Origin of the sequence: Bradyrhizobium sp. USDA 4532, assembly GCF_024171315.1 — a bacterium.
Classification (GTDB): domain Bacteria; phylum Pseudomonadota; class Alphaproteobacteria; order Rhizobiales; family Xanthobacteraceae; genus Bradyrhizobium; species Bradyrhizobium australafricanum.
On record NZ_JALJZN010000001.1, the window covers coordinates 7,913,031 to 8,759,150 of the forward strand.

Annotated in this window: 795 protein-coding genes, 4 tRNA genes, 2 other RNA genes, 16 pseudogenes and 1 riboswitch (1 of these 818 cut by a window edge); of the genes and pseudogenes, 478 read left to right on the forward strand and 339 right to left on the reverse strand. The window is 64.6% G+C overall.

Annotation, left to right across the window (positions count from 1 at the left end):
* Window positions 1-606, forward strand: the end of a protein-coding gene (locus tag J2R76_RS36500; RefSeq protein WP_253625636.1) for an O-antigen ligase. It extends 684 nt beyond the left edge of the window; the window shows 606 of its 1,290 coding nt (coding positions 685-1,290); the start codon falls outside the window, past its left edge; the stop codon is at window positions 604-606.
* The gene (locus tag J2R76_RS36505) at window positions 603-1,628 is read left to right on the forward strand and encodes a glycoside hydrolase family 5 protein (RefSeq protein WP_253625637.1); all 1,026 of its coding nucleotides are present in this window, start codon (window positions 603-605) and stop codon (window positions 1,626-1,628) included. The genes J2R76_RS36500 and J2R76_RS36505 overlap by 4 nt, the downstream gene beginning before the upstream one ends.
* A 27-nt stretch (window positions 1,629-1,655) precedes the next feature.
* On the opposite strand, the gene J2R76_RS36510 is transcribed toward J2R76_RS36505, so the two are convergent.
* Window positions 1,656-2,867 (reverse strand): amidohydrolase family protein, encoded by a 1,212-nt coding sequence (locus J2R76_RS36510; protein ID WP_076830600.1) that lies wholly within the window; start codon window positions 2,865-2,867, stop codon window positions 1,656-1,658.
* 118 nt (window positions 2,868-2,985) lie between these two features.
* On the opposite strand from J2R76_RS36510, the gene J2R76_RS36515 reads away from it, so the two are divergent.
* Window positions 2,986-4,275, forward strand: coding sequence for an MFS transporter (locus tag J2R76_RS36515; protein WP_076830603.1), 1,290 nt, complete (start codon window positions 2,986-2,988; stop codon window positions 4,273-4,275).
* Window positions 4,276-4,290: 15 nt separating this feature from the next.
* Here J2R76_RS36515 and J2R76_RS36520 read toward each other — a convergent pair whose 3' ends face one another.
* From J2R76_RS36520 to clpB, 5 genes are all read right to left on the reverse strand, one after another.
* Window positions 4,291-4,482 (reverse strand): hypothetical protein, encoded by a 192-nt coding sequence (locus J2R76_RS36520; RefSeq protein ID WP_028334885.1) that lies wholly within the window; start codon window positions 4,480-4,482, stop codon window positions 4,291-4,293.
* 82 nt (window positions 4,483-4,564) lie between these two features.
* Window positions 4,565-5,380, reverse strand: coding sequence for a family 1 encapsulin nanocompartment shell protein (locus J2R76_RS36525; RefSeq protein WP_253625638.1), 816 nt, complete (start codon window positions 5,378-5,380; stop codon window positions 4,565-4,567).
* Window positions 5,373-6,434 carry a Dyp-type peroxidase gene (locus J2R76_RS36530; RefSeq protein WP_253625639.1) on the reverse strand — a complete coding sequence of 354 codons (1,062 nt, stop codon included), beginning with the start codon at window positions 6,432-6,434 and terminating at the stop codon, window positions 5,373-5,375. Before J2R76_RS36530 ends, J2R76_RS36525 begins: the two co-directional genes overlap by 8 nt.
* Window positions 6,435-6,581: 147 nt before the next feature.
* Window positions 6,582-6,836 carry a DUF2171 domain-containing protein gene (locus J2R76_RS36535; protein WP_057019219.1) on the reverse strand — a complete coding sequence of 85 codons (255 nt, stop codon included), beginning with the start codon at window positions 6,834-6,836 and terminating at the stop codon, window positions 6,582-6,584.
* Between the two features lie 100 nt (window positions 6,837-6,936).
* Entirely contained in the window at window positions 6,937-9,549 is a 2,613-nt protein-coding gene (clpB, locus tag J2R76_RS36540; protein ID WP_253625640.1) for an ATP-dependent chaperone ClpB, read from the reverse strand.
* 347 nt (window positions 9,550-9,896) lie between these two features.
* Here clpB and J2R76_RS36545 point away from each other — a divergent pair, with 347 nt between their 5' ends.
* From J2R76_RS36545 to J2R76_RS36570, 6 genes are all read left to right on the forward strand, one after another.
* Complete coding sequence (locus J2R76_RS36545) at window positions 9,897-10,121, forward strand: hypothetical protein (protein ID WP_141340045.1); 225 nt, start codon at window positions 9,897-9,899, stop codon at window positions 10,119-10,121.
* A gap of 96 nt (window positions 10,122-10,217) precedes the next feature.
* On the forward strand, window positions 10,218-11,636 hold the full coding sequence (locus tag J2R76_RS36550) for a hypothetical protein (RefSeq protein WP_253625641.1): 1,419 nt from the start codon (window positions 10,218-10,220) through the stop codon (window positions 11,634-11,636).
* Between the two features lie 83 nt (window positions 11,637-11,719).
* The gene (locus J2R76_RS36555; RefSeq protein ID WP_057019222.1) at window positions 11,720-11,902 is read left to right on the forward strand and encodes a hypothetical protein; all 183 of its coding nucleotides are present in this window, start codon (window positions 11,720-11,722) and stop codon (window positions 11,900-11,902) included.
* A 125-nt stretch (window positions 11,903-12,027) separates the two neighbouring features.
* A complete protein-coding gene (locus J2R76_RS36560) occupies window positions 12,028-12,930 on the forward strand; it encodes a DnaJ C-terminal domain-containing protein (RefSeq protein ID WP_253625642.1) in 903 nt (300 codons plus the stop codon).
* Window positions 12,927-13,202, forward strand: coding sequence for a chaperone modulator CbpM (locus J2R76_RS36565; RefSeq protein ID WP_057019224.1), 276 nt, complete (start codon window positions 12,927-12,929; stop codon window positions 13,200-13,202). The genes J2R76_RS36560 and J2R76_RS36565 overlap by 4 nt, the downstream gene beginning before the upstream one ends.
* A gap of 64 nt (window positions 13,203-13,266) precedes the next feature.
* Window positions 13,267-13,491 carry a hypothetical protein gene (locus tag J2R76_RS36570; protein WP_253625643.1) on the forward strand — a complete coding sequence of 75 codons (225 nt, stop codon included), beginning with the start codon at window positions 13,267-13,269 and terminating at the stop codon, window positions 13,489-13,491.
* A 260-nt stretch (window positions 13,492-13,751) separates the two neighbouring features.
* On the opposite strand, the gene J2R76_RS36575 is transcribed toward J2R76_RS36570, so the two are convergent.
* Both J2R76_RS36575 and ybaL read right to left on the reverse strand, forming a co-directional pair.
* A complete protein-coding gene (locus J2R76_RS36575) occupies window positions 13,752-13,985 on the reverse strand; it encodes a hypothetical protein (protein WP_028343292.1) in 234 nt (77 codons plus the stop codon).
* Window positions 13,986-14,046: 61 nt separating this feature from the next.
* On the reverse strand, window positions 14,047-15,768 hold the full coding sequence (ybaL, locus tag J2R76_RS36580; protein WP_057019226.1) for a YbaL family putative K(+) efflux transporter: 1,722 nt from the start codon (window positions 15,766-15,768) through the stop codon (window positions 14,047-14,049).
* A 114-nt stretch (window positions 15,769-15,882) separates the two neighbouring features.
* Here ybaL and J2R76_RS36585 point away from each other — a divergent pair, with 114 nt between their 5' ends.
* The 11 genes from J2R76_RS36585 to J2R76_RS36635 all read left to right on the forward strand — a co-directional run bounded on the left by J2R76_RS36585 (window position 15,883) and on the right by J2R76_RS36635 (window position 28,498).
* On the forward strand, window positions 15,883-16,548 hold the full coding sequence (locus J2R76_RS36585) for an HAD family hydrolase (RefSeq protein ID WP_229190986.1): 666 nt from the start codon (window positions 15,883-15,885) through the stop codon (window positions 16,546-16,548).
* A gap of 9 nt (window positions 16,549-16,557) precedes the next feature.
* Window positions 16,558-17,511: a sugar-binding transcriptional regulator gene (locus tag J2R76_RS36590; protein WP_057019228.1), complete on the forward strand. Its 954-nt coding sequence runs from the start codon at window positions 16,558-16,560 to the stop codon at window positions 17,509-17,511.
* Window positions 17,512-17,878: 367 nt separating this feature from the next.
* Window positions 17,879-19,192 (forward strand): sugar ABC transporter substrate-binding protein, encoded by a 1,314-nt coding sequence (locus J2R76_RS36595; protein WP_253625644.1) that lies wholly within the window; start codon window positions 17,879-17,881, stop codon window positions 19,190-19,192.
* A 136-nt stretch (window positions 19,193-19,328) separates the two neighbouring features.
* Window positions 19,329-20,201 (forward strand): carbohydrate ABC transporter permease, encoded by an 873-nt coding sequence (locus J2R76_RS36600; protein ID WP_024583852.1) that lies wholly within the window; start codon window positions 19,329-19,331, stop codon window positions 20,199-20,201.
* Window positions 20,202-20,205: 4 nt separating this feature from the next.
* Window positions 20,206-21,036 carry a carbohydrate ABC transporter permease gene (locus J2R76_RS36605; protein ID WP_253625645.1) on the forward strand — a complete coding sequence of 277 codons (831 nt, stop codon included), beginning with the start codon at window positions 20,206-20,208 and terminating at the stop codon, window positions 21,034-21,036.
* Window positions 21,037-21,052: 16 nt separating this feature from the next.
* Entirely contained in the window at window positions 21,053-22,060 is a 1,008-nt protein-coding gene (locus J2R76_RS36610) for an ABC transporter ATP-binding protein (RefSeq protein ID WP_092081652.1), read from the forward strand.
* A gap of 93 nt (window positions 22,061-22,153) precedes the next feature.
* A complete protein-coding gene (locus tag J2R76_RS36615; RefSeq protein ID WP_057019317.1) occupies window positions 22,154-22,927 on the forward strand; it encodes an SDR family NAD(P)-dependent oxidoreductase in 774 nt (257 codons plus the stop codon).
* 42 nt (window positions 22,928-22,969) lie between these two features.
* A complete protein-coding gene (locus J2R76_RS36620) occupies window positions 22,970-24,622 on the forward strand; it encodes an FGGY-family carbohydrate kinase (RefSeq protein ID WP_253625646.1) in 1,653 nt (550 codons plus the stop codon).
* 10 nt (window positions 24,623-24,632) lie between these two features.
* A complete protein-coding gene (locus J2R76_RS36625; RefSeq protein WP_076830636.1) occupies window positions 24,633-25,571 on the forward strand; it encodes a carbohydrate kinase in 939 nt (312 codons plus the stop codon).
* Window positions 25,572-25,974: 403 nt separating this feature from the next.
* A complete protein-coding gene (locus J2R76_RS36630; RefSeq protein ID WP_253625647.1) occupies window positions 25,975-27,684 on the forward strand; it encodes a PQQ-binding-like beta-propeller repeat protein in 1,710 nt (569 codons plus the stop codon).
* 247 nt (window positions 27,685-27,931) lie between these two features.
* Window positions 27,932-28,498 carry a c-type cytochrome gene (locus J2R76_RS36635; RefSeq protein WP_244558909.1) on the forward strand — a complete coding sequence of 189 codons (567 nt, stop codon included), beginning with the start codon at window positions 27,932-27,934 and terminating at the stop codon, window positions 28,496-28,498.
* 115 nt (window positions 28,499-28,613) lie between these two features.
* Here J2R76_RS36635 and J2R76_RS36640 read toward each other — a convergent pair whose 3' ends face one another.
* Window positions 28,614-29,528, reverse strand: a complete 915-nt coding sequence (locus J2R76_RS36640) for an ankyrin repeat domain-containing protein (protein WP_253625648.1) — start codon at window positions 29,526-29,528, stop codon at window positions 28,614-28,616.
* A gap of 222 nt (window positions 29,529-29,750) precedes the next feature.
* On the opposite strand from J2R76_RS36640, the pseudogene J2R76_RS36645 reads away from it, so the two are divergent.
* Window positions 29,751-31,173 (forward strand): annotated as a pseudogene (locus J2R76_RS36645) (amidase).
* Window positions 31,174-31,207: 34 nt separating this feature from the next.
* On the opposite strand, the gene bla reads toward J2R76_RS36645, so the two are convergent.
* Entirely contained in the window at window positions 31,208-32,107 is a 900-nt protein-coding gene (gene bla / locus J2R76_RS36650; RefSeq protein ID WP_253625649.1) for a class A beta-lactamase, read from the reverse strand.
* A 100-nt stretch (window positions 32,108-32,207) separates the two neighbouring features.
* On the opposite strand from bla, the gene J2R76_RS36655 reads away from it, so the two are divergent.
* Window positions 32,208-33,170: a LysR family transcriptional regulator gene (locus J2R76_RS36655; protein WP_253625650.1), complete on the forward strand. Its 963-nt coding sequence runs from the start codon at window positions 32,208-32,210 to the stop codon at window positions 33,168-33,170.
* 188 nt (window positions 33,171-33,358) lie between these two features.
* On the opposite strand, the gene J2R76_RS36660 is transcribed toward J2R76_RS36655, so the two are convergent.
* The 7 genes from J2R76_RS36660 to J2R76_RS36690 all read right to left on the reverse strand — a co-directional run bounded on the left by J2R76_RS36660 (window position 33,359) and on the right by J2R76_RS36690 (window position 42,347).
* A complete protein-coding gene (locus J2R76_RS36660; protein ID WP_168855782.1) occupies window positions 33,359-34,327 on the reverse strand; it encodes an ABC transporter ATP-binding protein in 969 nt (322 codons plus the stop codon).
* On the reverse strand, window positions 34,324-35,304 hold the full coding sequence (locus tag J2R76_RS36665) for an ABC transporter ATP-binding protein (protein WP_141340051.1): 981 nt from the start codon (window positions 35,302-35,304) through the stop codon (window positions 34,324-34,326). Before J2R76_RS36665 ends, J2R76_RS36660 begins: the two co-directional genes overlap by 4 nt.
* Complete coding sequence (locus J2R76_RS36670; protein WP_028334911.1) at window positions 35,301-36,218, reverse strand: ABC transporter permease; 918 nt, start codon at window positions 36,216-36,218, stop codon at window positions 35,301-35,303. Before J2R76_RS36670 ends, J2R76_RS36665 begins: the two co-directional genes overlap by 4 nt.
* The gene (locus J2R76_RS36675) at window positions 36,184-37,140 is read right to left on the reverse strand and encodes an ABC transporter permease (protein ID WP_016842735.1); all 957 of its coding nucleotides are present in this window, start codon (window positions 37,138-37,140) and stop codon (window positions 36,184-36,186) included. Before J2R76_RS36675 ends, J2R76_RS36670 begins: the two co-directional genes overlap by 35 nt.
* A gap of 279 nt (window positions 37,141-37,419) precedes the next feature.
* Window positions 37,420-39,210: a peptide ABC transporter substrate-binding protein gene (locus tag J2R76_RS36680; protein ID WP_057019238.1), complete on the reverse strand. Its 1,791-nt coding sequence runs from the start codon at window positions 39,208-39,210 to the stop codon at window positions 37,420-37,422.
* 407 nt (window positions 39,211-39,617) lie between these two features.
* Window positions 39,618-41,036: a M20 family metallopeptidase gene (locus J2R76_RS36685; protein WP_057019239.1), complete on the reverse strand. Its 1,419-nt coding sequence runs from the start codon at window positions 41,034-41,036 to the stop codon at window positions 39,618-39,620.
* A gap of 219 nt (window positions 41,037-41,255) precedes the next feature.
* Window positions 41,256-42,347, reverse strand: coding sequence for a mandelate racemase/muconate lactonizing enzyme family protein (locus tag J2R76_RS36690; RefSeq protein ID WP_253625651.1), 1,092 nt, complete (start codon window positions 42,345-42,347; stop codon window positions 41,256-41,258).
* Between the two features lie 349 nt (window positions 42,348-42,696).
* Between J2R76_RS36690 and J2R76_RS36695 the strand changes: the two genes are divergently transcribed.
* Window positions 42,697-43,047, forward strand: a complete 351-nt coding sequence (locus J2R76_RS36695; RefSeq protein WP_057019241.1) for a hypothetical protein — start codon at window positions 42,697-42,699, stop codon at window positions 43,045-43,047.
* Between the two features lie 139 nt (window positions 43,048-43,186).
* On the opposite strand, the gene J2R76_RS36700 is transcribed toward J2R76_RS36695, so the two are convergent.
* The 4 genes from J2R76_RS36700 to J2R76_RS36715 form a co-directional block, all read right to left on the reverse strand.
* Window positions 43,187-43,399: a hypothetical protein gene (locus J2R76_RS36700; RefSeq protein ID WP_168855778.1), complete on the reverse strand. Its 213-nt coding sequence runs from the start codon at window positions 43,397-43,399 to the stop codon at window positions 43,187-43,189.
* Window positions 43,400-43,796: 397 nt separating this feature from the next.
* A complete protein-coding gene (locus tag J2R76_RS36705; RefSeq protein ID WP_028342536.1) occupies window positions 43,797-44,171 on the reverse strand; it encodes a response regulator transcription factor in 375 nt (124 codons plus the stop codon).
* Window positions 44,168-45,034, reverse strand: coding sequence for a S1C family serine protease (locus J2R76_RS36710; protein WP_253625652.1), 867 nt, complete (start codon window positions 45,032-45,034; stop codon window positions 44,168-44,170). The genes J2R76_RS36705 and J2R76_RS36710 overlap by 4 nt, the downstream gene beginning before the upstream one ends.
* A 97-nt stretch (window positions 45,035-45,131) precedes the next feature.
* Complete coding sequence (locus tag J2R76_RS36715) at window positions 45,132-46,160, reverse strand: AraC family transcriptional regulator (protein WP_253625653.1); 1,029 nt, start codon at window positions 46,158-46,160, stop codon at window positions 45,132-45,134.
* Between the two features lie 263 nt (window positions 46,161-46,423).
* On the opposite strand from J2R76_RS36715, the gene J2R76_RS36720 reads away from it, so the two are divergent.
* Together J2R76_RS36720 and J2R76_RS36725 are read left to right on the forward strand one after the other, a co-directional pair.
* Entirely contained in the window at window positions 46,424-46,873 is a 450-nt protein-coding gene (locus J2R76_RS36720; RefSeq protein ID WP_057019245.1) for a cupin domain-containing protein, read from the forward strand.
* A gap of 121 nt (window positions 46,874-46,994) precedes the next feature.
* Window positions 46,995-48,488: an NAD(P)/FAD-dependent oxidoreductase gene (locus tag J2R76_RS36725; RefSeq protein ID WP_253625654.1), complete on the forward strand. Its 1,494-nt coding sequence runs from the start codon at window positions 46,995-46,997 to the stop codon at window positions 48,486-48,488.
* Window positions 48,489-48,685: 197 nt separating this feature from the next.
* On the opposite strand, the gene J2R76_RS36730 is transcribed toward J2R76_RS36725, so the two are convergent.
* On the reverse strand, window positions 48,686-49,411 hold the full coding sequence (locus tag J2R76_RS36730; protein ID WP_253625655.1) for an alpha/beta hydrolase: 726 nt from the start codon (window positions 49,409-49,411) through the stop codon (window positions 48,686-48,688).
* 152 nt (window positions 49,412-49,563) lie between these two features.
* On the opposite strand from J2R76_RS36730, the gene J2R76_RS36735 reads away from it, so the two are divergent.
* Together J2R76_RS36735 and J2R76_RS36740 are read left to right on the forward strand one after the other, a co-directional pair.
* The gene (locus J2R76_RS36735) at window positions 49,564-50,544 is read left to right on the forward strand and encodes a helix-turn-helix domain-containing protein (RefSeq protein ID WP_253625656.1); all 981 of its coding nucleotides are present in this window, start codon (window positions 49,564-49,566) and stop codon (window positions 50,542-50,544) included.
* A gap of 20 nt (window positions 50,545-50,564) precedes the next feature.
* The gene (locus J2R76_RS36740) at window positions 50,565-51,632 is read left to right on the forward strand and encodes a maleylacetate reductase (RefSeq protein WP_253625657.1); all 1,068 of its coding nucleotides are present in this window, start codon (window positions 50,565-50,567) and stop codon (window positions 51,630-51,632) included.
* Between the two features lies 1 nt (window position 51,633).
* Here J2R76_RS36740 and J2R76_RS36745 read toward each other — a convergent pair whose 3' ends face one another.
* Window positions 51,634-53,088 (reverse strand): GH1 family beta-glucosidase, encoded by a 1,455-nt coding sequence (locus J2R76_RS36745; protein ID WP_253625658.1) that lies wholly within the window; start codon window positions 53,086-53,088, stop codon window positions 51,634-51,636.
* A 249-nt stretch (window positions 53,089-53,337) separates the two neighbouring features.
* On the opposite strand from J2R76_RS36745, the gene J2R76_RS36750 reads away from it, so the two are divergent.
* The 7 genes from J2R76_RS36750 to J2R76_RS36780 all read left to right on the forward strand — a co-directional run bounded on the left by J2R76_RS36750 (window position 53,338) and on the right by J2R76_RS36780 (window position 65,128).
* On the forward strand, window positions 53,338-56,004 hold the full coding sequence (locus J2R76_RS36750) for a M1 family metallopeptidase (RefSeq protein ID WP_253625659.1): 2,667 nt from the start codon (window positions 53,338-53,340) through the stop codon (window positions 56,002-56,004).
* Window positions 56,005-56,082: 78 nt separating this feature from the next.
* Window positions 56,083-57,735 carry an acetolactate synthase large subunit gene (locus J2R76_RS36755; RefSeq protein WP_253625660.1) on the forward strand — a complete coding sequence of 551 codons (1,653 nt, stop codon included), beginning with the start codon at window positions 56,083-56,085 and terminating at the stop codon, window positions 57,733-57,735.
* Window positions 57,736-57,965: 230 nt separating this feature from the next.
* Window positions 57,966-59,606, forward strand: a complete 1,641-nt coding sequence (pgm, locus tag J2R76_RS36760; RefSeq protein ID WP_253625661.1) for a phosphoglucomutase (alpha-D-glucose-1,6-bisphosphate-dependent) — start codon at window positions 57,966-57,968, stop codon at window positions 59,604-59,606.
* A 23-nt stretch (window positions 59,607-59,629) separates the two neighbouring features.
* Entirely contained in the window at window positions 59,630-60,586 is a 957-nt protein-coding gene (locus J2R76_RS36765) for an NAD(P)-dependent oxidoreductase (protein ID WP_253625662.1), read from the forward strand.
* Window positions 60,579-61,454 (forward strand): dihydrodipicolinate synthase family protein, encoded by an 876-nt coding sequence (locus J2R76_RS36770; RefSeq protein WP_057019254.1) that lies wholly within the window; start codon window positions 60,579-60,581, stop codon window positions 61,452-61,454. Before J2R76_RS36765 ends, J2R76_RS36770 begins: the two co-directional genes overlap by 8 nt.
* Window positions 61,455-61,551: 97 nt before the next feature.
* Entirely contained in the window at window positions 61,552-62,640 is a 1,089-nt protein-coding gene (locus J2R76_RS36775; protein WP_253625663.1) for a S1C family serine protease, read from the forward strand.
* Window positions 62,641-62,800: 160 nt separating this feature from the next.
* Window positions 62,801-65,128 carry a xanthine dehydrogenase family protein molybdopterin-binding subunit gene (locus J2R76_RS36780; RefSeq protein ID WP_253625664.1) on the forward strand — a complete coding sequence of 776 codons (2,328 nt, stop codon included), beginning with the start codon at window positions 62,801-62,803 and terminating at the stop codon, window positions 65,126-65,128.
* Window positions 65,129-65,250: 122 nt separating this feature from the next.
* On the opposite strand, the gene J2R76_RS36785 is transcribed toward J2R76_RS36780, so the two are convergent.
* From J2R76_RS36785 to J2R76_RS36795, 3 genes are read right to left on the reverse strand one after another with little or no spacing between them, the layout of a single operon-like run.
* Entirely contained in the window at window positions 65,251-66,447 is a 1,197-nt protein-coding gene (locus J2R76_RS36785; RefSeq protein WP_253625665.1) for an acyl-CoA dehydrogenase family protein, read from the reverse strand.
* A 13-nt stretch (window positions 66,448-66,460) separates the two neighbouring features.
* The gene (locus tag J2R76_RS36790; protein WP_253625666.1) at window positions 66,461-67,606 is read right to left on the reverse strand and encodes an acyl-CoA dehydrogenase family protein; all 1,146 of its coding nucleotides are present in this window, start codon (window positions 67,604-67,606) and stop codon (window positions 66,461-66,463) included.
* Between the two features lie 8 nt (window positions 67,607-67,614).
* Entirely contained in the window at window positions 67,615-68,469 is an 855-nt protein-coding gene (locus J2R76_RS36795) for an enoyl-CoA hydratase (RefSeq protein WP_082653946.1), read from the reverse strand.
* A gap of 160 nt (window positions 68,470-68,629) precedes the next feature.
* Between J2R76_RS36795 and J2R76_RS36800 the strand changes: the two genes are divergently transcribed.
* Genes J2R76_RS36800 through J2R76_RS36810 form a run of 3 tightly spaced genes read left to right on the forward strand, consistent with a single transcriptional unit; the run spans window position 68,630 to window position 70,662 of the window.
* Complete coding sequence (locus J2R76_RS36800) at window positions 68,630-69,247, forward strand: LemA family protein (RefSeq protein ID WP_028334935.1); 618 nt, start codon at window positions 68,630-68,632, stop codon at window positions 69,245-69,247.
* A 21-nt stretch (window positions 69,248-69,268) separates the two neighbouring features.
* Window positions 69,269-70,165 (forward strand): YgcG family protein, encoded by an 897-nt coding sequence (locus J2R76_RS36805; RefSeq protein WP_253625667.1) that lies wholly within the window; start codon window positions 69,269-69,271, stop codon window positions 70,163-70,165.
* Window positions 70,166-70,167: 2 nt separating this feature from the next.
* Entirely contained in the window at window positions 70,168-70,662 is a 495-nt protein-coding gene (locus J2R76_RS36810; protein ID WP_253625668.1) for a TPM domain-containing protein, read from the forward strand.
* 198 nt (window positions 70,663-70,860) lie between these two features.
* Here J2R76_RS36810 and J2R76_RS36815 read toward each other — a convergent pair whose 3' ends face one another.
* The 3 genes from J2R76_RS36815 to J2R76_RS36825 all read right to left on the reverse strand — a co-directional run bounded on the left by J2R76_RS36815 (window position 70,861) and on the right by J2R76_RS36825 (window position 72,795).
* Window positions 70,861-71,475, reverse strand: coding sequence for a glutathione S-transferase family protein (locus J2R76_RS36815; RefSeq protein WP_253625669.1), 615 nt, complete (start codon window positions 71,473-71,475; stop codon window positions 70,861-70,863).
* Between the two features lie 139 nt (window positions 71,476-71,614).
* The gene (locus J2R76_RS36820) at window positions 71,615-72,424 is read right to left on the reverse strand and encodes an MBL fold metallo-hydrolase (RefSeq protein WP_253625670.1); all 810 of its coding nucleotides are present in this window, start codon (window positions 72,422-72,424) and stop codon (window positions 71,615-71,617) included.
* Window positions 72,421-72,795 carry a Crp/Fnr family transcriptional regulator gene (locus J2R76_RS36825; protein ID WP_018273297.1) on the reverse strand — a complete coding sequence of 125 codons (375 nt, stop codon included), beginning with the start codon at window positions 72,793-72,795 and terminating at the stop codon, window positions 72,421-72,423. Before J2R76_RS36825 ends, J2R76_RS36820 begins: the two co-directional genes overlap by 4 nt.
* A 204-nt stretch (window positions 72,796-72,999) precedes the next feature.
* Here J2R76_RS36825 and J2R76_RS36830 point away from each other — a divergent pair, with 204 nt between their 5' ends.
* The 3 genes from J2R76_RS36830 (at window position 73,000) to J2R76_RS36840 (ending at window position 76,078) form a co-directional block, all read left to right on the forward strand.
* Complete coding sequence (locus tag J2R76_RS36830; RefSeq protein ID WP_253625671.1) at window positions 73,000-74,073, forward strand: hypothetical protein; 1,074 nt, start codon at window positions 73,000-73,002, stop codon at window positions 74,071-74,073.
* Window positions 74,074-74,266: 193 nt separating this feature from the next.
* Window positions 74,267-75,814 carry a hypothetical protein gene (locus J2R76_RS36835; RefSeq protein WP_253625672.1) on the forward strand — a complete coding sequence of 516 codons (1,548 nt, stop codon included), beginning with the start codon at window positions 74,267-74,269 and terminating at the stop codon, window positions 75,812-75,814.
* Window positions 75,815-75,913: 99 nt separating this feature from the next.
* A complete protein-coding gene (locus J2R76_RS36840; protein ID WP_168855758.1) occupies window positions 75,914-76,078 on the forward strand; it encodes a hypothetical protein in 165 nt (54 codons plus the stop codon).
* Window positions 76,079-76,231: 153 nt separating this feature from the next.
* Here J2R76_RS36840 and J2R76_RS36845 read toward each other — a convergent pair whose 3' ends face one another.
* Both J2R76_RS36845 and putA read right to left on the reverse strand, forming a co-directional pair.
* Window positions 76,232-77,437, reverse strand: coding sequence for a CaiB/BaiF CoA-transferase family protein (locus J2R76_RS36845; protein WP_057019265.1), 1,206 nt, complete (start codon window positions 77,435-77,437; stop codon window positions 76,232-76,234).
* Window positions 77,438-77,608: 171 nt separating this feature from the next.
* A complete protein-coding gene (putA, locus tag J2R76_RS36850; RefSeq protein WP_253625673.1) occupies window positions 77,609-80,617 on the reverse strand; it encodes a bifunctional proline dehydrogenase/L-glutamate gamma-semialdehyde dehydrogenase PutA in 3,009 nt (1,002 codons plus the stop codon).
* A gap of 114 nt (window positions 80,618-80,731) precedes the next feature.
* Between putA and J2R76_RS36855 the strand changes: the two genes are divergently transcribed.
* The 3 genes from J2R76_RS36855 (at window position 80,732) to J2R76_RS36865 (ending at window position 84,203) form a co-directional block, all read left to right on the forward strand.
* Window positions 80,732-81,193 (forward strand): Lrp/AsnC ligand binding domain-containing protein, encoded by a 462-nt coding sequence (locus J2R76_RS36855; protein WP_038386239.1) that lies wholly within the window; start codon window positions 80,732-80,734, stop codon window positions 81,191-81,193.
* A 104-nt stretch (window positions 81,194-81,297) separates the two neighbouring features.
* Window positions 81,298-81,921, forward strand: a complete 624-nt coding sequence (locus J2R76_RS36860) for a hypothetical protein (protein WP_375166585.1) — start codon at window positions 81,298-81,300, stop codon at window positions 81,919-81,921.
* 209 nt (window positions 81,922-82,130) lie between these two features.
* The gene (locus tag J2R76_RS36865) at window positions 82,131-84,203 is read left to right on the forward strand and encodes a tetratricopeptide repeat protein (RefSeq protein WP_253625674.1); all 2,073 of its coding nucleotides are present in this window, start codon (window positions 82,131-82,133) and stop codon (window positions 84,201-84,203) included.
* Window positions 84,204-84,416: 213 nt separating this feature from the next.
* On the opposite strand, the gene J2R76_RS36870 is transcribed toward J2R76_RS36865, so the two are convergent.
* The 5 genes from J2R76_RS36870 to J2R76_RS36890 form a co-directional block, all read right to left on the reverse strand.
* Window positions 84,417-84,617: a cold-shock protein gene (locus J2R76_RS36870; RefSeq protein WP_057019268.1), complete on the reverse strand. Its 201-nt coding sequence runs from the start codon at window positions 84,615-84,617 to the stop codon at window positions 84,417-84,419.
* Between the two features lie 283 nt (window positions 84,618-84,900).
* On the reverse strand, window positions 84,901-85,212 hold the full coding sequence (locus J2R76_RS36875; protein ID WP_050386875.1) for a cytochrome c: 312 nt from the start codon (window positions 85,210-85,212) through the stop codon (window positions 84,901-84,903).
* A gap of 11 nt (window positions 85,213-85,223) precedes the next feature.
* Window positions 85,224-86,423: a molybdopterin-dependent oxidoreductase gene (locus tag J2R76_RS36880; protein ID WP_253625675.1), complete on the reverse strand. Its 1,200-nt coding sequence runs from the start codon at window positions 86,421-86,423 to the stop codon at window positions 85,224-85,226.
* Window positions 86,424-86,631: 208 nt separating this feature from the next.
* The gene (locus J2R76_RS36885; RefSeq protein ID WP_253625676.1) at window positions 86,632-86,859 is read right to left on the reverse strand and encodes a hypothetical protein; all 228 of its coding nucleotides are present in this window, start codon (window positions 86,857-86,859) and stop codon (window positions 86,632-86,634) included.
* Window positions 86,860-87,021: 162 nt separating this feature from the next.
* Window positions 87,022-88,767, reverse strand: a complete 1,746-nt coding sequence (locus tag J2R76_RS36890; RefSeq protein WP_375166552.1) for an adenylate/guanylate cyclase domain-containing protein — start codon at window positions 88,765-88,767, stop codon at window positions 87,022-87,024.
* Window positions 88,768-88,987: 220 nt separating this feature from the next.
* Here J2R76_RS36890 and J2R76_RS36895 point away from each other — a divergent pair, with 220 nt between their 5' ends.
* Window positions 88,988-90,529, forward strand: a complete 1,542-nt coding sequence (locus tag J2R76_RS36895) for a glycosyltransferase family 39 protein (RefSeq protein WP_253626123.1) — start codon at window positions 88,988-88,990, stop codon at window positions 90,527-90,529.
* A 115-nt stretch (window positions 90,530-90,644) separates the two neighbouring features.
* On the opposite strand, the gene J2R76_RS36900 is transcribed toward J2R76_RS36895, so the two are convergent.
* Together J2R76_RS36900 and J2R76_RS36905 are read right to left on the reverse strand one after the other, a co-directional pair.
* Window positions 90,645-91,676 carry a YcjF family protein gene (locus tag J2R76_RS36900; RefSeq protein WP_253625677.1) on the reverse strand — a complete coding sequence of 344 codons (1,032 nt, stop codon included), beginning with the start codon at window positions 91,674-91,676 and terminating at the stop codon, window positions 90,645-90,647.
* Complete coding sequence (locus J2R76_RS36905) at window positions 91,673-93,136, reverse strand: YcjX family protein (RefSeq protein WP_253625678.1); 1,464 nt, start codon at window positions 93,134-93,136, stop codon at window positions 91,673-91,675. The genes J2R76_RS36900 and J2R76_RS36905 overlap by 4 nt, the downstream gene beginning before the upstream one ends.
* 194 nt (window positions 93,137-93,330) lie before the next feature.
* Here J2R76_RS36905 and J2R76_RS36910 point away from each other — a divergent pair, with 194 nt between their 5' ends.
* Both J2R76_RS36910 and J2R76_RS36915 read left to right on the forward strand, forming a co-directional pair.
* A complete protein-coding gene (locus J2R76_RS36910; RefSeq protein ID WP_057019273.1) occupies window positions 93,331-94,026 on the forward strand; it encodes a hemolysin III family protein in 696 nt (231 codons plus the stop codon).
* A 148-nt stretch (window positions 94,027-94,174) separates the two neighbouring features.
* Complete coding sequence (locus tag J2R76_RS36915; RefSeq protein WP_092081736.1) at window positions 94,175-94,969, forward strand: SDR family oxidoreductase; 795 nt, start codon at window positions 94,175-94,177, stop codon at window positions 94,967-94,969.
* Window positions 94,970-95,082: 113 nt separating this feature from the next.
* Here the strand turns inward: J2R76_RS36915 and J2R76_RS36920 are convergent, their stop codons facing one another.
* Window positions 95,083-95,697, reverse strand: a complete 615-nt coding sequence (locus tag J2R76_RS36920; protein WP_253625679.1) for a TetR/AcrR family transcriptional regulator — start codon at window positions 95,695-95,697, stop codon at window positions 95,083-95,085.
* Window positions 95,698-95,788: 91 nt separating this feature from the next.
* On the opposite strand from J2R76_RS36920, the gene J2R76_RS36925 reads away from it, so the two are divergent.
* On the forward strand, window positions 95,789-97,333 hold the full coding sequence (locus J2R76_RS36925) for a 4-hydroxyphenylacetate 3-hydroxylase family protein (protein ID WP_057019275.1): 1,545 nt from the start codon (window positions 95,789-95,791) through the stop codon (window positions 97,331-97,333).
* 124 nt (window positions 97,334-97,457) lie between these two features.
* Here the strand turns inward: J2R76_RS36925 and mdlC are convergent, their stop codons facing one another.
* The 4 genes from mdlC to J2R76_RS36945 all read right to left on the reverse strand — a co-directional run bounded on the left by mdlC (window position 97,458) and on the right by J2R76_RS36945 (window position 101,363).
* Complete coding sequence (mdlC, locus tag J2R76_RS36930; RefSeq protein WP_253625680.1) at window positions 97,458-99,086, reverse strand: benzoylformate decarboxylase; 1,629 nt, start codon at window positions 99,084-99,086, stop codon at window positions 97,458-97,460.
* A 266-nt stretch (window positions 99,087-99,352) separates the two neighbouring features.
* Window positions 99,353-100,240: a BJP family subclass B3 metallo-beta-lactamase gene (blaBJP, locus tag J2R76_RS36935; RefSeq protein WP_253625681.1), complete on the reverse strand. Its 888-nt coding sequence runs from the start codon at window positions 100,238-100,240 to the stop codon at window positions 99,353-99,355.
* Window positions 100,241-100,369: 129 nt separating this feature from the next.
* On the reverse strand, window positions 100,370-100,753 hold the full coding sequence (locus tag J2R76_RS36940) for a tautomerase family protein (protein ID WP_057019278.1): 384 nt from the start codon (window positions 100,751-100,753) through the stop codon (window positions 100,370-100,372).
* A gap of 112 nt (window positions 100,754-100,865) precedes the next feature.
* On the reverse strand, window positions 100,866-101,363 hold the full coding sequence (locus J2R76_RS36945; protein ID WP_253626124.1) for a helix-turn-helix domain-containing protein: 498 nt from the start codon (window positions 101,361-101,363) through the stop codon (window positions 100,866-100,868).
* 122 nt (window positions 101,364-101,485) lie between these two features.
* Here J2R76_RS36945 and J2R76_RS36950 point away from each other — a divergent pair, with 122 nt between their 5' ends.
* Genes J2R76_RS36950 through J2R76_RS36965 form a run of 4 tightly spaced genes read left to right on the forward strand, consistent with a single transcriptional unit; the run spans window position 101,486 to window position 104,492 of the window.
* Window positions 101,486-102,091, forward strand: coding sequence for a VOC family protein (locus J2R76_RS36950; RefSeq protein ID WP_076830743.1), 606 nt, complete (start codon window positions 101,486-101,488; stop codon window positions 102,089-102,091).
* Between the two features lie 57 nt (window positions 102,092-102,148).
* Window positions 102,149-102,799: an isochorismatase family cysteine hydrolase gene (locus J2R76_RS36955; protein ID WP_253625682.1), complete on the forward strand. Its 651-nt coding sequence runs from the start codon at window positions 102,149-102,151 to the stop codon at window positions 102,797-102,799.
* A complete protein-coding gene (locus J2R76_RS36960) occupies window positions 102,796-104,163 on the forward strand; it encodes an epoxide hydrolase family protein (RefSeq protein WP_076830748.1) in 1,368 nt (455 codons plus the stop codon). Before J2R76_RS36955 ends, J2R76_RS36960 begins: the two co-directional genes overlap by 4 nt.
* 35 nt (window positions 104,164-104,198) lie before the next feature.
* Entirely contained in the window at window positions 104,199-104,492 is a 294-nt protein-coding gene (locus J2R76_RS36965; protein ID WP_253625683.1) for a putative quinol monooxygenase, read from the forward strand.
* Between the two features lie 19 nt (window positions 104,493-104,511).
* On the opposite strand, the gene J2R76_RS36970 is transcribed toward J2R76_RS36965, so the two are convergent.
* From J2R76_RS36970 to J2R76_RS36995, 6 genes are all read right to left on the reverse strand, one after another.
* Entirely contained in the window at window positions 104,512-104,700 is a 189-nt protein-coding gene (locus tag J2R76_RS36970; protein ID WP_038386258.1) for a hypothetical protein, read from the reverse strand.
* A gap of 107 nt (window positions 104,701-104,807) precedes the next feature.
* Window positions 104,808-105,698 carry an MBL fold metallo-hydrolase gene (locus J2R76_RS36975; protein ID WP_253625684.1) on the reverse strand — a complete coding sequence of 297 codons (891 nt, stop codon included), beginning with the start codon at window positions 105,696-105,698 and terminating at the stop codon, window positions 104,808-104,810.
* 86 nt (window positions 105,699-105,784) lie between these two features.
* Window positions 105,785-106,837 (reverse strand): histidinol-phosphate transaminase, encoded by a 1,053-nt coding sequence (gene hisC / locus J2R76_RS36980; RefSeq protein ID WP_253625685.1) that lies wholly within the window; start codon window positions 106,835-106,837, stop codon window positions 105,785-105,787.
* Between the two features lie 103 nt (window positions 106,838-106,940).
* Entirely contained in the window at window positions 106,941-107,795 is an 855-nt protein-coding gene (locus J2R76_RS36985) for a MaoC family dehydratase N-terminal domain-containing protein (protein ID WP_253625686.1), read from the reverse strand.
* 27 nt (window positions 107,796-107,822) lie between these two features.
* Window positions 107,823-108,923 (reverse strand): CaiB/BaiF CoA-transferase family protein, encoded by a 1,101-nt coding sequence (locus tag J2R76_RS36990; protein ID WP_253625687.1) that lies wholly within the window; start codon window positions 108,921-108,923, stop codon window positions 107,823-107,825.
* An 11-nt stretch (window positions 108,924-108,934) separates the two neighbouring features.
* Window positions 108,935-110,104 carry an acyl-CoA dehydrogenase family protein gene (locus tag J2R76_RS36995; RefSeq protein ID WP_050386889.1) on the reverse strand — a complete coding sequence of 390 codons (1,170 nt, stop codon included), beginning with the start codon at window positions 110,102-110,104 and terminating at the stop codon, window positions 108,935-108,937.
* A gap of 152 nt (window positions 110,105-110,256) precedes the next feature.
* Between J2R76_RS36995 and J2R76_RS37000 the strand changes: the two genes are divergently transcribed.
* Window positions 110,257-111,180 (forward strand): LysR substrate-binding domain-containing protein, encoded by a 924-nt coding sequence (locus J2R76_RS37000; RefSeq protein WP_028334965.1) that lies wholly within the window; start codon window positions 110,257-110,259, stop codon window positions 111,178-111,180.
* 111 nt (window positions 111,181-111,291) lie between these two features.
* Here J2R76_RS37000 and J2R76_RS37005 read toward each other — a convergent pair whose 3' ends face one another.
* Entirely contained in the window at window positions 111,292-111,885 is a 594-nt protein-coding gene (locus J2R76_RS37005; RefSeq protein ID WP_253625688.1) for a thiamine pyrophosphate-dependent enzyme, read from the reverse strand.
* Entirely contained in the window at window positions 111,885-112,445 is a 561-nt protein-coding gene (locus J2R76_RS37010; RefSeq protein ID WP_156436427.1) for a thiamine pyrophosphate-binding protein, read from the reverse strand. The genes J2R76_RS37005 and J2R76_RS37010 overlap by 1 nt, the downstream gene beginning before the upstream one ends.
* A 368-nt stretch (window positions 112,446-112,813) precedes the next feature.
* Here J2R76_RS37010 and J2R76_RS37015 point away from each other — a divergent pair, with 368 nt between their 5' ends.
* Both J2R76_RS37015 and J2R76_RS37020 read left to right on the forward strand, forming a co-directional pair.
* Window positions 112,814-114,532 (forward strand): adenylate/guanylate cyclase domain-containing protein, encoded by a 1,719-nt coding sequence (locus J2R76_RS37015; RefSeq protein WP_057019289.1) that lies wholly within the window; start codon window positions 112,814-112,816, stop codon window positions 114,530-114,532.
* Window positions 114,533-114,711: 179 nt separating this feature from the next.
* Window positions 114,712-115,665 (forward strand): ABC transporter substrate-binding protein, encoded by a 954-nt coding sequence (locus J2R76_RS37020; RefSeq protein WP_057019326.1) that lies wholly within the window; start codon window positions 114,712-114,714, stop codon window positions 115,663-115,665.
* Between the two features lie 79 nt (window positions 115,666-115,744).
* Here the strand turns inward: J2R76_RS37020 and J2R76_RS37025 are convergent, their stop codons facing one another.
* Both J2R76_RS37025 and J2R76_RS37030 read right to left on the reverse strand, forming a co-directional pair.
* A complete protein-coding gene (locus J2R76_RS37025) occupies window positions 115,745-116,548 on the reverse strand; it encodes an isocitrate lyase/phosphoenolpyruvate mutase family protein (RefSeq protein ID WP_253625689.1) in 804 nt (267 codons plus the stop codon).
* A gap of 69 nt (window positions 116,549-116,617) precedes the next feature.
* Window positions 116,618-117,517: an alpha/beta fold hydrolase gene (locus J2R76_RS37030; protein WP_168858531.1), complete on the reverse strand. Its 900-nt coding sequence runs from the start codon at window positions 117,515-117,517 to the stop codon at window positions 116,618-116,620.
* A 106-nt stretch (window positions 117,518-117,623) separates the two neighbouring features.
* On the opposite strand from J2R76_RS37030, the gene J2R76_RS37035 reads away from it, so the two are divergent.
* The gene (locus J2R76_RS37035) at window positions 117,624-118,133 is read left to right on the forward strand and encodes a MarR family winged helix-turn-helix transcriptional regulator (protein WP_168858530.1); all 510 of its coding nucleotides are present in this window, start codon (window positions 117,624-117,626) and stop codon (window positions 118,131-118,133) included.
* A 239-nt stretch (window positions 118,134-118,372) separates the two neighbouring features.
* Here the strand turns inward: J2R76_RS37035 and J2R76_RS37040 are convergent, their stop codons facing one another.
* The 4 genes from J2R76_RS37040 to J2R76_RS37055 all read right to left on the reverse strand — a co-directional run bounded on the left by J2R76_RS37040 (window position 118,373) and on the right by J2R76_RS37055 (window position 123,506).
* Window positions 118,373-120,214: a bifunctional 2-polyprenyl-6-hydroxyphenol methylase/3-demethylubiquinol 3-O-methyltransferase UbiG gene (locus tag J2R76_RS37040; protein ID WP_253625690.1), complete on the reverse strand. Its 1,842-nt coding sequence runs from the start codon at window positions 120,212-120,214 to the stop codon at window positions 118,373-118,375.
* Between the two features lie 99 nt (window positions 120,215-120,313).
* Window positions 120,314-121,588 (reverse strand): cytochrome P450, encoded by a 1,275-nt coding sequence (locus J2R76_RS37045; RefSeq protein WP_057019294.1) that lies wholly within the window; start codon window positions 121,586-121,588, stop codon window positions 120,314-120,316.
* 30 nt (window positions 121,589-121,618) lie between these two features.
* Window positions 121,619-122,890: a cytochrome P450 gene (locus tag J2R76_RS37050; RefSeq protein ID WP_253589450.1), complete on the reverse strand. Its 1,272-nt coding sequence runs from the start codon at window positions 122,888-122,890 to the stop codon at window positions 121,619-121,621.
* A gap of 241 nt (window positions 122,891-123,131) precedes the next feature.
* A complete protein-coding gene (locus J2R76_RS37055) occupies window positions 123,132-123,506 on the reverse strand; it encodes a hypothetical protein (RefSeq protein ID WP_057019327.1) in 375 nt (124 codons plus the stop codon).
* Between the two features lie 266 nt (window positions 123,507-123,772).
* Between J2R76_RS37055 and J2R76_RS37060 the strand changes: the two genes are divergently transcribed.
* Together J2R76_RS37060 and J2R76_RS37065 are read left to right on the forward strand one after the other, a co-directional pair.
* Window positions 123,773-124,924 (forward strand): DUF898 family protein, encoded by a 1,152-nt coding sequence (locus J2R76_RS37060; RefSeq protein ID WP_253626125.1) that lies wholly within the window; start codon window positions 123,773-123,775, stop codon window positions 124,922-124,924.
* A 4-nt stretch (window positions 124,925-124,928) separates the two neighbouring features.
* Complete coding sequence (locus J2R76_RS37065; RefSeq protein WP_253625691.1) at window positions 124,929-126,047, forward strand: M48 family metallopeptidase; 1,119 nt, start codon at window positions 124,929-124,931, stop codon at window positions 126,045-126,047.
* 25 nt (window positions 126,048-126,072) lie between these two features.
* Here the strand turns inward: J2R76_RS37065 and J2R76_RS37070 are convergent, their stop codons facing one another.
* Window positions 126,073-127,221, reverse strand: a complete 1,149-nt coding sequence (locus tag J2R76_RS37070) for an ABC transporter substrate-binding protein (RefSeq protein ID WP_253607293.1) — start codon at window positions 127,219-127,221, stop codon at window positions 126,073-126,075.
* 451 nt (window positions 127,222-127,672) lie between these two features.
* Here J2R76_RS37070 and J2R76_RS37075 point away from each other — a divergent pair, with 451 nt between their 5' ends.
* On the forward strand, window positions 127,673-127,885 hold the full coding sequence (locus J2R76_RS37075) for a hypothetical protein (protein ID WP_253625692.1): 213 nt from the start codon (window positions 127,673-127,675) through the stop codon (window positions 127,883-127,885).
* Window positions 127,886-127,899: 14 nt separating this feature from the next.
* Here the strand turns inward: J2R76_RS37075 and J2R76_RS37080 are convergent, their stop codons facing one another.
* From J2R76_RS37080 to J2R76_RS41150, 4 genes are all read right to left on the reverse strand, one after another.
* Window positions 127,900-128,895 carry a LysR family transcriptional regulator gene (locus J2R76_RS37080; protein ID WP_253625693.1) on the reverse strand — a complete coding sequence of 332 codons (996 nt, stop codon included), beginning with the start codon at window positions 128,893-128,895 and terminating at the stop codon, window positions 127,900-127,902.
* A 584-nt stretch (window positions 128,896-129,479) separates the two neighbouring features.
* Window positions 129,480-130,280, reverse strand: a complete 801-nt coding sequence (locus tag J2R76_RS37085) for a DUF2927 domain-containing protein (RefSeq protein ID WP_229192962.1) — start codon at window positions 130,278-130,280, stop codon at window positions 129,480-129,482.
* 107 nt (window positions 130,281-130,387) lie between these two features.
* Complete coding sequence (locus tag J2R76_RS37090; protein ID WP_253625694.1) at window positions 130,388-130,963, reverse strand: L,D-transpeptidase; 576 nt, start codon at window positions 130,961-130,963, stop codon at window positions 130,388-130,390.
* Window positions 130,964-131,184: 221 nt separating this feature from the next.
* Window positions 131,185-131,295 carry a sortase B protein-sorting domain-containing protein gene (locus tag J2R76_RS41150; RefSeq protein ID WP_375166586.1) on the reverse strand — a complete coding sequence of 37 codons (111 nt, stop codon included), beginning with the start codon at window positions 131,293-131,295 and terminating at the stop codon, window positions 131,185-131,187.
* A 56-nt stretch (window positions 131,296-131,351) separates the two neighbouring features.
* On the opposite strand from J2R76_RS41150, the gene J2R76_RS37095 reads away from it, so the two are divergent.
* Window positions 131,352-132,899: an acetolactate synthase large subunit gene (locus J2R76_RS37095; protein ID WP_253625695.1), complete on the forward strand. Its 1,548-nt coding sequence runs from the start codon at window positions 131,352-131,354 to the stop codon at window positions 132,897-132,899.
* A 50-nt stretch (window positions 132,900-132,949) separates the two neighbouring features.
* Window positions 132,950-133,486, forward strand: coding sequence for a hypothetical protein (locus J2R76_RS37100; protein ID WP_076830771.1), 537 nt, complete (start codon window positions 132,950-132,952; stop codon window positions 133,484-133,486).
* Between the two features lie 393 nt (window positions 133,487-133,879).
* Here J2R76_RS37100 and J2R76_RS37105 read toward each other — a convergent pair whose 3' ends face one another.
* The gene (locus J2R76_RS37105) at window positions 133,880-134,113 is read right to left on the reverse strand and encodes a hypothetical protein (protein ID WP_253625696.1); all 234 of its coding nucleotides are present in this window, start codon (window positions 134,111-134,113) and stop codon (window positions 133,880-133,882) included.
* A 171-nt stretch (window positions 134,114-134,284) separates the two neighbouring features.
* On the opposite strand from J2R76_RS37105, the gene J2R76_RS37110 reads away from it, so the two are divergent.
* Window positions 134,285-134,425, forward strand: a complete 141-nt coding sequence (locus J2R76_RS37110) for a hypothetical protein (RefSeq protein WP_168858519.1) — start codon at window positions 134,285-134,287, stop codon at window positions 134,423-134,425.
* Between the two features lie 69 nt (window positions 134,426-134,494).
* On the opposite strand, the gene J2R76_RS37115 is transcribed toward J2R76_RS37110, so the two are convergent.
* Window positions 134,495-134,866, reverse strand: coding sequence for a DUF4118 domain-containing protein (locus tag J2R76_RS37115; protein ID WP_057019306.1), 372 nt, complete (start codon window positions 134,864-134,866; stop codon window positions 134,495-134,497).
* 177 nt (window positions 134,867-135,043) lie between these two features.
* Between J2R76_RS37115 and J2R76_RS37120 the strand changes: the two genes are divergently transcribed.
* The gene (locus J2R76_RS37120; protein WP_057019307.1) at window positions 135,044-135,349 is read left to right on the forward strand and encodes a hypothetical protein; all 306 of its coding nucleotides are present in this window, start codon (window positions 135,044-135,046) and stop codon (window positions 135,347-135,349) included.
* Between the two features lie 215 nt (window positions 135,350-135,564).
* Here J2R76_RS37120 and J2R76_RS37125 read toward each other — a convergent pair.
* The 3 genes from J2R76_RS37125 to J2R76_RS37135 all read right to left on the reverse strand — a co-directional run bounded on the left by J2R76_RS37125 (window position 135,565) and on the right by J2R76_RS37135 (window position 137,879).
* Window positions 135,565-135,639, reverse strand: a tRNA-Val gene (locus tag J2R76_RS37125).
* Between the two features lie 113 nt (window positions 135,640-135,752).
* On the reverse strand, window positions 135,753-137,036 hold the full coding sequence (locus tag J2R76_RS37130; protein ID WP_057019308.1) for a hypothetical protein: 1,284 nt from the start codon (window positions 137,034-137,036) through the stop codon (window positions 135,753-135,755).
* Window positions 137,037-137,273: 237 nt separating this feature from the next.
* Window positions 137,274-137,879, reverse strand: coding sequence for a DUF1134 domain-containing protein (locus J2R76_RS37135; protein ID WP_016843676.1), 606 nt, complete (start codon window positions 137,877-137,879; stop codon window positions 137,274-137,276).
* Window positions 137,880-138,032: 153 nt separating this feature from the next.
* Here J2R76_RS37135 and J2R76_RS37140 point away from each other — a divergent pair, with 153 nt between their 5' ends.
* Window positions 138,033-138,497, forward strand: a complete 465-nt coding sequence (locus J2R76_RS37140) for a YHS domain-containing (seleno)protein (RefSeq protein ID WP_076830784.1) — start codon at window positions 138,033-138,035, stop codon at window positions 138,495-138,497.
* Here J2R76_RS37140 and cysQ read toward each other — a convergent pair whose 3' ends face one another.
* A complete protein-coding gene (gene cysQ / locus J2R76_RS37145; RefSeq protein WP_253625697.1) occupies window positions 138,498-139,325 on the reverse strand; it encodes a 3'(2'),5'-bisphosphate nucleotidase CysQ in 828 nt (275 codons plus the stop codon).
* Between the two features lie 256 nt (window positions 139,326-139,581).
* Here cysQ and chpT point away from each other — a divergent pair, with 256 nt between their 5' ends.
* The 6 genes from chpT (at window position 139,582) to J2R76_RS37175 (ending at window position 146,234) form a co-directional block, all read left to right on the forward strand.
* Window positions 139,582-140,229, forward strand: coding sequence for a histidine phosphotransferase ChpT (gene chpT / locus J2R76_RS37150; RefSeq protein WP_253625698.1), 648 nt, complete (start codon window positions 139,582-139,584; stop codon window positions 140,227-140,229).
* A 202-nt stretch (window positions 140,230-140,431) separates the two neighbouring features.
* A complete protein-coding gene (locus tag J2R76_RS37155; RefSeq protein ID WP_253625699.1) occupies window positions 140,432-143,146 on the forward strand; it encodes a hybrid sensor histidine kinase/response regulator in 2,715 nt (904 codons plus the stop codon).
* A gap of 22 nt (window positions 143,147-143,168) precedes the next feature.
* Window positions 143,169-143,639 (forward strand): chemotaxis protein CheW, encoded by a 471-nt coding sequence (locus J2R76_RS37160; protein ID WP_076824388.1) that lies wholly within the window; start codon window positions 143,169-143,171, stop codon window positions 143,637-143,639.
* Between the two features lie 63 nt (window positions 143,640-143,702).
* Window positions 143,703-144,068, forward strand: coding sequence for a PleD family two-component system response regulator (locus tag J2R76_RS37165; protein WP_018273268.1), 366 nt, complete (start codon window positions 143,703-143,705; stop codon window positions 144,066-144,068).
* Window positions 144,069-144,198: 130 nt separating this feature from the next.
* Window positions 144,199-145,365 (forward strand): chemotaxis response regulator protein-glutamate methylesterase, encoded by a 1,167-nt coding sequence (locus J2R76_RS37170; RefSeq protein WP_057015193.1) that lies wholly within the window; start codon window positions 144,199-144,201, stop codon window positions 145,363-145,365.
* Window positions 145,362-146,234: a protein-glutamate O-methyltransferase CheR gene (locus tag J2R76_RS37175; protein ID WP_229192928.1), complete on the forward strand. Its 873-nt coding sequence runs from the start codon at window positions 145,362-145,364 to the stop codon at window positions 146,232-146,234. The genes J2R76_RS37170 and J2R76_RS37175 overlap by 4 nt, the downstream gene beginning before the upstream one ends.
* A 159-nt stretch (window positions 146,235-146,393) precedes the next feature.
* Here J2R76_RS37175 and J2R76_RS37180 read toward each other — a convergent pair whose 3' ends face one another.
* From J2R76_RS37180 to ctrA, 5 genes are all read right to left on the reverse strand, one after another.
* Window positions 146,394-147,551: a glutathionylspermidine synthase family protein gene (locus tag J2R76_RS37180; RefSeq protein WP_253625700.1), complete on the reverse strand. Its 1,158-nt coding sequence runs from the start codon at window positions 147,549-147,551 to the stop codon at window positions 146,394-146,396.
* A gap of 33 nt (window positions 147,552-147,584) precedes the next feature.
* Complete coding sequence (locus tag J2R76_RS37185; RefSeq protein WP_143029822.1) at window positions 147,585-147,803, reverse strand: hypothetical protein; 219 nt, start codon at window positions 147,801-147,803, stop codon at window positions 147,585-147,587.
* A gap of 108 nt (window positions 147,804-147,911) precedes the next feature.
* On the reverse strand, window positions 147,912-148,346 hold the full coding sequence (locus J2R76_RS37190) for a hypothetical protein (protein WP_253625701.1): 435 nt from the start codon (window positions 148,344-148,346) through the stop codon (window positions 147,912-147,914).
* A gap of 14 nt (window positions 148,347-148,360) precedes the next feature.
* Complete coding sequence (locus J2R76_RS37195) at window positions 148,361-148,765, reverse strand: DUF350 domain-containing protein (protein ID WP_057015189.1); 405 nt, start codon at window positions 148,763-148,765, stop codon at window positions 148,361-148,363.
* Window positions 148,766-148,932: 167 nt separating this feature from the next.
* On the reverse strand, window positions 148,933-149,634 hold the full coding sequence (gene ctrA / locus J2R76_RS37200) for a response regulator transcription factor CtrA (RefSeq protein ID WP_016848562.1): 702 nt from the start codon (window positions 149,632-149,634) through the stop codon (window positions 148,933-148,935).
* 367 nt (window positions 149,635-150,001) lie between these two features.
* On the opposite strand from ctrA, the gene fliI reads away from it, so the two are divergent.
* The 4 genes from fliI (at window position 150,002) to J2R76_RS37220 (ending at window position 153,584) form a co-directional block, all read left to right on the forward strand.
* The gene (gene fliI / locus J2R76_RS37205; RefSeq protein WP_168856233.1) at window positions 150,002-151,327 is read left to right on the forward strand and encodes a flagellar protein export ATPase FliI; all 1,326 of its coding nucleotides are present in this window, start codon (window positions 150,002-150,004) and stop codon (window positions 151,325-151,327) included.
* A gap of 108 nt (window positions 151,328-151,435) precedes the next feature.
* Entirely contained in the window at window positions 151,436-151,855 is a 420-nt protein-coding gene (fliJ, locus tag J2R76_RS37210) for a flagellar export protein FliJ (protein ID WP_016848565.1), read from the forward strand.
* A 211-nt stretch (window positions 151,856-152,066) separates the two neighbouring features.
* On the forward strand, window positions 152,067-152,612 hold the full coding sequence (locus tag J2R76_RS37215) for a sigma-70 family RNA polymerase sigma factor (protein ID WP_028335734.1): 546 nt from the start codon (window positions 152,067-152,069) through the stop codon (window positions 152,610-152,612).
* Window positions 152,613-152,615: 3 nt separating this feature from the next.
* The gene (locus J2R76_RS37220) at window positions 152,616-153,584 is read left to right on the forward strand and encodes an anti-sigma factor domain-containing protein (RefSeq protein ID WP_253625702.1); all 969 of its coding nucleotides are present in this window, start codon (window positions 152,616-152,618) and stop codon (window positions 153,582-153,584) included.
* Between the two features lie 282 nt (window positions 153,585-153,866).
* Here J2R76_RS37220 and J2R76_RS37225 read toward each other — a convergent pair whose 3' ends face one another.
* The 5 genes from J2R76_RS37225 to J2R76_RS37245 form a co-directional block, all read right to left on the reverse strand.
* Complete coding sequence (locus J2R76_RS37225) at window positions 153,867-154,067, reverse strand: hypothetical protein (protein WP_016848568.1); 201 nt, start codon at window positions 154,065-154,067, stop codon at window positions 153,867-153,869.
* A gap of 385 nt (window positions 154,068-154,452) precedes the next feature.
* Window positions 154,453-156,585 carry a flagellar biosynthesis protein FlhA gene (flhA, locus tag J2R76_RS37230; protein ID WP_253625703.1) on the reverse strand — a complete coding sequence of 711 codons (2,133 nt, stop codon included), beginning with the start codon at window positions 156,583-156,585 and terminating at the stop codon, window positions 154,453-154,455.
* A 409-nt stretch (window positions 156,586-156,994) separates the two neighbouring features.
* Window positions 156,995-157,291, reverse strand: a complete 297-nt coding sequence (locus J2R76_RS37235; RefSeq protein WP_028341258.1) for a hypothetical protein — start codon at window positions 157,289-157,291, stop codon at window positions 156,995-156,997.
* A gap of 657 nt (window positions 157,292-157,948) precedes the next feature.
* A complete protein-coding gene (locus J2R76_RS37240; RefSeq protein ID WP_168856235.1) occupies window positions 157,949-158,722 on the reverse strand; it encodes a DUF2182 domain-containing protein in 774 nt (257 codons plus the stop codon).
* 44 nt (window positions 158,723-158,766) lie between these two features.
* Window positions 158,767-159,396 carry a DUF1326 domain-containing protein gene (locus J2R76_RS37245; RefSeq protein ID WP_057015186.1) on the reverse strand — a complete coding sequence of 210 codons (630 nt, stop codon included), beginning with the start codon at window positions 159,394-159,396 and terminating at the stop codon, window positions 158,767-158,769.
* A gap of 397 nt (window positions 159,397-159,793) precedes the next feature.
* Between J2R76_RS37245 and J2R76_RS37250 the strand changes: the two genes are divergently transcribed.
* Window positions 159,794-160,129 carry a hypothetical protein gene (locus J2R76_RS37250; protein ID WP_229191757.1) on the forward strand — a complete coding sequence of 112 codons (336 nt, stop codon included), beginning with the start codon at window positions 159,794-159,796 and terminating at the stop codon, window positions 160,127-160,129.
* Between the two features lie 212 nt (window positions 160,130-160,341).
* Window positions 160,342-161,499, forward strand: a complete 1,158-nt coding sequence (locus tag J2R76_RS37255) for an MFS transporter (protein ID WP_375166553.1) — start codon at window positions 160,342-160,344, stop codon at window positions 161,497-161,499.
* 7 nt (window positions 161,500-161,506) lie between these two features.
* Here J2R76_RS37255 and J2R76_RS37260 read toward each other — a convergent pair.
* Both J2R76_RS37260 and J2R76_RS37265 read right to left on the reverse strand, forming a co-directional pair.
* A pseudogene (locus tag J2R76_RS37260) lies at window positions 161,507-161,912 on the reverse strand (DUF4864 domain-containing protein).
* 118 nt (window positions 161,913-162,030) lie between these two features.
* Window positions 162,031-162,462, reverse strand: a complete 432-nt coding sequence (locus J2R76_RS37265) for a hypothetical protein (RefSeq protein WP_057015184.1) — start codon at window positions 162,460-162,462, stop codon at window positions 162,031-162,033.
* A 139-nt stretch (window positions 162,463-162,601) separates the two neighbouring features.
* Between J2R76_RS37265 and J2R76_RS37270 the strand changes: the two genes are divergently transcribed.
* Window positions 162,602-163,354 carry a Crp/Fnr family transcriptional regulator gene (locus J2R76_RS37270; protein WP_057015183.1) on the forward strand — a complete coding sequence of 251 codons (753 nt, stop codon included), beginning with the start codon at window positions 162,602-162,604 and terminating at the stop codon, window positions 163,352-163,354.
* 302 nt (window positions 163,355-163,656) lie between these two features.
* On the opposite strand, the gene J2R76_RS37275 is transcribed toward J2R76_RS37270, so the two are convergent.
* Both J2R76_RS37275 and J2R76_RS37280 read right to left on the reverse strand, forming a co-directional pair.
* Window positions 163,657-165,189: a lysozyme inhibitor LprI family protein gene (locus J2R76_RS37275; RefSeq protein ID WP_253625704.1), complete on the reverse strand. Its 1,533-nt coding sequence runs from the start codon at window positions 165,187-165,189 to the stop codon at window positions 163,657-163,659.
* 67 nt (window positions 165,190-165,256) lie between these two features.
* Window positions 165,257-165,805, reverse strand: coding sequence for a cupin domain-containing protein (locus J2R76_RS37280; protein WP_018273259.1), 549 nt, complete (start codon window positions 165,803-165,805; stop codon window positions 165,257-165,259).
* Between the two features lie 160 nt (window positions 165,806-165,965).
* Here J2R76_RS37280 and J2R76_RS37285 point away from each other — a divergent pair, with 160 nt between their 5' ends.
* Window positions 165,966-167,294, forward strand: coding sequence for an aspartate aminotransferase family protein (locus tag J2R76_RS37285; protein ID WP_035631725.1), 1,329 nt, complete (start codon window positions 165,966-165,968; stop codon window positions 167,292-167,294).
* Window positions 167,295-167,400: 106 nt separating this feature from the next.
* The gene (locus J2R76_RS37290) at window positions 167,401-168,666 is read left to right on the forward strand and encodes a D-amino acid dehydrogenase (RefSeq protein WP_253625705.1); all 1,266 of its coding nucleotides are present in this window, start codon (window positions 167,401-167,403) and stop codon (window positions 168,664-168,666) included.
* Window positions 168,667-168,689: 23 nt separating this feature from the next.
* Here J2R76_RS37290 and J2R76_RS41155 read toward each other — a convergent pair whose 3' ends face one another.
* From J2R76_RS41155 to J2R76_RS37300, 5 genes and pseudogenes are all read right to left on the reverse strand, one after another.
* Window positions 168,690-169,037 (reverse strand): efflux RND transporter permease subunit, encoded by a 348-nt coding sequence (locus tag J2R76_RS41155; protein ID WP_375166554.1) that lies wholly within the window; start codon window positions 169,035-169,037, stop codon window positions 168,690-168,692.
* The gene (locus J2R76_RS41160; protein ID WP_375166555.1) at window positions 168,982-169,647 is read right to left on the reverse strand and encodes an efflux RND transporter permease subunit; all 666 of its coding nucleotides are present in this window, start codon (window positions 169,645-169,647) and stop codon (window positions 168,982-168,984) included. The genes J2R76_RS41155 and J2R76_RS41160 overlap by 56 nt, the downstream gene beginning before the upstream one ends.
* 118 nt (window positions 169,648-169,765) lie before the next feature.
* Window positions 169,766-170,844 (reverse strand): annotated as a pseudogene (locus J2R76_RS41165) (efflux RND transporter permease subunit); the annotation flags it as partial.
* Window positions 170,845-171,032: 188 nt separating this feature from the next.
* On the reverse strand, window positions 171,033-171,821 hold the full coding sequence (locus tag J2R76_RS41170; RefSeq protein WP_375166556.1) for an efflux RND transporter permease subunit: 789 nt from the start codon (window positions 171,819-171,821) through the stop codon (window positions 171,033-171,035).
* 387 nt (window positions 171,822-172,208) lie between these two features.
* The gene (locus J2R76_RS37300) at window positions 172,209-172,412 is read right to left on the reverse strand and encodes a hypothetical protein (RefSeq protein ID WP_016844551.1); all 204 of its coding nucleotides are present in this window, start codon (window positions 172,410-172,412) and stop codon (window positions 172,209-172,211) included.
* A gap of 146 nt (window positions 172,413-172,558) precedes the next feature.
* Between J2R76_RS37300 and J2R76_RS37305 the strand changes: the two genes are divergently transcribed.
* The 4 genes from J2R76_RS37305 to J2R76_RS37320 all read left to right on the forward strand — a co-directional run bounded on the left by J2R76_RS37305 (window position 172,559) and on the right by J2R76_RS37320 (window position 174,606).
* Window positions 172,559-172,912, forward strand: a complete 354-nt coding sequence (locus tag J2R76_RS37305; protein WP_168856240.1) for a hypothetical protein — start codon at window positions 172,559-172,561, stop codon at window positions 172,910-172,912.
* A gap of 373 nt (window positions 172,913-173,285) precedes the next feature.
* A complete protein-coding gene (locus J2R76_RS37310) occupies window positions 173,286-173,729 on the forward strand; it encodes a hypothetical protein (RefSeq protein ID WP_253625706.1) in 444 nt (147 codons plus the stop codon).
* 36 nt (window positions 173,730-173,765) lie between these two features.
* Complete coding sequence (locus J2R76_RS37315) at window positions 173,766-173,954, forward strand: hypothetical protein (protein WP_057015177.1); 189 nt, start codon at window positions 173,766-173,768, stop codon at window positions 173,952-173,954.
* 52 nt (window positions 173,955-174,006) lie between these two features.
* Complete coding sequence (locus tag J2R76_RS37320; protein ID WP_253625707.1) at window positions 174,007-174,606, forward strand: hypothetical protein; 600 nt, start codon at window positions 174,007-174,009, stop codon at window positions 174,604-174,606.
* A gap of 119 nt (window positions 174,607-174,725) precedes the next feature.
* Here the strand turns inward: J2R76_RS37320 and J2R76_RS37325 are convergent, their stop codons facing one another.
* Window positions 174,726-175,358, reverse strand: coding sequence for a TetR/AcrR family transcriptional regulator (locus J2R76_RS37325; protein ID WP_076824361.1), 633 nt, complete (start codon window positions 175,356-175,358; stop codon window positions 174,726-174,728).
* Window positions 175,359-175,510: 152 nt separating this feature from the next.
* Between J2R76_RS37325 and J2R76_RS37330 the strand changes: the two genes are divergently transcribed.
* From J2R76_RS37330 to J2R76_RS37340, 3 genes are read left to right on the forward strand one after another with little or no spacing between them, the layout of a single operon-like run.
* Window positions 175,511-176,008 carry a (2Fe-2S)-binding protein gene (locus tag J2R76_RS37330; RefSeq protein WP_057015174.1) on the forward strand — a complete coding sequence of 166 codons (498 nt, stop codon included), beginning with the start codon at window positions 175,511-175,513 and terminating at the stop codon, window positions 176,006-176,008.
* Complete coding sequence (locus J2R76_RS37335) at window positions 176,005-177,051, forward strand: xanthine dehydrogenase family protein subunit M (protein ID WP_057015173.1); 1,047 nt, start codon at window positions 176,005-176,007, stop codon at window positions 177,049-177,051. Before J2R76_RS37330 ends, J2R76_RS37335 begins: the two co-directional genes overlap by 4 nt.
* 3 nt (window positions 177,052-177,054) lie before the next feature.
* On the forward strand, window positions 177,055-179,322 hold the full coding sequence (locus J2R76_RS37340) for a xanthine dehydrogenase family protein molybdopterin-binding subunit (protein WP_253625708.1): 2,268 nt from the start codon (window positions 177,055-177,057) through the stop codon (window positions 179,320-179,322).
* A 218-nt stretch (window positions 179,323-179,540) separates the two neighbouring features.
* Here the strand turns inward: J2R76_RS37340 and J2R76_RS37345 are convergent, their stop codons facing one another.
* Complete coding sequence (locus J2R76_RS37345; protein ID WP_057015194.1) at window positions 179,541-180,200, reverse strand: cupin domain-containing protein; 660 nt, start codon at window positions 180,198-180,200, stop codon at window positions 179,541-179,543.
* 182 nt (window positions 180,201-180,382) lie between these two features.
* Between J2R76_RS37345 and J2R76_RS37350 the strand changes: the two genes are divergently transcribed.
* The 8 genes and pseudogenes from J2R76_RS37350 (at window position 180,383) to J2R76_RS37385 (ending at window position 188,562) form a co-directional block, all read left to right on the forward strand.
* On the forward strand, window positions 180,383-181,150 hold the full coding sequence (locus J2R76_RS37350; RefSeq protein ID WP_057015171.1) for an ABC transporter substrate-binding protein: 768 nt from the start codon (window positions 180,383-180,385) through the stop codon (window positions 181,148-181,150).
* A gap of 171 nt (window positions 181,151-181,321) precedes the next feature.
* Window positions 181,322-181,975 (forward strand): amino acid ABC transporter permease, encoded by a 654-nt coding sequence (locus J2R76_RS37355; RefSeq protein WP_057015170.1) that lies wholly within the window; start codon window positions 181,322-181,324, stop codon window positions 181,973-181,975.
* Window positions 181,972-182,703 carry an amino acid ABC transporter ATP-binding protein gene (locus tag J2R76_RS37360; protein ID WP_076823713.1) on the forward strand — a complete coding sequence of 244 codons (732 nt, stop codon included), beginning with the start codon at window positions 181,972-181,974 and terminating at the stop codon, window positions 182,701-182,703. The genes J2R76_RS37355 and J2R76_RS37360 overlap by 4 nt, the downstream gene beginning before the upstream one ends.
* A gap of 14 nt (window positions 182,704-182,717) precedes the next feature.
* Window positions 182,718-184,010 carry an FAD-binding oxidoreductase gene (locus J2R76_RS37365; RefSeq protein ID WP_253625709.1) on the forward strand — a complete coding sequence of 431 codons (1,293 nt, stop codon included), beginning with the start codon at window positions 182,718-182,720 and terminating at the stop codon, window positions 184,008-184,010.
* A gap of 80 nt (window positions 184,011-184,090) precedes the next feature.
* A pseudogene (locus J2R76_RS37370) lies at window positions 184,091-184,168 on the forward strand (hypothetical protein); the annotation flags it as partial.
* Window positions 184,169-184,479: 311 nt separating this feature from the next.
* Window positions 184,480-187,317: an AAA family ATPase gene (locus J2R76_RS37375; RefSeq protein WP_253625710.1), complete on the forward strand. Its 2,838-nt coding sequence runs from the start codon at window positions 184,480-184,482 to the stop codon at window positions 187,315-187,317.
* A 47-nt stretch (window positions 187,318-187,364) separates the two neighbouring features.
* A complete protein-coding gene (locus J2R76_RS37380) occupies window positions 187,365-187,859 on the forward strand; it encodes a hypothetical protein (protein WP_253625711.1) in 495 nt (164 codons plus the stop codon).
* Window positions 187,860-187,866: 7 nt separating this feature from the next.
* Complete coding sequence (locus tag J2R76_RS37385) at window positions 187,867-188,562, forward strand: class I SAM-dependent methyltransferase (RefSeq protein WP_253625712.1); 696 nt, start codon at window positions 187,867-187,869, stop codon at window positions 188,560-188,562.
* Between the two features lie 12 nt (window positions 188,563-188,574).
* On the opposite strand, the gene J2R76_RS37390 is transcribed toward J2R76_RS37385, so the two are convergent.
* Window positions 188,575-188,946: a PaaI family thioesterase gene (locus J2R76_RS37390; RefSeq protein WP_057015165.1), complete on the reverse strand. Its 372-nt coding sequence runs from the start codon at window positions 188,944-188,946 to the stop codon at window positions 188,575-188,577.
* 359 nt (window positions 188,947-189,305) lie between these two features.
* Here J2R76_RS37390 and J2R76_RS37395 point away from each other — a divergent pair, with 359 nt between their 5' ends.
* Entirely contained in the window at window positions 189,306-190,409 is a 1,104-nt protein-coding gene (locus tag J2R76_RS37395) for an IS4 family transposase (RefSeq protein WP_253623745.1), read from the forward strand.
* A gap of 225 nt (window positions 190,410-190,634) precedes the next feature.
* On the opposite strand, the gene J2R76_RS37400 is transcribed toward J2R76_RS37395, so the two are convergent.
* Window positions 190,635-192,224 carry a gamma-glutamyltransferase gene (locus J2R76_RS37400; protein ID WP_253625713.1) on the reverse strand — a complete coding sequence of 530 codons (1,590 nt, stop codon included), beginning with the start codon at window positions 192,222-192,224 and terminating at the stop codon, window positions 190,635-190,637.
* Between the two features lie 104 nt (window positions 192,225-192,328).
* Here J2R76_RS37400 and J2R76_RS37405 point away from each other — a divergent pair, with 104 nt between their 5' ends.
* The gene (locus J2R76_RS37405; protein WP_253625714.1) at window positions 192,329-193,102 is read left to right on the forward strand and encodes an enoyl-CoA hydratase-related protein; all 774 of its coding nucleotides are present in this window, start codon (window positions 192,329-192,331) and stop codon (window positions 193,100-193,102) included.
* A 78-nt stretch (window positions 193,103-193,180) separates the two neighbouring features.
* On the opposite strand, the gene J2R76_RS37410 is transcribed toward J2R76_RS37405, so the two are convergent.
* Both J2R76_RS37410 and J2R76_RS37415 read right to left on the reverse strand, forming a co-directional pair.
* Window positions 193,181-194,344, reverse strand: a complete 1,164-nt coding sequence (locus J2R76_RS37410) for an IS4 family transposase (RefSeq protein WP_253587483.1) — start codon at window positions 194,342-194,344, stop codon at window positions 193,181-193,183.
* Window positions 194,345-194,642: 298 nt separating this feature from the next.
* The gene (locus tag J2R76_RS37415; protein WP_253625715.1) at window positions 194,643-195,656 is read right to left on the reverse strand and encodes a zinc-binding dehydrogenase; all 1,014 of its coding nucleotides are present in this window, start codon (window positions 195,654-195,656) and stop codon (window positions 194,643-194,645) included.
* A gap of 204 nt (window positions 195,657-195,860) precedes the next feature.
* Here J2R76_RS37415 and J2R76_RS37420 point away from each other — a divergent pair, with 204 nt between their 5' ends.
* Window positions 195,861-196,730 carry a DUF2066 domain-containing protein gene (locus tag J2R76_RS37420; protein ID WP_253625716.1) on the forward strand — a complete coding sequence of 290 codons (870 nt, stop codon included), beginning with the start codon at window positions 195,861-195,863 and terminating at the stop codon, window positions 196,728-196,730.
* 129 nt (window positions 196,731-196,859) lie between these two features.
* Here the strand turns inward: J2R76_RS37420 and J2R76_RS37425 are convergent, their stop codons facing one another.
* Window positions 196,860-197,813 carry a helix-turn-helix domain-containing protein gene (locus J2R76_RS37425; RefSeq protein ID WP_168856254.1) on the reverse strand — a complete coding sequence of 318 codons (954 nt, stop codon included), beginning with the start codon at window positions 197,811-197,813 and terminating at the stop codon, window positions 196,860-196,862.
* 747 nt (window positions 197,814-198,560) lie between these two features.
* On the opposite strand from J2R76_RS37425, the gene J2R76_RS37430 reads away from it, so the two are divergent.
* The 18 genes from J2R76_RS37430 to J2R76_RS37515 all read left to right on the forward strand — a co-directional run bounded on the left by J2R76_RS37430 (window position 198,561) and on the right by J2R76_RS37515 (window position 219,912).
* The gene (locus J2R76_RS37430) at window positions 198,561-198,812 is read left to right on the forward strand and encodes a hypothetical protein (RefSeq protein ID WP_244558638.1); all 252 of its coding nucleotides are present in this window, start codon (window positions 198,561-198,563) and stop codon (window positions 198,810-198,812) included.
* 21 nt (window positions 198,813-198,833) lie between these two features.
* Complete coding sequence (locus tag J2R76_RS37435; RefSeq protein WP_253625717.1) at window positions 198,834-199,859, forward strand: formylglycine-generating enzyme family protein; 1,026 nt, start codon at window positions 198,834-198,836, stop codon at window positions 199,857-199,859.
* Window positions 199,856-201,499 (forward strand): arylsulfatase, encoded by a 1,644-nt coding sequence (locus J2R76_RS37440; protein ID WP_253625718.1) that lies wholly within the window; start codon window positions 199,856-199,858, stop codon window positions 201,497-201,499. Before J2R76_RS37435 ends, J2R76_RS37440 begins: the two co-directional genes overlap by 4 nt.
* 68 nt (window positions 201,500-201,567) lie before the next feature.
* Window positions 201,568-204,102 (forward strand): fused MFS/spermidine synthase, encoded by a 2,535-nt coding sequence (locus J2R76_RS37445; RefSeq protein WP_253625719.1) that lies wholly within the window; start codon window positions 201,568-201,570, stop codon window positions 204,100-204,102.
* 4 nt (window positions 204,103-204,106) lie between these two features.
* Window positions 204,107-205,141 (forward strand): MoxR family ATPase, encoded by a 1,035-nt coding sequence (locus tag J2R76_RS37450; protein WP_253625720.1) that lies wholly within the window; start codon window positions 204,107-204,109, stop codon window positions 205,139-205,141.
* A gap of 7 nt (window positions 205,142-205,148) precedes the next feature.
* On the forward strand, window positions 205,149-206,135 hold the full coding sequence (locus J2R76_RS37455; protein ID WP_057021076.1) for a DUF58 domain-containing protein: 987 nt from the start codon (window positions 205,149-205,151) through the stop codon (window positions 206,133-206,135).
* On the forward strand, window positions 206,128-206,619 hold the full coding sequence (locus J2R76_RS37460; RefSeq protein WP_253625721.1) for a DUF4381 domain-containing protein: 492 nt from the start codon (window positions 206,128-206,130) through the stop codon (window positions 206,617-206,619). Before J2R76_RS37455 ends, J2R76_RS37460 begins: the two co-directional genes overlap by 8 nt.
* Window positions 206,612-207,610, forward strand: a complete 999-nt coding sequence (locus J2R76_RS37465; protein WP_253625722.1) for a VWA domain-containing protein — start codon at window positions 206,612-206,614, stop codon at window positions 207,608-207,610. Before J2R76_RS37460 ends, J2R76_RS37465 begins: the two co-directional genes overlap by 8 nt.
* Complete coding sequence (locus J2R76_RS37470; protein ID WP_253625723.1) at window positions 207,603-209,123, forward strand: VWA domain-containing protein; 1,521 nt, start codon at window positions 207,603-207,605, stop codon at window positions 209,121-209,123. The genes J2R76_RS37465 and J2R76_RS37470 overlap by 8 nt, the downstream gene beginning before the upstream one ends.
* Window positions 209,120-210,514, forward strand: coding sequence for a BatD family protein (locus J2R76_RS37475; protein ID WP_253625724.1), 1,395 nt, complete (start codon window positions 209,120-209,122; stop codon window positions 210,512-210,514). The genes J2R76_RS37470 and J2R76_RS37475 overlap by 4 nt, the downstream gene beginning before the upstream one ends.
* Entirely contained in the window at window positions 210,511-211,563 is a 1,053-nt protein-coding gene (locus J2R76_RS37480; protein WP_253625725.1) for an HAD family phosphatase, read from the forward strand. Before J2R76_RS37475 ends, J2R76_RS37480 begins: the two co-directional genes overlap by 4 nt.
* Window positions 211,560-211,802, forward strand: coding sequence for a DUF3302 domain-containing protein (locus J2R76_RS37485; protein ID WP_057021056.1), 243 nt, complete (start codon window positions 211,560-211,562; stop codon window positions 211,800-211,802). The genes J2R76_RS37480 and J2R76_RS37485 overlap by 4 nt, the downstream gene beginning before the upstream one ends.
* A complete protein-coding gene (locus tag J2R76_RS37490) occupies window positions 211,802-212,743 on the forward strand; it encodes an HlyD family secretion protein (protein ID WP_253625726.1) in 942 nt (313 codons plus the stop codon). The genes J2R76_RS37485 and J2R76_RS37490 overlap by 1 nt, the downstream gene beginning before the upstream one ends.
* 15 nt (window positions 212,744-212,758) lie before the next feature.
* Window positions 212,759-214,192: a DUF1254 domain-containing protein gene (locus tag J2R76_RS37495; protein WP_253625727.1), complete on the forward strand. Its 1,434-nt coding sequence runs from the start codon at window positions 212,759-212,761 to the stop codon at window positions 214,190-214,192.
* A 41-nt stretch (window positions 214,193-214,233) separates the two neighbouring features.
* A complete protein-coding gene (locus J2R76_RS37500) occupies window positions 214,234-215,697 on the forward strand; it encodes a DUF1254 domain-containing protein (protein ID WP_253625728.1) in 1,464 nt (487 codons plus the stop codon).
* On the forward strand, window positions 215,694-216,713 hold the full coding sequence (locus J2R76_RS37505; RefSeq protein ID WP_253625729.1) for a DUF1254 domain-containing protein: 1,020 nt from the start codon (window positions 215,694-215,696) through the stop codon (window positions 216,711-216,713). Before J2R76_RS37500 ends, J2R76_RS37505 begins: the two co-directional genes overlap by 4 nt.
* A gap of 49 nt (window positions 216,714-216,762) precedes the next feature.
* The gene (locus J2R76_RS37510; protein ID WP_253625730.1) at window positions 216,763-217,788 is read left to right on the forward strand and encodes a transporter; all 1,026 of its coding nucleotides are present in this window, start codon (window positions 216,763-216,765) and stop codon (window positions 217,786-217,788) included.
* Between the two features lie 21 nt (window positions 217,789-217,809).
* Complete coding sequence (locus J2R76_RS37515; RefSeq protein ID WP_253625731.1) at window positions 217,810-219,912, forward strand: adenylate/guanylate cyclase domain-containing protein; 2,103 nt, start codon at window positions 217,810-217,812, stop codon at window positions 219,910-219,912.
* Window positions 219,913-220,041: 129 nt separating this feature from the next.
* On the opposite strand, the gene J2R76_RS37520 is transcribed toward J2R76_RS37515, so the two are convergent.
* The 7 genes from J2R76_RS37520 to J2R76_RS37550 form a co-directional block, all read right to left on the reverse strand.
* Window positions 220,042-220,323, reverse strand: a complete 282-nt coding sequence (locus tag J2R76_RS37520; protein ID WP_057021052.1) for a hypothetical protein — start codon at window positions 220,321-220,323, stop codon at window positions 220,042-220,044.
* Between the two features lie 95 nt (window positions 220,324-220,418).
* Entirely contained in the window at window positions 220,419-220,931 is a 513-nt protein-coding gene (locus J2R76_RS37525) for a MarR family winged helix-turn-helix transcriptional regulator (RefSeq protein ID WP_076823768.1), read from the reverse strand.
* 77 nt (window positions 220,932-221,008) lie between these two features.
* Entirely contained in the window at window positions 221,009-222,322 is a 1,314-nt protein-coding gene (locus J2R76_RS37530; protein WP_057021050.1) for an MFS transporter, read from the reverse strand.
* Between the two features lie 37 nt (window positions 222,323-222,359).
* Entirely contained in the window at window positions 222,360-222,686 is a 327-nt protein-coding gene (locus J2R76_RS37535) for a non-heme iron oxygenase ferredoxin subunit (protein ID WP_253625732.1), read from the reverse strand.
* Window positions 222,687-222,694: 8 nt separating this feature from the next.
* Entirely contained in the window at window positions 222,695-223,210 is a 516-nt protein-coding gene (locus J2R76_RS37540; protein ID WP_057021073.1) for an aromatic-ring-hydroxylating dioxygenase subunit beta, read from the reverse strand.
* Complete coding sequence (locus J2R76_RS37545) at window positions 223,210-224,583, reverse strand: SRPBCC family protein (RefSeq protein ID WP_253625733.1); 1,374 nt, start codon at window positions 224,581-224,583, stop codon at window positions 223,210-223,212. Before J2R76_RS37545 ends, J2R76_RS37540 begins: the two co-directional genes overlap by 1 nt.
* Before the next feature lie 244 nt (window positions 224,584-224,827).
* Window positions 224,828-225,724 (reverse strand): LysR family transcriptional regulator, encoded by an 897-nt coding sequence (locus J2R76_RS37550; RefSeq protein WP_253625734.1) that lies wholly within the window; start codon window positions 225,722-225,724, stop codon window positions 224,828-224,830.
* 109 nt (window positions 225,725-225,833) lie between these two features.
* On the opposite strand from J2R76_RS37550, the gene J2R76_RS37555 reads away from it, so the two are divergent.
* The 5 genes from J2R76_RS37555 to ilvA all read left to right on the forward strand — a co-directional run bounded on the left by J2R76_RS37555 (window position 225,834) and on the right by ilvA (window position 232,780).
* On the forward strand, window positions 225,834-227,453 hold the full coding sequence (locus J2R76_RS37555) for an FAD-dependent monooxygenase (RefSeq protein WP_253625735.1): 1,620 nt from the start codon (window positions 225,834-225,836) through the stop codon (window positions 227,451-227,453).
* A gap of 11 nt (window positions 227,454-227,464) precedes the next feature.
* The gene (locus tag J2R76_RS37560; protein ID WP_253625736.1) at window positions 227,465-228,256 is read left to right on the forward strand and encodes an alpha/beta fold hydrolase; all 792 of its coding nucleotides are present in this window, start codon (window positions 227,465-227,467) and stop codon (window positions 228,254-228,256) included.
* A gap of 18 nt (window positions 228,257-228,274) precedes the next feature.
* Window positions 228,275-229,693 carry an MFS transporter gene (locus J2R76_RS37565; RefSeq protein WP_253625737.1) on the forward strand — a complete coding sequence of 473 codons (1,419 nt, stop codon included), beginning with the start codon at window positions 228,275-228,277 and terminating at the stop codon, window positions 229,691-229,693.
* 18 nt (window positions 229,694-229,711) lie between these two features.
* Complete coding sequence (locus J2R76_RS37570) at window positions 229,712-230,902, forward strand: Xaa-Pro peptidase family protein (RefSeq protein WP_253625738.1); 1,191 nt, start codon at window positions 229,712-229,714, stop codon at window positions 230,900-230,902.
* Between the two features lie 330 nt (window positions 230,903-231,232).
* On the forward strand, window positions 231,233-232,780 hold the full coding sequence (gene ilvA, locus J2R76_RS37575; RefSeq protein WP_057021042.1) for a threonine ammonia-lyase, biosynthetic: 1,548 nt from the start codon (window positions 231,233-231,235) through the stop codon (window positions 232,778-232,780).
* Window positions 232,781-232,801: 21 nt separating this feature from the next.
* Here the strand turns inward: ilvA and J2R76_RS37580 are convergent, their stop codons facing one another.
* From J2R76_RS37580 to J2R76_RS37590, 3 genes are read right to left on the reverse strand one after another with little or no spacing between them, the layout of a single operon-like run.
* Window positions 232,802-233,830, reverse strand: a complete 1,029-nt coding sequence (locus J2R76_RS37580) for a class II aldolase/adducin family protein (protein ID WP_253641276.1) — start codon at window positions 233,828-233,830, stop codon at window positions 232,802-232,804.
* Window positions 233,831-233,841: 11 nt separating this feature from the next.
* Window positions 233,842-234,711: a TIGR01459 family HAD-type hydrolase gene (locus J2R76_RS37585; protein ID WP_253625740.1), complete on the reverse strand. Its 870-nt coding sequence runs from the start codon at window positions 234,709-234,711 to the stop codon at window positions 233,842-233,844.
* The gene (locus tag J2R76_RS37590; RefSeq protein WP_253625741.1) at window positions 234,708-235,988 is read right to left on the reverse strand and encodes an FGGY-family carbohydrate kinase; all 1,281 of its coding nucleotides are present in this window, start codon (window positions 235,986-235,988) and stop codon (window positions 234,708-234,710) included. Before J2R76_RS37590 ends, J2R76_RS37585 begins: the two co-directional genes overlap by 4 nt.
* Window positions 235,989-236,122: 134 nt before the next feature.
* Between J2R76_RS37590 and J2R76_RS37595 the strand changes: the two genes are divergently transcribed.
* From J2R76_RS37595 to J2R76_RS37640, 10 genes are all read left to right on the forward strand, one after another.
* Window positions 236,123-237,139: a sugar-binding transcriptional regulator gene (locus J2R76_RS37595; RefSeq protein ID WP_076823802.1), complete on the forward strand. Its 1,017-nt coding sequence runs from the start codon at window positions 236,123-236,125 to the stop codon at window positions 237,137-237,139.
* Window positions 237,140-237,168: 29 nt separating this feature from the next.
* On the forward strand, window positions 237,169-238,608 hold the full coding sequence (locus tag J2R76_RS37600) for an extracellular solute-binding protein (protein ID WP_057021038.1): 1,440 nt from the start codon (window positions 237,169-237,171) through the stop codon (window positions 238,606-238,608).
* Window positions 238,609-238,725: 117 nt separating this feature from the next.
* On the forward strand, window positions 238,726-239,655 hold the full coding sequence (locus J2R76_RS37605; RefSeq protein ID WP_210262648.1) for a carbohydrate ABC transporter permease: 930 nt from the start codon (window positions 238,726-238,728) through the stop codon (window positions 239,653-239,655).
* A gap of 14 nt (window positions 239,656-239,669) precedes the next feature.
* The gene (locus J2R76_RS37610) at window positions 239,670-240,527 is read left to right on the forward strand and encodes a carbohydrate ABC transporter permease (RefSeq protein WP_018273209.1); all 858 of its coding nucleotides are present in this window, start codon (window positions 239,670-239,672) and stop codon (window positions 240,525-240,527) included.
* 4 nt (window positions 240,528-240,531) lie between these two features.
* The gene (locus tag J2R76_RS37615; RefSeq protein ID WP_253625742.1) at window positions 240,532-241,635 is read left to right on the forward strand and encodes an ABC transporter ATP-binding protein; all 1,104 of its coding nucleotides are present in this window, start codon (window positions 240,532-240,534) and stop codon (window positions 241,633-241,635) included.
* Between the two features lie 12 nt (window positions 241,636-241,647).
* Window positions 241,648-242,763 carry an ABC transporter ATP-binding protein gene (locus J2R76_RS37620; protein WP_371852070.1) on the forward strand — a complete coding sequence of 372 codons (1,116 nt, stop codon included), beginning with the start codon at window positions 241,648-241,650 and terminating at the stop codon, window positions 242,761-242,763.
* Window positions 242,764-242,765: 2 nt separating this feature from the next.
* On the forward strand, window positions 242,766-244,346 hold the full coding sequence (locus J2R76_RS37625; RefSeq protein WP_253625743.1) for an FGGY-family carbohydrate kinase: 1,581 nt from the start codon (window positions 242,766-242,768) through the stop codon (window positions 244,344-244,346).
* Window positions 244,339-245,379 (forward strand): 2-hydroxyacid dehydrogenase, encoded by a 1,041-nt coding sequence (locus J2R76_RS37630; RefSeq protein WP_057021033.1) that lies wholly within the window; start codon window positions 244,339-244,341, stop codon window positions 245,377-245,379. The genes J2R76_RS37625 and J2R76_RS37630 overlap by 8 nt, the downstream gene beginning before the upstream one ends.
* Before the next feature lie 17 nt (window positions 245,380-245,396).
* The gene (locus J2R76_RS37635; protein WP_172647311.1) at window positions 245,397-246,125 is read left to right on the forward strand and encodes a class II aldolase/adducin family protein; all 729 of its coding nucleotides are present in this window, start codon (window positions 245,397-245,399) and stop codon (window positions 246,123-246,125) included.
* Window positions 246,122-247,630 carry a glycerol-3-phosphate dehydrogenase gene (locus J2R76_RS37640; protein WP_253625744.1) on the forward strand — a complete coding sequence of 503 codons (1,509 nt, stop codon included), beginning with the start codon at window positions 246,122-246,124 and terminating at the stop codon, window positions 247,628-247,630. The genes J2R76_RS37635 and J2R76_RS37640 overlap by 4 nt, the downstream gene beginning before the upstream one ends.
* A gap of 23 nt (window positions 247,631-247,653) precedes the next feature.
* Here J2R76_RS37640 and J2R76_RS37645 read toward each other — a convergent pair whose 3' ends face one another.
* Genes J2R76_RS37645 through J2R76_RS37655 form a run of 3 tightly spaced genes read right to left on the reverse strand, consistent with a single transcriptional unit; the run spans window position 247,654 to window position 250,232 of the window.
* Window positions 247,654-248,649 carry an ABC transporter substrate-binding protein gene (locus J2R76_RS37645; RefSeq protein WP_057021030.1) on the reverse strand — a complete coding sequence of 332 codons (996 nt, stop codon included), beginning with the start codon at window positions 248,647-248,649 and terminating at the stop codon, window positions 247,654-247,656.
* A 21-nt stretch (window positions 248,650-248,670) separates the two neighbouring features.
* Window positions 248,671-249,480 (reverse strand): ABC transporter ATP-binding protein, encoded by an 810-nt coding sequence (locus J2R76_RS37650; protein WP_076823827.1) that lies wholly within the window; start codon window positions 249,478-249,480, stop codon window positions 248,671-248,673.
* Complete coding sequence (locus J2R76_RS37655; RefSeq protein ID WP_225163506.1) at window positions 249,477-250,232, reverse strand: ABC transporter permease; 756 nt, start codon at window positions 250,230-250,232, stop codon at window positions 249,477-249,479. The genes J2R76_RS37650 and J2R76_RS37655 overlap by 4 nt, the downstream gene beginning before the upstream one ends.
* Window positions 250,233-250,352: 120 nt before the next feature.
* Here J2R76_RS37655 and J2R76_RS37660 point away from each other — a divergent pair, with 120 nt between their 5' ends.
* The 3 genes from J2R76_RS37660 to J2R76_RS37670 are packed head-to-tail and all read left to right on the forward strand — an operon-like array spanning window position 250,353 to window position 253,826.
* The gene (locus J2R76_RS37660) at window positions 250,353-251,480 is read left to right on the forward strand and encodes a mandelate racemase/muconate lactonizing enzyme family protein (RefSeq protein WP_076823831.1); all 1,128 of its coding nucleotides are present in this window, start codon (window positions 250,353-250,355) and stop codon (window positions 251,478-251,480) included.
* Window positions 251,480-253,075 (forward strand): GMC family oxidoreductase, encoded by a 1,596-nt coding sequence (locus J2R76_RS37665; RefSeq protein ID WP_253625745.1) that lies wholly within the window; start codon window positions 251,480-251,482, stop codon window positions 253,073-253,075. The genes J2R76_RS37660 and J2R76_RS37665 overlap by 1 nt, the downstream gene beginning before the upstream one ends.
* Before the next feature lie 28 nt (window positions 253,076-253,103).
* Window positions 253,104-253,826 carry a GntR family transcriptional regulator gene (locus J2R76_RS37670; protein WP_028335658.1) on the forward strand — a complete coding sequence of 241 codons (723 nt, stop codon included), beginning with the start codon at window positions 253,104-253,106 and terminating at the stop codon, window positions 253,824-253,826.
* Between the two features lie 10 nt (window positions 253,827-253,836).
* Here J2R76_RS37670 and J2R76_RS37675 read toward each other — a convergent pair whose 3' ends face one another.
* The 4 genes from J2R76_RS37675 to J2R76_RS37690 are packed head-to-tail and all read right to left on the reverse strand — an operon-like array spanning window position 253,837 to window position 257,670.
* Window positions 253,837-255,627 carry a chloride channel protein gene (locus J2R76_RS37675; RefSeq protein WP_092086040.1) on the reverse strand — a complete coding sequence of 597 codons (1,791 nt, stop codon included), beginning with the start codon at window positions 255,625-255,627 and terminating at the stop codon, window positions 253,837-253,839.
* Window position 255,628: 1 nt separating this feature from the next.
* Window positions 255,629-255,889, reverse strand: coding sequence for an SUMF1/EgtB/PvdO family nonheme iron enzyme (locus J2R76_RS37680; protein WP_057021025.1), 261 nt, complete (start codon window positions 255,887-255,889; stop codon window positions 255,629-255,631).
* The gene (locus tag J2R76_RS37685; RefSeq protein ID WP_057021024.1) at window positions 255,886-256,620 is read right to left on the reverse strand and encodes an SDR family NAD(P)-dependent oxidoreductase; all 735 of its coding nucleotides are present in this window, start codon (window positions 256,618-256,620) and stop codon (window positions 255,886-255,888) included. The genes J2R76_RS37680 and J2R76_RS37685 overlap by 4 nt, the downstream gene beginning before the upstream one ends.
* Window positions 256,621-256,635: 15 nt before the next feature.
* Window positions 256,636-257,670 carry a LacI family DNA-binding transcriptional regulator gene (locus J2R76_RS37690; RefSeq protein WP_309143574.1) on the reverse strand — a complete coding sequence of 345 codons (1,035 nt, stop codon included), beginning with the start codon at window positions 257,668-257,670 and terminating at the stop codon, window positions 256,636-256,638.
* A gap of 182 nt (window positions 257,671-257,852) precedes the next feature.
* Here J2R76_RS37690 and J2R76_RS37695 point away from each other — a divergent pair, with 182 nt between their 5' ends.
* From J2R76_RS37695 to J2R76_RS37790, 20 genes and pseudogenes are all read left to right on the forward strand, one after another.
* Complete coding sequence (locus J2R76_RS37695; protein WP_253625747.1) at window positions 257,853-259,154, forward strand: ABC transporter substrate-binding protein; 1,302 nt, start codon at window positions 257,853-257,855, stop codon at window positions 259,152-259,154.
* 58 nt (window positions 259,155-259,212) lie between these two features.
* Window positions 259,213-260,100, forward strand: coding sequence for a carbohydrate ABC transporter permease (locus J2R76_RS37700; RefSeq protein WP_253625748.1), 888 nt, complete (start codon window positions 259,213-259,215; stop codon window positions 260,098-260,100).
* Window positions 260,101-260,104: 4 nt separating this feature from the next.
* The gene (locus J2R76_RS37705) at window positions 260,105-260,932 is read left to right on the forward strand and encodes a carbohydrate ABC transporter permease (protein ID WP_028335651.1); all 828 of its coding nucleotides are present in this window, start codon (window positions 260,105-260,107) and stop codon (window positions 260,930-260,932) included.
* Between the two features lie 7 nt (window positions 260,933-260,939).
* Entirely contained in the window at window positions 260,940-261,944 is a 1,005-nt protein-coding gene (locus J2R76_RS37710; RefSeq protein ID WP_253625749.1) for a zinc-binding dehydrogenase, read from the forward strand.
* A 6-nt stretch (window positions 261,945-261,950) separates the two neighbouring features.
* Window positions 261,951-263,024, forward strand: coding sequence for an ABC transporter ATP-binding protein (locus tag J2R76_RS37715; RefSeq protein WP_253625750.1), 1,074 nt, complete (start codon window positions 261,951-261,953; stop codon window positions 263,022-263,024).
* Window positions 263,021-263,980, forward strand: coding sequence for a PfkB family carbohydrate kinase (locus J2R76_RS37720; protein ID WP_253625751.1), 960 nt, complete (start codon window positions 263,021-263,023; stop codon window positions 263,978-263,980). The genes J2R76_RS37715 and J2R76_RS37720 overlap by 4 nt, the downstream gene beginning before the upstream one ends.
* Window positions 263,977-265,014 (forward strand): tagatose 1,6-diphosphate aldolase, encoded by a 1,038-nt coding sequence (locus J2R76_RS37725; protein WP_253625752.1) that lies wholly within the window; start codon window positions 263,977-263,979, stop codon window positions 265,012-265,014. Before J2R76_RS37720 ends, J2R76_RS37725 begins: the two co-directional genes overlap by 4 nt.
* A 676-nt stretch (window positions 265,015-265,690) precedes the next feature.
* The gene (locus J2R76_RS37730; protein ID WP_253625753.1) at window positions 265,691-267,049 is read left to right on the forward strand and encodes an ABC transporter substrate-binding protein; all 1,359 of its coding nucleotides are present in this window, start codon (window positions 265,691-265,693) and stop codon (window positions 267,047-267,049) included.
* Window positions 267,050-267,115: 66 nt separating this feature from the next.
* Complete coding sequence (locus J2R76_RS37735) at window positions 267,116-268,090, forward strand: carbohydrate ABC transporter permease (RefSeq protein ID WP_229190524.1); 975 nt, start codon at window positions 267,116-267,118, stop codon at window positions 268,088-268,090.
* Entirely contained in the window at window positions 268,087-269,064 is a 978-nt protein-coding gene (locus tag J2R76_RS37740) for a carbohydrate ABC transporter permease (RefSeq protein WP_253625754.1), read from the forward strand. Before J2R76_RS37735 ends, J2R76_RS37740 begins: the two co-directional genes overlap by 4 nt.
* Window positions 269,061-269,279, forward strand: a complete 219-nt coding sequence (locus J2R76_RS37745; RefSeq protein ID WP_057021016.1) for a hypothetical protein — start codon at window positions 269,061-269,063, stop codon at window positions 269,277-269,279. Before J2R76_RS37740 ends, J2R76_RS37745 begins: the two co-directional genes overlap by 4 nt.
* Window positions 269,280-269,283: 4 nt before the next feature.
* A pseudogene (locus tag J2R76_RS37750) lies at window positions 269,284-270,345 on the forward strand (ABC transporter ATP-binding protein); the annotation flags it as partial.
* Window positions 270,346-270,374: 29 nt separating this feature from the next.
* Window positions 270,375-271,400 carry an ABC transporter ATP-binding protein gene (locus tag J2R76_RS37755; protein ID WP_229190523.1) on the forward strand — a complete coding sequence of 342 codons (1,026 nt, stop codon included), beginning with the start codon at window positions 270,375-270,377 and terminating at the stop codon, window positions 271,398-271,400.
* A 21-nt stretch (window positions 271,401-271,421) separates the two neighbouring features.
* The gene (gene dhaL / locus J2R76_RS37760) at window positions 271,422-272,045 is read left to right on the forward strand and encodes a dihydroxyacetone kinase subunit DhaL (protein ID WP_057021013.1); all 624 of its coding nucleotides are present in this window, start codon (window positions 271,422-271,424) and stop codon (window positions 272,043-272,045) included.
* Window positions 272,042-272,434 (forward strand): dihydroxyacetone kinase phosphoryl donor subunit DhaM, encoded by a 393-nt coding sequence (gene dhaM, locus J2R76_RS37765; protein ID WP_028163196.1) that lies wholly within the window; start codon window positions 272,042-272,044, stop codon window positions 272,432-272,434. Before dhaL ends, dhaM begins: the two co-directional genes overlap by 4 nt.
* Window positions 272,435-272,465: 31 nt before the next feature.
* Window positions 272,466-272,768, forward strand: a complete 303-nt coding sequence (locus tag J2R76_RS37770; RefSeq protein WP_233475452.1) for an HPr family phosphocarrier protein — start codon at window positions 272,466-272,468, stop codon at window positions 272,766-272,768.
* Between the two features lies 1 nt (window position 272,769).
* On the forward strand, window positions 272,770-274,386 hold the full coding sequence (ptsP, locus tag J2R76_RS37775) for a phosphoenolpyruvate--protein phosphotransferase (protein ID WP_253626126.1): 1,617 nt from the start codon (window positions 272,770-272,772) through the stop codon (window positions 274,384-274,386).
* Entirely contained in the window at window positions 274,379-274,801 is a 423-nt protein-coding gene (locus tag J2R76_RS37780; RefSeq protein WP_057021010.1) for a hypothetical protein, read from the forward strand. The genes ptsP and J2R76_RS37780 overlap by 8 nt, the downstream gene beginning before the upstream one ends.
* Before the next feature lie 37 nt (window positions 274,802-274,838).
* Window positions 274,839-275,822, forward strand: coding sequence for a dihydroxyacetone kinase subunit DhaK (gene dhaK, locus J2R76_RS37785; RefSeq protein ID WP_076823874.1), 984 nt, complete (start codon window positions 274,839-274,841; stop codon window positions 275,820-275,822).
* Between the two features lie 334 nt (window positions 275,823-276,156).
* A complete protein-coding gene (locus tag J2R76_RS37790) occupies window positions 276,157-276,342 on the forward strand; it encodes a hypothetical protein (RefSeq protein ID WP_210262651.1) in 186 nt (61 codons plus the stop codon).
* Between the two features lie 115 nt (window positions 276,343-276,457).
* Here J2R76_RS37790 and J2R76_RS37795 read toward each other — a convergent pair whose 3' ends face one another.
* Entirely contained in the window at window positions 276,458-276,628 is a 171-nt protein-coding gene (locus J2R76_RS37795; protein WP_156436579.1) for a hypothetical protein, read from the reverse strand.
* Between the two features lie 247 nt (window positions 276,629-276,875).
* Window positions 276,876-277,067 (reverse strand): hypothetical protein, encoded by a 192-nt coding sequence (locus J2R76_RS37800; protein ID WP_092085983.1) that lies wholly within the window; start codon window positions 277,065-277,067, stop codon window positions 276,876-276,878.
* A 158-nt stretch (window positions 277,068-277,225) separates the two neighbouring features.
* Between J2R76_RS37800 and J2R76_RS37805 the strand changes: the two genes are divergently transcribed.
* Window positions 277,226-278,023: a helix-turn-helix transcriptional regulator gene (locus tag J2R76_RS37805; RefSeq protein ID WP_057021007.1), complete on the forward strand. Its 798-nt coding sequence runs from the start codon at window positions 277,226-277,228 to the stop codon at window positions 278,021-278,023.
* A 20-nt stretch (window positions 278,024-278,043) separates the two neighbouring features.
* On the opposite strand, the gene J2R76_RS37810 is transcribed toward J2R76_RS37805, so the two are convergent.
* Window positions 278,044-278,119 (reverse strand) — tRNA-Ile (locus J2R76_RS37810).
* A gap of 193 nt (window positions 278,120-278,312) precedes the next feature.
* Window positions 278,313-279,281 (reverse strand): tripartite tricarboxylate transporter substrate binding protein, encoded by a 969-nt coding sequence (locus tag J2R76_RS37815; protein ID WP_057015085.1) that lies wholly within the window; start codon window positions 279,279-279,281, stop codon window positions 278,313-278,315.
* 119 nt (window positions 279,282-279,400) lie between these two features.
* Here J2R76_RS37815 and J2R76_RS37820 point away from each other — a divergent pair, with 119 nt between their 5' ends.
* Window positions 279,401-280,369 carry a TAXI family TRAP transporter solute-binding subunit gene (locus tag J2R76_RS37820; protein ID WP_253625756.1) on the forward strand — a complete coding sequence of 323 codons (969 nt, stop codon included), beginning with the start codon at window positions 279,401-279,403 and terminating at the stop codon, window positions 280,367-280,369.
* 126 nt (window positions 280,370-280,495) lie between these two features.
* Here J2R76_RS37820 and J2R76_RS37825 read toward each other — a convergent pair whose 3' ends face one another.
* Window positions 280,496-281,707 carry an ABC transporter substrate-binding protein gene (locus J2R76_RS37825; protein WP_057014858.1) on the reverse strand — a complete coding sequence of 404 codons (1,212 nt, stop codon included), beginning with the start codon at window positions 281,705-281,707 and terminating at the stop codon, window positions 280,496-280,498.
* Between the two features lie 185 nt (window positions 281,708-281,892).
* Here J2R76_RS37825 and J2R76_RS37830 point away from each other — a divergent pair, with 185 nt between their 5' ends.
* The 3 genes from J2R76_RS37830 (at window position 281,893) to J2R76_RS37840 (ending at window position 286,589) form a co-directional block, all read left to right on the forward strand.
* Window positions 281,893-283,014, forward strand: a complete 1,122-nt coding sequence (locus J2R76_RS37830; protein WP_253625757.1) for a molybdopterin-binding protein — start codon at window positions 281,893-281,895, stop codon at window positions 283,012-283,014.
* Window positions 283,015-283,023: 9 nt separating this feature from the next.
* A complete protein-coding gene (locus tag J2R76_RS37835) occupies window positions 283,024-284,973 on the forward strand; it encodes a molybdopterin biosynthesis protein (RefSeq protein WP_253625758.1) in 1,950 nt (649 codons plus the stop codon).
* A 371-nt stretch (window positions 284,974-285,344) separates the two neighbouring features.
* On the forward strand, window positions 285,345-286,589 hold the full coding sequence (locus tag J2R76_RS37840) for an IS4 family transposase (protein ID WP_253626127.1): 1,245 nt from the start codon (window positions 285,345-285,347) through the stop codon (window positions 286,587-286,589).
* Between the two features lie 118 nt (window positions 286,590-286,707).
* Here the strand turns inward: J2R76_RS37840 and J2R76_RS37845 are convergent, their stop codons facing one another.
* A complete protein-coding gene (locus tag J2R76_RS37845) occupies window positions 286,708-289,269 on the reverse strand; it encodes a fused MFS/spermidine synthase (protein WP_253625759.1) in 2,562 nt (853 codons plus the stop codon).
* 185 nt (window positions 289,270-289,454) lie between these two features.
* Window positions 289,455-289,766, reverse strand: a complete 312-nt coding sequence (locus J2R76_RS37850; protein ID WP_016847487.1) for a hypothetical protein — start codon at window positions 289,764-289,766, stop codon at window positions 289,455-289,457.
* Between the two features lie 473 nt (window positions 289,767-290,239).
* Here J2R76_RS37850 and J2R76_RS37855 point away from each other — a divergent pair, with 473 nt between their 5' ends.
* The 5 genes from J2R76_RS37855 (at window position 290,240) to J2R76_RS37875 (ending at window position 293,951) form a co-directional block, all read left to right on the forward strand.
* Entirely contained in the window at window positions 290,240-290,542 is a 303-nt protein-coding gene (locus J2R76_RS37855) for a hypothetical protein (RefSeq protein WP_253625760.1), read from the forward strand.
* A 159-nt stretch (window positions 290,543-290,701) separates the two neighbouring features.
* Window positions 290,702-291,247, forward strand: a complete 546-nt coding sequence (gene mobB / locus J2R76_RS37860; protein ID WP_256521293.1) for a molybdopterin-guanine dinucleotide biosynthesis protein B — start codon at window positions 290,702-290,704, stop codon at window positions 291,245-291,247.
* A 53-nt stretch (window positions 291,248-291,300) separates the two neighbouring features.
* Window positions 291,301-291,570, forward strand: a complete 270-nt coding sequence (locus J2R76_RS37865; RefSeq protein ID WP_057014863.1) for a sulfurtransferase TusA family protein — start codon at window positions 291,301-291,303, stop codon at window positions 291,568-291,570.
* Window positions 291,571-291,895: 325 nt separating this feature from the next.
* A complete protein-coding gene (locus J2R76_RS37870) occupies window positions 291,896-293,551 on the forward strand; it encodes an OFA family MFS transporter (protein ID WP_057014864.1) in 1,656 nt (551 codons plus the stop codon).
* 151 nt (window positions 293,552-293,702) lie between these two features.
* Window positions 293,703-293,951 carry a hypothetical protein gene (locus J2R76_RS37875; RefSeq protein WP_028342462.1) on the forward strand — a complete coding sequence of 83 codons (249 nt, stop codon included), beginning with the start codon at window positions 293,703-293,705 and terminating at the stop codon, window positions 293,949-293,951.
* Between the two features lie 81 nt (window positions 293,952-294,032).
* Here the strand turns inward: J2R76_RS37875 and lon are convergent, their stop codons facing one another.
* Together lon and J2R76_RS37885 are read right to left on the reverse strand one after the other, a co-directional pair.
* The gene (gene lon, locus J2R76_RS37880) at window positions 294,033-296,411 is read right to left on the reverse strand and encodes an endopeptidase La (protein WP_253607410.1); all 2,379 of its coding nucleotides are present in this window, start codon (window positions 296,409-296,411) and stop codon (window positions 294,033-294,035) included.
* Between the two features lie 11 nt (window positions 296,412-296,422).
* Window positions 296,423-296,830 carry an Hsp20/alpha crystallin family protein gene (locus J2R76_RS37885; RefSeq protein WP_028332710.1) on the reverse strand — a complete coding sequence of 136 codons (408 nt, stop codon included), beginning with the start codon at window positions 296,828-296,830 and terminating at the stop codon, window positions 296,423-296,425.
* A 263-nt stretch (window positions 296,831-297,093) separates the two neighbouring features.
* Here J2R76_RS37885 and J2R76_RS37890 point away from each other — a divergent pair, with 263 nt between their 5' ends.
* Together J2R76_RS37890 and J2R76_RS37895 are read left to right on the forward strand one after the other, a co-directional pair.
* Window positions 297,094-297,369 carry a hypothetical protein gene (locus J2R76_RS37890; RefSeq protein ID WP_076823899.1) on the forward strand — a complete coding sequence of 92 codons (276 nt, stop codon included), beginning with the start codon at window positions 297,094-297,096 and terminating at the stop codon, window positions 297,367-297,369.
* Between the two features lies 1 nt (window position 297,370).
* Entirely contained in the window at window positions 297,371-297,535 is a 165-nt protein-coding gene (locus J2R76_RS37895) for a hypothetical protein (RefSeq protein ID WP_158074157.1), read from the forward strand.
* 218 nt (window positions 297,536-297,753) lie between these two features.
* Here J2R76_RS37895 and J2R76_RS37900 read toward each other — a convergent pair whose 3' ends face one another.
* From J2R76_RS37900 to J2R76_RS37925, 6 genes are all read right to left on the reverse strand, one after another.
* Complete coding sequence (locus J2R76_RS37900) at window positions 297,754-298,515, reverse strand: slipin family protein (protein ID WP_028332707.1); 762 nt, start codon at window positions 298,513-298,515, stop codon at window positions 297,754-297,756.
* A complete protein-coding gene (locus J2R76_RS37905) occupies window positions 298,512-299,921 on the reverse strand; it encodes a nodulation protein NfeD (protein ID WP_253625762.1) in 1,410 nt (469 codons plus the stop codon). The genes J2R76_RS37900 and J2R76_RS37905 overlap by 4 nt, the downstream gene beginning before the upstream one ends.
* 114 nt (window positions 299,922-300,035) lie before the next feature.
* The gene (gene dapA / locus J2R76_RS37910; protein ID WP_057014868.1) at window positions 300,036-300,965 is read right to left on the reverse strand and encodes a 4-hydroxy-tetrahydrodipicolinate synthase; all 930 of its coding nucleotides are present in this window, start codon (window positions 300,963-300,965) and stop codon (window positions 300,036-300,038) included.
* A 21-nt stretch (window positions 300,966-300,986) separates the two neighbouring features.
* Complete coding sequence (locus tag J2R76_RS37915; RefSeq protein ID WP_057015086.1) at window positions 300,987-301,241, reverse strand: hypothetical protein; 255 nt, start codon at window positions 301,239-301,241, stop codon at window positions 300,987-300,989.
* A 174-nt stretch (window positions 301,242-301,415) separates the two neighbouring features.
* A complete protein-coding gene (locus J2R76_RS37920; RefSeq protein WP_253625763.1) occupies window positions 301,416-301,691 on the reverse strand; it encodes a hypothetical protein in 276 nt (91 codons plus the stop codon).
* A 13-nt stretch (window positions 301,692-301,704) separates the two neighbouring features.
* A complete protein-coding gene (locus J2R76_RS37925; RefSeq protein ID WP_057014870.1) occupies window positions 301,705-302,169 on the reverse strand; it encodes a hypothetical protein in 465 nt (154 codons plus the stop codon).
* 492 nt (window positions 302,170-302,661) lie between these two features.
* Here J2R76_RS37925 and J2R76_RS37930 point away from each other — a divergent pair, with 492 nt between their 5' ends.
* The 7 genes from J2R76_RS37930 to J2R76_RS37960 all read left to right on the forward strand — a co-directional run bounded on the left by J2R76_RS37930 (window position 302,662) and on the right by J2R76_RS37960 (window position 311,256).
* Window positions 302,662-302,751 (forward strand): K(+)-transporting ATPase subunit F, encoded by a 90-nt coding sequence (locus tag J2R76_RS37930; RefSeq protein ID WP_016846764.1) that lies wholly within the window; start codon window positions 302,662-302,664, stop codon window positions 302,749-302,751.
* A 119-nt stretch (window positions 302,752-302,870) separates the two neighbouring features.
* Window positions 302,871-304,574: a potassium-transporting ATPase subunit KdpA gene (kdpA, locus tag J2R76_RS37935; RefSeq protein WP_076823907.1), complete on the forward strand. Its 1,704-nt coding sequence runs from the start codon at window positions 302,871-302,873 to the stop codon at window positions 304,572-304,574.
* A 23-nt stretch (window positions 304,575-304,597) separates the two neighbouring features.
* Window positions 304,598-306,709 (forward strand): potassium-transporting ATPase subunit KdpB, encoded by a 2,112-nt coding sequence (gene kdpB, locus J2R76_RS37940; protein WP_253625764.1) that lies wholly within the window; start codon window positions 304,598-304,600, stop codon window positions 306,707-306,709.
* A gap of 113 nt (window positions 306,710-306,822) precedes the next feature.
* Window positions 306,823-307,428, forward strand: a complete 606-nt coding sequence (locus J2R76_RS37945) for a K(+)-transporting ATPase subunit C (protein ID WP_253625765.1) — start codon at window positions 306,823-306,825, stop codon at window positions 307,426-307,428.
* A gap of 39 nt (window positions 307,429-307,467) precedes the next feature.
* A complete protein-coding gene (locus J2R76_RS37950; RefSeq protein WP_253625766.1) occupies window positions 307,468-310,179 on the forward strand; it encodes a sensor histidine kinase KdpD in 2,712 nt (903 codons plus the stop codon).
* Window positions 310,176-310,865, forward strand: a complete 690-nt coding sequence (locus J2R76_RS37955; RefSeq protein WP_253625767.1) for a response regulator — start codon at window positions 310,176-310,178, stop codon at window positions 310,863-310,865. The genes J2R76_RS37950 and J2R76_RS37955 overlap by 4 nt, the downstream gene beginning before the upstream one ends.
* A 148-nt stretch (window positions 310,866-311,013) precedes the next feature.
* A complete protein-coding gene (locus tag J2R76_RS37960; RefSeq protein ID WP_225161094.1) occupies window positions 311,014-311,256 on the forward strand; it encodes a DUF6496 domain-containing protein in 243 nt (80 codons plus the stop codon).
* A 112-nt stretch (window positions 311,257-311,368) separates the two neighbouring features.
* Here J2R76_RS37960 and J2R76_RS37965 read toward each other — a convergent pair whose 3' ends face one another.
* Window positions 311,369-312,256 (reverse strand): Ku protein, encoded by an 888-nt coding sequence (locus J2R76_RS37965; protein WP_057015087.1) that lies wholly within the window; start codon window positions 312,254-312,256, stop codon window positions 311,369-311,371.
* Window positions 312,257-312,372: 116 nt separating this feature from the next.
* Here J2R76_RS37965 and ligD point away from each other — a divergent pair, with 116 nt between their 5' ends.
* Complete coding sequence (gene ligD / locus J2R76_RS37970; protein ID WP_253625768.1) at window positions 312,373-315,015, forward strand: DNA ligase D; 2,643 nt, start codon at window positions 312,373-312,375, stop codon at window positions 315,013-315,015.
* 79 nt (window positions 315,016-315,094) lie between these two features.
* On the opposite strand, the gene J2R76_RS37975 is transcribed toward ligD, so the two are convergent.
* Window positions 315,095-315,259 (reverse strand): DUF3309 family protein, encoded by a 165-nt coding sequence (locus J2R76_RS37975; protein ID WP_076823921.1) that lies wholly within the window; start codon window positions 315,257-315,259, stop codon window positions 315,095-315,097.
* A gap of 168 nt (window positions 315,260-315,427) precedes the next feature.
* Between J2R76_RS37975 and J2R76_RS37980 the strand changes: the two genes are divergently transcribed.
* Window positions 315,428-315,736 carry a polyhydroxyalkanoic acid system family protein gene (locus J2R76_RS37980; protein WP_038382949.1) on the forward strand — a complete coding sequence of 103 codons (309 nt, stop codon included), beginning with the start codon at window positions 315,428-315,430 and terminating at the stop codon, window positions 315,734-315,736.
* Window positions 315,737-315,745: 9 nt separating this feature from the next.
* Here the strand turns inward: J2R76_RS37980 and treY are convergent, their stop codons facing one another.
* From treY to J2R76_RS38010, 6 genes are read right to left on the reverse strand one after another with little or no spacing between them, the layout of a single operon-like run.
* Window positions 315,746-318,526, reverse strand: a complete 2,781-nt coding sequence (gene treY / locus J2R76_RS37985) for a malto-oligosyltrehalose synthase (RefSeq protein ID WP_057014878.1) — start codon at window positions 318,524-318,526, stop codon at window positions 315,746-315,748.
* 4 nt (window positions 318,527-318,530) lie between these two features.
* A complete protein-coding gene (gene treZ, locus J2R76_RS37990; RefSeq protein WP_253625769.1) occupies window positions 318,531-320,282 on the reverse strand; it encodes a malto-oligosyltrehalose trehalohydrolase in 1,752 nt (583 codons plus the stop codon).
* Entirely contained in the window at window positions 320,279-322,351 is a 2,073-nt protein-coding gene (glgX, locus tag J2R76_RS37995) for a glycogen debranching protein GlgX (RefSeq protein WP_057014880.1), read from the reverse strand. Before glgX ends, treZ begins: the two co-directional genes overlap by 4 nt.
* Window positions 322,352-322,354: 3 nt before the next feature.
* Window positions 322,355-324,502, reverse strand: a complete 2,148-nt coding sequence (glgB, locus tag J2R76_RS38000) for a 1,4-alpha-glucan branching protein GlgB (RefSeq protein WP_253625770.1) — start codon at window positions 324,500-324,502, stop codon at window positions 322,355-322,357.
* A complete protein-coding gene (treS, locus tag J2R76_RS38005; RefSeq protein WP_253625771.1) occupies window positions 324,499-327,804 on the reverse strand; it encodes a maltose alpha-D-glucosyltransferase in 3,306 nt (1,101 codons plus the stop codon). The genes glgB and treS overlap by 4 nt, the downstream gene beginning before the upstream one ends.
* Before the next feature lie 10 nt (window positions 327,805-327,814).
* Window positions 327,815-329,764 carry a maltotransferase domain-containing protein gene (locus J2R76_RS38010; RefSeq protein ID WP_253625772.1) on the reverse strand — a complete coding sequence of 650 codons (1,950 nt, stop codon included), beginning with the start codon at window positions 329,762-329,764 and terminating at the stop codon, window positions 327,815-327,817.
* Between the two features lie 203 nt (window positions 329,765-329,967).
* On the opposite strand from J2R76_RS38010, the gene malQ reads away from it, so the two are divergent.
* Both malQ and J2R76_RS38020 read left to right on the forward strand, forming a co-directional pair.
* Window positions 329,968-331,917 carry a 4-alpha-glucanotransferase gene (malQ, locus tag J2R76_RS38015; RefSeq protein ID WP_253625773.1) on the forward strand — a complete coding sequence of 650 codons (1,950 nt, stop codon included), beginning with the start codon at window positions 329,968-329,970 and terminating at the stop codon, window positions 331,915-331,917.
* Between the two features lie 15 nt (window positions 331,918-331,932).
* Window positions 331,933-333,741, forward strand: coding sequence for a glycoside hydrolase family 15 protein (locus J2R76_RS38020; protein ID WP_253625774.1), 1,809 nt, complete (start codon window positions 331,933-331,935; stop codon window positions 333,739-333,741).
* A 235-nt stretch (window positions 333,742-333,976) separates the two neighbouring features.
* Here J2R76_RS38020 and J2R76_RS38025 read toward each other — a convergent pair whose 3' ends face one another.
* From J2R76_RS38025 to J2R76_RS38060, 8 genes are all read right to left on the reverse strand, one after another.
* Window positions 333,977-334,780: an HAD family hydrolase gene (locus J2R76_RS38025; RefSeq protein WP_092085690.1), complete on the reverse strand. Its 804-nt coding sequence runs from the start codon at window positions 334,778-334,780 to the stop codon at window positions 333,977-333,979.
* Window positions 334,777-335,265: a gluconokinase gene (locus J2R76_RS38030; protein WP_057014886.1), complete on the reverse strand. Its 489-nt coding sequence runs from the start codon at window positions 335,263-335,265 to the stop codon at window positions 334,777-334,779. The genes J2R76_RS38025 and J2R76_RS38030 overlap by 4 nt, the downstream gene beginning before the upstream one ends.
* Before the next feature lie 28 nt (window positions 335,266-335,293).
* Window positions 335,294-336,046: a 6-phosphogluconolactonase gene (gene pgl, locus J2R76_RS38035; RefSeq protein WP_229189658.1), complete on the reverse strand. Its 753-nt coding sequence runs from the start codon at window positions 336,044-336,046 to the stop codon at window positions 335,294-335,296.
* A 1-nt stretch (window position 336,047) separates the two neighbouring features.
* Complete coding sequence (gene zwf, locus J2R76_RS38040) at window positions 336,048-337,541, reverse strand: glucose-6-phosphate dehydrogenase (RefSeq protein ID WP_253625775.1); 1,494 nt, start codon at window positions 337,539-337,541, stop codon at window positions 336,048-336,050.
* A gap of 20 nt (window positions 337,542-337,561) precedes the next feature.
* Window positions 337,562-338,545 (reverse strand): phosphogluconate dehydrogenase (NAD(+)-dependent, decarboxylating), encoded by a 984-nt coding sequence (gene gnd / locus J2R76_RS38045; protein WP_057014889.1) that lies wholly within the window; start codon window positions 338,543-338,545, stop codon window positions 337,562-337,564.
* A gap of 12 nt (window positions 338,546-338,557) precedes the next feature.
* Window positions 338,558-341,404 (reverse strand): bifunctional transaldolase/phosoglucose isomerase, encoded by a 2,847-nt coding sequence (locus J2R76_RS38050; RefSeq protein WP_253625776.1) that lies wholly within the window; start codon window positions 341,402-341,404, stop codon window positions 338,558-338,560.
* 217 nt (window positions 341,405-341,621) lie between these two features.
* Window positions 341,622-342,068 carry a DsrE family protein gene (locus tag J2R76_RS38055; protein WP_253625777.1) on the reverse strand — a complete coding sequence of 149 codons (447 nt, stop codon included), beginning with the start codon at window positions 342,066-342,068 and terminating at the stop codon, window positions 341,622-341,624.
* A gap of 54 nt (window positions 342,069-342,122) precedes the next feature.
* Window positions 342,123-342,740, reverse strand: a complete 618-nt coding sequence (locus J2R76_RS38060) for a hypothetical protein (RefSeq protein WP_253625778.1) — start codon at window positions 342,738-342,740, stop codon at window positions 342,123-342,125.
* A 496-nt stretch (window positions 342,741-343,236) separates the two neighbouring features.
* Between J2R76_RS38060 and J2R76_RS38065 the strand changes: the two genes are divergently transcribed.
* The 4 genes from J2R76_RS38065 to J2R76_RS38080 all read left to right on the forward strand — a co-directional run bounded on the left by J2R76_RS38065 (window position 343,237) and on the right by J2R76_RS38080 (window position 349,555).
* Window positions 343,237-345,180, forward strand: coding sequence for a PrkA family serine protein kinase (locus J2R76_RS38065; protein WP_038382967.1), 1,944 nt, complete (start codon window positions 343,237-343,239; stop codon window positions 345,178-345,180).
* A gap of 108 nt (window positions 345,181-345,288) precedes the next feature.
* The gene (locus J2R76_RS38070) at window positions 345,289-346,557 is read left to right on the forward strand and encodes a YeaH/YhbH family protein (RefSeq protein ID WP_076823957.1); all 1,269 of its coding nucleotides are present in this window, start codon (window positions 345,289-345,291) and stop codon (window positions 346,555-346,557) included.
* Between the two features lie 4 nt (window positions 346,558-346,561).
* Entirely contained in the window at window positions 346,562-348,106 is a 1,545-nt protein-coding gene (locus J2R76_RS38075; RefSeq protein WP_057014891.1) for a SpoVR family protein, read from the forward strand.
* Between the two features lie 258 nt (window positions 348,107-348,364).
* On the forward strand, window positions 348,365-349,555 hold the full coding sequence (locus J2R76_RS38080) for an ABC transporter substrate-binding protein (protein WP_076824215.1): 1,191 nt from the start codon (window positions 348,365-348,367) through the stop codon (window positions 349,553-349,555).
* A gap of 82 nt (window positions 349,556-349,637) precedes the next feature.
* On the opposite strand, the gene J2R76_RS38085 is transcribed toward J2R76_RS38080, so the two are convergent.
* The 4 genes from J2R76_RS38085 to J2R76_RS38100 all read right to left on the reverse strand — a co-directional run bounded on the left by J2R76_RS38085 (window position 349,638) and on the right by J2R76_RS38100 (window position 355,267).
* Window positions 349,638-350,693 (reverse strand): 2-oxoacid:ferredoxin oxidoreductase subunit beta, encoded by a 1,056-nt coding sequence (locus J2R76_RS38085; protein WP_057014892.1) that lies wholly within the window; start codon window positions 350,691-350,693, stop codon window positions 349,638-349,640.
* Complete coding sequence (locus J2R76_RS38090; RefSeq protein WP_176937027.1) at window positions 350,690-352,537, reverse strand: 2-oxoacid:acceptor oxidoreductase subunit alpha; 1,848 nt, start codon at window positions 352,535-352,537, stop codon at window positions 350,690-350,692. Before J2R76_RS38090 ends, J2R76_RS38085 begins: the two co-directional genes overlap by 4 nt.
* Window positions 352,507-354,306: an FAD-dependent oxidoreductase gene (locus J2R76_RS38095; protein ID WP_076823960.1), complete on the reverse strand. Its 1,800-nt coding sequence runs from the start codon at window positions 354,304-354,306 to the stop codon at window positions 352,507-352,509. The genes J2R76_RS38090 and J2R76_RS38095 overlap by 31 nt, the downstream gene beginning before the upstream one ends.
* A gap of 289 nt (window positions 354,307-354,595) precedes the next feature.
* Window positions 354,596-355,267 carry a DUF4286 family protein gene (locus tag J2R76_RS38100; protein ID WP_253625779.1) on the reverse strand — a complete coding sequence of 224 codons (672 nt, stop codon included), beginning with the start codon at window positions 355,265-355,267 and terminating at the stop codon, window positions 354,596-354,598.
* A gap of 184 nt (window positions 355,268-355,451) precedes the next feature.
* On the opposite strand from J2R76_RS38100, the gene J2R76_RS38105 reads away from it, so the two are divergent.
* A complete protein-coding gene (locus tag J2R76_RS38105; protein WP_253625780.1) occupies window positions 355,452-357,830 on the forward strand; it encodes a caspase family protein in 2,379 nt (792 codons plus the stop codon).
* 66 nt (window positions 357,831-357,896) lie between these two features.
* Here the strand turns inward: J2R76_RS38105 and pip are convergent, their stop codons facing one another.
* From pip to pqqA (J2R76_RS38135), 6 genes are all read right to left on the reverse strand, one after another.
* The gene (gene pip, locus J2R76_RS38110; RefSeq protein WP_168856938.1) at window positions 357,897-358,868 is read right to left on the reverse strand and encodes a prolyl aminopeptidase; all 972 of its coding nucleotides are present in this window, start codon (window positions 358,866-358,868) and stop codon (window positions 357,897-357,899) included.
* Window positions 358,858-360,102: a pyrroloquinoline quinone biosynthesis protein PqqE gene (pqqE, locus tag J2R76_RS38115; protein WP_253625781.1), complete on the reverse strand. Its 1,245-nt coding sequence runs from the start codon at window positions 360,100-360,102 to the stop codon at window positions 358,858-358,860. The genes pip and pqqE overlap by 11 nt, the downstream gene beginning before the upstream one ends.
* Window positions 360,099-360,407 (reverse strand): pyrroloquinoline quinone biosynthesis peptide chaperone PqqD, encoded by a 309-nt coding sequence (gene pqqD / locus J2R76_RS38120; protein ID WP_057014898.1) that lies wholly within the window; start codon window positions 360,405-360,407, stop codon window positions 360,099-360,101. The genes pqqE and pqqD overlap by 4 nt, the downstream gene beginning before the upstream one ends.
* A gap of 66 nt (window positions 360,408-360,473) precedes the next feature.
* Window positions 360,474-361,229: a pyrroloquinoline-quinone synthase PqqC gene (gene pqqC, locus J2R76_RS38125; protein ID WP_076865727.1), complete on the reverse strand. Its 756-nt coding sequence runs from the start codon at window positions 361,227-361,229 to the stop codon at window positions 360,474-360,476.
* A gap of 20 nt (window positions 361,230-361,249) precedes the next feature.
* Window positions 361,250-362,179, reverse strand: coding sequence for a pyrroloquinoline quinone biosynthesis protein PqqB (gene pqqB, locus J2R76_RS38130; RefSeq protein ID WP_253625782.1), 930 nt, complete (start codon window positions 362,177-362,179; stop codon window positions 361,250-361,252).
* A 159-nt stretch (window positions 362,180-362,338) separates the two neighbouring features.
* On the reverse strand, window positions 362,339-362,419 hold the full coding sequence (gene pqqA, locus J2R76_RS38135) for a pyrroloquinoline quinone precursor peptide PqqA (protein WP_035635412.1): 81 nt from the start codon (window positions 362,417-362,419) through the stop codon (window positions 362,339-362,341).
* A 326-nt stretch (window positions 362,420-362,745) separates the two neighbouring features.
* Between pqqA (J2R76_RS38135) and J2R76_RS38140 the strand changes: the two genes are divergently transcribed.
* The 9 genes from J2R76_RS38140 (at window position 362,746) to J2R76_RS38180 (ending at window position 372,503) form a co-directional block, all read left to right on the forward strand.
* Window positions 362,746-363,003: a DUF6894 family protein gene (locus J2R76_RS38140; RefSeq protein WP_028332662.1), complete on the forward strand. Its 258-nt coding sequence runs from the start codon at window positions 362,746-362,748 to the stop codon at window positions 363,001-363,003.
* Window positions 363,004-363,164: 161 nt separating this feature from the next.
* Window positions 363,165-364,436 (forward strand): sorbosone dehydrogenase family protein, encoded by a 1,272-nt coding sequence (locus J2R76_RS38145; RefSeq protein WP_253625783.1) that lies wholly within the window; start codon window positions 363,165-363,167, stop codon window positions 364,434-364,436.
* Between the two features lie 111 nt (window positions 364,437-364,547).
* Window positions 364,548-365,114 (forward strand): c-type cytochrome, encoded by a 567-nt coding sequence (locus tag J2R76_RS38150; RefSeq protein ID WP_253625784.1) that lies wholly within the window; start codon window positions 364,548-364,550, stop codon window positions 365,112-365,114.
* 71 nt (window positions 365,115-365,185) lie between these two features.
* Entirely contained in the window at window positions 365,186-366,577 is a 1,392-nt protein-coding gene (locus tag J2R76_RS38155; RefSeq protein ID WP_253625785.1) for an amidase family protein, read from the forward strand.
* A gap of 1 nt (window position 366,578) precedes the next feature.
* A complete protein-coding gene (locus J2R76_RS38160) occupies window positions 366,579-367,055 on the forward strand; it encodes a glutathione peroxidase (protein ID WP_028332658.1) in 477 nt (158 codons plus the stop codon).
* Window positions 367,052-367,312 (forward strand): DUF3297 family protein, encoded by a 261-nt coding sequence (locus J2R76_RS38165; protein WP_253625786.1) that lies wholly within the window; start codon window positions 367,052-367,054, stop codon window positions 367,310-367,312. The genes J2R76_RS38160 and J2R76_RS38165 overlap by 4 nt, the downstream gene beginning before the upstream one ends.
* A gap of 113 nt (window positions 367,313-367,425) precedes the next feature.
* A complete protein-coding gene (locus J2R76_RS38170; RefSeq protein WP_253625787.1) occupies window positions 367,426-368,595 on the forward strand; it encodes a mandelate racemase/muconate lactonizing enzyme family protein in 1,170 nt (389 codons plus the stop codon).
* 182 nt (window positions 368,596-368,777) lie between these two features.
* Window positions 368,778-369,839, forward strand: a complete 1,062-nt coding sequence (locus J2R76_RS38175; RefSeq protein ID WP_229192181.1) for a hypothetical protein — start codon at window positions 368,778-368,780, stop codon at window positions 369,837-369,839.
* Between the two features lie 300 nt (window positions 369,840-370,139).
* Entirely contained in the window at window positions 370,140-372,503 is a 2,364-nt protein-coding gene (locus J2R76_RS38180; RefSeq protein ID WP_253625788.1) for a TonB-dependent siderophore receptor, read from the forward strand.
* Between the two features lie 142 nt (window positions 372,504-372,645).
* Here the strand turns inward: J2R76_RS38180 and J2R76_RS38185 are convergent, their stop codons facing one another.
* Together J2R76_RS38185 and J2R76_RS38190 are read right to left on the reverse strand one after the other, a co-directional pair.
* Window positions 372,646-373,998: a malonyl-CoA decarboxylase gene (locus J2R76_RS38185; protein ID WP_057014905.1), complete on the reverse strand. Its 1,353-nt coding sequence runs from the start codon at window positions 373,996-373,998 to the stop codon at window positions 372,646-372,648.
* Between the two features lie 158 nt (window positions 373,999-374,156).
* Window positions 374,157-374,969 (reverse strand): helix-turn-helix domain-containing protein, encoded by an 813-nt coding sequence (locus J2R76_RS38190; protein ID WP_253625789.1) that lies wholly within the window; start codon window positions 374,967-374,969, stop codon window positions 374,157-374,159.
* 74 nt (window positions 374,970-375,043) lie between these two features.
* Here J2R76_RS38190 and J2R76_RS38195 point away from each other — a divergent pair, with 74 nt between their 5' ends.
* The 6 genes from J2R76_RS38195 to J2R76_RS38220 all read left to right on the forward strand — a co-directional run bounded on the left by J2R76_RS38195 (window position 375,044) and on the right by J2R76_RS38220 (window position 382,390).
* Window positions 375,044-376,234, forward strand: coding sequence for an MFS transporter (locus tag J2R76_RS38195; protein WP_253625790.1), 1,191 nt, complete (start codon window positions 375,044-375,046; stop codon window positions 376,232-376,234).
* A 199-nt stretch (window positions 376,235-376,433) separates the two neighbouring features.
* A complete protein-coding gene (locus J2R76_RS38200) occupies window positions 376,434-377,978 on the forward strand; it encodes an SUMF1/EgtB/PvdO family nonheme iron enzyme (RefSeq protein ID WP_253625791.1) in 1,545 nt (514 codons plus the stop codon).
* Window positions 377,979-378,015: 37 nt separating this feature from the next.
* The gene (locus J2R76_RS38205; RefSeq protein ID WP_168856950.1) at window positions 378,016-378,441 is read left to right on the forward strand and encodes a DUF4399 domain-containing protein; all 426 of its coding nucleotides are present in this window, start codon (window positions 378,016-378,018) and stop codon (window positions 378,439-378,441) included.
* A 157-nt stretch (window positions 378,442-378,598) separates the two neighbouring features.
* A complete protein-coding gene (locus J2R76_RS38210) occupies window positions 378,599-379,345 on the forward strand; it encodes a transporter substrate-binding domain-containing protein (RefSeq protein ID WP_253625792.1) in 747 nt (248 codons plus the stop codon).
* A gap of 429 nt (window positions 379,346-379,774) precedes the next feature.
* A complete protein-coding gene (locus J2R76_RS38215) occupies window positions 379,775-380,593 on the forward strand; it encodes a formate/nitrite transporter family protein (protein ID WP_137480433.1) in 819 nt (272 codons plus the stop codon).
* Window positions 380,594-380,653: 60 nt separating this feature from the next.
* Window positions 380,654-382,390 (forward strand): bifunctional protein-serine/threonine kinase/phosphatase, encoded by a 1,737-nt coding sequence (locus tag J2R76_RS38220; protein WP_253626128.1) that lies wholly within the window; start codon window positions 380,654-380,656, stop codon window positions 382,388-382,390.
* Window positions 382,391-382,556: 166 nt separating this feature from the next.
* Here J2R76_RS38220 and J2R76_RS38225 read toward each other — a convergent pair whose 3' ends face one another.
* Together J2R76_RS38225 and J2R76_RS38230 are read right to left on the reverse strand one after the other, a co-directional pair.
* Window positions 382,557-383,354, reverse strand: a complete 798-nt coding sequence (locus J2R76_RS38225) for an extracellular solute-binding protein (protein WP_253625793.1) — start codon at window positions 383,352-383,354, stop codon at window positions 382,557-382,559.
* Between the two features lie 194 nt (window positions 383,355-383,548).
* Complete coding sequence (locus J2R76_RS38230; protein WP_253626129.1) at window positions 383,549-384,772, reverse strand: polyhydroxyalkanoate depolymerase; 1,224 nt, start codon at window positions 384,770-384,772, stop codon at window positions 383,549-383,551.
* A gap of 171 nt (window positions 384,773-384,943) precedes the next feature.
* Here J2R76_RS38230 and J2R76_RS38235 point away from each other — a divergent pair, with 171 nt between their 5' ends.
* The 3 genes from J2R76_RS38235 to J2R76_RS38245 all read left to right on the forward strand — a co-directional run bounded on the left by J2R76_RS38235 (window position 384,944) and on the right by J2R76_RS38245 (window position 386,524).
* Window positions 384,944-385,600, forward strand: a complete 657-nt coding sequence (locus J2R76_RS38235) for a glutathione S-transferase family protein (protein WP_168857485.1) — start codon at window positions 384,944-384,946, stop codon at window positions 385,598-385,600.
* Window positions 385,601-385,920: 320 nt separating this feature from the next.
* On the forward strand, window positions 385,921-386,355 hold the full coding sequence (locus J2R76_RS38240) for a cupin domain-containing protein (RefSeq protein ID WP_057014914.1): 435 nt from the start codon (window positions 385,921-385,923) through the stop codon (window positions 386,353-386,355).
* Between the two features lie 31 nt (window positions 386,356-386,386).
* Entirely contained in the window at window positions 386,387-386,524 is a 138-nt protein-coding gene (locus tag J2R76_RS38245) for a hypothetical protein (protein ID WP_168857487.1), read from the forward strand.
* A gap of 90 nt (window positions 386,525-386,614) precedes the next feature.
* Here J2R76_RS38245 and J2R76_RS38250 read toward each other — a convergent pair whose 3' ends face one another.
* The gene (locus J2R76_RS38250) at window positions 386,615-386,839 is read right to left on the reverse strand and encodes a hypothetical protein (protein ID WP_057014915.1); all 225 of its coding nucleotides are present in this window, start codon (window positions 386,837-386,839) and stop codon (window positions 386,615-386,617) included.
* Between the two features lie 194 nt (window positions 386,840-387,033).
* Here J2R76_RS38250 and J2R76_RS38255 point away from each other — a divergent pair, with 194 nt between their 5' ends.
* Window positions 387,034-387,405: a hypothetical protein gene (locus tag J2R76_RS38255; RefSeq protein WP_057014916.1), complete on the forward strand. Its 372-nt coding sequence runs from the start codon at window positions 387,034-387,036 to the stop codon at window positions 387,403-387,405.
* Window positions 387,406-387,582: 177 nt separating this feature from the next.
* On the opposite strand, the gene J2R76_RS38260 is transcribed toward J2R76_RS38255, so the two are convergent.
* Both J2R76_RS38260 and J2R76_RS38265 read right to left on the reverse strand, forming a co-directional pair.
* Window positions 387,583-388,686, reverse strand: coding sequence for a mandelate racemase/muconate lactonizing enzyme family protein (locus J2R76_RS38260; RefSeq protein ID WP_253625794.1), 1,104 nt, complete (start codon window positions 388,684-388,686; stop codon window positions 387,583-387,585).
* Window positions 388,687-388,909: 223 nt separating this feature from the next.
* A complete protein-coding gene (locus J2R76_RS38265; RefSeq protein ID WP_229193007.1) occupies window positions 388,910-390,151 on the reverse strand; it encodes an ABC transporter substrate-binding protein in 1,242 nt (413 codons plus the stop codon).
* Window positions 390,152-390,390: 239 nt separating this feature from the next.
* On the opposite strand from J2R76_RS38265, the gene J2R76_RS38270 reads away from it, so the two are divergent.
* Complete coding sequence (locus J2R76_RS38270) at window positions 390,391-391,230, forward strand: AraC family transcriptional regulator (protein ID WP_229193006.1); 840 nt, start codon at window positions 390,391-390,393, stop codon at window positions 391,228-391,230.
* Window positions 391,231-391,407: 177 nt separating this feature from the next.
* Here the strand turns inward: J2R76_RS38270 and J2R76_RS38275 are convergent, their stop codons facing one another.
* The gene (locus tag J2R76_RS38275; protein WP_057015096.1) at window positions 391,408-392,418 is read right to left on the reverse strand and encodes a polyprenyl synthetase family protein; all 1,011 of its coding nucleotides are present in this window, start codon (window positions 392,416-392,418) and stop codon (window positions 391,408-391,410) included.
* A gap of 135 nt (window positions 392,419-392,553) precedes the next feature.
* Here J2R76_RS38275 and J2R76_RS38280 point away from each other — a divergent pair, with 135 nt between their 5' ends.
* The 9 genes from J2R76_RS38280 to J2R76_RS38320 all read left to right on the forward strand — a co-directional run bounded on the left by J2R76_RS38280 (window position 392,554) and on the right by J2R76_RS38320 (window position 400,603).
* Complete coding sequence (locus J2R76_RS38280; protein WP_026193157.1) at window positions 392,554-392,781, forward strand: DUF2007 domain-containing protein; 228 nt, start codon at window positions 392,554-392,556, stop codon at window positions 392,779-392,781.
* Window positions 392,782-392,797: 16 nt separating this feature from the next.
* A complete protein-coding gene (locus tag J2R76_RS38285; protein ID WP_253626130.1) occupies window positions 392,798-393,601 on the forward strand; it encodes a tRNA1(Val) (adenine(37)-N6)-methyltransferase in 804 nt (267 codons plus the stop codon).
* 296 nt (window positions 393,602-393,897) lie between these two features.
* A complete protein-coding gene (locus J2R76_RS38290) occupies window positions 393,898-394,809 on the forward strand; it encodes a S49 family peptidase (protein ID WP_076824002.1) in 912 nt (303 codons plus the stop codon).
* 116 nt (window positions 394,810-394,925) lie between these two features.
* Window positions 394,926-395,117: a hypothetical protein gene (locus J2R76_RS38295; RefSeq protein WP_026193154.1), complete on the forward strand. Its 192-nt coding sequence runs from the start codon at window positions 394,926-394,928 to the stop codon at window positions 395,115-395,117.
* Window positions 395,118-395,361: 244 nt separating this feature from the next.
* Window positions 395,362-396,297: a glycine--tRNA ligase subunit alpha gene (locus tag J2R76_RS38300; protein ID WP_057014922.1), complete on the forward strand. Its 936-nt coding sequence runs from the start codon at window positions 395,362-395,364 to the stop codon at window positions 396,295-396,297.
* Complete coding sequence (gene glyS / locus J2R76_RS38305) at window positions 396,297-398,393, forward strand: glycine--tRNA ligase subunit beta (RefSeq protein ID WP_253625795.1); 2,097 nt, start codon at window positions 396,297-396,299, stop codon at window positions 398,391-398,393. The genes J2R76_RS38300 and glyS overlap by 1 nt, the downstream gene beginning before the upstream one ends.
* Window positions 398,394-398,396: 3 nt before the next feature.
* Entirely contained in the window at window positions 398,397-398,993 is a 597-nt protein-coding gene (locus J2R76_RS38310) for a bifunctional 2-polyprenyl-6-hydroxyphenol methylase/3-demethylubiquinol 3-O-methyltransferase UbiG (protein WP_253625796.1), read from the forward strand.
* Window positions 398,990-399,364: a GFA family protein gene (locus J2R76_RS38315; protein WP_057014925.1), complete on the forward strand. Its 375-nt coding sequence runs from the start codon at window positions 398,990-398,992 to the stop codon at window positions 399,362-399,364. The genes J2R76_RS38310 and J2R76_RS38315 overlap by 4 nt, the downstream gene beginning before the upstream one ends.
* 138 nt (window positions 399,365-399,502) lie before the next feature.
* Window positions 399,503-400,603: a hypothetical protein gene (locus tag J2R76_RS38320; RefSeq protein WP_253625797.1), complete on the forward strand. Its 1,101-nt coding sequence runs from the start codon at window positions 399,503-399,505 to the stop codon at window positions 400,601-400,603.
* A gap of 135 nt (window positions 400,604-400,738) precedes the next feature.
* Here the strand turns inward: J2R76_RS38320 and J2R76_RS38325 are convergent, their stop codons facing one another.
* A complete protein-coding gene (locus J2R76_RS38325) occupies window positions 400,739-401,098 on the reverse strand; it encodes a DUF1236 domain-containing protein (protein ID WP_076824009.1) in 360 nt (119 codons plus the stop codon).
* 234 nt (window positions 401,099-401,332) lie between these two features.
* On the opposite strand from J2R76_RS38325, the gene J2R76_RS38330 reads away from it, so the two are divergent.
* The 8 genes from J2R76_RS38330 to J2R76_RS38365 all read left to right on the forward strand — a co-directional run bounded on the left by J2R76_RS38330 (window position 401,333) and on the right by J2R76_RS38365 (window position 410,065).
* Window positions 401,333-401,488: a DUF3096 domain-containing protein gene (locus tag J2R76_RS38330; protein ID WP_016844375.1), complete on the forward strand. Its 156-nt coding sequence runs from the start codon at window positions 401,333-401,335 to the stop codon at window positions 401,486-401,488.
* Window positions 401,489-401,579: 91 nt separating this feature from the next.
* Window positions 401,580-404,501 (forward strand): pyruvate, phosphate dikinase, encoded by a 2,922-nt coding sequence (ppdK, locus tag J2R76_RS38335; RefSeq protein ID WP_057014928.1) that lies wholly within the window; start codon window positions 401,580-401,582, stop codon window positions 404,499-404,501.
* Window positions 404,502-404,645: 144 nt separating this feature from the next.
* Window positions 404,646-404,858 carry a hypothetical protein gene (locus J2R76_RS38340; RefSeq protein ID WP_168857493.1) on the forward strand — a complete coding sequence of 71 codons (213 nt, stop codon included), beginning with the start codon at window positions 404,646-404,648 and terminating at the stop codon, window positions 404,856-404,858.
* A 122-nt stretch (window positions 404,859-404,980) separates the two neighbouring features.
* Entirely contained in the window at window positions 404,981-406,459 is a 1,479-nt protein-coding gene (locus J2R76_RS38345; RefSeq protein ID WP_253625798.1) for a cell wall hydrolase, read from the forward strand.
* Between the two features lie 189 nt (window positions 406,460-406,648).
* On the forward strand, window positions 406,649-407,893 hold the full coding sequence (locus J2R76_RS38350; RefSeq protein WP_253625799.1) for an MFS transporter: 1,245 nt from the start codon (window positions 406,649-406,651) through the stop codon (window positions 407,891-407,893).
* 47 nt (window positions 407,894-407,940) lie between these two features.
* Window positions 407,941-408,927, forward strand: coding sequence for an MDR family oxidoreductase (locus J2R76_RS38355; RefSeq protein WP_026193152.1), 987 nt, complete (start codon window positions 407,941-407,943; stop codon window positions 408,925-408,927).
* A gap of 186 nt (window positions 408,928-409,113) precedes the next feature.
* Entirely contained in the window at window positions 409,114-409,692 is a 579-nt protein-coding gene (locus J2R76_RS38360) for a hypothetical protein (RefSeq protein WP_028332627.1), read from the forward strand.
* A 139-nt stretch (window positions 409,693-409,831) separates the two neighbouring features.
* Complete coding sequence (locus tag J2R76_RS38365; protein ID WP_016844381.1) at window positions 409,832-410,065, forward strand: DUF6894 family protein; 234 nt, start codon at window positions 409,832-409,834, stop codon at window positions 410,063-410,065.
* A 24-nt stretch (window positions 410,066-410,089) separates the two neighbouring features.
* On the opposite strand, the gene J2R76_RS38370 is transcribed toward J2R76_RS38365, so the two are convergent.
* The 5 genes from J2R76_RS38370 to J2R76_RS38390 form a co-directional block, all read right to left on the reverse strand.
* On the reverse strand, window positions 410,090-412,795 hold the full coding sequence (locus J2R76_RS38370) for a DUF2339 domain-containing protein (protein WP_253625800.1): 2,706 nt from the start codon (window positions 412,793-412,795) through the stop codon (window positions 410,090-410,092).
* A 110-nt stretch (window positions 412,796-412,905) separates the two neighbouring features.
* Entirely contained in the window at window positions 412,906-413,412 is a 507-nt protein-coding gene (locus J2R76_RS38375) for a tyrosine phosphatase family protein (protein WP_028332625.1), read from the reverse strand.
* A gap of 120 nt (window positions 413,413-413,532) precedes the next feature.
* Complete coding sequence (locus tag J2R76_RS38380) at window positions 413,533-414,144, reverse strand: YfbR-like 5'-deoxynucleotidase (RefSeq protein WP_057014933.1); 612 nt, start codon at window positions 414,142-414,144, stop codon at window positions 413,533-413,535.
* Window positions 414,141-414,767 (reverse strand): DNA-3-methyladenine glycosylase I, encoded by a 627-nt coding sequence (locus J2R76_RS38385; RefSeq protein ID WP_057014934.1) that lies wholly within the window; start codon window positions 414,765-414,767, stop codon window positions 414,141-414,143. Before J2R76_RS38385 ends, J2R76_RS38380 begins: the two co-directional genes overlap by 4 nt.
* Window positions 414,764-415,801, reverse strand: coding sequence for a folate-binding protein YgfZ (locus J2R76_RS38390; RefSeq protein ID WP_347340125.1), 1,038 nt, complete (start codon window positions 415,799-415,801; stop codon window positions 414,764-414,766). The genes J2R76_RS38385 and J2R76_RS38390 overlap by 4 nt, the downstream gene beginning before the upstream one ends.
* Here J2R76_RS38390 and J2R76_RS38395 point away from each other — a divergent pair.
* Window positions 415,771-417,105 carry a dihydroorotase gene (locus J2R76_RS38395; RefSeq protein WP_168857497.1) on the forward strand — a complete coding sequence of 445 codons (1,335 nt, stop codon included), beginning with the start codon at window positions 415,771-415,773 and terminating at the stop codon, window positions 417,103-417,105. The two genes, J2R76_RS38390 and J2R76_RS38395, sit on opposite strands and share 31 nt — an antisense overlap.
* A 65-nt stretch (window positions 417,106-417,170) precedes the next feature.
* On the opposite strand, the gene J2R76_RS38400 is transcribed toward J2R76_RS38395, so the two are convergent.
* The 5 genes from J2R76_RS38400 to J2R76_RS38420 all read right to left on the reverse strand — a co-directional run bounded on the left by J2R76_RS38400 (window position 417,171) and on the right by J2R76_RS38420 (window position 419,664).
* Complete coding sequence (locus tag J2R76_RS38400) at window positions 417,171-417,437, reverse strand: hypothetical protein (protein WP_028332620.1); 267 nt, start codon at window positions 417,435-417,437, stop codon at window positions 417,171-417,173.
* A gap of 155 nt (window positions 417,438-417,592) precedes the next feature.
* Window positions 417,593-418,249, reverse strand: a complete 657-nt coding sequence (locus J2R76_RS38405) for an HAD family hydrolase (RefSeq protein ID WP_057014937.1) — start codon at window positions 418,247-418,249, stop codon at window positions 417,593-417,595.
* Complete coding sequence (locus tag J2R76_RS38410; RefSeq protein WP_028343726.1) at window positions 418,239-418,616, reverse strand: TIGR02301 family protein; 378 nt, start codon at window positions 418,614-418,616, stop codon at window positions 418,239-418,241. The genes J2R76_RS38405 and J2R76_RS38410 overlap by 11 nt, the downstream gene beginning before the upstream one ends.
* A gap of 85 nt (window positions 418,617-418,701) precedes the next feature.
* Window positions 418,702-419,121, reverse strand: a complete 420-nt coding sequence (locus tag J2R76_RS38415) for an NUDIX hydrolase (RefSeq protein ID WP_057014939.1) — start codon at window positions 419,119-419,121, stop codon at window positions 418,702-418,704.
* Between the two features lie 42 nt (window positions 419,122-419,163).
* Window positions 419,164-419,664, reverse strand: coding sequence for a hypothetical protein (locus J2R76_RS38420; RefSeq protein ID WP_092087731.1), 501 nt, complete (start codon window positions 419,662-419,664; stop codon window positions 419,164-419,166).
* A gap of 62 nt (window positions 419,665-419,726) precedes the next feature.
* Between J2R76_RS38420 and J2R76_RS38425 the strand changes: the two genes are divergently transcribed.
* Complete coding sequence (locus J2R76_RS38425) at window positions 419,727-420,488, forward strand: SOS response-associated peptidase (protein ID WP_057014941.1); 762 nt, start codon at window positions 419,727-419,729, stop codon at window positions 420,486-420,488.
* Window positions 420,489-420,657: 169 nt separating this feature from the next.
* On the opposite strand, the gene J2R76_RS38430 is transcribed toward J2R76_RS38425, so the two are convergent.
* From J2R76_RS38430 to J2R76_RS38440, 3 genes are all read right to left on the reverse strand, one after another.
* On the reverse strand, window positions 420,658-421,053 hold the full coding sequence (locus tag J2R76_RS38430; protein ID WP_076824036.1) for a RidA family protein: 396 nt from the start codon (window positions 421,051-421,053) through the stop codon (window positions 420,658-420,660).
* 4 nt (window positions 421,054-421,057) lie between these two features.
* Window positions 421,058-421,537, reverse strand: coding sequence for a DUF6691 family protein (locus J2R76_RS38435; protein WP_253625801.1), 480 nt, complete (start codon window positions 421,535-421,537; stop codon window positions 421,058-421,060).
* Between the two features lie 67 nt (window positions 421,538-421,604).
* Complete coding sequence (locus J2R76_RS38440; protein ID WP_057014944.1) at window positions 421,605-422,054, reverse strand: YeeE/YedE family protein; 450 nt, start codon at window positions 422,052-422,054, stop codon at window positions 421,605-421,607.
* Between the two features lie 207 nt (window positions 422,055-422,261).
* Between J2R76_RS38440 and J2R76_RS38445 the strand changes: the two genes are divergently transcribed.
* On the forward strand, window positions 422,262-422,696 hold the full coding sequence (locus J2R76_RS38445; protein WP_028332611.1) for a hypothetical protein: 435 nt from the start codon (window positions 422,262-422,264) through the stop codon (window positions 422,694-422,696).
* A gap of 147 nt (window positions 422,697-422,843) precedes the next feature.
* Here the strand turns inward: J2R76_RS38445 and J2R76_RS38450 are convergent, their stop codons facing one another.
* A complete protein-coding gene (locus J2R76_RS38450; RefSeq protein WP_253625802.1) occupies window positions 422,844-423,359 on the reverse strand; it encodes a mismatch-specific DNA-glycosylase in 516 nt (171 codons plus the stop codon).
* Window positions 423,360-423,834: 475 nt separating this feature from the next.
* Window positions 423,835-424,230, reverse strand: coding sequence for a hypothetical protein (locus J2R76_RS38455; RefSeq protein ID WP_168857501.1), 396 nt, complete (start codon window positions 424,228-424,230; stop codon window positions 423,835-423,837).
* Window positions 424,231-424,383: 153 nt separating this feature from the next.
* Here J2R76_RS38455 and J2R76_RS38460 point away from each other — a divergent pair, with 153 nt between their 5' ends.
* A complete protein-coding gene (locus tag J2R76_RS38460) occupies window positions 424,384-426,054 on the forward strand; it encodes an NAD(P)/FAD-dependent oxidoreductase (protein ID WP_253625803.1) in 1,671 nt (556 codons plus the stop codon).
* A gap of 90 nt (window positions 426,055-426,144) precedes the next feature.
* Here the strand turns inward: J2R76_RS38460 and J2R76_RS38465 are convergent, their stop codons facing one another.
* A complete protein-coding gene (locus tag J2R76_RS38465) occupies window positions 426,145-426,540 on the reverse strand; it encodes a hypothetical protein (protein WP_057014948.1) in 396 nt (131 codons plus the stop codon).
* A gap of 697 nt (window positions 426,541-427,237) precedes the next feature.
* Between J2R76_RS38465 and J2R76_RS38470 the strand changes: the two genes are divergently transcribed.
* Both J2R76_RS38470 and J2R76_RS38475 read left to right on the forward strand, forming a co-directional pair.
* Window positions 427,238-427,447: a hypothetical protein gene (locus J2R76_RS38470; RefSeq protein ID WP_253625804.1), complete on the forward strand. Its 210-nt coding sequence runs from the start codon at window positions 427,238-427,240 to the stop codon at window positions 427,445-427,447.
* Between the two features lie 14 nt (window positions 427,448-427,461).
* A pseudogene (locus tag J2R76_RS38475) lies at window positions 427,462-428,691 on the forward strand (P-loop ATPase, Sll1717 family); the annotation flags it as partial.
* 86 nt (window positions 428,692-428,777) lie between these two features.
* Here J2R76_RS38475 and thiC read toward each other — a convergent pair.
* The 6 genes from thiC to J2R76_RS38505 form a co-directional block, all read right to left on the reverse strand.
* The gene (gene thiC / locus J2R76_RS38480) at window positions 428,778-430,643 is read right to left on the reverse strand and encodes a phosphomethylpyrimidine synthase ThiC (protein WP_253625806.1); all 1,866 of its coding nucleotides are present in this window, start codon (window positions 430,641-430,643) and stop codon (window positions 428,778-428,780) included.
* 133 nt (window positions 430,644-430,776) lie between these two features.
* A complete protein-coding gene (gene thiE, locus J2R76_RS38485; RefSeq protein WP_076824050.1) occupies window positions 430,777-431,385 on the reverse strand; it encodes a thiamine phosphate synthase in 609 nt (202 codons plus the stop codon).
* Window positions 431,372-432,154 carry a thiazole synthase gene (locus J2R76_RS38490; RefSeq protein WP_028332604.1) on the reverse strand — a complete coding sequence of 261 codons (783 nt, stop codon included), beginning with the start codon at window positions 432,152-432,154 and terminating at the stop codon, window positions 431,372-431,374. The genes thiE and J2R76_RS38490 overlap by 14 nt, the downstream gene beginning before the upstream one ends.
* 168 nt (window positions 432,155-432,322) lie before the next feature.
* The gene (gene thiS, locus J2R76_RS38495) at window positions 432,323-432,520 is read right to left on the reverse strand and encodes a sulfur carrier protein ThiS (protein WP_057014951.1); all 198 of its coding nucleotides are present in this window, start codon (window positions 432,518-432,520) and stop codon (window positions 432,323-432,325) included.
* Window positions 432,511-433,524 carry an FAD-dependent oxidoreductase gene (locus tag J2R76_RS38500; RefSeq protein WP_253625807.1) on the reverse strand — a complete coding sequence of 338 codons (1,014 nt, stop codon included), beginning with the start codon at window positions 433,522-433,524 and terminating at the stop codon, window positions 432,511-432,513. Before J2R76_RS38500 ends, thiS begins: the two co-directional genes overlap by 10 nt.
* Window positions 433,512-433,653, reverse strand: a riboswitch (TPP riboswitch). It overlaps the preceding gene by 13 nt.
* A 109-nt stretch (window positions 433,654-433,762) precedes the next feature.
* Window positions 433,763-434,287: a lytic transglycosylase domain-containing protein gene (locus tag J2R76_RS38505; protein ID WP_253625808.1), complete on the reverse strand. Its 525-nt coding sequence runs from the start codon at window positions 434,285-434,287 to the stop codon at window positions 433,763-433,765.
* A gap of 370 nt (window positions 434,288-434,657) precedes the next feature.
* Between J2R76_RS38505 and J2R76_RS38510 the strand changes: the two genes are divergently transcribed.
* Window positions 434,658-434,855: a hypothetical protein gene (locus J2R76_RS38510; protein WP_028332600.1), complete on the forward strand. Its 198-nt coding sequence runs from the start codon at window positions 434,658-434,660 to the stop codon at window positions 434,853-434,855.
* Between the two features lie 29 nt (window positions 434,856-434,884).
* Here J2R76_RS38510 and J2R76_RS38515 read toward each other — a convergent pair whose 3' ends face one another.
* Both J2R76_RS38515 and J2R76_RS38520 read right to left on the reverse strand, forming a co-directional pair.
* On the reverse strand, window positions 434,885-436,240 hold the full coding sequence (locus J2R76_RS38515) for an ATP-binding protein (protein WP_253625809.1): 1,356 nt from the start codon (window positions 436,238-436,240) through the stop codon (window positions 434,885-434,887).
* Window positions 436,241-436,242: 2 nt separating this feature from the next.
* Window positions 436,243-436,980, reverse strand: coding sequence for a response regulator (locus J2R76_RS38520; RefSeq protein ID WP_018273044.1), 738 nt, complete (start codon window positions 436,978-436,980; stop codon window positions 436,243-436,245).
* Between the two features lie 288 nt (window positions 436,981-437,268).
* Here J2R76_RS38520 and J2R76_RS38525 point away from each other — a divergent pair, with 288 nt between their 5' ends.
* A complete protein-coding gene (locus J2R76_RS38525; protein WP_076824062.1) occupies window positions 437,269-437,646 on the forward strand; it encodes a PRC-barrel domain-containing protein in 378 nt (125 codons plus the stop codon).
* Here J2R76_RS38525 and J2R76_RS38530 read toward each other — a convergent pair.
* Entirely contained in the window at window positions 437,628-438,002 is a 375-nt protein-coding gene (locus tag J2R76_RS38530; RefSeq protein WP_253625810.1) for a hypothetical protein, read from the reverse strand. The genes J2R76_RS38525 and J2R76_RS38530 overlap by 19 nt on opposite strands.
* Between J2R76_RS38530 and J2R76_RS38535 the strand changes: the two genes are divergently transcribed.
* Window positions 437,983-438,501, forward strand: a complete 519-nt coding sequence (locus tag J2R76_RS38535) for a PRC-barrel domain-containing protein (protein ID WP_057014954.1) — start codon at window positions 437,983-437,985, stop codon at window positions 438,499-438,501. The two genes, J2R76_RS38530 and J2R76_RS38535, sit on opposite strands and share 20 nt — an antisense overlap.
* Window positions 438,502-438,682: 181 nt before the next feature.
* Complete coding sequence (locus J2R76_RS38540; RefSeq protein ID WP_253625811.1) at window positions 438,683-441,751, forward strand: glycoside hydrolase family 38 C-terminal domain-containing protein; 3,069 nt, start codon at window positions 438,683-438,685, stop codon at window positions 441,749-441,751.
* A 79-nt stretch (window positions 441,752-441,830) separates the two neighbouring features.
* Here the strand turns inward: J2R76_RS38540 and J2R76_RS38545 are convergent, their stop codons facing one another.
* From J2R76_RS38545 to J2R76_RS38555, 3 genes are all read right to left on the reverse strand, one after another.
* A complete protein-coding gene (locus J2R76_RS38545; RefSeq protein WP_057015099.1) occupies window positions 441,831-443,045 on the reverse strand; it encodes an ABC transporter substrate-binding protein in 1,215 nt (404 codons plus the stop codon).
* 274 nt (window positions 443,046-443,319) lie between these two features.
* The gene (locus tag J2R76_RS38550; RefSeq protein ID WP_253626132.1) at window positions 443,320-444,888 is read right to left on the reverse strand and encodes a DUF4403 family protein; all 1,569 of its coding nucleotides are present in this window, start codon (window positions 444,886-444,888) and stop codon (window positions 443,320-443,322) included.
* A gap of 190 nt (window positions 444,889-445,078) precedes the next feature.
* Entirely contained in the window at window positions 445,079-445,768 is a 690-nt protein-coding gene (locus J2R76_RS38555; protein ID WP_253625812.1) for a L,D-transpeptidase, read from the reverse strand.
* Between the two features lie 250 nt (window positions 445,769-446,018).
* On the opposite strand from J2R76_RS38555, the gene J2R76_RS38560 reads away from it, so the two are divergent.
* Complete coding sequence (locus J2R76_RS38560) at window positions 446,019-447,242, forward strand: acyltransferase (protein WP_253625813.1); 1,224 nt, start codon at window positions 446,019-446,021, stop codon at window positions 447,240-447,242.
* A 23-nt stretch (window positions 447,243-447,265) separates the two neighbouring features.
* On the opposite strand, the gene J2R76_RS38565 is transcribed toward J2R76_RS38560, so the two are convergent.
* Both J2R76_RS38565 and J2R76_RS38570 read right to left on the reverse strand, forming a co-directional pair.
* On the reverse strand, window positions 447,266-448,048 hold the full coding sequence (locus J2R76_RS38565; protein ID WP_076824231.1) for a sulfite exporter TauE/SafE family protein: 783 nt from the start codon (window positions 448,046-448,048) through the stop codon (window positions 447,266-447,268).
* 117 nt (window positions 448,049-448,165) lie between these two features.
* Window positions 448,166-449,548 (reverse strand): TAXI family TRAP transporter solute-binding subunit, encoded by a 1,383-nt coding sequence (locus J2R76_RS38570; RefSeq protein ID WP_168857512.1) that lies wholly within the window; start codon window positions 449,546-449,548, stop codon window positions 448,166-448,168.
* A 138-nt stretch (window positions 449,549-449,686) separates the two neighbouring features.
* Between J2R76_RS38570 and J2R76_RS38575 the strand changes: the two genes are divergently transcribed.
* The 3 genes from J2R76_RS38575 (at window position 449,687) to J2R76_RS38585 (ending at window position 452,312) form a co-directional block, all read left to right on the forward strand.
* Window positions 449,687-450,742 carry a glycosyltransferase family 1 protein gene (locus J2R76_RS38575; protein WP_253625814.1) on the forward strand — a complete coding sequence of 352 codons (1,056 nt, stop codon included), beginning with the start codon at window positions 449,687-449,689 and terminating at the stop codon, window positions 450,740-450,742.
* A gap of 33 nt (window positions 450,743-450,775) precedes the next feature.
* Window positions 450,776-451,465, forward strand: coding sequence for a methyltransferase domain-containing protein (locus J2R76_RS38580; protein WP_057014960.1), 690 nt, complete (start codon window positions 450,776-450,778; stop codon window positions 451,463-451,465).
* Window positions 451,466-451,694: 229 nt separating this feature from the next.
* Window positions 451,695-452,312 (forward strand): hypothetical protein, encoded by a 618-nt coding sequence (locus J2R76_RS38585; RefSeq protein ID WP_057014961.1) that lies wholly within the window; start codon window positions 451,695-451,697, stop codon window positions 452,310-452,312.
* Between the two features lie 399 nt (window positions 452,313-452,711).
* On the opposite strand, the gene J2R76_RS38590 is transcribed toward J2R76_RS38585, so the two are convergent.
* A complete protein-coding gene (locus J2R76_RS38590; RefSeq protein ID WP_253625815.1) occupies window positions 452,712-454,376 on the reverse strand; it encodes an aminotransferase class III-fold pyridoxal phosphate-dependent enzyme in 1,665 nt (554 codons plus the stop codon).
* A gap of 34 nt (window positions 454,377-454,410) precedes the next feature.
* Between J2R76_RS38590 and asd the strand changes: the two genes are divergently transcribed.
* The gene (asd, locus tag J2R76_RS38595; RefSeq protein WP_057014963.1) at window positions 454,411-455,277 is read left to right on the forward strand and encodes an archaetidylserine decarboxylase; all 867 of its coding nucleotides are present in this window, start codon (window positions 454,411-454,413) and stop codon (window positions 455,275-455,277) included.
* A gap of 122 nt (window positions 455,278-455,399) precedes the next feature.
* Window positions 455,400-456,200 carry an NUDIX hydrolase gene (locus J2R76_RS38600; protein ID WP_253625816.1) on the forward strand — a complete coding sequence of 267 codons (801 nt, stop codon included), beginning with the start codon at window positions 455,400-455,402 and terminating at the stop codon, window positions 456,198-456,200.
* Here J2R76_RS38600 and J2R76_RS38605 read toward each other — a convergent pair whose 3' ends face one another.
* A complete protein-coding gene (locus J2R76_RS38605; RefSeq protein ID WP_253625817.1) occupies window positions 456,201-458,006 on the reverse strand; it encodes a winged helix-turn-helix domain-containing protein in 1,806 nt (601 codons plus the stop codon).
* Window positions 458,007-458,169: 163 nt separating this feature from the next.
* Between J2R76_RS38605 and J2R76_RS38610 the strand changes: the two genes are divergently transcribed.
* From J2R76_RS38610 to J2R76_RS38620, 3 genes are all read left to right on the forward strand, one after another.
* Window positions 458,170-458,475, forward strand: a complete 306-nt coding sequence (locus J2R76_RS38610) for a nickel-binding protein (RefSeq protein ID WP_057014965.1) — start codon at window positions 458,170-458,172, stop codon at window positions 458,473-458,475.
* A gap of 78 nt (window positions 458,476-458,553) precedes the next feature.
* Window positions 458,554-458,961, forward strand: coding sequence for a hypothetical protein (locus tag J2R76_RS38615; RefSeq protein WP_253625818.1), 408 nt, complete (start codon window positions 458,554-458,556; stop codon window positions 458,959-458,961).
* A 119-nt stretch (window positions 458,962-459,080) separates the two neighbouring features.
* Entirely contained in the window at window positions 459,081-459,908 is an 828-nt protein-coding gene (locus tag J2R76_RS38620) for a class I SAM-dependent methyltransferase (RefSeq protein WP_233475622.1), read from the forward strand.
* Window positions 459,909-459,999: 91 nt separating this feature from the next.
* Here J2R76_RS38620 and J2R76_RS38625 read toward each other — a convergent pair whose 3' ends face one another.
* The 4 genes from J2R76_RS38625 to J2R76_RS38640 all read right to left on the reverse strand — a co-directional run bounded on the left by J2R76_RS38625 (window position 460,000) and on the right by J2R76_RS38640 (window position 464,351).
* Complete coding sequence (locus tag J2R76_RS38625; protein ID WP_253625819.1) at window positions 460,000-461,574, reverse strand: FecR domain-containing protein; 1,575 nt, start codon at window positions 461,572-461,574, stop codon at window positions 460,000-460,002.
* Between the two features lie 154 nt (window positions 461,575-461,728).
* Window positions 461,729-462,055: a hypothetical protein gene (locus J2R76_RS38630; RefSeq protein WP_063790043.1), complete on the reverse strand. Its 327-nt coding sequence runs from the start codon at window positions 462,053-462,055 to the stop codon at window positions 461,729-461,731.
* Window positions 462,056-462,196: 141 nt separating this feature from the next.
* A complete protein-coding gene (locus J2R76_RS38635; RefSeq protein ID WP_253625820.1) occupies window positions 462,197-462,811 on the reverse strand; it encodes an inner membrane-spanning protein YciB in 615 nt (204 codons plus the stop codon).
* Between the two features lie 736 nt (window positions 462,812-463,547).
* Window positions 463,548-464,351, reverse strand: coding sequence for a hypothetical protein (locus tag J2R76_RS38640; protein WP_253625821.1), 804 nt, complete (start codon window positions 464,349-464,351; stop codon window positions 463,548-463,550).
* Window positions 464,352-464,410: 59 nt separating this feature from the next.
* On the opposite strand from J2R76_RS38640, the gene J2R76_RS38645 reads away from it, so the two are divergent.
* The 4 genes from J2R76_RS38645 to J2R76_RS38660 all read left to right on the forward strand — a co-directional run bounded on the left by J2R76_RS38645 (window position 464,411) and on the right by J2R76_RS38660 (window position 467,514).
* Window positions 464,411-464,899, forward strand: a complete 489-nt coding sequence (locus tag J2R76_RS38645) for an autotransporter outer membrane beta-barrel domain-containing protein (protein WP_309143562.1) — start codon at window positions 464,411-464,413, stop codon at window positions 464,897-464,899.
* Between the two features lie 124 nt (window positions 464,900-465,023).
* A complete protein-coding gene (locus J2R76_RS38650; RefSeq protein WP_168857524.1) occupies window positions 465,024-466,259 on the forward strand; it encodes an extensin family protein in 1,236 nt (411 codons plus the stop codon).
* A 113-nt stretch (window positions 466,260-466,372) separates the two neighbouring features.
* On the forward strand, window positions 466,373-466,756 hold the full coding sequence (locus tag J2R76_RS38655; RefSeq protein ID WP_050425581.1) for a response regulator: 384 nt from the start codon (window positions 466,373-466,375) through the stop codon (window positions 466,754-466,756).
* A gap of 59 nt (window positions 466,757-466,815) precedes the next feature.
* Complete coding sequence (locus J2R76_RS38660) at window positions 466,816-467,514, forward strand: ABC transporter permease (protein ID WP_016845814.1); 699 nt, start codon at window positions 466,816-466,818, stop codon at window positions 467,512-467,514.
* Here the strand turns inward: J2R76_RS38660 and J2R76_RS38665 are convergent.
* The gene (locus J2R76_RS38665) at window positions 467,488-468,306 is read right to left on the reverse strand and encodes a substrate-binding domain-containing protein (RefSeq protein WP_253625822.1); all 819 of its coding nucleotides are present in this window, start codon (window positions 468,304-468,306) and stop codon (window positions 467,488-467,490) included. The two genes, J2R76_RS38660 and J2R76_RS38665, sit on opposite strands and share 27 nt — an antisense overlap.
* A 140-nt stretch (window positions 468,307-468,446) precedes the next feature.
* On the opposite strand from J2R76_RS38665, the gene J2R76_RS38670 reads away from it, so the two are divergent.
* A complete protein-coding gene (locus tag J2R76_RS38670; protein ID WP_028332574.1) occupies window positions 468,447-469,151 on the forward strand; it encodes an SDR family oxidoreductase in 705 nt (234 codons plus the stop codon).
* 413 nt (window positions 469,152-469,564) lie between these two features.
* Complete coding sequence (locus J2R76_RS38675) at window positions 469,565-472,237, forward strand: alpha/beta hydrolase fold domain-containing protein (RefSeq protein WP_253625823.1); 2,673 nt, start codon at window positions 469,565-469,567, stop codon at window positions 472,235-472,237.
* A gap of 182 nt (window positions 472,238-472,419) precedes the next feature.
* On the opposite strand, the gene J2R76_RS38680 is transcribed toward J2R76_RS38675, so the two are convergent.
* Both J2R76_RS38680 and J2R76_RS38685 read right to left on the reverse strand, forming a co-directional pair.
* Entirely contained in the window at window positions 472,420-473,262 is an 843-nt protein-coding gene (locus tag J2R76_RS38680; RefSeq protein WP_253589621.1) for a GNAT family N-acetyltransferase, read from the reverse strand.
* A gap of 266 nt (window positions 473,263-473,528) precedes the next feature.
* Window positions 473,529-474,170 (reverse strand): TetR/AcrR family transcriptional regulator, encoded by a 642-nt coding sequence (locus J2R76_RS38685; protein WP_253625824.1) that lies wholly within the window; start codon window positions 474,168-474,170, stop codon window positions 473,529-473,531.
* Window positions 474,171-474,358: 188 nt separating this feature from the next.
* On the opposite strand from J2R76_RS38685, the gene J2R76_RS38690 reads away from it, so the two are divergent.
* The 3 genes from J2R76_RS38690 to J2R76_RS38700 all read left to right on the forward strand — a co-directional run bounded on the left by J2R76_RS38690 (window position 474,359) and on the right by J2R76_RS38700 (window position 479,564).
* Window positions 474,359-475,645 carry an HlyD family secretion protein gene (locus tag J2R76_RS38690; RefSeq protein WP_253625825.1) on the forward strand — a complete coding sequence of 429 codons (1,287 nt, stop codon included), beginning with the start codon at window positions 474,359-474,361 and terminating at the stop codon, window positions 475,643-475,645.
* A gap of 47 nt (window positions 475,646-475,692) precedes the next feature.
* On the forward strand, window positions 475,693-477,282 hold the full coding sequence (locus tag J2R76_RS38695; protein ID WP_076824108.1) for a DHA2 family efflux MFS transporter permease subunit: 1,590 nt from the start codon (window positions 475,693-475,695) through the stop codon (window positions 477,280-477,282).
* Between the two features lie 482 nt (window positions 477,283-477,764).
* A complete protein-coding gene (locus J2R76_RS38700; protein WP_168859078.1) occupies window positions 477,765-479,564 on the forward strand; it encodes an ABC transporter ATP-binding protein in 1,800 nt (599 codons plus the stop codon).
* A gap of 62 nt (window positions 479,565-479,626) precedes the next feature.
* On the opposite strand, the gene J2R76_RS38705 is transcribed toward J2R76_RS38700, so the two are convergent.
* Window positions 479,627-480,370, reverse strand: coding sequence for a sulfite exporter TauE/SafE family protein (locus tag J2R76_RS38705; RefSeq protein WP_253625826.1), 744 nt, complete (start codon window positions 480,368-480,370; stop codon window positions 479,627-479,629).
* A 206-nt stretch (window positions 480,371-480,576) separates the two neighbouring features.
* Between J2R76_RS38705 and J2R76_RS38710 the strand changes: the two genes are divergently transcribed.
* Window positions 480,577-481,305: an alpha/beta fold hydrolase gene (locus tag J2R76_RS38710; protein WP_057014981.1), complete on the forward strand. Its 729-nt coding sequence runs from the start codon at window positions 480,577-480,579 to the stop codon at window positions 481,303-481,305.
* Here J2R76_RS38710 and J2R76_RS41175 read toward each other — a convergent pair.
* From J2R76_RS41175 to J2R76_RS38720, 3 genes are all read right to left on the reverse strand, one after another.
* Window positions 481,286-481,507 (reverse strand): DUF2721 domain-containing protein, encoded by a 222-nt coding sequence (locus J2R76_RS41175; RefSeq protein ID WP_141341411.1) that lies wholly within the window; start codon window positions 481,505-481,507, stop codon window positions 481,286-481,288. The two genes, J2R76_RS38710 and J2R76_RS41175, sit on opposite strands and share 20 nt — an antisense overlap.
* A gap of 323 nt (window positions 481,508-481,830) precedes the next feature.
* Window positions 481,831-482,358 carry a hypothetical protein gene (locus J2R76_RS38715; RefSeq protein ID WP_253625827.1) on the reverse strand — a complete coding sequence of 176 codons (528 nt, stop codon included), beginning with the start codon at window positions 482,356-482,358 and terminating at the stop codon, window positions 481,831-481,833.
* A 184-nt stretch (window positions 482,359-482,542) separates the two neighbouring features.
* A complete protein-coding gene (locus tag J2R76_RS38720; RefSeq protein WP_057014983.1) occupies window positions 482,543-482,722 on the reverse strand; it encodes a hypothetical protein in 180 nt (59 codons plus the stop codon).
* 233 nt (window positions 482,723-482,955) lie between these two features.
* Here J2R76_RS38720 and J2R76_RS38725 point away from each other — a divergent pair, with 233 nt between their 5' ends.
* Entirely contained in the window at window positions 482,956-483,975 is a 1,020-nt protein-coding gene (locus J2R76_RS38725) for a patatin-like phospholipase family protein (protein ID WP_057014984.1), read from the forward strand.
* Window positions 483,976-483,979: 4 nt separating this feature from the next.
* Window positions 483,980-485,431, forward strand: a complete 1,452-nt coding sequence (locus J2R76_RS38730) for a GntP family permease (RefSeq protein ID WP_253625828.1) — start codon at window positions 483,980-483,982, stop codon at window positions 485,429-485,431.
* A gap of 169 nt (window positions 485,432-485,600) precedes the next feature.
* Here J2R76_RS38730 and rnpB read toward each other — a convergent pair.
* Window positions 485,601-486,015: RNase P RNA component class A (gene rnpB, locus J2R76_RS38735), an RNA gene on the reverse strand.
* 145 nt (window positions 486,016-486,160) lie between these two features.
* Here rnpB and J2R76_RS38740 point away from each other — a divergent pair.
* Both J2R76_RS38740 and J2R76_RS38745 read left to right on the forward strand, forming a co-directional pair.
* Window positions 486,161-487,060, forward strand: a complete 900-nt coding sequence (locus tag J2R76_RS38740; RefSeq protein WP_253625829.1) for a LysR family transcriptional regulator — start codon at window positions 486,161-486,163, stop codon at window positions 487,058-487,060.
* A gap of 105 nt (window positions 487,061-487,165) precedes the next feature.
* On the forward strand, window positions 487,166-487,600 hold the full coding sequence (locus tag J2R76_RS38745) for a PAS domain S-box protein (RefSeq protein ID WP_168859072.1): 435 nt from the start codon (window positions 487,166-487,168) through the stop codon (window positions 487,598-487,600).
* Between the two features lie 235 nt (window positions 487,601-487,835).
* On the opposite strand, the gene J2R76_RS38750 is transcribed toward J2R76_RS38745, so the two are convergent.
* Both J2R76_RS38750 and J2R76_RS38755 read right to left on the reverse strand, forming a co-directional pair.
* Window positions 487,836-488,036, reverse strand: coding sequence for a hypothetical protein (locus J2R76_RS38750; protein ID WP_057014987.1), 201 nt, complete (start codon window positions 488,034-488,036; stop codon window positions 487,836-487,838).
* 7 nt (window positions 488,037-488,043) lie between these two features.
* Window positions 488,044-488,412, reverse strand: a complete 369-nt coding sequence (locus tag J2R76_RS38755; protein WP_253625830.1) for a hypothetical protein — start codon at window positions 488,410-488,412, stop codon at window positions 488,044-488,046.
* Window positions 488,413-488,426: 14 nt separating this feature from the next.
* Between J2R76_RS38755 and J2R76_RS38760 the strand changes: the two genes are divergently transcribed.
* Together J2R76_RS38760 and J2R76_RS38765 are read left to right on the forward strand one after the other, a co-directional pair.
* Entirely contained in the window at window positions 488,427-488,780 is a 354-nt protein-coding gene (locus J2R76_RS38760; protein ID WP_168859070.1) for a YciI family protein, read from the forward strand.
* Between the two features lie 94 nt (window positions 488,781-488,874).
* Window positions 488,875-490,110: an RNA polymerase sigma factor gene (locus tag J2R76_RS38765; protein WP_253625831.1), complete on the forward strand. Its 1,236-nt coding sequence runs from the start codon at window positions 488,875-488,877 to the stop codon at window positions 490,108-490,110.
* An 80-nt stretch (window positions 490,111-490,190) separates the two neighbouring features.
* Here J2R76_RS38765 and J2R76_RS38770 read toward each other — a convergent pair whose 3' ends face one another.
* Together J2R76_RS38770 and J2R76_RS38775 are read right to left on the reverse strand one after the other, a co-directional pair.
* On the reverse strand, window positions 490,191-490,418 hold the full coding sequence (locus J2R76_RS38770) for a hypothetical protein (protein ID WP_016840052.1): 228 nt from the start codon (window positions 490,416-490,418) through the stop codon (window positions 490,191-490,193).
* A 120-nt stretch (window positions 490,419-490,538) separates the two neighbouring features.
* Entirely contained in the window at window positions 490,539-491,405 is an 867-nt protein-coding gene (locus J2R76_RS38775) for an N-acetylmuramoyl-L-alanine amidase (RefSeq protein ID WP_076824121.1), read from the reverse strand.
* Window positions 491,406-491,985: 580 nt separating this feature from the next.
* Between J2R76_RS38775 and rsmH the strand changes: the two genes are divergently transcribed.
* The 19 genes and pseudogenes from rsmH to recN all read left to right on the forward strand — a co-directional run bounded on the left by rsmH (window position 491,986) and on the right by recN (window position 515,621).
* Window positions 491,986-492,981, forward strand: a complete 996-nt coding sequence (rsmH, locus tag J2R76_RS38780) for a 16S rRNA (cytosine(1402)-N(4))-methyltransferase RsmH (protein ID WP_253625832.1) — start codon at window positions 491,986-491,988, stop codon at window positions 492,979-492,981.
* Window positions 492,982-492,983: 2 nt separating this feature from the next.
* Window positions 492,984-493,433 (forward strand): hypothetical protein, encoded by a 450-nt coding sequence (locus tag J2R76_RS38785; RefSeq protein ID WP_253625833.1) that lies wholly within the window; start codon window positions 492,984-492,986, stop codon window positions 493,431-493,433.
* An 11-nt stretch (window positions 493,434-493,444) separates the two neighbouring features.
* Entirely contained in the window at window positions 493,445-495,202 is a 1,758-nt protein-coding gene (locus tag J2R76_RS38790) for a penicillin-binding protein 2 (RefSeq protein WP_253626133.1), read from the forward strand.
* A gap of 49 nt (window positions 495,203-495,251) precedes the next feature.
* Window positions 495,252-496,709 (forward strand): UDP-N-acetylmuramoyl-L-alanyl-D-glutamate--2,6-diaminopimelate ligase, encoded by a 1,458-nt coding sequence (locus tag J2R76_RS38795; protein WP_253625834.1) that lies wholly within the window; start codon window positions 495,252-495,254, stop codon window positions 496,707-496,709.
* Complete coding sequence (locus J2R76_RS38800; RefSeq protein WP_253625835.1) at window positions 496,706-498,139, forward strand: UDP-N-acetylmuramoylalanyl-D-glutamyl-2,6-diaminopimelate--D-alanyl-D-alanine ligase; 1,434 nt, start codon at window positions 496,706-496,708, stop codon at window positions 498,137-498,139. The genes J2R76_RS38795 and J2R76_RS38800 overlap by 4 nt, the downstream gene beginning before the upstream one ends.
* Before the next feature lie 10 nt (window positions 498,140-498,149).
* Window positions 498,150-499,256, forward strand: coding sequence for a phospho-N-acetylmuramoyl-pentapeptide-transferase (gene mraY / locus J2R76_RS38805; protein WP_016846578.1), 1,107 nt, complete (start codon window positions 498,150-498,152; stop codon window positions 499,254-499,256).
* A gap of 109 nt (window positions 499,257-499,365) precedes the next feature.
* Entirely contained in the window at window positions 499,366-500,766 is a 1,401-nt protein-coding gene (gene murD, locus J2R76_RS38810) for a UDP-N-acetylmuramoyl-L-alanine--D-glutamate ligase (RefSeq protein ID WP_229192356.1), read from the forward strand.
* 247 nt (window positions 500,767-501,013) lie between these two features.
* Complete coding sequence (gene ftsW, locus J2R76_RS38815; protein ID WP_028342184.1) at window positions 501,014-502,165, forward strand: putative lipid II flippase FtsW; 1,152 nt, start codon at window positions 501,014-501,016, stop codon at window positions 502,163-502,165.
* 112 nt (window positions 502,166-502,277) lie between these two features.
* Window positions 502,278-503,378, forward strand: coding sequence for an undecaprenyldiphospho-muramoylpentapeptide beta-N-acetylglucosaminyltransferase (gene murG, locus J2R76_RS38820; protein WP_229192358.1), 1,101 nt, complete (start codon window positions 502,278-502,280; stop codon window positions 503,376-503,378).
* Window positions 503,379-503,498: 120 nt separating this feature from the next.
* Window positions 503,499-504,902, forward strand: a complete 1,404-nt coding sequence (murC, locus tag J2R76_RS38825; RefSeq protein WP_253625836.1) for a UDP-N-acetylmuramate--L-alanine ligase — start codon at window positions 503,499-503,501, stop codon at window positions 504,900-504,902.
* Between the two features lie 2 nt (window positions 504,903-504,904).
* Window positions 504,905-505,825, forward strand: coding sequence for a UDP-N-acetylmuramate dehydrogenase (gene murB / locus J2R76_RS38830; protein WP_253626134.1), 921 nt, complete (start codon window positions 504,905-504,907; stop codon window positions 505,823-505,825).
* Between the two features lie 107 nt (window positions 505,826-505,932).
* Entirely contained in the window at window positions 505,933-506,919 is a 987-nt protein-coding gene (locus J2R76_RS38835) for a D-alanine--D-alanine ligase (RefSeq protein WP_057015000.1), read from the forward strand.
* 98 nt (window positions 506,920-507,017) lie between these two features.
* Window positions 507,018-507,312: pseudogene (locus J2R76_RS38840) on the forward strand (D-alanine--D-alanine ligase); the annotation flags it as partial.
* A complete protein-coding gene (locus J2R76_RS38845) occupies window positions 507,252-508,262 on the forward strand; it encodes a cell division protein FtsQ/DivIB (protein ID WP_229192362.1) in 1,011 nt (336 codons plus the stop codon). The pseudogene J2R76_RS38840 and the gene J2R76_RS38845, both read left to right, overlap by 61 nt.
* The gene (gene ftsA, locus J2R76_RS38850; protein WP_028332543.1) at window positions 508,259-509,575 is read left to right on the forward strand and encodes a cell division protein FtsA; all 1,317 of its coding nucleotides are present in this window, start codon (window positions 508,259-508,261) and stop codon (window positions 509,573-509,575) included. Before J2R76_RS38845 ends, ftsA begins: the two co-directional genes overlap by 4 nt.
* An 89-nt stretch (window positions 509,576-509,664) precedes the next feature.
* Window positions 509,665-511,455 (forward strand): cell division protein FtsZ, encoded by a 1,791-nt coding sequence (gene ftsZ / locus J2R76_RS38855; protein WP_057015002.1) that lies wholly within the window; start codon window positions 509,665-509,667, stop codon window positions 511,453-511,455.
* Between the two features lie 349 nt (window positions 511,456-511,804).
* Window positions 511,805-512,767: a UDP-3-O-acyl-N-acetylglucosamine deacetylase gene (gene lpxC, locus J2R76_RS38860; protein WP_076824136.1), complete on the forward strand. Its 963-nt coding sequence runs from the start codon at window positions 511,805-511,807 to the stop codon at window positions 512,765-512,767.
* A gap of 258 nt (window positions 512,768-513,025) precedes the next feature.
* Window positions 513,026-513,934: an outer membrane protein assembly factor BamD gene (locus tag J2R76_RS38865; RefSeq protein WP_028332540.1), complete on the forward strand. Its 909-nt coding sequence runs from the start codon at window positions 513,026-513,028 to the stop codon at window positions 513,932-513,934.
* Window positions 513,935-513,947: 13 nt separating this feature from the next.
* Window positions 513,948-515,621, forward strand: coding sequence for a DNA repair protein RecN (recN, locus tag J2R76_RS38870; protein WP_253625837.1), 1,674 nt, complete (start codon window positions 513,948-513,950; stop codon window positions 515,619-515,621).
* A 95-nt stretch (window positions 515,622-515,716) separates the two neighbouring features.
* On the opposite strand, the pseudogene J2R76_RS38875 reads toward recN, so the two are convergent.
* Window positions 515,717-516,003: pseudogene (locus J2R76_RS38875) on the reverse strand (GIY-YIG nuclease family protein).
* A gap of 124 nt (window positions 516,004-516,127) precedes the next feature.
* Between J2R76_RS38875 and ligA the strand changes: the two are divergent.
* Window positions 516,128-518,278, forward strand: a complete 2,151-nt coding sequence (ligA, locus tag J2R76_RS38880) for an NAD-dependent DNA ligase LigA (protein ID WP_253625838.1) — start codon at window positions 516,128-516,130, stop codon at window positions 518,276-518,278.
* A 95-nt stretch (window positions 518,279-518,373) separates the two neighbouring features.
* Here ligA and J2R76_RS38885 read toward each other — a convergent pair whose 3' ends face one another.
* Both J2R76_RS38885 and J2R76_RS38890 read right to left on the reverse strand, forming a co-directional pair.
* Window positions 518,374-519,651, reverse strand: a complete 1,278-nt coding sequence (locus J2R76_RS38885; protein WP_253625839.1) for a multidrug effflux MFS transporter — start codon at window positions 519,649-519,651, stop codon at window positions 518,374-518,376.
* A 303-nt stretch (window positions 519,652-519,954) separates the two neighbouring features.
* On the reverse strand, window positions 519,955-521,784 hold the full coding sequence (locus tag J2R76_RS38890) for an aminopeptidase P family protein (RefSeq protein ID WP_253625840.1): 1,830 nt from the start codon (window positions 521,782-521,784) through the stop codon (window positions 519,955-519,957).
* A 190-nt stretch (window positions 521,785-521,974) separates the two neighbouring features.
* Here J2R76_RS38890 and J2R76_RS38895 point away from each other — a divergent pair, with 190 nt between their 5' ends.
* Window positions 521,975-522,160 carry a hypothetical protein gene (locus tag J2R76_RS38895; RefSeq protein ID WP_057015008.1) on the forward strand — a complete coding sequence of 62 codons (186 nt, stop codon included), beginning with the start codon at window positions 521,975-521,977 and terminating at the stop codon, window positions 522,158-522,160.
* Window positions 522,161-522,178: 18 nt separating this feature from the next.
* Here J2R76_RS38895 and J2R76_RS38900 read toward each other — a convergent pair whose 3' ends face one another.
* Together J2R76_RS38900 and J2R76_RS38905 are read right to left on the reverse strand one after the other, a co-directional pair.
* Entirely contained in the window at window positions 522,179-522,685 is a 507-nt protein-coding gene (locus J2R76_RS38900; protein WP_253625841.1) for a hypothetical protein, read from the reverse strand.
* On the reverse strand, window positions 522,682-523,566 hold the full coding sequence (locus J2R76_RS38905) for a 50S ribosomal protein L11 methyltransferase (RefSeq protein WP_253625842.1): 885 nt from the start codon (window positions 523,564-523,566) through the stop codon (window positions 522,682-522,684). The genes J2R76_RS38900 and J2R76_RS38905 overlap by 4 nt, the downstream gene beginning before the upstream one ends.
* A gap of 170 nt (window positions 523,567-523,736) precedes the next feature.
* On the opposite strand from J2R76_RS38905, the gene J2R76_RS38910 reads away from it, so the two are divergent.
* The gene (locus tag J2R76_RS38910; RefSeq protein WP_016841571.1) at window positions 523,737-523,901 is read left to right on the forward strand and encodes a Flp family type IVb pilin; all 165 of its coding nucleotides are present in this window, start codon (window positions 523,737-523,739) and stop codon (window positions 523,899-523,901) included.
* A 263-nt stretch (window positions 523,902-524,164) separates the two neighbouring features.
* On the opposite strand, the gene J2R76_RS38915 is transcribed toward J2R76_RS38910, so the two are convergent.
* Entirely contained in the window at window positions 524,165-525,766 is a 1,602-nt protein-coding gene (locus J2R76_RS38915; RefSeq protein ID WP_229190142.1) for an NAD(P)/FAD-dependent oxidoreductase, read from the reverse strand.
* A gap of 179 nt (window positions 525,767-525,945) precedes the next feature.
* On the opposite strand from J2R76_RS38915, the gene J2R76_RS38920 reads away from it, so the two are divergent.
* Window positions 525,946-528,210 (forward strand): spermidine synthase, encoded by a 2,265-nt coding sequence (locus tag J2R76_RS38920; protein ID WP_229190143.1) that lies wholly within the window; start codon window positions 525,946-525,948, stop codon window positions 528,208-528,210.
* 46 nt (window positions 528,211-528,256) lie between these two features.
* Here J2R76_RS38920 and J2R76_RS38925 read toward each other — a convergent pair whose 3' ends face one another.
* Complete coding sequence (locus J2R76_RS38925) at window positions 528,257-528,844, reverse strand: TetR family transcriptional regulator (RefSeq protein ID WP_253625843.1); 588 nt, start codon at window positions 528,842-528,844, stop codon at window positions 528,257-528,259.
* A gap of 134 nt (window positions 528,845-528,978) precedes the next feature.
* Between J2R76_RS38925 and J2R76_RS38930 the strand changes: the two genes are divergently transcribed.
* Window positions 528,979-529,536 (forward strand): DUF308 domain-containing protein, encoded by a 558-nt coding sequence (locus tag J2R76_RS38930; RefSeq protein WP_253625844.1) that lies wholly within the window; start codon window positions 528,979-528,981, stop codon window positions 529,534-529,536.
* A 98-nt stretch (window positions 529,537-529,634) separates the two neighbouring features.
* Here J2R76_RS38930 and J2R76_RS38935 read toward each other — a convergent pair whose 3' ends face one another.
* Both J2R76_RS38935 and J2R76_RS38940 read right to left on the reverse strand, forming a co-directional pair.
* Window positions 529,635-530,483 carry an alpha/beta hydrolase gene (locus J2R76_RS38935; protein ID WP_253625845.1) on the reverse strand — a complete coding sequence of 283 codons (849 nt, stop codon included), beginning with the start codon at window positions 530,481-530,483 and terminating at the stop codon, window positions 529,635-529,637.
* A gap of 316 nt (window positions 530,484-530,799) precedes the next feature.
* Window positions 530,800-531,594 (reverse strand): L,D-transpeptidase, encoded by a 795-nt coding sequence (locus J2R76_RS38940; protein ID WP_057015014.1) that lies wholly within the window; start codon window positions 531,592-531,594, stop codon window positions 530,800-530,802.
* A gap of 302 nt (window positions 531,595-531,896) precedes the next feature.
* On the opposite strand from J2R76_RS38940, the gene J2R76_RS38945 reads away from it, so the two are divergent.
* Window positions 531,897-532,226, forward strand: a complete 330-nt coding sequence (locus J2R76_RS38945) for a hypothetical protein (RefSeq protein WP_018273009.1) — start codon at window positions 531,897-531,899, stop codon at window positions 532,224-532,226.
* Between the two features lie 282 nt (window positions 532,227-532,508).
* Here the strand turns inward: J2R76_RS38945 and J2R76_RS38950 are convergent, their stop codons facing one another.
* The 6 genes from J2R76_RS38950 to J2R76_RS38975 all read right to left on the reverse strand — a co-directional run bounded on the left by J2R76_RS38950 (window position 532,509) and on the right by J2R76_RS38975 (window position 538,688).
* The gene (locus tag J2R76_RS38950) at window positions 532,509-533,270 is read right to left on the reverse strand and encodes an ABC transporter permease (RefSeq protein WP_028342160.1); all 762 of its coding nucleotides are present in this window, start codon (window positions 533,268-533,270) and stop codon (window positions 532,509-532,511) included.
* Window positions 533,267-534,190 carry an ABC transporter ATP-binding protein gene (locus J2R76_RS38955; protein ID WP_018273008.1) on the reverse strand — a complete coding sequence of 308 codons (924 nt, stop codon included), beginning with the start codon at window positions 534,188-534,190 and terminating at the stop codon, window positions 533,267-533,269. The genes J2R76_RS38950 and J2R76_RS38955 overlap by 4 nt, the downstream gene beginning before the upstream one ends.
* Before the next feature lie 447 nt (window positions 534,191-534,637).
* Complete coding sequence (locus J2R76_RS38960) at window positions 534,638-535,330, reverse strand: OmpA family protein (RefSeq protein ID WP_076824165.1); 693 nt, start codon at window positions 535,328-535,330, stop codon at window positions 534,638-534,640.
* Window positions 535,327-535,740: a hypothetical protein gene (locus J2R76_RS38965; RefSeq protein WP_057015016.1), complete on the reverse strand. Its 414-nt coding sequence runs from the start codon at window positions 535,738-535,740 to the stop codon at window positions 535,327-535,329. The genes J2R76_RS38960 and J2R76_RS38965 overlap by 4 nt, the downstream gene beginning before the upstream one ends.
* Window positions 535,741-535,830: 90 nt before the next feature.
* The gene (locus J2R76_RS38970) at window positions 535,831-538,422 is read right to left on the reverse strand and encodes an ATP-dependent helicase (protein WP_076824168.1); all 2,592 of its coding nucleotides are present in this window, start codon (window positions 538,420-538,422) and stop codon (window positions 535,831-535,833) included.
* Window positions 538,419-538,688: a hypothetical protein gene (locus tag J2R76_RS38975; protein WP_057015018.1), complete on the reverse strand. Its 270-nt coding sequence runs from the start codon at window positions 538,686-538,688 to the stop codon at window positions 538,419-538,421. The genes J2R76_RS38970 and J2R76_RS38975 overlap by 4 nt, the downstream gene beginning before the upstream one ends.
* Before the next feature lie 27 nt (window positions 538,689-538,715).
* Between J2R76_RS38975 and J2R76_RS38980 the strand changes: the two genes are divergently transcribed.
* Window positions 538,716-538,889, forward strand: coding sequence for a DUF1328 domain-containing protein (locus J2R76_RS38980; RefSeq protein WP_016846258.1), 174 nt, complete (start codon window positions 538,716-538,718; stop codon window positions 538,887-538,889).
* Between the two features lie 42 nt (window positions 538,890-538,931).
* Here J2R76_RS38980 and J2R76_RS38985 read toward each other — a convergent pair whose 3' ends face one another.
* Window positions 538,932-539,420 carry a thioesterase family protein gene (locus J2R76_RS38985; RefSeq protein WP_168858448.1) on the reverse strand — a complete coding sequence of 163 codons (489 nt, stop codon included), beginning with the start codon at window positions 539,418-539,420 and terminating at the stop codon, window positions 538,932-538,934.
* Window positions 539,421-539,580: 160 nt separating this feature from the next.
* Between J2R76_RS38985 and J2R76_RS38990 the strand changes: the two genes are divergently transcribed.
* The 3 genes from J2R76_RS38990 to J2R76_RS39000 all read left to right on the forward strand — a co-directional run bounded on the left by J2R76_RS38990 (window position 539,581) and on the right by J2R76_RS39000 (window position 543,138).
* Window positions 539,581-541,005 (forward strand): FAD-binding oxidoreductase, encoded by a 1,425-nt coding sequence (locus J2R76_RS38990; protein WP_168858429.1) that lies wholly within the window; start codon window positions 539,581-539,583, stop codon window positions 541,003-541,005.
* Window positions 541,006-541,129: 124 nt separating this feature from the next.
* On the forward strand, window positions 541,130-542,509 hold the full coding sequence (locus tag J2R76_RS38995; RefSeq protein WP_253625846.1) for a Spy/CpxP family protein refolding chaperone: 1,380 nt from the start codon (window positions 541,130-541,132) through the stop codon (window positions 542,507-542,509).
* Window positions 542,510-542,745: 236 nt separating this feature from the next.
* The gene (locus J2R76_RS39000; RefSeq protein WP_057015020.1) at window positions 542,746-543,138 is read left to right on the forward strand and encodes a hypothetical protein; all 393 of its coding nucleotides are present in this window, start codon (window positions 542,746-542,748) and stop codon (window positions 543,136-543,138) included.
* Window positions 543,139-543,433: 295 nt separating this feature from the next.
* Here J2R76_RS39000 and J2R76_RS39005 read toward each other — a convergent pair whose 3' ends face one another.
* The 3 genes from J2R76_RS39005 to J2R76_RS39015 all read right to left on the reverse strand — a co-directional run bounded on the left by J2R76_RS39005 (window position 543,434) and on the right by J2R76_RS39015 (window position 547,131).
* Window positions 543,434-545,122 (reverse strand): SulP family inorganic anion transporter, encoded by a 1,689-nt coding sequence (locus J2R76_RS39005; RefSeq protein WP_253625847.1) that lies wholly within the window; start codon window positions 545,120-545,122, stop codon window positions 543,434-543,436.
* A 91-nt stretch (window positions 545,123-545,213) separates the two neighbouring features.
* Complete coding sequence (locus J2R76_RS39010) at window positions 545,214-545,945, reverse strand: cytochrome c biogenesis CcdA family protein (protein ID WP_016846251.1); 732 nt, start codon at window positions 545,943-545,945, stop codon at window positions 545,214-545,216.
* A gap of 445 nt (window positions 545,946-546,390) precedes the next feature.
* On the reverse strand, window positions 546,391-547,131 hold the full coding sequence (locus J2R76_RS39015; protein WP_253625848.1) for a FadR/GntR family transcriptional regulator: 741 nt from the start codon (window positions 547,129-547,131) through the stop codon (window positions 546,391-546,393).
* Between the two features lie 159 nt (window positions 547,132-547,290).
* On the opposite strand from J2R76_RS39015, the gene J2R76_RS39020 reads away from it, so the two are divergent.
* The 11 genes from J2R76_RS39020 to J2R76_RS39070 all read left to right on the forward strand — a co-directional run bounded on the left by J2R76_RS39020 (window position 547,291) and on the right by J2R76_RS39070 (window position 562,153).
* Window positions 547,291-548,322 carry a TRAP transporter substrate-binding protein gene (locus tag J2R76_RS39020; RefSeq protein WP_253625849.1) on the forward strand — a complete coding sequence of 344 codons (1,032 nt, stop codon included), beginning with the start codon at window positions 547,291-547,293 and terminating at the stop codon, window positions 548,320-548,322.
* A 9-nt stretch (window positions 548,323-548,331) separates the two neighbouring features.
* Window positions 548,332-550,188 (forward strand): TRAP transporter large permease subunit, encoded by a 1,857-nt coding sequence (locus J2R76_RS39025; protein WP_253625850.1) that lies wholly within the window; start codon window positions 548,332-548,334, stop codon window positions 550,186-550,188.
* 12 nt (window positions 550,189-550,200) lie between these two features.
* Window positions 550,201-551,184, forward strand: coding sequence for an NAD(P)-dependent oxidoreductase (locus tag J2R76_RS39030; protein WP_253625851.1), 984 nt, complete (start codon window positions 550,201-550,203; stop codon window positions 551,182-551,184).
* A gap of 161 nt (window positions 551,185-551,345) precedes the next feature.
* Entirely contained in the window at window positions 551,346-552,542 is a 1,197-nt protein-coding gene (locus tag J2R76_RS39035; protein ID WP_253625852.1) for an ABC transporter substrate-binding protein, read from the forward strand.
* A gap of 19 nt (window positions 552,543-552,561) precedes the next feature.
* On the forward strand, window positions 552,562-553,419 hold the full coding sequence (locus J2R76_RS39040; protein WP_038383339.1) for a branched-chain amino acid ABC transporter permease: 858 nt from the start codon (window positions 552,562-552,564) through the stop codon (window positions 553,417-553,419).
* Window positions 553,419-555,218, forward strand: coding sequence for an ATP-binding cassette domain-containing protein (locus tag J2R76_RS39045; RefSeq protein ID WP_253625853.1), 1,800 nt, complete (start codon window positions 553,419-553,421; stop codon window positions 555,216-555,218). Before J2R76_RS39040 ends, J2R76_RS39045 begins: the two co-directional genes overlap by 1 nt.
* Window positions 555,199-555,945 carry an ABC transporter ATP-binding protein gene (locus J2R76_RS39050; RefSeq protein ID WP_253625854.1) on the forward strand — a complete coding sequence of 249 codons (747 nt, stop codon included), beginning with the start codon at window positions 555,199-555,201 and terminating at the stop codon, window positions 555,943-555,945. The genes J2R76_RS39045 and J2R76_RS39050 overlap by 20 nt, the downstream gene beginning before the upstream one ends.
* A 224-nt stretch (window positions 555,946-556,169) precedes the next feature.
* The gene (locus J2R76_RS39055) at window positions 556,170-559,409 is read left to right on the forward strand and encodes an adenylate/guanylate cyclase domain-containing protein (RefSeq protein ID WP_253625855.1); all 3,240 of its coding nucleotides are present in this window, start codon (window positions 556,170-556,172) and stop codon (window positions 559,407-559,409) included.
* 41 nt (window positions 559,410-559,450) lie between these two features.
* Window positions 559,451-560,092 carry a hypothetical protein gene (locus J2R76_RS39060; protein WP_253625856.1) on the forward strand — a complete coding sequence of 214 codons (642 nt, stop codon included), beginning with the start codon at window positions 559,451-559,453 and terminating at the stop codon, window positions 560,090-560,092.
* A complete protein-coding gene (locus tag J2R76_RS39065; RefSeq protein ID WP_076824193.1) occupies window positions 560,052-560,690 on the forward strand; it encodes a hypothetical protein in 639 nt (212 codons plus the stop codon). Before J2R76_RS39060 ends, J2R76_RS39065 begins: the two co-directional genes overlap by 41 nt.
* 170 nt (window positions 560,691-560,860) lie before the next feature.
* Window positions 560,861-562,153: an MFS transporter gene (locus J2R76_RS39070; RefSeq protein WP_253625857.1), complete on the forward strand. Its 1,293-nt coding sequence runs from the start codon at window positions 560,861-560,863 to the stop codon at window positions 562,151-562,153.
* Between the two features lie 4 nt (window positions 562,154-562,157).
* On the opposite strand, the gene J2R76_RS39075 is transcribed toward J2R76_RS39070, so the two are convergent.
* Entirely contained in the window at window positions 562,158-562,769 is a 612-nt protein-coding gene (locus J2R76_RS39075; protein ID WP_057015033.1) for a TetR/AcrR family transcriptional regulator, read from the reverse strand.
* Window positions 562,770-562,926: 157 nt separating this feature from the next.
* Here J2R76_RS39075 and J2R76_RS39080 point away from each other — a divergent pair, with 157 nt between their 5' ends.
* Both J2R76_RS39080 and J2R76_RS39085 read left to right on the forward strand, forming a co-directional pair.
* Window positions 562,927-564,159 carry a cytochrome P450 gene (locus J2R76_RS39080; RefSeq protein ID WP_253625858.1) on the forward strand — a complete coding sequence of 411 codons (1,233 nt, stop codon included), beginning with the start codon at window positions 562,927-562,929 and terminating at the stop codon, window positions 564,157-564,159.
* Between the two features lie 200 nt (window positions 564,160-564,359).
* Window positions 564,360-568,067: an AsmA-like C-terminal region-containing protein gene (locus J2R76_RS39085; protein ID WP_253625859.1), complete on the forward strand. Its 3,708-nt coding sequence runs from the start codon at window positions 564,360-564,362 to the stop codon at window positions 568,065-568,067.
* Window positions 568,068-568,131: 64 nt separating this feature from the next.
* Here the strand turns inward: J2R76_RS39085 and J2R76_RS39090 are convergent, their stop codons facing one another.
* From J2R76_RS39090 to ssrA, 6 genes are all read right to left on the reverse strand, one after another.
* Window positions 568,132-568,485 carry a VOC family protein gene (locus tag J2R76_RS39090; protein ID WP_253625860.1) on the reverse strand — a complete coding sequence of 118 codons (354 nt, stop codon included), beginning with the start codon at window positions 568,483-568,485 and terminating at the stop codon, window positions 568,132-568,134.
* A gap of 56 nt (window positions 568,486-568,541) precedes the next feature.
* On the reverse strand, window positions 568,542-568,817 hold the full coding sequence (locus J2R76_RS39095; RefSeq protein WP_024580116.1) for a ribbon-helix-helix domain-containing protein: 276 nt from the start codon (window positions 568,815-568,817) through the stop codon (window positions 568,542-568,544).
* A complete protein-coding gene (locus tag J2R76_RS39100; RefSeq protein ID WP_016841076.1) occupies window positions 568,814-569,002 on the reverse strand; it encodes a DUF4169 family protein in 189 nt (62 codons plus the stop codon). The genes J2R76_RS39095 and J2R76_RS39100 overlap by 4 nt, the downstream gene beginning before the upstream one ends.
* Before the next feature lie 274 nt (window positions 569,003-569,276).
* Complete coding sequence (gene fumC / locus J2R76_RS39105; RefSeq protein ID WP_194295303.1) at window positions 569,277-570,695, reverse strand: class II fumarate hydratase; 1,419 nt, start codon at window positions 570,693-570,695, stop codon at window positions 569,277-569,279.
* Window positions 570,696-570,861: 166 nt separating this feature from the next.
* Window positions 570,862-571,383 (reverse strand): SspB family protein, encoded by a 522-nt coding sequence (locus tag J2R76_RS39110; protein WP_057015035.1) that lies wholly within the window; start codon window positions 571,381-571,383, stop codon window positions 570,862-570,864.
* A gap of 148 nt (window positions 571,384-571,531) precedes the next feature.
* Window positions 571,532-571,888: a transfer-messenger RNA gene (gene ssrA / locus J2R76_RS39115) on the reverse strand.
* Window positions 571,889-571,976: 88 nt separating this feature from the next.
* On the opposite strand from ssrA, the gene J2R76_RS39120 reads away from it, so the two are divergent.
* The 12 genes from J2R76_RS39120 to J2R76_RS39175 all read left to right on the forward strand — a co-directional run bounded on the left by J2R76_RS39120 (window position 571,977) and on the right by J2R76_RS39175 (window position 582,575).
* The gene (locus J2R76_RS39120; RefSeq protein WP_057015036.1) at window positions 571,977-572,588 is read left to right on the forward strand and encodes a chromate transporter; all 612 of its coding nucleotides are present in this window, start codon (window positions 571,977-571,979) and stop codon (window positions 572,586-572,588) included.
* On the forward strand, window positions 572,585-573,118 hold the full coding sequence (locus J2R76_RS39125; protein ID WP_076824254.1) for a chromate transporter: 534 nt from the start codon (window positions 572,585-572,587) through the stop codon (window positions 573,116-573,118). Before J2R76_RS39120 ends, J2R76_RS39125 begins: the two co-directional genes overlap by 4 nt.
* Before the next feature lie 93 nt (window positions 573,119-573,211).
* Complete coding sequence (locus J2R76_RS39130) at window positions 573,212-573,712, forward strand: tripartite tricarboxylate transporter TctB family protein (RefSeq protein WP_057015038.1); 501 nt, start codon at window positions 573,212-573,214, stop codon at window positions 573,710-573,712.
* Window positions 573,713-573,719: 7 nt separating this feature from the next.
* Window positions 573,720-575,234, forward strand: a complete 1,515-nt coding sequence (locus J2R76_RS39135) for a tripartite tricarboxylate transporter permease (RefSeq protein WP_018272999.1) — start codon at window positions 573,720-573,722, stop codon at window positions 575,232-575,234.
* A 135-nt stretch (window positions 575,235-575,369) separates the two neighbouring features.
* Window positions 575,370-576,350, forward strand: a complete 981-nt coding sequence (locus J2R76_RS39140) for a tripartite tricarboxylate transporter substrate binding protein BugD (protein WP_253625861.1) — start codon at window positions 575,370-575,372, stop codon at window positions 576,348-576,350.
* Window positions 576,351-576,524: 174 nt separating this feature from the next.
* Window positions 576,525-577,319 (forward strand): thymidylate synthase, encoded by a 795-nt coding sequence (locus tag J2R76_RS39145; protein ID WP_028332488.1) that lies wholly within the window; start codon window positions 576,525-576,527, stop codon window positions 577,317-577,319.
* Window positions 577,320-577,339: 20 nt separating this feature from the next.
* Window positions 577,340-577,825, forward strand: coding sequence for a GNAT family N-acetyltransferase (locus tag J2R76_RS39150; RefSeq protein WP_057015041.1), 486 nt, complete (start codon window positions 577,340-577,342; stop codon window positions 577,823-577,825).
* Window positions 577,825-578,337, forward strand: coding sequence for a dihydrofolate reductase (locus tag J2R76_RS39155; RefSeq protein WP_229192449.1), 513 nt, complete (start codon window positions 577,825-577,827; stop codon window positions 578,335-578,337). Before J2R76_RS39150 ends, J2R76_RS39155 begins: the two co-directional genes overlap by 1 nt.
* Before the next feature lie 144 nt (window positions 578,338-578,481).
* Window positions 578,482-579,621, forward strand: coding sequence for an FtsH protease activity modulator HflK (gene hflK / locus J2R76_RS39160; protein WP_253625862.1), 1,140 nt, complete (start codon window positions 578,482-578,484; stop codon window positions 579,619-579,621).
* Window positions 579,618-580,517, forward strand: a complete 900-nt coding sequence (hflC, locus tag J2R76_RS39165) for a protease modulator HflC (RefSeq protein ID WP_168857169.1) — start codon at window positions 579,618-579,620, stop codon at window positions 580,515-580,517. The genes hflK and hflC overlap by 4 nt, the downstream gene beginning before the upstream one ends.
* 94 nt (window positions 580,518-580,611) lie before the next feature.
* Window positions 580,612-580,812: a DUF2065 domain-containing protein gene (locus tag J2R76_RS39170; RefSeq protein WP_028332483.1), complete on the forward strand. Its 201-nt coding sequence runs from the start codon at window positions 580,612-580,614 to the stop codon at window positions 580,810-580,812.
* A gap of 266 nt (window positions 580,813-581,078) precedes the next feature.
* Window positions 581,079-582,575 carry a Do family serine endopeptidase gene (locus J2R76_RS39175; protein WP_253589639.1) on the forward strand — a complete coding sequence of 499 codons (1,497 nt, stop codon included), beginning with the start codon at window positions 581,079-581,081 and terminating at the stop codon, window positions 582,573-582,575.
* A gap of 97 nt (window positions 582,576-582,672) precedes the next feature.
* On the opposite strand, the gene serB is transcribed toward J2R76_RS39175, so the two are convergent.
* The gene (gene serB, locus J2R76_RS39180; protein WP_253625863.1) at window positions 582,673-583,578 is read right to left on the reverse strand and encodes a phosphoserine phosphatase SerB; all 906 of its coding nucleotides are present in this window, start codon (window positions 583,576-583,578) and stop codon (window positions 582,673-582,675) included.
* Between serB and miaA the strand changes: the two genes are divergently transcribed.
* From miaA to ilvC, 8 genes are all read left to right on the forward strand, one after another.
* Window positions 583,577-584,506: a tRNA (adenosine(37)-N6)-dimethylallyltransferase MiaA gene (miaA, locus tag J2R76_RS39185; RefSeq protein WP_253626135.1), complete on the forward strand. Its 930-nt coding sequence runs from the start codon at window positions 583,577-583,579 to the stop codon at window positions 584,504-584,506. The genes serB and miaA overlap by 2 nt on opposite strands.
* A gap of 359 nt (window positions 584,507-584,865) precedes the next feature.
* Entirely contained in the window at window positions 584,866-586,641 is a 1,776-nt protein-coding gene (locus tag J2R76_RS39190; protein WP_168857166.1) for an acetolactate synthase 3 large subunit, read from the forward strand.
* A 207-nt stretch (window positions 586,642-586,848) separates the two neighbouring features.
* Complete coding sequence (locus J2R76_RS39195; protein ID WP_253625864.1) at window positions 586,849-587,835, forward strand: threonine dehydratase; 987 nt, start codon at window positions 586,849-586,851, stop codon at window positions 587,833-587,835.
* Window positions 587,836-587,856: 21 nt separating this feature from the next.
* Complete coding sequence (gene ilvN, locus J2R76_RS39200) at window positions 587,857-588,399, forward strand: acetolactate synthase small subunit (protein ID WP_016841057.1); 543 nt, start codon at window positions 587,857-587,859, stop codon at window positions 588,397-588,399.
* A gap of 3 nt (window positions 588,400-588,402) precedes the next feature.
* A complete protein-coding gene (locus J2R76_RS39205) occupies window positions 588,403-589,098 on the forward strand; it encodes a class I SAM-dependent methyltransferase (RefSeq protein WP_253625865.1) in 696 nt (231 codons plus the stop codon).
* Window positions 589,099-589,133: 35 nt separating this feature from the next.
* A complete protein-coding gene (locus J2R76_RS39210) occupies window positions 589,134-590,009 on the forward strand; it encodes an EamA family transporter (protein ID WP_057015046.1) in 876 nt (291 codons plus the stop codon).
* Between the two features lie 7 nt (window positions 590,010-590,016).
* Window positions 590,017-590,625 (forward strand): LysE family translocator, encoded by a 609-nt coding sequence (locus J2R76_RS39215; RefSeq protein ID WP_057015047.1) that lies wholly within the window; start codon window positions 590,017-590,019, stop codon window positions 590,623-590,625.
* Between the two features lie 150 nt (window positions 590,626-590,775).
* The gene (ilvC, locus tag J2R76_RS39220) at window positions 590,776-591,795 is read left to right on the forward strand and encodes a ketol-acid reductoisomerase (RefSeq protein ID WP_018272993.1); all 1,020 of its coding nucleotides are present in this window, start codon (window positions 590,776-590,778) and stop codon (window positions 591,793-591,795) included.
* Between the two features lie 155 nt (window positions 591,796-591,950).
* Here the strand turns inward: ilvC and J2R76_RS39225 are convergent, their stop codons facing one another.
* Window positions 591,951-593,057, reverse strand: a complete 1,107-nt coding sequence (locus J2R76_RS39225) for a DUF2336 domain-containing protein (RefSeq protein WP_253625866.1) — start codon at window positions 593,055-593,057, stop codon at window positions 591,951-591,953.
* A 193-nt stretch (window positions 593,058-593,250) separates the two neighbouring features.
* A complete protein-coding gene (locus J2R76_RS39230) occupies window positions 593,251-594,270 on the reverse strand; it encodes an adenylate/guanylate cyclase domain-containing protein (protein WP_253625867.1) in 1,020 nt (339 codons plus the stop codon).
* 171 nt (window positions 594,271-594,441) lie between these two features.
* Between J2R76_RS39230 and J2R76_RS39235 the strand changes: the two genes are divergently transcribed.
* Window positions 594,442-594,780 carry a lysozyme inhibitor LprI family protein gene (locus J2R76_RS39235; RefSeq protein WP_253625868.1) on the forward strand — a complete coding sequence of 113 codons (339 nt, stop codon included), beginning with the start codon at window positions 594,442-594,444 and terminating at the stop codon, window positions 594,778-594,780.
* Between the two features lie 56 nt (window positions 594,781-594,836).
* Window positions 594,837-595,070, forward strand: coding sequence for a hypothetical protein (locus J2R76_RS39240; protein ID WP_253589645.1), 234 nt, complete (start codon window positions 594,837-594,839; stop codon window positions 595,068-595,070).
* 12 nt (window positions 595,071-595,082) lie between these two features.
* On the opposite strand, the gene J2R76_RS39245 is transcribed toward J2R76_RS39240, so the two are convergent.
* Window positions 595,083-595,703 carry a hypothetical protein gene (locus tag J2R76_RS39245; protein WP_253625869.1) on the reverse strand — a complete coding sequence of 207 codons (621 nt, stop codon included), beginning with the start codon at window positions 595,701-595,703 and terminating at the stop codon, window positions 595,083-595,085.
* A 107-nt stretch (window positions 595,704-595,810) separates the two neighbouring features.
* Between J2R76_RS39245 and J2R76_RS39250 the strand changes: the two genes are divergently transcribed.
* A complete protein-coding gene (locus J2R76_RS39250; RefSeq protein WP_253625870.1) occupies window positions 595,811-596,518 on the forward strand; it encodes a TetR/AcrR family transcriptional regulator in 708 nt (235 codons plus the stop codon).
* A gap of 171 nt (window positions 596,519-596,689) precedes the next feature.
* Window positions 596,690-598,402: a sulfatase-like hydrolase/transferase gene (locus J2R76_RS39255; protein ID WP_253625871.1), complete on the forward strand. Its 1,713-nt coding sequence runs from the start codon at window positions 596,690-596,692 to the stop codon at window positions 598,400-598,402.
* Window positions 598,403-598,501: 99 nt separating this feature from the next.
* Here J2R76_RS39255 and J2R76_RS39260 read toward each other — a convergent pair whose 3' ends face one another.
* The 3 genes from J2R76_RS39260 to J2R76_RS39270 all read right to left on the reverse strand — a co-directional run bounded on the left by J2R76_RS39260 (window position 598,502) and on the right by J2R76_RS39270 (window position 601,209).
* Window positions 598,502-600,061, reverse strand: a complete 1,560-nt coding sequence (locus J2R76_RS39260) for a glycine betaine ABC transporter substrate-binding protein (RefSeq protein WP_076824280.1) — start codon at window positions 600,059-600,061, stop codon at window positions 598,502-598,504.
* Window positions 600,058-600,846, reverse strand: coding sequence for an ATP-binding cassette domain-containing protein (locus J2R76_RS39265; RefSeq protein ID WP_076824282.1), 789 nt, complete (start codon window positions 600,844-600,846; stop codon window positions 600,058-600,060). The genes J2R76_RS39260 and J2R76_RS39265 overlap by 4 nt, the downstream gene beginning before the upstream one ends.
* Before the next feature lie 147 nt (window positions 600,847-600,993).
* A complete protein-coding gene (locus tag J2R76_RS39270; protein ID WP_016844293.1) occupies window positions 600,994-601,209 on the reverse strand; it encodes a hypothetical protein in 216 nt (71 codons plus the stop codon).
* Between the two features lie 230 nt (window positions 601,210-601,439).
* Between J2R76_RS39270 and J2R76_RS39275 the strand changes: the two genes are divergently transcribed.
* The 4 genes from J2R76_RS39275 (at window position 601,440) to J2R76_RS39290 (ending at window position 603,799) form a co-directional block, all read left to right on the forward strand.
* A complete protein-coding gene (locus J2R76_RS39275; protein WP_026193124.1) occupies window positions 601,440-602,276 on the forward strand; it encodes a hypothetical protein in 837 nt (278 codons plus the stop codon).
* A 151-nt stretch (window positions 602,277-602,427) separates the two neighbouring features.
* The gene (locus J2R76_RS39280; RefSeq protein WP_229190056.1) at window positions 602,428-603,099 is read left to right on the forward strand and encodes a hypothetical protein; all 672 of its coding nucleotides are present in this window, start codon (window positions 602,428-602,430) and stop codon (window positions 603,097-603,099) included.
* Between the two features lie 39 nt (window positions 603,100-603,138).
* Window positions 603,139-603,411 carry a DUF3551 domain-containing protein gene (locus tag J2R76_RS39285; protein ID WP_253625872.1) on the forward strand — a complete coding sequence of 91 codons (273 nt, stop codon included), beginning with the start codon at window positions 603,139-603,141 and terminating at the stop codon, window positions 603,409-603,411.
* A gap of 115 nt (window positions 603,412-603,526) precedes the next feature.
* Window positions 603,527-603,799, forward strand: a complete 273-nt coding sequence (locus J2R76_RS39290) for a DUF3551 domain-containing protein (RefSeq protein WP_016844297.1) — start codon at window positions 603,527-603,529, stop codon at window positions 603,797-603,799.
* 24 nt (window positions 603,800-603,823) lie between these two features.
* On the opposite strand, the gene J2R76_RS39295 is transcribed toward J2R76_RS39290, so the two are convergent.
* Genes J2R76_RS39295 through J2R76_RS39325 form a run of 7 tightly spaced genes read right to left on the reverse strand, consistent with a single transcriptional unit; the run spans window position 603,824 to window position 609,745 of the window.
* A complete protein-coding gene (locus J2R76_RS39295; RefSeq protein ID WP_253625873.1) occupies window positions 603,824-605,023 on the reverse strand; it encodes an FAD-dependent monooxygenase in 1,200 nt (399 codons plus the stop codon).
* A 10-nt stretch (window positions 605,024-605,033) separates the two neighbouring features.
* On the reverse strand, window positions 605,034-605,429 hold the full coding sequence (locus J2R76_RS39300; protein ID WP_253625874.1) for a hypothetical protein: 396 nt from the start codon (window positions 605,427-605,429) through the stop codon (window positions 605,034-605,036).
* A gap of 23 nt (window positions 605,430-605,452) precedes the next feature.
* On the reverse strand, window positions 605,453-605,647 hold the full coding sequence (locus J2R76_RS39305; RefSeq protein WP_028342366.1) for a hypothetical protein: 195 nt from the start codon (window positions 605,645-605,647) through the stop codon (window positions 605,453-605,455).
* Window positions 605,648-605,674: 27 nt separating this feature from the next.
* Window positions 605,675-606,268: a 3-phenylpropionate/cinnamic acid dioxygenase subunit beta gene (locus J2R76_RS39310; RefSeq protein ID WP_141341381.1), complete on the reverse strand. Its 594-nt coding sequence runs from the start codon at window positions 606,266-606,268 to the stop codon at window positions 605,675-605,677.
* A gap of 32 nt (window positions 606,269-606,300) precedes the next feature.
* A complete protein-coding gene (locus J2R76_RS39315) occupies window positions 606,301-607,107 on the reverse strand; it encodes an SDR family NAD(P)-dependent oxidoreductase (RefSeq protein WP_076824289.1) in 807 nt (268 codons plus the stop codon).
* A complete protein-coding gene (locus J2R76_RS39320) occupies window positions 607,104-608,453 on the reverse strand; it encodes an aromatic ring-hydroxylating dioxygenase subunit alpha (protein WP_076824291.1) in 1,350 nt (449 codons plus the stop codon). The genes J2R76_RS39315 and J2R76_RS39320 overlap by 4 nt, the downstream gene beginning before the upstream one ends.
* A 56-nt stretch (window positions 608,454-608,509) precedes the next feature.
* The gene (locus J2R76_RS39325) at window positions 608,510-609,745 is read right to left on the reverse strand and encodes an ABC transporter substrate-binding protein (RefSeq protein WP_375162650.1); all 1,236 of its coding nucleotides are present in this window, start codon (window positions 609,743-609,745) and stop codon (window positions 608,510-608,512) included.
* A 131-nt stretch (window positions 609,746-609,876) separates the two neighbouring features.
* Between J2R76_RS39325 and J2R76_RS39330 the strand changes: the two genes are divergently transcribed.
* A complete protein-coding gene (locus tag J2R76_RS39330) occupies window positions 609,877-610,674 on the forward strand; it encodes an IclR family transcriptional regulator (protein ID WP_253625876.1) in 798 nt (265 codons plus the stop codon).
* Here the strand turns inward: J2R76_RS39330 and J2R76_RS39335 are convergent.
* On the reverse strand, window positions 610,650-611,573 hold the full coding sequence (locus tag J2R76_RS39335) for a ketopantoate reductase family protein (protein WP_253625877.1): 924 nt from the start codon (window positions 611,571-611,573) through the stop codon (window positions 610,650-610,652). The two genes, J2R76_RS39330 and J2R76_RS39335, sit on opposite strands and share 25 nt — an antisense overlap.
* Between J2R76_RS39335 and J2R76_RS39340 the strand changes: the two genes are divergently transcribed.
* Genes J2R76_RS39340 through J2R76_RS39350 form a run of 3 tightly spaced genes read left to right on the forward strand, consistent with a single transcriptional unit; the run spans window position 611,572 to window position 613,374 of the window.
* Complete coding sequence (locus tag J2R76_RS39340) at window positions 611,572-611,739, forward strand: hypothetical protein (RefSeq protein WP_168857129.1); 168 nt, start codon at window positions 611,572-611,574, stop codon at window positions 611,737-611,739. The genes J2R76_RS39335 and J2R76_RS39340 overlap by 2 nt on opposite strands.
* 34 nt (window positions 611,740-611,773) lie before the next feature.
* Window positions 611,774-612,589: an ABC transporter ATP-binding protein gene (locus tag J2R76_RS39345; protein WP_253625878.1), complete on the forward strand. Its 816-nt coding sequence runs from the start codon at window positions 611,774-611,776 to the stop codon at window positions 612,587-612,589.
* Window positions 612,589-613,374: an ABC transporter permease gene (locus J2R76_RS39350; RefSeq protein WP_253625879.1), complete on the forward strand. Its 786-nt coding sequence runs from the start codon at window positions 612,589-612,591 to the stop codon at window positions 613,372-613,374. The genes J2R76_RS39345 and J2R76_RS39350 overlap by 1 nt, the downstream gene beginning before the upstream one ends.
* Here J2R76_RS39350 and J2R76_RS39355 read toward each other — a convergent pair.
* Complete coding sequence (locus J2R76_RS39355) at window positions 613,371-614,204, reverse strand: helix-turn-helix transcriptional regulator (protein WP_253625880.1); 834 nt, start codon at window positions 614,202-614,204, stop codon at window positions 613,371-613,373. The genes J2R76_RS39350 and J2R76_RS39355 overlap by 4 nt on opposite strands.
* A 92-nt stretch (window positions 614,205-614,296) precedes the next feature.
* Here J2R76_RS39355 and J2R76_RS39360 point away from each other — a divergent pair, with 92 nt between their 5' ends.
* A complete protein-coding gene (locus tag J2R76_RS39360; RefSeq protein WP_253625881.1) occupies window positions 614,297-615,181 on the forward strand; it encodes an SDR family oxidoreductase in 885 nt (294 codons plus the stop codon).
* A gap of 72 nt (window positions 615,182-615,253) precedes the next feature.
* Here the strand turns inward: J2R76_RS39360 and J2R76_RS39365 are convergent, their stop codons facing one another.
* Window positions 615,254-616,579: a 4Fe-4S binding protein gene (locus J2R76_RS39365; protein ID WP_253625882.1), complete on the reverse strand. Its 1,326-nt coding sequence runs from the start codon at window positions 616,577-616,579 to the stop codon at window positions 615,254-615,256.
* Between the two features lie 220 nt (window positions 616,580-616,799).
* A complete protein-coding gene (locus J2R76_RS39370) occupies window positions 616,800-617,249 on the reverse strand; it encodes a cupin domain-containing protein (protein ID WP_253625883.1) in 450 nt (149 codons plus the stop codon).
* A 186-nt stretch (window positions 617,250-617,435) separates the two neighbouring features.
* Between J2R76_RS39370 and J2R76_RS39375 the strand changes: the two genes are divergently transcribed.
* The 13 genes from J2R76_RS39375 (at window position 617,436) to J2R76_RS39435 (ending at window position 631,188) form a co-directional block, all read left to right on the forward strand.
* Window positions 617,436-618,461, forward strand: a complete 1,026-nt coding sequence (locus J2R76_RS39375) for an ABC transporter substrate-binding protein (RefSeq protein WP_057015070.1) — start codon at window positions 617,436-617,438, stop codon at window positions 618,459-618,461.
* 12 nt (window positions 618,462-618,473) lie between these two features.
* Window positions 618,474-619,175 carry an NUDIX hydrolase gene (locus J2R76_RS39380; RefSeq protein WP_253625884.1) on the forward strand — a complete coding sequence of 234 codons (702 nt, stop codon included), beginning with the start codon at window positions 618,474-618,476 and terminating at the stop codon, window positions 619,173-619,175.
* 15 nt (window positions 619,176-619,190) lie between these two features.
* A complete protein-coding gene (locus J2R76_RS39385) occupies window positions 619,191-619,955 on the forward strand; it encodes a substrate-binding domain-containing protein (RefSeq protein WP_057015072.1) in 765 nt (254 codons plus the stop codon).
* 176 nt (window positions 619,956-620,131) lie between these two features.
* A complete protein-coding gene (locus tag J2R76_RS39390) occupies window positions 620,132-621,442 on the forward strand; it encodes an ABC transporter substrate-binding protein (protein ID WP_253625885.1) in 1,311 nt (436 codons plus the stop codon).
* A 22-nt stretch (window positions 621,443-621,464) separates the two neighbouring features.
* Window positions 621,465-622,238, forward strand: a complete 774-nt coding sequence (locus tag J2R76_RS39395) for an ABC transporter ATP-binding protein (protein ID WP_253625886.1) — start codon at window positions 621,465-621,467, stop codon at window positions 622,236-622,238.
* Window positions 622,239-622,242: 4 nt separating this feature from the next.
* The gene (locus J2R76_RS39400) at window positions 622,243-622,947 is read left to right on the forward strand and encodes an ABC transporter ATP-binding protein (protein ID WP_092090331.1); all 705 of its coding nucleotides are present in this window, start codon (window positions 622,243-622,245) and stop codon (window positions 622,945-622,947) included.
* Window positions 622,948-623,179: 232 nt separating this feature from the next.
* Window positions 623,180-624,061, forward strand: a complete 882-nt coding sequence (locus tag J2R76_RS39405) for a branched-chain amino acid ABC transporter permease (protein ID WP_057015074.1) — start codon at window positions 623,180-623,182, stop codon at window positions 624,059-624,061.
* Entirely contained in the window at window positions 624,058-625,068 is a 1,011-nt protein-coding gene (locus J2R76_RS39410) for a branched-chain amino acid ABC transporter permease (RefSeq protein ID WP_253625887.1), read from the forward strand. The genes J2R76_RS39405 and J2R76_RS39410 overlap by 4 nt, the downstream gene beginning before the upstream one ends.
* Complete coding sequence (locus J2R76_RS39415) at window positions 625,034-625,975, forward strand: polyphosphate kinase 2 family protein (RefSeq protein WP_057015076.1); 942 nt, start codon at window positions 625,034-625,036, stop codon at window positions 625,973-625,975. The genes J2R76_RS39410 and J2R76_RS39415 overlap by 35 nt, the downstream gene beginning before the upstream one ends.
* Window positions 625,976-626,067: 92 nt before the next feature.
* Window positions 626,068-627,081: a phosphatase PAP2 family protein gene (locus J2R76_RS39420; protein WP_253625888.1), complete on the forward strand. Its 1,014-nt coding sequence runs from the start codon at window positions 626,068-626,070 to the stop codon at window positions 627,079-627,081.
* 409 nt (window positions 627,082-627,490) lie between these two features.
* Window positions 627,491-629,050: a 2-isopropylmalate synthase gene (locus J2R76_RS39425; protein ID WP_253625889.1), complete on the forward strand. Its 1,560-nt coding sequence runs from the start codon at window positions 627,491-627,493 to the stop codon at window positions 629,048-629,050.
* 318 nt (window positions 629,051-629,368) lie between these two features.
* Window positions 629,369-630,361, forward strand: a complete 993-nt coding sequence (locus J2R76_RS39430) for a LysR family transcriptional regulator (RefSeq protein WP_057015078.1) — start codon at window positions 629,369-629,371, stop codon at window positions 630,359-630,361.
* Between the two features lie 188 nt (window positions 630,362-630,549).
* Complete coding sequence (locus tag J2R76_RS39435) at window positions 630,550-631,188, forward strand: HD domain-containing protein (protein WP_253626136.1); 639 nt, start codon at window positions 630,550-630,552, stop codon at window positions 631,186-631,188.
* A 119-nt stretch (window positions 631,189-631,307) separates the two neighbouring features.
* Here J2R76_RS39435 and mobA read toward each other — a convergent pair whose 3' ends face one another.
* The gene (mobA, locus tag J2R76_RS39440) at window positions 631,308-631,940 is read right to left on the reverse strand and encodes a molybdenum cofactor guanylyltransferase MobA (protein WP_253625890.1); all 633 of its coding nucleotides are present in this window, start codon (window positions 631,938-631,940) and stop codon (window positions 631,308-631,310) included.
* Window positions 631,933-632,817, reverse strand: a complete 885-nt coding sequence (locus J2R76_RS39445; RefSeq protein ID WP_229190078.1) for a formate dehydrogenase accessory sulfurtransferase FdhD — start codon at window positions 632,815-632,817, stop codon at window positions 631,933-631,935. Before J2R76_RS39445 ends, mobA begins: the two co-directional genes overlap by 8 nt.
* A 184-nt stretch (window positions 632,818-633,001) precedes the next feature.
* Between J2R76_RS39445 and glp the strand changes: the two genes are divergently transcribed.
* The 4 genes from glp (at window position 633,002) to dapD (ending at window position 640,202) form a co-directional block, all read left to right on the forward strand.
* Entirely contained in the window at window positions 633,002-634,255 is a 1,254-nt protein-coding gene (gene glp / locus J2R76_RS39450; RefSeq protein ID WP_253625891.1) for a gephyrin-like molybdotransferase Glp, read from the forward strand.
* Window positions 634,256-634,462: 207 nt separating this feature from the next.
* Window positions 634,463-636,175, forward strand: coding sequence for an NADH-ubiquinone oxidoreductase-F iron-sulfur binding region domain-containing protein (locus J2R76_RS39455; protein WP_253625892.1), 1,713 nt, complete (start codon window positions 634,463-634,465; stop codon window positions 636,173-636,175).
* A 36-nt stretch (window positions 636,176-636,211) separates the two neighbouring features.
* Entirely contained in the window at window positions 636,212-638,998 is a 2,787-nt protein-coding gene (gene fdhF, locus J2R76_RS39460; RefSeq protein WP_375166558.1) for a formate dehydrogenase subunit alpha, read from the forward strand.
* Window positions 638,999-639,230: 232 nt separating this feature from the next.
* A complete protein-coding gene (gene dapD, locus J2R76_RS39465; protein ID WP_168857135.1) occupies window positions 639,231-640,202 on the forward strand; it encodes a 2,3,4,5-tetrahydropyridine-2,6-dicarboxylate N-succinyltransferase in 972 nt (323 codons plus the stop codon).
* A 691-nt stretch (window positions 640,203-640,893) separates the two neighbouring features.
* Here the strand turns inward: dapD and J2R76_RS39470 are convergent.
* A pseudogene (locus tag J2R76_RS39470) lies at window positions 640,894-641,843 on the reverse strand (MBL fold metallo-hydrolase).
* A gap of 311 nt (window positions 641,844-642,154) precedes the next feature.
* Between J2R76_RS39470 and J2R76_RS39475 the strand changes: the two are divergent.
* From J2R76_RS39475 to J2R76_RS39500, 6 genes are all read left to right on the forward strand, one after another.
* Window positions 642,155-642,508: a DUF2200 domain-containing protein gene (locus J2R76_RS39475; protein ID WP_057020632.1), complete on the forward strand. Its 354-nt coding sequence runs from the start codon at window positions 642,155-642,157 to the stop codon at window positions 642,506-642,508.
* Window positions 642,509-643,589: 1,081 nt separating this feature from the next.
* The gene (locus J2R76_RS39480) at window positions 643,590-644,594 is read left to right on the forward strand and encodes a TRAP transporter substrate-binding protein (protein ID WP_028342401.1); all 1,005 of its coding nucleotides are present in this window, start codon (window positions 643,590-643,592) and stop codon (window positions 644,592-644,594) included.
* A 320-nt stretch (window positions 644,595-644,914) separates the two neighbouring features.
* Entirely contained in the window at window positions 644,915-645,487 is a 573-nt protein-coding gene (locus tag J2R76_RS39485; protein WP_057020631.1) for a TRAP transporter small permease, read from the forward strand.
* A complete protein-coding gene (locus J2R76_RS39490) occupies window positions 645,487-646,770 on the forward strand; it encodes a TRAP transporter large permease (RefSeq protein WP_076834271.1) in 1,284 nt (427 codons plus the stop codon). The genes J2R76_RS39485 and J2R76_RS39490 overlap by 1 nt, the downstream gene beginning before the upstream one ends.
* A 162-nt stretch (window positions 646,771-646,932) precedes the next feature.
* Window positions 646,933-647,523: a Spy/CpxP family protein refolding chaperone gene (locus tag J2R76_RS39495; protein WP_253625894.1), complete on the forward strand. Its 591-nt coding sequence runs from the start codon at window positions 646,933-646,935 to the stop codon at window positions 647,521-647,523.
* A gap of 164 nt (window positions 647,524-647,687) precedes the next feature.
* Window positions 647,688-647,763 (forward strand) — tRNA-Lys (locus tag J2R76_RS39500).
* A 309-nt stretch (window positions 647,764-648,072) separates the two neighbouring features.
* Here J2R76_RS39500 and J2R76_RS39505 read toward each other — a convergent pair.
* Entirely contained in the window at window positions 648,073-648,306 is a 234-nt protein-coding gene (locus J2R76_RS39505; protein WP_225649489.1) for a helix-turn-helix domain-containing protein, read from the reverse strand.
* A 90-nt stretch (window positions 648,307-648,396) separates the two neighbouring features.
* Between J2R76_RS39505 and J2R76_RS39510 the strand changes: the two genes are divergently transcribed.
* The 3 genes from J2R76_RS39510 to J2R76_RS39520 all read left to right on the forward strand — a co-directional run bounded on the left by J2R76_RS39510 (window position 648,397) and on the right by J2R76_RS39520 (window position 650,155).
* On the forward strand, window positions 648,397-648,672 hold the full coding sequence (locus tag J2R76_RS39510; RefSeq protein WP_225649488.1) for a DUF2285 domain-containing protein: 276 nt from the start codon (window positions 648,397-648,399) through the stop codon (window positions 648,670-648,672).
* Window positions 648,673-649,230: 558 nt separating this feature from the next.
* On the forward strand, window positions 649,231-649,827 hold the full coding sequence (locus J2R76_RS39515; protein WP_253625895.1) for a hypothetical protein: 597 nt from the start codon (window positions 649,231-649,233) through the stop codon (window positions 649,825-649,827).
* Between the two features lie 238 nt (window positions 649,828-650,065).
* A tRNA-Ser gene (locus J2R76_RS39520) sits at window positions 650,066-650,155 on the forward strand.
* A 57-nt stretch (window positions 650,156-650,212) separates the two neighbouring features.
* On the opposite strand, the gene J2R76_RS39525 is transcribed toward J2R76_RS39520, so the two are convergent.
* Entirely contained in the window at window positions 650,213-650,917 is a 705-nt protein-coding gene (locus tag J2R76_RS39525; RefSeq protein ID WP_253625896.1) for a hypothetical protein, read from the reverse strand.
* 455 nt (window positions 650,918-651,372) lie between these two features.
* Here J2R76_RS39525 and J2R76_RS39530 point away from each other — a divergent pair, with 455 nt between their 5' ends.
* The 6 genes from J2R76_RS39530 (at window position 651,373) to tenA (ending at window position 657,984) form a co-directional block, all read left to right on the forward strand.
* Window positions 651,373-652,413: a 2-keto-3-deoxygluconate permease gene (locus J2R76_RS39530; RefSeq protein WP_225164475.1), complete on the forward strand. Its 1,041-nt coding sequence runs from the start codon at window positions 651,373-651,375 to the stop codon at window positions 652,411-652,413.
* Between the two features lie 29 nt (window positions 652,414-652,442).
* A complete protein-coding gene (locus J2R76_RS39535; protein WP_092090552.1) occupies window positions 652,443-653,750 on the forward strand; it encodes a four-carbon acid sugar kinase family protein in 1,308 nt (435 codons plus the stop codon).
* Window positions 653,747-654,745, forward strand: a complete 999-nt coding sequence (gene pdxA, locus J2R76_RS39540) for a 4-hydroxythreonine-4-phosphate dehydrogenase PdxA (protein WP_057020626.1) — start codon at window positions 653,747-653,749, stop codon at window positions 654,743-654,745. The genes J2R76_RS39535 and pdxA overlap by 4 nt, the downstream gene beginning before the upstream one ends.
* 157 nt (window positions 654,746-654,902) lie before the next feature.
* Window positions 654,903-655,664: a DeoR/GlpR family DNA-binding transcription regulator gene (locus J2R76_RS39545; RefSeq protein WP_253626138.1), complete on the forward strand. Its 762-nt coding sequence runs from the start codon at window positions 654,903-654,905 to the stop codon at window positions 655,662-655,664.
* Between the two features lie 140 nt (window positions 655,665-655,804).
* On the forward strand, window positions 655,805-656,587 hold the full coding sequence (locus J2R76_RS39550) for a C13 family peptidase (protein ID WP_244559000.1): 783 nt from the start codon (window positions 655,805-655,807) through the stop codon (window positions 656,585-656,587).
* A 722-nt stretch (window positions 656,588-657,309) separates the two neighbouring features.
* A complete protein-coding gene (tenA, locus tag J2R76_RS39555; protein WP_092083090.1) occupies window positions 657,310-657,984 on the forward strand; it encodes a thiaminase II in 675 nt (224 codons plus the stop codon).
* Window positions 657,985-658,004: 20 nt separating this feature from the next.
* Here the strand turns inward: tenA and J2R76_RS39560 are convergent, their stop codons facing one another.
* The 4 genes from J2R76_RS39560 to J2R76_RS39575 all read right to left on the reverse strand — a co-directional run bounded on the left by J2R76_RS39560 (window position 658,005) and on the right by J2R76_RS39575 (window position 661,169).
* Entirely contained in the window at window positions 658,005-658,172 is a 168-nt protein-coding gene (locus tag J2R76_RS39560) for a hypothetical protein (RefSeq protein ID WP_156436544.1), read from the reverse strand.
* A gap of 72 nt (window positions 658,173-658,244) precedes the next feature.
* The gene (locus J2R76_RS39565) at window positions 658,245-659,243 is read right to left on the reverse strand and encodes an SIS domain-containing protein (protein WP_225648897.1); all 999 of its coding nucleotides are present in this window, start codon (window positions 659,241-659,243) and stop codon (window positions 658,245-658,247) included.
* A gap of 11 nt (window positions 659,244-659,254) precedes the next feature.
* Complete coding sequence (locus tag J2R76_RS39570; protein WP_057020623.1) at window positions 659,255-660,211, reverse strand: N-acetylmuramic acid 6-phosphate etherase; 957 nt, start codon at window positions 660,209-660,211, stop codon at window positions 659,255-659,257.
* A 19-nt stretch (window positions 660,212-660,230) separates the two neighbouring features.
* Window positions 660,231-661,169: a BadF/BadG/BcrA/BcrD ATPase family protein gene (locus J2R76_RS39575; RefSeq protein ID WP_141343127.1), complete on the reverse strand. Its 939-nt coding sequence runs from the start codon at window positions 661,167-661,169 to the stop codon at window positions 660,231-660,233.
* 119 nt (window positions 661,170-661,288) lie between these two features.
* On the opposite strand from J2R76_RS39575, the gene nagA reads away from it, so the two are divergent.
* The 4 genes from nagA to J2R76_RS39595 all read left to right on the forward strand — a co-directional run bounded on the left by nagA (window position 661,289) and on the right by J2R76_RS39595 (window position 666,941).
* Window positions 661,289-662,464 (forward strand): N-acetylglucosamine-6-phosphate deacetylase, encoded by a 1,176-nt coding sequence (nagA, locus tag J2R76_RS39580; RefSeq protein WP_076834254.1) that lies wholly within the window; start codon window positions 661,289-661,291, stop codon window positions 662,462-662,464.
* Window positions 662,465-662,626 carry a hypothetical protein gene (locus J2R76_RS39585; protein ID WP_156436543.1) on the forward strand — a complete coding sequence of 54 codons (162 nt, stop codon included), beginning with the start codon at window positions 662,465-662,467 and terminating at the stop codon, window positions 662,624-662,626. It abuts the gene before it with no gap.
* A 301-nt stretch (window positions 662,627-662,927) separates the two neighbouring features.
* Window positions 662,928-663,353, forward strand: a complete 426-nt coding sequence (locus J2R76_RS39590; protein WP_076834300.1) for a DUF4440 domain-containing protein — start codon at window positions 662,928-662,930, stop codon at window positions 663,351-663,353.
* 228 nt (window positions 663,354-663,581) lie between these two features.
* A complete protein-coding gene (locus tag J2R76_RS39595; protein ID WP_168859186.1) occupies window positions 663,582-666,941 on the forward strand; it encodes an AAA family ATPase in 3,360 nt (1,119 codons plus the stop codon).
* Window positions 666,942-667,010: 69 nt separating this feature from the next.
* Here J2R76_RS39595 and J2R76_RS39600 read toward each other — a convergent pair whose 3' ends face one another.
* From J2R76_RS39600 to J2R76_RS39620, 5 genes are all read right to left on the reverse strand, one after another.
* On the reverse strand, window positions 667,011-668,321 hold the full coding sequence (locus J2R76_RS39600; RefSeq protein ID WP_253625897.1) for a patatin-like phospholipase family protein: 1,311 nt from the start codon (window positions 668,319-668,321) through the stop codon (window positions 667,011-667,013).
* Between the two features lie 935 nt (window positions 668,322-669,256).
* Window positions 669,257-669,412, reverse strand: coding sequence for a hypothetical protein (locus J2R76_RS39605; protein ID WP_253624038.1), 156 nt, complete (start codon window positions 669,410-669,412; stop codon window positions 669,257-669,259).
* Window positions 669,409-670,632 (reverse strand): IS701 family transposase, encoded by a 1,224-nt coding sequence (locus tag J2R76_RS39610; protein WP_253624039.1) that lies wholly within the window; start codon window positions 670,630-670,632, stop codon window positions 669,409-669,411. The genes J2R76_RS39605 and J2R76_RS39610 overlap by 4 nt, the downstream gene beginning before the upstream one ends.
* Before the next feature lie 62 nt (window positions 670,633-670,694).
* A protein-coding gene (locus tag J2R76_RS39615) for an IS5 family transposase (protein WP_141343516.1) occupies window positions 670,695-671,458 on the reverse strand; the annotation gives its coding sequence in 2 pieces (ribosomal slippage) (window positions 670,695-671,120 and window positions 671,123-671,458; 762 coding nt in all).
* Between the two features lie 53 nt (window positions 671,459-671,511).
* Window positions 671,512-672,543: a LysR substrate-binding domain-containing protein gene (locus J2R76_RS39620; RefSeq protein WP_253625898.1), complete on the reverse strand. Its 1,032-nt coding sequence runs from the start codon at window positions 672,541-672,543 to the stop codon at window positions 671,512-671,514.
* A 169-nt stretch (window positions 672,544-672,712) separates the two neighbouring features.
* On the opposite strand from J2R76_RS39620, the gene J2R76_RS39625 reads away from it, so the two are divergent.
* Window positions 672,713-673,573: an MFS transporter gene (locus J2R76_RS39625; RefSeq protein ID WP_253625899.1), complete on the forward strand. Its 861-nt coding sequence runs from the start codon at window positions 672,713-672,715 to the stop codon at window positions 673,571-673,573.
* A 32-nt stretch (window positions 673,574-673,605) separates the two neighbouring features.
* On the forward strand, window positions 673,606-673,815 hold the full coding sequence (locus tag J2R76_RS39630; protein ID WP_253625900.1) for a hypothetical protein: 210 nt from the start codon (window positions 673,606-673,608) through the stop codon (window positions 673,813-673,815).
* A gap of 185 nt (window positions 673,816-674,000) precedes the next feature.
* On the opposite strand, the gene J2R76_RS39635 is transcribed toward J2R76_RS39630, so the two are convergent.
* From J2R76_RS39635 to J2R76_RS39645, 3 genes are all read right to left on the reverse strand, one after another.
* Window positions 674,001-676,160, reverse strand: coding sequence for a N,N-dimethylformamidase beta subunit family domain-containing protein (locus J2R76_RS39635; protein WP_253589678.1), 2,160 nt, complete (start codon window positions 676,158-676,160; stop codon window positions 674,001-674,003).
* 175 nt (window positions 676,161-676,335) lie between these two features.
* Window positions 676,336-677,319 (reverse strand): phosphotransferase enzyme family protein, encoded by a 984-nt coding sequence (locus J2R76_RS39640; RefSeq protein ID WP_253626139.1) that lies wholly within the window; start codon window positions 677,317-677,319, stop codon window positions 676,336-676,338.
* On the reverse strand, window positions 677,316-678,125 hold the full coding sequence (locus tag J2R76_RS39645) for an HAD-IIA family hydrolase (protein WP_253589679.1): 810 nt from the start codon (window positions 678,123-678,125) through the stop codon (window positions 677,316-677,318). Before J2R76_RS39645 ends, J2R76_RS39640 begins: the two co-directional genes overlap by 4 nt.
* A 341-nt stretch (window positions 678,126-678,466) precedes the next feature.
* On the opposite strand from J2R76_RS39645, the gene J2R76_RS39650 reads away from it, so the two are divergent.
* The 4 genes from J2R76_RS39650 (at window position 678,467) to J2R76_RS39665 (ending at window position 683,853) form a co-directional block, all read left to right on the forward strand.
* Window positions 678,467-680,029: an ABC transporter substrate-binding protein gene (locus tag J2R76_RS39650; RefSeq protein ID WP_057020614.1), complete on the forward strand. Its 1,563-nt coding sequence runs from the start codon at window positions 678,467-678,469 to the stop codon at window positions 680,027-680,029.
* A 101-nt stretch (window positions 680,030-680,130) separates the two neighbouring features.
* Window positions 680,131-681,111, forward strand: coding sequence for an ABC transporter permease (locus tag J2R76_RS39655; protein WP_253625901.1), 981 nt, complete (start codon window positions 680,131-680,133; stop codon window positions 681,109-681,111).
* 2 nt (window positions 681,112-681,113) lie between these two features.
* A complete protein-coding gene (locus J2R76_RS39660; RefSeq protein WP_057020612.1) occupies window positions 681,114-682,031 on the forward strand; it encodes an ABC transporter permease in 918 nt (305 codons plus the stop codon).
* A gap of 1 nt (window position 682,032) precedes the next feature.
* Window positions 682,033-683,853: an ABC transporter ATP-binding protein gene (locus tag J2R76_RS39665; protein WP_253625902.1), complete on the forward strand. Its 1,821-nt coding sequence runs from the start codon at window positions 682,033-682,035 to the stop codon at window positions 683,851-683,853.
* A gap of 4 nt (window positions 683,854-683,857) precedes the next feature.
* Here the strand turns inward: J2R76_RS39665 and J2R76_RS39670 are convergent, their stop codons facing one another.
* Entirely contained in the window at window positions 683,858-685,264 is a 1,407-nt protein-coding gene (locus J2R76_RS39670; protein ID WP_057020610.1) for an amidase, read from the reverse strand.
* 201 nt (window positions 685,265-685,465) lie between these two features.
* On the opposite strand from J2R76_RS39670, the gene J2R76_RS39675 reads away from it, so the two are divergent.
* Together J2R76_RS39675 and J2R76_RS39680 are read left to right on the forward strand one after the other, a co-directional pair.
* On the forward strand, window positions 685,466-686,422 hold the full coding sequence (locus tag J2R76_RS39675; RefSeq protein ID WP_253625903.1) for a phosphotransferase family protein: 957 nt from the start codon (window positions 685,466-685,468) through the stop codon (window positions 686,420-686,422).
* On the forward strand, window positions 686,419-687,375 hold the full coding sequence (locus J2R76_RS39680; RefSeq protein WP_168856098.1) for a choline/ethanolamine kinase family protein: 957 nt from the start codon (window positions 686,419-686,421) through the stop codon (window positions 687,373-687,375). The genes J2R76_RS39675 and J2R76_RS39680 overlap by 4 nt, the downstream gene beginning before the upstream one ends.
* A gap of 26 nt (window positions 687,376-687,401) precedes the next feature.
* On the opposite strand, the gene J2R76_RS39685 is transcribed toward J2R76_RS39680, so the two are convergent.
* From J2R76_RS39685 to J2R76_RS39695, 3 genes are all read right to left on the reverse strand, one after another.
* Window positions 687,402-688,193 carry an inositol monophosphatase family protein gene (locus tag J2R76_RS39685; RefSeq protein WP_076834239.1) on the reverse strand — a complete coding sequence of 264 codons (792 nt, stop codon included), beginning with the start codon at window positions 688,191-688,193 and terminating at the stop codon, window positions 687,402-687,404.
* Window positions 688,194-688,260: 67 nt separating this feature from the next.
* Window positions 688,261-689,292, reverse strand: coding sequence for a helix-turn-helix domain-containing protein (locus J2R76_RS39690; protein WP_057020606.1), 1,032 nt, complete (start codon window positions 689,290-689,292; stop codon window positions 688,261-688,263).
* Window positions 689,293-689,305: 13 nt separating this feature from the next.
* Window positions 689,306-690,127: a DeoR/GlpR family DNA-binding transcription regulator gene (locus J2R76_RS39695; RefSeq protein ID WP_057020605.1), complete on the reverse strand. Its 822-nt coding sequence runs from the start codon at window positions 690,125-690,127 to the stop codon at window positions 689,306-689,308.
* Window positions 690,128-690,479: 352 nt separating this feature from the next.
* On the opposite strand from J2R76_RS39695, the gene J2R76_RS39700 reads away from it, so the two are divergent.
* The 6 genes from J2R76_RS39700 to J2R76_RS39725 are packed head-to-tail and all read left to right on the forward strand — an operon-like array spanning window position 690,480 to window position 697,908.
* Window positions 690,480-691,823 carry an aspartate aminotransferase family protein gene (locus tag J2R76_RS39700; RefSeq protein WP_253625904.1) on the forward strand — a complete coding sequence of 448 codons (1,344 nt, stop codon included), beginning with the start codon at window positions 690,480-690,482 and terminating at the stop codon, window positions 691,821-691,823.
* A gap of 50 nt (window positions 691,824-691,873) precedes the next feature.
* Window positions 691,874-693,241, forward strand: a complete 1,368-nt coding sequence (locus tag J2R76_RS39705; protein ID WP_253625905.1) for a glutamine synthetase family protein — start codon at window positions 691,874-691,876, stop codon at window positions 693,239-693,241.
* A gap of 35 nt (window positions 693,242-693,276) precedes the next feature.
* Window positions 693,277-694,662: an aldehyde dehydrogenase family protein gene (locus J2R76_RS39710; RefSeq protein ID WP_057020604.1), complete on the forward strand. Its 1,386-nt coding sequence runs from the start codon at window positions 693,277-693,279 to the stop codon at window positions 694,660-694,662.
* A gap of 16 nt (window positions 694,663-694,678) precedes the next feature.
* Entirely contained in the window at window positions 694,679-695,851 is a 1,173-nt protein-coding gene (locus J2R76_RS39715; protein ID WP_057020603.1) for an iron-containing alcohol dehydrogenase, read from the forward strand.
* Between the two features lie 3 nt (window positions 695,852-695,854).
* On the forward strand, window positions 695,855-696,685 hold the full coding sequence (locus J2R76_RS39720) for a gamma-glutamyl-gamma-aminobutyrate hydrolase family protein (protein WP_253625906.1): 831 nt from the start codon (window positions 695,855-695,857) through the stop codon (window positions 696,683-696,685).
* On the forward strand, window positions 696,682-697,908 hold the full coding sequence (locus tag J2R76_RS39725; RefSeq protein ID WP_253625907.1) for a Zn-dependent hydrolase: 1,227 nt from the start codon (window positions 696,682-696,684) through the stop codon (window positions 697,906-697,908). Before J2R76_RS39720 ends, J2R76_RS39725 begins: the two co-directional genes overlap by 4 nt.
* Window positions 697,909-698,208: 300 nt before the next feature.
* Here J2R76_RS39725 and J2R76_RS39730 read toward each other — a convergent pair whose 3' ends face one another.
* Both J2R76_RS39730 and J2R76_RS39735 read right to left on the reverse strand, forming a co-directional pair.
* Complete coding sequence (locus tag J2R76_RS39730; RefSeq protein ID WP_158074243.1) at window positions 698,209-698,373, reverse strand: hypothetical protein; 165 nt, start codon at window positions 698,371-698,373, stop codon at window positions 698,209-698,211.
* A gap of 267 nt (window positions 698,374-698,640) precedes the next feature.
* Window positions 698,641-698,838: a hypothetical protein gene (locus J2R76_RS39735; RefSeq protein WP_076834229.1), complete on the reverse strand. Its 198-nt coding sequence runs from the start codon at window positions 698,836-698,838 to the stop codon at window positions 698,641-698,643.
* A 627-nt stretch (window positions 698,839-699,465) separates the two neighbouring features.
* Between J2R76_RS39735 and J2R76_RS39740 the strand changes: the two genes are divergently transcribed.
* From J2R76_RS39740 to J2R76_RS39755, 4 genes are read left to right on the forward strand one after another with little or no spacing between them, the layout of a single operon-like run.
* Window positions 699,466-699,783, forward strand: coding sequence for a DUF485 domain-containing protein (locus J2R76_RS39740; RefSeq protein WP_253625908.1), 318 nt, complete (start codon window positions 699,466-699,468; stop codon window positions 699,781-699,783).
* Window positions 699,780-701,474 carry a cation/acetate symporter ActP gene (gene actP / locus J2R76_RS39745; protein ID WP_256521317.1) on the forward strand — a complete coding sequence of 565 codons (1,695 nt, stop codon included), beginning with the start codon at window positions 699,780-699,782 and terminating at the stop codon, window positions 701,472-701,474. The genes J2R76_RS39740 and actP overlap by 4 nt, the downstream gene beginning before the upstream one ends.
* Before the next feature lie 37 nt (window positions 701,475-701,511).
* Window positions 701,512-702,867 (forward strand): fumarylacetoacetase, encoded by a 1,356-nt coding sequence (gene fahA, locus J2R76_RS39750; protein ID WP_253625909.1) that lies wholly within the window; start codon window positions 701,512-701,514, stop codon window positions 702,865-702,867.
* A 15-nt stretch (window positions 702,868-702,882) separates the two neighbouring features.
* A complete protein-coding gene (locus J2R76_RS39755; RefSeq protein WP_158074242.1) occupies window positions 702,883-703,035 on the forward strand; it encodes a hypothetical protein in 153 nt (50 codons plus the stop codon).
* Here J2R76_RS39755 and J2R76_RS39760 read toward each other — a convergent pair.
* A complete protein-coding gene (locus J2R76_RS39760; RefSeq protein WP_253625910.1) occupies window positions 702,998-704,074 on the reverse strand; it encodes an AraC family transcriptional regulator in 1,077 nt (358 codons plus the stop codon). The two genes, J2R76_RS39755 and J2R76_RS39760, sit on opposite strands and share 38 nt — an antisense overlap.
* Window positions 704,075-704,323: 249 nt before the next feature.
* Between J2R76_RS39760 and J2R76_RS39765 the strand changes: the two genes are divergently transcribed.
* From J2R76_RS39765 to J2R76_RS39800, 8 genes and pseudogenes are all read left to right on the forward strand, one after another.
* Window positions 704,324-705,091, forward strand: a complete 768-nt coding sequence (locus J2R76_RS39765) for an enoyl-CoA hydratase/isomerase family protein (RefSeq protein ID WP_092083035.1) — start codon at window positions 704,324-704,326, stop codon at window positions 705,089-705,091.
* Window positions 705,092-705,093: 2 nt separating this feature from the next.
* Entirely contained in the window at window positions 705,094-706,305 is a 1,212-nt protein-coding gene (locus tag J2R76_RS39770) for a CaiB/BaiF CoA-transferase family protein (protein WP_076834220.1), read from the forward strand.
* Between the two features lie 804 nt (window positions 706,306-707,109).
* A complete protein-coding gene (locus J2R76_RS39775) occupies window positions 707,110-707,523 on the forward strand; it encodes a hypothetical protein (RefSeq protein WP_141339845.1) in 414 nt (137 codons plus the stop codon).
* Between the two features lie 3 nt (window positions 707,524-707,526).
* A pseudogene (locus tag J2R76_RS39780) lies at window positions 707,527-707,790 on the forward strand (helix-turn-helix domain-containing protein); the annotation flags it as partial.
* A 216-nt stretch (window positions 707,791-708,006) separates the two neighbouring features.
* Window positions 708,007-709,257: an acetyl-CoA C-acetyltransferase gene (locus tag J2R76_RS39785; RefSeq protein ID WP_141339843.1), complete on the forward strand. Its 1,251-nt coding sequence runs from the start codon at window positions 708,007-708,009 to the stop codon at window positions 709,255-709,257.
* Window positions 709,258-709,275: 18 nt separating this feature from the next.
* On the forward strand, window positions 709,276-710,058 hold the full coding sequence (locus J2R76_RS39790) for an SDR family NAD(P)-dependent oxidoreductase (protein ID WP_028336964.1): 783 nt from the start codon (window positions 709,276-709,278) through the stop codon (window positions 710,056-710,058).
* Between the two features lie 20 nt (window positions 710,059-710,078).
* Window positions 710,079-710,846, forward strand: coding sequence for a crotonase/enoyl-CoA hydratase family protein (locus tag J2R76_RS39795; protein WP_076834289.1), 768 nt, complete (start codon window positions 710,079-710,081; stop codon window positions 710,844-710,846).
* A 121-nt stretch (window positions 710,847-710,967) separates the two neighbouring features.
* The gene (locus J2R76_RS39800; protein WP_253625911.1) at window positions 710,968-712,128 is read left to right on the forward strand and encodes an acyl-CoA dehydrogenase family protein; all 1,161 of its coding nucleotides are present in this window, start codon (window positions 710,968-710,970) and stop codon (window positions 712,126-712,128) included.
* 37 nt (window positions 712,129-712,165) lie between these two features.
* Here J2R76_RS39800 and J2R76_RS39805 read toward each other — a convergent pair whose 3' ends face one another.
* Window positions 712,166-712,843, reverse strand: a complete 678-nt coding sequence (locus J2R76_RS39805; RefSeq protein ID WP_229193290.1) for a GntR family transcriptional regulator — start codon at window positions 712,841-712,843, stop codon at window positions 712,166-712,168.
* 141 nt (window positions 712,844-712,984) lie between these two features.
* Here J2R76_RS39805 and J2R76_RS39810 point away from each other — a divergent pair, with 141 nt between their 5' ends.
* From J2R76_RS39810 to J2R76_RS39820, 3 genes are all read left to right on the forward strand, one after another.
* Window positions 712,985-716,386, forward strand: a complete 3,402-nt coding sequence (locus J2R76_RS39810; RefSeq protein ID WP_253625912.1) for a molybdopterin-dependent oxidoreductase — start codon at window positions 712,985-712,987, stop codon at window positions 716,384-716,386.
* Between the two features lie 53 nt (window positions 716,387-716,439).
* Window positions 716,440-717,894 (forward strand): short-chain fatty acid transporter, encoded by a 1,455-nt coding sequence (locus J2R76_RS39815; RefSeq protein ID WP_253625913.1) that lies wholly within the window; start codon window positions 716,440-716,442, stop codon window positions 717,892-717,894.
* A 360-nt stretch (window positions 717,895-718,254) separates the two neighbouring features.
* Entirely contained in the window at window positions 718,255-718,476 is a 222-nt protein-coding gene (locus J2R76_RS39820) for a hypothetical protein (protein WP_057020587.1), read from the forward strand.
* A gap of 9 nt (window positions 718,477-718,485) precedes the next feature.
* On the opposite strand, the gene J2R76_RS39825 is transcribed toward J2R76_RS39820, so the two are convergent.
* Genes J2R76_RS39825 through J2R76_RS39835 form a run of 3 tightly spaced genes read right to left on the reverse strand, consistent with a single transcriptional unit; the run spans window position 718,486 to window position 723,015 of the window.
* On the reverse strand, window positions 718,486-719,211 hold the full coding sequence (locus tag J2R76_RS39825; protein WP_253626141.1) for a formyltransferase family protein: 726 nt from the start codon (window positions 719,209-719,211) through the stop codon (window positions 718,486-718,488).
* A gap of 38 nt (window positions 719,212-719,249) precedes the next feature.
* Window positions 719,250-720,608, reverse strand: coding sequence for a hypothetical protein (locus J2R76_RS39830; RefSeq protein ID WP_253625914.1), 1,359 nt, complete (start codon window positions 720,606-720,608; stop codon window positions 719,250-719,252).
* 58 nt (window positions 720,609-720,666) lie between these two features.
* Window positions 720,667-723,015, reverse strand: coding sequence for a hypothetical protein (locus J2R76_RS39835; RefSeq protein ID WP_309143563.1), 2,349 nt, complete (start codon window positions 723,013-723,015; stop codon window positions 720,667-720,669).
* Window positions 723,016-723,479: 464 nt separating this feature from the next.
* Here J2R76_RS39835 and J2R76_RS39840 point away from each other — a divergent pair, with 464 nt between their 5' ends.
* The 12 genes from J2R76_RS39840 (at window position 723,480) to J2R76_RS39895 (ending at window position 733,823) form a co-directional block, all read left to right on the forward strand.
* Window positions 723,480-723,686 (forward strand): hypothetical protein, encoded by a 207-nt coding sequence (locus tag J2R76_RS39840; RefSeq protein WP_253625916.1) that lies wholly within the window; start codon window positions 723,480-723,482, stop codon window positions 723,684-723,686.
* Window positions 723,683-724,384: an RNA polymerase sigma factor gene (locus J2R76_RS39845; RefSeq protein WP_253625917.1), complete on the forward strand. Its 702-nt coding sequence runs from the start codon at window positions 723,683-723,685 to the stop codon at window positions 724,382-724,384. Before J2R76_RS39840 ends, J2R76_RS39845 begins: the two co-directional genes overlap by 4 nt.
* A 140-nt stretch (window positions 724,385-724,524) precedes the next feature.
* Window positions 724,525-725,349 (forward strand): flagellin, encoded by an 825-nt coding sequence (locus J2R76_RS39850; protein ID WP_028336954.1) that lies wholly within the window; start codon window positions 724,525-724,527, stop codon window positions 725,347-725,349.
* Window positions 725,350-725,412: 63 nt separating this feature from the next.
* Window positions 725,413-727,110, forward strand: coding sequence for a flagellar filament capping protein FliD (gene fliD / locus J2R76_RS39855; RefSeq protein WP_253625918.1), 1,698 nt, complete (start codon window positions 725,413-725,415; stop codon window positions 727,108-727,110).
* Window positions 727,110-727,553 (forward strand): flagellar export chaperone FliS, encoded by a 444-nt coding sequence (gene fliS / locus J2R76_RS39860; RefSeq protein WP_253625919.1) that lies wholly within the window; start codon window positions 727,110-727,112, stop codon window positions 727,551-727,553. Before fliD ends, fliS begins: the two co-directional genes overlap by 1 nt.
* Before the next feature lie 103 nt (window positions 727,554-727,656).
* Window positions 727,657-728,163, forward strand: a complete 507-nt coding sequence (locus J2R76_RS41180) for a hypothetical protein (protein ID WP_375166559.1) — start codon at window positions 727,657-727,659, stop codon at window positions 728,161-728,163.
* A 237-nt stretch (window positions 728,164-728,400) separates the two neighbouring features.
* Window positions 728,401-729,060, forward strand: coding sequence for a flagellar hook assembly protein FlgD (locus J2R76_RS39870; RefSeq protein WP_253625920.1), 660 nt, complete (start codon window positions 728,401-728,403; stop codon window positions 729,058-729,060).
* Window positions 729,061-729,079: 19 nt separating this feature from the next.
* Window positions 729,080-730,369: a flagellar hook protein FlgE gene (gene flgE / locus J2R76_RS39875; protein ID WP_253625921.1), complete on the forward strand. Its 1,290-nt coding sequence runs from the start codon at window positions 729,080-729,082 to the stop codon at window positions 730,367-730,369.
* Window positions 730,366-730,620, forward strand: coding sequence for a hypothetical protein (locus J2R76_RS39880; protein WP_253625922.1), 255 nt, complete (start codon window positions 730,366-730,368; stop codon window positions 730,618-730,620). The genes flgE and J2R76_RS39880 overlap by 4 nt, the downstream gene beginning before the upstream one ends.
* A gap of 19 nt (window positions 730,621-730,639) precedes the next feature.
* Window positions 730,640-731,095 carry a hypothetical protein gene (locus tag J2R76_RS39885; RefSeq protein WP_038379117.1) on the forward strand — a complete coding sequence of 152 codons (456 nt, stop codon included), beginning with the start codon at window positions 730,640-730,642 and terminating at the stop codon, window positions 731,093-731,095.
* A gap of 27 nt (window positions 731,096-731,122) precedes the next feature.
* A complete protein-coding gene (gene flgK / locus J2R76_RS39890; protein WP_253625923.1) occupies window positions 731,123-732,898 on the forward strand; it encodes a flagellar hook-associated protein FlgK in 1,776 nt (591 codons plus the stop codon).
* Between the two features lie 16 nt (window positions 732,899-732,914).
* Entirely contained in the window at window positions 732,915-733,823 is a 909-nt protein-coding gene (locus tag J2R76_RS39895) for a flagellin (RefSeq protein ID WP_141339830.1), read from the forward strand.
* A gap of 12 nt (window positions 733,824-733,835) precedes the next feature.
* Here J2R76_RS39895 and J2R76_RS39900 read toward each other — a convergent pair whose 3' ends face one another.
* The 4 genes from J2R76_RS39900 to J2R76_RS39915 all read right to left on the reverse strand — a co-directional run bounded on the left by J2R76_RS39900 (window position 733,836) and on the right by J2R76_RS39915 (window position 737,287).
* Window positions 733,836-734,792, reverse strand: a complete 957-nt coding sequence (locus J2R76_RS39900; RefSeq protein WP_253625924.1) for an ABC transporter substrate-binding protein — start codon at window positions 734,790-734,792, stop codon at window positions 733,836-733,838.
* The gene (locus J2R76_RS39905) at window positions 734,789-735,076 is read right to left on the reverse strand and encodes a cytochrome c (protein ID WP_229188856.1); all 288 of its coding nucleotides are present in this window, start codon (window positions 735,074-735,076) and stop codon (window positions 734,789-734,791) included. Before J2R76_RS39905 ends, J2R76_RS39900 begins: the two co-directional genes overlap by 4 nt.
* Before the next feature lie 79 nt (window positions 735,077-735,155).
* On the reverse strand, window positions 735,156-736,820 hold the full coding sequence (locus tag J2R76_RS39910; protein WP_076834181.1) for a methanol/ethanol family PQQ-dependent dehydrogenase: 1,665 nt from the start codon (window positions 736,818-736,820) through the stop codon (window positions 735,156-735,158).
* A 221-nt stretch (window positions 736,821-737,041) separates the two neighbouring features.
* Window positions 737,042-737,287: a hypothetical protein gene (locus J2R76_RS39915; protein ID WP_246786780.1), complete on the reverse strand. Its 246-nt coding sequence runs from the start codon at window positions 737,285-737,287 to the stop codon at window positions 737,042-737,044.
* Window positions 737,288-737,480: 193 nt separating this feature from the next.
* On the opposite strand from J2R76_RS39915, the gene J2R76_RS39920 reads away from it, so the two are divergent.
* The 4 genes from J2R76_RS39920 (at window position 737,481) to J2R76_RS39935 (ending at window position 739,757) form a co-directional block, all read left to right on the forward strand.
* Window positions 737,481-737,879 carry an EF-hand domain-containing protein gene (locus J2R76_RS39920; RefSeq protein WP_092083082.1) on the forward strand — a complete coding sequence of 133 codons (399 nt, stop codon included), beginning with the start codon at window positions 737,481-737,483 and terminating at the stop codon, window positions 737,877-737,879.
* A 335-nt stretch (window positions 737,880-738,214) separates the two neighbouring features.
* A complete protein-coding gene (gene pqqA, locus J2R76_RS39925; RefSeq protein WP_009031067.1) occupies window positions 738,215-738,295 on the forward strand; it encodes a pyrroloquinoline quinone precursor peptide PqqA in 81 nt (26 codons plus the stop codon).
* A gap of 223 nt (window positions 738,296-738,518) precedes the next feature.
* Window positions 738,519-739,403: a hypothetical protein gene (locus J2R76_RS39930; RefSeq protein WP_375162599.1), complete on the forward strand. Its 885-nt coding sequence runs from the start codon at window positions 738,519-738,521 to the stop codon at window positions 739,401-739,403.
* Between the two features lie 117 nt (window positions 739,404-739,520).
* Window positions 739,521-739,757: a hypothetical protein gene (locus tag J2R76_RS39935; RefSeq protein WP_168856069.1), complete on the forward strand. Its 237-nt coding sequence runs from the start codon at window positions 739,521-739,523 to the stop codon at window positions 739,755-739,757.
* Between the two features lie 5 nt (window positions 739,758-739,762).
* Here the strand turns inward: J2R76_RS39935 and J2R76_RS39940 are convergent, their stop codons facing one another.
* Genes J2R76_RS39940 through J2R76_RS39955 form a run of 4 tightly spaced genes read right to left on the reverse strand, consistent with a single transcriptional unit; the run spans window position 739,763 to window position 742,529 of the window.
* On the reverse strand, window positions 739,763-740,116 hold the full coding sequence (locus J2R76_RS39940; RefSeq protein ID WP_057020572.1) for a hypothetical protein: 354 nt from the start codon (window positions 740,114-740,116) through the stop codon (window positions 739,763-739,765).
* A gap of 40 nt (window positions 740,117-740,156) precedes the next feature.
* A complete protein-coding gene (locus J2R76_RS39945) occupies window positions 740,157-740,867 on the reverse strand; it encodes an ABC transporter ATP-binding protein (RefSeq protein ID WP_076834171.1) in 711 nt (236 codons plus the stop codon).
* The gene (locus J2R76_RS39950) at window positions 740,857-741,594 is read right to left on the reverse strand and encodes an ABC transporter permease (RefSeq protein WP_057020570.1); all 738 of its coding nucleotides are present in this window, start codon (window positions 741,592-741,594) and stop codon (window positions 740,857-740,859) included. The genes J2R76_RS39945 and J2R76_RS39950 overlap by 11 nt, the downstream gene beginning before the upstream one ends.
* 2 nt (window positions 741,595-741,596) lie before the next feature.
* On the reverse strand, window positions 741,597-742,529 hold the full coding sequence (locus J2R76_RS39955; protein ID WP_168856108.1) for an ABC transporter substrate-binding protein: 933 nt from the start codon (window positions 742,527-742,529) through the stop codon (window positions 741,597-741,599).
* A 149-nt stretch (window positions 742,530-742,678) separates the two neighbouring features.
* Here J2R76_RS39955 and J2R76_RS39960 point away from each other — a divergent pair, with 149 nt between their 5' ends.
* Entirely contained in the window at window positions 742,679-743,020 is a 342-nt protein-coding gene (locus J2R76_RS39960; protein ID WP_375166560.1) for a hypothetical protein, read from the forward strand.
* A gap of 124 nt (window positions 743,021-743,144) precedes the next feature.
* Here J2R76_RS39960 and J2R76_RS39965 read toward each other — a convergent pair whose 3' ends face one another.
* Both J2R76_RS39965 and J2R76_RS39970 read right to left on the reverse strand, forming a co-directional pair.
* Complete coding sequence (locus tag J2R76_RS39965) at window positions 743,145-743,969, reverse strand: quinoprotein dehydrogenase-associated SoxYZ-like carrier (RefSeq protein WP_253625926.1); 825 nt, start codon at window positions 743,967-743,969, stop codon at window positions 743,145-743,147.
* A gap of 43 nt (window positions 743,970-744,012) precedes the next feature.
* On the reverse strand, window positions 744,013-744,939 hold the full coding sequence (locus J2R76_RS39970) for a quinoprotein relay system zinc metallohydrolase 2 (RefSeq protein WP_253625927.1): 927 nt from the start codon (window positions 744,937-744,939) through the stop codon (window positions 744,013-744,015).
* Between the two features lie 167 nt (window positions 744,940-745,106).
* Between J2R76_RS39970 and J2R76_RS39975 the strand changes: the two genes are divergently transcribed.
* Together J2R76_RS39975 and J2R76_RS39980 are read left to right on the forward strand one after the other, a co-directional pair.
* Window positions 745,107-745,988 carry a substrate-binding domain-containing protein gene (locus J2R76_RS39975; protein ID WP_253625928.1) on the forward strand — a complete coding sequence of 294 codons (882 nt, stop codon included), beginning with the start codon at window positions 745,107-745,109 and terminating at the stop codon, window positions 745,986-745,988.
* Window positions 745,985-746,539 (forward strand): PQQ-dependent catabolism-associated CXXCW motif protein, encoded by a 555-nt coding sequence (locus tag J2R76_RS39980; protein ID WP_253625929.1) that lies wholly within the window; start codon window positions 745,985-745,987, stop codon window positions 746,537-746,539. Before J2R76_RS39975 ends, J2R76_RS39980 begins: the two co-directional genes overlap by 4 nt.
* A gap of 27 nt (window positions 746,540-746,566) precedes the next feature.
* Here the strand turns inward: J2R76_RS39980 and J2R76_RS39985 are convergent, their stop codons facing one another.
* The 6 genes from J2R76_RS39985 to J2R76_RS40010 all read right to left on the reverse strand — a co-directional run bounded on the left by J2R76_RS39985 (window position 746,567) and on the right by J2R76_RS40010 (window position 751,447).
* Window positions 746,567-746,863, reverse strand: a complete 297-nt coding sequence (locus J2R76_RS39985; protein ID WP_016847793.1) for a copper-binding protein — start codon at window positions 746,861-746,863, stop codon at window positions 746,567-746,569.
* A 142-nt stretch (window positions 746,864-747,005) separates the two neighbouring features.
* Complete coding sequence (locus tag J2R76_RS39990; RefSeq protein WP_076834158.1) at window positions 747,006-747,623, reverse strand: hypothetical protein; 618 nt, start codon at window positions 747,621-747,623, stop codon at window positions 747,006-747,008.
* A complete protein-coding gene (locus J2R76_RS39995; RefSeq protein WP_028336929.1) occupies window positions 747,620-748,468 on the reverse strand; it encodes an ABC transporter permease in 849 nt (282 codons plus the stop codon). Before J2R76_RS39995 ends, J2R76_RS39990 begins: the two co-directional genes overlap by 4 nt.
* Window positions 748,465-749,286: an ABC transporter ATP-binding protein gene (locus J2R76_RS40000; protein ID WP_253625930.1), complete on the reverse strand. Its 822-nt coding sequence runs from the start codon at window positions 749,284-749,286 to the stop codon at window positions 748,465-748,467. Before J2R76_RS40000 ends, J2R76_RS39995 begins: the two co-directional genes overlap by 4 nt.
* Complete coding sequence (locus tag J2R76_RS40005) at window positions 749,283-750,260, reverse strand: YVTN family beta-propeller repeat protein (protein ID WP_076834157.1); 978 nt, start codon at window positions 750,258-750,260, stop codon at window positions 749,283-749,285. The genes J2R76_RS40000 and J2R76_RS40005 overlap by 4 nt, the downstream gene beginning before the upstream one ends.
* Window positions 750,261-750,265: 5 nt before the next feature.
* Window positions 750,266-751,447, reverse strand: coding sequence for an ABC transporter substrate-binding protein (locus J2R76_RS40010; RefSeq protein ID WP_253625931.1), 1,182 nt, complete (start codon window positions 751,445-751,447; stop codon window positions 750,266-750,268).
* 146 nt (window positions 751,448-751,593) lie between these two features.
* On the opposite strand from J2R76_RS40010, the gene J2R76_RS40015 reads away from it, so the two are divergent.
* Window positions 751,594-752,112 carry a DUF3280 domain-containing protein gene (locus J2R76_RS40015; RefSeq protein WP_253625932.1) on the forward strand — a complete coding sequence of 173 codons (519 nt, stop codon included), beginning with the start codon at window positions 751,594-751,596 and terminating at the stop codon, window positions 752,110-752,112.
* 190 nt (window positions 752,113-752,302) lie between these two features.
* On the opposite strand, the gene fghA is transcribed toward J2R76_RS40015, so the two are convergent.
* Both fghA and J2R76_RS40025 read right to left on the reverse strand, forming a co-directional pair.
* Window positions 752,303-753,142 (reverse strand): S-formylglutathione hydrolase, encoded by an 840-nt coding sequence (gene fghA, locus J2R76_RS40020; RefSeq protein ID WP_253625933.1) that lies wholly within the window; start codon window positions 753,140-753,142, stop codon window positions 752,303-752,305.
* Between the two features lie 30 nt (window positions 753,143-753,172).
* Window positions 753,173-753,793, reverse strand: a complete 621-nt coding sequence (locus J2R76_RS40025) for a response regulator transcription factor (protein ID WP_016847801.1) — start codon at window positions 753,791-753,793, stop codon at window positions 753,173-753,175.
* A gap of 181 nt (window positions 753,794-753,974) precedes the next feature.
* On the opposite strand from J2R76_RS40025, the gene J2R76_RS40030 reads away from it, so the two are divergent.
* Window positions 753,975-755,339, forward strand: coding sequence for a histidine kinase (locus J2R76_RS40030; protein ID WP_253625934.1), 1,365 nt, complete (start codon window positions 753,975-753,977; stop codon window positions 755,337-755,339).
* Here J2R76_RS40030 and J2R76_RS40035 read toward each other — a convergent pair.
* Together J2R76_RS40035 and J2R76_RS40040 are read right to left on the reverse strand one after the other, a co-directional pair.
* On the reverse strand, window positions 755,336-755,770 hold the full coding sequence (locus J2R76_RS40035; protein WP_253625935.1) for a YkvA family protein: 435 nt from the start codon (window positions 755,768-755,770) through the stop codon (window positions 755,336-755,338). The genes J2R76_RS40030 and J2R76_RS40035 overlap by 4 nt on opposite strands.
* Window positions 755,771-755,800: 30 nt before the next feature.
* A complete protein-coding gene (locus J2R76_RS40040; RefSeq protein ID WP_016847804.1) occupies window positions 755,801-756,775 on the reverse strand; it encodes a helix-turn-helix domain-containing protein in 975 nt (324 codons plus the stop codon).
* Between the two features lie 420 nt (window positions 756,776-757,195).
* Between J2R76_RS40040 and xoxF5 the strand changes: the two genes are divergently transcribed.
* From xoxF5 to J2R76_RS40080, 8 genes are all read left to right on the forward strand, one after another.
* Window positions 757,196-759,001 (forward strand): lanthanide-dependent methanol dehydrogenase XoxF5, encoded by a 1,806-nt coding sequence (xoxF5, locus tag J2R76_RS40045; protein WP_076834147.1) that lies wholly within the window; start codon window positions 757,196-757,198, stop codon window positions 758,999-759,001.
* Between the two features lie 123 nt (window positions 759,002-759,124).
* Window positions 759,125-759,607, forward strand: coding sequence for a c-type cytochrome, methanol metabolism-related (locus J2R76_RS40050; protein WP_076834145.1), 483 nt, complete (start codon window positions 759,125-759,127; stop codon window positions 759,605-759,607).
* A 50-nt stretch (window positions 759,608-759,657) separates the two neighbouring features.
* On the forward strand, window positions 759,658-760,767 hold the full coding sequence (locus tag J2R76_RS40055) for an S-(hydroxymethyl)glutathione dehydrogenase/class III alcohol dehydrogenase (RefSeq protein ID WP_026193090.1): 1,110 nt from the start codon (window positions 759,658-759,660) through the stop codon (window positions 760,765-760,767).
* Window positions 760,768-760,800: 33 nt separating this feature from the next.
* Window positions 760,801-761,364 carry an S-(hydroxymethyl)glutathione synthase gene (gene gfa, locus J2R76_RS40060; RefSeq protein WP_016847312.1) on the forward strand — a complete coding sequence of 188 codons (564 nt, stop codon included), beginning with the start codon at window positions 760,801-760,803 and terminating at the stop codon, window positions 761,362-761,364.
* Window positions 761,365-761,501: 137 nt separating this feature from the next.
* Window positions 761,502-761,708: a hypothetical protein gene (locus J2R76_RS40065; RefSeq protein ID WP_253625936.1), complete on the forward strand. Its 207-nt coding sequence runs from the start codon at window positions 761,502-761,504 to the stop codon at window positions 761,706-761,708.
* Window positions 761,709-761,797: 89 nt separating this feature from the next.
* Entirely contained in the window at window positions 761,798-762,457 is a 660-nt protein-coding gene (locus J2R76_RS40070; RefSeq protein WP_253625937.1) for a hypothetical protein, read from the forward strand.
* A gap of 310 nt (window positions 762,458-762,767) precedes the next feature.
* Window positions 762,768-763,907 (forward strand): epoxide hydrolase family protein, encoded by a 1,140-nt coding sequence (locus J2R76_RS40075; protein ID WP_253625938.1) that lies wholly within the window; start codon window positions 762,768-762,770, stop codon window positions 763,905-763,907.
* Window positions 763,908-763,973: 66 nt separating this feature from the next.
* A complete protein-coding gene (locus J2R76_RS40080; protein ID WP_309143564.1) occupies window positions 763,974-765,692 on the forward strand; it encodes a metallophosphoesterase in 1,719 nt (572 codons plus the stop codon).
* Here the strand turns inward: J2R76_RS40080 and J2R76_RS40085 are convergent.
* From J2R76_RS40085 to J2R76_RS40740, 3 genes are all read right to left on the reverse strand, one after another.
* Complete coding sequence (locus tag J2R76_RS40085; RefSeq protein WP_253625940.1) at window positions 765,689-766,723, reverse strand: AI-2E family transporter; 1,035 nt, start codon at window positions 766,721-766,723, stop codon at window positions 765,689-765,691. The two genes, J2R76_RS40080 and J2R76_RS40085, sit on opposite strands and share 4 nt — an antisense overlap.
* Window positions 766,724-766,807: 84 nt before the next feature.
* Window positions 766,808-767,272, reverse strand: coding sequence for a GNAT family N-acetyltransferase (locus tag J2R76_RS40090; RefSeq protein ID WP_253625941.1), 465 nt, complete (start codon window positions 767,270-767,272; stop codon window positions 766,808-766,810).
* Between the two features lie 64 nt (window positions 767,273-767,336).
* Window positions 767,337-767,465 carry a hypothetical protein gene (locus tag J2R76_RS40740; RefSeq protein ID WP_256521342.1) on the reverse strand — a complete coding sequence of 43 codons (129 nt, stop codon included), beginning with the start codon at window positions 767,463-767,465 and terminating at the stop codon, window positions 767,337-767,339.
* A 216-nt stretch (window positions 767,466-767,681) separates the two neighbouring features.
* On the opposite strand from J2R76_RS40740, the pseudogene J2R76_RS40095 reads away from it, so the two are divergent.
* Window positions 767,682-768,128: pseudogene (locus J2R76_RS40095) on the forward strand (invasion associated locus B family protein); the annotation flags it as partial.
* A 62-nt stretch (window positions 768,129-768,190) separates the two neighbouring features.
* Here the strand turns inward: J2R76_RS40095 and J2R76_RS40100 are convergent.
* The 3 genes and pseudogenes from J2R76_RS40100 to J2R76_RS40110 all read right to left on the reverse strand — a co-directional run.
* Window positions 768,191-768,502: pseudogene (locus tag J2R76_RS40100) on the reverse strand (SOS response-associated peptidase family protein); the annotation flags it as partial.
* Window positions 768,503-768,518: 16 nt separating this feature from the next.
* Window positions 768,519-768,941 (reverse strand): lipocalin-like domain-containing protein, encoded by a 423-nt coding sequence (locus J2R76_RS40105; protein ID WP_253625942.1) that lies wholly within the window; start codon window positions 768,939-768,941, stop codon window positions 768,519-768,521.
* A 23-nt stretch (window positions 768,942-768,964) separates the two neighbouring features.
* Complete coding sequence (locus tag J2R76_RS40110; RefSeq protein ID WP_253625943.1) at window positions 768,965-769,378, reverse strand: hypothetical protein; 414 nt, start codon at window positions 769,376-769,378, stop codon at window positions 768,965-768,967.
* Window positions 769,379-769,615: 237 nt separating this feature from the next.
* Here J2R76_RS40110 and J2R76_RS40115 point away from each other — a divergent pair, with 237 nt between their 5' ends.
* From J2R76_RS40115 to J2R76_RS40130, 4 genes are all read left to right on the forward strand, one after another.
* The gene (locus tag J2R76_RS40115; RefSeq protein ID WP_253625944.1) at window positions 769,616-769,783 is read left to right on the forward strand and encodes a hypothetical protein; all 168 of its coding nucleotides are present in this window, start codon (window positions 769,616-769,618) and stop codon (window positions 769,781-769,783) included.
* The gene (locus J2R76_RS40120; protein WP_253625945.1) at window positions 769,780-769,995 is read left to right on the forward strand and encodes a hypothetical protein; all 216 of its coding nucleotides are present in this window, start codon (window positions 769,780-769,782) and stop codon (window positions 769,993-769,995) included. Before J2R76_RS40115 ends, J2R76_RS40120 begins: the two co-directional genes overlap by 4 nt.
* An 82-nt stretch (window positions 769,996-770,077) precedes the next feature.
* On the forward strand, window positions 770,078-771,484 hold the full coding sequence (locus tag J2R76_RS40125) for an adenylate/guanylate cyclase domain-containing protein (protein ID WP_253625946.1): 1,407 nt from the start codon (window positions 770,078-770,080) through the stop codon (window positions 771,482-771,484).
* Between the two features lie 496 nt (window positions 771,485-771,980).
* Window positions 771,981-772,163: a hypothetical protein gene (locus J2R76_RS40130; protein WP_018272863.1), complete on the forward strand. Its 183-nt coding sequence runs from the start codon at window positions 771,981-771,983 to the stop codon at window positions 772,161-772,163.
* A gap of 946 nt (window positions 772,164-773,109) precedes the next feature.
* Here the strand turns inward: J2R76_RS40130 and J2R76_RS40135 are convergent.
* The gene (locus J2R76_RS40135; RefSeq protein WP_253625947.1) at window positions 773,110-773,703 is read right to left on the reverse strand and encodes a DoxX family protein; all 594 of its coding nucleotides are present in this window, start codon (window positions 773,701-773,703) and stop codon (window positions 773,110-773,112) included.
* Window positions 773,704-773,826: 123 nt separating this feature from the next.
* On the reverse strand, window positions 773,827-774,021 hold the full coding sequence (locus J2R76_RS40140; RefSeq protein WP_016847326.1) for a hypothetical protein: 195 nt from the start codon (window positions 774,019-774,021) through the stop codon (window positions 773,827-773,829).
* 152 nt (window positions 774,022-774,173) lie between these two features.
* On the opposite strand from J2R76_RS40140, the gene J2R76_RS40145 reads away from it, so the two are divergent.
* Complete coding sequence (locus tag J2R76_RS40145) at window positions 774,174-774,374, forward strand: hypothetical protein (protein ID WP_016847327.1); 201 nt, start codon at window positions 774,174-774,176, stop codon at window positions 774,372-774,374.
* 74 nt (window positions 774,375-774,448) lie between these two features.
* Here J2R76_RS40145 and J2R76_RS41185 read toward each other — a convergent pair whose 3' ends face one another.
* From J2R76_RS41185 to J2R76_RS40160, 3 genes are all read right to left on the reverse strand, one after another.
* The gene (locus J2R76_RS41185) at window positions 774,449-774,664 is read right to left on the reverse strand and encodes a hypothetical protein (RefSeq protein ID WP_375166561.1); all 216 of its coding nucleotides are present in this window, start codon (window positions 774,662-774,664) and stop codon (window positions 774,449-774,451) included.
* 479 nt (window positions 774,665-775,143) lie between these two features.
* On the reverse strand, window positions 775,144-775,335 hold the full coding sequence (locus J2R76_RS40155) for a hypothetical protein (RefSeq protein ID WP_016847329.1): 192 nt from the start codon (window positions 775,333-775,335) through the stop codon (window positions 775,144-775,146).
* A gap of 470 nt (window positions 775,336-775,805) precedes the next feature.
* Entirely contained in the window at window positions 775,806-776,600 is a 795-nt protein-coding gene (locus tag J2R76_RS40160; protein WP_168856052.1) for a class II aldolase/adducin family protein, read from the reverse strand.
* 186 nt (window positions 776,601-776,786) lie between these two features.
* Here J2R76_RS40160 and J2R76_RS40165 point away from each other — a divergent pair, with 186 nt between their 5' ends.
* Window positions 776,787-778,283 carry a M81 family metallopeptidase gene (locus J2R76_RS40165; protein ID WP_253625948.1) on the forward strand — a complete coding sequence of 499 codons (1,497 nt, stop codon included), beginning with the start codon at window positions 776,787-776,789 and terminating at the stop codon, window positions 778,281-778,283.
* Complete coding sequence (locus tag J2R76_RS40170; protein ID WP_253625949.1) at window positions 778,280-779,290, forward strand: glutathione S-transferase N-terminal domain-containing protein; 1,011 nt, start codon at window positions 778,280-778,282, stop codon at window positions 779,288-779,290. The genes J2R76_RS40165 and J2R76_RS40170 overlap by 4 nt, the downstream gene beginning before the upstream one ends.
* 39 nt (window positions 779,291-779,329) lie before the next feature.
* Here J2R76_RS40170 and J2R76_RS40175 read toward each other — a convergent pair whose 3' ends face one another.
* The 5 genes from J2R76_RS40175 to J2R76_RS40195 all read right to left on the reverse strand — a co-directional run bounded on the left by J2R76_RS40175 (window position 779,330) and on the right by J2R76_RS40195 (window position 785,305).
* A complete protein-coding gene (locus tag J2R76_RS40175) occupies window positions 779,330-779,959 on the reverse strand; it encodes a 2-hydroxychromene-2-carboxylate isomerase (protein ID WP_253626142.1) in 630 nt (209 codons plus the stop codon).
* Window positions 779,960-780,465: 506 nt separating this feature from the next.
* A complete protein-coding gene (locus J2R76_RS40180; protein WP_253625950.1) occupies window positions 780,466-782,388 on the reverse strand; it encodes an NAD(P)/FAD-dependent oxidoreductase in 1,923 nt (640 codons plus the stop codon).
* A 9-nt stretch (window positions 782,389-782,397) separates the two neighbouring features.
* Complete coding sequence (locus J2R76_RS40185; protein ID WP_076834122.1) at window positions 782,398-783,171, reverse strand: SDR family NAD(P)-dependent oxidoreductase; 774 nt, start codon at window positions 783,169-783,171, stop codon at window positions 782,398-782,400.
* On the reverse strand, window positions 783,168-783,812 hold the full coding sequence (locus tag J2R76_RS40190) for a TetR/AcrR family transcriptional regulator (protein WP_075968242.1): 645 nt from the start codon (window positions 783,810-783,812) through the stop codon (window positions 783,168-783,170). The genes J2R76_RS40185 and J2R76_RS40190 overlap by 4 nt, the downstream gene beginning before the upstream one ends.
* The gene (locus J2R76_RS40195; protein ID WP_253625951.1) at window positions 783,809-785,305 is read right to left on the reverse strand and encodes an AMP-binding protein; all 1,497 of its coding nucleotides are present in this window, start codon (window positions 785,303-785,305) and stop codon (window positions 783,809-783,811) included. Before J2R76_RS40195 ends, J2R76_RS40190 begins: the two co-directional genes overlap by 4 nt.
* A 171-nt stretch (window positions 785,306-785,476) precedes the next feature.
* On the opposite strand from J2R76_RS40195, the gene J2R76_RS40200 reads away from it, so the two are divergent.
* The 10 genes from J2R76_RS40200 to J2R76_RS40245 all read left to right on the forward strand — a co-directional run bounded on the left by J2R76_RS40200 (window position 785,477) and on the right by J2R76_RS40245 (window position 794,428).
* Complete coding sequence (locus tag J2R76_RS40200; protein ID WP_038383532.1) at window positions 785,477-786,736, forward strand: ABC transporter substrate-binding protein; 1,260 nt, start codon at window positions 785,477-785,479, stop codon at window positions 786,734-786,736.
* 98 nt (window positions 786,737-786,834) lie between these two features.
* Window positions 786,835-787,737 carry a branched-chain amino acid ABC transporter permease gene (locus J2R76_RS40205; protein ID WP_076834117.1) on the forward strand — a complete coding sequence of 301 codons (903 nt, stop codon included), beginning with the start codon at window positions 786,835-786,837 and terminating at the stop codon, window positions 787,735-787,737.
* The gene (locus tag J2R76_RS40210; protein WP_168856040.1) at window positions 787,734-788,762 is read left to right on the forward strand and encodes a branched-chain amino acid ABC transporter permease; all 1,029 of its coding nucleotides are present in this window, start codon (window positions 787,734-787,736) and stop codon (window positions 788,760-788,762) included. The genes J2R76_RS40205 and J2R76_RS40210 overlap by 4 nt, the downstream gene beginning before the upstream one ends.
* Window positions 788,759-789,538 (forward strand): SDR family NAD(P)-dependent oxidoreductase, encoded by a 780-nt coding sequence (locus J2R76_RS40215; RefSeq protein WP_076834115.1) that lies wholly within the window; start codon window positions 788,759-788,761, stop codon window positions 789,536-789,538. The genes J2R76_RS40210 and J2R76_RS40215 overlap by 4 nt, the downstream gene beginning before the upstream one ends.
* Before the next feature lie 2 nt (window positions 789,539-789,540).
* Window positions 789,541-790,299, forward strand: coding sequence for an ABC transporter ATP-binding protein (locus tag J2R76_RS40220; protein ID WP_253625952.1), 759 nt, complete (start codon window positions 789,541-789,543; stop codon window positions 790,297-790,299).
* Window positions 790,296-791,012, forward strand: coding sequence for an ABC transporter ATP-binding protein (locus J2R76_RS40225; protein WP_075968245.1), 717 nt, complete (start codon window positions 790,296-790,298; stop codon window positions 791,010-791,012). Before J2R76_RS40220 ends, J2R76_RS40225 begins: the two co-directional genes overlap by 4 nt.
* A 110-nt stretch (window positions 791,013-791,122) precedes the next feature.
* Window positions 791,123-792,322: a CaiB/BaiF CoA-transferase family protein gene (locus J2R76_RS40230; protein ID WP_159109495.1), complete on the forward strand. Its 1,200-nt coding sequence runs from the start codon at window positions 791,123-791,125 to the stop codon at window positions 792,320-792,322.
* A gap of 16 nt (window positions 792,323-792,338) precedes the next feature.
* Window positions 792,339-793,115 (forward strand): enoyl-CoA hydratase/isomerase family protein, encoded by a 777-nt coding sequence (locus tag J2R76_RS40235; protein ID WP_253625953.1) that lies wholly within the window; start codon window positions 792,339-792,341, stop codon window positions 793,113-793,115.
* A complete protein-coding gene (locus J2R76_RS40240) occupies window positions 793,115-793,570 on the forward strand; it encodes a MaoC family dehydratase (RefSeq protein WP_016847346.1) in 456 nt (151 codons plus the stop codon). The genes J2R76_RS40235 and J2R76_RS40240 overlap by 1 nt, the downstream gene beginning before the upstream one ends.
* Window positions 793,571-793,573: 3 nt before the next feature.
* On the forward strand, window positions 793,574-794,428 hold the full coding sequence (locus J2R76_RS40245; RefSeq protein ID WP_253625954.1) for a CoA ester lyase: 855 nt from the start codon (window positions 793,574-793,576) through the stop codon (window positions 794,426-794,428).
* Window positions 794,429-794,513: 85 nt separating this feature from the next.
* Here J2R76_RS40245 and J2R76_RS40250 read toward each other — a convergent pair whose 3' ends face one another.
* The 3 genes from J2R76_RS40250 to J2R76_RS40260 all read right to left on the reverse strand — a co-directional run bounded on the left by J2R76_RS40250 (window position 794,514) and on the right by J2R76_RS40260 (window position 796,906).
* Window positions 794,514-795,665, reverse strand: coding sequence for an OpgC domain-containing protein (locus J2R76_RS40250; protein ID WP_253625955.1), 1,152 nt, complete (start codon window positions 795,663-795,665; stop codon window positions 794,514-794,516).
* A gap of 164 nt (window positions 795,666-795,829) precedes the next feature.
* Window positions 795,830-796,105 carry a hypothetical protein gene (locus tag J2R76_RS40255; protein ID WP_076834102.1) on the reverse strand — a complete coding sequence of 92 codons (276 nt, stop codon included), beginning with the start codon at window positions 796,103-796,105 and terminating at the stop codon, window positions 795,830-795,832.
* A 162-nt stretch (window positions 796,106-796,267) separates the two neighbouring features.
* Window positions 796,268-796,906 (reverse strand): XRE family transcriptional regulator, encoded by a 639-nt coding sequence (locus tag J2R76_RS40260; protein ID WP_141339796.1) that lies wholly within the window; start codon window positions 796,904-796,906, stop codon window positions 796,268-796,270.
* 126 nt (window positions 796,907-797,032) lie between these two features.
* Here J2R76_RS40260 and J2R76_RS40265 point away from each other — a divergent pair, with 126 nt between their 5' ends.
* From J2R76_RS40265 to J2R76_RS40280, 4 genes and pseudogenes are all read left to right on the forward strand, one after another.
* The gene (locus tag J2R76_RS40265; RefSeq protein ID WP_253625956.1) at window positions 797,033-797,461 is read left to right on the forward strand and encodes a GcrA family cell cycle regulator; all 429 of its coding nucleotides are present in this window, start codon (window positions 797,033-797,035) and stop codon (window positions 797,459-797,461) included.
* Between the two features lie 189 nt (window positions 797,462-797,650).
* Window positions 797,651-798,213 (forward strand): annotated as a pseudogene (locus J2R76_RS40270) (hypothetical protein).
* A 353-nt stretch (window positions 798,214-798,566) separates the two neighbouring features.
* Window positions 798,567-798,989, forward strand: a complete 423-nt coding sequence (locus J2R76_RS40275; RefSeq protein WP_026193083.1) for a GFA family protein — start codon at window positions 798,567-798,569, stop codon at window positions 798,987-798,989.
* 293 nt (window positions 798,990-799,282) lie between these two features.
* Complete coding sequence (locus J2R76_RS40280; RefSeq protein ID WP_076834095.1) at window positions 799,283-800,545, forward strand: CaiB/BaiF CoA-transferase family protein; 1,263 nt, start codon at window positions 799,283-799,285, stop codon at window positions 800,543-800,545.
* 249 nt (window positions 800,546-800,794) lie between these two features.
* On the opposite strand, the gene J2R76_RS40285 is transcribed toward J2R76_RS40280, so the two are convergent.
* Window positions 800,795-800,953 carry a hypothetical protein gene (locus tag J2R76_RS40285; RefSeq protein ID WP_225645895.1) on the reverse strand — a complete coding sequence of 53 codons (159 nt, stop codon included), beginning with the start codon at window positions 800,951-800,953 and terminating at the stop codon, window positions 800,795-800,797.
* A gap of 52 nt (window positions 800,954-801,005) precedes the next feature.
* On the opposite strand from J2R76_RS40285, the gene J2R76_RS40290 reads away from it, so the two are divergent.
* Entirely contained in the window at window positions 801,006-801,188 is a 183-nt protein-coding gene (locus J2R76_RS40290; RefSeq protein ID WP_016847357.1) for a hypothetical protein, read from the forward strand.
* Window positions 801,189-801,213: 25 nt separating this feature from the next.
* Here the strand turns inward: J2R76_RS40290 and J2R76_RS40295 are convergent, their stop codons facing one another.
* Genes J2R76_RS40295 through J2R76_RS40310 form a run of 4 tightly spaced genes read right to left on the reverse strand, consistent with a single transcriptional unit; the run spans window position 801,214 to window position 804,317 of the window.
* Window positions 801,214-801,534: a cupin domain-containing protein gene (locus J2R76_RS40295; RefSeq protein WP_141339794.1), complete on the reverse strand. Its 321-nt coding sequence runs from the start codon at window positions 801,532-801,534 to the stop codon at window positions 801,214-801,216.
* Window positions 801,531-802,271 (reverse strand): YqcI/YcgG family protein, encoded by a 741-nt coding sequence (locus tag J2R76_RS40300; protein ID WP_246786777.1) that lies wholly within the window; start codon window positions 802,269-802,271, stop codon window positions 801,531-801,533. The genes J2R76_RS40295 and J2R76_RS40300 overlap by 4 nt, the downstream gene beginning before the upstream one ends.
* A gap of 40 nt (window positions 802,272-802,311) precedes the next feature.
* The gene (locus J2R76_RS40305) at window positions 802,312-803,604 is read right to left on the reverse strand and encodes an MFS transporter (protein WP_168856029.1); all 1,293 of its coding nucleotides are present in this window, start codon (window positions 803,602-803,604) and stop codon (window positions 802,312-802,314) included.
* Window positions 803,604-804,317: a hypothetical protein gene (locus J2R76_RS40310; protein WP_253625957.1), complete on the reverse strand. Its 714-nt coding sequence runs from the start codon at window positions 804,315-804,317 to the stop codon at window positions 803,604-803,606. The genes J2R76_RS40305 and J2R76_RS40310 overlap by 1 nt, the downstream gene beginning before the upstream one ends.
* Before the next feature lie 63 nt (window positions 804,318-804,380).
* Between J2R76_RS40310 and J2R76_RS40315 the strand changes: the two genes are divergently transcribed.
* From J2R76_RS40315 to J2R76_RS40325, 3 genes are all read left to right on the forward strand, one after another.
* A complete protein-coding gene (locus J2R76_RS40315) occupies window positions 804,381-805,400 on the forward strand; it encodes a GlxA family transcriptional regulator (protein ID WP_076834085.1) in 1,020 nt (339 codons plus the stop codon).
* Between the two features lie 165 nt (window positions 805,401-805,565).
* Complete coding sequence (locus J2R76_RS40320) at window positions 805,566-806,699, forward strand: alpha-hydroxy acid oxidase (RefSeq protein ID WP_076834083.1); 1,134 nt, start codon at window positions 805,566-805,568, stop codon at window positions 806,697-806,699.
* 143 nt (window positions 806,700-806,842) lie between these two features.
* Window positions 806,843-807,046, forward strand: coding sequence for a hypothetical protein (locus J2R76_RS40325; protein WP_253589731.1), 204 nt, complete (start codon window positions 806,843-806,845; stop codon window positions 807,044-807,046).
* Window positions 807,047-807,059: 13 nt separating this feature from the next.
* On the opposite strand, the gene J2R76_RS40330 is transcribed toward J2R76_RS40325, so the two are convergent.
* The gene (locus J2R76_RS40330; protein WP_253589732.1) at window positions 807,060-807,245 is read right to left on the reverse strand and encodes a hypothetical protein; all 186 of its coding nucleotides are present in this window, start codon (window positions 807,243-807,245) and stop codon (window positions 807,060-807,062) included.
* A gap of 218 nt (window positions 807,246-807,463) precedes the next feature.
* Here J2R76_RS40330 and J2R76_RS40335 point away from each other — a divergent pair, with 218 nt between their 5' ends.
* Complete coding sequence (locus J2R76_RS40335; protein WP_016847366.1) at window positions 807,464-807,817, forward strand: phasin; 354 nt, start codon at window positions 807,464-807,466, stop codon at window positions 807,815-807,817.
* 29 nt (window positions 807,818-807,846) lie between these two features.
* Here J2R76_RS40335 and J2R76_RS40340 read toward each other — a convergent pair whose 3' ends face one another.
* The gene (locus J2R76_RS40340; RefSeq protein WP_253625958.1) at window positions 807,847-808,107 is read right to left on the reverse strand and encodes a hypothetical protein; all 261 of its coding nucleotides are present in this window, start codon (window positions 808,105-808,107) and stop codon (window positions 807,847-807,849) included.
* Between the two features lie 213 nt (window positions 808,108-808,320).
* Between J2R76_RS40340 and J2R76_RS40345 the strand changes: the two genes are divergently transcribed.
* The gene (locus J2R76_RS40345) at window positions 808,321-808,623 is read left to right on the forward strand and encodes a hypothetical protein (RefSeq protein WP_057020638.1); all 303 of its coding nucleotides are present in this window, start codon (window positions 808,321-808,323) and stop codon (window positions 808,621-808,623) included.
* A gap of 100 nt (window positions 808,624-808,723) precedes the next feature.
* Here J2R76_RS40345 and J2R76_RS40350 read toward each other — a convergent pair whose 3' ends face one another.
* Complete coding sequence (locus J2R76_RS40350; RefSeq protein ID WP_253626143.1) at window positions 808,724-808,909, reverse strand: hypothetical protein; 186 nt, start codon at window positions 808,907-808,909, stop codon at window positions 808,724-808,726.
* Between the two features lie 845 nt (window positions 808,910-809,754).
* Between J2R76_RS40350 and J2R76_RS40355 the strand changes: the two are divergent.
* The 4 genes and pseudogenes from J2R76_RS40355 to J2R76_RS40370 all read left to right on the forward strand — a co-directional run.
* Window positions 809,755-809,850: pseudogene (locus tag J2R76_RS40355) on the forward strand (GNAT family N-acetyltransferase); the annotation flags it as partial.
* A 407-nt stretch (window positions 809,851-810,257) separates the two neighbouring features.
* Window positions 810,258-811,433 (forward strand): acyl-CoA dehydrogenase family protein, encoded by a 1,176-nt coding sequence (locus tag J2R76_RS40360; RefSeq protein ID WP_375162655.1) that lies wholly within the window; start codon window positions 810,258-810,260, stop codon window positions 811,431-811,433.
* Window positions 811,434-811,443: 10 nt separating this feature from the next.
* On the forward strand, window positions 811,444-811,998 hold the full coding sequence (locus J2R76_RS40365) for a flavin reductase family protein (RefSeq protein ID WP_076834073.1): 555 nt from the start codon (window positions 811,444-811,446) through the stop codon (window positions 811,996-811,998).
* Window positions 811,995-812,681: a TetR/AcrR family transcriptional regulator gene (locus tag J2R76_RS40370; protein WP_253589734.1), complete on the forward strand. Its 687-nt coding sequence runs from the start codon at window positions 811,995-811,997 to the stop codon at window positions 812,679-812,681. The genes J2R76_RS40365 and J2R76_RS40370 overlap by 4 nt, the downstream gene beginning before the upstream one ends.
* 6 nt (window positions 812,682-812,687) lie before the next feature.
* Here the strand turns inward: J2R76_RS40370 and J2R76_RS40375 are convergent, their stop codons facing one another.
* A complete protein-coding gene (locus J2R76_RS40375; protein ID WP_253625959.1) occupies window positions 812,688-813,563 on the reverse strand; it encodes a polysaccharide deacetylase family protein in 876 nt (291 codons plus the stop codon).
* A 12-nt stretch (window positions 813,564-813,575) separates the two neighbouring features.
* A complete protein-coding gene (locus tag J2R76_RS40380; RefSeq protein ID WP_076834068.1) occupies window positions 813,576-814,673 on the reverse strand; it encodes an LLM class flavin-dependent oxidoreductase in 1,098 nt (365 codons plus the stop codon).
* A gap of 170 nt (window positions 814,674-814,843) precedes the next feature.
* On the opposite strand from J2R76_RS40380, the gene J2R76_RS40385 reads away from it, so the two are divergent.
* The 8 genes from J2R76_RS40385 to J2R76_RS40420 all read left to right on the forward strand — a co-directional run bounded on the left by J2R76_RS40385 (window position 814,844) and on the right by J2R76_RS40420 (window position 823,324).
* The gene (locus J2R76_RS40385; RefSeq protein WP_141342848.1) at window positions 814,844-815,725 is read left to right on the forward strand and encodes a xanthine dehydrogenase family protein subunit M; all 882 of its coding nucleotides are present in this window, start codon (window positions 814,844-814,846) and stop codon (window positions 815,723-815,725) included.
* Window positions 815,722-816,207: a (2Fe-2S)-binding protein gene (locus J2R76_RS40390; RefSeq protein WP_076834058.1), complete on the forward strand. Its 486-nt coding sequence runs from the start codon at window positions 815,722-815,724 to the stop codon at window positions 816,205-816,207. Before J2R76_RS40385 ends, J2R76_RS40390 begins: the two co-directional genes overlap by 4 nt.
* Window positions 816,204-818,594 carry a xanthine dehydrogenase family protein molybdopterin-binding subunit gene (locus J2R76_RS40395; protein WP_076834056.1) on the forward strand — a complete coding sequence of 797 codons (2,391 nt, stop codon included), beginning with the start codon at window positions 816,204-816,206 and terminating at the stop codon, window positions 818,592-818,594. Before J2R76_RS40390 ends, J2R76_RS40395 begins: the two co-directional genes overlap by 4 nt.
* A 68-nt stretch (window positions 818,595-818,662) precedes the next feature.
* Window positions 818,663-819,916 (forward strand): ABC transporter substrate-binding protein, encoded by a 1,254-nt coding sequence (locus tag J2R76_RS40400; RefSeq protein ID WP_253625960.1) that lies wholly within the window; start codon window positions 818,663-818,665, stop codon window positions 819,914-819,916.
* A 52-nt stretch (window positions 819,917-819,968) separates the two neighbouring features.
* Window positions 819,969-820,853 (forward strand): branched-chain amino acid ABC transporter permease, encoded by an 885-nt coding sequence (locus tag J2R76_RS40405; protein WP_076834052.1) that lies wholly within the window; start codon window positions 819,969-819,971, stop codon window positions 820,851-820,853.
* 9 nt (window positions 820,854-820,862) lie between these two features.
* On the forward strand, window positions 820,863-821,849 hold the full coding sequence (locus J2R76_RS40410; RefSeq protein WP_076834050.1) for a branched-chain amino acid ABC transporter permease: 987 nt from the start codon (window positions 820,863-820,865) through the stop codon (window positions 821,847-821,849).
* Window positions 821,846-822,616 carry an ABC transporter ATP-binding protein gene (locus tag J2R76_RS40415; RefSeq protein WP_092082954.1) on the forward strand — a complete coding sequence of 257 codons (771 nt, stop codon included), beginning with the start codon at window positions 821,846-821,848 and terminating at the stop codon, window positions 822,614-822,616. The genes J2R76_RS40410 and J2R76_RS40415 overlap by 4 nt, the downstream gene beginning before the upstream one ends.
* A gap of 3 nt (window positions 822,617-822,619) precedes the next feature.
* A complete protein-coding gene (locus tag J2R76_RS40420; protein ID WP_076834046.1) occupies window positions 822,620-823,324 on the forward strand; it encodes an ABC transporter ATP-binding protein in 705 nt (234 codons plus the stop codon).
* A 36-nt stretch (window positions 823,325-823,360) separates the two neighbouring features.
* On the opposite strand, the gene J2R76_RS40425 is transcribed toward J2R76_RS40420, so the two are convergent.
* Window positions 823,361-824,512: a zinc-binding dehydrogenase gene (locus J2R76_RS40425; protein ID WP_253625961.1), complete on the reverse strand. Its 1,152-nt coding sequence runs from the start codon at window positions 824,510-824,512 to the stop codon at window positions 823,361-823,363.
* Window positions 824,513-824,704: 192 nt separating this feature from the next.
* Between J2R76_RS40425 and J2R76_RS40430 the strand changes: the two genes are divergently transcribed.
* From J2R76_RS40430 to J2R76_RS40450, 5 genes are read left to right on the forward strand one after another with little or no spacing between them, the layout of a single operon-like run.
* Window positions 824,705-825,712 (forward strand): ABC transporter substrate-binding protein, encoded by a 1,008-nt coding sequence (locus J2R76_RS40430; RefSeq protein WP_076834045.1) that lies wholly within the window; start codon window positions 824,705-824,707, stop codon window positions 825,710-825,712.
* A 38-nt stretch (window positions 825,713-825,750) separates the two neighbouring features.
* On the forward strand, window positions 825,751-826,566 hold the full coding sequence (locus J2R76_RS40435) for an ABC transporter permease (RefSeq protein WP_076834043.1): 816 nt from the start codon (window positions 825,751-825,753) through the stop codon (window positions 826,564-826,566).
* A 4-nt stretch (window positions 826,567-826,570) separates the two neighbouring features.
* Window positions 826,571-827,356, forward strand: a complete 786-nt coding sequence (locus J2R76_RS40440; RefSeq protein ID WP_028336858.1) for an ABC transporter permease — start codon at window positions 826,571-826,573, stop codon at window positions 827,354-827,356.
* Window positions 827,353-828,417 carry an ABC transporter ATP-binding protein gene (locus J2R76_RS40445; protein WP_141342842.1) on the forward strand — a complete coding sequence of 355 codons (1,065 nt, stop codon included), beginning with the start codon at window positions 827,353-827,355 and terminating at the stop codon, window positions 828,415-828,417. The genes J2R76_RS40440 and J2R76_RS40445 overlap by 4 nt, the downstream gene beginning before the upstream one ends.
* A gap of 3 nt (window positions 828,418-828,420) precedes the next feature.
* Window positions 828,421-829,257, forward strand: coding sequence for a phosphodiesterase (locus J2R76_RS40450; protein ID WP_141342843.1), 837 nt, complete (start codon window positions 828,421-828,423; stop codon window positions 829,255-829,257).
* Between the two features lie 215 nt (window positions 829,258-829,472).
* Here the strand turns inward: J2R76_RS40450 and J2R76_RS40455 are convergent, their stop codons facing one another.
* Complete coding sequence (locus J2R76_RS40455) at window positions 829,473-829,625, reverse strand: hypothetical protein (protein WP_233442928.1); 153 nt, start codon at window positions 829,623-829,625, stop codon at window positions 829,473-829,475.
* Between J2R76_RS40455 and J2R76_RS40460 the strand changes: the two genes are divergently transcribed.
* Both J2R76_RS40460 and J2R76_RS40465 read left to right on the forward strand, forming a co-directional pair.
* Window positions 829,615-830,286, forward strand: a complete 672-nt coding sequence (locus J2R76_RS40460) for a Crp/Fnr family transcriptional regulator (protein ID WP_233442927.1) — start codon at window positions 829,615-829,617, stop codon at window positions 830,284-830,286. The genes J2R76_RS40455 and J2R76_RS40460 overlap by 11 nt on opposite strands.
* Window positions 830,287-830,418: 132 nt before the next feature.
* The gene (locus tag J2R76_RS40465) at window positions 830,419-830,688 is read left to right on the forward strand and encodes a hypothetical protein (protein WP_141342844.1); all 270 of its coding nucleotides are present in this window, start codon (window positions 830,419-830,421) and stop codon (window positions 830,686-830,688) included.
* A 61-nt stretch (window positions 830,689-830,749) separates the two neighbouring features.
* Here the strand turns inward: J2R76_RS40465 and J2R76_RS41190 are convergent, their stop codons facing one another.
* Together J2R76_RS41190 and J2R76_RS41195 are read right to left on the reverse strand one after the other, a co-directional pair.
* Window positions 830,750-831,346 (reverse strand): amidohydrolase family protein, encoded by a 597-nt coding sequence (locus J2R76_RS41190; RefSeq protein ID WP_375166587.1) that lies wholly within the window; start codon window positions 831,344-831,346, stop codon window positions 830,750-830,752.
* A gap of 9 nt (window positions 831,347-831,355) precedes the next feature.
* Window positions 831,356-831,844 carry an amidohydrolase family protein gene (locus J2R76_RS41195; protein ID WP_375166562.1) on the reverse strand — a complete coding sequence of 163 codons (489 nt, stop codon included), beginning with the start codon at window positions 831,842-831,844 and terminating at the stop codon, window positions 831,356-831,358.
* Window positions 831,845-832,683: 839 nt separating this feature from the next.
* Here J2R76_RS41195 and J2R76_RS40475 point away from each other — a divergent pair.
* Together J2R76_RS40475 and J2R76_RS40480 are read left to right on the forward strand one after the other, a co-directional pair.
* Entirely contained in the window at window positions 832,684-832,887 is a 204-nt protein-coding gene (locus J2R76_RS40475) for a hypothetical protein (RefSeq protein ID WP_076834276.1), read from the forward strand.
* A 439-nt stretch (window positions 832,888-833,326) separates the two neighbouring features.
* Window positions 833,327-833,533, forward strand: a complete 207-nt coding sequence (locus tag J2R76_RS40480; RefSeq protein WP_141342846.1) for a hypothetical protein — start codon at window positions 833,327-833,329, stop codon at window positions 833,531-833,533.
* A 717-nt stretch (window positions 833,534-834,250) separates the two neighbouring features.
* Here the strand turns inward: J2R76_RS40480 and J2R76_RS40485 are convergent.
* Window positions 834,251-835,124 (reverse strand): annotated as a pseudogene (locus J2R76_RS40485) (tyrosine-type recombinase/integrase).
* A 681-nt stretch (window positions 835,125-835,805) separates the two neighbouring features.
* Between J2R76_RS40485 and J2R76_RS40490 the strand changes: the two are divergent.
* The 4 genes from J2R76_RS40490 (at window position 835,806) to J2R76_RS40505 (ending at window position 840,473) form a co-directional block, all read left to right on the forward strand.
* Entirely contained in the window at window positions 835,806-839,027 is a 3,222-nt protein-coding gene (locus J2R76_RS40490; RefSeq protein ID WP_253625962.1) for an adenylate/guanylate cyclase domain-containing protein, read from the forward strand.
* Window positions 839,028-839,426: 399 nt separating this feature from the next.
* Window positions 839,427-839,969, forward strand: a complete 543-nt coding sequence (locus tag J2R76_RS40495; protein ID WP_253625963.1) for a relaxase/mobilization nuclease domain-containing protein — start codon at window positions 839,427-839,429, stop codon at window positions 839,967-839,969.
* A gap of 45 nt (window positions 839,970-840,014) precedes the next feature.
* Complete coding sequence (locus J2R76_RS40500; RefSeq protein ID WP_141342254.1) at window positions 840,015-840,254, forward strand: hypothetical protein; 240 nt, start codon at window positions 840,015-840,017, stop codon at window positions 840,252-840,254.
* An 81-nt stretch (window positions 840,255-840,335) separates the two neighbouring features.
* Entirely contained in the window at window positions 840,336-840,473 is a 138-nt protein-coding gene (locus J2R76_RS40505; protein WP_246786700.1) for a hypothetical protein, read from the forward strand.
* Here the strand turns inward: J2R76_RS40505 and J2R76_RS40510 are convergent.
* A pseudogene (locus J2R76_RS40510) lies at window positions 840,437-840,656 on the reverse strand (hypothetical protein); the annotation flags it as partial. The gene J2R76_RS40505 and the pseudogene J2R76_RS40510 overlap by 37 nt on opposite strands.
* Window positions 840,657-840,882: 226 nt before the next feature.
* Between J2R76_RS40510 and J2R76_RS40515 the strand changes: the two are divergent.
* The 3 genes from J2R76_RS40515 (at window position 840,883) to J2R76_RS40525 (ending at window position 842,668) form a co-directional block, all read left to right on the forward strand.
* Window positions 840,883-841,314 carry a hypothetical protein gene (locus tag J2R76_RS40515; RefSeq protein ID WP_141342255.1) on the forward strand — a complete coding sequence of 144 codons (432 nt, stop codon included), beginning with the start codon at window positions 840,883-840,885 and terminating at the stop codon, window positions 841,312-841,314.
* 562 nt (window positions 841,315-841,876) lie between these two features.
* Entirely contained in the window at window positions 841,877-842,122 is a 246-nt protein-coding gene (locus J2R76_RS40520; protein WP_141342256.1) for a hypothetical protein, read from the forward strand.
* Between the two features lie 342 nt (window positions 842,123-842,464).
* Entirely contained in the window at window positions 842,465-842,668 is a 204-nt protein-coding gene (locus tag J2R76_RS40525) for a cold-shock protein (RefSeq protein ID WP_253589748.1), read from the forward strand.
* Between the two features lie 820 nt (window positions 842,669-843,488).
* On the opposite strand, the gene J2R76_RS40530 is transcribed toward J2R76_RS40525, so the two are convergent.
* Together J2R76_RS40530 and J2R76_RS40535 are read right to left on the reverse strand one after the other, a co-directional pair.
* Window positions 843,489-843,746 carry a hypothetical protein gene (locus tag J2R76_RS40530; protein ID WP_253625964.1) on the reverse strand — a complete coding sequence of 86 codons (258 nt, stop codon included), beginning with the start codon at window positions 843,744-843,746 and terminating at the stop codon, window positions 843,489-843,491.
* 98 nt (window positions 843,747-843,844) lie between these two features.
* On the reverse strand, window positions 843,845-844,222 hold the full coding sequence (locus J2R76_RS40535; RefSeq protein WP_253625965.1) for a hypothetical protein: 378 nt from the start codon (window positions 844,220-844,222) through the stop codon (window positions 843,845-843,847).
* Window positions 844,223-844,426: 204 nt separating this feature from the next.
* On the opposite strand from J2R76_RS40535, the gene J2R76_RS40540 reads away from it, so the two are divergent.
* On the forward strand, window positions 844,427-844,672 hold the full coding sequence (locus J2R76_RS40540; protein ID WP_253589750.1) for a hypothetical protein: 246 nt from the start codon (window positions 844,427-844,429) through the stop codon (window positions 844,670-844,672).
* 928 nt (window positions 844,673-845,600) lie between these two features.
* On the opposite strand, the gene J2R76_RS40545 is transcribed toward J2R76_RS40540, so the two are convergent.
* Window positions 845,601-845,867 carry a DUF3892 domain-containing protein gene (locus J2R76_RS40545; RefSeq protein WP_141342262.1) on the reverse strand — a complete coding sequence of 89 codons (267 nt, stop codon included), beginning with the start codon at window positions 845,865-845,867 and terminating at the stop codon, window positions 845,601-845,603.
* Window positions 845,868-846,120 lie beyond the last annotated feature (253 nt).

An 846,120-nucleotide genomic window follows, 5' to 3' on the forward strand; every position in this document is an offset into this window, starting at 1 on the left:
GTTGCCTGCGCGCTGCTGCTCACCTCCCTGTGGTCGGTCCGGTGCATGCAGGTCTACGCGATCCTGCCATGTGTCATGTGCGTCGCGGCAGCGCTATTGATCCTGTATTTCTACACGACCGGATACGATTCGATTCATGCCTTCGACACGACGATCGACTTCACCGAGCGAACCTTCATCTGGCAGTACGCCATCAGCCATTTCGATGACGCGCCGCTGTTCGGATTCGGCATCAACGGTTTCTGGACCAATCCGGCGATCTACGACTATTTCAACCAGAACCACGGCTGGGTGCTCGACAATTATCACAACGGCTATATCGCCATTCTCGTCGAGACCGGATTCCTGGGCTATTTCCTGTTCACGGCGAGCGTCTTCCTGTTTTCCTACAAGGTGCTCTGCCTGATCGCAGGGCGGGCGATCGACCGTCTGCACTGCGCGTTGATCATCGGGTTCGTCTTCCTCAACTGCCAGACCAATTTCACCGAGACGGTCTTCCTTCGTTCGACGATGTTCACGTCGGTGCTGCTGATCGCCTTCTTCCTCGCCATTTGCCGGCCGGTGCCGTCATCGCGCGTAGAGCCGCGCGAGTTGGAGCAGCCATGACCGCGTTCCGATTGCTTCTGCAAAGAGCCTTCGTCATGCTGGCGGCGGCGGCACTTGCTCTCCCGCTGATCGCGCCGGCGAACGCTGCGGGGCAGGGGGCATCGCCGGTCGCCGCGGCATTGGGGCGCGGCATCAATATTCTCGGCTATGACGGCATCTGGGAAGGCTACCGGAACGCGCCGTTCCGCCTGGAAAACCTCGCCGCGATTCGCAGGGCTGGCTTTTCCCATGTCCGGATCAACTTCTTCGGCTTCAGGCATATGGAGTCCGGCAACATCCTCGATGATGCCGTCCTGCGGCGCCTCGATGCCGTGATCGAGCAGGTGCTGGCAAACAGGCTGGTTCCGATCCTCGATGAGCACGACACCGATCTCTGCCAGCGCGACGTGGCGGAATGCGGCGTGAAGCTCAAGGCATTCTGGCGCCAGATCGCATCGCGCTATGCGGGGAAATACCCGGCGCTGGTGTTCGAGATACTGAACGAGCCCGGCGGCAACATGACCTCGGCCGAATGGAATGCGCTGCTCGGCGATTGCCTTGCCATCATCCGGGATACCAACCCGAAGCGCAATGTCGTGGTCGCGATCCTGAACATCGAGGAGCTGCCGATCGATCAGCTGGTGCTGCCGGCCGGCGACCGAAACCTCATCGTCACATTCCACTATTACCTGCCGCTGCAATTCACCCATCAGGGCGCGCCGTGGTCGCCGACCTTCTCGAAGATCGGTCCGTTGCGCTGGGGCTCTGCGGAAGACGAAGCCAGGGCCTCGGCCGATTTCGACAAGATCCGCTCCTGGTCCGAGAAGGAACAGCGCCCGATCTATCTTGGCGAGTTCGGTGTCTATGAACGTGCGCCCGCGGAGAGCCGCGCGACGTATCTGTCGTTCATGGCGCGACGCGCGGAACGCAATGGCTGGGCGTGGGCGTACTGGCAGTTCGACCACGATTTTGCGGCATTCGACGGCGCCCGGCAACGCTGGAAGGCGGACATCCTCCGCGCGATCATCCCTCCGGGCCGCTAAGCCGTTCGATTGGACGCAGCGTCCGCTTCAGGATTGGCCGGCGGCCTTGACGACGCGATTGTCCCGCGCAACGAGCACGCCACCCTTGTAGACTGAACGCCCGGACGGCCGCGCCACCACGGCCTCCTGGATATGCACGGCGTTCAAGGTCACGAAATCGGCCTTGGCCCCCACATGCAGGCCGTAGTCCTCGAGCCTGAGCGCCTTGGCGCCGGCCGCGGTGATCATGTCGAACGCGATCGCGAGCTCCTCATCGGTGTAGAAGCCCGAGCGGTATCCGATCATCATGGCACGGCCCAGCATGTCGCCGTCGCCATAGGGCCACCAGGAGTCGCGGATGTTGTCGTTGCCGCTGAACACCGTGACGCCGGCTTTCCGCAACAGCGCGACCGGCGGGAACGGCCGGCTGCCCGGGGCATTCGTCATGATCGCCACGCCCGAACGCGCCAGACTGTCGGCGGTCTTCTTCAGCGCATCGGCAGGAATGTCGCCGAGCCCGTAAGCGTGGCTGACGGTGACGCGGCCCGCCATGCCAAGCGCGCGGGTTCGCGCCGCGATCTGCTCGACCTCGAAGGCACCGAGCATGCCGCCGTCATGAAGATGGATATCGACATCGACGCCGTGCTTTTGCGCAACGCCGAACACGACGTCGAGATGGCCCTCGACATCCCGGTCGAAGCTTGCGGGATCGAGCCCGCCGACGGCATTGGCGCCGAGCTTGATCGCCTCGTCGAGCAGCTGCGGCGTGCCCGGGCTGGTGAGGATGCCGTTCTGCGGAAACGCCACGAGCTGGATATCGATCAAGTCGCTGTATTCCTCGCGAACCCCGAGGATGGTCTCCAGCGACTTCAGTCCCACCGAGCCGTCGACCATGACGTGGCTGCGCATCTGCGTCGTGCCATGGCCGATGCAGAGGTCGAGCTGGTTCCGCGCGCGCACGTCCATCGGCGCGGCGGCGGCAAGGTTCTTGGCCTGAAACGCCACCCGCTCATGGACGTCGAATCCGTCGGTGCAGGGACGGTGTGGCCGCCAGGTATCGCCGTAAAAACTGGTGTCGAGATGGATGTGGCCTTCGACGAAGCCGGGCACGACCAGCGCATTGCCGAGATCGACGATCTCGACCCCGCTGGGGCGTTCGCCCTTCGCCTCAATCGCAACGATGCGGCCGCCACGAACCAGCATATCGCGGCTGGCGCCGTCACCGAACCTGGCATTGATGAAGAGTTTGTCGGCTGGCATCGGATCTGTTCCTCTTCTCGCTTGCGTCGCATGCAGATCGCGCGGCTCTCCATGCCTTGCCTAACATGGTCTGAGGAATAATACTCCGCTCGCACAAGCAGACAAGGAACCGAGAGCGTTGCCGGAGATTGCAAGCGGGGAACAGTTCGATGTCAAGCGCGCAGCCTTTGCCGCGACCATCGGCAACATGCTGGAGTTCTACGACTTCATCACGTACAGCTTCTTTGCGACCGAGATCGGCCGCACCTTCTTCCCCGCGCACAGCGAATACGGCAGCCTCATGCTGTCGCTTGCGACCTTCGGCGCCGGTTTCCTGACGCGGCCGATCGGCGGCATCGTGCTCGGCATCTTCTCCGACCGGGTCGGCCGGCGGCCGGCGATGCTGCTGAGTTTTGCGCTGATGGGCGGCGCAATCCTGACCATCGCGCTGACGCCATCCTATGCCGCGATCGGCATTGTGGCGCCGATCATCGTGATCCTGGCGCGGATGGTGCAAGGATTTGCGCTGGGCGGCGAGGTCGGGCCGACCACGGCCTATCTGATCGAGATCGCTGCACCGAGGAACCGCGGCCTCGTGGTCGCCTGGCAGCCTGCCAGCCAGGAGATCGCGGCGACGGTGGGCGCGCTTGTCGGTGTCATCCTGAGCAGCGCGATGGCGCCCGACATGCTGCAGGCCTATGGATGGCGCATCGCGTTCCTGCTCGGCGCCGTCTGCCTGCCGTTCGGCATCTGGATGCGCCGCACGCTGCCGGAAACCGTCTCGCATGGCGAGCACGTCGCCGGGCAGATCGAACGCTCGAGCCATGTGGCGCTGGCGCGGCGGCATCTTCGCGTCATCGTGCTGGCGGTGATGATCCTGGCCAGCGGCACGATCTCGACCTATGTGACGCAATACATGACGACCTACGCCAAGAATACGCTGCATGTGTCGCCGTCTCTGGCGTTCACGGTATCGCTGGTCAGCAACGGACTGCAGATCATCGGCGCGGTGCTGGGCGGCTGGCTTGCCGACCGGCTCGGACGCAAGCCGATCATGATCTGGCCGCAGCTGGTCGTGCTGGTGCTGACCTATCCGGCCTTCCTGTGGATCGTCCAGGACCCCGGCGCGTGGTCGCTGCTGTTCGGCTTCGGCATCCTGTCGTTCATCGGGTCGCTGCCGTTCACCGCGTTCTATGCCGCCTTCACCGAAGCGCTGCCGCAGAGCATTCGCGGCGGCGTGTTCGCCACGATCTACGCGGTCGCCATCGCGACGTTCGGCGGCACCGCGCAACTCGTGGTCACGTGGCTGCTGCACGTGTCAGGCGATCCGCTGGCGCCGTCCTGGTATCTTCTGCTCGCGGCGGCGGTCGGCATCGTGGCCATGAGCCTGATGCCCGAGACCGCCCCGGTGAAGGTCGGCGAGAAATAACGCCGGCAGACGCGCTCAATCCATGTCGCGAAAGGCGTGGCCGTTGGCCTCGATCTCCTTCACGAGCTGCGGCGGCAGATTGGCCTGCGCCGAGGTGCCGTCGAACACCCAGTCCTTGGCGTCGGCGAGATCGGGAAGACCCGCGCCCTTGCGGACGTAGAGACCGACCGATGTCTTCTTCGGATTGATGTAGAGATCGTAGTCCATTGCGCGCCTCCTCTCCGTTTCACGTTTGGCGGAAGCTCCGGCAACGGCCGGAGACTTCCCGGATAGGTCAACGCCGGCAAGACTAGGCGGGTTTCTTCGCCTCCGGCGCAAGCACCACCGACGCTTCGCTCGTCAGCATCAGGAAGGTGATGGTCTCCTGGAAATACAGCTGAACCGATTTCGCCGAGTGGCTGAGATAGCCGATCGAAAGGTCCTGGCCGATCGAGAGCTGGAAATCGCCGCCGCGGGTGGTCAGCAGGACGCCACCCTCGATCGCGGGCGCCCAGATGATCTTGCCGTCGATCAGGCGCTGGATGTGCTGCAGCACCGGATAGCCGTCGTCGGTCGCGCCGCCGATCGCGGTATAGGGCTCGGTGCCGAGCAGCAGCGTATAGGGACCGTTGACGCCGGCAAGCCGCAACTGGCTGACCGCCTGCGCGACCACGGCGGGATAGTTCTTGACGCTCGACGGCAGCGTCAGCACCGGGTTGCTGGTGCCCTGACGGATACCCTCAATGCCGGCGGCCGCGTAGCCGTCGAACACCGCGCGATCCTCGGCGACGGCAATCTTGCGCGCGGCTTCCTTGAGCGGATCCCAGTCGGAATCATTCGCGCCGCGCTCGACATCGTCGATCGCCTGGCGCGAGAGCTCGAACGGCACGCGCAGTTCGACCAGCGCGCGAACGTCGCGTTGCGTCGCCTCGACCCCGTCGCCGGGCGCCGCAATCTTCTTGAGATGACCGGTGCCGACCGCGGAGAAATCCGTTCCCTTCGGACCGTCGACGTCGACGACACGGCGCGCCGCCAGATGGCGCTTCAACGTGCGCGAGGCCTCCTCTTCGATCTGGGCCCATGCCGCGTCCGAGATAGGGGCGAGTCGCCGATGAAGATTATTCATGTCCAGCCTCTCCTTTCAGTGAGCCGATCCCGAGCGAGCCGTCGGACGGCGGTATTCCTGGTGCAGGTGCGTCGCGAGCCCCGGCGTCATCCGGAGACGGCTCGGCGGGCGAAGGTGCCGGCGCCTCGCTCGCGACATCCTCCAGGAAGGTCGCCGACGGGACGAAGAACAGCATGCCGGTGACGGCGCGGCTGAAGTCGAGCAGGCGGTCGTAATTGCCGGGTGGCTTGCCGACGAACATGTTCTCGAGCATCTGCTCGATCCGCTGCGGGGACTTGGCATAGCCGATGAAATAGGTGCCGAACTCGCCCTTGCTGATATTGCCGAACGGCATGTTGTCGCGGACGATATCGAGCTCCTCGCCATTCTCGACGATCGTGGTCAGCGCGTTATGCGCGTAGCTTGGCTTCACCGCATCGTCGAGCTCGATGTCGGACAGCTTGGTGCGGCCGATGATCTTTTCCTGCATCTCGACCGGCAGCTCGTTCCACTTCTTCAGATCGTGCAGGTATTTTTGCACGATCACATAGCTGCCGCCGGCGAACGCCGTGTCCTCGTCGCCGATGATGGTGGCGTCGGTGGCCGCCTGGTCCTCCGGATTCTCCGTGCCGTCGACGAAGCCGAGCAGGTCGCGTTCGTCGAAATATTTGAAGCCGTGCACCTCGTCGGAGGTCGCAACCGCATCGCCGAGCCGCGTCATGATCTGGGTCGCCAGCTCGAAGCACAGGTCCATCGGCACGGCGCGGATATGAAACAGCAGGTCGCCCGGCGTTGCGACGGCGTGGTGGACGCCGTCGATCTCGCGGAACGGATGCAGGCCTTTCGGCTTCGGCGCGCCGAACAGCCGGTCCCATGCGTCGGAGCCGATGCCCATGACGCATGACAGCCGGCCCTCGAGATCGCGGAAGCCCACCGCACGCAGCAGCGCGCCCAGATCGGCGCACAGCGACCGCACCACCGCGTCATATTCCGGATTGGGCTTGATCGTGACCGCAAGGAAGATGGCCGCGCGCGTCAGCTTCGCAGCGACCGGTTGCGGAACGGCTGATGGCACGCATGTCTCCTTGACTAAACGGCACTTCCACGAGGACAAAAGGCAGGCGCTGGACGCCGGATCGGCGTCCAGACAGGGTCAGAGGAGCATGCCGCTGGAACCTTTACAAGGGCTCGAATGGCTCACGCTCTTGCAGAGGTGCCTGTCTCAATCGACGGGCTTGCCGGACTTCTCTTCCTCGAGGGTCACCGCGATCGCGGCGTTGGCCGAGAGCCGAACCTTGGAGCCTTCGACACCCGCCACGAAGCCGAGCTCGATGAAGTGGTGATGGCCCTTGTGGAAGCCGTCGCTCTCGCTCTTCTTGAGCTTGATGCGGTTGCCCTCGACGTGATCGACGGTGCCGACATGCACGCCATCGGCGCCGATGACCTCCATGTTGTCCTTGATCTTGTGCTGCGTCATGGCGCTCTCCTGGTTGCAGGTCAGCTTGTATATTCGGCTTGCATATGATGCCGGCAGACGACGCGGCGATGACAGCGCGTCGTTGGCGATCCGGCCTGTCTCACACCGGTTCGAATTCGTCCGCCGCCGCGTTCTCCGGCTTCTTGCCGTTGAAGGTGAGGCCGGCCTTGGTGGCCGAGAGTTTTACCTCTGAGCCGTCGCGCACATCGCCGGAAAGGATCATCTCCGCCAGCGGATCCTGCACGCTGCGCTGGATCACCCGCTTCAGCGGGCGGGCGCCGTAAGCCGGATCCCAACCCTTCTCGGCGAGCCAGTCCCGCGCCTTCGGGTCGAGCTCCAGCTCGATCTTGCGATCCTCGAGCAGCTTGCGCAGCCGCGAGAACTGGATCTCGACGATGCGGCCCATGTCGCTCTTCTGCAGCCGGTGAAACAGGATGATCTCGTCGATCCGGTTGAGGAATTCGGGCCGGAAGTGCGCCCGTACCATGTTCATCACCTGCTCGCGCACCGCGCTCGTGCTCTGGCCTTCCGGCTGGTTGACCAGATACTCGGCGCCGATGTTCGAGGTCATGATGATCAGCGTGTTGCGGAAATCGACGGTGCGGCCCTGGCCGTCGGTGAGACGGCCGTCGTCGAGCACCTGCAGCAGTACGTTGAAGACGTCGGGATGCGCCTTCTCGATCTCGTCGAACAGCACCACCTGATAAGGCCGCCGCCGCACCGCTTCGGTCAGGGCACCGCCCTCATCATAGCCGACATAACCGGGAGGCGCGCCGATCAGCCGCGAGACCGAATGCTTTTCCATGTATTCGGACATGTCGAGGCGGATCATCGCGGTCTCGTCATCGAACAGATATTCGGCAAGCGCTTTCGCAAGCTCGGTCTTGCCGACGCCGGTAGGACCTAAGAACATGAACGAGCCGATCGGCCGGTTGGGGTCCTGCAGGCCGGCGCGGGCGCGACGCACCGCGGTCGACACCGCGCGGACCGCCTCGGCCTGGCCGACGACGCGCTTGCCGAGCATCTCCTCCATGCGCAGCAGCTTGTCCTTCTCGCCTTCCAGCATCTTGTCGACCGGCACGCCGGTCCAGCGCGACACCACCTGCGCGATGTTGTCGGCGGTCACGGTCTCGCTGGCGGACGAGGTCTCGCTGGCTTCGACCGCCGCGAGCTTCTTCTCGAGCTCGGGAATCCGGCCATAGGCCAGCTCACCGGCCTTCTGGAATTCTCCCTTGCGCTGCGCATTGGCAAGCTCGGTACGCAACTGCTCGAGTTCGCCCTTCATCTTCTGCGCATCGGAGAGCTTGCTCTTTTCCGACCGCCATTTCGAAGTCATATCCGCCGATTTCTTTTCCAGGTCGGTGAGATCCTTCTCGAGCGTCTGCAGGCGGCTCTTGGAGCCGAGATCGGTCTCCTTCTTCAGCGCCTCCTGCTCGATCTTCAGCCGGATGATCTCGCGGTCGAGCGAGTCGAGTTCTTCCGGCTTGGAATCGACCTGCATCTTCAGCCGGGCGGCCGCTTCGTCCATCAGGTCGATGGCCTTGTCGGGCAGGAAGCGGTCGGTGATGTAGCGGTTCGACAGCGTCGCGGCTGCAACCAGCGCCGAATCCGCGATGCGCACGCCGTGATGTTGTTCGTATTTGTCCTTCAAGCCGCGCAGGATCGAGATGGTGTCCTCGACCGTCGGCTCGGAGACGAACACCGGCTGGAAGCGCCGCGCCAGCGCTGCATCCTTCTCGACATGCTTGCGGTATTCGTCGAGCGTGGTGGCGCCGATGCAATGCAGCTCGCCGCGAGCGAGCGCGGGCTTCAACAGGTTGGATGCGTCCATCGCGCCGTCGCCCTTGCCGGCGCCGATCAGCGTGTGCATCTCGTCGATGAACAGGATGATGCCGCCCTCGGCCGAGGTCACTTCCTGCAGCACTGCCTTGAGCCGTTCCTCGAACTCGCCGCGATACTTTGCGCCGGCGATCAGCGCGCCGAGATCGAGCGCGAGCAGCGCCTTGTCCTGCAGGCTTTCCGGCACGTCGCCGTTGATGATGCGCAGCGCGAGGCCCTCGACGATCGCGGTCTTGCCGACACCGGGCTCGCCGATCAGCACAGGATTGTTCTTGGTCCGCCGCGACAGCACCTGGATGGTGCGGCGGATCTCCTCGTCGCGGCCGATCACCGGGTCGAGCTTGCCGTCGCGCGCGGCCTGGGTGAGGTCGCGGGCGTATTTCTTCAGCGCGTCATAGGCGTTCTCGGCCGATGCGCTGTCGGCGGTGCGGCCCTTGCGCAGCGCGTTGATGGCCGCATTCAGGTTCTGCGGATTGACACCGCCCTTGGCGAGCAGTTTGCCGGCCTCGCTGTCCTTGTCGGCTGCGAGCGCCTGCAGCAGGCGCTCGACGGAGACGAAACTGTCGCCGGCCTTGTCGGCGGCCTGTTCCGCCGCCGCGAAGGCGCGCGCGGTCTCGGGCGCCAGATAGATCTGTCCGGAGCCGGCGCCGCTGACCTTCGGTATCTTCGCCAGCGCGTCTTCGGTCGCCTTGAGGATCGCGCGCGAATTGCCGCCGGCGCGGTCGATCAGGCCGGCCGCGAGGCCCTCATTGTCGTCGAGCAGCACCTTCAGGATGTGCAGCGTCGAGAACTGCTGATGCCCCTCGCGCATCGCGAGCGATTGTGCCGACTGAATGAAGCCGCGAACGCGATCGGTATATTTTTCTATGTTCATCGTGGCACCTCAAGGCAACGCAGGCTCGTCGAGATCCATTATGCCACGCAGTTCCGTCGGCGACAGATGGCGGAACGATGACATCCATCATGCAACAGCCCCGTGCAATTGCGCCGGCGGAAAACCGCGGGCCAAAGGCTGCCGCATCTCGCATCGTGTGGTCCTTTCAGGGGAGTGTCAATCGCGCAGCGCGCTCGCTGGGATGCTTCGGTTAAGCCGTTGCGAGGGCTGATGTTCGTCGCTGGCACTCATCCGGGGGCATTGCTACGGCCGCGCGGGCAAGCCGGGTGCACGCGTCGCGCTGATTGCGGTTCGATGGATCGCCGGGCTCGCGAAGCGAGTGCTGGATGAGCATGGATCGCCGTGATCGTACAAAGGCCAAAGGCATGATCGGGACACGCTATCGGAATCGATCACGTCGCGTTTCGCGTAGCTCGCCCGATGATGCAGAGAAGCAACGCGCGATGTTCCACTGCATCGCGCAACGTTGCATCACGGCGCGCTCTGAACCGACCATGAATAGCCGGATGAGCGCGTTTCCGTTTGCGTCGATGCGTTTCAGCCTGGTGTAAGGTCAAGGCGCTAGCGATGAAGTGTGTCGGTGCATTACCGATGCACGGAACTTTTGTTCCGTCTCACGTTGAACGTGCTCATCGAAGAGGCTCCCAATGACAACTCGTCTCCTTTCGACCGCGTCGTGTGCAGCGATTGCCACGGCGCTGTTCTATGCGACCGCGGTGCCCGCAATCGCGCAGGATGCGGCATGCGCGCCGGTCTCTGCCGTCGAGACCGCGCCGCCGCCGTTGCCGACCTACGATCAGCCGCCGGTGCCTGGTCCCGGCTACATGTGGTCGCCGGGCAATTGGTCGTGGGACGAGGATCGCGGCGACTACTACTGGGTGCCGGGCACCTGGGTGCAGCCGCCGCGGGTCGGACTGCTGTGGACGCCCGGCTACTGGGGCGCGTTCGGTGGCGGCTTCATCTTCCATCAGGGCTACTGGGGTGATCGCGTCGGCTTCTATGGCGGCATCAATTACGGCTTCGGCTACGGCGGGTCGGGCTATGAAGGCGGCCGCTGGGATCACGGCAACTTCTTCTACAATCGCACCGTGAACAATCTGCAGGGCGCGCGGATCACCAACGTCTACGAGAAGAATGTCACGATCAATCAGACCACCGTCAACAACGTCAGCTACAATGGCGGCCGCGGCGGCATCGAGGTGCGGCCGACGCCGGCCGAGCGCGCGGTCGCCAAGGAGCAGCACTTCGCGGCGACGCCGTTGCAACGCAAGCAGGTCGAGACCGCAAGCCAGGATCCGAGCCTGTTCAAGCGGACCAACAATGGCGTGCCCGCAGTCGCCGCAACGGCGCGTCCCGGCGAATTGAAGGGACCGGGCGTAGTTCGCGCGCGGCCGGCCGGCGAGGCGGTGCCGGCCAACGCCGCACGGCCGGCGGCCGGGGAGCCGGGGCACCCGGGAGCTGCACCTGCACCCGCACCGGCTGATTCCCATGCGCTCCCAGTCCCGGGAAAGCAGCTTCCGGCGGCGCATCCGCCCGCCGAGGCGAACAAGCCCGCGGCCGAGGAGAAGCGCGCGGCACCTGCTCCCGAGACCAAGGCCGAGCCGCATCCTGCTGCGCCGGCGCCTGCCGGATCCCACGCGCTTCCGGTTCCCGAGAAGGGCGTTGCGGCGCATCCGCCCGCCGAAGCGAACAGGCCCGCGGTCGAAGAGAAGCGCGCGGCGCCTGCCGCCGAGCCGAGGCTTGAGCCGCATCCTGCAGAAGCGGCGCGGCCTGCCGTGCAGGAGAAGCGGCCCGAAGAGGTGCGCAAGGAAGAGCCGCGTCCCGAGCCTGCCGCGAAGCCCGTCGCGCGGCCCGAGCCAGCGAGGCCCGAAGCGCGACCGGAGCCAGCAGCGAAGCCGCAAGCGCACCCGGAGACGATGGCGCGCCCTGAGCCGCATCCGCAGCCGCAGGCCGCCCATCCCCAGCCGGCGGCACGGCCGGAGCCGCACGCCGCTCCGCACGCCGCTCCGCATGCTGCGCCTGCGGCAGGTCATCCCGCAGAGGAGAAGCGGCAGGAGCAACACTAAGGCACGTCCGCGCTCCGCTGGCTCGTTCCGGCGGAGCGCGGTATTGTTCCGCCTGTGCAAGCGATCATCACGGGAGGTTGGTCATGGCACAGAGTCATGGCGGCGATGGACAGCTCGACGATGGCAAGCCGCGTTTGAGCGAGGACGATATGCAGCGCGCCCTGCTCGGTCCGCGGGGCGTGCCAGGCAAGGCGGATACCGCCAAGATGACGCCGCAGCAGCAAAAGAACATGCCCACTTATCTGGACCCCGGACATACATCCTAACTTGTCATGTCACGTGAGCGCATGCTGCGTCGGCCGCTTCCGGGCGGCGCGCCTGCGCACTTGCAAATCGCCTGCTTTTGCGCCCTCATGATTGCAGGTGCACTCACGGTGTTGCGGAGCAGGTTGTGAGAAATCCGTACGAGGTTCTTGGCGTTGCCCCGACGGCGTCTGCGGCCGATATCCAGAAGGCCTATCGCAAGCTGGCGAAGAAGCTGCACCCGGACCTCAATCCGGGTGACAAGGCGGCCGAAGACAAATTCAAGGAAGTCGCTGCTGCGAACGATCTGCTCTCGGATGCCGAGAAGCGCAAGCGCTTCGATGCCGGCGAGATCGATGCTGATGGCGTCGAGCGGCCGCAGCATCGCTACTACAGGGATTTCGCCACCGCGGATGCGGGGCATCCCTATGCCGACAGTTCCGGCTATGCCGACTACATGGACCAGGACGACGCCTTCGCCGAATTGCTCCGGCGCAGCGAGCAGGCGCGCGCCAACCGGCGCGGCCGCGATTTGCATTATGCTCTCGCGATCGACTTCGCGGAATCGATCACCGGCGCGAGCAAGCGGCTGACGCTTCCCGACGGCGGTACGCTCGATGTGACGATCCCACCGGGGCTCGTCGATGGCCAGATCATTCGTCTGCGCGGCAAGGGCATGCCCGGCAGCGGCAAGGGCGGTCCCGGCGATGCGCTGATCGAGGTGGAAGTTCGCCCCGACCCGCGCTTCACCCGCGAGGGTGACGACATTACGCTGGAACTGCCGATCTCGCTGTCCGAGGCGGTGCTCGGCGGAAAAGTCCGCGTTCCGACGCCGACCGGTGCCGTGACCATGACGGTTCCGAAGGGATCGAACACCGGCACGACCATGCGGTTGCGCGGCAAGGGTGCGCCCCGCGTCGGCGGAGGCCATGGCGACGAGTTCGTCAAGCTCAAGGTGGTCCTGCCCAAGGGACCCGATCCCGAGCTCGAGGCGTTTGTGTCGAACTGGGATCGAAAGGCATTCGATCCGCGCGAGGATGGTTCATCATGAACAAGCAGCAGTTCCTCATCGATGCGGGTCTGGAGGTGCAGACCCTGGAGTTCTGGATCGAGCAGCAATGGCTGGTGCCGGACGAGACCGCCAGCGAGATCAGCTTCTCCGACACCGACGTGGCGCGCGCGCATCTGATCCGCGACCTGAAGGGCGACTTCGGCGTCAACGACGAGGGCATCGACGTCATCCTTCATCTGGTCGATCAGCTGCACGGCCTGCGCCGCGCGTTCGAACAATTGCACAAGGACATGGCGTCACCACCGCGCTAGGCGCCTCACTTGCGATGAACCTCAGCCTTGGGACTCAGCCTTGGGATCAGCCTGGGAGACAATCATGACGGACAAGCCGACGCCGCTGGCGCATGGCGAGATCGATGTTCTTATCCTGCAGGCGCTGGTGCGCAAGCTGATCGCGAAAGGCGTGCTGACGCCGGACGACGTCCGGTCGATGCTGTTCGAGGCCGCCAAGAATCTTGACCTGGTCGGCAGCGAACTGACGACGGAAGCCGTCAACATCATCGTGCAGGAGGATCTCGCGCCGGCATTCCTTGGCGGCTAGTGTCCCGAATCCGAAGTTCGCATCATTTGCCGCACCTTCGGGGCGAACTTCGGATTCGATAAGGACACTAGCGAACTTATGATTCTAGTGTGCTTTATGAATGCGAAGTTCGTGAAAGTGGCTGCCGCGAAGTTGCACGAACTTCGCATTCAGCACACTAGCGCATGATCCGGAAAAGTGGAAGCCGGTTTTCCCTCGCGACAAACGCAAAGCGTTTGCGCGGAGATCACGCTCAAACAAAGAGCTCAAATAAAAAGGCTTCAGGTCTGGCCGCCGCGGGTGGAGACCAGCCGGATCCGGGTGACCTGGCCGGCATTGCCGGCGAGATAGGCTTGTGCGTCACGCACCAGCCGCTCCACGGCGGCCGCGTCATAGCTCGGATGACGGGTGTTCAGATGCAAGTCGGTCTCGATCTGCATGACGTTTGTCGTGTCCGCGGCGCCGATCTCGACCGAGAACGACACCAGCGATACGTGCGGGCTCTTGAAGGCCATCGCTCGATCTCCCTCATCGCGTGACGCGCGGCGCGCATCTGTACGGTGGGTGCAGTCTATCTCAAGCTGCCGAATCCTGCTCGGCCGTTCGCATAGCAGCCGGACGCGCCCTGTCGAGCTCCTCGATCATGCCGCGGGCGATCTCGCGCTCGCCCATGATCACGATGTCGGCGCCAAGTGCTTTGAGATGATCGACCTCGGCGTCGGAATGTGCACGGGCGATGATCTGGATATCGGCATTCGCGGCGCGCGCCTGTTCGACGATCTGGCCGGCCTCGAAGGCTTCGGGAATGGCGATGACCAGCGATCGCGCGCCGGCCGGATTGGTCGCGCGCAGCACGCTGGCGCGCGCGGCGTTGCCCATCAGCGCTTCGATGCCGCGCTCCTTGAGCTTGGCGACCATGTCGTCGGACGCCTCGACCGCGAGAAACGGCGCGCTGCGTTGATGCAGCGCATCGCCGACGATGCTGCCGACCCGGCCGTAGCCGACCAGGATGGTGTGATCCTGCAATTCAGTGACCGGGATTGGTTCAGAAGCTGCGGCAGTTGGCGAGGAGGTCTGCGGCTTCTCGAGCCGCGACGTCAGCCAGTCGACGACCGCGAACACCAGCGGGTTGAGCATGATCGAGAAGATCGCGCCCGCCAGGATCAGGTCGCGGCCGGCCTTCGGCAGCAGATTGAGCGCAACGCCGAGTTCGGCCAGGATGAAGGAGAATTCGCCGATCTGGGCGAGGCTCGCCGAGATCATCAGGGCGGTTGCCATCGGATGACGGAACAGCACGACGATCAGAAGGGCTGCGATCGACTTGCCGACCACGATGACGAACAGCGTCGCGACGAATGGCCAGGGCTCGCGGACCACGCTCATCGGGTCGAACAGCATGCCGACGGAGACGAAGAACAGCACCGCGAACGCATCGCGCAGCGGCAAGGTCTCCTGGGCCGCGCGCTGGCTGAGCGGCGATTCCCGCAGCATCATTCCGGCGAAGAAGGCGCCGAGCGCCAGCGAGACGCCGAACAGCTTGGTCGCGCCGAACGCGATGCAGAGCGCGATCGCGAGCACGGTCAGCCGGAACAGCTCGCGCGAGCCGGTATGCGCGATGTAGTGCAGGACCCACGGGATCAGCCGGCGTCCGACCACCAGCATCAGCGCGATAAACACGGCGATCTTGATCAGCGTCAGCACCAGCACGCCGGTGAGCCCGAGACCGAAACGGGCGGCGAGGGGGTCGGAGGTGAGCGCCGCGCCATCGCCGCCCTGCAAGCTCGCCACCGCCGGGAACAGCACCAGCGCCAGCACCATGGCGAGGTCTTCGACGATCAGCCAGCCGACCGCGATCTTGCCGCGTTCGGTGTCCATCAGGCGGCGCTCCTGCAGCGCGCGCAACAGCACGACGGTACTTGCGACCGACAGCGCGAGGCCGAACACCAGACCCGCGCCGACGGTCCAGCCCATCAAGAGCGCGAGGCCGAGGCCCATCAATGTGGCGACCGCAATCTGCGCAATCGCGCCGGGCACCGCGATCGCCCGCACCGACAACAGATCGTTTAGCGAGAAATGCAGGCCGACGCCGAACATCAGGAGAATGATACCGAGCTCCGCGAGCTCGGTTGCCAGCGCCTGATCGGCAACGAAGCCGGGCGTGAAGGGACCGACGGCCACGCCCGCGAGCAGATAACCGACCAGTGGCGGAACCCGAAAGCGCTGGGCGATGGTTCCGAAGACAAAAGCGAGGCCGAGGCCCGCGACGACGGTCGCGATCAGAGGTGTGTCATGCGGCATTTCGCCTTGTCGCACAGCATCCCTGGCGGTGCACCGCGACCATTTGAGGCGCGGCATTCCGCGCGGAAACCGTGATCTATTGCTCATGGCGTGAGCATATGATCTCATGTCGGGATGGATCCGCGGCTTCCCGAGACTGATCTCGTCATCTTCGACTGCGACGGCGTGCTCGTCGACAGCGAGGAATTGAGCTGCCGCTGTCTTGCCGAGGCGATGGTTCGGGCCGGCATCGGGATGAGCACCGAGCGGGCGCTCGAGCTCTTCCTCGGCCGCAGCACCGCGGCCCTGGTCGACTACTGCCGGGGCGTGGGAAAGCCGTTGCCCGAGACGTTTCTGCCTGACCTCGCGCTGCAGGTCCGTGAGACCTTCCGCTCCCGGCTGAAGCCGATCGCCGGCATCGCGGCGGTGCTCAAGGAATTGCGGCTGCCATATTGTGTCGCCTCATCGAGCGATCTCGAGCGGGTGAAGTTTTCCCTGGAGCTGACCGGCCTCGCTGCCAGCTTCGGGCCGCGGCTCTACACCGCGCAGATGGTCAAGCGCGGCAAGCCGGCCCCGGATCTGTTCTTGCATGCGGCAAGCGCAATGGGCGCCGCGTCGCGCCGCACGCTCGTGATCGAGGACAGCGTCAGCGGTGTGATGGCCGCGAAGGCGGCGGGCATGAAAGTGTGGGGATTTGTCGGCGGCGCCCACTATCGGTTGGCGGATGGCAGTGCTCTGCTGCGGCAAGCGGGGGCGGATCGAATCTTCGCCGCGATGACGGATTTCTGGATGGAAGGCTGACGCAAGACGATGGCTGCGCCCGACAACGAAAAGTCTCGCCTCGACGATGCGGCGCGCGCCGGCTGGCTGTATTTCATCGCGGGCCACACCCAGGATGAGATTGCGAAAATGCTGCAGGTGTCGCGCGCCTCCGCGCAGCGTCTGGTGTCGCTGTGCCTGGCGGAGCGGCTGATCACGTTTCGCCTCGAACACCCCATCGCGGCCTGCATGGAGCTGGCCTCCCGGCTGAAGGCGCGGTTCGATCTGGTGCATTGCGACGTCGTGCCGACCGATCCGGCGGCGCCGCTGTCCAATGCAGGGATCGCCGAGCGCAGCGCCAATCTGCTGGAGACGACGCTGCGCTCGGAGACGCCTGTGATCGTGGCGCTCGGCACCGGCCGCGCGGTGCGCGCCGCGGTCGAGCGGGTCTCGCCGATCGAGCGGCCCGATCACCAGATCGTCTCGCTGGTCGGCAACATCTCCGCCGACGGCTCGGCGAGCTTCTACGACACGGTGGGACGGCTCGCCGACCGCACCGGCGCGCGCCATTACCCGATGCCGCTGCCGTTCCTGATGTCGAGCGAGGACGAGCGCAACCGCATGGTGCGCATCGACCCGATCGCGCGGGTGAGGGCGGTCGCCGCCAAGGCCGATCTGCGGCTGATCGGCATCGGCCAGATGGACCAGAAGGCCCAGGTCCATGTCGACGGCTTCGTCACCCGCGAGGAGCTGCTGGAGATGATGCGGCTCGGCGCGGTCGGCGAGGTGACCGGCTGGGCCTATGACGCCAAGGGCCGCCTGATCAAGGGCGGCACCAACAAGCGGCTGACCAGCATCCCGCCGCAGATCCCCGCGGAAGCGACCACGATCGCCGCGGCGGTCGGCGCCGCCAAGGTACCCTCGATCAAGGCCGCATTGGCGGGCCGGGTGGTCAACGGCCTCATTACCGATGAGGCCACCGCGCGCGCGGTGCTGGATCGTTAGGCGCCACGAGTCGTACTTCACCTCGCCCCGCTTGCGGGGAGAGGTCGGATCGCATCGGAGATGCGATCCGGGTGAGGGGGAGTCTCCGCGCATTCGTCCGCTTCGTATGCGCGGAAAGAGCCCCTCACCCCAACCCTCTCCCCGTAAGAAGGGGGCGAGGGAGCGCAGTCCCGCTGTGGCCGCAAATCAAGTTGCCTTCTGGGTCTCAGCGCCCTTCTTCATCTCCGCAAACACCTCCATTCCAGCGTGCAGTGGAACCCGCAAACGCGCGGGACGGCGCTCCCGCGTGCTTGACAAAGTTTGGCGACGGAGTGAACATACGCTCAACACGTGGGCATATGCTCAACGTGACATAAGGGAGGTCACCTTGAAAAACGTCCTTTGCGCCGTTGCGGGCGCGGCTGCTGTTTTGATCTCTGCCCCCTCGATCGCCCAGACCACGCTGACGGTGGCGACCGTCAACAATGGCGACATGATCCGCATGCAGGGGCTCACCAGCGAATTCACCGCGAAGAATCCCGACATCACCGTCAAATGGGTGACGCTCGAGGAGAACGTGCTGCGCCAGCGCGTGACCACCGACATCGCCACCAAGGGCGGCCAGTTCGACGTGCTCACCATCGGCACCTATGAGGTGCCGATCTGGGCCAAGAAGAACTGGCTGGTGCCGCTCGACAAGCTCGGCGCCGATTACGACGTCGGCGACCTCCTGCCCAAGATCAAGGATGCGGTCTCGGTCGACGGCAAGCTCTATGCCGCGCCGTTCTACGGCGAAAGCTCGATGGTGATGTATCGCACCGACCTGTTCGACAAGGCCGGCCTGAAGATGCCGGAGAGCCCGACCTGGGACTTCGTGGTCGACGCCGCCAAGAAGCTGACCGACAAGTCCGCCGGCGTCTATGGCATCTGCCTGCGCGGCAAGGCCGGCTGGGGCGAGAACATGGCGTTCCTGACCGCGATGGCCAATTCCTTTGGTGCGCGCTGGTTCGACGAGAAGTGGGAGCCGCAGTTCAATTCGCCGGAATGGAAGAAGACGCTGACGACCTATGTCGACCTGATGAAGCAGGCCGGCCCTCCCGGCGCCTCTTCCAACGGTTTCAACGAGAACCTCGCGCTGTTCAACGCCGGCAAATGCGCGATGTGGATCGATGCCACCGTGGCGGCGTCGTTCGTCAGCAATCCGAAGGAATCCACGGTCGCCGACAAGGTCGGCTTTGCGCTGGCGCCGAACACCGGGCTCGGCAAGAACGCTAATTGGCTGTGGGCGTGGAGTCTCGCGGTCCCCGCCGGCTCGAAGAAGGTCGAGGCGGCCGAGAAGTTCATCGCCTGGGCGACCAGCAAGGACTACACCAAGCTCGTCGCCGCGAAGGAAGGCTGGGCCAACGTGCCGCCGGGCACGCGCACCTCGCTGTACAACAACCCCGACTATCTGAAGGTCGCGCCCTTCGCCAAGCTGACCTTGGCCTCGATCGATGCCGCCGATCCAAACAAGCCGACGGTGAAGCCGGTGCCTTACGTCGGCGTGCAGTATGCGGCGATCCCTGAATTCCAGGGTATCGGCACCCAGGTGGGCCAGCAGTTCTCCGCGGCGCTCTCAGGTTCGACCACCGTCGATGCGGCGCTCACCGCTGCGCAGTCCGCGGCCGAGCGCGAAATGAAGCGTGCGGGCTACATCAAGTAGAGCACGCCTGAAACAAAGCCGGGGCGCGACAGCCGCCTTGGCCGCCCGACCAGCTTAGACCTCCCGAGCTGGGCCACTTGCGACCATCCTGTCCCGCAGCGGGATGGTCGCTCCTTTCCTTGAGAAGGAGGCGGGGATGGCGACCCAGCAGACCCAACTGCTTGCACGCACGCTGCTCACGCCCGCGGTGGCGCTGCTGTTCATCTGGATGATCGTGCCGCTGGCGCTCACGATCTACTTCGCGACCCTGCATTACAATCTGCTCGATCCCGGCTCTGAATCATTCGTTGGGCTGGAGAATTTCCGCTACTTCCTGACCGATCCGGCCTTCCTCGCCTCGTTGCAGAACACGTTGGTGCTGGTCGGCTCGGTGCTCGCGATCACGATCATCCTCGGCGTGCCGCTGGCGCTGCTGCTCGACCAGCAGGTGGTCGGGCTATCGATCGTCCGGCTGATGGTGATCGCGCCGTTCTTCGTGATGCCGACGGTGAGCGCGCTGGTCTGGAAGAACCTGTTGATGCATCCGGTGTCGGGCCTGTTCGCCTGGATCGCACATCTGTTCGGGCTGCCGGCGATCGACTGGTTCAACGACGCCCCGCTGTTCTCGGTGATCCTGATCATCTCCTGGCAGTGGCTGCCGTTCGCGACCCTGATCCTGCTGACCGCGCTGCAATCGCTCGACGAGGAGCAGAAGGAGGCGGCCGAGATGGACGGCGCGAGCGCGATCTCGACCTTCATCTACATCACGCTGCCGCATTTGGCGCGCCCGATCACGGTGGTGATCCTGATCGAAACCATCTTCCTGCTCACGGTGTTCGCGGAGATCTTCGTCACCACCGGCGGCGGCCCCGGCCTGCAGACCACCAACATCGCCTTCCTGATCTATTCGCAGGCGCTGATCCAGTACGACGTCGGCAGCGCCTCGGCGGGCGGCCTGGTCGCGGTGGTGCTCGCCAACATCGTCGCCTTCTTCCTCGTTCGTATCGTCGGCCGGAATCTGGAGGCGTAACGTCATGGCGCGGATGGTCACGACACGGCGCAAGCTGATCTCGACGGTGGCGGCCTGGCTGGTCGGCTTCCTGATCTTCTTCCCGATCCTCTGGATGGTGCTGGCGAGCTTCAAGACCGAGCTCGAGGCGTTCGCGATCCCGCCCTCGTTCCTGTTCTTTCACTGGACCACCGAGAACTATGCCACGGTGCAGGAGCGCAGCGACTATTTCCACCACGCGCTCAACTCGATCATCATTGCCGGCGGCTCGACCTTGATCGCGATGCTGATCGCGATCCCGGCGGCGTGGTCGATGGCGTTCTCGCCGACCAAGCGGACCAAGGACGTGCTGCTCTGGATGCTGTCTACCAAGATGATGCCGCCGGTCGGCGTGCTGGTGCCGATCTATCTGATCTACCGCACCTTCGGTCTGCTCGACACCCGCTCCGGCCTGATCTTCATCCTGTGCCTCGGCAATCTGCCGATCGTGATCTGGATGCTGTTCACCTATTTCAAGGAGATCCCGAAGGACATCCTCGAGGCGGCGCGAATGGACGGCGCCACGATCGGGCGCGAGCTGATCTATGTGCTGACGCCGATGGCGGTGCCGGGGCTGGCCTCGACGTTGCTGCTCAATCTGATCCTGGCGTGGAACGAGGCGTTCTGGACCCTCAATCTGTCGACGCTCGAGGCGGCGCCGCTCACCGTCTTCATCGCGTCCTATTCCAGCCCGGAAGGATTGTTCTGGGCGAAATTGTCGGCGGCGTCGACGCTCGCGATCGCGCCCATTCTCGTGCTCGGCTGGTTCAGTCAGCGGCAGCTCGTCCGCGGACTGACCTTCGGCGCGGTCAAGTAGCAGAAAGGCTTTTGCCATGGGTCAGATTACGCTGCAGGGTGTGCAAAAATCGTTCGGGCCGGTCCACATCATCAAGGGCGCCGATCTCGACATCGCCGACGGCTCCTTCGTCGTGTTCGTCGGTCCGTCCGGCTGCGGCAAGACCACGCTGCTGCGGCTGATCGCAGGGCTCGAGGATGTCACCGGCGGCGCCATCCTGATCGACGGACGCAATGTGGTCGACGTGCCGCCGGCCAAGCGCGGGCTGTCGATGGTGTTCCAGTCCTACGCGCTCTATCCGCATATGAGCGTGCGCGGCAACATCGCGTTCGGCCTGAAGATGGCCGGGATCGCCAAGGGCGAGATCAACCGCAAGGTCGAGGCGGCCGCGGCGACGCTCAATCTGACGCCCTATCTCGACCGCAAGCCGCGCGAGCTCTCCGGCGGCCAGCGCCAGCGCGTCGCGATCGGGCGCGCCATCGTGCGCGAGCCGAAGGCGTTCCTGTTCGACGAGCCGCTGTCCAATCTCGATGCCGCGCTGCGCGTGCAGATGCGGCTCGAGGTGACGCGGTTGCAGAAGCAGCTCGGCACCACGGCGATCTACGTCACGCACGACCAGGTCGAGGCCATGACCATGGCGGACAAGATCGTGGTGCTGAACGGCGGCAAGATCGAGCAATACGGCTCGCCGCTCGAGCTCTATGAGAAGCCGGCCAACCTGTTCGTCGCCGGCTTCATCGGCTCGCCGAAGATGAATTTCGTCACCGGTGAGATCGCCAAGCAGCAGGGCGCCGCGACCATCGGAGTGCGGCCCGAGCATTTGAGGGTCGAGCGCGACGGGCAGGGCGGCTGGCACGGCACCGTCTCGGTCGCCGAGCATCTCGGCAGCGACACCTTCCTCTATGTCGACGCCGGACCGCTGGGAATGCTGACCGCGCGCTATGTCGGCGAGCTTGACCTGCATCCCGGCGACCGGGTGTCGCTGATCCCGGATCCGGCGCGCATCCACCGTTTCGACGACAGCGGAAAATCGATTCACGCGTAGAGCATGATCCGGACCCGGAGGGCCGCGTTAGCGCAAAGCGTGAAGCGGCTTTCCGAACAGATCATGCTCAAAGAGAAGCTAAGGAAGAAGAAAATGTATCTCGAAAAATTCAGGCTCGGCGGCAAGACCGCCATCATCACCGGCGCGGGTCAGGGCATCGGGCTCGCCTGCGCCGAGGCGCTCGCCGAAGCCGGCGCCAAGGTCATCATCGGCGATCGCGACGCCAAGGTTGCCAATGACGCGCAGGCGGCGCTGAAGGCCAAGGGCTTTGACGCCGACATCGCGCTGATGGACGTGACGGATTCCGGTCGCGTCGCCGCGGTCGCCGACGAACTGGTCGGCAAGTACGGTAAGGTCGACATTCTCGTCAACAATGCGGGCATCGCCCGCAGCGAGACGCCGGCCGAGACCGTAACCGACGAGCACTGGCTCAACGTCATCGACGTCAACTTGAACGGCACCTTCTGGTGCTGTCGCGCCTTCGGCAATCACATGCTGAAGGCGAAATCCGGCACCATCGTCAATGTCGGCTCGATGTCCGGCTTCATCGTCAACAAGCCGCAGGAACAGTGCTTCTACAACGCCTCCAAGGCCGCGGTGCATCACCTGACGAAATCGCTCGCCGCCGAATGGGGCGCGCGCGGGGTTCGCGTCAACGCCGTGGCGCCGACCTATATCGAGACGCCGCTGAACGCCTTCGTGAAGAACAGCCCCAGAATGTACGACGCCTGGATCGGTGGAACCCCGATGGCGCGGATGGGGCAGGTTGACGAGATCGCCTCCGTGGTGCTGTTCCTGGCGTCCGAGGCGGCGAGCCTGATGACCGGAAGCATCGTTCTGGTCGATGGCGGCTACACTTGCTGGTAGGCTTGCGCCCGGGGATCGTGCTCAACGGAAGATAGAGCGGTCATGCGGCAAGCCTATATCGGGGTGGACGTCGGCAGCACCAGCGCCCGGGCGGGCGTGTTCGACGAGTCGGGGAAGCTGCTCGGGTCGGCCCGGCATCCGATCCGGATCTGGCACGAGCCCGGCGATATCGTGGAGCAATCGTCCGATGACATCTGGGCGGCCTGCGTCGCCTCCGTGCGCGGTGCGATGCGGGAGGCTGCGGTTGCCGCCGAACACGTCAAAGGCATCGGCTTCGACGCGACCTGTTCGCTGGTTGTGCTGGATGGGGAAGGCCGGCCGCTCACCGTCAGCCCGTCGGGCGATCCCGTACGCAATGTCGTGGTCTGGATGGACCACCGCGCGATGGACGAAACCGAATTCGTCAACGCGACCGGCGACAAGGTGCTGCGCTATGTCGGCGGCGCCATCTCGCCGGAGATGGAGATCCCGAAGATCCTCTGGCTGAAGCGGCATCTGCCCGCGACCTTCGAGGCCGCCGGGCATTTCTTCGATCTTGCCGACTATCTCTCATTCCGCGCGTCCGGCTCGCTGGCGCGCTCGACCTGCACGGTCACCTGCAAATGGACCTATGTCGCCGGCGAGGGCGGCTGGAGTGAATCCTTTTTCAAGCGGGTCGGGCTCGAGGCGCTCGCGGCCGACCGTTTTGGGCGGATCGGCAGCGAGATCGTGCCGCCCGGCTCGCCGCTCGGTCGCGGGCTGTCCGAGGATGCCGCGCGCGATCTCGGCCTGCTGCCGGGAACCGCGGTCGGTGCCCCCCTGATCGATGCCCATGCCGGCGGCGTCGGCGCGATCGGCGGCCGCGATGGCTCCGGCGCCGAGGTCGATGTCTGCCAACGGCTCGCCTACATCATGGGAACGTCGGCCTGCATCATGGCGACGACGGTCGATCCCTGCTTCGTGCCCGGCGTCTGGGGCCCGTATTTCGAAGGCATGGTGCCGGGCTTCTGGCTGAACGAGGGCGGCCAATCGGCGGCGGGCGCCGCGATCGATCACCTGCTCAAGTCGCATCCGGCGCATGCCGAGGTTGCGCTCGCGGCGAAGACCGACGGCGTCGACGTCATCGAATATCTCGAGAAGCGCATCCTGGCGCGCAGCGGCAATGCCGGTGCTGCGGCGCTGCTCGCGCGCAACGTTCACGTTCTGCCGGAATTCCTCGGCAACCGTTCGCCCTATGCCGATCCCGGCTCGCGTGCCGTGATCGCGGGGCTCGATCTCGACACCGACGTGGCGGCGCTGGAGCGGCTATTCATCGCCGGCCTGTGCGGGCTGGCCTATGGCCTTGCCGACGTCATCGACACGTTGCGGGCGCATGGCGTCAACGGCAAGACCATCGTGATCGGCGGCGGCGCGAGTCGCAGCCCCCTGGTGCGCCAGATCATGGCCGACACGACAGGCTACACGGTGGCACTGCCGCAGACCCAAGAACCCGTCTTGCTCGGCGCCGCGATGCTGGGCGCGGTCGCCAGCGGCGCGCACAACTCGATCAATGCGGCGATGGCCGGCATGTCGGCGCTTGGACGGTTGAGCGAGCCGACCAGGCCGGAGCTCGCCGAGTTCCACCGCAAGAAGCGCGGCGTGCACAAGCTGCTGCGAGAGCTTGACCGCGACAGCCGCGAGGCGATGAGGCGGGTGCCCGGCGAAGCGCCGACGTAAGGTTTGCCCCATGCTGCTGAGTTGCGGAGATGCGCTGATCGATTTCCTGCCGTCGAAGACGGCGGACGGACGTGAGGCCTTGACGCCCGCCGTCGGCGGCTCCTGCCTCAACATCGCGATCGGCAGCGCCCGGCTCGATGTTCCCACCGGCTTTGTCGGCGGCATCTCGACCGACACCTTCGGCAGGATGATCGCCGATCATGCCGCGGCGTCCGGCGTCGATCTTCGTCGCGCCACGCGGAGCAATCGCCAGGCCACGCTGGCCTTTGCGCGCGTCACCGGCACCGAGACGCAATACGCCTTCTATGACGCCGACACTGCGTCGCGGAACTGGACCTATCGGCGCGATGCGGTCGCGCTTGACGGCGTCACCTGCGTGCACACCGGCTCGACCACGCTGGTCCATGACAAGGGTGCGGCGGAGACGCTGGCCTTGATCGAGGATGCGCGGCCGAACGTGACGATCTCGCTCGATCCGAACTGCCGACCGAACCTCGTCAAGGACAAGGACGCTTATCGCGCGCGCATGCTGGCGTTCTGCGGCAATGCCGACATCGTAAAGATGTCCGACGTCGACTTCGCCTATCTGTTCGGTGACGAGGCCCATGCTGCGCGGGCCGAGACGCTGCTGTCGGGCGGCGCATCGCTCGTAGTCATTACGCGCGGCAATGATGGCGCTTGCGCCTGGCATCGCAAGGCAGGACCGATCGCGGCCGAAGCGCCGGTGGTCAACGTCGTCGATACGATCGGCGCCGGCGACAGCTTTCAGGCGGCGCTGCTCGCCGCGTTGCATCGGTTGGACCGGATCGCGCAGCCGCAGTTGCGCGACGTCTCCGCAGCCGAGCTGACCCGTGCGTTGTCCTTTGCCTGCAAATGCGCCGCTTTCACCTGCACGCGGCCCGGCGCCGATCCGCCGCGCAGCCGGGAGTTGCCGGCCGACTATTGGTAAGCCATGCAGGGCCTCAGCCGGCGCGGCCTCCCGCGCGATGCCGTCGCTTGACGCTTAGTCTCATTTTGCGTGCTGCGCCTGCGAAGGCAAATCTGCCCGGCGATGCGTGAAAGCGTCCGAAGCACCCGATATCGCTCGGATTTGATGCCAACCCGCGATCGCTGCATTTCGATCGTGCGAAGTCATGCTGCTTCGGCTTCGCATTGAGCGCATCTGTTGTCTTTGTGAAAGACCGCGCTAACATGGAATCCATCCATCGATACCTGTCTTCGTCCTTTTTTGATCGTCTATTGCAGCGCAACCAGGCCACGCAACGGGTTGCGGGCTCGCCAGGGCGACCGGGCCTCGAAGGGAAGTAGCAGACACGCATCCCTAATATTGCCAAGAAACAACGGGGGAAGATATGTATGTGAGAGGGATTGCGGCATTCGCCGCCGCGCTCGGCGTTGGCCTGTTGTCGGGCGCCGCCATCGCGCAGGAAGTCAAGCAGGAGAAGCAGTCGGTCCTCGGCAACGCCAATATTTCTCCGGTAACCCAGGAGCAGCTCAACGCCGCCGACAAGAACAGCAGGGATTTCCTGCTCACCAACGGCAACTATGCCCAGACGCGATTCTATCCGGGCAAGCAGATCAGCCGGGACAATGTGAAGGACCTGCACGTCGCATGGATCTTCCAGACCGACGTCAAGGAATCGCTTGAGACATCTCCAATCGTCGTCGATGGCGTGATGTTCGTCACGACGTCGTTCAGCCATGTCTATGCGCTCGACGCCAAGACCGGTCAGCAGCTCTGGCACTACGCCCACAAGATGGGCCCGATCACGGTTTATTGCTGCGGTCCCAACAATCGCGGCGTCCAGGTGCTCGGCGACCGGGTCTATCTGGCGACGCTCGATTCCAAGCTGATGGCGCTGAACGCCAAGACCGGCGAGGTGGTCTGGACCACCAACATCGCCGATCCCGAGCTCGGCTACAGCGAGACGATGGCGCCGACCGTGGTTAAGGACAAGGTGCTGATCGGAACCAATGGCGGCGAATACGGCATCCGCGGCTTCGTGCGCGCCTATGACGCCAAGACCGGCAAGCAGCTCTGGAATTTCCACACCATTCCGGAGAACTCCGTCGGTGTCTGGGCGACCAAGGATGCCACCGGCCGTGACATGCATCGCAATATCCAGGCCGAGAAGGACATGCTCGCCAAGATCGGCGATCCCTATGCCAAGCTCGGTGGCGGCGTGTGGCAGAACCCGTCGGTCGATCTCGCGACCAACCGGATCTACTTCGTCGTCGGCAACCCGTCGCCCGACCTCGACGGGTCGAACCGGCCCGGCGACAACCTCTACACCAATTCGCTGGTCTCGCTCGATCTCGACACCGGCAAGTATGTCTGCCACTTCCAGTACATCGCCCATGACGTCTGGGACCTCGACGCGGTCAGCCCGACGGTGCTGGTCAACGTCAAGGACAAGAGCGGCAAGACGATTCCCGGCGTCATCCATGCCGGCAAGACCGGGCACATCTATGTGCACGATCGCAAGGATTGCAGCCTGATCCGCTTCTCCGAGGCGATGGTGCCGCAGGAGAACATGTGGGTGCTGCCGACCAAGGAAGGCGCGCGCATGCTGCCCGGCGCCAATGGCGGCGTCGAATGGTCGCCGATCGCAACCGATCCGGGACAGGAGCTGGCCTACGCGATCAATCTGCACCAGCCGATGACCTACCACGTCGAAAGCTCGGCCTATCCGAACGGCAAGCTTTGGCTGGGCGGCGCCTTCAAGGTGATCCCGGGCGAGAAGCAGGCAGGCAACATCACCGCGGTGAACTACAACAACGGCAAGATCAAATGGCAGGTCAACACGCCCGAGCCGATGATCGGCGGCATCCTCGCCACCGCCGGCGGCCTGGTCTTCACCGGCGAAGGCAACGGCAAGTTCGCGGCCTACAATTCGTCGAACGGCAAGGAGCTGTGGAGCTTCCGCGCCGGCGCCGGCGTCAACGCGCCGCCGTCGAGCTACATGGTCGGCGGCAAGCAATATATCGTGGTCGGCGCGGGCGGTAACACCCAGCTCGACTACAAGCGTGGCAACAACATCATCGCCTTCACGCTCGACTGAGCCGGGCCTGATGCATCATCACGCGTGCAAACATTGACGGCGAGGCGGGACCGGTTCGGTCCCGCCTCTGTTTTGGTCGGATAAAAGGTCCAGCCACGTCATTGCGAGCGAAGCTAAGCAATCCATTGTGCCGCGTTTGTGGAAGCATGGATTGCTTCGTCGCTCCAGCGCAAAATTGCTTTGCAATTTTGTCGCGAGCTCCTCGCAATGACGGAGGTGGACCGATACTGCGCCTCAGGATGAGCCAATGTTCGGTAAATTGATGATTTGCGGCGTCGCGCTGTTGCTGATGGCAGCGCAGGCGCGCGCAGAGACGATTGAGGAAAAAGTACAGGTCTGCGCCGGCTGCCATGGCGAGAACGGCAAGCCCGTCGACAAGACCATTCCGACGATCTGGGGCCAGCAGGCCGGTTATCTCTACATCCAGCTGCGCGATTTCAAGCGCGGTGATCGCAAGAACGAGATCATGCAGCCGATCGCGGCGCAGTTCGAGCGCGACGATATGCTGGCGATCGCGGAATATTTTTCGCAGAAGCCGTGGCCTGACCTCGGCCAGCCGCGCGCGCCCAAGGACGTGGCGGAGAAGGCGGTCAGCGCCAGCCGCTCGGTCGGTTGCCCGGCTTGCCATCTCGATCGCTTCCAGGGCGACGGCACGGTGCCGCGGCTTGCCGGCATGGGACGGGATTATCTCGCCAAGACCATCGCCGATTTCCGCACCCGTGCGCGCGGCAACAATCCCGGCATGTCCGACCTGATGCTGGCAACGTCGCGCGACGACCTTGCCGCATTGGTGGACTATCTGGCGGGGCTGTGAGCGGCGGGCACTCGTCATGCCCAGGCTTGTCCCGGGCATCCGCGTCTTGGTATCCAGGCAAAAGAAGACGTGGATGGCCGGGACAAGCCCGGCCATGACGTCCGAGCAAGTCGCCTCAACGCGGCGTCAGCTCTTCGCGCAGCACTGAGAGGATGGTGAGATCGGCGGCGTGCTTGCCGGCCTTGTCGGCCAGCGCAGGGTCGGCGCCGTGCGCCAGCAGTGTCCTGGCAATCGCCGGATGATTGCCTTCGGCGGCGATCATCAGCGCGGTGCGGCCGCGCGCATCGCGGTCGTCGACCTTGGCGCCGCCTTCCAGCAGGTACGAGACGACCTCCAGTGCTTGCGCCTCCGGCACGGTCTCGTCAGGGCCGGCGGCCCACATCAGGAGCGTCAGATCGTTGGCGTAGCGCGCGTTGATGTCGATCTCGTGCGCGAGCAGCTGCTTGACGATGCCGAGCTGGCCGCCCGCCGCGGCGTAGACGACCGGCGGCTTGCCGGTGTCGTCTGCCTTGCGGCCGTCGGCGCCGTACGCCAGCAGCATGCGCACCACCATGTCCCTGCCGGCATAGGCGGCGGCCGCGACCGGGGAGGCGCCGCTACGTCCGGTGAGATTGACGTCGGCGCCGCGGTCGATCAGGCGCTGCACGATCGCGACATGGCCGCGCTCGGCAGCAAAATACAGCGCGGTCGATCCCGCGAGGTTGCGTGCATCGAGCGGCGCGCCGCGTGCCAGCAGCAGGTCGACCATGGCAAGATGGCCGGAGCGGGCGGCGTGGCTCAGCGGCCTTGCGCCCAGCCGGTCCCGCGCGTCGACCGAGGCGCCGTGATCGAGCAGCTCGGTGGCAAGGTTGATGCAATCGGCATTGGCGGCCGCAAATAGCGACAGCGAGATCTCGATCGCGCTGAGCTGGGCCTTGTCGGTTTCGTATTTGCGGATCAGCTCGCGGCATCGCGCCGGATCGAGCGCCGCGAGGCTGCCGTGCACGCTGCCGGCAACGATCAGCGCGGCGAGGGGGATGCGGCGATACAAGGCGTGGTCCTCCGTCATGCTGACAGCAGCGCCATTCGGTCGAGCGTCGCATGATCCTCCGTCGCTGCCAAGCCGCGCGGCCGGGAAGGGCCCGCCGCGCCGGCAGGCCATGCGCCGTCGCGGCTCCGTGGCCTTTCGCCATGCGTCCGAGCCGATGGACTTGCCGCTTGCAGCGCGGCACGATGCGGGCGTCGACCCTATCTGACGCGAGTCCTTGCCCAAATGAGCGACGATCTGTGTCTGCTGTCTGCCGTTGAGCTTCGTGGGCGCATCGCCCGCAAGGAGGTTTCGCCTGTCGAGGTAACGCGCGCGGTGCTCGCCCGTGCCGAGCGGCTGCAACCCGAATTGAACTGCTTCATCACGCTGTGCGGTGACGCGGCGATGGCGCAGGCGAAAGCTGCCGAGCGGCAAATCACGGCTGGCGAGCCGGCCGGTCTGCTCCACGGCATCCCCTTCACCGTGAAGGACATCGTCAACACCAAAGACGTCCGGACGACCTTCGGCGCGGTGCCGTACCGGGACAACGTGCCCGACAATGACGCCGTCGCGGTGGCCCGCCTCCGTGCCCACGGCGGCATATTGATCGGCAAGACCACGACGCCGGAGTTCGGCAGCAAGTGCCTGACCGACTCGCCGCTGTTCGGGCGGACCCGCAATGCATGGAGTGCCGAGCGGTCCAGTGGCGGCTCCAGCGGCGGCGCGGCGGTGGCCGTCGCGAGCGGCATCGCGCCGCTGGCGGTTGCGACCGATGGCGGCGGCTCAACCCGGATTCCCGCCGCCTGCAACGGTGTGGTCGGAATCAAGCAGAGCAACGGGGTGATCCCGCATAGCCAGGTGCAGGACACTTTCGGCAACCAGACCTATGTCACGCCGACCACGCGCACCGTTGCGGATACGGCGCTGATGATGCAGGCGATGGCGGGAGAGGATCCGTCGGACCCCCTGGTCGATCGGGGTGCCGGTGCCTGACTATCTCGGGCTTGCCGCCCCGCGCGGCGACCTCAAGGGCCGGCGGGTGCTGTTCTGCGTGTCGCCGCCGCGGCGTCCGGTCACGTCCGATGTGGCTGCCGCGTTCAAGGCAAGCCTCGACCGTCTGGCGAGCCTCGGCGCCGAGCTCGAAGAGTTTTCCGGCGACGGCTTTGACATCGAGCCGATCTGGCGTGCGATCAATCACACCGTCTGGCGCACCCGCTTCGAGAAGCTCGGGGCCGATCATCCGGATGATCTCAGCGCAACCTTCCTGAAGCAGCTCGCGCTGGCGGCCCAGGTCAGCGGTGTCGACTACCAGCGGGCGATGTTCGAGCGCACCGCGCTCTTCCGCCGGGTGCAGTCGCTGTTCGCGCGCGGCGATCTCCTGGCGATGCCGACCTTGACCCGGTCGGCGCTGCCGATCGACCAGGACCTGTTTGGCACGATCGAGATCGACGGCCGGAGTTTCGACAGCGTGCGGCCGCACTGGTTTCCCTGGACCATGCTGTTCAACATGACCGGGCATCCCGCCGTCAGCATCCCCGCAGGTTTCGGCCGCGACGGCCTGCCGATCGGACTGCACCTGGTCGGCCGCTTCCGGGCCGATGCCGAACTATTGCGCGTTGCAGCGTTGTTCGAGGCGGCGAGCGACTTGCTTGGTCGCTGGCCGGCCTGATGTTGTCGGCGCCGCCGGTCGCGGCGTCGCCGGTTTAGCCGGTCTGCCCGGTGCTCGCATTGGCGACGGCGCGCGCGACATTGGCGATCACCTCGTTGCACTTCTCGATGGGAGCACTTGCCCCGGTCAGGTAAGCCGTCACCACGATCGGCTTGCGGCCGGGCGGCCAGAACACGCCGATGTCGTTGTAGGTGCCGCGCTCGCCGGTGCCGGTCTTGTCGGCAACCCGCCAGTCGCGGGGCACGCCGGCACGCAGCCTTGCGTCGCCGGTTTTGTTTGCGACCATCCAATCGATCAGTTTCTGGCGCGAGGCCGCGGACAGGACATCGCCGAGCACGACGCGCTGCAAGTCCTTCAGCATCGCGACAGGACTCGTGGTGTCGCGCGGATCGCCTGATACCGCCTCGTTCAGCGCCAGCTCCCAGCGATCGAGCCGGCTCACATTGTCGCCGATGGTGCGGAAGAAGCCGGTCAGGCCGGCTGGCCCGCTGATCTCGCGGAGGATCATGTTGCCCGCAGTGTTGTCGCTCCTTGTGAGGGCGGCCTCGCAAAGCTCGGCAAGCGTCATGCCCGAGGCGACGTGCTCCTTGGTGACGGGCGAGTTGGCCAAGATATCCTTGGCCTCGAACCGGATTTGCTGATCGAGGCTGGATTCGCCGCGGTCGATCCGGTGCAGCACCGCGGCCGAGGCCAACGCCTTGAAGGTGCTGCACATCGGGAACCGCTCGTCGCCGCGCCGGCTCGCGCGCAATCCCGTCTCCATGTCGAGCGCGGCGACGCCGAGCCGGCCGCTGGTTGCCAGCTCGATGCGCGCAAACTCCTGCTGCAGCCGCTGCGCCGGCTCGCCTGGTCCTGCCGCTGCGCCTTGCCGCGGCAAAGTGCAGGACACCGCAAGGCCCAGCGCGCGCAATCCAAATGTCCGTCTTGTCAGCATGTCGAATCTCCCGTTGGCGGCGCGAACCTGCCGGGCGGCGTGACGGCGCACAAACAATCATTTATACAGCGAGACATGAGGAAAACTTGGTCATGACGCCGTGCGCCGGCATCTCCCGCTGAACGCGCTGCGCGCCTTCGAGGCCTCCGCGCGGCTGCTCAGCTTCACCCGCGCCGGGCTGGAGCTGCGCGTGACGCAGACTGCGATCAGCCATCAGGTCAAGCAGCTCGAGGATCTCCTGGGCACGAGCCTGTTCCGCCGGCTGCCGCGCGGGCTGGTGCTCACCGACGAGGGGCTGGCGCTGCTGCCGGTGCTGTCAGACGCGCTCGACCGGATCGGCGCCGCGATCGACCGCATCGAGGCCAAGGGCACGCGCGAGGTCGTGACCGTCGGCTGCGTCACGACGTTCGCGACCGGATGGCTCTTGCAAAGGGTCGACCGCTTCAAGCGCGCGCATCCCTATATCGATTTGCGTCTTCTCACCAACAACAACCGCGTCGACATCGCAGGCGACGGGCTCGATCTCGCGCTGCGCTTCGGCGACGGCTCGTGGCACGGCACCGAGGCGATCCATCTGTTGTCCGCACCGCTCTCGCCGGTGTGCTGCCCCGACGCGGCGGACCGGCTGCGCAAGCCGTCCGATCTCGCGCAGGAATTCCTGCTGCGGTCCTACCGCGCCGAGGAATGGCCGCTATGGTTTGCGGTCGCCGGCGCGCCGTGTCCGAAAATCCAGGGGCCGATCTTCGACAGTTCGATCGCGATGGCCGAGGCCGCCGCGCGCGGCGTCGGCGTCGGGCTGGTGCCGATCGCGATGTTCGAAAATGAGCTGGCCACCGGCCGGCTCAAGCGTCCGTTCGCGGCCGAGGTCCCGGCGGGATCCTATTGGCTGACCTGGCTGAAGTCGCGCGAGGTGACGCCGGGCATGCGCGCGTTTCGCGACTGGCTGCTCGAGACGCTGCGGACGGAGGTGAATGAGGTGGAGGACGCCGTCGCGCCCGCACCGCGGCGGAAGATCACGACAAAGGCCGGACCGAAGCCGCGGACCAACACCAAGCGGCGTTAACGTCTGACGACGTGACTTCAACTATCGTCGCCATTATTTCTGAATTATCGAATGATGCCGCTGATTTGCCCGACATGTCAAGTGCCGTGTCGGACGCCCGCAGCCGCCGGCTACTTTGCATGGGGTTGTTTTCGATATTTTAGGCGGTGCGCTCCCGCGCCGGCTGGCTATCGCATCTGGCGCGCGACCTACGCCAGATGGCACGCCACGGAATGCCCATTCCTGCCTTCCAGCAACTCCGGCGCGCTCTGCCGGCAGCGCTCCTCGGCGATTGGACATCTCGTGTGGAAGTGGCAGCCCTTGGGCGGATTCATCGGGCTCGGCACGTCGCCCTTCAGGCGGATGCGGTCGCGCTTCGCCTTGGGATCCGGCACCGGCACCGCCGAGAGCAGTGCCTTGGTGTAGGGGTGCTGCGGGTTGCGGTAGAGATCGCTGGCCTTGGCGAGCTCGACGATGCGGCCGAGATACATCACCGCCACGCGGTCGGAGATGTGCTCCACGACCGAGAGATCGTGGGCGACGAACAGATAGGTGAGGTTCAGCTCGGCCTGCAGATCCTCGAGCAGGTTGATGACCTGGGCCTGGATCGAGACGTCGAGCGCGGAGACCGGCTCGTCGCACACGATCAGCTTCGGCTCCAGCGTCAGCGCGCGGGCGATCGCGATGCGCTGGCGCTGGCCGCCGGAGAATTCGTGCGGGTAGCGGCGCATGTGCTCGGCCTTCAGCCCGACCTTGACCAGGAGGCTCGCGACGCGGTCCTCGCGCTCGCTGGCCGAGCTCACGAGGTTATGGATGATGAAGGGCTCGCCGAGGATCGCGCCGACCGTCATGCGCGGATTGAGCGAGGCGAACGGGTCCTGGAACACGAGCTGCATGTTCCGCCGCATGGCGCGCAGGTCGCCGCCGCCGAGGCCGGTGACGCTCCGGCCGTCGAATACGACCTCGCCCGAGGTCGGCTCGATCAGCCGCAGCACGCAGCGGCCGGTGGTCGACTTGCCGCAGCCGGATTCACCGACCAGCCCCAGTGTCTCGCCGCGGTTGACCGAGAACGACACGCCGTCGACCGCATAGACCTGACCGACCTCGCGCGAGAGCAGGCCGCCCAGCACCGGAAAATGCTTCTTCAGATTGGAAACGCGCAGCAGCGGCTCGGTCATGACGCGTCTCCGAGGTGGCAGGCCATGCGGTGGCCGGGCGCGATCTCGCGCAGCCGCGGCTCCTTTTCGGTGCAGATGCTCATGGCGTATTTGCAGCGGGCGGCAAAGCGGCAGCCGGGCGGCGGGTTGATCAGGATCGGCACCGAGCCGCCGATCGCCTCCAGCCGCGTCTTGTGCGCGGCGTCGAGATCGATGCGCGGGATCGAGCGGATCAGGCCCTGAGTGTAGGGATGGCCGGGATTGCCGAACAGTTCGTCGACCGGCGCCTCCTCCACCACCTTGCCGGCGTACATCACGACGACGCGCTGCGCGGTCTCGGCGACGACGCCCATCGCGTGCGTGATCAGCATCACCGCCATGCCGAAGCGTTCCTTCATGTCCTGCAACAAGTCGAGGATCTGCGCCTGGATGGTGACGTCGAGCGCGGTGGTCGGCTCGTCTGCGATCACAAGCTTGGGGCGGCAGGCCAGCGCCATCGCGATCATCACGCGCTGGCGCATGCCGCCGGAGAACTGGTGCGGATAATGATGCACGCGGCCCGCGGCGTTGGGGATCTGCACCAGCTTCAGCATCTCGATGGTGCGCTCGAGCGCCTGCTTCTTGGTCACCGCCTCGTGGCGGCGCAGGCTCTCGGCGATCTGCTCGCCGATGGTCAGCACCGGATTGAGCGAGGTCATCGGCTCCTGGAAGATGAAGCCGATCTCCTTGGCCCTGATGTCGTCGAGCTGGTGGCTGGTCAGCGGCACCAGGTCGCGGCCCTCGAAGATGATCTCGCCTTCGACGATCTTGCCCGGCGGCATGGCGATCAGCTTCAGGATCGACATCGCGGTGACGGTCTTGCCGCAGCCGGATTCGCCGACCACGCACAGCGTCTCGCCGCGGTTGATGCTGATGTCGACGCCGTCGACCGCCTGCAGGATGCCGTCGTCGGTGGTGAAATGGGTTTTCAGGCCCTTGATGTCGAGCAGCGCCATCAGATCACCTTGCGCGCGTCGAGCGCGTCACGCAGCCCGTCGCCGATGAAGTTGATGGCGACCACCGCGATGAAGATCGCGCCACCCGGGAACAGCGCCCAATGCGGGCCGATGTCGAGAAAATCCTTGGCGTCATAGAGGATGCGGCCCCAGGTCGGCGTATCCGGCGGGAAGCCGAGGCCGAGGAACGACAGCGTCGATTCCGCGATGATGGCGGCGGCGACGTCGATCGTGCCGGCGATGATCACGGGGCCCAGCGCGTTGGGCAGGATGTGGCGCACCACCTGGCGCACCGGGCTTGCGCCGAGCGCGCGCGCGGCCTCGACGAATTCCTTCTCGCGCAGCGACAGGAACTGGGCGCGCACCAGGCGCGCGACCGGCATCCAGCGCAAGCCGCCGATCACCAGCACGATCAGGATGAAGATGCCGCCCTCCGGGCCGAACATCGCCTTCAGCCCGTCGCGGAACAGATAGATCAGCATCAACAGCAGCGGCAATTGCGGCAGCGACAGGAACAAGTCGGTCAGCCACATCAGCGCGTAGCCGAGCGCGCCGCGCGACATGCCGGCGAGCGCGCCGATCAGCGTGCCGACGAACACCGAGACCAGCATCGCGGCGAGACCGACCGCGAGCGAGATGCGCCCGCCATAGATCATGCGGGCGAGCAGGTCCTGGCCGAGATCGTCGGTGCCGAACGGGTGCGCCAGCGAGGGGCCCTGCAGGCCGGCCACGACGTCCATGTCGCTGATCGAGACGCGCCAGACGAACGGGCCGATCACGACGGCTGCGATCAGCAGCAGCAGCAGCACGGCGCTGACCACGGCGGGCCGGTGCCGGCGGTAGCGCCGCCAGGTTTCGCGCCAGGGCGAATAGCCGCGCCGCTCAGCGGAAGGAGATGCGAGGGTCAAGCCAGCCATAGAGGACATCTGCGATCAGGTTGAACAGCACCACGAGACACGCGAAGACGAAGGTCACGGCCATCACGACCGGCGTGTCATTGGCGAGGATGGAGGAAATCAGCAGCGAGCCGATGCCGGGAATCCGGAAGATCTGCTCGGTGACGATGGCGCCGCCGAACACGGCAGGCATTTGCAGCGCAATGAGCGTGACGACCGGGATCATCGCGTTGCGCATCACGTGCTTGACGATCACCTTGGCCTGCCCGAGTCCCTTGGCGCGGGCCGTGGTGACATAGTCGAGCCGGATCACGTCGAGCATCGCCGAGCGCACGAAGCGGGTCATCGACGCCGCCTGGAACAGGCCAAGCACCATCACCGGCATGATCGCCTGCCGGATCATCTCCAGCAGCCAGGGAATGCCGCTGCCCGGTACGTCGGTGTAGACGAAGGGCAGCCAGTCCAGCTTCACCGAGAACACCAGGATGAACAGGATGCCGGTGAAGAAGGTCGGCAGCGAGAAGCCGATGAAGGCGAAGGTGTTGGCGAGCTGGTCGAAGATCGAATACGGCCGGGTGGCGGCATAGACGCCGACCGGGATCGCGATCAGCAGCGCCAGCAGCTGCGCCGAGCCGATCACGTAGAGCGTGGTCGGCAGCCGCTGCAGGATCAGCGTGTCGACATTGATCCGGCTGACAAAGGAGAAGCCCCAGTCGCCCTGCGCCATCGCCGCGAGCCAGTGCAGGTAGCGAAGATAGATTGGGTCGTCGAGGCCGAACTTGGCGCGCAACGCGGCCTGTACCTCGGGCGGCACGTTCGGATTGGTCGCGAGCTCGCTGAACGGATCGCCCGGCGCGAGCGCCAGCACGACGAACAGCACGAGCGAGATCCCGAGCAGGCTCGGGATCGCGATCATCAGGCGACGCAGGATATATTGACTCATCGAGAGATCATCTAACTAACGCTCGCACCTTGAGCACGTTGATCTTGCTTCCAGTCGAAAGGCGAGCTTCACCTCGCCCCGCGTGCGGGGAGAGGTCGGAATTCAAGCACAGCTTGAATTCCGGGTGAGGGGGACTCTGCACGAACTCACCTTCCAACGCATTTGCGGAGAGAGCCCCTCACCCCGACCCTCCAAGAGCGAGCTCCGCTCGTCTCGAGCCGTAAGAACGGGGAGAGGGAGAAGATGCACCTACTCAAACTCCGAACCTGTCCCCGTGTCTCAGGTTTCACGATACCAGTCTTGCAGATTGTCGGTCTGGTTGGCCCAGCCGGAGAGTGCGGGCCGCACCGTGTTGGAGCAGGCTTCCACTGCGAGGCGGTGCATCACCGGGATCACCACCGTGTCCTGCCACATCAGATCGTTGCACTTGATGTAGAGCTCGGCCCGCTTGATCGGATCGGTCTCGGTATCGGCCGCCTCGATCGCGGCGTCGAAATCCTTGTTGACCCAGCGCGGGAAGTTCTGCCCTTGCCACTTGTTCTCCTTGGTCGCGACATTGCGCGACAGATAGCGGCGCATGTGCAGGCCCGGGTCGGGTTGTGTCATCGGGATCTGGAACATCTCGATGTCGGCGTAGAACTTGGAATAGGTGTCGGGGTTGGCGACGTCGGAGGAGAAGAACACCGAGGCCACCACCGACTTCAGCTCGACGTCGATGCCGGCCTTCTGGCAGGCCTGCTTGACGATCGCCTGGGTCTTCTGCCGCGGGCCGTTGATCGAGGTCTGGTACAGCAGCTTCAGCTTCTTGCCGTCCTTCTCGCGGATGCCGTCGGAGCCGACCTTCCAGCCGGCCTGTTCGAGCAGCGCGCTCGCCTTCTCGACCGAGAACTCCCATCTGGTGTTCTTGGAAACGAACTCCTCGGGGCCGTTGAGATAATTGGCGGTGGCGCGGCCGGCGCGGCCGTAGATCACCTTCTTGACGGAGTCGCGGTCGACCAGCAGCGCCAGCGCCTTGCGCACCGCCGGATCCGACAGGATCGGATGCTTGGTCTTGATCGACGAGCGTTCACCGTCGACCTCGGTGTTCGGGTCGGTGAAGTTGATGGCGATGAATTCGATGTCGCCGCCGACGGCATAGAGCGTCTTGCCCTTGCCGCCCTTTTCCAGCCGCAGCAGCACCTCGTCCTCGACCTGGATGTTCCAGGCGAAATCATATTCGCCGGTCTGGATCACCGCGCGCGCCGCCGACACCGCATCGCCGCCGCCCTTCATTTCGATCGTGTCGAAATAGGGCCGGTTCGGCATGTGGTAATCGGGATTAATTTCGCCGCGCACCAGATCGCCCGGCTTGAACTCGACGAACTTGTAGGGGCTGGTGCCGACCGGCTTCAGATTGTTCGGCGCCTCGCGCGACTTGCTGCCCTTGTACTCCGCGAAGAGATGTTTTGGGATGATGCAGCCATAGGCGCCGACGAACGCATTGGCCCAGAACGGCGTCGGATCCTTGAACTTGATGCGGACCGTGAGGTCGTCGACCTTCTCCACGGTCATGCCGGAATAGGTCCCGCTCGAGACGGCTGCGGTCGCGGGGTCGGTGGCATATTCCCAGTTGAACACGACGTCGTCGGCGGTGAAGGGTTTGCCGTCATGCCATTTGACGCCGGGCTTGAGTTTCCAGACCACCGACTTGGCGTCTTTGGAAAGCCCGCCGTTCTGGATCGAGGGGATTTCGGCGGCGAGGATCGGGTTGAGATGGCCGTCGACGTCCCAGCTTGCCAGCGGTTCGTAGAACAGCCGCGAGCCGTCCTGGTCCTTGGTGCCGGTGGCGAAGTGCGGATTGAGCAGGGTGGGGCCCTGCCACCACAACAGCTTCAGCGGACCGCCGCCCCCGCGCTTGGTCGGCTTGTAGGGATTCGGGCTCTGCGCCATCGCGACGCCGCCGATCGCAAGGATCTGGTTGGCCATCGGCGCGGTGAGGCCGACGGCAATCATTCGCTTGACGAAGGCGCGGCGATCCATCCGCCCGTCCTTCACGTCGTCGATCATGCCACGCAGATTCCTGTCGAACATTGTCCCCTCGGTCCGGCTCAATTGGTTATTGCGGCGGGCCGTGGAACCGGCCGCCGTGTTGGCGGCAGGATGGCACACCGAATGACCGCGAAGGTCAACGCCTCCCGCCCTTCAGCGCCTAGGTCTTTTGGCTATCGCTTGTGCAGAACCTCCCCTTGCCGCACACCGGTTCAGCAGATCGGCGCCAAAGCATGCCCTTGCGCGCCTTTCAGTGCGGAAAATTTGTTCGTTATCCTTTGTTCCGAGATGCTTTTTTGCCACGCAGCAGCGTATTCGCGTGAACTGGCTGCCGGTTCGCGTGAAGAAAACGCGTCAAACAAAAATCCAGAGCCCCGTTCCGGTCCAATCGGAGCGGGCCCTAGCCGGACCTCGTTGCCAAGAGCAGGTCCGGCCCGCACACGCGGCTCTCAGGCGATCGACATATCCAACGGCGGTGCAACATTCGCCGGCAGCGGACTGACATAGGGCGTTCTTGTGGTCCGCTTCTTGAGGTCGGCCTTGGCGGCCGCGATCAGCTCCGGCTCCATCAGCGCCTTGACGCCGAGGCCGGCCATCGCCTTGGCGGCCTGCACCATCGCCTTGTGCGCGGCCGGCGTCTTGCCCTGCGCCACAACCTGCCAGGTGTGGAACGGCGTGCCGATTGCAACCGTCGGTGCATGGACCTGCACGGTCGGCACCACCCAGCTGACGTCGCCGACGTCGGTCGAGCCGATCAGCGGATTGCGCTTGGCGTCGATCGGCACCAGGAAGTCGGCGAGCGGCCGGTCGGTCGGCTCCATGCCGATCGCGTAATAGACCGAGGCGATGTCCTTGTCTGTCAGGGTTGCGCGGATCCTGCCGGCGAAATCCTTGTCGGCATCGTCGAAATGCGGCGGGCCGAGCTCTTCCATGATCCGGTGCAGCGTCTGTTCCAGCGGCGTGTTGGGCAGGATGTTGGAGACCGCGGAGATGATCTTCATCTCCACCTTGGTCTCGGTCATCAGCGCCGCGCCCTGCGCGATCTTGTGTACGCGCTCGACCAGCTCGTTCATGCCGGGCAGGTCGCGGGCGCGGATCGAATAGCGCACCCGGGCATGGGCCTGCACCACGTTGGGCGCGATGCCGCCGGTGTCGAGCAGCGCGTAGTGCACCCGCGCGTCGCTCGGCATGTGCTCGCGCATGTAGTTGACGCCGACATTCATCAATTCCACCGCATCGAGCGCGCTGCGGCCAAGATGAGGCGAGGCTGCCGCATGCGAGGTGCGCCCGGTGAAGATGAAATCGGCGCGGGTGTTGGCGAGCGACGGCGTCACCGCCACCTCCCAGAAGCTGTGCGGATGCCAGGTGATGGCGATGTCGGCGTCCTCGAACGCGCCACAGCGCACCATGAAGGCCTTTGCCGCGCCGCCTTCCTCGGCAGGACATCCGTAATAGCGCACGCGGCCCGGCACCTTGTTGGCCGCAAGCCAGTCCTTCACCGCGGTCGCGGCGAGCAGCGCGGAGGAGCCGAGCAGATTATGTCCGCAGCCATGGCCGTGGCCGCCGCTCTCGACCGGGCGATGCTCGGCGATTCCGGCCTCCTGGCTGAGACCGGGCAGGGCGTCATACTCGCCGAGGAAGGCAATCACCGGGCCGCCTTCGCCCCATTCGCCCATCACCGCGGTCGGGATGTCGGCGACGTTCTCGGTGATGCGAAAACCCTGATGGCGCAGTTCGGCCAGATGTTCGGCGGATGAGCGCGCCTCGGTGTAGCAGACCTCGGGCATCGCCCAGACCCGGTCGCTCAATTCGATGAAACGCGGCTTGATCGCGTCGACGCCGCGCCAAACATCACTACGGTTGTCCATTTGCTCCGATCCCTTAACGCTAGAGCATGATCCGGAAAAGTGTGAAGCGGTTTTCCGAAAAGATCATGCTCAGACAATGACCCAAAGCGCGATGATTTCATCGCTCTTTGGGCAATCTGAAGCGCGAAACGCTAGCAGCTTGTCGCGACGCCGCCTAGCGCGCGCCGGCAGACCTGCTTTTCCGAATGTCACGTCTTGGTGTGCAGAAATGTTTCTGCGTCAGGCGGCGCTGAGCCGCTCCAGGCCTTTCCAGTCGAAGGCGATGCCGTGCCCCGGGCGATCCGGCGCGATCGCCATGCCCTGCTCCAGAACCAGCGGGTGCTCGATATAGCGGTCGAGGCCGAAGCCGTGCGCCTCGAGATACGACCGGTTCGGGCACGCCGCCAGCAGATGCACGGTGATGTCATGCGCGCCATGGCTGGTGACGGGAATATTGAAGGCCTCGGCGAGCCGGGCGATCTTCAGGAAGCTGGTCACGCCGCCGCAATTGGTGACGTCGGGCTCGGCATAGGACAGCGCGCCGCCGGCGATATACGGCTTGAACTCCCACAGGCTGCGCAGGTTCTCGCCGGCCGCGATCGGCACGCCGCCGGCCTGCACGATGCGGGCGTGTCCCGCGACGTCGTCCGGAATCGTCGGCTCCTCGATCCAGGTCAGGTCGAAGGGTTGCAGGGCGCGCGCGGCGCGGATCGCTTCTTCGACGGTCCATTTCATGTTGGCGTCGGCCATAAGCGGAAACTCGTCGCCGAGATGGCCGCGCATCGCCTTCACGCGCGCCACGTCGGACGCAAGGCTCGGCCGGCCGACCTTCATCTTGATGGCGCGAAAGCCCTTGGCCAGATTGTCGTCGGTCTGCTTCAGCAAACCATCCAGTGGCAGATCGAGGTCGATGCCGCCGGCATAGCAGGGCACGCGACGGTCGAAGCCGCCGAGCAGCCGCCACAGCGGCAGCGATGCCCGCCGCGCCTTGAGGTCCCACAACGCGATGTCGAGCGCGGACAGCGCCAGCACCGCCGGCCCGCCGCGGCCGCCATAATGCAGCGCCCACCACACCTTGTGCCAAAGCTGCTCGGTGTCGTCGGCCTCCATCCCGCGTACGATCTCGGTGATTTCGCGGCCCAGGATATCGGCGATGGCGCCGCCATTGCGGCCGACCGTGTAGGTGTAGCCGGTGCCTTCGGCGCCGTCGGCATCGCGGGCGCGGATCGTGACGAGCTCGAACGCCTTGATCTCCCCGTGCGTGCTGTCGCTCAGCACCACCGGGAGCGGGATCTTGTAGAATCCGATGCTGAGGTCCTTGAGGATGGCCACGCCGGAACTCCTTGTCATGGGACGACTGCAATGCGTGACACACGATCTCAAAAGCCCCGGCTGCCTGCAACCTTGCGCCTGCGAATGTCTGCCTTGAGCGATCGGCGTGCCTTCGGAGATGCAAAGCATATGACCGCCATGCAGATCGGCGGTCATAACGGACTGGGACCGTGCGGGTGTCGTGGAGACGAGCGATGCCGCGTGCTGGACGTCGACGCTGCGGCTGAGCGGGCTTCGACGCCCGCATTGCGGTCGCATTGGCTCCAATGAATGGCCATGGAAAAATCAGACGTCAGCCAAACTTCGCGCGTAGGTTTTATCGCTTGCTGACCTCGAAAAGGAATCGACCATGCGCAATCTCACAGCATTCGTCACTGTTGCCGCGCTCGTCCTCGGAACGCCCGCCTTGGTGCAAGCGCAAGGCACGCAACCCAATGCGCCGCCGCAGTCATCTGATCAGTCCACCGTCATCCGGAGCATACAGGTCGTCGACATCAAGGACCTCAAGCCCGAGATGCGATCGAAGATCGAGGATGCGATGGCAAAGACCAAGGAAGACGACATCCAGTCGCTTCGGAAGTCGATTGACGCGACACCGCAGGCGGTCTCCGCGCTCAAGGCCAAGGGCCTGACTTCGTCGCAGGTCGTCGCTATCAACATTGCCGATGGCGTGCTGACGATGTTCGCCAAAACAGCCTGACCAGGGTCAGCGAATGTCGGTATCGGTGGTTGGACCTCCCCGCGGCCACCGATGCCAACAACTCCCGCAGCCGGCGCTGCGGGAGTTTTCATTTCTGATAGGCGCGGCCCGTCCAATGGACCCTCACCGGGGAGAGCGATCAGTCAGGCTCGTTGGGCCTGGTACGTTCCGCGCGTTTCAATTCGCGATCGATCAGCGTGCAGACGCGCCGCCGCGCCAGCAGGTCGAGCCGCGCGCGCGTGGTGCCTTGCTTGGTCTTGCCGTTGATGTCGAACGACCAGGCCCAGAGGTCGGGCTCGATGTTGGTGAGTGTGTATTGAATGTCCCGATGACGACCGATCAGCTTCTTCATGCCGTTTCTTCTTGTTGGCTGAAGATTGCATAGCCAGATCGTGAAGGCGTCTGTATCTGGTCGAATACTGAGTCGGGTGTCCGCAGGGCGGAATTTTCCAAATCACTGATTTGGGGTCGCTGTGCAGTGGCTGCGTGCAACTGACGAGTGCGCACGAAGATTCGCAGTCGTCCTGGCGAAGGCCAGGACCCATTACCCCAAGTGCGCAATGTTGCGCGACGCTAGGGCCACGATCTCGTTCACTGTCAAATGCGGTGGTTATGGTCCTGGCTTTCGCCAGGACGACAATGACGAGTCCCGCCTGCAACATCTGCCGCGGCGTATGGGTCCCTGCTTTCGCGGGGACGACGGGTGGAGAGATCTCAGCTCAGCGTTACTACAACAGTCATCCCACCTCTCACAAATTAATCACCCCGCGCCGCGCGGCGTGGGCGACGGCGTCGGTGCGGCCGGTGGCGTCGAGCTTGTCGAGTAGCGAGCCGACATGAAACTTGGCGGTGTGGACGGAAATCCCGAGCCGCTGTGCGATCATCTTGTTGGACGCGCCTTCCGCCAGCAGCGCCAGCACGTCGAGCTCGCGCGGCGTCAGCTCGAAGTCGCCGGCGCCCGCGGCCTCGCGGTTGCGTGCGACGACCGCCGCCGTGGCCTGTTCGCCCGGCGCGGCGAGCCGCAGGCCGGCGACGCTGCCGAGCAGGGTCGCCAGCCGGTCGGCGAGGACGGCGTCGTCGACCTCGAGCGCGATGACGATGTCGTTGGCCGGCTCACCGCTCACGTCTCGGGCCTCTCGCCGACTGTCACCTTGAACTTCAGCGGTTCGCCGCCGCGATGCACGGTGAGCTCGACCACCGTGCCGACGCTCTGCGGTCCGAGGCCGCGCGACAGCGCGCGCACGCCGGACAGCTTCTCGCCATTCACGGCAATGATCACGTCGCCTTGCCGGATGCCGGCGGCGGCCGAGGGGCCGGCCTTGTCGACGTTCATCACCATCGCGCCGAGGCCATCGTCGAGCCGGACCGGCTGCAATCCGACGCCAAGATATCCGCGCGCGATGCGGCCGCTCTTCTCGAGCTGGCCTGCGACCCGCTCGATGGTCGTAGCCGGGATCGTCAGCACGCGGCGCGGGCCGAGCACGGCCATGCCGAACGGCTCGCCCGCGGCGTTCAGCGCGAGGCCACCCTGCTGGCTGTGCCGCAGCCGGACGTCGAGCTCGATCCGTGCATCGATTTCGCCGCCGCGCAGGCTGCGCCAGGCCGGGCCGGACAGTGCGACCATGCCGAGCCGCGCGGTCGGCGCGCCGCGGTCGGCGGCGACGATCACCGCGAGCGATCCCAACGCGGGGTTCTCGGTCGAGAGCTTGACGGGGGCAACGTCGCCTTCGACGCGCAGCAGCGCGACGTCGGTGGTGTGGTCGCGTCCGACGACGGTCGCTGGCCTGCGGCTGCCGTCGGCGAACTGGATTTCGATCTCGCCCTCGTCGGCCAGCGCTTCGTCGGCGGTGACGACGAGGCCTACCTTCCAGACAAAGCCGGAGGCGCGCGCGCGATGCGAATGCACGGAGACGATGGCGGGCGCAGCGCGTGCAATGGTCTCCGCAAGGGCAGATGACAGCGATGACAGGATATTCGGTTCGGTCATGGGAAACTCCGTTGGCTTCCCTCAATCTGGGATGTCGCGGCTGACGGCGATACTGGCCGGATGGGCAGGGCGTGGCCGGGCCGCCCGGAACTGCCGCTCAGCTCAGCCGCTGCAGGGTCGCCTTCGGGCTCTCGCCGAACTTGGCGCGGTAGGCGCTCGCCATCCGGCTCAGATGGGTAAAGCCGAGGTCGAATGCAATATCGACGATGCGCTCGCCCGGCCGTGCCGTCTTGAGGCGGGCGTTGAGATGGGCGAGGCGGATGTCGAGCAGCATCTCGGACACGGTGGTGCCGAAGTGACGGCGGAAGCCGAGTTGCAGCGCGCGGATGCCGGTGCCCGCGATCTCCGCGAGCTCGGCGAGGTCCATCGGCTCGGTCGCGCGGCTCTCCAGATAGGCGCGCACGCGTTTCAAGGCGGCCGGCTGGGCCTCGGTGCGGCCGTTGAAGACATCGATCGCCGAACTCAGGCTGTGCCGCTGCTCGTTGAGCAGCACATTGAGAAACGACTCGCGCCAATCGGCCGCCGCGACCGCCGACAAAGCCTTGCGCGGCCCGAGCTGCTCGGCGGCCGTGACAAGCTGCTCGATCTTGGCCGAGAGCGTCTGCCCGAGTGGCCCGCTCAGCGCGACGGCCGGATCGAACTCGACCGGCCTCACCGCCAGGCCGCCAAGCGCCGCGGCGCGATGCTCGACCAGCTTGCGGTCGAGCAGCAAGATCAGCTGAGCGCAGTCGCCGCGCCAGGTCATCTCGGTCGGAATGGTCGGCGACAGCAGCGAGGCCGTGTGCCGTGGTCCGGTGGTGAGCTCGCGCGCGGCGGTCCGCACCGCGGCCGAGCCGGACAGCGGCATCTGCAGCAGGAAGAAGCGGTCGAGGCAGCCGGGATTGATCGCGACCGATCCGCCATAGGCGACATAGTTGACGGAGAAGCCGTCGAAGTCGGCGCAATTGTGATGCGCGGAGAAATCGCTCGCGGAATGATCGACCGGCGTCAGATCGTGCGGACAGAAGATGCGGCCGATCGCTTCCGCCGCGTCATCGACGCGCGCCGTCGCGACGCGTGCGAAATCCTTGAGCCTTGCGCTTGCCGGATTTGCGCTTGCCGAAACCTCGTTGCCAACAGCAGTCACGCCGGCCGTCCGGAGTTGTTTGAGGTCTAAAACATCAGGCAGCCTAGAGCATCCCGCGGCAAAGGGGAACGCCGTTTCGTCGTGCAATCTGCCTGATCGGCGGTCAGGACGATGCGACGGCATTGGGCAGCAGCCGGCCGGCGCAATGCTCCCGCATTGCAGCATGAAGGTGCCGGGTGTGGATTCGTTTATCGGCTAGACAGCCTCACCGGCCGGCGACAGGCTCCGTGCCGGCACTGCGCATCAAAACTGGAGAGGCTGACATGGGCACGCTCGAAAAAGGCATTACCCGAACCGGCACCGGCTACGGCGGCAAGACCTGGAATATCCTGGGCCAAATCTACTATCCGAAGGCGGTCACCGACTCGACCTTCGCGTTCGAAACCAACAGCGATCCCGGCCAGTTCGTGCCGGTGCACATCCACCCGACCCAGGACGAGTTCATCCTGGTGCAGGAAGGCGTGCTCGACCTCAAGCTCGACGGCGTCTGGGTGCAGGCCAAGGCCGGCGACCTCGTGCGCATGCCGCGCGGCATCCCGCACGGCTATTTCAACAAGTCGGACAAGCCGGCGCGGGCGCTGTTCTGGGTGTCGCCGATGCAGAAGCTCGAGGCGCTGTTCGAGAAGCTGCACAATCTGCAGGACCCCGCCGAAGTGGTGCGTATCTCCGCCGAGCACGAGGTGGACTTCCTGCCGCCGGAAGCCAACGACTAGCCCGGCGGTCAAACAGACAATACGCACACGAGGCGGCAATCGCCGGAGCTGGACTCCGGCGATGACGGGGACGCGTGCGCTTAACGAAATTGGACCTGTTCATTCAATTCGGAGCGGTTTCATGGTCAAGCAGAAGCATGTGTGCGTCATCGGCGCCGGCATTTCCGGGCTCGCCGCCGGCAAGGCCTTTGCCGGTCGCGGCCACAAGGTGACCATCATCGAGCGCAGCGGCGATCTCGGCGGCGTTTGGGAGCCGGCGCGCTCCTATCCCGACGTGCAGACCCAGAGCCCGAAGGAGCTCTATCGCTACACCGACAAGGCGATGCCGGAGTCCTATCCGGAATGGCCGAAGGGTCCGCAGGTTCATGCCTACTTGCGCGACTATGCCCGCAGCCACGGGCTCGACGGCGCGATGCGGTTCGACACCAAGGTCGAGACCATGACGCGTCGCACTGACGGCAGGCCGGGCTGGACGCTGGCGCTGCGCTCGACCGACGGCGCCACCGGCCACGAGGATTTCGACTTCGTCGCGGTCTGCACCGGGCAATTCAACGAGCCGCAGGCCCTGCCGCTGGCCGGCGAGGACGGCTTCAAGGCGCAGGGCGGGCAGATCCTGCATTCATCGCAATACGGCGATCCAACGCTTGCCAAGGGCCGCAAGGTGGTGGTGCTCGGCGGCTCCAAATCGGCGACCGACATCGCGGTGAATGCGGTCAATTCCGGCGCCAGCGAAGTCACCATCGTGTTTCGCGAGCCGGTCTGGCGGATTCCCTATTTCGTCGGCGGCCTCGTCAACTTCAAGCGCATCCTCTACATCCGCGCGCAGGAGCAGATGTTTGCCAGCTGGGGCATCGGGCCGATGGCGCGCCTCGCGCATGTCGTGGCAAAGCCGTTCGTGTGGGCGAACTGGCGCGGGCTCGAGAGCATGCTGAAGATGCAGCTCAAGCTGAAGCAATGCGGCATGGTGCCGAAGGAGCGGATCGAGGACGGCGTCAACTGCTCGGTGCCGATCGCAACCCCCGGCTTCTATCCGATGGTCGCCGACGGCCGGATCAAGGCGGTGCGCGGTACCTTCGACCATTACGACGGCAAGACCATCGTGATGAGCGGCGGCCAGCGCGTCGCGGCCGACGTCGCGGTGCTCGCGATCGGCTACAAGCTCGGCGTGCCGTTCCTGCCCGAGGAGTATCAGAGCAAGCTGGTCGAGCCCGACGGGCAGTACCGGCTCTACCGGCTGATCGCCAATCCCGATCTGCCCGACATGGGCTTCGTCGGCTTCAATTCGAGCTTCTGCACCGTGCTGTGCGCCGATCTCGCTGCGAACTGGCTGGTGCGCTACGCCGACGGCCAGCTGGCGCGGCAGCCGAGCGCGGCCGAGATGCACGACAACATCGCGATGATGCTGAACTTCAAGCGCGTTGAGCGTCCGGCAGCGGGCGTCTATGGCGGATTGTGCGTCGCGCCGTACCACTTCAAGCATTTCGACGAGCTGCTGGCGGACATCGGCACCAAGGCGTCGCGCCGCAACCCGCTCGTCGAAAAGTTCACCCCGCCGGACGCCGACGCCTATGCCCGCTTCCTCGCGACTGCGCCAGCATACAGAGCGGTAGCGTAGAGCATCACGGGATTGGGGCGAGCAGCAAGGGCGCTGCGCTCCCTCTCCCCGTTCTTACGGGGAGAGGGTTGAGGTGAGGGGCCGTCCCCGCATCTGCGGTGATAGCTGCGTTTGTGGAGACTCCCCCTCACCCGGAACGCATCTAATGATGCGTTCCGACCTCTCCCCGCACGCGGGGCGAGGTGAAACGGAGGCCGCTAATCGCGGCCGGCGTCGAGGAAGGGCTGCGCCAGCCGCTCGGGGTTGGAGAAGCACAGCTCGTGGCTGCCCGGCACCTGGACCAGGCGGAACAGCCCGAGCTTCTCCGACAACCGCGGATGCCAGGGCAGGCTGTGCGGCATCGCGGTGTCCTCCGTGCAATTCACGTAGGATTTCGCGATTGGCATCTCGGCGGGATTGCTGCGCAGCGCGATCTTGTCCTGGAAGGTCTTCAACGGGTGCGGGTTGAGCTTGTCATAGGTGCGCTGCGCCGTCTCGAGATCGGCGTCGTTGATGAAGGCCTCGCGCCAGATCGGGAACGGCAGCACCACCGAGCCGTCGCCCCGCTCGGCATGAATGGCGTCGAACAGGCCGCGATAGTGCGGCGGCACCATGTCGTTGAGGCATTCGCCATTGTTCGGGACAAAGGCGTTCCAGTAGACGAGGCGGCGGATGCGGTTCGCGGCGGCGTCGGCAACGCCGGTGATGACCATGCCGCCATAGCTGTGGCCGACCAGCACGATGTCGCTCAGATTATGCTCGGCGAGATAATCCACGATCGACTGGATCGCCTCGGCGAGCCCGGAGTCCTTCCGGTCGCCGGGCCGGTTGCCCCTGATGGTCGGGGTGTGGACGACATGGCCGGCCTTGCGGATGGCAGCCGCAACCGGCTCAAACTCGGCGCCGGTATGCCAGGCGCCATGGACGAGAACATAGGTCGACATGTTGTACCTCCCTGTCTGGATTGCCGCGTCCGGACGGCCCGGAATACGCGCAAGTTTCATCCGCTTCCTGATGGATATTGACCTGGATATTGACCTGGACCCGCGGAACGCGCTTGGCTGTGAGCGAACCGGACTGGGCTCGGAGTGAACTGATGCAGCAAATCGCCGCCGCGGATCGCTCGCGCAGGCTGAGCTGGAATACCGCGGATACGAGGCCCGGCGAGCAGTTCGCGTATTACCGCGAGGCGATCTGCCAGGCCTTCATGAACCTGACGCCGGAGCCGCCGGCGACGCCGGGCTTCCTCGCCCGCGTCGAGACCGTTGGGCTCGGCGATGGCGCGGTCAACCGGGTCAGCTTCCCGGAGCATGTCGTGCGGCGCTCCGCTGCCGACATCGCCGCGTCCAGCCGGCGCTGCTACTACCTCAATCTGAAGCTTGTCGGCCGCTGCCGGATCCAGCAGGCGGGACGCGAGATCAGCCTGTCGCCGGGGCAGGTCGGAATCTTCGACAGCGGCCAGCGCTTCGCGCTGCTGCACGACCGCGGCCCGGCGCTGCAGGTCGCCTCGTTCTGGGTGCCGGCCGGGGCGCTCGATGAACGGCTGCCGTCGGCGCCCGAGGTCGCGCCGGCGCGGGTTTCGGATGATCCCTTCGTTGGCCATCTCATCACCGAGACGGCGCAGGTCCTGAACACATCCGCGCTCCGTGCTTCGGACGCGGACAACGCACGGCTGTTCGGCGTGCTGCTCGATCTGGTCGCGCTCAGCCTGTCGCGCAGTGGTCGCGCAGGTGTCGGGGAGAGCGCAAGCCTTGCCGACGCGACCTGGCTTGCGCTGCGCCGTGCCGTGGACCGCAGGCTGCGCGAGCCCGGCCTCGGCGTTGCCGCCATTGCGGCTGCGATCGGCATCAGCGAGCGCTATGTCCACAAACTGTTCGAGCGCGCCGGCACGACATTCGCCAGCCATGTGATGGACCGCCGTCTCGACGGCGCCGCGCGCGATCTGAGGGATCGCGCGGTCGCCGGGCGCGCGATCGGCGACATCGCGTTCGACTGGGGCTTCTCCGACCTGTCGCATTTCACGCGGCGCTTCAGGCACCGCTTCGGCTGCACGCCGCGCGACTGGCGCCGCGGCTGACCAACGCTTCGGAAATCGCCATGACGCAGCCGTTCACCTACCAGGTCAGCCCGATGCGGGTCGTGTTTGGGGTCGGCACCGTCGCGCAGCTGGCGGACGAGCTCGACCGGCTCGGCATCAATCGCGCGCTGGTGCTGGCGAGCCGGCGGCAGCAGGCCGAGCTCGGCGATCTTGCTGACCTGACCGGCGGCCGTGTGGCCGGATTGTTCGACGGTGCAGTGGTGCACACGCCGGTCGCGGTGACCGAACATGCGATGGAGATCGTCCGCGAGCTCAAGCCGGACGGCGTGGTTGCGATCGGCGCCGGTGCCGCGACCGGCCTCAGCAAGGCGATTGCGCTGCGCACTGACCTGCCGCAACTGATCGTGCCGACCAGTTATGCCGGCTCCGAGATGACGCCGGTGCTCGGCGAGACCGTCGACGGCGTCAAGACCACGCAATCATCGCCCAAGATCCTGCCCGAGACCGTGATCTACGACGTCAACCTGACGATCTCGATGCCGGCAAAATTCTCCGCGATCTCCGGCCTCAACGCGATCGCGCACGCGGCCGAGGCGCTGTACGCGCGGGACGGCAACCCGATCACCTGGCTGATGGCGGAAGAGGCGATTGCGAAGCTTGCCTCGTCGCTGCCCAACGTGATCGCGCGTCCGCGCGATCTCGAGGCACGCGCGGACGCGCTCTATGGTGCCTGGCTGTGCGCCGTCTGTCTCGGCACCGTCGGCATGGCGCTGCATCACAAGCTCTGCCACACCGTCGGCGCGCTGTTCGACCTGCCGCATGCCGAGACCCATGCGGTGCTGCTGCCGCATACCATCGCCTACAACACGCCGGCCGCACGCGAGGCGATCGGCCGTGCCGCGAACGCGCTTGGGGCGGCCAGCGCCGCCGATGGCCTGTTCGATCTGTCGGCAAGGCTCGGCGCGCCGCGCTCGCTCGCCGAGATCGGCATGCCCGAGGACGGCATCGCAAAGGCGGCCGCGCTCGCCACCAAAAATCCTTACTGGAATCCGAGGCCGATCGAGGAGAGCGGCATCCGCGACCTGCTGAAGCGCGCGTGGTCCGGGTCGCGGCCGCAGGCCGAATAGATCACACCCCGATCGCGTTGCGCGCGATCACGTCGCGGTAGAACGCCGCGCTCAATTTCGGCACCCGGGCCTGGGTCTCGAAATCCACCCGGTAGAGGCCGAAGCGCTTCTCATAGCCGAAGATCCATTCGAAATTGTCCATCAGGCTCCACAGGAAATAGCCGTGGACCGGGACCCCGTCGGCGGTCGCGCGCTGCAATTGGGCGAGATAGTTGCGCAGGAACATGATGCGGTCGAGATCGTAGATCTGCCCGTCCGGATGCACCTTGTCCTCACCGGACGTGCCGTTCTCGCTGATATAGATGCTCTTGATGTTCCACAGCTTGGCGGCGATCCGCGGCGCCCAATAGATCGTCTCTGGCGCGATCCGCAGCCATTCCGAGCTCATATGCGGGAAGGAAGCCGGCATCGGCAGCGGCTTCCAGCCGGGGGCATGGTCGGTGGCAAGGATGTAGCATTGCGGCGCGTAGATGTTCAGCCCGACGAAATCATTGGGCTGCGAGATGATCTTTAGCTCGTCCGCGGTGAATTTGGGCGCATCCGCGCCGGCATATTGCAGGAATCCCTCGGTGTACTTGCCTTCGAGGACGACACCGAGAAAACCTGCATTGAGCTCGCGGGTCGCGGTCTCGGTGGCGCGGATGTTCTCCGGCGTGTTGAAGGCGGGCACGCAGGCGGTGATGTTCTCGGCCGGCCCGACCCGCGTGCCGGCACGGCCCTTGGCGCGGATCGCCTGCACCGCAAGGCCGTGCGCCAGCGCCACATGATGGCGCGCCTGGTTCACCTCGCCAGCCGGCAGCTTCAGCCCCGGGGCGTCGACGCCGAGCGCATAGCCGAACGGGAGGAAACGTCCGACCTCGTTGAGGGTGAAGACGTTCTTCACGCGGTCGGTCAGTCGCTGCGCCACGTAGCCGGCATAGTCGCCGAACGCCTTCGAAGTGTCCCGCGAGCGCCAGCCGCCGACGCGGTCCTGCAGCGCCTGGGGCAGGTCCCAGTGATAGAGCGTGGCGTAGGGCTCGATGCCGTTCGCCAGCAGCTCGTCGACCAGGCGGTTGTAGAAGTCGAGGCCCTTCGGGTTCGGCGTGCCGGTGCCATCGGGAAATACCCGAGGCCAGGCGATCGAGAAGCGATAGGCCTTGGCGCCGAGATCCTTGATGAGGCGGACGTCCTCCTTGTAGCGGTGATAGTGATCGTTGGCGCGGTCGCCGGTCGAGCCGTCCTCGATCTTGCCCGATGTGTGGGTGAAAGTGTCCCAGATCGATGGGCCGCGGCCGTCCTCATTGACCGCGCCCTCGACCTGGTAGGACGAGGTTGCGGTGCCCCAGACGAAGCCCGTGGGAAAGCTCGTGCCGTCCGGCCGCGACGCGCGGTTTGCAGCCTCGGCAGGGCCGGTCAAACCGAGCGCCGAGAGGCCTGCAAGGCCCGCAAACTGCCGGCGCGAGAACTTTCCGAACATTGTTGTCTCCCGTCGCGGATGTTGCCGCTGGAATGCGGGCCGTAGGTTAACCTTCCATTCCGCCGTTGAGCAACAAGGGTCGGTGGGCCAAAGCGCCGTGGCGAACGGCGCACCAATCAATGCGAACCATTGTGATGTCAATGTCGCGGAGTTGTCAGTTTTGTGGCGACATTTTCTCTACTAGATTGCCTGCTACGTCATTCCGCAATGACATCCGAATATCCCCGAGATTCCCGTGAGCTGCGCGCGATGAACAAGCCTGCAACCCATGTCCGAACGGCGCTGCTGCGTCGTCTTGCCACTGCGATCGGCTTGGCTTTGGCGATGGCCGCAAGCGCGCAGGCCGAGCAGACATTTTCGTTCGACCGCACGCCCGGAAAGCTACCGAAGACGGTCGTCCCGTTGCATTACGCGATCGAGCTGACGCCTGATATCACGAGCCTCGCTCTGCCAGGCGTCGAGACCGTCGACATCGAGGTACGCGAGGCGACCGCGCAGCTGACGCTGAACGCGGTCAACACGACATTCGCAGAGGTCACGATCGATGACGGCGCGCAGCACGCGGAGGTCGCGACCGACGCCGCCGCGCAGACCGCAACGCTGACCTTCGCCAGGCCGCTTGCGGCCGGCCGCCACAAGCTGCGTATCGCCTTCACGGCGCAGATCAACAAATTCAGCACCGGCCTGTTCTCGGTCGACTACCCGACCAGGACCGGGATCAAGCGGATGATCTCCAGCAAGCTGGAGCCGGCCGATGCGAGGCGGATCTTCCCGTGCTGGGACGAGCCGTCGTTCAAGCCGAGCTTCGCGCTGACCGTCGTCATTCCGCGCAATCTGCTCGCGGTCGGCAACATGCCCGTGACCAGCGAAGAGCCGGTCGCCGGCGATCTCAAGAAGGTTGCGTTCGCGCCGACGCCGAAGATGTCGAGCTATCTGTTCGTGCTCACGGTTGGCGAGCTCGAGCGCGTCACAGCGGATGCCGGCGGCGTCACGGTCGGCGTGGTGACGACGGAGGGCAAGAGCGGGCAGGGCCGGTTCGCGCTCGACAGCGCGGTGAAGCTGCTCGCCTATTACAACGACTATTTCGGCGTCAAATATCCGCTGCCGAAGCTCGACCTGATCGCAGTTCCGGGCGGGTTCGGCGGCGCGATGGAGAATTGGGGCGGCATCACCTTCTTCGAGAGCCGGCTGCTGTTCGATCCCGCGACGTCCGCCGAGACCGCGCGGCGTGGCATCTTCGCCATCATCGCGCACGAGATGGCGCATATGTGGTTCGGCGATCTCGTCACCATGGCGTGGTGGGACAATCTCTGGCTCAACGAGGGCTTTGCCAGCTGGATGGCAACCAAGGCCTCGGAGCAGTTCTATCCGCAATGGCAGGGCTGGCTGAACGGCTACGGCGCGAAGCAGTTCGCCATGGCGCTCGATGCGCGGCGCACCTCGCATCCCGTGCAGCAGCCGATTGCCGATCACAGCGAAGCGGTGACGGCGTTCGACGCCATCACCTACAGCAAAGGGCAGGCGTTGATCCGCATGCTCGAGACCTATCTCGGCGAACCGGCGTTCCGCGACGGCATCCGCAAATACATGGCCGCGCATGCCTACAGCAACGCGACGACCGCTGATCTCTGGCAGGCGCTCGAGAGTAGCGGCGGCAAGACCATCACCGGTATCGCCGCCTCCTTCACCGAGCAGGACGGCGTGCCGCTGGTCGTGGCCGAGGCGGCCTGCGATGGCATGGCGCAACGTCTGACCCTGCGGCAGGATCGCTTCGTGATCGCGCCGGCCAACAATCCGCCGCTGCCGGCCCGCAACTGGCAGATCCCCGTTGCGGTCGGACCGGCGCATGGCAAGCCGTTTGACGAGATATTGTTGAAGGGGAGCACCGATATCCCGGCCGGCGCCTGCGGCGATGCGATCAAGGTCAACCTGGGCGACGTCGGTTACTACAGGGTCGAGTATGGCCCGAAGAACCGTGCGGCGTTGCTGAACGCATTCCCGCAAATGCAGGTCGCCGACCGTCTCAATGTCGTTACCGACAGCTGGGCGCTGGTGCAGGCGGGCCGCGCGGAGGCGCCGTCCTATCTCGCGCTGCTCGATGCGCTCGATGCCGGTGACCAACGCGCGGTGTGGGACCAGGTGATCTCGACATTCGCGGCGCTGAACCGGCTGTCGCGCGGCCGCACCGAGCGGCCGGTGATCCAGGCCTATGCCCGCGCCAAGCTGCGCCCGGTGTTCGATCGGGTCGGATGGGACGGCGCCGGTTCAGGCGACGATGACACTGCGTTGTTGCGTGCAAGCCTGATCTCGACGCTTGGCGATCTCGGGGATGCGGCTATTGTGGCGGAAGCGAAGCGGCGCTTTGCGGCATTCGTCGATGATCCCAATTCGCTTCCGACCGCATTGCGCGATGCCGTCACGCATGTTGTCGGTGTGACCGCCGATCGGGCGACCTACGACCAGCTGCTGGCGCTCGCGCGCAACAGCACGGCGACCAATGAACGGCTGCGCTATTATCTCGCGGCGGCAAGCGCCCGCGATGCCGAACTGGCGCGGGCGACGCTGGCGTTGACGCTGACCAACGAATTGCCCGACACGATCGTGACGGGGATGATCAACGCGGTTGCGTCTTCAGGCGAGCAGCCGCAGCTCGCCTGGGACTTCATCCGGACTAATTTCGATACGTTGCTGGCAAGGCAGGGGCCGAACTTCCGCGACCAGTTCGTGCCGAACTTCATGACCAATTTTACCGATGAGGACCATGCGGCGGAACTGGCCGCGTTTGCTCCGTCGCAATCGACCACCGGCGGACGGGTGATGGTGGCGCGATCCGTGCAGGCGATCGCGATCTCGGCCGATCTCGCCGCGCGCGTGCTGCCCGCCGCCGACGGCTGGATCAGGGCGCGCAAACCGTGAGATCGCGAAGCAGTTTCCGGCGGCCCGCGATGCGGCTATGCTCCGTGCGCGGCATGCAATCAACGATGCGAGGCTGAGATGGTCAAAGGTTCCGATTTGCTGGTCGCGGCCCTCGAGAATGAGGGCGTGGAGCGGGTATTCGGCGTCCCCGGCGAGGAGAACCTCGACGTGGTCGAGGGCCTGCGCAAATCCTCGATCAAACTGATCGTGACCCGCCACGAGCAGGCCGCGGCGTTCATGGCGGCGACCTATGGCCGGCTGACCGGAAGGCCCGGCGTCTGCATGACGACGCTTGGCCCCGGCGCGCTCAACCTCACGACAGGCGCCGCCTATGCGCTGCTCGGCGCGATGCCGATGGTGATGCTGACCGGCCAGAAGGGCATCCTGAGCAGCCGGCAGGCCAAGTTCCAGATTGTCGACATCGTCAACACGTTTCGCCCGCTGACCAAATTGTCGCTGCAGATCGTCAGCGGCGCGACCATTCCGACCCTGGTCCGTGACGCCTTCCGCATTGCGACGCAGGAACGGCCGGGGCCGGTACTGCTCGAACTGCCGGAAGATATCGCTGGCGAGGAAACTGCGCCGGTCGAAATGATACCGCCGCATCCGATCGAGATTCCGATCGCGCACGCCGCCGCGCTCGACCGCGCCGCCGACATGATCCTGAAGGCGCAGCGCCCGCTGATCATGCTTGGTGCTGCGGCATCGCGTCCGCGTTCGACTGCCGGGATCGGCGATTTCGTGCGGCGCACGAAAATCCCGTTCATTAACACGCAGATGGGCAAGGGCACCGTGTCCGGCGGCACCAATCAGTATATGGGGACCGCCGCGCTGAGCGAGCGCGACTACGTGCACGAGGCGATCGACCGCGCTGACCTCATCATCGCGATCGGTCACGACACGGTCGAGAAGCCGCCCTTCATCATGGGCCCGAAGGGACCGCAGGTGATCCATGTCAGCTACATGCCGGCAACGGTCGAGCAGGTCTATTTCCCGCAATGCGAGGTGATCGGCGATGTCGGTCCGAGCCTCGAATTGCTGGCCGATCGGGTCGAGGGGAAGCTGCCGCATGCCAGCGCGCTGCTCAGCCTGCGCCAAAGCATTCTGGCCAAGATCACCGATCGCGCCACCGAGGGCCGCTGGCCGCCGACGCCGCAGCGCATCGTGCACGATGTGCGGCAGGTCATTCCCGAGGACGGCATCGTCGCGCTCGACAACGGCATGTACAAGATCTGGTTCGCGCGCAATTACCGCACGCTGCTCGCGAACTCGCTGCTGCTCGACAACGCGCTCGCGACCATGGGTGCCGGCCTGCCGTCGGCGATGATGGCGGCGATGCTGTATCCGAAGAACCGCGTGCTCGCGGTCTGTGGCGATGGCGGCTTCATGATGAACTCGCAGGAGCTCGAGACCGCCGTCCGCCTCAATCTCAATCTGGTAATCCTGATCCTGGAGGATTCCGCCTACGGCATGATCCGCTGGAAGCAGGCGGTCGACAATTTCCCGGATTTCGGCCTGACCTTCGGCAATCCGGATTTCGTCAAATACGCCGAAAGCTACGGCGCCAAGGGTTCGCGGATCGCGAGCACGGATGCGATCGTTCCGACCCTGGAACGGGCGTTTTCCGGCGGCGGCGTGCATCTTGTCGTGGTGCCGATCGACTATACCGAGAACAAGCGGGTGCTGGTCGACGAATTGCGCGAGAAGGTGCAGCAGATCGATGTGTCGTAGAGCATGATCCGGACCCGAAGGGCCGCGTTAGCGCAAAGTGCGAAGCGGCTTTCCTCGCGACAAACGCAGAGCGTTTGCGCGGAGATCATGCTCAAACAAGACGCTAAAGCACGGTTGCGGTGGGCAAGGAACGAAAAGCCCTCGGCTTGATTGAACGTAAGCCGCCATGGTAGCACGCCACTGCATCACCATTGCGCAGATGGTCGGCGATACCAGATCTGAGAGGTCACGTGACTGCACCAAATCCTGCCGCCGGCAAACCCATCGATCCCGCCGCGCTCGCCAATGTGCCGCGGCTGGTCACGGCCTATTTTGCCGGCAAGCCCGACGCCGGCGATCCCGCCCAGCGGGTTGCGTTCGGCACCTCGGGCCATCGCGGCTCGTCGCTGAAGAATTCCTTCAACGAGGACCATATCCTCGCCACCACGCAGGCGATCTGCGATTACCGGCGCGAGAAGGGCCTCACCGGACCGCTGTTCATCGGCATCGACACCCATGCGCTGGCTGAGCCGGCGCTGGCCAGCGCGGTCGAGGTGTTCGCGGCCAACGGCGTCGAGATCATGATCGACGCGCAGGCCGGCTACACCCCGACGCCGGTGATCTCGCATGCGATTCTGAGCTACAACAAGGGCCGTAGCGCGGGCCTCGCCGACGGCGTCGTCATCACGCCGTCACACAACCCGCCGGAGGACGGCGGCTACAAGTACAATCCACCGCATGGTGGTCCGGCCGACACCGACGTCACCGCCGTGGTCGAGAAGAACGCCAACCGCTACATCGAGGCCGGCCTCAAGGGCGTCGCGCGGCTGTCCTATGATCGCGCGCGCAAGGCGGCGACCACGCATCTGCACGATTATATCACGCCCTATGTCGCCGATCTCGGCAACACCGTCGATCTCGCGCTGATCAAGTCTGCCGGCGTCAAGATCGGCATCGACCCGCTCGGCGGCGCGGCGGTGCACTACTGGCAGCCGATCATCGCGCGCTACGGCATCAACGCGTCAGTCGTCAACGAGGCGGTCGATCCGACCTTCCGCTTCATGACCGCGGACTGGGACGGCAAGATCCGGATGGACTGCTCGTCGCCTTATGCGATGGCGAGCCTGATCGGGATGCGCGACCGTTTCGACGTCGCTTTCGCCAACGACACCGACGCCGACCGCCACGGCATCGTGACCCGCTCGAACGGGCTGATGAACCCGAACCACTTCCTTGCCACCGCGATCGCCTATCTGTTCGCGCACCGGCCGCAATGGAGCAAGGACGCCGCGATCGGCAAGACCATCGTGTCGAGCTCGATCATCGATCGCGTGGCGAAGAGGCTGGGCCGCAAGCTGGTCGAGACGCCGGTCGGCTTCAAATGGTTCGTCGACGGGCTCGGCAGCGGCGGCTTCGGCTTTGCCGGCGAGGAGAGCGCGGGCGCTTCGTTCCTGAAGCGCGACGGCTCGGTGTGGACCACCGACAAGGACGGCATCATCCTCGGCCTCTTGGCAGCCGAGATCATCGCCAGGACCGGCCGCGATCCGAGCGAATTGTTCGGCGAGCTGACCGCCGAACTCGGCGTTCCCTATTACGAGCGCATCGATGTGGCGGCGACGCCGAAGCAGAAGAACGCGCTGAAGGCGCTCGGGCCCGAGCAGCTCAACATGACGCAGCTCGCCGGCGATGCCGTGCGCGCGGTCAGGACCAAGGCGCCGGGCAACGACCAGCCGTTCGGCGGCATCAAGGTCGAGAGCGAGGCGGGCTGGTTCGCCGCGCGTCCCTCCGGCACCGAGGATGTCTACAAGATCTACGCCGAGAGCTTCCGCGGGCCGGATCATCTGAAGCAGATCCAGGGCGATGCGCAGGCCGCGATCGCCAAGGTGTTCTGAAAGGCGCGGGCCGGGCAGAATTCATGCGAATATTGTTGACCGGCTCCTCCGGCTGGCTCGGCCGTTTCCTCGCGCCGCGGCTTCGACAGGCCGGCCATGACGTGGTCGGCCTCGACGTCGTCCCGGGTGAGGCGACCGATGTCACAGGCTCGGTAGCCGAACGATCGGTGGTCGAGCGTGTGTTCGCCGATCACGGCATCGAGGCCGTGATCCATGGCGGGGCGCTGCACAAGCCTGATATCGCGCGGTTCGCGCCGCAGGCCTTTGTCGACGTCAACGTCACAGGCACGCTCAATTTGCTGCAGGCGGCAGTGGCTGCCGGCCACGACCGTTTCGTCTTCACCTCGACGACCTCGCTGATGATTTCGCAGGCGATCCGCGACGAGGAAGGCCATGCTGCGGTGTGGCTCGACGAGACGACAGGACCGCTCGAGCCGCGCAACATCTACGGAGTGACAAAACTCGCCGCTGAAGGGCTGTGCCGCCTGTATAGCCGCGAGCACGGGCTGAACTGCGCGGCGCTGCGCACCAGCCGCTTCTTCCCGGAGGATGACGACACCATCCGTGACATCCATGGCGAGAACCTGAAGGCGACAGAGCTGTTGTACCGCCGCCTCACGGTCGAGGACGCCGCCGATGCCCATGTCGTGGCGCTCGACAAGATCCGCGGCTTCGAGGTCTTCGTGATCAGCGCGCCGACGCCGTTCAAGCGTGGCGATGTCGCCGACCTGAAGACGGACGCGGCCGGGGTCATCGCGCGCACATTCCCCGATGCGCCGGCGCTGTTCGCGCGGCGTGGCTGGCGCCTGCCGAAATCGATCGGCCGGATCTACGATGCCGGCAAGGCCGAACGGCTGCTCGGCTTCCGCGCCGGCACGGATTTCGCAGCGGTGCTCGGCGCCTTGCGCAGCGGCGCGCCGCTTCCCTTTGCGCACGATCCCGATTATGTCTCGCCGTCAACGAGGCTCGCAAATGGCTGATTTCCACGGCGTCTTTCCGTACCTGGTGTCCCCGGTCGACCCTGCTGGCCATGTCCGCACCGAGGTGCTGGGCCGGCTCTGCGACGATCTGGTCAAGGCCGGCGTCCACGGCCTGACGCCGCTCGGCTCGACCGGCGAATTCGCCTACCTCAACAATGCGCAGCGCATGCAGGTGGTGGCGACCACGATCGAGGCCGCGCAGGGCCGCGTGCCGGTGGTCGCCGGCGTCGCCTCGACCTCGACGGCGGATGCGGTGGCGCAGGCCAAGGCCTACCAGAAGCGCGGCGCGACCGGCATTCTCGCGATCATGGAGGCGTATTTTCCGGTCGGTGATGCGCAGGTGGAAGCCTATTTCCGCGCCATCGCCGACGCCGTCGACATTCCGGTCGTGATCTATACCAATCCGAATTTCCAGCGCTCCGACCTCACGCTTGACGTCATCGCGCGGCTCGCCGGGCATCCGCGCATCGGTTACATCAAGGACGCGTCGACCAACACCGGGCGGCTGCTGTCGATCATGAACCGTTGCGGCGACAGCCTGAAAGTGTTCTCGGCCTCCGCCCATATTCCGGCCGCGGTGATGCTGATCGGCGGCCATGGCTGGATGGCGGGCCCGGCCTGCATCATCCCGCGGCAAAGCGTCGAGCTCTACAATCTGTGCCGCCGCACCCGCTGGGATGAGGCGATGGCCCTGCAGCGCAAGCTGTGGCGCATCAACGAGGCGTTTGCCCGCTTCAACCTCGCCGCCTGCATCAAGGCCGGGCTCGCGAGCCAGGGCTACGACGTCGGCGATCCCGTGCCGCCGCAGGCGCCGCTCACGGCCGAGCAGCGCAAGGTGGTCGAGGCGGCGTTGCGCGATCTGGCCTGAAGCCGTCGGGGACTGCGCGGCAAAATGCCGGGCAATCCGCCTTGGCCATGCCGGAAACCTCCGCTTGGTCAGCGCGTTTGTTGCGTGGAGCACAGCAATGAATCGGCGTACCGTCCTTGTACTGGCCGTGATCGCGGCCATTCTGCTGATATTCGCGGCCGGCAGCATCCGTCAGGCGCCGTGGAGCGGCCCGGCTGCCCGCGCGGTCGCCGAGCGCGGCGCGCTGTCGGATGCCGAAAAGGCCAATGTCGAGATCTTCGAGAAGGTCTCGCCGTCGGTCGTGCAGGTGGTGACGCAAACCGCCGCCAATCCGCTGAGCGAGGAGCAAGAGGGCAGCGCGGCGTCGGGCACCGGCATTGTCTGGGACAATGACGGCCACGTCGTCACCAACAATCACGTGGTGCAGAACGCAAGCCAGGTCGCGATCCGCTTTGCCTCCGGCGAAGCGGTGCGCGCCGAAATCGTCGGCACGGCGCCGAACTACGACCTGGCGGTGCTGCGCATCCGCAGCGCGCGCAAGCTGCCGCCGTCACTGGCGCTCGGCAGCTCGGCCGATCTCAAGGTCGGCCAGTTTGCCTATGCGATCGGCAACCCGTTCGGGCTCGATCAATCGATGTCCAGCGGCATCATCAGCGCGCTCAAGCGCCGGCTGCCGACCTCGAGCGGGCGCGAGATCTCCAATGTGATCCAGACCGACACCGCGATCAATCCGGGCAATTCGGGCGGCCCGTTGCTCGATTCCGCCGGCCGGCTGATCGGCGTGACCACGGCGATCCTGTCGCCGTCGGGCTCGAATGCCGGCATCGGCTTTGCGATCCCGGTCGACATCGTCAATCGCGTGGTGCCAGACCTGATCCGCAACGGCCGCGTGCCGACGCCGGGGATCGGCATCGTGACCGCGAATGAGGCGGTCGCCACGCGTATCGGTGCCGAAGGATTGATCGTGGTGCGCACGACACCGGGGTCGCCGGCCGAGCGCGCCGGGATACGCGGGGTCGACATGTCGACCGGTGAGCTCGGCGACGTGATCACCGCGGTCGACGGCAAGCCGGTGCACCGGCTCTCCGATCTGGCCGACCAGCTCGAGCAGATCGGGGTCGGCAAGAAAGTGCGGCTCAGCGTGAACCGCGACGGCTCGGCGCGCGATGTCGAGGTCGCCATCGTCGATATCGGCCGGGCGCAATGATGTCGTCACTGGCCTGACGCGTGCCACCGGATTGTGCTTCCGCGCGCCGCGCGACGACACGCCTGTCCTCTGGCCGGCGCTGTGGTTGTCAGGCCGCCAAAATCCGCTAAAACCGCCGCCAAATTCTCTGGAAATTCTTGGAAGCTCGAAGGACCCTCTGATGAACATTCTTCCCGGCAATATGCGTTTTGGTGCGGGCCAGCCAGTCAAGCGTCTGGAGGACCAGCGGCTGGTCACCGGGAAGGGGCATTTCATCGACGACAAGCCGCAGGACGGTGCGCTCTGGCTGCACGTGCTGCGCTCGCCGCACGCCCACGCCAACATCAAGGCGATCGACGCCAGGGCGGCGCTGGAGATGCCGGGCGTCAAGGCCGTCTATACCGGCGCCGACCTCGTCAAGGACGATATCGGCACGCTGCCGACGCTTGCGATCTTCAAGCGGCCCGACGGCTCGCCGATGACCGTGCCGCCACGGCGCCTGCTGGCGCATGATGTGGTGCGTTACGCGGGCGAGGGCGTCGCGGCTGTGGTCGCGACCTCGCGGGTGCTGGCGCAGACCGCGGCCGAGGCGATCGAGATCGATTACGAGGTGCTGCCCTCGGTGGTTGATCCGGTCGAGGCGATCAAGCCCGGTGCGCCGGCGGTCTGGCCGGAGGCGCCCGACAACATCGTGGCCGCGATGAGCTATGGCGATGCCGCCAAGGTCGAGGAAGCCTTCGCCAACGCCGCGCACAAGGTGTCGCTTGACCTGGTCAGCCAGCGCCTGGTGCCGTCGGCGATGGAGCCGCGCTCGACCATTGCCGAGATCGAGAAGAAGACCGGCCGGCTGATCCTGCACGTGCAGTCGCAGACTCCGGGTTCGACCCGCGACCTCTTGGCGGAATCGATCCTGAAGCGGCCGAAGGACAGCGTGCGCGTGCTGGTCGGCGACATCGGCGGCGGCTTCGGCCAGAAGACCAGCCTGTATCCGGAAGACGGCATCGTCGCCTACGCCGCGACCAAGCTGAACGAGAAGATCCGCTGGCGCGGCGACCGCACCGACGAGTTCGTCGGCGGCACCCATGGCCGCGACCTCACATCTACCGGCGAGTTCGCGCTCGACGCCAAGGGCCGCGTGCTGGCCTACCGGGTGCGCTCGATCGGCGGCACCGGGGCCTATTCGTCGGGCACCGCCAACATCATTCCGCTGGTGCTCGGCCCGTTCGTGCAGACCGGCGTCTACGACCTGCCGCTGGTGCATTTCGAGGTGAAGTCGGTGATGACCCACACCGCGCCGGTCGGCGCCTATCGCGGCGCCGGCAGGCCCGAGGCGGTGTTCATCGTCGAGCGGCTGTTCGACGCCGCCGCGCGCCAGATCGGCATGGACCCGCGCACCATCCGTAAGGTCAACTACATCAAGCCGGCGCAGCTGCCCTACACCAATGCGGTCGGGCAGGTGTACGATTCCGGTGCCTTCGCGCACATGCTGGAGCGCGCGTCTGATTTGGCCGACTGGAACGGCTTTGCCGCACGCAAGAAGGCGGCGAAGAAGAAGGGCCTGCTCTACGGCCGCGGTCTCACCAGCTACATCGAATGGACCGGCGGCCGCGCCCACACCGAGAACGTCTCGCTGCACGCGACCGCCGAGGGCCGCGTCATCCTGCATTCCGGCACGATGGCGATGGGGCAGGGCCTCGCCACCACCTACACCCAGATGATCGCTGATACGCTCGGCATCGCGATGGACAAGATCGACGTGATCCAGGGCGACACGGACCTCGCCACCGGCTTCGGCAGCGTCGGCTCGCGTTCGCTGTTCGTCGGCGGCACCGCGGTTGCGGTCTCCAGCAACGATATGATCAACAAGGCGCGCGACAAGGCCTCCAATTTGCTGGAGGCCTCCGTCGAGGACATCGAGTATCGCGACGGGTTCCTCACCGTGGTCGGCACCGACAGGCGCATCAGCCTGTTCGAGATCGCGGCGAAGGAAAACGGCGCAAAGCTCTCGGTCGAGAGCGAGGGCAATGTCGACGGGCCGAGCTGGCCGAACGGCACCCATATCTGCGAGGTCGAGATCGATCCCGAGACCGGCGTCACGCGGGTGGTGCGCTACACCACGGTCGACGACGTCGGCGTCGCGGTCAATCCGATGCTGGTGACGGGGCAGGTGCATGGCGGCGTTGTCCAGGGCATTGGCCAGGCACTGTACGAAGGTGTGGCCTATAGCGAGGAAGGCCAGCTGCTGACCGCGAGCTATCAGGACTATTGCATCCCGCGCGCGGATGACGTTCCGCCGATCACGGTGACGCTCGATGGTTCCGCGCCGTGCAAGACCAACCCGCTAGGCGCCAAGGGCTGCGGCGAGTCCGGCGCGATCGGCGGGCCGCCCTGCATCACCAACGGCGTGATGGATGCGCTGAGCGAGGTCGGAATCAAGCAGCTGAACACGCCGCTGACGCCGTCGAAGATCTGGCAGGCGATCCGCGACGCCAAGGCGACGGCCGTTTAGCCGTCATTCCGGGGCGACGCGCAGCGTCGAACCCGGAAGCTCGCGCCACAACATCGAGGTTCCCCGGTGCGCAATTGCGCACCTGAGGTTCATCGCTTTGCGATGCCCCGGAACGAGGTGCCCTACAGTCCCAGCACCATCTTCGCGATGATGTCGCGCTGGATCTCGGATGATCCGCCGAAGATCGTATAGGCGCGGCCGTTGAGATATTCCGGTACCACCGGCAGCAGTTCTTCGGGGATCGCCGGCTCGTGGTTGAGCCGGTAGAACGGCCGCGCCGGCTCGACGGCAAGTCCGTCCTGGCCGATCACGTCGACGCCGAGCCGCGTCACCGCCTGGCGGATCTCGCTGACGCGGAGCTTGATCAGCGACGACACCGCGCCCGGATTCTGCCCGGTCTGCAGCGCCGACAGCACCCTGAGCTCGGTCATCTCGAGCGCGTCGATATCGACCTCGACCTCCGACATCCGGATCGCGATGTCGGGATCCTCGATGGCGCGGCCGGTGACCTCGGAGTCTGCGAGATCGGTGATCGTCTTCAGCGCCTCGCGCAGCTTGGCCGACGCGATGCCGGAGCCGCGCTCGAATTCGAGCAGATATTTGCCGTAGGTCCAGCCCTTGCCTTCCTCGCCGACGCGGTTGGCGACGGGCACGCGGACGTCGTCGAAGAACACCTGGTTGACCTCGTGGTCGCCGCCGATGGTCAGGATCGGGCGCGTGGCGATGCCCGGCGTCTTCATGTCGATCAGGATGAAGCTGATGCCGTCCTGCTGCCGCTCGCCGTCATTGGTGCGCACCAGCGCGAACATGCGGTTGGCGTGGTGCGCATGCGTGGTCCAGATCTTGGTGCCGTTGATGATGTATTCGTCGCCGTCGCGCACCGCGCGGGTCTTCAGCGAGGCGAGGTCGGAGCCCGAGCCCGGCTCGGAATAGCCCTGGCACCAGTAATCCTCGCCGGAGAGAATCCGCGGCAGATAGAAATTCTGCTGCTCGGGCGAGCCGAACCCGATGATGACGGGGCCGACCATCTTCACGCCCATCACGTTGACATTGGGCACGCCGGCGCGCGCGCATTCGGCCTCGAAGATCCAGCGCTGTGCCGGTGTCCAGTCCGGTCCGCCATGCTCCACCGGCCAGCCCGGCGCACCCCAGCCCTTCTTGTGCAGCGCGCGCTGCCAGGCCATGCCGATGTCGGGGTCGGAGAACACCGACGGCGTCAGCGCGGTGGCGCGCTTCATCTCCGGCGTCAGGCTGCCGGCAATGAAATCGCGGACTTCCTGCTCGAACGCGCGTTCCTCGGCACTGAAGGTGAGATCCATGGTGCGCTCTCCGTTAGGTGTGGGCGCGGCCGCTGAGCGCGGCGTGGCGGCGATAATGATGGGCGCTGTTGCCGAACAGCGTGTCGAAGGCGAGCAGCCGCTTGAAATAGGCGCCGATGTCGAGCTCCTCAGTGACGCCCATGGCGCCGTGCAGCTGCACCGCCTGCTCGGCGACGAAGCGCGCGCATTTGCCGATCTTCGCCTTGGCGCCGGACGCCGCACGGCTGCGGGCCACAGGCTCGGCATTGGCCATCAGCGCGGCGCGCAACGCCATCGAGCGCGCCTCGTCGACCTGCATCGCCACGTCGGCGAGGCGATGGCGGATCACCTGGTTGCTCGATAGCGGCCGGCCGAACTGCTTGCGGATCTTGGTATATTCGAGCGTGGTGTCGAGCAGCGTCTGCATGATGCCGACCGCCTCCGCGCCGAGCGCGGCCATCGCGCGGTCGACCACGGTTTCGATCGCGGGTAGCGCATCGCTGCCGTCGCCGAGCAGCGCATCGGCGGGCAATTGCACATCCCTGAGATCAAGATTACAGCCGCGCCCGCCGCCGAGCCGCGCGTAGTCGCGCAGCGTGAGCCCGGGCGTTTTCGCCGGCACCAGGAACAGGCCAAGCTTGCCCGATGCACCATTGGCGTTGGCGATACGGGCCGAGACGATGATCTGGTTGGCTGAAGCGCCGTCGAGTACGGCGATCTTGCTGCCGTTCAGGCGCCACCCGTCGGCGGTCTTGCTGGCCGTGGTGTCGACATGGGCGAGATCGAAGCGCGCGGCGCGCTCCGAATGCGCGAAGGTGAGCGTAAGCTTGCCCTCGGCAACATCAGGCAGGATCGCCTGCTTCTGCGCCTCGGTGCCGCACTCGGCGACCAGCGCGGCGCCGATCACGACCGTGGAGAGGAACGGCTCGGACACCAGTCCGCGGCCGAACGCTTCCATCAGCAGTCCGATCTCGATCGCGCCGCCGCCGAGCCCGCCATTGGCTTCACTGATCGGCAGCGCCAGCCAGCCGAGCTCGGCGAACTGTTTCCAGATCGCGGGCGAATAGCCCAGCGGATCGTTCGCCGCTTTCCTGCGATGCTCGGGGCTGAAGGTTTCCGCCACGAAGCGGTCGGCACTTTCGCGCAGCAGGCGCTGCTCGTCGCTGAGGGTGAGGTCCATCTGGCTTGCTACACGTTGGCGGTTTTCTTGACGGAGGGATGCAGACCCGCGGGGTCCACCACCATGCCGAATTCCTGAAGGTTGTGGGCGTGGCAGAGCTGATGCAGCGCGAAGGCCTGATCGATCGCGGCAGGCTGCCCCATGATGTCTATCGAGCGGTTCACCGCCTCCTTGGAAAGCTTCAGCGCAAAGGCGGGCTTTGCGGCAATCCGCCGCGCCAGCGCCAGCGTGAACGACGAGAGATCGCCGCGCGCCACCACGTGATTGACCATGCCGAGGCGATGCGCCTCGTCGGCGTTCCAGACGTCGGCGGTGAACAGCATCTCCTTGGCCTTGCGCGCGCCGAGCTCCCAGGGATGCACGAACCACTCGACGCCACAGACGCCCATCGTCACCACGGGGTCGCAGAACTCGGCATCGTTGCTGGCAACGATCAGGTCGCAGGCCCAGGCCAGCATCAGTCCGCCGGCGATGCACTTGCCGTGCACCTCGGCGATCGTCGGCTTTGCCAGATTGCGCCAGCGCCTTGTGATCTGCAGGTAGATCTCCTGCTCGCGCGCGAAGCGGCCATGGGCGTTCGGCTCGGCGAAGCCGCCCCAATTTCCGACTGGCGGGAAATCGGCACCGGCCTGGTTCTTGGCCCCTGGCCGCAGATCGTGACCGGCCGAGAAATGCGGGCCGTTGCCGGCGAGGATGATGACCTTGACCGCGTCGTCCTGCACCGCTCGGTCGAAGGCGGCGTTGAGGTCGTAGGTCATTTGCAGGTTCTGGGCGTTGCGGGCCTCGGGGCGGTTCATCACGATCCGCGCGATCGCGGGCTCGGGCCGTTCGACAACAATCGTCTCGAATTGTTCAGACGCCAATGGATCCTCCCGCGATCGATTTTTTTGCCATGATGAACGGCGCGGGCAGGGATAGGCAAGCGTCATCATCCGCAAAAGAAGCCGCGAAATCCGCCGCACGGGATTATCCGGCGAAAATCTGTTACGCTGACGCAGAATCCACCCGGGGAGGACCATCTTCATGCGCAAGCTTTGGACCGTGCTCGCAGCGCTGGCGACATTGAGCCTGACCAACTGCGGCTACAACGCGATCCAGACCAGTGACGAGCAGGTCAAGTCGAGCTGGTCGGAGGTGGTGAACCAGTACCAGCGGCGCGCCGATCTCGTGCCCAACCTGGTCAACTCCGTGAAGGGCTTTGCGCAGCAGGAGAAGGACGTGCTGCTCGGCGTCACCAACGCGCGCGCCAAGGTCGGCAGCATCCAGGCAACCCCCGAGGTGCTCAACGACCCGGCCGCGTTCCAGAAGTTCACGCAGGCGCAGGGCGAACTGACCAGCGCGCTGTCGCGGCTGCTGGTCGTCACCGAAAACTATCCGCAGCTGAAATCGGACGCGCTGTTCCGCGACCTGATGGCGCAACTCGAGGGCACCGAGAACCGCATCACGGTGGCGCGCAATCGCTACATCAAGGCAGTGCAGGACTACAACGTCGGCATCCGCACCTTCCCGAACAATCTGACCGCGATGGCGTTCGGCTACAAGGAGAAGCCCAACTTCACGGTCGACAATGAAAAGGAAATATCGACTGCGCCGAAGGTCGATTTCAATAATCCGTCGCCGGCCCCTGCGCCGTCGAAATAGCGCCGGCGTGCGCACATCGCGATGACCGCCGCACGCGTCATCCTGCTCGGCTTCCTGCTGGGCTTCGTGTGCCCGGCGTGGGCCGAGGTCGCGGTGCCTCCGCTCACCGGCCGCGTCGTCGACCAGACCGGGACGCTGTCGGCGAGCGATGTCGCGACGCTGACCGACCGGCTGAAGGATCTGGAGGCCCGCAAGGGCAGCCAGATCGCGGTCTTGATCGTGCCGACCACGGGCGAGGAAACCATCGAGCAGTTCTCGATCCGCGTGGCCGAGGCCTGGAAGATCGGGCGCAAGAAGGTCGACGACGGTGCGCTCCTTGTCGTCGCCAAGAACGACCGGCACTTGCGCATCGAGGTCGGCTATGGCCTCGAAGGCGTGCTGAGCGATGCCGTCACCCACCGCATCATCGACGAAGACATCACGCCGAAATTCAAGGCCGGCGATTTCGCTGGCGGCATCTCGGCCGGCGTCGACCGGATGATCCGCCTGATCAATGGCGAGCAATTGCCGGCGCCGGAGCCCGAGCATTGGCAAGGGCCGAACCTGGTCGACTTCGCCAATCCGGTGACGATCTTTATCGTCATCATCGTGGCCGGCGTGTTGCGCGGGATACTGGGGCGGTTGCTGGGCTCGGTCGCGACCGGCGGTGTTGTCGGCGTCTTCACCTGGATGGTGGCCGGCTCGCTCGCCACGGCGCTGGTGGTCGGCCTGTTCGCCGCCGTCGCGGCGCTGATCTTCGGCGGATTGAACTTCGGCGGTCCGACGGCAGGCTCGGGACCGTACCGGCGCGGCGGCGGTTATTCCGGCGGCTGGTCCGGCGGCGGGGGCTGGAGCAGCGGTTCGAGCTCGAGCGACAGCGGCGGCTTCAGCGGCGGAGGCGGCAGCTTCGGCGGCGGCGGCGCCTCGGGGAGCTGGTAGGCATGGGCATCAAGCGCATCGGCAAGCATCTGCTCGAGCACCGCTGGCGGGTGCGGCGTGATTTTCCGCCGCGCGTGCTCGGCGCCATCGAGCGGGCGATCAAGGCCGGTGAGGCCACTCATTCCGGCCAGATCCGTTTCGTCGTCGAGGGCGCGCTCGACGGCGTGCCGCTGTTCCGCAATCAGCCTGCGCGGGAGCGCGCGCTCGACGTGTTCTCGCATTTGCGGATCTGGGACACCGATCACAACAATGGCGTCCTGATCTATCTGTTGCTCGCCGACCGCGACGTCGAGATCGTCGCCGATCGCGGCATCGACGCGAAGGTCGGCCATGCCGGCTGGGAGGCGATCTGCCGCACGATGGAAACGGATTTCCGGGCCGGCCGGTTCGAGCAGGGCGTGATCAAGGGGATCGAGGCGGTGTCGCGCGAGCTGGCAAAGCATTTCCCGCCACCGGCCGGCCCGAACGAGCTGCCGGACAAGCCGGTGGTGATTTAGGGACTGAGTGGTCGGGTGCTCTTCATCCTCCCCTGGAGGGGGAGGATCGACGCGAATGCAATGAGCGGCGAGGTGGGGTGAAGGTCTCTCCGCGTGAACGCTACCCGAGGGGAGAGATCACCCCACCTCGGTTCGCATTGCGCTACGCTTCATGCGAACCGATCCTCCCCCTCGAGGGGAGGATAAGACGACCGCCTTTTACGCCTTCACCGATGGCCGCGCGCCGACGCGGTTGAACCAGGCAACGATGTTAGCGTTCGACTGGTCCAGCGGCTGGCCGACCTGGTTGCCGAAATCGAGCCAGCAATAGAGCAGCATGTCGGCGAGCGTGAAGCGCTTGCCGCAGATGTAGTCGCGGCCGTCGGCCATCTGGTCGTCAAGCCATTTGATGCGGTTGGCGGCGATCATCTTCAGGCCGGGCGAGGCTTCGGGCGCAACGGGAATGCGCTTCTCGAAGAATTTCAGCGCTTCGCCGAAGCGGTAGCCGTTGGCGAGCGGCTCGGCGATGTTGAGATCGACGCGGCGCGTCCACATCCGGCATTCCGCGCGCTCTTCCGGCGTGGTGCCGATCATCGCGGGCGAGGGGTGCTTCTCCTCGAGATATTCGCAGATCGCCGTGATCTCGGAGAGGTAGTTGCCGCAGTCGAGCTCGAGCGCCGGCATCTGGCCGTGCGGATTGCGTTTCAGGTGTTCCGTCTCGCGGTTCTCGCCCTTGCGCAGGTCGACGGCCTGTTTGGGTATCTCGATGCCCTTCTCCGCCATGAACATGCGCACGATGCGCGGATTGGGTCCGATCGAGTCGTAAAGCTTCATGATCCTCGCTCCCTGTTTCTTCAACGTTGTTGTTGCCGCTGTTGAACAGGCCGGGCGCGGATTTGTCAAATGTGAAGGCGCTCGGTCGCCCGAACGTCATTGCGACCCGTTGGCTCGCAACGACGGGGAGGAACTGAGCTCAATCGTCGAGCTTGTTGAGGTCGCGCACCGACTGCATGATCGGCTCGAAATTCGAGCGCGCATCGAGTGCATCGAACAGTTGCGCGGTGTCCTCGAGCAGGCCGTGCGAGCGCTGCAGCGCGATCCGCACATCGTCCTGTGGCGTGTCGGACAGCCGGCCATGTCCCGACAGCAGGATCTTCGAGTTGAGGCCCTTCAGCCGCTCCAGCGACTGGATATAGTCGGCGATCGAGCCGGAGCCGAACACGCCGCCCATCACGCCGCCGGGCATCAGCGTGTCGGCGGCGAACAGCAGGCCCTTGTCCTGGTCGAACAGCGTGATGCAGGCCGAGGTGTGGCCGGGCGTGTACATCACGTTGAGGCGGAAATTGCCGAGGTCGATCAGGTTGCCTTCCTCGAGCCAGATGTCGATATCGATCGGCACGTTCGGCTCGTTGAACATCTTGCGCAGCATCGAGAAATCGTCGCGCAGCATGATCTTGTTGGCGGCGAGCCGGTGCGCGGCGACGTAGGCGCTGCCGTGGAAATGGTACGCCGCGCCGATGTGGTCGAGATGCTCATGGCTCAGCACCACCATGTCGACCATCTCGGGCGTCACCCCGATATGGTTGAGACAGGCGACGAGCGACGGATAATTGCTCGACAGTCCGACGTCGATCATGATGGTCCGCTTGCTGCCGCGCACCAGATAGGCGTTCGCCGCACGGTTCTTGAAGCGGATCTGATAGACGTCGTCGGCGGCCTGGATCAGCGTTGCGACCTCGGCGTCGAAAAGCGTCTTGAACGGGCTTGGCTTGCGGTCGCTCATGGGGTTGCCGCCGTCCGGTAAGTGACCGCGTTGGATGCGCGCAGGCGCTTCGAGAGCGCATCCATCACCATCAGCGCGAACGCCGGCTGCTGGCTGACCAGATAGACGAAGCGGGCGTGGTTGATCCGCATCACCCGCGTTGCGGGCGCGGAGGCGATGGCGGTCGCCGAGCGCGCCGAGCCGTCGATCACGGCCATCTCGCCGAAGAACTCGCCCTTGCCGAGGCTGACGATAACAGTCTTGTTTCCGCGATCGATCTTGGCGATGTCGACCTTGCCGTCGAGCACGACAAACAGCTCGCGGCCGGTCGAGCCTTCCTCAAAGATGACGTCATCGACACCAAATTCCTTGATGCATTTCTCGATCGTCATGGCGCTCTCCTGCCTTCTGGCTGGAAGATGACGGTATGTTAATCGGGAAAGCGCCGCGCGCAAACGGAAGCGGCGCAGATTGCCGCAGGGCAGCATCGCCCAAATCCGGCCCGGAAAACTCCCTAAAATTTAGGTAATGGCGGAGCGGGGTAACCATTTCGCAAGCAATAAAAGTTACCGAATTGTCAACCTAGTCTGGAGACTTTGAACGTGAGTGAGCAGCAGAGCGAGCCGGTCAGCGGTCAAACCGGCGCCGAAATGGCGGCGAAAAGCGAGCCCGTGATGGCCGCGACCGGTGTCGAAGCTCCCCGGCTTGCGCCCGAGCAGGAAGAGACGTCGCCAAAGGCGGACGCGCCCCGGATGGACGCGCCCAAGGTTGAACCCTCGAAGGTTGAGCCGCCCAAGATCGACCCCAAGATCGAGTCCATGATCGAGCCGAAGGTCGAGGCCAAGGTCGAGCCGACCAATATGGACGTGCCCAAGGTCGAGACCGGCAAGCGGGAAGAGCCGCATTTTCCGGGCAAGCTGATGATCATGGCGCCGGGTGACCGCACCTGGGACCATGAGGCGACGGCATCCAGGCCAGGCGCCGAACAGGCGGCCAAGGCGGCGGGCAAGCCGGCCGGCACGCGCCGGATCGGCGCGATGGCCGCGGTGATCGCGCTGGCGACCGTGGCCGGCGCCATCGGCGGTGCGCTCGCGACCGCGGGGCTCGGCCATCTCGCCGCCCCCGCCGCTGCTTCCGTCAGGGATGTGGCTGCCAAGGACGCCGCCGCCAACAAGGAAGCGGCCGATGCCGCGCTCGCCCGGATCGAATCCGAGGTCGCCGCGCTGAAGGCCAGCGTCGAGCAGACCGCCAGGGCCGGCCAGACCCAGTTCAGCAAGGCCAACGACCGGATCGAGAAGGTCGAGAAGGCCCAGGCCGAGCCGATGGCCAAGCTCAACAAGCTCAGCGAGGCGGTCGACAAGCTCCGCGCCGCGCCGCAGACCACCGTCGCCGCGGCGACGCCCGCCCGCGAGGTCACGGGCTCGATCACCCCGGCGACTGCCGCGGCGGCGCCGGCCGCCCCCAGGCCAGAGGTCGGCCGCCTGCCGGTGGTCGACGGCTGGTCGCTGCGCGACGTCGGCAATGGCGGCGCGCTGATCGAGGGCCGCGGCGGCATCTACGAGGTTTACGCCGGCGACCCCGTCCCCGGTCTCGGCCGCGTCGATGCCATCCGCAAGCAGGACGGCCGTTGGGTGGTCGTCACCAGCAAGGGCCTGATCGTTTCGCGCTAGAGCATTTTCGGTTCTGATTGAATCAGAACCGAAGCTCCAGCTCGTCGTTTGGACGCGTTTTCTTCACGCGAACAGGGCTCCACTTCGCTCGAAAACGCTATGATCTCCGCAACACGACAACACCAAGGCGCTTCACTACGATGTGAAGCGCCTTTTTTCTTGAATAGGGTTTGCCGCGCGGTGTTAGTGGGGCATGAGCCGCGCGCTGAAATGCCTTCTGGTGATGTCCGTTCTGCTCTGCGGCGCCGCGCCTGCACGTGCCGCCGAGGATCGCGCGCTCGAGCGCGGCACGGCGGTGATCGATCCCGCCACCCTCCGCGAGTTCGACCACGGCCGCTTCAGCCTCGGCCGGATGCTCGCGCCGGAGCGTTCCGCCGACACGCCGCTGTCCAACCGTGATCTGTTCGGGCTCGCCGTGATGGTTCCGGTGCGCGAGGCGCTGGATCGCGAATTCGATCGCTACGTCGCAAAACATAAGGCAAGCCTGCCGAATGAGAACATTGGCGTCGGCGAAGGCTTTGCGTTTCAGCTGGTCGACCGGGCGCTGCTTGAATCCTCCGACGTCCGCTTCGTGCTGTCAGGCATCGTCAACCGCATGGACCGCGCCTATGTGGCGCCGAAAGATTGCGGCGAGATCCGGTTGATCTACCGGCTGACCCGTACCGATGTGTCGCCGATCGGCGAGAACGCGGTGTCGCAGCGGCTGCCGATGACGCTGAACCTCGTGCTGAAGGCGAAAGGCGACGGCAACGACGCATCGCTCGGCTGCCGCGAAATCGCGCGGCGCTGGCTCGCGACCGGCAGCGCGCCGCCGGGGATGGAGAAGTTGCTCGGCAAGGATGGTCCGCTCGACCTGATCGATGCGCGCAATATCGATCGTATCGAGACCAATCTGCAGATCGCGCACGCGCCGAAATCCGCGGTGCGCGATTTCCGCACCGACTATCTGCTCAAAGTGTTCGATTATGACGGCGTGGCAAAACGGTTTGCCGAAGCGCCGCTGGAGAACCAGATCGATCGCGACCGTATTCTGGCGGACGGGGCACTGAGGCGCGACTTCAAGGCGTGGTTGCTTGACCCCAAGCATTTTGCCGAGCTCGATCGCGGCACCTTGCTGATCCCCGATCGCTTCCTCGCGACCGTAGCGGTCGCGCCGACGCCGACTGGTTTCGATGTCAGCGAGCTGGAGCCCGAATTCGGCATGGTGCAGGGTGAGGGCACGGCCGGCAATGCGGTGTTCTCCGATGGTGACGTCGTCGGCGCCCTGCAGAAGGCTGCGGCCGACGGAACGAAGCTGCAAAACATCCAGTCGCTGGCCGGCTTCGAGCGGCGCCTCAACGATGTCACCTGCGCGGGCTGTCACCAGACCCGCGGCATCGGCGGCTTCCATTTCCCCGGCGTCGACTGGATGGCGGCAAAGCCGTCGAACTCCACCGTGGTGCCGGCCTCGCCGCATTTCTTCGGCGACCAGCCCCGCCGCCGCGATATCCTCGCAAGCCTCCGCGACGGCAAGGCGCCGGACTTTTCGCGCGGCTTCTCCAACCGGCCGCAGCTGCGCGGCAGCACCGAACTTGCCGGCACCGAATACAGCGACGGCTGGGGCGCGCATTGCTATCTGCCGGGCGCCAGGCCCGCCGAGAGCGACCGCAGCTTCCGCGGCTGGACCTGCGCCGACGGCCTTGCCTGCCAGGTTGCCGGGAAGGCCTCGCGCATCGGCATGTGCTTCGTGAAGGGCCGGTGATTTCCGCCGGAACCGAAGCCGCTGCGCGTCATTATTCGATGCTACATTCCACGTCGCGACCATGCCCCGAACAGCCCAGCCTTGAGCGGAGACCGGCCGATGAGTGCTCCCGAGGACGACAAGCAGCGCGACCGCGAGATCGCGGCCAACGAGGCCGAGCGTCAGGCGGTCAGCGCCGTCCGCGTCAGCAGCTGGGCGATCGGGCTCGCGGTCATCCTCGGCATCATCGTTGTGGTCCTGGTCTGGGCCTGGATGAAAAGATAGCTTTCTAGGCGTTGGATGCCTGCGATGGAATGCTCGCTGACCTCGTAGCCCGGATGGAGCGAAGCGAAATCCGGGATTGCGTGATCCGATTGCGATACTTGTCCCGGATTTCGCTTCGCTCCATCCGGGCTACTCACGAAGGTGGTTAGTTCGCTACGCCACCGCGCCCGACGCGCGCAGCTTCTGGATCGTGGCCTCGTCGTAGCCGGCCTGGCGCAGGATCTCGTCGGAATGCTCGCCGACCTCGGGCGGTTTGCGCGGCTGCACCTTCCTCGCGCCGTCGATGAAGATCGGGCTGTTGACGGTCAGCATGGTGTCGTTCTCGAAGCGCACCAGCACCTCGTTCTCGATCATCTGCTTGTCGTTCGGGATGTCGTCGAGGATGCCGACGACGCCGAACACGAGACCGTTGCCATCGAGTATCTTGCGCCATTCGGCGAGGTCCTTGCCGGCGAACACCTCGTCGAAGATCTTGATCAGCTCGACCGAGCGCGCATGGCGGTCCGCCTTGGTGGCGAAGCGCGGATCGGCGACGAGATCCTCGCGGCCCATGCAGCGCGCCAGCGTTGGCCATTGCCGGTCTTCGTTGAGCAGCGACAGGATCAGCCAGCGGCCGTCCTTGCACTTATAGTGGTTGGTGACCGCGTTCAGCGCCTCCTCGCGCGGCTTGCGCTTCTTGAACTTGGCGCCGGCGAGCTTGGCCTGCGCCAGCACGCCATTGGCCCAGACGCCGTTGGCCATCAGATTGGTCGAGACGTGCGAGCCCTTGCCGGTCTTCTCGCGCTGGAACAGCGCGGTGACGATCGCGCCGTAGAACGCCATCGCGCAGGGGTGATCGCCCATGCCGGCGACGGAACGGGCCGGCGTAGTCTCCTCGTCGGCGCGCACCAGATCCATCAGGCCGGAGCGGGCCCAATAGGCGTTGGAGTCGAAGCCGGGCTTGTTGGCCTCTTCGCCCTTCTCGCCATAGCCGGTGAAGGACGCGTAGATCAGCCGGTCGTTGAGATGGGCAAGATGGTCGTAGGTGATGCCGAGCTTTGCGCGCACCTGCGGCGGCATGTTGGTGATGAACACGTCGGCCTCGGCGACGAGCTTGTACAGCACCTGCTGCGCGTCAGGCTTGGTGAGGTCGAGCGCGAGGCTCTTCTTGTTGCGGGCCTCCAGCATCCACGCGAAATTGTGCTCGCTCGATGGATAGCCGGGCAGATTGGGCAGATTGCGATAGGGATCGCCGGCGCCGGGCGGCTCGATCTTGATGACGTCGGCGCCGAAGTCGGACAGCACGGTGGCGGCCGCGGGTGCCGCGATGAAGCTCGCGCAGTCCAGGACCTTGAGCCCGTCAAAAATGCCTTTTTCCATCGTGCCGTCGCTCCCGTGGCGCTTGTTGGTGTTTTTCCGGTAGCTGGAATTATCGCAAGCAATGATCCCGATCGGACCGCCATTTGACCCATCTGGGGGGCACGATGCAACCAAGTCATTCCGGACCTGGCGCCCATGCACCATGCCGGAATGACATGTCGGTGATGAGTATTACTCCACCCCCGCCATCAGCGCCGCATTGCCGCCCGCGGCGGCGGTGTTGATGGTGATCGTCTGCTCGGTGGCGAAGCGCGCGAGGTAATGCGGGCCGCCGGCCTTGGGGCCGGTGCCGGACAGGCCGCTGCCGCCGAACGGCTGCACGCCGACCACCGCGCCGATCATGTTGCGGTTGACATAGATATTGCCGACCTGGAGGCGGTCGATCACGTGCTCGATCGTGTCGTCGATGCGGGAATGGATGCCGACCGTCAGCCCGAACCCGGTCGCCTCGATCGCACTCAGCACCTCGCCGAGCTTGTCGGCGCGGTAGCGCACCACATGCAGGATCGGGCCGAACACCTCTTCCTTCAATTGCCCGGCCGCCGACAGTTCGAAGATGTGCGGCGCGACGAAATTACCTGATGGCGCCTCGCCGGCGAGATGCACGCGCGCCTCCTGCTTCATTTGCGCGATATGCGCATCGAGCCGCTGCTTGGCGTCGGCATCGATCACCGGTCCGATATGCGTCGACGGTTCGGAGGGATCGCCGATCTTCAATTCGCGCGCGGCGCCGGCGATCATCTCGATCATGCGGTCGGCGACGTCGTCCTGCACGAACAGCAGCCGCAGCGCCGAGCAGCGCTGGCCGGCGGAGCGGAACGCCGAGGTCACGACGTCATCGGCGACCTGCTCGGGCAGCGCGGTGGCGTCGACGATCATGGCATTGATGCCGCCGGTTTCGGCGATCAGCGGCACGATCGGGCCGTCCTTGGCGGCGAGCGTGCGGTTGATCGACCGCGCGACCTCCGTCGAGCCGGTGAAGACGACCCCGGCGATGGTGGGATGCGCCACCAGCGCGGCGCCGACCGCGCCGTCGCCCTGGATCAGATGCAGCGCCGATGGCGGCACGCCGGCCTGATGCAGCATGGCAACGGCTTCGGCTGCGATGCGCGGCGTCTGCTCGGCCGGCTTTGCGATCACCGCATTGCCCGCCATCAATGCCGCCGTCACCTGGCCGAGGAAGATCGCGAGCGGGAAATTCCACGGCGAGATCGCGACGAACGCGCCGCGGCCGTGCAGCTCCAGCACATTGCTTTCGCCGGTCGGGCCCGGCATCGTCTCGCCTTCGCCGAACAGCTTTTGCCCCAGCGCGGCATAGTAGCGGCAGAAGTCGATCGCCTCGCGCACTTCCGATAGCGCATCATCGAGCGTCTTGCCGCCCTCGCTTTGCAGCAGAGCGAGGAAGTGGGCGCGGCGCTGCTCGAGCAGCTCCGCGGCCTTGTCCAGGATCGCCGCACGCTTTATGGCCGGCGTGGCGTTCCAGGCCTTGAAGCCGCAGCGCGCCGCGGCAACGGCGGCATTCGCCTGCTCGGTGGTTGATGGCGTGACGGAAGGCGAAGCCTTCCGTTCGGCCGCGATCGCCGACGTCAGCGCGCCGAGCGCCTTGCGTTCGCCGAATTCGATGCCGTGCGAGTTCTCGCGCTGCGGCCAATAAAGCTCGGCCGGCAACGGAATCGCGGAGTGCGACGCCTTGTCGTCGGTGCCGACGATCTCGGCCGGGCGGCGCAGCAGGTCCACGATGGACACGCGATTGTCGGCGGCCAGCGCCACGAAGGACGAGTTGGCGCCGTTCTCGAGCAGCCGCCGCACCAGATAGGCGAGCAGGTCGCGGTGGCTGCCGACCGGCGCATAGGTGCGGTGGGCGATCTCGGGCCTGTCCTCGCCGAGCTGGGCGTAGAGCGCTTCGCCCATGCCGTGCAGCCGCTGGAATTCGAAGCTTGAGGGATCGTCGGCGAGTTCGAGGATGGTTGCGACCGTCAGCGCGTTGTGGGTGGCGAATTGCGGAAACAGCCGAGGCCGCAGCGCCAGCAGCTTGCGCGCGCAGGCGACGTAGTTCAGGTCGGTCATCGCCTTGCGGGTGAACACCGGATAGCCGTCGAGCCCGCGCTCCTGCGCGCGCTTGATCTCGGTGTCCCAATAGGCGCCCTTGACCAGGCGCACCATCATCCTGCGATCCAGCGCGCGCGTCAGCGCATCGACATAGTCGATGACGTCGGCGGCGCGCTTCTGATAGGCCTGGATCGCGAGGCCAAAGCCGCTCCAGCCGGCGAGCGAAGGGTCGGCGAATGCGGCGGCGATGACGTCGAGCGACAGCTCCAACCGGTCGGCCTCCTCGGCATCGACGGTGAAGTTGAGGTCGAACGCCTTGGCGCGGCGCGCGAGATCGACCAGTTGCGGCACCAGCTCGGTCATCACCCGCGCGTGGCTCACCGCCTCGAAGCGTGGATGCAGCGCGGAGAGTTTCACCGAGATGCCGGGCCGGTCGGGCAGGGGCTGATCGCCGGCCGCCTTGCCGATCGCCTCGATCGCGCGGGCGTAGGATTCGAAATAGCGATGGGCATCGTCGGCGGTGCGCGCACCCTCGCCGAGCATGTCGAACGAATAGCGCGAGCCGCGCGCCGTGTGCGATTGCGCGCGCGACAGCGCCGCCTCGATGGTCTCGCCGAGCACGAAATGGCTGCCCATCAGCCGCATCGCCTGCCGTGTCGCGGCGCGCACCGCCGGCGCACCGAGTCGCTTCGTCAGCCGCCCGATCGTGCCCTGCGGCGTCTCGCCGGGCTGGATCACGCGCGCCGACATGCCGAGCGCCCAGGCCGAGGCGTTGACCAGGAACGCGCTCGATCTGGTCTCGTGGTTGACGAAGTCGCCCTGACCGAGCTTGTCCTCGATGAACTGGTCGGCGGTACGCGCGTCCGGCACCCGCAGCAGCGCCTCCGCCAGCACCATCAGCGCCAGCCCTTCCTTGGTCGACAGCGCGAACTCCCGCAACATGTCCTCGACCCCGCCAAGCGGATCGTCGTTGGCCCGGATTGCCTCGATCAGGCGGGTTGCCGTGCGATCAATCCGTGCCTCCGCCTCCGCGCCGAGCGTCGCGTCCTGGCGCAGGCGGGCGGCGATGGCGCTGTCGTCTGGCGCATACGGCGCGCTGAACGGGGGCGGGAGCGGCAACGGGTCTGGCATGGCGGTTCCTTGAGATTGTGTGGGAACACGTACGCGCTAGTGAACCGTAGTTCGATAGACAAATTAGCAGATTTGCCTTAGAAAATCAGGATCAATTCGAGAATTACCGTGGATATGACAGAAATCGACAAGACTGACCGCAAAATCCTCTCGATCCTGCAAGGGGATGGCCGGATTGCCAATGTGGAGTTGGCGGAAAGGATCGGCCTGTCGCCGACCTCGGTCGGCGAACGGTTGAAGCGGCTGCAGCGCGACGGCTTCGTCGAGGGCTATGGCGCCCGGCTCAATCCGCACCGGCTCGGGCTTGGCCTGCTGGTGTTTGTCGAGGTGCTGCTCGACAAGACCACGCCCGATGTATTCGAGAAGTTCGCCAGGGCGGTCCAGACCGCGCCGGAAGTGCTCGAGTGTCACATGGTGGCCGGCGGCTTCGACTATCTGGTCAAGGCGCGGGTCGCCAACATGACCGCCTATCGCAGGTTTCTCGGCGAGACCCTGCTGGCGCTGCCGGGCGTGCGCGAAACGCGAACCTACGCGGTGATGGAGGAAGTCAAGCGCGACGCGCCGCTGCCGGTCTGATCCACAGCCATGCGCCGGATGTCTTGGCATCGCGACACGCCCGCGATAATCCTTTGGTCGAGTTGGGGCGGTGGTTCATGAAAGACGCTGATCAGCCGATACGAATGAAGCGGGCCGGATTTGCCGGCGCGCTTGCTGTGCTCATGCTGTCGTTGCCGTCGGCCATGCCGGCCCGCGCGGCCGAGCTCAGCTCCGGCATCCTGCAGCTCTACACCTCGGTCTCGATCTATCCGCCGTCGGCGACGGCGATGACCGTCTGTTACGGCTTCGTCTGCCGGCGTCGCGAGATGCTCGACTTCAGCGCAGCCGACCGGGCGGCTCTGGCCAAGATCATGGCCACGGGCCGCGCCAATGCCGCCGCCGAACGCGCGGCCGTGCAAAAGGCCGTGATCTGGTTCGACCGGCGCATGGGGCCGATCCTCGGCACCGACAAGCGCGTGGCGAAAGCGGATTTCCGCGCCAACGACGACAAACACAATTATGATTGCTGGGACACGACGCGGAACACGACCAGCCTGATGCTGGTGATGCAGGCGTGGAACCTGTTCAGGTTTCACGACGTTGGGGATCCCCACTACCGCGGATTTTCGTTGGTGCAAACGCCGCACAACACCGCCGTTCTCGTCGAGCGCGCGACCAAGGTGGAATGGGCGGTCGATCTCTGGCCCCGCGGCTATCTGCAACCGCCTGATGTCATGACCGTCGCCAAATGGGTGACGGAAGATTGAACGGCTGAGCGTCGCAGCTGCGCGTTCCGCGCTGTTCTATCCTCATTGATCGCAGGGATAGCGTTCCGCGCGACGCTGGGAACCGAATGCCAGGATTCGAACAATAGCTTCGCACGATATGGTTCCAAAAAATACGTTCAGTGCCGATCACCATAAGAACCAAGTGACGCGTTAACACCGGCAGCATTCGGTCAACCCGAGGCTACCATATGCGTTCACGTTCGATCTGCATTGATGCCGCCACCCGCGGCGTTCGTTTCCCACAGCTGCTGGCGCTTGCGCTGCTACTTTGGCCCGTGCTCGCCGGTCCGGCCCGCGCGGGCGATGTCGAGGATTGCAGCGGGCCGCCGACGGACAAGGCCGAGGCGGCGTGCTCGGGCATCATCAACGATACCGCACGCTCCACGGAGGACCGCACCAAGGCCTTCACCGGCCGCTCGCGATTTGGCATCGCGCGCGGCAAGATCGATCAGGCCCTCAGCGATGCCGATGCAGCGGTGCAGCTGAAAGGACAATTCGTGCCGGCGCTGATCGCGCGCGGCTATGTCCAGCAACGCAAGGGCAGCTTGGATCAGGCCCGCGCCGATTTCGATCGCGCGATCGAGCTCGAGCCGAAGAACCCGTTCGGCTTCCTGGCGCGCGGCAATCTGCGCGCCGACCAGCACGCCTGGAGCGATGCGATCTCGGATTACGACCAGGCGATCACGTTGCGGCAGGATCTTCCCGCTGCCCGTGTCGGGCGCGCGCGGGCCTATGTCGAAACCGGACAGCCCGATGCGGCGGTGGCCGACGCCAACACCGCGATTGCCGTCAACGCCGGCACGCCGAATGCATTCTACTGGCGAGGTCAGGCCCATCGCCGCAAGGGCGACATGGATAAAGCGATCGAGGATTTCTCGCGTGCGATCGCGCAGGCGCCGCAGGCCGAGCGCAACGCCTATTTCGCCCGTGCCCAGCTCTACAGCGCCAAGGGTGACTATGCCCGCGCGATTGCCGACTTCGACCGGTTGTTGGCGGTGCTTCCCGACAACAAGGAGATACAGCAGCAGCGCCAGCAGGCGGTCACGATGCAGGCCGAACTCGCTAGGGCAGCAGGCGGCGCCGCGCCGCCGCAGGCCGCACCGGCTCCAGGCGCGCCGCCGGCGCGGCCAGCCGGGCCGGCGGCGGGTAACCAGCAGGTCGAGCAGGCCAAGCAGCTCGTCGCACAGGGCAACTACGCGGGCGCCGTTGCCAATCTCACCCAGGTGCTGGGCGGCGATCCCCGCAACGAGGCTGCGCTGCGCCTGCGTGCACTGGCCTATTCAAAGCTCGGCCGGTCGGCGGACGCGCGCAACGATCTCAATGCCCTGCTCAAGGTCAAGCCGGACGATCCGCAGCTGCTGGCGGCCCGCGCGCTCAATGCCGCCGGCACGCGGCAGTTCGATCAAGCGATGGCCGACGCCGGCCGTGCCATCACGCTCGATCAGAACAATTCGTTGGCTTATCTGGCGCGTGGCCTCGTCAAGGCCGGCACCGGCAAGGTGCAGGACGCGCTCGCCGACTACGATCATTCGATCTCGCTCAATCCCAAGGAGACGCTCGCTTTCACCGAGCGTGGGCTCGCCCATATCGGCCTCAATCAGCTCGACAAGGCGCTCCTGGATTTCGATCAGGCCCTGGCGCTGGTGCCGACCAATCTGATCGCCAAATCGTGGCGCGGCCTCGCGTTGATGCTCAAGGGCCGCGCCGATGAGGGACTGGTCGATATCGACGCTGTGCTGGAGCGAAGCCCGAACAATCCGACGGCACAGCTCGGCCGCGGGCTCGCGATGCTGACTTCCTCCCAGTACGACCGCGCCATCGCCGCCTTCGACCAGATCATCACGCGGGCGCCCAACGATGCCTTCCCGCATGTGCTGCGCGCCCGGGCCTATCTCGGGCTGAAGAAGCCGGACAACGCGATGAAGGATCTCAACTTCATCCTCTCTGCGCGGCCCGATTATCAGCCGGCGCTGACATTGCGCGGCATCACCTGGTCGGCGTTGCGCAACTACGACAAGGCGGTCGAGGATCTCGACCGGGCGATCGCGCAGAAGGAGACGGTTGAGGGCCTGTTCGCCCGCGCCAAGGCGCATGAGGCGCTCAACCATGTCGACAAGGCGACCGAGGACTTCCGCAAGGCCACGCAGCTCACCCCGTCAAGCGTGTTCGACGTGCTGGCGCAGGCCGAGTCGAAGCGCAAGGTTCAGCAGCTGTCGAAGCGGGTGCCGTGCGGCAACGGCCAGAGCGGCACGTGCCTGTGATGCTGCAATGCGCAGCCGCGCGCTTCCCGGCGCAAAAGGCAGTCGTCGGCGCGCGAGCGGTGGCCGCCGAAATAGTTCAACGCCATATAGTTCAACGCCATGGCGCGCGGGCATCGTGCCCGCCCCGCCGAACGTCACGTTGTCTGGTGTGTGGATCGGCCCCCACTCCCGGATGGCGTCCGAGAGTGCGCCGCCGGATCTGGCGCTGTGACGCTAGACCTTGAGATTTTCGGCTGACGTCTTGCCGCGATTTGCAATCTCTTCGTATTCAACCGACTGACCTTCGTTGAGGGTCTGAAGGCCAGCCTTCTGAACTGCTGAAATATGAACGAAAATGTCCTTGCCGCCCGATGCGGGCTGGATGAATCCATAACCCTTGGTCGGGTTGAACCACTTCACTGTACCTTTGGGCATTCCAGTCGTCTCCGCGGAATCAATCGAAAACAGACCAGTCGGTCCCCGCAAAAACCGGCTTGTCCGCAACGACAGGATAGCAGTTTGAAAAAAGCTGGGTAGATCAAACGACGGTGTGTTTTTGACCGGAAACAACCCGCTTTGCGGGGGTTTTACGCCGGATTGCCCGTTTCGTGGTCAATTGATGCGCTGCAAAAACGGATCGGTTCCGGTGTACCGAACTGGATCGATCGTCCCGCGCGCTGCCTTTTCGGCCGGCGCGCGGGGATCGACCGGCGGCGTCTCAATAGGTCGCGGAGAGGTATTCGACGATCTTGCCGACGTCGGCTTCGTCGATCGGCGCACCGTAGACCTTGATCATCTTGGTCACCTCGGCTTGCCAAAAATCCTTCTTGAACTTCTCGCCCTGCGGTTGGGTCTTGATGTAGTCGGCCGAGTGGCAGGCGGTGCAGTTGTTTTGCACCACCTCGAGGTTGGGACCTGGCTTGAAGGCCGCGGTTTCCTCGGGGACCGTGTAGTTCACGGGCGCGGCGATGGCGGCGCCGATCGACAGCGCGGCGATCGCGGCGAGGGATGGAAGCAGCTTGCTGGTCATGATGCTTCTCCTCACGCTGCGGTGACGCGCACGGTTTCGACGACGTTGCGCAGATAGCCGGCCGGATTCCACAACGGATCCACCGGCTGGGTGTCGCCGGCATTGTTGGTGGCGCGCACCTTCAGCTCTGCGGGACCGGCCGCGAGCTTCACCGGCAACTTCCATTCGCGGAATGCGTATTTGCCGAGGTCCTTGCCGAGCTTGGCCGGCGTCCAGCTCTTGCCGCCGTCGGTCGAGACCATCACCTCCTTGATGCCTTTACCGCCGTCGAAGGCAATGCCGCGCAGCATGGTGCGGCCGGCCTTCAGCTTGGCGCCGTCGGCAACGCTGGTGATGAACGAGCGCACCGTGAAGCGATTGATCGGGATCGTCGCCTTCGGTGCGGTGCCGGGCTCGACCGCATTGTTCGGCGTATCCGGTATCCGGTAGGCGGACTTCATCCAGAAGCCCTCGAACACGTTGTCGATAACGGTGATCTCGTTGAGGTGCTTCACCCAATAGGTGCCGTAGTAGCCGGGCACCACGAGGCGGAGCGGGAAGCCGTTGAGGAAGGGCAGGTCCTCGCCGTTCATGCCCCAGGCCAGCATCACCTCGCCGTCGCGTGCGTGGTCGATGTCGAGTGCCTTGACGAAATCCGGCGTCTTGTCGCTGACCGGACCATCCATGCCGTTGAAGGTGACCTGCTTGGCTCCGGCCTGCACGCCGGCCATGTCGAGCACGGTCTTCAGCGGCACGCCGTGCCAGCGCGCGCAGCCCATCGCGCCGTTGCCGAGCTGGCCGCCGGCGACGCGCGGACTGAAGAAGCCGCGGCTGTTGCCGGAGCACTGGTTGACGGCAACGATATCGCTCGCCTTCAGCTTCCTGATGTCCTTCAGCGACAGCTTCAGCGGCTTGTCGACCTTGCCCTTGATCTCCAGCGTGAACTTGTCCGGATCGAGATTGTAGGGGAGGTCTGCCAGATGATAGCGCACGAAGAACGCATTGTTCGGCGTGATCGGGCCGTCGTTGAAGACCGCAAACGGCGTTTCCAGCTGCGGCGGGCGGGCGGTCAGGCCGATCATCGGGCGCTTTTGCGGGTAGCGCACCAGCGGCCGCTCGCCATTGCCAAAGGGCAGCGTCACGGTGTCGAGGGCGAATGCACCCCTTGATCCCAGCCCCGTCACCAAAGCGGCCAATCCGGCGCGCTTCATCAAGTCTCGTCGATCGAGCATTCCGCTTCCTCCGAAGCTGTTCTGTCGTGAGCCGGTCATCACCAGGCCCAGATTGCCTTGCGCGCCTTCGCATCATGGAATGCGCGCGGTCCAAATGTCGCACCTGACAACCGCGAGTCAATTGAGCTTTCGCAGCGTTGCGTCGCAACAACGAAAAGCCCCGGTCGCGTCGGCGACCGGGGCGTTTCCATCCAAGTAGAAGGTTCAATCAGTAGCAGACGTTCACGGTGCGATAGCGATAGCCATAGGGCGTCAGCACCAGGCGGGTGGCGTAGCAGCCGGAGTCGACGAAGCCGACGGCAATGCCCGGGCCACCCCAGAAGTGATGGTGATGCGGATGCCAGAAGAACGGCTTGGCGGAAGCTGCGGTCGGCGCCAGCGCGGCGGTGCCGAGGGTTGCGGCAGTGGCGAGAGCGAGCGTGACTTTGCGAAACATGGTCTTCTCCTTCGGATGCGCGTTGAGCTCTGTCGCGGCGCGGTTGCAGTGTTACCCATCGCCAGTCAGTCGCATCCGGCACCGGGCACGTTCGAGCATCTCTGCTGAACGCACCGGCGGGTGTGCGGCAGGTCACATTGGGCTGAAGCTGAGATGAACCGGTCAGGCCGCGACGGCACGCCGGTCGTCGACCAGCGTCGATAGGAGCTGCGTCTTTTCGACCGTGCGCACGGTCATCGGCTCGTTGCGGCCGCGGATCGCGACCTCCTGCGCCGGCAGGGCATCGTCGGCCAGCCCGGCGGTGACGCGCACCTCGTCCGAGATGATCGCCTCGCAGGCCAGCGCCTTGGTCATGTCCTGCAGCCGTGCCGCGACGTTGACGGCATCGCCGAGCGCCGTGAACACCATGTGGTCGCGATAGCCGATATCGCCGACGATCACCTCGCCGCCATGGATGCCGATGCCGAAGCGGATCGGCTCGCGCAGATCGTGGCTCAGGAACTGGTTCAGCTCGTCGATATGGGTTGCGATCAGCGCCGCCGCGCGCAACGCCTGGCGGCAGGCCACCTGCCGGTCGGTGGCAAGCCCGAACAGCGCCAGCATGCCGTCGCCGATGAACTGGTTGGGCCGCCCGCCGGCTTCCAGCACCGCCTGCGACACCGCGCCGAGGAAGCGGTTGACGATGAACACGGTGTCGAACGGCAGCCGCTTCTCGGCAAGCTGCGTCGAGCCGCGCATGTCGACGAACATGCTGACCAGATAGCGCTCCTGGCCGACCCGTGCCGGATTGGCGGCGTGCGCGTTGGCCGATGTCGTGCTCGGCAGGAACAGCTGGAAGAAATTCAGGTCGGCGGTCGGCCGCAACTGGCAGGCCAGCCGGATCGACGGATCGTCATTGCCGACCCGGTGCAGCACGAAGGCTTCGCGCGGCGAGGGCTCGGGCAATCCGGCGTGGTCGCCGATGATGCGGATGCGGCAGGTCGAGCAGCGTGCGCGGCCGCCGCAGACGCTCGCATGCGGCACGTTGTAGCGCAGGCTTGCTTCCAGCACGCTCAATCCCTTCGGTACCCGCAGCGTGCGGCCGTTGCCGTAGGACAATGCGATCATGCCGCCGCGACGCTCCAGCAGGGCCCGCGCGCCGCGCGCCAGCAGCACGAGGCCGAGCAGGCCGAGATAGCCGATGGTCAGGCCGTCGGTGATCTTCTCGAGCGTGCTCCCCTGCGCCGCTGTGCCGAGCTTCTGCACCGACAGCTCCTCGCGCCGCCAGTCGGGATCTTGATAATCCGCGACCGTGGCGCGGGCGCCCTGGTAGACGCCGAGCATCGCCAGGGTCGGGATCAGCACGGCTCCGGCGAGCAGGAACGGCGCGGCGCGCTTGAAGAACGGACGCAGCCGCAGCCAGAAATACAGGCCGATGCAGCCATGCACCCAGGCGATCACCAGCACCGCCAGCATCTGCCACAGCCGGTTCGGCGAGGCGATGAAGAAGGTGTACAGCTCCTGGGGGTAGAGCTTCTCGTGCCCGTACAGGGTCTGGCCGAGCCGTACGCCGACGACGTGGGCGACGATCAGCATCGGGATGCTGAGGCCGAGCGTGAGTTGCAGCGGCTCGATCGCCTTCCAGTGGAACTCGCGGCGCTGATAGAGTGCCCAGATGCCGAGCCCGGTATGCACCAGGCAGGCGCTGTAGAACACGATCGCGACCGGCAGGAACTGCCAGAACTCGGTGTGGTAGTAGACCCCGATCGCCAGCGCCTGCGTCGAGATATTGCCGAGCGCGTGGTTGAGGAAATGGCTGGTCAGGTAGGCGAACATGATCGCCCCCGTGACGATGCGGACCTGCCGCAGGCCGATACCGCGGGCCATGTCCTGCAAGTGCTCGCGCGAGGGGGAGGCCATGTGATTCATGATCGGCAAGTCTAGTGGTTAATTCCCGCGCTGAACACCACCGCGGGTCCGGACCAGCCGTGAGAGCGGGCCGCGCGGCACGTTGACACTCCGTTAAGAGTCGAACAAAAAGCGCGCCGTGACGATAGCCCAAGCCGAACCTGGAGCCGATAACAACAGCGTTAAGCCGGCCCGTTCGCGCGCGCCGGACTGGCGGGGCGTCATCGCCGTGATCGTTGCCATGACCGCGATGCGGTTGGTCTACGCCCATGCGCTCGATCTGCGCACCGACGAGGCCTATTACTGGACCTGGTCGAAGGAAAACGTGCTGTCGTTCCTCGACCATCCGCCGATGGTCGCCTGGTTCATCCGCTTCGGCACCGCGATCCTCGGCGACACCAATCTCGGCGTCCGCCTCGGCGGCATCGTCGCGATGCTGGCCACCCAGCTCCTGCTCGCCGACATCATCCGCCGCGTGACGGCCAACAACGTCCGCGCCGTGATGCTGGCGCTGCTGCTGCCGGAGGCGGCGCTGTATTACGGCCTCTTGATGGCAAAGGTCGCGCCGGATACGGCGCTGATCCCGTTTTCGGTGGCGATGCTGTGGTCGCTGGTGCGGCTTGCGCAAAGCGGTGACGGGCGCTGGTGGCTCGCCGCGGGGCTGTTTGCCGGGCTGGCGCTGCTGTCGAAATTCACCGCGATCATGTTCGCGCCGGCGGTGCTCGCCTTTGCGCTGGTGCCGGATTGGCGCTGGCGCTGGCTGCGCAGCCCGTATCCGTATCTTGCCGCGCTGATCGCGATCGTTGTGTTCTCGCCGGTGCTGATCTGGAATGCCGAGCACGACTGGGCCTCGTTCCGCTTCCAGGCGGTGCGCGCCACCGCCGAGCGCGCCTTCACGCTGCGCACCGTCGGCGAATTCGTCGGCATGCAGTTCGGCCTGGTCGGCTTCGTGCTGCTGCCGGTGACGCTGTTCGGCACCGCGCTGACGGCATGGCGCGGCTATCGCAAGCGCGAGCCGGTTGCGATCCTGCTGGCGACCGCGGTCTTGGTGCCGTCCATCTACTTCCTCTGGAAGTCCTTGACGCTGCGGGTCGGCGACACCTGGCCGATGTTTTTGTGGCCAGCCGGATTTGCGGCGGTCGCGATCAACGTCACGCGGATGCCGTTCGAGGGCTGGTCGGTCGGGCTCGTCAAATCGACGGTGTATTGGGCGCGGACCGCGATCACATCAGGCATCGTGTTCGTCGTCTGCGTCTTCCTCTACTACATGTTCGCGCCGTGGAATCTGATCGGCCGCACCGATCCGATCGGCACCGAGGCGGGCTACGATGTGGTGGCTGCGCGCACGCTGGCGCAGGTTGAGGCGACCGGCGCGACCTGGGTCGCGACCACGGATTATCGCACCTATGCGATGCTGCGCTGGTTGCTGCGCGGGAAGGTGACGGTCATCGAAATCAACGAACGCGGCCGCTTCCAGGGCTTTGCCGATCCCGGCATGAGCAAGATCCGCGATCACGCCGGCATTTATGTCGGGCGCGAGCCCGAGAACAATCTGCCGCTGTGGAGCGAGACATCAGCGGTGCGCCAGCCGCTGGAGCGCGTGACGCGCAGCTGGCGCGGCATGGTGATGGACACCTATGCGCTGGAGAAGATCAGCGGCTGGACCCCCGATCTGTCGCCGCCGCCGGACACCACTTTCTTCCGCTGGCGCGTGCTGGCCTCCTCCTTCTCCCCGCTTGCGGGGACGAGACGATCAGAGCTCGCTCTGCGAAGGTCGGGATGAGGGGGAGTCTCCACGGGGACGGCGAGAGTTGGTCTCGCGGAGACTCCCCCTCACCCGAAATTTGCGCTTCGCGAAAATTCCGGCCTCTCCCCGCAAGCGGGGCGAGGCAAGCACCTCATTCCTCTTCCTCGCGCTTGCGGATCAGGTCTTTCGCGAGATCCGTCAGCGCCGGGCGCGGCAGGGCGTTGAAGGGAAGCGGGCGGGTGACGTCGATCGCGGCGAGGCCGAGCCGGGCGGTCAACAGGCCGTTGAGCATGCCTTCGCCGAGGCGTTGTGACAGTTTTGCAGCGATGCCGTGACCGAGCATCTGCTGGATCAGGCTGTCGCTGGCCGCCATGCCGCCGGTGATCGCGAGATGCGCGATGACGTGGCGCAGCAGGCGGATCATGCCGAGCGCGCCGGGCCGGCCGCCATAGAGCCGCGCCAGCTGCCGGATCATCCGCAAGCTCGCCACGAACACGAACAGCACGTCGAACAGCGCGCGCGGGCTGACCGCGGTGACGACCGAGACGCGCTGCGCGGCTGAAGACACCAGCCGCCGCGCTTCCTCGTCGAGCGGCGTCATCAATTCGCGCTCGGCGAGGCGGATCATGTCGGCGCCGTCGATAATGTCGTCGGTGTGGCTCTGCAGCGCGCTGCGGGCGCGAGCGAGCTGCGGGGTCTGGTGCGCGAGCTTGAGCAAATCGGCGACGATCACCCGGCTTGCGGCGCGGTCGTCGCTGATCAGCACCTCGGCGGCGCGCAGATGCAGCTTCTCGATCGTCGCAAGCCTTGCCAGGCCGACGAGCTCGCGCGTGGTCACGACCGCGAGCGCCACTGCGGCGATGACGGCGAGCGCGAGCCCGAGGAAGCCGAGGCCTTCATTGCGTGCGAACAGGTCCTCGACGAGGTTGAGGACGCCAAGCCCGGTGCCGAGCACCACGAGGCCCGCGACCGCGCTCCAGAACAGCGTGCCCCAGCGGAAGCCGCGGCGCGCCGGCACCAGCGGCGTATCGACCGGGACCGGGAGCTGCGCGGGCTCGGCCTCGGGCACGATCTGGATCGTGCCGCGGGCGAGGCGGCCGCCGTCGTCCGGATCCATCACGACCACGCCGGGATCGTCGAGCTTGAACGTCGCCGGCCGCCGCGGGGGCGTCTTCTCGTTCATTGCAGTTTGTCTCCGATCAGGAACTGGAGAGCGCGGTCAAGGCGGATGTGAGGCAGCGCCGGCTCTGCATCGCCGTTTCGTTCCAGCTTTGGCGGACGGAAGCGCAGGAAGCGGTAGTCCGCGGCCTCGGTGTCCGAGCTTGAGAGACCGCGGAAACCGCCGTTGAACAGGTCCTCCGGATTGTCGGGCAGGTCGCCGGGAAAGGTCGCAACCTCGGTCTCGCCGTCGAGCCGCTCGCCATTGGCGACCTCGCCCGGCGCCGGCATGCCGAGGATCGACGGCAGCCGGTCGCGCCCGCGCTGGACCTGCGCCTCGCGCGTGGCGCGCACCGCGGCGAGCGCGACGACGTCGATATCGGCGCCGGCATATTCGGCGCGCTCGGCGGCCTTGGCCACGATCCGCCGCAGCACGGCCTCCAGCCGGTCGTGGCTCTGGTGGTGCAGATGGTCAGCCTTGGTTGCCGCGAACAGGATGCGGTCGATGCGCGGCCGGAACAGCGCGCTCAGGATCGTGCTGCGGCCGATCCGGAAGCAGTCGAGAATGCCGGCGAGCGCGGCCTCGAGATCGTGCAGTGCCTCGGGGCCGGCATTGAATGCGGCGAGCGCATCGGCCAGCACGATCTGGCGGTCGAGCCGCGCGAAATGGTCGCGGAAGAACGGCCGCACCACGACGTCCTTGTAGGCCTCGAAGCGCCGCCGCATCATCGCCCACAGCGAGCCGTCACCCGCGCTGCCGCCTGCGGGCACGTCGAGCGGCGCGAAGGTGAGTGCCGGCGTGTCGGCGAGATTGCCGGGCATCAGGAAGCGGCCGGGCGGCAACAGGCTCATCGCGAAGCGCTCGTCGCGGCAGGCGCGCAGATAGTCGGTGAACAGGCGTGCTTCGGTGAGCGCGGCCTGCTCGTCCTCTTTGGCCTCGGGCTTCAGCGTCGCGAGATGGGCGTGCCAGGGCGCCGCGAGTTTTGCGCGCAGCGGCTCGCGCGACAGCGCAAGGCTCTCCGCCGACCATTGCTCGTAGCTCTTGCTAAGCAGCGGCAGGTCGAGCAGCCACTCGCCGGGATAGTCGACGATATCGAGGGTCAGCGTGCGGTCCGCGCCATTTTGCCGCTGATACTCGATCACGAGACGAAGCTCGGAGATGTCGGTGGTCGAGTTCGGCCAGCGCCGCTCCTCGACCAATGTCCGGACATGCTTCTCATAGGCGAAGCGCGGCACCGCATCGTCGGGCTGCGGGGTGAGATAGGCGCGCGCGATCCGCCCCGAGGCATAGGCCTCGAACACCGGGAAGCGGCCGCCGCGGGTCAAACCGTGCACCAGCGCGGTGATGAACACGGTCTTGCCGGCGCGCGACAGGCCGGTGACGCCGAGCCGCACCGTCGGGTTGAAGAACCCCTCGCCGTAGTCGAGCAGCGCCCGCGCCGAGAGACGGGCTTCCTCGACGATATCAGTGAAGCTGGGGGGCATGGAGGGTTAACGAAAACCCGGCAGGAGGGACCAAAAGGGGCGGGCGATCACCCGCAAGGTGGCGATTATCGGGCCAAAATCAAGCTTCACATTTCCGGCGCCTTTGCAGGCGAGGGGTTGTCGGGGGGCAGGGGAATTGAACGCGTCAGACCACCCGCGCTACCCATCGTCCATCGGCCCACGGGAAAGCCTGCATGACGGTCTTCCGCCTGAAGCAACTTGCCTCGACCTCGATCCACGCGGCCGGCGCCGCGCTGTGGAACTACGACCGTGCCGAGCTGATCGCCGACGGCGTCGTCCATCTCGTCGGCGTCGCTTTCGGGCTGGTTGCCGCCACCGCGCTGATCGTGCTGACCGCAGTCTATGCCGGCCCGTTCGACATCGCCGTGGTGTCGGTCTATGTCGCCGGCCTGCTTGCAATGCTGGTGCTGTCGGCGACCTATAATCTCTGGCCGGTGTCGCGCGCCAAATGGGTGCTGCGGCGCTTCGACCATTCCGCGATCTACCTGCTGATCGCCGCGACTTACACGCCGTTCATCGTGGAACTGAAGGACAGCACCTTCGCGATCGCGCTGCTGGTCGGGGTGTGGTGCGTGGCGATCGTCGGGATCTGGCTGAAGTTGCGCTATCCCGGCCGCTTCGACCGGCTCTCGATCGGGCTTTATCTCGCGATGGGCTGGAGCGGCATCATGCTCTACGACCGCGTCGTGAAGGCGCTGCCGGCGATGGCGCTCGGCTTCGTGCTGGCCGGCGGCATCCTCTACAGCCTGGGCGTGATCTTCCACTCCTGGCGGCGGCTGCGTTTCCAGAACGCGATCTGGCACTGCTTCGTGCTGCTCGGGGCCGCCTGCCACTACACGGCGGTGTTCGACGTCGTGTTGGCGAGCTGAGCGGTCCGCCAGCGTTACGCACAGGGCCGGGCCGGCCTCGCGAAAAGATCATGCATCGGCAAAAGATGGGATATCATGATCCCTCTGTTTGAACATGAGACCGGCTCTCCGGATCATGCGCTGAAATCAAGATATCGGGAGGATGGCCATGCAGGTGGCAGGTAAGGTTGTGGTGGTCACCGGCGGTGGCAATGGCATCGGCAAGGCGCTGTGCGAGGCGTTCCATGCCGCGGGCGCATCGAAGGTCGTGGTCGTCGACCTCGATCATGGCGCGGCCGAGAAGGTCGCGGCCACGGTCGGTGGTGCCGCCTTCAAATGCGACGTCGGGCAGGAGAAGAACATCCTGCATGTGATCGACGAGACCGAGCGCATGTTCGGCCCGATCGCGCTGTTCTGCTCCAATGCCGGCATCGGCGGCGGCTTCGATCCGCTGTCGGTGAACGCCGGCGGCACCTCGGACGAGCCGTGGTCGCGGAGTTGGGCGATCCATGTGATGGCGCATGTCTATGCCGCGCGGCATCTGGTGCCGCGCATGAAGGCGCGCGGCGGCGGCTATTTCCTCAACACGATTTCGGCCGCGGGCCTCTTGTCGCAGGTCGGCAGCCCGGCCTATTCGACCACCAAGCACGCCGCGGTCGGCTTTGCGGAAAACCTCGCGATCTCGCACCGCGCCGACAACATCAAGGTCTCGATCCTCTGCCCGCAGGGCGTCGACACCAACATGCTGCGCTCGATCCCGAAGGGCCCGCAGTCCGGCGACGGCGATCTTTCCGCGGAGCAGGTCGCGCAGGATGCACTCAAGGGTATCGAGCAGGAGACCTTCCTGATCCTGCCGCACCCGCAGGTGCTCGGCTACATGCGCAAGAAGACCGAGAATTACGATCGCTGGATCGGCGGCATGGCCAAGATCCAGGCCAAGATGCGGGAAGCGCACGGGAAATGAGACCTGTAGCCCGGATGGTGCGAAACGCAATCCGGGCGAACGTGCGCGCGTGAATCCCGGATTTCGCTGCGCTTCATCCGAGCTACGATATCGGCCGCGCAACTGAGGCGGCCTCACTCCTTTGCGATTTGCGCGATCCTGTCGCGCAGATAGGCATCCATCAAATCGGGCGCCGAGGCGCCGAACATCCTGATGCGGCCGGTGTGCAATAGCAGCAGGAGGCCGGTCGCATGCGCGAAGCAGTCCACCATCACCGTGTTCGCCTTCGGTCTGGAGGCGCCGAGCGCCTCTGCGGCTTCGGCGATCGGATGCAGCGCCGCCTCCAGCGCGGCGTTCAGCGCGTGATCGCGGTCATGGCCGAGCCCGGCCGGCTTCATGCCGCCGCGGAACAAATAGAAGCCGAGATCGAGGTCGCGCGGGTGCTCCGCGTAATAGCGGAAGAAGCCCATGCCTGCGGCGTGCAGCTTCTGCTTGGCGCCGCGCGTCGTCGCGACTGCCGCACTGACGGCTTCGCCGAGCGAGGCCAGCGATTGCCGCAGCACCTCGGCGTAGATCGCCTCCTTGGAATCGAAATGGAAATACAGCGCCGCCGGCGTGTAGCCGGCCCGCGTCGCGATCGCCCGCAGGCTCGCGCCCTCGAGGCCTTCCTCCGCGAACACGCTGCGCGCCGCGTCGAGGATCAGCTCCCGCTTGTGGCGGCTGACCGCTTCCTTCCTGCTCTCGCGCATCTGCATGGCCCGGCAAATCCGTTCTTGACTCAATTCTAACAGCGTTAGATAATTTAACAGTGTTAGAATAAATGAGCAAGGGAGAAGCGCCATGCTGATGACGGCTGCGGACTACCGGGAATCCCTGCGCCGCTACAAACCGCGTGTGTTCATCAACGGCGCGGCCGTTGCGAGCGTCGCGGACGAGCCGTTGCTGGCGCCCGGCGTGGCAGGCGTCGGCGTGACCTATGATTTCGCGCTACAGCCCGAGCATGTGCCGATCATGACGGCGCGGCAGGGTACCTCGGGCAAGACCGTCAACCGCATGCTCCACATCGATCGGAGCTCGCAGGACCTGCTCGACAAGCTCGAGGCGGTGCGGCTGGTGTGCAGGACGTCGGGCTGCGCGCAGCGCTACCTGACCCATGATGCGCTGAACGGTCTCTTTCAGGCGACCAGGCTGACCGACGATCGCCACGGCACCGATTACAGCCAGCGCTTCCTCAACTATCTGCACGAGGTTCAGGACCAGGATCTGACGCTCGGCATCGCCATGACCGATGCGAAGGGCGACCGCTCCAAGCGTCCCGGCCTGCAGGCCAATGCGGACGTCTACGTCCATATCAAGGAGCGCCGGCCCGACGGCATCGTGATCCGCGGCACCAAAGCGATCGTGACCGGCGCGCCTTACATGCACGAATTCCTTGTCATGCCGTGCCGCACCCATGTGCCTGTCGACAAGGATTTTGCCGTCTGTTGCGCCGTGCCGGTCGATGCGCCCGGCGTCACCATCGTCGCGCGTCCGGCCGGCCGGCCCGGCGATGCCGCGGCGAAATTCTCGGCGAAGTACGGTCAGTCGGTCGGCGTCGTGATGTTCGACGACGTGTTCGTGCCGCATGACCGCGTGTTCCTCGCCGGCGAGACCGAGGAGGGCGGCTTCCTCACCACCTCCTACGCGACGCATCACCGGCATTCCTGCATCGGCGCCCGCGCCGGCTTCGGCGATCTCCTGATCGGCGCCGGCGCGCTGATGATCGAGGCCAACGGGCTCGATGCCGAGAAGCATGCGCATATCCGCGAGGCGATGGTCGAGCTGATCACCATCACCGAGAGTTTCTATGCCTGCGGCGTCGCCTCCTCGGTCTACTGCACGAAGGATCCGGCGGGCTCGGTGATGCCGGATGCGGTGTTCTCCAACATCGGCAAGCTGCTGCTGGCGACCAAGATCTACGACATGCACCGCGTCGCGCATTACGTCTCCGGCGGGCTGATCGTCGCGCTGCCGGGTCCCGACGAGGATCACAATCCGGAAACGCGCGCCTCGCTTGCCGCTGTCATGGGCGGACGTCCCGATATCCCGGCCGAGCAGCGCGCCGAGGTGGCGCGGCTGATCGAGGACCTCACCGTCTCGCACGAAGCCGGCTGGTATTCAGTGATCTCGTTGCACGGCGGCGGCTCGCCGGAGGCGATGAAGCGCGAGATCTGGCGCAACTATCCGGTGATGGAGAAGGCCGAGCTGGTCGAGAATTTGCTCGGCCGCGACCTCGTCGACCAGGGACAACGGGTGTCGAAGCAGCCCGGACGCTGCTGCGCCTCCGGCTGCGAGGTGCCGACGCCGTCAGCGGCGCCCATGCTCGGCGATCCAATGCCCTCGTAATAAGGTTGCGAATATATGTCCAGCCGTCATTGCGAGGAGCGGCAGCGACGAAGCAATCCATATCTCCACTTGCCGAAAGATGGATTGCTTCGCTTCGCTCGCAATGACGTGGCGAGATTGCCGCTCAGCTCTTCTGCGTGTAGAGCAGCGGCACCGCGGAATCGACCATCACCTCGATCAGGCTGGTGCCTTGATGCGACAGCGCGCGCTGGTAGGCGCCGGCGAGCTCGGCTGATTTCGTCACCCGCACGGCGTCGCAGCCCAGGCCTTCGGCGAGCTTGACGAAATCGATGCCGGGCAGATCGAGGCCCGGCACGTTGCGCACCTGCATCACCTGGCTGAACGAGCGCATCGCGCCGTAGCCGGAATTGTTCAGCACGACGACCGTCAGCGGCAGCTTGCGCTGCGCCGATGTCCACAGCGCCTGGATCGAATACATCGCCGAGCCGTCGCCGATCAGGCAAACCGTGCGTCCCTGACGTCGACCGAGCGCCATGCCGACCGCTGCCGGCAGGCTGTAGCCGAGGCCGCCGCTCGCCATGGTGTAGAAGCTGTCCTGGCCGTGCATCGGCATCGCCTTCTGCATCAGCGGGCGATGCGACGGTATTTCCTCGACCAGCGCATCATACGGCCCCATCGCGGCCGAGAGCGCATGCAGCGCGTATTCGGCAGGGATCGGGTCGCCGGCGGCCGGAGCCGGCGGCAGGACACGGCCAGCCGGCGCGGAGCGTTTCGTCTCAAGCAGCATCTCGAGCAGCGCTGTCAGCGCGGGCTTCATGGTCGCGACGATGCTGTGGCCGGTCGGCGTCATCGCGGCGGCGTCCGGATCGTCGGTGATCTGGAAGAGCGTGGTCGAACCGTCGAAGATCGCGGCATGGCCCTCGACATGGAAGGTGAAGACCGGCGCGCCGACCACGACGACGAGATCGTGATCGCGCAGCGCATCGGAGAGCTGGCCCGGCGCGGCATGCAGGAAGCCGGCAAACTGCGGATGCCGTTCGGGGAACGAGCAGCGCGCCGAGAACGGGCTGGCCCAGACCGCGGCTTTTGATTTCTCGGCGACCTTCACCATGAGATCGACTGCCTCGGCCCGATCGACGGCCGGGCCGACGACGAGGGCAGGGCGCTTGGCCTCGCCGAGCGCGGCCGCCAATGCCTGCATCGCCGACAGGTCGGGGCCGATCTCGCGGCTGACTTGGCGCGCGTCGAGCGGCTGCGTCGCATGCGCCCAGTCGTCGATCGGCACCGAGACGAAGGTCGGCCCGCAGGGCGGCTGCATCGCGACATAATAGGCGCGCGCGATCGCGGCAGGCACGTCCTCGGCGCGCGCCGGCTCGACCGCGAATTTCACGTAAGGCCGCGGGAATTCCGAGGCCCGCTCGGCATAGAGGAAGGCCTGCAGCGGCATGATCGAGCGCGCCTGCTGGCCCGCGGTGATCACCAGCGGGGTCTGGTTGCGATAGGCGTTGTAGATGTTGCCGAGCGCGTTGCCGACGCCGGCCGCCGAATGCAGATTGACGAAACCGGCATTGCGCGTCGCCAGCGCGTAGCCGTCGGCCATGCCGACGACGGATGCCTCCTGCAGGCCGAGCACGTAGTCGATGTCGTCGGGCCAGTCGCTCAGGAACGGCAGCTCGGTCGAGCCGGGATTGCCGAACACCTTCTTGATGCCCCACGCGCGCAGCAGGCCGAAGGTGGCGTCCTTGACGGTGACGGTCGTGCCTTTGCTGGCGGCGGGTTTGCGCGAGGACATCGGGCGGCTCCCATTTCTGTCTTGTTACGTTCCGTCATTGCGGGCGGCAAAAGCGGAAAGGCAATCCACCTGTCGATGGATTGCCTGACGATGTCAAGCCGCTGCGCCCATAGTTGCCGCGGCAACGGCTGCAAATTTGCGTAGGCGGCTATCCCGTCATCCTGAGGAGCGCGCTTGCGCGCGTCTCGAAGGATCGACGGCCACGGCGGGGCCGTTCATCCTTCGAGACACGCGCTACGCGCTCCTCAGGATGACGGGGTGACTACCTAATTGGCCTTCTGCAGCGCGGCGGTCTGCTTGGCGAGCTGCTTGTCGAAATCCCGCTCCAGCCCGGCCAAGTAGGTGGCATTTTCGCCCGGCTTGACGAACGGGTTCGGCGCGCCGTCCTTCATCTGCGCCCGCTTGGCCTGCATGGCGTAGACCTCCGGATGCGGCCCGAGCAGCACGTCGACCTTCATCGCCTTGACCTTGGTGAAGGTCGAGCGGTAGTCGTCGACGATGCCGGGATAGGTCGGACGGCCGACCAGCCGGTTCAGCGCCACCGTTCCGCTGCAGAAGAACAGCACGTTGCGCGCCTGGCTGCCATCCTTGACCGTGATCTCCCAGCTGGTGCAGCCGGGCGAATGGCCGGGGGTGGTGTGCGCGGTCAGCGTGACATCGCCGAGCGTCACCTTGTCGCCTTCCTTGACGGTGCGGTCGACCTTCACCGGCGTAAAGGCGAGATCGGCGTTGTTCTCGTCGCCCGGATAATAGCCGCCCTCGAGCAGGGGCTTGTCGCGCTCGCCGGCGATCAGTTGCGCGCCGGTCTCCTTCTTGATCTCGGCAAAGCCGCCGGTGTGGTCGAGATGGGCGTGGGTGTTGAGGATGATCTTGATGTCGCCCTCCTTGAAGCCGAGCTTGGCGATGTTGTCCTTGATCATGCCGGTCGACTGCTGCATCGCCGTGTCCATCAGGATCAGCCCTTGCGACGTCTTGATGATGTAGACCGCGATCCCGTCAGTGCCCACGTAGTAGATATTGTCGATGAGCTGGAACGGCTCGAACGGCGCGGTCCATTTCTTCATGACAACAGCCATGAAGTCCTTGAGCGTCTGTGCCTGCGCACCGGTTGCGATCAGCGTGAGCGCGCACAGCGCGGCTGCGATCGTCCTCATGGTTGCCTCCCTCTTTGTTGTTGTTCGTGCACGGGCGGCACTATGCGTGCTGGCGACGCCGGCCGCAAGCTGCGGACGGCAAGCCTCCGGGGTGGCGGCCGTCCGTCCGGCGCATGCGTGTTTCCGCGTTCAGCTCGCGTATTGGGCGATGCCGTTGCCGAACGACCAGTTCTCCTTGGCGACCTCGACCAGATTGATGACAACATCGTCCGGCCGTCCCTGCAGCTGGCTCTGATAGTCGTCCACGATCCGCTTGTAGAACGCCTTTTTCATCTCGACGGTACGCCCGGCATTCATGGTGATCTGGATGAAGATGAGGTCGTCGCTGTAGGTGTTGCCGAGATAGTTGTCGGCGTAGTTCAGATCGCCACGGTCGTGCTCGGTGATGACCTGAAACTTGTCGTTCTCGGGGACGTTGATCACCTCGCGCATCGCCTTGTAGACGATCTCGCCCAGCGTCTTGCGATATTCGGCGGACTTGCCGCGCTTCAGGTCGATGCGAACGAATGGCATGGTGGTCTCCTGTGTTGTGCGAGGCTCGGCCGGATCGGCCCCGTGTGATCGAGACGCTGCGGCGGTGCGAAGGCTCTCGCGTCGTCCGCTTGCGCCGGCGGCGTCGGGGAATTCAGCGGGTCGCCTTGAAGGCCTCCCAGCGCGCATCTCGCTCTCTTTGGTATTTGGGAGTTCGCTCGCCCACCATGTCGGCGCGATGAACCGGCTCGCCGCAGGACTCGCAGACCGGACCGAGCCCGGCCGGCTTGCCGCAGACGCGATGGGTGTAGTTCATTGCGCGGCCTTCCCGCGGTGACTTGCACCAGGTCTCGCCCCAGGCGCGCAGCGCCATCAGCACCGGAAAGAACGCGTCGCCCTTCTCGGTGAGGTGATATTCGTGGCGCAACGGGCGTTTGTTGTAGACGCGCCGCGTCAGCAGGCCGTCCGCTTCCAGCTTTTTCAGCCGTGCCGTGATCATCTGCGGCGTGCCGCCGGACTGCGCCTGAATCTCCTCGAAGCGATGATTGCGCGCGAACAGTTCGCGCAGAACCAGTACTGTCCAGCGGTCGCCCACGACGGTTTCGGCGCGAGCGACAGGACAGAGCGTTTGGTCAGCCGTGTTGTCCTTCATTTTCGTCATCACGTTTTCTTCATCAGGCTTGAGACTATGATTTTCATAGTAATATGACCCGACATCATCGCAAATGCAATGGGCCGTCGATGGCCCGATCTGTCATCGCCAAGGAGTGAGCCATGACCACCGAACCGGGGCCGACGGCGGCCAAAGTCGATTTGAAGCTCGAGGTCGTCGTCATCCCCGTCTCGGATGTCGATCGCGCCAAGCGCTTCTATCAGGACCTGGGCTGGCGGCTTGATGCCGACTTCGTCAGGCCCGACGGCTCGCGCGCCGTGCAGCTAACGCCGCCGGGTTCGCCGACGTCGATCCATCTCGGCTCTGGACCCGCGCTGCCGCGCTTCCTGATCGTCAATGATATCGAAGCGGCGCGCGCCGAGCTGATCGCGCGTGGCGCCGATGTCAGCGAGGTGTTTCACCGCGGCGCGGAAGGCCGCATCAAGGGGCCGGACCCGGAGCGGCCGAGTTACGGGTCGCTCGCCACGTTCAACGATCCCGACGGAAACGTCTGGCTGCTGCAGCAGGTGACGCAACGCCTGCCCGGGCGATTCGACGGCAACAGTACGAATTTCTCCTCATCGGCTGATCTTGCTGCCGCGCTGCGCCGCGCGGCTATGGCCCATGGCGAGCACGAGAAGCGAACCGGCGGCCACGATGCGAACTGGCCCGATTGGTACGCCGAGTACATGGTCCGCGAACAAGCCGGCAAGCCGCTGCCCGAGTGAACGGAGCTCGTCATTGAAGCAAATCCAACCGGCCGCCTGATAGCCAAGGAGCGATCGATGTCCCAGATCACCTATCCACGCGAGCGGACCGCGCTGCTCCTCGTCGATCCTTACAATGATTTCCTCTCTGAGGGCGGCATGGTCTTTCCGCGCATCAAGCCTATCGCCGACGAGGTCGGGCTGCTCGACAATCTGCGCCAGCTCGACGGCGCGGTCCGGGCCGCCGGCATCCAGGTGGTGTTCGTCCCGCACCGTCGCTGGGAGCCGGGCGATTATGAGGATTGGGATCATCCCAATCCGACTCAACGCTTGATCATGCAGCGCCATAGCTTTGCGCGCGGCGAATGGGGCGGGGAATGGCATCCGGACCTTGCGCCCAAGCCTGGCGACCTGATCGCCCAAGAGCATTGGGGGCAGAGCGGGTTCGCCAACACCAATCTCGATTTCCTGCTGGAGCAGAAGGGCGTCACGCATGTGATCGTGGTCGGGCTGCTGGCCAACACCTGCATCGAATCGACCGCCCGCTTCGCAATGGAGCTCGGCTACCACGTGACGCTGGTGCGCGATGCCACCGCCGCCTTCTCGCACGACATGATGCACGCCGCTCACGAGCTGAATGGCGCGACCTACGCCCATTCCATCCTGACAACCAAGGAGGTGATCGCGGCGTTGCCGGCGGCCTCTCATTCCAAGGAGACTGTCAAATGAGCGCGCCATCGAAGACGCCCGTTGCAATTGCGATAAGCCAATCGACCCAGGAAGCGATCGACCAGGACCGGCGCAGGCTGCTGACGGGCGCGGCGTTGGGCCTGGCTGCTGCCGGTGCTGCCAGCCTGTTCCCCGCGCATCCCGCCGCAGCGGCCACCAGCGATGCGATCCGCCCGTTCCGCGTCGACATTCCCGAGGAAGACCTTGTCGATCTTCGCCGCCGTTTGGCCGCAACCCGATGGTCCGACAAGGAAACCGTCAATGACGACTCCCAGGGCGTCCCGCAGGCGATGCTGCGCGATCTCGTCCGCTACTGGCAGACCGACTACGACTGGCGGAAGGTGGAGGCGCGGCTCAACGCCCTGCCGCAGTTCATCACCGAAATCGACGGGGTTGACATTCACTTCATTCACGTCCGCTCGAAACATGACAATGCGCTGCCGCTGATCGTCACGCATGGCTGGCCGGGTTCGGTCATCGAGCAGATGAAGATCATCGACCCGCTGACCAATCCCACCGCGCATGGCGGCAGTGCGTCGGACGCGTTCCATCTCGTGATCCCGTCGATGCCGGGCTACGGCTTCTCCGGCAAGCCGACCACGGTCGGCTGGGATCCCCAGCGCATCGCACGGGCCTGGGTGCAATTGATGAAACGGCTCGGTTACAGCAAGTTCGTGGCGCAGGGCGGTGACTGGGGTTCGCCGGTCTCCAATGAGATGGCCAAGCTTGGTGCGCCGGAGCTGCTCGGCATCCACGTCAATCTGCCCGGTGTCGTTCCGCCCGAGGTCTTCAAGGCGGTCATCACCGGCGGCCCTGCGCCGGACAATATGTCGGCGGAGGAGCAGCACGCCTTCGACCAGATCAAGCTTCAATTCGCGAAACGGCGGGCCTACGCGCAGATCATGGGCACGCGCCCGCAGACGCTTGCGGCCTTTGCGGATTCGCCGGCCGGCCTCGCCGCCTGGCTGCTCGATCACGGCGACGGCTATGCCCAGCCGGCCTCCGCGATGCAATCAGCTGTGCTCGGGCGCGAGGTCAACGGGCATTCCGCCGGCGCACTGACCCGCGACGACGTGCTCGACAACATCACGCTCTACTGGCTGACCAACACGGCGATCTCTTCGGGCCGCCTGTACTGGGAAAACAAGACCAACCTTTATCTGCCTGCCAATGTCGCGATCCCCGCCGCGGTGACCGCATTTCCCGGCGAGAGCTTCGTGGCGCCGCGGAGCTGGGCGGAGAAGGCCTATCACAAGCTGATCTACTTCCATCAGGCTGAAGCCGGCGGCCACTTCGCCGCATGGGAGCAGCCCGACATCTTCAGCAGGGAAATTCGCGACGCGTTTCGGCCGCTCCGCAGCTGATCTGAACGTGCACAAGAACCGAAGACGGATTCGTCATGTCGAAACTTGCACTGATCGCCACCGTCGAGGTGGCGCCGGAGAAGCGGGAGCAGGCGCTGTCGCTGCTGTCAGCGCATGGCGCCCGGTCGCTCAGGGATGAACCGGTCACACTGAATTTTGAGATCCTGGTGCCGCGCGAGGATGCCGCCAAGCTCTTGATCTACGAGGTCTATCAGGATGACGCCGCGTTCGAGGCGCACCGCAATGCGCGGTCGATCGCGCAGTTCCGCGAGGAGAGCGCAGGGCTCGGCATCAAGATATCAGCGATGCGGTGCACGCCTGCCGCCTAGGGAGCTGCCGCGAGCGGCGTTACGCCTTGAGGCAGGCGCCGCGCTCGGACAAAACCTTCTCGGCCTTCGGCGTCAGCTCGTAGAGGTCGCCGTCCTTGGCGACGTATCCCTCCCTGATGAGCCGGTCGACTTCGCCTTGCACGTCGTCAGCGAAGGCAATGGATTGGGCGATGTCGCAGAGAACCGCGACCTGTTCATCTCTAAGCATGGCGTCCTCCGTCAGGGCGGGGAACGCGCAAGCCGGCATTCGGTTCCAAGGGGCCGGATGATACACCCGGCTTTCACCCGGTGAGCTGTGGCTCCGGGTGTTGCATCTTACCCATGCCGCGCATCGAGTACCGGCGCGTAGCCACCGCCGTCCCGACGAACATGAGCACAGCGCGGGCCGCGGAAGTGGGCGGGTATGACGAGGCGGCCGCTGTCCGCAGCCTCTTCCAGGATCTTCGTCCTCGTCTCGCGCGCGAGCTGCGGGTCGGCACAGGATGATGTCGACAGATCGGGCTGGAAGATCTGCACCGGATTGTGCACGGCATCGCCGCAAAAGATCGCGCGATGTTGTGCGTAGTCTACCATCAGCCCCATCTGGCCGCTGGTGTGGCCCGGCAGCGGGACCAGCCGCAGGCCCGGTCCCAACTGATGGCCATCGTCGACCAGATCGACACGGCCTGCCTCGACGATCGGGATGACGCTCTGCTCCAGGGCGCGGGCGTGGATCGGCGGGGCACGCCCGGCATCATGCTGTGTCATCCAGTCGGCAAGCTCGCGGCGGCCGAACAGATACCGCGCGTTAGGAAAGGTCGGCTGCCAGCGGCCGTTGTCCTGGCGCGTATTCCAGCCGACGTGATCGACATGCAGATGGGTGCAGAATACGACGTCGATGCCGGCCGGGTCGATGCCGCTCGCGCGCAGCCGATCAAGGAAGCCGCTGCCGCGCCGCCGATGCCAGGCCGGAATCTCGGGGATGTCCTTGTGCTCGCCGATGCAAGCGTCGATCAGCAGCGTTCGGCCGCCGGTTCGCACCACAAAACTCTGGATCGCGTGTTTCGCGAGCCCGCGGGCGAGGTCGATGAACACCGGCTCCAGCGTGGCACGATGCGCTTCGATCAAGCCGCGATCGTATCCGGGCAGGAATTCGGCGAGCGGAAGGCCGAAATCGTCGTCGTCGACGATGACGTCGACGGTTGCGTCGCCGATCGCAAATCGCATGACCGCTCCTTCCCGGAGAACCGTGCATCCCAACGCGCGGTCACTATGCAGGGTGGCGCCGTCGATCGCAAGTTGGTGAACGGCTATCAGACCATGCCGCGCAGCAGGCCGATCAGGCGGCCGCACTCATCGTCGGTGCCGACCGTGATGCGCAAAAAGTCCTCGATCCGCGGCTTTTGAAAATGCCGCACCAGCACGCCGCGCTCGCGCAACCTCGCGGCGAGATCGGCGCCGCGATGGCTGGGATGGCGGGCGAACACGAAATTCGCCTGCGACGGCAGCACCTCGAACCCCAGCTCAATGAGGCTGCGGATCAGCGCCTCTCTGCTCCTGATGATGCGTTGCCGCGTCTCCTCGAACCACGCCTCGTCCTCGATGGCGGCGACCGCGCCGGCGATCGCGAAGCAGTCCAGCGGATAGGAGTTGAAGCTGTCCTTGACGCGCTCCAGCGCCTCGATCAGCGGGCGTTGGCCGATGGCGAAGCCGACGCGCAAGCCGGCCAGCGCGCGCGATTTGGAGAGCGTCTGGATGACGAGCAGATTGTCGCGGCGCGCGACCAGCGGCACGGCGCTCTCGGCGCCGAAGTCGACATAGGCCTCGTCGACCACCACGAGCCGGTCGGGATGCTCGGCGAGCAGCGCCTCGATCGCGGCGCGCGGCAGCGCGGTGCCGGTCGGTGCGTTGGGGTTGCACAGCAGGATTGCGCTGCCGGGCCGCCGGTAGTCGGCAAGCTGCACGCGCATCGCGCCGTCGAGCGGCACTTGCTCGCAGCTGACGCCATAGAGGCGGCAATAGACCGGGTAGAAGCTGTAGGTGATGTCGGGAAACAGCAGCGGCGCGTCGTGCTTCAGCAGCGCCGGGAAAGCGTGGGCCAGCACCTCGTCCGAGCCATTGCCGACGAACACCTCGCCCGCCGTGACGCCGTAACGCCTCGCGATCGCCTCGCGCAGCGCGGTTGCGCGCGGATCAGGGTAGAGCCGCAGGCGATCCGTGGTCGCTGTGATCGCCGCCACCGCGCGTGGCGACGGCGGGTAGGGATTTTCATTGGTATTGAGCTTGATGAGGCCGTCGATCTTCGGCTGCTCGCCGGGCACGTATGGCGACAGATTGTGGACGACCGAACTCCAGAAGCGACTCATGATCTGCGACCCAGGATTGAACGCGATCACAATAAGGAATACGAGGCGCTGATGAAAGCGCCTCTTTATTCCCTCGCATCATGACGCGCGTCGTGCTCGCGCGTTACCAGGTCGCCGTGCCCTTCATGGTCGGCTGGCCCTCGGCATTCGCGGTCCACAGCTCCAAGCCGCCGTCCTTGTCGCTGGCATTGATCGAGAACTCGCTGCCCTCGAACAGCGGCTGCACGCCGCGATAGGCGAGCTTCTTCGGCGGCTTGCCGCCGCGCAGCTTGGCGGCGAACTCGACGATGAAGGAAGCCTGCAGCGGGCCGTGGAAGATCAGGCCAGGATAGCCCTCGACCTTGGTGACGTAGTCGCGGTCGTAATGAATGCGATGGCCGTTGAAAGTCAGCGCCGAGTAGCGGAACAAGAGCACCGGGTCGGAGACGTGACTCTCGCGATGCTGAGGGACCGGCGGAGGCGGCGGCGCCTTGGCGGGCGCAGCGCCCTGCGTGCTCGTCATCTCGCGATAGACGATGTCCTGCCGCTCGCGCACCGCAAGCCCGCGCGAGGTCGTCACCTCGTGATTGACCGAGACGAAGCACAGCGTGCCGGTCGAGCCCGATTTGACCGTGACGTCGACGATCTTCGAGGTGCGTTTGGCCTCATCGCCGATGCGCAAGCTGTCGAAGAATTCGAGCTCGCCGCCGGCCCACATCCGGCGCGGCAGCGGCACCGGCGGCAGGAAGCCGCCGCGGGTCGGGTGGCCGTCGGGGCCGAGCTGCGACATCGGAAACACCGGCTGCGCCAGGCACCAATGCGTGGTCCACGGCGCGGCGTCACCGGCCTTCGGCTCGCCGATCTCCTGGAACAGCGTCGCGCGCAGCCCCATCACGAGATATTTGGTGACGACGTCGGAGGCCTCCGTGGTCTTGCCGATCCATTGGCGGAGATGATCGAGGTTGAGTTTGTCGCTCATGATTGTGTTGCCCGGGCAGGAGGGATTTCAGGAACGTCTGCTGCGCTCGCCGATCGCGGGCACCTTGCCGTAGTGCCTGTCCTCGCCGACCACGATCGCGGCCGGCGCCGGATAGCTGACCTTGCCGTTCGGCGTGTCGACCTCAATGCGGCGCAGATGCGGATGTTTCGCGAGGTCGTCCATGCTGTTGACCTCGGCAAAGGCAATGTCGGCCTCGGCGAGCTTCGCCAGCAATTCCTCGCGCGTCAATTTGCCGAAGCTGTCGCTGACGATTCCGTCGGTCAGCACCCGGTTGCGCACGCGCTCGACCATATTGGCAAAGCGCGGATCGTCGGGCAGGCCGGGCTGGCCCAGCACCTTGGCGCACAGCGTCTTCCACTCGCGCTCGCTCTGGATCGAGATCAGGATCTCCTTGCCGTCCTTCGAGCGGAACACGCCATAGGGCGCGATCGAGGGATGGGCGAGGCCGATCCGCTTCGGCGACTTGCCGTCCTCGGCATTGAGCAGCGGCACGGTGAGCCAGTCGGCCATCACGTCGAACATCGAGATCCGGATGTCGGCACCGTCTCCGGTGCGACCGCGGCCGATCAGCGCCTCGAGGATCGCGGCATGCGCGGTGGCGCCGGTTGCGACGTCGACGATCGACATGCCGACGCGCGAGGCGCCTTCCGGGCCGCCGGTGATCGAGGCAAGGCCGCTTTCGGCCTGGATCAGGAGGTCATAGGCCTTGCGGTCGGCATAGGGGCCAGTGTCGCCATAGCCCGTGATCGTGCACATGATCAGCTTCGGATAATCCTTGCGCAGCCGCTCGCGCGAGAAGCCGAGCTTGTCCATCGAGCCCGGTTTGAGGTTCTGCAGCAGCACGTCGGCACCGGCGATCAGCTCTTCCAGCTGCGCGCGGCCTTCCTTGGTGGCGAGGTCGACCACGGCGGAATCCTTGCCGCGGTTGAGCCAGACGAAATAGCTGCTCTGGCCCTTCGCCGCGGCGTCGTAGCCGCGGGCGAAATCGCCCTCGGGCCGCTCGATCTTGATGACATGGGCGCCGGCGTCGGCGAGGCGTGACGAGCAGAACGGCGCGGCAACCGCCTGTTCGACGGCGATGACGGTCAATCCCTCAAGCGGCAGCATGATCAAGCAACTCAGTAGGAGCGGGGCATGCCGAGCACGTGCTCGGCGACGTAGGACAGGATCAGATTGGTCGAGATCGGCGCCACCTGATAGAGCCGGGTCTCGCGGAACTTGCGCTCGACGTCGTATTCCTCGGCAAAGCCGAAGCCGCCATGGGTCTGCACGCAGGCGTTGGCCGCTTCCCAGGACGCGTCGGCCGCCAGCATCTTGGCCATGTTGGCCTCGGCGCCGCAATCGAGACCGGCTTCATATTTGCGGGTGGCTTCCTTCACCATCAATTCGGCGGCGCGCATCGAGGCATAGGCCTTGGCGACCGGGAACTGGATTCCCTGGTTCTGGCCGATCGGCCGCCCGAACACGCTGCGCTCCTTGGCGTAGTTGGTGGCCTTGGCGATGAACCACTTGGCGTCACCGACGCATTCGGCGGCGATCAGGATGCGCTCGGCATTCATGCCGGACAGGATGTAGCGAAAACCCTTGCCTTCCTCGCCGATCAGATTCTCCGCAGGCACCTTCATGTCGGTGAAGAACACTTCGGTCGTGGCGTGGTTCATCATGGTGCGGATCGGGCGGATCTCCAGCCCCTTGCCCTTCACCTCTCGCATATCGACGATGAACACCGAGAGACCGTCGGTGCGCTTCTTCGACTGCTCCTTCGGCGTGGTGCGCGCCAGCAGGACCATCAGGTCGGAATATTCGGCGCGGCTGGTCCAGATCTTCTGGCCGTTGACGACGTAATGGTCGCCCTCGCGGCGCGCGAAGGTTTTCAGCGACGAGGTATCGGTGCCGCTGGTCGGCTCGGTGACGCCGAACGCCTGCAGCCGCAACTCGCCGGTCGCGACCTTCGGCAGATACTTCGCCTTTTGCGCGTCATTGCCGTGCCGCAGCACGGTGCCCATCGTGTACATCTGAGCGTGGCAGCCGCCACCATTGCAGCCGGCGCGCTGGATCTCTTCCAGGATCGCCGCCGCCGCCGACAGCTTCAGGCCCGCGCCGCCATATTCCTCGGGGATCAAGACCGAGAGATAGCCGGCCTCCGTCAGCGCATCGACGAATTCCTTCGGATAGGCCATCTGGCGATCGAGCTTGCGCCAGTATTCGCCTGGAAACTGCGCGCAGAGTTTTGCCACCGCGTCGCGGATGTCGGAATGGTCGTCGATGTGTTGATCGTGTGCGGTCATTGTTTCGTCTTGCCGAGAGGTTGCGCCAGAGCGTGTTCGAGCGAAGCGGAAATCGGTTCGCGTGAAGAAAACGCCCGCTGTTGTGGGGCCCCGGTAAACTCCCTATGCTGTTTTGTTATAGCGTATGAACCTGCCTTCCAGGATTGGCAAGCATGGATTTCCGCCAGCTTAGGACCTTTGCTTGCGTCGCGGAACTCGGGAGCCTGAGCAAGGCATCCGATACCTTGCGGGTCGCGCAGCCGGCGCTGAGCCGGCAGATCAAGCTGCTGGAACACGAGCTGCGCACCGAATTGTTCACGCGCAACGGTCGCGGCATGGTGCTGACCGATGCCGGCCGGCTGCTGCTGGCGCGCACCAGCGGTATCGTGCGGCAGATCGACCAGATCCGCGACGACATCCAGTCCGCTGGCGGTGCACCGTCCGGGCGCGTCGTGCTCGGGCTGGTGCCGACGGTGAGTTGCGTGCTGTCGGCGCGGCTGGCGCGGCGCACGGTGGAGCGCTATCCCGGCATCTCCCTCTGCATCGTCGAGAGCTACAGCGGCCATCTGATCGAGTGGCTGCATCGCGGCGAGATGGACCTTGCCGTGATTTACGGCCCGTCGGTCGATCTGCATCTGGCGGTGCAGAGCCTCGGCCGCGACAGCATCGTCGCGGTCGGCCCGCGCGGCAGCGGGCTGAAGCCGAAGAAGCAAGTCGACTTCGGCTGGCTGATGCGCCAGCGCCTGGTGCTGCCAAGTCATTCGCACGGCCTCCGTGCGCTGCTCGAACATGCCGCGGCGAAGAAGAAGATCGATCTCGACGTCAAGCTCGAGGCAGATTCGTTCCGCGTGCTGACCAGCCTGGTCGAGGAGGGGCTCGGATATACCCTGCTGCCGCCGTCCTCGGTACGCGCCGAGGTGGCGGAGGGTCGGCTCGAGACCGCCGCCATCGCGCGGCCGGCGCCGCGGCGCGAGCTGACCCTGGCCTCGCCGGTCGAGCATCCCGGCTCCAACGCGATGACGCTGATCGCGAAGCTGTTACGCGATGAGGTCGCCGCGCTGCGCGCCGAGGGGCTCTGGGATATCCAGCTCGCCTGAGTTCCGTCATTGCGAGGAGCGATAGCGACGAAGCAATCCATCCGTCCGCGAATGCTGCGCGATGGATTGCTTCGCTTCGCTCGCAATGACTGGGTCGCACGCATTCTGCTCTCAGCTCACCTTGAAGCCGAGATGGCCGCGGAAGCGGTTCTTCAGGTAGGTGCCGTCGCGCGGCGGCAGCGCGCGCTCGACTTCGCCGGCGGCGATGCGAATGCGCGCCAGCCGCGGGCCGCCGCCGAGATCGCGCAGGCTGTTGCGGAATTTCTCAATACCGGCCATGTCGGCGATCTCACAGACATTGCCGATGCCCGCGCCATCAGCGATCACCTCGAGCCTGGCGCCGAGGCCGGAGTGACTCGGCTGCATGCCCGTCTCGCCGAAATGGCCGTTGTCGAGCACCGCGATCGAGAGATTGCCGGGCTGCTTGGTCGCGATCGTCAGCAGGCTGCCGATCCCCATTAGCTGCTCGCCGTCGCCGGTGACGACCAGTACCGGGCGCTTCGGCTGCGCCAGCGCGAGGCCGAGCCCGACCATCGCGGCGCCGCCCATCGCGCCCCACAGATAGAAATTGCCGGGATGCTCGCCGGCGTCGAACGCGTCGTAGGAGGAGGAGCCGAGCCCGGAGATCACGAGCAGATCGCCGCGGTCGGCGAGCAGCGCCTTCACGGCGGCGCGGCGATCGAGAGTGCCTGTTGATGCCGACATCAGTGCGTCTCCCTGGTCCACTTCTTGCGGCCGATCATCCGCTGCGAGATCAGCACCGCGACCTGCTGGTCGCCGTCATAGGCGAGCGAGGCGGCGGCCGAGATCACCTCCTCGGCATCATCGGGGTTCTCCAGCCGCAGCACGGTGGTGCCCATGATCTCGAACGCCTGCGGCGTCGCCCGGCCCATCGGGATCTGCCAGGGATTGAATTCGGCCCATTCGCCGCGCATCGTCACCAAGGTGAGCAGCGGGAAACGGCAGCTCGCCATCAGCGACAGCATGTTGACGCAATTGCCGACGCCGCTCGATTGCATCAACAGCACCGCGCGATCGCCGCCGAGCCAGGCGCCGGCCGAAAGCGCCACGCCCTCTTCCTCTGTCGTCAGCACCGTGGTCTTGATGTCGGCATCGGCGTGCGACAGCTTGATCAGCTTGGAATGTCCCGCATCGGGAACGTAGGACACCTGTGCCACGCCAAAGCTCTTCAGCGTGCGGTAGATCGCAACCGGCCAGTCCCGGCTGGTCGCGCTGTCCTGGTGAACGGCAATCTGGTCCATCATGGCCTCGGCGGTGGCGTTTTCGAACGAACCGGGTACCGGTTCGCGAAGAAAAACGCGTCAATACAAGGGACGCGCATGGGCGCGTCCTCACACCGCTGGCTTTAAGCCAGGTCAGGGGTTTATTCTCTTCGCATCTGGCTCGCCCAGCTATGCCGGAATTTTATAGGGCCCAAGGTTTTGCAGGGCCGACGCAAGCGAAATGGCGGCCGGAGCCGGCTGCGTCTTTTGGTCGGGTCGAGCAACAGCCCCATTACGGCCTAAGACGATGCTCTATGCTAGAAGATGCCGGTTGGCGGCAGCGCCGGGCTTCATTTTCAAGGCTTCATTTCGCATATCGATATATCCGTCGCATTTTCAGGGATCAGGGCATGATTGTCCGAGATCGGTTTCGCGGCCTCTTCCCAAAGTATTTTCTCGCGCTGTTCCTGGCCGTCGCGCTTCCGCTCGTGATCAACGGGTCGATCGAAGCCTGGTTCGGTTACCGCGATCAGCGCGCAAGGCTGGACCAGTTGCTCGGTGTTCAGGCGGCTTCCGCGGCCGCTGAAATTCATAACTTCATCTCCGACATTGCAAGCCAGCTCGGCTGGCTGGTCCAGCTTCCCTGGACCGACGAGGTCGATGAGGGACGCCGAACCGATGCGTTGCGTCTGTTTCGTCAAGCGCCGGCCGTCGTCAGCCTGACACTCATCGACAACAATGGGTTGGAGCGTCTCTACGTCTCACGGGTCGGCCTCAATCGAATTGAAAGTCGTATCGACCGATCGGCTGAACCTGCGCTGGTCGGCGCCCACGCACGCCAGGTTTGGTTCAGCGATGTCAGCTACAACAGAGGCTCAGAGCCGTATTTGACCATTGCGCTCGTGGGTAACCGATCCGCGGTCGGCGCTGTCATCGCCGAAGTCAATCTCAAGCTGATCTGGGATGTCGTATCGGCGATCAAGGTGGGAGAGACGGGCCTCGCCTTCGTGCTGGACCGGCCGGGCCGTCTCATTGCCCATCCCGACATCAGCCTCGTCCTCCGCGGGCTGGAAGAAACAACCTCCCAGCCGTTTCGCACCATACGCGACGCGATCGGCCCGGGAGCGGGCTTTGCAACGGGCCGCGACGGACAGGGACGTCCGGTTGCTGCCCGCGCGGCTCCGGTGGCGGGTCCCGATTGGACCGTCGTGGTGGCGCAGCCGCTCTCCGAGGCTTACGCCCCGATCTATGCCGCGTTGCGACGGACCACAGTGCTTCTCGCAGGCAGCACCGTATTTGCAGGGCTGCTCGCTTATGCATTCGCGCACCGGATGACCGAGCCGATCAGGCTGCTCGAGGAGGGGACGGAGCGGATCGGCGCCGGATCGTTCGAGCACCGCATTTCGATCCAGACCGGGGACGAATTTCAGCGTCTGGCAAGCAGCTTCAACAGGATGGCCGGCGAGCTCGCGCTGGCGCAGCAGCACCAGGAGCGGATCGCGAAGCTCAAGCGGTTTCTCGCGCCTCAAGTCGCCGATCTCGTCGATCGTGCCGGCGATGACAGCGTGCTGGATGGCCGCCGCACCGACGTCGTCGTTGTGTTCTGTGACTTGCGCGGGTTCACCGCGTTTTCCGCGGGCGTCGCTCCCGAGGAAGTCATGAGCGTGCTGTCCGAATATTATGAGGTTCTGGGCAGGGTCATTGCGCGGTTCGAAGCAACCCTCATCAGCTTCTCGGGAGACGGGTTGATGGTGCTGGTGAACGCACCCGTGCCGGTCGAGGAGCCGGCGCTGAGAGCCGTCGACCTTGCGACCGAAATGCAGAAGCGCGTGCAGGGCTTGATCGGCGGCTGGCGGTCGCGGGGCTACCAGGTTGGCTTTGGAATAGGGCTTGCCAGTGGATCGGCGACGGTTGGGCGGATCGGCTACGAAGACCGGCTCGATTACACGGCCATCGGCAGTGTCGTGAATCTCGCCGCCCGCCTGTGCGCATCTGCCGCAGATCGGGAAATCCTGATGGACGCAGGGACCGCCGCAAGCGTCAGAGGCAAGCGCTCCCTGGAGGATATCGGGAGTCGCCAAATCAAGGGCTTCGATGACGCCATTCCGGTGTTCGGAATATCTTTTTGATGTGTGTTGGCCGATGCCGGCCGGAGCGGTTCGGTGCAGTCCATTGGCGACTGGTTTCGGATCGTGGGATATACTTCCGCCGACGGCGAACGCCAGCGGGTCGATAGAGCATGAGTTGCGCTCATTCTCGTGCAGCAGCATCCCACGGACGCGGCAGCCGGCGTGAGGTCCTGTTGTTGATGGCCGCCGCCGCGGCCTGGACCACATCCTCGCGGGCGCAGAAGCCGTCGATGCCTGTGATCGGCTATCTTTGTCCGGAATCGCCGGAGTTGTTTGGCAGCCGGCTGAAGGCTTTCCACCAGGGACTTCGTGAAGCCGGCTTTGTCGAGGGCCGCGACGTTGCGATCGAATATCGATGGGCCAATGGGCAATATGCCCGGTTACCTGCACTGGCCGGCGAATTGATCGCGCGCGACGTCGATGTGGTGGTTGCGCCCGGCGGCGCCCCCGTCGCGCTTGCCGCCAAAGCTGCCGGCGTCACCAAGACGATCGTTTTCGAGATGGGCGGCGACCCCGTTCAGCTGGGTGTGGTGGACAGCCTGTCGCGGCCGGGAGGCAACATCACGGGAATCTCGAGCCTGAGCGTCGACGTGTCGCCGAAGCGGCTCGAGTTGATGCACGAACTTCTGCCGGCGGCGAAAACGTTGGGGGTCGTGACCAACCCGACAAGTCCAACGGCCAGCTCGCAACTGCAGAAGCTTCAGGCCGCTGCCGAAACTTTGGGGGTCCATCTGCAGATATCGAGGGCAAGCAAGGAAGAGGAGTTTGAAGCCGTATTTGCTTCCGTAGAGAGAGATTCGACAAACGCGCTTGTTTTCACCTCCGATCCCTATTTTGCATTTCGCAGCCGGCGATTGGCCGATCTCGCACTGAAGTATCGTGTTCCCGCAATCACGCAGACCCGGGATTTCCCGACAGCCGGAGGCTTGATGAGCTATGGCGGAGATTTCGTGCAGTCGCATCGACGCGCGGGCGTCTACGCCGGCCGGGTTCTGAAGGGTGAGAAGCCTGCCGATCTTCCGGTTCAGCTGGTCACCAAGGTCGAGTTCGTCATCAACCTGAAGACCGCCAAACTGCTTGGCCACGAGTTCTCTGCTTCAGTCGTCAGCGGCGCAGACGAAGTGATCGAGTGACTCGTTCATGAACCTGGTAGTCCGGCCGGCACGGGCTGAACGGTCCGGCCGGACCGTGACATTGCGTGCGCTCACGTGCTCAACTGCCGGGCTGTAGAAACGCGCCGTATTGCTTGCTCGTGGCGACCGCGGCGGCCGCCTGTCCGATGACACGCATTGCCGCCATCATCGGCCACGGCCCAAGGCTCACCCTGCGAACACCGGCGCGGGCGAGCTCGCCGATTTCGGGCACGCCTTGCGTCACCATGATGTTGACGGGCAGCGGCGTCAGTTGAACGAACCTCTCGATCAGTATGAGGTCGGTGAGCCCCGGTACAAAAATTCCATCAGCGCCGGCATCGGCATAGACCTTCGCACGTCGCGCCGCCTCATCCAGACATTGCTCGGGCGAGCCGAACTTCAGCAGAAACGGATCGGTTCGCGCATTGATGAAGAGGTGAACGCCGAGTCTCTGCGCGGCGTCCCGCACCGCCCTGATCTTCGCGGCATGCTGCTCCGGAGTGGCGAGCTGCCGCTTTGCGCCAACAAGCCCGTCCTCGATATTGATGCCGATCGCGCCGGCCTTCAGGATCCTTGCCGCCGAATGCGCGGCGGCATCCGGCGTGTCGCCATAACCCGCCTCCAGATCGATCGACACCGGAACCGGCACCGACGCGGTCATCCGCGAGACCAAGCCTTCCACGATGTCGAGCGGGGCATTTTCGCCGTCGGCGTAGCCGAGCGCGGATGCGACCGCGCCGCTGCTGGTCGCCACCGCCGGCGAGGCCTTCGCGATCGCCTTGGTGGTGGCGACGTCCCAGGCGTTGAACAGGACGAGCGGATCGCCCTGCTTGTGAAGTCGGTGAAACGCTTCGGCGTAGTGCTGCTGTGTCGTGGCGTCCATTGCGCGCACTCCTGGTCAGAGAATTCGAAGGATGGTGTGGCTGACGCGGCCGCAGGTGGTGGCGTCCGTTCAGTCGGCGGCGTGCGTTGTGAACCAGTCCATGATCAGACCTGTGACCTCGGCCTCACGCTCGAGGTGCGGGAAGTGGCCGACATCGGGCAGGACGATGCGCCGATGTGGTCCCTTGAAGAGCGGCTCTTCCTTGATCGAATACCGCGCCGTCGGATCGTTGCCGCCATAGATTGTCAGCGTCGGTGTATGCATGTCGTTGATCGGTAGCCGGCCCGCAACTCCCGCATCGACCAGGCCATTGTAGTATTTCAGCGCCGCCTTCATGGTGCCGGGAGAGCTGAGCGTCTCCTTGACCGAGCGGAGATGCTCGTCGTTCTGCAGGGTTGGCGACCACAGCTTCCAAAGGTAGTCGACGAAGGGAAGTCCCTCGATGTTGACCGCCGAGTGAGCGCCAGGCACCGTGAAGAAATAGACATGGAAAACCGATCGAACGGCATCGGGATCGCTCCGGAGGCTTGGGATTGTGATCGGGTGCGCGGTGTTCATGACCACCGCGGCCTTGATCGCCGACGGCGCCGTGGCCAGCGCCTGGAAGGTTGACGTACCGCCCCAATCCATGCCGACGACGTAGGCCTGTCCGTCGTCGCTCAGCGCCGCGATCAACGCTTCGAGATCCTGGCCCAGCGCGATCGGATCGAAAATGCCGTCGGCCGGAATCTCCGTCGGCGCATAGCCGCGCAGGAACGGCGCGACCGCGCGATAGCCGGCATCCGCGAACACCTGCAGCTGCTTTCGGTACGACCAGGCATTGTCGGGAAAGCCGTGCATGAACATGACGAGCGGTCCGCTGCCCTGTTCGAGATAGGCAAATCGCACGCCGTTGGCCTGCACGTATTTCAGGGCGGGTTCGCTGCCGGCAGCGTCACGCGTTGCCAGTGCGGTGCTTCGGGTCGTCATCGCTGCTCTCCATTTGTGTCGTCGTTGCGCTCCCGGGCAAATATGTGCGTAGCGCACATATCTGGTCAAGTTGTTTTTTGTGCGCAGCGCACATATTGTTCCCGGCATGGAAAGCGGAATCGCTAATCTGCTGGGCGCGCTGTCGCTCGCTGTCATGGATCGGATCGAGCAAGGCGCGCGCGAGGTCGTCGGCCGTGGCGGCGAAACGCCCGCGGCGCTGATCGTCATCGGCTATGGCCAGGGCATGACCAACGACAAGCTGAGGCGGATTCTTGGCCTGTCGCACTCCGGAACGGTCCGCCTGGTCGATCGGCTGGTTTCGGATCGGCTTGTCGAACGCCGGGCGGGCAAGGACGGCCGCGAAGTCGCCTTGCACCTGACGGCATCGGGCGCTGCGTCCCGGAATGAACTGCTGGCGTCGCGGATTTCAGCCGTGACGTCGCTGCTCGACGTGCTGTCGGTCGCTGAGCGGAAGCAGCTCGCAACGCTGATCCGCGAGCTGCTGGCAAGGCAGGACACATCCGAGATGGATCGCTTCACGATCTGCCGGATGTGCGACGACCGGGTCTGCACCAATTGCCCGTTGCCGACCAGCAAGGGTCAGCACGCGCGCTAGAGAGGTTACTTTGAATCGAGCGGCCAACTCCGCTCACCTCGCCCCGCGTGCGGGGAGAGGTCGGAACGCATCGCTAGATGCGTTCCGGGTGAGGGGGAGTTTCCGCAAACACAGCTATCACCGCTTATGCGGAGAGTGCCCCTCACCCCAACGCTCTCCCCGTAAGAACGGGGAGAGGGAGCGCGGTGCCATCGCGGCCGCTATTCGACCTCATCTCCTCACGCTCCAGCAGCTTGCCGTCAGCGCGCGTTCTTGCCCGCCATGAACACGTACATGTCCCAGAAAGTCTCGGGATGATCGACCTCGAAGCGGTGCCACTGATCGAGATTGGTCTCGTCGGCCGTGCCCTGAAACTGCTTGCGGAATCGGTCGAGGACCGCCGGATCGTCAAACGGCTCGAACCCCTCGAACGACAGGCCATGCTCGTTCAGGAATGCCGCGATCGCCGGAATCGTCAGGCGGTGTTCCATGACGTTGAACAGCAGATCGCGGCAGCCGCTCATGCTGTAGAAATCCTTGGCGCCGATCAGCGGCTTCCATTTGTCGGCTTCGCGGAAGATGTCCTGCCGGCAACGTCTGATGTCGCCGGCGGTGGCGCGATAATTGCGCGCCGCGATGCGATCGCGGGCCTCGACGATGACGCGGCGCGCCAGATCGCTGTAGAGCCCGATGCGCATCGTGCCGCCCGGCCGCAGCAGCGAGACCAGCACGCGCCAGCCGGCCAAGGGCTCGGCAAGATGATGCAGCACGCCGACCGACTCGATGCTGTCGAAGCTGCGATCGATCGAGGCCAACTCCAGGATGTCCGCCTGCGCATACTCGATGTTGCGCAAGCCGAGCTCCCGCGTCTTGCGGCGCGCATAGGCAAGGCTGGTCCTGCTGATGTCGACCGCGAGCAGGCGGGCGTTGGGATAGACCTGCGCGATCTGGATCGCGTGCGAGCCGGTGCCGCAGCCGGCAATCAGGATATCCCGTTCGGCTCGCTGGTCCGCGGTTGCGACGGTCCTTCCCCGCGCCCGATCCGCTGCGAAGGCCGTCAACGGGTTGACGGTCCAGCGCGGATAGGGATTTTCCTCGTATTGGCGCATCACCTCGACGGATATGTCGTTCGTGATCGGAGTGAGCGCTGCAATAGTGCTGCGCTCTTCGATCTCCTCGCGCGGCTCGCGAAGCTGCACCCGCAACAGGCCGGCGACGGCCGCGGGCCAATCCCGGCGCAGCAGCGCGTCCGCCGTCGGCAAGGCATGAAGCGGGAAGTAAGCGGCGACAGCGGCCAGCGTGAGCGGCATGATCGCAGCGCCTGATGCCAGGTCCTGCAGCAACCGGTCGCGCAGCGCGCCCGCGCCTTCGCTTTCCGCCCCGGTCTGCGCATAGACATATTCGTTGATGAAGCACTGCCGCGCGAGCGCGCAGGCAAAGGCTACGATATCGTCGTCGACGTCATCCTGATCCGGCTTGCTCGCGAGCCGCAACAGCTCGGCCCGCGCATATCCGAACAGCACCTCAAGCTGCATGCTCGCCAGCGTGGTGGTTTCCATCGCGCAGCGCAGGAACAGGTCGTTCGCGAGCGGGGCGACACCCTCGCTGCCGAACAATTCGACGCTTGTGACCGGTAGCGGCCACTTGCTTGCAATCCGCCCGGCATAGGTGGTGACGGTCGGGCTCTGCAGGATGAAGCCGACCGCCTTCGCGTCCATGCCGAGCGCCAGCGCCTTGCTGAAATGCGCGGCCGCCTTGCTGCGATTGCCCAGTGCCTGGTAGGAGTTGCCGGCGTTGTAATGGCAGGCGGCATTGACCTCGTCCGAGGCAATCGCCTTGGTGAACATCTTTGCTGCAGCCCGGTGATCGCCGGCAGCCTGCGCCATCAGGCCGAGAAGATTGAGGCTCTGCACATGGCCAGGCTCGCGCGCGAGAAGCTGCCGGCAGATCTCCTGCGCTTCGTTGAAGCGGCGCATCGCGTAGAAGCGGCTGGCCTCGGCGGCGAGGCCGTCAATGCTGACACCCGTGGAACCGACGGCAGGTGCGTTTTTGCTGGACGCGTCCCGTTGCTTCCCGGCCGCACGCCGCTCTTTTCGGTTCATGTTCCGTCAACTGGCCCGAGCTGCAAGACGCGGTGCATCAACTACCACGCCCGGGAAGACATAGGGCCGATCGTCTTTGTGGCCAAGGACAATCTGGCTTCAGCCCGGGATCCGCACCGGCAGGTTCTCGATGCCGCGGACGAAGCTGGAATAGACCCGCTTCGGCTCACCGACCACCTCGATGCGGTCGAAGCGCTTCAGCATCTCTTCCCAGACGATCCGAAGCTGCAGCTCGGCGAGCCGCATGCCGACGCAGCGGTGGATGCCGAAGCCGAACGACAGGTGGATGCGCGGCCGCGGGCGGTCGATGATGAACTCGTTCGGACGATCGATCACCTCGTCGTCGCGGTTGCCGGAGACATACCACATCACGACGCGGTCGCCCTTCCTGATCGTCTTGCCGCCGATCTCGGTGTCGACAAGCGCGGTGCGCCGCATATGCGCCAGCGGCGTCTGCCAGCGGATCACCTCCGGCACCATGGTGTCGATCAGTGCGGGATTCTCCTTCAGCTTCCTGAACTGGTCGGGATGCTCGTGCAGCGCCAGCACCGAGCCGCTCATGGTGTTGCGCGTGGTGTCGTTGCCGCCGACGATGAGCAGGATGATGTTGCCCATCAGATTGTCGGGGTCCATGTGCCGCGTGGCGTCGCTATGCGCCATCATCGACAAAAGGTCGTTGCGCGGCGGGGCGTTGACGCGCTCGTTCCAGAGCTTCGAGAAATAGGCGTAGCACTCGTCCATCTCCTGCCGCCGCTGCTCCGGCGAGTTGACGACGCCGCTCTTCGGCAGCGCGGTGGAGACGTCGGACCAGCGCGTCAGCTTGCGCCGCTCCTCCCAGGGGAAGTCGAACAGCGTCGCCAGCATCTGGGTGGTCAATTCGATCGAGACGCGCTCGACGAAGTTGAAGGTCTCGTTGCGCGGCAGATTGTCGAGCACGCTGGCCGAGCGCTGCCGGATCAGCTTTGCCAGCTCGTCGAGATGCGTGGGTGTGAACATCGGCGACACGGTCTTGCGCTGATGGGCGTGCCTCGGCTGGTCCATCGCGATGAAGCTCGGATAGTCGTAGCCGGGCGGCACATCGCGGATCGAGATGCCGCCGAGCGTGGAGTCCGAGGAGAAGATGCCGTGGCTGGTGTCGACATGCATGATGTCGTTGTACTTCACCACCGACCAATACGGTTCGATCGGCGCATTGGTGCAGTAGTGCACCGGCTCTTCCTTGCGCAGCCGCTCGAACCACGGCCACAGCGTGTCGTTCTGGAACAGCTTTGGCGCGCCGGGATGAAAATCCCTGAGCGGTGTCGAATACGCTTCCTCGCGGGCCTGGCGCAGCAACTCGGCCCGGTCGGCACGGATGGCGGTCTGGACGTTCATGTTCCTTGATCCCGGTTGGCTCGCGACGCGTCAGGCGGCGATGCGCACTGGCAGCGTCTCGTAGCCCTTGATGAAGCTGGAATACACCCGCTGCGGCTCCTCCACCACCTCGATGGTGTCGAAGCGCTTGAGGATCTCCTCCCAGATGATCTTGAGCTGCAGCTCGGCGAGCCGTAGGCCGACGCAGCGGTGGATGCCGAAGCCGAACGAGATGTGGGTGCGCGGCCGGGCGCGGTCGATCAGGAACTCGTAGGGCTTCTCGATCGCTTCCTCGTCGCGGTTGCCCGAGACGTACCACATCACCACCTTGTCGCCCTTCTTGATCTGGCGTCCGCGGAACTCGTAGTCGGCGAGCGCGGTGCGCCGCATATGGGCGAGCGGCGTCTGCCAGCGGATCACCTCGGGCACGAAGCTGTCGATCAGCGCCGGGTTCTCCCGCAGCTTGCGGTACTGCTCCGGATGCTTGCTCAGCGCATAGATGCTGCCGGACAGCGTGTTGCGCGTGGTGTCGTTGCCGCCGACGATCAGCAGGATCAGATTGCCGAGGAAGTTCTTCGGGTCCATGTTCCGAGTGGCGTCGCTGTGCGCCATCATCGAGAGCAGATCGCTCTTCGGCGGCTGGCTCGCGCGCTCCTTCCACAGCCTTGCGAAATAGCTCGCGCATTCCATCAGTTCGGCCTGCCGCTCGTCTTCGGTGGCGACGAGGCCGCCGGCGCCGGGCAGGGTGGTCGCGACGTCGGACCAGCGCGTCAGCTTGCGGCGGTCTTCCCAGGGGAAGTCGAACAGCACCGCGAGCATCTGGGTCGTCAGCTCGATCGAGACCTTGTCGACCCAGTCGAACACCTCGCCGCGCGGCAGATTGTCGAGGCACTCGGTCGAGCGCTTGCGGATGTTGGTGGCGAGCTCGTCGAGGTGCGTCGGCGTGAACATCGGCGCCACGGTCTTGCGCTGCGCCGAATGGCGCGGCTGGTCCATCGCGATGAAGCTTTCGCGGCGCAGATCCGGCGGTACGTCGCGGATGGTGATGCCGCCGAGCGAGGCGGCCGAGGAGAACACCGAGTGGTTGGTCTCGATGTCCATGATGTCGTTGTAGCGGGTGATCGACCAGTACGGACCGAACATCGAGTCCTTGCAGTAGTGCACCGGATCCTCGCGGCGCAGCCGGTCGAAATACGGCCAGAAGGTATCGGTCTTGAACAGCTCGGGATTGCCGGGATCGTAGTCCGAAAGCGCAAGCGAATTGGCGCGTTCGCGTGCGGCGTCCAGATTCGTGTTGTCGACGAGATCGATGGTCCCGTGCATGAGCGGCTCCTCAACCGTTTGAGCTGCCGGGGCATGGCCGGCGCGGCATGTTTTACCGAATTACATTCTCATTCCGCGGTTTGCGCAAGGGCTCTCGACGCGCATTTGGCCGCATTGATGTCAGGCCAAAGCGGCCGAATCCGGGCTTTTCCGGCGGGGAGGGGCTGCGGCCGCGACCACGCCCGTTTGAAACGGCGTTTGATCTGGCCGGGCGGCGGCGTGCGAACGGTGCCGGCGCCGTTTATTGACTGCCGGTCTTCTCGCCGGCGGGCTTTTCGCAGGGGTAGGTGTCCTGCATCCCCCACAGCAGCAGGAGAGCGATCACCATCTCACCTTTCGCCGACCGCTTGTCGGCGGACTTGAGCATGATCTCTTCGGTCTGCTCGCTGCTCAGTGCGAGGTCGTCGGGCATGCAGAACAACAATTGGCCGCCATGCCGTTTCAGCCAGGCATTGGACGCCATCAGGCCGCCCCTGACGCCGTCGAGGTACATGTGATTGAAGATGCGCAAATTCTCACTCTTTGGATTGCGATAGGAATCGAGCCGCACGTCGACGGCAGCGGCCGGAGCTGCCGTGAGCGTCAGGAGGCATGCTGACAGGATCCATCTGTTCATCGCTGCGGTTTCCTCGCTTTGCGGCGGCGGCTTCGCCTCCATCGCCTGATCGTTAAGTATGTCATTGCCGCCCGGGGGTTCGACGCCGGCGGTCGATCGAGGACTGCGCGCTTTCCGGCATTGCCGTTAAGGCATGGCCAACCGCATCCCGCCAAAAATCGGCCGGCGATCTCGACCTTGTGTGAAACCTGGATCACACTCGCGACGACAAATCTGTGCTTTTGATACCCAGAGATTGTCCCGCCAGGAGCCATCCCGTGAACGACATGAGCTGGACCCCGCTGGGGCCGCCGCAGCCGCCTCCGCAACCGGCCCCGCCGCCGATGCCGGTGGCGTTTTCAGGGAACCGGAAGGAGTTCTTTCGCCTGGTCGCGCGCGGCGCCGGGCTCGAACTGGTCACGGTCGGCTTCTACCGGTTCTGGCTCACCACCGACATCCGCCGTCATCTGTGGTCGAACAGCCAGATCGATGGCGACGCGCCGGAATATACTGGCCGCGGCAAGGAGCTCCTGATCGGCTTCCTGGTCGCGCTCGCGATCCTGGTGCCGATCTATCTCGGCTACTTCCTGATCGGCATCGAGGCGGAGCATTTCAAGGCGTTCGCCTCGCTGCCGCTGGTCGCCTTCTTCTATTTGTTTGGCCAGTTCGCGATCTATCGCGCGCGGCGTTACCGCCTGACCCGCACCGTGTGGCGCGGCGTCCGCTTCTGGATGAGCGGCTCGGGCTGGGTCTATGCGCTCAAGGCCTCGCTCTGGGGCGTGCTGGTCGTGATCACGCTCGGCCTCGCGCTGCCGTGGCGCGAGGCGGCGCTCGAACGCTACAAGATGCGGCACTCCTATTACGGCGACCTTCAAGGCTCGTTCGACGGCCGCGGCTGGGAGTTCTTCGCGCGGGGCTGGTGGCTCTGGGTCCTGATGCCGTTCGCGCTCTACAGCACGATCTTCGCCCCGTTCGCCTATGCCGCGTTCAAGGCGGTCGAGTGGCGCTGGTGGCTGTCGGGAATCCGTTTCGGCGAAGTGAGGCTGGAGTCCACGCTCCGCCGCGGCGCGCTGATCGGCCTGTACTGGAAGGTGATCGGCTGGGTCGTGCTGCTCGGCATGGTGTTCGCGGCCTATCTCGCGCTCTGCACCTTGCTGGTCGCCAGCATGGACGGCTCCTCGATCTCGGACTTCTTCAGGACCGAGGCGTTCGCCAAGAGCATTCCGCTGATCGTGCTGCTCGGCATCGGCTACCTCGCCTTTGCGCTGGCGCTGAACGTGGTGTTGCGCGTCTATCTGATGCGCGATCTCTGGGTTCGGGTGCTGTCCTCGACCATCGTGCACAACATCCAGGCGGCCGCCAACGTCACCGCGCGCGGCGAGCTCGCCAACGCGCTCGGCGAAGGCTTTGCCGATGGCCTCGACGTCGGGGGCTTCTAGCTCCATGGAATCCGATTCCAGTCAGACCAATTCCGCGGCGCCGGCTCCCGGCGGCGCCTTCTTCGACGGCCTGTCGAACCGGCGGCGCATCGTCGCACTCAGACTGTCCGACGCACTGGAGATCCGCGAAGACGGCGCACTGCTCGCGCGCTGGGTGTTTCACGACATCCGCCGCGCCGACAGCCCGTCCGGCCTGTTGCGGCTGAGCTGCCTGACCGCACCGCCTCTGGCGCGGCTCGACATCCGCGACGCCGGGCTGATCGCCGCGCTGGTCGCGCGCTGCGACACGCTCGAGGCGGATTTGCCGAACCGCAGGGGCGTCGCCGCGATCGTCGGCTGGTCGCTCGCGGCCGCGGTGTCGATCGTGCTGGTGGTGCTGTTCGGCGTGCCTCTGGCCGCCGAGCGGCTGACGCCGCTGGTGCCCGACTCGTTCGAGCGCCGCATCGGCGATGTCGCGGAGGCGCAGGTCAAGGTTCTGTTCGACGGCAAGCCCTGCAGCAATCCGGCCGGCCAGGCGGCCTTCGCGAAGCTGGTCGGCAAGTTGCGGCAGTCCGCAGGCTTCGATACGTCGGTGCAGTCGGGCGTGCTGGCGACGTCGGTGCCGAACGCCTTCGCGCTGCCCGGCGGCAAGGTCTATCTGTTCGACGGGTTGCTGGAGAAAGCCGAGAACCCCGACGAGATCGCCGGCGTGCTGGCGCATGAGCTCGGCCATCTCCGGCACCGCGACAGCATGCGCGAATTGATCCACAACGGCGGCACCTCGTTCCTGATCGGGCTGTTGTTCGGTGACGTCACCGGCTCCGGCGCGCTGATCTTCGCCTCGCGCTCGCTGGTGACGTCGTCCTATTCGCGCGACGCCGAGACCAACGCCGACAGCTTCGCGATCGAGACCATGCACAAGCTCGGCCGTCCGGCCAAGCCGATGGGCGAACTGATGTTCCGCGTCACCGGCAAGGAGGGCGGCAAGGGGCTCTCGCTCGTCTCCAGCCATCCCTTGACCGAGGACCGCCTCGCGCGCATGGACAAGGCCGATGCCGCCAGCCGGCCCGACGGTCCGCCGCTGCTGTCATCGGCCGAATGGCAGGCGCTGAAGGGCATCTGCAGCGGCGCCGGCAAGGTGTGACGGCGCAGCCGCCGACGCTCCCTCGCTACTTCACCAGCCTGAACTTGCCGCCTTCGACCTTGATCAGGAACGCCGAACGCTCGTCATAGCCGTTGTGATCGGTCGGGCTCATGGTCGAGAGGCCGTTGTTCAGGTAGACGTCCTTGCCGCGCTCGAGCTCGTCGCGCAGCGCGGCGCGGAATTCCGCCGTGCCGGGCTTTGCGGTCTTGAGCGCATTCGCGGCCGCCCGCTTGAACAGCGTGACGGCGTCCCACAGATGCGCGCCGAAGATGTTCGGCCTCGAGCCGTTGGCCTTCTCGTAGGACGACACGAACTCGTCGCGCACCTGGCGGAACGGATCGTTCGCCGGCAGATCGTCGGCGATGGTGAAGGCTTCGCCGGTGAAGATCGCGCCCTCGACATTGGCGCCGCCGAGCTTGATGAACTCCTCCGAGGCCACGCCATGGGTCTGGAAGATCTTGCCGGCATAGCCGCGGCTGCGCAGCGCCTCCTGCGGCAGCACGGCGGGCGTGCCGGCGGAGGCGATGAACACCGCTTCCGGATTGGTCGCGATCACCTTGAGCGCCTGGCCCATCGCGCTGGTGTCGGCCCGCGCATAGACCTCATGCGTCGTCACGGTGAGGCCGAGCTGCGGGGCGAGCCGCGACACCTCCTTGTAATAGCCTTCGCCATAGCCGTCGGAGACGCCGATATAGCCGAGCGTCTTGATGCCGGACTTGGCGATGTATTTCAGGATCGCCGCCGCCATCAGGTCGTCATTGGGCACCACCTTGAACGCCCAGCGGCGGCGGTCGTCCATCGGCTGCACGATCGCGGTCGCCGCCGCGAGCGAGATGATCGGCGTCTTGCTCTCCACGGCGACGTCGAGCATCGGCATGGTCACCGGGGTGAGCGAGGAGCCGATCAGGATATCGACGCCGTCCTGGATCACGAGGCGCCGCGCATTCTGCGTGCCCTTGGTCGGGTCGGACTCGTCGTCGAGCGCGATATAGGTCACCTTCTCGCCGCCGATCTCCTTCGGCAGCGCGGCGATGGTGCGCATCTGCGGCTGGCCGAGCGCCGATCCCGGTCCGGATCCGGACACCACGACGCCGACCTTGATGTCGGCACGCGCGCCCGGCGCAATCAGGATCGCGCTCGCAAATGTCAACAGTCCGGCCATGGCCAGCTTCATTGCAACTCCTCCCAGCAGGTTCTTTTTATCTGCGGCCGATGATAGCCGACCGCCGTCCGGTCGCGCATCATATTGATTCCGCCCGATCCGTCTGTCCCCCTGATTGGGGACATTGGGCGGCGCGGGCAGGGTCTGCGCCTGCTCGAGTTCTGCCCTGATCGGCTGGGGTGCCGAAACGGGGAACGGGGATGGCGAGGCCGACATCGTCCGGAGCTCTTGAGCGGGCTCCGCCCGTCCTCAACCTCGCGTTTACCAATCCCTTAAAGGCCGTGAGAACCAGTTTCCCTAATCGGGCGGCAACGACCTGCTGTTATTGAAGGACAGGAAAAGGGAGTACGAACCATGTTCAGCATTGTTCGGATCCTCGTCTTGATCGCATGTGCACATGCGGGATCCGTGGTTGCGGAAGTGCAGTGGGACGGCGCGCGGTCATCGCCGGCGGTCCACGTCCATGATTGAGCCTCATCCGATTGCGTCCGAGCACGCGCGCGCCATCTGCGAAGAGATTGGCGAACGGCTGCGCCACGCCCTGCGTGGCGATTACGCCGATCTGCCGCCAAGGCTGCGCGAGCTGGTCAACGAGCTCGCTCTGCAGGACTGTGAAGCGCCGTCGCTGGTGCCCACGATGGCTGACATGACGAGACCGCTGGTCGCCGCGGCCTAAGCCGAGCGTCTGCGTCACACGTTCTTCGCGACCTTCCGTGTCCGCGTCGGACCGGCGCCGGCGATCGTCGGCTTGATATTCCATACCGCGCGCACGCTTGCGAAGGCGTGGGCGATCACCGGCTCCTGGCGGCGGGCGGCGAGGCTGGCGAAGGAGAGATCGCAGGTCAGCTTCACCTTGTCGGCGACCACGAACTGATGCGGCCGCGCCATCCGCGGCGCCAGCACGTTGTCGCGTGCGAGGCTGAGGCAGAGGCCGGATTCGACGAAGTCGATCATCGCCTCTTCCTGGTCGGTGTAGCCGATCCGCTTCGGCAATGCGCCGAGCGGTCGGAAGATGTCGTCGAGCAGCCGCCGGTGGCCGGAGTGCGGCGGTGTCGCGAGCCAGGGCAGCTCGGCGAGCTCGGCCCAGCCCTTGCCCATCACCCGGTCGCGCCAGGCGATCGGTGCGATCACCCGGTAGTCGTAGCAAAGCAGCGGGGCGAGCTGGTAGCGGCCGTCCACGATGGTCCGTTCGGTGAAGCTGTGATGGACGAGCTGGTCCTGCGGCGTGGCGTCGACATAGTAGCCGACGTCGAGTTCGCCGCGGCCGATCTGCGCCAGCACGTCGTCGCTCACGCCATGACGCAGGAAGACTTCGGTGCGCTGCGAGGACATCGCAAGGCTGCGCACGAACGGCCCGAGCCGGGTGAATTCGGGGTCGAGGATGGTGCCGACGCGCAGCGTGCCGCGCTGTGCCTCGTTCAGCGAGTCCGCCATCGTCTTGAAGTCGGACGCGGCCGCCACCGCCCGGTGCGCCAGCGGCAGCAGCGCGGCGCCGGCCTCGGTCAGGGTGAATCCGGCAGGTGTGCGGTTGAACAGCTGCAGCCCGGTGCTTTCCTCGAGTGCCTTCAGCTGCAGGCTGACCGCGGGCTGGGTCAGCTTCAGCATCGCCGCTGCGCGCGATACCGTGCCTTCACGGGCAACCGTGATGAAGCAACGCAAGGCCTGGGTACGGGGAAGCTCGATCATCGCACGTGCTTATAGCACACTTTTTTGGCGCGCATCCGACCTGCGTCGTGCATTGTCATGCGATTATAATACAACCAATGCGAGAATTCAGGACCGCCGCCACGCAACCATGCCTTCCGGTGCGCGCGGTTCAACAATGACTGTCTCTGGAAATACTGGATCGCCCGGTCAAAGCCGGGCGAGGACTACGCAATGACGCTACGTTACGTCGCGCGAGAACCATCCTCGTCGTCCTGGCGAAAGCCAGGACCCATTACCCCAAATGTCAATTGTTGCGCGATGCTGTGGCCGCGATCTCGTTCATCATCAAGTGCGGTGGTCCTGGCTTTCGCCAGGACGACGATTGGGGAGATCGCGCGCTCATGTCGCGAGAACGCGGATGCATGATTCACAAGCGGCGCAACAACCTCAGTGTCGTCCCGGCGCAGGCCGGGACCCATTACCACGAATGCGAATTGTTGTTCGACGCTGGGGCCACTGCCTGTTCAACAACGTGACCCTGCGGCGTATGGGTCCCGGCCTTCGCCGGGACGACGGCTGTGAATGCCGCGAGCGTGTGCGCCGATCGACGGAGGCCGCCACCCTCACTCCAGATGGTTCACCTTCGCCACCCAGGCGCGGACGTCGGCGAGGACGGCGGGCAGCACGGCCTTGACCTCCTGCACGGTCATGCCGGGCTTGATGCGGGGGTCGTAGAGCAGGTTGAGCAGATATTGGTCGTAGACGTCGAAATAGCCCATCGAGACGTTGTCGTTGAACATGGTCCAGGGCACGGTGGCGGTGTCGTTGATCGGGCCGAGCGACTGCAACAGCTCCTCATAGGCGCAGTCGAGGAAGACGAAATCGCCGTTGTCCACGGTGAGGATCACGTCGGAATGCTCGATTTCGTAGTTCTCGTTCTTGCGGAAGCCGGACAGGCATTGCGGGTCGAGCGAGGAGCGGATCTCCCTGGCGCGCTCCTGGCCGTAGAAAGTCGCGATCGTGCGGTACAGCTCGCGGTCGCGCACCAGCTTGACCACGACATTGGCCGCTTCGTTGTTCTCGGTTATCGCGATGTCGAGATGCTGCACCTTGCTGCGGATGTCGGCGACGACCCTGGCGAGCTGGGCCTTGCGGTCGGCGCGGCTGCCGTCGGCGAACACGCGCACCGGACTGTCGTACTTGCGGATTCGGTCGACCCGCCCGGCGAGATGATATTCGGCGCCGAACGCGGTTTTCAGAAAGCCCTCCACGATCTCGGCGTCGGTGAAGACCTTCTTCTCGTTGCGCTGGCGCGCGGCGATCGCCGGTACCTCGTTGGCGGCCGCGGGCAGCGCGGCATCAGCGAGGCAAGCGGCGAGCGCTACGGCAAGAAGGACGAGGATCGAAGGACGGTGCTGGGGCATTGTGACAACGCTGCCGCAAGGTTTGCGGCAGCGCAAGGAGGGATCAAGGCGGCGGGATCAGCGATCTTGCCGAATGGCGGCGCCTGGTTCCGTTGAAATCGACGCGATCAGTTGTTCTTCACCACCACGGTGGTGCCGACCGAGACCCGACCATAGAGGTCGGTGACGTCGTCGTTGGTCATGCGGAAGCAGCCCGACGAGACGGCTTGGCCGATCGTCTCCGGTTCGTTCGAGCCGTGGATGCGGTAGAGCGTCGAGCCGAGATACATCGCGCGCGCGCCGAGCGGGTTCTCGATGCCGCCGTTCATGTGGCGCGGCAGATCGGGGCGGCGGCGCAGCATCTGCGACGGCGGCGTCCACGACGGCCATTCCTTCTTTGCGGAGATGCGGTGGACGCCGCTCCAGCGGAAGCCGTCGCGGCCGACGCCGATGCCGTAGCGCAGCGCCTGGCCGTTCGCCAGCACCAGATAGAGCCGGCGCTCGGCGGTGTTCACCACGATGGTGCCGGGGGCGTAGTTGGTCGGGTAGTTGACGGTGGTGCGCGGGATCGGGCTTACGCCGCCGCCGCCGAAGAAGCTCGGGGCTTCGGACTGATAGCCGCGGGAGTCGAAGAACTGGGCGTGGGCCTGGCCGGCACCTGCCAGGATCGTGAGCGCGGCAAACATCAAGGCAATCGGGCGCATGGTCGTCGTCCTCGCGAACAATCAAATATGCAGTCAGAGAGGCCACAACTGCCGGCGTTTCGCAAGCGACGAAGCCGTGACCTCAGGCATTTTCGAACAACACGGTTTAAAAAGGCAACAGATCGGAAGCGATACCTGCATTGTCCGGCCAAGCCTTTGACGAAGCGGCTGAAGAATGGTTGATCTGGAGCGTTTTCGAGCGAAGTGGGTACCGGTTCGCGTCAAGAAAACGCGACCAAACAAAAGCTGGAGCGTTTTCGAGCGAAGTAGGCACCGGTTCGCGTGAAGAAAATGCGACCAAACAAAAGGATACGAGCATGATCCGATTCAATCGGATCGGATCATGCTCTGAGCGACCTCAAGAACATCTCGAAACGGGAGCGAGAGCATGAATGGTGCGGAAAGTCTGGTGCGGACATTGGTCGCAGGCGGCGTGGATGTCTGCTTTACCAATCCCGGCACCTCGGAGATGCATTTCGTCGCGGCGCTGGACAAGGTCCCGGGCATGCGCTGCGTGCTCGGTCTGTTCGAAGGCGTGGTGACCGGTGCGGCCGACGGTTATTTCCGCATGAAGGGAACGCCGGCCTCGACGCTGCTGCATCTCGGGCCCGGCCTCGCCAACGGCCTTGCCAATCTGCACAACGCCAAGAAGGCGCATTCCGGGATCGTCAACATCGTCGGTCAGCATGCCACCTACCACATCGGCTACAATGCTCCGCTGACGTCGGACATTGAGGGCCTGGCGCGGCCGATGTCGTCCTGGGTGCGCACCTCGCCGGATGCCAAGTCGGTCGCCGCCGACGGCGCGGCTGCGATCGCCGCCGCCAGGAGCGCGCCGCCGCAGATCGCGACCCTGATCCTGCCGGCCGACACCGCCTGGAACGAAGCCGACGGCATCGCCGAGGTGCCCGTGGACACGCAGCGTCCGAGCTATTCGCCGCAGGCGGTCGACACCGCGGCGAAGATCCTGCATGGCGATGCCGCGCATACGCTGCTGCTCGTCACCGGCAGCGCGCTGACCGAGCACGGGCTGGCGCTCGCCGAGCGCATCGCCGGCAAGACCGGCTGCACGGTGATGGGCCAGACCTATCACCCGCGCATGGCGCGCGGCCGCGGCCGTTTCTCGATCAACCGCATTCCCTATGTGATCGAGCAGGCGTTGCCGATCCTGAAGAAATTCCGTCACATCGTGCTGGTCGAGGCCAACGATCCCGTGGCGTTCTTCGCCTATCCGAACAAGCCGAGCATGCTGAAGGCGGAAGGCTGCGAGGTGCATCGCATGACCGCCTGGGGCGAGAATTCGGTCGCGGCGCTCGAGGCGCTCGCGGGCGCGCTGCATGCGACCGCGCAGGACGTCAAGCCGCAGCAATTGCAGGAACTGGTCAAGCCGACCGGTGCGCTCGACCACGCCACGATCGCGCAGGCGATTGCGTGCGCGATCCCCGAGCACGCCATCATGGTCGATGAATCCGTCACCACGGGCCGCGGCTTCTTCCCGCCGACGGCGGCGGCCGCGCCGCATGACTGGCTGCAGAACATGGGCGGCTCGATCGGCTTCTCGACGCCGGTGGCAACCGGCGCGGCGGTCGCCTGTCCGGACCGCAAGGTGATCTGCATGGTCGGCGACGGCAGCGCGATGTACACGATCCAGTCGCTGTGGACCCAGGCGCGCGAAGGGCTCAACGTCGTGACCATTGTGTTCGCCAACCGCATCTATCAGATCCTGCGCGGCGAGTTCGACGGCGTCGGCGCCGGCGAGCCGGGCAAGCGGGCTCAGGACATGCTGAAGATCGACCGGCCGACGCTCGACTTCGTCGCACTCGCCAGGGGCATGGGGGTACCGGGCAGGGCGGTGACGACCGCCGACGAGTTCAACAAGGCGCTCGCGGAAGCCGTCGCGGAGCCGGGACCGCGGCTGATCGAAGTGCATATGTAGAGGCGTAGCTGAAAGGCCGCGGCGGCGGCCCAGTCCAGTCGGAGGCGTCGATGCAGACCGAGCTGAACAAGGTGATCGCCGCCGTGGAGGAATTCTATGCGCAGGAGATGTTCCTGCTGGAGCGCGATCTCGGCGAGCGAACGCTCACTCACCGGCTGGCGGTCTATGTCGAGCGGCAATTTTCCGGCTGGCAGGTCGATTGCAACTACGACCGGCTCGGCGAACGCACGCTGCGGCTGCCGCGCGGCTCAGGGAGCTCGACCGACGACCATCTCGGCAAGTCGATCTATCCCGATATCGTCGTGCATCAGCGCGACATCCCGAACAATCTCCTGGCCATCGAACTGCGCAAGGACAGCAATCACCAGCCGATCGAGCACGATCAGCGCAAGCTGCAGGCGCTGACCGACCCGAATGTCTGGTTTGCCTATGCGATGGGCGTGCTGGTGATCGTCGGACAAGGCGGGGTGAGCTTTACCGAGGTCTATGCCGGCGGAGCCATCGATAGCGCGACATCGCTCTGGTTTGCCGAGCGGCTACGCGAGAGCGGGCTCGCGAACAGGCGCGACAATGGCGCTCCGCATTAAGTCTATCGATGAATCTTTCCTCGCGTTTGCAGTGATAGCCCGTTTGGATCATGCGTCGCCCCTGCACGCGCGGCACAACAGAAGGTGCGGGAGGTGGAGCAATTCCTGGAGCTGGTGGTCAATTTTCAGAACGATCCGATGGCGGTGCGGATTATCAGCTCCGCAACTCTTTCGCTCCCCCTCCCGCACCTGAATTCGCTGGTCCAGCCTGCACTGATCCAACTTCCACTGCCCCAACTTTCCACTGCCCGAGGTGGTCGGCGCACTCGATTGCGACGCGACGGGCCGATGCAACATCCGCACCGAGACAGTAAAAAGGCCGCCTTCGGGCGGCCTTTTCCGTGATCGCCAAGTCCGCGATCGCCAGGTGGATCACCGAGCGATTGTTTCTGCTTATTGCTTGGTGGCATCGCTGCCGGTCGTGGCGGCACCGGTCTTGGCACCGGTCTTGGCGCTCGATTTCTTGGCGGTCTTCTTCGCTTTCTTCGGCGCCTTGGCCGCCTCGCCCTTGGTCGCGGTGTCGCCGCTCTGCGCGGCGGGGGCCGGGCTGCCGCCCGCCTTGTCCTGCGCGAGCGCGGCGGACGAGACGAAGGCAAGGGCGGTGGCGGCGAGGATCAGTGTTCGCATCGGATGTTCTCCCAAGTTGGTTTCCGGCGAGCCTCAACGGGACAGAATGTCGCAGGGTTCCGCGGCACCGATCAGCAATCCGTGAGCTCTGCGTGAACGGCATGGCCGCCGCGGAACCGGGAACCGGGCGCCGCGTTATCTGGCCGGGCAGGAGTTCCGAGGAGAGACGCCATGCGCTGGCGGTCAATGACGGAAACCACCAATACGGTGCTCGACACCGCCCCCGAGGACACCTTCTACGCGGCGGGCTGGACCATCAGCGGCGTGGCAACGCTGGCCACCATCGTCGCGATCTGGATGTTCGGGATCTGAGAGCGAACGATCCACGACAAGGCAACGGTGCGCTATCGCCGGCGGCCGGGCCGCGGCTTGGGTCGTCCGCTACTTCCGCAGAATTGCCAGCGCTTCCCGATAGAGCTGCGAGAAACAGACCAAGAGCGCGCTCGACAGCAGGAACATCGCCAGGCTGTCATAGTCGCCGGCCGTCGGCCAGCCGAACTCGAAATAGGGCGGCATGAACGCCCACCAGACGATCGGTACCGTGATGATGGTCGCAAACGCGCCGGCGGGCGCGCCGCCCATCAGGCCGGCGATCAGGATCGCCGGCACGAAGCCCGCGAAATAGAACTGCATGCCGAAGCTCGAGAACATCTCCTGGGTCGCGGTGGCCAGCACCACCGCAAGCAGGGCGACGACGAATGTCGACAATGACCAAGGCCGCAGCTTCAAAATGTAGTCGTTGCCCTTGCGCATCCAGACTCCGGCCCCCGCGAGTTCCGGGAAGGTAGCCGAGGAGGCCTGCAAACAAAACCCCGTACGATTCCGAGGGGCAGGGTTGTGCTCGATACAGTGAAAAGGAACCGGCCCGGTCAAGCCGCCGCCGCATTGTCGCGCATATTGCATTGCGGCACGGTGATTGGGGGCAACACGATGCTTGAGCTTCTGATTGTCGCTCTCGTCGCCGGGATCGGTTTCATCTCGGGGTACGGCGCACGCGAGCTGATCTCGCGCCGGCGGCGGGGATCCGCCTCGCGCGCTCACGTTCGCGCGCCGCAGGTTCGCGCCGCGAATGACGACAGCTCCGCCTCCGGCTGGTATCGGCGGGCCGGCACGCAGCACGCCGATCACGCCATCCCGCCACCCGACGAACTCGACGGCGCCGTTCGCGACCTGCTCGGCGAGCTCAGCCGGCGCAACGCCAAGCCGTCATCCGCACCGCAGCGCCGCCGGCAGTGAGCCGGAATGCCGGGCCGCATCGCCGAGATCGGCGCCGCTGGCCTGCCGGTGTTTTGCGCGACGAGTTAATCAAAATTCGGAAATGGCGTAACCCGTTGATCCGGCTCGCCTCGGCTACTTTGCATGGGGTTGTTTTCGACATTTTTGTGAGGCGGTCCCGGAGGACAGCAGAATGTCGACAATCGTTCGCACCTGGCAGAGTTCAGGAGGCAGGATGGTGGACGCACAAGGGATCGAACCTTGGACCTCTCCCGTGTGAAGGGAACGCTCTCCCGCTGAGCTATGCGTCCGGGATGTGACGTGCCAAAGGCCGCTGGTCGGCGGCCGGTCGATTAAGGCGCTTCGTCAGAGCGTGCGATTTACGAAGTGCCGGGTAGGGGTGTCAAGCCAAACCCTGCGGGAATCAGGCGCCTTGCTGGCGGGCGCGGGAGGCGTGTGACTGCAGCGCCCGGATGCGCTCGGCGAGCGTGCCGCCGCCCTCGGGTAACCCGCTGCCCGGCGAGACGCCGTTGGCGGGCTTGGCAGCCGCCTTGGCCGGCACCGTCGGCTCCGCCGCCAGCATGGCCTCGATCGCCGAATTCGGGCCCTCGAGTTGGATCGCGAGCTTGGCCACCTCGGCGGCAATGTCGTTGATGCGCTCGCGCAACAGCGCATTCTCCATCCGCTCGGTCGCCCAGGAGCTCTCGGCCTGCTGCTGGATCGCGTTGATGTCGCGCTGCAGCTTGCCGCGCTCGTCGCTGACGGTGCGCAGCTGCTCCTCGACTTGAGCCTTCTCCTGCCGCAGCTTGTCGAGCGCGGAGGATTTGCCGCCGCCCGCTGCCGCGATCTCCTCGCGCAGCTCCTGCACGGTCCGCTCGGCGGCGGCGTTGGCCTGCTTCAACTGGCCGTTCTCGAATTCACGCTCGGCAAGCAGCTTGCCCTGGGTCGCAAGCCGCGTCTCGAGGTCGTTGACCCGGTTGCCGAGCATCTCGGCTTCCTTGACCTGGGCGACGAGCTGGCGGTCGAGATCGGTGACGCGCTGGCTCAGATTCTCGACCCGGCCGCGCGCGTCGGTGAGGTCGCGCGTCGCGGTTTCCGACTGGCTGCGCTCCTGGGCGAGGCGGGCTTCGGTTGCCGCGAATTCCCTGGCGGCATCGCCGACCCGGTTCTTCAGCTCCTCGACCTGGGTCCGCACCGCGACCAGTTCGATCTGGCGGCTGTCGGCGGTCATCGCGCGGTCGTTGAGCTCGGCGTTGATCTTGCCGAGCTCGCCCTGCTTGTCGGTCAGCGCCTGCTCGGCGTTGCGCAACAGCTCCGTCTTGGCCGAGAACTCTTCCTCGGTGGCGCGAAGCTGATCCTTCATCGCCTTCTCGCGCGCCTCCAGCGCGAAGATCGCGGCGTTCTTCTCGCCGAGCTCGATCTTCATGCGGTTGATCGCATCGGTCTTCTTGCCGAGCTCGGCGAGCTGGCTCGTGGTCTTGCTCTTGAGCTGGTCGACGCTCATCTCGAGCCGGCGGGCCGACATGGCGAATTCGGCGCGGAGCTGGTCCTTGTCGGCCTGGATCTCGGCCATCGACAGCGGGGTGGCCGCCTCCATGCGGCGCGTGGTCAGCCGCACCGCCCGGTTGTGCACCAGCGGAACGATCATCAGGCCGCACAGCATCGAGATCAGGAAACCGATCGCCGCGTACATGATCGGCTCGATCATGAAGGGTCACTCCAAGAAAAGAAGGAATTTGTTAATCACAATGCCACGGCGGGCCGGCCAAAGGCCAGCCCGATTGCCGCGTTAACCTGAATTGCTAACCGTGCCGGAGCGCCGGCCTCATCGCCCGATCAGGGCTGCGACCTCGCGCTTCGTTCCGATTGAATCGGATCGAGGCTCCAGATTCTGTCCTGACGCGTCTTCTTGATGCGAACCGGCGTCCGCTCGGCTGGAAATGCCTTAGAACGGGTTCCAGGTCGCGCGCGGGGTGAATTTGAGATAGCCGACGCTGGCGCCGAGCCGCAAGCCGATGCCCGAGCGAATCGGGACCAGCACGATGTTGTTGGCGGTCAGCGCCGTCATGCCGAAGCCGCCGACGATATAGGCCGAGCCGTCGATGCCGACGAAGCGCTGATAGATCGCCTGGGTCGAGGGCAGGTTGTAGACCAGCGTCATGGTCCTCGCGCCGTCGCCGCCCCAGTCGAAGCCGACCGAGGGACCCTGCCAGTAGACCCTGAGGTCGCCGGCGTTCTTGGTGTAGAGCGTGCCTTCGCCATAGCGCAGCCCGGCCACGAAGGCGCCGGAGCCTTCCTCGCCGAGCACATAACCATTGGGCAGGCCCCATTGGCTGACGGCGCGCTCGATGACCGAGGCGAGTCCGCGCGAGACATTGCCGAAGAACTTGTGTCCGGCATTGACCAATTCGTCGGGCCCGTAAGTATACGGGGTCGGCTCACGCTGTGGCGGCGGATATTGCGGTGGCGGGCCCTGCTGCGCGGACGCCCCTGCGCTCCAGCACATCAGCGCGGCAAACGCGACCGCGGCAAGGCGTGATGCGAAAGTCATTAAGAACCCCTGCTATCGAAATCCGGGCGCTGCCCTTTAACCTGATGCCAACAGGCACGGCTCTAGGTTGCGCCCGGTGTCCCCTCGACTCGGATGTTATCGGTATCAACTATGACGGCACAACGGCAGGAAAGATATGGATCGTGCCGGGGGATGGCGTTTTTCGGCCTGTTGGCGGGCATTTTGGCGGCCATCTGGCCGTCCTTGCCTGTTCAGGCCACCACAACCGAGCGCGTGGTGACGAACCGCTACTCCGGATTGGCGATCGAGGGATTCGATCCCGTCGCCTATTTCACCGACGCCGCCGCCACCCAGGGGCGGCCGGAATTCGAGGCCGCGGAGAACGGCGTGGTCTGGCGTTTCCGCAACGAGGGCAACCGCGCTTCGTTCGTGGCGCATCCCGAAATCTATGGCCCGCAATTCGGCGGTTACGATCCGACCGATCTGGTGCGGGGCGTCACCTGCGCGGGCAATCCGCGATTCTGGGCCGTCGTCGGGAACAGGCTTTACCTGTTCAACCGGGAACGCAGCCGTGACGCGTTCGCCGCCGATCCCGCGCGTTTTTTGAAGGAGGCCGCGGCGCGTTGGCCGGAGCTGGAAGACAATCTCGCGCAGTGATCACGGCGCCGCGGCCGGGTCGCCCCAGGCGATGAATTCCGGCACCAGGAAGTCTTCGCGGCCGAGCCCGAAATGCAATGGGCTTCCCTTCGAATCGGTGACCTTGCCGCCGGCCGCTACGACGACCGCGTGACCTGCCGCAACATCCCACTCCGATGTCGGCGACAGGCGGGGATAGATATCGACTTCGCCCTCGGCGACACGGCCGAATTTGACCGCCGAGCCCAGCACGGCGCGGACCGCGTTGCCGCGCGCGTCGATGAAGGCTTCGGTGCGCGCATCGCCATGCGAGCGGCTCACTGCCACCGTCCATGGCGCGCCGCGCGGCGGGCAGGGACGGGTCTTGATCGGCACCGCCTGCGAAACCGCGCCGCCCTGCAGCGTCAACCGCTCCGCGCCCTTGCCGACGATGCCGCGCCAGATCAGCCCGAGCGCCGGTGCGCCGACGATGCCGAGCAGCGGCACGCCTTGCGTGACCAGCGCCACATTGACGGTGAATTCATTGCGGCCGGCAACGAACTCCTTGGTGCCGTCGAGCGGATCGATCAGGAAGAAACTGTCTTTATAGGGCGGCGTCGCCAGATGGACGCGCTCCTCGGACAGCAGCGACACCTGCGGCGCGAGCCGCGTCAGCCCTTCGACGATGATGTGGTCGGCGGCGAGATCGGCCTCGGTGACCGGCGACCCATCGTCCTTGCCGGCAACATTCATCGTCGAACGATTGACCGCAAGAATCGCGTCGCCGGCGCGGATCACCAGTTCGGTCAGTGATTCGAGCAGCGTCGCGGTGGCCTCGCAGCCGATCAGGGACGGCTTTGCCTTATTCATGTGCGGGTCTCATGTCAGCGGGTCGCATATCCTGTTTGTGTTCCCTGAGATCATGATGCGATGACGGAGCATCGCATCATGATCTCATCTCCTTGTTTGAGCATGATCTTTTCGGAAAACCGGTTTCCACTTTTCCGGATCATGCTTTATCAGTCCCGCCGCAAGCTGGCAGCATCCGTCTGCGCGGTGTATCAAGCCGACAGGCATGCGTGATTCGCACTCCTCGGTCGGCGTGCGGCTTTCCAGGAAACAATTGATGTCTGGCACTTCGTCTCCCGGTCCCGCTCCCGATGCGCTCGAACTCGCGGCGCTCTTGTGCTCGCGGGTCTGTCACGATCTCATCAGTCCGGTCGGCGCGATCGTCAATGGGCTCGAGGTCCTTGACGACAATCCCAAGCCCGAAGACCGCGACTTCGCGCTCGATCTGATTCGCAAGAGCGCCAAGACCGCTTCGGCGCGGTTGCAGTTCTGCCGGCTGGCGTTCGGCGCGGCCGGTTCCTCCGGCGCGCAGATCGATCTCGGCGATGCCCAGAACATGGCGAAGGGGCATATCGAGGACGGCAAGGTGACGCTGACCTGGAATTTGCCGCGGCTGCTGTTGCCCAAGAACCGGGTCAAGCTGCTCTTGAACGTGCTGGTCATCGCGCAGCAGACCATTCCGCGCGGCGGCACGCTCACCATCGACCCGGTCGGCGAGGGTGAGACCATGAGCTTCCGCATCACGGCCGCGGGCCTCAATGCGCGCGTGCCGCAGAACATCGTCGATCTTCTGAATGCGACCTCGCCGAACACGGTCGATGCGCATGCGGTGCAACCGCACTACACCCGCCTGCTGGCGGAAGCCTGCGGGCTGAAGGTGACGCTCGCGCTCGACGGCGACAAGGTTATCATTGCCGCGTCCTGACCGCGGCCGCGCCGATATCATTAATCAAAGGTTACGAGCGGCCGCGCGATTCGATCGCGCGGCCTTATCTCTTTGTTGATCCCGTTCCTTTCCATTTGCTCAACCAAACTTAAACGCTTTGCGGAGAAGCTGACCTGAGTTCCGTCAGGCGCGTCGATGTTGCGCGCCGCTGCGTTTTCGGCGTTTTTCGAAGGTTGGTTTCATGGACGATCTGTTGCGCGAGTTCCTGACGGAGAGCAGCGAGAGCCTGGATACGGTCGACAACCAGCTGGTGCAGTTCGAGCAGGATCCGAACAACGCGAAGATCCTGGATAACATCTTCCGGCTTGTGCACACCATCAAGGGCACTTGCGGCTTCCTCGGGCTGCCGCGGCTCGAGGCGCTGGCGCATGCCGGCGAGACCTTGATGGGCAAATTCCGCGACGGCATGCCGGTGACGGCGGAAGCCGTGACGCTGATCCTGTCCTCGATCGACCGCATCAAGGAGATCCTCGGCGGCCTCGAGGCAACCGAGGCCGAGCCCGAGGGCAACGACCGCGATCTGATCGATCAGCTGGAGGCCATGGTCGAGCACGGCATGGCGGCGATGGCGGTTGCCGCTGAAGAGGACGTGCCTGTCGTCGAAGCTCCGTCCGTGCAGGCTAACATGACCGAAGGCACGCTGGTGGTGCAGACGCTGGAGCGTCCGCTGCGTCCGGGCGAGGTCTCGCTCGACGAGCTCGAGCGCGCCTTCCGCGAGACCGAGACCGAAGTCGCCGCACCGGCGCCGGCCGCGAAGCCTGCCGCTGCGGCTCCCGCCGCCGAGCCGGCCGAGGCTGTGAAGAAGCCGGCCCGCAAGGCGGCCGCTGAGGACGTCCAGGAAGGCGACAAGATCGCCAACCAGTCGATCCGGGTCAATGTCGACACCCTCGAACACCTCATGACCATGGTCTCCGAGCTGGTGCTGACCCGCAACCAGCTGCTGGAGATCTCTCGCCGCAACGAGGACACCGAGTTCAAGGTGCCCTTGCAGCGGCTCTCCAACGTCACCGCCGAGCTGCAGGAAGGCGTCATGAAGACGCGCATGCAGCCGATCGGCAATGCCTGGCAGAAGCTGCCGCGCATCGTCCGCGATCTCTCCGGCGAGCTCGGCAAGCAGATCGAGCTCGAGATGCACGGTGCCGACACCGAGCTCGACCGCCAGGTGCTCGACCTGATCAAGGATCCGCTGACGCACATGGTGCGCAACTCCGCCGATCACGGGCTCGAGACCACCGCCGAGCGGGTCGCCGCCGGCAAGCCGGAGCAGGGCACCATTCGCCTCTCCGCCTATCACGAGGGCGGCCACATCATCATCTGCATCGCCGACAATGGCCGCGGGCTCAACACCGAGCGGATCAAGGCCAAGGCGCTCCAAAACGGTCTCGTCACCGAGGCCGAGCTCGAGAAGATGACCGAGGCCCAGATCCACAAGTTCATCTTCGCGCCGGGCTTCTCGACCGCGGCCCAAGTCACCTCGGTGTCCGGCCGCGGCGTCGGCATGGACGTGGTGCGCACCAATATCGACCAGATCGGCGGCACCATCGACATCAAGAGCGTGGCCGGCGAGGGCGCCTCGGTCACCATCAAGATCCCGCTGACCTTGGCGATCGTCTCCGCTTTGATCGTGGAAGCCGGCGGCGACCGCTTTGCGATTCCTCAATTGTCTGTCGTCGAGCTGGTGCGGGCCCGCGCCAACTCCGAGCACCGCATCGAGCGGATCAAGGACACCGCAGTCTTGCGCCTGCGCAACAAGCTGCTGCCGCTGATCCACCTCAAGAAGCTCTTGAAGATCGACGACGGCGCGACGACTACGGATGCCGAGAATGGCTTCATCGTGGTCACTCAGGTGGGTAGCCAGACCTTCGGCATCGTGGTCGACGGCGTGTTCCACACCGAGGAGATCGTGGTCAAGCCGATGTCGACCAAGCTGCGGCACATCGACATGTTCTCCGGCAACACCATCCTTGGCGATGGCGCCGTCATCATGATCATCGACCCCAACGGGATTGCAAAAGCGCTCGGCGCGTCCGGCTCCTCGGCCCATGACCTCGCCGACGACAATGCGAACGCCCACGCCGCAAGCGGCGAGCAGCTGACCTCGCTGTTGGTGTTCCGCGCCGGCTCCTCGCAGCCCAAGGCGGTGCCGCTCGGCCTCGTCACTCGGCTGGAGGAGATCGCAACCGACAAGATCGAGCTCTCGAACGGCCGCTACATGGTGCAATACCGCGAGCAGCTGATGCCGCTGGTGCAGATGGCCGGCGTCGAGGTGCAGTCGCAGGGCTCGCAGCCGATCCTGGTGTTCGCCGACGACGGCCGCTCGATGGGGCTCGTGGTCGACGAGATCATCGACATCGTCGAGGAGCGGCTCAACATCGAGGTCGCGGGTTCGCAGGACGGCATCCTCGGTTCGGCCGTGATCAAGGGCCAGGCCACCGAGGTGATCGACGTCGGCCACTTCCTGCCGATGGCGTTCGCCGACTGGTTCTCGCGCAAGGAGATGCGGCCGTCGGCCTCGGCGCAGTCGGTGCTGCTGGTCGATGACTCAGTCTTCTTCCGCAACATGCTGGCGCCGGTCTTGAAGGCCGCCGGCTACAAGGTCAGGACCGCGGGCGGCGCGCAGGAGGGGCTCGCCGCGCTGCGTTCGGGACAGAGCTTCGACGTCGTGCTGACCGACATCGAGATGCCCGAGATGAACGGCTTTGAGTTCGCCGAGAACATCCGAAGCGACCACAATCTGAACCAGCTGCCGATCATCGCGCTGTCGGCGATGGTGTCGCCGGCGGCGATCGAGCGCGGCCGGCAGGCCGGCTTCCACGACTATGTCGCCAAGTTTGACCGTCCCGGGCTGATCGCGGCGCTGAAAGAGCAGACCGCCGAACTGCGCCGGGCGGCCTGACACGGGATAAGGACAGGGATCGATGACCAGCAAGACCGAGACAAGCGAAGGCGCGATGGCCGAATACGTCACCGCCGTGATCGGCGGGCAGCTGTTCGGCCTGCCGATCTCGCGGGTGCAGGACGTGTTCATGCCGGAGCGGCTGACGCGGGTGCCGCTGGCCTCCAGCGAGATCGCCGGCGTGCTCAATCTGCGCGGACGTATCGTCACCGTGGTCGACATGCGCGCCCGGCTCGGGCTGCCGAAGGCCGACGACGGTAAGCCTCCGATGGCGGTCGGCGTCGACCAGCGCGGCGAATCCTACGGCCTGTTGATCGACCAGATCGGCGAAGTGCTGCGGCTCTCCGAAAACAGCCGCGAGGACAATCCGGTCAACCTCGATCCCCGCATGGCCAAGCTCGCCGGCGGCGTCCACCGCCTCGACGGCCAGCTCATGGTCGTCCTCGATATCGATCGCGTGCTCGAACTGGTGCCCGACGCCAAAGCGGCGTGAACAGGGCCGCCCGAACTGAAGAACTGAAACATCCCACCGGGGATGAGGAAGTAGAGGTCGCAGATGAGAACCTGTCTTGTTGTCGATGACTCAAGCGTCATTCGCAAGGTCGCCCGTCGCATTCTGGAAGGGCTCGATTTCCAGATCGTCGAGGCCGAGGACGGCGCCAAGGCGCTCGAGGCCTGCAAGCGCGCGATGCCGGAAGCGGTGCTGCTCGACTGGAACATGCCGGTCATGGACGGCTACGAGTTTCTCGGCAATCTCCGCCGCATGCCCGGCGGCGATCAGCCCAAGGTCGTGTTCTGCACCACCGAGAATGACGTCGCGCATATCGCACGCGCGCTGCATGCCGGTGCCAACGAATACATCATGAAGCCGTTCGACCGGGACATCGTCACCGCGAAGTTCCAGGAAGTCGGACTCATTTAGAGCATGATCCGGAAAAGTGGGAACCGGTTTTCCGAGAAGATCATGCTGACTTAGATTCTTCGTTCGATCCGGCGGCAGAAGCCTTCGGCTCAACGGTTGTTGTGCGTCGTGTTGCGTCGCTGGTGAAGTCATGAGTGTTGCGTTGACAAGTACTGCGGTCCCGACATCGACCCGTTCCGACAAGGTGCGGGTGATGGTGGTCGACGATTCCGTGGTGATCCGCGGGATGATCTCGCGCTGGATCGGCGCCGAGCCCGACATGGAAGTCGTCGCCTCGCTGCGCACCGGCCTCGACGCCGTCAACCAGCTCGAACGCATCAACCCCGATGTCGCGGTGCTCGATATCGAGATGCCCGACCTCGACGGCATCTCGGCGCTGCCGCAGCTGCTGGCGAAGAAGCGCGATCTCGTCGTCATCATGGCCTCCACGCTGACCCGCCGCAACGCGGAGATCAGCCTGAAGGCTCTCTCGCTCGGTGCGTCCGACTACATTCCGAAACCGGAAAGCACGCGCGAGGCCACCGCCGCGGAAACCTTCCGCCACGACCTGATCCAGAAGATCCGTCATCTCGGCGCCAAGGCGCGGCGCAACCCGCTGCACTCGATGGCAAGCCCGCCGCTTGCGCCCGGTCATGACAGGCCGCGTCCGCTGGCGCCCGCTGCTGCGCACACAGCGCCGGCCCAGGCCACGCGCCGTTCGTTCGGCCTGCTGCCGCCCAAGGTGCTGCTGATCGGCTCGTCGACCGGCGGCCCGCAGGCGCTGATGACGCTGGTCGCCGAGATCGGCCCGGTGATCGATCGCTTCCCGGTGCTGATCACCCAGCACATGCCGCCGACCTTCACGACCATTCTCGCCGAGCATCTGGCGCGCACCAGCAAGCGGCCGGCGCATGAGGGGATCGACGGCGAGAGCATCAAGCCGGGCCAGATCTATCTGGCGCCCGGCGGGCGCCACATGCGCGTCGCCCGCCACGGCGTCGATGCCACGATCGCGCTCGATGACGGGCCGCCGGTCAATTTCTGCAAGCCCGCGGTGGATCCGATGTTCACCTCCGCGATCGATGTCTGGCAGGGCAGCATCATGTCGGTGATCCTGACCGGCATGGGCTCCGACGGCATGCGCGGCGGCAAGGACATCGTCGCCGCCGGCGGCAGCGTGATCGCCCAGGATGAAGCGACCAGCGTGGTGTGGGGCATGCCCGGTGCTGCGGTCAATGCCGGCATCTGCGCCGCGGTGCTGCCGCTCAATCAGATCGCACCGAAGCTTGTTCGGGTATTTGCGGGAGACCGTTCGTGACGCCGCTGGACTACGAGTATCTGCGTAAGCTGCTGAAAGAGCGTTCCGGCCTCGATCTCTCCGCCGACAAGCAATATCTCGTCGAGAGCCGCCTGTTGCCCTTGGCGCGCCGGTCGAACCTCGCCGGGATTCCCGAGCTGGTGCAGCGGATGAAGGGTGGCGCGGAGCTGCTGACATCCGAGGTGGTCGAAGCGATGACCACCAACGAGACCTTCTTCTTTCGCGACAAGATCCCATTCGACCATCTGAAGGAAGCGGTGCTGCCCGCGCTCGCGCAGGCGCGCGCGGCGCGCCGCAGCTTGCGCATCTGGTGCGCGGCGTCGTCGACCGGGCAGGAGCCGTATTCGATCGCGATGCTGCTGAAGGAGATGACTGCGCTGTTTGCCGGCTGGCGGATCGAGATCATCGCCACCGACCTGTCGCAGGCGGTGCTCGAAAAGGCCAAGGCCGGCCTGTTCAGCCAGTTCGAGGTGCAGCGCGGCCTGCCGATCCAGCTGCTGGTCAAGTATTTCGTGCAGAAGGGCGAGCTCTGGCAGCTCAACGCCGATATCCGCGGCATGGTGCAGCACCGCCAGCTCAATCTGCTGCAGGACGTCTCGCATCTCGGCACCTTCGACGTGATCTTCTGCCGCAACGTGCTGATCTATTTCGATCAGCAGACCAAGGCCGGTATCTTCGGCAAGGTAGCCCGGATGCTCGAGCCCGACGGCGTGCTGGCGCTTGGCGCGGCGGAATCCGTGGTCGGCATCACCAATCTGTTCAGGCCCTATCCCGACCGGCGCGGACTGTATCAGCCGAGCGTCGCTCCGGTCGCGCGCGCCGGCGCCGCGCTGCATGTGCTGAAGGCGGTTGCGTCCGCTGCGCGGTGAGACGAGACATCTCGCTTTAACCCCGTCACGCTGAGGAGCCGCGAAGCGGCGTCTCAAAGGGTCGACGGCCACCAGCGGGGCCGTGCATCCTTCGAGGCTCGCAAGCGCTCGCACCTCAGGATGACGGCGACAGAGCCGCGTTCTTTCAACGTTCATGAACTACAAAATCGCGTGCGGCAGGAAGCGCGAGGTGTTGCCGGTGATCGGATTCTCGTCTTCCCGAATCGAGAGTCCGCAGGGCGTGCCGTCAACCAGCCAGCTGCCGAGCACCGGATACTGCCCGGAAAAATTCGGCAGCGGCGCCAGCGCCTGGCGGATGAAGCCTTCGGCGCCGTAGGGGCCTTGCTCGGCGACCAGCGTGACGCCGGCGCTGACCAGCTCGACATTGGCGCCCTCGCGCGAATAGATCGGCTTGCGCACGAACGACGTGCCGAGCTGGGCGGCCTGCGGGTCGTCCTCGAAATAGGCCGGCAGCAGATTGGGGTGGTTCGGGAACATCTCCCAGAGCAGCGGCAGGATGCCCTTGTTGGAGAGGATCGCCTTCCATGGCGGCTCGATCCACTGCGTCGGCGCGGTCGCGAGGTTCTTGCCGAATGCGTCATGGAACATCCATTCCCACGGATAGAGCTTGAACGCGAGCGCGATCGGGCGTTCGTCGAGGTCGACGAACTGACCGTCGTCGCGCAGCCCGATCTCCTCGATGTCGAGCAGCGTGGTCTTCAGCCCGGCCTGCGCCGCGGTGTCCTCGAGATAGGCGAGCGTGCCGGCGTCCTCGGGATTTCCGGTCAGTCCGGTGAGATGCAGCGGGTGGGTCGCGCCGATCCTTTTCCAGGCCTCGATCAGCCGGTCGTGGATCGAGTTGAACTGGTCGGCGCGCTTCGGGATGATGTTGCGTTGGATTGCCTGTTCGAGCCAGGTCCATTGAAACACCGCGGCCTCGAAGATCGAGGTCGGCGTATCGGCATTGTATTCGAGCAGCCTGGCCGGGCCGCGGCCGTCGAAGGTGAGATCGAGCCGGCCGTACAGGCTCGGATTCCTGCGGCGCCAGCTTGCCGCGATCAGATCCCAGAACGCCTCCGGTATCTTCAGCCGGCGCAGATAGCGCTCATCCCTGACCGCGCGTCCGGCCAGCTCGAGACACATCGCGTCGATTTCGCCGGTCGGCGCCTCGATCGAGCGCTCGATCTCGTCCAGCGTGAAGGCGTAATAGGCGCGCTCGTCCCAGTACCGTTCGCCGTCGATGGTGTGGAAGGTGAAGCCGGCGTTCTCGGCAATCGTCCGCCAATCGTCGCGTTCGGGACATGCGATGCGTTGCATGAGGGGAAACCGCGTTCGCTCGTCAGCCTGGTGTCAGCTTCCGCCATGCGACGGATCGTCGTCGCCGTAGCGGGCGATGGTGCGCGGCGCGCCGCCGAAGCCGCCGGAGGGCGACCGTTCCGCCGATTTTCCCTTCGTTCCGTGTCCTGCATGGTGGTGGCTGCGGGCATGGCTTGGCGTCAGGCCGATCGACGCCGCGCCGATCGCGATACTTCCCATCAATTTCAGCCATACCCGGCGCGAGCGTTTCATGAACGCAATCCCTGCCTTGCCGTCTGCGGAGCCATGGCGAGTTTCCATCAGCTGCGTTCGCCGGGCAAGCGAAAGCGCGATGACACGGCGATGACACGGCAACATGCATCAGCTGCCGCTGAAGCCGAAAGCATGCGCGAATGAACCGAAGCCGCCGCGGCTCACCGACGAGCTAGACGACGAGCTCGAGGAAGAGGAGGTGCCGCTCGACGACGAGCTGCCGCTGTAGAAGCTGCTGCGCGACGAGCCGCTGCTGCCGCCCGATCCGGACGATGAGCTGCGCGTTGTGCAGTCGACGCCGGGTTGTGGCGGGACCGGTGTGACGACGCCCGGTGCGGTGACGCCCGGCGGGGTCGGCGGCACCGGCTGGCAATTCGGCCGCGGCATCAGCGCGTAGGCGCTGCCGCCGACCGCGAGCGTTCCCATCAAGAGCAGCGCGACGTGGTTGGAGCGCTTGGATGGCGCATCCGGCCGCGGCGGCGTCGGCACCGCCGGCACGACCGGTCGCCGTTTGCCGAAGTCCGGGTTCGGTTTGCGCGCCATGGTGGCTCAACGGCTCAGTAGATCATGCAGGCCGCGTTCAGCGCGCCTGCGGCCAGCGAGGACAGCCCGAGCCAGATCGCCGGCGCCATTTCGCCGGAGGCGATCCGCCCCGACAGGTTCGGCACCGGGATCTTCACGATGTAATAGACGATGATCTGCACGATCAGCGCGATGATGCTCCAGATCAGGCAGTCCACCACATTGGCGGAGTGGGCGATCGCGCTGACCACCGGCAGCACGAAGCCGAGCAGGCTTAAGCCCAGCGCAATCGCTGCCGCCGGATCGTTGTCGCGGATCAGCTGGAATTCGTCATGCGGCGTGACGCGTGTGTAGACGAAGAGGTAGGCGACCACGGCGATCAGCGCCGTGCAGAAATAGACCAGGAACGCCGGCAGGCCGGCGAGGGATTGCAGGATCATGTCGGGGCGGTCCGGGAGTTCGTCGGGATTCGCGCGAGGCAGGATTGCACGTTCCCTTGGTCGGCGCATGCCGACAGCCGGTTCAATCCCAAACAAAAACCCCGCCATTTGCGGCGGGGTTCAGGTCGAAAGGAGCGAACCTTGCGGTTCTCTGCGGGCCCGGAAGGTCAGGCGGGAATGCGCTCGTCGGCCTCGTGCGGCTCGCGCAGCACGTAGCCGCGGCCCCACACGGTCTCGATGAAGTTGCGGCCTTCGGAGGCGTTGGCGAGCTTCTTGCGGAGCTTGCAGATGAAGACGTCGATGATCTTCAGCTCCGGCTCGTCCATGCCGCCGTAGAGATGGTTGAGGAACATTTCCTTGGTGAGCGTGGTGCCCTTGCGGAGCGAGAGCAGCTCCAGCATCTGGTATTCCTTGCCGGTCAGGTGCACGCGCTGGCCGCCGACCTCGACCGTCTTGGTGTCGAGATTGACCACGAGATCGCCGGTCTGGATGACCGACTGGGCGTGACCCTTGGAACGGCGCACGATCGCGTGGATGCGGGCGACCAGTTCGTCCTTGTGGAAGGGCTTGGTCATGTAGTCGTCGGCGCCGACGCCGAGACCCTTGACCTTGTCCTCGATGCCGGCGAGGCCGGAGAGGATCAGAATGGGAGTTTTGATCTTCGACACCCGCAGCTGCTTGAGCACGTCGTAGCCGGACATGTCGGGCAGGTTGAGGTCGAGAAGGATGATGTCGTAGTCGTAAAGCTTGCCGAGATCGACGCCCTCTTCGCCGAGGTCCGTCGTGTAGACGTTGAAACTCTCGGACTTGAGCATCAATTCGATCGACTGCGCGACGGCGCTGTCATCTTCAATCAGCAAAACGCGCATGCCAGTCCCCTATAGTCGCCGCTCCGGGCGTCAGGTCGGCCGCACTTGCGGCACTCACAAAACGCCTTTGAACAACTGATTCGGATCCTGACGAGATATGGTTAACAAAAACTGATTCCTCCGCGCAAGCTCTAACCGTGCAATTTTTGTCGAATCGCCCTAAGATATTGCGTAGAAGAAGCTTTTCCTAACCGCGTCCGTTCAGTTTCCACATTAAGAGACGGGCCTAACCGACTCTCGCGACTCGCCCTTCTTCTGATGGGCAAGCGACCTCAGTCACCAAAGACAGTGACGCAATGATTAATGATGCGGGTAAACACGAAGTTAAGCGGCCGGAGCAAAAAAGCGGAAACTTAAGGTTTTCGCAATGAAGGCGCTCGCGGAGCAGATCGGCGACATCGACGGCGTCAATATTTATGGCCGCGTGGTCGGCGTCCGCGGGCTGATGGTCGAGATCGCGGGCCCCATTCACGCGATGTCGGTCGGCGCCCGCATCGTGATCGACGTCGGCGCGGGCCGCTTCATCCCCGCCGAGGTGATCGGCTTCTCCGGCGAGAACGCGGTGGTGATGCCGTTCGGCGGGCTCGATGGCGTGAGGCGCGGTTGCCGCGCGGTGATCGCCAATGCGGCGAGCCAGGTGCGGCCGGCGCCGGCCTGGCTCGGCCGCGTCGTCAACGCGATGGGCGAGCCAATCGACGGCAAGGGCCCGCTGGTGCAGGGCGCCTCGCCGATGTCCTACCGCAACTCGCCGCCGCCGGCGCATTCGCGCAAGCGGGTCGGCCCGCCGCTCGATCTCGGCGTGCGCGGTCTCAATACGTTCCTGACCTGCTGCCGCGGCCAGCGGCTCGGCATCTTCGCCGGCTCCGGCGTCGGCAAGTCGGTGCTGCTGTCGATGCTGGCGCGCAACGTCGATGCCGCGATCTCGGTGATCGGGCTGATCGGCGAACGCGGCCGCGAGGTGCAGGAATTCCTCCAGGAGGATCTCGGCGAGGAGGGGCTGGCGCGCTCGGTCGTGGTGGTCGCGACCTCGGACGAGCCGGCGCTGATGCGGCGCCAGGCGGCGTATCTGACGCTCGCCATCGCGGAATATTTCCGCGACGAGGACCAGGATGTGCTGTGCCTGATGGATTCGGTGACGCGCTTTGCGATGGCGCAGCGCGAGATCGGCCTCTCGGCGGGCGAGCCGCCGACCGCCAAGGGCTACACGCCGACCGTGTTCACCGAACTGCCGAAGCTGCTCGAGCGGGCAGGGCCGGGCACCGGCGACGGCACCATCACCGCGATTTTCACGGTGCTGGTCGACGGCGACGATCACAACGAGCCGATCGCGGATGCGGTGCGCGGCATTCTCGACGGTCATATTGTGATGCAGCGGGCGATCGCCGAGCGCGGCCGCTATCCCGCGGTCAATATCCTCAAGTCGGTGTCGCGCACCATGCCGCGGTCGGCCGACCCCAACTTCCTGCCTTACATCAACAAGGCGCGGCAGGTGATGGCGACCTATGCCGACATGGAGGAATTGATCCGGCTCGGGGCCTACCGGCCGGGTTCCAGCGCGGAGGTCGACGAGGCGATCCGGCTGCATGAGCCGCTCGAGGCCTACCTGCGCCAGGCCAAGGACGAGTCCACCAGCCTTCCCGACGGTTACCGGCAACTGGCTCAAATCCTGTCGGGTTTGGAAACGGAACGCTAACTTTGTCAGGCCATCATCGCCGGCACACCATAGCTATGCCGGCGGGGCCCAGCGGGGAGCCGGCTCTGTCCCGCGTTCAGATTTGGGACTTCTGGGGAGTATGAGTCGATGAAGTCACGTGAAACGCTGATCCGCCTGAAGAAATTTCAGGTCGACGAAAAGCGCCGTCGGGTTACCCAGATCGAAGGCATGATCGCCGACTTCCAGCGCATGTCGGTCGAGCTCGAGCGCGAGATCCAGACCGAGCAGGAGCGCGCCGGGATCAACGACCCCACGCACTTCGCCTATCCGACCTATGCCAAGGCCGCGATCCAGCGCCGCGAGAACCTGACCCGTTCGGCCGACGAACTGCGCGCCCAGCTCGACGACGCCAAGGCGCTGCTGTCGGAGGCATTCGAGGAATTGAAGAAGGTCGAACTGCTCGACGAGCGCGACCAGGCGCGCGAACGCGCGGAGGAGAGCGCTCGCGAACAAGCCGACATGGATTCGATCGGCCTGATGCGGGCCCGTCTCGGCGTCATCGCCTGAACCCTCGCTCCCTCCGCTGACCAGATTGAGAGCCCGGGCCGATCGCCCGGGCTTTTTGCTGGGCGCTGTCCACAAGCCGCCGACTTGCCGGCCACTTGTTAGCCCCTTGGCGGATCGTGGTGTCCCAAAATATGCTACCACCGGTCAGGACGGATGATCGGCAGCACGGTGGCAATGACGCGATGGGGGATCGGGGCTTGGAGGGCGCAAGATGCTGACGCCGGCTGAGCTGGTCTGGCTGATCGCCGCCGTCGCCAAGGGGGATGAGGCAGCCTTCGAGCGGCTGTACGCCGCGACCCGCGCGAAACTCTTCGGCGTCGTGCTCCGTATCTTGCGGCGACAGGACCTCGCCGAGGAGGTCATTCAGGAGGCTTACGTCAAGATCTGGAACAGCGCCGGGCAGTTCAACCCAGCCCTGTCGTCCCCGATCACGTGGATGACGTCGATCGCGCGCAACCGCGCCATCGACGTGGTGCGCAAGCGCGGCGAGGCCTCGCTGGAGGAAGAGCCGGCGGCGATGGAGGTCGCAGCCGACCAGCCCGATCCGCTGGCGCGACGGGAGATGACGGAAGAGTTGAAGCGATTGCTGGAGTGCGTCGGTCGTCTGGAGCCGGATCGTCAGAAGCTCGTGCTGCTCGCCTATTACAACGGCTGGAGCCGCGAGCAACTCGCCGCAAAGTTCGAGACGCCGGTGAACACGGTGAAGACCTGGCTGCGCCGCAGCCTGATGGATATCCGGGAGTGTCTTGGACTCTGATTGATGGCCTATAGCGAAGACCATATCGCGCTCGCCGCGGAATATGCGCTCGGTACGCTCGATGCCGAGGAGCGCGCGCAGGTCGAGACCATGATGGCCGTCGACAGCGAGTTCGCAGCGCTGGTGCAGGGCTGGCAGTTCAGGCTCGGGCCGCTGAATCAGATGGTCGGCCTGGTCGAGCCGCGTCCGGTGGTCTGGGACAACATCAAGGCGGCGATCGGCCCCACGAGCGCGCCGCAGGCGCCGCTGGTGCTGCCCGAGACGCCGGCCACGACGGAGACGCCGCCGCCTTCGCCAATCACGGACGATCCCGAATTCGGCTCGGCGTTCGATCCGGAGCCTGCGCAGTCGCCCGAGCCCCGGAGGCTGCCCGAGGCCCGACCGCCGCGGGTCATCTTCGACGAGCGCAACGTGACCGCGCTGACGGGCCGCGTGAAGCGCTGGCGCGGTATCGCGTCGGCCGCGACCGCGATCGCGGCCGCGCTGCTGGTGACGCTCGGCCTGCAGATCTACAAGCCCGACGCTCTGCCGAATGCGATCCGGCCGAAGCCGCGCATCCAGACCGTCGAAGTGAAGACGCCGGCGCCGGCATTGACGCCGTCCGCGCAGTATGTCGCGCTGTTGCAGGGGCCGAATGGCGGGCCGGCCTTCATCATGACCATCGACGGCGCCACCAAGAATTTTACCGTCCGCAAGGTCGGCGCCCCGTCGGAGCCCGGCAAGAGTTTCGAGCTCTGGCTGATCTCCGACAAGCTGCCGCAGCCGCGCTCGCTCGGCGTGATCGGCGCCGATGATTTCACCGCGCGGCCGGTGCTGTCGGGCTACGATTCCGACGTGATCAACGGCGCCACCTATGCGGTGACCGTCGAGCAGGCCGGCGGTTCACCGAACGGCCAGCCGACCTCGGCGCCGATCTTCACCGGCAAGCTGATCGAGACCGTGCCGGGCGCGTCGGCTTCGCCGCCGCGATAGGCCAGCCGCCCATCGTCAGAGGTTGCCGATGGTGGCCGTCCGTCATTGCGAGCGCAGCGAAGCAATCCATGCTTCCGAGCGAGCGGTGACAGTGGATTGCTTCGCTTCGCTCGCAATGACGTGGATAAGACGTCGCGTCGGCCACCCGCACAAAAAAGAAAACGCCCGTGGGGAGCGGGCGTTTTCGATAGTCAACTTGGGGGTAGTTGGGGGTCTTAAATATCCACGCAGCGACTTTGGGGGGCTGTAAAGAACACTACGTGAATTCGTGAAACTCTCCTGTTAGCGGACCAGCGAGTTGCTGGAGCTGGTGATCGCGACGGGCTTGCCGGCCTTCATGACCCGCGCCGTCTGCGTGTATCCCTCATCCGACGAATTATGTGCCGCGATGCCGAAACCCGCGACCAGGATACCGGCGAACAACGCCACGACCACAATCTTCAGGTGCGTCATACGATCGGCGCTGTAGATCGAGTGGTTCATGGAAGTCTCCTGCCGCCTTCCTGCTCTCAGTAAATCTGTCGGTTCGGTCTGTTGTCCGGTTCAACGTCTCGTGCCCCGCTAACGTAGGATTTGCCGATTCCGTTCCCTAGAGGCCATCACAAGGCCGTGATGAGACGTGATCGGGCGCGATCAAAAATGACCCTTTGGTAATCCAAAGCGCATTAAAGCTATTTAATATCAGTGTCTTGGGATTGTGCTGGGATGCTGCATCCCAGATAGGGCCGTTCCGGACCTGTCTGCATAAATCAGTTGCCTGTGGCGAGAAAGCACAGACGAAAACCCAAGTGATTTGCGGCCGCTAGCGCGTTTTCGCGCGAGCTGGACGCCCGTCCCGCGTGCAGAAAACGCTCCGGAACAACAGGCTCTAGACGCTGCCGACCGTCTTCAGCCGGGCCCTGGGATGGATCTCGGCTTGCGACAGGACGGTGGTCTGCGAGCGGAACCGTTCCACCAGTGAGCGAACGAACGGCCGGATCGCGGCCGACGTCACCAGGACCGGCGCCTCGCCCTCGCGCGCCGCCTGCTCGAAGGCGTTGCGCACGGCGGTCATGAACTCCGACAGTTTCGAGGGCTGCATCGCCAGGCTGCGGTCGTCGCCGGTGCCTACGATCGATTCCGCAAACGCCTGCTCCCAGCGCGCCGACAGCGCGATCAGCGGCAAATAGCCGTTCGGCGAGGTGTTTTGCGCGCAGATCTGGCGGGCCAGCCGGGCACGGACGTGCTCGACCATGGTGGCCGGATTGCGCGAGAACGCCAGCGCATCGGCGATGCCTTCGAGGATGGTCGAGAGATCGCGGATCGAGATGCGCTCGGCGAGCAGCAATTGCAGCACGCGCTGGATGCCCGACATCGTGACCTGGCCCGGCACGATGTCCTTGATCAGCTCGCCTTGCTCCTTCGGCAGGTCCTTCAAGAGCTTCTGCACCTCGCCGTAGGACAACAGGTCCGCCATGTTGGTCTTGAGCAGCTCGGTCAGATGGGTCGACAGCACGGTCGCGGCGTCGACCACGGTGTAGCCCTTCAGCGCGGCCTCTTCCTTCAGGCCGGCGTCGACCCAGGTCGCCGGCAGGCCGAAGGTCGGCTCGATGGTGTGGATGCCGGGCAGTTGCACCTGGTTGCCGGCCGGGTCCATGACCATGAACTGGCTCGGCCAGATCTTGCCGGTGCCGGCGTCGACTTCCTTGATCTTGATGACGTAGCTGTTGGCTTCGAGCTGGACGTTGTCGAGGATGCGCACCGCCGGCATCACGAAACCCATCTCGATGGCCAGTGAGCGGCGCAGCGCCTTGATCTGCTCGGTCAGGCGGTCGGTGCCGTCGGGGCCGTTGACCAGCGGCAGCAGCGCGTAGCCGAGCTCGATCTTGAGGTCGTCGATCTTGAGCGCGGCGGCGATCGGCTCCTCCGCGGCCGCAGCGGCGGCCGCCGCGGCTGCAGCAGGGGCGGCGGCGGCTGCCGTTTCGGCCGCCTTCGCAGCCCGCTTCTGCTTGCGTGCGTTCCAGGCTAGCACCGCGGCGCCGGAGCCCAGCGCCAGGAACGGCAGCGTCGGAATGCCCGGCAGCAGCGCCAGCACCAGCATCACGCCGGCCGACATGCCGAGCGCCTGCGGATAGCCGGAGAGCTGGCGCATCAGCGCCTTGTCGGCGGCGCCGGTGATGCCGGCCTTGGAGACCAGGAGGCCGGCGGCGGTCGACACGATCAGCGCGGGCACCTGGGTGACGAGGCCGTCGCCGACCGTCAGCACGGTGTAGGTGCGGGCGGCTTCGCTGAAGGAGAGGCCCTGCTGGGCGACGCCGATGATGATGCCGCCGACGATGTTGATGCCGACGATCAAAAGACCGGCGATGGCATCGCCGCGGACGAATTTCGAGGCACCGTCCATGGCGCCGAAGAAACCGCTCTCGTCTTCCAGCGCCTTGCGGCGCTCCTTGGCGGCCTTCTCGTCGATCAGGCCGGCGGAGAGGTCGGCGTCGATCGCCATCTGCTTGCCGGGCATCGAGTCCAGCTGGAAGCGTGCGGCGACTTCGGCGATGCGGCCCGAACCTTTGGTGATGACCACGAAGTTCACGATCACCAGGATCGCGAACACGATGATGCCGATCACGAAGTTGCCGCCCATCACGAAGTTGCCGAACGCCTCGATGACGTGGCCGGCGGCCGCCGTGCCCTCATGGCCGTGGCTCAGGATCAGCCGGGTCGAGGCCATGTTCAGCGACAGCCGCAGCATGGTCGAGATCAGCAGGATGGTCGGAAACGACGAGAATTCCAGCGGCGCCTGGATGAACAGCGAGGTCATCAGGATCAGGATCGAGACCGTGATCGAGACCGCCAGGAAAAGGTCGAGCACGATCGAGGGCAGCGGCAGGATCAGCACCACCAGGATGGTGAGGACGCCGATCGCCAGCGCGATATCGCCGCGCTTCAGGATGTCGCCGATCTCGCCGAGGCTCGGCAATCCGCTCTTGCCTGCCGTGCCCTGACCCGCCGTGACGTCGACCATGGTAGCCGCTCTCCCCCGCGACTGGCGGCTGCGGCCGCCAAGCGTCTGCGCGACGGCCGCAGGGCCGCCGTTCCGAAAGTGAGGCACCGCGCTGGCGTTCACGGGGATCTCCGCCCGTTAGACTCGTTCGACGACACTCGACTTCACTCGGCAATTCTTGCCGGGTGTATGGTTAGCAAAGGGTTAATAAGGGCTTTCGCGCGACCGCACGGGTCGTCGCAGGCGCCGGCAGGGGTTTCGCGGCCGGAAGCAGGGGTGAGAGGGCCTCGTGGTCAAGATGCGCCGCCCTCACCATGAGGGTCCAGACCAGGATTTTGCCCCGCAACAACGCGTCATCCTGATGAGGAGCCCGCCAAAGGCGGGCGTCTCGAAGGATGGCCACGGATGAGGGCCGCAGGCCTTGCGGCCTCTATCTGAGCGCACCGAGCACGACGCCCGATGCGGCGATGATGCCGAGCGTGATGACACTGGCGCGCCACAAGAACTGCTGCCGGGCGGCGCGCCGGTCATGAAAGGCCAGCCAGTCGTGGACAAAGCCCGCGGGGATGTCGAACACCACCGCCGACTTGTTGCGACGGTGCGTTTCATGCTCGCAGTACATCGTCCGGACCGTCGGCACGCCCAGCCGCTCGAGCTCGCAGTGCCACTCCCAGGCATGCTTGCCGTTGGTCCAGCGATTTTCAAAGGGGATCACGTGTGATTCCATGACGAGCCTCCTGGCCCACCCTTGAACCTCACGCGACAAGTCTAGCCGATTTCATGGGCTGGCGCGAGATTGACGCCGCACCGGGGCTCGTGCCCGTGCGGCGCGATGGCGGTAACTCGTCCGGGCGCCATGGAGCGTCCCCGGCGGCCCTGCGCCGGGTCCGCCCGGCGGTGCAGAGGCCCGCTTTAGGCGGGCTCAGTCCAACTGCGCCAATGCGTCGGTTGAACATGGACATGGTCATTTGAACCAACGACCCAGTCGGCGCCGTCCTTGTGGCAGGGGAACACGAGCGCATGGACCATTCCATCATAGTCCAGGACACAGACTTCGAGATCCCGGTCTGCTGGCGCAGTTGAAACGGGTAGCCATTCTGCGGGCAAGGTATGCATGATGTACCTCCGATGAAATGCATGCAGTTCTCTCGGTGCGACGGCCGGGGGCGTGGGCCATCTGGCTTGACGCCAGCACGCGAGCGTCTGTCGCTCGTCAGCTCCGTCACAAGCAGCGCTGCCGGCCTGCGACGCACAATCCACCGTCCGAACGATCTTGGCACGGATGACGATTGGCAAGTGTGAACCAGCTCGCACTGCTTTCAATCTTCTTCGACAGGATGATCGCCGTCGCGCGATCGATATTCCTACACGTCCGGACACTTTCTCAAGTCGTATGCACGAGCACTATCAGTCCCGCCACAATCAACGCGGCGCCGGCGGCATAGCTGAGGCGGTGGCCGACCGGGAGCAGCTTCTCGCAGGCGACGTAGACGGTGATGCCGACGATCCAGAGCAGGTTCATCACGCCGCCGACGAACAGCAATGCCATCAGGAACCAGCAGCAGCCGAGGCAATAAAGGCCGTGCCGCAGCCCCATGCGCAGCGCACCTGCCGTGCCCGGTCGCCAGTGCCGGCTCAGGAACAGCACCGGGCTCTGGCAGTAGCGCAGGCAGGCGCGCTTGAGCGGCGTGAACTGGTAGAGCCCGGCCAGCAGCAGGACGCCGCTGGCGAGCGTCGCGCTGGTAGCAGCCATCGCCATCGACAAGAGGCCGGCGAGGTCGAGTTGCCATTGCGCCAGCGTCGCGGCGAGGCTAAAGCCGGCCCAGATCACGAGATAGCCGCACAGGAAGATCCAGGCCTCAGCGAAGGGAGAGGGCGTTGCCGATTGCTTGCGCTTCAGGGCGGCGAACAGCAGCACCATCGGCGCGACGCTCGAGATCATCATGGCGACCATCATCGTCAACCACATGACGAACACCAGCACGGCATAGGAAGGCGTCCATGGCGTCGGATCCATCGGCATATCAGCCATGCTCATGTCGATGCCGGCGCCGGCCAGGAGATAGGCCCAGGCCAGCGCCATCACCGCGGCGATGCCGCCTGCAAAGATCAGGCGGTCATGCCGCAGGACGTTTTCGAGCGCCGATGTCTCGCTCATGTTGGGATCCCAGCAGCCGAACGGCCGAACCGCGCCCGGCTGTGTCAGGCCGCGACGCCGTCCGGCGTCTGCACGACGTTGGCGAGCGAACTGTGCGAGCCCTTGGTCTCGTACTTGATCGCCCCTGTCGAGCGGATGTTGGAGGAGGCCACCTCGGCCCCCCTGTGCTCGAACCCCTCCGGCATCACGACCTGGATGCGATGCGGCGTGCCGGTGACAGGATTCTTGATCGGCTCGACCTCGGTCTCCAGCACGCCCTTAGCGACGAGCTTGGCGACGCGCCCGTTCTTGTCGAAGGAGAACTCGATCGGCACGAACACCGGATCATGGATCTTGGTCACGATCAGGCTGAAGATCTGGAACAGCGTGCCTTCGGCCGAATTCTTGCCGGACAGGATGTTGAACAGCGCTTCGCGCTGTTCCGCCGTGGCGCGCTCGTCGATGATCGGCTGCATCTGCCCGTTGCCCTCGTGAAGCGCGCCGGGAAAGTCGACGGTTGCCGCGAACACCAGGCCGTCGAGCTTGGTGCTGCCGAAATGCCCCTTGGTGATCCGCATGCCGACCATGCCTTTGCAGGAACCATGCGTCGGCAGCGCATTGAAATCGCAGGGGCAGCCAAATGCACAATTGCAGTTCTTGATCCATTCGCCTTCGAGACGCCAGTCAGAAGCCATGGCTAACCTCCATATGACTGTCGGTGATCAATGCAGGCGCTTCAGAATGCTTTCCGCTTCAAAAAAACCGGATCAGTTCAAGTAGGCCGGGATCATAGCAGCAACCGGTCCGGCGGTACAGGAAGCGCTGACGCCCGATCGCCCAAACATCGCCGCGGCGGCGCACGGAGGCGCCGATCGGGGAGGGAGGACGGACCGGGATTTGAACGTCCAAGCCTCGACGTCAGACGAAATACCGAGCAAGTCGCTTCGTGTCGGGGGATCCATGACAAGCCAAGGAGACCGTGCGGCGGCAACGACCGGCAAACCCTGGATTGGTGGTTTCGGGGCTGTCGCGGCTGTCACCCTTTCCGTCGCGACGGGCGCTGCCGCAAAGCCTCCGGGCCAGGACGCCGCCATGATGCGCATGCTGGCGTGCGACGGCGAAGGCGTCAGGATGGAGGTCTATCTACCGCTATCGGTTGCATTGGCAGGCCAAGGCCTGCGCGCCGGCCAGACGGTGATCGGCTACTACGCGCTCGACCTGACCGAGGCCAACAAGGGCAAGCCGCTTGAGCCGGTTCGCGTCACGATGAGCGCGGACAAGAAGACGGTGACCGTCGACCAGTACACAAGGGGACTGCCGCCGACACAGATTCCGGTGGGCGGGGGCACGGTCGATTTCGATCAGCGGTTTGCGAAACGCGCCAAATGCGGCCCGTTCCAGTCGCAGGACCCGAACTTCGGGAATTGATGCGACGCTAGCCGCGCGCGAATCCGCCGCGGAGCGTGCCGTTTCAAGGGGCGGCGTCCCCTTGCTGGCGCATGCCTAATCTCTCGGCAATGTGGCTTGACCCGGAGGCAAATGCCGACGAAGTTCCGCCTGCCGTGGTAATTTCTTCTGAATTTTCCCCTGAAGTCGCTACGTTCATTCCCGACTCGCGCCGGGCATGGCTGCGCCTTGTCGTGGCCGTGGTGATCGGCTCGCTCGGCAGCGTCGGCATGTGGTCGGTCGTGGTGGCGCTGCCGGTGGTGCAGACCGACTTCGGCGCGACCCGCGGAACGGCCTCGCTCGCCTTCACCATGGTGATGCTCGGCTTCGGCCTCGGCCAGGTCGTGACCGGCAAGATCAGCGACCGCTACGGCATCGTCGCGGCGATCGGCGCCGGGATCGGCATCCTCGGCCTCGGCTATGTCGGCGCCGGCTACGCGCCGTCGATCTGGGCCTTCATCCTGCTGCATTTTGCCATCGGCCTGTCGTCGGCGGCGACCTTCGGCCCGTTGATGGCGGAGGCGTCGCACTGGTTCGAGCGCTACCGCGGCCTCGCGGTCGCGATCGCCGCGAGCGGCAATTACGTCGGCGGTACGGTGTGGCCGCCGCTGGTCAATTTCGGCATGCAGAGTGTCGGCTGGCGCACCACCCATATTGCAATCGGCATCTTCACCGCGATCTCGATGCTGCTCGCACTCATGGTGCTGCGCGTGTTGATGGGCGCAGCGACCAGGCGCAGCCATGGCAACGCGGCACCACCGCGGGTCGACCTCAAGCTTTCCACCAACGCGCTGACCGCGATCCTGTCGCTGGCGTCGATTTCCTGCTGCGTGGCGATGTCGATGCCGCAGGTCCATATCGTCGCCTATTGCGGCGATCTCGGCTACGGCGTGGCGCGCGGCGCCGAGATGCTGTCGCTGATGCTCGGCTTCGGCATCATCAGCCGGATCGGCTCCGGCTTCCTCGCCGACCGGATCGGCGGCATCCGCACCCTGCTGATCGGCTCGATCGCGCAAGGCGCGGCGCTGTTGTTCTATCTGTTCTTCGACAGCCTGACCTCGCTCTACATCATCTCGGCGATGTTCGGCCTGTTCCAGGGCGGCATCGTGCCGAGCTACGCGATCATCGTGCGCGAGGCGATGCCGGCGTCGGAGGCCGCGACGCGGATCGGCATCGTGATCTTCGCCTCGGTGTTCGGTATGTCCTTTGGCGGCTGGATTTCGGGCGTGATCTTCGACGCCACCGGCTCCTATGCCGCCGCCTTCGCCAACGGCCTCGCCTGGAACCTGCTCAATGTCAGCATCATCCTGCTGCTCATGATGCGGGCGCGGCAGCGGGTGGCGCTGGCGTAATTCTCGATCACACCGCTTGGCCGGCCTTGAGTAAATGAGCAGCCGGTGATCTTCAGGCTGCCGTCGGCCTGCCGCTCCAGCGTGTAGAGCGCCTCCCACGCCTCGCCATTGGCATCGACGATGTGGACGCGCTGCGCGATCCGGTCGCCGTCGCTGCGCGCCTCGCCGAACTCGAAGCTCCTGTGCCGATAGACCGGGGCGTATTGGTTCTGCACCATCGACATGAAGATGTCGGCTTGCGGAAAGATCTGCCGGATCGCGGGCGCCGCATGCGAATAGGCCGCCGCGGCGTCGTCGCGGCCGAACGCCTGCTCCTGCGCGCGGATCACGGCCTGCGCGGCGCCGACGTCGTCGGCCGCTGCGGGAGCGAGCGAGCCGAGCAGAATAGCGACGAACATCAGGATGATGCGCATGCGGTGGCACCGTCGACAGTCGACCTTCCAGCCGCCGCAAGGCTACTCCCGCGCGACCACGGCGGCAACGGAGCAGGCGCGTTCGGCGGCTGGCTCCGAACGACCACGCAGCGCGATGTCAGTTGACGCGCCGATGGTGCCGCAGCGCCTCGGCAGTCGGGCATCCGGCGTGCCGCGCATGACGCGTTGCGAATGGCTGCTCGATGGTGACGATCTGGCAACCGTATTGCGCCGAAACCTCGGCGATGACGTTCGACACCGCGTCGTCGATGCGCGAGCCGGGCAGATGCGCGACGATCAGGTCGCCGATGCTGAGCCGCTTGCGGACGCGCAGGTCGTTGTCGATGCGGTAACTGAACAGGGCATGGATCACGCCGCGGCGATCGCGGATCGCGATAAGCCCGGTCTCGGGCGAGCTGCCGCGGCAGCGCCGGCGCACGAACCGCAGCCATTGATCCGTGGTAATACTGGCATCATGCATGAACACCAGCGGATAGGCCACGATCGCATGCTGATGGTCGATCGGAAGTGCCTGGAATTGCTCGTTCATCGCCGGATTCCCCGATGATGGCGAAACTGCTGGGGAAAGCGCGGCGCAGCATTGATCTGCATCAATGCCGCCGGCGGTTGATCCAGATCAAATCGGGGTTGATAGTGTCAAGCACCCAACCAAGCGGACACCCGAAGCCATGAGCATTGCCGAGCCACTGCAGGATTCGTGTGCAGGCGCGACGCGTTCCGACTGCAGGCACGGCCGCGCCACGAATGGCTGCGAGGACTGCAAGGTCAGGCTGTTCAGCGTCTGCGCTGCGCTGGAGCCGTCCGAGCTCGAGGAGCTCGACCGGATCAGCCAGGCAAAGCAGGTTCCGGCACGAACGACGCTGTTCGAGCAGAGTGCGCTGGCGGGCAGCGTGTTCAATGTCACCGACGGGGTCGTGCGGCTCTACAAATCATTGCCCGACGGCCGCCGCCAGATCGTGGGTTTCGCGCTGCCGGGCGACTTCCTCGGACTTGCGCTGCAGGACCGCTACGGCGTCACCGCGGAGGCGGTCAACGACGTCGCGGTTTGCCGTTTCGTGCGATCGGCGTTCCTCGCCTATGTCGACGGCAAGCCGCATCTGTTGCGCCGCCTGCATGAGTTCGCGGGGCACGAGTTGAGCCTGGCGCAGGACCAGATGTTGCTGCTCGGACGGCGCAGTGCCGAGGAAAAGATCGCCGCATTCTTGCTCCACATGCAGACGCGATACGCCCGGATCGGAAGCGTGTCCGTTACCGTGCCGCTGCCGATGAGCCGGCAGGACATCGCCGACTATCTCGGTCTCACCATCGAGACGGTGAGCCGCACGCTGACCCGCCTTGCGCGCGAGAAGGTGGTGTTGATCGTGCCCGATGGCGTGCGGCTGCTCGACCTCGAACGGCTCAAGCTGAGCGGCGCGAGTTGACGCTTCGGCGTCGGCTTTTTGATCCAGCACAAGGCGATACGCGCGCAGGCGCGCTAGGTCTCTCCATCATATGCAGGAGACGACCCATGCCTCTCGACACCATCCTCGTCATGATCGCGGTCACAGCGATGTTCGCTACCATTGCCGCCGTCATTGCCTGGGGCGACCGGCAGACGCGCGATCTGTGATACTGTCGTGTGATCAGAGCCATTCCGGTCCGATTGAATCGGAACGGGTCTCTGGATCGTTGTCTTGACGCGCTCTCGTCACGCGAACCGATGCCCACTTCGCCTGAAGACGCTCTATCTGATCGAGCCCTTGAAATTATCGATGTCCGGCGAGGGGCGGGCGGGAAACAGCCGCGCGGTCGAGGAATTGTCGAGCCGGCGCTTGCATTTCGCTTCGTCGGCGTCCTTGTTCTCGGTGCCGTCCTTGTTCGAGTAGCGCTTCGTCGCGAACAGATCGTCCTGTCGGTTGACGATCAGCATGGCGCGGTCGCGCTCGAGCGTGTCCGGGTTCTTGCGCTGCTCGTCGGAGCGGAATGTGCCGCCGACGAACTTGCCCGTCATCTCGTAGTCGCAGCCGGCCTTCCAGTCGCCCTGGTCCCACTTCCATCCCGTCGCCTTCACGGCGCCGTTGCTCTCGGTGGTGATCTTGATGATGGCGTTATGGGCGAGCCAGATGCCGGCAAGCCCGCTGCGCTTGTCGTCAAAGCCTTCGAGCAGCGCCAGGCGTTCGCGTTGCAATCCGTCGACGTGATCGCGCGCATCGACAGTGAAGTGAATCTGGGAGCTCTGCTTGTTCCAGGCCGGGTGCAGGAATTCCGGATACTGCTGCGCCTGGCTCTTCACCCAGCTGCGCTGGTCGTCGATCAGCGCGCGCCGCGTCGCCTCTTCGAGGTGCGGCTGCAATGCCTTCCAGGCGCGGTTCAGCCGCCGGTCGTTGTCGGCCAGATCAGGGTCGGCGCAGATTTCCTCGTCGGTCGCCGTCTCCGGCCTGGTGCAGTCGAAGGTCGGGACGACGAAGGCGGTGTCCGCCCGGTCGGATGCCGTATCCTTGCCGGCGGCAAAATAGCTGCCGGTGACCTGCCACATCGACGAGCAGTCGGCGAAGCCGTCCCACTCCTCGTCGTCGATGCTGCCGACGATCCGCAAGGTCTCGCCCTGGCGGCGGAGTTTGAGTGACGGCGGCCTGGCGGGAGCGGCCGCAGCGTCGGCTTTCGGCTTGTCGGCCGCCGTGTCCGTATTGATCACCACGGTGCCGGCGAGCCAGCCACTCCCCGCAGGCTTCAGGTCGGCGGTGAGCTTGCAGCTTCGCCTGCGGTCGCCGCCATAGTCGCCGCGCAGATCGGCGGCGAGGCGATAGGCGCCGCCGTCGGCAGGCGTCAGCGTGATGTTGCCGAAAGCATTGACCCAGTTGCCGGCGATGCCGGAACGGCCGGATGCCATTCCCTCAAGTGCGGCGGCGCGGCGCCGCAGGGCTTGCGCAAAGCTCTCCTTCAATTCGTCCGCGTCGCTATCGGCCATCACCTCGGCGGCGTCGATGATCATCTCGTTGAACCAGGCCTGGTCGCGCTTCAAGAGCGGCTTGACGTTCGCCGGCATCTTGCCGAGCGCCACGTCGAACGCCCTGTCGATCTGCGTCACCAGCCTGTCGGTGCCGGCCTTCCTGCAGTCCGCGGTCTTGATCGTGCTGTCGCCGCTATCGCCGCACAGCCTGATCGCGGTCGGCCCGCTGCTTGATGCCCGCAGATCATCGTCCAACGCAACGGACGGGCCGGATGCAAGGACCGCGATGGCCGCGACGGCGGCCGCAAACCGTGGAGAGCAAGGCATCGACGTCACCCGCACGGCCGCGCCATGCGGCCCCTGCGGCTTGGGTCGCCCGCCGCGCGCGCCGGGTTCAAAATGTCGGCGGCGTGCAGGCCGAGATCACTTCGCACGGCTTGGCGCCGATGCAGCGGAAGCGGTGCGGGCGGCGGCTTTCGAAGTAATAGGCGTCGCCGGCGTTGAGCACCCGCCGCTCGTCGTCGACCGTGACCTCGAGCCGGCCCGAGACCACGATGCCGCCTTCCTCGCCCTCATGCACCAGCGGCACCCGGCCGGTGTCGCTGCCGGGCTCGTAGCGCTCTTTCAGGATTTGCAACGCCCGGCCGAACAGGCTGTCGCCGATTTGCAGATAGGAGATCGGCTTCTTGCCGATCTCGGTCAGCTCGTCGGCGCGATAGAACGCCTTGCGCGGCCGCTCCGGCTCGATCGCGAAGAATTCGGCAAGCCCCATCGGGATCCCGTCGAGGATGCGCTTGAGGGCGCCGACCGACGGGTTCATCTGGTTGGATTCGATCAGCGAAATCGTCGAATTGGTCACGCCGGAGCGCTTGGCGAGCTCGCGCTGCGACAGCTTGTGCCGCGCGCGGATGAATCGAAGCCGACCGCCGATGTCGACGCTCATGGCAGTCCCCTTGGCAAATCTTTGTTGCAGGTGTTGCGGATCGAACAAATCTTGGCAGACCGCCTCAACAAGATCAATGGCTTGCGCTGCGGCAGAAAAGGACTTGTTGAGTGCCTGGAAGAGTGGTCCGACTAGCATCAGTCAGCAATGGAGCGCCGCCGTGACCGTTCATCAGATTCCGAACACCATCAAGACCGACTCGTTTTGGATGCCGTTCACGGCCAACCGGCAGTTCAAGAAGGCGCCGCGGCTGTTCTCCTCCGCCAAGGGCATGTACTACACCTCGGTCGACGGCCGGCAGGTGATCGACGGCTCAGCCGGCCTGTGGTGCGTCAACGCCGGCCACGGCCGCCCGCAGATCGCGGCCGCGGTCGAGCGGCAGTTGTCGACGCTGGATTTCGCGCCCTCGTTCAACATGGGCCACCCGCTGGCATTCGATTTCGCCGAGCGGCTCGCCGAGATCGCCCCGAAGGGGCTGGATCGCGTGTTCTTCACCAATTCGGGCTCTGAATCGGTCGATACCGCGCTGAAGATCGCGCTGGCCTATCATCGTGCCGCCGGCCAGCCGAGCCGCACCCGCTTGATCGGCCGCGAGCGCGGCTATCACGGCGTCGGCTTTGGCGGCATGTCGGTCGGCGGCATGGTCGCCAACCGCCGCCAGTTCGCGACCCATCTGCCCGGCGTCGACCACATCCGTCATACCCACGATCTCGCCCGCAACGCCTTCGCCAAGGATCAGCCGGAGCACGGCGCCGAGCTCGCCGACGATGTCGAGCGGATGGTGGCGCTGCATGGCGCCGACACCATCGCGGCGGTGATCGTCGAGCCGGTGCCGGGTTCGACCGCGGTGCTGCCGGCGCCGAAGGGCTATCTGCAGCGCCTGCGCGAGCTCTGCACCAAGCACGGCATCCTGCTGATCTTCGACGAGGTCATCACCGGCTTCGGCCGCCTCGGCACCCCGTTCGCCGCCAACTTCTACGGCGTGACGCCCGACATGATGACGACCGCGAAGGGTATCACCAACGGCACCGTGCCGTGCGGCGCGGTGTTCACCAGCCGTCAGATCCACGACGGGCTGATGGTCGGCCCGGACAACGCCATGGAGCTGTTCCACGGCTACACCTATTCGGCGCATCCGGTGGCCTGCGCGGCGGGTCTTGCCACGCTCGACATCTACAAGGACGAAGCTCTGCTGACCCGCGGCGCCTCGCTCGCCGACTACTGGCGCGATGCCCTGCATTCGCTGAAGGGCCTACCGAACGTGGTCGACATCCGCAACCAGGGCCTGATGGGTGCGGTCGAAGTCGCGCCGCGCGATGGTGTCGTCGGCGCGCGCGGCTACGACATCATGGTCGATTGCTTCAACCGCGGCCTCTACTTCCGCATGAGCGGCGACTCGCTGGCGTTGTCGCCGCCTTTGATCGTTGAGAAGTCGCACATCGACGACATCGTCTCGATCCTCGGCGACTCCATCAAGCGCGTGGCCTGATAATTGCTAGCTAGATATTAGCTAGCTCTACAAATTGCTGTCGCCGTTGCGAAGCAGAGTGGTTTCGCAGCGGCGATTGCGTTTTCGCTGCAGGATGTGAGGAAAAGTGAAGGTCCTTGTTCTCGGCAGTGGCGTGATCGGCGTCACCTCTGCCTATTACCTTGCACGCGCAGGCCACGAGGTGACGGTGATCGACCGTCAGCCGAAGCCCGCGCTGGAAACCTCCTTTGCCAATGCCGGCGAAGTGTCGCCCGGATACTCATCGCCGTGGGCCGGCCCCGGCGTGCCGGTCAAGGCGGTGAAGTGGCTGTTGATGAAGCACGGCCCGCTGGTGATCCGCCCCAAGCTCGATCCCGTGATGTGGCTCTGGCTCTTGAAGATGCTGCGCAACTGCACGACTGCGCGCTACGCGGTGAACAAGAGCCGGATGATCCCGATCGCGGAATACAGCCGCGACTGCCTGCAGGCGCTGCGCACCGAGATCGGCATCCGCTATGACGAGCGTGCGCGCGGCACGCTGCAGCTGTTTCGCGAGCAGGCCCAGCTCGATCACACCGGCGACGACATCGCGGTGCTGAAGCAGTACGGCGTGCCGTTCGAGGTGCTCGGCCGCGAGGGCTGCATCGCCGCCGAGCCCGCGCTGGCCGGCGTGAAGGAAAAGTTCGCCGGCGGGCTGCGGCTGCCGCATGATGAGACCGGCGACTGCCACATGTTCACGCAGGCCCTGGCGCTGGAAGCCGAGAAGCTCGGCGTTCGCTTCAACTTCAATGTCGGCATCGACGGACTGAATGCGGACGCGACCCGGATCACCGGCGTCGCGACCAGCGCCGGGATGATGACGGCGGACGCCTATGTGCTGGCGCTCGGCAGCTATTCGCCGATCCTGCTGCGGCCGCTCGGCATCTCGCTGCCGGTCTATCCGGTTAAGGGCTACTCGATCACCGTGCCGATCAGGGACGCGTCCGGCGCGCCTGAATCGACCGTGATGGACGAGAGCTACAAGGTCGCGATCACCCGGCTCGGCGATCGCATCCGGGTCGGCGGCACCGCCGAGATCTCGGGCTATTCGACCAAGCTCTACGCCGCGCGGCGCGCGACGCTGGATCATTCGCTGACCGACCTGTTTCCGCGCGGCGGCGACCTTCCCAGGGCCACCTTCTGGTGCGGGCTGCGCCCGATGACGCCGGACGGCCCGCCGGTGATCGGCGCCACGCGCTTTGCCAATCTGCACCTCAACACCGGTCATGGCACGCTCGGCTGGACCATGGCCTGCGGCTCGGGCCGGGTGCTGGCGGACATGCTCTCGGGGAAGAAGCCCGAGATCGACACCAAGGAGCTGTCGATCAAGCGCTACGATGTCAGGTTCGGGTAAGCCCCATTGCCGCACGCGAGCCACTATTCGGCGGCGTTCCTGGTCACGGGCGGTTCGACATCGTCGTCGCGCTTCGTTGCCGTCCAGCTCGACAGCGCATTCGAGAACCGGTCGAGATAGAAATACACGACCGGCGTCGTGAACAGCGTGAGCGCCTGGCTCACGATCAGGCCGCCGACCATCGCATAGCCGAGCGGCTGACGGATTTCCGATCCCGTTCCGGTGCCCAGCATCAGCGGGACGCCGCCGAGCAGCGCCGCCATCGTCGTCATCATGATCGGGCGGAAGCGCAGCAGGGCCGCTTTCCGGATCGATTCACGCGGCGACAGATGCTCCTCGCGTTCGGCGGCGATCGCGAAGTCGACCATCATGATGCCGTTCTTCTTCACGATCCCGGATCAGGAGGATGATGCCGATCAGCGCGATCAGGCTGAAATCGAACCCGAACGCCATCAGGATCGCCAGCGCGCCGACCCCGGCCGATGGCAGCGTGGACAGGATCGTGAGCGGATGGATGTAGCTCTCATAGAGCACGCCGAGGATCAGGTAGACCACGACCAGCGCGGCCAGGAGCAGCAGCGGCACCGAGCTCAGTGACTGCTGGAAGGCCTGCGCGGTGCCCTGGAAACTCGAGCTGAGCGTGGCTGGAGCACCGAGATCGGCGACGGCGTTCTGGATCGCATCGGTGGCCTGGCCGAGCGCCACCCCTTGCGCGAGGTTGAAGCTGATCGTGGTTGCAGGAAACTGTCCCTGGTGCGCGATCGCGAGCGGGCGCACCGGAATAGTGGTCCACTTGCAGAACGCGGAGAGCGGCACCTCGTCCCCCGTGGTCGGCGACTTGATGTAGAGCTTGTTGAGCGTGTCGAGCTTGCCCTGCAATTCGGGGAGGATCTCCAGGATGACGTGATAGCTGTTGAGCTGGGTGAAGTATTGGGTCACCTGGCGCTGGCCGAACGCGTCGTACAGCGTGTCGTCGATCAATTGCGGCTGGATACCGAAGCGCGACGCGGTGTCGCGATCGATGGTCAGCGTCAGCGTCGTTCCCTCGGTCTGCTGGTCGGTGGCGACGTCGCGCAGTTCCCGGCAGCGTCTTCATCCTGGCCAGAATCTTCGGCGCCCATTCGTTCAGCTCGTCGAGCTTTGCATCCTGCAGCGTGTATTCGAACTGCGTCCGCGTGGCGCGGCCGCCCAGCCGGACGTCCTGGGACGCCTGCATGTAGAGACGTGCTCCCTCGACCGCCTCGAGCTTCGGCCGCAGCCGCGCGATGATCTGCTGCGCATTCGCGTCGCGCTCCTCGCGCGGCTTCAGCGTGATGTACATGCGACCCGAATTCAGCGCGGTGCCGCCGCCGCCGATGAACTCGGCCATGCTCTCCACCGCGGGATCGGCCCGAACGATCCTGCTGAGTTCTTCCTGGTGCCGCTCCATGTCGGCGAAAGAGATATCCTGGGCCATCTCCGACACCGCGTTCAGGAAGCCATTGTCCTGTTGCGGGAAGAATCCCTTCGGAATGATCAGGAACAGATAGACCGACAGTGCGACCGTCGCGAAGAAGATGCAGAGCGTGGTCCGGCTCCAGCTCAGCGCCCGATCAAGCCCTCGCTCATAGGCATGCAGCATCCTGTCGAATGCCGCCTCGCTCCATTGGTAGAGCCGGCCGTGCCTCGTCTCGCCATGCGCGCGCAGGAAGCGCGATGCCATCATCGGTGTCAGCGTCAGCGACACCACCAGGGAGACGAAGATCGCCATCGCCAGGGTCACCGCGAATTCGCGGAACAGTCGGCCGATCACGCCACCCATCAGCAGCAGCCCGATCAGCACCGCGATCAACGAGATACTGATGGACAGGATGGTAAACCCGATCTCGCCGGCGCCCTGCAATGCCGCGGCGAGCGGCCGCGCGCCCTGCTCGACGTATCGCGCTTTTCCAGCATCACGATGGCGTCGTCGACCACGAAGCCGACCGCAATCGTCAGGGACATCAGCGAAAGGTTGTCGAGCGTATAGCCGAACACTCACGTCAGCGCGCAGGCGCCGAGCAGCGCGAGCGGTACCGTGACGGCCGGAATCACCGTGGCCCAGAAGCTGCGCAGGAACAGGAAGATTACCATCACGACCAGAACGATGGTGATGAGCAGCGTGATCTGAACGTCCTCGACGGCGGCGCGGATGGTCAATGTCCGGTCGCTGATGATCTTGATCTGATGGCGGGCGGAATCGCGGCGACGAGCCTTGGAAGCTGCTCCGTGATCCTGTCGACCGTTCCGATGACGTTGGCGCCGGGTTGCTTGAAGATGACTAGGAACACGCCGCGTTTGCCGTCCGCCCAGGCGACCCGCTTCATGTCCTCCGACCCGGCGACGGCCTAGCCGATGTCGCGAATCCGCAACGGGCCGCCGTTGCGGTAGGCGATGATCACGTCATTCCAGTCCTTGGCATCCAGCAACTGATCGTTGGCGTAGATCGTGTAGGCACGGCTCGTGCCGTCGATGTTGCCCTTCGGACTGTCGACCGTCGTGATCGCGATCTGGCCGCGGATATCTTCCAGCGAGCGCCCCTTGGCGACCAGCTTGGCGGGATCGATCTGCACGCGGATCGAAGGCTTCTGCTGCCCGCCGATGAACACCTGGGTGACGCCCGAGATCTGACTGATCTGCTGCCCGAGCTGGGCGTCGACCGCGTCGCTCACGGTGATGAGGGGCAGGGTGTCCGAGGTCGCCGACAGCAGCAGGATCGGCGAGTCCGCCGGGTTGACCTTGCGATAGGTCGGCGGCGTCGGCAGGTTCTTGGGCAACTGGCCACCTGCGGCATTGATCGCCGCCTGGATGTCATTGGCGGCGCCGTCGATGCTGCGGTTCAGATCGAACTGAATGGTGACTGCGGTCGACCCGAGCGAACTCGTCGAGGTCATCTGGGCAATGCCCGGAATCTGCGCGAATTGCCGCTCCAGCGGCTGCGCAACCGAGGAGGCCATGGTCTCCGGGCTGGCGCCGGGCAGACTTGCGGAGATCTGGATGGTCGGAAAGTCGACTTGCGGCAGCGGCGCGACCGGCAACAGGGGATAGGCGACCATTCCGGCGAACAGAATGCCGGCCATCAGCAGCGAGGCGCCGATCGGGTAGCGGATAAACCGAGATGAGATGCTCTCGTTCATTTCTGCGATCCAAATGAACGGCAGGCGCATCTTTTCCCGAGTATCGGGAGTCGTCCTCGAAAGCTCGAGCGCGAACGCGCGTTTTCCTCGCCATGGCCAATCGGCAGATCGCGGAGTTTGCCTCCGCGTCTACCTGTTTTTTGCCAGCATAATCATTCCGGGGCATGCCGCGCGAATGGAAACGTCGGATCGCACATTCGACGTTCGTTCAATGGCGGGAATTCGCGCGTCGTTATCGCCGCTTGGGAAGCGTCAAAAAATGTCGCTGGCGCAGAATATGTCGTGGGACGACATATTATTGCGGCGCGCGGTTGGCTCGACGCCACGAGGGGGCGTTATGATTGTTCAGCCGCGGCTTGTCCAATGCAACTTGCTCGTGCAGCGGTCCTAGGCGATGTCGAACTCGTCCTGCATCCTGGTCACGATGTCGCGAAGTTCTTTTTCCTTCGCCTCGTCCAGCGCGGTCTCGCGGGTGCCGCCGAGATCCCAGCTCGGCGTATAGCCCTTGAGCCGGATCAGCTTCAGGCCAGTGACACCGGATCGTCTTTCCAGCTCGGCCGTGATCTCGTGCTGCATTTGAAGCGTCTTCATCGCGCACCTCCGGGAACGCTATTCCGCTCAACAGGACAGCCAGCATCATGTTCCTCGCGAGCCCGCGCCGGATGTGTGTCCCGCCGTGCAGGAACGTGCGCCTTGCGGTCCACGTTGCTTCCGGTCGAACCAGGAAAGGACCTCACATGAAGAAACTGGCAACGATCGGATTGGCTGCGGCCGTGATGCTGTCGACATCGCTCGCCTTCGCGCAGGGTGGCGGCGGCGGTGGGGGCGGCGCCGGTGGCGGATCGGCCGGCGGTGCGAGTGCAGGCGCGGGGACCGGAAGCTCCGGCACAGGAACCGGCACCGGCGGCACCACCGGGATGGGAACCGGCTCGGGAATGAGCAATCCGCCCGGCAGCACGACCGGGAACATGAACAACCCCGGCGCCTCGACGCCGAACTACTGGACCGACCCAAACAACAATTCCGCGACCGGGACCGGGACCTCAAACCTTCCCGGCAACAACAGCGGAACGCGGACCAATCCGCGATGATCGCGAAAGCCTCGCCTCAGCGCGGGGTTTTTCATTACGGTCGCGTTCGGCGACGAAAGAGCCCGGCGCGATGGCCGGGCTGGATCGCGAATATGAACAGATATATATGTACCAGGCTTGGCAATGCGACGATCTAACCGAATGCCAACCTGATCGTCTGTGCACTTTAGCACACTTGCGCGGCCACCGTGCTCAGCGACCGCAGCCATCGCATCCGGCGCGGGCTTATGCGGCTCATATGCCGTAGAGCCCGCGGCGCTCTCGAATTCATATCCCGCCCTGAAGATATTGAGCCCGACGCAGACGCTCTCGCGTGCAGGCCAGACCGTTGAGGTTCGGCCGCGAGCACGGCAGCGAACCGAAAGGTGATGTCATGTCTTCGCTTCAGATTGCTATCGGCGACCGGATCATCGAGCCGATGATCGCGCTTGCCGGCTGCACGACGCAACAGCGCATCGTCGTGGCCGGCACGAGGAGCATGGAATTGATGTTCGAGCTGCAGCGGCGCGGCTACGCGCGCGCGGCGCCGTCGGGCAATTGCGGCCGCCCCGCCGGTCAGTACGACGTTGCGCTGGTCGATTGGCGGCGGCGCACGCTTCGCTCGCTCGAGCCGGCGCTGGACTGGTTGACGAATGTCCTTAGCGCCCGTGCGGTGCTGGTGGTGTGGGTCGATGCCCAGAAGCCCTCGGCCAACCAAAGCCTGCGGGCGTCGCTGGAGCGGCGCGGCTTCGTCTTCGAGCAGGGCATCGTGCATCAGTACGGCTGCGCGCTGTCGGCACGGAGGTCGCAAGCCCATCCGCTGCAGCTTGCGGCCTGACGCGCTGAACGCGGCTTATCGCGAGGGGAAATCACCATGTCCAAGGTGCGACGCGCCGTGATTCGCGAATGGATGTTGCTGGCGCGCGAGAAACGGCAATCCAGCGAGCAGGCGGCCGCCTTTGCAACGGCGTCGCTGCAGCGGCACGACCTGCCGCGCAGCAGCCGTCGAACACCGCATGAAATCATCATGCGGTGGCTGCGGCCACGCACCGGACGTCCTTGAGCGGCGGCCGCCGCCATCGTGGGGCGGGCGGCAATCAACAGCAGAGCGATCGATGCGTGCCCATGAGTTTGAGCTGCCCCCGCATGCGCCTCGCGGCGCGGAGGATCTTGTTGCCGAAATCGCGAGGTCAACGTCCGACGCTGCGGCCCGCAGCGCCGCGGCGCTCGCGCTGGTGTATTGCGACATCATCGCGGGCGAGGGACCCACGGTGGCCGGCCGGGCGCATTTCTCGCGAACGATCGACGCCGCCGACGCCGCGCTATGTGCGCGCATCCTCTGTGCCGCCGGTCGCGCCGGACATTCGGTCAGTCGCGCCGAAGCCGACGCGCTGTTCGCGATCGATGCGGTCGGGAGCGAACGGGTCGATGACGGACGTTTCGACGACCTGCTTGCCAAGGCGGTGCTGCATCATCTGATGGGCGCCGCCGGCACAACCATTCCCGGCCGCGAGCAGGCGCTGGCCCGCGACAATCCGCTGGATGACTGGGGGGCGGCGATCGTGCTGGCTGCGGAACCGCGATCCTGGCTCGCCGGTCATCTTGACTGGATGAAGCCGTCATCCCCCGCCGCGCGCACCATCGATGCGGTGCTTCATGTCAATCCGGCAGGACCCCGGCTGCCGCTCGGCATCCTCTTCAACATGGAGGCCTGAACAAGCATAGCCCGTTGAGCCAACGGGTCGCGTGATGGCCCGCCGATGACAGGCTCCGCGACATCCGGGGCAGTCGGTCCCGCATGTCGCTGCGCGCATGCGGGCTACGATGGGTAAGGTCAGCGCGACGGCTTTGGGTTGGCTTTCTTCGCAGGCTTTGCCGTTGTGCCGACCGGCTGCACCCGCAAGCCGTCCACGAATACGTCCAACAGCCGGAGCGCAGTAGTCTGCCAGCCGGGCTGGTCGTGCATGTAGCACATGCCGATCAGCGCCCGCAGCACGTCCTCGGCGCTGATGTCGCCACGGATCGCACCGGCCGCGACCGCGCGCGCGAGCAGGGTGCCGATCGCCTTGGTCAGGCGGTCGAACGAATAGGCGTGCAGCTCGGTCGAGCCGTGAGCGACCAGCGCCAGTGCTGCGACCATGCCCTTCTTGGTGGCGACGAATTCCACGTTAGCGCGCAGCCAGCGCCGCAGCGCCTCGACCGGCTCGGGCGCGCATTGCAGTTGTTCGGCCAGATCGCCGAGCTGCTCGACCTCGCGGCGGTAGACCGCCTCATAGAGCGCTTCGCGCGTCGGGAAGTGGCGATAGAGCGTGCCGATGCCGACGCCGGCATGGCGCGCCACCGCCTCGAGACTCGCCTCGCTGCCGCCGGCCGAGAACACGGCCTTGGCCGCTTCCAGCACGCGCTCGCGATTGCGCACGGCGTCGGCGCGGGGCTTGCGTGCAATTTCTGGTGATCGAGCGGCCATCGCTTTTTCTTTTCACCCTCCCTTGTAAACGGAGGATGCCTCCGTATATGGCGACCAGCACCGGGCCTGACAAGGCGCGCCGATCCTGCATCGGCGGCCACGGGCTTCCGTTGCCTCGATTCAAACCGACCATACACGGATCGGAGCCCTGCATGAATCTCCCACTCAGCCTCACTATCAACGGTGTCCGCCGGGAAATTGCCCTCGACGACCCCCGCGTAACCCTGCTCGACCTGTTGCGCGAGCGGCTCGACCTCACCGGTACCAAGAAGGGATGCGACCGCGGCCAGTGCGGCGCGTGCACCGTCCTGGTCGACGGCCGCCGCATCAATTCCTGCCTCGCGCTTGCCGTCAGCCATGACGGCGCCGAGATCACAACCATCGAAGGCGTCGCGCGCGGCGACCAGCTGCATCCGGTGCAGGCCGCCTTCATCGCCCATGACGGCTTCCAGTGCGGCTTCTGCACGCCGGGCCAGATCATGAGCGGCATCGGCCTGATCCAGGAAGGCCAGGCCGGCGACGATCCGGAGCGCGTGCGCGAATGTATGAGCGGCAATCTGTGCCGCTGCGGGGCCTATCAAGGAATCACCGAGGCCGTGCTCGAGGCGCAGGCCGACATCAACGCGACCAAGCAGAGGCGCTCCGCATGATGAACTTCGATTATGTCAGGCCGGCCAGCGTCGCGGACGCGATCGCGGCGGCATCCGAGAAGGGCGCGAGCTATCTCGCCTCCGGCACCAATCTGCTCGACCTGATGAAGGGCGGCGTCAGCCGGCCGAGCCTTCTCGTCGACGTCACGCGTCTGCCGGGGCTCGACCGCATCGAGCATCTGGCCGACGGCGGCTTGCGGATCGGCGCGCTGGTGCGCAATGCCGATCTCGCGCATGACGCGGAGTTTGCGCGCGACTATCCGGCGGTCGCCGAGGCGTTGCTGTCGGGCGCGTCGGCCCAGCTGCGCAATGCCGCGACCGTCGGCGGCAACCTGATGCAGCGGACACGCTGCGCCTATTTCTACGACGCCGGCAGCGCCTGCAACCGGCGCTGGCCGGGCGCCGGCTGCGACGCGCTGAAGGGCGAGAACCGCCTGCACGCGGTGCTCGGCTGGAGCGAGGGCTGCATCGCAACCCATCCGTCGGATTTCTGCGTGCCGCTGGTCGCGTTCGACGCCGTCGTCGAGATCGAGGGCAAGACCGGCCGGCGCGAGCTGCCGCTCGAGGCGCTGCACCGTCTGCCGGCCGAGACGCCGGAGCGCGAGACCGCGCTGGAGCGCGGCGACCTGATCGTCGCGCTGCGGCTACCGGCCGAAGCGCAAGGCTTCTCCGGGCATGCCCGCTACATCAAGGTGCGCGAGCGCACGTCCTACGCGTTCGCGGTGGTCTCGACCGCGGCCGGCTTGCGCATCGAGGATGGAAAGATCCGCGAGGCGCGGCTGGCGCTCGGCGGCGTCGCGGCAAAGCCGTGGCGAGCGCGCGAGGCCGAGCAGGTGCTCGCGGGCGCCGCGCCGGATGCGGCGACCTATCGCGAGGCGGCGCGCGCCGCGCTCGCGGGCGCAAAACCGTCCGGCGACAACGCCTTCAAGATCGAGCTCGCGCAGCGCATCGTCGTGCGCGCGCTCACCCTTGCTGCTGCAGGCACGCCGGATCGCATTCCCGCGCTGCCGGGCTCTCCCTTCTCATCCGTTGCAGGAGCGTAACGCATGACGGCTGAACTCAATCTGACCCGCGACCCTGCCCATCTCAGGCACGGCTCGAATATCGGCCAGCCGCTGACCCGCACCGACGGCACGCTGAAGGTGACCGGCAAGGCCCGCTATGCCGCCGACAATCATCCGCCCGGCATGGTCTATGCCGTGATCGCGACCAGCTGCATCGCGCGCGGCCGCGTCACCGCGCTCGACGTCGCCGCCGCCAAGCGCCACCCCGGCGTCATCGACGTGATGACGCCGGCGCACAAGCCGGAGCTCGCCGAAGACCCCGACGCCAAGGGCAATCCGTTCGCCTTCCGCATGGAGCTCTTGCAGAGCGACGAGGTGCGCTACGCCAACCAGGCGATCGCGGTCGTGATCGCCGAGACGCTGGAGGCCGCCACCGAAGGCGCCGCGCTGCTGTCGCCGCGCTATCAGGTCGAGATCGCGCGTGTCGGTCTCGACGCCGGCGAAGCCTACGCGCCGCCGGTGGTCGGCATCGGTAATCCCGCCGAAGTCCGGCACGGCGATATCGATGCTGGCCTTGCCGCTGCGTCGAAGCGGATCGACGCAACTTACGACACGCCCGCGCAGTACCACAACGCGATGGAGCCGCACGCGATCGTCGCGGTGTGGGACGGCGACCGCCTGTTCCTCGACACGCCGAGCCAGGGCATGGCGATGGCGCAGATGCGGATCGGCGGCCTGTTCGGCGTTCCGCCCGGCAACATCCACATCAACAGCCCGTTCCTGGGCGGCGGCTTCGGCTCCAAGGGCCTGGTCTCCGGGCCGCAGGTGCTTGGCATCATGGCGGCGAAGCTTGTCGGGCGTCCGGTTAAGCTGGTGCTGCGGCGGAGCCAGATGTACGGCCCGGTCGGCCATCGTCCGCAGACCCGCCAGCGCATCCGGATCGGCACCGGTGACGACGGCCTGCTGACCGCGCTCGATCACGAGGCGCGCGTCACGACGTCGAGCTTCGACGATTTCTATGAGCCGGCGGCGGACGCCTCGCACACGCTCTATGCCAGCCCGGCGATCCGCACCGCGCATGAGGCGGTGCGCGTCGACACCGGCACGCCGCTGTTCATGCGCGCGCCGGGCGAGGCTACCGGATCGATCGCGCTGGAAAGCGCGATCGACGAGGCGGCGTTCGCCTGCGGCATCGATCCCCTGGAATTCCGGCTGAAGAATTATGCCGAGGTCGAGCCGACCACCGGCAAGCCGTTTTCCTCCAAGGCGCTGCGGCAGTGCTACGCCAAGGCCGCCGAACGTTTCGGCTGGGCGCGGCGTCCGCTGCAGCCGCGGCAGATGCGCGACGAGAACGGCTTTCTGGTCGGCTGGGGCATGGGCACCGCGACCTTCCCGGCGCTGATGTTCCAGGGCAATGCCCGCGCCGTAATCCGCGCCGACGGACGCGGCGTGATGGAGAGCGGCGCGCATGACATGGGGCAGGGCGCCTGGACCGCGCTCACGCAAATCTCGGCCGATGCGCTCGCGCTCGATCTCGAGCAGATCTCGTTCCTGTCGGGCACGTCGGACCTGCCGGATGCCGGCATCGCCGGCGGCTCCGCGCACACCGCAACGGTCGGTGCCGCGATCCACAATGCCGGTGCGGCGGTGATCGCAAAACTCGCCGAGCTTGCGACCTCCGATGAGCGCTCGCCGCTGTTCGGCGCCGGCAATGCCGGCGTGGTGGCGCGGGCTGGGCGGCTCCATCGCCGCGACGATGACGCGCGCAGCGAAAGCTACGCCGAGATCTTGGCGCGCGCTGGCGTTGCCGAGGTCGAGGCCTCCGGCACGGGTGCGGCCGATCCGGCGGCGCAATCGCAATATGCGATGCACGCGCATGGCGCTGTCTTTGCTGAGGTGAAGGTCGATCCGGAGCTCGGCCAGATCCGCGCCACGCGGCTGGTCGGCGCGTTCGCCGCAGGGCGCATCATCAATCCGTTGATGGTGCAGAGCCAGCTGCGCGGCGGCATGATCTGGGGCCTTTCCTTCGCGCTGCACGAGGAGGCGGTGATGGACAAGCGGTCCGGCCGCATCCTGAATGCCAACCTTTCCGAGTATCATGTGCCCGTGAATGCCGACGTGCCGCCGATGGAGGTGATCACGGTCGACGAGCACGATCCCCATGTGAACCCGCTCGGCATCAAGGGCGTCGGCGAGATCGGCATCACCGGCAGCGCCGGCGCCGTTGCCAACGCCGTCTTCCACGCCACCGGCATCCGCGTGCGGAATTTCCCGATCAAGATCGAGGAAGTGGTGATGGGGTTGAAGTGATGCGGCTTGACGTGAGGGCTCCGTAATAACAGGTGTCGTCCCGGCGAAAGCCGGGACCCATAACCACGAATGTGAGTTATGGCAGGACGCTGGGGCCGCTTCCCCTTCGACAATCAAGATTGGTGGTAATGGGTCCCGGCCCCCGTGCGCAATTGCGCACTAGGCCGGGACGACGCTGGATGGTTTTCGCCGGGACGACGGCGGAGGGAGATGGGCCGTCACCCCGCCGCCGTCACGCAATTCACCCACAGCACCACGGCCTTCGCATCGCGCGCGGGATTGGAGAACCGGTGCGGCCTCCGGCTCGCGAATCTGAAGCTGTCGCCTTGCTTCAGAGTCCAGGTCTCCGTGTCCACCGTCAGCGTCATCTCGCCCTGGAGCACGAGGCCGGCCTCTTCGCCGTCATGGGTATAGAACTCGTCGCCGGTGTTGCCGCCGGGCTCGAGATGCACCAGGAACAGGTTGAGCCGGCTCTCGCTGCCGGCCGGGCTCAGCAGCTGCTTTGAAATTCCCGTGCGCCACAGCTTCAGCTCGGCGCGCTGCACCTCGCGGGTCACGATGCCGCCGGCGCCGTCATCCCTGGGCGTCGCGCCGAACAGCGCGGCGATGCCGACGCCGAGTACGTCGGCCAATGTCGCCAGCACGCGCAGCGAGGGCGACGACAGGCCGCGCTCGATCTGGCTGATGAAGCCGATCGACAAATCGGTGCGCGCGGCGACCACCTCCAGCGACATTTCCTTGCTGCGGCGCAGGTCGCGGATGCGGCGTCCGACCGCGAGATCCATCGCCGGCTCCGCCGGCTTGCCGGCCGGTTTCCTGGCCGGTTTCTTGGCCGCGCGGCGTGCCGTTGCGGGCTTCGCTGCCGCGCCTTTACGCATTCTCTTGCCGCCGCTCACGTCAGTCCGCTTCCTTCATGTGCATGAAAACCGCTTGCATTGGCCGCGGTTTCGTGACCACAATTTCATATTGGTGAAAATAGGCCGGAACGGCGTCGACCGCAACCAAAAGCCCGAAACGCGCGGGCGATGCGGCGCCAAGGCCAGCTTCGGGAGGTGTTGCGATGTCGTTTCAGCGTCTCGTCCAGGCCGCGGTGGCGGCGCTTGCCCTTGCCTTGATCGCGCCGTCAGGGGCGCAGCAGGTGCTGAAGGTCGGCTCGACCCCGACCGGCATTCCCTTCACCTTCCTCGACACCAAGTCCAACTCGATCCAGGGCATCATGGTCGATCTCGCCACCGAGATCGGCAAGGACGCCGGCTTTACCGTGCAGATCGAGCCGATGCAGTTCTCGGCGCTGATTCCCTCGCTGACCGCGAACAAGATCGACATCATTGCGGCCGCGATGTTCGCCACCGCCGCGCGCAAGGAGGTGATCGACTTCTCCGAGCCGGTCTACACCTACGGTGAAGGTTTGGTGGTGCCGAAGGCCGACACCAAGGCCTATGCCTCGCAGGAGGATCTGAAGGGCACCGTGGTCGGCGCCCAGGTCGGTACTGCCTTTGTCGACGCGCTGAAGAAGACCGGGCTGTTCAGCGAGGTCAAGGTCTACGACACCATTCCCGACATCCTGCGCGACGTGAATGCGGGCCGTCTCAAGGCCGGCTTCGCCGATTATCCGATCCTCGCCTACAATCTGCAGCAGGGCAATTTCGCCGACGTTCGGCTGGTCGACGGCTACAAGCCGGTCACCGTCGGCACCGTCGCGATCGGTGTCCGCAAGAGCGACACGGAGCTGCTCGCGAAGATCAATGCCTCGCTCGCCAAGCTGAAGGCGAACGGCACGATCGCCAAGATCTTAGAAAAGTGGGGCCAGAAGGCCAACGCATCGTGAGTATTCATGTCCCGAAGTGATCCGTCATCCTGAGGTGCGAGCGAAGCGAGCCTCGAAGGGTCGACGGCCACCAGCCGGGCCGTACATCCTTCGAGACGCGGCGAAGACGCCGCTCCTCAGGATGACGGAGGTAACGTTCGAATAGTGTCGGGACTGGATACGTTTGAGCCGATGCAAAAATTCTTTCATGACGCCGTCGAGTTCGTGCCGATCCTGCTGCAGGGTGTCTGGCTGACCATCGTCGTCACCGTCGGCTCGCTCGTCCTTTCGACCGTGCTCGGGCTGGTGTGGGCCTTGATGCGGGTGTCCGGCATCGGCGTCCTGGTCGGGCTCAGCGCCTCGTTGATCAACGTGATCCGCGGCATCCCGATCATCGTGCTGCTGTTCTACATCTACTTCGTGATGCCAGATTTCGGCATCGCGCTGTCGGCGCTGCAGGCCGCGATCATCGGGCTCGGCATCGCCTATTCGGCCTATCAGGCGGAAAATTTCCGCGCCGGCATCGAGGCGATCGACAAGGGGCAGATCGAGGCGGCGCAGACCATCGGGATGGGCTGGTGGCTCACCATGCGCCGCGTGGTGCTGCCGCAGGCGGTCAGGATCATTTTGCCGCCCTACGGCAACATCATGATCATGATGCTGAAGGATTCCTCGCAGGCGTCCACCATCACGGTGGCCGAGCTGGCGCTGCAGGGCAAGCTGATCGCCTCCTCGACCTTCAAGAACACCAGCGTGTTCACACTGGTGGCGCTGATGTACCTCACCATGAGCATTCCGCTCATCCTGCTGGTTCGGCACTTCGAGAACAAGGCGAACCGCAAATGATCGAGCTCCGCGACGTCCACAAGAGTTTTGGCAAGGTCGAGGTGCTGAAGGGCATCACCGCCTCCGTCGCCAGGAGCGAGGTGGTCTGCATCATCGGCCCGTCCGGCTCCGGCAAGTCGACCATCCTGCGCTGCATCAACGGGCTCGAGAGCTACGATCGCGGCGAAATCAGCGTCGAAGGTGCGCGCGTCGACAGCAATGACCGCTCGATCGTGGCGATCCGCACCCAGGTCTCGATGGTATTCCAGCGCTTCAACCTGTTCCCACATCGCACCGCGCTCGAGAACGTCATCGAGGGGCCGCTTTATGTGAAGAAGGAGCCGCGTGAGCAGGCGATCGCCCGCGGCCGCGCGCTGCTCGCGCAGGTCGGGCTCGCCGACAAGGCGGAGGTGCATCCGCCAAAACTCTCCGGCGGTCAGCAGCAGCGCGTCGCGATCGCGCGGGCGCTGGCGATGCAGCCGAAGGCGATCCTGTTCGACGAGCCGACCTCCGCGCTCGATCCGGAACTGGTCGGCGAGGTGCTGTCGGTGATGCGCAAGCTCGCCGACGACGGCATGACCATGGTCGTCGTCACCCATGAAATGGGCTTTGCCCGCGACGTCGCCGACCGCGTGCTGTTCATCGACGGCGGCGTCATCGTCGAGCAGGGCGCCGCCAAATCCGTCCTCAACCAACCCGAGCACCCGCGCACCCAGGATTTCCTGCGCCGCGTGCTGCATCCGCTGTGAGCAGGTCACCTGTAATGAACGCGCCTATTCGCCTGCCGCTGCCACCGAGCCTCTATGCCGACACCGCGGTGCAGGCGACGCCGACGCCTCAGCTCACAGCGGACAAGAGCGTACCGGTCGCGATCATCGGCGGCGGCTTCACCGGCCTGTCGACCGCGCTGCACCTCGCCGAGCAGGGCGTGCTGGCGACCGTGCTGGAAGCGCAGGAGCCGGGCTGGGGCGCCTCCGGCAACAATGGCGGGCAGACCAATCCGGGACTGAAGCACGACCCCGACCAGATCGAGCAGGATTTCGGCACCGATCTCGGCCGCCGCATGATCGAGTTCTCCTACGGCACCACCAACTTCACGCATGACTTGATCCGCCGCTACCAGATCCCCTGCGAGGCCAGGCAGAACGGCACGCTGCGCGCCGCCTACAACGAGGCCAGCGCAGCGGCGATCGCGACCACGGCGAAGCAATGCATCCGGCGCGGCATGCCGACGAAGCTGCTCGACGCCGCCGAGATGCGCCAGATGACCGGCAGCGACCGTTACCTCTGCGCCATGCTGGATGCGCGCGGCGGCGACCTGCATCCGCTGAGCTATGCGCGGGGTCTTGCGCGCGCCGCGATCGGGGCTGGCGCCGCCGTCCATGGCGAGACCCCGGCGCTGCGGCTGCGCCGCGACGGCGGCCGCTGGCGGATCGAGACGCCGCGCGCGGTCGTGCTCGCCGACAAGGTGCTGCTCGCGACCAACGGCTTTACCGATGATCTCTGGCCGGCGCTTCGCCGCAGCATCGTGCCGGTGTTCTCGTCGATCGCGGCGACGGCACCGCTGTCCGAGGCGATCGCGCGCGCGATCATGCCGACCCGGCCGGTGCTCTACGAAAGCGGCCACATCACGGTCTATTACCGCATCGACCAGCAAAATCGGCTCTTGATGGGCGGCCGCGGCCCGATGCGCTGGATCAGCAAGCCGACCGACGTCGCTTATCTGATCCGTTACGCCGAGCGGCTATGGCCGCAGCTCAAGGGCGTCAGCTGGACCCACGGCTGGAACAGCCGCCTTGCCATCACCGCCGATCACTACCCGCATGTCCATGAGCCCGCGGAGAATTTGCTGATCTCGCTCGGCTGCAACGGCCGCGGCGTCGCGCTCTCGACCGCGATGGGCGCACAGCTGGCGCGCCGGCTGATCGGCGGCCCCAAGGCCGAGATCGACATGCCCGTGACCGGCATCAAGCCGATCCCGATGCACGCCTTCTGGCGGGTCGGCGTCATCACGGCCGTGCTGACCGGCCGGGTGCGGGACCGCCTTGGTGTGTGAGGCATTTAACACAATTACAGAATGTGCTGGGCTAATCTCGCGCGTCGGATATATTCGCAGTCTTTACTGAAAGGCTGTTCATGCAGTGCGAGCGATGCGGCCGCGCAAACCGGGCTGGCAACGATTATTGTGAAGATTGCGGTGCGCCATTAGGCCTCAAATGTGACTCCTGTCAGCATGTGAACGGGCCCTCCAGCCGCTTCTGCGGCCGCTGCGGCACCGCGCTCGCCGCGGGCAGCGTCCGTCCCGACGCGCCCTCGCAGCGGCTGCTGCGTTCGCTGAGCACCAAGGGCGGCGAACGCAAGAACCTCACTCTGCTGTTTGCCGATATCCGCAACTCGACCAATCTGATCGACAGCCTCGGCGATCCCGAACTCGGGATGCGGCGGCTGGAGCCGGTGCTCGACCTGATGAAGGAAGCGGTCCACCGCTACGACGGCATCGTCAACAAGATCCAGGGTGACGGCGTATGGCGCTGTTCGGCGCGCCGCCGCGCCCGCATGAAGATCATGCGGTCCGCGGCTGTCTCGCCGCGCTCGCCATGCAGGATTCGGTGGCCAGGCTCGCCGATCCCGGCATGCAGATCCGGGTCGGGCTGCACACCGGCGAAGTCGTCGTTCAAACGGTGGAAAACACAATCTATCAGACCTACGACGCCGCCGGCGCCAACGTCCATATCGCCAACCGGATGGAGCAGATGGCCGATGAGGGGGCGATCCTCATCACGCGGGACACCTATCTCGGCGCCAGGCAATTCGTCGAGGTCATGCCGCTCGGCATGCAGACCATTCGCGGCATCTCCATGCCGGTGGAGGTCTTTCGGCTGACCGGGCTGCTCAGCGCGCCCGCCAGCGACGTTTTCCGCAGCGGCCGCCGCCTGACCTCGATGGTCAACCGGACCGAGCAGATGGCGGCGTTGGAGCATGAGCTGTCGCGTGCAGTTGGCGGCGACGGCCGGGTCGTCGGCATGGTCGGCGACGCCGGCATCGGCAAGAGCCGGCTCTGCTTCGAGTTCGCCGAAAACTGCCGCCGCAAGGGCATTCGCGTCTACGAGGCCCGCGTGCTGGCGCATGGCCGCGCAACACCGTTCCAGCCCGTGCTCGAGCTGTTGCGCGACATCTTCGGCATCCGCGCCAAGGAGCCGATCGAGACATCCCGGCGTCGCGTCATCGACCGCTTCGCCGAGATGGCCGCATCGGAGCAGGAACTGCTGGTGCTGCTCGAATTCCTCGGATTGGCTGATCCGGCGTATCCGGCCCCGAAGCTCGATCCGCGCGCGCTGCGGCTGCAACTGCTCGATCTCGTTCGAACCTTGGTGCATGCGCGCCCCGGCGACACGCCGGCGGTCGTCATGATCGAGGACCTGCACTGGATCGATGCCGCGAGCGAAGAGTTCGTCGAGACGCTGGTCGATGCCATCGTCGGCACCGCGACGTTGCTGGTGGTCAATTTCAGGCCGGGCTTCACGGCACCTTTCATGCAGCGGTCTCACTACCGTCAGATCGCCATCCCGCCGCTGCCGTGGTCCGATTCGAACGAGCTGCTCCGCGAGCATTTCGGCAGGCATCCCTCGCTGGCCTCGCTGAGCAGCAACGTCATTGAACGCGCGCAGGGCAATCCGTTCTTCATCGAGGAGCTTGCCAACACCGTCGTGGAGCGCGGCAATGTCGAGGGCGAACGCGGCAACTACCGGCTCAAGCATGGCGTCGATGCGGTGCCGCTGCCCGCAACGGTGCAGGCCGTCGTGGCCGCCCGCATCGATCACCTCGAGGATATCGCCAAGCAGGTGCTCGAGACGGCGGCGGTGATCGGCCGGCTGGTCGCGATGTCAGTGCTGCGCCCGGTCGCGGCGCTGCCGAACGACGATTTGCAGAACGCCATCGCGCAGCTGCGCCAGGCCGAGCTGCTTTACGACCTGCCGCCCTACGACAAGGGACTGCTGGCGTTTCGCCATCCGTTGATCCAGGAGGTCGCCTACGCAACCCAGTTGCGGTCGCGGCTGACCACGCTGCATGCGACTGTCGCCAAGGCCATCGAGGGCTTCGACTGGGGCAAGCTCGACGAGTTTGCCGGGCTGCTCGCCTATCACTACGAGGCCGCGGGCCAGCCGCTGGAGGCGGTCACCCATTTGCAGCGTGCGGCGCGCTGGATCGGCAAGACCAACTCCGCCGAGGCAATGAAAAGCTGGAAAAAGGTTCGCGCCCTGCTGCAGGACCAGCCCCCGTCCGAATATGTCGACCGGCTGCGGGCGATGTCGAGCGGCCAGATCCTCAACTTCGGCTGGCGTGAGGGGATGTCCGCCGAAGAGGTCAAGCCCTACGCCGAAGAGGCGATCAAATACGCACGCGCGGCGGACCCGGTGCACGAGCCGATCCTGCTCGGCGCCTACGGCAGGATCCTGGCCGCGACCGCGGCCGCCGACGACTATGTCAATCTCGTGCAGGACGCCTTGAAGCTCACTTCCGGCACCGGGGACGTCGGACGGTTTGCGACGGTCAACGCCATGCTGAGCCAGGCGTTCTTCCTGTCGGGTCGTCTTGCCGAGGCGCTCGACGCCGGGCAGGTGGCGGTTGCCGCGATTGCCGAGCAGGGCGGCTTTCACAACAACGTCACACTCGGCCTCAACCCGAACCAGATTCTCGGCTTCGACGTCGAGCACTGGATCAGGTGTCTCGGCACCAGAATTCTGGTGCGGCTCGGCCGGTTCGACGAAGCCGAACGGCGGATCGCCGAGGTGCTGCGGGCCGAGCCGGAGCGCTTCGCCGCCGTCGTGCAGTTCATTCCGCATTTTGCGATGGTGGAGATGGGCTGGAGCCGCGGCCGGCCGGAACTCGCCAAGCCGCATGCGGCGAGGATCGCCGAACTGGCCGAGCAGTCCGGCACGCCCTATCTGCGGGTCGCGGCGCTCGCCAGCGCCGGCCTCGCCAGCGGCGCCGCGGGCGATTTCAAGGTTGCCGCCGCCCAGCTTCAGGAAGCGATCGACTTTGCGCGCTCTGCGCGAGCCGGCCTCGAATTCGAGGCGCGCATGCTGGCGGATCTGGCCGAGGCGCTCTATCGCGCCGCCGACCACCATGCGGCCCTGCAAGCGGTGGACGAGGCGCTAATGGTCGCGCGGCGAAGGACCGATCGCGTCGCCGAGTTGCACGCGACCGTGCTGCGCGGCCTGATCATTTGCGCCTTGGGCAGCACGTCACATGAGGAGCTTGACGAGATTGTCGGCGGCGCTCAGAATCTGCTCGATGTCTCGGGGGCAGTCTATTTCACACCACAACTCGATCAGCTTCGATTGCATCTTGAGCGACGCTAGACGCGACGATTTTTCATTTCTGGAAACAAGGTACTGAGGGGGTTTTAATGGGACGGATGATTCAAGACGATACGACGCGCGATGTCCTTGATCTGCTGAACAAGCGGTTTGGTCCCGGCGGGATCATGGAGATGGTGGAGCTGCAAAAGGAGTTCGACATCTTCTCTCCCAATCATCCCCTCGAACAGTCGTTCCGGCTGATCGGGATCGAGCCGGCCGACCGGATCGAGCGGAAGCGCTGGTATACTTTCCTCGGCACGCTGAAGGACTATCCTTCCGATCAGCCCAATGTGAGCGGATACAAGCGGGTGGTCCAGGCGTTCCGACAGGCGCTCACGCAGGGTCCGTATCTGCCGGTGCTGGTTAGCGTTCATGCCATGAAGAAAAATCCGAAGGTGACGTTTGCAGCCGATGGCCATACGCCGCTGATCTACTCGACCCAGTCGTATCGGGTTCTGTCGATCCCGACCAAGCCAAGCCAGGTCGCCCGCAAGGAGCTTGCCGCGATGGCGAAGCAGCGGCGGGCCAAAGCCAAGAAATGAGCAAGACGTGAGCATCGCAGCGGAGACCGCGGGTTTCGGCGCCGAAGGCGACCGGGCGCGGTTCTCCGACCTCTATGCCGATGTCGAATCCTACTACAGTGCGCGGGTCGCCAAATACGGCGCCACCCCGCGCGGAGTGGACTGGTCCTGCCAGGCCACCCAGGACCTGCGCTTCGTCCAGTTGCTGAAGCTCTGCGACTTCTCCGCACCGTTCAGCCTGAACGACATCGGCTGCGGATACGGCGCGCTGTGCGCCTATCTCGCAAGGCGCCATCCGCAAGCGGAGATCGACTATCTCGGGATCGACCTGTCGCTCGCCATGATCAGCCGCGCGCGCCGCCGTTTCTCGGCGCCGGGGCGCCGCTTCAAGGTCGGCAAGGGCGGCCTGCGTCGCGCGACCTATTCGGTCGCGAGCGGCATCATGAATGTCGATGTCGGCGGCTGCCGCCGATCCTGGGAGGCATTTGTCGCCGGGATGCTGGCCGACCTGCGCCGCGCCAGCCTGCGCGGCTTCAGCGTCAACTTCGTTACCGGCGGGACGGAAGGCACGGCGGCCGCCGATGCGTCGCCGGTGCAGCTCTATTGCACCAGCCCCGAGGCGTGGATCGATTATTGCGAACGCGAGCTTGGCTGCACCGTCGAGACCGTCGACGGCTACGGACTGAACGAAGTCACCCTGCTGGCGCGATGTAGGGATTGCTGATCGGGCTGCGGACTATCGCTTGTCCAGAATCCGCAACTCGGCCGTGGCGCTGGCGACCGTCACATCGCTGGCGTCGATCAGATCGGCTTCGACGATCATGTCGCGGTCGGTCTGCGAGATGACCTTCGCCTTGGCCGTGATCGGGCCGACGCGCGCCGGTTTGAGAAACCGCGTGGTGAGGGTCCTCGTCACGACGGTCCGCGTTGCGGGCAGCGCTGCGAGGGCGCCGAGACCGGTGGCTGAATCCAGCATCGCGGCAAGGAAACCGCCCTGGATCATTCCATGGCGGTTGGTGAACAAGGGTTGCGCCTCGAAGCGGACTGTGGCGATTTCACCGTCGAAGCCCAGCCACTCGCGTCCAAGAAGTCGCGCGCCGGGCGGCACGTTTGTGCTTGCTTCACTCAAGCCGGTCACCGCAATTGTTGTCGGTCCAAATGTATCAGCCCGTTCGGGTCATGCAATGTCCGCGGGCGCGGGTGGCGAAAAGTGGCAAATCACTGAGTGGCCCGACCTTTTGCAGATCGTGTCGCGAGAATGCGAGCGTGTGACTCACAGGTCGTGCAACACATTCACTGTCGTCCCGGCGAAGGCCGGGACCCATAACCACCGATGGTCGTTGTTTCGCGATGCTGGAACGACGAGCGCGATCCACAATTCTCGCTGCGGCGTATGGGTCCCGGCCTGCGCCCATAGGCGCTAAAATAGGATTTGCGCCTTGGATTCGCTTGTGATTCCAAGATGGAATGGCACACGAATCGCTTGTGAACAAAGATTGGGCGCGCGTTGTCGCCCGACTTGGCGGAGCCGAGGCTCTGAACATTAGCGCGCGCAAGACGAAGGCGTTTGTCCGTCCGCGGGAGATCAGCAATGCGGTCGACTTGCTGCGCCTGATCTTGGCTTATTGCCTTGGTGAGAAAGGGCTGCGGTTGACGGCGGCATGGGCCACGTCGGTTGGGCTTGTCGATATCTCCAACGTGGCTCTGTTGTATCGCTTACGTCAGTGCGGAGATTGGCTGGCAATCTTGGTCGAGCAGGCGCTTGCCGACGCGGCGCCGAAGGCGAGCCGCGGTCGTCTGATCCGTATTGTTGACGCCACGACGGTCCCCAAGGCTGGGACGAGCGGCAGGAACAAGAACGCAGTGTGGCGTATCCATAGCGCGTTCGATCTTCCGCAGGAGCGCTTTGGTCACTTCGAACTGACCGATCAGCGAGCGGGCGAGACGCTGGATCGGATACCGGCGGTTGCCGGTGAGATCCGTCTTGCCGATCGCGCCTATCTGCAACCGGAGCGCATGGCGCATCTCGTCGATGCCGATGCGGACTTCGTGATCCGGGCCGGCTGGAAGAGCGCGCGCTGGCTCGATGCCGAAGGTAATCTTGTTGACCTCACTGCCGAACTGCGCAACGCCTCGGCGCGTGGCCTGATCGATCGGCCGATTTGGATAAAGCGCAAGTCAGGTGCGCCGCCGCTCGCAGTGCGTCTGGTTGCCGCGAAGAAGCCGGCGCAAGCTGCTGCGGCTGCGCGACGCAAGGCGCGCCGGACTGCACAAAAGGGAGGTCATCAGCTCTCCAGGCAAACACTTGACGCCGCAGATTGGGTGATCCTGGTGACCTCACTCAGGCCAGAGGACTTCACGACTGCAGATATCCTCGCCCTCTATCGGCTGCGATGGCGCATTGAGCTCGGCTTCAAGCGGCTGAAAAGCCTGATTGGCCTGAAGGGACCTCCCGGAACCGACGAGCGGTCCGCCAGACCCCATATCCTCGCTCATCTGCTGATCATTCTATTGCTCGAGCCGCTCGTCGACGAACTCGAAGACTCTCCCCGCTTGGCCGACGCCGCCTGACCCACCCAGTGACGTGGCGTCTGCTGCGCCAGCTCGTCGCTTCGCTACGGCAAGCGATCATTCCACAGCCCGCAATCGCTCTACTCTGCAGAGCCAGTCACGCTCTCCGGCGACATCTACGCGAGCCACCCAGACATAAGCGCCACTATCAGACTATGATCAAACTATCTTAGCGCCTATGGGCCTGCGCCGGGACGACGGTGGAGAAGGAGTCGTGCGTATAACTCACCCCTCCGCGACCGCATCGCCCCAGGGCTGGAACGGCTCGGTGACGCCGCTGTTGGTGGCGCCGTCGCGCAGCACGACGCTCGGGCAGGCGAACTTCATCGGCAGGGTCTGGATGCGGGCTTCCTCGAAGTCGAAGCGGCCGCGCAGCGCCTCGCGCACGCTCGCGGGCAGGCGCTTGTCGCCGATCACCACGGCGCCTTCGCTGGCGTCGATCCGGGGCTGGTGGATCGCGGCGTCGAGATCCATGCCGAAATCCATCACGAAGGAGAGCAGTTGCGACACGGCCGGCAGGATGCGGCGGCCGCCCGATGCGCCGGCGGCAAGCGTGCGGCCGTCGGCGGCCTGCGCCACGACCGGCGTGTAGTTGGTCAGGCAGCGCTTGCCGGGCGCGAGCGAGTTCGGATTGCCTTGCGTCGGATCGAACCACATGATGCCGTTGTTCATTGTCAGCCCGGTGTTCGGCGTCACGAATTTGGAGCCGAAGGTCGACAGCAGCGTCTGCGTCACCGCGGCCATGTTGCCGTCGCGGTCGACCGCGGAGAAATGCGTGGTGCAGCTTGGCGCGATTGCTTCGGCGCCGAGCGCGCGCCGGCCATCGACGTCGCCCATGTCCTTCAGGCGCTCGCGATAGGCGGCTTGCAGCGCCTCGGCATAGGCTGCGTAGGCCGCCGCATCCGGACCGCCCTGCGCGGGCGCCAGCGCCTTTTGCAAAAGGCCGAGCGTGCGCGCCATGGTCGGACCCGCGGTCAGCTCCGGCGTCGCATAGACCGTGCCGCCGCGATAGGGAATTTTCAACGGCTCGCGCAGATGGGCGCGGAAGGCGGCGAGGTCGCGCACCGACAGCGCGCCGCCGGCGGCCTGGATGTCGTCGGCGATGCTGCGCGCCAGATCGCCCTCGTAGAAATCGCGCGGGCCGGCCGCGGCGAGCTGCGCCATCGTGGCCTTCAGCCTGTCCTGCGGCATGCGGACCACCGACCTGATGCCCCATTGCGCATTCGGCGGCAGGCCATCTTGCAGATACGCCGCCGCGCTGGCGGGATAGCGCCGCAGATCGGCCGCGGAGCTTGCGATCATCGCGGTGGTCCACCAATCGACCAAAAGGCCGTCGCCGGCGAGCTTGACGCTCGGCGCCAGCAGATCCTTCCACGCCATTTTGGCGTGGCGGCGATGCGCTTCCTCCATGCCGGCAACGACGCCGGGCACCGCGATCGAGCCGGGGCCGTGCAAATTGCGGTCGTCCTTGACCCGCGCCCAGGGGAACAGGTCGGAGGCCGCACCGCCAGTCAGCGGATAATCCTCGATGCGCAGGCCGTCGGGCGCGCGCATGCCGTAGTCGATCACCTCGACGCGGTTCTCCTTGGCGCGATAGAGCACCATCGCGCCGCCGCCGCCGGCGCCGCTCATCCACGGCTCCACGACGCCAAGCGCGAAGGTGGTTGCGATCACGGCGTCGACACAATCGCCACCATCAGCCAATACCTCCGCGCCGACCTCGGCCGCCTTGCGCGACTGTGCGGCGACGATGCCGCCCTTGGCGCTGACGGCCGGCTTGCGGATCACTTGCGAGTTGGAGAACTGGTCGGACATGGCGTTGCTTTCGCTGTTCTTGTTGCGGGTGGGACACGTTGGCGTAGCATGCCAAGCATGGCACTGTCAGTGCAACAACAAGAACCAATTTCAGGGAGCGGAAAATGACTGGTGTGAAGCGTGAACGGGACGGCAAGGTCGGCATCCTGACGCTCAACGATCCCGCGAGCCTGAACGCCATGACGCCGGAACTGCTCGGCGATCTCGCGCGCGCCGTCGGCGAGATGAGCCTCGACCCGGACATCCGCGCGCTGGTCCTGACCGGGGAGGGACGCGGCTTCTGCTCCGGGCAGAACCTCAAGGCGTTCCAGTCGCTCGGCGACAATATCTACACCGGCGTGATGAGGCATTATTGGCCGGCGATGCAGGCCTTGCGCGAATGCCGCGTGCCGGTGGTGGTCGCGGTCAACGGCGTCGCGGCCGGCGGCGGCTTCAGCCTCGCGATGTCCGGCGACATCATCCTGGCGGCGCGCTCGGCGAGCTTCATCCAGGTGTTCAGCCGGATCGGCCTGGTGCCCGATCTCGGCTCGACCTGGCTGTTGCCGCGCCTGATCGGCCGCCAACGCGCGCTCGACCTGATGCTGCTGAACGAGCCGCTGCCGGCCGAGCGGGCCAAGGAGTGGGGATTGGTGCGCGACGTGGTCGACGATGCCAAACTGCTCGACAAGGCGAAGGCGCTCGCCGGTCGTCTCGCGGACGGACCGACGCGCGCGCTGGTCGCGACGCGACAGCTGCTCGAGGAGAGCGAGCACGCCAGCTACGCCGATCAGTTTCGCCGCGAGATCGAGCTCCAGCAGGTGATCCGCGAGAGCGCCGACGCGAAGGAAGGCCGCCAGGCCTTCGTCGAGAAACGCAAGGCTCAGTTCACGGGACGCTAGAGCGGGATGAGCTTACCTAAATCGAGCGGCGGCTCCGCTTCACCTCGCCCCGCGTGCGGCAGGGGTGTCCGGGGAAATTCAGGCATAGTGGAGCTCCATCTGGTCAGGTGAGATGGTTGATTTCCGACGGCTGGGGTTGATGGGCGGAGGTTTGTCGATGGCCGCGAGGGATCGACGCGTGAGCAGGAGCTGGCCGACGAGTTCGGCGAACCTGAGCGGGAGCATTTTGATGCAGTTGGTGTGAGCGGCGATGCGCAGCAGCAGGTAGGCAATCATCGCAGCGAGCACCTGAAGGCGGATCGCGTTGTCGTTGGCGCCGAGGAACTTGCGAATATCGAGATGCTGCTTGATCCAGCGGAACAGCAGCTCGATTTGCCATCGGCTCTTGTAGAGGGCGGCGATCTCGACGGCGCTACGGGCAAGGTCGTTGGTCAGGAGTGTGATCTTGCCGCCTTTCTCGCGTCTGATCTTGATGCGGCGGAGCGGGATTGGAAGGCGCGAATCGCCCTTGCTGGTGAGCTTCACCTCGTCATCGGCAAGGATTTCGAAGCCATCCCCGTTACGCTTGCGGATGGCGCGATGCCTGAGCGAGCGAAGACGGATGCTCGTCTTCGCCCGGGTAACGAACAAAGCCTTGCTATCATTGATCTTCTGCCACCAGTCGAAACGGCAATAGCCCTTGTCAAACACATAGGTGGTGGCGGGCTGGATTGGGGTCTGTCGGCCGATCTCGATGTCATTGACGTTCGCGGCCGTCATCTCGACGCAGGTCGGGACATCGCTCCTTGGGTCGTAGACGACATGCAGCTTCATGCCGCGGATGCGGCCGTTCCACGTCGCCCAACTGCAGACCTTGCCGAGCGGGATCGGACTGGCGTCGATCAGACGCACCATCTCCATGCCTTCACTCCGCAGCTGGCGACGCGCCATCGCCGACAGCGCCGCAAAGGTTTGCGCGAAAATGCCGATCGGACGGCGGGCATTGGCATCGGACAACGTCGAGCGCGACAGCTTGCCGGTTCCCAAGTGATAGTGATGCTGCGAATTGGCGTTGAAGCCAGTCACCACCCCGCGCAGACTGCTGTTGCCGCTAAGCTGGGCATAGATCAGCGCCACCAGATGATCCCAGCTCCTGAACGACTTGTCGTAGGCATCCCCGTCCAGACGATCCACAACCGTCTGAAACTGCCGTCGATTGATCGGTTCAAGCAGCCTTCCAAAAATGCTACCGCGATATCGCATGCTCGGCCCTCTGTGTCTCGACAACCAGAAAAGACCGATTTGCCTCGGTCCTGCCGAGCATGCACCGCGACACAGTGAATCATTCCCCGGACACCCCTGCGCGTGCGGGGAGAGGTCGGAACGCATCGTTCGATGCGTTCCGGGTGAGGGGGAGTCTCCGCGAATACAGCTATCACCAGACATATGCGGAGGCAGCCCCTCACCCCAACCCTCTCCCCGTAAGAATGGGGCGAGGGAGCGCAGCGCCGTCGCTGTTCGGCGCAATCTCAGGATGCTCCAGGCCTTGATCGTGCGCGTGCTAGCCGATCGCAATCGCGATCTTGCCGAAATGCGCGCCACTCGCCATGTGGGCGAACGCTGCCTTGGCCTGGTCGAACGCGAACACCTTGTCGATGACAGGCTTGACGCCGTGCAGGCTGATGCCGTCGCACAGCGCCTGCAGATCCTCGATCGAGCCGACGGTGACGCCTTGCAGCCGCTGCTGCTGCATCACCATCAGCGGCAGCCGCGTGTCGGACGCGGCGGGACCTGCGAGCACGCCGATGAAGGCGATGGTGCCGCCGATCCTGGTGGCGCGGATCGACTCGTTCAGCGTGCCGACGCCGCCGACCTCGACGACGAGATCGACACCGCGTCCGGTGAGTTCGCGCGCCTTCTTGCCCCAATCGGGCGTGGACTTGTAGTTAAGCGTGACATCGGCGCCGAGCTGCTTCAGCCGCGCGATTTTGGCGTCGCTGGAGGATGTCGCGATGACGCGGGCGCCGCAAATCTTGGCGAATTGCAGCGCGAACAGCGAGACGCCGCCGGTGCCCTGGGTCAGCACCGTCTGCCCCGGCTTGAGGTCGCCGAGCTTGACCACCGCGCTCCACGCCGTGAGGCCGGCGCATGGCAGTGCCGCGGCCTCGATATCATTCAGATGATCCGGCGTGCGCACCAGCGCATGCGCGGGGAAGACCCGGTACTCGGTCAGCACACCGTCGACGCTGCCGCCGAGCGCCGCGCGCATCCGCGCCTCGCTCGGCTCGCCGGCGAGCCAGCTTTCGAAGAAGCTGCCGATCACGCGATCGCCGGGTGCGAAGGTCCTGACGCCGGCGCCGACCGCCTCGACCACGCCGGCGCCGTCGGAGACCGGCACCAGCGGAAATTTCTGGCGCGAGCCGTAACCGCCCTTGACCGTGAGCAGGTCGCGATAGTTCAGCGTCGCCGCCTTCAGCCGCACCAGGACCTCGCCCGGGCCGGCTTGCGGAACCGGCTTGTCGACCAGCGCCAGCGCGTCGACGCCGCCGGGGCCTTGCAACTCATAGCATTTCACGGAACGTCTCCTGCTCGGTGCTCTTGTCTTGGGCTGCGCTCGCGGCGCTGCCACGCATGCGCTGAGCATATGTCAGGCCTGCCGCGCGTGGCCATAGCGCGCAGTGGGATTGATGGAATGGCGCCCATGCCCGAACGCGCTGGCGCGCGACCGGGAAATACCGCCAATCTGAGCCGTCAATGAAGTGACCGAGCGGAGGTGACCATGGCTGCCTTGCTTGAGACGAAGCGCGATCTGCTCGCCACGCTCGCACGCGGCGCGGTTCGCGTGCTGCTTGCCGCTGCATGGATCGCTTGCGGTGGTGCGATGGCCGCAGCAGACGACAGCCTCTACCGCGCGCAAACCGTCGTCACCGGCCAGCGCGAGCCGAACCGCATCGTAGGCTTCGGGGCGTGTCTGGAGGACGTCCTGATCAAGGTTTCCGGTCAGCCAATGCTGGCAGGCGACCACCGGCTTGCCGCGTACAAATCGAAGGCCAAGGCGTTCGTCAGCAGTTTCGACTATCACGATCAATATGCCGGCAAGCCGCATCATGACGAGCAGGGCACCCGCGACCGGCCCTACGACCTGACGGTGAATTTCGACGAGAAGAAGATCGACGGCATTCTCGCCAGGCTCGGTCTCAAGCCGTGGCGGTCGCAGCGACCGGTGCTCGGCGTCTTCGCCGAGATGCAGCACGGCCCGAAGGATTACATTGTCACATCCGACGGGACGCAGTCCGACCTGCAACGCGACGCGCTTGCGGCTGCGGCCGGAAAACGCGGCATGCGCTTCGTGCTGCCCGATACAGCGGCATTGACGAGCGCCAACCTCACCGCCGCCGAACTGTTGAAGACGCCGCCGGCGAAGCTGAGTTCGATCGTCGCGGCGCAAGGCGGCGAGGCCACCCTGCTCGGTCGGCTGGTCTGGGACGACAAGGATCTCGGCTGGGCCACGCAATGGCGGATGGCCTGGCACGGCAAGGATTACAAATGGCAGTTTCGCGGCGTCACCTTCGATGAAGCCTTCCGCCGCGGCATCGGCGGCGCCGCGCAGGTGCTGTCGGGCAATGGCGATCCGGGGCGATCGAAATGAGCTTGCGCGCGCAGCGGCTGGATCGCGCTAGAGCCCTTTCCGTTCCGATTGAATCGGAACGGGGCTCTAGATTCTCATTTTGACGCGTTTTCTTCACGCGAACCGGTATCCACTTCGCTCGAAAACGCTCTACCCGGCGTAGCCAAGCGTCTGCGACGGATATTCCCCGAACATCGCGCGGTAATATTGCGAGAAACGCCCGAGCTCGATGAAGCCCTGTTCGATCGCAACCTTGGAGACGGTGGTCTGGTCCGGGGTGCTTTCGCGCAGGATCGAACGGATCATGCAGAGCCGCTTGTAGCGCAGGAAAGTCACCGGGCCGACGCCGAACACCTCGTGGAAGGCGCGGTGCAGGCTGCGTCGCGACAGCCGAAGCTCGGTGCAGATTTCCGAGACATGGACCGGGCGCGTGCCCGCGGCGTGCAGATAGTCCTCGACATGGCGCACCAAGCGCATCGCCGACGGCAGATAGCTCGTTCCGTCGGGCGGCAGCGATGTCACGACCGTCGCGGTCACGCAGTCGACGATCGCGCGCCTCCAGAAGTCGGCCGACGCGTCCGTCAAGGCGTCCGGATAGCGCGCGAGGTGCGCGACGATCCGCGGCAGTTTGTCCGCCGCGCCCGTGCCGATCGTGGGGTCGGCGCGAAAGTGGTTCTTCGCCTGCCAGGTTTCGGCGTCGGCGAGCCGCGGCTCGCCGCCGAATATGTCGGGCAGATCGGCGAGGTCGAAGCGGATGGCCGCGTAGGACGAAGCGCTGTGAAAGACCCCGTCATGCTCGACCGACGGCGGAATCACCAGCACATCGGCCGGCTGCATGTCGAACGCCCAATGCGTGACACGGTCGGTCGCGTTCAGCAGCATCCCGATGATCAGCTTGGGATCGGTCGAGATGCGCTGGGTGCGGACCCCGACATTGAATGCGCCGATGCTGAGCGAAAAATCACCGATCCCGACGTGAGACAATGTGCCGCGCAACTTGCCGCGCTCAAGCTGCATGACATCGACATGCGAGCCTTTGACGGCATCGTAAAGACCCTCGAAGCCGTCAAGCTCGCCGGTGCTAACCGTCAGGTGTTGGCCCATATCCACGTTCACAACTGCAGCGCGATTAATCTACTAAAACCAAATGCTTGAAGTCGGTGCAAGTCGGTACAAAAAGTGTGCCCCGCGACAATGTGCCTAAATTGGTTTGATTCGCATGGCGAGATCGTGATGCGGATTTGCAAACGTGCGGATTTTCGCTTGTTTTTCCGAGAAAGCAATAAGGCCGACCGGATCGGATTGATCGAATTGGAGCATCTTTCGTTAAGCCTGCACGCCTCGGGGTTGAGATTGGCACAAAGTGCACATCACTTGTATAGTGCGTTTCGCTATCGTTTGAACTGACAGCAGAATTCGCTCGTGACAACGTCCAGTGGAACGAGGCACGATGGAGAGCACTGTGCATGCAAGTGTGCACATGGATTGGCAACGGAGGAGAAAGGGAAGAAGACCTGACGGATCAACGCTGCCGAAAAGTGCAGCACAGAAAAATGGAAGGGCGCGACAATGCACTCAGGCACGATGCAATCATGCACGACGTTCGGTCACCGAGATCATAAGGTTCCGATCTTCAACAGGATTTTCCGTCTGGCGCTCGTTGGAGCAGCCGCGATTGTCGCGCAAGCAGGCCCGGCGTCGGCGGTCAGCATCGGCTCTTCCGCTTCACTGCCGATCATCACACAGCAGGAAGGCAGCGGTAACGTTGTGCAGGTGCGCGCTGTCGCGCGCCGGGGCGGCGTTGCCGTCGGACCACGCGGCGGTGCGGTAGCTTACCGGAGCCGGACGGTGGTGGGGCCGGGCGTTCGCCCCGGCTGGCACGGCGGCGGCACGCGCTGGGTCGGACCGCGGCCGGGAGGTTGGGCGCGGCCCGGCTGGTACGGCTGGCCGGTCGGGGGCGCGGTCGCGGCCGGCGCAGCGATCGGGTTCGTCAGCGCGGCGAGCGCAGCCGCCTGGGCGGGACCGGCACCGGCAGCGGGCATGTGCTGGTACTACACCGACCCGTCTCGAACACAGGGCTTCTGGGACTACTGCTCGCGGTAATGCCCAAAGAGGTGCATCGCCATGTCCCGGGTAGAGATCGCCTCCGCTGAACGAGAGCGTGACGACCGCGTCCAGACCGACGACATGGTCTGGATTCCCGGCGGCACGTTCCGCATGGGCTCCGACCATCACTATCCCGAGGAGGCGCCGGCGCATCGCGCCTCGGTCGACGGCTTCTGGATCGACCGCACCCCGGTGACCAACGCTCAATTCCGCGAATTCGTGCGGGAGACCGGGCACATCACGGTCGCCGAGCGACCGCCGGATCCTGCGCAATATCCGGGTGCGCTGCCGCATATGCTCTACGCCGGCTCGCTGGTGTTTCAGCCGCCGCGCCGCGTCACCACCCTGCGCGACTGGAGCCAATGGTGGACCTTGATGAAGGGCGCGAACTGGCGCCGCCCCTACGGCCCGCGCAGCAACATCAACGTGCTCGGCAGCCATCCGGTGGTCCACGTCGCCTATGCCGATGCGCTCGCCTACGCCAAATGGGCCGGCAAGGAGCTTCCGACCGAAGCCGAGTGGGAGTTCGCGGCGCGCGGCGGGCTCGAGGCCGAGGAGTTCGCCTGGGGCAACGCCTTGACGCCCGGCGGCAAGCACATGGCCAATACCTGGCAGGGCAATTTCCCGATTCAGAACCTCTGCGAGGACGGCTTCGACCGGACCTCGCCGGTGACCGCGTTTCCGCCCAATGGCTACGGCGTCCACGACATGATCGGCAATGTCTGGGAGTGGACCGCCGACTGGTGGTCCGCCCGTCATGAGGCCGACGCCGCGAAGCCCTGCTGCATCCCGCAGAATCCGCGCGGCGGTCGCGAGGAGGCGAGCTACGACCCCGCCCAGCCCGCGATCAAGATTCCGCGGAAGGTGCTGAAGGGCGGCTCGCATCTCTGTGCCCCGAACTATTGCCGCCGCTATCGCCCCGCCGCACGGCATGCCGAACCGGTCGATACGTCGACCAGCCATGTCGGCTTTCGCTGCGTGGTGCGCCGACCCGATTCTCAACCGTCACAAAAACCTTTCGACAAGCAAGGAGCGTCAGAATGACCGATGAGAGCAATATCGTTGCCAGGCAGTCCGGTAGTCGCGGAGGGCTGCTTCGTGGCTTGTTCGCGGCGGCGTTGGTCGCGACAAGCCTGGCGCCATTTGCCGGGTCTCCCGCGTCAGCGCAGCAGCCGAACGCGGCCAAGCCGAACATTCTCGTGATCTTCGGCGACGATGTCGGCCAGTCCAACATCAGCGCCTATACCCGCGGGCTGGTCGGTTACAAAACACCGAACATTGACCGCATTGCCAATGAAGGCATGATCTTCACCGACTATTATGCCGAGAATAGCTGCACCGCCGGCCGCTCCACCTTCATCACCGGACAGGTCTGCCTGCGGACCGGCCTCTGCAAAGTCGGTATTCCGGGAGCACCGGTCGGCTTGCAGAAGGGCGACATAACTATCGCGCAGGCCCTGAAGCCTCTCGGCTACGCCACAGGTCAGTTCGGCAAGAACCATCTCGGCGATCGTGATGAATACCTGCCGACCAATCACGGCTTCGATGAGTTTTTCGGCAATCTTTATCATCTTAACGCCGAAGAAGAGCCCGAGCGGCCATACTGGCCGAAGGACGACGCAGCTTTCGTCAAAGCCTATTCGCCGCGTGGCGTCCTCAAAGCTTCCGCCGACGGCAAGATCGAGGATACCGGCCCGCTTACCAGGAAGCGGATGGAGACAGTCGATGACGAGACTACAGGTGCTGCGATCGATTTCGTCACGCGACAGGCAAAGGCCAACAGGCCGTTCTTTACCTGGATGAACTTCACTCGCATGCACATCTTTACCCACGTTCGTGCCTCGATGCGCGGGCAAAGCGGCATGCCGGGCAATGAATACGCTGACGGCATGGTCGAGATGGACATGAACGTCGGAAAGCTGCTCAAGACGCTCGATGACCTGAAGATCGCAGACAACACGATCGTCGTCTTCAGCACGGACAACGGCCCGAACGCGTTCACCTGGCCGGATGCAGCGACGACGCCCTTCCGGTCGGAGAAGGACACCAATTGGGAAGGCGCGTTCCGTGTGCCGGCGATGATCCGTTGGCCCGGCCACGTCAAGGCAGGCGAGGTTGCCAACGGAATCGTGTCAGGTCTCGACTGGTTCCCGACGCTCCTTGCCGCCGCCGGCGATCCCGGGGTGAAGGATCGCCTGCTCACCGGCTGGCAGCCGCAAGGCGGCTCGACCACCTTCCGCAATCACCTCGACGGGTTCAACCAGCTCGACTACATCACGGGCAAGGCCGACAAGAGCGCACGCAACGAGTTCTACTACTTCAACGACGACGGTGATCTCGTTGCGATGCGAAACGGCGATTGGAAACATACCTTTGAACGGCAGGATCAGCCCGGCCAGTTCGACGTCTGGGCCCACCCGTTCACGCCTTTGCGCGTGCCAAAGATATTCAATCTGCGCATGGATCCGTACGAGCACGCGGAGATATCGGGCAGCATGTACGATCAATGGCGGGTAGAGAACGCGTACATGATCGCTCAGGCACAAATCAAGGCGGCAGCGTTCCTGCAGACCCTTGTTGAATATCCGCCAAGCCAGCGGATTGCGAGCTTCAGCATCGACCAGATTCGTCGTGCGGTCGACAAGAAGGTCGATGAATCGTTCAAGAAGCGTGGTCTCGAATAGTCGCGAGGCCCTGCGAGACAGGCCAGTGGTATCGGCCTGTCTCGCACTGTATCCAAGGGGACAAGCGGATGGATGCTCGATCGAGCATAGGGTCTGCATCGACCGCGACCCGAGCACACCGAAAGAATCTGGACGCCGGCGCGAGCCGGAGGCTCGTCGCAGCGGCGCTGGCGTTCGTCTCGGGTGCCGCCGGCCTGATCTACCAGGTGATCTGGATCAAGCAGCTCTCGCTCGTGGTCGGCGCTGATGTCTACGCCATCACGACCGCCGTGAGCGCCTTCTTTACCGGCCTGGCGTTGGGCGGCCTGATCTTTGGTGGAAGGGCTGACCGCGCCAGCCAGCCGGCGAAACTCTACATCGCGATCGAGATCGGCATCGGCATAACCGGCGTCGCCACCACATTGATCCTGGCGAATATCGCGCCGGTCTTCGTGGCGATCGAGAGCGCGAGCGGCCTGCTCGCATGGGCCATGGTGTTCGTTCTGGTCGGCATCGCCCCGCTTCTGATGGGTGGAACGCTGCCGGTCCTTGTGCGCGCGGTGCTGCAGAATTCCGGCGATGCCGGCCGCGTCGGTGGCCGGCTATACGCCGCCAACACCGCCGGCGCGATTCTTGGCGCTCTGCTGCCGATGTTTGTCCTCATTCCGCTGTTCGGGGTGCAAGGGACCTCGATCGCGGCGGCGACCCTCAATGCCCTCGCGGCGGCGGGGGCAACGGTGCTTGGCCGGATTCCCCTGGCGTCGGCGAGGATCAAGCCTGCCGGCCGCGCGGCGGCGCATCAACCGCGCCGGGTCGGATTGGCCGTTGCCCTCTATGCCGCCGCCGGCGCAATTGCCCTCGGCTATGAGGTTGTCTGGTCCCAGTCCATCGTTCAGTTCATGAGTACGCGCAGTTTCGCGTTTTCCGTGGTGCTTGCGACGTACCTCGCGGGACTTGCGGCGGGTGCCGCGATCGTTGCGCGGGTAATCGACCGGATCCGCGATCCCTGGAGTGTCTTTGGCCTTCTGATCGCCGCCGCGGGTTTCCTGGCTTTGATCGAGATCGCGGCACTTGGCCATTGGCTCGTGGTCGCGCAGACGGCGACCGAGGCGTTCGTGCTCCGCCTTACCGAAAGCCAGTTCGCCGGCATGTGCGCCCGCTTCGCGGTGGCAGCGTTCTGCATCGTATTCCTGCCGACCTTGCTGCTCGGGGCGGCCTTTCCGGTGGCGCTGCGTCTGGTGGTGCGGGATGCGCATATCGGGCAGGACGTTGGTGCCGTCGTGGCGGTCAATACGCTGGGCGGTGTGGGGGGCGCGCTTCTCACCGGCTTCGTGCTTCTGCCCTGGCTCGGGCTGGTCCACACACTTGCATTGCTCGCAATCGGTGCCGGCCTGCTGGGTGTCTTGGCCTGCTGGGGCGGTCGCTCGAGCCGCACCGGTCTTGGACTGGCATTCGCGGTCGGCGCAGCCTGCATCGTCGCTGCGGTCGCCACGCCGTCCGACCGATTGGCCCAATTGCTGCCGGCAGCGCGGTCGGGAAAAATCATGTTCTATGAAGAGAGCCCGGGTGGGACCGTTGCGGTGGTCAACACCGGCCGCTTCCGCCGGCTCTATATCCAGGGCGTATCCAATTCCGGCGACGCCATGCCGTCGCTGCGCTACATGCGGCTGCAAGCGCTCCTGCCTCTCATCATTCACAATGGCGAGCCGAAATCAGCCCTGGTGATCGGCTACGGTACGGGCATCACGGCCGGCGCTCTCTCGCAATTCCCTGCTCTCGACAGGAGGGTGGTGGGTGAGCTGCTCCCGGCGGTCCTTCGTGCGGCTCCGATATTCGACGGCACCTTCAACGCCGCGTCCGACCCGGGATTGGAGAAGCGCTTGGGCGACGGCCGTCGCCTCCTGCAGCGCGAGAGCCAGACCTACGACCTGATCACGCTGGAGCCGCCGCCGCCATCGGCGGTGGGCGTCGTCAATCTCTATTCTCGCGATTTTTATCGCCTGGCATCGTCGCGGCTGAACGACGACGGGATTGTCGCGCAGTGGTTGCCGCTGCCAACACAGAACGATGAGGACACGCGCGCACTGGTTCGCAGCTTCATCGATGTGTTTCCGTACGCGTCGCTGTGGACATCGGAACTGCATGAAATGTTGCTCGTCGGGTCGCGCCGTCCGATTTTGTTGGATGCGGAGCGCATCAGCGCGAGATTCAATCAGCCCGAGACGTCTGCGGCGCTTTCCGCGGTCGGCGTCAACTCGGTCGCGGCGCTGATCGCAACCTGGATCACCGACCGCGACGGGCTCGTGCGCTACGCGGCGGACGCGCCGGCGGTGACGGACGACAGGCCGCGGATCGAATACGCGACATGGGTTCGTCCGGACGAGTTCAGCCGGACGATTTCGCACATCTGGCAGTACCGTAGCGAACCGCCGCTCAAGGGAGCGGACGAGCAATTCACCGCTTCGCTGCTGAGCGAAAGGCGAGACCTTGATGCGTTCTATCGTGCGGGCCTCAGCGCCTATGCGGGCAACCGGCAGGCTTACGCGCGCGAGATGGCGAGCCTCAGCCAAGCGGCGAGACGGAACCCCTATTACAGGTGGTTTACGGGGTCCAAGGAGCCGTAGTGCAATGTCAGATCACGCCGCAACACAGTTAGCGGCCGCTCCGGCGCGGCGAACTGCCAAGGACTCGGTGGCGCGCGAGGCCGTGCTCGATCTCAAGGCGCGCATCGGCAAGTCGGTGCTCGGGCAGGATCATCTGGTCGAGAGCATGCTGATCGGGTTGCTGGCCAACGGCAACCTTCTGATCGAAAGCCTGCCGGGACTAGCCAAGACGCGGGCGGTGAAGACGCTGGCGAAGAATCTTGCCGCCGACCTGTCGCGCGTGCAGTTCACGCCGGACCTGCTGCCGTCGGACGTGACCGGCGCGGAGATCTACCTGCAGACCGAGAAGGGCGGCCAGTTCCAGTTCCAGAAGGGGCCGATCTTCGCCAACCTCGTGCTGGCGGACGAGATCAACCGCGCGCCGGCCAAGGTGCAGTCGGCGCTGCTGGAAGCGATGGAGGAGCGACAGGTCACCGTTGCCGGCAAGACCTACAAGATGCCTGACCTGTTCATGGTGCTCGCGACCGAGAATCCGATCGAGCAGGAGGGCACCTATCCGCTTCCCGAGGCGCAGCTCGACCGCTTCCTGATGCATGTCGTGATCACCTATCCCGACGAGGCGACCGAAGGCGAGATCATCAAGCTCAATCGCGCCGAGAATGCGCGGAAACCGGAAGCCGGAGCTGCCGAGCCGCCGCCGGTGCCGCAGCAGGCGATCCTCGATGCGCGCGGCGAGCTCGATGGCATTTTCGTCTCCGACCTCGCACAGAAATATATCGTCGACCTGATCTATGCGACGCGGTTTCCCGGCCGCTACGGCGAACCCCTGAGTAAATGGATCCAGATCGGCGCCAGCCCGCGCGGCAGCCTTGCCATCGACCGCTGCGCGCGGGCGCGGGCATGGCTCGACGGGCAGGATTTCGTCACGCCCGACCACATCCGCGCCGTCATCCACGACTGCCTGCGGCACCGGCTGATCCTGAGCTACGAGGCGGTATCGCAGGGCATCAGCCCCGACCAGGTGATCGACAAAATCACCGAGCTTGTCGCTGCAGCGTGAGGCCGTGATGACGGAGACATCAGCCAGAACGCCCGGTGTCTACGTCGGTCTCGACGATCTGATCGCGCTCGAATTCCGGGATCGCAGGGTTTCGTTCCTGCCGCGCCAGCCGGTGCATAGTCTGCTGTCGGGCCGGTTCGCCTCGCGCATGCGCGGCCGCGGGCTGAACTTCGAGGAGATCAGGGACTATCGCCCGGGTGACGATGTCCGCGAGATCGACTGGAAGGTCACGGCGCGGCTGCAGAAGCCGCATGTGCGCGTCTTCAACGAGGAGCGCGACCGTCAGGCTCTGCTCGTGGTCGATCAGCGGCTGTCGATGTTCTTCGGCAGCCGGCGCGCCATGAAGTCGGTCACCGCGGCCGAGACCGCCGCGATCGGCGCCTGGCGTGTGCTCGGCGTCGGCGACCGGATTGGCGCGATCGTGTTCAATGACAGCGATGTCGTCGAGCTGGCGGCGCGGCGCAGTCGCGCGACGGTGTTGCAGATATTGTCCACCATCGTCGCGCAGAACCAGGCGCTCGGCGTCGGCCGAGGCATCGTTCCGGCGTCAGGCATGCTCAACCGGGCGCTCGAACATGCCGAGCGGCGGACGATGCATGACGCAACCGTGATCCTGATCAGCGATTTCGATGGCGCCGATAGCGCGACGCGCCGGATGATCGGGGCGATCGCCCGGCATAACAACGTGGTCGCGGTGCTGGTCCACGATCCCTTGCAAAGCGATTTGCCGGCCTCGAGCCGGATGACCGTCACCGATGGCGAGCTGCAGATTCAGCTCGAAGTTGGTCGCGAGAGCGTCCGCAAGAGTATCGCGCAGGCGTCGCAGGAGCGGCTGCGCGGCGTATTCGCGTGGACGCGCGAGCTTGGCATTCCGGTGCTGCCGCTGAGCACAGCCGAGGAAACGGCGCCGCAAATCCGGCGTCTCCTGGGCGGGCTGCCGGCCCGGCACGGACGCGGTGGCGGTCACGCCCGAGCGGAGGCGGCTCTTGGCTGATCCCCAACCCGTCATTGTGGATCCCGTCGCGGGCCTGATCGATATCCCGCTGCCCCCGTCGGTGAGCCTGCTTCCGGCGACATGGGCGTCGCGGATCGTGATCGTGCTGGTTGCCGCAGGGGTCGCCGTCGCGGCGTGGCGCCTGCTGCGACATTTCCGCGCCAACCGCTATCGGCGCGCGGCGCTCGCGGAGCTTGACCGGCTGCTGCAGACACAAGGCGGCGTCCCGGAGGGAATGGCCGCGAGCCTCGCGCTGCTGGTGCGGCAGACCGCGCTCGATGCCTTTCCGCGCGAAACCATCGCGCCACTTGCCGGCGCGGGCTGGCTTGCGTTCCTCGACCGTAGCTATGGCGGGAACGAATTCTCGCAAGGCGCGGGACGGCTGCTCGCGACCGCACCGTACGGGCGGACGACGGCGGATGCCGGCGATCTAACGGCGCTGCAGGATCTGGTGCGGCGCTGGATCAGGGGGCACCATGCTTGAGTTCGCATGGCCCTGGATGCTCGCGCTCCTGCCGCTGCCGATCCTGGTGTGGTGGCTGTTGCCGCCGTATCGCGCGCGGCAGGCCTCCGTGATGGTGCCGTTCTTCGACCGCCTTGCGGCGGCAACCGGACAGACCCCGCAGCGCGGCGCCGTCGTGCTGCAACGGCGGCGCATCCAGATGGTGACGGCCGTATTGATCTGGGCGCTCGTCGTCGCGGCGCTGGCGCGGCCGCAATGGGTCGGTGATCCCGTCACGCGCGAGGTTTCGGCGCGCGATCTGATGCTCGCGATCGATATCTCCGGCTCGATGGACCAGCGCGACTTCCGCGGCAGCGATGGCGCGACGTTGACGCGGCTCGACGGCGTCAAGCGCGTGGTCGCGGATTTCATCGCGCATCGGCACGGCGACCGCGTCGCGCTGGTGCTGTTCGGCACCAGGCCCTATGTGCAAGTACCGTTCACGCAGGATCTGCAGACCGCGACCGCGCTGTTGGCGCAGACCGAGGTCGGCATGGCCGGACAGCAGACTGCGATCGGCGACACCATCGGGCTTGCGATCAAGACCTTCGAGGCCAGCAAGGCGCGCGAGAAGCTTCTCGTCCTGCTCACGGATGGCAACGACACGGCGAGCCGCGTCCCTCCGGAGCATGCCGCCGACATCGCGCACCAGAACGGCGTCGTGATCGACACGATCGGCGTCGGCGATCCGGCCGCGACCGGCGAGAACCGCGTCGATCTCGGCGTCCTGCGGTCGGTCGCCGCCACGACCGGCGGCCATTTCTACCGTGCCGAGGACGGTGCGCAGTTGCAGGCGATCTACGCGGACATCGACCGTCTCGCGCCGGCCAAGCTCGATACGCTGTCATGGCGGCCGAAGCAGCCGCTGTTCCAGTGGCCGCTCGGCGCCGCCGTGGTGCTGTCGCTGCTGCTGTGGCTCGGCCTGTCGCTGGAAAGCGGGCTGGGACGAAGGGGAGCGATCGGCCATGCATGACGCGGCCGCGATTCCCTTCCATCTGCTGCGGCCGCTGTGGCTGCTCGCGCTGATTCCCGTCGCTGCCGTCTTCGCATGGGTGCGGTGGCGGCAGAGCCCGCAGGCGCAATGGGGCGGGGTGATCGCGCCGCATCTGCTCAACCATCTCATCGTGCAGCCGGGGACGGGGCGTGGCGTCAGCCCGCTTTATCTGGTCGCCGCCGCGCTGTCGCTTGGCATCGCCGCGTTGTCGGGCCCGACCTGGCGGCGTGAGCTGCCGCCCTTCGTCGAGGACAAGGCGCCGCTGATGATCGCGCTGTCGCTCGACGCAACGATGGGGCAGAGCGACGTCGCGCCGACGCGGCTCGAACGCGCCAAGCAGAAGATCAGGGATCTGCTTGCGGCGCGCGCCGGCGCGCGCACGGGGCTGATCGCCTATGCGGGCACCGCGCATCTGGTGATGCCGCTGACCGACGATCGCGCCGTCATCGAACCCTTCCTCGCCGCGCTTGCCCCGGGCCTGATGCCGTCGCCCGGGAAGAACGCGGTCGCGGCGGTGGCGCTCGCCGCGGAGGCGCTCGCGACCGAAACAGTGCCCGGCACGATCCTGCTTGTCGCCGACGACGGCGGTGACGAGGAGGGAGCGGTTCGTCAGGCTGCCGGACGGAACGGCCTGGTCAAGCTGAGCGTCACGCCGAACAAGGGCGAAAGGTTCGGGCTCGGTTCGGACGTCGTCCAGGTCAGCATCGACGACGCCGACATCGCGGCGCTCGAGCGCCGGATCGAAACCCGCTATCAGGCCGCGCAGGGTGACGCGTTCGGTACGCAATGGCGCGATGAGGGCTTTTGGCTGCTGCTGCCGATTGCACTGCTCAGCCTGCTCTGGTTCCGGCGCGGCACCACGGTGGCCTGGGTTGTCGCCTTCGTCTGTCTGTCGCACGTGTCGTCCGCGAGAGCGGAGGAGCCGCGCCGTTTTGCCGACCTGTGGCTGACGCCGGATCAGCAAGGACGCATCGCCTTCGATCGCGGCGACTATACGACCGCGGCCAAGCGCTTCTCCGATCCGATGTGGCGCGGCATCGCCGCCTATCGGGCGTTCGACTTCCTGACGGCTGCGCAGGAATTCGCGCATGTCGAGACGCTCGAGGGACGCTTTGCGCTGGCTAACGCCCAGGCGCAGAACCACGCCTATGAGAAGGCGATCGCCGCCTATGACGAGGTTCTGAAGGTCGCGCCCGGCCATGTCGCCGCGAAGACCAACCGTGCCATCGTGGTGGCGGCGCTGAAGGCGAAAGAGGAGAAGCGGAAGAAGCAGGAGCAGGACGACAGCGCGCCGCCGGACGAGAAGGCCGACGAGATGCGGGTCGACCCGACCCAGAAGGGCGGCAAGCGGATCGAGGTGAAGCCGACGGATCTCACCACGGCCGGCGCCGCCGAAGCCTGGATGCGTCAGGTCCAGACCACGCCGGCTGACTTCCTCAAGCTGAAATTTGCGATCCAGGACGCGACGCGGCCGGCGGGGACGAAGCCATGAGGCACCCGCTCGCCGCCGTAGCCCTGATGATCGGACTGCTGATGCCCTGCGCGGCGCTCGCCCAGCAAACCGCGCCGGAGCCGATCCTGCGGGTGACGATCGATCCGCCGCGCGTCGTGGTGGGGCAGGCGGCCACGCTGCGGATCGACGTGCTGGCGCCGAACTACATGACGGCGCCACCCGAGCTGCCCGACTTCCAGGTCCGCAATGCCGTGACCCGTCAGTTGCGGAGCATCAATGAAAACGAGCAGCGGGACGGCCTCACCTATGCCGGCGTCCGGTTCGAATTCGCCATCCATCCGCAGGAGCCGGGCAGCTACGCGATCGCTGGCCAGGCGATCACCATCAAATACGCCGCCGAGCCGCCGGCGACGCGCGAGGCCACACTCGCGCTGCCGCCGATCGCATTTGAGGCCTTCATCCCGGACGCGGCCTCCGCCCTGCAGCCGTTCCTGGCCGCGCGCAATCTGTCGATCGAGCAGACCGTCAACCGTTCGTCGGATCAGCTCAAGACCGGGGACGCCGTGACGCGGACCGTCACCGTCAAGGCCGAAGGCATTCCCGCGATGCTGCTGCCGCCGGTGAAGTTCACCGCGTTCGACGGACTCAAGCTCTATCCTGCGCAGCCGTCGCTCCAGGACAAGACCGACGGGCGCACCGATGTGCTGTCCTCGGCGCGCACCGACAGCGGCGTCTACATGCTCGAGAAGGCCGGCGACTATGTGCTGCCGCCGATCGACCTGCGCTGGTGGAACACTGGCGCGCAAAGCATCGATGTGGCGCATCTCGACCCGGTGACGCTGCACGTGGAGGCGAACCCCGCAGCCGGCGCTGCGTCCTCCGTCGACACCTCCGGCCCGCGCCGGTCATGGGGCGCGCTGCGCGATGTCGTCGCCGACCACTGGCTGTCGATCGCGCTCGTGCTCCTGGCGCTTGCCGGGCTCGGCTGGCTGATGCCGCGGATGGTGCGGGCGATCGCGGCGCGTCTTCGCCGGCGTCGCGAGGCCTATCTCCGCTCGGAAGCGTTCGCCTTCAGCGAGCTGCGGCGCGCCGCGCGCCGTGGCGATGCCAAGGCGGTCTACTTCGCGCTGCTCGACTGGCTGCAGCGGTTCGAGCCGGTCGCGCCGCAGCATACGGTCGAGGCGTTCAAGGCCGTCGCCCATGATGCCGCGCTCGATGACGAGATCGGCGCGGTCGAGCGCGAGCTGTTCGCGCCGTCTGCCGGCGCGGTGCGCTGGTCACCGCACCGGCTGCTGCGCCACATCGGCGGTGCCCGGCGCAGCATACGACACGAGACGGCGCGCGCCGCAAGGCACAGGGCGCCGGGACAACTCAATCCGGTTGACGATCGTGTGCTGTCGCTCAACCGGCAGAGGAGGCCTGCGAGATGAGCCGCGATGTTGGTGCCTTTGCCGTCTCGAAGAGATTGCTGCTGATCGCGTTGATCGCCCTGCCGCTCAGCGCGCTGGCGCCGGCGCGCGCGCTGAGCCAGGTCGATCCCTTACCGTCCTGGAAAGACGGCGCGGCGAAATCGGCGATCGTCGATTTCGTCGCGCGCGTCACGACACAGGGCGGGCGAGACTTCGTGCCGCCGGCTGAGCGGATCGCGACGTTCGACAATGACGGCACGCTGTGGACCGAGCAGCCGTTCTACTTCCAGCTCGCCTTCGCGTTCGACCGCGTCAAGGCGATGGCGCCGGAGCATCCGGACTGGAAGACGCGGCAACCCTTCAAGGCGCTTATCGAGAAGGACAGCAAGGCGCTGGCCGCGAGCGGCGAGAAGGGCCTCCTGCAGATCGTGATGGCGACGCATGCCGGCATGACCACCGATGCGTTCGCAAGCTCGGTGCGCGACTGGCTCGCGACCGCCAGGCATCCGCGCTTCAACCGGCCGTACGACAGCCTGGTCTACCAGCCGATGCTGGAGCTACTGGCCTATCTCAGGGCCAACGGCTTCAAGACCTTTGTCGTCTCCGGCGGCGGGGTCGAATTCATGCGGCCGTGGATGGAGCGGGTCTACGGCATCCCGCCGGAGCAGGTGGTCGGCTCGTCCGGCGTGGTGAAATTCCAGATCGGCGCCGACGGTAAGCCGGTGCTGATGAAAGAAGCCAAGGTCGAGTTCATCGATGACGGCCCGGGCAAGCCGGTCGGCATCAACCGGTTCATCGGCCGCCGTCCGATCTTCGCGTTCGGCAACTCCGATGGCGATCTGCAGATGCTGCAATGGACCGCGGCGGGATCGGGCGCGCGCTTCGCCGGTATCGTGCATCATACGGATGCGGTTCGTGAATATGCCTACGACCGGCAGTCGAAGATCGGCAAGCTCGACAAGGCGCTGGATGCCGCCAGCGCGGGCGGCTGGACCGTGGTGGACATGAAGCAGGACTGGAAGGAGATCTTTCCGCCTCTAACCGGCGCCGCGACGGAGGCGAAGCCATGAGCGGCTATGACATCTTCGCCTGGATCGTGCTCGTCATCCTGGTCGCGAGCGCGATCGGCGTGTTCTGCATCGCCGGCTGGCTGCCCGGGCACATCGCGAAATCGCGCAACCACCCCTATGCGCAGGCCGTGATGGTCGCCGGCTGGATCACCTTGATCTGCGGCTTTGCGCTGTGGCCGATCGCGTTCATCTGGGCCTATGTCGATGTGCCGGCGCCGCGCCGGGCGGGAGATGCGTGATGGGTGTCGCGATCTTCAACGTCTATCTTGTGCTGCTGTTCCTCTTGGTGCATTTCAAGATCGTGCGCTTCAACCTGTTCTGGAAGGCGTCTCCCTTCATCGTGCTGGTGTTGCTGCTGTTCGGCCTGCTGGTGCCGATGGGCTGGGGCGCGCCGCAGGGCTCGGCGCTGGTCGTGCGCAACGCGGTGTCGATCGTGCCTGACGTCGCGGGCGAGGTGACCGAGGTGCCCGTCGTCGCCAACGTGCCGCTGAAGGCCGGCGACGTCCTCTTCAAGATCGACCCGACGTCCTATGACGCGCAGGTCAAGGCGATCACGGCGCAGCTGAAACTGTCGAAGACGCGGCTTGCGCAGATGACGACGCTTTACGAACGCGACGCCGGGCGCGGCTTCGACGTCGAGCAGCGGCAGTCCGAGGTCGATCAGCTCAGTGGCCAGCTCGAGGCCGCGCAGTGGAACAGCGACAAGACGGTGGTCCGCGCGCCGGCCGACGGCTACGTCACCAACCTCGCGCTGCGCAAGGGCGCGCGGGTCGCGAACCTGCCGCTGTCGCCGGTGATGGCGTTCATCGACACCTCGAACACCATCATCGGCGTCGAGATCAACCAGATCGACGCGCGCTACGTTGCGCCCGGGCAGGAGGTCGAGGTGACCTTCAAGTTTGCGCCCGGGCAGATTTACTCAGGGAAGGTCGAAAGCGTGCTGCAGGCGGTCGCGACCGGCCAGGCCACGACTTCGGGCACCGCCGTTGCGCCGAAGGCGATCGAGGCGGTGCCGTTCGTCGTGCGCGTCAAGCTCGATGATGCCGCGTTCGCCAACCGTCTGCCGGCCGGCTCGACCGGAACCGCGGCGATCTACACCGACCATCTGAAGCCGACCCACGTCGTGCGCCGCGTGATCCTGCGGCAGCTCGCGATCGTCAATTATGTGAATCCGTTTTGAGTGATGGAGATTGTCATGAAGCCATTGATCGCCGGAGGACTTGCGCTGATGATGGCGACCGTATCGGCATATGCCCAAACGCCGTCCAGCGATGATCTGAATCGCCGCCTGATCGAACGCCGCGCTGTCGAGGCCGTGATCTGGGGCATTCCCGCGGTCAACACCGATCTGATGCGGCAGGAGATGCTGACCAGGACGCCGGGCAAGGTGGGGCAGGTGATCTATTGGGGGCGTCCGCTCGATTGGCACAACCAGACGCTGACGCCGAATCCAGACGCGCTGTACTTCATGACGTTCTTCGACACGCGGAATGGTCCGATCGTGCTCGATCTCCCGCCTGGCGATACGAACGGATCGTTCAACGGCAATATCGTCACGGTCTGGCAGATGCCGCTCGAGGATGCGGGCCTGCTCGGCGTCGACAAGGGTGCCGGCGGCAAGTTCCTGATTCTGCCGCCGGGTTACAACGGCCCGAAGCCCGACGGCTACATCGCGCTGCAGTCCGACACGTTCGGCGGCTACATGCTTCTGCGCTCCAACCTCAAGAGCCACGGCGATGCCGACGTCCAGGCCGCGATCGCCTACGGCAAGCGCATGAAGGTCTATTCCCTGGCGCAGGCGGCCAGCCCGCCGGCGACGGTGTTCAGCGACGTGAAGGACACCGATTTCGATTCCACCATTCGCTACGATGCGGCTTTCTTCGAGCATCTGAACCGGATCGTACAGGACGAGCCGTGGATCGACCGGGATCGGGTGATGATCGATAGCCTCAAGTCGATCGGCATCGAGAAGGGAAGGCCGTTCGCTCCGTCCGAGGCGATGAAGACGGTGCTTGCTTCGGCGGCGAAGGAGGCGGGTGCGTGGCTGGCGGCGAAATACGAAGCCGGCCTGCCGCCGTTTTTCTCCGAGACCAGCCGCTGGACCTTCCCGGCGCCGCCGGATGTCGTCAAAGCCTACGCCGACGGGTTCGCCGATCTGAACGCATACCCGACCGACAGCCGCGCTCTCGCTTACAGCTACGCCTATATCGGCATCAAGCGCCTGGGCGCCGGTCAGTTCTATGCGATCTCGATCCGCGACAAGGCGGGCGATGCCTTCGACGGCAGCAAGACCTATCGCCTCAACGTTCCGGCCAATGTTCCGGTCGAACAATACTGGTCGGTGACCGCCTACGATCGCGAGACCCATGCCCTGATCAAGAACGTCGGGCGGGCCAGCCGGTCCTCGCAAATCCCCGACCTGAAGAAGAACCCGGATGGCTCAGTCGACATCTATATCGGGCCGGCGGCTCCGGCCGGACAGGAGACGAACTGGCTGCCGACCGACCCCGCGCGCAAGTTCGAACTGATGGCGCGCTTCTACGCGCCAAAGAAGGAATTTTTCGACAAGGTGTGGAAGCTGCCCGACGTCGAGCGGATCGCCACCACAACAGGCGGTTCAACGAAATGAAGCGCCGGGAATCAGTTATCGGTACATCAGGGAGTTGCGTGATGAAGGTCCGTCTCTTGCTCGCCACCGCCGCCATTGGGCTCGTTTGCGTTATCCCGGCGTCGGCGCAAACCCAAGCGCCTTACGCGTTCGAGCGCGGCTATCCGACGGCGGATACGACTAGGCGCGCACGCGATGACGCCGACTTCCAGCGGGCGATCACCGCCTATCGGTTCTGGTATCCGACCGTGTCGGTCGAAGGCATCTTCAACGGTAACCGTGAGGTCGGCATCAAGGACGGCGAGAAGATGGGAATCGCCGCGACCGGGCCACGCCAGGTCGGCTTCACGCTGAACTCCGATACCCCGTATGGTTCTGCCACGCTCGATCTGTCCAAGGGGCCGTACGTCATCGAACTGCCGCCCGGCGCTTATATCGGCCTGGTCAACGACCATAACCAGGGCTGGGTGCAGGACCTCGGCCTGCCTGGTCCCGATGCCGGCAAGGGCGGCAAGCACCTCGTGCTTCCTCCCGACTACAAGGGCAAGGTCCCGGAGGGCTACTACGTCGGCCGCTCGAAAACCTATAAGAACCTTCTCGCTGTGCGGGCGCTGCCAGTCGGCGGCGACGTCAATAAGGCGATGGACGCGTTGCGCGCCTTGAAGGTCCATCCGCTCGGCAGCAACGCCAATCTTGCGATCGTCGATACGAGCAAGGAGAAGCTGGACAGTTCCTCGCTGCGTTGGGAGGACAACGGTCAGTTCTGGCAGGTGCTCAAGCGGATCGTCGACGAGGAGCCGATCGTTCCGTCGTTCCTGCCGATGTATGGGCTGCTGTCCGAACTTGGTATCGAGAAGGGCAAGCCGTTCGCGCCCGACGCGCGCATGACCGACATCCTCGCGCGTGCGGCCAAGGCTGGGCGCGACCAGATGCTGGTGTCTGCCTTCGACAGCGCACGGCCCGATCGCATCAACTGGCCGGATCGCAAATGGGAGTGGGTCGGCCTGACGCCGGGCAGCGCGCAATTCGAGACGCCGGCCGGCATGGATCTCGAGGCGCGCGACCGCTGGTTCGCGCAGGCGATCGTCACCTCACCGGCGATGTTCCGCCGCACGGCGGGCGCTGGTTCGCTCTACTGGATGAGTGTGCGTGACAACAACGGCGCCTTCCTCGATGGCGGCAAGAACTACACGCTGAGCATGCCGCAGCCGGTGCCCGGCAAACTGTTCTGGTCGGTCACCGTCTATGACACGGCGACGCGATCGCAGGTGCAGACCGATCAGGATCGCGGCGCGCTACGCTCGATGTTCGAACTGAAGGACATCAAGGGCAGCGCACCGGCGCAGCTCTATTTCGGCCTTGACGCGCCCACGGGCCACGAGGCGCACTGGATCAAGACACAGCCCGGCAAGGGTTGGTTTGCCTATATTCGCATCTATGGGCCGGAAGCAGCGGCCTTCGACAAGAGCTGGAAGCCGGGCGACTTCACAGAGGTGAAGACCGTCACCACCGGGAGCACGAAATGATGCTGCGGAACTTCCTCTTTGGTGGTGTCCTTTGCCTCGTGGGCCAAAGTGCATCGCTCGCGCAATCGCCGGTACCCGTCACGGTCGACAATTTTGCCCGCGCCGAGTCCGATCTCTATCTGGGCAATCTCGCCAAGGGGGTCGGCCTCGGAAAGCTCAACCATCGCCGCGAGCCGGCCAGCATCGACAACCAGACCGTCATCCGGCTCAACCGCGATACGCTCTATACATCAGGGGTGTTCGACCTCGACGCCGGGCCGGTGACGATCACGATGCCGGACCCTGGCAAGCGCTATATGGCACTGCAGGTGATCAGCGAGGATCATTATGTGCCCGCGGTCTATTACGGTGCCGGCAAGCGCACGCTGACGCGCGACAACGTCGGCACGCGCTACGCGGTGGTCGGAATTCGGACGCTCGTCAATCCAAACGATCCGAAGGATCTCGAACAGGTCCACGCGCTGCAGGATGCCATCAAGGTTAGCCAGAAAGGCACCGGCAAGCTCGAACTTCCGAACTGGGACCCCGCCAGCCAGAAAGCCATTCGCGAAGCGCTGCTTGCGCTCAATGATTACACCGGAGGCTTTGCGCATGCTTTCGGACCCAAGGGGCACGTCGATCCTGTCAGGCATCTGATCGGCACGGCCGCCGGCTGGGGCGGCAATCCCGACAAGGACGCCACCTATCTGAGCATCACGCCTACGAAGAATGATGGCACGACGGTCTACAAGCTGACCGTCCGCGACGTCCCGGTCGACGGCTTCTGGTCGATCAGCGTCTACAACGCCAAGGGATATTTCGAGAAGAATCCCTATGACGCCTACACGCTGAACAACATCACGGCAAAGAAGTCCGCTGATGGCTCGATCGCGGTCCAGTTCGGCGGCTGCGACGGCAAGCTCCCGAATTGCCTGCCGACCATGAAGGGCTGGAATTACACGGTCCGGCTCTACCGTCCGCGTGCGGAAATCCTGAACGGCAAATGGAAGTTCCCGGAGGCGCAGGCGGTCAACTGAAGCGCGTGCGAATCCGCTAGGATGGCCTGAACGAAGTGGGGAGATTAGGATGAGGATGGTCAAGAATCACAGGTGCGCCGCACTGGGCATAGCTGGCGCACTCGTACTGTCGGCAGCGCCGCGCGCGGCGTTGGCCGATTCCGGCGGGGTCAGCTTCTGGCTGCCCGGCGCGTTCGCAAGCCTGACCGCCGCACCGGCCATGCCCGGCTGGGCGTATGAGACGATCTACATTCACCTCGACCAAAGCGCCAACGCGGGCAAGAATTTCGTCATCGGCAACCGCGTGCCCGGATCGGTCGTCGCCGGTCTCAATGCGCATGCCGACGTTCTCGTGGAAGGATTTACCTACACCTGGGCTCAGTCGGTGCTTGGAGGCCAGGCCGCCGTAACCTTCCTTACCGCGCCGGGAAATATCGGCGTCGGCGTGGACGCGACGCTGACGGGGCCGCGGGGCAATACGGTCTCGGGCGTCGCAACCGACAACCGCAACACGGTCTCCGATGTCTTCTACCAGGGCACGCTGAAATGGAATCAGGGTGTCAACAACGAGATGGTCTACATCTTCGGCAACATCCCGAGCGGGACCTATGACAGCAGTCGCCTCGCCAATCTCAGCTTCGGATTCACTGCGATCGATGTCGGCGGCGCCTATACCTATCTCAATCCTGAATCCGGCCAGGAGTTCTCGGTGCTGGCGGGCGTCACCTACAATGGAATGAACAAGGATCTGCAGTACCAGAACGGCATCGACTTCCACGTCGACTGGGGACTTTCGAAGTTCGTCGCCAAGAATGTGCATGTCGGTGTCGCCGGCTACTATTTCCAGCAACTCACCGGCGACAGCGGTGCCGGCGCGAAGCTCGGTGATTTCAAGGGACGCGTCGCGGGCATCGGCCCGCAGGTCGGATTCATCTTTCCGGTGGCCGACGGCTATCAGGGCTATCTGAACCTTCGTGGCTACAAGGATTTCGCCGCAGAGAACCGGCCGGAAGGGTGGACGGCGTGGGTGACGTTCCAGCTCTCGCCGGCCGCGCCGGCTACTACACCGACGAAGCCGATCGTGCGCAAATACTAGCGGAGGCGAACGACGAGCTCGATGAGTGATGCGCGCGAGACCGGCCGGGGGCCGGTTCGTATCGGCTTCCGCACCTCGATCATCACGGTGGTCATCGCCGCGGTGCTGGTGGTCGGACTGACGCTGGTCTATCTCAGTTTCAGGCGGGTCTCGTCGATCACGCAGATGGCCGCGAGCACCTTCATCGACAAGGTGGGGCAAATCGGCGCCGATCGCATCGACGCGCAGTTCAAGAATGTGCGCGACAACCTCGAGATCCTGGCAGGAATTCCGGCCATCCAGGAGGCCGACGTCGCCGACAATGTCAGGCTCTACGCCCTGCTGGCCTCGATGCTGCGCAACAATCCGCAGATCTTCAACCTCTATGTCGGGTACGAAGACGGCTCCTTCCTTGAGATGGACGTCATCGATCGCGCCAAGCCGCAATTCCGCACGGCGCTGAATGTCGTCCCCGACGCTGTCTACCGCGTCGTCGTCATTGCCCGCTCCGGGGCGGCCGCCGCGGCGCCGGTGACGCTGTTCCTGTCGGAAAACCTGACCAAGGTCGCCGAGGTGGCGGGGCCGCACAGCTACGACCCGCGGCGGCGTCCCTGGTATGTCGATGCCTTAAAGGATCGCAAGACGCTGCTCACCGGGCCTTATGTGTTCTACGCGACCGGGGAGCCCGGCTACACGCTGCGCACGCCGCTCAGGGAGGGCCGCCGCGGGGTGGTGGCCGCTGACCTGCTGCTCAATCGCCTCGAGGAGATGCTGAGCCGGCAAAAGCTCGGAAAATCGGGACTGGCCTTCCTGTTCAACGACGCCGACCGCATCGTCGGCCATCCCGAGATGCGCGAGCTGATGACGGAACGCAGCGACGCACTGCCCCGGATCGACGTCCTCAAGCTTCCCGGCCTGTCCGCGGCGATCCAGGCCTGGCGCACCGACGGGCTCGCCCAGCAGTTCTTCACCGACGCCGACGGACGGACCCTTGTCGCGGCCTTTCACCGCATCGAGACGGCCGGTGCGGCCAACATCCACCTCGCGGTGGTCGCCCCGCTCGACGAGTTTTTCGCCAAGATCATCTCGGAGCGGCGCGCGCTGTTCGCCATCGCGCTCGGCTTTGTGATCGCGATGCTCCCTTTCGCGTTCTGGCTCGGCTCGCTGCTCGCCCGGTCGCTGCGTGAGCTGGCGCGGCAGACCGACGAGATCCAGCGCTTTCAACTCGCCGACCGGCCGCGGATGCAATCGGCCATCGACGAGATCGATGAACTGGGCCGCTCGGTGTTTACGATGCGCACCGTCGTGCGCAACTTCTCGAGCTTCATTCCGCAGCCGATCGTCCGTCAGCTGATGGAGTCAGGAGCCTCGCTGCAGCTCGGCGGTATCAGGCGCGAGGTCACGGTTCTCTTCACTGACGTCGCCGACTTCACCGCGAAGACCGAGAAGGCGGACCCCTCGCAAGTCATGATCTTCACCTCGCGTTATTTCGCCGCGATGTCGGAGGCGATCATGAAACACCATGGCACCATCGACAAGTTCATCGGCGACGCCGTGATGGCACTGTGGAACGCGCCGGACGAGGATCCCGATCACGTCGTTCATGCCTGCGAGGCCGTGCTGGACTGCGTTCACCGCAATGCCGAGCTCAACCGGGCTTTCCGCAGCGAAGGCTGGCCGGCCTATGGCACGCGGTTCGGCCTGCATCTCGGCGATGCCGTGGTCGGCAATGTCGGCTCCGCCGCCCGCATGAGCTACACCGCGCTCGGCGCCACCATCAATCTGGCCTCGCGTCTCGAAGGCCTCAACAAGAACTACGGCACGCAGGTCCTGGTGAGCGCAGCCGTGAAGGCGCGTGCCGAACACAGATTCGCGTTCCGCAGCGTCGACCAGATCCGGCCGAAGGGCTTTGCCGACGCGATCACGGTCTACGAGCTGTGCGGCGAACGCGGCGATTCGGAGCTGACGTTCTGCGCACGCTGGGAAGCCGTCTACAGTTCGATCCGGTACGCGGAGCCCGCCGCGGCGGCGCTGCGCATTGCCGATTTCCTGGTCGAGTACCCCTGGGATTGTGTCGCGCAGTACCATGCCGAACGGCTGCGCAACGCGGTTCAGCAACCGTTGCTTGATCTACCGGTGCCCTGAGATGCAGGGAGAGGAAATTAGATCCGACACTCGATCTTCCAGGGCCGCTTCGGTCGTCGATCGAGATTGCGTGATCGCCGATGCGATCGTTTCGGCCGCCCCCGCAACAGGGGCGCGTAACGCCGGTGGCTAGGCGGCCATCAGTTGCTGAAGCGCAACAGCCTGCTCACGGGTCTGGAATGCGATGGCGGTGTGGGTAAAGCCCGACGATGCCTGGGTCTGCGCGATGTGATTGAGGACCTCGTTGCCCTTGACCACGTGAAGATCCATTCCCTGGCCGGCCGGGAAAATGCCCAGAACGACGTCGTAGGCCTCGATGATGGCCTTCAAGGCGCCACCCTTGTCTTCCGACGCGTCGATAAAGATACGAACATCCGCGGCGATACTACGAAGTTCGTCAAAGTCGATCACTGGAAGTCTCCCATACGCAACTCACTGATCGATCCTAGCTACAACTTGCTTACTGAAACATAAATTACGCGGGGTTCCTCACCGGACAAGCGTCGCTAGGCGCCGGTCGGCGGCCTCCGCTTCGCAATGCGTTTGACCGGCGCATGGGCCGGCACGGCGTTCGAGGTCTGGTCGGCCATGTGGGGGATGCGGTGCTCGATATGCGCCACGACCCGGAAGAAGCTCTCCAGCGCCTTGGCGTCGAGACCGGCCGTGAGGTTGCTGTGCCGGCGCAGGATTTCATCCAGACTGCGGTCGAGCAGCGCCACGCCCTGCGATGTCAGCCGGATCTCGGTCCGGTTCCGGGCGCTGCCTCGCACCGGCGTCAGCTCGATCAGGCCCTTTTTCTTCAGCGAGGCCGTCTCGCGGCTGACGACGGCCTTGTCCAGTTGCGCATTGGTCCAGATGTCGTAGGCGCTTGCCGGTTCATGCTCCCTGAGAAAGGACAGCACCCGCCATTCCGCGAGCGATACGCCGTAGGCTTGCGGGAAGAAGGCATTGGCATTGGCGCGCAACTTCGCGACCAGGCTGGACAGCACCGTGGGCACGTAGCGTTCGAAATCGATCACCAGCTCCGAGCCCGTGTTCCCTTGCGCGGCGCGGCGCGGGTCAGGGGCTCTGTTGCGGTTTGCGCCAGTCCGGCTCTTCATTCTTTCACGAGTTGAGTGCGCGCGATCAGGACCAACGCCGCCGCGACCAGGAGAACGCCTGTTACCACGAGGAATCCGGTGGTGAAACTGCCCGAGGCGTCCTTGGCGCGTCCGATCACGATCGGGATGGTGGCGCCTCCGATGCTGCCGATGGTGCTGACCAAGCCGATCGCGCCCGGCGCGCTCTGCCGCGACATGTAGGACTGGGGAATAGTCCAGAACACGGCCTGCGTACCATAGACACCGACATTGGCAACCATGAATCCGATGATGATCCAAACCGGCGATGTTGAAAAGGCCGCCATCGCGAAGCCGGCCGCTGCGATCACGAAGGTCATGGCCGCATAATAGAAGCGCTCACCGACATGGTCGGAGTGCCGCGACAACGCGATCATGCCGATCAGGCCGGCGACGGGCGGGATCGCGGTCACGAAACCGACCTGTGAATTCGGCAGCCCGAACGACTTGATGATTTGCGGCAGCCAGGGAAACAGCGAAGCCAGGCCGCAGAACAGGCCGAAATTGCACAGGCCGAACAGCAGCACCATCGGCTTGGTGATGGTCCTGAGCACGCCTTCGGCATGCACCACCCCGGTCGCCTTGGCGTCGCGCTCCAGCGCGCTGGTCAGCCAGTTGCGCTGCGCCGTCGACAGCCAGCTCGCCTGCTGCGGGCGGTCGGTCAGATAGAAGATGCCGACGATCCCGAGAATGACGGGCGGCAGGCCTTCGAGGATGAACAGCCATTTCCAACCCGAGATGCCGAACACCCCGTTCAGCTCGAGGATCGCGCCGGAGATCAGCGAGGCGAAGATATAGGAGATCGGCACCGCATAGTTGAACATCGCGTTGTAGCGGGCGCGGTAGCTGAATGGAAACCAGAGGCTCAGCAGCAGCATCACCCCGGGAAACAGGCCGGACTCGGCAAATCCGAGGAAGCCGCGGAATGCATAGAGGCTGAGCGGGCCCTGCGTGAATGCCATCAGCATCGTGGCGATGCCCCACAGGATCGCGATCCGCGTCAGCGTGACGCGCGCGCCGTATTTGCTGAGGATGAGATTGCTCGGGATCTCGAAGATGGAATAGGTGAAGTACATGATGCCGACCGCGATGCCGAACTTCTCGGCATTGAGCCCGAGCTCCTTGTTCATCTGCAGCGCGGCAAAGGAGATGTTTCCGCGGTCGAGAATGGCGAGGAAATACATCGCCATGACGAACCACATCAGGCGCAGCGCGACTTTGCGGATTGTGGTGCGTTCGATCTGCGGATCGGCGGTCGTCATCGCCGCCTTGTCCATCACGACTTCGGTCATCCCTGTTTCCCCCGATTCTTGATTTTTGATGGTCGTCTTATGCGGGCAGGCAAACTTCGAGCCTGTCGCCTGTCACACGTACCGGATAGGTCCGGATGTCGATCTCGACGGGGCTGGTCAACGCCTCGCCGGTCCGGATATCGAAGCGGCCCATATGCAGCGGGCATTCGATCTCGCAGCCGTCCAGAATGCCGTCGGACAGCAGCGCCTCCGCATGCGTGCAGATGTTGCTCGTGGCGTAGTACTCATTGCCGACGCGATAGAGCGCGATGTGGTGGCGGCCGATTTCGATGCCGTACGGCTCGCCTTCGTTCAGCGCGCTGAGTGCGGCCGCTTCGTGCCAGGTTCCATGATCGTCCGTCATGTGCCCTCTCAAATGCTGTAGAAATCGAGCACGGTCGGGACGCGGTCGTTGACCAGCGTGATGACCTTGCGCGCGATCTTCCAGGTCTCGCCGTCACGCCGCAGCGTGTGCTCGTAGCGCCCGTGCCGCAGATGTTCCTTGGCCATGCGCGGGTCGTAGACGTGGACCGAGAACACCGAATGGCAGGTGATCTGATCGGCGCCGGTTTCCGACGCTTCCAGGTTCGAGATCTGGTGCACGGTGCGCGGCAGCGGCAGCGCGGTGATCGATTTGCGCGACTCGATGCGCGCGATCCGCTCTTCCAGTCCGCGCCGCGCATCGTGGTAGAGCAACGAGACCTGCGTGTCGGGATCATTGGTGGTGGTGTACTCGTCGAGCCAGGCCGGCACCCAATAGACGGCATCCTCGCTGTACATCGCGACCCAGTCGGCCCATTCGCCGGTGTCGAGCAGGCGAGCCTCGCGAAAGATGACCGCGGCTGCGACCGCGCGGGCATCGGTTTGCTTGATTGCGTCGGCCGCCATCACGCCGTCTCCCCGGCAGCGTGCTGCAGCAGCCTGCGCCACTCGCGATACCCGGGATGGAAATTCGTCTCGCCGCCGAAGCTGGTGGGGCCGAACGACCATTCGGAAGGGGTGATGCCGAGCTCGCGCGTGTGCGCGCTCTCGCCGTGGCCGACCTCCGCGATGCCGCGCAGATAACCTTGCGTGGGCGCGGCGGTCGTCGCGTCATAGCCGGTCTGGCAGAACTCATACATGACGTTGTCGTCCGAGCTTGCCAGCCCGGAGGCATTGAAGAAGTCTTCGTAGTTGCGAATACGAAGCGTGCGCGCCGCGGCACTTTCGCCGACCGGAGCAAGGCAATGCGACACCATCTCGGTCTTGTCGGGCGCCAGCGGCCGCCAGGTTCGCACCTGCGCCGACAGGATATCGATGACCTGCAGGTTCGGAAAGATCGTGAGGTTGCGCTGGCGCAGCATCCATTTGGCGCGGGTGCTGCCGACGCGCTGCCGCACCGCGTCGAGACGCGCCGGATCCATGCCGAGCGGCCGGCCATAGAGCTGCGTGCGCTTGATCGACCAGTTGACGGCGTGACCGTAATCGAAGCTGAAGCTGCCTTGCCCTTCCTGCTCGCCTTCCGGCTCCGCAGTGAATCCGGCATCCGGTCCGGCGCTTGCATTGCGCTTCTTCAGGATATCGACGTAGGAGCTGTGTGTGGTCGCGAAGTGATAGTAGTCGAGACCGTTCTCGAACTGCAGCTTCCAGTTTCCATCGAACGTGTAGGTGCTGGCGCCCGGCACGAATTCGACCTCACCGCTGTCGCTCTGATCGATGATGAGGTCGAGGAACGCGCGGGTGTCGCCGAGAAATTCCTCCAGCGGCGGAACGTCGGCGGAGAGGCTCGCGAACAGGAATCCGCGATACGAGCCCAGCCGCGCGACCGGAAGAAGGTCGTGATTGCTGTTCGAGAACGACGGCGGATACTGCCCGCTCGCTTCCTCCGTCACGGAGATGTTGCGTCCGCCCGAGTCGTAGGCCCAGCCGTGATAACGGCAGACATGGAATTTCTGCCGGCCCTGCTTGAACGGGCAGACGATCGTTCCGCGATGCCGGCAGGTGTTGAGGAAGGCGCCGACTTTGCCCTCAGTGCTCCGCATCACCAGAATGGGATGCCGGCCGATATGGGTGGTGACGAAATCGTTGGGCCGAGCGACCTGGGATTCCAGGCCGATGAAATTCCACGTGGCCTCGAAGACATATCGCAGCTCGGCGTCGAACACGTCCGGATCGGTGAAGATCCGGCGATCGACTTCAAAGATGCGTTCGCCGGGGCGGTCGTCGATGAGCCGGGAAATCTCGCTCAGCCTTGCCGCGTGGGTCTGCGAAGCAGCGTTCATAACGTCCTCCCTTCGACTAACCGCCGGCCGCGAAAAGTCGCTCGCAGAGCCGCTCACGGCTCGCGTCTTTTCACGGCGGGAACAGCCGGCTTGATCGCCAATCTTGGAATGACTCTATAGTTGTCATGACAACCATGGTCAAGACGGATTGGTCGATCGGAAGCTGCAGCCGGACGCAACGGATACGGCCCGTGCGTCGGGCTACAGCGAGGAATGAGCAGACCGCTTGCGTGGAGCGGCGGGTTTAACTCTTGCGCGCCGGCGCTGTCAGAATAGTTCCCGCGTCGATCAAAGCGCGGCAGATCTTCTTCAGCGCGGCAATCGCTTCACGCGTGGCCCGGCTCACGGGCCGTCCGCGCGGCAGCGCCAGCACGCGTTCGGCGCGCATCCACGGCAACAGCGCCGCCGACAGCACGCCGGCAGCCACCTCCTGGTGAATGCCGGAGAAGGGCAGCAGCGCGTAGCCGAGGCCAGATGCCACCATGCGTTTCATCGGTGTGCTGTTATCGACCCGCACCGCGCAGAGCATGGTCGACGGGAATGGGTTGCGGCTGAGCGGGGCCACCGCGGACGGCAAGGCGTCGAATTCCTTGCGGGTCAGCCGGCCGCGCTTCAGCAGCGGGTCGCGTGACGGTCCGATCAGGAACACCTGTTCGACGACCAGCGTCTCATAGTCGAGATGGTCGTTGGGGGATGGCGTCGTCACGATCGCCAGATCGAGTTCACCGCGCAGCAGGCGTTCGGACGCGTTCTCAGTCAGGCCCTCGCTCAGTTCGAGCCTCACGCGTGGAAACTGCCTTACGAAGGCCTGGGCCAGCGGCGGGTAGAGGATATCGCCGAGGCTCGGTGGCGCGCCGATCCGCACCGTACCGCTCGGCTCCCGATTTTCCGTGCGCACCTCGGCCTTGATGTCGTCGATCGTGCCGAGCAGCCAGCGCCCCCGCGCGAGCAGCACCTTGCCGGATTCCGTGACGGAGACACCGCGCGCGCCGCGTTCGAGCAGGGCGCCGCCCAATTCCTCCTCGAGTTCCTTGACGTGGCGGCTGAGTGCCGACTGGGCGACGTTCAGCGTGCTCGCTGCGGCGGCAAAGCCGCCACGCTCGGCGACGGCGACGAAATAGCGGATCTGCCGCAGGTCCATGACGGGCGCTCCATCTCAAATCGAGATGGATACCATATCAAACATATTCTTGTGAGATACCAAAAAAGGCGCAGTCTCCTCGCAACGATCAAACGGAGGAGAGACGAGGATGGGCATCGCCACCGATGAGGCACGCCAGACGTCTGTATTCATTGCTGGCGGCGGGCCGGTCGGCCTTGCGATGTCGCTGCTGCTCGATCGCTTCGGCATCGACTGCGTGGTGGTCGAGAAGAGCCCGACGACGACGGATCATCCCAAGTCGCGCGGCTGCTGGGTCCGTACCATGGAGATCTTCCGGCAGTGGGGGATCGAGCAAGCGATCCGCGACCGCGGTCTGCAGGACAATTCCGACATGTTCGTGTTCCTCGACAGCATCGCGGGCCACGAGTTCGGCCGCACCCGTCCCGAACCGAATGTCGGCCATACCCCCGCCTGGAAGAGCCTGGTCGCCCAGGACGCCGTCGAGGAGGAAATCCTGCGGGTGGTCGAAAAGTCCAAACACGCCACGGTCCTGTTCAACACGGCCTGTGAATCGTTCGAGGAGACCAACAGCGGCGTCAACGTCACGACACGTTGCGAAAAGACCGGCGAGGTGACGCGATGGATGGCGACTTACCTGATCGCCGCCGATGGCGCGGGCAGCCAGACGCGGCGCAGCGCCGGGATCGAGATGGTCGGGCCCTCGACGCTTGCGGTGATGTCGAACGAGTATTGGCGTGCCGATCTGTCGCGGCTGCCGATCGCGCGCGAGGCAGCCGGCTTCATCATCGTCCCGGACAAGCCCGACCTGCCGCGCGCCGGCATCCTGAACACCAATGGCCGGGATCGCTGGCTGACCGTGACGCAAATCGGCCTGACCAAGGACGATCGCGAGCGGCCTTGGACTGACCAGGAGTTCATCGAGATCGCGCGCGGCCATGTCGGCATTCCCGATCTCGATGTCACGCTTTTGAACCGCTCGATCTGGCGCGTCAGCATGCAGGTGGCCGAGACCTTTCGAAAGGGCCGGGTGTTTCTGGTCGGCGACTGCGCACACCGCTTTCCGCCGACCGGCGGCTTCGGCCTGAACTCCGGCGTTCAGGACGCGCATAACCTCGCGTGGAAGCTGGCCTTCGTGCTGAAGGGCTTTGCGGACGAAAAGCTGCTCGACAGCTATTCCAGCGAGCGACGTCCGATCGCGCAATCCAATGCCAATTTCAGCTATGGCAATCGGCTGAGATTCGGGCTGACCGATGACGCCGTGCGATCGCGCGATCCGGACCGGATCAGGTTCTGGATCAACGACATGGACAATCACCTGCACAGCATCGGGCAGAACCTCGGCCACAATTACGAGGAGGGCGCGGTGATCCCCGATGGCACCGTCGCGAAGGCCTTGAACTCCCGCTACTACACGCCGACGGATCGTCCCGGCGCGCGATTTCCGCATATGTGGCTCGAACCTTCGCGCAAGAAATCGACGCTCGACTGGTTCGACAAGCAGTTCACCGTCGTCACGGGGCCGCTCGGCGGCGAGTGGCTGGAGGCGGGGAAGCAGGTGTCGGAGAAGACCGCCTTGCCGCTGTCGCTGAAACAGTTGCCGTCGGCCGATCCGGCGGACGGATTCCAACTGGGCATGCGCGGCGCCGTGCTGGTGCGCCCCGATGGACACGTGGCCTGGCGAATGCCGTGGCTGCCGTCGGATCCGGCGAAGGAATTGGCCGGCGCGCTTTCAACGCTGCTGCATTAGCGGGGACCCCGATGCAATCGTTCGATTCCAACGGCGTCGTCACGGCGTTTGAGAAAACCGGGCGCGGCGAGCCGATCGTGCTGCTGCATGGCGGCGAGGCCGATCATGCAATGTTCGACGGCCTTGCGCCTGTCCTTGCGGCGAACTTCACGGTGATCGCCTATGACCAGCGCGACTCCGGTGCCACCCGAAACCCTCCGTCGTCCTATTCGCTGGCCGATTTGGCCGACGACGCCGCGGCCTTGGTCGGAGGGCTCGGTTACGATCGTGCCCATGTCTTCGGAACCTCGCTGGGTGGGCAGATCGCGCAGGTGCTGGCGGCCCGTCATCCCGATCGCATCGACCGCCTGATCCTGAGCAGCACCTGGAAGGTCAACAGAAGTCCACTCGACGTCAATGCGGATGTGTTCCGCAAGCTCGCTTCCTGGCGCGCGGATACCATCGCCAATGCGTCGAAGATTTCCGAATTCTTCTTTCCGCCGGCATACCTGCGCACGAGGCCCGAGCTGATCGAGATCTTCCGTGGCTCGAGCCGCGACGAGGGACAGAAGGCGCGCCGCGCCGCCTTGCTTGCGCAGCCTGTCGCCGCCGATCTGACCGGCTTCGATCGCCCGACGCTCTTGCTGGCGGGCAGTGACGACCGGCTGATCCCGAATGTCGAAACATTTGCGCTCGCCCGCGATCTTGCGCGCGTCGAGACGAGGACCATCGCAGGCGTCGGCCATGTCGCGTCGATCCAGGCCCCCGAGCGGGTGGCGGAGGCGGTGACGGCATTTCTGAATTCAAACGAGAAGGCGGCTTGACAACAACAGGGGGAGACCATGGCGGAGCAAACGAGCGCAGTGCCGTTCGACGAAGCGCCGGTAACGACGCGCTATTGGCTATCGATCATCATCTTCGCCGTCACCGGCGTGGTCGATTTCTTCGATTTCTTTGTGGTCGGCTTCTTGGTCTCGGTGCTGGCGCCGAAATGGCACCTGACGTTTGGGCAGACCTCGATCATGCTGATGAGCGCCGGCATCGGGGCGATGCTGGGGGCGTTCGTCGCGGGCGTCCTCGCGGATCGTTTCGGGCGCAAGCCGCTGGCGATATCAGGCGTTCTGCTCTGCGGCCTGACCTCGGGTGCGATCGCGTTCATTCCGGAAGACGGCTGGGTTGCGTTTGCGATCCTGCGCTTCTTCGTCGGCTTCGGCCTTGCCGCCGGCGCGGCGGCGGCGGTTCCTGCTATCGTCGAATTCGCGCCGACCCGCCATCGCACGCTGGTCACGAGTCTCGTGGTCGTCCCGGTCGCCTTTGGCGTGCTGTCGGCGTCGGTGACGGCGAGCTTCCTGCTGCCACTGGTCGGCTGGCGCGGATTGGCGGCGGTCGGCTTCCTGCCGATCATCCTCGGGATTCTGACCATGATCATGATGCCGGAATCGCCGCGCTGGCTCATCAGCAAGGGCCGCGTCCGCGAGGCGCAGGCGAGCATCCGAAAACTCTATCGGGTCGGCGGCGATGAGTTTGTTCTGCCCACGCTGCCGCCGGCGAGCCCGGCGACATTTGCCGATCTCTTTGCCGAGCAGCGGCGCTTCTGGCTGACCGTCCTGATCTGGTTCGGCGCCAGCACGGCGAATTACGGTGTGTTCCTGTGGGGGCCGACGATCGTGGCGCTGCTGCTTGGCGTCTCTCCCCAGGATGCAGCCAAGATGTTCATCTATGTCAGCCTCGCCGGCGTGCTCGGCCGGACCGGCTTCGCCTTCCTCGCCCATCGGATCGGCCGCAAGCCCTGTGGTCAGTTGATGGGCTACGGCACCGCGGTTTCGCTGGCGCTCGCCGCCTATTTTCACAACGACTTTGCCGGCTCGGTACCGTTGTTCCTGGTCTTCCTGATCGTCGGCGCCGTGTTCTTCGATGGCGGATTTTCGAACATCGGACCCTATCCGGCGGAAATCTTCCCGGTTCAGCTGTCGGGACGCGCGGTCGGCCTTGCCCAGCTCTCGAACGGGATCGGCAAGATCGTAGGTCCCCTGTGTCTCGCATTGATCGCCGGCGCGGACAATCTCGTGCATCCAAGTGCGACCGCCGCGGCGGTGACGCCGGCGTTCTGCTTTCTTGCCGGCGCGGGCCTCCTGATCGGCCTTGCCTTTACGTTCCTCGGCGTCGAGCCGCACGGGCGCCCGGTGGTTCTGTTTGGCGAAAACGCGAGCGCGAGCGCCGCACCGAAATCGCTGGCCGCAAAACCGGCCGCGGGACAGTGAAAGACGAAAGGTCATACCATGGACAACGCTTTCGACACGATCGCAACGGCGGCGCCGTTCGATACTGCAAAGCTCGATCGGCTGATGGATGAAGCGGGGCTCGACGTCCTGATCGTCACCTCGCGTCACAATGTGCAGTATCTGCTCGGTGGATATCGCTTCTTCTTCTTCGACGTCATGGAGGCAATCGGCACCAGCCGCTATCTGCCGGTGTTCGTCTATCAGAAAGGACACCCGGAAAATTCCGCCTACATCGGCAACCGCATGGAAAAGTTCGAGCACGCGCTCGGACGGATATGGACGCCGATTGTCAAGGCGGAGGCGTGGGGAACGATCGATGCGATCGGCCTCGTCATCGATCATGTGAGGAAGCTCGCTGGCTCGGCCAGGCGCATCGGCATCGAGGCAGGCTTCCTGCCGGCCGATGCCAGGGATCATCTGCATGCCGGCCTTGGCGACGTCGAGTTCCGCGAGGTCCATTTCACGCTGGAACGTCTGCGTGCCGTAAAGTCTCCCGCCGAACTGGACCTCATCAGAGAGGCTTCCGAACGGGTCGTTGATGCGATGATGGTCACGTTCAGTGGCTGCGCACCGGGCATGACCAAGCACGACGTCGTCGCCCATCTGCGCCGCGAGGAGCAGGAGCGCGATCTCGTCTTCGAATATTGCCTGATTGCCGCGGGCAAGAGCCATAACCGCGCGCCTTCCAGCCAGCGTCTCGTGCAAGGCGACGTGATCTCGATCGATTCCGGCGGAAACTACCGGGGCTACATCGGTGACCTCAGCCGCATGGGCATCGTGGGTGAACCCGACAGCGAGCTGCGCGAGTTGCTGCAGGAAATCGAGGACGTCCAGCAGTTGGCCCGGCGCGCGATCCGGCCGGGCGCCATGGGTGGCGACATCATCGCGGCGGGCGAGGCGGCCGTCAAAGCCTCGCCGCATCGCGCCGTGCTCGACTTCACCGCACACGGCATCGGGCTCGTCAGCCACGAAGCGCCGCGCCTGACTGCGACAGGTCCGGTGCCTTATTCGCCGTATGACGCTGATCGGCCGCTCGAACGCGGGATGGTGATCTCGATCGAGACCGCGCTGCTGCATCCAACGCGCGGCTACATCAAGCTCGAGGACACGCTGATCGTCTCCGAATCGGGCTGGGAAGCGCCCGGTGACCATGGCAGGGGGTGGAATTCGGCCCGTCCCATGGCCTGAAGCGGTCAGTGCAGGGCGGTATTTTGGCTAAGCCACGGATTCAGCCGCAGCGCTGGAGGCGTTTGGCAATATTCGGAATACTAGAAATGTACCCCTGAGTTGCCCGACGTGTCAAGTGGCTCGGTCGAGTCTGGCCGCCGCCGGCTACTGTGCATGGGGTTGTTTTCGATATTTTGGCAGCGGCGGTCTTTGCTTCACGCCAGCCTCCCCTCATGCGATGCTTCGAACTGGATGCAGCGGCGGCTCCGTGCCGTCCGCTCGCCGGGTCGGCGCCGACGATGGTAAGGTGCAACCGATATCGATTGCCTCCCCATCGACAGAAGCGACCCGATGACCGCTGCCGCCGACGCACTCCGTGACTACGCCCAAAGCATCCTGACCGCCCGTGTCTACGACGTGGCGGTCGAGACGCCGCTCGATCCCATGCCGCGGCTTTCGGAGCGATTGTCGCGTAACGTGTTGCTGAAGCGGGAAGACTTCCAGCCGATCTTCTCGTTCAAGCTTCGCGGCGCCTACAACAAGATCGTCAGGTTGCCGGACGCGCAGCGAAGACAGGGCGTGATCTGCGCGTCGGCCGGCAATCATGCGCAGGGCGTGGCGCTGTCGGCGCGCAAGCTCGGCATTCCGGCGACGATCGTGATGCCGAGGACGACGCCCGCTATCAAGGTCGAGGCCGTCCGGCGCTTGGGCGGTGACGTTGTCCTGCATGGCGATACGTTCGACGACGCGCAAACCAAGGCCAGGGAGATCGAGGCTGCGCGTGGCTTGACCTTTGTGCATCCGTTCGACGATCCCGATGTGATCGCCGGCCAGGGAACGGTCGGGATGGAGATCCTGCGCCAGCATCCCGATCCGATCGAGGCGATCTTCGTGCCGATCGGCGGAGGCGGACTGGCGGCCGGCGTGGCCGCCTTCGTGAAATTCCTCAACCCGTCGATCAAGGTCGTCGGCGTCGAGCCGGCGGACGCCGCGTCGATGGCGGCCGCGCTCGCCAAGGGCAACGTCGTCGCGCTGGATCAGGTCGGACTGTTCGCCGACGGCGTCGCCGTTCGCAAGGTTGGAACCGAGACCTTCCGGCTCTGCCGCGACCTGCTCGACGAGGTCGTCACGGTGGACACCGATGCCATGTGCGCCGCCATCAAGGATATCTTCGACGACGTGCGATCGGTTGCCGAACCGTCCGGCGCATTGGCGCTCGCCGGCCTCAAGGCCTACGCCGAGCGCGGCGCACTCAGCGACGGAAGCCTGATTGCCGTCAACAGCGGGGCCAATCTGAATTTCGACCGGCTGCGCACCATTGCCGACCGCGCCGAGGTCGGCGAACATCGCGAGGCGCTGCTTGCCGTGACCGTGCCGGAGAAGCCGGGCAGCTATCGGCACTTCATCCGCATCCTCGGCTCGCGCGCGATCACGGAATTCAACTACCGCTTTGCCGAGACCACCGCGCCGGCGCAACTGTTCGTCGGCATCGCGCTGAGCCGCGGCGAGGCCGAGAAGCGGGAGGTCATGGAGCTGCTTCGGCGCGAAGGCTATCCGATCCTCGATTTGAGCGAGAACGAGATGGCCAAGGACCATGTGCGCTACATGGTGGGCGGTCGCGCTCCGCTGCTCAAGGACGAGGTCATCTACCGCTTCGAGTTTCCGGAGCGTCCGGGCGCGCTGCTGAAATTCCTCGAGAGCCTGGCGCCCGACTGGAATATTTCGCTGTTCCACTATCGCAATCACGGCGCCGACTATGGACGCATCCTGGCGGGGATCGAGGTCAAGCCTCACGAGCGCGCTCGGTTCGTTCAGGCGCTGGATGCGCTCGGCTATCCCTACTGGAACGAGAGCGAAAATCCGGCCTATCGCCTGTTTCTTTCCGCCGAGAAGGGATGAAGCGACGAACGTCTCTGTCGATCAGCGATCGGCCGTCAGTTGCTGGCGATAGCGCTCGGCGTCCCAATTCAGCAGCGCATGCTCGTTCTCTGCGGTCAGATAATTGACCCGTGCGGTCAGGGGCAGGCGGCAGGTGACCAATGCGAGACAGCTCAGCATGGCTTCCGCGCCGTCGCTCGCATCCTCGCGGATAAGGCTGCCGAGGTCGGGAACGAGGAGCGCCACCGGCGGCGGCAGTCCGTTCGCGGTGGTCTGCGCGATCATGGCGCTCAGCTTCTCGCGATGTTCCAGGACCGGCAGGCCCGGGCCGAGGAAGACGACGTGATCAGGATACAACGAGCCGCTGGTCGCGATCGCGCGGCTGTAACGGTCGGTGGCAATGTCGTGGCCGCGAGGATCCCGCGGCAGGCGATAATTGGTGCCGGCGCAGATCGTGCGGATCGCGTCATGATCTGCCGCCGGCGCGCTGCGCTGCTCGAGGGTGAGACGTTGCTCGACGTCGGCGACCAATGCCTCCGCCGCGTCGCAGCTGGCTGCACCGACCACCAGGCCGTGATTGCCGAGGATCAGGACGTCCACCGTATCATCGGCGATCGCGTCGCTGACGGCGCGTGCGAGCGGCAGCCCCGGGTGATGATAGTCGAGGTAACGCCAGGCCAGTCCGTCCAGGCGCCGGGCAAATTCGTCGCGGGCGTCGGTGCGCACCGCCCATGCGATGGTGTTGACGGAATGGACGTGCAGCACGATCCGGTGCGGCATCAGGGCATGCAGCGAGGTCTCGATCGAGGCGCGCAGCGTCGTCCCGGCGTTCGGCGCCAGCGGCACGCGTTCGTCGCCATGCAGCAGCGCCGCGCGCGCGGCCGACAAGGCGACCGGCACGAAAATCTCCTTGTCCTCGGCATCGGCGAGCCAGGTACCCGACGCCTTCACCCACAGCACGTCGCCATCCTTGACCGACGAATTGCCGCCGGCGCCTTGCACCAGCAGGATATTCCTGCCGACGCGTGCCGACATGCGGCGCAGTTCATCCAGCATTTGAGGCGGTCGCATCGGGGCTGCTCTCACCAGGTCAGATAGTCCATCGTCCAGTGCGGCATCCGCGCCGCTGTGCCGGCCACGGTCTGGATCGCTCGCGGCAGATCGCTCGCCTGCGCAAGCGTCGCGCGGTGGGCGCCGGAGCCGATCAGCAGGGTCAGCATGCCGGCGGTGCGTCCACCGGCGATATCGTGATCGAGGGAGTCGCCGATGACGAGGATCCGATCCGGCGGCGGCCGTCCCAATTGATCGCGCGCGGCGGCAAACATCGGCGGATGCGGCTTGCCGACGAACAGCACGGTGCCGCCGAGCGAATGGTAGAATGCGGCGAGCGCGCCCGGCGCGGGGATCAGGCCCGCGACGCCGAACATCACGAGATCGGGATTGGCGCACAGCATCGGCAGTTGGCGTGCGGCAGCGGTTGCCAGCGGCTCACGCCATCGCTCGGGCTCGGCCGCATCATCGTCGAGACCGCCGAGCAGGATGAAATCGGCCTCGCGCATGTTCGAGACCACCACACGGTCGGTGCCGTCGACGATCGAGCGGTCACCGTCGCGCGAGATCAGGAAGCAGGCCCGTCCGAGCTCGGCAAAGGGAGCCTGCTCGCGCGCATGCAGGCCGCGCCAGGTGACCTCGCCCGAGGACAACACGCCGTCATAGGCATCGGGCGGCAGGCCGAGCGTCGCGAGCCGCCGCTGGTTGCTGCCGGCGCGCTTGCCGGAATTGGACAGGATCAGGATCCGTTTGCCGGCTTCGCGCAGCCGCGCCACGCACTCCAGCGCCGCGGGGAACACCGCCAGCCCCTCATGCAGCGTGCCCCACTGGTCGAGCAGCACATGATCGAAGCGGTCGGCGATGGCGTGAAGGCCGGCGATCGAGGTCGCGTCGGCCTTCATGACGGGCCTCCGTTCAGCGCGAGCAGCGCGGCGCCGTAGCTTGCTTCGGTCTGCTCGGCGACCGAGACGGGAACGCCGAGAACGCGGTGCCGGATGCTGGTCCAGGCGTCGTTCTTCGCGCCGCCGCCGATGGCGATGACGCGGCGCAGGCGCGGCGCACCGAGCCGCACCAGCTGGCGGTAGGCGAGGGCTTCCACCGAGGCGATGCCCTCGAGCAGACCCTGGAAGAAGCGGCAATCTTCCGCAGGACGCGGCGTGACCCGCGCGGCCAACGCTGGATCGGCGATCGGAAAGCGTTCGCCGGGTTTTGGCAGCGGATAGTAGTCGAGCCCGGTCGGCTGGTCCGGCGTCAGCTGCGGTGTCAGCCGCTCCATCTCGGCGGCGGTGAAATGCACCAGCAAAGCGGCGCCGCCGGAGTTCGAGGCGCCGCCGGCAAGCCAGCGCTCGCCGAGCCGGTGCGAATAGACGCCTTGGTCGGCCGCGAAGATCGGCTGGGTCGCAAGCTGCTTCACCACCAGCGTGGTGCCGAGCGAGGTGACGGCATCGCCCGGCTGGTCGGCGCGCGTCGCGATGAAGGCCGCAACGCCATCGGTGGTGCCGGCGGAGACCTGCGCCGTGAGCGGCAGTCCCAGCGACCGTGCGATCTGCGGATCCATCTCGGAAAATGGCGTGCCCGGCACCAGCACTTCGGGGAGCAGATCGTCGCGCACGCCGAGCTGTTCGAGCCAGGATGGCCAGGCGCGCGCGACCGGGTCGTAGCCGAGCTTCAGCGCGTTGTTCTCGTCGCTGATGCCATGATGGTTCGCGAGCCGGCCGGCGATCCAGTCCGCCTGGTGAACGGCGTGGCGCGCATCGCCGACATAGCCGTCATTCTGCAGATAGAGCAGCTTGGCGAGCGCGCTGCTCGCGCCATGCGCGCCGCTCTCGCGCGGGGCGACCGTCGCGACGCGCGTCGCCTCACGCGTGGCGCGCGCATCATTGTACATCAGCCCGGGCGAGCAGGGGCGGCCGGCGGCGTCGACCAGCAGCAGCGTGCCCGACGTACCGTCGACGACGATGCGCGTGACGTCGCCGAGAGCGACGGTCTCGCCGAGCTTGCGGATGGCCGCCGTCGCGGCCTGCCACCACAGCTCTGGTGTCTGGTCGATGGCGTTGCCGTCGACGCGCGGTGCAGCCAGCGCGACGGACGCAAAGCCGCGGATGGCGGCCTGCGCATCGATTGCACAAGCGCGCACGCCGCCGGTTCCGACATCGATGCCGAGATACAGACCTCCCATGCGACCTCATCGCTCTCGGGTGCGCGCGCGACGACATTGGTTGCGCTGCAGCACGTTTGGGGGATTGACGCCCCGTTCGGCCTCTGCAATTTTTTGCAGCACGTGAAGAAATTTGCAAGCGGACTTTTCCTGATATGGCACCCCCGCCCGACAGGCTGCCGGTGATCGACGGCGAGGCGTCGCTCGCGACGCGCGCAGCGTGGTTGTATTTCGCGGCGGGGCTCACCCAGTCCGAGGTCGCCGACCGCCTCAACATCCAGAGCACCAAGGCGCATCGCCTGATCGCACGCGCCAGCCGCGAGGGCATGATCCGCGTGTTCGTCGAGGGGCCGGTCGCCGAATGCGTCGCGCTCGAGAACGATCTCGCGCAGCGCTTCGGCCTCTCGTTCTGCCGCGTCGCGCCTGATCTCGGCGAGGGCGATCTGCCGCTGAAGGCGCTGGCGCTGGAAGGCGCGAGCTTCCTGCGCCAGATCCTGGAGCGCGGCCAGGACAAGGTGATCGGCTTCGGCCATGGCCGCACGCTCGCGGCGGTCGTGGAGCAGATGCCGCAGACGCCGGCGCGCGACGCGCAATTCGTGTCGCTGCTCGGCGGACTGACGCGGAAATTTGCCGCCAATCCGTTCGATGTGATTCACAAGCTCGCCGAGCGCACCGGCGCGGAAGCCTATCTGCTGCCGGTGCCGGTGTTCGCCAATTCGGTCGCCGACCGCGCCGTGCTGATGCAGCAATTCGGCATCGCCGACGTTTTCGCGCTGGCGCGCAAGGCCTCGCTGCTGTTCGTCGGCATCGGCCAGGTCAGCCGTGACGGCTTCCTGGTGTCGAGCGGCATGATCAAGCCCGACGAGGTCGTCGAGCTGAAGCGTGTCGGCGCCTGCGCGGACCTGCTCGGGCATTTCTTCAGCGCCGACGGAACGGTGCTGGACACCGATCTGTCGGCCCGCGCTACCTCCATGAGCATGCCCGACCTCAGGAAGCACCGGATCGTCGCCATCGCCGGCGGGCCGGCCAAGGTGACCGCGCTGCGCGGCGTGCTGCGCAGCGGCGTTCTGCACGGCCTCATCATCGACGAAGCGACCGCAAAGGCGCTCGCCACCGACAAGCCGGAGACCACATCCGGCAAGACAAGAAGCAAGACCCGGAAGGACACATAAAACAAAGCGTCAACAAGGAGAGGAAATACATGTTCGATCGCGAGAAGAATCTGTTCGACTCCTACGCTGCCAAACGCATCAGCCGCCGCGATCTCCTGGACGGCGCCGCCAAGCTCGGCATCGCGGGGATCGCCGCCAACGCCGCTTTCGCCTCCTCCATGTCGAAGGCGATGGCCGCCGACTTCAACTGGAAGGCCCAGAGCGGCAAGAGCGTCAAGCTGCTGCTCAACAAGCACCCCTATGTCGACGCGATGATCGGCGACATCGAGGCGTTCAAGACGCTCACCGGCATGAACGTCACCTACGACATCTTCCCGGAGGACGTCTATTTCGACAAGGTGACGGCGGCGCTGTCGTCGAAGTCGGACCAGTACGATGCCTTCATGACCGGCGCCTACATGACCTGGACCTATGGTCCGGCGGGCTGGATCGAAGACCTCAACACCTACATCAAGGACCCCGCCAAGACCAATCCGGCCTTCGCCTGGGACGACGTGCTTCCGGGCCTGCGCGCCTCGACCGCGTGGGACGGCGTCGCCGGCTCCGAGCTCGGCACGGGCAAGGCCAAGCAGTGGTGCATCCCCTGGGGCTATGAGCTCAACAACATCACCTACAACCGCAACGTCTTCGACAAGGTCGGCGTCAAGCCGCCGAAGAACCTCGACGAGATGCTGGAGGTCGCGGCCAAGATCACCAAGGACGCCGGCGGTCCCTACGGCGTCGGCGTGCGCGGCTCGCGCTCCTGGGCGACCATCCATCCCGGTTTCCTGTCTGCCTATTCGAACTTCGGCCAGAAGGATTTCGTGATGGAGGGCGGCAAGCTGAAGGCCGCGATGAACACCAAGGCCTCGAAGGATTTCCACGACAAATGGGTCAAGATGATCCAGACCTCGGGCCCGAAAAACTGGTCGACCTACACTTGGTACCAGGTCGGCACCGATCTCGGCGCCGGCGCCTCGGGCATGATCTTCGACGCCGACATCCTCGGCTACTTCATGAACGGCGGCGACAACAAGGAGAAGGGGCATCTTGGCTATGCGCCGTTCGCGGCCAATCCGGCCGCCAAGGCGCCGACCCCGAACGTCTGGATCTGGTCGCTCGCGATGTCGAGCTTCTCCAAGCAGAAGGAGGCGGCCTGGCTGTTCATGCAGTGGGCGGCATCCGTCGAGCACGATCTGTTCGGCGCGCGCAAGATGGACTTCGTCAATCCGGTGCGTGCATCGGTGTGGAAGGACAGCGAATTTCGCGACCGCATCGCGAAATCCTATCCCGGCTATCTCGAGCAGCACGACATGTCGTCGCCCGGCGCCAAGATCTACTTCACGGCGCAGCCGCTGTTCTTCGACCTGACGACGGAATGGGCCGCTTCGCTGCAGAAGATGGTGGCCAAGGAGGTCAGCGTCGACGAAGGGCTCGACAAGCTCGCCGACAGCATCAACCGCCAGCTCAAGCAGGCCGGTCTCGGCTGACGGATCAACTGTGCGGTGCCTGATCCCCCGCACCGCACCCATCCGCCGGCTCGGACCCTTGTCCCATCCGAGCCGGCGGCGTTTGCCAGCCGAACGTGATCTCTTATCATCATGAGCATGGTCCAACTCCTCCAGACGAACGCGCAGGCAGCGCCGGCCAAACCAAGGCCGCGCGTGCGCCTCTTGCCCTATCTGCTCAGCCTGCCGGCGCTGCTCGTCTGCGTGGCGATCCTGGTTCCGTTCGTGACCGCGGCGGTCTACTCGCTGCAGCGCTACCGGCTGAACCTGCCTCATCTGCGCGGCTTCATCGGCGCCGGAAACTACATCGACTTCCTGTCCGACCCGGCGTTCTGGAATACGTTCCGCGTCTCGATCACCTATACTGTGGTCACGGTCGTGCTCGAGCTGCTGCTCGGTCTTGGCATCGCGCTGCTGCTGCGCCGGCCCACCCGCTTCCACAATGCAGTGTCGATCATGCTGCTGCTGCCGCTGATGACGGCGCCGGCGATCGCCGCGCTGATGTGGAAGCTGATGACCAATCCGAGCTTCGGCATCCTGTCCTATCTGGTCGGCCTGTTCGGCGTCACCGATTTCAAATGGGCCTCCGATCCATCGAGTGCGCTGTTCACGGTCGTGCTGGTCGATGTCTGGGTCTACACGCCGTTCATCATGATCCTGCTGCTGGCGGGGCTGCGCTCGCTGCCGCGGCAGCCGTTCGAAGCCGCGGCACTCGACGGCGTGCCGGCGAGCTTTGTGTTCTTCCGCATCACGCTGCCGATGCTGGCGCCCTACATCATCACGGCGTCGCTGTTCCGGCTGCTCGATTCGATCCAGCAGTTCGACATCATCTATGCGATGACGCAGGGCGGGCCGGGCGACCGGCTGATGGTGTTCCAGGTGCAGGCCTATCTGGAATTCTTCCAGTACACCAATGTCGGCAGATCGGCGGCGCTGTTGATGATCCTCTGGCTCATCACCAACATCCTGTCGAACATCTTCATCAAGAACTGGCTGCGGCTGCGCGCGCGTGCGCACGGCCACGCGTGACGGGGAGGGGAGCGATGGAACATTCCAGCCTTGCCGGTCGCATCTTCCGCGGCGTGGCGCTCACGCTGATCCTGATCTTCTTCATGTTTCCGATCGTCTGGATCTTTCTGATGTCGTTCCAGACCAACGAGCAGATCCTGCGGATTCCGCCGCGGATCCTGTTCGAGCCGACGCTTGCCAATTACGAGGCGCTGATCTCCGGCCAGCTGCGCACCGCGGCCGGCAATCTGCAGATCTCCTTCATGCGCAACCTCTTCAACAGCGTCGTGCTGTCGAGCGCGGCGGTGCTGCTGGCGCTGCTGCTCGGCGTGCCGGCGGCCTACGCCTTTGCGCGCTTCAAATTCCGCCTCGGCGAGAGCATCGCCTTCACGCTGCTGTCGTTCCGCTTTGCGCCGCCGCTGCTCGTGCTGCTGCCGCTGTCGCTGTACTACCAGGAGCTCGGACTGAACGACACCTATTTCGGGATCGTCTGGGTCTATCAGTTGATCGCGCTGCCGCTGATCCTGTGGATCGTGCGCGGCTATTTCGAGGATATCAGCCCTGATATCGAGCATGCCTACCGACTGGCCGGGCATTCCTGGCGCGAGGCCTTCACCAGGATCGCGGTGCCGCTGGCGGGGCCGGGGATCGCCGCGGCGGGGCTGCTGTCGTTCATCTTCTGCTGGAACAATTTCGTCTTCGCGCTGATCCTGGCCTCCGCCGACAAGCAGCCGGTGACGGTCGGCGCGCTCGCCTTCGTCACCGCGTCAGGTATTCAGTACGGCCAGATCGCGGCGGCGATCGTGCTGTCGGTGACGCCGACCCTGTTGCTCGCGCTCTATGCACAGCGCTACCTGGTCGAGGGTCTCTCGCTCGGCGCGGTGAAAGGCTGATCCAATGGCGCGTCTCGAGATCAACTCGGTGAGCAAGGCATTCGGTGCGGCACGGCCCGCCGACGGATTGTCGCTGGCGGTCGAGCCAGGCGAGATCGTGGCGGTGTTCGGACCGTCCGGCAGCGGCAAGACCGTGCTGCTGCGCATGATCGCGGGCATGTTCGAGCCCGACGACGGCGACATCCTGGTCGGCGGCCGCTCGGTCGTCGGTGCTCCGCCCGAGCGGCGCGGGATCGGCATGGCATTCCAGAACTTTGCCTTGTTCCCGCACATGACCGCCCGCGACAATATCGCAAGCGGCCTGCGCGCCAGGGCCGGCGGCGGCGATGTCGCCGGCCGCGTTGCCGCGATCAGCAGGCTGCTCAAGATCGAGCACGTGCTCGGTCACGCGCCGCGCGAATTGTCGAACGGACAGAAGCAGCGCACGGCGCTGGCGCGGGCGCTGATCGGCAATCCGGATGTGCTGTTGCTGGATGATCCGCTGCGCAATGTCGACGCCAAGCTGCGCTACGAGATGCGGCTCGAGCTGCCGAACCTGCTGCGGCGTGGCACCGCCGCCGTGCTCTACGTCACCCAGGACTATCGCGAGGCGATGGCGATCGCCGACCGCATCGCGGTCTTGATCGACGGCCGGCTCGCGCAGGTCGCGACGCCTGCCGATATCTATGCCCAGCCCGCATCGGTCGCGGTCGCGCGATTGTTCGGCGATCCGACCATCAACCTCGCCGAGGTATCTCCAGTGGCGGAGCACGGCATGCTGTCGGCCGTGGTTGCCGGCGCCAGGATGCGGCTCGGCGCGGCCGATGGCGCAGCACCTGCCGGTGCATGTTGGCTGGGAGTCCGGCCCGAGGATCTCGTGGTTTCGTCTGCATCCACCGACGACGCTGTCCCGGCGCGCATTCTCGCGATCACGCCGATGCACGAGAAGGCGGTGCTGCTGCTCCGTCTTGCCGACGGAACGGAATGGCTGGCGGCGCTGCCGCCGGAAGCCCCGCGAGGCGCGGCTGACGATGCCGTTTTCGTCCGCTTCGCGCCCGACGCCGCGATGCTGTTCGATCGCGCCACCGGGCTGCGGATCGGGGCGTCGCACCGGCTCAAGGCGGCATAGGAGCGGATGGTCATGGACATGCTCGAGCTTCGAGGCATCGACAAGGTCTATCGCAGCCGCGGCAAAGAGCCGGTGCATGCGGTGCGCGCGCTCGACATGGCGGTCGAGAAGGGCGAGATCGTCGCACTGCTGGGATCGTCGGGCTGCGGCAAGACCTCGACCTTGCGCATGATCGCAGGCTTCGAGGACGTCTCCGCCGGATCGATCGCGCTCGGCGGGCGGCGGATCCACGAGCTGCCGCCGGCGCGGCGCAAGGTCGCGATGGCCTTCGAGGGCTACTCGCTCTATCCGCCGCTCACGGTCCGCGAGAACATCGCCTTTGCATTGAAATCCGCCCAGCTGCCGCGCGCGGAGGTGACGCGTCGCGTCGGCGAGATCGCCCGTCTGGTCGAGATCGAGGACATCCTCGACAGCTATCCGCGCGCGATCTCAGGCGGCCAGCAGCAGCGCGTGTCGCTGGCGCGGGCGCTGGTGCGCGACGCCGATCTCTATCTGCTCGATGAGCCAATGGGGCAGCTCGAACCGCAGCTGCGCGCGGTGCTGCGCGGCCGAATCAAGAGCCTGCTTGCCGAGCGCGGCATGACCGCGATCTTCGTCACCCACGACCAGACCGAAGCGAGTGCGCTGGCCGACCGCATCGCTGTCATGGAAGGCGGCCTGCTGCAACAGTTCGCCAGCGAGAAGGAGCTGAAGGGCAGACCGGCCAATCTGTTCGTTGCAAGCTTCATCGGCGAGCCGCCGATGAACCTGCTCGACGCCGAGGTGACGCGGTCCGATGGCGGCTTCCGTCTGTCGGTCGGAACCGACATGGGTTTCGATATCGCCGGCGCCGGACTCGACGTTGAGGCGGCGAAGACGCTCGCGGCCACGCCGCAGGTGCGGATCGGCATTCGTCCGCAGAAGATCGTGGTCGGGACCGGTGACGTCAGGGTCAAGGTCGTCTCCAACCAGTGGCTGGGCGATCAATCGCATGTCGCCGGCGATTGCGGTGGCCGCATGCTGATCGCGGTCATACCGGGCCGTGTCGCCGCGCGGCCGGGAGAGATCATCTCGTTTGCGCTGGAGCCGCGTCACCTGCACATCTTTGGCAGCGACGGAACCTACATTCGCCATGCGGAGGGAGCGTGACGATGACCGCTTCGGCCAGCCGCGACGTTATCATCGGCATTGACGCCGGCACTTCCCTGATCAAGGCGGTGGCGTTCACGCTGACCGGCGAGCAACTCGCAGATGTCTCGCGGCCGAATGCGTACAGCAGCCTGGCCGGCGGCCATGTCGAGCAGGACATGGCGCAGACCTGGCGCGATACGGTCGCGGTCATTCGTGCGCTGGCGAAGTCCGTGCCTGACCTGTCGGCGCGGATCGCGGCCGTCGCGGTGACCGGGCAGGGCGACGGCACCTGGCTGATCGATGACGACGGCCGGCCGGTCGCGCCGGCGCTGCTGTGGCTCGACTCGCGCGCCGGGCGGCTGGTCGAGGCGATTCGCGGCAGCGAGCACAACGCGATCCTTTACCGTCGAACCGGCTCCGGGCTCAATGCCTGCCAGCAAGGGCCGCAACTGGCGTGGCTGCAGGCCCACATGCCCGACACGATCGCCAGCGCGACCACGGCCTTCCACTGCAAGGACTGGCTTTATTTCCTGCTCACCGGTGAACGCGCAACCGATCCGTCGGAAGCCACGTTCTCCTGCGGCGATTTCCGCAAGCGAGCATTCGACGCAGAGACCGCGCGGTTGATCGGTATCGCCGACCTGACGCGCCTGTTCCCGCCGGTCGTTGACGGCGCGGTCATGACGCATCCGCTGACCGCGGCCGCCGCCATCGAGATCGGCCTGCCGGAAGGTGTGCCGGTCTGTCTCGGCTATGTGGACGTGATCTGCAATGCGCTCGGCGCCGGGCTCTACGATCCGTCACCCGATGTCGGCTGCACCATCATCGGGTCGACCGGCATGCATATGCGGCTGGTGCCGAGCGCCGACGCTGTGACGCTGAACCGGGAGGCAACCGGCTACACCATGCCGTTCCCGGTGCCCGGTCATTATGCCCAAATGCAGTCCAACATGGCGGCGACGCTGAACATTGACTGGATGCTCGATCTCGCCTGCGACATGCTGGCGGCGGAAGGCGTGACGCGCACGCGCGCCGAACTGATCCGCCGGCTCGACGATCAGGTGCTGCGGGCGAGGCCCGGCGAGGTGCTGTTCCACCCGTTCATCTCCGATGCGGGCGAGCGTGGTCCGTTCGTCGCGCATGAGGCCAGCGCGCAATTCTTCGGCTTGCGGTCGCGCCACCGCTATGGCGACCTGATGCGCGGCGTGATGGAGGGCCTGGCCTTCGCCGCACGGGATTGTTACACGGCGATGGGGTCGCTGCCGCGCGATGTCAGGATCACAGGCGGCGCGGCGAAGAGCCGTGCGCTTGCCGCCATCCTCGGGGCCGCATTGGATTGCGACGTCCGCATCTGCAGCCGCGCCGAAGCCGGCGCCGCAGGCGCTGCGATGATCGCGGCGGTCGCGATCGATGCCTATCCCGACATGCGCGCCTGTGCCGAGCAGTGGGTCGCGCCGCATCTAAGTGCGCCGCAATCGCCGGATGCTGCGCTGGCGAAGCGCTATGCCAGCATCTTCCCGACCTATCTCGAGGCAAGGCTGGCGTCGCGGCCGGTCTGGAAGCAACTCGCTGCGCTGCGCGCCGGAGGCGATCATGTCTAAGTCCATCGCCATTGTCGGCGACCGCTTCATGCTGCCCTCGGTGTTCGCCGAGCACATCCGGTCAGCCTGCGGCGATGGCGTCGACATTCGCACCCTGGAGCAGCCTTGGCCGGACGAGCCGATGGAGCACGGTTACGCCGGCTCGAAGCTCGACGGCCTAAAGGAATTCATGGGGCAGCCCGACGAGATCATCGGCTTCATCGGCGATGCCGAGCTGCTCGTCACGCATCTGGCGCCGATCTCGCGGTCGATGCTGGAGCGGCTGCCGACGCTGAAGTTCATCGCGGTGTCGCGCGGCGGCCCGGTCAACATCGACATGCAGGCGGCGCGCGACCACAACGTGCTGGTGGTCAATACGCCCGGCCGCAATGCGGGTGCGGTCGCGGAGTTCACCATCGGCGCCATTCTGGCCGAGACACGCCTGATCCGCAGTGGTCACGAGGCGCTGCGAGGCGGGGAATGGCGCGGCGATCTCTATCGCGCCGACCGCACCGGGCGCGAGCTCGGCGAGATGACGGTCGGCATTGTCGGCTACGGCGCGATCGGCAGCCGCGTGGTCAAGCTGCTGAAGGCCTTCGGCTGCAAGATCCTGGTCGCCGATCCCTATGTCCAGCTCAGCGCCCAGGACCGCAATGACGGCGTCGAGCATGTCGCGCTCGGCGAATTGCTCGGCCGCGCCGACGTCGTCACGCTGCACGCCCGGGTGACGCCGGAGACCACCCGTTTCATCGGGCGCGAGGCTCTGGCGCGGATCAAGCCGGGCGCGTTCCTGATCAACACCGCGCGCGGTCCGCTGGTCGACTACGAAGCGCTGCATGATGCGCTGGCATCGGGGCATCTCGGCGGCGCCATGCTCGACACCTTCGCGGTCGAGCCGGTTCCGGCGGACTGGCCGCTCTTGCGACTTCCCAACGTCACGCTGACGCCGCACATCGCCGGCGCCTCCGTGCGTACCGTCACCGTGGCCGCTGGGCAGGCGGCCGAAGAGGTTCGTCGCTTCCTGGCCGGCGAGCCGCCACGCAATCCGTGCTGAAGAGAAAGGCAGTTCGTATGACCCGTGAGGAACGACAGTTGCGCGAGGCGATCATCGCCAAGTGCCGGTGGATGAATGCGTCGGGTCTCAACCAGGGGACATCGGGCAACATCTCCGCCCGCTACAAGGACCGGATGCTGATCACGCCGTCGGCGACGCCCTACGATTCGATGAAGCCGGAGATGATCGCCTCGATGCCGCTCGAGGGCGACTATGGTGCGTGGGAGGGGCCGCTGCAGCCGTCCACCGAATGGCGCTTCCATCTCGACATCACGCGCGCCCGGCCCGATGTCGGCGCCATCGTCCATACCCACTCGACCTACGCGACCGTGCTCGCGATCGCGCGCAAGCCGATCCCGGCCTGCCATTACATGATGGCGGCGTTCGGCGGCACCGAAATCCGCTGCGCCGGCTATGCGCGCTACGGCACCAAGGAATTGTCCGATCATGCGATTGCGGCGCTCGAAGGCCGCAATGGCTGCCTGCTCGCCAATCACGGCATGATCGCGCTCGGCGCCAATCTCGACAAGGCGATGTGGCTCGCGGTCGAGCTCGAGACCATCGCGCGTCAGTACTACCTCTCGCTGGCGCTCGATTCGCGCGTCATCCTGACCGACGAGGAGATTGCCGACACCGCGAAGGGGTTCTCCACTTACGGTCTGCAGGCGCCGAAGCCGAACAAGGCCCGCGCGACCGCAAAGGCGGCGCCGCGCCGCGCCGAGAAACGGCGCAGCAGCAAGCGATGACGGGCACTGCGCCGGTCGCAGGTACGGATCACGGGCTGGTCGATATCGCCATCATCGGTGGCGGCATCAACGGTGCCGGCATCGCCCGCGACGCCGCCGGCCGCGGACTGAAAGTGCTGCTCTGCGAGAAGGATGATTTCGCCGAGGGCACCTCGTCGCGCTCGGGCAAGCTGATCCATGGCGGACTGCGCTATCTCGAATATTACGAGTTCCGCCTGGTGCGCGAGGCGCTGATCGAGCGCGAGGTGCTGCTCGCGTCGGCGCCGCATATCATCTGGCCGATGCGCTTCGTGCTGCCGCATTCGCCGGAGCAACGGCCGGCGTGGCTGGTCCGCACCGGCCTGTTGCTCTACGACCATCTCGGTGGCCGCAAGCAACTGCCGGCGAGCCGCAGCCTGGATCTGTCGTGCGCTCCGGAGGGCGCGCCGCTGCGTCGGGAGTTCCGGCGAGGCTTCGAATATTCGGACTGCTGGGTCGATGACAGCAGGCTGGTGATCCTCAATTTGATCGATGCCGCGCAGAACGGCGCCTGCATCCTGCCGCGCACGCGGGCGGTGCGCGCACGCCGCGACGGCGGGACCTGGCTGCTCGAAATGCACGGCGACGACGGCACAACGCAGGTCGTGCGGTCGCGCGCGCTGGTCAACGCCGCCGGGCCGTGGGTTCAGGATGTCATCCAGGGCGTGGCGGGCCTGAACTCGGCCCAGAGCGTACGGCTGGTCAAGGGCAGCCATATCGTGGTGCCGAAATTCTGGAGCGGGCCGCAGGCCTATCTGCTGCAGAACAGCGATCGCCGGGTGATCTTCGTCAATCCCTATGAGGACGATCTCGCCTTGATCGGCACCACAGACATTCCCTATCACAGCCGCGCCGAGGACGTCGCGATCGGAGAGGACGAGACCGATTACCTGTTGCAGGTCTTGCGCCGCTATTTCCGAACGCCGCCGCAGGCGGGCGAGATCGTGCACGCGTTCTCCGGGGTCCGTCCGCTCTACGACGACAACGCCGACAATCCGTCGGCGGTGACGCGCGACTATGTGTTCGAGGTTCACGGCGCGCAGGATGTGCCGCCGCTGCTGTCGATCTTCGGCGGCAAGATCACGACCTACCGCCGGCTGGCGGAGCAGGCGCTGCAGCGCCTCGCGCCGTGGTTTCCGAAGCTGTCGTCGGCCTGGACCGCGGATCGGCCGCTGCCGGGCGGCGACATCGGCGGCAGTTTCGATGAATTCGCGAATCGGCTGGCACGCGACTATCCCGATTTGCCGCGAACGCTCATCCATCACTATGCCCGTCTTTATGGGACGCGCGCGCGCCAGCTGCTGGGTCCGGTCCGCAGCGCCGTAGACCTGGGCCGTCATTTCGGCGGCGAGTTCTATGAATGCGAAGCGGCGTATCTCCGCGAGAATGAGTGGGCAAGGCAGCCTGCCGACTTCCTGGACCGGCGCACCAAGCACGGCCTGCACTTGACGCCCGCGCAGCGGGTCGCGTTCGAGAGCTACCTCTAGGACGCGATTTGCGTCCAGGTGCGTCACGCAATCGTTTTCAAATACAGGCTCGGATCGAAATATTTGCTTGCCGGGGTAAAGTCCTTGATGCCGGCATTGGCCATGAAGAAGTCGGTCGATTGCTGCAGCCAGTTGGTGACCGTGCCGTCGGAATACATCCGCTTCCAGTCCCGCGACGAGAACATCTTCTGCGCCTTGAACGATTCGTCGATGTCGGCCATCGGCGTCTGGCTGTAATGGCCCTTCTGCAGCTTTTCCATCGCTTCGGTGCTGTTCGCGATGATGTAGTCATTGGCATCGGCCCAGCCACGGATCAGCTTCGCCAGCGTTTCCTTGTTGGGCTCGTAATAGTCATTGGCCGCGGCCCAGCCGCCGATGATCGCGGCCTTTGGATAATAGGCTGAGGCGTCGGCGAGCTTGACCGCGCCCGGCACCTTGTCGCGAACCGTCACGTTGAAAGGCACCCAGAGCGCGACGGCGGGCACCGCGCCTGAAATGAAGGCGGTTACGGCGGCCGGCATGGTCTGGTTGACGAGTTCGACCGCTTTGGGATCGACCTTGTTCGCGCGCAGCGCGGTGTCCAGGAACACATGCGCGGTGGTGCCGGTCGCGGTTGCGATCCGCTTGCCCTTCAGGTCCTCGAATGACTTGATGCCCTGATCGCCGCGCACCCAGAGCTGTGCGGTCGCGACCTCGATGTCGTTGATGAGGAAGACCTTGCCCTGGCCCCGGGCGGGGAAGTTCGAGAGCACAGCGCCCGTCGCCAGCACGTCGAGGCTGCCGCCGATCAGCGCCTGGAAGATTTCGAGGCCGGTATTGAACTGCCGCAGCTCGAGATCCAGTCCCTGCTTTTCGAAGGAACCGCGGTCCATGCCGGTCCAGATCTGGCCGTCGACGGCAACGGTGTGCAGATAGCCGACACGAACTTTTGTTTTTGCCTGAGCAATCGCAGGGGCTGCGGCGGTGAAGGACCCCAGGGCAAGCCCGGCCGTCGTGGTCAGAAATTGTCGCCGATCCATAGGTCGTCCTCCGCTGTGTTGTTATTCCGAGAATGAGACCGGACGCATCTGCGCCTGCTGGGCGCGATACTCGTCCATCACCAGATGCTTGATATAGCTTCGCAGCTCGCCGAATTCGGGCCGTTCCTGGATCGATTCATCGCGTGGATAGGCGAACGGCACGTCGATGATCTGCCTGATCCGCGCCGGCCGCGCGGTCACGACCACGATGCGGGACGCGAGATAGATCGCCTCCTCCACGGAGTGGGTGATCAGCATGACCGTCTTGCCTTCGGTCTGGAGCACCTTGAGCAGCAGGTTCTGCATGTTGGAACGGGTCTGGGCGTCGAGCGCACCGAACGGCTCGTCCATCAGCAGGAACTGCGGCTTGACCGCGTAAGCCCGCGCGATCGCGAGCCGCTGACGCATGCCGCCGGACAAATGCTTCGGATAGGAGTTGGCGAAGTCGGACAGCCCCATCAGGCCGAGATAGTGATCGCAGATCGAATCGCGCTCACCGGCCGCGACGTGATTGGCTCGGAGCGTCAGGCCGAAAGCGATGTTCTGTTTCACCGTCAGCCACGGGAAGACGCCATATTCCTGGAAGATGACGCCGCGCTCGGGACCGGGACCCGTGACGGGCTGCCCGTCGAACAGCACGCTTCCGGTCGTCGGCTTCTGGAAGCCCGCGAGCATGCTCATCATCGTGGTCTTGCCGCAGCCTGAAGGGCCGATCACCGCGATGAAATCGCCATCGTTGATATCGTAGCTGACATTCTCGACGACGTTGAGGCGTCCCTTCGGGGTCTCGAAGGCAAGCGAAACCTTGTCGAACTGTGCACGCGTGGTCATGCGATGGCCCGATCCTGCCAGACCAGCAACCGGGCCGTGATCTTGCGCAGGATCATGTCCATGATCAGCGCGATCAGGCCGATGCAGATGATGCCGACATAGATGACGTCGAGCAGGAAGTAGGTCGATGCATTCTGGATCATGGCGCCAAGCCCACGCTGGGCCGCGATCAGTTCGGATGCCACCAGCGTCGCCCAGGCCACGCCAAGCGCGACCCGCAGCGCGGTGAGGATGTGCGGAACGGTGAGGGGAATGATCACCTTGCGGAAGATTTCCGCCTGATTGGCGCCGAGCGTCTGCGCCACGCGGATATAGAGCGGCGTGATCTGCGAGACCCCTTCATACATGACGATCACGCCGGAGAAGAATGAGGCGTAGAACAGGATGACGAGCTTTGCGAGCTCGTCGACGCCGAAATAGACGATGACGAGCGGGATCAGCGCGATCGGCGGCAGCGCGCGGAAGAAATTGATCATGGGGTCGGCGAAGGTGCGGGCCGGGCGATACCATCCGAGCAGGAAGCCGACGGGCACCGCGACGAGAATTCCAAGCGAGACGCCGAAGAAGACGCGCCTGGTCGAGGCGAAGATGTCGATCAGGAGGCCTTCCTTGGTGAGAAGCTCGACGAACTTCGCGGCGACCTGGTGCGGGGCGGGGATCAGCGATGCGTTGACGAAGCCGCTCCAGCGCACGGCATACCAGAGCAGGATCGCACCGACCCACGGTATCAACCCGAGACCAAAGCGTCTCACGCCAGCTCCGTCCATTCGACGCGTCCACCCAGATTGCAGTTGATGTTTGCCCAAGTCATATTATAAATAGGATGACCATACAAGCGCCGCTTTGGTCATAGGCGCCGCAGGTTTCCGCGCATGACACCGCCGCCTTTCACCATCCGGAGCGTCCAGGCCTTTGGCTTTCGCTATCCTCTGACGACACCGGTCATCACCTCGTTCGGGCGGATGGGGGACCGGCCTGCCGTGTTCGTTCGGGTCGAGGACACGGACGGTTACGTGGGCTGGGGCGAGGTCTGGTGCAACTTTCCCGCGCCGGGCGCCGAGCATCGTGTTCGGCTGGTCAATGAGGTCCTGGCACCGGCGCTTGTCGGATTCAGGGCAAGCGAACCTGGTGCCGCATTCGAGCGGCTGACGCAGGGAACTTCGGTGCTCGCGTTGCAATCCGGCGAAGCGGGCCCATTCGCGCAGTCGATCGCCGGCATCGATCTCGCCGTCTGGGATCTCCATGCGCGCCGCCGGAACGTAGCGTTGTGGAAACTGCTCGGCGGATCGCGGAAGCGGATAAAAGTCTACGCCAGCGGCATCAATCCGGTCGGATCGGAGCGAGCGGCGGAAGCAGCGCTCGGCCGCGGCTATCGCGCCTTGAAGCTGAAGATCGGCTTCGATCCGGCAGGCGACCAGGCCAATCTCGCCGCGCTGCGCCGCGTCGTCGGCGATGGCATGCTTGCGGCCGACGTCAACCAGGGTTGGACCATCGCGCAGGCGCTCGAGCACGCGCCGCAGCTGGAGCCGTTCGGCCTTGCCTGGCTCGAGGAGCCGATCCGCGCGGACCGTCCGCGGCAGGAATGGAAGCAGCTGCACGAGACGATCCGTTTTCCGCTCGCGGCCGGTGAGAACATCGCGAGCTACGCCGGCTTTGCCGAGGTGCTGAGCGAGCCGGTTCTCGGTGTCGTCCAGCCTGACATCGCCAAGTGGGGCGGGCTTTCGGCTTGCGCCGGCATCGCCCGCGACATCCTGACGTCAGGCAAGATGTTCTGTCCGCACTATCTCGGCGCCGGCATCGGCCTGTTGGCGTCGGCGCATCTGCTGGCGGGCGTCGGCGGCGAGGGATTGCTGGAGGTCGACAGCAACGAGAACCCGCTGCGGGATCAATTCTGCGGCCCCGTGCTTCACGTCAGCGATGGAATGATCGAGCTCGGCGACGAGGCGGGTCTCGGCATTGCGCCCGATCTTGCCTCGATCGAACAATACCGGACCGCGTGATGTCGGGGCTTGGCTACGATTACATCATCGTCGGTGCGGGGTCGGCCGGCTGTGTGGTCGCAAACAGACTGTCGGCCGATCCTGCCTGCCGCGTGTTGTTGCTCGAAGCCGGCGGATCGGACCGGAATTTCTGGCTCAAGCTGCCGGTCGGGTATTACCGGACCATCTACGACGAGCGCTTCTCGCGCCTGTTCAAGACCGAGCCGTCGGAAGGAAGCGGCGGCCGCGCCATCGTCTGGCCGCGTGGCCGCGTGCTCGGCGGATCGTCGTCGATCAACGGCCTGATCTTCATCCGCGGCCAGCACGAGGATTTTGACGACTGGGAACGTCTCGGCGCCGACGGCTGGAACTATCGCGACGTCCTGCCCTATTTCCGGCGCTACGAGCGCTATCGCGGCGGCGAGAGCCAGTATCACGGCGGCCTCGGTGAGTTCGAGGTCTCCGACCTCCGGAACGACAATCCGGCGTCGAGGGCCTGGGTGGAGGCGGGCGTGCAGTTCGGGCTGCCGCGCAATCCCGACTTCAACGGCGCGACGACGCTCGGAGTCGGTTCCTATCAGCTTGGCATCGGGCGGCATTGGCGGACCAGCTCGGCATCCGCCTTTCTTCGACCGATTACCGACCGGCGCAACCTCACCATCATGACGCATGCGCAGGTGAGCAAATTCACTTTCAACGGCCGCGTCGCGACCGGCGTCGAGTGGATCAGCAAAGGGCAGGTTCATCGCGCGACAGCCGATCGCGAGGTGATCCTGTCGGGCGGCGCGCTGCAATCGCCGCAGATCCTCCAGCTTTCCGGGATCGGTCCGGCCGACCTGCTTCGCAAGCACGGCATTGCCGTCGTCACCGACTCGCCCGAAGTCGGCTCCAATCTGCAGGACCACTACCAGGCGCGGCTGATCGTGCGCCTGAAGGAGCGGATCTCGCTCAATGACCAGGTCCGCCATCCTGTCGAACTCGCGAAGATGGGGTTGCAATGGATGCTGGCCGGGCGAGGGCCGTTGACGGTGGGGGCGGGACAGGTGGGCGGAGCGGCCTGTACCGAATATGCGGTCGGCGGCCGTCCCGACGTGCAGTTCAACGTGATGCCGCTCTCCGTCGACAAGCCCGGCGAACCCCTCCACAGCTATTCCGGCTTCACGGCCTCGGTCTGGCAATGCCACGGCCGGTCGCGCGGACAGCTCGCGATCCGCTCGGCCGATCCGTTCGAGCAGCCGCTGATCGCGCCCAATTATTTCGCCGAGGAGATCGACCGCAAGACCATTGTTGCCGGCCTGAAGATTTTGCGCGAGATCTATCAGCAAAAGGCGTTCCGCCCGCTCTGGGACGTCGAAATGGTGCCGGGCGAGGCCGCAAGTAACGATGCCGGGCTGTGGGAGTTTGCGCGCAACACCGGCGGCACGGTGTTTCACTGCGTGGGCACCTGCCGCATGGGCAGCGACGAGCGGGCAGTACTCGATCCGCAGCTGCGGGTGCGCGGCGTCGAGCGGCTGCGCGTGATCGACGCCTCGGTGATGCCGCAGATCACCTCGGCCAACACCAATGCGACCAGCCTGATGATCGGGGAACGCGGTGCAGCCCTTGTCATGCCGTGATTGGGCCGCTTGATTTCCGGAGGGCGAGATGGAATTGAGTTCCGACAGTCACGTCCCCAAATACGCGCAGATTGCCGATATCTTTCGCCAGCGGATTGCGCGCGGTGTCTGGAGTCAAGGTTTTCGCCTGCCGGCCAACGAGGATCTGGCGGCCGAGTTCGGCGTCTCGCGCGTTACCATCAGGCAGGCCGTCGAACTGCTCGCCCGCGACGGTGTCATCGAGGCGCAGCAGGGCCGCGGCACCTTCGTCACCGGGACTGTGCGACAGGACCGCTGGCTCAAGGTCGAGACCACACTGTCCGATCTCGCGGACATGTACCGCGACACCTCGCCGGAGATCATCAACATCTCGGAAAGCCGGAGCGACGCGCCGTTGCTTCCCGAAGACGGCAAGCCGGCCGAGAAATATGTCTTCATGCGCCGTCTGCACTCGCGCCAGAAGCAGCCTTATTGCGTCATTTCCATCTATCTCGATGAGAAGATCTTTCGCAGGTCTCCCAAGCGCTTTCGCAACGAGACGGTGATCCCGATCCTCAACGATCTCAGGGATCCGGCGATCGCCAGCGCCCGCCAGACATTGACCATCGGAACCGCGGACATCGAGGCGGCGCGGCTGCTGCGCGTGCCTTTGAATTCGCCGGTCGCCGAAGTCCGCCGTGTCTTCACGGCGAGCGATCGCACCGTGATCTATCTCGGTGAAGTCACCTATCGCGGCGATTTTGTGCGGATCGATATGGATCTAAGGCCATAGCGCGCAAGCATCACCGCGAAAACAGCTCCTGGTTCCGGCGTTCGAGCTCTTCCCCATAGGTGCGCAGCACATGGGATTCGCTTAAGGTGCCAATCGTGACGCGATGGTCGGCACGGTCGATGACCGCGAGGACGTCGGCTTCGCTCCGTTCAAAGGCCTTCAGGATCTCGCGAACCGACGTGGTCGGAAGCAGGTATTCATCCTGCTGCTGGGCCAGCGACCCGAGCGGATCGTCGTCCCGATTGGTGACGGAATGCAGCGTCGCCGCCGCGACGATGCCGGCATAGCTGCCGTTCGGATCGCGCAGCACGACCTGTCGGACCTGCGCCGGCGAGAACAGCTTCTGCGCCTCGCCGATCGGCATGGTCGTCAGCGCATTCTCGAAGTCGGCGCGCATCAGGGAGGCCGCGCTCATCTGACGGACCCAGCCGATGTCCTGCGGACCGCGGATCACCTCGCCGCGCAGGTGGAAGCGCCATGTCGCAAAACTGTAGCCGAACAACTCGCGGACGATGAGCGCGCAGACCGATGATGCGACCACCGCCCCGACGGTCACGGAGAAATCGCCAGTGATTTCGAGCGCGAGACAAACCATGCTGAATGGTGCGCCCAGTACGCCGGTTCCGAGTGCGGCGAGAGCCGCGATGGCGGCGGTGCCGGGCTGAAGCGCGAGCGTGGGGAAGGGGCCGGTCAGCACGACGCTGTAGAGCTGCCCGATCAGCGCGCCGAGCAGCAGCGAGGCGAAGAACAGTCCGCCGCGAAAGCCGGAGCCGAGCGAGACGGCCGATGCCAGGATCTTGAGCACGATGGTCGTCGTGAGCAGGAGCCAGCTCGGATTGCTGACCAGCAGGATTTGCATTGCGCCGTGGCCGGCGCCGAGCACGGTCGGCGTCAGCAGGGCGAGGCCGCCGAGCAGCAGGCCGCCGAGGATCGGGCGCACGAAGCCGCTGAAAAGCGTGACCCGCTGAAAGCAACGTTCGGAAAATGCGACCGCGAGCATGACGAGGATGCTGACGAATGCGCAAATGATGCCGATCAGCACGGTCTGTCCGATCATCTCGACGGACACGGGCGATGGGAAGCCCGGCACCATCAGAAAGGACTGATGCGTCAACCCCCGCGCCACCAGCCAGGCCGTGACGGCGCTGGCGATGACGGGCACGAGGGCGGCCGAGGTGTAGGCTCCCAGCACGACCTCGAAGGCATAGAAGGCGCCGGCCAGTGGAGCCGAAAAGGCTGCGCTGATCGCCCCCGCCGCGCCGCAGGCCACCAACAGCCGCATGTCGTTGCGGCGGGCGGCGAGGCGCTGGCCGACATGGGAGCCAAACATCGAGCAGATCTGCGTGTATCCCGCTTCCAGTCCGACCGATCCGCCGAACCCGTTGGACAGCAGAGTCTGGATCGAGATCAGCAGGCTGCCGCGGAACGACACCCGGCCGCCATAGAGCGCGTTGGCTTCGATCGCGTCAGCGAGCTGCTGTCCCTTGACGCGCCGCGCGAAGTACAGCCCGATCAGCGCCAGGACCAGGCCGCCAACTGCCGGGATCAGCAGCGTGCGCTGCCAGGAAATCACGCCGGTGGCGCTCAGATGTGCGTCGAGGGGAATGTCGAACAGCAGCGCGTGCGAAGCCTGGCTGAGGCCCGAGATCGCGGCAACGAGGACGCCGCTCAGCAACCCGACGACAATGCCGACCAGCACGAGGCCGGTCTCGCGATTGCGCACGAAATTGCGCAAGAACTGCGGCAACAGACGGGTGCCGGGAGCAGGGGCCGGCTTCGCGGCATTTGTCGCCAGCGTCATCCTATGCCGAATCCCGCAGCTGCCCGGTGCGCACGACACGGAAGCCGGTCGTGCCCGACGAGCCGACCGGCGCGTTCGGGTTTCGCGCTGCGAAGCGGTGGCGGCTGCCGTGGGACTCGAGGCAGGATTCACCGCGCGTCGAGCGGTTCGGTGCAGGCTCGCGATTCAAGGGGACTCCCGACGGTGCGAGGCGGTCCTCGTACCATTCCCAAACATTTCCGGCGACATTATGCAGGCCGTATCCGTTGGTTTCCTGGCTCATCCGGCAAGAAACCCGCCATCCACCGCGACGACGGTGCCGGTCGCATATTGTGATGCCGGCATGCAGAGGAATGCGACGGCTCCCGCAATGTCCTCCGGCTGACCCCACCGCTTGAACGCGGTGCGGTCGGCGATGCGCTGATAGTGCGCGCGATCGGTGCGGCCGGCCGCATTGATCGCCGTTTCGATATAGCCGGGGGCAACCGCATTGACCCGGATGCCTTGCTCGGCCCATGCCAACGCGAGCGCCTTGGTCAGCATCACGACACCGCCCTTGCTGGCGCAATAAGCCGGGATTCGCGGCAGCGCCAAGGTCGCGTTCATCGAGGCAAGATTGACGATCGAGCCCTTGCTCTCGGTGAGAAGCGGGCGGAACGCCATGCAGGTTCGAAAAGTGCCCGTGAGATTGACGTCGAGCACCTTCATGAAGGTCTCGATCTCGTATTCCTTGTCGCGGGCGAGGATTCCCGCGCAGTTGACCAGCGCATCGACGCGCTTTTGCTGTCGGGCAAAAGAAGCGACAGCGTCGTCGTTCGTGACGTCGAGCGTCGCGAGTGTGAGGCCGGCGCGCGATTTCAGCAAAGTGCGCGCCAGATCGGTCTCGTTGGCCGCCGTTGCGGTCACTGTCGCGCCGAGGTCGCAAAACTGATTGCTGATTGCGGCGCCAATGTCGCCGGCGCCGCCGATCACCACGGCATGGAAGTCGGACGCAAGAGAGAAGTTTGAGCGCATTGGAGGGGTCTCGCTTCAGGATTTGAGAGGGGGAGCCGTCGATTCACGGACCACCAGGGAGAAGTCGATCTCGCGATGCATGATGGTCTGCTCGCCGGCGAGGCTGCGCACCAGATATTCCCCGGCGCGCTGCCAGGTTTCTCCGGTCGGTACGTGGATCGTGGTCAGGCTCGGCCGCAAGTGGCGGCTCCAGTCGAGATCGTCGAAGCCGACCACCGACAGGTCACGCGGCACCGAAAATCCATCGCGCTCCGCCTCGAGCAACACGCCGTAGGCGATCACATCGTTGCCGCAGACGACGGCGGTCGGACGATCCTTCAGGTTGAGGAGATAGCGGGCCGCTTCGCGCGCGTCATCCAGCGTGTAGGGCACCTCGACATGCCATTGCGGCGGAAGCTCCAGGCCGTTCTCGGTGAGCGCGCGGCGAAAGCCGGCGACGCGAGCGCTGGCGCGGTCGTTGTTGCGCTGGAGCGCCGAGACGATCCCGATGCGGCGGTGGCCAAGCTCGATGACATGCGCAGCGGCGCGATGGGCGGCCGCTTCGTTGTTGGTTCCGACGCACGGGTGGGGTCGATCAGGCTGGTAGATGCCGACATTGATGAAGGGAACCGCGTTGTCTGCAAGCAACTTGCGCAGTCCCTCGTGATGGCAATCACCGCGCAGCACAAGTCCATCGACGCCGCGGCTGATCAAATTGCGCGCTTGCTGCAATTCGACGTCGAGATCGTAGCCGCTCGTGGTGAGAAACAGCATGTATTCGACCGAGGAGAGATACTGCTGCAGCGAGGCGATGCCGCGCGCGAACATCGTGTTGTCGATGGTCGGAACGATCGCGCCAAGCGTGCGCGAGCGCCGTGACGACAGGATGCGCGCCGGCGCATGCGGAATGTAGCCGAGCGCGTCGATGGCCTGTTCGATGCGCGCCCGCAGGGAAGGGCTCACCGCATCGGGATTGTTGAGCGCGCGCGACACCGAGGCCGTTGAGACGCCGGCACGGGCTGCGACGGCGCGGATGCCCTGTTTCACGGATTTGGCGTTGGTCAATCGTATCAATGTAACGTTACATTCGATGAGGCAAACCGCGTGGTAGCGGTAATCTCGTAAATTTGCCGCAGAATATCCGGTTTGTCCATTGCTTGACACAACCGATGTGAGGTCTAGATTGTAACCGTTTTCAAGCCGCGTTCAAAATGGCCCGCCAGCTTAAGGCGGCCAGCCGGGAGGAGAGTTCGATGAAGGTCAGGATGCTCGCGACGCACGTCGCGTTGCCCGTTCTCGCGCTTGTCGCCGTCAGCGCGCAGGCTCATGCGGCCGATTTCGACTGGATGAAGTTCAAGGGCAGGACCGTCACCTTTCTCGCTAATAACAATCCGGTCGCGCAGGCACTGCTGACCTACAAGGCCGATTTCGAGAAGCTGACCGGCATGACCCTGAAGGTCGACGGCTATCAGGAACAACAGATGCGCCAGCGTCTGGTCACCGTCATGAATGCGAACAGCGACGAGGTCGACGTGTTCATGACGCTGCCTTCGCGCGAGGGCGAGCAGTTCGCCGCGGCCGGCTGGTACGGCGATCTCACTGCGATGGCCAAGAACGAGGTGGCCAAGGAATACGACCCGGCCGGGTTGAGCCAGGCCCTGCTCAAGGCCGCGACCTTCGGCGGCAAGCTGACCAGCATGCCGATGAACATCGAAGGTCCGATCTTCTATTACCGCACCGACATCTTCAAGAAGTGCGGGATTGAGGCGCCGAAGACCATCAAGGATGTCGAGGCGGCGGCCGAGAAGATCAAGACCTGCGACAGCGCTGTCACGCCCTTTGTCTCGCGTGGCCTCAAGCCCGCGGTCGCCTACACCTTCAGCAACATGCTGCACAACATCGGAGGCAGCTACATCGCAGGCGGCAAGTCGAACCTCTGCTCGGCCGAGGGCAAGGAAGCACTCGACACCTATAGCCGGCTGCTGCGCGACTTCGGTCCGCCGGGTGTGGTCAACTACAGCTTCCAGCAGATTTCGGCGCTCTACCGCAGCGGCCGCGCCGCGATGGCATTCGAATCCTCGAATGAGTTGCGCACGGTGATGGAGGGCGGCGCGCGCCTGAAGGACACCGGCCTGTTGCCGTTCCCGGCAGGCGAGGCCGGCCAGGTGCCGACCACGATCGGCTGGGGCATGGCGGTGTCTTCGCACAGCAAGCAGCCGGACGCGGCCTGGTACTTCGTGCAGTGGGCAACCAGCCCCGAGGTGCAGAAGAAAATGGCGCTCCAGGGCATTGCCCCGCCGCGGCCGTCGGTTGCCAAGGATCCTGAGTACCGCAAATGGATCGACGAGGAGCCCGTCCGCAAGGAATGGCAGGCTGCGCTCGACGTGCTTGCGACCAAGGGCTCCTCCGAGGTCGGCTACCCCATCATCGCCAACCCGGAATCACGCGAATTCATCGGCCAGGCCGTGCAGGACCTGATCTTGAAGCAGAAGCCCATCGACCAGGCCTGTGCTGATGCCGACAAGGCGCTCGATGCGCTGATCGCACAGAAGTAACCGCCTGATACTGGCAGGCTTATGCCTGCCGGCTCCTCACTCTCAAGGAAACGGACGCATGTCGGACGCGGCTGCGACACTCACGCAGGACCGGCAGAAGCTGGAAATGGCGACGCTCTCGGCGCCGGCCGTGATCTTCACGGTCGCGATGATCGCGTTTCCGGTCGTCTATACGATCTGGCTCGGCTTCCAGACATTCTCCTCGACCGGCAAGCAATCCTTTGCGGGCCTCGCCAATTACTCAAAGCTGATCTCCGACTACGAGTTTTGGCACGGGCTCTGGATCACCATAGCGCTCTATGTGCTGTCGTTGGTGCTCCAGCTCGTCTTTGGCGTGTGGCTGGCTCTGGTGTTGTTTCACGCCAGGCGCCTGCCGGGAATCGTGCGCTCGCTGTTCATCTCCCCATTCATGATGCCGCCGGTGGTGGCGGGCATGATGTGGCTGGTGATCCTCGATCCCTCGCTGGGCGCGGCCAACTACATCCTCCAGTCGCTCGGCCTGCCGCCGTCGGACTGGCTGGCGTCGCCGACGTGGGTTATCCCGACCGTCGCTCTGATCGACAGCTGGCAGTGGACGCCATATGTCGCCTTGATCGTGCTGGGCGGCCTGCAATCGCTGCCGCCGAGTGTCTACGAGGCCGCGCAGATCGACGGGGCATCGCCGTTCAAGACCTTCCAGCGCATCACGCTGCCGCTGCTGCTGCCGACCATCGTCACCGCGGCCATCCTGCGCAGCGTCGATCTCCTGCGCTTCTTCGACATCATCTACATCACCACCCAGGGCGGCCCCGGCAACGCTTCGAACACGCTCAACATCTACGGCTTCCGGGTGGGTTTCGAGTTCTTCAACATCGGTTACGCCAGCGCCCTGATGCTGACGCTGACGGCGATCGTGTTCGGCGCCGTGCTCGCCTTCAACCGCCTGCGCGGCGCCGTGGCGTGGTGATGTCATGACGGATGCCGCCAACACCGACCGCTGGATCCGCTGGCTCAACACCGTGCAGCTCGTGCTCGCCGGCGTGCTCATCATGGCGCCGACGGTCTGGATGGTGTTGTCCTCGTTCAAGCCGTCGTTCGAGGTCACGGCCTATCCGCCGACGCTGATCTTCACGCCGACGCTCGACAATTATGTCGAGCTGACCAAGACCACGCCGTTCCTCAGCTATGCGCTCAACAGCCTCATCGTCACCGTCGGCTCGACGGCGCTCGGCTTACTGTTCGGCATCCCCGCCGCTTTCGCCGTCTCCTGGACACGGATCTCGTGGCCGGCGATCCTGACGCTCGCGGCGCGCATGGCGCCGGGCACGCTGTTCCTGCTGCCGTGGTACGTCATGTTCCGGCAGGTCGGGATGATCGGCTCCTACACCGCGTTGATCCTGAGCCACGCGGTCATCACGCTGCCGATCGTGATCTGGGTGCTGCTGCCGTCCTTCGACGGCATCCCGCGCAGCGTCTTCGAGGCGGCGCAGGTCGACGGATGCAGCGTCACGCGCATCCTCTGGCGCATCGCGCTGCCGCTGGTGGCGTCCGGCGTCGCCGTCTCGGCGATCCTCGCCTTCGTCTTCTCATGGAACTACTTCCTGTTTGCGCTGGTGCTCTCCAACGGCGACACCAAGACGCTGATCGCGGCGGCCTTCAACTTCATCGGCGAAGGCTCGACGCAATGGGGCGCTCTCATGGCCGCGGCGACGCTGATCGCACTGCCGCCGCTGGTGCTGGCCGCCCTGGTTCAGCGCTGGCTGGTGTCCGGACTGACGCTCGGTGCGGTGAAAGGCTAGGTATCTGATGAACGTGTCACCCCGTCCGAATTCGATCATGCAGGCCGCGGTCTTCCACGGCGGCGACCGCATCACCATCGAGCGCGTGGCAATGCCTGACGCCGGCACAGGTGAAGTGCTCGTGCGCGTTTCGCGCACCGCGCTGTGCGGTTCTGACTTCAAGCTCTGGCACAAGGGCGCAGAGTTCACCGCCGGCCATGAGATTTTCGGCGTGGTCGAGCAGCCCGGTCACCGGCTGCATGGTCGCCGCTGTGCCGTCTATATTCCACTCCACTGCGACCATTGCGCGGCCTGCAAGCGCGGCGATACCCAGATGTGCCTGGAGGTCTCCAGCCTGATCGGCTGGAACCGGCCGGGCGGCTACGCCGAATACGTGCCGGTGCCGGAAAATTGCCTGCTGCCGGTGCCCGATGACATCGAGGACAGCCTTGCGCCGCTCTTGCTCGACACCATCGGCACGTCGGGCCACGCCGTGCGTTTCGTCAGCCGCGTGGTGCCGCCCGGTGAGGCCGGACCTGTTCTTGTCATGGGCGCCGGGCCGGTCGGCCTCGGCGTCGTGCTGGCGCTCCGTGCGCTCGGCTACAACGACATCTACGTTGCCGACCCCAATGCGACGCGGTTGAAGATCGCGCAATCCTTCGGCGCGAAGGCGCATCCCGTGGGCGACACCTCGAAGCGCTTTGCTCTCATCATGGAATGCTCCGGCGCGCATGCGGCGCGCAACCTCGGCATCGAGCTTGTCCTGCCGCGCGGCGCGCTGGTGCTGGTCGGCGAGAACGCCGCGCCCTGGACCATCGAGGAGGGCAAGGTGTTCCGCCGCAAGGACTTCTACATGATCCGGACCTTCTACTTTCCGGTCTCGGATTTCGAGCCGAACATCGAGCTGCTGCGCAAGTTCAAGGACGAATACCGCGTCCTCGTCGACGGCGAGTTCGGCCTGTCGGCCCTGCCTGAGAATTTCGCCCGCTTTGCCAGGGGCGAGCTGATCAAGCCGGTACTGGCGCTGGATTAAGCGATCATGGCCTCGATCTCGATCCGCAACCTCGTCAAGCGCTACGGCAGTTTCACTGTGATCCCCGATCTCAATCTGGAGATCGCGGACCATGAATTCGTCGTCTTCGTGGGGCCGTCCGGCTGTGGCAAGTCGACCCTGCTGCGAATCATTGCGGGTCTCGAGCCGATCACGTCGGGTGACCTCTACATCGGCGACAAGCGCGTCAACGGCGTGCAAGCTGCACAGCGCGACATCGCGATGGTGTTCCAGGACTACGCGCTCTATCCGCACATGCGCGTCTACGACAATATGTCGTTCGCATTGGAGCTGCGGGGAACGCCAAAGGCGGAGATCGATGCGCGCGTGAAGCGTGCCGCCGCACTCCTGCACATCGAGCCCTATCTCGATCGCAAGCCGAAGCAGCTCTCCGGCGGACAGCGCCAGCGCGTCGCCATGGGCCGTGCGATAGTGCGCAATCCCAAGGCGTTCTTGTTCGACGAGCCGTTGTCCAACCTCGACGCAAAACTGCGCGGACAGGTGCGGGCCGAGATCAAGGCGCTATCGCAGGAGCTCAAGACCACCATGGTTTTCGTGACCCATGACCAGATCGAGGCCATGACGATGGCTGACCGGATCGTGGTGCTCCAGAACGGGACGATCCAGCAATACGACACGCCGGAGACGGTCTACGAGCGGCCGGCCAACCAGTTCGTCGCCGGCTTCATCGGCTCGCCCGCCATGAACTTCTTCCCGGTCGAATGGCGTGAGGAGCGCGCGATCCTTTCGCAAGGCGCAACGGGGGTGCCGCTGGACGGTGAGGCCGCAAGCCGCCTGCAGCAGGCGGGAAATGCCGTGCTCGGCATCCGTCCTGAACATTTTGCCGTCACGACCGATGCGGCGGACGGCATCGCCATCAACGTCAAGCTGGTCGAGCCGCTCGGCTCGGATACCCTGATCCATTTCGATCTCGCCGGCGTCTCCGCGATCGCAAGGGTCGATCCAGCGTTGCGACCAAAGCCCGGCGATCGCCTCAGCTTGCGGCCGCAGCCGGGCAAGACGCATTTGTTCGATGCAGCGAACGGGCAGGTTTTGCGGTGAGCGCATCGGCGAACATAGCAGCTCTTTCGGCGCTCGCGGATGTGGCGTCGGGAGCCAGGGGCGTCCAGGTGATCTGCCTTGGGCTGTCCGCGCTCGATCAGGTCTGGCGTGTCGATCAGCTCTTTGCGGGCAACAGCGAGAAGATAAAGGCCATCGACTACGGTACCCTTGGCGGCGGAATGGCCGCCAATGCCGCGGTTGCGGTCGCACGGCTCGGTGCCTCCGTCGCGTTCTGGGGGCGGGCAGGGGACGATGCCGCCGGGCACGAGATGCGTTCGGCTTTTGCCACCGAAGGTGTCGACGTCGAGAATTTCCGGCTGTTTCCCGATGGCCGCTCATCGGTCTCGGGGATCATTGTCGACAGTTCGGGCGAGCGGCAGATCGTGAACTTCCGTGGTCTGTTTCCGGAAGCGGCCGATTGGCTTCCGCTTGAAGCCGTCGCTCGCGCATCCTCGGTGCTGGCCGATCCGCGCTGGGTGGAGGGCGCCGCGACGCTGTTTCGCGAGGCGCGTGCGCGCGGCATTCCGACGGTGCTCGACGGCGACATGGCTGATGCCGAGGTATTCGAGCGACTGCTGCCCCTGACCGACCACGCGATCTTCTCCGAGCCTGCGCTCGCTTCTTTCGCCGGATCTGCCAAAGACGAATCTCTCGCAGCACTGGCGCGCTTCGGCTGCAGTGTCATCGCGGTCACGCGCGGCGAGGGCGGCGTCAGTTGGTACGAGAATGGCCAGCTGCACCGGCACGCCGCCTATGTCGTCGATGTCGTCGATACCACCGGCGCCGGCGACGTCTTCCATGGCGCCTATGCCCTTGCGATCGGCGTCGGCCTCGATGTGCGCAACGCCATGGCGTTTTCTGCAGCCACGGCCGCGATGAAATGTCGCCACGCCGGTGGCCGCAACGGAATCCCCACCATCAACGACTGTCTTGCATTCATGAGGACGAAGCCATGAGAACGATTGGAAAGAACCGCGGGCTGGGCCGCCTTGCTGACGCGGAAGGCCACTTTCGCATGGTCGCGCTGGATCAGCGGCCGCCGCTGTTCGATGCCATTGCGAAGGCGAAGGGAATCACGCGGGATCAGGTCGAATATTCCGACGTCACGGCGGCCAAGCGGCTCCTCGTGGAGAACCTCGCACCGCATTGCAGCTCGATGTTGTTCGACCCGAATTTTGCCGTGCCCGCAGCGATCGATCTGTTGCCGCCGCGCTGCGGCCTGATCATGACGCTGGAGGAGCATCGCGTCGAGGAGACCGCGGGCGGTCGCAAGTCGCGCGCGATCGCCAACTGGAGTGTGGAGAAAATTCGCGCCATGGGCGGCGACGCCGTCAAGGTGCTGGCCTGGTATCGGCCGGATGCGGACGCCGCGGTCAACGAGCATCAGAAGCGCTTCGTGCGCGAGATTGGCGAGGAGTGCGCCCGCCACGACGTTCCCTATGTTCTTGAACTGCTGGTCTATCCGTTCCTTGGCAGCGCCAATCACACCGCCGATTACGTGGAATCGCCCGGCAAGCTGCCGGGCCTCGTCATCGATAGCGTGCGCGAGTTTGCCAAGCCCGAATACGGCGTCGATCTCCTGAAGCTTGAGAGCCCCCTCGCGGCCAACAGCCTGCCGGCCCGTGACGGCAGCGCCGAAGCCAAGGCCGCGCAGAGGGAATTCGATGCGATCGGCGATATCTGCCGCGAGCGGAGCATTCCCTGGGTCCTGCTGTCGGGCGGCGCCGCGCCGGAAAAATTCGAACGCGTCCTCGACTTCGCCTATGCCGCGGGCGCGGGCGGTTTCTTGGCCGGCCGCACCATCTGGCTCGATGCCGTCCTGAAGAATTTCCCGGACCTTGGGGCGGTTTCGGCGAGCCTGCGCAAGGACGGCCTCGGCGTGCTTGAGCGGCTCAACAAGCTGACGACGGCCAAGGGCACGCCGTGGAAGGCGCGCTTTCCGGTATTCACTGACATCAAGCAGGAGGGTGACTTCGCGCGCGCCTATTGAAACGGTGACGGCTCCACGTGTCTTGGTGGGCCCGGCAGGACTCGAACCTGCAACCAGACCGTTGTGAGCGGCGAAGCAAGATCAGCTTCGTTGATCTAGCTGCACCATGCTTGAGTTCGATGGCGTTCGTCGCGCTTTGGTGAGGTCGTTTTCTGGCGCGAAACCGGTGCGGTTCGCGGCAATGGCGGATTTCGGCCGACGCGGAGGCTGTTCCGCGCGCTCAATCGCTTTGTTGAACGTTCAGTAAAGTCGCATACTAAACATGCTGGCTGCGGCTGACCTTCCGGCTTCCCTGTTATCGGGACGGACCGAATTGCGTCCTCCGGACCAGGTCGGCAATCGTTGTTCGCCGCATTCGCTGCAATTATGGGGAAATTTGCTGCATTGCAAACGTCGACGCTTGCGCGTGCGAGCGTCGGGAATATTTTCGCCAAGGTCGCGAGAACCGGCTTGACGGGCCAAAAAATTTAGTACTACGTTTAGTAATACAAAAAACTAAACATCGCGCATCGAGCGCCGATGTGCAGGAGGAGCCCAAGCCATGCCGGAGCCGTCTCCGGCAGCGGTCCGTCTCGTCCTTCACTCATCGCTCCTCAAACTCGGTTTCAGGGTCTTGGCGTCGCTCCGGCAGGGCGCGCTGAGCGGGTTGGACGCTTCAACGAGAGAGGAAACGGATATGCGGACATTCAATTGGCTGAGAAGCTCAGCGGCCACCACGGTTCTCGGGGCGGCGCTGCTGGGGATATTTGGCGGAGGCGAAGCCGCGGCCCAGGGTAAGCAGCTCACGCTGTGCTGGGCGGCATGGGATCCGGCCAACGCGCTGGTCGAACTCGGCAAGGATTTCACCAAGCAATCCGGCATCGAGATGAAGTACGAGTTTGTCCCCTGGACGAGCTACGCGGATCGCTTCCTCAACGAGCTCAACTCCCACGGCAAGCTCTGCGACCTGATCATCGGCGACAGCCAGTGGATCGGCGGCGCCGCCGAGAACAAGTGGTACGTCAAGCTCAACGATTTCTTCGACAAAGAGCACATCTCGATGGACGACTTTGTCCCGGCGACCGTTGTCGGTTATTCGCAGTGGCCGAAGAATTCGGCGAACTACTGGGCGCTGCCGGCGATGGCCGACGCCGTGGGCTGGACCTATCGCAAGGACTGGTTCTCGCGGCCCGACATTCAGTCGGCTTTCAAGGCCAAGTACGGTCGTGACCTGGCGCCGCCGAAAACCTATGACGAGTTGAAGCAGGTCGCGGAGTTCTTCCAGGGCCGCGAGATCGACGGCAAGAAGGTCTACGGCGCCTACATCTTCACCGAGCGCGGCTCCGAAGGCATCACGATGGGCGTGACCAACGTCCTCTACAATTACGGCTTCAGCTACGACAATCCGAAGAAGCCGTACCAGATGCAGGGCATCGTCAATTCCGCCGACGCGGCCAAGGGGCTCGAATTCTACAAGGAGCTCTACAAGTGCTGCACCGCGCCGGGCATGACCAACGCCTACATGCAGGAAGGGCTCGATGCCTTCAAGTCGGGCCAGGTGGCGATGCAGATGAACTGGTTCGCCTTCTTCCCCGGCCTCTACAAGGATCCGAATGTGGGCGGCGACAAGATCGGCTTCTTCGTCAATCCGGCTGGCCCGAACGGGCACTTCACCCAGCTCGGCGGACAAGGCATCTCGGTGGTTGCGACCTCCGACCGCAAGGACGACGCGCTCGCCTATATCAAGTGGTTCGCGCAGCCCGCCGTGCAGCAGAAATGGTGGCAGATCGGCGGCTACTCGGCGCTCAAGGCGGTGGTCGACGCGCCGGACTTCCCGAAGAGCGCGGCGTTCGCGCCGCAATTCCTGGAGTCGATGGGTATCGTCAAGGACTTCTGGGCCGAGCCGTCCTACGCCCAGCTGCTGCTTGATATGCAGAAGCGGGTGCACGACTACGTCGTCGCCGACAAGGGCACGGCGCAGCAGGCGCTCGATCTCCTGGTCAAGGACTGGACCAAGGTGTTCAAGGAACAGGGCAAGCAAGTCGCCTCGCAATAGCCCGAACGCCGCGTCCCAACTGAACTGGCTTCCCCGAGGTCAGCCTCGGGGAAGACGAACCAGCCGATGGACAAGATGACGACGATCCTGCAACCCGACCATGCTACGATCCCGGGCGTGAGCGAGCCCGCCAAATCCCGCGCCGCGCGCCGCAGCCATGGTCTGTCCGACCGGACCATCGCATGGCTGTTCGTCGCGCCGACGATTGCGCTGCTGCTCGCGATCAACATCTTTCCGCTGGTCTGGATGATCCGGCTGTCCTTCACCAGCCTCAACCTCAGCATGTCCTATCTGCCGCTGCGGTTTGTCGGGCTCGACAATTTCAGCGACATACTCAACGACGAGGACGTCTGGTTCCGGCTCCAGACCACCGCGCAATTCGTGATCTGCTCGGTCGCCTTGCAGGTCGTGGTCGGCTTTGGGCTCGCGCTTCTGATCAACCGTCAGTTCCGCGGCCACAGCTTCTGGACCACGATCATCCTGCTGCCGATGATGCTGTCGCCGGCGGTTGTCGGTAATTTCTGGACGCTGCTGCTGCAGCCGCAGATCGGCCCGTTCAACTATCTGATCAGCTTGTTCACCGGTGTGCCGCCGAGCTCTTTCAGCATGACAGGGCAGGTCGCGCTCGCGCCATGGACCATCGTGCTCGTCGACACCTGGATGTGGGCGCCCTACGTGATGCTGATCTGTCTCGCCGGGCTGCGCTCGATTCCGGATTACATCTACGAGGCGGCTGAGGTAGATCGTGCCTCGGCCTGGCGGCAGTTCTGGTCGATCACGCTGCCGATGACGGTGCCGTTCCTGATGCTGGCGGTGCTGTTTCGCGCGATCGAGAACTTTAAGATGTTCGACATGGTCAACCTGCTGACGTCCGGAGGACCAGGGTCGACCACCGAGCTCGTATCGATCACGCTGAAGCGTGCGGCATTCGAGAAGTGGCGCACCGGCTATTCGTCCGCGCTCGCCATCATCCTGTTCGTGACTGTGTTCGGGGCCGCCAACATCTACGTCAAAGCGCTCAATAAGGTGAAGCAACGATGACCGCTGCCGTAGCCAAATCGGTCCTGGCCAGATCCAGCGCACACTCGATCGTCGAGGCCTCGCCGCGCACCAAGGCATTCGCTGGTGCTCTCGTCATCCTCTATGCGTTGATCACGATCCTGCCGCTGGTCTGGATCGTTGCCACCGCCTTCAAGTCGCAAAGCGATGCGATCGCCTATCCGCCCAAGGTGATCTTCGAGCCGACACTCGAAGGATATGTCAACCTGTTCACGGTACGCACCCGCCAGACACCTGATTTCATCGCCAAGTTGCCGCCCCCGGGGACCTGGTATGACAAGCTGGTCCGCAAGCATGACATGGTCATTGCCGGACCGTCCAAAGTCGTCCCGCGCTTCGTCAACTCGCTGATCATCGGGTTCGGTTCGACTTTCCTCGCCGTCTTCCTCGGTACGCTCGCGGCCTACGCTTTCTCGCGCTTCCGCATTCCGTTGGCCGACGATCTCTTGTTCTTCATTCTGTCGACGCGGATGATGCCGCCGGTCGCGGTCGCGATCCCGATCTATCTGATGTACCGGCAGCTCAACCTGACCGACACCAGGCTCGGAATGATCCTGCTCTATACCGCCGTGAACGTCTCGCTCGCGGTCTGGCTGCTCAAGGGGTTCATCGACGAGATCCCACGCGAGTACGAGGAGGCGGCCCTCGTCGATGGCTACACGCGACTGCAGGCGCTGCGCAAGGTGGTGCTGCCGCAGGCCGTCACCGGAATTGCGGCGACCGCGATCTTCTGCCTGATCTTCTCCTGGAATGAATACGCCTTCGCGGTTCTGCTGACCAGCGGCGAGGCGCAGACCATGCCGCCCTTCATTCCTTTCATCATCGGTGAGGGCGGGCAGGACTGGCCGGCGGTTGCCGCCGCGACCACGCTGTTCGTCGTCCCGATCGTCATGTTCACCGTGCTGCTCCGCAAGCATCTGTTGCGCGGCATCACCTTCGGAGCGGTGCGCAAATGAGCGGTTCAGCTGTTGTTAAGGAGGCCAAGGGAACCAAGGGGACATTGCACCGCTTCTTCAGCCGCGGGCGCTGGGAGGCCGTTGCGATGACCCTGATCGGGGGCGGCATCTTCATGCTGGTGCAGCCCTTCTCGATCGATCTCTACAGCTATTCATTCGTGACGATTCTGGCCGGCACGGTAGGCTTCGTCGTCGTCAGCCACTTTCCGGAATAGGGACATGGCTCAGATCCGCATCGAAAATCTTCGCAAGTCGTTCGATCAGTTCACCGCAGTGGAAGGGTCGACCTTCACCATCGACGACGGCACTTTCTTCGCGTTGCTCGGCCCTTCCGGCTGCGGCAAGACCACCACCTTACGCATGATTGCTGGCCTCGAGCTGCCGACCGAGGGCAAGATCCTGCTCGACGGGGAGGACGTCACGTTCCACCGCGCCGCCGCCCGCGATATTGCGTTCGTGTTCCAGCTGTTCGCGCTCTATCCGCATATGAATGTCGGGCAGAATATCGGCTTCCCGCTGAAGTGCCAGGCCATGGCGCGGCACGAGATTCGCGAGCGGGTGCAGGAGACCGCGCGGATGCTGCGGATCGAGCATCTGCTGTCGAGCAAGACATCAAAGCTCTCGGGCGGCGACCGCCAGCGTGTCGCGCTCGGGCGAGCCATGGTGCGGCGCCCGAAGGCCTTCCTGATGGACGAGCCGCTGGGCGCGCTCGACGCCGAGTTTCGTCATCTGATGTGCGGCGAGCTGCGCGATTTGCACGATCGCATCAAGGCGACCACGGTCTATGTCACCCACGACCAGCTCGAAGCGATGTCGATGGCCGACCAGATTGCGATCATGAACAAGGGGCGCGTGGAACAGATCGGCACGCCGCAGGAGGTCTACGACCGGCCCGCCAGCATGTTCGTCGCCGACTTCATCGGCTCGCCTCCGATGAACTTCCTGCGCTTCGAGGGCGGCCTGCGATCTGGTGACCGGGCGATCAATTTTCACGACACCAGGCTCGTGGTGCCCGAGATCCGCGAGGACCGCCCCAGCGCTGCGCTGGCCCTCGGGATTCGTCCAGAACATATTCGATTCACCGACGCCGGATCCGTTCGCGGCGAGGTGTTCGGCGCGGAATATCTCGGCACGACGCAGATCGTCACGATCGACACGGCCTATGGACGGGTCGCGGCGCGGCTGCCGTCGAGCGCCTCGGTGCAGATCGGAGAGACCGTCGGCCTCGAATTCAACTCCGGTCGGCTCTCATTGTTCGATGCCGGCAGCGGCCTTGCAATCAGGACCGCCGGCGAGGAGGGGGGGGCGCCATGGTTGACGTCAGCTTACGCAACATCAGCAAGCGCTTCGGCGCGGTGGAGGCAGTGCGCGACCTCTCGCTGACCGTGAACGACGGTGAGTTCCTCGTCCTGCTCGGGCCGAGCGGTGCCGGCAAGACCACGACGCTGCGGCTGATCACCGGGCTCGAGAGCCCCGACGCCGGTTCGGTCATGATCGGCGGGCGCGATGTGACGCATGATCCGCCGGGTTCACGGGACATCGCATTCGTGTTCCAGCAATATTCGCTGTATCCGCATCTGTCGGTCTATGACAACCTCGCGTTCCCGCTGCGCTCTCCTGCGCGGCGCGTGCCGGAGCCACAGATCCGCAAGCGTGTCGAGCAGACCGCGGAGCTCCTGCACATCGCCAGCAAGCTGAATAATCGTGCCACCCGCCTGTCGGGAGGTGAGATGCAGCGGGTCGCGATCGGCCGTGCGCTGGTGCGCGATCCCTCGATCTATCTGATGGACGAGCCGCTGTCGTCGCTGGATGCAAAGCTCCGCGCCGAGCTTCGCCTCGAGCTGAAGCGGATCCAGCTCGAGCTCGGCGCGACCATCCTGTATGTGACCCACGATCAGGTCGAAGCCATGACGATGGCATCGAGGATCGGCGTGATCAAGGACGGCCGGCTGCTTCAGCTCGGCACGCCGAGGGAGATCTACGAAAATCCATCCAGCAGCTATGTCGCGTCGCGGCTCGGGACGCCGCAGATCAATTTCCTGCCCGCACGGCTGCTGTCCGATGTGGCGATACCGCCGGAAACGGAGACGGTCGGCATCCGCACCGAGCACCTTCAGATCGCCGCGCGCAACGGCGGGCAGATGGTCGGTCGGGTGCATCGCGTCGAGCATCTCGGCGAGCAGAATCACGTTCACCTCGACTATAAGGGCGAAACGCTGGTGACGCTGGCGGATCCGCACCAACCGCTGCGGGCCGGCCAGGAGGTTGAATTGCAACTGGTGCGTCCGCTGTGTTTCGACCGGGCTGGGCAACGCATCGGCGCGATGGTCCAATAGGGGAGCGAGAGCTTCAGATAGATGTCTGTGCAACCGGAGACATTCAAGTCGCTGCTCAAGGCGGCCGCCGAGCAGGTCATCGCCAGCGCGCCGGAGCTCACGAGCCTGGACCAGGCGATCGGCGACGGCGACCACGGGACCAACATGAAGCGCGGCTTCGAAGCCGTGCTCGGCAAGCTCGATGCCATCTCGGCGCAGCCGCTCAACGAGGCATTCAAGGCGATTGGCAAGACCCTTGTCATGACGGTCGGCGGTGCCTCCGGCCCGCTTTATGGCAGTTTCTTTCTCGCCGCGGGCGAGGCGCTGTCGCAAGACAAACACCTGCCCGACGATCTCGCCGACGTGTTCGGTAGCGGAGTGGACGCGGTGAGCGCGCGCGGCCGCTCGCAGGCCGGCGAGAAGACGATGCTCGATGTGCTCGTTCCGGTGCTGGAGACACTGAAAGCGGGCGCCGGCCAGCCCGATCTGATCGAGCGGGTGCGCATCACCGCGGCTGAAGCGGTTGAGCGCACAGTGCCGATGCAAGCCACCAAGGGCCGGGCGTCGTTCCTCGGTGCGCGCAGCGTCGGTCATGTCGATCCGGGGGCACGATCGAGCTGCGTTCTGCTGCACGCTGTGTGCGCTGGCCTGGAGGCGCGGCAATGACCGATACCGTAGGGATCGTGATCGTCTCGCATTCCCGGGATATCGCCAAGGGAACCGCGGACATGGTGCGGCAGATGGTCGGCAGCGAGGTCAAGGTCGCCTTCTGCGGCGGCAATCCCGATGGTGGTCTCGGCACCAGCGTGCCGCTGATCATCGACGCCATCAACGATGCCTGGTCGTCAAAAGGCGTTGCTGTGCTTGTCGACCTCGGCGGCGCCGAGACGAACAGCGAAATGGCGGTCGAAATGCTGGAGCCGGCGCGGCGTGATCTCGTTGTCGTCTGCAACGCCCCGATCGTCGAGGGCGCCGTCATGGCGGCGACCGAAGCTGCGGGCGGCAGCTCGCTGGCCCAGGTCAGGGCCGTGGCCGAGGAACTCTCTGCCGACTGAGCCGGCGGGGAAGCGATGATGGATGATGAGCATGCTTGATAAAGCGGACGAACAGATCTTCACCGGCAGTGTGCGGTTGGTGCATGCGGTTGGCATGCACGCGCGCCCCGCGGTCAAGCTGACCAAGCTCGCCAAGAAGTTCCAGGCTCAGATCTCGGTGCGGGTCGCGGGCGCGCCTGAATGGATCAATGCCAAGAGCGTGGCCAAGATCATGGCAATGCGCGCGGCACATGGCAGCACGATCGAGATCAAGGCCTCCGGTAGCGATGCCGAGGCCGCGGTCGCGACGCTGGTCGATCTGATCGCAAGCGATTTTCCGGATGGAGCACCATAGCATGCAGGGCGGCGCTGCAGGTCTGGCCTACCGCGGCAGGACCGCCTCGATCGGCTTTGCCCATGGCCCGTTTGTCCGTGTCGATGCGGGCGCGGCCGGCGAGCGCGTGGCCGGCACGTTGGTCGAGGAGGCGCTCGCCTTGCGCAAGGCGATCGATCTCGCAAGCGGGCAGATCGCCGATCTTGCCGCCAGCGCCGGCGGTGAAGCCGCGCAGATCCTCGAGTTCCAGGTCGCATTGCTGGAGGATGAGGACCTGATCGAGGCGATCTTCGCGTCGATCGGCGAGGGGCATCCGGCCGACGTCGCATGGCGTTCGACGCTCGACGAACAGATCGCGGAGTATAATTCGGCGGCGGATGAGTATCTGCAGGCCCGCTCGTCGGATCTTGCGGATTTGCGCGACCGCGTGGTCCACATTCTGCGTGGCGACCAGGGGCAGCCGCTGAAGATCCCGAACGGGGGCGTGGTCTGCGCCGACGATCTGCCGCCATCGCGATTCCTCGAGATTGACTGGTCCGGCGGCGGCGGCCTGGCGCTGTTGCGCGGCAGCCCGACCAGCCATGTCGCGATGCTGGCGCGCGCGCGCGGCATCCCGATGGTGGTGCAGCTCGGTTCAATTCCAGACATCGGCACCAGGGCGTTGCTCGACGGCGAAGGCGCGACGCTGGAGCTCGATCCCAATGCCGAACAGGTCCGTACTTTCGAGAAGCGGCGCGACAACCATCTCAAGAGCAGGGCATCCGCGCGAGCGATCCTGCGGCGGCCGACAGCCTCCTGGCGCGGCGAGCGGATCAAGCTCTTCATCAACATCCAGCGCGTCGAGGATCTCGAGCATGCCGACGCGCAATATGCCGACGGCATCGGCCTGATGCGGACTGAATTCCTGCTCGCCGGCCGGAGCGTGCCGGACGAGGAGACCCAATTCCAGGCCTATGACGCGATATTGCGCTGGGCTGGCCAGCGGCCCGTCACCATCCGCACGTTCGATGCGGGCGGCGACAAGCCGGTGCCCGGGTTCACGCTGGATGGCGAGGCCAATCCGTTTCTCGGCGTGCGCGGCTTGCGGCTTTGCCTGGCCCGGCCCGAGATCTTTGCGGTCCAGCTCCGCGCGCTGGCGCGGGCCGCGGTGCGCGGCAATCTCAAGGTCATGTTCCCGATGGTCACCTCGGCGGACGAGCTCGAGGCGGGACGGAAGCTGTTCGCCGATGCCGTGCAGCGCTTGCAGGCGGACGGCATTGCCGCAATGCTTCCCGATCTGGGAATCATGGTTGAAGTCCCGGCGGCGGCCCTTGCGGTATCTAGCTTCAAGGCCGCCTTCTTCTCGATCGGCTCGAACGATCTCGCGCAATATGTCCTGGCCTGCGATCGTTCCAACGGAGCTCTCGCCCCCTTGATGGACCCTCTGCATCCCGCAGTGCTCGAACTGATCGCGCGGACCGCGGAGCACGGCCGCCGCGCCGGCATCAGTGTCAGCCTCTGCGGCGACATGGCCGGTGATCAGCGCTGCCTGCCCGCCTTGCTGAATTGCGGACTGCGCGAATTGTCCGTGAACGCCTCGGCGCTGGCGCAGATCAAGCACACCATTGACCGGCTGAGCAGCGGAGGCAGCGTTGGCTGACACGGCGGCCGATGAAGCGCCCGAAGCGGGCGCGGTTGCGGTCTACAAGCGCATCTTCAAGGAAGTCCTTGAGAGCCGCCCGTCCGGCATGCGGCTTCGACTGGCCCATGCCATGGGCAAGAACCGCAGCTTCGTCAGCCAGATCAGCAATCCCGCATATCCGGTGCCGATCCCGGTGCAGCATCTCAACACGATCTTCGATGTCTGCCACTTCCCGCCACAGGCGAAGGCAGCCTTCCTTCGCGCCTATGCGCGCGCACATCCGCGCCGCGTCGGCCGGTTGAGCGAAGGCTCGCACGAGCGGACGCTGACGCTGCATCTGCCGGACCTCGGCAGCACCAAGCGCAACGCCGAGCTTGACACGCTGCTCCAGGAGTTCACGCGGCGACTGATTGACATCATGCGGGAAAAATAGGCGAGAAACGCCAAACGGACCAAGCGGGGAGGACACCATGAAGAAGTTCATCAATTCGGTCGACAACGTGCTCGGCGAAAGCCTCGACGGTTTCGCGGCCGCGCACGCCGATCTGGTTGTGCTGGGCGCCGAGCGCAAATTCGTCCGCCGCCGCGAGCTGAACTCGAAGAAAGTTGCGCTGGTCTCGGGCGGCGGCAGCGGGCACGAGCCGCTGCATGCGGGCTTCGTCGGTTACGGCATGCTGGATGCCGCCTGTCCCGGCCAGGTGTTCACTTCGCCGACGCCGGACCAGATCGTCGAGGCCGCACAGGCGGTCGCGGGCGATGCCGGCGTCCTGTTCATCGTCAAGAACTATGCCGGCGACCGCATGAACTTCGAGATGGCAGCCGAGATCGCCGAGGGTCGCATCGCCACCATCGTGACCGATGACGATGTCGCGGTCGAGAAGTCGACCTACAGCGCCGGGCGGCGCGGCGTCGCCGGCACCCTGATCGTCGAGAAGATCGTCGGCGCCGCGGCCGAGAAGGGCGCCGATCTCAAGACCTGCGTGGCGCTCGGCGAGCGCATCAACGCACAGACGCGCTCGATGGGCGTTGCGCTGACCAGCTGCACCGTCCCGGCTGCGGGCACGCCGACCTTTGCACTTGCCGAAGACGAGATGGAGATGGGGGTCGGCATTCACGGCGAGCCGGGCCGCCGCCGCGTCAAGCTTGCGGAGGCCGATGCGATCGCATCGGAGATGACGGCAGCGATCGCCGGCGATCTCGCGGCGCCCGCGGGCTCCGAGGCCCTGCTGCTCGTCAACGGCTTCGGCGGCACGCCGACGATCGAGCTCTATCTGATGTACAACGCGACGCGCCGGATGCTCGAGGAGCGGGGCCTGCGCATCGCCCGTTCGCTGGTCGGCAGCTATGTCACATCGCTGGACATGGCGGGTTGCTCGCTCACCGTAAGCCTGCTCGACAGCGAGACCACCGGGCTCTGGGATCATCCCGTGCGTACGGCCGCATTGAAATGGTGACTGCCGTGGTGGGCGGCCGCTGATTTTCAGATTGCGCCCCGATCGACGATGGGCCGGGGTCTCAGGCATGCACCGGAAGTCTGCCGGTTCACCCTCCCTGAAACTTGCCGTGTCCTTCGGGCGCGGCATCTTTTTTGCGTGGAGGAGACGAGGGCTTCGGCGATCGTGAGTGCCAAGCCATTGATTTATTGCTGGGCCCGGCAGGACTCGAACCTGCAACCATGAACGGGCATAGCGGTTCGGTTGTGAATTCGCTCTTGGATGCTTGCTCCACAATTCGCCTGATGCGGAGCATTTGGACTGTTCGGACGGCGTTAAGAGGCAGCAGAACCGAGTGAAGGATGAGGATTGGATACAAGCCGTCGAAGAACGCGTATGCGATGAACGCGACATTGCTCAAGATGGCCGTGATCCTGAGCTGGAGCATCGTCCTCATGCAAAACGTGGCGAAGACGAGAAGAGATGCGAGATAGCCGGCGGCTTCAACCCAGGATTTCGAGCCGCAAAGCAAAACGTCTGAGCAGCGCATTTCCGCGTCCTTCTATGAACTTGACCCTGAAGAGCGCGACGAGCCCTGCACATGTGGCTCAACGGGCTTGGATACCGAAGCAAGCGCAAAATCAGATGCTGATCGGCTAGAAGAATCCGGCACTAAGATCCAGCCCATAAGTCATCGACAGCAGCCACACCAAGAGGGCGGCTCCACAGAACAACGCGGTCTGCTTGAGGACGTTTGCCTGCAATGACGATGCGGGGAATACCCGGACAAAAGCGTTAGCAATCGCAGCAGTTGCAGCGGCGCGCATGATGATCTCCAGGAGTTGGTTAATGACTGGGCGTCAGCGAGCGTCGTGCTTCACGCACGAGCCCGCGATTCGGCTCTCGGCGACGGGGGGCTTCTTCGATCTCCCAGAATGCCCAGACAAAGCAGGGCCCAAGGCAAACCGAAATCAGCATGAGCAAAGATGCCTGATCGTGAACGGTCTGGATCCACAATTTCCAATGCAAATGAAATCTCGGCTCCAGGCAAATGGTGCGCCAACAGCGCCTCGATCAGGGAATGTTGATCGCCGGCAGCGGGCCAGTGGGGCGGATCAACGCTTTAGCAGGTTGCTCCTGCGTGAAGGCCGCGAGTGCAATCAAAACGGCGCATAATAGGGCGATGAAAAAGCCGAGACGCCACCGCCGCTCCGTCCGGTCGTCGTCGGGCGTGTCAAGCCGGCGCGCGCCCGTTGCTGTGCGCATCGTTAATCTCCGAATATCGTGACGGTGAGAAGGCCAGTCTTCCCAACACCCGCACTGAATATCTCGCCAGTTGATGCGTCTGGGAACTACCTAGAAAGGTGGTCCGGTGTCTCCTATGCTCGAAGGTCGGTGATCTGCGCACTCGTTTCGGGGGGGACATGTATCTATCCACGGATTCCACCAATCCGCAGAATCAAGATGTCTATGCACTCTGGGATCGGTTGGCCGAGTTTTCCGTCGGCGACGGCGACGCCGCACTGACACATCTGCTAGCCGCACTGCGTACCATGTTGTCGGCACGCAATGTGCTATGGGGTGTGGTCGTGCGATTGCCGTCGCCGAAGCGGGCCGATCCCTTGCTCGGTTGGCGTCCGCGCCTCGTCCGGGTGCTGGACCCGATACCGGCGGTGGCAGCATCCGTGCAGAAGCAGTTCGATACGCTCTGGTCCCGCGACGTCGACCTGTCTCAGATCCTTTCCATGTCGGGAGATGAGCCGTTCCGGGTCCGCCTGCTGTTCGAAGCGCTGCCGCCGGAATGGTTCGAGGGCGAGCACTATCGGCGGCACTATCTGGACGTCGGATTCGCCGACAGCATCTCCGTGCGCATTGCGCTCAACGACGACGTGAGGATTCGCCTGTTCGTATTTCGCGATGCGGAGGCCCCTCGCTTCTCGGCACAGGACGGCCAGCGTCTGGGCTTCGTGATGCGCGGGTTGAGATGGTTTCACCGTCAGCAACTGCTCAGCCACGGCCTGCTCATCGCCAATGCACCCCTGACACCTGCTGAACGCAGGGTGTTGCTCGCACTGCTCGACGGGCACACGGAAAAGCAGATCGCGCAGAGGCTTGACCAAAGTCCGAACACCACGCATTTCCACGTCAAGTCGATCTACGCCAAGTTCGGCGTGCGTAATCGCTCGGCGCTCACCGCGCTGTGGCTCGGCAAGCTGCGATAACGAACTTACAGTTGATTTGCTGGTGGGCCCGGCAGGACTCGAACCTGCAACCAGACCGTTATGAGCGGCCGGCTCTAACCATTGAGCTACAGGCCCCGCCGCCTTGCGGGCCGCGGGGCGCGGCCGGCAACGGTGCGGGCTCCGTTTACAGGCTGACTGCGGTTTCGGCAATGCCGCCCCCACGTCCCTGCCATCGCCGCCGGGCCAGCCACGTCTCGCGGCTGGCATCACTGGAACAGCGGCCGGCAGCCATCCTGCCTGGCCCTCCGTTTCCCTGGCGACCGGCGCCTCAATCCACCGAGACGCCGGCAAACTCGACGACTTTGCGCCATTTCTCGGTCTCGTCGGCCACCAGCTTGCCGAATTCGGCCGGGGCCATCGGCTTCGGGATGCCGCCGACCTCGGCGAGGCGCGCCACGAGCTTGGGGTCCTTCAGCGCTTCGCCGACCGCCTTGTTGAGCGCATCGACGATCTCGGGCGGGGTGCCCTTCGGCGCCGAGATGCCGTAGAAGCCGACCGCCTCGAATCCCGGCACGGTCTCGGCGATCGCCGGCACGTCGGGCACGCTCGCCCAGCGTTTCGGCGAGGTGACGCCGAGCGCGCGGACGTTGCCGCCGCGGGCCTGCTCCAGCGCCGACGGCAGATTGTCGAAGATCAGCTGCACCTTGTTGGAGATGATGTCGGGGAAGGCGATCGCGGATCCCCGATACGGCACATGCAGCATGTCGCACTTGGTCATCGCCTTGAACAACTCGGCCGACATGTGCACCGAGGTGCCGTTGCCCGAAGAGGCATAGGAGATCTTGCCCGGATTGGCCTTGCAGTAGTCGATGAACTCCTGGACGGTCTTCACCGGCATCGCGTTCGAGACCACCAGCATGTTGGTGAGCTGCATGATGCTCGCGACCGGGGTGGTATCGCGCAGGAAGTCGAACGGCAGCTTCTTGTAGAGCGAGGTCGAGATCGCATTGTTGGGCGCGACGAACAACAGCGTATAGCCGTCAGCCGGCGAGTTGATAGCGGCCGCGGCGGCGATGTTGCCGCCCGATCCGGTGCGATTCTCGACGATGAATTGCTGGCCGAAATGATCCGACAGCCACTGGCTCATGATGCGGGCGACGATGTCGACCGGACCGCCGGCGGCAAACCCGATCACCCAGCGCACCGGGCGGTTCGGATAGTCGGATGCGGATGAGGGGGCAATCGAGGCGAGGCAGCAAATCAAACCAAGCAAGGCGACACGCGCGAACTGGATCATCGTCTCTCCCGTCATTTTCTTGTGACTGTTGCCGGCATGGTTTCACAAAACGCTGGCTTTGCCTACGACGTCGCCCGTGCGACGATAGTCGGGTTCGTGTGGAATGCTTGAGGCTCGGGATGAAATTCGCTGTTATGATGTGCGCCGGCGCGCTGCTGCTCGCGGACGGGGCGGCGGCGCAAGAGGGGAGCAAGACCATTACCAAGACCACGATCAGTTTCGCCACGGCGACGCCGGGTGGCGGCTTTCCGCTCTATGGCAATGCCTTCGCCGAGGTGATGAATGCGGCCGACCCGACGCTGTCGATCGAGCCGCGCAACACCAAGGGCTCCAATGAGAACATCCCGCTGCTCGAGGCCGGCAACGTCGATATCGCGACCGTGGCGGGCGAGCCGTCCTATGAAGCCTTCATGGGCATCGGCCGGCCGAAGGCCACGAAGCTGAAGATCCTCACCGCGATGTATTCGAGCCCGGGCATGTTCGTGGTGCGCGCGGACAGTCCCTACAAGACTATCCAGGACCTGGTCGGCCAGCCCGTCGCGTTCGGCGCCAAGGGCTCCGGCCTGCCGATCCTGTCGCGCTACATCCTCGACGGCATCGGGCTGAAGCAGGACGAGGACTTCAAGTCGATCTATCTCGATCGCGCCGGCGACGGGCCCGCGATGGTTGAGGATGGCCGCGCCGCCGCACTGTGGGGCGCCGGCATCGGCTGGCCCGGCTTCACCAAGATGGCCGAGAGCGCCACCGGCGCGCGCTTCATCGCGCCGACCACGGACGAGATCGCCCGCATCCGCGCCAAGCACACGTTCCTCAAGCCGCTGACGATCCCCGCCGGCAGCTATCCGAAGCAGACCGCGGCAATCTCTTCGGTCGGCTCCTGGAGCTACATCCTGGTGCGCGAGACCTTGCCCGACGACGTCGCCTACCGGCTGGCGAAAACGCTGCACGGCATCGAAGCGACCTTCTGCACGAAGCTCGCCCAGGCGTGCGAGACCACGGCGGCGAACACGCTCGCCGCCGCGCCTGATACCAACCTGATCCACCCCGGCGTGCTCAGATATTTCCGCGAGATCGGGGCGGCGAAATGACTTCTGCATGGACGCGCTATCGCGTCTATGCAGAGGTCATTCCGGGGCGCGCGAAGCGCGAACCCGGAATCTCGAGATTCCGGGTTCGATGCTGACGCATCGCCCCGGAATGACGACCTTCGGTCGTCATTTCTTCGCCATCGCGCAGGCCGGGTCCGGCGGCCCGAACGCGTCCTCGCCGGAGATCTTGGCCAGGATCTTGTAGTAGTCCCACGGATATTTCGACTCGGCCGGGGTCTTGACCTGCACCAGCCAGAGATCGTGCACCATCAGATTGTCCTCGCGCAGCTTGCCGTTGCGGGCGAAGAAGTCCTCGACCGGCTTCTCGCGCATCTTGGCCGCGACCTTGAGCGGATCGTCGGTGCCGGCATCCTTGATCGCGTTCAGATAGGCGGTCACGGAGGAGTAGACGCCGGCCTGCCACATCGTCGGCATCCGGTTCATCTTGGCGAAATAGCGCTTCGACCACTCGCGGGTCTTGTCGTCCATGTCCCAGTAGAACGAGGTGGTCAGCAGCAGGCCCTGCGCGGCCGACAGCCCGATCGAGTGGATGTCGGTGATCAGCGCCAGCAGCGCCGCCATCTGCTGCCCGCCAGCGAAGACGCCGAACTCGGCGGCGGTCTTGATCTCGTTGGTGTTGTTGGGCGGTCCGCCGGCAATGCCGATGATCTTGGCCTTCGAGGCCTGCGCCTGCAGGATGAAGGACGACAGATCGGGCGTCGCAAACGGCGGCCGCACCGCGCCGAGCACCTTGCCGCCGTTCTTGGTCACGATCGCGGAGGCGTCCTTCTCCAGCGAGTGACCGAACGCATAATCGTCGGTGATGAAGAACCAGCTGTCGCCGCCGCGCTTCACCACCTCCTGCGCGGTGCCGACCGCGAGCGCCCTGGTGTCGAATACCCACTGTATCGCGTAGGGCGAGCAGAACTTGCCGTGGAAATCGGTCGCGCCGGTCGAATGCGTGATGAAAAGCTTCTTCTTCTCGTTGGCCATGTTCTGCACCGCGAGCCCGACCGCCGAGACCGGCACGTCGACGATGAGGTCGACCTGATCGACGTCATACCAGCGTCGCGCGATGGTCGCGCCGATATCCGGCTTGAGCTGGTGATCGCCGACGATCACCGAGATTGGCTTGCCGAGCACCTTGCCGCCGAAATCGTCGACGGCCATCTGCGCGGCGGTGACCGAGCCCTGGCCGGTCGGCGTCGAGGCGGGGCCGTTCATGTCGGTCAGCACGCCGATCTTGACGATGTCGTCGGATACCTGCGCCGATACGCTCGGGGAGGCCAGCAGCGCGGCTGCGAGCGTCCCGAACATGGCTAGTCTGGTGGCCTTCATTCTGTCTCCCTCCTGAATTGGCGCATTGGCCATTATTGGTTGTGCCGGGCCTTCGGGGACCCGGTCATATTGGTTTCTTTTGCAACTATATTGGGGACCGCGTCAACGCGCCATCGGTCTAATGACGCGGCCCCGGTGCGGCGAGAGACAGTTTCTTTCGGGGCCGATTCAGTCCATAGCGGGCCATGGTCACCGCCCAGCGCCTTCCGCCTTCGCTCACCCCGCTCGTTGCGGCACTGGCTGCCGTGCTGCGCGACGTCGGGCCGGTCCAGCCGATCGCGTTGCCGCCGGCCGACGCCTTGCGCTGCATTGCGGCCGAGATGCCGGCCTTGCGCGCCTATCCGCCGCGCGATGTCGCGGTCAGCGACGGGTGGGCGATGCGCGCCAATGACCTGGTCGGCGCGTCGTCCTATGCGCCCTTGCCGCTGGCCGAACCTCCGGTCTGGGTGGCGGCAGGCGCTGCGATGCCTGATGGCACCGACTGCGTGGTCGATGCCGATGCCGTCGATACCTCCGGTCCGCTTGCGCAGGTGCTCGCCGAAGCAATCCCGGGGCAGGGCGTCAGGCGTGCCGGCAGCGACATCGCCGTTGGGCGCACCGTGATCGCAGCAGGGGAGCCGCTGCTGCCGCGCGGCCTGCTGCTCGCGCGCGCGGCCGGACTGCAGATGTTGCGCGTGCGACGGCCGCGGCTTCGCATCGTCAACGTCGCCAATGGCGGCCTGACCGCACAACTGATCGCTGACACCGCGCGCCTCGCGGGCGCTGAGGTCGTCGGCATCGAGGCCGCACCCGATGTGACGGCGATTGCAAACGCACTCGAACCGGACGGCTGCGATTTGATGATCACGATCGGCGGCACCGGCGTTGGTCACACCGATGCGACAGTGAATGCGCTGGCAACGCGTGGCGCACTGATCGCGCACGGGATCGCGCTGCAGCCTGGGCGCACCGCAGCGGTCGGTCGGATCGATGCATCGCCGGTCGTCGCCTTGCCGGGCGCGCCGGATCAGGCTTTCGCGGCCTGGTGGGCGATTGCGCTTCCCCTGCTCGACCGCCTGTCGGGCCGGCGCGCGCGCAAAACGCTGGCGCTGCCGCTGGAACGCAAGATCGCCTCCGGCGTCGGCGTTGCCGAGGTCGTGCTGCTGATACGCGAGCAAGGTACTCAACAGGATTCCTGGGCGGCACTTGCCATCGGCGACCTGTCGCTCGATGCCGTCGCGCGCGCCGAAGCCCTGCTGATCGTGCCTGGCGATGCCGAGGGCTTTGGTGCGGGCACGGTGGTCGATGCCTATATGTTGCGGGAGTGAGTTCCCGAGATGAGCAACACGTTCACGCCGAAACCCAACCCTTCCGTCGAGCAGGACCAGTTCCTGACCATCCTGTCGCGCGAGGCGGCGCTCGCGCGCTTCGAGGCGGCGCTGTTCCCGCGCCAATTGCCGTCCGAGAAACGGCTGCTCGCCGACGCGCTCGGCCGTGCGCTGGCGGAGGACGTGGTGGCGCCGATCGACGTGCCGCCATTCGATCGCTCCAATGTCGACGGCTTTGCGGTGCGCTCGGCCGATCTGGCACGCGCCGGCGAGGCCGCGCCGGTGCAGCTCGCGCTGAACGACGAGACGATTTCGTGCGGGACCGCGCCCACCATGCCGGTGCTCCCGGGTACTGCAACCGCGATTGCGACCGGCGGTCCGGTACCGCGCGGCGCTGATGCCATCGTGATGGTCGAGCACACCCAGCCTGCCGGCCACGGCACCATCGAGGTCCGGCGTGCGGCGTCGCCCGGGCAGTTCGTGTCCTATGCCGGCTCCGACATCGCGCGCGGCGAGGCCCTGCTGCGCGCGGGAACGATGATCGGGTCGCGCGAGATCGGCATGCTCGCGGCCTGTGGCATCGCCGAGGTTGCGGTGACGCGCCGTCCGCGCGTCGCGATCCTATCGACCGGCGACGAACTGGTGCAGCCGGGTGAGAAGCTTCGGCCGGCCGCGATCTACGACACCAATGGTGCGATCGTCACCGCGGCGATTGCCGAGAACGGCGGTGACGCGTCGTTCCTTGGCGCGATCGCCGACAATGAGGCGACGCTCGAGGCCGCGATGCGCAAGGCGCTGGCGGACAGCGACATGCTGGTGCTGTCAGGCGGCACCTCTAAGGGCGCGGGTGACGTCTCGCACCGGATCATCGCTCGCCTCGGCAAGCCCGGCATCATCGCGCATGGCGTGGCGCTGAAGCCCGGCAAGCCGCTGTGCCTTGCGGTGTGCGACGGCAAGCCGGTGGTCATCCTGCCGGGCTTTCCGACCTCGGCGATGTTCACCTTCCACGACATGATCGTGCCGGTGCTGCGGCGGATGGCCGGGCTGCCGCCGCGATCGGATGCCAAGGTGGCGGCGAAGGTGCCGGTGCGCATCGCCTCCGAGCTCGGGCGTACCGAGTTCGTGATGGTGTCGCTGGTCGAGGGCGCCGACGGCCTGATCGCCTATCCCGGCGGCAAGGGTTCGGGCGCGATCACGTCGTTTGCGCAGGCCGACGGCTTCCTGAAGATCGAGGCGCTGGCCGACCAGTTGCCGGCCGGCAGCGAGGCCGAGGTGACGCTGTTCACGCCGCATGTGCGGGTGCCCGATCTCGTCATCGTCGGCAGCCATTGCACCGGGCTCGATCTCGTCACCGCGCCGCTGGCGCATGACGGTCTCGTGGTGCGCTCGATCGCGGTCGGCAGCCTCGGCGGGCTCGCTGCCGCCAAGCGCGGCGAATGCGATCTCGCCCCGATCCATTTGTTCGACGACAAGACCGAGACCTACAACACGCCGTATCTGGCCGACGGGCTCGAGCTGGTGCCGGGCTGGCGGCGCATGCAGGGCATCGTGTTTCGCAAGGACGACACGCGCTTTGCCGGCTTGAGCGCAGAGCAGGCGGTGCGCGCCGCGCTCGCCGATCCCGCCTGCATCATGGTCAACCGCAACCAGGGTGCCGGCACCCGCATCCTGATCGATCGCTTGCTGGCGGGCAGCCGGCCCGACGGTTACTGGAATCAGCCCCGCTCGCACAATGCGGTTGCGGCCGCGGTGGCGCAGCACCGCGCCGACTGGGGCATGACCATCGCGCCCGTCGCCGATGCGTCGGGACTCGGCTTCATACCGTTCGCCGAAGAGCATTATGACTTCGCATTGGTGACGGCGCGCAAGCACCGGCCCGCGGTGCAGGCCTTTCTCGATGCGCTGGCGTCGGATGAAGGCCGGGCTGCATTGACGAAGGCGGGGTTCAGGCCGGCGTAGCCGGTGTGCGCTCTGCCGCACCATCACAGCTGTCGTCCCTGCGAAAGCAGGAACCCATACGCCGCGGCGGGCGTTACAGGCGGGCCTCGCCGTTCCAGCATCGCGTAACAATTTGCGTTTGTGGTTATGGGTCCCTGCTTTCGCACTAGCGTGTCTACACGGTTTTGGGGCGCGACAGATTGACTCGGTGCAGCAAGAAGTGGCGTCTCTGCAGCATGTTGTATGATTCTCTCACTGGCGCTTTGATTCGAAGGAGCGCCAGCGATGCAGCCGGATTTGTCTTTGGGTGAGTTCGGGGACGTTCGTCTCGACAAAAGGGGGCGACGCTTCTCCGGGCTATGCTTTGCACGCGCAGCGTCTGCTTGCGCCAGATGGCCCGGGGCGATTGGGCTGCCAATATGGCGTTCTGGCGGTTTGTGAACAACCCCCAAGTCACGATCGATAAATTGATTGAGGGCTGGAGCGCGCAGACGCGGACTGCGGTCAGCGGGCGTCATGTGCTGGCGATCCAGGATACGAGCGAGGTCAAGTTCCAGACCCAGGCGGGACGGCGGCGCGGGCTGGGCAAAGTCGGCAAGGGCAATGCTCGCGGCGTGCTGTTGCATGCGATGATGGCGGTGGATGCCGACAGCGGGGTCTGTCTTGGCCTTACTGGCGGCAACGTTTGGACGCGCAAAGGCAAGGTAAAAATCCCGCATGAGCGGCGCGCCTTGGCCGACAAGGAGTCGGCGCGCTGGGTGACGGCCGCCGAGCAAGGCCGCGACGTCCTGGCAGATGCCCGCATGATCACCGTCGTCAACGACCGCGAGGGGGATTTCTTTGCTCACTGGGCGCTGACGCCAGCTGAGAATGTCCATCTTCTGTCGCGTGCCATGCACGACCATGCGCTGGTCGATGGCGACACACTTTATCAGGCGGTCGAGCGGAGCCGCTTCTGCGACAACGCGGTGATCGATCTGCCGCAGCGAATGGATCGGCGCGGCCGGCAGGCCCATCTCTCGATGCGCTTCGGAACCGTCGTGCTCAAGCGGCCGCAGAGGCCCGGCGTCACCGACTTGGCGGAGGGCATCAAACTCAGCTTCGTAGAAGTGGTCGAGTTGCATCCGCCGAGAGGTGCGGAGCCCATTCGCTGGCTGCTCCTGACCACTCATCCGGTCGCCACCGTTAAAGACGCCTGGCAGATCGTCTCCTGGTACCGCCAGCGCTGGATCATTGAGCAACTCTTTCGCTCGCTGAAGAGCCAGGGTTTGCGCATCGAGGATAGTCAGATCGAGAGCGCCGAAGGCCTGATCAAGCTCGTGGCGGTCGCCACCAGAGCGGCATGTATCGTCATTCAACTCGTTCAGGCCCGCAACAGTGGCGAAGAATTGCCGGCTGAATTTGTCTTCACCGCAGAAGAGATCGAGACGCTCAGGGCCATCAACAAAACCATGAAAGGTCGCACCGAGCTTCAGAAAAACCACCATCGCCCCAACACTCTTGCTCGGGCGGCATGGATCATCGCAAAACTCGGCGGATGGACCGGCTACGCCTCCCACCGTCCACCTGGACCAATCACCTTCCACACCGGAATGGCCCGCTTCCAAATCCTCGCAAATGGCCCGACAAACGTGTAGATGCACTAGTGCTTTCGCAGGGACGACACTGAGCTTGTTGCGCTAGCTGTGAGTCAAAACATCCGCATTCTCGCGACATTCGGGGACTTCCTGATGCGGTGTGCCGAAGGCACCCTGATCACTCGCTCAGCTTGCGGTCCAGGAAGTCGACGTAGGAATTGTCCGGGTCCAGTTTGACGGCCAGGCGAAGCGCGGCCCGGGCGGCGGACTTGTCGCCGTCGGCCGTGGCCTTGTGCTCGTCCAGGATCGCATTGGCCACCGTGCGCGCGGTGTCGAGACGGGCCTCGTCGATGGAACGGTCGGCAAGATAGGCTTCCACCGGCTCGCGGAGGCGCTTCAGTTCGTCCACGCTGACCGAACCCAGCGGATACCAGTTGTAATATTCGAGACGCGGCCGATCATCCGTGAGGGTTGGCACATCCCCGACAAAGGCCGCGAGTTTTTCATCGGCGGCGATGAATGTCGCCAGGAAATCCTCGGGCGAGCCGAGGCCGTTCGCCGTCAGGTCTTCAGCCACCGCGGGCTTCGACATGCGCATGGCGAGCTCGTGCGGATCGATGTTCAACGGTTCATCGGAGGCGATCGCCACGCCTTCCATTCTGGACGGCAGCCACAGCGAGACATGCTTGAACTGGCCCATCATGGCCTTGAGTATCATCTTCGGAAGGATGCCGCGGTTGAAATCCAGCGGCACCCATTGCGCGAGAACGCCGCCGGGACGCATCCTCTGCTTTGCCAGCGCATAGAATTCCTCCGTGTAGAGGTTGATGACGCCGGCATCATGGGGCGGTGGCGGCTCGAGCGTGATGACGTCAAATGTCTCCTTGGTCCCCAGCAGGAAGTGGCGCCCGTCCGCGACGATCTGATGGACTTTGGGATTTTGATAGAATTGCTTGTTGATCGGCACGAAGTGGGGCGCAAATTCGAACACCGTCGATGCCAGATCGACCGCGTCGATGGATCGCAATTCTTCATGGGTGCTCACCGCTCCCACCGTGGTTCCGGTCCCGATGCAAATGACGACAGCCGTTTCAACCGGGCCCTGGTGCAGCAGAACGGGATAGTGCCCCATCGCGGCCATGTAGCGTCTGCCCTCGGGACGGTTGTTGGCATAGCTCTTCGAATTCACCACCAACTGCTGATAGGTGCCCGCCGCCTTCTCGCGATACTCGACCACCGCAAACGTCGCTTGCCGGGTTTCCCGCAACTCGAGCACATTGGCGCCTTCGATCGCGGTCAGGACCCGCTCCAGATAGTGCGGAGTGAAGAGCAGCAGTGCTACGGCGATGACGCTCGCGGCGATCGTCCCCTGCCGCCACAGGCTCCTTTCTCTCAGAAGATCCGGCTGCGACACGGTGGTCGCGACGAACAGCAGGACGTTCACGACAATCAGCGCGGTGAGCGCGCCCTGGCTGCCCAGATACGGGATCAGCAGAAAGCCCGCCGCCAGCGAGCCCACGACGCCGCCAATCGTGTTCAAGGCGTAGAGCGTGCCGATCCTGCGGCCCAGCGCGCTCATCTGCATCACGGTCAGCTCGCTGGCCAGGGGAAAGCTGATGCCGATCAGCATCGTCGGCAGCAACAGCGCAACAGCGCAGACCAGGAAGAATGAAACGTCACCCCCCAACAGCTCCTGCACCGGGACTGGAAGCAGGCCCGATACGATGGGAGACAGCGCTACTCCCATGGTCCGCGCCTTGCCGAGCATTCCGACGGTCAGCGTGGCTGCAACCGCGATCAGCAGCTGCGTCACGGCGAAGTATCGCAGCAATTGATCCTTGCGGGGGGCAAGCAGCCTGGCGCAGATCAGGGCGCCGATCACGAGCCCCAGCAGGTAAACGCCGAGCATGCCCGAGAACGCGTAGACGCTCGAGGTGCTGACATTGGTCAGGAATCGGAACCAGACGACCTCATAGGCGATCGATACAAAACCGGAGCACGCGAAAATCCAGATCAGGACCGACGTCCTGCCACGCGCGGTCGCGGCGGTTTGCACCGGCGCCTGTGCAGCGACCGGCAAGAGCGGGCTTGCGCCGCGCGCAACGAACAGGGCAACGACGCCGACGCAGACATACAGCGCTGCCGCAACCAGGCTTGATCCCGCGATGCCCCAGAGGCCCATCAGCACAAAGCCGACCGCCAGGGTGCCGATGGCTGCGCCCAGGGTGTTGAACCCGTAGAGCAGACCGATCCGATTGGCGAGGTCGGTTTGTGTGCGGGTCAAAAATTTCACCAGGAAGGGCAGGGTCGCGCCCATCAACATCGTCGGCAGCGACAGAATGGCGAGCGACACGGCGACCATGAGAGGCAGCCGGAAGGGAGACTCCAGGTCGAGCATCGGTGACAGCCAGCCCACCCATGTCGGCCAATGCGACAGGAATGCGGTGACCGCGAGAGAAACGAGGGCGAGGGCAAGTTCGAGCAACCCGTAGATTTTCAGGGGGCGGCTGACGGTGTCGGCGATCCGGCCTCCCAGGGCGCTGCCCAGCGAGAGGCCGAAAAAGAAGCTTGCCACCGTGACGCTGACGGAGACGGTCGCGCTTCCCAGCACGAATTGCAGTTGCTTGAACCAGAGAACCTGCAGGATCAGCGATGCCGCGCCCGATGCCAGAAAGATCGCCGTGACCAGAACCCGGTTTTTCAGGCTTACGGCGTCTCGAACGTTACCACGATTGCGCACTGGACCGGTCTCCCGTTGAACGGGAGAACAGGTACGGCAAATGCTCTTAATATTGCCTTATGGCGGAGCGGCGCTGCGAGGCCGCCGGATCGCGTTGAGATTGCTCGGAAAATTGCCGTTTGGCGGATGCTTGCCGAGGCCGAGCGATCGCACTGCGAGCGGGCCTTTTGCGTTGCCGATCCAGTTCAGTGCCGCATCGCCGTCTCCACGAACTCCAGCACGGAGCGCGGGACCTCTTCGTATTCGACGAAACGGCGCCGAAGCTCGTCGGCAATGTCGGTCGTGACGTCGCGCGACCATCCTTCGTTGGTATTGAAGGCCACGATGCGGACCGGACGGCTGTACTGGTCATCCAGCAGGCGGCGGATCAGCGTTTTCCGGTCAGTGCCTTCTTCGTCGGTTTCGCTCCAGGCACGGCCCAGTCGGCCAAAATCGTTCAGCACCAGATAGGTGTCGTGATCGATTGAATGCGGCACAATCGAAGGCGAGCGAGGCATACATAGTCCTCCATGCTGCACATTATCGTGTTCCGATCGCCCTGCGTATCGGAAATTTCGAGGTAAATCCGCTGGATAGCGGGATCGCGCGTGACGTGAGCGGGGGCTGCAACATGCATTGGAGCAAACCGTCCCGTCGCTGGTTATCTCTTGTCACCGACATGGGCCCTGTTGTGGATGTCGGTGGTTGAGCGACCGATGGGGCTCCCACCCGCTCGAGGAGCGGAGCGATGTTAAGAAGGCTTCGTTTTAGGAACACAACGCTGGAAGAAGTGCTGGCAGTCGATACGCAGCGGCCGCGGAAGAGGCTGCGGATGCGTGACCAGCCCCCGAGAGAGAGCCGATCGGCAAGGCTTGCCAAGCCGGGGCGGCCGGTCAGTCAACGAACCGACTGACCCTGCGGGATAGCGCGCCGAGCCCAACTTGCGCGGCGGCCCGTGAACGGGTTCGCCGATTGCGGCGACCAATCGATCATGGCATTCGACACCGTCAATTTTCGTAAGATCGCCGCGCTCATCGCGGCGTCCGGCACCTTGTTCTGGCTTTACACCTTCTACGCCATCGCCCATGTGCCGCCTGGCGACGGTACCGGCTTCCAGTGGCTGGCGGTGTTTCCGCTCGGCATGGTGTTCGGCCTGTTCTTCCTGCCGGCCTGGCTGCTCGTCGCCATCGGCCGATTGCCGAGATTCACCGCGGCGCTTGGGGTCTGTGGCCTGATCGCGTTCGCGGTGCTGTGGGCGCAGCTGCTGCAGGAGTTTCCGAGGGCGGTCCTCTAGCGCGCCAGCCCATCCTCATCTGCCGGCGAGCCTGGCATGACATTGCTCCAAGGCTGATATAAGCAGCGTTGGGCGCAAGTCGCGGCTTTCCGCCGTCACGGCTGGTCCCTGCCATCCATGTCGGGCGGAACCGCGGGCGTGGATACCCTAACGATTGGCATGTCTTCGGAGACGCGTATGAAAGTGATTGGCCTCGCGGGCTGGAGCGGTGCCGGCAAGACCACCCTGCTGTCGCGGGTGATCCCCTGCCTGCTGGGCCGCGGCCTGCGCGTCTCCGTGATCAAGCACGCCCACCATGAATTCGATGTCGACGTGCCCGGCAAGGACTCCTGGGTGCACCGGCAGTCCGGTGCGACCGAGGTGCTGGTGTCCTCGACGCGGCGCTGGGCGCTGATGCACGAGCTGCGCGGCGCCGATGAGCCGCGGCTGCCGCAGCTGCTCGCCAAGATGGCGCAGGTCGATCTGGTCGTGGTCGAAGGCTTCAAGCGCGAGCCGGTCAACAAGATCGAGGTGTACCGCGCCGCCAACGGCAAGCCGCTGCTGTTTCCCGACGACCCGCGCGTAGTCGGGATTGCCAGCGATGTCGCCGTTGCAACCACGCTGCCGGTCGCGCATCTCGACGACATCGAGGACGTTGCCGAATTGATGCTGCGCGCCGCGATTCCCGTCGACGACGTGCTCGCGTCGGCTCCGGCCGAAGGCTGACGTGGATGAGGGGCGGCGTTGACGATGCAGGACGGCTTCGCCATGGTCGAACCATGACAACGACGAAGCTCGATCTCACCGGCCTGAAATGCCCGCTGCCGGCGCTGAAGACGCGCAAGGCCCTCCGGAGCGTGACGGCGGGAGATTTCCTCGAGGTGCACTGCACCGATCCGCTTTCGGTGATCGATATCCCGGCCCTGATCCAGGAGACCGGCGACAAGGTCGAGATCACCGAACGAAGCGACGCCCGGATCGTTTTCTTGATCGAGAAGATCAATGGAGCGATAGGCAATTCGAATGCTGCGTTGCCGCGTACGCGCTAGATGCAACTTGATATCTACCTTTTGCCTATCGACACCTATTTTCCATTCTGCGCGAATTGATAATGTCCGCCGGGTTGTGGTGATGGCGTTGTGCTCGAGTGTGGGCGCATCGACGGACAACGACTGGGCCCGTGCCCAGATCACGGGCTGCACGGCCGGGCATATCCGGTCGTATTGGGGGTTAGCATTTCCGGAATGTGCGTGGTTGGTCCCGACGCATTGAGGAAATGTGCGGAGCTGCCGGCTGACGCTGGCCGCAATGGGCTGAGGCGGGATCGAAGATGCAGATGCGCCTGTCGTAATGGCGGCTGCAGGGGAGGTGTCAATGACCACAGTGAGCAGCGCCGGACGCGTATCCGCGACAGGCGCAGGTTTCCTCGACAAGGAACATACAATCGCGACCGCCGGCTTCAACCGCTGGCTGGTGCCGCCGGCCGCGCTCTGCATCCATCTGTGCATCGGCATGGCTTACGGCTTCTCGGTGTTCTGGCTGCCGCTGTCGCGCGCGATCGGCCTGACCGCGCCGAAGGCGTGCCCCGACATCTCGCTGGTGCAGGAGCTGTTCACCACCACCTGCGACTGGAAGGTCGCGAGCCTCGGGTGGATGTACACGCTGTTCTTCGTGCTGCTCGGCGTCTCCGCCGCGATCTGGGGCGGCTGGCTCGAGAAGGTCGGTCCGCGCAAGGCCGGCTTCGTCGCGGCGCTGTGCTGGGCCGGCGGTCTCGTGATCGGCGCGCTCGGCGTCTACACGCACCAGCTCTGGCTGATGTGGCTCGGCTCCGGCGTGATCGGCGGCGTCGGCCTCGGCCTCGGCTACATCTCGCCGGTGTCGACGCTGGTGAAATGGTTCCCCGACCGGCGCGGCATGGCGACCGGCATGGCGATCATGGGCTTCGGCGGCGGCGCGATGATCGGCGCCCCGCTTGCCGACAGGCTGATGAACTACTTCAAGACCCCGACCTCGGTCGGCGTCTGGGAGACCTTCCTCGCCATGGGCGCGATCTACTTCGTGTTCATGATGATCGGCGCGTTCCGCTATCGCATTCCGCCGGCCGGCTGGCAGCCCGAAGGCTGGGCGCCGCCGACGAAGGCCAACGCGATGATCTCGAGCAAGCACGTCCATCTCGACAACGCGCACAAGACGCCGCAATTCTGGCTGATCTGGTGGGTGCTCTGCCTGAACGTGTCGGCGGGCATCGGCGTGATCGGCATGGCCTCGCCGATGCTGCAGGAGATCTTCGCGGGCAAGCTGATCGGCCTGCCCAATGTCGGCTTCAACCAGCTCGATGCCGGACAGAAGGCGCAGATCGCGGCGATCGCGGCCGGCTTTGCCGGATTGCTGTCGCTGTTCAACATCGGCGGCCGCTTCTTCTGGGCGTCGCTGTCGGACAAGATCGGCCGCAAGAACACCTACTACACGTTCTTCATCCTCGGCATCGCGCTCTACGCGCTGGCGCCGACCTTCGCCGCGATGGGATCGAAGCTGTTGTTCGTGCTCGGCTTCGGCATCATCCTGTCGATGTATGGCGGCGGCTTCGCCACCGTGCCGGCCTATCTCGCCGACATGTTCGGCACCCAGTTCGTCGGCGCCATCCACGGCCGTCTGCTGACGGCATGGTCGACCGCCGGCATCATCGGTCCTGTCGTGGTGAACTACATCCGTGAGTTCCAGCTGGCCGCAGGCGTGCCGCGCGACCAGCTCTACAACACCACGATGTACATCCTGTGCGCCATGTTGATCGCGGGCCTGATCTGCAACTACCTGATCAAGCCGGTCGATGCGAAATGGCATATGAGCGACGCCGAGGTTGCCAAACTGCAGGATGCGAGCGCCAGCGCCGCGGCGGCCGGACCGCATGGTTCCTACGGGATCGGGTTCGGCGGGCTTGACGCCAAGGCGGCGCTGTTCTGGCTGTTCGTCGGCATTCCGCTGGCGTGGGGCGTCTACATGACGCTGCTCAGCGCGGTCAAAATCCTCTGATCGCAGTTCAGGCCGCGCGCGGGCCATCTGGTATCCCGCGCGGCCTGAAGCGTTTTCGAGCGAAGTGGATGCCGGTTCGCGTGAAGAAGACGCGTCAAACAAGAAGCTCTACGCCGTTCAAATCAACAGATAATCAAGGGACATTTCAGTCATGTTTCGTACCGCAAGCTGTCTTGTGGCCGCCCTGCTTCTCGCCGGCTCGCTGCACACCGCGTCAGCCCAGACCACCGAGGCCAAGCCGTCGAAGGTCAAGCTGACCATGCAGAAGCTGAAGGACATGAAGGCGAAGTGGAAGGCCAACAAGCCAAAGCTGAAGGCTTGCCGCGCCGAGGTGAAGTCGAAGGGCCTGACCGGCGACGACCGCTGGTTCTACATCGAAGAATGCATGGGCAAGAGCTGAGCGGCACCGCTCCGCTATCTGCAACGCAAGAGGGCGTGACGGCGATCGCTGTCACGCCCTCTTGTTGCGTTTGAGACGCGATCACTCCGCGGCGGCGGGCGTCGTCTTGGCGGCCTCCAGCGCGGCTGCGATCGCCTCGTCGACCCGTTCGAGCCAGATGAACTCCAGCTTGGCGCGGGCGCCGGCGGGGATGTCGTCGAAGTCGCGCTTGTTGCGCGCCGGCAGCATCACCCGGGTCAGGCCGGCGGCCGCGGCCGCGACCACCTTCTCCTTGATGCCGCCGACCGGCAGCACGAGGCCGCGCAGCGAGATCTCGCCGGTCATCGCGGTATCGCTGCGCACCGTGCGATCGGTCAGGAGCGAGGTGAGGGCGGTGAACATCGCAACGCCCGCGCTCGGACCGTCCTTCGGCGTCGCGCCGGCCGGAACGTGGACGTGGATGTCGCTCTTCTCGAACACGCCGGGGTCGATGCCGAGCTGCGAGGCCCGGCTCTTCACCAGGGTTAGCGCGGCCTGCACGCTCTCGCGCATCACCTCGCCGAGCTGGCCGGTGAGGATCAACGCGCCGCGGCCCGGCGTGCGCGACGCCTCGATGAACAGGATGTCGCCGCCGACCGGGGTCCAGGCCAGCCCGGTGGCAACGCCCGGGATGCTGGTGCGCATCGCGATCTCGTTCTCGAACCTCGGCTGGCCGAGCAGCGAGACGATGTCCTTCGGCGCGATCGTGACGTGGCTGGTGCTGCCCTCGGCGATCTGCACCGCGACGTTGCGCAGCACCTTGCCGATCTCGCGCTCCAGGTTGCGGACGCCGGCTTCGCGGGTGTAGCTGCGTATGATCAGCCGCAGCGCATCCGGATCGATCTCGACCTGCTCGGCCTTGATCCCGTTCGCCTCGAGCTGGCGGCGCACCAGATAGCGCTTGGCGATCTCGAGCTTCTCGTCCTCGGTGTAGCCGGCGAGGCTGATCAGCTCCATGCGGTCGAGCAGCGGCCCGGGCACGCCGTCGAGCATGTTGGCGGTGGCGATGAAGACGACACGCGAGAGGTCGAACGGCACGCCGAGATAATTGTCGCGGAAGGTGCTGTTCTGCTCGGGGTCGAGCACTTCGAGCATCGCGGCCGACGGATCGCCCTGGATGCCGCGGCCCATCTTGTCGATCTCGTCCAGCATCATCACGCAATTGCGCGCACCGGCCTTCTTGATCGCCTGGATGATGTTGCCAGGCAGCGCCCCGATGTAGGTGCGGCGATGGCCGCGGATCTCGGCCTCGTCATGCACGCCGCCGAGCGAGACGCGGACGAACGGCCGCGCCATCGCGCGCGCGATCGATTGGCCGAGCGAGGTCTTGCCGACCCCGGGCGGCCCGAGGAAGCACAGGATCGGCGCCTTGCCGCCGGGCGCGAGCTTGCGCACCGCGAGATATTCGATGATGCGGCTCTTGATCTTCTCGAGGCCATAATGGTCCTGGTCGAGGATCTTGCGCGCCTCCGCGATGTCGATCGGCTTCTCCTCCGGAATGCTCCAGGGCAGATCGATCAGCCAGTCGAGATAGCTGCGCACCATGCCGGATTCGGCCGCTGCCTCCGGCATCCGCTCGTAGCGGCGCAGTTCCTTCTGCGCCTGGCTTTCGGCCTCCGGCGGCATCTTGGCCTCGACGATCGCCTTGGTCAGCTCGGCGACTTCCGCGGCCTTGCCGTCACCTTCGCCGAGCTGGCGCTGGATCGTCGCCATCTGCTCGCGCAGGATCGCCTCGCGCTGCCGCTCGTCGAACACGGCCTTGGTCTTCTGCCCGATCTCCTGGCTCAGCCGCAGCACCTCGATACGTTCGGCGAGGTGACGCGACACCTTGTCCATCCGTGCCACGAGATCGATGGTTTCCAGGATGTCCTGTTTCTCCGACGGCTTGATGTCCATGTAGGACGTCGCAAGGTCGGCAAGGGTTGCCGGCGAGGTGGTGCCCTGCAGTGCTGCGATCAGCTCCTGCGGCACTTGCGGCAGCAATTGCGCGGCCTCCAGCGCCTGGCGCTGCAGATTGAGGAAGCGCGCCTCGATCTCGGCCGAGGTGGTGGTCGGCTCCGGGATTTGCAGCACGCGGGCCGCGAGGAACGGCGTGCCCGGCAGATAGTCGAGCACGCGCATGCGCTGCACGCCCTGGCAGACCAGATGGTGGCTGTCGTCCGCACCGGTGATGTAGCGCACGATGTTGGCTGTGGTGCCGACGCGGTAAAGCCCGTCGGGGCCGGGATCGTTGGTCTCGGGATCGCGCTGCAGCAGGATGCCGATCGGCCGCTGCTCGCGCACCGCCTGCTGGGCCGCGGCAATCGAGGTCGCCCGGGCGATCGTGATCGGAATGATGACATCCGGAAACAGCACGGTGTTGCGCACCGGGACGATGATCAGCGCGTCGCTCGGGATCGGCGTCGAAGTTGAAGCTGGGCTTGAAACGTCTGAGGCAGCCATGTCGAAATCCTTTAGCTCGACTTTCCGAGCCGCAGGCCGACGCAACCATGCGCGGCAAAGCGGCTGATCGTGTAGCGGCCGGTCGGCAGCGCGATGCGGCGCTCGAACCGGCCCTGCGGCAGTTCGAGGCGCAGGATACGGGCGTTGCGGAGTTCAGGGGGCAGGGTGCGGCGGCCGGAGATCACCAGCGTGCCGCCGTCGAGCGCGGCCTCGACCTCGTCGGGATCGACCCCCGGCAACGCGACCAGGATCAGGATTTCATCCTCGGTCTCGATCACGTCGGTCGGCGGTTCCCAGCTCGGCTCGGTGCTTCCCGCGCGCGGGTGCAAATTGAGGAAGCTCTGGTGCAGCCGTTCGGCGCGGGCGAGCGCCTCGATCGCATCCGACAGCATCCAGTTGATCTGATCCTTGGGCCGCATGGGCACTCTCCACGTCGCACTGGGAGGCAAGGTTACCGGTCTTGCCGCCGACCGTAAACCTGCCCCTCGCGCCGCTGATCGAGGGTAAAATTGTCCGAAATCTCGCGATTTGCGGCATGACCGCGATGCACGGACCGCAGCCGGACGCTTATGCCGCGGCTATGTGACAGGACCGCGGCTGCTCTCGAATTCCTACGGCCTTCCCCGCATCTTTTGCCGTGATGCGGTGCGCTCGCGCGCGCCGCCAAACGGGAAGGTGGCACATGACCCTGCTCCATTACCACGATGCCCGGCCGCACGGTTCGGCCGGCGCCATGCCCTTGATGCTGCGGCGGACGTTCCGGCGGATCGGCCTCGTCTTCAGGACTGTTCACCGTGCGATCGCCGCCGCCAAGATTCATCGGCTCCGCAATGAGCTGCTGCTGCATCGCGGCCACGAGGATTGGGCGCGGACCAACCTCAACGTCGGCATGCTCGGCGGCGACGCCGAGAGATATCCACGGGCGCCGGTCGTGCTCGGCGAGAAGTGGGACTACTGAGATGCGCACAGTTTTGTTCATCGCTGCCCTGCCGCGCCGCGCCGCAGAAGGGCTGCTCGCATTCCTCGCCTGGATCGGCGAGGAGCCGATCGGCGGCTACCGGCCCGAGGCGCATTACATGCGCGGTCCGGGACCTGCGTGGCGGGCCAAGCATCGCGGGCGTTAAGCCCCCGAACCCATCCGCGTCATTGCGAGGAGCATGGCGACGAAGCAATCCATATCTCCGCATGTGGCGCGATGGATTGCTTCGCGGAGCCTGTCATCGGGCGCGCGTTCGCGCGGCCCGTTGGCTCGCAGTGACGTGCAGAGGCCGCGGCGCCTACGAGACCCACGATCCCGAGCGCGCCGACCTTGAGCGACCGTCGTTTCTACTCCCAAACCAGTTCACGTCGCTTCACGTCGCGGCGCCAGGTGATCGAGAAGGTTCATCGGCAGCGGGAACACCACGGTCGAGGAGCGCTCGCCGGCAATGTCGTGCAGCGCCGCGAAGTAGCGCAGCTGCATCGCTTGCGGCTCCTGGGCGAGGATCCGGCCGGCCTCGACCAGCTTCTCGGCGGCCTGCTGCTCGCCCATCGCGTTGATCACCTTGGCGCGCCGCAGCCGCTCCGCCTCGGCCTGCTTGGCGATCGCCCGCACCATCGTCTCATTGAGATCGATATCCTTGATCTCGACCCCGGTGACCTTGATGCCCCAGACGTCGGTCTGCCTGTCGAGGGTCTCCTGGATATCGGCGTTCAGCTTGTCGCGTTCCGCCAGCATCTCGTCGAGCTCGTGCTTGCCGAGCACCGAACGCAGCGTGGTCTGCGCAAGCTGGCTGGTCGCAGCCATGTAGTCGCTGACCTTGATGATGGCGCGCTCGGGATCGACGATGCGGAAGTAGAGCACGGCGTTGACCTTGACCGAGACGTTGTCGCGCGAAATCACGTCCTGTGGCGGCACCACCTGCACCACCACCCTGAGATCGACCTTCACCAGCTGCTGCACCACCGGAATCAGGATGATGAGCCCCGGGCCCTTCACCCCGGTGAAACGGCCGAGCGTGAAGATGACGCCGCGCTCGTATTCGCGCAGCACGCGCACGGCCTGGGTCAGGAATACGATGATCAGCAGCGCGATCGCCGCATAGGTGAAATAATCAAGCATCATGCCTTACCTCCCTCGCCGGGAGAGGCCGGCGTGCGCCGTACCACCAGCGTCAAATCGATGATGTTGGCGACCTCGACCGTGTCTCCCGCCGTGAATGTCTCGGTGCTGCGCGCTTGCCAGCGTTCGCCGTTGGTGAAGACGTGACCCGTGGTCTCGGACCAGTCGAGCACCTCGGCCGATAGCCCGCGCATGGCTTGCGCACCGATCCGCACCGGGCCCTTGCGCGCCCGGCGGAGCGCGCCGAGCACGACGAGAATGAGCCCGGTGAACATCGCGGCGACGATGCCGATGACCGGCCATGACAGCCGGTAACCGGGCGCCTCGATCCGAAACAGCATGGCTGCTCCAAGCACGAAGGCGACTATTCCTCCGAGGCCGATCATGACGGTCGGGTTGAAGGCTTCGATTGCGAGCAGCGCGATCCCGACCAGCATCAGGGCGAAGCCCGCGTAGTTGATCGGCAGCATGTTGAGTGCGTACAGACCGAGCAGCAGGCAGATCGTCCCGACAACCCCGGGCGCCACGGCACCGGGCGACATGAACTCGAAGATCAGGCCGTAGATGCCGACCATCAGGAGAATGAATGCGATGTTGGGGTCGGTGATGACCGCAAGCGCGCGCGCGATCCAGGTGGGATCGATGGCCTCGATCGCGGTGTCCGTGGTCGCCAGGCGTTGCGTCTTGCCGCCGGGAAGCTCGATGGTCCGGCCATCGACCTGCCTGAGCAGGTCGGCCGGATCGCGCGCGGTGAGATCGATGACGTTGGCCTGCAGCGCTGCGTTGGCGGAGAGGGTGGCGGCATCGCGGACCGCCTTCTCGGCCCAGTCGGCATTGCGGCCACGCAATTCGGCGAGGCTGCGGATGAAGGCAACGGCATCATTCGTCACCTTCGCCGTCATGGCATCCTTGGTTTCGGACGGATGGCCGCCGTCCTTCTGGTCCTTGCCGCCCTTGTCCGGGGTGCTGCCCGGCAGCCCCGGTATCGGGCCGCCGATCTGCACCGGCGTCGCGGCGCCGATATTGGTGCCGGGCGCCATGGCCGCGAGATGGGTCGCATAGAGGATATAGGTCCCGGCGCTCGCGGCATGGGCGCCGGATGGCGCAACGTAGCCGACCACGGGAACGGGCGAGGCCAGCACGTCGGCGATGATCTCACGCATGCTGGTGCTGAGGCCGCCCGGCGTATTCAAACGCAGGATAACAATTTCGGCGTGGCGCTCGGCGGCCTTGGCCAGGCCGTCCTTGACGTAGCTGGCCGCTGCCGGCCCAATTGCCCCGTCGATTGAAATGGTCAGGGCAAGATGGCTGTTGTCCGCGGCCGGACCGGGACGGATGGAGACAACCAGAGCGACCAGGACGGTCGCAACAACGAGGGCCGCCTTGAAGGTGGTGTGCACGGCAAGCACTCCCTTGCCGTGGATATGGGGCGCCGTTTCGGAACCTCAAGTTGGCGCCGCGTCACGGGCACCGTGTGCTGATCGCATTGTGCATTGCGATGGGTTATGTCGGGTCGGCAAATCTCAATGCGCGGCTGCGAGGTACTCGTCGGCAAGCTCAGCCATCGCCTGCGAGACCTCGGCCTTTGCCGACCCGTTCAATTGCACGATCGGCAGTCGCGTCGTCGGCGGCATGAATCCCAGAAGCGACAGCGCGAACTTCAATGCGGCGGGATGCTCGCGCTCCAGCAAGGTCGCAAGCGGCACCAGCCGCTGGTGCAACTCCCGCGCCTGATACAACCGTCCCTCGCGGAAATGCCTGTGAACGGCCACGTACAGATCGGGCGCGACGTTCGTCACGACTGAGATGCAGCCATCGCCACCGGCGGCGAGCCAGGCCAGCGAGGAGGCGTCGTCGCCGGTCAGCATCCGGAACGTCGCCGGCAGGCGTGAGCGCAGGCGCGCCAGCCGGGCAACGTCACCGCTGCCGTCGCGCAAACCCACGAAGCGTGGCGATGCGGCGAGCTCGAGCAGGGTCTCGTCGGCAAGGCCCTTCACCGTGCGCGACGGAATGTCGTGCAGGATGACAGGCAGCGTGGTGGCCGCGGCGACCGCGTGGAAATGCGCCGCAGTGCCCCGTGGCATCGGCTTGTTGTAATAGGGGACGACCGACATGACGGCATCGGCGCCGGCCGCTTCCGCTGCCCGGGTGAATGTGACGGCGCGATCGGTCGCGTTCGATCCGGCGCCGGCGATGATGCGAACCCGCTTGCGCGCGACGCCGGCCGCGATCCGGACCAGCTGCGCACGTTCCGCGGGCTCCAGCGTCGCGCTTTCACCTGCGGTCTCGCCGACCACCAGCGCGGTGGCGCCGGCCGCGATCTGGCGCTCGCACAGCCGGCCGAACGCGTCCACGTCGATCTCGCCCCGATGGTTGAAGGGGGTCGGAAGATCGGGGATGAAGCCCGACAGCCATCCGGCCGTGTCGGCTTTCGCAGCCGTTTGCCAGGTCATGTTTGTCAAGTCATGGGTGGCTCACGCCACGCGGATTGCGGGGAAGCTCGCGGTCTCGCCGCGCATATCGAGCTCGATCTCACGCGAAAGCTCGACGATCATTTCAGGATGCTGGCCGTTTTCGAACAGCGCGTATTTGACGGCCTGGGCGCGGTTGACGAACAGGCCGCCATAGAGGCCGTTCTGTTGCTGGGCGACCCACTGGCCGCGATGGTTGCGGCCGATGAAGACGACGGTGGACGCGGCGCTACACGAGGGAGGTTCGACGAGTTTCACGGTGGTGGTCCTTCTTTTTGTTTCTGACGCGTTTTCCTCGCGCGAACCGGTATCCGGCTCGCTCGAAAACGCTTCAGTCACGGTCACGCGATCAATGTCTGATTTGCGGGATATGAAATCGAGCGCGTGCGAGCAGCGACTTCATAGGAGCGGCATAGGATTTGTGAGGATGGTCTAGAGGCGCTGGACGATGCCGCTGCCGAGCGCGCACAGCGCGACATAGGCGGTCATCTCGTCCCAGTGATTGAGGTTTGCGGCAAACGGCATTTCGCGCTTGGCGATCCCGGCGAAGGCGCAGATCACGGCCGACATCCACAACAGCGTGACGAGGCCCTTGCCGAAGCCAGCGTCGGCGAACACGGCAAAGCCGATCATGATGGCGAGCCGGAAGCCGAACCGGACCATGACCTGGACCGACTGCAGCTGCCGCGGCAGTTGTTTGGTGTCCACGGCCGCGCCGCCGTCAGCCGATATTGTCGACGAACAGCGGCTCGTACAGCGCGCGCGTGTCGCGACGGACGGTCGGCACGCTGGTTCGGCTATCGGGCGTCGAGATGCGCTGCGCCTCCACGAAGGCGCTGAGGATCGCGAGTGCAAGATCGGTGTGGTGGGTCTCGATCGACTGGTCGAGCCAGTCCGGCAGCTCGCGTTCGCGTGACAATGCGCAGTGCCACTCGCCCTCGTCATAGACCAGGCGGCGGATCTGCCATTGCGGCAGTTCCAGATCGAGCAGCGCGATCGCGGCGTCGGTCCAGGCGCCCGACTGGATCAGCCGCTCGACCTGGCGGGTCTTGCCGCTCTGTCCGACCGAGGGAAAGCGCCGGCAGGTCTGGCTGATGATGTCGGCCATGAATTCGGCTGTCACCGCATAGGCGTCGCGCAGCCGGTCGCCGAGATCGATGGAGGTGTTCTGGGAAAGTACGGACATGGCGTCATCTCGTCTTGCGCGGCCCAAGAAATCCAAGCTCAAGGCATTGGCCGCACGCTCAAAATGGCCGGAGTGCCATTTGAAAACGAGATGAGGCGGGGGACGGAGATATAGGCATTCCATAAAGACACGTCGTCCCGGCGAAGGCCGGGACCCATAACCACCGATTTCAGTTTTCGTGTCGCGCTGGGCCCAGCCATCACAAAACTCGGCCCTGTGGTTATGGGTCCCGGCCTTCGCCGGGACGACGGCTGCGCAGCTCGTGGCACTTATAGGATTCCTATAACGTCCTTACTCGCCACCTCTCGAAAACCTATGTCCCGGATGGCACCTCACGGCCATCCGGCGCGGGACGCCTATGCAATGGCCCGCGCCCTGTGACGCATAGGAGTCTCACATGATGGACATTCTCATGGCGGCGCTTGCGATCGGCTTCTTCGCGGCCGGCATCGGCTACGCCTACGCCTGCGAACGGCTGTAACGGAGGCGGCGATGATCTTCGATTACTCGCTCGCCGGCCTCGTCTCGCTCGGCCTGCTGTTCTACCTCACTTACGCATTGCTGCGGCCCGAACGCTTCTAGGCGGCCCGCGATGTCAGCGCTTTGCACAATTCTGTTAGCCGACGCGATGCTGACCGGGCTGTTGCTCGGCTTGTTCGCGTCGATGCTGCGCTTCGCTCCCATTCGAAAGGTTTGACGCAATGACCGTCATCGGCTGGATTCAAATTATTCTGTTCTGCGCGATCGTTGCCGCGCTGGTCAAACCGCTCGGCTGGTACATGACCCGCGTGTTCAACGGCGAGCGCACCTTCCTGGCGCCCGTGCTGCGCCCGGTCGAGCGCGGCATCTACTGGGTCGGCGGCGTCGACGAGCGGCGCGAGCAGCACTGGCTGACCTATACGGTCGCCATGCTGCTGTTCCATGTCGGCGGCTTCGCCATCATCTACGGCCTGATGCGGCTGCAGGCGGTGCTGCCGTTCAACCCGGCCGGACAGTCGGCGGTCGCCGAGGACCTTTCCTTCAACACCGCGATCTCCTTCATCACCAACACCAACTGGCAGAACTACGGCGGCGAGAGCACGCTGTCCTATCTGGTCCAGATGGTCGGCCTCACCCACCAGAATTTCCTGTCGGCGGCGACCGGCATCGCGCTGGCGATGGCGCTGATCCGCGGCTTCACCCGCTCGTCGATGCGCACCGTCGGCAATTTCTGGGTTGATGTCACGCGCTGCACGCTCTACGTGCTGCTGCCGATCTGCGTCGTCTACGCGCTGTTCCTGGTCTGGCAGGGCATGCCGCAGACGCTCGGCGCTTATGTCGACGCCACCACGCTGGAGGGCGGCAAGCAGACCATCGCGCTCGGGCCCGTGGCCTCGCAGGTCGCGATCAAGATGCTCGGCACCAATGGCGGCGGCTTCTTCAACGCCAACGCCGCGCATCCGTTCGAGAATCCGACCGCGCTGTCGAACCTCGTGCAGATGGTCTCGATCTTCGCACTCGGCGCCGCCATGACCAACGTGTTCGGCCGCATGGTCGGCAACGAGCGCCAGGGCTGGGCGATCTTCGCCGTGATGGGCATCCTGTTCGTCGCCGGCGTCACCGTCACCTACTGGGCGGAAGCCAACGGCACCTCGGCGCTGCACGCGCTCGGTCTCACCGGCGGCAACATGGAGGGCAAGGAGGTCCGCTTCGGCATCGTCGCGTCCTCGCTGTTCGCCGTCGTCACGACTGCCGCCTCCTGCGGCGCGGTCAATGCCATGCATGACAGCTTCACCGCGCTCGGCGGCATGATCCCGCTGATCAACATGCAGCTCGGCGAGGTCATCATCGGCGGCGTCGGCGCCGGCTTCTACGGCATGCTGCTGTTCGTCGTGCTGGCGATCTTCGTCGCCGGCCTGATGGTCGGCCGCACTCCGGAATATGTCGGCAAGAAGATCGAGGCGCGCGAGGTCAAGATGGCGATGCTCGCGATCCTGGTGCTGCCGCTGATGTATCTCGGCTGGACCGCGGTCGGCGTGGTACTGCCGTCGGCGGTGGCCTCGATGGCGAACTCCGGCCCGCACGGCTTCACCGAGGTGCTGTACGCGTTCACCTCGGCGACCGGCAACAACGGCTCGGCCTTCGCGGGCCTCACCGGCAACACCCTGTTCTACAATCTGACGCTCGCCTCCGCGATGTTCGTCGGCCGCTTCTTCATGATCGTGCCGGCGATGGCCATTGCAGGTTCGCTGGTCGAGAAGAAGTCGATCCCGGCCTCGGCGGGCACCTTCCCGACCACCGGCGGGCTGTTCGTCGGCCTCGTCATCGGCGTGATCCTGATCATCGGCGGTCTCACCTTCTTCCCGGCGCTGGCGCTCGGGCCGATCGTCGAGCACCTCGCCATGAACGCCAACACCCTGTTCTGATCGAATTGTCCGGAGTGACAACCATGGAAACCACAAGACTGCAAAAGCAGGTGACGGCGTCGACCATGTTCGACCCGAAGATCCTGGTGCCGGCGATCCGCTCGGCCTTCGTCAAGCTCGATCCTAGGCTGATGGCGAAGAACCCCGTGATGTTCGTGGTCGAGGTCGTGGCCGCGTTGACCACGGTGATCTTCGTCCGCGACCTCGTCACCGGCAGCGCCAATCTCGGCTTCACCTTCCAGATTATCCTCTGGCTCTGGTTCACGGTGCTGTTCGCCAACTTCGCCGAGGCCGTTGCCGAAGGCCGCGGCAAGGCGCAGGCGGAATCGCTGAAAAAGACCCGCACCGAGAGCCAGGCCAAGCTGCTCACCGGCACCGACCGGACCTATCGCATGGTGCCCGGCACCTCGCTGAAGGTCGGCGACGTCGTGCTGGTCGAGGCCGGCGACAACATCCCGTCCGACGGCGAGGTGATCGAAGGCGTGGCCTCGGTCAATGAAGCCGCGATCACGGGTGAATCCGCGCCCGTGATCCGCGAGTCCGGCGGCGACCGTTCCGCGGTCACCGGCGGCACCCAGGTGCTGTCGGACTGGATCCGTGTCCGCATCACCGCAGCCCAGGGCTCGACCTTCATCGACCGCATGATCAAGCTGGTGGAGGGCGCCGAGCGGCAGAAGACGCCGAACGAGATCGCGCTCAACATCCTGCTGGCCGGCCTCACCATCATCTTCGTGTTCGCGACGGTGACGATCCCGAGCTATGCGGCCTATGCCGGCGGCTCGATTTCGGTCGTGGTGTTGGTGGCGCTGTTCGTGACGCTGATCCCGACCACGATCGGCGCGCTTCTGTCGGCGATCGGCATCGCCGGCATGGACCGCCTGGTGCGCTTCAACGTGCTGGCGATGTCTGGCCGCGCGGTGGAGGCTGCCGGCGACGTCGATACGCTGCTGCTGGACAAGACCGGCACCATCACGCTCGGCAACCGCCAGGCGACCGCATTCCGTCCGATCCGCGGCGTCGCCGAGCAGGACCTCGCCGACGCAGCGCAGCTTGCCTCGCTGGCCGACGAGACGCCGGAAGGCCGCTCGATCGTGGTGCTCGCCAAGGAGAAATACGGCATCCGCGGACGCGACATGCATGAGCTTGCCGCGACCTTCGTGCCGTTCACCGCGCAGACCCGCATGAGCGGCATCGATGCCGGCACGTCGTCGGTCCGCAAGGGCGCGGTGGACGCGATCCTTGCCTATATCGACGGCGGCTCGCCCCGCACCGTCGCCTCGGGCAACACCGTCCGCGCGCTCGCGGCGACGATGAGCGCCGAAGCGCGCGAGATCCAGTCGATCGCCGACGAGATCGCAAAGGCCGGCGGCACGCCGCTGGCCGTCGCCAAGGACGGCAAGCTGCTCGGCGTCGTGCACCTGAAGGACATCGTCAAGGGCGGTATCCGCGAGCGCTTTGCCGAACTGCGCCGCATGGGCATCCGCACCGTGATGATCACCGGCGACAACCCGATGACCGCGGCCGCGATCGCGGCCGAGGCCGGCGTCGACGACTTCCTGGCGCAGGCAACCCCCGAGGACAAGCTCAAGCTGATCCGCGACGAGCAGTCCAAGGGCAAGCTGGTCGCGATGTGCGGCGACGGCACCAACGACGCGCCGGCGCTGGCGCAGGCCGATGTCGGCGTCGCCATGAACACCGGCACGCAGGCCGCCCGCGAGGCCGGCAACATGGTCGACCTCGATTCCAACCCGACCAAGCTGATCGAGGTGGTCGAGATCGGCAAGCAGCTGCTGATGACCCGCGGCGCGCTGACCACGTTCTCGATCGCCAACGACGTCGCGAAGTACTTTGCGATCATCCCGGCGATGTTCCTCGCGTTCTATCCGCAGCTTCAGGTGCTGAACGTGATGCACCTGGCGAGTCCGCAAAGCGCGATCCTGTCGGCGATCATCTTCAATGCGCTGATCATCATCGCGCTGATTCCCTTGGCGCTGAAGGGCGTCAAGTATCGCGCGGTGGGTGCCGGCGCGCTGCTCGGCCGTAACCTGATGATCTACGGTCTCGGCGGCATCGTCATCCCGTTCATCGGCATCAAGGCGATCGACCTCGTCGTCGCCGCTTTGGGCCTGGCTTAACCACAACGTCATTGCGAGGAGCGAAGCGACGAAGCAATCCATCCATCCGTTATGCCGATCCATGGATTGCTTCGCTTCGCTCGCAATGACGAAAGAGATTTAGGAGACCAGTCATGCTGAAAGAAATCCGCCCCGCCATCCTCGTGCTGGTCCTGCTGACCGCGATCACGGGCCTTGCCTATCCGCTCGCCATCACCGGCATCGCCGGCGTCATCTTCCCGCGCCAGGCGCAAGGCAGCCTGATCGAGCAGGACGGCAAGGTGATCGGCTCCGCCCTGATCGGGCAGGAGTTCAAGGAAGATAAATACTTCCATGGCCGGCCGTCGGCGACGGTCGCGCCCGATCCGAACGACTCCACGAAGACAGTGCCGGCGCCCTACAACGCGGCCAATTCCGGCGGCTCCAACCTCGGCCCGACCAGCAAGGCGCTGAACGACCGGGTCAAGGAGGATGTCGAGAAGCTGAAGGCGGAGAACCCGTCCGCCAGCGTGCCGGTCGATCTTGTGACCACGTCGGGCAGCGGGCTCGATCCGGATATCTCGCCGGACGCCGCGCTGTTCCAGGTGCCGCGGGTCGCCAAAGCGCGCAGCATGTCCGAGGACGCAGTGCGTGAGCTGGTGACGCAGACCACGCAGGGCCGCTTCGCCGGCGTGATCGGCGAGCCCCGTGTTAACGTTCTTGCGCTCAACCTGGCGCTCGACGCGGCAAAGCCAAAATAGGAGAGTAGGCTGCCCCTCGCAGGATGACTATATTGCGGTATGGCCAATCAGCGCGACCCTGACAAACGACCCTCGCCGGATGCGCTGCTGGAGGCGGCGCGCCGGGAGACCGATCGATCGGGACGGCTGAAGATCTTCATCGGCGCCGCCCCCGGCGTCGGCAAGACCTACGAGATGCTCTCGAGCGCCCACGCCCGCCTGAAGGCGGGCGTCGACGTCGTGGTCGGCGTCGTCGAAACCCACGGTCGGGTCGAGACCGAGACGCTGCTCAGGGGTCTCGAGGTGCTGCCGCGGAAGCGGCTGACCTATCGCGACCAGACGCTCGAGGAGATGGACCTCGATGCATTGATCGCGCGGCGGCCGCAGCTCGCGCTGGTCGACGAGCTCGCCCATACCAATGCGCCGGGCAGCCGGCATCCCAAGCGCTATCTCGACGTCGAGGAATTGCTGTCGAACGGCATCGACGTCTACACCGCGATCAACATCCAGCACATCGAGAGCCTCAACGACGTCGTCGCGCAGATCACCCATGTGCGGGTGCGCGAGACGGTGCCGGACTCGGTGGTCGATCGCGCCGATGCCATCGAGCTGATCGACCTGACGCCCGACGACCTGATCCAGCGGCTCAAGGAGGGCAAGGTCTATGTGCCCAAGCAGGCCGAGCGGGCGCTGGAACACTACTTCTCGCCCGGCAATCTGACCGCGCTGCGCGAGCTGGCGCTGCGCCGCACGGCCGAGCGGGTCGACGAGCAGCTGCTCAACCACATGCAGGCCAATGCGATTGCCGGCCCCTGGGCCGCCGGCGAGCGCATCCTGGTCTGCCTGAGCGAGGATCCGCGCGCGGCCGGCCTCGTGCGCTACACCAAGCGCCTCGCCGACCGGCTGCACGCGCAATGGACCGCGGTCAGCATCGAGACGCGGCGCAGCCTGCAACTTTCCGACGAGCAGCGCGACCGGCTGGCCGACACCATGCGGCTCGCGGAATCGCTCGGCGGCGAGGCGCTGACGCTGCCCGGCGTCGGCCGCCGTATCGCCGACGACGTCATCAATTTCGCCCAGGCCAACAACGTCACCCAGATCATCATCGGCAAGTCGACGCGCTCGCGCTGGTTCGAGCTGACGCATGGGTCCGTGGTGCACGATCTGGTGCGCCGCGCCGGCAATATCAGCGTCAACGTGATCGCCGGCGACGAGCTGCCGGTCGGCAAGGCGGCGGTGCAGACCGCGCAGCGGCAGGAGCCGTTCAATCCGCGGCCCTATCTGATGGCGCTGCTGCTGGCGGCGCTCGGGCTCGGCGCGGCCAAGCTGATCCAGCCGTTCTTCGGCATCGAGAATGTCGACCTCGTGTTCCTCACCGCCGTGGTCGGCGCCGCGGCGCGCTACGGCCTCGGGCCGTCGCTGCTGGCGAGCGTCGCGGCCTCGCTGTGCTACAATTTCTTCTTCCTGCCGCCGGTCTATACCTTCACCATCACCGACCCGACCAATGTCGCGGCGTTCTTCTTCTTCATGCTGATCGCGCTGCTGGTCTCCAACGTCGCGGCGCGGGTGCGCACCCAGGCCGACACCGCGATCAGCCGCGTCCGCACCACCGAATCGCTCTACGCCTTCAGCCGCAAGCTTGCCGGCACCGCGACGCTGGACGACGTGCTGTGGGCGACCGCCTACCAGATCGCGCTGATGCTCAAGGTGCGCGTGGTGCTGCTGCTGCCGGAGGACGGCATGCTGACCGTCAAGAGCGGCTATCCGCCGGAGGATCAGCTCGACCAGGCCGATCTCGCCGCCGCAAACTGGGCCTGGGGCAACGACCGTCCGGCCGGCCGCGGCTCCGACACGCTGCCGGGCGGCAAACGACTGTTCCTGCCGATGCGCACCGGCCGCGGCCCGATCGGCGTGATCGGCATCGATGACGACCGCACCGGGCCCTTGCTGACGCCGGACCAGCGCCGGCTGCTCGACGCGCTGGTCGATCAGGGCGCGCTCGCAATCGAGCGCGTGCTGCTGGTCGAGGACATGGATCGCGTCAAGCGCACGGTGGAATCCGACCGGCTGCGCGGCGCGCTCCTGACCTCGATCTCGCACGATCTCAAGACGCCGCTGGCCTCGGTGCTCGGCTCGGCCTCGGCGCTGCGCGACCTCGGCGCCAACCTGAGCGATGCGCAGAAGCACGATCTGCTCGCCACCGTGATCGACGAGTCCGAGCGGCTGAATCGGTTCATCGCCAATCTGCTCGACATGACCAAGCTGGAATCCGGCGCGATCGTGCCGAACACGGCGCGCCATGATGTCGGCGAGATCGTCGGCAGCGCGCTGCGGCGGGCGAGCAAGATCCTGGTGCATCACCGGGTGTCGCTGGAGCTCGCGGCCGACCTGCCGATGCTGGAGCTCGACGCCGTGCTGTTCGAGCAGGTGCTGTTCAACCTGCTCGACAACGCTGCCAAATACGCCCCGTCGGACACCACGATCTCGATCCGCGGCGCGCGCGATCGCGACACCATCGCGCTGCAGATCCTCGATGAAGGCAACGGGATTCCCGCGGCCGAGCTCGAAAGCGTGTTCGACAAATTCTATCGCGCCGAGAAGGGCGACCATGTCCGTCCCGGTACCGGCCTCGGGCTTGCGATTTCGCGCGGCTTCGTCGAGGCGATGCGCGGCACGATCGCGGCGGCCAACCGCGCCGACCGCAGCGGCGCCGTCATCACTATCCGCCTGCCGATCCCTGCCGACACCAACGCGCTGGACACTGCTGCATGAACGCGACGCCGATCAAGGTCCTGGTCATCGACGACGAGCCGCCGATCCGCAAGTTGCTGCGGATGGGGCTGAGCACGCAGGGCTATGACATCCTCGAGGCATCCAACGGCAAGCTGGCGCTGGAGATGCTGGGTGAGGGACCGGCGCTGATCATCCTCGACCTCGGATTGCCCGACATTCAGGGCCATGACCTCTTGCGCATGATCCGCGGCCGCAACGAGAGCGTGCCGATCGTGGTGCTGTCGAGCCGCGGCGACGAGGCCGGCAAGGTGCAGGCGCTCGATCTCGGCGCCGACGACTACCTGACCAAGCCGTTCGGCATGGACGAATTGCTGGCGCGGCTGCGCGCGGCGCTGCGGCACCAGTTGCAGGTGCAGGGCGAGCGGCCGGTGTTTCGCTCCGGCGATCTTTCGGTCGATCTGGTGCGCCGGATCGTCAAGGTCGGCGACAAAGAGATCAAGCTGTCGCCGAAGGAATATGACCTGTTGCGCGTGCTGGTTCAGCATGCCGGCAAGGTGCTGACCCACCGCTTCCTCTTGAAGGAATTGTGGGACGAACTGACCGATGCGCAGTATCTGCGCGTCTATGTGCGCCAGCTTCGCCAGAAGATCGAGACCGACCCGGAGCGTCCGCAATTCGTGCTGACCGAGACCGGCATCGGCTATCGGCTGCGCGCGGCGGACTAACAGGTAGCCCGGATGAGCGAAGCGATATCCGGGGCATCTCCCGCATGTCGCTGCGCTCATGCGGGCTACGTTGGTGCCGTCGCCCGACGACACCAAACGGAACTTTCGCTGCCATCGAGGCTTGTTTTCCGTTAGCGGGAGACAAGCCATGGCAAGGAAATATTCGCGGAAGGCATCGGGCGATGTAGAGCGCGCGATGAAGAAACGCAAGGCCGGCACGCTGCGCAGCGGCCGCTCCAAGAAGAAGGTGAAGAGCCGCAAGCAGGCGATCGCGATCGGCTTGTCCGAGGCACGCGCCAAGGGCAGGAAAGTGCCGAAGAAGTCGTCAAAGAAGAAGACGGCGAAGAAGCGCAAGACTGCCAAGAAGCGGAAGAGCTCGAAGAAGAAGTAGCGGACGAGTTGCATCCATCCGTCATTGCGAGGAGCGTAGCGACGAAGCAATCCATCCCTCCGCGTATGTGGAGAGATGGATTGCTTCGCTGCGCTCGCAAGGACGAGAGATCTCATCCCGCCTTGCGTCGCCGCGCGCTTGACCGGTGCGCCTTCTTGGCGGCGCGGCGATGCGGGGTCGGGCGGCGCGCGGTGGAGCGCGAGCGCCTTGCGCCGCTCTTGCCGCCTTTCAGGCTCTGCTGCAGCGCGTCCATCAGGCTCACGACGTTGCTTGGCTTCTCCTCGCGCTCGGCGGCCTTGATCGGCTTGCCGGCCGCCTTGCGGCGGACCAGGGCCTTCAGCGCGGTCTCGTACTCGTCCTTGAATTTCGACGGATCGAAATGCGCGGCCTTGCTGTCGAGGATATGGCCGGCGAGCTCGATCATGTCCTTCGTGACCTTCGGGCTCCTGATGTCGTCGAAATAATCGTCGGCGTCGCGCAGCTCGTAGGGGTAACGCAAGGTGGTGCCGAGCATGCCCTTGTCGAGCGGCTCGATCGCGATCACATGCTCGCGGTTGGTCAGCACGATCCGCGCCAGCGCGACGCGGTCCTGATCCTTCATGGCGTCGCGGATCACCGCGAACGCGTCGACGCCGGCCTTGCCGTCGGGCCTGATGTAGTAGGGGTGGTCGAGATAGCGCTTGTCGATCTCGCCCTCGGGCACGAAGCTGTCGATGTCGATGGTATGGTTGCTCTCGATCTGCACCGCTTCGAGCTCGTCCTTCTCGATCTCGACATATTTGCCCTTGCTGACCTCGTAGCCGCGGCCCTTCTGATCGCCCTCGACAACGTCGCCGGTCTCGGTATCGACCATCTGCTGCTTCAGCCGGTTGCCGGTCTCCCGGTTGATCATGTGGAAGCGGGTCTTCTCGACCGCGGTCGAGGCCGGGTAGAGCGCCACCGGGCATGACACCAGCGAGAGCTTGAGCGTGCCTTTCCAGTAGGCGCGGGGAGCGGCCATGATCGCCTCCAAACAGCTTGAGTTTGGAACTTGAACGGATACCGTGGGTTTTGGTTCCTGATGGCCGCACGGAGGCGGCGGCCGTCGTTTGCGCCAAGGGTTTGCCGAGGTTTGTTGTGTCGCTGAGAAACCTGTCCACCTATCGCAAGAAGCGCGACTTCGAGAAGACCAGCGAGCCGTCGGGCGACGTCAAGGTCGCACCCAGCAAGCAGCGGCGCTTCGTCATCCAGAAGCACGACGCGACGCGGTTGCATTACGATCTGCGGCTCGAATTCGATGGCGTCTTCAAGTCCTGGGCGGTGACGCGCGGGCCCTCGCTCGATCCGCATGACAAGCGGCTGGCGGTGGAGGTCGAGGATCATCCGCTCGACTATGGCGATTTCGAAGGCACCATTCCCGAAGGCCAGTACGGCGGCGGCACGGTGCAGCTGTGGGATCGCGGCACTTGGGAATCGGACGATCCCGAGCGCGGCTTCAAGAAGGGCGACCTGAAGTTCACGCTTGAGGGCGACAAGCTGCACGGCAGCTGGGTGCTGGTGCGGATGAAGGGCGACCGCTTTGGCGGCAAGCGCACCAACTGGCTCCTGATCAAGCACCGCGACGAATATGCCGTTGACGGCAACGGCGAGGAGATCCTCGACGAAGACCGTTCGGTCGCCTCCGGACGCTCGATGGCGCAGATCGCGGCCGGCAAGGGCCGGGCGCCGAAGCCGTTCATGCTGGCCAAGGGCAACGGCAAGGCCAAGGCGGACGCGGTCTGGCAGTCCAACCACGGCATGGCTGCGGACGCGCGCGCCAGGACCAAGGCGCCGGCGCCCAAGGAGCGGCTGAAAGTGACGCGGCAGGCGAAACCGAAGCAGGTATCGGAGATGCCCGATTTCGTCGCGCCGCAGCTCTGCGCCGCGGTGGAGTCTCCACCCAATGGCACGGGCTGGTGCCACGAGATCAAGTTCGACGGTTACCGCGTGCAGCTCCGCGTCGAAGACGGCGAGGCCGTGCTGAAGACGCGCAAGGGGCTCGACTGGACCGCCAAGTTCGGCGCGATCGTGAAGGAGGCGGAGAAGCTGCCCGACGCGCTGATCGATGGCGAGATCGTCGCGCTCGACAAGAACGGCACGCCGCATTTTTCGACGCTGCAGGCCGCGCTCTCCGACGGCAAGACGGATCGGCTGATCTTCTACGCGTTCGACCTGCTGTTCGCCGGCACCGAGGACCTGCGCCCGCTGCCGCTCGCCGAGCGCAAGACGCGGCTGAAGCAATTGCTCGCGGCGCGCAAGGGCAAGAACCCTCTGATCCGCTATGTCGAACATTTCGAGCAGCGCGGCGAGGCGGTGCTGGAATCCGCGCGCAAGCTCGGCCTCGAAGGCATCGTCTCCAAACGGCTCGACGGCGCCTACCGTTCCAGTCGCTCCGACGACTGGACCAAGGCAAAAATCCGCGCCGGCCATGAGGTGGTGCTCGGCGGCTGGAAGACCACCAATGGCAAATTTCGCTCGCTGATGGCGGGCGTCTATCGCGGCGATCATCTGGCGTTTGTCGGCATCGTCGGCACCGGCTTCGGCCAGGACACGGTCCGCCGCATCATGCCGGCACTGAAGGCGGCGGAGGCGGACAAGAGTCCGTTCGGCGGCAAGGACGCGCCGAAGAAGACCCGCGACGTGCACTGGCTCAAGCCGGAGCTGGTCGCCGAGATCGAGTTCGCCGGCTGGACCGACGCCGGCAATATCCGCCAGGCCGCCTTCAAGGGCCTGCGCCAGGACAAGCCGGCGCACGAGGTCGAGGCCGAGCGGCCGGTTGTAACCAAAGTGGTGAAGCCGATGGCCAAGGGCGTGGCGAAGAAGGGCACCGGGAAGGCGTCCAGCGAGGTGATGGGTGTCGTCATCTCGCACCCGGACAAGGCGCTGTGGCCCGATGCGGGCGATGGCGAGCCGGTGACCAAGCTCGACCTCGCGAACTATTTCGAGGCGGTCGGCGAATGGATGATCTCCTATCTCAAGGGCCGGCCGTGCTCGATCGTGCGTGCGCCCGACGGCATCAAGGGCGAGACCTTCTTCCAGCGTCATGCGATGGCCGGCACATCAAAACTGCTCAAGCTTGCGAAGGTCTCGGGCGACCGTAAACCCTATTTGCAGATCGACCAGATCGAGGGCCTGGCAGCAGTCGCGCAGCTCGGCGGTCTCGAGCTGCATCCCTGGAATTGCGCGCCCGATGCCTATGACACGCCGGGCCGGCTGGTGTTCGATCTCGATCCCGCGCCCGATGTTGCATTCACCGACGTGATCGACGCCGCCAAGGACATGCGGCAACGGCTGACCGCGGTCGGCCTCGAAAGCTTCTGCAAGACCACCGGCGGCAAAGGTCTGCACGTCGTCACACCGCTGCTCGCAGGCAGCAGGGACAAGGTGACGTGGAAGGAGGCCAAGGGGTTCGCGCAGGCGGTCTGCCAGTGGATGGCGCAGGACGATCCCGAGCGCTATCTGATCAACATGTCCAAGGCCAAGCGCACGGGAAAGATCTTCCTCGACTATTTGCGCAACGACAGGATGTCGACGGCGGTCGCGGTGTTGTCGCCGCGGGCGCGTCCGGGGGCGACAGTGTCGATGCCGCTGACCTGGCCGCAGCTGCGCGGTGATCTCGATCCGAAGAAATTCACGCTGCGCACCGTGCCGGCCTTGCTCGCGAAGACGAAGGCCTGGGATGGCTACGAGGATGCGGCGTCGTCGATCAAGTCGGCGATGAAGAAGCTCGCGGCCAAGTAAGCGCCGTCCAACGAAGCACCACCCGCTTTCGCGGGTGATGCTGGTCGTCGATATCGGCAGGACGCAACGCTACCAAGGGCTACAGTCGTCCCATCAGGAGCAGGATCAGCAGAATCACGACGACCAGGCCGAGCCCGCCGCCGCCGTAATAGCCGGTGCCGTAAAACGGTCCGCCGCCGATGCCGCTGAAGCCGCCAAGCAGCGCAATGACCAGAATGATGAGAATGATCGTTCCAATTGACATCTAGCGTCTCCTCAGCCCCGCGGGCCCGTCTCGTTTCTGCCCTTCGGGAAGGAAAACAACCCGTAACTGTGAAGGTTCCGGAGTTGGCGCTGTGATAAACCTGTGTGGTTCTTCCGTTTGCCTTGGAACAGAACTACATCAACCAAACCCACGGAGGAGTGCATCGCAATGTCGGCGCCGCTGATCGTTTCGATACCCCATAGCCTCGGCCGCGACGAGGCGATGCGCCGCTTGAAAACGGGCCTGTCGCGCGCGACGGCGAACCTGCCGGTCATAAGCGTCGACGAGGAGCGCTGGGACGACAACCGGATGAGCTTTCGTGTCCGGGCGCTGGGGCAGGTCGCGGCCGGGCATGTCGATGTCGAGGATGCCCATGTGCGCGTCGAGGTGACGCTGCCGTGGCTGCTGCAACGGTTCGCCGAGGTCGCGCAGGTGGCGATCCAGAAGCGCGGGAAATTGCTGCTGACCAAGCGCTGACGCAGGACGTCAGGCGTGCGAGCGGGCCGGCCTTGCGGTGCGTTTCGTCCCCGCGACCTTTGTCTTGAGCACGGCAACCGGCAGATTGCCGAACAGTTCCGGGAGCTGAATCCGGGTTGCGCCATCCCTGAGCGCATATCCAGCCGCGTCGATTTCACCTTCAAAAGCCTCGGGGCGCGGCCAGCTGCGGCCGCCCTGCGTGAACGGGGCGAATGACCTTGCCACCGCAACGATGGCCGCCTCGCGGCCATGGCGCCGCGCGAAGGCAATGACGTGATCGCGGTGCGGGCCGCTGACCGCGAGCGGCATGTAGTCGCCGCTGGTGAACACATCGGCCATCTCGTTGCGGAGCCGGAGCAGATGCCGCGTCCATGCGAATTTGAGGCGGCCGTCGCGCCAGTCTTGCGCCAGCGCATCCCAATCCGGCGTCTCCAGTGCGGCGAGCATTCCTGTCCGTTCGGCAAAGTCGACCGGGCGGCGGTTGTCCGGGTCGACCAGCGAAAGATCCCAGCTTTCGGTGCCCTGGTAGAAATCCGGCACGCCCGGCATGGTTGCCTTCAGCGTGATCTGGCTGAGCGAATTCAGCGCGCCGATCAACGCGGTCCGTTGCGCCAGCGTCCCCAGCGCATCGAGGAATTCCGGCGAAGTCTTGCGATCGAGGATTCGCTCGATGAAGGCTTTCACGCCGGCCTCGTAAGGCTGGTGCGGATTGAGCCAGCTGGTTTCCTGCTTGCCCTCGCGCGCCGCCTTCAGCGCGTAGGCCTGGATGCGGGCGGCGAGCGACGCATCATCGGGATCCCAGGCGCCGAGCAGGGCCTGATACAGCATGTATTCGAACGTCGCCGATGGCGCGCGCATCTCGCCGTCGAGCACCAGATGCGGCGCATTCAGGACCTTCCAGCGCGCCACCGCGCTGGTCCATTCGCCGGGGATTTCCGCAAGCGCCATGATGCGGGCGCGGGCGTCCTCGCCGCGCTTGGTGTCGTGGGTCGCGGTCGCCGTCATGCCGTGCGGCCATTCGCGGGCGCGGGCCTGCATCATGGCGTGGAAGGTCTCGGGCGCGATCGCGCTCGCCGCCGGATCGCCGCCAACCTCGTTGAGCGCCAGCAGTCGGTGATAGCGATAGAAGGCGGTATCCTCCAGCGACTTCGCCATCATCGGCCCGGTGAATTGCTGCACCTTCAGCGCGAAGCGTCGCACCCGCGGCGCGCCATGCGGCGGCCGGCCGGGCTGCAAAAGGTCCATGGTCAAGGCATCGCGCAGGAAATCGAAGATGCCTTCGTCGGCGGCGAACCAGTCGGCGCGAGCGCGCTCGATGGTCTCGCTGATCAGCGTGCGGTCATGCGCGGCGGGACCGGAGGCGGTCAGATAGGTCCGATAGACCGGAAAGTGCAGCACATAGAGCTCGAGCGCCTGCCGCAGACTGTCGCCGGAGAAGTCGCGGGTCGAGTAGTGTCCGCTGGCAATGCGCGCAAGCAGCCGCGCCAGCACGGTGAATTCGCTGGTGAGTAGCGTCTCCAGCACGCGTTGCTTGGCCTCGCGCAACACTGGCGTCAGGTTCGGCGACTGGTTGCTGATCTGGCGCCAGATCTCGTTCAGCGGATCGAGGCCGCGACCGTCGACCAGTGCCTGGCTGATCGTGTTCATCCATTCATACCCGGTGGTGCCGTGAACGCCGCTGAATTTCGGCAGCTTCTCGTCCTCGCCGAGGATCTTCTCGATCACCATGTAGAACGGCCTGGCCTTCGCGCCCTGCGCGGAGCGGATCAGGCGGCGCAGCCGCTGGAAGTACTGCGCGGGATCGCGCAGGCCGTCGATATGGTCGAGCCGCAGGCCCTGCAGCCGGTCTTCGGCGATCAGCCGCTTCACGAGGCTGTGGCTCGCCTCGAAGGTCGCGGCGTCCTCGACCCTGAGGCCGGCCAGCGTGTTGACGTCGAAGAAGCGGCGATAGTTGATGTCGCTGGACGCCAGCCGCCAGTGGCCGAGCTTGTAGTGCTGGCGTTCCAGCAAATGATGCAGGGCCAGCGTCTGGGTCGGGCGGTCCTCGCCGGCGCGATAGGCATCGAGGCCGCGTGCGATGACGTCGGCGCCGCCCTCGATCGCCTTGATCGCCGCCTTCAGCGCCGGCGCTTCGACGCGGTTGGGGCGACGCAGCGCCCGGTATTGCGCGGCGAGCTCGAGCATCGCGCGTCCGGTCGGGCTGTCTTCGGCCGCGGCCTCGCGGACGATGGTGCGCAGCACCTCGCCATAGCGCTCCGGCGCGATCGGCAGGCGGTGCTCGAAATACCAGGCCGAGAAGCTGCCCTCGTTCGCGTCATAGCGCAGCTCGATGTCGCCGCGCTCCAGCGCCTGGCCATAGGACGAGCCGAGGATCGGCAACAGCACGCCGCCGCGCGCGCGATAGGGCAGCTGGTCCCAGTCGATGTCGAAGGAGACCGCGTGCGGCGACGCCGGTCCCCATTCCAGCACATCGAGCCACCACGGATTGTCGGCGAAGTGAACGCCGACATGGTTCGGCACGAAATCCAGGATCAGGCCGAGATCATGGCGCTTCAATGCGTCGCTCAGCCGCGCAAAGCCCTCCTCGCCGCCGAGCTCCGGATTGAATTTGGTGTGGTCGACGACGTCATAGCCGTGGGTCGAGCCCTTGCGCGCCTTCATGAAGGGCGACGCATAGACATGGCTGATGCCGAGCGCCTTCAGATACGGCGCCACGCCGGCGGCGGCATCGAAGTCGAAATCGGCAGTGAGTTGCAGACGGTAGGTCGCGATCGGGATCGCCGGAGGCATTGTGCTATCCGATGTGCCAGCGCACCGCCCAGCCGGGGAGGTCGCTCGACAACGCGCCGCCCCAGATCGCAGTTCCCTTCGGCTCCGGTCCATCGGGGATGTCGCGAGCGGACAAATTGGCTGTCAGCCGCAGCGTGCTGCCGTCGCCCATCTGCCAATGCGCCGTCAACAGGTCGCCAGCCACGATGGCATCGCCGAAACGGCACCCTTTGAGCCGGGGCATGATCTCCTGCCGGCGAACGGCGAGCAGGTCGCGCACCAGCGCAAGCCGCGCGCGCGCCGGATCATGGCCGAGCGCCGCCCAGTCGAGCACGGCCGACCGCACCGTTTCGTCGGCGAGCGGGTCGGGAATGTCGTCGCCATATTTGGCATAGGCCCAGGCGAACTCCTTGCGTCGTCCGGCGCGGACGGCATTGGCGAGCTCGCCCTTGAAATCGCAGAAGAACGGGAAGGGCGTCGTCGCGCCCCATTCCTCGCCCATGAACAGCATCGGCGTGGTCGGCGCGATCAGCGTCACCGCCAGCGCCGCCGCGACCGCCTCCGGCCGGGCAATGCTGACGAGACGATCGCCGAGCGGCCGGTTGCCGATCTGGTCGTGGTTCTGCAGGAAGTTGATGAAGCAGGTCGGCGACAGTATGCCGCTCGGCTCGCCGCGGGCCTTGCCGCCCCAGAACTCCGAGACTTCGCCCTGGTAGATGTAGCCGGACGACAGCGCGCGTGCGAGGTCCTGCTTCGGCGCCCGGTAGTCGCCATAATAGCCCTGCGTCTCACCGGTCAGCAGCACGTGCCAGGCGTGATGATAGTCGTCGTTCCATTGGCCGCGGAATTTGCCGTGCGGCGGATCCTCGGCGGCATCGAGCAGGCTTGCAATGTTGTCGCCGTTTTCGAGCACGAGGTTGATATAGCGGCCGGTCTCGGTGGCGAGCTTGCCGGCGGCATTGCTGAAGTCATGGAGCACGGAGACTTCGCCTGCTTCGACGATGGTGTTGACCGCATCGAACCGCAGCCCGTCGAAGCGATAGTCGCGCAGCCAGCTCACCACGCTGCCGATCGCAAACGCGCGCACCTCGGGCACACGATAATCGATAGCGCTGCCCCACGGGGTGTGCGCGTCACTGAAGAAGGACGGCGCATAGCGGCCGAGATAATTCCCCTCGGGGCCGAAATGGTTATAGACCACGTCGAGCATCACCATCAGCCCGCGCAGATGCGCTTCGTCGATCAGGGTCTTGAGGTCCTCGGGCCGGCCGTAGGCGCTGTCGGGCGCGTACCACAGCACGCCGTCATAGCCCCAGTTGCGCTTCCCGGCGAAATCCGCCAGCGGCATCAGCTCGAGCGCGGTGATGCCGGTCGCCACGAGATGATCGAGCTTGTCGATCATGGCGCGATAGGTGCCCTCTCGGGTGAAGGTGCCGACATGGGCCTCGAGGACGACGGCCTCATGCCAGGGGCGTCCGCGCCAGTCCGTCGCGCGCCACTTGAAGGCGGCGTGGTCGACCACATCGCTCGGGCCGAACACGTCGTCCGGCTGGAATGCGGAGGCGGGATCCGGCACATCGACTTCGTCATCGACGCGGAATTTGTAACGCGTGCCGGCGCGCGCGCCCGGGACCTCGGCGACGTACCAGCCGGCTGCATCGCGCGTGAGCGGATGCGGGTTGTCGAGCAGGAGGTCGACGCGCTTGGCCGCCGGCGCCCAGAGCCGGAAGCGCGTGCCGTCAGGTGTCAGCTCGGCGCCGAAATGTTGTCTGTTCATGTGGAGCCTGCAAATGCCAGCACCGAGCGCGGCGGTGCCCTGGTATCGGCGCCGGATGCGAATTGCTCAGCCGTTTGCTCAGCCTTGGTCGTGTTCAAGACCTGCCGCCAGCTCCTGTATTCCGCCATCCTCGGCATCCTGAACACGATCTCCTGCGGTGCGGCATTGAGCACGATAAAGATCGGCGCCTGTCCTGGTTCCATCGGCCCCAGCACATAGGCGAGGAAACGGCTCTCGGGGAATTTCCAGTCGGATTCCTTCATCTCTTCGGCCGCGGGCGTCAGCCAGAGCACGCCGTAGCTGCCGTCGGTGCGGCGGCCGTCGAGCCAGCGCTGGCAGCGGATTTGGCCGAAGCGCTGGCGCAGTGCGGTGAGGTGGCTGATGAAATCGATGGCGTCGTCGTCCGTGCCGAGGTTCTCCCAGCCGATCCAGCCGGTCTCGTTGTCCTGGCAATAGGCGTTGTTGTTGCCACCTTGCGTGTTCGCGACCTCGTCGCCGGCGAGGATCAGCGGCGTGCCCTGTGCGAGCAGCAGGCAGGCCAGCGCATTCTTCCGCAGCTGGCGGCGCAGCGCGATGATGGCAGGATCGTCGGTCGGGCCCTCATGGCCGCAATTGTTGCTGTGATTGTCGTTGGAGCCGTCGCGATTGTCCTCGCCGTTGGCCTCGTTGTGCTTCTCGTTGTAGCTGAAGAGATCGGCGAGCGTGAAACCGTCATGCACCGTGATGTGGTTGACGCTGGCGCGGGTCGCGCGGTTGTCGTGGTGAAACAAATCCGACGACGCGGTCATGCGGCCCGAGATGTCGCCGATCAGGCTGCCTTCGCCGCTCCAGTAGCGCCGCATCGCGCTGCGATAGCGGTCATTCCATTCCGACCATTGCGATGGAAACGCACCGACCTGGTAGCCGCCGAGACCGAGGTCCCAGGGCTCGGCGACCATCTTGGCGGTCGCCAGCACCGGGTCCTGGCGGATCGCGGTGAGGAAGGGGTGGTTGCGATCGAACCCGTTCGGCCCGCGCGCCAGGGTGGTGGCGAGATCGAAGCGGAAGCCGTCGACATGGCAGACCTCGACCCAGTAGCGCAGCGAATCCATCACCATCTGCAGCACGCGCGGATGGGTGAGGTTGACCGAGCTGCCGCAGCCGGTGAAGTCGTCGTAGAAGCGCGGGTTCTCGCGGTTCAGCCAGTAATAGGAGGCATTGTCGATGCCGCGGAAGCACAGCGTCGGGCCCATATGGTTGCCCTCGGCGGTGTGGTTATAGACGACGTCGAGCAACACCTCGATGCCGGCATCGTGCAGCCGCGCCACCGTGGTGCGGAAGGAATCGAGCGCATTGTCCTGGGCGTAGCGCGCCTCCGGCGCGAAGAAGGCGATGGTGTTGTAGCCCCAGTAGTTCGCCAGCTTCTTCTCGACCAGGATACGGTCGTCGATCAGGCCGTGGATCGGCAACAGCTCGATGGTGGTGACGCCGAGCCGCTTGAGGTGATCGATCATCGCAGGCGACGACAGGCCGCCATAGGTGCCGCGCAGGTTCGGCGGCACGTCCTCGCGCTTCTGCGTCAGGCCCTTGACGTGGGCCTCGTAGATGATGGTGTCTTCCCAGGGGATATGCGGCCGGATCTCGCGGCGGCCCCAGTTGAAGGTCTCGTCGACCACGACCGCCTTCGGCATGCCGCGGGCATTGTCGCGCCGGTCGAACGAAAGGTCCTCGCGCGCGCTGCCGGTGCGGTAGGCGAAATGCGCATCGCTCCATACCAGCCGGCCGGCGAGCCGCTTGGCGTAGGGGTCGAGCAGCAGCTTGTTGGCGTTGAAGCGATGGCCGCGCTCCGGCGCGTAGGGCCCGTAGACGCGATAGCCGTAGAGCTGGCCCGGCGAGACGTCGTTGAGATAGCAGTGCCAGACGTCTTCGGTGCGCTCCGGCATCTCGATCCGCTCGAGCTCGCGGCGGCCCTGGCCGTCGAACAGGCACAGCTCCACCTTCTCCGCATTCGCCGAGAACAGCGCAAAATTGGTGCCTCTGCCGTCCCAGCTTGCACCGAGCCGTGCGGACGTACCCCCGGTCAGTCGCATCAATCAGCTTTCCGGTACGAGGAAGATCGCAGCCAGCGGCGGAATGGTCAAACTCAGTTCGGGCGTGGCGTCCTCCGATGCTAGCACCTCGCCGACATTGCCGACATTGGTGCCGCCGTAATGCGCGGAATCCGAGTTGAACACCTCGTGCCACTTGCCCGCGAACGGCACCGGGACGCGATAGTCGCGGTAGACGTTGGGTGAGAAGTTCGCGATCACGAGGCAGCGTGCGCGCTCGGCATTGCCCTTGCGGATCCAGGCAAACACGTTGTTGTTGGCATCGTCGGTGATGACCCATTCGAAGCCGGCCTGGTCGCAGTCGAGCTCGTGCAGCGCCGGCAGCGCGCGATAGAGCCGGTTGAGGTCGCGGACCAGGTTCTGGATGCCGCTGTGCCTCGGCTGTTGCAGCAGATGCCAATCGATCGAGTAGTCGTGATTCCACTCGCGTTCCTGGCCGAACTCGCAGCCCATGAACATCAGCTTCTTGCCGGGGTGGCCGAACATGAAGCTGTAATAGGCGCGCAAATTGGCAAAGCGCTGCCAGTCGTCGCCGGGCATGCGGCCGAGGATCGAGCGCTTGCCGTGCACCACCTCGTCGTGGGACAGCGGCAGGATGAAATTCTCCGAGAAGGCGTAGTGCAGGCCGAACAGGATGTCGCCGTGATGGTATTTGCGGTGGATGGGATCCTTGCCGATATATTTCAGCGTGTCGTGCATCCAGCCCATGTTCCACTTGTAGCCGAAGCCGAGCCCGCCATACTCGACGGGACGCGACACCTGCGGCCATGCGGTGGATTCTTCCGCCGCCGTCGTCGCCTGCGGAAAATGCGCGAACAATTCGGTGTTGAAGCGGCGCAGGAAGTCGATCGCCTCGATGTTCTCCCGGCCGCCATATTTGTTCGGAATCCAGCCACCGGCGGGACGGCTGTAGTCGAGATAGAGCATGGAGGCGACGGCATCGACGCGCAGCCCGTCGATGCCGTAGCGATCGAGCCAGAACAGTGCGTTCGACACCAGGAAGTTGGTGATCTCGGTGCGCCCGTAATTGTAGATCAGCGTGCCCCAGTCGAGGTGACGGCCCTGCAGCGGATTGGCGTGCTCGTAGAGCGCGGTGCCGTCGAAATTGCCGAGCCCGTGCGGATCATCGGGGAAATGCCCGGGCACCCAGTCGAGCAGCACGGCGAGCCCTGCGCCGTGGCAGGCGTCGATCAGCGCGGCGAAATCGTCCGGCGAGCCGAAGCGGCTGGTCGGCGCGAACATGCCCGTCGGCTGGTAGCCCCAGGAGCCGTCGAACGGATGCTCTGATATCGGCAGGAATTCGACATGGGTAAAGCCCATGTCGCTGGCATAGGCCGGCAGCTGCTCCGCCATCTCGCGATAGGTCAGCCACTCGTTGCGCCCCTTGCGCCGCCACGATCCGAGATGGACCTCGTAGATCGACATCGGCGAGCTCAGCGCGTTGACGCGATCCGGCGCCGGGCGCGGATGCGGGATCTTGCGCTCGTCGATCACGATCGAGGCGGTCTTCGGGCGCACCTCGGCGGCGAACGCCAGGGGATCGGACTTCAGCGGCAGATGCTGGCCGTTGCGCCCGATGATCTCGAACTTGTAGTGGTCGCCGACCCTTGCACGCGGGATGAACAGTTCCCAGTAGCCCGGGCCGCGCACGCGCATCGGATGCCGCCGTCCGTCCCAGAAATTGAAGTCGCCGACCACGCTGACCCGGCGCGCATTCGGCGCCAGCACCACGAAGCCGATGCCGTCGACGCCGTCGAGCGTCATCGGATGCGCGCCGAGCGTGTCGTAGACGCGCTGATGCGTGCCTTCGCCGAGCAGATAGAGATCGAAATCGCTCAGGATCGGCGGAAAGCGGTAGGCATCCTCCAGCTCGACGACGTTGTCGCCGAAACGGGCGCGGAGCTGGTAGCGCGTCGAGCCGTTCGGCAGGGGGCCTGCGAACAGGCCGGCGTCATGGATTCGCGCCAGCTGTGCGGTCTCGCCATGCTCGCCGATCGCCTCGACATTGCTGGCATCGGGCAGGAAGGCGCGCACGACGTTGCGGTCCCCCTCTGGGTGAAGCCCGAGATAGTGGAAGGGGTCGGAGTGGCGGCCCTCGATGATGGCATAGGCCTCGGCGGGCAGTTTGCTCATGCAACCTCATGCGGCTGTTGCGCCAGGATCCTCAGCAGGCCGGTGAGCGGCACCCGCAGCCAATCCGGCCGGTTGGCCAGCTCATACTCGATCTCATAGAAGGCTTTCTCAAGCAGGAAAAAACTGAGCAGGCGGTCGGCCGTCTTGGCGTCGGCGGGCCACAGCCGCTGGCCGGCCACCGTCTCGCGATAGGCCGCCAGCAGGGTATCCGCGGCCTGGTCGCGCCATTCGGCCAAGGCGAGGCTCAGCCGGCCGCTCTCGTCGGGGGAGACCTTGAGCGTGCGTTCCAGCGCGGCGGTCGCCGCATAGTCGATCGAACGGATCAGGCCGGCGACGTCGCGCGCCGGCGGTGCCTTGCGCCGCCGCTCGGCGATGGTGCGGCCCGGTCCGCCGTCGAAATCGATGATGAAGACGTCGTCCTTGACCACCAGCAACTGACCGAGATGCAGGTCGCCGTGATGGCGGATATTGAACCCGTCGGTTTCGCGCGGGAGCAGCGCCTTGAGCCGCTCCGGCAGCGTGTCGTGCTGGGCCTGCAACTGATCGGCCAGCAGCCGGTCGGCCTCTCTCAGCGAGCCGCGCCGCTGCTTCAGCGTATCGAACACGCGCTCGGCCCGCGCCATGATCTCGTCGGCCCAGCGCTGCAGGTCGTCGGGCTTGGTCGGCTCGGGCGCGAAGTCCGGCAGGTCGCGGTTGCTGGCGAGCGCCAGATGCAGCTCGGCCAGCCGCTTTCCGCTATGCGACATGTGGCGCAGAAAGGTCGCCTGGTCGCCGTTCTCCACGGGGTGCTCGCTCACCGTCAGCAGGCGCTGCCGTTCGACCAGGCGGTCGAGGTGTGCGCCTGCGATGGTCCAGAGGTCGCCCTGGTTGACGACCATCGCATGCAGGACGGCGATGGCGCTGCGCTTGTCGCACTCGATCAGCTCGGCGGTGCCGAGCAAGGCAGGGGTGTTCGGAAAGTTGACCACCTCGGTGAGGAAGCGGCCCATCTCGATCTCCGGATTGATGCCGACCTCGAGCTTGCGATAGATCTTGGTGACATATTCGTTGTCGACCAGCGCGGTCGAATGCGGCTGGTCGTTCTCGAACACCCGGATACGCTCGGGCTGCCGCACCGGCCGGTCGGAGAAGCGGCTGGTCGGCCGGAATTCGAGCTTGAGGCCTTGCTCGCCTTCGTCGACCGTGAGGTTTTCCCGCAGGTTGCGCAGGAACAAGCCGGTGAAGATCTGGTCGGTGGCAACGTCGAGCAGCGTGCCCTCGCGCGCGCCCTGGCGTATCGCGGCGAAGGCGCGCGGGTTGTAGCGCTCGCGGTCGAAGCGCACCCACTCGATCTGCATCGGCAGCACGTAGCGGCTGGTGGTGCCGCGCTGCGTGGTCTCGAAGAAGGCGAGCCACGGCCGGTTGTCGCCGATGTCGCAGAACGGGATCGCGGAGACCAGCACCGGCTGGATCGCGCTCGCCGATCGTTCCGGATACCAGCGCGTGCGGGCGAGATGACCGGGCAGCACGTCGTGCTCGAACACGCCGCGGGTGCGCGCCAGTGACATCCAGGTCGAATTCAGCGGCACCACCAGCGTCTCGAATTCCGGCACCGCGCGCGGCGTCACCGGCTCGGACTTGTCGCGCTCCTGCAGCTGGAACCAGTAGAAGCCGTACGGCGCGAGCGTGATCATGTAGGGCAGCTCGCCGATAGCCGGGAAGCGCGTGCGGCCGAGCATCTCGAGCGGAATGCGGTCCTTGAAGGCGGAGAGGTCGAGCTCGGTGGCCTGCGCCGACCGCGACAGATTGGCGATGCACAGGATCGCCTCACCCTGGTACTGGCGCACATAGGCCAGCACCGAGCGGTTCTCCGGGCGGATGAAGGTCATGGTGCCGCGCCCGAAGGCAAGCGTCGACTTGCGTACCGCGATCAGCCGCTTGGTCGCCGACAGCAGCGACGACAGGCTGCGTGACTGCGCCTCGACATTGACGGATTCATAGCCGTAGACCGGGTCCATGATCATCGGCGCGTAGAGCCGCGCCGGGTCGGCGCGCGAGAAGCCGCCGTTGCGGTCCGGCGACCACTGCATTGGCGTCCGCACGCCGTTGCGGTCGCCGAGATAGATGTTGTCGCCCATGCCGATCTCGTCGCCGTAATAGATGATCGGCGTGCCCGGGAACGACAGCAGCAGTGAGTTCATCAGCTCGATCTTGCGCCGGTCGTTGTCCATCAGCGGCGCAAGGCGGCGGCGGATGCCGACATTGATGCGGGCGCGCGGATCGTTGGCGTACGTCGACCACAGATAGTCGCGCTCGACGTCGGTGACCATTTCCAGCGTCAGCTCGTCGTGATTGCGCAGGAACAGCGCCCACTGCGCAGCGGCGGGAATGTCGGGCGTCTGCCGCAGGATGTCGGTGATCGGAAAGCGGTCTTCCTGGGCGATCGCCATGTAGATGCGCGGCATCAGCGGGAAGTGATAGGCCATGTGGCATTCGTCGCCATGGCCGAAATATTCCTGCACGTCCTCCGGCCATTGATTGGCTTCGGCCAGCAGGATCTTGCCCTTGGCGTAGGCGTCGAGCTCCTGGCGCAGCCGCTTGATGATGGCATGCGTCTCCGGCAGGTTCTCGTTGTTGGTGCCGTCGCGCTCGCACAGATAGGGAATGGCGTCGAGCCGGAAACCGTCGACGCCGGTGTCGAGCCAGCGCTTCATCACCTGCACGATGGCGCGCACCACGCGCGGATTGTCGAAATTCAGGTCCGGCTGGTGCGAGAAGAAGCGGTGCCAGTAGAACTGGCCGGCCTCCGGATCCCAGGTCCAGTTCGACTTCTCCGTATCGGTAAAGATGATCCTTGTATCGAGGTATTTCTGGTCGGTGTCGCTCCAGACGTACCAGCTGCGCGCGCTCGAATTCGGCGGGCTGCGGCGAGCGCGCTTGAACCACGCATGCTGGTCCGAGGTGTGGTTGACGACCAGCTCGGTGATGACGCGCAGGCCGCGCTTCTTGGCCTCCTGGATGAAGCGCTTGAAGTCCTTCATCGTCCCGAAATCGGGATTGATGTCGCCATAGTCGCCGATGTCGTAGCCGTCGTCGCGGCCGGGCGAGGGATAGAACGGCAACAGCCACAGCGCGGTGACGCCGAGCTCCTGCAGATAGCCGAGTTTCTCCGTCAGCCCCGCGAAGTCGCCGATGCCGTCATTGTTGCTGTCGGCAAATGCCTTGACATGCAGCTGGTAAATGATCGCGTCCTTGTACCACAGCTGGTCCGCAGTCTCGGTTGCGACCTTCTCCTGGGTATTGACGGAGGAGAATACGTTCATGACGGCTCCTTCAGGCGACACAGCGCAGCAGCAACGCGGGATCGCGCGCAGGATCTATACGTAGACGGATGCCTCCCCATTCGAGCGCGTGGCGCTCTCCGGTGACAAGGTCTTCCACTGCCGAGACGGGGCGGCGGGCATCGCCACGGCCGACCATGACGTCGCCGAGCGGCAGCCAGACCTCACGCAGCTCGGCTGATAATGCAATCGCGGCCGCGATCACATTGCCCTGATCGACGGCCTCCTTGATGAAGCCGATCACGCCACCGTCATCGACACTTATAAAGCGCAAATTGGCGAATTGTTGCAGGGCCGGATTGCCGCGTCTGATCCGGTTGAGAGCTGCGATATAGGGCTTGATGTTCCCCGGCTGCTCCCAGTTGCGAACCCTGATCTCGTACTTCTCGGAGTTGAGATATTCCTCGCGGCCGGGGACCGGCGTGTGCTCGAGCAATTCGAAGCCGCTGTAGATGCCATAGCTGCTTGAAAGCGTCGCGGCCAGCGCGAGACGCGACTTGAACATCCAGGATTCGCCGCTTTGCAGGTGGAAGGGCAGGATGTCCGGTGTGTTGACGAAGAAATTCGGCCGAAAGAAGTCACGCTCGGGATAGGAGGTCAACTCGCCGAGATATTGTTCGAGCTCGAAGCGCTGCGTCCGCCAGGTGAAATAGCTGTAGGACTGTGTGAAGCCGAGCTTGGCGAGGCCCTTCATCAGTTTCGGGCGCGCGAAGGCTTCCGCAAGGAACAGCACGTCCGCGTCGCGGTCCCGCACCTCGCGGATCAGCCACTCCCAGAACGCCAGCGGCTTGGTGTGCGGATTGTCGACCCGGAAGATCCTGACGCCCTGTTCGACCCAGAACAGCACGACGTCGCGCAGCGCGCGCCACAGCGCAGCGGCATTCTCGGACCCGAAATCCGGGTTGACGACATCGTCCCAGCGCTGCGGGGGATGCTCGGCCGTGCGCATCGATCCGTCCGGGCGCCGCTTGAACCACTCTGGATGTTCGTTCAGCCAGGGATGATCGGGGGAGCACTGCACGGCGAAATCGAGCGCGACCTCGAGGCCATGCGCCTGGCTTGCCGCCACGAAGGCGCGGAAGTCGTCGAGCGTGCCGAGTTCCGGATGCACGGCGTCGTGGCCGCCCTCGGCTGCGCCGATCGCATGGGGGCTGCCGGGATCGCCCGCCTGTGCGATCGCGGCATTGTTGCGGCCCTTGCGGTGCTGCCGGCCGATCGGGTGGATCGGCGCGAGCAGGACGACGTCAAAGCCCATCGCGGCGATGTCGGGAAGCCGCGCGATGCAGTCGTTGAAGGTTGCATGCATGCCCGGTGTCTTGCCCTGGCTGCGCGGAAACATCTGGTACCATGCGCCGCTGCGCGCCCGCGGGCGGTCCGCGGTCAGCGGGTAGAGCTGCGATCGCATCAGATCGCGGCGAAACTGGCTGCCGGCCATCGCCTCCCGCAATTCGGGCGCGAGCAGCGCACCTGGTTCGCCGGTCTGCAGAAAGATTTCGCACTGCCTGATGATGACGGCCGCCGCCGCCGGGCTGCCGGCCTGCGCCTGGGTCAGCATGCCCGCGCCTTCGAGCGCGTCCAGCGTGTGATCGCTGCCGTCGCGCGGCGTCTGCTCGAAACGATGCCGCCAGCTGGCGAATTCATCGGTCCAGGCCTCGATCGCGAAGGCGTAGCGGCCGGGCCGGTCGGGCACGAAAGCGCCGCCCCAGCGGTCATCGCTGTGCGCCGTCATCGGCGCGACCTGCCATTCGCTGTCGCCCTCGCGCCGCCACACCAATGCCGCCGATATCACGTCATGTCCGGCACGGTAGATGTCGGCCCACACTTCGACAGGTTCGCCCACAATGCGCTTGACCGGAAAGCGGCCGCCATCAACCGACGGATAGACATCGGTGATATGAAAAGTGCCATGGGCACTCTCGACAGGCCGGAGGGTTTTGTTCACGGTGATGCCGCCATTAAAAATGCAAATGACGTCCCGGCGCCGGGAAGGAGGCGCGCCAGACCCATATAGAAAGCCGCTCGCCGGGCAATGGTTCCCGGTGGGAACGCCGGATAGGGTAGAGCGTTGAACATCAACTATCCCTTTCCCGTATCTGTACAATTTAGCAACGATCCACCTACCGTTGCGAGCAGGCAGCGTGCCGAATGGACCTTTACGCCAAAGCCCAGACCCTGGGAATCCAGACCGAGTATATCGATGGCAGCGGTCACCGCCGTGTGACAACCCCCGAGGCGCTCACGGTGATCCTCGATGCGCTGCCGCCGCAGGCGCCCCGTCGGATCATCGCCGATCCCGTGGTGGTCAGAGGCGGCCAGGCTGCGCAAACGCAGTTCTCGGAGGCTGCCCGGCTTCCGGTGCAATGGAAGCTTGCGAATGGCACCGGGGTGCTCGCGCAGGGCGAGGCGCGTGAGCGCAGTGTGACGTGGCCGTCAGGTCTGCCCGAAGGCGTGCACCGGTTGCAGCTATCGGACGCATCTGGCAGCGAGGAGCTGCCGCTGCTGGTGGCGCCGCACGGCGCCTTCGGCGGCGAGTTCGACCGCTGCTGGGTGATCGCGGTGCAACTCTACGGCGTGCGGTCCGCGCGCAACTGGGGCATCGGTGACTTCACCGACCTGCAGCACCTGCTCGAATTCGCCCACCGGCTCGGCGCCGACGGCGTCGGGCTCAATCCGCTGCATGCGCTGTTCGACGATCGGCCCGGCGATTGCAGCCCGTACTCGCCGAACAGCCGGCTGTTCCTCAATGCGCTTTACATCGACGTCGAGCAGATTCCCGAATTCCGCGTCGATGCCGAGACCAAGGCCGCGCTGGCACCGCTCCGCAGCCACGACATGGTCGACTATGTCGGCGTCGCGGCGCAGAAATGGCCCGCGTTGCGCGCGGCGTTCGCGGCCTTCAAGGCCAACCCGGGCCTCGGCCGCTGGCAGGATTTCGAGGCCTATCGCAACGAGCAGGGCACGCTGCTGTCGCGCTTCGCCTGCTTCGAGGTGATGCGGCACAAATTCAACACGCCGTGGTGGGAATGGCCGGACGAATGGCGGCAGCCGAGCGACGCAGCTTGTGCAAAATTGCGCCGCTCGCGCGACTCTGCCGCCGAGGTCGAGTTCGTCGAATTCGTGCAATGGACCGCGGACCGTCAACTCGGCGCCTGCCAGGCGCTGGCGCACAAGCGCGGCATGCGGGTCGGGCTTTATCTCGACGTCGCCGTCGGCGTGCAGTCGGACGGGTTCGACGCCTGGAATGAGCAGATCGCGATCTCGCGCCATCTCGGCGTCGGCGCGCCGCCGGACCCGCTCAACACGGCGGGCCAGGACTGGGGGCTTGCCGGCTTCAACGCCGCGGGCCTTGAACAGCGCTCGTTCGAGCCGTTCAGGCAGATGCTGCGCGCCTCGATGCACCACGCCGGCGCAATCAGGCTCGACCACGCGTTCGGGCTGAAGCGGCTCTATCTGGTACCGCGCGGCTTCGGCCCGGCCAATGGCGCCTATGTGCTGATGCCGTTCGAGGCGCTGCTGGCGGCGACCGCGCAGGAGAGCGTGGCGAGCCGCTGCGTCGTGATCGGCGAGGACCTCGGCACCGTACCTCCCGGGTTCCGCGAGCAGATGAACGGCTGGGGCATCTGGTCCTATCTCGTGATGATGTTCGAGACCGACGACCAGGGCGTCTTCCGCAACGCCGACTACTATTTGCCGAATGCGCTGGTGACATTCAACACCCACGACCTCTCGACCTATGCGGGCTGGCGCTCGTTCAGCGACCTCAGGACCAAGCGTGCGCTCGGGATCGATCCCGGCGAGACCGACGAGGGGCGCTGGCACGCGCTCGGCCAGCTCGACGACGTGCTGCGCCGGCACGACATCCACGCGAACGATTTCTATTCGGTGGCGAGCTTCCTGGCACGGACGCGGTCGCGGATGATGGCGGTGTCGATGGAGGACCTGCTCGGCATTGTCGAGCAGCCGAACATCCCTGGCACCGTCTACGAGCATCCGAACTGGAAGCGGCGGCTCCCGGTCTCGATCGAGCATCTCGCGTCGGCGATCGACGTCGACGCCCTCAAGCGCGCGACCCGCGAGCGCTCGCACACCGGGTAACGCGGAGCGCGGCGCGTGGCCTCTCGTATCGAAGACTATGGGCTGATCGGAGATTGCGAGACCGCCGCGCTGGTTGGCCGCGACGGCTCGATCGACTGGCTGTGTTGGCCGGCGTTCGATTCCGACCCCTGCTTCGCGGCGCTGCTTGGCACGTCGAGGAACGGTCGCTGGCTGCTGGCGCCCACAGGCGAGATCAAGCAGACCTCGCGGCGCTACTGGGACGATACGCTGATCCTGGAGACCCGGTTCGAGGTGGAAGGCGGCGCGGTCGCGCTGATCGACTTCATGCCGCCGCGCGGCAACGCCTCCGATGTGGTCCGCCTCGTTCGCGGCGACAGCGGCCGCGTCAAGATGCGCATGGAGCTGGTGATCCGCTTCGGCTTCGGGGTCGATGTCCCCTGGGTGCGGAAGAATCCGGATGGTGACGGGCTTCTGGCGATCAGCGGGCAGGACATGACCGTGCTGCGCACGCCGGTCGAAACCCGCGGCAAGGATCTGACCACGATCGCCGATTTCGAGATCGGCGAGGGCGACACCGTGCCGTTCGTCCTGACCTATGGACCGTCCTATCACCCGGTGCCGGAGGCGATCGACCCTGAGGCTGCGCTGAAGGACACCGAGGAATACTGGCGGGAATGGTGCAGCCGTTCGACCTATGACGGCAGCTATCAACGCGCCCTCGTGATGCGCTCGCTGATCACGCTGAAGGCGCTAACCTTCAGGCCGACCGGCGGCATCGTCGCGGCACCCACCACGTCGTTGCCGGAAAAGCTCGGCGGCGCGCGCAATTGGGACTACCGGTTCTGCTGGCTGCGCGACGCCACCTTTACGCTGCTGGCCCTGATGAACTCGGGCTACACCGAGGAAGCGGCAGCCTGGCACAACTGGCTGCTGCGGGCCGCAGCCGGCGCGCCGGCCAACATGCAGATCATGTACGGCATCCTGGGCCAGCGACGCCTCTTGGAATGGGAGGCAGGGTGGCTGTCCGGCTATGAAGGGGCGCAGCCGGTACGCGCCGGCAACGCCGCGCATGCGCAACTTCAGCTCGACGTCTATGGCGAGCTGATCGACGCCTTCCATCAGTCCCGCATGGCCAAGCTGAAGCTCGACGAAGAGAACTGGTCGCTCGAATGCACCGTCGTCACCCATCTCGCCGATGTCTGGGATCAGCCGGATCACGGCATCTGGGAACGCCGTGGCACCCCCAGACACTACGTGTTCTCCAAGGTGATGTGCTGGGTCGCCTTCGACCGCGCCATCAAGAGCGCGGAGCGGTTCGGCTTCAAGGGGCCGCTCGTCAAATGGCGGGTGCTGCGCGAGGCCATTCATCGCGACGTCTGCCAACGCGGCTTCGATCCCGGCCTCAACAGTTTCGTCGAGAGCTATGGCTCAAAGTTGCTCGACGCCAGCCTGCTGCTGCTGCCGTCGGTCGGCTTCCTGCCGTCGGGCGATCCGCGCATCCGCGGCACGATCGACGCGGTCGAACGGCATATGATGCGCGACGGCTTCGTGCTGCGGCACGATCCGCGCGAGGTGTCCGATGAGGTCCAGCCGATCGAGGGCGCGTTCCTGGCCTGCAGCCTGTGGCTAGCCGACGCTCATGTGCTGGCGGGAGATGTCGACAAGGCGCAGACCATGTTCGACCGCGTGGTGGCGGTCGCCAACGATCTCGGACTGTTGGCCGAGGAGTTCGATTCCGGCGCCGGCCGGCAGACCGGCAATTTCCCGCAGGCGCTGACCCATATCGCGTTGATCAACACCGCGCACAATCTCAGCGCCGCCAGGGCCGACGCCGAGAAGCCTGCGGTGCAGCGTTCGACTTAAACCACCGCGGCGATGCCGCCCTCCATCTTCCGCTTGCGGGACCGCCGCAGGTCCGCGCTGCCAAAATATCGAAAACAACCCCATGCAAAGGAGCCGGCAGCTGCCGGCACTCGACCAGGCAACTTGACACGTCGGGCAAATCAGGAATATATTTCCAATATTCCGAAATAGTGCGAGTGTGATCGGCCGCCTCAAGGAACCGCGGATTGGTCGGGTGACAGATCTCGCCGTGGCTTCAGCGAAGCTGCAACACCGTGTCCATCGCGCGTGCGAAACCGTCCTGCTCGTTAGATTCGGTGACATGGGTGGCGCGCGCCTTCACGTCATCGCTGGCATTGCCCATCGCGAAGGAGACGCCGCTGCGCGCGAACATCGGCAGATCGTTCTGCATGTCGCCGATCGTGGCGACGTTCTCCAGCGGCACGCCAAGGCGCTTCGCGATGCCCTCGACGAAGGTGCCCTTGTCGTGGCCAGGCGGGGTGACGTCGAGATAGTAGGTCTGCGAGCGGACCGCGGTGGCATCGCGGCCGACCATCTGCTGCATCTCCGCCTCGCAGCGTTGCAGCAGGGCCGCATCCGAGCTCGCGCCGACGATCTTGCAGGCCTGATCGAGATAGGGCGTGAAATCGCCGACGATGGTCGGATCATGCTTGATCGTGTGCTGCTCGTGGGCGGTGTACTCGCCGTCAGGATTCCGCGTCAGCCAGCGGTCGTTGGTGAACAGCCAGATGTCGACGTCGCGCTCGCGCAGCATGTCGATGCAGCGTTTTGCGACCGCGGCCGGGATCAAATGCTGCTCGAGGGGCTTGAGCTGCGGATCGACGATCGAAGAGCCGTTGAAGGCGCCGATCGGCTGTGTGATCGCAAGCGGCGCAACCAGAAAGCCCATCCCGATCGTCGGCCGGCTGGAGACGATGGTGAAGCCGATGCCGGCCTCGTGCAGCCTGCGCACTGCCGCCCTGGCGCCGTCAGTCAAGGTCTTGTCCTTGGTGAGCAGCGTGCCGTCGACATCGGATACGACAAGGGCGATGCGGGTCATGTGCGGTCCAGCTTCAGTTGAGTGACGATGTCTTCGACGATGGTTTCGACCGGACGGTCGATCGCAACCGTGATCGGGCGTTCCTCCGGGGTCGGCGGCTCCAGCGTCTTGAACTGGCTGGCGAGCAGCCCCGGCGGCATGAAATGGCCCTTGCGCGCGCCGAGCCGCGTGGCGATCAGCTCCTGCGAGCCGTCGAGGAAGACGATGCGGATATCGTCGCGGCCATGCACCAGGATGTCGCGATAGGCGCGCTTCAGCGCGGAGCAGGCGATGACGGCGCGTTCGCGGACGCCGCAGGTGCGGTCGATCTCGTCGGCGATCGCGCGGAGCCAGGGCCAGCGATCCTCGTCGGTGAGCGGCTGGCCGGAATGCATTTTGGCGACATTGCTTGGCGGATGAAAACTGTCGCCGTCCTCGAAGCGCCAGCCGATCCTGATCGCCAGGCGGTCGGCGATGGTGCTCTTGCCTGAACCCGACACGCCCATCACGACCAGTGCGCAGGGGTTTTGTCCGTCACCCACGAAAGTCCTCCGGCAGCGCGGCCTGATCGATCAGCCAGACGGTCTCGCCCAGCGATCGCGCGCGGTTTGCCGGCAGGTTCTCGCCTGCGAAGAGGCGCGTCAAGATCGCGCGCTTGTTCTCGCCCGCCACCTCGAACAGCATCTCGCGGCAGGAGGCGAGGGCGGGCAGGGTCAGCGACACGCGCGGCACGAACGGCTCGACATTGGCCTTCGGCACGCCGACCACCCAGCGCTGGGTTTCCTCGACCGCGGGATAACCCGGAAACAGCGAGGCGGTATGGCCGTCGGGGCCGATGCCCATCAGCACCAGGTCGAACAGTGGCCGCTTCGGATCGAGCTGTTCGGCGCCGTAGAACGCCATCAGCTCGTTCTCGTACAGCGCCGCGCTGACGTCGGGATCCCTGAGATCGGCGGTATCGGTCGCGATCGGATGGACATTTGCGGCCGGTGCACAGCGGTCGAGGAAGGCCTGGCGCGCCATGCTCACGTTGTGCAGCTTGTCCTTGCGCGGCACAAGGCGCTCGTCGCCGATGAACCAGTCGATGCGGTCCCATGGAATCCTTTGGCGATAGTCCGGCGTCGCCAGCAGCTGATAGAGCGCCTTCGGGCTGGAGCCGCCGGTGAGGCACACCGCGATCCGGCCGCTGTTCTGGTCGATCCTGGCGATCACCCGCTCGGCGGCCGCCTGCGCCAGTGCCGCCGGATCGGCGACCGTGATGATCTGGCGCTCGCCGGTCGCGGTCATGTCAGCCCAGCTTCCGCCAGCTGCGGCCGTCACGCGTCAGCAGCGCATTGGCGGCCTCCGGGCCTTCGCTGCCGGCCTTGTAGGGTTGCAGGCCACGGCCGCCGGCGCTCTTCCAGGCGTCGATGAAGGGCTGCACCGCCTGCCATCCGGCCTCGACGCTGTCGGCGCGCTGGAACAGCAGATTGTCGCCGATCATGCAGTCATAGATCAGCGTCTCGTAGCCGGTCGACGGCTCGGCCTTGAAGTAGTCCTTGTAGCGGAACTTCATCTCGACGCCGTCGATGTTGATGGTCGGGCCGGGTACCTTGGTGTTGAACTGCAGCTCGATGCCTTCGGTCGGCTCGGTGGAGATGACGAGGTAGTTCTGCGACAGGCGATCGACCGACGTGTCGCGGAACATCGCAAACGGCGCCTGCTTGAACTTGATCGCGATCTCGGTGCGCTTGGTGGTCAGCGCCTTGCCGGTGCGCAGGTAGAACGGCACGCCGGCCCAGCGCCAATTGTCGATGGTCAGCTTCAGCGCGGCATAGGTCTCGGTCGAGCTGTCGGGCCTGACGTCGGGCGTCTTGAGAAAGTCCTCGATCTCGGTGTCGCCGATCCGGCCGGCGCGATACTGGCCGCGCACCGAATTGTGCAGCGCCTCCTGTTCGCTCTGGGTCTGGATCGCGCTCAGCACCTCGGCCTTTTCGGAGCGCACCGCGTGGGCGTCGAACCGCGCCGGCGGCTCCATCGTCACCAGCGACAGCAGCTGGAACAGATGGTTCGGCACCATGTCGCGCAGCGCGCCGGTGGCGTCGTAGAAGCTGCCGCGATGACCGACGCCGAGCTTCTCGTCGACGGTGATCTGGATGTGGTCGATGTGGTTGCGATTCCAGATCGGCTCGAACATGCCGTTGGCGAAGCGCAGCACCAGGATGTTCTGGACGGTTTCCTTGCCGAGATAGTGATCGATCCGGTAAATCTGGTGCTCGTCCATCAGCTTCAGCAGCGCGGCATTCAGCGCCCTGGCCGACGCCAGATCGGTGCCGAACGGCTTTTCGACGATCAGCCGCCGCCAGGCGCCGTTCTCCTCCAGCATGCCGGTGCGTCCAAGCTGCTGGCTGATCGGGAGAAAGGCCCGCGGCGGGGTCGCGAGGTAGAACAGCCGGTTGCCACCGGTGCCGCGCGCCTGTTCGAGCTTCTCGAGCCGCTCGTTCATGGCATCGAAGGAGGGCGGATCGCTCGGATCTGCCTCGATCGAGGTGACGCATTCGAACAGCCGCGTGACGACCGCCTCATCGAGCGGCCGGGTCGCGAATTTGCGCAGCCCTTGCATCAGGCTGTCCTTCATCTGGTCGCTCGACATGCCCTTGCGGGCGATGCCGACGACGCAGAATTTCTCCGGCAGCAGATTGCCGGCGGCAAGATTGTAGAGCGCCGGGATGACAAGCCGATGTGTCAGATCACCGGTGGCGCCGAAGATGATGAAGGAGCAAGGGTCTGGTTTCTTCTGCACGTGACCTTCCGCGGTTCGCTTTAAGTTTTCTTCGGCGGCTCCTTGTGGCCGCCAAAGCCTGCGCGCATCGCCGAGAGGATCTTCTCCGCGAAGGTGTGATCCTTGCGCGAGCGGAAGCGCGTATAGAGCGCCGCCGTCAGCACCTCGGCCGGCACCGCCTCGTCGACCGCGGCATTGACTGTCCAGCGGCCTTCGCCGGAATCCTCGACAAAGCCGGAATAATTGTCGAGCGTGTGGTTCTGCGCCAGCGCCGATGCCGTGAGGTCGAGCAGCCAGGACGGGATCACGCTGCCGCGCCGCCAGACTTCGGCGATGTCGGCGATGTCGAGGTCGAAGCGATGCTCGGCCGGCAGCGCCTCGATATTGGCGTTCTTCAGGATGTCGAAGCCTTCGGCATAGGCCTGCATCAGGCCGTATTCGATGCCGTTGTGGATCATCTTGACGAAATGCCCGGCGCCGATCGGGCCGGCGTGAATGTAGCCCTGTTCGATGCGCGGATCGCGGCCCTCGCGGCCGGAGGTGCGAGGAATGTCGCCGATCCCGGGCGCCAGCGTCTTGAAGATCGGGTCGAGCCGGTCGACCACTTTCTTGTCGCCGCCGATCATCATGCAGTAGCCGCGCTCGATGCCCCAGATGCCGCCGCTGGTGCCGACATCGACGTAATGCAGCCCGCGCTCCCTGAGCGCCTTGCCGCGGCGGACGTCGTCCTGCCAGAAGGTGTTGCCGCCATCGATGATGACGTCGCCTGGCTGCATCAGCTTCGACAGCGCCTCGATGGTGGCTTCGGTGATCTTGCCGGCCGGCAGCATCACCCAGGCGGTGCGCGGCGCCTCCAGCTTGAGGACGAAATCCTCCAGCGATGAGGACCCGATCGCATTGTCGGCGACGAGCGCCGCGACGGCCTTCGGATCCTTGTCGTAGACCACGGTGGTGTGGCCCTGGGTCATCAGGCGGCGGACGATGTTGCCGCCCATCCGCCCGAGGCCGATCATGCCGAGTTGCATCCCTCGCCTCCGTCAGTTCAGTGCAGCCGAGATCGCGGCATCGAGCGCCGCGAGCCCGGAGCTGAGATCGCCCTTGAGATGCACGCGCAGCGCCCGCCGGCCGCGCTCGGTGAGCACGTCGAAATCGCCGCGCGCCTGTGCCGCCTTGATCACGCCGAAGCTCGCCTTCTGGCCGGGCACCGGCAGGTCCGCCGTATCGTCGGTCGTGACCTGCAGGAACACACCGCTGTCGGGCCCGCCCTTGTAGGCCTGCCCGGTCGAATGCAGGAAGCGGGGACCGAACTCGGCGCAGGTCGCAAGGTGCCTTGCGTCGCGCACCTTCAGCCGCATCGCCTGCATGGCGTCGATGGTGTCGCCATCGCGCTCGATATAGGCGAGCAGGGCGACATAGTCGCCGCGGCCGGAGCGCGCGAGGTGCGCCTTGATCCAGGAGTCGAGATCGCCGTTCGCACCGGCCTTGCGCAGCTCCTCGGCGTTCTGCGCGTCGGTGTAGAGATCGACCCCGTCCGCCGACACCACCGGCTGTTCGGCCGGCAGCGACCCGGTCTTCTCGAACGCTGCCGTCAGTTCGCGGGTCTTGATCTTGGCGGCTTCGACGTCGGGCTGGTTGAACGGGTTGATGCCGAGGATCGACCCGGCGACCGCGGTCGCGATCTCGAAGCGGAAGAACTCCTGACCGATATGGTCGATCGACTTCATCACGATCCGAACCACGGGATGGCCGGCGGCCTCGAGCGCCGCGAGCTTGGCCTCATGCGCTGCATCGTTCTCGCCATCGGTGCGCAGATCGATGAAGAACCGGTCGTTGCCGTAGACCGCGGCGTCGCCAATCGTCTCGCCCTCGATCGGGATCAGGCCCTTGCCGTCCTTGCCGGTCGATTCCGCGATCAGCTGCTCGGCCCAGGCGCCGAAATCGGCAACGTCCGGCGAGGCGAAGATCGTCACCTTGTCGCGGCCTTCGAGCCCCGCGATGCCCATCGCGAGCCCGAGCTGCACGCCCGGGTTCTCCTGCGGCGGCACGTCGGCACCGCAAGAGCGCACCATCGCGAGCGTATGGCCGAGCAGGCTGCGGACGTCGATGCCGGCAGCGGCCGCCGGCACCAGACCGAACGGCGACAGCACGGAATAGCGGCCGCCGATCGCGGGGTCGCCGTAGAAGATGCGGGCAAAGCCCTGCTTGATCGCGACCTTCTGCAGCGATGAGCCCGGATCGGTCACCGCGATGAAGCGGTGGCCGGCCTTGTCCTTGCCGATCGCCTTCGCCACCCGATCGAAGAAATAGTCCTTCATCACGTTCGGCTCGGTGGTGCCGCCGGATTTGGAGGAGACGATGAACAGCGTCCTTGCGATGTCGACATACTCCTCCATCGCGCGCACCTGGGCCGGATCGGTGGAATCGAGCACGTGCAGCCGCGGGAAACCGGACCGGTGCGGGAAGGTCTGGGCCAGGACCTCCGGCCCGAGGCTCGACCCGCCCATGCCGAGCACGACGGCATCGGTGAAGTTCTGCCCCTGCACGCGCTGAGCGAAGTCCTCATAGTCGGCGACATCAGCGGTGGCCGCGCTGGTGAGCCAGCCCAGCCATTTGTCCTCGTCGTCGCCGGTCCAGACCGATTTGTCCTTGTGCCAGAGCCTTCGGATCCGGGCGGAGGCGCGCCATTCCTCGGTGCTCTTCTCGACCGCCTTCTCGATGGTGGCGCCGAGCGCGAGCTTCTGGCGGTCGATGCCGCCGCCGAGCGAGGTGGCGCGCTTGTGGGCGACCGCGCCGTAGAGCTTGTCGGCGGCGTCGGCGAACAGCTTGACGCCGTCCTTGACCAGTTCCTCGGTGATCGCATCGAGCGAGATGCCGGACTTCTCCAGCTCTTCCAGCACGTGGCGGGCGTCCTCGACATTCTCCTCGAGGCTGTCGCGGACCTTGCCGTGGTCGCGGAAGGCATCGAGCGTTGCCGGCGGCACGGTGTTGACGGTGTCGGGGCCGATCAGCTCCTCGACATAGAGCACGTCGCTATAGTCCTTGTTCTTGGTGCCGGTCGAAGCCCACAACAGCCGCTGCGGCTTGGCGCCCTTGGCCGTCAGCTTGTCCCAGCGGCTGCCTGCGAACAGGTGCTTGTAGTCCTGGTAGGCGAGCTTGGCATTGGCGATGGCGACCTTGCCCTTCAAGGCCGCGAGCCGCTCCTTTTCGTGCGGATCGTTGGCCTTGGCGATCTTCTCGTCGAGCTGCTTGTCGACGGCGGTGTCGATGCGGCTGACGAAGAAGCTCGCGACGCTCGCGACATGGGAGGGATCGCCGCCCTTGCCGACGTATTTCTCCAGGCCCTTGAGATAGGCCTCGGCGACCTGGCGATAGACCTTCTGCGAGAACAGCAGCGTGATGTTGATGCTGATGCCTTCGCCGATCAGGTACTCGATCGCCGGCAGGCCCTCGGGCGTCGCCGGCACCTTGACCATCAGGTTCTTGCGGTGGACGTCCTTCCAGAGCCGTTCGGCTTCCGCGATCGTGCCCTTGGTGTCCATCGCGAGATAGGGCGACACCTCGAGGCTGACGAAGCCGTCGCCGCCGTGGCTCTGGTCGTAGACCGGGCGCAGCACGTCGGCGGCGTGCTGGATGTCCTCGACCGCGAGGTGCTCGAACAGGTCGGCGACCGAGCGGTCGCCGTTCTTGAGGGCCTTGCCGATCGCCCCGTCATATTCATCCGAGCTGCCGATCGCCTTCTCGAAGATCGAGGGGTTGGACGTCACGCCTTTGACGCCGTCGGTCTCGATCAGCCGCTTCAGGTCGCCGTCGGCGACGAAGCCGCGGGCGAGGAAGTCCAGCCAGACGGCCTGGCGGTGATTTTCGAGTGTTTTGACGGGGTTCATGGGTGCCTGTTCTCGTTCGATCGAGGGTCGATTTTTGGGTTCCCGGGCAGCTTTCGGGGGCGGAGGGGGATTGTCAACATGGCGGGAGCCCCGGGCGGAATATCAGCGTTTCCAAGGGATAACGCCATTCACAACAGTTCGATCCGCTCGGACGCAGGTGCGAGCAGACCCCCATCTCAGCACATTTTTATGACGCGTTGCGGCGCAGGACCGCGCGTCAGGGGCGCAGGTAGAGGTAACCCTGGGATTGCAGCTCGGCGAGGCGGACCACCCCGCCGCGCTCGGCGGCAACGAAGCCGGGGAGCAAGTCGGCGAGGCCGATGTTCTGCGATTTCATGGTGTTGCCGCAGGCGGCGAACTCGATCCCATCCTTGGTGAACCGCGCGACATGTTTTGACAGCTCGGGATTGGCGGCTGCTGCATGAAACGCCTTCAGCGCCCGGCCGTGCACCACCAGCGCAATCGTCACATTGCCGGGGCCGCCGACGCCGTCGAGATGGTTCTGGATGTTGCCGATCACGAAATTGACCTTGTCGAGGTCATCGAGGTGATAGACCACCTTCAGCTTTTGCGGCGGTGCTTCGGTGGCGGCGCCGGCCCGGGACGCTGCCAAGGCGGCGCCGATCGCTGAAAGCGTGCCGCAGAGGATGCTGCGTCGGTGCATGGCGTCTCTCGCGCAATTATTGTTGATCCAGTGTTGTCCCTTTGGGCAAACCTATCATTTGTGGCGGAGCGCAGCGAGTTCCTTGCGGTCGGTCACAAGTTCGGCGCATTCGCCCAAGTCCGCGCGATCGACGCGAAAGATCTTGTCGTCGGCGCCGGCGAACAGCGCTTCGCCCGCATCGTCGTCGGGCTTGTTGCGATTCCGCACCATGATGCGGCCAAGGCGCGCAATCGCGGATTTATTGTCCCTGGACAACGCCACGGTGATACCGCCGCCCTCGCAATCCACGCCGCATTCGAAGCGTATTTCGTGGCCGGATTCGGCGGCGATGGCATGATTGCAGTAGCCGCTGGAGTCGAAATTGCCAGGGCGGTGGCGATACGCGACGCCGAGCCGGAATGAATAGTTGGTGGCCTTGTCCTCCGGAGCGTCTTCCGCTGACACCAGAAGCTTCATCGCGCTGACCTTCTGCTTCGGATGCTGCGCCAGATGATTTGCATCGTAGCGCCGCACGAAGCAGGCATAGGCTTTCGCGCCGGGCGGGCCCGCGAACATCCTGTTGTCGAAGGCGGCCGCCGCGGCCTTGTCGACGCCTTCCTGCGCCTGAACGGCTAACGGCGCGCCGGTCCAGGCGGCGGCTGCGAGTGCGACAACAAGGAGCGCCTGCTTCATGACCGGCTCGGGAATAGCCAGCGCCTCCAAGGTGTCATCTTTAAAGCGCGGCAATGGTGCCGCGCGGAACTGCGCGGGCTCGTTGCCTTAGTCGCGGCGACAAGGAGGCACGTTCAACCGCGGCTGAACGTTTGTTCATGAGAGTCTATGACGCGTGCATCTTGACGCCACGGCTGAACGGTCACACTTTTCCAGGGAAGCCCAACGTCCATCGCCGGACGGGAAGTTGCCCGCTCGGATGTCCGCTTCGGAGGCCTGGCCCCGGTAAACCACGGATGTGGCGAGGGGGTTACAGCCACCAAAAACAAGGGGATATTGATGAACCATTAAGCTTCCTGCCTGTTGATAAGGCAGAGGCTGCACGCGCCGTGCATTGCCGAACTGAGTCGGTCGAGTGTCCAATGGACCCAGCGTGCCGACGCTGATTCGATCCTAGGACGCTCTTGTTACGACTCGTGTCAGTCGTGCGGCGATACATATCGTGGAGAGAGGGATCATGTACAACGATTCTTTGTTCAACGCCTTCGCAAGGTCGTTTGAAGCGCGAAGCCAGACCGACATGTCGATGGCCGAGTATTTGGAGTCGTGTCGAAGTGATCCGATGCGATATGCAAATGCGGCCGAGCGGTTATTGGCGGCAATCGGTGAGCCCCAGATGATCGACACGGCCAAGGACCCACGCCTTGGCCGTATCTTTTTGAACCGTACGATCAGGTCGTATCCGGCCTTCGCCGGCTTCTACGGCATGGAGGATACGATCGAGCGCCTCGTCGGCTTCTTCCGTCACGCCGCGCAGGGCCTCGAAGAGCGCAAGCAGATCCTCTATCTGCTCGGGCCGGTCGGCGGCGGCAAGTCATCGCTCGCCGAGCGCATCAAGGCGCTGATGGAGATTCATCCGATCTACGTGCTGAAGGCGGGCGACGAGCTGTCGCCGGTGTTCGAGAGCCCGCTTGGGCTGTTTGATCCCGAGACGCTTGGCCCGATGATCGAGGAGAAGTACGGCATTCCGCGCCGCCGGCTGAGCGGGCTGATGTCGCCCTGGGCCTACAAGCGGCTCGAAGCCTTCGGTGGCGACATCTCGCAATTCCGCGTCGCGCGCATCCAGCCTTCAAGGCTGCGCCAGATCGCGGTTGCCAAGACCGAGCCCGGTGACGAGAACAACCAGGACATCTCCTCGCTGGTCGGCAAGGTCGACATCCGCAAGCTCGAGACCTACGCCCAGAACGATCCCGACGCCTACAGCTATTCCGGCGGCCTCAACCGCGCCAACCAGGGCGTGCTCGAGTTCGTCGAAATGTTCAAGGCACCGATCAAGATGCTGCACCCGCTGCTGACCGCGACGCAGGAGGGTAACTACATCGGCACCGAGAACATCGGCGCGATTCCGTTCACCGGCATCATCCTCGCGCACTCCAACGAGGCGGAGTGGCAGAGCTTCAAGACCAACAAGAACAACGAGGCCTTCATCGACCGCATCTGCGTCATCAAGGTCCCGTACGTCCTGCGGGTCACCGAGGAGCAGAAGATCTACGAGAAGCTGATCCAGGGCTCCGAGCTTGCCGCAGCACCTTGCGCTCCGGCGACGCTGGAGACGATGGCGCGCTTCTCGGTGATGTCGCGGCTGCGCAAGCACGAGAACTCGACGCTGTTTGGCAAGATGCGGGTCTATGACGGCGAGAGCCTCAAGGAATCCGATCCGAAGGCGCGCAGCGTTCAGGAGTACAAGGACGCGGCCGGCGTCGACGAGGGCATGGACGGCGTCTCCACCCGCTTTGCCTTCAAGGTGCTCGCCTCGACCTTCAACCATGACACCACCGAAGTCGGCGCCGATGCGGTGCACCTGATGTATGTGCTGGAGCAGGCGATCCGCCGCGAGCAGCTGCCTGACGAGACCGAGAAGCGCTATCTCGAATTCATCAAGGCCGACCTCGCGCCGCGTTATGCCGAGTTCATCGGTAACGAGATCCAGAAGGCCTATCTGGAATCCTACGCCGACTACGGTCAGAACCTGTTCGACCGCTATGTCGACTACGCCGACGCCTGGATCGAGGATCAGGACTTCAAGGATCCCGACACCGGCCAGCTGATGAACCGCGAGCTCCTGAACCAGGAGCTGACCAAGATCGAGAAGCCGGCCGGCATCGCCAACCCGAAGGACTTCCGCAACGAGGTCGTCAAGTTCTCGCTGCGCTCGCGGGCGCACAATGGCGGCAAGAACCCGAGCTGGACCTCCTACGAAAAGGTTCGCGACGTGATCGAGAAGCGGATATTCTCACAGGTCGAGGATCTGCTTCCGGTCATTTCGTTCGGCTCCAAGAAGGACGGCGAGACCGAGAAGAAGCACGGCGAGTTCGTCGAGCGGATGGTGGAGCGCGGCTATACCGAGCGCCAGGTCCGCCGGCTCGTCGAGTGGTACATGCGGGTGAAGCAGGCCGGCTAATGCGCGATCCGGAAAGCCGGCACCGGCTTTCCGTTTCGTCTCGTCCTGTCCAATAAAATGCGATGCGACTGTCATGATCGCATCCGGTGAGGCAGATGCAACGTGGTCATGCATATCGTCGATCGGCGGTTGAATCCGGGTAGCAAGAGCCTGGAGAACCGCCAACGCTTCCTGCGGCGCGCCAAGGCGCTGGTGCAGGGGGCCGTCAAGAAGTCGTCACAGGACCGGGACATCAAGGATGTCCTGGAAGGTGGCGAAGTGACAATCCCGCTGGACGGCATGGATGAGCCGCGGTTCCGGCGCGAGGGCGGCACGCGTGACATGGTGCTGCCCGGCAACAAGAAGTTCGTCGAGGGCGACTGGCTGCAGCGCCCGAACCAAAGCGGCGCCAAGGGCTCCGGCGCAGGCGAAGGCGACAGCGAGGACGCCTTCCGCTTCGTGCTCAGCCGCGACGAATTCGTCGATCTCTTCCTCGACGACCTCGAACTGCCCGATCTTGCCAAACGCAAACTTGCGGAAACCGAAAGCGAAGGCATCCAGCGCGCCGGCTATGCGACGTCGGGCTCGCCCGCCAACATCTCGATCAGCCGCACGGTGAGCCGGGCGCTGGCGCGGCGCGTGGCACTGCGCCGGCCGCGCAAGGACGACATCGAGGCGCTCGAGGCGGAGCTTGCCGAATGCGATGACGATGCGCGGCGCCGCGAGCTGCTGGCGCTGCTCGAAGCGTTGAAGGCCAAGGCCAAACGGATCCCCTTCATCGATCCGATCGACATCCGCTACCGCCGCTTCGAGACGGTGCCGAAGCCGGTGGCGCAGGCCGTGATGTTCTGCCTGATGGACGTATCGGGCTCGATGTCCGAGCACATGAAGGATCTGGCGAAGCGGTTCTATATGCTGCTCTACGTGTTCCTGAAGCGGCGCTACAAGCACGTCGAGATCGTGTTCATCCGCCACACCGACCGCGCCGAGGAGGTCGACGAGGACACCTTCTTCCATGGCCCGGCTTCCGGCGGCACGCTGGTGTCGAGCGCGCTGGTCGCGATGAACGATATCGTCCGCACCCGCTTCCGTCCGGCCGACTGGAACATCTACGCCGCCCAGGCCTCGGACGGCGACAACATGACCTCGGACAGCGCGCTGACCGGTCACCTCCTGACCGACAAGATCCTGCCGGTCTGCCAGTTCTTCGCCTATCTCGAGGTCGGCGAAGCCGCCAACTACACTTTCGACATGCCGGACTCCTCGCTCTGGACGCTCTATGAGCGTCTGCGCAACGAGGGCGCGCCGCTGTCGATGCGCAAGGTGAGCGAGCGCGGCGAGATCTTCCCGGTGTTCCAGGACCTGTTCAAGCGCCGCAGCAAGCAGGAAAGGGTGTAGCGTGATGGGTTCTTCCGGGGAACGGCTGTTCGAGGGCGCCGATTGGGATTTCCAGACCTTGCAGCGGGTCCACGACGCCTGCGAGAAAATCGCGCGCACCGAGCTCGGGCTCGACGTCTATCCCAACCAGATCGAGGTGATCACCGCCGAGCAGATGCTCGACGCCTATTCCTCGGTCGGCATGCCGCTGTTCTACAAGCACTGGTCATTCGGCAAGCAATTCGCGTTCCAGGAAGCGTCCTATCGCAAGGGCCTGATGGGCCTCGCCTATGAGATCGTGATCAATTCCTCGCCGTGCATCTCCTATCTCATGGAGGAGAACACGGCGACGATGCAGACGCTGGTGATCGCGCACGCGGCGTTCGGGCACAATCACTTCTTCAAGAACAACTATCTGTTCAAGCAGTGGACCGATGCCGACGGCATTCTCGACTATCTGGAATTCGCCAAAGGCTACATCGCGGTCTGCGAGGACCGCCATGGCCGCGAGACGGTGGAGCGGACGCTCGATGCCGCGCATGCGCTGATGTCGCATGGCGTCGACCGCTATCCCGGGAAGAAGACGCTCGATTTGCGTGCCGAGGAGAAGCGGGCCGGCGAGCGCCGGCAGCACGAGGAAAGCGTGTTCAACGATTTGTGGCGGACGGTGCCGAACACCAAGGCCAAGAGCAAGGCTACGCTCACGGCCGAGCGCCGCCGCGCGCTGCTCGGCTTGCCGCAGGAGAACATCCTCTATTTCCTCGAGAAGACCGCGCCGCGCCTTGCACCCTGGCAGCGCGAGCTGATCCGCATCGTCCGCCACATCGCGCAGTATTTCTACCCGCAGGGCCAGACCAAGGTGATGAACGAGGGCACCGCGACCTACGTCCACTACCGCATCATGAGCCGGCTGCATCAGCAGGGCCGGCTCACCGACGGCAATTTCCTCGAGTTCCTGCAGTCGCACACCAATGTGGTGTTCCAGCCCGAATTCGACGACCGCCGCTATTCCGGCTTCAATCCCTACGCGCTCGGCTTCGCCATGATGCAGGACATCGAGCGGATCGTGAAAAATCCGGAGGACGAGGACCGCGAGTGGTTCCCCGACATCGCCGGCAAGGGCGACGTCGAGGGCGTGCTGCGCGAGATCTGGAGCAACTACCGCGACGAGAGCTTCATCAACCAGTTCCTCAGCCCGGCGCTGATCCGGCGCTTCCGCATGTTCCATTTGCACGACGACCCCGCGGAAAGCCAGGGGATCAAGGTCGACGCGATCCACGACGAGCGCGGCTACCGCCGGGTCCGCCGCGAGCTGGCGCGGCAATACGACGTCGGCTTCGTCGACGCCAATATCGAGGTTGTGGATGTCGATCTCGACGGCGATCGCCGCCTGATGCTGCGTCACACCACCGTGAAGGGCGCGCAGCTCAACGAGACCGACGCGCGGCGCGTGCTGCAACACCTCGCCGATCTGTGGTCCTACGACGTCGCGCTGACCGAAATCGACGGCACCGACAAGGTGCTGAAGGAATACGTCGTCAGCCCGCGCGCGGCCGCGGTCGCGGCGTGAGGATCACGCTCTCGCGATAATGAGCGCGGCGCGCACCGCCGCGCGGAATGCGAGTCTTGCTCGGTGAACCTTCATGTCTATCGAAGGCTCACATCATGAACATGCCGGCAACATTCCGACTTTGAAAGCGCATGGCGTTCTATGCGCGAACGCGATTGCCGGCATGCGGAAATCTCGCGAGACGTTCTTGGTGATTGCCTGCGCGGACGCGATGGATAATGTGCGCCGCGTCAAGAAAACCAAGAAAAGGATATGCTCTTGTCAACTCGCTCCCGCCTGGCGGGCTTTCTCGCCTTCACCGCGCTCACGGCCTCCTTGATCTCGCCGTCCGTGGCAGCCGATACCGCGATCAAAATAGGAAACACCGCGCCCTATAGCGGCCCGGCGTCGGCCTACGGCACGATCGCGCGTGCCGAAGCCGCATATTTCCAGATGCTCAACGATCAGGGCGGCATCAACGGCCGCAAGATCGACTTCGAGAGTCTCGACGACGCCTATTCACCGTCGAAGACCGTCGAGCAGACCCGCAAGCTCGTCGAGCAGGACGAGGTGCTCGCGATCTTCAGCGCGGTCGGCACCGCGCCGAACATCTCGGTGCAGAAGTACCTCAACATCAAGCGCGTGCCGCAGCTGTTCGTGTCCTCCGGCGCGACGCGCTGGAACGATCCAAAACAGTTCCCGTGGACGGTCGGTTTCAATCCGACCTACGAGCTCGAAGGCCGGCTCTACGCAAAATACATCCTGAAGACCAAGCCGGATGCGAAGATCGCCGTCATCACGCCCAACGAGGACGCCGGCAAGGACTATCTGAGGGGTTTCAAGGACGGGCTCGGCGAGCATGTCGGCCAGATCGTCGCCGAGACCACGTATCTCACGACCGATCCCACCATCGATTCCCAGATGGTGACGATGCGCGAGTCCGGCGCGGACGTCTTCTTCGCGGAGGCGACGCCGAAATTCGCGGCCCAGGCGCTGCGCAAGGCGGCGAGCATGGGCTGGAAGCCACTGACCATCCTGCCGACCGTCTCGAACTCGGTCTCCGCGGTGCTTGAACCGGCCGGTCTCGAGAACGTCATCGGCGTCGTGACCGGGCTCTATCTGAAGGATCCGACCGATCCGCGCTGGGCCGACGATCCCGCGCAGAAGGAGTTTGCGGACTGGATGAAGAAGTACCAGCCGAATGCGAGCCCGGGCGACCTCTTCAACGTGCAGGGCTACACGGTGGCGCAGGTCATGACGGCGGTGCTGAAGAACTGCAACGGCGACTACAGCCGTGCCAACATCATCAAGCAGGCGACCAATCTGAAGGCGCTCGAGCTGCCGATGCTGTTGCCCGGCATCAAGGTGCAGACCGAGCCCGACAATGTGACGCCGATCCGGCAAATCCAGATGGCGCGGTTCGACGGCAAGTCCTGGGCGCTGTTCGGCGACGTCTTGAGCGACAAGTAGCCGTCACCAACTCCGCTGTCGTCCCTGCCTAGTGCGCAATTGCGCACGGGAGCAGGGACGACACGGAGTGTGCTGCCACTGCTCAGCGCAGGCTGGCGTTGATCTTGTCCAGCACGGCTGAACCCGGGCACAGCGCTTGTTCGTCGAGCGTGTTGAGCGGCGTCTCGACGGTGTCGAGATGGGTGTGCAGATCCTCGGCATCCGGATCGACATAGAGCAGGCCAGTGACGATCTGGCCCTTGGCCGCGTGCTTCTGCAGGAAGGTCATCGCGCCCAGACGATCATGCGGATCGTAGTCGGCGTCGAGCTTGCGCAGCGCCAGTCTGGAGCCGTCATGCTGCTCGACCACCTGAACGGTGCCGGGCGCATAGTCGACGCTGATCGGATCGCGGCCGACCAGCACGTCGAGGCGATTCACCGCGTCATTGTGCTCGCGGACATAGTCAAAACTCTTGGTCGAGCCGGCGTGGTTGTTGAAGGCGATGCAGGGGCTGATCACGTCGATGAAGGACGCGCCCTGGTGGCGGATCGCAGCCGCGATCAGCGGCACCAGCTGGGTCTTGTCGCCGGAGAAAGAGCGCGCCACGAATGTCGCCCCGAGCTGCAGCGCGATCGCGACCAGGTCGATCGCGTTGTCGGTATTGACGACACCCTTCTTGGACTTCGAGCCGCGGTCGGCGGTGGCCGAGAACTGGCCCTTGGTCAGGCCGTACACGCCGTTGTTCTCGACGATGTAGGTCATGTTGACGGCGCGCCGGATCGAATGCGCGAACTGGCCGAAGCCGATCGAGGCGGAATCGCCGTCGCCGGAGACGCCGAGATAGATCAGGTCGCGGTTGGCGAGGTTGGCGCCGGTCAGGACCGACGGCATGCGGCCGTGCACCGAGTTGAAGCCGTGCGAATTGCCGAGGAAATAGTCCGGCGTCTTCGACGAGCAGCCGATGCCGGAAATCTTCGCCACCCGGTGCGGCTCGATCGAGAGCTCGTAGCAGGCCTCGATGATCGAGGCGGTGATCGAATCGTGACCGCAGCCGGCGCACAGCGTCGAGATCTTCCCCTCATAGTCGCGGTGGGTATAGCCCAGCTCGTTCTTCTTCAGGCCCGGATGATGAAACTTCGGCTTTGCAATGTAGGTCATGTCACGGCCTTGCGGAGAGGGGTCACCTTGAGATGATCCTGGTGGTCGCCGATCGCGCCCGCGATGAAGCGCGCGGTGATCGGCGTGCCGTCATAGTGCAGGATCGGCACCAGCCTGACGGGGTCGATGCCGTTCTCGTTGACGATCAGCTGGCGAAGCTGCGCGTCGCGGTTCTGCTCGACCACGTAGACGAAGTCGTGGTCGGCGATGAAGCTCGCGACGCTGGAGTGGAACGGGAAGGCGCGGATGCGCATGCGGTCGAGCTGATGGCCGCGCGCCTCCAGGATCCCGATCGCCTCGTCCATCGCGGGCGAGGTCGAGCCGAAATAGATCACTCCGTATTTGGTCGGCTTCGCCGCATTGGCCTGCAGCGGCCGCGGCACCATGTCCTGCGCGGTCTCGAACTTGCGCACCAGGCGTTGCATGTTGTCGGCGTAGACCGCGCCTTCCTCGGAATAGCGCGCGTAGCGGTCGCGCGAGGTACCGCGGGTGAAGTAGGAACCCTTGGTCGGATGCGTGCCGGGATAGGTGCGATAGGGGATGCCGTCGCCGTCGACGTCGAGATAGCGGCCGAAGTCGCGGCCTTCCTCGAGCATCTCCGCCGTCATCACCTTGCCGCGGTCGTATTGCTTGGCGTCGTCCCACTTCAGCGGGCGGCACAGCCGGTGGTTCATGCCGATGTCGAGATCGAGCATCAGGAAGATCGTGGTCTGCAGCCGCTCGGCGAGGTCGAAGGCGGCCGCGGCGAACTCGAACGCCTCCGCCGGATCTTCCGGGAACAGCAGCACGTGCTTGGTATCGCCGTGCGAGGCATAGGCGCACGCGATCACGTCGCATTGCTGGGTGCGGGTCGGCATGCCCGTCGAGGGGCCGGCGCGCTGGATGTTCATGATCACGGCCGGGATCTCGGCGAAATAGGACAGGCCGATGAACTCGGTCATCAGCGAAATGCCCGGACCCGACGTCGCGGTGAAGGCCCGTGCGCCGTTCCAGGAGGCGCCGATCACGATGCCGATCGAGGCGAGCTCGTCCTCGCCCTGCACGATGGCGTATTTCGCCTTGCCGGTCTCGGGATCGTGGCGGTACTTCTTGCAGTGGCTGGTGAAGGCTTCCGCCACCGACGATGACGGCGTGATCGGATACCACGCGCACACGGTGGCGCCGCCATAGACGGCGCCGAGCGCGGCCGCGCTGTTGCCTTCGACGAAGATGCGGTCGCCGACCTTGTCGGACTTCTTCACCCGCAGCCCGACCGGGCATTTCAGGTTCTGCAGCGCCCAGTCGCGGCCGAGATGCAGCGCATGAACGTTCGAGGACAGCAGCTTCTCCTTGCCCTTGTACTGCTCGCCGATCAGCTGCTCGACCAGCTTGGGATCGAGGTCGAGCAGGGCGCAGAGCGCGCCGAGATAGATGATGTTCTTGAACAGCTGGCGCTGCCTGGGATCGGTGTAGGTCGAGTTGGTGATCGCGGTCAGCGGCACTCCGATGACGGTGATGTCCTCGCGGAATTTCGACGACGGCATCGGCTTGGTCGAATCGTAGAACAGATAGCCGCCGGGCTCGATCGAGGCGACGTCCTTGTCCCAGGTCTGCGGGTTCATCGCCACCATCAAGTCGACGCCGCCGCGGGCGCCGAGATGGCCGTCCTCGGTGACGCGCACCTCATACCAGGTCGGCAAGCCCTGGATGTTGGACGGGAAGATGTTGCGTGGCGAGACCGGCACGCCGTGGCGCAGGATCGAGCGCGCGAACAGCTCGTTGGCGGAAGCCGAGCCCGAACCGTTGACGTTGGCGAAGCGGACGACGAAGTCGTTTACGCTGCTGATCGGGCTTTGGACTGACATGTTGATCCCGCTTGAACCATATCGATGAGGTACTTCTGCATGTCCCAGGCGCCGGTCGGGCAGCGCTCGGCACACAGCCCGCAATGCAGGCAGACGTCTTCGTCCTTCACCATGACGCGGCCGGTCTTGAGGTCGCCGGAGACGTAGAGCGCCTGGTCGTGATGCGGCGAGGGCGCTTTCAGCCGCTGCCGCAAATCATCCTCCTCACCGTTCTCGGTGAAGCTGATGCAGTCCATCGGACAGATGTCGACGCAGGCGTCGCATTCGATGCAGAGCGGCGCGGAAAACACCGTCTGCACGTCGCAATTCAGGCAGCGCTGCGCCTCGCCGAGCGCGAGCTTGAGGTCGTAGCCGAGCTCGACCTCGGCGCGGATGTCCTTCAGCGCGACCACCTTGTCGCGATGCGGCACCTTGAAGCGCTTGTCGGCGGAGATGTCGTTGTCGTAGCTCCACTCGTGGATGCCCATCTTCTGCGAGGAGACGTGCACCTCGGGCAGCGGGCGCTCGTTGATGTCCTCGCCGGACAGCATGCGGTGGATGGAGAGCGCGGCGTCGTGGCCATGCGCCACCGCCCAGATGATGTTCTTCGGCCCGAACGCCGCATCGCCGCCGAAGAACACCTTCGGATTGGTCGAGACGAACGTCTTGGGATCGACCTTCGGCATGTGCCACTTGTCGAATTCGATGCCGCAATCGGCTTCGATCCAGGGGAACGCGTTCTCCTGGCCGACCGCAACGAGCACATCGTCGCAGGGCACGGTCTCGTCCGGCTCGCCCGAGGGCACCAGATTGCGGCGGCCCTTGGCGTCGTACTCCGCCTTCACCTTCTGGAAGGTGACGCCGATCAGCTTGCCGGCCACATGCTTGAACGCCACCGGCACCATGTAGTTCAGGATCGGGATGTCCTCGTGAAGCGCGTCTTCCTTCTCCCACGGCGAAGCCTTCATTTCCTCGAAGCCGGAGCGGACAATCACCTTGACGCTTTCGCCGCCGAGGCGGCGCGCGGTGCGGCAGCAATCCATCGCCGTGTTGCCGCCGCCGAGCACGATGACGCGGCGGCCGATCTTGTCGACGTGGCCGAACGACACGTTGGCCAGCCACTCGATGCCGATATGGATGTTGGCGGCGCCCTCCTTGCGGCCGGGGATGTCGAGCTCGCGGCCGCGCGGTGCGCCAGAGCCGACAAAGATCGCGTCATAGTTCTCGGCGAGCAGCTGCTTCAGGCTGTCGACGCGCTGACCACCCCTGAACTCGACACCGAGGTTCAGGATGTAGTCGGTCTCCTCGTCGATCACGCTGTCGGGCAGGCGGAATTTCGGAATCTGGCTGCGCATCATGCCGCCGGCCTTGGGATCGCCGTCGAACACGGTGCAGTGATAGCCGAGCGGCGCGAGATCGCGCGCCACGGCGAGCGAGGCAGGGCCGCCGCCGACCAGCGCGATGCGCTTCCCGTTCTTCGGCCCGGGCTTCGGCAGCCGATGCTTGATGTCGTCCTTGAAGTCGGCTGCGACGCGCTTCAGGCGGCAGATCGCGACCGGGTTGTCCTCGACCCGGCCGCGGCGGCATGCTGGCTCGCATGGACGGTCGCAGGTGCGCCCGAGAATGCCGGGGAACACGTTGGACTTCCAATTGATCATGTAGGCGTCGCTGTAACGCCCCTCAGCAATCAACCGGATGTACTCGGGAACGGGTGTGTGTGCGGGACAGGCCCATTGGCAATCGACTACTTTGTGGAAGTAGTCAGGCGCCGAGATATCAGTCGGTTTCATTCCTACCTTTGACCCGCGCGAAAATGCCAGACCCGCGCGGCCTTATCGTTGACGACGAACGCTCACGTGGCGTTGTTCTGGTTTTTGAATTGGATCATAGGCTTATCTTATTAGAGCCGTTCCAGAGAAGGCAAAGGCTAAATTGTCCGATCATCAGCTTTCGCGCGGCTGATGCGCGTGTAGCGTTAATCTCGATTGCGTTATGTGGCGGTGCAGCATGATCTGCACCGCCACGTTTGCTTGAGAAGATGTTTTTCGGGAAAGCGCTTCGCACGCTTTCGGATCAGGCTTACTCGCGCGGAAGGTCGCTCTTCGCGATATCCCACAACAGCCTGTAGACGCCGCTGGTGACCACGAGCGGCTTCAAGGCTGCATTGCCGGTGATGCCTGCGGCCGCTGCGGGGATCGCGCCGACGTCGGTGGCGTCGATCAGCACGAACCAGTCGCCGGCCCCGGGATCGGGTTTCGCCGCATCCGGCGTGAGCGGTTTCGACAGGTCAGGGTCGTTCTCCAGAAGGTGCATCGAGATGATGCCGTCGCGCGAAGCTGGATCGAGTTGCTCCCGCAATGCAGCGCGAAGTTTGTCCGCGCCTTCGGCGGGCGGGCGCAGGCGGATGATGCCGAGGGCTGCGCCCCTGCCGACGCCGCGGCTGATTGTGATGCGCGCGACCCCGCGGATCATGTTCTGAAAGCGCGCGATATTGGCCTTCGACCAGTCGGTCTGGTTGGCGAGCGCCTTGCGATAGGCCAGGCTCTCGAGCACATCGAAGGTCGCGGTCGAGTAGAGGCTGAGATATTTCGGCTTGCCGTCATGGGCGACGTAGCGGCGGGCTTCCAGGAAGCCGTCGATGGCGACCCGTTCCTCGAGATGCTCGCGGTCGTACCAGCGATTGAATTCAGCTTCGTGCAAGCTGTCGATATCCATCGAAGTCAGCAGCATGCCTTGTCCGGCGATTGGCATCGAGTGCTCCTTTTTTGCCTGTTTTATCCGCGCAATATCGCCTGATCGCGCAAACCAGGGAAGCCGGTTCCCGTCACCACAGACCAAGGATTGCCACAATTGCTGCAATGCTGTTCAGCACCGGTTCACAGAGGTAGCATTTCATTCGTTACGCCAACTCTCGAGAAGAAAAGGGACGACCACCATGGCACGCATTCTGTGGGCATTGATCGTCGGTCTGGTGTCGCTCGCCTCGCTTCCCGTGCATGCGCAGGATCAGGAAAAGCGTCTCGCACTTGTCGTCGGCAACGGCGCCTATGAGGCCGGCGCGTTGCAGACCGCCGCGAACGACGCCGGTCTGATCGCGCAGACCTTGCAGGCCGCCGGCTTCGACGTGATCGGCGCACGCGATCTCGACGGCGAGACGCTGCGCAAATCGTTCCGCGATTTCATCCAGAAGGTGCAGGAGGCGGGGCCCAATGCCGTCGCCTTCGTCTATCTCGCCGGTTACGGCGTGCAGCTCACCGGCGAGAACTATTTCGTGCCGGTCGATGCCAAGATTGCCCGCGACACCGACGTGCCGGTCGAGGCGATCCGCATCTCCGACTACAGCCACCAACTCTCGGCGCTGCCGATCAAGGCCGGCGTGATCGTGCTCGATGCGGCGCGCAGCAATCCCTTCGCCAAGGAAGGCCAGCCGCTGGCCGGCGGTCTTGCGCTGGTCGATCCCGATCCGAAGATGCTGATCGCCTTCAACTCGGCGCCCGGCACCGTTGCTCCTGACGGTGCGCCGCCCTACGGGCCTTACGCGCAAGCACTGGCGGAAATGATCCGCACCGGCGGCCTGACTCTGCCCGAGGTGTTCGACCGCGTCCGCCTGCGGGTCAACGAGATGACCAAGGGCGCCGAGATCCCGTGGGATGCGCACAAGGTCGACGCGCCCTTCATGTTCTTCGAGCGCAAGCCGGACGCGCCGCCGCAGCAGGTCGATGCCGGGCTGCGCACCATGCCGATCCGCGATTTCTCGGCGCAGGATGCCTACGCCGCGGCGCTGGAGCGCGACACGCTGCAGGGCTACGAGGATTACCTGCAGGCCTATCCGAACGATCCGCTGGCCAAGCGCGTGCGCGCGATCGTGGCGGCGCGGCGCGAGGCGATCACCTGGCGGCGCACCTACAACGCCGACTCGACTGATGCGTATTGGTCGTATCTGCGGCGCTATCCGCGCGGGCCGCATGCCTACGACTGCCGGCGCCGGCTCGCCTATCTGTCGGCCGCGCTGGAGCCGCCGGCGCAGTTCACGGTGCTCGACTACGACGTGCCGCCGCCGCCGCCCGACGAGATCGACTATGTCGACCGCCCGGTGCTGTATTACAGCGATCCGGTGTTCGCCTTCGCGCCGCCACCGCCGCCGCCGGTGTTCTTCCTGCCGCCGCCGCCGCCGGACTTCGTCGTGCTGCCGCCACCGCCGCCGCCGATCGGCCTGTACGTGCTGCCGACGCCGATGTTCGTGGCGATGCCGGCCTATGTCGCCGCACCGGCCTATGTCGTGCCGCCGCAGAACAACATCGTGTTCAACAACATCCACAACACCACGGTCATCAACACGGTCATCAACAATCCCAACCCGACGCCGGCGCAGCTCCATGCGGCCGGGGTGACGGCGGCGATGGGCGGCGCGCCGGTGACGGCGGCACCGCGACTGCCGGCCGCGGCGATGCAGCGCGCCAATCTGCCGGGCGCTCCGCAAGGCGCGACGCCCGCGCAGGGCGCGGCGATGGGAGCTCCGCGCGCCGCACCGAACGCTGCCGCGGCGCCGAACGCTGCTGCCACTCCGAATGCTGCCGCCGCTCCGAATGCGATGGGCGCGCCGGGCACGCCGGGTGCGCATACCCTGCCGGGCGCGAAAAATGGACCGCCGCTGCCGCAGTCGGCGACCGCACCGGCCAATGCCATGCAGCATGGCGCTGTGCCGCCGGGAGCCGCACAACCCGGCGCCGCGCAACCTGGCGCAAAGCCGAATGCGGTGGTGCCGGGCAAGCCGGCGACTGCCATGGCGCCTGCCAATGCGCAGCCTGCTCCTCCGGCCAAGCCCGGTGCCGCGCCGGCGACAAACGCGCCCGCCTCACCCGCGGCCGCCGGCAAGCCAGGTGCGCAACCGCTTCCGCATGCGGCGACCGCGCCGACCGCAAACGTGAAGCCCTCGGCGGCGCCGTCGCCGGCGAACAGCGCGATGTCGACACGGCCGACGCCGGCGGCGCACCCGGCACCCGCGCGCGCCGCAGTGTCGCCGGCGCCGGTCTCCCGGCCCGCGCCGACGCATGCGGCAGCTCCGCCGGTCCATGCCGCAGCTCCGCCCGTGCGGGCTGCGGCTCCCCCGCCGCGGCCGGTTGCCCCGCCACCTCGTGCTGCGGCTTTGCCGCCGCGTCCGGCGCCGGCACCGGCTCCGCGCGCCGCGCCGCCGCCTCGGCCGGCGATGCAGGTGCAACATGCAGCGCCGCCACCGCGGATGGCGGCGCCGCCAAGGCCCGCGGCCGCGCCACGGGCAGCGCCGGCATGTCCTCCCGGCAAGTGCAAACATTGAGGGAAGCAAGGGAGCCGGTCGAGTTCTTCACCGGCTCCTTGACGTCGGGTGCGTTCCGCCGGCGGTCTAGCGCTTGGCCGCGAGGTCGGCGATCGCCTTCATCACGGCGTTGCGGATGCCGGGATCGTAGAGGATGTGGCCGGCGCCATCGATGATGCGGACCTCGCTGCCCGGCCAGCGCGCGGCGAGCGCGTGCGATGTTGCGGGCGGGCACAACAGATCGTAGCGGCCCTGCACCAGGATGCCGGGAATGCCGGCGAGCTTGCCGGCCTCACTCATCAATTGATGCGGCCGCATGAAGCAATCGTTGGCGAAGTAGTGCGCCTCCATGAACGGCGTCGAGGGCAGGGCGCCTGAGGCCTTGAGATCGAGCCGCGTCTGCTTCGGCGTGTGCTCCGACAACGCGCGTTCGGTGTCGTGCCAGGCGCGCGCGGCCGGCGCATGCACGGCGGCGTCGGGATCGAGGATGCGGCGATAATAGGCCGCAAGCGGTGCTGCGCGCTCGCTCTCGGGCAGGAAGTTGAGGAAGTCCTCGTGGAGGGCGGGATAGAAGCGCGGCAGGGCGCGCAGGAAAACGTCGTCCAGCTCCTCGGCTGTGCCGAGAAACGTCGCGCGCAGTGCGAGCCCGCTGACCCGCTCGGGATGGGCCTGCGCATAGGCCAGCGCCAGCGTCGCGCCCCAAGAGCCGCCGACCACCATCCAGCGCGCGAAGCCGAAGCGCTCGCGGATCTTCTCCATGTCCGCGATCAGGTGCTGCGTCGTGTTGTTGTCGCGGCTGCCCTTCGGCCGGCTGCGGCCGCAGCCGCGCTGGTCGAACAGCACGGCGTGAAAGCGCTCGGGATCGAACAGCCGGCGATGATCGGGCTGGCAGCCGCTACCGGGGCCGCCATGCAGATAGACCGCGGGAATGCCGCCCTCGCGCCCGACGCTCTCGACATGGAGATCGTGGCCATCGCCGACGTCGAGCCATTCCGACGTCAGCGGCGCAAAGGGATCGGCACGCCTCGCGGCCTTGCCGACGTCGGCGTCAGGCGCCATTGCGCTTGTCCTGGGATTCGTTCCGGGGGGCTTCCGTCTCCAACGTGCCGCCGGCGAAGTTACGATACAGGAAGCGGTTCTGCGTGCCGGCGGATTCCTGCTCGGCCTGCTTGAAGATCTCCTCGTGTCGCGGCGACAGCGCGCAGGCCGGGTCCGTGTTGCCGGCATCGCCGGTCAGCGCAAAGGCCTGGCAGCGGCAGCCGCCGTAATCGATCTCGCGGAATTCGCAACTCTTGCACGGCTCCGGCATCCAGCCGGTGCCGCGATAGCGGTTGAAGGCCTCCGAGTTCTGCCAGATCCAGGCGATCGAATGGTTCGAGCGCACCGATTCGAATTCGAGCCCGGTGATGCTTTCGGCGGCGTGGCACGGCAGCACCTTGCCGGCCGGCGAGATGTTGAAGAACTGGCGGCCCCAGCCGCCCATGCATTTCTTCGGCCGCAGCGCGTAGTAATCCGGCACCACATAGTCGATCGCAAGCGTGCCCTTCAGGCGCATTTGGGCTTCCTCGACGATGCGGCTGGTCTCCTCGATCTGCTCGATCGTCGGCATCAGCGCGGCACGGTTCTTCAGCGCCCAGCCGTAATACTGCACGTTGGCGACCTCGAGCCGGTCGGCGTCGAGGTCGACCGCCATCTGGATGATGTCGGTCAGCTGATGCAGGTTCTGCCGGTGCATCACCGCATTCACCGTGAGCGGCAATTCGAGCTCGCGCGTCCATTTGGCGACCTCGAGCTTCTTCTTGTGCGCGTCCTTCAGCCCGGCCACGCGGTCGGCGACGTTGGGCTCGTTGCCCTGAAAACTGATCTGCACATGGCTGAGGCCGGCGTCGGCCAGCGCCGAAAGCTTGTCCCTGGTCAACAGCACGGCCGAGGTGATCAGGTTGGAATAGAGCCCGACATCGGTCGCGTGCTGCACCAGCTCGACGATGTCCTTGCGCGCGGTCGGCTCGCCGCCGGAGAAATGGATCTGCAGCACGCCGAGCTCGGCAAGCTCGCTCAGCACCTTCTTCCATTCGTCGGTGGTGAGCTCGGTCGAGCCGCGGTCGAGCTCGACCGGGTTCGAGCAGTAGGGGCATTGCAGCGGGCAGCGGTGGGTGATCTCGAGCAGCACCGCGAGCGGGATGCCGTAGGTCTCGGCCGCCGAACGGCGGCTCTCCAGCACGGCGAGCCCATCACTTGGGGCTGCGCTCGGGCCCGGCGCTGTCGTCTTGTTGTCGGCGAGCGTGTCACTCATGCTGTGCTCTCGCGCGCTTCGGTGAGAAAACCCTTGTCGGCCAGATCCTGCAGCATCGCGATCACGTCGGTCGCGATCGCCTCGCGTGGGGCGGCGTATTTTTCGGCGAGCTGGTCCACCATCTCGGCGACACTGCGCATGCCGTCACACAGCTGCAGCACCTCGACCGCGATCTCATCCGGCGCCAGCACGCGCTCCGGCGCCAGGATCACCCAGACCTGCCGCGTCTCGTCGAATTTCAGCTTGGTATGGCGCGGCAGTTTCGGCCGGCTGGTCTCGCTGACGCTGATGTTGCGGCTGGCCATGATCTAAGTCTCTTTGTCTGAGCATGATCTTTCGGAAAACCGGCTCCCACTTTTCCGGATCATGCTCTAACCTGTCTTCGGCACGAACGCGCCGGGCGGAATCTGGCCGTCGACATACGCATGATACAGCGCGTCGAGCTGCACCCACAGCACGTTGGTCTTGAAGATCAGCGCATTGCAGACCGCTTCGCGCTCCGCCGGCGTCTTGGCGTGCTGCTTGACATAATCAAGCGCGAAGCCGGCGTCGCGCGGCGCCTGGGTCAGGCGGCGGCTGAAATAGCTCATGATGTCGGGGTTGACGAAGTCGTAGTGCTTCAGCATCCCCGAGATGCGCTCCTCGTGCAGGTTCGGCGCGAACAGTTCGGTGAGCGAGGAGGCGATCGCCTCCAGCGGCGTGCGGTCGCGGCAGAAATGCACATAGGCTTCGACGGCGAAGCGCGTCGCCGGCAGAATGCCTTCGGTTGACTCCACATAGGCCGTGTCGAGCCCGAGGCCTTCTGTCAACTTCAGCCAGCGCTCGATGCCGCCTTCATTGCCGAGATCGCCGTCGTGATCCTCGATGCGGTGGCGCCATTCGATCCTTGTGTTGCGGTCGCGGAAGCGCGAGATCACCATCGCGTCCTTCAGCGGGATCGTGCTCTGGTAGTAATAGCGGTTCAGCGCCCAGGCCTGGACCTGGCCCTTGTTGAGCTTGCCGCCGTGCAGCAGGCGGTGGAACGGGTGCAGGCTGTGATACCGCGTGGCACCGATCGTGCGCAGCGTCGCCTCCATCTCCTCGGCACTGTCGAGCGTGATGCCCTTGCCGATCGAGAGCGCGGTCATTCCTGAGGTCAGCACGACATTCACAGCACGATCTCCGTTCCGTCGGAGGGAATCTGCCAGCCCGCCTGTTCGGCCGCCTTGCGTTCGGCCGAGGTCCCAAGCAGCGCCGGGTTGGAGTTGTTGATATGCAAAAACACTTTTCGTCCGATGTCGAGCCCGGCGAGGCTTTCGATCGCACCCTGATCGCCCGACATCGCGATATGGCCCATGCCTTGGCCGGTCTTGTTGCCAAGGCCCGCCGCGATCAGTTCGTCGTCGCGCCACACCGTGCCGTCGAAAAACACCAGCGGGGCGCCCTTGAGCCGTGATTTCAGGTCGTCAGTCACCCGTGCGCAGGCGGCCAGGAAGTAGAAATATTTGCCGCTGCGCCGGTCCGCAATACGCAGGCCGAGCGTATCGCCGACGCCGTCGGCGCCCGCCGGATGCGCCTTGCCCTCGAGATACCACGCGCCCTTGCCGGGAACCTCGAACGGCAGCACCTCGAGCCCGGACGGCGATCCGTCGGGCAGGGCCGGTTCGAAGGCCTGGTCGACCGCGATCGGCCGGCGGTCGACGTTCTTGTCGCTGAGCACGTTGAAGATGCTGTTCGCGCGCAGGATCGCCAGCACCCGCTCATGCGCGTAGATCGCAAATGGCGAACCCTCGCGCATCGACAATAGCCCTGCGACCGCGTCGATCTCGCCATTGGTGAGGATGACGCCCGCGATCGGGCTATGGCGCAGTGCGCCGTGCTTCGGATGCAGCTGCGGCGTGGCAATCAACTGCTGGCGCAGATCCGGGGACGCATTGACCAGGAACCAGTGCACGCCATCGCCGCTGACCGCGATCGAGGCTTGCGTGCTCTGCAGTTCGGGATGGTCGCTTCGCGCCGTCCTGCAGACGGCACAGCCGCAGTTCCACTGCGGAACGCCGCCACCCGCCGCGGCACCCAGGACGACGACACGAAGCATGATCCGTCCCCTGGAGAAGCTTGGCCTGGAGAAGTTTGTTGGACCCAGAAACGTTACGAGGTGGACTCCGGATTTGAAACACACTCCCTTGGTCGGGAGCGCGTTACGCCCGGATGTCCACCTGCGCTAAAACGCTAAACGTATAGAGGGCGCTGCCGCTTACTTGCGGGTTGCGCACATATACATGTTGATTTCCATGCCGACCGACACTTCGACGATCTTCGGTGCTTTCCAGGCCATTTGGCTCTCCTTGTTGCAACCGGACGAACTTTCCGCCCTGCAGGCTAAACTACTGTGGTTGGAAAAGTTCGCCAGTTAAATTTTCTGTAAGGTGCCGCCTCGAAGGGCATGCTGCACTGCGGCAAGCAAATCTTACCCACTCACAAATTTGTGCGCGCGTTTCCCGTCAAAAGCCCGTGGCATCAGACCTTTTTCCTGTTGTTCGCCACACGGTGAATGGTGATGTTGGAATAAGTAAACAGCAGCCCCGCGGTCCTCCGAAGGTCCCGGTGACGATCCTGTGCTTCCCCGCGACGGGAGGCGACTAACCGAGCCGAGTTCAGCCGATGCCACGCTATTTCTTCAACACCCGTATCGGCGACGAGCTGATCTCCGATCCCGACGGCGAAATCCTGCGGGACCCGGATCGTGCGTGGGAAATGGCGCGCGCGATGATTCGCGAACTGCTCAAGACCGAGGGCGCCGACGGCGCGCTGCTCAGCGCCGTGATCGAGGTGACCGACGACGAGGGCGAGGTCGTGCTGGAGTTTCCATTCACGGAGGCGATCCTCGATCGCCCGGACCGCTCGATGACAAGGCACTGACGCTGGCCCCGCGCGGCCACAACCATGCGTTGGCCGATGTCCGGCATGCTTCCGATTGCAATTGTCCGGACAAATTCGCAAGACTATGAACGGAAAGCCGAACGGCGCCGGGCGACGTCAATGGCGCAATCAACAACGGCTTCCACCGAGGGGAGATCTTCATGAAAAAACACTCGTTCGCACCGCGCAGCTTGCTGCTCGCGGGGGTCATGCTCGGGGCGTTCACGCTCTCTGCTGCGGCGCAACAGCCGGCCGCGCCGGCGGCAGGTGCCGCCCCTGCCGCCCAGCCGCTGCCGCCGGGCTCGCCCTTGATCGGGCGTCCGGACAACGAGGCCGCCGCCAAGCTCGCGCCGGTGGCGCCGCCGCCGCTGCCGTCCGCACCCGACAAGCTGCCGCTCGCCAAGCTCAAGGTGCCGGCCGGCTTCAATGTCGAGGTCTATGCGGCCGGCATGGCCAATGCGCGCTCGCTGGCGCTCGGCGACAAGGGCACGGTGTTCGTCGGCAGCCGCCTCGTCGACAAGGTCTATGCGATCGTCAACAAGGACGGCAAGCGCTCGGTCAAGGTGATCGCCTCCGGCCTCTATCGTCCGAACGGCGTCGCCTTCAAGGACGGCACGCTCTACATCGCCGAGCTCTCGAAGGTCTCCAAGATCGACAAGATCGAGGACAATCTGGACAACCCGCCGAAGCCCACCGTCGTCTACGACAAGCTGCCGAAGGACGAGGCGCATGGCTGGAAGTTCATCGCCGTCGGTCCCGACAACAAGCTTTATGTTCCGGTCGGACAGCCCGGCAACAACGTGCTGCATGATGCCGACCACGGCCAGATCCGCCGCATGAATCTCGATGGCTCCGGCGCCGAGGTCTACGCGCTCGGCGTGCGCAACACGGTCGGCTTCGACTGGAATCCCGAGAACAAGCAGATGTACTTCACCGACAACGGCCGCGATTGGCTGTCGGAGACGGTGCCGGAAGACGAGCTCAACCGCATCACCAAGGCGGGCGAGGATTTCGGCGCGCCGTACTGCTACCAGGGCAACATCATCGACCAGGAGCTCGGCTGGGGCAAGACCTGCAAGGACTACACCGCGCCGGTCGGCCTGATGGGCCCGCATACCGCGTCGCTCGGCATGCGCTTCTACACCGGCAGCATGTTCCCGAAGACCTACAAGAACGTGATCTTCGTCGCGCGTCACGGCTCCTGGAACAAGTCGCAGAAGCAGGGTGGTGACGTGGTCGCCGTCAGGCTGAACAAGGACGGCACCGTGAAGTCGATGGAGCCGTTCCTGACCGGCTTCCTCGAAGACAACAAGTATGTCGGCCGCCCGGTCGACGTGATGCTGCTGAAGGACGGCTCGCTGCTGGTCTCCGACGACTGGAACGGCGCGGTCTATCGCGTCAGCTACGGCAAGCCGAAGGTCGCCAATCAGTAACAACCACCAACGTCATTCCGGGCTGGTGCGACAGCACCAGACCCGGAATCTCGAGATTCCGGGTTCGCCCTTCGGGCGCCCCGGAATGACACTGAAAGTCAGGAGCAGCCGATGCGTAAGTTCATGATCCCTGTGCTCCTGTTTGCATCCGCTCTTTCCGCAAATGCCGAGACCATCCAGGAGCGCGCCGCCGCGTGCTTTGCCTGCCATGGCGAGCATGGCACGTCGGAGACCGAGAACACGCCGTCGCTTGGCGGCCAGACGGCGCCCTATGCGCTGATCCAGCTCTTCATGTTCCGCGAGAAGCTGCGGGTGTTCGACCCGATGAACGAGATGGCGAAGCCGCTGACCGACGACGATTTGCGCAGCTTCTCGGATTTCATCGCGACCCTGCCGAAGCCCACGCCGCCCGCTGACGCCGGCGATCCGGCGCGGATGGCGCGGGGCCAGGCGCTGGCGCAGCAGAACCGCTGCAATAGCTGCCACAACACCGATTTCTCCGGCAAGGAGAATGTCCCGCGCATCGCCAACCAGCGCGAGGACTACCTCGCCAAGACGCTGGCCGAATACAAGGACAACAGCCGCCATGGCTATGACGCCACCATGGCCGACGTGATGCAAACGGTCACCAAGGAGCAGATCGGCGACCTTGCCTATTACATCGCGCATGTCCGCTGAAACATCAGGCGGCGGACCGCTGGCCATGTTCTCCGCGCGGCGCTAAAACGCAGCGTCACACGGAGTTGCACATGCAGGATATTTGGCGTCTGTCGGCGGCCGAGCTCGCCAGCCTCATCAAATCGAAGAAGGTGTCGGCGAAGGAGGCAGCGGAGGCGGGGCTCGCCCGGCTCGACGCGGTCAACCCGAAGCTCAACGCGGTGGTCGATCACCGGCCGGACGACGTGCTGGCGCAGGCGGCCAAGATCGATGCGGCCATTGCGCGCGGCGAGGCGGTCGGGCCGCTCGCCGGCGTGCCGGTCACCATCAAGGTCAATGTCGACCAGGAGGGCTACGCCACCACCAATGGGCTGAAGGCACAGCGCGACGTCATCGCCAGGGTCGACAATCCGGTGGTCGCCAATCTGCGCAAGGCCGGCGCGGTGCTGCTCGGCCGCACCAATTGTCCGGCGGTCTCCTATCGCTGGTTCACCACCAACCTCATTCACGGCGACACCAAGAACCCGCGCGATCCCGGCATCACCCCGGGCGGCTCGTCCGGCGGCGCGGGTTCGGCGGTCGCGGCCGGCATCGGCCACATCGCGCACGGCACCGATATCGCCGGCTCGGTGCGCTATCCGGCCTATGCCTGCGGCGTGCACGGCCTGCGGCCAAGCATGGGCCGTATCCCGGCCTTCAATTCGGCTTTGCCGGAGCGGCCGATCGGCCCGCAGATCAGCGCGGTGTCGGGCCCGCTGGCGCGCACCATCAACGATCTGCGCATCTCGCTCGCGGCGATGTCGGCGCCGGACTATCGCGACCCCTGGTATGCGCCGGTGCCGCTCGAAGGCCCGCCGCGCGAGAAGCGCGTTGCGATGTGCCTCAATCCCGACGGTCTTAATCCGGTGCCGGAAGTGGTCGCCGCGGTGGCCGATGCCGGCAAGCGCTTGCAGAAGGCCGGCTGGATCGTCGAGGAAATTGCAAACACGCCGTCCTTGCGCGAGGCGGCCGAGATCCAGACCCGGCTCTGGCTCGGCGACGGCTATGAGGCCCAGCTCGCATTCGCCGAGCGCGAGGGCGATCCCGGCGCACTGGCCTGCCTGCGCGGCGTCCGCGCCCGGGTGCATCCGTTCGACCTGTCGCAGGCACTGACCCGCCGCGCGACCCTGACGCGCGAATGGTTCGCCTTCTTCGAGAAATATCCGGTGCTGCTGATGCCGGTGTCCGGCGAGCTGCCGTTCCCCGACCATCTCGACCGCAAGGACGAGGCGTCGTTCGCGCGGGTGTGGCACGCGCAGCTGCCGCAGATTGCGATCCCGTTCATGGGGCTTCCCGGGCTCGTGGTCTCCACCGGTCTCGTCGGACGGATCCCGGTCGGCGTGCAACTGGTGGCCGGACGCTACCGCGAGGATCTCTGCCTTGCCGCTGGTGAGGCGGTCGAGGCCGGCGGCACGCCGTCGTCGCCGATCGATCCGGTCAGCTGAGATGGCGACCGTTTACGATTTCACCGCCAAGTCGCTCGCCGGCGACGACGTGCCGCTGCAGCGGTTCGAGGGCCAGGTGCTGCTGATCGTGAACACGGCGAGCGCCTGCGGGTTCACGCCGCAATACAAGGGCCTGCAGGAGCTGCACGCCGGCCTGTCGCCGCGCGGCTTCGCCGTGCTCGGCTTCCCCTGCAACCAGTTCGGCGCGCAGGAGCCGGGCGATGCGAAGCAGATCGCCGCGTTCTGCGAGACCAACTACGCCGTCACGTTTCCGATGTTCGCCAAGATCGACGTCAATGGCTCAGGTGCGCATCCATTGTACGAACACCTGAAACGTGAGAAGTCGGGCCTGCTCGGGCCCGCGATCAAATGGAACTTCACCAAGTTCCTGGTCGATCGCGCCGGCAAGGTCGTGGCGCGGCACGCGCCGACCGCCCGGCCCGAAGGATTGAGGAAGGACATCGAGGCGCTGCTATGAGCGACGACAACGACACCAACGACCAATTCCCCGACCGCCTCTCGGTCGATCCGAACAGCCCGTACTACAATGCGGATATTCTCGCCCGCGATGTCGGCATCCGATTCAAGGGGGTCGAGAAGACCAATGTCGAGGAGTACTGCATCAGCGAAGGCTGGGTCCGCGTCACCGCCGGCAATGCCAAGGACCGTTACGGCAATCCGCTGACCATCAAGGTGCACGGGCCGGTCGAGCCGTATTTCCGGGACAAGACGTAGCAACCGTCATTCCGGGATGGTCCGAAGGACCAGACCCGGAATCTCGAGATTCCGGGTTCGATGCTTCGCATCGCCCCGGAATGACGTGCCTAACAAATTGCGAAAGCAGCGCCATGTCCGTCCGCATCGTCGACGTCCGCGAAATCACAAAACCGATCTCCTCGCCGATCCGCAACGCCTATATCGACTTCACAAAGATGACCTCGAGCCTGGTGGCCGTGGTCACTGACGTGGTGCGCGACGGCAGGCGGGTGGTCGGCTACGGCTTCAATTCCAACGGCCGCTACGGGCAGGGCGGTCTGATCCGCGAGCGCTTTGCGCCGCGCCTCAAGGAAGCCGATCCGAAATCGCTGCTCGATGCCGATGGCGGCAATCTCGATCCGGACAAGGTCTGGTCGACGCTGATGTCGAACGAGAAGCCGGGCGGCCATGGCGAGCGCTCGGTCGCGGTCGGCACCATCGACATGGCGGTGTGGGACGCGGTGGCGAAGATCGCGGGCAAGCCGCTGTTCCGGCTGCTCGCCGAGCGCCACGGCCTCACCGCCAATCCGCGCGTCTTCGTCTACGCAGCCGGCGGCTACTACTATCCTGGCAAGGACCTCGGCGCGCTGCGCAAGGAGATGCGTGGCTATCTCGACCGCGGCTACAACGTCGTGAAGATGAAGATCGGCGGTGCGCCGCTTGCCGAGGACCGCGAGCGCATCGAGGCGGTGCTGAAGGAGATCGGCAGCGCGGCGCAGCTTGCGGTCGACGCCAACGGCCGCTTCGATCTGGAGACCGCGATCGCCTACGCCAAGATGCTGCGCGAGTATCCGCTGTTCTGGTACGAGGAGGCCGGCGACCCGCTCGACTACGCGTTGCAGGCCGCGCTGGCCGAGTTCTATCCGGGGGCGATGGCGACCGGCGAGAACCTGTTCAGCCACCAGGATGCGCGGAACCTGATCCGCTACGGCGGCATGCGGCCGGACCGCGACTGGCTGCAATTCGATTGCGCGCTGTCCTACGGGCTCTGCGAGTATCAGCGCACGCTCGAGGTGCTGAAGACCCACGGCTGGTCGCCGAGCCGCTGCATCCCGCATGGCGGCCACCAGATGTCGCTGAATATCGCGGCCGGCCTCGGCCTCGGCGGCAACGAGAGCTACCCCGACCTGTTCCAGCCCTATGGCGGGTTCCCGGACGGCGTGCGCGTCGAGGGTGGCCACATCGTGATGCCCGACCTTCCCGGCATCGGCTTCGAGGGCAAATCCGATCTCTACAAGGAGATGAAGGCGCTGGCGGACTAAGTCCGGCCCGCGAGTGCCGATCCGCTGGGCGCGGGTGGGCATGAGCTTGCTCGCAAAATTTCGTGAGCGACGCTCAGGAAATTATTGAACATTGCTCATTTCCGGATATACTCATGAGAACAGGGCGTCTTTGTCCCGGATGATCGGGAGCAGGCGCAAAAACCGGCCGTGAGGATAGCCGCATGCCATATTCAGCCAAGGATCTCCGGGACGCCGCAAATGCCGGGGTGATCAGCCCGGCCGATCTGGAACGGTTGCTCGCTTTCCTGGCGAGCAGCGCCGGGCAGGGTTCGGCGGGCGATGCAAGTCCCGCCGCCAAATTCGATGCCGCGCATGTGCTCTGGTACGCCGGCGCGCTCATTGTGATCGGTGCCATGGGCCTGTTCTCGACCCTGGCCTTCACCCAGATGGGCGGCCGCGCGCTCACGGCCTGCGCGATCGCCTATGCGGTCGGGTTCAGCGTGGCGGGTCACCACCTCTGGCACGACAAGAATCTGCGGGTTCCCGGCGGCCTGCTGATCGCGATCGCGGTCTCGATGGCGCCGCTCGCGGTCTACGGCATCCAGGACGAGCTTGGCTGGTGGGGCAAGTTCGGCAAGCCGGGAACCGTGCAGGACTTCTACGTCTGGGTGAAGGGCAGCTGGATCTTCATGGAGATCGCGACCGTCGCCGCCGGCATCGTCGCGCTGCGCTACTACCGCTTCGCTTTCATCGTCGCGATCATCTCGGTCGCGCTGTGGTTCATGTCGATGGACCTGGCGCCGTGGTTCAGCGGCATGGCTCACGCCGATTTCGAGATGCGCCGCAGGGTATCGATCTGGTTCGGGCTTGCCGTGCTCGCGGTCGCGTGGATCGTGGACTATCGCAGCCGCAACGGCGACTTTGCGTTCTGGCTGCATCTGTTCGGCCTGATGGCGTTCTGGGGCGGAATTAGCGCGTCCGAAGGCTCAACCGAATTGAGCAAGGCGGTGTATTGCCTGCTCAATGTCGGCCTGATCGTGATTGCCGTGATTTTGATGCGGCGCGCCTATGCGGTGTTCGGCGCGTTCGGCATCTGCCTCTATCTCGGCCATCTCGCCGACGTCGTCTTCAAGGACTCGCTGTGGTTTCCGTTCTCGCTGTCGCTGATCGGCATTGCCGTGATCGCCGCAGGCCTGCTCTACCATCGCCACGAGCGTGCGATCACTGGCTGGATCGACGCGCATCTGCCGGCGGGGTTGCGGCCGCGGTCCGCAACCGCATGACCGCGACGTCCTGATCGTTTTAGAACCGCTACAATCTGGAATCGCTACAAGAAGTGCGGCGCGCAAGCGCCGCTCTTCGTTTCCGGGCGCAAATCCGGAAGCCGACAGAAACCATTCGCATCCTTGACTTTTCCAACCCCGCGCTCGCCGCGCGGCGTACCCGCGTCCATTCGTCGCGATTTTATTCCGTCGTCACGCAAAAATTTTCTCGCGCCCGTCGTCTGGACGCACAGCGCCTCACCTCTCTAGAGGACGGCGCATCGCCTTCAACGAAGGCGAGAGTTGCTTGGGGACGACGTCATGACATCAAGAACACAAGCCCATCGTCGCACTGTCTTGCTTGCGCTGCTCACGGCGAGCTATCTCGCGCTGAGCGTTCCGCTCGCAACATCTGCCGCACAGGCGCAATCGGCGCCGTCGCAGGCCGGCGCCTCGTCGCTGCCGCCGGTGACCGTCACCGCGCCGGCCACGCAACGTCGCCGCAACGCACCATCGACATCGCGTAACACCGCCGCAGCACGAGGCCGCCGCACCCAGACGGCACGGCGGATCGCGCCCGCGGCGGCGGCAAAACCGTTCGCGGAATCGCAGGACGCCCGCACCGGCACATCGGGCTATTTCGCCAACAGCACGTCGGTTGCGACCAGGACCAACACCGCCATCGTCAACATCCCGCAATCGCTCAACGTGATCACGCGGGAGCAGATCCGCGACCAGAACTATCAGGGCCTCACCGACGTCACCCGCTATGTCCCCGGCGTTGCCGTGCATCAGGGCGAGGGCAATCGCGACGAACTCGTGATCCGCGGCGTCGATTCCAGCGCCAACTTCTTCGTCAACGGCTTTCGTGACGACGTGCAGTATTTCCGCGACATGTACAACGCCCAGAGCATCGAGGTGCTGAAGGGGCCGAGCGCGCTGACCTTCGGCCGCGGCGCCGGCGGCGGCCTGCTCAACCGCACCCTCAAGGAAGCCGACGGCAACCGCGTCTACGAGGCGACGGCGCAGACCGGCTCGTGGGGCGATCGCCGCGTCAGCCTCGATGCCGGACAGGCGATCAACGACAACGTCGCAGCAAGGCTCAACGTGTTCTACGAGGGTGCCGACGCCTTCCGCGATTTCAATCATCTGGAGCGCTACGGCATCAATCCGACGGTGACGCTGAAGCCCGACGACAACACCAAAATCAAACTGAGCTACGAGTACTTTCACGACGAGCGCACCGCCGATCGCGGCAATCCCTCGCAGGGTCTGCCGGGCGGCGCGACCCGCTTCAACCCGACCACGCCGTTCGCGCCGAACGGCGACTTCTCGACCTTCTTCGGCAGCCCAAGCCTGAACACTGCGCAGGCGACGGTGCAGACCGGCATGGCCATCATCGAGCACGATTTCGAGAACGGGCTGACGGTGCGCAACGGCACCATCGCCGCCGACTACCAGAAATTCTATCAGAACGTCTATCCAACGGGCGGTCCGCTCGCCGGCGCGGTCAATCCTGCCGACACCGCGGTCAATCTCGGCGCCTATCAGCACACGACGAACCGCGACAATGTCTTCAACCAGACCGATTTCACCTACAAGGCCTGGACCGGGCCGCTGTTCCACACCGTCGGCTTCGGCACCGAGTTCGGCCGGCAGACCGGCGTCGATATCCGCAACACCGGCGTGTTCCCGAACGGCACCAACACCATCGTGCAGAACCCGTTCGCGCCGACCTATTTCGGCCCGGTGACGTTTCTTCACCACTTCACCGGCACCAACAGCGACGGAGTCACCACGCCCGATTCGAACAGCCGCTATGCGCTGAACATTCAGTCCGGCTATCTCAGGGACACCATCGAGATTTCGCGCGCCGTGCAGATCATCGCCGGCGCCCGGTTCGATCGCTACGACATGTCGGCCACCGACATGAACACCAACATCAATCGCAATCGCGTCGACAATCTGGTGTCGCCGCAGGGCGCCCTGATCATCAAGCCGATCGATTCGATGTCGGTCTATACCGCCTACAGCGTCTCCTTCCTGCCGGCCTCGGGCGACCAGTTCAGCGCGCTGAACGACGGCACCCTGATCCTGCAGCCGCAGCGCTTCGAGAATGTCGAGCTCGGCATGAAGTGGAACATCAACCCGAAGCTGTTGTTCTCGACCGCGGTCTACAATCTGAACCGCACCAACCAGCCGATCGCCGACGGTAACAATCCCGGCTTCTTCTTTCCCTCCGGCAGCACGCTCACGCGAGGCGTCGAGGCGAGCCTGACCGGCTATGTCACCGAGCAGTGGCAGTCGTCGCTGGCCTATGCCTACACCGACGCGAAGATCACCGGCGCGACCTCGGCGACCGTCGTGCCTGGCAACCGCGTCCAGCTGGTGCCGTACAATCAGTTTGCCTGGTGGAACAAGTATCAGTTCACGCCGATGTGGGCGGCTGCGCTCGGCGTAATCTATTTCGGCGATTCCTTCGCCTCGTCCGACGATACGGTGCGGCTGCCGGGCTTCGTGCGCTTCGATGCGGCGATCTATGCCAAGATCGACGAGACCTGGAGCGCCCAGCTCAATATCGAGAACATTTTCGACAAGGGCTATTGGGCGTCGGCTGACGGCAACAACAATATCTCGCCGGGACAGGGCCGCACGGTAAGGCTGATGGCGCGGGCGAGGTTTTAGCTTTCACCGTCATGCCCGGGCTTGTCCCGGGCATCCACGTCTTTGCCGCGGTCTACAAGAAAGACGTGGATGGCCGGGACAAGCCCGGCCATGACAACGGTAGAGAGGTGTGCTCGCAATGACGTAGAGAGGGGTTGGCCTGTCACCCCAACCGCATGTCCAGCAGCCGCCGGCCTTCGCCCTTCAACAGCTTCTTCACCGCGCTCGAGGCGATCACCTCGCCATTGTTGGCGTAGGCTTCGTGGTTCTTCTCGATGTCGTCGAGGCGGTAGAGGTAGTTGACCATGATGCCGGCGGATTCGCGCAGGCCCTTGGGCGAGAGATCGCCGAGCCAGTTGATCCGCTCCAAGCGTGCGCCGTTGCCGAGATGGAAGCGCGCGACCGAATCGATCAGTCGTCCCTTCGGCGTGCGCGCCTTCAGGAAATAGTAGGCGGCAAGCGGCTCCAGTACGGCGCGCAGCTGGGTCGCGAGCTCGGCGTTCTCGAACCAGTCGGGCTTGCCGAGGCTTTCCAGCAGCTGGCGGTCCTCCTCGGTGAGCGGCACGTCGTCGGCCTGCTTGACCCACTGCATGAAGCCCGGCACCGGCGATAGCGTCACGAAGTTGTCGAGCTTCGGCAATTCGCGGCGCAGCTCCTCGACCACCTGCTTGATCAGGAAGCTGCCGAAGGAGATGCCGCCAAGGCCGCGCTGGGTGTTGGAGATTGAATAGAACACCGCGGTGCGGGCGCGCTCGACCGGCACCGGCTCGCGCTCTTCGGCCAGCAGCGGCGCGATTGCGCCCGGGATGGCTTCGGTGAGCGCGACCTCGACGAAGATCAGCGGCTCGTCGGCCAGCGCCGGATGGAAGAAGGCGTAACAGCGGCGATCGATCGGATCGATGCGGCGGCGCAGATCGTCCCAATCGCGGATCTCGTGCACGGCCTCATAACGGATGATCTTCTCCAGAATATTGGCCGGCGACGACCAGTCTATCCTGCGCAGCACGAGGAATCCCCTGTTGAACCAGGACGAGAGCAGATGCACCACGTCGCGATCGAGCGCGGCGAGGTCCTTGTTGCCCTTCATCAATGAAAGCAGATCCGAGCGGATCGACACCAGCTCGCCGGTGCCGCCAGGCGCGCGATTGAGGCGGCGGATCAATTCCTGGCGGCGCGGCTCGGACGCGAAATGCAGGTCGCTGGCATCGTCGCCATTGGCCTTGGCGCGCCAGCTTTCGATCGCCTGCGCCAGTTTGGCGTGATCGGGGCCAAAATCGCGGGCCAGCGTCTGGAAGAACGACAGCCGCCCGGCGGCATCGAGATGATGGTAGCGGTCGAGCACTTCGCGCGCCATCGCGGTGCCGGAGGCTTCGCCGCGGCCGGATAACAGCGCCTCGCACAATTCCAGCAGTTCGGAAGCATCCTGCTTGTCGTTGGCCGGGCTGGCGCGGCCGAGCAGGACGCGGCCGCGTTCGGAAATCGTCGAGAGCAGATCGGAGAAGAAGGCATTGGCCATGAGCAGGTCGTATCCAGCAGGTCGTATCCAATGAAGCCGGACCTTACACGGGATTTAAGGTCGGGAGCACAGCAATCAAGCGCATGGATCGTACGGAAATATGTCGCAGCGCGACAGCGGTATAATTCGTCGTCGCTGCGCCCGGTGACAAACCCGGTTCACGTTTTCTCGCACGTTTTCTCCGCGAACGCGGTCGGTGTCTTGCCGGTAACCTGGCGGAACGCGTGGGAAAATGCCGGTACGCTGGCATAGCCGAGGTCGGAGGCGACCTGCTTGACCGAAACATTCGCGCTGCTCGACAGGCGCTCGATCGCGGCCGCGATGCGGGCGCGCTGGCACCAGCTCTTGAACGAGAGCTGCGTTTCCGCCGAGAACAGCCGCGACAGCGTCCGCGCCGAGGTGCCGACCGTGCGCGCCAGCGCGTCGATGTCGTGGTCCTGCGTCGGATCGGCCAGCACGAGGTCGGCGGCGCGGCGGCAGCGCGGCTCCTGCGGCAGCGGGATGAAGGTCGCGGAATCCTCGGCCTGGTGCAACTCCAGCATCACGAGGCGAATCAACAGATCGGTGCGCTCGCGTCCGCATGAGGCGTCGAACAGCGCGAGGATCGCCTGGTGCACCAGCGGCGACACCCGCACCACGAATTCGTGGTCGAGGCTGTCGCTGCGCTTTTCGCGCGCGAGCCAGGCCTGGTCGAAATACAGCGTGCGCATCTCGATGTGGGCGAGCACGTCAATCGCGTGCGGGAGCAGTGCAGGGACCCACACCGCGCGGTCCGGCGGCACCAGCCAGCGCCCCTTGGGCGTCGTCACCTGCATGGTGCCGCTGGCTGCATAGACCAGCTGTGCCTCGTGGTGCATGTGCGGCTCGAGCCGGACGCCCTTGCGGTAGCTGCGCGCCACCAGATGCACGCCGTCCCCGGTGACGCGCCGGTCCTGGTGGAGGGCTCTTATTGGCGGCTCAGCGATAGTCATTGGCGACATCCCGTCAGGACAAGCACCTATAACCTATTTTCGAGCAATTGAAGAATCGCGTGAGAGACGTGCCGATGAACGGTCCAAGCAACAGTCCCAGCCGGGTGATCACCTTCGTCAATGCGGCCCATTTCATCGATCACTACGCGATGCTGATCTTCGCGGCCGCCGTCATCATCATGGGTCCGGCGCTCGGCATGGCCTATTCGGAACTCCTGCCTTATGCGACCCCGGGCTTCATCGCCTTCGGCGCCGGCTCGCTGGTCACGGGCTGGCTCGGCGACCGCTGGAGCCGCCGCCACATGATGGTGATCTTCTTCGTCGGCATCGGCCTGTCGATGATCTCGGTCGGCTTCGTGCAGACACCGCTGCAGCTCGGCGCCGCACTGCTGGCGATCGGCGTCTTCGCCTCGATCTATCATCCGGTCGGCACCGCGATGATCGTGTCCTATGCCGAGAAGCTCGGCGCCCAGATGGGGATCAACGGCGTCTGGGGCAATCTCGGCGTTGCCTCGTCGGCGCTGGTCACCGGCGTGATCGGCCAGTATCTCGGCTGGCGCTGGGCCTTCATCGTCCCCGGCATGGTCACCGTGCTGATCGGCATCGCCTTTGCGATGACGGTGGTGCATGAGGACCGCAAGGGCTCCAGGCAGGCGGCAGCGCAGGTGCGGGTCGCCAAGGAGGACATGTGGCGCGTGGTGCTGTCGCTCCTGATCGTGGTGATCGCGATCTCCACCACCTTCAACGCGGTGACGGTGGCGCTGCCGAAGCTGTTCGCCGAACGGCTCGCCGACCTGACCAAGAGCCCGGCGCTGCTCGGCGTGATCGCGGCCGGGGTCTATGTGTTCGGCGCGATGACGCAGTACACCATCGGCAAGCTGCTCGACAGATATTCGCTGAAGACGGTGGCGCTGCCGCTGTCGTTCCTGCTGGCGCCGTTCCTTTATCTGGCGGCGAGCCTAAACAACCTGCCGCTGATCGTGGTCTCGATCGGCATCGTGATGGGCGCGTTCGGCCAGGTCACGGTGAACGATGCCATGGTCGGCAAGTACACCACCGAGGAATGGCGCTCGCGCGCCTATGCGGTGCGCTATTTCGTCGGCTTCACCGCGGCCGGCGCTTCCGTCGGCCTGGTCGCCTGGCTGTACGACCAGGGCGGCTTCTCGATGATGCTGCGCGCGTTCGCGGCGCTGTGCCTGCTGGCGATTGCGGCCGCGATCATCCTGCCGCGCGAGATCCGCACCCCGGCCGCGCAGGCGGGCTGACGCAGGCGTTTTGCCGCCCATTTAACGTTGCGACGAGGCGTGCCCGACCGGCGGGCCTCGACCGACGGCGGATAACCGTGACATGGTCACGCTTCGCGAACTTTGTTCCGACCCGTAGGTGTGGTAGGTTCAAGCGGGCCTCGGGGACGAAGGCGCCGGTTGCGCCTTGAACACGTCTTTACGGAGCAGCCGGAGCGCTATGGGAGAAATTCGCGACTTCAAGTCAGGCCGGTCACAGCCCGACAATACACAGCCTCCCGGCGATTCAATGCCGCGGCGCCTCGCCGCGATCGTAGCGGGCGATATCGCCGGCTACAGCCGGTTGATGCAGCTCGATGAGGAAGGCACGCATACGCGCGTCAAGCGGACCCTGCGCGATCTGATCGAGCCCACGATTGCCGAGCACCACGGCAAGCTGGTCAAGACCACCGGCGACGGCTTTATCGCGATGTTCGACAGTCCGGTCGAGGCCGTCCGTTGCAGCATCGTGATCCAGCAGAACATGATCGGCCGCAACGCGGCGATCGCGAGAGATCACTGGATCGAGTACCGGATCGGCGTCAACCTCGGCGACGTCATCATCGAGCCCGACGATATCTATGGCGACGGCGTCAACGTGGCCTCGCGCCTGGAAGGGATCGCGGCGCCGGGTGACGTCTTCATCTCCGGCGGCATCTACGAGCAGATCAAGCACAAGATGGTCTGCGGATACGAATCGCTCGGCGACCGCAAGGTCAAGAACATCACCGATCCGGTCCGGGTTTATCGTGTGCTGCCGGATGCCGCCGCGTACCAACGGACGCGCAGGCGCCGCGAGTCCGTCCTGCTCACGCTGCTCGGACTGGCGGTCGCGATCATCGCCGGCGGCGTGCTGTGGTATCTGCTCGCCCAACCGCGCGGCAAGCCGGCCGATGTGGCGCAGGCGCCTCCGGCACCGACGGCATCGCCTGCCGTTCAGCCGCCGGCACCAAGCCCGGCTCCGACCCAAACCGCAAGTCCGACCCCGGCGGCGCCGACGCAGCAAGCGTCGCCTCAACCCGCGCCCTCCGCGAGCCCCACCCCAGACCTGCCGGAACCCGAACTGGTCTCGCTTCAAGCCGGCAGCTTCTCGATGGGAAGCAATGACGACCCGTCGGAGCGGCCGATCCGCCGGGTGACGGTCAAGCCCTTTGCCATGGGCAAGTATCCGGTCACGGTCCGCGAATGGAACGCCTGCGCGGCGGCCAAGGCCTGTGGCTTCACGGCCAGCGGCAAGGACGACGTTCCGGTCACCAATGTGAGCTGGAGCGATGCGAAGCAATATGTGACGTGGCTCGCCGAGCGCACCAAGAAGGCCTACCGGCTTCCGAGCGAGGCCGAGTGGGAATATGCGGCGCGCGGCGGAACGCAATCGAAGTACTGGTGGGGCGACCAGGTGCAATCGGGCCACGCCGGATGCAAGGATTGCGGCGGCGACAGTTCGGCCGAGCAGCCGGTCAAGGTCGGCAGCTACAAGCCGAATCCGTTCGGCCTCTACGACATGGGCGGCGGGGTCGATCAATGGGTCGAGGATTGCTGGCACAGGAATTACCAGGGCGCGCCGACCGACGGTGCGGTCTGGTCCGGCGGCGACTGCGCCTCCCATGTCATCCGCTCCGGCTCGTGGAAGAATGACGCACGCTATGTGCGTCCGGCCAATCGCGATAATTACGACACCAATGTCCGTTATCCGACCCACGGTTTGCGGGTCGCGCTGTCTCCCTGAGCGATCATCCCTGATCGCCAGGCTTCATGGAGGGGCTATGAAAAGTGCAGGCTTGATCATGCTCGCCGCGGCACTGACGCTGTTCGCGGCTCCGGCCGACGCCCAGAACAAGCCGGCCGGCAAGGACACCAAGCTGTATTTCATCTGGCCGCGCGACGGCGCCAAGCTCAAGAGCCCGTTCTGGTGCCGCTTTGGGCTGCGCAACATGGGCGTCACCCATGCCGGCGACGACTACCCGAACAGCGGCCATCACCATCTTCTGATCGACGTGAATGAGCCGTTGAATGCGAATGAGCCGATCCCGTCGGACAAGTCTCATCTGCATTTCGGTGCCGGCCAGACCGAGACGCAGCTCGACCTGGCGCCCGGCAAGCACACCCTGCAGTTGGTGCTGGGCGACGCCAAGCACTATCCATTCAGCCCGCCGGTCGTCTCCGAAAAAATCACCGTCCGGGTCAGATAGGCCGATACGGATAGCTCCCTTGCGGGAACCGGCGCTTGCACAAGGCCGCGCCGTGCGGTTTGTTGCGCGCCTGCCGGACAGCAAGATTCGGCGTGGAGGACGTCCGATGTCGTCTCGACTGCTGCGTCTGGCCGGCCTCGTTCTGGGAGTGATTGTCATGGCCACATCAGCGGATGCCGACGCCTTGAAGGATCAGATCGCACCGACCGGAAAGCTCCGGGTCGCGATCGCGATCAGCCCGGCCGGCGGCGCGTTCTGGTCGACCAAGACCGAGAGCGGCTATGCGGGCGTTCCCGTCGATCTCGGCCGCGAGATGGCGGCGCAACTCGGCATCCCCGTCGAATATGTCGTGCACCAGAATTCCGGCCAGATCACCGACCCGGCGGCCAAGAACACCTGGGACATCACCTTCCTGCCCAAGGATCCCGAGCGTGAGACCAAGATGACGTTCGGGCCGATCTACGAGGTTGCCGACGCTACCTATATCGTCAAGCCCGGCTCGACGATCACGAATTTCGCCACGCTCGACCAGGACGGCGTCAAGGTCGCCGCCGTCAATGCCACCACGACGATGCGCGGCGCGATCGCCCATCTCAAGCACGCCAAGGTGACGGGCTATCAGACCTACGACGAGATCTTCAATCTGCTGAAGAGCGGCGAGATCGACGCCTTCGCATTGTCGCGCGATCAGCTCAACGCGATGGCGAAGAAGATTCCGGGCACGCGCGTGCTGGACGAGACCTTCAAGCAGACCGTCACCGCGGTCGCGGTACCGCTCAACCATCCGCTCGCCGCGGCCTTCGCCACCAGGTTCATGACGGAGGCGATCGCCAACGGCACGCTGCGCAAGGCCTACGACAACAACGGGCTGAAGGGCGCGCCGGTCCGCACCGAGGCGAAGTGAAGTAGCGCGCGTATCGACTCTTTCCCCGTTACCCCGCGCAAAGGCGAAGCCTTTGCGCGGGGATGACGGTGATGGAGGGGCGCGCATCCTCTGGGCGACATCTGGGCATGCTGCATAATTCCGCGCCATCGCGCCGTGCGGTTCCTGCGCCACCAGCCTAACTCATTGTATTGACGGGGATTTAAAGCCAACCGCCAGCGTCGCCGCTTGGCACATCCATTGCTTTTGATTGCACCAGTCAATGACGACTGCCGTCCTCCGGATTGCCGAGGCCAATGCTGGCCGAGGCGAGGGGATCAAGGTGCCCGGCCCGGGCGTCTCGAGCAATCGTCGCAGCCCCATCTCCCCGGACGGACGAGCATTTCAACCAACCCGCGTCGCTTCCGGCAGGCAACCGGCGCGGCCGAATTGCGCAAGGGGATTTTACGAATGGCCTATCTCGCTCCGTCCGAATTCGTCACCAAGATGGTGGATGCCGGCGAATCCAAGATCTTCATGTCGACCCGCGACACCGTGATCCGCGCCTACATGGCCGGCGCGATCCTCGCGCTGGCAGCCTGGTTCGCCGTGACGATCAACGTCAATACGGGTCAGCCGCTTGTCGGAGCATTGTTGTTTCCGGTCGGTTTCGTCATGCTCTATCTGCTGGGCTTCGATCTATTGACCGGCGTGTTCGTCCTTTCGCCGCTGGCGCTGCTCGACAAGCGTCCCGGCGTCACGCTTGGCGGCGTGCTGCGCAACTGGGCTCTCGTCTTCATAGGCAATTTCGGAGGCGCGCTCACGGTGGCGTTCATGATGGCGTTCGTGACGACGTTCGGCTTCACGCAGGAGCCCGACAAGGTCGGCATGACCATCGGCAATATCGGCGAGGGGCGAACGCTGGGCTATGCGGCGCATGGCGCGGCCGGCATGGCCACGCTGTTCATCCGCGGCATGCTCTGCAACTGGATGGTTTCGACCGGCGTCGTCGGGGCGATGATCTCCACCACGGTGCCCGGCAAGGTGATCGCGATGTGGATGCCGATCCTGGTGTTCTTCTACATGGTGTTCGAGCATTCGGTGGTGAACATGTTCCTGTTCCCGTCGGGACTGATGCTGCATGCGAAGTTCTCGATCATGGACTACCTGATCTGGAACGAGATCCCGACCGTGCTCGGCAATCTCGCCGGCGGCCTCGCCTTCACCGGGCTCACGCTCTACACCACGCATGTGAAGACGGCGCCGAAGCGCCAGCGCCTCGCGGCTTGATCCTCGACGACTTATGGGGCTCTCCTGTCACGGAGGTCCCCATTGGCTTTGGGACGGTCGATGCCGCGCGCGCTGACAATATCGGTCGGGCAATTCTCTGATCAGGGCCGCAAGGACGCCAATCAGGACTTCCACGGCGCCTTGATCCCCGGCGAGCCGCTGCTCGGCCTGAAGGGCATCGCGGTGGTGCTCGCCGACGGCATCTCCTCGAGCAGCGTCGGCCGCATCGCCGCCGAATCCGCGGTCAAGAGCTTCCTGACCGACTACTACTGCACCTCGGAATCCTGGTCGGTAAAGTCTTCGGCGCAGCGGGTGCTGGAGGCGACCAATTCCTGGCTGCACGCGCAGACAAGGCGCAGCCAGAATCCCTACGACAAGGACAAGGGTTACGTCTGCACGCTGAGCGCCCTGGTCATCCGGTCGACCACGGCGCACCTGTTCCATGTCGGCGACTCCAGGATCTACCGCGTCGCCGGCAACAGCCTCGAACAACTGACCATCGACCACCGCGTCGTGATCTCCTCGCAGCAGAGCTATCTTGGCCGCGCGCTCGGCGTGAACCCGCAGCTCGAGATCGACTACCAGGCGCTCCCGCTGGAGCGCGGCGACATCTTCCTGCTGGTAACCGACGGGATCTACGAGCATGTCCCGGCGCGGCAGCTCGCGAAGACGATCAAGGACTGTGCCGCCGATCTCGATGTCACGGCGAAATCGATCGTCGAGCAGGCCTATGAGAACGGCAGCCCGGACAATCTCACCGTGCAGATCGTCCGGATCGACGAATTGCCCGACGGCGATGCCGGCGAGGTGTTCGGCCAGCCGACCGAACTGCCGCTGCCGCCGCTGCTCGACGCACGGATGCTGTTCGACGGCTATCGCATCGTGCGCGAGCTCCACGCATCGCACCGCAGTCACATCTATCTCGCGGTCGACGAGGACAGCGCCACCACGGTCACGATCAAGATCCCCTCGATCGACCTGCGCGACGATCCGGCCTATCTGAAGCGTTTCATGATGGAAGAATGGGTCGCCCGGCGGATCGACAGCCCGCATGTGCTGAAGCCGTTTTTGCCGCAGCGCAAGCGCAATTTCCTTTACGTCACGATGGAATATATCGACGGTCAGACCCTGACGCAGTGGATCACGGACAATCCAGCGCCGTCGCTGGAGACGGTACGCGGCATCACCGAGCAAATTGCAAAAGGGCTGCGCGCCTTCCACCGCAAGGAGATGCTGCACCAGGACGTCAGGCCCGACAACATCATGATCGACAGGACTGGCACGGTGAAGGTCATCGATTTCGGCTCGACGCGGATCGCGGGCGTCGGCGAGGCGGCGCCGGCGGGCGTCGAGGACATTCTGGGCACCCAGCAATACACCGCGCCGGAATATTTCCTCGGTGAGGGCGGCACCGCGCGCTCCGACCTGTTCTCGCTCGGCGTCGTCACTTACCAGATGCTGACGGGACGCTTGCCCTATGGCGCGCAGATCGCGCGGGCCCGGACACGATCCGACTTCAACCGGCTGGTCTACCGTCCGGCCGCGCATCGCGGGCGCGAGATACCGGGCTGGGTCGACGGCGCGCTGGAGCGCGCCGTGCATGCCAACCCGCTCAAGCGCTATGAGAGCTTTTCGGAGTTCCTGTTCGACCTGCGCAATCCCAACGCAAAATATCTGACGACGTCATCGACCCCGCTGATCGAGCGCAACCCGGTGCTGTTCTGGAAGTCGACCACGCTGCTGCTGGCGCTGGTCGTGGTGCTGCTGCTCGCCTACGGCGCGCATCATTGGCGGTAGTGTATCTAGTCGCCATCTAGTCCCGTCACCCTGAGGAGCCCGCACTTGCGGGCGTCTCGAAGGGTCGACGGCCACCAGCCGGGCCGTGCATCCTTCGAGACGCCCGCAAGTGCGGGCTCCTCAGGATGACGGGGAGGGAGTAGAACGGGGAGAGAGTCGGACGCCGCTAATGCGGCGTCCCACCCGCCGTAATCGGATCGAGGCCGCTCTTCACCAGCGCGTCGCGCGCGTCCGGCGAGGCGAGGAAGCTGATCAGCGCCTTGCCGGCCTCACGCTCCTTTGCAGCCGTCGCGATCCCGGCGGAAAATACCGTGATCTTCTGCAACGGCTCCGGCAGCGGACCGGCGATGTCGATGCCGGCGACCGGCTTCAGCTCGGAGATCTGCTGCAGGCCGATCTCGGCCTCGCCTTTGGCCACGATCTCGCCGACCGGCGTCGCCGGGATCATCCGCGCCTTGTCCTTCATCTGATCGGCGATGCCGAGCTTTGCGAACATCTCGGTCGAGACATAGACGCCGCTGGCGCTGTCGGAATAGGCGACAGACTTCGCCGCCAGCAGCGCCTGCTTGACGGTGTCGGCCGAGCCGATGTCCGGTTTTGGCGCGCCGGCCTTCACCGCGATGCCGATCGGCGACTTCACGAGATCGACGCGGCTGTCGGCCAGCACTTTGCCCTGCTTGATGAGATCGCCGAGCGCATAGCCGACCATGATCAGCACGTCGGCCGGCTCGCCGCGCTCCAGCCGCACCGGAATGGCGTTCGTGGTGGTGCCCATCGACGGCCCGAAGGCGGTCACCACCTTGTGCCCGGTCTTGCGCTCGAACTCCGGCACCAGCGCCTTGTAGGCCGCCGTCAGTCCGCCCGAGATCATGACATGGACTTCGGCGGCGGATACGGCTGAGGTGAAGGCGAGGGCGCCGATCACGGCAAGCGTGAGGGCACGGAAGGCGGTGGCCGATCGCATGGAGTTTCTCCCTGGACGATTCTTGGGAAGCGGGTCGTCGTGCCCGGGAGACTATAGCGCGAGTCGATGCGTGGCTAGCCGCCACCCGTCATTGCGAGGAGCGTAGCGACGAAGCAATCCACCTTTCCGCCCATGTGGAACGATGGATTGCTTCGCTTCGCTCGCAATGACGGGGAAAGATCGTTGCCGATCCGTCACGAATTCACGTGCACGAAATCGCGCAGCAGCGGGTAGATCTCGTTGTTCCAGCGCTTGCCGGAAAACACGCCGTAATGGCCGACGCCGGCCTGCATGTGATGCACCTTGCGATAGGTGCGGACTCCGGTGCAGAGGTCCTGCGCGGCGAGCGTCTGGCCGATCGAGCAGATGTCGTCCTTCTCGCCTTCCACCGTCATCAACCCCATGCGCCGGATCGCCGCCGGATTCACCGGGCGGCCGCGATGTATCAGCATGCCCTGCGGCAGCAGATGCTCCTGAAACACATCGCGCACCGTCTCGATGTAGAACTCCGCCGGGAGGTCCATGACCGCGAAATATTCGTCGTAGAAGGTCTTGATCACCTCGGCCTTGGCGGTCTCGCCCTTGGCGAGATGGTGGGCCAGATCGATATGCTGCTTGATGTGCCGTTCCAGGTTCATCGACACGAACGCAGTGAGCTGCACGAAGCCGGGATAGACCTGGCGCAACGCGCCCTTGCACTGCATCGGCACGTAGTTGATCAGATTGTCCTCGAACCATTTGATCGGCTTGCTCTTGGCGAATTCGTTCACCTTGGTCGGCTGGATCCTTGTGTCGATCGGCCCGGCCATCAGGGTCAGCGAGGCCGGCCGCGCCGGATGATTGTCTTCCGACATGATCGCGGCGGCGGCGAGCGCCGACACCGAGGGCTGGCAGATCGCCACCATATGCGCGCGCGGGCCGAGCTGGCCGAGGAAGTCGATCAGATGGTCGGTGTAGTCCTCGAGGCCGAAGCGGCCCTCGTTGCGCGGGATGTCGCGCGGATTGTGCCAGTCGGTGATGTAGACGTCGTGGTCCTGTAGCAGCGTCTTCACGGTGCCGCGCAGCAGCGTGGCAAAATGCCCGGACATCGGCGCCACCAAGAGCAGCCGCGGCTGCTCCGGGCCGTCCACCTTCCTGAAATGCAGCAGCGAGCCGAACGGCGTCGCATAGGCAACCTCCTCGGTCACCTGCAATTCCCTGTTGCCGACGGTCACGCTGCCGATGCCATAAGGGGGCCGCGCGTAGGTCAGGCTGGAGCGCGAGATCAGCTCGAGCGCAGCCGCGAGCCGGCCATACATCCGGTCAGCGGCGCCCTGCGGCACCAGATTGAGGTATTTCAGCGCCGCTGCAGCCCCGGTCCGCCATGGCGCCGTGAGGTCCATGTGGTTCTGATAGGCTTGGTACATCATTGACATCATACGCATCCACCCGTGGCCTGGCTTGCCATGCAATATCGACGCCAGAGGCGGGCCGACCGCCCGGCAAATTGGCACGTGGCTTGCTGCAAAAGCTGATGGCTCCGGGTGCGCGGCGGCTGAACCGGCGCGATATCCGGGAGCTGAGGACGCGTTCAGGCGTGAGGGACAGATATGGCGAAAGCGACACTCACCATCAGCAGCAAGAATTACTCCTCCTGGTCGCTGCGCGGCTGGTTGCTGGCGAAATTCGCCGGGCTCGACTTCGAGGAGGTGGTCACCGCGCCCGACGACCCGTCGGCCCGCGCCGAGCTGCTGCTGCTGTCGTCCTCGATCCTGGTGCCCTGCCTGCGCCACGACGGCGCGACGGTCTGGGATACGCTCGCGATCGGCGAGTATCTCAACGAGATCATGCCGCATGCAGGGCTGTTGCCGGAAGACCGGATCCAGCGCGCGCATTGCCGCTCGATCTCGGGCGAAATCCATTCCGGCTTTACCACGCTGCGCTCTTCGCTGCCGGTCAATCTCAAGGGCCATTTCCCCGGCTTCAAGATCTGGTCGCGGGCGCAGGCCGACATCGATCGCGTTTGCACCATCTGGCGCGACTGCCTCGGCGCATCGGGTGGGCCATTCCTGTTCGGCGAGCGCCGCACCATGGCGGACGCGATGTATGCGCCGGTCGTGACCCGCTTCATGACCTACGACGTCAAGCTCGAGCCTGCGCTTGCGGTGTATGCCAGCACCATCATGACGATGCCCGAGATGCAGGAATGGATCGAGGCCGCGAAGGCGGAGCCGGCCGACGTCGAGGAGCTCGAGGTCGAATATTAGGCAGCGCCCGTGCCGGCCTGCCTGCATCGGCGGCTCAAGCACGAGGCAAGCCTTGCTCAATGGACGTGCCGCCGGCGTCGGGGACCGGCATGCGCGCCGGACCCGCGCGACAGCCACTGAGGCGCAAATTCGTGCCTCGCTCCAAATGCTTCTGCGGCGATATCAGCGCATGGCGAGACGGTTCGCCGCAGCCTAACCCGGCTGGCAAGGATTTCGCATGGCAATGACCGAGCTGTGACCGCGACGATGCGACGCTGCCGAAAATTTGGACGCCGAGCCGCGCCGCGATCTCGCGAACACGAGAACCGTGGAGGCTTGAAATGAACCAGCACGCCGTCGTCAGCAAATTCTCCCACGTCAAACCCGGTGACACCGAGTTCAAGGGCGGAGGTCTGCGCGACTTCTTCCTGTATCGCGATCTCGGCATCGCCGATGCCACCAGCGGGCAGGTGATCTGCCACCTGGTCAAGGCCAATCCCGACATGCCGCCGGAGCAGGGCACCGGCTGGCACAAGCATCTGTGCGATTTTCAGATCGTCATCATGACCAAGGGCTGGGCGCGCTTCATGTACGAGGACAAGGAGACGCTGGTCGAGGCCGGCGACGTCATCCATCAGCGTCCCGGCATCACCCACTATTTGTTCGATTACTCGAAGGACATGGAATACCTCGAGATCGTCAGCCCCGCCGATTTCAAGACCGTGGATGTGCCGCCGGCGACCGAAGCGGTGCCGCCGATCACGCCGTGGAAATGATCGCCCGGGCGGACAGAGAGGAGGGATCGCGATGTCGTCTGCGGAAGAGTTAACCTTTGTTATCGGCCGCTGGCTGCGGCCGATCGTCATGCTTCTGTATGTGGTGCGCAGCCTCGGGCTGATGGCCACATCTAGCCGTGAACAACGCAGTACGTTGCTCGATCAGTGATTCGGACGCGGTTCGTTCCACCCGCGTTCCAAATCTTAAGACACGGTGCGCGCGCGTCGCGTTTTGAAACAGCGCGCACCGATGCCGGCCTCAGGCCACGCCTGCCTGCTTCTCGCGCGGCATCCGCCATGCGATGACGTTGGCTTCCAGCGCGCCGCCGGTGTTGTCATTGCGCCACTGGCCGTTGACGAAGCGGCAGGCGAACGGCAGCTGATACGTTCCGCTATGATCCTCACAAAGTACTTCCACGCGCTGTTCCGGCGCCGGTTCGCCATTGCCATCGAATTGCGCCATCCGTTTTTCGCGCGTTGCCATGCGATCTGTCTCCACTGCCCAAGGTCGAGCCAAAAGGGATCGAACCAAACAAGTTCCGAAGGCCCCCGTCCCCACGAGTAGTCCCGTAATGGGTGAAGCACACCGCTTGAATGCGGTTTCAGTGTGGTATGTCTGCCTCGCTTTCAGCGTCGCGAGCACAAAACTGTGAATGACGCATTTGCCTGGAGACGCCGATGACCGCTCGTTTTGTTCTCGCCTTGCTGGCACCGCTCGCACTCGGCGTCGCCGGAACCGCGCATGCGCAGGACGTTCCCGGCATCGAGATCTGCACCGTCGAGAAAACCATGGAGCGGCGCACGAGCTGTTTGCAGAGCAATGTCGATTTCCTGCAGAAGACGATCAACAAGCTCACATCGGATCATCAACAGAAGCTCGATGCCGCCAACCGGCAGATCGTGAGCTTGCAGAGTTCGGTCGCGAACTTGCAGAAGCTCGTCACCGATCTGCAAACAGCGCAGGTCAAGCTGACCGAGGACCTGAAGAAGAAGGCCGACGCGCCGCCGGCGAAGGACGCCGCGCCCGCCGCGAAGGACGGGACGAAGTAGGAAATCGTCATTGCGCGCCACCCGGTCGGCGCGAAGCGCCGCCGGATGACAGGCTCCGCGAAGCAATCCATCCCACCGCGCGTGCGGAACGATGGATTGATTCGTCGCTTCAGCGCAAAATTGCTTTGCAATTTTGTCGCGAGCTCCTCGCAATGACGATGGAACGAGCCGGGCTCCTCACGCCACCTGATACTGCTCCATCACGTCGCGATCCGGCTCGTAGCCGAGGCCGGGGCCCTGCGGCACGGCGACATGGCCGTTGGCGTCGACGTCGATGCGATCGCCCCACAGGCAGGCCGGACGCTTCATGAAGAACACCTCGATCAGCCCCGCGTCGCGGATCGCCATCAGATGCAGCGTGGCGAGGAAGCCCGGCCCGAAATAGGGCGAGTGCGGAATCACCTGGACGCCGAACTCGTCGGCGAGGACGGCCACCCTCAGAAATTCGGTGATGCCGCCGACCTTGATCACGGAGGGCTGCGCGTGACTGACCGCGCCCGCGGTCATCATCTGGCGGAATTGATGCACGGTGCAGGCGTTCTCGCCGGCCGCGATATCGAGCCGGCCTTCTCTGCGCACCTCGGCGAGCGTCGCAAAATCCTCCGGCGGCCAGACCGGCTCCTCCAGGAACAGCGGCGCGGCCTGCTTGCAGTCGCGCGCGAACTGGATCGCCGCGGGTCCGTCCAGCGGGCAGTTCATGTCGACCATCAGCGGCACGTCAGGGCCGATCGCCTCGCGCGCGGCGGCGACCGCGGGCACGGTGGTCTCGTGCAGCTTGATCGCGGAATAGCCCAGCTTGATCGCCTTCTTGCATTCGGCGGCGATGTGCGCCGGATTGCCGATTCGCATCAGGCTCGCATAGGCCGGGATCGTGCTCCGCTTCGCGCCGCCGATCAGTTGATGCAGCGGCACGTCCTTCACCTTGCCGGCGAGATCCCACAGCGCGATGTCGAGCGCCGAGATCGCAAACATCGTGATGCCGTAGCGGCCGAACAGATGGAGGTTGCGCTGGATCTGCTCCATCGCGGCGGGGATGCTGGCGGCGTCGGGCACCTCGAGGCCGCGGGCCTGCGGCGCGATCATCTCGGCCACCGCCGTGCAGCTCGTCTTCGGGCAGACATAGGCGAAGGCATCGCCCCAGCCGGTGAGGCCGGCATCGGTCGAAACCTCGACCAGCACCATGTCGAGCGCCGAGATCGCGGAAGCTCCCTGGCGGAAGCTCGCGGGCCCGGCGTCGTAGGGAATGCGGATATGGTGGGCGCGGACGTCGGTGATTTTCATTGTTGTTGTCCTTCCGATCGCAGGATGTGCCTGGAATTCGTGGTGGCCGGACACTTGAGCTTGAAGAACGGCGGCGCTTCGGCTGGTCTGGGTTCCGGCCATCGCAAATCTTGCTCGTAACGAGTCTTGCTTGCGACAAGTCTTGCTCGTGAATCATGTCGAAGACGTGGATGCCCGGCGCACGGCCGGGCATCACGAACCGCAAAGTTGTGGAGGAAAGCCCTCAACTGCTCTTCTCGCCGCTCATGATGGGGCCGAACCGCTCCCAGCTCTCGCCCTTGAAGCGCATCATCTGCAGCTGCTCGATCGGCGCATAGTCGTCCGGCCCGGTCTTGATCTTGGTGCCGGGCAGATAGATGCCGATCTCGAAGTTGAGGCTGGCCGCCTGCTTCATCAGGTTCTCGCGGGTGAGATTGTCGCCGCATTGCCGCAGCACCTGCTCGAGCCCCTTGGCGACACCATAGCCGAATACGGTGGCGGCGTCGTCGAGGTCGCCTTCGGGATACCACTTGGTCATGAAGGCGCGCCACTCGGTCATCGCCGGATCGTTCTTCCACTCGGTATCCTTGGGGTCCTTGAGATACGCCGTGGACAGCACGCCCTGGCTCGCTTCATAGCCGGCCGGCTTCATCACGCCGCCGATCGAGCCGGAGACGTTGGTCAGGAACTGCACCGGATGCCAGTCGAGCTCGGCGGCTTTCTTGATCGCCTGCGCCGCGAATTTCGGCGTTGCAATGTTGACGAAGATGTCAGGGTTGGCGCCCTTGATCTGCACGATCTGCGAATCCACCGTCGGTGACGAAGTCTCGTAGGAGGATTCGACGACGATCAGCTTCTTGGCCTGGTCGCCGAGCCCGTCGTGCAGGCCGATCAGATAGTCCTTGCCGAAATCGTCGTTCTGATAGAGCACGCCGATGGTCTTGCCCGGATAGTTCTGCAGAATGTACTTGGCATAGATGCGCGCTTCGACCTGGTAGCTCGGCTGCCAGCCCATGGTCCACGGGAAGTTCTTCGGATCATTCCACTTGGCCGCGCCGGTGGACACGAACAACTGCGGCACCTTCTTGGCGTTCATGTATTTCTGGATCGCGGTATTGCCCGGCGTGCCCAGCGGATTGAAAATCAGGAGCACCTCGTCGCTCTCGACCAGCTTGCGGGCCTGCTCGACCATCTTCGGCGGCGAGTAGGCGTCATCGTAGGAGATGAAGTTGACCTTGCGGCCGTTGATGCCGCCTTCGCTGTTGAGCTTGTTGAAATAGGCGGCTTCGGTCTTTCCGATCGTGGCGTAGGCGGACGCCGGACCGGAATAGGGCATGATGTTGCCGACCTTGATCTCGGTGTCGGTCGCGCCCGGATCGTATTTCTTCTGCGCGTTGGCGGCGCTGGCGACGGCGATCGTCAAAAGCCCCGCAAGCGCCGCTGATTTGACGCAGTTGGCATAGCTCAAGCGTTGGTGGTGCATCATTGTCCTCCCTGACATGCTGGCCGCGGCTCTTGCAGTCTTGATTATCGGGCAGCTTGATGAGCCGTCGGATCGATGCGTCGGCGAGTATGCACGATTGCAACGTTGTTGCCAGCGACGGCTTTGCGGGTAAATTTCCGTGGAGCGGAACCACGGTTTCGCCGCCCGGGCAGCAAGGACTGTCAAATGCCGCGCGCGGCAGCCGTGCATGATGCCCGAGCTTTGCAGGAAAGCCGTCATCCATGAATCCAGCCCAGAAGGCGCTCTGGTACATCGAAAGCCATCTCGGCGCGCCGCTCACGCTCGACGAGATTGCCGCCGTTGCGGGCGTCTCGCGCTTCCATCTGGTGCGGGCGTTCGCGGAGGCGACCGGGTTCTCGGTGATGCGTTATGTGCGGGCCCGGCGGCTCAGCGAAGCCGCGCGCGAGCTCGCGGCCGGTGCGCCCGATATTCTCAGCCTCGCGCTGGATGCGGATTACGGCTCCCACGAAGCATTCACCCGCGCGTTTCGCGACCATTTCGGCGTCACGCCCGAGACGGTGCGCGCGACAACGTGTCTGACGACACTCAATCTCCAGGAGCCGATCACCATGATCTCGACAGCTCTCGACCACATCGATCCGCCGCGCATCGCCACCGGGAAGGCGTTCCTCGTCGCCGGCATCGGCGAGCGTTACAACCACGGCAATGGCAGCGATGCCGGCATTCCGAACCAGTGGCAGGGCTTCCACCAGCAATGCGCGCATATCCCCCGCCAGGTCGGCAACGTCGCCTATGGCGTCTGCTGCAACGGCGACGATGCCGGCAATTTCGATTACATCGCCGGCGTCGAGGTCGCCGATTTCTCCGACCTGCCGCGCGAGTTCGCGCGCGTCCGCATTCCCGAGCAGAAATACGTCGTGTTCACCCACGCCGACCACATCTCGACCATCCGCCGCACCGTCAACACGATCTGGAATCGCTGGCTGCCGCAATCCGGCATGAAGGTCGCGGACGCGCCGAACTTCGAGCGCTACGACGAGAAGTTCGATGCGAGTACCGGCAATGGCGGGCTGGAGATCTGGGTGCCGGTGAAGGAGTAGCGGGCGCCGGTGCAGCAAACCCTGGTGTCGCCCCCGCGAAAGCTGGGACCCATGACCACCGATGCTTGTTATTTGCGTGACGCTGGAATGACGAGACCCGCCTACAACTCTCGCCGCGGAGTATGGGTCCCTGCTTTCGCAGGGACGACACCGTCTTGTTGTTCGCGAGTGCCTAGATCAATGAGAGCGCGCCAGGCAGAACGCGACGACCTCTTCCAGCGCCGTCTTCATCGGCGAGGGCGGGAACAGCGCCAGCGCGTCGACCGCCATCGCGCCGTAGTGCTGGGCGCGGCTGATCGTGTCTTCGAGGGCGCGGTGCTTTGTCATCAGTCCGATCGCGTGATCGAGGTCGGCCGATCCGATCTCGCCGCGCTCCAGCGCGCGGATCCAGAACTTGCGTTCGGTGTCATTGCCGCGGCGGAAGGCGAGCACCACCGGGAGCGTGATCTTGCCCTCGCGGAAATCGTCGCCGACATTCTTGCCGAGTTTTGCGGATTTGCCGCCATAGTCGAGCACGTCGTCGACGAGCTGGAAGGCGATGCCGAGATTCATGCCGACCGAACGGCAGGCGGTCTGCTCGGCCTTCGGACGGTTGGCGATCACGGGGCCGACCTCGCAGGCGGCGGCGAACAGCTCCGCGGTCTTGCCGCGGATCACGGCGAGATATTCGTCCTCGGTGGTCGCGGTGTTCTTGGCGGCGGCAAGCTGCATCACCTCGCCCTCGGCGATGGTGGCGGCGGCGGCGGAGAGGATGTCGAGTGCGCGGAGCGAGCCGACCTCGACCATCATCCGGAACGCCTGGCCGAGCAGGAAGTCGCCGACCAGCACGCTGGCCTCGTTGCCCCACAGCATCCGCGCGGACAATTTGCCGCGGCGCAGCTCGCTCTCGTCGACCACGTCGTCATGCAGCAGGGTCGCGGTGTGCATGAACTCGACCGCGGCGGCGAGCTTGATATGGCCGTCGCCGGAATAGTCCGCGAGCTGGGCCATTGCCAGCGTCAGCATCGGGCGCAACCGCTTGCCCCCGGAGGAGATCAGGTGATTGGCGACCTCGGGGATCATGGTGACCTCGGAGCCGGTCCGCGAAAGGATCGTCGCGTTGACGCGCTCCATGTCGGCGGCGAGAAGTCCCACCAGCCCGTCGATCGAAGCATTGGACGGGCTTTCGAAGGGTACAATAACCGCCACGCTGGTCTCCAATTTTGCCGAATACGCACTATGCTCAGCTATAACAATAGAAACTGAGCGGTGCAGCGGCAAGGCCATCAAGTTATTGACATGTGGCGCAAGTGCCGCACTGCCGGGGCGACAGGAGAGCGTATTTTGCGGGAATTGGTACGGACCAATGACATGGTGCTGGTCTCCGCCATCGGCGCGCTGCTCGATAGCGCTAACATCCATCATCTGGTGCTGGACCAGAATATGAGCATCATCGAGGGCTCGCTCGGCGTGCTGCCGCGGCGGATCCTTGTGCATGAGGACGACAACCACGAGGCCCGCCAGCTCCTGACCGATGCCGGCCTCGGCCACGAATTGCGGGCCGATGACTAGAGCGTTTTCGAGCGAAATGGGCCCCGGTTCGCGTGAAGAAAACACGTCAAAAAACGAGTCTCCGGCCGCCGGGATCACCGAAGACGGATTTCTCGGTGGCCAATTGCGCCTGCGGCAACCCCGCAGCGGCCACCGCGCCGGCCATGACGCGATCCTGCTCGCCGCGGCGACGCCGGCTCGATCAGGCGACCGCGTCGTCGATCTCGGCTCCGGCGTCGGCGCGGCCGGGCTGGCCGTGGCGCGGCGGGTGAGGGGGATCAATCTCGTCCTGGTCGAAATCGACCCGGCCCTGGCCGAGCTTGCGCGGAATAATGCCGCCACCAACGCGATCATGGCGGAGGTGATCGTGCTTGATGTCGAAGCCGGCGCCGCAGCCTTCGATGATGCCGGCCTCGGGCCGGATAGCGCCGACGTCGTGCTGATGAACCCGCCGTTCAACGATCCGTCGCGGCACCGCGCCTCGCCGGACGGTGTGCGCGAGCGCGCCCATGTCGCGAGCGCGACCACGCTGGCCGGTTGGGTTCACGCGGCGCGGCGGATTCTCAAGTCGAACGGGCAGCTTGCGCTGATCTGGCGGGCCGACGGCATTGCCGAGGTGCTGGCTGCGCTGGACCGTGGTTTTGGCAGCCTCGAGATCCTGCCGGTTCACGGTGACGGGACGTCGCCGGCGATCCGAATCCTGGTGCGGGCGACCAAGGGCGGCCGGGCGCCGACGCGGCTCCATGCCGCACTGCTGCTCAATGAAGAGTCAGGCGTGCCCAATAAATGGGTGCAGGAGGTGTTGGCTGGGAAGGGGGAATTGCCGCTGGCGCGGCGCTAAAACGATCATGCTCGAACAAGAAGCCAAGGCGCGATGGCATTGCGCTTTAGCGGGCAGGCATGCTGCCCACGTCGTCAGAGGCACTAAATCACTGCGAAGCCGTTTCCGACTGGCGGTCCGGCGTGGACGTGAAGTGGATCGCCGCCAGGAGTGTACCGATCAGCAAAATCAGCAGATAGATTTTCATGAGTCCCTCTCCGCCCGCGCATTGCAGCCCCAATGACAAAATGCAAAACGCGTTCCACGGATTCCAATGACAGTGGCGTGATAAAAAGTGGTTAATTCGAGGTAACGGCATGAGTGAACAAATAAGTGATCACGCTGGACGTTCGGGACTGCTCGAACGCGTGCAGGCAGTGTTGCCGGCGCGCTTCAGGCGCGGCGCGGCCGTCGTGCCGGTGGTGCGGCTGGCAGGCGTGATCGGCGCGGTGACGCCGCTGCGGCCCGGCATGACACTCTCCGGCGTCGCCAAGATGCTGGAGCGCGCCTTTGGCACGCGGAATGCCAAGGCGGTGGCGCTGGTGATCAATTCGCCGGGCGGCTCGCCGGTGCAGTCGCGGCAGATCTATCTGCGCATCCGGCAACTCGCCGCCGAGAAGAAGCTGCCGGTGCTGGTGTTCGTCGAGGACGTCGCGGCCTCCGGCGGCTACATGATCGCCTGCGCGGGCGACGAGATCTATTGCGACCCGTCCTCGATCCTCGGCTCGATCGGCGTGGTCGGCGGCAGCTTTGGCCTGGAGGGGCTGATCAAGAAGATCGGGGTCGAGCGCCGGCTGTATACGGCGGGCAGCCACAAGGCGATGCTCGATCCGTTCCTTCCCGAGAACCCCGACGACGTCGCCCGGCTGAAGGCGATCCAGCGCGAGATCCATGCGATCTTCATCACGCTGGTGAAGCAGAGCCGCGGCAGCCGCCTCAAGGGCGCCGACGACATGCTGTTCACCGGTGAATACTGGGCCGGCGATACCGCGATCGGTCTCGGGCTCGCCGACGGCATCGGCGACATCCGCTCCACGCTACGGGCCCGCTATGGCGACAAGGTGCTGACCCCGGTGATTGCGCCGGCCAGCGGCTTGCTGTCCGGCCTGCTCGGCCGGCGGGCGCCGGGGGCAGGGTCGCTGGCGGCGCTGGACGGGCTAGCCGCGCTGCCGGACGAGGTGATCTCGGCGCTGGAAACCCGGGCGATTTGGGCCAGATTCGGGCTGTGAACACAGGGATGTGAGCGCGCCATTTAGCCCCAAAACCGCGATTGCGGCGCAGGCCGCCTTGCGCGAGAATGCCCGTCATTGGGGGCCTGACAGACGTGAACGACAAGGATCGACCGATGCCGCCGCTGATTGCATTCGCAGGCGTCTTGGGAAGCTTGGCCGTGGTCCGCTGGGCGTACAAGACGGCCGTCCGGATCAACCAGGAACTCGAAGAGGCGCGATTGTCCCGCGTGGCCGAGGCCACCCGCGCGGGCGAAATCAAGACCCTGCGCCGCGACCCCGTGACCGGGGCCTATCGCCCGGGCTAGGGCTTGGATCTCCCTCGCCCCGCGCTTGCGGGGAGAGGGCCGGGGTGAGGGGCTGTTTCCGCAGATTCGAAAGACCTAAGTTCGCGGAGAGTCCCCTCACCCGAAATGCGCGCTGCGCGCGAATTTCGACCTCTCCCCGCAAGCGGGGCGAGGTGCAGAAACATCCCCCATCGCCTTGATTCCATTGGCTGCCGCCGATACGGTCCCGCGCGCCTCACACCCCCTCGCGAGATCGATTCCAACGATGGACGCCCTGCCTGACCACATGCGCCCGGAACGTTCGTTCCAGGGCTTCATCCTGGCCCTCCAGCGGTTCTGGGCCGAGCAGGGTTGCGTCATCCTGCAGCCCTACGACATGGAAATGGGCGCCGGCACCTTCCATCCCGCGACCACGCTGCGCGCGCTGGGGCCCAAGCCCTGGAACGCGGCCTATGTGCAGCCCTCGCGCCGGCCCAAGGACGGCCGCTACGGCGAAAATCCCAACCGCCTGCAGCACTACTACCAGTTCCAGGTGATCATGAAGCCGTCGCCGCCGAACCTTCAGGACCTGTACCTGAAGTCGCTGGCCGCGATCGGGATCGACGCCGCCGTCCACGACATCCGCTTCGTCGAGGACGACTGGGAAAGCCCGACCCTCGGCGCCTGGGGCCTCGGCTGGGAGTGCTGGTGCGACGGCATGGAAGTGTCGCAGTTCACCTACTTCCAGCAGGTCGCCGGCGTCGAATGCGCGCCAGTCGCGGGCGAGCTTACCTACGGACTCGAGCGGCTCGCGATGTATGTGCAGGGCGTCGACCGCGTCTACGACCTCAACTTCAACGGCCGCGAGGGCGCCGAGAAGGTGACCTATGGCGACGTCTTCCTGCAGGCCGAGCAGGAATACTCACGACACAATTTCGAGCACGCCGACACCGCGATGCTGTTCGAGCAGTTCAGGATGGCCGAGGAGGCCTGCCGCAAATATCTCGCCGCCGGCTGGCGTGAGGGTGGGAATCAAAAGGAACATCTGATGGCCTTGCCGGCCTACGACCAGTGCATCAAGGCGAGCCACGTGTTCAACCTGCTCGACGCCCGCGGGGTCATCTCGGTGACGGAGCGGCAGAGCTACATCGCCCGCGTGCGCGACCTGGCGAAGGCCTGCGGCGAGGCATGGATCCACACTGAAACGGGCAGGGCGGTCTGATGCCCGATCTTCTCCTCGAACTGTTCTCCGAAGAAATTCCCGCGCGCATGCAGGCGAAAGCGGCCGACGATCTGCGCCGCATGGTGACCGACAAGCTGGTCGCCGAAGGCCTGGTGTATGAGGGCGCCAAGGCGTTCGCGACCCCGCGCCGTCTTGCGCTCACCGTGCACGGCATTCCCGCGCGCCAGCCCGATTTGAAGACCGAACGTCGCGGCCCGAAGATCGGCGCCCCCGATGCGGCGGTGCAGGGCTTTCTGAAAGCGACCGGTCTCACGTCGCTGGATGAAGCAAAGGTCCAGAAAGATGCGAAGGGCGACTTCTACATCGCGCTGATCGAAAAGCCCGGCCGCACCGCGATCGACGTGATCGCGGAAATGCTGCCGGTGATCATCCGCACCTTCCCCTGGCCGAAATCAATGCGCTGGGGCGCGCGCTCGGCGAAATCAGGCTCGCTCACCTGGGTGCGCCCGCTGCACGCCATCACCGCGACCTTCGGTCTGGAGACCGAGGAGCCCGACATCGTCAAGTTCTCCGTCGACGGCATCGAGGCCGGGCAGACCACCTATGGCCATCGCTTCATGGCGCCGGGTGCGATCTCCGTGCGCCGCTTCGAGGATTACGAGGCCAAGCTGAAGGCCGCGAAGGTGATCCTCGATCCGCAGGCGCGCAAGGACATCATCCTCGAGGACGCCAAGGAGCTGGCGTTCGCGCAGGGCCTCGAACTGGTCGAGGATCAGGTACTGGTCGACGAGGTTTCGGGCCTCGTCGAATGGCCGGTCGTGATGATGGGATCGTTCGAGGAGCAATACCTGTCGATCCCCGACGAAGTGATCCGCGCCACCATCCGCAACAACCAGAAGTGCTTCGTGGTCAGGGATCCCAAGACGGGCAAGCTGACCAACAAGTTCGTGCTGACCGCCAATATCGAGGCGCCCGACGGCGGCAAGACCATCGTTGCCGGCAATGAGCGCGTGATCCGTCCGCGGCTGTCCGACGCAAAATTCTTCTACGAGACCGATCTGAAGACCAAGCTGGAAGACCGGCTGCCGAAGTTCGAGCAGATCGTGTTCCACGAGAAGCTCGGCACCCAGGCGGAGCGCATCAAGCGGATCGAGCGGCTCGCCGCCGAGATCGCGCCGCTGGTCGGCGCCGACGTCGCGAAGACCAGGCGCGCCGCGCGCCTCGCGAAGGCCGATTTGCTGACCGAAGTGGTCGGCGAATTCCCGGAGTTGCAGGGCCTGATGGGCAAGTACTACGCGCTGGCGCAGGGCGAGGATGCGTCCGTCGCCGCCGCGAGCGAGGACCACTGGAAGCCGCAGGGGCCGACCGATCGCGTGCCGACCGATCCGGTCAGCGTCGCGGTCGCGCTGGCGGACAAGCTGGACACGCTCGCCGGATTCTGGGCGATCGATGAGAAGCCGACGGGTTCGAAGGACCCGTTCGCGCTGCGCCGGGCAGCGCTCGGCGCGATCAGGCTGATCGTCGAGAATACGCTGCGCCTGCCGATCCTGAAGACGGCCAAATCCGCGTTGCTCGGATTGTCGCTCAAGGCCGATGCCGAAACGCTGCCGAACGATCTGCTAGCCTTCTTTGCCGACCGCCTGAAGGTCCAGCTGCGCGATCAGGGCGCGCGCCACGATCTCGTCGATGCCGTGTTCTCGCTTGGTGGCCAGGACGATCTGCTGCTTGTCGTCCGGCGCGTCGAGGCGCTCGGCAAATTCCTCGACAGCGACGACGGCAAAAACCTGCTCGCTGGCACGAAACGCGCCAGCAACATTCTCGCGATCGAGGAGAAGAGGGACAAGCGGACCTTCGACGGCGCGCCTGACGCCGCGCTCTACACGCTCGACGAAGAGAAGACGCTGGCCAAGGCGATCGACCAGGCGAAGAGCGAGGCCTCCGCCGCCGTCGCCAAGGAAGACTTCGCCGGCGCGATGAGCGCGATGGCCAAGCTGCGTCCTGCGGTCGATGCGTTCTTCGACAAGGTCAAGGTCAACGACGACGATCCGAAGGTGCGCGAAAACCGCCTGAAGCTGCTCAACGAGATCCGCGCCGCGACGCGTGCGGTGGCGGATTTCTCCAGGATCGAGGGCTGATCGATGGACCGCGCGACGCTCGCCGCTTACGACAAGGATGCGGCGGCGTTTGCGCAGGACTGGCACGAACAGCCGGCCCCGGTCGATCTGCACGACATCGTCACGCGTTTCTTCATCAAGGGCGGCGCGACGGCCGATATCGGCTGCGGCAGCGGCCGCGAGGTGGCCTGGCTCAATGCCCACGGCTTTCCGGCCGAAGGCTTCGACGCCTCCGGGGGCCTGCTCGCGGAAGCCCGCGCCCGCTATCCGGCGCTGCGCTTTGCCCGCGCCGAACTGCCCGATCTGTCGGGCATCGCGGCCGGCAGCTTCGACAATGTGCTCTGCGAGACCGTGATCATGCATCTCGATCACGCGCTGATCGCGCCGTCGGTCCGTCGCATGTTCGATATCGTGAAGCCCGGCGGCATCTTCTATCTGAGCTGGCGCGTGACCAGAGGTGACGATGCGCGCGATGCGCATGGCCGGCTTTACGCGGCGTTCGATACCGCGCTGGTGCGGGCCGAGCTGGCGGCGGCCGAGTTGCTGCTCGACGCGGAGGTCGTCAGCGCATCGTCCGGCAAGGTCATTCACCGGCTGGTCGCCAGCAAGGGCGGGCGATGATGGCGCGGCTCGCGACATGCGCCTGCGGACAGCTCCGCGTCACCTGCCAGGGCGAGCCCACCACAGTAGCGCTGTGTCATTGCCTGGAGTGTCAGAAGCGAACCGGCAGCACCTATGGCGTCGCGGCGTTCTTTCCGCGCGCTGACGTCGAGCCGCAGGGCGAGGCGCGCGAATACAGCCGCATCGGCGGCAGTGGATCTGCCGTGGTGTTTCATTTCTGCCCGAATTGCGGATCGTCGGTCTATTGGGAGCCCGGTCGCGCGCCGGACCTGATCGGCGTTGCGGTCGGCGCCTTCGCGGACCCCGATTTTCCCGCGCCGTCGCAATCGGTCTTCACGCAGCGCCGCCACGCCTGGGTCGTCGACAAATAGACCACCGCCGCAGCGATTTGCGTCGCGCTGGAAATATTTCGACACAATTTGCAATTTGTTAACCATGCCCTGCGAAGGTCCTGACAAAGCAACGATTTCTTAAGACATCGCCCCTCGCGCCAATGCAGGGACCGCCCGATGACCTCGATCGGCACCACGCCCAATCCCTACGCCCAATATGGTTCGGCCTATGCGCGGGCAGCAGCGACGCCGTCACTGGCGGCGACCTTGTCGGGCGGCGGCACCGCCGGCGATCTGTCGGCGTCCTCGACGGCCAACGCGGCAACCAACCTCACGCTGTCGGACGCCGCCCGCGCGCAGCTCGCCAAGGCGCCGCTGCCGGATTTTGCCACCGTCACCAGCGATGCGCGGATCACGCTCGACCGGCTCTACACGGTCGCCGGCGTCAAGGCGCCGATCGTCGACGGCAAGACCACCATCGATCTCTCGACGCTGGACCGTCGCTCGCTGTTTGCGATCTCGACCAACAATGGCGGCAAGTTCACCCCGGACGAGCAGACTGTTGCGGCCACCGAGCTGAAGCAGCGCTTCGACAAGGCGTTGGAGCCGTCGCTGGCGACCACGCGCCTGACCGGCGACTACAGCATCAGCTACAAGACCGCGCTCGATTATCTCGATGGTGCGAGCGATGAGGAGAAGGCCACCGCAACCTGGGCCAGCCAGCGCGCCGCGGTGCTGAAGGGCTATCAGGCGACGCAGCAGGATCCGAACACGGCACCATCGGGAATTTCCGGCGATCCGATCGCGGCCTCGCTGGCGGGGACGGCGCCTCCCACAAAGAGCGCCACGCGCGACTTCAGCAGCATTGCCAGCGACGTGCGCGCCTTCCTCGATCGGCAGAAGAGCGAGGCGGCGAAAAGCGGCAAGGAGCTGGTCTACGATCCCCGCCGCAAGACCGGACAGCTCGCCGACCTTTCCTCGCTCGACAACCGCTCGCTCTCGGCGATCTCGCTGAACCAGGACAAGAAGTTCTCCACCGAGGAGATCTTCGCGGCCAAGCAGGAACTCAATACGCGGACGCGTCTCGCTGTGCTCGACGCGCTGAAGCAGAGCCAGACCGCCGGCGATCCGCGCCAGTTCAGCCTCGGCATCCTCAAGCAATATTCCTCGATGAGCGCGGAGGAGCGCCAGGCTGCCAACTGGACGCAGGATTTCCAGGACGCCGCGATCAAGAGCTACAAGTCGACCTCGACGCTACTCTCGATCCTCAAGTCGTAACCCGGCACGGCATCAGAACGGAAGAGCCCCGCCCGGAGGGGAGGCCGGACGGGGCTTTCTGGTCCGGTCGATCCTCGCGCACATCCGCTTGCGCGGCGCCCGGACTGTCGTTCAGGCGATCATGCTGACGTTGATCTAGTCGACCACCTGAACGATCCGTCGCGAACGCGGCTCGACCAGAACGGTCTCGCCGTTCACGACGGTGTAACGATAGGGCGTCGCGCCGAACCGCTGCGGCACGTCGTAATAGGTCACGCCGGCGTCAGGCAGCACGGTGCCGACCACGACGCGATCCGGAACCGTGTAGTTCGGTACACGCTCGCGCACGATGTATTCGCGGAATGCCGGACGCTGTTCGACCGCGATGCCTCCGTCATCATCGACGGCGACAGCCGGACCACCGCGGACGATGCCAACGGTCTGGGCCTGTGCGGCAACAGCCGGCACCGTGATCGCGGCAGCAACCGCTGCAACGGCAAGTAATCTGTTTCGCATGGCTCGCTCCATTCTTTTTCGGTGCGCGCCAGCCTTCGCCGATGCGCACGGCGAGCCAATGCATCGGCTGCGGTGATGTTCCGGAAAGCCGCCGCCATATACGCGGCAATTTGGAGCAATTTTCGTGAGTTGCGGGAACTCGTCGGCGGGACGGGCGTCTTGATGTGGGAACTTCCCTCAGCGGATAAACTGCCGCTCGATTCGCTCCTCCAAAAACCCCCGGAGAAAACTTCAATGACCATCACCGCTGGGCATCTGCCTGCTATCGTGGCTCTGATCGCAGGCGTCCTAATCCTGATCATGCCGCGGCTCCTCAACTACATCGTCGCGATCTATCTGATCTTCGTCGGGCTCGTGGGGATGGGTCTGCTGCGCTGGTTGCACCTCTAGCGGGAAAGCGGGGTTTCGCGGCTTGCGCGGAACCCCTCAAAATGGTGTAAGGCGCGCATCTTCGACCCCTCCTTCCGGATTGTTGTCTGACATGGCCAAAGCCGTCGCGAAGTCCAAGAAAACTGCTGCGAAAACTGCCGAGAAAACAGCAGCGAAATCAAAGCCCTCCGCCGCAGCCCGCAAGGCCGCCCCGGCGCGCAAGGCGCTGAAGAAGAGCGCCCCGAAGGCGGCGCCGAAAGCCGCTCCCAAATCGGCTGCAAAGCCGGCCGCAAAGCCCGCTGGCAAGGCGCCGGCGAAGGCCGTTGCGAAGAAGGCGGCCCCGGCTGCGATCAAGGCCGGCAAGTGGGTCTATACGTTCGGCGACGGCAAGGCCGAGGGCCAGGCGACCTTGCGCAATCTGCTCGGTGGCAAGGGCGCCAACCTCGCGGAAATGGCCAATCTCGGCCTGCCGGTGCCTCCCGGCTTCACCATTCCGACCTCGGTCTGCACCTATTTCTACGAGCACGACAAGACGTATCCGAAGGAATTGAAAGCACAGGTTGAGAAGGCGCTCGACTATGTCGGCAAGCTGACCGGCAAGACGTTCGGCGACGCCAAGAACCCGCTGCTGGTCTCGGTCCGCTCGGGCGCGCGCGCCTCGATGCCGGGCATGATGGACACCGTGCTCAACCTCGGCCTCAACGACCGCACCGTCGAGGCGCTCGCCGAACTCTCCGGCGACCGTCGCTTCGCCTATGACAGCTATCGCCGCTTCATCACGATGTATTCGGACGTCGTGCTCGGCTTCGAGCATCATCACTTCGAGGACATCCTCGACACCTTCAAGGACGGCCAGGGCTATTCGCTCGACACCGACCTCACCGGCGACGACTGGGTCGAGCTGGTCGGCAAGTATAAGGAGGCGGTCGCCAAGGAGACCGGCCACGACTTCCCGCAGGATCCGCACGATCAGCTGTGGGGCGCGATCGGCGCGGTGTTCTCATCCTGGATGAACGCGCGCGCGGTGACCTATCGCAAGCTGCACGACATTCCGGAATCCTGGGGCACCGCCGTCAATGTGCAGGCGATGGTGTTCGGCAACATGGGCGAGACCTCGGCCACCGGCGTCGCGTTCACCCGCAATCCCTCGACCGGCGAGAGCAAGCTTTACGGCGAGTTCCTCATCAACGCGCAGGGCGAGGACGTTGTCGCCGGCATCCGCACGCCGCAGGACATCACCGAGGAGGCGCGCCAGGAATCCGGCTCCGACAAGCTGTCGATGGAAGCCGCGATGCCGGTCGCGTTCAAGGAGCTGACGCGGATCTACACGCTGCTCGAGAAGCATTACCGCGACATGCAGGACATGGAGTTCACGGTCGAGCAGGGCAAGCTGTGGATGCTGCAGACCCGCGGCGGCAAGCGCACCGCGAAGGCGGCGCTGCGGATCGCGGTCGAGCTCGCCAATGAAGGCCTGATCTCGCGCAAGGACGCGGTGACGCGGATCGATCCGGCCTCGCTCGACCAGCTGCTGCACCCGACCATCGATCCGGCCGCCAAGCGCGACGTGATCGCGACCGGCCTGCCGGCGTCGCCTGGCGCTGCCTCGGGCGAGATCGTGTTCTCGTCGGACGAAGCGGCCAAGCTGCAGGCGGACGGACGCAAGGTCATCCTGGTCCGTATCGAGACCAGCCCGGAAGACATCCACGGCATGCACGCCGCGGAAGGCATCCTCACCACCCGCGGCGGCATGACCTCGCACGCGGCGGTGGTTGCGCGCGGCATGGGCAAGCCCTGCGTCTCCGGCTGCGGCACCATCCGCGTCGATTACGGCCGCGGCACCATGAGCGTGGGCTCGCGCACCTTCAAGACCGGCGACGTCATCACCATCGATGGCTCGGTCGGCCAGGTGCTGGCCGGCCGCATGCCGATGATCGAGCCGGAACTGTCCGGCGAGTTCGGCACGCTGATGGGCTGGGCCGACGAGGTCCGCAAGCTCGGCGTTCGCGTCAACGGCGACACGCCCGATGACGCGCGCACCGCGGTGAAGTTCGGCGCCGAAGGCATCGGCCTCTGCCGCACCGAGCACATGTTCTTCGAGGAGACCCGCATCCGCACCGTGCGCGAGATGATCCTCTCCGAGGACGAGCAGTCGCGCCGCGCCGCGCTGTCGAAGCTGTTGCCGATGCAGCGCGCCGACTTCGTCGAGCTGTTCGAGATCATGCAGGGCCTGCCCGTCACGATCCGCTTGCTCGATCCGCCGCTGCACGAGTTCCTGCCGCACACCCAGGCCGAGATCGAGGAAGTGGCGCGCGCCATGAACACCGATCCGCGCAAGCTCGCCGACCGCGCCCGCGAACTCTCCGAGTTCAACCCGATGCTCGGTTTCCGCGGCTGCCGTCTTGCGATCGCCTACCCGGAGATCGCCGAGATGCAGGCGCGTGCGATCTTCGAGGCTGCCGTCGAAGCCGGCAAGCGCACCGGCAAGCCGGTCGGTCTCGAGGTGATGGTGCCGCTGATCGCGACCAAAGCCGAGTTCGATCTGGTCAAGGCGCGGATCGATGCGACAGCCAACGCGGTGATGAAGGAAACCGGCGTCAAGCTGAGCTACCAGGTCGGCACCATGATCGAGCTGCCGCGCGCCTGCCTGATGGCGGGCGAGGTGGCCGAGACCGCGGAGTTCTTCTCCTTCGGCACCAACGACCTGACGCAGACCACCTACGGCATCAGCCGCGACGATGCCGCGAGCTTCCTCGGCACCTATGTCGCCAAGGGCATTCTCGAGATCGATCCGTTCATCTCGGTCGATCGCGACGGCGTCGGCGAGCTCGTCAGGATCGGCGTCACCCGCGGCCGCAAGACGCGTCCGAACCTCAAGGTCGGCATCTGCGGCGAGCACGGCGGCGATCCCGCGTCGGTCGCGTTCTGCCACGAGGTCGGGCTCGATTACGTCTCGTGCTCGCCCTATCGCGTGCCGATCGCGCGTCTCGCCGCGGCGCAGGCCGCGCTCGGCAAGGAGATCGCCAGCCAGGCGTGAGCGATCTTACAGTTCAGAGAGTGCGATGGCCGGGACCAAGTCCCGGCCATTTTTGTTTGTTGAGGCAGCCTGAAAATATAGCGTCATTGCGAGCCGACGGGTCGCGCGAACGCGCGCCCGATGACAGGCTCCGCGAAGCAATCCATGTTTCCACTTGCCGAGCCATGGATTGCTTCAGCCTTCGCCAAGGCTTCGGCGGACAAGTCGTCGCTGTCGCTCCTCGCAATGACGGCGGGCGGCTACCGTGCCTGCAACACTTTGTTCACCATCTCCGTTGACTTGTTGTTTACGACTTTCATGCGCCGCGCGTTTACCAAGGCGCGCAATGCAACGTGCGAAACATGCGCGATCGCTTGAGTGTAGCGCGCGAGCAACGCCGATTAACTCCGCGGCAACCTAAACGGTTTAGCAACGAGAAAGGTCGAATTGCGCGGATGTACCGCGTTCGATGCACTCAGTAAGCGTTGCGTGAGCGTACGATGTTTGTGTCGCGTAACCAGCCGAAGGGCGCACGTCTTGCGCTCTTCGGTCTCGGTCTTGGCATCTTCGCACTGATGCCGACCGAGATCGGATATCAGGATATTGCCTCGCTCCTGGCCCGGCAGCCCGGCGTCGCCGAGCGCTGGCAGAAGCGCGTCTTCGCCTCCGCCGTCGGCTCCATCCAGGTCGCGACCTACAGCTTCGGCCGTCCGATCGGCACGTCCGCGCCGCAAGCGCCGCAAATCCTGCTCGCGAGACTGGACAGTTCGAACCTCGATATCACCGGAACGGTGACGCGCAATCCGATCACGGCCCCGCCGCCGCGCTATCAAGCATCCGATTTTCCCAAGGTCGATCGCACCATGAAGGGCGATCGCCTCGTCGTCCGGCGGCCCGATCAGGTCGAACCGGCGGAGCCTGCAAATACGGCGCCGGCGAACGAGGATCCGGCGACATCGAATTCGTCGGTCAAGGGCATGAAGACCGCGACCGCACCGGCCGATGGCGCGCCGCTCGATCCTGAATTGCAGGAGGCGCTGCGCGCGCCGCCCTTGCCGCAATATGCCAAGCCGTCGCCGCAGCAGAACGACGTGTCGCTCTCGCTCGAGGCCAGCCCGCTCGACGATCTGAAGCCCGCGCCCGCGAAGCCGGTAGCTGCGCCCGCCGATGCGGCGCGCGAGCGTGACCCGTTCGCATTCCAGACCGCCAGTCTGTTCTTCGGCTCGTCGCTCGGCACGCCGGAGAACCTCGAGCGCTGGCAACCCGGCGAGGCGCCGGTTGTCGTGACGCCGGTAGCAACGCCCGATCCCGACATGAAGGTGATGGCGTCATTGCCGGTCGATGCCGACGGTCCGGTCAAGGCCGGCGAGATGGGCGAGAGCATCGCGCCGAAGGGTGAGGTCAATGCCGACGACCAGCACACCAAGACGCCGGCGGAGCGGCTCGGCCTGTTCGACGAGAAGTCGCGCGCCAAGTCGGAGAAGTGCCTCGCCGAGGCGGTCTATTTCGAAGCCCGCGGTGAAGCGGTGCGCGGCCAGATCGCGGTCGCCCAGGTGGTGCTGAATCGCGCCTTCTCCGGCAAATATCCGGAGACGGTGTGCGGCGTGGTCTACCAGAACAAGAATCGCCATTACGCCTGTCAGTTCACGTTCGCCTGCGACAACGTCCCCGACGTCGTCCGCGAGCCCGACATGTGGGACCGCGCCAAGAAGATCGCGAGGGCGATGCTCGACGGCGAATTGTGGCTGCCGGAAGTCGACCGCTCGACTCACTACCACGCCTATTGGGTGCGACCGTCCTGGGTCAGCGAGATGAAGAAGATGTACAAGTTCGGCGTCCATACCTTCTATCGCCCGCGCGCCTGGGGCGACGGCAGCGACGCGCCGAGCTGGGGCAACCCGGCCGAGACCGCCAAGATCTCGGCGCAGCTCGCCGAGGCCGCCCAGAGCTCGGCCGAGCAGGCCAGCGCCCGGCGATAGGGCCTTCTGCCTCCCGTTCCGCGGCCGGGTGCCCCGGAATGACGGTCATCATCCTCTCCGATTCTGCAGAGCAGCCCTGCAGGCGAATATTTTTCTCCGGTCCCTCTTGGGGTTTTCATGCACCTGCATTAACTCCCCGTAACGTTCGGCGGGGCGGCTCCCCGCGCAGCAGTTGCGGGGGAAGACAAGATGGCCGTTACCACCGGGGATCTTCGACCGACGTCGGGCACGTGGCGCACGCCGCTTGTCATCATCGTCTGTGGCTGCGCGATTGCGCTGCTGAGTTTCGGGCCGCGCTCCAGCCTCGGCTTCTTCGTGCAGCCGATGAGCCATGAATTCACCTGGGGCCGCGACGTGTTCGGCCTCGCGCTGGCGCTGCAGAACCTGTTGTGGGGGCTCGGCCAGCCGATCGCCGGCGCGATTGCCGACCGCTTCGGGCTGCTGCGTGTGATGGTCGTCGGCGCACTGCTTTACGCCGCGGGCCTGCTCCTGATGCGTTACTCGGCGACGCCGCTCTCGCTCAACCTTGGCGCCGGCGTCTTGATCGGCTTCGGCCTGTCGGGCTCATCGTTCAACCTGGTGCTGTCGGCGTTCAGCAAGCTGCTGCCGCCCGCGCAGCGCGGCATTGCGCTCGGCGCCGGCACCGCCGCGGGCTCGTTCGGCCAATTCCTGTTCGCGCCGTTCGGCGTCGCGATGATCGACAATTTCGGCTGGCAGACCGCGCTCCTCGTATTCGGCGCGCTGATGCTGCTGATCCTGCCGCTGTCGCTGGCACTGTCGACACCGCCGGCGGAGACGAGTGACGCCGCGCCGGCCGATCAGCAGTCGTTCAAGACCGCGCTGGCGGAGGCGTTCGGCCATCGCTCCTACGTGCTGCTGGTGCTCGGCTTCTTCACCTGCGGCTTCCAGCTCGCCTTCATCACCGTGCATCTGCCGGCCTATCTCGCCGACCGCGGCATTCCGGCATCGACCGGCGGCTGGGTGATCGCGGCGATCGGCCTGTTCAACATCGTGGGCTCGCTCAGCGTCGGCTGGCTGCAGAACGTTTTCCCGAAGCGCTACATCCTGTCGGTGATCTACTTCACCCGCGCGCTGTCGATCATCGCCTTCATCTCGTTCCCGATCACGGCCTTCTCGGCGATTGCGTTCGGCGCGATCTCCGGCCTGACCTGGCTCTCCACGGTGCCGCCGACCTCGGCGCTGGTGGCGCTGATGTTCGGCACGCGCTGGTTTGCGACGCTGTACGGCTTCGCCTTCGTCAGCCATCAGGTCGGCGGCTTCCTCGGCGTCTGGCTCGGCGGCATCGTGTTCGAGCAGTACGGTTCCTACACTCCGATCTGGTGGCTGTCGGTGCTGTTTGGCGTGCTGTCCGCGCTGATCAACCTGCCGATCGTCGAAAAGCCCGTCGCCCGCCCGGTTGCGCAGCCTGCCTGATGGGGTAAACCATTTCCCCGAAACCAAGATTACGGGGAGTGCACATCGTGGCAACGTTCAAGGCAATCAGGATCGACAAGGCGGACAAGGGTACCACCGCCGCACTCACCCAATTCGACGAAGCCGAGCTGATGGACGGCGACGTCACCGTCCGCGTCGAGTGGTCGACACTGAACTACAAGGACGGCCTCGCACTGACTGGCAAGGCACCGGTGGTGCGCCGGTTCCCGATGATCGCCGGCATCGATTTCGCCGGCACGGTCGAGCAATCCAGCCATCCGGACTGGAAGGCGGGCGACAAGGTCGTCTGCAACGGCTGGGGCATGGGCGAGACCCATCTCGGCGCCTATGCCGAAAAGGCCCGGGTCAAGGGCGACTGGCTGGTGCGGCTGCCCGACGGCATCTCGGCCCGCGATGCGATGGCGGTCGGTACCGCCGGCTATACGGCGATGCTCTCGGTGCTGGCGCTGGAGAAACACGGTCTCACCCCGAAGAGCGGCCCTGTGGTGGTCACGGGTGCCGCCGGCGGCGTCGGCTCGGTGGCGATCGCCGTGCTCTCGAAGCTTGGCTACCACGTCATCGCGTCGACCGGGCGGATGTCGGAGACCGACTATCTCAAGGGTCTCGGCGCCACCGAGGTGATCGACCGCGCAGAACTGTCAGGTGCGCCCAAGGCGCTGGCGAAGGAGCGCTGGGCCGGCGGCGTCGACAGCGTCGGGTCGACCACGCTCGCCAACCTGCTGTCGATGACGAAGTATGGCGGAGCCATCGCGGCCTGCGGTCTGGCGGCCGGTATGGATCTGCCGTCGTCGGTCGCGCCCTTCATTTTGCGGGGCGTGTGCCTTCTCGGTATCGATTCGGTGATGTGTCCGATCGAGCTGCGGAGGACCGCCTGGCGGCGCCTTGCCAGCGATCTGGATAAGGCAAAACTGGCTGATATCACTCACGAAATCGCCCTGGACGAAGTCATGGGCTTTGGCGCGAAAATCCTCGGTGGCCAGGTCCGCGGCCGCATCGTGGTAAAAATAGTCTGAGGACGTTCAGACTTTACCAACCAAGCTGCTCCAATGTTGCCACTGTTGGTATGGTAAGCAGCGGGTAAAGAGACTTGCAGCATGATCCCGGGGGGCCGGGTTTCCTCGCGCAGACGTCGAAAAGCGTTGGTGCGGGGGTCATGCGCAACAAGGAGCGAGTGCCCGCGCTCGTAAGTGGAGTAGCTCATGCTTGCGCGTTTGGTGTTGGGGGCCGTCACGGCCGGAGCAATGGTCGTGCCGGCATTCGCGGGCATGATGAACGCCGATGAGGCCCGCAGGTTCGTCGCCGGCAAGGTGTTCGCCTTCACCTGTTTCGATGGCACCCGCGGCGCCGGTCGCATCCTCGACGATCTGGGTGCGGCAGGCTCGGTCCAGTTCTCCGGCTCGGGGCCGATCCGTCACCTGCGCCTGCCCGGCAACACGCTGCAGATCCGCGGTCAGAGCGTTTGCGCGTCGCTGAAGGGCATTCCGTTCGAACCGTGCTTTAATCTCGACAAGCAGGACGACCGCTCGTTCCGCGGCTCGGTCTCCGGCATGGGCTTTGCCTATTGCGATTTCCATCACCAGGGCGGCCAGCAGATGCTGATGGCGCGCGCGGCGGCGCGTCCGCGCTCGCTGCATCCGCGCACCCGATCCGCGGACGCCTCGCAGACCGAAGTGTCGCGCGTTGAGACGCCGCAGGTCGGAAGCGCGAAGCTCGAGCCGGTCAAGGCCGAGCCCGCCAAGGTCGAGAGCGCGCCGGAATTGCGCCGCTCCACCGACTAACCTTTCATCTGCGCGCTAGCGGGAATAGCGCCGCCAAGCCGTAGTCATACGGATGGCGGTCGCCACGCCTTGCTCGCTACTCAATACCTGGCGTTCGCCGTGAGGCGGGACATTGGGGACTCTGATTTTGAGTAGTCATATGGCGCAATATTTTTTTCGAATTAGTGATGGCGATTACGCTGGTGCATCCGACCACGCGACGGAGTTTGAAAGCCGCGACGTGGCCTGGGCCGAGATGACCAAGGTCTGCGGAAATTTCCTCGGCAGCATTTCGCGCAATCTGAAGCAGAACAGCGAATGGCACATGGAGCTGCTCGACGAGGGCAGAAAACCCGTGTTCAGGATTCGACTGGTCGCCGAGTCCGTCGACTGAAGCTGTCTTTCAGGACGGCAAGTCCTAACCCTCAGCCTGCGCGAGCGGCTGAGCGGTTCGCCTGCGAAACAGGATCCGCTGATACAGCCAGCCGATCGCGACCAGCACGATGCCAAGGCACATGAACGACAGCGCCCGGTAGACACCCGTGAGCGTCGACATGTCGATCAGGAACGCCTTCAGGATCGTCAGCCCGATCACCGCAGCAGACGCGAGCCGCGCCCGCTGCGAGTTGACGACGATGCCGATGCCGAGCAGCGCGACGCCGAACATCAGCCAGGCGATCGAATAGGTGTATTGCTCCGCGCCCGTGGTCTCGCCGCGCGTCAGCACCGGTCCATGGTAGAGCCTGCGAATCTCGAACGTGACGTAAGCGAGCGCAAGGACCAGCGCGCCGGCGGCGATCGTGTTGGCATAGCCGGCAGGACGATGGCCCGCCACCGCATAGGACAGCAGCAGCGCCAGCACCGCCGGCAGCGCGTAGCCGAGCAGCAGCAGGTTGATGAAGCTGCCGCCGACGTCCTGCCACCACAGCATCGGGTTCTCCAGCGCCAGCAGTCCGAACAGGCTGGCAAGCCCCGCGAATGCGGTCAGCAGGATCGCGCCGACATTGTGCACGATGCTGCCGCTGCGCAGGCGCAGCCGCTCCAGTCCGATCGCCATCGCAAGCGTCGCGCCGACCTGCAGCGCGACCTCGGTCAGCCCGGCGCTGGCATAATAGACATCGCCGCTGTTGACCGCGTGGCGGATCTCCATGAAGGCAAGCAGCACCGTGAACAGGATCGCGGCGGATTCGACGATGCGCAGCGGGACGTCGTCGCCGTTGCGACGCAGGAAATGGCTTGCCGCCCAGAATGACAGCGCCGGCACGCCATAGCCCCACAGCAGCCAGTTGAAGATCGGCGTGGTGCCGACGGCGTCGCCCGCGATCCGCGGCTCATAGCCGATGCGCAGCACGACGATGCCGGCCAGGATCGCGGCAAGCCAGCGCAGGAACGGAATCGGCCGCTGCACCGACAGCCACGCCGTGCCCATCGACACCAGCGCGAGCGCGATGGTGAGCCAGCCCTTGTCGAGCGCGAAGGTCAGCGCCAGCGCCAGCGAGGCGAGGGCGCCGGTGGCGGACAACGCAATCGAAGGCGACAGCTCCGGCCGCTCGTCGCGCCGGGTCAGCGCCTCGGTCGCGGCTGCGTAGGCCGCCGCCAGCAGCACGGCGAGGACCGCGAACGGGATCGAGCGGTCGAGATGCGCGATGCGTGCATAGAGTGCGACCAGCAGCGCGACCGGCGTGAACACCGCCGCCGCGGCCCAGGTCACCGTGACCTTCGTGGTGGTAAAACGGAATTGCGCGAGGAAGCCGGCGATGCCGAAGGCGGCCGCGAACAGCGCGGCGGTGACGAGATGCAGCGAGACCGAGCCATCGGTCACGGACCGGCCGATGCCGGGGATCGCGCCGCCCGGCAGCACCAGCATGTCGACGTTGCGGCGGACGGCCCATTCGCCGAACACAATGAACACGAAGATCGACGCGGCGCCGATCGCACGGGTAGCAGCAGGCGCGCGCCAGGCGACAAGCAGGCTCGCGGCTGTCAGCAGCGCAAAGCCGATCATCGCGGTGTCGGCGTGGGCGCTGTTGAGCGCGATCAGCATCGCGCCAAACAGATAGGCGGCGAGCGAGCTAGATGAAATCGGCTCGATCTCCTCGCCGTCGCCGTCGGGACCGAACATGAAGCCGCAGACCACGAGCAGCGCCGCCAGCGCGAAGCCCGCGATGACATGGAAGACGTGCGGCGCGATCATCTCGGGCCCGCATTGCAGGCAAGGGAAGGTCCACAGCAGCGCGAAGGCGATCGTCGTGACCGCGAGCCAGCGCCACAGCCGGATCCGGGCGAGGCCGAACGCCGCCGCCGTGACGATGGCGAGGTAGACGTAGAGCGACCAGAAGTCGGGCTTGTCTGACGACACCAGGAGCGGCGTGACGAAGGCGCCGACGATGCCGAGCCCGGCCAGCGCGGGTCCGTGCAGCAGCGCGGCCGCCAGCGTGCCGAGCGCGACCATACCGAGCAGGATGAAGGCGCTCGCCGGGGCGAGGAAGTCATACAGCGCGTAGGCGGCGTAGACGGTAGCGAATGCCACCGCGGTGCCGGCGGCAGTGAGGATCGCCGGGATGTTGGCGATCGGCAGCGCCGCGATGTTGGAGATGCTTTCCTGGCGCCTGGTCCATTCACCGGCGCCGAGCAGCGCCAGCGCAAACAATCCGCCGAGCATCGTGCGAACGCCGGGGCCGAGCAAGCCGGCCTCGATCGAATAGCGCACCATGAAGAAGCCGCCGAGCGCGAGCGTCAGGCCGCCGATCCACACCACCCAGCGCGTGCCGAGCGTCTCCTCGAAGCCGGGTGCAGGCTGCGGAGGGGCTGGCGGCTCCGGCAGGGGCGGCGGTACGGCACCTGGCGCGTCCGCGGCTGGCTCAGTCTGCGCGGCCGGTTCGCCGGGAGCCGTCTCCGGGAGCGGTGGCGGCGCGACGGAAGGCGCCGTCGGCGGCGTCTGCTCGAACTCCTGCAGCGGAGTCAGCGGCGGCGGCATGGCCGTCCGCGCGGCGGCGCCGCCCGCGGCCTCGATCGCATCCAGGCGGCGCTGCAGCAGGTCGATCCGGCCCAGCGCCTTGCGCGCGAAAATGATCGCGACGATGGCGAGGACGAGCGTCAGGAAGTCGAACGGCGAATCGAACATCGGGCCTCCGGCAGGACGCGCCGGACTTGGCCAGCCCGGCGGCCCGTCGCAACCTAGTAGTGCAGTGAGGAGGACCGGAAGTTCAAGCGATCGGGCGTGACCGGCCGCGCTTAGTCCAGATCGATGCGGAAGGGCCGGCCTTCGACGCTCATGCTGCCGGGACCCATCGCGTCGAGTGCACGCAGCATCCGGCCCTCGCGTCCCAGCGCCTTGTCGGCGAGGCTGACGATCAGCCGGTTGGGAGCCGCGATCGGCGAGGCCTCGCGGATCATCCGGGCGATGGACATTTCGTCGCGGTGCGGGTTGAGGGCGCAGACCGTGGCGAATGCGCTCGCGGTCGAGCGGCTGATGCCGGCGTAGCAATGCACCACCATCGGTGCTTGGCGATCCCAGCCGCGCACGAAGCTCAGCACCTTCTCGATATGCGACTCGTTGGGCGCAACGAATCCGTCCATCTGTTCGATGATGTCGTCCATCGACACTTTCAGGTGGTTGGCCGGCAGCACGGAAGGCGGCCGCTGCACTTGGTCGACATTGGCCATCACAGTCAGCACATGGCTGGCGCCGGTGGCGCGAACCGTGTCGGAGAGTGCGGCAAGCGAGCAGACGTGAAGCATGATGGTCCTTCTATCGGGGGTGCCGGATTATAACGGCTGCTCCCGAACGGGCAAAGGCGGGGGTGCCATGCCGATTCGTCGTTTTGCGGCGCAACCGGCGGCACGTTTTGCGGTGCCGCCCTACGAGGCGTGCAACGCCTTGAAGCGTTCAAGAAACTGCTTTTCGGCCCGCGCTGCGGTCCATGGCGTCAGATAGTCGCGCTCGGTTGCTTCGGGCAGTTCCGGATCGCGGCCGAACAGCCGCTTGGCCTCGGCTTGCGAAAATCCCGCCAGATGCGTCGCCTCGAGATAGGCGGCGCCGCGATCGGCGGCCTTGATCTGCTGGGTGATCTCGTCCGCCAGCACGGCGGGCAGTCCGAAGCGGATATGGATCGCGCCGAGCAGCCGCTTTTCAACCGCCTTGTATTCGCCTGACAGCACCGCCTTGAACGGTGAGATCATGTCGCCGATGACATATTCCGGTGCGTCGTGCAGCAGCGCGGCGAGACGATGGCGGATGTCGACGCGCGGCATCTGCTGGCGCATCACGGCTTCGACCAGCAGCGTGTGCTGGGCCACCGAGAAGATGTGCGCCCCACTGGTCTGGCCGTTCCAGCGCGCGACCCGCGCCAGTCCATGCGCGATGTCGACGATTTCGATATCGAGCGGCGACGGATCGAGCAGGTCCAGCCGGCGTCCCGACAACATCCGCTGCCAGGCGCGGGTTGTCTCCGTCGATTTGCGCGCCGTCATTTCTTCTTGAGTCGCGGTGTGCGGAGCTTGCCGCTGCAGCTCTCGTGGCAGAAGCAGGTCACGAGGTGATCGTTGACCATGCCGGTCGCCTGCATGAAGGCGTAGACGATGGTGGGACCGACGAACTTGAAGCCGCGCGCGCCGAGCTCCTTGGAGACCTTGATCGAGACCGGCGTCGAGGCCGGCACGCTCGCGGTGGTCTTGAATTGATTGACCTTCGGCTTGCCGTCGACGAAGTCCCACAGGAAATTCGAGAAGCCGGGGCCTTTCTCCATGATCTCCAGATAGCCCTTCGCACTCGCCACCGCGCCTTCGATCTTGGCGCGATTGCGCACGATGCCGGCGTCGTTCATCAGCGCGTGCACCTTCTTGGCGTTGTAGCGCGCGATCTTCTCGGGCTGGAAATCGTCGAAGGCTTTGCGGAAGTTCTCGCGCTTGCGCAGGATCGTGATCCAGGACAGACCGGCCTGGAAGCCGTCGAGGATCAGCTTTTCGTAGAGCGCGCGGTCGTCATATTCCGGCACGCCCCATTCATTGTCGTGATAGGCGACGTAGAACGCATCCTCGCCCGGCCAGGGGCAACGCGTCTTGCCGTCAGGGTGCAGTTGCGCGGTACGGCTCATGCGGTCTGCTTGGGTGTGATGCGGACGGCGTCGGGTTCGGCGAGGTGAAGCGACAGCCCGCCCGCGGTCAGCGCCAGGCCGGCGTCGAGCGCATCGGCGACGCGGTCGATGCGGACCAGCGCGAGACCCTTCTCGCCGGCGGTCGAGCCGATGGTGCCGACCTGCTTGTCGCCGGCCAGGATCGTTGCGCCGGCCTCAGGCGCGGGGCCGTCGAGGACGATCTTCACCGTGCGGGTGCGCGCCGTGCCGCGATGCTGCATGCGCGACACCACCTCCTGGCCGACATAGCAGCCCTTGTCGAAATCGACGCCGTTGAGGCGATCCATATTGGTCTCGTGCGGGAAGGCGTCGCCATACATGAAGTCGAGCCCGCCGCGCGGCACGCCGGTGGCGATCCGATGCGCCTCGTAGGCGTTGGAGTCGACGAGATCGGCACCGATCAGCTCAGCGAGCTTCTGCTTCAAATCTTCCGGAATCAGTATGCGCCAGCCGAGCGCTGGGTTGCGCGGATCGGCGAACGCGAGATCCGGCGTCGCCGCCGGCTCGCCATCCCAAGCTGCCAGCACACCGAGGCTATCGGACAGGTTCTCGACCACGACCTTGGCGCGCAGCTTGTAGAAGCCGAGCTTGTCGGCAAGGCCCTTGGCGAGCGCGCGCGGCGCGTCGATCAGGAAGCCGCCGCCATGACCTGAGGGTATCTCGGTGATCAGGAAATCGACGATGATCTTGCCTTGCGGCGTCAGCAGCGCGCCGAACCGGGCCTGTCCCGCGCGCAACTCGGCGATGTCGGCGGTGATGAGGCCGTTGAGGAAGTTGCGGGCGTCCTCGCCAGAGACCTTGACCACGCCCCGATCTGGAAGAAACGCTGCTTTCATTCGCAAAATTGGCTCTTTTTCCAAGTTCCTTGGGAAACGCGCAGGCCGCGATATCCCCTGCCAAGCTAAGGCGCTAGAGTGCGCCGAACAAGGCCCGCGCGACAGCCGAAAGCGGGCGTCGAGGACCGATGAATCAGCATTTTGACACCATTCTAAAATCCGGCACCGTGGTCAATCAGGACGGCGAGGGCGTGCGCGATATCGGTATCGCGGGCGGCCGCATCGCCGCGATCGGCTCGCTCAGTCAGGCCTCGGCCGGCGAGGTGATCGACTGCAAGGGCCTGCACATCCTGCCCGGCGTGATGGACACCCAGGTGCATTTCCGCGAGCCCGGGTTGACCCAGAAGGAAGACCTCGAGACCGGCTCGCGCAGCGCGGTGATGGGCGGGGTCACCGCCGTGTTCGAGATGCCGAACACCAATCCGCTGACGGTCACCGAAGCGGCCTTCACCGACAAGATCAAGCGCGGCCGCCATCGCATGCATTGCGATTTCGCGTTCTTCATCGGCGGCACCCGCGAGAACGTGCAGGATCTGCCGGAGTTCGAGCGCGCCCCGGGCTGCGCCGGCGTCAAGGTGTTCATCGGCTCCTCCACCGGCGCGCTGCTGGTCGAGGACGACGAGAGCCTGCGGCGGATCTTCCAGGTGATCCGGCGCCGCGCCGCGTTCCACGCCGAGGACGAGTATCGCCTCAACGAGCGCAAGCCGCTGCGGATCGAGGGCGATGCTCGCTCGCATCCGGTGTGGCGCGACGAGACCGCCGCGCTGATGGCGACCGAGCGCCTGGTCAATCTCGCGCGCGAGACCGGCAAGCGCATCCACGTGCTGCACATCTCGACCAAGGACGAGATTCTGTACCTGCGTGACCACAAGGATGTCGCCTCCTGCGAGGCGACGCCGCACCACCTCACCATGGCCGCGCCGGAGTGCTACGAGCGGCTCGGCACACTGGCCCAGATGAACCCGCCGGTGCGCTCGGCCGATCACCGCGCCGGCATCTGGTACGGTATCGAGCAGGGCATCATCGACGTGCTCGGCTCGGATCACGCGCCGCATACGCTGGAGGAGAAGGCCAAGACCTATCCGGCCTCGCCGTCGGGCATGACCGGCGTGCAGACGCTGGTGCCGCTGATGCTCGATCACGTCAATGCCGGGCGGCTGTCGCTGGCTCGCTTCGTCGATCTCACCAGCGCGGGGCCTGCGCGCCTGTTCAACATCGCCTGCAAGGGCCGCATCGCGGCCGGTTACGATGCCGACTTCACAATCGTCGACCTGAAGCGCAGCGAGACCATCACCAACAAATGGATCGCCTCGCGCGCCGCCTGGACGCCTTATGACGGCGTGCGGGTGCAGGGCTGGCCGGTCGGCACCTTCGTGCGCGGCCGGCGGGTGATGTGGCAGGGCGAAGTCACGACGCCATCGACCGGCGAGCCGGTTCGGTTCCTCGAGACGCTGAAGCCGTAGGTTCGCGTTTGACGCGTTTTCTTGACGCGAACCGGCGGCCCACTTCGCTCGAAAACGCTATCGTTTTACTGTCGGGCCAGTGCCAGCGAGAACTCGCCGTTGCGCACGCGCGCGGCGAGGCCCTCGGCGAATTTCGCCACCGCGTCCTCGCCATAGGTGCCGACCAATTCGGCCAGCGCCGCGAACAGGCTCGCCTGCGCGAGGCAGTCGCCATCGACGCCGTCGTGACGCGCTTCAGCCCAGGCCTCGTTCAGGTAGCCCAGCGCGGCCTGCTTCTGCTCGTGGTCGGGTCGCGGGTCTTGGTGATGGGGGAAGGACGCTGGATGGCGCATGAAACTCTGCAAATTGACAGCGCGCGGTCCGAGGAGCGAACCACTGCGACGTGCGAGATGTATCACGCATGCAGGTACCGCCTAGCCCACATCTTTCGAAAAGGTTAACGGCGGCCTCGGCATTTAAAGGGGAATTCCGGATATCCGGGCCGCGATCAGCCGAATGAGCTGTGGATATGGTCCAGCACCGCGCGCGGCGTGGCGCACAGATGGCTGGCGCCGGCCTCGGTCAGCTCCTCGGGCGTGCCGTAGCCATAGGTGACGCCGACCGCCCGGATGCCGTTTCGATTCGCCCCGATCACGTCGTGGCTGCGATCGCCGATCATCAGGGATTTGGCCGGATCGGCCCCGGTCTGCGCCAGCGCATAGGTGAGCAGGTCGACCTTGTTGACCCGGGTTCCGTCGAACTCCGAGCCGAAAACGTGGTCGAAATAGCCGCCGAGGCCGAAATGCGCGATGATCCGCGTCGCGAACACATGCGGCTTCGAGGTCGCGACGAACATCCGGCCCGGTGCCCGGCGCAGCTCGGCCAGAACCTCCGCGATGTCGGGATAGACCGCGTTCTCGAACAGCCCGACATCGCCGAATCTTTCGCGGTAGAGCGCGACCGCGCGGTCCGCGAGCTCCTCGCCGCCGAGCAGCATCGCAAAGCTCGCCCTGAGCGGCGGCCCGATGCACCAGGTCAGTTCATCCTGCGAGGGAACCGGCCGGCCGAGCTTTTCCAGCGCGTACTGGATCGAGCCGGTGATGCCGGGCTTCGGGTCGGTCAGGGTGCCGTCGAGGTCGAAGAAGATCGCCCGTTCAGTTGGCATAGCGGGCCGTCAGGTCGCGGGAGATTTTCGAGCCCTCCTCGATGTAGCGGCGGATCGCTACCGTGGCCGCGGGCGTGCAGGTCCGGTAGGTCTGCTGGAAGCCGTTATAGCCGCGGTTGAAGCCCGCGATCATGCGGGCGCGGCGGTCGCCGGAGGGGGTCTCGGCATCGATCAGCGCCTGCATCTCGTTGCGCCATTTGGCGCCCTCGTTGGAGCCGCAGATGCCGCGCAGATAGTGCAGGGCGCCGAGGATCTCGGCCAGCCGCTGCAAATCGCCGTCGAACGGCGCAGCCGCGTCCTGCGCCCGGGCGGGCGTCGCAAGGCATGCCGACATCAGGATCACAACGGCGAGAAAGGCTCTGATCATCAGGGGTTCCGGAATGGCCGTGGTATGCCCCCTCAATGCGCCCGAGGCAAGGCGGCCGAGCCCCCCAAAGCCGCTAAAACGGGCCTCAAACCAGCCGCCGGGCGGCCGCAATCACCTCATGCAGGCCGCCGGTGACCTTGAGGTCGCCGATCTCCTCCGGCGCCAGCCATTTGAAATCGTCGTGCTCGTCGTTCAGGTGAGGCTCGCGGGACGCCCAGCGCGCCGCGAAGGTCATGATCAGATAGTGTCCGGTGCCAGGGCCGGTCGGCAGCACCTCGCGCCAGCCGGCGAGGCCGACGATCTCGACCTTGAGGCCGGTCTCCTCGTCGATCTCCCGGTGCAGGGCGGTATGCAGCGATTCGCCGAACTCGACCCGGCCGCCGGGCAGCGAATAGAAGCCCTTGCCGGGCGAGCGGGCGCGGCGCACCAGCAGCACCTTGTCGTCGCGGAAAATCACGCCTGACACGGCGAGTTGCGGGCGGATCGGAGGTTCGGGAGAGGTCAAGGTGATTGGCAGCCGGTTGTGAAGACCATCATGCCCGATATCTCAGGCGCCCGCCATGATGCTGTCGACATCGGCCTCTGCGGCGCCGTTGATGATGCCGGCGGTCTGCATCACCAGCGGCTTGACCCAGACGATCGCCTGCTCGGCGAGCGCGACCCGGCTCTTGTCCTGCTGCAATTGCCGCATCGCCGCCCCGACCTCGGTCAGGATCTTCGTCATGCTGTCGGTGAGCTGGTCGAATTCGGCCCGGATTGCGGCGTCCGCGGTCTCATAGGCCTCGATCGCGAGATCGCGTGCCCGGAAATTCGACGCGGTGAAATGCTCGGCATAGGACAGCGGCTGCCATTCGAGGAAATCGCTGGCGCATTCCGGCAGGTCCGGGACCATCTCCAGCAGCATGATGGCTTCGTTGAAGTGATTGAGGTAGTCGGTGGCAAGCCCGGTGCGGGGATTGATGTTGGCGGCGCGCAACAGCGCCGCCCGCGCCTCATCGGGGTACGTCGGTCGCGGGGAAGAGCCCGCTATGGCGGCCGTTGAGGTCATTGATCGCAGTCTTTAACGGTCCAAGTTAAGGCAGAATAAACGGATACCACTCTGGACGGCAAATGTGCGGACGCTTTGTCATAACCTCGCCGCCGGCGGCCTTGCGCGAGATGTTCGGCTATATCGAGCAGCCGAATTTTCCGCCACGGTATAATGTTGCGCCGACCCAGCCGATCCCGGTGGTGCTGCTGCAGAATGGCGGCCGGCATTTTCAATTGATGCGCTGGGGCCTGATCCCGTCGTGGGTCAAGGACCCCAGGACCTTCTCGCTCCTGATCAACGCGCGCTCCGAGACGGTGCGCGAGAAGCCGGCCTTCAAGAACGCGATCAAGCGGCGCCGGGCGCTGATCCCCGCCGACGGCTATTACGAATGGCAGGATGCCGGCGGCCGCAAGCGGCCGTTCTTCATCCATCGCCGCGACGGCCATCCGCTCGCCTTCGCCGCGCTTGCCGAGACCTGGATGGGGCCGAACGGCGAGGAGCAGGATACGGTCGCGATCGTCACTGCGCCGGCCAGTCCCGACCTCGCGCAATTGCATCACCGCGTGCCGGTCACGATCAGGCCCGAGCAATTCGCGCGCTGGCTCGACTGCCTGCCGAACGATGTCGACGACGTGATGCCAATGCTGAAGGGCCCCGAGGTCGGCGAGTTCGCCTGGCACCAGGTCACGATGCGCGTCAACGCGGTCGCCAATGACGATGCGCAATTGCTGCTGCCGATGACCGCGGATGAAATCGCCGCGGAGGACGCGCCGCAGCCGAAGAAGGCCGCGCCGCGCAAGGCGCCGGTGCGGGAGGACGACGGGCAGGGGTCGTTGTTTTGAGGGCTCACTGAACCGGCGTGATGCAGCGCGGATTTGCGTCAGCTCTCCACATCGTCGTCCTGGCCTTCGCCAGGACGACGATGTGGATGGACCTCGATTCAACCGGTGCGCAATTGCGCACCTGAGGGCTCGCGCCAAGTGGCACGCTCCGGCATGACAGAGCCTGAGATCACCCCTTCACGTGTGCCACGCCCTCGATCTCGATCAGCATCTTTGGATTGGGCAGCGCCACCACCACGCAGGTGGTGCGCGCGGGGTAGGGGGCGGGGCCGAACGCGCCAGCATACAGCGCGTTCATCGTCGCGACGTCGCTCGCGCGCGTCAGCAGCACGTTGACCTTGACGAGATCGCGCATCGTCGCGCCCGCCTCGCTCAGCACGCGCTTGATATTGGTCACGACATTGGCGAACTGCGCCTCGAAGCCGTCGGGCAGCTCGCGATTGGCGTCAAAGCCGGGAATGCCGGAGATGAACAACAAATCGCCGACGCGGGCGCCGAACGAGAGTGGCGGCGCCTGGACGCCGGGCGGAGGAGGGAAGTGCTTGATTGTGGTCTTTTCAGTCATTGGGTCACCCGTCTGCGTGAGATGGAAGGGGAGAAGTTTCGATGGCGCGCGGTGCCGCTGCACGCCGGCGCCAAAGATTCCTGCCGAAGAGATTCTGGCCGATCATGCCTGCGAGCATCGCGACGACGAAGACCACGATCGGTAGCGAGAGGCCGGCGAGATTGACCAGTGCCGGCCCGGGGCAGATGCCGACGAGGCCCCAGCCGATGCCGAACAGCACCGCGCCGGCAACCAGCGGCGCATCGATGTCGGTGCGGTCGGGCCAGAGGAAGCGCGCCGAGAAGGCGGGGGCCGTGCGCCGCCGGGCGATCGCGAAGCCGGTTGCTGCGACCGCAACCGCGCCCGCCATCACGAAGGCGAGCGTCGAGTCCCACGCGCCGAACAGATCGAGGAAGCCGAGCACCTTCTGCGGATCGGTCATGCCGGAGATCAGAAGCCCTGCGCCGAAGATCAGGCCGCAGACAAAACTGGCAAGCACCGCCATCGCTAAACCGCTCCTTGTTTGAGCATGATCCTTTCGGAAAACCGCTTCGCACTTTTCCGGATCATGCTTAGCCTCCGATCCCGTGCCTGACGATTGCGACCGTCGCGATCGCCGTCAGCATGAAGATGCATGTTGCCACGATCGAGCGGCCGGACAGCCGCGCGAAGCCGCAGACGCCGTGGCCCGAGGTGCAGCCATTGCCCATCCTTGTACCGAATCCGACCAGCAGTCCCGCGATCGCGACCACCACAAGGCTCGCATTCATCGCCGGCCGCGGCAGCGGCGCGCCGAACAGCGCCGCAATCAGGGGCGCTCCGATCAGTCCCGCGATGAACGCGATGCGCCAGGAACGATCGGCGCTACGGTCGGCGCCGCGGTCGGCGGTATCGGCCCGCAGCGCGCCGCCGACGATGCCGGTGACCCCGGCGATTCGCCCGGTCAGCAGCATCAAGAGCGCCGCGGCAAGCCCGATCAGCGCGCCGCCGGCTAGGCCGGAAAGTGGGGTGAAATCGTGCATCGATGCAGATCCCTGTTGCGCAAACTCCTCAGCGATCCGGCAAAGCGGTGGGCGCGCATGCGCCAGTGGTCGCGCGGCTGCAGAGGCGATGATAGACTCCGCACCATCAGGAACAAGCGCAATCCCGCATGTTTCGCGGCATTTCAGCGATGCCGCCGGTCGGCTGGATTGCCGCGATTCGCTCTCACTTCGTCCGGAGAATCCCCCATGAAGTTGCCATCCGTCGCCCGCGCCGCGCTGCTCGCGCTGGCGATGCTCACCGGAACGTCCGCTGCCCTGGCTGACGAGGGCGCGGTGACGCTCGTGATCTTCAAGGGCGGCTGGGTGTTCGGCGGCTCCGCCGGCAAGGGCGTCATGACCTTCCACGGCCAGACCTATGGGCTCACGGCCGGCGGGCTGGACTATGGGCTCGTGTTCGGCGGCTCGCAGACCACGTTGCAGGGGCGGGTGCGCAATATCCGCCGTCCGCAGGATATCAACGGCGTCTATGCCGCGGCGGGCATGGGCGTTGCGCTCGGCGCCGGCGTGCGCGGCATCCTCTTGACCAACCAGAACGGCGCGGTGCTCGAATTGAGCGGCAAGCAGGTCGGGCTGATGGCCAATGTCGACCTCAGCGGGCTTGCGATCACGTTGAAGGAGTAGGGAGCGGTCTCGTAGCGATCTCGTAGGATGGGTAGAGCGAAGCGAAACCCATCGACTTCGGTGCGTCGGGAGAGATGATGGGTTTTGCGGAGTTTATCATCGGGCCGCGCTTTGCGCGGACCCGTTGGCTCTACCGATCCTACGATCCTACGATTCCGTGATCCACTCGGCGAGTTCGCGCCACGGCTGTAAGGTCCAATGACCCGAGGCCGCGCCGGATGGCGACGGCAGCACGAACACTTCGGGAAAGCCATTCACCGATGGCTGCCGACCGAGCACGAGCGCGTTGGTCGGCCTGTTGTAGAACAGGCTCGCCGCCTTCCTGCTGGTGAAGGCGACGGTGTTCGGCCGATAGGTCTCGATCTTCGTCCGGAAGCCCACCACGTCGAACGACTGCCTGTTGATTTCGTGATCCATCCCGGCGCCGGTCTTGGAGAGATCGGTGAAGCCGATGCCGAGCGCGAGCAGCGCCGCGAACTCGTCCGGCCGATAGCGCCGCGGCGTGATGCCGGCCTCATGCAGCGCACGCCAGAACCGGTTGCCGGGATGCGCGTAATAATGCCCGACGGCGGCTGACCGCGTGCTGGCCGCGGTGCCGACGAACACCAGGCGCAGATTGGCGCGGAGCTGGTCGGGGAGGCGGTGGGAATTGTTCGCGGTCATCTGGGGGCTGAATAAAGTAATCACGCGTTGGCACATGACTTCACCTGGAATCGAGCGGCGAACTGCGCCTCACCTCTCCCGATTGCGGGCAGGGCAATCCGGTGTTTCCGCGCCGTCATGGCCGGCACAAGGCCGGGCATGACGAGTTTGTGGCGCTATCGAGCCCATATGCGATTGCCAGCACTCGCAGGGGAGGCGCGTTCCCAAAATATCGAAAACAACCCCATGCAAAGTACAAAGTAGCCGGCGGTGGCCGGCGTTCGACCAGGCTACTTGACACGTCGGGCAACTCACGGATATTTTCCAATATTCCGAAATCACGCAGGCGCACGCTCGCCTCCCGGGGCATATGGCATTCGTGCGCTTCTGTAAGCGACGTTTCCATGTCGTCGTGGCCGCCAGCCATATGCATAGCCCTGCGGCTTGCGGGGGGCAGTGCCGTCGCTGTCGTCATTCAAGCTAGTCCCGTCACGCGCTAGCGCACCGGCTCCTTGACCTCTTCTTCCGTCGTGACCGCTTGCGACGGTCCGGTTGCGCGCACCATCAGGAACGTCCCCGAGAACCTTGTGCCGCGGATGCTCCAGCGGCCGTCGATCTCGGTCGCGTCGGCATTGACCGCGCCTTCATAGTGCACGGTGTCGTAGCCGTAGCCAGGCGGCTCGTAACGTTTGACGAACGTAACAGCGCTGCCGGAGCGCTGGCCCGCAAGCGATGCATTGTGCGTGCTGATCGGACAGCCCGGCATCACGCAGGGTTCGGTCACGCTGCCGCCGAGAGCGCCGCCGGCGTCGATCAGCGTCGCCAGGAACGTGACCATGCCGCTCGGCTGAACATAGCTGCCGTCCCAGACGCCGGTGAGATTGTCGGTCATGTCGCTTGCCCGGATTGCGCTTGGCGAAATTGCAGTGATCGATGTGGTGCACGCAGCGCCTCAACGCAAGTCGTGCCCGATCGCGCGGTTGCTTGCAGGTGCAAAAGGGTCTGTAATCCGCTCAAACAGATCAAGAAGAATTCGGGAGCGGACATGACAGGAGAGGCGAAAACCCACTTTGAGGTGATCGTGGTCGGCGCCGGCGTCGCGGGCATCTACCAGATCAAGCGGCTGGCCGATCTCAGCATCGACGCCACCGTGCTCGAAGCCGCGCCCGATCTCGGCGGCACCTGGTACTGGAACCGCTATCCGGGCTGCCGCTTCGATTCCGAGAGCTACACCTACGGCTTCTCATTCTCGCGCGAGCTGCTCGACGAGTGGCACTGGAAGGAGCGCTTCTCCGGCCAGCCCGAGAATCTGCGTTACCTCAACTACGTCGCCGACAAGTTCGACCTGCGCAAGTACATGCAGTTCAATTGCAAGGTCGAGACCATGCAGTTCGACGAGACGCGCGACCTCTGGCAATTGAGGATCAGTGACGGCCGCGAACTGACCTGCCGCTTCGTGGTGCTCGCGATCGGGCTGTTGTCGGCGCCGACCATGCCGCGCGTGCCTGGCATCGATGACTTCAAGGGCCGCTCGTTCCACACCTATTACTGGCCGCACGAGCCGGTCGATCTTGCCGGCAAGAAAGTCGCGGTGATCGGCACCGGCGCCACCGGCATCCAGCTGATCGGCGAGATCGCAGACAAGGTCGGCGAGCTCACGGTGTTTCAGCGCCGGCCGAACTGGAGCGCGCCGCTCAACAACTCAGCGATCTCCGACGAGGAGATGGCCGACATCCGCGCCCGCTATGACGAGATCTTCGCTGCCTGCGCGCTGACGCCGGGCAGTTTTGTCCATGGCCCCGACAAGCGCGGCTTCTACGAGGTGAGCCGCGCGGAGCGGCTCAAGCTGTGGGACAGGCTCTACGACGAGCCCGGCTTCGGCATCTGGCTCGCGAACTTCCGCGAGATTTTCATGGATGAAGCCGCCAATGCGGAGCTCTCGGAATACATCGCGGGCCGCATCCGCCAGCGCGTGAACGATCCTGATGTCGCCGAGAAGCTGATCCCGCGGGATCACGGTTTTGGCGTGCAGCGGCTGCCGCTGGAGACCCGATATTTCGAGGCGTACAATCGCGACAATGTGCAGCTCGTCGACCTCAGCGAGACGCCGCTGGTGCGCGTCACCGAGAGCGGCCTGCGCACCACGGCGCGCGACTACGACTTCGACATCATCGTCTACGCCACCGGCTTCGACGCCATCACCGGCGCCTACGACCTGATAGATATCCGCGGCATTGGCGGGGAGCGCCTCGCCGACAAGTGGAAGCATGCGCCATCGACCTTCCTCGGCATGCTCGTCCACGGCTTCCCGAACCTGTTGATGCCGACCGGCCCGCAAAGCGCCTCTGCATCCACGAACTTCCCGCGCGGCATCGAGAACGGCGTCAACTGGTGCACCAATCTTCTGCAATACATGTGGGACCGCGGTCTGACCCACGCCGACGCCACGCTCGAAGCGCAGCAGCGCTGGACCGCGCATGTCGTCAAGATGTACGAGATCATGCTGATGCGCAAAGCCAAGTCGTGGTTCACCGGCTACAACTCCAACGTCGCCGGCCACGAGGAGGGGACGGTCCGCTACTTCGTCTACAACGGCGGCACGCCGAAGTTTTTGGGGATCATCAACGGGGTTGCGGAGAAAGGGTATCAGGAGATTGCGTTTGGTGCGGGGGCGCGGGTCGGCGCGCAAGCGACCGTTGGCGCGACGGCGTCATAGGGTAGATTAGCCAACGGGTCCGCGCAAAGCGCGCCGTAGGACCTTCGCTAGTCGATCATCCGCGTTGCTCTCAGGCCATCGCCACCGCTATCACATCGAGCAGCGAACATACGGCGTCTCAATGGGCACCGGTGCCTTGGAGCTGAGTATGATCTTGTTCTCTCCGGAGAGTGTTATGTCGAATGACACGTCCGAAACCGCGACGCCGTCCGAGCACGCCGCAATCACGCGAACATTCTGCCCGTCATCATGCAGCGATTTGACGGTGCATTTTTGAAATGTGCCGGTGATTTGCTTGCCCTGGACGATCAAGCCTCCCGCGTTGAGATCGGCATCTTTCTTGAACGCGAGCTTGTTGTTCTCCTTGGTGAAGACCTGGTTGCAAGCCGAGGCGTCGATCGTCCAGGCTCCGCTCAAATCCGCAGCCTGTGTCGAGGCCGCCTGCGCAACGAGAAGTACGAATAGCACGGCGTTGAAGGTTCTCATGAAACTCTCCAATCAAATGGTCATTAGGCTACAGGACGCTCTGCGAAACGAACGTGGAATGTCGCTCAATCGTCTATTCGAGGGAGCAATGATAACATGCCCGACGCGGCTTTCATCGCTTTTTGAGCATCGTAGCATGCGATGGGATGAAGGATTTTCGTTGATCCAGGTCAATGGGTTCTTCGGAGTTCTTGGTGTTTCCCGCATAGCCGGGCTCTCGCTCGCTCTCTGGATGAGAGCCTGCGGCAAGCTCGAACATGACGCGCGGAGAAGACCAGGCGCAGGAGCGCTGGACCGCGCATGTCGTCAAGTTGTACGAAAATCTTGCTAATACGCAAAGCTAGGTCGTGGTTAACCGGCTCCAATGTCGCCGGCTACGAGGAGGGGACGGTGCGCTACTTCGTTTACAACGGCGGTACGTCAGAAGTTTCTGGGGATCATCAACGGGGTGGCAGAGAAGGGTGTCAGGAGATTGCCTTTGGTAAGCGGGGCGCGCGGTCGGACGTGGTGGGCGGGTCAGTTTAGTTTTTGGCCAATACTGGGGGCGTGCCGATGTGCGGCTCAAGCCGTCGTTTCGCTTATGTGGGGTGGCTGCTACTTAAGACTGTAGTGTCGCCGGCTAGCGGCTGATGCACGTCAGGTCTATAAGGTCGCAAGAATCATTATCGACCACCTATAATTGCCAAGTGGAAAATCGATGGCCAAACTCTCCCTCACTCAATTTGAAACATTTGGAGATGTCGCAGCAGAAGACGATGCTGTTCTCGACTATTTCGTTTCGACAAATGCCGTTCAACGAATCGAAAAGCGGGAAGCGTTTCTCGTGCTTGGCCGAAAAGGGACCGGGAAAACAGCAATCGTTAGATATCTTACGGAGGGTAAGGTTCGACCGCTGTCTAAAGCCTAAATCTTCGCGGATACCCTTGGAATGTCCACGCAAGTCGTGTGGACCACGGCGCCTCAGACATTGAGGCGTACGTTTCTTCCTGGCGCTACCTTATCGCGGTGGAATTAGCTACCCTCGTTATCGCTCATCCAAAAGGTAGTGCGAGTGCGCATGCGAAACCTTTGCAACAATTTTTGACAGATAACTATGGCGGAACAAATCCTGAGCTGTCAGACATATTGCGGCCGAGCAAGTTGCGTTTGGAAAAGTTCTCGTTGCAGCCTTCGATTATGGGAAATCAGCTAGGTTCGGTGAGTCTCAATAGACCTGAGGACGATCACCAATTTGGCCTCGAACTTAATGCATTGGCGAACTCAATCTTCAACGCCGTAGAAAAGGTTTCTACTGATGCGAAGTTGGATTCGTTGAGCCTTCATTTCGATGAGCTTGATCAAGGATTGTCAGCATTAGACGAAGCTCGCAGCAAGATGCTGATAGGACTTGTTCTAGCGGCGCGCGATATAAAGCGAAATGGCGAGCGGCAATATGGTGCTGTCAATCCCGTGGTGTACCTTCGAACCGACCTATGGGACGAACTCCAGTTCTCTGACAAAAACAAGATCAGCCAAACCTTAACGTTCCACTTGGAGTGGAATCCGAAGTCTCTGCTGGATCTTGTGGAGACGCGACTTCGTGCGAAGCTATCGTCGAATGCTTCTTGGTCCGACATCTCAGATGATAGCCTAATGCGAGGTTCGCAAAGCAAATGGAATCATATACTGGCGCGCACATTCCTGCGGCCACGCGATGTGATTCGCTTTCTAAATACAGCTTTGGAGCGAGCTAAGGAACGAAACTACGGGGCGCCACTAGTCTTCCTTAACGAGGACATCGTGGGCTCTCGCGAAGACTATTCTTCCTATCTGAAGCAGGAGCTTGATGATGAAATTCGTCCCCACTGGGCTTACTGGGACGAGGCACTCCAGGCATGCTCTGCGATAAGCACCATTACATTTGAGCGCGGCCTTTTTGAAGAAGAGTACGCAAAGCGAAAATCAGCAAAAAACCCGATCACTGCATCTGAGGCGTTGTCTCTCTTGTATAGATTTTCAGTTGTTGGGTATGAGCGTAGAAGCGGCTACGGCGGATCTTCTTGGGCCTTTCAATATACGGATCCCGAAGCCGGCTGGGATAACGTAGCCAATCGCTTTAAGGTTCATCTCGGATTGAAAGAATATGCAAAGTTGAGAGAGACTAGAGAGTAAGAGAGTTTGGCAATCTGACCTAATTACAGAATGGCCGGGCAGCGCCCGGCCATTTCGTTTCTTGTCGACTCGCGCCCTGAGGGTGGTCACAACACCCTGTTGCTCTCCTTCACCTTGTCCGCGTCCAGATACACGTCGCTTCCCATCTCCTTGAACTTGGCGCTCATCTGCGCCATGCCCTGTTCCTTGTCGTTGAGCGTCGCGGCGTAGTCGCGGACGTCCTGGGTGATCTTCATCGAGCAGAATTTCGGGCCGCACATCGAGCAGAAATGCGCGACCTTATGGGCTTCCTTCGGCAGGGTCTCGTCGTGGAAGTTCTTCGCGGTGTCCGGATCGAGGCCGAGGTTGAATTGGTCCTGCCAGCGGAAGTCGAACCGGGCGCGGCTGAGCGCATCGTCGCGGAGCTGCGCGGCGGGGTGGCCCTTGGCGAGGTCGGCGGCGTGGGCCGCGATCTTGTAGGTGATGACGCCGGTCTTGACGTCGTTGCGGTCGGGCAGGCCGAGATGCTCCTTCGGCGTGACGTAGCAGAGCATCGCGCAGCCGAACCAGCCGATCATCGCCGCGCCAATGCCCGAGGTGATGTGGTCATAGCCCGGCGCGATGTCGGTCGTCAGCGGCCCGAGGGTGTAGAACGGCGCCTCGCCGCATTCCTTGAGCTGCTTGTCCATGTTGATCTTGATCTTGTGCATCGGCACGTGGCCGGGGCCCTCGATCATGACCTGGCAGCCCTTGTCCCACGCGATCTTGGTCAATTCGCCGAGGGTCTCGAGCTCGGCGAACTGCGCGCGGTCGTTGGCGTCCGCAATCGAGCCCGGGCGCAGACCGTCGCCGAGCGAGAACGAGACGTCATACTTGCGCATGAGGTCGCAGATCTCGTCGAAATGGGTGTAGAGGAAGCTCTCCTTGTGATGCGCAAGGCACCACTTCGCCATGATCGAGCCGCCGCGCGACACGATGCCGGTGACGCGGTTGGCGGTGAGGTGGATGTAGGGCAGCCGCACGCCGGCGTGGATCGTGAAATAGTCGACGCCCTGTTCGCACTGTTCGATCAGGGTGTCCTTGTAGAGCTCCCAAGTCAGCTTGACCGGATCACCGTCGCACTTCTCCAGCGCCTGGTAGATCGGCACGGTGCCGATCGGCACCGGCGAGTTGCGCAAAATCCATTCGCGGGTGGTGTGGATGTTGCGGCCCGTCGAGAGGTCCATCACGGTGTCGGCGCCCCAGCGGATCGCCCACACCATCTTGTCGACCTCTTCTTCAACCGACGAGGTCACCGCCGAGTTGCCGATATTGGCGTTGATCTTGGTCAGGAAGTTGCGGCCGATGATCATCGGCTCGAGCTCGGCATGGTTGATGTTGGAGGGAATGATGGCGCGGCCGCGTGCGATCTCGTCGCGGACGAACTCCGGGGTGATGAAGGCCGGCACGGAGGCGCCAAAGCTCTCGCCGTCGGCAAGCGCGGCCTCGGCGCGCTCGAGCTGTTGCTTGCGGCCGAGATTCTCCCGCTCGGCGACGTAGATCATCTCCTTGGTGATGATGCCGGCGCGGGCGAACTCGAGTTGCGTGATCTTGTGGCCGTCGAGGCCGCGCAGCGGCGTGTGGTGCGCGGTGAACGCCTTGGCGGCGTGCGCGGCGCCGACATTGCCGTTGTCCTCCGGCTTGATGGTGCGACCCTCATACTCCTCGACGCCGCCGCGCTCCTTGACCCAGGCGAGCCGATTGCGCGGCAGGCCGGCATTGACGTCGATCGTCACGTTCGGGTCGGTGTAGGGGCCCGAGGTGTCGTAGACCGGCAGGTTCGGCTCGCCGGCGCCATCCGACAGCATGATCTCGCGCAGCGGGACGCGCAGATCGGACGCGGCCTCCGGCGTCGCAAAGATCTTGCGTGAGGCGGGCAGCGCGCCGGTGGTGACGGCGGGACGGGTGGTGTCGGGATTGGAGCGGATGTTCATGAGGGATCCTCCTTAATCTTGTCGTCATTCCGGACGGTCCGTTAGGACCGATCCGGAATCTCGAGGTGGTGGCGCGAGATTCCGGGTTCACGCTTCGCGTGCCCCGGAATGACGCTGGTGAGAGTTACGTGCATCACGCGGCCTCCGCGCTGAGGCCGAGCCATTGTCTGACCCGCGCGTCGGGGTCGGGGTTCTGGGTGACGTCACTGACGACGGCGATCGAATCGGCGCCGGCGGCGAAGATCTCGGCCGCATGCTCGAACTTGATGCCGCCGATCGCGACAAGGGGGATCGAGCCGATCCGCTTCTTCCACTCGGTGATCTTCGGAATGCCCTGCGGCTCGAACCGCATCGATTTGAGCGTGGTGAAGAAGATCGGGCCGAGCGCGACATAGTCGGGCTTGGCGGCGAGCGCGGTGGCGAGCTCGGCGTCGTCATGGGTGGAGATGCCGAGCGTCAGCTTCGCTTTGCGGATCTCGCCGAGGTCGGCCTCGGCGAGGTCTTCCTGCCCGAGATGCAGATGCTCGGCGCCGGCGACGATCGCCGCGCGCCAATAGTCGTTGACCACGAGCTTGGTCGGCGTGCCCTTGGTCACTGCGAGCGCATCGCTGACGATCTGCAGCGCCCCGGCATCGTCGAGCTCCTTGGCGCGCAGCTGGATGGTGCCGACGCCGAGTTTTGTCAGTCGCTCGACCCATTTGATGCTGTCGACGACGGGATAGAAGGGATCAGGATACGGCATGCCAGAACGGGGTCCCAACGACAGGGGTGGAGGGGGAGGCGAAGTCGCGGGCTTCCATCAGTCCGGCTTCGTAAGCGGTGCGGCCGGCCTCGACGCCGAGGCGGAAGGCATTGGCCATCGCAACGGGATCGGCAGCTTTGGCGACCGCCGTGTTGAGCAGCACGGCGTCATAGCCGAGCTCGAGCGCCTCGGCGGCATGCGATGGCGCCCCCAAGCCGGCGTCGACCACCAGCGTGATGTCGGGCAGGCGGTCGCGCAACAGCTTCAGCGCGTCGCGGTTGGTGATGCCCTTGGCGCTGCCGATCGGTGCTGCCCACGGCATCACCACCTTGCAGCCGGCGTCGACCAGCCGCGAGGCGACCGAGAAATCCTCGGTGCAATAGGGGAAGACTTCAAAACCGTCCTTGATCAGGATGCCGGCAGCCTCGACCAGGCCGACCACGTCGGGCTGCAGCGTGTCGTTGTCGGCGATCACCTCGAGCTTGATCCACGGCGTGCCGAACAATTCGCGCGCGAGCTTGGCGGTGGTCACCGCCTCCTTCACGCTGCGGCAGCCCGCGGTGTTCGGCAGCACGGTGACGCCGAGCTCGCGGATCAGCGACCAGAACGCATCGCCGGTCTTGCCGCCCGCCGCCTCGCGCCGCAGCGACACCGTGACGATGCTGGCGCCCGAGGCGCGGATCGCGTTCTGCATGATCGCAGGCGAGGGATACAGCGCCGTGCCGATCAGCAGGCGTGACGGAAAGGATTTGCCGTAGAAGGTGACCATGTGTCTCCTCAAACTATGCCGTCGTCCCGGCGAAGGCCGGGACCCATAACCACGACCGGAAGTTGTCGGATGGGACGTCTCCCCGCGTGCTTCACTGAAGGGCCGCGGCGTATGGGTCCCGGCCTTCGCCGGGACGACGTGGGGAGGGAGCTTGCGAACAAACTCACATCACCCTCCCTGCCGCGGCGTGATGATCTCGATCTCGTCGCCGGCTTTCAACGCGGTGTCGGCCCAGCGGCTCTTCGGCACCACGTCGTAGTTCAGCGCGATCGCGAAATGCGTGCCCTCGTAGTCGAGCTCGGCCAGCAGCGCATCGACGCTGGAGGCCGCGATCTCCCGCTGCTCGCCGTTGACGATCACGCGCATTGCATCACCTCATTGTCGATTTCGCCGCGCGCGAGATAGGCGAGTGTCAGCTCGGCCAGCGCCGGCGCCAGCAGGAAGCCATGACGGTAGAGTCCGTTCACCGTGATGCGTTCCTGATCGATCCTGATTTTCGGCAGATTGTCGGGAAATGCCGGACGCAGCCCGGCGCCGAATTCGACGATGCGCGCCTCGGCGAATGCCGGATGCACGACATAGGCGGCCCCGAGCAGCTCCAGCGCCGAGCGCACGCTGACGCCGTTGTCTTCGGCCTCGATCGAGGTCGCGCCCAGCATGAAGCGGCCGTCGCCGCGCGGGATCACGTAAAGCGGCCAGCGCGGATGGATCAGCCGCACCGGGCGCGCCAGTTCGACCTCGGAGGTCTCGATGATGATCATCTCGCCCTTGACGCCGCGCAAGCTCGGCTCGCGGTCGCGCGCGGCAAGGCCGCGGCAGTCGATCACCACGCCGTCGAGATCGGCTGCCTCGGCGTCGCTGCCGAACTTGATGGCGCCGCCGGCCTTGGCGATCGCGGCATGCAGCCGCGGCAGCACGCGGCGCGGCTCGACATGGCCCTCGTCGGGATAGAACAGGGCGTCACGGAAACGGCCCTCGAGCGACGGCTCGAGCGCGCGAACGCCCTCGGTGTCGATCCGGCGATGGCCGGTGGTGAGGCGGGCAAAGCGCTCGAAATCGGCGCGGTCGCGCGGATGCGCCACCACCAGCGAGCCGTTGAACGGGGTTTCCGGAACATGCTGCCGCCACAGCGCGAGCGAGCGGATGCCGAGCCGGGAGATCACCGGCTCGGAGGCCTCCGCCTCGCACCACGGCGCCAGCATCCCGCCGGCCCAGTGGCTTGTGGATTCCGTCATCGCGGCGTCACTGCGCTCATGCAGGGTGACGGCACGTCCGGCCTCTGCGAGCAAGAGCGCATGCCAGGCGCCGGCTATGCCTGCGCCGATGATGGAGACGGGGGAATCCCCCCGCGGTCTTGACGTCTGATACATCCCTGTCCCTTCGCCGGCATGACCCGGATCAGGTTCAAAGGGTCACCGCGGTCCCGGACTATTCGCCTACTGGCTAGCCCAAGCTTGCGGTATCTCAGCTCCTCCTTCGGAGCACCCCTCGGAACGCCCCTAATGTAGGCGGATGGGCTCGTGTGTCAACTTGTATGCCAGACACGTTTGACAGGCGGTGTCGAGGATGGCCGGCACGCGCCGTGGGGCTGCGCGGACGCGATCGGTGCTATTTTTCGGCCTGTTCCGGCTTCGGCTCGGCGGTATCGGCCGTCATTTGCTCCGACTTGGCGAATTCCTTCGGCGGTGCACCCGCGCCGCCATGCTTCGCTTCCTTCAGGTGATCCCCGCGCTGGCGCTTTGCGACGTAGTAATACCCGCCCGCGAAATAACGCACGGCTCGATCGTGATTGCCATCGGCGGCGCGATAGGCGCCGGCGAGGTATTTGATGCCGTATTTGAGGTTGGTCTGGGGATCGCGCAGACCCTCGGCGGTACCGGTGTAGCCGAGGCCGCGTGCAGTGCCGAGCTTGATCTGCATCAGACCGATGGTGCCGCCGCGTCCGATCAGCTGCGGATGGTACTTGCTCTCGCGCACGATGACGCGATGCACCAGCTCTTCCGGCACGAGGTTCGCCTGGGCCTCGGCCGCCACCATCGCCTCATATTGCGCGCGCGATTGCGCCTGCGCGCTCGCGCAGGACGCCAGCAGCGCGATTGCGGCAAGGCAGCCAAGGGCTTGTACGGTCTTCATCTCAATCGCTCGGGCTTTGATGCGCGTCGGTTCTGCGGTCTCATTGGTACGGCGAGCGGGCAGGAATGTGGCAAAACCTTCGCATCAGCGAACGTTAATGCATCCGTGATTGTCCGGTCATGGGGTGAAGGGACGACGCGATTGCAAGACGGATGCTTCAAATTGTTTGCTTCAATCGTCTCAGCCAAAAATTGTCTTGGCCTGCAATTTCCTTCTAATTTTTCTGACTAATTTTGCCGCACGCTATCCACAGCAGTTTGTCGTGCAAACGAATCAATGAAGGTCTAGACTTCGTCCACGGCAGAGTGCGCGATCGTTCAGTCAGCAGCTCTGTCCAAGCACGCAAGAAACAACATTCGGGAGATGCGCCATGGTCCGTCAGGACACCGGCTATATGCCTCGCGAAAATCCCTGCGCGCAATGCGGTAAGCCGATCGCCCGCCCTGATTGGGTGGAGCACAGCGAAGGCCGCTCGTCGTTCTTGTGGAATTGCCGCGCCTGCAATTACCGCTTCGAGGCCATCGCGATCTACGAGGAAGCGGAGCTCATTACGCCGCTCGCCGCCTGACGTCTCCTCATCGCATCAGCTTCGCCTGATCAGGCCGCGGATTTCTGCCGCTGCAATTGCTGTTGCCGCGCCGGCAATTCGATCCGGACCACGAGCCCGTGCGGCTTGCGATCGTGCAGCGACAGCGTGCCGGCATGCGCGAGCACGATGGCGTTGGCGATCGACAGTCCAAGGCCGAAGCCTTCGGCCTCATCCATGTTGCGTGCCTGGTCGCCGCGCACGAACGGCTCCAGCACGCTCGCCTTGTGCGCATCCGAGATGCCGGGCCCGTCATCCTCGATGTCGACGACGAGGCGGTCGGGCTTGACGTCGAGGCGGACGGCAACTTCGCCGCCGAACCGCACGGCATTCTCCACCAGATTGGTGATGCAGCGATGCAGGTCGGCCGGCCGCGCGGTCGCCATCGCGTGCTGCGGGCCCGTGTAACTGACCTTGTGTCCCATGTCGGCGAACTGATCGGTGACGAGGTGCAGCGTGCTCGCGATGTCGACCAGCGTCATCTCCTCGAGCTTGCGGTCGTTGCGCAGGAACGACAGCACCGATTCCAGCATCGAGCGCATCTGGTCGAGGTCGCGCAGCATGCGGTGGCGGTGGGTCTCGTCCTCGATGAATTCGGCGCGCAGCCGCATCCGCGTGATCGGCGTGCGCAGGTCATGGCTGATCGCGGCCAGCATCTTGGTGCGATCGTCGATCAATGCGGTGATGCGCTCGCGCATCCGGTTCAGCGCCCGGGCCAGCGAACGGATCTCCTCCGGACCGCGCTCGGGCAGCGGCGCGGCGGCGCCGTTCAGGCTGAAGGTCTCGGCGGCCTTGACGAAGGACGACAGCGGCGCGGTCAGCGCCCATGCCGCCCACAGGCCGAGCAGGGTGACGCTGATGACGGCGAACAGCACCGTCATCATCCACGGTCCACCCCAGAACGGCCGCATGTGCTGATCCGGCATCAGGTTGGCGGCGAACATGGCGCCGTCGGGCAGGCGGATCGCGACGCGGCGAATTTCGCCGTCATGTGGCGTGCTGCCAGCTTCGCGCGGCAGCAGGAAGATGCGATAGCCGGCGCCGAGCCGGCGCAGCGCGTGCAGGCTCGGCGTGTCGGTTTCGGTGAGCGCGCCGGCATCGGAAGGCAGGTCGCCGATCGCAAGTTGCGGGAAGGCACGGGCGACGTCGGCCAGGAGCCGCGGCCGCTCCGACGCCGGGGCATGCCCGAGCAGCTGCGCGGCGGCGGCGAGCTGGGTGTGCCAGCGGTCCGACGGCTCCACCCGATCAGGGCGATGGATCAGGAAGGTGGCGGTGATGATCAAGTGCAGCGCGACGATCGAAACGACGACCAGCGCCGCCATCTGGGCGCCGATCCCCCGCAGACTCAGCACGCGCAGCAGCTTCATGGTCAATTGTTCGTGGCGGCAACCGCCTCCACCCTCGGCGTGAACACATAGCCGCCGGAACGCACCGTCTTGATCATGGTGGCTTCCTGCGGATCGGGCTCGATCTTGCGGCGGATGCGGCTGACCAGCACGTCGATCGAACGTTCGAACGAGCCGGCGCTGCGGCCCTGGGTCAGGTCGAGCAGGCTGTCGCGCGACAGCACGCGGCCGGGCCGCTCGCAGAAGGTGCGCAGCAGGTCGAACTCGGCGCTGGTCATGGCGACGCGCGCGCCTTCGGGGTTGCGCAGCTCGCGCAGGCGGATGTCGATACGCCAGCCGAGGAAGGTCAGCGTGGTCGCGCCCTCGATCGCGCTGGCGTTGCGCGCGGCGGCCTGCCGGCGCAGCACCGCGTTGATCCGCGCCAGCAGCTCGCGCGGGTTGAACGGCTTTGCCAGGTAATCGTCGGCGCCCATCTCGAGGCCGAGGATGCGGTCGACGTCCTCGCCGCGCGCGGTCAGCATGATGATCGGCGTCTGCGATTCCGCCCGCACCTTGCGGCACAGGCTGAGGCCGTCCTCGCCGGGCAGCATGACGTCGAGCACCAGGAGATCCACCCGATGATCGGTCATCGCCTTGGCCATCTCGCGGCCGTCGGAGGCGGTCGTGACATGACAAGAATTGGTACGGAGATATTTTGCGATAAGCGACCGCGTCTCGCGGTCGTCCTCGACGACAAGGATATTGGGCGCAGCCTGGGTCATACCGATCTTTTGTCCGTGATTCGGGGAAAGCGGCTCAGGAATTTTGTTTCAGTATGTGTCTGAAATCTTGCCCGGCTATCCGGGTTAACAGGTCGGCCGCAGGCAGAAAAGTTATCGTTCTGTCATCAATCCTGATGCCCTGAAATGCGGGCAGAACCCTCTCGGGATAGCGAATCGGCCCCTGGTCGTTATGGCGGCCGGAGAAGGGGAAGGGCGGCTGTCATATCCGGGGGCGGAACCCGTTACCCCGGCGACGCGTTATTTCTCTTTCGGGTCAAGGAGGGTGAAATGGCTGTCGAGGTCGAGTCCAGGCCGCATCAGCTCATTGCAAGCGACCGGGTCGAGGGGACGGCGGTGCGCCGGGCCAATGGCGACATGATCGGCCATATCGAGCGGCTGATGATCGACAAGATCTCCGGCAAGGTATCGTACGCGGTGTTGAGCTTCGGCGGCTTCCTGGGCATTGGAACCAATTTGATCCCGCTGCCCTGGGGCCGGCTGCACTACAACCCGAAGTTCGAGGCCTATGAGCTCGACATCGAGGACGAGGAGCTGAAGCGCGCGCCGTCGTTCCGTGCCGACAAGGATTTCGATTGGGGCGATCGCTCGCAGGAAGTCGAGCTGCATCGCTTCTACGGCGTGCCGCCCTATTGGGGCGGCTTCTGATCGCGCGGCAACATGCGCGCATGACGACGCTCGTCGATCGATGATGCGGTCGCCGGGGCGAGCGCGCGGTTTGTGCAGCGCGGTTCGCCGGGACGACTTAGTGAGCCAAACATCGTCACATCATGGACTGCGCGTCCGGCGCAGTCGTGAGGCTCAACCGCAAGCTCACTCGAGAGATCACGATACCTTTCGTCAAGCGGCGCAGCGTTTCCGTGCGCTGAAAGGTCCTCACCCTGTTCCTCGGCATTTAAGCGGCTTTTGAGCGCAGGTCCGTTAGGAACGGTTGCGAAGATGACGGGTTTTCCCAGCATCGATTTTGCGAGAGGAGAGCCATCAATGTTGGTCAAATCCATCATCGCCGGCCTCGCCGGCACCGCGCTGCTTGCAACCGTCGCCGTTGCGCAGACGCCAACCGATAAGGGCGACAAGATGTCTCCTGCGGCGTCGACGTCAGCCACGTCGCCGGATTCGTTCAAGGGCAACTGGCGCGCGTCGAAGGTCGTCGGCCTCAGCGTGTACAACGACGCCAATGAAAGCGTCGGCTCGATCAATGATCTGCTGATGGAGAAGGGCGGTACAATCAAGGCGGTCGTGATCGGCGTCGGCGGCTTCCTTGGCGTCGGCGAGCACTTGGTCGCGGTCCCGATCGACAAGGTGAAGTTCGTGAACGAGCCGATCGCCTATACCGGCGCCTCGAACACCGGCGCCGGCAGCACCAGCAAGACGACCACCACGGGCGCGGCCCCTGCGGCGGCGACGTCGAAGCCGAATCCCTGGTATCCGGATCACGCCGTGTTCAATGCGAGCAAGGATGAGCTGAAGGCGATGCCGGAATTCAAGTATTCGACCGACTAACGCATCGCGTCACCTGCAAGAGAAGAGCGCGTCCGGTTCCTGCCGGGCGCGCTTTTTTGCTGGCCGGATGGATAAAATTTGGGAAGAGTGTAGGGAGTAGGTCAGGCGATCCAATTCGGACAGCGCGTTGCAATCATCATCAGCCCTCACGTGATCATTCGTCAAATGGCTGAAGAACCTGATGAATGACAGGGACCGCGATAGCGGCGATCCAGCGGTAACCCGGATTCGCGGCCGCTACCCGCAATACACGCGGCGCCGGTTGCAAGGCTTTGCGGAGCGGCTGCAACAGAAGATTCATGCCGACCGCGTGCCGGTCACTTCGCTCGCGCTTGCCGGTCCCACCGAGCGGATCAGCCTCGAGGAGGCGCTCAAGCTCGATTATCGGCCGGTCCCGTTGGGCGAGACGCTGGGACCGCTATGGGCGACTTATTGGGTGCAGGTCGTGGCCGAGGTGCCGCGGGCCTGGGCCGGCACGCGCGTGGATCTGTATTGGGACAGCCGCTCGGAAGCGCTGCTTTGGCTCAACGGACGTTCCTCGCAGGGTCTCAATCCCGGCCGCCACACCGCGCCGCTCGTTCAGTCGGCGAGCGGCGGGGAGACGATCAGCTTCCATGTGGAGGTGGCCTGCAACGGCCTGTTCGGTGCGTTCTGGAGCGATCCGCAGGCCTACGCGCTGGTCGCCTGCGAGCTGCGCTGCTTCGATCCCGAGGCCTCGGCGTTCTATTTCGACTACGAGGTGCTGCGCCAGCTCGAGGCTGACCGCGACCCCACGACAAAGTCGCGGTCATACGGCGCTGTCGGAGAGACGGCGCAGCCGGCGCTGGATCGGACCTGGGCGGGGCGCCTGCTGCACGATCTCAACCGTATCTGCAACATCGCCGATCCCGACGATCGCGCGACATGGCCGGCGGCGCGGGCGATCCTCGACGGCCTGCTCGCGGCACGAAACGGCAGCATCATCCACGAGATGTCGGCGATCGGCCACGCCCATCTCGACACGGCATGGCTGTGGCCGCTGGCGGAAACCCGGCGCAAGGCGCAACGCAGCTTCTCCACGGCGGTGGCGCTGATGGAGCGCTATCCCGATTTCAAGTTCGCTTGTTCGCAGGCCTATCAGTATGCCGTCATCGAGCAGAATGACCCTGACCTGTTCGCCCGAATTCGCGCCAAGGCCGCCGCCGGCCAATGGATTCCGGTCGGCGGCAGCTGGATCGAGCCGGACTGCAATCTGCCGTGGGGCGAGTCGATCTGCCGTCAGTTCCTCTATGGTCAGCGCTATTTCGAGCAAACGTTCGGCGCGCGCTCCAGCGTGTTCTGGAATCCCGACGTGTTCGGCTACGACGCCCAGCTGCCGCAGCTGATGCAGTCCGCGGGGATGTCGCGCTTCCTGACCCAGAAGCTGTCGTGGAACAAGTTCACCTCACCGCCGCATCACAGCTTCCATTGGCGCGGACTGGACGGCAGCACGGTGCTGGCACATTTCCCCCCGGCGGACACCTACAATGGATCGGCGCAGGTCGCGGAGCTCCGCTATCACGCCGCCAATTACAAGGACGCCGACCGTTCGTCCGACGCACTCTATCTGTTCGGCTATGGCGACGGCGGCGGCGGTGCCGACGAGACGATGCTCGAGACGTTGCTGCGCGCAAGGGACTTGCAGGGGCTGCCGCGAATCCAGATTCGCTCCGTCGACGAGTTCTTCGACCGCCTGGCGATATCAGCGCCGGATCTGGCAACGATCGAAGGCGAGCTCTATCTCGAATATCATCGTGGCACCTACACCACGCAGGCCGAGACCAAGCGCCTCAACCGCGCTTGCGAGGCCGGCCTTCAGGCCCTCGAATTCGTGACCACTGTCGCGGCTGCCTGCCGGCAACCGGCACCATCCGCACAGGAGATCGAAGCGCTATGGCGCACGTTGCTGGTCAACCAGTTCCACGACATCATTCCCGGCAGCAGCATCCGCGAGGTCTATGAACGTGCGGAGGTCGAACTCGCTGGCGTGGCGGAGGAGGCCGGGCGTCGCACGCAAGCCGTGCTGGCGACACTGTGCGATCCCGAAGACGGCAATTGGACACCCGTCAACACGCTGGGCTGCGCGCGCGCCGAGGTCGCGTCCGACCCCGACGGCGAGCTTCGTCACATCGCCGCCGCGCCGTTTGCGGCGGGTGAAACGACGACGACCGACGATCGCGTTGTGGTCGCCGCCGATCTGGACGGCTTCGTGCTGTCGAACGCGCGGCTCGAAGCGCGCATTGATCGCAGCGGGCTCGTTTGGTCGCTGCTGCATGTTGCGACCGGCCGCGAGACCTTCGCATCACCGGCAGCCCGGCTGCTGCTGCTCGATGACCGGCCGCTCGATTTCGAGGCATGGGATATCGATCCGTTCGCGCTGGAGACCGCGCGCGAGGTGACAGGGGAGGTGAGCTGCGCCGTGCTGTCGGATGGCGGACTGCGCGGCGAGGTCCGTTTCGAGCGCGGGCTCGGACGCGCAAGCCGGCTCACGCAGGTGATCCGCCTCGATGCCGGCGCCGATCATCTCGAATTCGAAACCACGGTCGATTGGCAGGAGCGCAAGACGGCGCTGAAGGTCATGTTCCCCGTCGCCTGCCGTGCATCGAACGCAACCTATGAAACCATGTTCGGCGCAACCGAGCGGCCGACGCATGCCAACACGGATGCCGATGCGGCCAAGTACGAGGTGCCCGGGCATCGCTGGGCCGATCTCGCCGAGCCGGATTTCGGCGTGTCGCTGTTCAGCGACTGCCGTCACGGCTATTCGGCGTTCGGCAACCAGCTCGCGCTGACGCTGCTGCGCGGCTCCGAATTGCCTGATCCCCAGGCCGATATCGGGCGGCACCGGATGCGCTATGCGATCTATCCCCACCACGGCGACTGGCGCAGCGCGGACACGGTCGGGCGCGCCTTGCGGTTCGAACGTCCGGTGCTGTGGACGAAGGGAAAAGCGCGCGCGCCGTTGCGACACTCGCTCCTTACCGCGTCTCCGGCCAACGTGATCGTCGATACGATCAAGCCTGCCGAGGATGGCAGGGGCTGGGTGGTGCGGCTCTACGAGAGCGCAGGCATTCGCACCGCCGCGACGCTCGATCTCGGGGTCGACATCGCGTCGGTGTGGATGAGCAACACCCTGGAGGACCGCATCGAGGCCCTGCCGACCGAGGATCGCGGGTGCCGCCTGGCGCTGCGTCCATTCCAGATCGCAACGTTGCGGGTCTTCCAGGCGTAATGCTTGCAGTGACTTTCGCCCCGGCTTGCGCGGAGAGACCGGATCGCATCGCCAGATGCGATCCGGTGTGGAGTAGCCGTCAGTTCGACTTCACCAGCGGACAGCCGCCCTTGTCGAGCGGGCGGAACGCCTCGTCGCCGGGCACGGTGGCGATCAGCTTGTAGAGGTCCCACTCGCCCTTGGATTCCTCGGGCTTCTTGACCTCGAACAGATACATGTCGTGCACCATGCGGCCGTCGATCCGGATGTGGCCGTTCTTGGCGAAGAAGTCGTTGACCGGCGTGGCGCGCATCTGGGCCATCACCTTCGGCGCCTCGTCGGTGCCGATGGCCTCGATCGCCTTCAGGTAATGCATGGTCGCCGAGTAGAGGCCGGCCTGGATCATGGTCGGCATGTGGCCGACCTTCTCGTTGAAGCGCTTCGAGAAGGCGCGCGTCTCGTCGTTCATGTCCCAGTAGAAGGCGTCGGTGACGATCAGGCCCTGGGTCGCCTTGATGCCGAGCGAATGCGTGTCGGTGATCTCCTGCAGCAGCGCGATCATCTTCTGGCCGCCCTGGGTCAGGCCGAACTCGGAAGCCTGCTTCAGCGCGTTGGTGGTGTCGCCCCCGGCATTCGCCAGCGCCACGACCTTGGCCTTGGAGGCCTGCGCCTGCAGCAGGAAGGACGAGAAGTCCGACGAGTTGAGCGGATGACGCACGTCGCCCAGCACCTTGCCGCCGCTCTCCTTGACGACATTGGCGGCATCGCGCTCCAGCGCCATGCCGAAGGCGTAGTCGGCGGTGACGAAGAACCAGGTGTCCTCGCCGCGCTTGACCATCGCCTTGCCGGCGACGTTCGAGAGCGCGTAGGTGTCGTAAGTCCAGTGCACCGTGTTGGGCGAGCAGGCGGTGCCGGTGATATCGGAGGAGCCGCCGCCGGAATTGATGTGGATTCTGTTCTTTTCGCGCGTCAGCGCCGAGATCGGCAAAGCGACCGACGAGGTCGGCACGTCGAGGATCGCGTCGACCTTGTCGTTGTCGTACCAGTTGCGTGCGATGTTGACGCCGACGTCGGGCTTGTTCTGGTGATCGGCTGCGATCACCTGCACCGGCTTGCCTTTCACCTTGCCGCCGTAATCGGCGACCGCCATCTCGACGGCGGCGACCGAGCCCTTGCCGGTGGCGTCCGCATAGAGGCTCGACATGTCGGTGAGCACGCCGATCTTGACGACATCGTCGGAGATCTGGGCGTTCGCCGCGGTCGCTGAGACCGCGAGCGCGAGGCCGGCCGCCGCTGCGGCCAAGAGTGTTTTCATCGTGTTTTTCTCCCTGACTTTTTCGTTGAGGGTTGCTTCCACCGGGGCGTTCTAGCCGCTGCGACAAGCTGTCGCAAAGACGACTTTTTGAGCATGCGCGCGGCAAGTGTTCCCCCTCTCCCCCGCTCTTCGCGGGGAGAGGGTTGGGGTGAGGGGCCTTATCCACGGGTGGCGATTGTCGTGAGACCTGTACCCCCTCACCCGGATTGCTTCGCAATCCGACCTCTCCCCGCAAGCGGGGCGAGGTAAGAGAGCAATCCGCTCGGGCAGTGTCCTACAGCGCCGGTAACGCGGTGACGGCGGCCTTGATGGTGCCGTCGGTTTCCACGATCACCCGCAACGTCTTGGAATCGAAGTCGATCCCGGCCAGCCGGATGCTGTTGACCTCGGCGTCGACGCGGATGCCCTCCTCGTTCTTCTGCAGGTCGGCGATGGCGGCGGCGACCTTGCGCTGCGCATTGGTCGCGAATGGCTTCAGGTCGACCACCAGCCGGTCGTTGAGGGTCTGCTGCATGTGCGGGATCGCCGCGCGTGCGGCGGCGCCGAGCAGGCCGAACGCGGCCTCGGATTCCACCGCCAGCTCGACGTCGGTCAGCCGCAGCGTCTGCGACGGCTGGTCGAGCCGCGGCCGGCCCCAGATGTGCACGGTCGCCTCGGCGCCCAGCCCGAACCAGCTGGCCTTCTCCTTGGCGTGCACCAGGAGCGAGATCAGAAGCCGGTCGCCGGAGGCGGCGATGCTCGCGCTCTTGACGGTCACGTCGACCGGACCGGAGCCGTCCTCGGGGAAGGTCTTGCCCTTGAGCTGCGCCTCGACCAGCTGGCTCAGCGTGGTGAAGGACAGGTCGACAGGCAGGCCGATCGCGACCTGGCTCGGCATCGGCGGCACGATCGAGAGTTTTTCGGGGAACGGGCAGTTCGGGGTGGTCTGCGCCTCTGTGATCCGCGTTTCGGCCTCGATCCCCATCGTCAGGATCAGCGAGGACGCATCGACCTTCGGCTGCGCGGCGATCGCGCGGGTCGGTCGCAGTTCGAGCCACATCGGCGGCATCGAGGTGGTGCCGCCGGTGCCTTGCAGCGGGATCGAGCGGCAGGCCTTGGTCCATTGCGTGCGGGCGTTGTTCTGGAACACCGGGTCGTTGTGCAATCGGGCCTCGACCACAGAAATCTGGTCGGCGACCGCCTTGTCGATGACAGGCTTGACCTGGGCCGGCACGCTGATGCGGACGCCGGCCGTCGACAGGCTGGTGTCGCCGAGATTGACCTGTGCCTGCAGGTTCGGCTCGATCCGCCAGGACGCGCCGAGCTTCGGCCGCGCGGTGAGGGTGACGTTGCCCTTGATCTCGGCGTTGGCGTTGATGTTCTTGATGTTCACGGCGCCGATCTGCTTGGCGACATTGCCGCCGAGCAGGCTGCCGAGCGCGTCGTTGACCGCGCCGGTTGCCTTGGCGGACAACGCGCCGGTGACCTTGAGCGTGCCGTTGATCGGGGTGGTCAGCGTCAGCACGTCCTGCGCGCCGGTGGCCGCGATCGGCCCGCGCGATGCGGTCCAGCCGATGTCGGCATTTTGCAGGATTTGCTGGACCGGGTTGTCGGCCTTGCCGCCGAACGTCTTCGGCGCGCCGCGTTCGGCGGCGTCGCGGATCGCCGACAGCGCGACCGAGACCTGCGCCACGATCGTCGAGGAACGCGGCGCCTGCGGCAGCGGCGGCAGCTCTGCGAGCTTCGGCTTCTGCACGGTGACGCTCGGCGCGAGCCAGTCCATTGCCTTGAGGCTGATCACGAACGAGACCAGCACCACCGCGGTCCCGAGCGCTATCGTCCTTGGATGCATCGGTAGACGCATCATTCCCCCGGATGAAAATCAACTTGACGGCTTGTACAGGCCCCCCGACGAGGGCGCCAGTGTGGCGGGATCAAGCTGCTTCAGGGGCGGAAGGCGTTAAGGTTGATGAACGCGACAACGGCCCCAGCATGAGAATGCCGGAGCCGTGGTCGAGGACGCCTTTGTTAAGGACGCCTTGGAGGGGAGGGGCTTAGCGGACGGCCGAGCCGAGATCGGCGCGGCGGTCGGTCATCGGCAGCACGATCACCTTGGTGCCGACGCTGACCCGCGAATAGAGGTCGGAGACATCTGCATTGGTCAGGCGCAGGCAACCGGAGGACACGCGGGTGCCGATCGTCTCCGGCGCGTTGGTGCCGTGGATGCGGTAGATGGTGCCGCCGAGATACATGGCGCGGGCGCCGAGCGGGTTGCCGGGGCCGCCGGCCATGTGGCGCGGCAGATAGGGTTGGCGGGCGATCATTTCCGGCGGGGGCGTCCAATCCGGCCACTCCGCCTTCTTGGTGATGGTCTGGGTGCCCGACCAGGTGAAGCCGTCGCGGCCGATACCGATGCCGTAGCGCATGGCCTGGCCGTTGCCGAGCACGAGATAGAGATAGGTGTGCGGGGTGTCGATGATGATGGTGCCGGGCGCCTCGCGCGTCGGATAGGCGACGACCTGGCGGCGCAGGCGGGCGGGCAACTCAACCGAACGGTCTTCCTCCTGCGTCTGCGGCATCGACTGCACCGGCGGCTGCACGGCCTCGGTCGGCGGCGTCAGGATGAAGGCGAACATCGGCAGCGGAGCGGCCGCGGCGGAATTCGAAAAAGCGACGGTGCCAATCGCCAGCGCACCGAAGGCGGCGGCAGCGAGACGTGAGTTCAGCTTGATGGAATTGAACATTGTCGACCCCTGTTGTTTGCGCCCTGCGCGCCAGTTCCGGCGCGTCGTTGGGTCAAAGCAGTACAGGTGAGGCGTTTCAGGACGTTTGCACGAAATCGCCAAAATGGTTTCGTGCCGTTAGGGAATTGTTTCGTGCGTGTTTCGTCGCACGGTTAAGGCCGGGTTGCCGGGAAGGGGGTGTCCCGCCGCAAGACAGTCTTCCTGGCACGGTGCTTGCTGTCCCAGCGCATTGTTTCGGAATGGAGTGGAAATGATGCTGGGGCACACGATCGGCAGCATGCTGGATCGGCAGAAGGGCTTCGGCCCCGGGTTCGATTTTCTCCGTATCGCACTGGCGATTTCCGTCGTCGCCGCCCACGCGCCCTATGTCGCGAGCGGCAGTGGCGACGGCGAGCAGGCGTGGATCGCCTGGTTTCCGCACTACGCCATTCTCGTGATGTTTTTCGCGCTGAGCGGCTTTCTGATCGCGGCGAGCGGCCTGCGGCTCTCCCTAAAGGAATTTCTCACCAATCGCGGCATGCGGATCATTCCGGCGCTTGCGGTCGAGATCGTGCTGTCGGCACTGATCCTCGGGCCGATCTTCACCGCGCTGCCGCTGTCGGACTATTTCGCCAATTTCGGCACCTACAAATACTTCACCAACATCATCGGCCTCGTGAACTACGTCCTGCCCGGCGTGTTCAGCGGAAATCCCGCGCCGGAGGTCAACAGCTCGCTGTGGACGGTGCCGTTCGAATATGGCTGCTACGCGCTGATGACAGTGTTCATCCTGTTCGGCCTGTTGCGCAAGCCGCCGCTCATCGTGCTCGGTGCGCTCGTGCTGGTCGGCATCGGCCTTGCGCTCGTACTCGCCGGGCATGGCGCGCAACCCTCGCAACTGCCCGCCGGGGTCGCCGGCACGCTGCATGACAGGATCTTCAGCACGGCGCCGTTCCTCGGACGCGGCGCGAAGCTGCCGGTCGCGTTCATGCTCGGCATCGCGATCTATCTCTATCGTGACCGCATTCCCTACAACGGATGGCTTCTCGCCGCGTGCTGCGCGCTCTGCGCGGGCGCCGCGCTGCTCGGTCCGGCGGACTGGATGAGCCAGCCGGTGCTCAATCTGCTGATCGCCCCGGCGCTGGTCTATATCACCGCCTATCTCGGCGTTTCGAAGCTGCCGCGGCTGCCGCTGATTTCGCGCGGCGACTATTCCTACGGCATCTATCTCTACGGCTTTCCGGTGCAGCAGGTGGTGCGGGTATGGCTGCCGCACGCGCCCGTGATCGTTCAGTTCGCGATTGCGCTGCTGCTGATCACGCTGTTCGCCGCGTTCTCCTGGCACTGGATCGAGAAGCCGATCCTGAAGCTGCGCAGCCGCTTCTCCTTCGTGGCGCGCGAGCGCCTTGCGCCGGACGACGCGGCCGCGCCGCGCCAGGACATTGCGCCTCTTGCCGTTGCCGCGAGCGCCGTCCGCAGCAGGCACTCCTCCTGACGAGGAGCCAGCACCTTCGCCGTTCAGGAGCTGAGATATCCGGCCGATCCGTCCCACAGCAGCTTGGCCGCGGTGATGACCAGAATGGCGTAGCAGGCGCGGTACAGCGCGCGCTGGTCGAGACGTTCGTGCAGCCGCCATCCGGCCCAGACGCCGACCGGCACCGCCGGCACGCAAAGCGCCATCAGCATCCACAGGCTGCGCGACGGCGTGGCGAGCACGAGCCACGGGCCGGCCTTCAAGAGGTTGCCGACCGTGAAGAACAGGCTGGTGGTGCCGGCGTAGAGCGCCTTCGGCATGCCGAGCGGCAGCAGATAGATCGCAAGCGGCGGCCCGCCCGAATGGGCCACCATCGTGGTGACGCCGGAGGACAGGCCGGCGAACGTCGCCTTGAACGTCGAGCGCGGACGCGGCTTGATCTCGCCGCCGCCGAGAAGCCACAGCGCGGCGAACACCAGCGTCACCACGCCCATCACGATCTCGACGGCATGCCGGTCGAGATCGCGCAGCACGAAATAGCCGAGGCCGATGCCGACGACGAGCGCCGGCAGCAGCATCGCGAGGTCGATGCGCGACCACGTGCTCGGGCGCCAGAACCGCAGCGCGGTGACGTCCATGACGACGAACAATGGTGCCAGCAGCGCGCCCGCCGCGATCGGGTCCATCGCCAGCGACAGCAGCGGGATGCCGACGATGGCAAAACCGCCGCCGAACGCGCCCTTCATGAAGGCGATCAGGAAGACGCCGGCGAAGGCAACCGCGAGCACGAAAGGTCCGGGCAGGTCAGCGACGATGGACGTGATCATGGTGTCGTGCGAAGCGTTGTGGTCATGTACTCAACATGGCCACGCGCGCCTGCATGCGCAATCCAAACATTGCTCTCGGTGCACATTGCTCTCGGTGCAATTCGGCGTGCACGCGGCCTAGCCGGCGCGCATCCGCGGCAGGCCCGGCTTGTCGCCGTTGATCACGGCGCGGCGGTCGGAGACGGCGTGATGGAATTGCTCGAGCGTCAGCCCGATCACCGAGAGATCGCCTTCCTCGATCGCGCCGTCGTCGTAGCAGTCGAGCGCCTCGCGCAACAGGGCATCCGCGTCGCCCTGCATGGCGGCGAGCTGTTCCGGCGTCTCGGCGCCGCGCACCTGCGAGATCAGGGTCAGCAGATTGTCGCGATGGGTGATGTAGTGCTCGCGCTCGTCGCGCTTCACGTAGTGGCGCAGCCAGGCGCCGGCCGAGCCGAGGCCGGAGAGCAGCAGGATGCCGCCCCAGATGTAGTCGGAGTATTTTTCGAGGAAGGTGCGCTCGGTGCCGTCGATATAGGCGGCCGCGCCCTGATGCGCCGGCAGCGCGGCGTCCTTGTCGGTGTCGGGCTTCTCGATCTTTGCCGCCGCCGGCAGATCGCGCGCGACCTGGAGGCGCAGCGTGAACAGCTGCCGGTCGAGCGCGCCGACGGTCGCCTCGCTCAGCGCATGCTGCGCGATGATGAGGTGATTGACGCTGACGGTCTCGACCTTGTCCTCGGGCCGCGCCGGCGACGAGGAGAAGATGCTGCCGGCGATCTCCTCGGACTCATAGCGCGGATGCTTCTGCGCGATTGCCTCCGAGACATCGACCGGGAGGAAGACCGGCTCGCCGCGCGCCGCCGCCGTCGCCGTAATCGCTTCCGCCGTTATCTTGCTGTCGAGCGGGCCGACGGTCATGTAGGCATCGAGCGAGGGGTCGCGCGCGAGGTCGGCGATCTTGTTGACGGCGAACTGGCTGACCGCGACCTTGTCGGGGTTGACGCCGGACTCGGTCAGGATCACCCGCAGTAGCGTGACGTTGGCCTGGGTGCTGCCGACCACACCGACCTTGTGGCCGGCGAGATCGTCGATGCTCTTGATCTTCGCGGACCGCCGCTTGCCTTTGGCGCCCGAGGGCGCCCACAGCACGACGACATTCTTGCGCAGGATCGCAACCGACTCGGCGCTCGCGGGCAGATCGAGGTCGCCGCGCACCACCGCGAGGTCGACCTTGTTCGCCGTGAACAGTGCGATGCTCTCGGCGGAGCCCTGCGTCGTGACCGGCTTCAGCCGCACCGAGCTGCCGTCGTGCGTAAAGACCTGGGCGAAGCCCTGGATCAGCTTGACGTCCTCGCTGCCGGTCGGGCCGACCGCGATCGCGAGCGTCACCGGACGCAGCGCGTAATACAGCGCGCCGGCGGCGAGGCCGAACACAAGCATGCCGGCCGCAAGGATCAGCAGCGACGAGTTTCGCCGCCTGAGCCTGCGGCGCTTGGCGCCGGGATTTTCACTCTGCTCTGACATCTGGCTGTCACGTTACACGAAAAACCGGCCGTTTGCCGTGAAAAACAACCTAACATTTCGATGACGTCATACGTTTGAAACATCCATGTCAGAACGTCGTGCGAGCAGAATCAAGATTAACGATTTGGATCTCCTGCAATGCGCATACTCGTTGCGACCGATGCCTGGCATCCGCAAGTCAACGGCGTGGTCCGGACGCTGACGTCGCTTGCGCGCAGCGCAGCCGGGCTCGGCGCCGAGATCGAATTCCTCACTCCCGACGGTTTCCGCTCGGTCGGCGTGCCGACCTATCCTGGCCTGCGCGTGGCGCTGCCGAACCGCCGCGAGATCGCGCGCCGGATCGAGGAGGCCGCGCCCGAGGCGATCCACATCGCGACCGAAGGGCCGATCGGCTGGGCGGTGCGCGGCTATTGCCAGCGCAACAAGCTCGCCTTCACCACATCCTATACAACGCGCTTCCCGGAATATGTTTCGGTTCGCACCGGAATTCCCGACAGCGTCGGCTACGCGGTGCTGCGCCACTTCCACGCCGCCGGGTCGATGACGATGGTCGCGACCGACTCGCTGCGCAGCGAGCTCGCCGAGCGCGGCTTCCGCAGGCTCGGCTTCTGGACCCGCGGCGTCGACACCAGGATCTTCAATCCGGACCAGCCGGCGGTGCTCGATCTGCCGCGGCCGATCTTCATGACCATGGGCCGCGTCGCGGTGGAGAAGAACCTCGACGCCTTCCTGTCGCTGGACCTGCCGGGCTCCAAGGTCGTGGTCGGCGACGGCCCGCAAAGGGCGGCATTGGAACAGAAATATCCCGACACGATTTTCCTCGGCGAGAAGAAGGGGCAGGATTTGACCTCGCACCTCGCCGCCGCCGACGTCTTCGTGTTCCCGAGCCTGACCGACACCTTCGGCGTCGTACAGCTCGAGGCGCTGGCCTGCGGCACGCCGGTCGCGGCATTCCCGGTCACCGGCCCGAAGGACGTCATCGCCAACCATCCGATCGGCGCGATCGACAACGACCTGCGCAGCGCCTGCCTGCGCGCGCTGACGATGTCGCGCGCCGACTGCCGCAATTTTGCGTTGGAGCGTTCCTGGGAAAACAGTGCGCGTCAGTTCATCGGCAATCTGGCCACGCTGCAGCCGAGCCGCGCGCCGCGGCCTGCCCGCCGCGTTGCCGGCCGCAGCGCGGTTCCGAATTAACAGCTCAATCGAACGAGAGACGAGAGACGATCTATGGCTGAAATCATCAAGCTGGGTGCCGACCGTTCCATGGACTTCGACCGCGAGACGGTCGAGCAGGCCTATGACCGCTGGGCGCCGATCTACGACCTCGTGTTTGGCGGTGTGTTCAGCAAGGGCCGGCAGGCCGCGATCCAGGCCACCAACAAGATCGGCGGCCGGGTGCTCGAGGTCGGCGTCGGCACCGGCATCTCGCTGCCGCTTTATAGCCCGAACGTCCGCATCTTCGGCACCGACATCTCGGAAGCGATGCTGGAGAAGGCCAAGAAGCGGGTCGCGGAGCGGGGCCTGAAGAATGTCGAGGGCCTCGCGGTGATGGACGCCGAGAAGCTCGAATTCCCCGACAATTCGTTCGACGTGGTGATGGCGCAGTACGTGCTGTCGGCGGTGCCGAACCCGGAAGCCGCGCTCGACGAGTTCGCCCGCGTGGTGCGTCCGGGCGGCGAACTGATCATCCTGACCCGCGTCAGCGCCGATGCCGGCGTGCGCCGCTTCATCGAGCAGAAGCTGCAGCCGGTGGTGCGCCCGCTCGGGTTCCGGACCGCCGAATTCGCCTGGTCGCGCTACACCAAATGGCTCGCCGGCGCGCGCGGCATGGAGCTCGCGGAGCGCCGCCTGATTCCGCCGCTCGGCCACTTCTCGCTGGTCCGCTTCCGCAAGGCGGATGTTGCCAAAGCCGCCTGAGGCGGCCCAGCCCGCCGCTCCTCCCGGGTGAGGTAGCGCACAGCGCGCCCGAAGCCGGGAGGCTACGATCTCCTTCGCCTGATCTCCGCAGATTTCGTCGGGATGAGGCGAGACCCTGCTCCGGTTGCGTCAAGGCGTCGCTCCGCATTGTCATATGTCATTATGATGATGTCACACGCGATACATCGAATCCCTGTAAATCCTGTTTCGAAAGATGTTGGGGGAACCAATGATCAAGAATTTCCTGCAAGAGCTGCGTACCCAGCGTTGGGATGACCATCGCTTCTACCATCACAGCCGGATCAACCAGAGCCTGCACTTCGTCAGCGCGCTGAGCTTCCTGTTCGCCTATGTGATGCTGTTCTTCGATCCGGTCGTGTCGGCGTTGGTCGGCTGGCTGGTCTCGATGACCTCGCGCCAGGCCGGTCACTTCTTCTTCGAGCCGAAGGGCTACGACCACGTCAACCAGGCGACCCACGAGCACAAGGAAGACATCAAGGTCGGCTACAATCTGCAACGCAAGGTCGTGCTGATGGCGATCTGGGCGCTGTCGCCGATGGTGCTGTACTTCGATCCGACGCTGTTCGGCCTGTTCAAGCCCTGGGTCACGATGGGCGACTTCACCCGCCAGGTGGCCAAGATCTGGCTCGTGGTCGGCATCGGCGGCCTCTTGTTCCGCACCATCCATTTGTTCTTCATCCGCGACGTCGAGACCGGCCTCGTCTGGATGACCAAGATCGTCACCGACCCGTTCAACGACCTGAAGCTCTATCACAAGGCGCCGCTGTTCCTGATGAAGGGCGAACTGATCGATCCGGGTCTCGAGAAGCACGTCAAGCACGCCTGATCGGTTGCGCTCAGAGTCTTCAAGCTGCGTCATGCCCGGGCTTGTCCCGGGCATCTACGTCTTAGGATTACGGCGGATCATCACTTGAGCGCCTTCGACCGCGCGTACACGTCACCTCGCCCCGCTTGCGGGGAGAGGTCGGATCGCGTCAGCGATCCGGGTGAGGGGGGCTCACCACGAGTCCGTCTGTCACCGATTTTGTGGATGCAGCCCCTCACCCCAGCCCTCTCCCCGCAAGAGCGGGGCGAGGGAGTAGGCGGGCCGCGCGTTGCCTCAGCACCTGAACTTCACGGTGACGACCCAAACGCCGTCATTCCGGGGCGATCGCGCCAGCGAGCGAACCCGGAATCTCGAGATTCCGGGTTCGATGCTGTGCATCGCCCCGGAATGACGGTGTGCTCAGCGGCCGAACCTCACGGCGACCATCTCCTTCAGGATCTGCCGCTTGATGTTCTTGTTGGTGAGGCCGGCCTTGTGCCACCACCAGCCGTCGCGCTTCATCTTCTCGGCTGCCGCAACGAAGCGGTCGCTGACCTCGGCGAAGTCGGCCTCGGTGTAGTTCAGGGTGAAGATCAGACGGCCGGTGCCGACCCAGCTCAGCGCCAGTCCCTCGGCCCGCAGATAGTATTGCAGCATCCAGTTGTAGCGCGACGGCTCGGTGTAATAGACGGTCCAGATCGACGAGATGTTGCCGACGCGAACCGGCAAGCCTTGCGCGGCGAGGCGGTCGTTGAGCGCCTTGGCACGGCCGTTCCAGGTCTCGTCCAGCCCGTTGTAGATCGAGCGGAAGTTCGGGCTGGCGAGCCGGCTCAGGAACTCGTCCATCGCCGTCATCACATAGGGATGCGAGTTGAAGGTACCGCGGGCGAAGCAGATGTCGGCCGGGCGGTCGTCGCGGAAGCGCCGCATCAAATCCTTGCGGCCGCACACCACGCCGACCGGAAGCCCGCCGGCCAGGCTCTTGCCGTAGGTCGCCATGTCGGCCTTGACGCCGAAATATTCCTGGGCGCCGCCGGCGGCGAGGCGGAAGCCGACGAACACCTCGTCGAAGATCAGGACGATGCCGCGTTCGGTGCACACCTCGCGCAGCTTCTTCAGCCATTCGGTGTAGGCGGCGCGGTCGTATTTGGAGGAGCGCGAGGAGTCGACCAGCGCGGAATCGCCGGGCGCGTTGGAATTGGGATGCAGCGCCTGCAGCGGGTTGACCAGCACACAGGCGATGTCGCTGCGCGTCCGCAGCACGTGCAGTGTCTTCTCCGACATGTCGGCGAGCGTGAAGGTCTCGTGCGGCGACACCGGGTTGCCGACGCCGGGCTGCACGTCGCCCCACCAGCCGTGATAGGCGCCGGCGAAGCGCACGAGGCGCTTCCGCTTGGTGTGGTAGCGCGCGAGCCGCACCGCCTGCATCACGGCCTCGGTGCCGGACATATGGAACGAGACCTCGTCGAGGCCGGACAGCTCGCAGAGCCGCTTGACGTTGTCGGCAATGACCGGGTGATAGGGGCCCAGCACGGGGCCGAGCGCGTGGGCGCGCTTCTCACCCTCGGCGATGCACTCCTTGTAAAAGTCGTTGCCGAAGATGTTGACGCCGTAGGAGCCGGTCAGGTCGTAGAAGACATTGCCGTCGACGTCGGTGACGGTGACGCCGCTGGAGGCCTCGACGAAGGCCGAGGTGCCGAGATGCTCGCGCACCAGGCGGCTGTACTGGAACGGCACGCGGTAGGTTTCGGTGAACTGCAGGTCGGAGATGCGCTCCGTGACCTCGGCGGTCAGCGCGCGGCCCTTGGGGTAGCGATCCCCGTAGAGGCCGGCGAGGCGGAAGAAGCCGTCCTGGCGCTGCATCGCGACGTCCTTCGGCGCGCCGTCGGAGCGGAAGAAATCGTCGATGTCGAATTCGTAGTGCGGGACCATCCGCGCGACCATCTTGGACATCTTGGAATGTCCGGTCAGCGAGCGGTGCTTGGCACGCGAGAGCGCGATGCGGGCCTGAATTTTGGGGAAAGCTGCGGCGGCGCCGGCAAGCGCGGCGGCGGACAGCGAGAGAATCGGAAGGGATGTTTCCATGACAGAAGCGCTAGCCTCAGCACCTAACAGATTCATGACAGTCAAGGGCCTGATCTCGGCATTCACCCAGCAGGAAGACCTCAATTTCCTGCTCACCAACCGGATTCCGCGGGCCGCGCTGACCCGCTTCATGGGCTGGTTCTCCAAGGTCGAGAACCCCCTGGTGCGCGACGCCTCGATCGCCTGCTGGAAGCTGTTCTCCGACCTCGATCTGTCGGAGGCCAAGAAGACCGAGTTCAGGAGCCTGCACGATTGCTTCACCCGCGAGCTCAAGCCCGGCCTGCGTCCGGCCGCTGCCGATCCTGCCATCATCGCGAGCCCGTCGGATGCGATCATCGGCGCGCATGGGCGGATCGAGGACGGGCAATTGTTCCAGGTCAAGGGCGCGCCCTATTCGCTGCTCGATCTGGTCGGCGATCCGGCGCTCGTGGAGCAGCACCGGAACGGCCGCTTCGTCACGCTGCGGCTGACCTCAAGCATGTACCACCGTTTCCACGCGCCCTATGATCTTGCCATCGACAAGGTGACGTTCATTCATGGCGACGTCTGGAACGTCAATCCGATCGCGCTGAAGCGGATCGAGCGGCTGTTCTGCAAGAACGAGCGCGCGGTGCTGCGCGCCAAGCTGCCAACCGGCGAGGCACTGACGCTGGTTCCGGTCGCGGCGATCCTTGTCGCCAGCCTCCGCCTGCATTTCCTCGATATCACGCTGAACGCGCAGTCGCGGGGCCTAGTGGATTTTTCCTGTAACGCGCATGTGAAGAAGGGCGATGAACTCGGCTGGTTCGAACACGGCTCGACGATCATCGTGCTGGCGCCCGGCAATTTCGAATTCCCTGACAACGTCGCGGAGGGAACGCGGATCAAATGCGGCGAGCCGCTGCTGCGGAAGCCTTTATAGCCTTGTTTCCATAGCGCTCATCGTTTGAGCATGAAAACCGGTTTCCACTTTTTCCGATCATGCTTTAGAGTAGCCGGGATCGTCGTGCGACGATCCTAAATCGCAAACCTGATGGACACGAGATGGCGCGGACGCCTGTTCTGGCGGCGGGAGGCATTGTGCTGCGGCGGGACGCACCGCAGCGCTTCGCCGTGGTGCGGCTGCGCAAGCGCAATGAATGGGTGTTGCCGAAAGGCAAGCTCGACGACGGCGAGACGCCGCGCGCCGCTGCCGAGCGCGAGGTGCTCGAGGAAACCGGCCATGACGTCGACGTGCACGAATTCCTCGGCACGCTGGTCTATGATTCAGGCGGCCGATCCAAGGTGGTGCATTACTGGCGCATGGATGCCGGCGGCAAGCCGGTGCGGGCGCTGATGAGCGACATCCGCGAGGTGGACTGGCTGCCGCTCGATGCGGCACTCGAGCGTCTGTCGCGCGGCTACGAGCGCGCGTTCCTGGAAAATGTCGGACCGATCGCGTTGCAGGCCGCGGCGCTCACCGAGCGCGAGCGGCGCGCGCGGGCGAGAGCCGTGGCCGCAGAGCGCCGGCGGATTCGCGAAGCCGCAGTGCCACAGGTCATCGACGAGCAGGAGGTCACCGACGCGCCTGATGTTGCCGATGCGGCTGCGCCGGCGGAGACGCCGGCCATCGATCAGCCGCCACTCGCGCAAAGCGAGCCCGATCCGCCGGCCATGGCGCCGCAAGACGTTCCGGTGGCCGCACCCGATGCAACTGCCGAGACCGAGCGTGGCGCCGAGACGGTCATCCCTGACCAAGCGCCGCCATTCGTGCACGAGGTCGTGCCGGCCGGCGCGGCACCTCAGCCCACGCCGCGCAAGAATCTGATCGAACGCGTGCGCGACTGGCTGCGCCGCGCGGCGTGATCACCCGCACATCTGACGTCGTGCCATTGGCTGCCAGGCCTCAATGTCACGCTGCAAGGCAAGACACTCGGCAAGACGCTTGGGCGAGCCCAGGTCACGGGCCAGAAGCTGTGCCGCATGAACTTCGGCCATGGCGCCGCGAACATCTCCATGCTCCAGCTGGAGGCTGGAGATCTGAAGCCGCAGCCGCACGATCTGGACCCGCCCCTCGATGCTGGACCACAGCTGGCGGGCGAGATGGAGATGCCGCATGGCTGTTTCATGGTCCTGCCGGGAAAGCGCGAGGATCGCCTGTGCTTCGTTGGTGAGCGCGCGGATCGAGGGCATCGGCCAGCGATCCGGACTTCCCGACAGTTCGCAGATCAATGCCTTCGCTCGAACGGTCCGATGCGTGTGCGCGGCAACCAGCGCCAGATGCGCGAGCAGGATTCCGCGTCGCTGCAGCGTCCACCAGGTCTTGCCGATCAGGCTCCGCTCGAGGCTTGCATAGGCGGCCTCCGCTTCCCCTCTTGCGAGCAGCAGCATGGCGCGGCCCGGCTCCGGACACCAGCCCAGCGTGTAAGCCCTGTCATAGGCTTCGAGCGCTGCGTCGTCATTGCCGATCGCCGCCTGAATATCGCCCAGCACCCGGTTGGCATCGCCAAGAGACCAGGGCGCATCGCTGGTCAGGCGTCCGAGCGCGTCCTGAATGCGCGACAGCGCTTCGTCGAGCGAGCCTCGGATGCCGAGCACCTCGGAGCGGTGCAGCTGGCACGAGCCCGTCAATTCCATGCCGCTGCCCGAGCAAAAGTTCTGGTAGCTCCGCGTCCACTGGTCGGCGCGTGCCCAATCTCCGAACATCCGGGCCGCCCAGAGGATGTTGCAATAGAGGTTGCCGCCCGTGATCGGGTCCAGATTGTTGCTGGACAGGGCAACCGCGGCGGCATGGTCCTGATCGGACAGTCCTCCGTGTGTGTCGCCGAGGCACAGCCGATAGAAGCCGCGATAGGCCAGGCTCAGCGCTTCGATATTGATCGCATCCTTGTATCTGACGGCGGTGTAGGCAGCGTCGGCCAACGCGAGTGCCTGTTCCGGCTCGCCATCGAAAGCAGCCAGTTTCGACTTCATCCATAACACCAGGGCCGTCGTCGGAGGATCGTCGAGCGTTGAAGCCCAATCTTCCGCCCGCGCGAGCCAGCCCTTTCCGATCGCGGCCTGGCCGCTTTCGAAATGCAAGGCCGAGAGCGCTATCGCGTCGACCGTGGCGCCAGCAGCGTCACCGGCCTGGCTGCGTGCGGCGACCGCGCGAACCAGAATCGGAATCGCTGCCGTGGCCCTGCCGAGGCACTGCAGGGCAAGCGCCCAATCGTGCAGATCTTCAGCGTTGAGCTGGCCGCTTTCATCCGCGCTCGCGAACAGGGTCGCTGCCTGCAACCACAATTGTCCGGTCGCTGCGCGTCGGGCGAGACCGATTGCACCGACGGTGCCATCGACTTGCTTTGGGTCGATGCGTTCCGGCTGCCGGATCTCGGACTCGAGGAAGAAGCGATAGCCTTTGCCCGGCAGATTTCGGATCGCGCCGTCCATGCCGCCGTTGCGCAGCGCGGCGCGCAACGCACTCACCGCCCGCTGCAGCGAGTTGTCTGTGACCGTCACATCCGGCCAGACGGCTTCGAGGAGTTCTTCCTTGGGGATGACCCGGTTGCGGTGTCGAACCAGATAAATCAGCAGATCGAACACACGCGGCTGCAATGGGACCTCTTGGCGCGCGCACAGCAACACGCGTCCAGCTTCATCAAGCTCGAACAGTCCAAATGAGAATGCCATGTGTATGAGTGCGGGCTCGGCGGAAAAGGTTCAGGCAAGGATCAGACAAAGATCAGGCAATGATCAGTCCGCGGTAAGGACAGTCGGCATCGACAGCGCCTATAGCTGATCATGGCTCGCTATGAGCGCCTGCCGTTCAATAGTTGCAACCGAGGAGATTTCGATGGAACTCTATGTCATTCGCCGTCCGAGCGCCTGGGCGAACATGAGCGAGCTGGAACTCGCCGGCGCAACGTCCGCAAGGGTCGGCGACGAGCAGATGCCGGACCGTGTCCGCTGGATCCGCAGCTATGTGGTGCACGAGGCGGATGGTCGCATCGGCACATTCTGCATATACGAGGCGCGTGACGGTGACTCGATCCGGGAGCATGCGCGCTGCGTCGGCATGCCGGGCGAGGAATTCTACAAGGTCGCGGCAACCGTGGTGGTGCGTGGTGATCCGGTCCAACCGCCCATTGCGGCCGAATGACGCCTGCGCGGCGTCGCATGGCGTATCCCGACCAAACCTGATCCGGAGCGCCATCACACTTCGATCAAGGAAACAATTATGTCGATTTCATTCATGGAATCCATTTCAAGTCCGGTACGAAGGCATTTTTCCTTCCTGCTTTTGCGGATCCGCCGGATCGTCAATCAATCGGTCGCAGGCATGCTCGCCCATCGCGAGCGGCAGGCCAGTCGCCTGATGCCGCGCGACGCCGGCGGCCAGTCGAAGGGCGCCGGGAACCGCTGCTCACGGCCGATCGGGCGAAGCGCGCTGCTCGGGCTGGTGATCGCGGGTTTGTCCTCGCCCGTGTTCACCCGAGCGGAGGAACCTGTCGTTCTGGCGCATCGTGCAGCTCCTGCGCAGCAGGCCGCCTCGACGCAGCGTAGCAGCCACGGCTGCAGGCATCGCTCGGACTGGAGCATAGTTGCCGCATCGACCATCCCGGTCCTGCTCGACCGCCGCACATAGCGCGCAGCACATTTGAAGTCATTGCACTGCTCGACGCCGTTTTTTGGCGCAACCCGCGGACTTTCGGCGAAGCCGGCGGCCTCGCCTCGAGCCGCACCACATTTTCAAAGGAGATGCACATGAACGTTCAGACCGAAATGCCGACTGTCGATCTCGCCGCCGTCAAGGCGCGCCAGCAAGCCACCTGGAGCTCGGGCGACTACGCGATCGTCGGCACCACGCTCCAGATCGTCGGCGAGATGCTCTGCGAGGCAGTCGACCTGCGCAGCAATCAGATGGTGCTCGACGTCGCCGCCGGCAACGGCAATGCGACGCTGGCTGCGGCGCGGCGCTTTGCCGACGTGGTCTCGACCGACTACGTCGCGGCGTTGCTCGAGCGCGGCCGCGAGCGGGCGGCGGCGGAGCGTCTGCCCATCACGTTCCAGGAAGCGGACGCGGAGAAGCTGCCGTTTGCCGATGCCAGCTTCGATGTCGTGCTGTCGACCTTCGGGGTCATGTTCACCGCCGATCAGCAGCAGGCGGCGAATGAACTGCGCCGCGTCTGCCGCATCGGCGGCAAGATCGGCCTCGCAAGCTGGACGCCGGAAGGTTTCATCGGCCAGCTGTTCAAGACCATCGGGAAGTATGTGCCGCCGGCGCCGGGCGTGAAGTCTCCCGCGCTGTGGGGCACCGAGGCGCATCTCGGCGCCTTGTTCGGCCCGCAGGCGACGCTCGATGCCAGGCGCAGGCACTTCAATTTCCGTTACAGGTCGCGCGAGCATTTCCTCGAGATCTTCCGCACCTATTACGGGCCCGTGCTGAAGGCGTTCGGGGCGATCGATCCGGTCAAGCAGCAATTGCTCGCCGCCGACATGTTCAGCCTGATGGACCAGTTCAATATCGCCAGGGACGGCACGCTGGTGATCCCGAGCGAATATCTGGAGGCCGTGATCACCAGGCGCGGCTGACCTGCCGCTCGGCATTGGTCGATCTGTGCATGGCGCCGGCGTAACTCGCCGGCGCCATTCGCTCGTTTGATCGACATTGCTGTGATCTCAGTTACTGGCGCTTGTCCCTGGGTGGAGGCTTCGCGCCGCGCGGCGGAGGCGGCGCGCGCCGTTGCTGGAAGCCTGGCCGCGCCTGCACCGCGGGCCGTTGTATGCCCGGTGCGGCTTGCTGGATGCCGGGTCGGATCTGGCCGGGCGCCTGCGGCACGGGCTGCGCGGTGCCTTGTCGCGGCGCGCCCGATTGACCCGGCTGGGCCGCTGGTGGTCCTGGCTGGCGCACGCCGCCCGGCGCCTGGGTGCGGCCGGGCTGCAGACCGCCTTGACGTGCCGGCGATTGTTGTCCGCCGGGTTGCGTCGTGCCGCCTTGGCGCGCGGGCTCTTGCGTGGGGGCTTGGCGCGTTGGCTGTTGTCCCGCCGGCTGTTGTCCGGCTGGCGTCTGGACGCCGGGCGCGTGCGGCAGCGTCGCGCCGCCGGGTTGGCCGGGCAGCGCATGCTGTGCGCCGCCTTGCTGCTGCGTGCCGGGCCGCTGCTGCGAACCTCGCCGGCCAGGCGTGCCCGGTTGCTGGCCGGGACGGTTCGGCTGACCGGGCTGCTGCATCTGGCCCGGACGGTTTTGCTGACCCGGCTGCTGCGGCGTGTTGCGCTTCTGGCCCGGCAGGCCGTTCTGGCGCTGCGGGTTCGGCTGCACGGGCTGGCCGCGGTTCGGATAGGGCGCGGCCGGATTGGCCCTGCGGAAATCGGGATTGGCGCGGCGGAAGTCGCGCTGCTCGGTCACGACCTGGCGGCCCAGCGTCTGCGCGCTATGGACCTGGCGCACAAAGCCCTGGTCGCGCGTGATCTGTTGCGGCGAGATCGTCAGCGGCACCGCGGCGAAGCGGGCACCGCCGGTGCCCGGACGAATCGCAAAGCCGCTGGCGCCGCGCGTCAGCACGCCGAGCGAGGCACCGCTGCGGTCGTTGACCTCGATGCGGCCGACATGTCCGTCGGCGTCGGGATAGAGCTTGATGCCGACATTCCTGCTGGTCGCGGTGGCGCCTTCGGGCACCTCGACGAGGCCGGTGGTGCCGCGGATGCCGAGCGTCGCGGTCGGGGTCGAGATCTTCATGTCGCCGGTCTTGGCGACCGCGGCGGCAACGAAGGCCGCCGTTCCCTTGGTGACGTTGAACAGCGCACTGTTCTGCTGGCCGCCGTCCTCATAGACATAATTGTCGATCGTAATCCTGGCATTGGCGCGCAGGTTGAAGGTGGTGCCGTCGTTGAAGGTGATGCCGAGCGAGGAGGTCGCTGATGTCGCGACCTCGTCATTGGCAAAGATGTCGTCGCGGATCTGCAGCGGCGTCGCGGTGCTGTTGCGCGTGACGGTCGCGGTTCCTGTCAGTGTCGCCACGTTGCCGATCGGCTCGGGCGCTGCGGGCTGCGCGCTCGCGGCCGGCGCCGGCGTTGCAGGCGCGGGTGTTGCGGGAGCGGGCGTAGGCGGCGTCGCACTCGGCGCCGGGGCGGGCGCCTGTGCAGGTTGCGCCTGTGCAAGCCGCGTCAAGTCCGGCGCGGCATTGGCCGCTGATTGCCAACCGATCGTGACGCCGGCGCCAAGCAGAAGCGCAAAGAGAAGGCTGCGGCGCATCGCCATCGATTCCCGGGGGAGGCAGTGGGGACGGCAATTGAGCCGCGTCAGGCTGAATGCCGGATGAACGGTCGTGCCTTGTTGTCATGGCGGACCGAAACGATCAAGCACCGCGCTCCGTTGCCGGAAGCGCGGTGCCTGGTCGCTGTTGGGGTTTTGCTTAGCCGCGCTTGTGAGGAGTGATATTGAGCGGTTTCGCCGGCTTGGCCGCGGGCGCATAATTCGCGGGTTGCGCAGCCGCCGGCGGCACGTAGTGGAACACCGCCTTGCAGCCGTCGCTGAGCAGCGCGCGCTGACGGATCATGCAGGCGGTGACGCGATCGACGTCGGGGATTTCCGAGCTGCACAGCCGCATGGCGTCGCTGGTGCACATCTGTTGCTGCTCGTCGGTGTAGGCATAGGACGCCGAGGTCAGCAGACCGAGCGTGAACGCGGTTGCCGCCAGCAGTTTGCCGTGACGAAGCGCGGAAGCGGTGAAAGCCATCATGTCCCCCTTGTGATCGCGCCGAAGCAGCGCGTTGTCGAACCGATCACTAGGCAGGCTTGGTTTCAGCAATTCTTCGTTGTCACGGCAAAATGGTTTCGTCGCGCGGGCCGTTTGTTTCGTCGACCACACCCCGGTCGGGGGCTACGGCGCAGCTGGCGCCGGTGCCCCTTCGAGCGCGAGCACGGCCTCGCGCTGCGTCTCAGGCATGGCGCGGATACGGCGCCTCGCGGTGAGGCGGAGCGCGGCAAAGCCGCCGAGGAACACCACGATCTTGCTCAAGATGCCGAAGATCGGCATCACGACGGCCCATGTCGTGATCTCGCAGGTCAGCGCGACGATGGCGTTCACCGCGGCGGAGATGAACATCAGGGCGGCCCAGGCATAGCCGACCTTGACGGCGACATCGGGCACGACCTTCTGTGCGATCTCGGGCAGGTAGCGGTTGAGCCAGCCGGGCTTCAGCATCACGACGCCGACGATGGCGTAGATCACGCTCGGCTTGAACAGCACGAAGCGCGGGTCGTGGGTCAGCAGCGTGGCGGAGCCGGCGGCGACGACCAGGAACAGGCTCAGCCATTCCATGGTGTCGATCCGTTTGCCGCGCACCATCTGGACGCCGATCTGCACGACGCCGAATGCGATGCCGAGGCTGACCGCGAGCGCGGTGTTGTGCGTCAGCAGGAACAGAACAAGAAAGACAAGCGCCGAGGCGAGATCGAGGGCCAACAGCCTGGCCGCGGTGAGGAAATGCTTCATTGGTCGCCGGTCGCCCGCAGGTTCAATTCATTTTCGACAATGCGGCTCTTATAGCGGGTCCGGCGACGCACATGAAGCGACCGCCGGGCAGATATAAGCCGTTACCTGAAGGGCGACCGCAAGACTCGCCCCGCCGTTGCACGGCGCAGCGCTGCACGCGCATCGCATTCGAGCCCCTCATCGCGATCATCGAGCTGTAGTTGTGGCGGAGTGAACGCAAAACAGCAAAGCGCCGGCGGGGGCGGCCGCCGGGCGCTGAACTCATGCCTGTCGAATGTCCTAGAACACGCCGAGAATAATGGCGCCGACGAAGGCTAACGCGATGTACGCGGCCACAATGCTCAGCTTGCTCAGCAGAGGACTCGCGAAATCCATTGGGGAAACTCCCTCGGTTCACACAACGCTGCCCGCATTAACGTCAAAGCTAGCAAGGGGTTCCAGGCCGAAAAAGGCAGTCTTGTTGTCAGGCTCGCTATTCGCGGCAATGCCGCATTGCGATGCGCGGCTCAAATAGCCGCCGAATCAAGGCGTTGACGCGTCGCAAATATATTCGGCGGCGGCGCCGGTTCCAGGCGCCGATAGCAGTACCCGCTTGGATGTCCGTCGGTTGCTCTCGCCCCTGTGTCGTTGCGCCGCAAGGCAGCATCGTCATTTGTTGTGCGCCTGTCACAAACCATACCCAGATTGCCGCCCGCAATGACCGGGGCTCTACCCCGGTAATAAGTACTTGGGGGCATTACGTGAAATCTGAGTTTCTGAGCCGCGCAAGCCGGCTTGCGCTGGCTATTTCTGCGACTTCGTTGGGGTTCTCCTGTCCGGCACTGGCCGCAAGCTTCAGCACTCCTCCCAACAGCACGACGGCGCAGACCGTCTCCAACAATGATACCGGCTCGGTCGCCGCCGGCAGCAGCCTGTCGGTGACGGGCACCTGGATCACCGGCCTGTCGTCGCCCGGCGTCGTCATCACCAACAACGGCACCATCTCGGCGACCTCGCGCGGCATCGACACCTCGAGCAGCGCCATCAGCGGCAATCTCACGCTGATCAACAATTCCGGCGCGCTCTTCACCGCGTCCAATGATGCATTCCGGATCAATGGCGGCCTGAGCAGCGGGTCGGTCACCGTCGACAATGCGGGCACCATCCAGTCGACGGGCAACGGCCGCGTCTTCGACTTCGTCAACGCGACGTCGAACACCACCGTGTTCTCGATCACCAACCAGAGCGGCGGCGGCATCAAGTCATCAGGCAGCGACGTGATGCGGATCGGCGGCGGAACCACCACGATCACCAATTCCGGCATGATCGACGCGACCAATACGGCAGGTTCTCGCGCGATCCGCGCCACCACCAATCTCAACAACGTGATCTCGCTGTCAATCGTCAACAATGCGGGCGCGACGATCCAGTCGGCGGACGACGCCATCCAGATCAACGGCGCGTCGGGCAGCAACAGCACGACCGCGGCCAGGTTCTCGGTCGACAATGCCGGCATCATCAAATCGGCGACCGGGCAGGCGATCGACTTCGACAATCTCATCTCGACCGCCGCGAGCGTTCACATCACAAACCGCGCGACCGGCCTGATCACTGCGGCCAATGCGGACGCGATCCGTCCCGGCGAAAACTTCACGATCGACAACGCCGTGGTCGCTGGCGCTGACGCCCTATGCCGCCGGACAGTTCACGACCTACGATCTGCCGTCCTATGCCGAGCAGGTGCTGTCGGGATCGAGCGCGTTCGCGGTGGCGTATGGCGCCAAGACCGTCACCGCCACGCGCAGCGAACTCGGCGTCCGCAGCGATCGCTCGATCGCGTTGCAGGATGGCATTCTCAGCCTGCGCGGCCGGCTCGCCTGGGCGCACGACTACAACACCGATCGCAGCGTTGCCGCGACATTCCAGACGCTGCCGGGCGCGTCCTTCGTGGTCAACGGTGCGGCGCCGGCGAGCGATGCGGTGCTCACCACCGCGAGCGCGGCGATGAACTGGACCAGCGGCTGGTCGGCGGCGCTCACCTTCGAAGGCGAGTTCTCCGACGTCACGTCGTCCTATGGCGGCAAGGGTGTCGTTCGCTACACGTGGTGATGACATCATCTCGGCAGGGCGCGTGTTGCCCTGCCGGGTTCCGCTGCATGGTTAAGGACAGCTGAAAACAACGCATCGAAATGCGTTGAAGAGTCTTTAATCAAATTCGCAGAACCTCCGCGCCATGACGCGTGGAGTTCGTTTGTATCTCGTCGGCTCCCTTGTCCTTGTGTCGCTTGCTGGTTGCGGTCGCGGTCTGTTTCAGACCGCCGAGCGCGAACCGTGGCGGGCCGAGGCCGAGGCCGCATGCCTGAAGTCGGGCGCGGTCAAGGAGAGCGCCGACCTCGTCCGCATCGATCCGATCTCCGGTCCCGGCGTCTGCGGCGCCGAGTTCCCGCTCAAGGTCGCCGCGCTCGGTGAAGCCAGTTCGGCTTACGGATTTGCCGACGACAGCCTGCGCCCGCCGGCATCAGTCGGCAACCAGCCGCGCTGGCCGATCAACCGCCAGCCGCCTCCGCCGCCCGCGCAGGCGCCGTATTCCAATCAGGCCGTCGGCCAGCCGAGCTATGGCAACGAGCCGGGCTATGGCAGCCGTCAGAATGGGCCGGTCTCGCTGTCGGCGCCCGGTGTTCCGCCGCAGCAGGACGAGATCGATTTGCCGCCGGAAGGCTCGCCCGACGCCAGGGGCGAGCGACCTTATTATCCCGGCCTGCCATCCAATCCGCAGCGCGACAGCGCGGCCGCGCCCTATTCACCGGCACCGTATTCCCAGCAGCCGCCCGGCGCGCCACCGCCGCCGCGGCTCGGTCCCTCGAGCGGCAATCCGGTGGTGACGGTCGGCCCGGTCGCAGTGAAGCCGGCGGCAACGCTGGCGTGCCCGATCGTCTCGGTGCTCGAGCGCTGGCTCGCCGATTCCGTACAGCCGGCGGCGCAGCGCTGGTTCGGCGCGCGCGTCGTCGAGATCAAGCAGATCTCGGCCTATTCCTGCCGCGGCATGAACGGCAATTCGCACGCGCATATTTCCGAGCACGCCTTCGGCAATGCGCTCGACATCGCAGCCTTCACGCTGGCTGACGGTCGCCGCATCACCGTGAAGGATGGCTGGAGGGGCCTGCCGGAGGAGCAGGGCTTTCTGCGCGATGTCCAGGCCGCCGCCTGCCAGCAATTCACCACGGTGCTGGCGCCGGGGTCCAACGTCTATCACTACGACCACATCCATGTGGATCTGATGCGCCGGGCCAGCCGGCGTCTGATCTGCCAGCCCGCCGCCGTCTCGGGCGAGGAGGTCGCGGCGCGTGCCGGCGGCCGTAACCCCTATGCAACGCGCGAACCTTATGTCACAGGATCGCTCGGCGGCAGAAAGCCGGCCCCGCGGGGTAAGGCGGGGGTCAACGAAGAAGACGAATTCGCCGACGAATAGGGACGCGTCTGATACCCGTATTTTTACTGGGTGACACCGTGCAAACGGTAGCCACTTTTATGCTGCATATGCTTCGGAGCCGGGCGCACCCGGCTGATTTCTGGGGGATAGCTTTGCAAGACGCGCCGATCATTCTCGTCATCGAAGACGATCGTGATCTTCAGATGATGGTAGAGGACGCCCTGAGGGACGGCGGCTATGAGCCGGCGATCGCGGGCTCGGGCGAGGAAGCGTTGACGCTGCTGAAGGCGTTCCGCACCAAATACTCAGCACTGGTCACCGACATCCGCCTGCTCGGACGGCTCGACGGCTGGCGCGTGGCGCGCGGCGCCCGCGAGATCGACCCGTCATTCCCGGTGCTCTACATCACCGGCGGCGGCGGCGACGAGTGGCCGACCCGGGGCGTGCCGGACAGCGTGCTGCTGAACAAGCCGTTCTCGCCTGACGAACTGGTCGCGGCCGTGGCCAAGCTGCTCAAGAACGGCGCGCCGGCCTGAGCGACTGATCGTTCCTGCGATTTGACGATGCGCACGTTGTGCGGGCAAAACGTGCCGGCATGAATGATTTCGCACAGTCGATCACGGCGGCGGCATCGCTGATAGCCGGTCGCGATCCGGTCCTGCTTGGGATCGTCGCATTGTCGTTGCGCGTCAGCCTGCTGGCGAGCCTGCTCGCGCTTCTGATCGGCGCGCCGATCGGCGGCTGGCTTGCGATATCGAGGTTTCGCGGACGGCAGGTGGTGATCGTGCTCGCCAATGCCTGTCTCGGCCTGCCGCCGGTCGTGGTCGGCCTCGGGCTTTATCTGCTGCTGTCGCGATCCGGACCGCTGGGCTTCGCCGGGCTGCTGTTCACGCCGACGGCGATGGTGGTGGCGCAGGTCATCCTGGCGACGCCGATCGTGGTTGCGCTGGTGCATCGTCCGGTCGCGCTGCTGTGGGCGGAATATGCCGATTTGATCCGCACCGACGGCCTGTCCCGCCTGCGCAGCCTTGCGCTGGTGTTCTCGCTCGGCCGCGCCTCGCTGCTCACCGCGTTCCTCGCCGCCTTCGGCCGCGCCATCGCGGAGGTCGGCGCCATCATCATCGTGGGCGGCAATATCAGCGGCTATACGCGAACGATGACGACCGCGATTGCGCTCGAGACCAGCAAGGGCGAGCTGGCGCTCGGTCTCGGGCTCGGCGTCATCCTGCTTGCGCTGAGCGTCAGCGTCAGCACGATCGCGTTTCTGCTAGTGCGCGGCGTTGGGGAAAAATAGCTGCTCGCCACCGACCTTGTAGCCGGCGATGGCTGACTGCCCGGCCTGCGAGACCAGCCAGTCGATGAAGGCCTCGCCGTCCGCGGCCTTCACCGTCGGATGTTTCGCCGGATTGACCAGCATCACGCCGTACTGGTTGAACAGCCGCCGGTCGCCTTCGGTCAGCACGGCGAGCTCGCCGCGGTTCTTGAACGACAGCCAGGTGCCGCGGTCGGACAGCACATAGGCATTCGACGCGGATGCCATGTTGAGCGCCGGACCCATGCCCTGGCCGATCTCGCGATACCACTGGCCCTTCGCTGAGCCGAGATCGACGCCGGCCGCCTTCCAGAGCCGCAGCTCGGCCTCGTGCGTGCCGGAGTGGTCGCCGCGCGAGATGAAGGCCGAACTGGTCGCAGCGATCTTGCGCAGGGCATCCGCGACATCCTTGTCGCCGGCGATATGCGCCGGATCGGCCTTCGGGCCGACGATGACGAAATCGTTGTACATCACGTCATATCGCCTGGTCGCAAAGCCCTCGGCCAGGAATTTCTCTTCGGCCACGCGATCATGCACGAACACGACATCGGCATCGCCGCGCCGTCCGATGTCGAGCGCCTGTCCGGTGCCGACCGCGACCACCTTCACGGCAATGCCCGAGGTCTCCGAGAACCGCGGCAGCAGATAGCCGAACAGGCCGGACTGTTCGGTCGATGTCGTCGAGGCGACGGTGATGGACCGGGTCTGCGCGAGTGCGGGACCGGCGAACAGCAGCGCGGCGGCGATGACAAGGTGTCGAAGGAGGGATGTCATGTGAATACTGCGTACCGGAGAACGATGTCGGTCACCATGCCGCATTTCGTCCGGTGACGCAAAGCAGGCGCGATGTCGCGCGCTGCGATCGGCAGTGCTAGGGTCGCCCCGAACGAAGCAACAAGAAGGGATATCAGGTCATGGCTTTGGAGAAGGTCGCGCTCGTAACCGCGGGCGGCAGCGGCATGGGAGCGGCGGCGGCGCGGCGCCTCGCGGCCGATGGTTTCCGCGTTGCGATCCTGTCGTCGTCGGGCAAGGGCGAGGCGCTGGCGAAGGAGCTCGGCGGCCTCGGCTTCACCGGCTCGAACCGTTCCAACGATGATCTGAAGCGCGCCGTCGACGGCGTGATGGCGCGCTGGGGCCGCATCGATGCGCTGGTCAACAGCGCTGGCCATGGCCCGCGCGCGGGTGTGCTCGAACTGACCGACGAGCAGTGGCACACCGGTCTCGACGTCTATTTGATGAACGTGATCCGCCCGACGCGTCTCGTCGCGCCTCACATGCAGGCGCAGAAGTCGGGCGCGATCGTCAACATCTCCACCGCCTGGGCGTTCGAGCCGAGCGCGATGTTTCCGACCTCGGCGGTGTTCCGCGCCGGGCTCGCCGCGTTCACCAAACTGTTCACCGACAGCTACGCCGCCAGCAATGTGCGCATGAACAACGTGCTGCCAGGCTGGATCGACAGCCTGCCGGCAACCGACGAGCGCCGCGACAGCGTGCCGATGAAGCGCTACGGCAAGGCGGAGGAGATCGCCGCAACCATCAGCTTCCTCGTCTCCGACGGCGCGGGCTACATCACCGGCCAGAACATCCGCGTCGACGGCGGATTGATGCGGTCGATTTGAGGCAACTGCTAAACCCGTCATCCCCAGGGCCTGACTCATAGACAGACTCTGAGGAGCAAGTGAGCTTGTGATTCACAAGCGGCACCAAATATTCGGTGTCGTCCCGGCGAAAGCCGGGACCCATAACCACCGATGGTCATCGTTGCGCGTCGATGGAACGACGAGTCCCGTCCACAACATCCGCCGCGGAGTATGGGTCCCGGCTTTCGCCGGGACGACATCAAAGTGTGCGGCGCCGTTCGTACCCGTTGCGTCGCCACAACTTACGTCACCAGTTGCGTCTACGCGCTGCGCGGCGCGCTCCAGGCCGCGGGCGTCACAATTGCGGCGACCTCTGATTGCGTTTGTCGTGATGACAAACTGAAGGCGCAGGGCTAGCCTTCCGTCAAATCAAAACATACCGGAGGAATGGCATGCCAGACGCAGCAGTTGCAGCACGCGCTTCAGACTCCACGCAGAGCGGAACCACGCAGCAGGTCGACGTTGCGGTGGTCGGCGCCGGCTTCGCCGGACTTTACCTGCTGCATCGGTTGCGCAAGGCGGGCTTCTCGGCGATCGCGCTCGAGGAGGGCGCCGACGTCGGCGGCACCTGGTACTGGAATCGTTATCCCGGCGCGCGCTGCGACATCCAGACCATCGACTACAGCTACACCTTCGATCCCGAGCTCGATCAGGCCTGGACCTGGTCGGAGAAATACGCGACCCAGCCGGAAATCCTGCGCTATCTCGGCTTCGTCGCCGACCGCTACGATCTGCGTCGCGACATCAGGTTCGGCACCAAGGTCACGCAGGCGACCTGGAATGATGCGACCTCGCGCTGGCAGATCTCGACCAACAACGGCGCCGACGTCTCGTGCCGCTACTACATCATGGCGACCGGCTGCCTGTCGTCGCCGAAGCCCCCGGAGATCGACGGCGTCAAGGACTTCAAGGGCGAGATCTATTTCACCGGCCGCTGGCCGCATCAGGGCGTCGATCTCAAGGGCAAGCGCGTCGCCGTGATCGGCACCGGATCGTCGGGCATTCAGTCCATACCGATCATCGCCGAGCAGGCCGCGCAGCTCACCGTGTTCCAGCGCACCCCGAACTTCGCGCTGCCCGCGGGCAACGGCCCAGCGCCCGAGGATCGCAAGACCTATTTCGAGAGCGACCGTGCTGCCTATCGCGACCAGGCGCGCTGGTCGATGGCCGGCGTGCCCTATCCGCAGCAGACCGTGGTGAGCTGGCAATTGAGCGACGCCGAGCGCCGCGAGCGGTTCGAGAAGGCGTGGGCGGCGGGCGACCTCGTCCACATCCTGACCCAGCTCTGGGCCGACCAGGCGGTCGATGTCGACGGCAACAGACTGGTCGCCGACCTGATCCGCGAGAAGATCGGCGCTGTGGTCAAGGATCCGGAGACGGCGGCGGCGCTGGCCCCGCACGATCATCCGTTCGGCGCCAAGCGTCCCTGCCTCGATACCAACTACTACGCGACCTACAACCGTCCCAACGTGACGCTGGTGAATCTGCGGCAGGAGCCGATCAAGGGGATTACCGCCAGCGGCATCATCACCAACGGACGCAAGTTCGACGTCGACGTCATCGTGTTCGCCACCGGCTTCGACGCGATGACCGGGGCGATCATGGCGGTGCATCCGATCTCCGGCCGCGGCGGCAAGTCGCTGTCGGATGTCTGGGCGCACGGACCGCAGACCTATCTCGGCGTCACCGTCGCGGGCTTTCCCAATCTGTTCATGATCACCGGTCCCGGCAGCCCGTCGGTGCTGTCGAACATGGCTGTCTCGATCGAGCAGCACGTCGATTGGGTGGTGGAGCGGATCGCCGCGCTGCGCGACGCCGGCTTCACCACGATGGAAGCGACCGAGACCGCGCAGGCCGGCTGGGAACGGCACATGGCCGATTGCGCGACGCTGACGCTGCACCGGCTCGCCAACACCTGGTACACGGGCGCCAACGTGCCCGGCAAGCCGCAAGGCGTGATGCCTTATACGGGCGGCGTCGGTCCGTATCGCAGCATCTGCAACGAGGTGGTCGGCCGCGGCATGCTCGGCTTCAAGCTCTCGGGTCCCGGCGTTGCCGAGCAATGCAATGACGGCGAGATCGTGCGCCTGCAGCCGGATGTGCGGCTGGTGCTGAACCTGCTCGGCGAAATGAACCTGCCGCCGCTCGAGACGATGGGGGCCCAGGGCGCGCGCGACTTCCTCGCCGAATTCAACAAGGGGCGTCCCTTTGGCCGCCCGGTCGGCGAGGTCGGCAGCGGCATGCTGCAGGGCGCGGACGGTCCGCTGCCGTACAAGCTGTACCGGCCGGCGACGCCGGGGCCGCATCCGATCGTGGTGTATTTCCACGGCGGCGGCTGGGTGCTCGGCGACGAGATGTCGGACGATCCGTTCTGCCGCGACCTGTGCCGGCGCACCGGCATGATCATCGTCAGTGTCGGCTATCGCCATGCGCCCGAGCATCGCTTCCCGGCCGCGGCCGAGGACGGTTTTGCGGCGACGCGCTGGATCGCGGCCCATAGCGCCGAGCTCGGCGGCAGGGCAGGGCCGCTGCTGGTCGCGGGCTGGAGCGCCGGCGGCAACATCGCGGCCGTCACGTGCCAGCTCGCGCGCGATCGCGGCGGGCCCGAGATCGCGGGCCAGCTCCTGATCTGTCCGGTCACCGATTCCACATTCGACCGGCCGTCCTATGTCGACAACGCGACCGGCTATTTCCTGACCCGCGGGCTGATGTACTGGTTCTGGGACCTGTACTGCTCGCCGGCCGACCGCACCGACCCGCGCGTCGCGCCGCTGCGCGGCAAGCTCGAAGGCCTGCCGCCGACGTTCATCGCGACCAGCGAGTTCGATCCATTGCGCGACGAGGGCATCGCCTATGGCGACGCGCTCGCCAAGGCCGGCGTCAAGGTCGAGCAGCTCAAGGCGCAGGGCCACTTCCACTCGTCGTTCGTGATGGTCGACGTCATCATCACCGGCGTTGCCGGCCGCGTGAAGATGGCGAAGGCGCTGCGGCGCTTCGCCGGCCTGCCCGAGGAGGTCGAGCAGGACAACGTCGCTACGCCGGAGGTCAACGCGGCGGCGAACTAGCTCGGGTTTGAATTGCAGCCGCGCTCCCTCTCCCGCTTGCGGGCACTTGCGGGGGAGGCGCGTTGCGAAAATATCGAAAACAACCCCATGCAAAGGAGCCGGCGGTGGCAGGCGTTCGACCTAGCCACTTGACACGTCGGGCAACTCACGGATATATTTCTAATATTCAGAAATCTCTCGCTCTAACCGAGCTCGAACGTCGTGACGCCGAACACGCGATCGATCCGGAGTGGCGGGATCGCGCCGGTATACATCCGCGCGGTCTCGAACACCGGTGACAGCCCGAGGCCTTGCGCCAGCGCGACGGCGTCGCGGTTGACCGCGGGGACATCGAGGAAGACCTCGCCGCTGCCCGCGCTCGCGAGCAATGCCGCGACAACGGCCTCGGCGCCGGCACGGTCATCGGCAACCAGCGGACCGATCTTGCGGCCGGTCCGGCACGGGCGGATCACGCCCCAGCCGGCCAGCCTGCCGTCGCGCATCAGCGCGCGCCCGACATGTCCTGACGTGTTGATCCAGGCGCGCAGGAATGCCGGCCGCGGTGCGGGAAACACAGTGGCGTCATCGGCTTCGATCAGCGCCATCGGCAGATCGGTCAGCGCGACGGTGCCGTCGCTCGGCGCGGATGGTGCAGCGACAGTGCCGCCGTAGCGCACATTGGCGTAGGCGAGCGCGAAGCCGGACTTCTGGTAGTTCGCCTGCTGCGCCACCACGCCATCGAGCCCGATCACGCGCGGGCGCGCATGCGCGATGGCCGCATTCCAGATCTTCAGGCCATGGCCGCGGCCGCGCAGATCCGGACGCACGATGTAGAAGCCGAGGAAGGCAAATTGCGCGCCGTAATTGACGCAGGAGATCACCGCGGCCGGCTCGCCATCGAGCTCGCCGATGAAGAAGCCCTGCGGGTCCTCGGCGGCAAAGCAGGGCGCATCTGCGAGACCAGGATTCCATCCCTCCGCCGCGGCCCAGTCCACCGCGAGCGCGATCTCGTCCGGCTGCATCTGTCGGATGGTGAGGTCGTTCATGGTCGATCGCCTCGTCGTGCTGGAGTTATTGATCGTGCACATCGACGGCTGGAGAACAATACCCCCGTGACGATCTAAAGAATCTACGTCCGTCATGTTGATGAGGCTGCCAACGGGTCCGCGCAAAGCGCGGCCCGATGATAAACTCCGCAGCCGTCTCAAGCACGACGGCCACCAGCCGGGCCGCGCATGCTTCGAGGCTCGCTACGCGAGCACCTCAGCATGACGGGACGAAGAGCGCGCTGGTCCGCGATAAGACGTCGATCTCACCCGGGCTTCGGCCGGTACGCCGCGAAGAACACGCGCGTCGCGCTGTCGACGACGGTTGCGATCCGCTCCGGCGAGGGCGACGGCCTGGCCTGGAAGATGAACGCCTGGAACAGCGTCGCCTGGCACATCTGCATGAATTGCCAGGCCGCGAGCTGGTAGTCGTCGATCACGAGCTCGCCGAGCGCGGCGCGCGCCTCGAGATAGGCGGCGAAGCGGTCGACGGTGTGGGCGATGACGTGGGTGTAGAACCGGCTGCCGAGCTCGGGCATCCGCTCGGCGATCGCCATCACGGTGCGGATCGCCGAGCCGCCGCCGGGCCGGCACAACACCGCGACATAGGCGCGGCCGAATTCGGGGAGGGTGGTGTCGACGTCGCGCGCCGGATCGAAATTGAAGGCGACCTTGCCCTGCTCGAGCTTTTCCTCCTCGACGATCGCCGCGAACAGCCCGGCCTTGTCGGGGAAATAGACGTAGAGCGTGCCCTTGGAGACGCCGGCAGCGCGCGCGATCTCGCCCATGCTCGCGCCGTCAAAGCCGAGCTCCAGGAATATCTTACGGGCGCCGTCCAGGATCTGGCGGCGTTTCGACGATTCCTCCTCGCCGACGGACTGGAGGGAGGTTCGGGGCGCTGCAACCATTGATTTAGCTTCTCGGGCGAGAACTCAACCCAAAGTAGGAAAGGGAAGAATCGAAGCTTTATAATCTAGCGGGCGGGAATGTATATTGACCGAACCGTTCGGTCAATGGTATCTTGGGAGTGACGATGCGCCGCACGGCCCTTATTCCGCCATCGCGCGCGTCAAGATTTTTGTGGGGAGCCTCGGCCATGGCCGTAGCACGGGATCAGGCTGCACGCATTGTTCGTTCCGAGCCTGAGATGGCCGAGGACGCGATCGCGCGCGATGCATCCGCCGATCTCGGCGAGCAGGGCCGGGCTGACGAAGCCAAGCGTCCCGCGGAGGCGCCGCCCGCGTCTGCGCCCGAGCAGCCGGCGGCTTCGTCCACTGCGGCGCCGGCGCCGAAATCCGGCAGGCGCAAATTCGTGATGATGGGCGTGGTCGGCCTGCTCGCGCTCGCTGCCGCGGGCTATGCCGCCTATTACCTGATGGTCGGGCGCTTCTACGTCTCGACCGACGATGCCTATGTCCGCGCCAACAACTCCATGCTCGGCGCGCGCGTCGCGGGCCATATCGCTGCGATCCTGCCCGGCGACAACGCGCTGGTGCGCGCAGGCGACGTGATCTTCCGGATCGATGATGGCGACTACCGTATCGCGGCCGACGCCGCGCGCACCAGGATCGCGACCCAGCAGGCGACGATCGAGCGCATCGGCCGCCAGGTTGCGGCGGCGGCGAGCTCGGTCGAGCAGGCGCAGGCCCAGCTGGTGTCCGCTCAGGCCGGCCTGAAGCGCGCCGATCTCGATTTCGATCGGCAGCAGGCGCTCAGCACCAAAGGTTTTGCCTCGCGTGCCACCTTCGAAGTCTCGGAGGCCGGCCGTGATCAGGGCGCGGCCAGCGTGCGGTCCGCGCAGGCGGCCTATGATGCGGCCAAGGACAATGTCGAGGTGACCAAGGCGCAGCAGGCCGAGGCCCGCGCCCAGCTCGCCGAATTGCAGACCCAGCTCGCCAAGGCCGAGCGCGATCTCGAATTCACCAATGTCCGTGCGCCGGTCGACGGCACCTTCTCCAACCGCCTGGTCAACACCGGCGACTATATCAATGTGGGCCAGCGGCTCGGCAACGTGGTGCCGCTCGACGGCGTCTACATCGACGCCAACTATAAAGAGACCCAGCTCAAGCGCATCCGCACCGGGCAGCGGGTGACGATCAAGGTCGACGCCTACGGCTTCCGCAAGTTCACCGGCCTCGTCGACAGCATTTCGCCGGCGGCGGGCTCGGTGTTCACGCTGCTGCCGCCCGACAACGCCACCGGCAACTTCACCAAGATCGTGCAGCGCCTGCCGGTCCGCATCCGCGTGCCTGCCAGCGTCGCCAAGCAGGGCCTCTTGCGCGCCGGCATGTCGGTCTACACCACCGTCGACACCCGCGAAGGCGCGGCCGATGCCGACGCCGAAACCGATCTCGACGCGCCGATGATGATCCATCCGCAGTGATGTCTTGAAGCTTCGGACAGAGTCCGAGGCTCGGAGCCGATGAGCCCATGGCTGATACGACCACTGCTTCGCCCTCGATGATGACCGGCGCCCCGGAGTCCGAGCGCATCCAGCCGAAGCGGCTGGTTGCCTTCATCATCATGGTGTTCGGCATGTTCATGTCGATCCTGGACATCCAGATCGTCTCGGCCTCGCTGTCCGAGATCCAGGCCGGCCTGTCGGCATCCTCGACCGAAGTGTCGTGGGTGCAGACCGCCTATCTGATCGCCGAAGTGATCGCGATTCCGTTGTCCGGATTCCTGTCGCGCGCGCTTGGCACGCGGCTGTTGTTCGCGATCTCCGCGTTCGGCTTCACCGCCTCGAGCCTGCTGTGCGGCTTCGCCTCCTCGATCGAGCAGATGATCCTGTGGCGCGCGCTGCAGGGTTTTCTCGGCGCCGGCATGATCCCGACGGTGTTCGCCTCGGCCTACACGATCTTCCCGCGCACCAAATTCCACATCGTGGCGCCGATCATCGGCCTCGTCGCGACGCTGGCGCCGACCGTTGGACCGACCGTCGGCGGTTACATCACCGACCTGATGTCGTGGCACTGGCTGTTCTTCATCAACATCGTGCCCGGCGTCATCATCACGGCGGGCGTGCTGGCGCTGGTCGATTTCGACCAGCCGAACTTCGCGCTGCTCGAGCGCTTCGACTGGTGGGGCCTGATCTTCATGGGCGGCTTCCTCGGCTCGCTTGAATATGTGCTGGAGGAGGGGCCGCAATATGAGTGGCTGCAGGACACCTCGGTCGCGGTCTGCGCCGCGATTGGCTTCGTCTCGGCGGTCGCGTTCTTCTGGCGCGTCTTGACCGCGGAGGAGCCGATCGTCGATCTCTACGCCTTCAGTAACCGCAACTTCGCGGTCGGCTGCGTGCTGCAGTTCTGCATCGGCATCGGGCTCTATGGCCTGACTTATGTCTATCCGCGCTATCTCGCGGAGGTTCGCGGCTACAGCGCGCTGATGATCGGCGAGACCATGTTCGTCTCCGGCGTCACCATGTTCTTGATGGCGCCGGTGGTCGGGCGGCTGATGCAGAAGGTCGATTTGCGCTACATCATCGCCTTCGGCCTCGTCACCTTCGCGCTCGGCTCCTGGCAGATGACCTGGATCACCCGCGACTATGATTTCTACGAGCTGCTGCTGCCGCAGATCCTGCGCGGCATCGGCATGATGTGCGCCATGGTGCCGACCAACAACATCGCGCTCGCGACGTTGCCGCAGGATCGCGTCAAGAACGCCTCCGGCCTGTTCAACCTGATGCGCAACCTCGGCGGCGCGGTAGGTCTCGCCGTCATCAACGAGGTGCTCAACGACCGCACCGATCTGCACATCTCGCGGCTGCATGACCGCGTGACCTGGGGCAACACCACCGCGGTCGAGACCCTCAACATGTTCACCCAGCGCATGCAGGGCATGGGCGATTCCGCCGTCATGGCGATGAAGCAGCTCTCGCAGATCGTGCACCGTCAGGCAGCAGTGATGGGCTATGGCGATGCCTTCTTCATGCTGTCGTTGTTCTATGTCGCGCTCAGCCTTCTGGTGCTGTTCGTCAACAAGCCGCCGTCGATGACCGCGAGCGGCGGCGACGCGCATTAGGTGTCATCGGTTTTCGTAGCCCGGGACCGATCTCGGCAGTTCATCACTGAACGTGACGCGGCCCCGGATATCGCTTCGCTCATCCGGGCTACGAAAGTGTGCCGTTGTCGCCGGGCTGAGTGCATCGCATCGGCGCGCGGGCTGCGCCCGGTCGCGTGAATAGCTGATATCGCCGACACATTGACGCACTCACGCCGATGTTACCTTGCCAATCGCGCGTGATGCATTTATAAGCAGCGCTTCCTTACTCGAACCGGGGAGATGCGCATGAAGTCGTTTATTTCGCAGATCGCGCGCCCGCGTTCGACGGTGCTGGACGCGTTTAGGCGTTAGCTCCCGGCGCTGACCGGGCCTGATCCCCGATCAGCAAAACTTCCCAACACGCTATCGACAATTTCCAGCGGCGCTCGCGGTCGGATTCTGCCCGCACGTCGCCTCAGATGGAGCCGGCACGCGCTGCAAAAGCGTGGCCGGAATGTGCCATGACCTCTCTGACGACCAAGCGGCCGGCCGCAATCCGGATCGTGCTTCCCTTTGTCTTCCGCCATTGGCTGGAACAGCCGCTGCGTGCCTCCGCGGTGACGGCCGGATTCCTCGGCGCAACCGCGGCCGACCTGTTCATGCCGGTGTTTTCCGGCCATCTGGTCGACGCGCTGACCGCGGGCGCCACCAATGCGGCCGCGCGCCATGCGGCGATGCTGGCGTTCGGCGCCATCGTCGGCCTCGGCGCGCTGTCGCTGGTGCTGCGGCTGGTCGGCATCCAGACCATCGTGCCGTTCACGCTGAAGACGATGTCCGATGTCGGGCAGCAGGCCTTCATGCGGGTGCAGCGCTTCTCGACCGACTGGCACGCCAATTCGTTCGCCGGCTCCACCGTGCGCAAGATCACGCGCGGCATGTGGGCGCTCGATTTGCTGAACGACACCATCCTGATGGCGCTGCTGCCGTCGGTCGTGGTGCTGGTCGGTTCGATGATCCTGCTCGGCGTGCATTGGCCGCAGCTCGGCGCGGTGATCGCGGTCGGCTCGGTGATCTATGTCGCGATGACCATGGTGTTCCAGGTGCGCTACGTCGCGCCTGCCGCGCGCGTTTCCAATGCGTGGGACACCAAGGTCGGCGGCACGCTGGCCGACGCCCTGACCTGCAACGCGGTGGTGAAGTCGTTCGGCGCGGAGACGCGCGAGGACGTGCGGCTCGACGGCGTCATCAGCCGCTGGCGCCGACGGGTGCGGCGGACCTGGTTCCGCTACAATCACACCTCGACGGCGCAGCTCGTGGTGCTGCTGTGCTTCCGCGCCTCGGTGATCGGCGGTGCGATCCTGCTGTGGGCGCAGGGCCGCGCCACGCCGGGCGACGTCACCTATGTGCTGACCAGCTACTACATCATCCACGCCTATCTGCGCGATGTCGGCATGCACATCAACAACCTGCAGCGTTCGGTGAACGACATGGAGGAACTGGTGCAGATCCATGGCGAGCCGCTCGGCATCGTCGATGCGGACGATGCTGGGACGATCGACATCCAGGGCGGCCGCATCGTGTTCGACGACGTCACGTTCCACTATGGCGGCCACCGCCGGCCGCTCTATGACGGGCTGTCGGTCGACATCGACGCCGGCGAGCGGGTCGGCCTGGTCGGGCGCTCCGGCTCCGGCAAGACGACCTTCGTCAAGCTGGTGCAGCGGCTCTACGACGTCTCCGCTGGCCGGATCCTGATCGACGGTCAGGACATCGCCAGGGCGACGCAGCAATCGCTGCGCAGCCAGATCGCGATCGTGCAGCAGGAGCCGATCCTGTTCCACCGCACGCTGGCGGAGAACATCGCCTATGGCCGGCCGGGCGCCGGCATGGAGGCGATCGAGCAGGCGGCGCGGCTTGCCAATGCGCACGACTTCATCATGCGGCTGCCGAAGGGTTACGGCACGCTGGTGGGCGAGCGCGGCGTCAAGCTGTCGGGCGGCGAGCGGCAGCGCGTGGCGCTGGCGCGCGCCTTCCTGGCCGATGCGCCGATCCTGATCCTGGACGAGGCGACCTCGAGCCTCGATTCGGAATCCGAGGCGCTGATCCAGCAGGCGATGGAACGGTTGATGAAGGGCCGCACCTCGATCGTGATCGCGCACCGGCTGTCGACCGTGCGCAGCATGGATCGCATCCTGGTGTTCGACCGCGGCGAGATCGTCGAGCAGGGCACGCATGAGGTGCTGGCCGCGCGTCAAGGCGGCATCTATCGCGGCCTGTTCGAGCGTCAGGCGACCGAGTTCGGTCAGGCCGCGGCGGAGTGAGATGGCGCATGGCTGGAGCGTCGGTTCTGATTGGATCAGAACCGACGCTCACGCAGCGCCCGCTATTTCGGCGCCAGTCCGTTCCACACCAGCGCGACGCCGGACAGGAACAGCAGCAGCAGCACGACGTCGGAGAAATTGCGGTCGCTGAGCGCGTGATAGAGCCGCGCGCCGAGCCAGGCGCCGAGCAGCGTCCCCGGAAACGCGCACGCCACCAGCCAGGTCAGCTCTGTTTTCACCAGGCCGCTTGCGATCTGCACGCAAAGCGCGGCCGCCAAGATCGTGAAGTTGAAGATTTGGAACACGCCGCGGCGCTGCTGCTTGCCCCAGCCGCGCATGCTGGCCCACAGGATCGGCAGCGGGCCGGACAGTCCGGCGAGGCCGCCGAGGATGCCGCCGGCAAATCCGATCGCGCCATCGGCCCATTTGCCGCCGAAGGCGATCGACATCGGCTTGCGCTGCAGGAACAACGCGGTCGGAAACACCAGCAGGAAGACGCCGATGGTCAGCTTGAAGACCTCGGGGTCGGCCCGCGCGATCAGCAGGATGCCGATCGGCACGCCGGCGAGGCCTGCGATGACGAACGGCCAGACCAGACGGAAATCGATGCTCTTCCAGATCGACGGCAAGGTCGAGAGCTGCGCGATGACCGAGCAGACCAGCACCAGCGGCACCGCGAGTGTCGGCGGCAGCACATAGAGCCAGATGCCGAGCGCCATCAGTGCGGTGCCGAAGCCGGCAAGACCGGAGACGAAACCGCCGGCAAGCGCGCCGAAGAACAGGATCGCATAGCCTGCCGGGGTCATTTTTTCTCCTTCGTCATTCCGGGATGGTCCGAAGGACCAGACCGCAGGTGCGCAATCGCGCACCGGGGAATCTCGAGATTCCGGGTTCGATGCTGGCGCATCGCCCCGGAACGACGGTGGTGTTTGGCGCCACGTTTACACAACGCGTCTCGCAGGTACTATTCAAAATCGCGGCTCATCAACGATAATCGGAACGGAAGCATCCCATGACTTCAGGCTCGCCTGCGAATTCGCAAAAAACCTTTCTGGTCTGTCACGGCGCCTGGTCGGCAGGCTGGGCATGGAAGAAGATGCATCCCCTGATGCAGGCCGCCGGCCATCGGCTGGTCACGCCGAGCTACACCGGGCTTGGCGAGCGCGCGCACCTTGCGCATCAAGGACTCGACCTCGAGGCGCATATCCAGGATGTGCTCAGCGTCATCAGTTACGAGGACCTGCACGACATCGTGCTGATCGGGCACTCCTATGGCGGCATGGTCGCGACCGGCGTCGCCGACCGGGTGCGCGAGCGCATCGCGCAGATGATCTATATCGACGCTTTCGTGCCGCGCGACGGCCAGTCGCTGTTCGATCTCAACGAATCGGCGATCGAGACCATGCGTGAGTTCGCGAGCGACGGCGACGGCTGGCGTATTCCGCCGATGCCGGTGCCGCCGGACACGTCGCCCGCCGACGTCGCATGGCTGAGCGCGCGGCGCGTCGACATGCCGATCAAATGCTTCGAGCAGAAATTGCGGTTGAAGCACGGCGAGACCAGCCTGCCGCGCAGCTACATCTACGCCACCCGCGCCACGCAGGCCGACACGTTCGGCCAGTTCGCCCGGCGCATCAGGAACGAAGCCGGCTGGCGCTATTTCGAGATCGACGCCAGCCACTCGCCGAACGTCACCGCACCGGAGGCGCTGATGGCGATGCTCATGGAGATTGTTTCCTGAGGCGATTTCTAGCGATCCAGATCGTATTCGTGCACGGCAATCCTCGTTCACGGACGAGATCTATCAGCGCTGCGGTGAAAGATCCGAGCGCTACGATAAAAAGTATGGCGACACCATATTCGTGCCGCAGCTGGAAATAGGTACTGACGAATGCCACGATCACCAGCAGGCACGTCGGGATGGCGCTTATTGTGGAGAACATGATAGGCGATTGAGGAACTCGGCGCGGCGCCTCAGCCGGGGCATGTCTCTCTTACGCCCTGTTTTGGCATCATCGCCGTCCGGGACCGCATCAAGAGCTTGTATCCGGTCGGTCACGCGGTTCATGCGGGAGATCAGCGTCCGGATTGGGTTTGAGGTTCTGGCGGGCACTGATTGACTGGCGGTTGCATTGACCAATGCCGCTGAAACGCCGCGCCCTGTCCGCTTCAGCATGCGGCAGGCCGCGCGCAACCGCGACGGCTGGCGTATGCTGCGGGATGCCGATGCCGCGCCGGAATCAATCAGCCGCTTGTTTGCCCGGGATCATGCACCGCGCGCGTCGCGGACGGCTTGAGCGACCTTTGTCGCCTGCGATACGCGTCCGATCTTTGCGCCTGCAATGATCTTTCGTCGGCGTTCGCTTGGCTTCGACGCCATGCCTTCGCCCGCGGTGCCTCCTGCCGGGGGACGCGTCGTGAAGTTCGCGGCCCGGTGCAGCGCGAGGGCCTTTCGCGCTGCTTCGACATGTGCGGTCCGGGCTGCCAGATTGTGCTGACGCCTCAGCTCCGTGTTGACCCGTTTCAGCGCTGCCGCGAAGACCTGTTTTCGCTCTGACGCATGCTTGGCGGTTCCTGGAAAGCTCGTGCCGCGAGCCTCGGCCTTTCCGCGGCTCTCTCGCTGCTTCTGTCGGCCGACCGTTCGCTCCTTGTCGCGCATCTTGCGCAAGCGGGGTCGCATGGCCTCGAGCTCGCTCACCTCAACGCCGTAGATGGCGGGATGATGCGTCAGGCGGATTTCCTCATATTCTTCGTGGCTGAGGATGATGCGTTCGAACTTGCAGGCGACCGACATTCCTATTCCTCCTCTTGATCTTCTTGAATCTCGGGGCAGAAGGACACGTCCAGCTCTGGCGGATCATAGCTGCAATGCCGCCGGATGACCAATCTGCCACTATCCAAACTCGGCCAGCGCTTCGATCGCAGTGATCGATTGTCTTGCTGTGGCGTCAAAGCACAGTGGCTCCTACTTTGGGCTCCTACTTTTCTGCTTCGTCGTCCTTGAGACGAATCCCCTCAGTGCGCAGAGCCGCAAAGAGAGCCGCGATATCTTCGGGCTCCATATTGTTGGGGCACATCCCGTTCAGTTGCTCGGTCGTGATCGTGCCGGTGCTGCTGGCGATGTCTCTTGCCTTCGCCATGATCTTCTGAAGGTCCATCTGCGATCCTCCGCGAGAGGCACACTCTACGCCCGCCACCCCATGCATGTCGCCTTTTAAGAAAGGTGGGCTGTGGCGGCACTGAAGCGATCGGTTCGCTTCGCTTCGCTTCGAGTTGAGATAATATCGTTCGAAGTTCGCCGTCGGAATTGCGCAGCGACCGCAACTTTGTCTCGCATGTTCGGCTAAACTGCGACATAATGAGCGCCTCGCGTGCTGGTGAGCATGGATTCATGAACCGCAGCCCCGTGCTCGTAGACCTGGCGCTTCAAGGTGGGGGATCGCACGGTGCGTTCACGTGGGGTGTCCTGGATCGGCTTCTCGAAGAACCATGGTTTCAGATTGCGGGCATATCCGGGACATCGGCCGGAGCGATGAACGCAGCCGTGCTGGCGGATGGTTGGACCGCGGGCGGCGCTGCCGGCGCGCGCGAAGCGCTTGAAAAATATTGGCGAAGCGTCTCGCGCGCCGCCGCATTCAGTCCGTTGCAACGGTCGCCGCTCGACCGCCTGATGGGACGCTGGTCGCTTGACAGCTCCCCGGCCTATCTCTTTACCGATTTGATGTCGCGGATGCTTTCACCCTACGACCTCAATCCGCTTGGCTTCAATCCGCTACGCGACATATTGAACGACAGCATCGATTTCGAGCGTCTTGCACGCGCGCCGATCAAGCTCTTCATCACCGCCACGCGCGTGCGTACGGGCCGCGGACGGATTTTTCGCAACGCGGAGATTACCGCGGAAGTCCTGCTCGCGTCGGCTTGCCTGCCAACGATGTTTCGCGCGATCGAGATCGATGGCGAGCCCTATTGGGACGGCGGCTACGCGGGCAATCCCACGATTACGCCGCTCGTCCGCGAGACCGACGCGCGCGACACCGTCGTCGTCCAGATCAACCCGACCGAGCGTCCGGAGCAGCCGCGCACGGCCGCTGACATTCTCAACCGGCTTAACGAGATCTCGTTCAACTCGCCGCTGGCAAAGGAGCTGCGCATGATCGCGTTGCTTCGCCAGGTCGCCGATCCCGGTACTGGGGAAGGCGCCCGCTGGGCGCAGATGAAGACGCACCGGATCAAGAGCGACATGCTCGCGACGTTCGGTTCGTCATCCAAGCTTAATGCCGAATGGGCGTTCGTGGCCAAGCTGCACGAGGAGGGGCGGCGAGCCGCCGGCGAATTCCTCGACGCCCATGGCGCCGATCTCGGTGAGCGTTCGACCGCAGATCTCGATATTCTGCTGGCGGAGTGCTGAGACGATGGGTCTTCTCGGCATTCTCGTCGGGCTTGGACTGCTGGTCTGTCTCGCTTTCCGCGGTTGGAGCGTGCTGCTGCTCGCACCGCTCTGTGCGCTGGTGGCCGCAGCTTTCGGTGGCGAGCCGCTGCTTGCCAACTGGACGCAGACCTTCATGGGTAGTGCGTCGGAGTTTCTCGCGCAGTTCTTCCCTATTTTTCTGCTTGGCGCCGTGTTCGGAAAGCTCATGGATGACAGCGGCGCGGTCGCGGCGGTCGCGGGCTTCATCTCCCGGTGCCTGGGCGAACGCCGGATCATCCTTGCGGTCGTGCTCGCAGGCGCACTGGTCACCTACGGCGGCGTCAGCCTGTTCGTCGCCTTCTTTGTTATCGTTCCGATGGCGCAGACGCTGTTTCGCACGGCGGGGATTCCACGTCGTCTGGTACCGGCGGCGGTCATTCTCGGGACTTCGACCTTCACCATGTCGGCGCTGCCGGGCACGCCGTCGATACAGAATGCGATACCGATGCCTTTCTTCGGCACGACCCCCTTTGCCGCACCGGGCCTCGGCGTTGTCGCCTCGATCATCATGCTGAGCGTCGGGCTGTGGTGGCTGCTTCGCGCGGAGAAGGCAGCGCATCGCGCAAAAGAGGGGTATGGCGACGAGCCGCCGGTTCCGGCGGATGCAGCCGACGACGAGCTGTTGCGCGAGCGGGCTACGACGGCGCGAGAATTCGACCCGGCGGAGCTCCGCCACGGATATCACAGCAACGCCGCTGTCCCGATTTTCAACGCCATCCTTCCCCTGATCGTCGTCGTCGCCGTCAATCTAGTGATGTCGCTGGTTGTGCTGCCTCGGCTTGATTTCTCGTTCCTGGCCGAACAGCGGTGGGGAAATACATCGCTGGCTGCCGTGGCCGGTGTCTGGTCGGTTGTCGTGGCGTTGGCGGGAGCGATCGTGACGGTCATCCTCTGCAACTGGACGCGGCTGCCCGCACTGCGACGAACTATGGATGCCGGTGCCAACGCGTCGGTCCTGCCGGCGCTGAGCGTCGCAAGCCTTGTCGGATTCGGCGCCGTTATCGCCTCGCTTCCCGCTTTCGGCGTGGTGCGGGACTGGGTGTTGCGAATTGAAGGCGGTCCATTGGTGTCGCTCGCGGTCGCGACGAACATCCTTGCCGCGCTGACGGGGTCGGCTTCCGGCGGCTTGACGATCGCGCTCGATGCGCTGGGACGGACCTATATGGATCTTGCCGCGGAGGCGGGTATTGACCCCGGCCTGTTGCATCGCGTCGCGGTGATCGGTTCGGGAACGCTGGACATTCTGCCTCACAACGGCGCTGTCGTTAGCCTGCTTGCGATCTGTGGGCTCAAGCATCGCGATAGCTATCTCGACATTGTCATGGTCGGCATTGTGAGTTCTGTCATTGCTCTCGCAGCGGTGATTGCGATCGGCACCGCATTCGGGTCGTTCTGACGCAAGACGATGGGTTGGCTCTACTTCCCGCCGGCGCGCGTAGCTGGAACGACGTTGATCTGAAACTGGCGAGGGGCCCGGCGTGTCGCGCCGAGCCCCTCATGGTCCATCTTCAAGACGCGTTTTCTTCACGCGAACCGGAAATCCACTTCGCTCGAAAACGCTTTAGAATATCAGCCGGCCTGTAAGCCGGGTTCTGTAGGGCACCATTCTCGCGAATGGTACGCGACGGCCATTCCTCTGGGACAAGGTTTGCACCTTGCCTCGGGCAACCTACCCGGACAGCGGGCCTGACATCGCCCTGCGGTGTTATCGCGCGTGCGCGAACTAACCGCGTTGCCGTCCCTATTCGGTTTTGCTCCCGGTGTGGTTTGCCATGCCGTCTCCGTTGCCGGAAACGCGGTGCGCTCTTACCGCACCTTTTCACCCTTACTTCCTCCGAGGAGGGAGCGGTTCGTTCTCTGTGGCACTTTCCCTGGGGTCGCCCCCGCCGGATGTTATCCGGCACCGCATGTCGATGGAGCCCGGACTTTCCTCCCCCGCGGCCTTTCGGCGCTTGCGGGAGCGGCCGTCCGGCCGACTGACGGGTTACGCATGCGGGCTTTGGCCGCCCGCGTCAAGCGATTGCGATGGTTAACCTTGGCCTGGCGCGCGGCTGGCTCTCGATTTTGACATTCGCAGAGGAGAGGCCTTTGATATCGATTTGATCGATCCAAAGGTCGAGGCGCCATGGATACCGAACTGGCCCGGACGTTCCTGACGGTGGTGAGCGCCGGCAACTTCATCACCGCGGCGGAGCGGCTGCATGTCAGCCAGTCGACCGTCAGCACCCGCATCCACACGCTCGAGCAGCAGCTCGGCTGCGTGCTGTTCGTGCGCAACAAGGCCGGCACCACGTTGACGCCGGCCGGCCGGCAGTTTCAGCGCCACGCCTCGGTGCTGGTCCGCACCGTCGAGCAGGCGCGCCATGATGTCGGAATCCCCACGGGATTTTCCGCGACGCTGGTGGTCGGCGGCCGCATCGGACTTTGGGAAGAGTATCTGCTGCGCTGGCTGCCGCTGATGACGCGGGCGCATCCCGACATCTCGATCCGCGCCGAGAGCGCGCTCGAGCCCGAGCTGATGCAGGGGCTGGTCGAGGGACGCATCGACATCGGCGTGATGTACACGCCGCAGAGTCGCCCCGGCCTCAAGGTCGAGCAGCTGTTCGAGGAGCAGCTCATCCTGGTGTCGACCGATCCGAAAAGCGCACCGGAGCCGGGACCGGGCTATGTCTATGTCGATTGGGGCCCCGAATTCTACGCGCGTCACGCCACGCTGTTTCCGAATTTCGCCGGCCCCGCGCTGACGGTGAATATCGGCTGGCTCGGATTGCAGCATCTTTTGGAGAATGGCGGCTCTGGCTTCTTCGCGCGTCGTATCGTGGAGCCGCTCCTGAAGGCGCGGCGGCTGCACGCCGTCGCCGGCGCACCTGGCTTTGCGATGCCCGCCTATGTCGCCTATCCGGCTGACAGCCAGGACGATCATCTGGCGCGCGCGGTCGAGACCATGCATCGGCTTGCCGCGTCGCAGGTTAATGCGAGCGCGGACCTGCCGCGGGCCAGGCCTGCCGCGCGGCGGCGGCGCTGACCGCGATTTCTATCGGCATCTCCGATCGATTCCATCGGCTTTCCTCGCTTGTCAGCGCAAACGTCCGCGTTCACAGCAGGATCGGGATCAGCAGGAGGTCAAACGATGGATATTGCGGCAGAAGTGGGAGACGCGTTGCTCAAGGGAGCCTCCGACGCGATCGTTGCGACCGATGTCGAAGGCCGTATCACCTTGTGGAATCCCGGCGCGGTCAGGATGTTCGGCTTCAGCGCCGAGGAGGCGATCGGACAATCGCTCGATTTGATCATTCCGGAGAATCTGCGCGCGCGTCACTGGGCCGGCTTCCGTCACACGATGGCGACCGGGACGAGCCGCTACGGTCAGGGCGATCTGCTGTCGGTGCCGGCGCTGACCAGGCACAGGACGCGCATCTCCGTCGAATTCACCATCGAGATGCTGCACGATGCGGCGCACAAGGTCGCCGGCACCGTCGCGGTGATGCGCGACGTGACCAAGCGTTTCGAGGAGCTCAAGGAGTTGCGGCGCCGCGCCGCGCAGCAGGCCGCGACATCGTCGTAAAGGCTGGGAAGCCATGCCGTCATTGCGAGGAGCTCGCGACAAATTGCGAAGCAATTTTGCGCTGAAGCGACGAAGCAATCCATCGCTCCGCACATGCGACGGATGGATAGCTTCGCGGAGCCTGTCATCGGGCGCGCGTTCGCGCGACCCGGTGGCTCGCAGTGACGCGGATAAGGCTACAAGCAAATGCCAGGTTCTCGGTCATCCCCTCCGGAGCCGATCACGGCCGCTGGAGCTACTTTCCCGATCGCAGGCGGGTCTCCGCCAGCGCGGTCACAAGGCCGATGACCAGCATCGAGGCCACGATGTCGGCTTCCGCACCGAAACCAAATGCGATCACCGTCGCTGCGGCTACCGCCGCAAGGATCGCGATGGTCAGCCCTTCGTCGGCGATCAGCTGACGCAACGCCTTCAGGCGCGTGATGCCCCGTTGCATTGCCTGCTCACACGCCGAGCGGATTGCCGCCCGCGGCGATGTTCGAGGCGACCTGACTGGCGTGGTGGCGCGGTTTCGCCACGATCCGGCTGCGCAGGATTCGGTACAGCATCGACAGCAGGAGCCGGGAAAGGCGTGTGGCGGTCTGCGGCAGTGGTGTCATGGCGAAGTCCTCCGGGCATGCGAAGGCTACGCGCTGCCATGAATTTAACAAACGAATAATATTGGCGATTACTATCGGATTATCCGATATAAGCTGCTCTGCGGCCCGCCGGGCCGGTGAGACATTCACGCCGGGCGGCCAAAATAATTTATCCTGACGATGTCGTCCTGCGTGTCGCCCGTTCGACTGGGTGTCGGCGATCCAGCCGATCAAGAGGAGTTCTCAAGATGCAATATCTGTTGCTGATCTACCGGAGCGACGCGGAATATGGCCGCATGAGTGCCGACGACCGCAAGGCCCTGTCGGCGGAATATGGCGTCTACACCCAGTCCATCATCCAGAGCGGACACTTCAAGGCGGGTGACGGGCTGCAGCCGGTGTCGACCGCGACCACCGTTCGGGTGCGCGACGGCAAGACGCTGACAACCGACGGGCCGTTTGCGGAAACCCGCGAACAACTCGGCGGCTATTATCTGGTCGATGCCAAGGATCTCGATACGGCGCTCGGCCTCGCGGCGCGGATTCCCGGCGCCAAGACCGGCTCGATCGAAGTCAGGCCGGTGATGATCTACGACAAGTGATGGTTTCGTCGTTCCGGGGCGTGCGAAGCGCGAACCCGGAACCTCGAGATTCCGGGTTCGATGCTTCGCATCGCCCCGGAATGACGGTGAGACCATGACCCCCAGCCAGATCGAAAAAGTGTTTCGCGAAGAGGCGGGCCGGGCGCTCGCAACGCTGATCCGTCTCGTCGGCGATTTCGACCTGGCCGAAGATGCGCTTCAGGATGCTTTTGCCGTGGCGCTGCAGCGCTGGCCGATCGGCGAATTCCCCTCCAATCCGCGTGCCTGGCTGGTCAATGTCGGCCGCAACAAGGCGATCGACCGCGTTCGCCGCGCGGCGACGTTTCACGGCAAGCAGCAGGAACTGACGCATCAGATCCTGCTCGATGCAGAGTCCTCGCCCGAGCCGGCCGATGCAACGCTCGACGACGACATGCTGCGGCTGATCTTCACCTGCTGCCATCCGTCGTTTGCGGCGGAGGTCCAGGTCGCGCTGACCTTGCGCACGGTGTGCGGGCTGACGACGGTCGAGGTCGCGCGCGCCTTCCTGGTGAGCGAGGACGCCATGGCGCAGCGCCTCTTGCGCGCCAAGCAAAAGATAAAACTCGCCGGCATTCCCTATGAGGTGCCGGAGCGTGAGGCGCTGGAGCCGCGCCTCACCGGCGTGCTCGCGGTGATCTACCTCGTCTTCACCGAAGGTTATGCGGCGACCGCCGGCGAGGATCTGATGCGGCCCGATCTTGCCCGCGAGGCGATCCGGCTGGCGCGGCTGATCGATGCGCTGATACCGGCGCGCGGCGAGATCAAGGGGCTGTTGGCGCTGATGCTGCTGCATGATGCGCGCCGCGCCGGCCGCCAGACCGCCGGCGGCGATATCGTGCTGCTCGAGGAGCAGGACCGTTCGCTGTGGGATTTCCAGCAGATCGCCGAAGGCCTCGAACTGGTCGAGGAGGCGCTGCGGATGCCGGGCCGGCCGCAGTCCTACGCCGTGCAGGCGGCGATCGCCGCGCTGCACGCGCGGGCGCCGAGTTACAAGGACACCGACTGGCCGCAGATCGCCGGTCTTTACGAGGTGCTGCTGCGCATCAGCCCGTCGCCGGTGATCGAGCTCAATCACGCCGCCGCGGTGTCGATGGTCGATGGTCCGGCGCGCGCGCTCGACCTGATCGACGCGCTGGACGCGCGCGGCACTTTGAAGGGATATGACCAGCTGCCCGCGGTGCGCGCCGACCTGCTGCGCCGCCTCGGCCGCAAGGATGAAGCGCGGCAGGCCTATCTCGCCGCAACGGCAGCCACGCAACTCGAACCGCTGCGCCGGCTCTATGCGCGGCGCATCGCCGAGATGGGGTGACGCACCCCATCTCTTGCGTGGCCAGTGACGGCGCGCCATTCATCCACGATGGTCAGCGCGCCGTGAGGCGTTGAGCGTGCTCAGTACCCTGTCTTTGCCTTGGCGCCGGTGCTCGATTGCCCGGTCGTCGTCCCCTTCGACATGCCGGTCGTGGTGCCGGGTGCCATCTTCTTCTGCGCGTGATGGACCTTCTGGGTCTTGTGATGGGTCGACGACATGGTCTTGCTTTGGGTCGACATAGCGCCAGCGGCTGCCGGAGCGACAATGAGGCCGACGGCGGCGGCTCCTGCGATCAGTGCTTTGAACATGGACGAATCTCCACTCGGACCGCCCCACCTACAAAGACCGCTCATGCCGAAAAGTTCCAACGTGCACGCACACTTGGCCGGTAAATGCACCGCTCCTCGCGACGACGGACGGAGGCGAGCCTAGCTCGACGCGACCACCGTCGCCGCATCCGGCGGCAGGCTCTCGAGCAGCGCGTGCAGTGTGGCCATGGTGGAACGGTCGGCGATCCCGTCGATGCGCTCCGGGCGGAAGTGGCGCTGGAAGGCGGTGACGACCTCCATGGTCGGGCCGTCGAACTTGCCGTTGGTCGGGATGTTGTAGCCGTAGCGCCGGAACGCGGCCTGCATGTTGGAGACGCTGTCGCTGATCGCACCGAGCTGCAGCGCGTCGCCGCGCACGATCGGCGCCGGCTGCACCCAGTGCCCGACGCCGGAATTGGCCAGCGAGTGCCACGGGAATTTCTCGCCGGGATCCTTCTTGCGCGCCGGTGCCACGTCGGAATGGCCGAGCACGCGATGCGGGACCACCTTGCGGCGAAGCATGATGCCGCGGCACAGCGCGATGACAGCCGCGATCTGGCGCAGCGGAAAATCCGGATAGCCCCAATCGTGGCCGCGATTGACGATCTCGACGCCGATCGAGCAGGAGTTGATGTCGTCATCGCCAGCCCACGCGGACACGCCGGCGTGCCAGGCGCGCTTGCTCTCCGGCACGCACTGCACGATGCGGCCGTCCTCGAGCACGATGTAGTGCGCCGAGACCTCGGTGCCGGCCGTGCACAGCTGGGTGATCGCACCCTCGACGTCGGGCATGCCGGTGTAGTGCAGCACGATCATGTCGGGTTGCCGGCCATTGGCGCGATCGCCGAAGTTCGCCGACGGGATCACGTCGGAGGCGATCGAGGAATCCGGCGTGAACGTCTTCGCGTCCGCCACCCCCTTTGGAACAGGGAGGGCGCGCTGACGCTTCGAATCAGCGTTGCCGGACGAAGACGAACTTGAAGCCATACGAATCACTCAAACCCGAACCAGGAGAAAGCATTTTGACATATGGATAAACAAATAAGCGTTTACTATTCCTTTACCGTGCGGGCCGCGCAATCGACCCCTGCCGGTTCCACGATCCGCATGATGCGCTGCGCCATTGTGCTCGGAGCGGGTCGCGAGGGTATCACTCGAATGCGGATCAAAGCCGCGCGATTCCGCTAACCGATCATCAACGTTTTCTTAACGTTAAGTGCCGTTACTGAGAGGTGAAGTGCCGAACCGGTTTCGGGGGACGGCCAAAGGACGCTGAGCCCCGCTGTTTGCGCGAAATCCCATGGAAACCCTCCCAATTCCGGTCGGATATCAGGATTTGCGGCCGAGAACGGGAGTTGGCGCTGGCGTCACGCAGCGGCTTTTTCACGCGTTTTCGAGCGAAGTGGATACCGGTTCGCGTGAGGTAAACGCGTCAAGACAGGAATCCAGAGCCCCGTTCCGGTCCGATCGGAACGAAGAGGGCTCTGGGCGCGAGGATTCGAGGCGCAATGAGTCGGCGCGCACCCAGCTTGCATGCCAGTTACGCGGCCCCGCCCGGGAGCGGCGCATGAGCGAGCGTGCGCCGCGTCACATTTCGGTGCTGGGCCGCGAGGCGGTCGCGCATCTCGCTCCGCGCGCCGGCGGCATTTATGTCGACGCCACCTTCGGTGCCGGCGGCTACAGCCGGGCGATCCTCGATGTCGCCGAGACCCGCGTGATCGGCATCGACCGCGACCGCACCGCGATAACCGGCGGCTTCGATCTGGTCGACGGCGCGGGCGGTCGGCTGACGCTGGTCGAGGACCGCTTCTCCAACCTCGCCGAGGTCTGCGCGTCGCACGGGGTGGATAAGGTCGACGGCGTCGTGATGGATGTCGGCGTCTCCTCGATGCAACTCGACCAGGCCGAACGCGGCTTCTCGTTCCGCCTCGGCGGTCCGCTCGACATGCGGATGGCCCAGAGCGGCCCGACCGCGGCCGACGTGGTCGCGACCGCTTCCGAGAAACAGCTCGCCGACATCATCTATATCTTCGGCGAGGAGCGGCATTCGCGCGGCGTTGCCCGCGCCATCGTCGCCGCGCGCAAGGACGCGCCGATCACGACGACCGACGCGCTTGCCGATATCGTCGCGAAGGTCGTGCGCGCCAAGCCGAACGAGATCCATCCGGCGACGCGGACCTTTCAGGCGCTGCGCATCTTCGTCAATGAGGAGCTCGATGAGCTCTATCTGGCGCTCGCAGCGGCCGAGCGCGTGCTGAAGCCGGGCGGCCGGCTCGTCGTGGTTTCGTTCCATTCGCTGGAAGACCGCATCGTCAAGAATTTCCTCAGCCTGCGCGGCAAGGTCTCCGCCGGCTCGCGGCATTTCCCCGAAATGGCGCAAGCGGCGCCGAGCTTTCAGATCCTGACCAAGCGTCCGGTGACGCCTGGTGAGGCCGAGCTTGCCGCCAATCCGCGCGCGCGATCGGCCAAGCTGCGTGCCGCCGAGCGCACCGCGGCGCCGGTGCACGCCGACGACGACCTGCCGTCATGGCCCCGCCTGTCCGACCTGAAGCGGGGAGGGTGACGATGCGCCTTCTCCATCTCCTCGTCATCGGCATGCTGATCTTCGCGGCGTCGTATGTCTATCGCATCAAGATGGAATCGACCGCGCGCGTCGAACGCGTGCTGCAGCTCAATGCCGAGATCCGCGAGCAGCGCAACGCGATCGCCGCGTTGCGCGCCGAATGGGCCAAGCTCGATGCGCCGCTCCGGCTGCAGGGCCTCGCCGAGCGCCATCTGCCGCTGAAGCCGGTCAACGCCAACCAGTACGATTCCCTGAAGAACCTGCCGGAGCGGCCGCCGAGCTTCACGCGGCCCGGTTCGCGCGATCCGATCGGTGCGATGATCGACACCATCGAGGCCGCCGCGGCGCCCGACAGCACGACCGGATCGATCGACAAGGCGGCGACCGACCAGCCGGCCGCCGACCAGCCTGCGCCCGAAGACTCCGGGCAGGGCGGGGGAGACCAGCAATGACGGGACCAGCCATGACCGATCCGGCACCCGCCAACACACCGGCCGTGAAACCCGCCGAGCCCTGGAACCAGCGGCTGATCCGCACGCTGCTGTATGGCAGCAATGTCGACCGCGCCGCCAAGGCGCGCGCGCGCGTTGGCCTTGCCATCCTCGCTTTCGCCGCGGTCTATTGCGTGCTGGCGGGGAGGCTGGTGCTGTTCGCCGTCGGCGCCGACAGCCATGGTGCGCGCCGCACCGCATCGCAGGACGCCATCGCGACCGCGCGGCCCGACATCACCGACCGCAACGGCGAAATCCTCGCCACCGACGTCAAGGCGCCGAGCCTGTTCGCCGAGCCGCGCCGCCTGATCGACAAGGACGAGGCGATCGAGCTCTTGACCGGAGCCTTGCCCGATCTCGACACCAGCGAGGTGCGCGACCGCCTGTCGTCGCGCAAGGGCTTCGTCTGGCTGAAGCGCGAGATCACGCCGAAGCAGCAGAGCGACATCCATCGCCTCGGCCTTCCCGGCGTCGGCTTCCTGCGCGAGAACAAGCGCGTCTATCCGACCGGCAACGAGGTCGCCCACCTGATCGGCCTCGTCAACATCGACAACCAGGGCATCGCCGGCATGGAGAAGTGGCTGGACAGCAACGGTCTGGCCGATCTGCATCGCGCGGGCTTCGCCACCGACCGGCTGCAGAAGCCGGTGGAGCTGTCGGTCGACCTGCGCGTCGAGCACGCGCTGCGCGACGAACTGCTCAAGGCGAAGGAGAAGTTCAAGGCCAAGGCCGCCTCCGGCCTCATCTCCAACGTGCGCACCGGCGAGATCGTGGCGATGGTGTCGCTGCCGGATTTCGATCCGAACAATCCGAAGGAGGCGCACGATCCCGATCGCATCAACCGCCTGACCACCGGCGTCTACGAGATGGGCTCGACCTTCAAGGCGTTCACGCTGGCGATGGCGCTGGATAGCGGCCGGTTCGACCTCAACTCGATGTGGGATGCGCGCGGCCCGCTGCATTACGGCAAGTTCGCGATCCATGACGATCACAACATGGGTCGCATGATCAACATGAAGGAGGTGTTCTACTATTCCTCCAACATCGGCGCGGGACGCATTGCGCTGGCGATGGGCGTCGACGCGCACAAGGCGTTCCTGCGCAAGATGGGCCAGCTCGAGCGGCTGCGCACCGAATTGCCGGAGAGCGCCTCGCCGATCGTGCCGAAGAAGTGGGGCGAATTGAACACCGTCACCATCTCGTTCGGTCACGGCATCGCGGTGGCGCCGCTGCAGGCGGTGATGGGCATCGACGCGCTGGTCAATGGCGGCTACCTGATCCCGCCGACCTTCCTGAAGCGCACCGAGCAGGAGGCGATGGCGCTCGCCAAGCGCGTCATCAAGCCTGAGACCTCGGACAAGATGCGCTATCTGATGCGGCTCAATGCCGAGATCGGCACCGCGAAGAAGGCCGACGTCAAGGGCTACTATATCGGCGGCAAGACCGGCACCGCGGAGAAGGTGATCAACGGCCGCTACGCCAAGAAGCGCGTGCTCAACGCCTTCACCGCGATCCTGCCCGCCGACAATCCTAAATACCAGCTTCTGATCATGCTCGACGAGCCACAGCCCCTGAAGGAAACCTACGGGTTCATCACCTCGGGCTGGAATGCGGTGCCGACCGGCGGCAATGTGATCGCCCGAATTGCGCCGCTTTTGGGCGTTGAACCGCGATTCGACCTGCCGCCGTCCGACCGCCTTATTCTTGCGGCATCCAGAACAACCCAGTAAGGCGTATACTCACGCGGCGCCAGAACGGCGCCGGCCAGACTGGAAGATCATGAGACTTCGCGACCTCTTCAGCGATGATGCCACGATCGATCCGAGTGCCTCCTCGCTCATTGTCGGAGGGCTTGCGGTCGACAGCCGCGCGGTGAAGCCGGGCGATCTGTTCTTCGCGCTGGCCGGCAGCAGGACCGACGGTGCGCGCTTCGTCGATGCGGCGATTGCCGCCGGCGCGGTCGCGGTCGCCAGCGACCATCTGCCGCAAGGTCACGCCCGCGCTCCCTTCGTCATCACGCCGAATCCGCGCCGCGCGCTGGCGCTCGCCGCGGCCAAATTCTTTTCGCGCCAGCCGGCGACGATCGCGGCGGTGACCGGCACCAGCGGCAAGACCTCGGTCGCAGCCTTCACGCGCCAGATCTGGCAGCGGCTCGGTCATTCCTCCGCCAGCATCGGCACCATCGGCCTCGTCTCGGACAAGCGCACGGTCTACGGCTCGCTGACCACGCCGGATCCGATCGCGCTGCATCGCCAGCTCGACGAGATCGCGAGCGACGGCGTCACCCATCTGGCGTTCGAGGCGTCCTCGCACGGCCTCGACCAGTATCGTCTCGACGGCGTGCGCATCGCCGCCGGCGGCTTCACCAATCTGTCGCGCGACCACATGGATTATCATCCCGATGTCGCGCATTACCTCAATGCAAAGCTCCGGTTGTTCCGCGATCTCGTCGCACCAGACGGCGCCGCGGTGATCTCGGCCGATCATGACTGTTCGGGCGAGGTGATCGATGCGGCGCGCTCGCGCGGGCTGCGCATCATCGCGGTCGGGCGCAACGCCGAAGCAGGCGATGGCATCAGGCTCACCGATGCTGTCATCGAAGGCTTTGCACAGAAGCTCGCGATCGAGCACCGCGGGCGCAAATATGCGATCCGGCTGCCGCTGGTCGGCGAATTCCAGATCGAGAACGCGCTGGTCGCGGCCGGGCTCGCGATCGGCACCGGCAGCGCCGCCGACGACGTGTTCGGCTGCCTCGAACATCTCGAAGGCGCCAAGGGCCGGCTGGAATTCGTCGGCGAGCACAATGGCGCGCCGATCTTCGTCGATTACGCCCACAAGCCCGACGCACTCGCCAAGGCGCTGCAGGCGCTGCGGCCTTATGCCAGGCGCAAGCTGGTCGTGATCTTCGGCGCCGGCGGCGACCGCGACGCCGGCAAGCGTCCGATCATGGGCGCGATCGCGGCCGAGAATGCCGATCAGGTCATCGTCACCGACGACAATCCGCGCAGCGAGAAGCCGGAGGCGATCCGCGCCGCGATCATGGCGACGGCGAAGGGCGCGCGCGAGATCGGCGACCGCGCCGCGGCGATCCGCGCCGGCATTGCCGGCCTCGCGCCGGGCGATGCGCTGGTCGTCGCCGGCAAGGGCCACGAGGTCGGGCAGATCGTCGGCAACACGACGCTGCCGTTCAGCGATCATGAGGCGGTCGCCAGTGCACTGGCTGCGGAGGGCGCATGAGCACGATGTTGTGGACCTCGGATGCGATGGCGACGGCGATGCGCGCCGCCACGCAAGGCGCGCTGCCGGACGGCGTCAGCGGTCTCTCGATCGACAGCCGCACCATCGCGCCCGGCGAGGCGTATTTCGCGATCAAGGGCGACGTCCATGACGGCCATGCCTTCGTCGAGGCGGCGCTGAAGGCCGGCGCCGGGCTCGCGGTGGTCGAGACCGCGCAACGGGCAAAGTTTCCCGCTGATGCGCCGCTGCTGGTGGTCGACGACGTGCTCGCCGGTCTTGTCGAGCTCGCGCATGCCTCGCGCGCGCGGCTCAACGCGCAGATCGTCGCGGTAACCGGCTCGGTCGGCAAGACCTCGACCAAAGAGGCGCTGCGCCGCGTGCTGTCGGCGCAGGGCGAGACCCATGCGTCGGTGGCGTCGTTCAACAATCACTGGGGCGTGCCGCTGTCGCTGGCGCGCTGCCCGGCCAGCACGCGCTTTGCGGTGTTCGAGATCGGCATGAACCATGCCGGCGAGATCACGCCGCTAGTGAAGATGGTGCGCCCGCACGTCGCAATCATCACCACGATCGAGCCGGTGCATCTGGAATTCTTCGCCGGCATCGAGGCGATCGCCGACGCCAAGGCGGAGATCTTCGCAGGGCTCGAGCCCGATGGCGCGGTCGTGCTCAACCGCGACAACGGGCAATTCGCGCGGCTGCAAAAGCAGGCCAAGCAGGCCGGCATCTCGCGCATCGTCTCGTTCGGCGCCGACAAGCGTGCCGAGGCGCGGCTGCTCGACCTGTCGCTGCACGCGACCTGCTCGGCGGTGCATGCGGATATTCTGGATCACGACATCACCTACAAGATCGGCATGCCCGGCCGGCACATGGCGATGAACTCGCTCGCGGTGCTTGCCGGCGCCTCGCTACTCGGCGCCGATATCGCGCGCGCGGCGCTGTCGCTGTCGCAGCTCGAGGCGCCGACCGGCCGCGGCCTCCGCCGCACCCTCGAGGTCGGCCATGGCGAGGCGATGCTGATCGACGAGAGCTACAACGCCAACCCGGCTTCGATGGGCGCCGCGCTCAACGTGCTCGGTCAGGCCCAGACCGGGCCGCATGGCCGGCGCATCGCCGTGCTCGGCGACATGCTCGAGCTCGGGCCGACCGGGCCCGAACTGCACCGCGGCCTCAACGAGGCCGTGACCGCCAACCGCATCGACCTCGTATATTGTTGTGGTCCGTTGATGCGGAATCTGTGGGATGCCCTTTCCACCGGCAGGCGGGGAGGCTATGCCGAGAGCTCGGCGGCGCTCGAAGCGCAGGCGGTCGCCGCGGTCCGTGCCGGTGACGTGATCATGGTGAAGGGCTCGCTGGGATCGAAGATGAAGCTGATTGTCAGCGCGCTGGAAAAACGCTTCCCCGACAAGGCCGCGCACGAAGAAGCGGTATAGGACTCCTCGAATGTTCTACTGGTTGATCGAACTGTCCAACACCGTTCCGGGGTTTGGGGCGTTCCGCAGCGCTTTGAACGTGTTCCGCTACATCACCTTCCGCACCGGCGGCGCGATGGTGACCGGCGCATTGTTCGTGTTCCTGTTCGGGCCCTGGATCATCGATCATCTGCGGCTGCGGCAGGGCAAGGGCCAGCCGATCCGCACCGATGGTCCGCAGTCGCATCTGATCTCCAAGAAGGGCACGCCCACCATGGGCGGGTTGATGATCCTGTCCGGGCTCGTGGTGTCGACGCTGCTCTGGGCCAACCCGCTCAATCCCTATGTCTGGATCGTGCTGGCGGTGACGCTCGGCTTCGGCTTCGTCGGCTTCTATGACGATTATTTGAAGGTCACAAAGCAGTCGCACAGCGGCTTCGCCGGCAAGCTGCGGCTGCTGATCGAGGCCGCGATCGGGCTTGCCGCCACCTACGCGCTGGTCCGGCTCGGGCGCGACGTGTCGTCGACCTCGCTCGTGATTCCGTTCTTCAAGGACCTCGTGATCAATTTCGGCTGGTTCTTCGTGATCTTCGGCGCCTTCGTGATGGTCGGCGCCGGCAATGCGGTGAATCTCACCGACGGTCTCGACGGTCTTGCCATCGTGCCCGTGATGATCGCCGCCGCAAGCTTCGGCATGATCTCGTACCTGACCGGCAACGCGGTGTTCTCGGATTACCTGCAGATCAATTACGTCGCCGGCACCGGCGAACTGGCGGTGCTGTGCGGCGCGGTGCTCGGCGCAGGCCTCGGCTTCCTCTGGTTCAACGCGCCGCCGGCCTCGATCTTCATGGGCGACACCGGTTCGCTGGCGCTCGGCGGCATGCTCGGCGCGACGGCGGTTGCGGTGAAGCACGAGATCGTGCTCGCCGTGATCGGCGGCCTGTTCGTGCTGGAGGCGGTCTCGGTCATCGTCCAGGTCACCTCGTTCAAGCTCACCGGCAAGCGCGTGTTCCGGATGGCGCCGCTGCACCATCATTTCGAGCAGAAGGGCTGGACCGAGCCGCAGATCGTGATCCGGTTCTGGATCATCTCGGTGATGCTGGCGCTCGCCGGCCTGTCGACGCTGAAGCTGCGCTGATGGCTTCGCATCCCATTGACTGTCATTCCGGGGCTCGCGCAGCGAGAACCCGGAATCTCGAGATTCCGGATAACCGCTGCGCGGTTTCCGGAATGACAGGGAGATAGACATGATCCCGGTCACCTCCTTCTCCGGCAAGACGGTCGCGGTGTTCGGGCTCGGCGGCTCCGGGCTCGCGAGCTGCCAGGCGCTGAAGGCCGGCGGCGCCGAGGTGATCGCCGCCGACGACAATGCCGACAACGTCGTCAAGGCGGCGCAGGCCGGCTTCACCACCGCCGATCTGCGCAGCGTGTCATGGGCGAATTTCGCCGCGCTGATCCTGACCCCCGGCGCGCCGCTGACCCATCCGGCGCCGCACTGGAGCGTGCTGAAGGCGCGCGAGGCGGGGTGCGAGGTGATCGGCGATGTCGAACTGTTCTGCCGCGAGCGGCGCCGTCATGCGCCGAACGCGCCGTTCGTCGCCATCACAGGCACCAACGGCAAATCGACCACCACGGCGCTGATCGCGCATCTGATTGATGTCGCCGGCTACGACACCCAGATGGGCGGCAATATCGGCACCGCGATCCTGTCGCTCGAGCCGCCGCGCATGGGCCGCGTCCATGTGATCGAGATGTCGTCCTACCAGATCGACCTCGCACCGTCGCTCGATCCGTCGGTCGGCATCCTGATCAACATCAGCGAGGATCACATCGACCGCCACGGCACGCTCGAGCATTACGCCGCGGTCAAGGAGCGGCTGGTCGCCGGCGTGCAGGCCGGCGGCACCGCGATAACAGGCGTCGACGACATCTGGTGCCGCAACATCGCCGACCGGCTCGATCGCGCCGGCAAGCGCGTGGTGCGCATCTCGGTGAAGAACCCGCTGCCCGACGGCCTCTATGTCGAGCACGAGACCATCGTGCGTGCCTCGGGCGCGGCGCGCAGCGAGATCGCGCGGCTAGGCGGCATCGGCTCGCTGCGCGGCCTGCACAATGCGCAGAACGCCGCCTGCGCCTCGGCCTGCGCGCTGGCGATGGGTATCGCGACCGACGTGCTGCAGAACGGCCTGCGCAGCTTCCCGGGTCTCGCGCATCGCATGGAGCAGGTCGGCCGCCGCGGCAACGTGCTGTTCGTCAACGACTCCAAGGGCACCAACGCGGATGCGGCCGCGCATGCGCTGTCGTCGTTCGCCGACATCTACTGGATCGCCGGCGGCAAGCCGAAGGCCGGCGGCATCACCACCCTGACCGAATATTTCCCGCGCATCCGCAAGGCCTATCTGATCGGCGAGGCGGCGGCCGAATTCTCCGGCACGCTCGGCGAGCGCGTCCCGCACGACATGTCCGGCACGCTCGACGTCGCGATCGCCAGCGCCGCGCGCGATGCCGAGGCATCGGGGCTCGCGGAAGCCGTCGTGCTGCTGTCGCCGGCCTGCGCCTCGTTCGACCAGTACCGCAATTTCGAAATCCGCGGCGCCGCCTTCCGCGACATCGTGCAGGCGCTGCCGGGCGTCAAGCCGGTGGTGTGACGACACGTAGGGCGGATTGGCACAGCGTAATCCGCCGTTCGGTGCCGGGCGATGACACCGAGATGAAGTACGCAGTGACGGTGCGTCGTATCGCGCGAGAACCATCCTCATCGTCGTCCTGGCTTTCGCCAGGACGACGTCGGGATGGGGGCTCAACCACCTCCCTCAAAAGTTACCCATCCCGTTAACCCCTTGGAAACCATCCTGCGCCACGAATAGACGTTATCTCTGCCATCTGGGGACGCCCATGCTCGCCCGTGACCAACGCACCCCGTTCTCGGACTGGTGGTGGACCGTCGACAAGCTGCTGCTTGTGGCGATCGCCGCGTTGATGCTGGCCGGCGTCATCCTGTCGCTGGCGGCGAGCCCGCCGGTGGCGACCCGGATCGGGCTCGATCCGTTCCACTTCTTCAACCGCCACGTCATGTTCCTGGTGCCGTCGCTGATGGTGCTGATCGGCGTCTCGTTCATGACGCCGCGGCAGATCCGGCGCACCGCGCTGATCGTGTTCGCGGTCTCGATCGCGCTGATCGTGCTGACGCTGCTGATCGGACCCGAGGTCAAGGGCTCGCGGCGCTGGATCACGCTGCTCGGCGTCAACATCCAGGCCTCCGAAGCCGCAAAACCCTCTTTCGTCATCGTCGCTGCCTGGCTATTTGCGGAATCGACCAAGCGGCCGGAGATGCCGGCGACCTCGATGGCGCTGGTGCTGTTGCTGACGCTGGTCACGCTGCTGGTGATGGAGCCCGACTTCGGTCAGACCATGCTGATCCTCACCGTGTGGGGCGCGCTGTTCTTCATCGCGGGCATGCGGATGATCTGGGTGTTCGGGCTCGCCGGCGCGGCGGGCGCGGGCCTGTTCGGCGCCTATCTGCTGGTGCCGCACGTCGCCGGCCGCATCAAGCGCTTCATGAATCCCGCCTCCGGCGACACCTTCCAGGTCGACACCGCGATGGAGGCGTTCTGGAACGGCGGCTGGTTCGGCTTGGGGCCCGGCGAGGGCATCGCCAAGCGCAGCCTGCCGGACAGCCACACCGACTTCGTGTTCGCGGTCGCGGCGGAGGAGTTCGGCATCATCCTCTGCCTGATGCTGGTCGCGCTGTTCGGTTTCATCGTGATCCGTACGCTGACCCGCGCCTATGCCACCGAGGACATGTTCTCGCGCTTCGCAGCCTCGGGGCTTGCGATCCTGTTCGGCGTGCAGGCGACCATCAACATGGCGGTCAACCTGCAACTGATCCCGGCCAAGGGCATGACGCTGCCGTTCATCTCCTATGGCGGCTCCTCGTTCGTGTCGCTCGCCTATGGCGTCGGCATGATGCTGGCGCTCACGCGGCAGCGGCCGCGCACCGAGATCGAATCGATGGAAGGCGCCAGCGCTCAGCGCGCCTACGCGTAGGTGAACCCTTGTTGTCATTGCGAGGAGCGAAGCGACAAAGCAATCAATCCCTCCGTTCTGCGGGGCGATGGATTGCTTCGCTTCGCTCGCAGTGACGATGTAAAAGGCGGCCATGGACAACGCGCCCCTGATTCTGCTGGCGGCCGGTGGCACCGGCGGCCATCTGTTCCCGGCCGAAGCGCTCGCCGTGGAATTGATCAGGCGCGGCCTGCGGGTCCGGCTCGCCACCGACGGCCGCGCGTTGCGCTATTCCGGCCTGTTCGGCCGGGAGAGCATCGACCTCGTGCCGAGCGCAACCGTGCGCAGCCGCAACCCGATCTCGCTGGCGCGGACCGCGCTGATGCTCGGCTACGGCACGCTGGTCGCTGCCAATCTGGTGCGGCGGCTGAAGCCCGCGGCCGTGGTCGGCTTCGGCGGCTACCCGACCTTGCCGCCGCTGATGGCGGCGCGGCTGCTCGGCGTTCCCGGCATCATCCATGACGCCAATGCGGTGCTCGGCCGCGCCAACCGTTTCCTGTCCGGCCGCGTCAACGCGATCGCGACCTCGCTGCCCGGCGTGCTCGATCGCGATCCCGCGCTGGCCGGCAAGGCCACCACGGTCGGCACACCGATGCGGCCGGCGATCCTTGCGGCCGCTGCGGTGAAATACACGCCGCCCGAGGCGAACGGGCCGCTGCGCCTACTCGTCGTCGGCGGCAGCCAGGGCGCGCGGGTGATGAGCGATATCGTGCCGCCGGCGATCGAGCAGCTCGCGCCCGCGCTGTGGAGCCGCCTGATCATCACCCAGCAGGTGCGCGAAGAAGACATGGATCGGGTGCGCGCGGTCTACGACCGGTTCAAGATCAACGCCGAGCTCGCGCCGTTCTTCGCCGACCTGCCGGCGCGCCTCGCCTCGAGCCAGCTCGTGATCTCGCGCTCCGGCGCCGGCACGGTGGCCGAACTCGCCGCGATCGGCCGGCCCTCGATCCTGGTGCCGCTGCCCGGCGCGATCGATCAGGACCAGTTTGCCAATGCCGGCGTGCTGTCGCAGGCGAGCGGCGCGCTGCGCATCGCGCAGAGCGACTTCACGTCCGAGCGGCTGGCCGCTGACATTTCGGCCTTCGCCGCCGAGCCCGCGAAACTGACCGCGATGGCGGAAGCCGCGCGCGGCGTCGGCCGGCTCGATGCCGCCGAGCGGCTGGCCGATCTGGTTGCGAAAGTGGCCGGAATTTAGGCCGCTTTCGAGGAATTTCGGCCGTGGGACGCCATGGCCGGGCTTGTCCCGGCCATATCAGTCTTTCATAAGTCGGAGAATTGCCGGGGTGAGTCCGGAGACGATGAAGGTGTTAGCATCATGAGACTGCCGCGCGAGATCGGACCCATTCACTTCGTCGGGATCGGCGGCATCGGCATGAGCGGCATCGCCGAAGTGCTGATCAATCTCGGCTACACCGTGCAGGGTTCCGATGCTTCGGACAATTACAACCTCGACCGCTTGCGCAAGAAGGGCGCCAAGGTCTCGGTCGGCCACGCCGCCGAGAATGTCGATGGCGCCGATGTCGTCGTGGTCTCGACCGCGATCAAGCGCGACAATCCCGAGCTGATGGCGGCGCGCGCGCGGCGCATTCCGGTGGTGCGGCGCGCCGAGATGCTGGCGGAGCTGATGCGGCTGAAGAGCTGCGTCGCGATCGCCGGCACCCATGGCAAGACCACCACGACGACGATGGTGGCGACCCTGCTCGATGCCGGCGGGCTCGACCCGACCGTGATCAATGGCGGCATCATCAACGCCTATGGCTCCAACGCGCGGCTCGGTGCCGGCGACTGGATGGTGGTCGAAGCCGACGAGAGCGACGGCACCTTCCTGAAGCTGCCGTCCGATGTCGTCATCGTCACCAATATCGACCCCGAGCATCTCGATCACTTCAAGACCTTCGAGGCGATCCAGGACGCGTTCCGCAATTTCGTCGAGAACGTCCCGTTCTACGGCTTTGCCGTGATGTGCACCGATCACCCCGTGGTGCAGACGCTCGTCGGCAAGATCGAAGACCGCCGCATCATCACCTACGGCCAGAACCCGCAGGCCGATACGCAGCTCAAGGATCTGACGCCGATGGGGGGCGGCTCGAAATTCTCGGTCGCGATCCGCGATCGCAAGTCCGGCGCGGTCCACGAGATCGCCGATATCATGCTGCCGATGCCGGGGCGCCACAACGCATCGAATGCGACGGCGGCGATCGCGGTCGCGCACGAGCTTGGCGTGTCCGACGACGTCATCCGCCAGGCCATGGCCGGCTTCGGCGGCGTCAAGCGGCGCTTCACCAAGACCGGCGAGACCAACGGCATCACCGTGATCGACGATTACGGTCATCATCCCGTCGAGATCGCAGCCGTGCTGAAGGCGGCGCGGGAATCCGTCAACGGCAAGATCGTCGCCGTGGTGCAGCCGCATCGCTACACCCGCCTGCAATCGCTGTTCGAGGAATTCTGCACCTGCTTCAACGACGCCGATGCGGTCGTGGTCGCCGAGGTCTATCCGGCCGGCGAGGCGCCGATCGCCGGCGTCGACCGTGATCATTTCGCCGCCGGCCTGCGCGCCCACGGCCATCGCAATGTGGTGCCGCTGCCGAACGCGGGCGAGCTCGCGAAGATCGTGCACGGCCTTGCCAAGCCCGGCGACCTCGTCGTCTGCCTCGGCGCCGGCAACATCACGCAATGGGCCTACGCGCTGCCCGGCGAATTGAAGGCGTTGGGGTGATCGTGACCTTCCCCGACATCACGCCCGACCTGAAAGCCGCGATGCCGGAGCTGCGCGGGCGGCTGCTGGCGAACCAGTCGCTGGCCGAGTTGACCTGGTTTCGCGTCGGCGGCCCGGCACAGGTGTTGTTCACGCCGGCAGATGAAGATGACCTCGCATATTTCCTGAAGCGCCTGCCGCAGGAATTGCCGGTCTATGTCGTCGGCGTCGGCTCCAATCTGATCGTGCGCGATGGCGGCATGCCCGGCGTCGTGATCCGGCTCGCGCCGCGCGCGTTCGGCGAGACCAGCGCGGCCGGCGATGTCGTCATCGCCGGCGCTGCGGCGCTCGACAAGCGCGTCGCCGAGACGGCTGCGTCTGCTGACATCGGCGGCATGGAATTCTTCTTCGGCATTCCCGGCACCGTCGGCGGCGCGCTGCGCATGAATGCCGGCGCCAATGGCGGCGAGACCAAGGACGTGCTGATCGAGGCCACCGGCATCGGCCGCGACGGAACGAAGCATACGTTCGACAATGCCGACATGAAGTTCGTCTACCGCAACAGCGGCGCCGATCCGTCGATCGTGTTCACCTCGGCGCGCTTCCGCGGCACGATCACCGATGCTGAGGCGATCCGCGCCCGCATGAACGAGGTGCAGAGCCATCGCGAGACCGCGCAGCCGATCCGCGAGAAGACCGGCGGCTCGACCTTCAAGAATCCGCCCGGCAACAGCGCCTGGAAGCTGATCGATGCCGCCGGCTGTCGCGGCCTCAAAATAGGCGGCGCGCAGGTGTCAGAGATGCACTGCAATTTCCTGATCAACACCGGCAACGCTACCGGGCACGACATCGAGACGCTCGGCGAGATGGTGCGTGAACGGGTCAAGCAAAGCAGCGGAATTGAGCTACACTGGGAAATCAAGCGGATCGGGAATTCATCGTAGTCGTCATTCCGGGGCGATGCGCAGCATCGAACCCGGAATCTCGAGAGTCCGGTCTGGTGCTTCGGACCATCCCGGAATGACGGAAGCAGCGAAGACAGGCAAAGAAGATGCAGGTGACCATTCTGTTCGGCGGCACCAACAAGGAGCGTCTGGTCTCGGTGGCGAGCACGCAGGCGCTGCACCGCGCGCTGCCCGACGCGGATCTCTGGTTCTGGGACGTCGACGACACCGTGCACGCGGTGACGTCGGAAAAACTGCTCGGCCACACGCGTCCGTTCGAGGTCGACTTCAAACCCGACGGTCGCGGCATCGCACTCGACCAGGCGCTCGACAAGGCGAGCGCCGAGCAGCGTGTGCTGGTGTTCGGTTTGCACGGCGGCCGCGCCGAGAATGGCGAGTTGCAGGCGATGTGCGAGATGCGCGGCGTCGCGTTCACCGGCTCCGGCTCGGCATCGTCGCATCTGGCGTTCGACAAGCCGTCGGCCAAGCGCTTCGCCGCGATCGCGGGCCTCAACGCGCCGCAGGGCATCAATGTCGAACAGATCGATGACGCCTTTGCGAAACACGGCAAGCTGATCGCAAAACCGGCCAAGGACGGATCGAGCTACGGGCTGATCTTCGTCAACGCGAAGCAGGATCTCGTCGCGGTCCGTAATGCCGCGAAGCATGAAGAGTATCTGATCGAGCCGTTCGTATCGGGCGTGGAGGCGACCTGCGGCGTGCTCGAGCAGTCCGACGGCTCCGTGTTCGCGCTGCCGCCGATCGAGATCGTGCCGGGGGAGGGAACCTTCGACTACACAGCCAAATACCTTTTGAAGTCGACCCAGGAGATTTGTCCTGGCCGCTTCGCGCCCGAGGTCAGCGCCGCGATCATGGACCATGCGCTGCGGGCGCACCGCGCGCTGTCCTGCACCGGCTACTCGCGCAGCGATTTCATCGTCTCGGCCAATGGCCCGGTCTATCTTGAGACCAACACTCTGCCGGGGCTCACCGCGGCATCACTGTACCCTAAGGCCTTGAAAGCACAGGGTATCGCCTTTTCCGACTTCCTCACCGACCAGATCGAGCTGGCCCGCCGCCGCGTCCGAAGTTAATGCCCGGCCAGGGGGAACCCGCCCTGGTCGGCCGGATGGAACCCGGGCGCTGTTGCTAAAATGCTAACGAGTTCGCGGCAAAGTACTCACAGCGTTGATCAAAACACGCTCCAGGCCGAAGTCATTTACCCTTTGTTTACCAGGAAGCCCGAAGGTTAACGCTGGCGGCGCATGTAGCGCTTGGCTGCCGGGGCGTGAGCTGTCGCGGATTACCGCTTCGAGGATCGCAACCAGGGAACAGGGGGCCACTCTAATCCCACCGGTCTAGCCGAGACGTGATTTGTGCCGGGACCCGCGGGGTTTGCGGGCGCAACATGTGACGAGCTCGTGCAATGGATGGTGCAGGACGCCTCACCCGATCGCTGCGATCGCTGGGGCCTCAAGCTGACCTGAGAGCAGCCGCTATCGGAGCGGCGGTGCTGCTGCGCGAGTATGTCGGCGCCCATCTCGCACCCCGCAGGCGGCGTGCCGCCAAGCGGCCGCAAGTCATCATCGATCGCGAGCCGCCGAACCGCTACATCCTGATGGTCGAACGCTATCTGCCGCGCCGCATCGGGCTGGTCGCGACGCTCGCGATCCTGTTCGGCAGCCTGGGCCTTGGCATCGTCAAGGGTGGTCATGTCGAGGAATTCACCACCGCGCTCAGCGATGCCCGCAACGCGCTCGCCAACACCGCCGGCTTCCGCATCACCACCGTCGGCATCAACGGCCGCAAGCAGCTGAGCCAGGACGAGGTGCTCGCGATCGGCGGCGTCAACGGCCGCTCCTCGCTGCTGTTCCTCGACGCCGACACCGTGCGCGCCAAGCTGAAGGCCAATCCCTGGATCGCGGATGCCACGATCCTGAAGCTCTATCCGGGCCGGCTGCAGATCGACATCGTCGAGCGCACCGCCTTCGCGCTGTGGCAGCAGAACGGCCGCCTGTCGGTGATCGCTTCCGACGGCGCGGTGCTCGAGCCCTACGTCTCGCGCCGCTTCCTCAATCTGCCGCTCGTGGTCGGCAAGGGCGCCGACGTCAGGGCCCACGACTTCCTGGCGCTGCTCGACCGTTATCCGCAGGTCCGTTCGGTGACCAAGGCGGCGATCTTCGTCGGCGAGCGGCGCTGGAACCTGCGCCTCAAGGACGGTCTCGACGTCCGCCTGCCAGAGAACGACGTCGGCAACGCGCTCGCTGCGCTCTCCAGGCTCGACAAGGACGAGAAGCTGTTCTCGCGCGACATTGTCGCCGTCGACATGCGGCTGCCCGATCGGCTTATCGTGCAATTGTCGGAGGACGCCGGCAAGGCGCGCGACGAACTGTTCAAGGACAAGAAGTCCAAGAAGAAGGCCGGTGACTCCGCATGACCGGCCTCGATCGCAACCTGACCCCGAAGACCCGCCCGATGCAGAAGCGCACCGCGATGGTGGCTTCGCTCGATGTCGGCTCCAGCAAGATCGCCTGCATGATCGCGCGGCTGAGGCCATCGCCGCCGAACGAGGCGCTGCGCGGACGCACCCATGCGGTCGAATTGATCGGCTACAGCCAGATCCAGTCGCGCGGCGTCAAGGCCGGCTCCGTGGTCGATCTCGCCGAATGCGAGAAGGCGGTGCGCCACGCGGTGGCGTTGGCCGAGCGCATGGCCAAGGTCCGTGTCGAATCCGTCCTGCTGTCGGTCTCCGGCGGCCGGCAGCACGGCCAGCTGGTCGAGGCCGCGGCCGATATCCGCGGCGGCTCGGTGACCTCGGACGATATCAGCCGCGTCACGTCCGCCGGCATGCGCCACGCCGCAGGCGCGGGCCGCACCGTGCTGCACGCGCTGCCGGTCGGCTACGCGCTCGACGGCGTCAAGGGCATCCGCGATCCCAGAGGCATGGTGGCGCGCCAGTTCGGCGTCGACATGAACGTGGTGACGTCGGACGCGACGGTCGCCAAGAACCTGATGCTGGTGGTCGAGCGCTGCCATCTCAACGTCGAAGCCATGGCGTCGAGCCCCTATGTCGCGGGCCTCTCGGTGCTGACCGACGACGAGGCCGATCTCGGCGCTGCCGTCGTCGAGATGGGCGCGGGATCGACCACGATCGCGACATACTCCGGCGGACGTCTCGTGCACGCATCCGGATTTGCGCTGGGCGGACAACACATCACGATGGACCTTGCGCGCGGCATCGGCGCGTGCATTGCGGATGCCGAGCGAATCAAGACCTTATACGGCACGGTGCTGACCGGCGGTTCGGACTCGCGCGAGCTGATGTCCGTTCCCACTGCAGGCGATGATCGGGAGACGCCGCAAATCGTGTCCCGCGCCACGATTGCGAACATTGTCCGGCATCGCGCCGAGGAGATTTTCGAAATGGTCCGTGACCGGCTCGCGGATTCCCCCTTTGCGGCAGAGCCGAGGGCGCGCGTCGTGCTGAGCGGCGGCGCCTCGCAGCTCACCGGCACCGTCGAGCTTGCCACCCGCATCCTGAACCGTCAGGTCCGCATCGGCCGTCCGCTCGGCTTCGGCCGGCTGCCGAACGAGGCGAAGGGCGCCTCATTCTCGGTGCCGACGGGCCTCCTAGTCTATCCGCAATACGCACATCTTGAACATGTCGAACCGCGGCGCACGCGGCAGCTCAGGACAGGGACAGACGGTTACTTCGGAAAGGTCGGACGATGGCTTCGCGAGGGCTTCTGATGACCGCACCCCGGCTCACTGCATTTTCACCAGCTCCGGCGGCCAGCGGCCGGGACGAACCAACGCGCGCATAATCGAGAGAGGCAACCATGGCACTCAATCTGACACCCCCTGACATCAGCGAGCTGAAACCGCGGATCACCGTCTTCGGCGTCGGCGGCGCGGGTGGTAATGCCGTCAACAACATGATCACCGCCGGGTTGCAGGGCGTCGACTTCGTCGTCGCCAACACCGACGCGCAGGCGCTGACCATGTCGAAGGCGCAGCGCATCGTGCAGATGGGCACCCAGGTCACCCAGGGCCTCGGCGCCGGTTCGCAGCCCGACGTCGGCGCTGCGGCCGCGCAGGAGGTGATGGACGAGCTGCGCGATCACCTCACCGGCGCCAACATGGTGTTCGTCACCGCCGGCATGGGCGGCGGCACCGGCACCGGTGCTGCACCCGTGATCGCCAAGGCCGCGCGCGAGATGGGAATCCTCACCGTCGGCGTGGTGACCAAGCCGTTCCACTTCGAAGGTCAGCGCCGGATGCGCACCGCCGAGCACGGCATCGCCGAGCTGCACAAGGTGGTCGACACGCTGCTGATCATTCCGAACCAGAACCTGTTCCGGGTCGCCAACGAGAAGACCACCTTCGCCGACGCCTTCGCGATGGCCGACCAGGTGCTGTACTCGGGCGTCGCCTGCATCACCGACCTGATGGTCAAGGAAGGTCTGATCAACCTCGACTTCGCCGACGTCCGCGCCGTGATGCGCGAAATGGGCAAGGCGATGATGGGCACCGGCGAAGCCACCGGCGAGAAGCGCGCGCTGACCGCCGCGGAAGCCGCGATCGCCAACCCGCTGATCGACGACAGCTCGATGAAGGGCGCCCGCGGCCTCTTGATCTCGATCACGGGCGGCAAGGACCTGACCCTGTTCGAGGTCGACGAAGCTGCCACCCGCATCCGCGAAGAAGTCGACGCCGACGCCAACATCATCGTCGGCGCCACCTTCGACGAATCGCTCGACGGCGTCATTCGCGTCTCGGTGGTCGCAACTGGTATCGAGCAGGCCGCGATCGCCTCCCGAGCCCAGGCTCCCGCCGCGCAGCAGTCGGGCGGTTCGCCGGAGAGCCGGCTGGCCGATCTGACCGCCCGCCTGCGTGCCGACAATCAGCGCATGGCCGAGCGTGCCCAGAAGCTGGAACCGCCGACCGGCGTGACGGTCGCCCCGATTGCGGCTCCGGCCGGCCAGCAGCAGCGTCCGGCCGTCGAGCGCGCCGCGCTCGCGGCGATCGCCGCCGCGGTTGCTCCCGACAGCGCGCCGGCCGCCCAGGCGCCGATGCAGCCGGCCTCCTACGGTGACGTCACCGTGCGGCCGATTGCCCAGAAGCCCTCGCTGTTCCCGGACCACGAGGCCGCCCGGGCCGAGCAGCATGAGCCGATGCCGCCCGAGACCTTCATCCCGCAGGCGGCGGAACGGTCGCCGGTCCGTGCTCCGCGGATGCCGAAGTTCGAGGATCTGCCGATGCCGGCGCAGGCCGAAATCCGCCAGGCCAGCGGTGACGGCGAACCGGAACACCCGCAGAAGACCCGCCTGTCGCTGCTGCAGCGGTTGGCCAATGTCGGCCTCGGCCGCCGCGACGAGGAGACCGAGCCGCCGATCGCGGCCCGTTCCTCCGGTCCGGCCATGCCGACGATGCCGCCACTGCCCGAGCGCAAGCCGGCCCGCAGCGTCGCCCAGCAGATTTCGGCGAACGAATCGCCGGTATCCGAATATGCAAAGCGCCCTGCGCCGCAGGGTCTGGACGCTCATGGCCGCCAGGCACCTGTTGCCCCAGCGCCACAGGGCGACGACCATCTTGATATCCCGGCCTTCCTGCGCCGGCAGGCAAACTGAAGTTTGTTACAATCTTGGCCACGAAGAAGGCCTCGGCGGGGAACCGCCGGGGCCTTTTCCTTGTCGCGGGCAGGCGATCGCGCCGGATGAACAAGCAACTGATTTTAAATGATTAATTATTCTTTCGGTGGTCAGATGGCGCGTTGCCGAGGACCGCTTTCGCTGCCGTAGTTTGGTTTACCTTGGGCGTGAATGCGGCGGAGATGGGGTAACAATCGGTAAAGAAGCGTGAGTTGGCGCGGTTTAGGGCCGTGACTATGGTCTGCCGTGACTTGGGGAGCTCAAGCGAGTCGGCCTTGGGGAAATTGGCCACTTGAATTGAGTGAAGTCGGGTAGTGGGCATTATCGAATGAAGTTCAGCCGTCAAACAACGCTTCGGTCGCAAGCCACCGTGACTGGCGTAGGCGTTCATTCCGGTCTTCCTGTCAGTCTCACCCTGGGACCTGCACCTGTTGATGCGGGTTTTATTTTTGTCCGCACCGGTCTCGACGGTTCCGACCGTGAAGTCGTGGCCACCGCCGATGCGGTGATCGCGACCGAGTTCGCGACGGTGCTGGGTGACCGCGAAGGGCCGCTGGTTTCCACCGCCGAGCACGTGCTCGCGGCGCTGCGCGGCATGGGCGTCGACAACGCCACCATCGAAGTCGACGGCGCCGAAGTTCCGATCATGGACGGCAGCGCTGCGGCGTTCGTCGCGGCGATCGATCAGGCCGGCATTGTGACCCAGCCCGGCGTCCGCCGCTTCATCCAGGTTTTGAAGCCGGTGCAGGTCAAGATCGGCGAATCGGTTGGCGAGCTGCGTCCGTTCGCCGGCGGGTTCCGCACCGAAGTCGAGATCGATTTCACCAACCAGGTGATTGGTCGCCAGACCTTCACCTTCGATCTGTCGCCGGAAGGTTTCCGCCGCGAGGTTGCCCGTGCCCGCACGTTCGGCTGCATGAGCGACGTGGCGCGGCTGTGGGGTGCAGGCTTCGCGCTCGGCGCGTCCTTCGACAACACCGTGGTGTTCGACGAGGCCCGTCTGCTCAACGCCGAGGGCCTGCGCTACGCCGACGAATGCGCCCGCCACAAGGTGCTCGACGTGATCGGCGATCTGGCGCTGGCCGGCCTGCCGCTGCTCGGCAGCTACCGTTCGGTACGGGGCGGCCACAAGCTCAACAACGCGGTGCTGAAGGCGCTGCTCGCCGACCGCAGCGCCTGGCGGGTGGTCGAATCGGAGACGGCTCGGCGGCCGGCCCGTGGCCATGTCGAAGCCGGTGCAGGCACCGTGGGCGGCCTCGTCGCCCCGGCCTATGGCCCGGACGTGTCCTGATCGCCCAAGTCCTGATCGCCTGGCCGGTCGGGCCCAATTTCCGTAATAACCACAGCAGGCTGTGAGCTTCGCCGGGTCGCCTTATTCCCGGCGGAATGGCTCCGTATTCGGTTGGTCCACGGTCATTTTTCGGCTAAGCAGGCCTGCGGTTGCGAGTAACGGCAGTCAAGGCACTGGAAATATTGCATCCATGACCGCGGTTCATGGGTGGAGTGGGGTCGCCGTTAACCGCATCAAAGGCGTCAGGTTCTAAAATCCATGTCGGCAATGCGTATGGCGCTCGAATCACGCAATTCTTCTGACGTCTCCGGCCTGACCAAGGCCGCGCGCACGCTGCGTTTTGCGGCGGGCCTGATTGTGCTGGCCATGCCGCTCAGCGGCTGCGGCACCGGCGCGCTGTGGGACAAGTTCATGGCCAAGGACGACACGTTCGTCGATGAGCCCGCGGACAAGCTCTACAATGAGGGCTTGTACATGATGAACGAGAAGAAGGACCTGAAGGCCGCCTCGAAGAAGTTCGAGGAAGTCGACCGTCAGCATCCCTATTCCGACTGGGCGCGCAAGTCGCTCTTGATGTCGGCCTATTCGTTCTACCAGGCGGGCGACTACGACAGCTGCATCGGCTCTGCCACCCGCTACGTCACGCTGCATCCCGGCAGCCCGGACGCGTCCTACGCCCAGTACCTGATCGCGGCATCGCATTTCGACCAGATTCCGGACATCTCGCGCGACCAGAGCCGCACCGAGAAGGCGATCGCGGCGCTCGAAGAGGTGGTCCGCAAATATCCGACCTCGGAATACGCCACCCAGGCCAAGTCCAAGATCCAGGCTGCGCGAGACCAGCTCGCCGGCAAGGAAATGGCGGTCGGGCGCTATTACATGGGCAAGCGCGACTTCACCGCCGCGATCAACCGCTTCAAGACCGTGGTCACGCAGTACCAGACCACGCGCCACGTCGAGGAGGCGCTCTACCGCCTCACCGAGGCCTACATGGCGATCGGCATCGCCGGCGAGGCGCAGACCGCGGCCGCGGTGCTCGGCCACAATTTTCCAGACAGCCGCTGGTACAAGGACGCATATAATCTAGTAAAGTCCGGCGGTCTCGAGCCGAGCGAGAATCAGGGATCCTGGATCAGCAGGACCTTCAAGAAGATAGGTCTCGGCTAGGAATTGTCCTCGCATGCTGGCGCGTCTGTCGATCCGTGACATCGTCCTGATCGAACGGCTCGATATCGAATTTTCCCGTGGCCTCGCGGTGCTGACCGGCGAAACCGGCGCAGGCAAATCCATCCTGCTCGATGCCTTTGCGCTGGCGCTCGGCGGCCGCGGCGATGCCGGACTGGTGCGCCACGGCGCTGAACAGGGGCAGGTCACCGCCATGTTCGACGTCCCGAAGGGGCATCCGGCGGCCGGGATCCTGGCCGAGAACGGCCTCGACGACACCGGTGAGATGATCCTGCGCCGCGTGCAATTCGCCGACGGCCGCACCCGCGCCTTCATCAACGATCAGGCGATCAGCGTGCAGACCCTGAAGGCGGTCGGTGCCGCGCTGGTCGAGATCCATGGCCAGCATGACGAGCGCGCGCTGGTCGACGCCTCCACCCATCGCCAGCTGCTCGACGCCTTCGCCGGACACGAGAAGGACGTCGCGGCGCTGGAAGCGCTGTGGGATATCAGGCGGACTGCCAATGCTAATCTCGACGAGCATCGCGCCGGCATGGAGCGCGCCGCGCGCGAGGCCGACTATCTGCGCCATGCCTCGCAGGAATTGAAGACGCTGGCGCCGAAGGAAGGCGAGGAGACCGAGCTCGCGGGTCGCCGCACCACCATGATGCAGGGCGAGAAGATCGCAACCGATCTGCGCGAGGCGCAGGAGGCGATCGGCGGCTCGCATTCGCCGGTGGCGTCGCTGTCGGCGGCGGTACGGCGGCTGGAACGGCGCGCCGCCAATGCGCCCGCGCTGATCGAGCCCGCGGTCAAGGCGATCGATATTGCGATCAACGCGCTGGAAGAAGCCGACCAGCACCTCAACGCCGCGCTGGCGGCAACCGATTTCGATCCGGCCGAGCTGGAGCGCATCGAGGAGCGGCTGTTCGCGCTGCGCGCGGCCTCGCGTAAATATTCGACGCCGGTCGATCTGCTGGCCGCGCTGGCGGCGCAATATGCCGGCGACGTCGCGCTGATCGATGCCGGCGCCGACCAGCTGAAGAAGCTGGAAGCGGCCGCCGGTGAAGCCGACAAGCGCTATGCGGCAGCTGCCGCCAAACTGTCGGCGGCGCGCACCAAGGCCGCCGAGAAGCTCAACAAGGCCGTCAACGCCGAGCTTGCGCCGCTCAAGCTCGAGCGCGCGAAGTTCATGACCCAGGTCGACAGCAACGCGGCCGCGCCGGGGCCGCAGGGCATCGACCGTGTCGAGTTCTGGGTGCAGACCAATCCGGGCACCAAGCCGGGGCCGATGATGAAGGTCGCCTCCGGCGGCGAACTGTCGCGCTTCCTGCTGGCGCTGAAGGTCGTGCTGGCCGATCGCGGCTCGGCGCCGACCTTGGTGTTCGACGAAATCGACACCGGCGTCGGCGGCGCGGTGGCCGATGCGATCGGCTCGCGGCTGGCGCGCCTTGCCGGCAAGGTGCAGGTGATGGCGGTGACGCACGCGCCGCAGGTCGCGGCCCGCGCCAGCCAGCATCTCCTGATCTCCAAGGATGCGCTCGACAAGGGCAAGCGGGTCGCCACCCGCGTCAACGCGCTCGCCGCCGACCACCGCCGCGAGGAGATCGCGCGCATGCTGGCCGGCGCCGAGATCACCGCGGAGGCGAGGGCGGCCGCGGAACGGCTGCTCCGGGCGGCGACAGCGTAATCTCTCCCCTCGTCATTCCGGGGCGATGCGAAGCATCGAACCCGGAATCTCGAGATTCCGGGTTCATCGCTGCGCGATGCCCCGGAATGACCACCTCAGGTACAGATCGACTCGTACAAGTCATTCCACTGCGGATTGCTCGCTTCGATCAATTGCGTCTTCCAGGCTCGCTTCCACTTCTTGAGCTCCTTCTCGCGTGATATCGCGGAGATCGGGTCGTCGTAGATTTCGAACCAAACCAGCTGCGTGATGTTGTATTTGGACGTGAAGCCTGGGACGGCCTTCATTCGATGTTCGTAGACCCGCGCACGAGATCGTTGGTGATCCCAACATAGATTGCTCCGTCTCGTCGACTTGCTAGAATGTACACGTAGTACGACATGAGCCCCATTTCCCACACAGTCATTCCGGGGCGATGCGAAGCATCGAACCCGGAATCTCGAGATTCCGGGTTCGGTCCTGACGGACCGCCCCGGAATGACGAAAAACTATAGCGCGCCCGTCGCATGGCTAAAGCAGCAAAAAAGAAAGAACTCTCCGACGTCGACAAGCTCACCAAGGCCCAGGCCAAGGTCGAATTGATGCACCTTGCGCTCGAGCTCGAAGGTCACGACAAGCGCTACTATCAGGACGATGCGCCGAGCGTCAGCGACGCCGAATACGACGCGCTGCGGCAGCGCTACAATGCGATCGAGAAGCGCTTCCCTGAATTCGTCACCGCGGAATCGCCGTCGCAGAAGGTCGGCGCCGCGCCGTCGGGGCGCTTCCGGAAGGTTCGTCATTCGCTGCCGATGCTGTCGCTCGACAACGCGTTCGCGGAAGCCGACGTGGTCGATTTCGTCGGGCGCATCACGCGCTTCCTCAAGCTGCCGGATGACAAGATCGATTTCTCGGCCGAGCCGAAGATCGACGGGCTCTCGATGTCGCTGCGCTACGAGGGCGGCGAACTCGTCACCGCGGCAACCCGCGGCGACGGCGCCGAGGGCGAGGACGTCACCGCCAACATCCGCACGCTCGAGGACGTGCCGCAGAAGCTGAAGGGCCGCAACGTGCCCGACATTTGCGAGGTGCGCGGCGAGGTCTATATGACCAAGAAGGCGTTCCTCGCGCTCAACGAGCGGCAGAAGGCGGCCGGCGACACCATCTTCGCCAATCCGCGCAATTCGGCGGCCGGCTCGCTGCGGCAGAAGGATCCCACAATCACTGCCTCGCGGCCGCTCGGCTTCTTCGCCTATGCCTGGGGCGAGATGAGCGCGCTGCCGGAGGATACCCAGACCGGCATGATCCACTGGTTCGAGCGGTGCGGCTTCAAGACCAATCCGCTGACCAAGCTGTGCCACTCGGTCGAGGAGCTGATCGTCTTCCATCGCAAGATCGAGGAGCAGCGCGCCGAGCTCGACTACGACATCGACGGCGTCGTCTACAAGGTCGATCGCATCGACTGGCAGGAGCGGCTCGGCTTCGTGTCGCGCACGCCGCGCTGGGCGATCGCGCACAAATTCCCGGCCGAGCGCGCCATGACGGTGTTGCGCGACATCGAGATCCAGGTCGGGCGCACCGGCTCATTCACGCCGGTCGGCAAGCTCGAGCCGGTCGGTGTCGGCGGCGTGATCGTGCAGAACGTCACGCTGCACAATGAGGACTACATCAAGGGCATCGGCAACAAGGGCGAGGTGCTGCGCGAGGGGCGCGACATCAGGATCGGCGACACCGTGGTGATCCAGCGCGCCGGCGACGTGATCCCGCAGGTCGTCGACGTCGTGATCGACAAGCGGCCGAAGAATGCGAAGGAATTCCACTTCCCGAAGAAGTGCCCGTGCCCGCTGCACACCGACGTGGTGCGCGAGGAGACTGCGGCCGGCGAGGAGGGCTCGCGCGCCCGCTGCACCGGCGAGTTCGCCTGTCCGTTCCAGAAGGTCGAACACCTCATTCTGTTCGTGTCGCGCCGCGCCTTCGACATCGACGGTCTCGGCGTGAAGCAGTTGCAATATTTCTTCGACGAGGGATGGGTCAAGGAGCCGGCTGATATCTTCACGCTGCAAAAGCGCAACGCGAAGCTGAAGCTCGAGGACATCGAAGGCTACGGCGAGACCTCGGTGCGCAATCTGTTCGCCGCGATCGACAGCCGGCGCAGGATTGGCCTGGAACGCTTCATCTACGCGCTCGGCATGCGCCATGTCGGCGAGACCACCGCGCTGGCACTGGCGCGCGGCTATGGCTCCTGGGACGCGTTCCACGATGCCTGCCTCAAGGTCGCCAAGGGCGACGAGGAAGCGATGGCGGAGATGGATGCGCTCGACCAGATCGGCGACACCGTGATCAAGAGCATCGCCGACTATTTCGGCGAGAGCCACAATCGCGGCATCGTCGAGCGGCTGACCGGAGAGCTCGACGAGATCATCGACGCCGAGAAGCCGAAGAGCAATTCGGCGGTCGCCGGCAAGACCGTGGTGTTCACCGGATCGCTCGAAAAGATGACGCGCGACGAGGCCAAGGCGACCGCCGAACGGCTGGGCGCCAAGGCGGCCGGTTCGGTGTCGAAGAAGACCGACTACGTCGTCGCGGGGCCGGGCGCCGGCTCGAAGCTTGCCGAAGCGCAGAAGCACGGCGTCCAGGTGCTGACCGAGGACGAGTGGCTGAAGCTGATCGGGGAGTAGGGTTGTCCGTCATTCCGGGGCGCCTCGAAGAGGCGAACCCGGAATCTCGAGATTCCGGGTTCGATGCTGCGCATCGCCCCGGAATGACGAACTGCTCACATCATCCCCTGCTCATCCTCCTCGGCCTGCGCGATCAGCTCCTCGCTCACCACCACCTGCCGCCGCGGCACGACGAAGATCATGGTGCAGGCGCAGGCGATCGAGATCGCGAAGATCGCCGCGGTCAGCGGCAGCGTCGTGGTGGAGTGGCCGCCGAGATAGGCGCCGAATTGCGAGATCAGCGAGCCGATGCCCTGCTGCAGGAACCCCATGGCGCCCGAGGCGGTGCCGGCGGCTTCGGGCCGGATGCTGATGGCGCCGGCGGCGGAATTGGCCATCACGAAGGCGTTGGCGATCATCACGATCATCTGGGTGCCGAACAGCCAGAGCGGGGCCTGGTTTACTCCGGTAAAACTCCAGACCAGGTTCAACAGGCTGCCGCCGACCTGCAGCGCGAGGCCGAACCAGATCAATTTCTCCAGCGAGTGCCGCGGCGCGAAGCGCACGCACAAGAGATTGCCGACGAAGTAGCCGAACCCCGTCATCGCGAACCACGCGCCATACTCGGCACTGGTCCGGCCCATCTGGGTCACCACGATGTAGGGGCCGCCGCCGGCGAAGGCGAAGATGATCTGCGACGCCAGCACCTGACACAGCAGATAGCCGACGAAGGCGCGGCTCGTCATCAGCTTGCCGAGGTCGCCGCGAAAGCTGGAGCTGTCGGCGCGGTCGCGGCGGGTTTCCGGCAGCGCCAGCGCGATGAAGATCGTGGTGATCAGCGACGCCGCGGTGATGAGATAGAGGATCGCGCGCCAGCCGAATGTGGTCTCCAGCAGGCCGCCGGTCAGCGGGCTCACCATCTGCGCGATCATCAGCGCGGCGACGACGAGGCTGATCATGGCGCCGACCCGCTCGCGCGGATAGAGATCGCGGATGATGGCACGGCTGATCACCATGCCGCTGGCGCCGCCGAGCGCCTGGAAGAAGCGCGCCGCAATCAGTTGCGGCAGGGTCTCGGCGAACACCGAGCCGACGCCGGCCACGACCATCAGTCCGAGGCCCGCGAGCAGCACCGGCCGGCGGCCGAACCTGTCGGACAGCGGCCCCATGATCAGCTGTGAAAGCGCGATGCCGACCATGTAGAGCGACACCGTCATCTGCGCGATAGAGATGTCGCGGCCGAATGTGGTCGCCAGCACCGGCAGCGCCGGCACCAGCATGTAGAGCGAGATCGGCGCCACGCCCGTCATCACGACGAGCATCAGCAGCATGACCTTCGATGTCGCGATGTTGTCTTTGGCCGCGCCGGGCGGCTTGCCCATCACGCCGTGCATTCAGGTCCGATCCAGCATTGTGGAAAGACTGTAGCGTGCCCGTCCGCGCGGAATACGGGCGTTTCGACATACGCCCATGCGATTTCAGGAGACGCGGTGACGATGTTTCGTCTCGCGCAATAAACCCAATGTCGTCAGCTGCGAATTCCGCTGTCGTCCTCCGCGAAAGCAGGGGACCCAGTATTCCAGAGGCAGGCGTATTTGAATTGATAGGCCGCGGCGTACTGGATCCTCCGCTTTCGCGGGGGATGACACAGAGCATTGGGGGGACGACGTCGAGCGTGCGGATGCCTGGGCGCGCCGCTACTTCAGCGCCGCCGTTGCCTCGTCCAGCCACAGCTTGGTGGCGTTGTCGTCGAGATGCGGCCGCACCACATGCGCGACGCGGGCGTGGTAGTCGTTGAGCCAGCTTAACTCGTCCGGGCTCAGCATGCTGACCTCGATCAGGCGGCGATCGATCGGCGCCAGCGTCAGCGTCTCGAATGCATTGATCGGCTTCTCGGCGCCGGCAATGTCGGTGCCGATCACGAGCTCGAGGTTCTCGATCCTTATGCCGTAGGCGTCGGTCTTGTAGTAGCCGGGCTCGTTCGACAGGATCATGCCGCGCCTCAGCGGCGTGGTGCCGAGCTTGGAAATCCGCGCCGGCCCTTCATGGACGCTGAGATAGCTGCCGACGCCGTGACCGGTGCCGTGCTCGAAATCGATCCCGGCCTGCCAGAGATATTGCCGCGCCAGCGTGTCGAGCTGCGCGCCGGTGGTGCCGTCGGGGAAGATCGCGCGGGCGATCGCGATATGGCCGCGCAGCACGCGGGTGAAGCGGTCGCGCATCTCGTCGGTCGGCTTGCCGATCGCGATGGTGCGGGTGACGTCGGTGGTGCCGTCCTCATATTGTGCGCCGGAATCGATCAGCAGGAGATCGCCGGGCTCGATGCGGCGGTTGCTTTTGCGCGTCACGCGGTAGTGCACGATGGCGCCGTTCGGCCCGGTGCCGGCGATGGTCGGGAAGGAGACGTCCTTCAGCGCGCCGGTCTGGCGGCGGAACGTCTCCAGCGCCTCGACGGTGTCGATCTCGGTGAGGCTGCCGGAGGGCGCCTCGCGATCGATCCAGGCGAGGAAACGCACCAGCGCCACCGCGTCGCGCTGATGCGCCGTGCGCGTGCCCTCGATCTCGGTGATGTTCTTGACCGCCTTCAAGAGGCTGACCGGATCGCTGCCGCGCACCGGCTTGCCGCCGGCACCCGCGATCAGGCGGCTCAGGGCGTCGGCTGCGGTCGCGCTGTCGAGCGCGATCGAGGCGCCGCGCTTGGCGAGCTCGGTGAGTTTTGCCGCCAGCGCCGCGGGCTGCTCGACATCGGCCGATTGCTCGAGATGGTCGCGTGTCGAGTTGGACAGCTTGCGCTGATCGATGAACACCAGCGGCCGGCCTTCCTTCGGTACCAGCGCATAGGACAGCGGCAGCGGCGTATGCGAGACGTCGGCGCCGCGGATGTTGAAGGTCCAGGCGACCGCGTGGCTGTCGGACAGCACCAGCGCGTCGACGCCGAGCTTGTTGATCTCGAGGCGGATGCGCTTGAGCTTCTCGGCTTCGATCTCCCCGGAAAACTGCGCGCCGTGGATCGTGACCGGACCGAGCGGCGGTGCCGGCCGCTCGTGCCAGATCGCATCGAGCGGATTGCTGTCGACGGCGACCAGTTCCGCGCCGGCCTTGGCGCAGGCCGCTGCCAGTCGTTCGGCTGCCGCAGAAGTGTGCAGCCAGGGGTCAAATCCTAGGCGGTCGCCGGCCGCCAGATGCCGGGTCAGCCAGTGCTCCGGCGGTGGATCGACCAGCGGCTCGACCTGCCAGGCCTTGCGGTCGACCTGCTTGCCGGCCTGCAGCGTGTAGCGGCCGTCGACAAACAGGGCGGCCTCCTTGCTCAGCACGATCGCGAGCCCGGCCGATCCAGTGAAGCCGGTCAGCCAGGCGAGCCGCTCCTCGGAGGCTGCGACATATTCATTCTGCTGCTGGTCTGCGCGCGGAACCACGAATCCGGTCAGCTTGCGCCGCGCCAGCTCCTCGCGCAGCGCGCTCAAGCGGGCAGTCAGCGCCACGCCGCCTTCAGGCTCTTCGAACGTCTGGAAATGGGCTTCGAACATCGCCGTCGCACTCTCTTCGGATGAAGCATGACCTTCGCGCGAGCGCGGTCAAGCATGACCATATTTTTGGCATAACTTATGCTTGAATATGGCATAGTGGAATTGGCCGGACGATGTCCACTGCACGTCAACGGTCAAGCGTACGGGGAGTGTCCAGGAGTGTCTCAACTCAACGGTGAGGAGATGCACGATGCCTGCATTCACGTTTGAGAAGATCTCGCCGCCGGTCCGCCGCGGCCCGATCGCGCCGGTCGAACAGAAGCAGCGCGGCGTCATCGTCCAGATGCTGGACCGCCTTGTCGAGGCGCGCGCCAAGCGTGCGGCCGGTCAGGGCAAGGTCGAGACCAACCGTAGCGATTCGCCAGCGCCCGAATAAACAACCCGCGGATCGCGGCTACCGTTCCAGGTCGGACGCCTTCGCCAAGGTCACATTGACGACCTTGCCGTCCTCGAGCTCGCGCACGATCCGCTCATCGGGGCCGACGATGCCGAGATCGAATTCGCGCTCGGGCGTCACCAGCGTCATGCGCTGGCCGGCGATCACGACGACGGTCATGTCGAGCGTCTCGCCGGAGATCGCCCATTCCCTGAGCTCGTTGCAAAACGGCTGTTTGCGCCAGGCGTCGGGGAAGCCCGGATCGCATCTGACCTCAAGACCATCTTCCGACGTGGTCAGGACGAGCTTCGACCTGGAAGGCTTCCAGTGCTCCTCCAGCAGCTCGTTCGCCAGCCAGACGCAGCTGAACGAGCGGCATTCCGCCGGCCGGCCCGGATAGGTCCGGCAGCCGCGCCCCGGCTTGCAATGCGGGCACCACGTGTTGGCGGGCTTGGCCAGTTCCTCGATCGCCATCACCTTGCAGCAGAGCGTGCAGTCGCCGCACTGTCTGCCGGTCGCGGTCACTTCACGGAGCGCAGCAGCAGGCTGCTCCAACCCTCGATCTTCAGATGCCGCAGCGGCACCAGCCCGCGGGCGCGGTAGGCGGCGATGACCGCCGGCGCCTGATGCGTCAGCAGGCCGGAGAGAATGACCTGCGCCGACGAGGCGAGGTGGCGCGCCATCGGGCCGGCCAGCTGCCGCAGCGGATTGGCGAGGATGTTCGCGAGCACCAGGTCGAACGGACCGTCCTCGGCGAAGCGCGGAGCGGCAAAGCCGGTGGCGGGAATCACGTCCACCAGATCGCCTGTGCCGTTCAGCCGGGCATTCTCCTCGGCGACCCTGACCGACGGCGGGTCGATGTCGCTTGCCAGCACCTTGCCGTGCAGCGCCTTGGCGGCGGCGATCGCCAGCACGCCGGTCCCGGTGCCGAGATCCAGCACGCGGCGGGGCTGATACGCTTTCAGCACGTGGTCGAGCAGCAGCAGGCAGCCGCGGGTGGTGCCGTGATGGCCGGTGCCGAAGGCCAGCGCCGCCTCGATCTCGATCCCGAGCTTGTTGGGGGGTATCCGGTGCCGGTCATGCTGGCCGTGGACGATAAAGCGGCCGGCGGCGACCGGGACAAGATCCTCGAGGCTGGCCTTGACCCAGTCCTTGGCCTCCACGGTATCAAAGACTAAAGTAGATGCGACATCCTGCCGCACAGCTTGGCCGACCAGCTCGCGCAGTAAATTTTGGTCCGGCGGCTCGGCAAAATGGACGGTGACGTCCCAGCGGCCATCCGGTCGCTCGAAGGCCGCAAACGCCGCCTGATCCTCGAAAAACAGCTCGGAAAGCGCGTCTACCACGCGCTTTGCGGTCGATTCATCAGGAAGGGTGACGCTGGCGCGGTGTGTGGACGGGGTCATCGGAGGCCGGTAGCGCGGTTTTTGTTAAAATTTCAAGCCGGATTCAATCGAATATCGCGAGAATTGAGAGGTTCCCGGTTCAGACAACCTTAGATGTTGCCGTACTACTAGGGCGGCGGAACTGGGAACACCCTTCGTTCCAAGGCATCACAACCAAGGGCAGGGCTGCAATGAAGGCTTTTATCGTTAAGTTTTTGCGGAATGAATCCGGCGCGACCGCCATCGAATACGGACTGATCGCAACCGGTATCGCCATCGCCATCATCGCTGCGGTGAATGGCGTCGGCACGGCACTGAGCGGGACCTTCAACTCGATCAGCGGCTCGCTGAAGTAATTTCTCGAACGGCGTTCTCAGGGAAGCACCGGACGACTTGTCGCCCGGTGTTTTCTTTTTGGCCGGTTGTCCACAGAGCCACGCGCAGCTTCTCGACAAGACGTCAACAGCGTTGTCCCGGGATTGTCAGCGTCTGTCGCACAGCCGCTCCACAGTGGCGTCCACCGGTTATCCCGTCTTGAGGCAAGGCCGCTGTCCACCGCAGACCCACAGCTTCTCAACACGCCTGTCCACAGCTTGTCCCGCGGCGCGCGGTGTGTCGTCTACGAGAACAGCGCGCGATGGTCGGCCAGGATGGCCCGCGCGGCATTGTGGCCGGGGGCGCCGGTGACGCCGCCGCCGGGATGGGCGCCGGAACCGCAATGGTAGAGACCCTTCAGAGGTCCGCGATAGTCGGCATGGCCGAGCATCGGCCGCGCCGAGAACAACTGGTTCAGTGTCAGCGCACCGTGAAAGATGTCGCCGCCGAGCAGGCCGAATTGCCGCTCGAGGTCGAGAGGCGACAGGACCTGGCGGCCGATCACGCTGCCTGCGAAGCCGGGGGCGTAGCGATCGACGGTTGCGATCATCAGATCGGCGACCTCTTCGCGATGATCGTCCCACGATCTGCCGTCGGGCAGTTGCGGCGCGACGTGCTGGCAAAACAGGCTCGCGACATGCTGGCCCGGCGGGCTCAGGCTGTCGTCGAGCGTCGAGGGGATCAGCACCTCGACGACCGGCGCGCGGCTCCAGCCGAATTCGCGCGCATCGTGCCAGGCGCGATCCATGTAGCCGAGGTTCGGAGCGATGATGATCCCCGCCGTGAGGTGATCCCCCGGGTCGGGCAGCGCGCTGAACGAGGGCAGGGCATTTAGCGCCACGTTCATCCTGAACGTGCCGGACCCGTTCCGCCATCGTGAGATGCGCGCGCGGAACTCGGGCGCCAATGCGCCTTCCGGCACCAGGCGTGTGTACAGCAGCTTCGGATTGACGTTCGAGACGACGTATTTGGCGCGCACGGCCTTGTCATTGTCGAGGACGACGCCGACGGCGCGCTCCTTCTCGACGATCACCTCGCGGACGGCCACATCGGTTTCGACCTCGACGCCATGGCTGCGCGCGGCACGCGCCATCGCCTGGGTGATCGCACCCATGCCGCCGATCGCGTGGCCCCAGACGCCTTTCTTGCCGTTCACCTCGCCGAACGCATGATGCAGCATCACATAGGCCGAGCCCGCCGCGTAGGGGCTGGCATAATTGCCGACGATGGCATCGAAGCCGAATAGCGCCTTGACGAGGTCGTTCTCGAAACGCTCATCGAGCATCTCGCCGGCCGATCGCGTGAACAGGTCGAGCAGATTGCGCTGCTGATCCATCGACAGCCGGCGCAGGATGTTGGCGGTGCCGAGCGCGTTGAAGGCCTCGCTGATCGCGCTGATGCCAAAGCCCTCGACGAGGTTCGGCGGTGCGCGCAGCACGAATTGCCGCAGCACGTCGGCGATGGCTTCGAGTTCCCCTGAGAACACGCCGATTGCGGCGGCGTCCTTGCGGCTGAGCTTTGCGACCGACTCCCGGGTTCGGCCTTCGCCCGTCAGCAAATAGCTGCCGTCGGGCGCGGGGAGGAAGTTCTGCGCGCGCCGCTCGACGATCCTGAGGCCGTGATCGGCAAGTTTCAGGTCAGACACGATCTGCGGATTGAGCAGGCTCACCGTGTAGGCGGCGACCGAATTGCGGAAGCCCGGGCAAAATTCTTCGGTGACCGCAGCGCCGCCGACCACCTTGCGGCGTTCCACGACCTTCACGCGCAGCCCGGCCATCGCGAGATAGGCCGCGCAGGTGAGGCCGTTGTGCCCCGCACCGATGATGACGACGTCTGTTTCGTTCATGTCCGCTTCAAGAAGCAGTGATTAGAGCATGTGCTGTGGCGCCGCGGCGCCGCGTCGTCAAGTCCGCGTGACCGCCGTTTCTTGTCCGTGATAGTGCCGTATGCTCAACTGAAATCCTCCGGTGGGGTGCCACCGGACTGTCCGCCTCCGGCGCCCGCCGGGTCCATGCCGGAGCTTTCATGACGTCTGAGCCGACCGCCTCGCGCAACCGGCTGGTGCTGGTTGTCTACACCGCCGCGATCTTCGTCAGTGCCCTGTTGCTGTTCTCGGTGCAGCCGCTGTTCACCAAGATGGTGCTGCCGCGGCTCGGCGGCTCGCCGGCGGTGTGGTCGGTGGCGATGGTGTTCTTCCAGTCGCTGCTGCTCGGCGGCTACGCCTATGCGCATCTCCTGATGAAGCTGAACGGCCGTATTGCGCCGGTCGTGGTGCATCTGGTGCTGCTCGTCGTCGCGTTGCTGACCTTGCCGCTGGCGATCAGGAGCGGCTGGGGCGAGCCGCCGACGTCCGGCTATGCGATCTGGCTGCTCGGCCTGTTCGCGGTTTCGATCGGCCTGCCGTTCTTCGCGCTCGCCGCCAACAATCCGCTGCTGCAGGCCTGGTTCGTGCGCACCGGACATCCCAATGGTCCCGATCCGTATTTCCTCTACGCATCCTCGAACATCGGCAGCTTCCTCGCGCTATTGTCCTATCCGGTGCTGCTCGAGCCGATGTTCACGTTGCGCACCCAGAACCTGATCTGGACCGGTGGTTATGGTCTGCTGATCATTCTGATCGCGAGTTGCGGTGTGCTGCTGTTGCGGTCGCCGGCCAATGCCGCCGCGCTCGACATGCAGGTCGATGACGCCAATGCGCCGGCGCCGTCCTGGCCGCTGCGGGCGCGCTGGATCTTCCTCGCCGCGGTGCCGTCCGGCCTCTTGATCGCGGTGACGGCGCATATCTCGACCGACGTCGCCGCCGCGCCCCTGCTGTGGGTGCTGCCGCTGTCGCTGTATCTCTTGACCTGGGTGCTGGTGTTCCAGTCGCGGCCGCTATTGCCGCACAAATGGATGCTGCGGGCGCAGCCGCTGGCGATTGCCGGCGTCGTGATCCTGCTTGCGGTCGGCGGCGAGCAGAACCTGCTGCTCACGCTCGGCGGCCATCAGCTCTGCTTCTTCATCATCGCGATGGCCTGTCATGGCGAGCTTGCACGCACCCGCCCGGCGGCGAAATATCTCACCGGCTTCTACGTCGCGCTGTCGTTCGGCGGCATGGTCGGCGGCCTGTTCGCGGGGCTTATTGCGCCTTTTACTTTCTCGTGGGTCGCCGAATATCCGATCCTGCTGGCGCTCGCGGCGCTATGCCGTCCGCCCGGCGGCGCGGAGTGGCTGCCGCGCTGGAGCGCCTGGTACTGGCCGTTCCTTGCGGTGCTGGCGGTGGCGCTGATCGCGCCGAGCCATTCGGCCGGCGACATCTTCAACTGGTTCGATGTGCACCGGGTCTGGGTGATCGGCGCGGTCGGCGTGCTCTCGGCGCTGCTTGCGCTCGCGCTGAACGCCAATCGCTGGAAGATCTTCGCCACCGTCGTGGTCGCGTTGGTGGTGCTGCGCGCCTATCCATCCGACGACGGCCGCGTCGAAACCGTGCGCAGCTTCTTCGGCGTGCACAAGATCGTGGTGACGCCGAACGGGCAGTATCACGTGCTGATGCACGGCACCACGATCCATGGCGCCGAGAAGTTCAAGAACGATGACGGCACGCCGGTCGCCGGAAAGCCCGAACCGATCAGCTACTATTACAAGGATGGCGGCATCGGGCGGGCGATCACTGCAATCCGCGAGCGCAAGGGCGCGCCGCTGAAAGTGGCGGTGATCGGGCTCGGTTCGGGGACGCTGACCTGCGCGTCGGCCCCCGGCGAGGACTGGCGCTTCTTCGAGATCGACCAATCGATGGTCGATACCGCGCGCGATCCGAAATACTTCACCTACATCCAGAACTGCGAGCCGAACCTCAAGCCCGTCATCGGCGACGCGCGGCTGACCTTCGCCAAGGAGCCGGACGGCGCCTACGATCTGATCATCGTCGACGCCTATTCGTCGGACGCGATCCCGATCCATCTCGCGACCGAGGAGGCGATGGCGATCTACAAGGAGAAGCTGGCGCCGCAGGGCGCCGTCGTGATGCACGTCTCCAACCGCCACCTCGAGCTTGCCAGCGTCGTGGTCGGCATCGCCGACGCCAACGACATGAAGAGCTGGGTCTATAGCGAGGATTCCGGCCGCGACAACGAGTACATCTTCTCGACCTCGGTCGTGGTCTCCGCGCGCGAGGAGGAAGACGTCGGCAAGCTCGCATCGTCTGATGTCTGGACCGAGACCGAAGCCGACGAGAAGCAACGGGTCTGGACCGACGACTATTCGAACGTGCTGGGTGCAGTGTACCGCCGACTGCGCGACGGCGAGCAGTAGGACCTGCAAGCCGAGCCAATCGCGGCGGCTTCCGCGCGATAATTCTCTAGCGATCGGCTACCAGCAGTCTGGCGAACTGGGGCTTGACGATCGCGGCAAACATTCCGGGATCGTCGAAAGCCCTCGCCGAGAGCATTGCCCCATGAACCGATGCCATCAGCATCTGGGCCTCCTCGTGCGGCCGCTGGTCCAGCCGGAACAGATGCTGTTCCGCGCCGGCCTGCAGCACCGAGGTGAGCCATCCCGCAAGATGATGGAAATGGGCGCGGACGCGCGATGCGACCTCGTCCGGCAGCATCGGCATCTCGCCGGCAAGCATCGCGCAGACGCAGAACGCCAGCGAGGCATCGCCGATGCACGCCTGCCAGAAGTTCACGTAAGCCTGCAGTTGGTCGGCCGGGCTTGCGAATTGCTCCCGAAGCGACTTCAGGCCCAGCTCGGTCTGCTGCCGGTAGCGATCCACCAGCGCCGAGACCAGCTCGGCCTTGGTCGGGAAGTGATGGTGGATGCTCGCCTTCCGGATGCCGATGGCATCCGAGATGTCGGCATAGCTGAAGCCGTTATAGCCCCCCGCGACGATGAGGGGCTGCGCGACGTCGAGAATTTTTTCAGAAGTCGAAGTCATCACGTTCACGTCATGCCTACCTTCCAGTAGGTAAATTACAAAGGTAAATCAAGGCCTTCCTCTCCGCACAGGGCGTCCGAGCGCCAGATTGACTGGAATCCATCAACTACCTACTAGTAGGAAGACAACAAGGAGCCCTGTCAATGCAAAGCCACCTTTCGACCCAATCCACCTGGCTGCGATCCTATTATCTCGGGCGCGCCATCTTCTCGGTCGCCTGGGTCGCCGCCGCCGTTCTGTTCAGCGGTCAAGCCGGCCCTGCCGCGGTTCTGCTCGTGATCTACCCGGCGTGGGACGGCATCGCCAATCTGGCTGATGCCCGGGTCAATGGCGGCCTGAAGGCCAACCCATCCCAGGCCCTGAATGTCGTGGTCAGCGTGATCACGACGCTCGCCGTGATCGTGGCGCTCCGCCACAGCAGCTATGCCGTCCTCGCCGTGTTCGGGGTTTGGGCGATCCTCGCGGGCGTGCTGCAATTGTACACCGGCGTCAGGCGCTGGCGTCATTATGGCGCGCAATGGGCGATGATCCTGAGTGGCGCACAGTCGGCACTCGCCGGCGGCTACATGATCAGCCAGTCCGTCGGTACCGTTGCGCCGACCATTCTCGACGTCGCTCCCTATGCGGGCTTCGGCGCGTTCTACTTCTTGCTTTCCGCAATCTGGCTCGTTGCCGCCGGCTATCGCCACGCGCGCGCATAGAGTCAAAGCAAAAAGCTGGAGCTCCGTTCCGATCCAATCGGAACGGAGAGCTGTCCGACAGCACCGGAGAGCGCGAACTCGCCTTCAGCGCGACGCGACTATTTGTTCTCTGGCGGCGCCGCACTCGCGGAGGCGGGCGTCGAGGCGGCGAGCAGCGGCATCGTCGGCGTGCTCTCGCCGGCATCCTCGTCGAGGAATCGCTCCACGCCGGCCTGGATCGACGATTTCGCGCTGTCCGGGCCGCGGTCGCTGAGATCGTTGTGCTGGAATTCGGTTCTGACCACCTTGATGCCGAGTCTCGCACAGGTCTCGTCGTCGGGCACGACGCCCGGATCGGCCTTGAACACCGGATCCCTGGAGCGGAACGAGAGGATCTTTATCCTGCCGTCGGTGATGAAGGGGACGCGCAGATTGTCCAGCGTGACGACCTTCTTCACCAGGTCGGGATGCTGCTTGGCGAAGAACATCGAGATGTCTCCGCCGTTGGAATGGCCGATCAACGTCAGCTGGCGATAGTTTGCGTTCGGGTAGAGCTTCTTGAGCTCGTCGATCGCATACATGATGTTGAAGACGCCGCGATTGTACTGCATGCGGCGGCCGACATATTCCTCGCCGACCTTGGTAACCATCGGCGCGTCGGTGTCGAGATCATGCTGAATGCTGACCACGAGGTAGCCGCGCGACGCGAACAAATTGGTGAGGAACGAGTACTCGGTGTTCTTGACGGTGTTGCCGTGGCTCAGGATCGCGACCGGCAGCTCGATCATCTCGGCCATTGCCTGCATTTGCCGGTCGCGGCGCACCGCGACCTCGACCGTGACGTCGCGGTCGTCGCGCAGAACGTCGTGGAACGTCAGCGTCGTGTGACGGATGGCCCATCTGTCCGTCGTGAAATAAGCGGCCATCGCCACGATGCACAGGCAAAGGACAATGATGCCCCGTTTCATGTCGACCTCTGATCTAGCCTACGTGACCCGCGCTTCTCGCCCTGTTTTCATCGGGCATGCCGCATGAATCGGCCTCCAGGGGCCAGGCGGGCGCTTGTGCCGCCGAATATCGGGCTAGTTTTACAATCAGATGACGACGCGACGACGGGCCACGGCGCACGATGACGGGCGCCCTTTGCGAAGGTCACAAGCGGGTGAGGGGAGCGTGAACTGACGGCGCCCTGCCTGCGGCGCCGTCACGGATCAAGAGCGTGCGGCAGATTTTCTTGACGCGTTTTCTTCACGCGAACCGGCGTCCACTTCGATCGAAAACGCTCTAGTCCTGATAGGTGTTGCCGTAGAAGCCGCGCGGCTGATAGGCGGGGCGCGGCTGGTAGTAGCCCTGCGGCGCCGGGGCGTAGCCCTGATTGCCGTAATACTGCTGCTGCTGGCCATAGGCCTGCGCGTCGTAGACACGGCGGCTTGACGGCGGTGCCGGATAGCGGCGATCGGTCGAGCTGCCGTCGGCTGGATAGATGTAGCCGTCGTCGGTGCGGACCTGCGCCGGATAGTCGCGCGGCTGCGGCGTCAGCACGACCGGGTCGCCGGCGGCGGCGGTGCCGTACTGCTCGTCATATTGCTGCGGTGCGCGGCGGGCGACGGCGGTGCCGTTGCGTCCACGCGGATTGCGCGCCAGCGCGACCTGCGACGAGCCGGTCAGCGTCACGGTGGTGTTGAGCACGCCTTCCTTCTGGACCAGGGAGTAAAGCGTGGTTGCGTTGTCGCGCGACAGCCGCACGCAGCCATGCGAGGCCGGCGAGCCGAGGCGGCTCACCGAGTCGGTGCCGTGAATCGCGTGCCCGATCTTGGTGAAGAAAATCGAGTGCGGCATCGGCGCGTCGTCGAATTCCTTGGAGTAGTGATCCTCTTCCATGCGGAAGGCGCGGAAGCTGCCGTTCGGCGTTTCGCGCGACGGGATGCCGGTCGAGACCGGCCAGTGATAGCGCGCGACGCCGTCGACCGCGACGGTCATCTGCTGGTTGTCCTTGTCGATGGTGATATCGACCTTGGCCTGTGCGGCACCGGCGGTGAAGAGCATCACGGACGTGAACGCAATGAGGAACGAACGCATTTTACCTTTGGCCTCCAGGCCTGCTCGCGAAGCCGCGGCTCTCCGTCCCCGGCAATCAGTATGCACGGAATCCGAACTTGGTTCCAGTGGCGGGCCAAGGCCGTGATCAATCGCCATGGTTAATCCCGCGCGCGGCGCAAACAAGGCCGGAGCCGGGCTTGCCTGTCACGGCGAGCTGACTTTTTCGCGAGCAGGCCGCGACCACGGCCCAGTTGGCCTCCGACGCGCAACCATTTGGCCGCATGGGCGTTTAACAAATCCCCGCCCGGCGGCGCGTTCGCGCCGCGCATCAAGGAATCCAGATGAACAACACCAAGGTGAAGACCGCGGCCGTCGTCCCAGCCGGCCTCTCCGCGCGGCTCCTGCTTGCGGCCGCAGCCCTCGCTTTGACGCTGGTCGCAGTCCCCCACGCCGGCCATGCCCAAGGCATCGTCCGCGGCGCTCATGAGGGCGCCTATGAGGGCAACCGGGTCGCCGGCCCGGTGGGCGGCGTGGTTGGCGGCGCCGTCGGCGCCGGTGTCGGTGGCGCCATGGGCGCGGTCAAGGGCGTGTTCGGCATCCCGGATCGCGGTTACCGCCGTGGCCACCGCTGCCGCGGCTATTACCGCCACGGTCATTTCCACTGCTATTGATTGGGATTGTCATTCCGGGGCATGCGAAGCATGAACCCGGAATCTTGCGCCGCAGTTCGACAGACGCGTAGCCCGGATGGAGCGAAGCGAAATCCGGGTTCTGCAGGCTTGGCGATAGGGTCCCGATTGCGCTTCGCTCTATCCGGGCTACGGGCGAGCGTCATTCCGGGGCATGCGAAGCATGAAGCCGGAATCTCGAAGTGACGGCGTGAGATTCCCCGATGCGCAATTGCGCATCTGAGGTTCGCGCTAAGGCGCGCCCCGGAATGACTCGCTTGCAAGTCAGTTCTTCAGCCGGTAGCCGGTCCTGAAGATCCACGCCACGATGGCCATGCAGGCGACCAGGAAGCCCACGGTCATGCCGAGGCTCAGCGGCACGCTGACATCGGCGATCTCGTAGAAGCTCCAGCGGAAGCCGGAGATCAAATAGACCACGGGATTGAGCAGCGTAATTGTGCGCCAGCCCGACGGCAGCATGTTCACCGAATAGAAGCTGCCGCCGAGGAAGGTCAGCGGTGTCACCACCAGCATCGGGATCATCTGCAGCTTCTCGAAGCCATCGGCCCAGATGCCGATGATGAAGCCGAACAGGCTGAAGGTGACCGCCGTCAGCACCAGGAAGGTCAGCATCCACACCGGATGCTGGATATGCAAGGGTACGAAAAGCCCGGCCGTCGCCAGGATGATCAGGCCGAGGATGATCGACTTGGTGGCGGCGGCGCCGACATAGCCGATGACGATCTCGAAATAGGAGATCGGCGCCGACAGGATCTCGTAGATCGTGCCGACGAATTTCGGGAAGTAGATGCCGAACGAGGCGTTGGAGATGCTCTGAGTCAGCACCGACAGCATCACGAGCCCCGGCACGATGAAGGTGCCGTAGCTGACGCCCTCGACCTCGGTGATGCGCGAGCCGATCGCGGCGCCGAACACCACAAAGTACAGCGAGGTCGACACCACCGGCGAGACGATGCTCTGCAGCAGCGTGCGCCAGGTGCGCGCCATTTCGAACAGGTAGATGGCCCGGATTGCGCGGTAGTTCATGGCGCCCTCACGAGGCTGACGAAGATGTCTTCGAGGGAGCTTTGTTTGGTATCGAGGTCCGAGATGCGGATGCCGGCATTGCGGAGATCGTTGAGCAGGCTGGTGATGCCGGTGCGGTCGCCTTTGGTATCGTAGTCGTAGGTCACGGTGCGGCCGTCGTCGGACAATTCGAGATTGTAGGCAGACAGAACATCGGGAATGGCCTCGAGCTTGTTCTGCAACTGCAGGGTCAGCTCCTTCTTGCCGAGCTTCTGCATCAAGGTCGCCTTGTCCTCGATCAGGATGATCTCGCCCTTGTTGATGACGCCGATGCGGTCGGCCATCTCCTCGGCTTCCTCGATGTAGTGCGTGGTCAGGATAATGGTGACGCCGGAAGCCTGCAGCGTGCGGACCACCTCCCACATGCCCTTGCGCAATTCGACGTCGACGCCGGCGGTCGGCTCGTCGAGGAACAGGATCTGCGGCTCGTGCGACAGCGCCTTGGCGATCATCACGCGGCGCTTCATGCCCCCGGACAGCGTGATGATCTTGTCGTCCTTCTTGTCCCACAGCGACAGGTCGCGCAGCACCTTCTCGATATGGGCGGGGTTCTTCGGCTTGCCGAACAGGCCGCGGCTGAAGCTGACGGTCGCCCACACCGACTCGAACGCGTCGGTGTGCAGTTCCTGCGGAACCAGCCCGATCATCGACCGCGCCGCGCGATAGTCGGCGATGATGTCGTGCCCGCCGATCGTGATGCGGCCCTCGCTCGGATTGGCGATGCCGCAGATGATGCTGATCAGCGTGGTCTTGCCGGCGCCGTTCGGCCCGAGCAGCGCGAAGATCTCGCCTTTGACGATATCGAGATTGATGCCCTTCAGCGCCTTGAAGCCGGAGCCATAGGTTTTCGAAAGATTGGATACGGAGATGATCGGCGACATGGAGAGTCGGTGAGCGTGAGGGAGGGGGCGCGCGCGGATTGGGGCCCGGGCAGGCGCGTGATGCGGGTTCAGCCCAGATAGGAACGCACGGTCCGTTCTGCAATCGGTCGGCGAGGGAGAAATTTATTCTGCAGCGTGCACCGCTCCCGCTTGCGGGCAGGGCCATTGCATACGGCGCTTGCGGCCTCTGCAACTCACGTGTCCACGTATCGAGGCCGGGCTCGAACGAGGCTGATAGCCTGCCGCCTCAGGGGCGCACTACCAAAATATCGAAAACAACCCCATGCAAAGGAGCCGGCGGCCGGCGGCGCATATTGCAACTTGACCCGTCGGGCAAATCAGCGGTAATCTTCTATTATTCCGAAATCGTGGAGGCGCCGCTCGCCCCGGGGACATCGTATACGGGCGGGAGGGGACGCAGTTCCGACGCCCCGATATTCAATCCAATCAGTGCTTCTTGGCTGATTTCGCCGGCTTCTTGGCGGCGGCCGTCGGGGCAGGGTGCGCGGGCGGCGCGCTGTCGGCGACCTTCGCGACCAGCATGATCTGCACCTGGTTGTTGACCGGCGCGTTGGGTTTGGTCGGGTCGAGCAACTGCTCCTCGCCGAGCCCGACCGACTGCAGGCGCTTCGCGGTGATCTTGAAGGTGTTGACCAGGATGTCGCGGATCGCGTCGGCGCGCCGCTGGCTCAGCAGCACATTGTTCTCGCGTCGTCCGGTCGATTCGATGTGGCCGACGATCAGGAAGGTGTAGGGCAGCAGCGAGGAGTGCGTCAGCGCATCGGCGATCCGCCCGACCGTCTGATACGACTCCGGCAGCACGATCGGCGTGTCGACGTCGAACGCGATGTCGACGTTAAACGTCGGCAGCTTGGTCAGGTCGGGAGCGATCGGCGGCCGCTTCGAGGGCGGTGGCTCGTTCTTCGATCGCGACTTCGATCGTTCGGCCACCTGCTGGCGCAGCGCAGGGACATCGACCTCGGCATCTGTCTCAAAATGATTGAGCTTGGCGATGACGTCGTCGCGTGTGATGGCGGTCTGCGCCGGCGCTGGCGCAATCGACATCGCCAGCAAAGCCAGCGTGCCCAGCAGGGCCAAAAGGCCAGGATCGCGCAAGCCTCGCCTCGACAGCCGCATCATTGATACCCCGCGTCATTGATCGCCTGGGTGCAATTGCGGCTGAGGCCCTTGGCGCTGACGAGGCAGGGCACCGACTTGCTGGTCTCCTTGGTCGAGCCGCCGCAGACCTTGACGATCTCGCGGGTGCAGGCATTCGCAACGGTGACGCGCGCCGCGATCCGCTTCTGGATCGCATCGAGGGTGGAGAAGTAGCTCTCCTTGCACTGCGGCGAGATCACGTCGCGGTTGCGCGACAGGCATTCCTTGAGGCGGTTGGAGTCGAGATTGACGCCGCGGCAGTTCGCGGTGATGTCTGCGCCGCAGGCCTTGGCGAGCTGGGCTGCCGAATCGCCAAAGCTCATCGTCTCCGCGACCGCCAGCGACGGCGCGGTGAGCGCGATGACAAAAAGGAAAAACCTCCCCCGGACCATGGATCCATCTCAACCCATGAAATCAACTGGGGTCAAGGGCTACCAACAGAGAAGACCGCCAAAGAAGGTCGCCAAAGAAAGGTCGCTATGTCACACCCGTTGCACAAAGCTGTCGACCACCTTCTTCTCGCCGGCCTTTTCGAAGGCGATGGTCAGCTTGTTGCCGTCGATCTTCACCACATGGCCGTAGCCGAATTTCTGGTGAAATACCCGGTCGTCCAGCGAAAAATCCGACGTTGTGCCGGTGGACTTCGCCACCAGCTCGCCCTCGATCACGACAGGGCCGCGCTTGGTGCGATTGAAGCTTTCGGAGGAAAAGGAGGATTGCCGCTCCTCGAAGCCGCTGCCGCTACGGCCCCCGCCGCCGCGGTTGCGGTTGGCCTGGGCGCGCTGCCAGCCCGGGGTCGAATAGCTCGAGCCGAATGATTCGAGGTTGTCGAAGCGCGAGGCGCCATAGCCGCCGCTGCCGCCCCAGCCCGATCCGCCCTTGGATTCGGTGATTTCGACATTGTGCGCCGGCAGCTCGTCGAGGAAGCGCGAGGGGATCGTGGTCGACCAGGTGCCATGGATGCGGCGGTTGGTGGCGAAATAGATCTTGGCGCGGCGGCGCGCCCGGGTCAGCCCGACATGGGCGAGGCGGCGCTCCTCCTCGAGCCCGGCGCGGCCCTGTTCGTCCAGCGTGCGCTGGCTCGGAAACAGGCCTTCCTCCCAGCCCGGCAGGAACACGTTGTCGAATTCCAAGCCCTTGGCCGAATGCAGCGTCATCAGCGACACCGCCTCGTCGCCGGCCTCGCCGTCGCGGTCCATCACCAGCGAGATATGTTCGAGAAACCCTTGCAGGTTCTCGAATTCCTCCATCGAACGCACCAGCTCCTTGAGGTTCTCCAGCCGGCCCGCGGCATCAGCCGAGCGGTCCTTCTGCCACATCTCGGTGTAGCCGCTCTCGTCGAGCACGATCTCGGCGAGCTCGGTGTGCGAGGTGACCTCGCGCTGGGCGCGCCAGCGGTCGAACTGCATGACGAGATCGCGCAAGGAGCCGCGCGCCTTCGGCTTCAGCTCGTCGGTCTCGACCACGGCGCGCGCCGCCTCGAACAGCGGAATGCGGCGCTTGCGGGCATGGTCATGCAGCAGCTGCACGGTGGCGTCGCCGAGCCCCCGTTTGGGCACGTTGACGATGCGCTCGAAGGCGAGATCGTCGGCCGGCGAGTTGATGGTGCGCAAATAGGCCAGCGCATCGCGGATTTCGGCGCGCTCATAGAATCGGGGGCCGCCGATCACGCGGTAGGGCAGGCCGAGCGTGACGAAGCGGTCTTCGAACTCGCGCATCTGGAACGAGGCGCGCACCAGGATAGCGACGTCGTTGAGGTTTTCGCCCGCGCGCTGCAGTTCCTCGAGCTCCTCGCCGATCGCGCGCGCTTCCTCTTCCGAATCCCAGGAGCCGGTGACGGTGACCTTCTCACCGTCGACATCCTCGGTGCGCAGCGTCTTGCCGAGCCGGCCTTCATTATGCGCGATCAGATGCGAGGCCGCGGCCAGGATGTGGCCGGTGGAGCGGTAATTGCGCTCGAGGCGGATGACCTTGGCGCCGGGGAAATCGTGCTCGAAGCGCAGGATGTTGTCGACTTCGGCGCCGCGCCAGCCATAGATCGACTGGTCGTCGTCGCCGACGCAGCAGATGTTCTTGAGAACGGTCTGCTCCCTCTCCCCGTCCTTCACGGGGAGAGGGTCGGGGTGAGGGGCTCTATCCTCGAGCTCAGTCCGCGGAGAGTCCCCCTCACCCGGCGCGCCTTGCGCGCCGACCTCTCCCCGCAAGCGGGGCGAGGTAAGCTCGCCCGGGATCACCGCCGAGAGCGGCTGGCCCGGCCGCGACGGCGCCTGCGACAGCAGGCGCAGCCACAGATACTGCGCGACGTTGGTGTCCTGATATTCGTCGACCAGGATGAACTTGAAGCGGCTCTGGTACTGCCGCAGCACGTCCGGATTTTCGCGGAACAGCCTGATGTTCTCGAGCAGCAGGTCGCCGAAATCGGCCGCGTTGAGGATCTTCAGCCGCTCCTGATAGGTCGCGTAGATCTTGCCGCCCTTGCCGTTGCCGAACGAGGCGGCTTCGCCCGCCGGCACCTGCGATGGCGACAGGCCGCGATTCTTCCAGCCATCGATCAGGCCGGCCAGCATCCGCGCCGGCCAGCGCTTGTCGTCGATGTTCTCGGCCTGCAGCAATTGCTTCAACAGCCGCACCTGGTCGTCGACGTCGAGCACCGTGAAGTTGGATTTCAGCTGCACCAGCTCGGCATGGATGCGCAGGATGCGGCCGCCGATCGAGTGGAAGGTGCCGAGCCACGGCATGCCCTCGACCGCCTGGCCGAGCATCTGCCCGAGCCGCAGCTTCATCTCGCGCGCCGCCTTGTTGGTGAAGGTCACCGACAGGATCTCGTGCGGCCGCGCGCGGCCCTGGCTCAGGATATGCGCGATGCGCGTGGTCAGGACGCGTGTCTTGCCGGTGCCGGCGCCGGCAAGCACCAGCACCGGACCGTCGAGCGTCTCGACCGCCTCGCGCTGCTCCGGATTGAGGCCGTTCAGATATTGCGGACCGGCCGCCGCCCGCGCACGCGCGGCGATGCCGCCAGCCGCCGGCTGGTGCTCGGGAACGCCGTGATGGGGCAATTTGCTCGGCTCGGTCATTGGCGAATCGTCTCGGCCCCACGATGGCACCGCAGGATGGTGAAGGGGAGCCTTCTTAACAGGGATTGAAGGCCATATAGGGCCTGATCGGCCGTTTTGACAGGTTTTATCGCGATCGACAGGAACGCTTTTGGCAGCAGCCCGCAGTCAATCGCGGTTCCGGAAATCGGCGAAAATTTCGCGGTTTCATGCTCAGGAACCAGCATTTCCCCGCCGGATTGTTTCAACAGGTGCGGCGCCGGGCAGAGGTTCGCGCCGAGCAACAACAGGGAAAACGAAGCGGAGTTTTGATCATGCTGAGCTGGGTCGTCACGTTCCTGGTCATCGCCCTGATCGCGGGCATTTTGGGCTTTGGCGGCATCGCCGGCGCCTCCGTCGAAATCGCCAAGGCGATCTTCTTCATCGCCGTCATCCTGTTTCTGGTGTCGGCGGTGGTCGGATTGGTACGCGGCCGCACAAGGGTCTAGCGAGGCCGCGAACCGGCGGCCGCTTCGCTTGAAAACGGCAAGTTATTTCGCCGAGGGCATCGCCACGTTGCGGCCGATGCCCTCGGGACGCGATACGCCCACATAGCTGTCCACGATCGCTTGCGCGCGGGCGCGGATATCGGGCGGAAACGGCGCTACCTTGCGCGCCTCCATGTCGATGTGCAGCGTGAGATTTTCCGAGGTCGCGGAGAGCCAGCCTTCGGTGGCATGGCGCAGCTCCTCGAACGTGTGCAGCCGCTTCTCGTCGGCGCCGAGCAGGTAGACCTGGACCTGCACGGGATCGCCGAGATGAATCTCCCGGAGATAGCGGACGTGGCACTCGGCGGTGAAGGTCGAGCAGCGCCGCGCCTTCATGTAGTCCGGCCCGATGCCGAGCTGCAGCCACATCTCGTCGATGGCGCGGTCGAACATCACGTTGTAGTAGGCCATGTTGAGATGGCCGTTGTAGTCGATCCATTGCGGCTCGATCTGCATCACCGAGGATCTGAACGGGGCCGATGGAAGCGGCATCTCGCTGGTGGCAGTCGCTGAAGTCATGATCCGTCCCCGGTTCGTTGGCGTTCGAGCATGAGCTTTTCTGTGACTCCGGCGTCCACTTTTTCAAGTCAGGCTCTCTTGACCCCTTATACAAGCTTTGCCACGGTCGGCTAAAGGTGGGAGGAAATTTGACGTGGCGACAACGATTTCGGGCAATGTGACGCGACCTGATCCGCAGGCCCTGAAGCGCGCGATCGACGCGCTGGCGGCGCGGTTCGGCAACCGGCTCGTCACGTCGCAGGCGGTGCGCGAGCAGCACGCCCATACCACCACATGGCTGCCGACCCAGCCGCCGGACGCCGTCGTGATGGCGCAGGAAACCGCCGACATCCAGGACGTGGTGCGAATCTGCGCCGCCAATCGCGTACCGGTCATCGCCTTCGGTACCGGAACCTCGCTCGAGGGTCAGGTCAACGCGCCCGCGGGCGGCATCTGCATCGATCTGCGCGACATGAACAAGGTGCTCGAGGTCCATGCCGAGGACCTCGACTGCGTGATCCAGCCCGGCGTGACGCGGAAGGCGCTCAACGAGCATCTGCGCGACCAGGGTCTGTTCTTTCCGATCGATCCCGGCGCCGATGCCTCGCTCGGCGGCATGACCTCGACCCGTGCCTCTGGCACCAACGCGGTGCGCTACGGCACCATGCGCGAGAACGTGCTGGCGCTGAAGGTGGTGCGCGGCGACGGCGAGATCATCACGACAGGCACGCGCGCCAAGAAGTCGTCGGCCGGTTACGACCTGACGCATCTGTTCGTCGGCGCCGAGGGCACGCTCGGGATCATCTCCGAATTGACCATCCGCCTGCGCGGCATTCCCGACACCATCGCGGCGGCGGCCTGTTCGTTCGACACGGTGCGTGGCGCCTGCCAGGCCACGATCCTTGCGATCCAGACCGGCATTCCGGTCGCCCGGATCGAGCTGCTCAATGCCGCGCAGGTGAAAGCCTGCAACAGCTACTCAAAGCTGTCGCTGCCGGAGACGCCGCTGCTGCTGCTGGAATTCCACGGCAGCGAGGTCGAGGTTGCCGAGCAGTCGAAGAATTTCCGCGACATCGCCGCCGAATGCGGCGGCGGCGACTTCACCTGGACCACCAAGCCGGAAGACCGCACCAAGCTGTGGCAGGCCCGGCACGATGCCTACTGGTCGGTGAAGGCGCTGCGCCCCGGCGACAGCATCGGCGTGGTTGCGACCGACGTCTGCGTGCCGATCTCGCGGCTTGCCGACTGCGTCACCGAGACCGAGGAGGATCTGCAGCGGCTCAACCTGCTGTCGCCGATCGTCGGTCATGTCGGCGACGGCAATTTTCACTGCTCGCTGCTCTGCGACGTCGACAACAAGGACGAGATGGCGCGCGGCGAGGAGTTCATGCACCGCCTGGTCGAGCGCGCCCAGGCCATGGGCGGCACCTGCACCGGCGAGCACGGCATCGGGCAGGGCAAGCAGAAGTACTTGCAGGCCGAACTCGGGCCGGAGGCGCTCGACGCGATGCGGGCGCTGAAGCAGGCCCTCGACCCGCAAAACATCTTCAATCCCGGAAAGATCGTCCCGGCCGCTTGAGGCGTCGTCACGCCGCGCAGCGTTCGCGAGCCCGCGCGCGGCGCGTGTCACGCGCGGAACTTTTCTGCCCGCCCGGCGTCTCTCTTGTGTTGCCGCGATATGTGCGGTGCGCGGAGGGAACGCCGTGATCGGACGGGCAATCGGAATTGCGGTCGTGGTGCTTGCGATGGCGCTGTCGGGCGATGCGATCGCCCGAGGCGGCGGCGGGCACGGTGGCGGCCATGGCGGAGGACATGGTGGCGGCCATGGGCATGGTGGTGGCCATGGCCACGGTGGTGGCCATGGACGCGGCGGGCATGGCTTCGGCCACATGCATTTCGGCGGCGGCCATCATGGCGGGTTCGGCCGCTCGCACGCGATCTCGCGGTCAGGCTTCGCCGGCCATGGCGCCTTCGCATCGCGCGGGGGTGGCAATTTCGGCCGGATGCGCAATGCCGCAATCGCACCAGGCCATATGCGCAATGCGTCCAACTCGCTGTCGCGCAACGGCGCATTGCGCAACGGCCGGCTGTTGAGCAACCCGGCGGCGCGTGCGCAGATCGCCGCGGCCGCGGCGCTCGCCGGCTGGCACGGCGGGACTGTCGCCAACGGCTGGTGGCAGCATCCCGGCGGCGGCTATGGCTGGGTCGGCCCGCTGTTCTGGCCGTTCGCGTACAACGACATCTACGACTACGCGATCTGGGGCGACGACATCGGATTCTGGGGCTACGGCTATCCGGACATCTATGCCGGCATCTTCGGGCCCTATGGGTATGACGATCTCCGGGCCTATCTGCCGGAGCGCCGCACGGGCCGCCGTTACCGCGGCGGCGGGCGCATCGAGCAGATGTGCGGCAATGACAGCCGTTCGGTCGCCGGCCTGCCGGTAGATCAGATCGCGGATACGGTGCAGCCGACCGAAGCGCAATCGGTGGCGCTCGGCGAGCTCGGCAACGCGTCGCTCGCGGCGGCCCAGGTGATTCGCGCGGCATGTCCCGCGCAGGTGGTGTTGACGGCCCCGAACCGCCTCGCCGCCATGCAGCAGCGGATCGAAGCAATGGTCACCGCGGTCGGAATCGTGAAGCCTCCGCTGGACAAATTCTACGGCCTGCTCGATGACGAGCAGAAAGCGCGGCTCAACGCGCTTGCCGAGAACCAGCGCAAGGAAGCCGCGGCGCGCGATCCGAACGCGACGGTCGCCCAGAGCTGCGGCGCCGCACAGCCGGCGATGCAGGAATGGCCGGCCGGCGAGATCGAGGCGCGGCTGCAGCTCAGCGACGCCCAGCGCGGTGCGCTCCAGGCGCTGCAGGATGCCAGCGCCGACGCCGCGCGGAAGCTGAAGGCCGCGTGCCAGACCAATGAGGCGATGACCCCGCCCGCACGTCTTGCCTTCGTCGCCAAGCGGCTCGACGTCATGTTGCAGGCGGTCAAGGATGTCCGCGCCGCGCTCGAAAATTTCTACGCCACGCTCAGCGATGAGCAAAAGGCGCAGTTCGAGGCGATCGGGCCGAAACGATCGGCTTAGAGCCTCGGCGGTTCGCGTGAAAACGCGGCGAGCGAAATCCCCGCAGCCTCGGCCCTGACGCAATCAGAACCGAAACGGGCTTTATTCCATGAGTTCGACATCAATTCGCGCGCGGATCGGCCGCGGGTGTGGCCGCCGGGCCATAGTGTGCACCTCTTGCTCGGCACCGAGTCGACTCTGCGGTTCACAGGTTGCGCCAAGGCCAGCTATGTTTGCCGTGCTTTCAAGGTGCGGCGATGTGGTGGTTCAGCAAGGACGAGCACAAGGATATCTGGGACGATCCCGTCGCGCACCCGCTCGGCGACATCGAAGCTGCGCAGCGGATCCGTGCGATCTGCCGCGATGCCGCCGGCTGTGCCGAGGCGGTCGGCTCGCCCGACAAGCGTTCAGCGAAGAAGCAGCAGATCGAGCGTGATCGCTACGAGCGTGCCGCCAAGGTCGCGATGGAGACCGCGATGAGGATCTCCGACGAGCTGGTGCGAGATTCCGCGGTGCGCGAGATCGTCGGTCTCTGCATGAGGGCCAACAACATCAAGACGGGGCGGGCGTTGCTGCGCGCCATCCACGCGGGCTCGATCAAGGCGGAGGTCCTGAGGGAGCATCCGACGCTCGAGGGCGAGCAGGCCTGAAGTCGTCCGGTAGCCCGGATGGAGCGTAAGCGAAATCCGGGACGGTTCATCAACGCGCGAGAAATCCCGGATCGCGCTTCGCTTCATCCAGGCTACTCAGCAATTTGTAGCTCCGTCATTGCGAGGAGCGATAGCGACGAGGCAATCCATGCTTCCGCATATGCCACACGATGGATTGCTTCGCTTTGCGCGCAATGACGGAGGATCGTGCGTAGCCCGCATGAGCGAAGCGATATGCGGGAACGGATTTCCCGGGTATCGCTTCGCTCATGCGGGCTACTGATCTCACCAACCTCTACGCCTGTCCGCCGAGCGTGCGGACCGCTTCGTCGACGCTGTGGAAGACATGGTCCCGCGGCAACACCTCGTAGAGACCGAAGCGCTCGAACGCATCCTGCGCGCGCTCGGATTCGAGCCGCGCCACCGCCACCGTCACGCCCTCATCGCGGCATTCGCGAAACAGGTCGCGCAGCGCCTGCGCCGCCGTGAAATCGATCTCGATCATGCCGCTGGCCTCGATCACCAGCAGCCGCGGCTTGGGCGTCGCCCCGCCGATGGCCTGGAGCACGCCGCTGTGGAAGCTTTCCGCGTTGAGGAACGACAATGGCGCCTGCAGGCCGACGACGGCAATGCCGGGCGTGCGCTCGCCTGTGACGTGCGGGCCCGTCGGCCACCAGATCGTGGTGCCGGGCACATGGACGAATTCGGCCAGCTGGCCGCGCGTCGTGGTCCAGATGCCGTGCAGCAGCGACAAGGCGATGCCGACGGCGACGCCTTGCTCGATCGGCAGCACGATGATCGCGGCTGCCGTCGCCACCACCAGCAGGAATTCATAGAACGACTGGCGGAAGATCGCGACGATCTGCGTGACGCGGATGATGCGCAGCGCCACGAACAGCAGCACGCCCCCGAGTGCCGCGTCGGGCACGTGCCGCAGCAGCGTTGCGCCGAACGCGAGCAGCGCGAGCACGATGGCCGCGGCAAACAGCCCCGAGAGCTGCGTGCGTCCGCCGGTCTCCGACACGATGCCGGTCCGCGGCGGGCTGGCGTTGACCGGAAAGGCGCCGAACAGCCCGGACAGCAGGCTGCCGGCACCGGCGCCGAGGAAGTCGCGATCGACGTCGGCCGGCTTGTCCGGATCGGACAGGAACGAGCGCGTCGTCGCCGCGGTCTGCACCATGACGACAACCGCGATCAGGATCGCCAGCGACAACAGCTTGATCCATCGCTCCGGCGCGATGTCCGGAAACGATGGCGTCGGCAGCGTCCCGGGCACGGTGCCGACCACCTTGACGCCCTTGCTTTCGAGATGGCCAGCGATCACGGCGACGGTGGCCACGACAAGGCCGATCAGCGCGCCCGGAATGCGTGCGCTGATCTTCTCCGATCCGGCGACCAGCGCCAGCACGCCGAGGCCGATCGCCAGCGTGTAGAAATTGGTTTGACCGATCTCCTCGGTGAGCACCCCGAGCTTGTAGAGCGTCGGCCCGTCCGGCGTGGTCAGGCCGAGCACGCCGGGTAATTGCGAGACCAGGATGTGGACCGAGATGCCGGCGAGGAAGCCGACCGTCACCGGGGTCGACAGTAAATTGGCGATCCAGCCGAGCTTGAACAGGCTGCCGGCGATCATGATCGCGCCGACCATCAGCGCCAGCGCCATCGCGAATGCCTGATAGTCCGGCGAGCCGGCGGTCGCCATCAACGCGAGTCCGCCTGCGAAGATCGGCGTGATCGTGGAGTCGGCGCCGCATGACAGGAAGCGATTGGCGCCGAACATCGCAAAGCCGAGCGAGCCGGCCATGAAGGCGAAGAAGCCGATCTGCGGCGAGAAGCCGCCGAGCCGGGCGGTCGCCATCTGCTCGGGAATAGCGATCGCAGCGAGCGTCAGCCCGGCGATCAAGTCACCCGGCAGGTCGCTCGGCCGGAACGCCCTGAGCGAACGGAAGACCGGCCAGTTGGCGCGCGTCTGACGATCCTGGCCCATCGGTGCCCCGTGAGGATTGCGGCGATTCCCCGATAGTCCGACATCGCGCGGCCAAAAGCCAGCCGACGGCAGCCTGCGCTGGCGTGAAGGCCTAGCCGATATTTTGCAGCGCCGGGAAGGTTTCCAGCAGCCAGACGCTGACGCTCGAGACTGCGCCGGTCAGGAAGCCGATGCCGGTGACCACCATCAGCACGCCCATCACCCGCTCGACGGTGTCGAGATGGCGCTTCATCCGCGCGAACAGCGAGGAGAACTGCTTGACCATGAAGGCCGCAAGCAGGAACGGGATGCCGAGCCCGGCGGAATAGACCGCGAGCAGGCCGGCGCCCTTCGTCACCGTGGCCTCAGCGGCCGCGATCGAGAGGATCGCGGCGAGGATCGGCCCGATGCATGGCGTCCAGCCGAAGGCGAAGGCCAGGCCCATGACGTAGGCGCCCCACAGCCCGACCGGCTTCGGCGCGGTCAGCCGCCCCTCGCGCATCAGCAGGCCGATCCGGGTCACGCCGAGGAAGTGCAGGCCCATGATGATGATGACGATGCCCGCCAGGATCGAGAGCTCGGCCGACCAGGCGCGCACCAGCCCGCCGACAAAGGAGGCGCTGGCGCCGAGCGCGACGAACACGGTGGAGAAGCCGAGCACGAACATCAGCGCCGCCGTCATCACCGCGCGCTTGGAAGCCGCGGTGGCGCCGTCCTGGTTGACCTGCTCGATGGTCGCGCCGGTCAAATAGATCAGATAGGGCGGCACCAGCGGCAGCACGCAGGGCGAGAGGAAGCTGACCAGACCGGCGATCAGGGCCGCCGGGATCGAGACGTCGTGCATCAATGAAACCTTCGCAGAATAGCGCTCCTGTCTTGGCGTCTATGCGGCCAACAATCCAGAAGTTTCGTCGTCGCAGCCTTCAACTATGGTCACAGGCCCGTGTGCGGGTCGACTCTCGTGGCAGGCGCGGAATGACGGTGAGGCGAGCACGCCGCGCGGCTCCCGCTCTCGCAAGGGGGAGGGAACCCTTCCGGCGGTGCCTCGCTCACGCGCCAATCACTGATGCGGATTTTTGACCTGCAAGCGGCACCACACATTCGCTGTCGTCCCGGCCTAATGCGCAATTGCACACGGGGGTCGGGACCCATAACCACCGCTGAGCTAGGTTGCGCGACGCTGGAACGACGAGTCTCACCGACAACATCGGCCGCGGCGTATGGGTCCCTGCTTTCGCCAGGACGACCATGTGGAAGCAGTGAGCGCATCACGACCGCAGTCACCAACATCATCGGCGCTTGGCTGGACGTGGCGTGTCGAACTCCCGGCCACGGATTCGCACCAGGTCGTCGGCGGAATTCGTCAGCAGCACGACCGTGGCTGCGCGCGCCGTCTCCGCATCTCCGGCGGCGATCGCGTCCAGCACCGCGCGGTGCTCGCGCAGCGCCCGCGGACGGTGCGAGCCCGGCGCTGCGATCGTAAAACTCTGGCGCAGCGTGATCTCGAACATCTGCGCGATCGGCCAGAAGAATTCGTTGCGGGTGGCGAAATAGATCGCCTGGTGGAACGCGATGTCGGCGGCGACGAACTCCTCGTTGGTCTTCGCCGCGTCCATGCCGTCGCATCCGACGCGGATGCGGGCGACGTCGACCTCCTCGGCATGGGTCGCCGCGAGCGCTGCCGCGGCCGGCTCGACCGCGGCGCGCAGCTGGAACAGCTTGGCGAGGTAACGGTCGATCTCCGCGGTCTCGAGGTGCCAGCGCAGCACGTCGGGATCGAGCTGATTCCACTGCTCGGGCGGCCGAACCCGCGTGCCGCTCTTGGGCCGCGACTCGATCAGGCCCTTGCCGGTCAAGGTGCGGATCGCCTCGCGCACCACGGTGCGGCTGACGTCCATCATCTCGCAGATCCGGATTTCCGGCGGCAGCGTTTCGCCGACGCCGATCTCGCCGCGCACGATGCTGCTGCCGACGCGGTCGGTGACCTGGCTGTGCACGCTCCGACGCAACGCGTTGGATGTCTGGAACATCGAGGGCCTCGCTGCGGTTGCAGCCTGCGCCGCCGCCGAGCCGCGCCCTTGCACAACCGTATCCGTTTTGTCATACATTATGACAAATCGGCTGCCAAGCTCACGCCGTCAGGCGGGTGGCCAACACAATAAAGATCCGTCCCCGGGAGGAGCACCATCATGACGTCGAACCGCGTGAGCCGCCGCATTGTGCTGCAGTCGTCGGTCGCAGCGACCGCGTGGCTTGCCGCCGCGCCCGCCATCATCGGCCGGGCCGAGGCTGCGGTGATGAAAATGCGATGCTCGTCGTCGCTTCCGAACGATCCCAAATACGCCAATGGCCGCGTCTACTACGACAATCTGGTCAAGAGCCTGAAGGCGAACGGACTCGGCGAGCAGATCGAGGTCACCTTCTTCCCCGACAACCAGCTCGGCCAGGAGATCGACGTCATCAACTCGGTGAAGCTAGGGGTGATCGACCTGATGGTGTCCGGCTCGTCGATCTCGGCGAATCTCGTGCCGCTGGTCGGCACCTTCGACCTCGGTTACCTCTTCACCAGCTTCCAGCAGCAGACCAAGGCGTTCGACGCCGGCGCGGCGAAGCCGATCGAGGCTGCGCTGCTCAAGGGCGCCAGCATTCACATCATCGGCTGGGCCTATAATTTCGGTGCGCGCAGCGTGCTGGCGAAGAAGCCGGTGAAGACGCTGGAGGATCTCGCGGGCCTGAAAATCCGCACCTTGCCCAATCCGATCATCACCGAATGCCTGCGGCTGATGGGTGCCGCCGCGACGCCGCTGGCGTTCGGCGAGATCTATACGGCGCTGCAGGCCGGCGTGCTCGACGGCCTTGAACACGATCCGCCGACCATCCTGGCGAGCAAGTTCTACGAGACCGCGAAGCACTATGCGCTGACCCAGCACATCTTCTCGCCGCTCGCGGTCTATTTCAGCGACACCAGCTTCAACCGCATGGCTTCCAAGCTGCGCGAAGGCTTTCTCGACGCGGCGAACAAGGCCGCGACCGACACCCGCGCGCACGGCCTTGCGGTGGAGAAGGAGGCGCTGGCGGCGTTGGTGGAGAAGGGCGTCACCGTCGTCGAATGCGACAAGGAGGCATTCCGCAAGCGCGTGCTGCCGCAGACCGACAATTTCATCAAGGCGCGGCCCGAGGCAAAGGCCGTCGTCGACCTGATCCGCGCCACCCAGGCCTGAGGTCGGCGCATGTCAGTCGCCGCAGTCGAGGCGAGAAGCACCGCTGATCGGATCACGGCGCCGCTGCTCGCCATCAGTGACGCGATCGCCGCGCTCCTGCTTGCCGCCGATCTCGTGGTGGTCTGCGTCGCGGTGCTCGCCCGCTTCCTGTTCAACGCGCCGGTCGAATGGTCCGACGACGTCGCCCGCGGCCTGATGGTCGGGTCGAGCTTCTTCGGCGCGGCAAGCGCGCTCGCCCGCAGCGAAAATCTCGGCGTCGCCTTCTTCGTCAACATGCTGCCGCCGGGCGTGCGGCGGGTGGTCGACGCGGTCGGTGCGCTGCTTGTCACCATCATCGCCGGCTATGTCGCGTTCAACGCCGTCAAGATGGGTTGGCTGACCACCGGTCAGACTTCCGGCTCCGGCCTGCCGCTGGAATGGACGTTCTATCCAATGGGCGTCGGCGCGGCGTTCATGACGATCTTCGCGTTCGAGACGTTCTGTGGCCGGCCGCTGCGTGACATGGCGGCAGCCATCGTCGCGACCGCCGTCATCGTGGGTCTCTATCTGGCCTGGGATGCGCTGGCGCCGTCGTCCGTGCCGTCATCGCAGGCGTTGATGCTGATCGGCTTCTTCCTCACGCTGTTCGGCGGACTGCCGATCGGCTTTGCGCTGGCGCTGGCGGCGCTGATCTTCATCTGGGTCGAGGGCACGCTGCCCGGCGTGATCTTCGCCCAGCAGATGGCGCGCGGCATCGACAATTTCGTGCTGCTGGCGATCCCGTTCTTCATCCTGGTCGGCTACCTGATGGAAGCCAACGGCATGTCGGTCCGGCTGATCGAGCTGCTGCAGCGCGCGGTCGGACGGATGCGCGGCGGGCTCAACGTCGTCATGGTGATGTCGATGGTGCTGTTCTCCGGCATCTCGGGCTCCAAGATGGCCGACGTTGCAGCGGTCGGCTCGGTGCTGATCCCGGCGGCGCGCCGCTCGCGGCAGAACCCGGGCGGAGCGGTGGCGCTGCTCGCCGCCTCCGCTGTCATGGCGGAGACGATTCCGCCCTGCATCAACCTCATCATCCTCGGCTTCGTCGCCAACCTGTCGATCGGCGGACTGTTCGTCGCCGGCATGTTGCCGGCCGCGCTGATGGCGCTGGCGCTGATCGCGGTGTCGATCATCTTCGGCAAGCGCCCCGCGGCGAACGTGGAAGCCGAGCCGCGCGTCGCGGTATCCGGGCTCTGGACCGGTGCGATCGCCTCGTTCGGGCTGATCTTCATGATCTTCTTCGGCTTCAAGAGCGGCTTTGCCACCGCGACCGAGATTTCCGCCTTCGCCGCGGTCTACGCCATCGCCGTCGGCAGCCTGCTGTTCCGCGAGCTCGGTGCGAGGAGTCTGGCGCATTGCTTCGTGCATGCGGCTGTTCGTTCGGGGCTGGTGCTGTTCATCGTCGCCGCGGCGCAGTCGCTGGCCTTCATCCTGACGCTGCAGCAGGTGCCGCATGCCGTCGGCGACCTCATGCTGGCGATCTCGGGCAGCCACGGCGTCTGGCTGTTCACGCTGCTGTCGATCCTGGTGCTGGTGGTGATGGGCTCGGTGCTCGAAGGCGCCGCGGCGCTGATCATTTTCGGCCCGCTGCTGCTGCCGGTTGCCGTCAAGCTCGGCATCGATCCGCTGCATTTCGGCGTCGTGCTCGTGATCGCGATGGGGCTCGGGCTCTTTGCTCCGCCACTCGGCCTTGGGCTCTACGGCGCCTGCCTGATCGGCAACGTGCCGATCGAGCAGACCATCAAGCCGATCGCGGGTTATCTCGGCCTGCTGTTGTTGTGCCTGCTGGTGATCGCCTTCGTGCCGGCGATCAGCACGGCGTTGCCGCATGCGCTCGGCTACTAGGGGGGTAGGATCGTGAAGGTGCTGCTCGCCCATACCCGGCAGATGCGCCGCGACTATTATGGCGAGCGCAGCCTGAACGGCCTGCGCGCGGTCGCCGACGTCGAGTTGCACGAGGGCGAGGAGGCGCTCGATGCGGCGGCGCTGGTCAAGGCTGCGGCCGATGTCGACATCATCGTCGCCGACCGCATGACGCAGGGGCGAGGGGAGATCTTTCCGCAGCTGCCGAAGCTGCGCGCGTTCGTGCGCTGCGCGGTTGACATCCGCAATATCGATGTGGCTGCGGCCTCCGCCGCCGGCGTGCTGGTGACGCAGGCGAGCGCCGGCTTCGTCCAGTCGGTCGCCGAGCTCGCGCTCGGCTTCATGGTCGATCTGTCGCGCGGCGTCTCGCGGGCGACCGCGGATTATCACGCGGGCAGGGCGCCCGAGGTCATCATGGGCCGCCAGCTTGCGGGAGGCACGATCGGCATCATCGGCTATGGCAGCATCGGGCGCTATCTTGCCGGGATCGCAAAAGTGCTCGGCATGAATGTGCTGGTCGCCGATCCCTTCGTGACGCCGGACGATGCGGCGATCGCGCATCTGCCGCTCGACGATCTGCTGGCGCGCGCCGACTACGTTGTCTGTCTCGCGATCGCCAACGCGCAGACCGAGAACCTGATCGGGCAGGCCGCACTGGCGCGAATGCCGAAGCACGCATTCTTCATCAACCTGTCGCGCGGAAACCTCGTCGACGAGGCGGCGCTGTCGGCCGCGCTGCGCGATGGCCGCATTGCGGGTGCCGCGATGGATGTCGGCCGCGCGCCGGACCAGATGCCGACGCCCGAGCTTGCGAAGCTGCACAATGTGATCGCAACGCCGCATGTCGGCGGCCTGACGCCGCAGGCGATCGAGCATCAATCGTCGGAAACGGTACGCCAGGTCGCGAAGATCGTCGCCGGCGAGATACCCGTCGGCGCGGTCAATGCCGGCTACTGGACACGGCGGCCTCGGCCATGAAAGTTTGGCGAAGCCCAATGTCGTCCGCGGGGCTGGACAAGAGCTTCGCATCCGGCCCAGACTTGGCCCGCATAACCGCGGCCCCTGAGCGCGCGGACAATCAATGAACGGACGTCCCGCAACAAACGACGGGCGCCGAGAGGGAAACAGGGAGGCATCACATGGCTATTTCACGCCGTGACGTTTTGTTGGGCAGCGCCGGTGCTTTGGGCGCCGCATCATTCTCCTTCCCAGCGCCTGCCATCGCACAGTCGGAACCGATCAAGATCGGCTGTCTCGCGGCGATCACCGGCCCGAGCTCGGCTCCGACGGTCGGCTTCAATCGCGGCGTCAACTTCGCGGTCGACGCCATCAACGGCACCGGCGGGGTGAAGGGCCGCAAGATCGAGCTCGTGATGCGCGACACCCAGGGCGATCCGACCAAGGCGGTGAACGCGACGCAGGAGCTGATCAGCCAGGCCAAGGTGCACGCGATCTGGGGTCCGCTGAACTCGGGCGAGGCGCTGGCGACAACGCCGATCATGGCGCGCGCCAAGATGCCGGACCTGCATCCCTGCGTCGTCGAGACCCTGATCGACCCGGTCAAGTTCCCCAACGCGTTCCGTATCGCGCCGTCGAACAACCAATGGGACGATGCCGTGCGCAATTACTGTCTCAAGATCCTCAAGGTGAAGAAGGTCGCGGTGATCGGCGACACCACCGGCTATGGCGTCACCGCGGTCGGCGCCTCCGTCGCGGCGTTCAAGAAGGACGGCGCCGAGGTGGCCTATCAGGCCAATATCGACGCCACGCAGCCCGACATGACGCCGGACATGCTGCGCGCCAAGAATGCCGGCGCGGAAGCGATCGTGGTGTGGAGCGTCTCGACCGGCATGGAGGCGCGCATGTTCAACACCCGCGCCGCGATGAACTGGGACGTGCCCTTCGTCGGGCATCCCTCGATGGCGTCGGGCGAGCTTGCGAGCCTGGTCGCCAAGCCGGAGAACTGGAAGAAGGTCTACGCGATCGGCTACAAGAGCTGCAGCTATGACGGCGCCGGCAAGCTGCCGCCGAAGAGCGCGGACCTGGTCGCGCGCCTGACCAAGGCCAACATCGCGCTGAACGACACGCTGTTGTGGTGGGTCGCGGGCGGCATCGATTGCATCGAGCTGATCGCCAAGGCGGTCGCCGAAAGCGGCTCGACAGACAGCGCCGGCATCATCAAGTACTGGAACACGCTGTCGACCTATCCCGGCTATTTCGGCAATTACCGCTTCTCGCCGACCGAGCACAACGGCTACCTGACCGAAGAGATCGTGATGTCGGAAGCCTCTACCGCCAAGGACGGCACCTTCGCGCTGGCGCCGGGGTATACATAGAAGGGCGAGGGCGCAGCCGATGCTGGCCTCGATCCTCGCATCCGGTCTCGCGGCGGGCGCGATCTACGCGCTCGTCGGCGTCACCTACAACACGATGTTCTCGACCTCGCGGGTGATGAGCTTCACCGCCGGCCAGCTGGCGATGCTGGGCGGCGTGTTCGGCTCGATGTTCACGCTGAAGCTCGGCCTGCCCATTGCCGTCGGCTTCGTGCTGACGCTGCTCTGCTGCGCGGTGATCGGAATCATCACGGAATTCGTCGCGGTGCGGCCGGTGCTCAAGAGCCTCGACCAGCATCTCTACGTGCTCTCGACCCTCGCGGTCGCGCTGATGATCCAGCAAATCACCGCGATCAAATGGGGCACCGAGCCGCAGCCGTTCCCGCGCATCGCGGGATTCGGCGAGGGCGTTTGGGACGAGAAATTCTGGCTGCCGGTCCTCGCCTGCGCCGTCACCATCATCGGCCTTGAATATCTCTACCGCCGCACCCTGGTCGGCCGCGCGTTCCTTGCCATCGCCGAGGATAATTTTGCGGCGCGGGCGCTCGGCCTGCCGGAGCGCAATCTACGGGTCGCGAGCTACGCGCTTGCCGGCGTGGTCGGCGGCATCGCCGGATTTTCCGGCGGGCAGTTGCTGCTCGCCTTCTTCGCCAACGGAGCGCTGCTCAATTTCTACGGCTTCGTGCCGGTGGCGCTGGGCGGGCTCGGCAATAACAGAGGCGCGATCATCGGCGGGCTGGCGCTCGGCCTGTTCCAGCAGGCCGCGAACTTCCTGGTCGGCGGCATCTTCTCCTCGGTCGCGGTGTTCACGCTGTTCATCGTGGTGCTGCTTGCCGCGCCGCAAGGGCTGTTCGGCGCATCGACCGCGCGGAGGGTGTGATGACGTCGGTCGTGGCCACTCCGCCCCGAGCCGACAGCGGCGTGTGGCGCGCCGCGCTGCCGCACGTCCTGCCGTTCCTCGGCATTCTGGTGGCGGCGGTGCTGCTGCCGTTCGTCAGCAACGATTACTGGGTGCTGATCGGCACCCGCATGGCGATCTACTGGGTGCTGGTGTCGGGCCTCAATCTGGTGGTCGGCTTCGCCGGTCACCTTGCGATCGGCTATGTCGCGCTGCTGACGCTCGGCGCCTACACGACGAGCGTGCTGGTTGCCGGCAACGTGATGCCGGCGCTTCCGGTATTCGTCGCATTGCCGATCGCCGGCCTGATCGGCGCGATCTTCGGCGTGGTGGTCGGTCTGCCGGCGCTGCGCCTGCGTACCTTCTACTTCGCCATGTCGACGCTCGGCTTTGCCACCATCGTGACCCAGATCGCGCTGGCCTGGCAGAGCGTGACCGGCGGCGGCATCGGCATTGCAGGTCCGGAATTCCCGCCGCCGTTCAATACGCCGTGGGGCTTCTACGCCCTATGCATCGCCGTCGCCGCGCTGACCACCTGGATGAGCGCCAATGTCGCGCGCAGCCGGTTCGGCCGCGCGCTGATCGCGGTGCGCGACGCCGAGGTCGCCGCTGAGGCCAGCGGCATCTCCAAGCCGAAAATGCTGATCGCGATCTTCCTGTTCGCCGGCGCGCTGGCGGCGATCGCCGGCGGATTGTTCGCGACCCTGCAGACCTACATCACGCCCGATGCGTTCACTTTCGATCTCTCGGTGCTGTTCTTCATCGCGATCCTGATCGGCGGCCGCGGCTCGATCCTCGGGCCCATGCTCGGCACCATCATCCTGACCATCCTGCCCGAGATCGCGGCACCGCTCGCGGCGTGGTCGACCTTCCTCTACGCGGTGCTGCTGCTCGTGATCGTGCTGGTGATGCCCGGCGGCATCGCGGCGCTGCTCGATTTCCGCAACCGCCGGCCGCTCGCCAGCAATCGCGCCATCGTTCCGCGTCCCGCTGCACTCGCCGACATCGTGCGCCGCAGGGACGGCGGCAAGACGCTGCAGCTGCGCGGCATCGCGCTGAGCTTCGGCAATGTGAAGGCGATCGACGGTCTCGATCTCGATATCGCGCCCGGCGCGATCCACGGTCTGATCGGACCGAACGGCAGCGGCAAGACCACGACGCTCAACGTGATCTCGGGCTATTACGCCGCCAAAGCCGGCACCATGACGCTTGGCGGCGAAGTCCTGGCCGCGGGCCAGCCGGTCAAGCGCGCCGCGTGCGGCATCGCACGCACCTTCCAGACGCCGCGCGTGATCGGCGAAGCCTCGGTGCTGGAGAACGTCATGATCGGCGGCTCGATCGAGGGCCGGGCCAATTTCGTCGAGGCGATGCTCGCACTGCCGCGCAACGGCGCCGACGAGCGTCTGCTCGCGGCAAAGGCGCACGCGCTGCTCGGCGTCGTCGGCCTCGAGGCGCTCGCCGACATACGCGCCGATCGCCTGCAGCACAGCGAATTGCGCTTCATCGAGATCGCGCGGGCGCTGATGCTCGATCCGGACTTCCTGCTGCTCGATGAGCCCGCCGCGGGTCTCTCCAATGACGAGATCGAGCGGCTCGCCAGCCTGATCAAGGCGGTCTGCGGCCGCGGTACCGGTGTGCTGCTGGTCGAGCACCATGCCGATCTGATCTTCGATATCTGCCACCAGGTCACCGTGCTCAATCTGGGCCGGACGCTGGCGGCGGGAACCCCGGCGGAGATCCGCATCCACAAGGAGGTCGTCAGTGCCTATCTCGGCGGCTGAACCGTTGCTCGCGGTCAATGGGCTGCAGTCCGGCTACGGCAAGATCCGTGTGCTGCACGGCATCGACATCACGATTGCCACCGGCGAGGTCGTGGCGCTGCTCGGGCCCAACGGGGCCGGCAAGACCACACTGCTGCGCGCGATGTCCGGACTGTTGCCCGTCACTGCCGGACAGGCCCGGTTCGGCGACCGCGACATGACCAACGCCACGCCGCGCGATGCCGCGCGGGCCGGGCTCGTGCATGTGATCGAGGGACATCGCGTGTTCACGCAGATCTCGGTGACCGACAATTTGCTGCTCGCCGGCTATGACCTGCCGCGCGCCGAGCGTGCCGTGCGCATCGAGGAGGCGTTGGCGTTCTTTCCCGAGATCGCCGAGAAGCGGCATGAACGCGGCGGCGCGCTGTCGGGCGGGCAGCAGCAGATGCTGACGGTGGCGCAGGGCCTGGTCCGCCGGCCGCGGCTGTTGATGCTCGACGAGCCTTCCGCGGGACTGTCGCCGGTGCTGGTCGATCGCGTCCTCAACGTCATCGGCCGGCTGCGCGAGCAGGGCACCTCCGTGCTGCTGGTCGAACAGCTCTTGGAGAAGGCACTCGCCTGTGCCGATCGCGTCTACGCGCTGGTGCAGGGTGCGATCGCGCTGGAGGCGCCGACCGGAGAGAGCGACCTCGCGCATCGGCTCGAGCGCGCCTATTTCGGCCATGAGAGCCACGCGTTGCAGACCTAGCCAATGCAACCTGTGTGCTCGACGCCAACGGCCACGCAACTTGTGATCGGATGCGGCGTCGACTGCCGTTGTGGCGCAATCTGCACGTGCGTCATAAAATGGCACGACAGGTGCAGGCGGCTTTGCTAAGCTTCACAGCGATGCCCGATTGTGGATATTTGTCGCGTTGTTTTTAAGACTTGTTGCGGTTGCCTGCGTCTGCAGCTCTCTTCAAGAGGCCTACGATGCAATGTTTGCGTTGCGGTTGTCAGAACAGGGCGACCAATGAGTATTGCGAAGGGTGCGGGGCCTCTCTCGGAATTACGTGTGAAGCTTGCGGCCACCTGAACGGATCAAGCAGCCGCTTTTGCGGAAAGTGCGGCGCTGCGTTGGCGACGGCGATTGACGCGACCCGGGTTCAGCCGTCGCACGAGCATGCGCTGAGGAGCCTGCATGCCAAGGGTGGGGAGCGGAAGCGCCTCACGATCCTTTTCGCTGATATCAGCAACTCGACGGGCATCATCGATAGCCTCGGAGATCCCGAACTGGGCATGCGGCGCTTGCAGCCGGTGCTCGACCTGATGAACGAAGCCGTTCACCGCTACGGCGGCGTCGTCAACAAGGCCCAGGGCGACGGCGTCATGGCGATGTTCGGCGCCCCGCAGCCTCATGAGGATCACGCCGTTCGGGGCTGTCTCGCGGCGCTGGCGATGCAGGATGACGTCAAGCGCCTGCATGACGTCGATATGCAAATCCGCGTCGGCGTCCATACCGGTGAGGTCGTCTTCCAGGCCATCGAGCACGGCATCTATCAAACCTATGATGCCGCGGGCGCGAACGTGCACCTCGCCAGTCGACTGGAGCACCTTGCCGAGCCCGGCACCATTCTGGTCTCGAGGGAAACCTACGCTGTCGCGAAGCAGTTCGTGGAGGTGGAGTCGCTCGGAGAGCAGGCCATTCGGGGGCTCGCGGCTCCCGTCGAGGTGCTCAGGCTGAGGGGCCTTCAGCATGCGCCGTCGAGCGGTGTGTTCCGGACCGGACGACGGTTGAGTCCCTTGACCGGCCGCGCCGACGAGTTTGCGGCGCTGACAGCTGAACTCGAGAACACCCGCAAGGGAGATGGCCGGGTGATCGGTGTCGTCGGCGAAGCCGGCATTGGAAAGAGTCGCCTTTGCTTCGAATTTGCCGAGAGTTGTCGCAGCAAGGGCATCCGCGTCTTCGAGGCGCGTGTGCTCGCGCACGGCCGCGCAACGCCGTTTCAGCCGGTGCTGGCGCTGCTTCGGGATATTTTCGGGCTTCGCATCAAGGAGGAAGCGTCGGACGTTTCGCGCCGCCGTATCTTCGACCGGCTGGCGGCAATGCCGGTCTCCGATCATCTGGCACCCGTGCTGCTGGAATTCCTCGGTCTGGCGGACCCGCACCAGCCCGCGCCGAAACTGGATCCCAAGGCCCGCAAGGCCCAATTGCTCGATTTCGTCGGCGAACTGGTACGCGCCGCACCTCGTGACAATGTGACGGTCGTCCTGATCGACGATCTGCACTGGATCGATCCGGCGAGCGAGGAGTTCGTCGAGGCCCTTGCCGACGCCGTCGTCGGAACCACGACGATGCTGCTGGTCAATTTCAGGGCCGGATTGAGCGCGCCGCTGATGCAGCGGTCGCATTACCGGCAGATCAACATGGCTCCGCTTGGGCCCGCGGAGGCGCAATCGATCTTGCGCGATCACTTTGGTACCGACCCGTCGCTGGCGCTGTTGAGCCGGAACATCGTCGAGCGCGCGCACGGCAATCCGTTCTTCCTGGAAGAGCTCATGAGCGCCCTCGTCGAGCGCGGCGACTTCGAGGGCGAGAAGGGCGCGTACCGGCTGAAGGGCGGCATCGACACAATCCCGCTTCCGACGACCGTGCAGGCCGTGGTCGCGGCGCGCATCGATCGCCTCGACGAACACGCAAAAAGAGCCCTCGAGGTCGCTTCGGTTGCCGGGCGCGAGATTTCGTTGTCGGTTCTCGATGCCGTTGCCGGACTGGCGAAAGCCGAGCTGCTGGAAGCCGTAGGACATTTGCGACGCGCCGAACTGCTCTACGACGTGCCTCCCTTCGAGCAGCGGCTGATCGCGTTTCGTCATCCGCTGATCCAGGAAGTCGCTTATCTGTCGCTGTTGCACGAACGGCGCCGCGAGCTTCACGCGGCCGTCGCGCAGGCGATCGAGAAGCTGTTCAAGGATCGCGCCGAGGAACGGGCGTCGCTTCTCGCCTACCATTGGGAGCATGCCGGCGAACATTTGAAGGCGGCGCAGCAGCACATGCGTGCGGCGGTCTGGGTCGGCGCGAACGATCCCAGTCAGGCCTTGCGGAGCTGGAAGAAGGTGCGTGAACTGCTGACGCACCAGCCCCCGTCGCAAATGACCGACTATCTGAAGATGATGGCCTGTGGCCAGATCGTGAATTTCGGCTGGCGCGAGGGAATTTCCGCCGCCGATGCGCAGGTCTATTTCGAGGAAGCCCGCGGCCTCGCGCTCGCGATGGGGGATCTGCGCGCCAACACGCTGATTCACGCTGCCTACGGCCGGATTTTGGCGAATGGCGGCTCGGCCGACGAATATGTCGAGCGGGTGCTGGAAGCCAAGGCGCTTGCCGACACCGGCACCGACACCAGTGTCCAGGTCACGCTGAAGGCCATTCTCTGCCACGCGCTCCGGCTCTCGGGACGGATGTCGGAGGCGCTGCAGATGAACATGGAGGCGGCCGCGCGCGCCTCGGAGATCGTGAAGTCGGACCGGGAGACGCTTGGATTCGACGTCGAGGTCTGGTTGACCGCCATGCGCGGGCAGACGCTCGTGATGCTGGGGCGCGGGTCCGAGGCCCGGCCGCTGCTCGATCGCGTGCTGCAACTGGATGGCAGCCAGGTCGATGCCATTCACTATGTCATTCCGAGCCTCGCCTATGTCGACCTCGCCTGGTCCGAAGGCGACGTCGGACTGGCCCAGCACCACGCCGATCGCGCCTTCTCGCTCGCGGTCAAGAGCGGCAATCCGTATTTGCGCGTCTACGCTCAGGCCAGCCGCGGCCTGTCCCATATGGTGGCAGGTCGGATCACATCATCGATCGAGGATCTGACGGCCGCGCTCGACTTCGCGCGAACCCGCAAGGCCGGCCTTGAAAACGAAGCACGGATTCTCGCCGATCTGGCGAACGCGTATCGGCAGAAAGGAGATGCGGCGGCAGCGTTGTCCGCCGTCGACGAGGCGATTGCGGTTGCGGTCAAGCGGCACGCGCGCATTCCGGAATGTCTTGCCCGATCGGTTCGCGCCGATCTGCTGTTGCGCTCCGGGCGGAGCGATGAGGCCGAGGAGGGCACGAAGGAGCTGGACCGCGCGACCGCGCTGCTTCACGAGACCGGCGCAATGATCTTCGCGCCCTTTGTCGGTGGCGCGGGAAAGACGGTCAAAGCTAGTCGAAGTTCGAACGAAGCCAATAATATTTGAGTTGCGAGCGAAAATTGTTCTGATCCCATTCGGATGATCTCATGTTGTTCGCGAACATGACGGGTGAACCGGTCGGCAAAGGAAGCGCCCGCACGCGCAGGGACGCGCTCCTTTGCGACATCCTGGCCGATTTCAGGCGTGCGTTTTCCGATCTGCTTTTCGAGCTCGACGAAGGCAGCGCAACCGTCAATGCTCAGGCCTTCATTCGTGGCAACGACCGCGTCGTGCGGATCTATGGCGGACTGGCTTACCACGCGGCGATGAACGCGGATGGCCTGGTTTTCGCCCTGCTTCACGAGGTCGGACACCATCTATCGAAAGGCGGCCGGCTCGCCGCCAATTCCGAGCTCGGTTGCGAGTGCGCGGCGGACCGCTGGATTCTCGCCAAGGGCGCAGCCCGGCTACGCAAGCAGACCGGGCGCACGCTCTCGATTGAGCGCGCGGTATCGAGCATCGAGCAGTTGACTGCGCTTGCCGCTTGCGGCCTGAGAGCTCGCAAGCGCGGTCCAAGCGTGTGCTGGGCCGATCATTGGCCGAGGCGCAAACATGTACTGGTTCGACCGGAGGCCGCGCCGACAATTCCGCGGTGCTATCTGTCCGAGTTCTTACGACTGAATCAAATTGCACAAAGGGAGACGACAAATGGGTGCGCTACTTCCCGTCGGCAGCGGTCCCGATGCTGAAATCGTGGACCGGCTGAATGAGCTCTTCAGCGGCAAGGATCTGGCTACTCTTCGCAAGCACAACAAGAAAGAAAAGCTGTTTGATCCGAGCCACAGGTTGCGGCGCGTCGCGTTCCGCATCGGTGCCTATCCGAGCAAGGATTACGGGAAGGATGATGCCAAGCGGAAATGGTTCTTCTTTCTCCACCATGTGCTGCCTCAGGAGACGCAAGAGGCGATCAAGAAGATCCTGGGCGACGCGATGACCCGAACCGCGATCAAGGCGGTGAAGTTCTCGGTCGAGGAAAACAGCGTGGTGACTCACCCGCATCTGTTTCCGAGCAACAACGAGCCACTCGCGAACTACCTGAATGGGGCCGGTACCGCCTATCTTGTCCATCTGGTCGTGCAAGGGCCGATGGATGACAGCGCCGAAGATCCGCCAGGCGACAACGACCCGGACAGCGGTGAACAGCCGATCGCCTGGCCCGAGCTTTCGCTCCGCAGGCCAACGTTCAGGCGCGCCAAATCAGGCGGCGGGAAGGGCGCCGGCAAGAAGAAAGCCGTCAGCAAGAAGAAGGCAGCCAAAAAGGCGGCCAAGCGTCCGCGCAAGCGTTGACGACGCGATCATAGCGGTTGATTGTGGCGGCAAGGGTCGACGGATGCGTCGGCCCTTCTGTCTCCAGGTCGTCCTGAAATCTGGCTGGTGGCAGCGCCTGCTGCCGGCTGCCCAAAGTCCGCTACGGCGTCGGTCCAGCCTGTTCCGTTGCGGATGGAATGCTGCTTCCGATGCGACTTCCCTTTTTCTACGGCTGGATCATCGTCGCGGTGACCTTCGTCACCATGGCGATCGGCGTCAACGCGCGTACGGCGTTCTCGCTGTTCTATCCGCCGATCATCTCGGAATTCGGCTGGGAGCGCGGCATCACGGCGGGCGCCTTCTCGTTCGGCTTTGTCGCCTCGGCGATCGCAAGTCCGCTGATCGGCCGGTTGATGGACCGCGGCGGTCCGCGCGCGGTGATGGAGCTTGGCGTGCTCTTGATGGGCTCGGGCCTGCTGCTGGCGCCGCTGACGACGCAGCCCTGGCACCTCTATCTCACGATCGGCGTGCTGGTCGGCGCTGGCAGCGTCTGCCTCGGCTATTCCGGACAATCGTTGTTCGTGCCGAACTGGTTCCTCCGCCGCCGTGGACTTGCGATCGGGCTCGCCTTCGCCGGCGTCGGCATCGGCTCGGTGACGCTGCTGCCGTGGGTGCAGCACATGATCGAGCACACCGGCTGGCGCACCGCCTGCACCGCAATGGGGATCGTGGTGCTGGTCGTGCTGGCGCCGATCAATCTCTTGCTGCACAAGCGGCCGGAGGACATCGGCCTGCAGCCCGACGGCGATGCCGCGCCGACGGCGACGTCAGCCAGGCCGGCATCGAATATCGTCGACCCCGTGTGGGCCGGCACCGACTGGACGCTGTCGCGTGCGCTGCGCACCGCGCGGTTCTGGTGGATCGCGATCGGTTATTTCTGCGGCCTGTACATCTGGTACGCGGTGCAGGTGCATCAGACCAAATTCCTGCTCGACATCGGCTTCAGCTCCAATGTCGGGGTCTGGGCGCTTGGCGTCGTCAGCCTGCTCGGCATTCCCGGCCAGATCTGGCTCGGGCATCTCTCCGATCGGATCGGCCGCGAATGGGTGTGGGCGATCTCCTGCTTCGGCTTCGTGATCTGCTTCGCAGCGCTCGCCGCCTTGAAATACTGGCCCAACATGGCGCTGATCTATCTCATGGTCTTCACCCAGGGCGCGCTCGGTTATGGCCTGACATCCGTGATGGGCCCGGTCGTGCTGGAGATCTTCCAGGGCAAGCATTACGGCAGCATCTTCGGCACCGTGATGCTGGCTGCGCTCGCCGGCGGTGCTGCGGGCCCCTGGATCACCGGCCAGCTCTATGATCTCTCGGGCAGCTATACCAGCGCCTTCCTGCTCGGGATCGCCTTCAGCCTGCTGTCGGCGTTTGCGATCTGGCAGGCCTCGCCCCGCAAGGTCCGCGCCGTCGCCGGACAGGTGCACAAGGTCGCAAGCGCGTCCTGACGCGTCAGGCCGACGAAACGCCGATGGCGCGCTGCAGGTCGGTGATCGCGCGCAGGCAGCTGTCGGCGGGGGTGGTTTCCGGATCGATCAGGCGGTGCAGGCGGAAACCATCTTCCAGCGCCAGCACGATCGCTCCGGTCCAATCCGGATCGAGTCTGCCGTTCCGGCCGCTGTTCTTCTGCGCAGTCGTGACAATGTCGGCGATCAGCTTGCGCCGCGCGCGCAGACGTTTGGCGAGCTCGGGCCGGCGCTTCTCGGCGCGCGCCACGAACAGGATCATCTCCATGTGCAGGAGAGGGGAGCGGCCGAGCGGATCCTGCCGGCTGCGATCCATGGTGCGCAGCGCTTCGAGGAAGTCGGCCAGGTTGCTGTGCCGGGCGAGCAAGTCGAGATTGCGCCGGATCGATTGCTCGACGTGATCCTCGAGCATCGCGAAGATCAGCTCGTCCTTGCTCTTGAAGTTCGAATAGAAGGCGCCGCGGGAGAAGCCCGCCGCGGCCGCGATCGCCTCGATGCTGGCGCCGCCGATGCCCTGTTCCTCGAACACCCGCGCCGCAGCCTCGAACAGCTTCTCGCAGGTGTCGTCCCGTGTCGGTCTGGTTCGAACCCTTGACATCGGCGCATTTTAGGGCAGAATGCAACTCGATACAAGAGTGTATCGAGTTGCATTCGACAGAACCAGAACAGCCGCATCCGTGATGATGCGGTCTTGAGGATGACACCAGGGCACGCCAGGCTTTAAGGCCCAGGCGTAGCGTGCGAACGAGGTCACCATGAACGAGCAAGTTCAGCCGGCGAGCGGCGAGCCGCTTTTCAATCCACTGGCGCCTGAATTCATTCGCAATCCCTATCCGTATTACGAGCGGCTGCGCCGCCTCGATCCGATGCATGTCAATGTGCACGGCGCTTTCGTCGCCAGCCGGCACGCCGAGGCGAGCCTCGTGCTGCGCGACAAGCGGTTCGGCAAGGATTTTGCGGAGCGCTCGATCCGCCGCTACGGTCCGAAGATCATGGAGGAGCCGGTCTTCCGCAGCATGAGCCACTGGATGCTGCAGCAAGATCCGCCCGACCACACCCGTCTGCGCGGCCTTGTCGTCAAGGCCTTCACCGCGCGGCGAGTCGAGGACATGCGGCCGCGCATCCAGCACGTCGTCGACGAGACGCTGGATCGCATCATTCCGCAAGGCAAGATGGACCTGATCGAGGATTTCGCGTTCCGCCTGCCGGTCACCATCATCTGCGACATGCTCGGCATCCCCGAGGAACACCGCGAGGCCTTCTACAACGGTTCGCGCGATGGCGGCCGCATCCTCGAGCCGGTGCCGCTGACCCCCGAGGAAATCAAGCAGGGCAACGCCGCCAATGCGATGGCGGCGATGTATTTCCATCAGCTGTTCGAGCTGCGCCGCAAGCAACCCGGCGACGACCTCACCACCCAGCTGGTGCAGGCCGAAGAGGACGGCCAGAAGCTCACCAACGAGGAACTGACCGGCAACATCATCCTGCTGTTCGGCGCCGGCCACGAGACGACCGTGAACCTGATCGGCAACGGCCTGCTGGCGCTGTTCCGCAACCCGGACCAACTCGCGCTGCTGAAGGCCAATCCCGGCCTGATCACCAACGCGATCGAGGAGTTCCTGCGTTACGATTCCTCGGTGCAGCTGACCGGCCGTGTCGCGCTGGAAGACATCGACGACCTCGGTGGCAAGCGCATCCCGAAGGGCGAGAGCGTGCTGTGCCTCCTGGGCTCGGCCAATCACGACGAGGCTGTCTACCCCGACCACCCCGAAAGGCTCGACATCCGGCGGCCGAACGTCAAGCCGCTGTCGTTCGGCGGCGGCATCCATTTCTGTCTCGGTGCCCAGCTGGCGCGGATCGAGGCCGAGATCGCGATCTCGACACTGCTGCGCCGGATTCCCGACCTGCGGCTCGATGACGCGGAAAATCCGGAGTGGCGGCCGACCTTCGTGCTGCGCGGGCTGAAGCGGCTGCCGACGAGCTGGTGACGTTCCCGCGGGTCAGCGATCCGCGGCGGGGCCGGCACACGCACGCTTGAACGGGAAATCAACCATCTGTCCAGAGTCCCAGCAGTAAACCGGCTGTGACTTCGCCGTACTTGTCTCTATATTTGGGTTGCTCCGGCCAGAGGTTGGCAAAGGGTTCAGCATGAGGAGGCTGCCCCGGAGCTGGCTCAAAGGGAGACACCGTGCAGACGACGCTGCTCGGCCTGGCAATTGCCTTCATTCTTGCACTGGTCGCGGCGCTGGTCGGTCCATATTTCGTTGACTGGAACCAGTTCCGGCCGCAGTTCGAGGCGGAGGCGTCCAAGATCATCGGCGTGCCGATTCGCGTCGCCGGCAATCTCGACGCGCGTCTGCTGCCGGCACCCTCGCTGCGGTTGAAGACGGTCACCGTCGGCGGCGCCAACGACCTCCGCAAGATTCGGGCTGCCAATCTCGACGTCGAACTCAGCCTGAGCTCGCTGATGCGGGGCGAGTGGCGCGCGAACGAGCTCACCATCAACGGCGTGTCGCTCGATCTCGGGCTGGACCCGAAAGGGCGGATCGACTGGTCGCCGTCGAGCGGGAGCTTCAACCTCGCTTCGCTGGCGATCGACCGGCTCAACCTGACCGGCCGCATCGCGCTGCATGATGCAGCGAGCCGCAGCACGCTCGAGCTCAACGACATTGCCTTCAGTGGCGACGTCCGCTCGCTTGCCGGCGCGATCCGGGGTGACGGCAATTTCATGTTCGACGGCAACCGCTACCCGTTTCGGGTCTCCTCGGGGCAGAGCGCCGATGGCAGCGGCACTCGCCTGCACTTCAGCATCGATCCCGGGCAGCGGCCGGTGTCGGCCGATCTCGACGGCATCCTGACATTCGAGGCCCGCGCGCCGCGGTTCGAGGGCACGCTGACGCTGGCGGGTGCGCCCGGTCAGCGCGGCGGCGATGCGCCGCCATGGCGGATCGCGGCCAAGGTGAAATCGGATTATTCGGCGGCGCGGCTCGACCAGATCGACGTGAGCTATGGCGCCGAGGATCGTGCGCTGAAGCTCGCCGGCAATGGCGATCTGCGTTTCGGTGCGTCGCCGCTGCTGCGCGCCTCGCTTACGGCGCGGCAGCTCGACGGCGACAAGTTCGCCGCCAAGGATAGCAGCAATGGCAATGTCGAGCCGGTCCGCGTGCTGCCGGCGATGCGCGCGGTGTTGTCGGGTCTTCCGCAAAGCCCGATACCGGCGCAGGTGGAGCTGGCATCCGAGCAGATCATGCTCGGCGGCCGTCCATTGCAGGACATCTCGGCGGAGCTGCGATCGGATGCGAAATCATGGACGGTGCGCCGGCTGGAATTTCGCGCGCCGGGATCCACGCGGGTCTCGATGAGTGGTGCCAGCGCGCAAGCTGGAGCGGCGAACAGCTTCAAGACCGCGCTCAACATCGAATCGTCCGATCCCGACGCGCTGATGACCTGGCTGCAGGGGCGCGGCGACGCCACCTATCGCAGCCAGAGGCCGCTGCGTTTGCGTGGCGACGTCATGGTGTCACCATCGGGCTTTTCGATCGATGCGATGAAGGCGGAGATCGAAAGCGGCACGCTCGAGGGCCGCGTCGCGGTTACGTACCGCGAGGCAACCAGCGGCTCGAAGGTCGAGGCGCAGTTGAAGGCGGATCGGCTCGATCTCGACGCGACCGCGGCATTGATCCGCTCACTGGCCGGTCCGCAAGGCGAATGGCCCGACGAGGCGCAGCTGTCGCTCGACGTCGGGCGCGCGGTCTCTTCCGGGCAGGAATTGCGGCCGCTGCTGGCGAAGATCGCCTATAGCCCGAAGAACATCGTGCTCGAGCGCGTCAAGATCGGCCAGCCCGACAATGTCACGCTGGACGGCAGCGGCAATTTCGACCGCGCCAATTCGACCGGCAAGCTCGCGGTCGACGCGACCGCCGCGTCGCTTGGCCGGCTGACCGCTGTGGTTCAGCCGTTCGCGCCGGCGCTGGCGGCGCGGCTTGGCGTGCTCCGCGCGGATGCCGGCCCGGTTCGCGCCAGGCTCGCGCTCGACCTCGGCAAGGGCAAGGCTGCCGACCGCGTCAGCGCGCGCGCGACGCTCGATCTCGACACGCCGCAGCTCAAGGGCAATACGGTGATTTCGGTGACGCCACAGGTGGCCGCGATCCGTGCGCTGGATTTCGATGCACTTCGCCGCAACGAGGTTGCAGCGGAGACGAAATTCTCGGCCGGCGATGGCAACGCTTTGCTGGCGCTGCTTGGGCTTGACCATGCGGTCGCAGCCGGTGCCGGTTCGACGCAATTCGAGGGCACGGCGATCGGCGCGTGGGGCGCGCCGTTGCGGCTGAAGGCAAGGCTCTGGGGCGCAGGGCTCGACGCGGATGCCGAAGGGACCGCGGAGCCTTGGACCAAGGACGGGGCCAACGCGGGCAAATCGAGCATCAGCCTCCGCGTCCGCAGCGCCGACATCAGTCCGCTGCTCAGTCTGAAGCCAGCCGATCCGGTTGCAAACATCCGCCTGTCGTCGAAGCTCACGCTCGCGGGCGACAGGCTGACCTTCGACGATCTGGACAGCATCATCGCCGGTTCACGGCTGCGCGGTCATCTGGCGCTGACGCTCGCCGATCAGAAAAGCGTCGACGGCGAAGTCGGTCTCGATCAGATCACGCTGGCGCCGATTTTCGCGGCCGCGATCGGCGCGGCCGGTCACGATGCGACGGAGCCGCTCGGCCAGGGCCTCACAAGCGCCTGGCGCGGCAAGGTCACGTTCGAAGCGCTGCACGGTCTGCTGCCGGGGGGCGCCGAGCTGCAGCCGGTCAGCGGCACCATCAGGTCGGACGGGCAATCGCTGACCTTCGACGGCATCAAGGGCAAGATCGGCGGTGGCGAGGCGACCGCCACCATCGATGCGCGACAGGGCGCCAACGGACTTGCGCTCAGCGTCAATGTGCAGCTGTCCGGCATCGACAGTTCAGCCTTGCGCTACCGCAGTCTCGCGATGCCCAAGGGACGCGCCTCGATGCAGATGACGCTGTTGACGCAGGGCCGCAGTGCCTCGGCGTTGACCGGCGCGCTGTCCGGCAGCGGCACCGTGACGCTGGAGGGGCTGAGCCTTCCGGGCCTCGATCCGCGCGCCTTCGAGGTTGCGATCCGCGCCAGCGATTCCGGGCAGGCGACCGACGACACGCGGCTGCGGCAGATCGTCGAACCGGTGCTCGCGAGCGGCGCGCTGTCGATTGCTTCGGCGCAAATCCCCTTCAACATCCGCGACGGCCGCCTCCGGGTCGGCGCCACCACGCTCGCGGCGAACGGTGCCAATGCGACCGTATCCGGCGGCTACGACATTCCGGCCGACCAGGCCGACATCCGCGCCGCCCTGGCATCGACGCAGGTCGGCACGGCCAACAGCCGACCGGAAATCCAGTTGCTTGCCGTGGGCACGCCCGACGGATTGTCGCGTAGCATCGACATTGCGGCGCTGTCGTCGTGGCTTGCGGTGCGCGCGATCGACCGGGAGACCAAGCGGCTCGACGCCATCGAGCGCGGCGAACCGGCGCCGCCGCCGACCCAAACGGCGCTTCCGCATCCGGCCGAGCCGGCGCCGGATGCATCCAACCCGAATTCGGCAGGCGTGCCTTCCGCCAACTTGCCGGGGCCTGGTCCTGATCCGCGCCGCGTGCCGGCGAAGCCGAAGATCGTTGCGCCGCGGCCGCCGACTGTCCCGCCGGCCGCCACCGCGCCCGCCATTGCGCCGCCCGCGTCGCTTGCGAGCCAGCCGCAGCTGGCGCCGCTGCCGCCGCCGATCGAGGTCAAGCCGGCGCCCGGCGCGGCCAGGCCAAAGCCGCTGCGGCCCCCGCTGTCGCTGACGCCGCAGGTCGCCAATCCACCGCAGCGGCCGGCGATGCAGAACTAAACGCGCTTTCAAGCGAAGTGGGCACCGGTTCGCGTCAAGACAGCGCGTCAAACGAAGCGCTGGCTCATGATCGGTGCTGGAGAATATTGATCAGCTTGCCGAAGGGATCGCGGACGAAGAAGCGCCGCACGCCCCACGGGTCGTCCGCCGGTCCGTATTCGATCGCGATGCAGGCTGCCTTCATTCGGCGCAGGGCCTCGTCGAGATCGTCAACCTCAATGGAGCGATCAGGCACCGGCGTGCCGGAGCCACCTTCGGAAGCGAAGCTGATTTGAGCCTGCATTGTTTCGGATGAGCCGCAAGTCGCAACCCAACCGAAATCCATCAGTGGCTCGAGGCCAAGCACGTCGCGATAAAACGACTTCGCTGCCGCTGTGTCCGGTGCGGCAACGTTCGCGACGATCCGATTGACCTTCATGCTGAGCCCGCGCAGCGGAACGACCGTCTACTGGTGGCGACGGTCGGAGAGGGCCGTCAGGCCTGCTGACGCGTGTCAACCTGTTGCGGCCTGACATCCGTGGGCACCGCCGGCGTGGCGCGCGAGCGGAAGTAGTCGAGCACGAACAGCCGGATCGCGGAGGACAAATTGCCCTGCTGACGGTTGTTGTCGATCTCGCCGACCAACTCCGACAGCGTCATGTTCCGCAGACCGGAAATCTCCTTCATGCCATTCCAGAAGGCTTCTTCGAGGCTGACGCTGGTCTTGTGTCCGGCGACGACAATCGAGCGCTTGACGACGGGAGACTTCATGATGCGTCTCCATTTTCGATGCGGTGCTGATCGAGCACACGCGCGTTGCGCTCGCCGAGGAATTCGTCACGCGCTCGTTCGGATTTGGTGCGACCGAATAGCGCACGATTGGCTTCGGCTTGCTTCGCTGCTTGTTCGCGCTCACCGCGCTTCTTGAATCGTTTCAAGTTGACCACGTCGCCCATGCTCGTCGTCCTCATCGTCCCCAGAGCGGAATTGGTGATGCATCGTGACGAAAGCAAGAGCAATTGCGCTACGCGCCCGGCTCGATATCCATCCCGAATCCCCGTTTGATGCTCTGATAGCATCAAAGAATCCGTTTCGCTCTGCGAAAACTAGACGTCTGTACCATGCGCCAGCGCAGAGCTCATAGGTAACGCGCCTTAGTCTTTAGGCGTTATGATCCATAATTATATCACGCGCGCTGACCGTAATTATCCGGACAATGCGCGCCTCGCTTTAGCCCGGGTGTGTCATTTTGTCCGGCTGCACGAGGCGATCAAATTCATCCGCGGAAACAAATCCGAGCCGCAAAGCCTCTTCCTTCAGCGTCGTTCCGCGCGCATGCGCCGACTTGGCGACCTTGGCTGCGTTGTCGTAACCGATCTTCGGTGCGAGTGCGGTGACCAGCATCAGCGAGCGCTGCATCAGTTCGTTGATGCGCTTTTCGTCGGCGCGTATTCCGACAACGCAATGCTCGGTAAATGAGCGGACAACGTCAGACAGCAACTGAATGGAATTTATCATACAGTATGCCAACACAGGCTTGTACACGTTCAACTCGAAATGGCCCTGGCTGCCGGCGACGGTGATCGTGGTCTGATTGCCGAACACCTGGCAGCAGACCATGGTCATGGCTTCGCACTGGGTCGGATTGACCTTGCCCGGCATGATCGACGAGCCCGGCTCGTTCTCGGGCAGGATCAACTCGCCGAGGCCCGAGCGCGGGCCCGAGCCGAGCAAGCGGATATCGTTGGCGATCTTGAACAGGCCGGTCGCCACCGAGTTGATCGCGCCGTGCACCAGCACATAGGCGTCGTTGGAAGCCAGCGCCTCGAACTTGTTGGCCGCGCTGGTGAACGGCAGCTTGGTGATCTTGGCGACGTGGCGCGCGAAGGTTTTCGCAAATCGTGGCTTCGAGTTGAGGCCGGTGCCGACGGCGGTGCCGCCCTGCGCGAGCGGAAACAGATCCTTCACCGCGACGCGCAGCCGCGCGATGCCGCTCTCGACCTGCGCGGCGTAGCCGGAGAATTCCTGGCCGAGCGTCAGCGGCGTCGCATCCTGGGTGTGGGTGCGCCCGATCTTGACGATCTTGGCAAACGCCTTCTCCTTCTTGCGCAACGCGCGAAGCAGTTCGGTGAGTGCTGGAATCAGATCGGCGACGATGCGACTCGCTGCGGCGATATGCATCGCGGTCGGAAACGAGTCGTTCGACGACTGACTCATGTTGACGTGATCGTTCGGATGAATCGGCTTCTTGGTACCAAGCTCGCCGCCGAGCATCTGGTTGGCGCGGTTGGCGATCACCTCGTTCACGTTCATGTTGCTCTGCGTGCCCGAGCCGGTCTGCCAGACCACCAGCGGGAAATTGTCGTCGAGCTTGCCTTCGATCACTTCCTTCGCTGCGCGGATGATGGCGCCGGCGCGGCGCGCATCGAGCTGGCCGAGCTCGCGATTGGTCTCCGCGGCCGCAAGCTTCACGATGCCGAGTGCATGGACGATCGCGATCGGCATGCGGTCGTGGCCGATCTTGAAATTCTGTCGCGAGCGTTCGGTCTGCGCGCCCCAGTAGCGGTCGGCGGGAACGTCGATCGGACCGAAGCTGTCGGTCTCGCTGCGGGTCTTTGCCTTGGAGGGGATCGTCGATCGAGCCATCATGCTTTCCATGGATGCTTGCCGTTGCGTCATCAAAACGTGGCCGGCGCGGCAACGCGACAGCGTCCGCGTGAAGGGCACGTTCATGCAGAAGGTAGGCCGCGATGACGATTTGTCATCCCGATCCCGGCAAGCATCCTACAAGGTCGAGGCGTGATCTGCGCTTAGATTATTTCTTGCGGAAGCGGTCCAGCCGCACGACCTCGGCGCCTTCGCTGGGCTTCGCGGGCTCCTGCTCGGTCTCGGCGCTCTCGGTCTCGGCCGCTGCGTGGGCCGCAGGGGCGGGCAGGGGAGAGGCCGGTGCGGTGGCGGGAGGGGCTTCTTCGGACAGTGCGTCCGAGACATCGAAGCGCAAATCGAACGGCGCGGACGGATCGAGGAAGCGCGTCACCGCGGCGAACGGCACGGTCAGCCGCTCGGGAATCCCGCCGAACGACAGGCCGACCTCGAAGCGATCCTCGGTCACCACCAGATCCCAGAACTGGTGCTGCAGGATGATGGTCATCTCCTCCGGATACTGCGCGAGCAGCCGGGGCGACAGCTTCACGCCGTCGCCGTGCGACAGGAAGGTGATGTAGAAATGGTGCTCACCTGGCAGGCCATGTTCGGCGGCGTCGGACAACACCCGGCGCAGCACCCCGCGCAGCGCATCGCGCGCCAGCACGTCATATCGGATGTGATCGGTCGCCATGGTGATCCTGTCGCTTCGAAAATGCCCGCCGGGGCGGCGCCGGACCGTCCGACTCGCCCTTTTGCCATGCTACCCCGCCGGGAGCCGGAAATCAGCAGGGCTGGCCGCTGAAATGCGCGCGGACGCCCGATTGGGAAACAAGGGATAAAGTGGAGGCTTCTGTTGCCAGGTGCCTCCGAACCCCGCCTAGCGGAGCTTAACCCGCTAGGACTTTAAGATGGTCTTTCAAACTGCGTTACGCAGCCTGAGCAACCGGAGCAAAGTTGTCGTTGGCAACTATTGCATTGGCCCGATGTCGGCGGAACCATACCGAGAAAAAACACGCCCTTTACGCCCTCGTCGATCCTATTTCGCCCCCGCCGAAAGCCACCGCGACGGATGGATTTTGGTGGAGGCGCCGGGTACCGCCCCCGGGTCCGAATGGTTTATTGCGACGGTCATTTATTTCCATAGCCGGCGAACCGGCACCCCCAATATAGCGGCAAAGTCTTAGAAAAACAGAGCCGATTCAGGCCCTTTCGGCTGTAAAAACCCGCCGATTTGGGGTTGGCCAGGGTCTTGGCGCTGTCCCGGCGCCGTTCTAGGTTTTGTCCATGCCCCCGGATTCTCCGCCGGTTGCCGCCCCGGCACCGGATGCCTCCGCACCATCGCCGCCCCACCAGCCCGGCCTGCTCGAGCTGTTCCTGGCCTTTGCCAAGATGTCGCTGGCCGGCTTTGGCGGGGTTCTGGTCTGGGCCCGGCGCGCGATCGTCGAGCAGCACCGCTGGATGACCGCGGAGGAGTTCAACGAGACCTTCGCGCTGTGCCATTTCCTGCCAGGTCCGAACATCGTCAACCTGTCGGTCGTATTCGGCTCGCGCTTTCGCGGCATAGCCGGCGGGCTCGCGGCCTTCGCCGGGCTGGTCGGGCCGCCGATGGTGATCGCGACCATCCTTGCCGCGCTCTATGCCCGCTACGGCGACATCGACGTGCTGCGCCGGACGCTCGCCGGCGTCGCTTGCGCCGCGGTCGGGCTGCTGTTCGCCGTCGTCTTCAAGATGATGATGCCGCTCCTGAAGCGGCGCGATGTCACGGGCCTCGTCATTCTGGCTGCTGTTTTCGTCGCGATCGGACTGATCCGCTGGCCGCTCCAGATCGTGCTGCTGGTGGCGATCCCGCTCAGCATTGCGACGACGGTCCTGGCGCGCCGCATGGTGCGGGCATGAGCTCGGAGTCCAACCCGATCGCGGCGCTGGTCTGGACCTTCGGCCTGATGTCGCTGTTTGCGGTCGGCGGCGCCAATTCGGCGATTCCCGAAATGCACCGTGCCGCCGTCGACGTGCATCACTGGCTGACCGACAAGCAGTTCGCCGACGTATTCGCGATCTCGCAGCTCTCGCCGGGGCCGAACGTGCTGATCGTGACCTTGATAGGCTATTCTGTCGCAGGCGTCGCCGGGGCGTTGGCCGCGACGGTGGCGATGTGCGGACCGACCGCGCTGCTTGCCTATTATGTGAGCCGTTTCCTCGATCGCTCGCGCGAGGCGCGCTGGCCGGCGATGATCCAGGCGGCACTGGTTCCGCTGTCGATCGGTCTGATGGCGGCCTCCGGCCTGATCGTGGCGCAGACCTCAGACCAAAGTTGGATCGCGGTCCTGATCACCATTGTCGCGGCCGCGCTTGCTTTTGCGACGCGGATCAACCCTTTGTGGATGTTGCTGGCCGGAGGCCTCTTGGGTTTCGCTGGCGTTATCTGACGAAAATCGCTAGCAAGGCTTTCGGTCAACGCACCACAAACCAAGCCATTCAATCAAAACGGGCGGGACAGCCCTGACGGGGGAAGCGAAGTCATGAGCGATACGCCGAGCGAGGCGCCGGTCAAATCGATCTTGCCGAAATGGGTGCGCGGTCCGCAGGATTTTGTCGGCGGGCTCGCCATGATGGCGGTTGCGCTGTTTGCCTTGTGGGCCTCGAGCGATTTGCAGGGCATGCACGGATTTTCGTTCGGCGCCGGAACCGCGCCGCGCATGTTCGCCGTGCTGCTGCTGTTGCTCGGCGGTGGTGTCGCGCTGATGGGAGTTCTGCAGAATGGCCCGCATATCGCGGCCTATTCCTGGCGCGGCCCGTTGTTCGTATCCGCCGCAATCGTGTTCTTCGCATTGGCGATCCGGCCACTCGGGCTTGTGGTCTCCGCCTTTGCCGCCTTCATGATCGCGGCGATGGGCTCGCAGGAGACGAAATTGGTCGAGGCCATCATTGTCGGCGCCTGTCTGACCCTCGGCTGCGCGCTGCTTTTCCCCTATGTGCTGGGACTTCCGATGCCGATGTTCCCGCGTTTCCTGATCCAGTGAGGGCGTGATGGAACTGTTTGCCAATCTCGCCCACGGTTTCGCGGTCGCATTCTCGCCGATCAACCTTCTGATGTGCCTGATCGGCGCACTGGTCGGCACGCTGGTCGGCGTGCTGCCGGGCATCGGCACCATCGCCACCGTCGCCATGCTGCTGCCGATCACCTTCGGCCTGCCGCCGGTCGGTGCGCTGATCATGCTCGCCGGCATCTATTACGGCGCGCAATATGGCGGCTCGACCACCTCGATCCTGGTCAATATTCCGGGCGAGGCGACCTCCGTCGTCACCGCGCTCGACGGCCACCAGATGGCCAAGCAGGGCCGCGCCGGTCCGGCTCTGGCGATCGCCGCGATCGGCTCGTTCTTCGCCGGCTGCGTCGCGACCGTGCTGATCGCCGTGCTCGGCGCGCCGCTGACCAAGCTCGCGCTGGCGTTCGGTCCGGCTGAATATTTCTCGCTGATGGTGCTCGGCCTGATCTTCGCGGTGGTGCTCGCCAAGGGCTCGGTGCTGAAGGCGATCGCGATGATCGTGTTCGGCCTGTTGCTGTCGATGGTCGGCTCCGACATCGAGACCGGCGCCTCGCGCATGGCCTTCAACATCCCCGAACTCGCCGACGGTCTCGGCTTTGCCACCGTGGCGATGGGTGTGTTCGGCTTCGCGGAGATCATCCGCAACCTCGACCACGGCGCCGAGATGAACCGCAACCTGGTGCAGCAGAAGATCACCGGCCTGATGCCGACCAGGAAGGACATCGCGGATTCAACGCCGGCGATCCTGCGCGGCACCGTGCTTGGCTCGATCCTCGGCATCCTGCCGGGCGGCGGCGCCGTGATCGCCTCGTTCGCGGCCTATACGCTGGAGAAGAAGCTGGCGAAGGATCCGAAGCGGTTCGGCCGCGGCGCGATCGAGGGCGTGGCGGCGCCGGAAAGCGCCAACAACGCCGCGGCGCAGACCTCGTTCATCCCGCTGCTCACGCTCGGCATCCCGCCGAACGCGGTGATGGCGCTGATGGTCGGTGCGATGACCATTCACGGCATCGTGCCGGGCCCGCAGGTGATGCAGAAGCAGCCCGATCTGGTCTGGGGCATGATCGCCTCGATGTGGATCGGCAATCTGATGCTGATCATCATCAACCTGCCGTTGGTGGGCATCTGGGTCCGTCTGCTGCGCGTGCCGTACCGCCTGATGTTCCCCTCGATCGTGGTGTTCTGCGCGATCGGCATCTACTCGGTGAACAACGCGCCGGTCGACGTCGTGCTCGCCGGCGTGTTCGGCCTCGTCGGCTATTGGCTGATCAAGCACGATTTCGAGCCGGCACCGCTGCTGCTCGGCATGGTGCTGGGCCCGCTGATGGAGGAGAACCTGCGTCGCGCGCTGTTGATCTCGCGCGGCGACTGGAGCGTGTTCGTCTCGCGGCCGCTGTCGGCGGTGCTGCTGGCGATCGCGGCCGGTCTCCTGGTGCTTGCCGTGCTGCCGACCTTGCGTGCCAAGCGCGACGAAGTGTTCGTGGAATCCGAGGGCTGAGCGAGCCGTCGGCCCTGCGTCGGCGCGCCGCAGGCGGAAGTCGAATCGACACTCGATGTCGTCCCGTGAAATGAAAATGCCGGCCGATTTGGCCGGCATTTTTTATTGGTCAAACGATCACCGGGAGGAATTGAGATGATGTCCATTCGCTCGCTTGCGGGCGCATGCCTTTCGGCATTTGTCGCGCTCGGCGCATTCGCCATGCCGGCGTCCGCGCAAAATTATCCGACCCGCACCATCACCATGATCGTGCCGTTCGCAGCCGGCGGCCCGACCGATGTCATCTCGCGCATCGTGACCGCGCACATGGCGCAGACGCTGGGACAGAGCATCGTGATCGAGAACGTGGTCGGCGCCGGCGGCACCACCGCGACGACGCGCGCCGCACGCGCCGCCAATGACGGCTATACGTTGATTACAGGGCATATGGGCACGCACGCCGCCTCGGTGCCACTCTATCCGAAGCTTGCCTATCACCCGGAAAAGGATTTCGAGCCCGTCGCGCTGCTCGCCGGCACGCCGATCCTGATCCTTGCCCGCAAGGACTTCCCGCCGAAGGATCTCAAGGAATTCGTCGCCTACGTGAAGGCCAATGCCGAGAAGGTCAACGCCGCGCATGCCGGCATCGGTTCGGTCTCGCACGCCTCCTGCGAGCTCCTGAACTCGATCCTCGGCATCAAGCCGGTCGGTGTGCCCTTCAACGGCACCGGCCCGGCCATGAATGCGCTGGTCGCCGGCCAGGTCGATTACATGTGCGACCAGATCGTCAACGCGGTGCCGCAGATCAACGCCGGCACCATCAAGGCCTATGCGGTCGCGACCCCCGAGCGCAACCCGTCGCTGCCCAATGTGCCGACCACGACGGAAGCCGGCTTGCCGGCGTTCCAGGCCCAGGCCTGGAATGCGATTTTCGCGCCGAAGGGAACTTCGCCCGCCATCATCGCCACGTTGAATGCCGCGGCCATCAAGGCGCTTGACGATGAGAACGTCCGCAAGCGCCTGCTCGACCTCGGCAGCGTGATCCCGGCGCCCGCCAACCGTACGCCGGAGGCGCTCGCGACGCTCGTCAAGAACGAGATCGCGAAGTGGACGCCGGTGCTCAAGCCGGCAACTTAATCCAGTACAATCAGGCAGATAGGGCAGGGGCGGGACACGAGTTCCGCCCCTTGTCGTTTGGCGCGGAGTGCTCACTTTTCAGGGTATAATCGGTACGTTCAGCCGAATCAGCGTGCCGACCGGCGGCCTTGGCCGCTACATTGGTCGTTCTCTCGAAAGCCCGAAACAGACGCCATGAACCAGTATCACGACCTGCTCGAACGCATCCTCGCCGACGGTGCCGAGAAGCACGACCGCACCGGCACCGGGACGCTGTCGATCTTCGGTCATCAGATGCGTTTCAACCTCGCGGCCGGCTTCCCGATGCTGACCACCAAGCGGCTGCCGCTGAAGGCGATCGTGCACGAGCTGCTCTGGTTCCTCGCCGGCGACACCAACATCAAATATCTCAACGACAACGGCGTCACGATCTGGGACGAATGGGCCGACGCCAACGGCGACCTCGGTCCGGTGTACGGCTCGCAATGGCGGTCGTGGCCCGCGCCGGATGGCCGTAGCATCGACCAGATCGCTGGCGTGGTCGAGATGATCAAGCGCAATCCGGATTCGCGACGGCTGATCGTCAGCGCCTGGAATCCGGCCGAGGTCGACAAGATGGCGCTGCCGCCGTGCCATTGCCTGTTCCAGTTCTATGTCGCGAACGGCAAATTGTCCTGTCAGCTCTATCAGCGCTCGGGCGACGTCTTCCTCGGCGTACCCTTCAATATCGCCTCCTATGCGCTGCTCACCATGATGGTCGCGCAGGTGACCGGGCTGAAGCCCGGCGATTTCGTGCACTCGCTCGGCGACGCGCACCTCTACTCCAACCATCTCGAGCAGGCGCGCCTGCAGTTGACGCGGCCGACGCGGCCGTTGCCGACGATGGCGATCAATCCGGACGTGAAGGATATCTTCGCGTTCCGCTACGAGGACTTCAAACTCGAAGGTTACGACCCGCATCCGCACATCAAGGCCGAGGTGGCGGTATGAGTTGCGGTCCGAGGGATTGAATGTCGCTGACGATCCGCCGCGCGCGGCCCGATGAGGCCGGACTGGTGTTCTCGCTGGTCCGCGAACTCGCCGAATACGAAAAGCTTCTGCATGAGGTTCACGCCAGCGAGGCCGATATCGCCGAGGCGCTGTTCGGCGCCAATCCACGGCTCTATTGCGACATCGCGGAATGGAACGGCGAGCCTGCCGGCTTCGCGGTCTGGTTCGTCAACTTCTCGACCTTCGCCGGCCGTCACGGCATCTATCTCGAAGACCTCTTCGTGCGTCCGGCGCTGCGCGGCAAGGGCATCGGCAAGGCGCTGCTGGTGCATCTGGCGAAGCAATGCCTCGCCAATGGCTGGTCGCGCCTGCAATGGGCGGTGCTCGACTGGAACGCGCCGTCGATTGCGTTCTACAAGTCGCTCGGCGCCGAGATGATGGACGAATGGACGATTTGCCGCGTCTCCGGCGAGGCGCTGTCGGCTCTCGCGGAAGGGGCGCGCTGATGGAGATCGTGCTCGTCGTTGCGGTCGCCGAGAACGGCGTGATCGGGAGCGACAACGCCATTCCGTGGCGGCTGAAATCCGACCAGCAGCGTTTCAAGGCGATTACGTTGAACAAGCCCGTCGTGATGGGACGCAAGACCTTCGAATCCCTGCGCAGGCCGCTGCCGGGCCGCACCAACATCGTGGTGACGCGCGATCCCAACTACCGCGCGCGCGGCGCCATCGTCACGACGTCGTTTGACAACGCCCGCGCCATTGCGCTTGGTGACGCGCTGCGGCGTTTCGCCACTGAGATTGCCGTCATCGGTGGCGCGGAAATCTACGCGCAATGGATGGGCACCGCCGATCGCCTTGAGATCACCGAGGTCCATGCCCGGCCGGACGGCGACACGCGGTTCGACAAAATCGATGCGCAGCTGTGGGACGAGGTGGCGCGCGTGCGAAATCCGGCAGGCCCGGACGACAGTGCCGACTTCTCCTATGTGACATATCGTCGGCGCGGCCCGGGTTAACCAATGTTTGCATTGACAATTATGCCCCGGCGCATAGCTCGTCCGGCCAGGAAGCTTGCGTTGTAAGGGCCCTAGCGGTCCCCTATAACCGGGCCGGACATTCGAGGCCGGGCGTCCCGTCCGGACTTGCCGAGGAGATGTTTGATGCCGTGGAAAAATCAAGGCGGGGGGCCCTGGGGCTCGGGTCCGAAAGGGCCATGGGGCACCGGTCCGCAGTCAGCCGGGCCAAGGCCGCCGGATCTTGAGGATCTGCTGCGGCGCGGCCAGGACCGCCTGCAGCAGTGGCTGCCCGGCGGACATTTCAGCGGCATGGGCGTCGCGCTGGTGCTGGTCGCCGCGCTGGCGATCTGGTTCGCGACCGGCATCTTCCGCGTGCAGTCCGAAGAGCTCGGCGTCGTGCTGCGCTTCGGCAAGTATGTCCGCGATGCGCAGCCGGGCCTGCGCTACCACCTGCCATATCCGATTGAGACAGTGCTGCTGCCGAAAGCGCTGCGCGTCAACACGATCTCGATCGGCATGACGCTGATCGACGATCCCGCTCGCCGCGGCCGCACCATGCGCGACGTGCCGGAAGAGAGCCTGATGCTGACCGGCGACGAGAACATCGTCGACGTCGACTTCACGGTGCTGTGGCGCATCAAGCCGGGTGGAGCCGGCGCCTATCTGTTCAACATCCAGAATCCCGAAGGCACCGTGAAGGCGGTTGCCGAAAGCGCGATGCGTGAGGTGATCGGCCGCTCGCAGATCCAGCCGATCCTGACCGGGGCGCGCAACGTCACCGAGCAGAGCGTCCAGGAGCTGATGCAGAGGACGCTCGATACCTACAACGCGGGCATCCAGATCACGCAGGTGCAGATGCAGAAGGTCGATCCGCCGGCGCAGGTGATCGACGCATTCCGCGACGTGCAGGCGGCGCGCGCCGACCTCGAGCGCAAGCAGAACGAGGCACAGACCTACGCCAACCGGATCGTACCGGAAGCGCGCGGTCGTTCCGCGCAGATCCTCCAAGCCGCCGAAGGCTACAAGGAGCAGGCGGTCGCCGACGCCAAGGGCCAGAGCGCACGCTTCCTGAAAGTCTATGAAGAGTACAAGAAGGCACCCGACGTGACGCGCGAGCGCATCTATCTGGAGACCATGGAAAAAGTGCTCGGCGGCTCCGAGAAGCTGGTTTACGACGGCGGCCCGGGCCAGAACGTCGTGCCCTACCTTCCGCTCGGCGAACTGACGCCGCGGCGTCCGGCGGCACCGGCCACGACCGGCCAGCAGCAGGGAGCCACCCGATGAGGTCTCCCGTCACCGGCATTGTGTCCCTGATCATCCTCTTCATTGTGCTCGCCGTCGGCTACAGCTCGGTGTTCGCCGTGCAGCAGACCGAGCAGACCATCGTCCTGCGGTTCGGCGAGCCGGTCGACATCGTCACCGAGCCCGGCCTGCACTTCAAGGCGCCGTGGAATTCTGTGATCAACGTCGACAAGCGCATCCTCGATCTGGAAAACCCGTCGCAGGAGGTGATCGCCTCCGACCAGAAGCGGCTCGTGGTGGACGCCTTCGCGCGCTATCGCATCAAGAATGCATTGCGCTACTACACCAGCGTCGGCTCGATCCAGGCCGCCAATCTGCAGCTGACCACGCTGCTGAACGCAGCGCTGCGCCGCGTGCTCGGCGAGGTCAACTTCATCACCGTGGTGCGTGACGATCGCGAGAAGCTGATGCAGCGGATCCGCGAGCAGCTCGATAGGGAAGCGGACGGATACGGCATCGAGGTTGTCGACGTCCGCATCCGCCGTGCCGACCTGCCGGAGCAGAACAGCCAGGCCGTCTACAACCGCATGAAGACCGAACGTGAGCGCGAGGCGGCCGAGTTCCGTGCCCAGGGCGACCAGAAGGCGCAGGAAATCCGCTCGAAGGCCGACCGCGAAGCGACCGTGATCGTCGCCGAGGCGAACTCGGCCGCGGACCAGACCCGCGGTGCGGGTGACGCCGAGCGCAACCGCCTGTTCGCCGAAGCCTATGGCAAGGACAAGGACTTCTTCGCGTTCTATCGCTCGATGACGGCCTATGAGAACGGCCTGCGTTCCAGCGACACGCGTTTCCTGTTGCGGCCGGACTCGGAATTCTTCAGATACTTCGGCGGTGCAAGCGGCAAGTTGCCTGAGGCGGCCGCCGCGCCGAAACAGTAACGTCACGACTTGAACTTCAGGACTTGGCGGCGATGCGGATGACGCTTCGCCGCCGACCAAAAACAACAAGCATCGAGCGGGAGGCTGCCATCCGATGAAGTCCATAGCGTTCGGCGACTTCCTCATCGGGTTGGGAATCCTGTTCGTGCTCGAAGGCATTCTGTTCGCGGCAAGCCCCGCCTGGATGCGCCGGGCGATGAAGAGCGCGCTGGCGACACCCGACAACATCCTGCGCATCGTCGGTATCGGCTCGGCGGTCGCCGGGCTTGTCCTGATCTGGGTGGTGCGAAGATAGTCGCCGCTCCGGAGCATGCGAAGCATGACCGCCAATGCGCGATTGCGCATCGGGGAACCTCGAGATTCCCCAAGGTGCGCAATTGCGTCCCCGGGGTTCAGCCTTGTCGGGCTGCCCCGGAATGACAGGCAAGACTGAACATATCGTGAGCCTCTCGCCGCCGGTATTTCGCCGAAATGCCCGGGTGAGATGCTTGCGCCGTATGCCTGTTCGGGCGCACTCTATAACTAGCTCATTTGAACCCGTTTGCCTGGAGAAACTCTGACATGACCGCTGCCAGACCAGCCCTGAGCCGTCGCCTCCGCATGATGGGAGCCGCGATCTCGATCGGTGCTGCGAGCATGCTGAGCTCCGTGCCGGCGTTCGCACGCGGTCCTGAAGGCATCGCCGACATCGCCGAGAAGGTGATCGACGCCGTCGTCAACATCTCGACGTCGCAGACCGTCGAGGCCAAGGACCGGACGATGCCGCAGCTGCCGCCGGGCTCGCCGTTCGAGGAATTCTTCGACGACTTCTTCAAGAACCGCCGCGGGCCGCCCGGCAAGGGCGGCGACAAGAGCGGTGAGTTCCAGCCGCGCAAGACCAACTCGCTCGGCTCGGGCTTCATCGTCGACACCGCGGGCATCGTCGTCACCAACAACCACGTCATCGCGGACGCCGACGAGATCAACGTCATCCTCAACGACGGCACCAAGATCAAGGCCGAGCTGGTCGGCGTCGACAAGAAGACCGACCTCGCGGTCCTGAAATTCAAGCCGCCGAAGCCGCTCACCGCGGTCAAGTTCGGCGACAGCGACAAGATCCGGCTCGGCGACTGGGTGGTCGCGATCGGCAACCCGTTCAGCCTCGGCGGCACGGTGACCGCGGGCATCGTCTCGGCCAAGAACCGTGACATCAGCCAGGGCCCGTATGACAGCTACATCCAGACCGACGCCGCCATCAACCGCGGCAATTCCGGCGGTCCGCTGTTCAACCTCGATGGCGAGGTGATCGGCGTCAACACGCTGATCATCTCGCCGACCGGCGGTTCGATCGGCCTCGGCTTCGCCGTGCCGTCGAAGACCGTGGCCGGCGTGGTCGACCAGCTGCAGAAATTCGGCGAGCTGCGCCGCGGCTGGCTCGGCGTGCGCATCCAGCAGGTCACCGACGAGATCGCCGACAGCCTCAACATCAAGCCGGCGCGCGGCGCGCTGGTTGCCGGCGTCGACGACAAGGGGCCGGCCAAGCCGGCGGGCATCGAACCCGGCGACGTCGTCGTCAAGTTCGACGGCAAGGACGTCAAGGACCCCAAGGATCTGTCGCGCATCGTTGCCGACACGGCGGTCGGCAAGGAAGTCGACGTCGTCGTCATCCGCAAGGGCAATGAGGAGACCCGCAAGGTCACGCTCGGCCGGCTCGAGGACAATGAGAAGGTTCAGCAAGTCAACGCCAAGTCGAAGGACGACACCGCCGAGAAACCGGTGACCCAGAAGGCGCTCGGTCTCGACCTCGCGGCGCTGAGCAAGGACCTGCGCACCAAGTACAAGATCAAGGACAGCGTGAAGGGCGTCGTCGTCACCGGCGTCGACGGCAATTCCGATGCCGCCGAGAAGCGGCTGTCGGCGGGCGATGTCATCGTCGAGGTGGCGCAGGAGGCGGTGTCGAGCGCCGCTGACATCAAGAAGCGCGTCGATCAACTCAAGAAGGACGGCAAGAAGTCGGTGCTGCTGCTGGTCTCGAACGGCGACGGCGAACTGCGCTTCGTCGCGCTCGGCGTGCAGTAACATTCACATACGTCATTCCGGGGCGGTCCGCAGGACCGAACCCGGAATCTCGAGATTCCGGGTTCGATGCTTCGCATCGCCCCGGAATGACGGTTTGCTACCCCGCCACGAACTCATCCCGCCGGTAGCCCTGCGCGTACAGCAGCGCGGTGAGATCGCCGTGGTCGATCCGGACCGCGGCCGCGGCCGCGACCGCCGGCTTGGCGTGATAGGCTACGCCGAGGCCCGCAGCCTGGATCATGCCGAGATCATTGGCGCCGTCGCCCACCACAAGGGTGTCGATCTCGTCGAGATCGAAGGACTCGGTGAGCTCGATCAAAGTGGCGAGCTTGGTGGCGCGGCCGAGGATCGGCTCGACCACCTCACCGGTCAGCTTGCCGTCCACGACCTGCAACTGGTTGGCGCGGTTTTCCTGAAAGCCGACCTTCGCCGCGACCACCTTGGTGAACAAGGTGAAGCCGCCCGAGATCAGGCAGGTATAGGCGCCGTGCGCGCGCATGGTCATGACCAGTTCGCGGCCGCCCGGCGTCAGCGTGATGCGTTTGTCGAGCACCTCGTCGACCACGCTGACCGGCAGTCCCTTGAGCAGCGCCACCCGCTCGCGCAGCGCGGACTCGAACTCGATCTCGCCGCGCATGGCACGCTCGGTGATCGCAGCGACATGGGCCTTGAGCCCGGCGAAGTCGGCGAGCTCGTCGATGCACTCCTGGCCGATCATGGTGGAATCCATGTCGGCCAGAAAAAGCTTCTTGCGCCGGGCGATCCGAGGCTGCACGACGATGTCGATCGGCAGGTCGCCGCGGGCCTGGCGAAGGCGTTCCTCGATCGCCTTGATACCGTCCCTGCTGCTGTCCTCGCTCTCGAACGGAATGTCGGCGGCGACTTCGTTGAACAGCCACTGCGCCGGGCCGGGTGAGGGCAGCACGGCCCGCGCACCGTCGACGATGGTGGAGTCGAGCGCGGGGCTTGCAGGATTGCAGATCAGCGTGGCAACGAGGGACATGCAGGCGCATTCGGGATTGTTGAACAAGGCAGTGCTTATCGCAGGGCCGACCGCCAGCGGCAAGTCGGCGCTGGCGCTCGAACTCGCGCAGCGGACCGGCGGGGTCGTGATCAACACCGACTCCATGCAGGTCTATCGTGACCTCCGGATCATCACCGCGCGGCCGACTGCAGGCGAAGAGGCGCTGGTTCCGCACCGGCTCTATGGCCATGTCGACGCCGGCGTGAATTTCTCCGCTGGCGCCTGGGTGGCCGATGCGGCGAAGGTGCTCGGCGAGGCGCGTGAGCAGGGACGGCTGCCGATCTTCATCGGTGGCTCGGGCCTCTATTTCAAGGCGCTGACGCGCGGCTTGTCGGCGGTGCCGCCGATCCCGGCTGATGTGCGCGACGGCGTGCGCGCACGGCTCGAGCAGCGCGGCGTCGAGGCGCTGCATGCCGAGCTTGCAGCGCGCGATCCGGTGTCGGCCGAGCGGCTGAAGCCGCGCGACCGCACCCGCATCGCGCGCGCGCTCGAGGTGGTCGAGGCCACCGGCCGCCCGCTGCCGGACTGGCATCGCGAGGGCCTGCCGCCACTGCTGCCGCCGGGCGATTTTCATGCGCTGTTTCTCGCGCCGGAGCGCGAGAGGCTCTATGCACGGATCGACGCCCGGTTCGGTGTCATGCTCGATACCGGCGCGCTCGACGAGGTCGCGGCGCTGGCGGCGCGTGGGCTCGATCCGCTGCTGCCGGCGATGAAGGCCCATGGGGTGCCGGCGCTGATCCGGCACCTGAGGGGAGAGATCAGCCGCGAGGAGGCGGCCGAGATCGGCCAGGCCGACACCCGCCATTATGCGAAGCGCCAGTTCACCTGGTTTCGCCATCAGCTCCCGGAATTCGCCTGGGTGGTGCCGGAAGCTGGCGGGGAATGGCTGGAGAGTCGGGTCCCGTAGCCCGGGCCGGGGGTCCCGCACGCCCGTCAGCCATGCGCGTTCGCCTGCGCAAAAACACTCGCCGAACGAGCGGAACCCCGGTAGAGTACGGAAATCGCGAAAGTGCTTGCCTTGCCTTGACATTCAGGCTTTGGCCGCTATGTTCGCGCAACCTTTGGGAAGACTGGGTCGTCTCGTGCGCAACATTATTACCAAACTGCTTATCGCCGTCGTACCCAGGCACACCGCCGGGGATGGCTAGCGGCCATCCAAATTCGGGCGGTGTGCATGGGGCCTCTGGGGCCCCTTTTTATTGCCCGAAGCCGAACTGACGAGAACTGACAAAAGCCGCGCAAAAACAAGCGCATCCGGAGCGAACCATGACCGACAAGAGCCACGATCCCAATCAGATGACCGGCGCCGCGATGATCGTGCGCGCGCTCATCGATCACGGCGTGCAGCACGTCTTCGGCTATCCCGGCGGTGCGGTGCTTCCGATCTACGACGAGATCTTCCAGCAGAGCGAGGTCGAGCACATCCTGGTCCGTCACGAGCAGGGCGCCGGCCATGCCGCCGAAGGCTATGCCCGCTCGACCGGCAAGCCCGGCGTGGTGCTGGTGACGTCGGGCCCCGGCGCCACCAACATGGTGACGCCGCTGACCGACGCGCTGATGGATTCGATCCCGCTGGTCTGCATCACCGGCCAGGTGCCGACCCATCTGATCGGCAACGACGCCTTCCAGGAGTGCGATACGGTCGGCATCACGCGGCCCGCCACCAAGCACAATTGGCTGGTCCGCGATGTCAACGACCTCGCCAGGGTGCTGCACGAGGCCTTCTATGTCGCCACCACCGGCCGGCCCGGCCCGGTCGTGGTCGACGTGCCGAAGGACGTGCAGTTCGCGACCGGCACCTATCATCCGCCGCGCAAGTCGGACGTGCACATCTCCTACACGCCGCGCGTCAAGGGCGACGCGACCCAGATCCGCAAGGCGGTGGCGATGCTCGCCAATGCCAAACGTCCCGTGATCTATTCCGGCGGCGGCGTGATCAATTCGGGTCCTGAGGCCTCGAAACTGCTGCGCCAGCTGGTGGAGGCGACCGGCTTCCCAATCACCTCGACCCTGATGGGGCTGGGCGCCTATCCCGCTTCGGGCCCGAACTGGCTCGGCATGCTGGGCATGCACGGCACCTACGAAGCCAACATGACGATGCATGATTGCGACGTCATGCTGTGCGTCGGCGCGCGCTTCGACGACCGCATCACCGGCCGTACCGACGCCTTCTCGCCGGGCTCGAAGAAGATCCACATCGACATCGACCCGTCCTCGATCAACAAGAACATCCGCGTCGACGTGCCGATCATCGGCGACGCCGGCAACGTGCTCGGCGATTTGCTGCAGGTGTTCAAGGCAGAAGCCAAGAAGCCGGACATCAAGTCGTGGTGGCAGCAGATCGCGCAATGGCGCGCGCGCAACTCGCTGTCCTACCGCAAGAACAACGATATCATCCTGCCGCAATACGCGATCCAGCGCCTGTTCGAGCTGACCCGCGGCAAGGACACCTACATCACGACCGAGGTCGGTCAGCACCAGATGTGGGCCGCGCAGTTCTTCGGCTTCGAGGAGCCGCACCGCTGGATGACCTCGGGCGGTCTCGGCACCATGGGCTACGGCCTGCCGGCCGCGGTCGGCGTGCAGGTGGCGCATCCGGACAGCCTGGTGATCGACATCGCCGGCGACGCCTCGGTGCAGATGACGATCCAGGAGATGTCGACGGCGGTCCAGTTCGAGCTGCCGATCAAGATATTCATCCTGAACAACCAGTACATGGGCATGGTGCGGCAATGGCAGCAGCTGCTGCACGGCAACCGCCTGTCGCATTCCTACTCCGAGGCGCTGCCGGACTTCGTCAAGCTCGCCGACGCCTATGGCTGCGTCGGGTTGCAGGCGACCAAGCCGTCCGATCTCGACGGCGCGATCAAGGAGATGATCTCGATCAAGCGCCCGGTGCTGTTCGATTGCCGCGTCGCCGCGCTGGAGAATTGCTTCCCGATGATCCCGTCCGGCAAGGCGCATAACGAGATGCTGCTGCCGGAAGAGGCGACCGATGAGGCCACCGCGAAGGCCTTCTCCGGTGGCAAGGCGCTGGTGTGATGATGGATCGACGTGGAGCACTCTCTTTTCACCTCGCCCCGCTTGCGGGGAGAGGTCAGATTGCGCGCAAGCGCAATCCGGCTGAGGGGGAGTCTCCGCGAATCCGTCTCTCACCATTGCTCTGGAAGCAGCCCCTCACCCCAACCCTCTCCCCGCAAAGAGCGGGGAGACGGAACTTATCGCGCGCTCGGATGGAGGGCGGCTCCCATGTTTGACCTCAACGAGCTCGAGCGCGCGCACCGGATCGTCGGCACCGCAGTGCCGGCGACGCCGGCGCACGCCTGGCCGCTGCTGGCGGAGCGGCTCGGCACCGAGGTCGTGGTCAAGCATGAGAACCACACGCCGACCGGCGCCTTCAAGGTGCGCGGCGGCCTGGTCTATCTCGAACGGCTGAAGCGCGAGCGGCCCGACGTTCCCGGCATCATCTCGGCGACGCGCGGCAATCATGGCCAGAGCCTGGCGTTCGCGGCAGGGCGTCAGGGCGTGTCGGCGACAATCTACGTGCCGCGCGGCAACTCGGTCGAGAAGAACCGCGCCATGCACGCGTTCGGGGCCGAGCTTGTCGAGCACGGCGACGACTTCCAGGCCGCGCGGGAAGAGGCCGAGCGCCGCGCCCAATTCGCCGGCCTGCACATGGTGCCGTCGTTCCACCCGGACCTCGTGCTGGGTGTCGCGACCTACGCGCTCGAACTGTTCCGTACCGCGCCCGATCTCGACATTCTCTATGTGCCGATCGGGCAGGGCTCCGGCATCTGCGGCTGCATCATGGCGCGCGACCTGCTTGGGCTGAAGACCGAGATCGTCGGCGTGCAGTCGACCGAGGCGCCGTCCTATGCGCTGTCGTTTGCGGCCGGAAAGATCGTCACCACCGAGTCCAGCAACACCCTTGCCGACGGCATGGCGACGCGGATTCCGGACGCGGATGCGTTCGCGCTGATCCGCAAGCGTGCCTCCCGCATCGTGCAGGTCAGCGACGACGAGGTCGGGCAGGCGATCCGCGCCTACTGGACCGACACCCACAATCTCGCCGAGGGCGCGGGCGCTGCGGCGCTCGCGGCCGCGCTGCAGGAAAAGAGCAGGCTCGCCGGCAAGCGGGTCGGCCTGATCCTGAGCGGCGGCAATATCGATTTCGATCTGTTCCGGACCTGGATCGGAACGGATGCTGCGCCGGCCGCCGAGCGGGCGGTGGCGTGAACAGAATGTAAGGGGACGACCATGAACCAGCCCGCATCCGCCTATTTCCTCGAAGAGCGTCACGATCCCAACGAGACGCATACTTTGTCCGTGCTCGTGCAGAACGAGCCCGGCGTGCTCGCGCGCGTGATCGGCCTGTTCTCCGGCCGCGGCTACAACATCGAGAGTCTCACCGTCTCGGAGACCGAGAGCCAGAAACATCTCTCGCGGATCACGATCGTCACCACCGGCACGCCGATGGTGATCCAGCAGATCAAGCATCAGCTCGACCGCATGATCCCGGTCTACCGCGTCGTCGACATGACGCTGACCGGCAGCTCGATCGAGCGCGAGCTTGCGATGGTCAAGGTGCGGGGCGGTGGCGATCACCGCGTCGAGGCGCTGCGGCTGGCGGACGCGTTCCGCGCCCGGGTGATCGACGCCACGACCGAGAGCTTCGTGTTCGAGATCACGGGCAATTCGTCCAAGATCAGTCAGTTCATCGACCTGATGCGTCCGCTGGGCCTGGTCGAAGTGTCACGAACCGGGGTGGCCGCGATCACGCGTGGGCCGGAAGGGATGTGAGTCATGTTGGCGCGCGACTGGTACTATACGCAACGGCGGCAGCTCGGTCTCGATACCGCGGTGGCCTCGATCTATGACGTCAGCGAGGACAGCGATGTCCGTGCCCGCCAGGCGCTGACCATGCTCGGCGTCAAGCCGGGCTGGCGGATCGCCGATATCGGCTGCGGCAACGGCGTGCTGGCCACCGAGGCGGCGTTGATGGGCGCCGAGGTCGACGCCATCGACATCTCGCCGGCGATGATCGGGCTTGCCGAAATCTATGCGCGCGACCGCAAGGCGAAGATCCGGACCCAGCCGGCCGGCCTGCTGTCGTTCGCCTACCAACCGAATTCCTACGACCTCATCGTCAGCGAGTTCACGTTGCACCATCTGCCGGACTTCTGGAAGGCGGTGGCGCTGTCGCGAATCTTCAACGCGTTGAAGCCCGGCGCGAACTTCTACCTGCGCGACATGGTGTTCGTCGGCATGCCCGACGGTGTCGATCGCGATGTCGAAGGATGGGCCGACTTCTCGATCAAGAATCACGGCTTCGAGCGCGAAAGCGTGATCACCCATATGCGCGACGAATACTCGACCTTCGGCTGGGTGATGGAGCGCATGCTGACCGAGACCGGTTTCACGCTGGTCTCCGTTGATTACCACGCGCCGCTGCACGGCACCTATCTGCTGCGTAAACCGAAGCCCGACGAACAGATCTAGATCCCGACCGAAACGGAAGCACAAGAAGAACAACAATGAAGCCGGCCGATGTTGGCATCGCCGTCATGGTCGCGGTGATCTGGGGGCTTGCGTTCGTCGCAAGCCGGATCGCGCTCGATGAGTTCTCGCCGGAGCTGATGACGACGCTGCGCTTCGCCATCGCCGCGCTGCCGTGCCTGTTCCTGCGCAAGCCCGGCGTTTCCTGGCCGCTTCTGATCGCGATCAGCTCAACGCTGTTCCTCGGCCAGTTCCTCGCACAGGCCTTTGCGATCGCGCATGGCGTTCCCGTCGGGCTTTCCAGCGTGATCGTGCAGAGCCAGGCGCTTTTCACCATCGCCTTCGCCGCCCTGGCCTTCGGGGAAATCCCGACACGGAGCCAGGCAATCGGCATCGCGATCGCCGCGCTCGGCCTGCTGATGATCTGCGGGACGGTCGGCTACGACTTCAGCGTCGCCGCGTTCGCGATCATCATGATCTGCCCGATCAGCTTCGCGATCGGCAATCTTCTCCTGCGGCAGGCGAACGGCGCGCCGATGTTCGATCTGTTCGCCTGGCTGTGCCTGTCAGCCGCGGTGCCGCTCGCGGTGCTGACCTTGATCACGAACGGCCCGCAGCCGACCTGGCATGCGCTGACCCACATGTCGCTGACCGGGCTCGTCTGCATGCTCTGCCTCGGCGGCATCTCGACCAGCATCGCCTACTGGCTGTGGGGCCGGCTGCTGCGGGATTATCCGGCGGCGCAGGTGGTGCCGTTCGCGCTGCTGGTGCCGTTCGTCGGCTCCGCCGCGTCGAGCATCGTGTTCGGCGAGACATTCGGGCCGCTGCGGCTGGCCGGCATGGTCACCGTGATCGCCGGCATCGCCGTGATGCTGCTGTCGAAGCGGCCAAAAGCTCTGCCGAAAGTCGCGTGAGGGCACCATGTCGAATTCGCTGCTGTTCGCCTTTGTCGTGTTCGCGGTCGTGATGTTCTTCACGCCGGGCCCCAACAACATCATGCTGCTGTCGTCGGGGCTGACCTACGGCTTCCGCCGTACAGTGCCCCACATCGCCGGCATCACGGTCGGCTTCGCCTTCATGGTCGGCGCGGTCGGCGTCGGGCTGGGGACCGTCTTCATCGCCTATCCGGTGCTGCAGACGATCCTGAAATATGGCGGCGTCGCCTACCTGATCTATCTCGCCGCCGTCATCGCCATGGCCGAGCCGCCCTCGGCGGACAAGGACGACAGGGGCGGCCGCGGCCCGATGACGTTCTGGGGCGCCGCCATGTTCCAGTGGATCAATGCCAAGGGCTGGGTGATGGTGATCGGCACCATCACGGCCTATGCGGCAATTGCCGCCTTTCCCTGGAACATCGCGATCCAGGTCGGCCTGAGCCTGATCCTGGGCACGGTGTCCTGCGTCGTCTGGGCGCTGTTCGGGACCGCCCTGCGGCCGATACTGACCTCGCCCCGGGCGATCCGCGCCTTCAATGTGGTGATGGCCATCCTGCTGCTGGCCTCGCTCTACCCGGTCTTCATGGACGCATGATGCCGCACCGCGCCATGCGAGATGAGGGTTTCCCCTGAGGGGGAAAATGCTCTAGACAACGCCGGAAATTCGCGGGCGCCCGGCGGTTCTGACCTTCCGAAAGCCTGATTCATCGGCCGATTTTGGCCCCCTTCAAACGAGGAAACCACGATGCGAGTTTACTACGATCGCGATGCCGACCTGAACCTGATCAAGGGCAAGAAGGTCGCCATCGTCGGCTACGGCAGCCAGGGCCACGCCCACGCGCTGAACCTGAAGGATTCGGGCGTCAAGGAAGTGGCGATTGCGCTGCGCAAGGGTTCGGCCTCGGCCAAGAAGGCCGAGAACGCCGGCTTCAAGGTGATGGAAGTCGCCGAAGCCGCCAAGTGGGCCGACCTCGTCATGATGCTGACCCCGGACGAGCTGCAGGGCGACATCTATCGCGAGCACCTGCACGACAACATGAAGAAGGGCGCGGCGCTCGTGTTCGCCCACGGCCTCAACGTGCACTTCAACCTGCTCGATCCGCGCGCCGACCTCGACGTGCTGATGATCGCGCCGAAGGGCCCCGGCCACACCGTGCGCTCGGAATACCAGCGCGGCGGCGGCGTGCCCTGCCTGATCGCGATCGCCAAGGATTCGTCGGGCAACGCCCATGACCTCGGGCTCAGCTATGCCTCGGCGATCGGCGGCGGCCGCGCCGGCATCATCGAGACCACCTTCAAGGAAGAGTGCGAGACCGACCTGTTCGGCGAGCAGGTGGTGCTCTGCGGCGGCCTGGTCGAGTTGATCAAGGGCGGCTACGAAACCCTGGTCGAGGCCGGCTACGCACCCGAGATGGCCTATTTCGAGTGCCTGCATGAAGTGAAGCTGATCGTCGACCTGATCTATGAAGGCGGCATCGCCAACATGAACTACTCGATCTCCAACACCGCCGAATACGGCGAGTACGTCACCGGTCCGCGCATCGTCACGGCCGAGACCAAGGCCGAAATGAAGCGCGTGCTGGCCGACATCCAGGGCGGCAAGTTCGCCCGCGACTGGATGCTGGAGAACAAGGTCAACCAGACCTCGTTCAAGGCGACCCGTGCCAAGCTCGCCGCACACCCGATCGAGGAAGTCGGTGCCAAGCTGCGCGACATGATGCCCTGGATCAAGAAGGGCGCGCTCGTCGACAAGAGCAAGAACTGACAGGCGAGGCCTGTCATTCCGGGGCGGTCCGCAGGACCGAGCCCGGAATCTCGAGATTCCGGGTCCGCCTCTTCGAGGCGCCCCGGAATGACGCTGTGATGAAAAAGGGTGGGCACGTTGCCCACCCTTTGTCTTTGTCGTAGAGGCGCGGAGGCCTAGCCGGCCGCCATCGGCTGCTTCTCGATCCTGTTGTGCAGCTGCCAGAACCGCACCGTGCGCTGCGCGGTTTCCAGCGAGAGCCGGCGGTAATCGCGCTGCGCGATCTCGAGCGTCGCATTGTCGAGCGGCAGCGGCAGCGGCCGGTTGCGCAGGATGCTTTCGACCGTCGGCCAGTTGAGCCGCGCCGAGCGGCACGGGATCAGGATCAGGTCGGAGCGGAGGCCGAGCATCAGGCGTTCGATCATCGCGATCGGCATGTCGTTGAGCACGGCAAGCGCGACCGTGACCTCGTCGAGCTTGCCCCCTTCGGCGAATTTGTAGACGGCCGCATCGTCGAGCTCGTTCAGCTGCTTCATCAGCTTGACCAGCTCTTCGGCGATGCCGTAGTTGCGGCGCGGCGCCGCGGCCTCTTCCTGGGCGATGTCGTTCAGCACCTGGCTGATCTCCTCGCGCGCCCTGGGCGACGCGATCGAGAGCAGGCGGGCGCGCACCGTATCCTTGGCGCGCTGCAGCAGGTCGCGCAGCAGCTTGGCCGGAATGTCGATGCGCAGCCCGAGGATCTCGACCAGCTCGTCGTCGCCTTCGGCGCGGGCGACGATGCTGGAATAGCCGTTGTCGGAGAACTGCGCGCCGGCGTTCTTGGCGAGACGCCGGATCACCTTGTCCTCGCCGCGGTCGATGATCACGTCGGTGACGGAAGGCGGCAGGTTTTCCCGCGCGGAGATCGCGAACAGGTGGTCCTGGCCCTTGCTGCTCGCGATCTCGCGCAGGGCGTCGTTCGAAAGGCGGCTGGAGTGGGTCAGCACGTCGCCGGCGACGCTGATGTCGTCGTCCCAGGCGAGGTGCTGAATCACCTCGAACGGCGCATAGTCGAGCGGGGCGAGCCGCTTGCTGAGCTCGGCCCGCGCACGGGTCTCGACGCGCGCGACCAAGAGGCAGAGCACGTCGTCGAACACCTTGACCTGTTCATCGTTGAGGCGGTCGCCGTCGTTCAGGAACAGATCGGTGACCTGCCGCAGCGTCTGCACACGCTTGGCCGATGTCCCGTCCCGGACCGCATCCTCGAGTTCGGCAATAATCGATTGTGACGCCTGTTGCGCCATCGATGGGCAACCTTGTTTTTGTTGAATGACACCTGTCTGCACACCATGCGGGGCGCGGTCTTACACCTGCGTTAAGGTGGAACCCGGTGCAAATACGGTGTGCGTCGCATCCTTAACAGGCTGCGACCGGACTCGATTCAATGCGCGCTTTCGGCTCGGCGGAAGCTGATGCCGGTGCATTTTAAGAGATCGTTTAGGACGATACGCGCCGCGCGACGGAAAAGATGTCGATCGAGGCGGCACGTCCGCGCAATTGCGTCGAGCCGAGCGGCTCGACGACCAAATCCCGGTCCGGCGGCAGCAGGCGCAGCAAGTCGCCCGATACCAGCAGCGGACGGCCGGCCTCCTTGCAATGCTCCTGCAGCCGCGCCGTGACGTTCACGGTGTCGCCGAAATAGGCGATCTGTCGCCGCGAGTCCCCGCATTCCGCGATGACGACCGGACCGGCATGCATCCCGGCTCGAAACGCGGGCACCACGCCGAACTCCTTGCGATATTGATCGGCCCGCTTGGCGAGGCGATCCTCGATCGCGAACACGCAATCGAGATACCGCCGCGATCGCCCGTCGGCATTGGCCGGCCAGGTGACGATCACTTCGTCGCCGACATAGGCGTGGACTTCGCCGCCGTGCGACACGATCGGCTCGTCGATGTCGAAGAAGAAGCGCGTCAGCAATTCCTGCACGCGCAGCTCGCCCATCGACTCCGCTAGCGTCGTCGAGCCGACCAGGTCGAGGAACAGCAGCACGCGCTCCTCGCGCACCGGCTGCCGATAGCGTCCGAGCACGATGCTGAGCAGCGTGTGCCCGCCGATCATCCGGACCAGCTCGTAGATCGTCGTGATCGGGATCGACAGCAGCAGGCCGACGCCAATGATCTTCAGGAAAGTTTCGCGCATCCACTTGGCTTCGAGCCCATGCCCGTAAAGCACGATTTCCAGCACGATCGCGGCGGCCGCAACGGTGACGGCGAGGATCACAGAGCGGCCGATCAGCTCGACGATGAGTGATTGCCGTCGCAGCCAGCCACCACGTGCGGCCAGATAGAGATGCGTCGCCCAGACGATCACCGTGAGGGCTGCGCCGTCGAGGGCGCTGCGCACATAGTTCGAGACGGAGGCCTCATCGGACTCATCGAACGCATAGCGAAACAGCCCACCGACGAGCAGGCCGAACACCGCCAAGACGATCACAGGCGTCACGGCGCGCCGCATGGTCCCTCCATGCATATGAAATATCCTGCGCGGACCGGGAAGGCCAGCTGCGGCGCGACCGGCGGTGGACGGGATGCATCGCGGCGGCACTCATGTATGCTGCGACGACAGGATCGATCGAACAGGGAAAGTGGCATGACATCGGCTGTCACCACAGGCGCGTGCAGGCTCATGGCCGTTCTGACGGCCGTCTTCATCGCCTTCACCCCGCCGGTTGCCCGCGCCGGCGATCAGAGCGTTGGCGAGCCATCCTGCGACGGCGGCACCTACCAGATGGTCGAATGCCTCAAGGCCAAGACCGCGCAGTGGGACAAGCGGATGAACGTCGCCTACCAGAAGGCGTTGAAGGATGCCGCCGACGACAAGCAGCGCGAACAGCTGCGCACCGCGCAACGGCTATGGATCCAGTATCGTGACGCCAACTGCCTGTATTACGACCTCGGCGAGGGCACTATCGCCCGGCTCGATGCCGGTGAATGCATGCGCAGCATGACCGAAGCCCCGCGCTAAGGAACTGGAGAATCTTGGCCATCAGTGAGCCATCTTCCGGAGTCAGGACCGAGGTCATGACTGATGGAAAGAGCCAGGACGAATTGACCCGGCTTGCGGATGAGGCGTTGCGCGCCCAGCCCGGCTGCGAGACCGCGCGCGTGCCGGCGGTTGCCGCGCTGCCCGATGCGCAGATCGGACGCAACTGGGAGATTCCGAACGTCGTGCTCGGCGACAGCCTGATCAGCGACGTCGACCGCGCGGTGCTGTCGGTTCATCGCCAGCTCGGCCGCAAGTTTCACCTCGTGTGAGGCGACTTGATCTCAGCTCGCCTGCGCCTGACGTGGCGCGGGCCGGCCGGCCATGCTGATCATCCTGAGCGCGAACACCACGGCGAGCGGCACGAGGAATAGCGCATAGAGCGGCATCTCGGGAATCCGCTTGCCGAACGAGACCATGAACTGCAGCAGCAGATAATAGCCGCCGATCAGATGCAGCCTGCGCCAGGCGCGCGGGCCGAGCAGTGCAGCCGTGCGATCGAACGAAGTCGCGGTCAGCGCGATGATGGCGAGATAGCCGATACCGCCGAAGATGTAGGAGACAATCGAGGTCGCGGCCGCAAAGCCGGGCGGATCGAGCATCGCGAAGGCTGCGATCGCGACCGCATGGATGGCGTGCGAGGCCGCGAAGGTGACGCCCAAATAACGGCGGTTGCGGCGCTGCCAGTGCGTCCAGGCGTTCGGCCACAGCCGCGCCAGCGCCGCCGCCGAGAAGGCGAGGCAGAAGAACAAGAGCGAGGTCCGCGCCGTGAAGCGGATCACCATCCGCACGCCCTCGACCTCGAACTGCCGCATGGCGGCGATCCAGATCGAAAGCCCGATCAGGGTGAGCGTGAGCAGGCCAAACAGCCGCCAGCCCTCGAACCAGCTGCGATGCGTCGCCATATCCCGCCTCCCGTTTATGTAATCACCAGTTACATTTCGTGTCCGCGCGCGGTCAATCCGTGTAATCATCGCTTACATTCACAAGCGGGTGATGCTAGAGGATCGCCATGCGCCGCCCCGCCAAAAGCCCGCCCACCGGCCGCCGGCCCGCCAAGCCGCGTCCGGTCGCGACGCGGGCGCAGGCGGCCAGGCCGTATCACCACGGCGATCTCCGCCGGGTCCTGATCGATGCCGCCATGCAACTGGTCGGCGAGGGCGGGCCGGAGGCGGTCAGCGTCCGCGAGGCCGCGCGCCGCGCCGGGGTCTCGCCGGGCGCGCCGTTCCGGCATTTCCCGAGCCGGGACGCGCTGATGAATGCGGTGGCGGAGGAGGCGCAACGCCGCTTTCGCGCCGAGATCGAGGCGGCGTTGGCCGAGGCGCCGTCAGGTGATCCGCTCGGCCGCTTCCGCCATCTCGGGATCGCCTATCTGCGCTGGGCGATGAAGAACCCGACCCATTTCGAGATCATCTCCAGCCGCCGCTTCTTCGACCACGACCGCTCGGCCGCCGTCTCCGGCGACAATGCCGAGTTGATCGGCATGACCGAGCGCACGCTGGCGGAGGCATTTTCAGCTGGCCAACTCGGGACGCGCGACCTCAGGCAGGTCCAGATCGCCGGCCGCGCGCTGGTCTATGGCTTCGCGCGGATGCACATCGACGGTCATTTGCCGCGCTGGGGTGTCGGCGATGCGGAGGTCGAGCAGATGGCTGCCGACATCGTCGATCTCTTCATCGCGGGTATCGCGAGCCACGCCGCGCCGGCCGCCAAAGTTTAAGGCACGCGCACTGCCTGCCGCGGCTAGGCTTGGGCAGGCAAATTCATTGCGCGTTCATGACGATTCAATTACGGTTTTGTGACGCGGCCCAGACACCGGCTGTGCCGCATGCCTCCTGGCCGTTGCCAGTCAAGGCGGTGGCATTGCGCCGGGTTGTATTGCGTCCCGCCCATGGCGCCCGCGCCTCAGCAGAACTCCTCCGTTGCCGCACTGGCCGGCGGTCTTGCCGCGCTTGGCATCTGGCGGTTGATGGCGGTCGCGGCACCGCATTTCGGCGCGCTGATTCTGATGCTGCGCACCGAGACCGATTTCGGCTCGCGGCTTTGCTTCCTGCTCACCTGGGGAATCCTGAACTTCCTGTTCATCGCGCTGCTGCGCCGGCCGGCGCTGTCGGGCGCGCTGTCGCTGACACTGGTCGTGGTCTTGGTGCTGCTGTCGCGCTTCAAGCACGACGTGGTGCAGATGACCGCGAACTTCGTCGACCTGATGGTGATCGACCGCGACACCGCGGCGTTCCTGCTGACGATCTTCCCGAGCCTGCGCTGGTCGATCATCGGCGCCGGCCTCGTCACGCTGCCCCTGATGTACGCGCTGTGGTGGCTCGATCCGTTCCGCATTCGCCGGCTGCCGGCTGCGGCGGCCTGCCTCGCCTGCACCGCGGCGCTCTCGGGTTATGCCTTCGCCTGGCCGGATGAAGCCTGGCGCGGCTATTACGACGACGGCTACCTCTCGAAGTTCGCGCGCTCCGGCGTCACGGCCGTGTCCGATTTCGTCGCCTACGGCTTTATGGAGTCGGATCCGACCGCGAGCGATCAGCTCAAGATGCCCCTGGTCGATGCCTGTCATCCCGCCGGGCGGCGGCCGAACATCATCATGATCCATGATGAATCGAGTTTCGACATCCGCGCCGCCTCCGGCGTCAAGGTGCCGCCGGGCTATGGCAGCCAGTTCAAGTCCTACGACGGCGTCGCGCGCAAATTCCTTGCCGAGAGCAATGGCGGGCCGAGCTGGTTCACCGAGTACAACGTGCTTGCGGGATTGTCCTCGCGCTCGTTCGGCCGGTTCTCCTATTTCGTCACCCGCATCGCATCGGGGCGCGTGGAGCGCGGCCTGCCGTTGGCGCTGCGCCGCTGCGGCTACGACACGCTCTCGCTCTATCCCGCATTCGGCGCCTTCATGAGCGCGCGCAACTTCCAGACCACGACCGGCATCCAGCGCTTCTACGACGCGCATGACCTGCATGCGAAGGATGTCGAGCCCGACAGCTTCTTCTACGACAAGGCGCTGAAGCTGATGGCCGAGCAGAAGACGTCAGGCACGCCGCTGTTCGCCTTCGTCTATCTCGCCGCCAATCATTTCCCCTGGGAAACCAAATTCCGTCCCGAGTTGCTGCCGTCGTGGAAGCGGCCGGGCAATGCGCCCGCGGTCGACGAATATCTGCGCCGGCAGGCGATGAGCGCTGGCGACTATGCGGGCTTCGTCGCGGCGCTGAAGAAGAAGTTTCCGGCGCAGCCTTTCCTGATCGTGCGTTACGGCGATCATCAGCCGGAATTCTCGCCGCAGCTGCTCGATCCCGATCTCGACGAGGCCGGCATCGGCAAGAAGCTGATGGATTACGATCCGCGCTATTACGCGACCTACTATGCGATCGACGCCGTCAACTTCGAACCCGTGAAGAGCCCGGCGGTGATGGACACGATCGACGCCGCCTATCTGCCGCTGGTGATTCAGGAAGCCGCGGGCATTCCGCTCGACCCGTCGTTCGAGGAGCAGAAGGCGATCATGCTTCGCTGCAACGGCGCATTCTATTCCTGCAAGGACGGCGCAGAAGCACGCCGCTTCAATCGCCTGTTGATCGACGCGGGGATCATCAAGGGATTGTGAGACGTCGTCATTGCGAGGAGCGTAGCGACGAAGCAATCAATCTTTCCTCGCATGCGGAGAGGTGGATTGCTGCGCTTCGCTCGCAATGAAGGCGAGAGGCTATTTTCCGCCGACCTTCCCCCACAGCCAGCGCGCCACGGCGTCGGGCGACGATGATGCGTCGTTGCCCGACGCGCGCAAATTCGCCTCGCGCATCCCGGCGATATCGATCTTGCCGAGCAGCGGCCGCAGCGCCGCCTTGAGCGCCTCGTCGTCGCGCCGCTTTGGCGACAGCAGGACGATGGCGTCATAGGGCGGGATGGCGTGCCTGTTGTCCTCGAGCGTGACAAGATCGTATTTCGCGATCAATCCGTCGCTGGTGTAGCCCGCGATCACGTCGACCTCGCCGGAGGCAACCGCCGCATACATGAAATCCGGCTGCATCTGACGCTGGGCGCGGAACGTCAGCCCATAAGCCTTCTGGATGCCGGTCCATTCCGGCCGCGAGAAGAATTCATAGTCTCCGGCGATCGACATCGTCGCCGCGCGTGACGCGAGGTCGGCGATCGAATGGATGCCGAGCTCTTCGGCGCGCTTCCTCGGCATCACCAGCGTATAGGCATTCTCGAAGCCGAGCTCGCCGAACAGCGTGATGTCTTGCTTCGCCAGCGTTGTCTGCAATTCGCCCAACAGCTCGGCGCGGGGCTTGATGTCGGTGTGGTGGAACTGGTTGGCCCACAGCGTTCCGGAATAGTCGACATAGACATCGATATCGCCGGCCGCGAGCGCGTCGAAGATCACGTTGGAGCCGAGGCCGGCGCGGGTCGTGGCCGGAAGGCCCGCCGCCTGTAGCCGCTGCGCGATCAACGCCGACAGCACATATTGCTCGGTAAAAGTCTTGGCGCCGACCACGATGCCCGCATGCGGGCGCGCGATCGCGGGCACCACCGTCGCCGCGATCAAGGCGGCAATACCGAGCCCGCCGAGTGCCGTCCGGATGCGGCTGCGATTCCGCAGGCCGTTCTCGATCAGCGCCAGCAATTGGTCAACCACAAGCGCGAGCACGGCCGCAGCGAAACAGCCGAACAGCACGAACACCCAGTTCTGGGTCTGCAATCCCGCGAAGATGTAGTTGCCGAGGCTGGTCTGGCCGATCGGCGTCGACAAGGTGGCGGTGCCGATTACCCATACCGCCGCGGTGCGGATCCCGGCCATCATCACCGGCAGCGCCAGCGGCAGCTCGACCATGGTGAGCGATTGCCGCGGCGTCATGCCGACGCCCTGGGCGGCTTCCAGCACCGCCGGATCGACCCCGGACAGGCCGGTGATGGTGTTGCGCAACACCGGCAGCATCGAATAGAGCGCGAGCGCCAGCACGGCGGGCAGGAAGCCGAAGGCGGAGAAGCTGAAGCCGAGCCACGCTGCGGTCAACGCGGCGAGCGCCAGCAGCAGCGGATAGAACAATGCGAGCAGCGCGAGACCGGGCACGGTCTGCACGATGCTGGCAAGCCCGAGCAACGTCGTGCGCAGCACCGGCCGGTTACGCGCGATGATCGCAAGCGGCAGGCTGATCAGGAGCCCGAGCGCCAGCGCGGCGACGCTGACCCGCACATGATTGCCGAGATAGTCGGGCAGATGGGAAAGCGCCTCGCTCCAGCGCGGATCGGCCGATAGAGTCATGCCGTGTCGCCCCGCGGCAGCAAAGCGCCCAGGCGTTCCGCCTGCCGCCGCGGCGTGCGCATCAGTTCGCCGACATAGCCGTCGGTGCTGGCCGAGAGCTCCGCCGGCGTGCCCTGGGCCAGCAGCCTGCCGCCGCGCATCACCGCGACACGATCGGCCAGCAGCAACGCCTCGGTCATGTCGTGGGTGATCATGACCGTGGTCAGGCCGAGCTCGCGGTGCAGCGTTCGATAATCGTCGCCGAGCGCGTCGCGGGTGAGGGGATCAAGCGCGCCGAACGGCTCGTCCATCAGCACGATGCGCGGCTTCGCAGCCAGCGCACGCGCGACGCCTATGCGTTGACGCTGGCCGCCGGAGAGCTCGTGCGGCAAACGCTCGCGATATTGTGAGTTGTCGAGCCGCACAAGGTCGAGCAGTTCATCGACCCGCGCCGAGATCTCCGCCTGCGTCCAGCCGAGCAGATGTGGCGTGATGCCGATGTTGTCGGCGACGGACAGATGCGGAAACAGCCCACCGCTCTGGAAGACATAGCCGATGCGGCGCCGCAGCAGGATCGGGTCGATGCGGCTGACATCCTCACCCTCGACCGCGATCCGGCCGTGGTCGGCTTCGATCAGGCGATTGGCGAGCCTCAGCAGCGTCGTCTTGCCGGAGCCCGAGCCGCCGACGATCGCCAGGAATTCACCCTCGGCCACGTCAAGCGAGACGTCGTCGACCGCCACCACGCGACCACTGTCAAAACTCTTGCCGACATGCGCATAGGCAATCAGCGGCGTTGCGGGCATTCCAGGGCGACCTCATGTCTCACCGTCGTTAACGACAGTGATAGCCCATAAATTGGACTTTGACTCGAGGTACGGGCGCCTGCGCGGTGGTTTCGCAGGCTGTTCCGGTCGAAGCGGATCAGCCCCGTCCGGGGCTGTGAGCACACATCACACTTCGTTCTTGGGTACGTACTTGCCCATGATGCATTTATAGCTCTGCAGGTGCCATTCGTGATACGGCCCCTTGGCGAGCCAATCGGCGATGCCGATCTGCGCATTCACTGCGCAGGCGCCCATGGTGATGCCGGATTGGTCACTCGTGGTGACGACCTTTTCCATGCAGAGTTGAGCATTGCAGAGGATGGCGACGAGCGTAACGAGCATGACGGCCTATATCAGTGGGGTTAACCCGGTCTGACCCGAATCATGCAGGGTTCATGCCACTATCAGCAGCTCTGGCGTCGCAGCCGACAAGACCGGGAAAGTACGGCCGGAGCGAATCGTCACGCCCGTCAGCGCGTAGCCGCACGCCCGTAGATACGCTATAGTCGCTGCCCAACTACGGCGTGAGATCGGGGCGAGCGAGGAACGTTGCGCGGTCGGGGGCTGCATCGATGATGACGTTACCTGAGTTGGCGGCAGGTGCTTTGGAGAAGTTTCTCGCCACGCATGTCAGCCGCACCTTCGGCGCTTCGCAGGCGCGCTTCGGCGAACTCCTGCCGGCCGCCGCGCGCATCGCGCTGGAATGCATCGGCAACAGCGACGCGCTCTACCACAATGTCGAGCACACGATGCTGGTCACGCTCGCCGGGCATGACATCATCCGCGGCCGCGCGCTGCACACCCACGTCACCGCCGAAGATTACACCCACACCATCATCGCCTGCCTCACTCACGACATCGGCTATGTGCGCGGTCTTTTGAAAGGCGATGGACCCGATGGCTACGTCATCGATGCCTCCGGCAACAAGGTGGTGCTGCCGCGTGGCTCGTCGGATGCCGGCCTGATGCCGTATCATGTCGACCGCTCGAAGCTTTATGTGCTCGACAGGCTCGAGGCCGTCCTTCCACTCGATCGCGAGCGCGTCGCGCGCAACATCGAGGGTACGCGGTTTCCGGCGCCCGAAGGCCAGCAATATGACGATGAGGCGTCGATCGTCCGGGCGGCCGATTTCATCGGTCAGCTCGGCGATCCCAACTATATCAGGAAGGCCAACGCGCTCTATCACGAGTTCGAGGAGGTCGGCATCAACCGCCAGCTCGGCTATGAGTCGCCGGCCGATATCGTCGACCGCTATCCGCAATTCTACTGGAACATGGTTGCGCCGCACATTCAGGGCGCCATCAACTGCCTGAACATGACGGCAAGCGGCCGCCAGTGGATCGCGAACCTCTATAGCAACGTGTTCCGCGCCGAGCGCGAGGTGACGCTGTCCGGCCCGCAAATCTGACGCCGCGGCCTTTCAGCACGGATTGTGCTGCGTTCCCCAGCCGTTCGCGTGGTGTCCACATTTAGGCCTGCTTCGTCGTTGCACAGTCCATGGAAATCAGCGACCTTGCGCCATGGATCCCTCCAGCGACCGTGTTTTCGACCGTTTCAGCATGATCTCCCGTTTCGCTCAATTGATTGCGGCTGCCGTCCTCTGCTGGCCGGCGCTCGCCGTTGCCGCCGGTCCGGTCTACGACGTCGATCTGTACGCGTTGATGTCCGGCACTTGCCGCAACGTCACCGTCGCCGGCCGCAGCTACACCTGCAAGGCGGTCGCCTATTTCCACACCCTGCGCGGCCGTTCCGAATTCACCGTGGTGCTCGACGATCCCGCCGACAAGAGCCACATCATCTCGTTCTCCGGCGAGAGCACCGAGCGCACCCAGGACAATCTGTTCGAGCTCGCGGTCGACCGCATGTTGCTGAAGTCGAGCGACCGCCCGCGGGTGGATGGTCTGCCGGTGCCGCTGGTCGAGATGTCGACGGGCTCATGCCGTCAGGTCGGAAGCTTCATCACGCGGCAGGTGTCCACCATCACCTGCGCCGCCACCGACCAGAACGGCAAGAAATACGAGCTGAGCTTCGAGTCGGACGGCTCGCCGATGACGTTGCGGCGGTTGCGGCAATCGACGCTGCCGTCCGAACGGCAGCGGGCGCGCCAGATCGCGCAGCTCGAATGCCGTCTCAAGGCGCGCGCCGCGCAAGTGCTGCCGCGGGACACGACGGCCTTCATGATCCGCTGCCTCGGTGAGGGCGACGGCAAGCCGGCCGACGAGCAACGATAGCCGGGCCCTGCGTTCCGGACGAGGCTTGAGGAGAATTCGATGCGTTTGAAACTCATCATCATCGCCGCCGTCGGCGTTTGCATCGCCGGGCCCGCCGCCGCACAGATGTACGATCCGAACTATCCAGTGTGCCTGGAAGTCTATGGCGGCAGGCTGACGCCCGAGTATATCGATTGCAGCTACACGTCGCTTCCGCAGTGTCAGGCGACGGCCTCGGGGCGCTCCGCGACGTGTTCGGTCAATCCGTTCTACAAAGGTCCGAAAAAGCCGCCAAAGCAACCGGGGCAGCGACAACGCCAGTCCGCCAACTAGCGCGCTCAGGCTTGCCGCCTGCCGTCGCTCAAGACTGTATGGCCGTCGTGTCCCCAGTGCGGTTGACTAACTCCGGCAGTTGTGAGGAAACGGTCCGAGCAATAAGGAGAATCCGATGCGCCTGAAACTTTTCGCGATCGCTGCGTTCGCGGTCGCGCTGGCCCGACCTGCCGCCGGACAGGCCTATGATCCGAACTATCCGGTCTGTTTGCATCTCTATAACGGGCCGATGGCCGGAGACCACATCGATTGCAGCTACACCTCGATCCCGCAGTGTCAGGCGACCGCATCGGGTCTCTCTGCGATGTGCATCGTCAATCCCTTCTTCGCTCCTCCGCCACCACCGCCGGAACGTCCGGTGCGCCGCGGACGCCATCCCGTTCAGTGAGGCGGGCCCGCGAAACTCGTCCCGTCAAAATGGCACACGCAAGGCATTGTAGGTGAACAGCCAATCATAGCGCTCGCGCACCCGGTCCGGCTGCCATTCGCGCGAGACATAGGCGTCGGCGCCTTCGGCGTCGGCAAGCGCGGGATTATGGAAGCGCCTGGCATTCTCGGCCGACTTCACCACGATCGCGTTCGTCCGCGTCAGCCGTGCGGTCTGGTAGCGCTGCAGCGCTTCCTCGGGCGGGAAGCCTTCAAGACAGCGCGCCAGCACCATGCCGTCCTCGATCGCCATGTTGGCGCCCTGGGCCAGGAACGGCAGCGTCGGGTGCGCGGCGTCGCCGAGCAGGCAGGCGCGCCCGACGACGAAGCGATCGAGCGGGTCGCGGCCGAGCAGCGCCCATTTGTAGGGAATATCGAGGCTCGCGATAATGGTGTGGATCTGCGGATTCCATCCGGCAAAGGCTCCGCTGCAGGCCTCGCGCGTGCCGCGTTCGGTCCACGATTCGACCGACCAGCTCTCACCCTCGAAGATGCCGACGAAGTTCAACAGCTCGCCGCGGCGAACCGGATAGGTGATGACGTGGCCGCCCGGGCCGATCCAGTTGGTGCCGACGTCCCGTTGCAGGCTCGCCGGTAGCCGTTCCATCGGCACCAGGCCGCGCCAGGCGGCCACGCCCGAGAAGAACGGTTTGGTGTCGCCGCCGATCTGCCGGCGAATTTCGGAGTGCACGCCGTCGGCGCCGACCACGACGTCGCCGCGCCGACGCTCGCCATTGGCAAGGTGCAGCCAGATGCCGTCGTCGTCCTGGTCAAATCCGGTGCAGCGGCTGCCGAGATGCAGGCGCCCCGGCGCCCGAGCCGTGAATGCGTCGACCAGCACGCGGTGAAAGTCGCCGCGATGCACCATCCAGTAGGGCGCGCCATAGATCACGCGCGAGGAGGCGCCGAGGTCGAATAGTTTCCAGGTCCTCCCGGTGCTGAACAGCCTGATCTCCTTGCCCGAGGGCTCGCAGGCGATCGCCTGCATCTCTTGCTCAAGCCCGAGCGCGATCAGGACGCGTGTGCCGTTGGCGCTGAGCTGGACACCGGCGCCGAGCTCGCGCAGCTCGGACGCCTGCTCGAAGATCTCGACCTCGATGGCACGCTGCAGCAGCGACAATCCGGCGACAAGGCCGCCGATCCCGGCGCCGGCAATCAGGACCTTTGGCCTGCGGTGTGTACTCACGCGAACTCCGCTATCTGCGCGTGATCAGGAAGTCGTCGGTGAATTCGCCGCGCGACAGCTTGACCGGGATCTCGCCGACGCTGCCGATCTCGACGATCTCCGAGCCGGACTTGTTATCCTCAGGGGTTAACAGCTCGATGCGCTCGGCGATCCGCTCCGCCTGCCAATCGGTCAGTTTCCAGGCAAAGCGGCCGCCGAGATCGCGCATGCCGAATTCGTCGTTGGCAGGCGCCAGCACCAGCGCGTCGCGCGAGACGGCGCCGGGAATCCGCTCCGCGACGGCAATGGTCTGCGGGTCCTCGGCAAAGCGCCGCAGCAGCATTGCCAGGGCGGCGAGATCGGCAGATTCGCCGAGGAACAGGAACAGCGGATGAAAATCGCTCGGCATGTATTCAAATCGCAGCATGATCGTCGGTCCGTTGACTGGGACTACTCGCTGAGCACCTTGATGACGTCCTGGGCGTGGCACAGCTCCACCGTGCCAACGTCGGCGGGCCGGGCAGGGCACTCCAGATAGCGCACCTGCAGCCACTGGCCATCGTCCATGTTCTCCACCACTTCGGCGACGACGCCGGCCTCCAGTTTCAGCCGCGTCCCCACCTTGATCGCCATCACGTCAATCATCGCTACCCTTGCAATCCTTGGACGCGCTCAAAAGAACGTCGTGAGATTCTTGGCCAGCAGGATACTCTGTTCAAGCAATATCTCGCGCCGCGCGATCTTCCAGCCAGTGTCGGTCAAGCGCAGCGCGTCGTTGCGGCGGCCGACGAAGATGTAGGTCTCGTACTCGACGCGGTTCTGGTAGACGAGGAAGCGGCTGGTGACGTCGAGCTCGCGCGCCGCCTCGATATCCGGCCGCGCGCCCTTGATCTGCACATTGCTGACCATGTGCGTGATGCGCGACAGCGGCTCCTCGGCATAGTGCACCCCGGTCAGGATCTGCTCGACCCGTTTGGTCAATGTCCATTTGTCCTCGTCGAACCAGCTGATGCCTTCGCCGCGTTTGGTATTCTCGCGCGCAGCTTGCTGGCCGAACTTCACGTTGCGGCGGATCGGCATGAAATAGCTGATGTCGTCGGTGAGTAGCTCGAGCCAGTCGCGGAAGCGACGGTCGTCGAGCAAATCGGCCTCGTGGTAGTAGAAATCCTCGACATCGGCCTTCAGCCGGTAGTAGGCCGCCGATCGCTCGATCGCGGCGTTGCCGGCGTGTTGTTGTTGGTCCTGATCCTGAACGGTCGTCGTCATCGCTATCTCCTCATCAGGCATCGCAGGGGTTGTCAGAGCGCCGGCTTGGGCGGGATCGGTCCGCCCTGCTGGGCGAAGCAGCCGACATCGATCACGGTGCCGGACAGCGTTTCGGCTTCCGGCGACAGCAGGAAGGCGACCACATTGGCGATGTCGTCACCGGCGGCGACGCGGCCCGCGGCGGTGCCCGGCGCGCCCTTGCCGAAACGCGCCGCATCGCCGCCGACACGACCGAGGCTCATGCCGCTGACGATGCCGCCGCCGCCGGGAATCACGGTGTTGACGCGAATGCGTTGGTGGAAGAAGTCGTAGGCCATCGCTGCGCTCAGCGCGACAACGCCGCCCTTGCTCGCGCTGTAGACCGCCATGTTCGGCTTGCCCCAGCCGGCGCCGGATCCGATGTTGACGATCGAGCCGCCGCCTTGCGCGATCATGTGCGGGATCGCGGCGCGGCTAGTCAGATACGGTCCTTTCAGATTGACGGCGATGATCCGGTCGAACAGCGCCTCGTCGGTGTCGAGCACTGTGCCGAGCGGGCCGATCGCGGCGTTGTTGACGACGCCGTCGATGCGCCCGAACCGCGCCATCGTGTGGGCGACCACCTTGGCGACATCGCCGGCCCGCGATACGTCGGCTTCCATCAGTTCGGCGGAGAGGCCTTCGCGATCAAGCTCGTCGCGCAGGGCCGGAATGGCGTTCTGCGCGGTACTCGAGACCTGCGCCGCCTCGAGACCGAAGGCGACCACCGCGTGGCCGCGCCGCGCGAGGCCGAGCGTGATCGCGCGGCCGATGCCGAAGGTGCCCCCGCTGACGAGGACGGTTTTTGCGGGCGCGCTCATTCTGCCGCCTGCCGGTTGCCGGCGGGTGATCCGAGCAGTTCGTGCCAGTCGCCGCCCTGCATGTAGGTGGTCCAGCGGCGATAGAAGCCGCGCGCGATCTGCTCAGTGACTTGCGTGGAGACATCGCCGCCGAGCGGATGATCGGTGACGTAGGCGCCCATCGACTGCTGATAGTTGAAGGGATAGCGCCGCGCCACCGTGCCGGTGCTCGCCGCGGTCGCATAGAGCCAGTTCTCCATGTCGTCCTGTTCGGTCATGCCGGCGGGGCCGGAGTAGCGCATGTAGTAGCGGCGCAGATATTCCTTGGCTTCGTTCGGCGCGTCCTTGTCGACCAGGAAGAAGCGCCAGCCTTCGGTCGAGGTCGGGCTGTGCGGATGCCAGGCGCAAAGTCCGCGCGGCTGACGGCCGTGATAGGAGGTGTTGGGGAAGATCGTGCCGACGAACGGCAGCAGCCGCGCCCCTTCGCCGAGCCGCCGCTTGCGCTCCTCGAAACAGTGCCGGAAGTATTTTTCGAGGATCGGGTTGTCGAGGAAGGACTCGATGTATTCATTGGCCTCCGGCTGGATCGCGCTGTGCACGCCATGGCCTTCCGGAAAGCTGATCCAGACGTGCTGCGCCTTCTCCAGCTCGTCGTCGCGGCGACCCTTCTTGCCGGCGGCAGCGCTCGGCCCGATGCCGATCAGGTCGACCGAGCGATGGCTCGGGTTGTGATAGGTGTCGCCGAGGAAATTCTCGGCGGCGAATTTCCAGTTGGCGGGGAATACCCATTTGTGGACGCCGATCACCTCGGAGCCGCCCTCGCGGCCGTCGCGGCAGTCGAGCGCCTGGTCGAGATGGATCTTGGCATCGCCGAGATAGGTGATGAAGTCGGGCGCGTCCTTGTCCCAGGTCGCCCAGATCGAGCCCTTGTAGTTGCAGAGCTTCGCCACCGAGACCAGCGAGTTGGCCTCGCGGTCGAGCACCCCGTCATACAGCGTCCGGTGCAGCGGAACGCCCTGCAGCTTGCCGTCGGTGGTGTAGGTCCAGCTGTGATAGGGGCAGGTGAACAACGACGTGTTGCCCTGCTCGTAGCGGCACACCTTCATGCCGCGGTGCCGGCACGAATTCAGAAAGACGTGGATATCGCCTTTCTTGTCGCGGCAGAGGATGACGGATTCCTCGCCCATCCGCGAGGTGTAGAAGTCGCCGGGATTGGGCACCAGGCTTTCGTGGCCGACCAGCAGCCAGGCGCGGGTGAAGACCTTGTCGAGCTCCTGCCGATAGATATCGGCATCCACGAAGATCTCGCGGCTGATGAAGCCACCCTTGACGTCAACAAGCTGATCGAAATCGTTGCGAAGCGGCATCGGCTCCTCCTTGATCTTGCATGCGCGACCGCGCGTCGCGGCGATAATGGTGCGTCCTACTTGTCGAGCTTGCAGCCGCCCGTTCCCTCCGGGCGGAAGGCCTTGTCGCCGGGGATGGCCGCGATCTTCTGGTAGTAGTCCCAGGGATATTTGCTCTCATCCGGCTTCTTCACGCGGTAGAGCGAGAGGTCGTAGACGACGCGGCCGTCCTTGCGGATGTGCGCGGGGCGGCCGAAGAAATCGACCGGCAGCTTGCGCATCTCGACGTTCACCGCCTTCGCCTCGTCGCTGCCGCCGGCCTCGATCGCCTTCAGATAGTGGCGCACGGCGGCGTAGGTCGCGGCCTGCAATTTGGTCGGTTCACGCTTCTCGATCTCGATGAAGCGCTTGGCGAAGGCGCGGGTGCCGTCGTCATCATCCCAGTAGTATTGGGACGCGATGTACATGCCCTGCGCGTCGCGCAGGCCGATCGAATGGACGTCGGAGATGAAGGTCAGCATGCCGACGATGGTCTGCCCGCCCTGTTGCAGGCCGAATTCGTGGGTCTGCTTCACCGCGTTGACGGTGTCGGCGCCGGTGCCGGCCAGCGCCACCACCTTGGCGCCGGAGCTCTGCGCGGCCAGCAAAAAGGATGAGAAGTCGGTGGTGTTGAAGGGATAACGCACCGCGCCGAGCACCTTGCCGCCCGTATCGGTCACCGCGCGCGAGGCGTCCTTCACCATCGCGGTGCCGAACGAGTAATCGACCGCGACGAAGAACCATTCCTTGCCGACGCGGCGGCTCAGCTCGCCGACCAGGCCGGCCGACAGTGCGTAGGTGTCGTCGGCCCAATGCGTGACGACGGGCGAGCATTTGTCGCCGGTCAAATCGGACGTCGCGGCGCCCGAGACCAGCGCGGTGCGGTTGCTCTGCGTTGCAAGGCCGGCGACGGCGAGTCCGACCGAGCTCACGGCGAGATCGGTCACCGCGTCGACATGCTCGACGTCGAACCATTGCCGCGCGATTCCGACCGCGACGTCCGGCTTGTTCTGGTGATCCGCCGAGATGATCTCGATCGGCTTGCCCAGCACCTTGTTGTGAAAATCCTCAGCGGCAAGCTTGGCGGCGGTCACCGAGCCCGGCCCGCCGAGATCGCGGCCGCTGCCGTAGTCACCCAGCACCGCAATCCGCACTACGCCGTCCGAGATGCCTGAGCCGTCGGGTGCGGCGTACGCCAGCGGCGCTGTGAGCATCAGCGTGGCGATCGCGGCGGCGGCCCATCTGCGCGAGGTGTTTGTCTCCAGCAATTCCAATCCTCCCGTCGATTTTTCGCATGTCCATCTAGTGGACATTATTCTCATAATTTGCGATACTATCCGCGCGGGCCGCTTGGTCAAGCGCGCTGGATGCAGCGCGCCCCTGCCGATTTTGCGGATGTGGACGGATGGCAAAGAAACCGAAGGCGGAGGTTCTGGACGCGGAGCAGGGGGCGTCAGGCGTGCGGGCGGTCGACCGCGCGATCGCGATCCTGCAATGCTTCAGGCCGGATCAGCCGGCGATGAGCGTGATCGAGATCCAGAAGCGGGTCGGGCTGAGCCGGCCGACGCTCTATCGCCTGCTGCAGACGCTGGCGCAGCGCGACCTGATCCAGGCCGAAGGCGACCCGCAGCGTTTCCGGTTGTCGCACGGCGTGATGAAGCTGGCCCATGTCTGGCTGAAGGGTCTCGAGGTGGTCGCGATCGCGCGCCCGGTCGTCGAAGGCCTGCGCGAGGCGACCGGCGAGACCGCAGCGTTGTTCCGCGAGCAGGACGATCGCGGCATCTGCATCCTCGAATGCGAGAGCCGTCACGTGCTCTCGATCAGCCGCGGCGTCGGCCACAGTCTGAGCCTGATCCAGGGATCGACCGGCAAGGCGATGCTGGCCTTCATGGACCCGAAGCGGCAGGCCGCGCTTCTTGCCAGCATTGCAAAGAGCGCGGACCGTGCGCGGCTCGAGGACGCGCTGACCTTTGCGCGGCGCAACGGCTATGCGACCAGCCATGGCGAGATCTTCGCCGGCGCGGTCGCCGTCTCCGCGCCGTGTTTCGATCACCGCGGCGAGGTGGTCGGTTCGGTCGGCCTCTACGGACCGAGCGCGCGCATCGACGAGCGGAAGCTATTGGAATATTCAAAGCTGGTGCGCGAGGCCGGGCGGCAGATTTCGGTTCTGCTGGGCTATCAGGACGGCGCGCCCATCGCATAGGGCTTCAACACCGCATAGAGCATGTCGTGCGTCGGCGTCGGGACGCCGAGCTTGCGGCCGAGCTCGACCACCTTGCCGTTCAGCCACGGCAGTTCGAGCCGGTTGCCACGCTCGAGATCGAGCGCCATCGAGGCCTTCATCGCCGGCGGCGCGTGTCCGATGAAGTCGAGCACTTTCGTCAGCGCATGCGGCGGCAGCCTGATGCCGTTGGCGTGCGCGATGGCGATGATCTCCTCGCAAGCCGATACGAAGAGCGGGCGCAAATCGGGATCGTCGCGCAGCTTGCCGATCGGCAGCCTGGTGACCGCGGTCATGCCGGCATTGGTGGCGAGGCCGACGAACTTCATCCAGAGCTCGGTGTTGATCTGCTCGCTCAAGGTCGCGTCGAAGCCGGCCTTCAGGCAGAGATCGAGCAGCGCCTTGCCGCGCGGCGTGATGCGGCCGTCGAGCTCACCGAAGATCATGCGCATGAAGGTGCCGACCTGGTTGATGACGCCAGGCTTGATGATCGAGGCCGAGATCTGTGCCACGCCGCCCATCACCGCGTTGCGTCCCAGGATCGGGACCAGCCTGTCGGGCGCGTCGATGCCGTTCTGCAGCGGGATCACCGCGGTGTCGGGGCCGACCATCGGCCTGATGTGTTGGCCGGCGCTCTCGACGTCCCACAGCTTGACGCAGAACAGCACGATATCGACCGGGCCGACGCTTGCCGGATCGTCGGTCGCCTGGGTCGGGACCAGATGGGTTTCGCCGCGGCCACCCTGAACCTTCAGCCCCTCGCTGCGCATGGCGGCCAAATGAGCGCCGCGCGCGATAAAGGTGACGTCGGCGCCGGCATGCGCGAGCGCCGCACCAAAGCCGCCCCCGACGCCTCCGGCGCCCACCACTGCGATCCGCATGATTGTCTCCTTGTTCGTCGCTTTGGGCTGCAGCCTCGACGATGTCGGCGCAATGCGCAACCCGGTTGCGCAATTGCGCAACCCCGGCCTGTCTGAAAATCGCGTGACCACAGCCTTGTTTGCTACGCCATCTTCCTGCGTTGAACTTGCCTGCCCGAACCGCTAAGCCATCTCGGAAAGTTCGGGAGGGATGCGTGGCGATGACGGAGCCGACGGCGGTCGCGCTTGACAGTGCGACGGTGGCGTTTCGGTTGGCGGATGGACGCGTCTATACCGCGGTCGAACGGGCCAATCTTTCGGTTGATCATGGCGAGTTCGTCGCCATTGTCGGTCCGACCGGATGCGGGAAGTCGACGCTGCTGAACGTCACGGCTGGGCTGCTCAAGCCCGCGGCCGGAACAGCAAGGATCTTCGACAAGCCGCTGAGCGGCCTCAACCGTGATGCCGGCTACCTGTTCCAGGCCGATGCACTGTTCCCCTGGAAGACCGCGATCGACAATGTCGCGATCGGGCTCGAGATATCAGGCACGCCGCGCGCCGAGGCGCTCGCGCGCGCGCAGAAATGGCTGACCTCGGTCGGGCTCGGCGCCTTCGCCAATCGCTATCCGCACATGCTGTCGGGCGGCCAGCGCAAGCGTGTTGCGCTGGCGCAGGTCCTGATCCGCGATCCGATGATCCTCCTGATGGACGAGCCGTTCGGTCCGCTGGACGCCCAGACCCGGCAGATCATGGGCAATCTGCTCTTGGAATTGTGGAGCGCCGACCGCAAGGCGGTGCTGTTCGTCACCCACGATCTCGAGGAGGCGATCGCGCTGGCCGATCGCGTCGTGATCATGTCGGCCGGTCCTTCCGCGCGCATCATCGGCGACTGGCGCATCACGCTGCCGCGGCCGCGCGACATCGCCGAGATCCGGATGGAGAAGGATTTCCATGCCCTGCACCGCGAGATCTGGGGCGTGCTGAAGGACGAGGTTATGAAGGGTTATGTCCAGTCGACGCAGGCGGGAGCTGCCTGATGTCGCGCGTCACACTGTTGTCCCTGCAGGTTCTGGTCGCCGTCGTCACGCTGGCGCTGTGGCAGGTCTTCTCCACCGTGCCGGTGTTCGGCAAGGTGCTGTTGCCGCCGTTCTTCTTCTCCAATCCGCTCGACGTCTTCAGCCAAATCGTGAAATGGTTCTCGACCGGGGTGATCTGGAAGCATCTCGCGATTACGCTGTGGGAATCCATCCTCGCCTTCGTGATCGGCTCGGCCGGCGGCATTCTGGTCGGCTTCTGGTTCGCGCGGCAGCCGCGCGTCGCCGCGGTGTTCGATCCCTATGTGAAGATGGTCAACGCGCTGCCGCGCGTGGTGCTGGCGCCGATCTTCGCGCTGTGGTTCGGGCTCGGCGTCTGGTCCAAGGTCGCGCTCGGCGTGACCTTGGTGTTCTTCATCGTGTTCTTCAACGTCTACCAGGGCGTCAAGGAAGTGCCGACCACGGTGCTCGACAATGGCCGCATGCTCGGCATGAACGAGCGGCAGCTGATGCGCCACGTCTACTGGCCGTCGGCGCTGTCCTGGATGTTCTCCTCGCTGCACACCTCGGTCGGCTTTGCCGTGGTCGGCGCGGTGGTCGGCGAATATCTCGGCTCCGCCGCCGGCCTCGGCTACCTGATCCAGCAGGCCGAGGGCGTCTTCGACGTCGCCGGCGTGTTCGCGGGCATGTTCGTGCTGTCCGCCTTCGTCATCCTGATCGACATGGGCGTGACGATGGTCGAGAATCGGCTGCTGGTGTGGCGGCCGACGCCGGTGACGCATGATTAGGATACTGCCTCGATCAACCCGCGGATATTCTCCGTCACCTCCGGGTCAATCGGATTGTAGACGATCATGCTGAGGTCGGGCCGGCCATCGACCGCGAACGCCGAATATTCGAACTTGACCTGACCCAGGATCGGGTGCCGCAGCTGCTTGACGCCCTCGCCATGGGCTCGCACGTCATTGTCGCGCCACAGCGCCGCGAATTCCGGGCTGAGCCGGCACAACTCGTCGACGAAGGGTTGCACCTCGGCAGCTGCGCCGGCGCGCGCAGCGTCCACCCTGAAGGCGCCGACCACGAAGCGCGCCACGCTGGCCCAGTCATGTTGTGCCGCGCGGACGCGCGGATCGAGGAACATGAAGCGCAGCACGTTGCGCTCGCGCGCCGGCAGCGATCCGTAGTCCGTCAGCATGACGGTCGCGGCCCGGTTCCAGGCGACGATATCCCAGGTTGCGGTGCGTATCACGGCGGGGCGCGGCTCCAGCGCGTCGAGCACGCGCTGCAGCCGGGGGGTGACGCCTTCGCTCTTTTGGTAGCGCACCTCGGGCGTGCGGCCGAGGCCGAGCAGGAACAGATGCTCGCGCTCGACATCGGTCAGCATCAGCGCACGCGCGATGCGGTCGAGCACATCGGCCGAGGGCGCGCCGCCGCGGCCCTGTTCGAGCCAGGTGTACCAGGTCGCGCTGATGTTGGCGCGCTGCGCCACCTCTTCGCGGCGCAGGCCCGGCGTGCGCCGCCGCTCCGGCGGAAAGCCGAACACGGCCGGATCGAGCTTGCTGCGGCGGTCCTTCAGGTAGGCGCCGAGCAGGTTCTCTTGCGCGAGCGGTTCGCTCATCCTGTTAGCTATTATACCATGATAAGGTCACTACTTTAACAGGATAGCGCGCAGGGCCAGATTTGTCTCCAACGAAACCTGGAGACTTCCTCATGCGTGTGTTCGTCACTGGTGCCACCGGATTCATCGGCACGCCCGTCGTCAAGGACCTGATCGCCGCCGGACATCAGGTTCTTGGTGTGGCCCGTTCGGACGAGGGGGCGAACGCGATCTCTGCCATTGGCGCGGAGGTTCTTCGCGGTTCGCTCGAGGACCTTGATAGCTTACGCAAGGGGGCGAGCGCTTCGGATGCTGTCATTCACCTGGGCTTCGTTCACGACTGGTCTAATTTCGCGAAGAGTTGCGAGATCGACCGCCGCGCCATCGAAGCGCTGGGTTCTGTTCTGGCCGGATCGGACAGGCCATTGATCGTAACCGGAGGCTTGGCGGGATTGGCCAAGCCCGGCCAGATCGCGACTGAGGACCAAACGATATCGCCGGATTTCCCATTCCCCCGCGTGTCGGAACAGACGGCCCTGTCGCTGAACGGCGTCCGCGCGTCGGCCATGCGTCTTCCCCAGGTTCACGATCCTGTCAGGCAGGGTCTCATCACCCCCTTGATCGCGGTGTACCGCGAAAAGGGCGCGTGCGCCTATCTCGGCGATGGGCAAAATCGCTGGCCGGCGGCGCATGTTCTCGACGTGGCGCGTCTCTACCGGCTGGCCATCGAAAAGGCTGAGCCGAACGCAAGGTATCACGCCGTCGCGGAAGAGGGGGTCTCGATGCGCGATATTGCCGAAACGATCGGACGGCGGCTGAAGCTGCCGGTCAAATCCATCGCCCCGCAAGAGGCGCAGGCCTTCTTTGGCTGGCTCGGCACGTTCGCGGCATACGACATGGCGGCTTCCAGCGAGCAGACGCGCAGGAAGCTTGGATGGCAGCCGACCGGGCCGGGGTTGGTTGCCGATCTCGAACAGCTGATCGATTCCGCGCAGTAAGAAGCAGCGCAGTAGGATGCGTAGGGTGGGATAGCCGAAGGCGTAAGCCACCCTACGCATCTACGCTGCGGCTCAGAGCGGGAAGCACCGCATGTAGGCGGCGAACAATGCTTCGTCGCTGTAGCTCACCAGCTTCGCGGCAATCGCGTCGGCCAGTTCGAGGTCGCGGTTCTGCACGCGCAGCCAGGCCTGGGTATCGGCGGTGATGGTCAGAGCCGCCTCTCCGACATGCCGTCCCGGCACGACCTGGAGATCCTTGCCCTTGATCGCAACGGTCATGTCCAGCGCGCTCGTGCCGGTGAAGCGCAGATGCGTCACGAAATCCAGACCTCGGGCCCTGCCGCGCTGAAATCCGAGCGAGAGCGAAAAGATATAGGCCTGCAGGCTGCCGGTATGGCGGCCAGACGTGACATGCTGAAGCTTTTTGTGCGGAAAGCGCCGCGTCACCGTGTCCTCGGCGTCGGTATCCGGGATCACGTAGACGAACTCGTCCTTGTCGATCAGCGGCTGCACCACATCGGAGAAGTGGGCGTCGCGATCGTGGAGGAAGGGGCCGATCACGTCTTCGCCGGCCGGGCAGGCCGAAATGCAATAGGCCGCCTTGTAGCCAGGCTTGAACGACAGCGATTGCCAGATGTTTAGCGTCTCGGTGCGGGGAACGCGGGCGCGATAATCCCTTGCGTCCTTTGCATCCGCGACCTTCTCCACCCACTGCGAGAAGTTGCCGAGAAAGTCGTGATAGTTGTGGGTGTGGCAGGACAGGAAATCGAAGCCGCCGTCCGGCTTGATGGCGCCGACCGGGCAGGCCGCGACGCACAGTTTGCACTCCAGGCAGGGATTGTAGTCGATCGGGTGGTCATGCGCGTCGACCTCGCATCCGAGCAGGATGGTGCCGAGCAGGACGAAGCTGCCGAATTTCGGGTGGATGACGCTGCGATGGATTCCCATGCGGCCGAGACCGGCTTCCACCGCGATCGGCTTGTGTTGGACCATCATGATCCTGGGCAGGTCCATCTCCATCGGGAACGCGGCAACCGAGTTGCAGGCCGGGATGCCGTGCTCGTCGAGCGCGCGAACGATGGCACGCGCGGTTTCGTTGACGTGATCGTAGGTGCTGTGGAATTCCTCGTTGGCGACCGAGCGCGAGGGCGAGCGCACCGGCTCGCGGTTCATGTGGCAGACGATCGCGAGCAGGGAGCGCGTCCGGCCATAGACCTTGCGAATGAAGTCCCGCTGCGGGGCGATGGCGGCCCGTTCGAACTCGATGATGCCGACATCATCGGCTCCGCATCTGCGCGCGATGTCCTTGATCAGTTCCGATGAAACCGGGACGTCGCGGACCGGTTCGCTGCTGCGAGCGCGCACAGCCCTGACCGTGTGGTGATCGTCCAGGCTCATGGGTCTAGCTTTCTATTAAATGACGATCGTCATACTATGGAGCGAACGAACTTGAGGCAAGTGAATTATCTGTCAAGTGTCATGTCATGGAACCGGCGCTGGCGCGCGCGCGACTTTCGTCATTGCGAGGAACGAAGCGACGAAGCAATCCATGGGTCCGCCTATCCGGAGAGATGGATTGCCTTCGCTTCGCTCGCAATGACGTTGAGGATGGCCGTAATCAATCCAGCAGCTTGGTATTATCCGGCGCCTGCGGCGGCGTCTTGATCGCGATGGCCTTGATGGCGCGGCCGTTCGGCTTGGTGCCGCCATGCGGCGTGCCCTTCGGGATCACGATCAGGTCGCCCGGCTTCACCGTCACTTCCTTGTCGTCGAGCCAGACTGTGCCGGTGCCTTCGAGGACGAACTGCATCTCGTTGGTGTTGGGATGCATGTGCTTCGGCACATTGCCGTCCTGGATAGAGACGGTGGCGCCGTCGGCGGAGACGAACATCTTGGAACGGAAGCCGACCTTGTTGGCGTCGCCGAGCTTGTCGCCCTCCATCTCGCCGGTGTGGATGACCCGCGCCGTGATGTTTTCGGCGGCGAGCGCCGGCCGCAGCAAATGGGTGATGCCACAGCTCGCGGCAAAGGCGGTAGCGATCGACAGCGCGGTTGCAATACGATTCATGAAGACCTCCCTTGATGTTTCCCTTGAAGTATTCTTGGTGCTTATGGTTTTGGCGCTTCTTCTGCGTTTTCTTGTATCCGCGATGCTATGCCGCCCCCCCCCGCAGGCTTGACCAGCTGTCGGAAAGTCGCCTTCTCAAGGCCTGCCGGCTCCTCTATCTTGCCGGCCAGTCGAACGGAGGACGTCATGAACAAACTGCTTGGCAAGCTTGCCGGAATGCTGCTGGCGCTGACCCTGTCCACGGGCCTTGCCGCGGCGCAAAGCAAGATCACCATCGCGGTCGGGGGCGGCGCTTGCCTGTGCTATCTGCCCACCGTGCTGGCCAAGCAACTCGGCGAATACGACAAGGCCGGGCTCGCGGTCGAACTGGTCGACCTCAAGGGCGGCTCGGATGCGCTCAAGGCCGTGCTCGGCGGCAGCGCCGACGTCGTCTCCGGCTATTTCGACCACTGCGTCAATCTTGCGGCCAAGAAGCAGGAGCTGCAGGCCTTCGTGGTCTATGACCGCTATCCCGGCCTCGTGCTGGTGGTGTCGCCGAAGCACACCGGCGAGATCAACTCGATCAAGGATCTCGCCGGCAAGAAGGTCGGCGTCAGCGCGCCGGGCTCCTCGACCGATTTCTTCCTGAAATATCTCTTGAAGAAGAACGGCCTCGATCCTACGGGCACCGCCGTAATCGGCGTCGGCCTCGGCGCCACTGCGGTGGCCGCGATGGAGCAGGGCCAGATCGACGCCGCCGTGATGCTCGATCCTGCCGTCACCGTGCTGCAGGGCAGCTACAAGGACCTCAAGATCCTCAGCGACACCCGCACCCAGCACGACACGCTTGCGGTGTTCGGCGGCGAATATCCCGGCGGCGCGCTGTATTCGACCGCGGCCTGGGTCAACGGCCACGAGAAGGAGGTGCAGGCGCTGACCAATGCGATCATGGCGACGCTGGCCTGGATCCATTCGCACAGCGCCGAAGACATCATGGCCAAGATGCCCGACGAGCTCGTCGGCAAGGACAGGGCGCAGTATCTCGCGGCCCTGAAGAACACGATCCCGATGTATTCCGAGACCGGCAAGATGGACCCCAAGGGCGCGGAAGCCGTGCTCGCGGTGTTCAGCGAAGGGTCACCCGATGTCGCGAAGGCCGGCATCGACGTCACCAAGACCTACACCAACAAGTTCGTCGACCAGGTCAAGAAGACGACCGGAAACGCGAAGTAAACACGTTCGGATATGCAGTCTCCGCTCATTTGTCGTGTCACCGCGCTCGACCTTGCCTTGCAGCGGCGTCCTTGGCCGTTTGCGGACGAGCGGCGCGTCGAGATCGACGCGCATTTCGCCGAGCAGCAGCGGCTGAACCCGAACCTGTGGAACGGCCGTGTGCTGCTCGGGCGCGATCCGGTCTTCGCCGGCGAGCGGCTCAGCGCGAGCTATTTCGAGACCGATTTCGCGAGCTTCCTCGCTTGGCGCGACTGGGGCTTTCCGGACCACGAGGTGTTCAACGGTTTCGGCATGGGGGCGCTGCTCGCCAGCGACGGCGCCTTCGTGTGCGGGGTGATGGGCGAGCAGACCGCGAATGCCGGCCGCATCTATTTCCCGTCAGGGACGCCCGACCTCGACGATATCAGGGGCGCCACGGTGGATATCGCCGGCAGCGTGATGCGCGAACTCGAGGAGGAGACGGGATTGTTGCCATCGGATTGCCGCGGCGACGCCGATTGGCACTGCATCTACACCGGGCCTGCGCTTGCGATGATGCGGATCCTGCGCGTCGATATGCCCGGTGACGCGCTGCGGGCGCGGATCGAGGCCAATCTCGCGCGCCAGGCAAATCCCGAGCTTGCGGGCATCCATCTGGTGCGCAGCCGCGCCGATCTCACTCCCGCAATGCCGCGCTTCGTCACCGCATTCATCGAGACGCAGCTGCCGGCCTAGGCAAAGGAATGCGCAATGACCGAGCAAGGCACCGCTGCCGCTGCGTCGACACCGGCAATCGCCGATGGCCCCAACACGATCAAGGTCATCATTTCGGGTGGCTTCGCCGCGGTCTACCGCGACGTGCTGCCTGAATTCGAGCGAAGCACGGGCATCGGGGTGGAGACCGGATCGGGCGCGTCGGAGGGCACCGGTCCGAAGACGATCAGGCACCAGCTTGCGAACGGCACCAAAGCGGATGTGGTGATCCTTTCGCGCGAGGGGCTTCGAAGTCTGACCGAAGACGGCCGAATTCGTGCGGGATCCGAAGCCGGACTGGCGACGGCACCTTTGGCCGCGGCGGTTCGAGCAGGCTCTCGCAAGCCGGACATCGGCAATGATGTCGCGCTCAGGAAAGCCTTGATCGATGCCGGCCAGGTGGTGGCGCCGAGCAGCACGAGCGGGCAGTACGTCCGCGACAAGGTTTTCCCCAGGCTGAACTTGCCGGACACGGTCAGGCTCACCCTCGAGGCGCGCGGAACCGAAGCGGCCGAAGCGCTGAGAGCAGGCAAGGCAAATCTCTCGATCGGCCCGACCAGCGAACTGGTTCAGGAGGGCGGCATCGAAGTTGTCGGTTTGTTGCCGCCAGATTTCCAGCTGGTCCAGACCTTCACGGCCGCGATCGTCAGCGACGCGCAAGCGCCGGAAGCCGCCAAGCGCCTGATCGATTTTCTTGTCTCGGACAGCGATATCTTGCTCGCGGCCATCAAACGGGCCGGCATGGAACGGCCCCGCGGATAAATTGCCGCTGCCACGCGCGCGCCCGAGCACCGTGCGTCGGCACCGTTCCGCCGAAACTTTGCGCAAGCCTGCGCGGTGCGGACGCAGCCATCGCGCTTGACATCATCGGCCGCTCCCCCTGTGATAGGGCGGCACGACAACAAAAAATGCAGTGCACAATCTCTGGGGAGGGATTCATGCCGGTCAGGAGGGCTGCCCGCTGGCTTGCGGGTCTATCTGTCGCGCTTGCGGCGCTTGGTGTGGCCAATGCAGCGCATGCGCAGGACAAGAAGATCAAGATCGGCGTGATCTTCGATTTGACCGGCCCGCTGGCCGGCGGCGGCTCCGAGCTGCAATACACCGGCGTCAAGATCATGCTCGACCATTACGCCAAGACCGGCGTCGAGGGTTACAAGGTCGAGGCCGTCTATGCCGACGCGCAGAGCAAGCCCGACATCGCGATCAACGAGGCCGTCCGGCTGCTCGAGCAGGAAAAGGTCGACATGGTGATGGGCTTCTTCTCCTCGGCGCAATGCGTGCCGGTGTCGGCGCGGGTCGAGCAGATGAAGAAGTTCATGTGGATCACGACCTGCATTTCCTCCGGCGTGTTCGACGGCAAGAATTACAAATACGTGTTCCGTCCGCAGGCCGCCGGCAACCAGTACGGCATGATGACGACCGACTTCATCGCGCAATACTCCATGTCCAAGTTCGGCAAGGAGCCGAAGGACCTCCGCGTCGCCATCATCCATGAGGACGGCGCCTATGGCGTCGACGTCTCCAAGGGCAATGAGGCCGGCGCCAAGAAGGCCGGCTTCAACATCGTGCTCAAGGAGGGTTATTCGGCGACCGCGCCCGATCTGTCGGCGCTGGTGACCAAGCTGAAGCGCGCCAAGCCCGACGTGATCTTCCACACCGGCTACAATCCGGACATCACCCTGCTGTTCCGCCAGGCCCGCGAGCAGGGATTGAAGTTCGGCGCCATCGTCGGCCATGGCGCGGGCTACGGCGTCTACGAAAAGCTGAAGGAAGGGCTCGGCACTGACGCCAACTATCTCTTCAACACCGACCCGATCTCGATCTGGCTTGCCAACCAGAAGAACATGGATCCCAAGCTGCCGCCGGTCATCAAGATGGTCGGCGAGGAGTTTGACCGGCTGAAGCCCGGCGTGCCGATCCGATCCGCCCATGTCGGCATCGGCGCGGCCAACGCCTATGTGTTCCTCGACGACGTCTTGCCGCGCGCGATCAAGAAGTATGGCGGCGTCGATCCGGATGCGCTGCGCAAGGCCGCGCTCGACGCCGACATTCCCGAGGGCGGCACCATGCTCGGCTATGGCGTGAAGTTCTACGGCGAGGGAGAGCAGTATGCCGGGCAGAACGCGCGCTCGTTCCCGGTGGTGCTGCAATATATCGACGACAAATCCTATGTGGTGTGGCCGAAGAGCCAGATGCAGCGCGAGACCGAGCTGCCGCTGCCGGCCGGCACCACCTACAGCTACAAATAGCTCGCTCGCGAAGGGAACTGCCGTGCTCGCCGTCGAAGGCCTGGTCAAGTGGTTTGGCGGCTTTCGTGCCGTCAACAACGTGTCGTTCCGCGTCGAGCAGGGCGAGATCCTCGGCCTGATCGGCCCGAACGGCTCCGGCAAGAGCACGATCTTCAACATGCTGTCGGGCACCTTGCCGCCGACCTCCGGCTCGATCCTGTTCGACGGCCACGAGATCGCGGGGCTCGCCCCGCACCGGATCATCAACCGTGGCATCGGCCGAACCTTCCAGATCCCGCGGCCGTTCCATCGCCTCAGCATCTTCGAGAACGTCGTGCTCGCCGGCTTCTACGGCCAGGGCCGCCACAGCCGCGGCAAGGCCGAGGAGGCGGCCGAGCGGGCGCTCGCGATGGTCGGGCTGCCGACCGATCGTCACGCCAGCGTCGAGGGCCTGGGCGCCGCCGGGTTGAAGAAGCTCGAGCTCGCCAAGGCGCTCGCCACCGGCCCGAAGCTGTTGCTCGCGGATGAGAGCCTTGGCGGCCTTGACGAGGCCGAGATGGACCAGGCCGCCGGCATGCTGCGCCGGATCCGCGACGAGCTTGGCATCACCATCATCTGGGTCGAGCACATCATGGGCGTATTGATGCGCGTGGTCGATCGCGTGATGGTGCTCGATCACGGCGAGAAGATCGCCGAGGGCCTGCCGGCCGATGTCGCCGGCGACGCAAGAGTGATCGAGGTCTATCTCGGCACCGATGCGGATGCGAGCCTCGCAGCCGCGGCCGCAGCCCAGGCGCGGCGCCGGATCGGGGCGTGAGCGCATGCTGGAATTAAAATCGATCGACGCGGGCTATGGCAGCTTCCAGGCGCTGTTCGACGTCAGTCTCGACGTCAAGGCGGGCGAAGCGGTCGGCGTGATCGGCCCGAACGGCGCCGGCAAGACCACCCTGATGCGGGTGATCTCAGGGTTGATCCGCCCGATCAGGGGCACGATCGCGATGGAAGGCGTGAACGTCATCGCGACACCTCCGCATCGCATCGTCAGCCTCGGGATCGCGCATGTGCCGGAAAATCGCCGGTTGTTTCCCCGGCTCACCGTCGCCGACAACCTGAAGATGGGCGCCTACATGCCCGGTGCCCGCGCGCATTACGCCGAGCGGCTGGAGTTCGTGTTCGAGCTGTTTCCGCGCATGAAGGAGCGCCAGCACCAGATGGCCGGCACGATGTCGGGCGGCGAGCAGCAGATGTGCGCGATCGGCCGTGCGCTGATGTCGAACCCGAAACTGCTGCTGCTCGACGAGCCGTCGGCCGGCCTCGCGCCGGTCGTGGTGCAGCAGGTGTTCGAGCTCGTCAAGCGCATCCGCTCAAGCGGGCTGACGGTCCTGATCGTCGAGCAGAACGTGCAGCAGGTGCTGCGCGTGGTCGACCGCGCCTATCTGCTGGAAGCCGGCAGCATCCGCGCCGCCGGGTCAGCGGCGGAGCTCGCGGCGAGCGACACCATCAAGCAGGCGTATCTCGGGGTGTGAGGGGGTAATGATCGTGAATCGAGCAAGCGCACTCACATATTTCCCCGCCATCCCCGGACGAACGCGTTTGCGTTCGCTCGGGAGGTGCGCGCTCTTGCGCGCCTCGAAGGATGAATCGGCCACAGACGGGCCGTGCATCCTTCGAGGCTCGCTCCGCTCGCACCTCAGGATGACGGTTGCGCTAGTTCGAGTTCGGCCAGATGACGACGCCTCGGTCTAAGGCAGAGCCACCATGCAATCCTTCCTCGACATCTTCGACATCTACCTGCTGGAGGCCGTCATCAACGGCATCCTGCTCGGCGGCGTGCTGGCGCTGCTTGCGCTCGGGCTCAACTTGATCTTCGGCGTCATCGACGTCACCTGGATCTGCTACGCCGAACTCGTCATGATCGGCATGTACGGCATGTACTATCTCGTGCAGTATTACGGCCTGCCATACTGGGCCGCCGCGCCGCTGGTGATCCTGCTGGTGGCGCTGCTCGGCGCCGCGCTGCATTTCTTCGTGATCGCCCCGCTCCTGACCGCGCCGCCGATCAACCAGCTGCTCGCCACCGGCGGCGTGCTGTTCATCCTGCAGAGCTTTGCCACCGTCGCCTTCGGCATCGACTTCCGCAATCTCGGCATCCGCCTGCCGGTGCTCGCGCTCGGCGAGATGAATTTCAGCTACGCGCGATTGCTGTCGTTCGCTGCCGCGCTGCTCGGCATGATCGGCGTCTATCTGTTCCTGACCCGCACCTTCACCGGCACCGCGATCCGCGCCATCGCGCAGGACCGCCAGATCATGCCGCTGATGGGCGTCGATCCCAAGCGCATCTATCTCGTCACCTCGGCGATCGGCGGCGGGCTCGCCGGCCTCGCCGCCTGCCTCCTGGTGCTGCAATATGACGTGCATCCGTTCGTCGGCCTGTCATTCGGGCCGATCACCTTCCTGATCTGCGTGCTCGGCGGGCTCGGCAATTTCATCGGCGGCTTCATCGCCGCCTTCGTGTTCGCCGAGATCATCTCGCTCGGCGGCCTGTTCTCCGATCTCGAATGGGGTTACGTGCTGGCCTTTGCCTTCTTCATCGTCATGATGTTCATCCGGCCCGCGGGCCTCCTGGCGAGGCGCTCGTGAACAGGCAAGCCGCCGGCTGGATCATCGCGCTGATCGCGCTCGTCGCGGTGCCCTTCGTGCATCGCGATCCCTATCATCTGCACGTGCTGGTGCTGATCCTGATCTGGTCGTTCGCCTACACCTCGTGGTCGATCATGGGGCGCTTCGGCCTGGTCTCGCTCGGCCATGGCGGCTTCATGGGCATCGGTGCCTATGTCACCGCGCTGCTGTGGAACCATCTCGGCGTGTCGCCCTGGATCGGCATTCCCCTCAGCATGGCAACCGCCGGCGTGCTCGCGCTCGTCGTCGCCTATCCCTGCTTCCGCTTCCGCATCACCGGGCATTATTTCGTGCTGGTGACGCTGGCGCTGTCGGGCATCGTGCTGCAGGTCATCACCGCGACCCGCGACTATACCGGCGGCTCGCTCGGCTACACCCCGCAGCGCGCCCCGAGCGGCAAGGGGCTGCTCGCGCTGCAATTCGACGAGAAGACCACCTGGTATCTGATCGCGCTCGCGGTCTGGATCACAGGCCTCGTGATCTGGCGCGCGATCGATCGCAGCATGATCCGCCATGCCATGGAGGCGATCTCGGAAGACGAGGATGCCGCCGCCGCCGCGGGCGTCAACGTCACCGCCGAGAAGCTCAAGATCACCCTGATCAGCGCGCTGATGACCGCGCTGTCGGGCGCGCTCTACTGCCAGTACCAGATGTTCATCTCGCCCGACACGGTGAGCGGCATCGCGGTCTCCCTGCAGATGGTGTTCGCGGCGATCGTGGGCGGCGTCTATGTCGCGCTGGGACCGACGGTCGGCGCCGTCATCACCATCGTGCTGGCCGAGGTGTTGCGCATCTCTTTCGGCACCAAGGCGGTCGGCTGGGACAATCTGGTCTATGGCGTACTGCTGGTGTTGTTCATCATCTTCCTGCCCAAGGGCATTCTTGGTAGCGTGATCGACCGGATCAAATCGCCGCGCAAGCCGTCGAGAAGCCATGAGCAACAAACCGTCCCCATCGCTCGCCGATGAACTGAAGCCCTTCGTCGCGCCGTTCCGCTTCGACGGGTCGGGCGAATTTCACCTCAAATCGTATCCGACCGCCGAGAAGGGCGGCATCGACAAGGACGCCGGCGGCAAGATCATCGAGGCCAACCGCAAGCGGCTCAACGACTTCCAGGAGAAGCTCTACGCCCAGGACCGCTGGTCGCTGCTGCTGATCTTCCAGGGCATGGATGCCGCCGGCAAGGATTCCGCGATCAAGAGCGTGTTCGAGGGCGTCAATCCGCAGGGCTGCGAGGTTTCCTCCTTCAAGCAGCCTTCGACCAGGGAGCTCGACCACGACTTCATGTGGCGCGCCATGATCGCGCTGCCGGAGCGCGGCCGCATCGGCATCTTCAACCGCTCCTATTACGAGGAGTGCCTGGTGGTGCGGGTGCATCCGGAAGTGCTCGACAAGCAGAAGATCCCGAAGAAGCTGGTGACCAAGAACATCTGGCGCGAACGCTTCGAGGACATTGCGTCGATCGAGCGCTATCTGTCGCGCAACGGCACCGTGATCCTGAAATTCTTCCTCAACGTCTCCAAGGAGGAGCAGCGCCAGCGTTTCCTCGACCGGCTCGAGGAGCCGGCCAAGAACTGGAAGTTCTCGATGGCCGACGTCGCCGAGCGCAAGCTGTGGGCCAAATATCAGGCCGCTTATCAGGACATGATCCATCACACCGCAACCAAAGAGGCGCCCTGGCACATCGTGCCGGCCGACCACAAATGGTTCGCCCGCGTCGTGATCGGCTCGACCATCGTCAACGCCCTCGACGGGCTCGACCTGAAATTCCCCGAAGTCGACAAGGCCGACTTGAGCGAATTCAAGCGCGTCCGCGCGGCGCTGGAGGCGGAAGGCAAGGGCGGGGCGGGCGAGAAGACGTCTGCAAAGAAGTAGGCGCCGCGTCCCATGTTTGTCGCATGCGGATATTCCCAGCGCGTACCGGCCGCTCGCAAGGCAATCTTAATGAATTGACGCAACATGGGGGTATGGCAACCACAGATTTAGCGACAGGCAGTCACAACCCGAACGATGACGCACTGAGGGGCGTGCTATGGGCGCCTGTCCTGCTGTTCCTGGCTGGTTGCTTTGCTGCCTTCCATTGGTCCGGATTCCGGCACGTCGATGTCAATTGGGCCGGCTATGGCGGGATGGCAGCGATCTTGCTCAGCGCCTACCTCGTGACAAAGGGACTGCGAATCCAATTCGTCCAATTGTTCATAAACTGCTGGTCGCAGAATCTGGTGGTTGCGATCGCCGCGACGATGTTGACCTATGCCGCCGCGACAGTCGGCCGTCCCCTGATCGACGACCAATTGCTGCGTGCTGATCAGCTGATCGGATATGATTGGAGAGCTTATGCGGGGTTCTTCGCGGGCTCGGACACGATGGTCCGCTTCGTGAGCGAATTCTATAACTCGATTTTTTATCTGCCCAATGTTGTGATCCTGGCGCTGGCCATCAAGAAGGATGTCAAGACGCTTGAGAAATTCATCCTGGCGGCGATCATATCACTGCTGCTGACGATTGGGATTTTTGCCCTGGTTCCGGCCACCACGGCGTGGACCCATCTGCATCTCAGCGATACCGAGATATCCTCGTTCCGGAATTTGCCGCTGTCGTCCGACGGCTGGATCGATGAGCTGATCCGGATTCGCGAAGGAAGCCTCAGAAGCCTGCGCAATTTCCAGGGCAAGGGACTGATCGCGTTTCCTAGCTTCCATTGCGCGGCAGCCCTGATCCTGATCCGGGCAAGCTGGAACATCCGCTGGCTGCGCATCCCGATGACGCTCGTCAATCTGGGCATGATCCTGGCAACGCCGATCGTCGGCGGTCACTACGTCGCGGACCTGATCGGCGGTCTGGTGATCACGATCGTGTCCGTGATCCTCGCTGGTTGGCTTCACACCTGGATGCTGCGGCACGTGGCTGTGGTCCGGCGAGGAGCATGGGCGATGATACCCGCGGTGCAACGAGCTGAGCCCCGGGCGGAAGTCAGGTGAGGGCGATCGCGCCCCAGCCATGCGATGACGATAGGTCAATCCACCTGACCATCTTTACCCATTGCGGCAGCTTGCCATAATCGTCTAGAACGACGGCGCACAGCGCGTTCCGGCAACCAACCGTCAATGGTTTTGGCCGAGGATTTTGGCGCTCAACAGGGTCTGGCAATGCTGATTCGCGGCCAAATTGATGGGATTTCAGGGGAGGTGGCCCAGGCTACCGCCGCGATCCCTGCCGCAGCGCCCACCCTGCTTATTGGCGGCCTTCTTCTTACCTGCCCCTGAGGGCCGGCTGGGCGTTTGCGCCTGGGCACTCAGGGGTTTGTACGAGATCACCGAACCCTGATATCGCCCAAGTAATTGCTCAAGGAGCAACATGACGGGCGCAAAGCTTAAAGGAATTTCTGACATGGCCACCGCGAACAAGTCCGAGAAGGACCGCGTCATCATTTTCGACACCACCTTGCGCGACGGCGAGCAGTGCCCCGGCGCCACCATGACCTTCGAGGAGAAGCTCGAGGTCGCCGAACTCCTGGACGACATGGGCGTCGATGTCATCGAGGCCGGCTTCCCGATCACCTCGGAAGGCGATTTCCAGGCGGTCAGCGAGATCGCCCGCCGCTCCAAGAACTCGGTCATCGCGGGCCTGTCCCGTGCCCATCCGGCCGACATCGACCGCTGCGCCGAAGCCGTGAAGTTCGCCCGCCGCGGCCGCGTCCACACCGTGATCGCGACCTCGCCGCTGCATATGCGGGTGAAGTTGAACAAGACCCCCGAGGAGGTCATCGAGACCTCGGTCGCGATGGTCGCCCGCGCCCGCAACCAGATCGACGACGTCGAATGGTCGGCCGAGGACGGCACCCGCAGCGAGATGGACTATCTGTGCCGGATCGTCGAAGCGGTGATCAAGGCCGGCGCCACCACGGTGAACATCCCCGACACCGTCGGCTACACGGTGCCGGAGGAATACACCCACTTCATGCGCACGCTGATCGAGCGCGTGCCGAATTCCGAAAAGGCGATCTTCTCGGTGCATTGCCACAACGACCTCGGCATGGCGGTCGCGAACTCGCTGGCCGGCGTCGTCGGCGGCGCGCGGCAGGTCGAGTGCACCGTCAACGGTATCGGCGAGCGCGCCGGCAATGCCGCGCTGGAAGAGATCGTGATGGCGATCAATGTGCGGAACGACAAGTTTCCGTTCTGGAACAAGATCGACACCACGCAGCTCACCCGCGCCTCGAAGGTGGTGTCCGCGGCCACCTCGTTCCCGGTGCAGTACAACAAGGCAATCGTCGGCCGTAACGCGTTCGCGCATGAGAGCGGCATCCATCAGGACGGCGTGCTGAAGGACGCCTCGACCTACGAGATCATGCGGCCCGAGATGGTCGGCCTGAAGCAGTCCTCGCTGGTGCTCGGCAAGCATTCCGGCCGCCACGCCTTCATCCACAAGCTGGAGGAGATGGGCTACAAGCTCGGCGCCAACCAGCTGGAGGATGCCTTTACGCGGATGAAGGCGCTGGCCGACCGCAAGAAGGACATCTACGACGAGGACATCGAGGCGCTGGTCGACCAGGAGATGGCGGCCGCGCACGACCGCATCAAGCTGACCTCGCTGACCGTGATCGCCGGCACCCATGGCCCGCAGCGCGCGACCATGAAGCTCGACGTCGATGGCCAGATCAAGATCGAGGAGGCCGAGGGCAACGGCCCGGTCGATGCCGTCTTCAACTGCATCAAGCGCCTGGTGCCGCACGAGGCCAAGCTGGAGCTCTATCAGGTGCACGCGGTGACCGAAGGCACCGACGCGCAGGCCGAGGTCTCGGTGCGTCTGGCACATGAAGGTCGCTCGATGACCGCCCGCGCCGCCGATCCGGACACGCTGGTCGCCTCCGCAAAGGCCTATCTCGGCGCGCTGAACAAGATCGTGATGAAGCGCCAACGCGACGTCCCGGCCAAGGCTGCGGGCTGACGAGCGCGGTCGACCGACAGGTTGAAACGCGGCGCCTCAGCGCCGCGTTTTTCGTTCGGGCGTGCAGATCTAGAGCGAGAGTCCTCCGTCATTGCGAGCGAAGCGAAGCAATCCATCTCTCCGATTCCTGATACATGGATTGCTTCGTCGCTTCGCGCCTCGCAATGACGGCGGTAGTCGGCCAGATTGGAATAAAATTAGATCATTCCGGTTACCGTTGGAATCATTTACCAATATTCCGTCTCATCCCGCATTGCTTTGGAATCTTCCTCGCCATCTCCAGCGCTACGCTGCGTTCTTTCCTGGGGAACGCCGTCCATGCCGATCTCCTCCATCGTGACAGACCTTCCGCGCGCCGCCACGCCGGCGGAGACCGCGCTGACGCGCCGGGTCGACCTGACAACGCTTCGCCTGTTCGTCGCGGTCTGCGACGAACAGAACCTCACCCGCGCCGCGCAGCGCGAGGGGATCGCGGCGTCGGCGGTGTCGAAGCGGATGAACGATTTCGAGCTGGCGTTCGGCGTTACGCTGTTCAAGCGGCTCGCCAAGGGCATGGCGCTGACGCCGGCGGGCGAGGCGCTGCTGCACCACGCCCGGGTGACGCTGCTCAATGTCGAGAAGATCGCGGTCGAGCTGTCGGAATATTCGCAAGGCGTGCGCGGCCATGTCCGCATGCTCGCCAATCTCTCGGCGATCGTGCAATACCTGCCCGAGGATCTCTCCGCCTTCTTCGCCGCGCATGAATTGCTCCGCGTCGATCTGCAGGAGCGGCCGAGCGGGCAGGTGGTGCGCGGCATCGAGGAGGGCGCGGCCGAGATCGGCATCTGCTCGGCCGAGGCCGACAGCCGCGCGCTCGAGGCCTTCCATTATCGCTACGACAATCTGGTGGTGGTGATGCGCGCCGACCATCGGCTGGCCGGCCGCGAGACATTGCTGTTCACCGAGACGCTCGATTTCGACCATATCGGCTTGCACACCGCGAGCTCGATCTATCTGCGCTCGCAATATGCGGCGACGCAAGCCGGCAAGGCGATGCGGCTGCGCATCAATGTGCCCGGCTTCGATGCGGTCTGCCGCATGGTGCAGGCCAATATGGGACTCGGGCTGATCCCCGGCCGCGCCTTCGAGGTGGTCGGCGCCGGGATGGGCCTTCGCGCGATCCCGCTGCGCGACGATTGGGGACGGCGCGAGCTGAAGATCGTGGTCCGCGACACCGCGCATCTGTCGGCAACCAGCCGTCTGATGCTGGACTATCTGCGGGCGGCGGAGGCGGGGAGCGTGGCGCGGATAGGCGTGGCGCAGGTGCGCTGAGCCGGATATTGCACCAGCCTCACGATCTCCCTGCAGAATCTTCATGCAGCCGGGGCCTTCCGGTTGCCGCTTCGCGGGTTAGGTAGTGGTACGATTCACTGTAGCGGAGTGCCGGCGCGCATGAATCGTGACGCCATTGGCCGTCCAGTGCATGCATTCGGGACGCTACACAGGGCAGGAGTGCGATGATGGCGGACACGATTTCCGGCATTCGAATCCCGGACAGCAAGATCGCGCGGGAGGCCGCCGAGTTGGTGCGGCAATATGAGACCGAGATGTTGTTCAATCACTCGGTCCGCGTGTTTGTGTTCGGCGCGCTCAAGGGCGCCAGGCAAAATCTGAAGTTCGACGCTGAACTGCTTTATGTTGCCGCGCTGTTTCATGATCTCGGCCTTGTCGATCATTTTCATACCGAGACCAAACGGTTTGAAGTCGACGGCGCCGATGCGGCGCGCAAATTTCTCAGGAGCCACGGCATCGCCGAGCCCAAAGCGGACCTGGTGTGGGAGGCGATCGCCTTGCACACCACGCCCGGCATTCCGCAATACATGCGGCCTGAAATCGCGCTCACCAATGCAGGCGTATTGGTCGATGCCGTCGGCGTCGGATACGATGACTATACCGCCGAGCAGCGCGACGGCGTCCTTGCCGCGTTTCCCCGCGGCGATTTCAAGAACGAGTTCATCGAGGTTCAGACCTGCTCGGCCCTGAAGAAGCCGCAGACCACGTTCGGCACTGTCAATTTCGACTTCGTCGCGGAGCGCGATCCCACATTTCACAGGCCGAACGCCTGCACCCGGATCCGCAACACGCCGTGGCCGAGCTGAGTGGGGCGGCGGACGTTAGAGCGTTTTCGAGCGAAGTGGACGCCGGTTCGCGTGAAGAAAACGCGTCAAAACAAGAATCTAGCTAGAGCTTCGGTTCTGATTCAATCAGAACCGATGCTCTATCCGCCGTCGAGCGCGGCGAGGCGGTCGGCTTCCGCGATGTCCTCGACGGTGTTGGCATTGAAGAACGGATTCAGCGGCTCGGTCGGCCACTCGACCGTTGCGAGCGGATAGCGCGCGGTCCAGCGGTCGATCTTGCGCACGTCCTCGACGACAAGCGCCTTGCGCAACTCGTTCCGCAAGCGGACGCTCCAGAGACCGATGACGGGATGCGTCTGCCCGCCGGATGAAGCGACCGCGAGCTCGGCATTCACGGCCGCGCGCGCTTGCTCCAGGCGCGTGACGAGGTCGCGCGGCAGAAACGGACAGTCGCCCGCGGCGCTCAGCACCCATTGCGCATCCGGCCGGTTGGCGGCGGTCCAGTCGAGCGCGGCCAGGATGCCGGCGAGCGGACCGGGATAGTCGGCGACATCGTCGGCGACGACCGGAAGGCCGAACGCGGCGAAGCGCGCCGGGTCGCCATTGGCGTTGATGATCAGCCCACTGCATTGCGGAGCGAGACGGTCGATCACCCGCTGCAGAATGGTGCGGCCCGCGATCTTGCGCATCGGCTTGTCGCCGCCGCCCATCCGGCGCGCGAGGCCGCCGGCGAGCAGCACGCCCGGGATGCCGGACCCCGGAATGTCAGTCATTGTCGGTCTCGCCCTTGCGCTTGTGACGCATCGATTCCTCTTCGACATAGTCGAGGTTCTGGTCGTAGACGATCCGCTCCTTACCGGACAGCGCGATGAAGCGCTTGCCGCGGGCGCGCCCGACCAGCGTCAATCCGACCTGCCGCGCCAGATCGACGCCCCACGCCGTGAATCCGGAGCGGGAGACCAGGATCGGGATCCCCATCCGCACCGTCTTGATCACCATCTCCGAGGTCAGCCGCCCGGTGGTGTAGAGAATCTTGTCGGCGGGATCGACATTGTGCCGATAGATCCAGCCCGCGATCTTGTCGACGGCATTATGCCGGCCGACGTCCTCGGTGTAGCACACCGGCGTCGCCTCCTTGCACAGCACGCAGCCGTGAATGGCGCCGGCTTCCAGATAGAGCGAGGGCATCGTGTTGATGGTGTGCGTCATCCGGTAGAGCCAGGAGGTCCGCAATTCGGCTTTCGGCAGCGCCACCTTCTCGACGGCTTCGAGCAGGTCGCCGAACGCCGTGCCCTGGGCGCAGCCCGAGGTCTGCGTGCGCTTCTTCAGCTTGGCCTCGAAATTGGTGTGGTGCGCGGTACGCACGACGACGACCTCGAGATCGTCGTCATATTCGACCTCGGTGACGACGTCGTCGTATTTGAGCATGTTCTGGTTCAAGAGGTAGCCGAGCGCGAGGTATTCGGGGTAGTCGTTGATCGTCATCATCGTGACGATCTCCTGCGCGTTGAGGTACAGCGTCAGCGGCCGCTCGACCGGCACCTTGATCTCGGTCCGCGTGCCGGTCTGATCGACGCCGACCACGCGCTCCGTCAGGCGTGGATCGTCCGGATCAGGAACAATGATGGGAGCTGTGGTTTTCTCGGGCACTGCTTGACGTCCAGATGGGTTCACATGGCATCGCAGCTGGGGATATAAGCACGTTCGGAGACTGACTGGCGACTCTCCGCCGCGTCGCGGGAACTGCCATCGATCGGTCCGGCTTTAACGATAACGCCGCAGTTCGCGATCCGGGTCGAACAAATCTTGTCGATGGCGAGGACTGAGGGAGATCATGGCGCAGCTTTCGGACGACTGCTTCGCGTTCGGCGGACCGATGATGTCGGTCGACGAAGCCGTCGCGATCATCGCCGCGCGGGTCAAGCCTGTCGGCGAGACCGAAGCCGTTGCCCTGGTGGATGCGGACGGACGCATCCTGGCCGGCGACATTGTCGCGCCGCTTGCGCTGCCGCCGTTCAAGAATTCCGCCGTCGACGGCTACGCGGTATCCGGCGCGGACCTGCCGGCGAGCGGCGAGCGCGCGTTTCCCGTTGCCGGACGGGTGCAGGCGGGCGCGTCGGCGCAGCCGGCGCAGGCGGGCCAAGCGGTGCGGATCTTCACCGGCGCGCCGATGCCCGATGGCACCGACACCGTGTTCATGCAGGAAGACGTGCGGATCGACGATTCCGGGCGTGTGATCCTGCCGTCCGGCCTCAAGGTCGGCGCCAATGTGCGCCCCAGCGGCGAAGACATTCCGCGCGGCCACGTCGCGCTGGCGGCGGGCCGGCGGCTGCGGCCGCAGGATATCGCGGTCGCCGCCGCCTTCGGACTCACCACGCTCGATGTGGTGCGGCGGCTTCGCGTCGGGGTGTTCTCGACCGGCGATGAACTGGCTGCGCCCGGCAGCGCGCGCGCCGAAGCGCAACTGTTCGATTCCAACCGCTTCATGCTGATGGCGATGTTGCGGCGGCTCGGTTGCGAGGTCGGCGATCTCGGCATCCTGCGCGACGAGCGGGCCGAGCTCGCCGCGGCGCTCAAGCAGGTCGCGCGGCGCTACGACCTGATCCTGACCACCGGCGGGGTCTCGACCGGCGAAGAGGACCACGTCAGGGCCGGCATCGAGCAGGCGGGCTCGCTGGTGCTGTGGCGGATGGCGATCAAGCCCGGCCGCCCGGTGGCGATGGGAATCATCGACGGCACCCCGCTGATCGGCCTGCCCGGCAATCCGGTGGCGAGTTTCGTCACCTTCGTTCATGTCGTGCGGCCGACCGTGCTGGCGCTATCGGGCGCTGTGCCGTCCCCCTTGCTGCCGATGCCGGTGCGGGCGGCCTTCAGCTACAAGAAGAAGAGCGGGCGGCGCGAATATGTCCGCGTCTCGCTGCGACGGGCGACGGACGGTACGCTGGAAGCGAACAAGTTTCCTCGCGAGGGAGCCGGTCTGCTGTCGTCGCTGATCGAGACCGATGGACTGGTCGAACTCGGCGAGTCGGTGGTGCGGGTTGAACCTGGCGATGCCGTCGGCTTTCTCGGCTACGCCGACCTGCTGTGAGAGCTGAAACGCGGTCGGGACCGCGCAGCGCGACCGGTGCGCGATAGCAAAATCAGATCGCCCGATAGGCAAACATAAACAATGGCCTACGCGGCAACCCGACGCTGCTAGAGGCGTTCTAAAACTGCTTGCCTCTGGCATACCAGAGAATAGAGTTCGTCGAAGCAGTGCAATTCGCGCAAAGCGTGGTTCCCAAGGCGAGGCTTCATGAGTCGAGACGACGTTCACAAGGTTCGTGCGTTCGAGCATCCCGGACAGGGCAGGAAGCGAGCGAAGGCCACGCCCAAGGGACGCCAGGTCGACCCCGTGGCCGCCCATGAGATCGAGACGCTGCTCGGCGATCGTCCGAGGCGGCGCGACCTCCTGATCGAGTATCTGCATCTGATCCAGGACAAATACCATCAGATCTCGGCGGCGCATCTTGCCGCGCTCGCCGACGAGATGAAGCTGTCATTCGCCGAAGTGTTCGAGACCGCCACCTTCTACGCGCATTTCGACATCGTGAAGGAAGGCGAGGCTGACATCGCGCCGCTCACCGTACGTGTCTGCGATTCGCTGACCTGCGCGATGCTCGGCGGCGAACAGCTGTTGAAGGATCTGCAGAACCGCGCCGGCCCCGGCATCCGCGTCGTGCGCGCACCGTGCGTCGGCCGCTGCGACACAGCGCCCGCCACCGAGGTCGGCCACAACTTCGTCGATCATGCGACCGTCACCAATGTGCTGGCGGCGGCGAGGAGCGGCGACACCCATGTGCACCTTCCGCCATATGTCGACTACGACGCCTATGTGGCGGGCGGCGGATACCAGCTGCTGGCGCGCCTGCGCTCGGGCGAGCTGCCGCGCGAAGACCTGCTGAAGGCGCTCGACGATGCGTCGCTGCGCGGCCTCGGCGGCGCCGGTTTTCCGACCGGCCGCAAGTGGCGCGCGGTGCTCGGCGAACCCGGTCCGCGCTTGATGGCGGTGAACGGCGACGAGGGCGAGCCCGGCACGTTCAAGGACCGCTATTATCTCGAGACCGATCCGCATCGCTTCCTCGAGGGCATGCTGATCGGCGCCCACGTGGTCGAGGCGCCCGAAGTCTACGTCTATATCCGCGACGAGTACCCGGCCTGCCGCGAGATACTCGCCCGCGAGATCGCGAAGCTTCCGCCGGGTGGTCCGACGCTGCATCTGCGGCGCGGCGCCGGTGCCTATATCTGCGGCGAGGAATCCTCGCTGCTGGAATCGATCGAGGGCAAGCGCGGCCTGCCGCGGCACAAGCCACCATATCCGTTCCAGGTCGGGCTGTTCGGCCTGCCGACGCTGATCAACAACATCGAGACGTTGTGGTGGGTGCGCGACATCGTCGAGAAGGGCGCCGACTGGTGGAAGAGCCACGGCCGCAACGAGCGCCACGGCCTGCGCAGCTTCTCGGTGTCGGGACGCGTCAAAAATCCCGGCGTCAAGCTCGCTCCCGCCGGCATCACGCTGCGCGAGTTGATCGACGAGTTCTGCGGTGGCATGGCCGATGGCCATACCTTGCAGGCCTATCTGCCGGGCGGTGCATCCGGCGGCATCCTGCCGGCGTCGATGGACGACATCCCGCTCGATTTCGGCACGCTGGAGAAATATGGCTGCTTCATCGGCTCCGCCGCCGTGGTCGTGCTCTCGCAGGTCGATGACGTCAGGGACGCCGCGCTGAACCTGATGAAGTTCTTCGAGGACGAGAGCTGCGGGCAATGCACGCCGTGCCGCGCCGGAACCGAGAAGGCGGCGCTGTTGATGCAGCAGCCGGTCTGGAACAAGGAACTGCTCGACCAATTGAGCCAGGCGATGCGCGATGCGTCGATCTGTGGCCTCGGTCAGGCGGCCTCCAATCCGCTGACCTCTGTGATCAAATATTTTCCGGACGGCTTTCGTCCGCAGCAAGCCGCCGAGTAGGCGCGGCCGAGCAGACGAATTTCGACGAGGATTTGAATGAGCAACAATCAGAACTCAGGCCTGACGATTCAGTTCGAGCTCGACGGCCAGCAGGTCGAGGCGCGGGCCGGCGAGACGATCTGGCAGGTCGCCAAGCGCCAGGGCACCGAGATCCCGCATCTGTGCTATTCGCCCGCGCCGGACTACAGGCCGGACGGCAACTGCCGCGCCTGCATGGTCGAAATCGAAGGCGAGCGCGTGCTGGCGGCGTCCTGCAAGCGGACGCCGACGGTCGGCATGAAGGTGAAGTCGGCCAGCCAGCGTGCCGTCGCGGCGCAGAAGATGGTGATGGAGCTGCTGGTGGCGGACCAGCCGGCGCGCGAGACTTCGCACGATCCGGACTCGAAATTCTGGCACTGGGCCGAGAAGACCGGCGTGACCGAAAGCCGCTTTCCCGCGACTGAACGCTGGCACGCCGACACCAGCCATCCGGCGATGAGGGTCAATCTCGACGCCTGCATCCAGTGCGGCCTGTGCGTGCGGGCGTGCCGCGAGGTGCAGGTCAACGACGTGATCGGCATGGCCTACCGCAACCACGACGCCAAGATCGTGTTCGACTTCGACGATCCGATGGGCGAATCGACCTGCGTCGCCTGCGGCGAGTGCGTGCAGGCCTGTCCGACCGGCGCGCTGATGCCGGCTGTCATGCTCGACGACAAGCAGACCCGCGTCACTTATCCGGACAAGAAGGTGGATTCGCTGTGCCCGTATTGCGGCGTCGGCTGCCAGGTCACCTACCAGGTCAAGGACGAGAAGGTGATCTACGCGGAAGGCCGCGATGGTCCCGCCAATCACAACCGGCTCTGCGTCAAGGGCCGCTTCGGCTTCGACTACATCCATCACCCCAATCGCCTGACCAAGCCGCTGGTGCGGCTGCCCGGTGTCAAGAAGGATGCCAACGACCAGGTCGATCCGGCCAATCCTTACACCCATTTCCGCGAGGCATCCTGGGAAGAGGCGCTCGATCTGGCCGCCGCGGGCCTGCGCAAGATCCGCGACGAGAAGGGCGCCAAGGCGCTGGCCGGCTTCGGCTCGGCCAAGGGCTCGAACGAGGAAGCCTATCTGTTCCAGAAGCTGGTGCGCACCGGCTTCGGCTCCAACAATGTCGATCACTGCACGCGGCTGTGTCACGCCTCGTCGGTGGCGGCGCTGTTCGAGGGATTGAGCTCAGGCGCGGTGTCGGCGCCGTTCGCGGCCGCGGCCGACGCCGAGGTGATCTGGGTGATCGGCGCCAATCCGACCGTGAACCATCCGGTCGCCGCCACCTACATCAAGAACGCCGCCAAGCGCGGCGCCAAGCTCTATGTGATGGACCCGCGCCGGCAGACGCTGTCGCGCCACGCCACGCAGCACCTGCAATTCAAACCGGGCAGCGACGTCGCGATGCTGAACGCGATGATCCACACGATCATCACCGAAGGCCTGACCGATGAGCAGTACATCGCCGGCTATACCGAGGGCTATGACGAGCTGAAGGCGAAGATCCAGGAGTTCACGCCGGAGCGCATGTCCCAGATCTGCGGCATTCCGGCGGAGACGCTGCGCGAGGTCGCGCGCGCCTATGCCCGCGCCAAATCGTCGATCATCTTCTGGGGCATGGGCATCAGCCAGCATGTCCACGGCACCGACAATGCGCGCTGCCTGATCGCGCTCGCGCTGATCACCGGCCAGGTCGGCCGCCCCGGCACCGGGCTGCATCCGCTGCGCGGGCAGAACAACGTGCAGGGCGCCTCCGACGCCGGCCTGATCCCGATGTTCCTTCCGGACTACCAGCCGGTCGGCCGCGACGACATGCGCGGCGCCTTCGAGAAACTCTGGGGGCAGGAGCTCGATCCGGTGCGCGGCCTGACCGTGGTCGAGATCATGAATGCGATCCACGCCGGCGAAATCCACGGCATGTATGTTGAGGGCGAGAATCCCGCGATGTCCGATCCCGACCTGCAGCACGCGCGCGAGGCGCTGGCCAAGCTCGATCATCTCGTCGTGCAGGATCTGTTCGTCACAGAGACCGCGTTCCACGCCGACGTCATCCTGCCGGCCTCGGCGTTCGCCGAAAAGTCCGGGTCCTTCACCAATACCGACCGCCGCGTGCAGCTGGCGCGCGAGGTGATCAAGCCGCCGGGCGATGCAAGGCAGGATCTCTGGATCATCCAGGAGATCGGCAAGCGGATGGGACTGCCCTGGAACTATGCGGGGCCGGGCGAGGTCTTCACCGAGATGGCCGAGTTGATGCCGTCACTGAAGAACATCAGCTGGGACCGCCTGGTGCGCGAGGGCGCGGTGACCTATCCGGTCGACGATCCCGACAAGCCCGGCAACGAGATCATCTTCACCACCGGCTTCCCGACCGAAAGCGGCCGCGGCAGGATCGTGCCGGCCAAGGTGATCCCGCCTGACGAACTGCCCGACGACGAGTACCCGATGGTGCTGTCGACCGGCCGCGTGCTCGAACATTGGCACACCGGCTCGATGACGCGCCGTGCCCAGGTGCTCGACCAGATCGAGCCCGAAGCGGTCGCGTTCATGACCCCGAAGGACATGCACAAGAAGGGACTCGCGCCCGGCGACTTCATCCGTCTCGAGACGCGCCGCGGCGCGGTCGAGGTCAAGGTGCGTGCCGACCGCGACGTGCCCGAGAACATGGTCTTCATGCCGTTCTGCTACGCGGAAGCGGCGGCCAACCTGTTGACCAACCCGGCGCTCGACCCGTTCGGCAAGATTCCGGAGTTCAAGTTCTGCGCGGTCCGCGCCGAGAAGATCGATATCCGGACCGCGGCGGAATAGCGGTCCGGGGACGAAGCGCGGAAAGCCGTCCGCCGGCTACTCGCTCGCCCGACACAGCACCGCAAGCACCGTCGATCGACATCCGCTCAGAGCGTAAAAGCGGGGCGTCGCTGCGGCGTGGACCCATGTCGCCCTTTGCCCCAAAGCGGACCTGTTTGAGAGCCCGGAAGTTGCCATTTCCACGAGAACTCGCGTATGCATGACGTGCAGGATCGCAGTGTGAGAAATTCAGATGACGATAGAGCTGAGGGGCGCGAGAGGCGAGGGATTTGCGACGATTGCCGCTGATGGGCGCGTGCTGGATTCCTGGTTTCTTCAGCTGCGCCTGGTCGCGGAGGCCGACAAGACGGCGACGGTCCCTCTCACGAAGGACGAGGTCAGCAGATCGTTGGGCGAGTCGGCGGACGGATATGCGCGACACGACGACATTCGCAATGTCGACATCGTTCCAATCCGTACAGAAATTGGCTCCCTTGCATCTGCGCCGACGGACGTGCACGACGCGTATCTTCGACTCCATCTGCTGAGCCACCGGCTCGTCCAGCCGAATTGTCTGAACCTCGAGGGTGTTTTCGGTCTCTTACCTAACGTTGCCTGGACGACCCTCGGTCCCTGTGAGTGCTCCCGTGTACCGGACGCGCGAATGGAGGCACGAAAGCGTGCCCTCGCATTCGAGGTGACAGGCGTGGATAAGTTTCCGCGCATGACCGATTATGTGACGCCAGCGGACGTGAGAATTGCTGATGCGGATCGCGTAAGGCTCGGCGCCCACTTGGCCCCGGGCACAACCGTCATGCATGAAGGCTTTTGCAATTTTAACGCGGGTACGCTCGGTCCCTGCATGGTCGAAGGCCGGATCAGCGCCGGCGTGGTTGTGGGAAGCGGCAGCGACGTTGGTGGCGGAGCGTCGATCATGGGCACTCTGTCCGGAGGAGGGAAAGAGAGGATTACAGTCGGTGAGCGCTGCCTGATCGGAGCCAACGCCGGTATCGGCATTTCATTGGGTGACGATTGTATCGTCGAAGCGGGCTGTTATGTCACGGCAGGCGCGCGCATCCTTTTGGAAGATGGCCGAGTCCTGAAAGCCAAAGAACTCTCGGGCCAGAAGGGCCTGCTTTTTCGTCGGAATTCCCAGAGCGGCGCTCTTGAGGCAACCAAGCGTACGCCAAATTGGGACGGCCTCAACGCGCAACTTCACAGCTAGTGTCCCGAATCCGAAGTTCGCATCATTTGCCGTACCTTCGGAGCGAACTTCGGATTCGATAAGGACACTAGCAAACTTATGATTCTAGTGTGCTTTATGAATGCGAAGTTCGTGAAAGTGGCTGCCGCGAAATCGCACGAACTTCGCATTCAGCACACTAGTCCCCGTCCGTCAGTGGGACGATCACCACTCGGAATGTGATCTGTTTGGCGCGATCGCTGTTCACCACCAGTATGGCCACCGCCACGCCTCATAGAGGCGCCACGACGACACCAGGGGCGGGGCGTATGGATCGACCCGGTCGTCTTCAGGGCGATATTGATATCGTGGAACAATATAATAGTCCCACGGAGTTGGCCTTATCACGGGCGTCGGGATAATGACCCTCCTTGGTTCATGAACGACTTGTGCCTTCCGCGCCCGGGCTTCAGCACCAGACGTCCCGAGGTTGCACAGCACGAGGGCCGCTCCGAGAGCGCACGCGACGGTCATTATCTTCATGCATCGGCCTCCTTTGCCTGAGAGTGCAAAAGGACTCAAATCAAGGCAAGCTAATTCGCTCTCGGCCGGCTTGAATGACCGCTTGTGGACCGTAGTCGACCTTTGCTCAGAAGGGCCGCGCGGAAGCCGGAGCCCGCACCCATGATCGATATGAGTACGCGCCCCGGTTCGGCTCTAACTCGACAAGGTCTCAGTAGTCCCAGAACACCGGCACCCAACGGAAGGCGTCACCCTCGACCGCGACATGTCCGACCGACGGGAACGGCATATGCGTGGCAACCAGCAACTCGCGGTTCGCCGCCAGTTCCCGCAACAGACTGATCCGGGCGCGGGCCGCCTCTTCGGGATCGTGTTCGAAGCCATTGTGCCATTCGGGGTGCTCGAACCCGACCGCGAACACGAGGTCACCGGCGAATGTCAGCCGGTCGCCGCCGGACGCCAGACGAACGACGCTGTGGCCGGGAGTGTGGCCGCCGCTGCGACGGACGACCACTCCGGGCGCCACCTCGTGCTCCTCGTCGAACAGCCGCAGCTGGCTCTGGTATTCCTTCCTGAACCGCTTGGCCGTCGCACGAAGCGCGTCGGGGAAACCCGGCGGCATCGAGACGCGGGAGAAATCGGGCGCCTCCCAGAACTTGACCTCGGCAGCCGCCACATGGATCCGCAGGTCCGGACGCAGCCGCTCCTTCACGCCCTCGACGAGCAGCCCGCCAACGTGGTCCATGTGCATGTGGGTCAGCACCACGTCGGTCACGGACCCAAGATCGATGCCGGCCGCCTCCAGTCGCTTGACCGTCTGCCCGGCCTTCGGCAGGTGCAGGTCCGGGTCCGACCCCAGCCCGGCGTCGACGAGGATGGTTTTCCCGCCGCTTCGCACCACGACCACGTTCAGCGCCCAGTCGAACGCGTCCGGCGGCAGGAACATGTCGTCCAGCCAGGCCGCGCGGACGGCCGGCTCGGCATTGTGCGCCAGCATCTTGGTCGGCAGCGGCAGCACCCCGTCGCTGACGACCAGCACGTCGATCTCGCCGATCTTCAGCGCGTAGCGCGATGGCACCAACTCGTTTGGCCCCGGCTGACCGGCGTGCGAGACATTGTCGAGGTTCATGCTTGCTGAGTATTGCGGATCATCTGGTTCATCGTTGAAAACTCCTGCGTTCGATCCTGATGTTCGATCCCGGCGGGCCGCATTGTTTCCGCCCGTGGATTGGACATGGTGGTGATCTAACGGATCGGGTGGGGCGCCGCCCCAGAGTGGTTGCCGTCGCTGTAGAGCGATTGCTGCCAACGCATGCGGGCCGCCGCACGCGAGCGCTGGGGACGAAACGGGAGGCAGCAGGCCATCGCCATGCCCCTAGCCACGTGCGACACTTCGGATTGGCGAAGCCGGTTCAACTCAGGACTAATATCTCCTCGTCGAGACCCCGGAATACGAACGTTCGGAGCAATTCATGGCCAAGCATCGGATCTATACAACGAGCTTCGCAAGCGTTTACCCGCTCTATGTCGCGAAAGCGGAGAAGAAGGGACGCACCAAAGCGGAGGTTGATCAGGTGATCTCCTGGTTGACCGGCTACGGTTCGAAGGAGCTGGAAGCTCAGTTGGAAAAACAAACCGACTTCGAAACGTTCTTCGCAAAGGCGCCTGAAATGAATCCTTCGCGGGCCTTGATCAAGGGCATGGTGTGCGGTGTCAGGGTTGAGGAAATCAAAGAGCCGACCATGCGGGAAATTCGTTACCTGGATAAACTGATCGATGAGCTGGCGCGTGGAAAGGCCATGGATAAAATCCTGCGGAGGGAATGACGCCTGATCGACCGGATTCCGTTCGCCGGCGAGGCGACACCGGACGCTGGTGCGTCGCCCGCAATGACGAAAGGACCGGGGAGGGCCGCTACCACTGAGTTGCCCGACGGCGCAAGCCTTCGCAGCAAAAATATTTCGCTTTATCCGAAGCGTGGCTCGGTGTATGGTCTGCCCGTCTCACCCGACACGAGGGGCGCTTCGCGGTCGTCACGAACGTGGGTCGAGATGCGGTGGACGCCGATTGCGCAGTTGACGAACGTGCATGAGGCGGACGGTGAAGTCGTGTGGTCCTGACGCCCTAGCGGCAGGTGTCTTTTCCGATTGCGCAGTGCGCGTTGCGAAGACGGTGACAACCAAGCCCAGTCTCGCCGGGGAGAGCACGAAGTAAGCCGTAGCCCATCGCGCAGGGAAAGCCGGGTTGTTTCCGGTTACACCTGTGGTCCTACCCCCGAGCTTTCTACCCATTGCTCGGGGCCCATGGGTGCGATCGGCACCCGGCTTTCCCTGCGCCCTCTGCTTGAGGTGAGGGCGGAACAAGATGCAAAGCTCGGACGCAATGCGCCGCGAGACTGCGGAAGCATGAGCCACACGTGGTCCAACACATTCAGTGTCGTCTTGGCGTCAGTGTCGTCTTGGCGAAAGCCAGGACCCATTACCCCAAATGAGACTTGTTGCGCGATGCTGGGGCCACGACCTCGTTCACAATCAAATGCGGTGGTTATGGGCTTTCGCCAGGACGACAACGAAGAGTCACATCTGCAAGATTTGCCGCGGCGTATGGATCTCTGTTTTCGCAGGGCGACAGCCGGCAAGAAACACGCGCAGCATTCGCGCCCGGCGAACCCGCCATTGCCAAACCTCGCATTGACCTCATTGCCGTGGCCGGGCACAGCGTGCGGGCGGTGTCATTGAACGGTCGCAAGAGCCGAAGGGGATACCGCCGCATCGAATTTTGCAGTGCAGCAATGGTGCAATTGGCCCCTGCTAAAGGGGCAATGGCAATCGTCTTTGCTTGTCTGTAATGGTGCGACCGGATGTCTCGGGGCCGGTATTCGCGCTCCGCAATTACGCGGGAGGAAACATGCGTAAACTCATATTGGCTGCGGCGTCGATCGCGGCTTTGACCTTTGTCGGGCCTGCGGCGGCGCAGTCGCCGATCGTTCTCAAATTCAGCCACGTGGTGGCCTCGGATACGCCGAAGGGCAAGGCGGCCGACAAGTTCAAGGAACTCGCCGAGAAGTACACCGGCGGCAAGGTGAAGGTCGAGGTCTACCCGAACTCGACGCTTTACAAGGACAAGGAAGAGCTCGAGGCGCTGCAGCTCGGCGCGGTGCAGATGCTGGCGCCGTCAAACTCGAAGTTCGGCCCGATCGGCATCAAGGAATTCGAAGTCTTCGATCTGCCCTACATCCTGCCCGACCTGAAGTCGCTGCGGAAGGTCACCGACGGGCCGCTCGGCGCCCAGCTGCTCAAGAAGCTGGATTCCAAGGGCATGACCGGTCTCGCCTATTGGGACAACGGCTTCAAGCAGATGAGCGCGAACAAGAAGCTGGTCGCGCCCGCCGACTACAAGGGGCTCAAGTTCCGCATCCAGTCGTCGAAGGTGCTGGAAGCCCAGTTCCGCGCGCTCGGCGCGATCCCGCAGGTGATGGCATTCTCCGACGTCTACCAGGCGCTGCAGACCGGCGTGGTCGACGGCCAGGAGAACACCTGGTCGAACATCTACACCCAGAAAATGCATGAGGTGCAGAAGTACGCCACCGTCACCAATCACGGCTACATCGGCTACGTCGTGGTCGTGAACAAGAAGTTCTGGGACGGCCTGCCGGCCGATATCCGCGAGCAGCTCTCCAAGGCAATGAAGGAAGCCACCGAGTTCGGCAACAGCCAGTCGGCCAAGGAAAACGACGACGCGCTCGCCGAGATCAAGAAGGCCGGCAAGACCGAGATCGTCGCGTTGACGCCGGAGCAGGACGAGGCGATGCGCAAGGCGATGATGCCGGTCTACAAGGACGTGGCATCGCGCGTCGGCCAGCCGTTGATCGACGAATTCCTCAAGGAAACCGGCCGCAGCCCGATGAACTAGCTGCGATGCTTCGCCGCTGAGGCGATGCCAGACGAGCTCCCTCTCCCGGTTCTTGCAGGGAGAGGGTTGGGGTGAGGGGCCTTCTCCGCGAACGCGGCTCCAGATGTGCTCGCGGAAGCTCCCCCTCACCGGAAATTCAAGCTGCGCTTGAATTTCGACCTCTCCCCGCACGCGGGGCGAGGTAGATCGGAGGCAGCTCCGATCGACGGCAACAGTCACGCGGGACTTGAACCGCAAACATAGTGAACGCCGCGGCCGCGTGAGGTCGCGGCCAGGGTGCCGTGGCCGGTTGCGGCATCAGGCCATGACAGGGGAGATCAATGCTGCTTAAAATTCTGGACCGGCTCGAGGAAATCATCATCGCGAGCCTGATGGGGGCCGCGACGCTGCTGACCTTCGTCACGGTCGTGCACCGTTTTCTGGTCGACGTTCCCGTGCTCTATCCGTACCTGTTCGGCATCAATCTCGCCTGGTCGCAGGAACTCTGCATCTACATGTTCATCTGGATGGCGAAGTTCGGCGCCGCCTATGGCGTGCGCGCCGGCGTCCATGTCGGCGTCGACGTCCTGATCAACCGCCTCAACGATTTCTGGCGCAAGCGCACCATCACCTTCGGCCTGCTCGGCGGCGCGCTATTCACAGGGATCGTCGGCACCATGGGTGCCAAATTCGTGTTCGAATTGATGCATACCGACCAGGTCTCGCCGGATCTCGAGATCCCGAGCTGGATCGTCTACGCCTGCATCCCGCTCGGCTCCTATCTGATGTGCTTCCGCTTCCTGCAGGTGTGCTGGAATTACTGGTGGACCGACGACCTGCCGCACCATGACGCCTCCCATGTCGATGGCGTCGAGACCAGCAAGACCGCGCCCGTCGCGCTTGGAGAAGCGTGATGAGCGCCGCACTTATTTTCGGACTGCTGTTTGCCCTGATGCTGACGGGCATGCCGATCTCGATTTCGCTCGGCCTGACCGTGCTCACCTTCCTGTTCACCATGACCGAGGTGCCGATCGAGAGCGTCGGCCTGAAGCTGTTTTCGGGTCTCGACAATTTCGGCATCATGGCGATCCCGTTCTTCATCCTGGCGGGCACCTTCCTGACCCGCGGCGGCGTCGCGCGGCGCATGATCGCGTTCACCACCTCGCTGGTCGGACATCTGCCCGGCGGCCTTGGGCTGGCCGGCGTCGCGGCCTGCGCGATGTTCGCGGCGATCTCGGGCTCGAGCGTCGCCACCGTGGTTGCTATCGGCTCGATCATGATGCCGGCGATGGTCGATCACGGCTATCCGAAGCGGTTCGGCGTCGGCGTGATCTCGACCTCGGGCGCGCTCGGCATCCTGGTGCCGCCCTCGATCATCCTGGTGCTCTACGGCGTCTCCACCAACACCTCGATCGGCGCGCTGTTCATGGCCGGCATCGTGCCGGGCGTCGTGCTCGCGCTGATGCTGGCGGCGGTGACTTTCTTCGTCGCACAGCGCAACGGCTATCCGAAGATGCCACGCGCGACCATCGGCCAGCAGTTCACGGCGTTCCGCGAAAGCATCTGGGGCCTGCTGCTGATCGCGATCGTGCTCGGCGGCATCTATGGCGGCATCTTCACGCCGACCGAAGCGGCCGCGGTCGCCGCAACCTATGCCTTCTTCATCACCGTATTCGTCTACAAGGAGCTGAAGCTCTCCGAGGTGCCGAAGGTGCTGCTGCAGGCGGCGAGCATGAGCTCGATGCTGCTCTACATCATCACCAACGCGGTGCTGTTCTCGTTCCTGATGACGCACGAGCAGATCCCGCAGGAGATGGCGGCCTGGATCATCGACAAGAACTTCTCGGTCTGGATGTTCCTGCTCGTCGTCAACATCATCCTGCTGCTCGCCGGCAACGTGATGGATCCGTCGTCGATCCTCCTGATCATGGCGCCGATCCTGTTTCCGCTGGCGACCAAGCTCGGCGTGCACCCGGTGCATCTCGGCATCCTGATGATCGTCAACACCGAGGTCGGGCTGTGCCACCCGCCGGTCGGGCTCAACCTCTACATTGCGAGCAGTATCGCCAAGATGGGCATCAGCGAGATCACCATCTCGGTGTTGCCATGGCTGTGCGCGATGCTGGTGTTCCTCGGCCTGATCACCTACGTGCCGGAGATCTCGCTGTGGCTGCCGCGCTTGCTCGGCATGATCTAGCGCAAACAACAGACATCCAAAGCGCGACCTCGCGCCTTGGATGTTTCTGCGGTGCAATGAAAGCGGATTACATCTTGGTAACAGAGCTCTCTCTGTCCAATCCGTAAGTTGAAGGCGCGGGCGGGCGGCATCATCTTCGAGCAACCTTCAAAGGAGGTTCGTATGAAGAAAGTTCTGCTCGCCGGCATCGCGGCGCTCACGATTGCCGGTTCGACCGCGGTCTATGCCCAGCATCGTCCCTGGTTCCACGGCCATATGCGGATGAGCCCCGAGGATCGGGCCGCCTTCCTCGACGCGCGGATCGCCGCCGTCCACGCCGGGCTGAAGCTCAACGCCGATCAGGAGAAGCTGTGGCCGCCGGTTGAGGCCGCGGTGCGCGACTTCGCGAAGATGCGGCTCGATCGTGCCAATGCGCGGATGGCCGCCGAGAAGACCGATGCGGACAAGTCGCAGAAGCCGGATGATCCGGTCGCCCGCCTGCGCGAGCGCGCCGGCAACATGGCGGCGACCGCGACGTCGCTGACGAAGATCGCCGATGCCGCCGACCCGCTCTACAAGACGCTCGACGACAACCAGAAGCGGCGGCTGAGCATGCTTACCCATATGGAAGGGCGCGGCTTCGGCACCGAAGGCTGGCGCCGCCACCGCCTCGAGCGCGGCATGGACCGCTGGGAGCGCGGCGGCCGCGGCTTCGATCACGACCGTTTCGACCGCGACGATGGCCCTGATCAGGAGCGCTCCGGCCGGCTCTGAGCGCCGTCCGCCGGCACCCTCGCCAAGCCTATGAAAGGCCGCCGGATTCCGGCGGCCTTTCGGTTGTCAGAAAGTCGGGAAAACTTGCTTGAGCTTGCTGGACATCGGGGAATCGCTTTGCTAAACGACCGCTCTCTTGCGAGGGTCATTTCCGGACAAGTTCCGGGCGCATAGCTCAGTTGGTAGAGCAGCTGACTCTTAATCAGCGGGTCCCAGGTTCGAGCCCTGGTGCGCCCACCAAGGAAAAGGCCTTCTTTTCCAGTACCTTCGCGAGATGGCGGTCGAGACCAAAACGAGTCTCGTGCGACATTTTTTGTGGACGGCAGTCGCGCAGCCCATTGCTACGCGACTTTCCCTTTGTCTCTGTATCTTCACCCCATTCGATACAGCGCGCAGATCGGATGGTACAGGTCGATTATGTGCTCGTCGTAGAATAGGATATTAGGGCGAGCAAAACGGACAACCTGTTTGCCCGTCGGTTCTGACCTTCCGCACATTGTCCGAAGGCGGGACAGCCTAGCCGCGACACGGATGTAGACGTTCGCATGGTCACGCCGCGCCAATGTCAATTTCGAGTTGCTGCAGAATCTTGCTGGGGGTCGTGTCAAGTGCTTTCGCCAAGCGAAAGAGCATGACGATCGTGGGGGATTTCAGCCCTCGTTCGATCTGACTCACATACGTCCGATGAATAGTCGCCCGATCGGCCAGCTCTTCCTGCGAAAGGCGAGCAGAAAGCCTTAGGCCAGCAATGATTTTTCCGAAGGCCAGATTGGGGCTTTTCACACCCTCACAGTGTTGCCTTGAACACTAAAGGACTACAGACTATAGTATTCAAGTTCACACAGCCTTGGGGCGCGGCTATTGGAAGGGATAATGCAGGAGACACCGCCGCTCGATCCTGATGTGGCTGACCTGGCTCCCACTGAGCCGGCGCCGACATTCTACGATGAGCAGCACGTTGTGACTTACATTCGCCTTCTGCAGGCTGAGGGTGAGGGGGCGGACTGGCGGGACGTGGCCCGAATCGTCCTACATATCAACCCGGAGCGTGAAGCGGACCGCGCGCACAACGCATACCAGAGCCATCTCTCGCGTGCTAAATGGATGACGCAACGGGGACGTGTCTTACGTGGTGTAGGGTCGAATTAGAAGAAATCCGTCGATTCAAGCGCGGATTTAGAATTCATATCCCCCAGCCAATGTGTGGTGATCCGGAGGCACCACGTGGTGCCAAACTAGGGACTTCCCACTACCCGGTCGTTTGTAACTATTGCGCCGCAATCCTTGTTAGCTGCTGCATATCGGAGGAAGCAATACCTAAGTTCGACTGCGGCCCCAATGACAACCCGCTTCAGATGGTCATTGACGGTTGCGAACATGTCATTGGCACGGCGGTTCCCATCGCCAGAGCGAGTTCGCGAAGGAGCGCATCATCCATGCTGGCCGCCGTTCCCCAGCGTGGAGTTTGAATCAGAAATTGTCTCTGGGAATCTCGATTCCGGCAAAAACAACATGCTCTAGGCGCGAGCCAATCGCGGGTCGCGTCGGGATCAGCCGAGCAAGTGTCTACCGCGTTGTCGGATGCGAATAAGGATGCGTGGCTGTTAACCACTCTTCTGTGCCGTCGTGTATGTAGGCGCAAAATCTTCAAATCATGAGAGACCAATAATGCGGGTGGGGAAGAACGAGACGCTTGCTGGAGTTCGCTTGATCAAGTTGCGGGACTTTCTCAGGTTTCACGAGGTAAGCTTTCCCGCTGAGGCCATTGGAGAGCAGTTCAAGGTCAATGGCGGCCGGAAGCAGGAAATCGAAGAGGCCCTGGTCAGGGCGGGCTATGTGACACGTCACGAGGAAGACAAAACGCGCTATCTAGTTGCACCTCTTGGGATGCAGCTATGCAATGCGAGGTTCATCTCGCGTATTTCGAGAGAGAAGGCCGAAGCCTTACTCCAATCCTTTCTGGTTCGCGTGGTCAGCATCAATGAACGCGACGAGCTCACGCACAAGGTTACTGGGGTGCGCGTATTTGGCAGCTATCTCACCGATAAGGCGGATTTGGGCGACATTGATCTCGCGGTTGCGATCAAAGCTCGGCGTGAATCCCACGTCAAAGAAAGCGTAGAGCGGGCGAACCAATCGGTTAGGGCAATCCGCAGCTTTCTCGACAGGATCACCTTCGGTCGTTCCGAAGTGAAAAAGCTTCTGAAAGGCGGCAGTCCCTATCTGTCCGTCCATGAATTCGATGAGGTGGATGAGTTGGGAATTCCCTACAAGGTGCTGTTCCCAAGCAATGGGGCCAACTAACAGTTCGGGGACTGCGTAACGGCAAAACGTGCCTTGAGCCCGATCGCCTGCCAGATACTCCAGAGCCCGGTTTCCTGCAGGAAGTTGGGCTCTTCCTACCCGCAAACCGCAGGATCGAAACCAAGGCGCCGCGCGGCACGATCGCGACTTCTCCTGCACCCGCCACGAGGGTTAACAGGCAATGCAACGAACGATTATGACCGTGCGACGGATGCCCATTTTCGGTCGGACAAGCCCGGGGATGCGACCGGCAAGTCATTGATTGTTCTCAATCCATGGTTGACTCTTAATCAGCGGGTCCCAGGTTCGAGCCCTGGTGCGCCCACCAAGCTTTTCAATAGCTTAGGTTAGCCCTCGTAGTTGTCATTCCGACAAACGGCCGCGTCTATTCCGACAAACCGGCTGCTTTTGTTCGCTTCTCGCGGCGCTTCCGGGTCCCCGAGATCAGCTGTTTACGGGTCCGCTTTGCATAGATCGGCAATTGCCGTGCAGACCTGTGGCGGCCGGCTGCGCGCAGTTCCGCGTCGGTCAGGTCGCTGTCGGCACCCTCGGTGAAGCCGCCGTGGCGGAACGAGGTGAATGAAAGCTCGGATCGAATGCCGGCCGCGGCGACAATGTCCTTCACGACGCTGCGCAGGTAGCGGAGGTCCTTGCGCTCAGTTATCCACGGTGGCGGAGTACGCGACTTGCGGTGCGCGCGATCGCGCCTGAAGACCAGACCCGAAACCGTGACCTGCTTGATGGCATTGAGCTCGGCCACCAGTTCGGGGAAAAGTGATTCGCCCCGATCATCGAAAAGCGGCCACCAGGCTTCCTCGCCGTTCTTCGGATGCACGATCTTCACGCTATTGGGCCGCTCCTTGGGGCGGTAGTGCGAAATCTCAAAAGCTCCGACGACATGCTCCTCGCGCTGCAACCACTCCGTCAGCCCGTGAGACCGCCAGCTGTCGAAGGCCGGCAGAAGAACGTACTCGGCGCGCTCAACGGCCGCATTGTAGTTCTCACCGAGTCCCTTCGCCTTGACGTGACACCCTTGCGCACGTGCCCACGTTGGAGGCTCGAAGAAGTAGGCCCATCGGCCGTTGCGCAACGGCTTTCGCCTGCAATACCGAGGTCAATCTCAGAGCGGTCTTGGGAGGTTTCGTACTAGCGCCCGAAGAGAGCCTGCGCGAGCGCGACGACTTACAGGCCGACGTTCCGCTGGCCGAGGCGGTGTCCCGCCTGCGGGCGAGGGCCCGGCCGGGCACCCTTGCGGCCGAAGCATGCGACGGTCGGGGCTTCGGTGGGTGTTGCCCCCAAGTAAGCGTTTCGAGCATCTGCGCGATGAGCACCATGCCCAACCTCTCATGACCCAATTCCCTGGCATTCTCCCGCGAGCAAAATCAATCGCATCTGACGGAGCGAATGATCGGTCAGTTTTGCGCAAAATGCGCAATAGATCTTGAATACTGCGCGATATGAGCATATACGGCCACCGTTTGCTCGTTTTTATAGCAAAACGCGCAAAATGATCGGAAGTGCGCGGTGTGCGGGAGGACAACAGAAATGCAGGTTCCAATTAAGCGGGCGATCGAGAGCGTGCCGGGCGGGATGATGGTGGTCCCTCTGTTGGTCGGGGCGCTTATTGCCACCTTCTTTCCCGATACCCCGAAGTTTTTTGGCTCCTTCACCGGCGCACTGTTCTCTGGCGCGCTGACAATTCTCGCCGTGTTCTACGTTTGCATGGGCGCGAGCATCGACTTCCGCGCGACCCCCTACATTGTGAAGAAGGGCGGCACCCTGCTGATCGTGAAGGTTGGCGTGGCCGTTGTCCTCGGCCTGATCTTCGGCCGCATTTTGGGAGAGACGCCGGTCGCAGCTGGCATGTTCGCGGGTGTCTCGACGCTCGCGATCGTCGCCGCCATGAACGACACCAATGGCGGTCTCTATATGGCGTTGATGGGCCAATATGGACGTCCGCGTGACGTCGGCGCCTATACCGTCATGTCGCTGGAGAGCGGTCCTTTCCTCACCATGATCACTTTGGGCGTCGCCGGCCTCTCGGCATTTCCATGGCAGACCCTCGTGGGCGCTATCCTGCCTCTGGTGGTGGGTATGATCATCGGCAATCTCGACAGAGAGATGCGCGACTTCCTGAGCCGCGCGGTGCCTGTGATGATCCCGTTCTTCGCCTTCGCGCTCGGCGCCGGCCTCGATCTGTCGAAGGTTTGGCAGGCCGGCCTGCTCGGCCTCGGCATGGGAGTGGCCGTGGTGGTTGTGACCGGCATCCCGCTGTTCCTCGCCGATCGCATCACTGGCGGGAATGGTGTCGCGGGTGTTGCGGCGGCCTCGACGGCCGGTAATGCGGCGGCCGTCCCGGCGATTGTCGCCGCGGCGAATCCAGCCTATGCGGACGCGGCGCGGCCGGCGACTATCCTCGTCGCGGCGTGCGTCGTGGTTACCGCTATCCTCGTGCCGATCGTCACCGCCTGGACAGCCCGCGTTGTTGGTCGCGACGTCGAGGAGCCTGCAGAAGAGAACAACGTGGCTTCTGCCGGCAAGATGCCCCCCGCGGCGCGCTCGGTTGTCACTGAGGCAAGTCACTGAGGCAAAGTCACTGAAGCAGGTCGCTGAAGATGGCCCCTAAAGCGTTTTCGAGCGAAGTGGATACCGGTTCGCGTCAAGAAAACGCGTCAAGCCAAAGCTGGCTGATCGTCGCTGACGATCTCACCGGTGCCGCGGACTGTGCGATCGCCTTCGGCAGAAGGGGGCGTGCAGCTGCGGTGACGTGGGGTGAGGTGACCGACGCGTCGGGCTACCAGCTGCCCGTCCTGGCCTACGATGCCGCGAGTCGAGGCCTTTCGGCCGGGGCCGCTGCAGCCCGCCATGCCGATGTGCTGGCGCGCCTTTGCGAAGGCGGACGTATTCTTTTCAAGAAGATTGACTCGACGCTGCGGGGGCAACCTGCAGCGGAGACTGCCGCCGCGCTTGCGCATCTCAAGTCACGGTCGGGTCCGGCCTTTGGCGTGTTCGCGCCGGCCTTTCCGGCCACCGGCCGGACCACCATCGACGGGCGTATCCTGGTCAGAGGCCGCCCCCTCGAGGAGGCCGAGGTCTGGCACCGCGACCACACCTACCCGAATGCCGATCTTGTCGACGTTCTCGCGACCGCGGGCGTTCGCGGTGAGAAGGTCAAGCTCGCTGCCGTGCGCGGTGGCGATCTCAAAGCCACATTCGCGAGGCTCGCCTGGGAGGGCGACGTGGTCGCGGCCTGTGACGCCGAGACTGAACACGATCTGCGTTTGATCGCGGAGGCGAGCCTGCATGCATCGCCCGCAACCTTCTTCATCGGCAGCGCCGGCCTCGCGCATGCGCTGGCCGGCCTCGAAGTCAGCCATGCCGTCGAGCCGCTGCGCATTCCGACGAGCGCATCCGGCACCCTGATCGTGGTGGGCTCGCTCGCCGGCGCATCTCGCGCCGCCGCGCGCGAGCTGGAGGCGACCGGCACCGTGGCGCATTTCCCGGTCGCGCCGGAAACGCTGCTCAACGATGGTGCCGGCCGGGCGGCGCTCGCCGCGGACGTGATGAAACGACTTGCCGGCGGCGGCGATACACTGGTTGAGATCATGATGGATGATCACCCCGACATGTCGCTCGGCCCGCAGCTCGCCAAGGGGCTCGCCGACGCTCTTGAGGCCGTCGCACCCGCGATCGGCGCCTTCGCTGCGACCGGCGGCGAAACCGCCGCGGCGATGCTGTCGCGCTTCGGTGTCAACGGTATTCGTCTTGCCGACGAAATCGAGCCGGGCGTGTCGCTCGGCCTTACTCTTGGCCGATTGTCTGTTCCGATCGCCACCAAAGCGGGCGCGTTCGGTGACGAGAACAGCCTCATCCGCATCAGCGAGCGGCTTCGCGCCGTCCGAACCAGAGGAAGTTTCATATGACTCGTCCGACCATTGCGATCACCATGGGAGATCCGGCCGGTATCGGGCCCGAGGTGATCATGAAGGCGCTGGCGCAGCCGCAGGTGCGGGCGATCTGCAATGCGCTGGTGATCGGCGACTCCAACCGTCTGCGCAAGGCCGGTCAGATCGTCGGCGTGCCGCTTGAGGTCGATGCGTTGAGCGACGCAAAGCAGGCGAATTTTGCGTCGAAGGCCGTGCAGTGCGTTGACCTGAAGCTGGTGCCGGACGATCTGCCGTTCGGCAAGGTGTCGGCGACGGCAGGTGAGGCGGCATATCGCTACATCGAGAAAGCCGTGCAGGTGGTGCAGGCAGGGCTCGCGCAGGGCATCTGCACCGCGCCGCTTTCCAAGGAAGCGCTGCATGCGGCCGGCCACAAATATCCCGGCCATACCGAGCTCCTGGCGCATCTGACCGGCACGCCGGAAGTATCGATGATGCTGGTGTCGCCGAAACTCCGCGTCATTCACGTGACCACGCATATCGGCCTGCTCGATGCGATCGAGAAGATCGAGCCCGGCCTCGTCGAGCGTGTCATCGCACGCGGGCATGACGTGCTGGTGCGCGCCGGCGTCGCCAATCCGAAGATCGGCGTCTGCGCCATCAATCCGCATGCCGGCGAGAACGGGTTGTTCGGTCGCGGCGAGGAAGCCGCGAAGATCGCGCCGGCCGTGGAAGCCTGTCAGCGCAAGGGCTGGGACGTGCACGGCCCCCTGCCTGCCGACACGCTGTTCTTCCTGGCCGGCCGCGGCGACTACGACATGGTGGTCGCGATGTATCACGATCAGGGCCATGGACCCATCAAGGTGCTGGGGCTGGAAGCCGGTGTGAACATCACTGTTGGTCTGCCGGTGATCCGCACCTCGGTCGATCACGGGACCGCCTTCGACATCGCCGGCAAGGGCATCGCCGACGAGCGCAGCCTGATCGAAGCGCTGCGGCAGGCGGTCGATCTCGCGCCGAAGAAGGCGGCTTGAGGGGGCTGCGCGGGCTCCTCAGGATGAGGAGCGAGATGCGCGTTAAGCGCTGACATTGCGCGGTCGATACATCGTGGTATGCATCGGCCGTGCCGCGAAGCCGATACGGTCGAGCTCGGCTGACGGCAATGAATCCGGGGGCTGAGGTTCGGTGTCGATGCGCAGCAAGGAGCGTCACGCTCGTCTGTTGGAAGCACTGAACGCGGGAGAGATCGATGTCGACGATCTCGCGCGGCGCTTCGACGTTTCCGCTTCCACCGTGCGGCGCGACTTGCAGCATCTTTCCAAGAACAATGCCGTGCGCCGCACCTATGGCGGCGCCATTCTCACCGCCCACGCGAACGAGACAACGCTCGAGCAGCGCCTCGCGGTTCAGGGCAAACAGAAGCAGGCGATCGCGCGCGCGGCGATCGATCTGATCGAGGATGGCGACACGCTGATTCTCGATGCCGGCTCGACGGTCGCAGCCTTCGGCCGACTGCTGCAGCATCGGCGGCTGCGCATCATCACCAACAATCTTGCGCTGCTGCCCTTCTTCGCCAAGGCTCCGAGCATAGAGCTTGTGGTGTTGGGCGGCGCGCTGCGCACCACCAGCATGAGCACCATGGGGCCGCTCGCCAATGAGGCGTTGCGGCGCATGACCGCGGACCGCGCCGTCATGAGCGCCGACGGCGTGGTGAATGGCCGTGGCCTGTGCGAAGCGGATCTCGAACAGGTCGCACTGAAGTCGCTGATGATGCAGCAGTCGAAGGAAGTCATCGTTCTCGCCGACGCCAGCAAGCTCGGCCGCGCCGAACAGATGGCCTGGGCGCCGCTGCCGCCGCGCTGGACTCTGGTGACTGATGTCGGCGCATCTGAGGAGCAGTGCAAGCGTCTCGCCGACGCGGGAGCGCGCGTGATCGTTGCCGGCGTTCGCTGAGCCGGCATCGCAATTTTTCGCGTGATCGGAGAAAAATATCGACCGAGGCGGGGTTGCGGTAAGGAATCGCTGAACCGGGGCGCAATGCCGTCAACTTGAATCGCCATATGCTAGGTGGCGATCACCAAACGAGGTTCGCCATGGCGTGCAAGTCTTGGAGTGGTTCTTGGAATGGCACTTGGATCGGCTCTTGGATCAGCCGGCTTGGCGCGCCGCTCGTCGCTTTTGCTTTGACCGTCGCGCCGTTGGCTTCGCCGGTGCACGCCGTTGAGGACGCTCGCAAGGTGAGCGTGGTGTCGTTCGGCCTTTTCGGCGATCAGGGCGTGTTTAGAAGCGAGGCGACCGGCGCAGCACAGGTCGTAGCGGGTCGTTTCGGGAGCGGCCCAGTCAACGTGCAATTCAATTCGAAGAAAGGCGGAGGTGCAACGATTGAAGGCCTGGCTAAGTCCTTGCAGGCGGCGGCCAATGGGATGGACGCCGAGAATGATGTTCTGTTCTTGATTCTCACCTCGCACGGCTCCCCCGACGGGCTTGCAATCAAAGCCGGGCGGCTTACGCAAACGCTCACGCCGTCCCATCTCGCCGCCATGTTGGCGCGGACCGGCATGCGATACAAGGTGGTGGTCATCTCTGCCTGTTATTCCGGGGTCTTTATCCCTCGTCTCGCGAACCCCGATACGTTGGTCATCACCGCGGCCGATGCCGACCATTCATCGTTCGGCTGTCGGGACAAAGCCAAGTGGACCTACTTCGGCAACGCCTTTTTCAATATCGCACTCCGGCAAGCCAGAAGCCTGAAGAACGCCTTTGTCGTTGCACGCTCGCTCGTCCAGCAGCGAGAACTGCGCGCTCGCTTCGAGCCGTCGAATCCCCTGATGGCAGGCGGCGCAAACGTGCAGCCGTTGCTCATTGCGCGTCCTTGAGGACCGGCCGCGTTTGCGGCCGGCGCCGGTGGGTGCCGTCAACCTCGTCCATGTTGATCTGGTCACCGCATCGCGCCGCATGTCTGCTACGGGCCCCTTAGCGGACTTGATTGGCGTTATGGCTGACTTCCGCTTTGCCGGAGATAGCCGACTTCACCGCCAAAGGGAGAGACTGCTTCTGTCGGTGCCTCTCCGTCGGCCGAAGGCGAGGATCGTGGATGGCACTGTCGCGTCCACTCATTTAGCAGGTGAGCTTGCCTGACGCCGTTGCGAACTTTGGTGTGAACGAAAACAGCACGTATCTGGTGCGGTTTCTGGTGCGGTCGTCGCGCTGCGGGCAACGGGAACGAAGTAAGCTATTGATCTCATTGGCGGGCCCGGCAGGACTCGAACCTGCAACCAGACCGTTATGAGCGGTGGGACAATCGTCGCCGCTGTTAAGTTTCCTGCCTTTTCGTCGAATTCGACCACGTTCGCCGCCCTTCGTGCGGGTTGTTATTGGCGCGAAACTGGTACGGATTGTCAGTAGTCGAATCTTGGACCAGGACGTTGCGTTCTGTAGGTGATAACGTGAGAACGCACTCAAGCCCAGCGATCGACGGCAAGCGACCTCCATACGGCAGCGCGCCGGCAGATCGCCGCGGCCGGCCAAGGTCAGCCTCATAATGCAGGCTATGGGAAGGAATCAAAAGCGGTTCATGACAAGCCAGGCGAAACATAACGTGAGTTTCTGGGAGCGTCTAAAGACAGAGGCATCTGCTGAGTGGCGCGCCTACACCGAGCATCCCTTCACGAACGGATTGGCAGACGGCTCGCTCGCCGAACCGGCATTTCGTTATTATCTTGCTCAGGATTACTTGTTCCTCATCGAGTTCGCGCGCGCCTACGCGCTCTCGGTCTACAAATCGCCCAAGCTTGCCGACATGCGTGAAGCAGCGGCCGGTCTTTCGGCCATCCTTGATGTCGAGATGAACCTTCATGTGACACTCTGTGCCGGTTGGGGTCTGTCCCCAAGCGACCTTGAACAGACCCCTCCGGCGGCCGAGATGCTAGCCTATACTCGCTACGTGCTGGATGCTGGAATGCGCGGCGATCTGCTGGCACTCAAGGTGGCGCTGGCCCCATGCGTGATCGGGTACGCGGAGATCGCGAAGCGGCTGGCTGCACAACCCGATGCGAACGCTGCGACGAACCCCTATCGCGTGTGGATTGCCGAGTACGCTGGTGCGCCATACCAAGAGGTCGCGGCGAAAGCGGGAGCACACTTGGAACGTCTCGCTGATCTCTACGCCACCCCGGCCCGCGAGGCAGAGCTGATTGCGATCTTCAAGGAAGCTACTCGTCTCGAGGCAGACTTCTGGGAGATGGGCTGGCGCGCGGGCCAGCGTGTCGAATAGCGCTTCGGAAACTGTCATGCTTATAACCTGAAGGTCATCGGTTCGAATTTGTTGGCAAAGCTATCCGCAGATTTGGTCTCAATTGGGCTCTCTTTGATGATTTTGGTGGGTCCGGCAGGACTCGAACCTGCAACCAGACCGTTATGAGCGGCAGAATAGCGATCAGCTTCGTCGCCTTTGCCGCGCATTCGGTCGCTTCTGCTCGCGTTTGTTACGTTTTGATGATGTCGCTCCCGCTTTGGTCGCCAGCCAGCGATCAGTCAAAACGTCTCGGTAACCTTGCTCAGGCGAGGGGGACGATCCGGGTCAAATCCGCGCGCGCATGCCGCCTGCTCGATCATCCGGTAGGCCGGAACGAGCATGGTGATCGGGTCGGTGGCGGGGTCATCCTCGACCAACCAAGGCAGCGAGCCATGCGGTCCGCCGCAGAGATGCAGCGCGATCTTTTGCTCACGCAATTCCTCTGCCAGTGCGTCCACCGTGGCCGCCGTTTCATCCATGAGGCGCATCATGACAACTGGCGTGCGCGATGATAGCGCGGCACGTGGCCCATGCTGCAGCTCGGCGGCGCTCAGTCCGATGGAGGGCAGGCGCATGATTTCCGAAAGCTTGAGCGCGATCTCCCTCGCCGAGCCCAGGCCCAGGCCCCGAGCCGCCACAAACACAGCTGATGCCTTGACGAGATCATCGGCAATCTCCGACCAGTCGAGCGCCAGCGCGCGGTGCAGGCGCTCGGGCAGCCGGTCGAGGGCTGACCGCAGCGCACGATCTTGCGCCAGCTCGGCAACCAGTCCGGCACTGGCGGCCATCGAGCCGATCACGGTCTTCGTGGCCGCTACGGAGTGTTCTTGGCCGGCTTCGATCGGAACGACGAATTCCGCTTCGTCAGCCACCGGCGACGACGTCGCATTGACGATGGCAATCGTGCGTGCGCCCGAGGCTCGTGCCGATCTGGTCGCTGCGACGAGATCCGGGCTGCGCCCCGATTGCGAGATTACGATGAACAGCGCATCGCGGAGCATCAAAGGTGTGCGAAATGCCGTGATCACCGAGGGAGCACTTGCTGAAACGGGAAGGCGAAGCCGCGTCTCGACAAGATATCTCAAGAAAACCCCGGCATGCCCGGAGCTTCCCCGACCACACACGACGCACAAAGGGGCGGAGTCAATCCCAATCCGCTGTGCGATGTCGCGCATGGCGGGTCGGCTGCGAACAATGTTAGCGACAACATCCGCGCTTTCCCCGATTTCGCTCGCCATCGCGGATGTCGTCACGGCTCAACCACTCCGCCTCGCCCGCGTCCCGCCGCTCCCTTTGGGAGTCGGTCACGATGCGAGTCACGATTCTTGGCAAGCTCGACAAACACTTGCCGAAGATTGCCGTCACAGTTCTCCAGAACGGTCTTCGCATCTACCCTGTCGACACCGAGCGCCAGAAGGACTGCAATCTTGATGTCTCCCTCGGCCTGCTCGAGCGAGCGTGCCGCGTGCGACGGATTACAGCGCGCGATTTGCGCCACCATGGCCTCGGCGCGCCGCTTCAGCTTGGCATTGGTCGGCGGCATGTTCACCATCATGCCGCGATATACCCGGCCAAGGCGCAGCATGATCCCTGAGGAGATCAGGTTGAGCACGACCTTCTGCGCGGTGCCCGCCTTCATCCGCGTGGAGCCGGCGATCAGCTCTCGGCCGGTCTCGACCAGGATCGGAAACTTTGCCAATGCCAGCAGTGCGGTGCCGGGATTGTTGGCGACACCAATCGTTACTGCATCGAAAGACCCTGCCTGCTGCAGCGCCGCGACCGTGAACGGCGTTGTGCCGCTGGCGGCTACCGCAATCACCACGTCGTGCGGCGTGAGCCGTGCGGCGCTGATCTGCGTGACTGCATCATCGACATCGTCCTCCGCGCCCTCGATGCTGGTGACGAACGCGCTGTCACCGCCGGCAACGACGAAGCGGACGCGCTCGCGGGGCCAAGCGAAGGTCGGCGTCAGCTCGGCGCCGTCCTGGACCGCCACGCGGCCTGACGTGCCCGCGCCGACATATACAATGCGTCCGCGGTCGCCCAGCACCGTCTTGGCCGCTTCGGCTGCCGCAGTGATCGCGGGAAGGGCATGGCCGATCGCGGCGACCGCCGCAAGCTGGCCCTCCCACATCGCTTCCATCGCTGACGTCAGCGACCATGCATCAAGGTCGGTAAATCTGGGATCGACTTCTTCGGTGGCCATATCGGTGATCCAAGCACCATCAAACGCGGAACTTCGAAGTCTGTTCATGGTCAGTTTCTCTCTTGGGCGGGTCCAGCTTGCGCAGGTCGAGCCGCCCTCGGACCACAAGCAGCGCGCCCGCCGCTGCGTCGGCGTCAGGACGCCTCAGGCGAGCGCGCAGGTCAGGCGTTAGCCAGGGCGTAATCGCATCCGCGAGCCCGCCCACCAGCGCGAGCCGGTCAATTCCTTTAGCCAGGAACAGATCAAGCAGATCGCCAATGGCATCGGCCGCGCGTTCGACAATGCGGCGGCCGACCGGATCGCCCTGATTGGCATGCCGCATCACGGTCGGCGCGAACGCGGCGTAGTCGGTGGCCCGGGCTTCTTCAGACCACGCCACGGCCTGATAAGGATCTTGATCGAATGCGCCCAGCACCTCTGCAAGCAATGGTGTCAGCTCGCCGCGGCGATCCGCGGCCCGCAGCGCCAGTCGAACGACCTGCAGGCCAATGTCGGCGCCGCTGCCTTCGTCCGAGACTGGGAAGCCGTAACCGGCGATGCGGATCTCGCTGCCGCCAATCAGGCCGACACCCACCGAGCCCGTGCCGGCCACCACGATGGCCCCGTCCGCGCCGCTATGGGCGCCGACACAGGCAGCTAGGCCATCGCTGATGAAGATAACGGACGCAAAGGGATGCGGGATCTCTTTGAGCGCCGCTTCCGCGCCCCGGCGACCAATGCCGGCGAGGCCAATTCCGGCGTGCATCCGCGCGAAATCCTCGCGCGTCAGTTCGGACTGTGCGGCCGCCGCTTCGGTGGCCTCCATGATGGACCGCCAGGCCCTGTCGAAGCCAATCCGGGTCGTGGCAGGCCCCGAGCTCGCTTCACCGAGTACCCTGCCGTTTTCGTCCTCGATCCGGGCGCGGCAGCGGGTTCCGCCCCCATCGATGCCGAGATAGGTGGTACCTTTTGTTTCCATGAGAAGTTAACGCAAGGATTTAGCTCCGGGTCCCTGAAGCCCGTTGTGTACATATTGGGACCTGTACAACACGGGACTCGCCTCACGAGTCCGTGATTGCCATTCTCGGATCAGCACTTATGGGCCAAGCTGGGTCTTCCGTGGTTTTCTCGATTGCTGCGCAGCACATCTTTGACGGTGCCGACATGCGCGGGCCGGGGTTGGTCAGAATATCGCAGGGGCGGATCGAAGGCATTACCGAGGAAGCGCGCGCCTCGATCCACCTTCCCCGAGATGCGATACTTGCACCCGGATTCGTCGATGTTCAGGTGAACGGAGGCGGCGGCGTTCTTCTCAACGACCAGCCAACGGAGGCCGGCGTTCGCCGCATCGTCGAGGCGCACCGCAAGGCCGGCACCACGGGCTGTTTGCCAACCCTCATCACCGATCGAAGCGAGGTCATCGAACGATTGGCTGTAGCAGCTCAGGCGTGCCTCGAAATTCCTGGCGTGCTCGGCTTTCATCTGGAAGGTCCGGCCCTCAACAGGTCTCGCAAGGGCATTCATCCGGAAGCCGAGATACGCGTGCCCGATCGGCGCGATCTCGCCGCCATCAAAAGCTTCGGGGACCGCGGTCGCTCCATGGTGACCTTGGCCCCGGAATGCGTGCCCGCGTCCATGATCGATGAATTGATCGGCGCCGGATTGCGTATCGCGGCCGGCCACAGCGACGCCACCGCAGCCGAAATCGGGCAGGCGGTCGATCGCGGTGTCTCGGGGGTGACCCATTTGTTCAATGCCATGTCGCAGTTGAACGCCCGAGAGCCGGGCTTGGTGGGCGCCGCGCTGGGAGATGACCGGTTGTTTGCAGGGATCATCTGCGACGGCATCCACGTTGACCGCGTCGGCTTGCGTGTTGCCTTGCGCTGCAAGGGACGCGATCGATTGATGCTGGTTACCGATGCCATGCCATTGGCGGGCACGAGCGACCGGCAATTCCTGCTACAGGGAAGGGAGATCACGTTGCACGACAATCGCCTGACTGACCGGGATGGCACGCTCGCGGGCGCTCACCTCACCATGATCGAGGCGGTGCGCAACGCTGTTGCGCTTATCGGAATCTCCCTTGTCGATGCTCTTATCATGGCTTCCCGGACGCCCGCGGCATTTCTAGGCCTTGGGTCCGAGCTTGGACGGATCGCGCCCGGATACCGCGCGGATCTTGTCGCCTTTAATCCGAACTTTGAGGTCATTGGTACATGGATAGGCGGTGTTGGTTCGATGGGCGAGGCGAACAAGGCTTCCGAGCGAGGTTAGATGCGCAACCAGCCCATCGTCGTGCAGAAATACGGTGGTGCCTGCCTTGAAACACCGGCGAAGATTCGCGCGGTTGCGCGCAGTCTCGCCGACCTGCACGGCAGTGGGAAAGGCACCTCTGACCGGGAAAAATGCGCCTTGTCCCTTCATCCTTCCAAGTAAGCTGTTGCAATCGCAGCAAATGCGAACGCCCTCCGAGCGCACCATCATTCCAGAGCGGGGATGCGACGTCGCTATTGGCTTCACACTGGCCGAGCATCCGGCTTGAGAATTGGTGAGAAATTGCGCGAAGTCACTTGCTACCATAAGGCGCGCGTTGCGCTGGTTAGTCAATGTTGCTGACGGTAATACCCCGGAATTGCTGGCGCGCCAAACCCGGTCTGGGATACCTCATTCAACGCACCTGGTTCTTGTCAAGTCAACGTCCGCCCTGCATTCGCATCGAACATATTTGGAGATGATCATGCGTAGCATAGCCTTGATGATTGCATTCGTGATCTCGTTTACCGCCCCGGCGTTAGCTCAAAAAGCCGAGATCGAGGCCATCAATGCGAAATGGATTGAATTGTTCAACAAGGGCGACTTCTCGGGAGTTGCGTCACTCTACAGCACGGATGCGACCGCATTCCCGCCAGGTACCGCGATGGTTCACGGCCGATCAGCCATCGAGGCAATGTGGAAAAGCATGGCGGAACAAGTTGGCGATCCGAAGCTCGCAACCCTTGACGTTAAGCCCCTTGGTCCAACCGCGGCGCGCGAGATTGGGACGTTCGCCCTCAAGACCAAGGGACCGACACCGAAGGATGTGACTGGAAAGTATGTCGTGGTTTGGGAGAAGGTCGGCGATGATTGGAAGCTGACCACCGACATCTGGAACGACGGCAACTAGGCATCTCTGTTCATAGCTGTGCTTCGCGCTTACGTTGAGTTGGCTATTGCACGGTCGAAGGCGCGCGCGATCGGGGCCCCATGGCATCGCTTGGCAGCGCCCAGCTTTCGCCGGAGCCAATGTGTTAAACTGGCTGAGATGTCTCGCGATCGGTGCTTCCATTTGCAGATGTGCCTTCGCAGGTCTCTGCAATGTGCTACCCTTATCCCTATTGGCCATAGGTATACCATGACAGGTATTGCAGAGTGGCTGGCATCGATCGGTTTGGGAGAGTACGCCGATCGTTTCGCAGAGAACGCTATCGACCTCTCGGTCGTCGGCGATCTCACGGAGCAGGACCTCAAGGACCTCGGCGTCCTGCTTGGGCACCGGCGCAAGATGCTGCGCGCGATTGCGGCACTTGAGGATGATGTCGCTGCATCGGACCAAGCGGCTGCCAAACCAGCGCCGCGAGACGGCGCCGAGCGGCGCCAAATCACGGTCATGTTTTGCGATCTGGTGGGCTCGTCCGCACTTTCGGCCCGGCTGGACCCGGAGGACTTGCGCTCGATAATCGGCGACTATCACGCCTGCATCGCTGAGGTAATCGCCCGGAGTGAGGGCGTTATCGCGCGCTACATGGGGGATGGCGTGCTTGCCTATTTCGGCTACCCCCTGGCGCACGAGGACGATGCCGAGCAGGCGACACGTGCGGGGCTGTCACTGGTCGATGCCGTGGCCAACCTTCAGACAGATATCGGCACCAAGCTGCAGGTTCGCGTTGGCATCGCTACCGGTATGGTCGTCGTGGGCGATCTGATCGGCGAAGGCGCCGCCAAGGAGCAGGCGGTGATCGGTGAGACACCGAATCTGGCTGCTCGTCTGCAGCAGTTCGCCGAGCCCGGTACGGTGCTGATCTCCGAGAGTACGCGCCAGCTCACCGAAGGATATTTCGAATACTGCGATCTTGGCTCGATCGCGCTGAAAGGATGGGCGGAGCCAATACCTGCCTGGCAGGTGCTCGGGACGACTGGAGTCGAAAGCCGCTTTGAGGCTCAGCACAGGACTCGATTGACGCCCTTGATCGGGCGAGACGAGGAGATCGAGCTGCTGTTGCGGCGCTGGCAGCACGCCTCTTCGGGCGAAGGTTGCGTAGTGGTTCTAACTGGAGAGCCAGGTATCGGTAAGTCGCACATCGCGCTGGCGCTTCAAGAACGGCTCCAAGCCGAACCACACATTACGGTCCGCCATTTCTGCTCGGCGCACCATACCAACAGTGCGTTGTATCCGTTCATCGACAATCTCGAACGTGCTGCCCGTTTCGAAAGAGGTGAAGCGCCGACGGAGAAGTTTGCCAAGCTTGAAGCTCTGCTGTTGCGGTCTGGCGCCGACGCAGATCGTGTGGTGCCGGCTCTAGCAAACCTTCTGTCGCTACCGGTCAGTGACCGCTACCAGCTGCCCGAGCTCAGTCCGCAGAAACGCAAGGAGATGACGTTGGCGGCATTCTCGGCTCAGCTCGAAGCGTTGGCGGCGCGGCAGCCAGTGTTCATCATCTTTGAGGATGCCCATTGGTCGGACCCGACTTCGATGGAGCTGCTCACGATTACACTGGAAAAGGTACCACGACTCCGAGTGCTGCTGCTCATCACCGCGAGACCAGAGTTCACGCCGCCCTGGCCTGGTCATGCACATGTGACGACCGTCTCGCTTACACGGCTGAACCGGCGCAACGGGGCGGCCTTGATCGAGCGCGTCACGGCAGGCAAGACGCTCCCGGAGGAGGTCTTGGACCAAATCCTCGCTCGCACCGACGGCGTGCCCCTGTTCGTCGAGGAACTGACCAAGGCGGTGCTCGAAACCGGCTTGCTGCAGGAGCGAGACGACCATTACGTGGTCAGCGGTCCGCTACCCTCGTTGGCGATTCCAACGACATTGAACGCATCGCTGATGGCTAGGCTCGACCGATTGGCCCCCGTGAAGGAAGTTGCTCAGATCGGCGCCGTTGTGGGGCGCGAGTTCTCGTACGAACTGCTGAGCGTGGTCGCCAAGCTGCCAAGGCAACGGCTTGAGGAGGCGCTTGCCCAGTTGGTTCAGGCGGAGTTGATATTCTGCCGAGGCGAGATACCCCGGGCGGTCTACACCTTCAAGCATGCGCTCGTGCGGGACGCTGCCGAAGCGGGACTTCTGAAGAGCCGACGCGCAGCGCTGCATGCCGCCGTCGCCAACGCTTTCGAGCAACGATTCCCGGAAATTGTGGAGTCTCAACCCGAGACTCTCGCACTCCACCTTACCGAGGCGGGATTGTTCGAAAAGGCGGGAGAATATTGGCTCCAGGCAGGCAAGAAAGCGGCCATGCGCTCCGCCAACCTCGAAGCGATCGCACACTTGCGTAAAGGCATTGAGGTCTCGGCCCATTTGGCCGACGGTGCGCTTAAAGACCGGCTGGAGCTTGATTTCCAGTACGCGCTCGGGCCCTGCCTCATTGCCACCCAGGGGCCGGCCTCGCCCCAGGCGGTGGCGACCTTTGCGCGAGCGCGCGAGCTGTGCCAGCGGCTCGGAGATCCCCCCGAGCGACTACAAATCATGTTTTGGTTGACCACCGCGAGCGTCATTCGCGGCGAGTTGCCGGTCGCCGAGGAAATGATCTCGGTGTTGCTCGACCTTGCGGAGGGTCGGGGTGATCGACCAACGTTGCTCAACGCGATGCGTGGGCAAGGGATGATACGCCTTTTCATGGGAAATCTCGTAGGTGCCCAGGAGGTGATCGAACGGGCCTTCGAAGCGTTCGAAGCGAGCAGCGAGCATGATAGATTGGCGGCGCGTGCTGCCGGCCAGGATGCGGGTGTGGCCGACCTGGCTCTGATGTCATGGGCGCTCTGGCTGCAGGGCCGTGCTGATACGGCACTCGCGCGTGTAAATGCCGCCCTTCAGCGTGCCGACGTCATCAGTCATCCGCATTCGCAGGCCTATGGATGCTATTACGCATCCATTCTCCACGCTCTTCGGGGTGACTTCCGAAAGGCACACCGTTATGCCGATCGTTGTCTCGCCTTGTCGGAAGAACTCGGATTCCGGCAGTGGCGAGGATTGGCTCGCGCCATCCGGGGGATAAGCGCCACCTTCCTTGATCCTTCGTCCGCTGCGCTCGAGGAAATCCGCGCGGCGATGAACGAATATCGCGGCGCGGGCTATCAGCTTGGCATCACAGCCCTGTATGTGCTCCTGAGTGCCGCTTTGTTGTCGAGCCATCAAAGCGAAGCCGCGCTCGAACTGATTGAGCAGGGTCTCGCTACAACCGGCCGCAATAGCGAACGGATATTTGAGGCCGAGCTGTATCGATTGAAGGCGCGCGTATTGCTCGTCCGCGATGCACCGGAGGCCAGCACCGATGCACGATCACTGCTCGATCACGCATTGACAACTGCGAAAAGTCAGCGCGCCAAGGCCCTTGAACTTCGAGTAGCAGTAGACCTCGCCAACTTGTGGATCGATCAGGGCAGAACCAGCGAAGCGCTCGACCAACTCGTGCCCATCTACGGCTGGTTCGTCGAGGGTCTTGAAACGCAGGATCTGAAGCAGGCAAAGGCATTACTCGACCGACTGCAGTAATTGCGCCCTCGACTGCGGATATTGGAGCTTGGCTCAGCAGGTCGGCCTCAAGGCTGCTTTACCTTGCCGTTACGCAGCCCGCCTTCGACATTCGTGATATGCCTCCTTAACCTCTCGCCATCCCGCCTCATCGCTTTCCGCAGGATTCTCATTTATGAAATGTGGCCCGTCATGCGGCGGACGTTTTCCGTGTTCGTAGTATGCCTTGATTGCTTGTTCAGCAGCGATCCTTCCCAACTTTCTCCCGCTGTCCAGGTTGCTGTGGTTCCATTTGAAACTGATGTGCCCCGGCACATGAATCTCGACGATTGTGCCCTTCCACGGATGCTCTCCGGATTTTGGCTTGTCGTACCGCACGTGGTATTTGAAGAGCTTGACGTCATCTTCGCCAACGGTCGCTGCGAACAATTGGCAGAGATTGGCCAGGGCATCGTGAAGGTTTTCCGGTTTGCGGACTTGCTTTGAATCGACGATCCTGCTCACCCATATCTCGTCCAGCTCATCGCCCGGCTTATGATGCTCCTGGAGCAAGCTCTCGAAGTTGACCGTATCGACCAGTGCTCCTTCGCAGTAGGTAACTCCGTCGATCTCTACGGTTTCTTCCACGAAGGGAAGGGCTGAACACGCACATAAGCTGGATGCGCTGATAGGGACTTTGTACTCTTTCCCGTCGACCTTCTTGTTCTCATCGACCTTCTTGGGCATCGGGCGGTTGGAAAACAACGCGAGTTTATGCTCATCGAGATTCCAGGCGTTGTGGAATATGAATGGCTTTTCGGGTCTTCCCAGCGCGTCGAAATTTATGCTCTTCATAAACTGGCTGTGTGGATAGTTGATCCTGGAGAGGCCGGTGACTTGGGACAGATACATCATTGACGTGAAATAACGAACGAAAGGATTTGGGGCCAGCACCTGATTAAGAACCCATCTGTTTACGTCTCCCTCATCCGGGCGCGTGAACTTCTTCCCGCCGTCCGTGTCGGGCTGTTGAGCGAACCAGAGCGACATGGATTCCCTGAAGGCATTCGCGACCCTGTTTGGGTCCCACAAATCCTTATAGGTATTGGGATCTGCGACGAAGTTGGTCAGAGCCTTGCCGATGCTTTCCCAATCCGGGCCGAACACCGTGTTTATGGGAAAGCGCCTATAGCTTTCGTCGTCTCGAAACACGCCATTCTTGAAGAATTGATGGGTCTGTTTCGCCCTGTCTTTATTGTCAACGTTGTCAAACTGATTGTAGACGATCCCAACCCAGGCGCCGATGCAGGACAATGCCCACACGTCAAAGGTTATACCTGCGTTGGCAAGAGCTTCCAGAACTCCAATGTGCAGCCCTGCCGCCGGACCACCACCGCCGAGCGTAATCGCCCTCTTCACCATTGGTTCCTCCATCAAATTTTTTGCATGGCTTATTCTCTGATCAAGTTTCTGAACCGCGTAAAACTAAAAGACTGGTCGTTTGCTGGGTCCGCGGGCTTTCGGCCGCACCGAATGCCGTTGAATCCAACTCGACAACTCATTGATCGCAGCGTTGCGAAACACGATACGTGCGACGGAACGGTGGACGTCGAGGTTCGGCGCCTTCTCGAGCCTGCTGATCGCGCTGGGCGCACGCCGGCCGAGAGCTCGAGCAAGCATATCGCGGTCTGGCCCGCCCATTTGTGAACCAATTCACGGAAGATATTTATCGCCGATGTTAGTAGGGGAGATGTTGTCCAATTGTGGCTTCCGCTTCTGGCCCATCGCGACATATTGCGCTGCCGCACGAACCTGGTCGCTATAGGAGCAAAGCGGACGTAGTCACCAGTCACATGAGGCCGTCGGATCTATAGGCCACTCTATACGATGGGCAGGCCGAATGCGCCGCATGGCAAGCTCCATCTCTTCAGACAGACGGGTCGTGTTCGGCGTAGCAAGCAGTCGTCGGTTGGTTCGACGCCAGGGGAAAAAGAGATACCTCCCTTATCTGCCGTGTTTGGGATCCTGTCCCGCCGAGGTGAAAGCTCAAGTATGACGACCGGCTTCCGGCTTACTTCTTTGGCCGAGGGGCCGCGCGGAAGATAAAGCACGTCCAGCCTGTCGCAGACGTTGGCCAGACTGTTCCCGGTGACTCCGAATTCCTCGGCCGGCCGGATCATTCACCTAGCCATTGATGTAGAAGCAATAAAACATCAGCGCCAAGGCGTGGCGAGATCCCCCTAACCTTCGCGGATCAGCCGCCTTCGCTTCTGGCAGATGCCCAGCTCGATACGTGTATAGGCCTGACGAACAAAATAAGCCGGGATTTCGAGAGGAAATCCCTGCCTAGACTAGCATTACAGTTGTAGTTTTTTCTTGAGATGGGCTTTGCGCGCATTGGCCTGATGAGCCCTGCGCCAGGACGACCATGCGAGGATGCGGGCGTGCGGGATGCGCCGCTGGGCGAGCTTCATGGCGATGCGCCGGATTTCTTGGATCGACCAGCGGATCAAGAACGATGCGTCGGTCGCGGCCGCTGTCGCGTTTTTTTGAGCGATGGCCCGGTGTTGGCCCGATGACGGATGACGGCCATCATGGCGAAGGCAAGCATGACGAGTGAGACATGGCGATGCCAGCCATGCCAGGAGCGGGTTTCGTTGTGATCAAGGCCGAGCTCGTTCTTGGCGGTTTCAAAGCTGTCCTCGATGGCCCAGCGATGGCCTTCCACCGACACCAGCTTCTGCATGGAGGTGCCCTTGGGGCACCATGTGGAGAAAAAGGCCAAGCTGCCGTCGGCGATGTTGCGGCGGATCAGAAGACCCCGCGTCCATTCCCCGGCAAGGTCGTCGTTGTATTCACTGGCTTCGAGATCGGCCAACTCGAGATAGGCCCAGTCGTGCCAGCGCGGACCTTTGGTCCCTCCGCCGGACGACAGGCGGCGCCAGGCCTTTTTGGGAAGGCTCTGCGCGATCGCGGCGGCGGTGCCGGCGACAGGCTGCTGCTTGCCCCAGGAGCGGAACACATGATTGGACGCAACACCCAGGACATAGCCTTTGCCCGCCTTGCGCAGCAGGGTTTCGATCTCTCCAGTGCCATACACGCTGTCCGCCGCCACGAACGAGAACGGCACGTTGGCCGCGGTCGCGCGAGTGATCATCTGACGCGCGATCTTGGGTTTCGTCGCAAAGCTCACATCGCTCGGTACATGCGCTGCCTTCAGGCGAGCGGAGTCGTCCGTCCATTCTTTTGGCAGGTAGAGCGCCCGGTCGATGAAGGCATGGCCATGCCGTGACACATAGGAGGCGAACACTCCGATCTGGCAATTGGTGATCTTGCCCGCCGAGCCAGTGTACTGACGTGCGACCCCGCACGAGGCCTTGCCCTGTTTCAAAAAGCCAGTCTCATCGATGACCAGGACCGCGTCCTCATCGCCAAGCGTCTCCAGTGCGTACTCACGCACAATGTCGCGCAGCGCGTCGGCATCCCAATGCCCTCGGCCCAGAATCGCCTGCTGGCGCCACGGGCCTGGATCGCCAGCCGCCTCCGCCCGCATCCAACCCGTCTTGCGCGGCTCGTTACCCAACAGTCCGTCGAGAAACTGCCACGCCGAGGCCGCGACCCGCTCCTGCGTAAACAGCGGACGGATGCGTTGCTTGGCATCTCGCAACGAGGAAGCCCACAGCGTCAGCGTATCTTCAACCGACGCACCACCAATCATCAGATCCCGAATCATGGTCACCCATGGATTCAGAACCCTCAATCAATTGCAACTGTAATGCTAGGTGGTGTGGACACTTATCGCAGCCATAGGACGATGGCAGCGAGAGTGACGACGGCCCGGTAATTCCGGGCGGTCTTTTCGAAGCGGGTTGCGACGCGTCGGAACTGCTTGAGCTTGCTGAAGCAGCATTCCACGAGATGGCGCTGGGCATAGAGATGTTTGTCGAGCGGATATTTGAGGGCTCGCGAGGGGTTGTTGGGGATGACGGCGAGCGCCTTTTTGGCGGCGATGTCTTGGCGCAAACGATCGGCGTCATAAGCCGTATCGGCGATGACGACCTCGGCGGGCAGCCCCTCGATTAATGCAGCGGCTTGTGGTGCATCGCCCTTCTGGCCCGCGGTGAGCGTGAACCGCACGGGGCATCCCAAGCCGCGTACGGCCATATGTATCTTCGTGCTCAGGCCGCCGCGCGAGCGCCCGATCGCTTGATCTTCAGACCCCCTTTTTTCGCCCCGGCGGCGTGCTGATGCGCCCGGACAATGGTGGAATCGACGATCAGATATTCGAAGTCCGGATCCTCGGACATCGCCTCGAAGATGCGGCACCAGACACCCTTGCGGCTCCATCGACTGAACCGCCGGAACACGCTGTTCCAATCTCCAAAAGCCTCCGGAAGATCACGCCAAGGAGAGCCCGTACGCACGATCCAAAGCACACCTTCCACGAACATCCGGTTGTCCCGCCCGGTCGAGCCCTTCTGATCGGGCCGGCCTATGATCAGCGGCGCCATGCGCTCCCAGGCCGCGTCGCTCAACACCAAACGCTCCATCACACCCAAGGCCGCCTCCCAAAAAGAAGCCTTGAATCTGATTTGCTCTCAAAGGGGAATCCTTAGAGTCCACACCACCTAGAGCAACGTGACACCTGAAGTGCGTCGCCAAGGCAAATGGCGATCCAAGCGCCGTCGGCGAGCTCGCAGCGATGCTGATTTGACAATAGCAGAGCAAGATCTTGCCGATCGAGAAACGTCAATTCTGTGTCCTGGTTTCGGACAGCAGCCAGTCGTGGAATGCAGCAATCTCCGGCCTGCCAACGTCGGTTTTCGCGGCCGACGAGGTGGTAACTGTCGGCGGTTCGTACCACCAGCGGATGGATCGCCAATAGTCGTCCCGCTTTGAGATCGTCCTGGACCAGTTCCAGATGCGCCACCGCGATGCCGAGCCCGTCGATCGCCGCTTGATAGGCTAGCGAGGAATTGCCGAACGACAGTCCTTCGCGAAAGCTCCCGGGTGTGACGTCCGCCGCCTCAAACCAGATCCGCCAATCGTGCGGGCGCTTCATTGAATGACGTAACGTACGGTCGAGTAGCTCTCGTGAATCGTGCACGGGTGGATGCTTGTTGAATTCGGCGGGGCTACAAACCGGCAGCAGCTCGATCGGAAACAGCGTGTCGTAACGCACGCCGGGCTTTGGAATGGCGGGAGTCCGAATGGTGAAGTCCACCTCGCCAGCGCTCACATCGACGAGATCGTTGGCGATCGTGACCTGCACATTGATGCTTGGGTAAAGGGTATGGAAGCGCGCGAGCCGCTTGACCAGCCATTTCATCGCCACCGTGGGAAACAGCCGTATCCGCACCACGCGATTCTGCTTGTCCCGGCGGCTGAGCTGGGTCGCGAGTTCGATGCGATCAAAGGCTTCGGCAATGGCCTGCGCGTACTGTTCGCCCTGCGTCGTCAGCTTGACGTCGCGTTGATTACGGACGAACAGGCGCAGGCCAAGGAAGGCTTCGAGTTGGGCGGTATGCCGGCTGACGGCGCCCTGCGAGACGTTGAGTATTTTGGCGGCGTGGGTGAAGTTCTCGGAGCGGGAGGCGACCTCGAAGACGCGAAGTGCATTCAGCGGGGGCAATTTTCGGGCCATCAGCGCCTCCCACTGAGGGCTGATCGCGTCCGCGCCGCATTCTCTGTGTTGCTCTGAAGATAAGTCATCGTCGTGATGAGTAAATTAGCATACTCGGCCCAAAGCATCCCGCTTATTTTGCCCGCATGAGCGGCGCTGAACGCCACTACTTGCGGGAGAAACGCTTTCTATGACCACCCCCGTTAACGCCGCGGGCCGGCTTGACCGGCTCCCGATGGGCGCATTCCAGTGGCGGATTCTCAGCCTGATCGGCCTCGGGATGTTCTTCGACGGTTTCGACAACCAGATGGCCGCCGGCGTGTTGGGCGCCCTCGTTAAGGAGGGCTGGTCGAACATGGAGACCAATGCCCACTACATTTCCATCACCTTTGCCGGCCTCGCCATTGGCGCGCTGATGACGGGGTTGGTCGGTGACCGGTTCGGCCGGCGTTTTGCCTATCAGTTCAATCTTCTGATTTTCGGCAGCATGTGCCTGCTCTCGATGCTCGCGCCCTCGATGACTTGGCTGATGGCGATGCGTTTCTTCATGGGAGTAGGGATCGGCGCAGAATATGTCTGCGGTTACGGCATGGTCAGCGAGTTTGTGCCGCCGCAACGGCGCGGATGGGCGCTTGGCCTGATCAGCGTGGTGTCGATGGCATCGACATTCGCTGTGAATTTTACCGGACTATTCGTCATTCCGGCACTGGGATGGCGGCCGATGTATCTGATTGGCGGTTGCGGCGCATTATGGGTCTGGTTCCTGCGCCGCAAGCTTCCGGAGTCGCCGCGCTGGCTCGAAGCGCGCGGCCGTTATGAAGAAGCCGAAAGGATCATGCAGGATATCGAAGCTGAGGCCTCGAAGGCGGGGCCTCTCCCGCCGGTGATATCAGTGGCCCGCCTGCGCCGGCCTGGGTACCGATCTCCATCCTGTTCTCGCGCGGCGTCGTCACCCGCACCTTGCTCGCGATGGCGGTTTGCATCACCTGCCTGGTCGGTTCCTACAGCTTCTCCTATTGGGTGCCGACCTTCTTCGTCAAACAGGGACTGAGTGTCACGAAGTCGCTCAGCTTTGCGACCGTCATGGCGCTGGGCAGTTCGCTCGGGCGGCTGGTCGGCATGCTGACCTCCGACTGGATTGGACGCCGTCGCGGCACCATGTTTGCGGCCTTATGGTGTGGCGTGTTCGCGCTGGCGTATTCGCAGCAGACCGATCCCGCCTGGGTGCTGATCTTTGGCTTCCTGTTGCAGGGCGGCATGAGCCTGATGATCGGCTTCACCATGCGATGCTAGTCGCCTTTGTGAACTTGCGCGCGAACGAAAAAGAAGCACGTATCTGTGCGGTCGCCGCGCTGGGGGACAACGAGTATCCAGTAAGATGTTGATCTTCTTGCACTCAATCCTGCAACCAGAACGTATGCGTGGCCGAACGAGGGTCGTTGACCTTTCGTTTCGGGGGCGAAGTCGCACTGACGGTCTCATGCTCCGAGCACCGGCTCCTTGCCGGTGAAGGCCCTGAGTATATTCGCCGTCAGGCGCGAAAGACCGTTGTCGCAGCCGTCCCAGGCCAGGGCGCCGGCATAGGCGATGGAGCCGACCGAAAACACCCAGCCGCCTCCATCGATCGGAAACAGGACCATGTCCGATCTCACCACGTCAGGCCGCTGTGCGCCTCCCTGATCCGGGAGCGAAAGAGTGAGATCCTCGATGACGAGCTGATACTCGTTGCCAAGCCCGGTCGAAGTCCCGAGCACATAGGCATGCTCGGGACTTCCGAGCGTAACGTCGTACCTGTCGACCTCGTCTCCCACCGCTCCACCCAGCACATAGCCGTAATCGCCGACGATTTCCTCAGTGATGCCGTCGAACAATTTCGCGGCGGGCGAATTGTAGCTCGCCTCCAGACGCCGATAGCCGCAGCCCTTCGACCATCCCTCCGATGCGAAGCCCACGCCCAGCATCTTGTTCGGGGCGCGGCCGCGCGTGCGCCAGATGCCGCCGGCTTCAGTCGTCGCAACATGGGTCCGTTCGCCATAGGGGGCATCCCAGCAGCGCGTGCCGCTGTTGTCGCGGCGCACCTCGATGACCCAGGGCTTTGCACCGAGCCGGCTCGTTACCCAGTAGAAGCCGTTGCCGCCAAGATACATGACCCGTCCGCCGTCATGCAGGTATCCGTCGAGGATATCGAGGCCGGTTCGTGTCCAGTATTCCGGGTGCGAGCCCGTGACGATCGCCGCGTACCGGTCGGCCAGGTTGCGGCCGCCACGTTCGAAATCCTCGTCGGTTGCGACATGATATTCGATGCCGAGGTGCTCCAGCCATTCGACGATGTACATGTCGACGGGAAAGTGACGGTATGAGCCCGTTAGCCAGTTCGGAAAACCAGGGCGGACGTTGAACAGCGGCCGTCTGCGGCCCGAATAGCGAACCGGCGTTCCGTCGGCATGGGTATCGTAGCAGGAGCGGCCCGGCTCGGGATGTGAGAACAGGTACTGTTCGTCCTCGGGCACCACCTTGTCATGAGGCATCACCGATGAGAAATCGAGCGAAGCCAGGTGGTCGTTCGCATAGGCCAGATAGGTGTTGGTCGGCACCAGGAACAGCACGGGTGCCGAGGTGCCCAGGACCGGTCTGACAAACAGCGGAAAATGATTGCGGCGTCCGCCGGCCTCGAGCCGAACTGCGTAGACTCCGCTTTGAAGGTCCTCCGGCAGGCGGAATTCGAGATTATACCTCCAGCCGGCATCCACCATGTCGTCGTCGTGGAATTGCAGCGCACAGTACTGCTCGGGAACTTCGACGAAGGAGTCGCTTCGCCCGTCCCAGTTACGTCCGGTCACACCGCGCTCGACGCCGTTGACAAGGTGCCCCTGTTCGCCTCCAGCGTCCGGCTCAATCGTCTCCGACGCGAAGTCCCTGCCGAGTTTCCATGCTGCCCATGCCGGCTGCGTGGAAGTCTTCCCCGCGTGCCATGCGGCGATCATCTCGGCGGATGGCTTCGCGAGGTACAGCGTTGGCGAGTCGATCTTGCCATTATATGGCTCCAGCGGCGACCCGGACCGGCCGATGCCGGCCGCCGCGAGCAGGAGCGTTGCCGCATTTGCCGTCGCGCCGGTTGCCGCGCGGAGCGTGCGTTGTGCCCCAACCTTGGCATCAAGACGCCTGAGGTCGATGCAGACCTCGCCGTCGCCGATGGTAGTCAGGATCGAATACCAGTGTTTGGCGATGATCGCATCCGGCAAGACTGCGAGCGTTGCGCTGCCCATTCGAAGCGCAAGACCGCCTGAGATGATGACGAGCGCGACGTCGCCAATCGACCAGATGGCCTGGGGCGCGCTCCGCTCGGGGACGGTCGGCCATGCCCAGCAATGGACGCTGATCGCCGCATCGTTGATCGGTGAGGGAAGCGGAAATTCGGCGTGCGAGCCGACCACCGTGGATTGCACGCCGCCGGAAACGGTGCGGTCGAGCACCGACGAGAAATCGACCACCTTGCCCTCGATCGCTTCGTCGCGCCCGGGACCCGAGACCAGTCGCACGAGGCTTGCGCGGACGGTGGCGTGCGGCGTGCTGATCGCGAGCCGGACGACATCGCCGGGCTCGCAGGACCACTCCTCGAAATAAGCCTGGATATCCATCTGACGCCGCCCACGCTCGCTGGTTAAGTCCGCTTCGGACGCGCAATGTCCGAGCGCGCCCATCATTCGCGGATCAAAGCCGGCGGGGAAACATCTGTTGCGGCATTCTGGAGTCCCGGAGCAACAACACTGGAGAAACGGACAGGCGCGCCGCGGCTGGTCCCGAAAGTCCGCGTCACGATCCGCGCAGGAACCGGTCGCCGAGCGCGACCGTTCCGTCGGTGTAGCCCGTACCCAGGCGTCGCGCGGTTTCGGTGTCCGAATGCGAAGCGAGCCAGGCCGTCAGCAGCATGCGCCTGAGCATCACGAACGCAGGCAGCATGGCCTCGTCGTCGTGCGAGACCGGTGCGACGGTCCGGTATCCCGCAAGCCACGACTGCTGGAGCAGGTCCATCACCGGCTCGTGCTCGATGAAGCTGACGGCCGCGGCGAAGTCATAGAAGAACCACGAGAAGCCGCAATCGTCGAAGTCGATGACGCCGAGCCGGTCGCCTTCGACGAGCAGGTTGGCGAGGCGGAGGTCGGCGTGAACGAGGCCAAACCGCTGCTCGCCCCGTCCGTAAGCCTCGACGCGCCGTTCAAGTTCGTCGGCGACCCTCTGCAGCAGCCTGCGGCCATCGTCGCGCAGGCCAAGACCGGCGCGCCAGTCACCCCATAGTGGCCGGCGGCCCAGCATGGCATCGAAATCCCAGACCTTGCGCTGGAACGTTGATGGCAATGTCCATCGGCGGCTGTGCGCGTGAAGCCGCGCGCTGGTCGCGCCGAGCTTGCCGAACCAGGTGGCCAGATCGTCCGAGGCGTCCGGCTCCTTGCCGCTGAGGAATTCGAATGCAACGACGTGTCGTGTCGCACCACTCAGGGGAATGGGGCATAACAGGTGTCCCTCCCGATCGGCGACCGGGCGCGGCGTGAGCACCACGTTGTCTGCGATCACGGCGTCGATCCAGGCGAGCTCGGACGCAATCTCGTCAGGTGAGTGATAGCCGGGCCGCTGCACGCGCAACACGAGTTTTTGCCGAGCGGCCGGATCTTGCGCGAGAAAGGTGGTGTTCTCGGAATGGCTGAGAAAGGCGAGCGTCGATTGCGATGATAGTCCCCAGCGCGGCAGGCTCGCGGCAAGAGAGGCCTGCATGCTCTCGATGAGGCCGGGAGTCATCATCGCCGCCAACCGACCGTCTCGGGCTCCGCGAGGTCAAGAAGGCTCGCGATGATGCGATCGGGAACGACGTCCGCCACCGCATTGAAAGGGACGTCGCTGGCGAGCAGGATCGACCGCATGCCGGCGGCCTTTCCTGCTGCGATATCGGTGCCGATCTGGTCGCCGACCATGACGGTCTCATGCCGGGCGGTGCCGAGATGCGCCAGCGCCTGTTCGATCAGGAACGGTTGCGGCTTGCCTAGCACGATCGGCTTCGTATTGGGAACGGCCGCTGCAACCGCGGCCGTGATCACGCCGACGCAGGGATCGTAGCCGTCATGAACCGGCGTCAGGACATCGGGATTGGTGGCGATGACGGTTGCGCCGGCGAGTGCGGCCCTGACCGCGGTGCGCAGCTTGGCGTAGTCGAGCGTGGCATCGAAGCCGAGCACGACGATCTTGGGCTTGACGTCGGTCAGGTGATAGCCAATGTCCTCGATCGCCTCGAGCAGTGGTCGTTCGCCGATCGCAAACACGGGCGTGGTGCGCGGCCAGCGCCGTTCGAGCAGGGACGTGACCGCCGAAATCGTCGTGAAGACCTGTGACGGTTCGGCCGGAATGCCGATGCGGCTCAGCTTGGCGGCAAATTGCGCGGCGGATTTCGTCGAATTGTTGGTGACGAACGCATAGGGCAGGCCCCGCTCGCTCCATCCGCGAAACGCCTTGACGGAGTCGTCGATCGGAGTGTCGCCGCGATAGGCGACGCCGTCGAGATCCGAGATGACGCCGCGAATGGGATGGTTGGCCGGAGCAATGCGCTGTTCCAATGCTGGGATTCCGTTCAGTTCCGCGAGCGTGATCATATGGTTGCCTGCATGGCGTTGCTGCTCTGTGCATCCATGATTTGTGTGCTGCACATTGGAAAGGCGTCCTTGCCTTGCCGGTGTGCGCCATGCGTCCGGGAGCGGAACATCTCCGTGCGCGACTGCGGCGCCCCGGGAGTGTCAGCAACGGAATCGTGGAGCAGCAGGAATCGGGCGATTGCGGCCTTTGGTCTAGGCTTTGCAGGCGTGAAAGCCACGATTTGTGCAAGACGATCGAAACGGCTGAGTGCCTTGCGGCCTCGAGAGCAGTTTCAGCGTTGCCGAAATCATCGAGGGATTACCATATGATCAACCGCAGAGACTTGATGTTAGGGGGATTGGCCGGGGCCGCGGCGTTCGGCTTCGGGCGGGTCAATCCCGACTTTCTTGTGAATTCCGCCTTTGCCGCCGAAGGCAAGACACTGCGCTTTCTCGGCGCGGAAGCGCTGACCGGCAACTGGGACCCAACCACCCATACCAATCTCGGCCAGCTCATCGTCGAGGGCTTCGTGTTCGGCTACCTGACGCGGGCGCCGATGCGGCCGGAGAAGCCGGACGAGCTGATCTTCGAGCTGGCTGAATCGATGAAGCCCATCGACACCTATACGATGGAGGTGAAACTCAGGAAGGGCGTCAAATTTCATGACGGAACCCCGTTCACAGCGGCCGACGTCAAGGCGACCTATGAATATGGCTGCCAACCCGATCGTCCGGCGCAGTGGTACCCCGGTCTCGTCACCGTCGACGTCGTCGACGACTACACCTGCCACATCAACACGAAGGTGCAGGGCTATCCGGCGACGCTCTACTACTACCTGTCGTCCTTCCTGCCGATCATGTCGGCCAAGGACGTTGCCAATAAGGCGCAGCTCTCGGCGCGCATGAACGGCACGGGCCCCTACAAATATGTCGAGCAGAAAGGCGACACCACCGTTCTCGCCGCCAATCCCGACTTCTTCCTCGGCGCAGCGAAGATCCCGGGTGTCGAGTATCACTTCGTCGGTGACACCACGACGCGCACGCTGTCGCTGTTGAACGGCGAGGCCGACATCATCGAGCGGCTCGAGCAGGAGCAGGTCGAGACCATCTCGAAGGATGCCCGCTTCAGCATCCACAAGGCGGTTTCGGTCGAGAACAAATACCTGTTCTTCCGCTGCTCGAAGAAGCCGTTCGACGATCCGCGCATTCGCCTCGCCGCATGCTACTCGATCGACCGCAAGCAGGTGCTCGACGTGCTCGGCGTCTCCGGCATCTATTCCAAGGCGCACATCTCGCCGGTCAAGTTCGGCTATGCCGAGGTGGCCGACTATCCTGAATTCGATCCGGACAAGGCGCAGAAGCTGCTCGCGGAGGCCGGCTTCCCCAAAGGCCAGGGCCTGCCCGAGCTCACCTATTACACGTCGGTCGGCTTCTATCCGAAGACGAAGGAATATGCCGAGTTGATTACCGGCATGCTCCAGGAGCAGGGGTTTAAGGTCAATCTGCAGACGCTCGAAGTCGCGGCGTGGGGTAATTTGCTTTACGACAAGCCCGGCGGCGGTGAGGGCAACATGATCGACTGCGGCTGGTGCACCGGCTCGCCCGAGCCGGATCTCGTGCTGCGCACCCACTTCCACTCCTCCTCCAAGCGCATCACCGGCATCGTCGACAAGGACATCGACGCGGTGCTGGACAAGGAGCGCAACGCCACGACAATCGAGGAGCGCAAGAAGATCCTGCAGACCGAGACGCTGCCGACCATCGCCAAGAAGGCCCCGGCGCTCGCATTGTTCACCTCGGTCTTCATCCATGCCTACAGCAAGAAGCTGGATGGTCTGTACATCTATCCGAACGGCATGCAGGACATGACCAAGGCAACATTGGCATGATGATTGCTCGGCAGGCCGGGTACGCCCGGCCTGCCGGTTCGCGAACGCAGGCCGGACTGGTCGGGTCTGGTCCTCATGAATTGCAAGGGTAGCTCTTCTCGATGTTGATCCTGGAATTCCTGGTCAAGCGGATCGCGCAGGGCATCCTGATCGTCTTCATCACGTCGTTGATCATCTTCACGCTGCTGCGCGTGGTGCCGGGCGATCCCGTGCGCCTGATCGTCGGCGGCATGGCGCCGGCCGATGTGGTCGAGAAGGTCGCGACCAAGATGGGGCTGCGCGACCCCATCATCGTGCAATATGGTCGGTACATGCGCGGGCTGGTACAGGGCGATCTCGGGCAATCCTATTTGCGGCCGCGCAGCGGCATGATCGCGACCGGCGGCCAGTATGTTGACCCGACCAAGTCGGATATGGCGCCGGTGATCGATCTCATCCTCGAACGCTTGCCGTTCACGCTGCAACTGGGCGGAATGGCGCTCGTGTTCGCGCTGCTGCTGTCGTTTCCGATCGGCATCGCGGGCGGGCTGCACCAGCATCGTTGGCAGAATGCGTTGGCGTTCGGAATGCAGTCGCTGTTCGTCTCGATTCCGAATTTCTGGCTCGCGATCGTTCTGATCCTGTTTCTGTCGGTGAAGCTGAAGGTGCTGCCGGCGCTCGGTTACCAGGGGTTTTCCTATGTCATCCTGCCGGCCTTCGTGCTCGCGGTGGAGATCGCCCCCTTCATCATCCGCACGCTGACGACCTCGCTCGGCGAGGTCATGCAAGCGCCGTTCATCGATGAGGCGCGGGTGCGCGGCCTGTCTCGCCGCCGCATCGTCTATTCGCACGCCCTGCGCAACGCGGCAGTGCCGCTAGTCAACCTGCTCGGGATCCAGCTTTCGACGCTGATCGGCGGCGTTCTCGTAATTGAATACATTTTCGACTATCCTGGCCTCGGCAATCTGACCGTGGTCTCTGTCGTCGGGCGCGACTTTCCGGTCATCCAGGGCATCGCCATCACGACCAGCGCCGTCTTTGTCTTCATCAATATCATCGTGGATTTGGTCGCCTATCTGGTCGATCCCCGCGTGGAGATCTGAGCATGACGGCCACCACGATCATCGCCGAGGAGCCCGCCTTGCCGGCGGCCCCAATCCGTTCCGTCAACCGCCGCATCATGGCCGCCGCCTGGCGCATGCCGAGCTTCAAGATCGGTTTCTTCATCTTCATGGCGCTGGTGCTGGCCTCGGCCATCTATCCCGAGGTGTCCTCGATCAGTGCGACCAAGATGGTGGTGAAGGACAAGTTCATGTCGCCGGTCTTTCTCGGCGACAAATGGACCTGGGATCATCCGCTGGGTACGGATCAGCTCGGCCGCGACATGCTGATGCGCAGCCTGATCGGCCTGCGCTATTCGCTGCTGGTCGGCGTCGTCACGGTCCTGCTCATCTTTGTCATCGGCTGCGGCCTTGGCCTGTTCGCCGGCTTCAAGGGCAAATGGTGGGACACCGTCATCATGCGGATCACCGATGCCCAATTGTCGATTCCGATGATCATCCTGGCGATCACCATTCTCGGCGTGTCGCGGCCGACGGTGCCGACCATCATAATCGTGCTGGCGCTGTCCGGCTGGCCGCTCTACGCGCGCGTGGCGCGCAGCGCCGCGGTCACCGAGCGCGGCAAGGAATATGTCCGCGGCCTGCGCGTGCTCGGCGCCGGGGACTGGCGGATCCTGTTTCTGTTCGCCGCGCCGAACATCCTGCCGCCGATCGCATTCGTCGCCGTGCTCGACGTCGCACGCATGATGATCTTCGAAGCGATCCTCGGCTTCCTGGGGCTTGGCATCCAGCCGCCGACGCCGAGCTTCGGCAGCATCATCGCCGACTCCCGCAAATACCTGATCAATGCCTGGTGGATCGCGACCACGCCGGGCGTGTTCCTGGCTATCGCGCTTACCTCGATCAACCTGATGGGGTCGGCGCTCGAGAAGGCGCGCAACCGCATCTATGGGGGTCTCTGAGATGGATCTCTCGCTCATTCTGGAGGTTGACGACCTCACGGTCGGCGCTTCGGCGTCGGGCGCCGCGCCGATCCTCGATCACATCTCCTTCCGCCTCAACACGTCGGAGATCTTCGGCATCTATGGCGAAAGCGGCGCCGGCAAAACCGTGCTCAGCCGCGCATTGGCGAACTGGCTGCCGGAAAGTCTGGCGTATCGCTCCGGACGGGTCACGTTCGCCGGCCACGACATTCTCAGCGCCGGGGCGCGCGAGGTACGGATCGGCCGCGACATCGCCTATATCGGCTCCAAGCCGCAAAGCTCGCTCGATCCGACGATACCGGTCGGGACCCAGATCGCGGAAAAGCTGCACAGCGTCAGGCCCGAATGGAATCCGCGCGAATGCCGCGAGCGGGTCGTGCAGCTCCTCGGCGAGGTCCGGATTCCATCGCCGAAGGAGCGCTATTGGGACTACCCGGCAAAATTTTCCGGCGGCATGATGCAGCGCGCGATGATCGTGGACGCGATTTGCGCCGAGCCCGCCGTCCTGATCGCCGACAACATTACCCAGCCGCTCGATGTCACCATCGCGGCACAGATCGTGGCGCTGCTCCACGACCTGTGCCTGCGCCACAGGATGGCGACAATCTATCTGTCGTCTTCCTTGCCCACGCTCGGCCAGTTCGGCGACCGCACGGCCGTGCTCCATCAGGGCCGGTTCGTCGAGCAGCAAGCGTTTGCCGGCCTGCTCGCCTCGCCACAGACCGACTACACGCGCAAGGCCATTGCCAGTGTGCCGCGCATGTGGGCGACCACCGAGGGCCCGCTCGCCCGCCGCAAGGCGCAAGACGAAGTGCCGCTGATGAAGGTGGAGCACGTTGTTCGGACCTATCGCGCGCGCAAGCGGGGGACGTTCAATACCTACAGCAACGTGCAGGCGGTGCGCGGCGTAACGCTCGACATCATGCCGCGCGAGAATTTCGGTATCGTCGGGGAATCCGGCTGCGGCAAGTCGACCCTCACGCGCCTGCTGGCCTGGCTGGAGGTTCCCGACAACGGCAGCATCGTCCTCAACGGCACGTCGCTCGGGGCGTTGTCGCCGCGCGAGCTGATCCGCACCCGCAGCGAATTCCAGCTGCTGCTGCAGGATCCGTACAACGCGCTGCCGCCGCGCACCACCGTCGGCCGCATGATCGAGGAGAGCCTGCTGATCCGCGGCACCGTCGCCCGCGCGGACCTGCGCAGCCGGGTCATCGCAGCGATGGCCGAGGTCGGTCTTGCCGCCGAACTCTATGACCAGCTCCCGAACACGCTCTCCACCGGCGAGCGCCAGCGCATCTCGATCGCGCGTGCCCTGATCCTCGATCCCAAGCTGCTGATCCTCGACGAAACCTTGTCCGCGCTGGATCAACGCGAGCAGTCAAGGCTGATCGACCTGTTCTCGAAGCTGCAGGAGAAGAACGACCTCACCTATGTCTTCATCTCCCATGATCTCGCAATGGTGCGCAGGGTCTGCACGCGCATTGCCGTGATGTATCTCGGTGAGATGGTCGAGATCGCCGACAACCGCGAGCTGTTCTTCGATCCCCAGCATCCCTACACCAAGGCATTGCTCTCGGCCGCCCCGACGCTGGAGGAGAAGCCGTTCAACCCGGCGGACTTCTTGCTGGAGGGCGAGCCGCCGAGCCCGATCGATATCCCGGCGGGATGCAGCTTTGCCTCGCGCTGTCCGAAGGCGTTCGGCCGCTGCCGGCTGGAGACGCCGAAGCTGGTCGAACACGCGCCGGGGCGCTTCGCCGCCTGCCACCTTCTCGACGGCGACCCGGCGCAGGCCGCGGCCTGAGCGCTCAGGGCCGTGGCTTGAAGGGCCAGTCCATCGCGAACGAGCGCATGTCCTCCAGCGCCTTGGTCACCTGCAGGACGCCGAGATCGTCGAAGCGGTGCCCGGTCACTTGGACGCCGATCGGTAGATGGCGGGAATCGAATGCCATGCAGACGGTGGAGGCGGGCTGGCAGGTTTGGTTGAACATGGCGGTGAACAGCGTGTGCGCGAGCGGCGTCTCACGCGACACGCCGGGCTCCTCGGCCGGGAAATTCACCACCGGCAGCGTCGGGGCGATGACATAGTCCCAGCCCTCGAAGGCCGCGAGCAGCGCCGCCTTCATCTTGGCGATCCGGCCCAGCGCCCGGTAGAGGTCGGCGCCCGAATGTTTCGCCCCGCCAAGGCACCATGCGCGAACGTAGGGATTGATGTCGCGTGCGGTGTCGCCATGCGGCGGCAGCGATGCATATTCGAGATAGCCGCGCACCTGGAGGAACAGGTCGATCGGCGCATAGGCGTCGTCGGTGAGCGGAGAGGTGAACGGCTCGACGATCGCGCCGGCGCCGGCGAGCAGCTTGCCGGCCGCATCGACCGCGCTGCGAACCGTAGCTTCGGCCTTCATGCCGAAGCCCATGTCGGTGAGGACGCCGATCTTCAGTCCCTTCACGTCGCGCTTCAGATGCTCGTGATAGCGCACGCCATCGGCGGGCAGGCTCCAGGTGTCGCGCTCGTCCTGCCGCGTCAGCACGGTCAGCAGGCGCGCGATATCATCCACGCTGCGACCCATCGGGCCTGCCATGCGCATGGTGTCGGCCGGCAAATGCGGCACACGGCCATGGGTCGGCTTCAGTCCGGCCAGTCCGCAATGGGCGGCCGGAAGGCGGACCGAGCCCGCGATATCCGTGCCGACGGAAACATAGCCGGCGCCAGCGGCGACGGAGGCGCCTGCGCCGGCCGACGAGCCGCCGGTATTCCAGGCGAGCCCCCAGGGGTTGCGGGTAACGCCGTGCAGCGAGCTGATGCCCGACGCCATCAGGCCGCAATCCGGCATCGTGGTCTTGGCAAAGATCACCGCGCCGGCCTCGCGGAGCGCGATCGCCGGCGGCGAATCGTAGTTGGACGGCGGCAGGGCACGGTTGGCGCCGATGCCGTGAAAATAGGGCCAGCCGATCATGGCGACGCTGTCCTTGACCGTCATGGGGACGCCGTCGAGCGGACCCAGTGCGGTTCCCGCCTTCCATCGCGCTTCCGAGCCTTGCGCGCTTGCGATGGCTTGCTCCGGACGGAAGCAGAACAGCGCATTGATCGCGGGATTGACCGCCTCGGCATGGCCGAGCACGGTTCGCAACACCTCCACCGGCGACAATGCGCGCGATGCGTAGGCCTCCGTCAGCCCCGCAAGGCTCATCCCGATTAGTTCCGCAGCAGACATCTTGGCCTCGACAAATGGCGTTCTGGATCAGTGTCCGGATAGCGAAAGTCGCCCCTGTCGGGGTAGTGCCGCTGCCGTAAGGGCATGATTTGGTGGAGTGCGAGGCATCCCTTTTGCATCTGTCTTGATCGAATTTGTCATCAAACCGGGAGGCCCGCGACAGGCGGGCCGAACGACACCCGCGAGAGATCAGAAGTCGTCATGAGCCAATCTGGAACGCAAATCGCCACGGTCCGGAACTACATTGCCGGGCTCCCGGGATGGGAGACGGGCGATATCGTGATCGAGCCCGCCATTCCGGTCCTCGCCTCGCCAAGCTGGCGCGGGGTCGACGGCGCTCCCTGGCGCGCCACCAGGAACGGAAGCGGCGAGAGCATCTTCATCAAGAACATGGATGTGGATGCCAAGCTCTACATCGACGTTGCCTGCGCGTTCGAAGCGGCCCGGCGCGCATCCGATCTCGGTATCGGTCCCAAGGTGCTTGCGGCGGATCCGGACGCGGGACTTCTGGTCATGGAAGATCTCAACCGTGGCTGGCGGGTCGGCACGCTGGAGCGGATGCTGGAGCCGAAGATCGTCGACGCGGTCATCGCGGCGCGGCGCCTGTTCCAGGCAGGGGCGCCTCTGCCGCGGCGCATGGGAGTCTTCGACGAGATCGAGCACTTCTACGAGGCGGCAAAGGCCGCGAAGGCGCAACTGCCGTCTGATGCGGAATGGCTGGTCAAGGAGCTGCGTTTTGCGGCCGATGCCTTGAGGAAACTCGACATCAAACCGGTGCCAATCCATGGCGATGGCAATGTCTCGAACATCCTGATCAGCGACACCGGCGAGGTTCGCCTGATCGATTGGGATCGCGCCACGACGGCCGACCCGCTGGAGGACCTCGGCAGCTTCCTCGTCGAAGCCTTCGCGCAGGAGCCGGAGGCGCGCGACGCCTTCAGCCGCAACGCCGGCGGATTCGACGAGCGCGCATTCAGCCGCGCCCGCATCTACGGCATGGCGGATGATCTGCGCTGGGGCCTGATCGGCGCCGTGCTCGCCGCGCGGTCGGCGCGCAACACCTTTGAGTTTTACAAGTTCGCCAGCTGGCGCTTCGTACGTTGCCGCATGACGGTCCGGGAGCCGCGCTTTGGCGAGATGCTTCGGAGGATCGCATGACTGTCCGCAGGAAGCTTGGCGAGGGAGCGACAGTCCACGAGCGCAATATCGAGGCAGCGATCGCCCGCGTGCCGCAATGGCACGGCAAGGGGGCGGCCTATACCCCGCTGGTCGGCGGCCTCATGAATCAGAACTGGCTGGTCGAGATATCCGGCGATGGACGGCGCTACTTCATCAAGGTGCCCGGCGAGGGCTCGGAGATGTTCATCGATCGCGTGACCGCCAACGAGGCTGCGCGCAATGCCCACGCCATGGGCGTTGCGCCCGAGGTGATCTTTTTCGACGCCACGGACGGGCTCGAGATCAGCGAGTTCCTCGAAGGCTATCGCGCCTGCACCAATGCCGATTTCGGCGATGCCGCCATCCAGGCCGACGTTCTTGACCTTTACCGCCGCCTGCATGCCGGCCCGAAGCTCGGCCAGACCAAGACCATCTTTGACATGATCGAGGAACATATCGAGCAGGGCAGGGAGCTCGGCGCGCATTTCCCGCAGGACATGCCCTGGCTGATGCATCGCTACAATCAGGCCAAGTCGGCGTTCCTGGCGTCGGGTCTCGATCTCGTGCCGTGCTTCAACGATCCGATGCCGGGCAATTTCCTGATCTCGGCGGAATCAGGCGCCCCAAGGCCGATGAAGCTGATCGACTATGAGTTCGCTTCCAACAACGAGCGTAGCTATGAGCTCGGCGTCCTGTTCGCCGAGATGTTCTTCGACGAGCATCTGACGGAGGCCCTGATCGAGCAATATCTGGGCGAGGTGCGGCCGCAGATGGTCGCGCGCGTGATACTCAACCGGGCGCTCGCCGACCTGAAATGGGCGTCATGGGCGGTTGTGAACAGGAAGCTCAAGGACTGGGATTTCGACTATCAGAAGTACGGCGTCTGGAAATACATGCGTGCCCGCGACGTGATGTACGATCCCCGCTGGGATGGCTGGTTGCGGCTCGTCTGAGCCGCGCGACAGGAGGGCTTCCGCAGTTATTGATTGAGGATCGCGAGCGCCTGCTCGAGCAGGCTGTCGTTCGCGGCCGCGATGATCCGGCCATCGGATTCCGGCGACAGCGGCCGCCCCTGCCAGTCGCGGACGATGCCGCCAGCGCCCTCGACCACCGGAATCAGCGGCATGAAGTCGAACGACTTGAGGGAGGTTTCGACCACGAGATCGCAGTGGCCGGATGCGAGCAGGCCATATTGGTAGCAGTCGCCGCCAAATCGCCGGAACATGGCCTTCTGGCTGAGCGCATCGTAGCGGGCCCAGTCGCTCGGCGTGAAGAAGTCCGGCGATGACGTGTAGATCTGCGCGTCTTCCAGTCGCGTGGTGCGGCTCACCCTTGCCAGCTTGCCGTTGAAGGTGGTGCCTTGCCGGGTGCCGTACCACCGCTCGGCCAGCGCGGGCATATCGATCATGCCGGCGGTGATCGATCCATCTCTCTCGTCGGCGAGCGCGACGAGCGTGCCGAACAGCGGCATGCCGGAGATAAAGCTCTTCGTTCCGTCGATCGGATCGAGATACCATGTGTAGCGGTCCCCGGCCGTCGATCCCATCTCCTCGCCGAGGATGCCGTGATCGGGGAAGCGCGAACCGATCAGCTGCCGTAGCTCCATTTCGATCGCACGATCGGCGATCGTGACCGGCGTCAGGTCCTGCTTGCGCTCGAAATCGACGCGGGAACGGAAGTGCGTCACGGCGATCCGTCCGGCCACGTCGGCAAGCTCATTGAAGAACGAAGCGAGCTCGCTTGCCGATAATCTGTCTTGAATGTCGTCCAATGGTCGCTCCGGGCGGGAGGCGCGCCGACGTCGCGGGACGCACGACGCCTTGCCTTGGGATGGGGCGTTACGCGGTCTCGTGGACCGACTGCTTGTCGATCTCCCAATAGGGGGAGTCGAATCCGTTGCGCCGCGCCACTCGGGCGGCAGGGCTCCTCGGCTGCGGCGAGCGCACGCCAGCGGCCGGCTGCGGCGCCGACACGGGCGCCTGGCGAACGTCGCGCGGCGCCACCTTGAAGTGCCGGCTGAAGCAGCGGGAGAAATGCGACACGTTCTTGAAGCCGACTTCGTAGGCGACCTCCGAGACGGTCCGCCGGCCCTTCGGATCGGCGACTAGGATTTCATACGCCCGCTGCAGCCGCTTGGTCTGGACGAACTGGCTGACCGTGGTCTCGTTGTCGTTGAACAGGCTGTACAAATAACTGAGCGAGATGCGGCTCGACGCCGCGATCTTCTTCGGCGACAACGACTGGTCACCGAGATGGCTCTCGATGAAGTCGACGATCCGGCGGCGCAGGTGATAGCGCGCGTTGCGCACATCGGTTGCGGCGCCGCGATCCTCCGATCCGATGGTCAGCGCGACGAAGCTGATCATTTCGGTCGCGAGCGCCTGGGGGTTCGGCGGCGGCGAGGCGACGAACAGTTCGGCCACGCTGCGGATCATGCCCGCCAGCAGGTGCGTCATCTGTTCGTTTGGCTTGAAGCGGCGACTGATGTGATCTTCAACCGAGACGAGCCGGCCGCGCAGCTCGGCGGCCGGAATCCGCAACATCAGGAAGCGCGCGGTCTTGTCAGACGACAATTCGTAGAAGGCGAGCTCGCTGAGCAGGACATATTCGCCGGGACGTGCGATCCCGATGCGGCTGTCCTGGCTGAATGCGACGCATCCAGTCTGCGGAAACACCAGCACATAGGCGGCATCGTGGATGCAGGCAACGCGTTCCCAGTTGCGGGCAAAGGCGTGATCCGGCCCGACGAGTTCGAGATCGAGGCGTCCGATCCGGGTCCGCCAATCCTGCGTGGGACCGGGGCCCTTGTCGTTGCCAGCATGAAGGCCGGTGTGTTCCTCGCGGGAAGCAACAGATGTCAGGCGTGCCATGGCTGGGCCTTTCTCAGGGTTGCGCAACGATGATCTCCGTTCCGGCTTCACGGAGAGCGGTTGCCAGAGCTCCCTCTGGCTGCCGATCGGTAACCAGGCGATCGATATCGGTCCAATGTGCGAAGACGGTGAGCGCACGCTGGTCGAATTTGCCGTGATCGGCTACCAGGATGGCTTCTGCGGCGCGCTTGGCCATCGCGCCATAGATGGCACCGGCCTCATCGTCGGCATCATTCGCGCCGCGCGCGCTGATGCCGGTCGCGCTCACGATGGCGCGGTTGGCCTCATAGCTGTTGATGTTCGCGATCGTCTGCGTGCCGAACACATAACCTTCGGTGGGGTGATAGCGGCCGGGACAGCAGAGCACGCGGATCGACGGATTGACGGCTAGCGCGGCCGCAATGGCGTAATCATGGGTGATCACGGTGATGTCGTGCGCGCGTGAGGCCAGCCGTCGCGCGATGTGAAACGTGGTCGCGCCGGCGCCGAGCATCAACACCTCGTTCGGCAGGATCAGGTCGGCGATCACCGCGGCCATCGCCTCGCGCTCGGCGATCATGATCGCCTTGCGATCGGTCAGCGCCGGCTCGAGCGCGAAGGGACGGGACGCTCCGCCATAGGTACGGTTGATGAGCTTCTGCTCCTGAAGCTCCATCAGATCGCGCCGGATGGTCTCGCCGGAGACGCCGAGCACGGCGGCGAGCTCGGAAGCCCGCAGCGTCGGCGCGGCGGTGAGTTGCGAGATGATGTGCTTGTGGCGCGCGAGCTTCGAGAGGCGGTCGCCGTCGGCCTTTCGTGGCCGCTTGTCGGCCTCAGCAGGGGCGTCACTCGTCATTCCGCTGTCTCTCCGGCTGCAAACCTCTCCAGCGTCCGTGCCATGATCGTTCCCCAAGTGATGTTGTGAGTCCACATCAATCGTGTGGCATATTCCTCATTTTTTGGGCGCCGTGCTGCCTATGGAATTCGCAAAGGAATCATGGCGATCACATAAGGCACTGAAACATATGAGGTATGGCTTTGGAATGCGGAGCGCATGTCTGACGTTCTGGTGTCTCTTGCCTGCAATCTGCTTTTCAGTTGTGGGGATTCGCACATAGATCCAAGGTCGCGGTGGAACGGCTGGGGAATGATCGCCGCAGGGGACGGCTTTGGTCCGCGCAGGCCGCGGGCCAAAGGGAAGGCAGGCGATGCAGCAGGAGAAAGGGATTCTGGCGTTGAACGCCTTCGATCAGAGCCGGGTGTCGTCAATCGACCCAGCGCTCGGCGAGGCGGTGCAACGACGCCTGCGTTCGTTCGGAAAAGCCTCGGTGCTGTTCTATCAGGAGCCGATCAGGATGGCGCGCGCCGAAGGCGTCTATATGTTCGACGTCGATGGCCGGCGCTATCTCGATCTCTACAACAACGTCCCGTCGGTCGGGCATTCGCATCCGCGCGTTGTCGAAGCGATAAGCCGCCAGGCCGGCCTGCTCAGCACGCACACACGCTACCTCAACGACGTCGTCGATGGTTATGCGGAGCGTCTCCTGGCGACGTTTCCGCGCGGGATCGATCATCTGGTCCTGACTTGCACCGGCAGCGAGGCGAATGACCTTGCGCTACGGGTCGCGAAAGTGACAACCGGGCGGGCGGGCTTCATTGTCACGGAGACCGCCTATCACGGTAATAGCGCCGCAGTGACCGATGTCTCGCCGTCCTCGCGTCCCGGTCAGCCGCTGCCGCCCCACGTGCGGGCAGTTCCCGCACCCGAGATGTATCGCAATCCGGTCGGCGATCCCGGCCAGCGCTTTTCCGACAGCGTTGCCGCAGCGATCACCGATCTCGAGCGAAGCGGCTTCGGCTTTGCTGCGCTGCTGGTGGACACGATCTTTTCGAGCGATGGCATCCATGCCGACCCTGCCGGCTTCCTGGCCCCCACCGTGAAGCTCGTGCACGAACGTCAGGGACTGTTCATCGCCGACGAGGTGCAGCCAGGCTTCGCACGAACCGGGGCGGCGATGTGGGGCTTCGCGCGCCATGGCGTCGTCCCCGACATCGTCACGATGGGCAAGCCCATGGGCAACGGCTTTCCGATGGGAGGCGTCGCCATGCGCGCCGCGCTGCTCGATCGCTTTGCCGCGGAAGTGAGGTACTTTAACACCTTCGGCGGCAACCCGGTGGCCGCGGCCGCAGGCCTTGCCGTGCTCGACGTCATCGAGGACGAGGGCTTGATGCAGAATGCGCGCGAGGTCAGCCGTCACCTGATGGATGGATTGCGCGAGATCGGCAATCGCCACATGACCATCGGAGACGTTCGTGGTGCCGGCCTGTTCATCGGGCTCGAGCTGGTGCGCGACCGCGACAGCAAGGAGCCCGCACCGGAGCTCGCTAGCCTGCTGATCAATCGCCTGCGCCGGCGCGGCATCCTGATCGGTGCTGCCGGTCCGTTCGGCAGCACGCTCAAGATTCGTCCGCCGCTGTGCTTCGGCAAGGACCACGCCGACATGTTCATCACCGCGTGCGACGAGGAGTTGCGCGAGGTGGCCGCGTCGTGACGCGATCGCCGATAGCCCGCGATGCCACAGAAGCCGAAGATTTGAAGATCATGGATGCAAGAAGCGTACGAACTATCGCCGAGGCGAAGGCCCTTGTCGAGGAGCGGGGCCTCTCCCACGTCAAGCTCGGCATCGTCGATCTCGACGGCGTCATTCGCGGAAAATATCTCGCGCGCGACAAGTTCGTCGGCGCGCTGGAGGCCGGCTTCAGCTTCTGTGACATCGTGTTCGGCTGGGACTCCAACGACCAGATGTACGACAATTGTGCATTCACCGGCTGGCATACGGCCTTTCCCGACGCGACCGCGCGCATCGATCCTTCGACCTGCCGCAATGTGCCGACGGAAGAGAACATGCTGTTCTTCCTCGGTGAATTCGAGGGGGCCGCGGCGGGGGTGTGTCCGCGCCGGCTGCTGCGGCGCGTCATTGACCGCGCCGAGGGCATGGGATTCTCGCCGTCCGTGGCCGCGGAGTTCGAGTTCTTCGTGTTCGACGAGACGCCGCACAGCGTGCGCGAGAAGGGCTTTCGCGGCTTGAAGAATCTCACGCCGGGCTGGTTCGGCTATTCTATGCTGCGCGCCTCCGTCGAGTCCGAATTTCATCGCTCGCTGCTCAAGCTCTGCAACGAGATGGACATGCCGGTCGAAGGCCTGCACACCGAGACCGGACCCGGCGTGCTGGAGGCCGCGATCCAATACACCGATGCGCTCGCGGCCGCCGACCGCGCCGTGCTGTTCAAGACCTTCTCCAAGGTCTGGGCCGAGCGTCAGGGCAAGATGCTCACCTTCATGGCCAAATGGTCGAACGCCTATCCCGGACAATCCGGGCATCTGCATCTGTCGCTGCGCGACCGGGACGGCAAGCCGGTGTTTCACCAGGGCGGCAGGCCCGGCGACATGTCCGACATCATGCGCTGGTTCGTCGGCGGCCAGCAGGCGCTGCTTCCGGAGCTGCTCGCGATGGTGGCCTCGACCGTGAACAGCTACTCGCGCCTGATCCCCGGCTTCTGGGCACCGACCGACGCGACCTGGGGAATCGAGAACCGGACCTGCGCGTTGCGCGTCATTCCCGGCAAGCCGGCCAGCCAGCGCGTCGAGTACCGCGTCGCTGCCGCCGACATCAATCCGTATCTGGCGATCGCGGCCGCGCTCGGATCGGGCCTCTGGGGAATCGAGCACAGGATCGAACCGGACGAGCCGATCATCGGCAACGCCTATGAGCGCAGGCATCCGCCCGAGCGCGCGTTTCCGCGCACGTTGTCAGGGGCGGCCGACCGGCTGGTCGCCTCGCAGGCGGCGCGCAACCTGTTTGGCGACGTCTTCGTCGATCACTACGCGATGACGCGGCAGTGGGAGGAGCGCGAGTTCCGCAAGGCCATCACCGACTGGGAGCTCGCTCGCTACTTCGAGATCATTTGAGACGGATCCTCCCTTCCAAAAACGAGTGACATCACGTGAACGATATCGTCTGCATTTCGCCGGTCGACGGCAGCGAGGTTGCCCGGCGGCCCGTCGCAACGGGTGCCGAGGTCGCCGCGGCTCTCGCGCAAGCACGGAAAGCGCAGCAGGAATGGTCGAGCATATCGCTCGCCGAGCGCAAGGCCATGATGCTCGCCTTCCTGCACGAGATGCGGGCGCAGAACGACGAGGTCGTTCCGGAGCTCGCGATGCAGATGGGCCGGCCGGTGCGCTATGGCGGCGAACTGCGCAGCCTGGAGGAGCGCGTCCGCGTGCTGGTCGAGCTCAGCGATGAAGCGCTGGCGCCGATCGTGCCGACCGGGCAGCCCGGCTTCCGCCGCATGATCAAGCGCGTTCCTGCCGGCATCGTGCTGGTGATCGCGCCCTGGAACTATCCCTATCTCACCGCGGCCAACACCATCGTGCCGGCGCTGCTGGCCGGCAACGCCGTGATCCTGAAGCATGCCGCGCAGACCCTGCTGGTCGGTGAGCGCTTCCAGGCGGCACTGGACCGGGTCGGCCTGCCCAAGGGGGTGTTCAGGACGCTCACGCTCGACCATGTCATGACCAGTGAGCTGATCTCATCGCGCTCGGTCGACCATGTGAACTTCACCGGTTCGGTCGCCGGCGGCCGGGCCGTCGAGCGAGCGGCGGCCGGGACATTCATCAGCCTCGGGCTAGAGCTCGGCGGCAAGGATCCGGCCTATGTGCGGCCGGATGCCGATTTCGATTTCGCGGTCGAGCAGCTCGTGGACGGCGCCTTCTACAACTCCGGCCAATGCTGCTGCGGCATCGAGCGGATTTACGTGCATGAGCGGATCTATGACTCCTTTGTAGACGCCTTTGCCGGCCTGACCGCGCGCTACCGGCTCGGCAACCCGCTGTCGCGGGACACGACGCTCGGCCCGATGGCGGCGACACGCTTTGCCGATACCGTCCGCGCCCACATCGGCGAGGCCGTCGCAAAAGGCGCGCAGCCTCTGATCGATCCGGCCCGGTTCCCAGCGGACAAGATCGGTACGGCCTATCTGATGCCTCAGGTCCTGGTCGGCGTCGATCACTCCATGCAGGTGATGATGGAGGAGAGCTTCGGGCCTGCGGTCGGCCTCATGAAGGTCTCCTCCGATCAGGAGGCGGTTGGCCTAATGAACGACAGCCCCTATGGCCTGACTGCATCGGTCTGGACCGAGGACGCCGCCGCAGCCGAACGTATCGGTGACGGCATCGCAACGGGCACCGTATTCATGAACCGCTGCGATTATGTCGATCCCGCCCTGGCGTGGACCGGCCTCAAGGACACCGGACGTGGTGTCGGCATGTCGCGCCTCGGCTTCGAGGCGTTGACCCGCCCAAGATCATTCCACCTTCGCATCGAGCATTGAGCATTGAGAGCAGCACATGGACGTTCAGATCACCGGCGCCTGGAATTTTCCGACGCGCGTCGTTACCGGCGCGGGCCGCATTGCCGAGCTTCCCGAGGCGTGCCAGACCAACGGCCTCACCAGGCCATTGCTGGTCACCGATCACGGGCTTGCCAAGACCGATCTCATCGCCAGCATCGTCGACCGTGTGCGCGAGGCGGGCATTCCGCTCGCCGTGTTTTCCGACGTGAAGACCAATCCGACCGAAACCAACCTGACGGCCGGCGTCGAAGCCTTCAAGGCCGGCGGTCATGACGGCGTGATTGCGGTGGGCGGAGGTTCGGCGCTGGACGTCGGCAAATGCGTGGCGTTCATGGTGGCGCAGTCGCGCCCGGTCTGGGATTTCGAGGACGTCGGCGATTGGTGGACGCGCGCCAACACCAAGGGCATCGCGCCGATCATTGCGGTGCCGACGACGGCAGGCACGGGGTCCGAGGTCGGCCGCGCCGGTGTGATCACTCGTGAGGATACCCATGAGAAGAAGATCATCTTCCATCCCATGATGATGCCCAGGATCGCAATCGAGGATCCCGAGCTCGCGGTCGGTCTCTCGCCGTTTCTCACCATGGCAACCGGCATGGATGCGCTGTCGCACTGCTTCGAGGCCTACTGCGTCAAGGCATTTCACCCGCTTGCCGACGGCATCGCACTGGAGGGGATGAAGATCGTCGATAACTATCTGTCGCGCGCGGTCGAGAACGGTCGCGACCTCGAAGCGCGCGCCTACATGTTCGCCGCGGCCTCGATGGGAGCCACCGCGTTCCAGAAGGGGTTGGGCGCGATCCACTCGATATCCCATCCGGTCGGCGCCCGATACGATACCCATCACGGGCTGACCAATGGTGTGGTCTTCCCTTATGTCCTGGTCTGCAACAAGGCTGCGATCGCCGACAAGATTCCGCACATTGCCCGCGCGCTCAACCTGCCGAGCCAAGACTTCGATGCCGTGCTGTCCTGGCTGCTGGCCTTCCGCAAGAAGCTCGGCGTGCCGCATACGCTCGCCGAGCTCGGGGTGAAGGAGACCGACGCCGGAACGATCGCGGCCGATGCCGTCAAGGATCCGACGGCGGGTGCCAATCCGCGGCCGTTGACCGAGCCGGAGTTCAAGCAGCTGACGCTGGCCGCCATTCGAGGCGATCTTGGAAGCTGAACCGTGCTGAGGCTGCTCGTTCTCGAGGGCAACACGCTGGCCGGCCGGCGACGGATCGCCGAGACGGCGGGCGCAATGCCTGCGGAGAGCTATGCGGCGGTCCTGCGGTCGCTTGCACCTCGGGTCGTCGTCGACATCGCGACACCGGCGGATGCGAGCTTCGCGCTGCCGCAACCGCTCGAAGCTTACCACGGCATCGCGATCACGGGGTCGGCCCTCAATATCTACCAGCGAGAGGTCGAAGCGCTGCGGCAGATCGACCTCGTTCGCGAGATCTTCGTTCGCGGAGTGCCAATGTTCGGCTCGTGCTGGGGCTTGCAGCTCGCCACGGTCGCAGCGGGCGGCGAGGTCGGTCTCAACCCGGCGGGGCGCGAGGTCGGATTCGCGCGAAGGATCATGCTGACGGCTCAAGGCCGCGCTCATCCCATGCATGCTGGCCGTGCGGCGGTGTTCGACGCGCCGGCCATCCACAGCGATATTGTCACCCGCCTTCCGCAGTCCGCAACCGTCACCGCCTGGAATACCATGTGCGAGGTTCAGGCGGCGGAGATCCGTTTCGGTCGCGGGCTATTCTGGGGCGTGCAGTATCATCCCGAATATCGCCTGCACGACGTCGTCGCCGTCATCCGGCGCTACGGACAGCTCCTGGTTGACGAGGGTTTCTTTGCCGATCTGGACGCGCTCGCGCGTTATGCCGCCGACCTCTCGGCGCTCGAGGCGGACGAACGGCGTGGCGATCTCGCCTGGAAACTGGCACTTCACCGCGACATTCTGAGCCATGATTGCCGTCAGACCGAGCTGAGGAACTGGATCGCATCGCTGGAGCAAACATGACCGCATTGCATGACCTCATCGCGCGCTTTGCCAGGATCGGTGCGACCGACGACGGTGGCGTGTGTCGGCTGGCTGGAACGGCGCGCGACAAGCAGGCGAGGGACCTCTTCTTGCACGAGATCGCCGATCGCGGCCTTGTTCCGAGGATCGACGCGATCGGCAATCTATTTGGCGTGGCGATGCTGGCGCCGGCGTCCACGGACGTCGTCATGACCGGCTCGCACCTCGATTCCCAGCCGACCGGAGGACGATATGACGGGGTCTTCGGCGTGCTCGCCGGAATCCTCGCGGTCGAGGCCGTCAGGGAGCGTTGCCGTGCCAATCCCGGCGCCGCGCGACGCAACGTCGCCGTCGTGAACTGGACCAATGAGGAGGGTGCCCGCTTCCAGCCCAGCCTGACCGGCAGCTCGGTTTTCGCCGGCGCCCTGAGCCTGAAGGATGCATATGCGTGCAGCGACGCAGAGGGCGTCACCTTGGGCGAGGCGCTGGCCGCGATCGGCTATTGCGGGACGACGCCCCTCGAACACAATCCGGTGCGCTATGTCGAGTTGCATGTGGAGCAGGGCGATCGCCTGGAGCAGGCGGCTGGCGACATTGCCGCAGTGTCCGGCGCGTGGATGACGCGCAAGATATCGGTGATGTTCGAAGGCGACTACTCGCACACCGGACCGATGCCGATGGCGCTCCGCCGCGACGCACTGCGCGCAGCGGCCCGGGCTATCGAGGCGCTGTACCAGGAGGTCGCGAGGGAGACTGCGGGCGCCCATGCCTCCGCGGGGCGCATCAGCGTTTATCCCAACTCGCCGAATGTCGTGGCGGGCCGTGTTCGGGTCTGGTTCGAGATCCGGCATGAGGCCGAAGCCGTGGTCTCGGCGATCAGCGATCGCTTTCTGAAGCGAATCGCGCGTGAGTCGGGCGAGATCGGCGTTGGTATCTCGATCGCTGCCGACGAGAGGCGAGCGGGGACCGTGCTTGATCCCGGCGGCGTGGCACTGGTTCTTTCTGTCGCCGCGGATCTCGGTTTCAAGGCCATGACGTTCAAGACCATCACCGGCCACGACGCGCTGGCCATCCAGAAATCTGTTCCGTCCTCGCTGATCTTCGTCCCGAGCGAGGGCGGGCTCAGCCACAATTCGCGCGAGTTCACGGCGCCCGCGGCCCTCGACAAGGGCTACGCGGTGCTGACCGAGGTGCTGTGGAGAATGGTTACCGCGAAGGCGTGAGGCATTTCGGGTGGATGATCCTAAATGGGCGATGAAGGGACACCACCCGACAAGTAACTGATTTGCTGGTGGGTCCGGCGGGACTCGAATCTGCAACCAGACCGTATGAGCGACGATCGCGTTTCTTCGCGAGGAAAGCCGACCAAGGCGAAGCGGACCGCCGAGATCGGTTTGGACCCATATGACGGACCTCGTGCGCATTGAGCCCAGTTACGGAACCAGTATCGCAATCGATAAACTTCGATTTGCTCTGCAAGCCTTTCTTTTGAACGAGCCGATAAACGCTTCGGGCACGAAGGATTATTTCGGGATGATGTTGAGCAGGAATTCGGCGATGGTCTGCTCTTTGGCTTTGCCGGCGTAGACCGCAACGGCCGGCCACGGCGATGCCGCAGAAGAAGCCATAGCCGCGGCGGGCGGATAACGGTAGTCATCCCTTAATGATGAGGCGCCCCAGGAACGCATTGCAGGCCCGCTCGGCTTCAGCGAACGAACTGAAGGGAGACCCGGATACGTGAGCCGCTGGCATATTCAGAAAGTCGGGGCGATATGATGCAACAAAGCCCGGCTCTCCATGCAATCCAGGTCCACTCCGGCTCTCGTTGCTGATGACGAATGAATAGTCGTCGCTGCTTGCGATCCAAATCTCCAGTTCAGTATCGACTCGGCGGAAGTGCAGGGCCATTTCACCCTCACAAACTTTGGTCCTCCGTGATCATCCACATGGGACGCTTAGTCTGCTTTTGTGCGGTTGGCCGCTTCTGCCTCCCGCGCCAGCCGTTCGGCCTTTAGGCGCTCTCGATTATCATGGACCGCTTTTTGCGCTTTGGCGTAATCCGTCATAGCATCCTTCGGCCTGACAGTTTTGAATGCCTTGTTTGCTTCGCGTTCCGCAGCCGTCGGCGCCCGTCGGTCTCGCTCTTTAATCATTGTTGACCTCCCATTTGGGCTGACTCATTCAACGCGCGAAGCAAGCTTTCGATCCTATTATGGGGCAATGATCTTGAGGCTGTGATCATTTTAGATTTCTGTCGCGGCGTACCCTTGTGAAACCGCTCCGGCCTTTTGATGAGCTTGCGCTTGCGGCTGGCCTGATCGTCTTGGCTGGCTGTACTGTCGGTCACCTTGTGGATTGCGTCGCCTGCCAATTCGCGGGCGCGCTCCCTGGGCCTGTGCCGTTCAGCGCGCAGCGCCGTGGGCGATACAGTTAGCTCGAACTCGATGAGCCGGCGGACGTCCTCAGAGCGGCCGGGAGTATCGTCCTGCTTTGCCGCCCAGGCATCGACGACAGCCCGTAGGTCGGCTGACAGGCGAATTACGACTGTCCGGCTTGTGCATCGTCCCGGGATGTCGAGACAGGCGATGGCGCGACAATCGCGGCGCACCCAGCATGGCATGAAATCACCCGGAGTTTGGCAGGATATCACCTTGCCGGATGTGGTCCGGATTCTAATGCTCGGAGCCTCGGAACAGAGACGTCCTGAGCCCCGAATCCCTGCGGCGCAACGCACGCGGAAGGACGCGACGGTCGGAAAATGTCTCTGAGGGAGGAATCGGATGCCACAACTGTCGCCCGAGCGCACGCGAAAAATCCTTGCCGATAGCGCGTTCAGAGAGCTCGTCTCAGGCCGCGCGAGGTTGCGATGGTGGCTCTCCATCCTGACGCTGGTCATGTTCTTCGGCTTCATTGCGCTGATCTCGACCGCAAAAGCCGCGCTCGGCGCGAGTTTCGCCGGCAGCGCGATGCCGCTCGGCTTCGCGCTCGCCCTTCTCATGGTTGCGGCGATCATCGCTTTCACCGCCTTCTATGTTCAGCGCTCGAACACGCGCTTCGACGAACTCGCGCGCAGAGTCAATCTGGAGCTCGGCCGATGATCGCCAGATGGCTGCTGATCGCACTTTGCGTGGTGTTTCCATTCGCGGCGATGGCCCAGGGCGCGTCCGCCGCGGCGGCGCGTGGGCCCGACTGGATCGCGATCGGAATGTTCCTGATTATCGTCGCCGTCACGCTCGTCATCACCTGGCGCTCGGCCGGCAGCACCGGATCGAAGGCGGGCTTCTACACCGCCGGACACGCGATCACGCCGGTGCAGAACGGTCTGGCGACCGCTGGCGATTTCCTGTCGGCGGCCGCATTTCTCGGCATATCCGCGCTGGTCTACGCCAACGGCTTCGACGGCTTCATTTACGCGCTCGGCTTTCTCACGGGATGGCCGATAGTGCTGTTCCTGATGTCGGAGCGTATGCGCAATCTGGGCAGCTACACCTTCGCGGATGCCGCCGCGTTTCGCCTGCAGCGGACGCCGGTCCGGCTCGTCGCCGCGACCGGAAGTCTCGTCGTTGTGCTGTTCTACCTGATCGCGCAGCTGATCGGCGCGGGCAAGGTGATCCAGCTGCTTTTCGGCATCAACTACATCTTCGCCGTGCTCGGCGTCGGCGTGCTGATGATCCTTTATGTGATCGTGGGCGGCATGCAGGCGACCACTTGGGTTCAGATCACCAAGGCAGTGCTGCTGCTGTGCGGCGGAACGCTGCTCGCGCTGGCTGCCCTGTGGCATTTCGAGTTCAGCCTTGGACGGCTGCTGGAGGCCGCAAGCCACGTCCATCCCAAGGGAGCCGCTATTCTGGTCCCCGGCGGACTGTTCGCCGAACCGGTGTCCGCCATCTCGCTCGGCCTCGCGCTAGTGTTCGGCACTGCCGGCCTGCCGCATATCCTTATGCGGTTCTTCACGGTGAAGGACGCCGCCGCGGCCCGCAAATCGGTGTTCTATGCGACGGCCTGCGTCGCGTATTTCTGCTGGATCATTCCGGTGCTGGGCTTTGCCGCCGCAGCGATCCTTATGACGGATCCGAGCTATTTCAATGTCGCGGCATCCGGGCAGTTCAACAAGATCGCCGATCTGGTTGGCGGGCCGAACATGGCGTCGATCCATCTCGCCCACGCGATGGGCGGTCCGCTGCTGCTCGGATTCATCTCCGCGGTGGCATTCGCGACCATCCTTGCCGTCGTCGCCGGCCTGACGCTCGCCGGCGCCTCCGCCGTCAGTCATGACATCTACGGCCAGGTGCTGGCCGGCGGCAAGGCATCCGAAGCGCGCGAACTGCTGGTCTCGAAGGTCTCGGCTGTGGCCATCGGCGTCGTTGCGGTTCTGCTGGCCTACGCCTTCGAGAACCAGAACGTGGCGTTCATGGCCGGACTTGCGTTGTCGGTGGCCGCGAGCTGCAATTTTCCGGTGCTGGCGATGGCGATGTTCTGGCGTGGCACCACGACGCGCGGCGCCGTCGCCGGCGGTCTCGCGGGCCTCGTCGCGTCGGTCGTGCTGGTCGTGCTGAGCAAGACGGTCTGGATCGCCGTCCTCGGCTTTCCGACGGCGCTGTTCCCCTACGACAATCCGGCTCTGGTCTCGATGCCGCTCGCCTTCCTGTTCGTCTGGCTGTTCTCGGTAACGGATCGCAGCGAGCGCGCTGCGCGCGAACGCGAGGCGTTTGCGGCGCAGTTCATCCAATCCGAGATCGGAGCGGCTTTGGCCAGCGAGCGGCCGGCTCTCGCAGCCGCAGCCCCGTGACAATGGACGGCACGGATCGAGGAACCTGGAAGGCAGCATGACCAACGCAGTTCAACTCGACGAGACCCACGACCCGGCACGGCGGAGTTTTGTCGAGACGGCAAACGGCAGCGCGACCGACTTCCCGATCCAGAATCTGCCGCTTGGCATCTTCAGCACCGCGGCCGATCCGCAGCCCCGGATCGGCACCGCGATCGGAGATTTCGTCTTCGACTTGAAGCGAGCGCTCGGTTCCGATGAGCACCTCGCGGCGCCGATCCGCCAGGCGCTCCAGCAAGGCACGCTCAATGCGCTGTTCGCGCTCGGACCTATGGCGATGCGGGAGCTGCGCCGCCGCGCCGCCGATCTGCTGGGGCAGGGCAGCGCGGCCAATGACACCAGGCGCCGCGCCTCCGAATTGCTGACGTCGATCGCGGATGCGACGCTGCATCTGCCCACACGCATCTCGAACTACACGGACTTCTACGCCGGCATCTATCATGCGCGGGCGGCGGGCGCGCTGCTGACGCCGGAAAATCCGCTTCCCGCGAACTACAAATGGGTGCCCATCGCCTATCACGGCCGTGCCTCGTCGGTGCAAGTGGGGCGCGGGATGGTGCGACGGCCACTCGGGCAACGCCCGCCCACGGTGGCGGGCGCAGCGCCGGGCTTTGGCCCGTGCGAACGGCTGGATTTCGAGCTCGAGATGGGCTTCTACCTCGCTGCCGGCAACCGGCTCGGCAATCCCGTCCCGATCGCCGAAGCATCGCAGCAGATCGTCGGCTATTCGCTGCTGAACGACTGGTCGGCGCGCGACATCCAGCGCTGGGAGATGTTTCCGCTTGGACCGTTCCTCAGCAAGAGTTTTGCTACCTCGGTGTCACCGTGGGTCGTCACGTCGGATGCGCTGGCGCCGTTCCGCGTCGCGGCGCTGGCGCGGCCGGACGGCGATCCGCGTCCGCTCGACTATCTGTTCGACGCGGCCGATCAATCGCACGGCGGACTCGATGTCCACCTCGAGGTCCTGCTCTCGACCGCGCAGATGCGCGCCGCGAACCAGCCCGCCGCGGCGATTCTCACATCCAATGCCAAATACCTGTACTGGACCCCGGCGCAGATGATCGCGCATCACAGCATCAATGGCTGCAATCTGCTGCCGGGCGACCTGATCGGCACTGGCACCATTTCGGGGCCTAGCCCGGCGCAGCTTTCGAGCATGCTCGAGTTCACCGCCGCCGGATCACGGCCGGCCGTGCTTCCGAGCGGCGAGCGCCGCGGCTTCCTCGAGGACGGCGACGAGGTCACCTTCCGCGGCCGCTGCAGCCTGGAAGGTTTTGCGGGCATCGGCTTCGGCTCATGCGTCGGCAGGATCGGGCCCGTCGATGCCGTGATTGCCGGAAACAACCATGCCTGATGGCGGGAGGGTGATATGGAGTGTCAGTCGCTGCTAACCTACGCACAGCTCCAGAACGCGGCGCTCGATCCAGACGACTTCCGCTTCGGACAGCTCCTGACATTGGCGGTCGGGTTATCGCTGCTGCTGGTCACGCGTCTGGCGACGCTGCTGGCGGCTGCGCTGTAGGGTGACGGAAGTCCGACGGCGAGCGGTTGGTCCACTTCTTGAACGCCTTGCGGAAGCTGGTAGCGTCGGCAAAGCCGACACGCTCGGCGACCTGATCGATGGCCAGATTGGTGTTCTCGAGCAACTCTGTCGCAATCGACTGCCGCATCCCGTCGACGATCGACTGGAACGACTGCCCGTCCTCCGCCAGCCTGCGGTGGAACGTTCGCAACGACAGCCCGAGCTTGGATGCGATCTCCGGCGCGCCCGCAAATCGGCTGGGGCTGTTGAGGCAGGCGGCTCTGATCCGCCTTACTAGCTCGGATTCGCCGGGATGCTCGGTCAAGACGACGTCACAGAGCTGCTGGCAGATCTTCGCGGTGATCGGGTTTGCATTGGGGCAGGGCAGATCGAGCACCTTGGCATCGAAATGCCATTCCATGCGATCGGCGCCGAAGTCGATCGGGCAGTTGAACATCCGCTCGTAGTTGCGCCAGTGCACGGGTGCGGCAAACGGAAAGATCATCCTCTTGCTCGGGAACGGCGACTCGAGGATGCGGCTGAACACCGCGGTCATCGAGCTGCGCCAGAATTCCGCGGCGAACGGCAGCAGCTCGCCGAGCGGGTCGAGCCCATGGCTGCGAAGGATCGCGGTCGTCCCGTGCTCGATCCGGAAGCTGATCTGCCTGACCGCCGGCCCGGCCATGGTGATGTGATCGAGTGAGAACATCAGCGCTTCGCCGAATGTCCGGCTCGACACCAGCGCATAGCCGTAAATGCCGTAATCGCTGATGCGCTGCCGAGCGCCTGCGAGCAACCCTATATCAGAGCGCTTCGCCAACCGCATCGCGTTGCGGTAGATCGCCAGCCGCTGGCGGTGCGAGATGCGAGCGTGGGGATCCTCGAGCTGGGAGGCATCGAGACCGGTCCGTGCAAACAGCTCCCGAACCGACACGCCCTGCGCCGCCAGCTCGGCGGCCAGCGCGCCGAGTCCGAGCAGGCTCTGCGTCGGCGCATCGGGGTCGCTCGAGATCGGCATCACGATCTTGATCGGCTTCATGGCACTTCCTCCACGTCCGGCTGGCACAGATTGACAGGCCGACGAACGGCTCTTCCGGCCGTTTGGCAATCTTCGACATCATAATTGGCAGAGCTTGACGTTGTCACGTTTGTTATGACGGACGACATTCAAATCATCAGAACAGCGGGATCTGCGCCGGGCAGGCCCGCAGCGAGGAGACGTCTGACCGCCGTGACGCTGCGTCGAAAGCGCTGCCGGCCGGCTTTTGTATCGAGCGGAGGGAACCTGATGACGACAGTACTTCACGAGATGGACGGCAAGGTTGGCGTGGTGACGCTGGCGAAGCCGCCGCACAATTTGCTCGACGACCAGCTCATCAACGATGTGGTCGGCGCCTACCACGCGGTGGTTGCGGCCGGCTGCCGCGCTATCCTTCTGCGTAGCTCGATGCGGCACTTCTGCGCCGGCGCGGAGATGGCGTCCTGGGGAATCGGCACCAAGCTGCACACCGATCAGGCCGGTCTCGAAAAAATCTGGCGTAGTCTCGAGGATGTACCGGTTCCCACGGTTGCCGCCGTCAATGGCGGCGTGCTTGGCGGCGGGCTTGAGCTCGCGCTGACCTGCGACATGATTATCGCAGCGAACACCGCGTTCCTCGGCCAGGTCGAGGTTGCGGTCGGGTTGCTGCCGCTGCTCGGCGGCACGCAGCGCATCGCGCAACGCGCCGGCATCGCGCGGGCCAAGGAGATCGCGATGCTCGGCCGCCGTCACACGCCCGAGGCGTTCGAACGCTGGGGCATCATCAACCTCGTCGTCCCGGAAGCCGAATTGGGCGCTTCATCGATGACCATGGCGCGGCAGCTCGCCGCTGGCCCGACCAAGGTCATCGCGGGCATCAAGATGCAGGCGAACCTGCAGGCGCGCGGCGGCGTCGCCGCTGCCGACGCGCGACAGGTCGAGATCAACGACATGATCTGGAAGGCCAGGGATCGCCAGCGCGGCGCCGACGCTTTCTTCGCGTCGGGCCCGGCAACAGCTGTCTTCGAGGGAGACTGACGATGTCGGCTGCGCCTCTTCAGGGATTGCGGGTGGTCGATTTCACTCGCGTGCTGGCCGGTCCGCATTGCACCAAGGCGCTGCGTGACCTCGGCGCCGAGGTCACCAAGATCGAGCCGCCGTCCGGCGACATTGGCCGCGCCGGACTGCCTTACGTCGGTGGTATGGGTCTCTATTTCGTGCAGCAGAACGCCGGCAAGCGGAATCTCAGCATCGACCTGAACTATGTTGAGGGACGCGAGATAGTCACCCGCCTGTGTAGGGGAGCCGACGTCATCGTCGAGAATTTCCGTCCCGGCACCTTGGCGCGGTTCGGCTTCAGCTACGACGACGTCCGTGCCTTCAACCCCGGCATCATCTATGTCTCGCTGAGCGGCTACGGGCAGTCGACCTCCTGGCGCAACCGGCCGGCCTTTGCGCCTACCGTGCAGGCCGAGACCGGCCTGACCTCGATCGTGCAGGACCATTTCGGTGCGGCATTGTCGGAGCCACGCGGCGATTCATGCAGCCATGCCGATGTCTATACCGGGCTGCAGGGCGTGATCGCCGTGCTCGCCGCGCTCCAGCATCGCAACCGCACCGGCGAGGGACAGCACGTCGACGTGTCGATGGCTGCGACGATGCTGTCGGTCAACGAGCGCGCCGGCGCGATGATGTCGGGGATCGACACCGACGGCGAGCCTATCGCGCTGTCGGCCAATGAGTCGCACATCTTCGAGATGTCCGACGGCACCCGCCTGACGATCGCCGCCAGCCCGATCTATTCGCCGATGTTCACGCGCTACTGCGCGATGATGCGGCGAAGCGATCTGCTGGCCGATGCCCGCTACGCCACCGCCAGCCTGCGCCGGCAGAACCTCGCGCCGTTGCTCGCCGAAATCCGCGCCTGGATTACGACGTTCGAGAATCTCGAGCAGTTGCAGGCGCAAGTCAGTGAAGCCGGGCTCGCGGTTGGGCGCGTGCGCACCGTCAACGAGTTCGTGGAGACCGATTGGGCCAAGGAGTGGAATGCCGTGGTCGAGGTCGATGACCGGGCCGGCGGATTGGTCCGAATGCCGGGCAATCCCTGGATCTTCAGCCGCTCGGAACTGCCGTCGCCCGGCATGCCGGCCTATCAGGGCGAGCACAATGAAGACGTCCTTGGCCAGCTCGACTTTGCGCCCGAGAGGATCAAGGATCTGCAGCACCGCAACATCCTGCTCAGCCGGCGATAGGCGGAGCTTGTCCGGGCATGGCAAAAAGATCGCTTCAATTGGATGGAGGAGGAATCCGACGACATCGAGCGATCCGCTCCGACCTTCTCGGCACTTTCCGCAACCGACATTTCGCGACGCGAGCCTCCCGAGGCCGGCACCTAACTGGTTCCAACCCTCTCGCAGTGGAATTGCGGGCGAAAGGAGGCCTTTGACGGGGTATCAGGAGGCGACCCCGCGAGTTTGCCTGCCCGTAGGTAGAAAAGAGGGCTTCGAGAATAGTGGGCTTAGCGATGCAGCGGACCAGCGCCTCGAATCCCCGACGCCTTATCGTTAGTTGGTCCGGGCTCGCTCGAAATTTGCCTTGCCCCATTCCGACAAGAGGAAATCAAACTGGAGGTTCAATGCACGCGAGCCCTGGTGCGCCCACCAAGCTTTCATAGCTTAAGTCCGCCCTCGTAGCGGTCATCCCGGCCAGCGGTCGCGTCTGTTCCGGCAACCGCTATCGCCTGCTTCCTCACGCCGCTTCCTGATCTCCCCCCTCAATTGCTCGCGCCTGCGTTTCGCACCGGCCGGCAAATCGTCGGGGCATGTCCGCTATCGCGCGCGGAATTTCGATCGCCGTTCGGCAGCGGTCTGAATCTGACGAAGTTCATCACGACAGGTCCGCGATCACTGCGCTGACAGGCGTTGGGGTGAAGGTGCGGGCTGAGCGCGGGGACGCCCTGCAGCGAGGGCGGTTGACAGGGGAGAGCGCCCACTTTAATCACCTGACTAATTAATCAATTAATTAAAGCCCAAAACCCTAGGGAAAGAATCCGCCTGATGCTGGCCGGCCAGAGACATCCGAAGCTGCTTGCCCCGCGCGGCCGCGGCCTCACTTGGCTGGAAAACAAGGTGCTCGTGCATTCCGTGCGCAGCGGCCTCGAACAGGCTGAGAATGACCTTGCCGAGCCCGCCGCACGCTTTGCCGAGCGCAACGTCGGTGTGATCACCGCGGGCAGACCGAACGCCGGAGCGACCGGCCATCGCGTCAAACCGTCGATCCCGGAAAAACTCGTGCAGCACCGCTGCAGCCGCCCACGCGGAGCGCGCCGCGGACCCCTGCCGCCGAATCCCGCACATCAGTTCGGGCGCGCGAGCGATGCGCGCCCGGCCGTGATGTCGCGGATCGGCGTCTGCCGCCCGAAGCAGAGTGGGCTTCGATCACCCGTATGGAAAATGAGGAGTGAGGCGTAAACGATGGGACGTCGATCTGAGGTACTGATGGCGCAAGAGACCACCGGCACGGACAACCGGCGCGTGATCCAGGTGGTGTCGCGCGCATTCGACATCGTGCGTTGCTTCGAAGGTCGAAGCATACGCCTGGGAAATCGCGAAATCGCCGATCGCTGTGGTCTTCCCCGATCGACGGTGTCGCGTCTCACCTTGACGCTTACCCAGATCGGCCAGCTGATCTATCTGCCGCAAGAGCAAAAATATGCTCTCGGTCCCCACGCCGCCGCGCCCGGCGCGCCGTTGTTTGCGCATGGTTGCGACAAGCCTGCCTGCGCCGACGAGCCGCAACTCCGCCAGGTGCCGCGCTTCGGGTACTTCGAAGATCAGCGCAACTCGATTGCCGAGCCGCTTGCGGTGACGCCACACCGTTGATGCCTCGCGGAAACGGCTGGGACTATCGGTACGAGCGCAAGCTAACGAAACATTCGAAGCAAAGGGAAACGCATGTCTGAAGCATACATCATTGACGCTGTTCGCACGCCGCGCGGCATCGGCAAGCCGGGCAAGGGAGCGCTGTCGCACCTGCATCCGCAGCATCTGGCCGCGACGGTGCTCGGCGCGCTCAAGGAGCGCAACAAGCTCGACACGTCGACCGTCGATGACATCATCTGGTCGACATCGACTCAGGAAGGCAAGCAGGGCGGCGATCTCGGACGCATGTCGGCGCTCGCGGCAGGCTACGATATCAACGCCAGCGGCACGACGCTGGATCGTTTCTGCGGCGGCGGCATCACCTCGGTGAACCTCGCGGCAGCGTCGGTGATGTCGGGGATGGAAGATTGCGTCATCGCCGGCGGCACCGAGATGATGAGCTACCAACAGACCTTGGCAGCCGAGCGCTCCAAGGCCGGGCAGCCGGCGCGGATGATGGGTTCGGGCAATCCGGCGCTCGACGAGATTCACCCGCAGTCGCACCAGGGCGTGTGCGGCGACGCCATCGCGACGCGCGAGGGGATCAGCCGCGAGGCCTGCGATGCCCTGGCGCTGACGAGCCAGCAGCGCGCCAAGCGGGCCATCGATGAAGGCCGCTTCGCCAAGTCGGTGATCCCCGTCCTCAACGACGACGGCAGCGTTGCGCTCAATCGTGAAGAATTCCCGCGTCCGGAGACCACGGCTGAAGGCCTTGCTTCGCTGAAGCCGAGCTTCGAGCAGCTTGCAGATTTCGATCTCGGCAACGGCGTGACCTTCAAGAAGCAGATTCAGCGCCGCTATCCTAACCTCGACTGGAAGGGCGTGCATCATGCCGGCAACAGCTCGGGCGTCGTGGACGGCGCCGCCGCGGTGCTGATCACGTCGAAGGCATATGCCGAGAAGCACGGCCTCAAGCCGCGCGGCCGCATCGTGGCCTATGCCAACCAGGGTGACGATCCGACCCTGATGCTCAACGCGCCGGTCCCGGCGGCCAAGAAGGTTCTGGCCAAGGCCGGCCTGACCAAGAACGACATCGACGTCTGGGAGATCAACGAGGCTTTCGCGGTCGTTGCCGAGAAGTTCATCCGCGACCTCGAGCTGGACCGCGAGAAGGTCAACATCAATGGCGGCTCGATCGCGCTCGGCCATCCGATCGGCGCGACCGGATCGATCCTGATCGGCACTGCGCTCGACGAGCTCGAGCGCAGCGGCGGCCGCTATGGCCTGGTCACCATGTGTGCCGCCGGCGGCATGGCGCCCGCCATCATCATCGAACGCATGTGATCGCGAAAGGATATTGCCATGAAACTCGATTCATCGGTCGCCGCCGTCGTCACCGGTGGGGCTTCCGGCCTTGGCGCTGCCACCTCGCGCGCGCTGGCTGCGCAAGGCGTGAAAGTCGCGATCTTCGACTTCAACGAAGAGAAGGGTGAAGCCATCGCCAAGGAAATCGGCGGTGTGTTCTGCAAAGTCGATGTCACCTCGGACGAGCAGGTCGATGCGGGCTTTGCCAAGGCCCGCGCAGCACATGGCCAGGAGCGCATCCTGGTGAACTGCGCCGGCACCGGCAATGCGGTGAAGACCGCGGGCCGCGACAAGAAGACCGGCGAGCCCACCCACTTCCCGATCGACGCCTTCAACCGCATCATCCAGATCAACCTCGTCGGCACCTTCCGTTGCATCGCCAAGTCGGCGCAGGGCATGCTGTCGCTGGCTCCGCTGGAGCACGGCGAGCGTGGTGCGGTCGTCAATACAGCCTCCGTCGCGGCCGAAGACGGCCAGATGGGGCAGGCGGCCTATTCGGCCTCGAAGGCCGGCGTGGTCGGCATGACCCTGCCGATCGCGCGCGACCTGATGGCCGAAGGCATCCGCGTCAACACCATCCTGCCGGGCATCTTCAACACCCCGCTGCTGCAGGGCGCCCCGGAGAACGTCAAGGCCGCGCTCAGCGCGTCGGTGCCGTTCCCGAAGCGTCTCGGCATGCCGGAGGAATATGCGCATCTGGCGCTGACCATGATCACCAATGGCTACTTCAACGGTGAAGACGTCCGTCTCGACGGCGCCATCCGCATGGCTCCGCGTTGAGCGATCAGGAGACCAAAGCGATGTCCGAAGAAACCCCGGTCCTCACTGAAGTCCGCGGACCGATACTGATCATCACCCTGAACCGGCCGGAAGCCAAGAACGCGGCCAACCTCGCCCTCTCCAAGGGCGTGGCCGCGGCGATCGACCGGCTCGACGCCGACGATTCCCTGAGCGTCGGCATCATCACCGGCGCCGGCGGCACATTCTGCTCGGGCATGGACCTCAAGGGGTTCCTGAAAGGCGAGCGGCCGTCGATCCCCGGCCGCGGCTTCGCCGGCCTGACCGAGGCCCCGCCGAAGAAGCCGCTGATTGCGGCTGTCGACGGCTACGCGCTCGCCGGCGGGATGGAGATCGCGCTGTCGTGCGACATGATCGTCGCCAGCCGCAACGCGAAGTTCGGGATCCCCGAGGTGAAGCGCGGACTTGCGGCCGCTGCCGGCGGGCTAATCCGCATGCCGCGCCAGATGCCGTTCCGTGTGGCGATGGAGTTCGCATTGACGGGCGAGTTCTTCGGCGCCGAGCGCGCCCATCAACTCGGCATCATCAATCGCGTAACCGATGGCCCGGCGCTCGACGCCGCGCTTGAGCTCGCGGCAGCGATCGGCGCCAACGGCCCGCTCGCCGTCAAGGCATCCAAGCAGGTGATCGTCGAATCCCGGCTCTGGCCGGAAGATGAGATGTGGAAGAGGCAGCAGGAGATCGTCGGTCCTGTCTTCGTATCCGAGGATGCCCGCGAGGGCGCGGCTGCCTTTGCCGAAAAGCGCGCGCCGAACTGGAAGGGCAAGTAGGGCATCGCCTGTTTCGATGACGGAGCGTCGGTTTTGATCGAAGCAGAACCGGCGCTCTAAACTTTTTACGATGCCTCGCCGCACGCCGGCGGGGTTCCATGAGAGCGCTATTGGGTGATTGATGCGCAGCTTTACCGAAGACCAGGTTATTTTCCGCGACTCCTACCGCAAGTTCCTCGCCAGCGAGATCACGCCTCACATGGAGGAGTGGCGGGAAGCCGGCATCGTCGACCGCGGCGCGTTCAAGAAGGCCGGTGACCTCGGCTTCCTGATGATCTGGCCCGAGGAAAAATACGGCGGAATGGGCGACGAGGACTTTCGTTACGAGCAGATCATCATCGAGGAGACCGCGCGCTCGGGCTGCAAGGGCTGGTTCAACACGCTGCACAGCCGACTGGTCGGTTCTTACTTCAAACGCTTCGGCACCGAGGAGCAGCGCGACCGGTTCCTGCCGAAATGCGTCAGCGGCGAGACCATCCTGGCCATCGCGATGACCGAACCCGGCGCGGGCTCGGACCTCGCCGGCATGCGGACCACGGCGGAAGACAAGGGCGATCATTTCCTGCTCAATGGCTCGAAGACCTATATTTCCAACGGAATCAATTCCGACGTGGTGCTCGTGGCGGCCAAGCTCGCGGGCGCCGAGAAGAAGCATGCCATGGTGCTCCTGATCGTCGAGCGCGGCATGGAAGGTTTTGAGCGCGGCCGCAATCTCAAGAAGATGGGCATGCCGGCGCAGGACACTGCCGAACTGTTCTTCAACAATGTGAAGGTGCCCAAGGCCAACGTGCTCGGAGAACCCGGCAGGGGCTTCTACTATCTGATGGAAGGCCTTGCCGAGGAGCGGCTGATCTCCGCGGTCGGATCGATCGCCAACGGCCGCAAGGCGTTCGACATCACGCGCGCTTACGTGATGGACCGCAAATTGTTCGGCCGGCCGCTCGCCGAACAGCAGAATACCCAGTTCCGCATGGCGGAGATGGATGCCGAAATCGATCTCGTGCAGGTCTATGTCGATCACTGCGTGGCCGAGCACAATGCCGGACGCCTGACCAGCAACATGGGCGCCAAGGCCAAGATGATGTCGTCGGAGGTCGAGTGGAAGATGCTCGATCTTGGCGTCCAGTTGCACGGCGGCGCGGGATACATGGACGAATATCCGATCAGCCGCATGTTCACCGATGCACGCGTCAATCGAATCCTCGCTGGAAGCTCCGAAGTGATGCGGCTGATCATCGGCCGCGATGTCTTCTCGGAGCACTACAAGAGCATTCTGGACTAGCCGGTCACCATCACCGCCTAGCTGCCTCCGCTCCGCGTCAGCCGCGGGCCTGCCGCAGTGGTTCGCGCGCATGCTCCTTCGAGCGCAGCAATGCATCGACGAAGATCGGCTCCCAGGAGCGGATGTGAGTGCGCAGCAGGGTGGTCAGCGCCTCGGTCTCGCCGGCGAGCGCGAGCTCGATCAACCGGTAGTGCTCGGGCACTGACGCTTGCTGCCGCTCGTGGCCGGCGCGGGAGCTGATGCCGTAAAGCCGCATCTTGTCGCGCAGGCCCATCACCGTGTCGGTCAGCAGGTCGTTGCCGGCGGCCGCGATGAACTCGCGATGATAGTTGCGGTCGGCTTCCAGATAGAGCTGGACGTCGTCGGTCTCCACGGCCCTGGCGATCTGGTCGGCCCAGCCGCGTACGATTGTTAGATCCTTCGGTGGATTGGCGGCGACCAGCACGGCGGCGTGCAGCTCGAGCACTTCGCGCATGTCGAACAAGTTGCGCAGTTCGGTCAGCGTCGGCTCCACCACCTTGAAGCCGCGGTTGCGCATCGGCTCGACCAGGCCGCCGCGGCTGAGCTCGAGCAGCGCCTCGCGCACCGGCGTTGAGGAGACGCCGAGGCTCGCCGCGAGACTCGGCACCGAATACATCGTGCCCGGAAGGCTCTGCCCGGAAATGATCTCGGCCCGCACCCGCTGCAGCACCTGTTCTCGCAAATTCTGGTCCATCGGTGGTCGTGGCCGCCTCTCGCTGGGAACTCCGATTCGTCGCTGATTATTACTTAGCCTTGACGCCGCCGGTAGCGTATGACGTAAATGTGTAACGCATTACAAAAATGCGTCCAAGGGCGATCGGATAGTGAGACGGCGGTGAAACAGCGGCTACCCGGCTATTGCACGCTTTGTCGCTCGCGCTGCGGTGCCGTCACCGTAGTCGAGGATGGGCGTCTTGTCGGTGTAGAGGTATTAAATAACCACCCGACCGGCGGCGCCCTATGCGCCAAGGGCCGCGCGGCCCCAGAAATCGTCGCCAGCCCGCGCCGGCTGACCGTCCCGCTCAAGCGGACCCAGCCGCGCGGTGCTGCCGATCCGGGCTGGGTCGAGGTGTCGTGGGACGAGGCGTTGACCGAGATCGCCGAGAAGCTCGGTGCGATCCGCGCCGAGAGCGGCGCCGAAGCGGTGGCGTTCGGCGTTACCACGCCGAGCGGCACGCCGATGGTCGACAGTTTCGAGTGGGTCGAGCGCTTCATCCGCGGCTTCGGCAGCCCCAATCTGATCTATGCGGTCGAGATCTGCGGCTGGCACAAGGACTATGCGCACGCGCTGACCTTCGGCCGCGGCATCGGCTTTCCCGATTACGACAATGCCGATGCGATTATCCTGTGGGGCCACAATCCGGCGCGGACCTGGCTTGCCCAGGCAACGCGGATCGCCGATGCGCGGCGGCGCGGCGCCAAGGTCGTGGTGATCGATCCCAAGCCGAACGGCTCGGGGCAGCAGGCCGATCTGTGGCTGCGCATTCGCCCGGGCGCCGATGGCGCGCTCGCGATGGGGGCGATCCGTCACCTCATCGCGACCGGCGGCTTCGATGCGGATTTCGTCAACGCATGGACCAATGGATCGCTGCTGGTCGATCGTGCGACGGGACGCTTCCTGCGCGCCGACGCATTGTGGCCGGATGGCGCGCCGGAGGCTTTCGTTCGTCTCGATGCGTCGGGCGCGCCCGTGCCTTGCGACACCCGCTACGCGCCGGAGAGCTGTGGCCAGCTGCGTGGCGCGCTGCAGGTCCGCACACGCGACGGCCGGCTGATAGCGGCGGCTACCGCGTTCGAACTGCTCGTCGAGCGAGCTGCGCCATACACGCCGGCGCGCGTCGCGGAGCTGACCTGGCTTCCTGTCGAGGACGTCGACGCGTTCAACACGCTGCTCGCTCGCCGGCCGCGGCTCGCCTACCATTCCTGGACCGGCGTCGGCCAGCACACCAACGCGACCGCGATCGAGCGCACGATTGCAACGTTGTATGCGCTGACCGGCGCTTGCGATCGGCCCGGCGGCAATCGCTGGCCGGTGCCGCCGCCGACCCGTGCCCTCAACGACTACAACATTCTGTCGCCGGAGCAGCAGGCTAAGGCGCTGGGCATTACTGAGCTGCCGCTCGGCCCGCCGGCCAAGGGCTGGATCACGGCGCGCGACTTCAGCCGGGCCGTGCTTGACGGCGAGCCCTACCGGGTGCGCGCGCTGGTCGCCTTCGGCACCAACTTCGTCGTCTCGCAGGGCCATTCCGAGCGCAACCGCGCCGCGCTCAACGCGCTGGAATTCCAGGTTCATATCGACATGTTCATGAACCCGACCGCGGAGAGCGCCGATTTCGTGCTGCCGGCCAGCACGCCGTGGGAGCGCGATGCGCTCAAGATCGGATTTGAGATCACGCAGGAAGCTGTCGAGACCGTGCAGTTTCGCCCGCGCATGGTCGAGCCGGTCGGTGAGGTGAAGGCCGATTACGAGATCGCCGCCGCGCTCGCGCTCAAGCTCGGGATGGGCGACTTGTTCTTCGGCGGCGACATCAAGGCCGGGTGGAACTATCAGCTGGCGCCGCTCGGCATCGGTGTCGAGGATCTGCGCGACCATCCGGAAGGACGCCGTTTCCCGCAAGTCTTCCGCGACGAAAAATACGCCGTGGCGCGCGAGAACCGAACGGTTGCCGGATTCTCAACGCCGACGCGCCGCGTCGAGCTTTATTCCGAGCTGATGCTGGGGCACGGGTATGATCCCTTGCCCGACCACGTCGAGCCGGTCGGCAGCCCGCTCGCGGCAGCGCCGGACGCACGCTTTCCGCTCGTGCTTTCCACCGCCAAGAGCGGCTGGTTCGTTCACTCCTCTTATCGGCACGTCGCCTCGCTGCGGCGCAAGTCGCCCGATCCGGCCGTCGAGATCAATCCGCAGCTCGCCAAGCGGCGTGGCCTTGCCGAAGGCGACTGGGCCGTGGTGGAGACGCATGGCGGTGCCGTGCGCCTGAAGGTACGCATCAATGCGGCGCTCGACGATCGCGTCGTCGTCGCCGAATTCGGCTGGTGGGAAGACTGTCCGCCGCTCGGCCGCGAGCGTTCCGCGACGGCAGGCATCCACACCCGCAACATCAACGCCGTGCTGCATGACGATGCGCGCGATCCGGTCAGCGGCTCCGTCCCGCTGCGCGCGATCGTCTGCGATATCAGGCGCGACGGCGTCGCCAGTCGCGGCCTGTGGAGCGGTCAGCGGCGTTTCACGGTCGGCGCGCGTCGCGCCGAGGCGGATAATGTCATCGCGCTCAACCTGCTGCCGCTTGACGATGGTCCGCTGCCCGACTTCCTGCCGGGCCAGCACGTGATGGTCTCGCTGCCCGGCGCAACGCAGGCACGGGCCTATTCGCTGACCGGATCGGGCGATCGGCCGGATGTGCTCTCGATAGCGGTGAAGGGGCGCTTCTTCAATGAGGCGCCGAGTGGCGATGCGCCGTTCTTCATGCCGGATCGTCTGCACCGTCTTGCCGTCGGAGACGAGATCGTGCTGGAGCCGCCGGGCGGCATCTTCACGCCGCCATTGAAGGGGCAGCGGCCGCTGATCTTCCTCGCCGCCGGCATCGGCATCACGCCGTTCATCAGCCATCTCGAAACGCTGCAACGGATCGCACCACGAGATCGCGTTGGCGAAATCCTGCTGCTCCACGGCTGCCGCAGCAGTCGGGAGCATCCGTTTGCCGAGCGGCTTGCGGAGCTGGAAGCCGGTATTCCGGGGCTGAAGCGTGTGACGTTCTATTCCGCGCAGTTCGCGCAGGACCCGATCGACTCGCATGCGTTGCGCAAGGGGAGGGTTGATCTCGGACAGGTCAAGCCGCTGTTGCCGCGCCGGCCGCTGGTCTACATCTGCGGCTCGCCGGAATTCGTTGCGGCACAGATCGAGGCCGTGACGGCGCTTGGCGTGCCGCGCTTCGACATTTTCGCCGAAAGCTTCGTGTCGCCGCCGTCGGTACCGAGCAATCTTGCGCCGCGCACCGTCCGGCTTGCGGGCAGCAAGCAGAGTTTTTCCTGGGGGCCGGAGCAGGGGACGCTGCTTGATGCGGCGGGTGCGGCGGGCGTCGCGCTGCCGAGCGGCTGCCGTGTCGGGCAATGCGAAAGCTGCGCGGTTCAGGTCGTCGATGGCGAGTTCACCCATCTCGGCGCTGTCGATGGCAGTGAGGGACAGTGCCTTGCCTGCCAGGCCGTGCCGCTGACCGATCTCACGCTCGCGCTTTGATGACGAAACCCGATTGAAGGCAGTAACCGAATTACCGGAAGGGGATCAGATTGATGACGAATGCAACGCACGATCAAACCGTGAGCTTACGAAAACCTGTCGCGGACAACGTCATCGCGCGATTTTCGCAAGCCCTGGTGGCATTCGCGGAGCGCTGGTTTCCGGATGCCTACGTCTTCGTCCTGATCGCGGTGATTGCGGTCGCAATCGGCGCGATCCTGCATGGCGGTTCGCCGCTCGCCGTCAGCCGCGCGTTTGGTGACGGGTTCTGGAACCTGATTCCCTTCACGATGCAGATGGCGCTGGTCGCGATCGGCGGCTATGTCGTGGCGATGTCGCCGCCGGTGGCGGCCGTGCTGGCGCGGCTCGCCAGCGTGCCGAAGACCGGGCGCGGCGCCGTGGTCTTTGTCGGTGTGCTCAGCATCTTCCTGTCGCTGCTGAACTGGGGCCTGAGCCTGATCTTCTCCGGCCTTCTGGTGCGCGAGATCGCACGGCGCACCGACATCAGGCTCGACTACCGGGCGGCCGGCGCCGCCGGCTATCTCGGGCTCGGCTGCGGCTTCACCCTCGGCATCACCTCCTCGGCCGCGCAGCTGCAGGCCAATGCCAGCAGCATTCCGGCGTCGCTCCTGCCGATCACCGGCGTGATCGGTTTCTCCGAAACCATCTTGACTTGGCAGAATATGGTCACCGTCGTGATGGTGACCGTCGTGTCCGCGGCGATCTGCTATTTCACGATGCCGGCGCCCGATCAGGCCAGGACGGCAGAAGACCTCGGCGTAGCGCTCGGCGATGATCGCATCGAGGCCAGGAAGCCGGCGCGTCCGGGCGACTGGCTCGAGTTCAGCCCGCTGCTGACGATCCTGATCGCCGTGCTTGCCGCCGGCTGGTTGTGGCAGACATTCCAGTCGGGCAATCCGTTGATCACGCTGTCGGGCCTCAACACCTATAATTTCGTCTTTCTCATCCTCGGCATCGTGCTGCACTGGCGACCGCGCAGCCTCATCGAGTCGTTCTCGAAGGCGATGCCGAGTGTCTCCGGCGTGCTGTTGCAGTTTCCGTTCTACGCCGGCATTGCGCAGATCCTGACCAAGGTCCCGAACAGCAGCGGCACGACGCTGTCGGACACGATCGCACACTGGTTCGTCGGTGCCTCCAGCAATTCCACCGTGTTTTCGTTCCTGGTCGGAATCTATTCGGCGCTGCTCGGCTTCTTCGTGCCGTCGGCCGGCGGAAAGTGGATCATCGAGGCGCCATACATCATGAAGGCGGCCAACGACATCGGCGCGCATCTCGGCTGGACCGTGATGGTCTACAACATCGCCGAGACGCTGCCGAACTTCATCAACCCGTTCTGGATGCTGCCGCTGCTCGGCATCCTCGGCCTGAAGTCGAAGGATCTGATCGGCTACACCTCGGTGCAGTTCTTCATCCATTTCCCGATCGTGATGCTGTTGGCGGCCATCCTGATGGCGACCTTCACCTATCACCCGCCGATCCTGCCCTGAGCGACCTTGGCCGGGCACCGGGATGCACGGTGCCCGGCCAATTCAGCGCTCCACGACCGTCACCACCAAAACTGTGCTGTTTTTCCGCTGGCCGCGAATGAGGCGTCGCGCCGGACTCTTATCTTTGGTCAGCCATTTCATTGACCGCCGCGCGGTTCGGCCGGATATTGCTGCGCGATACCCCGCGTTGTTCAAGGCCGCCGCAATGAGACACGACCACCGCAGCTTGATGTGCGACATGCGAAACCGCATGCAGCATCGCTGCGTCTCGGCGGCGACCGGCGTCTGTTGTTGATCGCTCCAACAAGTCAAGCACCCGACAATCAGACAGGAGCGCCGTCGTCCGGCGATCGAACACGCATGTCCCAAGCCCAAATGTCTCAAGCCTATGTCATCGAAGTATCGGATCGGACCGCTGGTATCGTCGTCAGCGACAACCGTGGCTTCTGCTTCTTCTCCTCGGATCGCGCCTTTGACGGCCTCGACGGTGGCTATTTCGGCTCCGCGCGCGCCGCGGAGCGCGCGGTGAGGGCGCATTTGCAGCGGCACCGCGAGGTCCGGGGCCGTGCGACGCGCGGTTGAGGCCGTTTCTCAGGAGGCCGCGGCGAGCGGCGGCGAGACCACCTGCGGCGGCTCGGGCACCTGCGTGGCAGTCGTTGCTAGCTGGAAGCGGATGCCGTGCAGCGAGCAGGTCAGCGGGATGTCGCGAAAGTCGTCGTGGAAGGCGCGGATCCTGCGCGCCAGCTCGCCGGCGCTGATGCCGGCGGGAAGCTCGCACATCTCGCGGTACATCCGCCGCGTGCTCTTGATTCCGCACCAGGCGATCTCCAATTCCGCCAACGGCGTCGGATCGCAGGCGAGATCGCGTGACATCCGCCAGAACAGATGGGCAAGCCGCACATAGGCGATCTGTTCGAGACCGCGCACGCTGATCTTGTCGGGAATGATGAAGGACTCGACCCCGACGATCGGGCCGGAATCGACGCGCGCGGCCATCACATGGGCCGTCGCGCCGAAGGTGCGGGCACCGTCATAGAGCGCGAAATGCGCCGGCGCCCAGCCGGGATATTGCGGCGGGCCGGGATGGAAATTGTAGGCGCCATGGCCCAGCGCCGCCAGAATGTGCTCCGGCACGATGACGCTGGTGGTGAAGGCCAGCAGCCGCGCCTCGTGCAAGACCTCCGGCTCGATCGCCGCGAGCTCCTCGGCGGTCACCGTGCAGCGGAACGACAGCGCCGGATTGTGCGCCTTCAGCAGCTCGGTAAGCGCGAATTGCTGGTTGGCGACACCGGTAAGAAGGATGATTGTCTTCATGATGTCGATGTCCTTCCCTTGCTCTGTCTTTCCGGCGTTCATCAGCCGCGCTGCCCGGCCATCACGACGATGCTGCCGGCATCGCGGGATTGACCCACGGTGCGGAACAGGTCGGCCGGCAGCGTCTGCCACGGCGCGATCTCGATGATGCGGTTGTTCGCGCTTTTCGCGGCCGATTTCGCCGCGCGGATATCGTCCTGCCAGGGGCAGAGTGCGAGCTCGAGCCGGCCGAACCCGCCGCAATCGGCTGCGAACGCGCCGGTGACCGCCTCGATGCTGGCAGCCATTTCGCGCGCGTCGCTGGTCGCGATATCGCGCATGATCACGGTGATCGCATTATTCGAGGCCGCCTGCGACCGGATCACGATCATAGCGTCACGGCCGCCGCTGCGGCCGGCGCGCCGCGCGGCCCGCATCGCGACGCCGAATTCGGCGTCCGGTCCAAGATCGCTGCTGTCGGTGGGCAGGTTGTGAACGACCGTGGTGTGGCGGGGCGTGCCGGCGTCTTCGGCCGGAGCGTGATATGAGCGCGGCAGCCAGACGGTGTCGAGCGCCATCTGTGACGATGTCAGGCGCCAGGCCTGGTCGAGCAGATAGCCTTCCCAGACCGCGGGATAGGCGCTCGCGATGTGATGCCAGTTGCGCAGCACCGCTTCGGCGGCGGGCGAACGGGCGAGATAGAGGGTGCGCGCCGACATTTCCCACCGGTTCCATTTGTGAAGCGCGATGTCGCATGCGAGGGACGACGGCAGCATTGGCGGCTCGCTGAGGACTGCGTCGGCCTCGATGAACAGCAGCGGCTCGCGATGCTGCTCCCACATCCGCAGCAAGAAGGCGGATTTCTCGGCTGCGCGCATGTGCTCGCCGTCTGCGGTGTCGATCGGTGCGATATCGCAGGGGATCCGAAATTCGGCCAGCTTGTCGCGGAGAGCGCGGGCATGGTCGTCGCCGCAAGCGCGGGGATAGCAGGAGACCACGCGCAGCGATGCCTCGGACCTTGAGCCTTGCTCGGGCGCGATCGGGCGCCAATTGAGGCCGCCCCACCACATCTCATGCGGGCCATCGAAGCTCGGCCCGATCGTTCCGAAGTCGGTCAACTTGGATTTCAGGAAGTCGAAGGCGGGATTCTCGCCGAAGGGGACGACGACCGCGCAGTCGGTGCGAAGCGACCGGTAAAGCATCTCGGCGGCGGGGCCGCTCGGCGGCTCGACGAGGATGATGACGCCATGGTCCCTCGCCGGCGCCGAGCCGGCCTGATGGACGACCGCGGGTCCGAGCCGCTCCGACAACCATGCGAGCCGCCGGCGCTGCGCCGCGCTCATCCGGATGCCGTTCGCCGCCAGCAATTGGTCGAAATTCGTCTGCAAGCCGTCCGCTTGCGCCGTGTCAACAGACATCATGCCCGCACTACCCCTCGTTAACCTTCTACGTGCGGGGCGGCCGGATCAGGCGGACAAATCAGCTGTCGTTGTTCGTTGTCGGCATGCCTCTGGCGCTGCGCCAGGTCAGTGTGGCCGAAGCGGCGCCGTTGCCGTCGCGGTCCGCGACCGCAAGGATGCGGTCATGGTCGAGGGCAGTCAGCGCGACCGTGTAGATGGCGACGTCGTCTTCGAAGCCGTCGACGGGGATGAGCAGCATGCCGTCGTCACTGGTGGCGCGGAAGTGACGGCCGCGCCGTTCGAGGCCGACATCGATGAGCCGTCCCTCGGCGATCGCTGTCACGTTCGAACCCTCGGCGGCTTTCGCGGCGCTCTCGCCATATTGGACCGTGATGCCGTGGAGCATCCCGTCGCGGGTGAGCTTGGCCAGCGGCAGCACGATAGTCGCGATTGCCATCCGGCGCGACAGCGGGATCCGCAGGCGAAGATCGCCGAGCCCGCTGTGATAGACGCTGATCGCCTCTAGCGACGCCTGGCCGTTCCGCTCGAACAGACCGACCTGCAGCGTCCCGCACAGTGCTTCGCCGAACACATTCGCGGGCAGGCGACTGGCGCCGAACAGCGTGTAGAGATAGGCATGCGACGGCGACAGGGCGGCAAAGCTGCCCGCCAGCCACATCGGGGGCGCCGGAGCCGTGCAGGCGGTCATGAGGCCGCGGGCGATGATGCTATCATTGACGAAGTCGGCATCGAGCAATGGCGCCAGCGCCGGGGTGCCGAGATTAACGTCATGCTTGATGCCGCCGAGCAGCGCGAGCTCATCATCGTCCGGCAGCAGCAGGAGGCGGCCGAGCACGGCGGCGGTCCAGCGCGCCGCGACCGCGGGGGCGGCATCGGGCTGCAATCCGTAGCGTGGTGCCAGCTCGCGGGCGCGCGAAACATAGGCCAGCGTTCCGGATTGCACCTCGGTCGCCAGCGCCAGCTGGGCGGCCGGGCGCTGATCACCCTCGCGCAATACCTCATCGTCGCGATAGTCCCGCGCCGATCCTTCGGTCGAACAGCACAGCTGCTCCAGCAAGGCGACGTTGCGGATCAGCATGCGCTTGACGTGCGGCGTGACGACGCGATCAGAGACCAGGCCCTCCGCGGTGTCGTCATCGGAGATGCCGTCGAAGGCATCGTCAAGCGTCAGCAGATAGGCGCCGTGCAGGCGGATGCGGATGCCCTCGCGATCGAAAATTCGCCGCAACGACTTCTGCACGCTTGCGGAATAGCCGAGGTCGACCAGGATCAGATCGGTGCAGCCATCGAAATCCCGGATATGCGCGCGAAGATAGGTCAGCAAACGGGTCCGGACACCGGCAGCGATATCGGTGATCTCGCGCGGGTCCATCAGATCGGGCAGGGCGTCGGCGAGTTCGCGGCCGCTGGCAATGCCGTCGGGATACTGCGCGAAGAACTTCATCACGGCGGGCGGCTGCACCTTGACGATGTCGATAAAGGTCGCCGCGTCGATCTTGACGACCCGGCCCAGCAGCTCACAGAGTGGTTCGAGCGTATCGGCAGACCCGACCAGGCTGACGCGACGATTGATCTCGATATAGGCGCCGGTCTCGCCGTGGTTTGCCTGCCAGACGCGATGCGGCAGCAGGCCGTCGCGGCCGAGGAATCCGACCGCAACGCGCGCGCCCTCGCGAGCAAGCGTGCTGCGCCGCGCAGAAATGAATGCGTCGAACGCCGCCATCACGGGGCCGAGCACGGTCACGCCGAGGTTGAAGGCGGGAGAATGCTCCGCGCTCTTCGCCGTCACCGCGCGCCGCAGCGTGCGGGCGCCGCAGTCGAGCCGCGACGGCTGATCGGGGCACAGCAATTCAAAGATCGATGTCTCGCGTTGAAACTTGGAAGCCAGCGCCGCGCCGGCCTGCGGGTAGTAGCGCGGACGGATGCCGTGACGGCGCGCGCCCTTGATATCGGCGGTGTGGTTGTCGCCGACATGGAACGAGCTTGCCGCGTCGATGCCTTGCTCGGCGAGATAGGCCTCAAACAGAGCCTCGCTCTTGCTGCTGCCGTGATCGCAGGACGCATAAAGGAAATCCCAGCTCAGCCCGGGACTGCAGGAACGCAGCAGCTGCGCGAGTTGGTCGGTGCTCCAGTAGGTGTCGGAAATGAAGCCGACGCGAAAGCCGCCGCGCTTCATGTCCAGATATTGCTCGAGCATTTCGGGATTGACGCGGCAGAGCTCCAGTTCGGTGTCGAACTCGATCTGCGCGAGATCGTGCAGCGCATCGCGGGTCAGGCCGAACAGCCTGAACGGAAAGTATTTGTAGATGTCGGCGATGCGCACTTCAGTTGAGCCGCGGCGCTCTTGCGATACCTTGCGCGCTCGCGCCTCCGCCTGGATTCGATGCTGAACGAAACTGGCGGACATGTTCGGAAAATTTTCAGCAATGCAGCAACGCTGAAAAACCCTTTCAAATACGCCATCCGGCGTCGTGCAGGCGCGCAACAGAAATGTATCGAAAACATCGAATGAACATGCAGAAACATTCTGCGCTCGACGCGTCGCGTCGATCGTCATGATCGTCATGCGCAAAATTCCCGCCAGTCCTCATGCGTTGAACGCGCGCGTGAGCCAAATCAGGCGCGACAGTTCAAAAAAGTTGATGCGGGATTCGAAAACGCGCGCTTCGCGACTGACAGATTCAAAAAATCCGATAACGTCGAAACAGTGATTCGGAAAAAATTGCCTAGTCGCAATCGTCGAATGCAAGATGGCGACCAACGGCGGTGAGTCACTCGCATGCTCGGCGCATGCATGGGTTCGCGTGGCGTTAGTTGGTGTGACAACAGCGTTTTCCGACGCGACGATCTCTTCCGCGGAAATGCGAGGCGATGCTGAACGACTGCTCCAAACTCCGTCGCATTTTTCCCTGCGCCTACGCGCAGCGGCAGCTTTTGCCGGGCGGTCGGCAAAAACATCCGGCTAAGCATTTGAAAAATAACAAAAAAAGTTCGCCTGGTTTGCTGACCCTCTCCGTTCAACGCTCAGAAGCCGCATGGAATGTGTGCCAGCGGCGTTGGTTGGAGAGCGGCGGATGAGTTACGCGCTTGATATGAGGGCACCGGCCGAAGTGGAGGCCACGCCGGCCGCGGTTGCACCGGCCGAAGCGGCTGCGCCGTGGAGCAACGTGCCCACCGTTGCCGATGCGGGCCCGCTCGACACCGCCGAGATCCACGACGAAGACAAGGAATTGCTCGACCGCCTCGCCGCCGGCGACGAAACGGCGTTTCGTGCTCTGGTCGAACGCCACGTCGATCGCGCCTACGCGATCGCGCTGCGTATCGTCGGCAACGCCGCCGACGCCGAGGATGTCGTGCAGGACACGATGCTGAAAGTGTGGACGCATCGCGGCCGCTGGCAGCATGGCCGCGCCAAGTTCTCGACCTGGCTCTATCGCGTCGTCAGCAACCGCTGCATCGATCTGCGCCGCAAGCCGCGCACCGAGAATGTCGATGTCGTGCCCGAGGTCGCAGACACCCAGCTCGATGCCTCCGCCGTGATCGAGCGCAACGAGATCGGCAATCTGCTGGAGGTCGCGATGCAGCGCCTGCCCGAGCAGCAGCGCGTCGCAGTGATCCTGTCGTATCACGAGAACATGAGCAACGGCGAGATCGCCGAGGTCATGGACACGACCGTGGCCGCGGTGGAGTCGCTGTTGAAGCGAGGACGGCAGCAGCTGCGCGAGATGCTGAAGCGGCACGAGCGCGACCTGCGCGGCGCTTTTACCGACTGGTAACCATAAATTCCAGCTTCTGAAGATTTTGCGCCTGACCACCGGCGGCCGGCCCGTTTGATCGGGCGGACGGGGGCTGGATCCGCGTCACCTCTCTTTTTCACGATGCGGCATGCCATGCCCCATCAGCACAGGAGCTACTCATGCCGGCAATCTCCACCAACACCGCCGCGAACTCCGCGGTCCGTTACCTCAACATCAACTCGCAGCAGGAAACCAGCGCGCTGTCGAAGCTGTCGAGCGGCTCGCGCATCACCTCGGCCTCCGACGACGCGGCGGGCCTTGCGATCTCGACCCGCATCTCCTCCGACATCACGACGCTGCAGCAGGCCGCCACCAACGCGGCGCAGGCGACTTCGATCCTGCAGACCGCCGACGGCGGCGCCTCCAACATCTCGGACATCCTGGCCCGCATGAAGTCGCTGGCTTCCGAGTCCGCCTCGGGCACCGTGGCCGATTCCAGCCGCGCCTACATCAACTCGGAATTCACGCAGCTCAAGGGCGAAATCGACTCGATCGCCAGCGGAACCCGCTACAGCAGCCAGAGCTTGCTCGACGGTTCGAGCGTGTTCTCCTCGGGCGTCTCGGTGCTGGTCGGTTCGACCTCGGCCGACACCATCACGATCACGCTGACGAGCCTCACGGCCTCGTCGCTGTCCGTGACGTCGCTCGATGTGTCCAGCCTGTCGAGCGCCACCAGCGCGATGACGGCTCTCGACACCGCGATCGACAAGGTTTCGTCCGCACGCGCCGAGATCGGTGCTCAGGAATCCCGCTTCAACTTCAGCGCCGACTCGATCTCGACCCAGACCCAGAACCTGCAGTCGGCCAACTCGGCGATCAAAGACGTCGATATCGCCTCCGAGCAGGCGACACTGTCCTCGGCCGAGGTGAAGACCCAGGCCGCGGTCTCCGCTGAAACCGCGGCGAACCAGATGCCGCAGTACCTGCTGAAGCTGCTCGGCTAATTCGAAAGATCGATCGGGCCGGCATGATGCCGGCCCGGTTCCTATCGCGGCGGAAGTGTCGACATGACGGTTAGCAGCGCCACCTCGAGCACATCAAACACGACGTCGACCAGTTCTGCCAGCACGGTGACAACGACCGGCACGACCAATTCGACCAGCATCGATTGGGATGCCCTGATCGAGGCCGAGGTCAATGCCAAGCTCGCAGCGGCGACCTCGATCACCACGACGATCACCGCGAACCAGGCCAAGATCACGGCCTATCAATCGCTGCAGACCGAGCTGTCGACGCTGGCAACCGGGTTGTCGTCGCTCAGCACCTCGATCATCAATTCGATCGCCACCAACGCGTTCGCCACCCGGGCGGCGACGATCTCGTCCACCGGTGACGTCAGCGCCTCGTCGGCACTGAACATGAGCGTCAACAGCGGCTCGGCGACCGGCGATCACACGCTTCAGATCACCCAGCTCGCGACCGCGCAGAAGGTGATCGGCTCCTCGCAGTCGAGCAGCTCGATGGCGCTGGGCCTCTCCGGCACTTTCTCGCTCGGCCTGTCCGGCGGCACCGGCACGGCGATCTCGATCACCAGCGGCATGTCGATGCAGGATATCGTCGACACCATCAACGCCCAGACCTCGACCACCAATGTCCAGGCCTCCATCGTCCAGGTGTCGAGCGGGTCCTACGAGATGGTGCTGACGGGGACGCAGGACGCCGCTGACATCGCCTATTCGTCGACGTCGGGCGATGACATCCTGAACAAGCTCGGCGTCACCGACACGTCCGGGGCGTTCACTGACGTGCTGCAGAAGTCGCAGTCCGCGGAATTCACCCTCGACGGCATCGCGCTCACGCGTAACACCAACGACATTTCCGACGTCCTGTCCGGTGTCACGTTCGACCTGCTGCAGCCGACGCCGAGCGGCACCAGCCTCAACATCAGCATCGAGACCGACACCAGCCAGATCACGTCAGCGCTGCAGACCTTCGTCACCAACTACAACGCATTTCGCGACCAGGTGATCGCGCAGTCGGCGCAGAATTCCGACGGCACGGCCGCGTCGAGCGCGGTGCTGTTCGGCGACAGCACGATGCGCGATCTCATGACCCAGCTGCAGCAGGTGCTCAGCGGGACGGTCGGCGGCATGACGATGGCCGATCTCGGCCTGTCCTTCAATGAGAACAACGAGCTCCAGCTCGATACCGGAACGCTGTCGACGGTGCTGACGCAAAATCTCGCCGGCGTCACCCAGCTGCTGTCGGCGCAGACCGCCACTTCGTCCAGCCAGCTCAGTGTGGTCAATACCGGCACGTCGCCGCAATCCTTCACGCTCGACCTCACGGTGGACTCCACCGGTACGCTGACCGGAGCCTCGGTCGGCGGCGACAGCTCCGGCTTTTCGGCGGTCGGCAACACCATCATCGGCAATTCAGGAACGATCTACGCCGGTATGGCCTTCACCTATACGGGCTCGACCTCGCAGTCGATCACGGTGACATCGTCGTCCGGTTTGGCGACGCAGCTCTACCAGCTCGCGCACACCAGTTCCGGAACCAGCGGTCAACTCCAGACCATGATCACCAACTTGCAGTCGCGCGACACCGACCTGCAGTCCCAGGTCAGCGACATTCAGAGCAATGCGGCGACGTTCAAGGCTCAGCTGCAGGTTCAATACGCCAATTACCAGGCGGCCATCGAAAGCGCGAACAACACGTTGGGCTACCTGAAAGCACTCCTAGACGCAGCATCGAGTAACTGATGACACAGAATGCCACGGCCTACCAAGCCAACAATGCCTATCGATCCGCAGCGGTGGCGGTTCCGCCGTTGAAGGCGGTCGTGATGCTGTGCGACGGCGCGATCACGCTGTTGCAGAAGGCGCTGGACGCGCACGAGGCGAAGCGCTTCGAGGAAGGGCACATCTATCTGACGCGGGCGACCGCGATCCTGCGCGGGTTGAGCCACAATCTCGACTTCACCCGCGGCGGCGCGATGGCCGATCGTCTCTACCGCACTTATAACGCCCTGATCATGGCGTGCCTGCGCTCCTATGGCCGGCCGCAGGCCCGGGAGAATTTCCGGCGCATCATCGCGAGCCTGGCGGAACTGCGCGACGCCTGGAAGTTCGTCGAGGCGACCGCCGGCAAGGCCGCCAAGGCCAGGGCACTCGACATGACGCTCGAATCAGCCGCCGGCCGCTGAGCCCGGAGAGGGCCGCGAATCACCCGGCGAGGGCGCTTAGCCGGCGCAGCAAGGGCCTGGGCGGGCGCTCCCGGTTAGGGAAAATAGCCGTGCGGCAAGCACCATGCTGGACCTGATGCGGCAGCGGCGGAAATTGATTTCCGCCGTCCCGCGAATGCTTTATGACAGCCTTGGCGACGAGGCTGGATCTGCGCGCGCGATGGACGTTGCGATATTCGAAGACCTGATCGATCGGCTGGGGGAGGATCTGTCCCGCTGGCCCGACGATCAACGTCTTGCCGCCGCCCAGCTCCTGGCATCTTCGGCCGAGGCGCGGACGCTTTACGAGGAGGCGAGTGCGGTACGCCGCGCGCTCGCGGCGCCGCCGGTTCGCGCACCAAAGGGTCTTGCCGACAGCATCGTGACCGCGGCGGCGAAATTGCCCCAGAAGCCCGCTTCGGGGCCGGCCCCGACTGACGATCAGCCGAACGATGCACAAGCACCGGGCCGATCCGCACAGCAAGGCAAGGTGCTGCCGGCGCTGTTGCTGGCCCTTTGCCTGTTGCCCGCATTGACGCCTCCGGCGTTGATGCTCGGCGAGCCGGATCTGCCGATCAGCCTCTCGCTCTAAGACGTTCCGCATTGCCATTGCAGCTGTCCGCGTGCCTTCGCGGCGAGATGCTTGCGCACGCCTGCGAGCCATGAGCCCGCAACGGACACGGCAAATTCTGCCGATTCATCAAGTGATTCCGGGCGGATGAATCCGCGCCTGAAATCGGCGCGTCATCCGTTTTATCTGCGAACGACATCACGACCCCAATGTTCCACCGCGTTCCGTCGCGCATCCCGCGGCGAAGAGAGCCTTGTCATGACCGTTTCCTCGGCAACCTCTGCTGCAACTTCCACCACGTCGAGCTCGTCGTCGAGTGCGTCGATGGGGATGAGCTCGACCGATTTCCTCAACCTTCTCGTCAGCGAGCTGCAAAACCAGGATCCGCTGAACGCCACCAGCACGACCGACTTCATCAACCAGCTCACCTCCTACGCCAACTTCACCGAGCAGCAATCGACCAACGCCAGCATGACGTCGCTGGCGAGCTCGTTCTCGAGCCTCGTGACGCTCAACTCGGTCAACTATATCGGCCACACCGTCGAGGCGAAGACGAACACGGCGGAGTTGAGCAACGGCTCGGCGACCTTCGGCTACTCGCTCACCTCGGCTGCGTCCAACGTCGCGATCACGATCCAGGACTCCTCGGGCAACACGGTATGGAGCGGCAAGGGGACCGGAACCGCCGGCTCCAACACCTTCACCTGGAACGGCCAGACCTCCGACGGGACCCAGCTCAAGGACGGCGGCCAGTATACGATTCAGGTGACCGCGACCGACTCCGCCGGAAACTCGCTGCTCAGCTACACCACGATGACAGGAACGGTGACCGGCATCGATGCCTCCGGCTCGACGCCCTCGCTGCTCGTGAACGGCGTCCCCGTCAGCGCCGCCAACATCATCGGCGTCACGTCCTGATTGCTTCCGGAGTTTTATCATGAGTCTCACTGGTGCTCTTTCCTCGGCGATCTCGGCGCTCAACGCGCAGAGTCAGTCGCTGGCAATGATTTCCGACAACATTTCCAACGCCGATACCACGGGCTACAAAACCACGTCGGCGATGTTCCAGGATCTGGTGACCGCGTCGAACAGCGCCACCTCATATACGTCCGGCGGCGTCACGGTGTCCGGCCGCGCCAACATCACCCAGCAGGGCTTGCTGTCCGCGACCACCAACGCCACCGACGTCGCGGTTCAGGGCAGCGGCTTCTTCGTCACAACCAACGCGACGTCCGGCGGCACCACCTCCTATACACGCAACGGCGCGTTCACCACCGACAATCTGGGCTATCTCGTCAACAACGGCAATTACCTCGAGGGCTGGCGCACCGACGCTGACGGCAACATCGTCGGCAATGCCTCTGCCGCGAGCCTCGGACCTATCAACACGCAGGTGGCGTCCACCAGCGGCAGCGCCACCACCAAAACCACGGTCGCGGCGAACCTGCCGGCCGATGCCGCCGTCGGTGCGACCTTCAACAGCTCGATGACGGTCTACGATTCGCTTGGCACGGCGAGCACGATCCAGATCGACTGGAAAAAGACCGCCAACAACAGCTGGCAGGCCAGTTTCGAGACGCCAAAGCTCGCGTCGGACTCCACGACAGACAGTGCCAGCGCGATCACCGATACGGTGGATATCACCTTCAACAGCGACGGCTCGCTCGCCTCGACCAGCCCGAGCCCTCCCGTCATCTCGGTGACGGGTTGGAAGGATGGGGCGGCCGACAGTTCTGCCGCCAACGGCACGGCCATCACGCTCAATCTCGGTACGGCCGGCAAGACCGACGGCCTGACGCAGTATTCATCGGGCGAGACCACGCCAGCCGTCGATCTCACCAGCATCACGTCGGACGGTCTGCCCTATGGCAAGCTGAGCAGCATTTCGATCGGCAAGGGGGGCGTGGTCGACGCCACCTACTCCAACGGGCAGACGATCGCGATCTACAAGATTGCGGTCGCGACCTTCAGCGACCCCAACGGATTGAGCGCGGCTAGCGACGGCATGTACTCCGCGACGGCAGCTTCCGGCAACGCCACGCTGCAGACCTCGGGCACCAACGGCGCCGGCACGATCTACGGCAGCGAGCTGGAGTCGAGCACTACCGATACCAGCGGCCAGTTCTCCAACATGATCTCGGCGCAGCAGGCCTATTCGGCGGCCTCGCAGGTGATCACCACAGTCGACAAGATGTTCGATACGCTGATCTCGGCGGTGTCGCGATGATGACCGAAAAGCAAAATGACCGCTTGCTGGTCAGGCTTCAGCGGCTGAAGGCGAAGGCCGCTGCGGTCCGGCCGGACGATCGCGCGCAGCTTCGTGCGTTGCTCGACGATGTCGGAACGTTGCAGGACCAGCTAATGCGCGAATGCGCGCGGCTCGACCATGAACTCAACCGGGCCGCGGTCCGGGTAACGGCAATCACCGCGTACGGGCGCAGCGCACAATCGGTTCGCGCCCTGCGTCGCGGACACTAGCTTGAACGGGAGCGATGACATGACACCGGAACGCAACATCAAGATCAATCCCGCGGGAAATGACGAGCGCGCAAGGTCGTTGATCGCGCTGATCGACAATCTGATCGCGATCGTGAACGAGGAGAATGTCGAGCTCGCCAAGGGCTTGCCGGCCTCGCGGCTGAAGCAGGTCGACGAGAAGCATCGACTTGCCACCCTGTTCGAGCAGTGTGTGGCGGAAGCGGTCGGCAAGACGGCAAATCTCAACGTCCAGGACCGCGTGCTGCGCGAGCAGCTGATGGACCGGATCCTGAAGCTGCGCATGGCGATGGACGAGAATGTGATGCGGCTACGCGCTGCGATCGATGCCAGCAATCGTAGGATCGAGGCGATCATGCAGGCGATCCGCGAGCAGATCGCCAACGTATCGCCTTATGGCGCCGGCGGTCGTCGCGTCACGCCGGCGATGTCCTATGGCACCAACGTGCGGGCCTGATCGGGCCGGCGCCGGAGGGAGTTGGTCGTGTCGTCGCTCGATATCGCACGAAGCATCGCATTCAGCGGGCTGTCAGCCACGCAGGTGCAGATCAGCGTAGCTTCGGCCAATATCTCCAATGCCGACACCAAGGGCTATACCGCGAAGACCGCCAACCAGAGCAGCAGCGTCACTTCCGGTGTCGGTACCGGCGTCACGATCACGGGGATCAGCAGCGCGGTCGACAAGCTGCTCCTGAAGTCGCTGGTCGGGGCCGATTCTGATCTCGGCGCCGCCGATACCACCAACAGTTTTCTGACCGAGCTCCAGCAGCTCTATGGCAGCACATCGAGCTCGGACAGCTCCACGACGGGCACCTCGCTGGCCAACACGATCGCGACATTCGAGTCGGCGTTGTCGTCGTTGGCGAGCACGCCGAGCAGCGCGTCGCTGCAATCGAACGCCGTCAGCGCGCTTGCGGCGGTGACGACACAGCTGCAGCAGACCTCTAGCGGCATCCAGACGCTGCGCTCCAATGCCGACCAGGACATCGCATCGTCGGTCACCGATATCAATTCCGACCTGCAGCAGATCTCCGACCTCAACAAGCAGATCAAGCAGCAAGCGGCAGCCGGGCAGTCGACGGCCGATCTGGAGGACCAGCGCAACAGTGCGCTGCAGGATCTCGCGTCGATGATGAATGTGAGCTATTTCACCACGTCGACCGGCGATCTGCAGGTCTATACCGGATCGGGACAGGCGCTGGTCGATAGCACGGCGCATCCGCTGAGCTATACGGCGCTGCCCAGCGTCACGGCGTCGACGACGTACAGCGCGGGATCGTCAAGCGGTTTCAGCGGCATCACCGTCAACGGCGTCGACATCACCTCGCAGATCTCCTCGGGCAAGGTCAGCGCGCTGATCACGCTGCGCGACCAGACGCTGCCGGCCGCGCAGTCGCAGCTCGACGAGCTGGCCCGGCAGCTGACCGCGACCGTCAACGCGGTATCGAACCAGGGCACGTCGGTGCCGCCGCCGGCCAGCCTGACCGGAACTGCCACTGTGAGCAGCACGACGCCGTTCTCGGCGACCGGCACGGTGCGAATCGCCGTTGCGGACAAGAGCGGCAATCTGGTGTCCTACCAGGACCTCGATCTGTCGTCCTACGCCACGGTCGGTGATCTCGCCACCGCGATCAACGGTATCTCGGGGCTGTCAGCTTCGGTCGATGCTAACGGACACTTGTCGATCTCGACGACCACATCCAGCAACGGCGTTGCGATCAACGAGATGACGAGCTCGGTCGGCAGTTCGGGCGAGGGCTTTTCGGATTACTTCGGGTTCAACGACCTGATCACCGGGACCGGCGCGTCCGACATCGCCGTTCGCAGCGACATCCTAAACGGCACGGCGGCGCTGCCGACGGCGACGCTCGATGCGTCGTCCACGATGACGGCCGGAAACTCGGTGCTGTCACCGGGCTCGGCGACGGTGGTGAACGCGCTCTCGAGCGCGCTGACGGGGTCGACCAATTTCGGCATGGCTGGCGGCCTCGGGGCGACCACCGGCTCTTTCACGGACTACGCGGCCGCCATCGTCGCCAACGCCGCTGGCAAGGCGACCCAGGCGTCGGCGGCCTACACCGCCAAGCAAACCGCGCAATCGACCTATGCGAATTCGCTGTCGTCGCAGTCTGGCGTCAACATTGACGAGGAATCCGCAAATCTGAGTGCGTTGCAAAACAAATACGCCGCCGCGTCCCAGATCATTACCGCCATCAATGCCATGTTCTCGGCGCTGATGACCGCGATGAGCGCCAGCTGAACCCGAGGCCGTCGTCATGACGATGCGCGTTGCCACCTTTGCACAGTCGGACCTGATGATATCGAACGCGTTGCGGGTGCAGGCGGTGATGGCCAACGAGCAGGTGCAGGAGTCCTCCGGGCTGCAATCCGAAGATTTCGGCGGCTACGGTTCCGGCGCCGGGCGCGTCATCAATTTGCAGGTGTCGGTGACGCGCGCGCAGTCCTATATCGATGCCAGCCAACTCGCCGATAACAAGGTGCAGGTGATGTATTCGGCGGTCGGCTCGGTGACCGACATCATCACGCAGTTGCGGACCCAGCTCAGCGCGGCCACCACTGGCAGCAGCACGGCGACGGCATCGGTGATCAACTACGCCCAGCAGGCCATGGCGCAGATGCAGGGGCTGCTCAACACCCAGTATGACGGCGAATATGTCTTCAGCGGCGCCCGCACCGACACCGCGCCGGCGGATCTGTCGAGCTTCGACACCGGCACCGGATCGCTGACGACATCAGACACCAGCTACTACAAGGGCGACAGCGAGATCGCGTCCGTGCGCGTGTCGGACAGCCAGTCGATCTCGTACGGCGTCACCGCCGACAATCCGGCGTTCGAGCAGGTGATGCGGCTGTTGAAGTACGTCGGCAACAGCGCGACGCTGTCGTCGAGCGACATCACGCAGGCGCTCGACCTCGCGAGCAATGCGCTGGATGCCACATCCACCGTGCAGGCAAAGCTGTCGGCCGCGGCGTCGCAGATCGAGACCGCCAGCACAAACCAGAGCGATTACCAGAATTTTGCGAAGACGCTGTCGACGGACCTCACCAGCGTCGATGTCGCGGCCGTGACGGCACAGCTTTCGACCTATCAGGCGCAGCTGACGGCGTCCTATTCGGCGATCTCCAAGATCCAGAGCATGAATCTGGCGAGCTATTTGCGATAGCTATCGCCGGCATCACCGGTTCAGAATCTTCAGCCAGACATCGCCGAGAATGATCGGCTCGCGCGGCGGAAGCCAGGTGAGGCCGGCAGCCTTGCCGAGCTCCGCGATGGTTCCCTTGGCCTGCAGGTCGGTGAGGACCTTGTTGACCGATTCCAGCAGGACCTTGTCGGTCTCGAGCGCAACGTAGCCGCGGTTGGCGCCGATCGGATAATAGTAGCCCGAGGCCGTGATCCTGGTGTCCGGATGTTCAGCGCGGTAGGCGTCGAAGCGGCGCAGGTCGAGCAATGTGGCGTCGAATTCGCCGCGTTCCAGTTCGCCCAACAGATCGCTGCGCCCCGGAACGAGGTGCGTGATGTCGTCGATCAGCTTTCCCTTGTCGAAGGTCATCAGGATGGCGTCGCCCAGCGTGCCGCTTTCGATCGTCAGGCGAAGGCCGGCGAGATCGCCGATATCGGTGATCTTGCGCTCCTTGATCTTGTCTTTGGCCTTGGGACCGAGCACGACGGTCATCGGCGAATAGATGTAGGGCTGGCTCGGCGCCAGCACGCCGATCGGGATCCGCCGGCGGCGATCCTCGCGGGTGGCGCCGTCGAAGTCCGGCAGCTTGGCCGTCGTGACGCCGGGCGCCTTCAGCGAGTCCGTGGTAAGCGCGTAGCCGCTGACCAACGAGCAGCGCCCGTCCGACAGCAGCGCATTGGCTTCGAGCGCCGGGCTTGCGGTGTCATCGAGCTTGCTTTCGAACCACTGGATCTCGAGCTTGCGGCCGAGCCGCCCGGTTATTGCCTGCGCGAGCGCAACGTCGAAGCCCGAGGCGGGCTTGCCGCGATGATGCACGGAAAACGGCGGCAGGTCCTCGTCGAGACAGACTCGGAGCGGCTCGTCGGCCGCGCGTGCCGCGGTCACGCCGGCAAGCGTCGAGATCAGTGCGAAGCCGAGAGCGGCGGCTAGCGCCGCGGTCCAGGCCCTCATGGCTTTCTCCGGCTTGCGACGAAGGCCCAGAGATCCGATATCTCCTCGTCGCTCAGGATGTCGCCCCACGGCGGCATCTTGCCGTTCTTGCCCTGCTTCACCGTGGTGACGAACCGTGTCTTGTCATCGGGATGGGTACGAAGGTCCGGCGTGACCGTGCCCGAATTGACCATGTTCGGACCATGGCAGTGCGAACACTTCTGGGCGTAGGTGACTTTGCCCTTGTCGATCGTGGCCTGATCGCCGTCGGCATTTGCTTGCTGTGCGATGGCAGGCATCGTCATAGTCGCGATGCCCGTCATCGCGGCGGCGGTGAACACCGCCGCCGTCCAGATCGATACTGTCTTCACGTGCGATCCGCGCTCACTGCTTGACGGCGAAGACCCAAAGGGACCCGCCCGTCGGCACTTTCGCAAGGCGCTCGTCGCCGGAGAAGATCGAGTACACTCCGCCGTAGCCGCTGGTGACGGCGATATACTGAACGCCATCTTGCTGCCAGGTCACCGGCTGGCCTTCGATGCCGGAGCCGGTCTGGAAGCTCCACAGCTTCTTGCCGTTCTCGGCGTCGAACGCATCGAATTCACCGGTCAGCTGGCCGGAGAACACGACGCCGCCGGCGGTCGAGAGCACACCCGAGAAGCGCGGGATGTCGCTCGCCACCTCCCACTTGCTCTTTCCAGTCATGGGCTCGATGGCCTTGAGATAGCCGCGCGGTCCGTTGGGCCAGGCCCAGGGATCGGTGAGGTCCATGCCGAGATACCATTCGCCCTGCTTGTAGGTCGCGGGCTCGGCCTTGTAGTTGCCGCCGATATTGAGCGTATTGGCGTAGGCTAGGCCGGTCTGCGGATTGTACGACATCGGCTCCCAGTTCTTGCCGCCAAGGATCGACGGTTGCACCAGGACTTTCTTGCCGTCGCGCGCATCCTTGGAGATGTCGGTCTCGATCGGACGGCCGGTTTTCAGATCGATGCCGCTCGCCCAGTTGACCGTCACGTAAGGATTGGCCGCGAGCAGCTTTCCATTGGTGCGATCGAGCACGTAGAAGAAGCCGTTGCGGTTGGCGTCCATCAGCACCTTGGTCGGCTTGCCCTCGACGGTCATGTCGGCGAGCACCATCTCGGCAACCGAGTCATAGTCGAACGGGTTGTTCGGCGAGAACTGGTAGTGCCACTTGATCTTGCCGGTCTTCGGATCGAGCGCCAGCACCGAGCAGGTGTAGAGGTTGTCGCCGGGACGTACCGCCGAATTGAACGGTCCGGGGTTGCCAATACCCCAATACACCGTGTTCAGCTCGGCATCGTAGGAGCCGGTGATCCAGGTCGATCCGCCGCCGAGCTTCCAGGTGTCGCCCTTCCAGGTGTCGCCACCGGGTTCGTCCGGGGACGGGATGGTATGGGTGCGCCATAGATGCTTGCCGGTTGCGGGATCCCAGCCGTCGATGAAGCCGCGGGTGCCGAACTCGGCGCCCGAGATGCCGGTGATCACGACGCCGTCGGCGACCAGCGGGGCCACCGTCATCGAGTAGCCTTCCTTGATATCCGCGGCCTTCTGGCGCCACAGCTCCTTGCCGGTCTTGGCATCGAGCGCGATCACATTGGCGTCGAGCGTGGTGCGGAACACCTTGCCATCGAACAGCGCCGCGCCGCGGTTGATGATGCCGCAGCAGACGATGCGCGGTGTTTCGGCGGGATATTCGACCTTGGTCTTCCACACCTGCTTGCCGGATTTGGCGTCAATCGCCATCGTGGCGTTGTGCGTGGTGAGATAGATGGTGCCCTGGTAGATCAATGGCTGCGATTGCTCGCTGCGATCGTCGGCGAGGCTGTAATTCCAAACGGGAACGAGATTCTTGACCGTGTCCTTGTTGATCTGGTTCAGCGTCGAGAAGCGCTGAAGATTGTAGCCCATGCCGTAATTGAGAACGTTCGAAGTATCAGTCGCCCCCTTGACCAACTGCTCGTTGGTCTGGGCGCTTGCACCATACGATGCAAGAATCACGAGGCTTGCGGCCAGCGCAATGCGTCTCATCCTATCCTCCCAATGAACCTTTTTTCGCACGCCTATTCCTGACGTTGCGGACGGAACCATCCGCCTGAAACCAAAACGGGTCAATACGAAAACGTGAACGAGCGCCCGCTAACCGCAAGAGACTGATCGAAAGCGTCAGGTCTTTCGCAGATGCGTTCGTGGCTTGCCGCGTGGAATACGCTACACCAGCGCGGCCCGCCGTGATGCCGCGGCGCGAACGGTCAGCTGGACGGCGTCGGGGGACAGACACTCGGCCGCGGTTTCGCGCCCCGCTTGTCCGGCGGCACATTGCAATTATCGATACGCTGCTCGTCGGTCCATTTGCGGCCGAGCCGCTCCTTGCCGGTGAGCACGCGCTGCTGGACCGCCTCCGCCGATGGGGCAGGGTGCCGGGTCTGCGCGGACACGGGCGCAAGCAGACCGAGCACAACCAGACAGCCCAATGCGCTCCTCCAAATGTCGCTCATGGCTCGCCTCGATCATCTTGGTGCGATACGTCGGAGCTTCACAGGTGACCAGTCGGGAGGTCTCTTTCCACCCGAAAACCGACAAGGACTCACCGGTTGCGCCAGCTGTCGAAGGTTCGCCAAGGCTGTTATGGTGCGCTTTTCGTGGCGCACTTCGCCCCGTCGCCGGAGCGGCACGTAAGGGAGATGAATGATGATTTCGCGTCGATCGTTTGCTCTGACTTTGGCCATGGCCGTCCTGTCGGCGCCCGCCCTGGCGGCATCCGGCCGCAAGGGCGCGCTGAAGATGCTCGATCCTGATAATGACGGTACGGTCGATCTCGCCGAAGCCAAGAAGGCTGCCGCCAATCTGTTCGCGAAGCTCGATCCCGACCATGACGGCACGCTCGACGCGCGCGAATTGCGTGGACGGCTGACCGCGAAAGAACTGGCCGCTGCCGATCCCGATCACGACGGCACCCTGACGCTCGACGAATATCTCGCGGTCGTCGAGCAGCGCTTCAAGGCCGCAGATCCCGACAATGACGGAACGCTGGATGCGAAGGAGTTGAACTCGCGCGCCGGCCGGGCCCTGCTGCGCCTGCTCAAATAAGTTGCCAGCCGGCGAACTTTGCCGGGCGGATTTGCCGGATATTGACGCAGAATTCCGCGCATAACAAAAAAAGTTGCGATTTCGCTCTTGGGCAAGACGCGGCTGGATGAATCGGGTCTCCTTACCCACGCGTCGCCGCCCGGCAGCCGGAAAATGCCCGACAGATCAGTGTCGGAGTTCCCAATGCCGGGCAGATGTCAGCGAGCCGTCGTCCGCTTCGGCATGTCCAGCAGCGAAGTCGGGTCCTTACCCGGCCGGCTTGCGCCCTGGAAAAGGCAGCCCTAGCTTGCCGCGCGGCGCGAGGCTTGCGCCAACTTATGACTTGGGAGAAGGAAATGGCCTGGAAAACACCGAAGATCGTCGAAGTGCCGGTGGGCATGGAAATCAACATGTACGCCTGCGCAGCGCGCAAGTAATCTTAAGACAAGTAACGCGAGACAGCCTGCCCGGCTCGTGCAGCGCGCTGCATCGAGCCGGGCAGGCGTCTTTTGTCGAACGTGTCTTTCTCGGGCGCTGCGGCCGCTCGGACAGCTTCTCTCATACCCTTCCCACAAGACCTTGAGACCGACACCACCTGCGCGATTGGCGGGCCTAGCTGCTTTGTCCTACAGTGTGGCCTGAGGCGGTGGTGCGGGGACGATGAATCCAAAACTCAAGACCGGGCGTTGGGCGGGGATGCTGTGCGCGGCGATTGCCGGCATCGCGGCGGCGTTGCCGCCTGGCGCATATGCCGAGGACTTTGATACCGAGCACATCTTCGGCTTCATGATCGGCTCCGACGTGGGCAATGTCGGTGAGCGCGAATTCCAGAGCCAGACCACAGGGCGCTTCGCCAAGGACGGCGGCCGGTATCGCACGCTCAATCAGGAAATGGAGCTCGAGCTCGTGCCCGCGCCGAATTTTCGTGTCGAGCTCGGAACGTCATTCGGCGCATACGACATCAACCGCGTTCCGGGTCTTGACGATCGGCGCCAGCTGTCGTGGCAGAGCGTCTCGGTCGATTTCCGCTATCGCTTTCTGAATCGCGAGACGGCGCCCTTTGGCATGACGGTCGCGCTGGAGACGCGTGCCGATCGCGTCGACGAGACGACGGCCGCAGCCGTCCGTAGTTATGGCACCGAACTCACGGTCGCGTTCGACCGCGAGGTGATCCCGAATTTTGTCATCGCGGCCCTCAACCTAAGCTATGAGCCCGAATGGACGCGCACGCCGCGCACCGGCGCTGCGGATCAGGATGCCACCATCGGTGCCGCATTCGGCCTCATGGCCAGGGTGAAGCCGGATATCCTGATCGGCGGCGAAGCGCGCTATTTCAGGAAGTACGAGGGAATCGGCCTGGATGAACTGTCCGGGCAGGCGCTGTTCATCGGACCGACCGCCTATTTCCAGCTCTCCGAACGTTCACGCCTGACCGCGACCTGGAGCGTCCAGGCCTGGGGGCAGCGGGCCGGAAGCAATGCCGCCCTCGACCTCGTCAATTTCGAGCGCCATCAGGCGCGGCTGGTGTACGGTTTGAACTTCTAGAGCGTGAAGCCTCCCGGACCGGGTTCCCCAACCTCTCACGGGGCTGTGAAACCCGGACGTGGCTGATTACGTATTTCGCCGTGTTATCTATTGCATGAGCACGCTTAGGGATCGCGCATGAACCCGATTGATCTGATCGTCACGGTATGTGCCGTGCTGTCGCCCGCCACCTGCGAGGAGCAGCATCTGGTGTTCAACTGGAACGGCTCGCTGCAGCAATGCGCCATGGCCGCGCCGCCTTACATCGCGCGGTGGGTCGGCGAACATCCGAAATGGACCGCGGTGCGCTGGCGTTGCGAATATCCGCACAGCAACGATCGGGCCGGCACGGGCGGCGAGCTGCCGGCGGGTTAGCCTTCCTATTTGTTGCAGTCCTTCAAGTCCTTGTCGGATACCGAAAACACGGCGTCGGCCTTGATCTCGATGTCGCGAACGAAGCACTGCCTGGCGCCGCTGTAGCCGACCTTGGCGTCGTAGCGGCCGGGCTCGACGCCGGTGATCCGCAGGCGCTCGTCATGGTCGACTTCCTTGTCCTTGTCGTTGAGCGTCTGGTTCGGACCCCACTCGTTCTTGCCTGCCGGCGACAGCGCGAAGCTCGAAATCGTGGCGCTGGTCAGATTCCACAGCCGAATGCCTTTGCCCTTGCTTTGGGCGAGCACCGTCGCCGGCAGCACAAGCGACGCAACACCAACAGCGATCAACGCGCGCGACATCCAGCCTCTCCTTTATGCTTCGTCCAAGGATGACGGCGTCTCACATATTTGCAAGGTCCAACTGTGAGAGTTGCCGCTTGATTTCGTCGATCTCGGGTTCGCCGCGCGTCGCGCGTGGTGTGGCAATGGTCTCGACGTGGAGGATTCGGGCCGGCCGCGATGACAGGAAGAACAGGCGATCGCCGAGGCGAACGGCGTCGTCGAGATCGTGGGTGACGAGCAAGGTCATCATTTTCCGGCTCGCCACCAGCGTCGCGACCTGGTCGCGCAGCCGCCCCGCGAGCGCATTGTCGAGCGAGGCCAGCGGCTCATCGAGGATCAGGAAATCGGGCTCGATGGCGAAGGCGCGGGCCAGCGCGACGCGGCGGGCGAGGCCGAGCGACAGCTCCGCGGGAAAATGGTTGCGGTGCGCGCCCAGTTCGAGCACCTCGAACAGCGCAGAGAGCGTGCTGTCGTCGACATGCGGCGCGGCCAGCCGCACATTTTCCTCGACCGTGCGCCAGGGCAACAGCCGCGGCTCCTGGAAGACCATGCCAAGGCGCATGCCCGGCGACCGCGCGACATGGCCCCGGTAGTTGGCGTCGAGCCCGGCGAGGATCCGGAGCAAGGTGCTCTTGCCGCAGCCTGACGGGCCGAACAGCACGCCGACCTCGCCAGCGTTCAGCGTGAAGGTGACGTTGTCGAGCACGTCGTGCCGCTTCCCGGCCGCGCTCTCAAAACTCTTGCCGGTGATATTGACTTCAAGCTGCACGGAGCCGCCACCGCGTTAGCCTGGTTTCAAACGGCTGCACCAGCAGGGTTTCGATGATGAGCACGACACCCGCAAAGCTCAGCGAATAGGCAAGCAGCAAGGGGATGTCGAACAGCTGGAAGGCAACCCCGATCTCGAAGCCGACGCCGTTCGGCCGGCCGAGATATTCGGCGACCAGCACGATCTTCCAGACCAGCGAGAGCCCGGAGCGCGCAGCGGCCGCGATGTAGGGCGCAAGCTGCGGCAGGATCACATGACGGAAGGCGCGGCCGCGCGGAAAAGAAAACGCCGTCGCCATTTCGTCGAGCGCAGGATCGAGCGCGCGGGCGCCTTCGCGCAGGGTGACGACGGCGGTCGGCAGCTTGTTGATGGCGATGGCGGCGATCGCGGCGACCTCGGTCAGCCCGGCCCAGATGTAAGCGAGCACGATGACGACGAGCGCGGGCAGGTTGAGCAGCAGGATCAGCCAGGGATCGCCAAGGCGATTGGCAAGCGAGACACGGCCCATCAAATAGCCGATCGCCGAGCCGAGCGCCATGGCAAGGGTGAAGGCCAGCGCGACCCGGGCCAGGGTTGCGCCGAGATTGACGAACAGCGCGCCCGATCGGGCTTCGGCGACGAGCACCGACAGCACCGCCGGCGGCGCCGGCAGCTTCGCATCGCCGATCAGCAGCGAGGCGATCCACCAGGTCGCGATGAACAGCGTGAATGAGAGGAGACGCAGCACCGCTAGTCTCCCGGGATCGCTTGGTAGAAGGTGCCGGGATCGAGCTCGGTTGCCGTGCCGACCAGATCGCGGCCGCCGAGCTGCGCCAGCACCCGGTAGAGCACGCGCGCATCGGCCTCTTCGTCCGCGATCGGACGGCGCGGGATGCCTTCGCGGTAGCGCTCACGATAGGCATGCAGGGTTGCGGGATCCTGCGCGCCGGTGAGCGGCGCGATCGCGTCCCATTCGGCATCCGAGGTCGCCAGAATCTCTTTCGCCGCGCGGGTCACCGCGATGAAGCGGGCCACCAGATCCTTGTTGGCATTGGCCCAGGCTTCGTCGAACACGTAGCCGATCATGGCGATGCGGCCCTTGCTGCCGAGCTTTTGCAGGATCTCTTCCATCCCGGCGAGCCGGCGAAAGCCCTTGGCTTCGAGCGCGGCGCAGAAATTCCAGTAATTGAGCGTCGCGTCCATCTCGCCGCCGAGCGTCTTGGCGGCGAGCAGCGGCGGCGCGCCGTAGACGATGGTCGCCTGCGACTTCAGGTCGACGCCGTCCTGCTTCGATGCGGCTTGCAGCAACAGCCAGTTCTTGTCGATCGCCCCGCCGGCAATAGCAAGCTTCCGCCCCTTGAGGTCCGCGAGCGTCTTGACCGGCGAGGAGGCCGGGACCATCACGGCGCCGAGCGCGCTCGAATAGGGATAGAATTGCAGCTTGGCGCCGAGCGACCGCTCGCGCGACACCCAGGGCCAGTCCGATACCATCACGTCGGCGGTGCCGGCGCGCAGCGCGATCTTGCCGGCCTCGGGGCTGGCCAACTCGACGACGTCGATCGACAGATTGGCCTTCTTGTCGAGACCATGGGAGCGAATGACGGCCAGTTCCCAGGCCAGCGTTCCGGTCTTCTGCGCTGCAACGCGGATGGTCTGCGCGTAGCACGAGGTGCCGAACTGCATGACCGCCAGAACTGCCGCAGCCAACACCGTGCGTACAGAGATGATCATCGTTTCTTGAGCCACTTCCCCGAATGTTTTCTTTTCTGATCAGCATCCATAGCATAGCTTGCGGAAAGAGAAGAGGAAGCAGGACCATGGCAGGAGCTGGCATGCTACGACCGATTGTCGCCATCCTGGTGCTGGCCGGGATGGCGGTCAGCGTGCGGGCCCAGGAGATCAACGACTATCCGACCTCGGCGCGGGCGGAATATGTGTTCGGCTGCATGAAGGCCAATGGCGAATCCCGGCAGTCGATCGAGCAATGTTCCTGCTCGATCGACGTCGTCGCCTCGATCATCCCCTATGATCGCTATGTCACCGCCGAGACCGTGCTGAGCATGGCGCAGGTGCGGGGCAATCTGGGCGGCCAGTTCCGCTCGTCCGAGCAGGCCGCGAACGCGCTCAACGACCTCAGGCGCGCCCAGGCCGAAGCCGAAGTCAGGTGCTTCTAGAGCATGATCCGGAAAAGTGCGAAGCGGTTTTCCGGAAAGATCATGCTTAAATACCGGGCTAAGGCGCGATAGCGATCCAACCTGATCTCATTGCATTTTGCGTCCGTCGTGAGATCGCGAGGCGTCAGGTGCCGGGATTCTCGACCTTCCATTCGTGCTCGAAGATATGCCCTTCGGTGTCCTTGGCTTCGGCACGGAAGCGCTTGGCGCCATTCGAGACGTAGGTGAAGCGGATATTGGGATCCTCGGAAATCGAGATTCCGCCCTCCATCGCCAGCACCGGACTGTCGTCCTGCCAGATGTGCAGCTCGTTGACGAAGAAGGCCGGGATATAGAGCTGCGTGACCTGGTCCATCTGCAGGCCTGAATTATTCGGATGCCCGATCATGATCTGGGCTTCCCGCGTGCCGGTCGCAGGTCCCTGTTCGGGCTTGGTGAATTGCCGGTAGCGCATCTGGCCGAGGCGGTTCTTGGCTTCCTCGACGTTCTTGCCGGCGGGCGCCGAGCAGCCGCCGGACGCCTTGACATAGACCTTGCTGACATAGAGCTTGCCGTCGCTGAGCTCCGCGACGGCGTGCACATTGGTGTAGTTGTTGACGCGGACACGAGTCGAGATCTCGGTGACGTTGGCGGCCGGCCCCAGCGTGAACTTCGCGGCCATCGGCGCCGGATTCTCGTCGATCACAAGCGTGATCGTGACGACGCGGCGGCTGTCGCTCGGCTGCAGCTTGGTGCGCAGCGTCACCGGCACGATCGCGGCGTCTTCCGCGCGCATCGGCATCTCGATGCCGATGACATCATTGCCGTCATTCATCGGGCGGTTGCTGAAGATGTCCTGGACAAGACCCGGCCAGGGATCATAGGCCTCCGCGGCGGGCGCAGCCGGTGTGCCCAGCGCGATCGTGAGCAGGCTTGCGATGCAAAGCAGGCGGGCGCGATGTCCGGTCATGTTCGCGAAATCCTATGCAGCCGCGTAAATATAGGACGAACAGCTATTCCCATTCAATTTCCGAGAATGCTGCAGTTGCGTTGCGGGCGTTGTAATCGTCGAACAATTGCCAGCGCGGCCGCTCGGCGGCTGCCGCGTGCTCCGCCGCGGCCGTGATCGGCTTGCCGCTTGCGACCAGTGCGCGCACATCCGCGGCCAGCACCCCAAGATAACGGCGCTCGTCGGCAAGCGCAGCCGGCCACGCGCTCACGGGCCCGTGACCGGGAACCACACGCTCGGCGGAGATCGCCGCGAGCTCGTCGAGCGTACGCAGCCAGCCCTTGAGGCTGCCGTCGACCACGGGAATATGGATGAGAAACACCATATCGCCGGCGAACAGGGTCCTGGTTTGCTCGTCGAGAACCGTGAGGTCGTTGTCGCTATGGGCGGGCGGCCACGCTTTCAGGGTGAGAGCCCGTCCGCCGAGGTCGAGCTTCAGCGTGTCCGCGACCAGCACGCTCGGGGAGATGATCTTCACCTCGTCGATCAGCTCATCGCCCATGGTCCGGCGAAACCCGTCGAGGTAGAATTGTCCGCGCGCGGCCATCGCGCGTGGCAAAGACTTGTGGCCGACGAAGCTGGTCCCGTCGCCGACGAAAGCCGCATTGCCGAAGCTGTGATCTGGATGGGCGTGGGTGTTGATCACATAGCGGATCGGCTTGTCGGTACGGCTGCGGACCGCGGCGAGCAGCTGTCGTCCTTCGCGGACGCTGCCGCCGGTGTCGATGACGGCGACGGCGCTGTCGCCGATCACGAATCCCACATTGGCGATGGCGCCTTCGTTCTCGCGCGTCATCAATGCGGTGACCCCGGTGTGAACGAATATTCCGGGAGCGACTTCGCTTACAGGCAATTCCACCTCTTGCGCCCGCGCTATGGTCGGCGCCCAAAGCATCAGGAGCAGCGCAAGCACCGAACCGCCATGAGCCATGTTTCCGCCTCAGTTACTCCGCGACGCGCGATCGATGTCGTCGCGTTCCAGTTTGCGCTGCAGCAAGCAACGCGGCGTGGTCGCGATCATTATTCCTGTTGCACGTCATGGTACGCCGGGCAATTGCTGGATGGCGGCGATCGATCCGATCAAGAGGAGACCGCGTAATGAGAATTGTTGGATGCCGTCCTGTTCTGCTCGCGCTTGTCGGCTTCATCGCCTGTCTGGCCGGCCGCGACACCGCGCGCGCGCAGGTCAACGATCAGGGCGAACTGTCCATCGAGCTCATCGATGCCCGCGTGCTGCGCATCTGTGCCGATCCCCGCAACCTGCCGTTCTCTAACGACAAGGGCGAGGGGTTTGAGAACAAGATCGGCGAACTGCTGGCCGGAAAGCTGCAAAAGAAGCTCGACTACATGTTCTTTCCGCAGGCGACCGGCTTCGTGCGGATGACGCTCGGCGCGCATCGCTGCGACGTGATCATGGGCTTTCCGCAGGGCGATGACCTCGCGCAGGGCACCAATCCCTATTACCGCACAGCCTATGCGATCGTCGCCAAGCCGGGCAGCGGGCTCGATGAGGTCACGACGCTCGAGGACCAGCGGCTGAAAGGCAAGCATATTGGCATCGTGGCGGGAACGCCGCCCGCGACCAACATGGCCATCAACGGCCTGATGACCAATGCGAAGCCTTATCCGCTGATGATCGATACGCGCTACGATTCGTCGGCCGAGGCGATGATGAACGATCTCGCCAAGGGTGAGATCGACGCCGGCATCCTGTGGGGACCGATGGCGGGCTTTTACGCCAAGAAGGCCAACCCGCCGCTGCGGATCACGCCGCTGGTCAAGGAGACCACGGGACCGAAGCTGATCTATCGCATCGGCATGGGCGTGCGGGCGTCCGACCAGAACTGGAAGCGCCAGCTCAATCGCCTGATCCAGGAGAACCAGCCCGAGATCAACAAGATCCTGCTCGACTACGGCGTCCCGCTGCTCGACGAGAACGACCGTCCAATCGGGCCGGAGACCGCGACCAAATCACCATGATCAGGCTCGCGGCCACGCTTGCGGTGATGTTCGTCGCCGCTTCGCCTGTCCGCGCGCAAGACCCACCCGCAGAGCCGGAGGGCTATCGCACCGAGGACTACCGCGCTCCGGTGCCGGTGACGCTTGCCGGCGCACGGGTGCTCACCACCGCGGAAGCGGAAGCGATCTGGCGCGACAAGTCCGCCGCCTTCGTCGACGTGCTGCCGCGTGCGCCGAAGCCAAATCTGCCCGCCGGCACGGTGTGGCGCGAACGGCCGCACCTCAACATTCCCGGCAGCATCTGGCTGCCTGACACCGGCTACGGCAAGCTCGCCGCGCCCACGGAGGACTACCTGCGCCGCGGGCTGGTCCGCGCCTCAGGCGGTGACGCGACCAGATTGCTCGTGATCTACTGCCAGGAGAATTGCTGGATGTCGTGGAACGCGGCCAAGCGCGTGCTGTCCCACGGCTACCGCAACGTGGCGTGGTATCCGGAGGGAACTGACGGATGGGAGCGTGCCAAATTGCCGCTGGCGGATGCCGAGCCCGAGCCGCGCGAGGGAGAGCAGTAAGCCCGGCCTCGCGCGCCACGCGGGCCGTTACTTCTGCTTGTCGAGCTTGTTGATGGTCTTGCCGCCGTCGCTGTCCGTTGTGGTGAACGAGACCTTGTCACCGGCGTGGAAGGCCTCCAGCGATTGTCCCTTCGGCACCTTGTATTCCTGGATCGCGCCCCCGGACGCGCCCACCGTGCCGCCTTGCGTTTGCTGGATTGAGATGGTTCCACTCAGTCGGTCAATCTTGGTGACCATTCCCGACATGGATTGCTGGGCCAAAGCCGCTGTGGTGACCAGGCTCGCGGCGGCAAGGCTGGTCATGACGATCTTGGCTGCTTTCATGGAGGTCTCCCAAGTTCAGATATAGTTGGAGACAACGAGCGGGCAGTGCAGTTTGTTCCGGATCGGCGTGGCCCAACAGACTGTTACCCAAAAGACCGTCAAAACGGCGCGTTGACGATCCCGGGGCGTTCGGTTGCAGGCGTCAATCGAGCTCCTGCTGGATGGTGCGGCCGAGCGCGAACAGGCGCTGATCGATGGCGGTCGGCACCTCGCAGACGAATTTCACCACGCGCCCGCGGTCCTCGAAGATGCGGGTCTCCCAGACCAGCTGATTGCCGAGCTCGTCGACCTTGGCCTGGTCCGGCGGTGTCGCGTCCTGCAGCGCCTGCAGCTTGAGCGTGTCGTCGCGGATCTTCTCCGCGGCTTCGCGCTGCTTGCGCATCACGCGCTCGAGCCCGTTCATGACCGAGGCGCGCTGTCCGTTCAGCGTATCGAACAGACCGGCAAACAGCAGTTTTCCCGCATTCGCCTTGTCGGCCGCGGCCGCTGACAGGAATTCGGTGATTTCCTTCTGCGCCTCTTCGAGCGGAACGCGGCGCGCCGCGAGCTTGATTGCGAGCGCGCTGACTTTCGGGTCGTCCTTCCACTTGGTCTCGGCATCGCCGAGCGGCGGCCCGGCCCAGACTGCGGCGAGCGAGATCTCGGGCACCTTGGCCTGTTGGCAGGGCCAGTCCGGATAGCGCGGGTCGGCAGCCGATGCGGCCTGGTTCGACAGAACCATCGCGAGCAGCGCGCCCAGTCCTGTTCGCCAGCCTGTCATGCCTCGCCTCCGCCGGGTCCGCGGCGCACCAGGCCGCGCGATGGATCGTAAGCCAGGATCGCGCCGATCATGAAGACGACGGTGCAGCCGCCGACCACCGCGAGCGAAACCCAGTTCATCTTGCCGTACAGTGCAAACCGGATCAGCTCCACCGCATGCGTGAACGGATTGCACTGGCAGATATAATACAGCATCGGGCTGCCTTCCTGCACGCGCCACAGCGGGTAGAGGGCCGACGATGCGAAGAACATCGGGAAGATCACAAAGTTCATCACGCCGGCGAAATTTTCCAGCTGCTTGATGCTGGCCGAGATCAGCATGCCCAGCGCGCCGAGCATCAGGCCCGACAGCACCAGCGCCGGAAGTACGGTGAGGTAGCCGATGGTCGGCGGCGCGATGTCCCAGAACCACGCGATGACGAGGAAGGCATAGACCTGGAGCAGCGACACCGCCGTGCCGGCGAGCAGCTTGCAGAACAACAGATAGCCGCGCGGCAGCGGGCTGACCAGCAGCGTGCGCATATTGCCCATCTCGCGGTCGTAGACCATCGACAGCGAGGACTGCATGCCGTTGAACAGCTGGATCATCGCCATCAGGCCGGGCGCGATATAGACCTCGTAGAGGATGTAAGTCTCGTAGGGCGGGATGATCGAGATGCCGAGCACCTGCCGGAAGCCGGCCGCGAAGATGAACAGCCAGACCAGCGGCCTGACCAGCGCCGACACGAAGCGCTCGCGCTGATGCAGGAAGCGCAGCGCCTCGCGCCACACGATGCCGTTCAGGCAGACGATGTATTCCGACAGCGAGAAGCCGCTTCGCTCAGGCGTAACCGTCGTGCTGGTCATGACGGCGGTCTCCCCGCGAGTGTTGCCGTTCCGGTCAGGCGCATGAACGCGGTGTTGACGTCCTGGGCGCCTGCGTCCGCGATCACCCGTGACATCGGGCCGTGCGCCAGCATTCGGCCCTGATGCAGCACGACGAGGTCGTCGTTTGGCATGATCTCGTCGAACAGATGCGTCGCCCAGAGCACGCCGATGCCCTGCTCGGCGACGAGCTGCCGGACATGGTCGAGAATGTCGGCGCGCGCCTTGACGTCGAGCCCGACCGTGGCCTCGTCGAGCAGCAGCAGCCGGGGCCGGTGCAGCAGCGCGCGGGCGATCTCAAGCCTTCGCATCTGGCCGCCCGAGAGATCGCGCACCTTGCTGGCGGCGCGGTCGGCAAGCCCGATGCGGCCGAGCACCTCGGCGCTGCGCAGCCGCGCCTCGCGCCGCGAGATGCCGTGCAGCGCGGCGTGATACAGCAGGTTCTGCGTCAGCGAGAGGTCGAGATCGAGCGTGCGCGGCTGGAACACCACGCCCATCAGCCGCAGCGCTTCACCCGGCGTCCGGCTGATGTCGTGGCCGAATATCTTGATCTGGCCGTTCTGGATGCCGAACAGCCGCGTCACCAGCGAGAACAGCGTGCTCTTGCCGGCGCCATTGAGACCCAGCAGCGCGGTGAAGCTCGCAGGCTGGACCGTGAAACTGACATCGATCAAAGCGCGGCGCGGACCGTAGCTGTGGCTGACATTGCCGATCGACAGGGCCGGCTGCACGGCCGCGGCTGTTCCAGGGCCTGCATCCGGCGAGAGCTGGTTCGCGATATGGGCGTCGCTTGCGGTCATGGCTGCGCGATCGTGATCCCCCAGGGCAGTTCGCCGACCTGAATGGTCTTGATCACCTTCTGGGCCGAGACGTCGATGACCGAGACGTCGTTGGAGACGCCGTTGGTGACCAGCAAATATTTTTCGTCCGGGGTGAAATCCATGTGCCAGACCCGCTGGCCGACCAGCAGATATTTGAGGACCTTGTGGGTCACACCGTCGACGACGGCGACGCGGTTGGCGGGGCCGAGCGCAATGAATGCGGTCTTGCCGTCCTTAGTCATGCCGATGCCGACGGGCTGGATCGCCTCGTTGCGCAGGCCCGGAATTTCGAAGGTGATCTTGCCGGTCACCTCGCGCTTGACCGGATCGATGATCGACACGGTGCCGCCGATCTCGGAGGAGACCCACAATTCGGAGCCGTCGCGCTTGAACTGGGCGAAACGCGGCCGCGAATCGACCAGCACATTGGCGACGATCTGGCGCGTCGACGTATCGATGAAATGCGCCATGTTGGTGGTCTCGGAGGTGTTGATCAGGATCTTGCCGTCCGGGCTGATCGTCATGCCCTCAGGCTCGACGCCGACCTGGATGTCGCCAATCCGGGCGCGCTTTTCGAGGTCGATCACGGTGACCGTGTTGTCGTTCTCGTTGGCGACATACATGGTCTTGCCGGCGGCATCCTGGGTGAACAATTCAGGGTCGGGACCGGAGGGCAGGGTGTCGACGATCTCCTGGGTCTTGGTATCGATCACCTGGATCGTGTCGTCGTCGCCAACCGCAACCATCACGAACTTGCCGTCGCGCGAGAACTCGATGCCGCGCGGCCGCTGGCCGACCTTGATGGTTTTGGTCACCGTCCAGCTGCTGGTGTCGATCACCGTGACGGTGTTGCCTTTCTCGTTGGAGACGTAGGCAACGAAGGCGGACGCCGGTGTCGCGGCAAGCCAAACGAGCATCCCGGTCAACAGACAGCGGCGCCACATGCGTTTCATCTCCCTCACTGCAGCTTGCACTTCGTTTCAGGCCGGTCAACTCCGAGCGTGTCGAGTTCGGAGACCTGATGCAGGAAACCTTCCTGCGGCGAGACCGAAACGACCATACGACCATCGGCCAGCAGGATCGGCTGGCGAAGCTGCAGATTCCAGTCTCGCAGGGTCAAGCGCGTACCCTTGAAGGCGGCAATCGAGAAATCCTTGCCCTTGAGGAAGGCGATGACCTTCTTGAGGTCCCCCGAATTGGTGCGCGATGTGGCTTCCCCGATCATGCGCGCGGCGGTCCAGGCCTGCATGTCGAGTGCGGTCATGCGGCGCATGTTCAGCTTGACGAAGCGGTTCTGGATCTGGACCGCGCCCCACTGGTCATGCGCCGCGTCCCAGCTGGTCGGCACGAGGCCCGCCGAGCCCGCCACCGGCCGCGGGTCCCAGGTACGGTACGGCAGATAGTTCGCGAACACCTCGCTCTCGTCGGCGGCGACCAGCACGTCGTAAGCCGGCGCCTGCTGCGTGAACACCGGCATCTGGCGCTGGATCAAGGTCACGCCGCTGTCGGTGCGGCGCGCGCCGCCGGTGTCCTCGAAAGTCCGTTCCTGGACGATCTTGGCGCCGAAGCGGGTCGCGGCGCGGCGCAGCGCGTCGGCGTAAAGCTTGTCCTGATCATGCGAGCCGACCACCAGCAGCCAGCGTTTCCACTGCTTCCACACCAGATATTGGCCAAGCGCGTCCGCCAGCATCGAGCGGGTGGGTGCGATGTGGATGACGTTGGCGCGGCAGTCCTGCTCGCGCAGCCGATCGTCGATCGCGCCGGCATTGAGCAGCACGGTGCCGCGGTCGCGCAGCGCGTCGGCGACCTTGAGCAGGGCATCGGCCGGCAGGTCGGTGATGATATAGTCGTTGCGTCCGGCGAGGTCGGTCGCGACCTTGGCGACATCGTCGCTGTCCTTGACCTTGACCTCGTCGAGCACGAAGCGCTGGTTGAGGAATTTGCCGGTCGTGTTGTTGTCCTCGATCGCAAGGCGCGCGCCGGCGATGCCGTCATTGTCGGCGGGTTGCTCGACCAGCGAGAGCGTCGATTTGACGCCGGCATGACCGAGATAGCCGATATGAACCTCGACGGGATCAGCCGCCAGCGCGCCGGTCGCCACCATGCTGAGCGCGATCGTGCCGATCAGCCATCGCAACATAACTCCTCCCGCAGTCTTTTTTCACTCGGCATGGCGTTCGGAAATCCGGCCTCCATGCTGTTGACTTGCAAGATGCCGGAATTGGCCTAGCTTGCAACCCCGCTTTTTGTCGTTGCGACGTTACAAATTACGATTGGTTCACAATCATGAGATCAGCGTTTGCCTTCGCCGTTTCTTTGCTGGTGGTGTCTGCGGCGGCAGCGCGCGCCGAGCCGCCCAGGCTCGCGGTGTTCGACCTCGAGATGATCGACACCAGCCTGCAGGGGGAAGTGAGCGGGCCACGCAGTGATGAGCAGGCGCGGCTGCTCCGGGCCGGCGATCAGGTGCGCAAGGAGCTCGCGGACTCCGGCAAGTTCCGCGTGCTCGACATCGCGCCGGTCAATGCTGCGGCGCATGGCAGCAATCTTCAGGCCTGCGGTGGCTGCGATGTGAAGCTGGCCGGCGAGTTGGGCGCTGATCTCGTGATGACGGGCGTGGTGCAGAAGGTGTCCAACCTCATCCTCAACATCAATCTCTATTTGCGCGACGTGCACAGCGGGCAATTGCTGGCGGCGGCGAGCGCCGACATGCGCGGCAACACCGACGAATCCTGGTCGCGCGCCACCGACTACCTCGTGCGCAACCGCCTGCTCGCGCCGAACTACGGCGTGCCGAAGGCGCAGTAGCCTGCGCTCACGAATGGACCTCCGTTATCCTGAGGTGCGAGCCTTGCGGCGCAATTGCGCCGCTGAGCGAGCCTCGAAGCATGAATCGGCCCGGTTACAGCCACACGTAGCAAATTCGGGCCGTGAATCCTTCGAGACTGGCCGCTTCGCGGCCTTCTCAGGATGATGGGATGAACGGACTGCGTGACGCTCACGCCTTCAACCGCGCGGCGTGCCAGCGCAGATGATCGGCCATGAAGGTCGAGATGAAATAGTAACTGTGGTCATAGCCCGGCTGACGCCGCAGGGTGAGGGGGATGTTGGCCTTCTCGCATGCCGCCTTCAGGAGTTCGGGCCGCAGCTGCTCGGTGAGAAAGCCGTCGGCATCGCCGTAGTCGACCAGCAGATCGGAGAAGCGGGCACCGTCCTCGATCAGGGCGACGGCGTCGTGCCTGCGCCACGCTTGCTTGTTGCTGCCGAGATAGCCGCCGAGCGCCTTGTTGCCCCATGGCACCTGCGACGGCGCCACGATCGGCGCGAACGCGCTCGCCGCCCGATAACGATCGGGATGGCGCAGCGCGACCGTCAGCGCGCCATGGCCGCCCATGGAATGACCGAGGATCGACTGCCGCGTCGTGTCGACCGGGAATTGCTCGGCGATCAGCTTGGGCAATTCCTCGGTGATGTAGCTCCACATTCGGTAATTGGTCGCGAACGGCTGCTCCGTCGCATCGACATAGAAGCCGGCGCCGAGCCCGAAATCGTATGAGTTGGCGGGATCGCCGGGGACGCCTTCGCCGCGCGGGCTGGTGTCGGGCGCGACGAAGATCAGGCCGAGCTCGGCGCATGCCTGGCGGAATTCGCCCTTCTCGGTGACGTTGGCGTGGGTGCAGGTCAGGCCCGACAGATAGGTGACGACGGGCAGTTTTGTGCCAGCAGCATGCTCAGGGACGAACACCGAAAAGGTCATGTCGGTCTTGGTCTCGCGGCTTGGATGCCGATAGACGCCTTGCGTGCCGCCATGCGACTTGTTCTGGGAAACCGTCTGCATTGTCGTATTCCTCTTGGTTGGAGCGCTGCGTCAGGCGACGCCGCTCTCGATCGCCAGCCGCACCAGCTCTGCCGAAGTGCGCACGCCAAGCTTCTGGCGCATGATCGATGACGTGTTTGCGACCGTCTTGTATGATGAATGCACCAGCCAGGCGATCTCCGACAGGCTCTTGCCGGAGCTGAGCAGGCGCAGGATCTCCATCTCGCGTGAAGTGAGCTTGGAGAGCGGATTTTGCGCAAAGCCGGGCCGCGCAAACGCCACGTTGCGCGCGATCGCTGGCGGCAGATAGACGCCGCCATTGCCGACCTCGCGCACTGCTTCGACCAGATCGTTGGGATCGCCGGTCTTCGAAACGTAACCCTTGGCGCCGATGTCGATGGCGCGGGCGGCGAACACCGGGTCATCGTTCATGCTGAACATGATGAGGCGCGCAGACGCATCATGCGTCAGGATGCGGCGCGCCAGCTCGAAGCCGGAGACCGTCGGCAGGTTGATGTCGATCACGCAGAGATCGGGCTTCTCCGCGACGAACGCCCGTTCGCCGCTTTCGGCATCCGCCGCTTCCAGCAGCGTGATCTCGGGATCGTCGGCGAACACGGTGCGGCAACCGGAGGCAACGATGGGATGATCATCAACGATCAGAATGCGCATGGCGTTGTTCCGGCGACCTGCTTCGATTCACTCATCATCACGTCGGTTTGCGCGAAGGACAGGTCGGTTCCGACCGGTTGTGCACCTCGTGCGGGATTGCGATAGGGTGCGATTAGATAGCCGGGCAAATTTGGCTGTCAACGATCCTCTCGGAGGAGGGATCGCGGTCGGGGGCAACGTCATGTGGCAAAAGCTATCCTTGCGCGCGCGGATCAACCTGCTGCTGGCGCTGATCCTGGCGCTTGGCCTCGGCATCAATATTGCGCGGCTCGTGCTGGAAGCGGGGCCGCGTGTCCAGGCCGAGGACCAGAGCGTGATCCGCCTGGCGCGTGAATTCGTTGCGACGATCGTGGCCGGTCTCGACGAGGCGCCGGATCCCGATGCGCGGCTCGATCAGATCGTCCAGGACCTGAGCCGGCTGCGTCACGTCAGCATCACGCGGCAGGATGGCGCGACCGCAAAATCTCCTGATCGCCCCGAGGACGCCGGCGATCAACGCGCTCCGCCGCAGTGGTTCGTCGCGCTGGTTCATCCCGAGCAGACCTCGGTGCGGGTGCCGATCTCGGTGCACGGCAAGCCGCAATCGCTGGTCATCACCTCGCATCCCGACGACGAAATCGCCGAGATCTGGGACGGCATCGTCACCCAGATCGAGGTCGGCTCCGCCATCGCAGTGGCGCTGCTTCTGGTCACCATGCTGGTGGTCGGCCGCGCGCTGGCGCCACTGCAGGCACTGTCGCAGGCCATGACCGGCATCGAGGCCGGGGATTACGATGCCCGCGTCGAGCCCGGCGGATCGCCGGAATTGGCCGCCATCTGTGCCAAACTGAACCATCTGGCGGCGACCCTTGGCGATGCCGTCGAGGGCAAGCGGCAGCTCGCCGAGCGCGCGGTCTCGCTGCAGGATTCCGAGCGCAAGGAGATCGCGCGCGAATTGCACGATGAGTTCGGGCCCTATCTGTTTGCCTTGCGCGCGCATGCCGGCGCGCTGACTCGGCTGGCGGAAGTCGAAAAGCCGGACCCTGCGGCATTGCGCAAGCACGGCAACGCCATCCTCGAGCAGGTCAACGCGCTCCAGCAGTTCACGCGCCGGATTCTTGAGCGGTTGCGGCCGGTCGGCCTGGCCGAGCTCGGGCTTGCGGAAGCGCTCGGCGCGCTGGTGCGGCTATGGAGCGAAACGCATCCGGAGGTGGAGATCGAGAGCCGCATCTCGCCGGCGCTCGGCGATACCGGAGAGATGGCCGACCTCACGATCTATCGCATCGTCCAGGAGGCGCTCACCAACGTATTCCGCCATGCCGGCGCGACGGCGGTCGATATCACGATCGAACCGGTGGACCGGCAGGCCGGCCTACGCGGCAGCCGCGACTGCGCGTTGGTGCGGGTTCGCGACAATGGCCGTGGCTTGCTGAGGGATCACAGGCTTGGCCGCGGATTGACCGGGATGCAGGAACGAATCCTCGCGCTCGGCGGCACGCTTAGCATCAATTCCAGCGATGATGGCGTGACGGTCGAGGCGCTCGTGCCAAAGGCCGCACGGTCCTAGACGATTGGCTGTCGCCAATATCTGAAAGCCGCCCAAGCCAGCGCCGCCGCGCCGGCGATCCAGAGCACGACGATCGCGATCATTCCCGCCCGGCTGGTCGGACGCTGCAAGACGGCGCCGGCCTTGGCACGGCATTCCGCCATCACCTCGTCCGGCACGAGCGAGATCGCAAGCCAGATGCCGAGCGGCAGCAGGATCAGATCGTCGAGATAGCCGATCACCGGAATGAAATCCGGGATCAGATCGATGGGAGACAGTGCATAGGCCGCGACGGCGACGGCAAGGGCCTTGGCATACCAGGGCACGCGCGGATCACGCGATGCGAGATACAGCGCAACGCTGTCCCGTTTGAGGTTGCGTGCCCAAACCTTGATCGAGGACAGCTTGGTTGAGGACAACTTGATAAAGGAAAGTCTGTTGGCGGACGGCATGGCGCAACGCCTGCACGTCGGATGGAACCGCTATTCCAGCACCACATCGGCCGGCATACCGCCGTGCAGGCCCTTGTGGACGGAGGAGGGCGCGATGCCGAAATACTTCCGGAAGACGCGGCTGAAATGCGACGAACTCGAGAAGCCCCAGGAGAACGCGACGTCGGTGATGGTCTTGCCGTTCTGGGACTCCAGTTCCTGCCGGCAGTTCTGCAGCCGGGCCTTCCAGATGTAGTCGCTGACCGTCATGCCGCGATCGCTGAACAGCATGTGGAGATAGCGCTTCGAGCAACCAAGCGCCGCGGAAATGCGGTCGATGCAGAGATCCGGATCGCGCAGATGCTCGCGGATGAAGCCCTGGGCCCGCACATAGGTGGCCTCGGCGCTGCCGCGGTCGAACATGGCGCCGGTCTCGCGCAGCGGCAACAGCAGCAAGTCGATCAGCGCATCAGCCACGCCGACGGCGTTGACCGGCGTCAGCGTCGGTGCCTCGCCGAAGGCGGCATGGACGAAATCATAGGCGATGCGGCCGGTGCCGTTGCGCGCCGACAGCTTGCACGGCGCCATCTTGGAGAGCTGGAAGCCGCGCTCCTTGAGCAGGTCCTTTGGAACGATGACGACCTCGTGCCGCGTCAGCGACGGGCTGATGATGGTGTGCGGACACGACACGTCGTAGGCGAAGCAGTCGCCCGGCATGATGTCGAAGTGCAGGCCGTCTTGCTCGAAATGCGAGACGCCGTGGGTCTGGAACACGATCTTGATATAGGGGTGCTCGCTCAGCTTGATGCGCGAGATGGTATGCGCGATCCGGTGCTGGCTTGCCTCGATCTGACACAGCTTCAGGCGCGATACCGTCGTGAAATTGACCCGGGCTTCGAGCGAGGATCCTTCCAGCGCATCGACGTCGAACTGGCCGCAAAGGTCAGTGAGCGCATCCGACCAGCGCTGAATCTGCCGCTTGGGCGTCAATCCGTTCGTGCTGAGAGAATGGACTGTATCGGACATCTTTCCAGCCACCGATTCGATCCCCACGTGACTGCTCACCGAGCTTAAGTCTGGCCCGGAATGATGCGCCTTCTCCCTGATTCTGAATAGCTTAGGGAGGCGGCGGGATTTCTTCCCGGTTAATGTCGGGTGATCCTCCGACTTAGTTCTGGGCGCGTCAAGCGCAACCTTAGCACGCGTCAATCTGGCATCCGGATCGCGCCGGCCGCGATTGATGCCCTGCAACATGAAGCAAGCTTTCCAGCCAATTCAGGGCCGGGCGACAAAAATCTGACGAAGCTTCGCTTTTGAGCAAACGGCTCTTCTCTTTTGGGCAAGTCAGCGCGCTTCGAGAGGACTACGACTGGGGCACCAAAATGGAAGAAGTGGGGCCGTTTCGGCGGAAACCCTTGAGCTCTTGAACCTGGGAGGAAATCCACGATGCGCAAGATGCTTTACGCGACCGGCCTTGGGGCAATGGCGGTATTTGCCGCCGGAGCGGCCAACGCCAATGACGAACTCCACAAGATGTCGCAGAACCCGAAGGACTGGGTGATGCCGGCCGGAGACTACGCCAATCAGCGTTACTCCAAGCTGAATCAGATCAACGCCTCGAACGTCGGAAAGTTGCAGGTCGCCTGGACGTTTTCGACCGGCGTGCTGCGCGGCCACGAGGGTGGCCCGCTGATCGTCGGCAACATCATGTACGTCCACACCCCGTTCCCGAACAAGGTCTATGCTCTTGACCTTTCGCAGGACAACAAGATCGTCTGGAAGTACGAACCGAAGCAGGATCCGAACGTCATTCCGGTGATGTGCTGCGACACGGTCAACCGCGGCGTTGCCTATGGCGACGGCAAGATCTTCCTGCACCAGGCCGACACCACACTGGTGGCGCTCGATGCCAAGACCGGCAAGGTGGAGTGGACGGTGAAGAACGGCGATCCCAGCAAGGGCTCGACCGGTACCTCCGCGCCGCTGGTGGTCAAGGACAAGGTGCTGCTCGGCATCTCCGGCGGCGAGTTCGGCGTCCAGGCTCATGTGACCGCTTACGACATCAAGACCGGCAAGCAGGTCTGGCGCGGCTTCTCGGAAGGTCCGGATGACCAGCTCCTGGTCGACGACAAGACCACCGAGCTCGGCAAGCCGATCGGCAAGGATTCGAGCCTGAAGACCTGGCAGGGCGATCAATGGAAGATCGGCGGCGGCGCGACCTGGGGCTGGATCTCCTACGATCCCGAACTGAACCTCGTCTATTACGGGTCAGGCAATCCCTCGACCTGGAATCCGAAGCAGCGTCCCGGCGACAACAAGTGGTCGATGACGATCTGGGCGCGCAACCCGGATACCGGCGTCGCCAAGTGGGTCTACCAGATGACGCCCCATGACGAATGGGACTATGACGGCGTCAACGAGATGATCCTCTCGGATCAGACGATCGACGGCAAGGCGCGCAAGCTGCTGACGCATTTCGATCGCAACGGCCTCGGCTACACGCTCGATCGCGCCACCGGCGAACTGCTGGTCGCCGAGAAGTACGATCCGAAGGTGAACTGGACCTCCGGCGTCGACATGAAGAAGGACTCGCCGACCTATGGTCGTCCGAAGGTTCTTGATGCCGCGTCGACCGACAAGGCCGGCGAGGACGTCAACGTCAAGGGCATCTGCCCGGCAGCGCTCGGCTCGAAGGACGAGCAGCCGGCAGCCTACTCGCCGGACACGCAGCTGTTCTACGTGCCGACCAACCACGTCTGCATGGACTACGAGCCGTTCAAAGTGAGCTACACCGCAGGTCAGCCCTATGTCGGCGCGACGCTGTCGATGTATCCGCCTCCCGGTGAGACCAACATGGGCAACTTCATCGCCTGGGACGGCAAGACCGGCAAGATCGTGTGGTCGAACAAGGAGCAGTTCTCGGTCTGGTCGGGTGCGCTCGCGACCGCCGGCGGCGTGGTCTTCTACGGCACGCTGGAAGGCTACCTGAAGGCTGTCGACGCCAAGACGGGCAAGGAGCTCTACAAGTTCAAGACCCCGTCCGGCATCATCGGCAACGTCACCACCTATGAACATGCCGGCAAGCAGTACGTCGCCATTCTGTCGGGGGTTGGCGGTTGGGCAGGCATCGGCCTCGCGGCCGGTCTGACTGATCCGACGGCCGGTCTCGGTGCAGTCGGCGGCTATGCCGCGCTGAGCAACTACACTGCGCTTGGCGGAACGCTCACCGTGTTCTCGCTGCCGCAGCAGTGAGCTGAGCGACCTCGTTCCGGCGCATGGAGCGATCTCCATGCGCCGGTCCGTCTTCAATCTGCACGCGAGGATATGCTTTTGCGTAAGATCTGGTTTGTGAGTGCTGCGATCTTTGTCGTGGCAATGGGTGGAGTTGCCTCCGCCGAGGACGCTGGCGACCCGACCGCCGTCAAGTCCGAGGACGGCAAGTATCTCGACAAGGATGGAAACCCGACGTTCAAGGTTACGGCCGACGGCACGACGGACTGGTACACCTACTCCGGCTATCGCCGCTATCATTCGGAGTGCCATGTCTGCCATGGCCCCGACGGCATGGGATCGACCTATGCGCCGGCGCTGTCGAATTCGCTGAAGACCATGAGCTACGCGGATTTCATGGGCGTGGTCGCGAGCGGACGCAAGAACGTTTCCACGGCGCAGGAGAACGTGATGCCGGCGTTCGGCGATAACCCCAACGTTGCCTGCTACATGGACGACCTCTATGTCTACCTGCGCGCCCGCGCCAATGACGCGGTTGGGCGTGTTCGGCCGGCCAAGCACGAAGACAAGTCGGAAGCCTATGGAAAGGCGGAAGACGCCTGCATGGGGCACAACGACAAGAAGTGAGCCCGTCCGGTGCGAACGAGAAACCTGTTTGACGTTTTGTGGAGACCAAGATGAAGACCCGCGCCGCAGTCGCATTTGAAGCAAAGAAGCCGCTTGAGATCGTCGAGCTCGATCTGGAGGGTCCCAAGGCCGGCGAGGTCCTGGTCGAGATCAAGGCGACGGGCATCTGTCACACCGATGCCTACACGCTCGACGGCTTCGACAGCGAGGGCATCTTCCCCTCGATCCTCGGGCACGAAGGTGCAGGCATCGTTCGCGAGGTCGGCGCCGGCGTGACGTCGGTCAAGCCTGGCGATCATGTGATCCCGCTCTACACGCCGGAATGCCGGCAGTGCAAAAGCTGCCTGAGCCAGAAGACCAATCTCTGCACCGCGATCCGCGCCACCCAGGGCAAGGGCGTGATGCCCGACGGCACCTCGCGCTTCAGCTACAAGGGCAAGACGGTCTTCCACTATATGGGCTGCTCGACCTTCTCGAACTTCACCGTGCTGCCCGAGATCGCGGTGGCCAAGATTCGCGAGGACGCGCCGTTCGACAAGAGCTGCTACATCGGCTGCGGCGTCACCACCGGTGTCGGCGCGGTCGTCAACACCGCCAAGGTGACGCCGGGCTCCAACGTGGTCGTGTTCGGCCTCGGCGGCATCGGCCTCAACGTGATCCAGGGCGCCAAGATGGTCGGCGCCGACAAGATCATCGGCGTCGACATCAATGACTCCAAGGAGGCCTGGGGCAAGCAGTTCGGCATGACGCATTTCGTCAACCCGACCAAGGTTTCCGGCGACATCGTCCAGCACCTGGTGGGCCTGACCGATGGCGGTGCCGACTACACCTTCGACTGCACCGGCAACACCAACGTGATGCGGCAGGCGCTGGAAGCCTGCCATCGCGGCTGGGGCGTCTCGGTGGTGATCGGTGTCGCGGAGTCCGGCAAGGAGATCGCGACCCGGCCGTTCCAGCTCGTCACCGGACGCGTCTGGAAGGGCACGGCCTTCGGCGGCGCGCGCGGCCGCACCGACGTGCCGAAGATCGTCGACTGGTACATGGGCGGAAAGATCCAGATCGATCCGATGATCACCCACGTGCTGAAACTCGACGAGATCAACAAGGGCTTCGACCTGATGCACGAGGGAAAATCGATCCGTTCGGTCGTCGTATTCTGAAATCAAAACACCAAGCACTAGGAGGATAGGTCAATGACTGTTCATATCCACCCGTCGGTCGACAATGGCGTCAAGCAAGGCTCCGGCAGTTTTGCTGGCGGCACGCTGGTCTGCAAATGCGCGGACAAGCCGGTCAAGGTCGGCATCAAGGGCGACGTCGCCCACAACCATGCCTGCGGCTGCACCAAGTGCTGGAAGCCTTCGGGCGCCACCTTCTCGGTGGTCGCGGTGGTGCCGCGCGAGAACGTCACCGTGTTGGAGAACGGCGACAAGCTGAAGATCGTCGATGCCGCGGCGGTGATCCAGCGCCATGCCTGCACCGGATGCGGCACCCACATGTACGGCCGGATCGAGAACAAGGGCCATCCGTTCTATGGCCTCGACTTCATCCATCCCGAGCTGTTCCAGGAGTCCGGCTCGGCTGCGCCCGGATTTGCCGCCTTCGTGTCGTCGGTGATCGAGTCCGGCGTCAAGCCGGCCGATATGGCCGGGATCAGGTCGCGGCTCAAGGAGCTTGGGCTCGAGCCCTATGACTGCTTGTCGCCGCCGCTGATGGATGCGATCGCCACCCACGTGGCGAAGTCCAAGGCGGCCTGACGACGGCACCGTGACAAAGGCGGCCTGACCGGCTCGCCTTGACGAGATCCTGCGCCGGCAGAGGGTCTGCCGGCGAGGGATATGCTGGTAGTACCCGTGACCTTGAACCTTGCATGCCCTGCGGACGACCACGGGGCATGCATTTTATTTTCCGCTTTGCCCTCGTCCTTTCGCCGATCCTGCTGCTTTCGCCGGCCCGCGCCGCGTCACCGGAAGACCGCTATATCGCCGCGCGTGACGCCGCGATCGCCAAATTCGCCAAGCTGTCGAACGACAACAAGATCAATGAGGCCGTCGACAAGGCCGAGGTGGCCGCGCGCGACGAGCTGAAGGGGCAGAGCTGACGGCCATCCTGTCCCAGCCCGCCCGGCCGGGCTTTGCTTCGGCCCAGCTCAACCTCGACACTCTATATAAAGGCGATATGGGGTTCGGCATGCTGGACGGCCTGCGCTTCGATGCCGACACCGGCAGGGATGGGGCAAAGATCGGAGAAAAACGCGCCGACGGCAGCTTCGTCGAGCCGAAAGCCCATATCATTGTCACCACCGAGCCTCTGTTCACGCGCTGGCTGCACGAACACAAGACCTGGTGGGACAAGGGCAGCAAGAACGTGCCGCAGCAGGTCGATGCCGCCCTGAAGTTCGAGGGCCTCTACACCCAGGCGATCTCGACCGATGCCGCGGTGGTCAATTTCGACGAGTTGCCGATCGCCAAGCCGGCGTCGGCCGCCCTGGCTTACGGCTTCCTGGCCGGCCGCACCCAGGATTCGTTCCCCGACAAGGCCGACGAGGTGTTCGTGGCGGCGCTCGCCGGCGGCAAGATGTATGTCGCCTATGGCGAGATCGAGCCGGCGGTGCAAGTGCCGGGCTGCACCGCGATCCGAACCGACTACAACAAGAAGGCCGATGCGGCGGCCGAGAGGCTCGAGCGCAAGCAGATCACCAGGCAGGCCTATGACAAGCTCGGTGACCTGCGCCAGCAGGGCGAGGATGCGTTCAAGCGCTGCTTCACCGAGCGCGCGCCGCAACAGCCGGCCTTCGCCGCGGCCACCAGGCAGGCCCAGGCGCTGCTCAAGGCGGCGATCGGCAAATAGCTCGGCGAGCTATTGACCGGCGGCAATCCCAACTTCAGCACGGCATCTTGTCTGTCATGGATGCTAATCAGATAGATTGCCACAACAAGCTCCGTCCTCTGCGACATCAGCGCTTCGATCGCCTGCGCGTGATGTCGATCTATTGTGGCCGATGTCTTAGCAAGATCGCGGTGCCGATAATGGTTCTTGTCGTCAGATTTCGCGGCTAGTCGTGCAGGGTTCGTGCAGGCGAGGTTTGCGGCGCGGGGTTTGATCGGCGACCCGCGCCAGCCTATCTTCCCCGAAAGTTCAGCATCCCCGTGGAGACGCCATGACCGCCATTAGCCCGTTCCGCATCGCCGTCAGCGACGATGTCCTCGAGGATCTGCGTAATCGGCTGCGCCGGACCCGCTGGCCGGAAGCCGAACTGGTCGACGACTGGAGCCAGGGCGCGCCGCTGCAATGGATCAAGGACGTCTGCCACTATTGGGCCGAGACCTATGACTGGCGGCAGCGCGAGGCGCGGCTCAACCGCTTCAGCCAGTTCACCACCGAAATCGACGGGCTCGACATCCACTTCATCCATGTCCGCTCGAAGCATCCGGAGGCGCGGCCCTTGATCATCACCCATGGCTGGCCGGGATCGGTGGTCGAATTCCACAAGGTGATCGAGCCGCTGACCGATCCGACCGCGCATGGCGGCCGCGCCGCCGATGCCTTCCACGTGGTGTGCCCGTCATTGCCGGGCTTCGGCTTCTCGGCCAAGCCTATAGCGACGGGCTGGGGCGTCGACCGGATCGCGACGGCCTGGGCCGTCCTGATGCAGCGGCTCGGCTACGCCAGCTATTTCGCGCAAGGCGGCGACTGGGGCTCCGCGGTCACGACCGCGATCGGCGGGCAGGATGCTGCACATTGCGCCGGCATCCACATCACGCTTGCGATGTCGACCCGGCCCAATGTCGAGGGGCAGCCGACGCCGGAGGAGACGAGGGCGCTCAACGGCATCAAATATTATGCCGACTGGGATTCCGGCTATTCCAAGCAGCAGTCCACGCGGCCGCAGACGCTCGGCTATGGCCTGACGGATTCGCCCTGCGGGCAGGCGGCCTGGATCCTGGAAAAATTCTGGGCCTGGACCGATTGCGACGGCCATCCGGAAAACATCCTCAGCCGCGACGAACTGCTCGACAATGTCATGCTGTACTGGGTCACCGCGACGGCTGCGTCATCGGCGCGGCTCTATTGGGAAAGTTTTGGGCCGGGCAAGCGAACCCCGCACAAGGTGAGCGTGCCGACCGGCGTTGCCGTGTTCCCCAAGGAGATCGTCACGCCGGTCCGCAAATGGATGGAGACAAACTTCACCAACATCCGGCACTGGAGCGAGATGCCGAAAGGGGGACATTTCTCGGCATTCGAGCAACCCGAGCTGTTCATCGGCGAGGTGCGCGAGTTCTTCGGGAAGCTGCGCTAAGCCTGACGCGTATGTTGGTCTGAAGCGGTTTGTGACAGAATGCGCCGTGCAACGGAGGACGTCGGCGTGCTGCTTGATCCCCGCCTCGGCGACTTTGAGGACAATGCCGCCAGCCCGGAACAGCGTTCGTTGTTCGCGATCTTGGGTAGCCTTCTGGTTGAGATAAGCCCGACGAAACTGTTGTTCGCCTGGACGGTTTCGCTTCTGCTTCCGGGCGTACTGCTCGGCCTTGCGCCACTGGTCGCATCCGCCTGGATTTCGAGCCTTTCGCAACACGCTCTTGCCCTGTCCGAAGTGGGCGCCGTGCTGATGCTGATTGTGATCGCGGCCTTGGGATGGCTCGGCGGACGACCGCTGCTTCAAATCGCGGAAACAAGCTTCTGGTCGCTGAACGCGCTCGCGGTCCAACCGAGTTATGCCTTCACGCGCGAGGCGCTGGGCCATCTGGCGGAGCTGCTTTGGCGCACCGGCGCAACTCCTGCTTCTCGCACGAGGCTGCGCCGCGGTTGCTCGGTCGGCGCCGGCATACTGCTCTCCGCGGGGGCGTCATTGATCGCGGCCCTGGCCTGGCCTGCCTCGCAATGGACTGCGACCGTCAATGACCTTGTTCTGATCCATCATCTGGTGTTGCCGACGTTCGCGAACGCCGTAGTGCTGGTGTCCTGCTATCTTGCGGTCGCATCACTGGCCTGGAGCGTGGCCGACGCCAGTATGGAACAACCGGCCGACCTGGCCGGATTCGACGCGACGCCGTCCGGAGGCCGCTGCTGGCGCGTTGCGCATCTGTCCGATCTTCACGTGGTCGGTGAGCGGTACGGCTTCCGCATCGAAAGCGGAACCGCCGGTCCGCAGGGAAACGAGCACTTCAATCGCGTGTTGGCTCGCCTTGCCGAAATTCACACCATTGATCCGCTCGACCACGTGCTGATCAGCGGCGATATGACGGACGCCGGCCGGCCCGGCGAATGGGCGGAATTTCTCGATGCGTTGGCAGGTCATCCCGAGCTTGCAGCACGCATCATCATGCTTCCGGGCAATCATGACGTTAACGTCGTGGATCGTGCCAATCCTGCGCGCCTCGACCTGCCGTTCAGCCCAGGCAAGCGGCTACGGCAGATGCGTACCCTGTCGGCGATCGCGGCGGTCCAGGGCGATCGCGCGCGCGTCATCGACGGTTCCGGCAAACCGTCGGCCACGCTGAACCAGGCGCTTGCCCCTTATCATGATCGGATAACACAATTTGCGCAGCACGGGGGCGTGCGCCGCGCAGCGGCGCTCCGTGGCCTGTTCGATGATCAATTCCCGATGATCCTGCCGCCGGACCAGGACGGCGGCCTCGGGATCGCCATTCTCAACTCCAACGCCGAAACCCACTTCTCCTTCACCAACGCGCTCGGTTTGGTTTCGGAAGCGCAAACGCGGCGGTTGGAGGCTGCGATCCGTCATTTTCCGACGGCATGCTGGACCATCGCGCTACATCATCACGTGATGGAATATCCCATGCCGGTGAAGACATTTGCCGAGCGCATTGGGACAGCCTTGATCAACGGCAGCTGGTTTGTACGCAGGTTACAAAGGTTTTCCGATCGCTCGGTGGTGATGCACGGTCACAGGCATATCGACTGGATCGGTACATGTGGTGCGTCGAGGATCGTCTCGGCCCCGTCGCCGGTGATGGGGGCCGACGATGCAGCCAGCTATTTCTATATCCACAAAATGATGGTCGGCCCGGATCGGAAGCTCTGCCTCGTCGAGCCCGAGCGGGTTGAGATTGCCGCAAGCTAGGACGCTTCCGGCTTGTCATGGTGCAATCCGCCACACAGATCGGCTATCCATGCGGCCGACGGACTCTCGGCACAGAAGGTCAGAATAGCGAGCGTGATCGGCACGCCGATGAAGGTCCCAAACAAGCCCCAAAGCGAGCTCCAGAAGAAGATCGCAAACAGCACCAGAAACGGCGAGATCGACAACGTCGAGCCGGCCACCCGCGGTTCGATATAGCTGCCTACCACGAACTGGATGACGTTGAGGCAGGCGAACACGCCGAACACCGCGGGCCAGCTCTCGAACTGCGTCATGGCCAGCAGCGTGGGGAACAGCGTCGCGATGAAAGGACCGACGAAGGGAACGTAGTTGAGGACAAAGGCGATCACGCCCCATTCGAATGCGAATGGCAGCCCGGTCACGGCGGCGAACAGGCCGACCAAGAGACCCGTGACCGCGCTCATCTGCGTCCGCACCAGCATATATTTGCGAAACTTGGCGGCCGTCGCTTTGCTGCCCTTGAGCAGGACGCGCGCAGCTGTGCGATTCTCCAGCCGCTGGATTCGTCGACCAGCGTCTTCGACCTCGAGAAGTCCCAGCACGACATAGACCAGCGCGATGAGCCAGAAACTCAACGTGGTGTTGACGCGCCCCGTGACGTATTGCGTGGTGCGCAGCAGCCAGCCGACATTGAAATGCTCCGCCCAGACGCCGGCGAACGAGACGCCATGGCCGTCGAGCCAGATCACCGCGGCATCGTAGAAGGCCTGATACCGCGCCGCATCCGCGATCAAGGAGCGCCCGACGCGGCCGAACCCCCATGCTGCCAGCGAGGCAAACGCGATGCAGGTGGCAACCGTAACAACGACAGTAATGGCGAGCGCGAGGAGTTTCGGCAGCCACGACTGCAGCCGTTGCTGAACGGGCCAGACGATCGCGATGATGAACAGGGCGGCCGCAAGCGGGGCGAGCACGCTGCGCGCCTGAGCCACCGCCGCAATCACCAGCACCGCGGCGATGATGCCGGTCGTGATCTTCAACCCGCCAGCCATCCTTGGGTTACCCGATCTCCGTGAACGCAGACATTGTCAGCCTGTCTCGTAGCGCGACAAGACGGAAATGGACTTGCGGCGCAGCTACAGCAATCCTCGATAGATCCCCGGCGCGGAGCCTTCGATGGCCACCGCGCCGACAGCTTTCGCATAGAATTCCGCCGGCCCGACGCCGCCGATGATGGCGTAGCCGAAACCCTGGTGCTTCATGTCCTCGAGGCAGGCAAACAGCAGCGCCTTGCCGATTCCGCCCTGCTGCGCCTTCGGCGCGACCCCGGTCGGACCGAAGAAGTTGCGACAGGCTGCGTCGTGGCAGGCGAATCCGAGGATCTTCTTTTGCTGGATCGCGATGAAGCAGGAGACGGGTTGGCGGCTGAACGCGACCTCGGCTTCGCTGGCCCACGCCTCGCTGAATGTCTCCCGCACCCAGGCCACGACCTTGTGCTTTTCCGGGGCGAGCGCGCGGCGCATGACAATTCCGACCTTGAGCAATCGATCGTAGGCGGGCCGGGAATCGGGCAGGGCGTAGAGCTTGACGAGCATGTCCATCCGGCGAGCTTAGTTGAAAACGCATCCCGCGGGCAAATCACGGGAGCAAGGTCGAGGCGCCGGACTAGCATTTGCGTTGTTGCTTGTTCGCGGCCTTGTTCGCGGTCCTGGCTTCACGTGCAATTGCCCAGAAATACCCGCCGCAGAACGCAACAATCGCGACAATCACACCGGCGGCGATCAGCTCTTGCATATCAGCGGCTCTCCACGTAGACCTATCTCGTTCACGTGGGAATTATACCCACGAATACGCCGACGAAGAGGCAAGTCGGTTTCGGGACGTAACGAGGCGGAGTGAATGCAATGGTGACGGTCAGCGCAGCAGACAGGCGTCTTCGGGCGATTGTTGCTCTCGTCGTCATGGTCGGCGTCGGTTCGGCGCAAGCCGCCCGAACTCCCGATGTGTCGGATGCCAGTGGGAGCACCGTCTCCATGCCGATCGACACACGGAGCCGGACGTCCGCGATGGACGGCGTGGTCCGCGCCGTCCAGCTTCCCAAGGGCGCTTTCCGCGATCAGCGAGACCTACGGAGACTGGATCGTCAAATGCCAGCTCGACGGCGGGGCCAAGCTGTGTACCCTCGGGCAGACACAGTTCGCCAAGGAAACCAATCAGCAAATCTTCGCCATCGAACTGATTCCCAGGGACGGAAAGGCCGAAGGCAACATCTTGATGCCGTTCGGGCTGAAGTTCGACGCCGGGGCCGTCCTCAAGCTTGACGGCAAGGATCTCGAACAGACGCGCTTCTCCACCTGCACGGCGCAAGGCTGCTTGCTGCCGGTATCCTTTCCCACGGCCGTGACCGACACCACCAGCAAGGCCAAAATGCTCACCGTTGCCGCACAGAGCATCAGCAACGGGCAGGCCGTCGTCTTTAACGTCCCCCTCAACGGCTTCGCCGCGGCGCTGGAGCGCACCTCTGGCGCGTACTCCGCGAAGCTGTTGGCCGGGACGAGGCACCGGCTCTCCGGCTTGAGCCAGCCGCGCCAGTGCGGCGACGACGTGTTGCGGATGTTGGTGACCGGCGGCCCACCCGTACGTGGCGGTGGCGGCATGCCCCAGCGCATCGTCACCATCTCGGTGCCCGTGTCGGTGTTGCGGATCACCGGCGCGGGATAGTCGGGAAACACGCCGGGCATCGGCGGGAGGTTGCCGACGTAGCGGTTGACGACGCGAAAGAGGCGAATGATCGCCTCTTGGTTGGTCGTGATGCTGTAGAGGTTGCACATCGACTGCGATCCGGGATCATTCCTTTCGCCACATCAATACGCCGCGAGTGCGCCGTCCGGGAAACTTCGGACGCTCTTGGAAGTCCGTCATGAGCGACAAAGTATCACCGTCTCGCTTCAAGGTCCGAAGCTGGTCTGTGCCAATCCAAGCCGGAAGCCATGCGCTGTCCACAATTGTGCTGAGACGGTTACCTTCGACGCGGTATCGGCCTGAGTAGGCACACATACTACCGATGAGTTGATCGGCTGTTGCTGAAGCGATCCGATCACCAGCTGTCAACAAGGCCAGCAATCGCCCTTGTTCGGTAAAAGTAACAAACCCCACAGGATGCTCATCCCACCATGGCTGTAACTCGTTACTACCTTCGGTCTCGACCTGAAATGAAATGAGTTTCCAAGTGCCCACAAGCGGATTGGTATCAGCAGACTGTACCATCATCTCCTCCCGTCGAATGGTAGTCCTCAGCGTTCGCCCGGCAACCACGTCGATGGCGGGTCATTCGCCGTGATCTTGGTAGCTCGCAGCGCGATCAGATGGCTGCGCTTGAACGGTCGCCCCTGGACCCGGGAGCATTCCTTGCAGCGCATGTAGCGCTCCAGCTCATGAACCGGCGTCGACTTCGGGCGTCGCACGATGTCGAGCGCAACGGTCTGGTTGGTGTTGCAGCCGAGGCAGCGCACTTCGAGATAGCCGTACCCGGCGTTGAGCGCGTCGCCCAGCGTCGGCGACGGCTGGGCCGGTCCCTTGAAGCCGAGCATGCGCGCGTTCCAAGCCTCGCAGGCCAGCCGGTCTGCTCGCTTGCGCGCTTCCGCCGCCTGCTCAGCCGCCGCGCGGACGGACGCGCCATAGATGCTCTCGCGAGATTTGGTGCCCATGATCGACGAAAGATCGCTCAGAGGTCAGCCGGTCGGCAAGCCGCTACGTTTAGCAGCCAATCGCGCAGCGGGCACAACCGGCCGGTCAAGAGCGGGCGGACCCGCGCGCGCGTGACAGCAGCGAAAAAAGTGCCAGAAAGCTGATTATTCAATGAAAACAATGTTTTACATCGCTCGCGATAGCTGGCTGAAAGTGGAAGCTCGGGGTTCGCCCGGGCTTCCAACAGGAGCAAGCGCGTGCAAGCAAATCCGAAACCCTTCGCCGTCTTTCGGACGGCACCCGGCCAGCGCCGGAAGCCGCTGTTCACCGTCCACGCCTACACCCTCGAAGCGGCCCGCCAGATCGCCGCCGCCCGGGTGGCGGGTGAAACCATCGTCGTCCCGGTCAAGGGAGCGCGCCGATGATCCCCGCGACCCGGAACGGCCTTCCGTCGATGGCCTGCGTCTCAGCGATGCAGAAATGCGTTCGCCGGGGCATGGAGCGCGAGGCGATGGAGTTCGCGGTCGAGCTGATGCACACGTCGAAGGCGTTCGCCTCGATGGTGTGCAAGCGGCTGCAGATCATCTCCCATGAGGACATCGACACGGCGGCGCGGCGGGTCCCAATAGGCCCTTAGACCGTTCACCTTCAGGTCCGCCGGTGCCAGACCATAGCTTCGGCCCATCGTGTGACGGGCAAATACCGGGCATTTACGGTGGATGACGTCCGTTGATGTCCGGCCTGATCTGGAAGATAGTTGGAAACGCGAACAAACGGTGGGGGCCGCGATGACGGAAGTAGCGTTGCCCGAGACGCAGTATGCGCAGAGCGGCGACTTCAACATCGCCTATCAAGTCATGGGCGACGGGCCCACCGACATTATCCTAGTTCCGGGCATTATATCCCACATCGATTTTCAGCACGAACTCCCGGGCTATACGCGCTTTCTTCGTCGCTTGGCGAAGTTTTCAAGGGTCGTCACGTTCGACAAGAGAGGTCAAGGACTATCAGATCGGTTGGCCGACGTACCGTCTCTTGAGGAACGTATCGACGATGTCCGCACGATCATGGACGCAATCAACTCCAAGCGTGCTGCGCTAGTTGGCTTCTCTGAAGGCGCGTCGATGAGCGTTCTATTCGCGACGACCTACCCAGAGCGCGTTTCCCACTTGGTCTTATTCGGAGGGCTGGCGCGGATATCAGACCTGCTCCCGCCCAACCTCACGCCATCCGAGGTTCAGGAACGGTTAGGTTACGTCGTAAAGAGTTGGGGAAACGGGGACTTCCTCAAGCGAGTTTTCGCGAGTGATGCTGGCAATCCGGAGATACTCGCTCGCATCGCAAAATTCGAAAAGTTGGGCAGCAGTCCTGGCGCACTGAAATCCTACATACTTTCGAACCGACGGATAGACATCAACCCCATCCTCCCAGTCGTCCGCACGCCAACCCTAGTGCTGCACCGAACAACCGACGCGCAGGTGCCTGTAACGTTAGGCCGCCAGCTCGCCGCCGGTATCCCGGGAGCGAAATACATTGAATATCCGTCGGGCGATCACGCGTTCTGGACGGGAGACATTGAGCGCCTTACCGGAGACATCGAAGAATTCATCACTGGACAACGCGCCAGCGAGGGAATTGATCTGGAGCGCATACTCGCTACCGTTCTCTTTACTGATATCGTTGGATCGACCAATCTCGCTTTGCAACTCGGCGATCACCGTTGGCGCGACCTCTTGGACAATCACGACGATCTTTCCGGCCGGATTGTCAGCAAGCATCGCGGCACTTTGGTGAAGAGCACAGGCGATGGCGTTCTGGCGACCTTTGACGGTCCGGGGCGGGCTGTGCGATGCGCCTTGGCGCTCAGTGAAGAGAGCAAGAGTATTGGCCTGCCCGTACGCGCAGGTCTTCATTGCGGCGAGGTCGAAATCAGAGGCAACGACATCGGTGGCATTGCCGTCCACGCAGCCGCGCGGGTGATGTCGCAGTCGGGAAGCAATGAGGTATTTGTCTCGCGGGTGGTCACCGACCTCGTAGCAGGCACCGATCTGAAGTTCTCCGAGCGAGGCTCATACGAATTAAAGGGGCTGCCCGGGAAATGGGATCTTTTCGCCGCGAGCAAATAGTAGGCCGCCTTGACGCCATAGACGGCGCTGCCATTCCGGCGCAGCACCGTTGCGCGCTCCTCGGCGCAATGCGACCGAAGCATCTCGATAGATCGCCGCCGGTCAAGCCGCGAAAGCGCCCGCCATGATCGCCATACCAGTTCCAAATCGCTCATCGCGCTATCCTACGGAAGTCGCAACGATAACCCGGCGCAGCAAAATCGCGAAAAGACGGGACCAAATACGCGAAAGGCCCGGCGTCCCGCGTACCGCCTTTCGAGGGCACGGCTCAAAGTACCTTAGCTTAGGTCCCGTTGCCGATTAGGCCACGAACTCGTTTGACGAGGCGCCATCAGATGTTCTGGCCCCATCAATTTCCATTGGACACCATCTGCTCTTACCCGTTTGGACTGCCGATGCTCTCCGGGGTGAACAGAGTTTCATATCTCGATTAGCGCAGGGTATTGACGTCCGCTAGCGCCCTCTTCAAATGGTTCCCGGCATCGGGGAACCTCAAATGAAGGACATGAAGGCGCACTTGGAGAAGCTTCGGGTCGAGGCCGAGGAGTGCGAACTCATCAGCAAGCTCGCGACCAACGAGACTAAGAAAGACTTGTTTGCCAAGCTAGCCGCCCATCATCGGGCGCTCGCTGATGAGGTGGAACGGACGATCAACGCTTCCAAACCGCAGAGCACATAGGAGTTTGGTTGCCGTGTTCGCGTCGTAGTTCTGCCGGTCCGGGGATCTCCGTGGGTGAACCGAGTGCCAGTCCCAGTTAGCGCGCTTTGTACGCCGTGATGACTTGGTGGAATTCGTCGTCATCGTCTACGGTCAATAAACCGATGACCATCCAGCCTGCGCACAAGCCGAGAACTATCAGCGCCATTTTTAGCCACGGTCTCATAAAGGCTAATATGCTCCGAGAACCAGCTATTTACCACCCCAGGGTGCTTTGCCGTGGCACAAATTGCACCGGCGATCCCTAGCATCCGGGCGTAGAGTTCCAAAACTCCAAACGCAGGGGTTGTTGCAGTGACCTTCCTTTTAGCGCGCTCATCGTGGCGCTCGGGCTAAGCCCCATCGCAATCGTGGCTATTGCCCTGTTCATATAGAAAAGAGAGGCCGCCCGTCGAATGCCCTGAAAGCCGGCCCGCTCGCGCACCGAAAACCTTAACGGGATCGGCAGTATCAAGCCTCTCGCGCGATATCACTGCCGGCAACCCAGACTGGCGTTGCCGATTAACGGTTTTCTACCAATTGGTGTCAGTCTAGGTCATTGCGGTTAGGTCGCGACGAGCGACAACGCATTCCGGAATGCTCAACCTGACCAGCCCGGTTGGCGGTCTCCCTATGGGGCCCACGATGATCAAAGGTTTTGCGATTGCAGCCCTCGCGCTGCTAGGTGCATCGCAGGTAGACCAGTATCTCACCCACGGCCGATACACCGACGCCACCATGATGATGGTGAGACAGATGAGGCACTCCTTTGGGATTTAGCAGTCCCGGGCTCTATGCAACCTTAGGGGTTCCGCTCTAGTGAGGACGAGCGCAGGGGTGTACTGCGCCTTGGGCTTACCGGCGGCCCTAGCTACCTGAGCTAGGGCCGCTCCTCGGCTCGTCGATCCTCACATGACGTCGCTCAAGTTCATGCAGGCACCTTTTGCAATCGTCGCTCCCAAGGCAGCGCCGGCACCTTCAATGCGAAGGCGCCATCGCCGAGCAGTGCTTGGGCGAGTAGCATCACCGCCCAGACAAAGGGCATTTCCCATCCGCCTTCGACGAACCAGAAGTTCTTACGGACCATCCAGAAGTGCGTGGCACCGAGCATCATCGGCAGCGTGTACAAGCTCACCCAGCGGGTATAGACGCCGAGCAGCAACAGGATGCTCGCCGCGAATTCCGCGCTCAACGTGTATGTGAGCACCCATTCTGGATATCCGGCTTTCAATAGGCCGTTCCACCAAAGACTGATCGGCTTCAAGATGAACTTGCCGTAGAGCGCCGCCAGGAACAGCCCGGCAATCGTAATCCGCAAAATGAACGCAGCGTAAGGCGCAGTCCTTTGGTCGATTATCGCATGCTCCCAATGAAGCGGAAGCGCATGGTCTACTGGCAGGAGATCGTCCGACGGAACGGCGCGACCGCAAATACTAATAAAAGAATGCAGCCATTGGAGGCGCTGCGCGCGATGCAGTCTATCGGTAAAAACCCGGACGACATGCCGGTAAACCGGAGCCACCGTATTCATCCGGAATGGAAGTTCGCCCCGCACCGCAGCATATACCCAGTGTTCATCGAGTTCATATTTGCATTTCGCCCGGCCGTCTTAATTGGCGGCCGGGCTTTTGTGTGCCGATCGGTGCTAGTTCTTCTTGAGATCGCGCAGTTTACGCATGTAGTAGCCGTGGCTCTGGACCGCCTGTCTGATCTCCTCGCTGACCCTGACGACCCTCCTTCTGCTCTTGCGCCACTTACCTTGAGCGCTGACAGCCGGCACCGGAAAACCCTTTCTCACGACGAGCAGATCATGTCTGACATTGAAATACACCTCGACCATGTAATCTCCCAAAACCGTTGAAAGTATGGGTCCAGAGCAGATCGCCGTTCGCCGAAATGCAACCGGGTCTTTGGCGCTCGCCTGTGAATATCAAGGACAAGCGGCGTGCTCGTCGATCCTGAGACGGTATTTTCTGTTTGGATGTTGTTCGTATGCCGCACCCAACGACCAACGACTATCTGGACGAATATGATCGGGAGCTAGACGAGATCGTTGCCGCCTGCGACGGCGATGTGCGCAGCGCTCTGAGGGCTCTCTTGCTGGTCAACGAGCAGTTGGAGCGCATCCTAAATTGTTTGAACGCGGAACTGATCGAGCACGTGTCGCGGCATCGACGGCAGACGGTGCACTAAGCCGCAAATGGGCTCGGGCGAAACATGACGCAGCCTAGAATGTCGCCATCTGTGTCGCAAACCCGGTGGCGCGGCTATGGCAAGTCCTTTGGACAGAGCGGAGACGTGCCAACATTCAACAGTTGAGAGACGGCAGTCACCAATTGGGCGGGCGCAAATGGCTTCGTCAAAAGGATGCTGTTGGGCACGCCGTTCGCAGTCCATTGCTCGGCGCTGGCGCCGGTCATGTAAACGATCGGAAAATCGGGATGCATTTCTCGGACACGGCGAGCAAGCTGCCAGCCATCCATCGTATTCGCGCCGAGATTTACATCGGTGACGAGGGCTCGGTACTTATCTCAACTTCTCGCAACAAACTCAACGCCTCATCGCCGGACGAAACGCCAAATGGCGCAAAGCCCGCCTCGCTAAGAGGACCGCTAATGAAGCTGTGGACCAAATGCTCGTCATCGACGATTAAGATATCGATAGTGTCCAAGGGGCCACCTCCCGCCGCAGCGTTGAGCGAGTTCCAAATTGACGCCCTGGCAGGAAGATGGTTCCCTTCGGGACGCATAAAGTCACTCCCCTCGGTTCTTGCGTTTCATCATTCGAGGGGCCGGCGGTGTTCTCCCGTGTCGATCCAGATGGACATCTCATCTGCCGGGGGCCTTGCGTAAGCCAAATGGCTTCGCACCGCTTTACAAAGAAAGGGTCCCACACGTGCGGGCTCCCAAGACGCCCGTCTGGTATTCCGCACGTAATTCAGGCGACGAGACGTAGATTGGTCTCAGGTTGCTTTGCGAGGCTGCCAATGATCCGTCGCAACTCGGCCGCGACGCCGTCGATTTTCCTTCATTCGCGTCGAATGATTGTAGACCTTGCCGGTGACGGTGGGCACGGCGACCTCGGCCTTCTTGCTCGAGGAATGATCGAGGCAACGTGCGATCCACGCATCATCAAAGCCAAGATCGCCGGCCAAGGTCGCCGCCGTCCGCGTAGATCGTGCTGATCGCCGAGCGGGCAGGCCAAGACGTATTGCTTGTTCGATGCCCTGAGCGCCTCGCGGGCAATCTCGACCGCCAGGTCGGACAGCGGCTGCTGGATCACTCGGCGCTTCTTCACCCGCTTGAGGGGCACGTCAAGTCTACCCATTGCTCGGGGCCCATGGGTGCGATCGGCTCCCAACTTTCCCTACGCTCTCTTCAACAGGGAGGGCGGAACGAAGAGCAAAGCTCGGGCGAAACACGCCGCGAGAACGCGGATTTGTGACTCACAGATCGTGCAACAATTTCAGCGTTGTCCCGGCGAAGGCCGGACCCATTACCACGAATGCGAATTGTTGCGCGACGCTGGGGCCACGGCCTGTTTTTCAACAACGCTACCCTGTGGTTATGGGTCCCGGCCTTCGCCGGGACGACGAATGGAGAAAGCCTGCGCCGGCTTTCGCTTTCAATCCCGATACGATGGATCCGCCCGGTCGAGCTTGCGCAGCAGAGCGGGCCAGGCGAGTTCGCCGTTGCGGGCGGCGCGGCCGGGCTTCGGCAGCATCCGCTCATAAGTGTCTTCGAGGATATTTTGCGGCGGATAGATCAGCTTGGTGTTGCAGGACAGCGCCATCACCTGGGTCTGGCAGGCGCGCTCGAGGCGGAACAGCACGTTGAAGGCGGCGGGCACGGTGCGGCCGACGACCAGGAGGCCATGGTTGCGCAGGATCATCGCCTCGTTGTCACCGAGGTCGCGGACAAGGCGTTCGCGCTCGTCGACATTGTCGGCGATGCCCTCGAAGTCGTGATAGGCGATGTGCAGGAAGCGCATCGAGGTCTGCGCCAGCGGCAGCAGGCCGCATTCCATCGCCGAGACCGCCATGCCGGCCGGGGTATGGGTGTGCGCGACGCAATCCATGTCGTGCTTGGCCATGTGGATGGCGCTGTGAATGACGAAGCCCGCGACATTGACGTCATAGTCGGTTGTGTTGAGCAGCGTGTTGCCTTCGACGTCGACCTTGATCAGGCTGGAGGCGTCGATCTCCTCATACAGCATGCCGTAGGCATTGATCAGGAACTGGTCGGTGGTGCCGGGCACCCGGCAGGAGATGTGGTTCGCGATCATCTCGGTCATGCCGTACATCGCCGTCAGCCGGTAACAGGCGGCAAGATCGACGCGGGCCTGCCACTCCTCGGCGCTCACCTGCTCGCGAACCGATTTGACGACCTTGATCGCGGGCGAACTGACGGGGGGATTCATGGCGTTCTCTCCTTGAGGTATCTGCGGGCCGCGGCCCGATCATTGCCGCGGACCATAGCAGAATCCGCGCGGCGGCAAGCTGCGCTGCGTCTGCGTATTTGCAGGTCTGGCGGGCAAAAACCGAATGCGGATTGGCGCGCCGCGCCTTCAATGCCACAATGCGGAACACAGCCGAGGTGCACCAAAATGAGCGATCGCAAGATACGTATCGCCGTCCTGCATTTCTCCCACGAAACCGTCTCGTTCCTGCCGAACGAGACCACGCTCGACGACTTCATCTATCCGGGCTCGCCGGCCAAAGGCGAGGCGCTGCTGCAGTTCGATCCCAAGAACTGCATGGGCGGCTTCGTGCAGGTGGCGCGCGAGTTCTCCGAGGTCGAACTGGTCGGCATCGAATCCCCGCTGTGGCCGAAGACTTACACCGGATCCGGCTGGATTACCGAGGAAGCTTATCGCACCTTCACCGGCAAGATGATCGCCGGATTGAAGGAGGAGGGACCGTTCGACGGCGTCTATCTGTGCTTGCATGGCGCGATGGCCGTGCGCGGCGTGCCGCGTCCCGAAGCCGATCTGGCGCGGCAGGTGCGCGAAGTGGTCGGCCGCTCCGCCTTCATCGCGGCGACGTTCGATCCCCACGGCAACGAGGATGAGGCGTTCCTCGAGCAGGCGGACATGGCATTCGCGGTCAAATATTTCCCGCATTATGACGCGCATCTGCAGGGCGAACGCGCGGCGCGAATGCTGGTGCGGGCGATCCGAGGCGATTACAAGCCGGCGCACAGGACGATCAAGGTTCCCGTGATCTCGCCCACGGTGCTGCAATGGACCGGGGCGCGGCCCTGGATGGACCTCGTGCAGCGCGCGCTGGTCTGGGAGGCGCGCGAGGTCGACGTCTATGTCAACATCTTCTTCGGCTTCCCGTTCGCCGACGTTCCCGATGTCGGCATGACCGTGCAGGTTCTGACCAACGACAATCCAAAGCTCGCCGAGCAGGTCGCGCGCGATCTCGCCGGCACGATCTGGCGGCTGCGCGAACCCTTGCTGCAATCGACCAGGCTGTACAGCATCACCGAGGGTATTGCGCTGGCCAAGCAGGCCGTCGCCGCTGGCAACACACCGGTGGTGCTGGCCGATCACAGCGACCGGTCGGGGTCGGCGACCTGGCTGCTGCGTGAGATCATCGCGCAGGACCTCGCCAACACCGTGATCGCGACCATTGCCGACGCCAGGGCGACCGCAAGCCTGAAGGCCGCGGGCGCCAAGGCCGGCGATACCTTCGACATGGAGATCGGTGGTCGCGCCGACGAGTCGGCAGGCGATCCGGTTCGGATTCAGGGCACGGTTTCGGCGACGGGCGAGGGCTACGGCCAATTCTGGGTCTGCGTGCGCTTCGGCCGCAACAATGTGCTGATCCTGTCCACCTATCTGGTGCAGGTCATGGAGCCGTTTTCGCTGAAGGCGCTGGTGCCCGACATCGGCGCCTTTGACGTGATGGCGATCAAGTCGCGGGTCCATTTCCGGCGCGGCTTCGACGACAATGGATTTGCCAAGACGATCCTCCTGGTCGAACCCGATGAGCCGTTCCTCGGTACCACGCGTCTCGACAAGCTGCCGTACAAGAACGTCGATCTCGCGCAGTTCTATCCGTACGGCAATCCGGCGTTTTTGGAGCAATCGTCATGACGGAGGGACGCTATCGCCTGATCGGCTCGACTGCGTCGCCCTATGCGATCAAGCTGCGCGCGCTGATGCGCTACCGCCGGATCCCGCACGACTGGGTGATCATGACCAAGGCTTTGCGCGAGGCAACCGCGCATCTGAAGCCGATGCTGATCCCGGTGCTGCAATATCCCGACGGCAGCTACCGCGGCGAGACCACGACGCTGGCCTATGATCTGGAAGCGCGGCATCAGGGACGGTCGGTGATCCCCGAAGACAAGGCCATCGCTTTCATCAGCGATCTGCTCGAGGACCTCGCCGACGAATGGGCGGTGAAGCCGTTGTTTCTCTATCGTTGGTGGGATCCGGAAGACCAGGCCTATGTCTCGCGCTGGGCCGGCGAGGAGTGGTCAACATCGGAGGCCGAGGCCGGCAGCCGCGAGGAGATCGAAGAGTTCCGGCAGCGGCAGATTTCGCGCATGGTCATTCTCGGCGCGACGGATGAGAACAGGCCGCTGCTGGAGGAGAGCTACCGGCGTACGCTTGCCGCGTTCGAGCCGCATGTCGGCATGAGCAGCTATCTGTTCGGCAGCCGGCCGTCGCTGGCGGATTTTGCCTGGTTCGGCCAGCTCAGCGAGATGGCGACCGACCCGACCCCGATGCGGATCATGCGCGAGCGCGCGCCGTTCACCGATCATTGGGTGCGGCGGCTCGACGATGCATCAGGTGTCGAGGGTAACTGGTATCCTCGTGAGCAGGCGCTTGGCGGGTTCGCCGAGGCGCTGCTGCGGATCGCCGGCGAACTTTATCTGCCGTTCCTTGCGGCCAACGCGGATGCCTTCGCCAAGGGCCTCGAACGGCTCGAGATCAACGTCTGGGGACTGCCCTACGCGCTGGCGCCGTTCAAATATCAGGTCAAATGCCTGCAGCAGCTGCGCCAGAAGTTTACTGCGCTCGATGCCGGCGATCGCGCGGCGTTGAAACCCGTGCTGGAACGCACCGCGTGCTGGGCGATCCTGAACGGAGGCTGATCGATCAGCGACGATAGGCCGATTCGAAACGGTCGGCGCCTACGTCCGGTGCCGGCTGCCAAGCGCGATCGCGATCGTCTCCGGCTGCTTGATCCGCTCGATCAGCATGTCGATGCGGTCGCCGCCCCAGAACAATTCGCCGTTGAACACCATGCTGGGAACGCCGAACACGCCGAGCGCTTCGGCCTCGTCGATGATGCGATCATGTTCGGCGCGGGCAGGGCCGCGAACATAGGCCTCGAAGGCGTCGGCGGAGCCACCGACCGCGGTGATCACGCCGGCAATCTCGGGTAGCTCGTCGATCTCCAGCTCGTGATTCCAGAACCTCCGGAACACCGTATCGTGATAAGGCCGGAACAGCCCGTGACGCTGCGCGAACAGCATCCCGGCGCTGGCGTAGAAGGCGTCGTAGATCCGGCGCGGGCCCTTCATGGTCAGTCCCTGCGCGTTGGCGAACCGGCGCGCATCCATGTAGGCGTAGCGCACCTTGCGCCAGAAGTGCGGTGTACGCTCCTCGACCGTGCCCATGAATTCGGGAATGCGCAGCGTGTAGGGCAGCCATTCCAGCTCGACGCTGTATGTCTCCTCGAGTTCGAACAGCCGCTTGTTGGCGACATAGGCATAGGGAGACTTGTAGTCGGTGTAGATTCGGACCCGCGGCTTTTCCATCATCATTCCCCATCTCGTCGCGACAATTGTTCCCGATCCCGTGCGGTGGCGCAATGCGGCGTGACGAAGGGGAGATCGCGGGCAAACGAACGGGCCCCGGTGCAGTCAAGCATCGCGGGGCCCTGCTACTTCGTTTTAGCGAAGGATGTCTGGTATCGACCAGTCGTGTTTCGGGACCTAAAAGCGCGTGGCCTTTGCGCTCCTGTCCTGCGGATATGTTCAGATTGTCGGTGGCGCACGCGGCTAGCAGCTGCTGTTTGCCTCAACGTGCACCGAGACCTTGCCGCTGAGCAAGGTCGCTGGCTTGCGCCGGTGGCGTCATGCTCCTCTCCAAGGGTGGGCCGACGGACATCTGTCCGCTTCAGCTGCCTGACGGCCGATCCCATAATCGTCCGTCAATTCCTGCGACGCGAGGAGCAAGCGCTCCAGCACCCCAACAGGTGCAGTCAGCGAAATGCTGCGGCAGTTATAGCCATCTGTCAAGTTAACGAGCGAGGGAATTCAGGTCAGGAGTCCTGTCGCGACTTGGTCTTTCGATATTGGGTGAAGTCCGGATCGTGCGTCATCTTCCAGTAGTCGACGAACCGCCACGGCATCGCCGAGAACACCCGGCCGCTGCTGTTGCGGTAGTAGGTCGTCATGCCCGGATGCGTCCAGATCAATTGCTCGTGCTCGGCGTCGACGTCGCGGATATACGCGTCATGCGCGTCGGGATGCACGTCGATCGCGGCGATGTCATTCTCGATCATCTCGACAAGGCACGCGGAGATGTAGCGGCTCTGGCACTCCGACTGGAAGATGACGCTGCCGCCATGCGCAGGCCCCGAATTGGGGCCGAGCATCAGAAAGAGATTGGGGAAATCAGGCACGGTGAGGCCGAGATAGGCGGTCGGATTGTCGTCGCGCCACGCCTGCTTGAGGTTCTTGCCGTCACGCCCGGTGATGTTGAGCCGCGCCGCCATCTCGGAGACCTTGAAGCCGGTCGAGATCACGACGACGTCGTGCTGCCGCGACGTGCCGTCGGCTGTGACGATTCCGTGCCGATCGAAATGGTCGATCTTGTCGGTGACCAGCTCGACATTCGGTTTGGTCAGCGTCTTGAACCAGTTGTTGTCGAGCAGGATGCGCTTGCCGTAGGGCGGATAGGTCGGCATGCATTTCTCGATCAGGTCGGGGCGATTCTTCAGCTCGGACAGGATGAAGTCGGCGAGCTCCTGGCGATGCCGGTCGTTGCCCTTGTTGACGGCGCGGTCCGGATGCGGCCAGGCCGGATCCTTGCGCAGGAACGGCAGCAATCCGTCGCCGTAACGCCAGAACATGTTGAAGCGATACCACTGCACATAGAACGGCAGATGCGCGAGCAGCCACTGCGCACCTTCGGTGATCGGATCGGAATAGCCTTTCACCGGCCGCGCCCACTGCGCGGTGCGCTGGTAGACGGTAACCGAGGCGACGCGGTCGGCGATCGACGGCACCAGCTGCATCGCGGTTGCGCCGGTCCCGATCACGGCGACATGCCTGCCGTCGAGCTTGATGTCGTCGGACCACAGCGCCGAATGAACCTTCAGACCCGTGAACGCTTCGTCTCCCTCAAAGCGGGCAGGCAGGGGATCATTGAGCTGGCCGATCGCGCTGACCAGCGCGGTGGATTCAAAGGTTTCTTCGCCGCGGGCGGTCTTCAGCGTCGAGATCCAGCGCCGCTTGCCTTCGTCCCAGCGCGAGGCGACGAGCTCGGTATTGAGGCGGACATGCTTGCGGATGTCGTATTCGCGCACGACCTTGAGCAGATAATCGAGCAGCTCCTGGCGCTGCGCGAAATAGCGGGTCCACGGATTGCGGGCGCCGAACGAGAAGGAATAGGAGTGGTTCGGCGTATCGACGCCGCAGCCGGGATAGCGGTTGACGTACCAGGTGCCGCCGATCTCGTCCTGCCTCTCGACAATCGTATAGGGGATGCCGAGCCGGCCGAGCGCGACGCCAAGCGCGATCGCGCAGACCCCGGCGCCGACGATCAGCACATGCTGCTGCGCCAGCTTCTCGCCAGAAGGGCGCTCGCGCCAGCGCGCGTCGCGTGGGATGAAGCCCATCTCCTCCCGCATCAGCGGCGCATATTCCGGCGCGACATTGTCGCCGAGCGTTGCGCGCATCATCCGCAGCATCAGCTCATTGCCGGGATCGGTGATGACGGGCTTCGGGGTGCCGTTCGCGAACAGGTTCAGGACCGCCGCGCGAATCTCGTCCTGGATCTCCTGAGGCACACCGGCGTCGGGATCCGGGATCAGACGGACGTCGCGCTTCGGCTTGTAGGGCGGCTCGAGCCACTTCTCGTCGCCGGTCATGTGCACCAGCACCATCAGCAGCACGCGGATGTCGCCCTCGGCGATGGCGGAGGACAGATCGAGGTGTTTGCGCGGAAGCTCGATATTCATGCGTTGTCCTTAGCTGCGTGGGGCTTCCGGCAGGCCGCCATAGGCGGCCCAGGTGGTGCCTGCGATGTAGCCGGCATCGACCGGCAGGTTGATGCCGGTGATGCCGCTGCTCTGCGGCGAGAGCAGCCATGCGATCGCCTGCGCGACTTCGATCGGCTCGACCAGCCGGTTCAGCGCGGTCGGCCGCGCCAGCAGGTCCTTGTTGAGGGCGCCCGATGCGATGCCGGCCTCGAGCGCTGCCGTGCGGGTGAAGCCGGGCGACACTGCGTTGACGCGGACGCCGGAACGGCCCCACTCGGCGGCGAGCGTCTGCGTGATCTGGATGACGCCGGCCTTCGCCGCGGTATAGGCGTGGATCGGGCCCGACGTCATGCCGGCCACCGAGGCGACGTTGACGATCGCGCCATGCCGACGCTTCGCCATGGCGATGCCGACGCTGCGCGCGACCAGGAAGGTGCCGCGCAGGTCGATATTGACCTCGCGATCCCATTGCTCCATCCGCACCCGTTCGATCGTGTGCATCTTGCCGAACACGCCGGCGGCGTTGACGAGGCCGGTGATCGGACCATGCGCGGTCTCGATATCGGCAATGCCTGCGACAACGGCGCTCTCGCTCGCGACGTCGAACGGCGCCGGCCACAGGACGGCGGCTGTTCCAACCAGCGGCTCGGGCGCGATGTCGACGATGACGACGCGATGCCCCTGATCGGCGAGCAGTGTCGCGGTCGCCGCGCCGATGCCGCGGCTGCCGCCGGTGACGAGGATGGTGCCCTCAGCGCTCATGACTTTCTTCCCTTGTCGCTGGTGGTGAACAGGCCGCGGGTGACCAGCTTTTGATAGGCCGTGATCACATAGTCGGGCACCGCGGTGACGCCGCGCTCGGAATAGGAATAGCGGCGGCTGAGATAACCGCGCGCGCCCATCAGCACCTGGACGATGGCCTCGAATTCCTCGTCGCTGAAGGCGTTGGTCGCGCCCGCAGCCCGCGCGCGTTGCAGGATCCGCACATAGGCGCTCGAGATGTTGTCAAAATGCTTCTGGTAGCCGATCGGCGCGAAGAATTCGGCCTCGTTGAGGATGCGCAGGAATTCCGGCACCTCGCGGATGAAATCGAAGAAGGCGCTGAAGCGCTCGACCTCCTGCCGGGCCTCGCTTGCGGTGCCGGTGCGCGCATGGATGAAGCGGACCATGTCGAGGCCGATCTTCGGCAGCAGCTGGTCGAGCAGCTCCTGGCGGTTCTCGAAATGATTGTAGAAGGTGCCCTGCGCGACACCGGCGGCTTCGGTGATGCGCGCGACCGAGGCTTCGGCATAGCCGTATTTGCCGACGACCTTGGTCGCGGCGTCGAAGATCTTCTGCTTGGTCCAGGCGTTGCGCTCGACCCGGTTAAGTTTTGTCACTTTGGCGGATGTCGCTTGCGTCATGCGGTGGCCTCGAGTTCGGCACGGAGCGCGCGTTTGAGCACCTTGCCGGATGGATTGCGCGGCAGGCTGTCGCGGATGACGAGCTGCCGCGGCACCTTGAAACCGGCGAGCCGTGTCCGGCAGTGGTCGGTGAGACCGGGCAGGTCGAGCTTGGCGTCGTCGGCCAGCACCACGATCGCGACCGGCTTCTCGCCCCAGCGCGCGTCCGGCAGGCCGATCACCGCGACCTCGCGCACTTCAGGCATTTCGTAGATGACGCGCTCGACCTCGGAGGAGGCGATGTTCTCGCCGCCGGAGATGATCATGTCCTTCTTGCGATCGGTCAGATACAGGAAGCCGTCGTCGTCGAGATAGCCGACATCGCCGGTACGGAACCAGTCGCCGAAGAACGCGGATGCGGTCTTCTCGGGATCCTTCCAGTAGCCCTGTGTGACCTTCGGGCCGCGCAGGCAGATCTCGCCGTTCTGGCCGGCCGGCAGGCGCTTGCCGGCATCGTCGCGGATCTCGATCTCGACATGGGCGATGGCGCGGCCGGTCGAACCGATCTTCTCGATCTCGCGGCCCGCGTCCATGAAGGTGTCACCGCCGCAGCTTTCAGTAAGGCCGTAGGCATCGATGTAGCGCGCGTTCTTGAAATAGTCAGAGAAGGCGCGGATGCGGACCTCCGGCGTCTTCTCGCCGCCGCCGATCGCCCATTGCAGGCTGGAGACGTCATAGCGCTCGCGGTTCGGGCAGGTGAGGAGCGCCGTCGTCATGACCGGCGCGAACCATGCCGCGTTCAGTTTCTCCCGCTCGATCGCGGCGAGTGCGGGTTCAGGCTCGAAGGTGCGGTGGATGCACAGCATGCCGCCATGCCAGAGCACCGCGATGCCGGGCAGGTCGAGCGCGCCGACGTGATAGAGCGGACCGACCACGAGCAACCGCGTGTCGGTATTGAGCCCGAGCACCAGGGTTTGGTCGGCGGACTTCCAGTAGACGTTCTCGTAAGTGAGCATCACCCCCTTGGGACGATCGGTCGTGCCCGAGGTGTACATCAGCCGCATCAGGTCGCGTGGCTGGCAGACATGCATCGGCGCCGGCGCGATGTCGGGCGCAAGGTTGGTGACGCTGGACTGCGCGACTTCATCGAGCAGCACGACCGGCGCGCCGCCGGCGGCGATCGCGGCAAACTCCTCGTCGGCGACCAAGAGGCGCGCGCCCGAATTGCCGACGATGTAGCCGACCTCATCGGCCGAGAGGCGATAGTTGATCGGCAGGAACACCGCGCCGATATGGCTGGTCGCAAACACCAACTCGAGAAAGGCCGTGCTGTTCTTCATCAGCACGGCGACGACGTCGCCGGGCGCGATCCCGCGCGCCGCGAGCCAACCGCCCACCTGCCGGATTCGCAGATCAAAGTCGGCGTAGGAGACGTCCTCGCCGCGATATTTCAGCGCACAGCGGTCCGGAGTCCGCCGGGCATGAAATGCGATGAAGCTGGAAAGGTTGATCATTTGCCGCCCGCGGGGCCGATTCCGGCGCCGTTTTCTCCCTAGATGAATTATGAGTCGTAATTCATCTTTGGCTTGACGTCACCCCCCTTGCTCTGAAAACATCGTGGCCATGGAGACGAAACGATCTCCGGCAGGGATTTTGGGAACGCGAACCCGACAGGGAGGGGAATGATGAAGAGGACCCGGAAACCGGGCATCACCCGGCGCTCGACGCTTGCGCTGATGGGCGCCGGTGCGGTGAGCTTTGCCGCGCCATGGGTGGCGCGCGCACAGGCCAAGACGATCAAGATCGGCATGCCGACCATTCTGTCGGGCCGCGTCGCGCAACTTGGAACGTCCTCGCGCAACGCAGTGCTGCTGGAGGTCGAGAAGGTCAATGCCGCCGGCGGCCTTGCCGGGCGGCAGATCGAGATGGTGATCCGCGACTCCAAGGGACAGCCGCAGGAGGCCGCGCGCATCGCGCGCGAGCTCGTCAACACCGACGGCTGCGAGATGCTGCTCGACGGCGAAGCGTCCTCCGGATCGTTCGCGGTTCACGAAGTGGCGCGCGATCTCGGCGTGCTGTGCATCCACACCTGCTCGGAAGCGTCATCGCTGACCGCCGATCCCAAGCAGCACATCCCGAACGCCTTCCGTTGTGTGCGGCAGGGCATTCATGATTCGATCGTCGGCGCCAGCTACGCTGCAGGGATCGCCAAGGCCAAGGGCCTGAAGAAATGGGCGACCTGTTCGCCCGACTATGCCTATGGCCGCGACACCACCGGCGAGTTCGTGCTGTACCTGAAGAAGTTCGCGCCCGACGTCGAGATCATCAGCGAGTCCTGGCCAAAGCTGTTCCAGCCCGATTACACCGAGGTGGTGACGAAGATCCTGCAGGCCAAGCCGCAGGCGCTTTATTCGTGCCTGTGGGGCGGCGATCTCACCTCCTACATCGACCAGGCCAACATCTACGCGATGTTCACCCAGATGGAGGTGTTCGCGGTCAACATGGCCGACTACACCGCACTCACGGTGGTGAAGAACCTGCCCAAGGGCATCCACTCCGGCGACCGCTACATCAAGACATTCCCGCCGACGCCCGAAAATGCGGCCTGGGGCGATGCCTACAAGGCCAAGTACAACGAGTATCCGACCAACTGGTCGTGGCAGAACGCGACGGCGGTCATGTTCCTCAACGAGGCCGTCAAGAAGGCGAACTCGACCGACGGCAAGAAGGTCGCGGAGGCGCTCACCGGCCTCACCATCAAGTGCCCGTTCGGCGCCGACGGCACCGTCACAATGCGCGCCGACGATCACACGCTGGTCGGCTACGCCATCGGCTGGGGCACCACGATCCCGCAGGAGCCCTACGTGCCTGATGTGAAGGCCGGAGACTGGAAGACCATCTTCGAGCTCGAAGCCGAGTGGAAGAAGAGCAAGGGCTACACCTGATCCGCATGTGCGGCGGAGGCTGCCGCCGGCTGCCTCCGCCGCGCATCTGATGTTTGTCGCGCGCCGACGTTGCGGCCCGCCGTGATGGATGAGTTTCCGTGGACCTCGACGCGCTCGCCAGTTGCCTCGCCAGCCCTGCCTGCCTGGTGACGCAAACCACCAGCGGCCTGATCATCGGCATGCTGCTGTTCCTTGTCGCCGTTGGGCTGACGCTGATCTTCGGCGTGCTCAAGGTGGTCAATTTCAGCCACGGCGCCTTCTATATGTTCGGCGCCTATTTCGCGATGACGGCCTATCAGCTCACCGGCAGCTTCGCGCTGGCGATGCTGAGCGGCGCCGTCGGGACCGCGATCCTCGGCCTGATCTTCGAGCGCGTGTTCATGAGCCGGGTCTACGGGCGCGACGTCTTGATGCAGCTCCTGGTCTGCTACGCCTTCGTGCTGATCTTCGACGATGTGGTCCGCATGATCTGGGGGCCTGAGTTCAAGTCGATGGGCATGCCGGCTGCGTTCCAGGTGCCGCCGCTGTTCATCGCCGGCGGCGTGGTGCCGCCGTACTATCTGCTCTTGATCGGCGTGGCGCTCGCCGCGGCCGTTGTTCTCGGCCTGGGGCTGGCGCGCTCCAGGATCGGCAAGGTGATCCGTGCGGCTGCGCATAATCCCGGAATGGTCTCGGCGCTGGGGATCAACACCGGGCTGATCTATGGCGGCGTATTTGCGCTTGGCGGCATGCTGGCGGGACTGGCGGGAGCGCTTGCCGCGCCGGTGCGCTCGCTGACACCGGGCATGGGGTTCTCGGTGCTGATCGAGTCCTTCATCGTCACCGTGATCGGCGGTATGGGCTCGATCCTGGGAGCGCTGATCGGCGCGCTTTTGATCGGCCTGATCCGCTCCTTCGGATCGCTCGGCTTCCCGCTGTTCACCGAGGGCTTGATGTATCTGTTCATGGTGGTCGTGCTGGTCTCGCGTCCGAGCGGGTTGTTCGGCAAGGAGGTCGCATGACCGAATTGCAGGCCGGGCAGGGCACGCAGCCCCTCGATGTTGCCCGGATCGACGCCAGGCCGCAGCGTTACCGCGATGTGCTGATCGCGCTCGCGGCCTTTGTCCTGCTCGCGCTGCTGCCGTTCATCTTCGGCAGCAAGCAGCTGCTCGACTTCGTGATCCGCTGCGCCGCCTATGGATTGTTCGCGACGTCGCTCAACCTTCTGGTCGGCTACACCGGACTGATCTCGTTCGGCCACGGCATGTTCTTCGGCCTCGGTGCCTATGGTTTCGGGCTGATGATGCAGAAGACCGGCGTGCCGATCCCGGTGGCCTTCGTCGCCACGCTGGCGATGACCCTGGTCGTCGCCGTCGTCATCGGCGCGATCTGCGTGCGGTTGAAGGAAATCTACTTCGCCTTCGTCACGCTGGCATTTCAGATGCTGATTCACTCAACCATCCTGTCGTGGCAATCGCTGACCGGCGGCGACCAGGGCCTGCGCGGCGGGATCCCGAGGCCGCCGTTTCTCGGCATCGATCTGTCGAACCATCTGCATCTCTACATCACGAGCTGTGCCCTGCTGGTGATCGGCCTGCTGCTCATGCGGCAGATCGCGCAATCGCCGTTCGGCTACACGCTGCGCATGATCCGCGACAACGCCACGCGGGCGAGCTTCATCGGCATCGATGTCTGGCGCGCCAAGCTGACGATCTTTGTGCTCGCCGCGCTGTTCGCCGCGACCGGCGGCATCATCATGGCGCTGTTCGTCTCCGGCGCCTATCCCGAGTTCGCCTATTGGACGATCTCGGGCGAGGGCATCTTCATCAACATGCTCGGCGGCGTGACAACCTTCCTCGGACCGATGGTCGGCACGGTGCTGCTGCTGATCCTCAACGATACCGTTACCCGCCTGACCGAGTATCACGGCATCGTGCTCGGCATCGTGATCCTGTTCTTTGCCATTGGCCTGCGAAAGGGCTTGATGGACTTTGTCGTCGAATGGTTCGCGCAGCGTCGCGGAGAGGCCGGGGAGCGCGCGCCATGAGTGCACAGACGCGGATCAGCGTCGTTACCGGCGGCGCCAGCGGCATCGGCGCGGCGTGCGTGCGTGAGCTCGCAGCAGCCGGCGATCTCGTCGCCGTTCTCGACCGCGATCTCGCCAAGGCGCAGACGGTTGCGGCGGAAGTTGGTGGCAAGGCGTTTGCGGCCGACGTGGCGGACGAGCGGAGCATCGAGGCCTGTGCGGCCGCGATCGAGCGCGACTGCGGCCCGGTCGCGGTGCTGGTCAACAGCGCCGGCATCATCCAGGTGCCGGCCCGGCCGCACGAGCTGCCGATGACCTCCTGGGACGACGTCGTGCGTGTCGACCAGCGCGGCACCTATGTCGCCTGCGTTGCCTTTGCGCGGCAGATGATCGCGCGCAAGCGCGGCAGCATCGTCAACATCGCCTCGATTGCCGGCATGCGCTCGATGCCGTTGCATGCCTATGCGCCCGCCAAGGCGGCGGTGATTGCCATCACCGAATGCCTCGCGGCCGAATGGGGGCCGTCCGGCATCCGCGTCAATGCCGTATCCCCCGGCTATACGCTGACGCCGGCGCTGAAGAATGCTATCGATCGCGGCGAGCGGGATGTCTCGGCGCTGGCTGCCAATGCAGCACTTCGCCGCCTCGTCGACCCCTCGGAGATCGGCCGCGTCGTCGCATTTCTGGCGTCCGATGCGGCCTCGGCGATGACCGGCGCCAACGTGCCGGTCGATTGCGGCTGGCTTGCCGGCACATCGTGGAGCACCTATGGCGGTCTGCGGGAGGCGAGCGGTTAGTCATGCTGGAAATTCGCGGGCTCTCGAAATCCTTTGGCGGCGTCAAGGCGACCGACAACGTCTCGCTCGACTTCGCTGACGGTTCGCTCACCGCCGTGATCGGCCCCAACGGCGCCGGCAAGAGCACATTCTTCAACCTGATCACGGGCGCGCTGCAGCCGGATGCCGGGCAGATCTTGCTCAACGGTGTCGACATGGCGGGCAAGGCCCCGCCGGAGATCGTGCGCCATGGCATCGGCCGCGCCTTCCAGGTCGCGAGCATCTTCCCGTCGCTGACGGTGGAGGAGACGATGCTCGCTGCAGTCTGTGCCGATCAGCGCCGCGCCGGCGTGATGCATCGCCGGTTTCCGCTGGCCGAGACGCGCGACCGCGCCGAGCATACGATGGAGCTGCTCGGCCTCGCCGGGAAGCGCAACCGGACCGCGGCGACGCTGTCGCATGGCGACCAGAAGCTGCTCGATATCGCGCTCGCGCTGGTGCTCGAGCCCAAGGTGCTGCTGCTTGACGAGCCGACCGCGGGCATGGGTACCGAGGAGCGCTGGCGCATGATCGACAAGGTGCGCGAGCTCTGGGAGAAGCAGAAGATCACCGTCGTGTTCATCGAGCACGACATGGACATCGTGTTCAAGATCGCGCCCCAAATCGTCGTGCTGTGCTACGGCCGGATCCTGGCGACCGGGACGCCGGACGCGATCCGCAGGAACGATGCCGTGATCGAGGCCTATCTCGGCAGCGACGACCACGCGGGAGTGGTGGCATGAGCGCGCAGCCGGTGGTGCAGGTCGAGGACCTCGACGTCTATTACGGCACCAGCCAGATCCTGTTCGGCGTCGGCCTGTCGGTGCGGCAGGGCGAGACCATGGCGCTGCTCGGCCGCAACGGCGCCGGCAAGTCGACCACCATGAAGGCCATCATGGGGCTGGCGCCGGCGCACCGCGGCAGGGTGACCCTGCGCGGCCAGGTGGTCTCGGGAATGCGGCCGCATCACATCGCGCGGGCCGGGCTCGGCTTCGTGCCGGAAGACCGCCAGATCTTTCCCGAGCACACGGTCGAGGACAATCTCGTCATCGGCCAGAAGAAGGGGCCGGATGGCGAGGACGAGTGGTCGATCCGCCGCGTCTATGACGTGTTCCCGCTGCTCGAGCCGTTGCGGCACCGGATCGCCGGAAGGCTCTCCGGCGGCGAGCAGCAGATGCTGGCGATCGCCCGCACGCTGATGGGCAATCCCGTGCTGCTGCTGTTGGATGAGCCGAGCGAGGGGCTGGCGCCGATCATCGTGCAGCGCATCGGCGAACTGCTGCGGCAGCTCCGCGGCACCGGTGCCACAGTATTGATCGCCGAGCAGAACATGCATTTTTGCCTTGGCCTTGCGAGCCACGCGACGGTTATCGATAAGGGACAGATCGTCTACACATCCTCGATCGAAGAGCTGAAGGCCAACGACAACATCCGGCAGCGCTATCTGGCGCTGTAGGGCATGATCCGCGAAAAGCGCGCAGCGGTTTTCCCTCGCGACAAGCGCGCAGCGTTTGCGCGGGGATCATGCCCAAAGGACAGGGCACTTCGACAGCGATGGGAGGACAAATGGCGGGCAAGCTGACGCCGACGCATGAAGCGCCGTATCGTGGGCTGAAGGTACTCGATTTCGGGCAGGGGATTGCCTCGCCCTACTGCGCGATGCTGCTTGGGGTCTACGGCGCCGACGTCATCAAGGTCGAACCGCCGGAGGGCGACTGGTCGCGCTATCTCGGCACGACCTACGGCAATCACACAACACTGTCGGCGGTCTACAACCGCGGCAAGCGCAGCCTGTGCCTCGACATGAAGCACAAGGACGGGATCGCGATCGCGCAGCGGCTGTCGCGCGAGGCCGACGTGCTCATCGAAGGATTTCGTCCCGGCGTCGCGGAGCGGCTCGGGCTCGGCTACGAGGGCCTGTCGCGCGACAATCCCGCCCTGGTCTATCTGTCGGTCAGCGGCTTCGGGCAGAGCGGCCCGTACGCCAAGCGGCCCGGCTCGGATTCGGTGGCGCAGGCGTTCTCGGGGCTGGTCTCGGTCAATGTCGGCGCCGATGGCGTGCCGCATCGGGTCGGGACCACGATTTCCGACGTCGTCACCGGCGTCTATGCGTTCCAGGCCATCGCCACGACGCTGTTCGCGCGCGCCACCGTCGGCACTGGCCGCTGGATCGACGTCAATCTCTGCCAGTCGACGTCGGCGCTGCTCGGCCACAAGGTGGCGGAGTTCATCCTCGAGGGCGGCGCGCCGCGCGCGCTGAACGTTCCGGCCGGCACCTACCAGACCCGGGACGGCTGGATGATGGTCACCCTGGTGAACGAGCCGCAATACAAGCGGCTATGCGGTGCGATCGGCCGTGAGGATCTCGCCGGCGATCCGCGTTTTGCCGACTTTGCCCGCCGCGCCGATGCGGCCGACGCGCTGATCCCGCAATTGCGCGAGGTGTTCCTGACCCAGGCGACGGATGCCTGGCTGACCCGTCTGCATGCGGCCGATATCATCGCCGAGCGGATCCTCGATCCCGGCGAATGGCTGCGCAACGTCCATGTCGAGGCGACCAGGGCGTCGGTGCGCCAGGACACACCGGGCGTCGGCGCGGTCTACACGCCACGCACGCCGGGGATCGCGGGCCTGTCCGAGGATCACCTTTGCCCCGCGCCTGACGTCGGGCAGGATAGCCGCGCCGTGCTGACGGAGGCCGGCTTCGGTTCCGCCGAGATCGACGGCCTGCTGCTATCGGGCGCGGTGCGGCAGGCCAAGAGCTAACGGGAGGCAATACATCATGAGCACCGACCTCGTTCGTTACTCGGTCACCGACCAGATTGCGGAGATCGTGCTGGATCGCGCGCCGGTCAACGCACTCAGCATTCCCCTGATCGACGCGCTGCTGGCGGCGCTGGCGAAAGCGCGCGATGACGACGCGGTGCGTGCCGTCATCATCAGCAGCGCTCACAAGGTGTTTTGCGCCGGCCTCGATCTCGACATCGTCAGGGGCAAGCCCGCGATCGAGACCAAGACATTTCTCGAGCGGCTATACTTTGCGTTGAACGATACGCAGTATCGCATGGGCAAGCCGACCATTGCGGCGATCGATGGCGCGGTGCGCGCCGGCGGCATGACGATCGCGATCTCCTGCGACATGATCGTCGCGGGCGACGGCTCGACCTTCGGCTATCCCGAGATCGATGTCGGCCTGATCCCGGCGATCCATTTCGTGCAGTTGTCGCGGCTGGTCGGAAAGCACCAGGCATTCGGCCCGCTGTTCCTTGGCGAGCCCTTCGATGCCGCGACCGCCTTTCGCATGGGCCTGCTCAGCGAGGTGGTGCCGAAGGGCACTGCGCTCGCGCGCGCCCGCGAGATCGCACGCAAGCTCGCGGCGAAATCGCCGATCGTGATGAAGATCGGCCGCGACGCCTTCATGCGTGCGGTCGATGCCGATTTCCGCCGCTCGGTGGAGAACACGGCGGAAAGCTTCGTTGTGGTCGCATCGACGGAAGATTGCCAGGAAGGGCTCAATGCGTTCGTCGAGAAGCGGACGCCCAACTACAAGGGACGGTGATGGCTGGATTGTATTTCGAGGAGTTCGAGATCGGACAGGAATTCCATCACGAGTTCAGCCGCACCGTGACCGAGATGGACAACACCATGTTCAGCCTCCTGACCATGAACCCGCAGCCATTGCATATCGACGCGCATTTTTCCGAGAAGACCGAGTTCGGCCAGCGGCTGTTCAACAGCCTCTATACGCTCGGCATCATGATCGGCATGAGCGTGTACGATACGACGCTGGGAACGACCGTCGGCAATCTCGGCATGACCGACGTCAAGTTCCCGAAGCCGGTGTTCCATGGCGATACGCTGAAGGCGCACACCAGGATCATCGGCAAGCGCGCCAGCAAGTCGCGGCCGACCCAGGGCATCGTCGAGTTCGAGCACACCATGACCAACCAGCGCGGCGAGGTGGTGGCGAGCTGCCGCCGGACCGGCCTGATGCACTGCAAGCCGAAGGCGTAAGCGATGCGATCGTTCCTGTTCGTTCCCGGCGACAGCACCCGGAAATATGAAAGCGCGAAGAAGACCGCAGCCGATGCGCTGATCCTCGACCTCGAGGATTCCATCGCGCCGGACCAGAAGGTGGTTGCGCGGGGCATCACGCGCCAGATGCTCGATGCGCGCAATCCGGAGCAGAAGCTTTATATCCGCGTCAACGCGCTCGACACCGATCTGACGCTCGGCGATCTCGCCGCCGTGATGCCCGGCAAACCCGATGGAATCGTGCTGCCGAAATGCGCCGGTGCCGCCGACGTCAACCGGCTCGCGCTCTATCTCGACGCATTCGAGGCCGCCTCTGACATCGCGCAGGGCACCACCCGGATCGTGACGGTCGCGACCGAGACGGCGCGGGCGGTGCTGAAAATCCTCGATTTCGAGAACATGAGCCCGCGGCTGTGGGGCATGATGTGGGGCGCGGAGGATCTCGCGGCCTCGCTCGGGGCAACGCGCAACCGCAGTGACGGCCGCTATCACTCGCCCTTCATCCTGGCGCGCGATCTCTGCCTGATCGGCGCGGCCGCCGCCGGCGTCGTCGCGATCGACACCATCGCGACCGACATCAACGATCTCGATGCTTTGAAGGCCGAGGCGGTCGCCGCGCGCCAGGATGGCTTCCTCGCCAAGGCCGTGATCCACCCCAAGCATGTCGACGTCGTCAATGCGGCCTTCATGCCGACAGATGAGGAAATCGCATGGTCGGAGCGGGTGATCGCCGCGTTCGCCAATAATCCATCGGGGGTCGCCAGGATGGACGGCAAGATGCTGGACAAGCCGCATCTGCGCGCCGCCGAGAAGATCCTGGCGTCGCGCAGGAAATAGTCGGGGAGGCGGGCCAGACACCGCGATGTTGCGCGATAGCGAGGCGCGGCTGCGGCGGTCGCTGGCGATCGACTAACCGCAGGAATCAGGAATGAGCGACGGCCGACTTGCCGTCCTGCTGCTTCGACCACGAGACGTAGTAGGCGACGGCCGTCATCGCCGCGATGCCGGCGATGCTGACCGCGACCTGCCTTGCCAGTGAGTATGGGCCCGTAATCAGGATCAGGTGCGCAGCGAATGAGAGGAAGACGCCTGCACAGAACACGGCCAGCCATTCCTCGCCGCACTTGATGATCGGCTGCAAGGCGGGAGATCGCAGATATTCCCAATCGCGCGGCACCAGCCAGCTGAACAGGAATGTCAGGACCAGGAAGTGCAGGATGCGATGCGGCGCGATCTCCTCCCGGTCGTTTGGCAGCAGCACATCGCTCAGCCCGCTCGGCATCATTTGCGCGAGTGCCGGGATATCGCTGATCGAGACAATTGTCAGGGCGAACAGCAGATACAGCAACGCCATGGCGCGCAGCGCGGGAGCCGCCTGCATCGCGCGGATCGCGGGCGCATATCGCGCGCCGATCAGCGCGAGCCAGCCGCCCATCACGAACAACAATTGCCAGCAGAACGGATTGAGGTACCAGTCGCCATACGGATATGACGACAGGTTCCAGTTGAGCAGCCGGCCGGCTGCATAGAGGGTTACGGACGCGACGACCGTCGCGTTCGGCACGTACAACAGCCCGAACACGATGATGGGCTGGAACGCCATCAAGGCAATGGTGAGTTGCAGCACATCGAGATTGAGCGGCTTGGCCTGCAGGAACAGGCCGTAGATCAAGGTCCGGATCGGGTGATCGATGAAGCCCGTGATGTTGAACTCGCTGATGATCTCGGGCGCGGCGGTCCGGGTAGCGACATAGCTGATCAACTCGACATAGATCACGAACAGAACGATATAGGCGGCATAGAGCTGCCATACGCGCTTGAAGATGCGGGTCGCGGCCACCAGGAATCCGCGTTCCAGCGTCATCCTGGCGTAGATGAGCGTCACTGCGTAGCCGCCGACGAATACAAAAAGGTCGGTTGCGCCGCTGAAGCCGAAGTTGCGCATGGTCAGCGCGCCGACGACGTTGTGCGGAATATGGTCCAGAAACAGAAACCAGTTTGCGATGCCAAGCAGCAGCGCGATCCTGAGATCGCCATCGGCTTTCGCGATCTCGGCGTTTGTTGTCGAAGTCATCTGAAGCTGAAATTTGCCGGCCCGAGAAACGAATCGCTAATCTAGAGGGAACCCGCGCCTGGTCCGAATAGACTTTGCGTGAACCCTATCTAGTCCGTTTCGGGTTTCGGCCAAGTGGCCGGCTCAAGAAAGATCACGTTTTCGCAATCATCCCGTGAGCGGTGTCAGACCGGCTCGTGTTTGCGCAGGTCGCGGGTGTGATCCAGCGTATTGGCTTGCAGGTTCGCGCCGGTCACGGGGAGCTCCGGCAGGGCGGCCTCGGCCAGCAGGTCGTCCGTGACATCCTCGACCGAACGCTCGGCAATCTCGTGAATGAAGCTGATGTTCGTATATTCGCCCGAGGCGATTCGTGAGACGACGTCGCGTCGTGTCATTCCGGGATCGACGATCGCCTCGCGGCCACGGCGGCCATAGTCGATCATCACGACGAAATACTGCATTGCCTGATCGTTCGATGTTCTGACTGTTACTACGCATTATTTCCGATAATCGGAAGTAAGTCAAGGGTGAATTGTTGAAAACCGAAATTCAGGCATGCATGGCCGGACCGATTCGGTCCGAAGGCGTCCGAATCGGTTCGGCCGGTCCCTGAAGCGGCGCGGTTACTTCTCGGACGATCGCCCGCCCTGCGTCCGGGCAGATTTGCGACTCTTCGCCCCCGACTTGCCGCGCAGCCTTTCGATCTGGCCGCGGGGCAGGGTGACACAGATTTCGCCGATCCATTCAAGTTTTACGCCGTTGATCGGCTTGGCATTAAAGCTCTTGAGGTTAACCGTGCCGGACGAACTGCCGCGTTCGATCGTCTTCAGATACCGCTCACCGCTCTTCAGCCGGACCGCAGCTTCCTCTCCGTAGAAGCTCGACAGCGGATAGCGCTGCTCGCGATACACCACGATGACGTCGCCGTTCTCGTATTTCGGCAGCATCGAATCGCCTGAGACCTCGAAAGCGACGGTCTCCTCCGTCATCGGGAACGGAAGTTCGATTTCGCCGAGACCCTCCGGCGGGACCTGCTCCAGCTCCGGCTGGATCGAGGCGCCGGCGCCGACCCGGCCCACGATCGGCACCGAATTCAGTTCCAAATACTCCATGATCGGAGCAATCTCGGATGCCTTGATCAACCTTATTCCCGACAGGATTTCGGAGACCGCCCCGGCCCGAACCCCCATCGCGCGGGCAAGCCCGCCTTTGCTCTTCCCAGTCTTTTCCAGTGCTCGTTCGATCAGCGCCGCGTCCAGCATGTTTCATCCTTTCCCAAACCCGGAGAGACTATATCCGTTACGATTATCAGAAACAAGCTTGACTTTTCTTCGGAAGATCGGAAGGTATGCGAGGCGCCGGCGGAATGACAGAAATGGGAATTTGGAATGGAAATGATGAACTGGCTGCCGGAGCATTCGGCAGCCCTGCAGGATCTCCGCGCCCGCGGCTTGTCCTATTCGAAAATCGCTGACACGATCAACGCTACCCTTCAATACGGCCTATACGCGCAACGCGGCGATCAGCCGAGCGCAGCGCATGGGGTTGGCGGGCCTCGAAAGGCCCGAGCCGTCCCTGCCGGGCTCCGAAGGATCAGGCGGCTGCGTGAAGGGCGCGCCGAACTGACGCCGGATCTGCTTCGCGAGCCAAAGATCTTCACTGAAACGGTGGAGATGCCGCAGCTTCGTTGCGCGGCGGTCGCGCCGCGGCATCTTTCGCTGCTCGACCTCAAGCCCGGAGACTGCCGCTATCCCTATGGCGGGATAGCGACGGCGAGACCATTACCTTCTGCGGTCATCCGTGCCGGTCGGGCTTGAGCTACTGCACACCGCATTTTCACCTGAGTCGCGATCCTGAGGCCACGAGGCCGGTATTGAGCGCCGACTAGCTTCAAGCCATCGGGGCCGGTTGAGGCAATTCATCACCTGACCGACGGACATTGGTCCGCAACTGCGATCGCGCGGAAGCCTCCGCCAGCCCATCATCAGACATTTTGGAGGTTACCAATGCCGCGAGCCAAGCGCCGGAAGCCGTACGATCCCGCCGGAGCGCACGATCGACGTGCCCAGGATCTGCCGTTTAATGCCGAGGTGGCGACCGTCGACGTCGACGATCCCCTTGCGCTCGAGCCAGGCGAGAAGATCGTTGCTTTTCGCTCGATCCGCAACGATCCGCTCGGCCGGTTGCACGCGCACCGCCAGATCGACGATACGCAATATCGGAGTGGCCGGGCGTTCCAAAACGACTGGCAAAAGGCCGAGCGCGGGCCGCGCGCGGTGGATACGACGCGCGAATTCGTCGATCGCGGCCTGCGACGCAAGCCGATCACCGAGGGGCGGCGCCAGACGACGCTGCGCCTCAATCGCGCCGAGCATGAACTCGGCGCCGACGGTTCGGCGCCACTGCACGATGTCCTGGTTCTCGGCATGACCATGGAGCAGGTTGGACAGCGGCGCAGCGCTGGCAGGACTATTTTGCGCGGCGTCTCAAGGAATGCTTGGATCGGCTGGCGCTGATGTACGGGCTTGCGACGGCAAGCAGGGTTCCGGTGAAGGACCATCAACGCTGATCTGACGTGATTGCTGACGTGCCGGTTTGCCGCGCAGGAATCCGGCACGGTAGCCCTCATCGCATGACTGTGCCTTGCCTCACACTGAACTCCTTCCTTGTGTGCGGTCGGGATTGGCCCGGCCAAGGCTGTGAAGATGGTCGACAGCGGCGCGGACTCTCATGTAACTTCGGTCGCGTCGACGACCGGACTGCATTCGAGCCTCTCGCGCGAGAAGGGTCTGGTACGTCCACGCAAGGGAGTCGCCGCGGCTACGCACTGTCTACATCTTCTCTGCATCACGAACACCACGAGCAACGTGGATCGATGCCGACGCTGAGCCCAATCAAAATAACCCAAGGGAGAACCGACCGATGAATCACACTGGAAACTGCTTTTGTGGCGCCGTCGAACTCAAGGTGAGCGGAGAGCCTGAGGCAATGGGCTATTGCCACTGCCGTTCATGCCGCTCCTGGTCCGGTGGTCCGGTGAATGCGTTCAGCCTCTGGAAGCCCGAGGCGGTCGAGGTCACCAAGGGCGCCGACCACATCGCGACGTTCGAGAAGACCGCGATGAGCCAGCGCAAATACTGCACAAAGTGCGGCGGTCACCTGATGACCAACCACCCGACGCTCGGGCTCGTCGACGTGTTCACCGCAACGATCCCGACGCTGAAATTCAGCCCAGGGGTTCACGTCAACTATTCCGAGGCAGTGCTGCAGATACGCGACGGCCTGCCGAAGTTGAAGGATTTTCCGGCTGAGTTCGGCGGCTCCGGCGAAATGATCGCCGAATAGCTCGAAGGCTCCCCATCACGAAAGCGGGTGGCGGCGGCGTGCCGCCACCCGCTTGCGTATGGGCTCCGCCCCCACAAATCGGTATCCGGCAGGCTTGCTTCGCATGCGAGGCGCCCGACCATGTCGGCGGCCGCCGGGTCGTCTTTGGCCATCGACAGCCATGTCGGACGAAGGTCCCGCCCTGCAAAATCCGGGTTTGGTTTTGCTGACGAGCTTCCGCTAAAAGGCGAGCAGTGCCGGTCTTGGCAGGGACCGTCGTATTTCGCCTGACAAAATAACAGAGGAAGCGTCAGATCATGACCAGACCAGAATTGCCGGGGCGCACGCCGCGCGGGGAGGGAGTTCCGACGGCGCTCGACGGCCTGCTGGTCGTCGACTTCACCCGCGTCGTGGCCGGCCCGGCCTGCACGCAAACGCTGGCCGACTTCGGGGCCGAAGTCATCAAGATCGAGAATCCGGACGGCGGTGATGACACGCGCGCCTATGAGCACGCCGAAATCGGCGGGGAGAGCGCGGCGTATCTGAGCCTCAACCGCAACAAGCGCGGCATTGCGCTCGATTTCAACAATCCGGCCGCGCTCGAGGTGGCGCGCGCGTTGATTGCCAAGGCCGACGTCGTGGTCGAGAATTTCTCCGGCGGCGTGATGAAGAAATTCGGTCTCGATTATGCGTCGGTGGCGCCGACCAACCCGCGGCTGATTTATTGCTCCATCTCCGCCTACGGCCGCAAAGGCGATTTCGCGCTGCGCCCGGGCTTCGACCCGATCACGCAGGCCGAAAGCGGCTTCATGTCGCTCAACGGCTTTCCGGATGGCGAGCCGGTGCGCACCGGGCCGCCGATCGTCGACATGGCGACGGGCATGTCGGCCTGCAACGCCATTTTGCTGGCGCTGATTGCGCGCGATCGGCTCGGTCGCGGTCAGCAGGTCGAGGTCGCCTTGATCGACACCGCGGTGTCAATGACCGGCTTCTACGGCATGGCCTATCTCATCAATGGCAACAATCCCGGCCGTTTCGGCAACTCTCCGAACGGTTCGCCGACCGTCGGCGTCTACCGGGCCTCCGATGGTCCGCTCTACATGGCCTGCGCCAATGACCGGCTGTATCGCCGGCTTGTCACCGACGTGCTGGAACGCCCGGATCTCGTCACCGATCCCGAGTTTGCTCACCGCAAGGCGCGCACGGCCAACAAGGAGAAGCTGCGCGCGATCATTGCCAGCGTGTTTGCGGGCGACACGCTCGAGAACTGGATGGCGAAGATGAAGAAGGCGAACATTCCGGTTGGCTATCTGCGGACGGTCGAGGAGGGGTTCAACGCGCCCGAGGTGCGCGACCGGCATCGCCTGAGCAGGATTGCGCATCCAACCGCCGGCTCGGTTCCGAACATCGAGTCTCCGGTCAATATGAGCCTGACGCCGACCGTTGATCCTGTTGCGGCTCCGCTGCTCGGTCAGCATACCAAGGACGTGTTGAGCAAGACGCTTGGCTACGACGACCGGCGCATCGCCGCGCTGGCTGAGGCCGGCGCGTTCGGCAAGGCAGGCAACACCGGCTAGAGCCTTTTCCGTTATCCGATGGAATCGGAACGGGGCTCTAGATTCCAGTTTGACGCGCTTCCTTGACGCGAACCGGTATCCGCTTCGCTTGAAAACGCTCCAGCGTGCTCAGCCTGCACAAAAGATCGACTATTCGCAAAACAACCTGACCGCAGGCGAGAGAAAAGCCTCTCGCCTGGCGAGATGTCTTTCAGGCGTCGCGGGCCCGGCGCGTCGCCGGCGGCCCTGAAGCTGGTCCGTTTCGGGAACTCAGTTCGGCTTGCTGCGCAAGTTGTTCCTTGGCATACTTTCAACTTCCTCGGGCTCCGCCCGATCAATCTCGAGGCGTGCCATCCGGAGGATGAGGGTTGCCGTGGTCAGGCCGAGGCGTTCGGCCTCTTGTGCTGCGGTGTCGACCTTCTGGGCCAAGCCTTCACGTTTACCTGGGTATGCCATTCGTAATCCTCACTTAAGGTGCGAGATGAAAAATCCCACATACGTTGCGGAGCTGCAGAAGAAGCTCGGAGCTCCATCGAGCGAAACACTGGAAAGCCTGCGACTGTTGAAGGCTTTCCTTCGACTTGCGCCCGACCAGCGTTCCGAGGTCATCGAGCTCGTCGAACGTTTGGCGGTTGAGCCGCCGCGCGATCCCTCACTGTCCTGAGGTGCTCGCAAATCTTTCCTGTGCGTCAGCTGTTCATTGGCTTGGCGGGCGCTTGCGTCGCGATCACGTAGATTGCGCCGCCCTCGAGCGCTTCGGATTGATGCCGGGTGCCGGCTGGCAGCAGGATGGTATCGCCGGCGCCGACCACCCGCTCGCCGCCATCCCAGATGAAGTTCAGCCGGCCGCTGATGATCATCAGGATCTCGTCGACCGGATGGGTATGGAACTGATGCACCTTGCCGGCCGCATCATGCTGCAGCTCGACCGAGCCCTGGGCCGGGAGCAGGTCCAGGATCTCCGGGGCGATGGCAAATTCAGTCTTCGTGCCTGCGATGATCTGGGTCATGCTGCCTGCTCCTTGTTCGCGATCGGTTGAGCCTTGTTCTGCGCGAGCTTGGCGAAGGGGCAGCCCGAGCTCGCATGGTTGTCGTCGTGCAGGAAGTACTGCAGATACTCGCGGCCGTCGGTTGCGCCGTAGCGGCCAAGAAGCGGAGAGGGGCTTGCGCTGTCGTACGGGATCAGGCGCTTTCGCACCGCCGCGAACGCAGCGTTCGCGGCCTTCTCCGTCCCGAGGATCTTGTCGAACACCCAGCGCGGCTGGAACGTAAGCATGAAGGCGCTGGACCGGCGGCTCTGCCGCATCACATGCGCGGGCGTCGTGCAGACCACGAAGATCGGCTCGCCCGCAAACGAGAACTCCCACATCGGATGGTCGATCTGTTCCGGAATCTCTGATGGCCAGGGGTTCTTGTCCAGCCGCGCGAGCTGGTCGAGCGTCAGCCACATCTTGCGATAATAGGCATCGAGTGTCTGTACCGGGCGGGGCCGCGTGAACACGATCAACGAAGTGTTGGGACCGAACGAGCGCGCCTGCGAGACATAATGCCCGAGTTGCTCGCCCAGCACCGCCACATCATACGGATCGAGGAAAAGGTAGCGGAGCTGATCCTGGCGATGTCCGGTCACGCCGAACACGCAAGGGAACGGCCTTGCCTCGCTGCTCATCTGCGCTTCAAACTCGGAGAACATCACGCTCTGCCAGCTGCTGACCGGAAAGTTTGCCGCGACTTCGCCTTTTCTCAAGATCAAGCGCTCCATAACACCCCCTACGCTCATAACGACACTAACGAGCTATCAACTTGCTTCTCATCAAGAGCGGCCCGGCAATGCCCGGCAGCGACATAAGAAGCAGAATGACAATCAAGGCGCTGTAGCCGCCGTCGCCGATCGCGGCCGTGTTGTGTACGGCGTCGGTCCCCGAGGCGTTGCTGGCGGCGAGCATCGCGAAGCCGATGATGGGCTGCGAGATACCGGCGAAAATTCCGGCGGCTGTGGTGTTCACGGATGCGCCCACACCGATCAGATCGGCGGTGTAGAGCTTCTTGACGCATTTCAGCACCAGCGGGACGGTGCCCCCGGCGACGAGCCCCAGGGCAGTGAACGCGACGGTGACGTAGGCGAGTCCAAATGTCTGGGCGATCGGCGGCAGCAGCATCGCGATCAGCAGCATGCGCAGCACGCAAATGCCGATCAGCGCGCGATCGAGCGCCGCCGCGGCGCGATCGGCGGCGTGACCCAGGAAGATCGAGCCGAGCGCATTGCCGATCATGAAGGCGAGCAGGGGCGTGCCGGCGGCTGTCGGGGAGATATGGAAGAAGTGCGCGACCATCGGAATGCCCCAGACGCCCGACAGCGTCGTCACCACCGCGAAATGCGACGCAAACGTCATTGCGCAACCCCAGTTCGCGACATGGGCCAGCGATTGCCGCGCGGCGATCACCACGCCCTTCAGCGTCTTGTTGCTGTGCGAGGCCGGATCGGGCTTGAGCGCGAGCTTGGCGAAAGCCAGGTTGGCGAGGCCAATGCAGGCGATGAACAAGAAGCAGGCCCGCCAGCCGAACCCTGAGACCGCAGCTGCAAGCGGCGTGGTCGCGATCACGCCCCCGACATATCCCGAGACCTGCGAGATGCCCGACATCATGCCGAACCGCTCATCGGCGAAGCTCTGTGCCACGAGCTTCAGGAGTGCGGTGAAGACCAGCGCATCGCCGCAGGCGACGATCAGGCGCGCAACAAAAACGTCGAGCAGGTTCGGTGCTAGCGCGAACGCGGCGCTGCCGAGCGAGGAGGCGATCATGCTGACGAGAACGACGCGCTTGACGCCGTAACGGTCGACCAGAAGGCCTGCCGGAATCTGCATCAAGGTGTAGCCCCAGAAGTAGCTTGAGGCGAGCATCGCAACGCCGGCCGCGTCGGTGTTGAAGTCGTGCATGAAGCTGAGGCTGACCGACTGCGGCGATACGCGCTGCAGGAAGGCGATGGCGTAGGCGATGGCCACCGCCGTCCACGCGAGATAGGCGCGATCGGTGAAGCGCGACGTCGGGGCATAAACAGCTTGTTGTCCGAGCATCGACATCACACCCTCGCGTAACCCACCGAGAAAAGGGCATCCGCTGAATTCGGAATCTTCCGCGACATCGCGGCATCGACCAGCGACGCGGTGCCATGATAGGCCTGCCGATGGTGCTTAATGTGGCCGTAAGCGCCGCGCATGATCATGTCGGGCAGTTCGAGCGGCTTGCCCGGATAGAGCGAGGTGCACATCTCGATACAGGCCGCCTGCAGGGCGAGATCCTGCGTATCGTCGAGCAAAGATGGAGTCACTTTTTCGCAAATCTTAGCGTTCGCTGCCCAGACGATCGGGTTGCGGGTTCGCCAGCCGTAGAGCACGTTGCCCTCGGCTCTCGCGGCGGCGCCGGAGCATTTCAGGACTTCCGCTGTGAAGAAGCCGTAAAAGCCGCGACCCTGGTGCGCCGGGAGCACTTCCGTGCCGCTGCGATAGATTCCGAGTCCGGCCGACATCTGCAGGATGCGGTAGACCGAGAAGGCAATGAGGCCAGACCGATCGTAGACAAGGATCAGGCTATACTTCTTGTCGAAGGGCGAGGAGGTTGTTGTCCAGTGCGGCTCGGTGGCCTGCCAGTTGACGGCAATGATGCCGTTCATGGCGTCCATCAGCGGCTGACGGTCGCAGGCTTCGACCCGGGAGGCATCGGGTAGACTGTAGATCGCGTAATCCGTCCAAGGCGATTTGATCGCCTCATATCCGCTGCCCAGATTTCGCGGCATGGCAGAACTCCAGAATTCCATTGCGAGCTATACAGGGCAGCCTCGAATGGCTTAAAGGACAATATGCCCTCGAAAACTGCCAAAGCGCCCCGGCCTGAGCCGCGCGACAAGAAAGCAACGCGGCGGATCGCGATCGTTGCCTTTCCGGGTGTGACCTTGCTCGACATCTCGGGACCGGCGCAGGTGTTTGCAGAACTGGAAGCGATCGAGCTGCCGGGACCGGACTACTCGCTGTCCTACCTGTCGACCTCCGGCGGGTTGGTGCCGACCGATGTCGGCATGATGATCGACACGGCGCCGATCGACAGTATTGCGCCCGGCGAGGTCGACACGCTGGTGATCCCCGGCGGGCCCGGCATCTGGAAGATTCGCAACGACGCGAAGTTGATGAACTGGATCGCGGAGGCGCTGCCCAAGGCGCGCCGTATCGCGTCGGTTTGCCTTGGCGCATTTGCGCTGGCCTGGACCGGGATTCTGGACGGCAAGCGGGCAGCGACGCACTGGCGTTATTGTCCCCGTCTGCAGGATGGCTTTCCCAATATCCGGGTTGAGCCCAACGCGATCTTCGTCAAGGACGGACGGGTCTGGTCATCGGCCGGGGTTAGCGCCGGCATCGATCTGGCGCTCGCCATGATCGAGGAGGATTTCGGCCACACCATCGCGCTCGATGTCGCGCGCAGACTTGTGGTGTTTCTGAAACGGCCGGGCGGTCAGAGCCAGTTCTCCACCGTCCTTGCCGCCCAGGCATCGGACGTCGAGGGACGCTTCAGCGCGCTGCACGCCTGGATCATCGAGAACATCACGAGCGACCTCAAGGTCGAGACCCTCGCGGAAAAGGCGGGGATGACGCCACGCACCTTCGCCCGGACCTATGTCAGCCGCACCGGCATGACACCCGCAAGCGGCGTCGAGGCGCTGCGGGTGGAGACGGCGCGCTTGCTGCTCGAAAGCCGCCAGATCGGCGGCGTGGTCGAGGTCGCCAAGCGCGCGGGATTTGGCGATGACGAGCGAATGCGGCGGGCCTTTCTGCGCCACCTCGGCGTATCGCCGACCGAGTACCGAAACCGGTTTTCGGGCAGCTAGCTCGCCTCGGGCGAGGTCGTCTGGATACGAACCGCGTCGCGTCGAGAACCGATCTATCTCACGAGCGAATAGCTGGCCTTCGCTGGCCGGATTCGTGGCTCAAGGTGGTAGCTTTTCCGGTTTGTCTGCGGCTAATGTGCCGCCCAAATCGGGAGAAGAAACACCATGAATGACGGGACCCCCATTCGACAGGCGCGCAATGTCGAACTCGGCGCCAGCGGCGAGGAATTCCAGAACCTGCACGAATTCGCGCGAAAGGCCCGCGCCAAGCTGAATCAGAACGCCTGGGACTACATCGTCGGCGCCTCGGAGACCGAGACCACGATGCGCCGCAACAGAATGGCGCTCGACGAGATCGCGTTCCGGCCGCGCGTCCTGCGCAACGTCATCAACGTCGATCCTTCTACCGCGCTATTCGGACGCAAGCTCCGGCTTCCCGTGATGATCGCCCCGGTCGGCGCGCTCGAGATCTTCGATCCGGATGCGGGCGCGGCCGTCGCGCGTGGAGCGGGAACGTTCGGCGCGGCGCACATGCTGAGTTCGGTGTCCGAGCCCGGGCTGGAGGACACCGCCAGGGCGGCACCGGATGCGCTTCGCATCTTCCAGCTCTATGTGCGTGGCGACGATGCCTTTGTCGAGGATGTGGTCAGCCGCAGCATCGACAACGGTTATGCCGCGTTCTGCCTCACGGTGGACACTGCCCATTACAGCCGGCGCGAGCGCGATATAGCCAAGCGCTATGTCCGCGAGAGCCGCATCCGCGCCACCGGCGGCGATTTCCAGAAGGGGCTGGAATGGCGGACGGTGAAGCTGATCAAGGACAAGTTCAAGATTCCACTTATCCTCAAGGGGATCGCCACCGCCGAAGACGCCAAGATCGCCCTCGACCACGGGGTCGACTGGATTTACGTCTCAAATCATGGCGGCCGACAGCTCGACCATGGCCGTGGGTCCATGCATGTCCTGCCCGAGATCGTTCAGGCGGTCGCGGGCCGTGCCAAGATCATGGTCGACGGCTCGTTCTGCCGCGGCACCGATATTGTGAAGGCTATCATTTCGGGCGCTGATCTTGTCGGCATCGGCCGGTTGCAGTGCTGGGCGCTCGCCGCGGCCGGTGAGGCCGGCATTGTCCGGATGCTTGAACTGCTGGAGGACGAGGTGATCCGCTGCCTCGGTCTGCTCGGCGTCACCAGCTTTGCCGAATTGGACAAATCCTACCTGCATCCGGCGATGCCGACCAATCTGCCGAGCGTGTTCAGTGCATTCCCGCTTCTCGATATCGATCCCTACCGCTACTGAGCCGCTGCGAGCAATGTATGAAGCGTTGGCGCGGTCGAGGCATTGTGCGCCTCGATCGCGCCAGCGGCGATCTATCTGTGGTGTCCATGAAGCCGCCGCGGCAACGACAAAGTCTGATCCAAATGCCGCACTAGTCGAGGCGGATGGCAGATAATCCATTCGCGGAATTTTCACTCGAGCGCGCGATCGGCTTGCGCTGGACCTTGCGGGATATTCAGGCCGGCAGGCTCAAATTGTCACCGGTCAGCGACGAGGATCTGCACATCCTCGCTGAGCTCGGTCTCGTCGAACTGCATGACGACGAGCCCGGGCTGACGGAGGCGGGAGCCGCCGTGCTGAGCGATTGAACAGGCGCGCAGCCTAGCGCGCATTCAGGAAGCTTTCACCGGAATTGCAAGGCGTGCACTGATAGGTCAGCACGTCGTAGACTTGGTCGCGCGGCTCGATCAAGGCAAGCCGCATTTGCGTGCCGCACCTCATGCACGGCATTTCTATACTGGTCTTGAACCGGGTGCAGGTCGGTGTCGGACGAACGGCGCGCAGCATCGGATCCCCTTATTCCCCAGAGACGCGAGCGCGACCGACGAAGAAGCCGAATCACTATGCCACAGTGCTGACATGATTGGAATCGGCTGTCGGTCGCGGCTAGGTAATTTTTCCTCAATCGGCCGGAGCGGGTGGGGTCTTTATAGCTCGCGATCCGGCGCTGACGCCGTCACAATCTATGCTAACCTCACCAGACGCTTATTTCAGGGGGCGCGATCATGATTGAGCCGAAGCTTGAAGTTCCCGCCGAGTTGCGCGATCTCGCGGAAAAGACCATCGATCAGGCCGAACAGGCCTTCAGCCTGTTCTTTGATGCCGCGAGCAAGTCGATGACTTCGATGCCGGGCGCCGGTACCGAGATCTCCAAACAGGCGCTGTCGTTCACCGAGCAGAACATGAAGGCGGCGTTCGAGCATGCGCGCAAGCTCGTGCATGCAACGGATCTGCAGGAGGCGATGCGGATCCAGTCGGAATTCCTGCGCAGCCAGTTCACCAATGCCGGCGAACACATGCGCCAGATCAGCGGTAGCGTGATGTCGGCGACCAAGGACGCGACGAAGGGCAAGTTCTAGGACACGGCGTTCGCGGCCCCATCGACGCTTTAGCGCCGGCGCGCGACGGCGACGCCGAGCAGAAACGCGACGAACAGGCTTGCGAGCGGCGCTTCGCGCGTGACCGCACTCACGATGGCCAGGGCTCCGCCCGGTCGGCGCGAGGTCGCGATGGCATCGCTGAGGCGATCGGTGGCGGCTCGAAGTCCGTCCGACACCTCCGTGATCGTACGCGAGACGTCCGTCGCGGTGTCGATCGCTCGTTCACCGAGTGTGGGTTGAAGCGGGAACTCGGGTGTTTCGGAGCTCATGTGCCGTGCCGCGATTTATTGAAGGCCAGGTGACCGACGTCAGGTGACCAACGCCTTTGCTATCCGCACGTTTTGCACGGCGATGGCGGCCACATATCGGAGAAATTCCGCAGCGGTGGATTGGTTCCACCGACATGCCTCGCTTTCACGTCGGGGAACCGGAAACTTACGCGCGGGTCGCGGCTTGTTTCCGTGGAGGAGACGATGATGACAATGCAGGCGCATGGCATTGCAGATGGCGGTTCGGTCAAGCATCGAAATCGGCATGGTGGCACACCGCTGTTGGTGGCGGCCGTGGTTGCGATCCTCGGCGTGCTCGGCATGCTGATCGTGGATCACGGCCCGTGGAACAAGCCGAACGTGCAGCCGGCCGCTTCGGCTAACTACTCAACGACCGGCGAGGCGGCGCGAGCCGCTGGCGCAAAGGTCATACCGACCGAGCCCAAGGCACCGATCGAGCCTGATCCACCCGGCCCAAAGCCCGCTCATCCGGCAAACCCGAGCACGCCGCAATAGCTGCGGGCGTTCGTGGGATCACATCCCGACGCAGGGCGCGGGAATTGACCCGTCGGGCAAATCAGCGGCACAAAATCATCGTCGGAATGTCGCGGGATGATCAGCGAATGCTGACCAGCATGCCCCACGCTGCTGCAAATCCTGCACCAACGAGAACCAGCACCGGGCTGTCGCAGAACATGCCGCCATACTTGCACATGGTGACGCCGAGAGAGCCGATCTGATGATGGCCCGCGGCGTAGAACAGGCCGGACAGGACCGCGAGCACGGCAGCAACGAAATACATCGACGCTTCCTCCTTGCAATCAAATGCGGCGCGGATCAGTTCGACCGACGCGAGCCAAAAGCTGTATTGATGTCGATCCAAATATTGTGAGCTGTCCGCTTGACGCGTCGGGCACACTGACATCATCGCAGCAAGCATAGGCGCTTGGCACCGGCCTGCGCTGCGATTCCGAATCTATGCCCAAACTTTCGCTCAAGGCGGTTTCTCACCATCGAAGCCGACGCATCGCATTTTACCGATCGCATTCAGCCCGAAATAGGTTTGACACGTCGGGCAACTCAGGGTCATAATCCGAAAACCAGAAATAGTTGAGCCCGCGCGGAGCAATCCGCGGCGGGCTTTTCCTTTGCCGTTTCACCAATCGGACGGCGACCGCACCGTCACGACGCCACATCCTCCCAGCCCGTCGCCTGAGTGTCGCAAACGCGCCGCCGTCCGGCCCCCTTGAAAAGAGAACGAATTGGCTGGTGCGCGCGAACGCGCCGGTCCTGCGGCGCGGCGAAAGCCGGCGCCGCCCGCGGCCCCACTCGTCAGGGCTAAGGTTCGCGCCCCAAAGATCGCCGCCCACTGCGCGATCTGCCGCACATTCATGCCATGGCCGCATCGCGCGCTGACGGCCGATCAACGCGGTTTGCATGACCGCCTATCTGATATCGCTCGCGCTCGCGGGATCTGGTTGCCATCGCGTTGTGGGAGCTTGCATAAGCGCCGAGATTATCCAGTTCATTCAGAGCGCCCGCATCCCAAACGCGAGCAGACGGACGTTCCCACGGTCGCATTTTCGTGCGGTGTTGCCTGATCCTGATCCGGATTGCGACACGGCTCCGAGCGAGTACATCTTCTTGGCCAATGATTTTATCCGGCGAGGATATCGGCTCTTCGAACCTGTCTCGCCCTGGGCATGGCAGCACACGCTGTATTGGAGGAAGGAGCTCGTCTAGATCCTGCGACGTGGGTTCGGGTTGTCGCGAACAATTCGATGACGTTGAGCGCCGGTGGCTTCGGCGATCGGGGTTTTTTGCGTTTCTGGCCATGGGTAACATCCTTCGGCAAGCCGCGGTCGTAGCCGGCATCGAATTTTGGGCGTGGGGATGCTAGAATGGGCCTCTGCAGTGCGAACGAAGCATCGCTGGAAGCGTTTCCTCAAATGGGCGCCCGGCGGCAGTCGTGGATCCTGAGCGCTGAATTCGCGGAATGCAGGCTTGCGCGCCTTGATCTCTGGTGATCGATCGATAAACTGAGTTGACGGCTCGATCGCGCGCGCAAATGTCTTGGAGATCGAACGAAGGAAGAGACCATGGTTGAGGTTGGCCGCGGGCTCGACACGAAGGTACAGCCAGGCCCGGATATGGATCGTTATTCGGTCATGGTCGCACGAGCCAAAGCGCTTGTTCCGGCATTGCGCGAACGGGCATCGCGGACCGAAGAGCTGCGCAGATTGCCGCCGGAGACCGAGCGGGATTTGCTTGACAGCGGCCTTTTCCGGATCCTGCAGCCCAAGCGCGTCGGAGGCAGCGAGCTCGACTATGTTGCCCTGGTCGACTGCGCCGATGCGCTCGGGCAGGGAGACGCCTCGGTCTCCTGGAATTTTGCCAACCTTGCAAGTCACCACTGGATGCTGGCTATGTTCGCGCCCGAAGCGCAGAGCGCGGTGTGGGGAGAGGATCCGGATGCGCTGATCGCGTCTTCCTTTGTCTTCCCGGCAGGTCGTGCGAGGAAGGCAAGTGGCGGATATGTTCTGAATGGTCATTGGCCGTTTTCGTCCGGGGTGGAATCCTGCGGATGGAACATGCTCGCGAGCGTGGTCGCCTCGGATGATGAGGCCGACGGTGTCGAGTATCGGCTATTCCTGTTGAACAGGCGGGACTACAGCATCGACGACACCTGGAATGCGGCTGGCTTGCGCGGAACGGGATCGAACGACGTGCGGGTCACCGACGCATTCGTTCCCGAGCATATGACCGTTGCCGTCAGCGATCTTGCGGGAGGTGCGACGCCGGGCAGTATCGTCAATCCGAATGCGCTCTACATGCTTCCAGTCTTTTCGTTGTTTCCCTATGTGTTGTCCGGGGTTGGTTTGGGAAATGCGCAGGCTTGCCTTGATGACTATGTCGAGATCGCGCGACACCGCGCTTCGACATATAACCGGGCCAAGATCGGGGACCTGCAAAGCACACAGATCAAGATCGCCGAGGCGTCGGCGAAGATCGATGCCGCGCGGCTAATCATGCGCACGAACTGCGTTGAGGCACTTGCGCAGGTCCGGCGTGGCGATATCCCGGGCATTGCAGCGAAGACGAAGCTTCGGCGCGACGGTGCGTTCGCGGTCAATTTGTGCACCGAGGCGGTGTCTCTTCTATTTGCGGCGGGCGGCGCACGCAGCCTGTTTACCTCGGGAGCGTTGCAGCGCCAATTCCGCGACGCGCACGCGGTGAATTCGCATCTCGCGTTCAATTTCGACGCGGCGGGCACCAATTACGGGCGGGTGGCTCTGGGGCTGCCGTCTGAAAACCTGACGCTTTGAGGTCAGCCGGATGTCCGACTCGCCCAAACATCCGCTGGATCCCGCCAGTGAGCTCGCAAGCGATAGTTCGGCGATCGATCCCCGTGATTTCCGCAATGCGCTCGGTACGTTCGCAACAGGTGTGACGATAGTCACCGCGATGGCGGCTGAAGGACGGCCCTATGGAATTACTTGTAATTCCTTTGCATCGGTGTCGCTCAATCCGCCACTTGTGTTGTGGAGCCTGGGCATGTTTTCGCAGGGACTGCCGATCTTCCAGAATGCCAGCCATTTTACGGTCAACGTTCTAGACGCGTCGCAACAGGCGCTGGCGGTGCAGTTTGCCAGATCGTCGGGTGACAAGTTCGCGGGTGTGAGCTGGACGCCGGGCCTCGGGAATGCTCCCGTGCTTGCCGATGTGGTCGCGAATTTCCAGTGCCGTGCCGCCAACCGCTACTATGGCGGGGATCACGTCATTTTCCTGGGCGCGGTGGAAGCCTACGCCTATAACCGGAACAATCCGCTGGTGTTCGCGCGCGGAGGTTTTGGCGGGTTTTTGGCTGAGGGTGGTGACAAGACATCATGAATCGAAAGACGCCCGTCAAGCGCGTTCGTGCCAAGCAGAGGCGACTATCAGCCGTCGATCGTCGCAGTGAATTCGTTACCAAGGCAACCGAGCTATTTGCGGAGGAGGGATTTGGCGGCGGCACGCGCGCCCTTGCTCACAAGCTCGGCGTAACGCAGCCGCTGCTTTACCGCTACTTTCCGAGCAAGGACGATCTCATCAAGGAGGTCTACCGCAAGGTATATCTCGAACCGCTTGAAATCGGCTGGGAGAAGGTGCTCTCGGATCGGTCACGTCCGCTCCGCGTGCGGCTTCAGGAATTTTACGAAATCTATACCGACGCGATCTTCAATCGAAGATGGCTCCGGATCTATCTCTACTCCGGCCTGAAGGGCCTCGATATCAATCGCTGGTATGTAGGCATGGTCAAGGACAAGATCCTGACGCGCATTCTCCGGGAATGCCGCCACGACGCCGGCCTCGCGACGCAAGGCAGGCCCAGCGCCGCAGAACTCGAGCTGGCCTGGGTATTTCACGGCGGCATCTTCTATTATGGCGTACGCAAGTACATCTACGAAGCGCCTGTCCTCGAGGACAAGGCGCAGATGATCAGTGATGCGCTGGATATCTTCCTCGCGGGATTTGAGAGGATGGCCGAGAGCGCGACCGATCGTCGACGGGCGCCGGTCAAGGTCGTCGGCTGACCCGCGCTACATTGTCGCCATCTGACCCCGATACCAATCCCCGATCTCGCTTGCCGTCATGAGGGCGACGCCGTCATGGCTGATGACGTAGTCGAGCAGGGCCTCCAGGTACTTGATACGATGCGGCACGCCCGTGATGTAGGGATGCACCGAGATGGCCATGATCCGCGCATTCTCTGCGCCCTCGAGGTACAGCCGATCGAACTGGTCAGTGCAGCGCGTCAGGAACTGTTCCGACGGAAGGTGTTGCAGCGCGTGAATGACAATGTCGTTGGTCTCGACCGAATAGGGAATCGTCGTCACGGTGCCGTGCGGCGTGGCGATGTCCTGGGGGAGATCGTCAATCACCCAATCGGCCACGTATTCGATCCCGTTGAGGCGCAGGAGATCGAGCGTTTCTTCGGTTTCGGTCAGGCCCGGGCTTTCCCATGATCGCGGCGGCTTGCCGGTAAATCCAGCAATCGTGTCGACAGCGCGCTTGATTGCGTCCGCCTGATTTTCGACCTTGTGCATCGGGCCCTGAACAAACCCATGTCCCATGAACTCGAAGCCCGCCTCGCGCGCCGCCGACGCCACACGCGGATAGCTGTTGCAAACATTGGCGTTCGCAGCCAGCGTCACCGGTATCTTTCGATCGGTCAAAGCTTTGAACTGCCGCCAGAAGCCGGCGCGCATGCCGTATTCATGCCACGACCAGTTCGGCACGTCGGGCAGCAGGGGCTGGCCCATCGGGGGGCTCAGCACGGTGCGTGGCATCGCATTGTCGATGCGCCATTCCTCGACATTGAGGATAACCCACACGGCAAGCTTCTTGCCGTCAGGTAATGTCAGTTTCGGTCGGTCGACCTGCGCCTGGTACGGAATGCGATCAGTAAAGGCCATGTCGAACCTCCTTCACGTCGATGATCCGGCAGCGGTGGCATTGATCCGCGGCAGGACCTTCTCGGCCATCAGGATCATCGATTGACGGCCAAGCTCGCGATCTTTCCAGTCCTTGCCGGCGTAAAGCAGGGTTCCGAAGGTGCCAATCTCTTCCTGGAACGCCAGCAACTGGTCAGCCACGCTTTCGGGCGTGCCGTAGATGATCAATTTGTCGCAGATCGATTCCAGTGTGACCTCGGCGTCGGCTTGATCCCGTCGCGTCTTGAACAACTCGAGCCGGCCACTGCGCTTCAGCTTCGTGAACAGCTGGTGATAATAGTACACGTAGGGACTATCGCGCGACGTGGCATAGGCCTTCGCGGTTGCTGCATCCTTTGCCACGAACACGCTCTTGGCGACACGCCAATTGGCAGGCTCGGCTGCCCGGTTCACGCGGTCACAACCCTCGACATATTTCGGCCAGTGGCTCTTCACCCAGTCCGGCATCAGGAAGTTTGCCGAGATCGGATCCCAGCCGCGCGCCGCCGCCTCCGTGACGCCCTTTGAAAATGGCGCAACCGCGGTCACCACGATTGGCGGGTGAGGGGCCTGCAAAGGGCGAGCGACGATTCCCTGGCCGATGTCCTCGATCAGGGTCCGTTTGACCGAGACGTTCCAATATTTGCCCTGCAGATCATAGGGCGGTTTACCAGCCCAGATATCAAGAACCTGGTTGATGGCCTCAAGGAACATGGCATTGCGGTCGGCATCGAGATTGCCGAAAACCTCCGCGTCGGACAGCAATCCACCGGGGCTGATTCCAAGGATGAAACGGCCATCAAGCATGTGATCGAGCATGGCGACGGACGCTGCGACGGCTGCCGGATGCGTGTTTGGCATGTTGATGGTGCCGGTTCCAAGCTTGATCTGCTTGGTTGCGGCTGCGAGCCAGGCAATGAAGGCAATGCTGGAGGTGATGTTCTCGGCCTTGTCGGTGACGTGCTCGCCGACATACGCCTCGGTGAAGCCGAGCTCGTCCGCGAGCAGAAAAGCCTCGCGATCCTCCCGGAGCGATTGCCGCCAATCCTTGTCGAGAGGATGGATCGGCATCGTAAAGAAACCGAGCTTCATGATCCGCCTCCCCGCGATTTGAACTTTAGTTGGCAAGGAACCTGCGGCCTTCCCGAGGCGAAGACAAGCCCTTGCTGCACAAATAATCACTCGATAAACAAGCTTGACCTTTGAAGAGGGCGGCCCTCTAATCGGGCAAACCAAAATTGGGCCCGGGAGGCCACGCCCACATGAAAGCTGCGGCTTTCGCCTACGCCCGCGCGACCAGCGTCGTGAACGCGCTGGAGTTGCTCGCCATGCACGGCGACAAGGCGAAGGTTCTGTCGGGTGGTCAGAGCCTGATGCCGGCGATGAACCTGCGGCTCCTGTCTCCGGACATTCTGGTCGATATCGGCTGCCTCGCCGAGTTGCGCGGCATCACCGTGAGGGGAGACGTGCTGGTCATTGGCGCGCTGACCCGGCACGTCGATCTGCTCAGATCGCCGGAGGTTGCACTGCACGCGCGGCTGTTGCGCGATGCCGTTGCCCACGTTGCCCATCCCGCAATTCGCAATCGCGGAACGATCGGCGGCAGCCTCGCTCACGCCGATCCTGCGTCGGAGCTGCCGGCCTGTGTTGTGGCGCTTGACGCCACGATCGTTGTTCGGGGCTCGGCCGGCGAGCGCCGGATTGCTGCGACGGAGTTTTTCAGGGGAATTTACGAAACGGCACTGTTGCCCGACGAGTTGCTTGTCGCGGTCGAGGTGCCGGTCGCAGGCCAAGGCTCGACATTTTTCTTTCAGGAATATGCCCGGCGGCATGGCGACTACGCTGTCGTTGGTCTCGCCGCCCGTGCCGTAGTTGCGGCCGGCAGGTTCTCAGCTCTTCGCCTCGGCTTCTTTGCTGTTGGCGACCGGCCATTGCTCGCGGCGGCCGCCGGCAAACTGATCGATGCCACGGTAACTCCCGCCTTGCTCGCAGAGGCGACGGCCGCATTGGCCGATGAACTCGATCCACAGGAGGACCAGCAGGCGACCGCGGCCATGCGTCGACACCTCGCGACGGTCTTGCTCCGGCGCTGCGTGGCAGCATTGCTGGCACGGCCAGAACTGGAAACGGGAGTCGGCAAGTGAACGCTCCGGTACCGGTCTCGCTTCTGGTCAATGGCGAACCCATCGACGCCTTCGTCTTGCCGCGGCTCAATCTTGCTGATTTCCTCCGCGAGAATCTCAAGCTTACCGGAACTCACGTTGGGTGCGAGCACGGCGTTTGCGGTGCCTGCACGGTCCGACTCGATGGCGAGATCGTTCGCTCCTGTCTGATGCTGACGGTCCAGGCGCAGGGCGCGTCAGTTGAGACAATCGAGGGGCTGTCTGACAGCGGTGAAATAGCCGATCTTCAGGCGGCATTTCGCGAACGCAATGCATTGCAGTGTGGCTATTGCACGCCTGGGATGCTGATCACGGCGCAGGACCTGCTGAAGCACGTGTCCGTACCTGATCGTCGAGCAATCCGCGAGCATCTTTCCGGCAACTATTGCCGCTGCACAGGCTATCAGGCCATCGTGGATGCGGTGGAGGCGACAGCCAAGACGCGCGCGGAGCGGGGCGTATGACGGTGACGCGGGCGCCAGCAGACACGCTTTCGGTGCTTGATCGCCCGAATTCCTACATCGGCAAGACCGTACCGCGGCCGAACCTCGACAGGTTGCTGCAGGGGCGGGGCCAATATGTCAGTGATCTCGAATTGCCGCGGATGGCGCATGTGGTTTTTCTACGGTCGCCACATGCCCACGCCAAAATCGCAGCGATCGACGCCGAGGCGGCAAGGCGCATGCCCGGTGTCGTTTCCATCGTCACGGGTCGTGAACTTGAAGCGGTCATCACGCCGTGGGTCGGGGTGCTCTCGCACCTGAAGGGACTGAAGTCAGCGCCGCAGCACGCGATCGCGGTCGACCGCGTGTGCTGGCAGGGCGAGGCCGTTGCAGCGATTGTGGCGACCAGCCGTGCTGCAGCTGAAGATGCCATGGAGCACATTTCAGTCGACTACGAGGAGCTCGAGGCGGTCACGGACATGCGTGCTGCGCTCGATCCGGCAGCTCCCGTCATTCATGCTGCGCTCGGCGACAATCTTGCCTTTGAGCGGACGCTCGACGCCGGCGACGTCGATCATGCATTGTCGGGGTCCGAACTCGTCGAGGCCGACTTCGTATTCGGGCGCCACACCGGCGTGACACTTGAACCGCGCGCCGTCGTTGCCGATTGGAATGCGGCCGAGGCACGGCTCACGATCTATCAGGGCACGCAAGCGCCCCATATGGTGCAGAACATCGCGGCGCTGCATCTTGGGTTAGGGGAAGCGCAGGTCCGGGTGGTCTGCAAGGATGTCGGCGGCTCGTTCGGCATCAAGGTCCATATCTACGCCGACGAAATGGCGACCTACGCGCTGTCCAAGCTGTTGCGTCGGCCAGTCAAGTTCGTGGCGGACCGCGTCGAGAGTTTCAACACGGACATCCACGCCCGCGATCATCGATGCAGGGGACGGATCGGGGTCAGGCCGGACGGTACGATTACGGCCTTCGAGATCGACGACCTGACGGGGATCGGCCCGTACTCGATGTATCCGCGCACCAGCGCCATCGAGGCCAATCAGGTGGTCAATCTGGTCGGTGGGCCCTACGCCACGGCGAACTATCGGGCGCGGGCGCGCGTCGTTTTCCAGAACAAGAACGTAATGTGCCAGTACCGGGCGGTCGGACACCCGATCGCCTGTTCGGTCACCGAAGGCCTGGTCGATCTGGCGGCCGCGAGGATCGGCATGGACCCCGTCGAAATCCGGCGGCGCAATCTGATCGCCGACGATGCCTATCCGTGTGCATCACCCTCGGGCATGAAGTTCGAGCAACTCTCGCATCACGCCTCGTTGACCAAGCTGCTTCAGATGATGGATTACGACGCGTTGCGCGCTGAGCAAGCGGCCTTGCGCGCCAGAAACGTCCATCGAGGCATCGGAATCGCGAGCTTCATCGAGGTGACCAATCCCAGCGCTGCCTTTTACGGCGTGGGCGGCGCGAAAATTTCATCGCAGGATGGCGTTGCGGTCCGGCTCGACGCGCAAGGGTCGGTGATCTGCCAGACCAGCATCACCGAACAGGGGCAAGGGTCGGAATCGCTGACGGCCCAGATCGTCGGCAGCGTGCTTGGCGTTTCGATGGAACGCGTTCGCGTCATCCTGGGCGACACCGACCACACGCCCTATGGCGGTGGCACCTGGGCCTCGCGCGGTGCCGGCATCGGCGGCGAAGCTGCATTGCAGGCAGCCAAGGCCTTGCGAGAGAATATCCTGAACGTTGCCGCCGCCATCCTGCAATCGACGCCGGCCGAGCTCGATGTCGTCAACAACACGATCGTCAACGCCGCCGACGGCGCGCCGCGCATCGAACTGCACGAGCTTGCGCGGATCGTCTATTTTCGACCGGACACCCTGCCGCCCGGCATCCAGCCCGAATTGATGGCGACCCGGCATTTCGTTCCGCGCCAATATCCCTTTGCGTTCACCAACGGCGTTCAGGCCTCATGGCTCGAGGTCGATACCGAGAGCGGGTTCGTCAAGCTGCTGAAGCATTGGGTTGTCGAGGACTGCGGCACCATCATCAACCCGCAACTGGTCGACGAGCAGATCCGGGGCGGGGTCGTGCAGGGGCTCGGCGCGGCGCTGTTCGAGAAGTGCATCTACGACGAACGCGGTCAGCTGACCAATGCCAATATGGCGGACTATCTGGTCCCGATGTCCGGCGAGATGCCCGATATCGAGGTCGGCCACGTGGTGTCTCCGACGCAGGAATCGGAACTGGGAGCCAAAGGGGCTGGGGAGGCGGGGACGGCCGGCGCGGCAGCAGCGGTTGCCAACGCGGTCAATGACGCGCTCCGGCCGCTTGGCGCAACAATTACCGAGATTCCGCTCACGCCTCAGGTTATCCTGACCGCCCTGGGACGGATCTGAGTGGAGACGTTCCGGGCAACGATAATACCATAAGCAAAAACGCAGACAGTTCTTGGGGAGGAATAGTCATGACGAAGAAGGTCACCAAAGCTGGATCGATATCACGGCGTCGTCTGCTGACGACGGCAAGCGCCGGCGCCGTTCTCGCCGTCTCGCCTTTTCGCATCAATCTGCTTCAGGCCCAGGAAGCGCCCATCAAGATCGGCTTTCCGGTTCCATCGACCGGTCCATACGGTGCCGAGGCCCAGGACCAGGTGCGGGCGGGTCAGCTTGCTGTCACCCAGTTCAATGATGCCGGCGGTCTCAACGGCCGCAAGGCCGAGCTCGTCGTGCGTGACGACAAGCTGAATCCTGGTGAGGCGGCGACGCGGACCCTGGAATTGGTCGAGAAGGAGAAGGTGAATTTCGTCGTCGGCAGTCTGTCCGCGGCGGTTCAGCTCGCGATCAACAACGTCACCAAGGAACGCGGCGTCATCTTCAATTCGATCAGCCAGTCCGACGCCATCAACGAGGCGGCAGATTTCAGCAAATACACGTTCCACGAAGCGCTGAACCCGCACATGACGTCAGGGGCGGTCGGGCGCTACGCCTTCACCAAATTCGGCAAGAAGGTGGCGTTTCTCACGGCGGACTATGCTTATGGCCACGAGATGGTTCGCGGCTTTCTCGAGGTCGGCAAGCAGTTCAACATCGAGAACCTCGGTGACATCCGTCATCCGCTTGGAACGACGGATTTCTCGACCCTGCTGCCGCGTCTCCAGGCGCTCAAGCCCGATATTCTATGCATCAGCAATTTCGGCCGCGATCAGCAGATCGCGCTGAAGCAGGCGACCGACTTCGGCATCAAGAAATCGATCCAGATCATCGCGCCGCTGCTGTCGCATGCCAGTCGCGTTGCGGCGGGCCCCCAGGCATTCGAAGGCGTCGTCGGGGGCTGCTCGTTCTTCTGGGGCATCGAGGACAAGTTCGCCTCGACCAAGGCGTTCAACGACGCGTTCCGCAAGATGTATGACGGCAAGTTGCCTACCGACTACGGTGCGCTAGGCTATGGCGGTGTTCGGACGGTGCTCGAGGCGGTCAGGGGCGCGGGCAGCGTGGAGACCGACAAGGTCGTCGCGGCACTGGAGGCTCTGAAGTACGACTACTACAAGGGGCCGCAATACTATCGCAAATGCGATCACCAATCGGTGCAATCGGTGCTCGTGATCAAGTCGAAGTCCAAGGACATGAAGAACGAGTCAGATGTGTTCGAGGTTCTATCGACCGAAGAGCCTAACGAGAAGAACCTGCGTACCTGCGACACGCTTGGCCACAAGAGCTGAGCCATGCGCCGGCGCGCACCGCGGAGCGGTGCGCGTGCTGAGGGGGGGACAAATGGCGGGCCTGAGCTTTGATCTGATTGCACTGCAACTATTCGCTGGGCTGGCGCTCGGCGCGATCTACGTGCTGTTTGCGATCGGCCTCTCGCTGATCTTCGGGATGTTGACCGTCGTCAACTTCGCCCATGGCGCGTTCTACATGGTCGGCGCCTATGTCGGGCTGTACCTGATTTCGATCGGCGGCAATTTCTGGCTCTGCTTGCTGGCGGTACCGCTTCTGATCGGGCTGTTCGGCCTTGCCGTCGAGCGCGTGCTGATCCGGCCGCTTTACGGCCGCGGCATCGATTATCCGCTGCTGCTGACCTTCGGGCTGAGCTACGTCATGGTCGAATGCGTGCGCATTGCCTTCGGCAAGACCGGTTATCCCTTCGACACGCCTGAGCTTCTGCAGGGGGCTGTCGACATCGGTGTCGGATATTTTCCACTTTACCGCCTGTTCGTGATCGGCGCGACGGCCGTTGTCTTGTTGGCGCTCTGGCTGTTTCTGGAGAAGACCAGCTTCGGACTCATTATCCGCGCCGGCGCGCGCGATCCGCAAATCGTCCGCGTCCTCGGGGTCGACGTTTCCAGGGTCTGGTTGATCGTGTTCGGGATAGGCACCGCGATTGCGGGCTTTGCCGGGCTGCTGGCTGCCCCGCTTCAAGGCGTCATTCCCGAGATGGGCGGCACGATTCTCGCCGAGGCTTTCGTGGTTACGGTCGTAGGAGGCATGGGTTCGATCGGTGGCGCCGTACTGGCGGGCCTCCTCGTCGGTGTGGTGGTCAGCATGACGTCGCTGTTTGCGCCCGAGATGGCCAAGGTTTCGATCTTCGCCCTGATGGCGATCGTCCTGATCGTCCGTCCTCAAGGCTTCTTCGGCCGCGCCGGATTGATGAGCTGAGAGCCAGGGATGACCGGAGCCACCGAATCCGTCAAACAGTCTCGTGCCACAACGGGCAGTTGGTACGAATTCGCAACGCGGCATCGCGCCAGCATCGTGGCCGCGGTGATCCTGATTTTCCCGTTGTTGATGCCGTTTACGGCTCTCGCGGTGAACATCCTGATCTATGGATTGTACGCCGTCGGCTTCAACCTCGTGTTTGGTTATCTCGGTCTGCTGTCGTTTGGTCATGCCGCGCTGTTCGGGACCGGTGCCTACCTCTGTGGCATCGCCATCGTGCATTTTGGCTGGCCATGGTATGCGGCCATCGCGGCCGGGATCGCCGGCGGCCTGTTGATGGCATCGTTGATTGGCGTGCTCGCGATCAGGACCCGCGGCATCTACTTCGCGATGGTAACGATGGCGCTGTCGCAATGTGTCTACTACCTGTTCTATCAGGCGGTTGACCTGACCGGTGGCGAAAACGGCCTCCGCGGCATCAATGTCCGCACCATCGATCTGTTCGGCTTGCGGCTCGACTTCATCAATCCGATGATCCGTTACTATGTCATCGCGGCTTTTGTGATTGCCGCGTTTTTCGTGATGTCGCGCATTCTCGCCTCGCCATTTGGCGCCGTCATTGAGGCCGTGCGGGAGAATGAGATGCGCGCCCGCGCGTCAGGCTATGACGTCACCAAGACCCGATTGCTGACCTTCGTTTTGTCTGGCGGCTTCTGCGGTCTCGCGGGAGCCTTGCAGGCGCTGCATCTGTCGATCGTTCCGATCGAGATCCTGCACTACGAGACCTCGGGCCTGGTCGTGATGATTGCTCTCCTGGGCGGTATGGGGACATTCTTCGGGCCGATGATCGGTGCCGCCGTCTTCCTGGTCCTGGAGAACGTGGTCTCCGTGTGGACGGTTCATTGGCAACTGATCGTTGGCGCCATCTTCATTGCCTGCGTGTTGTTCTTCCCCGCCGGCATCTGGGGCACACTGATCGCGCGAGGCAGGCGATGAGCGCCGCGGAACGCCAAACCGAGGAAATCATTCTGCGTACCAGGGGCGTCGGCAAGACGTTCGGGAAGTTTGTTGCGCTGAACAATATCTCGGCGGAGTTTTCCAGAGGGGCGATCACCTCCATTATTGGTCCGAACGGGGCCGGTAAGAGCACCTATTTCAATTTGCTGTGCGGCGCGTTTGCGCCCACCAAAGGCAGCGTTGAATTCGAGGGGAAGGATGTCACCGGCCTGCCGCAGCATCGTTTTGCGCATATGGGGATCGCAAAGTCCTTTCAGATCACCAGCGTGTTTCCGCAGCTCACGACGCGTGAAAACATCCGCGTCGGTCTGCAGGCGCTGGTGTCGAGATACGATATCTGGCGTCCCCGCGCACGCCTGACCGAGCTGGTCGAGCGGGCAGACGAGCTGCTTGCCCTGGTCGGATTGTGGGAATCTCGCGAACGTGCCGCCAAGACGCTGGCCCATGGCGAGCAGCGGGCGCTGGAAATCGGCATGGCGCTTGCCAGCCAACCCCGGTTGCTGTTGCTGGACGAGCCGACGGCCGGCATGAGTCCGGAGGAGACCCGGACCATGATGGATCTGATCGTTAAGCTCGCAAAGGAGCGTACGGTCATCCTCGTCGAGCACAAGATGAAGCTTGTGCTCGGGATCAGCGATCGCATCCTCGTGCTGCATCACGGAGAACTTCTCGCCGAAGGAACGCCGCAGGAAGTCCGGCAGAACGAGGCGGTGAAGCGCGTCTATCTCGGCCAGCGGGAGCATTGACGAATGCTGCAGATCAGCAAGCTCAATGCCTGGTACGGCGCAAGTCACGCGCTGCAGGACATCACTCTCGAGGTGACCAAAGGCGAGATCGTCTGCCTTATCGGTCGCAATGGAGCCGGCAAGACGACGACGCTGAAATCGATCATGGGGTTGATGGGACGAGCGCGCGGCTCGGTCACCTTCAAGGGCAAGGAGCTGCTGAGCCGGCCGGCGCATGTGCGCTTCGCGCTGGGACTTGCCTATGTTCCCGAAGAGCGGCGGATTGTGCAGGGATTGTCGGTCCGGGAAAATTTGCGGCTCGGGCTGGTAGCGTCGCCGGCGAAGAAGCGGGAAGCCGAGCTGATCGACGAGATCGCGATGATATTCCCACGGCTGGCCGAGCGCATGGACCAGGAGGCGGTCACGATGTCCGGCGGCGAGCAGCAGATGCTGGCGATCGCGCGGGCGATGATCGCAAAGCCCGACCTGATCATGCTGGATGAGCCTTCGGAGGGCATCATGCCGGTCCTGGTCGACGAGATGTTCGAGCTATTCCGCAACATGAAGGCACAGGGAACGACGGTGCTGCTGGTTGAGCAGAATGTCGAGCTCGCGCTTGGCATCGCCGATCGTGCCTACGTCCTTGATCAGGGGGCAGTGGTGCACCAGGCCTCGGCGCAGGCCCTGCTGGCCGACGACGAGATCAAGGAGCGATATTGTTCGGTGTGAGCGGGCTTTCCGGTCTGCCGCCGGCGCGAACGGACCTTACTCCGCAGCGCGCGCGATCGCGTCGACCTTGCGGGTGGTGACGACGACCTTGATCGCGTCATCCACGCGATCCCGTGCATATCTGAGCGCCGTCGGCAGGTCTTCCAGCGGAAACGTATGCGTGTGGATCCTTGTCGCGTCGAACCGCTTCGCTGCCATCAATTCCATGGCGCGGCGAGTGGCGCTGCGGCCCTCGCCGCGGATCCCGTAAGCGTAGATGTTGTTTCGCACGAGATGCGCGATGTCCAGCGTCGCAGCCTCGTGTGGGAAGGCGGCCAGACAAATCTTGCCGCCACGATTGGTCATGTGAATGGCCTGGTTGAGTGTCGCTTCGGTGCCGGCACATTCGACGACATAGTCCGCGCCGATTCCCCCTGTTAGTTGCTTCACGACCTCAACGGCGTCTTCGTCGTTGATGTTGATGACGCGGTCGGCCCCCAATTCCCCGCCGATCGCCAGCCGCTTGTTGCGCGTGCCGGTCAGAATCACCGGGCTTGCGCCAAGCGCCTTGGCCACGGCAACTGCGAGAAGTCCGATCGGCCCCGGGCCGATCACCACGACGCTCTCGCCGGCCACCAATCCTCCCAATTCCGTCAAGCCGTACATCGACGTGCCTGCGGTCACCACGAGCGTCGCCTCCGCATCGCTCATGCTATCCGGTACGCGCGCCAGCGTATTGATGTGGTTAACTGCGTACTCCGCGAATCCGCCGTCGGTCGTAAAGCCGTTGGCGCGGTGGCCCTTCTCCGGCTTTCCATAGTTGAGACAGGACGTGTACATGCCCTGGCGGCAGCGTTTGCATTGGCCGCAGCCGGCGTGGATTTCGACGCTGACCCGCTCGCCGATCCTGAATTCGTCAACGTCCGGCCCGAGTGCGGCGACCGTGCCCATGTATTCGTGACCCGGCGTGAAGTTCTTGTTGAAGGGCAGGCCGCCCTCAATGCTTGCCGGCGACCCGGCATGGATGATTTCGAGATCGGTGGCGCAGATCGCAACCGCATCGATGCGCACCAGCACCTCGGCACGCGCGGGGACCGGCGTCGGCTTTTCGCAAAGCAGGAGCTGGCCGGGGTCACCAAGGACCCAGGCCTGCATCAGGCCGGGAACGGGCAGATCAGGCGATGTGTTGACGCCGGGCGGCTGGTACATGGGCTTCCTCTTTCGGCCGTCAGCCTAGCGCGAAACCAGTGGCTGCCGCGAGCACCCGATGGTCGGCATCGGAGCCGTTGCATTTGCTGCACGGCAGCAAGCGCGTCGCAAAACATTCATACGCGGCCTATACTTGGTCCTCCGCTTGATGTTGAAATCCTCATTGCATCCTCTCCCAGACCGGAGCCTCCCATGAAGACCGTCCGCCTTGTCCTTGCGTTGCTGGCGCTGTTGCTGATCGCGCCGTGGCAATCCGCCAGGGCGGCCGACGTGATCTGCTACAATTGTCCGCCGGAATGGGCGGATTGGGCCTCGATGCTGAAGGCGATCAAGGCGGATCTCAACTACGATATCCCGCATGACAACAAGAATTCCGGCCAGGCGCTGGCTCAGATCCTGGCCGAGAAGAGCAATCCGGTCGGCGATATCGGCTATTTCGGCGTGACTTTCGGCATGAAGGCCAAGGCGCAGGACGCGCTCGAGCCCTACAAGCCGGCGCATTGGGATCAGGTCCCGGCCGGCCTCAAGGACGCGGATGGCTACTGGACCACGATCCACTCCGGCACGCTCGGCCTGTTCGTGAACAAGGATGCGCTTGGCGGCAAGCCGGTGCCGGCCTGCTGGAAGGATCTCCTGAAGCCCGACTACAAGGGGATGGTCGGCTATCTCGATCCGTCGTCGGCGGCGGTCGGCTATGTCGGCGCGGTCGCCGTCAATCTGGCGCTCGGCGGCTCGCCAGGCAACTTCGATCCGGCGATCAGCTTCTTCAAGGAGCTGCGCAAGAACGATCCGATCGTACCCAAGCAGACGTCGTATGCCCGCGTCGTCTCCGGTGAGATGCCGATCCTGTTCGACTACGACTTCAATGCCTATCGCGCGAAATATTCGGAGAAGGGCAACTTCGAGTTTGTGATTCCCTGCGAGGGATCGGTGGTGTTTCCCTATGTCGTTGGTCTCGTGAAGAACGCGCCCGACAAGGAGAAGGCCAAGAAGGTGATGGACTATCTCTTGTCCGACAAGGGGCAGGCGATCTGGACCAATGCCTATCTGCGTCCGGCCCGCCCGATCGAGCTGCCGGCTTCCGTGAAGGGGAAATTCCTCCCCGACAGCGACTATGCCCGCGCCAAGAGCGTCGACTGGGGCGAGATGGAAAACGTGCAAAAAGCCTTCGTCGACCGCTATCTCGCCGAGGTTCGCTGAGGCAATATGGTGCCCTTCGCCGGGGCACCATTCTTCCGATGTCGCAAAAATCCTTCGTTTGGCTCTGCCTGCTGCCGCTCGCGGTCGTGACCACGGCATTCTTCCTGCTGCCGATGGCACGGCTGGTTGTCGCAGGCGCCGAAGGGCCGCATGGGCTCGCCGGATATCTCGCCATCCTGACCGAATCTCGTTATCGCGCGACGCTGATCAATACCGTGCTCCTGGCGGCGGCAACGACCGTCGTCACGCTGATCGTGGCGACGATAGCCGGAATGTTTCTGCAGCGGCACCGCTTTCCAGGCCGGGCCGTGCTGATCGCGATGCTGACCTTTCCGCTGGCGTTTCCCGGCGTGGTGGTCGGCTTCATGATCATCCTGCTGGCGGGGCGGCAGGGGTTGATCGGCGATCTGTCGAACCGGATCTTCGGCGAGAAGTTCGTCTTCGCCTATTCGATCTACGGGCTGTTCCTCGGCTATCTCTACTTCTCGATCCCGCGCGTGATCCTGACCATCATGGCGGCCGTGCAGAAGCTCGATGTCGGTCTGGAAGAAGCCGCGCGTTCGCTCGGCGCCAGCCCCTGGGCGGTCCAGCGTGACGTCGTGCTGCCGGCGCTGGCGCCGGCCTTCGTTGCGTCCGGCGCGATCGCATTTGCAACCGCGATGGGCGCCTTCGGGACTGCGTTTACGCTGGCGACGAATATCGATGTGCTGCCGATGCTGATCTATACCGAGTTCACGCTGGCCGCCAATTTCGCGACCTCGGCCGCGCTGTCGGTGGGACTTGGCCTGATCACCTGGCTCATCCTCGCGCTCGCCCGCTCGTTCAGCGGCAGCGCGGTCGCGGCGGCCGGGTGAACGCATGCGCGATCGCTTGATCTTCACCGGCCAGTTCATCTTCACGCTGCTCGTGGCGGCATTCCTGGTGGTGCCTGCGGGGCTTTCGATCTCCGCCGGCGTCACCGTGAACTACTTCCGGGGCATCCAGTCCGGCGTGACCCTGCAATGGGTCGCGCAGGTCTGGGAGCTCTATGCCGGCACCATCCTGCTCTCTTTCGTGATCGCATTCGCGACCCTTGCCGTCACACTGCTTGCCGGCGTTCCCGCAGCCTATGCGCTGCATGCGCGGGGAGGCCGGCTTGCGCGCATCGTCGAGGAGATCATCACGTTGCCTTTGGCGATCCCCGGGCTTGCGATAGCGCTCGCACTGCTGCTCGCCTATGGCAGCTTCGGCGACTTTCGCCGTTCCTGGCTATTCATCCTGGTTGGACACGTGATCTTCACCATGCCGTTCATGGTGCGGTCGGTGATGGCGGTGTTCGCGACCGTGGACATCAAGACGCTGGATGAGGGGGCGGCCTCGCTCGGGGCATCGCCATGGCGACGCTTCCGCGACGTCATCGTGCCGAACGCGCTACCCGGAATTCTCGCCGGCGCGCTAATGGTGGTCACGCTGTCGCTCGGCGAATTCAACCTGACCTGGATGCTGCATACGCCGTTGACGAAGACACTGCCGATCGGGCTCGCCGACAGCTACGCCTCGATGCGGCTCGAAGTGGCGTCGGCCTATACGTTGATCTTCTTCGTGATGATCATTCCGCTGCTGGTCGCAATGCAGCTATTGGCCGACAGGGATCACAAGCGATGAGCACGGCCGGGCATGGCGCAGCGGTGCGGATCGAGGCGTGCGGCAAGACCTTTGCCGACGGCACGCGCGCGCTCGATCCCGCGACCCTCGACATTGCGCGTGGCGAGACGCTGGTGCTGCTTGGGCCGTCCGGCTGCGGCAAGACCACGATGCTGCGCATCATCGCGGGCCTCGAGCTGCCAGATGTCGGCGGCAAGGTCCTGTTCGACGGCAAGGACATGACCTCGGTCCCGATCGAGCGGCGCAATGTCGGGATGGTGTTCCAGTCCTACGCCCTGTTCCCCAACATGACGGTGGCGGACAATATCGCCTACGGGCTGAAGATCCGCGGTGTTGCCAGGGGCGAGCGTGCCGCACGCGTCGCCGAGCTGGTTGCTCTGACGAACATCACGGGATTGGAGAATCGCCGCATCGACCAGCTTTCGGGCGGCCAGCGTCAGCGCGTCGCCCTGGCGCGCGCCGTCGCGATCCGGCCCGGCATCTTGCTGCTCGACGAGCCCTTGACCGCGCTCGACGCCGCGTTGCGGGACCGGCTGCGCAGCGAGCTCAACCGGCTGTTGCGAGCGCTTGGGATCACGACGATCTATGTCACCCACGATCAGTCCGAAGCCATGGAATTGGGCGACCGGATTGTCGTGATGCGGAAAGGCGCAATCGCCCAGATCGGTACGCCCCGCGAGGTCTACTTCGCGCCGAAGGACCGGTTTGTGGCGGAGTTCATCGGAGCGGCGAACATTGTAGAGGCTCCGGTCGAGAACGGGGCATTGATCCTGCCCGGCGGGCGACTGCCGATCGAGGGTGCAGCGACGAGCGCGAACGCGACCGTCATGATCCGCCCCGAAACCATTCGCGTGACGGAGGCGGGCGAGGGTTTGCTCTCGGGACTCGTCGATTCCGTCAGCTTCATCGGCGACCGGCAGCGGCTCGTCGTGAGTGATGCATCGGGCAAGCCGCTCAATGTCGACGCTCCCAACACGATTCAAGCCAGGATCGGCGATCGTGTCGGGCTTTCGATCGCGCCCGACGCTGTCCGTCTGCTTCCCTCCGAACCACGAGATTGATCGATGCCGTCGAAACCGGTCCTCATCGCCCAGATTTCCGACCTCCACATCAAGCCGCCGGGAGCGTTGGCCTATGGCCGGGTCGATACCGCGAAGGCGCTTGAACGCTGCGTGGCGGCGATCAATGGATTCGAGCCGGCGCCCGATTTCGTCGTCATCTCGGGCGACCTTGTCGATACGCCGTCGGTCGAGGAATACGACCATCTCAAACGACTGCTCGCGCCGTTGCGCGTTCCGTTTGCCGGAATTCCCGGCAATCACGATTCGCGTGCGTGGATGCGCGCCGCGTTTCCTGCCGCACCCTATGTTCACGCGACAGGCCCGCTCGACCAGAAGATCGAGGTGAATGGCCTCGATCTGCTGCTGCTTGACTCAAGCGTTGCCGGGAAGCCTCATGGCATGCTCGAGCCGTCGACGCTGCAATGGCTGGACGCGACACTGGCGGCAGCAGACCGGCCCGCGCTGCTTTTCCTGCATCACCCGCCGTTCAAGGGCGGCATCTGGCACATGGACCGCCAGGACCTTTTCAATGCCGCAGAACTGGCAGCAATCGTCAGGCGCCATCCGCGGGTGCGTTTGATCGGCTGCGGGCACGTCCATCGTGCCATGCTGACCTCCTTCGCCGGGATTCCCGCGACATTGTGCCCCGCGCCGAACCATGCGGTTGACCTGGACCTCGGACAGCTCCGCGAACCGTCGTTCAAGGTGGAACCGCCGGCATTTCATTTGCACACGTGGTTTCCCGGTCCGGATTTTGGACAGTTGGTCACGCACCAGGTCCCGATCGGTCAGTTTGACGGGCCGCATCCGTTCTTTGGGCCGGACGGCAAGCTGCTGTGAGCTGGCCGCGTTGACCCCTCGCACCGACGGGATCTTGCCAGGCGAGATTGTCGCGGATCGGTCGGGTATGTCGGATCAAGGGCAGCCCGTCGCCTGCAATTGAGCGTTGCATCGACGCAGATTTATTCCAAATTGTACCTTGGATGCCTCCCAATGCGCCGGCTCGGTCCCTTTGTTGCTGTAGGCCCCCGGGGGGGCTATACTTCTGTCTGCTTTCATTGATCGATGGCTTTGTCGGCGTCCGCTGTGCTGGCGGGCCGATTGAACGCAACACAATCAGTCTGGATCACGATGACCGGAGCGCCGCCCATAGAACGAACTTCCGGCGCGCCGTTGTTTTCGAACAACAAGCTGTCGGTGTTGCGCAAGCATCCCTATTTCGCCGATCTCGAGCCCGAAGCATTCGATCAGCTCTGCCGCTACGCCAAGCACACCACGCTGAAGCGGGGCACGACGATCTTTTCCAAGGGCGATCCGGGCACCAGCCTGATTGCGGTGATCTCGGGCACGGTCAAGATCAGCATCTCGTCGCCGGATGGTCGCAACGCGATTTTGAACCTGATCGAGGCCGGAGAGATCTTCGGCGAGATCGCGCTGCTCGACGGCTTGTCGCGGACGGCCGATGCCACCGCCAACACCAATTGCGAGCTGTTCGTCATTGACCGGCGCGAGTTCATTCCGTTCGTGCGCAGCCAGCCGACGCTTGCGATGAAGTTCATCGAGCTGCTTTGCGAAAGACTGCGCCGGACCAGCGATCAGGTCGAGCAGGTCATCCTGCAGAACCTGCCCGGCCGTCTGGCCAGCGCGCTGCTGCGACTGAGCGACAAGCACAAGCCGCAGGGACGCACCATCTCGATCACCCAGCAGGAGATCAGCGAGATGGTCGGGATGACGCGCGAGAGCATCAACAAGCAGCTCCGGGCGTGGGCAATACGCGGTTGGGTCAGGCTCGAGCATGGCGCGATCGTCGTGTTGAAGCGCGAGACCCTCCAGGAGCTGGTCGACGCCGGGGCGAACGACGGCGAGTAGTCGCGCCGGCTGCCCGGTCGGTCGCGCATTTCACGAAACGGTGAGCTGAACAAGGCCTGTGAAGCCATTCACATCGGCCTTGCGTGCGCTGCGGTAAGTGACGCGTCAGGGGAGCACAATATGGAGGAATCCATGCAGAGCTCTTTCGACAAGCGGCGGCAGAACCCACAGCACAATTACCAGAGCTTCAGCATCAAGCTTGTCGCGCTGCCGCTGCTCGTCATCGTTGCGCTGATCGGGATGCTGGTCAGTCACCCGGCTGCGGTCAGATGGATATCGGACGCGGCGCAAGCGGAGTTCGTCGGAACCGACACCGTCTACACTGATCCGATACCCAATATCGCGCAGGTGGCACCCACGGTGCGGCCGGGCAGCGAGATCCGGACGGTGAAGGCCTACTGATCGTTGATGCCGTCGTCGCGCAAGGCGCGACGACAGGCGCTTGTTCAACAGCAAGCCGTCCTCACGCGGCTACTCCAAGCAGCTTTGCTGCGGTCCGCCCGAGAATATTGGCCTTGTCATCGTCGCTCAGCGACGACGAGGCGAAGATGTGGTCGACCGGCGCCAGTTGCCATGGATAGGGATAGTCGCTTCCCAGCACGATCTGGCCGGCGCCGACCTGGGCGGCGAGGTGCCGGATCGCCTCCGGCGTGAAGATCAGAGAGTCGAAATATATCTGCTTCAGATACTCCGCCGGCGCCTTCTGGAGCTTGATCTCCGGATTGCATCCCTTGGGTCCAACCAGACAGGCATGGTCCGAGCGGTCGGCGTACGAGCCGAGATAACCGCCGCCATGTGCGGCGATGATTTTCAGCCCCGGGAAGCGATCGAGCGTGCCCTCGAAGATCAAATGGGAGAGTGCGATCGTGGTCTCGAGCGGATTGCCGATCGTGTTGCCAAGCCACCCATTGCCGGAGAGCCGCTTGTTGAGCTCGGGCACGCCCTGCGGATGGATGAACAAGGGAACGCCGAGTTCCTCGGCCTTGGCCCATACCGGATGAAACTTCGGATTTGAGAATTCGGCGCCGTCGACGACACCGCCGATCGCAGCGCCCTTCAGCCCCTGCTTTTACACCGCCGTTTCCAGCTCCTGCACCGCAAGGTCCGGTGCCTGCAGCGTCAGCGAGGCGAACGCCGCGAACCGGTCGGGCTTCGAGGCACAGAGTTCGGCGAGCTTTTCATTCTGGATTTTCACGATCTTTCCGGCCAGATCGCGATCGCGGTCGTACCAGAACGGATTGATCGAAAGCACCTCCATGTCGATGGCCTGCGCGTCCATTGCAGCCAGTCGCTTGTCGATCTCGATGAAGGCCTCGCTGGCGCCGTTGACCGGCGGCAATTGATATTTTCCGGCGTCCGCGCCGAGCAGCGCGCCCGCCTCGCGGAAATGGCAATGCGCGTGAATGTCGATCGTCTTGACACGTTTGCCGTTGACCGTGACCGGCAACTGCTGGCGCGGTTGCTGCGCATTTGCGTTGTGGACGAGCCCGCAGCCGCAGAACACGATGCCTGCCGCCGCATTTGCTCCCGCTTTCAGGAAATCCCGCCTTGTAGTCATGACGATCGCCTCCCTGGTTGTTATGTTATGGAGGGGGAGCGTAGGGATGCTGGCTAGTGCTCGCAAGATCACACGCTGTGCGTGTCGCGCAATGTTGATCTGCTCAGACCGGCTTGGTCTCCGCCTTTGCGATGATGTCGCGCCATTTCGGCACTTCGTCTGCGATACGCCTGCGCGTGCCATCGCGCTGTTTGCGGCAAGTCGCCGTGTAATGGATAGCATTCAGTCAGATCGGCAATGCGTCACCCTCGATCGACTTTGATCAGGTCGCGAACACGACAAATGCCAATATCACGACCGCACCGCACCGTTCAGCATGCAAGTGACGGCATTGATCACTATCGCCACTTTCGCGAGCGCTTTTCGAGCGGATTGGCGCCGCCAGCAATCTCGCCTTCTGGACCAAAGGCCACTCAGCCCTCTCGCGATTTCGCGCTGATGTGGGACATCAAAGGTTCGCTGGCGCTACCCCCAAAATCGTCTGTTCCCCGTCGGACTGAAACCGCGACAGACCGCCGTCGGTCGCCATCCGCTCGTTCATGATCCACTAATCTTGCTTTCACCGCATTTACTAGCTGTCAACGTAGATGCTTGGTCAATTGAGACGAATTTCCTGTTAACGACCAATAGCGGGATTTTCTCAAGAGCCGACGCGATCCAGCGGTGTGCGGCGGAGCCGCGTAGTCTGTTGGCGGAACGGAACGGCGATTTCATGCTAAAATGAATGAAGCGAGGCGGAATAGGGTCTGCTTACGCCGAAGCCAAGCCGACGGTAGCACTGCCTCGTCTAGGCAACGAGGAAACGTCCTCGTGAGGAGACGGGTTCGATGGGAGGGAAAATGGACCGAAACCTGGTGATCCTGAATGTGACTGGTTCGGAGACGATGTTGCGTTCCGACGGACATGCTGCCATTCGACTGGAGACTAAGGAGATGGGCCCCGTCGCCTTCGAGGTGAGCCTTCAGGCAATTGCCGCACTTCGTCGGCACTTGGCGCGAGCAGAAATGCATATTCTTCAGAGTCAGAATCAGACCAAAAACTGATTATCTTTCAGAAGATGTCACTAGACTAAGGTGGCTATCAAATTCCCCCCTGAGGTCCGAGGGCGGGAATCCAATCGGAGGCGCCTGCAAGTCTAATGGTGGTGTTACCGACGCAAATAGACCGGTGCCGTCTTGAAGACGACGGTACGTTCGCCGTGCGACTTCTTATCGTTTGACGAACGGCGTTGACCGCAGCGGATTTTTGATTCCGCCATTCGGAGGTTCGATCCCTCCCGCTATCAGGCAAGTGCCTGAAAATGCATGAAAATAGGCCCAAAATGGCTGACTTCTACGGATCGCGTCGGTCTCCGTCATCTCGGCGTTTACTGCTTCCGAGCCCAGACGGCCGAAAGTCTCCCGCCGTGTCCCCGGAAGTTCCCATTTTGGCGAGCGACCCGGCGGAAACTGATTCGATCAAGACTGCCACCCGACCCGGCAGTTGGCCGATCAGGTTGACCGACAATCTAGGGATATGACTCTCGTCCCTCGCATCGTGGAGGCGGTCAACACGAACTTGCCTAGCTACTATCGGACGCTGCAGAACATTGCGACAAGAAATGGCTTTGCTTACTCTGGCGAGTTGCGACGCGAAAACTACGAAGCGATGTATGCCGTTGCAGAAAAATACGGCAAGCTGAATCGTTGATCCCGAGATATGGTGTGCCGCTCTGGGAGCAGGGAATGACGGCCTACCTTAAGACATCGCCGCCGAACGACCGGCGCATATGCGGCGCCGGCTGCGTCGCATTAAAGAATGGCGCAGAGCGCACTTCTGTCGGTTATTGGACGGGCCAGACCGCGGTACGGCGATCAGTGCGGCGCGGCTCTACCTTGAAGTTGGTGCGCGGCGCATGGCGGTGGAGCGGGGGCTTGTTTAGACGCACATCATCAGAAGTTTGAAAGTGAAATGCAGGCCCGTCTATTGGGTGTGGCAGGCATCATTCGGCGTCATGCCAATGCTGACTGCATCGGTGTACTGAGTGGCCCTCAATACGTGAGGTACGAGGCGCCCTACGGGGCGCTATTCTGTGTGTGCCGAGCATGACCGGCAGCTTGGAGGTGGAAGTCCTCTATCCAGCCTGATGACGGTGAAGGATTAGCGAAGCGCAAGGGCGTCATCGCGAGGTGGGGTCTGAAGGAAGCGTGGAGCAAAGCCGCGGCCCGATGGACAAAAACCGGATAACGAGGCCTACCCGGCCGGACGAGCGAGCACGTGATCGCGAAGTCCACGGTCATCAAGGGCCGGGGTGGTAAATCCGGCGGGCGTGCGGCGAAGGCGGTCGATCTTACCTCGGGAGATCTGCGCTGCGTCTCGGCAACGAGACTGAGGTCGTCGTAAGGCGATCTGACCGCAGTGCAGAAGTCAGCAGAGGGCATAGTAGGCGGAACGAGTTTCGCCGACATGCTCCAGCGGGCTCATGACCTCGCTGATCGTCTTGGTGGCGACGCGGGTAGAGCGCGGTGGTGTCGAGCTTGGCGTGGCCGAGCAGCACCTGGATGACGCGGACGTCGATGTTCTGCTCAAGCAGGTGGGTGGCGAAGCTGTGCCGCAAGGTGTGCAGCGAGACGCGCTTGTTGATCTCCGCCATCTGGGCGGCGGCGTGGCAGGCACGGTTGAGCTGGCGTGTGGTCATTGGCTGGGCCGGGTCACGGCCAGGGAACAGCCAGCCTTGCGGCCGAGCCATCTTCCACCAGGCCCGTAGCAGCGCGAGCAGGCTGGGCGACAGCATGACATTGCGGTCCTTGCCGCCCTTGCCCTGCTCGACGCGGATGATCATCCGCTTGCTGTCGATATCGGAGACCTTGAGTGAGACGACCTCGTTGGCACGCAGCCCGGCACCGTAGGCCGCGCTCAGCGCCGCCTTGTATTTGAGCCCCGGTGCGGCATCGAGCAGCCGTGCCACTTCCTCCACGCTCAGTACCACCGGCAGCTTGCGCGGCTCGTGAATGACATGGGTATGCTCGACGATCTCGTGGCGCTTGAGTGTGACCCGAAAGAAGAACCGCAGCGTCGAGACGGTCTGGTTGATGGTCGGCGCGCCAACGCCGCTTGCCGTCAGATGTAGCTGATAGCGGCGCACGTCCTCGAAGGTCGCCGTATCCGGTGATCGCCCGAGAAATGCGGCGAAGTTCTTGACCCTTTGCACGTAGTCATGTTGGGTCTTCGGGGCCAACTTGCGGATCGTCATGTCTTCGATCATGCGCCGGCGCAACGGGCTCATTGCCTCGTCGGTCATGGGGATGCTCCTGTCTTGAGTGAGGTTGTCGAACCCCTCGATCTCAAGACAGGACGCCCCGTTGCGCTATCGTCTTGGCCCTGCCGCCAGCCGCGGCGTCCTACCGCGCGAGCGGTTTAGTCCTTTGTGCCTTCGCGACATATTGCGCCGCCACACGACTTCGGTCGCCAACGGGGTATAGCGGAAATCGACAAGCCACCGTCTATTGCAGAGGGCGACGTTCGTGACCCGAAGCCGAAGATCGGCGAACGCAAGGTCGCGCGCTATTTGGTCGGTCCTTCCGGTGGTCAAATTGAGGACACCAGATGGTGGACGTTTGCGTTTTAGCCCATCGAAAAGCTTTCTCCAGAAAGCGCTTGTGAGGGTTCTGGACTCGCGTACGCATCAAGGGGGCGATGACGTCGTGTTCGATTTCTCCATACGGGTACAGCACGCCGCCACGTCGGATGACGTCGAGGGCGCTTCGCGGTGGTGGCCCCGTCCTCTAGAGTGGCTAGTGCGCCTGAGACACCTGCCGCTCCAGGGCAGGGCTTGACGCAGAATGCGCTGTACGGCCGCGGGAACATGGTGTTCAATCCATGGAACTGTTTGCCCGAGCACAGGCCGCTCGGCAGCGTCAACCTGACGCGGCTTGCCGTCGACCTTGCCTCCCGGCACGGCGGAAACTGAACACGGTGGGTCATGAGCAGCCAGCCGAAGCCCGATCGTTCGGGCGGACTTCAGCGGACGCAGGCGCCGCCGAATGTCGAGAATGAAGCTCTGCATGCCGAACGCCGGCAGCTCACCGTGGTATTTATCGACATCGTCGGCTCGACACCCCTGAGCGAGCGGATCGATCCCGAGGAGTTCTTCGCGGTTATCAGAACTTACCGCGATATCTGCGACGAGCAGATTCGCCGCTACGGCGGTCATATCGCCAGAATGATTGGCGACGGATTGCTGGCGTATTTTGGCGTCCCGCAAGCCCACGAAAATGACCCTGAGCGCGCGGTCCGCGCTTCGCTGGCGGTCGCCGCGGCGATCAAGGATCACAACTTTCTGCTGTCGGATGGCAGTTTTGTCCGCCTCGGCGTGCGCGTCGGGGTCAATACCGGGGTCGTCGTCGTCGGCAGCGTGCCCGGCGAGCCGCCCGATCGGCGGGAAGTGTTCGGTAGTTCGGCACATGTCGCTGCCCGTCTGCAGGGGCTCGCCAGCGAGAACGGCGTCGTGGTTGGCTCAAGCACTTACGAGCTGACTCGCGGAACGTTCAGCTACGTGCCGCTTGGCAGACGACCACTCAAGGGCGTCGAGGAGCCTGTCGAAGCCTGGCGCGCAGAGGCGCTTGCGTCCAGCGAGAGCAGGTTCGACCGAGCGCGGAGGTCGCCTCTCGCCCCGATGATAGCCCGAACCGGCGAAAGTACGTTGCTTGCCGAGATGTGGCAGAAGAGCCTCGCCGGCTCGGGACAGGTCGGTGTGATTTCCGGTGAACCCGGCATCGGCAAGTCACGTTTGATCCGCCAGTTTCGCAGTTCCCTTGATGCGTCTCCGCGTGATGTTCTATCGCTGCAATGCTCACCATTCCACGTCAACACACCGCTTGCCCCGGAAATCGAGCGGCTCACACGTGCGACCGGCATCCAGGACACCGACGACGCTCAACTCGCATTGGCAAAATTGCGCTCGCTTTTGGCAAGAGCCGTCACTGATGTCGAGCAGGCGCTTCGTTACTACGGAGCAGTCCTATCAATACCCGCATGCCCGGGATACGAACCCGCGGATCTCGGATCTCCCGCGGAGCGCGAGCGTGCCTTGCAGATGTTCGTCGATGCTCTTCTCGCAGCCTCGCGCAAGCAGCCGATCCTCGGAATCGTCGAGGACGTCCAGTGGATGGACCCAACCACCATCGAACTGCTGGTGCGCGTGATCGCACGCTGTCCCGGCGAGCGGATCATGGTCCTGATCACGCATCGCGATGATTACAGGGCCGACTGGCTGACAGGGCCGGAAATTCGGCGGATTGCTCTGCAAAAGCTGGCAGTGCATGAATGCGAGCAGATGGTCGTGGCCGTGGCGGGCAGCGATCTGGTGCCGCGCAGGATTGCCAGCCAGATCGTGGAAAGAACCGACGGGGTGCCACTCTTTGTCGAGGAGTTCACACGCGCCATCGTCGATGCTGGCGCGATCCCGCGGCCGGCCGAGAGCCCTGCGCCGAGCGGGAAGTTGCCGGAGACCCTGGTGCCGGCAAGCATTCACGATTCACTGATGGAGCGCCTTGATCGTCTCGGTCCTGCCAAGCGCGTCGCCCAGATCGCCTCTGTTTTCGGAAGGCGCTTCAACTATGATGGCATTTTCAGCGTGCTTCCAGGCAAGGGCCAAACGCTGAAACTCGCGTTGCGGGCGCTCGAGACAGCCGGGATTGTGTATCGTAGCGAAGAGTCTCAAGGTAAGGTCTTCACGTTCAAGCACGCGATGATACAGGAAGTCGCCTACTCCTCATTGCTCAAGGAGGAAAGGCGTGAGCTCCATGCGCGCGTCGCATCGTGGCTGCTGCAGGAAGCCGCCATTGGAGAAAGCAGCCAGCCGGCGGTGTTAGGCTATCATTATGCACGCGCAGGCAACATTCCGGAAGCGATCGAGGCCTGGCTTCAGGCGGGCAAATCCGCGCTCCGCAGCTCTGCCACCAAGGAAGCCGTGGCTCATCTTCGCGAAGGTCTCTCGCTGATACCCAAGATGCCGGCGTCACCGCGGCGCTTCGAGGCTGAAATCGCGCTGCAATCCAATTTGGCGATGGCGTACACAGCCAATGCCGGGTGGTCCGATCCCAACGTCTATGGCCCCTACAGTCGTGCACTCAAGCTTTGCGCGAGCCATGGCACCATTCGCGAGAAGGCGACGGTGCTGTGGGGAAGTACCATAGCCAAGCTGGTCAACTGCGAGCTCACCAAAGGCCTCGAAAACGCGCACGATTTCGTCCGGCGGGCAGAAGAGTGGCGCGACGACGAGGCTGCCCTCATGGCCTACACCGCTGCCGTAATCGCCAATTTCTTTCTCGGTCGTTTGGAGCAGGCAAGTGAGCTCGCGGCTCTGGTCAGCGCTCGCTACGATCCGCGTGAGCACGGCAAGCTGGTCCAGATCTATCAGCATGATCCATTGATCGTATCGCTTGTCTATTCCGGACACATCGAATGGTTGTTGGGCCGCCCGGGGCGGGCCAGAGAGTGCTGTGTGACGGCGCGCCAGCTCGCGAACGAGATCGGACATCCGTTCATGCAAGCTTTTGCCTCCATTCTTGGCGTCGCCGACCACTGGTATGAGGGCGATCTCGCGGCCAACCTCGCCAGCGTCAAGCGCGGTCTGAAGGTCGCTGACGAGTACGGCTATCCGATGTACCGGGTCATCGGCCCATTGTGGGCCACCGCTGCGTTGGCGGCACGAGGCCCCGCGCCGGAAGTGCTCGAACAATTGTGCGGCTTGCTCGGCAGACTACCCGCCGAGAACCGGTGCATTCAGATGCCACTCTATCGAATTCTGCTCGCCACAGAATTCGGACGGATCGGGCAGATGGAAAGGGCTCGAAGTTTCGCTGCTTCGGCTGAGTCCCTGATGAAGAAAACCGGCGAGCGCTGGGCGGCTCCCGAGATTTATCGGATTCACGGCTCGCTGCTGTGTCGGGAACCATCGCGAGACGACCGGGCTGCCATGCGCTTGTTCAAACGCTCGCTTGCCTCTGCCAGGAAGCTCGGGGCGGTCGGTTGGGAATTGCGCACGGCGATCAGCATCGCGCGCTTGGTCAGCGCCGGCGAGAGCGCATCCGGACGCGCCGAAGCACGAGACCTGCTGATATCGATCCGGGCGAAATTTGCATCCGCGGAAACGTCCCGCGATCTGCGCGAGGCTGATGACCTGGTGAGAGTGTTGAACTAGTGCCGAATGACCCCCGGCCTGTGGTCGACTCACATCATCTGCGATCCCAAAAAGCGGATCGCCGAGAGGCTCGGCAGGAACGTATAGGCGCCGCCCCGCGCCCAGACAAATTGCGGCAATCCCCGCAACCGGATCGTGCCGCCGGAATGCCGATCGTGTGAACCGGCCTCCCCCCGGGAACTGGCTCCGGCAGATTGTCGATGATGGCCTGGAGGAGCCGCTTTGCTACCGATGCATCGACCAAGTCCTCATCGCGCCGGGTCGGGCGGCAGCGGCGGGCCACGCCTCGGGGTATCGCCGGCCTCGAAGACGCGGCTGGAGCGGCTGGTTCGCTAGGCGCCCGAGGTGGTTGTGAAGGTGTCGGGGCGGACCAAGGATGCCGGACATCTGAGGGCACATTTGGATTACATCACCCGCAATGGCAAGGTGGAGATGCAATCCGATTACGGGCCGATGAAAGGGAAGGAAGCGGTCGGAGAGCTGCACGCGGCCTGGGCCGATAGCGCGGAGGTGACGACGCAGAACAAGAGCCTGCGAAAGGCGCCGATGTCGGTCAACATGGTGCTGTCGCTACCGAAGGGAAGTGACCGGGAAAAGTTCAGGGATGCGGTGACCGATTTTGTCGACAAGGAATTGCGGCCGCGGGTCGATGTCGTGGTGTGCTTCCACGACGACACGGCGCATGCGCATGGCCATGTCACGGTGCGCGGCCGAGACCGGGAAGGGAAGACATTCAACCCGCGAAAGTCACAGCTGCACGAGTACCGGGAGAAGTTTGCGGCATGCCTGCGGCGCCGCGGGATCGATGCCGAGGCCACACCGCGCTACGCGCGCGGGGTCGGGATGCGCGACTATGCGACGGCAATGCCACGCATGGAGCAGCGCGGGGAGGCGCGGGTGCGGCACGACATGATCCGCGAGCTCAGACAGGATTATGACTAACGGAAACAGAATCCAGGGCGGGACGAGCACCCCTGGGAGCAGAAGATGCGCGCGAAGCATCAGGGGGTGCGGACCGCCTATGCGACGGTGGCGCGGGCGCTGGCCAACAGTCCTGATGCGCGCGACCGGGCGCTGTCGGAAAACGTCACGCGGTTTCTTGAGGCGATGCCGAATGACCGGCCGCTGACGTTGCGCGACAGGGTCTATCTCGGCCACGAAAAGCGGCTGGCCAAGGAAAAGGAAACGGAACAGCCCGAGCCGGGCCGGGGCGCGCCGGAGCGTTAGCCGCGGCGGCATCGCGCCTCGCTGGATCCGTTTGGACAGTCCAGCAGTAAATGCTGTGTCGTCCCGTGCGACGCGCCAGGCGTGACAATTATCGCCCGGCCGGTCGGGCGCCCCGGTGAGGCATCGGCCAAGTTTTCGGCCAAGTACGGTCAGTCAGTCGGTGTCGTCATTTTCGATGACGTATTCGTCCCGCAGCCAAGGCATTTGACCTCAAGGTAGCGGTAGCCGGCGTTGAGCGCATCACCGAGGGCAGGGGATGGCTGGGCCGGCCCCTGGAAGGCGAGCATGCGGGCATTCCACGCGGCAGGCGACGGTGTCGGCCTCGAGCCGGGCTTCCTTGGCGCGCTCGGCTAGGTGCCTGACCGTTGCTCCGAACATGTACTCTCGAGATTTCGAGCCCATCCTGACTAGAGAGCAGGCCGAGGGTGGCCACGCAAATTATCAATGAGTTGAGGCGCGGAACAGGGCACGGCTATAGCGTGTCGTGGCTGTGGAGAAGTGGACGCGTCATGATGTCGGCAGTGATGCGGCGAGGCTACGGGGTTGCCGTCATTGCCAGAACCAAGTGACTCCGGAACAAACCGGAGATTGGATAGTTCTTCCATCTGTCCAAATCGGGGAACTTCTCATGACCGCCGATTCGTCAACGCCCGGCGATGCACAGGCGCGATCGTCGTTTCCGCTGCTCATAGCTGTTCTCGCCGTTATCGTCGCTTGCGGTGCGCTTTGGATGAGCTACAGCAACGCGACAAAGTTTGCAGCCTCGCAAGAGCGCGCGGCCGTCGCACCTCCACCGGATCCGGCCCTTGCGGAGATGAAGCAGACTTTAGCGTCTCTCCAACAGGCGGTGCAGGGGATTGAAGCCGGCCAAAAAAGGCAGGCTGCTCAGATCGGTGACGCTCAGCAGAAAACTTCCGCTCAGCAGGGCGAGCAGAAGCTAATATCCGACCAGCTCGGTGCGCTAAGCGCGCGAGTTAACTCGCTGGAATCTGCAAGGGCTGAAAGCCCAGCGCAGGCAACCCCAGCGGCTCCTTCTCCGCAAAGACGCACCAAAAGATAGGCGGTTCGGTCAGAGGCACGCGCGGCGCCGATCAGCCTCTGCCAAGTTGTGCTTGTCGCTGGCAATGACGCCCAAGACAACAATTAGGCTTGTGGTCACGCGGCCCGAGCCGCCGCGTGGGAACTGGCGTCAACGATTCCCACGACCGTTGCCGGCATCGCCGCCGTGCTCCGGTACGCGAACGAGATGGAAGATGAGGGCGACGAGTGGCCCGACACCGACACCATTGGCCCGGATGGCTGGCACTACCAACTGAGGCAGACGATCGCCCGTGCGGCAGTCAACTTAGGACCAGTATAAAGGTCCCAGGAAAAGACGCCGCCGGTCTCACGAATACACGCCCGGCGGCGTTTTCTTCCTGAACTGGGACACTGAAATCCCCAGCCTCAAGTGTGCTGCACGACCAATGCCACAGGGGAATGACAGGCTCGACGAAGCCGCCGCCTCAGTAAAGCGCTGCCTCAGGATCAAGTGCGCGTGAAATGTGAGGCCGTTCACACTCGATAATCGCGAGCTGATCTAACGCAAGCGCCGGGTGGCAGCTCGGTGTCGGAGAATCGTGATGCCGTTTTTCAAAAGCCAAAGCTGGTCGGCAACAGCCGCCGCTTCGGTGGTCAGTATTGTCATCGTGGCGGCGGTTGCTTTTGCGGTCGTTGGTTATGTGGAGTGGTCATCGGACGTTAATTTGACCCACTTCATGGGCGAGACTGCCGCGGATGCCTCAACGCCGAGTCTACCGCCCAAGGGGCGAACAGGTTGCGAGCAGGGCAATAAGCCGCTGCCGACACTTTCCCTACCACTCGAATGAGTGGCCTGCAGCGCCCAACTAATCTCCCGAGAAACTACGCCGCTGGGCTCGAAATGTTTTGTCCCGGCCGCGGAATTTCAGCTGGTCAGCAATGCCAGCAACGGTAACAGCACTCTCGTCACGCCCGTATGACGCAGGTCAATGCTGCGCAGTGGTTGCGCGGTAGGTCGCTCCGAAGCCTAGCGGTCCCAAGAAAATCGAGGAGCTGACAAGCGGGGCGGCGCACCCGCTCCTCCGAAACGTTACCGTACTTATACTGTTGCCAACGGTCCCGTATTGGGCCTTGCGGGATGCCGCGCTGTCGAACTAGGCTGCCGCCATTCCTCAAAGGAGATTTGTCTAGTGGCGATTGGTACTGTGAAGTGGTTCAACCCGACGAAGGGCTACGGTTTCATCCAGCCTGACAACGGTGGCAAGGATGTCTTTGTGCATATTTCGGCCGTTGAGAAAGCGGGACTGAGCAGCCTCAACGAGGGTGCAAAGGTCAGTTACGAAGAGCGGGAAAACCGCGGCAAGACGTCAGCCGAAAATCTGCGGGTGGGCTGACACCGGGAACAAGTGGCAGCGCCCGGGTTCAATTCAATGCTTCCGTGGTTTCAGTTGCCCAACCCCGACTGCGGGAGATTGAAATGCGGCCCCGACGCGCCGGCGTCGGGGCCATTCTCATGTGTGCCGAGTATGAACGACAGCTTGGAGGTGGAAGTCCTCTATGCTCGGCGATGTTTGGCGTTCTATGAGCGAACCCCCAGCCGCCGAGTGCCAAACGATCTGACGATCGTTACAGCATAGACGCGCGAAAGCAGCCCTTTCGAACTTGCCGTTCGGCGGCGTGCGTTCACTGGATTTCGCCTTCAGCCCGATCTCGACCAGCCGGCGATTGGCCTCGGAGCGCCGGGGAGGTCAGCTTGGTTACGGCGCCGTTCGCGAGCCGCCCATCCTCGGGCCCATCCTCGGCGAGACGCCTATCCTCAGGTGGCCCCGATGGCGATTAACGAAAAACCAGCCGCCGTATGTTGAGTCCCACGTCGGAGCAGTTGCATCGTAGGCGAGAGCAGCCTCTTGGTCTGACCGACGCCTGAGTCGCTCGGCCTCGATTTGTTGCCTCTCAATCGCGAGCTGTTTTTCAATCTGAATCTTTTCAGAAGCCCGCTGGTTTCGTGCACGCATCTCGGCATCGTCGAGGACCTCACCACCAGGTCCGTATACATGCTCAAAGTCCCCGGTGATCACCCGCACCTGCTGGGCAACCGATGGCGACGCTGCAACTAGACAAGTCGTAATGAAGATTGCTCTCAGCACGGCAGACCTTCTCTGACTGACGATTAGTTGGTAGCCGAATTCTCTGGAGCCGGTAACGGCGCGGCTATCATCCTTCGATAATGAGGCGACCCAAGAACGCATTGCAGGCCCGCTCGGCTTCAGCGAACGTGCCGAAGGGCGACCCGGACACTTGAGCTGCGGGCATATTCAGAAAGTCGGGGCGATATGACGCAACAAAGCCCGGCTCTCCATGCAACCCGGGTCCACTCCGGCTCTCGTTGCTGATAACGAATGAGTAGTCGTCGCTGCTTGCGATCCACATCTCCAAATCGCCAGTCCAGACCTGGCTGAAGTGCAGGGCCATTTTACCCTCCACATTTGCCGGGCAAAGCACCCGCGGCTCCCCAATCGGCAGGTCGCGATTGTCTCAACATTCAAGCAGGATGAGCCGCTGGCTCGCTATTAATAGCAAGTATACTCCTGCTGGCTGGCTGTTGCGAGGCAATAGCCATAACTGGCGCTGTACGGGTAGCCGTAGCCATACGGATAACCGTAGCCATACCCGTAGTCGTAGCCATACCCATACGGGTAGCCGTATCCGTAGGGGTAACCGTAGGCAGCGTAGGCACCCGCCAAGCCCAGACCTATCCCAAGTCCAACAGCGGCCGCTCCAAACCCGCCTCCGCGCCAACCACCGCCGCGCCAGCCGCCGCCAGCAAATCCGCCATGAAAACCACCATGAAAACCGCCGCCGCCGAAGCCTCCACGCGCAGAGGCAGCAGTCGGTGCAAACGCCACGGCGATAACTGCGATCAGTGAGATTAGGATTTTCCTAAACATCGGACTCTCCCAGCTTTTAGAAAGTCGCCCGATTCTAAAACACCTCACGTTCGTTTTGGTTGCTGAACTACCTGGTCCAACCGCCGACGTCGGGAGAGCTCCCTGGCCACGCTCATCAGTGTGTCCCGCCGAGCCCGGAATAGCCGACCATGAATACCTGTACGAACAAGCTAGCAGCCAAGACTGGCAGCAGAGAGCAATGGGATGAGCGAGCAACCGCAGGATTGGCGTCGCCGACAGGCAAGTCAGATTACCTGCCAACTGCCAGAGTATCGCGAGGACGCGCTGGCGGTGCAGCGCTTCGCCGAGGAGTTGGTAACCGGCTTCCTGTCTGAATCTGAAACCACCTGGATGTGGTTCCGAATCTTCGCGTGCCTGAACGGCGCTCCCGAAAACCAACCTCGCGCAACTGTCCGCGATTTAGCGGAATCCCTGTCCCGGAATTACTGAAATCGCCGTCCGCGAATTACCGAAATCGGTGTCCGGAAATTGCCGAAACACGCAGCCTGTGCAGCGAAGACGGTGAGACGGGTGGTCTACGTTCGCCATATTGTCTGTCACGACAATCGGGTTTTACTTGTCAATCGCGACAAATGCTGGATAGGCGGCCATGAATGTAAGGTGGCGGCTGCTGCGCGTGTAGACGAAGCGCGTGACGAAGAACACAACTGCCGCACTCGGCGAATTGTGTCACATGCGCCGGACGGCGTGACGTTATGGGTGGTGCAGCTTGGTGGTTGCCAATCGGGTTTACTTTTCCTCGGCTGGCATCAGCGCCACTCACGACGAAAGCTACCAGTGTGGCGGCGCTCGCTGTCAGCCGAGGATGATGACGACTTGCTGGACTGACTTACCGGCCAAGATCGGTGAGGGCGTCTCTCAGCAGCAAGGCTAGCCGGCTCTCGCATTCCGACATTGCGGCAGGATCGGATGTGTCGTCGACAACGATTTGTCCGCTGACATAGCCATCTCGCGACCTGACATCGAAGTTCCGGCAGATCACGGGCTGGTGGAGGGCATTCGTCGCTCTCTGGAGCGGTCCCCATTCGATAATTGAAGTCATCTTAGATGTCCCCGACTCACGTGGGCAGGCAAATTCTAGCACCGTTTGGTTTGCCGTGGTGGGAATTAACCTCGCGTCTCCAGCGACACGCCTAGGATAAACGCCTTAGCGATCGTAGCGCTCTTCGTGCGCTTTAGCCTTTTTGCGATTTTCGCTGCGCCCAACTTTTGCTTCGCTAACGCCTTAAGGTCGCGAACCTCGTCCGTTGTCCACTTGCGGCGAATTGCTTTTCTATTTTTGGCCACGTGGCGCTCCTTATTGAGAGGACCGCCGTGTAGCACATTGCGCGATGTAGGCAACCCGGTCAGGACAAGTTCATCGACACTCCGGCAGGGCTAAGAGATTGTCGTTGTAGTAGCCGTCAGCATGGGTCCGAACATATTTGCCGTTCGGTCCATTTACGACTCCCACGTCGGCTCGCTTGCCGCCGACCATCGTGAAGAATGTGTTGGCCCCGCTTTCAATTGATTGGATGACTTGTGATCGCGGCCACTTCCAGTTGATGCCTCCGAGATGCGTGATGCCCTCGTGCGGATCGTTTCGTGGCTGCTTATTGATGCAGGTCACCTGTACGTCTGGCAATTTCCCCTCCCAATTAGCTCTTCTTCGAAAGCTCAATTTGGAGCACAACTAGAGGGAGATTGAAATAGGACATTGGTATCAAAACGAGTGGTGCGTCGTTTCCCCCATTCTAATGTGTGCCGCAGCAGCGGCGTTTAAAATCGGAGTGCTCACTTATTGCATCTTCAACCTTTGGCTGCTCGACCGCTGGCGTGGTCTCATCCACCCCATGGCCTTCTGCAGCAGCCAGTCGGCCGCCTGGGAGGCGTAGGAC

Bases quoted from the DNA above. Each gene is read 5' to 3' on its own strand.
- J2R76_RS36985 (WP_253625686.1), bottom strand. From the start codon at position 107,795: ATGAGCGACAAACTCAACCTCGATCATCTCCGCCAATGGATCGGCAAG.
- J2R76_RS40405 (WP_076834052.1), top strand. From the start codon at position 819,969: ATGGCGGGCCTGAGCTTTGATCTGATTGCACTGCAACTATTCGCTGGG.
- J2R76_RS37110 (WP_168858519.1), top strand. From the start codon at position 134,285: ATGCGCTGGCGGTCAATGACGGAAACCACCAATACGGTGCTCGACACC.
- J2R76_RS38160 (WP_028332658.1), top strand. From the start codon at position 366,579: ATGGCGACCGTTTACGATTTCACCGCCAAGTCGCTCGCCGGCGACGAC.
- J2R76_RS37100 (WP_076830771.1), top strand. From the start codon at position 132,950: ATGCAGACCGAGCTGAACAAGGTGATCGCCGCCGTGGAGGAATTCTAT.
- J2R76_RS39430 (WP_057015078.1), top strand. From the start codon at position 629,369: ATGCCGATCTCCTCCATCGTGACAGACCTTCCGCGCGCCGCCACGCCG.
- J2R76_RS39060 (WP_253625856.1), top strand. From the start codon at position 559,451: ATGTTGTTCGCGAACATGACGGGTGAACCGGTCGGCAAAGGAAGCGCC.
- J2R76_RS37705 (WP_028335651.1), top strand. From the start codon at position 260,105: ATGACGGATGCCGCCAACACCGACCGCTGGATCCGCTGGCTCAACACC.
- J2R76_RS38565 (WP_076824231.1), bottom strand. From the start codon at position 448,048: ATGATCACGTCCATCGTCGCTGACCTGCCCGGACCTTTCGTGCTCGCG.
- J2R76_RS39210 (WP_057015046.1), top strand. From the start codon at position 589,134: ATGAAGCCGGCCGATGTTGGCATCGCCGTCATGGTCGCGGTGATCTGG.
- rsmH (WP_253625832.1), top strand. From the start codon at position 491,986: ATGAGCGAGCGTGCGCCGCGTCACATTTCGGTGCTGGGCCGCGAGGCG.
- J2R76_RS37075 (WP_253625692.1), top strand. From the start codon at position 127,673: ATGATTGAGCCTCATCCGATTGCGTCCGAGCACGCGCGCGCCATCTGC.
- J2R76_RS38760 (WP_168859070.1), top strand. From the start codon at position 488,427: ATGCAATATCTGTTGCTGATCTACCGGAGCGACGCGGAATATGGCCGC.
- J2R76_RS39680 (WP_168856098.1), top strand. From the start codon at position 686,419: ATGACTGTCCGCAGGAAGCTTGGCGAGGGAGCGACAGTCCACGAGCGC.
- J2R76_RS39625 (WP_253625899.1), top strand. From the start codon at position 672,713: ATGACCACCCCCGTTAACGCCGCGGGCCGGCTTGACCGGCTCCCGATG.
- J2R76_RS38370 (WP_253625800.1), bottom strand. From the start codon at position 412,795: ATGTTCGATTCGCCGTTCGACTTCCTGACGCTCGTCCTCGCCATCGTC.
- hflK (WP_253625862.1), top strand. From the start codon at position 578,482: ATGCCGTGGAAAAATCAAGGCGGGGGGCCCTGGGGCTCGGGTCCGAAA.
- J2R76_RS38775 (WP_076824121.1), bottom strand. From the start codon at position 491,405: ATGGCTTCAAGTTCGTCTTCGTCCGGCAACGCTGATTCGAAGCGTCAG.
- J2R76_RS36575 (WP_028343292.1), bottom strand. From the start codon at position 13,985: ATGGCCTTCAAGAGCCCGCACGTATCGCTGGTGTCGTTCTCGGTCGAG.
- J2R76_RS40145 (WP_016847327.1), top strand. From the start codon at position 774,174: ATGCCGCACCCAACGACCAACGACTATCTGGACGAATATGATCGGGAG.
- J2R76_RS37730 (WP_253625753.1), top strand. From the start codon at position 265,691: ATGCGGACATTCAATTGGCTGAGAAGCTCAGCGGCCACCACGGTTCTC.
- J2R76_RS37135 (WP_016843676.1), bottom strand. From the start codon at position 137,879: ATGACTTTCGCATCACGCCTTGCCGCGGTCGCGTTTGCCGCGCTGATG.
- J2R76_RS39025 (WP_253625850.1), top strand. From the start codon at position 548,332: ATGTCAGTCGCCGCAGTCGAGGCGAGAAGCACCGCTGATCGGATCACG.
- J2R76_RS37250 (WP_229191757.1), top strand. From the start codon at position 159,794: ATGATGCGCATGCTGGCGTGCGACGGCGAAGGCGTCAGGATGGAGGTC.
- J2R76_RS38605 (WP_253625817.1), bottom strand. From the start codon at position 458,006: ATGGCATTCTCATTTGGACTGTTCGAGCTTGATGAAGCTGGACGCGTG.
- J2R76_RS39570 (WP_057020623.1), bottom strand. From the start codon at position 660,211: ATGGCCACCGAAGAAGTCGATCCCAGATTTACCGACCTTGATGCATGG.
- fahA (WP_253625909.1), top strand. From the start codon at position 701,512: ATGACCAACGCAGTTCAACTCGACGAGACCCACGACCCGGCACGGCGG.
- J2R76_RS37650 (WP_076823827.1), bottom strand. From the start codon at position 249,480: ATGACCACGCGTGCACAGTTCGACAAGGTTTCGCTTGCCTTCGAGACC.
- J2R76_RS38030 (WP_057014886.1), bottom strand. From the start codon at position 335,265: ATGGGCGTGTCGGGTTCAGGCAAGAGCACCATCGCCGACCGCCTGGCG.
- J2R76_RS38650 (WP_168857524.1), top strand. From the start codon at position 465,024: ATGACGCGTGGAGTTCGTTTGTATCTCGTCGGCTCCCTTGTCCTTGTG.
- J2R76_RS39535 (WP_092090552.1), top strand. From the start codon at position 652,443: ATGGCCCCTAAAGCGTTTTCGAGCGAAGTGGATACCGGTTCGCGTCAA.
- J2R76_RS39245 (WP_253625869.1), bottom strand. From the start codon at position 595,703: ATGGCGACGCATCGCAGCTGGTTCGAGGGCTGGCGGCTGTTTGGCCTG.
- J2R76_RS38985 (WP_168858448.1), bottom strand. From the start codon at position 539,420: ATGCCGCTTCCATCGGCCCCGTTCAGATCCTCGGTGATGCAGATCGAG.
- J2R76_RS39420 (WP_253625888.1), top strand. From the start codon at position 626,068: ATGGCAACCACAGATTTAGCGACAGGCAGTCACAACCCGAACGATGAC.
- bla (WP_253625649.1), bottom strand. From the start codon at position 32,107: ATGCTGACAAGACGGACATTTGGATTGCGCGCGCTGGGCCTTGCGGTG.
- J2R76_RS37005 (WP_253625688.1), bottom strand. From the start codon at position 111,885: ATGTCGGCATCAACAGGCACTCTCGATCGCCGCGCCGCCGTGAAGGCG.
- ftsZ (WP_057015002.1), top strand. From the start codon at position 509,665: ATGGCACTCAATCTGACACCCCCTGACATCAGCGAGCTGAAACCGCGG.
- J2R76_RS39320 (WP_076824291.1), bottom strand. From the start codon at position 608,453: ATGCCGCTTCGCAACGATTTCGATCAGCTTGTTGACGTCAAGGGTGGC.
- J2R76_RS40195 (WP_253625951.1), bottom strand. From the start codon at position 785,305: ATGATCAACCTTTCCAGCTTCATCGCATTTCATGCCCGGCGGACTCCG.
- J2R76_RS37335 (WP_057015173.1), top strand. From the start codon at position 176,005: ATGATGAACTTCGATTATGTCAGGCCGGCCAGCGTCGCGGACGCGATC.
- J2R76_RS36740 (WP_253625657.1), top strand. From the start codon at position 50,565: ATGACGCAGCCGTTCACCTACCAGGTCAGCCCGATGCGGGTCGTGTTT.
- J2R76_RS38375 (WP_028332625.1), bottom strand. From the start codon at position 413,412: ATGCTTCACGTCTGCTCGCTTGCCGCACTCTCCGACACGGTTCGCGCC.
- J2R76_RS38750 (WP_057014987.1), bottom strand. From the start codon at position 488,036: ATGCAACGGGGCATCACGCGCCTGAAGGCGTTGCGTCAGCTGATCGCC.
- J2R76_RS36510 (WP_076830600.1), bottom strand. From the start codon at position 2,867: ATGCCAGCCGACAAACTCTTCATCAATGCCAGGTTCGGTGACGGCGCC.
- J2R76_RS37620 (WP_371852070.1), top strand. From the start codon at position 241,648: ATGGACATGCTCGAGCTTCGAGGCATCGACAAGGTCTATCGCAGCCGC.
- J2R76_RS36700 (WP_168855778.1), bottom strand. From the start codon at position 43,399: ATGAAGAAGCTGATCGGTCGTCATCGGGACATTCAATACACACTCACC.
- J2R76_RS39070 (WP_253625857.1), top strand. From the start codon at position 560,861: ATGCGACTTCCCTTTTTCTACGGCTGGATCATCGTCGCGGTGACCTTC.
- J2R76_RS39290 (WP_016844297.1), top strand. From the start codon at position 603,527: ATGCGCCTGAAACTTTTCGCGATCGCTGCGTTCGCGGTCGCGCTGGCC.
- J2R76_RS39980 (WP_253625929.1), top strand. From the start codon at position 745,985: ATGATCAGGCTCGCGGCCACGCTTGCGGTGATGTTCGTCGCCGCTTCG.
- J2R76_RS36545 (WP_141340045.1), top strand. From the start codon at position 9,897: ATGAGCATGGATCGCCGTGATCGTACAAAGGCCAAAGGCATGATCGGG.
- J2R76_RS37725 (WP_253625752.1), top strand. From the start codon at position 263,977: ATGAGAACGATTGGAAAGAACCGCGGGCTGGGCCGCCTTGCTGACGCG.
- J2R76_RS39795 (WP_076834289.1), top strand. From the start codon at position 710,079: ATGTCCGAAGAAACCCCGGTCCTCACTGAAGTCCGCGGACCGATACTG.
- J2R76_RS37320 (WP_253625707.1), top strand. From the start codon at position 174,007: ATGCGTGCCCATGAGTTTGAGCTGCCCCCGCATGCGCCTCGCGGCGCG.
- J2R76_RS36525 (WP_253625638.1), bottom strand. From the start codon at position 5,380: ATGAATAATCTTCATCGGCGACTCGCCCCTATCTCGGACGCGGCATGG.
- J2R76_RS39735 (WP_076834229.1), bottom strand. From the start codon at position 698,838: ATGATTAAAGAGCGAGACCGACGGGCGCCGACGGCTGCGGAACGCGAA.
- J2R76_RS38785 (WP_253625833.1), top strand. From the start codon at position 492,984: ATGCGCCTTCTCCATCTCCTCGTCATCGGCATGCTGATCTTCGCGGCG.
- J2R76_RS40085 (WP_253625940.1), bottom strand. From the start codon at position 766,723: ATGGCTGGCGGGTTGAAGATCACGACCGGCATCATCGCCGCGGTGCTG.
- J2R76_RS37695 (WP_253625747.1), top strand. From the start codon at position 257,853: ATGAAGGTCAGGATGCTCGCGACGCACGTCGCGTTGCCCGTTCTCGCG.
- J2R76_RS37215 (WP_028335734.1), top strand. From the start codon at position 152,067: ATGCTGACGCCGGCTGAGCTGGTCTGGCTGATCGCCGCCGTCGCCAAG.
- J2R76_RS37965 (WP_057015087.1), bottom strand. From the start codon at position 312,256: ATGGCCGCTCCCCGCGCCTACTGGAAAGGCACGCTCAAGCTCTCGCTG.
- J2R76_RS38700 (WP_168859078.1), top strand. From the start codon at position 477,765: ATGACCTCTCTGACGACCAAGCGGCCGGCCGCAATCCGGATCGTGCTT.
- J2R76_RS37885 (WP_028332710.1), bottom strand. From the start codon at position 296,830: ATGCGGCCCAAGGATCAGATCAACTGGATGCTGTCGGATGCGATCGAG.
- J2R76_RS40010 (WP_253625931.1), bottom strand. From the start codon at position 751,447: ATGTTGCGATGGCTGATCGGCACGATCGCGCTCAGCATGGTGGCGACC.
- J2R76_RS38085 (WP_057014892.1), bottom strand. From the start codon at position 350,693: ATGACCTACATTGCAAAGCCGAAGTTTCATCATCCGGGCCTGAAGAAG.
- J2R76_RS37450 (WP_253625720.1), top strand. From the start codon at position 204,107: ATGTCAGATCACGCCGCAACACAGTTAGCGGCCGCTCCGGCGCGGCGA.
- fumC (WP_194295303.1), bottom strand. From the start codon at position 570,695: ATGATGGCTCGATCGACGATCCCCTCCAAGGCAAAGACCCGCAGCGAG.
- J2R76_RS37680 (WP_057021025.1), bottom strand. From the start codon at position 255,889: ATGAGCCAGGAAACCAACGGATACGGCCTGCATAATGTCGCCGGAAAT.
- J2R76_RS38910 (WP_016841571.1), top strand. From the start codon at position 523,737: ATGAAGGCTTTTATCGTTAAGTTTTTGCGGAATGAATCCGGCGCGACC.
- J2R76_RS39365 (WP_253625882.1), bottom strand. From the start codon at position 616,579: ATGAGCCTGGACGATCACCACACGGTCAGGGCTGTGCGCGCTCGCAGC.
- J2R76_RS38090 (WP_176937027.1), bottom strand. From the start codon at position 352,537: ATGTCAGTCCAAAGCCCGATCAGCAGCGTAAACGACTTCGTCGTCCGC.
- dhaM (WP_028163196.1), top strand. From the start codon at position 272,042: ATGACCGATACCGTAGGGATCGTGATCGTCTCGCATTCCCGGGATATC.
- J2R76_RS39960 (WP_375166560.1), top strand. From the start codon at position 742,679: ATGCTACGACCGATTGTCGCCATCCTGGTGCTGGCCGGGATGGCGGTC.
- J2R76_RS39015 (WP_253625848.1), bottom strand. From the start codon at position 547,131: ATGTTCCAGACATCCAACGCGTTGCGTCGGAGCGTGCACAGCCAGGTC.
- J2R76_RS38715 (WP_253625827.1), bottom strand. From the start codon at position 482,358: ATGTCGGTCGCCTGCAAGTTCGAACGCATCATCCTCAGCCACGAAGAA.
- J2R76_RS37045 (WP_057019294.1), bottom strand. From the start codon at position 121,588: ATGAACGTCCAGACCGCCATCCGTGCCGACCGGGCCGAGTTGCTGCGC.
- J2R76_RS38685 (WP_253625824.1), bottom strand. From the start codon at position 474,170: ATGGTTGCAGCGCCCCGAACCTCCCTCCAGTCCGTCGGCGAGGAGGAA.
- J2R76_RS38070 (WP_076823957.1), top strand. From the start codon at position 345,289: ATGCATATCGTCGATCGGCGGTTGAATCCGGGTAGCAAGAGCCTGGAG.
- J2R76_RS37375 (WP_253625710.1), top strand. From the start codon at position 184,480: ATGGCGCTGTTCGGCGCGCCGCCGCGCCCGCATGAAGATCATGCGGTC.
- pip (WP_168856938.1), bottom strand. From the start codon at position 358,868: ATGGCGCCTGACGCCGACGTCGGCAAGGCCGCGAGGCGTGCCGATCCC.
- J2R76_RS40265 (WP_253625956.1), top strand. From the start codon at position 797,033: ATGGAAATGATGAACTGGCTGCCGGAGCATTCGGCAGCCCTGCAGGAT.
- dhaK (WP_076823874.1), top strand. From the start codon at position 274,839: ATGAAGAAGTTCATCAATTCGGTCGACAACGTGCTCGGCGAAAGCCTC.
- fliS (WP_253625919.1), top strand. From the start codon at position 727,110: ATGACACAGAATGCCACGGCCTACCAAGCCAACAATGCCTATCGATCC.
- J2R76_RS38450 (WP_253625802.1), bottom strand. From the start codon at position 423,359: ATGACCGCGAACAATTCCCACCGCCTCCCCGACCAGCTCCGCGCCAAT.
- J2R76_RS37495 (WP_253625727.1), top strand. From the start codon at position 212,759: ATGAAGCCATTGATCGCCGGAGGACTTGCGCTGATGATGGCGACCGTA.
- J2R76_RS39345 (WP_253625878.1), top strand. From the start codon at position 611,774: ATGACGGAGCCGACGGCGGTCGCGCTTGACAGTGCGACGGTGGCGTTT.
- J2R76_RS40160 (WP_168856052.1), bottom strand. From the start codon at position 776,600: ATGAATCCCCCCGTCAGTTCGCCCGCGATCAAGGTCGTCAAATCGGTT.
- J2R76_RS37830 (WP_253625757.1), top strand. From the start codon at position 281,893: ATGGTCACCGCCCAGCGCCTTCCGCCTTCGCTCACCCCGCTCGTTGCG.
- J2R76_RS40450 (WP_141342843.1), top strand. From the start codon at position 828,421: ATGCCGTCGAAACCGGTCCTCATCGCCCAGATTTCCGACCTCCACATC.
- pgl (WP_229189658.1), bottom strand. From the start codon at position 336,046: ATGACCGCGACCGGCGAGCGCCAGATCATCACGGTCGCCGATCCGGCG.
- J2R76_RS38530 (WP_253625810.1), bottom strand. From the start codon at position 438,002: ATGATGGATTTGACCAACATTGATGGCTCTCCTCTCGCAAAATCGATG.
- J2R76_RS37815 (WP_057015085.1), bottom strand. From the start codon at position 279,281: ATGATCCAGTTCGCGCGTGTCGCCTTGCTTGGTTTGATTTGCTGCCTC.
- hflC (WP_168857169.1), top strand. From the start codon at position 579,618: ATGAGGTCTCCCGTCACCGGCATTGTGTCCCTGATCATCCTCTTCATT.
- J2R76_RS40230 (WP_159109495.1), top strand. From the start codon at position 791,123: ATGGCGGGCAAGCTGACGCCGACGCATGAAGCGCCGTATCGTGGGCTG.
- J2R76_RS39415 (WP_057015076.1), top strand. From the start codon at position 625,034: ATGAGCAACAAACCGTCCCCATCGCTCGCCGATGAACTGAAGCCCTTC.
- J2R76_RS39065 (WP_076824193.1), top strand. From the start codon at position 560,052: ATGGGTGCGCTACTTCCCGTCGGCAGCGGTCCCGATGCTGAAATCGTG.
- actP (WP_256521317.1), top strand. From the start codon at position 699,780: ATGATCGCCAGATGGCTGCTGATCGCACTTTGCGTGGTGTTTCCATTC.
- J2R76_RS40165 (WP_253625948.1), top strand. From the start codon at position 776,787: ATGAGCGATCGCAAGATACGTATCGCCGTCCTGCATTTCTCCCACGAA.
- J2R76_RS38460 (WP_253625803.1), top strand. From the start codon at position 424,384: ATGACAGGAGAGGCGAAAACCCACTTTGAGGTGATCGTGGTCGGCGCC.
- J2R76_RS37440 (WP_253625718.1), top strand. From the start codon at position 199,856: ATGACCGATGAGAGCAATATCGTTGCCAGGCAGTCCGGTAGTCGCGGA.
- J2R76_RS40220 (WP_253625952.1), top strand. From the start codon at position 789,541: ATGCTGGAAATTCGCGGGCTCTCGAAATCCTTTGGCGGCGTCAAGGCG.
- J2R76_RS37560 (WP_253625736.1), top strand. From the start codon at position 227,465: ATGCAATCGTTCGATTCCAACGGCGTCGTCACGGCGTTTGAGAAAACC.
- J2R76_RS39095 (WP_024580116.1), bottom strand. From the start codon at position 568,817: ATGAAGTCTCCCGTCGTCAAGCGCTCGATTGTCGTCGCCGGACACAAG.
- J2R76_RS36570 (WP_253625643.1), top strand. From the start codon at position 13,267: ATGACGGACAAGCCGACGCCGCTGGCGCATGGCGAGATCGATGTTCTT.
- pdxA (WP_057020626.1), top strand. From the start codon at position 653,747: ATGACTCGTCCGACCATTGCGATCACCATGGGAGATCCGGCCGGTATC.
- J2R76_RS39000 (WP_057015020.1), top strand. From the start codon at position 542,746: ATGTGGTGGTTCAGCAAGGACGAGCACAAGGATATCTGGGACGATCCC.
- J2R76_RS36625 (WP_076830636.1), top strand. From the start codon at position 24,633: ATGCTGCTGAGTTGCGGAGATGCGCTGATCGATTTCCTGCCGTCGAAG.
- J2R76_RS40320 (WP_076834083.1), top strand. From the start codon at position 805,566: ATGAATGACGGGACCCCCATTCGACAGGCGCGCAATGTCGAACTCGGC.
- J2R76_RS38310 (WP_253625796.1), top strand. From the start codon at position 398,397: ATGGACCGCGCGACGCTCGCCGCTTACGACAAGGATGCGGCGGCGTTT.
- J2R76_RS39110 (WP_057015035.1), bottom strand. From the start codon at position 571,383: ATGGCGACCGATCACATCCGATATGACGTGCTGGCGCGCGATGCGCTG.
- J2R76_RS37025 (WP_253625689.1), bottom strand. From the start codon at position 116,548: ATGGACGCCACGACACAGCAGCACTACGCCGAAGCGTTTCACCGACTT.
- J2R76_RS38580 (WP_057014960.1), top strand. From the start codon at position 450,776: ATGGCTGAAATCATCAAGCTGGGTGCCGACCGTTCCATGGACTTCGAC.
- J2R76_RS37625 (WP_253625743.1), top strand. From the start codon at position 242,766: ATGACCGCTTCGGCCAGCCGCGACGTTATCATCGGCATTGACGCCGGC.
- J2R76_RS37120 (WP_057019307.1), top strand. From the start codon at position 135,044: ATGCTTGAGCTTCTGATTGTCGCTCTCGTCGCCGGGATCGGTTTCATC.
- treS (WP_253625771.1), bottom strand. From the start codon at position 327,804: ATGAACGTATTCTCCTCCGTCAATACCCAGGAGAAGGTCGCAACCGAG.
- J2R76_RS37080 (WP_253625693.1), bottom strand. From the start codon at position 128,895: ATGATCGAGCTTCCCCGTACCCAGGCCTTGCGTTGCTTCATCACGGTT.
- J2R76_RS37550 (WP_253625734.1), bottom strand. From the start codon at position 225,724: ATGGACCTGCGGCAGATCCGCTATTTCGTCGCCGTCGCCGAGCGTGGC.
- J2R76_RS39675 (WP_253625903.1), top strand. From the start codon at position 685,466: ATGAGCCAATCTGGAACGCAAATCGCCACGGTCCGGAACTACATTGCC.
- J2R76_RS39370 (WP_253625883.1), bottom strand. From the start codon at position 617,249: ATGAATCGTATTGCAACCGCGCTGTCGATCGCTACCGCCTTTGCCGCG.
- J2R76_RS38230 (WP_253626129.1), bottom strand. From the start codon at position 384,772: ATGATGTCAATGATGTACCAAGCCTATCAGAACCACATGGACCTCACG.
- J2R76_RS38505 (WP_253625808.1), bottom strand. From the start codon at position 434,287: ATGAAGACCGTACAAGCCCTTGGCTGCCTTGCCGCAATCGCGCTGCTG.
- J2R76_RS38915 (WP_229190142.1), bottom strand. From the start codon at position 525,766: ATGAACGAAACAGACGTCGTCATCATCGGTGCGGGGCACAACGGCCTC.
- J2R76_RS40245 (WP_253625954.1), top strand. From the start codon at position 793,574: ATGCGATCGTTCCTGTTCGTTCCCGGCGACAGCACCCGGAAATATGAA.
- J2R76_RS39285 (WP_253625872.1), top strand. From the start codon at position 603,139: ATGCGTTTGAAACTCATCATCATCGCCGCCGTCGGCGTTTGCATCGCC.
- ftsA (WP_028332543.1), top strand. From the start codon at position 508,259: ATGACCGGCCTCGATCGCAACCTGACCCCGAAGACCCGCCCGATGCAG.
- J2R76_RS37030 (WP_168858531.1), bottom strand. From the start codon at position 117,517: ATGACGACCCGAAGCACCGCACTGGCAACGCGTGACGCTGCCGGCAGC.
- J2R76_RS38055 (WP_253625777.1), bottom strand. From the start codon at position 342,068: ATGCACCGACGCAGCATCCTCTGCGGCACGCTTTCAGCGATCGGCGCC.
- J2R76_RS39935 (WP_168856069.1), top strand. From the start codon at position 739,521: ATGAACCCGATTGATCTGATCGTCACGGTATGTGCCGTGCTGTCGCCC.
- J2R76_RS36565 (WP_057019224.1), top strand. From the start codon at position 12,927: ATGAACAAGCAGCAGTTCCTCATCGATGCGGGTCTGGAGGTGCAGACC.
- J2R76_RS39215 (WP_057015047.1), top strand. From the start codon at position 590,017: ATGTCGAATTCGCTGCTGTTCGCCTTTGTCGTGTTCGCGGTCGTGATG.
- J2R76_RS40530 (WP_253625964.1), bottom strand. From the start codon at position 843,746: ATGGCCCTGCACTTCAGCCAGGTCTGGACTGGCGATTTGGAGATGTGG.
- J2R76_RS40105 (WP_253625942.1), bottom strand. From the start codon at position 768,941: ATGATGGTACAGTCTGCTGATACCAATCCGCTTGTGGGCACTTGGAAA.
- J2R76_RS38795 (WP_253625834.1), top strand. From the start codon at position 495,252: ATGAGACTTCGCGACCTCTTCAGCGATGATGCCACGATCGATCCGAGT.
- J2R76_RS37585 (WP_253625740.1), bottom strand. From the start codon at position 234,711: ATGAAGGCCGACGCGACCTCGATCGCCGGCCTTCACGCCATCGCCGAC.
- fghA (WP_253625933.1), bottom strand. From the start codon at position 753,142: ATGCAGACGGTTTCCCAGAACAAGTCGCATGGCGGCACGCAAGGCGTC.
- J2R76_RS39310 (WP_141341381.1), bottom strand. From the start codon at position 606,268: ATGACGACGACCGTTCAGGATCAGGACCAACAACAACACGCCGGCAAC.
- J2R76_RS37020 (WP_057019326.1), top strand. From the start codon at position 114,712: ATGGCCGCCGCCGCGGCCTGGACCACATCCTCGCGGGCGCAGAAGCCG.
- J2R76_RS38930 (WP_253625844.1), top strand. From the start codon at position 528,979: ATGCAAAGCCACCTTTCGACCCAATCCACCTGGCTGCGATCCTATTAT.
- J2R76_RS39690 (WP_057020606.1), bottom strand. From the start codon at position 689,292: ATGGCACGCCTGACATCTGTTGCTTCCCGCGAGGAACACACCGGCCTT.
- J2R76_RS36590 (WP_057019228.1), top strand. From the start codon at position 16,558: ATGGCTGCGCCCGACAACGAAAAGTCTCGCCTCGACGATGCGGCGCGC.
- J2R76_RS39055 (WP_253625855.1), top strand. From the start codon at position 556,170: ATGCAATGTTTGCGTTGCGGTTGTCAGAACAGGGCGACCAATGAGTAT.
- J2R76_RS40065 (WP_253625936.1), top strand. From the start codon at position 761,502: ATGCATTTTATTTTCCGCTTTGCCCTCGTCCTTTCGCCGATCCTGCTG.
- J2R76_RS38660 (WP_016845814.1), top strand. From the start codon at position 466,816: ATGAATGATTTCGCACAGTCGATCACGGCGGCGGCATCGCTGATAGCC.
- J2R76_RS39895 (WP_141339830.1), top strand. From the start codon at position 732,915: ATGACGATGCGCGTTGCCACCTTTGCACAGTCGGACCTGATGATATCG.
- fliI (WP_168856233.1), top strand. From the start codon at position 150,002: ATGAAGGCGCTCGCGGAGCAGATCGGCGACATCGACGGCGTCAATATT.
- J2R76_RS37325 (WP_076824361.1), bottom strand. From the start codon at position 175,358: ATGGCCGCTCGATCACCAGAAATTGCACGCAAGCCCCGCGCCGACGCC.
- J2R76_RS39915 (WP_246786780.1), bottom strand. From the start codon at position 737,287: ATGAGCGACATTTGGAGGAGCGCATTGGGCTGTCTGGTTGTGCTCGGT.
- J2R76_RS37220 (WP_253625702.1), top strand. From the start codon at position 152,616: ATGGCCTATAGCGAAGACCATATCGCGCTCGCCGCGGAATATGCGCTC.
- J2R76_RS39190 (WP_168857166.1), top strand. From the start codon at position 584,866: ATGACCGACAAGAGCCACGATCCCAATCAGATGACCGGCGCCGCGATG.
- J2R76_RS39900 (WP_253625924.1), bottom strand. From the start codon at position 734,792: ATGAGGGCCTGGACCGCGGCGCTAGCCGCCGCTCTCGGCTTCGCACTG.
- J2R76_RS37975 (WP_076823921.1), bottom strand. From the start codon at position 315,259: ATGTCAATTGGAACGATCATTCTCATCATTCTGGTCATTGCGCTGCTT.
- J2R76_RS40330 (WP_253589732.1), bottom strand. From the start codon at position 807,245: ATGCTGCGCGCCGTTCGTCCGACACCGACCTGCACCCGGTTCAAGACC.
- J2R76_RS40295 (WP_141339794.1), bottom strand. From the start codon at position 801,534: ATGACCCAGATCATCGCAGGCACGAAGACTGAATTTGCCATCGCCCCG.
- J2R76_RS39280 (WP_229190056.1), top strand. From the start codon at position 602,428: ATGATCTCCCGTTTCGCTCAATTGATTGCGGCTGCCGTCCTCTGCTGG.
- J2R76_RS37545 (WP_253625733.1), bottom strand. From the start codon at position 224,583: ATGAACGCTGCTTCGCAGACCCACGCGGCAAGGCTGAGCGAGATTTCC.
- J2R76_RS37115 (WP_057019306.1), bottom strand. From the start codon at position 134,866: ATGCGCAAGGGCAACGACTACATTTTGAAGCTGCGGCCTTGGTCATTG.
- J2R76_RS37490 (WP_253625726.1), top strand. From the start codon at position 211,802: ATGGGTGTCGCGATCTTCAACGTCTATCTTGTGCTGCTGTTCCTCTTG.
- J2R76_RS38980 (WP_016846258.1), top strand. From the start codon at position 538,716: ATGCTGAGCTGGGTCGTCACGTTCCTGGTCATCGCCCTGATCGCGGGC.
- J2R76_RS39330 (WP_253625876.1), top strand. From the start codon at position 609,877: ATGGCAAAGAAACCGAAGGCGGAGGTTCTGGACGCGGAGCAGGGGGCG.
- J2R76_RS38525 (WP_076824062.1), top strand. From the start codon at position 437,269: ATGGCTGTCGAGGTCGAGTCCAGGCCGCATCAGCTCATTGCAAGCGAC.
- J2R76_RS37930 (WP_016846764.1), top strand. From the start codon at position 302,662: ATGATCTTCGATTACTCGCTCGCCGGCCTCGTCTCGCTCGGCCTGCTG.
- J2R76_RS37345 (WP_057015194.1), bottom strand. From the start codon at position 180,200: ATGCGTAAAGGCGCGGCAGCGAAGCCCGCAACGGCACGCCGCGCGGCC.
- J2R76_RS37405 (WP_253625714.1), top strand. From the start codon at position 192,329: ATGACTGGTGTGAAGCGTGAACGGGACGGCAAGGTCGGCATCCTGACG.
- J2R76_RS36680 (WP_057019238.1), bottom strand. From the start codon at position 39,210: ATGTTCGACAGGAATCTGCGTGGCATGATCGACGACGTGAAGGACGGG.
- J2R76_RS38640 (WP_253625821.1), bottom strand. From the start codon at position 464,351: ATGAGATTGTCGAAGTCGATCGCCTGCCCGGTCGCCGATTTGATGATG.
- J2R76_RS36990 (WP_253625687.1), bottom strand. From the start codon at position 108,923: ATGCTGCCGCTTGAGGGATTGACCGTCATCGCCGTCGAACAGGCGGTT.
- J2R76_RS39550 (WP_244559000.1), top strand. From the start codon at position 655,805: ATGGCGTGCAAGTCTTGGAGTGGTTCTTGGAATGGCACTTGGATCGGC.
- J2R76_RS38515 (WP_253625809.1), bottom strand. From the start codon at position 436,240: ATGAAGCTGCTGCGCGTGCTGAGTCTGCGGGGGATCGGCGCCCAGATG.
- J2R76_RS39380 (WP_253625884.1), top strand. From the start codon at position 618,474: ATGCAGTCTCCGCTCATTTGTCGTGTCACCGCGCTCGACCTTGCCTTG.
- J2R76_RS40410 (WP_076834050.1), top strand. From the start codon at position 820,863: ATGACCGGAGCCACCGAATCCGTCAAACAGTCTCGTGCCACAACGGGC.
- J2R76_RS37505 (WP_253625729.1), top strand. From the start codon at position 215,694: ATGATGCTGCGGAACTTCCTCTTTGGTGGTGTCCTTTGCCTCGTGGGC.
- J2R76_RS39265 (WP_076824282.1), bottom strand. From the start codon at position 600,846: ATGCCCGCAACGCCGCTGATTGCCTATGCGCATGTCGGCAAGAGTTTT.
- J2R76_RS37155 (WP_253625699.1), top strand. From the start codon at position 140,432: ATGGACGATCTGTTGCGCGAGTTCCTGACGGAGAGCAGCGAGAGCCTG.
- J2R76_RS40050 (WP_076834145.1), top strand. From the start codon at position 759,125: ATGGGTGGAGTTGCCTCCGCCGAGGACGCTGGCGACCCGACCGCCGTC.
- J2R76_RS39005 (WP_253625847.1), bottom strand. From the start codon at position 545,122: ATGGGCCAGGATCGTCAGACGCGCGCCAACTGGCCGGTCTTCCGTTCG.
- J2R76_RS37190 (WP_253625701.1), bottom strand. From the start codon at position 148,346: ATGGCGCGCAAACCGAACCCGGACTTCGGCAAACGGCGACCGGTCGTG.
- J2R76_RS37235 (WP_028341258.1), bottom strand. From the start codon at position 157,291: ATGGAATCACACGTGATCCCCTTTGAAAATCGCTGGACCAACGGCAAG.
- J2R76_RS37485 (WP_057021056.1), top strand. From the start codon at position 211,560: ATGAGCGGCTATGACATCTTCGCCTGGATCGTGCTCGTCATCCTGGTC.
- J2R76_RS38405 (WP_057014937.1), bottom strand. From the start codon at position 418,249: ATGCCAACTGAACGGGCGATCTTCTTCGACCTCGACGGCACCCTGACC.
- J2R76_RS39140 (WP_253625861.1), top strand. From the start codon at position 575,370: ATGATGTCCATTCGCTCGCTTGCGGGCGCATGCCTTTCGGCATTTGTC.
- J2R76_RS38590 (WP_253625815.1), bottom strand. From the start codon at position 454,376: ATGGAAACATCCCTTCCGATTCTCTCGCTGTCCGCCGCCGCGCTTGCC.
- J2R76_RS40005 (WP_076834157.1), bottom strand. From the start codon at position 750,260: ATGAAACGCATGTGGCGCCGCTGTCTGTTGACCGGGATGCTCGTTTGG.
- J2R76_RS36780 (WP_253625664.1), top strand. From the start codon at position 62,801: ATGAACATTCTTCCCGGCAATATGCGTTTTGGTGCGGGCCAGCCAGTC.
- dhaL (WP_057021013.1), top strand. From the start codon at position 271,422: ATGTCTGTGCAACCGGAGACATTCAAGTCGCTGCTCAAGGCGGCCGCC.
- J2R76_RS39695 (WP_057020605.1), bottom strand. From the start codon at position 690,127: ATGACGAGTGACGCCCCTGCTGAGGCCGACAAGCGGCCACGAAAGGCC.
- J2R76_RS39010 (WP_016846251.1), bottom strand. From the start codon at position 545,945: ATGCACGACGTCTCGATCCCGGCGGCCCTGATCGCCGGTCTGGTCAGC.
- J2R76_RS36755 (WP_253625660.1), top strand. From the start codon at position 56,083: ATGGTCAAAGGTTCCGATTTGCTGGTCGCGGCCCTCGAGAATGAGGGC.
- J2R76_RS38200 (WP_253625791.1), top strand. From the start codon at position 376,434: ATGGGAGAAATTCGCGACTTCAAGTCAGGCCGGTCACAGCCCGACAAT.
- pqqD (WP_057014898.1), bottom strand. From the start codon at position 360,407: ATGGCCAGCCGCAACATCAGCGTCAGCGAGACCAGCCGGCCGAAACTG.
- treY (WP_057014878.1), bottom strand. From the start codon at position 318,526: ATGCCTCCGGCGATCCCGATCGCGACCTACCGTCTGCAACTCACTGCC.
- ptsP (WP_253626126.1), top strand. From the start codon at position 272,770: ATGCAGGGCGGCGCTGCAGGTCTGGCCTACCGCGGCAGGACCGCCTCG.
- J2R76_RS39235 (WP_253625868.1), top strand. From the start codon at position 594,442: ATGGCCGTTCTGACGGCCGTCTTCATCGCCTTCACCCCGCCGGTTGCC.
- J2R76_RS38300 (WP_057014922.1), top strand. From the start codon at position 395,362: ATGGACGCCCTGCCTGACCACATGCGCCCGGAACGTTCGTTCCAGGGC.
- J2R76_RS38600 (WP_253625816.1), top strand. From the start codon at position 455,400: ATGGCGCGGACGCCTGTTCTGGCGGCGGGAGGCATTGTGCTGCGGCGG.
- J2R76_RS37870 (WP_057014864.1), top strand. From the start codon at position 291,896: ATGACCACAGTGAGCAGCGCCGGACGCGTATCCGCGACAGGCGCAGGT.
- J2R76_RS36960 (WP_076830748.1), top strand. From the start codon at position 102,796: ATGAGCGCGCCATCGAAGACGCCCGTTGCAATTGCGATAAGCCAATCG.
- J2R76_RS38695 (WP_076824108.1), top strand. From the start codon at position 475,693: ATGGCTGATACGACCACTGCTTCGCCCTCGATGATGACCGGCGCCCCG.
- J2R76_RS37350 (WP_057015171.1), top strand. From the start codon at position 180,383: ATGTCGTTTCAGCGTCTCGTCCAGGCCGCGGTGGCGGCGCTTGCCCTT.
- J2R76_RS39170 (WP_028332483.1), top strand. From the start codon at position 580,612: ATGAAGTCCATAGCGTTCGGCGACTTCCTCATCGGGTTGGGAATCCTG.
- J2R76_RS36860 (WP_375166585.1), top strand. From the start codon at position 81,298: ATGAAGCGGGCCGGATTTGCCGGCGCGCTTGCTGTGCTCATGCTGTCG.
- J2R76_RS39830 (WP_253625914.1), bottom strand. From the start codon at position 720,608: ATGATGTCTGTTGACACGGCGCAAGCGGACGGCTTGCAGACGAATTTC.
- J2R76_RS38890 (WP_253625840.1), bottom strand. From the start codon at position 521,784: ATGTTCGAAGCCCATTTCCAGACGTTCGAAGAGCCTGAAGGCGGCGTG.
- J2R76_RS36745 (WP_253625658.1), bottom strand. From the start codon at position 53,088: ATGTTCGGAAAGTTCTCGCGCCGGCAGTTTGCGGGCCTTGCAGGCCTC.
- J2R76_RS37010 (WP_156436427.1), bottom strand. From the start codon at position 112,445: ATGATGGACCAGATTGCCGTTCACCAGGACAGCGCGACCAGCCGGGAC.
- J2R76_RS40340 (WP_253625958.1), bottom strand. From the start codon at position 808,107: ATGAGCTCCGAAACACCCGAGTTCCCGCTTCAACCCACACTCGGTGAA.
- ligA (WP_253625838.1), top strand. From the start codon at position 516,128: ATGGCTAAAGCAGCAAAAAAGAAAGAACTCTCCGACGTCGACAAGCTC.
- J2R76_RS39495 (WP_253625894.1), top strand. From the start codon at position 646,933: ATGAAGAAAGTTCTGCTCGCCGGCATCGCGGCGCTCACGATTGCCGGT.
- J2R76_RS37070 (WP_253607293.1), bottom strand. From the start codon at position 127,221: ATGAAGCTGGCCATGGCCGGACTGTTGACATTTGCGAGCGCGATCCTG.
- J2R76_RS39405 (WP_057015074.1), top strand. From the start codon at position 623,180: ATGCAATCCTTCCTCGACATCTTCGACATCTACCTGCTGGAGGCCGTC.
- J2R76_RS39730 (WP_158074243.1), bottom strand. From the start codon at position 698,373: ATGCGTTCCTGGGGCGCCTCATCATTAAGGGATGACTACCGTTATCCG.
- J2R76_RS38295 (WP_026193154.1), top strand. From the start codon at position 394,926: ATGCCGCCGCTGATTGCATTCGCAGGCGTCTTGGGAAGCTTGGCCGTG.
- J2R76_RS36720 (WP_057019245.1), top strand. From the start codon at position 46,424: ATGGGCACGCTCGAAAAAGGCATTACCCGAACCGGCACCGGCTACGGC.
- J2R76_RS39155 (WP_229192449.1), top strand. From the start codon at position 577,825: ATGGAGATCGTGCTCGTCGTTGCGGTCGCCGAGAACGGCGTGATCGGG.
- J2R76_RS37865 (WP_057014863.1), top strand. From the start codon at position 291,301: ATGACAACGACGAAGCTCGATCTCACCGGCCTGAAATGCCCGCTGCCG.
- mobA (WP_253625890.1), bottom strand. From the start codon at position 631,940: ATGACTGACATTCCGGGGTCCGGCATCCCGGGCGTGCTGCTCGCCGGC.
- J2R76_RS38455 (WP_168857501.1), bottom strand. From the start codon at position 424,230: ATGACCGACAATCTCACCGGCGTCTGGGACGGCAGCTATGTTCAGCCG.
- J2R76_RS36785 (WP_253625665.1), bottom strand. From the start codon at position 66,447: ATGGATCTCACCTTCAGTGCCGAGGAACGCGCGTTCGAGCAGGAAGTC.
- J2R76_RS39975 (WP_253625928.1), top strand. From the start codon at position 745,107: ATGAGAATTGTTGGATGCCGTCCTGTTCTGCTCGCGCTTGTCGGCTTC.
- J2R76_RS38575 (WP_253625814.1), top strand. From the start codon at position 449,687: ATGCGCATACTCGTTGCGACCGATGCCTGGCATCCGCAAGTCAACGGC.
- J2R76_RS37850 (WP_016847487.1), bottom strand. From the start codon at position 289,766: ATGCCTCGCTCGCCTTCGATTGTGCCGCATTCAATCGATCACGACACC.
- J2R76_RS37475 (WP_253625724.1), top strand. From the start codon at position 209,120: ATGAGGCACCCGCTCGCCGCCGTAGCCCTGATGATCGGACTGCTGATG.
- J2R76_RS40185 (WP_076834122.1), bottom strand. From the start codon at position 783,171: ATGAGCGCTGAGGGCACCATCCTCGTCACCGGCGGCAGCCGCGGCATC.
- J2R76_RS40370 (WP_253589734.1), top strand. From the start codon at position 811,995: ATGAATCGAAAGACGCCCGTCAAGCGCGTTCGTGCCAAGCAGAGGCGA.
- J2R76_RS40180 (WP_253625950.1), bottom strand. From the start codon at position 782,388: ATGAATATCGAGCTTCCGCGCAAACACCTCGATCTGTCCTCCGCCATC.
- J2R76_RS38060 (WP_253625778.1), bottom strand. From the start codon at position 342,740: ATGAAGCAGGCGCTCCTTGTTGTCGCACTCGCAGCCGCCGCCTGGACC.
- J2R76_RS40000 (WP_253625930.1), bottom strand. From the start codon at position 749,286: ATGACCGCAAGCGACGCCCATATCGCGAACCAGCTCTCGCCGGATGCA.
- J2R76_RS40415 (WP_092082954.1), top strand. From the start codon at position 821,846: ATGAGCGCCGCGGAACGCCAAACCGAGGAAATCATTCTGCGTACCAGG.
- J2R76_RS37265 (WP_057015184.1), bottom strand. From the start codon at position 162,462: ATGAACGAGCAATTCCAGGCACTTCCGATCGACCATCAGCATGCGATC.
- J2R76_RS40335 (WP_016847366.1), top strand. From the start codon at position 807,464: ATGATTGAGCCGAAGCTTGAAGTTCCCGCCGAGTTGCGCGATCTCGCG.
- J2R76_RS37140 (WP_076830784.1), top strand. From the start codon at position 138,033: ATGGCGTTTTTCGGCCTGTTGGCGGGCATTTTGGCGGCCATCTGGCCG.
- J2R76_RS37065 (WP_253625691.1), top strand. From the start codon at position 124,929: ATGGAATCCGATTCCAGTCAGACCAATTCCGCGGCGCCGGCTCCCGGC.
- J2R76_RS37310 (WP_253625706.1), top strand. From the start codon at position 173,286: ATGTCTTCGCTTCAGATTGCTATCGGCGACCGGATCATCGAGCCGATG.
- J2R76_RS39790 (WP_028336964.1), top strand. From the start codon at position 709,276: ATGAAACTCGATTCATCGGTCGCCGCCGTCGTCACCGGTGGGGCTTCC.
- gnd (WP_057014889.1), bottom strand. From the start codon at position 338,545: ATGCAACTCGGCATGATCGGCCTCGGGCGGATGGGCGGCAACATCGTC.
- J2R76_RS38220 (WP_253626128.1), top strand. From the start codon at position 380,654: ATGCCGCGCGCGCTGACAATATCGGTCGGGCAATTCTCTGATCAGGGC.
- J2R76_RS39850 (WP_028336954.1), top strand. From the start codon at position 724,525: ATGCCGGCAATCTCCACCAACACCGCCGCGAACTCCGCGGTCCGTTAC.
- J2R76_RS40260 (WP_141339796.1), bottom strand. From the start codon at position 796,906: ATGCTGGACGCGGCGCTGATCGAACGAGCACTGGAAAAGACTGGGAAG.
- J2R76_RS38845 (WP_229192362.1), top strand. From the start codon at position 507,252: ATGGATGGTGCAGGACGCCTCACCCGATCGCTGCGATCGCTGGGGCCT.
- J2R76_RS37395 (WP_253623745.1), top strand. From the start codon at position 189,306: ATGGCACACGAATCGCTTGTGAACAAAGATTGGGCGCGCGTTGTCGCC.
- mdlC (WP_253625680.1), bottom strand. From the start codon at position 99,086: ATGTCCTCGCGCAAACCCGCCGCCAGCAAAGGCACGACCGTCACCGTC.
- J2R76_RS39785 (WP_141339843.1), top strand. From the start codon at position 708,007: ATGTCTGAAGCATACATCATTGACGCTGTTCGCACGCCGCGCGGCATC.
- J2R76_RS39800 (WP_253625911.1), top strand. From the start codon at position 710,968: ATGCGCAGCTTTACCGAAGACCAGGTTATTTTCCGCGACTCCTACCGC.
- J2R76_RS36910 (WP_057019273.1), top strand. From the start codon at position 93,331: ATGACGGTCTTCCGCCTGAAGCAACTTGCCTCGACCTCGATCCACGCG.
- J2R76_RS37900 (WP_028332707.1), bottom strand. From the start codon at position 298,515: ATGATGCTTGATTATTTCACCTATGCGGCGATCGCGCTGCTGATCATC.
- J2R76_RS40315 (WP_076834085.1), top strand. From the start codon at position 804,381: ATGCCCTCGAAAACTGCCAAAGCGCCCCGGCCTGAGCCGCGCGACAAG.
- J2R76_RS39120 (WP_057015036.1), top strand. From the start codon at position 571,977: ATGCCCCCGGATTCTCCGCCGGTTGCCGCCCCGGCACCGGATGCCTCC.
- J2R76_RS37925 (WP_057014870.1), bottom strand. From the start codon at position 302,169: ATGTCCGTACTTTCCCAGAACACCTCCATCGATCTCGGCGACCGGCTG.
- J2R76_RS36725 (WP_253625654.1), top strand. From the start codon at position 46,995: ATGGTCAAGCAGAAGCATGTGTGCGTCATCGGCGCCGGCATTTCCGGG.
- J2R76_RS37000 (WP_028334965.1), top strand. From the start codon at position 110,257: ATGGATTTCCGCCAGCTTAGGACCTTTGCTTGCGTCGCGGAACTCGGG.
- J2R76_RS40305 (WP_168856029.1), bottom strand. From the start codon at position 803,604: ATGTCGATGCTCGGACAACAAGCTGTTTATGCCCCGACGTCGCGCTTC.
- J2R76_RS39885 (WP_038379117.1), top strand. From the start codon at position 730,640: ATGACACCGGAACGCAACATCAAGATCAATCCCGCGGGAAATGACGAG.
- J2R76_RS38950 (WP_028342160.1), bottom strand. From the start codon at position 533,270: ATGAACTACCGCGCAATCCGGGCCATCTACCTGTTCGAAATGGCGCGC.
- J2R76_RS40440 (WP_028336858.1), top strand. From the start codon at position 826,571: ATGCGCGATCGCTTGATCTTCACCGGCCAGTTCATCTTCACGCTGCTC.
- J2R76_RS37540 (WP_057021073.1), bottom strand. From the start codon at position 223,210: ATGGCGGCCGACGCAATCAAGCAAACCGATGCCCGCGCGGTCGCAGCC.
- J2R76_RS40535 (WP_253625965.1), bottom strand. From the start codon at position 844,222: ATGTTTAGGAAAATCCTAATCTCACTGATCGCAGTTATCGCCGTGGCG.
- J2R76_RS38730 (WP_253625828.1), top strand. From the start codon at position 483,980: ATGGGTCTTCTCGGCATTCTCGTCGGGCTTGGACTGCTGGTCTGTCTC.
- fliD (WP_253625918.1), top strand. From the start codon at position 725,413: ATGACGGTTAGCAGCGCCACCTCGAGCACATCAAACACGACGTCGACC.
- J2R76_RS39205 (WP_253625865.1), top strand. From the start codon at position 588,403: ATGTTGGCGCGCGACTGGTACTATACGCAACGGCGGCAGCTCGGTCTC.
- J2R76_RS40490 (WP_253625962.1), top strand. From the start codon at position 835,806: ATGAGCAGCCAGCCGAAGCCCGATCGTTCGGGCGGACTTCAGCGGACG.
- J2R76_RS38025 (WP_092085690.1), bottom strand. From the start codon at position 334,780: ATGACCCGCATCGCCCTTGTCGTATCCGATGTCGACGGCACGCTGCTC.
- cysQ (WP_253625697.1), bottom strand. From the start codon at position 139,325: ATGAATAAGGCAAAGCCGTCCCTGATCGGCTGCGAGGCCACCGCGACG.
- J2R76_RS36810 (WP_253625668.1), top strand. From the start codon at position 70,168: ATGGGCATCAAGCGCATCGGCAAGCATCTGCTCGAGCACCGCTGGCGG.
- J2R76_RS36855 (WP_038386239.1), top strand. From the start codon at position 80,732: ATGACAGAAATCGACAAGACTGACCGCAAAATCCTCTCGATCCTGCAA.
- J2R76_RS38680 (WP_253589621.1), bottom strand. From the start codon at position 473,262: ATGAACGACCTCACCATCCGACAGATGCAGCCGGACGAGATCGCGCTC.
- J2R76_RS39870 (WP_253625920.1), top strand. From the start codon at position 728,401: ATGACCGTTTCCTCGGCAACCTCTGCTGCAACTTCCACCACGTCGAGC.
- J2R76_RS38265 (WP_229193007.1), bottom strand. From the start codon at position 390,151: ATGATGCACCACCAACGCTTGAGCTATGCCAACTGCGTCAAATCAGCG.
- J2R76_RS38510 (WP_028332600.1), top strand. From the start codon at position 434,658: ATGGTCCGTCAGGACACCGGCTATATGCCTCGCGAAAATCCCTGCGCG.
- J2R76_RS38195 (WP_253625790.1), top strand. From the start codon at position 375,044: ATGAACGGTCCAAGCAACAGTCCCAGCCGGGTGATCACCTTCGTCAAT.
- pqqA (WP_009031067.1), top strand. From the start codon at position 738,215: ATGGCCTGGAAAACACCGAAGATCGTCGAAGTGCCGGTGGGCATGGAA.
- J2R76_RS40360 (WP_375162655.1), top strand. From the start codon at position 810,258: ATGGATCGTTATTCGGTCATGGTCGCACGAGCCAAAGCGCTTGTTCCG.
- J2R76_RS39545 (WP_253626138.1), top strand. From the start codon at position 654,903: ATGCGCAGCAAGGAGCGTCACGCTCGTCTGTTGGAAGCACTGAACGCG.
- J2R76_RS39965 (WP_253625926.1), bottom strand. From the start codon at position 743,969: ATGACCGGACATCGCGCCCGCCTGCTTTGCATCGCAAGCCTGCTCACG.
- J2R76_RS36840 (WP_168855758.1), top strand. From the start codon at position 75,914: ATGAGTGCTCCCGAGGACGACAAGCAGCGCGACCGCGAGATCGCGGCC.
- J2R76_RS40125 (WP_253625946.1), top strand. From the start codon at position 770,078: ATGACGTCCGTTGATGTCCGGCCTGATCTGGAAGATAGTTGGAAACGC.
- J2R76_RS41180 (WP_375166559.1), top strand. From the start codon at position 727,657: ATGCTGGACCTGATGCGGCAGCGGCGGAAATTGATTTCCGCCGTCCCG.
- J2R76_RS36520 (WP_028334885.1), bottom strand. From the start codon at position 4,482: ATGGACTACGATCTCTACATCAATCCGAAGAAGACATCGGTCGGTCTC.
- ilvC (WP_018272993.1), top strand. From the start codon at position 590,776: ATGCGAGTTTACTACGATCGCGATGCCGACCTGAACCTGATCAAGGGC.
- J2R76_RS37950 (WP_253625766.1), top strand. From the start codon at position 307,468: ATGGCCAATCAGCGCGACCCTGACAAACGACCCTCGCCGGATGCGCTG.
- J2R76_RS38765 (WP_253625831.1), top strand. From the start codon at position 488,875: ATGACCCCCAGCCAGATCGAAAAAGTGTTTCGCGAAGAGGCGGGCCGG.
- J2R76_RS38960 (WP_076824165.1), bottom strand. From the start codon at position 535,330: ATGATGCGGCTGTCGAGGCGAGGCTTGCGCGATCCTGGCCTTTTGGCC.
- J2R76_RS37055 (WP_057019327.1), bottom strand. From the start codon at position 123,506: ATGAACAGATGGATCCTGTCAGCATGCCTCCTGACGCTCACGGCAGCT.
- J2R76_RS40040 (WP_016847804.1), bottom strand. From the start codon at position 756,775: ATGTCCGATACAGTCCATTCTCTCAGCACGAACGGATTGACGCCCAAG.
- J2R76_RS39560 (WP_156436544.1), bottom strand. From the start codon at position 658,172: ATGCGCGGCAAAGGCGACGAAGCTGATCGCTATTCTGCCGCTCATAAC.
- J2R76_RS36995 (WP_050386889.1), bottom strand. From the start codon at position 110,104: ATGACCGCACACGATCAACACATCGACGACCATTCCGACATCCGCGAC.
- J2R76_RS38630 (WP_063790043.1), bottom strand. From the start codon at position 462,055: ATGATGGCTTTCACCGCTTCCGCGCTTCGTCACGGCAAACTGCTGGCG.
- J2R76_RS39100 (WP_016841076.1), bottom strand. From the start codon at position 569,002: ATGGGCGACGTGGTCAACTTGAAACGATTCAAGAAGCGCGGTGAGCGC.
- lon (WP_253607410.1), bottom strand. From the start codon at position 296,411: ATGGCTGCCTCAGACGTTTCAAGCCCAGCTTCAACTTCGACGCCGATC.
- J2R76_RS39845 (WP_253625917.1), top strand. From the start codon at position 723,683: ATGAGTTACGCGCTTGATATGAGGGCACCGGCCGAAGTGGAGGCCACG.
- J2R76_RS37890 (WP_076823899.1), top strand. From the start codon at position 297,094: ATGACCCTGCTCCATTACCACGATGCCCGGCCGCACGGTTCGGCCGGC.
- J2R76_RS39305 (WP_028342366.1), bottom strand. From the start codon at position 605,647: ATGATTGACGTGATGGCGATCAAGGTGGGGACGCGGCTGAAACTGGAG.
- J2R76_RS40035 (WP_253625935.1), bottom strand. From the start codon at position 755,770: ATGCCGTCCGCCAACAGACTTTCCTTTATCAAGTTGTCCTCAACCAAG.
- fliJ (WP_016848565.1), top strand. From the start codon at position 151,436: ATGAAGTCACGTGAAACGCTGATCCGCCTGAAGAAATTTCAGGTCGAC.
- J2R76_RS39485 (WP_057020631.1), top strand. From the start codon at position 644,915: ATGCTGCTTAAAATTCTGGACCGGCTCGAGGAAATCATCATCGCGAGC.
- J2R76_RS38790 (WP_253626133.1), top strand. From the start codon at position 493,445: ATGACCGATCCGGCACCCGCCAACACACCGGCCGTGAAACCCGCCGAG.
- J2R76_RS38185 (WP_057014905.1), bottom strand. From the start codon at position 373,998: ATGGCCAATGCCTTCTTCTCCGATCTGCTCTCGACGATTTCCGAACGC.
- J2R76_RS38235 (WP_168857485.1), top strand. From the start codon at position 384,944: ATGGCGAAAGCGACACTCACCATCAGCAGCAAGAATTACTCCTCCTGG.
- J2R76_RS39655 (WP_253625901.1), top strand. From the start codon at position 680,131: ATGTTGATCCTGGAATTCCTGGTCAAGCGGATCGCGCAGGGCATCCTG.
- J2R76_RS39400 (WP_092090331.1), top strand. From the start codon at position 622,243: ATGCTGGAATTAAAATCGATCGACGCGGGCTATGGCAGCTTCCAGGCG.
- J2R76_RS40130 (WP_018272863.1), top strand. From the start codon at position 771,981: ATGAAGGACATGAAGGCGCACTTGGAGAAGCTTCGGGTCGAGGCCGAG.
- flgE (WP_253625921.1), top strand. From the start codon at position 729,080: ATGAGTCTCACTGGTGCTCTTTCCTCGGCGATCTCGGCGCTCAACGCG.
- J2R76_RS40275 (WP_026193083.1), top strand. From the start codon at position 798,567: ATGAATCACACTGGAAACTGCTTTTGTGGCGCCGTCGAACTCAAGGTG.
- J2R76_RS36885 (WP_253625676.1), bottom strand. From the start codon at position 86,859: ATGTTTCGCAAAGTCACGCTCGCTCTCGCCACTGCCGCAACCCTCGGC.
- J2R76_RS37365 (WP_253625709.1), top strand. From the start codon at position 182,718: ATGAACGCGCCTATTCGCCTGCCGCTGCCACCGAGCCTCTATGCCGAC.
- J2R76_RS38745 (WP_168859072.1), top strand. From the start codon at position 487,166: ATGGATATTGCGGCAGAAGTGGGAGACGCGTTGCTCAAGGGAGCCTCC.
- J2R76_RS40255 (WP_076834102.1), bottom strand. From the start codon at position 796,105: ATGCAGTATTTCGTCGTGATGATCGACTATGGCCGCCGTGGCCGCGAG.
- J2R76_RS38435 (WP_253625801.1), bottom strand. From the start codon at position 421,537: ATGGCGGTGCTTGCCAGTTTTGTCTGCGGCCTGATCTTCGGCGCAGGG.
- J2R76_RS37035 (WP_168858530.1), top strand. From the start codon at position 117,624: ATGGAAAGCGGAATCGCTAATCTGCTGGGCGCGCTGTCGCTCGCTGTC.
- J2R76_RS39970 (WP_253625927.1), bottom strand. From the start codon at position 744,939: ATGGCTCATGGCGGTTCGGTGCTTGCGCTGCTCCTGATGCTTTGGGCG.
- J2R76_RS39905 (WP_229188856.1), bottom strand. From the start codon at position 735,076: ATGACGATGCCTGCCATCGCACAGCAAGCAAATGCCGACGGCGATCAG.
- dapD (WP_168857135.1), top strand. From the start codon at position 639,231: ATGACGATAGAGCTGAGGGGCGCGAGAGGCGAGGGATTTGCGACGATT.
- J2R76_RS36505 (WP_253625637.1), top strand. From the start codon at position 603: ATGACCGCGTTCCGATTGCTTCTGCAAAGAGCCTTCGTCATGCTGGCG.
- J2R76_RS38340 (WP_168857493.1), top strand. From the start codon at position 404,646: ATGTTTCCACTTGCCGAGCCATGGATTGCTTCAGCCTTCGCCAAGGCT.
- J2R76_RS39995 (WP_028336929.1), bottom strand. From the start codon at position 748,468: ATGACCAGCACGACGGTTACGCCTGAGCGAAGCGGCTTCTCGCTGTCG.
- J2R76_RS38865 (WP_028332540.1), top strand. From the start codon at position 513,026: ATGTCGGCAATGCGTATGGCGCTCGAATCACGCAATTCTTCTGACGTC.
- J2R76_RS37425 (WP_168856254.1), bottom strand. From the start codon at position 197,813: ATGGGCCAACACCTGACGGTTAGCACCGGCGAGCTTGACGGCTTCGAG.
- J2R76_RS39075 (WP_057015033.1), bottom strand. From the start codon at position 562,769: ATGTCAAGGGTTCGAACCAGACCGACACGGGACGACACCTGCGAGAAG.
- kdpB (WP_253625764.1), top strand. From the start codon at position 304,598: ATGGAAACCACAAGACTGCAAAAGCAGGTGACGGCGTCGACCATGTTC.
- J2R76_RS36670 (WP_028334911.1), bottom strand. From the start codon at position 36,218: ATGGCTGGCTTGACCCTCGCATCTCCTTCCGCTGAGCGGCGCGGCTAT.
- J2R76_RS36620 (WP_253625646.1), top strand. From the start codon at position 22,970: ATGCGGCAAGCCTATATCGGGGTGGACGTCGGCAGCACCAGCGCCCGG.
- J2R76_RS38225 (WP_253625793.1), bottom strand. From the start codon at position 383,354: ATGCGATCGGCCACCGCCTTCCGTGCCCTCACGCTTGCCGTGATCGGC.
- J2R76_RS36920 (WP_253625679.1), bottom strand. From the start codon at position 95,697: ATGCGCGAGAGCAGGAAGGAAGCGGTCAGCCGCCACAAGCGGGAGCTG.
- J2R76_RS37245 (WP_057015186.1), bottom strand. From the start codon at position 159,396: ATGGCTTCTGACTGGCGTCTCGAAGGCGAATGGATCAAGAACTGCAAT.
- J2R76_RS37355 (WP_057015170.1), top strand. From the start codon at position 181,322: ATGCAAAAATTCTTTCATGACGCCGTCGAGTTCGTGCCGATCCTGCTG.
- J2R76_RS39600 (WP_253625897.1), bottom strand. From the start codon at position 668,321: ATGGTGAAGAGGGCGATTACGCTCGGCGGTGGTGGTCCGGCGGCAGGG.
- J2R76_RS37895 (WP_158074157.1), top strand. From the start codon at position 297,371: ATGCGCACAGTTTTGTTCATCGCTGCCCTGCCGCGCCGCGCCGCAGAA.
- J2R76_RS38095 (WP_076823960.1), bottom strand. From the start codon at position 354,306: ATGAAACCGACTGATATCTCGGCGCCTGACTACTTCCACAAAGTAGTC.
- J2R76_RS36600 (WP_024583852.1), top strand. From the start codon at position 19,329: ATGGCGACCCAGCAGACCCAACTGCTTGCACGCACGCTGCTCACGCCC.
- J2R76_RS40445 (WP_141342842.1), top strand. From the start codon at position 827,353: ATGAGCACGGCCGGGCATGGCGCAGCGGTGCGGATCGAGGCGTGCGGC.
- nagA (WP_076834254.1), top strand. From the start codon at position 661,289: ATGGGCCAAGCTGGGTCTTCCGTGGTTTTCTCGATTGCTGCGCAGCAC.
- J2R76_RS37955 (WP_253625767.1), top strand. From the start codon at position 310,176: ATGAACGCGACGCCGATCAAGGTCCTGGTCATCGACGACGAGCCGCCG.
- ilvA (WP_057021042.1), top strand. From the start codon at position 231,233: ATGACCGCTGCCGCCGACGCACTCCGTGACTACGCCCAAAGCATCCTG.
- J2R76_RS40465 (WP_141342844.1), top strand. From the start codon at position 830,419: ATGCAGAGCTCTTTCGACAAGCGGCGGCAGAACCCACAGCACAATTAC.
- J2R76_RS36895 (WP_253626123.1), top strand. From the start codon at position 88,988: ATGACCGCGATGCGGTTGGTCTACGCCCATGCGCTCGATCTGCGCACC.
- miaA (WP_253626135.1), top strand. From the start codon at position 583,577: ATGCAGGCGCATTCGGGATTGTTGAACAAGGCAGTGCTTATCGCAGGG.
- J2R76_RS38675 (WP_253625823.1), top strand. From the start codon at position 469,565: ATGCCAGACGCAGCAGTTGCAGCACGCGCTTCAGACTCCACGCAGAGC.
- J2R76_RS37305 (WP_168856240.1), top strand. From the start codon at position 172,559: ATGAAGAAACTGGCAACGATCGGATTGGCTGCGGCCGTGATGCTGTCG.
- J2R76_RS36615 (WP_057019317.1), top strand. From the start codon at position 22,154: ATGTATCTCGAAAAATTCAGGCTCGGCGGCAAGACCGCCATCATCACC.
- J2R76_RS36535 (WP_057019219.1), bottom strand. From the start codon at position 6,836: ATGACGCAGCACAAGATCAAGGACAACATGGAGGTCATCGGCGCCGAT.
- J2R76_RS40420 (WP_076834046.1), top strand. From the start codon at position 822,620: ATGCTGCAGATCAGCAAGCTCAATGCCTGGTACGGCGCAAGTCACGCG.
- J2R76_RS38440 (WP_057014944.1), bottom strand. From the start codon at position 422,054: ATGCACGATTTCACCCCACTTTCCGGCCTAGCCGGCGGCGCGCTGATC.
- kdpA (WP_076823907.1), top strand. From the start codon at position 302,871: ATGACCGTCATCGGCTGGATTCAAATTATTCTGTTCTGCGCGATCGTT.
- J2R76_RS39760 (WP_253625910.1), bottom strand. From the start codon at position 704,074: ATGAAGCCGATCAAGATCGTGATGCCGATCTCGAGCGACCCCGATGCG.
- J2R76_RS38150 (WP_253625784.1), top strand. From the start codon at position 364,548: ATGCGTAAGTTCATGATCCCTGTGCTCCTGTTTGCATCCGCTCTTTCC.
- J2R76_RS39775 (WP_141339845.1), top strand. From the start codon at position 707,110: ATGCTGGCCGGCCAGAGACATCCGAAGCTGCTTGCCCCGCGCGGCCGC.
- J2R76_RS37040 (WP_253625690.1), bottom strand. From the start codon at position 120,214: ATGAACCGAAAAGAGCGGCGTGCGGCCGGGAAGCAACGGGACGCGTCC.
- J2R76_RS38970 (WP_076824168.1), bottom strand. From the start codon at position 538,422: ATGACCGAGCCGAGCAAATTGCCCCATCACGGCGTTCCCGAGCACCAG.
- J2R76_RS38395 (WP_168857497.1), top strand. From the start codon at position 415,771: ATGAATCAGCATTTTGACACCATTCTAAAATCCGGCACCGTGGTCAAT.
- J2R76_RS36845 (WP_057019265.1), bottom strand. From the start codon at position 77,437: ATGGAAAAAGGCATTTTTGACGGGCTCAAGGTCCTGGACTGCGCGAGC.
- J2R76_RS39480 (WP_028342401.1), top strand. From the start codon at position 643,590: ATGCGTAAACTCATATTGGCTGCGGCGTCGATCGCGGCTTTGACCTTT.
- J2R76_RS38140 (WP_028332662.1), top strand. From the start codon at position 362,746: ATGCCACGCTATTTCTTCAACACCCGTATCGGCGACGAGCTGATCTCC.
- J2R76_RS37225 (WP_016848568.1), bottom strand. From the start codon at position 154,067: ATGAACCACTCGATCTACAGCGCCGATCGTATGACGCACCTGAAGATT.
- ppdK (WP_057014928.1), top strand. From the start codon at position 401,580: ATGGCCAAAGCCGTCGCGAAGTCCAAGAAAACTGCTGCGAAAACTGCC.
- J2R76_RS37825 (WP_057014858.1), bottom strand. From the start codon at position 281,707: ATGAAGGCCACCAGACTAGCCATGTTCGGGACGCTCGCAGCCGCGCTG.
- J2R76_RS38065 (WP_038382967.1), top strand. From the start codon at position 343,237: ATGTACAACGATTCTTTGTTCAACGCCTTCGCAAGGTCGTTTGAAGCG.
- J2R76_RS38430 (WP_076824036.1), bottom strand. From the start codon at position 421,053: ATGACTGAAAAGACCACAATCAAGCACTTCCCTCCTCCGCCCGGCGTC.
- J2R76_RS37185 (WP_143029822.1), bottom strand. From the start codon at position 147,803: ATGAAACGCTCGCGCCGGGTATGGCTGAAATTGATGGGAAGTATCGCG.
- J2R76_RS38425 (WP_057014941.1), top strand. From the start codon at position 419,727: ATGTGCGGACGCTTTGTCATAACCTCGCCGCCGGCGGCCTTGCGCGAG.
- J2R76_RS38545 (WP_057015099.1), bottom strand. From the start codon at position 443,045: ATGAAAACACTCTTGGCCGCAGCGGCGGCCGGCCTCGCGCTCGCGGTC.
- J2R76_RS39930 (WP_375162599.1), top strand. From the start codon at position 738,519: ATGAATCCAAAACTCAAGACCGGGCGTTGGGCGGGGATGCTGTGCGCG.
- J2R76_RS36735 (WP_253625656.1), top strand. From the start codon at position 49,564: ATGCAGCAAATCGCCGCCGCGGATCGCTCGCGCAGGCTGAGCTGGAAT.
- J2R76_RS40215 (WP_076834115.1), top strand. From the start codon at position 788,759: ATGAGTGCACAGACGCGGATCAGCGTCGTTACCGGCGGCGCCAGCGGC.
- glp (WP_253625891.1), top strand. From the start codon at position 633,002: ATGGCGCAGCTTTCGGACGACTGCTTCGCGTTCGGCGGACCGATGATG.
- J2R76_RS40120 (WP_253625945.1), top strand. From the start codon at position 769,780: ATGATCCCCGCGACCCGGAACGGCCTTCCGTCGATGGCCTGCGTCTCA.
- J2R76_RS39670 (WP_057020610.1), bottom strand. From the start codon at position 685,264: ATGTCTGCTGCGGAACTAATCGGGATGAGCCTTGCGGGGCTGACGGAG.
- serB (WP_253625863.1), bottom strand. From the start codon at position 583,578: ATGTCCCTCGTTGCCACGCTGATCTGCAATCCTGCAAGCCCCGCGCTC.
- J2R76_RS37180 (WP_253625700.1), bottom strand. From the start codon at position 147,551: ATGCAACGCATCGCATGTCCCGAACGCGACGATTGGCGGACGATTGCC.
- J2R76_RS37470 (WP_253625723.1), top strand. From the start codon at position 207,603: ATGCATGACGCGGCCGCGATTCCCTTCCATCTGCTGCGGCCGCTGTGG.
- J2R76_RS36835 (WP_253625672.1), top strand. From the start codon at position 74,267: ATGAGCCGCGCGCTGAAATGCCTTCTGGTGATGTCCGTTCTGCTCTGC.
- J2R76_RS37595 (WP_076823802.1), top strand. From the start codon at position 236,123: ATGGCACCCCCGCCCGACAGGCTGCCGGTGATCGACGGCGAGGCGTCG.
- J2R76_RS38290 (WP_076824002.1), top strand. From the start codon at position 393,898: ATGAGTGAACAAATAAGTGATCACGCTGGACGTTCGGGACTGCTCGAA.
- J2R76_RS39475 (WP_057020632.1), top strand. From the start codon at position 642,155: ATGGCCAAGCATCGGATCTATACAACGAGCTTCGCAAGCGTTTACCCG.
- J2R76_RS40110 (WP_253625943.1), bottom strand. From the start codon at position 769,378: ATGGGCACCAAATCTCGCGAGAGCATCTATGGCGCGTCCGTCCGCGCG.
- putA (WP_253625673.1), bottom strand. From the start codon at position 80,617: ATGCCAGACCCGTTGCCGCTCCCGCCCCCGTTCAGCGCGCCGTATGCG.
- J2R76_RS39755 (WP_158074242.1), top strand. From the start codon at position 702,883: ATGGAGTGTCAGTCGCTGCTAACCTACGCACAGCTCCAGAACGCGGCG.
- J2R76_RS38610 (WP_057014965.1), top strand. From the start codon at position 458,170: ATGGAACTCTATGTCATTCGCCGTCCGAGCGCCTGGGCGAACATGAGC.
- J2R76_RS38690 (WP_253625825.1), top strand. From the start codon at position 474,359: ATGGCCGTAGCACGGGATCAGGCTGCACGCATTGTTCGTTCCGAGCCT.
- J2R76_RS37580 (WP_253641276.1), bottom strand. From the start codon at position 233,830: ATGCGACCGCCTCAAATGCTGGATGAACTGCGCCGCATGTCGGCACGC.
- J2R76_RS38180 (WP_253625788.1), top strand. From the start codon at position 370,140: ATGACATCAAGAACACAAGCCCATCGTCGCACTGTCTTGCTTGCGCTG.
- J2R76_RS37600 (WP_057021038.1), top strand. From the start codon at position 237,169: ATGTTCGATCGCGAGAAGAATCTGTTCGACTCCTACGCTGCCAAACGC.
- J2R76_RS39740 (WP_253625908.1), top strand. From the start codon at position 699,466: ATGCCACAACTGTCGCCCGAGCGCACGCGAAAAATCCTTGCCGATAGC.
- J2R76_RS39920 (WP_092083082.1), top strand. From the start codon at position 737,481: ATGATTTCGCGTCGATCGTTTGCTCTGACTTTGGCCATGGCCGTCCTG.
- J2R76_RS36790 (WP_253625666.1), bottom strand. From the start codon at position 67,606: ATGGACCTCACCCTCAGCGACGAGCAGCGCCTGCTGCGCGAAAGTGCC.
- J2R76_RS37800 (WP_092085983.1), bottom strand. From the start codon at position 277,067: ATGCGCACAGCAACGGGCGCGCGCCGGCTTGACACGCCCGACGACGAC.
- J2R76_RS40350 (WP_253626143.1), bottom strand. From the start codon at position 808,909: ATGTATTTCGTTGCTGCCGTGCTCGCGGTCCTGTCCGGCCTGTTCTAC.
- J2R76_RS37635 (WP_172647311.1), top strand. From the start codon at position 245,397: ATGACCCGTGAGGAACGACAGTTGCGCGAGGCGATCATCGCCAAGTGC.
- J2R76_RS39610 (WP_253624039.1), bottom strand. From the start codon at position 670,632: ATGATTCGGGATCTGATGATTGGTGGTGCGTCGGTTGAAGATACGCTG.
- J2R76_RS36820 (WP_253625670.1), bottom strand. From the start codon at position 72,424: ATGAGCGACCGCAAGCCAAGCCCGTTCAAGACGCTTTTCGACGCCGAG.
- J2R76_RS38770 (WP_016840052.1), bottom strand. From the start codon at position 490,418: ATGTTCAAAGCACTGATCGCAGGAGCCGCCGCCGTCGGCCTCATTGTC.
- J2R76_RS38145 (WP_253625783.1), top strand. From the start codon at position 363,165: ATGAAAAAACACTCGTTCGCACCGCGCAGCTTGCTGCTCGCGGGGGTC.
- J2R76_RS37605 (WP_210262648.1), top strand. From the start codon at position 238,726: ATGGTCCAACTCCTCCAGACGAACGCGCAGGCAGCGCCGGCCAAACCA.
- J2R76_RS40070 (WP_253625937.1), top strand. From the start codon at position 761,798: ATGCTGGACGGCCTGCGCTTCGATGCCGACACCGGCAGGGATGGGGCA.
- J2R76_RS38720 (WP_057014983.1), bottom strand. From the start codon at position 482,722: ATGGACCTTCAGAAGATCATGGCGAAGGCAAGAGACATCGCCAGCAGC.
- J2R76_RS36730 (WP_253625655.1), bottom strand. From the start codon at position 49,411: ATGTCGACCTATGTTCTCGTCCATGGCGCCTGGCATACCGGCGCCGAG.
- J2R76_RS36875 (WP_050386875.1), bottom strand. From the start codon at position 85,212: ATGACCAGCAAGCTGCTTCCATCCCTCGCCGCGATCGCCGCGCTGTCG.
- asd (WP_057014963.1), top strand. From the start codon at position 454,411: ATGACAGTCAAGGGCCTGATCTCGGCATTCACCCAGCAGGAAGACCTC.
- J2R76_RS38380 (WP_057014933.1), bottom strand. From the start codon at position 414,144: ATGACGGCGCGCAAATCGACGGAGACAACCCGCGCCTGGCAGCGGATG.
- J2R76_RS37565 (WP_253625737.1), top strand. From the start codon at position 228,275: ATGGCGGAGCAAACGAGCGCAGTGCCGTTCGACGAAGCGCCGGTAACG.
- J2R76_RS36940 (WP_057019278.1), bottom strand. From the start codon at position 100,753: ATGCCATTCGTTCGCATCGACCTGAAGCGCGGCAAGTCCGCCGAATAT.
- J2R76_RS39820 (WP_057020587.1), top strand. From the start codon at position 718,255: ATGTCCCAAGCCCAAATGTCTCAAGCCTATGTCATCGAAGTATCGGAT.
- J2R76_RS40250 (WP_253625955.1), bottom strand. From the start codon at position 795,665: ATGACTTCGACAACAAACGCCGAGATCGCGAAAGCCGATGGCGATCTC.
- murC (WP_253625836.1), top strand. From the start codon at position 503,499: ATGAGACTGCCGCGCGAGATCGGACCCATTCACTTCGTCGGGATCGGC.
- J2R76_RS37675 (WP_092086040.1), bottom strand. From the start codon at position 255,627: ATGACGCTGGCGACAAATGCCGCGAAGCCGGCCCCTGCTCCCGGCACC.
- J2R76_RS38500 (WP_253625807.1), bottom strand. From the start codon at position 433,524: ATGTATCAGACGTCAAGACCGCGGGGGGATTCCCCCGTCTCCATCATC.
- J2R76_RS36975 (WP_253625684.1), bottom strand. From the start codon at position 105,698: ATGCGATTTGCGATCGGCGACGCAACCGTCGACGTCATCGTCGACGAC.
- J2R76_RS40385 (WP_141342848.1), top strand. From the start codon at position 814,844: ATGAAAGCTGCGGCTTTCGCCTACGCCCGCGCGACCAGCGTCGTGAAC.
- J2R76_RS39985 (WP_016847793.1), bottom strand. From the start codon at position 746,863: ATGAAAGCAGCCAAGATCGTCATGACCAGCCTTGCCGCCGCGAGCCTG.
- glgB (WP_253625770.1), bottom strand. From the start codon at position 324,502: ATGAGCAAACTGCCCGCCGAGGCCTATGCCATCATCGAGGGCCGCCAC.
- flhA (WP_253625703.1), bottom strand. From the start codon at position 156,585: ATGGTCGACGTCACGGCGGGTCAGGGCACGGCAGGCAAGAGCGGATTG.
- J2R76_RS38345 (WP_253625798.1), top strand. From the start codon at position 404,981: ATGTTTGTGTCGCGTAACCAGCCGAAGGGCGCACGTCTTGCGCTCTTC.
- J2R76_RS37515 (WP_253625731.1), top strand. From the start codon at position 217,810: ATGAGTGATGCGCGCGAGACCGGCCGGGGGCCGGTTCGTATCGGCTTC.
- J2R76_RS38175 (WP_229192181.1), top strand. From the start codon at position 368,778: ATGCCATATTCAGCCAAGGATCTCCGGGACGCCGCAAATGCCGGGGTG.
- J2R76_RS40310 (WP_253625957.1), bottom strand. From the start codon at position 804,317: ATGCCGCGAAATCTGGGCAGCGGATATGAGGCGATCAAATCGCCTTGG.
- J2R76_RS37410 (WP_253587483.1), bottom strand. From the start codon at position 194,344: ATGCGATATCGCGGTAGCATTTTTGGAAGGCTGCTTGAACCGATCAAT.
- J2R76_RS40170 (WP_253625949.1), top strand. From the start codon at position 778,280: ATGACGGAGGGACGCTATCGCCTGATCGGCTCGACTGCGTCGCCCTAT.
- J2R76_RS37480 (WP_253625725.1), top strand. From the start codon at position 210,511: ATGAGCCGCGATGTTGGTGCCTTTGCCGTCTCGAAGAGATTGCTGCTG.
- J2R76_RS39530 (WP_225164475.1), top strand. From the start codon at position 651,373: ATGCAGGTTCCAATTAAGCGGGCGATCGAGAGCGTGCCGGGCGGGATG.
- J2R76_RS40740 (WP_256521342.1), bottom strand. From the start codon at position 767,465: ATGCAAGAGCTGATCGCCGCCGGTGTGATTGTCGCGATTGTTGCGTTC.
- thiS (WP_057014951.1), bottom strand. From the start codon at position 432,520: ATGCGCGTGATCGTCAACGGCGAGCAGCGGGAGATCGCGGCCTCCAGC.
- thiE (WP_076824050.1), bottom strand. From the start codon at position 431,385: ATGCCGTATCCTGATCCCTTCTATCCCGTCGTCGACAGCATCAAATGG.
- J2R76_RS39080 (WP_253625858.1), top strand. From the start codon at position 562,927: ATGAACGAGCAAGTTCAGCCGGCGAGCGGCGAGCCGCTTTTCAATCCA.
- J2R76_RS39335 (WP_253625877.1), bottom strand. From the start codon at position 611,573: ATGCGGATCGCAGTGGTGGGCGCCGGAGGCGTCGGGGGCGGCTTTGGT.
- J2R76_RS40475 (WP_076834276.1), top strand. From the start codon at position 832,684: ATGGACCGAAACCTGGTGATCCTGAATGTGACTGGTTCGGAGACGATG.
- J2R76_RS36660 (WP_168855782.1), bottom strand. From the start codon at position 34,327: ATGACCGAGCCGCTGCTGCGCGTTTCCAATCTGAAGAAGCATTTTCCG.
- J2R76_RS37275 (WP_253625704.1), bottom strand. From the start codon at position 165,189: ATGCCTTGCTCTCCACGGTTTGCGGCCGCCGTCGCGGCCATCGCGGTC.
- J2R76_RS39640 (WP_253626139.1), bottom strand. From the start codon at position 677,319: ATGATGACTCCCGGCCTCATCGAGAGCATGCAGGCCTCTCTTGCCGCG.
- J2R76_RS36635 (WP_244558909.1), top strand. From the start codon at position 27,932: ATGTTCGGTAAATTGATGATTTGCGGCGTCGCGCTGTTGCTGATGGCA.
- J2R76_RS40190 (WP_075968242.1), bottom strand. From the start codon at position 783,812: ATGACGCAAGCGACATCCGCCAAAGTGACAAAACTTAACCGGGTCGAG.
- J2R76_RS39255 (WP_253625871.1), top strand. From the start codon at position 596,690: ATGGCGCCCGCGCCTCAGCAGAACTCCTCCGTTGCCGCACTGGCCGGC.
- fdhF (WP_375166558.1), top strand. From the start codon at position 636,212: ATGAGCAACAATCAGAACTCAGGCCTGACGATTCAGTTCGAGCTCGAC.
- J2R76_RS41170 (WP_375166556.1), bottom strand. From the start codon at position 171,821: ATGAACGAGAGCATCTCATCTCGGTTTATCCGCTACCCGATCGGCGCC.
- J2R76_RS36865 (WP_253625674.1), top strand. From the start codon at position 82,131: ATGCGTTCACGTTCGATCTGCATTGATGCCGCCACCCGCGGCGTTCGT.
- pqqB (WP_253625782.1), bottom strand. From the start codon at position 362,179: ATGCTTCGTGTCGTCGTCCTGGGTGCCGCGGCGGGTGGCGGCGTTCCG.
- J2R76_RS40290 (WP_016847357.1), top strand. From the start codon at position 801,006: ATGAAAAATCCCACATACGTTGCGGAGCTGCAGAAGAAGCTCGGAGCT.
- J2R76_RS39630 (WP_253625900.1), top strand. From the start codon at position 673,606: ATGGCGCTGGGCAGTTCGCTCGGGCGGCTGGTCGGCATGCTGACCTCC.
- J2R76_RS38555 (WP_253625812.1), bottom strand. From the start codon at position 445,768: ATGTTCAATTCCATCAAGCTGAACTCACGTCTCGCTGCCGCCGCCTTC.
- J2R76_RS37610 (WP_018273209.1), top strand. From the start codon at position 239,670: ATGGAACATTCCAGCCTTGCCGGTCGCATCTTCCGCGGCGTGGCGCTC.
- J2R76_RS39435 (WP_253626136.1), top strand. From the start codon at position 630,550: ATGGCGGACACGATTTCCGGCATTCGAATCCCGGACAGCAAGATCGCG.
- J2R76_RS36800 (WP_028334935.1), top strand. From the start codon at position 68,630: ATGCGCAAGCTTTGGACCGTGCTCGCAGCGCTGGCGACATTGAGCCTG.
- J2R76_RS39715 (WP_057020603.1), top strand. From the start codon at position 694,679: ATGGACGTTCAGATCACCGGCGCCTGGAATTTTCCGACGCGCGTCGTT.
- J2R76_RS38470 (WP_253625804.1), top strand. From the start codon at position 427,238: ATGGCCAAACTCTCCCTCACTCAATTTGAAACATTTGGAGATGTCGCA.
- J2R76_RS41185 (WP_375166561.1), bottom strand. From the start codon at position 774,664: ATGGATGGCTGGCAGCTTGCTCGCCGTGTCCGAGAAATGCATCCCGAT.
- J2R76_RS40425 (WP_253625961.1), bottom strand. From the start codon at position 824,512: ATGTACCAGCCGCCCGGCGTCAACACATCGCCTGATCTGCCCGTTCCC.
- J2R76_RS38935 (WP_253625845.1), bottom strand. From the start codon at position 530,483: ATGAAACGGGGCATCATTGTCCTTTGCCTGTGCATCGTGGCGATGGCC.
- J2R76_RS36880 (WP_253625675.1), bottom strand. From the start codon at position 86,423: ATGCTCGATCGACGAGACTTGATGAAGCGCGCCGGATTGGCCGCTTTG.
- J2R76_RS37980 (WP_038382949.1), top strand. From the start codon at position 315,428: ATGTCGGCGCCGCTGATCGTTTCGATACCCCATAGCCTCGGCCGCGAC.
- J2R76_RS39840 (WP_253625916.1), top strand. From the start codon at position 723,480: ATGCTGAACGACTGCTCCAAACTCCGTCGCATTTTTCCCTGCGCCTAC.
- J2R76_RS39130 (WP_057015038.1), top strand. From the start codon at position 573,212: ATGAGCGATACGCCGAGCGAGGCGCCGGTCAAATCGATCTTGCCGAAA.
- J2R76_RS38665 (WP_253625822.1), bottom strand. From the start codon at position 468,306: ATGACATCCCTCCTTCGACACCTTGTCATCGCCGCCGCGCTGCTGTTC.
- J2R76_RS39990 (WP_076834158.1), bottom strand. From the start codon at position 747,623: ATGACAGGCTGGCGAACAGGACTGGGCGCGCTGCTCGCGATGGTTCTG.
- J2R76_RS40075 (WP_253625938.1), top strand. From the start codon at position 762,768: ATGACCGCCATTAGCCCGTTCCGCATCGCCGTCAGCGACGATGTCCTC.
- J2R76_RS39175 (WP_253589639.1), top strand. From the start codon at position 581,079: ATGACCGCTGCCAGACCAGCCCTGAGCCGTCGCCTCCGCATGATGGGA.
- thiC (WP_253625806.1), bottom strand. From the start codon at position 430,643: ATGAACATCCGCTCCAATCCCGACACCACCCGTCCCGCCGTCACCACC.
- J2R76_RS38520 (WP_018273044.1), bottom strand. From the start codon at position 436,980: ATGACCCAGGCTGCGCCCAATATCCTTGTCGTCGAGGACGACCGCGAG.
- J2R76_RS36915 (WP_092081736.1), top strand. From the start codon at position 94,175: ATGCAGGTGGCAGGTAAGGTTGTGGTGGTCACCGGCGGTGGCAATGGC.
- murG (WP_229192358.1), top strand. From the start codon at position 502,278: ATGGACAACGCGCCCCTGATTCTGCTGGCGGCCGGTGGCACCGGCGGC.
- J2R76_RS38155 (WP_253625785.1), top strand. From the start codon at position 365,186: ATGCAGGATATTTGGCGTCTGTCGGCGGCCGAGCTCGCCAGCCTCATC.
- J2R76_RS37380 (WP_253625711.1), top strand. From the start codon at position 187,365: ATGGGACGGATGATTCAAGACGATACGACGCGCGATGTCCTTGATCTG.
- J2R76_RS36945 (WP_253626124.1), bottom strand. From the start codon at position 101,363: ATGAAGGACAACACGGCTGACCAAACGCTCTGTCCTGTCGCTCGCGCC.
- hisC (WP_253625685.1), bottom strand. From the start codon at position 106,837: ATGAGTCGCTTCTGGAGTTCGGTCGTCCACAATCTGTCGCCATACGTG.
- J2R76_RS37615 (WP_253625742.1), top strand. From the start codon at position 240,532: ATGGCGCGTCTCGAGATCAACTCGGTGAGCAAGGCATTCGGTGCGGCA.
- J2R76_RS36815 (WP_253625669.1), bottom strand. From the start codon at position 71,475: ATGAAGCTTTACGACTCGATCGGACCCAATCCGCGCATCGTGCGCATG.
- J2R76_RS39350 (WP_253625879.1), top strand. From the start codon at position 612,589: ATGTCGCGCGTCACACTGTTGTCCCTGCAGGTTCTGGTCGCCGTCGTC.
- J2R76_RS39660 (WP_057020612.1), top strand. From the start codon at position 681,114: ATGACGGCCACCACGATCATCGCCGAGGAGCCCGCCTTGCCGGCGGCC.
- J2R76_RS37315 (WP_057015177.1), top strand. From the start codon at position 173,766: ATGTCCAAGGTGCGACGCGCCGTGATTCGCGAATGGATGTTGCTGGCG.
- J2R76_RS40345 (WP_057020638.1), top strand. From the start codon at position 808,321: ATGCAGGCGCATGGCATTGCAGATGGCGGTTCGGTCAAGCATCGAAAT.
- J2R76_RS40540 (WP_253589750.1), top strand. From the start codon at position 844,427: ATGAGCGAGCAACCGCAGGATTGGCGTCGCCGACAGGCAAGTCAGATT.
- J2R76_RS36710 (WP_253625652.1), bottom strand. From the start codon at position 45,034: ATGACCGAACCGAATATCCTGTCATCGCTGTCATCTGCCCTTGCGGAG.
- J2R76_RS37855 (WP_253625760.1), top strand. From the start codon at position 290,240: ATGGCATTCGACACCGTCAATTTTCGTAAGATCGCCGCGCTCATCGCG.
- clpB (WP_253625640.1), bottom strand. From the start codon at position 9,549: ATGAACATAGAAAAATATACCGATCGCGTTCGCGGCTTCATTCAGTCG.
- J2R76_RS39275 (WP_026193124.1), top strand. From the start codon at position 601,440: ATGATGACGTTACCTGAGTTGGCGGCAGGTGCTTTGGAGAAGTTTCTC.
- dapA (WP_057014868.1), bottom strand. From the start codon at position 300,965: ATGACCTGGCAAACGGCTGCGAAAGCCGACACGGCCGGATGGCTGTCG.
- J2R76_RS40030 (WP_253625934.1), top strand. From the start codon at position 753,975: ATGTGGCAAAAGCTATCCTTGCGCGCGCGGATCAACCTGCTGCTGGCG.
- J2R76_RS39765 (WP_092083035.1), top strand. From the start codon at position 704,324: ATGACGACAGTACTTCACGAGATGGACGGCAAGGTTGGCGTGGTGACG.
- J2R76_RS36900 (WP_253625677.1), bottom strand. From the start codon at position 91,676: ATGAACGAGAAGACGCCCCCGCGGCGGCCGGCGACGTTCAAGCTCGAC.
- J2R76_RS40520 (WP_141342256.1), top strand. From the start codon at position 841,877: ATGCCGTTTTTCAAAAGCCAAAGCTGGTCGGCAACAGCCGCCGCTTCG.
- J2R76_RS40400 (WP_253625960.1), top strand. From the start codon at position 818,663: ATGACGAAGAAGGTCACCAAAGCTGGATCGATATCACGGCGTCGTCTG.
- J2R76_RS39575 (WP_141343127.1), bottom strand. From the start codon at position 661,169: ATGGAAACAAAAGGTACCACCTATCTCGGCATCGATGGGGGCGGAACC.
- J2R76_RS40380 (WP_076834068.1), bottom strand. From the start codon at position 814,673: ATGAAGCTCGGTTTCTTTACGATGCCGATCCATCCTCTCGACAAGGAT.
- J2R76_RS39150 (WP_057015041.1), top strand. From the start codon at position 577,340: ATGTCGCTGACGATCCGCCGCGCGCGGCCCGATGAGGCCGGACTGGTG.
- J2R76_RS37465 (WP_253625722.1), top strand. From the start codon at position 206,612: ATGCTTGAGTTCGCATGGCCCTGGATGCTCGCGCTCCTGCCGCTGCCG.
- J2R76_RS37840 (WP_253626127.1), top strand. From the start codon at position 285,345: ATGGCCCGGGGCGATTGGGCTGCCAATATGGCGTTCTGGCGGTTTGTG.
- ftsW (WP_028342184.1), top strand. From the start codon at position 501,014: ATGCTCGCCCGTGACCAACGCACCCCGTTCTCGGACTGGTGGTGGACC.
- J2R76_RS37700 (WP_253625748.1), top strand. From the start codon at position 259,213: ATGTCGGACGCGGCTGCGACACTCACGCAGGACCGGCAGAAGCTGGAA.
- J2R76_RS37445 (WP_253625719.1), top strand. From the start codon at position 201,568: ATGGATGCTCGATCGAGCATAGGGTCTGCATCGACCGCGACCCGAGCA.
- J2R76_RS39035 (WP_253625852.1), top strand. From the start codon at position 551,346: ATGGCTATTTCACGCCGTGACGTTTTGTTGGGCAGCGCCGGTGCTTTG.
- J2R76_RS38670 (WP_028332574.1), top strand. From the start codon at position 468,447: ATGGCTTTGGAGAAGGTCGCGCTCGTAACCGCGGGCGGCAGCGGCATG.
- J2R76_RS37735 (WP_229190524.1), top strand. From the start codon at position 267,116: ATGGACAAGATGACGACGATCCTGCAACCCGACCATGCTACGATCCCG.
- J2R76_RS40500 (WP_141342254.1), top strand. From the start codon at position 840,015: ATGCGCGCGAAGCATCAGGGGGTGCGGACCGCCTATGCGACGGTGGCG.
- J2R76_RS39455 (WP_253625892.1), top strand. From the start codon at position 634,463: ATGAGTCGAGACGACGTTCACAAGGTTCGTGCGTTCGAGCATCCCGGA.
- pqqC (WP_076865727.1), bottom strand. From the start codon at position 361,229: ATGACCGCGCTCTCGATCGGCAAGGGCATCACGCTCGACAGTGCCGAG.
- J2R76_RS37555 (WP_253625735.1), top strand. From the start codon at position 225,834: ATGGGCATCGCCACCGATGAGGCACGCCAGACGTCTGTATTCATTGCT.
- J2R76_RS38385 (WP_057014934.1), bottom strand. From the start codon at position 414,767: ATGAGCCGTACCGCGCAACTGCACCCTGACGGCAAGACGCGTTGCCCC.
- pqqA (WP_035635412.1), bottom strand. From the start codon at position 362,419: ATGGCCTGGAAAGCACCGAAGATCGTCGAAGTGTCGGTCGGCATGGAA.
- J2R76_RS40235 (WP_253625953.1), top strand. From the start codon at position 792,339: ATGAGCACCGACCTCGTTCGTTACTCGGTCACCGACCAGATTGCGGAG.
- J2R76_RS40090 (WP_253625941.1), bottom strand. From the start codon at position 767,272: ATGGACATGCTCGTCAAGCTCTACGCCCTGCCCGATTCCCGGCCCGCC.
- J2R76_RS38945 (WP_018273009.1), top strand. From the start codon at position 531,897: ATGAACAACACCAAGGTGAAGACCGCGGCCGTCGTCCCAGCCGGCCTC.
- J2R76_RS38215 (WP_137480433.1), top strand. From the start codon at position 379,775: ATGGCCTATCTCGCTCCGTCCGAATTCGTCACCAAGATGGTGGATGCC.
- J2R76_RS38920 (WP_229190143.1), top strand. From the start codon at position 525,946: ATGACGTCTGAGCCGACCGCCTCGCGCAACCGGCTGGTGCTGGTTGTC.
- J2R76_RS38250 (WP_057014915.1), bottom strand. From the start codon at position 386,839: ATGGCAACGCGCGAAAAACGGATGGCGCAATTCGATGGCAATGGCGAA.
- ctrA (WP_016848562.1), bottom strand. From the start codon at position 149,634: ATGCGCGTTTTGCTGATTGAAGATGACAGCGCCGTCGCGCAGTCGATC.
- J2R76_RS37590 (WP_253625741.1), bottom strand. From the start codon at position 235,988: ATGGGAGGTCTGTATCTCGGCATCGATGTCGGAACCGGCGGCGTGCGC.
- J2R76_RS39815 (WP_253625913.1), top strand. From the start codon at position 716,440: ATGACGAATGCAACGCACGATCAAACCGTGAGCTTACGAAAACCTGTC.
- J2R76_RS38635 (WP_253625820.1), bottom strand. From the start codon at position 462,811: ATGAAGCATTTCCTCACCGCGGCCAGGCTGTTGGCCCTCGATCTCGCC.
- J2R76_RS36555 (WP_057019222.1), top strand. From the start codon at position 11,720: ATGGCACAGAGTCATGGCGGCGATGGACAGCTCGACGATGGCAAGCCG.
- J2R76_RS39425 (WP_253625889.1), top strand. From the start codon at position 627,491: ATGGCCACCGCGAACAAGTCCGAGAAGGACCGCGTCATCATTTTCGAC.
- J2R76_RS36695 (WP_057019241.1), top strand. From the start codon at position 42,697: ATGCGCAATCTCACAGCATTCGTCACTGTTGCCGCGCTCGTCCTCGGA.
- J2R76_RS40175 (WP_253626142.1), bottom strand. From the start codon at position 779,959: ATGGAAAAGCCGCGGGTCCGAATCTACACCGACTACAAGTCTCCCTAT.
- J2R76_RS38100 (WP_253625779.1), bottom strand. From the start codon at position 355,267: ATGCCAATCGCCGGACAAGGCATGCTGCTGACTTCGATGGATATCGAC.
- J2R76_RS37710 (WP_253625749.1), top strand. From the start codon at position 260,940: ATGAACGTGTCACCCCGTCCGAATTCGATCATGCAGGCCGCGGTCTTC.
- J2R76_RS38740 (WP_253625829.1), top strand. From the start codon at position 486,161: ATGGATACCGAACTGGCCCGGACGTTCCTGACGGTGGTGAGCGCCGGC.
- J2R76_RS37960 (WP_225161094.1), top strand. From the start codon at position 311,014: ATGGCAAGGAAATATTCGCGGAAGGCATCGGGCGATGTAGAGCGCGCG.
- J2R76_RS39805 (WP_229193290.1), bottom strand. From the start codon at position 712,843: ATGGACCAGAATTTGCGAGAACAGGTGCTGCAGCGGGTGCGGGCCGAG.
- J2R76_RS38270 (WP_229193006.1), top strand. From the start codon at position 390,391: ATGAATCCAGCCCAGAAGGCGCTCTGGTACATCGAAAGCCATCTCGGC.
- J2R76_RS39510 (WP_225649488.1), top strand. From the start codon at position 648,397: ATGCAGGAGACACCGCCGCTCGATCCTGATGTGGCTGACCTGGCTCCC.
- J2R76_RS37570 (WP_253625738.1), top strand. From the start codon at position 229,712: ATGGACAACGCTTTCGACACGATCGCAACGGCGGCGCCGTTCGATACT.
- J2R76_RS37160 (WP_076824388.1), top strand. From the start codon at position 143,169: ATGACCAGCAAGACCGAGACAAGCGAAGGCGCGATGGCCGAATACGTC.
- J2R76_RS36925 (WP_057019275.1), top strand. From the start codon at position 95,789: ATGCTGATGACGGCTGCGGACTACCGGGAATCCCTGCGCCGCTACAAA.
- J2R76_RS37130 (WP_057019308.1), bottom strand. From the start codon at position 137,036: ATGATCGAGCCGATCATGTACGCGGCGATCGGTTTCCTGATCTCGATG.
- J2R76_RS39565 (WP_225648897.1), bottom strand. From the start codon at position 659,243: ATGGCGAGCGAAATCGGGGAAAGCGCGGATGTTGTCGCTAACATTGTT.
- J2R76_RS38615 (WP_253625818.1), top strand. From the start codon at position 458,554: ATGTCGATTTCATTCATGGAATCCATTTCAAGTCCGGTACGAAGGCAT.
- J2R76_RS39125 (WP_076824254.1), top strand. From the start codon at position 572,585: ATGAGCTCGGAGTCCAACCCGATCGCGGCGCTGGTCTGGACCTTCGGC.
- J2R76_RS40430 (WP_076834045.1), top strand. From the start codon at position 824,705: ATGAAGACCGTCCGCCTTGTCCTTGCGTTGCTGGCGCTGTTGCTGATC.
- J2R76_RS38445 (WP_028332611.1), top strand. From the start codon at position 422,262: ATGAAGTTGCCATCCGTCGCCCGCGCCGCGCTGCTCGCGCTGGCGATG.
- J2R76_RS38315 (WP_057014925.1), top strand. From the start codon at position 398,990: ATGATGGCGCGGCTCGCGACATGCGCCTGCGGACAGCTCCGCGTCACC.
- J2R76_RS39955 (WP_168856108.1), bottom strand. From the start codon at position 742,529: ATGCAGTTCGGCACCTCGTGCTACGCGCAGACCATCCGCGTTGCAGCG.
- J2R76_RS37660 (WP_076823831.1), top strand. From the start codon at position 250,353: ATGACACCGCCGCCTTTCACCATCCGGAGCGTCCAGGCCTTTGGCTTT.
- J2R76_RS40210 (WP_168856040.1), top strand. From the start codon at position 787,734: ATGACCGAATTGCAGGCCGGGCAGGGCACGCAGCCCCTCGATGTTGCC.
- J2R76_RS37795 (WP_156436579.1), bottom strand. From the start codon at position 276,628: ATGCGCGCCGCTGCAACTGCTGCGATTGCTAACGCTTTTGTCCGGGTA.
- J2R76_RS38540 (WP_253625811.1), top strand. From the start codon at position 438,683: ATGAATGACAGGGACCGCGATAGCGGCGATCCAGCGGTAACCCGGATT.
- J2R76_RS40055 (WP_026193090.1), top strand. From the start codon at position 759,658: ATGAAGACCCGCGCCGCAGTCGCATTTGAAGCAAAGAAGCCGCTTGAG.
- J2R76_RS39620 (WP_253625898.1), bottom strand. From the start codon at position 672,543: ATGGCCCGAAAATTGCCCCCGCTGAATGCACTTCGCGTCTTCGAGGTC.
- J2R76_RS39585 (WP_156436543.1), top strand. From the start codon at position 662,465: ATGCGCAACCAGCCCATCGTCGTGCAGAAATACGGTGGTGCCTGCCTT.
- J2R76_RS38705 (WP_253625826.1), bottom strand. From the start codon at position 480,370: ATGACCCCGGCAGGCTATGCGATCCTGTTCTTCGGCGCGCTTGCCGGC.
- J2R76_RS39665 (WP_253625902.1), top strand. From the start codon at position 682,033: ATGGATCTCTCGCTCATTCTGGAGGTTGACGACCTCACGGTCGGCGCT.
- J2R76_RS38645 (WP_309143562.1), top strand. From the start codon at position 464,411: ATGCGGACGCGATCCGTCCCGGCGAAAACTTCACGATCGACAACGCCG.
- J2R76_RS39635 (WP_253589678.1), bottom strand. From the start codon at position 676,160: ATGGATATCCAGGCTTATTTCGAGGAGTGGTCCTGCGAGCCCGGCGAT.
- J2R76_RS39490 (WP_076834271.1), top strand. From the start codon at position 645,487: ATGAGCGCCGCACTTATTTTCGGACTGCTGTTTGCCCTGATGCTGACG.
- J2R76_RS37665 (WP_253625745.1), top strand. From the start codon at position 251,480: ATGTCGGGGCTTGGCTACGATTACATCATCGTCGGTGCGGGGTCGGCC.
- J2R76_RS40515 (WP_141342255.1), top strand. From the start codon at position 840,883: ATGACCGCCGATTCGTCAACGCCCGGCGATGCACAGGCGCGATCGTCG.
- J2R76_RS37050 (WP_253589450.1), bottom strand. From the start codon at position 122,890: ATGCACGGGACCATCGATCTCGTCGACAACACGAATCTGGACGCCGCA.
- J2R76_RS37435 (WP_253625717.1), top strand. From the start codon at position 198,834: ATGTCCCGGGTAGAGATCGCCTCCGCTGAACGAGAGCGTGACGACCGC.
- J2R76_RS37270 (WP_057015183.1), top strand. From the start codon at position 162,602: ATGAGCATTGCCGAGCCACTGCAGGATTCGTGTGCAGGCGCGACGCGT.
- J2R76_RS39360 (WP_253625881.1), top strand. From the start codon at position 614,297: ATGCGTGTGTTCGTCACTGGTGCCACCGGATTCATCGGCACGCCCGTC.
- J2R76_RS37400 (WP_253625713.1), bottom strand. From the start codon at position 192,224: ATGTCCGACCAGTTCTCCAACTCGCAAGTGATCCGCAAGCCGGCCGTC.
- J2R76_RS39230 (WP_253625867.1), bottom strand. From the start codon at position 594,270: ATGCGGCGCGCCGTGACGCCTGTGATCGTCTTGGCGGTGTTCGGCCTG.
- J2R76_RS40395 (WP_076834056.1), top strand. From the start codon at position 816,204: ATGACGGTGACGCGGGCGCCAGCAGACACGCTTTCGGTGCTTGATCGC.
- J2R76_RS38325 (WP_076824009.1), bottom strand. From the start codon at position 401,098: ATGCGAAACAGATTACTTGCCGTTGCAGCGGTTGCTGCCGCGATCACG.
- J2R76_RS37105 (WP_253625696.1), bottom strand. From the start codon at position 134,113: ATGCGAACACTGATCCTCGCCGCCACCGCCCTTGCCTTCGTCTCGTCC.
- J2R76_RS37740 (WP_253625754.1), top strand. From the start codon at position 268,087: ATGACCGCTGCCGTAGCCAAATCGGTCCTGGCCAGATCCAGCGCACAC.
- J2R76_RS38410 (WP_028343726.1), bottom strand. From the start codon at position 418,616: ATGATCAGAGCCTTTCTCGCCGTTGTGATCCTGATGTCGGCATGCCTT.
- J2R76_RS38585 (WP_057014961.1), top strand. From the start codon at position 451,695: ATGATCAAGAATTTCCTGCAAGAGCTGCGTACCCAGCGTTGGGATGAC.
- J2R76_RS39725 (WP_253625907.1), top strand. From the start codon at position 696,682: ATGACCGCATTGCATGACCTCATCGCGCGCTTTGCCAGGATCGGTGCG.
- J2R76_RS36825 (WP_018273297.1), bottom strand. From the start codon at position 72,795: ATGACGATCGAGAAATGCATCAAGGAATTTGGTGTCGATGACGTCATC.
- J2R76_RS39300 (WP_253625874.1), bottom strand. From the start codon at position 605,429: ATGCTGCGATTTGAATACATGCCGAGCGATTTTCATCCGCTGTTCCTG.
- chpT (WP_253625698.1), top strand. From the start codon at position 139,582: ATGTCTGGCACTTCGTCTCCCGGTCCCGCTCCCGATGCGCTCGAACTC.
- J2R76_RS36765 (WP_253625662.1), top strand. From the start codon at position 59,630: ATGCGAATATTGTTGACCGGCTCCTCCGGCTGGCTCGGCCGTTTCCTC.
- ybaL (WP_057019226.1), bottom strand. From the start codon at position 15,768: ATGCCGCATGACACACCTCTGATCGCGACCGTCGTCGCGGGCCTCGGC.
- J2R76_RS37420 (WP_253625716.1), top strand. From the start codon at position 195,861: ATGGCTGCCTTGCTTGAGACGAAGCGCGATCTGCTCGCCACGCTCGCA.
- J2R76_RS41195 (WP_375166562.1), bottom strand. From the start codon at position 831,844: ATGACTACAAGGCGGGATTTCCTGAAAGCGGGAGCAAATGCGGCGGCA.
- mobB (WP_256521293.1), top strand. From the start codon at position 290,702: ATGTCTTCGGAGACGCGTATGAAAGTGATTGGCCTCGCGGGCTGGAGC.
- J2R76_RS39910 (WP_076834181.1), bottom strand. From the start codon at position 736,820: ATGAGACGCATTGCGCTGGCCGCAAGCCTCGTGATTCTTGCATCGTAT.
- J2R76_RS38260 (WP_253625794.1), bottom strand. From the start codon at position 388,686: ATGAAAATCACCGACGTCCGCGCCCACCATATCCGCATTCCCTACGAC.
- J2R76_RS39195 (WP_253625864.1), top strand. From the start codon at position 586,849: ATGTTTGACCTCAACGAGCTCGAGCGCGCGCACCGGATCGTCGGCACC.
- J2R76_RS37280 (WP_018273259.1), bottom strand. From the start codon at position 165,805: ATGAGCGTCGACATCGGCGGTCGGCTTCGATTCATCCGCGCGCGGCAC.
- J2R76_RS38285 (WP_253626130.1), top strand. From the start codon at position 392,798: ATGGGCCCCGGTTCGCGTGAAGAAAACACGTCAAAAAACGAGTCTCCG.
- J2R76_RS40375 (WP_253625959.1), bottom strand. From the start codon at position 813,563: ATGGCCTTTACTGATCGCATTCCGTACCAGGCGCAGGTCGACCGACCG.
- J2R76_RS37500 (WP_253625728.1), top strand. From the start codon at position 214,234: ATGAAGGTCCGTCTCTTGCTCGCCACCGCCGCCATTGGGCTCGTTTGC.
- J2R76_RS39590 (WP_076834300.1), top strand. From the start codon at position 662,928: ATGCGTAGCATAGCCTTGATGATTGCATTCGTGATCTCGTTTACCGCC.
- J2R76_RS39045 (WP_253625853.1), top strand. From the start codon at position 553,419: ATGACGTCGGTCGTGGCCACTCCGCCCCGAGCCGACAGCGGCGTGTGG.
- J2R76_RS36870 (WP_057019268.1), bottom strand. From the start codon at position 84,617: ATGCCCAAAGGTACAGTGAAGTGGTTCAACCCGACCAAGGGTTATGGA.
- J2R76_RS38940 (WP_057015014.1), bottom strand. From the start codon at position 531,594: ATGCGTTCGTTCCTCATTGCGTTCACGTCCGTGATGCTCTTCACCGCC.
- J2R76_RS39880 (WP_253625922.1), top strand. From the start codon at position 730,366: ATGATGACCGAAAAGCAAAATGACCGCTTGCTGGTCAGGCTTCAGCGG.
- J2R76_RS40140 (WP_016847326.1), bottom strand. From the start codon at position 774,021: ATGGTCGAGGTGTATTTCAATGTCAGACATGATCTGCTCGTCGTGAGA.
- J2R76_RS37875 (WP_028342462.1), top strand. From the start codon at position 293,703: ATGTTTCGTACCGCAAGCTGTCTTGTGGCCGCCCTGCTTCTCGCCGGC.
- J2R76_RS37670 (WP_028335658.1), top strand. From the start codon at position 253,104: ATGGAATTGAGTTCCGACAGTCACGTCCCCAAATACGCGCAGATTGCC.
- J2R76_RS38240 (WP_057014914.1), top strand. From the start codon at position 385,921: ATGAACCAGCACGCCGTCGTCAGCAAATTCTCCCACGTCAAACCCGGT.
- J2R76_RS37770 (WP_233475452.1), top strand. From the start codon at position 272,466: ATGCTTGATAAAGCGGACGAACAGATCTTCACCGGCAGTGTGCGGTTG.
- J2R76_RS40365 (WP_076834073.1), top strand. From the start codon at position 811,444: ATGTCCGACTCGCCCAAACATCCGCTGGATCCCGCCAGTGAGCTCGCA.
- J2R76_RS40435 (WP_076834043.1), top strand. From the start codon at position 825,751: ATGTCGCAAAAATCCTTCGTTTGGCTCTGCCTGCTGCCGCTCGCGGTC.
- J2R76_RS39020 (WP_253625849.1), top strand. From the start codon at position 547,291: ATGACGTCGAACCGCGTGAGCCGCCGCATTGTGCTGCAGTCGTCGGTC.
- J2R76_RS39225 (WP_253625866.1), bottom strand. From the start codon at position 593,057: ATGGCGCAACAGGCGTCACAATCGATTATTGCCGAACTCGAGGATGCG.
- xoxF5 (WP_076834147.1), top strand. From the start codon at position 757,196: ATGCGCAAGATGCTTTACGCGACCGGCCTTGGGGCAATGGCGGTATTT.
- J2R76_RS40015 (WP_253625932.1), top strand. From the start codon at position 751,594: ATGAGATCAGCGTTTGCCTTCGCCGTTTCTTTGCTGGTGGTGTCTGCG.
- J2R76_RS37685 (WP_057021024.1), bottom strand. From the start codon at position 256,620: ATGCGCTCAAACTTCTCTCTTGCGTCCGACTTCCATGCCGTGGTGATC.
- J2R76_RS37530 (WP_057021050.1), bottom strand. From the start codon at position 222,322: ATGACCGAAGTCGTGATGGACAAGGCGGCGATGACGACCGCCGATCCG.
- J2R76_RS38210 (WP_253625792.1), top strand. From the start codon at position 378,599: ATGGCCACATCAGCGGATGCCGACGCCTTGAAGGATCAGATCGCACCG.
- J2R76_RS38535 (WP_057014954.1), top strand. From the start codon at position 437,983: ATGTTGGTCAAATCCATCATCGCCGGCCTCGCCGGCACCGCGCTGCTT.
- J2R76_RS36775 (WP_253625663.1), top strand. From the start codon at position 61,552: ATGAATCGGCGTACCGTCCTTGTACTGGCCGTGATCGCGGCCATTCTG.
- ilvN (WP_016841057.1), top strand. From the start codon at position 587,857: ATGAACCAGCCCGCATCCGCCTATTTCCTCGAAGAGCGTCACGATCCC.
- J2R76_RS38165 (WP_253625786.1), top strand. From the start codon at position 367,052: ATGAGCGACGACAACGACACCAACGACCAATTCCCCGACCGCCTCTCG.
- mraY (WP_016846578.1), top strand. From the start codon at position 498,150: ATGTTCTACTGGTTGATCGAACTGTCCAACACCGTTCCGGGGTTTGGG.
- J2R76_RS39355 (WP_253625880.1), bottom strand. From the start codon at position 614,204: ATGAGCGAACCGCTCGCGCAAGAGAACCTGCTCGGCGCCTACCTGAAG.
- J2R76_RS37535 (WP_253625732.1), bottom strand. From the start codon at position 222,686: ATGACGGACGATCATGGAACCTGGCACGAAGCGGCCGCACTCAGCGCG.
- J2R76_RS36585 (WP_229190986.1), top strand. From the start codon at position 15,883: ATGGATCCGCGGCTTCCCGAGACTGATCTCGTCATCTTCGACTGCGAC.
- J2R76_RS38330 (WP_016844375.1), top strand. From the start codon at position 401,333: ATGACCATCACCGCTGGGCATCTGCCTGCTATCGTGGCTCTGATCGCA.
- J2R76_RS38190 (WP_253625789.1), bottom strand. From the start codon at position 374,969: ATGACTATCGCTGAGCCGCCAATAAGAGCCCTCCACCAGGACCGGCGC.
- J2R76_RS37820 (WP_253625756.1), top strand. From the start codon at position 279,401: ATGAAATTCGCTGTTATGATGTGCGCCGGCGCGCTGCTGCTCGCGGAC.
- J2R76_RS38245 (WP_168857487.1), top strand. From the start codon at position 386,387: ATGTCGTCTGCGGAAGAGTTAACCTTTGTTATCGGCCGCTGGCTGCGG.
- J2R76_RS37455 (WP_057021076.1), top strand. From the start codon at position 205,149: ATGACGGAGACATCAGCCAGAACGCCCGGTGTCTACGTCGGTCTCGAC.
- J2R76_RS38725 (WP_057014984.1), top strand. From the start codon at position 482,956: ATGAACCGCAGCCCCGTGCTCGTAGACCTGGCGCTTCAAGGTGGGGGA.
- J2R76_RS39145 (WP_028332488.1), top strand. From the start codon at position 576,525: ATGAACCAGTATCACGACCTGCTCGAACGCATCCTCGCCGACGGTGCC.
- J2R76_RS37240 (WP_168856235.1), bottom strand. From the start codon at position 158,722: ATGAGCGAGACATCGGCGCTCGAAAACGTCCTGCGGCATGACCGCCTG.
- J2R76_RS40025 (WP_016847801.1), bottom strand. From the start codon at position 753,793: ATGCGCATTCTGATCGTTGATGATCATCCCATCGTTGCCTCCGGTTGC.
- J2R76_RS36630 (WP_253625647.1), top strand. From the start codon at position 25,975: ATGTATGTGAGAGGGATTGCGGCATTCGCCGCCGCGCTCGGCGTTGGC.
- J2R76_RS37195 (WP_057015189.1), bottom strand. From the start codon at position 148,765: ATGATCCTGCAATCCCTCGCCGGCCTGCCGGCGTTCCTGGTCTATTTC.
- treZ (WP_253625769.1), bottom strand. From the start codon at position 320,282: ATGAACAGACAACATTTCGGCGCCGAGCTGACACCTGACGGCACGCGC.
- J2R76_RS37745 (WP_057021016.1), top strand. From the start codon at position 269,061: ATGAGCGGTTCAGCTGTTGTTAAGGAGGCCAAGGGAACCAAGGGGACA.
- J2R76_RS38465 (WP_057014948.1), bottom strand. From the start codon at position 426,540: ATGAGAACCTTCAACGCCGTGCTATTCGTACTTCTCGTTGCGCAGGCG.
- J2R76_RS37835 (WP_253625758.1), top strand. From the start codon at position 283,024: ATGAGCAACACGTTCACGCCGAAACCCAACCCTTCCGTCGAGCAGGAC.
- J2R76_RS38350 (WP_253625799.1), top strand. From the start codon at position 406,649: ATGGCCGTTACCACCGGGGATCTTCGACCGACGTCGGGCACGTGGCGC.
- J2R76_RS37805 (WP_057021007.1), top strand. From the start codon at position 277,226: ATGTATCTATCCACGGATTCCACCAATCCGCAGAATCAAGATGTCTAT.
- J2R76_RS38570 (WP_168857512.1), bottom strand. From the start codon at position 449,548: ATGTCAGAGCAGAGTGAAAATCCCGGCGCCAAGCGCCGCAGGCTCAGG.
- J2R76_RS37640 (WP_253625744.1), top strand. From the start codon at position 246,122: ATGACGGGCACTGCGCCGGTCGCAGGTACGGATCACGGGCTGGTCGAT.
- J2R76_RS38255 (WP_057014916.1), top strand. From the start codon at position 387,034: ATGACCGCTCGTTTTGTTCTCGCCTTGCTGGCACCGCTCGCACTCGGC.
- J2R76_RS37755 (WP_229190523.1), top strand. From the start codon at position 270,375: ATGGTTGACGTCAGCTTACGCAACATCAGCAAGCGCTTCGGCGCGGTG.
- J2R76_RS39340 (WP_168857129.1), top strand. From the start codon at position 611,572: ATGATTGTCTCCTTGTTCGTCGCTTTGGGCTGCAGCCTCGACGATGTC.
- J2R76_RS38800 (WP_253625835.1), top strand. From the start codon at position 496,706: ATGAGCACGATGTTGTGGACCTCGGATGCGATGGCGACGGCGATGCGC.
- J2R76_RS38360 (WP_028332627.1), top strand. From the start codon at position 409,114: ATGCTTGCGCGTTTGGTGTTGGGGGCCGTCACGGCCGGAGCAATGGTC.
- J2R76_RS39650 (WP_057020614.1), top strand. From the start codon at position 678,467: ATGATCAACCGCAGAGACTTGATGTTAGGGGGATTGGCCGGGGCCGCG.
- J2R76_RS38170 (WP_253625787.1), top strand. From the start codon at position 367,426: ATGTCCGTCCGCATCGTCGACGTCCGCGAAATCACAAAACCGATCTCC.
- J2R76_RS38905 (WP_253625842.1), bottom strand. From the start codon at position 523,566: ATGACCCCGTCCACACACCGCGCCAGCGTCACCCTTCCTGATGAATCG.
- J2R76_RS39090 (WP_253625860.1), bottom strand. From the start codon at position 568,485: ATGAAGGTCAATCGGATCGTCGCGAACGTTGCCGCACCGGACACAGCG.
- J2R76_RS41175 (WP_141341411.1), bottom strand. From the start codon at position 481,507: ATGTTCTCCACAATAAGCGCCATCCCGACGTGCCTGCTGGTGATCGTG.
- J2R76_RS36685 (WP_057019239.1), bottom strand. From the start codon at position 41,036: ATGGACAACCGTAGTGATGTTTGGCGCGGCGTCGACGCGATCAAGCCG.
- J2R76_RS38965 (WP_057015016.1), bottom strand. From the start codon at position 535,740: ATGGTCCGGGGGAGGTTTTTCCTTTTTGTCATCGCGCTCACCGCGCCG.
- J2R76_RS39040 (WP_038383339.1), top strand. From the start codon at position 552,562: ATGCTGGCCTCGATCCTCGCATCCGGTCTCGCGGCGGGCGCGATCTAC.
- J2R76_RS38885 (WP_253625839.1), bottom strand. From the start codon at position 519,651: ATGCACGGCGTGATGGGCAAGCCGCCCGGCGCGGCCAAAGACAACATC.
- J2R76_RS36610 (WP_092081652.1), top strand. From the start codon at position 21,053: ATGGGTCAGATTACGCTGCAGGGTGTGCAAAAATCGTTCGGGCCGGTC.
- J2R76_RS38075 (WP_057014891.1), top strand. From the start codon at position 346,562: ATGGGTTCTTCCGGGGAACGGCTGTTCGAGGGCGCCGATTGGGATTTC.
- gfa (WP_016847312.1), top strand. From the start codon at position 760,801: ATGACTGTTCATATCCACCCGTCGGTCGACAATGGCGTCAAGCAAGGC.
- J2R76_RS38205 (WP_168856950.1), top strand. From the start codon at position 378,016: ATGAAAAGTGCAGGCTTGATCATGCTCGCCGCGGCACTGACGCTGTTC.
- J2R76_RS37095 (WP_253625695.1), top strand. From the start codon at position 131,352: ATGAATGGTGCGGAAAGTCTGGTGCGGACATTGGTCGCAGGCGGCGTG.
- J2R76_RS38365 (WP_016844381.1), top strand. From the start codon at position 409,832: ATGGCGCAATATTTTTTTCGAATTAGTGATGGCGATTACGCTGGTGCA.
- J2R76_RS36770 (WP_057019254.1), top strand. From the start codon at position 60,579: ATGGCTGATTTCCACGGCGTCTTTCCGTACCTGGTGTCCCCGGTCGAC.
- J2R76_RS36550 (WP_253625641.1), top strand. From the start codon at position 10,218: ATGACAACTCGTCTCCTTTCGACCGCGTCGTGTGCAGCGATTGCCACG.
- J2R76_RS40200 (WP_038383532.1), top strand. From the start codon at position 785,477: ATGAAGAGGACCCGGAAACCGGGCATCACCCGGCGCTCGACGCTTGCG.
- glyS (WP_253625795.1), top strand. From the start codon at position 396,297: ATGCCCGATCTTCTCCTCGAACTGTTCTCCGAAGAAATTCCCGCGCGC.
- J2R76_RS39390 (WP_253625885.1), top strand. From the start codon at position 620,132: ATGCCGGTCAGGAGGGCTGCCCGCTGGCTTGCGGGTCTATCTGTCGCG.
- J2R76_RS36905 (WP_253625678.1), bottom strand. From the start codon at position 93,136: ATGCCCCCCAGCTTCACTGATATCGTCGAGGAAGCCCGTCTCTCGGCG.
- J2R76_RS37330 (WP_057015174.1), top strand. From the start codon at position 175,511: ATGAATCTCCCACTCAGCCTCACTATCAACGGTGTCCGCCGGGAAATT.
- J2R76_RS37165 (WP_018273268.1), top strand. From the start codon at position 143,703: ATGAGAACCTGTCTTGTTGTCGATGACTCAAGCGTCATTCGCAAGGTC.
- J2R76_RS38105 (WP_253625780.1), top strand. From the start codon at position 355,452: ATGGCACGCATTCTGTGGGCATTGATCGTCGGTCTGGTGTCGCTCGCC.
- J2R76_RS39835 (WP_309143563.1), bottom strand. From the start codon at position 723,015: ATGTCCGCCAGTTTCGTTCAGCATCGAATCCAGGCGGAGGCGCGAGCG.
- J2R76_RS39260 (WP_076824280.1), bottom strand. From the start codon at position 600,061: ATGACTCTATCGGCCGATCCGCGCTGGAGCGAGGCGCTTTCCCATCTG.
- J2R76_RS37085 (WP_229192962.1), bottom strand. From the start codon at position 130,280: ATGCCCCAGCACCGTCCTTCGATCCTCGTCCTTCTTGCCGTAGCGCTC.
- J2R76_RS39240 (WP_253589645.1), top strand. From the start codon at position 594,837: ATGACTGATGGAAAGAGCCAGGACGAATTGACCCGGCTTGCGGATGAG.
- J2R76_RS37015 (WP_057019289.1), top strand. From the start codon at position 112,814: ATGATTGTCCGAGATCGGTTTCGCGGCCTCTTCCCAAAGTATTTTCTC.
- pqqE (WP_253625781.1), bottom strand. From the start codon at position 360,102: ATGAGTGACACGCTCGCCGACAACAAGACGACAGCGCCGGGCCCGAGC.
- J2R76_RS36955 (WP_253625682.1), top strand. From the start codon at position 102,149: ATGTCCCAGATCACCTATCCACGCGAGCGGACCGCGCTGCTCCTCGTC.
- J2R76_RS41155 (WP_375166554.1), bottom strand. From the start codon at position 169,037: ATGATGGTCGACTTCGCGATCGCCGCCGAACGCGAGGAGCATCTGTCG.
- J2R76_RS38710 (WP_057014981.1), top strand. From the start codon at position 480,577: ATGACTTCAGGCTCGCCTGCGAATTCGCAAAAAACCTTTCTGGTCTGT.
- J2R76_RS37090 (WP_253625694.1), bottom strand. From the start codon at position 130,963: ATGCGCCCGATTGCCTTGATGTTTGCCGCGCTCACGATCCTGGCAGGT.
- J2R76_RS38400 (WP_028332620.1), bottom strand. From the start codon at position 417,437: ATGCGCCATCCAGCGTCCTTCCCCCATCACCAAGACCCGCGACCCGAC.
- J2R76_RS39375 (WP_057015070.1), top strand. From the start codon at position 617,436: ATGAACAAACTGCTTGGCAAGCTTGCCGGAATGCTGCTGGCGCTGACC.
- J2R76_RS37945 (WP_253625765.1), top strand. From the start codon at position 306,823: ATGCTGAAAGAAATCCGCCCCGCCATCCTCGTGCTGGTCCTGCTGACC.
- J2R76_RS37645 (WP_057021030.1), bottom strand. From the start codon at position 248,649: ATGGATCGGCGACAATTTCTGACCACGACGGCCGGGCTTGCCCTGGGG.
- J2R76_RS38955 (WP_018273008.1), bottom strand. From the start codon at position 534,190: ATGTCGCCGATCATCTCCGTATCCAATCTTTCGAAAACCTATGGCTCC.
- J2R76_RS38560 (WP_253625813.1), top strand. From the start codon at position 446,019: ATGATGCTGGGGCACACGATCGGCAGCATGCTGGATCGGCAGAAGGGC.
- J2R76_RS36805 (WP_253625667.1), top strand. From the start codon at position 69,269: ATGACCGCCGCACGCGTCATCCTGCTCGGCTTCCTGCTGGGCTTCGTG.
- J2R76_RS38835 (WP_057015000.1), top strand. From the start codon at position 505,933: ATGCAGGTGACCATTCTGTTCGGCGGCACCAACAAGGAGCGTCTGGTC.
- J2R76_RS39270 (WP_016844293.1), bottom strand. From the start codon at position 601,209: ATGCTCGTTACGCTCGTCGCCATCCTCTGCAATGCTCAACTCTGCATG.
- J2R76_RS39250 (WP_253625870.1), top strand. From the start codon at position 595,811: ATGCGCCGCCCCGCCAAAAGCCCGCCCACCGGCCGCCGGCCCGCCAAG.
- J2R76_RS36605 (WP_253625645.1), top strand. From the start codon at position 20,206: ATGGCGCGGATGGTCACGACACGGCGCAAGCTGATCTCGACGGTGGCG.
- J2R76_RS40325 (WP_253589731.1), top strand. From the start codon at position 806,843: ATGGCAGATAATCCATTCGCGGAATTTTCACTCGAGCGCGCGATCGGC.
- J2R76_RS37510 (WP_253625730.1), top strand. From the start codon at position 216,763: ATGAGGATGGTCAAGAATCACAGGTGCGCCGCACTGGGCATAGCTGGC.
- J2R76_RS38320 (WP_253625797.1), top strand. From the start codon at position 399,503: ATGACCTCGATCGGCACCACGCCCAATCCCTACGCCCAATATGGTTCG.
- glgX (WP_057014880.1), bottom strand. From the start codon at position 322,351: ATGCGACTGACCGGGGGTACGTCCGCACGGCTCGGTGCAAGCTGGGAC.
- J2R76_RS37170 (WP_057015193.1), top strand. From the start codon at position 144,199: ATGAGTGTTGCGTTGACAAGTACTGCGGTCCCGACATCGACCCGTTCC.
- J2R76_RS36675 (WP_016842735.1), bottom strand. From the start codon at position 37,140: ATGAGTCAATATATCCTGCGTCGCCTGATGATCGCGATCCCGAGCCTG.
- J2R76_RS36890 (WP_375166552.1), bottom strand. From the start codon at position 88,767: ATGAATCACATGGCCTCCCCCTCGCGCGAGCACTTGCAGGACATGGCC.
- lpxC (WP_076824136.1), top strand. From the start codon at position 511,805: ATGAAGTTCAGCCGTCAAACAACGCTTCGGTCGCAAGCCACCGTGACT.
- malQ (WP_253625773.1), top strand. From the start codon at position 329,968: ATGGACCTTTACGCCAAAGCCCAGACCCTGGGAATCCAGACCGAGTAT.
- J2R76_RS38625 (WP_253625819.1), bottom strand. From the start codon at position 461,574: ATGGCGATGCGCCGCAGCCTTCTCTTTGCGCTTCTGCTTGGCGCCGGC.
- J2R76_RS39315 (WP_076824289.1), bottom strand. From the start codon at position 607,107: ATGAGCGCGCCCGCAAAAACCGTCCTCGTCAGCGGGGGCACCTTCGGC.
- recN (WP_253625837.1), top strand. From the start codon at position 513,948: ATGCTGGCGCGTCTGTCGATCCGTGACATCGTCCTGATCGAACGGCTC.
- J2R76_RS39940 (WP_057020572.1), bottom strand. From the start codon at position 740,116: ATGTCGCGCGCGTTGATCGCTGTTGGTGTTGCGTCGCTTGTGCTGCCG.
- J2R76_RS38420 (WP_092087731.1), bottom strand. From the start codon at position 419,664: ATGACCTCAACGGCCGCCATAGCGGGCTCTTCCCCGCGACCGACGTAC.
- J2R76_RS37060 (WP_253626125.1), top strand. From the start codon at position 123,773: ATGAGCTGGACCCCGCTGGGGCCGCCGCAGCCGCCTCCGCAACCGGCC.
- J2R76_RS39385 (WP_057015072.1), top strand. From the start codon at position 619,191: ATGACCGAGCAAGGCACCGCTGCCGCTGCGTCGACACCGGCAATCGCC.
- J2R76_RS38620 (WP_233475622.1), top strand. From the start codon at position 459,081: ATGAACGTTCAGACCGAAATGCCGACTGTCGATCTCGCCGCCGTCAAG.
- murD (WP_229192356.1), top strand. From the start codon at position 499,366: ATGATCCCGGTCACCTCCTTCTCCGGCAAGACGGTCGCGGTGTTCGGG.
- J2R76_RS38490 (WP_028332604.1), bottom strand. From the start codon at position 432,154: ATGGTCACCTTCTACGGCAAATCCTTTCCGTCACGCCTGCTGATCGGC.
- J2R76_RS37340 (WP_253625708.1), top strand. From the start codon at position 177,055: ATGACGGCTGAACTCAATCTGACCCGCGACCCTGCCCATCTCAGGCAC.
- J2R76_RS39135 (WP_018272999.1), top strand. From the start codon at position 573,720: ATGGAACTGTTTGCCAATCTCGCCCACGGTTTCGCGGTCGCATTCTCG.
- J2R76_RS40225 (WP_075968245.1), top strand. From the start codon at position 790,296: ATGAGCGCGCAGCCGGTGGTGCAGGTCGAGGACCTCGACGTCTATTAC.
- J2R76_RS39705 (WP_253625905.1), top strand. From the start codon at position 691,874: ATGGATGCAAGAAGCGTACGAACTATCGCCGAGGCGAAGGCCCTTGTC.
- J2R76_RS40240 (WP_016847346.1), top strand. From the start codon at position 793,115: ATGGCTGGATTGTATTTCGAGGAGTTCGAGATCGGACAGGAATTCCAT.
- J2R76_RS39770 (WP_076834220.1), top strand. From the start codon at position 705,094: ATGTCGGCTGCGCCTCTTCAGGGATTGCGGGTGGTCGATTTCACTCGC.
- J2R76_RS37715 (WP_253625750.1), top strand. From the start codon at position 261,951: ATGGCCTCGATCTCGATCCGCAACCTCGTCAAGCGCTACGGCAGTTTC.
- J2R76_RS37360 (WP_076823713.1), top strand. From the start codon at position 181,972: ATGATCGAGCTCCGCGACGTCCACAAGAGTTTTGGCAAGGTCGAGGTG.
- J2R76_RS36970 (WP_038386258.1), bottom strand. From the start codon at position 104,700: ATGCTTAGAGATGAACAGGTCGCGGTTCTCTGCGACATCGCCCAATCC.
- J2R76_RS38895 (WP_057015008.1), top strand. From the start codon at position 521,975: ATGCCTGCATTCACGTTTGAGAAGATCTCGCCGCCGGTCCGCCGCGGC.
- J2R76_RS39700 (WP_253625904.1), top strand. From the start codon at position 690,480: ATGCAGCAGGAGAAAGGGATTCTGGCGTTGAACGCCTTCGATCAGAGC.
- blaBJP (WP_253625681.1), bottom strand. From the start codon at position 100,240: ATGAGGACGATCGCAGCCGCGCTGTGCGCGCTCACGCTGATCGCAACC.
- J2R76_RS39595 (WP_168859186.1), top strand. From the start codon at position 663,582: ATGACAGGTATTGCAGAGTGGCTGGCATCGATCGGTTTGGGAGAGTAC.
- J2R76_RS37630 (WP_057021033.1), top strand. From the start codon at position 244,339: ATGTCTAAGTCCATCGCCATTGTCGGCGACCGCTTCATGCTGCCCTCG.
- J2R76_RS36750 (WP_253625659.1), top strand. From the start codon at position 53,338: ATGAACAAGCCTGCAACCCATGTCCGAACGGCGCTGCTGCGTCGTCTT.
- J2R76_RS37300 (WP_016844551.1), bottom strand. From the start codon at position 172,412: ATGAAGACGCTTCAAATGCAGCACGAGATCACGGCCGAGCTGGAAAGA.
- J2R76_RS38550 (WP_253626132.1), bottom strand. From the start codon at position 444,888: ATGCGTCTACCGATGCATCCAAGGACGATAGCGCTCGGGACCGCGGTG.
- J2R76_RS36950 (WP_076830743.1), top strand. From the start codon at position 101,486: ATGACCACCGAACCGGGGCCGACGGCGGCCAAAGTCGATTTGAAGCTC.
- J2R76_RS36965 (WP_253625683.1), top strand. From the start codon at position 104,199: ATGTCGAAACTTGCACTGATCGCCACCGTCGAGGTGGCGCCGGAGAAG.
- J2R76_RS38050 (WP_253625776.1), bottom strand. From the start codon at position 341,404: ATGAACCCCGTCAAAACACTCGAAAATCACCGCCAGGCCGTCTGGCTG.